Genomic DNA, 922,746 nt, shown 5'->3' on the forward strand with positions numbered 1-922,746 from the left:
CTCGTTCATCGAGCGCACGGTGCCCGACGAGCGGCTTCGCCGGGCGCTAACACCGGACTATCCGTTCCGCTGCAAGCGGGTACTGCTGGGCGACGAGTACTACCGCGCGCTGCAGCAGGGTCATGTCGAACTCGTCACCGACCCCATCGACCGGATCACCGCGACATCGGTCGTTACCGCTAGCGGTGCGTCCGATCGGGTCTTTGATGTCGATGCGATTGTGCTGGCCACTGGATTTGAGACGTCGCGTTACCTGTCGGGCATCGAGGTTATCGGCATCGGGGGTCGTCGCTTGCACGAGCACTGGGGGCCCGACCCCAGCGCGTATTTGGGCGTCGCTGTTGCCGGATTCCCAAATTTCTTTATGCTCTACGGTCCGAATACCAACCAAGCCGGCAACTCGATCGTCTACGTGCTCGAAGCCGGCGCGCGACTAGTGGCTAGCGCGGTAAGCCGGTTGGCACGTCGAGGTGGATACCTCCAAGTGCGTCCGGAGGTCGAAAGGCAATACAACGAACGGCTTTCCGAAGACCTGGAGCGCACCATCTGGACACGGTGTGACAGCTACTTCCGTTCGCCCACCGGCCGCATCGTCACTCAATGGCCGTACACCGAACTGGAATACGCTCGCCGCACGTGGCGGGTGCGGCCACGTGAGTGGATGCACCGAACTCGCGCGGTCCGATCGCTGGGACTAGTCAAGACCGAAATCGATGACGCCGCGGATCAGTTCGCCTGAAGCCAGAGCGGCGTAGGCGTCGTTGATGTCCTCGAGTCGATAGCGACGGGTGATCATTTCGTCGAGGAATAGCTGACCCGATTCGTAGAGCGTGGCCAAACGCCCAATGTCACGCCGAGGATTGCACGAGCCAAACACGGTGCCGCACAGAGTCTTGTTCATCAGTATGAAGTCTTGCAGGCCGACGGCGATCGAGTTTGTCGTCGGCGACGGCAGCCCGGTGAGAACACAGGTGCCGCCCTTACGGGTGAGGGCCAGGGCTGACCCGACGTCGTCCGCACCGATCATCGCGGGGCAGACGACGACCGCGTCGGCCATGACGCCACGGGTCAGCTCATGCACGATGTCGATCGCCTCGGACGCCGTCGTCGCGGTGTGCGTGGCGCCGAAGGCCGGGGCGGCCTGCCGCTTGAACTCGACTGGGTCGACCGCGACGATGCGGGCGGCGCCGCCGATGCGCGCGCCCTGGACCGCCGCGGTGCCGATGCCTCCCACGCCGATAACAACCACCGTGTCGCCATCGCGCACATTGCCACGATGCACGATCGAGCCGTATCCCGTCGGGACCGCGCACGCCAGCAGTGCGGCGGGCACCAACGGGAGACCCGGATCGATCTTGACCAGTGAATCCGCCGAGACGACCGTGTGTTCGGCGAATGCCCCAATCTTGGATATGTGCCCAAGGTTTCGTCCATCCACGGTGTGATGGCGAAACGTGCCGTCGGTCGGCATACCCGGTGCCAGCGTCCCAGCACCGGCGTCGCACAGATATTCCGTCCCCGTTTGGCACCACCGGCACTGCCCGCACACCGCGACAAATGACGTCACCACATGGTCGCCCGGCGCGAAGTGGGTGACCCCCGGGCCGACCTCGAGCACCACGCCGGAGCCTTCGTGTCCGCCGATCGTCGGCGACATGGCCGGCAACCCCAGGGAGCGCAGCGTGTCCGGAGGTGGGGCCAGCTTTCCCTGCCGGATGTGTTCGTCGGAGTGGCAGAGCCCAGTGGCGGCCAGTCGCACCAGAACCTCTCCGGTTCGTGGGGGATCCAGCTCAAAATCTTCGACGGTCCACGGATGGCCGTACTCGTAGAGGATGGCCGCGTGGCTCCGCATGGGTGCTGGCCCCCTCTGTCCTGACCCACCGCAACGACGGCGCCGAAAACGGCCCGAGGACGCACCGGCGGGACATACTATCAATCGATTGATTATATGCTTGGCGCATTGCCTGGTGGAAGGATAGCGATGTCGTACGTCGTCGCGGTTGCGGAGCTGTTGTCGTCGGCGGCGACGGATCTGGCCGGCATCGGCTCCGCGGTGAGCGCGGCGAATGCGTCGGCGGCGCTACCCACCACCGGGCGGCTGGCCGCTGCTGGCGACGAAGTGTCGGCGGCGGTGGCGGCGCTATTCGTCGGGCGCGCCAGGGAGTATCAGGAGCTGAGCGTTCGAGCCAGTGAGTTTCACCAGCAGTTTGTGCGCTCGTTGATGGCGAGTGCGGGGTCGTATGCGGCGGGCCAGGCCGGCGGCAACGGTGGTAGTGCGGGGTTGATCGGCAACGGCGGCGCCGGCGGGGAAGGCGGGTCGGGTCCCAACCCCGGTGCAGGAGGGGCCGGCGGCGCCGGTGGGCTTTTGGCCGGCCACGCCGGTTCCAGCGGTGCGCAGGGCACGTAGGTCGGCGGGCCGGGCGACCCGGGTGGGCCCGGCGAGCCGCCCGGACGGAACGCGGTTGACGCGGCCGGTGATGGTGACCTCGTTTCGTCCGACGGCGGACGAATCACGAATGGTTCGCTGGATGAGATCTCAGGCCTTGATGCCGGCATCAAGAATCCGAATGTCCTTTGGATGCATAACGATTCCCGCGACTCGGCGCGCATATTCGCGATCGACGCCCAGACCGGGCAAACGCTTGGCAGCTATACCCTGGGGGTGCCGGGGCGATCGACTGGGAGGATATGGCGGTCGCTACGGGTTCTGACGGCAAGTCCTGTATCCATGTAGGCGATATCGGTGACAACGGCGGATCGCGTAGCGACATCTGCATCTACCGCGTTCTCGAGCCGACCGTGACGGGCACCGCGACCAATCCGATGAACACCACGCTGAGCGGAGTCGAACAGCTGCGGGGGGCGCTACCCCAATGGCGAACGGATCAACTCCGAGGCGCTAGTCGTCGACCCACGGTCGGGCGACCTGCTGGTGGTGGAGAAGACCGATAACGATGTCTCCCGCGTGTTCTCGGCGCCGGCGAGCGCGTGGGGCAGCGGTGACGCGACACTGCAGCACGTTGCGACGCTGGATCTGTCGGACACCGACTCGCAGCTGGTTGCCGGCGCTGATTTCTCAGCCGGCGGTTCGCAGTTGGCGGTGCGCACCTATAACGATGTCCTGCTGTGGAACCGGGCCCCGAACAATAGTGCCTGGTCGCCGTTCGGTAAGGCAGCAGTTGCCGGGCCGGCTGTCGACGAACAGCAAGGCGAAGCGATCGCCTTCCATCCCGACGGACTCGGCTACGTGACGGTCAGCGAAGGGACTGGCCAAACCCTGCACCGTTACGACGTTCGGTGATCTGCCCGCGTGGTGCTGGCGGCACAGCCGAACCATGACGAAAGGCGTTGCGCAACAAGCGAGTCACCTGGGCGTTGGGTAGCTGCGGCGGTTCTGCCCTTGTCGTGAAACAGGATTGGGGCCAAGGCTAGAGCATTGCGAGGCCACCAAATGTGTGTGCCACTGTGACCTTGCCTATCACCCGCCAACCGTGACAAGGTTGCGGTTAGCAGCAAGACGGACGACCAGGAGGATCGCTCCCGTTGGGCTCCGAGGAGGCACATCCGCCCGCCGTGGCGACCGAGCCGCCCCCGGCTGTGGTGCGGAAAGCGATCGCCGCATCCGCGATCGGCAATGCAACCGAGTGGTTCGACTACGGCATCTACGCCTACGGGGTGACCTACATCTCCGCGCAGATATTCCCCGGGGACACCGGAACCGCCACCTTGCTCGCGCTGATGACGTTCGCCGTCTCGTTCCTGGTCCGGCCGCTTGGTGGACTCGTCTGGGGTCTGTTGGGGGATCGGCTGGGCCGCAAGCGTGTGCTTGCGGCCACCATTTTGGTGATATCCGGGGCAACCTTGTGCGTCGGGCTCGTCCCGAGCTACGCCACGATCGGGGTGTGGGCGCCGATCCTGCTGGCATTGCTGCGGATGGTGCAAGGGTTCTCCACCGGAGGCGAATACGGCGGGGCCGCGACGTTCATGGCAGAGTACGCGCCGAGCCGCCGGCGCGGTTTCCTCGGCAGCTTCCTCGAGTTCGGCACGCTGTCCGGATTCTCGCTCGGTGCGCTGCTGATGCTCGGATTCTCGGCGGTGCTCGGTGACGACCAGATGCACGCCTGGGGGTGGCGGCTGCCGTTCTTGGTCGCCGCGCCGCTCGGGCTCGTCGGGATCTACTTGCGCACGCGGCTAGCCGAGACCCCGATTTTCCGGGAGCTGGAGGCAAAGGGCGAGCAAGAGGACGAGACCGCTACCCAGTTCAAGGACCTGCTCGCCGGGTACTGGGGGCCGATTTTGCGGCTGGGTGGCTTGGCCGTCGCGTTGAACGTGGTGAACTACACCCTCCTCAGCTACATGCCGACGTACCTGCAGCGTGCCATTGGCCTGTCGGCCAGCGCGTCCTTAATCGGTCCGATAATCGGCATGCTAACGATGATGGTGCTGCTGCCGTTCGCCGGCCGGCTCTCCGATCGGATCGGGCGCAAGCCGCTGTGGTGGTTCTCGCTGGCGGGTCTTTTCCTTGCTGGTGTGCCGATGTTCCTGCTGATGGGCACCAGCCTGGCCGGCGCAGTGATCGGCTTCGCCGTCCTGGGTCTGCTTTATGTGCCGCAGCTGGCGACGATTTCGGCAAGCTTCCCGGCCATGTTTCCCACCCATGTGCGTTATGCCGGTTTCGCGATCGCGTACAACGTGTCCACCTCACTCTTTGGTGGCACTGCGCCTGCAGTCAACGAATGGCTCATCGGCAAAACCGGCGACGCGCTCGTCCCGGCGTACTACATGATGGCCGCCTGCGGGGTCGGCGCGCTCGCCCTGATAAAGGTTCCGGAGACCGCCCGGTGCCCGATCAACGGCAAGGCCATCCCAGGTTCCGCGGGCGCTCCGCCGCCGGTCGCCTACGACGATCCGGTCGCTCATCACCGGCATCCATCCGGCGCCCGAGCGGGTGGCCGTCGTCAAGACACAACGGCGTCCACGGCGTCCGCCCAGAGAGCGGCCGCTTCGTCAATCTCGTCGGCGGTCACGACAAGCGCCGGGATGAAGCGGACCACCTGACTCCACGCCCCGCAGGTCAGCAGCAGCAACCCGCGCCGGGCGGCCTCCCGCTGGGCGGCGGCAGCCGTGGTCGGGTCGGGCTTGCCATCGGCGTCACGAAACTCACTCCCGAGCATCAGACCGAGGCCGCGGACGTCGGTGATCTGCTGGTGCTTGCCCGAGACGGTCTGCAGCGCTTGCCTCAGCTGGGCGCCGCGGTTGGCCGAATTCTCGACCAATCGTTCATCCTCAATCACGTCGAGGGTGGCCAAGGCGGCGGCGCAGGCCACCGCGTTCGCGCCATAGGTGCCGCCTTGCGAACCTGGCCAGGCATGTTCCATCAGGGCCGACGATGCTGCCATCCCCGACAGCGGGAAACCAGATGCCAGCCCCTTCGCGGTGACCAAGATGTCGGGCAGGGCGTTGAAATGGTCACCACCCCAGAATTTTCCGGTCCGGCCGAACCCGGTCTGTACCTCGTCGAGCACCAGCAGGATGCCATGCGCATCGGCGCGCTCGCGCAGGCCGGCGAGGAACCGCTCATTGGCCGGCACGTACCCGCCTTCACCCAACACCGGCTCGACGAAGAACGCGGCCGTGTCGGCCGGCGCACTCACGGTCTGCAAAACGTAGTCGAGCTGAGCGAGCGCGAATTCGGTGGCCTGCTCGACCGGCCAGCCGAAGTGGCTGGGGTCGGGGAACGGCGACACGTGGATGCCACCCATCAGGGGACTGAATCCCGACCTGAACTTGGTGCTGGAGGTGGTCATCGACGCAGCGCCCACCGTCCTGCCGTGGAAACCGCCATGGAAGACGACGACGTTCGGGCGGCCCGTCGCCTGGCGGCTGAGCCGCAGGGCCGCCTCGATCGCCTCGCTGCCGGAGTTCGTGAAAAACACCCGGTCCAGATCCGGTGGAAGCACCTTGCCGAGCCGCTCTACCAAGGTAAGGAGGGGACGGTGCAGCACGGTGGTGTACTGCGCGTGGATCAGCGTCGCGACCTGCCGCTGCGCCGCTTCGACCACCCGGGGGTGGCAATGGCCGGTGCTCGTCACGCCGATCCCCGCGGTGAAGTCGAGGTATCTGCGGTCGTCTTCGTCGTAGAGCAGAACGCCATCACCACGTGCAGCGATCACACCGGTCGCCTGTTTCAGGATCTGCGAGAGTCCGGTCACGACCTCCCCTTGCTCGTAGATAGATTGATTGTCAACAATCAGGTTATCTAACGCGGGGCGCGGCGAGGAAAGGGACAACGAATGAGCGAGCGGGAGTCCGCAGTGGTAGACGCCGTGCAAAAGCGGCTCTTCATCGAGGGCAAGTGGGTCGATGCGGCGGACAACGGCACCTTCGACGTCGTCGACCCGGCGACCGGAACGAGATTGTGCGCGGTGGCCAACGCCACCCCCGCGGATGGCCGGGCCGCGTTGGAGGCCGCCGTTGCGGCGCAGCCGGCCTTTGGCGCGACCTCGCCGCGCGAGCGGGCCGACATGCTCGACGGGGCTTTCGAGTTGCTGCACGAGCGGATCGATGACCTCGCCCTGCTGATGACGCTTGAGATGGGCAAGCCGCTCGCGCAGTCCCGCGGTGAGATCGCTTATGCGGCGGAATTCTTCCGCCATTTCGCGGGTGAGGCGGTACGGATTGACGGCGGCTACCTGACCGCGCCGGCGGGCGGAGCGCGCCTGCTGATCGCTCGCCAGCCGGTCGGTCCCTGCCTGCTGATCACGCCGTGGAACTTTCCGATGGCAATGGGCGCGCGCAAACTTGCCCCCGCGATCGCGGCCGCCTGCACCAGCGTGATCAAACCTGCCCATCAGACGCCGCTGTCAATGCTGGCGCTGATGGGCATCCTGACCGAGGTCGGTGTGCCGGCTGGCACGGTCAACTGCGTCACGGCGATGAACGCGGGCGCGGTGATCGAGCCGCTGATCCGGTCCGGTCTGGCGCGCAAGCTCTCTTTCACCGGCTCCACCCGGATCGGCCGGATGCTGCTCGAGCAGTGTGCGGAGAAGATCCTCCGGACTTCGCTCGAGCTCGGCGGCAATGCCCCGTTTATCGTGTTCGAGGACGCGGACCTCGACGAAGCCGTCGACGGCGCGATCGCCGCCAAGATGCGCAACATGGGCGAGGCCTGCACCGCGGCCAACCGGATATTTGTGCACTCCTCGATCATCGACGAGTTCGGGCGTCGTCTGGCCGCGCGGATGGCAGCGATGCCGGTCGGCCGCGGGACGGATGAACGGGTTCAGGTTGGACCGCTGATCGACCTGGCCGCACTGCAGAAGGTCCAGTCCCTGGTCGCCGACGCGGTTAGGCACGGCGCGACGGTGCTGACCGGGGGATCAGCGACCCCAGGCAGCGGGTACTTCTACCCGCCGACGGTGCTCACCGGCGTACCCCAGGACGCCGCGATGGCCGACCGGGAGATCTTCGGCCCGGTAGCTCCGCTCATCCCGTTCGACGCAGAAGCCGAGGTGGTCGCCGCGGCCAACGCCACGGAGTATGGACTCGTTTCCTACGTTTTCACCAACGACCTGCGCCGCGCACTGCGCGTCGCGGAGGCCCTACAGACCGGTATGGTCGGGCTCAACCAGGGCGTCGTCTCCAACCCCGCCGCACCTTTCGGGGGAATCAAACAGTCCGGCCTCGGCCGTGAGGGCGGCGCGTCCGGCATCGATGAGTTCCTCGAAACCAAATACGTCGGGATCGCGATGGACTAAGGGATGTCCTCGGTGGTGGCAGCGGCGGTCAATCGGCTGATCGCGTCATCCATGTGCGCGACCAGTAGCTCGTCGGTGAGTTTGCGGTCGCCGGACCCGATTGCGGTTGCCAGCGCGCGGTGCTCCTCGCCGCGGACCTCCGCGACGGAGTAGGACTCCTCGAGCGCGTGAATGCACATCCGTGTCTCGGTAATGAAGGTGCGGTGCATTCGAGTCAAACGTGGGCTATCGGCCAGCTCGACCAGGCGTGCGTGGAAGGCGATGTCTAGTTCGCCGACTTCGGGTGGCGTGGTCTGCGCGGTCATCCGCTCGGCGATCTCGAGCAATGCTTCGCCGACCGCATGGTAGTCACCTTCGAAGATCTTGCGGGCGGCGGCGCGTTCGATCGCCTCCCGCGCGAGATACATGTCGCGGACCTCGTCGGGCGTTATCTCGATCACGAACAGCCCCCGATGGCGGATCGAGACGAGCAGGCCTTCCTGGGCGAGCCGCTGCATGCCCTCGCGCAGCGGCCCGCGACTCACCCCAAGTCGTCGAGCCAACTCGGCTTCATTGAGCTGCGCGCCCGGTTTGAGCTCCCCATGGCCGATCGCCTGGCGCAGTTTGTCGGCGATGATGCTCGGCGTCGACTGCAGCAGGAGCGGCTCGATGAAGCTCGTCACCGCCGGTCTCCAAACAGCGTGCCCAACCCCGGCAAGTCGGGGACCGGCCCGAGAAGTTGCAGGCCCTTCCAGACGGTCACCTGGTTGGCGGTCAGGACCGGCTTGTCTACGGCCATCTCCAGCTCGTCGATGATCGCCAGCGTATGCATGGCGGTATCCGGGACCAGCACAGCCCCGGCGTCGGGGTGGTCGGCGGCCGTGACCATCGAGACCACCTGTTCCGGGTTCAGGGTGCCAACCTCGGCCGCGGTGTTGATCCCGTGACTGCCCATCGCCACCACCTCCACGCCACCTGCCCGGAGAAAGCGGACGAAGTGCTGAGCCACGTCATCGGGGTAGGACGCCGCCACGGCGACGTGACGCAGGCCGAGGTGGCGCGCTGCGTCGACGAACGCGATCGACGTGGACGACGCCGGAACACCGGCCGCGGCGGCTACGCCTTCGGCCTGGTCCCGCGCCCCTTCCGGGCCGAAGACGAAGCTGCCCGAAGTGCAGGCCCACATCACGGTATCGGGCTTCTCGGTGGCGAGGCGGGCGGCGCCGACGGCCAGCCGCTCGGCACCGCCCAGGTCGAGCAGGGCGTCCACGCGGTGTGCGTCCTCGCCGACGGAGGTGATTACGACCGGGAGCCGGACCGCGCCGTCGACCCGAGACTCCAGAACCGGAAAGTCGTCCTCCGCGCTGTGACCGGGGTAGAGCAGGCCTACCGTCACCATGCTGCCTCCCGAGAGTGCCGCGATAGGTAGATTGTCGACAATGATAGCGTCCGCATCCTACGATGTCCGCCGGCTCGCCCGGGCGCTGGAGACGGAGCTCCGCGGGTCGGTCGGCGCTGACGCCGGCAGTCGCGCCCTGTATGCGACCGACGCGTCAAACTACCGCGTGGTGCCGGACCTCGTTGTCGTTCCGGCCGATCAAGAAGACCTCGCCACAGCGGTGTTGCTGGCCGCCGCGGCGGGTGCGCCGGTGACCCTGCGCGGCGCTGGGACGTCGATGGCAGGCAACGCGATCGGCGGCGTGGTTGTGGACGCCTCGCGGCACGTCAACCGGATCCTGGCCATCGACGGTGAAGCTGGCAGCGCTGTCGTCGAGCCGGGCGTGGTGCTCGCCGACCTCCTGGCAGCGGCATCGCCGCTCGGGCTGACGTTCGGACCCGACCCGTCATCGGCCAGCCGGGCGACCCTCGGCGGAATGATTGCCAACAACGCGTGCGGTGCGCACTCCGTTGCCTGGGGCACCACCGCGGACAACGTCCGGTCGCTCGACGTGATGCTTGCCGACGGCACGCGATGCACGGTGGATTCCATCGGGAATCGCGAGGAGTTGGCCGGGCGGCGCGGCCGGGAGGGCGAGTTGCACCGGCGGCTACAGGGGTTCGTCGACCGACACGAGCTGGTGATCCGGCGGCGGTTCGGGCAATTCAGCCGACAGATCTCCGGCTATGCATTGCACCGGCTGCTGCGGGAGAACAGGTACGACGTAGCGGGGCTGTTGTGCGGCAGCGAGGGTGGTTTCGCGACAACATTGCAGGCGACGGTCGCACTGACCCCGCTGCCCGCGGCGAGGGTGCTGTGCGTCCTTGGCTTCGGCGACGGGGTCGCGTCCGCCGAGAGCGTGCCGGTGGTGTTGCGCCACGACCCTCTGACGATGGAGTCGATCAACAGCGAACTCATTGAGCGGCTTCCCGCCGACGTCCACGCCGCAGCGATCGAGGCGGGGCTTCCGGGCGGGCGGGCGTGGTTGTTGGTGGAGATGGGCGGTGCCGACCACGCATCGGCCGTGGTTGCCGCGACGGAGATGTTCGAGGAGCTGCGCGGGTCGGGCTCGCCCGGCACCGTCTCGCTCGTCACCGATGCCGCGGCACAGCGAGTGTTGTGGCGGTGCCGGACTGACGCGGCGGGCCTGGCAACCCGGCGGGCTGACGGCACCGAGGCCTGGGGTGGATGGGAAGACGCGGCGGTGCCACCGAAGCGCCTGAGCGATTATCTGCGCGGGCTCGACGAGCTGCTATGCCGGCATGGCTTGTCTGGGGCGTCCTACGGGCACTTCGGTGAGGGCTGTATGCACATGCGGATCGATTTCGACCTGTTCAGCAGGGCCGGTATCGCGACCTACCGCGAGTTCATCGAGCAGGCGACCGCTCTGGTGGTCGCTCTTGGCGGATCCGTTTCCGGCGAGCACGGCGATGGACGGGCGCGCTCGGAACTGCTCGGCCGGATGTACGGTGCCGACGGGCTACGGCTGCTCAGCGAGATGAAGGACATCTGGGATCCGGCCCGGGTGATGAATCCCGGGATCATCGTCGACCCGCCGGCGTTTGACGCGGGGATCCGGCATGACGGCCCGGCCAAGGACCGCAGCCCACTGACCTTGTTCGCCTATGCCGACGACAACCACAACTTCGCGCAGGCGCAGCGACGATGTGTCGGGATCGGCAAGTGCAGACAGCACTCGGGCGGCGTGATGTGCCCGAGCTATCAGGTCACCCGGGAGGAGCTGCATTCGACTCGCGGGCGCGCCCACCTGCTCTGGGAAATGCTGCAGGGCGATGTCATCACGGATGGCTGGCGGTCGGCCGAAGTGCGGGACGCCCTCGACCTGTGCCTGTCCTGCAAGGGGTGTCTGTCGGACTGCCCGGTCAATGTGGACATGGCGACCTACAAAGCCGAGTTCACCCAGCACCACTACGCCCGTCGGCCCTGGGCCCGCCCCCTGTCGCATTGGTCGATGGGTTGGCTGCCGTTGTCGTCGCGGTTTGCCTCTCGGACACCCCGGCTGGTCAACCGGCTGGCGCGGCTGCCGCTGGCCAAGCGCTTGGGCGGGATCGCCCCGGAGCGGGAGATCCCCGCCTTCGCCGCGCAGACCTTCACCTCCTGGTTCGCCGGTCGCAGCCCCGCGGCGGACGGCGCGAACGGCGAGGTTTTACTCTGGCCCGACACGTTCACCAATCACCTGGCACCCGACATCGGAGCGGCGGCGGTCGAAGTGCTAGAGGCCGCCGGATACCGGGTCGTGCTGCCGGAAAAGCCGGTGTGCTGCGGGTTGACCTGGATTTCCACCGGCCAGCTGACGAGGGCCAAGAAGGTTATCGCGCGGTCGCTGGCGGACCTGGCGCCTTCCCTGACCGCCGAAACGCCGATCATCGTGTTGGAGCCGAGCTGTGCCGCCGCCCTGCGGCACGACGCTCCGGCGCTGCTGGCCCACAATCCGCTGGCCCGCGCGACGGCGGACGCGACGCACACCTTCGCCGAGTTTCTGAACCGGTCGGGCTGGCGACCACCGCAGCTGGGTGGAGAGGCGCTGGTGCAGACCCACTGTCACCAGCACGCGGTGCTCGGGTTTGACGCCGACCGCTCGCTGCTGGCCGCTGCAAGCGTCAAGGCGACCGTGCTCGACTCCGGATGTTGCGGACTCGCAGGCAATTTCGGCTTCGAACGCGGCCACTACGAGGTGTCGAATGCGGCGGGAGAGCGTGTCCTGCTACCCGCCGTCCGCGAAGCCGTGCCCACCACGGCGATCGTCGCCGACGGCTTCAGTTGCCGCGCCCAGATCACTCACGGCACGTCTCGGCAACCCGTGCACCTCGCCCAGCTGCTGGCCGGCGGGCTGCGGCCGGGGCGCTGACTTCCCCGGTCAGCACTCGGTGAGCCGGTCTACTGCCCGTCGCAGCCGGGCCACTCCTTCGCGGATCCGATCCGGCGGGGTGGAGGCAAAGCAGAGGCGCAGCGCACTGGCGAACCGGCCCGTCGGCGAGAAAGCCGGACCGGGGATGAACGCGACACCCTCGGCGAGCGCTGCCTCGAAGAGTTTGGTGGTGTCGGGGACCTTCGCGGGACCGTTGCGCAGGGTCACCCATAAGAACAACCCGCCGTCGGGGTCGGTCCAGCGCGCGATGCCGCCGAAGTGCTCGCGCAACGCCGCGTGCATGGCCTCCTTGCGCCGACGGTATTCGGCGCGCTGAGCCACCAGGTGATCCTGCAGATGTCCGCCACTGAGAAAGCCCGCCAGCAGCCGCTGCGCGGGCAGATTGGTGCACGTGTCCATCGCCTGCTTGGCATTGATCAGCAGCGGCTGCAACTCGGGCACGGCGTCCACCCATCCGACGCGCAGGCCCGGGGCGACGATCTTCGAGAAGGTTCGCACCGAGAAGACCACGGGTTCGCCCGCGCCCAGCTCGCGCAGCGTCGGTAGCGGTTCACCACCGAATCGCAACAGCCCGTACGGGTCGTCGTCGATCACCATCGATCCCCAGGATCGCGCGAGGTCGAGGAGCCGATGCCGGCGCTGTAGTGAAAGCGTTACTCCGGTCGGGTTCTGGAAGGTTGGGATGGTGTAGATCGCCTTGGGTGTGCGGCCCGCGTCGGCTACCAACGTCTGTAGCGCGTCAATGTCCATGCCATCGTCGTCGACCGGGACTTCCAGCAGGGCAGCGCCGTAGGAGAGCGCGGTCGCGCTGCCGTTGGTGTATGTCGGGGATTCGACAACGACGAGATCGCCCGGGTCCACGAAGATCTTGCAGAACAGGTCCAGGCCCTGCATGCCGCCGGAGGTGATCGTCAAGCGGTCCGCGGTGGTCTCGTCGCTTGTGCCGCGCAGCGCCTGCAGCAGTGCTTCCTGCAATGGCGGATCGCCTTCGGTGGCGGCGTAGTCGTAGGCGTGCGGTTCGCGCAGCTCGGCCGCCGCGATTTCAGCAAGGATCGCCGCGGGCACTGCCTCTGCCGCGGGGCTGCCCATGGCGAACCGCACGACATCATGGCTCTGCTTGTGCAGCAACGATGTGCTCGAGTCGATTACCGACCCGACCAGCCCGGCGGCGCGCGCGGCGTATGGGAGGGCTAAGGACCTCACGTGTCACCTCCAGATAGTGAGTTCATGCAACGGTCAGGTGCGGGCAGTCAACGCGCCAGCAGCCGCTGGCCGGGCCCGACGGCCTTGCGCCCGACGGTGGTCAGGGCCGACCACATCGTTACCTGGTTGGCGGTCAGCACGGGCTTGCCGAGTTCGGTCTCGAGCGTGGTGATCACGTCGTACGTCGCCAGGTTGGTGCAACTGACAAAAACGGCCTCGGCGTCGGGGCGGTCGGCGTCGCGGACGAGTTGGACCGTGACGTCGTACGGCACGGCCCAGATCATGGAGGTCAGCCCCAGCTCGGCGGCGGCGATCACGTTGATGCCTGCCTCGGCGAGGTATGCGGTCAGGCGGGCGGTGAGATCGGTGACATAGGGCGTGGCGGTGGCGATCGTCTTTACGCCGAGGTGCGCCAGGGCGTTGAGCAAGGCGCCGCTGGTAGTGATCGCGGCCGCGGCGCCTGCCGCCGTCATCGCGGCCACCAGTGCGGCTTCGCCGGCAAGGCCGCCGACGAAGCTGCCCGAAGCGCATGCGTAGGCGGTCACCAGCGGAGAGACGGCAAGTAACTCGGTTGCGCCGCGAGCGATCGTTGCCGGGTCGGAGATGCGGATAGCCATATCCATGGCGACCAACGGGACGTAGGGCGTTCGGGTCAGGTGCAGGCTGATGTCGTCCGGCGCCCAACGCCACAGTTCCCGGTCGAGGGCGAAGTCGTGCGGTACCACCACACCGATTCCGGCCTGTGCTAGCCGGGAGGACTGGCTCATTGGCACAGTCTGGCGGCCTGAGACGCGCTACACAAGCGATTGTTGACAATCGGACAGTTGCGTTCCTAGCCTCGATCGCGTGGCGATGCGTCGCGAACCTCAGCCGGCTGCCGGGGCCGCGATCGATAGTGGGCGACCGATTGTTGCGGTGCTCTGTGAACGGGCGACCGAGCGGCCGCGGGGGCTGGGCGGACTGGAGGTGGACTTCCGGTACTGCACCGCCGACGGATTGGCCGTCGCTGTCCGGGGAGCCCGCGGATTGCTGCTTTGGGACTACTTCTCCACGGCGGTTCGGGACGTTTGGGCCGACGCCGGTGCCGTCGATTGGATCCACGTCGCCGCGGCCGGGGTGGACACGTTGCTCTTCGACGAGCTGCGAGCCTCCGATGTGGTGGTGACCAACGCTGCGGGGGTGTTCGACCGGCCGATCGCGGAGTATGTGCTCGGCGCGGTGATCGCGCACGCCAAGGACAGCCGTCGCAGTTTCGACCTGCAGCGGCGACACCAATGGGAGCACCGCGAGACGCGGCGGGTGACTGGCGCGACGGCTCTCGTGGTCGGCACAGGCCGGATAGGCCGGGAGATCGCGCGGCTGTTGCGCGCCGTCGGGATGCGGGTACGGGGCGTGGGTCGGACGGCGCGTGCTGGCGATGCTGACTTCGGCGAAGTGGTTGCCAGTGGCGACCTTTCGGCCGCGGCCGGCTGGTGCGACTACCTCGTCCTGGCCGCACCGCTGACCGAAGAGACCCGCGGTCTGGTGGATGCGACGGTGCTGAGGGCGATGAAGCCCGACGCGCACCTGATCAATGTCGCGCGGGGCGCGCTCGTCGACGAGCCCGTTCTGCTCGCAGCGCTGCGTGACGGATGGATCAGTGGTGCGACGCTGGACGTGTGCACGGTGGAACCGCTGCCTAGCGGGCATCCATTGTGGGACGCGCCCAACGTGACGATCACCGCGCACATGTCGGGTGATGTCGTCGGCTGGCGTGACACCCTGGCCGCACAGTATGCGGAGAACGTCCGGCGTTGGCTGGCGGGCGAAGCTTTGCTGAATGTGGTGGACAAGAAGCTCGGCTACGTTCCCGGTAGGCCGGTGACAGCCAGTTGGGGAGGTTCGGCTCAATGATTCCTTCGGCGGTCGATCTGGTCGAGGCGTACCGGAAAAGGACGCTCTCGCCGGTCGAGGCCACCACAGCCGCGCTGGAGGCGATCGACCGGTACGACAGTCAGGTGAATGCCTTTGTCGTGGTGGACGCCGAGGGCGCACTGGCTGCCGCGAAAGAGTCGGAGACCCGGTGGCACGCGGGTGAGCCGCTAGGCCCCGGTGACGGCGTGCCGACCTCGGTCAAGGACGCCTTGTGGACGCGTGGCTGGCCGACCCTGCGCGGCAGCACCCTGATCGACGAAGCAGGTCCGTGGGAGCAGGACGCGCCGAGCGTCGCGAGGCTGCGGGAGGCGGGTGCGGTCATCATCGGCAAGACCACGACTCCGGAGTGCTCCTGGAAGGGCGTGACGGATTCGTTCCGGCACGGCGTTACCCGCAACCCCTGGGATCCCGGCAAGACACCGGGTGGATCGAGTGGTGGCAGTGCGGCAGCGATTGCCCTCGGCATGGGGGCGTGGTCGGTTGGCACAGACGGTGGCGGCTCGGTCCGGATCCCTGCGGGCTTCACCGGCACGGTCGCATTGAAGCCCACTTACGGGCTAATCCCGATATTCCCGCCCAGTCCGTTTGGCACGTTGTCTCACGCTGGACCGATGACACGGTCGGTGCGGGACTGCGCGGCGCTGCTCGACGTGATCAGCGGTTTCGACGCCCGGGATTGGTCCGCCATGCCAACCCCGACCAGGTCGTTCCTGGACGGGCTCGACGACGGCGTCGCGGGACTGCGGATCGCCTTTTCGCCGAACTTGGGTTTCGTCCGCAACGACCCGGAGGTCGACGACGTGGTGCGGGCCGCGGTTGATGTGCTAGCCCGCGCCGGAGCCGAAGTGGACCAAGTCGATCCGGGTTTTGCGGATCCGGTCGAAGCGTTCCACGTGCTGTGGTTCTCCGCGGAGGCTCAACTGCTGCGGGCCTACGGAGACGCCGTGGACGATCGGGTGGATCCCGGGCTGCGGCGGACCGCGGCGACCGGGGCGACCTACTCCGCGGCCGACTTCCTGGACGCGACCGCCGTGCGGATGGACCTCGGTGTGGTGATGGGCAGGCTTCACCAAACCTACGATGTCCTTCTCACCCCGACCCTTCCGTTGCCCGCTTTCGACGCCGGGCAGGATGTGCCGGACGGTTGGACTTCGCCGGACTGGACGAGCTGGACGCCGTACACCTATCCGTTCAACCTGACCCAGCAGCCTGCGTTGAGTGTGTCGTGTGGATTCACCGCGGCTGGACTGCCGGTCGGGCTGCAGGTCGTCGGGCCCCGGCACGCCGATGCCTTGGTTCTTCGAGTCGGCCAGGCTTATCAGGTCGCTACCGAATGGCACTTGAGTGAACCGGCACTGCTGGCCGAGGAGGTGCGATGAGCAGATACATCACCGTGTCGTTGGACAAGCGCAACGTGAGCTGCGTTGCCGTATTGCTGGACAGCGAGGCACCCCGCACCTGTGCGGCGGTCTGGGATGCGTTACCGCTGTCGGCGGCGGTGTTCCACGGCAAGTATGCGCGCAATGAGATCTACACACTGTTGCCGGCGTTTTCGGCGAGCGACCCGGGTAAGGAGAACACCACGGTGACCCCGATCCCGGGCGACCTGTGCTGGTTCTCGTTCGACTCCGACGACCTTGGCAACCCGGCATACGGGTACGAGAAGAGCGCCGGGACGGGCACGACCGGTGCGATCGTCGACCTCGCGCTGTTCTATGGACGGAACAACCTACTGATCAACGGTGACCAGGGGTGGGTGCCGGGCAACGTCTTCGGCGCCGTCGTCGACGGTCTCCCCGATATGGCCGCGGCCTGTCAGGACCTTTGGCTGGGCGGAGTCCGTGGCGAGACCTTGAGCTTCAGCCGGCGCGCCTAACGTCGTGCCGACCGCACCGTGACCTGAATCGCCTCCATCAGTGTGCTCCGGAGTCTCCGGCGGGAACTTTTCGGGGGCTTGGGTCGACCGGCACCGTGTCGTGCTCGAGCAGGGCGGCATCCTTGGACAGCACCGGGCCGTCAACCAGGAGTCGGATGATCTCGCGGGGGGCGTTTTGCGGCGAGCTCAGACCCAGCGTCGTCGCCGCGTCCGCGTCGGGCACCCCGTAACGCACGCCCTGCGGATCGACATAGTAGATCGATTCGGTGTAGCGGGGATCCGGGGACTGCAACGCCACGAGCTTCCCGCCGTCCAGGAAAATGGTTGCCGTCCCATGGATCTGCTTAATTCCCATGTTCATCGCCGCCGGCGGTATCGGTAGATGCCGGCCGGACAGCACTGTGGTCCGCGGCGATTGGTCACCGCCGCCGCGCTCCCACGACCAGCACAGCGTGGGAGCCTCCGGCCGGGACACAATGTTGAGCGGTTCGTCGGGCAGCGGTGAGTCATACACCGTTTGGGGCATGTCGACGATCAGATTCGGCGACACCGACGGCGGCTCTACCAATCCGTAGGATTCCTTGTCGCGCAGCGCTCCCGCGGTTTCGGCGTTCACCCGCGCAATCCCGTCGCGCAGCACCACAAAGCGTTGTGGCCCCTGGTCGGTGTGGATCTGGAATACCGACCCGATCACCAGATCGGCAGGTAACCCCAGATCGTTGGGCGCGCCGGCGGCCGGTATCGGCGGCAGCTGCCAGGACCCCATGTCGGGTAGCGCGTTGAACATGCCCTCCGAGATCGGGGTCGCCGTGGCGGTCACGGGTATCCCTATCGGCGAGGTGAGGGCCCGGTCGGTCAGATCGATGGCGTGGCGTCCCTTGCGGGTGACGACCCACGTCCGGTCCTGGTAGGACACCAGCACCGCCTGGTGGGCCTGCAGCGGATCGATCGCGGGATCGATCACCAGCGGCATCGCGATGACCGCTGTCTGCACCGCCGGGGACGCGGTGTCGGCTCGGGCGACGGTGTCGCACAGGGTCCAGATCGAGGTGCTGCCCCCCGAAACGGGGGTGGCGTAGGGGGCGCCGGGGATGCCGATGGTCTGGCCCATGGGCAGCTTGCTCAATTCGGAGGAGCTCACGGTGGCCGGGGTGGCCGGGTTGCCCAGCGCCAGCCGCGCCGAAGTCAGGTTGTAGACCGGATGCAACTGTCCCGACAGGATCACATAAAGCTGGTTGGTCGCGCGGTCGGTGAGCAGGCTGGTGGCGCCGAGCTTGCCCTGTGGTTTGAAGTAGGCCAGCAGCGCGGCGCCCGCCAGAATCAGCACCGCGACGACGATGCCAAGAGCGGCCGACCGGCTGTAGAACTGCATCGGGTCGTCGAACATCCGGGTGTCACGGCGCACGATGGCATGCTCGAGCCGGCGTAACAGGAAACGCCAGCCGCTAACCTGAACCTTGGTGGTCAGCCGCAAACCCGACATCTGTCACTCGATGGTGTCCAGGCGTGGGTGCACCGCTGCGATCCCCTCGGTCATGTGTGCTCGCTCCGGGTAGCCGTTCGCGATTCGCGCCCACCCCGCCCGCACCCGCAGCACGCTACTCGGGCACACATCCACCGGCGCAGGCAGGCCCCGGCACACTGCTCTGGACAACCCCGGCGGGACGTTGCGCCGAACCGTGGCGTACATGCGCCAATTACCTCCGTAAACCATTGCCATTGCAGTTTGGCGGCCTGCGGCTACCAAGAATTAGCATCAACTAGCGCAATCGCTCTACTAGTTTGGCTGTAGATCCCATGAGCTATGCCAATGATGAAATTCACCAACGGCATGAAAAGAAATTCACCAACGGTCGCGCAAAAATTTCGCCGATGGCAGGCAAGGCTCAGCGGGCAGGTGCAAAACGGCTGGCTGCGGACCACTTCCGTGTGCCTCCTGGGACCAGGCATGTCGCGGAACTCATCACCGGCAGCCCCAAGTTTCACCAATGACACGTGAGAAATTCGTCAATGGCGTGTGGAAATTTTGCGCCGGCGACATTTGATGAATCACCCCCTTGCCGGGTGGCGTGGTGAGGCAGTCCCCTTGCCGCCCGCCGCTAAAGCGGCGACCGCACCCCCGTCGACCAGCAGGTCGGTGCCGGTGATGAAGGTGGCGTCGGGTCCGAGCAGGAAAGCGGCTGCCGCGGCGATGTCGTCCGGTGTTCCGATTCGACCCGTCGCCGACGCGGCGATCATCGATCGCATGCCATCGCCGACCGGCGAGCCAAGTTCCCGTTGTCCCATCGGCGTAAAGATGATGCCGGGACTGATCGAATTGACGCGGGCCCGCCGACGGCCCCAGTGCGCGCTGGCGGCGCGAACTCGAACGAGGTTGGCTTGCTTAGCTATTGGGTAGGCGAAGGCGGGCTCACTCACTCGGCGGATGAAGTCCAGCTGAAGCAACTCGCCCGGCGGGTCATGGGCCAACGCATATTGGTGCTCGGAACTCAGCGGTGGCAACAGGTGGCTTGCCATGCTGGCGATCACGACGCCCGCGCCGCCCGGCGCGATCACTTCACCGAACTCCTGCAACACCAGCGCGACGCCAAGCAGATCCACGGCCAGAATCGCTTTGGCCGACGCCTGCGACGGTGAGAGTCCGGCCGTGTGCGCGAGCTGCGTGACGTTGCCAAGGGAGGCGGCCAGTGCGGCGAGAGCACGAACCGAATCCGCTGACGAGACGTCGACGCTTGAGCTTTCGATGTGATGGCCGGCCGCGGATAGCGATTCGGCCACACCGATCAGCGCCTCTTCGTTGTTGTCGGCCAACAGCACCGTCTTGCCGCAGCCCAACCGCCGAGCAATGGCGTGGCCCATACCGCCCACGCCGATCACGGTCAGCACATCGTGGTTCACCGTCAATCCTCTTCCTCCGCGAGCCTGCCACGGCAACGATCGGGCCAGAATAGGGGCCGGGGCCACCGGCTACCAGCGCCGTCGTCGGAGGGGCCCGGTTGGGCTTTTGCCGGCTGCACAGCGACCAAGCACTATGTAGCTCGTGACCGCACCCGTGGACCAACCGTGGAACGTCAACATCCACTACGACGCACTGCTGGATTCCGAGGTGCCGCCCAGCGCCCGGCGCGTTCTCGACGTCGGGTGCGGCGACGGGTTCCTGGCGGCCCGGCTGGCTCAACGCATACCGGACGTCACGGCGGTCGATGTTGATGCGCCCGTTCTGCAACGAGCACAGGCCCGGTTTGCCCAGGCACCGGTCCGCTGGCTACACGGCGACATCATGACGGCCGAGCTGCCCAACGCGGGCTTCGACGCCGTCGTCTCCAATGCCACCCTGCATCACATCGAGGACACTCGTGCGGCACTGAGCCGGCTCGCCAGTCTGATGACTCCCGGCGGGACGCTGGCCGTGATCACCTTCGTGAAGCCCTCGCTGCGAAACGGATTATGGCACTTGACAAGCTGGGTGGCGTGCGGGATGGCCAATCGCGTCAAGGGCAAGTGGGAACACTCCGCTCCGATCAAGTGGCCGCCCCCGCAGACTTTGCATGAGCTACGCGGACTCGTCCGTGCCCTGCTTCCCGACGCACGTGTCCGGCGGCTGCTCTACGGCCGGGTACTCGTTACGTGGCGCGCGCCCGTCTAATCGGGGAGGACCCAATCGCCGTGTGCGCGTTATCTTGCGCGGTTCGTTGCCCGCATTGAATGATCGGCGCATCCCGGCCTCAGACCGACACCGAAGGAGCGCAAGTGGCCAAGAGTCAAAATCGCATCATCAACCGGTGGGAGTTGATCACCTGCGGTCTCGGGGGGCATGTCACCTATGCGCCGAACGACGAGGCACTTGCTGCGCGGCTCAGCGCCAGCACCGGGCTGGGCGAAGTGTGGCGCTGCTTGCGCTGCGGCGACTTTGCGCTCGGCGAGCCGCATGGGCGCGGTGATCCCGAAGCTGCGCCGATGATTATGCGCGGCAAGGCGTTACGCCAGGCCATCATCATTCGTGCGCTTGCGGTCGAACGGCTATTCCGGGCGTTGGTGTTGGCGCTGGCCGCGTGGGCGGTGTGGCAGTTTCGCGGTGCGCGGGGAGCCATCCAAGCGACCCTGGATCGGGACCTGCCGATCTTCCGTGCCGCCGGATTCAAGGTCGATCAGATGACGGTGATACACGCGTTGGAGAAGGCGCTGGCCGCCAAACCGTCCACGTTGACCCTGATCACCCTCATGTTGAGTGCTTACGCGGTGCTGCAGACCGTCGAGGCGATCGGTTTGTGGTTGCTGAAGCGCTGGGGCGAGTACTTCGCGGTGGTGGCCACCTCGATCTTCCTGCCCCTGGAGATCCACGATCTGACCAAGGGCATCACGATGACCCGGGTGGTGACCTTCGGCATCAATGCTGCCGCCGTCGTCTACTTGCTGATTTCCAAGCGGCTGTTTGGGGTGCGCGGTGGGCGCAAGGCCTATGATGTTGAGCGGCGCGGTGAGCAGCTGCTCGACCTCGAACGAGCCGCATGCTGACCTGACAAAGGGCCCCGGGCTGTGTCGGACATCACGCCCGTGTTTCGAACTGTTTACCCCAACGCGGCGCGCTGGTAAGGCCGCATGGGTGAACTTGGATCAGGTGGCGCAATGTCACCGGACTGACGAAGGACCAACGCCGTGACAACACTGCCGACCTGGATCAGCCAGAGCTCTACCAGCCGCGAGGTAGTCGCGCCAATCAAGGCGCGTGCCTGCGACGCGCTGCGCGCGATGCTGCGCAGCAGACAGCGCCCGCAGGACTCTGACCTGCGCCTTATGCGCAGAGGTGTCGAGCGCTGCTGACGTCGGGCCGGCGCCGAGGGCTCCAACTCTCGATACAATCGCCCGCGTACGGGGGAGCCGCTAACCGGCGGTGACCGGCGATTGGAGATCGAGTTTGCGACCGGATGGATGGCGGTGACGGTCGGCGTCATCTGTGCGATCCCGCAAGAGTTGGCGTATCTACGCGGTGTCCTGCACGGCGCGAAGCGCCAACGGGTCGCGCAGCTCGTCTTCGAAAGCGGCCAGCTCGAAGCGCACCGGGTCGTGTTGGCAGCGGCCGGCATGGGTAAGGTCAACACCAGCCTGACCGCAACACTGCTCGCCGACCGATTCCGGTGTCGCACTATCGTTTTCACTGGAGTGGCGGGAGGGCTGGACCCCGAACTGTGCATCGGTGACATCGTGATCGCCGACCGGGTCGTTCAGCACGATTTCGGTCTGCTCACCGACGAGGGGTTGCACCCGTATCAGCCTGGACACATCCCCTTCATCGAGCCGACCGAGCGCTTTGGATACCCGGTTGATCCCGCGGTCATCGATCGGGTCAAGCACCGTCTCGAGGGGTTGGCGTTGGCGCCTCTGTCCGCCGCCGCGGGAGGCGGTGGCCGGCCACCACGGATCAACTACGGCACCATCCTGACCGGTGACCAATATGTCCACTGCGAGCGCGCCCGCAACCGGCTGCGCCACGAACTCGGCGGCTTAGCGGTCGAAATGGAGGGCGGTGCGCTCGCCCAAATCTGCGAGTCCTTCGAGATACCGTGGCTGGTCATTCGTGCGCTCTCCGATCTCGCCGGGGCCGACTCGGGATTGGACTTCAATCGGTTTGTCAATGAGGTGGCGGCCAGTTCGGCCCGCATCCTGCTGCGCTTGCTGCCGGTACTAGCGGCTTCCTGAGAGGCCGGGCAACAAATGTCAAGGCGCTTCCGCATGGATATCATTGCACGATGACTTCTCGGGAAGATCCGTCGGACATGGCCGCCGAAAATCCTAGGCGGTTGCCAACGAAACGTGACCTGGAAATAGGTATTGCTGCAATGGCGAGCATTGCCAAGTCCGACGGTCTCGCAGAAGCAGATCAGAGTCTCCTGGAAGCTGCAAGTGTGTACCTCGCCGATGGCGACATCGACTGGCGGGAGCTCGCCGAGCGACCGGCCGACGAACGATCGGTCAGGCTCGAGTCCGACGTTGCCAAACGCTGCGCGTTATTCCTGATGACGGCCGCGATCTTCGCGCACGGGAAGGTTCAGTTGCCGCGAGTCGAGGCGAGCCGGAATATCGCTAGGGCGCTCGGTTGCTATGAGAGGTTCCTGGATGACCTGCTCGACATTGCTCGCGGGCGCGAATTCATCGGGGCGATGCGGATTAGGGCAAAGCTCATGAGCAGCCACGGCACGTCGCGTATTCAGGTTCTGAAAGGCTTCTGGGACAATATGTCCGGCTTGCTCGGGTTATCGACCGACCCCGAACTGGCTGCTTCCTATCAGAGGCTCGGCCTCCTCGACCCGGGGTTACTCGGACGCGAACTCTGGGCTCACTATGTTCGTAACAACTTGAGGTTTCCCGGCGAAAGGCGCACAACGGGTGAGTTTATTGTTCCACACGACGTTGCCCATGTGCTGGCCGCGTATTCGACGGCGCCCACCGGTGAGATTCTGGTGGGAGCGTTCGCGGCCGGATATAAGGCGCGGAATCCATTTGCGCTGCTGTTGCTGGTACTGCTGCAGTTTCAGGCCGGCATTAAGATCGACTTCCGCGCACAACCGACGACCGGGCTATTGGATCCCGCCGGCTATATGGATGCTTTTCGGCGCGGCCTCGAATGCAACGCCGACATCACATTTGGGAGTTGGGACTGGCGACGCTACGCGGAGGTGCCGGTGGCAGAGCTTCGGGAGAGTTTGACGATTCCACGGCAAGCTGCGCCCGCGATTGAGGGTGGCACCTATCAAGAAGTGTTGTAAGGCCAGCGATACGAAGCCAGGCCACTAGACACGAAACAGCATGGCGGCGAACATGATAGCCATACCCGCGGCCATCATCGCCTGACCGAAGCGCGTCAGTGAACTGCGCAAGAAACCGGCCCCACCGCGCGGTCGCTCGATCACGGACCGATAGACCCAATAGAGGGCCGCGACCGCGAAGCCCAGGAGCCAAAACCAGTTCACCGAGCTGATCCATCCCGGCGAGCCGCCGCACCCTGGCGGGTGCGTTGTCGCCATGTCCATGCCGGGCATCGACATGTCCGCGGATGCCCGGTGATGCGCGCCCGACTGGCCGGGCAGCAGATGGCCGTCCATGACGGCGTACATCCACGCCATCGCCGCCACCATCGAGGCGTGGTAGATCCACACCGCCCGTTGGGCGATCGTTCGGGCTGCGAGCACGGTCATCGTCACGAACCACACGGTCGCCAGCAGGAAGAACAAGGCGGGCCCGGTCGTCGGCAACCGTGCGCCCCAAGGCCAGGCCATGACCACCATGGCAATCGCCATCACCAGATGCACACTATGGCTGACGACCGCGGTCCACGGTTGTCGTCGAGTGAGGATTCTGACGGCGTATCCGGTGCCACTTAGCGCGAACAGTCCGGTCACCACCCAGCGAAGCATTAGGTCAGCGATCATGCGAAGCTCGGCGGCCCAGGTCGGGGGAAGTCATCCAGTCACTTTCGGGTTCGGCGTCCACGGTCTGAGAAGAATATGCGATTCATCGGCTACTCGGTGGGTGCCGGGGAACCGGAGGTTCCCGGCCAATGGGCATCGGCTACGACGCGCCGTAAGCTCAGGGAGTGGAGACTCACGGGGCCGCCAGGTGCACGCCGTCGGCCGTGCCAGCTCCCCGGTCGAACTCCATGGTGATAGTACAGATGCTAGTTGGACTGCTGGGTGTCTGTGCGGCGGTCGCGGCCTTCGGGCTGGTGTCGGGAACGCGCCGCTACGCCGCGGCCGGCAATCCCTATCCCGGTGCCTTCCTCAGCGTCGCTGAGCCGGTTGGGTACTTTGCCGCGTCGCTGGCGGGTGCGCTGTGTCTAGGCGCGCTGGTCTACGTGGTCGTGATGTCGAGGCCCGAACCAGATGGCTTGATCGATGCCGCGGCGTTCCGGATTCACCTGATGGCAGAACGTGTTTCGCCTGTCTGGCTGGGGCTCGCAGCAACGATGGTGGTGATTCAGGCCGCCCACGACACCGGAGTTGCGCCCGCCAGGCTGCTGGGTAGTGGCGCACTGCCCGACTCTGTTGCCGCTTCCGAGATGTCACGTGGGTGGATTGTTGCGGCGGTCTGCGCCCTGGTGGTTGCGGTGGCGTTGCGCCTCAACACTCGTTGGCTTGGGCACTTGGTGTTGTTGGTCCCTACCGCGCTCGCCGTCGTCGCGACCGCGGTGACCGGCAATCCCGGACAGGGGCCCGACCATGACTACGCCACGAGCGCTGCGATCGTCTTCGCGGTCGCGTTCGCAACCTGGACCGGGCTCAAGACCGCTGCGGCGTTGACGGGAACGATACCGAGCCGCGCCATCCTGGCGACGCAGGTGATCTGTGGCGCGCTCGCGCTGGCGTACGGGGCGATGCTGCTCTATCTTTTCGTCCCGGGCTTCTCGATCGATTCGGACTTCGCCCGGCTCGGCTTGGCCGCAGGACTTCTCCTGATGCTGGTGTGGTTGTCCGACTGCCGGCGGTTGATTGTCAGGCCGCCACCTTCCGGAAGCGGTGGCTCGGGTGCCGCACTGGCCATGATGGCTGCCATGGCCGCGATAGCCGCAATGGCCGTTATGACCGCGCCGCGCTTCCTCACCCACCCGTTCACGGCATGGGACGTCTTCCTCGGCTATGAACTGGCGCAACCACCGACCATTGTCGGCGTGCTCACCGTGTGGCGTTTCGACACCCTGATCGGAGCCGCCGGCGTGGGTCTCGCTATCGGATACGTGGTGGGCTTCGTCCGGCTGCGGCGGCGCGGCAACTCTTGGCCGGTGGGCAGACTGGTTGCCTGGCTGACCGGTTGCGCCGCACTGGTATTCACCAGCAGCTCAGGTGTTCGGGCCTATGGTTCGGCGATGTTCAGCGTGCACATGGCTGAACACATGACACTGAACATGTTCATCCCGGTCCTCTTGGTTCTCGGTGGCCCGGTCACACTGGCGCTGCGCGTGCTGCCGGCCGCCGGTGACGGACAGCCGCCCGGCCCACGCGAATGGCTGACGTGGCTATTGCACTCCCGGGTAACGACTTTCCTGTCGCACCCGATCACCGCGTTCGTCCTCTTTGTGGCCTCGCCCTATATCGTCTATTTCACACCGCTGTTCGATACCTTCGTCCGTTACCACTGGGGCCACGAGTTCATGGCAATCCATTTCCTGGTGGTCGGGTATCTATTCTACTGGGCAATCATCGGCATCGATCCCGGGCCGCGCCGACTTCCCTACCCGGGTCGGATCGGGCTGCTGTTCGCGGTGATGCCGTTCCACGCCTTCTTCGGGATCGCACTGATGACAATGTCATCGGCGGTGGGCGATACGTTCTATCGTTCCGTCAATCTGCCTTGGCTGACGAGCATCGTCGCTGACCAGCATCTCGGCGGTGGAATTGCTTGGAGCCTAACGGAATTGCCGGTCATCATCGTCATCGTGGCGCTGGTTACCCAGTGGGCGCGCCAAGACCGCCGAGTGGCCTCCCGCGAGGACCGGCATGCGGATAGCGACTACGCCGACGACGAGCTGGAAGCCTACAACGCGATGCTTCGCGAGTTGTCGCGGATGCGGCGCTGAGTTAGTGGGTGATTGGGGAGCGGTTGGCGTGTTCGGCCATGCGTCACATGCTATCGAGAGCCAAAGTTGCGTAGCCGCAAGCTGTTTGACACGACAAAGAACGACGAGAAGGCCATGGCGGCACCGGCAATCAGAGGGTTGAGCAGGCCGGCGGTGGCTATCGGGATCGCTGCGACGTTGTAGCCGAACGCCCAGACCATGTTCATCCGGATCGTCCGCATGGTTGCTCGGGCCAGATCCAGCGCCTGCGGGACAATGTTCAGATCGTCTCGCACCAAGATGATGTCGGCCGCTCCGAGCGCGACGTCGGTGCCCCGACCGATCGCCAATCCTAGGTCGGCACATACCAACGCGGGACCGTCGTTGATGCCGTCACCGACCATCGCGACGTTGTGTCCTTGCTCGCGGAGCCGTTGGATCACGGTGACCTTGCCTTCGGGCAGCACATCGGCGATAGTGGAGTCGATGCCGACTTGTGCCGCCACCGCGTCTGCGGCGGCCTGGTTGTCGCCGGTGAGCAGAATTGTCCGCAGCCCGCGGCTGCGCAGAGCAGCGACGGCGCCGGCCGCCGAATCCTTGACGGTGTCGGCGATTGTCAGGGCGGCGCAGGCGACACCGTCGACCGACACAAACACCACCGTCTCGCCCCGGGATTCGCCGTCCCGGCGCGCGGATTCCAGGGCGGCGTCGCGGGGCGTGTTCCGGGTAATCCAGGATGGCTTGCCGACTTCGACGTAATGGTTGCCGACTACCCCGGTAACGCCGCACCCCGCGATGGCGGCAAACTCGTTGACCGGACCGGGATCCGGGGAAGCGGCAAGGATTGCCGTCGCCACCGCGTGTTCAGATGCCGCTTCGACAGCGGCGGCGAAGGCGAGAACGTCCGCGATATCCCGCCCGCCGGTTCCCGAACCTGCCGTCGTCGCGGAGCTCACCCTCAGCTGCCCGACCGTTAACGTGCCGGTCTTGTCGAACACCACGGTGTCGATGCTGCGGATGGTTTCCAGCGCCCGGTAACCCTTGATAAAGATCCCCAGCTGCGCTCCCCGTCCGGAAGCGACCATCATGGCGGTGGGAGTGGCGAGCCCGAGCGCACACGGGCACGCGATCACCAGCACCCCGAGCGTGACCGAGAATGCGCGATCCGCGCCCGCGCCACTGAGTAGCCAGGCCGCTCCGGCGAGTCCAGCGATGACGAAAACCACCGGCACGAACACCGCCGCGATGCGATCGGCGAGGCGCTGGGCGCGCGCCTTCTGCGCCTGGGCATCCTCGACGAGGCGGACCATCGCGGCGAACTGGGTATCGGCACCCACGGCGGTGGCTTCGATGACCAGGCGGCCGTCCATCACGACCGTGCCCCCCACGACGGCGTTCTCCCGATACGCACGTACCGGTTTGGCCTCACCGGTCATAGCGCTCATGTCGATCGCCGCGCTGCCGTCGACAACGACTCCGTCGGCAGCGATGGTTTCGCCGGGTCGCGTCACGAAGCGCTGCTGCTTTTTGAGTTCGCTCGCCGGTATCACCAGCTCTTCACCGTCGGGCAACAGGACCGCCACGTGTTTGGCACCCAGTGCAGCCAGCGCGCGCAGCGCGCCGCCGGCCTTCGATTTGGCCCGCGCTTCGAAATACCGACCAGCGAGGACGAAGACCGTTACGCCGGCCGCGACCTCAAGGTAGATCGAGTCGCTGTTGAGAATCGCCTGCCAAATTCCCCCGGCTTCCCGCGGTTGCTTGTCGATGAAGACGGTCGTTAGCGACCAGGCGGTGGCGGCGACGATGCCGACCGAGATCAGCGTCTCCATCGACGCCGTCCGGCGGCGCGCGTTTCGCAGAGCGACCGAGTGGAACGGCCAGGCGGCCCATGTCACGATCGGGGCCGCCAGCGCAGTCAACGCGTATCCCCAGCCCGGGACCCTGGCACTGGGTACGATCGCGAACAAGGTCGACAGGTCGGCCAGCGGCACGAACAAAACCGCCGCGACAAGGAGCCGCCGCAGGAGGCTGCGGGCGTGGGCGGCGTCCGGATCCGTTCCCTGTTGGTCTGCGGCGGCTGCCTCCCGGTGCGGAGCCGCGTGGTATCCGGCCTGCTCAACCACCGCGCACAGTTCATCGACCGGAACTTCAACGGCCTCGATGGTCGCGACGCGGGTTGCGAAATTGACCGATGCGCGTACGCCGGGGACCTTGTTGAGCTTCGTCTCGACGCGGCTCGCGCAGCCCGCGCATGACATACCCGAAACGTCCAACTGGATACGCCGTGCCGAGCTAAGGCCGGAGTCTTGCACAAGCGGAGCTGTCACGGACCTCCTCAGGTCGGCGTAGTTGACACCCGTCAGCGTACAAGCGCTGACCGGAGGCTAGCCGCTGGCTATGGTCGGCTGCCCACCTGCTCACGGATTAGTGCACACAGCCGCCACCGGCCGGGCACACCCTTGAGTTCGCGTTCCCCGCGTTCGGTGAACCTGTGCCGCGAGCCGGTGACGATATCGCGGACCGTCGAGGACACCAGCACCTCGCTGGCTTCGGCCAGTGCCGCCACCCGCGCACCGATGTGCACCGCCATGCCGGCGACATCAGCGCCGCGCACCTCGACCTCGCCCGCATGAATACCGACCCGGACCTCGATACCCAGCACCCGGACCGCGTCGACGATCTCGTCGGCGCACCCGATCGCGGCACTCGGGCCGGTGAACGTCGCGACGAATCCGTCACCGGCGGTGTTGACTTCGCGACCGCCGAATCGCTGGATTTCGTGGCGCACGATGGCGTCGTGGTTGTCCAGCAGGTCACGCCACCGCCCGTCGCCGAGCGCGGCGGCACGCTGGGTAGAGCCGACGATGTCGGTGAACACGATCGTGGTGAGCACGCGCTCGGTGACGAAGCCACGCACGCCGGTGATGAACTCCTCGACCTCGTCGAGCAACGCCGCGGTATCGCCGACCCAGTACAGGGCATCCGCCCCCGGCAACTCGACCAAGCGTGCTCCGGCGATGTGCTCGGCGAGGTATCGACCGTGCTCGGGCGGGACGAAGGTCGAATCTTCGCGATGAACGATCAGCGTCGGTGCCAAGATGCGGGTCAGCGAGTCGCGCGCATCGGCGTCCCGGACGGCGTTGAACATGGCGCGAGCCATGCTGGGCGACGCCGCCCGGTTGCCGGCGAGATCCCACCAGGAGCGGAAGGCGTTGTCCTGGGCGACGCTGGGAGCCAGAACTCGCAGGATGTCAAAGCCTCGCTCGACCGCATCCGGCTCCATCCCGATGGTGAGGAATGGCTCGGCCGTGTTGAACTCGGCTCCGAGTTCGTAGTCGGGCGCCCACAGCGCGCGTGCGGAGCCATTGATGATCACCAGGCTGCTCACCCGGTCGGGGTGGTTGGCGGCGAGAACGAATGCCGTCGTCGCGGTGAAGCCGGACGCGAAGATCGTGGCCCGTTTACAGCCGACCGCGTCCATGACGGCGATGGCGTCCTCGGCCCAGAACCCGGGCCCCAGCCCGTCCAGCGAGGAAACGCGCGACGACAAGCCGACCCCGCGGTGGTCGAACCGGATCACCCGGCTGAACGACGCCAGACGCCGATGAAAGCGATACATCGACGGCTCGTCGTCAATCGTGTCGATCGGGATGGAGGGTCCCGGGAGTACGAGCAGATCGATCGGGCCGTCGCCAAGGACCTGGTAGGCGATGTCGATCTCGCCGCGTCTGGCGTACCGAGTCCGGGGAGTCGGGGGCAGCTGCGCCACGGGTTTTAGGCTAGTTCAGGTCGTGTCGAGCAGCTGGCGGGTTCTGACCATGGTGGTGCGCGACCCCGCAACATGCGACAGGATCGGTGGTATGTCCGATGCCGATTTCTCGGTCGACTTTTCGCTGTTGGACGTGCCGAGATCGGTGCCGATCGAAGATCCCGAAGCCTACCTACGGGCCGCGATCGCCTGGCACTTCGGTGAGGACACCGGTAGCCCGTTCTGGCTGCGCACCGCCAACACCCTCGACTTCGACCCGTTGACCGATGTCAAGACGTTCACGGACTTGCGGTTGTTTCCGAACCTGGTCAATGAGCTGCGCAGGGTGGCGATCGAGGATCTCATTCCGCGCGGTTATGGGACGCCGCCACCGCGTCCCCAGATATTTGAGTCCGGTGGCACCACCGGCGTTCCCAAACGGACTGTGCAAATGCCGGATTGGGTCGAGCAGGTTATCCAATGGCAAACCGAAGATTTCGCCACGGGTGGCTTCCTGCCGGGCCACGGCTTCTTGTGCCTGATGCCGAGCGGCCCGCACGGTGTGGGCCATTTCTCGCGGATGGTCTCGGAGCGGTTGGGCTCGGTATTTCACCCGATTGACATCGACCCCCGCTGGGTCAAGAAACTTGCCGCCCGCAATGCCGCCGCAGAAGTGGCGGCCTACGTCGACCACGTCGTCGATCAGGCCGCGGTCATCCTGAAAACGCAGCATGTCGCGAATCTGCACACCACTCCACCGCTGCTCGAGGCGATCGCCCGCAACGATCATTTGGTGGACTTGATCAACGGCAAGATTCGCTTTCTGTTGCTCAGCGGCACGCATGTGGACGCCGACACGCTCGACGTGCTGCGCGACGTCTTCCCGGCGACGACGATCACCATGGCTTTCGGCAGCACCATGGTTCTTTCCCAAGCGGTGACCCGAACGAGCGACGACGGCCAACGGTTCGTGTTCGACCCGCGGACCCCGTATGTCGTCTTCTGGGTGGTGGATCCCGAAACCGGCGAGGAGGTGCCCTACGGGCGGCTGGGCCAGGTGGTGATGAACCACATCAGCAAGGGGATGTTCATACCGAACAACCTGGAACGCGATCGCGCGATCCGGATGCCGGGCCCCGCAGGGCAACTCGGTGACTCGGTGAGCGAGGTGCGGCCGGTGAGCACCTTGGCGGGCGAGACCGTCATCGAGGGCGTGTACTGAATATGTCTCGCGAACAGCCAGGTGCCACGGCGGATCTGGTGCACATCGATGCCCTCGGCGCGGGTGGTGAGTACCGGACCCGAAACCGCGAGGTGGTCAGGAGCACGGCGGGTGTGCCGGTTGCCGAGTTGAGCATCGTGCCGCCCCTGTATGTGTCGCGCACCATCAGCGCGCAACGCAAGGTCCGACCGCTGCCGGTCGTGCAGCGCGCAGCGGCGCTGGCCCGGACCGCCGATGCCTTTGTTACCGGCGTGATCGCCGGGCTGGACTTCGAGACCTATGTGGGTCTGACCAGCCGGATTTCGGGACTGCCGATCGCGGTGACCCGCGCCGAGGCCGGTGCCGTGGCCGACGCCGTGGCCTCGGCCTTCGATGCGGTGCGACCGGCCCGGCCGGCGGGCGCGGCGCTGGACTGGCGGGCGGAACGCACCCGCAACGGCGGTGCGGTGTGGGCGCGCCGCGGTGAGACGTTCGCAGTGCACGCCGCCGGGAATGGTCCCGGCGTCCATCGCCTGTGGCCGCAGGCGCTCGCGCTGGGCTATCGAGTGGTGGTCCGCCCGTCACGTCGTGAGCCCTTGACCGCGCACCGGCTGGTCAACGCGTTACGCGAGTCGGGGTTTCGCCCCGAAGATGCGGTGTATCTGCCCACCGACCACGGCGGCGCCGACGAGGTTATCCGGTCGGCCGATCTCGCGATGGCATACGGGGGGCGCGACGTGGCGGACAAATACGCCGGCGATCCGACGGTCGTGGTCAACGGACCGGGACGAACGAAGATCCTCGTCACCGCCGACCGGGATTGGTCTGACTTCATCGACATCATCGTCGATTCGATCGTCAACCTGGGTGGGATGGCGTGCGTCAACACCACCGCCGTGCTCTACGAAGGAGATCCGGTCCCGCTGGCCGCCGCGATTGCCGAGCGGCTGGTGGCGGTTGAGCCGCTGCCGAGCGCACACGAGCGAGCGGTCCTGCCCACCCAGCCCGTCGACAGGGCGCGGGCCCTGGCGAAGTACCTGGCGGCCAAGGCCGCCGGGACGACCCCGCTGCTCGGGGCCGAGCAGGTGGTGGCCGCACTGGGCGACGGCGGTGCCGCGCTCCGCCCGGCGGTGCATCTGTTGGCCGGGCCCGACGTCGACAAGCTCAACATCGAGCTGCCGTTTCCCTGCGTATGGGTGTCGCCATGGTCGCGCGATGCCGGGGTTGCTCCGTTGCGGCATTCGTTGGTGGTAACCGCGATCACCGGCGACGAGGAGCTGATCGACGATCTGCTCGCCGAGCCCACGGTGTCAAACGTGTACTGCGGTCGCCACCCGACCTACTGGGCAACACCGGCAATCCCGCACGACGGGTTCCTGGCCGACGTGCTGATGCGCAACAAGGGCTTTGTCAGGGACTAGGAGCCTTGGGTCAACATGGGCCAAGATGGGTCGAACGAAATCGGGGAAAGCAATCCGATGAATCTGGCAGCGAACGTGATCGACAGGTTGGTCAACCCGGCGCGCACATCGGATCCCGAGAGGTTGCGCGAAGCTGTTTCCGGCAAAACCGTCCTGGTCACCGGCGCCTCCTACGGAATTGGCGAAGCGACCAGCCGAAGACTGGCCGCCGCCGGAGCGAGGTTGCTGATCGTCGCCCGATCGGCGGAACGGCTCGACGACCTCGCGGCCTCGATCAATGCCGGCGGTGGGCATGCGGTCGCCTACCCGGCCGATCTGACCGAGGAGGCCGCCGTCAGCGTGTTGACCAAGCAGATCAGCGAGAACCACCCCCCGCTCGACATCGTAGTTAGCAATGCGGGCAAGTCGCTGCGCCGGTCGCTGCATCACCAGTACGAGCGGCCGCACGATTTTCAACGCACCATTGACATCAATTATCTGGGGCCGATCTGGCTGCTACTCGGATTGCTGCCGGCCATGCGGGAGAACCGACGCGGCCACATCGTGAACGTTTCGAGTGTTGGCGTGCGTGTCGCGCCCGGCCCGCAATGGGGTGCCTACCAGGCATCCAAGGGGGCTTTCGATCGCTGGTTGCGCAGTGTGGCGCCGGAGCTGCATGCCGATGGCGTGGACGTCACCACGGTCTACTTCGCGTTGGTCCGCACCCGGATGATTGAGCCCACGCCCATCCTGCGCAGATTTCCGGGTTTGCACCCGGACGAGGCCGCCGACGCCATCGCACACGCCATCATCGAACGGTCCCGCACCAACGCGCCGCCCTGGGTGTGGCCCGCCGAGCTGGCCTCGGTGGTGTTGGCCGGTCCCGTCGATCGTGCCGCTCGCTTGTGGCACCGCCGGTTCTTCGCCGAATCCGCGGTTGGGAGATCCGCAGCGAAGCGGGGCGCGCGCCGATGATGACGCGCAGCCTGGTGAGCGCGGCCCTCCGGGCGCTGGTGTCTTCCGGGCTGCTCGGTCCGCTCAGCCCGGCCGCGTTGGTGCGGCTCATCCGAGAGGTCGTTCGGGGCGGCACAAATCTCTACACTCTGCTCGCGGTTGCGGCGGCTCGCTGGCCGGACCGGACCGCCATCATCGACGACGACGGCGCGCTGAGCTACCGCGAGCTGCTCTTGCTGACCGAATCGGTTGCCCACCAGCTCGTCGGTTCGGGTGCTGGAGCCGGCCAGGCGGTGGGCGTCATGTGCCGCAATGGCCGCAACTTCGTTGCGGCGGTATTCGCCACGGCCCTGGTTGGCGCCGACCTCGTGCTGGTCAACACGGAGTTTCGCGCCAATGCCCTCGCGGGCGCCCTGACCGCGCATCAGATCCGGGCGATCTTCTGCGACAACGAATTTTCTGACCTGGTTCGCGAAACCGAGGAGTCGGTGCGGGTTCTTGATCCCCAGACCGTTCGGGTGTACGACGGTGATTCGCGACCCAAGGTCGCGCCATCGGGCCGAATGATTCTGCTGACCTCGGGGACCACGGGTGTTCCCAAGGGCGTGCCCCGCGCCCCGCACCTGAGCTCGGGAGTGGGCGTTTCGGTGACGATTCTTCAGCGCACCCGGCTACGCGTCGGATCGCGAGTCGCCCTGGCGGTACCGATGTTTCACGGGCTGGGTTTCGGCATCCTCATGCTCACCCTGGGCCTGGGCGGCACGGTACTTACCCACCGGCGATTCGACGCCGAAACCACACTCGCGCAGGCGTCGTTGCATCGTGCCGACGCGCTGAGCGTGGTCCCGATTATGCTGGCGCGCATCCTGGACCTGCCCAAGCGGGTGCGCGCGCGAAACCCGGTGGGATGCCTGCGCGTGGTGATATCCAGCGGTGACCGGCTGGATCCCAGCTTGGCGCAACGGTTCATGGATGCCTACGGCGACGTCTTGTACAACCTCTACGGCTCCACCGAGGTCGGTATCGGCGCGCTGGCAACGCCGGCCGAGCTGCGGCGTGCCCCGGAAACGGTGGGCAGACCGATCGTGGGATGTCCGGTGCGCATCTTCGACAAAGCCGGGCGGCCGGTCGGGCCCCGGGTGATCGGCCGCATCTTCATCGGCGGTGAACTGACGTTTGAGGGTTACATCGGCGGTGGTGATGCCAAGCTCGTCATAGACCGGATGACCGGCACCGGCGACATGGGCTACCTCGACGAATCGGGTCGGCTGTACATCGTTGGCCGCGAAGACGACATGATCGTTTCCGGAGGTGAGAACGTGTATCCGCGCGCGCTGGAAAACGCTCTCGCCGGGCATCCCGGCGTCGCCGAGAATGCCGTCGTCGGGGTGCCGGACGAGCAATTCGGGAAGCGCCTGGCGGCCTACGTCGTCTTGCGGCCGGGCAGCACGATCGACGTGCCCGCGTTGCGAGAGTACTTGACGGGCAAGGTTTCTCGCTTCGAGCAACCCAGGGACATCCACATCGTCAGCAGCATTCCGCGCAATCCCGCCGGCAAGGTGCTGCGCAGGCAGCTGCCGACCTAAGGCGTGTCAGGGTCTTCCAACTCGTCGGATTGTTCCTCGGATTGTTCATCGGGCGCAACGACACCGACGGTGTAAGCCAACCACTTCGGTGCCAGCGCTGAGACCGCGGTGGCTCCCGCCGTGGCGCTGAAGACGCCCGTCCAGGCGACCGGTCCCAGCGGTGTGCAGCCGAAAAAGTGACTGATAACCGGGGTCTGGATGATGCCGACCAACACCCCCGCGCTGCCCAGTGCGGTCGCGATGACCAGCGGACTGTGCCGGCGCGCCAGCAGCGTTTGCGCCAGCTGTGTCGTCACCAGCGCGGTCAAACCCATCGTGGCCGTGCGTCGTTCGGTTCCTGGAGTCCAGCGTCCGATGGTCCAGGCGGCCGTTGCGCCGGCAGCGGTGACGACACCGCGGTTGACGATCTGACGCATCAGCGGCGCGTCCAATGAGGGCGTCGGCCCGGTCAGCACCGCACGCCGGTGTGCGCGCTGTGCCTGTTCGGACGCTTCGTCGGTTTCATACTCGGCCTCGTCGGGTTCGGCGAATTGCGAGGTGACGGCCACCGCTAGCGCGGGGAACATATCGGTGAGCAGGTTCACCAGCAGCAGTTGACGAGTCCCGACCGGCGCCCGTCCGGCCCCGAACGCCGTCCCGATGATGGTGAACAGCACTTCGCCCACATTGCCGCCGACCAGAATTGTCACCGCATCACGAACACCGGCCCACATGCTGCGGCCCTCGACCAGCGCATCGATCAGCACACCCAGGTCGTCGTCGGTTAGGACGATGTCGGCGGCCCCGCGGGCGGCCGACGAACCGCGACCGCTCACCCCGATACCCACGTCGGCCATCCGGATAGCGGCGGCGTCGTTGGCGCCGTCGCCGACCATCGCGGTCACTCGCCCGCAGCGCTGCAACGCCGCCACAATCTGGACCTTCTGTTCCGGGCTTACCCGGGCAAAGACCTGCACATCGGCGGCGAGTTTGGCATGCGCCTCCTCGTCCAGCAGGGCAAGTTCGGCACCAGTCACGACCCGCGCATCCGCCGGCAGGCCCAGCTGGCGGGCGATCGCCCGTGCGGTGACCGGGTGATCGCCGGTGATTAGCACCACATTGCGCTCGGCGTCCACCAGGGCTTCGATCAACGGACGCGAGGATGGCCGGGCCGTGTCCGCAAGTCCGACATAGCCGATCAGCTCGAGGTCATGTGCGGCGGCCTCGACGGCATCGGCGTCGGTCTCGTCATCATCGGTGGTCCCGTTCTCCCAGGTGCGTTGCGCGACCGCCAGAACGCGTAGGCCCTGCTCGGCGAGGTTGTGTACCAAAGATTCGGCATGCTGCTGCTCGGTGTCCGGATCGGCGAACCGGCAGCGCGGCAGGATCGTCTCCGGAGCGCCCTTGAGCATCAACATCGGTGTTCCGTCGGCGCCCACCCGGCCTATCCCGGCGGCGTAGCCGCGACTGGACTCAAACGGTACCTCGGCCAGCACCGTCCACTCCGAATCACTTTGGCTACTAAGCGAACTGGCCAGCGAACTAGCCGCCGTGAGGATCGCCTCATCGGTGGCGTGCGCGTGCCCTTCCCCATTGTGGGGTTGCGTGGACGCGCGTGCCGCGGCCCGTAGCACATCGGCGGAGCGAGCATCGGTGATCTCGGGTAGTGGATCTGAGTCGGGTGCGGTGGTGCGCGGTACCGCGCACACGACGCGCAGGCGGTTCTCGGTGAGCGTGCCGGTCTTGTCGAAACATATTGTGTCGACCCGGCCCAACGCCTCGATTGTGCGGGGCGAGCGCACCAGCGCGCCGTGTGCCGTCAGGCGCTGCGCGGCGGCAAGCTGGGAGAGGGTGGCCACCAACGGCAGGCCCTCCGGGACCGCGGCCACCGCGATGGCGACGCCGTCGGCGACCGCTTGCCGCAGTGACGCACGGCGCAGCAACGCCAGCGCGGTCACCGCGGCGCCGCCGGCCAGGGTCAGTGGCAGGACCTTACTGGTCAGCTCGCGCAGCCGGGCCTGGACTCCCGCCGCCGTTTCGACGTCGGCGACCGCCGAGATCGCGCGATATGCGGCGGTGCCGACCCCGGTGGCCACCACGATCGCGCGGGCGTGTCCGGCGACTATCGTGCTGCCCTCGAAGAGCATGCTGGCCCGGTCGGGGTCGTTGACGGCGACCGGCTCCACCTGCTTGTCCACCGGTAGCGACTCACCGGTTAGGAAGGACTCGTCGACCTCGAGGTCCTCGGCGACCAGCAGGCGCGCATCCGCCGGGACCACCTCCGGCGCGGCCAGGTCGATGACATCGCCGACCCGCAGTGACTTCGCCGACACCGTGGCCGTTCGGGTGGCGTGCCGGGCCGCCTCCAGTCGACGTCGGGTCGTCGCGACCGCCGGGACCACCACGCGGCGCACCAACTGGTCCTGCTCGGCGAACAGCTCGGCAGCGGCCGCCTCGGCTCGCAATCGTTGTACCCCACCGGTTATCGCGTTGACGGTCATCACGCCCGCTACTAGTAGCGCGTCAATATTGCTGCCGACGATCGCCGACGCCGCGGCGCCGACCGCCAGGATCGGCGTCAGCGGATCGGCGAGTTCATGCCGGGTGGCCACCGCCAGCTGCCCCAGGGTCTGGGCCGGTCCGCGCAGCGGCGCCACCACTGGTTCGTAGGACAAGTCGTCCAGAAAGCGCCGCCAGGCGGGGATTCCGGGCTCAACGGCCAAGGGCAGCGAGCCGCCGGTCAGCCGCGAGTAGACGATCTCGGGGTCCAGCGCGTGCCAGGCGGTCAGCGGTTGCGGGGTGGGGTCGGGCATCCGTAGCACCCGGGCGGCCGACCACGTTCCGGATAGCAAAGCCGTTGCGGCAGCGGCATTGACCGGGCTGAGCCAGCGACGGAAGCTAGCTGGGTTGTTGGATCTGTCTTGCTCACCGGTGACCAGCAGTAGCCCGGCCAGTGTGGTGCCCCCCTGAGCGAGGTGCACCGCGGACTGACTGGCCGCCCGGGCCACCGGGAGAGCGGACAGGATCCGCACCGCCGCGGCGAGGTCGGTGCCGGTAATTATGTCGGCAGTCCATGGTGTTGCCGCGCGGGGATCGTCGAGAGCCACACCGACGTCGGCGATGGCCAGCGCGGCCAACGTGTCGGTGGAGGCGAAGTCCCGGTGCAATGCGGTGATCAGCAACACCGGTCCGCGGTCCGTTCGCAAGTCACGCACCAACCCCAGCAACGGCGTACCAGGCGGGTGTGTCGAACCGACGCTGGCCGACAGATCTTCGGTACCGGATACGTGGCGCAAAACCACCCGGGCTCCGGTTCGGTGCGCGGTCTGCAGCAGCGGGATGGCGTAGGGGTCGACTTCCCATCCCACATCGACGCTGCCCACGCGGTGGCCATCGACTATCAGGTCGGCGTGTTCGAGGCCCTGAGCCGGTGTTGCCGACGGCCCCTGTGCCGGAACCCATCTCAAGCGTGCACCGGTTGCCGGCAGTTCATCGGGGTCGGGTTCGGGCGCCTGCTCGCCGTGCAGCAAGGCGTCGGCAACCTCGTAGACGCGGTCGTCGTCCCAGCCGGGTTCGTCTCCCTGTGCATGCAGGACAGCGCGGTTGTCACCGCGCAGCGCAGCGCCGTCGATCACGACCACCCGCACCCGATCCAGGCGGCGCAGCGCGCCGGGGTCTAGGACAAGTTGCCCGGTGTCGGCGAGCCCGCGACCCAGTACCGCCGCGAACGCCTGCCGGCCCATGTGCGCAGCTCTTGGGACCCCGGCCAGGATCGCGCCGGCCGCGTCTTCGGTGCCACCGCCGGCCACCAACGCGCTCGCCGCGGCGATCAACGAACCGTTTGCGGCCTGGTTGACGTATTCCTCCACCGGTCCGGCCATTGACCCTTTGGCGGTGTCGATTGCGGCGTCGATGGATCCGCCAACCACGACGTGCGAAGCCTCGCCGGCCGCCGCGGCTGCCCAACTGTGGCGCGGCTGCTGCGATTTGGCCCCGGCGGACGAGATGATGGGGACCACCGGAGCTTGCGGGCGCTTAGGGGAGGCCAGCGCGGGCTCGCGGTGTTGCCACACGCGACGGTGCGCCGTCGCCTCGGAGATTTGCAGGCCACGTTGTACCAGATCCAGCAGCGGTGTGCCGACAGCTTGGGTTAGCCCGTTCGCGGCCGCCGTCGTCGCGGCGAGCGCGATATCGGTGCCCACTCGACCCAGTCGCGACTCCAGCAGTGACACCATGCGCGGTTGATGATTTATCAACGCGGCCAGGGCTCGGGTGGTTTGCGGTGCAGCAGGCAGTCGGGCGACCCAGCCGGTAACCGCGGCACTGATCGCCACCAGGTCCATTGCCGCAGCTGTCAGCGGCACCAGGATCGCCAAGGGATTGCCCGGGTCGGCGAATGGAGCCGAGGTGGGTGACGACACCGACCCGGCTAGGAATATGTCGGCGGCCACCGCGGAAACCACATCACACACCTCGTCCAAGACAATGTCGCTGTCCGCACCGTCGTCGAGTTCGACCACCAGCCGACCCAACGAGCCCTCGACGTGAGCCTCGCCGACGCCGGGAATCCTGCGGACCGGTTCCTCGACCACCGCCGCGTGCTCGTGCCAGCGAGGGAATGGAAGGAGCGGATCCAGGTCGAAATGCACTCGCCGCTTGCTGTGCCAACGCACCGGCGGCGTGATTCCGTCCGGCGAGCCGTTGTCGGAACCGCCTAACCCGATTGCCCGACCGGTCGTTTGCGCCACCGACTGCACCACCGGGCCGGTCAGGTCCAGCACCGGGCTGGCCAGCGTTTGCACCGCGTCCGCCGCGCTCCCCCGCAAGCGGGAGGCACCCCCAACCGCAGTTTGTGCGCCGACGCGCACCACCTGTGCAACTCCGTCGGTCACGCCACCGAGGACGCTGGCTATACCGGGAATCTTCACCACGTCACCCTTCAATTTCCGATACCGCGCCTAATCCTGCTGGCGTATCACCGACATGTCTACCGACATCGGCGTACCTAGACCGGGTGCTGTCGCTGGTGTGCACCTTGGCAACGCGCTTCGGCCCGCGCTCAAACGGTCCGCGAGCGATGAATTCAGACGTCGGATCGCATCTAACTTAATGCGGACATCAAGTTGCGCACACGTTCTCGATCACCCAGAGGCGGAAATCCCAATGAAGACACCCCCAATCGTGTCGGCCCAGGAGTGGGCAATCGCACATCAGCAACTATTGGTGAAGGAGAAGGAACTGACCCGGGCCCGTGACGCGCTGGCGGCCATGCGGCGGCGGATGCCGTGGCTTGCCGTGGACAAGGAGTACGAGTTCGGCGGGCCCGAGGGCAACGTGAACCTACCGGGTCTGTTCGGTGGCCGGCGTCAGCTGATTGTCTACCGGGCCTTCTTCGAGCCCGGTGTGCATGGCTGGCCCGACCATGCCTGCCGGGGCTGTTCCATGGTCGCCGACCACGTCGGCCACCTTGCTCATCTGCACGCGCGCGACACCACGCTGGTGTTCGCCTCCCGCGCGCCGCAGGCCGACATCGAGCGCCTCAAGAAGCGGATGGGCTGGCAGATTCCGTGGTACACGATCATCGACAGCTTCGACGCCGACTTCGGCGTGGATGAATGGCACGGCACCAACGTGTTCATCCGCGTGGGTGACCGCGTGTTTCGCAGCTACTTCGTGAACAACCGCGGCGACGAGGCGCTGGGAACCACCTGGAGCTTCCTGGACATCACGGCGCTGGGGCGTCAAGAGGACTGGGAGGACTCGCCGGAAGGCTACCCGCAGACCCGGCCCTACGAGTGGTGGAACTGGCACGACGAATACGGTCTGCGCGAACCGTCCCGCTGGTTCGGTGAGCCCGACCCAAACGATCCCAATGACCCACGCCCGCCGGGTAGCAACTAGCCGCTCACGAATCGAAGATATCGATCCGGTGGTGTCCATGAATCAGCCGGCGACCGGCTAGGCGTCGCAGTATTGGGCCGACAGTGGCGACCTTTCGAAATTGGCTTACAAAATTCGGTGATTGGCCCTGCCGACGTGGTACCCGGTCGGGAAGGACTTCTCGATGACCTGCAGCTGGTGGTTCACTCTCGACTCCAGCTCAAGGACCACGCAGCTGTCGCTGACGGTCTTCGACTCGAGAACTATGTAACGTTGACCGCCACCGTTGACATCGGTGATCGGGTCACCTGAGTGCAATGTTTCGACGGGCACCAATTCGGGGGTTCCGTTTGACTCCACCCGAAATACAGTAAGGCAATTCGGCCCACCAGGGAACACTCGCCGCGGGTGTTCCGTCTTGACGCTGCGGTGCCCGACGATTGGCCGCGCTAGGCAGCCGGCCTCGGACACGGCATTTCGCTCGTCGGCGGATCCGAAAATTTGGTCGGAGCCGTGTTGCTGTCGCGGCGTTACGCTCTATTCAGCCCAGTGCCAATGGCGACCGAATGAGCCAACCGGTTGCCTGGACGCGGCGGAGGTGGCTGATGTCATTCGTGATCGCGGCGCCGGACATGGTGGCCGCGGCGGCGACGGATCTGGCGAGCATCCGTGCGGCGCTCAGCGCGGCCAACACGGCAGCGGCGGCCCCGACCACGGCCGTCTTGGCCGCGGGTGCCGATGAGGTATCGGCGGTGATCGCGGCACTATTCGATGTGCACGCCCAGGCGTATCAGGCGCTGAGTGTCCAGGCGCTGGCGTTTCACGACCAATTTGTGCGGGCGCTGAACGCGGGTGCGGGCTCCTATGCGGGCGCGGAGGCAGCCAACGCGTCGCCGCTTACGGCGGTGTGGCTGGCGCAGCAGGACATCCTCAACGCGGTCAACGCTCCCACCCAGGCACTGCTGGGTCGGCCACTCATCGGTGACGGCGCCAACGGGGCACCGAACACGGGGCAGGACGGCGGGCCGGGCGGGTTGCTGTATGGCAACGGCGGTAACGGCGGATCCGGTGGGGTGGACCAGGCCGGTGGTAACGGCGGGGCGGCCGGCCTGATCGGGAACGGCGGGGCCGGAGGTGTTGGCGGGCCGGGCGCGGTGGGTGGTGCGGGCGGGACGGGCGGCGCCGGCGGGCTGCTGTGCGGCAACGGCGGGCCGGGTGGGGCCGGTGGCATTGGTACCACCGCCGACGGCGGGACCGGCGGTGCTGGGGGCAATGCCATCGGCCTGTTCGGCAACGGGGGTGCGGGAGGGACCGGGGGGATCGGCGGGCAGGGCGGCATCGGCAACGGCGGCAACGCTGGTAACGGCGGCAGTGCCGGGGTGTTCGGCGAGGGTGGGGACGGGGGTGCCGGGGGTATCGGCAGCGCGCACGGCGGGCTGGGCGGTCTCGGTGGCAACGGCAGGTTCATCGGTAGCGGCGGGGCCGGCGGGGCCGGCGGCCACGGCGCTAGCGGAGACGGCGGAAATGCCGGCAACGGCGGCGTGGCCGGTGTGTTCGGCGCCGGCGGTGCCGGCGGCACCGGCGGACTCGGCAATGCCAACGCCGGGCAGGCGGGTAGTGGCGGCAACGCCGGGTTCTTCGGAAACGGCGGTGCCGGCGGCAATGGACAGCTCGGCAGCGGCGCGATCTCCTCACCGGGCGGTATCGGCGGTAGCGGTGGCTTCATCGTCGGCAACGGCGGCCCCGGTGGGATGGGCGGGCCGGGTTCGGCGCCCGGCAATGGCGGGAGGGGCGGCGACGCTATCGGGCTGTTCGGCCAGGGTGGCAACGGCGGTGCCGGAGGTGCCGCGCTCGGGGCTCCTGTCGCCGGTGGTATCGGAGGCGACGGCGGTACCGGCGGACTGATCGGCGATGGCGGCACCGGTGGCGGTGCGGGCGCGAGTGACGCCGTCGCGACGGCCGGCGGCGCCGGCGGCAACGCCCGGTTGATCGGCAACGGCGGCGACGGCGGCCCGGGCATGTTCGGCGGACTTGGTGGCGCCGGTGGCAGGGGCGGCACGGTGTTCGGCTTCGCCGGAACCCCCGGGCCGAGCTAGCGGCAAACCCGAATACCCGCCGGTCACACCGCTTCCTGAGCGAGGATCGCATCAAGCCTCGACAAATCGCGGACGACGCCGTCCCGAGGTTCCCCGGAGCGGTCCACCAGGTATGCGCGCATGCCGGTTCGTCGCGCGCCCTCGACCCACGTGGCGATGTTGTCGAAGAACAGGCACGATGTCGTCGCGACGCCGAGGGCCTGTGCGATCGCTCGATATGCCTGTGGGTCGGGCTTGGCGGCCCCGATCATCTGCGAACTCAGCGCGACGTCGACGAGGTCGTCCAGCGCGGCGCTCGCAAGCATGCGGCGGGGGCTCACCAACATGCTGTTGTTTGTCAGGACGCCGACCTTCAGGCCGCGGCGCCGCGCTTCTTCAAGCGCTGGCCGTGCATCTGGGTACCCTTGTGCGAACGACGCGTAATCCAGCCGCAGTAGCTCGTCATGTGCCTGGCGGCCGAGTTCAAGGTCGCGCGCGACGTTCGACAAAAACGCGCGAATTTGCTCGCTTTCGTCGAGCGCGTCGTCGAGGGCCCGCCCGTTGAGCCAAGCTTGCCAGCGGTCGCCTAGCTCTTCCAACGGCAGGTGCGTGATGCGCAGGAGCACCTCCCGCGCACCGGCCCAATCGAACCTGGTGAGCACGCCATCGCGGTCAAAAACAATCGCGTGGGTGCTCACGGTGACCCCCGTTGACCGCCAACGATTGTGCTCACGAACATGGCGGCGATGCGATCCGTCGCGACCTTCATCACGACATCGGCGTTGTCCGTCGCGCGGGCTGTGATGGCACGCAGATGGGCCGCGAGATCGAACTCCGCGTCAGTCGTGGCTCGCGCTACCGCAGCCTCGAGGCGGTCCAGCTTCTCGAGCATGGGAATCTTTTCGCTGGCCGTCAGCCCGATGATGGACTGACCGCGGGTGAGCGGATCGCCGTCGGTTACCACCTTCACATAGGCCGGGCGGACGTCGAGTCCAGTCGATGGGACCGCGGCGTAGACCGCTGCGACGACGTCCGGTAGGCCGAGTTGCCCCCCCGCCAACGTCGACACGATGGCGGCATAGCGCGATAGTGGGCCGGCCAGGAAACGCGCCGCGGGCGAATTGGCGGCGCACAGCACACGGACGTCTTCGTCGGAGAGGCTGAACTCTGCGTGAGCGTCGCGCAGGACTAGCGTTATCGGGAGCGCCCGGGACAAGACGTCGGCTGCGCTTTCCGGATCCTGCCAGAAGTTCGTCTCGGCAACGGGCGTGATGGAACCGCCCACCTTTGCGCCGCCGAGCGCGACGATTCGGGAAAACCCATGCAGCACACCTGGATCCGCGGTAGAGACACCGGCGAGGTTGGTGAGCGGACCCAGCGTCAACAAGGTGGTGTCGGGATGTGACCGGAGCACGTCCCGATAAAGTCGGGCGACGTCGCGATCGCCCGCGATGGGCGCGCTTCGCGGTGCGGACCCCCACAGCCCGTCGTTGCCGTGCATTAGCGCACCGAGACGACTTCGTGGCCGTGCGCGGGGCGCGGCGGCACCGACCGCGACCGGAATGTCGCTGCGCCCTACCGAGTCGAGGAGGGCGAAGACATTTGCAGCAGCGTTGTCGACCGATGAGTTGCCGAATACGGTGCTGACACCTACCACGTCGAGGGATGGCTCGGCGCTAACTAGCAACCAGGCGAGGGCCGCCGCGTCGTCCACGCCCATGTCGGTGTCGACCAAGACTTGTGTAATGGAACCGGTCCTCCGAAATCGCCAGCGGTTAGTGTCTCCGAGCAGAATTCAATTATCAAGGCGGCCCGGGTCAGCGGCGGCGCCCAGGCGTCACCTCACGCCGCCAAGACCAGCCCTCGGGTGCATAGCGTGCTCGCAAGCGGAAAGTTGGCGTGGCGTCGACTGGATCGTGCTTGGACATGATCGGCATCCTTCACACAGCAGGACGGGCATCAAACCCGAGACGGTTCACATGCCCCTTATGATCCGGCCGTGAGACATCTTTTGGGGTGCATTCAATGGGAAATCACTGCCGTCTCCCCAATCGGAAATACATCTTGCTGCACTAAATACTTGCTGTGCTAAATAAATTCGCGTTTCACAATTTGCCAGAACGCTTGACAACCCTGGGTGTTGTATCGAATGATGCGCTTTGTGCAAGCGGATTCGGTTGTCTCATCATTCGACCGGGACGTGCCGGATCGGCCTTGCCTGCCCGATGGTTGGCTGCACTCGATAAGCATCGGGACGGCGTCTCCTAGCTCGCGTGTCGAGATGGGGGGCCGTCCGGGAAGCCTAAAAGCGGATACACGACTTCGCGGCGCAACTGACCCGCTGCACTGAATTCCATGAGGCGACTCCGCGCAGTTCCGCTTCGGCCCAAATGGGTTGGTGCGACATGGTGCCGGCCGCCGCCGACAACCTTTCCTGAACCCCCGACGGTGTCGACGCGCCAATCGCACAATCTGGCTCAGACCGCCGCAATCGGGCTCAACAAACGTAAAACATCCGTATCCACATTCCGTATGACACCTAATCACCACCGAGCCTGCATATGGGTGCCGGGGCCCGCATTACCCGGAAAATGGGCGGGGCAATCACTTTGGTCGATGTTGTCAACCACCTTTGGACATCTTCGGCGCTAAGCAATTTCACCGATCGTTCGACCGCTGTTATGCGCGACTGAGGGGCGCTGCGAGTAGGAGTGGGAGGCGTGATGACTCTTGGCACGACCGATCTCGGCAATGCGCGTGCCGATGGTGGGCAGGCGTTGCTACGACGCGCTCGAGGTGACTGTGATCCCTTGCTGCGCAAGGCTATCGAATCTATGCGCGAGCCGTTGGCGACGATGGCGGGCTACCACCTCGGCTGGTGGGATGTCGATAGATCCGCACTAGCGGGATCGTCGGGCAAGTTCCTTCGCGCCGCGCTTGTCCAGGCGGCGGCTGCGGCCTGCGGCGGTGATGCCGGTGATGCCGCGCTGATTGCCGCAGCTGTCGAGTTGGTGCACAACTTCACGTTGCTGCACGACGATGTGATGGATAAGGATGCGACGCGCAGGGGACGACCGACGGTATGGCAGGTGTGGGGCGTGGATGCCGCGATCCTGCTGGGAGATGCTTTGCACGCCGCGGCGATTCGGATGCTGACCGACCTACGCGACCTTTCTCTCGCGGTCAGGGCGATCATGCGATTGGAGACGTCGTGCCTTCACTTGTGTATCGGCCAGTTCGAGGATTGCGCCCTGGAAGGCCGCCTGGAAGTCACGGTCGACGACTACCTGCATATGGCAGCGGGCAAGACCGCGGCCCTGACCGGTTGTTGCTGCGCCCTGGGCGCCTTAGCCGCCAATGCGGACGACGCGACGATTGCGGCGTTGGAACGCTTTGGCCACGAATTGGGTCTTGCGTTTCAGTGCGTCGACGATTTGATCGGCATCTGGGGCGACCCTGGTGTGACCGGAAAACCGGTCGGCAATGATCTTGCCCGGCGCAAGGCAACGCTGCCGGTTGTTGCCGCACTGAATTCGCGATCTGAGGCAGCCATCGAACTGGCGGCGCTCTATCAAGCGGATGCCGCAATGACAACGAGTGATATCGATCGGGCTACCGCGCTCGTCGAGGTCGCCGGGGGCCGGCGCGCCGCGCAACGGTGCGCCGATGAACGGGTCCGGGCCGCTGTTGTGGCATTGCCCGATGCCCTCAGATCTGAGGATCTCATTGGGTTGTCGCAACTGATTTGCCGCCGGGAGCGCTGATGGCTGCGATAAACACGCCTAGCGAGAAAGAATTCTTCGAACTTCCGGTAGCGGCCGTGGCAGCGACCGTGCGTCTTCGCGGACCGAAGGTTTGCGTCCTTCCCTTCGATGGCACACGCCGCTGGTTTCGCCTCGAACACACGCAGCGTGACGATTATATGCAGGCATCCTTGCGCCAATCTATTCGCATTTTTAGGATGCTGTTCGACCACGGCATCGAGACGGTAATTGCTCCGATGTTCAGTGAAGACCTTCGGGACCGTGGTGATCGATATATCGCAAGAGCAATCGACGGATTGGTTTTGCTTACCAACCACGTGGAAGTTCTGTCGCTGTATAAGGAGCATGATGTCCGTGTTCATTTCTATGGTGACTATCGAAGAACATTGGCCTCCACCGCCCGTGGGCAAGCTGTCGCCAGCCTATTCGATGACGTGACGGTCGCCACATCATCCAATGCCGAACACAGACTTTTCTTCGGCGTTTGTGGTAGCGACGCCACAGAAGCGGTTGCGCGGTTTTCAATCGCGTGGCACGAGACGCACGGTAGAACTCCCACGCGACGTGAGATTGTCGAAGGTTATTACGGCGAATATATCGAGAAGGCGGACATATTCATCGGATTCGAGCGTTTCAACGCGTACGATTTTCCGCTGCTCAACTCGGGGAAGACGAGTCTATATTTCGGCGTTGCTCCGTCATATTATATGACCGAAACGGCGCTGCGGAGCATCTTGTACGATCATATTTATCTTCGTCCCCTGCCTAAACCTGACTATTCGGCAATGTCGGACGATCAACTCGGTGTATTGCGCGATAGATATCGTGCCCAACGGGACAGGGTCGTCGGTGTGGGTTGTGTTCACGACGGACTTTGGTTCGCGGAGGGTTGATAGTGTGGAGACATTCACGAGGTTGCTGGCGAAAGCGGCGCTGGGCAACGGCGTTTCGAGTACATGCTATGACACGGCGTGGGTTGCCAGGCTGGGCCAGATCGATGCGGAGCTAGGCGACCTGGCCGTCGACTGGCTTTGTGAGCACCAGCTTCCCGACGGCTCTTGGGGGGCCGAGTACCCCTTTTGCTACGAAGATCGATTACTGTCCACGTTGGCCGCCGTGGTCAGCCTCACCTCGACGAGGCATCGGCGCACGTGCGCGGTTCAGGTGCAAAAGGGCTTGCTGGCCCTGAAGAACCTTACCTCCCCAGCTCGCGAAGGCCCGCGACTCGATATCAGGGACGCAACCGTCGGGTTCGAGTTGATCGCGCCGACGCTTATGGCCGAGGCCCAGCGACTTGGCCTTACCGTTCGTCGGGGGGAATCCATCCTCGGCGAGCTTGCCAGCGTACGCGAGAAGAAGCTCGGCAAACTCGCCGGGAAGAAAATTTCACGGCACCTCACTGCGGCTTTCTCGGTCGAGTTGGCCGGCCAGGACAAGCTCCAGATGTTGGATGTCGATAATCTGCAGGAGACGGATGGCTCGGTTAAGTATTCGCCATCGGCATCGGCCTACTTCGCGCTATATGTCAAACCGCGCGATGAGCGGGCCTTGGCTTACATTTCGTCAATAGTTCAAGCCCGCCGTGGCGGTGCACCGGCCATGTATCGAGCTGAGATCTTTGAAATTCTTTGGTGCCTTTGGAATCTATCGATTACGGATATAGACTTATCCGACCCGGAGGTCGGTCTTGCTTGCAAGCCCTATCTTGACTATGTCGAACAACGTTGGATCCCCGGTCGAGGGTTGGGGTGGACCGCAAATTCCATACTGGTAGATTGCGATAGCACGAGCGTCGCCTATGAAGTTCTGTCGAAGTTTGGCAGATCCCCGGATCTGGAAACTATTTTGCAATACGAAGAAGCGGACTGGTTCCGCACCTACTCTCACGAAGTCGGTCCCTCGGTGTCGACGAATATCCACGTGCTGGGTGCGTTGAAGCGGGCGGGTTACGACAAATGTCATCCACGAGTGCGAAAAGTTTTGAGTTTCATCCGATCAAGCAAGGATCACGGACGTTGGTGCTGGCGGGATAAATGGCACCGGTCGGCATATTACGCAACCGCACATTTGGTAATTGCGACCAGCAACTACGATGACGATCTATGCTCGGGTGCGATTGGGTGGATTCTTGATACGCAGCGATCCGACGGTTCGTGGGGATTTTTCGATGGTGCGGCGACCGCGGAAGAAACGGCGTATTGCATTCAAGCGCTGGTGTGTTGGCAACGGTTGAGCGGCACGTCCTTCGCGGCGCAGATCAATCGGGCAGGTGCGTGGTTATCGCAAAACCGCGAACCGCCGTACCCGCCGTTATGGACTGCAAAGACACTTTTCTGCGTGGAGACGGTAGTTAGAGCTGGCATCCTGAGCGCATTGCGGCTCGTCGAGGAGAGCAACCGATGCGGCTTCGGGTGAATGAGCGGTGGCCGGGGCAGTGCGTTCGTTGACCAGGGTTGCACCCGGCCCGGCGGCCCAAGCAACAATGGTGCGATGAGTGGCCCCAGTTCACCGGAGTCGCCGGCCTGCTATCGGCACCCCGGGCGGCGGACCTTTGTCCGCTGCACCCGATGTGATCGGTACATCTGTGGGGAGTGCATGCGGGTAGGTCCCGTGGGTCACCAGTGTGCGGAGTGCGTGCGAGAAGGCGCGCGGACCGTTCGGCAGCCCCGCACGCAATTCGGCGGGCGGCAGCGGTCGGCGACTCCGGTGGTCACCTACGCGCTGATCGCACTGAATGTGCTGGCTTTCGCCATGCAAACGACCGTGCTGGGTTTGGAACGGCAGCTCGTCCTATGGCCACCCGCGGTCGCCAGTGGCCAGCTGTACCGGCTGGTGACGTCGGCGTTCATGCACTACGGGGCGGTGCACCTGCTGTTGAACATGTGGGCGCTGTATGTGGTGGGCCCGCCGTTGGAGATGTGGCTCGGCCGGCTTCGCTTCGGTGCCCTGTACGCGTTGAGCGCACTGGGTGGCTCGGTGCTGGTCTATCTGATTGCGCCGCTGTCCACGGCGACGGCGGGGGCATCGGGCGCGGTGTTCGGTCTGTTCGGCGCCATCTTCATGGTGGCCAAGCGGCTCAATCTCGACATTCGTTGGGTCGTCATAATCATCGCGGTCAACTTGGCCTTCACCTTCTTCGCCCCAGGGGTCAGCTGGCAGGGACATGTCGGCGGGTTGGTAACGGGTGCCCTGCTCGCCGCGGCTTACGTCTACGCACCCAGGCAGCGCCGCAATTTGATCCAAGCCGCAGTGACGATCACCGTTTTGGTTGTGCTCGTCGTGCTGATCGGGTGGCGCACAGCTGATCTGCTCGCGCTGTTCGGTGGTCGCCTCAACCTGAGCTGAAGCATCCCAATGAGCAGGTGGATCGCTCACGTCGAGCGAACGCTGATTGAAGAGGTTCCCGCGCCGCCCGAGGAGGTTCGCGAATTCTATGCGGATCTGGACAACATCAGGCTGGTGCACCCGCTGATTCAGTCGGTGCGGTTGTTGGCCCGCAGCGAAACCTTGGGTGGCTGCCAGCGAAGTTATCGGGTAGTCGATCGAATTCCGCTGGGACCGTTCGCTATGCAGGTCGCTTACCACGCGCATCTGAGCGTCACCAGCCACGGCGAGGTGCACACGGAGGCCGCTCAGTTCCCGCGGGTGCGCCTATATGGAAGGGTAACCTTTGTCGGCACCGACGGCGGCACCCGCTTGACGGAGCGCATACGGATAGCCGCGCCCCGACCGCTGGCGTCGTGCACTACCCGCGCGGCGGTCAAAGCGCACCTCGCGATGCTGTCGGGCATCCGGTGTCACTTCGAATCACGTTGAACGGCTTTCCACTCGGACGTCAGCCCCCATTCGGACAGGTACTTTGTCGAGCTCCACCCTCCGTCGACGACGATCGTCTGGCCGTTGATGAAGGCGCCGCCGGGAGTGCACAAGAACGCCACCGTGCTGGCGACGTCGTCGACGGTGCCCAACCGCTGATGCGGTGTCATCTCGGCATTGATTCGCCTGAACCGCCGATCCTGCCAGCGACGTTCGGTCATGGGCGTCTGGATGACCCCGGGCGCCACTGCGTTGCAGCGGATTCCCTGCGCCCCGTATTGGCAGGCGATGTGGGTGGTCAGCGCGGTGAGCCCGCCCTTGGCCGCCGAGTAGGCGCCGCCGCGAAGCCCGCCTACGATGGCGAAGGTCGACGTGATGTTGATGATCGCGGACCCGGCCCGCATGTGTGGCAGCACTTCGCGCGCCAGGCGGAACGGCGCGCGCAGCATCACACCGAGGAAGTAGTCCAAGGCTGCGTCGTCGGTCTCGTGCAATGGTTTGGGACTGCCCACCCCAGCGCTGTTGATCAGGAAGTCGATCCGGCCCCATCGGGCGACGGCGGCGTCCGCAATCCGCTTGGGCGCGTCATCATCGGTGAGGTCGACGGCGTGGGTGGTCACCCGATCGGGATCGTTGATCGCTTCCGCCAATTCGGCGAGCCGGGCCTCATCGCGTCCCGTTGCCAACACGGCCAGGCCCATTTCGGCGAGCTTAGTGGCGCAACCGAAGCCGATTCCGCCGGTTGCTCCGGTGATGATCGCTACCTGCATGTCACTGCTCTGTCTTCATGAGCGCCGCCCTAATCTGGTGCTTCAGGATCTTTCCCGCATCGCTTTTCGGTAACACGTCCCAGATGACCACTTGCTCGGGCATTTTGAAGCGCGCAACGCCGCAGCCCTGCAGAAAGGCGCGCAGGCCGGCGATGTCCGGGCCGGGTTTGGCCGTGGGAACGACGACGGCGCACGCCCGTTCTCCGGTGCGGTCATCGGGTAGGCCTACGATGGCGATCTCGGCGATGTCGGGGTGGCCGGCCAGGATGTCCTCGACTTCCTTGGGTGAAATGTTCTCCCCGTTGCGGATGATGATGTCTTTGGTTCGCCCGGTAACGACCAGGTACTCGTCGTCGACCCAGCGGGCAAGGTCCCCGGTACGGAAGTATCCGTCGGCGTCGAAGGAGCCGGCCTCATCCGCCACCTGCTGGTAGCCCACCAACATTTGCGGCCCCCGCACCAGAACTTCCCCGGCACCGAGTTTGACATCGGCCAGGCCGATCCGGCCGTCGGTGTCGGCCGCGTGCTCGCCGTGCTGCGGCGCGCCTACCGTGGTGACCGGCACTTCGGTCGATCCGTACACCCGAGTCACGCTGGCCGATTCGAAATACGCTGCTGCCCTGCGTATTAACGACGGCGACACGGACGCGCCGCCGCATACGAACAGCTTGAGGTCGGGCAGCCGGGCACCCGTGCGCTGCGCGGCCGCGACCAGTTGCTCCAGGAACGGTGTTGCCGCAGCCATGTGTGTGCACCGTTCGGCCTGCATGAGGTGTACCGCATCGTCGGCGTTCCAGTGGTCCATCAGCACCGCGGTCGTGCCCAGCAGTAGCGGGCATTCGAACGCGTAAATGGAGCCGCCGATGTGTGCGATCGGCGACGCGACCAGGAACGCGTCGCCGCGCTCAACCAGCCAGTGATCGCGGATCTGGCAGATGAGTGCGTGGATCGAATTGTGGCTGTGCAAAACGCCTTTCGGTCGGCCAGTCGTTCCCGAGGTGTACAGAATCATGTGCACGCCGTCCGGGTCCAGGGCGGGCAACCGGGTAGGAGCCGCCCGCTGGGCGATCAGTGACTCGAATGGGATCTGGCCGGGGATCCGATCTGGACCCCAATCCCCGCGCACCACCACGACATCCGGCGGTGCCTCAAGCTGTGCGGTCACCCGGTTCAACATCGCCGGGTAGTCGTGCCGGCCGAATCGCGATGGGACAAAGACGATGCGGCTGTCCGCGTCTTGGAGGATGAACCGCAGTTCAGTCTCCCGCAGGGTCGGCAGGATAGGGTTGGCCACCATGCCCGCCAGCGTCGCCGCCAGGTAGATCACCGCGGCTTCGTGCCAGTTGGGCAGCATGAACGACACCACGCTGCTGGGCGGCACGCGTGCGTGCAGCGCTTGCGCCAGCGCCGTTGCCTGGTGGCCCAGGGTGCGACAGTCCAGCCGCTGATCGTCGTCGACCAACGCGACCCGCCGGGGTGTATGCTCAGCGGCTTCGCGCAGCGAATCGGCGAGCGTACGCCGAACCCACCAGCCGTGTGCGTAGGCGTCGGCGGCGCGCTCGTCATCCCAGCGAACCCATCGTCCGCCGATCAGCTTTCGGGCCCGATCCGTCGACATCGCGCGCCTATTGTCCGCCGTAAAGCGACAGCGCGGCCGAACTCGTAGCCCCGGTCGGGGGACGTTGCACGAGAGCCACACGGTTAGCGCTCACTACGAGTCTCACCAGACAACCCAGCTTAGCCACGCATGCGGCACATCGTCATCGAATGACGGAGGCGGGTGCGTCGCACCCGCAGTGCCAGGGTTCCGGACTCGACGTTGCCGCCCTCGGCGCCCGTAGGTGCGGGCAGGTCGTTGATGGACGTGACGTGTTGGACGTAAGAATCCGCCAACCGCCACGGTACGACCAGGTTCCGGTTAGCGGCGCGACGACACCAGGTTGTCTTCGCGCAATCTTCTCAGTGCCTCCCGAACCATTTTGCAGCTGCCCGCAAGCCGCTCGCGCAGACCGACCGTTCACGATCTCCTTCCGCGAGGTGCGCGCCTGAAATGGCGGTGATCGACCACGCTGGCATCGGGAAGCGTTGTGGCCCCTCAGTATTCCCGTTGCCAAGCCAATACCCTACCGTCGGCATCGGCCGAGTCATACAGTGTGAACGGAAGGATTCCGCGCAGTGCGCTCCAATGGTTGCACGTTATAGTGGTGTCCCGACAAATTGACGTACAACGCTCTGCTTTACCTTGCTGGGCGCATCGTCGTGGTGTCTGGCGCGGTGGGTGGCGGCATTGGCACGGCCCTGGCGGGCACGGTTGCTCAGGTAGGGGACCATGGTCGCGGTGAGCCGACGTCAGGACCGTCGTCCACAACGGCCACGCCGACCAAATCCGCTACAGCTTCGAGATGGCTGGGCGGGCAAGCCGGAAAGGTGCGAACCATGTCTAATTCTGCGGCGGGTCCGTTGGCGGGTGTGCGGGTCGTCGACCTCACCGCGATGGTGATGGGCCCGTACTGCACCCAGATCATGGCCGACATGGGCGCCGACGTGATAAAGATCGAGTCCCTGGAAGGGGATGACACACGCTACATTTCGGTCGGACCCGCCCCCGGGATGAGCGGGGTTTTCGTCAATGTCAACCGCGGCAAGCGCAGTGTCACCGCCGACCTGAAGTCCGACTCCGGTAAGAGGGCGCTGCGGGCGCTCATTGAAGATGCCGACGTGTTCATCCACTCCATGCGGGCAAAGGCGATCGCCCGGCTCGGATTCAGCTATGCCGAGGTTGCCGCCATCAACCCGACGATCGTCTACACCAACTGCTACGGATACGGCCGGCGTGGACCCAACCGGGATCTGCCGGCCTACGACGACACGATCCAGGCGGCTTGCGGGGTGCCGGCGGTGCAACAGCAGCTGACCGGGGAGCCCAGTTACGTCGCAACGATATTGGCCGACAAGGTCGCCGGCCTCACCGCGCTGTACGCCACGGTGATGGCGCTGTTTCACCGCGAGCGCACCGGCGAAGGCCAAGAGGTCGAAATCGGCATGTTCGAAGCGGTGGCATCGTTCATGCTGGTGGAACACGCCAACGGCGCCATGTTCGAGCCGCCGCTGGGCCCGGCGGTCTATCCGCGTACGGTGGCTCCCAACCGGCGGCCGTATCGCACCAGCGATGGCTACCTGGCCGCGCTGATCTACAACGACAAGCATTGGGCCGCCTTCATCGGCGCGGTGCGCCCGGCCTGGGCCACCGATCGCTACGCCACTCTGGAAAACCGGGCGCGTCACATCGACACCGTGTATGCATTGTTGGCCGAAACGCTGGCGCAACGCAGCACGGCCGAATGGCTCGGCCTGTTCCGTGAGCTGGAAATACCCGCCGCGTCGCTGTCCAGTCCCGCAGCGCTGTTCGACGATTCGCACCTCAACGCCGTCGGCTTTTTCGAGACGGTCGACACTGCGCAGGGCCCGGTGCGCTTCCCGGGTGTGCCGGCCTGGTTCTCCCGAACACCGGGTCGAGCGGCCGGTCCCGCCCCGGAGCTGGGCGCCGACACCGCCGAAGTGCTTCACGAACTCGGGCTGGCCGTTGGAAATGAAGGGGCAGCTGGGAAAGCCGAAGCCAAACCGGCCGGTTCGATCTGAGACGGCTCGCGTGTCTGCGGGGGATCCGGAGCTGCCGCATCTAAACTTGCCACGATCAAGAGGAGGGTCAGCGACGTATCGGCAGCAACCACAGCGCCGGACGACGAGGTGGTCAGGGCGCGCCAGCAGCGAGCACTGAGCCGGGCGGGATTCACCCCGTACCGGCACGTTCTGCACCGCGGTCCCGTTGGGTGGCCCCGGTGCGCCGCGTCGGACGGCTGGCCATTTGGGATCGGCCGGAGCGGGGCAGGGGCATTCCGGCGCTGGACGGCCTTCGTGCGATAGCCGTTGCGCTGGTACTCGCCGGCCACGGTGGCATCCCCGGTATGGGCGGCGGGTTCATCGGTGTCGACGTCTTCTTCGTCCTGAGCGGATTCCTTATCACCTCGCTGTTGCTCGACGAGTTGCGGTGCAGCGGTCGTATCGACCTGACCTGGTTTTGGATTCGCCGGGCGCGACGGCTGTTGCCGGCACTGGTGTTGATGGTGCTCACCGTGAGTGCCGCACGCGAGCTGTTTCCCGACCAAGCCCTCACCGGGCTGCGCAGCGACGCGATCGCTGCCTTCTTGTGGTCGGCGAACTGGCGGTTTGTGGCCCAGCAGACCGACTATTTCACCCAAGGCGCTCCACCCTCGCCCCTGCAGCACACTTGGTCGCTAGGGGTGGAGGAGCAGTATTACGTTGTCTGGCCGCTGCTGCTGATCGGGGTGACGCTACTGTTGGCGGCCCGGGCCAGGCGCTACTTCCGACGGGCCACGGTGGGCGGGGTTCGGTTCGCCGCATTCCTGATTGCCAGCCTCGGCGCGATAGCTTCCGCCACGGCCGCCATCGTCTTTACCTCAGAGGCCACCCGCGACCGGATCTACTTCGGCACCGATACCCGTGCGCAGGCGTTGCTGATCGGCTCGGCGGCAGCGGCTCTCCTGGTGCGGGATTGGCCATCGTTGAACCGCGGGTGGTGCCTGATCCGGACTCGCTGGGGACGACGGATTGCCCGTCTGCTGCCGCTCATCGGTCTGGCTGGGCTCGCGGCGGCGACTCGCTGTGCAACCGGAAGTGTGGGCGAGTTCCGACATGGTCTGCTGATCGCGGTGGCGGTTGCGGCTGTCATCGTGGTCGCCCCGGTGGCGATGGAGCAGCGCGGAGCGGTTGCAGCCATCCTGGCCTGGCGTCCGTTGGTGTGGCTGGGCACCATATCGTACGGCGTCTACCTGTGGCACTGGCCAATCTTTCTGGTGCTCAACGGCGAACGCACCGGCTGGTCCGGGTCCGCCCTGTTCGCGGTGCGGTGCGCAGCCACGTTGGCAGCGGCCGCCGCCTCATGGTGGTTGATCGAGCAACCCATTCGACGCTGGCGACCGGCACGGGTGCCGCTGTTGCCGCTCGCGGCGGCCACCGTTGCCAGCGCTGCCGCCGCGACGATGCTGGTTGTTCCGGTCGGAACCGGACCCGGGTTACGCGAGATCGGACTTCCCCCCGGCGTTTCGGCGGTCGCTGCGGTCTCGCCGTCGCCGCCTGGAGCCGGCCAACCGGCACCGGCTCCCGGGCCGCGAGATCCCAACCGGCCGTTCACCGTCTCGGTTTTCGGTGATTCGATCGGGTGGACCATGATGCACTACCTGCCGCCGACTCCCGGATTCAAATTCATCGACCACACCGTCATCGGCTGCAGTTTGGTGCGCGGCACCCCGTATCGGTACATCGGTCAGACCCTGGAGCAGCGAGCAGAATGCGACGGCTGGCCGACCAGGTGGTCGACACAGATCAACCAGGACCGGCCGGATGTCGCGTTGCTGGTCATCGGCCGTTGGGAAACGGTAGACCGGGTGAATGAGGGACGGTGGACCCATATCGGTGACCCGACCTTTGACGGGTATCTCAACGCCGAGCTACAGCGAGCGCTGAATATCGTTGGATCCACCGGCGTTCGAGTGATGGTTACCACGGTGCCCTACAGCCGTGGCGGCGAGAAGCCGGACGGGCGGTTGTATCCGGAGGATCAACCCGAGCGGGTAAACCAGTGGAACACCATGTTGCGCAACACGGTTGGCCAACACCCGAACGTCGGGATGATCGACCTGAACAAAAAGCTATGCCCGGACGGCGTTTACACGGCCAAGGTCGACGGCATCAAGGTCCGCAGTGACGGTGTGCACCTCACCCCGGAAGGGGTGAAGTGGCTCATGCCCTGGCTCGAAGAGTCGGTGCGGGTGGCCAGTTGAACGCCGTCGTAACCCTGGGGCCCTGCTGTGCGGTGGCTGTGTTGTTGGGAGGAGCCACTCAATCCGCTGCGTGCCGGTTTGACGTTCGGCGTGACTCGGTGGGAGCATGGGAAACTGCAAAACACCTCGGTAGGTGAGGCGTCTGCATGGATACAGGCCACTGACCCCGAACGTCGAGAGACGCCCCGGGTCAGGACAGCTCTTCCCGGCCTAAGGGTTGAGCCCAAGTGGCTTCTGGACATCGGTCCAGATACGCCGTGCAGTGCTGAAGCTCCGACGAGAGAGGTGTGCGCGGCGGTTGGATTTCGTCGGGTGCTGGCCTCTTCCGTTCAGGTGACTGTGACGACACCCCCGTGTGTCCTGGCCGTGAGGAGGTGAGGGCGAGATGAGTCCGGGCGAGGGTCCCCATCCGAAATCCGTCTTGTCCCGATCCGGTTCCGGCATTCTTTTCGCCGTCTGAGCTTCCCCGACGTTGGTTGGCGCGTGCGCGTTTCGTGCGATGCGCGTCGCCGAACGTGCTCGGGTGTAGTTCGACGCGCGCCCGGATGACGCACGCCGGTCGGGCTTCCATCAGGAGAAGACCATGACCACCATGACCATGACTTTTTGTGTTCCACAACGTGTTAACCGGCTGACGAAAGGGTGGGCACAGGCGATGCTGCGGGTCGGTCGGCGCATGTCGGACAGGTTGTCCGCACCGCTCAGCTTGACCGCTCAGCAGCGGGCGGACCGGTACGTGGCGCGGATGCCGATCGCGGTGATCGCCGCCTCGCGCTGAGCCGAGGCGATTTCACCGGTCGCGGTGAGCTCTGGCTGCTAGCCGACCACCTCGATGGGATCGCCGACGTTGACGGTGTTGAAATACCAAGCGGCATTGTCCGGGCTCAGGTTGATACACCCATGGCTGACGTTGGCATAGCCCTGCGAGTTCACCGACCACGGTGCCGAGTGCACGTACACGCCGCTCCAGGTCACGCGAACCGCATACGAAGCGGTGATCAGGTACCCGTCCGAGGAGTTCAGCGGGATGCCGATGGTCCGCGAGTCCATTACGACGGTGCGCTCCTTCGACAACGCGGAGAAGCTACCGATTGGCGTCGGGCGGCTGGGCTTGCCCATCGACGCCGGCATGGTACGGAGCACCTCTCCGTTTCTGCTGACCGTGAAGGTGTGCGCGGAGATGCTGGCAACGCCGAGCAGCGCGTCGCCGGTCTCGAAACCTTCCGTCAGTTCCTGCACGCCCACCGCCACCCGGGTATGGGCGGGCCAGTACCGGTCCGGAACCCACTGCACGACGTTGCTCTCGACCCACTCGAAGTGTCCAGTCATGTTGCTCGGTGAGGTGACGTGGATGGATCGCTCGACCGCTCGGCGATCGGTCACGGGCGCGGTGAACGTCACCACCACCGGATGCGCCACACCCACCAGAGCGCCATTGGCCGGCAACACCGAAGCCACGCCGGGGATCGGCTGGGGTGGCGGGACCGCAGCGGTTGCCGGGCTGATCGAACCCGCGATGGCCATCAGCGTGATCGCGACCATAACAGATAGATAACGAACCACTCGACGCATGGCGTCCACCCTCCGAGATGGTGCGATCAATACATCGACATTCTAGTTGCTGTCTACCCATTACGGGTCGTAGCAAACAAATCTTGTGTAGCTAGGACGCCACGGCCGTGGCCGGTCGTCGCTGGCGGGCGATCCGGCGCGTAGCGACCCGATAGCGGCACCGCACCGCACGCGTGGCGGTCGCGGCCCGAACCTGGCGACGGGTTGCTGGGTGTCGTTAGCCGATCAACCCGAACTGAATTTACGCGATTGTCGAAAACGGGGGCGGGGCAATGGTCTTCGCGGACCTCGACTTCCCCGGCGCACCGTGCCAGGGTCCACCCCCACCGCCCAGCTACCGGTGCGGAGCTCTCCGGGCACCGGACTGGCCGGCCCGGCGCCGACGCGTTAGCCTCAGCGGGATCGGTGCCCAAGGCGCAGGAGGTGCGAGTGCTCTTCCGTCAGCTGGAGTACTTCGTCGCGGTCGCCCAAGAGCGCCATTTCGCCCGGGCCGCCGAGCGGTGCCACGTGTCGCAACCCGCGCTGTCCTCCGCAATCGCCAAGCTCGAACGCGAACTCAACGTCACCCTGATCAATCGCGGACACAGTTTCGAAGGCCTCACTCCCGAGGGGGACCGGTTGGTGGTGTGGGCCAAGCGGATTCTCGCCGAGCACGATGCGTTCAAGGCCGAGGTGGATGCGGTGCGCTCCGGGATAACCGGGACGCTTCGGCTGGGCGCGGTGCCAACCGCTTCAACGACGGCGTCCCTGCTGCTGTCGGCCTTCTGCTCGGCGCACCCGTTGGCGAAGGTGCAAATCTGTTCCCGGCTGGCGGCGACCGAACTCTACCGGCGGCTGCGCGAGTTCGAGCTCGATGCCGTCATCGTGCACCCGGCGCCCGAGGACGGCCACGACGTGGATCTGGTGCCGCTCTACGAGGAGCAGTACGTGCTGCTGTCGCCGCCGGACATGTTGCCGCCGGGGACGGCGACGTTGGTGTGGCGGGATGCCGCGCAACTACCGTTGGCACTGCTCACACCGGACATGGCCGACCGGCAGGTTATCGACGCAGCATTCGCCGACCACGCCGTCACGGTCATCCCCCAGGTCGAAACCGATTCCGTTGCTTCGCTTTTCGCGCAGGTCGCAACCGGAAACTGGGCCTGCATCGTTCCGCACACTTGGCTATGGGCCATGCCTATGCGGGGGCCGATGGGCGGTGAGATCCGCGCGGTCGAACTGGTTGATCCGGTCCTGAAAGCCCAGATCGCCCTGGCCACCAACGCCTCGGGGCCGGGATCTCCCGTTGCCCGTGCGCTTGCCGCCTGCGCGCAGGAGCTGGCGCTGAACGAATTCTTCGCCACCTGGCTGCTGGGAATCACCCGCCGGCGCTGACCGGGGGGGTGGCCGCGCTGGTTGGGTTCAGGCCGGCCAGGTGTCCGCTCTCCACCCCGGCGGCGGGGTCGAGTTCGCAGTCGATGAGCGACGGTCCGTTCGATGCCAGTGCCTCGGTCAGCGCCGCGGCAAGCTCTGATGGAGTCGCCACGTGATACCCGGTGCCGCCGAACGCCTCCGCGATCAGTTCGTGGCGGGCGCGAGCGTTGAGCACGGTGGGCGCGGGGTCGTTCCCGCCCGCCGCGGGCCGCGTCACAAAGGTCGTGACCTCGTCGCCGCGGTAGACTCCGCCGTTGTTGAGGATGACGACGGTCACCGGAAGCCGGTAGCGGCAAATGGTCTCAACTTCCATGCCGCTGAAGCCAAATGCGCTGTCGCCCTCGATCGCAACGACAGGCCGCCCGGTCTCGACCGCGGCCGCGATGGCGTAACCCATGCCGATGCCCATCACGCCCCAGGTTCCGGTGTCGAGCCGGTGCCTCGGCACCTCCATGTCGATGACGTTACGCGCGAGGTCCAGCGCGTTAGCGCCTTCGTTGACCACATAGACATCCGGGTTGTGCCGCAGCACAGACCGAATAGCGCCAAGCGCGTTGTAGAACCGCATCGGGTGGGGATTCTCGGCCAGCCGCTGGCGCATCTTGGCGTCGTTGCGCGCCTTACGATCGGCGAGTTCGCCGGTCCACGCCGCGGACGCGACGATCGGACGCGCGTTTACGCCGGCAAGCAGAGCCGACATCACCGAGCCGATGTCGCCCGCCAGCGGTGCCACGATCGGCCGGTTGCTGTCGAACTCCGATGCCGCGATGTCGACCTGGATGAACTTGACGCCGGCCGACCATTGCGGCGACTCGCCATGGCCCAGTAGCCAATTCAACCGGGCGCCAACCAGCAGCACCGCGTCAGCACGGGCGATCGCAAGCGAACGAGCTGCGGCCGCCGACTGCGGATGGGAGTCGGGCAGCAGCCCCTTGGCCATCGACATCGGCAGAAAGGGAATTCCGGTGTGCTCCACAAACTCCCGAATGACGTTGTCGGATTGCGCGTATGCCGCGCCCTTGCCGAGCACGATTAGCGGTCGCTGCGCTTGGGTTAGCACGTCCAGCGCGCGATCGACCGCCTCCGGGGCCGGCAGCTGGCGTGGAGCCGGGTCGACCAGCCGCCAGATGGTGTCGGAAGCGGCCGATGCCTCGATGGCCTGGCCCAGCACCTCGCCGGGGATGTCGAGGTAGACACCGCCGGGCCGGCCGGAGATCGCGCTACGAATGGCGCGGGCGACACCGCGCCCGATGTCTTCGACTCGGCCGATCCGGTATGCCGCCTTCACGAACGGCCGAGCAGCGTTGAGCTGGTCGAGGTCCTGGTAGTCACCGCGCTGCAGGTCCACGACCGGCCGCCCGCTCGATCCGGAGATCTGGATCATCGGAAAGCAGTTCGTTGTGGCGTTCGCCAGCGCTGGCAGGCCGTTGAGAAAGCCGGGACCGGATGTCGTCAGGCATACCCCTGGGCGCCGGGTGAGGAACCCGGCCGCCGCGGCCGCGTTGCCGGCCGAGGTTTCGTGCCGGAATCCGATATAGCGGATGCCCGACGCCTGCGCGATCCGGGCGAGGTCGGTGATCGGGATGCCGACGACGCCGTAGATGGTGTCGACGTCGTTGGCCGACAGGGCGTCCACCACCAGGTGGAAGCCATCGGTCAGCCGAGCCCTGTTCGATGCGGCCGGTGCTGCACCCGGAGATACCGATCGTGTGGTCATGGTCATCACTGTTGTCGGGTGCGCCCGCTGTGTCCAAGACGGAGTCGCTATGCAGCGATTCACGCCGTCTATCGACCGGTCGATAGCTACCGTCTATCGACCGTTAGCGGATCGGTATTGGACGCCGGGCATCCGCACCCGGCATTGTGCTGATGAGGTGCGATCCAGCACCGGGGAACACCTGGAAGGAGGGCGGGCGATGGCATCCGACTCGGTCATCAGCGGACAGGCCGCGGCGGCGCCCGGGGCGCGGCGGCGCGACGAAGCACCGGGCCCGCGCATCGCCGACCTGGTCGAGGTGGCGGCGACGCGGCTGCCCGAGGCCCCGGCACTCGTCGTCACCGCCGATCGCATCCCGATCACCTATCGTGACCTGGTTCGTCTGGTCTATGACCTGGCCGGCCAGCTGACGCGTTCCGGCCTGCTACCGGGTGACCGGGTGGCGTTACGCGCGGGCAGCAACGCCGAATTCGTGGTCGCCTTGCTAGCCGCGTCGCGAGCGGATCTGATCGTCGTCCCGCTGGATCCGGCCCTGCCCGTCAGCGAACAGCGCGCTCGAAGCCAGGCCGCGGGAGCAAGGGTGGTGCTGATCGACGGTGACGGTCCGGGCGACGGGGGAGAGCCCACCCCCCGGTGGTGGCCGATCGCGGTGAACGTCGGCCTGGTCAGCGGTGCGCCGGACGGGGCCCTGTCGGTCCACCTGGACGCTGCCGGCGAACCGAACCCGGTCACGTCGTCGAGGCCCGAGGGACTCCGGCCCGACGATGCCATGATCATGTTCACCGGCGGGACGACGGGCCTGCCGAAGATGGTCCCCTGGACCCACGCAAACATCGCCAGCTCGGTCCGGGCCATCATCACCGGGTATCGGCTGGGCCCGCGGGACGCGACCGTCGCGGTGATGCCGCTGTACCACGGCCACGGCCTGATCGCGGCGTTGCTTGCCACCCTGGCATCCGGCGGCGCGGTGCTGCTGCCCGCGCGCGGGCGGTTCTCCGCACACACATTCGCCGACGACATGGCTGCCGTCGGGGCCACCTGGTACACCGCGGTGCCCACGATTCACCAGATCCTGTTGGAACGCGCTGGCGCCGAACCGTCCGCGGCCAACCGGGCCGCGCTTCGCTTCGTCCGCAGCTGCAGCGCGCCGCTCACTCCGGAAGTCGCGCTTGCGCTGCAGGCCGAGTTCTCGGCGCCGGTGGTGTGTGCTTTCGGCATGACCGAGGCCACCCATCAAGTGGCGACAACACCCATTGAGGGTAACGGGCCGGACGAAAACCCAGCCGTGTCAAGCGGTCTCGTCGGCCGGTCGACGGGAGCGCAAATCCGGATCGTCGGGTCTGACGGGCTGCCGCTACCCGCGGGTGCGGTCGGGGAGGTTTGGCTGCGTGGCAGCACCGTGGTGCGGGGGTATCTCGGCGACCCGAAGATAACCGCCGCGAACTTCACCGACGGTTGGCTGCGCACCGGTGATTTGGGGTCACTGTCGGCGGCCGGCGACCTGAGCATCCGCGGCCGCATCAAAGAACTCATCAACCGGGGCGGTGAGAAGATCTCGCCGGAGCGGGTCGAGGGCGTGTTGGCCACCCACCCAAACGTCATGGAGGCGGCCGTGTTCGGCGTCGCGCACCGGATCTACGGGGAGGCCGTCGCGGCGGTGATCGTGCCCCGCGAGTCCGCGCCGCCGACTCCCGAGGAGCTTGCGCAGTTCTGCCGGGAACGGTTGGCGGCCTTCGAGATCCCGGCCACCTTCCAGGCGGCGAGCGCGCTGCCGCACACCGCGAAGGGCTCGCTCGATCGGCGCGCCGTGGCCGAGCGGTTCGGAAGGCAGGCGTGAGGCACGACTTCTTGGACGACTACCCGGATGCGATGGAGCCTCCCCAAGCGTGCGCAGTGGATTTCACCGTAAGTCCACGCGCTCGCCGGAGGCGGATGACGGCTAGCACCGCGGCCAGCGCCAGGCTCAGCCAGATCAGTCGCTGCCGCGCGGCCGCCCACACCGCACACATGATCGCCAGGACCGCTGCCAGCGGGCCGCAGCACAATGACGGAATGGTTGTGCTGGCACCGCCGCGGAGGTGCGGTTAGGAGGCCCCGGCCTTTACCCGGGCAGCGGCGGATTCCGGCATTGGCTCGTAGCGGGTAAACGACCGGGTGAAGGATGCGGCCCCGTGCGCCAGTGAACGCAAGTCGATCGCGTACCGGGTCAGCTCGACCTGAGGCACTTCGGCTTTGACCACCGTGCGCTCATGCCCAGCGGCCTCGGTGCCCAGCACCCGACCGCGGCGGCCGGACAGGTCGCCCAACACCGCGCCGACGTAATCGTCGGGTACCAGTACCGAGATCTCGTCGATCGGCTCGAGCAGGATCACCCGCGTCGCGGCCGCCGCCTCCCGCAACGCCAGCGCACCGGCCATCTGAAAGGCGAAATCGGAAGAGTCGACGCTGTGGGCTTTGCCGTCGAGCAGGGTAACCCGGATGTCGACCACCGGGTACCCGGCGTGCACCCCCTTTTCCATCTGCGCGCGAACGCCCTTTTCCACGCTGGGGATGAAGTTGCGTGGCACCGCTCCGCCGACCACCTTGTCGACGAACTCGAACCCGGAGCCCTCCGGCAGCGGCTCCACCTCGATGTCGCACACCCCGTACTGGCCGTGTCCGCCGGACTGTTTGATGTGGCGGCCATGGCCTTTCGCGTTGCCGGCGAAGGTTTCCCGCAGCGGTACCCGCAGCTCGATCGTGTCCACGGTGACGCCGTACCGGTTGGCTAGCGCATCGAGGACGACGCCGGCATGGGCCTCGCCCATGCACCAGAGCACGATCTGATGCGTCTCTTGATTCTGCTCGATCCGAAGTGTGGGGTCTTCGGCGGCCAACCGACCCAACCCGACCGACAGCTTGTCTTCGTCGGTCTTGGCATGCGCCGCAATGGCGATCGGCAGCAGCGGCTCGGGCATGGTCCAGGGTTTGAGCACGAGGGGCTCGGACTTTCCCGAGAGGGTGTCCCCGGTTTCGGCCCGGCTCAGCTTGCCGATCGCGCAGATGTCGCCGGCCGCCACGGCCGCGGCGGGGCGTTGCTGCTTGCCGAGCGGGAAGGACAGGACGCCGATGCGTTCGTCTTCGTCGTGGTCCGGGTGCGTGCTGACGGCCCCGCCGCCATTGCCGTTCGCCGCCCCGAAAAAGGATGCGAAATGGCCCGACACGTGAACGGTGGCGTCGGGCGTGATGGTCCCGGAAAACACCCGGACCAGGCTGACCCGGCCGACATACGGGTCCGACGTCGTCTTCACCACCTCGGCGAGCAACGGCGCGTCATTGTCACAGGCCAGCTCCGCATGCGGGGCGCCCTGCGGGGTAAAGACCTCCGGCAGCGGGTGTTCCATCGGGGAGGGAAAGCCGCGGGTGGCGACCTCGAGCAATTCCAGGGTGCCCACGCCGGTGCTGCTGCACACCGGAATCACCGGGAAGAACGAGCCCCGGGCAACTGCCTTTTCCAGATCCTGGATCAGCACCGACTCGTCGATCGCATCGCCGCCCAGGTAGCGCTCCATCAAGGACTCGTCCTCGGATTCCTCGATGATTCCTTCGATCAGGGTGCCGCGTGCTTCTTCGATCCGGTCGGCGTCCGACTGGTCCGGGGTGCTCGTGGTCCGGTTGCCGTCGGCGTACTCGTACTGCGTCTGGGACAGCAATCCGATCAGGCCGTTACCGGTCGGCAGGTAGAGCGGTAAAACCTTGTCGCCGAATGCGTCTTGCGCCGCGGCCAGCGCCTCCTCGTAGTTCGCCCGGGCGTGGTCCAGCTTGGTGACGATCACCGCGCGGGGCATGCCGACCTGGCTGCATTCCTGCCAGAGAGACTTGGTCGGCTCGTCGACACCCTCGTTGGCCGCGATCACGAACAGCGCGCAATCGGCGGCTCGCAACCCGGCCCGCAGCTCACCCACGAAGTCGGCGTACCCGGGGGTGTCCACGAGGTTGACCTTGATGTTGTCGTACGCAAGCGAGGCGACCGCAAGGCCCACCGAGCGCTGTTGCCGGATCTCCGCCTCGTCGAAGTCGCAGACCGTGGTGCCGTCGGTGACCGAACCCGGCCTGGACAAGACTCCGGCCGCGACCAGGAGGGCCTCGACGAGGGTGGTCTTTCCGCCTCCGGAGGGCCCCACCAACACCACGTTGCGAACGGTGTCGGGTCCGTCCGCGGTGGGAGCGGCTCCCGCGCCCTGGGAAGCATTCGCTCTGTCGGCCATGACATTCCTCCAGTTCTCCGGGGTCGGTTCGCGCGGTGTGTCCCAGACCACAGGACGCAGTAAGCAACTTTTCCCCCAACTGCCGCCCAACACAAGGGTTGGGCTGTCCCGTGCGGATCCGCCGGTGGTCGTTGCGCGACGCAGCCAAGGTGCACCGCCCCAGCCACACCGATATCGCACGCGCTACCGGTGTGGCGGCTGGGTCTGGTCAGGCGTGCCAGCTGGACCAGCGGTGCACGGTGATCGCGATCACCGGGCCGTTTAACGGAACCGATTGGTACTGAGCGTATTTAGCACGCAGCAGTCGGTATCCGGTGTACATCACCTCGTCGTCACGGTGAATCGCGGCGATCCCGTCGGCCCGGACCCACCACAACCGCGTCCAATCGTCGGTGTAGCCATCGACCAGCACGCTGGCCACTGAATTGCTCTCGATGTTGGTGAGGCGGCGCAGCCGTTGCGTCGTTTTCGGCTTGGCGTCGACGGCGGTGTAGACAACAACTTCGCCGGCCCGGGCCGCCGGGCCGGCAGCGCCGACCGCGAACACCACTGGCACCAGGTGGGGTCTTCCGTCGGGTGTGATCGTCGCCAGCCGCGCCACCGGGGACTGGGCGAACCGGGCCTTCGGGTCGAATTCCCCCACCCGGTCAGCTTAAGACCCGAGCTAGGTTGGGCTCATGCTGGCGGAGACGCAGATCACCAACCTCCTCTATCGGTATGCCGAATGCATCGACACCGGCGATCTGGCGGGCGCCGCGGCGCTGTTCGAGCACGCCCGCATCAGGGTTGGCGGTCGCGGCGGTGACCAAGACACGATCGATGCGGCCGGGTTGCTGGGGATTTGGCGGTCGTTGATCGTGCTCTATCCGGATGGGACGCCGAGAACCAAGCACCTCGTCAGCAATCCGATCATCGAGGTCGATAACGACGGTGCGACGGCTCGCTGCCGTAGCTATTACACGGTGCTGCAGCAGACCGAAGAGTTTGGGCTGCAAACGATCGTCGCGGGGCGTTACCACGACCACTTCGTGTGCGTCGACGGTCAATGGCGCTACTCCTACCGCGACCTCACCCTCATCGACATGGTCGGCGATGTCAGCCACCATCTGACCCATCCCGTCGCGCGGCCCAGCTCGGAACGCGGGTGATCCACGCAGGTCTGGGACCCGACCATCCGCTGAGCTGGCTATCTGGACTACGTTGGTGTAAGAAATTCCTGCCGCCCGGACCTAAAGGCTGGGACAATTCTGTTAAATACCCGATGCAGGAGGTAACGGGATGAGCAAATTGCGCCGCCGCCCACTCAGGTGGTCATGGTTATTGAGCGTGCTGACTGTCATCGGTCTGGGCCTGGCGACGGCGCCGGCGCACGCGGCGCCGTCCACATTGGCGCAGGATCGGTTCGCCGAATTCCCGGCGCTGCCCCTCGACCCGTCGGCGATGGTCGCCCAGGTGGGTCCGCAGGTGGTCAACATCAACACCAAACTGGGCTACAACAACGCCGTGGGAGCCGGGACCGGCATTGTCATCGACCCCAACGGCGTCGTGCTGACGAATAACCACGTGATCTCGGGCGCCACCGATATCAATGCGTTCAGCGTCGGCTCCGGCCAAACCTACGGCGTCGACGTGGTCGGCTACGACCGCACCCAGGATGTCGCGGTGCTGCAGCTGCGCGGTGCCGGTGGCCTCCCGTCCGCGGCGATTGGTGGCGGGGTCGCGGTTGGCGAGCCCGTCGTCGCGATGGGCAACAGCGGTGGGCAGGGTGGAACGCCGCGTGCGGTGCCCGGCCGGGTGGTCGCGCTCGGCCAAACCGTCCAGGCGTCCGACTCCCTGACCGGTGCGGAGGAGACGCTGAACGGGTTGATCCAGTTCGATGCCCCGATCCAACCCGGTGATTCGGGCGGGCCCGTTGTCAACGGCATAGGGCAGGTGGTCGGCATGAACACGGCCGCGTCCGACAACTTCCAGCTGTCCCAGGGCGGGCAGGGCTTTGCCATCCCGATCGGCCAGGCGATGGCGATCGCAGGGCAGATTCGATCGGGCGGCGGGTCGCCCACCGTGCACATCGGGCCGACAGCCTTCCTCGGCTTGGGTGTTGTCGACAACAACGGCAACGGCGCACGGGTCCAACGCGTGGTCGGCAGCGCTCCGGCGGCCAGTCTCGGGATCGCCAACGGCGACGTGGTCACGTCAGTCGACGGCGTTCCGATCAACTCGGCCACCGCGATGGCGGATGCGCTCAACGGCCATCATCCCGGCGATGTCATCTCGGTGACCTGGCAAACCAAGTCGGGCGGCACGCGCACGGAGAAGGTGACATTGGCGGAGGGACCCCCGGCCTGACCTCGCGGCGGATACCACCGCCGGCCAGCCAATTCGTCTGGCGCCGGCCGTGATTGCCGCGTGACGCCCCGAGTTCGGCCTCGGGTACGCGTGGCATCGTGGACTCAATGAACGACGCGGAGGACATCGTCGAGCACCATCGGACCGAGGGTAGTCACGTCGAAGGAGGCGTGGTCGAGCACCCGAATGCCACGGACTTCGGTCACGCCGCCGCATTACCCGCCGACCCGACCTGGTTCAAGCACGCCGTCTTTTACGAGGTGCTGGTCCGGGCGTTCGTTGACGGCAATGCCGACGGTTCCGGCGATCTGCGCGGACTCATCGACCGCCTGGACTACCTGCAGTGGCTCGGCATCGACTGCCTGTGGCTGCCGCCGTTCTACGACTCACCGCTGCGAGACGGCGGCTACGACATCCGCGACTTCTACAAGGTGCTGCCCGAGTTCGGCACCGTCGACGATTTCGTTGCACTGGTCGACGCCGCCCACCGGCGAGGCATCCGGGTCATCACCGACCTGGTGATGAATCACACCTCGGAGTCGCACCCGTGGTTCCAGGAGTCCCGGCGCGACCCGGACGGGCCATACGGCGACTACTACGTGTGGAGCGACACCAGTGAGCGCTACACCGACGCCCGGATCATCTTCGTCGACACCGAAGAGTCCAACTGGACGTTCGATCCGGTCCGTCGCCAGTTCTATTGGCACCGGTTCTTCTCCCACCAGCCGGATCTGAACTACGACAACCCGGCCGTCCAGGAAGCGATGATCGACGTCATTCGCTTCTGGCTCGGCCTGGGCATCGACGGATTTCGATTGGATGCGGTGCCCTATCTCTTTGAGCGTGAGGGCACCAACTGCGAGAACCTGCCCGAGACGCACGCCTTCCTCAAGCGGGTCCGCAAGGTGGTGGACGACGAATTCCCCGGCCGGATGCTGCTGGCTGAGGCCAACCAGTGGCCGGGCGATGTGGTCGAGTATTTCGGCGACCCCAGCACCGGCGGCGACGAATGCCACATGGCCTTCCACTTCCCGCTGATGCCGCGCATCTTCATGGCCGTCCGCCGGGAGTCCCGGTTTCCGATCTCGGAGATCATCGCCCAAACGCCGCCGATCCCGGACATGGCGCAGTGGGGGATATTTCTGCGCAATCATGACGAGTTGACGTTGGAAATGGTCACCGACGAAGAGCGCGACTACATGTATGCCGAATACGCCAAGGATCCGCGGATGAAGGCGAATGTCGGTATTCGTCGTCGGCTGGCGCCGCTGCTCGACAACGACCGTAACCAGATCGAGCTGTTCACCGCGCTGCTGCTATCGCTGCCCGGCTCGCCGGTCCTCTACTACGGCGACGAGATCGGGATGGGCGACGTGATCTGGCTGGGGGATCGCGACGGCGTGCGCATCCCCATGCAGTGGACTCCGGACCGCAACGCGGGCTTCTCCACCGCCAATCCCGGTCGGCTGTACCTGCCGCCCAGCCAGGATCCGGTCTACGGGTACCAGGCCGTCAACGTCGAGGCGCAGCGCGATACCTCGACATCGCTGCTCAACTTCACCCGCACCATGCTGGCCGTGCGGCGCCGGCACGACGCGTTCGCGGTCGGGACGTTCCAAGAACTGGGTGGGTCCAACCCGTCGGTACTCGCCTACCTGCGCCGAGTGGCCGGCGATGGCGGCGACACCGTGCTCTGCGTCAACAACCTGTCGCGATTCCCGCAGCCCATCGAACTGGACTTACAGCAATGGACCAACTACACGCCGGTCGAACTGACCGGGCACGTGGAGTTCCCACGCATCGGCCACCTACCTTATCTGCTAACGCTGCCGGGACACGGGTTCTACTGGTTCCAGTTGACCGCACCTGAGGAGGAGCGATGACCCGCGCCGGCGACGATGCAGCGCGAAGCGATGAGGAGGAGCGGCGCATATGACTCGCGGCGACGATGCAGCGCGAAGCGATGAGGAGGAGCGGCGCATATGACTCGCGGCGACGATGCAGCGCGAAGCGATGAGGTGGGGGTACCTCCCAGCCGCGAAGCGGAGAGGGGGAGAGCGGCGCCTATGAATCCTTCGGACACGCTGCCGGCCAAGCTGCCATGGTCGGACTGGCTTCCGCAGCAACGTTGGTATGCCGGGCGCAACCGTGAGCTGGCCGCCGCCGGGCCAGGCCTAGTCGTTCCGCTGCGCGACGACCTCGACCTGGCGCTAGTCGACGTCGCCTACACCGATGGTGCGTCCGAGCGCTACCAGGTGATCGTCGGGTGGGATTCCGAGCCGGTGTCCGAATACACCACGAAGGCCACCATCGGCGAGGCCGACGGTCGCACCGGCTTCGACGCCCTGTACGACGTCGCCGCGCCCCAGTTTCTGCTGTCGCTGATCGCCTCGTCCGCCGTCCGTGGCTCGTCCCCCAGTACGGTGACCTTCGCCGGGGAGCCCGGCGTAGAGCTGCCCCTCGACGGGGCACCGCGAGTTTCAGATGCCGAGCAGAGCAATACCAGCGTGATTTTCGATCGCCGGGCGATCCTCAAGGTGTTCCGTCGGGTCAGCACCGGGATCAACCCTGACATCGAACTTAACCGCGTGCTCGCCCGCGCCGGTAACCCGCACGTGGCCCGGCTGCTCGGCGCCTACGAAATAGCCATGCCGGCGCCCGATGTTTCGCCAGCCGATGGCACGGCTTGCTCCCTGGGCATGGCGACCGACTATGAGGCGAATGCGGCCGAAGGCTGGGCGATGGCCACCGCCAGCGTTCGTGACCTCTTCGCCGAGGGCGACCTGTATGCCCACGAAGTCGGCGGCGACTTCGCCGGCGAGTCCTATCGCCTCGGTGAGGCCGTTGCGTCCGTGCACGCCACGCTGGCCGACAGCCTGGGGACCACGCAGGCAACGTTCCCGGTCGACCGCATGCTGGCGCGGCTGTCGTCGACCGTGGCGGTGGTGCCCGCGCTCAAGGAGTACGCGGCAACGCTCGAACAGCAGTTCCAGAAGCTCGCGGCCGAAGCGATCTCCGTCCAGCGGGTGCACGGTGACCTGCACCTGGGACAGGTGCTGCGTACCCCGGAAACCTGGCTGCTGATCGACTTTGAAGGCGAGCCGGGCCAGCCCCTGGATGAACGGCGGGCGCCCGACTCGCCGTTGCGCGACGTGGCCGGCGTGTTGCGTTCCTTCGAGTACGCGGCCTACGGGCCGCTGGTGGACCAGGCCGCCGACAAACAACTTGCCGCTCGCGCCCGGGAATGGGTCGAGCGCAACCGCGCCGCGTTCTGTGACGGCTACGCGGCCGCGTCGGGAATCGACCCGCGAGATTCGGCGCTGCTGCTGGGCGCCTACGAACTCGACAAGGCGGTCTATGAGACGGGCTATGAGGCACGGCACCGGCCCGGATGGCTGCCGATTCCGCTGCGATCGATCGCGCGGCTCACTGCCGGCTAGGTCAATTGGTCGGGCTCAGCAACGGGCCGTTTGGGCGCCGCTTGGTCGCCCGGCTGGCGGGTTTGCCCGCATGGTCGTCCCCTGCACGCGCCGCAGGTATCTGGAAGCATGGCCGGGTGGCAAGAGACGACATTTCCAACATTTTCGACAGCGAAGCCCGATTGTCCTGGGTGCTGGCGGTGCTGGCCGGGGTGCTCGGGGCTACCGCCTATACCCACTCAGCCGGATATTTCGTGACATTTATGACCGGCAACGCACAACGGGCCGTACTGGGAGTCTTCCGCGAGGACGCGTGGCTATCGATCACAGCGGCGCTGCTCATGCTGTGCTTCGTGCTCGGCGTAGTGGTGGCTTCGGTGTGCAGGCGGCATTTGTGGGTGGACCATCCGCACGGCCCGACCGTGCTGACCACGTTCAGTCTGGTGGGCGCCACCGCGCTCGACATCCTGATTGGTGGCTGGGAAGACACCCAGCTCGATTTCCTGCCAATTCTGCTCGTCGTCTTCGGCATTGGCGCGTTGAACACATCGTTTGTCAAGGATGGCGAGGTGTCGGTCCCGTTGAGTTACGTAACCGGCACGCTGGTCAAGATGGGCCAGGGCATTGAACGCCACATTGCCGGTCGACGCGCCGGTGGCAACGCCGCGGACTGGCTCGGCTATTTTCTGCTTTTCGCCAGCTTTAGCGCCGGGGCCGCAGTCGGTGGCATCATCAGCCTGGTTGTCAGCGGTACCCAGATGCTGGCGGCCGCCGCCGTCGTGTGCGCGGTGACGACCGGCTACACCTACTTCCACTCCGACCGCCGAGCCCTGTTGAAGTAGCGGCACCACCAACGAACATCGGCAGCAGCGCTGGCCGTTGCGCTGCTGCCGATGTCGACTAGGTATTGCCGGGGCGGCTCAAGCGGGGTTGTTGCCCCCGTTGAGCACCTGCTGGATGTCGGCCTTCATGGCAACCAACTGCTGGTTCCAGTAGGGCCACGAGTGCGTTCCGTTGGGCGGGAAGTTGAACACCCCGTTGCGTCCCCCGGAGGCCGCGTAGGTGTCCCGGAAGGTCTCGTTGGTTCGTAGCGTGAGGCCTTCCAGGAATTTCGCCGGCATGTTGTCACCGCCGAGGTCGCTCGGTGTGCCGTTACCGCAGTAGACCCAGATCCGGGTGTTGTTGGCGACCAGACGCGGAATCTGGACCATCGGGTCATTGCGTTTCCAGGCCGGGTCGGTGGACGGACCCCACATGCTATTGGCGTTGTAGCCGCCCGAGTCGTTCATCGCCAGGCCGATCAGCGTCGGCCACCAGCCTTCGGACGGGTTGAGGAATCCCGACAACGAGGATGCGTAGGGGAACTGCTGCGGGTAGTACGCGGCCATAATCAGCGCGGATCCACCCGACATGGAAAGCCCGACCGCCGCGTTACCGGTCGGCGAAACGCCCTTGTTGGCCTGCAGCCACGCGGGCATCTCCCTGGTCAGGAATGTCTCCCACTTGTAGGTGTAGCCCTGGCCGTTGCCCTGCGAAGGTTGGTACCAGTCGGTGTAGAAGCTGGACTGGCCGCCGACCGGCATCACCATCGAAAGGCCCGACTGGTAGTACTCCTCGAAGGCCGGGGTGTTGATGTCCCAGCCGCTGTAGTCGTCCTGCGCGCGCAGACCGTCGAGCAGGTAGACGGCGTGCGGTCCGCCGCCCTGGAATTGAACCTTGATGTCGCGGCCCATCGACGGCGATGGCACCTGCAGATACTCCACTGGCAGGCCCGGCCTGGAGAATGCCCCCGCGGTGGGGCCGCCGAAGGTACCGACCAGACCGTAGACCAGGGCAGCCCCTATGGCGGCAATAGCCAGCCGGCGCGGCAGTGTTGCCGCTGCGTCACGCAACTTTGCAACGAACTTCATGGCTCCTATCCATCCCAACTTTCATCTGCCGCTAGTCGCGGTCGAAATGTGTTCTGGGCGAGTGAAACACAGGCGAAGGCGCAAATCGTCCGGCGCGCCCGGAGCGCAACGTCGCGGTTGGCTAACGATTGAGAGTCGGCCCGTTTACTCAACCTCATGCAGGACGACCGTCGGCAGGGCGCCGTTGGTTACGGTTGCGGCCGTCGTGTCCCACGGGATGTGGCTGTGACCGAATACCAGTACGTCACTGTGCGGGTAGAGCCGCGACACTCGCGTCTGGCGCCCGGCCGCCGCGCCCGCCTCGTGGACCACGGTGAAGCGCAGTCCGACGAACACCGCGTCCGCACGTGCCGGCAATCGTGAGCGCAACCGCGGCCCGTCGTTGTTTCCCCAGCACGCGAGCGACCGCGCGGCCCTGGCCTGGCGCTCGTCGAGCAACTCCAGCGAAACCCAGTCGCCGGCGTGCACGACGACATCGGCCCGCTCGACTTCGTCCCACACCTGTTCGGACAGGTCGGGTGCGCGCGTTGGGACATGGGTATCGGCGATCAGCAGTAGCCGCACAGGTTTTATGCTTACCCCGAGCAGAGGAGAGAATGCCATGCGCACCTTCGAGTCCGTCGCCGACCTCGCCGCCGCCGCGGGCCAGACCATTGGCCAGAGCGACTGGGTGACCATTACTCAAGAAGACGTCAACCTGTTTGCCGATGCGACCGGCGATCATCAGTGGATCCATGTCGACCCGGAACGAGCGGCCGCTGGTCCGTTCGGCAAGACCATCGCTCACGGTTTCATGACACTGTCGCTGCTGCCGCGCCTGCAGCATGAGATGTACACCGTCAAGGGCATAAAGCTGGCAATCAACTACGGGCTCAACAAGGTTCGCTTTCCCGCTCCGGTGCCGGTCGGTTCCAGGGTGCGCGCCCAGAGTTCGTTGGTTGGTGTCGAAGACGTCGGCAACGGCGCGGTTCAGGCGACGGTGTCGACCGTTGTAGAGGTTGAGGGGTCGGCAAAGCCGGCGTGTGTCGCCGAAAGCGTGGTTCGCTACGTTTCGTGACGGAGCTGGCCCCGCGGCAGGGGCCTCGTCGGCGCCAGCGCCGCGGTCAGAATTCGGCGATGGAGCGCTCCAGGCGTTCGGCTAGCCGGGCCTGGGCGTCGGCGCGCCGGGTGGGTATGTGTTGAGATGGGAAAGGCGTTGTCACAGGCTGGTATTCACGCAAAGTGCGGCGGGCGACTGTCATCTTGTGCAGTTCGGTGGCGCCGTCGGCGATGCCGAGCGACTCGGCAGCCACCATCATCTTGACGAACGGCATCTCATCGGAGACGCCGAGCGCGCCGTGCAGATGCATGGCACGCTGCACGACGTCGTGGAGCACCTGCGGCATGGCGACCTTCACCGCCGCGATGTCGCGGCGCACCTTCTGGTAGTCCTGGTGCTTGTCGATCAGCCAGGCGGTACGCAGCACTAGCAGCCGGAACTGCTCGATCTGGATCCAGCTGTCGGCGATCTTCTCCTGGGTCATCTGCAAATCGGAAAGCCGTCCATGCCTGGTCTGCCGGGACACGGCCCGCTCACACATCATGTCAAATGCCCTGCGCGCCAGCGCGATTGTGCGCATCGCGTGATGGATGCGGCCGCCGCCGAGCCGGGTCTGCGCGATCATGAACGCCTGGCCTTCACCGCCCAGCACGTGATCGGCCGGTACCCGGACATCGTTGTACCGAACGTAGCCATGGCTGGCGTGCTTGGCGGACTCCGCTGCGACACCGACATTGCGCACAATCTCGATGCCCGGTGTCTCGGCGGGAACGATGAACAGCGACATCTTTTCGTACGTTCGGGCATCGGGGTTGGTGACCGCCATGACGATGAAGAACGATGCGTGCTTGGCGTTGGTGGAGAACCATTTCTCCCCGTTGATGATCCAGTCCCCATCGGGTGCTGAGCCATCCCGGGTCGCGGCGGTAACGAACTGGCCGGGATCGGACCCACCCTGGGGTTCGGTCATCGAGTAGCAGGAGGTGATCTCGCCGTCCAACAGTGGCTGCAGATAGCGGGCCTTTTGCTCGTCGGTGCCGAAGAGGGCCAGGATCTCGGCGTTACCCGAGTCCGGTGCCTGACAACCGAATACCGATGGCGCCCATCGGGAGCGCCCCAGGATCTCGTTGAGCAGCGCCAGCTTGACTTGGCCGAAACCCTGTCCGCCCAGCTCGGGCCGCAGATGGGCGGCCCACAGTCCCTGCTCTTGCACGCGCCGCTGCAACGGCCGCAGGATCGCCATCACTTCCGCGTTCTTCTTGTCGTAGGGATCGGGGCCGACCAGATCGAGCGGTTCGAGTTCGTCGACCATGAATTTTTCGACCCAGTCCAGCTTGGCTTGATATTCCGGGTCTGTTTCGAAGTCCCACACCGTCGCCAACCGTTCCCCGGTGCACCGTTACACCGGCATCGCTGATGAACCCATACCCATCGTAGGTGCGGAGCAATAGTCGCTGGCGTAGCCGGATGTCATCACACCCGGTGGGTCCCATCGCGCACGGTGCCCACCAGGTCTTCGACCAGATCCTCCAGCGCCACCATCGCCGTGACGGTACCGTCGCTCGTCGTGACCAGCGCGAGATGGCTGTTGTTGCGCCGCAGCCGCGATAGCGCATCCGCCAGTGGCATCGCGGCGGAAACCGTCGGCAGTGGGCGAACGGACGACGGCTCGACGATCGCGCCGGGCTGGTCGGTTTGTCCAAGCACATCCTTGATGTGCACGTATCCGATCAACTGGCCGGCCCCGTCGGCAATGGGGAAGCGGGAGTACCCGGTTTCGGCCATGGCCCGCTGGATCGCTCCGACGCGTGGACCGCGATCGCCGGCGCCTACCGCGACGGTATGGATCTCGTTCAGTGGCACCGCGACATCGGCGACGGCACGGTCGCGGATCTGCAGCGCACGTGTCAATCGGGTGTGTTCCTCGGGGTCCAGGAGGCCCTTCGACACCGATTCCGTGATCATGTCCGACAATTCGACGGTGGATATCGTGACGTCGATTTCGTCTTTGGTATGCACCCGCACCGCACGCAGACTGATGTTGGCGCACCAGTTGCAGAATGCGATGAGCGGACGCACCACGCGTATCCAGATCAGGTAGGGCGGGATTAGCAGCATCGCGATCGATTCTGGGCCGGCGATGGCAATGTTCTTGGGCACCATCTCGCCGAGCAGCACGTGGGCCACCACGATGATGGTCAGCGCCACGACGAACGAGACGGTGTGCAGCACCGTGGCTGACACCCCGAATAGCTGGAACGGCTTCTCCAGCAGGTGGGCGAAGGCGGGTTCGGCAATGCGGCCCAACAGGATTGAACACACGGTGATGCCCAGCTGGGCGCCGGCGAGCATCAACGTGAGATCTTTCCCGGCGCGAATGACGGTCACCGCGCGGCGCCTGCCCTGCGCGGCGAGGGCTTCGAGGCGGTCACGGCGCGTTGCGATGAGTGCGAACTCCGCGCCGACGAAAAACGCGTTTGCGGCGAGCAGCAGCACGGTCAGCAGCACACCGAACAGATCGCCCATCAGCGCGCACCTCCCGGCGGCGCGGGTCCGCGGCCGAGCTCGAGGAGTTGTAGCTGATCGATGCGTCGACCGTCCATCCGCTCCACGGTCGCCAACCACCGCCCCGGCTCGTGCACGTCGGAGTCGAACGTGGTGAGCGCTACCTTCTCCCCCTCCGCGGGAATGTGGCCGAGCGCATGCAGGACCAGGCCGCCAATGGTTTCGTAGTCCCCGTCGGGGGCGCGGTAGCCGGTAGCCGCGGCCACCTCATCGATGCGCAGCAGCCCCGAGACTTGCCAGCCGTTGCCGGTGGCCGTCACCGATGGCGTCGCGGGGTCGTGTTCGTCGCGGACGTCACCGACGATCTCTTCGATCAGGTCTTCCGCGGTCACCATTCCGGCTGTGCCGCCGTATTCGTCGACGACCAACGCGGTCTGCAGCCCGTTGGCGCGGACCTGAGACATCACGGCGTCCCCGTCCAGCGTCGCTGGAACCATCGCGACCGGCTGCGCTAGATCGGCCATCCGCTTGCCGGCCCGGTCAGCCGGCGGGATCCGCAGCACCTGCTTGATATGGACGATGCCAATCGTCGCGTCCAGGTCGCCGTGCACGATCGGGAAGCGTGAGTATCCGGTCTGGATCGCCTTGGTGACCAGGTCGCTGACCGTGTCATTGGCTTGCAGCGCCTCGATCTCGGTGCGCGGGGTCATCAATTCCTCCGCGGTGCGCGTGCCGAACTGCAATGAGCGCTCCACCAGCTGCGCGGTCGCCGGGTCGAAAGCGCCGCGCCGCGCCGAGTTGCGGACCAGCGATACCAGCTCTTGGGGTGAGCGCGCGGAGCGCAGCTCCTCGGCGGGCTCGATACCCAACCGTCGCAGGATCCAGTTGGCGCTGCCGTTCGTGGTCCAGATCAGTGGAGCGAAGATCCACGAGAACACGACTTGCGGCCACGCCGCGGCACGAGCCGTCCGAAGTGGTCGGGCCACCGCCAGGTTCTTCGGAACCAGCTCCCCGAAGATCATCGACACCGATGTGGCGATCACCAGCGCCAGGAACAACGCACCCGCCAGCGCAAGTTGCTCGGGCAACGCGAATGCGGTCAACACCGGTTGCAGCAGTCCAGCGAGCAACGGCTCGGCGAGGTAGCCGGTGATCAGCGTCGTGATCGAGATGCCGATCTGGGCTCCCGACAGCTGAAACGACAGGGTGCGGTGTGCGCGCGCCACCATCTTGTCGCGGTGGCCGCCGGTGCGGGCATTGGCGTCTACGGTGCTGCGCTCCAGCGCCGCCAGCGAAAATTCAGCCGCGACGAACAACGCGGTTCCCGCCGTCAGTAGCAGGAAGGCCAGCAGGCCCAGCACAGTGAGTAGCGCACTCATCGCTGACTCACCGCGGTTCAGGTGGTCGCCGGGCCACTGCCCGGCCAACTATGGGGAGGTTCAGCTTCCTGGGCGGCGTCGAGGCCTGAGGCGGATCCCGCGGCGGCCGGCGCCGGCGGCTCCACCCGGAAGCCCACCGCCTCCATGAGTGCCTGCGGCACGAATTCCCTTCCTTCCGCGGGCTAGCCGACGCCGGATCTCGACTACACGCTTGAAGAACTCTTATAGTACCCAGCCACCCTGCGCCCGACGGGCGGACGCTCTAGTTCAGCTGGGGTAGCACGTTGGCGCGATAGAACTCGATGGCGGCGATGGGTTCCTGCTGGGGAAAGCGGAGAAAGGGAATGGCACCGGCGTCGAGAACCGTTCGCACCGCAGTTACGTGGGTGCCGGCATCGGTGCCGACCGCCCAGTTGGCGAGCACCTTGTCGATCGGGTTGGACTCGGCACCACGCTGGATCTCGACCGGATTGGGTTGGTCGACGGCCCCGGCGGTAAATCGCCATAGGGTGGCCGCGCGGGTGGCTTCGGAACGGTCCCCGACGACCGCGAACAGTTCGGCGCGTTTACCCAGGCTGGCGGGATCGCGCCCGGCGGCTTGTGCGCCTGCGGCGAACGCGGCCAGCAGCTTGGCGTCCTTGAGGTCGCCGGCCTGGGTGATCCAGCCGTCGCCGTATTGGCCGGCCAGTGCGGCGCTTTTGGGGCCGCTGGCCGCCACAAAGATGGGCGGCGGCGTGGGGGGCGGGTCGTACAGCCGCAAATCGGCGGTCCGAAAGTGGGTGCCCGCGAACGAGGTCCGTTCACCACTCCACAGCCGGCGGATCAGCTCGATGGCCTCGATCAGCCGATCATGGCGCTCGGCATACGACCCGAACTCGCTGGTGGCGGCCTGTTCGTTGAGCCGCTCACCGGTGCCGAGCCCCAAAAACACCCGTCCCGGACTCAGGATCGCCAAGGATGCGAATGCCTGGGCGACCGTAGCCGGATGGTAGCGATAGATGGGGCAAGTCACCCCGGTGCCAAACGAGATGCGGCTGGTGCTGTTGCCCACCAGTGCCAGGGTCAGCCAGGGGAACATCGAGTGGCCTTGGTTGTCCTGCCACGGCTGCAGGTGGTCGCTGGCCCAGGCATATTGGAAGCCGGCTCGTTCGGCGGCCTGAGCATGGGCCACCAGCTGATCGGTGCGAAATTGCTCATGCGACAGCACGATTCCGACGGGCTTGGTTGGGGATGGCGCTGGACCGGTTGGCGGGACGCGGTCGGCCCGCACGGTGCAGCCGGTGGACAACCCGCCCGCGCCGAGCACGCCAACCCTGGCGGCTAGCCGCCCAAACGCACGCCGGGAGATCCTCATCAGGTCGGAATACCCCGCTGGCGACCGACGACACCTTCGGGCTCCATCGTGCCGATGTGACGGTGTCGGCGGGCGGGGCTGCGGCATCGGTGATGCACGAACTAGCCTGGTTTCGTGACTCCGCAGGCCCGCCCGGCGCGCAGGGCCGATGTGCGCGAACTATCGCGCACCATGAGCCGGGCTTTCTACGACGATCCGGTTATGGCTTGGATGCTGCCCAAGGACGAGACACGGACCGCGCATCTGTATCGGTTGTTCGCGACGATGACCCGCCATCACAATCTCGGCGGTGGCGGCGTGGAAGTTGCCTGTGACGGGCCGGATATCGGCGGGGCGGCATTGTGGGATCCGCCGAATCGATGGCGGCCAGCGCGCCGAGCGGGGCTGGCGACCATGCCGGCGTTCCTCCGCGTGTTCGGATTCCGTGCCGCGGCGGCACGTGCGCTGCAGGACATCATGAAGAAGGCGCATCCTGAGGAGCCGCACTGGTATCTGTTCGCCATCGGCAGCGACCCGACGGTCCGCGGCCAGGGCTTCGGCCAGGTGCTGATGCGATCACGGCTCGACCGCTGCGATGCCGAGTACTGTCCGGCCTATCTTGAGTCGACCAAACCCGAAAACGTGCCTTACTACGAACGTTTCGGCTTCACCGTCACCCGTGAGTTGAAGCTGCCTAATGGCGGTCCAACGCTGTGGGCGATGTGGCGCGACCCGCGCTAGCTCCGGTTCGGTTCACGGGCTGCTTTTCCAGCCGGCGACACCGATGGCGATCATGCGCAGCTGCTTGACGGCGATCCGCCGGATCTCTTCGAGCGCCTCGGCGCTCTGCGCGTCTTCGATCGCCTCGGCGATGACGATCATCGCGTTGACGAACAAGGTCGCCAGCACGTTGAGGTCCTCGGTGCTCCACTCGTTGAGCCCCGGGAAGCGCGCCAGGTCGGTGGCCAGCTCGGAGGTGATCAGCCGGATTTCGGTGCGGATGGCGTAGCGCAGGACCGTAAGCCCGCTGGAACGCTCCCGGCCGATGAGGCGCCAGTGCTCACGTCGCTCGGCGACGCTGGCGATCAGGATCTCGACCGACGACTCGATCACCCGGTTTGGGTCGAGCTTGCCGGCGCGCGCCCCACGCAGGGTGTCGCGCAAGGTGCGAAACGACTCGTCGATCAGGACCAGTCCGAGGGCCTCCATCGACTCGAAGTGCCGGTAGAACGCCGCGGGCACGATCCCGGCCTCGCGGGTCACCTCGCGCAGGCTCAGGCCACTGAAGCTGCGGTCGTTGAGCAGCTTGAGCGCGGCGGAAATGATGGCGCGACGCGTCGCCTCTTTGCGCTCCTCCCGCGAGGGGCTGTCGCGGGCGCGGTCTCGGCCCGAGCGGTGTGGACGTGAGCTTGGAATACGGTCGTTCACTGTGTGAACCCTACCACAGAGCTGGGTAAAGGCCTTGACGACCAGCGGTGTCGCGCCACACAGTGTACATATGTTTACTCAAACTTTGACGAAGCGAGTCCTGGGTTCGCACCTGGTCGACTTGCTCACCGGCCCACACGGCGTGGACCGCTACACCGAGTTGGTGGCGCCGACGTGGACGCTGGGCGAGGCCCGCGCCAAGGTCGTCGACGTGCGGCGGACCACGCCGCGCAGCGTCACCCTCACCCTGGCTCCCAACGACGCCTTCACATCCGGCAACGACCTCAAGGCCGGTCAGTACGTCAACCTCACGGTCGACATCGATGGCCGCCGGCACACTCGCTGCTATTCACCGGCCAACGCCGAAGGCGGCTCCCACCTGGAACTGACGATCGGCCGCCACGACGGCGGGCGGGTTTCGACCCACCTCTACCAGCGGGCCCGCCGCGGCATGGTGGTTGGCCTGGCCGGTGTCGGCGGCGATTTCATGCTGCCCGCGAAACGGCCGGGCCGGATCCTGTTCGTCTCGGGCGGAAGCGGCATCACGCCGGTGATGGCGATGCTGCGCACGCTGATCGCCGAGCGGCATCGGGGCGAGATCGCGTTCGTGCACTACTCCCGTACCGCGGCCGAGACGTGCTACCGCGACGAGCTGGCCGCGATGCCGCGGGCGCGGGTGTTGCACGGCTACACCCGCTCGGATGACGGCGACCTGGTCGGGCGGTTCGGTGCGGACCACCTCGCGCAAGCCATGCCCTCGCCCGATGTGGTGTTCGTCTGCGGGCCAACCGCATTGGTGGATGCCGTCCGGAAGCACTGTGAAAACGTGCTCACTGAAAGCTTCGTGCCGCCGGTGTTGGAGCCGCCGGCAAATCCATCGGGTGGTCGAGTCACCTTCGCCGACAGCGGTGTTGACGTCGTCGATGACGGTCGCTCGCTGCTCGAGCAGGCCGAATCGGTTGGACTGACACCCGCCAGCGGCTGCCGGATGGGCATCTGCCACACGTGCACCCGGCGGAAGGCCTCCGGGACCGTACGCAACCTGGTTACCGGCGCCGTGTCGAGGGCTCCCGACGAGGATGTGCAGATCTGTGTGTCCGTCCCGGTCGGCGACGTCGACCTGTCTCTTTAGCAGCCATCAGACCTGGGAGGAAAAACCATGGCACAGAACAAGATCACCCTGACCCCCGAACAGGCCGACGCATTCGGCCGCGAACTCGACGCCATCAAAGAACGCTTGATGGCAGACCTCGGCGAACAGGACGCCGACTACATTCGCCGTGTTATCAAGACCCAGCGCGCACTGGAAGTGGGCGGACGCGCGCTGCTGTTCGCCGGGATACTGCCGCCCGCCTGGCTGGCCGGTACGGCGATGTTGGGCCTGTCCAAGATCCTGGACAACATGGAGATCGGCCACAACGTCATGCACGGCCAGTACGACTGGATGCGCGACCCGGCCATCTCCGGCCGCTCGTTCGAGTGGGACACCGCCTGCCCGGCCGATCAATGGCGGCACTCGCACAACTACATGCACCACACTCACACCAACATCGTGGGGATGGACCGCGACATCGGGTACGGCATCCTGCGGATGAGCGAAGACCAGCCCTGGGAACCGTACTTTCTCGGCAACCCGGTCTACGCGTTCTTGCTCATGGTCCTGTTCCAATACGGTGTCGCGCTGCACGAACTGGAAACCGAACGCATGCGCGCCGGCGAGATCAGGCTCGCCGACAAACGTGAGGTGCTACGCGCCATCTGGAAAAAGACGCGCCGGCAGACGCTGAAGGACTACGTCGCCTTCCCGCTGCTGGCCGGGCCGTTCGCCCCCTTCGTCTTCGCCGGCAATCTGTCGGCCAACCTGATGCGCAACGTGTGGTCCTACATGATCATCTTCTGCGGCCACTTCCCGGACGGCACCCAGGAGTTCACCGTGGCAGAGACCAAAGACGAGTCGCGCGGCATGTGGTATTTCCGCCAGGTTCTCGGCTCGGCGAACCTTACCGGCGGCAGAATCTTCCATCTGCTGTCCGGCAACCTGTCGCACCAGATCGAGCACCATCTGTTCCCGGACATACCGGCTCGTCGCTACGCCGAGATCGCGCCCGAGGTGCAAGAGATCTGCGAGCGCTACGGCATCCCCTACAACCGCGGCCCGCTGCTGCGCCAGTTTGGCACCGTGGTCCGCAAGATCGTCAAGCTGACGCTTCCGGAGCGGCGCGTGCGCCGGGACCAGCCGGTCGATCCAGTGCCCGCTGCCGCGTAAATCTGGTGCAGACGCCACGGTCCGACCGGGGGGACAATAGCCCTGTGGAGTGGACCGGCGCGCGTTATGCGGACATGCCAACGGTGGAAGCCTCGACGTGGATCGACGCCGATCCGGGCAAGGTATGGAGTCTGGTTTCCGATATCGCGCTGATGCCGACCCTGAGCAACGAGCTGCAAGCGGTCGAGTGGGTAGCGGGAGCCGGCGGGCCCCGGGTCGGGGCCCGGTTCGTCGGGCACAACGCACACGACGCGTTCGGACAATGGAGCACCACGTCACAGATCGTCGTTTGCGACGAGTCACGCGAATTCGCCTGGGCGGTCGGTGATCCCCAATACCCCTCAGCGACATGGCGATTCCGGTTGACGCCCCGAGGTGGCGGTACCACCTTGACGTACTGGACACAGCTGGGACCGGGCCGGTCGGGGTTGTCGGCGGCGATCGACGCGATGCCCGACAAGGAGCAAAAGATCGTGTTCGTGCGGCTGCGGGAGTTCGAGACCGCGATCGACAGGACGCTGGCGGCGATCAAGAGGCTGGCTGAGCACGGGGTGCGTTGATGCGGACCGCGACAACCGTCGAGTTGTCTGGTGGCCCGGACGTTGTCGAGTTCGCCATTGCGGCCGAAAGGCTGGGACTCGACGTCTGCTGGGTCGCCGAGGCCTGGGGTTCCGACGCGCCGTCGGCGCTGGGCTATCTCGCGGCGCGCACCGACCGGATGCTGCTCGGTTCCGGTGTCCTGCAGGTCGGTACCCGCTCACCCGCGCTGGTCGCCCAGACCGCGATCACGCTGTCCAACCTGTCGCGCGGGCGGTTCCTGCTCGGCCTGGGCGTGTCCGGGCCGCAAGTGATCGAGGGCCTGCACGGAGTCGCGTTCCGCCGACCGCTGGCCCGGATGCGCGAGACCGTCGACATCGTGCGCCAGGCGTTCGCCGGGGGCAAAATCTCACATTCCGGCACGGAGTTTCAGATCCCTCGCCCCGCCGGGGAAGCGGTGCCGATGCGATTGTCGATTCGGCCCGAGCACGCCATTCCGATCTATCTGGCCGCGCTGTCTCCGGCGATGCTGCGGTTGACCGGTCGGATCGCCGACGGCTGGCTGGGCACCAGCTTTGTTCCGGAGGGCGCGGGGGAGGCGTACTTCGCCCATCTTGACAGCGGCCTGGCCGAGGCGGGTCGCACGCGCGCCGACCTCGACATCTGCCAGGGTGCCGAGGTGGCGTTCGCGTCCGACGAAGAAGAACTGCGCGTCATGGTCGCGGCCCGAAAGACCGAACTCGCGTTCAGCCTCGGGGGCATGGGGTCGTCGAGCACCAACTACTACAACCAGGCCTATGGCCGGCAAGGGTGGGCCGACGTTGCCGCGTTGGTGCGACAGCGCTGGCAGCGCGGCGACCGCGCCGGTGCGGCCGGTCTGGTGACCGACGAGATGGTGTTGGCCACCACGCTGATCGGCACCGAGGAAATGGTCCGGGCTCGGCTTGCGGTTTGGCGGGACGCCGGGGTGAACACCGTGCGACTGTATCCGGCGGGCGACACGTTAGCTGCCAAGCTGCGCACCCTGGGCAGGGCCATCGAGTTGGTCCGCGAGGTCGGGGCGCCATGACGAATACGCCAGCGCGGTAAGCGAATCGGCGGTTCGGTCACAGAAATCGGCTGCCTCGTCCAACCCGTAGGTCAGCGCGCGCGTGGTGGTGGCGGCAACCAGCAGGTCGAACACCGCCGCGGCGCGGGCCTGCAGGTGGGCAGCGGCCAGCAGCTCGGCCAGCAGCGCCCGCACATCCTCTTCGCTGCGCGCCACCAGGCGTGCGTAGAGCCCGTCGTCGTGTTGATAGGCCAACAGCAGACCGGGGATGGCCGCCCGGGTAACCGGGGCGGCCAGCCACGTCAGAAACGTCTCGACCCAGGCCCTCAGGTCGGCGCGCACGTCACCGGTCGGGGCCGGCAGCGGTGCCGGTGTGACGTGACCGAACGCGGCATCCTCGATCAGCGCCTCCCGTCGCGGCCAGCGACGATAGATGGTGGGCGCGCCGACGGCTGCGCGCCGGGCCACCGCGGCGATCGTGGTCTGTTGATATCCGACCTCAACCAGCAATTGCCGGGTGGCCGCCAACACGTCGCGATCCTTCTGCGGATCGCGCGGGCGGCCGGGTGATTGCGGCTCGGATTCCACGGGTTCCTCCCGGCCGGAGCTAGTTTTATTACGTGTCATACTATAACGTAATTGCATGTTGACGCCGCATGACGAGCTGCTCTGCCACCAGTTGCCCACCACCTTCGACCACGTCGACCAGAGCGATCTGCGCTGGACCGAGCGCATCGTGATGTACGGGTTCGACAAGTCGGGCGACATCAACGTCATGACCGGTCTGGCTCGCTACCCAAACCGCAACGTCACCGATGCGTACGCCATGGTGACCAAGCGGGGTGGGAAGACCACGGTGGTGCGAATGTCCACCGAGCTCAACCCGGAGCACGGGCCGCTGGGCCGCTACACCGTCGGGCCATTCAGCTACATCGTCGAAGAACCCCTGCGGTGTGTCCGGGCGGTGCTGGGCGCGAGCGAGTACGGCCTGAGCCTAGATCTACGGCTGCGCGGGCAATTTCCCACCTACGAACAGACCCCGGCGTTTCACCGTAGCCGCGGGCGGGTCGTCGAGGACGCGCGGCGCTTCTACCAGAACGGTGAGCTCGAAGGCTGGATCGAAGTCGAAGGCGAGCGCATCGAAATCGACTCGCAGCGCTGGTGGTTCGGGCGCGACCACTCCTGGGGCATCCGGCACGGACCCGGCGGTGGCAGCCTGACCGAAGGCGACCAGCTGCAGCCGGCCGAAATCCCGGACGGCGTCCTGTATTACATGGGCATCTTCCAGTTCGAGGACGAGCTGGTGCATTTCGCGCAGCGCGAGACCAGCACCGGTGAGCGCTGGCAGTTCGAGGGTGAACTGCTGTATCCGTTAGGCCTTGGGCGGGAGCCAGGGAGGATCATCGACGTCGAACACGACCTGAAATTCCGCGACGAGTTGCGTGTCATCCGCTCGGGCACGTTCACCGTGCACCGTGGTGACCGCAGCACCAGCACCATCGATGTCACCCCGCTGTGCGACTTCTGGCCCGGGTTGGCCGGCTACCTGGACGTCAACGGGTACGCCTCCGGGTACTGGCGCGGCACCGACTTCATCGATGGCTACACCGTCAACACCGGTGACCAGGACGCCATCCGGCCGGTCAGCATGCTCAGCGAAACGCTGTGTCAAGTCCAGATGGACGGCAAGACCGGACATGGCCTGGTGGAAATGGTGTTCATGGGCGCCTACCCCCGCTACGGGTACACCGGCTGGTGACCGAGCGACTCACCGCAGCGGAGCTACCTGCGGCACTACAACCCATTGCCCGGGAGAAGATTCCGTTCGCCGAGTCCGCGCGGATAGTGAACTGGACACGGGCCGAGCGGGGCTTCTCCACCGAGACGTTCCTATTCGATCTGGTTGGCCTGGCTGGGCCCGGACCCGGTTCGGCTCGGTCGCGTGGATTGGTTTTTCGCCGCCCGCCGGAATACCCGATCCTGCCGGACTATGACCTCCGCCGACAGTTCCTCACCATGCGGCGGCTCGCCGGCTCACCGATCCCGGTGCCAACGGTGTGCTGGATCGACGCTGGCACAGCGGCTCTGGGAACGCAGTACTACGTGATGGACCGGATCGACGACGCCGTGAGCATCAGCGACTTCCCGCCCTACCATCAATCCGGGCTCTTCGCCGACGCCGACGAGGCCGGGCGGGCGGCACTGTGGAACGGATGTCTGGACATGATCGCGAAGGTGCACGGCATCGACCCGTACCGCTACCGGCTGGGCTTTCTCGACCTGTCGGCATTCGGCGGCTCGCCACCGCAGCGGCTGGCCAATTTCCTTCGCTACGGCCTGAATTGGGCTTCCGGCGGCGCACCGATGCATCCGACGTTTGCCCGCGCCCTTGATTGGCTCGATGCGCACCTGTACACCCCGGACCGGGTCACGCTCTGCTGGGGTGACAGCCGGATGTCCAACGTGCTGTACCGGCCCGACTTCACGCCGGTCGCCGCGCTGGACTGGGAAGTGGCCTACCTCGGAGATCCGGCCGCTGACGTCGCATGGATGTTTATGACCGATTGGGTGTCCAGCCCTCTTGAGGGGCATGCGCCAGCGGCTGGGACGCCGAGCCGCGCCGAGACCATCGGCCGCTACCAGCAGTTGACCGGACACCGGTTGGGCGATCTGCGGTTCAGTGAGTTGACCACGGCGCTGCTGCTGGCGATCGGGCTCATCCGGCTGAACGCCAAGCTAGCCATGGACGACGTGGATCTGGCCGATATATGTGCGCAGCGCGTGGAGTTCGTCCTCCACGGCGACTGAGCATGGGCTACGTTTCAAGCATGTCCGCACTGCCCGCCCTTGAAGGCGTCGAACACAGATTTGTGGATCTGGGTGACGGTGTGACGATCCACGTCGCGGATGCAGGTCCGGCCGATGGGCCGGCGGTGATGCTGGTGCACGGGTTCCCGGAGAACTGGTGGGAGTGGCACGAGTTGATCTCTCCACTGGCCGGTGATGGCTACCGGGTGCTGTGCCCCGATCTGCGCGGTGCGGGCTGGAGTTCAGCGCCCTGCTCGCAATACACCAAGACCGAGATGGCCGACGATCTTGCGGCCGTGCTGGACCACTTGGGCGTGGCGACGGTCAAGCTCGTCGCCCACGATTGGGGCGGACCGGTCGCGTTCATCATGATGTTGCGCAATCCCGAGAAGGTAACCGGGTTCTTCGGCGTGAACACGGTGGCGCCCTGGATCAGGCGTGATTTCGGTATGGTCCGGCACCTTTGGCGGTTCTGGTACCAGATCCCAATGTCGTTGCCGGTGATTGGCCCGCGTCTGATCAGCGATCCCAAGGCCCGCTACTTCCGGCTCCTAGCGTCGTGGGTGGGCGACGGCTTTACCGTGCCCGAGGACGACGTCCGGATGTATGTCGAGCGTATGCGCGAGCCGGGCCACGCGGTTGCCGGATCACGGTGGTATCGCACCTTTCAAACCAGGGAGGTGCTGCGCTGGATGCGCGGGGAATTCGATGACGCGCGCGTCGACGTGCCGGTGCGCTGGCTGCATGGCACCGGTGATCCGGTGATCACGCCCGACTTGCTGGACGGGTACGCCGAGCGCGCAAGCGATTTCGAGGTCGAGCTCATCGACGGTGTTGGGCACTGGATCGTCGAGCAGCGCCCCGATCTGGTGTTGGACCGGGTGCGCACCTTCCTTCGCGCCGAAACTTAAACTGTGGCGGTACTTTTCGGAGCGTCGTCGCAGAGGTTAAGTGTCGCGGTAGCTGCGCCGGCCTGGGCTACTCGACGCCGATGGTCACTTCTGTCGACTTGATGAACACCGTTGCGGGCTGGCCGACCTTTAGGCCGAGGTCGATTGCGGCATCCTTGGTGACCGACGACGTGACGATCTGATCGCCGCCGTCGAGCCGAACCTTCACAATCGCCATCACGCTGCCCAGGTCGACTTCGGTGATGGTGCCCGTGAGTTGGTTCCGGGTCGATAGCCGCATCAGTCCTCCTGTGTAGTCCGACGGTTTGGCAACCGAGCCTAGTGTCGCGGGCCGAGCAGCGCGATGGACGCATCCACCGCCGGTTCGACGATCTCCCGTACGTCTTTTCCGTCTTCGACGGTCAGCGCGGTCAGTTCACGCAGACCGCCCAGCAAGATCACCGCGAGTGGCGCAGGCATTGGCGGCAGGCTGGCCCGCCGGAACCCCGGACTGGCGCTGAGCTCCATCAGCAGGCTGGTTAACAGCTGGATTCCGCGGCGCTGGACGGGGTAGGCGACTGCCCCGAGCGAGGGGAATTCACGGATCCAGCTCAACGTGACCGCCGGCCTGGATTCGATATGGGTGACGTATGCCTGCACCGCTTGACGAATCTGGTGGTGCCAATCGGCCTCGGGATCAACCGCTGTGCGGATGCTTTGGCCCAGCTCCTCGTTATCGGCCATCAGTAGCTGCAGAAAGCAGTGTTCCTTGCTATCGAACCGGTCGTAGAACGTGCGCTTGGAGGTGCGTGCGTGTCGGACGATGTCGGCGACGGTGGTTGCGCGATAACCACGCTCACCGATCGAGGCGGCCAGGCCCTCGAGTAGCCGGGATCGGAACGGGTCGGTTTCGACCACCATCGTGCCGCCGGCAACTGCCGTCACGAGCGCGCCTCCCTCACCGAATCCCGCACCTTGTCAGGCTTGGTACCAAGGAGTACCGTACCTGATAAGCCTGCGGTACACCGTGGTACCGCCCCGTTTTGGGGCAGACGTTGGGAGCGATACTGCATGAGTCAAGCAATCACCGACGCGCCGGCAACGCCCGTAGTCAAGTTGCCGCCAGCGACCCGAATCCCGAAATTGTTCCAGGGCCTGGCCTTTGCCGTGTCACGACGGGGCATGATGCAACGGCTGGTGCGCCGCTACGGCAACGTATTTATGTTGAACATCCCGATGTACGGCCGCGTCGTGGTCGTCAGCGATCCGCAACTGGCCAGACAAGTCTTCACCACCAGTCCGGACGAGCTCGGCAACATTCAGCCCAATCTGAGCCGGATGTTCGGGCCCGGCTCGGTATTCGCGCTCGACGGAGACGAGCACCGCCGGCGGCGACGGCTTTTGGCGCCGCCGTTTCACGGCAAAAGCATGAAGAACTACGAGACCATCATCGAAGAAGAAACCCTGCGCGAGACCGCCAACTGGCCGGAAGGCAAGCCGTTCGCGACGCTGCCGTCGATGATGCACATCACCCTCAACGCAATCCTGCGCGCGGTCTTCGGAGCCGATGGCGCCGAGCTCGACGAGCTGCGCCGGCTCATCCCGCCCTGGGTCACGCTGGGCTCACGCCTGGCGGCGATACCGAAACCGGCACGAAACTATGGCCGGTACAGCCCGTGGGGCCGACTGGCCGAGTGGCGGCGCCAGTACGACCTCGTCATCGACAAGCTGATCGACTACGAACGGTCAGACCCGAACTTCGCGGAGCGGACCGACGTGCTCGCGCTGATGCTGCGTAGCACCTACGAAGACGGCTCGCGCATGTCGCGCAGGGACATTGGCGACGAACTCCTCACGCTGCTCGCGGCCGGTCACGAAACCACCGCGGCCACACTGGCCTGGGCGTTCGAGCGGTTGACCCGCCACCCCGATGTGCTGGCCGGCCTGGTCGAGGAGGCCGACAATGCCGCTGAGGGTGCCGGCAATGAGCTACGTCAGGCAGCGATCCTGGAAGTCCAGCGGGCCCGGACCGTCATCGATTTCGCGGCTCGCCACGTTTACCCAGAGGTCTATCGACTCGGCGAGTGGGCCATTCCCCGCGGGGATTCGATCATCATCAACATCTCGCAGATACACGACAACCCCGACATCTTTCCCGACCCGGGCCGCTTCGACCCGCACCGGTACATCGGCAATAAGCCGCCCGCTTTTGCGTGGATCCCGTTCGGTGGCGGCACCCGACGCTGCGTGGGGGCGGCTTTTGCCAACATGGAAATGGACGTGGTGCTACGAACGGTGTTGCGCCACTTCGCCATCGAGACCACGACGGCTCCCGACGAGCGTTGGCACTGCCGGGGCGTCGCCTACACCCCGAAGGATGGCGGCCGGGTCGTCGTACGCCGACGACAAGCCCGCGCGGCGACCTAGCGTTCAATGCAGACTCGGCGTGCCTACTGGTTAGCGGGAGCCCGTCGCGGCAGCTTCCAGCCGGGCCGGACGAAGTGGCACGTGTACCCGTTGGGGTAGCGCTGCAGGTAGTCCTGGTGCTCGGGTTCGGCTTCCCAGAAGTCCCCGGCCGGGCAGACCTCGGTCACCACCTTGCCCGGCCACAGGCCGGAGGCCTCAACATCGGCAATGGTGTCCAGCGCGATTCGCCTTTGCTCGTCGTCGAGGTAGAAGATGGCGGATCGATAGCTGGTCCCTCGGTCGTTGCCCTGCCGGTTTTTCGTTGTTGGGTCATGGATCTGGAAGAAGAATTCCAGCAGCGTGCGGTAATCCGTGGCCGCGGGGTCGAAGATGATCTCGACCGCCTCAGCGTGCGTGCCGTGCTTGCGATAGGTCGCATTGGCGACGTCGCCGCCGCTATAGCCGACCCGGGTGGAGACCACTCCCGGCTGCTTGCGGATCAGATCCTGCACTCCCCAGAAGCAGCCGCCGGCGAGGATCGCTTTCTGGGTACTGGTCATTTCTTGGCCTCCTGACCGGGCCGGGATCTACCGAAACTCAAGACGACCCCAGGCTACACTCCGCCGATGAAGTGTAACGGCGCGAAGACCGCACGGTGAGCGCCTCGGAGTTCTCCCGAATCGAACTCGCCGCCGCCTTCGAGAAGTTCGAGGACACGGTGGCCCGGGCCGCCGCGACCCGCGACTGGGATGCCTGGGTCGAGCAGTACACCCCCGACGTCGAGTACATCGAGCACGCGGCGGGCACCATGCGGGGCCGCGAGCAGGTGCGTGCCTGGATTCACGAAACGATGGCGACCTTCCCCGGCAGCCACATGGTCGCATTCCCGTCGCTGTGGTCGGTGATCGACGAGTCGACCGGACGAATCATCTGCGAACTGGACAACCCGATGCGCGACCCCGGCGACGGCAGCGTGATCAGCGCGACGAACATCTCGATCGTCACCTATGCCGGCAGCGGCCAGTGGCGCCGTCAAGAAGACATCTACAACCCGATGCGGTTCCTGCGGGCGGGGATGAAGTGGTGTCGCAGGGCGCAGGAACTGGGCACCCTCGACGAAGACGCGGCGCGTTGGATGCGGCAGTACGGAGGTTCTTAATGAACGCACCCAAACTGGTCATCGGCGCGAACGGCTTCCTCGGTTCGCATGTGACCCGTCAGCTCGTCGCCGACGGCGCGAAGGTACGCGTGATGGTGCGACCCAGCGCCAACACTCGCAGTATCGACGACCTGCAGCTCAGCCGATTCCACGGCGACGTCTTCGACACCGCCACCGTGCGCGAGGCGATGGCTGGCTGCGACGACGTGTATTACTGCGTCGTCGATACCCGCGCCTGGTTGCGCGACCCGTCGCCACTGTTTCGCACGAACGTGGAAGGCCTGCGCAACGTCCTAGACGTCGCGGTTGACGTGCCCAACCTGCGCAGGTTCGTCTTTACCAGCACCTACGCGACGGTGGCCCGCCGGCGAGGGCACGTGGCAACCGAAGACGATCGGGTCGGCTCGCGCCGGGTGAGCGCCTACGTGCGGTCCCGGATTCAGGCCGAGGACCTCGTGCTGCGCTACGTCTTTGATGCCGGCTTGCCCGCCGTCGCAATGTGTGTCTCGACGACCTACGGCAGCGGCGACTGGGGGCGCACCCCGCACGGTGCCTTCATCGCCGGCGCGGTCTTCGGCAAGCTGCCCTTCCTGATGGCCGGCATCCAGCTGGAAGTGGTGGGTGTCGACGATGCGGCCAGGGCGCTGATCCTGGCGGCTGAGCATGGGCGCAACGGCGAGCGATATCTCGTCTCCGAACGCATGATGCCGCTACGGGAGGTGGTGCGGATCGCGGCCGAGGAGGCCGGTGTGCCGCCCCCGCGCCGGTCGATCTCCGTGCCCATGCTGTATGCCATGGCGGCGCTGGGGACCGCAAAATCTCGGCTGACCGGCAAAGATACCGAACTCAGCCTCAAATCGGTGCGAATGATGCGCGCCGAAGCACCCGTCGACCACGGCAAAGCGGTCCGTGAGCTGGGCTGGCAACCGCGCCCGGTCGAGGACTCGATCCGAGAGGCCGCTCGGTTCTGGGCCGGTATGCGGACAGTGCGGAAGGACGCGAGAACTTCGGGGGAATGTTGACCGCCGCCCAGCGTTGCACCTGTCATCTGCGGACCCACTACAGGAGAGATCAACCATGAGCGACCGGATTGTTTTAGAACCCAGCGCCGATCATCCGATCACCATCGAGCCGACTAAGGGACGGGTTCGGGTTCGCATCAATGGCGAGACCGTCGCGGACACGTCTGAAGCGCTGCAATTGCAGGAATCGACTTTGCCTGTGGTGCACTATATTCCGCTTAGCGACGTGGTCCAGGACAGGCTGACCCGCACCGACACCAGCACCTACTGCCCGTTCAAGGGCGAAGCAAGTTACTACAGCGTGACCACCCAAGCCGGTGACACCGTCGACGATGTGATCTGGACGTACGACGAGCCTTATCCGGCGGTCGCCGCGATTGCCGGGCACGTGGCCTTCTACCCCAACAAAGCTGAAATCAGCGTCGTTCCGGGGTAGCGCAGGGTACCGGGTACACCTGGGCCAACGATTGCGTGTCGCTGTATTCGCGCAGCGAGACGATCAGCCCGTCGCGGGTGTCGAAGATGCAGACGAACGGGCTGTCATACCGGGCCCGGTCGGTGCTGACGCCGTCGCAATGCCCCTCGACCACTACCGTTTCACCCTCGTTGACGCAGCGGATGAGTTCGATATTGACCTCGAAGACCTGTTTGCGCCGTTCGACCGCTCGCCGAAAGATTGTCTTGTCCAATTCGGTACGGGTGACGATGCTCCAGTAGGTGAAGTCGTCGCTGACCAATGTGAAGCCCTCGTCGAGATCCCCGCCATCGCACAGGCTTTGCAGGAACATCCAGGCCAGTTCGGCTTGTGGGTCGTCGAACGGCGTCATCACCTTGTCATCTTGTCTTGGGAGATAGTTTGCGGTCAATCGACCTGGCCGTCGAAGCGGTGGTCACCTTCCGGGGGGCGGCGGCATTCAGGCACACTTTGGCACCGTTGCGCCGCGGTCGAGGTGATCCATGCTTTCGGGTTGCCGGAGACGGCTCGGTGTGGCGGACCACCTTGCTGCCCACCGGATCCGTCACGGCGCGGATTAGCCGCGTGGCAGCCGACGGAGCCCATTGCGTGGCGTGGGGCAGCGGCGCGGAGGAGTTCGTCGACATGCTGCCCGCGATGCTGGGCGCCGACGACGACGCGGCGGGCTTCGCGCCGCAGGATCCGACGGTGATTGCCGCGCACCGACGGCTCCCGCACTTGCGGCTGGGCCGGACCGCACAGGTGCTCGAGGCTCTCATCCCGGCGGTAATCGAACAGCGGGTACCGGGTGCGGACGCGTTTCGGTCGTGGCGCGTGCTGGTGGCCAAGTATGGGACGCCGGCCCCGGGTCCGGCGCCGGCCGGGATGCGGGTGCCGCCCTCGAGCGATGTGTGGCGGTCCATTCCGTCCTGGGAGTTCCACCGCGCCAATGTCGATCCCGGGCGGGCCGCGACGGTGGTGGGCTGCGCGCGGCGGGCGGCGTCGCTGCAGCGGCTGGTGTCGTTACCTGCGGAGCAGGCACGGGAGGCGCTGACGTCGTTGCCGGGAGTCGGCGTGTGGACCGCCGCCGAGACCGCGCAACGGGCGTTCGGTGATGCCGACGCGGTGTCGGTGGGTGACTATCACATTCCGAAAATGATCGGCTGGACGCTGCTGGGCCGTCCCGTCGATGACGCGGTCATGCTCGAGTTGCTGGAACCGATGCGACCGCACCGTCACCGGGTGGTGCGCCTGCTCGAAGCCAGCGGTCTGGCGCGAGAACCGCGCCGCGGACCGCGGCTGCCGGTGCAGAACATCCGCGCGTTTTAGCACGCCGCGGGGCTCGGCTGGCTCAGCCCGGCGCCCCGGCTGGGCGGAGGGCCGGCCCCGCCTGGATAGGCCCACCGAGGTTTAGCCAACCCGTTGTCGCTTCAGTCCTCGCCGGCGATCTGACCTTTGCGCTCGGCCTCGGCGGTCCGCCGGTTCAGCCGCTGGGTTTCATAGATGGTGACGTTGGTGCGGGACAACAGCAGTGCCGCGATCCCGACGGCGATGATCGCTCCGGGCACCACCGAGAACGAGCCGGTCATCTCGGCGACCATGATCATGATCGCCAGCGGCGCGCGGGCGACACTGCCGAAACACGCCATCATTCCCACCACGACGAATATGCCGGGCTCGTCGGGGACCCCGGGCAATCCGGTTAGCTCACCCAGCCGCCATATCGCGGCCCCCACGAAGGCGCCGATCACGATTCCGGGACCGAACAGCCCGCCAGATCCCCCGGGACCGATCGACAGCGACGTCGCGAGGATCTTGGCGACCGGCAAGAGGATGACGATCCACAACGGGATGCCCAGCAGCGCCCCCCGGTCGGCGGCCAGCTGTGCCCAGCCGTAGCCACTGCTCAGGATCTGCGGGATCAGCAGTCCCACCAGCCCGACCAAAAGTCCGCCGAGCGCGGGTTTGAGCACCGGTCCGCCGGGCAGCCGGTGGGTGAGTGCCACCGACGCGTGGAAGACTCGGGCATACAGGTAGCCCACGGCCGCAGCGACCAGACCGATCACCACGAACCACAGCAGCGGCCAAGGCTTTTCGAAGCGATACTCGGCGTCGATGTAGCCGAAGAGCGGGTCAAAACCCAAGAAGGCGCCGAGCACGGCGTAGGCGGTCCCCGAAGTGATGAAACCGGGCAGCAGGCTGCGATAGTCGAAGTCATCGCGGTAGGGGATCGAGGCGGCCAGCACCGCACCGCCCAGGGGAGCGGCGAAGATGGCGCCGATGCCCGCGCCGATACCCAGCGCCACCGCGGTCCGGCCGTCTTCGTCGGACAGTCCCAGCCGGCGGGCCAGCAACGAGCAGAAGCCGGCCGAGATCTGCGCCGTTGGGCCTTCGCGGCCCCCCGAACCGCCCGAGCCGATGGTCAAGGCGCTGGCCACCATCTTCACCAGCACCGCCCGCGCGCGGATGGCTCGAGGATCACTGTGTACCGCTTCGATCGCTTCGTCGGTGCCGTGGCCGGTCGCTTCCGGGGCGAGCTTGGCCACGATCAATGCCGACAGCAGCGCCCCGCCTGTCGTCACCAGCGGAATCGCCCAGGGACGCGCGAAGCCGGTGGACCCGCGGTTGCCGCCCTCCCCAACGGGGGTGGGAATGTGATAGTCCGCGAGGTAGCCGAGCAGAAACTCGCTGGTGTATCTGAGCGCGAGGTAGAAGACGACGGCGCCGAGGCCTGCGATGACACCGATCGCGATGCCGAGCAGGAACCACTTGCGCAGGTAGCCCGCGCTCCTGATCGATGCGCCGAACCGTCCGCCGGCGGCGCTCGGCGGGGCCGCTATCGGCTCCGGCTCGTCCTGCGTCTGGTCGTTCAACGAGCGGGCCTGACCCGCGACACCACAAGCACCACGCCATCCTATGACAGCGGGGAATAACCGGACTTCGGTCCGGTTATCTCAGGTGACCCTAGATGAGGAGGCAAACATGCCCGCTGTCACCGCAGACACGCTCGCGTTGCCGCGAGTGAGTTCGGCCGGTCCCGCCGACATCGAGCGTCCAGTCCGATCGATCACCACCGGCCCGCGGGGCTACGAGGGCGAGGGCTTCCCCGTGGTCCGGGCGTTCGCCGGAGTCAGTACTGCGGCTCTGGATCCGTTCGTGCATATGGATCAGATGGGTGAGGTGGAATACCAGCCGGGCGAAGCCAGGGGCACCGATTGGCATCCACACCGCGGCTTCGAAACCGTCACCTACATGATCGACGGAAAGTTCGCCCACCAGGATTCGCATGGTGGTGGTGGCCTCATCGCCGACGGTGCCACGCAATGGATGACGGCCGGTTCCGGGATTCTGCATATCGAGACACCGCCCGCCGAACTCGTCGAAAGCGGTGGCATCTTCCACGGCGTGCAGCTGTGGGTGAACCTGCCGAGGAAGGACAAATTCGCGCCGCCGCGCTATCAGGCCATCGAGGGAGCCGACGCCAAGTTGCTGGCCTCCAGCGACGGCGGAGCACTGGTGCGCATTATCGCCGGCGAGATCGACGGGCACCGCGGGCCGGGCATCACCTACACGCCGATCACGCTGGCGCACGCGACAATTGCCGGCGGCGCCCTACTCAGCGTTCCTTGGCGGTCTGATTTCAATTCGCTGGTGTACGTCCTATCCGGGTGCGGCAGTGTCGGTCCGGCCGAACACCCGATTCGCCAGGGCCAGTTGGCCGTTCTGGGTCACGGCGACCGCATCTCGGTGGCCGCGCAGCCAGCCCGGGATCGGTGCCGTCCGCTACCGCTTGATGTGCTGATCCTGGGGGGTCAGCCGATTCGCGAGCCGGTCTTTCACTACGGACCCTTCGTGATGAACACTCGGGCCGAAGTCCTTGAGGCGCTTGAGGACTATCAAGCTGGCAAGTTCCTGGAAAGTCTGCAGGATCCCGCCTGACGTGTTAGTGGGGCACCGCAGTAGTGGCACACTTGGGTAATGCCAACAACGCCGCTCACGGCGAGTCGTGGACCGGGTCGTCCCCCCGCGGCGAAAGCAGACGAAACGCGAAAGCGCATTGTGCGGGCCGCCCGCCAGGTGTTCAGCGAGCATGGCTACGACGGCGCGACGTTCCAGGCGATCGCGATCCGCGCGGATCTGACCCGACCGGCGATCAATCACTACTTCTCTAGCAAGCGGGTGCTGTACCAAGAGGTGGTTGATCAGACCAACGAACTGGTCGTCGCGGCCGGCATCGACCGGGCCCGTCGGGAGCCGACCCTGATGGGGCGGCTTTCGGTGATCGCCTCCTTCGCGTTGGAGGCCGATGCGCAGCACCCGTCCTCGACCGCGTTTCTGGCCACCGCCGTGCTGGAATCTCAGCGGCATCCGGAATTGAGTCAGGGCGACAACGACGCCGTGCTAACAACCCGGGAATTCCTAATCTGGGCGGTCAACGATGCGATCGAACGGGGCGAACTCGCCGCCGATGTCGATGTCGCTTCGTTGGCCGAGACATTGTTGGTCGTGCTGTGCGGGGTGGGCTTCTATCTCGGTTTTGTCGGGAGCTACCAACGGATGGAGACCATTACCGAGTCGTTCCAGCAGCTGCTGGCCGGAACGCTCTGGCGGCCCCCGGCCTAACCGGCGGCGCCGATCCGCGGCAAGTGACGCGGCACACAAAGAGTATAGATTACCTATCTTATTGGGTAGCATGGCGAGACGTGACCGAACTCGATGACGTGTCCCCGTTGCGACCCTCGCGGCGGACCGCTGGCGATACCTGGACGATCACCGAAAGCGTCGGCGCCACCGCGTTGGGGGTTGCCGCCGCTCGGGCCGTGGAAACGGCCGGTACTCATCCGCTGATCCGTGACGAGTTCGCCGAAGTGTTGGTGTCGTCGGCCGGTTCGGCGTGGGCCCGGCTGGCCGACGCCGACTTGGCCTGGCTCGACGGCGACCAGCACGGGCAACGCGTTCATCGGGTCGCATGCGACTACCAGGCGGTGCGCACCCATTTCTTCGACGAGTACTTCGGTGCCACCGTCAAAGCGGGTATCCGGCAGGTGGTGATCCTCGCCGCCGGACTGGACGCCCGGGCCTACCGCCTGAACTGGCCGGCTATCACCGCGGTGTACGAGATCGACCAGCCCGGTGTGCTGGCGTACAAGAAGCGGATTCTTCAGTCGCATGGCGCGATTCCAACGGCCAGACGCCATGCCGTCGCGGTGGACCTGCGCGACGACTGGCCGGCCGCGCTGATAGACGCCGGATTCGATCGCACCCAACCGACCGCCTGGCTGGCCGAGGGTCTGTTGCCCTACCTGCCCGGCGACGCTGCGGACCGGCTATTCGAGATGGTCACCGCGCTCAGCGTGCCGGACAGCCAGGTCGCCATCGAGGCTTTCACCATGAACATGAAGGGCAACACGCAGCGCTGGAATTGGATGCGCGAGCGACTCGGTCTGGATATCGATGTCGCGGCGCTGGCCTATGACGAGCCCGACCGTTCGGATGCCGCGCAATGGCTGGCCGAGCACGGCTGGCAGGTGCACGGCGTGAGCAATCGCGAGGAGATGGCCCGCCTGGGCCGGGAGATCCCCGAGGATCTGGTTGACGAGACCGTCCGCACGACGCTGCTGCGTGCGCGTCTGGTCGGGCCGTCCAACTGACGTGACGCAGGAACTCGCCGAGGGAGCACGTGATGGGCACCATTCGTACCCATGACGACAGCTGGGACATCAAAACCAGCGTCGGGACGACCGCGGTCATGGTGGCTGCGGCCCGGGCCGTCGAAACTGAGCGGCCCGACCCGCTGATTCGCGATCCCTACGCCAAACTGCTGGTCAGCAACGCCGGGGTCGGCGCCATCTTGGAAGCCCTGTTGGACCCGTCGATGGTGGCCAAGGTAGCGGCCATCGACGCCGAAACCGGCGCCGTCGTCCAGTTCATGCGCAGCTACCAGGCGGTGCGGACCCACTTCTTCGACACCTACTTCGCCGACGCTGTCGCCGACGGAATCCGGCAGGTGGTGATACTGGCGTCCGGATTGGATTCTCGCGCCTATCGTCTGGACTGGCCGGCCGGAACCATCGTGTATGAGATCGATCAGCCCAAGGTGCTTGCCTATAAGTCCGCCACGCTGGCCGAAAACGGCGTGACGCCGTCGGCTGATCGCCGCGCGGTGCCGGTCGACCTGCGGCAGGATTGGCCCACCGCGCTGCGTGATGCGGGGTTTGACCCGGCGGCACCCACGGCGTGGTTGGCCGAGGGACTGTTGATGTACCTGCCGGCCGACGCTCAGGACCGGCTGTTCACCCAAGTCGGCGCGGTGAGTGTGGCGGGGAGCCGGATCGCGGCCGAAACTTCGCCGGTGCACGCCGACGAGCGGCGAGCGGAATTCTGGGCGCGGTTCAAGAAGGTGGCCGATGTGCTTGGCTTCGAGCAGACCGTTGACGTGCAGGAGCTGATCTATCACGACCCGAATCGGGCGTCGGTTGCCGACTGGCTCAATCGCCACGGTTGGCGGGCCGTCGCCAACAGCGCGCCCGACGAGATGCGCCGGGTGGGCCGCTGGGTTGATGGGGTGCCGATGGCGGACGACCCGGAAGCGTTCGCCGAGTTTGTCACCGCCGAGCGGTTGTAGCCGCAGATCCGGCCGGATCTTTCCTATTCCTGTCTCAACCGGATGACTAGGATCGCGGATATCACCGATGAGTGGCCGCGCGAAGTGCGGTCGCATCGCCGGACGGAAGGACGATGATGACCACCGGATCGGTTGCCCGGAAGACCCACGGATCCCAAACCCCGGAGACTCAAGCCCCGGCGACCATTTCGGATGAAAAGCGACACGATATCGCTGAAACGGTGGCTCGGCTTCGCCAGACCTTTGCCAGCGGGCGCACCCGCGGTGTCGAGTGGCGCAAGCGGCAGCTGCTTGCGCTGCAGAAGTTGGTGGACGAGAACGAGGATGCGATCGGCGCAGCGCTCGCCGAGGATCTGGACCGCAAGCCGTTCGAGGCTTACCTCGCCGACATCGCGATGACCTCGGCCGAAGCGAAGTACGCGGCCAAGCGGGTGCGCAGGTGGATGCGCCGCAGGTACCTGCTGCTCGAGGTGCCGCAGCTGCCCGGGCGTGGCTGGGTGGAGTACGAGCCCTATGGCACCGTCTTGATCATCGGCGCCTGGAACTACCCGTTCTACCTCACCCTGGGTCCGGCGGTCGGTGCCATCGCCGCCGGGAACACCGTCGTGCTCAAGCCCTCGGAAGTCGCAGCGGCCTCGGCGCGCTTGATGGCCGAGTTGGTGCCTCGCTACCTCGACACCGATGCGGTTGCACTGATCGAGGGTGACGGCAAGGTGAGTCAGCAGCTGATCGCGCAGGGTTTCGACCGGGTGATGTTCACCGGTGGCACCGAGATCGGCCGCAAGGTCTATGAAGGCGCCGCACCCCATCTGACCCCGGTCACCCTCGAGCTCGGCGGCAAGAGCCCGGTGATCGTCACGGCCGATGCCGACGTCGATGTCGCGGCCAAGCGGATCGCCTGGATCAAACTGCTCAACGCCGGACAGACCTGCGTCGCGCCCGACTATGTGCTGGCCGACGCGACGATCCGGGACGAGCTGGTCAGCAAGATCGGCGCCGCCATCACAAAGTTCCGCTCGGATGAGCCGCACGGGCTGCGCATTGTCAACCAGCACCAATTCGACCGGCTGAGCGGATACATCTGCGCGGCGAAAGCCGACGAAAAGGGCGAGGTCGTGGTGGGCGGCGAATGTGACGCGTCGAGCTTGCGCATTCAACCGACCGTGGTAGTCGATCCCGACCCGGACGGGCCGCTAATGCGCAACGAGATCTTCGGGCCGATCCTGCCGGTGGTCACCGTCAAATCCGTGGACGAGGCGATACGCTTCGTCAATTCGCGGCCCAAGCCACTGTCGGCATACCTGTTCACCAAGTCACGTGCCGTGCGCGAGCGGGTGATCAAGGAAGTGCCGGCCGGCGGCATGCTGGTCAACCATCTCGCCTTCCAGGTGTCCACGGCCAAGCTGCCATTCGGCGGGGTCGGTGCATCGGGCATGGGCGCCTACCACGGCCGCTGGGGCTTCGAGGAGTTCAGCCACCGCAAATCGGTGTTGACCAAGCCGACCCGGCCCGACCTGTCGAGCTTCATCTACCCGCCGTACACCGAGCGGGCGATCAAGATGGCTCGCCGGCTGTTTTGACCTACGCAGTCGCCGACCCCCGATAGCGCACTGAAATTACTGCCCCGATTTCTAATGTGGAGAGGAACCTGATGCCCGGACTGCAGGATCGCGTCGTCGTCGTTACCGGAGCTGGCGGTGGATTGGGGCGCGACTACGCCCTCACCCTGGCCGGGGAGGGCGCCAATGTCGTCGTCAATGACCTCGGTGGCGCCCGCGACGGGACTGGCGCCGGCTCGGCGATGGCCGACGAGGTCGTCGCTGAGATTCGCGACGCGGGCGGCCGTGCCGTCGCCAACTATGACAGTGTCGCCACCGAGGACGGCGCGGCGAACATCATTAAAACCGCGCTCGACGAGTTCGGCGCCGTGCACGGCGTGGTGAGTAACGCCGGGATCCTCCGCGACGGCACCTTCCACAAGATGTCGTTCGAGAACTGGGACGCGGTGCTCAAGGTGCACCTTTATGGCGGGTACCACGTGCTGCGTGCGGCCTGGCCGCATTTCCGGGAGCAGAGCTACGGCCGGATCGTCGTGGCGACTTCCACCAGCGGACTGTTTGGCAACTTCGGTCAGAGCAACTATGGGGCGGCCAAGCTCGGTCTGGTCGGTCTGATCAATACGCTGGCCCTGGAAGGGGCCAAGTACAACATCCACGCCAATGCGGTCGCCCCGATCGCGGCGACCAGGATGACCCAGGACATCATGCCGCCCGAGGTACTGGAGAAGCTCACGCCCGAGTTCGTCGCGCCGGTGGTGGTCTACCTATGCGCCGAGGAGTGTGCCGATAGCGGGTCGGTGTTCGTGGTCGGTGGCGGCAAGGTGCAGCGAGTCGCGCTGTTCGGCAACGATGGCGCCAACTTCGACAAGCCGCCGTCGGTACAGGACGTCGCGGCGCGGTGGGGTGAGATCACCGACCTGTCCGGTGCGAAAAAAGCTGGCTTCAAGTTATAGAAGTATGTAGAGGTATATGAAAGCCTGTGTCGTAAAGGAGCTTTCCGGCCCGTCCGGAATGGTGTACACCGATATCGACGATGTGTCCGGTGGCGGTGGAAAGATCGTCATCGACGTCCGCGCCGCCGGCGTGTGCTTTCCGGACTTGCTGCTGACCAAGGGCGAGTATCAACTGAAGCTGCCGCCGCCGTTCGTGCCCGGCATGGAAACGGCCGGCGTGGTGCGCTCGGCGCCATCCGGCGCGGGTTTTCATGTGGGCGAACGTGTTTCGGCGTTCGGGGTCCTCGGCGGCTACGCCGAACAAGTTGCGGTTCCGGTGACCAATGTGGTTCGCAGCCCCGTGGAACTCGATGACGCCGAGGCGGTTTCGTTGTTGGTGAACTACAACACCATGTACTTCGCCCTGGCTCGGCGTGCCGCGCTGCGGCCGGGAGATACCGTGCTGGTGCTCGGCGCTGCTGGCGGGGTTGGCACGGCCGCCGTCCAGATCGCGAAGGCGATGCGCGCCGGCAAGGTTATTGCCGTGGTGCACCGCGAGGGTGCGATCGATTATGTCGCTTCGCTCGGCGCCGACGTGGTGCTTCCGCTGACCGACGGCTGGGCCCAGCAGGTGCGTGAGCATACCTACGGCCAGGGCGTGGACATCGTCGTCGATCCGGTTGGCGGACCGACTTTCGATGACGCGGTTGGCGTGCTGGCGGTCGACGGCAAGTTGCTGTCGATCGGCTTCGCCGCGGGCGCCATCCCCACCCTCAAGGTCAACCAGTTGCTGGTGCGCAATATCAGCGTGGTGGGTGTGGGGTGGGGCGAGTATCTCAACAAGGTCCCCGGTTCGGCCGCCTTGTTCTCCTGGGGTTTGAACCAGCTGGTCTTCCTGGGGCTGAGACCGCCTCCGCCGCAACGTTATCCGTTGTCCGAAGCGCAGGCCGCGTTGCAGAGCCTGGACGATGGCGGTGTGCTCGGCAAGGTTGTCCTGGAACCGTAGGTGGAACGTCAGGGCACGATAGCGGCGAGATCGCGGACAATCGCTGCGGCCGCCTTTTCGATGACTAGAACTTCGAGACCGATACCTACCGTGAGCAGTCCCACCGTAGCGGCGATCGGATAGCCGAGAGCATTGACGAGCCCGACGGGATCGCCGTTGGCCGCCTGCAAGATTCCGTCCAGGAACAGGTTGACGTTGTAGGACGGCAGGGTTAGGAGGCCGGCAGTAGCGATGTCCGCGGTTGGCAGCAACACCGAGTAACCCGTCGAGATCGCACCCGTGAAGGCGTTGTTGATATTGGTGTTCGCCGCCTGCAGGTCCTTGATGATGGTATCGATCGACCACTGTGGCAACGCCAGTGTGCCGGGCACGGTCAACGGATTTGGCAGCAGCATCTGCCCGTTCGATCCGTCCGACAGTGCCAGGCTCGGCAGTGACGGGAAGCCGACGTTGCTGGCTTCGACCGAAGCGTCGTGCATTCCCTGCTGCGTGCCGAGCACCAGCGCGTCCAGAACTGTTTGTGGGTGGACCGGCGGCAGCAGTCCAAACGGGGTGGGCACGTTGGCCGGCCCGGTCGAATAGCCATAGTTGGGGTCGCCGTAGCCCAGGTTTACCAGCACCTCGACGTTCGGTTCGATCAGGGCTGCCACGATGTTCCCCACTACCGGGATCGCGCGCACCGGCTGCAAGATCGGCAAATTCTCGTTGGGAATCATGTAATACGTGGTTTGGGTGGGTCCCTCGGTCGGCAATACGACCGCGGAGGCAATCTGCTCGGGCGTTAGGTTCGGATATTCGCCGTGCGCATAGAGGACGCCCAGCATGGCGTTGAGGTCGGACAAGAAAAAGATTGGGTACTGCGGAAAGCTGGCGAAGCCGTCGTATTCGATCGTGTACACGTTGGTCGGGTAGAGATTGTCCGGGGTCGAGCCGTAGAAGGTAGCACCCAGACTCGGGAAGACCAGGCCGGCAAAGCGCGAGACGAGGCCGCCGTTGGGGTTCATCGGATTGCCGAGCAGCGTGAAGTTTACATCGGTAGTCGGGATGCCGGCCGCGTGGAGATTCGGCATTACCAGCGAGGAGAGCATGGCGCTTTGTGAGAAACCGACAACGGCAACCTTGTTTCCGGCGGCGAGCTGCTGGCGGATCGCGTCTTCGAGGATGGTGACGCCTCGGGCCACCGACACGTCGAGGGTCAAGTCTTTAACCGCGGTTAGCGGATAAAACCCTTCGGGCGTAGCGAGGGCTTGCGCGTGGTCTGCGGTGAAACCCGGGAAATTGGGTGTCACGTATTTCGTCACAACGTCGAGCACGTAACCCGGTGACGGTATGGGCATCCCGCTGCCATGCATGACCAAAGAAATGTCGGTCGCGGCTGCCGGGGCCGCCAGTGCGTTGCTCACGCTGAGCGGGCTCACCAGGGCCCGGGCTGGTGCGGTGAGGGCGCTCAACGCATTCGATGCCGCGGCGGCGTTCGCCGCCTCGGCGCTGGCGTAGGCACGCCCGGCGGCGGCCAGGGCTTGTGTGAACTGCTCGTGATACACCGCGGCCTGTTTGGTGATCGCCTGGTACTCGTGAGCGAATGTACTAAACAGCGTCGCGGTCGCCGCTGACACCTCGTCGGCAGCGGCGGCCACCAGAGCGGTTGTCGGGCCCGCCGCCGCCGCGTTGGCTTGGCTGACGGCTGAACCGATACCGGCCACATCCGCGGCCGCCGCCGCCATCATGTCCAGTTGCGCCGTCACGTACGTCATCGACCCATCCTCTTCGCAACCAGGGTTGCTGCCCGGAGTCCAGCGACTTGGTCGAACTGATCGCTTCCGATCGCGCCAACGCCGGCTGTTGCAAGCCTAGGTTGATCACATCAACTGTGTCCCGCCTTTGGCGTAAGGCGCGTGCTTAGAGGACGAGGTTCTGCAGCAGCTGAGCAATCTCCGCCGCCGTCACCAGAATCGCGATGAATTCGATCATGCCGCCAAGCGCGGCCAACCCGATGGTGGCCGCGAGCGGAAGCTCGATCGCAGCGAGGAAGTTTCCCAGCGCGATCTGGTTCACGAACAGGGTGAGGTCGTAGGCGGGAAGGATGGTGGCGAAGGCAACACCCAGATCTGCGGTCGGAAGCAGAATCGAGTAGCCGGTCGCCACAACGGAAGCGAAGGTTTCCGCGATGTTGATGAGCGGTGTTGGTTGCGGGGGTGGCGGTGGCGGCACGACCGCCTGCACATACGGTGGGAACTCGAGCACCGGAATTTCGGGCGGGGTTTGTAGGGCGATCGGCAGCTCAACCATGAAGTCGTTGATGCCCTGTTGGGTCCCGGCAACCAGGGCATCGGCGATAACGCTCGCGGGGACGTCCGGGAAGAGTCCGAATGGGGTGGGCACGTTCGCGGGGCTTGTCGAATAGCCAAACCTCGGGTCGCCGTAACCGAGATTGACGATCACTTCCAAATTCGGTTCTAGCAGCGCCGCCAGGGGCGGGCCAATGACGGGGATTGCCCGCACCGGGGCCAGCAACGGCAGCTGCTCGGTTTCAATGATGTAGTACGTGTTCGACGTCGTGCCCTGGGTCGGCAACAGCGTGGCGGACGCTATTTGGGCCGGTGTGAGGTCGGCATACGTGGTATGGACCGTGAGTATCCCGAAAACCGCGTTGATATCGGACAGGATATTGAGCGGATACCGCGGGAAGTCGGCGAAACCGTCGTATTCGAGGGTGTAGGTCGTCGTCGGATAGGGATTGTCCGGGGTCGCCCCGTAAAACGGTAGGCCGAGGGTGGTGATATTCAGACCGGGTATGCGCGCGAGGATGCCGCCGTTGGGATTCATCTCGTTGCCAAGCAATATGAAATTGAGTTGGCTGGGGTGTGGAGCGTTGGGCCCCAGGGAGATGAGGTGCTGCATTTCCAGGGACGCGATGACGGCGCTCTGCGAATAGCCCAGTACGGTGACGTGGTTTCCGGCGTTGATCTGCTCCCAGATCGCGGTGTCGAGAATCGACAGGCCCAACTGCACCGAGGTTTGGAAGGGCATGGATTTGACGCCGGTGATGGGATATAGCTGTTCCGGCGTCACCAGGGCTTGCAGAATGGCACCAGGCTGAATGGGCTGAATGAAGAGATTGTTGACGGAGTTGACGTAACTGGGCGCGGGTATCGTCTGCCCGGTGCCACCCATGACTAGCGCCGTGGCTTGGTTGAACATTGGCGGCAATACGGGGGGCGAGGTGGGCGTAAAGAGCCCGGCTGTTGCCCCTTGCACCAGCGCGGACGTGTTGGTGGCTTCGGTATAGACGAAGGCGTAGGCGGCCGCCGCCAACCTTTGGGTGAACTCGTTGTGAAACGCCGCGAGCTGTGCGCTGATCGCCTGGTACTCCTGTCCCAACGCGCCGAACAGGTTGGCGATGGCCGTGGATACTTCGTCCGCGGCGGCCGCCACCAAGCCGGTCGTCGGGGCTGCCGCGGCGGCGGTGGCCGCACTGACGGCCGAGCCGATCCCCGCCAACTCCGTGGCCGCTGCTGCCAAGACTGGTGGCTGCGCGAATACGTACGACAACGCCATCCCTCCTGTCGACGGGGTCCAGCACCCTCCCGTCGAGCCGGTACCGTTGAGCGTAGGTCGGGGTTGCCGTTGTGTCTGGCATTTTGGGTGACCCCATATATTCGGCGTGCGCGACCGGTCAGCCGCGCAGCGCGCTGCGCAGTTGGTCCACGACGGCCTCGGTGACGCCGGCGTCGCGCAGGTAGCCATTCAGTGATCCGTAGGTCTCATCGATCGTCTGCCGCGCGGCGGCCAAGTACTCCGGACGAACGCCGAGGACCCCGTCGGACAGCCGGGCCTTGGTGAATGTCACCACCTCGGGTGTCAGCTCGGTTTCGGAACGTTGCTCGATCATCTCGGAGATCCGCGTCCGCAGCTGTGGCACGGCGTCATTACTAAGCAGGTAGTCGGCGACGATGATGTCGTGGTCCAGACCGACGGCTTCCAGGACGGTCGCGATCACGAAGCCGGTGCGGTCCTTGCCCGCGAAGCAGTGTGTGAGCACCGGGCGTCCGGCGGCCAGCAGGGTAGCCACGCGGTGCACCGCGCGTTGCGCGCCGCTACGCGTTGGGAATTGGCGGTATTCGTCGGTCATGTAGCGGGCGGCGGCCCGATCAATGGACTCGCTGGATTCGCCGGACTCGCCGTTGGTCAGCAGCCGTTTGAATGCGGTTTCGTGCGGCGCGGCGTCGTCGGTCGCGGCCTCGTCATCGGCGAGGTCGGGGAACGGCAGCAGGTGGACGTCGACGCCGTCGGGAACCCGTCCCGGACCGCGCCGGGCAACCTCCCGGGAGGAGCGTAGGTCCGCGACGTCGGTGATCCCCAACCGGCGCAACGCTGCCCGGCCATCCTCGTCGAGGCGGCTCAGCTCGCTGGACCGAAACAGCCGCCCGGGGCGGAGCGTGGCGGCGCTGTCGGCAACGTCACGAAAGTTCCACGCGCCCGGCAGTTCCCGGAAAGCCATGTCAGGTCACCGCCGCGGCGAACGCGGATGGCTCACGCGACAGCTCGGCGCGCGCGATGGATCGCATGTGCACCTCGTCGGGACCGTCGAAGATGCGCATCGCGCGGTGCCAGCCGTACAGCCGGGCCAGCGGGGTGTCGTCGCTGACACCGGCGGCCCCATGGACCTGGATTGCGCGGTCGATGACATCGCACGCCACCCGCGGGGCTACCGCCTTGATCATCGCGACCAGGTGGCGCGCCTCTTTGTTGCCGTGCTGGTCGATTGTCCATGCCGTCTTTTCGCAGAGCAGCCTGGCCTGGTCAATTTCATTGCGGGACTGGGCAATCGCCTGCTGGACGACGCCCTGCTCGGCCAGCGGACGGCCGAACGCCACCCGGTTGCGGGCCCGGTTCACCATGAGCGCCAACGCGCGTTCGGCCGCGCCCAGCGCACGCATGCAGTGATGAATGCGGCCCGGTCCCAGCCGGGCCTGGGCTATGGCGAAGCCGCTGCCCTCCTCGCCGAGCAGGTTGCCGGTCGGCACCCGCACGTTGTCGTAGCCGATTTCGCAGTGACCGTGCTGGTCCTGCCAGCCGAACACCGGTGTCGAGCGGACAACCGTCACACCCGGGGTGTCGATCGGCACCAGGACCATGGACTGCTGTTGGTGGGCGGCCGCATCGGGGTTGGTGCGGCCCATCACAATGAGGATCTTGCAGCGCGGATCGGCGGCCCCGGACGTCCACCATTTGCGGCCGTTGATGAGGTAGTCGCCGCCGTCGCGCGAAATGGTGGTTTCGATGTTGCGGGCATCGCTACTGGCGACTGCCGGCTCGGTCATGGAGAAGGCACTGCGGATCTTGCCGTCGAGCAATGGCTGCAGCCACTTCGTACGTTGCTCGTCGGTGCCGAACATGTGCAGGATCTCCATGTTGCCGGTGTCCGGCGCCGCGCAGTTGAGCGCCTCGGGCGCGATCTGAAGGCTCCACCCGGTCAGCTCGGCCAGCGGCGCGTACTCGAGGTTGGTCAATCCCGACTCGGCCGGCAGGAACAGGTTCCACAGACCGCGGTCCCGGGCCTTGGTTTTCAGCTCCTCGACGATGGGCGGCATGGTGTGGTCGTGCGGTTCGGCCTTGCGGCGGTAGTCGTCGTAATTGGCCTCCGCCGGAAAGACGCACTCGGTCATGAACTCGGACAACCGCCGGTGGTAGTCGATGGCCCTGGCCGACATCGCGAAGTCCATTCCGCCACGATAGGACACCTGCCCGGCGCCCCCGCCATCGCGACACTTACACCCACTGCGAAGACACGCCGGGGCGGCGGCGCGCTGGTTCAAGTTTGGCGGTCGAAGGTGGACGCCATGACCGAAAGCCGGCCTCCTTATCCGCCCTTCACCGTCGAGACTGCCACCCGTAAGGTTCAGGCCGCGGAGGATGCCTGGAATACCCGAGACCCCGACCATGTCAGCCGGGCTTATACGGTCGACTCGCTATGGCGAAACCGCGGTGAGTGCATCGTTGGCCGGGCCGAAATTGTGGCGTTTCTAACTCGCAAATGGCGACGCGAACTCGACTATTCGCTGCGCAAGAGCTTGTGGGATTTCCACGACAACCGCATCGCGGTGCGGTTCCAATACGAGTGCCATGACCAAACCGGTCAGTGGTACCGCAGTTACGGAAACGAACTGTGGGAATTTTCTGCGTCGGGATTGATGGCACGCCGCGAAGCCAGCATCAATGATGTGCCGATCGCCGCATCCGAGCGGCGCTACTTTGGTCCCCGCCCGGCGTCCGAGCATGGCGAAGACATCCCGTTGTGGTGACTTGACGCCGAGAGTTCACCGGATGCGCCAGCGGACTATGGCGGCTAGGGTTGCTTGCCGCAAGCAACACAACGCCGGTTTGTGGCGCCACAACGTCGCGAGCGCTACAGAATCAATTTCGGATGGCGAACCATCGACCAAGAGAGCCAATCGGCTGCCGGCGGGTACCCCGCTATTGGCGATCACACATCGATGGTGAACCTGGCACGCGTTATGGTAGCGAAGCTGCGGCCGAGCCAGCGGCATGTTTATCGAGGCAGCATCAAGGAAAGTAGACATACGTGCTATGACAGATCCGCAGACGACGGTCGGGGTGGTCGCCGAGTCGGGGCCCGACGAACGACGGGTCGCCCTGGTTCCCAAGGCGGTCGCATCGCTGGTGAACAGCGGTGTGGCGGTCGTGGTTGAGGCCGGTGCGGGCGAGCGCGCGCTGCTTCCCGACGAGCTCTACACCGCCGTCGGCGCCATTATCGGGGATGCGTGGGCGGCCGACGTCGTCGTCAAAGTCGCGCCGCCGACGGCGGCCGAGGTCGGTCGGTTGCGACGCGGGCAGACGCTAATCGGCTTCCTCGCGCCCCGCAACGAGGAAAACTCGATCGGCGCGCTGACCCAAGCCGGGGTGCAGGCGTTCGCGCTCGAGGCCATCCCGCGAATCTCCCGGGCCCAGGTGATGGACGCGCTGTCGTCGCAGGCCAATGTGTCCGGGTACAAGGCCGTCCTGCTCGCGGCCTCGGAATCGACCCGGTTCTTTCCGATGCTGACGACGGCGGCCGGCACGGTGAAGCCGGCCACAGTGCTGGTACTGGGCGTCGGCGTGGCCGGGCTACAGGCACTGGCCACGGCGAAACGGCTGGGTGCGCGCACCACCGGCTACGACGTCCGCCCCGAGGTCGCCGACCAGGTTCGATCGGTGGGCGCCCAATGGCTGGATATCGGTATCGACGCGGCCGGTGCCGGCGGGTACGCGCGGGAGTTGACCGACGACGAACGCGCCCAGCAACAAAAAGCTTTGGAAGAGGCGATCAGCGGCTTCGACGTGGTGATCACCACCGCGCTGGTACCGGGCCGCCCAGCGCCGCGGCTGGTGACCGCCGCGGCGGTGGAAGCGATGAAGCCCGGCAGCGTTGTGGTGGATCTCGCCGGCGAGACCGGCGGCAACTGCGAATTAACGGAGCCCGGCCGGATCGTCGTCAAACACGACGTGACCATCGCCGCACCGCTGAACATGCCGGCCACCATGCCCGAGCACGCCAGCGAGCTTTACAGCAAGAACATCACGGCGCTGCTCGAATTGCTGGTCAAGGACGGCAAGCTAGCCCCGGACTTCGATGACGAAGTCATCGCGGAGTCGTGCGTGACCCGGGCCGGCGGAAAGGACTCCTAGATGTACAACGAGTTGTTGGAGAACTTGGCGATCCTGGTGCTGTCCGGATTCGTCGGGTTTGCCGTGATCTCCAAAGTGCCCAACACGTTGCACACCCCGCTGATGTCAGGAACCAACGCCATCCACGGCATTGTCGTTCTCGGCGCACTGGTGGTGTTCGGCGAAATTGAGCACCCGTCGCTCGCGCTGCAGATCATCCTGTTCGTCGCGGTGGTGTTCGGCACCCTGAACGTCATCGGCGGCTTCATCGTCACCGACCGAATGCTCGGCATGTTCAAGGGGAAGAAGCCCACGGTGCAAGCCAAGTCTGACCGCGACGGGGTCGTCCGATGAACCTGACCTACCTGGTCGAGATTCTTTACGTCATCTCGTTCGCGCTCTTCATCTACGGGTTGATGGGGCTCACCGGCCCCAAGACCGCGGTGCGGGGGAACCTGATCGCCGCGGTGGGCATGACCATCGCCGTGGCGGCGACCTTGGTCATGATCCGGCACACCAGCCAATGGCCGCTGATCATCGCCGGTCTGGTGGTGGGTGTCGTACTCGGCGTGCCTCCGGCGCGGCTGACCAAGATGACCGCCATGCCGCAGCTGGTGGCGTTCTTCAACGGTGTCGGCGGGGGGACTGTTGCGCTGATCGCGCTGTCGGAGTTCATCGATACCACCGGCTTTTCCGCGTTCCAGCACGGCGAGTCGCCCACCGTACACATCGTGGTGGCCTCGTTGTTCGCCGCGATCATCGGGTCGATCTCGTTCTGGGGGTCGATCGTTGCCTTCGGTAAGTTGCAGGAAATTATCTCCGGCCGGCCGATCGGCCTCGGCAAGGTGCAGCAGCCGATCAACCTGCTGCTGTTGGCCGGGGCCGTGGCCGCGGCGGTGGTCATCGGACTGCGTGCGCATCCCGGGACCGGCGGGGCGTCGCTGTGGTGGATGATCGGTCTGCTGGTCGCCGCCGGCGTGCTGGGTCTCATGGTGGTGTTGCCGATCGGTGGCGCCGACATGCCGGTGGTCATCTCGCTGCTGAACGCCATGACCGGCCTGTCGGCCGCCGCGGCGGGCTTGGCGTTGAACAACACCGCGATGATCGTGGCGGGCATGATCGTCGGCGCGTCCGGTTCGATCCTGACCAACCTGATGGCGAAGGCGATGAACCGCTCCATCCCGGCGATCGTTGCGGGCGGCTTTGGCGGCGGCGGCGTCGCCCCGAGTGGCGATGACGGCGGTGACAAGCACGTCAAAGCCACGTCGGCCTCCGATGCTGCGATTCAGATGGCGTACGCGAACCAGGTGATCGTGGTGCCGGGCTACGGCTTGGCCGTCGCGCAGGCCCAGCACGCCGTCAAGGACCTGGCCGGCTTGCTGGAAGACCGGGGTGTGCCGGTGAAGTATGCGATCCACCCGGTTGCCGGCCGGATGCCCGGGCACATGAACGTACTGCTGGCCGAGGCCGAAGTCGACTACGACGCGATGAAGGACATGGACGACATCAACGACGAGTTCGCCCGCACCGACGTCACCGTCGTGATCGGCGCCAACGACGTCACCAACCCGGCGGCCCGCAACGAGACGGCTAGTCCGATCTACGGCATGCCGATCCTCAACGTGGACAGGTCGAAGTCGGTGATCGTGCTCAAGCGGTCGATGAATTCCGGGTTCGCCGGCATCGACAACCCGCTGTTCTACGCGGAGGGCACCACCATGCTGTTCGGCGATGCGAAGAAATCGGTCACCGAGGTCGCCGAGGAACTCAAGGCGCTATAGGCGACCCGGCTAGACGGGCGGGTATGCCGGCGGCGGATATCCGTGCCCGTCTTCGACACCCCGTAGCCCCCAGGTGAGGTAGCGGAAAAACCACTCGATCTCGTCGCTCACGTCGTAGTCAGGACTTGGATCCATCACTCCACCTCTCGACTCGCGACTCGGTTCGCACCGGAGTCTAGTCCCCTCCGCGTCGGTGCGACAGGCTGACGCCGCCTTGCATAAACTGTCCAACCAGTTGATTGATAACTTCTTCGGTCGGGGCTCATGCCGCCACCGGCAGCGACGATAGTGAGTAGAGATGCCGTCCGACAGCACCAGCCCCAACGGGCCAAGCCGCCGTGAGGAGTTGCTGGCCGTTGCCACCAAGCTGTTCGCGGCGCGCGGCTATCACGGCACCCGGATGGACGACGTCGCCGATGTGATTGGGCTGAACAAGGCCACGGTCTACCACTACTACGCCAGCAAGTCGCTGATCCTGTTCGACATCTACCGTCAGGCCGCCGAAGGCACCCTGGCCGCCGTCCACGACGATCCGTCCTGGACGGCCCGCGAAGCGCTCTACCAGTACACGGTTCGGCTGCTCACGGGGATCGCGAGCAATCCCGAGCGGGCCGCCGTGTACTTCCAGGAGCAGCCCTATATCACCGAGTGGTTCAACGGCGAACAGGTCGCCGAGGTCCGCGAAAAGGAGGCTCAGGTCTTCGAGCATGTGCACGGACTCATCGACCGCGGGATCGCCAGCGGCGAGTTCTTTGAGTGCGACTCGCACGTGGTGGCATTGGGCTACATCGGCATGACGCTGGGCAGCTACCGGTGGTTGCGGCCGAGCGGACGGCGCACGGCCAAGGAAATCGCGGCGGAGTTCAGCACAGCGCTGCTGCGCGGGCTGATCCGGGACGAGGCGATCCGCCAACAGTCGCCGCTCGGACCCTAGCGTCGTTACGGGAAGACAGGCGGCGGAATCAAGCGCAGGATGTCCCCGAGACCGCCGCTCAGCAGCGATAGCAACGTCACCTGCGGCTGGCCGAAGTAGAGATTCAGGCCCGGGTTTATCGACGGAACCCACGGGTAGGTGTCCGGGTACCACTCCGGGCCAACTAGTCCGGCTTGCACCCCAATTTCCACTGCGGCGCCATACGGTGCCTGCAGGCTCCCCTTGATTAGGTAGTAGCTGACTGTGAACGGGTTGGGGATCGAGAACAGCCCCGCCGGGGTGGGAATGTCCGCATAGTTGCCGCCCGGTCCGTAGTCGGCGTAGCCCAAGTCGACCAGCACCCGCAGCTGAGGTTGGAACAGCGAAGCGATCGGGGGACCGGCGTAGGGGATGGCATGAATCGGCGCAAGCAGTGGTAGGTCCTGAGTCAAGAACATGTAGTACTGCGTGTTGCCCGCGTAGCCCGGCGAGGTAGGCAATAAGACCGCGTTCGCAACTTCGTTGGCCATCAGATCCGGGTAGGTGTTGTGCACAAAGAAGTAGCCCATGAAGGCGTTGATGTCCGACAGGATGCGCAACGGGTATTGCGGGGCGTGGGCGATGCCGTCGTACTGGGCCGTGTAAATATGAGTCTCGTACGGGGTGTTCGCCGGAGTCGCACCATTGAACGGCACGTCCAGGAACGGGATGTAAAAGCCTGGGAAGCGGGACAGGAGCCCGCCGACGGGGTTATTGCCGCTACCAATCATCACGAAGGAAATGTCGGCCGGATTTGGTGAACCCATCGCGATCAGGGAATTGATGTAATTGTTGACTATCGTCGCGCTCTGCGAGTAGCCGAAGGCGACGACCTTGTTTGCGGCGGCCAATTCGGTGCTGACCGCGTTGCTTAGCAGAGTTACGCCTTGGGTGACGGACTGGTTGAACGTCAGGTTGCCGAGTTGGGGAGTAACGGGCCAGAACTGTTCGGGGGTGAACAGGCCTTGAGGGACGGCGCCTGGGAAGAGGGTTTGGATGTACGCGTTGTTGATATCCGTCACGTACCCGGGGAGGGGTAGCGGGTTACCGGTGCCACCCATGATCAACGCCGTTACCTGACCGGCGGCGGCCAACTTCGCCAGCGACGTCAGGCCACCGGCCCCGCTGGACCCGTTGGTGCTCAACGGCGCACGGCCCAACAGCGTCTGGATCGGTGCGTTGACCGCGTTCAGCGCGCTCGAGACCCGCGCCGCGTTGGCCGCCTCGGCTTGCGCGTAGGCGTTGCCCGCGGCGGCTAACGTCCGGGTGAACTCGCTTTGGAACGTCGCGGCCTGCGCGACGACGGCCTGATACTCCCGTGCGTATGCGCTGAACAGCGCTGCCGTTGCCGCCGAAACCTCGTCACCGGCCGCCGCCAGCAGGTTGCAGGTCGGGCCTGCCGCCGCAGCGTTGGCGGCGCGGAGCGTCGAGGCAATCTCATCCACATTGGTGGCTGCCGTCACCAACAGGTCGGGGGCTGTGAGCACGTACGACATCGCTCCGTCCTTCCCCACAAACCGGGCCCTTACCGGTCATATGGGATTGACCCGCTACCGCGGGTATTAGGTACTTATCGAGAGTAGAACCGTCCCGCCACTACGTCCCGCGTTTGGAGAAAACCTTCTCCGGGGTCTGGCTCGGGTGTCGGGAGGGGCGCGTGCGGGCCGCCCTGTGGTGCAGATGACACGGCTGGGCGCCCTCCGCCAGTTGCCGATTCGCGTGTGCCGTCGCTACCATGCCCTGTTGCCAACGATTTAACAAAAGGTTAACGCGACTTGAACGCGCGCTTCGGCCGCGATGGTCGCCGAGATGTGAACGGGGATGTGTGACGTGACGCTATGGGTGGTTCCGGAGGGGTTGGCGGCGGCCAGCGCGGCGGTGGAGGCAATCACCGCTCGGCTGGCGGCTGCGCATGCCGCGGCGGCCCCGGTGATCTCGGCGGTAGTGCCGCCGGCGGCGGATCCGGTGTCGCTGCAGACCGCGCTCGCGTTGAGCGCCCAGGGCGGGGAGCACGCCCTGGTGGGCGCCCAAGGAGTCGAAGAGCTCGCCCGCTCGGGGGTCGGTGTCGCTGCGTCCGGGGTTAGCTATGCGGCCGGTGATGCCGTGGCGGCGGCTTCGTACACATCGCTAGGCATATTGGAGTGACGGCTCCCTTTTTATTAAAGCTGCTGTTGGTGGCGCCCGTCTTCTGGTTGGGCCAGCCGCCGGAGGTGCATTCGGCCGCGCTGAGCTTCGGTCCGGGCTCCGGTCCGCTACTGGACGCAGGCGAGGCATGGCAACAGCTAGGCCTTGAGTACGACTGGGCGGCACAAGAACTCGGCAATGAGCTGGCTGTTGTGCCGTGGGAGGGCCCGAGTTCGCAGAGCTATCAGGGTGCGCATGGGCCTTACCTGGAGTGGTTGGAGGAGGCCGGCCAGGAAAGCCAACAGCAGGCTGTCGCACACCAGCAGGCGGCGGCGGCGTATTCCGTTGCATTGGTGGAGATGCCAACGCTGGCGGAGTTGTCCGTTAACCGCACCGCCAATGTGGCGTTGCTTTCGACGAACTTCTTTGGGATTAATGCGATCGCGATTGCGCTCAATGAAGCCGCGTATGCGCGGATGTGGCTCCAGGCTGCGGGCGCGATGCAGCAGTATCAGGCGCAGGCGGGTTTGGCGGTGGCGTTGAACCCGCCGCACAATCGCCCCGCGCCGCTGCTGCTGCTAGGCCCCGATAATGAGGCCGGACCGCTAATTGAGGAAGTCGAAGACGATGGTGATCTGGCCGGCCTGGAGGAACGCCCCGACAACGAGCCCGGACCGCTAATTGAGGAAGTCGAAGACGATGGTGCCTTGGCCGGCGTTGAAGAACAGGCCCTAGTTGTCGCTGAGAACGCCATCGTTGCGGAAGTCGCGCCCGCCACGATCCCCGCGCAGATCACCGGATTGGTGACTCAGGCGCTCACTCAACTTGCCGGTCTTATTGGCCAGACGGTTGGCCTTATTGGTAATCTTATCGGCCAGGCGCTCGGTTTTGTTGTCAATCTTATTGGCAAGGCGCTCGGTCTTATTGGAGCGGCGATAGGATTTATGTTTCGTCTCGCTTTCAGCATTCTTTCTATGCTATGTGCAGCGATCGCATTTCCGCTCGTGATGCTCGTACAGGCGATTTCGTACATTGTGACACTTGTCACGCAGTTCGTTCTTACGTTGGCGCAGCTCGCGTTCGAATACGTCCCAATGCTAGTCGGGGGCTTTGTGACTGGCGCTGTTCCGTCGGTGGTGCTGACGTCGAGTGCTGGGCTCGCGCTGCCGGTTGGTCCGCCGCTCACCACTGTTGGTTGGCATGCTCCTGACGTGCAGCCGGCGGGTGTGCAGGCTTCTGAGGTGCAGCTGGCTAGCGCCCATGCGCCTGTCGATGTGACAGCGATGGGGTTTGCCGGGACCGCCGCCGTGGCGGGCGTTACGCAGCCGTCCGGGTTGGCCACGGTGGCTAGCGGTGAGTTTGGCGATGTCCCGCGGGTGCCGATCGTACCGGCCACCTGGGACTTGCATTCGGTCCGCGCGATGGCGAGCTGACCCGGCACTCATGGCGATTCGCGTGGCCCACGTCGACACCGAAGAATTGACCGGACTGTGCGCCACGCCCGAAAGGTAGGCATGCATGGTGACCGACGTGCCGCACACACGGGCACAGCGGTGCTATAACCGCGAGCATGCTGCGCAGCTTGGTGAGTGCGGTCGGGTCGCACCACGTCACCACCGACCCTGATGTGCTGGCCGGCCGCATCGTCGACCACACCGGCCGCTATCGGGGCCGGGCCAGCGCGCTGGTGCGGCCCGGCTCCGCCGACCAGGTCGGCGAGGTGCTGCGGGTGTGCCGGGACGCCGGCGCCTTTGTCACCGTTCAAGGCGGCCGTACCTCATTGGTGGCCGGTACCGTTCCCGAGCACGACGACATACTGCTGTCCACCGAGCGGCTTTGCGCGGTGAACGATGTCGACACCGTCGAGCGCCGCATCGAGGTCGGTGCCGGAGTCACGCTGGCTGCGGTGCAGCACGCCGCGACGACGGCCGGGCTTCTGTTCGGCGTGGACCTGTCGGCCCGCGACACCGCGACCGTCGGTGGCATGGCGTCGACCAACGCCGGCGGATTGCGCACGGTCCGGTACGGCAATATGGGCGAGCAGGTGATCGGCCTAGAAGTTGCGCTGCCCGATGGTTCGGTGCTGCGCCGACATAGCCGGGTCCGCCGCGACAACACCGGCTACGATCTGCCCGCACTGTTCGTCGGCGCCGAGGGCACCCTCGGCGTAATCACCGCGTTGGATCTGCGGCTGCACCCCACTCCGTCGCATCGGGTGACAGCAGTGTGCGGGTTTGCCGACCTCGACGCGCTTGTCGATGCCGGCCGGATCTTCCGTGACGTGGACGGCATCGCGGCGCTGGAATTGATTGACGGCCGGGCTGCTGCGCTAACCCGCGAGCATCTTGGACTGGGTGCCCCCGTCGAGGCTGACTGGCTGCTGTTGGTGGAACTGGCCGCCGACCACGATCAGACCGATCGGCTAGCCGACCTGCTCGACGGCGTAAATCTGTGCGGGGAGCCCGCGGTTGGTGTGGATGTCGCTGCTCAGCAACGGTTGTGGCGCACTCGTGAATCGTTGGCCGAGGTGCTCGGCGTATATGGTCCGCCGCTGAAGTTCGACGTTTCGCTGCCCTTGTCGGCGATCAGCAGGTTCGCCCGGGATGCGGTCGCGTTGGTCGGCCAGCACGTCCCGGAGGCGTTGCCGTTGTTGTTCGGCCACATCGGAGAGGGCAACCTGCACCTCAATGTGCTGCGTTGCCCGCCCGAGGGGGAACCCGCGTTGTACGCGCAGATGATGGGACTCATCGCGCAGTGCGGTGGCAACGTCAGCTCTGAACATGGCGTCGGCAGCCGCAAGCGTCCTTACCTCGCAATGTCCCGGCAGGCCAACGACATCGCCGCAATGCGGACGGTCAAGTCCGCGTTTGACCCGACCGGCTACCTGAACGCCGCGGTGTTGTTCGACTGATCTCTGCGTCGCCGCCCTTGAGTCCGACGGCGTGGCGCAACTGCGCGAGGAATTGGTCGGCGTCGTCGCTTCGAACGATGTAGTGCGAGACCGCGATTCGGATCACCGTCGCCGCCTTGACCGCGGCGTTGGGGCCGGGAAGGAGTTGTTGCAGACCGGCGCGCATCTGTGGGATGGCGCGGGAAACCTGGGCTATGACATGTTCCGGCTCGACATCGACCATGCGCACGCCGGAGTACGAGTGCTGGTAGTCGACCATGAACCGCAGGGCGGCGTCGAGCCGCTCGACCCCCGTCAGCCCCGCGGTCGCCCCGGCCAAGCCGCTTTCGAAGACCTGGCGCTCGTAGCGTGAGAATGCCGAGAGTAACTCCGCTTTGGACGCAAACCAGCGGTAGAGGGTGGGGCGGGATACTCCTGCCTGGGCGGCGACCTCCGACAGGCTGAGCTTGGTCTGGCCGTTGCGGCCAAGGACGTCGGCGGTAGCGACGAGGATTCGTTGGCGTGTCGAGCTATCCGGGTCGGTCATATCCGCCGCCCGGTGCGCCTTCGCACCAGCCCTTTACAAATCACCGCAAAAGTGTCACGCAACCTGGGCCGCCCTGTCAACGCGGCGTATCGGTCGCCCCGTCCCATCGGTCAGCTTTACAAGCCACCGGCAAAGTGTCACGCTGGCCGTGAGCTGCTGTCGCGACTCGGCCGTCATGGGATAGCGAGAGGTGAGCGGAGTTGACCACGGGTTCGGATCACGCGCAGTGGTCGGTCGACGGCCTGCTCGAGCTGTTCGATGTGGCGGCCGAGGCGCAAGACCGGTTCACCGGTGACACTGGCCTCGCCGGCCAGGACGGTCGGCGGGTGGTGGAAGGCACCCAGGTGGTCGCTCAGGCGATTGTTGCTGTGGCGAAACGATTTCCGGACAAGTCGGTGCGTTCGGCACACGCGGTGTTCGCCCGCGCTGTCACGGTCGGCCCGCCTGTCGAACTCGTCATCGACGTTGTCCACGAGGGCCGGTCGATCGCCACCGCGATCGTCGCCGCGCAGCAGAATGGCCGCCGCTGTATGACCGTGACGGTCTTGGTCGACATCCCGAGCGGCGACGTGATCCGTCACCAGCTACCGCGGCCGGACGTTACCGCACCGGCGGATGCCAATCTCGCTGTGATGCCGATGGCCGGACGGGAGCTGCGACTCGTCGACGTGGTCGACGTCAACAGCCCCGACGAAGTTGGGCCACCGGAGTTGTATGCGTGGCTGCGTTATGATCCTGTCCCAGCCGCCATCGGCACCCGTGACGATCTGGCCAAGGCTCTCGTCGCGTATTTCACTGGCCACCTGGGGATTTCCACCACCATGCGGGCGCATCCGGGCATCGGTACCAGCCAGGCGCATCTGACCGTATCCACCGCACCGATGACGATCTCGGTCGCATTTCACGAGCCGGTGCGCTGGGACGGGTGGCTGCTCTACACCCACGAGAGCACCCACGTTGGCGCGGGAATGTCCTATGTCCGGGGCGCTGTGCACGCCCAGGAGGGGCAGCTCATCGCCTCCTTTGCCCAGGAGGCGATGATCCGGCCGCTACGCACCAGCGACACGGCGATCGACTCCCGGTCGCGGTTCTAACGCCTGTTGGCAATGGTGCGGTTCATCATCGCCTAGGGCCCGCAGTTGTTGAGTGGGGCCAGCATTGGCGCTGGTGGGGCCGCGGCCGAAGCGGCGGGTTCCCCGGGTTCAGGTTCATCGATCACCCTGCCCCGTCGCAGCGGCGGCAGGACGCCTGCGGGCACGACGCCCTGAATCCGTTTGTCGTGTCGGGTCTCGGCGGCCCGCCGACGGTGTGTCAGTGGATGTGATGTGGTGCGACTGCCTGACCGGACAGTCCGGATCACCCGACACAGTCCCTAGCGGGTGAAGCCAATTTGACCGTATACCACAGGATTTGATCACCCGGATGTTTTGGTTGAGCCGCATGTCTTGGCGCAGCTGTCCCAGCTTCGTGCTGCAAGCCCGTGCCCTGTCGACGGTGTTGTACGGCGACTTTGCCTAGGAACCTCGTGTCGGCAAACGCCAGGCGAGTTTGCTGCCGCTGTCCGCGATATTGTTACTAGTAGACGGTAGCGTTCTCTAGTTGGTATCGTCTGGCAACGCAGGGTCTGTAGATATATGCGGAAAGGAAGTGGTGACCATGACACACGAGGTCTCGTCCGACTCGGACGAGACGGTCTATGCGCATTGCTATTTCAGTCACGGCGACAAAGCCGACTGAGAACTTCCGGGCTAGCGCGGGCCAGCGGGAGTTGATTGCGCGATGCACAACTCCCGCTGGCCCGGTCGGGCCAATTCCGCCAATTTCGGGCTAACGGAGTCCAAGCAACCGGCGCTCGACGTCGCGTTTACCAATTCCGACGGCGGCGTGATCTAGGCGGGCAGCTCGGCCAGCACATCCGCGCGGGTGGCATCGAAGCTCAGAAGGCCTTTGATGGGCCGGCTTTCCGGTGGCGGGTCAGGGTAGCTCCACGCGATACCGTCTGCAAGGTTGTCGCGGTCATCGCCGGATACAGCCGACCAGTATGTCGCCACCCCCTTGTAGTTGCAGTAGGTCGACGTCTTCGACCGTCTCAGCAGATCTCTCTGGTCTAATGGCGTAGTTCGCCGCGGTCTCGCGACATAGTTGGCATCTCGTTGGACGGTGGGGTCGGCCATGTCGAAGGCAGGCTCGTCATCACCGCGGTGGACGTCCCGCGCCTTGGGTACAGCAACTGCGCCGCCGTGATGCGATCGAGGGGCGGCCGAATTCGAAACCGCGTTCGCGGCGGCCCCGCCACAATCCGCACGCGGTCGATGGCATCGTGACGACACCGTGGTGCACCTGCGCAAAACACGGACCAGAGCCGGGCTCCCACGCCGGCCCGCCGCCCGCGGCCCAGCTCGGTAGGAAGGCCGGCGATCGTATCGGCCAGTCCGCATAGCTGAGCGGACGATCCCGCCGGTGCGCCAGCAGCGCCCACTCGCTGCCGATCACTAGTCCTGGCGGGTCAATTCCATGCGCCCGGCATCACCGCGGTAGGCCAGCCGACGCCGCCAATGCCAACGTGGTCGCGGTGGCGCCAAATCCATCGGAAAATTGATTCCCAATATTGGTCCGGGTCACGTAATGGCCGACCAAAAGCCGACGAACATTTCAGTGCGGGGCAACCGTAGCAGCTATCTGCGGGGCTAGATTAGGTAGTACCATATGGCCATGATTCCTGACGAACGTGCTCGTTGACACTGATGTCTTGATCCCAAAATAGCTGCGCCTTATGGAACCTCCAGTATTGACAACCGCACGCTTGGTCTTACGTTGCGTGACGTCAGCCGATGAGGACGCAATTGTTCGGGCGTGCAACGATCCGCTGATCGCACACTATCTGCCGCTCCCACGGCCGTACACCCGAGACGACGCGCGTAAGTTCGTCACCGATTCGGCTGCTGCCTGGTTAAACGACACCACCTATGGATTTGGATTCTACGACGCGACAACCAATCAATTAGCAGGAACTTGTGCACTAAAAAATACGTTACGAGGAGTCGTAGAGCTCGGGTATTGGACTGGGCCGGATTATCGTGGTGGAGGATTCACTACTGAAGCCGTTCGAAGATTGTGCCAATGGGCATTTGATGAGCTGCCTATACACCGGATCGAGGGATACATAATAGTGGGAAATGACGAGTCGCAGGCTGTTGCACTCAACATTGGCTTCGAGTTGGAAGGACTGCTACGTCAACGGGCATATCGAAATGGTCAAATACGGGACTGGTGGGTGTTCGGGCTACTAGCGCGGCCCGCATAAACTAGACAATACCCGAAGTTGAGCATAGCCCGTCAAGAGGCGCAATTTGTCAGTTCGGTATGCGGAAAGATTGAAAGCTATCGGCAACGCGGTACTTTATCGATATCACCAGCGCCGTGACGGTCAAGATCACCACGCAAAACGTGATCCCCACGGCGCCGTACCTGTGGATGGCCATAGACGCAACAGGAGAAAATGCTACAAATACGCCCCTCCCCAGCGTCGACCTGATCGAGAACACGGTTGCGCGTGAACCACCACTAGCCTTCTCGGCCAAGGTGGCATTTATGTCAACCACGACAGCTTGATAGGACCACAGACAGAGGCAGATCAACAGCACAACGAGGACGGCTGGAAGCTGCGCCCAGGCGCCGATTGCGAGTAAAATTCCTGGCGTCACAAGCGCTGCCATATAGTAAAGAGCTCGGGATCTCAAATATTGTGCAAGCCACTTGTGTCGAGATTGCACCAGCATCATTAGGAAAAATGCGCCGCCGAAGAACCATCCATGATCTGTGAGTGAATTCGGTCCGACAATCAACTGCCAGTACTGTATGATCAACTGAAAAGCAGCTGCCAACGCACCGGATAGTACAATTACTGGAATTAGGCGAGCTCTATTCTCTTGATCCTTGATGACCTCTTTGATGTTCGACCACGTGATCGATGCCAACCCAGCTTGTCGCGAGGCCGATTTCAAAAGTGATTCATGCGACGTCGATCGCATGCTAGCGTTGTGAGGTCGGTAGGCAAACAACAGGCTCAGAAGTAGTGCAAAAACCGCCATTCCCGCAACGGTCCAAGGCACTCTACTCTTCGGGTCATTAAAAGCCAGCAGGCCGCCCACTAGCGCCGCTCCGGATGTCGCGGTAAAGGACCACGTTGTCAGCCGCGAAAACAGAGCACGAAGGTTATTCATACCATGGTCAGCGGACCATGCATCAACGAGTTCCGCTTCGATCGCTCCAGAAAAGGTCGCTAACGACAGGGCGTTGAATGCCTCTGCCAAATATAGTGTCGAAGCTCCCGAGCCAAAGCCTGTAAGAAAGAGCCACAGGCATGCGGACCCGAGCCCCGCAGCAATAACGAGTCGACGGTCCACTCGGTCAGCGAGAACGCCCAGCGGAACTTCAGCGGCCAGGATCAATAGACATTGAAATGCTTTGAGGTAGACAATGTCCTGTGCGGAAATTCCCTTACTGACCAAATAGATCGCGCTCGTCGCCCCTACCAGCATCCGCGCCGCCATAGTGGCTGAGCATAGGATCAGCAAATACCGTGTCCTATTGCTGCCCGCAATACTACGCACCATTGCGACTATTTGGCAAAATGCGAACACCGGACGATGGGCTGAGTTTGAAAGCGCAACTCTGACTTGTACAAGCCGATACGCTTGTTCAGTGTTACCGGATCGGCATATCCTCCCAGAAAGGCCAGAATGTCGTCGACCGCTAGGCCGGAACTGACCATGACTGTCCATGCGTGCGAGGGCGCCTGCTGATAGTGCGACTTACGATCTTCTTCTCCGGTTGACGCCGTAGGATTGCTACATTCCCAACACCCGGTTTTCCCGGGTATCACAAAGGGGCCAAGCACGGGAAGATCATTAATGTAGCCGACTTGAATATAGGGTACGCCGGAACGCATGGAGAATCGATTGCACCAGGTATAAATGTTCGCCGGGCTATCCGCACTCAAAACGATCACATCGACGTCGCAAAATTGATTGAAACTGTCAGTCGAAGACGCCTGAAAGTCGCTAATTGCGGAGACGGCAATGCTTGAGTTTATTCCGGCAATAGATTCGGCCATCACTTCGGCCTTTTTGCGTCCGATATCGGACTCGCGGAACATGAACTGTCTCGATAGATTGGATAGTTCAATGGTATCGGAATCGGCTAGCACAAGTCGACCGACTCCGCTCCCCGCCAGTCCTGGGGCCACGTAATTGCCGATCCCGCCGCAGCCAATAATCGCCACGCTGGCTTCGGATATCCGCCGCTGGACCTCTACCGGATCACTGCCCTTAAGGTTATAGTACAGTTGATTGCGGGAGTAGCGCTCTTCGAGGGCAACATCCCCTATCAGAAGCCCAGGCGCATTTAGTATGTCTATCGCCTTGTCGGATTCATTTGCTGCATGGCCGTTCGCTGTCAAGAACGCACGCACTTCGTGCTCGGTGTGATATCCAGTCCGGTAGATGTGAACTGCATCCCGTACCGCTGAGGCGGCTGGATCGGACTTTGCCAGGGACTGTTCGATGGAGCCCCCTCCCCACACGATCGATTGCTCAAATTCGCCAAACGCAACGTAGGGTGCGAGGGTCTTCTTTGCGGTATGCATGCTGGCCCAATGATTGATGTTGATACGTTGTTCCGCCAATGAAATAGCTGTGACTTCACCGCGATTGATGCAATGTTTGAATGCTGGTTCACTTACGATGCTCAATGTGTCTCAATGTGTGTGGGCCGCCGTGGCGGCCCACACACATTGAGGTCATATCAATTCACATTGAGGTCATATCAATTCGCTGTGTTAAAGCTCACCACGCACCCTTTCCTTCAGCAACGCTTTCGCCAGCGCCCAATGCAAACCAACGAACTACCGAATGTTTCGCCCGGCGACCTTCGTGTCGAGGGCGTTGCGGGGACTGGCACAAGGTCGACTTCGGCAGAACGATCGATTATTGCGATCGGTTACGCGGCATTGCATCCTCCGATCGGTCCGATCCGTGGTGGACGTCCCCGTCGGCTGATCGGGGGATACGGCGGTGGTGTGGCGGCGGTCACCGACGGCACCAAAGTGGTAGCCGGCGGCTTGCGGTGCGGATAGGCGGCAGAAGGTATTCGAGTCAGTTCGGCGAGGGGGCAGGTCCACCTCATGTCGGCGAAGGCCAGGTGGGATCGCCGCCCGTTGCTCCCCGATTGGGGGACATCGCTTCCGAACCCGTGTGGGGCCGACCATCCGCGGGGCCGACCACGACGGTTTGCGCGGCGGCTGCAGGGCCGCTACCAACAGATGGCCGGACGTTGCAGACGATCACCATCCGCACCGACAACGCCGAACTTGTCACGGGGACTTCACGGTGGAATTCAATGGCACAAGATTGACCCATCCCGGTGTGCAGCTGGACACCGCCGATCCTGAGTCGGTGGACTGGCTTGAGGCGTCCGTCAAGGCCCGTCGAAGCCGATGAGCTGGCGCACCGCGGTGCCTTCAGCGAGGTGGTCCATTGCCTCGTTGATGTCGTCCAACCGAATCGTCGACGTCACCAGCGACTGCACTGGCAGCCGGCCCGATTGCCACAGCGACACGAACCGGGGGATGTCGCGGCTGGGCACTGCCGAGCCCAGATAGCTGCCGATCAGCGACCGGCCTTCGGCGACAAATCCCAATGGCGACAAGCTGATCCGGGCATCCGGTGGTGGCAGCCCGACGGTGATGGTACGACCCCCGGGAGCGGTCAGCCCGATTGCGGTCTGCAGCGCAGCGGGATGACCGACAGCTTCGACAACGACGGCGGCCTTGACGGCATGCTCCGCGGCCTGCTGCGGCGTGTACGTCTCGTGGGCGCCCAAAGTCCGTGCGGTCGAAAGTTTTTCGGGTAGCTGATCGACGGCGACAACACGAACGTCGTCGAAGGTCAAAGCGGTCAGCACCGCCGCCATGCCGACGCCACCGAGGCCGACGACAGCGACGGACTGGCCGGGGCGCGGAGCGCCGACGTTGAGCACGGCACCCCCACCGGTGAGCACTGCACACCCGAGCAGGGCCGCGACGCCGGGCGGCACCTCGTGCGGCACCGGAACCACGCTGGCCCGATTGACGACGGCATGGGTTGCGAAGCCGGAGACGCCGAGGTGGTGGTACACGGGGCGGCCGCCGCGGCTGATCCGGATGCCGCCACCGAGCAGTGTGCCGGCGGTGTTGGCGGCGCTGCCCGCTGCGCACGGCGTCAGGCCCTGGGTGGCACACGCCGCGCATCGTCCGCACCTCGGCAAGAACACCAGCACGACCCGCTGGCCCACGGCGATGTCATCGACACCGGCACCGATCCGCTCGACGATTCCGGCGGCTTCATGACCGAGCAACATCGGCACCGGCCGTACCCGGTTGCCGTCCACCACCGACAGGTCGGAGTGGCACACGCCCGCCGCCTCGATGCGGACCAGGACCTCACCGCTGCCGGGTTGGTCCAGGTCGAGCTCGATGACGCTGATCGGCTTCGACCGCCGATAGGGCCGCGGTAACCCGATCTGTTCCAGCACCGCGCCGCGGATGGCAGGCATGTTGGAATACAACCATGGGTTCTGTGCCGGCACCGGACCAGCTCGGACACACCGACTTCCCGGTGCTATGGCCGGTGCTCACCCGATGGGCCGACAACGACATGTTCGGTCACCTCAACAACGCCGTCTACTACCAGCTGTTCGACACGGCGATCAACGCCTGGATCAACACGAGTACCGGGGTTGACCCGCTCACTATGCCGTCGCTGGGCATTGTCGCGGAGTCGAGCTGCCGCTACTTCTCCGAACTGAGCTTCCCGGAAAGCCTGGTGGTGGGCCTGGCGGTGACCCGGTTGGGCCGCAGCAGCGTCACCTACCGGCTCGGTGTGTTCAAGGAGCCCGCCCATACGCAGGCCATCACCGCACTTGGGCACTGGGTGCACGTCTACGTCGACCGGACCAGCCGCAGGCCGGTTCCGATTCCCGACGTCATCCGGTCCCTGCTGGCAACTGCCTGCGTGAGCGAGTAGGCCGCATCGCACCAAGATCGCGGTCAGGGCTGTGATTCCCGTGGCAACCGCAGCCCTGACGGCAATCTCGCGCTGATCGGGACCCAGGTATGCTTCGCCAATGCCAGTTCTGAGCAAGACCGTCGAGGTCTCCTCCGACGCCGCATTGATCATGGCCATCGTCGCCGATATCGAGCGCTACCCGGAGTGGAATGAAGGGGTCAAGGGCGCTTGGGTGCTCGCTCGCTACGATGACGGGCGTCCCAGCCAGGTGCGGCTCGACACCGCTGTTCAAGGCATCGAGGGTACCTATATCCACGCCGTGTACTACCCGGCTGAGAACCAGATTCAAACCGTCATGCAGCAGGGCGAACTGTTTGCCAAGCAGGAGCAGCTGTTCAGTGTGGTCCCCAGCGGTGCCGCGAGCTTGCTGACCGTGGACATGGACGTCCAGATCACCATGCCGGTGCCGGAGCCGATGGTGAAGATGCTGCTCAACAACGTCCTGGAGCACCTCGCCGAAAACCTCAAGCAGCGTGCCGAGCAGCTGGCGGCCGGTTAGGGCGGAATCAGCCGAAGATTCCGGTCCGATCCAGGGTTTCGGTTAGCCGCCGTGCCGCATCGGTGAACTGCCAGACGGTGTGTTCGATCACGGCGGCAGTGTCGCGGCGGCGCAGCGCGGCGATCAGCAGGCGGTGACTATCGACCGCATCGGCGCCCCATTTCGGATCGGCGGCGAACACCTGCGCCGGCATATAGCGGGCGGCGTTGAGCAGGAACCAGGCCAACTTGATCCGGCGGCTCGCCTGGTTGAAGACGCGGTGAAACGAGAATTCGATTGCTGCGATGGTCTGGGCATCGCCGGACTCAACCGCCCCCGCCAGCGCGTTGGTGATGCGGTCCAGCTCGTCGATCTCGACATCGGTGATGTGGGCGGTGGCCGATGTGGCAAGTTCCTGGGCAAGGGTGGCCTGAAGCCAGCAGATGTCGTCGATGTCCTGCCTGGTCAACGGCATCACCACGTGGCCGCGATTTGGCTCCAGCCCCACCATGCCCTCACCGCGCAGCTTCAGCAGCGCCTCCCGAACCGGCGTGACGCTGACCCCGAGCTCGGCTGCGGTCTCGTCGAGACGGATGAACGTTCCTGGGCGCAGCGTCCCGGACATGATGGCGGTCCGCAAGTGGCCTGCCACCTCATCGGATAGCTGTGCCCGGCGCAGCGGCCGCGGGCTCCGCGGCTTCGCCGATAGAGGTGCGTTCACGTGGCCTGCCAGGACTTTCAGGGTAGTGCCGGGCTTGCCGGGGGGCTTGTTTTAGGGCCACTCGGGCCGTTAGTGTGACCCAGGTAACACCATGTTTTATCAAATATCAACCTGGCGCAAGCGGTGCGCAAGTGAAAGGAAGGGATAGTTGACCGCGCAACTGGCCAGCCACCTGACGCGGGCTCCAACACCTGCCCAAGAGCAGCCCTATAGTGCCCGGCGGCAGAACTGGGTCCACCAGCTCGAGCGGCACGCGATGATGCAGCCGGACGCGCCGGCGCTGAGGTTCCTGGGCAACACGGTGACATGGGCCGTTCTGCAGCGCCGGGTTTCGGCGCTGGCCGATGCCTTGAGCCGCCGAGGGGTCGGCTTTGGCGATCGGGTCATGATCTTGATGCTCAATCGCCCCGAGTTTGCTGAGTCGGTGCTGGCCGCCAACATGCTCGGTGCCATCGCGGTTCCGCTGAACTTCCGCCTCACGCCAACCGAAATCGCATTCCTGGTCGAGGACTGTGCGGCACGGGTGATCATCACCGAAGCGGCGCTGCTTCCGGTGGCCGCCGGTGTCCGTGACATCCAGCCGCTGCTGAACATGATCGTGGTGGCCGGCGGCCCAACCGATGCCGGCGATGACGGAGTGTTCGGCTACGACGATCTGATCAACGAGACCGGTGATGCGCACGCCCGCATCGACATCCCGAACGACTCGCCGGCGCTGATCATGTACACCTCGGGCACCACCGGACGCCCGAAGGGCGCCGTTCTCACCCACACCAACCTGACTGGTCAGACGATGACCGCGCTCTACACCAGCGGAGCCAACATCAATAGCGACGTCGGCTTCATCGGTGTTCCGTTCTTCCATATCGCTGGAATCGGCAACATGCTGCCGGGGCTGCTACTCGGCACCCCCACGGTGATCTACCCGCTTGGCGCGTTTGACCCCGGACAGCTCCTCGATGTACTGGCGGCGGAAAAGGTCACCGGCATCTTTCTGGTTCCCGCGCAATGGCAGGCGGTCTGCGCCGAGCAGCAAGCGCGACCACGGGACCTGAGGTTGCGGGTGATGTCGTGGGGAGCCGCGCCGGCGCCGGACGCGTTGCTGCGGCAGATGTCGGCAACCTTTCCCGGAACCCAGATCCTGGCTGCATTCGGCCAGACCGAGATGTCGCCGGTGACCTGCATGCTGCTCGGCGAGGACGCGATCAGGAAGCGTGGATCGGTCGGCCGGGTGATCCCGACCGTCGCCGCCCGGGTGATCGACGAGAACATGAACGACGTCCCCGTCGGCGAAGTGGGCGAAATTGTCTACCGGGCACCAACATTGATGAGCTGCTACTGGAACAACCCGGAAGCCACCGCGGAGGCGTTCGCGGGTGGCTGGTTCCATTCCGGGGATCTGGTTCGGATGGACTCCGACGGTTACGTCTGGGTAGTGGACCGCAAGAAGGACATGATCATCTCCGGCGGCGAGAACATCTACTGCGCGGAGCTGGAAAACGTTCTGACCAGTCATCCCGACATCGTCGAAGTCGCGGTTATCGGCCGCGCCGACGAGAAGTGGGGCGAGGTGCCGATCGCGGTCGCGGCTGTAACGAACGACGACCTTCGGATCGAAGACATAAGTGAGTTCCTCACCGATCGGCTTGCGCGCTACAAGCACCCCAAGGCGCTCGAGATCGTAGCCGCTCTGCCCCGCAACCCTGCGGGGAAGGTGCTCAAAACTGAACTGCGTTTGCGGTACGGCAACGGCTCGGATACCGAAAGACATTCTGCGCCAAGTGATTTTAAGTCCAGAAGGGAGAACAGATAGCAATTGTAACGTTTGCCTGCTATTGACGAAGGGTTAAATGTGCGGATGCCTTACACACCGGGCGGGCCATCGGGTACATTCCTGTGGTCTCCGTTACTCCCTGCGAGTAAGGAGCTTGCGGTCACACACCGAGCGTCGGGGCAAGGAGGAGGCGTGCGACATGATCCGCCGCGGCGCCGCGACACCCATGTCGCCGGTTTGAGGGGGCGGCAGTGACCACGTCGGCCACACTGTCCGGCTACGTCCGCGACCAACTGCAAACCCCGCTGACACTTGTCGGTGGCTTCTTCCGGATGTGCGTGCTAACCGGAAAGGCGCTGTTTCGCTGGCCGTTCCAGTGGCGCGAGTTTATCCTGCAGTGCTGGTTCATCATGCGGGTCGGGTTTTTGCCGACGATCATGGTCTCGATACCGCTGACGGTGTTGTTGATCTTTACGCTCAATATCCTGCTTGCCCAGTTCGGCGCGGCAGACATCTCAGGCTCCGGCGCGGCGATCGGCGCCGTCACCCAGCTTGGCCCGCTGACCACGGTGCTGGTGGTTGCCGGCGCCGGGTCCACTGCCATCTGTGCCGACCTGGGCGCCCGCACCATTCGCGAGGAAATCGACGCGATGGAGGTGCTGGGCATCGATCCGATCCACCGGCTGGTGGTGCCCCGGGTGCTGGCCTCGATGCTGGTCGCCACGCTGCTCAACGGCCTGGTGATCACCGTCGGCCTGGTCGGCGGCTTTTTGTTCGGTGTGTACTTGCAGAACGTGTCGGGTGGCGCCTACCTCGCCACGCTGACCCTGATCACCGGTCTTCCCGAGGTGGTCATCGCGACGATCAAGGCCGCGGTGTTCGGCCTGATTGCCGGCCTGGTCGGCTGCTACCGGGGGCTCACCGTCCGAGGCGGTTCCAAGGGGCTTGGCACCGCCGTCAACGAGACCGTGGTGCTCTGTGTGATCGCGCTGTTTGCCGTCAACGTGATCTTGACGACCATCGGTGTGCGATTTGGGACGGGGCGCTGACATGTCGACTGCTGCTGTGGTGCGTGCCCGCTTCCCGCGGGCGGTCGCCAATCTCCGCCACTACGGCGGTGCGGCGGCCCGAGGCTTGGACGAGGCCGGTCAGCTGGCCTGGTTTGCGCTTATCAGTGTCGGGCAGATCGGCCATGCGCTGCGCTACTACCGCAAAGAGACGCTGCGGTTGATCGCCCAGATCGGCATGGGCACCGGTGCGATGGCCGTCGTCGGCGGCACGGTCGCGATCGTCGGGTTCGTGACGCTGTCCGGCAGTTCACTGGTCGCCATCCAGGGTTTCGCGTCGCTGGGAAATATCGGTGTCGAGGCGTTCACTGGGTTCTTCGCCGCGCTGATCAACGTGCGCATCGCCGGTCCGGTCGTCACGGGTGTCGCGCTGGCGGCCACGGTCGGCGCTGGTGCCACCGCCGAGCTGGGGGCGATGCGGATCAGCGAGGAGATCGACGCTCTGGAAGTGATGGGTATCAAGTCGATTTCGTTCCTGGCCTCCACCCGGATCATGGCGGGGCTGGTGGTGATCATTCCGCTGTATGCGTTGGCGATGATCATGTCGTTCCTGTCCCCACAGATCACGACGACGGTGCTCTACGGGCAGTCGAATGGCACCTACGAACATTACTTCCAAACGTTCCTGCGTCCCAATGATGTGTTTTGGTCCTTCCTGGAAGCGCTCATCATCACCGCGATCGTCATGATCAGCCATTGCTATTACGGGTACGCCGCCGGCGGCGGCCCGGTCGGTGTCGGTGAGGCCGTCGGCCGATCGATGCGTTTCTCGCTGGTCTCGGTGCAGGTCGTCGTCCTCTTCGCAGCGTTGGCGCTCTACGGTGTCGACCCGAACTTCAATCTCACGGTGTAGCCGCCATGACGACGCCGGGGAAGCTGAACAAGCCGCGAGTTCCGCCCTACAAGACGGCGGGCTTGGGTTTGGTGCTGGTCTTGGCGCTGGTAACTGCCTTGGTGTACCTACAGTTTCGGGGCGAATTCACGCCTAAGACGCAGGTGACGATGCTGTCCGCTCGTGCGGGTTTGGTGATGGATCCCGGGGCGAAGGTCACCTACAACGGTGTGGAGGTCGGCCGGGTCGACACCATCTCGGAGATTACCCGGGACGGCCAACCGGCGGCCAAGTTTGTGTTGGATATGGATCCGAAGTACGTCCACCTGATCCCGGCGAACGTGAACGCCGATATCAAGGCGACCACGGTGTTCGGCGGTAAGTACGTGTCGTTGACTACCCCGAAAGACCCCTCTCAACAACAGATCACGCCGCAAACCGTGATCGACGCGAGGTCGGTGACAACCGAGATCAACACGTTGTTCCAGACACTCACCTCGATCGCCGAGAAGGTGGATCCGGTCAAACTGAACCTGACCTTGAGCGCGGCCGCGGATGCGTTGAGCGGGCTGGGCGACAAGTTCGGGCAGTCGCTCGTCAATGCCAACACCGTCCTCGATGACCTCAATGCGCGGATGCCGCAGTCCCGCCATGACATTCAGCAGCTGGCCGCCCTGGGTGACGTCTACGCCAACGCGTCGCCCGACCTGTTCGACTTCCTCAACAATTCGGTGACTACCGCCCGCACCATCAATCAGCAGCAAGCGGATCTGGATTCCGCGTTGCTGGCGGCCGCGGGGTTCGGCAACACCGGAGCCGACGTCTTCGAACGCGGCGGGCCCTATCTGGTGCGCGGGGCCGCCGATCTGGTGCCCACCGCCACGCTGCTCGACACCTACAGCCCGGAGCTCTTCTGCACGATCCGCAACTTCCACGACGCCGACCCCATGGCCGCGGAGGTGGGCGGCGGTGGTAACGGCTACTCGCTGGTCACGAACACCGAAGTCCTGTCCGGGTTGGGTATCTCGGTGTTGTCTCCGCTAGCGCTGGCCACCCAAGGCGGGGCACTGCTACTCGGGCTATTGGTGCCGCCCCTCGCCCTCCCCGCAACATTGGGGGCGGGGATAACCGGCGTGCTAGGCGGGGCGCCCAATCCCTACATCTACCCGGAGAACTTGCCGCGGCTGAACGCGCGCGGCGGTCCGGGCGGCGCCCCGGGTTGCTGGCAGACCATTACCCGGGATCTGTGGCCCGCGCCGTATCTGGTGATGGACACCGGTGCCAGTCTTGCGCCGTACAACCACCTCGAGATCGGCTCGCCCTACGCCAACGAGTACGTCTGGGGCCGTCAAGTAGGGGACAACACGATCAACCCATGAAAATCACTGGAACCGTCGTCAAACTCAGCATCGTCTCGTTGGTGCTGCTGTTCTTCACGGTGATGATCATCGTGATTTTCGGTCAGATGCGCTTCGATCGGACCAACGGCTACTCCGCGGAGTTCAACAATGTCAGCGGGCTGCGCCAGGGCCAGTTTGTCCGCGCCTCGGGGGTGGAGATCGGCAAGGTCAAATCACTGCACCTGGTCGACGGTGGCCGTCGGGTTCGGGTGGAGTTCAACATCGACCGTTCGGTGCCGCTGTACCAGTCGACGACCGCGCAGATCCGGTATGCCGACCTGATCGGCAACCGCTACGTGGAGCTCAAGCGCGGTGAGGGTAAGGGGGCCGACGAAGTCCTGCCGCCGGGCGGATTCATCCCGGTATCTCGCACCTCACCGGCGTTGGACCTGGACGCGTTGATCGGTGGCTTCAAGCCGGTGTTTCGGTCGTTAGACCCGGCGAAGGTCAACAACATCGCCAGCGCGATCGTCACGGTGTTCCAGGGTCAGGGCGGCACCATCAACGACATCTTGGAGCAAACCGCGCAATTGACCAGCCACATCGCCGAGCGCGATCAGGCGATCGGCGAGGTCGTCAAGAACCTGAACATCGTGTTGGACACCACCGTCAGGCATCGAAAGGAGTTCGACCAGACCGTCAACAACCTGGAGAATCTGATCACCGGGTTGAAGAACCACGCCGACCCATTGGCCGCTGGCCTCGCGCGCATCAGCAATGGCGCCGGAACGGTGGCCGACCTGCTGGGCGACAATCGCGAGTTGCTGCGCAAGACGATTGCCTACCTGGACCCGATTCAGCAACCGCTCATCGATCAGCGTGATCGATTGGACGATCTACTGCACAAGATCCCGACCGCGCTGACCACTGTCGGACGCGCCAATGGCACCTACGGCGACTTCCTCAACTTCTACCTCTGCGACCTCTCGGTCAAGTGGAACGGATTCCAACCCGGAGGGCCGGTTCGCACAGTACGGCTCTTCCACCAGCCGTCGGGTAGGTGCACGCCGCAATGAGAACGCTGGAACCGCCCAACAGGATGCGAATCGGGCTCATGGGCATCGTGGTGACGCTGCTCGTCGTCGGGGTGGGCCAGAGCTTCACCAGTGTCCCCATGCTGTTCGCCAAGCCAAGTTACTACGGCCAATTCACCGACACCGGCGGGCTGAACAAGGGCGATAAGGTGCGCATCGCCGGCTTTGGGGTGGGCACCGTGGACGCGCTCAAGATCGACGGCGACCATATCGTGGTCAAGTTCTCCATCGGCACCAACACGATTGGCACCGAGAGCCGGCTGGCCATCCGCACCGACACCATCCTGGGCAAGAAGGTGCTCGAGATTGAGCCGCGCGGCAAACAGACGTTGCGGCCGGGGGGAATATTGCCACTCGGGCAAAGCACCACCCCGTATCAGATCTACGACGCATTCTTTGACGTCACCAAGGCCGCCTCCGGCTGGGACATCGACACGGTCAAGCAGTCGCTACACGTGTTGTCGCAGACCGTTGATCAGACCTATCCCAACCTGAGCGCCGCTCTCGACGGTGTGGCCAAGTTCTCCGACACGATCGGCAAGCGCGACGAGCAGATCAAGCACCTACTCGCCCAGGCCAACCAGGTGGCAAGCGTCCTCGGTGATCGCAGCGAGCAGGTCGACCGGCTGTTGGTCAACGCGAAGACGCTGCTGGCGGCGTTCAACGCGCGCGGTCGGGCGGTGGACGCGCTGCTCGGCAACATCGCTACTTTCTCGGCCCAGGTGCAGGGCCTGATCAATGACAACCCCAACCTGAACCATGTCCTCGAGCAGTTGCGTACCCTCAGCGACTTGCTGGTCGTGCGCAAGGACGACCTGGCGCAAGCCCTGGAAGTGTTGGGCAAGTTCGTCGCGTCGTTCGGTGAAACCTTCGCGTCGGGGCCGTACTTCAAGGTGTTGCTGGCCAACCTGTTGCCGGGTCAGGTCTTGCAGCCGTTTGTCGATGCGGCGTTCAAAGACCGCGGTATTGACCCCGAGAACTTCTGGCGCAGTGCGGGACTGCCGTCATTCCGGTTCCCCGACCCGAACGGCACCAGGTTCCCCAACGGCGCGCCGCCACCACCGCCGCTGGTGCTAGAGGGCACGCCCGAACATCCGGGGCCGGCTGTGGGGCCGGGTGCGCCCTGCTCGTACACCCCGCCGGCGGATGGACTACCGCGGCCGTGGAATCCGCTGCCCTGCGCCGGCCTCACCGAAGGCCCGTTCGGCCCGGGCCCCGGCAACTTCCCGGCACCGCTCGACGTCCAGACGTCGCCGCCGAACCCGGACGGACTACCGCCCACCCCGGGTCTGCCAGTCTCGGGACGCCCGGGTGAGGTGCCGCCAAACGTGCCGGGCACGCCGGTCCCGATACCGGCGGAGGCCCCGCCTGGAGCGCGCACCGCGCCGCTGGGGCCGGCGCCCGGGCCGGTTCCGGCCCCGCGGCCGGGCCCACCGGCACCACCCGGACCCGGACCGCAGTTGCCGGCTCCGTTCATCAACCCAGGCGGCACGGGTGGTAGCGGCGTTACGGGAGGTAGCGAGAATTGAGCACCATCTTCGACATCCACAACCTGAAGCTGCCGAGGCTGTCGCGGGTCACGGTGGTCATCGGATCGTTGGTGGTGGTGCTGGCCCTCGCCGCCGGAATCGTCGGCTGGCGTCTCTACCAGAAACTGACGACAAACACAGTGGTTGCCTACTTCCCCCAAGCGAATGCGCTGTATGTCGGCGACAAGGTCAAGATCATGGGTCTTCCGGTCGGTCGGATCGACAAGATCGAACCGGCCGGCGACAAAATGAAGGTGACGTTCCACTACCAGAACAAGTACAAGGTGCCCGCCAATGCCTCCGCGGTGATCCTCAACCCCACCTTGGTGGCGTCGCGGAATATCCAATTGGAGCCGCCGTACAAGGGCGGTCCGGTCATGGCCGACAACGCGGTTATTCCGCTCGAGCGGACCCAGGTACCAGTCGAGTGGGACGAGTTGCGCGACAGCGTCTCCAATATCATCGATAGGCTCGGCCCGACACCGCAGCAGCCCAAGGGGCCGTTCGGCGAGGTCATCGAATCGTTCGCCGATGGGCTGGCCGGCAAGGGCAAGCAGTTCAATACCACGCTGGACAGCCTGTCGCGGGCGTTGAACGCGCTGAACGAGGGCCGGGGCGACTTCTTCGCGGTGGTGCGCAGCCTGGCGCTGTTCGTCAATGCCCTCCACCAGGACGACCAACAGTTCGTCGCGTTGAACCAAAACCTGGCGGAGTTCACCGATCGGCTGACCCACACCGACGGCGACCTGTCGAATGCGATCCAGCAGTTCGACAGCCTGCTCGCAGTCACGCGTCCGTTCCTGGAAAAGAACCGCGAGGTGCTGACGCACGACGTCGCCAATCTCGAGAACGTGACGACCACGTTGCTGCAACCCGACTCGTTGGACGGGTTGGAGACCACCCTGCACGTCCTGCCGACCCTGGGGTCGAATGTCAACCAGATCTACCACCCGTCACACGGTGGCGTGGTCTCGGTTTCGGCATTCGCGAACTTCGCGAACCCGCTGCTGTTCATCTGCAGCTCGATCCAGGCCGGTAGCCGGCTCGGCTATCAAGACTCCGCCGAACTGTGTGCGCAATACCTGACGCCAATTCTGGACGCGATCAAGTTCAACTACCCTCCGTTCGCCGCGAACATCGGCAACACGGCGGAGACGCTGCCCAAGGAGATCGCCTACTCGGAGCCCCGGCTGCAGCCGCCAAACGGTTACAAGGACACCACCGTCCCCGGCATCTGGGTGCCGGATACACCGTTGTCCCACCGCAACACCCAGCAGGGTTGGGTTGTCGCGCCCGGGATGCAAGGGGTTGCGGTCGGACCGATCACGCAGGGTTTGTTGACGCCCGAGTCCCTGGCCGAACTCATGGGTGGCCCGGACATCGCACCGCCTGAATCGGGACTGCAGACCCCGCCGGGGCCGCCGAATGCGTACGACGAATATCCGGTGTTGCCGCCGATCGGTTTGCAGGCTCCTCAGGTGCCGATACCACCTCCCCCACCTGGCTTCGAGGTGATCCCGGGACCGGTTGCACCGACGCCTGCACCAGCGCCAGGACCAGCGCCGGTTGGGGCGCCGCTGCCCGCTGAGGCAGGAGGGGGCCAGTGACACGCGCGACGAGCCCGGTGAGCGACAGCGCCGCGTTGGACGGGCGACGTACTAGCGGAATCTCGAGGGTGCTGGGCGTAGCCCGGCACGGGGTCACTCGGGGGCTGACCCTGCTGGTCGTTGCCTTGGTGCTGAGTTCGTGCGGATGGCGCGGTATCTCCAACGTGGCGATCCCCGGCGGCCCAGGAAGTGGGCCCGGTTCCTACACCATCTATGTGCAGATGCCGGACACATTGGCGATCAACGGCAACAGCCGGGTCATGGTGGCCGACGTCTGGGTCGGCTCGATACGCGCGATCAAGTTGAAGAACTGGGTGGCAACGCTGACGCTGAGTCTGGACAAGAACGTCAAGTTGCCAAAGAACTCCACCGCCAAGATCGGCCAGACCAGCCTGCTGGGTTCACAGCACGTCGAGCTGCACCCGCCAGCCACCGACCCGTCGCCGGCGCTACTGAAGAACGGTGACACCATCCCGCTGAAGAACTCCTCGGCTTTTCCGACTACCGAGCAGACGTTGGCCAGCATCGCCACGTTGCTGCGCGGCGGTGGCGTGGTGAACCTCGAGGTGATTCAGAACGAGATCAATGACATCGTGACTGGCCGGGCCGATCAGATCCGGGCCTTCCTTGGCAAGCTCGATACCTTCACCCAAGAGCTCAACAAGCAACGCGACGACATTACCCGCGCCATTGACTCCACCAACCGGCTGCTGACGTATGTTGGCGGCAGGGCGGAGGTCCTGAATCGGGTGCTGACCGATCTGCCCCCGCTGATCAAGCACTTCGCGGACAAGCAGGACCTCTTGATCAACGCGGTTGATTCAGTGGGACGACTCAGCCAGGCCGCAGGCCAGTATCTGTCGGCCGCGCAGGGCGACCTGCATCAGGATTTGCAGGCGCTGCAGTGCCCGCTGAAGGAACTCGCTCGAGCGGCGCCGTACCTGGTACAGGCGCTCAAGTTGATCCTCACCCAGCCTTTCGACATCGACGCGGTGCCGAAGTTGGTCCGGGGTGACTACATGAACCTGTCGCTGACGCTCGATCTGACCTACAGCGCCATCGACAACGGGTTCCTCACCGGAACCGGATTCTCCGGTGCGTTGCGCGCACTTGAGCAGTCCTTCGGCCGCGATCCCGAGACGATGATTCCCGACATCCGCTACACGCCGAACCCCAACGACGCGCCCGGTGGGCCGCTGGTGGAAAGGGGGTCTCGCCAATGCTGACTCGGTTTATCCAACGCCAGTTGATCCTGTTCGCGATCGTGTCCGTGGCAGCGATCGTCATATTGGGCTGGTACTACCTGCGGATTCCAAGTCTGGTGGGCATCGGCCAGTACACCCTGAAGGCCGACCTGCCGGCATCGGGTGGTCTCTATCCGACGGCCAACGTGACCTACCGCGGCATCACTATCGGCCGGGTCACTGCCGTCGAGCCGACACGGCGCGGCGCGCAAGCGACGATGAGCATCGACAGCAACTACAAGATCCCGATCGATGCGTCGGCGAATGTGCACTCGGTATCAGCGGTCGGTGAGCAGTACATCGATTTGGTGTCCACGGGCAATCCGGGCAAATATTTCTCGTCCGGGCAGACCATCACAAAGGGCACGGTGCCGAGTGAGATCGGGCCGGCGCTGGACAACTCCAACCGCGGGCTGGCCGCATTGCCCAAGGAGAAAATCGGGTTGCTGCTCGACGAGACCGCGCAAGCGGTCGGCGGACTAGGTCCGGCGCTGCAGCGCCTGGTCGACTCCACCCAGGCGATCGTCGGTGACTTCAAGACCAACATTCAAGATGTCAACGACATCATCGAACACTCCGGACCGATTTTGGACAGTCAGGTCAATTCGGGTGATGCGATCGAGCGCTGGGCGCGAAAGCTGAACGTCCTGGCGGCGCAGACTGCGGCACGGGACGAGAACGTGAGAAGCATCCTGAACCGGGCGGCGCCGACCGCCGATGAACTCAACGCGGTGTTCAGCGATGTGCGGGACTCCCTGCCGCAGACGCTGGCGAATCTGGAAGTCGTGCTCGATATGCTCAAGCGCTATCACGCCGGCGTCGAGGAATTGCTGGTGTTTCTACCGCAGGGCGCAGCTATCGCCCAGACGGTGACGTCGCCGTTCCCGGGCGCGGCTTCGCTGGATCTCGCGCCGACCATCAACCAACCGCCGCCGTGTCTGACCGGCTTCATCCCGCCATCGGAGTGGCGGTCCCCGGCCGATACCAGTCCCAGACCGTTGCCGACGGGAACGTATTGCAAGATCCCGCATGACGCCCCGGCGCTGCAAGTGCGTGGCGCACGCAACCTGGTCTGCGTCGACGTTCCTGGCAAGCGCGCGGCAACGCCGAAGGAGTGCCGGAGCACGGAGCCGTATGTTCCGGCGGGCACCAACCCGTGGTACGGCGACCCGAACCAGCTTCTCACCTGCCCGGCACCGGCGGCACGCTGTGATCAACCGGTGAAACCGGGTTTGGTGATACCGGCGCCGTCGATCAACACCGGCCAGAACCCGGCGCCCGCAGATCAGGTGCAGGGGAGCCCGCCTCCGGTGAGTGATCCATTGCAACGCCCGGGTTCGGGTACTGTGCAGTGCAACGGCCAGCAGCCCAACCCGTGCGTCTACACTCCAGCACCGGGCCCGTCGGCGGTCTATAACCCGGCCAGTGGTGAACTGGTGGGGCCGGATGGTGTCAAGTACGCCGTCGAGAACTCGAGCACAACAGGAGACGACGGATGGAAGGAGATGCTGGCTCCGGCCAGCTGAATCCCGCCGACGCCGACGAGCCGTCGCCTTCGGAGGTGAAGGCCGCGGATTCGTCAGAATCCGGGGCCGGAACCGACCAGACCGGCGCGCAGGTGAAGGCCGCGGATTCCCTGGAATCGCCGGCGCAAACCGCATCGGAGCCCGGCGAAGACGCGGACCCGCAACCGGACCCAGAACCGGCCACCGCGCGTGGGCCGTCGCGGCTACGGCGCGGCTGGTTGGTCGGCATCGCCGCGGCGCTGCTCGTCTTGGCCGGTGGTGTCGGGGCGGGCGGCTATCTTGCGCTGCGTTCTCACCTGGACAGCACGGCCATCGCCCGCGCCAATGTCGCGGCCACGGAGGCCGCGAAGGATTGCGTCGCGGCAACGCAGGCACCTGACGCAGCGGCAATGGCCGCGAGCATGAAGAAGATCATCGACTGCAGCACTGGTGATTTCGGTGCGCAGGCGTCGCTGTACACCGGCATGCTGGTCGAGGCATATCAGACGGCCAACGTCCACGTGAAGGTGACGGATATGCGGGCGGCGGTCGAGCGCAACAACAGTGACCGGTCGGTCGATGTTCTGGTGGCTTTCCGGGTCAACGTGTCCAACACCGATGCGAATGCCCAGGAAGTCGGCTACCGCCTGCGGGTGCGGATGGCACCGGATGATGGCCGGTACAAGATTGCCAGACTCGACCAGGTGACCAAGTGACGGTGGTGGCCGAGAAGCCGCATACCACGCTGGGTGTCGACGAAGCATCGCCGAATGACTTGGCGCCCTGGCATCTTCGGGCGGGCGCATTCGCCATCGACGTTGCGCCCGGGGTCGCTGTGGTCGCGACGATGGCGTTGACGGCATTGACGGTGCCGCTGCGCTCCACCTGGTGGTGGTTTTGTGTGTCGGTGGCCGGACTCGCGATCTTGCTGTCGGCGGTCAACCGGTTGCTGCTTCCCACTATCACTGGTTGGAGTCTCGGCCGTGGGAATGCCGGCATCAGAGTGGTGCGGCGCGACGGCTCCTCCAGCGGGCCGTGGCGGTTGCTGCTCAGAGACCTGGCCCACCTGCTGGACGTCTTGTCGCTGTTTGTGGGTTGGCTCTGGCCGCTGTGGGACTCGCGGCGGCGCACCTTCGCCGACTTGCTGTTGCGCACCGAGGTGAAGCGCGTCGAACCGGTCCGGCGTCCTGGCGCGGTACGGCGGCTAACGGCCGCAGTGGCGCTGGTGGCTTCGGGGGCTTGCGTGGCGGGAGCCCTGGTGGGCGCGACGGTGGTGTACCTGAAGGAGCGAGCGACCGATCAGACTCGGGCACAACTTGCGGTGCAAGGCCCGAAGATCGTGGTCGAGATGCTGAGCTACCGTCCAGAAACGGTGCAGCGCGATTTCGAGCACGCCCGGTCGCTGGCCACCGACAGTTACCGCGCGCAGCTGACCATTCAGCAGCAGGCGGTGCAGGAGGCGGGACCACCCGCCATCAACCAGTACTGGGTTACCGACAGTGCGGTGCTGTCGGCGACAGGGGATCAGGCAACCATGCTGCTGTTCATGCAAGGCGAGCGCGGCGCACCGCCCAATCAGCGGTACATCACCGCAACCGTGCGTGCGATCTTTCAGAAGTCGGGCGGGCAGTGGCGTGTCGACGATCTCGCGGTCGTGATGAAGCCGAGACAGCCCAAGGGTGAAAAATGAGCCCGCGCCGCAAGTTTGAAACTGGCGAGGGGCCGCTTCTGGTCGCGCTGCCGATCGAACCGCCGCGACGATGGGGCCTGCCCCCGCGACCGTGGGACCTGCGGGCGCGCCTGTTTCGGTTGCCGGCGGCGCTGATCGCTGCCGCGGTGGTGTCGACGGCCGCGATCTCATCTTGCGTGTTCATGCTGATCACCCACGAATCACACCAACGCGCAGCGCGGCAGGACACCGCGATGCTCAGCGACGTCCGATCGTTCATGGCCATGTTCACCTCACCGGATCCGTTCCACGCCAACGAATATGCCGAACGGGTGCTGGCTCACGCCACGGGCCAGTTCGCGCAGCAGTACCGGGACAGGCACAACGAGATTCTCATGCAGATCTCGGGCGTCGAGCCGACCACCGGCACGGTTCTGGACGCGGGTGTGGAGAGGTGGAACGACGATGGCAGCGCCAACGTGCTGGTGGTCACCGAGATCACCTCGAAGTCCCCGGACGGCAAGCGGGTGGTGGGAAGCGCGAACCGTTGGGTGATAACGGCCAAGCAGGAAGGTAACGAGTGGAAGATCAGCAATCTGCTTCCGGTGATCTGACCCAACAGACTCCCGCCGAGTCAGAGTCCGGCACCGAAACGGCCGCAGGAACGGATGCAACCGAAGCCGAGGGCGACCTGGACGAGGTCGACGCGGAGGGGCAGCGGGACGCAGGCGATGCGGCAGTGTCGGCCAGCGAGGCCGACGCCGCTGGATCCGAGACGACCGCGGGCGAGGACGGTGGTGCACCGGTCAGACGATCGCGCGGCAGGTGGCTAGCCGTCGCGGTCGGCGTGGCCGCGGCGCTATTCGTGGCCTCCGGCGCCTTCGCCGGTGCGACGGTGCAGCCCTACCTATCCGACCGCGCCGCGGTGGCCACCAAGCTCACGGTCGCACGGACCGCGGCGAACGCGATTACGACGCTATGGACCTACACGCCGGAAAACATGGACACCCTGGCCGATAGGGCCGCGAACTACCTCACCGGCGACTTCGCGGCGCAGTACCGCAAATTTGTCGATCAGATTGCGGCGCCCAACAAACAGGCCAAGATAACCAACAACACCGAAGTCACTGGGGCGGCTGTGGAATCGCTGAACAGCCGGGATGCCGTCGCCATCGTCTACACCAATACCACCACCACCAGCCCGGTGACCAAGAACATCCCGGCATTGAAGTATCTGTCCTACCGGCTGTTCATGAAACGCTATGGCGGGCGTTGGCTGGTGACCAGGATGACCACCATCACCTCGCTAGATTTGACGCCGCACCTGTAGCACGACCAGGCGCATGGCTAGTTGAATGCCAGCCAGCTGGGCAACGCCCGCTCATGCGAGTCGCAGAGCACCTGACGGGTGTCACACGATCCTCTCGGCGATCCTGCGCCGGCCCACATGCCTCCGGTGTCGCGGCGCAGCACGATCGCGGACGACCCACCGCCGTCGAGCAGGATCGCTGTATCGCTACCCAGGCCGCGGAACAGGTCTTGGATGTTGTCCGGTGTGTAGTTGCCGCCCTGGAATATGTACATCTCGTCCTTCTGCTTCGCGTAGGCGAGAGCCGTTCGCGCCGCGCTGGGACCGCCGTCGTGGAGCTGGCCGGTATTGCCGGGCGACAGCAGTCCGATTCCGGCCACGGCGACGAACCGCGCGTTCTTGTTGAGCAAGTCCTGGATCACCGGAGTGGCGACGTCGTAGTCCTCTCTGTTCTTGGGCCGCAAGACATACGGTGCGCCACCGACAGGAAGGATCATCGTCGTCAGCGAGGTCCAGAGCTCGTTTCCGCCGGAGAGACCCTGCTTTCCGGCGTAGGCGACGGTTCCGGTGACCGTCTGGTTGGCACGGCCCTGCCCATGGGTGTTGTCTACGTAGGCGCCTAGCGGTGAGCTGCAGCCGGTCGACCGCCAGCTGCCGCCCTTTTGTCCGCGCACGTCGAAGAAGTTGGCGTTGACCGCGATGGTCGGCCGCCCCATGCGCTGCCACGCGTGCAGCGGCGGGTAGATCTCCGATGCTTGCAACAACCCCTCACCGGTGCGGGCACCCGGGTTATTCTCGCAACGCGCCTGGTCTCCGGTGTGGGTGTCTACCAGTAGGTGTGGTGAAAGTCGTTGCGACGCATTCTTGATGATCATCAGATGGCCGCCGTTGTTCATCTCATACCAGTGACCGCCGCCGTTGAGCAGCGGCATGGGATGACCGCCGCCGAAGTTGTACACCAGGTATGAGCCTTTGGTGGTGGCGATCGCCTGGGCGAGCATCTCGCGCCCGTCCGCGGCGCGCGCAACCGGCTGTCCCGTGGTGCTGGCGAGCGTGGCGCACACGGCCAAGGCGGCGCAGCCAGCCGCAAGTCGGCGCAGCCTGGCGGTCGGTGTCAGCACGGTAGCCCTCTCGGCCCGAATCCACATGCAACTACCACAGCATTAGTCACACTGGCCACACTGTCAACTTAAGTAACAGCGGCGTGACGGTTCGGCCGCATTCGAATTACGTTTGTTCGCTTGAACTTTCGCGCGCACTTTCCCGTGCTTGGTACTGCGCTTGGTGTTCTGCCGCGATCGCCATCTCGACCGCCCCCGGAATTCGGTGGAAGCCCTTGCGGTCATACATGTGCGTGATGAGCCCACCCAGCAGCAGCCCGATGATCAGCCCGATCGAGGTCATCGTCAACGCCTGGGACAGGCCGGCTTCCGCGCTTCCGTTTAGATACAGCAGCGACCGCACACCCAGGAACACCTGGTGCATCGGCTCGAACTCGGCCAGCCAGCGGAAGAGCGGTGGGACGGCTTCCAGCGGGACGGTGGCCCCCGCCGACGGCAACCCGAGGATGACGAAGATCAACATGCTGACCAGCAGGCCCATCGTGCCTAGTACCGCGATCAGGGAGCTGGACGTGACGCCGACCGCAATGATCGCGAACACCCCGTAGAGCCATACTTCCCAGCCGAGCGGAATGGGCATGCCGAGACCGTGGGCTATCCCCATATAGACACCGGAGGTGAGCAGCGCCAAAACCACCATCACCGCCCACTTGACCAACAGCGTGCGGAAGCGCGAGATGTTGACCTGCTCGGCGAAGCGATAGACGGGACCGAACTCGGCTGGTACATAGCCGAGCATGGAGTCCACCAGGGTGCTGACCACGATGCTGCCGGTAAATCCGGCCAGCAGCAGCAAGAGTGCGTAGTAGAAAGCCGAAAGCCCGTTGCCGGTACCGTTGGGCAGTGGGTTGTAGACGTTTGCCTTGACATCGATGGGACTGGCCAGCCCCGACGCCGATGCCCCAGCTAGCGGCGCTCCGCCGGTCTGGGCTGCTACTTCCGCGCTAAGTCGTTCGCCGACTTTGCCATTGACCACGGCCAGTGCCTGGGTCAGCGTTTGGCCGGCGATGCTGGATCCCAGCGTGCCCGCCCGCGGGTTGGTTGAAATCGTTATCGTGGGCCGGTCCGCGCGGGTAGGCGTCACCGCACTCGCCCCGAAATCGCGCAGCTGCGACGAAAAGGTGGGTGGTATCAGCGCCGAGCCATACACCTGAGCCGTGTTGAGGAGCCGCTTGGCCGCGTCGGGCGAAACCACTCGGACGTCGAATTTGTTCTTGTCCAAGCCGGCAACCAGACCGTCGACGATCTGCTTACCCGCGGGTCCGGCATCCTCGTTCACCACCGCGATAGGGAAATGCCGCAAGTTGGTCGTGGGATTCAAGATGCCGCCCAGATACAGCCCAGCCAACGCCGACATCAGCGCCAACGTGATGGCGATCGGCGCAACCCAGAACCGCACCGTCCGAATAGCTTTGATACTCCGCCGAGGGTTCGGCGCCGCGTGCCGCGGCTGCAACTGAGACATGCGGGCTCCTGTCTGTCCTGGCCACTCTATGTTGCCGGACCGCCCAGCTTCGCATGCATCTCCCAGATCAGCACTTCCGCGGGGTCGTGCGCGGTTATCCGCCGCGCGTCGGCGTCGGTGAACCGCACGGCGTCCCCTTCGGTGAGGTCGCCCACACCTTCCACGGTGAGCCGGCCGCGCGCGACGAACAGGTGCAGGACGGGCGCCGCGGGCATGGCGACCGTAGCGCCGGCTCGCAGCCGTGCGCCGTGCAACGCGGCACTGCGGTTGTGCAGCGTGATCGCCGCGTCCTGCCCGGGTATTCCCGACGCGATGGCCACCAGTCCGTCGCTCAACAGTTCGTTATCAATCTGCTGCTGTTGGTAGCTCGGGGTGGTCGCCGTTTCATCGGGTAGTACCCACATCTGTACGAAATGCACGGGCTCCGTAGCAGAATCATTCATCTCCGAATGCAGGATTCCGCTACCGGCCGACATGCGTTGGGCCAGGCCTGGATAGATCACACCGCGATTGCCAGCGGAATCCTGGTGTCTTAGTCCACCCCGCAACACCCAGGTCACAATCTCCATGTCGCGGTGTGGGTGCGTGTCGAAGCCGCCTCCGGGGGCAACGATGTCGTCGTTGTTCGCCAGCAGCAGTCCGTGGTGGGTGTTATCCGGATCGTAGTGATCGCCGAACGAGAACGAGTGCCTGGATTTTAGCCAGGTTGTCGAGGTGACGGCCCGGTCCGCCGCCCACCTGATCTCTGCGGTGGCGGGCATGGCGTTCACAACGAATCGGGAAGGCCGAATTTCGCGAACAGGGTGTCGTCGAGGAAGGCCACGACGTGTGACACACCGTCGGCGCTGACGTCCAACACGTGCAACTGGAACGGCAGGTGCGCATCGCCGGCACGCATGTACATGGCCGCGGCGGGCTGCCCGTTGGCGACCAACGGAATCAGGCGCATGTCTCCGGGGGATTCGGCGGGGCATTGCTGGTGAATGAGTGCGACGATGGCCTGCGCGCCCTGGTACCAGCCGACATACGGGGGCATTTCCCAGATCGCCTCGGCGGTGAACAGCTCCACCAACCGGTCGATGTCATAGGTCTCGAACGCCGCGATATAGCGGGCCAGCAAATCTTGCGCAGCCGCCGAATCCGGGGCAGCCAGCCGGTCGCCGCTGGTGGGCCCGACGGCCTGTAGCTGCGAGCGTGCCCGCTGGAGCAGGCTATTGACGGCAACAGGGGTGGTGCCGATCGCCTCGGCCACCTCGGCCGCCTTCCACTGCAGCACCTCGCGCAGTAGCAGAACCGCCCGCTGCCGGGGCGACAGGTGCTGTAGCGCAGCGACGAACGCCAACCGCACCGATTCGCGCGACCCGACGATGACCGAGGGGTCGGCCGGATCGTCGGTCAGGTCCGGGAGTGGCTCCAACCAGGGAATCTCGCCACGTTCCACCAGCGCCGCGGTCGGGTCCGAACTCGATCCGGCAAGCCCGGTGGGCAGCGGCCTGCGTTGTCGTCCTTCCAAGGCGCTTAGGCACGCGTTGGTGGCGATCCGATGCAGCCAGGTCCGGATCGACGATTTGCCCTCGAACCGGTCATAGGCCTTCCACGCCCGCAGCAGTGTCTCCTGAACAAGGTCCTCGGCGTCGTGCAGTGACCCGGTCATTCGATAGCAATGTGCGAGCAGTTCACGCCGGTAGGGCTCGGTGTGGGCGGAGAAATCCACGCGCCGATCGCCCCGCCCGCGGTCGGCGCTCTCTGCGAGCACACTCACCCGAGAGAGCCTACGCAGAGTCTCTGACAAAGCCGTCACAGGAGCCATTACGCTGCCGGGTAATGACTACGACCCGGACGGAACGGAATTTCGACGGCATCGGCGGTGTGCGAATCGTCTACGACGTCTGGACCCCGGACACCGCGCCGCGAGCGGTGGTCGTGCTGTCCCACGGGCTCGGCGAGCATGCCCGCCGCTACGACCACGTCGCGGCGCGGCTCGGTGAGGCGGGACTGGTCACCTACGCGCTCGACCATCGCGGACACGGCCGTTCGGGCGGCAAACGGGTGCTGGTGAAGGACATCTCCGAGTACACCGGCGACTTCGACACCCTGGTTGGCATCGCCACTCGGGAGCATCCCGGCCGCAAGTGCATCGTGCTCGGCCACAGCATGGGCGGTGGGATCGTGTTCGCCTACGGCGTCGAACGCCCGGACAACTACGACCTGATGGTGCTCTCGGCGCCCGCGGTCGCGGCACAGGACCTGGTGCCGGGGGTGGTGGCGCTCGCCGCCAAGGTGCTGGGCGTCGTGGTGCCGGGCCTGCCGGTGCAGGAACTGGATTTCACCGCCATCTCCCGCGACCCCGAGGTGGTCTTGGCCTACCGCACCGACCCACTCGTGCACCACGGACGGGTTCCCGCCGGGATTGGCCGTGCGCTGCTGCAGGTCGGTGAGACCATGCCCAGACGGGCACCGGCAATGACGGCGCCGCTGTTGGTGTTGCACGGCACCGATGACCGGCTGATCCCCATCGGGGGCAGCCGCCACCTGGTGGAATGTGTGGGATCCACCGATGTGGAACTGAAGGAATATCCCGGCCTGTACCACGAGGTCTTCAACGAGCCGGAACGCAACCAGGTGCTCGATGACGTGGTCTCCTGGCTGACCGCCCGGCTCTAGCGGCGGGTAGCGCGGCAGTGGCCGGAATTGTCGTTCCGCTACCGTAGGTTGGCGCTATGACCGACGATAAAATGCTGTCGCGCATCGCGGCACTGCTGCGGCAGGCCGAAGGCACCGACAACCAGCACGAGTCGGACGCGTTCCTGGCCGCCGCCCAGCGGTTGGCGACGGCCGCGTCCATCGACTTGGCGGTGGCCAGGTCCCATGCGGCAACCCGCTCGCCCGCCCAGGCCCCCACCCAGCGCACGATCACCATCGGACCGGCCGGTGCCCGGGGGCTGCGGACCTATGTGCAGCTCTTCGTGCTCATCGCTGCGGCCAACGACGTGCGCTGTGACGTCGCAACGAACTCGACGTTCGTCTACGCATACGGTTTTGTCGAGGACATCGACGCGAGTCACGCCCTGTATGCCAGCCTGGTTGTCCAGATGGTCCGGGCGTCCGACGCCTACCTTGCCTCGGGGGTGCACCGACCCACGCCGACGATCACCGCCAGGATCAACTTCCAACTGGCGTTCGGAGGTCGGGTGGGTCAGCGCCTGGCCGAGGCCCGCGAGCAGACCAGGCAGGAAGTGGCCAAGGACCGCGATCGCGCACCTGGCACCGCAATTGCCCTGCGGGACAAGGAGGTCGAACTGCACGACTACTATCGCCGCGCGTCGAAAGCGCGCGGCAGCTGGCGAGCCAGCAGGGCAACGGCCGGGTATTCGTCGGCGGCGCGGCGGGCGGGTGATCGGGCGGGCCGGCAGGCACGGCTCGGGACGAGCCCCGAGCTGCCCGGTGCGCGGACCGCGTTGGGCCGGTGAGCGTCGGGAATTCGGCTCGGGATTCCCAGCGCGCCAAGGTGTATGCGGCGGAAGAGTTTGTCCGGACCTTATTCGACCGCGCCGCCGCACATGGATCGCCCGCGGTCGAGTTCTTCGGCACGCAGCTGACGCTGCCGCCGGAGGGCCGATTCGGGTCGGTGGCGTCGGTACAGCGCTACGTCGACGACGTGCTTGCGTTGCCGGCGGTGCGGCGGGAGTGGCCGGGCGTGCCGCCGGTGCGGGTGCGGACGCGCCGGGCGGCCACCGCGGCACATTATGAAAACCGGGCTGGCACCGGACTTATCGCTGTTCCCGACCGAGATGCCGCGGACTGGGCGATGCGCGAGCTGGTGGTGCTGCATGAGATTGCGCACCACCTGTGCCAAGTGCCGCCGCCGCACGGCCCGGAGTTCGTCGCGACGATTTGTACGCTGACCGAGTTGGTGATGGGGCCCGAAGTTGGTCATGTGCTGTGCGTCGTGTTCGCGAAAGAGGGTGTGCGGTGGACGAACTAGACGACGCCGACGTGCGGGCCGTCGCGGTCGAGACCGAGATGACCGACGATGAGCGGTTCTCACTGCTGGTCGGCGTGATGGGGGCCGGCGAGATGTGGCCGCTACGGGACGAGCGCATCCCACCGGGCGTTCCGATGTGCGCCGGGTATGTACCGGGAATTCCGCGGCTTGGCATCCCCGCGTTGTTGATGAGCGATGCCGGCCTCGGTGTCACCAACCCCGGCTACCGGCCCGGTGATACCGCTACGGCACTGCCCGCCGGCCTAGCGCTGGCCGCCAGTTTCAACCCGGCGCTTGCCCGATCCTCGGGCGAAGCGATCGGACGGGAGGCGCGCAGCCGCGGGTTCAACGTCCAACTTGCCGGCGCGATCAACCTGGCGCGTGACCCGCGAAACGGCCGCAACTTCGAATACCTCTCCGAAGACCCGCTTTTGAGCGCCACGATGGCCGCAGAGTCGATAAACGGGATCCAGCAACAGGGTGTCATCGCGACGACCAAGCACTTCTCGCTGAACTGCAATGAGACAAATCGGCACTGGTTGGACGCGGTCATCGATCCCGACGCACACCGTGAATCAGACCTGCTGGCGTTCGAGATCGCCATCGAACGGTCGCGGCCCGGCGCCGTGATGGCGGCGTACAACAAGGTCAACGGAGACTACGCCGCCGGAAACGACACCTTGCTCAATGAGGTGTTGAAAGGTGCTTGGGGATACCGCGGTTGGGTCATGTCCGATTGGGGCGGGACGCCGGGCTGGGAGTGCGCGCTGCGCGGCCTCGACCAGGAATGCGGCGCGCAGATCGATGCCTTGCTGTGGCAGTCGGAGGCGTTCACCACCCCCCTTCGAGCCGCTTTCCGGGACGGCAGGCTGGCCAAGGAGCGTCTGTCGAATATGGTCCGGCGCATCTTGCGTTCGATGTTCGCCGTCGGGATCGACCAGGCCGAACCCGCACCCGCACCGGACATGGCTGCGCACAACGAAATTGCGGTGCAGATTGCGCGGCAGGGAATCGTGTTGCTGCAGAATCGAGGCCTGCTGCCGCTAACACCCGGGTCGCCAGGATCGGCTGCGCGCATTGCCGTCATCGGCGGCTATGCACACCTCGGTGTGCCGGCTGGCTACGGTTCGAGCGCGGTTGTTCCCACCGGCGGCTATGCAGCGGTGGTACCGATCGGCGGGTCGGGCCTGCAAGCAGGCTTGCGCAATCTGTACATACTGCCGTCGAGCCCGCTGAGCGAACTGCGAAAGCGAATACCCGGCGCGCAGATTGAGTTCGATCCTGGCCTTAGCCCGGCGGAGGCCGTGCTGGCGGCGCAGCGAGCGGACGTTTCGATCGTGTTCGCGACGCGAGCAGAAGGAGAGGGCTTCGACAGCGCCGATCTGTCGCTGCCCTGGGGTCAGGATGCGCTGATCGCCGCGGTTGCGTCCGCCAACGCGAATACCGTTGTGGTGCTCGAGACCGGCAATCCGGTGGCCATGCCCTGGCGGGACTCGGTGAACGCCATCGTGGCGGCCTGGTATCCGGGCCAGGCCGGTGGTCAGGCGATTGCGGAAATCGTGACCGGGCAGGTGAATCCGTCGGGCCGGCTGCCGATCACCTTCCCGGTCGATCTCGACCAGACGCCGCGTCCGTACCTGCCCGACCTCGGCGCTCGGTGGGGGACGTCGACCACGATCCGCTATTCCGAGGGAGCCGAGGTCGGCTACCGCTGGTTTGCCAGAACAAACCAGGCCCCGATGTTCGCGTTCGGTCACGGCTTGTCCTATACCAGTTTCGAGTACCGCGACCTGGCGGTGGCGGGCGGCCGCACCGTGACCGCCAGCTTCAGCGTGGTCAACACCGGCGACCGCGGCGGGGCGGATGTCCCGCAGCTGTATTTGACCGCCGCCCCCGATGAACCACGGCTGCGGTTGCTGGGATTTGAGCGGGTCGACCTCGAACCCGGTCAGACTCGGCGCGTGAGAATCGAGGCGGATCCTCGACTGCTCGCACGCTATGACGGCGGGGCCGGCAGCTGGCGCATCAAGCCGGGAAAGTACACAGTGGCGGTCGGCGCATCGGCGGTAGCCCTGAAGTTGGCGGCCGAGGTAGGGCTGACCGGCCGTGCGTTCGGGCGGTGACGGTCAACGCTCAAATGATGCCGACGCGGAGGGCATACGCGACGGCATGCGTGCGGTTGCGGAGGTTCAGTCGCGTCACGATGTCATGAACGATGTTCTTGATCGTGCGCTCGGAGTAGCTCAGTTTCATCGCCACTTCGCGTGTGCTCAGGCCGTCCGATAGCAGCCGCAGCACCTCCACGTCGCGCTCGGCGAGGCAGGCGCGGCCCGCAGCGTCGGATTCGGACGCCTCGATCGACTTGACCCGCCCGACCAGGTAACGCTGGATGCGTTCGGGCAGTCGCAGTCGCCCTTCCGCGGACATGACGATCGTCTCCACGATGCATTCGAATGTGCTGCGGGTGCGATACAGCAGCCCGGTCAGCTCCAGATCGATCATCCGGAAGACCTGCTCGGGGGAGAATTCGTCGGCGACGACGACCAGTTTGGGTGGGTTGCCGGGGGCGTCCCTCGAAACGTCCTCGATGTGGGCCAGCAGCGGTGCGGTGATGGTGGTGGCCAACACGAGCAGAACCGAGGCCTGGCAGCCGGCTTCCCAAGCGCGCACGTCGAGTTCGCGGCAAGTCGAGAGTCGGGCCAACGCGCCCTCGCGGGTCAATCGGTCGCTCGCCACTACGGCGACCGAGGTGACATTCCTCGGTGCCGTTCGTGTCCGGCCCCCAGAGAAGATGGTCATGACGGCTCCTATAGCTGTGGGGCCGCAAGCTTGCGCGTCGAGCCGGGCGGCTGCACGGTGGCGGTATCCGCTTCGCGAGTAGCGCCGAAGCGGGGAGCCGGGGTCCGGCTGGCCGGTCGTGCGTTCGGGCGGTGCCGGGTCAGACCGGGCCGTGGCCCGAACGCACAACCGGCTTGCCAGGGTCTACTTGACAGGGGACAACTCGTCGCCGCAGGTGCAGCGGTAGGCCTCACCGGCGCCCGAGCAGTGGCATGGGACTTCGATGCGAACGCGACAGCCGCAGCCCTCGTGGCTACAGGTCAGCAGGGCCCCAGTTTCGTAGTCGGTCATTCGTGTCACCCTCATCCGTGTCGGGGACTCTCGCGAAGTCCCAATGGTTAACTCTGTCTGGGTGTTCCTTCATCCGGAACAACCGCGTTCATTGTATACCCTATACGGGTATCTGGTAAACCCCGAGTCGGGTCGGGACCGGCTGGCGAGCGACCGCCACGGCTGCCCGGCTAGCGTTTCGTGCATGGCTCAACAACCCAGCCCCCAAGACGTCGACGCATTCTTGGACAGCACACTGGTTGGCGACGATCCGGCGTTGGCCGCGGCATTGGCGGCCAGCGATGCGGCCGGGCTACCCCGCATCGCCGTGTCGGCGCAGCAGGGCAAGTTCCTGTGCCTGCTGGCCGGCGCGATCGGGGCGCGGCGCATCCTTGAGATCGGCACGCTGGGCGGCGTCAGCACCATCTGGCTGGCGCGCGGCGCGGGGCCACGGGGACGGGTGGTGACCCTGGAATACCAGCCCAAGCACGCCGAAGTCGCGCGGGCGAACCTGGCGCGGGCAGGCGTCGCCGATCGGGTGGAGGTGGTGGTCGGTGCGGCGCTGGACACGTTGCCGACGGTGGCCGATGGCCCGTTCGACCTGGTGTTCATCGACGCCGACAAAAAGAACAACGTCGGGTACCTACAGTGGGCGATCCGACTGGCCCGCCGCGGCGCGGTGATTGTGGTGGACAACGTGATTCGTGGTGGCGGGATTCTTGCCGAGCCCGACGACGCCGCGGTCGCGGCGACACGTCGGACGCTGCAGATGATGGGTGAGCACCCCGGTCTGGACGCCGCGGTGCTCCAGACGGTCGGCGCCAAGGGCTGGGATGGCTTCGCTCTCGCATCGGTGCGGTAGCCACGGGTCCGGTGCCGCGGCCTTCGTTGCTGGCATCCCGAAAGCGAGCGTAATCTTGGAGGAGATGGATGGGTTGCAGCGAGCCCAAAAGTTTTGCTGCATAACAGAAAGGTTGCGAAATGAGTACGGTCCATTCATCAATTGATCAACACCCCGATTTGTTGGCTTTGCGCGCAAGCTTCGACCGCGCCGCCGAATCGACGATCGCGCATTTCACCTTTGGCCTCGCCATGCTGACCGGCCTCTACGTGGCTGCTTCACCATGGATCGTTGGCTTCAGCGTCACGAGAGGGCTGCCCGCGTGCGACCTGATCGCCGGGATCGCCGTCGCGTACCTGGCATACGGGTTCGCATCGGCACTGGACCGCACGCACGGTATGACCTGGACGCTGCCGGTGCTCGGCGTCTGGATCTTCTTCTCGCCGTGGATTCTGCCGGGTGTCGCGGTGACCGCCGGCATGATGTGGTCGCATATGGTCGCAGGTGCGGTGGTAGCCTTCTTGGGCTTCTACTTCGGGATGCGCACCCGCGCCCTGGCTAGCCACGGATAGTTCGAAGTTCGCTAGCCAGAACGCAATTCGGGATATCCTGGCCGGCCGGTCCTGACCGGTCCCGGCCAGGACCGGCTAACCGCAGACCGCGCCGATCGATGCGGAGCTGACCAGCTTGACGTACTTGGCCAGTACGCCGGTGCGGTAGCGCGGCGACGGAGGAGTGAAATCCTGTTGTCGGGCTGCGAATTCAGCCGGATCGGCCAGCACGTCGAGAGTGCGGGCCGCGACGTCGAGCCGGATCCGGTCGCCGTTGCGCAGAAACGCGATCGGTCCTGCGTCGACGGCTTCCGGCGCGACGTGTCCCACGCACAGGCCGGTGGTTCCACCGGAGAACCGACCGTCGGTAAGCAGCAGAACATCTTTGCCGAGTGCCGCACCTTTGATCGCGCCGGTGATGGCCAGCATCTCGCGCATCCCCGGGCCTCCTTTGGGGCCCTCATAGCGGATCACCACGGCGTCGCCCTTGGCTATAGTGCCATCCTCGAGGGCGTCCAGCGCAGCGCGTTCACCGTCGAAAACTCTTGCGGTGCCTTCGAATACGTCGGAATCAAAACCGGCGGTCTTGACCACCGCGCCGTCGGGTGCCAGGGATCCACGCAGGATGGTGATGCCGCCGGTCGGGTGGATCGGGCTGTCCAGTGCACGCAGCACCTTGCCGTCCGGATCCGGCGGGGCGACGGCGGCCAGATTCTCGGCCATGGTCTGACCGGTAACCGTCAGGCAATCTCCGTGCAGGAGGCCGGCGCCCAGCAGCGCTTTGAGCACCACCGGCACGCCGCCGATGTGGTCGACGTCGAACATCACATGGCGGCCGAATGGCTTGACGTCGGCCAGGTGCGGCACCTTCGACCCAATCCGACTGAAATCCTCCAGCGACAGCGCGACGTTGGCCTCGTGGGCGATGGCCAGCAGGTGCAGCACCGCGTTGGTCGAGCCACCGAACGCCATCACCACCGCGATGGCGTTCTCGAACGCCTCCTTGGTGAGGATGTCTCGGGCGGTGATGCCCCGGCGCAGCAACTCGACGACGGCCTGACCGCTGCGGCGCGCGAACCCGTCGCGTCGGCGGTCGGTCGCGGGCGGCGCCGCGCTGCCCGGCAACGACATGCCGAGTGCCTCGGCGGCGCTGGCCATGGTGTTGGCGGTGTACATGCCGCCACATGCCCCTTCGCCGGGGCAGATAGCCCGTTCGATGGCGTCGACATCCGCCCGGGACATCAAGCCGCGAGCGCACGCTCCGACCGCCTCGAACGCGTCGATGATCGTGACGTCGCGCTCGCTGCCGTCCGAGAGCTTGGCCCGCCCCGGCAGAATGGAGCCGGCGTAGAGGAATACCGCCGCCAGATCCAGTCGTGCCGCGGCCATCAGCATTCCGGGCAGCGATTTGTCGCATCCGGCCAACAGCACCGAACCGTCGAGTCGTTCGGCCTGCATGACGGTTTCGACGCTGTCGGCAATCACCTCGCGGGATACCAGCGAGAAGTGCATCCCCTCGTGCCCCATCGAGATGCCGTCCGAAACCGAGATCGTCCCGAACTCAAGCGGATAGCCACCGGCCGAAAACACCCCCTCCTTGACCGCCTTGGCCAGCCGGTCCAGGGAGAGGTTGCACGGCGTGATTTCGTTCCACGACGACGCGACCCCGATCTGTGGCTTCGCGAAGTCTTCGTCGTCCATCCCCACGGCCCGCAGCATGCCCCGGGCCGCTGCCTTCTCCAGGCCGTCGGTGACGTCGCGACTGCGGGGTTTGATGTCTGCGGTGGATTTGGACATGGTCCAAGTATGCTTGCGGCGCCGGTGTCGCCAAAATTCACATCTTATACCCCGCCGGGGTATATGGTACTGTGGCGGTAAGTGTCCACGCTGGTGCTGGCAGGTTTGGAGAACGCATGACGACCGCACATGGCTACACGCAGCAGAAGGACAACTATGCCAAGCGGCTCCGCCGCGTCGAGGGGCAAGTGCGTGGCATCGCGCGCATGATCGAGGACGACAAGTACTGCATCGACGTCCTCACCCAGATCAGCGCCGTCAACAGCGCGTTGCGGTCGGTGGCGTTGAACCTGCTGGACGAGCACCTAAGCCATTGCGTCTCCCGTGCCGTGGCAGAGGGTGGCTCGGAGGCCGACGGCAAGCTTGCCGAGGCCTCCGCCGCTATCGCACGCCTGGTTCGTTCCTGATCGCATGGGCGTGTCGAAGGGCGCAGTTGCCTAACGGCTGTCTATGCAGTGCGTACGGTAGGGGCAGCGCAAATCGTGCCCCGAACTACGTACTGAATTGGCCAAGTGTTCGGCCGATTGCGCGCACCACGCCATGACTGCCGTAACCGAAATCACCGCCACTGCCACCCGGCCGTGGACGCCGCGGATCGCCGCGCAGTTGTCCGTGCTGGCCGCGGCGGCCTTCATCTATGTCACCGCCGAAATACTGCCGGTGGGCGCCCTGTCGTCGATCGCGCGGAATTTGCACGTCAGCGTGGTCCTGGTCGGGACCCTGCTGTCCTGGTATGCCCTCGTGGCCGCGTTGACAACCGTTCCACTGGTGCGTTGGACCGCGCACTGGCCGCGCCGGCGGGCACTGGTGGCCAGCCTGATCTGCTTGACCGTCTCGCAGCTCATTTCTGCGCTGGCGCCCAACTTCGCGGTGCTGGCCGCTGGGCGGGTGCTTTGCGCCGTCACGCACGGCCTGCTATGGGCGGTCATCGCCCCGATCGCCACCCGACTGGTGCCGCCCAGCCACGCCGGGCGCGCCACGATATCGATTTACATCGGAACCAGCCTGGCGCTGGTCGTCGGCAGCCCACTCACGGCTGCGATGAGCCTGATGTGGGGATGGCGGGTGGCGGCGGCAGGCATCACCGCCGCGGCGGCCGCGGTTACCCTGGCGGCCCGGCTGGCGCTGCCGGAGCTGGTGCTGCGCCCGGACCAGCTCGAGCGCGTCGGTTCGCGGGCGCGCCACCATCGCAATCCACGGCTGGTCAAGGTGAGCCTGCTGACGATGATCGCGGTAACCGGTCATTTCGTCTCCTACACCTACATCGTGGTGATCATCCGCGACGTCGTCGGCGTGCGCGGGCCGAATCTGGCCTGGCTGCTAGCCGCCTACGGGGTCGCCGGCCTGGTGTCCGTGTCCGTGGTGGCGCGGCCGCTGGACCGTTCCCCCAAGGGCGCCGCCATCGTTGGCATGGCCGGACTGACGGCGGCGCTCATCGCGCTGACCGCACTGGCATTTGGTGGATACCGCACCGCGGCGACGGCGCTGGTCGGGGCCGGTGCGATCGTGCTGTGGGGTGCCACGGCCACCGCCGTGTCGCCGATGCTGCAATCCGCGGCGATGCGCAGCGGCGCCGAGGACCCCGATGGGGCCTCAGGTTTATATGTGACGGCGTTCCAGATCGGCATCATGGCCGGCGCTCTGCTCGGTGGGCTGTTGTACGAGCGCAGCGTGGCCATGATGCTGACCGCATCGGCGGGTTTGATGGGTGTCGCGTTGTGGGGGATGGCGGTTGCCCGGCACATGTTCGAAAATCCGGCCCCAAGCTCCCGCGACTACTAACGCAGCAGGTCAGCGCCGCGAATTGGGCTGCCGATTGGGCGCGTGCGGGCCGTTTTGCGGCCGCTGAACAGGCAACCAGCCGGCGCTGCTATGCCACACTGGTGCAGAACGTGACCGGAGGGAAAGCAATATGCCGCGCTGGATAAGGGGCTGGACGCCGGGCTGGAGGAAGGGAAGCCTGTTTGCCGCTCTGAACGCAGCTGGAGTGGTCGCGGTGCTGATGTGGGGCGCTGGCCCCGCCGTGGCGGACCCGGGTGCGGCTCCCGGCGACCCCGGGGGCGTTGTGGCACCCGCCGGCCCGCCGGCACCGCCGCCGCCACCCGACCCGTTGGCGCCACCGCCGCCACCCGACCCGTGGGCACCACCCCCGTTCGTACCGTTCGTACCGGTCGTACCCGACCCGCTGGCGGTGGCGGTGGCGGCGGGCCCCGTTGCCGGACAGGATCCGACACCGTTTTTTGGCCCGCCGCCCTTCCGGCCGCCTACGTTCAATCCGGTCGACGGCGCGATGGTCGGTGTGGCCAAGCCGATCATCATCAACTTCCAGGTGCCCATCGCCGACCGGGGGATGGCCGAGAACGCCATCCACATTTCGTCGATCCCACCCGTGCCGGGCAAGTTCTACTGGATGAGCCCGACCCAGGTACGCTGGCGCCCGTTTGAGTTCTGGCCCGCCAACACGGTGGTGAACATCGATGCGGCCGGCGCCACGTCGAGCTTCCGGACCGGTGATTCGCTGGTGGCGACCGCCGACGACGCCACGCATCAGATGACGATCACCCGCAACGGGGTCGTGGAGAAGACCTTCCCGATGTCGATGGGGATGGCGGCCGGCGGCCACCAGACGCCGAATGGCACGTACTACGTTCTGGAGAAGTTCCCCACCGTGGTGATGGACTCCTCGACGTATGGGGTCCCGGTCAACTCGGCTCAGGGCTACAAGGTGACCGTCTCCGACGCCGTCCGGATCGACAACAGCGGCAACTTCGTGCACAGCGCGCCCTGGTCGGTGGCCGATCAGGGCAGGCGCAACGTCAGCCACGGCTGCATCAACCTCGGCCCGGCCAACGCGAAGTGGTTCTACGACAACTTCGGCAGCGGCGACCCCCTCGTCGTGAAGAACTCCGTCGGGACCTACAACAAGAACGACGGCGCCCAGGACTGGCAGATCTAGCGGCCTGCAGGCTGCGTCACTGCAAGGACGTCAGGGACAGCATGAGGTAGTGCCGCAGCAGCCGACGTGCGCAGTCGTGCACCACCGCGTTGCGCCGGCCGTCGAGGCTGTAGGCGGAGTCGACCGCCCAGAATGCGAACAGGCTGGTCGACAGGTAGGCGGGCATGTCCTCGCAGCGCAGCAACGCCTCGGCGACATCCTCGAGCAGGTGTTTCACCGACCGCGCGGCGGTGGCGTGGCTCATGCCGAGCAAGTCGTTGTGCCAGTCGACGGGCGGGGTCTGGTTTCCGTCCAGCGGCAGTGTCTCAAGCACCTGCGAGATCAGTGTGTGGATCTGTTGTGGGCCCAGGCAGTCGGCGGGGCGATGCTGGTCCATGTGGGCACGCCAGCCCAGTAGCCGCTCATACAGCCGATCCGCCGACATCTCACGAATCAGGTTGCGCGCCCACTTCCGTGGCTCCTCGCGGTTGTCCTGGTAGAGGATCAGATCCAGCGGGCCGTGCTTGTCGAACCGCATCAGTCGCCAGATCAGATCGAAGAACTCCTCCGGCGACAACACCTCGCCGTAGGGAATTGGCTGTTCGCGGTTGCGGATTTCGGCCACCTCGGGGGCCTCGGTGGCCGCCGAAATCCATTCCTCGAACCGCGTGCCGTCGATCTGCTTTGCTTGCAGGGGCAGCGGTACCCGACGCTGCGGGGATTCTTCCCACTTGACGAGTAGTTCGGCGATCTCGTCGGCCGCAGCGCACAGGCTGGCAATGAATCGTCGTTGGTAGGACTCATCGGGAGCACCGCTGGTCAGCAGCTCGCTCAGCGAGGCATCCGAGGTGTCCGTGATGTCGCTGACCAGCCGCCCCGGGTTGTCGGCGACGCGGTGGAAGGCCAGAATGACGCAGCTGCGCGCCTTTCCGAAGGCCGTCCGGAAGCGGTGATGCACCAGGGAGCCGGCGGCGAACACCGTGCTCAGCGGCCGCTCGGAATCGGTGACCTCGATCACGGTTGGTTTGTCCTGGCCGCCGAGCCGCAGCTGCGCGTCGAACACCTTCCGGATGCTGTCGGTGGTGGTGAAGATCGACGCATTTTCGCTCGACCACGGCACCCCGGCCTCGTTGACGAAACAGGTGCGGGCGAGCTTGTGTGTGCCCGGCAGAAAGGTGAAATTCTGTCCCGCCGGCCCCTGCGCAGTTCCGCGACGCCAGGTGACGAGGATCTTGTATTCGTCATTGAACGGGGTGTTGTCGATGTGCAGCATGTTGTCCTGGGCCAGGACCGATAGCGGTTCGGCGTCTTTGGCGCGTGCGTCGACCATTCTGATCGGCCCACCCACCGCGTAGGAGATCAACGTGATCATCAAGGGGTGTAACAGCGGGCGGTTGACCTCCGGATCGGTCAGCAGTCCGACGCTTCGCCGTAGGTCAACGAAGCGGTGGATGAAACTACCGCTGCCCTCCCGGGCCATGATTTCGTCGTAGCGTGCCACCAATTTCAGAAAGTCGGCCGACTCGACAATGTCGGCGAGAACGACCGCGCCCTGCTCGGCCATCTGATCGATGAGGTTTCGTAGGGCCGTCGTGGTGATGGCGGCGATTTGTGAACCGCGGGCCGCCAGGGCGTTGGTCAGCTCCTGCAGGAGTGTCCTCCGGTAGGACTCCTTGTCGTCCAGGTCGCGGAATCGTTTGTATGCCCAGGCGGCGGGCAGTTCGTCCGCTGCCACCAGTTCGGGACCGATGGGTGGTGCGAAATCCAGCGGCAGGATGTCATCGGCGGTGAACCTGGTCAGTTGGATTCCGTCGGAAATATCCGGTGGGGACTGAGTAGTAGCAGCCCGACCGGGTGAGCTTATGTTCCGGGAAATGTGAATCTCCTCCACGCTTTATGTGTATTACTTGAGAACTCGATTCCCTTAACCCGTCGAGCTTGATAAGAGAACCTACATCCGGAATGGGCGATATCGCTAGGAATGTTTGTTCCGGGCATTGCCCAAAGGGGAAGAGCCGATTTCCCTTTCGTCTATTGATTCGCGGCAACGCGCCGTATGATCCGCGCAGTGAACGAGAATGGATACCGCGCCCGAGTTGGTGCGATTGTTCCGGGTTCTGCCTGAAAGGGAAGGCGTGATTCCCTTTAGTTTTTGATGCCACCGGCATATACCGGGTGATCCGCACGGAAACGAGAAAGGATGCGGTGGATGCGGACGAGTTGGTGGTGGCGGTTGTCCGGATATGTCCTACGACATCGGGGTGATCTGCTGCTGGGATTCACCGCGGCGCTGGCCGGCACCGTCATCGCCGTCATGGTTCCGCTGGTATCCAAACGTGTCGTGGACGACGCGATCGCGGCGGACCATCGACCTCTGGCGCCGTGGGCGATGATCCTGGTGACCGCCGCCGGGGCGATCTACTTGCTGACCTTCGTACGCCGCTATTACGGCGGTCGGATCGCCCACCTGGTACAGCACGACCTGCGCATGGACGCTTTTCGGGCGCTGATGCGATGGGACGGCCGACAGCAGGACCGCTGGAGCAGCGGCCAGCTCATCGCCCGCACCACCAATGACCTGCAACTGGTGCAGGGTCTGCTGTTTGACCTGCCCAACGTGCTCAGGCATGTGCTGACGCTGCTGCTCTGTGTCGTGGTGATGACCTGGTTGTCGCCGCCGCTTGCTCTGCTTGCGGTGCTGCTGGTGCCCATCATCGGCCTAATCGCTCACCACAGCCGCCGGCTGCTGGCGGTAGCCACCGACTGTGCCCAGGAACGCAAAGCCGCGGTCACCGGAGTCGTCGATGCGGCAGTCTCCGGAATCCAGGTCGTCAAGGCTTTCGGGCAGGAGGAGCAGGAGACGGGCAAGCTCGTGACGGCCGGCCACGCGCTGTACGCGGCGCAGCTGCGGGTGGCCAGGCTCAACGCCCACTTCGGTCCGCTGCTACAGAGTCTGCCCGCGTTGGGCCAGATGGCGGTCTTCGCGCTAGGCGGATGGATGGCGGCCCAGGGCACCATCACGGTGGGCACCTTTGTTGCCTTCTGGGCGTGTCTGTCACTGCTGGCGCGGCCGGCCAGCGATCTGGCGGGGATGCTAACCGTTGCGCAGCAGGCGCGAGCCGGGGCGGTGCGGGTATTCGAACTTATCGACAGCCGGCCGACGCTGGCCGACGGCACCACGCCCCTGTCGTCGGAGGCTCCCGCCTCGCTGGAGTTCGAGCAGGTGTCCTTTGGATATGTGGCTGACCGCCCGGTGCTGCGCGACATTCGGCTGTCAGTCCGGGCCGGGGAGACCCTCGCCGTGGTCGGCGCGCCGGGTAGCGGCAAATCTACGTTGGCGTCGCTGGCGACGCGTTGCTACGACGTCACCGACGGCGCGGTGCGGATCGGTGGCCAGGACGTGCGCGAGCTGACACTCGACTCGCTGCGGTCGGCCATCGGCCTGGTGCCCGAGGAGGCCGTCCTGTTCTCGGGCACGATAGGTGCCAACATCGCCTACGGTCGGCCGGATGCGACACCGGAACAGATCGCCGCGGCCGCCCGCGCCGCGCACGTCGAGGAGTTCGTCAACTCTTTGCCGGATGGCTATGAGACGGCGGTTGGTGCGCGCGGATTGACGCTGTCCGGTGGGCAACGCCAACGCATCGCCCTGGCCCGTGTGTTACTCGACCGGCCGCCGATGTTGATCATGGACGACCCGACCTCTGCCGTGGATGCCGTCATCGAATCCGGAATTCAGGAGGTGCTGCGGGAGGTGATCGCGGATCGCACCGCGATCATCCTCACCCGCCGCCGATCCCTGCTCACACTGGCCGACCGGGTCGCGGTGCTGGATGCCGGGCGACTGCTCGATATCGGCACCCCCGACGAACTGTTGCAGCGCTGTCCTCGCTATCGGGAAATGCTTGCGCCCGCACCGGATCTCACCGCTGAGCTCGTTGTTGCGGACTGCGCGCCGGTATCAATCCCGGCAATCCGACCGGCGGCCGGGCCGGTCGGAAAGGTCGCACACGACACGAACGTCCACACCGCGCAGCCTCGCGAGCACCCGCTCGGCCCCGACCTGTTGCGCCGCCTGCTGCGCGACTTCCGCGGTCCGCTTGTGTTGAGCCTGCTGCTGGTGGCCGTGGAGACCTTCGCGGGTTTGCTGCCGCCCCTGCTCATCCGGCACGGTATCGACGTCGGGATTCGCCGGCAATTGCTCTCAGCGCTTTGGTGGGCAGCGCTGGCGGGCACCGGCACCGTGGTGGTCAGGTTGGTCGCGCAGTGGGGGAGTGCCATGGTCGCCGGATGCACCGGTGAGAAGGTGCAGTTTCGCTTGCGATCTCTTGTCTTCGCCCATACTCAGCGCCTTGGCCTGGATGCATTTGAAGACGACGGCGACGCCCAGATCGTTACCGCGGTCACCGCCGATGTCGAGGCCATCGTGGCGTTCTTGCGTACGGGTCTGGTCGTTGCCGTAATCAGTGTGGTGACGCTGGTGGGCATTTTGGTGGTGTTACTGGCCAGCCACGCCCGGCTGGTGCTGCTCGTCTTCACCACCGTGCCGTTGCTTGCCCTTGCTACCTGGCAATTCCGGCGAGCGTCGAACTGGGTCTACCGGCAGGCGCGGCACCGGCTGGGGACGGTGACCGCCACGTTGCGTGAGTACGCGGCGGGGTTGCGGATAGCGCAGTCATTCCGCGCCGAATACCGGGGAGTGCAAAGCTATTTCGCGCACAGCGACGACTATCGCCGAATCTGGGTGCGCGGGCAGTGGCTACTGGCCCTGTACTTCCCGTTCGTGGCCCTGCTGTGCAGCCTGGCCACGACGCTGGTTCTGCTCGACGGCGGACGCGAGGTGCAGGCGGGCGTGATCTCGGTCGGTGCGCTGGTCACCTACCTGCTCTATATCGAGTTGCTGTTCACGCCGATAGACAAACTGTCGCAAATGTTCGACGAGTATCAGCGTGCGGCGGTGGCGGCCGGACGGATCCGGTCGTTGCTGAGCACACCCACGGCGTCGTCGCCGCTGGCCCGGCCGGTGGGAAGGCTGCATGGTGAGGTGGTTTTCGAGGCCGTCCACTTCTCCTACCGGACGCGGGAAGTGCCGGCATTGGCCGGTATCGACCTGCGAATTCCGGCCGGGCAAACGGTGGTCTTCGTCGGCTCAACCGGGTCCGGGAAATCCACCCTGATCAAGCTGGTGGCGCGGTTCTACGATCCGACCTACGGGACGGTCCGGGTCGACGGATGCGACGTGCGGGAATTGGACGTCGACGGCTATCGCAACCGGCTCGGCATCGTGACGCAGGAACCGTATCTGTTCGCTGGGACGGTCCGCGATGCCATCGCATACGGACGGCCCGACGCCACCGATGCGCAAGTCGAACGTGCCGCGCGAGAGGTCGGCGCCCACCCGATGATCACGGCACTGGACGGCGGTTACGCGCACCGGGTCAGCGCGGGTGGGCGCAACCTATCCGCCGGCCAGCTGCAGTTGCTCGCGTTGGCCAGGGCGTGTCTGGTCGACCCCGACATCTTGCTACTGGACGAGGCCACCGTCGCCTTGGATCCCGCTACCGAGGCTTTGGTGCACCGGGCGACCCTCTCATTGGCGGCCCGCCGGACGACTTTGATCGTGGCCCACGAACTAACCACCGCCGCGCATGCCGACCGCATTGTCGTGCTCGAACACGGGAGCGTCGTCGAGGACGGCACCCACACCGAACTTCTCGCTGCCGGGCGGCACTATGCCCGGCTGTGGGAGGCCCACACGCGAGTGTCGCGGCCTGAAATCAAACTGCGCCAATGTATTGACGCATAGGCGGCATCGCAGTCCGCGGGGTAGATGTCAAACCCATCCGGCGCTGGATCCTCGCGCTTTGCGGTTGATCCCACCGACCGCAACCCGATACCCTGAAAACTATACCCACCAGCAACTAACTCCCTTTCGCCGTGGAGAAGTTCTCTGGGTCCGGTCGGTGCGGCCCGGATCGGGCCGGATATCCCAATGAGCCGTAGAACCCAAGGCACCACCTGAACAGTTCGCGCGGCCACGCACGCCTTCAGGAGGCAAACGTTGTCGAGCGAGTGCATCGGGCTGGGGGTGCCCACCAGGAACGCCACGGTGCAGACCGAGTTTGCGCAGGTGGTGCAGCGTAGCGAGGCGATTTCCCGCGAGGAATTCACCTTCTCTGGGGACCGGACGCGAACGGCACCGAGGAATGTCACCTCGGTCGCCGTAGTGGCGAGCGACCCGTTGACCCGTGAGGGCGCGTTGGCCCGACTCTCGTCCTGCCGGGAGCTAGACGTGCGCGCTTGGGAAGCCGGCTGCCAGGCCTCGGTTCTGCTCGTGTTGGCCACCACCATCACCGCACCGCTGCTGGCCCACATCGAGGACGTTTCGAAAGACGTCCCCGGCAACCCACCCAAACTGGTCGTCGTCGCCGACGAATTCTCCCCCGAGCAGGTCTTCCGGTTGATCGATCTGGAGCTGACCGGGCTGCTGTATCGCACCCGCAGCACATTCGAATGCATCGTGGAGACGATCGTCATGTCCGCGGAAGGGCGCCTGCGACTGCCCGAACGCGTCCAGCGTTACCTGGTCGGGCGGGTCAAGTCGATCGAGGCGTCCGATTCCGACGCTGCGGGCCGCGCCTGCCTCGCCGAGCGCGAGGTGGAGGTGCTGCGGCTGCTATCGGACGGCCTGAGCACACGCGAAGTGGCGATGAAACTGAGCTACTCCGAGCGCACGATCAAACACATCATTCACGACGTCGTGACGCGACTGAACCTCCGCAACCGCACGCATGCCGTCGCGCATGCCCTTCGCGCTGGCATCATCTAGTCGGCCAGTCCCCGGCGATCTTGGCGAACTTGCATTCGCTTACCCGCGCGGCATGATTATGTATAGCATCATATATATGGCATTGGGTTGAGGAGCGGCGATGCGAAGTCCACGCGAACGGATGGTGGTGTCGGCCGCGCTGTTGATCAGGGAGCGTGGCGCCCACGCCACCGCCATCTCGGACGTTCTGCAGCACAGCGGCGCACCGCGCGGGTCGGCCTATCACTACTTCCCGGGCGGTCGCACGCAGCTGCTGTGCGAGGCGGTCGACTACGCCGGCGAGCATGTCGCTGCCATCATCACCGAGGCCGAGGGGGGCCTCGAACTGCTCGACACGTTGCTCGACAAGTACCGCCAGCAGCTGCTCAGCACCGACTTTCGCGCCGGCTGCCCGATCGCCGCGGTGTCCGTCGAGGCGGGCGAGGCGACCGACCGTGACCGGATGGCCCCGGTGGTGGAACGTGCGGCAGCGGCGTTTGACCGCTGGTCGGACCTGATCGCGCAGCGCTTCATCGCCGACGGCATACCGGCGGAGGGCGCCCACGAACTGGCCGTGTTGGCGACGTCGGCCTTCGAGGGGGCAATCCTGCTGGCCCGGGTGCGGCGCGACTCGACGCCGCTTGATCTGGTTCACCGCCAGCTGCGCGGCCTGCTGCTGGCCGAACTCGCCGAAAGGAATCCGCGATGACCACCACCGACTGGCAGCCCACCGCGTGCATCCTCTGCGAATGCAACTGCGGCATCGTCGTGCAGGTACAAGATCGCCAACTGGCTCGCATCCGGGGCGACAAGACGCATCCGGCATCGCGGGGTTACACCTGCAACAAGGCGTTGCGGCTGGACCACTACCAGAACAGCCGCGGGCGGTTGACCTCTCCGCTGCGCCGTCGCCCCGATGGGACCTACGAGGAGATCGACTGGGATACCGCGATTGTCGAGATCGCCGAGGGATTCAAGCAGATCCGCGATGCCTACGGCGGAGACAAGATCTTCTACTATGGCGGCGGCGGGCAGGGCAATCACCTGGGCGGGACTTACAGCGGCGCATTCCTCAAGGCCCTCGGGTCGCGCTATCGGTCGAATGCGTTGGCGCAGGAGAAGACCGGCGAGGCCTGGATCGATGCGCAGCTGTACGGCGGCCACACGCGCGGTGAGTTTGAGCACGCCGATGTGTCGGTGTTTATCGGGAAGAACCCGTGGATGTCACAGAGTTTCCCCCGAGCTCGGGTGGTGCTCAACGAGATCGCTAAGGATCCGACCCGGTCGATGATCGTGATCGATCCGGTCGTCACCGACACCGCGAAGATGGCCGACTTCCATCTGCGGGTGCGACCCGGTACCGACGCCTGGTGCTTGGCGGCGTTGGCCGCGGTCCTTGTTCAGGAAAAGCTGTGCAATGAAACATTTCTCGCTGAGCACGTGCGCGGTGTCGAAACCGTGCGTGCCGCACTGAGCGAGGTTCCGGTCGCCGACTACGCGCAGCGGTGCGGGGTCGACGAGGAGTTGTTGCGGGCCGCGGCACGGCGCGTTGGCACCGCCGCCAGCGTGTCGGTGTTCGAAGACCTCGGCATTCAACAGGGCCCGAACAGCACGGTGTGCTCGTACCTGAACAAGATGCTGTGGATTCTCACCGGCAACTTTGCGAAAAAGGGTGGGCAGCATCTGCACTCGTCCTTGGCGCCGTTGTTCAGCCGGTTCTCCGGCCGCACGCCGGTCACCGGTGCGCCGATTATCGCCGGGCTGGTACCGGCCAACGCAGTGCCCGAGGAGATTCTGACCGATCATCCGGACCGGTTCCGGGCGATGATCGTCGAAAGCGGCAATCCCGCCCACTCGCTGGCCGATTCGACGGCTTGCCGGGAGGCGTTCCGGGCGCTGGAATTGATGGTGGTCGTCGACGTCGCGATGACCGAGACGGCCAGGCTCGCCCATTACGTGCTCCCTGCGGCATCACAATTCGAGAAGCCGGAAGCCACGTTTTTCAATTTCGAATTCCCGCACAACGGCTTTCAGTTGCGTCGGCCGCTACTCGACCCACTGCCGGGAACCCTGCCCGAGCCCGAGATCTGGGCTCGGTTGGTACGTGCGTTGGGCGTGATAGAAGACTCGGAGTTGCGCCCGCTTCATGAGGCCGCTCGGCAGGGCCGCCAAGCGTATACGGAAGCGTTCCTCGGGGCGGTGGCGACCAATTCGACTGTGGCGAAAATGATTCCCTTCGTGCTCTATGAAACGCTCGGGCCCACGCTGCCGGACGGGTTGGCCGGGGCGGCCGCGCTATGGGGGCTTGCCCAGAAGACGGCGCTGGCCCACCCTGATGCCGTCCGGCGGGCCGGTCACGCGGACGGCAACGCGTTGTTCGATGCGATCCTGGATAGTCCTTCCGGAGTCACGTTCACCGTGCACAACTACGAGGACGACTTCGCGCTGATCAGTCACGCGGATCACAAGATCGCCCTGGAGATACCGGAAATGCTGGCAGAGATAAGGTCGTTGACCCGGACGCCGCCGCGATTGACCACTCCGGAGTTGCCGATCGTGTTGTCGGTGGGCGAGCGCCGCGCGTACACGGCCAACGACATCCTGCGTGACCCGTCCTGGCGCAAGCGCGACGCCGAGGGGGCGCTGCGGGTTAGTGTCGAAGATGCCCAGGCCCTCGGTCTTGACGACGGATGTCGGGCCCGGATCACCACCGCCGCCGGCAGCGCCGAGGCGACCGTCGAAATCACCGAGACGATGCTGCCCGGACATGCCTCGCTGCCCAACGGCTTTGGGCTCGACTACATCGACGACGACGGACGCACCGTCGTTCCGGGTGTCGCACCCAACTCGCTCACCTCGACGGGGTGGCGCGATCCGTACGCGGGCACGCCCTGGCACAAGCACGTGCCCGCCGACATCCGGCGAGCAGACGCAGAATCGCCCATTTAGGTTCTAAATGGGGCGATTCTGCGTCTGCTCGCGGTAAGGGAGCCCTAGTTCCAGATGCGAACGCGGCTTTTGGGGTCCAGGAACAGCGCGTCGTTCTCGGTGACATCGAAGGCTTCGTAAAAGGCGTCGAGGTTGCGGATGACGCCGTTGCACCGAAATTCCGGCGGAGAATGCGGATCCACGGCGAGACGCCGGATCGCCTCGGCGGCACGTGATTTGGTCCGCCACACCTGTGCCCAGCCGAAGAACACGCGCTGAACGCCGGTCAGGCCGTCGACAACCGGCGCGGGCCGGTCGTTCAGGGACAGCTGGTAGGCCAGCAGTGCGATCGACAGCCCGCCCAGGTCGCCGATGTTCTCGCCGACGGTGAATGCGCCGTTCACGCGGTTGTTGCCGTCGAGGCAGCGGGGCGTGTAGGAGTCGTACTGTTCGATGAGCGCTTTGGTGCGCGCGCCGAATTGGCTGCGGTCGTCGTCGCTCCACCAGTCGACCAGGTTGCCGTCGCCGTCGTACTTGGCGCCCTGGTCGTCGAAGCCGTGCCCGATCTCGTGGCCGATCACCGCGCCGATCCCGCCGTAGTTGGCGGCGTCGTCGGCCGCGGCGTTGAAGAAGGGCGGCTGCAAAATCGCTGCGGGGAAGACGATTTCGTTCATCCCCGGGTTGTAATAGGCGTTAACGGTTTGTGGTGTCATGAACCACTCATCGCGGTCGACCGGGCCGCCGAGTTTGGCCAGCTCGCGATCGTGGTTGACCGCATAGCCGCGTTGGTAGTTGCCGTAGAGGTCGTCGCGGTCAACGACCAGCTTCGAGTAGTCCCGCCACTTGATCGGATAGCCGACCTTGGCGGTGAACTTGTCCAGCTTCGCTAGCGCGCGGTCGCGGGTCTGCGGCGTCATCCAATCCAGCTCGCTGATGCTGATCCGGTATGCTTCTCGCACGTTGTCCACCAGGGCGTCGATGCGGGCCTTGGCGTCCGGCGGGAAATGTCGTTGCACATAGAGCCTTCCGACGGCATCGCCCATCAGATTCTCTACCAGCGACACCCCCCGCTTCCAACGGTCCCGGATCTGCTCGGCCCCGGTCAGCGTGCGGCCATAGAAGTCGAAGTCCTCGGCGACCAGGTCGCGGGTCAGCCAGGCCGCGCGGGCGTGGATCAAACGCCAACGCGCCCAGCACTTCCAGTCCTCGAGGTCAATGCTGCACCACATCGCGGCGAAAGCGGCGAGGTAATCGGGTTGGCGCACAACCAGTTCGGCTACGACGTCCGGTGTGCTGCCCAACGCTCTCACCCAACCGGCCCAGTCGAAACCCACCCCTTCGGTCTGCAGGTCCGCAAAGGTGCGCAAGTTGTAGGTGAGTTCGGCATCGCGACGCTTGACCACGTCCCAATGCGCGGCGGCGAGTTTGGTTTCCAGTGCGACGATGCGGGCAGCTGTTTGCGCGTGATCTTCGCTGTTGCCGCCGTACACCAGGCCGAACATCCGGGCGATGTGCCCCGGGTAGGCCGCCAGCACGGCGGCGTGCTGCTCGTCGCGGAAGTAGGACTCGTCGGGCAACCCGATGCCGGATTGGGTGAAGTGCACCAGGTAGCGGGTCGAGTCTTTGGCATCGGTGTCGATATAGACCCCGACGCCGCCGCCCATTCCGGTGCGTTGCAGGGTACCCAGGACAACGGCCAAAACATGGCGATCAGTGGCGCCGTCGATCGTGGCCAGTTCGTCGAGCAACGGTTGTGCGCCCCTGCGCTCGACGGCTTCCTCGTCGAGAAAGCTGGCGTAGAGGTCGCCGATGCGTTGTGCATCAGCATCGGCGGTTGTCGCGGCGGAGCCGACCCGGCTGGCCTCGGTGATCAGGTCCCGCACCTGCGCCTCGGCCCGGTCGAACAGGCTACGGAACGCGCCGTCGGTCGCTCGGTCCGCAGGTATGTCGTGCTCGGCCAGCCAGCGGCCGTTCACGTGACCGAATAGGTCGTCCTGGGGGCGGGCATCGGCGTCGACGTAGCTCAGGTCGATCCCCGAGCGGATGGCTAGTGTCACCCCGCCATCCTTCCACCTGTTTGCGGGTGCGACGATCGGGCCATGCCTGACGGGGAGCAGACCGATACAGCGGCCCGACAAGATTCCGATGACGACTCGCCTCCCGACGCTGCAGAGGCCGACACCGCGGAACCCTCGGACGGTCCGATGTTCTCCAGCTACGGCATCGCCTCGTCAATTCTTGGCGTGCTGTCGGTTGCCGCGGTCGTGCTGGGCGCGCTGATCTGGTCGGCACACCGCGACGACGTCGGCGAACGTATCTACCTGACCCGGGTCATGCAGGCCGCCGCGGAGTGGACGGACGTGCTGATCAACATGAATGCCGGCAACCTCGATGCCAGCCTGCAGCGGCTGCACGACCGGACGGTCGGCGAACTCAACACCGATTTCGACGCGGCCGTGCAGCCCTACCGGCAGGTGGTGGAGAAGTTGCAGACGCGCAGCACCGGCCGGGTCGAAGCGGTTGCGATCGACACGGTGCACCGCGACCCCGATGCCCAGCCCGGTGTCAACCGGCCCGTAGTGCCAACGAAATTGCCACCGTTCGCCACCCGTACCGACTCGGTGATGTTGGTCGCGACCTCGGTCAGCGAGAACGTCGGCGCCAAGCCACAGACCGTGCACTGGAACTTGCGGCTCAATGTCTCCGACGTGGACGGCAAGCTGATGATCTCGGGGCTGGAGTCGATCCGATGAGAAATGCTTGGCGGCTTGTGGCTTTCGACCTCGCGGCACCGTTGGCCGCGATCGCCGCGCTGCTGGCTATCGGAGTCACGCTGGTCTGGCCCCTGTGGTGGGTATCGGCGTGTTCGGCGTTGGTGCTGCTGATCGTCGAAGGTATGGTGATCAACTTCTGGCTGTTGCGCCGTGATTCGGTGACCGTGGGTACCGACGATGACGCACCCGGCCTGCGGTTGGCCGTTGTCTTTCTATGCGCTGCCGCCCTGTCGGCTGCGGTGCTGACCGGGTACACGCACTACACGACACCGGACCGCGACTTCGACCGGGATTCTCGAGCCGTGGTGCAGGTTGCCACCGGAATGGCAGAGGCAGTGGCGTCGTTCTCCCCGAGCGCTCCGACGGCTTCCGTCGACCGGGCCGCGGCGATGATGGTGCCCGAACACGCGGATGCGTTCAAGGAGCAATACGCCAAGTCCAGCGCCGACCTGGCCCATCGCAATGTCACGGCGCAGGCCGTTACGTTGGCGGCCGGCGTGGAGGCCCTCGGGCCGTCGGCGGCGAGCGTCGCGGTGATCGTGCGGGTTACCCAGAGCGTTCCCGGCGAGCCACCCAGCAAAGCGGCGCCCTCGCTGCGGGTGACCCTGACCAAGCGCGACAGTGACTGGCGGGTGCTCGACGTAACGCCGATCAACGCCCGCTAGGAGTCGGCCGCGCGTTCCGACTTCACCTTGACGAACCGGTCCGACAGTCGCCGCATCCGGATCATCAGCGAGGCTGACGGGCTGAGGCTGCCGTCGAGGTATTCAGCGAGCTCCTCGGCCGATACGCCGATGCGGGAGGCGAATTCCGGTTGCTCCAGTCCGGAGCGGTCCAAGAGTAGCCCAACATGCCGGGCCACCTCGGCACGCTCATTGGCCTCCAGGTGAGCCCGAGCCCGGTCCAGCACCTCCGACAGCGCCTTGGCGATGCCATGCGGCGGTGTGCCCTCGAGGACTTCCTCGACTTGGCGGGCGGTCCGCCCGTAGGGATCGCGCTTGAGCGCGGCAGCGATCCGTTTCCAGATGGCGATATCGCCACCGTCCAGCGCGGAACGGATCGCGGCGGTAGACCAGAACTCCACCCGCTGGTCGACGTCCGACCCGCTGCCCTCCACGATGGGTGGTTCTGGCGGCGCGGGGCGTCGCTCAGCTGCCAACGTCACCTCGCCTCCTCGAGCATTGCTACGGCCACCGACAAGCAGCGCCGCCTGACCTCCTCCCATTCTGCCTGGGCAGCCGGCTCGGACAACTGATCATTGAGGTCAGACGGTTGCGGATCTGCCAGGCGACGAACCAACTGGGTGGCCATCCATTGCCGGCCGGGTGGTTGACAACAGTAATACTTATCCATTCCGGCCAGCACCACGGCGGCGGTTTCGGGCTCCATCGTTTCGACCATGTCAGCAATGTCGGCGTAGTCGTGGCTGCTGTTACGGGACATGATCAGATAGCCCTTGAAGCGCAGCGTTTCCGCGCCGGTTGGGATCCGCAACCGGTCGCCGGTGGGCAATTGGACGTTGGTCGTCTCCACCGGGCAACGCCGCTCGTAGCTGGGTCCGCCTGGTTGAGTCGGCGAGCCCCCGCGCTCCGAAGCGGTTGTCTGTAGCGCGTCGAGGGCCACCGCGAGCCGAGTACGCCACACGGTGACGGGGTGCACCGGACGCTCGCCCCACGACCGCGCCCGGGTGATGCGATTGCGGTAGGCCAGGCCGACGACCCTACGGGCAGCCGACTGAGTATCGGTGCCGGTCTGCTCCTCGCTGTGTTGCACCTGTCCGCGTCTCGTGCCATTGCACCCGGTGAAGGCGAGCGGATCGGTGACACAAATGGCGTCGGGCGCCAGCCGCTGGAGCTTGACCGCCGACTTGAGCACCATCCGCATGTCCGCGTTGGGCGGGATCGCCGCGGCGAAGTCGTCGGGAATCACCACGACGTCACCGAGGTCGACTTCGGGCAGCGGCCTGTCGAAGTCGACCGACGGCAGGATACCGGCCAGCCATCGGGGCAGCCACCAGTTCCACTGATGGAACATCGCCATCAGCGCGGGCACCAGGACCAGCCGCACGATGGTGGCGTCCACGGCGATCGCGACGGCGCACGCCACGCCGATCTCGGCCACCAACGGCATGCCGGCGAAGGCGAATCCGCAGAACACCGCGATCATGATCAGAGCAGCGCTGGTGATCGTGCGCGCGCTGGTGCTGACGCCGTACGCGACCGCGTCGCGGGTCTGGCCCGTCTGTAGGAAGCGCTCCCGGATTCGGGTGAGCAGGAAGATTTCGTAGTCCATCGACAACCCGAACGTCATCGCCAGGACCAGCGGGGGAACGGTGCTGTCGATTGACTGCAGCGGTGGGAAACCCAGACCTTCCGCCCAGCCCCACTGGAAGACCATCACCAGGCTGCCGTAGGCGGCGGCCACCGACAGCAGCGTCATCAGGACGCCCTTGAGCGCGAGGAACACCGAGCGGATCGAAATCAACAGCATCAGAAACGCGATCAGTGCCACGAAGACCAGTACCAGAGGCTGGGTCGCGGACACCCGGTCGTCGAAGTCCTTGATCAGCGCGGTCGGGCCGCCGACGTCCACCTGTGCGGCACCGGCAACCCTGGGTAGCTGGGCCCGCATCCAGGTGACGGTGTTGCGGGCGCCCATGTCCTCGGGATCGACCGATAGCACCGCACTGAGCAGAGCGCTGCCGTTGTCGTTGGCGAATCGGGGCGGGGTCACCGAAACGATATTGGGCGCCTGGGCCATCTGTTGCCGGATCGCGGCGATCGTCTCGCTGTGCTCGGGTCCGGACGCGTCGCCACCGCCAAACCTGACCAGCACCTGAACCGGACCCAGCGCGCCGGGCCCCAAGGCTTGGCCCGCGGCCGCCACCCCGGTCCGGATCTCGTGCGACGAGTCGAACTGGCGTAGCAAGCTGTTTCCCAGCACCATCGATAGTGCCGGTGCCGCCATGGCAAGTAGGACGCTCGACGCGGCGAGCGCGGTGATCCACGGTCGGCGCATCACCCACCCGACCCATCGGGTCCAGAACCGAGATTGGGTGCTCTCCGGCCGCCGCGACCAATGCAGCAGCGCCGAGCGCTTGGCCGCCGCCCTGGCGAATGTTGCCAACACCGCCGGTGTCAACGTGGCCGACGTCAGCATCGCGACGGCGACCGCGAGAATCGCCCCGGTGGCCATCGACCTGAGTGCCGGGGTGTTGATCAAGTAGATCCCGGTCAGCGACGCGATGACCGTCAGCCCGGACAGCACCACCGCCAGCCCCGAGGTGGCCATCGCGGCATCGACGGCGTCTCGCGGCTGACGGCCGGAACGCAGTTCCTCGCGGAAGCGCATCAGGATGAACAGCGAGTAGTCGACGGCGAGCGCGATGCCGAACATGGACACCGTCGAGGTCACGAACACCGACATGGTGGTGTGCATCGACAAGACGTAAACCAGGCCCATGGTGATGATGAGGGTGCAGATGGCGAGCGTCAGCGGGATCGCCGCGGCGGCCAGTGAACCGAACACCGCGAGCAGGACGATCAGGATGATCGGCAGATTCCAGCGTTCGGCGTTGGCGATGTCGTGTTTGGTGTTGGCCGCCGCGGCGGCACTGAGTGCGCCCTGCCCGATGACATAGAGCCGCACCTTGCCGTTGGCCGTTTGTCCGGACCGATCGCCTTTGACGCCTAGTCGGTCGCGCAGCTTCTTGGCGACGTCGCTGGTGCCCGGGTTGCGGGCGTCCAGCCGCAGCGACACCACATACGGCCGGTCGGGTTGTGGCGGCCGTTGGGTGGGGTTGGGCGCCTCGGTCACGCCGGGCAGCTCGCTGGCAATTCCGCGCAGAAACGCGACGGCTTCGTCGATGTCCTGGTACGTGGCATCCGGGCGGGGCGCCGCCACCAGTGCCAGTGCGGGGGCTCCCTGGTCGGGGTAGTGCGCGACGAGTTCATCGTGGACCAGCAATGATTGTGATCCGGGCACTTCGAAACCGCCGCCGGTGAGATTCCCCGATTGCGTCGTCGCCAGGTAGATTGCCGGCACCAACGCCAGCAACCAACCCGTGAATACCAGCCAGCGGAACCTGCGCAGGTTGCGGCTCAGGCGCATCATGAACTGCTGGATTTCGGACTCCCCGTGTTCTCGCGCAGTGCGTGCCCGCGAGCCTACCGCAGCGTGCGCGCAGCTAGGTCGAGTTATTGCATGCTGAGCTGCGGCTTATCGAGCCCAATGCCGATTCTGCCAAGGCGCTACGAAGACCCTGTGAATGCCTCGGCGGCGCGGGATCTCGGTCACTTTAGTTGGCGGCGCCGAGGGCGGAGATGGCAGGATGACGGATGGCCGCCGGGGGGACTCCGCGAGCACATGCGGCCGCTCGGTCTGAGCACAACCGGTTGCCAGGCAGGCGTTCGCCGATCGTAAGGAGTCATCCATGAAGACACTCACCGCGACGACACGCCGTAGGCTTTTCGCCGCATTGATCGCCGTCGCCGTACCGGGGGCTGCCGTTGCGCTGCTGGCCGAGCCCGCAGCGACCGGCGCGTCGGACCCGTGTGCGGCCAGTGAAGTGGCCAGGACGGTCGGCTCGGTGGCCAAGTCGACGGGCGACTACCTGGACTCACACCCAGAGACCAACCACGCGATTACGGCGGTCTTGCAGCAGCCGGGGGGCACTCAGTCATTCGTGTCGCTGAAGGCATATTTGGAGGCGAACCCGAAGGTCGCAGGTGATCTGCAATCGCTTTCGCAGCCGCTGACCAACCTTTCGACGCAGTGCACGCTGCCGATCAGCGTTCCGCAGGCGATCGGGCTGATGCAGGCGGCGCAGGGCGCGGGTGGACTCCCGAATCCGCCGGCCGGCATCCCGCCGGCGGGCATCCCGCCGGTAGGTACCGGAGGGCTTCCGGGTCCGGCGCGGGTGAGCCACGTCGGGTAACTCAGAGCTACCGGCCCGGTCTGTCGTCGCGTTCCGGTTCCAGATCGGGGCGTGGCGCCGGGCCTGGCGCGGCGGCATCGATGGGGTCGGCTTCGGTCGGGTCGGCGTAGGGTCCACCCTGCGCTGGTAGAACCGGCAGATTTGGATCGGTTGGCGGGTCGTCGTTGTCGTCTGAATCGGCGGCGCGCTCGGTGCGGAACATGAAGAAGAACACCACCCAGCCGATTGCGGCGATGAGCAGCCAGCTGATCAGCCGGTAGATCAACATCGCCGAGATGGCACTCGGCAGGGTCATGCCGCTGGATACCAGGCCGGGTACCAGCACCGCCTCCACAACCAACAGGCCGCCCGGCATCAGCGGTATGGTGCCGACCGCGCGGGCAGCGGCGTAGGCGACCGTCAACCCGCCCACCGAGGCGTGGTCGCCGGCGGCGTAAGCGGCGAAACCGAGGCAGGCGACGTCGGCGATCCAGTTGAACAACGACCAGCCGAACGCCACGCCAAGATCGCGCCGGCCCAGGCTGACCGACTCCAGCTGCATGAGTATCTGGCGCCACTTCGCCAAGCCGGTATCGGCGGGCCTGCCGCGAACCGAATTGACCCACGACAAGACCCTGCTGCCGATCCCCTCGATCAGCTCCGGCCGCGACGCCACCGCCTGGGCCAGCAGCAGCAACGCGACGAAGCCGCCCAGGGTGAACAGCAATGAGAACGGGTTGTTCTTGGCGCCCAGGAAGAATGCGCCGCCCAACCCGAGCAGCGCCAGACCCACCGCCTGCAGCACACCCGACATGACCAGCTGCCACGACGCCACCACCGTCGAGGCGCCCCAGATGCGTTGCTGACGGAGCAAGAACGTGGCCGACAACACCGGCCCGCCCGGCAGCGTGGTACTCAGCGAGTTGGCGGCATAGAAGGCGGCCTCCGACCGCCACTGCTTGACGTGCACCCCGGCGGACTTCAGCAGGGTTCGCTGGATCTGGGCGAAGCTGTGCATCGACGCTCCCGCCGCCAGCACCGCAGCGAGCAACCACCACCACTTGGCCTGATACAAGCTCATCCAGGCCTTGGCGAGCTGGTCCCAGCCCAACGCCACCTCGATCGCAAGCACGATCGCGACGATGCCCAGCACCAGCCACCGCAACCACCAGTACTTGCCGCGCGCAGCGTCTGTCCCGCGAGCGGGTGGGGGCACGCCCCCGGCGGCAGCTGCGCCCACCCGCGGGCGGGGGAGTGCACCCACGCGCTGGCGTAGGCTGCGGGCGGCGGCGTCATACGACACGTGCCATAGCGTAACCGTGCAGGTGGCGATGCAATCGCCGCATGTGGCCGACTGTGCTGGGGTCGTTCTGGTGTCGTGACCAGATCGTGGCGGCCAGGAAGCAACCAGGAAGCAACGGGGACGGCTCGATGCGACTGCGTCGCGACCGTGACACGCCGGCACTCCCGGCTACGCTTGCCGGATGGCAGCGAGCCTGGACGACGCCTCGGTCGCACCGCTGGTCCGCAAGACGGCGGCCTGGGCGTGGCGCTTGTTGGTCATCCTGGCCGCGGTGGTCGCGCTGCTGTGGATCATCAACAAGTTTGAGGTCATCGTCGTTCCGGTGTTTCTGGCGTTGATGTTGAGCGCGTTGTTGGTGCCGCCGGTAGATTGGCTGGACTCCCGGGGAATGCCGCGCGCTGTCGCGGTGACGCTGGTCTTGTTGAGCGGTTTCGCGATTCTCGGCGGCATCCTGACGTTCGTGGTAAGCCAATTCATCGCGGGCTTGCCTCATCTGGCCAAGGAGGTCGAGCGCAGCATCGACTCGGCGCGCAGGTGGCTGATCGAAGGTCCGGCGCATCTGCGCGGCGAACAGATCGACAACGCGGGCAACGCCGCGATCGAGGCGCTGCGCAACAACCAGGCGAAGCTGACCAGTGGCGCATTGTCGACCGCCGCCACCATCACCGAGCTGGTTACCGCCGCGGTGTTGGTGCTGTTCACGCTCATCTTTTTTCTGTACGGCGGCCGGAACATCTGGCAGTACGTCGCGATGATCTTCCCGGCCAGCGTCCGCGACCGGGTGCTCAACGCGGGGCGCGCCGGCTACGGGTCGCTGATCGGGTACGTGCGGGCCACCTTCCTGGTGGCATTGACCGATGCGGCCGGGGTCGGCGCCGGCCTGGCGATCATGGGTGTGCCGCTGGCGCTACCGCTGGCCTCGCTGGTGTTTTTCGGTGCCTTCATCCCGTTGATCGGTGCCCTGGTCGCCGGCTTTCTGGCCGTGGTGGTGGCCCTGCTCGCCAAGGGGTTCGTCTACGCGCTGATCACCGTCGGTTTGCTAGTCGCGGTGAATCAACTCGAGGCGCATTTGCTGCAGCCGCTGGTGATGGGTCGGGCGGTGTCCATTCACCCACTGGCGGTGGTGCTGGCCATTTCCACCGGCGGTGTGCTGGCTGGGATCATCGGCGCCCTGCTGGCTGTGCCGGCCGTCGCCTTCTGCAACAACGCGGTGCAGGTGCTGCTGGCCCGGGATCCGTCCGCCGAAGCGGATCAGCGGGCCGACCCGGCAGAGGATGCCGGAGCCGTCATGCCCGCCAGACCGGACCGCCTCGAAGACGGCCCAGCCGACGACACCGACGGCACCGACGGCTCGGCGAAGGTCTAGCGGAGCCCTAGAAGCGGCCCTCGCGGCGGAGCAGATCCTGGGCGGACAGGCCGCCACCCCCGCGGCGGCGCTGACGCGTCTGGTCGGCGCCGTTGTCGCTCTTGCCGCGGGCATTCAGCTGCTCGGTGGCCGCCTCGGAGTCGTTGTCGTCCGACCGCATGACCGGCAGTGCCGCGGTGGGTTCGGCCGGATCGCCCGTGGGCTCCGGCGAGCGGTTCGCTGGAAGCGGCATGGCCCGGGTCTGACCGGCGGACGGGGCCGGCGGCGGGGTGGGTGCCGGCGGCGGTGCCGACGGTATCGGTGACGGAGGCCGGGTTGGAGCGGACGAGGGCGCGGGGCTGGGGCCGCGGCCCTGCGCGGCTGCGCCGGCAGGCGCCGAGAGGCGGGTCGTCGGCGGCTCCGGCGACGGCCTGGTCTGCATCCGGGTAGTGCTCGCCCCGGAGGGCGCGGCGGGCGCTTCCTGAGCAGGCTTTGGCTCCAGCCGGCCGGCCGGACCCGAACGGGCCGGCCGCGGCGAGTCCGCCACACCCGGGTGGGTGGGATCCTGCGGTGGGCGCGGGGTCGCCGCAACCAACCCGGCGGTGACCTGAGGCCGTGCCGAACGCCCGTCGCCGACCGGCCGCTTGCGCTCGTCGGGCAGGCGAATCTCGCCCAGCCCGATGCGGGTCTGTAGGCGCCGCATCCAGCGCGGCGCCCACCAGCAGTCGTCGCCGAGCAATTTCATCACCGACGGCACCAGGAACATCCGGACCACGGTCGCGTCCAGCAGCAGGGCAGCCATCAGACCGAACGCCAGGTACTTCATCATTACCAGGTCGGAGAACACAAACGAACCGGCGACCACGGCAAGGACCAAGGCGGCCGCGGTGATCAGGCGGCCGGTGGTTGCCGTGCCGATCCGGATGGCTTCCTGGGTGGACATGCCGTTTTCGCGCGCCTCGACCATTCGCGAGACCAGGAACACTTCGTAGTCGGTGGCCAGGCCATAGCCGACCGCGACCACCAGCGCGATGACCGGTGCGGTCAGCGGGGTCGCCGTGAAATTCAGCAACCCAGAGCCGTGTCCGTCGACGAATATCCACGTCAGGATGCCCATGGTCGATCCGAGCGTCAGTGCGCTCATCACCGCCGCCTTGATCGGCAGCACCACCGAACCGAAGGCCAAGAACATCAACAGCGTGGTGGTGGTGAGCAGGATGACCAGCATCGCCGGCATGTTGTCGAAGAGGCTGTGGATCGAATCCTGTTCCAGGGCGGGAGTGCCGCCGACCCAGACCTCGATGCCCTTGGGTGGGGTGATCGCGCGTAGCTCCGCGAGCTTCTTCGACGCGTCACCCGGATTGATCAACCCGTTCTGTAGGACGCGGACGGATGAATCTTTGGACGCGCCTACCGCGTAGGCGCGCTCCTGCCACATATCGGCGGGGTTGTTGTCCGGCTCGATAAACCCACTGATCGCCATCGCCTTGCTGCGGATGTCGGCAATCTGTTGGTCGGTGACCGGTTGGTGGTTGGTGGTCTGGATCACCAGCGTCAGCGGATTGGTGCGATACCCGGGGAAGAGTTGGTCGAAATGCTCCTGCGACAGCCGCACGGAGTTGTTCGGCGGTAGATACTTCTCGCTCATGCCGCCGAGCGACAGGTTGAACAACGGTATGACCAGGAGGATCATGCCGACGACGATCGGGATTGCGAACACCAGCGGCCGCTTCATAACCCAGTTGGTGAGCTTGCCCCAGAAGCCGGCCTCGACCTCTTCGCGGGTCTTGGTCTTCTGCAACCGGTCCGCCAGCCAGTTCAGGTAGGCCCGCGACACCGTCCAGTTCCGCAGGAAGGGCACCCGGAACAGAGTCCGGACACCCAGCGCATCGACATGGCGGCCGAGAATGGCGAGGCAGGCGGGAAGCAGGGTGATCGACAACAGGGCGGCCAAGCCGACCGCGGCGAGCAGGGCGTAGGTGAGCGACTTCACGAAGCCCTGCGGCAACATCAGTAGACTCGCCCCGGAGGCCATGATCAGCACCGCCGAGAAGGCCACCGTGCGCCCCGCCGTCATCACGGTGCGCCGCACCGCGGTCTCGGTGTCGTAGCCTTCGGCGATCTCTTCGCGGAACCGGCTCACCACGAAAAGTCCGTAGTCCACCGCGATACCCAGACCGATCAGCGAGACGACGGGTTGGGCGAAGAAGTGCACCGGCCCGAACACCGCGACCAACCGCAGGATGCCCAGCGAGCCCGCGATGCTCAGGCCGCCCACCATCACCGGCAAGCAGGCCGCGATCACGCCACCGAACACCAGGAACAGCACCACGGCCACCATCGGCAGCGCCAGCACCTCCATGCGTCGCTGGTCGGTGGCGATGGTGCCGGTCAACGCCTCGGCCACCGGTTGCAGCCCGGCGAGTTGCACCGTGCCGCCGTCGAGCTTTTGCAGATCCGGCGCGATGGCCTTGTAGTTGTTGAGGATGGTGTCGTCGTCGTCGCCCTTGAGCGGGATGGAAACAAAGGTGTACTTCTTGTCAGCGGTCGCCATGCCTTGCACGACGCTGCTTGTCGTGTCGGGGGCGCGCAGAAAGCCGGCCCAGCCGAGCACCTCTTTGGAGTGATCCTGCTGGAACTGGTTGAGTTCGTCGACGATCTTCTTCGACCACGCCGGGTCGTTGACGGTCTTGCCCTCCGGGGCATGGAAGATCGCGACGATGTGACCGCTTCGGTCCCGGCCGTAGACCTTGTCGCCCAGCGCCGAGGCCTTCACCGACTCACTGCCGTCGTCGTAGAAGCCGCTCTGCGTGACGTGGGAGCCCAGACTCAGCCCGAAAACGCCGCCGCCGAGGCACAGAGCCACCATGACCCCGATTACGATGAACCGGTAGCGGTACACAGTTCGACCCCACCAGGCGAACACGTAAGCTCCTTACTGGATCGTTAGCGACCCGCGCATTTGATTTTCGGTTTTCGCCATACGTCGGTTGTCACACGCGCGAGGTCAACAGCGAGGACAGCGGCCGGAACGGCTGCAGCCAAGCTCCCTGCTCGGGTAGCGAATCAAGGCCGATTCGCGGTAGCGGTTCCCGGAAAACCCCAGCGATGTCCTCCAGGTCGACGAACTCCAAGGTATCCGACGCTAGCGCCCAACTGGCGTGTTCACGAAATCCGAGCACTTGAACTGCGGTTCCGCTGCGGGCCACCTCCTCCAACGGCTGGCGGAACGCCTGACCGTCGGCCGAAGCCACCACCAGCGCCGCGAGCCCTTCGCGGTAGCGCTGGTCGATGTGCGCCAGCATGTCGCGGTCGACGTCACTGTCCTCGTCTATTTTCGGTTTGGCGAAGACCGCAAATCCGACATTGCGCAACGCGTCCACCCACGGCCGGACCACTTCGGCACCGCCGGGCGCGATGTTGGTGAAGACGGTGGCCTCGGGTTCGATCGAGACGCCTGGAACCCCGGCCGCGATCTCTGCGGTTCGGGCGAGCAGCCAACGGCCCAGCGCGTCGAATCGCGGGCGTTCCAGTGCCGTCGGCCGCCGGCCCAGGATGGCGCCCAAACCCATGTCGAGGTTGGGGGCGTCCCACACCAGCAGCACCCGTGCCGCCGGCCCAGCGAGGCCGGTCAGGCCATCCTGCGATACGTCCTCGGCCAGAACCGATGGCCGGGCGAAGGGTTGCGACGTTTGTGTGGTCACTGGCGCTTTTTCCAGAACAGATCGGTGACGACGCTGCCCGCATGCTGGGCTTTCGTCTCGTACTTGGTGGTGGGACGGACGACCGAAATCGGCAGCTGTTCGGTCTGGGGATCGACGCGAATCAGCCGGGGTTCGGCGTCACCGACAGCGGCGATGTGCTCGGCGTAGCCGGGATGATCGGTGGCGGCGTGCAGGACACCGCCGAGAACTAGCCGGTCTGCGATCAGGGCGACGGTGGCCGGCTGCAGGAACCGCCGCTTGTGGTGGCGTGTCTTCGGCCACGGATCGGGAAAGAAGACTCGCACCCCGCACAACGAGTCGGGGGCGATCAGGCTTTCCAGCACGTCGACGGCATTGCCGCGGATCAGCCGGATATTGATCCGGTCGGAGTCCACCTTGTCGATGGCGCAGAGCAGCTGCGCCAACCCCCGGCGATAGACCTCCACGGCGATCACGTCGATATGGGGCTCGGACAGCGCCATCGCCAACGTCGACGAGCCGCTACCGGAGCCGATCTCAAGCACCACCGGCGCGTCGCGACCAAACCAGGCGCGGGTATCCAGCGGCTTCCCGCGCGGCGATTCGGCTGGCGCCTGTATGCCAAGCTCGGGCCAGCGGCGCTCCCAGGTCTGGCGTTGGGCTTTGGAGAGAGCCGAGCGCCGCGATCGGACGGTCGTGCTGGGCAGATGGCCTTTGGCGCCGGCCTCGCGCCCTTGGTCGAGTTCTTGGCCCGGGCCCACCGGCGTGTCGGGACGCAGCCCCACCCCGGGTTGCGCATGCATTGGTCCATGGTGGACCATCAGCGCCCGGCGTAGCCGCCCCTGGTCCAGATTGATACCCAACAGTTGCCTTCGGCTGGTAACGGATACGCCTGGCTCGCGTCTCGGCGACGCAGCTGCCACCATTCAGATCGGACCGAGCTGGGATGGGCGGGACCGATCGGGCGGGAGATGAGGGGACAGGGACACCAGATTTTCGTTGACGAGCTGGCGCGATTCGCTGCCCGCTCCGCTGACCAGCGGGTGGCGGCGATCGCCGAGCGGGCTGCCGAACCGCTGCGCGTGGCGGTCGGTGGGCGTGGCGGGGTGGGTCGCAGCACGGTGGCGCGCGCTCTGCAGGGCACCGGGAGCTGGTCGGGCATCGCGTTGCCACCGCCGGCATGCGCCGCCGACCCCGACGTGGTCGTGTATGTCACCGTCGAGGTGGTCAAACCCGAGGACTGCGCAGCCATCGCCGCCGCGCGGCGCCCGGTGGTGGCGGTGCTGAACAAGGCCGATCTGGCCGGCCCGCTCTCGGGTCGGGGTCCGATCGCAACGGCGCAGACCCGTTGCGGGCAGTTTTCCAAGCGTGTCGGGGTACCCATGGAGCCCATGATCGGGTTGCTCGCCGTCGCGGCGCTCGACGACCTGGACGACACGTTGTGGGCCGCGCTGCGGGTGCTGGCCGCCCACTCCGATGGTGCTGACTGCATCGACGGATCCGTTGCCGGCTTTCTGGGGGGACACCTGCCGGTCCCTACCGAGGTACGGCTGCGGTTGCTGGACACTCTCGACGTGTTCGGCATCGCACTCGGCATCGCCGCGTTCCGGCAAGGCCGGCCCACGCGAACCCCTGCGCAGGTCCGGGCCCTGCTACGCCGGGTCAGCGGCGTCGACACCGTCGTTGCCAGGGTCACTGCCGCCGGCGCCGAGGCGCGCTACCGGCGGCTGCTCGAGGCGGTAGCGGAGCTGGAGGTGCTGGCCGTCTGCGCGCAGGAGATCAGCGGGCAGATCGGTGAGTTCTTGTGCCGCGACGACACAGTGCTCGCCCGGATGGCGGCCGCGATCGACATGGCCGCGGCTGCCGGGCGCGACGTCGGCCCGTTGGACGATCCGGCCGCCCACCTGCCCCGGGCGGTGCGGTGGCACCGTCATGGCTTGGCGAACAACCTGGGCGGGCTCGGACCCGGGAGCGACGTACACCGCGCGTGCGCAGCGGATATCACCCGAGGATCGCTTCGGCTGTGGTCGCGGGCCGGCGGGGCGCCGATGCATGGATACCCGGAGGCACGGTGACCGCCGCCGGCGATGACCCGGCCGCCCGGGTGGATGCGCTGGTGGCAGCGATCGGGCCCAGGCTGGGGGCGCCGGCAATCAGCCGCCGCGAGGTGGTCCTGGTGACCGGTCCGTGGTTGGCCGGGGTGAGCAGTGTGCTTGCGGCGCTGGCGCCTCGGCTGCCGCAACACACGTTCGCCGAGTCGGCAGACCTGGGACCCGGTGATGCGCCCATGGCGGTGGTGTTCGTGGTTTCCGCGGCTGCCGGACTGACCGAATCCGACTGCGCGTTGCTCGACGCCGCGGCCGAGCACACCGATGCGGTGGTCGCGGTGTTATCCAAGATCGACGCACACCGCGGCTGGCGCGACGTGCTGAGCGGTAACCGCGACAGGCTGGCCGCGCATGCGCCGCGCTACGGCACGGTGCCCTGGGTTGGGGTGGCCGCCGCACCCGAGCTGGGCGAGGCGCAGCTGGACGACCTGGTCGCAACCATCCGGGGACGACTTGCGGATCCGGATATTCCGCAGCGAAACAGGTTGCGGGCGTGGGAATCCCGGCTTCAGATGGTCGCACGGCGGTTCGATCGCGACGCCGAGAGCGCCGGTCGGCGGGCACGGGTCGACGCCTTGCGCGAGCAACGCAGCGCGGCCCTGCGGCAGCGGCGTCAATCGAAGTCCGAACAAACCATCGCGCTGCGCGGTCAGATACAGCAGGCGCGGGTCGAGTTGTCCCATTTCGCCCGCGACCGGTGTTCGTCGGTACGCAGCGAGCTGCAAGGGGAGGTCGCGGGCTTGTCCCGGCGCGGCATGGCCGGGTTTGAGGCATCCACCCGCGGCCGGGTCCAGCAGGTAGTCGCCGAGGTGAGCGAAGCCGCCGGCGCTGATCTGGCGAACGTCACGCAGGTGATGGGTGTGCCGGTGCGGTTACCGGCCCCCGAGCATCTTCCGACGGTTCTCCCGACCGTCGACATCTCGGCTCCGCCGCTGCGATCACGGCCTCTGGAGACCCGGCTGATCCTGCTCCTGGGCGCCGGGTTCGGGCTGGGTATCGCGCTGACCCTGAGCAGGCTGGTGGCCGGTCTGGCGCCCGGACTGACCGCGGCCGGAATCGTCGCGTGTGTGGCGATCGGCCTGGCGGTGACCGTCTGGGTGGTGAAGACCCGCGCGCTGCTGCACGACCGCGCCGTCCTGGATCGCTGGGCGGGTGAGGTCACGGCGTCGCTGCGGTCGGTGCTGGAACAGCTGGTCGCCAGTCAGGTGCTGGCTACCGAGACGTTGCTGAGCACCGCGATGAGTGCACGCGACGAGGCCGAGAACGCTCGGGTGGCCGATCAGGTCAGCGTCATCGACGCCGAATTGCGCGAGCACGCCATCGCCGCGGCGCGGGCCGCGGCACTGCGTGACCGGGAGATGCCGACCGTGCGGGCCGCACTCGACGCGGTGCGTGCAGAACTGGGTGAATCGGGTATACCCGACTCTGACGGGATCCCGGGGAGAACACCAGGGCAGTAGGGCCGTGCTGAACCTTCTGAATCGTTGTTGTGAGGAGGCTTATACCCTCCTAAGCCTTCCGCGACAAGTGATAGGCGATAACCTGTATAAACAAGCGCCACTTGTGTGAACGCTGTACGGGCGTACCCACCAAGCGGGCATATTTGACCGATACGTAGCCACAAGTACCCGATAACTACGCAGGAGAATTCGATGACCTCAGCGACCATCCCCGGTCTGGACACCGCGCCGACAAATCACCAGGGGCTGCTGTCATGGGTAGAGGAGGTCGCCGAGCTCACCCAACCTGACCGGGTGGTCTTCACCGACGGCTCCGAAGAAGAGTTCCAGCGGCTGTCCACGCGGCTGGTCGAGGCCGGCACGTTCATCCGGCTCAACCCCGAGAAGCACCAGAACTCCTACCTCGCAATGTCGGACCCGTCCGATGTCGCGCGGGTGGAGTCCAGGACATTTATCTGTTCGGAGAAGGAGATCGACGCCGGCCCCACCAACAACTGGATGGACCCAGGCGAAATGCGTTCCGTCATGACCGACCTGTACCGCGGCTGCATGCGTGGTCGCACCATGTACGTGGTGCCGTTCTGCATGGGTCCGCTCGGAGCCGACCAACCCAAGCTGGGGGTGGAGATCACCGACTCCGAATACGTCGTCGTCTCGATGCGCACCATGACTCGCATGGGCAAGGCGGCGTTGCAGAAGATCGGCGACGACGGCTTCTTCGTCAAGGCGCTGCACTCCGTCGGAGCGCCGCTTCAGCCGGGCCAAAACGACGTGGCTTGGCCGTGTAACGAGACCAAGTACATCACCCACTTCCCGGAGACCCGGGAGATTTGGAGCTACGGCTCCGGCTACGGCGGCAACGCGCTGCTGGGCAAGAAGTGTTACTCACTTCGTATCGCGTCTGCGATGGCCCACGACGAGGGCTGGCTGGCCGAGCACATGCTGATCCTCAAGCTGATCTCGCCGGAGAACAAGGCGTACTACTTCGCGGCGGCATTCCCGTCGGCGTGCGGCAAGACCAACCTGGCGATGTTGGCGCCCACCATTGCAGGTTGGCGCGCCGAAACGCTCGGTGACGACATCGCGTGGATGCGGTTCGGCGAGGACGGCCGGCTGTACGCGGTCAACCCGGAATTCGGTTTCTTCGGGGTGGCGCCGGGCACCAACTGGAACTCCAACCCCAACGCGATGCGCACGATTGCCGCGGGTAACACGGTTTTCACCAATGTCGCACTTACCGACGACGGCGACGTGTGGTGGGAAGGCCTGGAAGGCGAGCCGCAGCACCTCACTGACTGGAAAGGCAACGACTGGTACGCCGGCAAGACGGAAACCAAAGCGGCGCACCCCAACTCGCGGTACTGCACGCCGATGTCGCAATGCCCGATCCTGGCTCCCGAGTGGGATGACCCTGCGGGCGTGCCGATTTCGGGCATTTTGTTCGGTGGCCGTCGCAAGAGCACGGTTCCGTTGATCACCCAGGCGCGGGACTGGCAGCACGGGGTCTTCATCGGTGCCACCCTGGGCAGCGAGCAGACCGCCGCGGCTGAGGGCAAGGTCGGCACGGTGCGGCGCGACCCGATGGCGATGTTGCCGTTCCTCGGTTACAACGTCGGTGACTACTTCCAGCACTGGATCAACCTGGGCAAGAACGCCGACGAGTCCAAGCTGCCAAAGGTATTTTTCGTCAACTGGTTCCGCCGTGGCGAGGACGGTCGTTTCCTGTGGCCCGGTTTTGGTGAGAACAGCCGGGTGCTGAAGTGGATCGTCGATCGCATCGAGCAGCAGGCCGGCGGCCGGACCACCCCGATCGGCACCGTTCCCGCCGTCGAGGACCTGGACCTGGACGGTCTCGACGCCGAGCGCGACGACGTGGCCGCGGCGCTCGCGGTCAGCACCGAGGAATGGCGTCAGGAACTTCCGTTGATTGAGGAGTGGCTGGAGTTCGTCGGCGAGAAGCTGCCGACCGGCATCAAGGACGAGTTCGACGCTTTGAAGCATCGCTTGGATGAGGCGGGCTAGCCACACCGGGCATCTCTACCCCGAAACCGGCTGTCGTCGCAACGATTTGGGTAGATGGACGGCGCCTGGTCCGGCTACCGCCGCCGAGTCGCCGGGATTGGATATGGCGCACCGCTTCAGCGACAGACACCCGCACCCGATGCACGAATCCAAACTGTCACGCAGCGCCATTAGCCCCGCGATCTGATCGTCGAGGCGGGCGCGCCAGTCCTTGGACAACCGGGTCCAGTCGGTGCGCGTCGGGGTACGGCCGTCTGGCAGCCTTGCCAGCGCGGCCGCGACCTCGTCCAGGCTTAGTCCGACATTACGGGCGGCTCGGATGAAGGCCAGCCGGCGCAGCATCTGTCGTTCGAATCTGCGCTGGCCGCCGCCAGTCCGAGATGCGGTGATGAGGCCCTGGCCCTCATAGAACCGGATTGCAGAAGTCGAGAAGCCGCTGCGCTTCGCCAATTCGCCGACCGTGAAAAGCTCCGCCGCGTCCATGCTGGCTACCTCGCTCGTGTGCAGGCCTTGACTTAAAGTTAACTTTAAGTAGCAGTATGCTCGGTATGACCCGATTCGAGAACACCCGTCCCGTGGCGATCATCACCGGAGCATCACGCGGCTTCGGTCGAGCGGTGACTGGCGCTTTGCTCGAGCGCGGCTGGGCCGTCGTCGGCGATGCACGCCGTGCGTCGGAACTGCAAGCCACTGCCCGGGAACTGAATTCAACGCGGCTGATCACCCTGGCCGGCGACGTCACCGACGCTTCGCATCGGGCCGCACTGGTTGCCGCCGCAGGCGATGTCGGCCCGCTTCGCCTGCTGGTGAACAACGCGAGCCGGCTAGGGCCCAGTCCGCAACCCGCCCTCTGCGACTACCCGGAAAGCGAACTGCTGCGCGTCTATCAGACCAACGTGTTCGCTCCGTTGGCGCTGATCCAGGCCGCACTGCCAGCGTTGATCGACAACGTGGGGATGATCATCAACGTCACCTCCGACGCGGCGGTCGAGCCCTACTCGGGCTGGGGTGGATACGGTTCCGCGAAGGCAGCGCTCGACCAGCTATCGGCCATCCTGGCCGCTGAGGTTTCCGCGGTTCCGGTTTACGCGTTCGACCCAGGCGACATGCGCACCGAGATGCACCAAGCCGCGTTTCCCGGTACGGATATTTCCGACCGTGTCGAACCGGAGTCCGTCGTCCCGGCGTTGCTGCGACTGATCGACACCCGGCCGGGCGCCGGACGGTACCGGGCACCCGACCTACTGTCCGCGGCGCTGCCATGACTCTTGCGAACCGTCCGCGCCCGCTGCTCCACCGGGCGGCGACATCCCACGCCACCGAACCGCCGGAAGCGCGCGGGGTCGCCCGGGACCAGGTCAGACTGCTTGTCGCCCGGCCAGACGGTGTCGACCATGCCCGGTTCGCCGACCTTGGTGATCATCTGCGACCGGGCGACCTGTTGGTGGTGAACAACTCCGCCACCCTGCCCGCCGCCGTCGACGGCCATCGCGCCGGGTATCCGGTCACCGTGCACTTCTCCTGCGCACGAGCCGCAAAGGTCTGGGTGGTGGAACTGCGACCCGCCGAGAATGCGACCGGGTACCTGCCCAATGTTCGGGTGGGCGACCGCGTGGAGATGCCCGGCGGTGGCGCGGTCGTGGTCGCGTCGTCCTATCCGAAACCCGGGGTCGCGGGCGGGCGGTTGTGGACGGCGCGGCTGGTCGTCGAGGGTGACGTGGTGGGGTACCTGGCCCGGCACGGCAGGCCGATCCGGTACTCGTACGTGCCGCACTCATGGCCGCTGCGCTACTACCAAACGGTATTCGCCCGGCGTCCGGGCAGTGCAGAAATGCCCAGCGCGGCGCGACCATTCAGTACCGAACTGGTTACCGCGCTGGTGGCCGACGGGATCGCAATCGCGCCGGTCACCCTGCACGCGGGAGTCTCCTCGGCAGAACCGGACGAGCCGCCGGCCGCCGAGCCGTTCCACGTACCACCCGCCACTGCGCGGTTGGTAAACCTCACCCGCGCGAGTGGCGGACGGGTGATCGCCGTCGGCACCACGGTGACCCGCGCGCTGGAGTCGGCGGCGAACGCCGACGGTGCGGTACGCCAAGCCGACGGGTGGACGGATTTGATGCTCGGCCCCGCCCGTTTGGGCCGGGTGGTCGACGGCCTGATCACCGGGTGGCACGATGCCGGCGCCTCGCACCTGTTGCTGCTGGAAGCGGTCGCGGGCCGCCAGCTGGTCGCCACGGCGTACCGGGAGGCCGGCGGCCACGGTTATCTCGGGCATGAGTTCGGTGACAGTGCGCTGCTGCTGCCCGGAAAGTAGCCGTTCGGTGCCCCCGTGACACCCGTCAAGGTTTGGGTCCTACAGTCGGCCCATGCAGATTCGCCAGTACACCGGCTCCAACGGCACCAACAAACCGGCAGTCATCCTGCACCCGTCCGGGACGGTGATCAGCTTCGATGAGCTGGAGGCCCGGGCCAACCGGCTGGCGCATCGGTTCCGGCGGGCCGGTCTGCGCGAGGGCGATGCCGTCGGGATCCTGATGGAAAACAACGAACACATCCACGTGGTCATGTGGGCCGCCCGCCGCAGCGGTCTGTACTACGTCCCGATCAACACCCACCTCACGCCGGCCGAGGCCGCCTACATCGTCGACAACAGCAGCGCCAAGGCAATCATCGGATCGGCGGCGCTACACGAGACCTGTGCGGGTCTGGCTGAACACCTTCCCGGGGGACTACCGAAGCTGCTGATGATTGCCGAGGGGGACCTGCCGGGATGGGACCGCTATCCGGATTGTGTCGCGGATCAGCCCGACACCCCGATCGACGACGAACGCGAGGGCGACCTGCTGCAGTATTCGTCGGGCACCACCGGCCGGCCCAAGGGAATCAAACGCGAACTGCCGCACGTCGCACCGGACGCGGCACCGGCGATGTTGTCGGCGCTGCTTGACTTTTGGCTGGACGCCGACTCGGTGTATCTGAGCCCAGCGCCGATCTATCACACCGCCCCGTCGGTGTGGTCGATGGGTGTGCAGGCCGCGGGCATCACCACCGTGGTGATGGAGAAGTTCGACCCAGAGGGTGCACTCGATGCCATCCAGCGCCATCGAGTGACCCACGCTCAATTCGTGCCGGCCATGTTCGTCCGGATGTTGAAACTTCCCGAAGACGTTCGTAATTCGTATGACCTGTCCAGCTTGAAGCGGGTGATACACGCCGCCGCGCCCTGCCCGGTGGACATCAAGAAGCAGATGATGGACTGGTGGGGACCGATCATCGACGAGTACTACGCGTCCTCGGAAGCGAGCGGGTCGACGCTGATCACCGCCCAGGACTGGCTGGCGCATCCCGGTTCGGTGGGTAAACCCATGCTGGGCGCGGTGCACGTCCTCGGCGAAGATGGCAACGAACTGCCGCCGGGTCAGCCGGGCGAGGTCTATTTCGAGGGCGGCTTCCCTTTCGAATACCTCAACGACCCCGCGAAAACCGCCGCGTCGCGGAACGAGCACGGCTGGGTGTCGGTCGGTGACATCGGCTACGTCGACGACGATGGCTACCTGTTCTTGACCGACCGGCGCCACCACATGATCATCTCCGGTGGAGTGAACATCTACCCGCAAGAGGCCGAGAACCTCTTGGTCACCCACCCCAAGGTGCTCGACGCGGCGGTGTTCGGCGTTCCCGACGGCGAGATGGGCCAATGTGTCATGGCGGCCGTGCAAACCGTCCACTCCGCCGACGCCACCGATCAGTTCGCCGACGAGTTGCTCGTCTGGTTGCGAGACCGCCTGTCGCACTTCAAGTGTCCACGATCGATCGCGTTCGAGGCGCAATTGCCGCGCACCGACACCGGAAAGCTCTACAAGGGCGAGCTGATCGAGAAGTATTCGGTGTGACCGATGCTCCGGGTGGTCGACCTGTCGAGTGCGCCGGACGCCGGCCCCGAGACGCCGCCGGGCCCGATAGTCGCTCATGGTCCGATATCGGATGAATACTGGTTGGAACACTCAACTTTCACTCTGACGGAGGAAGCCTGTCGCGACCGCAGAGTGGTCACCGTGGACTCGATACCCGAGACGCTGGCGGAGCTGACCCGGCGCTGCGAGCGCTGGCCGCACGCCAGTGCCGTGTGTGACGACGTGCTGCGCACCGTCGACCCCGATGGCGCCACGTTGACCGGCGTGGTGACTGAGTCGCTCGCCTATTCCACCTTGCAGGCCGGACCGGAGTTCGCACGCTGGCTACACGAGCGTGGCCCGGCGCAGGTGCCCGACATCGCCGATCCGGTGCGAACGCACCGCGAGGGTGACACCCTGCGGATCACGTTCAACCGGCCGCAGCGGCACAATGCGTTCTCCACCGATACCCGAGCCGCACTGCTGGAGGCGCTGACCGTTGCGCGGCTGGACGGCTCGGTCGTCGGGATCGTCTTGAGCGGCAACGGTCCATCGTTCTGCAGTGGCGGAGACCTCGCCGAATTCGGTGCCTTCGCCGACCCGGCGAGCGCGCATTTAGCTCGCACCCGGCACAGTCCCGCACTGCTGCTCGACGCGCTCACCGCCAGGCTCGGCCGGGCGTGCCGCGCCGAGGTGCACGGTCGAGTGTTGGGCGGCGGATTGGAGATGGCGGCGTTTTGCGGATGGATTGAGGCAAGGGCGGATTCGGTGTTCGGACTGCCGGAGTTGAGTCTGGGGCTGATTCCCGGCGCCGGCGGTACGGTCAGTGTTACCCGGCGGATCGGCCGCTGGCGCACGGCATATCTCGTGCTCTCCGGCGCAACTATCGACGCGGATACCGCGCTGGACTGGGGTCTGGTGGACGCGGTCTGTCGGTGAGAACGGCTCAGTAGCCGGAGTACGTGGTGGTGACCGTCGAGGGCATTTCATGGACGGCCACCGCGATGACAATGATGTAGATCACCATAAAGATCGCGGCGACCACTGCGCCGGTGATCGCGCCGATAATGGCCCACTTCTTGGCGTTGCCGGACGCGGCCTGCGCCTCGGCGAACCGCCCCTGCGCCCATAGCCCGGACACCTTGGTGGAGTACACGATCGACACGATTCCGAATGGGAGGCAACACAGCACGGTGACCAGAATTGCCCAGACGAGGTAGTTGTCCGGCTCCTGCTGATAGCCCGGATAGGCCGGATAGGCCGGCTGCTGGCCCGGATACCCGCCCGGTTGCTGGCCCTGCCAGCCCGGTTGCTGGCCCTGCCACTCTGGGGAACCCCCGTACTGCCCTGGCGGATAACTCATGGCAACTGCCTTCCCTTGGGTTCCCTCCGGTACGAACGGGTTTGCCGGTGCGCCGCTTTGCTGGTGAGAAGTCAGGTAAATATACAGCAAAGGGCGAGCTGTAGGCGGAAAGATTGCGGAGTTGATGGCTGCGTTGCCCGTGCATGAGCCGATCCGGGATGGCGTTCTCGGGCAGGGCGATTCGCCAGGGTCCGGGTCTTCGAGAAGGCCCGCGGACCAACCGGCTATAGCCCGCCCCGCGCGACCAGTTGTTCGGCAATCACGTTGCGCTGGATCTCATTGGTACCCTCGCCGACGATCATCAGGGGCGCGTCGCGGAAATACCGTTCCACGTCGTATTCGGTGGAGTAGCCGTAGCCACCGTGGATCCGCACCGCGTTCAGGGCGATTTCCATCGCGACCTCGGAGGCGAACAGCTTGGCCATACCGGCCTCCATGTCGCACCGTTGACCGCTGTCGTAACGTTCGGCGGCATAGCGGGTGAGCTGACGCGCCGCGGCGAGCTTGGTCGCCATGTCGGCCAGGTAATTGCCGACCGCCTGATGCTTCCAGATCGGCCGGCCAAAGCTTTCCCGCTGCTGGGCGTAGGCCAGCGCGTCCTCGAGTGCCGCCGTCGCCACCCCCAGGGCCCGGGCGGCCACTTGGATGCGGCCCGTTTCAAGTCCCTTCATCATTTGCGAAAAGCCTTGCCCCAGGTCGCCGCCCAGGATCGCCGACACCGGCACCCGGAAGTTGTCGAACGACAGCTCGCAGGATTCGACGCCCTTGTAGCCCAGCTTGGGTAGGTCCCGCGACACCGTCAGTCCCGGCCCGGGTTCGACCAGCACGATCGAAATGCCTTTGTGGCGCGGTGTGGCGATCGGGTCGGTCTTGCACAGCAGCGCGATCAGCCCGGATCGGCGGGCGTTGCTGATCCAGGTCTTGGCACCGTTGATGACCAACCCGCCTTGGGGGTCGGGCAGTGCGGTGGTCGACATGCTCTGCAGATCGGAGCCGCCGCCGGGCTCGGTCAAGGCCATGGTCGCCCGCAGCTCGCCCGTGGCCATCGGCGGCAGATAGGACCGCTTCTGCTCCTCGGTGCCGAACAGGGTCAGCAGCTTGGCGACGACGGTGTGCCCGCCCATCGCGCCGGCCAGGCTCATCCAGCCGCGTGCCAGCTCCTGGGTGACCTGCACGTAGCACGGCATCGACACCGGCGACCCGCCGTACTCCTCGCCGATCGCCAGGCCGTAGATGCCGATGTGTTTCATCTGCTCGATCCACGCCTCCGGGTAGGTATTGGCATGCTCAAGCTCGCGAACGGTTGGCTTCACGTCCCGGTCGATGAACGCCCGCACCGTGGCGACCAGCATCGCTTCGTCGTTGTCCAGCTCACTATTCATCTCTGCCATTGTGATATGTCACCCGGACCTGTCAGCATGTGGCCTTGTGACTAGCGGATACGCGGGGGTACGCGAGGGCGGGCCGTATTTCGACGACCTCTCGATCGGTCAGGTGTTCGACTGGGCGCCGGCGGCGACGCTGTCGTCGGGGTTGGCGGCCGCCCACCAGTCGATCGTGGGTGACCGGCTGCGACTGGCGCTGGACGCCGATCTGTGCGCCGCGGTGATCGGCATGCCCGGCCCGCTGGCGCACCCGGGCTTGGTGTGCGATGTGGCGATCGGCCAGTCAACCTTGGTGACCCAGCGGGTCAAAGCCAACCTGTTCTACCGCGGGCTTACCTTTCACCGGTTCCCGGTGATCGGCGACACCATCTACACCCGTACCGAAGTGGTGGGGCTGCGCGCTAACTCGCCCAAACCGGGCCGTGCGCCAACGGGAATGGCGGCGCTGCGGATGACCACGATCGACCACGCCGATCGATTGGTGCTCGACTTCTACCGGTGCGCGATGCTGCCCGCCAGCCCGCAGTGGCATCCCGGTGCTACGCCCGGTGATGACCTGTCCACGATCGGTGCCGACGCGGCGGCGCCGGCCGCCGATCCGACCGCGCACTGGGATGCTGAGGTCTTCCGGCGGCGGGTGCCCGGACCGCACTTCGATGCCGGCATTGCCGGTACGGTGATGCACAGCACCGGGGACCTGGTCAGCAGTGCACCAGAACTGGCTCGACTTTCTCTGAATATCGCTGCCACTCATCATGATTCGCGGGTCGGTGGCGGACGGCGCCTGGTCTACGGCGGGCACACCATCGGCCTGGCACTCGCGCAGGCCAACCGGCTGTTGCCCAACCTGGTGACGGTGCTGGGTTGGGAGTCCTGCGACCACACCGGTCCGGTTTACGAGGGTGAAACCCTCCACAGCGAACTGCACGTCGAGTCCGCGGAGACGTCCGCCAAAGGGGGCGTGCTGGGGCTGCGGTCGCTGGTCTACGCGGTCAGCGACTCGGCGGGCGAGCGGCAGGTGCTCGATTGGCGGTTCAGCGCGCTGCACTTCTAGCTTCGCGAGCGTAGCGCTGCGCAGGAGCTTTCTGTCTCGCTTTCACAGCGGGGTTACCCTCGGCGATGTGACCTGCGCGTTGGCCAAGTGGGGCAGCAGCGGGCTGGCCTACCTGACCGGGCTGCCCGACGGCCCACCCGACTTCTCCCGCGCCAACGTGTTGGGGCGCGCCGAGGAAATCGCCGCCGATGCGGCCACACTGCTGACCGGGCGGGCCGGGCTGCTCGGATTGACCCGTGGTGGGCGCGTGTCGGCCGGCGGGGCGAGTCGGTTGCTGGCGGCTCGGGATGGCTGGTGCGCGATCACGCTGTCTCGCCCCGACGACGTCGCGGCGGTTCCCGCGTTGCTGTGTGCCGATTCGGTGCCCGAAGACCCGTGGCCGATGCTGCAACGTTGGACGCGAACGCGGCCGTTGTCCGCCATCACCGAACGGGCCCAGCTGCTCGACATTCCCGCGGGCGCGCTCGGCGAGGCAAAACCCGCACCGCCGCGGATACGCCGCAGCGGGCCGCGGGCCCCGGTGCGCGGTCCGGCCGGCCTGCTGGTCGCCGACCTGTCGTCGATGTGGGCCGGCCCGCTATGTGGGCACCTGCTGGCCCGGGCGGGCGCCACCGTCGTCAAGGTGGAAAGTCCGCGCCGCCCCGACGGCACCCGCGCCGGCGATCAGGCCTTCTTCGACTGGATCAACGGTGAAAAGCTGTCCTACTGCCTCGATTTCGACCATCAGGCCGGCGAGTTGCGTGAGCTAGTGGCCGTCGCCGACATCGTGATCGAAGGGTCGCGACCTGCCGTGTTGGCCCGGCGCCGACTCGGACCCGACCACGTGCCGGCTCGGGCCGGGCGAATCTGGCTGCGGATCACCGGGCATGGCGCACACGCCGGACGGCCGGCGTTCGGCGACGATGCCGCCGTGGCCGGCGGGTTGGTCGGCGGCGGTCCCGATGGGCCGGTGTTCTGTGCGGACGCGATCGCCGACCCGCTGGCCGGCCTCGAAGCGAGTTTGGCGGTGGCCGAATCGCTACGCCGCGGCGGTGGCGAACTCATCGACGTGTCCATGGCGTCGGTCGCGGCGAGCTACGCGGCGCTGCCGGTAACGGCATCGGACTCGGCGTATCCGGCCGCACCGCCATCGGCGCCGCCAGCCGCAAGTGCAGCAGCACAGCTTGGGGCCGACAACCCCGCCGTCCGCCATCTGATCGCTGAAAGACATTGCCTATCATGCTGATTCGGCGGGCCACATTGCTGGACGGGACGACGGCCGATATCCGGGTGGGTGACCGGATCGAGGAGGTGGGCGGCGCGCTGGCCGCCACGAGCGGGGAAAGCGTGTTCGACGCCGCCGGTCGGACCGTGATACCCGGTTTGCACGACCACCACGTACACCTGCATTCGGCAGCGTCCGCGTTGGATTCGCTATTCGTAGGGCCGCCCCTGGTTCGCACCAAAGAACAACTGGCACAATCCTTATCGAGCGCGACGCCCGGCGCCGACGGGTGGATCCGCGCTGTCGGCTATCACGAGTCCGTTGCCGGGCGGTTGGACCGGAGTGCTCTCGATGCGCTACTCGGAAGCATTCCGGTGCGTGTCCAGCACCGCAGCGGCGTGCTGTGGATTCTCAACTCCGCGGCGCTGGCCCGCGTCGGCCTGGCCGAGCATGGCGACGGGCTGCTGCGCAGTGCGGATCGTGGCTGGTCCGACGCGCTACAGCGACGCGAACCCGACCTGGCCGAGCTGAGCCGCGGGCTGATCGAGATCGGTGTCACCGGAGTCACCGACGCCACTCCAGACCTCGGTGCCGACGACATGGTCTCGCTGCTGGTGGCGCACCGTCGCGGCGAGTTTCGGCCGCGGCTGCGGTTGCTGTCACCGGGTAAGAAGATCCTGCAGGACGACCAACTGGACCTGGATTCGCTCACGACCTGGATTGTCAACCAGCACAACGCCGACCGGCCGGTCGCCGTGCATTGCGTGACCGCGGCTCAACTGGTGGTCACCATCGCCGCCCTGCGGGCGGCGGGCGGCCATCGGTTCGATCGCATCGAGCATGCCGCGGTAGTGCCTGAGGACAACGTGGCCGACCTGACCGAGCTAGCAAGGTCGGGGGTCTCACGGTGGTGACACAGCCCAATTTCGTCGCCGAGCGCGGCGATCAATACCTGGCCGAGGTTCCCCCGGCCGAGCATGGTCAGCTCTGGCGGGTCGCGTCGCTGCTGAACGCACACGTGCCCGTTGCGTTGTCCACCGATATGCCTTTCGGTCACGGCGACCCGTGGGCGGCGATGCGGGCCGCCGTGCACCGCAGCACACCGAGCGGTGCCGTCCTCAACGCGGCCGAATGCATCCCGGCGCGAACGGCTTTGAACATGTTCCTGGGCTGGTCCGACAACCCGGGCCGGGAGCGGACCATCGAAACCGGACAGCCGGGTGACCTGTGTGTGCTGGCCGTGGCGCCCGCGGTGGCGCTGGCCGAGCTGGATTCGGCAATGGTGGCCGCGACGATCATCGGCGGCGAACTCGTCTATGTGGCAGTGTGATCCGAGCGATCAGCCCGGTGGGGCCAGCGCTGCTCGCAAACTGTCGCACTGGCTGGTGAAAAACCGCTGTGAAAGTGCAACGTTCGGCGCCACCAGATCAAAGCCGTGGAACGCACCCTCCACCACTTCTACCTGGCATGGCACCCCAGCGCCGGTGAGGCGTTTCGCGTAGGCCAGATCCTCGTCGTAGAAAAGGTCGTTTGTACCGACGCCTATCCAGGCCGGTGGCAGGCCGGCAAGGTCGTCGCGCCTACCCGGAACGGCCACCCCTGGGTCCGCATCGCCAAGATATGCCGTCCAGCCGAACCGATTGGACCGCGCGTTCCACAGCCGGTAGTGCGGATTGGCAGCAGGGGCCATCGAACTCCGGTCGTCGAGCATCGGGTACACCAGCAGCTGAAATGCCGGTGCGACGTCGCCGCGATCGCGAGCGAGCAGAGCCAGCGCCGCCGCGAGGCCGCCGCCGGCACTGGCACCGCCGATCGCCACCCGCGCGCGGTCCACCGCGGGCAGGCCGGCCAGCCACGTCATGGCGGAGTAGCAGTCCTCAAGCGGCGCCGGATACGGATGTTCGGGCGCCAGCCGGTATTCCACCGACGCGACGGTGATGCCCAGTCTGCTACTGAACTGGCGGCAGAGCCGGTCGTCGCTTTGCGCGGTGCCCATTACGTATCCGCCGCCGTGAATCCACAGCAGCGCGGGCGTTGGTTCGGTGACGCCCGCGGGCCGGTACAGCCGGACGCCGACCCCGGATTCCAGGGTGAGCACCTCGATATCGGCGGGTGTGCGGGATGTTCGACGCCCCATCACCGCGGTTAGGGCCCGCACGAGTGGCAGGGTCCGAGGACCGACCAGTTGTCGGGGGGTGACTACGGCGATGCGCCGCAGGTCTGGGTGGACATCGTTGCCGGACATCGGTCCAGTATGCGTGGTCGCCGTTTCGCCCCGTCGGCACGTTTCTTTTGGCAGGGTTTCTTGGCAAGCTTCGGTTTGTCCATCAAGGGATGGGGTGGTGGCCTGATGAGTGATCCAGCAGACGGCCCGGAAACCGAGAACGGCTTCGGCTTTCCCACCGGGCTATGGCGCTGGGCCCAGCGCCATAGCCCGCCGGGTTTGCAACGTCTGACCCAGTTTCGCAGCCCGCTGCGTGGTCCGTGGCTGACGTCGGTCTTCGGTTTGGTGCTGTTGGTGACGTTGCCGATCGTCATCGTCACCGGGCTACTTTCCTACGTCGCCTATGCGCCGCAGCTGGGTCAGGCCATCCCCGGCGACGTCGGCTGGCTGCGGCTACCCAGCTTCACCTGGCCGACCCGTCCGTCCTGGCTGTACCGGTTGACCCAGGGGCTGCATGTGGGGCTGGGGCTGGTACTCATTCCCGTGGTGCTGGCCAAGCTATGGTCGGTAATCCCGCGGCTGTTCGTGTGGCCGCCGGCACGCTCGATCGCCCAGTTGCTGGAACGGCTGTCGGTGCTGATGTTGGTCGGCGGGATCCTGTTCCAGATCGTCACCGGTGTGCTCAACATCCAGTACGACTACATCTTCGGGTTCAGCTTCTACACCGGCCACTATTTCGGGGCCTGGGTCTTTATCGCCGGTTTTCTGCTGCATATTGCGGTCAAGATCCCACGGATGGTCACCGGGTTGCGGTCGGTGCCGATGCGAGAGGTGTTGCGCACCAACGTGGCCGACACTCGCCCGCAGCCGCGTGACCCGGACGGCTTGGTAGCGGCCCACCCCGGTGAGCCGACGCTGAGCCGCCGCGGTGCCCTGGGATTGGTCGGTGCCGGTGTGCTGTTGATCGGCGTACTGACGGTTGGGCAAACCCTCGGCGGTATCACCCGCCGGGCCGCGCTGCTGCTGCCACGGGGTCGCGTCGCCAGCCCGGGCGACTTCCCGATCAACAAGACCGCCGCCGCCGCCGGGGTCAGACCGGCGGCCACCGGCCCGGGCTGGCGGTTGGTGCTGCGTGGCGGGCCTTCGGAGGTGGTGCTGGACCGTGCCGCGCTGGCCGGCTTGCCGCAACACACCGCCCGGTTGCCCCTCGCCTGCGTCGAGGGGTGGTCGGCCGTCCGCACCTGGGGTGGCGTGCCGCTGGCCGAGTTGGCCCTGTTGGCGGGTGTGCCGGCGGCGAGCTCGGCTCATGTCACGTCGCTGCAGCGTGGCGGGGCCTTCGGCGAGGCAAAGTTGGCGGCGAATCAGATCGCTGATCCCGATGCGCTGCTGGCGCTGCGGGTCGACGGGGCCGACCTGTCGTTGGACCACGGCTATCCCGCCCGGGTCATTGTTCCGGCCCTGCCCGGTGTGCACAACACCAAATGGGTCGCGGCCATCGAATTCCACAAGGGGTGAAATGCCCAGTATTCCAACGCTTTTCAAGGCTTCCTACGGGTCGGGTCCAATGCACCTGTTGGCGATGGTGTCCGGTTTCGCCCTGCTGGGCTACATCTTGGCCACCGTCAGGCCGTCGGAGCTGTGGAACCAGGGCACCTGGTGGCAGTCGATTGCCGTCTGGTTCGTGGCCGCGGTCGTCGCCCACGACCTGGTGCTGTTCCCGCTCTACGCGCTGGCCGACCGGATCCTGACCATGCGGGTCGGCCGGCGCGACGGCTCGGCGGCCCGCCGCCACCCAGAAGTACCGGCGCGAAACTACATTCGGATTCCAGCGCTGGCGGCCGGTTTGACGCTGGTGGTTTTTCTCCCCGGCATCATCAAGCAGGGTGCGCCGAAGTACCTGGAGGCGACCGGACAGACCCAGGACCCGTTTCTGGGCAGGTGGCTGCTGCTCACCGCGGTCCTGTTCGGGATCAGTGCGATCGCCTACTCCATCCGCCTTGTCGTCGCGCGCAGGCGCGGCGGGGATGAACAGGGTGTTCACAGGGGTGGTGCCACCGACGAGGGGTAGGCTCCCCCCATGAGGCAGCGACGCATTACCGGGCCAACTAATGCACCCTGCATCAGATGGTTCCTTCGTGCTCGCCCTGCTGACTATTTGCTGGCCCTGAGCGTTGCGGGCGCTTCGTTACCGGTGGTAGGCAAGCACCTCGAGCCGCTCGGCGCCATTACCGCCCTCGGTGTCTGGGGAGCGCGGCAGGCGCCCGCGTTCGTGTCCGCGACGGCAAGGGATTTGCTGCCGCTGGGCGTTGACGAGGATCGCCGTCAGGATCGTGCCAGCACGCAGGAGGTTTCCGTCGCGGCGTTGCGAGGCATCGTTTCGCCCGACGACCTTGCTGTCGAATGGCCGGCGCCCGAGCGCACACCGCCGGTGTGGGGAGCACTGCGTCACCGCCGGTACCTCCACCGCCGCCGCGTCCTGTATGGGGATGACCCGGCCCAGCTCCTCGACGTATGGCGCCGCAAAGATTTGCCTACCAAACCCGCACCGGTGTTGATCTTCGTCCCGGGCGGTGCCTGGGTGCACGGCAGCCGCACCATTCAGGGGCATGCGCTGCTGTCCCACCTAGCCGCGCAGGGGTGGGTGTGCCTATCGATTGACTACCGGGTCGCGCCGCACCATCGTTGGCCACGCCACATCCTCGATGTCAAGACCGCTATCGCCTGGGCGCGGGCCAACGTCGACAGGTTCGGCGGTGACCGCAACTTCATTGCGGTGGCAGGTTGTTCGGCCGGCGGCCACTTGTCCGCGCTCGCCGGGCTCACCGCCAATGACCCCCAATACCAGGCCGGTCTGCCGGAGGGCTCCGACACCTCGGTCGACGCCGTGGTGGGGATCTACGGTCGCTACGACTGGGAGGACCGCTCCACTCCGGAACGTGTCCGGTTCGTCGATTTTCTGGAGCGGGTAGTGGTCAAGCGCACGATTGACCGTCACCCGGAAGTGTTCCGCGACGCGTCGCCGATCGCGCGGGTCCACAGGAATGCACCGCCGTTCCTGGTGATCCACGGCAGTCGTGACAATGTCATCCCAGTTGAGCAGGCGCGGAGCTTCGTCGAGCGGTTACGCGCGGTCTCGCGCTCACAGGTTGGCTACGTGGAGCTGCCAGGTGCGGGCCACGGCTTCGACCTGCTCGACGGCGCTCGCACCGGCCCGACGGCGCACGCGATCGCACTGTTCCTCAACCAGGTTCACCGGAGCCGGACACAGTTCGCGAAAGAGGTCATCTAAACGCCGGCCAATTGTATGGTCGCCCTATGAGTAGGGGGCTGCGGTGAAACGGCTTAGCGGCTGGGACGCGGTACTGCTATACAGCGAGACTCCGAACGTGCACATGCACACGCTCAAGATCGCCGTGATTGAGTTGGATTCGGACAGAGGTGAATTCGGTATCGATGCCTTCCGCGAGGTGATCGCCAGCCGGCTGCACAAGCTTGAGCCATTGGGCTACCAGCTGATCGATGTCCCGTTCAAGTTCCACCACCCGATGTGGCGGGAGCACTGCGAGGTCGATCTCGACTATCACATCCGGCCCTGGCAGTTGCGTGCCCCGGGCGGTCGGCGCGAACTCGACGAGGCGGTCGGACAGATCGCCAGCACCCCGCTGGACCGCGACCACCCGCTGTGGGAGATGTATCTCGTTGAGGGACTTGCCAACCACCGGATCGCGGTGGTGGCCAAGATTCACCACGCGCTCGCCGACGGCGTCGCCTCGGCAAACCTGATGGCCCGTGGGATGGACCTGGTGCCGGGACCCGAGGGTGGCCTATATGTGCGCGATCCGGCGCCTACCAACCGGCAACTGGTGTCCACGGCGTTCGCGGACCACCTACGTCACATCGGACGGATCCCCGCGACGATCCGCTATACCGCGCAGGGTCTGGGTCGGGTGCGGCGTAGCTCGCGCAAACTCTCACCGGAATTGACCATGCCGTTTACTCCGCCGCCGACCTTCATGAATCACCGGCTCACTCCGGAGCGCAGGTTCGCCACCGCCACGTTGGCGCTGGTCGATGTGAAGGAGACGGGCAAGAAGCTGGGCGCGACGATCAACGACATGGTGCTGGCCATATCGGCCGGAGCGCTGCGTACTTTGCTGCTGCGCTATGACGGCAGGGCCGAGCCGCTGCTGGCCTCGGTTCCGGTGAGTTACGACTTCTCGCCGGAGCGGATCTCCGGGAACCATTTCACCGGAATGATGGTGGCGCTGCCCACCGACTCGGACGACCCGCTGGAAAGGGTGCGGTGCTGTCACGAAAACGCGGTCTCCGCCAAGGAGAGCCACCAGCTGTTGGGACCGGAGTTGATCAGCCGCTGGGCGGCATACTTTCCGCCGGCGGGTGCGGAAGCCCTTTTTCGGTGGTTGTCCAGCCGCGATGGACAGAACAAGGTCCTCAACTTGAATATCTCGAATGTTCCCGGTCCGCGCGAACGCGGCCGGGTGGGCGGCGCGCTGGTCACCGAAATCTATTCGGTGGGGCCGTTGACCGCGGGTAGCGGTCTGAATATCACCGTGTGGAGCTATGTCGATCAGCTCAATATCTCGGTGCTAACCGATGGTTCGACGGTCAAGGACCCGCATGAAGTGACCGAGGGGATGATCGCCGACTTCATCGACATACGCCGCGCTGCTGGGCTTTCCGAGGACCTGACGGTCATCCAGACCGCGATGGCGCAGGCATGACACGAAGGAGAATCGCGGGACAATGAATGCGGCAAGTGCAGCAGCGCCCAACAGCGAACCCGAGGTCCGAGTCGAACAGCGGGATCGGATTCTGATCATCACGATCAACCGCCCGAAGGCCAAGAACGCGGTCAACGCCGCGGTCAGCCGCGGCTTGGCCGATGCGATGGATCGGCTGGACGGCGACGCCGGCCTTTCGGTGGCGATTCTGACCGGCGCGGGCGGTTCGTTCTGCGCGGGTATGGATCTCAAGGCGTTCGCCCGGGGCGAGAACGTCGTCGTCGAGGGCCGCGGCCTCGGCTTTACCGAATGTCCGCCGGCCAAGCCGCTCATCGCGGCGGTGGAGGGCTACGCGTTGGCCGGCGGTACGGAGCTGGCTCTGGCTACCGACCTGATCGTGGCGGCCAGGGACTCGGCGTTCGGGATTCCCGAAGTCAAACGGGGTCTGGTTGCCGGTGGTGGCGGATTGCTGCGGCTGCCGGAGCGCATCCCGTATGCGATCGCGATGGAGCTGGCGTTGACGGGTGACAACCTACCGGCCGAACGCGCGCACGAGTTGGGGCTCGTCAACGTCTTGGCGGAGCCGGGAACCGCACTCGATGCGGCGATTGCGTTGGCGGAGAAGATCACCGCCAACGGGCCGCTCGCGGTCGCGGCCACCAAGCGGATTATCACCGAGTCGCGCGGCTGGAGCGCCGACACCATGTTTGCCGAGCAGATGAAGATCCTGTTGCCGGTGTTCACCTCCAACGACGCGAAGGAGGGCGCCATCGCGTTCGCCGAGAAGCGTCCGCCCCGTTGGACGGGGACCTGACCAAACCCGACGGGCCCCGACTCGTCGTCGGTGTGGGGTGGGGCGGGCCCGGGGTAGGTCTGGTGCTGGGCTCGCGCGGCGGTGCGGGTGGTCGTGCGAGCGGTGTGGTTGTGGCGGCGTTGGGTGGCGATGCGGTGGGCGCGGTCTTGGGTGCGGGTGCGGCGGCGCCGGGGCATCATGGCGGACGCATACGACCGCACCGTTCCCGGTGAGCGCTCGACCGGATCCACTACCACGAAACCGCCATCGAGAACAGTCCACGACTCCAGCCCACCATCGGGGGCCAGCACCCGCTGCACCCGCATACCACCCTCCCCCTCGCCGAACGCCACAAGCCCTGCTAGCGACGGTAACGATGGTCACCGACAACCCCAATCGCGCGGAATACCAAGCGGAACCGGTCCAATCCGCAACCGCGATACGGCCGAGCATCGAATCCTGAGGGCCATAATTGGACCGCCAAACACCCATGACCCGTCCCGGAAGCCACTGCACTACGAGCAATCGCGAGGTCTGTAGATCGGGTTTTCGTGGTGCGAGTTGCTGCATTCAAGCATCACAGCGGGAGGGTCGCTGCCAACCCAAAGGGAGTAGTCGCGCTATTCGACGGATCGGACCCGTCGGACTCGGGTCGCAAATCGTGGTGCCGCAACCCCCTAACTTAGGGTGGGTCGTTTAGCTCAGGGGTCAGCCGAGTGATACCCGGCGCGGATCTCGTGCCGGTGGTCCTAATATGCTCCCGAAATGGGCCTTTCCCTCTACACGCACTATCTTGCCGAGACGCTCGAAACCGACCCCGAACTAGCGGAGTGGTTTCGGCGAGACCTCGGCTTGGTGAACCAGATGCTCGTCGCGAAGGAGCTTCCCGCACACCATGAACCCTCCACCTATGGCACAACCAAGCGCAGGCACGTATCCGATTTCCCCTATTCCTTCTTGCACTACCTCCGGCGTGCTTTCGCGCTCTTGCATGAAGATGAGCCGCTAACGCCCCTCGCCGACGGCGAAAGACCGTCCGAGGATCCCGCCGTTGACAACGCGTCGGCGATGATGGACTCGCACCTACTGTGTCATTCGGACGCCGAAGGCTTCTACGTGCCTGTCGATTTCGATGACATCCTCTTTGATACCGAGGAGCGCGGCCTGCCAGGCGGCATCCTCGGCTCGTCACAGGGGCTGATGCGCGAGCTCATCAAGACTGCGCCGGCTCTCGGCATCGCGCTCGATGGCGGCGTCCTCTCAGATACGGAAGCCGCCCGTCTCTATGCCGAAGGCGAAGACGAGTCGACACCGTTCTGGCGCGAAAAGCTCGTATGGCTGGCGCTCTACGAGAACGCGCGCGTCTCGATCGACGACAAAACCCTCTTGGTATTCGCCTAGTTTAGTTATCGGGCATGCCGCTTATCCTCGGCGGCGCTCCAAGAATCGCCTTCTTCACGCCTCGTTATAGACACCCCAGGTATCACGCGAGGATAGATCCTCAGCTGAGCAGATCGCACTCGTCTGCTACACCGCAGACACGTTCAGCGCCGCCCTGGTGAACATGCTTTCGATCATGCCAAGCACGCCCGACATGGACGGTGGGTCAGGTTGAGGCTCGCGGGCCGAGTTACACTATGACCTAGATTTGTAAAGGGGCGGGATCCAGAGGGATCGAGGATGAGCATTTCGTTGCTTCTCGAGATGGCTGTGTCGAGCAATCCCGACCGTACGGCCCTCGTCTGTGCGGATGCCTCCGGTGACTTGCGGTGGACGACTCAGCAGCTCAGCGACCTCGCCGACGGCGGCGCGGGTGTCATCGCGGGATCGAATGCAGGGCACGTCGCCTACGTCGGCACGGGCGGTGGGATGCTGCCGCTGTTGATCTTCGCCGCGGCACGCGCCGGGTTGGCCCTCACCCCAATCAATTACCGGCTGTCCGCCGAGGGGATGCAGGCCCTACTCCGGCGGCTGCCCGAACCGCTGGTAGTCGTCGACAAGCGCTACCAGGAGATGCTCGGAGATGCCTCCGACCGGCTGATGGCCTCCGCCGAGTTCTTGGCCGCCGCGGGCAGCACCGAAGCCGTGACCGGGTTTCCCGACCCGGATGCCGCAGCGATTGTGCTGTTCACTTCGGGCACCACGGCGCAGCCCAAGGCCGTCGAACTCTCGCACCACAACCTGACCAGCTATGTCACCGGCACCGTCGAGTTCGGGTCGGCCGGCACCGATGACGCCGCCTTGATCTGTGTGCCGCCCTATCACATCGCCGGGGTCGGAGCCGCGCTGTCGAATCTGTACGCCGGGCGCAAAATGGTCTATCTGCCGAACTTCGACGCCCACGAGTGGGTCCGGCTGGCCAACGCGGAGCGGGTCACCACGGCGACGGTGGTGCCAACCATGCTGGACCGGATCGTCGCCGTGCTGGCGGAGGGCCAGCATGATCTGCCGGCGCTGCGCAACCTGGCCTATGGCGGTTCGAAGGTCGGTTTGCCGCTGATCCGCCGGGCGCTCGACCTGTTGCCGAAGGTGGGCTTCGTCAACGCCTACGGCCTGACCGAGACCAGCTCGACGATCGCGGTGCTGACCCCCGAGGACCACCGCGCGGCGCAGGTTGCGCGCGATGCCGCCGTCGCCAGGCGGCTGGGGTCGGTCGGCCGGGCGGTGCCGGGCATCGAGCTACAGATTCGCGACGACGATGGCACCGTGCTGGGGCCGGGCGGCAGCGGTGAGTTGTTCGTGCGGGGCGAACAGGTATCCGGCCGCTACACCGGGATCGGCTCGGTGCTCGACGAGAACGGTTGGTTCGGCACCAAGGACATCGCTACCCTCGACGAGGAGGGCTACCTATTTATCGCGGGACGTAGTGACGACACCATCATTCGAGGCGGTGAGAATATCGCGCCCACCGAGCTGGAGGACGTGCTGATCGAGCACCCGCACGTGCGCGAGGTCGCGGTGGTCGGTGTCGACGACGCGCAGTGGGGCCAGGCGATCGTGGCCGTGGTAGTGCCGTCGGCCGGCGCCGATCCCGACCCAGAGGAACTGCGCGAGCATGTCCGCAGGAATCTGCGCGGGTCACGTACCCCGGACCGGGTAGTGTTCCGCGATGAGCTGCCAACCACCGCCACCGGCAAGTTACTTCGCCGGGAGCTCATCGAGGACCTAGCGACGGAGCGACGAAATGATTAAGAACGGAACCCGTCTCACCAGTCAGGTGTGCGACACCCAGGTCATCGTCGTGAGAAGCGCTGACAGCCTTGATGATCTGCGCTGCGGTGGCGCACCGATGGTGACGATTGGCGCGCAGCGCTCGGGCGAACTGGACCCGGGCTTTGCCGACGGCAGCGTGATGGGCAAGCGCTACGTCGACGAAACCGGTGCCGAGGTGTTGGTGACCAAGCCGGGCGCGGGGACGCTGAGCGTCGGCAGATCCCCACTGCAACTCAAAGAGGTCAAGCCGCTACCGGCCAGCGACTAGGCCCTTCAGGACTGGATGCAGGACCCTACCGAAGTCGGACGAGGGGAGTTTGCGATGACGGGTGAGCTGGATTTGTCCGGGATCGACGTTGACACCAGCGCGCCGGTGCTGGTCACCGGCGCGACCGGATACGTAGCGGGGTGGATCGTCAAGGGCTTGCTGGACGCTGGCGTTACCGTCCACGCCGCCGTTCGTGATCCGAACAACAAGGCCAAGATTGCGCATCTTGTTGACATGGCGGAAAAGTCGCGTGGTGACGTCCGGTTCTACCGCGCTGATCTGCTCGCCGACGGCTCATACACCGAGGCGATGACGGGCTGCCGCATCGTGTTTCATACCGCATCCCCCTTCGTCCGTGCGGTTGACGATCCGCAGCGTGATTTGATCGATCCCGCGGTCAAGGGCACGGCCAACGTCTTGTCCAGCGCCAATCTCGTCACCTCGGTGTCGCGTGTCGTCTTGACCAGCTCGTGTGCGGCGATCTATACCGATGCCCTCGACTGCGAGAACGCGCCGGGCGGCATGATCACCGAGGAGATCTGGAACACGACGGCCTCGCTTACCCATGAGCCGTACAGCTACTCCAAGCTGCTCGCCGAGCGGGAAGCTTGGCGGATAGCCGAAAGCCAGAATCGCTGGCGGCTGGTCGTTATCAACCCGTCGCTGGTGATCGGTCCAGCGAAGGGGCCGGATCCGACGTCGGAAAGCTTCACCATCGTCAAGCGGATCGCGGACGGGTCGATGAAAATGGGCGCGCCTCGGCTCGGGATGGGGGTAGTGGATGTTCGTGAGGTTGCCCGGGCGCACATCGCGGCCGCCTACCTTCCGGAAGCGCTTGGGCGGCACATCGTTTCGGGTCACAACACCGACATGCTCGAGCTGGCTCAGTCGCTGCAGCCGCGGTTCGGGCGAGACTTTCCGCTGCCCCAGCGCGCGCTACCGAAGATCCTGGTGTGGCTGGTTGCCCCATTCGTTGGTCTCAGCCGTGAGTTCGTCGCCAAAAACGTTGGCCACGCTTGGCGGGCTGACAACGCAAAAAGCCAGCGCGAGCTGGGTGTCGCGTATCGGCCGTTGCGCGAGTCGATGGAAGACATGTTCGCGCAGATGATCGAGCAGAAGCTGGTGACTTCATCGGCGAACTAGAGTCGTGCGCCGGGAATTCGGTGAAGATTGCGGTGTGCGTTTCTAAGCGTGGCGCTGCAGATGGCGGCCGCGCTGGTCGATCGTGGTGAGTGAACCCGAACCAACGGTCCGCGACGCCAATGCCACCGCATCGTTCTTGAGCCTGAGCATGGCGCTTCCGGTCAGTCCGGCCTCAATGTCGCGGGACGCGCCAGGGGGAAGCGAAAACGCGAATCGCCGCGCCATAACGGCCACGGTTACAACCATCTCCGCCATGGCGAAGTGCTGCCCGTAACACACTCTGGGCCCGCCGCCGAACGGGATCCAGGCGAAACGCGGGATGTTGTCGGTGGATCCGTCGAGCCATCGATCGGGCCGGAACTCCATCGGGTGAGCGAACCAGCGCCGATCTCGCTGAGTCACCCACGGGCATACGTTAACCCGCTGTCCGGGCTGAAAGCTAAAGCCGCACAACATGGTTTGGGTCTTCACGACGTGTATTGGCAATGCGAATACGGGTGGATAGAGGCGCAGCGCCTCCTTCACCACCGCCTCGACCAACGGCAGATCCTTGATGTGACTAAAGCTCGGCGCGTCTATGCCCACTGCCTGTTGTACCTCGACCGCAACTCGGTCCTGCACGTCGGGATGACGCGCCAGCAGAGCAACGATGAATGCCAGCGAGTTCGCCGACGTCTCGTATCCGCCGAGGAACAGGTTGTGCATCTCGTCACCGAGTTGGTGCTCGGTCAGTGGCTGATCGTCCTCGTCGCGGGCATCCAGCAGGATGTCGAGCAGGTCGGCATCCCTGAGTGCCTTCAGGTTGCCGCCTTCGGTCCGGCGTTGCTCGATGATGTCGGCAAACAATGCGCGTAAGCGGTCCGACGATCTGCGTAACGCCGTCCGCAGGGGTGTGGGAACTCTTGGCGAGAGCCAGTTCCCCACGATGAATTCGATACTGTTCAACAGCAATTGGCGGTCCATCACCCGCTTGATCTCGTCGCCGGCCGCATCGGTGAGATCCGGACCGAACAGTGTTCGCGTCATGATCCGCCGGGTGAGCTGCTGCGTCTCACCCTGGATGCCCAACACATCGCCGTCGCCCCAGCGATCACACATCTCTTCGGCGCACCGGGCCATAACCGTTGTGTATCTGGCGATACTTTGCCGGTGTGTTCCGGGCTGCAGCAGTCGGCGCTGTCTTTTCCACGTAGGACCTTCGCTCATCACCAGACCGTTGTTCCCGATGATGCCGGCGTACTCCTGGAACCCGCCCGACGGCCTGCCGAGAGGTCCGCTCGCACCTGCGGATGCGAGCACCTCGCTGATGTGGTCGGGGTGGAAGAACAGCGTCTCCCGCATCGGACCGATCGACCACTCGACGACATCCCCCAAGCGGGTGAGCCCTTCGAAGAAGCCCAACCAGCCTTGGATCATCCGGCGCAGCTGGTCTGGTGATCGCAGCGGGTGAACTCTCGGCGGATGCTGCGAGGCCGCAGACCGGCGGCGCATACTCTCGTCCTTCTGTTGGCAGGCGCAAATTTTGCGCGTACTGCATCCAAGCAGCCAGAAGTGGACGACGACTGTTAGATGGCTGGGAATGGTCTGTGTTCCATCGTCGGGTTCGGCAACCGTGCAACGAGGCGACGGCGCCCGACACTACGCCCAGGTCACTCCCGCTGGGTCTTTCTGCCAGAGACGAATTCTTTTGCTGTGATGAGGAATTCGAGCTGTTCGCCAACCTCACGTAGTGGGTCGGCGCTGCGAGTCGAGCGGCACAGCACGATGGCACCCTCCAGCGCGGCGATCGACATTACCGCCAGCGACGCCGCATTCGCCTCGTCGAAACCGTCGGCGAGGAACGCGTGGGTCAATGCCGTGCACCAGCGGCCCAAGATCACACCGGCTTCGGCGGACAGCTCGGGTGCGTCCTGCGCCGAACCGATGGCGGCCGCCACCACGGGGCACCCGGCGGCAAAGTCACCGTCGACCAGCAGGCGTTCCCAGAACCGGACGAATTCACGCAGCAGGACCCTGGCGCCCCGGTCGGCGGCGGCTTCGATGATGGCGGTGATGGAGCCTCCGGCGTATTGCAGCGCCTCGGCCAGGATCTGATTACGCCCGTCGGGAAAGTGGTAGTACACCGAGCCGCGTGGGGCGCCACTGCGGGCTAGCACCGCGTCGATGGTCACACCCGCGGCCCCCCGTTCGCGCATCACCTGGGCGGCGCTGGCCAGCATCCTTTTCCGGGTACCGCCGCGCTTCGTTTGAGCGGGGTTGGCTGGCGTCATGCGGCGGGGGAGTGCCGCGCATCGGGCAATTCTGGGCTGAATCGATCGCCGGCAACATTGAACTCGATGATCCACATGGCTTCTCCCGGCAGGTGTGCTGCTCTCATGCGCCGGGGTCACCGGCCCACTACTATGCAACTTAACATATGCATTGCCGTGATACCGCGCGACGGATGGCATGAAGTACGGAAGCCTGGCTGCATCGGTAATCGGATTATGTACTATTGCATAATAGTTAGATCTGCGCTTGACTGGACCGATGACCACTACTTCTCACGTTTCCCAGACCTCCCCGCCCGAGCTGCCCAATCTCGACAATGTTTCGCTCGAACGGGACGGACACGTCCTGCTGATCGGCTTGAACCGGCCGCACAAGCGCAACTCGTTCGACCGGGCGATGTTCGCCGACCTGTCCCGGGCCTACGCGCTGCTGGAATCCGATGCCTCGGCGCGCGCGGGGGTGTTGTTCGCGCACGGCGACCACTTCACCGGCGGCCTGGATCTCGTAGACGTCGGTCCGAGCATCGCGACCGGGCAGACGCCGTTGGCCGACGACGGCCGCGACCCGTGGCGGCTGGACGGCCAGTGGACCACGCCGCTGATCGCCGTCGCACACGGCTGGTGCCTGACGCTGGGCATCGAACTGCTGCTGGCCGCCGACATCCGTATCGCGGCGGCCGGAACCCGCTTCTCCCAGCTTGAAGTGCAGCGCGGGATCTATCCGTTCGGGGGCGCGACGATCCGGCTGCCCCGCGAGGCCGGGTGGGGCAACGCCATGCGCTGGCTGCTCACCGGTGACGAGTTCGACGCCGCCGAGGCGCACCGGATCGGGCTGGTCCAAGAAGTGGCCGACGATGCGTCGGCGGCCTTGGCCCGGGCCCGCGAGATCGCACACACCATCGCCGATCGCGCCGCGCCGCTGGGTGTGCGGGCCACCCTAGCGTCGGCGCACCTGGCACGCCAACAGGGCGAGGCCGCCGCGATCAAGCAGCTGATTCCCGAAATGAGGGCGCTGTTCGCCAGCGAGGATGCCGCCGAGGGCGTGCAATCCTTCGTCGAGCGCCGGCAAGCCCGATTCCAGGGCCGCTAGCTTTCGATGGTGAAACCCATCGGCAGCAGCACACTCTTTTGCTGGGTGAAGTGTTCGATACCTTCCGGCCCGTTCTCGCGGCCGATGCCGGAGTTCTTGTAGCCACCGAACGGTGAGCCGGGATCGAATGCGTACCAGTTGATTCCGTATGTCCCGGTGCGGATCTTCTGTGAGATCTCGATGCCTTTGGGCACATCCGTGGTCCACACGCTGCCAGCCAGTCCATACACCGAATCGTTGGCGATCGCGATCGCGTCCTCCTCGGTGTCATAGGGGATGATGGCCAGCACCGGCCCGAAGATCTCCTCCTGGGCGATGGTCATCTTGTTGTCGACGTCTGCGAATACGGTGGGCTGGACGAAGAAACCCTTGTCCAGACCCCCGGGGCGGCCGCCGCCGCACACTAGCCGAGCACCCTCCTCGATGCCTTTGGCGATGTAGCCTTCGACGCGGGTCCGTTGCTTCTCCGAGATCAGCGGACCGACCTGGGCGATCGGGTCCGACGGCGGGCCCACTGGGAGAGCTTGCACGAAATTGGTTACCGCGTCCACGATTTCGTCGTACCGGGAGCGCGGAGCCAGAATGCGGGTCTGGTTGACACAGCCCTGCCCGGCGTTCATTATCCCGGAGAACACCATCATCGGAACCGCTGCGGCCAGGTCGACATCTTCGAGGACGATGGCCGCGGATTTGCCGCCGAGCTCCAAGGTGCACGGCTTGAGCAGGTCCGCGGCGCGTCTGCCGACCTCCCTGCCGACGGCCGAGCTGCCGGTGAAGGTGAACATGTCGATGTCCGGGTTGGACATCAGAGCCTGCCCGGTCGCAATCCCTCCGGGCACCACCGACAGCACACCCTCGGGCAGGCCGGCTTCGGCGAATACGTCCGCTACAGCGTTGGCGGACAACGGCGTTTCGGCGGCGGGCTTGAGCACCACCGTGCAGCCGGCCAACAGCGCTGGACACAGCTTGTTGACCGCCAAAAACAACGGAACGTTCCAGGCCACGATGGCACCCACCACGCCGACCGGCTCACGGCTGACAATGGTTTGTCCGTAGTAGCCGGTGCGGGTCTCAGTCCAGCTGACCTTGTCCGCTGCGCCGGCAAAGAAGTTCATCGTCGCCATCGAACCCATCCAGTGCATCGTCTCGATGATGGTCGGCGGCTGGCCCGTTTCGGCCGCGAGCAGCGAGGTGAACTGCTCCTTGCGATCCTCCATCAACTTGACCGCCGCAGCGATCACTGCCGCACGCTCCTTCGGCGGGGTAGCGGGCCAGGGGCCGTTATCGAATGCGGCGCGCGCCGCGGCGACCGCGGCATCGACGTCGGCCGCCGCGGCCATCGGCACCTTGCCGACGTATTCACCGGTGGCCGGGCAGTGCACCTCGATGACATCGGAGGTGGACGGTTTCGCCCACCTGCCGCCGATAAAGAGGTTGTCGTATTCCGTCCTACTGTCGCTCATGGCGCCACACTACCCAAGCCCAAAGCCAAACGAGAACATGTTTCAGTATTGCGGTTGGAGCACCAGTACTAGATTGCTCACCAGGAACTCGCGCAGCACCGGCACGGATGTCACCCACCACGCCCATCTCGGGTGGTAGCGGGGAAATGCGGCTATCGCGGCCCCGGTGCTGGAGGCCCAGCTCAGACCGTCGGCGGCCGACACCGCAAACAACGAGGACCCGTAGTTGTTCTTTGCCGGACGGCCGTGTTTGCGGGCATAGCGGGCGGCGGCGCGGGCGCCGCCGAGGTAGTGGGTGAGGCCCATCTCGTGCCCACCGAATGGCCCCAGCCAAACGGTGTAGGACAACACGGCCAGCCCGCCCGGCTTGGTCACCCGTAGCATCTCGGTGCCGAGCTGCCAGGGCCGCGGGACGTGTTCGGCGACATTGGAGGACAAGCAGATATCGACGGAGTCGTCGGCGAACGGCAGTGCCATGCCCGACGCCCGGACGAAGGTGCCCGGCGCGCCGGTGACAGCGGGTCCGGCCGCGTGCATTTCGCTCGGATCCGGTTCGACACCGATGTAGCCGACACCGGCGTCAAGGAACGCCGTCGCGAAGTACCCCGGCCCGCCGCCGATGTCCAGCAGCGTTCGGCCCACCGGCGGCTCGCCGTGGGTGGCCAACCACAGATCGCTGACCATCGCCGCGGTGTCGGCTGCCAGGGCGCGGTAGAACCGTGCCGGGTCGGGCTGCTCGTAGCGGAACTCCGACAGCAATCGCAGCGAGCGCCTCAGCGTCGCCCGTCGCGCGAAGGCGCCGGTGACACTGGGGTATACCGCCACCCGGCACACCCTACGGCTGTCGGCCATGCGCCCAACGTGAAGCGCGGGCTAGGCCGAATTGCCCGGCTCCTCCTCGCGCGGCGGCGCGGCGCGCATCGTCGCCGGGCTAGGCCGAATTGCCCGGCTCCTCCTCGCGCGGCGGCGCGGCGCGCATCGTCGCCGGGCTAGGCCGAATTGCCCGGCTCCTCCTCGCGCCGCGGCGCGGCGCGCATCGTCGCCGGGCTAGGCCGAATTGCCCGGCTCCTCCTCGCGCCGCGGCGCGGCGCGCATCGTCGCCGGGCTAGGCCGAATTGCCCGGCTCCTCCTCGCGCCGCGGCGCGGCGCGCATCGTCGCCGGGCTAGGCCGAATTGCCCGGCTCCTCCTCGCGCCGCGGCGCGGCGCGCATCGTCGCCGGGCTAGGCCGAATTGCCCGGCTCCTCCTCGCGCCGCGGCGCGGCGCGCATCGTCGCCGGGCTAGGCCGAATTGCCCGGCTCCTCCTCGCGCCGCGGCGCGGCGCGCATCGTCGCCGGGCTAGGCCGAATTGCCCGGCTCCTCCTCGCGCCGCGGCGCGGCGCGCATCGTCGCCGGGCTAGGCTATTCGCCAATGTCTGCTCTGCGCTCGGTGTTGCTGCTGTGCTGGCGCGACACCGGGCACCCCCAGGGGGGCGGTAGCGAAGCCTATCTACAACGCATCGGGGCTCAGCTGGCCGCGTCGGGCATTGCGGTCACGTTGCGCACCGCCCGCTATCCAGGTGCGCCACGACATGAACTGGTCGACGGTGTGCGGATCAGCCGCGCCGGCGGGCGTTACTCGGTGTACCTCTGGGCGTTGCTGGCGATGGCCCTAGCCGATTTCGGAGCCAGGGTAGGAGCCAGAATCGGGCTTGGGCCGCTGCGCCGAGTGCGCCCCGACGTGGTCGTCGATACCCAGAACGGCCTGCCGTTTCTTGCCCGGCTGTTGTATGGCCGGCGGGCGGTGGTGCTGGTGCACCACTGCCACCGTGAGCAGTGGCCGGTTGCCGGCCCGGTGATTGGCCGGATCGGCTGGTACGTCGAGTCGACGTTGTCGCCGCGGCTGCACCGGCGTAATCAGTACGTCACGGTGTCGCTGCCGTCGGCGCGAGACCTGGTCGCTCTGCGGGTGGACAGCGATCGGATCGCGGTGGTCCGCAACGGTCTCGACGAGGCGCCGGCGCCAACGTTGTCCGGCCCGCGCGCCCCCGCGCCGCGCGTGGTGGTGCTGTCCCGGCTGGTGCCACACAAGCAGATCGAAGATGCGCTGGACGCCGTCGCGGCACTGCGGCCCCGGATGCCGGGCCTGCATCTCGACATCGTCGGCGGTGGCTGGTGGCGGCAGCGGCTCGTCGACCATGTACAACGGCTCGGCATCGCCGACGCGGTGACCTTCCATGGCCATGTCGACGACGTGACCAAACACCATGTGCTGCAACGTTCGTGGGTGCACTTGTTGCCTTCACGCAAGGAGGGGTGGGGTCTCGCGGTCGTCGAGGCGGCCCAGCACGGCGTGCCCACCATCGGGTATCGCTCCTCCGGCGGCCTGTCCGACTCGATCATCGACGGGGTGACCGGAATGTTGGTCGACAACCGCGCCGAACTGGTGGATCGGCTCGAACGGCTGCTGTCCGATTCGGTCTTGCGCGACCAACTCGGTGCCAAGGCGCAGGCGCGCAGCAGCGAGTTCTCCTGGCGGCAGAGCGCCGATGCCATGTGCAGCGTGCTGCAGGCGGTGCAAGCTGGCCGCTTTGTCAGCGGCGTGGTTTAAGTCCCCGCGCCGCGAGACTCAATCCTTGGCGACTCCCGGCGTGTCTTCGCCGCGGTGCAAGTATCGGCGCGCCGAATGGCCGGCCATGCCGGCCGCGCCCACCATTAGCATCGCCAGCCACGCCAGATGGGCGAGCATTGTCGCTGCGCGGCGGGCAGCGGGTGTGCCGGCGGTTTGGCCGCCGATCCGGTACACCGCAAGCTCGTCGTCCCGGTAAGCCGGTGTCAGCCGATCGAGGGTGCGCGGGGCCGCACCCATGTCGCCGGCACTGCCGGACTCCACCACCAGCCACGCGACGCCGCCCGCGGCCAAGGTTGACGGATCTGGCCCGGTCAAGAGCAGCTCCTGCACCGCTCGGGCGTGCGCCCCCTCGCCAGGAACGGTCACCCCGGAAATAACCAGATCACCGGTGGTCAGCACATCGGCGCGAACCCAGCGGGGCAGCGGATCGAGGACCGGCGCCGAACCGGACCACGCGAACCGCCGCATGGTGCCCGCGGGCAAGACCACAACGGTTCCGGGATCGGCATTGATCGTTGCCGCCACGGCCGCCCAACCGGACGGGTAGTGCACGGGCGCAACCTTGCCCCCCACCCCCCAAGCCAGGTCGGGCAGCGTCAGGATCAGCGCCACGCAGCAGACCAATCCCGTCAGTGCGGGCCGCAACCAGCGGCGCAACGTCACCACCGTGCCCGCGCCGGCCAGGGTATATCCGGGCACCGCCAGCGCCACCCACTTCTGTCCGTCGCGCAGCACACCCAAGCCGGGTGCGGCGTCAACCACCACCCGCAGCACTTGCAGGCCTGGGCCGGTGGCGAGGACGGCCGGAATGGTTACGGACACCGCCGCGAGCACCAGCAGCGGCACCACCGCCGGCCGACGTGCCGCGGCCGGTAGTCCCGCCGCCACCACGCTGAGCAGCACGACTGCGGATGCCATCGCGAAAAACGTTGTCCGCGAACCGGGTACGGCCTCGCCATTCCAGATCCCGCCGAGACTGGCCAGGCTGGCAAGCGTGCCCAGCCCCGGTTCGGCCCGAGGCGCGAACGCGGCAACCCCTAGCGGGTTGGCCCCGGTGTAGCTGGCCAACGACGAGCCCAGCGCCGCCGCCGTCAGCCAGGGCAGCGCACCCACCAGACCGGCGCCCAACGCCGCGGCGGCACATTGCCAACGCGGCCGGCCCCCACCGGGTACGGCCACGCAGACCAGCGCAACCGTCGCGGCGAGTAGCAGCCCGGTCGGGGTCAGGCCGGCCAGCGCGATCCAGAACGCCAGGCCGAAAAGCCCGAACCAGCCGGTGCCATCCGTCGTCCGCAGCGTCAACATCGCCGTCGCCACCCAAGGCAGGCAGCCGTAGCCGACCAGCAGGCTCCAATGGCCCTGCAGCAGCCGTTCGGCGACATAGGGATTCCAGACCGCAAGCGTGGTCGCCACAAGTTGGCCCGCCACGCCCGCCGCCGGAAGCGCCATCGAGACCAGGTGTGCCGCGCCCCAGCCCGCCAGCCAAAGCCCCAGCATCAGCAGCGCCTTCACCACGATGCCCCCGTCGAGCGGGTGCGACGCCAGCGCGACCGCGAAGTCCTGCGGCGTCGCCCGCGGCGCCGACGTCAACCCGAGGGCGCTGTCAGAAAAATACGACCGCGGTGTGGAGACCGCATCACGCAGCAACAGGTATCCGGGCCGCAGCAGTGGCGCGACCACCAGCAGCGCCAGGACCAGCGCATACCCCGGCCGGAACCAGCGCACGTCGCCGGGCTAGGGCCGTTCGGGCGGGCCGGGGCTGGTGGGCCCCGGCGGGGGTGGACTTGGGTCGGGGGGCCGCGAATCGGACGGCGGGGGCGGCTTCGCCGAACCGAGTTGGGGCGAATCCGAACCCGGCGGATTCTGCTCGCGCGGCAGACCGGGGCGCTGCGTGGGCAGCTTCTCGGTTTCGGCTTCCGCTCCGGGTACCGGTTCTTCCAGCCCGCCGCGACGGTAATCGTGGTCGTCCCGGTCCAGGCTGGGATCGATCAGGGCACTTTCGGTCCGCAGGCTGAACGACGCGAGCAGTCCACCACCGACCAGCGCGATCAAGCCGGCCGCGGTGAACGTGATCGGTAGCACCCGCGACCACAGTGCCAGCCGGTCACGCTCGTCGCGAGCCGCGTTGACCTGCGATTCGACCGTCTCTTCGGTGGAGGTGACGGTGTAGTCGGCCAGCGTGACCTCGGGCTTGAGTGAATCGCGGGCGAAGTAGTGGTTGGCGCGGGCGGTTTCCTTGACGATGGTGCCGGACACCGGGTCCACCCAGAAGGTTCGCTGCGCAGCGTAGTACCGGGTCATGGTGATCTGCTCGTCCGGATCACCCGGTAGCCCCCACATCGCCGCCGATGTGGTGACTTTGCCGTCCTCGTCGCCGGCGTACAGGGACGGATACTTGATGGGAGCCACCAGCTTCCCCTCGGCGGTGTAGCCGACGTTCTGCGTGAAGCGGTACGTGGTTAAGCCGTTGACGTCCTCTTCATTTTCGTAGTTGACGTCAAACGCCTTCTGCGCGATCGGGTCGAAGTAGGGATATGTCTTCTTCTCGGTGTGGAACGGGAACCGGTAGGACAACCCGTCGTGCCGCAACGGGATGGCCGTCGGCGGGTTCTCGTCGTTGAAGGTCCGCGGTTTCTGCACCGCGCCGCCGGTGTGGGTGTCGTCCGAAACCGCCATCGCCGTCTTGCGGTTGAGCGTGACGGTGTCCACGATCGCCAGCAGTAGCCCATTGTCTTTCTGCTTGTCGGTGCGCCGGACCGACGTTCCGACCTGGAGCGTGACCACGTCGGCGTTGGCGGGTGACTCGACGGTGACCTGCTGTTGGGACACCAGCGGCACGTTCTGGTTGATAACGATGTGCTCGGTGGATAACGACGCCGAGTCGAGTGCTGTTCCGGTGCCCTCGCTGATCAACGTGGCATCGATAGCGAGCGGAATCTTGGCGATCCTGCTGGTGGTATAGGTCGACAGCAGCAGCGCGGCGATCAGCAGGGCGGCTCCGAGTCCGATCGTTCCGCATGCGGCGAACCGCAACATGACTGCCCGGTTCACGTTGCTGTGACCTCCTTATGGTCAAAGGACTCGTCGGTCGGCACACCCGCTCCGACCTGACCAAGCGAGGCAAAACCCGTTTGACCCTAACAGCAGAATGTATTGCCCCGATGGACGAACCGGGTGTATCCGAACCCACCAGCGGTGAGCGATTGGACAGCACAGGCAGACTGTGTTGGTGACCGATGGCCAGCCGGTCGGTGGGACCCGCAGCTTTTTGCCCGCCGTCGAGGGTATGCGCGCTTGCGCGGCCATCGGCGTGGTCATCACACACGTCGCTTTCCAGACCGGGCACTCCAGCGGTGTGGCGGGCCGGCTGTTCGGCCGCTTCGATCTGGCGGTGGCGGTGTTCTTCGCCTTGTCGGGATTCCTGTTGTGGCGCGGACATGCCGCTGCGGCACGAGATCTGGGGTTGCGCCCGCAGACCGGCCACTATCTTCGATCGCGGATAGTTCGCATCATGCCGGCGTATGTGGTGGCGGTCGTGGTGATCCTGTCGCTGCTGCCCGACGCGGACCATGCCAGCCCGACGGTGTGGTTGGCTAACCTGACGCTCACCCAGATCTATGTGCCGCTGACCCTGACCGGGGGCCTGACCCAGATGTGGAGCCTGTCCGTTGAGGTCAGCTTCTACCTGGCATTGCCGGTTCTTGCGTTGCTGGCCCGTCGCATTCCGGTGCGTGCTCGGGTGCCGGCAATCGCTGCCTTGGGGGCCGTCAGCTGGGCCTGGGGTTGGGTCCCGCTGCACACGGTGTCGGGCATCAACCCGCTGAACTGGCCGCCGGCGTTCTTCTCCTGGTTCGCCGCGGGCATGCTGCTGGCGGAGTGGGTGCACAGCCCGATCGGGTTGCCGCACCGGCTGGCTCGGCGACGGGTGCTGATGGCCCTACTGGCGGTGCTGGCCTATCTGGTGGCGGCTTCCCCGCTGGCGGGGCCGGAGGGGCTGATTCCGGGCACTGCCGCCCAATTCGCGGTGAAGACCGCGATGGGCTCCGTGGTGGCGTTCACGCTGGTGGCGCCGCTGGTGCTGGACCGGCCCGACACACCTCACCGCCTGCTGGGCAGTACCGGCATGGTGACCCTGGGGCGTTGGTCCTATGGCCTGTTCATCTGGCACCTGGCCGCACTGGCCATGGTGTTCCCCGTGATCGGCACGTTCCCGTTCACCGGTCGGATGCCGGCGGTGTTGGTGTTGACGTTGATCTTCGGGTTCGCGATCGCCGCCGTGAGCTATGCGCTGGTCGAGTCACCCTGCCGGGACACGTTGCGCCGCTGGGAGCAACGGGTGAAGCACATCGAGCCGCAGAACATCGACCGCGAAGCGGACGCGATCGCGCCCTGAGTGCGGCCCCGGCTACGTCAACCCGCTCAGTCCGTCCGCACCGAACAGCGTTCCGGCGGCGCCGCCGTTCCCGCCGGGCGCCCCGGCCCCGCCGGTGCCGTAAAGGATGCCGCCGGCCGCGCTGTTGGCCCCGGTCCCCGGCTCCCCGTTGGCGCCGTTGCCGATCAGCGGGCGACCCAGCAACGCCAGGGCCGGCGCATTCACCAGCGCAAGCACATCCTGCTGCAGGGTCTGCGCCGCACCGGCGGTCTCGGCGATCGGATACGAGTTCGCGCGGCCGTTAAGGGTCCGCACGAACTGCTCGTGAAACGCCGCCGCCTGGGCGCTAACCGCCCAATAGGCCTGGGCGTGCGCCGAACACCGCCGCGATGGCCGTCGAAACCTCATCCGCTCCGGCGGCCAGCAGCGCGGTGGTGAGGGCCAGATCGGTCGCGGCTGCGGCGAGCTGCTCGGGAATCGTGTACACGAACGACCTGCGCTTCTGCTCTCATCAGCTCACCGGCCGTCGCCTGGTCAGTGGGTCGAGGAATCAGTCAGAAGCACAGGGTACGGTGTTTGACCAGCGCTTTCGTGGCTTTATTGATATCCGCCCTGCCGCTCGAAAATGCGGCGCGGGTTGTCGACGAGCATGGTGCGCACCTGCTCGTCGGTGACGCCGCGCTCCTTGAGGGCCGGGATCACGTCGTTGTGAATGTGTAGGTAGTGCCAATTGGGCGCGGCCGCCGGCACCAGCGCTTCGGGCAGGGCGTCGAAATAGCAGTTGGCGTCGTGTGAGAGCACCATCTTGTCGGCGTGCCCGCGTTCACACAGTCGGGCCACGATGTTCACGCGCTCCTCGAACGGCAGGATCAAGTCGATGCCGAACCGGTCCATTCCGAGGTAGGAGCCGTTGCTGATCAACTCCTCGAGGTAGCCCACGTCGGTGCTGTCGCCGGAGTGCCCGATGATCACCCGGCTCAGGTCCACGCCTTCCTCGGCGAAGATGCGTTGCTGCTCGAGCCCGCGCCGCAGCCCGGCGTGGGTGTGCGTGGAAATCGGCACCCCGGTGCGCATGTGCGCCTGCGCGACGGCGCGCAGCACACGCTCGACACCGGGGGTGATGCCGGGCTCGTCGGTGGCGCATTTGAGGATCCCTGCCTTGATGCCGGTGTCGGCGATGCCCTCTTCGATGTCGCGCACGAACATGTCGGTCATAATCTCCGGGCCATCCAGCATCCCGCCCGGGCCCAGGTAGTGGAAGAAAAATGGCACGTCGTTGTAGGTGTAGAGGCCGGTCGCGACGACGATGTTCAGCTCGGTGGCCGCCGCGACGCGGGCGATGCGCGGGATGTAGCGGCCCAGCCCGATCACAGTCAGGTCGACGATGGTGTCCACGCCGCGGGCCTTCAGTTCGCTCAGCCGGGTGATCGCATCGGCCACCCGCTGTTCTTCGTCGCCCCAACCTTCCGGATAGTTCTGCGCGATTTCCGTGGTCATGATGAACACGTGCTCGTGCATCAGGGTGACGCCGAGATCGGCGGTATCAATGGGTCCGCGAGCCGTATTTAGTGCTGACACGTCACCGATGCTAGGTCGCTTTCGGTGTCGGCTAATAGTGCAGGTTTGCCCGGTGACGCCCCCAACGACGACCGTATTGCAGTACCGTCACATGGTCAGTTCAGGTTGCTACAGAAGTTCCTAGTCCGAAACGCTCCCGGGAGCCACTCTCATGCTGCTCAATCCCAACCGCCTGCAACGCCAGTACCCCGACAGTCGCTCGGGGGAGATCATGGCCGCCACGGTGGACTTCTTCGAGTCCAGGGGAAAGGCGCGGCTCAAGCACGACGACCACGAGCGGACCTGGTATGCCGACTTCCTGGACCACGTCGGGCGGGAGCGCATCTTTGCCTCGTTGCTGACGCCGGCCGAGTACGGCGCTGACGATTGCCGCTGGGACACCTACCGGATCAGCGAGTTCGCCGAGATCGTGGGCTTCTACGGGCTGAGCTACTGGTACCCCTTCCAGGTCACGGCCCTTGGCCTGGGCCCGATCTGGATGAGCGCCAACGAGGACGCCAAGCGCAAGGCCGCAGCTCAGCTGGAGGCCGGCGAGGTGTTCGCGTTCGGGCTCTCCGAGCAGACCCACGGCGCCGACGTCTACCAGACCGACATGATCCTGACCCCGTCGAGCGCGGGCGGGACCGGCTGGAGCGCTAATGGCGAGAAGTACTACATCGGCAACGCCAACGTGGCCCGGATGGTCTCCACCTTCGGCAAGATCGCCGGGAGCCCCGGAAACGAAGAGTACGTCTTCTTCGCCGCCGACTCCCAGCACGACCGATACGACCTGATCAAGAACGTGGTGAACTCGCAGAACTACGTCGCCAATTACGCGCTGCGCGACTATCCGGTCACCGAGGCTGACATATTGCACCGGGGCCCCGAGGCCTTCCACGCCGCCCTGAACACGGTCAACGTCTGCAAGTACAACCTGGGCTGGGGTTCCATCGGCATGTGCACGCACGCCCTGTACGAGTCGGTCACCCACGCGTCCAACCGCCACCTCTACGGGACGGTCGTCACCGACTTCACCCACGTGCGGCGGCTGCTCACCGACTCGTACACGCGGCTGGTCGCCATGAAGCTGGTCGCCACCCGCACCTCGGACTACCTGCGCAGCGCGTCGGCAGCCGACCGTCGCTATCTGCTCTACAGCCCGCTCACCAAGGCGAAGGTCACCAGCGAAGGCGAGCGGGTCATCACCGCCCTATGGGATGTCATCGCCGCCAAGGGGGTGGAGAAGGACACGTTCTTCGAGACGGTGGCCCGTGAGATCGGCCTGCTGCCCCGCCTGGAAGGCACCGTTCACATCAACATCGGCCTGCTGGGCAAGTTCATGCCCAACTACCTGTTCGCCCCCGATGCCGCGCTGCCGGCCATCCCGCGTCGCGACGACGCCGCCGACGATTCGTTCCTATTCGCCCAGGGACCCACCGGGGGTCTGGGCAAGGTGCGCTTCCACGACTGGCGCGCCTCGTTCGGCAGCTTCGCCCACCTGCCTAATGTCGCGCTGCTGCGCGAGCAGGTCGACACGCTCGCCGAGATGCTGGCCAGCGCTACCCCGGATGCGGCGCAGCAGAAGGACATCGACTTTGCCTTCGGCGTGGGACAGCTTTTTGCGACGGTGCCCTACGCCCAGCTCATTTTGGAGGAGGCCCCGCTGTCCGGTGTCGACGAGGCAGTGGTCGACGAGATCTTCGGCCTGTTGGTCAAGGACTTCAACGGCTATGCCATCGAGTTGGCCGACAAGTCCGCCACGACAGACGAACAGGCCCGATTCGCCATGCGGATGATCCGCCGGCCGGCACATGACCCGGCGCGCTACGACCAGATCTGGAAGGACCACGTCCTGCCGATCAACGGTGCCTACCAGATGCGCCCGTGATGCGTCCCTAGGGGCCCGGGCGGCCTTGACTGTGATGCGGCGCACAGTAGAATGACCAGTGGTCATCAACGCTAGGAGGCCTGGTGCCTACGGTTACGTGGGCTCGTGTCGATCCGGCTCGTCGCGCGGCCGTGGTGGAAGCCGCGGAGGCCGAGTTCGGGGCGCACGGATTCTCCCGAGGCAGCCTGAACGTCATCGCCCGGCGCGCCGGAGTCGCCAAGGGCAGCCTGTTTCAGTATTTCGCGGACAAGCGCGACCTCTATGCGTTCATCGCCGACATCGCCAGCCAGCGGGTCCGCTCCTACATGGAGGACCTGATCCGCGAGATCGACCCGAACCGGCCGTTCTTCGAATTCCTCACCGACCTGCTCGACGGCTGGATTGCCTACTTCGCCGAACATCCCCGGGAACGAGCTCTGCACGCCGCGGCGACGCTGGAGGTCGACGCCGACGCCCGCATCAGCGTACGCAGCGTCCTACACCGGCACTATTTGGAGGTGCTACGGCCGCTGGTGCGTGACGCGCAGCTGCGGGGCGACCTGCGCGCGGATTCCGACACCGATGCGTTGTTGTCGCTGCTGCTGATGATCTTTCCGCATCTGGCCCTGGCGCCGTACATGCGCGGTTTGGATCCGATCCTCGGCCTCGACGAGCCGACACCGGAGCAGCCGGCGCTGGCCGTGCGCCGGCTCGTCGCCGTGTTGGCGGCAGCGTTTCGTGCCCAGAACCAGAACCCCGCCCTCAACCCAGCCCAGAAACGATCGGAGGAGATCACATGACGCGCACCCACTTTGGCACGCTCGCTGCGGGCGGCCTCAACTGGAACAGCCTGCCGCTGAAGCTGTTTGCCGGCGGCAATGCGAAGTTTTGGAATCCGGCCGATATCGACTTCTCTCACGATAGGCAAGATTGGGAGACGCTCACCGACCTTGAACGCAACTACGCCACCCGGTTGTGCGCCCAGTTCATCGCCGGCGAGGAATCGGTCACCCAGGACATCCAGCCGTTCATGAGCGCGATGCGCGCCGAAGGGCGGCTGGGCGACGAGATGTATCTGACGCAGTTCGCGTTCGAGGAAGCCAAACACACGCAGGTGTTCCGCTTGTGGCTGGACGCGGTCGGGATGACCGAGGATCTACACGGCTACCTCGATGAGCTTCCGACGTACCGGCAAATCTTCTACGACGAGCTACCGAACTCGCTGGACGATCTCACGACCGATTCGTCACCGGCCGCCCAGGTTCGGGCATCGGTGACCTACAACCACATCGTCGAGGGCATGTTGGCCCTCACCGGATACTTTGCCTGGCACAAGATCTGCGTGGAACGCGGAATTCTTCCCGGAATGCAAGAGTTGGTCCGGCGGATCGGTGACGACGAGCGACGCCATATGGCCTGGGGCACCTTCACCTGTCGCCGCCACGTCGCCGCCGACGACGCCAATTGGACCGTGTTCGAAACGCGCATGAATGAGCTCATCCCGCTGGGGCTGCGCCTCATCGAAGACGGATTCGCGCTGTACGGCGACGAGATCCCGTTCGACCTGTCCCAAGACGAATTCCTGCAGTACTCCACCGACAAGGGGATGCGACGGTTCGGCACGATCAGCAGCGCCCGCGGGCGGCCGGTCGGCGAGATCGATCTCGACTACTCGCCGCTGCAGCTGGAGGACACCTTCGCCGACGAGGACGAGCGGACCCTGGCAGCGGCTTCGGCTTAGCCCGCCGTCGCCTCATCGATGATGAGCGGCGGCGGCGCCCCGGGTTCATGCGGGTCGGCGTGTGTTTTGTAGAACGGCGGCAGCGTGGCTGCGCCGGTGTTGCGTGGCATGCTGTACCGCACGTCGAATGTCACCTGGTGCCACTGGATTCCGAGCGAAGCCGAGACATCCGGGTCGGCTCGGTCGGCGCTAGCGATCCCGGTCACGCGCACGCACTGCAGGTCCCGGCGCATGGTCGAGGAGAAGTGCGACAAGCCGTCCGCGTCCCGATCCGCTGACGTCGCGCCGTACCTGGCTCGCATCGGCCGACCCAGATATCCCCACGCCGTGGCGTAGTCCTGGCCGTTGACCGCGTTGAAATAGTCAACGATCAGCTGCTGGCCCTTGCCCACCGGCCTGGCGTCGGGTACTCCGGTGGCGCACGCCGAATCGGCCGCACTGCGCCCTACCGGCAGGAGAGGAACTCCGATCAGCGACACCACCGCGGTCACCACTGTGCTGACTGGCCAGCCCCGGAATCGGGCCAATCCCATAGCCGCCAAGATGGCGATTAGCCGATCCAGACCGTCTTGACGTTGCAGAATTCGCGGATCCCGTGGGCGGATAGCTCGCGACCGTAGCCGGACCGCTTGACACCGCCGAACGGCAATTCGGGATAGGACACCGTCATCCCGTTGATGAAGACCTGTCCGGCCACGATGTCGTCGATGAAGCGTCGCTGCTCGGCCTCGTCCCGCGTCCAGGCGTTGGAGCCCAGCCCGAAGGTGGTGGCGTTGGCGATTTCGATGGCCTCGTCGATGTTTTGGGCGCGGAACACGGAGGCGACCGGGCCGAAGACCTCCTCGGTGTAGAGGGCCATGTCCTTGGCGATGTCGGTGATCACCGTTGGTGGGTAGAACCAGCCCGGCCGGTCGGAACGCTTGCCGCCGCACCGGATCACCGCGCCCGCGGCGGCGGCGTCTTCGACTTGCTTGGCGACCTCGTCTCGGCCTTGTTCGGTGGCCAGCGGACCCACGTCGGTGTCCGGGTCGGTCGGGTCGCCGACCTTCAGCGCGGCCATCCGCGCGACGAACTTGTCGACGAACTCGTCGTAGATGTCGGCGTGGGCGATGAACCGTTTGGCGGCGATGCAGGACTGGCCGTTGTTCTGCACCCGCCCGGTGACCGCGGTGCTGACCGCAGCGTCGAGATCTGCCGACGGCATCACGATGAACGGGTCGCTGCCGCCGAGCTCCAGCACGGTCGGTTTGATCTCGTCGCCGGCGATGGCGCCCACCGATTGGCCGGCCGGTTCGCTGCCGGTCAGGGTGGCCGCGGCGACCCGGGGATCGCGCAGGATGGCCTCGACGGCACCCGAACCAACGAGCAACGTCTGGAAGCACCCGTCCGGGAAGCCGCCCCGAGCGATGACGTCGGCCAGGTACAACGCGCATTGCGGCACGTTCGACGCGTGCTTGAGGAGGCCGACGTTTCCGGCCATCAGCGCCGGTGCCGCGAAGCGGACGGCCTGCCACAGCGGAAAGTTCCACGGCATCACGGCCAGGATCACGCCCAACGGCTGGTAGCGGCCATAGGCCTTGGACGCGCCAACCTTGGTCGCGTCGGCCGGTTCGTCGGCCAGCAGCGCCTGGGCGTTAGCTGCGTAGTAGCGAAAACCCTTGGCGCACTTGATGGCTTCGGCCTTGGCTGATGCCAGCGTCTTACCCATCTCGAGTGTCATCATGGCGGCGGTTTGATCCGCCTCGGCCTCCAGCAGGTCGGCGGTGGCGTTGGCCCACCGGGCGCGCTCGGCGAAGCTGGTGTGGCGGTAGTCGGCGAACCGCGCGGATGCGCGGCCTATCGCCGCGTCGACTTCGGCGTCGGTTGCCGGGGTGAAGGTCTTGACTGTCTCGCCGGTGGCCGGGTTGATGGTGGCGATGGGCACGCTGACATCCTTCGGTTGGGTGGGTTTGCAGATAACGTCCGGTGTCCAGCCTGCCACCATCGATTGGCTGAGGAACCGGCGCATGTGGACCTAGAGTGCGTTGTCATGACTAGGACTGGCGGCGTGTCGGTCGGTCTGGCTTCGCTGGCACGCGGATTGTTCTCGGCCGCTACCGCAGCAATCGCGGTCATCTGCCGCTACGCGGCCTTCGTCATCACCGATTCGGCGTTCCTCACCGGGCTGCTGGACACCGCGTACACCTTGGCGTTCGCCGGTGCCGCCTACTGGTTGGCGAGCGGTCGCGCCCCGATGTCGGCCCGTACCTCGATCGTCGTGGGCGGGCTGGTATCGGCGGCGGCCACCGCGGTCGTTGGTCTGCTGACGCCATTGCGGGAGTACGTGTGGCTGGTGCTGCTTCTCCTGGTGATCGGCGTGGTCACCGGTTTGAACTACCCGGCCTGGTACTCGCTGCTGCGCGGTGGCCGTGAGGTCAACGAACTGCGCGAATGGATCGGGACCTACGAGTCCGTCCGCATCGGCGCCATCCTGGTCGGGACGGCGGGTAGTGGCCTGGTGGCCCACCAGCTGGGACTGGAGGCCACGATGGTGCTGGTCGCCTCCGTGTTCGCCGCCGTTGGCCTGCTGGCGCTGGCCTTCCCGAGACAGCGGGTGGGCGACCCCAGCCAGCCGGAGCACACAGAGCCGCCTCCGGTCCACTTCGACGTGGCGATCCATCGCCGGATCCGGTTGCTGTTGGGACTGCTCGCCGCCATGCAGCTCATGGTGGCCCCGATCATCGCGGTGACCCCGGTGCTCGCGGTCGAAGGTGTCGACGGTGGCATCGCGCACGTCGGTGTCCTGTTCGCCCTGTTCAGCGCCGGCGCTGCGCTGCAGTTCGTGGCGATGAATGCGGTAGCGCGCGGTGTCCGCGCACCTGTCCTGGTAGCGATAACCGTCGCCCTGATGCTGGGGTCCGCGGTTTTGGCGGCGGTCTGGGACACCGTGGTGAGCGCCGGGCTGTTGATGGCATCGTTCGGCTTCGGGGTCGCGTCGATCGGCACCTTGGTCAATGCCGAGATCCAAACGTCGCTCCCCGAGGCGCTACGGGATCAATACGTGTCGAAGTACGCATTGATCGCCGCCATACCGTTCGCCGTCGGCAGCGGCCTGTGGGGTCTGACAGCCGATTTCGTGCCGGTGCCGAACATCGCGGTAGTCTCGACCGTCTTGATCGCGGCCGCGCTGCTGCTCGTCTGGCGGTGGGTGCGCGGCCGCGGAGTGGATTACGGTGGTCCATCCATGCGGAACTGACTGAGCAACAAGCTCTTTGGCTGTTCACTCAGATCGCGGCGCCGCAACTTTGCGCAGCGACATCGGTGCGACATAGCGCCCGATCAGCGTGCGATGCCACCAGGCCCGGTCCCGTCGCAGCTCGGCCACCGTGGTGAAGCGGTACTGATACAGCTGCGCGCGCACATACCGAGGCGGGGACTGCGGGAACGGGTTGTGGCGCAGCAGCCGCAGCGTCGCCGGGTCGTTGCGCAGCAGCCGGTTCAGGAACGGCGTCATCCATGGCAGCGCGTAGCCCGGCGAGATGGCGGCGAACCACATGAGCCAATCCAGCCGCAGATGGTAGGGGGCCCATTGCCGCGGCAGCCGGCGCAGATCGCCGGGCTTGCCCTTGAATTCGTACTCCTTCCAGATTGTGTGCTCGGTGATCGGTGACTCGTCGGTGCCCTCGATCACCACTTCCCGGCGGGTGCGGCAAATGCTGCCGAACGCCCCGTACGTGTTGACCAAATGAAATGGGTTGAACGACATGTTCATTCGTTGATGAGAGGACAGCATATTGCGTGCCGGCCAATAACTCAGCAACAGCACCGCCGCGGCGAACACGAGCACCAGGCCGGCGAACCACTGCGGCGGTCCCGGCAACGCCGGCTGGCTTGGGATCGGCAGCAGCGTCGCGGCGGCTGACTGGTCGATCGCGCTGCACGCCAGCAGGATGGTCAGCCAATTGAGCCAGGAGAAGTTTCCCGATGTCACCAGCCACAGTTGGGTGACGACGATGGTCGCGGCGGCGATACTGGCACCGGGCTGTGGGGTGAACAACCCGAACGGCACGACGAGCTGGGCGAAATGGTTGCCCGCCACCTCGATCCGGTGCAAGGGCTTGGGCAGGTGATGGAAGAACCAGCTCAACGGGCCTGGCATGGGCTGTGTTTCATGGTGGTAGTACAGGCAGGTCAGGTCGCGCCAGCACCTGTCACCGCGCATCTTGATCAGTCCGGCACCGAATTCGATCCGGAACAGCAGCCAGCGCGCCAACAACAACGTCAGAATCGGTGGGGCCGTGCGCCCGTTCCCGAGGAAGATCATCAGGAAGCCGGTCTCCAGTAGCAGCGACTCCCAGCCGAACGAGTACCATGCCTGCCCGACGTTCACGATGGACAGGTAGAGCACCCACAACGTCAGCCACATCAGCATCGCGGTCCACAACGGCGCCAGGTCGGCCACGCCGGCGGCGATACCCGCCGACAGCGCCGCACCGAACCAGCAGACGGTCGCGAACAATCGGTCCGAATAGCGGTAGTGAAAGAGGCTCGGCGTCCGCCAGAAGGACTGTTCGGCCAGATACCGTGGCACCGGCAGCATTCCCTGCTCTCCGATCAGGGCCCGGAACTGCTGTGCCGCGGCGACGAATGCGATCAGATAGATGACCGCCGTGCCGCGCTCCAGCACCAGTCTGCCCAGCCAGTATTCGGGTGCCGAAAACCATTCCATGGCCGGACTCCTTGGACGGTGACCGCGTATCCAGTTAACCAGCCGAAATACCGGTAGCCAACTATTGCACGTCGCCCTGTCCACGCGGGCCCGCCGCGGTGACCGCCGACGCGGCCAGCGTCGCGAGCGAAATCAAGGCCAGCAGTTGGACACTCGCCCAATGCCCGGCGTAGCCGTCGACCGCCCGCCACGGATGCCGGGACAGCGCCGCCCCGGCCAGGATCAGCCCGCCCGCACCGAGCCCGACGGTGAGCCGGTCACGTAGCCGCTCCCGACGGCGCAGTGCGTAGCGCAGGCCGAACGCCGCGCCCACCACCATGACCCCGGCCACACCGGCGATCACCGCCCCGGCCGCCAGCACCCCGACTGCCGCCCAGGCTCCCGGCTTCCAGGGTTGGGTGGGCGGGTTGGCGGGGCGCCGGCGTGCGGTCCGCCAGAACGCCAGCAGCGCCAGCAGCGCCAGCAAGGCCGGCCCCATCGCCAGGCCGGCCCGATACAGCGGGTTCGGGGCAAACGTCAGTGTGATGGTGCCGGGGTTCCCGGCGGGCACCACCCAGCCCTGCTGCCACCCGTTGACGGCGATCGGGGTGAGCCGGGCCCCGGTGCTGGTGTGTGCCACCCAGCCCGGGTTGATGCTTTCGGGTATGACGAGCACCCGGGAGCTGGCCGACGCGGGTGCGCGCACTTCGCGGCGCGTCGATCCCCACGCCCCAGCGGACGGAAAAGTGGCGGGAACAACTGTTGCGCTTGGCAATTCGGCACCCGGAGTGGACAACTGGGCTCCGTCGACGACGAATGCGGCGCCGGGGCTGATCAACAATTCCTGCTGCCCGGCCGGCAGCGCAATCGGATCGTGTTCGCACGCGAGCGCCGCAACCGGTTCACCGTCCAGTAGCGCGCCCACCGTGGTCCGGATCGTGGTGTGCACGAACCGGCCCGCGACCGCGATGACCGGGCCCGCGAGATCACCGTCGCAGCCGACGGTGATCTCGCGGGCCCGGTTGCGGGCCGCGTCGGCGGCCGCGATGGGATTGCCGTCGGCACCCAGCACCACCACCTCGGCCAGTCCCGGCGGCTTGAGCTGATCGAAGCCCAGCGCGTTGCGGTCGATGATGTCTTCCCAGTCGAGCAGGCTGACGGTGACGGTGTCGGTGACCCGGGGTCGCACCGATACGGTTTGTGCCTCGGCCGCCCCGTCGCCGCCGCGCTGTAATGAGCGGACCTGGGGGCCGTCGCCCAAGTTGATGGCCACCATGGTCGGAGGGGCCGGCAACGTCGATCGGCTGGCGGCCAGCCGCAGCCCGGTCACCGTGGTGGGCCGCGGCAGGGTGACGGTGAGCGTTGGGGAAGTTTTGTGTTGAACCACCCGCTGCGGCGCCGTCCACGCGGTGGCCGGGTCGCCGTCGGTGGCCGCGTACGCCGAGCCGAGCACGTCGACCAGATCGGAGTCGCCTTGGGCCCGCGTGGTACCCGGCTCGGCGATCAGATCGGCCAACTTGGGGCCCTGCCGTGGCCGCACCCACACCATCGGTGTCACCGACAGCGGGCCCGGCACGCTCAGCGTGCGGCTGAAATTGACCGGCTCTTCGGGCGCCAGCGCCATCGACGCGGCGCAGCGCACGCCGTCGGGCCCGGGCGCGCAGCCCGGTCTGCCGAGCAGTTCGGATCCCAGGTCCCAGCCTGCGATCGCCGAACCCGCCGGCGGTCCGGGAACCAGCACGGTGTGATGCAGTTGGACGGGATGGGCGAATCCGGACGCGTCGTACTGGGTGATCGCCAGGTCGGTGATGCCGAACTGCACACCGGCCGACCCGTCGTCGGTGCCGACCGCGGTGATCTTCACCCACGGTGTTTCGCCGTACGGCAGCGCCGCGGTCAGTGGCTTGCCGGGTTCGTCGAACCGCAGGGTGGTGCTGCCGTTGACGGTCTCGACCAGGATGCGGCGGACTTGGGCGCCGACGGCCGTCGCGCTGGGTGTCAAGGTGAGGACGGCGTTGGTCACCGGGTGGTCGAAGTCCACCTGTAGCCACTGCCCGACCGCGGCCTGCAGTGCGTTGGACACCCATGCGGTCGCCGGGTCGCCGTCGATCGCGGCCGCGGGCGAGGTTGCCGGAGCGACGTCGGGCATGGCGGTGGCATCCGACGACGAACTCGACGCGGTGACCCGTCCACCGGTCCACTCGCCGAAGACCGGGTCGGCGCCCGGGACCGGGTAGTCGGGCACCCTGTTGTGGGTGTGCCGGGCGTCGCCGGGCGCGCGAATCGCCGAGGAGTGCTGGTCGACCCGGCCGTAGTCGGTCTCGCGGGCTAACGGGGTGTCGGTGACGGTGACCCGGGGTGCCGGCAGGCCCGCGGCCCGAGCATCCGCGGTCATCAGCACCGGGCCGAGCGCCGGTTGCCCCAGTAGGCGCCGTCGTTCGTCGAGACGCAGCAACACCTCGGGTCCGCCGTCGACCCGGGCCAGCTGGTCGGTGTCGACGAAATAGGGCGCGCCGGGATCGCCGGCGGCGGCGACCCGATAGATCTGTAGCGCGGGGTATTGGGGTCGCAGTCCGCTGTCGTTGATGAAGCCGGCCAGCGAACCGGGACCCACCGGTGCGCCGAACTCCGCCACCTTGGTCAGTCCCGGCGATCCCTCGATGGCGCGGTGCACCAGGATCGGCCGGGCCGAGCGCGACGTCTCGGGATCAAGATCGTTGCGCAGCACCAGATAGGAAATGCCTTGGCGGGTAAGGGTATCGGCGAGGCCGGCCGACGGGCGCCCCGCCGCGAACAGGCGTTGCACCGAGTCCAGCGCCCGGATGGCCTGCGGCGGGATCAACGGAATGGAGTCACGCACCCCCCACGGGCTGGTGCCGAGCACCTGCAGCGGCTCGTCGTGGCTGGTGCCCCACACCTGGGTGGCGAACGGCGCGCCCGGGACCACCAGCACGCGCCCGGATCGAGGGATCCCGTTGGCGGATCCAGGATTATGTTGGCTGAGCCAGTCGGCGGCATTCCGCCAGTACTGGGGGATCGCGCGGAACGTGCCGGGCGGGGTGAGCCGGCCGGTCCACGCCAGTGAGGTGCCGACCAGTAGCGCGGTCAGCACCACGATTCCGACCGCCACCCGTTTGTCCCGCTCCGGGTGCGCAAATGCGTGCCGCCACACCGGCATTGGCGCGCTGCCCGGCAGCGGTATGCGCCCAAGCAGCTGAATTAGGCCGAGCACTAGCGGGATCCGGAGCACCGGATCCACCTTGTGTAGGTTTCGCAGCGGAGTACCGGCGGCGTCCAGGAAAGCCTGGGCCTGGTGGGCCAGCGGCGAGCCCAGCCCACCACCGTAGCCGGCGGCCAGCAATACCACCCCGACTAACAGCATGGTCACCAGCCGTCCGCGTGCCGGCATCGTCCGGGTGGCCAGCCCGGCCAATCCGGCCGCGGCGACCAGGCAGGTACCCAGGATGGCCGCCGACCCGGTGACCAGCGGCGCGCCCGCGGTCGCGTTGGGCGCCACGAACGGGGTCCAGCTGTCGGTGCCGCGCAGCATTTCCACCAGCGACGACCATTGTGTTGTCACGCCGGAGGATTCGATGAAGTCCAAAAACGGCGGACTGACGCCGCGCAGCTGGATCAGCGCCACCACCCACCACAGCATCGCCAGGGCCAGAGCCAACAGCCACCACGCGGTGTAGCGCCACCACAACCGATTGGGCCGGTGGCAGGCCCACCAGATGACCGCGGGCAGGCAACCGGTCAGCGTCGCGATGGCGTTGACCGCGCCCATCAATGCGACGGCGAGACCGGCTCGGGCGGCCAGGGCCCGCACCGATCTGTCCGAAGTCCCGCGCAACGCCAGGATCGTCGGCAGTAGCACCCATGGCGCCAGCATCATCGGCAAGGTTTCCGACGAGATTGACCCGAGTGTGGTCAGCACCCGCGGGGACAGGGCGAATGCCGCCGCACCGATCAGGCGTGACGTGGGGCTGCCGATCCCCAACGCCTCGGCCACCCGCAGCAGGCCCCAGAACCCGACCGTGAGCAGCAGCGCCCACCAAAGCCGCTGGGTCAGCCATCCGGGCAGTCCCAGTAGGTGGCCGACCAAGAAAAAGGCGCCGTGCGGAAACAGATAGCCGTAGGCCTGGTTCTGTGCCTGCCCGAAGGGCAGGTCACCGTTCCACAGGTTGGTCGCCCGGGCCAAAAAGCGCAGCGGGTTGGCGGTCAGGTCAAGTTTGGTGTCGGGGGAGATTTGCCCGGGAGATTGGGCGAGCGTCAACACCAGCGCGACGGCGGAGACCAACAGCAACCACCGCCGAGACAGTGGAGCCACCTGCGAACCGGGCGGGGCCTGCGGTGCCCGTGTCGCCGGGCTAGCTACGGTTGCCGTACTCGACCCGGTTGAGCACTGACGATGACGGATCGCCCCCGGGCAGTGGCGGTTTCGTGTCCTGCTGCACCATCAGGGTGATCCCGAAGATTGCGGCCGCGCCCAGCAACAGACCAACCACCACGCTCGCGGCGGCGGGCGCGATGATTCGGTTCATCGGTGGCTCCCTGCAGGGCGGTTGGTGGTCGGGGCAGCGCTTGCGACGCTAGGGGCAACTTAGCAGAAGTCCTGGGCCAGCCCCCCAAACCCGGAGCGCAAGCGCCACCGTGACAGCATGTCCGGATGGCTTTTCCGCGCACCCTGGCTGTACTGGCCGCGGCATCAGCGCTGGTGGCCGCCTGTAGCCACGGCGGCACCCGCACCGGATCGTCGACGACGCCCAGCCCGTCTCCCGCCAACGCAGCTCCCATGGCCGTTCCGGCGCCGCGGGTATGCGGTGAGCCGGCGGCCGTGCCGGGGATGCTGTCCGCCCGCGACAAGCTGGCCCAGCTGCTGGTGGTCGGGGTGCGGGATGCCGCCGACGCCAGGGCCGTGGTCACCAACTACCACGTCGGCGGCATCCTTATCGGCAGCGACACCGACTTGTCCATGTTCAACGGCGCGCTGGCCGAGATCGTTGCCGACGCGGGTCCGCTGCCGCTGGCGGTGAGCGTCGACGAGGAAGGCGGCCGGGTGTCGCGGTTGCGATCGCTGATCGGGGGTCGGGGGCCGTCGGCCCGCGAACTGGCGCAGACCCAAACCGTGCAGCAGGTCCACGACTTCGCCCTTCAACGTGGCCGCAAAATGCGTGAGCTGGGCATCACCATCGACTTCGCCCCGGTGGTCGATGTCACCGACGCCCCCGACGACACGGTGATCGGGAACCGGTCGTTCGGCTCGGATCCGGCTACGGTGACCGCCTACGCCGGGGCCTACGCGCAGGGTCTGCGCGATGCCGGGCTACTGCCGGTGCTCAAGCATTTCCCCGGTCACGGGCATGGCTCGGGTGATTCGCACACCGGTGGGGTCACCACGCCGCCGCTGGGCGATTTGGTGGGCGACGACCTGGTGCCGTACCGGACACTGGTGCGGCAGGCGCCGGTCGGCGTGATGGTGGGTCACATGCAGGTTCCCGGGTTGACCGGTGACGACCCGGCCAGCCTGAGCAAGGCCGCGGTGGACTTGCTGCGTACCGGCACGGGATACGGCGGTCCGCCGTTCGACGGGCCGGTCTTCAGTGATGACCTGTCCAGCATGGCCGCGATCTCCGACCGGTTCGGTGTGAGCGAAGCGGTGTTGCGCACCTTGCAAGCCGGTGCCGACATCGCGCTGTGGGTCACCACCAAAGAGGTGTCCGCGGTCCTGGACCGGCTGGAAGAAGCGCTGCACGCCGGTGAGTTGCAGATGGCGGCCCTCGACCGATCGGTGGTTCGGGTGGCGACCATGAAGGGTTCCAACTCGGGGTGTGGCCGCTAGCGGCTGTGCGGCCGGCCACCCAGTGCTTACTCTAGAGTTAGATAGACGGGCTAGAGGGGCCTAAAAGGGGCTGGCGATGGCAGGTGGCACGAAGCGACTACCCCGTGCTGTCCGCGAGCAGCAGATGCTCGACGCCGCCGTGCAGATGTTTTCGGTCAACGGCTACCACGAGACCTCGATGGACACGATCGCTGCCGAGGCGCAGATCTCAAAGCCGATGCTGTACCTGTATTACGGTTCCAAAGAGGATCTGTTCGGCGCCTGCCTGGACCGTGAGATGAGCCGGTTCATCGAGGCGGTGCGTTCCGACATCGACTTCGACCAGAGCCCGAAGGACTTGCTGCGCAACACCATCGTGTCCTTCTTGCGCTATATCGACGCGAACCGGGCGTCGTGGATCGTGATGTACACCCAGGCGACCAGCTCCCAAGCATTCGCCCAGACGGTACGGGAGGGGCGTGAGCAGATCGTCGAACTGGTGGCCGAATTGGTACGGGTTGGCACCCGCAGTCCGCTGACCGACGCCGAGATCGACATGATGGCCGTCGCGCTGGTGGGCGCGGGCGAGGCGGTGGCCACCCGGCTCAGTACCGGCGACACCGACGTCGACCAGGCGGCTGAGATGATGATCAACCTGTTCTGGCTGGGTCTCAAGGGCGCGCCGGCCGATCGGGATGTCGGCCCCAATGTCGGCCCCGATGTGGGCTCCAACGCCGCTACCGGCTAACGCGTGCCAGCGCCCCCGCACGCGGATGGTTCCCGCACCCCGTACGGCGGCAACCTCGACTTTTTCTGCGCGGTCATCGTCGTCGGACTGCTGGCGGGGGTCGCCGGGTTGTCGACAACGGTGGTGCTGCGCGTCGTCGAACACTTGACATATCACTACAATTTCGGCTCGCTGCTCGCCGGGATCACCGGCAGCAGTCCGGTCCGCCGTGCGCTCGGTCCAATGGTCGGGGCCGCGCTCGCGGGACTGGGTTGGTGGCTGCTACGGCGCCGGACCGAGGTGCCGCCGTTGGCGGGAACCATCGCCCGGCACGAGCCGATACCGCGGCTGTCATGGAGCATCGATGCCGTACTGCAGGTGCTGCTGGTCGGCTCCGGTGCATCGCTGGGACGAGAAGGAGCACCGCGTCAATTCGCGGCTGCCCTAAGCGATCTGGGTACCGGATGGCTGAAGCGCCACTCGCCGCGCGACCGTGAGATTCTGCTGGCCTGTGCGGCCGGGGCGGGACTGGGTGCCGTATACGCCGTACCGCTGGCCGGTGCGCTCTTCACGCTGCGGATCATGCTGAACACCTGGCATCCGCGAGCGGTGGGTGCGGCGTTGATCACCTCCAGCCTGGCCGTCGCGGTCGGTTCGGCCATCACGCATGATCGCCCGGAGCTGGACTGGCCCAGCGCGGAGTCGACCTATCTGCTGAGCGCGCACGCACTGGCGTTGGCGCCGCTGGCCCTGGCGGTGGGATTGGCGTTCAACCGGATCATGGCCGCGGCGCGCCCAGCCAGCCTGATGCGGTCTGCGGTGCTGATCCCAGCGCTCGCCGCGGCCGGGCTGTTGACCGGCATCTGTTCGCATTGGTGGCCCGAATTGCCCGGCAACGGCAAGAGCATCCTTACCGTCAGCCTCGCCAGCGGTATGACGCTATCGGCGGCGGCCGTGATTCTGGTGTTGAAGCCGCTGCTCACCGCGCTGTTCCTGCGGGCCGGGGGAGCCGGCGGGATGTTGACCCCGTCATTGGCCACCGGTGCGGCCGCGGGGTCGTTGCTAGTGCTGACCCTCAACGCGGTGGCCGGGACGCACCTGCACGGGCCGGTGGTTTCGCTGGCCGGCGCCGCGGGGGTGCTCGCGGTCACCCAGGGCTCACCGATCTGGGCCGCCATCTTCGTCTGGGAGCTCGCCCGGCCCCCGATCTGGATGCTGGTGATCTTCTCGGTCACCGCCCTCGGCGCACAAGGGTTAAAGACGCTGGTTATGGGGCGCCGGCTGCCGCACCCTGACCATCGCGCCGGCTGAGCGCTACAGGGGCCGGACGGTTGCGGTCAGGTGCGGGTATCCCTTGGAAATGTTGCGCAACGCGAGATCCCAACCGCCGGCACTCGCGTCGGATTCATCGACATAGAGTCCCGCGGTGGCGGGCAGCACCACTGGCTTGGCGAACCGAACCGAGTAGGCCACGGCATCCGGAAACCGGGCTTCGATGTTCGCCAATACCGCTGCGGCACTGAACATCCCGTGCGCAATGACGGTCGGGAAGCCGAACAACTTCGCCGCGATCGGGTTGGTGTGAATGGGATTGTGGTCGCCGCCGACGACGGCATAGCGGCGGATCTTGGCGGGCGTGATTCGCAGGACCGCGGTGGGCGGAGGTAGCTTGGGCTGCTTCTGCGGCGGCGGTTTGGGTTCGTCTGACAGGCTGGTGCGTTGCTGGTGCAGGAACGTCGTCACCTGGTGCCAGGCCAGTTCGTTACCCACGTTGACGTCGGTGACCAGGTCGACCAGCAGGCCCTTCCGGTGCTCGCGGAGGTTTTCGGCATGCACCCGCACGCCAATCGTGTCGGTCACCGCGATCGGCCGGTACCGGGTGATGTGATTCTCCAGGTGGATCGATCCCATTGCGGCAAATGGGAAGTCGAACCCGGTCACCAGCGACATCACGGACCCAAAGGTCACCGCGAACGGGTAGGTCAGCGGCACATTGTTCCCGTAGCGCAGGCCGGTCACCGCGGCATAGGCCGCCACGTTTGCGTGGTCGATGGGGAGTTCCTCGACGGTCACGGTGCGGTTGGGCAGCTGGTCTCCCCGGGGCACCATGGGTAACGCCCCTGCAGCCGCGCGCAGCAGGTTCCTTAGGCCGCTCGGTTGGTTCACTGCGTCTCACGCCCCGATCATTGCTTGTCCGCAGACACGAATGACGTTGCCGGTCACCGCGTTTGACGCCGGGCTGGCGAAGTAGGCGATGGTCTCGGCGACGTCGATGGGCTGCCCGCCCTGCAGTAGCGAGTTCAGTCGGCGACCCACCTCACGGGTGGCCAGCGGGATCGCGGCCGTCATCCGGGTTTCGATGAATCCCGGTGCCACGGCGTTGATCGTGATGCCCTTCTCGGCGAGTGCTGGCGCCAGGGCCTGGGTGATGCCGATCATCCCGGCCTTGGTGGTGCCGTAGTTGGTCTGCCCACGATTTCCGGCGATGCCGGCGATAGACGACAGCCCGATCACCCGGCCCCCCTCGCCGATGCTGCCGGTGCCGACCAACCCTTCGGTAAGTCGCAGGGGGGCAAATAGATTGACGGCCAGGACGGCGTCCCAGCGCGGGTCATCCATGTTGGCCAGCAGCTTGTCGCGGGTGATGCCGGCGTTGTTGACCAGGATGTCGGCCTTCCCCCCGTGGTGGTCACGCAGGTGCTCGATGATCTTGTCGACGGCGTCCTCGGCGGTGACATCGAGCCACAGCGGGGTGCCGCCGACGGTACTGGCGGTCTCGGCCAAGGCCTCGGCGGCAGACTCCACGTCGATGGCGACGACGCGGGCACCGTCGCGGGCAAATACCTCGGCTATCGTGGCGCCGATGCCGCGGGCAGCGCCGGTCACGATGGCGACCTTGCCCTGAAGCGGCCTCTCCCAGTCGGCTGGTGGCGTGGCGTCGGGGGCCCCGACGTAAAACACCTGCCCGTCGACGTACGCCGACTTGGCCGACAGGATAAACCGCATGGTCGATTCCAGGCCCGTCGCGGCGGGTTTGGCGTCCGGCGACAGGTAAACCAGCGCGGCGGTCGCACCGCGGCGCAGTTCCTTGCCCAGTGAGCGGGTGAAGCCTTCCAGCGCGCGCTGCGCGATCCGCTCGTCGGTGCTGGCGGCCGCGTCGGGCGTGGTGCCGATGACCACCACGCGCGCGCAGCGACCGAGGTTGCGCAGCACCGGGGTAAAGAAGTCGTGCAGCGCCTTGAGTCCGGTCGGCCCGGTGATACCGGTGGCATCGAAAACCAGCCCGCCGAACGAGTCGGCCCAGCGGCCGCCGAGGTTGTTGGCCACCAAGTCGTAATCCGGGTTCAGCGCGGCACGCAGCGGTTCGACGACCCTGCCTGGCTGGTCTTGGGGACCCCCGATCAGCAAAGATCCCGCCAATGGCGGATCGCCTGGTTGGTAGCGTCGTAGTGGCTCGGGTTGCGGAACCCCAAGTTGCTTGGCCAGGAACGATCCTGGACCGGAACTGACAACCTGCGAGAACAGATCGGACGAGCGCTTGGGGGCCACTGAGCTGCCTTCCATTTCGTGCGGGAGTCGGGCGTGCTGCGTATACGCAACCGTATCGACGACTAACTTACTTCAGAGTAAGAACAGTGGGTAGTATGGCCCGCAACGGCCAATCCCCCAACCGACGGAGAAAATCGTGGCCCCTGCAAGTTCTGCGACCAGGCGGCGAGTGGCCGTGCTGGGTGGCAACCGCATCCCGTTCGCGAGATCCGACGGCGCCTACGCCGATGCGTCCAACCAGGACATGTTCACCGCGGCTCTGTCCGGGCTGGTGGATCGATTCGGACTCGCCGGCCAAGGATTGGGCGTGGTAGTCGGCGGTGCTGTGCTCAAGCACAGCCGTGACTTCAATCTGATGCGCGAATGCGTGCTGGGCTCCGAGTTGTCGCCGTACACGCCGGCGTTCGACCTACAGCAGGCCTGCGGAACGGGCCTGCAGGCGGCGATCGCGGCCGCCGACGGCATCGCCGCCGGCCGGTATGAGGTGGCCGCCGCCGGCGGGGTGGACACGACCTCGGACCCGCCCATCGGCCTGGGTGACGATCTGCGCCGCACCCTGCTGAAACTGCGCCGATCCAAGTCCAACGTGCAACGGCTGAGGCTGCTGGGCACGCTGCCGGCCAACCTCGGAGTCGAGATCCCGGCCAACAGTGAGCCGCGTACCGGGCTGTCGATGGGGGAGCACGCCGCCATCACCGCCAAGCAGATGGGCATCAAACGCGTCGACCAGGACGAGCTGGCCGCGGCCAGCCACCGCAACATGGCCGACGCCTACGATCGAGGCTTCTTCGACGACCTGGTCACGCCATTTTTGGGGCTGTACCGCGACGACAATCTGCGGCCGGACTCCAGCGTCGAGAAACTGGCCAAGCTGCGCCCGGTTTTCGGGGTGAAGGCCGGTGACGCGACGATGACAGCCGGCAATTCGACTCCGCTGACCGACGGCGCCTCGGTGGCGTTGCTGGCCTCCGAGCAGTGGGCGAAGGCTCATGCGCTGGCTCCGTTGGCCTATCTGGTGGATGCCGAGACCGCCGCGGTCGACTATGTCAACGGCAACGACGGCCTGCTGATGGCGCCGACGTACGCGGTGCCCCGGCTGCTGGCCCGGAACGGGCTGAGCTTGCAGGATTTCGACTGCTACGAAATCCACGAAGCGTTCGCTTCGGTGGTGCTGGCGCATCTGCAGGCGTGGGAGGACGAGGAATACTGCAAGCAGCGGCTGGGCCTCGATGCCGCGCTTGGGTCGATCGATCGGACCAGGCTCAACGTCAACGGATCCTCATTGGCCGCCGGGCACCCCTTCGCGGCCACCGGTGGGCGGATTCTGGCGCAGACCGCCAAGCAGCTCGCCGAAAAGAAGGCGGAGAAAAAGGACGGCGGCGTGGTGCGCGGGCTGATCTCGATCTGTGCGGCCGGCGGCCAGGGTGTGGCCGCGATCTTGGAGGCCTGACGCCCGTCTTGGGCGAAGGAATATCCGGCCACGCGGTTAGTCCGCCAAGCAGATGGGTATCCGCCGGTTCGGAGAGCCCCGCGTTGCGGTCTGACCCCCGACCCCGACGGTAACGCGGGGCGATCCCTGGATCGACCGCCGGTCAGCGGTGGCATGCACCGGCGTGCGTAAAGGGCCGCCGCTGGAGTGAGGGGATCCAGCGGCGGTCTTTTGCCGGCGGCTTAGAAGGCTTCCTCGTCGAGTTCCATGATGTCGTTGTCCAGCGTCTCGATCACCTCGCGGGTGCTGGTCAACAGCGGCAAGAAGTTCTTCGCGAAGAACGATGACACCGCGACCTTGCCCTCGTAGAAGGACCGCTCGTCGCCGGTGGCACCCGCGTCGAGCGCCGCCACCGCCACCGCGGCCTGACGCTGCAGCAGCCAACCGATGATCAGGTCACCGACGCTCATCAAGAAGCGCACCGAACCCAGGCCCACCTTGTAGAGGCTGGTGACGTCCTCCTGCGCGGCCATCAGGTAGCCGGTCAGCGCCGCCGCCATGCCCTGGACGTCGGTGAGCGCCTTGGCCAGCAGGGCGCGTTCGGTCTTCAGCCGGCCGTTGCCGGACTCGCTGTCGACGAACTCCTGGATCTGGCCCGACACGTGACCCAACGCCACACCCTTGTCGCGGACGATCTTGCGGAAGAAGAAGTCCTGCGCCTGGATGGCGGTGGTGCCCTCGTACAGGGAGTCGATCTTGGCGTCCCGGATGTACTGCTCGATCGGGTAGTCCTGCAAGAAGCCCGACCCACCCAGCGTCTGCAGGCTCTCGGTCAGCTTGGCGTAGGCCTGCTCGGAACCCACCCCCTTGACTATCGGCAGCATCAGATCGTTGATCTTGACGGCCAGCTTGGCGTCCACGCCGTGCACCGCCTCGGCGACCGCAGCGTCTTGGAAGGTCGCGGTGTAGAGGTAGAGCGCACGCAGACCCTCGGCGTAAGCCTTCTGGGTCATCAGGGACCGGCGCACGTCGGGGTGATGGGTGATCGTTACCCGCGGCGCGGTCTTGTCGGTCATCTGGGTCAGATCGGCACCCTGGACGCGTGACTTCGCGTACTGAAGCGCGTTGAGGTAGCCCGTGGACAGCGTCGCGATGGCCTTGGTGCCGACCATCATGCGGGCCTGCTCGATGACCTCGAACATCTGGGCGATGCCCTCGTGTACCTCGCCGACCAGCCAGCCTTTGGCGGGTACCCCATGCTGGCCGAACGACAGCTCACAGGTCGTCGAGACCTTCAGACCCATCTTGTGCTCGACGTTGGTGACGAACACGCCGTTGCGATCGCCCGGCTCGCCGGTTTCGAAGTCAAACAGGAACTTGGGCACGAAGAACAGCGACAACCCCTTGGTGCCGGGACCGGCGCCCTCCGGGCGGGCCAGCACCAGGTGGAAGATGTTTTCGAACAGGTCGCCGGAATCACCGGAGGTGATGAACCGCTTGACACCGTCGATGTGCCAAGAACCGTCCTCTTGCTGAACGGCCTTGGTCCGGCCGGCACCGACGTCGGAGCCGGCATCCGGCTCGGTGAGCACCATGGTCGATCCCCAGCCGCGCTCGGCCGCCAGGATCGCCCATTTCTTCTGTTCCTCGGTGCCGAGGTGGTAGACGATGTTGGCGAAACCCGCGCCGCCGGCGTACATCCATACCGCCGGGTTGGCCCCCAGAACGTGCTCGTGCAGCGCCCAGACCAGCGCCTTGGGCATCGGCATGCCGCCCAGTGCCTCGTCGATGCCGGCCTTGTCCCAACCGGCTTCCAGCATTGCGTTGACTGACTTCTTGAACGACTCCGGCAGCGTCACCGAGTGGGTTTTCGGGTCGAAAACCGGCGGGTTGCGGTCGCCCTCGACAAACGATTCGGCGACGGGTCCCTCGGCCAGACGACTGACCTCGGCCAGCATTTCGCGGGCGGTGTCGACGTCGACGTCGCTGTACTCACCTTGGCCTAAAGCCTTGTCAACGCCCAGCACCTCGAACAGGTTAAAGACCTGGTCGCGGACGTTGCTCTGGTAGTGGCTCACTACGGTCCTCCTCGTTGAGAGTGCCACCCGATGGTTGGGTACTCGGGCTAAGTTACCCACCAGTAACACCGCTAAAATATATCCGTTTCATAGCTCTACGCAAGTCGGTGTGAGCTACATTGCACCAACTAACTAACCAACCGGTTGGGAACGCGGTGATCCTACCTCTGGCAAGCCGTGTCACCTGCGGCGATGATGGTCCAATGGCGAGTGTGGGGAGCGTCACGGCGGTACCTAATCGACCTTTCCGACCGGAGCCGGGGTACCCGACGCGCTGGGCTGTTCACGCTGCCACGATCGACATTGGACCTGTGCGCCCGTCGATCGGCGGACCCGGCTGACCCCATGCTCTCGGTCTACGGCCGCAACGCCCGGATGTGGCCTGTTGGTACGGATACGCGCATGCATCGTCGGCGAGTAGGGTCGGAGGCCAGAAATCCGTCCTCGGCTCAAGGGGCGAATGAAGCTCGGTGTACTCAACGAACAACCTGACGCCGTCCTCACTGCGTGAGGCCTTTGGCCATTTCCCGACCGGGGTGGTGGCCATCGCCGCGGAGGTCGACGGAGTGCGGGAAGGCCTGGCGGCCAGCACCTTTGTCCCGGTTTCGCTAGAACCGCCGCTGGTGTCGTTCTGCGTGCAGAACACCTCGACGACATGGCCGAAACTGAAAGGTGTGCCGATGCTGGGCATCAGCGTGCTCGGGGAGGCCCATGACGACGCCGTGCGCACCCTCGCCGCCAAGACCGGGGACAGGTTCGCTGGTTTGGAGACGGTGTCCAACGACGCCGGTGCGGTCTTCATCAGGGGCACCAGCGTGTGGCTGGAGAGCGCGATCGAGCAGCTGGTCCCGGCCGGAGATCACACCATCGTGGTGCTGCGGGTCAACAACGTCAAGGTGGATCCAAACGTGGCGCCTATCGTGTTCCATCGCAGCGTGTTTCGCCGCCTCGATGTCTGAGCCCGCACCGAACAACGAACTCGATCAGCGGCGGAACAGCTTGCTACCCAGCCACACCACGGGATCGTATTTGCGGTCGGCGACCCGTTCCTTCATCGGGATCAGCGCATTGTCGGTGATCTTGATGTTCTCCGGGCACACCTCGGTGCAGCATTTGGTGATATTGCAGTAGCCCAGGCCGTGCTCCTCCTGCGCCTGGCTGCGCCGGTCCCGGGTGTCCAGCGGATGCATTTCGAGCTCGGCGATTCGCATGAGGAAGCGGGGGCCGGCGAACGCTTTCTTGTTTTCTTCGTGATCGCGTACGACATGGCAGACGTCTTGGCACAGGAAGCACTCGATGCACTTGCGGAACTCCTGCGAGCGCGCAACGTCGACTTGTGCCATCCGGTATTCGCCGGGCTGTAGCTCCTTGGGTGGCGCGAAAGACGGGATTTCGCGTGCCTTTTGGTAGTTGAACGAGACGTCGGTAACCAGGTCGCGAATCACCGGGAACGTCCGCATCGGGGTGACGGTGACGATCTCGTCCTCGTCGAATGTCGACATCCGGGTCATGCACATCAGCCGCGGTTGGCCGTTGATCTCTGCCGAGCAGGATCCGCATTTGCCCGCTTTGCAATTCCAGCGCACGGCGAGGTCCGGTGTCTGCGTCTGTTGTAGACGGAGGATGACGTCGAGCACGACCTCGCCCTCGTTGACCTCGACGGTGAACTCGCGGAGTTCGCCACTGGTTTCGTCGCCGCGCCACACCCGCATGCTCGCGTTGTAGGTCATCAGCCTCTCCGTCCTGGATGCCCGGCCAGCTCTTCGTCGGTGTAGTACTTCTCCAACTCCGAGATCTCGAAGAGCTCTAGCAAGTCGGGCCGCATGGGCGTTTGTGGCTGCCGCGTGACGCTGATGTGGGCGTTGGAGTCGCCGGCCCCGTGTCCATCGGTTTCCGTGGTTTCGGTGGCACGGCACACCAGCAGGATCTTGCGCCAGTCGGAATCCATGCCGGGATGGTCGTCTCGGGTGTGGCCGCCCCGGCTCTCGGTGCGGTCCAGCGCCGCTCTGGCGACGCACTCGCTGACCAGCAGCATGTTGCGCAGATCGATGGCCAGGTTCCAGCCCGGGTTGTATTGGCGATGACCTTCGACGAGCACGTTGTGGTACCGCGCCCACAGCTCGGCCACCAGGGTCAGCGCCTTGGAAATTTCGTCCGCGTTGCGGATGATGCCCACCAGGTCGTTCATCAAGTACTGCAAGTCCATATGCAGTGCGTATGGATTCTCCGGTGCCGCGCCGTCTTTCGGTCCGTCGAAGGGCCTCAGCGCCTGTCGGGCCGCTTCGTCGACGGCCTCAGCCGAGATCACCGGACGGCTGCTCAGTGCCCGCACGTAATCGGCGGCACCCAGGCCGGCCCGCCGGCCGAATACCAGCAGATCGGACAGCGAGTTGCCGCCCAGCCGGTTGGAACCATGCATACCGCCGGCACATTCGCCGGCGGCGAACAGCCCGGGCACGGTGGAGGCACCGGTGTCCGCGTCGACTTCGACACCACCCATCACGTAGTGACACGTCGGCCCGACTTCCATTGCCTGCGTTGTGATGTCGACTTCAGCGAGCTCTTTGAACTGGTGATACATCGACGGCAATCGCCGCTTGATGTCGGCGGGTGTCAGCCGGGACGCGATATCGAGGTAGACGCCGCCGTGCGGAGTTCCGCGGCCGGCCTTGACCTCCGAGTTGATTGCGCGGGCGACCTCATCGCGGGGCAGCAGGTCCGGGGTGCGTCGGGCCGAGTCGTTGTCCTTGAGCCACTGGTCGGCCTCTTGCTCTGTCTCGGCGTACTGGCCTTTGAACACCGGCGGGATGTAGTTGAACATGAACCGGGTGCCCTCGGAATTCTTCAGCACTCCGCCGTCACCCCGAACCCCTTCGGTGACCAGAATGCCTTTGACGCTGGGCGGCCACACCATGCCCGTCGGGTGGAACTGGACGAACTCCATGTTGATCAGCGTCGCCCCGGCCCGCAGTGCCAAAGCGTGCCCGTCGCCGGTGTACTCCCAGGAGTTGGATGTCACCTTGAACGACTTGCCGATCCCGCCGGTGGCAAGCACCACCGCTGGCGCCTCGAACAAGATGAACCGGCCGCTTTCGCGCCAATAGCCGAAGGCTCCGGCGATCACGCCCTGGTCCTTGAGCAGCTCGGTGATCGTGCATTCGGCGAATACTTTGATCCGCGCCTCGTAGTCGCCGACTTCGGCGTGATCCTCCTGCTGCAGCGAGACAATCTTCTGCTGCATGGTGCGGATCAACTCCAGGCCGGTGCGGTCGCCAACATGCGCCAGCCGTGGATAGGTGTGTCCGCCGAAGTTGCGCTGGCTGATTCGTCCATCTTCGGTGCGGTCGAACAGCGCGCCGTAGGTCTCCAACTCCCAGACCCGGTCCGGTGCTTCCTTGGCGTGTAGTTCGGCCATCCGCCAGTTGTTCAGGAACTTTCCACCGCGCATCGTGTCGCCGAAGTGGGTCTTCCAGTTGTCCTTCGGGTTAGCGTTGCCCATCGCCGCCGCGCAACCGCCCTCGGCCATCACCGTGTGGGCCTTGCCGAATAGGGATTTGCACACCACCGCGACTTTCAGGCCACGTTCACGCGCCTCGATGACCGCCCGTAGCCCCGCGCCGCCGGCACCGATCACGACTACGTCGTAGGAGTGCCGCTCGACCTCAACCATAAAACCTCGCTAAGCCTTCGGATGACTCCGCTATTTCCCCAACTGTTCTGAAATGATTCTTCAGCCAATAAATCTGAGATCTGTGATGCTGCCACTGGCTACCAGCATGATATAGAAATCGGTCAGTGCCAGGGTTCCCAGCGTGGTCCACGCGAATTGCATGTGCCGGGTATTGAGCTTGCTGACCTGTGTCCAGATCCAGTACCGCACTGGGTGCTTGGAGAAATGCTTGAGCCGCCCGCCGGTGGCGTGCCGGCACGAATGGCAGGACACGGTGTAGGCCCACAGCAGAAGCACATTGATCGTCAAAATGACATTGCCCAAACCGAAGCCGAACCCGGAGGGCGAGTGAAATGCTTTGACCGCATCGTAGGTGTTGATCAGTGACACCAACACCGCGATGTAGAAGAAGTACCGGTGGCTGTTCTGGACGATCAGTGGCAGCCGGGTTTCACCGGTGTAGTGAGCCCGCGGCTCGGGTACCGCGCAGCTTGTCGGCGACTGCCACACCGACCGGTAATAGGCCTTGCGGTAGTAGTAGCAGGTGAGCCGGAAGCCAAGCAGGAACGGTAATGCCAGTGCGCCCAACGGTATCCACCACGGAAAGGGCCCGAACCAGACGCCGAGATGGCTGGCACCGGGCGCGCAGGACGCGCTGACGCACGGCGAGTAGAACGGCGTTAGGTAGTGGTATTTCTCCACCCAGTATTGGCCGCCCCAGAACGCCCGGGTGGTCGCATAGAGGATGAACGCCAAAAGGCCGATGTTGGTCAGCAGCGGCGACAACCACCAGAGGTCGGTGCGAAGTGTCCGTTCCGGGATTTGTGCGCGGGCGGGTGAGAAAACGCCGGTCGCAGGACGGTTCGCCGTGGGTGCGCTCATTCTAGTGTGATCCTCTTCGCGTGTTATCTCGTCGAAGGGTACACAGATAGAGGACCCCCTTTTCCGGGGGGCTTGGTTGTCAGTACCTGCTGTGACCTCCGACACCCTCGTCGTCAACATCACGCCAAAATTCGCGATCGTACTCGGTGTCGGGTATGGCGATCTTCTCGGTGGATTGCTGCACAGTGGCGCGTTCCAGATCCAATTCAGAGACGTCGATGTCGAGCAATTCGATGTCGGTGAGGATCCGATCGGCGTCGATGACGATGCGTCGCATCGCCGGGTTGTCGCCGAACCGCGCCTTCAGCGCGGTCACGCATCGCCGCAATCCGCCGATGAGGTCGTGCAGTTCGGCGAGTTCGGCAGTCGTGGACAACGGATGCTCCCTGGGCTGATGGTGCTACAGATCACAGTACGCCTCCCGATACTATCCAGAGTCCGAGCCAGACGTCGGACGCAGTCATGTCGCGGTCGTGTCGCGCGACGAGGAAGCCGGTAGGGAAGCAGACACAGCGATGCCAACTGGGGCAGGTCAGAGGGCTGCGCAGCGTGCCACGGCGTTGCTAGCGCTGCATCAGCCCGGCAACCCGGTCGTGCTGCCAACGGTGTGGGACGCGTGGTCGGCACGGCTGGCCGCCAGCGCCGGGTTCGCCGCACTCACCGTGGGTAGTCATCCGGTGGCCGAATCGATCGGCAAGGCCGACAACGAGGGCATGTCGTTTGAGGACGTGCTCACCCGGGTCGCCCAGATCACGGCGGCGGTCGACGTCCCGGTCTCGGTGGACATCGAATCGGGCTACGGGCGCTCGGCGCCGCGGTTGATCGAGGGCTTGCTGAGTGTGGGTGCCGTCGGGCTGAATATCGAAGACACCGTGCACTCCGAAGGTGGGCGGCTGCGGACTTCTGGCGAACACGCCGACCTGGTGGGTGCCCTACGGTCGGCGGCAGATGCGGCCGGGGTCCATGTCGTGGTGAATGCCCGCACCGATCTGTTTCTGCGCCAGGATGGCGATCCGGCGGACCGCTTCGAGCGGGCGGTGGCTCGGCTGAGCGAGGCCGCCGCGGCCGGTGCTGACGTGCTCTATCCGGTGGGTCGGCACGACCCGGAAGCGTTGCGGCGCTTGACCACTGAGCTACCGTTGCCGGTCAACGCGATCGCCTTGCCGGACCAGGACGATCCGGCGTCCTTCGCCCCGCTGGGGGTGGGCCGGATCAGCTTCGGCCCCTTTTTGCAGGGCGCCTTGTCTGGCAAGGCGACCGAGATGCTGGCCCGCTGGGTTTGATCGACCAAACGACAGATCCGGCGGAACCATCGGCCCCGCCGGATCATGCCCGATCGCAAGCTACTTCGTGACTGCGATGCGCTGCGCCTGAGTTCCGGCCGGGTCCTGGTGGGCGCCGGTAACCCGTACGGTCAGCACACCCGCGTCATACGAAGCCGCGATGGCCTCGCTGGTGACATGCGCGGGCAGCCGGAAGGACCGGCGGAATGATCCGTAGCGGATCTCACGCAGGGTGCGGCCGTCTTTCTCCTCCGCACGCTCGTCGCGGTGTTCGCCGCGAATCACCAGGCGGCCAGCGTCAAGCTCAACGTTGACGTCCTTGTCGACGTCAACACCGGGCAGTTCCAGCCGGACGACCGCGTCATCGCCCTCCTTGACGATCTCGGCGGCCGGGGTGAAGTCACCGCTCAGGGGCCGATACCAGTCCGCCGTCGCGGCGGGGCCGAAAAAGTCACGCAGCCAGCGGTCGGTGTTCCAGGCCGGGCGCGACCACAATGCGAGATTGCTCATGAATGTCTCCTAATTCTTCGTTGTGAGTTAGCTGTGTCCGGCGCGTTGCCGGCTTGCTATACCAAGAACATGAGTCGCCCACGCTTAAGTTCCACCTGGGCGTTCACCGGCAGCGAACAGGGTCACACAGCCGGCTGGCAGGTGTGATCACAGTGTCATCCGTGCGTCACATTTGGCGTCTTTTCGGTAATTTCTCGCCCTTACCCTCAAGACCATGCCTACGGCCGGGAGTTCGCGCGCGCCTGCCGCGGCTCGCCGGATTGTCGTGGTCGGCCACGGCATGGTGGGTCACCGGCTGGTCGAGGCGCTGCGTGCCCGAGACATCGACGGGATGCTGCGGATCACGGTGTTGGCCGAGGAGGTCGATGCGGCGTATGACCGCGTCGGACTGACCTCCTACACCGAAAGCTGGGACCGTGACCTGCTGGCCCTGCCGGGAAACGACTACGCCGGTGACGAGCGGGTTCGGTTGCTGCTGAACACACCGGTCACCGAGATTGACCGCGCGACGAAATCGGTGGTCACCGCCCACGGGCGACGGCACAGCTACGACACCCTGGTCCTGGCCACCGGGTCCTACGCGTTCGTCCCGCCGGTGCCCGGTCACGACCTGCCGGCCTGCCACGTCTACCGCACCCTGGACGACCTCGACGCTATCCGCGCCGACGCGCAGCGCACCGTGGCCGGCGGTCACACCGATGGCGGAGTGGTTATCGGTGGCGGCCTGCTGGGCCTCGAAGCCGCCAATGCGCTGCGCCAATTCGGTTTGCAGACACACGTCGTCGAGATGATGCCGCGGCTGATGGCCCAGCAGATCGACGAGGCCGGGGGTGCGCTGCTGGCCAGGATGATCACCGAGCTCGGAATCGCCGTACACGTCGGAACGGGCACCGAATCGATTGAGTCCGTAGAGCATTCGGATGGCTCGGCCGCTGTGCGGGTCCGGCTAACCGACGGCGAGGTCATCGATGCCGGGGTGGTGATCTTCGCCGCCGGTATCCGGCCGCGCGACGAGCTGGCCAGGGCGGCGGGGCTGACGATCGGCGATCGTGGTGGCGTGCTCACCGACTTGTCCTGCCGGACAAGTGATCCTGACATCTACGCGGTAGGTGAGGTCGCGGCGATCGAGGGGCGGTGCTACGGCCTGGTCGGGCCCGGCTACACCAGCGCCGAAGTGGTGGCGGACCGGCTGCTGGACGGGGCGGCGGAGTTCCCCGCAGCGGACCTGTCGACGAAGCTCAAGCTGTTGGGCGTCGATGTCGCCAGCTTCGGTGATGCGATGGGGGCGACCGACAACTGCCTCGAGGTCGTCATCAACGACGCGGTGAACCGCACCTACGCCAAGCTGGTGCTATCCGATGACGCCAAGACGCTGCTCGGCGGTGTGCTGGTGGGCGACGCCTCGTCGTACGGGGTATTGCGGCCCATGGTCGATAGCGCGCTACCCGGGGACCCGCTGGCGTTGATTGCACCGGCCGGATCCGGTGCGGGCGCTAGCGCTTTGGGTGTTGGGGCATTGCCGGATTCGGCGCAGATCTGCTCGTGCAACAACGTCACCAAGGGGGAGCTGAGGTGCGCGATCGCCGATGGTTGTGGCGACGTTCCCGCGCTCAAGGCGTGCACCGCGGCCGGTACATCGTGCGGGTCATGCGTGCCCCTGCTCAAGCAGCTGCTGGAAGCCGAGGGCGTGGAGCAGTCCAAGGCGCTGTGCGAGCACTTCAGCCAGTCGCGCGCGGAGCTGTTCGAAATCATCACCGCCACTGAAATTAGGACCTTCTCCGGGCTGCTCGAGCAGTTCGGACGCGGAAAAGGTTGTGACATATGCAAACCCGTGGTCGCCTCGATCCTGGCGTCCACTGGCTCCGACCACATTCTGGACGGAGAGCAGGCCTCACTGCAGGACTCCAACGACCACTTCCTGGCCAACATTCAGAAGAACGGCAGCTACTCGGTGGTGCCGCGGGTTCCCGGAGGTGACATCAAGCCCGAACACCTGATCTTGATCGGTCAGATCGCACAGGATTTCGGGCTCTACACCAAGATCACCGGCGGCCAGCGGATCGACTTGTTCGGCGCCCGGGTGGATCAGCTGCCCCTGATCTGGAAGCGACTGGTCGACGGCGGCATGGAATCAGGGCACGCCTACGGCAAGGCGGTGCGCACCGTGAAGAGCTGCGTGGGCAGTGACTGGTGCCGTTATGGTCAGCAGGATTCGGTGCAGCTGGCCATCGACCTGGAGCTGCGCTATCGCGGCCTGCGAGCACCGCACAAGATCAAGCTGGGCGTCTCGGGTTGCGCGCGAGAGTGCGCCGAGGCGCGCGGCAAGGATGTGGGCGTAATCGCCACCGAAAAGGGTTGGAACCTCTACGTCGCTGGCAACGGCGGCATGACGCCCAAGCATGCCCAACTGCTGGCCAGCGACCTGGACAACGCGACGTTGGTTCGCTACATCGACCGCTTTCTCATGTACTACATCCGCACGGCCGACCGGCTGCAGCGGACGGCGCCATGGGTCGAATCGCTGGAGGGCGGAATCGACCATGTGCGCGAGGTCGTGTGCGAAGACTCACTGGGCTTGGCCAACGAATTCGAGGCCGCAATTCAGCGCCATGTGCAGAACTACCAGTGCGAATGGAAGGGCGTGCTGGACGATCCGGACAAGTTGTCGCGGTTCGTTTCCTTCGTCAACGCCCCCGACGCCGTCGACTCGACGGTGAAATTCACCGAGCGTGCCGGGCGCAAAGTACCTGTGCCCATTGGTATCCCGCGGGTCCGCTCATGAAGTCCGGGAGGACAAAGGAGGAACTGTGACGCTTCTCAACGACATTCAGGTATGGACAACCGCCTGCGCTTACGACCATCTCATTCCGGGCCGTGGCGTCGGGGTGTTGCTCGACGACGGCAGTCAGGCGGCGTTGTTCCGGCTGGACGACGGCATGGTGTATGCGGTCGGTAACGTGGACCCGTTCTCCGGCGCGGCAGTGATGTCTCGCGGGATCGTCGGTGATCGCGGCGGTCGCGCCACGGTCCAGTCGCCGATCCTGAAACAGGCTTTTGCGCTCGACGATGGCTCCTGCCTGGACGATCCGCGAGTTTCGGTGCCGGTGTACCCGGCGCGCATCACGGCGGATGGCCGCATTCAGGTCGCGCGGGTCGTCGCCTAAGAAGGCGAGCTATCCCCGGCTGATATCACCGATAAGGTAGCGCTGCATGGTCGGGCCAATGGCATCGACAAGCGTCTCCACCGACATGGAGTGCAGGGGCTCGGAACGCACCCCGTATCGCATGATGCCAAGACCGACGAGCTGGGAGGCGCACAGCGACGCCCGGATGGCGATCTTGTCGGCCCCCAGCATCTTGAGCAACGGGTTGAAGACCGGTCCGATGAACATGGATTGCACGATTTCGGCGGTCTTGGCCAGCCCGGTGGATGCCACGGCGCTGGCCGCAAACGGGCCACCGCCGGCCGCGTCCCAGGTGGTAATCAGCAGGTAAAGCGTTCGGCGACCGACCTGGTTGACGCTTCCGGTGACGATCTTATCGATGAACTCCGGTGTGCCGAAGGGCAACCGCAGCATCTTTGCTACCGGGTCGAGCAGCCCACGTGATGGCTCTTCATTACCGGCCATGGTGTCAGGATCACCCCGATGTGATCAAAGATCAAGCGTCGCGGGTGTCGGCGCGCCCAGCTGGCGATGCGGCACCGCACTGCGAAATCGGTTCGCTATCAGCGGTGCCAAACCTGGATGGGTGCCCAGCGGTTCGGTTACCAAATCGGCACCGGATGCCCGCAGCCGTTCTTGAAAAAGACCGTCGGCCAACAGGTAGGAGGCGATTACGACGCGGCCCGCACCCCGGTTGACCCGGGCCCAATCGCGCGCTCGTTTCACCGCCGTGGACACATTGGGATAACCGGTCGCCGCAAATCCCAAGTCCACCCACGATCCGGTCAGCTTCTCCACCAGTGCCCTGGTGGTGTGCAGGTCGGCGCGTGCCCGCCGATCCGAGGTGCCCGCCGCCGCGAGGATCACGCAGTCGCCGGGCCGCCAACCGGATTCCACCAGCTTGTGGACCAGCATCCACGCGATTTCCCGGCTCGGCCCCAACGCGGGCGTGACTGTGACATTCGGGTGTCCACTGGCTGCGACGTGAGCGGGCAGATCGGTGCGAACGTGATATCCGCGGGACAAGAACGCCGGCACCACGATTGCGGGACGGCTGGACCCCTGATGCGAACGCGCGGACAGGGTGGACAGCACTTCGCTGGGTGAGGGCCCCAACACGTCGACGAACGCAACCTGCACCGTGCGCTCGACGAGCGCGCTCACCTGCGCGGCGAGGTCGCCGATCATGGCGACCCCGGACGGTCTGCGGGTGCCGTGCGCCGTCAAGATCAGATTCATAGGTCACCGTGCGTGCCGTCAACCGCCAGCCGGTAGCCACGTTTCACCACTGTTGCCACAATGTTCTTGTCGCCCAGAGCCGTTCGTAGCCGCAGCACGGCGGTGTCCACGGCGTGGGTGTCGCTGCCGTCGCCGGGCAGGACGCGCAGCAGGTCGCCACGAGCGACGACGTCGCCGGGGCGATGTACCAACGCGCGCAGAATCGCCATTCCGGAGGGCGACAGTGCCCGCACCGAATCATCGACCAGCACCGAGGTTCCGCGGATCTCGATCACGTGGCCCGCCGCCTTGAACGTGCACGATCCCAACAGCGGTAGCTCCTCGGCGATGTGGCGCGCCAACGCGCCCAACCGCATTCGCTCGGGAGCCGATGTCGGGACGCCCTTTCGGATCAACGGCCGGGACGTTACCGGGCCAACGCACATCGCGTGCACATCGGTGCGCAGCGCATCCAACAGTTGGTCTTCGATATCCAGTTCACGGCTGCGTTCGAGCACCGCGGCCGCGGCGGGTGCCGACGTGAAGCTGACCGCATCGAATTGTCGTCGCGCGATCCCGGTGACCAGCTGGTCGAACACGCCGCCCAGTGGTGCCGGCTTCCACCGGTACACCCGGATGGGCACAACTTGCGCACCCGCAAAGCGCAACCCGCCGAGAAATTCCGGAAAGGGGTCCCAGCTGTCGGCGGCACCGTGCAGCTGGACGGCGATCCGCATACCGGACACGCCCGATTCGAGCAGATACTCCAGCACTTCCTGCGACGATTCCGATTCGGGGGACCACTCTTCGCGCAGGCCGGCGGCGCGCAGCGCGCCCGTCGCCTTCGGTCCGCGGGAGATGATCCGGGCCGACGACAGCGACTCGATGAGCTGATTGGCCAGCCCCCAGCCCTCCGCAGCGGCCAACCAGCCGCGAAATCCGATGCCGGTGTGTGCGATCAGAATGTCAGGCGGTTCGGCGATCAAGGCTTCGGTGTTGCTGTTGAGTTCATCGTCGTCCGGGAGCGCGATCATCTTGATCGCCGGGGCATTGCAGACCTCAGCGCCCTGGCGGCGCAGCAACGCACACAGTTCTTCGGCGCGGCGAGCGGACGTCACCGCGATCCGGTAGCCGGTTAGTGGCGCCGAGTGTGGCTGGGCCATACGACGTGTCTAAGCCTGTGAGGTTTCGGTCGCGTTACCAGGCAATTGCTGCCGGATTGCCCATTGCGGGGTCGGCGTCACACGCGGGCGGGCTTGGCTGCGGCCGTCGACTCCAGCAAGGCGGCGGCGGCGACCGGCTGGCGCACGTACCTGGTCCAGGTCAGGACCGCGGCGACGACGTAGGAACAGACGAACGCCCAGTAGGCCGCCGTCTCGGTACCGCTTCGCAGGTAGGACTCGCGCAACGCCAAGTTGATTCCGACGCCGCCGAGTGCGCCGACGGCCGAGCAGAAGCCGATCAGCGATCCGGACATCGCACGCGACCAACGATGGCGTTCGGCGGTGCTGGTGTTGTGCAACCGGCTACGAGCCTCAAAGACCGACGGGATGAGTTTGAACACCGATCCGTTGCCCATCCCGGCCAGAATGAACAACACCAGGAAGCCGGCGACGTTGCCGATCAGTGCGGCGGATGCCATGCCAACGTCATGGTCGGTGTAGCTGCTGATGCTGACCAACAGGCCGGCGGCCAGAATCATGCCGCCGAGGACGCCCAGGGTGACGCGGCTACCACCCAGCCGATCGGCCAGCTTGCCGCCGTAGATCCGCGCCAACGAGCCCAATAGCGGTCCAACGAAGGCGATTTGGGCTGCGTGAAGCGATGCGTGTTTGACGCTTTCGCCATTGGCCAGAAAGTTGACCGCCAGCACCTGGCCGAATGCGAATGCGAACCCGATCCAAGATCCGAAGGTGCAGATGTAGAGCAGCGATATCACCCAGGTGTCACGGTCGAACAGGATCGACCGCAGGTGATTCACTCGGATACCGTGATCGAGGTTGTCCATGAACAGTGCGGCGCAGATGCCGACCGCCGTCAGTAGCACCAGGTAGACCGCGCACACCCAGTACGGTGCTTCGTGGCCGGCGGTAGCCAGCACCAGCAGCCCGACCAATTGGATCGCCGCGACCCCGAGGTTGCCGACGCCGGCGTTAATGGCCAGCGCCGTGCCCTTAAGGCGGTGCGGGTAGTACGCGTTGACGTTGGCCAGCGACGCCGCATAGTTTCCCCCGCCGAGTCCGGTCAGTGCCGCACACACCAGGTACGGCCACAGGTGCTGGTGTTGTGCAACCGGCTACGAGCCTCAAAGACCGACGGGATGAGTTTGAACACCGATCCGTTGCCCATCCCGGCCAGAATGAACAACACCAGGAAGCCGGCGACGTTGCCGATCAGTGCGGCGGATGCCATGCCAACGTCATGGTCGGTGTAGCTGCTGATGCTGACCAACAGGCCGGCGGCCAGAATCATGCCGCCGAGGACGCCCAGGGTGACGCGGCTACCACCCAGCCGATCGGCCAGCTTGCCGCCGTAGATCCGCGCCAACGAGCCCAATAGCGGTCCAACGAAGGCGATTTGGGCTGCGTGAAGCGATGCGTGTTTGACGCTTTCGCCATTGGCCAGAAAGTTGACCGCCAGCACCTGGCCGAATGCGAATGCGAACCCGATCCAAGATCCGAAGGTGCAGATGTAGAGCAGCGATATCACCCAGGTGTCACGGTCGAACAGGATCGACCGCAGGTGATTCACTCGGATACCGTGATCGAGGTTGTCCATGAACAGTGCGGCGCAGATGCCGACCGCCGTCAGTAGCACCAGGTAGACCGCGCACACCCAGTACGGTGCTTCGTGGCCGGCGGTAGCCAGCACCAGCAGCCCGACCAATTGGATCGCCGCGACCCCGAGGTTGCCGACGCCGGCGTTAATGGCCAGCGCCGTGCCCTTAAGGCGGTGCGGGTAGTACGCGTTGACGTTGGCCAGCGACGCCGCATAGTTTCCCCCGCCGAGTCCGGTCAGTGCCGCACACACCAGGTACGGCCACAGCGGCAGGCCCGGGTTGGCCAGCAGCACAATGGTGCCGGCAGTCGGGATGGACAGCACCAACGCCGAGAACGTCGTCCAGTTGCGGCCGCCGAAATGCGCGATACCCAACGTGTAGGGGATGCGCGCGCAGCCACCGACCAGTGTGGCAACCGCGCCCAGCAGCAATTTGTCGCCCGCGGAAAAGCCGTACACCGATGACGGCATGAACAGCGCCATCACCGCCCACAGGGTCCAAATCGAGAAGGCGACGTGATCGCCGGCGACGGTGCAGATCAGATTGCGGCGGGCGATCTGTTTGTTGCCGGCCTCCCAGGCGACGCGGTCTTCGGGATTGAAGTCCGTGAGGTAATGGTTGCGGTGGCTCACGACAGTGCGCCCCGCGAATCGGCATGCATACGGAATGCTCTATCGATGATGGAAGCCGGGCAACTGCTGCGGGGTGATTTTGGCTGAAAGTTGAATTCCAGTTGCCTGACAACTCGCTGGCAGACCGGGTTGCTTCGGGTGCTGGGTTACACGTAGGCCAAGCCCGCAGCCGCAGCCCCCTCCGGTACGACGTCGCCGGTGGTCCCGAGCGGCCGGCGCACGTAGATCGCCCAGGTCAGTACCGAGGCGGCCAGGTAGAACACCACGAAGGCCCAGAATGCCGAGGTGGCCGTGCCACTGGTCAGGTAGGACTGGCGCAGGGCGAGATTGACGCCCACGCCGCCGAGCGCGCCGACCGCCCCGGCAAAACCGATCAGTGCACCTGACATTGAGCGCGACCACTGCCGGCGCTCGGCTTCGCTGATTCGCAGCGAATGGCTGCGTGCCTCGAAGATCGACGGAATCATCTTGTACACCGAGCCATTGCCGATCCCGGACAGGATGAACAGTGCCACGAAGCCGATGATGTATCCGACCATCGTCGCAGTCGGGACCCGACCGGCCAGGTGGTCACCGAAAGTGCTTGCACTGACCAGTATTCCGGCAGCCAGGAGCATCGAGCAGAAGGCGGCAAGGGTAACGCGGCCACCGCCGATGCGGTCGGCGAGTTTGCCGCCGTACACCCGGGACAGTGATCCCAACAGTGGCCCCAGGAAGGCGATTTGGGCGGCGTGCAGCGAAGCTTGCGCCGTGCTCTGACCGCTGGCGATGAAGTTGATCTGCAGCACCTGGCCGAACGCGAAAGAGAACCCGATGAACGAGCCGAAAGTGCCGATGTAGAGCAGCGAGATTACCCAGGTATGCGGCTCGGACAGCACCGCGGCCATGGTGTTCATCTCGATGCGGTACTGCGCCAGGTTGTCCATATACAGGGCTGCGCCGACGCCGGCGACCGCCAGCAGCACCAGGTATACCGCGCAGACCCAGTAGGGCTCGCGGTCACCGGCCGTGGCGATCACCAGCAGGCCGACCAACTGCACCACCGGCACCCCGAGGTTGCCGCCACCCGCGTTGAGCGCAAGCGCGGCGCCCTTGAGTCGCTGCGGAAAGAACGCGTTGATGTTCGTCATCGAGGACGCGAAGTTGCCGCCGCCGAGGCCTGCCAGCGCACCGCACACCAGATACGGCCACAGCGGCAAACCGGGGTTGGCCAGCAGCGCGATGGTGCCAACGGTCGGAATCAACAGCACCAGTGCGGAGAAGATGGTCCAGTTGCGGCCGCCGAATTTCGCGGTGGCGAAGGTGTATGGGAAGCGCAGACACGCCCCGACCAAGGTTGCCGTGGCGCCGAGGAGGAACTTGTCGCCGGCGGAAAAGCCGTACACGGATGCGGGCATGAAGAGCACCATCACCGACCAGAGGGACCAGACCGAAAACCCGACGTGCTCGGCGGCCACCGACCAGATCAGGTTGCGTCGGGCGATGTACTTGTTGCCGGCCTCCCACGCCACCGTGTCTTCGGGATCCCAGTCGGAGATCTGGTGGGAGCGGCCCATGCTGACTCCTATCGTGATCGACGTTCTCGATCACGCTAGAAATCCTTTGTTGCCCGGGCGCTTCCGGTAGTGACCCGAGCGTGAATTTTCGCTCACACGGTTACAGCCGGCGTGTGAGGGCGGGCGTCACTGCGTCCGGGTGCCTACCACACGTCTCCGGCGCGCCAATCGCACATCAGCTCCGCCGAGGTGTCCAGGTTGATGTCGACCGGCAGCACGAACACCGTTCCGTCGTCATCGGGGGTACGGGTTGGACCGGTCGGCGCCAGCACCGATGTCGGGCCCTGCCAGGGCAGCCAGCCGCGTGATGCGTAGAGTCTGCGGGCCCGCGCCGTGGAGCTGAGCGCCCCGAGCTGATAAGCGCCGCGCATCACCTGCTCGACGGCGTCCAGTAGCGCCCTCACTAGGCCTTGGCCCCGCCAGTCCGCCCGTACCGCAACGCCTTCGACATACCCGCAGCGCAGCGCGTTGCCGCGGTAGATCAGTCGGCGCTGGATCACCGCGGCATGGGCGATGATCGCGCCGTGATGCCAGATCAGGGCGTGCATCCCGCCCAGCGCGTGTTCCCAGTCGGTCTCGGTGAAGTTACCCGGGAACGCGCCGGTAACCATCTGACGAATGTCCTGGCGGGTCTCGCTGTCAAGATCGGCGGTGTGGACCAGGCGAGCTGTGTGTACCTGGGTGTGCACAATCCCTGTTTACCAGGCTTGTGTTACGGCCGGGCCGGCAGCGAAGACCGGGGCCGCGTCCAGTGCAGCCGCACGTACTGGCCGGGACGCACCTGCGCGACCTTGTCGATGTCCTCGTCGGTCAGCACGCCGACGACCGGGTAACCCCCGGTTATCGGATGGTCCGGCCCCAGAATCACCGGTAACCCGTTGGGCGGTACCTGGATCGCGCCGCGGGTGGTGCCTTCGCTGGGCAGCTGTCGATCCGGCCAGCGATACTGCAGCGGGCGTCCTTCCAGCCGCATCCCCACTCGGTCGCTGCGGTTGGATGCCATCCAGATCGTGTGCACCAAGACGTCGGGATCGATGAACCAGTCGTCGCGCGGCCCGGGCACCACCATCAGTTCCACCAGATGCTCTTCGATAGCGGCCACCGGGGCCTGATCGAGTTCTGGGTAGTCGTCGGTGGGTTCGCCGATCGGCAGCACATCTCCGGCGCGTAGCGGCGACGGACCGATAGCCGACATCACGTCGTAGCTGCGCGACCCCAGCACCGGTGCGACGCCGACACCGCCGCGCACCGCTAGATAGGTCCGCAGTCCGGCCCGCGGGGTGCCCAGTGAGATCACCTGGCCGTCCCGGACGTGGTGAATGCTGTTGGTGCCGAACATGGTTCCATTCGCGGTCGGGTCGGTGTCGGCGCCCGTCACCGCGATATCGACGTCGCCGCCGCGCACCCGTGCCGAGAAGCCGCCGAACGTCACTTCGACCGTGGCCCAATCGTCAGGGTTGGCGACCAGTCGGTTGGCCAGCGTGTGCGCGCGGCGGTCAGCGGCGCCGGACCGACCGACACCGAGGTGGGCCTGTCCCGTCCGGCCGAGGTCCTGGACGAGGGCCAGCGGTCCGCTGCGCAGGATTTCCAGTGTTGTCACGGCTCCCCCTTCACCCTCGGCCTAGGCGGCCCGGAACTGGACCGACATGCCCTGGGTGAGCAGCGCCGGGTTGGGCCGGTCGATATCCCACAGGACCGCGTCGGTGCGGCCGATGATCTGCCAACCGCCCGGCGATTGACGTGGATATATCGCGCTGAATTCGCCGGCCAGAGCGACCGATCCGGCCGGCACCGAGGTTCGCGGTTCGGGTCGGCGCGGCACCCGCAGGCGCGGGTCGCCGTCGATCAAGTAGGCGAAACCCGGTGTGAACCCGCCGAATCCCACCCGCCACCGGGTGGCGGTGTGGGCGTTGATGACCTGTGCGGTGGACAGGCCGGTATGGCTGGCGACCTCGGCGAGGTCGGGGCCGTCGTAGATGACGTCGATGACCACATCGCCCTGGTGCCCGGACGCGGCGGCCGCTACCGCGTCAGAGCTGACCCGCAACTTGCGCAGGCGCTGACGAGTGGCCCCTTGCCAGCGGGGTCCGCGGACCTTCACCAAAACGGTGCGCGAGGCCGGGACGATGTCGACCACACCGGGCAGCGCCGCCCTTCGCAACGCCTCGGTCCATGCCAATACCTCAGCGGTGCTATCACATTGCAGCATCAGCGCTTGGTCGCCGTAGTCGAGCACGGAGCAGGCCAATACCGCGTCCATCGAGACGTCCATCACACTCATGTCTCGACGGTAACGCCAGAATCGGGGGCTCGGCCAGGGATTTTCGAGACTGCCAGAGGTGCCTTAGCAAACGCTCATGAGCCCAAGATCCGGCCGATCTGCGGGGGCAGCTGCTCGGCAACCAGCGGATAGCTCAGCGGCGACGCGAAGGCGATCGCTCCGGCCTGTTCCTTCGACGTGAAGATGTGGCGCCGCTGCGCGGTCGCCTGCGACGCCGCTATCTCCGGGTCGGCCAGCACCGCGTTTTCCTCCTCGGGGCTCTCGGTCAACCAGATCAGCACGTCGGCGGAATCCAGCACCGCCTTGATGTGGTCGCGAGGAATGACGCCGCGCTGATCGACGGCGAAGGGTTTGATGCTGTCGGCGATGACCAGACCCATTTCGTTCAGGAAGTCGGTCCGCCAGCCCGCCATGGTGGCGACCACACTGCCCTGCCAGAGGCGCCCCTGCAGCAGCAGCGCCTTTTTGCCCCGCCATAGCGGATACTTCTGCGCTACCGCGGCGAACTTTTGGTCGACGGCCTCAATCAGCGACCGCATCTGGTTGGCCTGGAACACGGCCTGGCCGATCGTGGTGGCCTGATCCTTCCATGGCTCGAAGAACGCGTCGCCGCCCGATTGCGGGATGGTCGGGGCGATCGCCGACAGTTGCTGATAGGTATCGGCGTCGACGCCGGCGTTGATCGCCACGATCAGGTCGGGTTTCAGGGCGGCGATCCGGTCGATCTGAATGCCGTTGTCCAGGTTCAACACCACCGGCTGCGCCCCGCCGAGCTTGGGCTGGGCCCACGGCCACACCGCGAACGGCTGGTCACCGAACCAGTTGGTCACCGCGATGGGCACCACACCGACCGCGAGCAGGTCGTCCTGCTCGGTGTAGCCGGCGCTGACCACTCGCTTGGGTGGCTCCTTGATGACGGTCTTACCGAACAGGTGGGCAATTGTTACCGCCGCTCCGCCCGTGCCCGGCGGCGGTTTGGGTGAGGAGCACCCCGGCAGGAGCCCGGCAACCCCGGCGGCCCCGGCGACCTGCAAGAATCCCCGGCGACTCGATCCCTGTTGCACTGCGTGAGCGTATCGCGTGCTGCACCGGCACCCCCGGCCAAGCGCAACGGGCTTCTCTTTAGGGTTTGTGCCAAGGGCTGTAGTCGGCGATCAGCTGCTCCTGCGGCGGGCGCTGGTCGGGTGGCACGTGTTGCAGGTTGATCCGGATCCGATACCAGATGGAGCTCGGCCCGCGCATGCCGTCGACCAGGACGTCGGCCGGCTGCAGCCGCTGGGACGCCTCGGGATAGCGATCGCGCCAGGTGTCCAGCGCGGCCATCGCCTCGTCGCGGGTCTTGGTGCGGGCGATCTCGATGAGCGGTTTCGCGGATTGCGCCTTCTCCGGCGGTCCCAGTTCTTCGGCCAGCGCGAGCAATTGGTCCAGCCCGCCGGCCGCATCGTCCATCCCTGCCCAGGGATCGCCGATGTCAGCGAACCGGCCGGGCACGGTGGCCATGGTGAACGCTTCCGGGTTGCAGCCGGCGACCTCGTCCCAATGCAGCGGTGTCGACACCCGGGCGTCCGCAGTGGCCCGCACCGAGTAGGCCGACGCGACCGTGCGGTCCTTGGCGTTCTGGTTGAAGTCGACGAACACGCCCTCGCGTTCTTCCTTCCACCATCGGCTGGTTGCCGCGTCGGGTCTGCGGCGCTCGACCTCTCGGGCAACGGTCTGGGCGGCCAGCCGCACCTGCCGGAACGGCCAGCGCGGCGCAATCCGGGCATAGACGTGGAAACCCCTCGACCCGGACGTCTTGGGCCACGCGACCAACCCGTGATCTTCGAGCACTTCGCGGACCACCAGCGCGACGTCGACGACTCGCTGCCAGGCGACCCCGGGCATCGGGTCCAGGTCGACCCGCAGCTCGTCGGGATGATCAAGGTCGCTGGCTTGTACCGGATGCGGATTGAGGTCAACGCACCCCAGGTTGATCACCCATGCCAGTCCGGCGGCGTCGTGGATGACGGCTTCCGCGGCGGACGTGCCCGACGCGTACCGCAGTTCGGCCACGTCTACCCAGTCCGGCCGGTTCGCGGGTGCGCGCTTCTGGAACACAGCTTCGGCCGAGATGCCCTTGACGAAGCGCTTGAGAATCATCGGCCGCCCGGCCACACCGCGCAGCGCCCCGTCGGCCACCGCGAGGTAGTAACGGATCAGGTCGAGCTTGGTGTAGCCCGCTCGGCCGTTTCGACCGGGGAAGACGACCTTGTCCGGATGGGTGATTCTGACCTGGCGTCCGTTCACCTCCAGCGACACCGGGGCGGCCATGCGGCTCATGGTAATTTGCCGCTCGCCTCACATAGGGTGAGATCATGCCTAACCTCACCGACCTGCCCGGGCTGGCCGTGTCCAAGCTTCAACGGTCCATCGGACAGTACGTGGCACGCGGCGCAGCCGAGTTGCATTACCTGCGCAAGATCATCGAATCGGGCGCGATCGGGCTGGAGCCGCCGCTGAACTACGCCGCGATGGCAGCCGATATGCGCAAGTGGGGCGAGATCGGCTCGCTCCCGTCGCACCATGCCAGACGCGCCCCCAACCGCGCGGCGTTGATCGACGAAGAGGGCACGCTGACCTTCTCCGAGCTTGACGATGCCGCACACGCGGTGGCCAACGGCCTGCTTGCGTTGGGTGTGCAGGGCGGCGACGGTGTTGCCATTCTGGCGCGCAACCACCGCTGGTTCGTCATCGCCAACTACGGTGCCGCCCGGGTCGGCGCCCGCATCATCTTGCTCAATAGCGAATTCTCCGGCCCTCAGATCAAAGAGGTGTCTGAGCGTGAGGGTGCCAAGGTGATCATCTATGACGACGAGTACACCAACGCGGTCAGATTGGCCAAGCCGCCGCTGGGCAAGCTGCGGGCCCTCGGCGTCAATCCCGACGAGGACAAACCGTCGGGCAGCACCGACGAAACCCTGGCGGAGCTGATCGCGCGCAGCAGCCCCGCACCCGCCCCGAAAGCGAGCAAACACGCGTCGATCATCATCCTGACCAGCGGCACCACCGGAACCCCGAAGGGAGCGAACCGTAGCACCCCGCCCACGCTGGCGCCCTTCGGCGGTGTCTTGTCGCACGTTCCGTTCAAGGCCGGCGAGGTGACGTCGTTGCCGTCGCCAATGTTCCACGCGTTGGGCTATCTGCACGCGACACTCGCGATGTTCCTGGGCTCGACGCTGGTGCTGCGCCGCCGGTTCAAGCCGGCTGTGGTGCTGGAAGACATCGAGCAGCACAGGGCTACATCGATGGTTGTGGTGCCGGTGATGCTGGCGCGGATCCTCGACCAGCTGGAGAAAACCGAGCCCAAGCCCGATTTGTCCAGCCTGAGGATCGTGTTCGTGTCCGGATCGCAATTGGGTGCCGAGCTGGCTGCCCGCGCACTCAAGGACCTCGGGCCCGTCATCTACAACATGTACGGCTCCACCGAGGTCTCGTTCGCCACCATTGCCGGCCCGAAGGATCTGGAGTTCAACCCCAGCACGGTTGGGCCTGTGGTCAGGGGCGTGAAGGTCAAGATCCTCGACGACAACGGCAACGAGGTGCCACAGGGTGACGTCGGCCGGATCTTCGTCGGAAATGCGTTCCCATTCGAGGGCTACACGGGCGGCGGTGGCAAGCAGATCATTGATGGCCTGTTGTCGTCCGGCGACGTCGGCTACTTCGACGAGCGCGGTCTGCTGTATGTCAGCGGCCGGGACGACGAGATGATCGTCTCCGGCGGTGAGAATGTGTTCCCCGCCGAGGTGGAGGATCTGATCAGCGGGCATCCCGACGTGGTGGAGGCGACCGCGATCGGCGTGGACGACAAGGACTTTGGTGCCCGGCTGCGTGCCTTTGTGGTCAAGAAGCCCGACGCGACCGTCGATGAGGACACGATCAAGGTCTACGTCCGCGAGCATCTGGCCCGGTACAAGGTGCCGCGGGAAGTGATCTTCCTCGACGAGCTGCCCCGCAACCCCACCGGCAAGATCCTCAAACGCGAGCTGCGCAATCTCGAGGTCGAGTAGGACCTTTCTTCGCCGAGCAGACACAGAATCGCACTGCCAGCGCGTTTGGCGTGCGATTCTGTGTCTGCTCGCGCAAGAGCCGTTACGGGTCGCGGGGTAGGCCCAGCAGCCGTTCGGCGATGATGTTGAGCTGGACCTCGGAGGTGCCTCCGTAGATGGTGGTGGCCCGGCTGCCCAACAGGTAGTCGCCCCACTTGCCGGGCAATTGCTCGGTGTCGCCGATCACGGCATCGGTGCCGAAGGACGACACCGCGAATTCGGCGTAGCCCTGGCCGGTGCGCATCGACAACAGCTTGGAGATCGCTGCCGACGGCATCGCGTCACCCCCGGTCAGCGTCAGCAGTGTGGAACGCAGGTTGAGCACCTTGGCGGCATGGCCCTCGGCGATCAGCTGGCCGGCCCGGTGCCGCGCGACCTGATCGAACTGGCCGTCGCGAACGAAGTCGACGAACTCGTCCAGGGTGGCCAGGAAATTCGAATCGCTGCCGCCGATCGACACCCGCTCCGCCGTCAGGGTGTTGCGGCTGACTTCCCACCCCCGGTTCACCTCCCCGAGCACGAACTCGTCGGGGACGAACACGTCGTCGATGTAGACGGTGTTGAAAAACTCCCGACCGGTGAGCTCGCGCAGCGGCTTGACTTGTACACCTTCGCTTTTCATGTCCAGCAGGAAGTAGGTGATGCCATTGTGCTTCGGCGCTGACGGGTCCGTCCGCGCCAGGAGCGCGCCCCATTGGGAGTACTGGGCGGCGGTGGTCCAGATCTTCTGCCCGGTGATGCGCCACCCGCCGTCCACCCGGGTGGCCTTGGTCGAGAGGCCGGCCAGGTCCGACCCCGCGCCCGGCTCGGAGAACAACTGGCACCAGAAAATGTCGCCGCGGAAGGTGGGCGGTAGGAAGCGCTGCTTCTGCTCCTCGGTTCCGAACGCCACGATCGATGGCACGATCCACGCCGCGATCGCGATCTGGGGCCGCTTGACCCGCCCGGCGGTGAATTCCTGGGCGACGATGATCTGCTCAACCGGGCTGGCGGCCCGCCCCCAGGGCTTAGGTAGATGGGGCATCACCCACCCGCCTTCGGCGATCGCGACCGTGCGCTCCTCCCGCGGCATCGCCTTCAGCGCGGCGACCTCGGCCCGGATCTCGGCCCTCAGCTTTTCGGTGGTGGGGTCCAGGTCGATGTCCACGGGACGCATGCCGGTGGTCGTCGCGGTATCCACTACCCGCTGCGGGTATTCCGTGCTGCGGCCGAAGCAGGCGGCCAGCATCAGTGCCCGGCGATAGTAGACGTTCGTGTCGTGCTCCCAGGTGAAGCCGATGCCGCCGTGCACCTGAATGCAGTCCTGCGTAGCGCGCTGGGCGGCCGCCGGTGCCAGCGTCGCCGCCACCGCCGCCGCGAACTCGACGTCGGAGCTGGCCTCGCCCGCCTCATCTAGGGCGCGCGCGGCGTCCCACACCGCGGCGGTGGCCCGCTCGGTATCGGCGACCATCTCCGCGCATTTGTGCTTGATCGCCTGGAACTGTCCGATCGGCCGGCCGAACTGTTCACGGATCTTGGCGTATGCCGCCGCGGTGTCGGTCGCCCACCGCGCGACGCCAACGGCCTCTGCGGACAGCAGGGTGGACATCAGCGCGTGGGCGGTTGCCATGGTCAGGTTGCTCAGCAGGGCATCGTCGCCGACGTCGACGGCGTTGGCCCGCACATGCGCGATGGGCCGCAGCGGATCCAGGCTTTGGACCGGCTCGATCTCGAGCTGATCATTGCGCAGCACGACCCACTCGTCGCGGCTGTCGATTGCCACCGGCAGCACCAGAACGGAGGCTTGTGCCGCGGCCGGAACTGCCCGGACTTCGCCGCGGATCACCAGCGTTTCGCCGTGCCGGGTGGCGGTCAGCCCGGAATCCAGGGCGTAGGCGGCGATGGCGGCCCCGGAGGCCAGTTCGGCGAGCACCTTGGCTTGCGCGTCATGGGCCGCGATCAGCGCGCTGGCGATCGCCGACGGCGCGAACGGGCCGGGCACGGCCCCGTAGCCGAACTCGGCCAGCACCACGGCCAGCTCGAGGATGCCGAACCCCTGGCCGCCGACGGATTCGGCCAGATGAACACCCTGCAAGCCTTGTTCGGCGGCGGCCTGCCAGTAGGGCGGCGGGTTGTCGATGGGGGTCTCTAGAGCCGCGTGCAGCACCTCCGATGGCGCTACTCGCGCCACCAGGGATCGCACCGAATCGGCAAGGTCGTGATGCTCGGGAGTGATAGCGATCGGCATTGCTCGCCTTCCATGCCTGCGGACGTTTCGGCCAAGCACCTTCCAAGCTAACAACCAGTGGGTCGGTCAATGACTGGGGCCACTAGGTGGGCCAGTGGTTGGCCGTCGCGCAGGCGGCGGCAGTTCGCGACGGCCTCGGTCAGATAGCGCGCCATGGTGTCGGCGGTGTACCACGCGACATGCGGCGTCAGCACCACATTGTCCAGGCTAGTCAGCGGGTTGGTGGGCGCTAGGGGCTCGACTTCGAAAACGTCCAGGCCCGCGGCGGCCAGCCGGCCCCCGCGCAGCGCGTCAACGAGTGCGTCCTCGTCGACGACGGCGCCGCGCGACGTGTTGACCAGCACCGCGTCCGGTTTCATCGCGGCCAGCGCGTCGGCGTCGAGCAGATGGTGGGTGGCGGCCGTCAGCGGCACGTGCAGCGAGACGATGTCGCTGACGGCCAGCAGCTCGGGCAACGGCCGCCAGCCGGGCCGCCCGTCGTCGCGGGTGCTGGTGTGCAGCACCGTCGCGCCCATCGCGGCGACGACCACGCCCACGCGTCTGGCGATGCTGCCGTAGCCGACCAGGCCGATGGTGCAACCACCGATATCGCGCACCGTCTCGCCCAGGTCCGGGTTCGCCGGCCAGCCCCGGCCGGCGCGGACCGCGCGGTCTAGGGCCGGTAGGCGGCGCAGCGCGGCCAGCATCAGCAGCACAGTGCCCTCGGCCACCGAGGCTGCGTTGGCGCCGGGCATGTTGGCCACCGCTATCCCGCGCCTGGTCGCGGTTTCCACGTCGATGGTGTTCACTCCGGCGCCGAGTTTGTGTACCAGCCGCAACCGCGTCGCTCGCTGCAGGTCCGTACTCGACAGCGGCCGCAGCACATGCCAAATCACTTCCGCGCGCGGCAATTCCCGGTAAAAGCCCGGGTCGTCATCTTCGGCGCACCATACGATGTCAAGCCAGGATTCGGCGGCAAGAAGGTCGAGCACCTTGGGGCCGGGAACGAAGTGGGCAAGAACTCTCAACGCCACCGCTTGGCTATCCACGTGGTGATGGTGTCGGCCTGTTCGCCGCGCGCGCCCGGCGTGGTGAAGTAGTGGTCGCTGTCGATCGAGACCCGCGTCTTGTCGCTGCTGGCGAGCGCGGCATAGATCTGTTGAGCGTCGGACGGGAAGACGCCGGTGTCGGCCTCGGCGTTGACCACCAGTGCCGGGCAGGTGATTCGGGCCAGGTGCGGTTCGGCGCGGGTTTGCGCCACCCGCAGGCTCCACATGCCCAGCCAGCTGCGTAGCGTGCAGGCCGCGGCGATGCCGTGTGCCGAGCGGTTCGCCTTGGCCGGCGTGCCCGCGTAGCACTGGTTGGGTGCGCGCTTGGTCGGTTCGATGTTGGGGTCGACCATGCGCGGGTCGGCCCAGGTACGCATCACGCTGAACGGCCGATCGGAAAAGCCAGCTGCGCGGACACGTTTGAGTTCCATTTCGGCCCAGTCAGTGATGGCGTGGTTGCGTTTGACCTGCGCCGAGCGATAGCGGCTGATGAATTCCGGCGGGTACGGCGGGCCATTGCTTTCGTTGAACAGGTCGAGGTCGGGATCGGTTGCAACCGGATCGTTTTCGTCGATGACCGCGGCGTCCATCCAGGAGGTCAGCACATCCGGGCGGCCAGGATGCGCGGCGGTGGCCACGTATCCGTCGGCGGCCGGCAACTCGGTCAACCCGGCCGCGGGCCGCATGCCTTCCAGTGGTGTCAGGTGCGGGTCGACCGCCTGTGCCTGGTAAGCGGCCATCAATGAGCCACCGCCTGAATTGCCTAGCAACACAACCCTTTCCACGTCCTGAACCTCGCGCAACCAGCGCACCCCGACACCGATGTCGACAAGTGCGTGGTCGAGCAGAAAACTGCTTTCGAAACCGCGGAACCTGGTGTTCCAGCCCAGAAACCCGATACCGCGGATCGCCAGGTAGTCGGCGAGATAGTGCTCGGAGAAATCGATCTGGTAATGGGTGGCGATTAGCGCCACCTTCGGTTTACTGCCCGCGCTGTGGTGATACAGCCCCTGGCATGGGTGCCCCCCGGCACCGGCACGGCCGGCGCTGGGGGACGGCAGCCCGACGAACTCTCGGATGACCCCCGGCGTGCCGGAGTTACCAGTCAAGATCGGTCCTCCTTGCTGTAGATGGCGCGGTAATAGATGTTGGCCAGAGTCTGGATGCAGGCCTGGTCGTCCGGCTCCCCGTGGCCCGAGCGTGCCCCGCTGAGCTGGACGTAGCAGAACTGGTTGAACATCGCCACGATCGCCTCGGCGATCAGCCGGGGGTCATCGCCGGCACAATAACCTTGTGCCTGGGCGCGCTTGACCATTTCGGTGATGAAAGAGATTGGGACCGCGCATATCTCGGACCAATACTGCGCGAAATCGTCGTTGACCATCGCCAATTGCGACACACTGATCACCTCCGCGAGGCGGTTGCGGTAGGTGTACCAATGGGCGGCGGCGGCCTCCTGGGCGCGCTCGCGGTTGGACAGTCCGTGCCGGGTCACCGAAAGCGCCCGCTGGTTGGCTTCGTCGCGGAAGCGCAGCGCCCATTTCCGAACCATCGCCTCTTTGGAGTCGTAGTAGTTGTAAAAGGACGCGGCCGAGCGGCCCGCTTCGGCGGCGATGTCGGCGATGGTGGTCGCCAGGATCCCTTTTCGCGCGATGACCGTTCGGGCGGCGGCGTCGATCGCGGCCTGCGTCCGCCGGCCGCGGTGCGTCGGGAAGTCCGGCACCTCACCTCCCCTGATCTCTGGAGCAAAACTGAATCTGATGTTAGATTCAGTTTTGAATCTCGGCCAGGGTCTGCCCTCCATGGGACCGATGGGAGCCGCGCGATGATCAAGCCACACAACACCAACACCGAGTTCGAACTCGGCGGGATCAACCACGTCGCGCTGGTGTGTTCGGACATGGCGCGCACCGTGGACTTCTACCGCAACATCCTGGGGATGCCGCTGATCAAATCGCTCGATCTGCCCGGGGGTGCGGGACAGCACTTCTTCTTCGACGCCGGCAACGGCGACTGCGTCGCATTCTTCTGGTTCGCCGAGGCACCCGATCGGGTACCGGGCATCTCGTCGCCGGGCGCCATCCCGGGCATTGGGGACATCACCAGCGCGGTGAGCACCATGAACCATCTCGCCTTTCACGTGCCCGTCGAAAAGTTCGACGCCTACCGGCAGCGGCTGAAGGACAAGGGTGTGCGGGTCGGCCCGGTGCTCAACCATGACGAGAGCGCGATGCAGGTGTCCGCGACGGTGCATCCCGGGGTGTACGTGCGGTCGTTCTACTTCCAGGACCCCGACGGGATAACCCTGGAATTTGCTTGCTGGACAAAGGAATTCACTACCAGTGACGCGCAGGCCTTGCCGAAGACGGCGGCCGACCGGCTGGTGTCGTTATCCGGGGACGGTACAAGTCTGGGTCGGTGAGTCCCTCGAGCAGCGCAGCCAGGTGATCGACGAGCTGGCCTGGATCGAGTCGTACGTCGCCGGCTAACCAAGCGCTGATGGTCTGCCCGACGCCGCCGACGGCGAAGTGTGCCGCGGCTTTGACGTGGTCGTTTGCCGGCGCGCGCAGGGTGTCGACGGCATACTGGCCGGACAGCATGGCGAACAGGGCGCTGGATTCCGCACGCTTGCGCATGATCACTGCGTTGGCGAGCTGGGTGCTGAATAGCAGGCGTCCGATGCGGACGTCTTCGGTGATGGTCCGCACGATGTTGGCCATCCCCGCGCGACTCTGCTCGTTCGGCGGTTCGGCCGCCACTGCGGCTTGGGTGGTCGCGGCTAGATCGGCAACCACCCAATCGAAGACGCCGCCGACGAATTCGTCTTTGTCGGTGAAGCTTTCGTAGAAGTAGCGCGCCGACAGGCCGGCCCGGCCGCAGACGGCGCGGACGGTCAGCTCGGCGATGTCTTGCTGGTCGGACCCCAGCAGATCCAGGCCAGCGGCCAGCAGCTGGCGGCGGCGCGTCGCCAGCCGCTCGGCGGCCTGGACGCCGCGGTAGGGCCGCGCATTGCGAGTCATACGCACCATCTTGACACCAGGGCACGATACCGCCAATATCAGGAAACAGGTGTTCGCACAATTTGCGGCCGGTCGTGACAGGAGACCCTCGGATGGCGATTCGGGAAACGCTTCCGCGGCTCATTCCCCATGTCGAGCGTCCGATTGCCGACCCGCCGCGGGCGCACCGAGTCGGTCGGCGGCAAGGCGTCACCGGTGACTACGGCTTCATGGGGGTGGCGCTGCTGGCCGGTGCGGCCAACGTGATCATGGAACTGGCGATGCCCGGCGTCGGCTACGGCGTGTTGGAGAGCCGTGTTGAGAGCGGCCGTACCGACCGGCATCCGATCAAGCGGGCGCGCACCACATTTACCTACATCGCGGTGGCGGTGGCGGGCAGCGACACCCAGCGGACGGCCTTCCGCCGCGCGGTGAACCGGGTGCATGCCCAGGTCTACTCGACATCTCAGAGCCCGGTGTCCTACCACGCGTTCGATCCCGAATTGCAGCTGTGGGTCGCGGCGTGCATCTACAAGGGCAGTCTCGATGTCTACCGCACGTTCGTCGGTGAGATGGACGACGAGGAAGCCGACCGCCACTACCGCGAAGGCATGGCACTGGGCACCACGTTGCAGGTGCCGCCGGGGTTGTGGCCGGCCGATCGGGCGGCCTTTGACCGGTACTGGCAGGAGTCACTGGGCAGGGTGCACATCGACGATGCCGTGCGCGACTACCTGTATCCGATCGCCGTGGCCCGAATACGGGGGGTTGCCCTGCCGGGTCAGGTGCGGCGGTTGTCGGAGAGTGTCGCCTTGTTGATCACCACCGGCTTTCTGCCGCAACGGTTCCGCGACGAGATGCAGTTGCCGTGGGACGCCGGCAAACAACGGCGCTTTGACCGGCTGATGTCCGTGTTGGGCACGATGAATCGGTTGATGCCGCGGATTGTCCGGGAGTTCCCGTTCAATCTGATGCTCTGGGATCTGGACCGGCGGATGAGGAGCGGGCGCCCGCTGGTGTAGTGGCCGTCCCGAGACCGGCCGGCCCGCCAGGTCAAGCCGGTCAGCCTTGAAACTGGGTCGGAGTTGCGGCTGCTCAGGTAGCGACTTTTGGGGCTTTACCTGTTGTTTTGCCCGATTGGCAGGTTAGACGTTCTGGCTACGCAATGCTGCGCTGTGCCTTCGCCTAGGCTGCAGTGTCGGGGTCGTCAACCCGAGCTAAAAGTTTGGCTCGGCGACACGCAACATTCTGTCTGCGATGATCACCTGCCGATTCAGTTCACACCACAAATCAACGTCACCAGACGCCTAGAGCGGCGGGAGGCGCACCGAGGTGAACCGGGCGAACACCCTGTCCAGGCTCACCACGGCGCAGTGATGTTCCACCGCGATGGCCGCGAGTACCGCGTTGGGTATCAGATCGCCCGACGCATCGGCCTCGTCGCGGAGTTTGCGCAGCAGTGTGAGGTGTCGGGGTCAGGGGCTGCTCGCGGTGACGGAATCTCAAGGATGTGGCGATTGGTCGTCAGTGGCAGGAACGATGCGCGTAGCAGGTTCGGCACGGGGTTGTCAGCGGCAAGAAGCCGATCTAGCCCGGGGGCGGCGGTTGCGTGATTCGGATGGTCGCCGCGGTGTGCGGCGAGAAGCATGTTGGCATCGAGCAGGAACATTGCTGATTTGCGGCCGTCGAGGCCTGCTTCCGTGCGTTCGGTTCCAGGCCCTCGTCGAGCGCTTCGGATTACGCCCTATTCGAGGTCGGGTCGAGGTGGGCGGCGAGCTCCGGGCGCAGGGCGTCTTCGATCACCGCGCCTAGTGATTGACCACGGTCACGGGCCCACCCGCCGGTTCCGCCGGCTATGTCAAGCCGATCAGCCCGTTCTCGCCAATCAGCGTCCCGCCGGTACCGCCGGCGCCGGGGGTGGCCCCGGCTTTCCCGGCGTTACCGCCGTTGCCGCCGTTGCCGATCAGTATGGCGTTGCCGCCGTTGCCGCCGTTGCCGCCGGTTGTTGCGGCGTTGCCGCCGGCGCCGCCATTGCCGCCATTGCCGGTGGCCCCGGCTTGGCCGCCGTTGCCGCCGGCGCCGCCGGTTGCGCTAATGAGGCCTCCGGCGGTGCCGCCGGAGCCGCCGGAGCCGCCGGAGCCGAACAAGAAGCCGGCTTTGCCGCCGTTCCCGCCGATCCCGCCGGTGCCGGCGACGTTGCCTACTCCGCCGTGCCCACCGTTGCCGCCGGCTCCGCCGGAGCCGAAGAGCAGGCCCCCGGTGCCGCCGTTACCGCCGGCACCGCCGTTGGTGAGGGAGGTCCCGCCGGCTCCGCCGGCTCCGCCGGAGGGCCCGGCGGCGAGCAAGCCGGCGTTGCCGCCGGCTCCGCCGGCGCCGCCGGTGGTCCCGGCGGCAAACCCGGCGCCGCCGCTCCCGCCGGTGCCGCCGGCGCCGAACAGGCCGCCGGTCCCGCCGGCTCCGCCGGCTCCGCCGCCGGCGCCGGCGGTGGACCCGGGTCCACCGACCCCGCCGGTGCCGCCCGCTCCGAACAGTCCGCCGGCCCCGCCGGTACCGCCGGTACCGCCGGTGCCGCCGCTGGACCCGGGTCCACCGACCCCGCCGTTGGCAAACAGCCCGCCGGTCCCGCCGGCGCCGCCTGCGCCCCCGGTGGCCGCGGCACCAGCACCAGAGCCGCCGATGCCGCCGGTCCCGGCCGCGCCGCTGAGGAAGCCGGCGTTGCCGCCGACCCCGCCGGCCCCTCCGTTGCTGACCATCGTGGTCGCGACCCCGCCGCTGCCGCCGGTGCCGCCGGAGCCGAACAGCAAGGCGGCCCCGCCGGCCCCGCCGGCCCCGCTGGCGCCGCCGCCGGCCGTGGCGATGCCGCCGGCTCCGCCGGTGCCGCCGGTGCCGAACAAGATCCCGCCGGCACCGCCGGCCCCGCCGGGCGCGCCGTTGGCCGCGCCGGGTGCACCGGACCCGCCGTTGCCGCCGTTGCCGAACAACCATCCGCCGGCCCCGCCGTCGGCCCCGGTTCCCGGGGTTCCGTTGGCGCCGTTGCCGATCAGCGGCCGCCCGGTCAATGCCTGGGTGGGCCCGTTGATCGCGGCCAGCGCCTGCTGCTGCAGGGCGTGCAGTGGGTTGGCGCTGGCGGGGGCGTTGAAGCCGTCTGCACCCAACAGCAGCCCACCGGCGCCGCCGAGGCCGTTGGCGCCCAGGGCGGCGCCAATGCCACCGCTACCGCCATTGCCGCCATTGCCGATCAGCACGCCGATGCCGCCGGGGCCGCCGGCGCCGCCGGCCGCCACGCCGGAGCCGCCGCTGCCGCCGTTACCGCCGTTGCCGATCAGTCCGGGCGTGCCGCCGGCGCCGCCGGCTCCGCCGGTGGTTGCGGCGGCGGCGCTGGTGCCGCCGGAACCGCCGGTGCCGCCGGATCCGACGAGCAGGCCGGCGTTGCCGCCGGCCCCGCCGGCGCCGCCGTTAGCCGCGAGGGGGCCACCATTGCCGCCGGCGCCGCCAGCACCGCCGGAGCCGAAGAGCAGGCCGGCGTTGCCGCCGGCCCCGCCGGCCCCGCCGGTTTGGCCGGCGCTAAAGCCTTGCCCGCCGGGGCCGCCGGCCCCACCGGCGGCTCCAAGGCTGAGGATGCCGGCGTTGCCGCCGGCCCCGCCGGCCCCACCCGTGCCTATGCCCGGCCCGCCGCTGCCGCCGGTGCCGCCGGCGCCGAACAGTCCGCCGGCCCCGCCGTCCCCGCCGGCCCCGCCGGTGGCGCCACCGGAGAATCCGCCGGCCCCGCCGGTGCCGCCGGCACTGAACAGCATGCCGGCCCCGCCGGCTCCACCGGCCCCGCCGTCGCCAGTGAAGCTTTGCCCGCCGGCTCCGCCGACGCCGCCGCCGGCGAAGAATCCGCCGGCCCCGCCGGCCCCACCGGCCCCACCGGGGGCGGCGGTGCCGCCGAACCCGCCGGCGCCGCCGACGCCGGCGGCGCCAAAGAGCATGCCGGCGTTGCCGCCGGCGCCGCCGGCCCCGCCGGCCCCGCCGGCGAGGGCCGTGACGGAGCCGCCGGTCCCGCCGGTCCCGCCGGCGCCGATCAGCCCGCCGTTCCCGCCGGCCCCGCCGGCCCCGCCGGCCCCGGTGGTGGCGGTCCCGCCGGCGCCGCCGGCGCCGCCGCTGCCGAGGAGTCCGGCGGCCCCGCCGTTGCCGCCGGCCCCGCCGTTGATGCCGGCCGCGCCGGATCCGCCGGCCCCGCCGTTGCCGATCAACCAGCCGCCATCCGCGCCGTTGGCCCCGGTGCCGGGCGCGCCGTTGGCGCCGTTGCCGATTAGTGGGCGCCCGGTGGCGGCCACGAATTGCGCGTTGATCGGGTCGAGCAGTGGCGACAAAGCGGCGGCGTCGGCGGCCGCATACGCGGCCCCACCCGTGCTCAGGGCCTGCACGAACTGGGCATGAAATGCGGCTGCCTGCGTGCTGAGCGCCTGATAGGCCTGGCCGTGCGCACCGAACAACGCCGCAATCGCCGCCGAGACCTCGTCAGCGCCGGCGGCCAGCAACGTCGTCGTGTTGGCCGCCGCGGCCGCGTTGGCCGCGGCGATCGCCGACTCGAGACTGGCCAAATCGGTTGCCGCCGTCGCAATAAACTCCGGAACCGCGATAACAAACGACATCTGACACCTCCCAATACGCCATGACCGCCGTTGTCATGCCGACCTGGGGATCCACCGTCACCGGCGAGAATCGGCCAGGCAAGAGCATAACCCCGCCCAGGGCAGTGCATTTGCGGGTTTCGCAAAAATGATCCTGCCGATGTTTCCGAGCTCACCACGGCGCAGTGATGTTCCACCGCGATGGCCGCGAGTACCGCGTTGGGTATCAGATCGCCCGACGCATCGGCCTCGTCGCGGAGTTTGCGCAGCAGTGTGAGGTGTCGGGGTCAGGGGCTGCTCGCGGTGACGGAATCTCAAGGATGTGGCGATTGGTCGTCAGTGGCAGGAACGATGCGCGTAGCAGGTTCGGCACGGGGTTGTCAGCGGCAAGAAGCCGATCTAGCCCGGGGGCGGCGGTTGCGTGATTCGGATGGTCGCCGCGGTGTGCGGCGAGAAGCATGTTGGCATCGAGCAGGAACATTGCTGATTTGCGGCCGTCGAGGCCTGCTTCCGTGCGTTCGGTTCCAGGCCCTCGTCGAGCGCTTCGGATTACGCCCTATTCGAGGTCGGGTCGAGGTGGGCGGCGAGCTCCGGGCGCAGGGCGTCTTCGATCACCGCGCCTAGTGATTGACCACGCTCGCGGACCCACCCGCCGGTTCCGCCGGCTATGTCAAGCCGATCAGCCCGTTCTCGCCGATTATCAGCCCGCCGGTGCCACCGGCGCCGGGGGTCCCATTGGCCGCACCTTTACCGCCGTTGCCGCCGTTCCCGCCATTGCCGACCAGGACGGCGCTGCCGCCGTTCCCGCCGTTCCCGCCGGTGGTGATCCCGGCCCCGCCGGCGCCGCCGTCACCGCCGTTGCCGAACACCCCGGCTGTGCCGCCGATGCCCCCGTTGCCGCCGTTCCCGCCGAACCCGCCGGTGGTGATCCCGGCCCCGCCGGCGCCGCCGGCGCCGCCGTTGCCGAACACCCCGGCTGTGCCGCCGATGCCGCCGGCGCCGCCGGCGGCGAGAGTTAGGCCTCCTGCGGTGCCGCCGGAGCCGCCGGAACCGCCGGAGCCGAACAAGAAGCCGGCGTTGCCGCCGATCCCGCCGATCCCGCCGGTACCGGCGTCATTGTCTAGTCCGCCGTGCCCACCGTTGCCGCCGGAGCCGCCGGAGCCGAAGAGCAGGCCCCCGGTGCCGCCGTTACCGCCGGCACCGCCGTTGGTGAAGGAGGCCCCGCCGGCCCCGCCGGCGCCGCCGGAGGGGCCGGCTGCCAGCAAGCCGGCGTCGCCGCCGGCGCCGCCGGCGCCGCCGGCGCCGCCGGCGCCGCCGGCGCCGCCGGCGCCGCCGGCGCCGCCCGCTCCGAACAGTCCGCCGCCCCAGGACCCGGGTCCACCGACCCCGCCGGCGCCGCCCGCTCCGAACAGTCCGCCGGCCCCGCCGGTACCGCCGGTACCGCCGGCGGCGGCGGTGGGCGCGCCGCCGGCGCCCCCACCGGCTCCCCCGGTGCCGCCGGTGCCGCCCGCTCCGAACAGTCCGCCGGTACCGCCGGTACCGCCGGTACCGCCGGCGCCGCCGCCGGACCCGGGTCCACCGACCCCGCCATTGGCAAACAGCCCACCGGTCCCGCCGGCGCCGCCGGCGCCGCCGACGCCGCCGGCGCCGCCGAGGGCCGCGGCACCAGCACCAGAGCCGCCGATGCCGCCGGTCCCGGCCGCGCCGCTGAGGAAGCCGGCGTTGCCGCCGGCGCCGCCGGCCCCTCCGTTGCTGACCATGGTGGTCGCGACCCCGCCGCTGCCGCCGGTGCCGCCGGAGCCGAACAGCATGCCGGCCCCGCCGGCCCCGCCGGCCCCGCTGGCGCCGCCGCCGGCCGTGGCGTTGCCGCCGGCTCCGCCGGTGCCGCCGGTGCCGAACAAGATCCCGCCGGCTCCGCCGGCCCCGCCGGGCGCGCCGTTGGCCGCGCCGGGTGCACCGGACGCGGCGTTGCCGCCGTTGCCGAACAACCATCCGCCGGCCCCGCCGTCGGCCCCGGTTCCCGGGGTTCCGTTGGCGCCGTTGCCGATCAGCGGCCGCCCGGTCAATGCCTGGGTGGGCCCGTTGATCGCGGCCAGCGCCTGCTGCTGCAGGGCGTGCAGTGGGTTGGCGCTGGCGGGGGCGTTGAAGCCGTCTGCACCCAACAGCAGCCCGCCGACGCCGCCGAGGCCGTTGGCGCCCAGGGCGGCGCCAATGCCACCGCTACCGCCATTGCCGCCGTTGCCGATCAGCACGCCGATGCCGCCGGGGCCGCCGGCGCCGCCGGCCGCCACGCCGGAGCCGCCGCTGCCGCCGTTACCGCCGTTGCCGATCAGTCCGGGCGTGCCGCCGGTGCCGCCGGCTCCGCCGGTGGTGCCGGCGTTAGCGCTGGTGCCGCCGGAACCGCCGGTGCCGCCGGATCCGACGAGCAGCCCGGCGTTGCCGCCGGGGCCGCCGGGGCCGGCGTTAGCCCCGCCGTCGACGCCGCCGTTGCCGCCGGCGCCACCGGCGCCGCCGGAGCCGAAGAGCAGGCCGGCGTTGCCGCCGGCCCCGCCGGCCCCGCCGGTTTGGCTTGCGGCAACGCCTTGCCCGCCGGGGCCGCCGGCCCCACCGGCGGCTCCAAGGCTGAGGATGCCGGCGTTGCCGCCGGCCCCGCCGGCCCCACCCGTGCTTAGGCTCGACCCGCCGCTGCCGCCGGTGCCGCCGGCGCCGAACAGTCCGCCGGCCCCGCCGTCCCCGCCCGCTCCACCGGCGTTGTCGGTGAGCGCACCGGAGAATCCGCCGGCCCCGCCGGTGCCGCCGGCAGTGAACAGCATGCCGGCCCCGCCGGCTCCGCCGGCCCCGCCGGCCCCGCCGAAGCTAAGCCCGCCGGCTCCGCCGACGCCGCCGCTGGCGAAGAATCCGCCGGCCCCGCCGGCTCCGCCGGCCCCGCCGGCGCTGTACAGCGGGCTGGCCCCGCCGGTTCCGCCGACGCCGGCGGCGCCAAAGAGCATGCCGGCGTTGCCGCCGGCGCCGCCGGCCCCGCCGGCCCCGGTGCCGTGGACCGTGGCGGAACCGCCGGCCCCGCCGGCGCCGCCGGCGCCGATCAGCATGGCGCTGCCACCGGCTCCGCCCGCCCCGCCAGTACGGCCGTCGAACCCGCCGGCGGTACTGACCCCGCCGGCGCCGCCGGCGCCGCCGCTGCCGAGGAGTCCGGCGGCCCCGCCGTTGCCGCCGGCCCCGCCGTTGATGCCGGCCGCGCCGGATCCGCCGGCCCCGCCGTTGCCGATCAACCAGCCGCCATCCGCGCCGTTGGCCCCGGTGCCGGGCGCGCCGTTGGCGCCGTTGCCGATTAGTGGGCGCCCGGTGGCGGCCACGAATTGCGCGTTGATCGGGTCGAGCAGTGGCGACAAAGCGGCGGCGTCGGCGGCCGCATACGCGGCCCCACCCGTGCTCAGGGCCTGCACGAACTGGGCATGAAATGCGGCTGCCTGCGTGCTGAGCGCCTGATAGGCCTGGCCGTGCGCACCGAACAACGCCGCAATCGCCGCCGAGACCTCGTCAGCGCCGGCGGCCAGCAACGTCGTCGTGTTGGCCGCCGCGGCCGCGTTGGCCGCGGCGATCGCCGACTCGAGACTGGCCAAATCGGTTGCCGCCGTCGCAATAAACTCCGGAACCGCAATAACAAACGACATCTGACACCTCCCCGCTGTCATGCCGACCTGGGATCCCCCGTCACCAGCGAAAATCGGCCAGGCAAGAGCTTAACTCCGCCCAGGGCAGTGCATTTGCGGCTTTCGCAAAGTAGTCCTGCCGAAGTTTTTGCCTGTCCACGGCCCGGACACGGTCGAGCTTCCCGGCGGCCAGTTACCACACGCCGGAAGCCAGGTGGGACTTGCAATGCGGCGCATAGTGGTGTCGAATCACGGTAATGAAAATCATGTTCATTACCGTGACTGGGTGTTTCCGGCGGTGACGGCTCCGGCGTGGATGGCCGCCCCGCCCGAGGTGCATTCGGCGTTGCTCAGCAGCGGTCCGGGACCGGGCTCGTTGTTGTCGGCGGCGGGGGTGTGGTCGTGGCTGAGTGCCGAATATGCGGCGGTGGCAACCGAACTCACCGCGTTGCTGGGTGCGGTGCAGGCCGGGGCCTGGCACGGGCTCAGTGCCGGACGATATGTGGCCGCCCATGTGCCGTATTTGGCGTGGTTGATGCGCGCCAGCACGACCAGTGCCGAAGTGGCCGCCCGGTACGAGACCGCGGCCGCCGCCTACGCCACCGCGCTGGCGGCCATGCCGACCTTGGCCGAGTTGGCCTACAACCACGCCGTCCACGCGGTGTTGGTGGCGACAAACTTCTTCGGGATCAACACCGTCCCGATCGCGGTCAATGAGGCCGACTATGCGCGGATGTGGACTCAGGCGGCCACCACCATGGCGACCTATCAGGAGGTGTCGGAGGCCACGGTGGCATCGACACCACCGACCACCGCGGCTCCACAGATCTTGGCGGTCGAAACCGCCGACGATGACGATGACCACGGTGACCATGACCACGGTGACCATGACCATGACCATGACCACGGTGACCATGACCATGACCACGGTGACCATGGCCATGGCCATGACCACGACCACGGCGATCCCACCCCGATCGACTACATCGTTGCGGAGATCCTGCGCATCATCACCGGCGGCCGGGTGATCTGGGATCCCGCCGAAGGCACCCTCAATGGTGTTGACCTGCACGACATTACCGACGCAACCCAACCGATTTGGTGGCTCGCTCGTGGCCTGGAATTCGGTCAGGATTTCGAAACGTTTGTCCAACGACTGTTTACCGATCCGGTGGGGGCCATCGAGTTCGTCGTTGAACTTGCGCTGTTCGACTGGCCGACCCACATAGCCCAGATTGCTCAAGCGCTCGGTCAGTTCCCGCAGTTGCTGGCGGTTGCGATGAGTGGCGCCATCTCCAACCTGGGGTTGGTGACCGGCTTTGCCGGGCTATCCGGCCTGGCCGGCATTCACCCTGCGATGGCGCCCCCGCCCCTACCACCCGCTGGCACCGCACCGCCGATGTTGCCAGCCGTCGCGATGGCCCCGACGGTCGTGCCGCCGGGCGCGGCCCCCCCGCCCGCAGCGGCTCCAGCGTCCGCGCCCGCGGCGAGCACCGTCGCCAGCACCGCTGTGCCGCCGCCGGCTGCCGGTGTCGGCGGTTTCGGCTACCCCTACGCCGTCGCTCCACCCGGCGTTGGATTCGGCTCCGGAATGCGCGCCAGCGCCAGCGCCAGCGCGAAAAGGAAAGCGCCGGAGCCCGATAGTGCCGCGGTGGCCGCCGCGGCGGCCGCACGCGATCAAGCGCGGGCGCGGCGGCGTCGGCGCGCCGCGCAGCGCGGATACGGCGACGAGTTCATGGATATGAATGTCGGCGTCGACCCCGACTGGAGCGCTCCGCCCGGCGCAGACCCGGCGACCTCGGTTCGGGGTGCCGGAAATCTGGGCTTTGCCGGGACGGCGGGCAAGGAAGCGGGCGCTGACGCGACGGGGTTGACCACGCTTGCTGGCGATGATTTCGGCGGCGGACCGACGATGCCGATGACGCCGGGAACGTGGGATCCTGACCGGAAAGAGCCCGGCTAGCCGCGTAGGGTCTGATGGGTGCGTACCGAAGGTGACAGCTGGGACATCACGACAAGTGTCGGTTCGACCGCGCTATTCGTAGCGACGGCGCGAGCGCTGGAAGCGCAGAAGTCCGACCCGCTGGCCGTCGACCCGTATGCGGAGGCGTTCTGCCGCGCCATCGGCGGTTCGTGGGCCGACGTTCTCGACGGCAACCTTCCCGACCACAAGTTGAAGACCGCCGATTTCGGCGAGCACTTCGTCAACTTCCAGGGAGCGCGCACCAAGTATTTCGACGCGTACTTCCGTCGGGCCGCCGACGCCGGCGCACGGCAGGTGGTCATCTTGGCGGCGGGACTGGACTCCCGTGCCTACCGCCTGCCCTGGCCCGACGGGACCACGATCTTCGAGCTGGACCGCCCGCAGGTCCTCGATTTCAAGCGTGAGGTACTCGCCAGCCAGGGCGCCCAACCGCGCGCCCAGCGTCGCGAGATCGCCGTCGACCTGCGGGAGGATTGGCCGCAAGCCTTGCGCGACGATGGCTTTGATGCGGCCGCACCTTCGGCATGGATTGCCGAAGGGCTGTTGATCTATCTCCCGGCCACGGCCCAGGAGCAGCTGTTCACCGGCATCGACAGCCTGGCGGGGCCCCGAAGCCAGGTCGCAGTCGAGGATGGTGCCCCCCTTGAGCCGGACGAGTATGCGGCCAGAGTCGACGAGGAGCGCGCTGCGATCGCCGAAGGCGCCGAACAGCACCCGTTCTTCCAGTTGGTCTACAACCAACGCTGCGCGCCGGCCGCCGAATGGTTCGGCAGTCGAGGCTGGACCGCGGTCGGCACCCCGTTGAACGATTACCTGCGCGAGGTGGGGCGGCCGGTGCCCGGACCGGAGTCGGAAGCCGGACCGATGTTCGCGCGCAACATCCTGGTCAGTGCCATGCGCGCCTGACGGCGCGCCGCCCCACGAGCGACCCGCCTCGATAATGAAAATCATATTCAGTAAGCTGCTCCGCGTACCCGGTGCCAATGGAGGAATTTTCGTCATGACCTGGCGAGTCGTCGCTAAACGCTTGGCCTTAGCTGTGGATCGACCGCTCCCGGTCGCCTCGACAGTTAGCTTATGCAATGCTAACTTCGGGGCAAAGTTCGGGCGGATTTAGCCAATGGCGACGTTAGGTGCAGGAGACAGCGGGGGCGTGCAAAGCGGTGAGGTCGGCATGCTCGCGGCTCGGTCCGTGGTGCCTCGGGTAAATGGCAAGGTAGACGCCGATATCGTCAGCCGGTTTGCGACCTGCTGCCGCGCCCTCGGTATCCCGGTCTACCAGCGTCGACGTCCGGCGGACCTGTCCGCCGCCCGGTCGGGTTTCGCCGCGCTCACCCGCGTCGCTCATGACCAGTGCGACGCGTGGACCGGGCTGGCCGCCGCCGGCGACCAGTCCATCGCCGTGCTGGAAGCCGTGTCGCGCACCGCGGCCACCTCGGGTGTCTTGCAGCGGAACGTGGAATTGCCGAACAACGCGTTGGGTTTCCGCTACGACACCGGGTTGTACCTGTGCTTTCACGCTACCGGACCGGACGACTTCCATCTCGCGTATGCGGCGGCGTTGGCTTCGACGGGGGAGCCAGGGGAGTACGCCAAGGCCGACCAGATCGTTTCGGCGATCACCGAGCGCCGCGCAGGCTGGCGTGGCGCCCGCTGGCTCTCGGTGGTCATCAATTACCGTGCCGGGCGCTGGTCGGATGTCGTCAAGCTGCTCACCCCGATCGTCAACGATCCCGACCTCGACGAGGCCTTCTCGCATGCGGCCAAGATCACCCTGGGCATCGCGTTGGCCCGACTGGGCATGTTTGCGCCGGCGTTGTCCTATCTAGAGGAACCCGACGGTCCGGTCGCGGTCGCCGCGCTGGACGGTGCACTGGCCAAAGCGCTGGTGCTGCGGGCGCACGTCGACGAGGATTCGGCCAGCGAGGTGCTGCAGGATCTGTATGCGGCCCACCCCGAGAACGAGCAAGTCGAACAGGCGCTGTCGGATACCAGCTTCGGGATCGTGACCACCAGCGCTGGTCGAATCGAGGCCCGCACCGATCCGTGGGACCCCGAAACCGAGCCCGGCGCGGAAGATTTCATTGACGCCGCGGCCCACGAACGCAAGGCCGCGCTGCTCCACGAGGCCGAACTCCAGCTCGCCGAGTTCATCGGACTGGACGAGGTCAAAAACCAGGTGTCGCGGTTGAAGAGTTCGGTAGCCATGGAACTGGTGCGCAAGCAGCGCGGGCTTGCGGTAGCGCAGCGCACGCACCACCTGGTCTTTGCCGGACCACCTGGGACCGGCAAGACCACGATTGCCCGCGTGGTCGCCAAGATCTATTGCGGCCTGGGCTTATTGAAGCGGGAGAACATTCGAGAGGTGCACCGCGCCGACCTCATCGGCCAGCACATCGGCGAGACCGAGGCCAAGACCAACGCGATCATCGACAGCGCACTGGACGGGGTGCTGTTCCTCGACGAGGCCTACGCCCTGGTGGCCACCGGCGCCAAGAACGACTTCGGCTTGGTGGCCATCGACACCCTGCTGGCCCGGATGGAGAACGACCGCGACCGGCTGGTCGTCATCATCGCCGGCTATCGTGCCGACCTGGATAAGTTTCTCGACACCAACGAGGGACTGCGGTCCCGCTTCACCCGAAACATCGACTTTCCCTCCTACACGTCGCACGAGCTGGTGGAGATCGCGCACAAGATGGCCGAACAACGCGACAGCGTCTTCGAACAGTCCGCCCTCGACGATATGGAGGCGCTGTTCGCCAGGTTGGCGGCGGAGTCCACACCCGACACCAACGGAATCTCGCGACGCAGCCTCGACATCGCCGGCAACGGCCGATTCGTGCGCAACATCGTCGAACGCTCCGAAGAGGAGCGTGAATTCCGGCTGGACCACTCCGAACACGCCGGAACGGGTGAGTTCAGCGACGAGGAGCTGATGACCATTACGGGCGACGACGTCAACAGATCGGTAGCGCCGCTGCTGCGAGGTCTCGGGCTCTCGGTGCCGGCATGACCAACCAGCAACCAGAAGAAGAGCGGCGGTCGTTCGCCTCGCGAACCCCGGTCAACGACAACCCCGACCAGGTCGTCTACCGCCGCGGTTTCGTTACCCGTCACCAGGTGACGGGGTGGCGGTTCGTGATGCGCCGCATCGCCGCGGGCATCGCCTTGCACGACACCCGGATGCTGGTCGACCCGTTGCGCACCCAGTCCCGCGCGGTGCTGATGGGCGCGCTGTTCCTGATCACCGGGTTGGTTGGCTGTTTCGTGTTATCGCTGATCCGGCCCAACGGGCAGGCGGGTAACAACGCGGTGCTTGCCGATCGATCCACCGCGGCGCTGTATGTGCGGGTAGGCGACCAGCTGCACCCGGTGCTGAACCTGACTTCGGCCTGGCTGATCGCCGGCAAGCCGGTTAGTCCTACGACGGTGAAAAGCGCTGAGCTGGACCAGTTTCCGCGCGGAAACCTGATCGGCATCCCGGGTGCGCCGGAGCGGATGGTGCAGAACACCTCCCACGACGCCAACTGGACGGTGTGCGACGCCGTCAGCGCGCCGTCCCGGGACGGGCGCGCCGCCCACAGCGTGGGCGTCACCGTCCTGGCCGGTCAGCCGGACAGCGAGGGCGCCCGGGCGGCCGCCCTCGAGCCCGGGCAGGCGATCCTGGTCGATAACGGCACCAGCACATGGCTGCTGTGGGACGGGAAGCGCAGCCCGATCGATCTGACCGACCACGCGGTCACCAGCGGCCTGGGCCTGGACATCAACTTGCCCGCGCCGCGGCCCATCGCGCCGGGACTGTTCAATGCACTACCCGAAGCGCCGCCACTGATGGCACCCGTCATTCCGAACGCCGGTGACCCGGCGAGCTTCCCGGTGCCCGCGCCGGTCGGCGCGGTGGTGAGTTCCTACACCCTGAAAGACTCGGACAAGAACGCATCGGTCACCGTGCAGTACTACGCGGTGCTGCCGGACGGCCTGCAGCAAATCTCGCCGGTGCTGGCGGCGATCCTGCGTAACACCAACTCCTATGGTCTGCAGCAGCCGCCGCGGCTCGGCGCCGACGAGGTTGCCAAGCTGCCGATGTCGCGGATGTTGGACACCACGCGGTATCCCGGCCAGCCGGTAAGCCTGGTCGACGTGACCCGCGACCCCGTCACCTGCGCGTACTGGAGCAAGCCGGCCGGGGCGGCCACCAGCACACTGAAACTGCTGGGGGGCTCGGCGCTACCGGTGCCGGATACGGTGCACACCGTCGAACTGGTCGGTGCTGGAAATAGCGGTGCGGCAACTCAAGTCGCGCTGGCCCCGGGCACCGGCTACTTCACCCAAACCGTGGGCGGTGGCGTGGATGCACCCGCCGCCGGGTCGTTGTTCTGGGTCTCGGACACCGGGGTGCGCTACGGAATCGACAACGAGTCCGAGAACGGATCGGGAGCTGCCGGACATGGCAAAACGGTTGAGGCCCTTGGCCTGACCTGGCCGCCGGTCCCCATCCCGTGGTCGATGCTGTCGCTGTTTGCGCCCGGCCCGACGCTGTCGCGCGCTGACGCCCTGCTGGCGCACGACACCCTGCCTCCCGACAGCAAGCCGGGTCGTCCGGTATCGGCCGAGGTGGCCGCACCCCCCGCGAGTGGTGGAGAGCCCCGATGAGCAGACTGATCTTTGAGGCTCGCCGGCGGCTGGCGCCGCCAAGCACTCACAAGGGCACCATCACCATCGAGGCGCCGCCCGAGCTGCCCCGGGTGATACCACCGTCACTGCTGCGACGCGCGCTGCCGTACATGATCGGCATCCTCATCGTCGGCATGATCGTCGCGCTGGTTGCCACCGGGATGCGGGTGATCTCCCCGCAGACCCTGTTCTTCCCATTCGTGCTGCTGCTGGCGGCCACCGCCCTTTTCCGTGGCAACGACAAGAAGATGCGTACCGAGGAAGTCGACTCCGAACGGGCCGACTACCTGCGTTACTTGTCGGTGATCCGGGACAACATCCGGGCCCAGGCCGCCGAGCAGCGGGCGAGCGCGCTGTGGTCCCATCCCGAGCCGACGGCGCTGGCGGCCGTGCCGGGGTCTCGTCGTCAATGGGAGCGTGATCCGCACGACCCCGACTTCCTGGTGTTGCGGGCGGGGCGGCACACGGCACCCCTGGCCACCGCGCTGCGAGTCAACGACACGGCCGACGAGATTGATCTGGAACCGGTGTCGCACAGCGCATTACGTAGCCTGCTCGACGCCCAGCGCACCGTCCGCGACGTGCCGACCGGGATCGACCTGAGCAAGGTTTCGCGGATCACCGTCCTCGGGGAGCCCGATGCGGGCCCGGAGAAAGTCCGAGCCGCGTTGCGCGCCTGGATCGCCCAGGCGGTGACCTGGCACGACCCGACGGTGTTCGGGGTGGCGCTGGCGACTCGTGACCTGGAGAGCCGCGACTGGAACTGGCTGAAGTGGTTGCCGCACGTGGACATTCCCGGCCGCCTGGATGGTGTCGGACCGGCCCGCTATCTGGCTACCGACCCCGATGTGCTGGTCGAGCTGCTGAGCCCGGTCCTGGCCGACCGTCCGGCATTCACCGGGGCGACAACGGATACGTTGCGGCACTTGCTGATCGTCGTAGACGATCCCGACTACGAACTGAATGCATCGGCCCTGGCGGTGGGCCGCGCGGGCGTCACCGTCGTGCACTGCTCGGCCACTCCGCCGCACCGCGAACAGTATCCGGATCCTGAACAGCCGATCCTGCGGGTGTGCCACGGCGCCATCGAACGTTGGCAGACCGGCGGCTGGCAGCCCTACATCGACGTCGCCGACGAATTCGGCGCCGACGAGGCCGCCCACCTAGCCCGCCGGCTGTCGCGATGGGACTCCAACCCGACGCACGTCGGGTTGCGTTCGGCGGCCACCCGCGGCGCGAGTTTCACCACACTGCTGGGGATCCCGGACGCCTCCCGGCTTGATGTGCCAGCGCTGTGGGGGCCGCGACGCCGCGACGACGAGTTGCGCGTCCCGATCGGCGTCACCAGTACCGGCGAGCCGTTGATGTTCGACCTCAAGGATGAAGCCGAGGGCGGGATGGGTCCGCACGGCCTGATGATCGGCATGACCGGTTCCGGGAAGTCGCAGACCCTGATGTCGATTCTGTTGTCGCTGTTGACCACTCACTCGGCCGAGCGCCTCATCGTCATCTATGCCGACTTCAAGGGTGAGGCCGGCGCCGACAGCTTCCGGAACTTCCCACAGGTTGTCGCGGTGATCTCGAATATGGCCGAGAAGAAATCGCTGGCCGATCGGTTCGCTGACACGCTGCGCGGCGAGGTGGCCCGTCGCGAGATGCTGCTGCGCGAGGCCGGCCGCAAGGTTCAGGGCAGCGCATTCAACTCGGTGCTCGAATACGAGAACGCCATAGCGGCAGGGCACGATCTCCCGCCGATCCCAACGCTGTTCGTGGTCGCCGACGAGTTCACCCTGATGCTGGCCGATCATCCGGAATACGCGGAGCTGTTCGACTACGTGGCACGCAAAGGCCGTTCGTTCCGCATCCACATCCTGTTCGCGTCTCAAACGCTGGACGTCGGCAAGATCAAAGACATCGACAAGAACACCGCCTACCGGATCGGTCTGAAGGTGGCCAGCCCCAGCGTCTCTCGTCAGATCATTGGTGTGGAGGACGCGTATCACATCGAATCGGGCAAGGAGCACAAGGGTATGGGTTTCTTGGTGCCCGCACCCGGCGCGACCCCGATCAAGTTCCGCAGCACCTACGTCGACGGCATCTACGAGCCCCCGCAGACGGCGAAAGCCTTTGTTGTGCAATCAGTTCCAGAGCCCAAGTTGTTTACTGCCGGAGCGGTGGAGCTGGATCCGGGCACGGTGATCGCGGGCCCCGAGGATGAAGAACCAGCGGCCCCACCGCGCAAGCTGATCGCGACTATCGGCGAGCAGTTGGCCCGCTGCGGTCCGCAGGCACCGCAGTTGTGGCTCCCGCCGCTCGACGAACCGATCCCGCTGACCGCGATGCTGGCCCGGGCCGGGTTATCGCAGCGGCAATTGCGCTGGCCGCTCGGCGAGATCGACAAGCCCTTCGAGATGCGTCGCGACCCGCTGGTGTTCGATGCCGCGTCGTCGGCCGGGAACATGGTGATCCACGGCGGCCCGAAGTCCGGCAAATCCACGGCACTGCAGACATTTATCCTGTCGGCTGCCAGCTTGCATTCGCCGCGCGAAGTCACCTTTTATTGCCTGGACTACGGCGGTGGGCAGCTGCGGGCGCTACAGGATCTGGCGCACGTCGGCAGTGTCGCGTCTGCGCTGGAACCCGAACGTATCCGCCGCACATTCGGCGAGCTGGAGCAGCTACTGCTATCCCGGCAGCAGCGGGAGACGTTCCGGCACGGGGGTGGTAACGGCTCGGCCGCTGACGACGGGTTCGGTGAGGTGTTCCTGGTCATCGACAACCTCTACGCATTCGGCCGCGACAACACCGACCAGTTCAACACCCGTAACCCCTTGCTAGCCAAGGTAACCGAACTCGTCAACGTGGGTCTGGCCTATGGCATCCACGTGATCATGACCACGCCGAGCTGGCTGGAGGTTCCGCTGGCGATGCGCGATGGGCTTGGACTGCGCCTCGAGTTGCGGCTGCACGATGCGCGCGACAGCAACGTGCGGGTGGTCGGTGCCCTGCGCCGCCCGGCCGACGCCGTGCCGCACGACCAGCCGGGACGCGGGTTGACGATGGCCGCGGAGCATTTCTTGTTCGCAGTCGCGGAGCTGGACCAGGTGGCGGCGATCAACGCCCGCCACCCCGGGGTGGCGGCCCCGCCGGTTCGGTTGCTGCCCACCAACCTTGCGCCGGAAGCCGTCGGCGCCCTCTATCGGGGTCGCGACCAGGTGGTCGTTGGTCAGCGGGAAGAGGACCTGGCGCCGGTGGTCGTCGACTTCGCTCAGAACCCGCTGCTGATGGTGTTCGGTGACAGCAGGTCGGGAAAGACGACGTTGCTGCGCCACCTCATCCGCACCATCCGCGAGCACTCCACCGCCGACCAGGTGGCATTCACGGTGCTGGACCGCCGGCTGCACCTCGTCGACGAGCCGTTGTTCCCCGACAACGAATACACTGCCAACCTCGATCGGGTCATCCCGGCGATGCTCGGGCTGGCCAACCTGATCGAGTCGCGGCGGCCGCCGGCGGGGTTGTCCGCCGCGGAGCTGTCTCGCTGGAGCTACCAGGGGCACACGCACTACCTGCTGATCGACGACGTGGACCAGATGCCCGATTCGCCGGCCATGACCGGCGCCTACATCGGACAGCGACCGTGGACTCCGCTCATCGGTCTACTGGCCCAAGCCGGCGATCTGGGACTGCGGGTGATCGTCACCGGACGCGCCACCGGATCGGGCCACGCGCTGATGACCAGTCCGCTGCTGCGCCGTTTCAACGACTTGCAGGCGACCACGCTGATGTTGTCGGGCAATCCGGCCGACAGCGGCAAGATCCGGGGTCAGCGGTTTGCCCGGTTGCCCGCTGGGCGAGCAATTCTTTTGACCGACAGTGATAGTCCGACCTACGTGCAGTTGGTCAACCCGCTGGTAGATGCCGGCGCGATTATCGGTGATACGCAACAGAAAGGGAGTTTGTCATGACGTTGCGAGTGGTTCCCGAGGGGCTAGCCGCGGCTAGCGCTGCGGTAGAGGCGCTGACGGCGCGGCTGGCGGCCGCGCATGCGAGCGCGACGCCCTTTATCGCCGCGGTGGTGCCGCCTGCCGCGGATCCGGTGTCGCTGCAGACCGCAGTCGGGTTCAGCGCCCACGGCTGCGCGCACACCGCCGTGGCTGCCGAAGGTGTGGAAGAGTTGGGGCGCGCCGGTATTGGTGTGGGCGAGTCCGGTGCCAGCTATCTCGCCGGTGATGTGGCGGCAGCCGCAACGTATGGGGTCCTCGGCGGCTGAGTATGACTGCGCCCATCTGGATCGCATCGCCGCCGGAGGTACATTCGGCGTTGCTAAGCAGTGGACCGGGACCGGGGTCGCTACTCGCGGCCGCCGCGTCTTGGACTGGGCTTAGCGCCGAATATGCCTCGACGGCAGCGGAACTCAGTGGGCTACTGGGAGCGGTACAAGGTGGAGCATGGCAGGGCGTCAGCGCGGAGCAGTATGTGGCGGCGCATTTGCTGTATGTCGCGTGGCTGATGCAGGCCAGCGCCGTGGCCGCCGGCATAGCGGCCCAGCACGAGGCCGCTGCGGTGGCCTACACGGCCGCGGCGGCGGCCATGCCCACAATGGCGGAGTTGGCCACCAACCACGTCGTACACGGCGTGTTGGTGGCGACGAATTTCTTTGGCATCAACACGATTCCGATCGCGCTCAATGAGGCAGACTACGTGCGGATGTGGGTCCAGGCCGCCACCACGATGAGTCTCTATCAGGCGGCCGCGGGTGCGGCGCTGGCGTCGACGCCGCCCACCCCCCCGGCGCCGATTGTGGTGAATCCGGGTGGCGGCGTGGCCAGTAACGTCGCGACCGCGGCCCAGGGTCCAGCCGGCGGAGCCGTGGCGGCCGCCAACCCGTGGCAGTGGCTCTTGCAGTTGCTCCAGCAGCTGTGGAACGCCTACACGGGCTTCTACGCGTGGATGTACCAGCTCATCTGGCAGTTCCTGCAGGATCCGATCGGGAACTCGATCAGGATCATCATCGCCTTCCTCACCAATCCGATTCAGGCACTGATCACCTACGGCCCGCTGTTGTTCGCGCTGGGCTATCAGATCTTCTTCAACCTGGTCGGCTGGCCGACCTGGGCGATGATCTTGAGTTCGCCGTTCCTGTTGCCGGCAGGACTGAGCATGGGCCTGAGCGCATTGGCTTTTTTGCCCATTATGATGCTTGCGCCGGCGGTGGTTCCGGCCGCCGGCGCACCGCTGGCCGCTGCCGCTGTCACCGCCGGAGCCGGGTGGCCGGTGGCCGGCATGGCGCCGACGACCGCCGGTTCTGCCGGGGCTGCGGCGCCGGGGGCGGGCGGCGGCGGGGGCGCGGGTACCGCGCCGCCCTCGGCAGCTCCCGGGCCGGCGAATTTGCTCTATGCGGTAGGCGGCGGGGGTGACTGGGGGCCCAGCTTGGGGCCGACAGTGGGTGGTCGCGGCGGAATCAAGGCGCCCGCGGCGACGGTTCCGGCGGCCGCTGCGGCAGCGACAAGCCGCGCACAATCACGCGCGCGGCGGCGCCGACGCTCCGAATTGCACGACTACGGCGACGAATTCCTGGACATGGATTCCGATGGCGGTATCGGCTCCTCGACAGCCGATGACCGCGCACGTGCTTCCGAACAGGGGGCCGGGACCCTGGGATTTGTCGGGACCGCACGCAGCGAACGCCTGGTGCAGGCGGTGGGACTGACCGAACTCGCCGGTGATGAGTTCGGTGGTGGCCCGCGGATGCCGATGGTGCCGGGGACCTGGGATCAGGGCATCGGCGAGTCCGGTGCGAGCGGCGAAACGGGGAAAGGGGGAGACGACGGATCACCGCAGGACAGTGAGTAACCGAATTCCGAATCGAGGGAACCCGAAGGGGTTGAAAGGAGAAATGTTATGAGTTTGTTGGATGCCCATATTCCGCAGTTGGTGGCGTCGCAGTCGGCGTTTGCCGCCAAGGCGGGGTTGATGCGGCACACGATCGGCCAGGCCGAGCAGTCGGCGATGTCGGCGCAGGCGTTTCACCAAGGGGATTCCGCGGCGGCGTTTCAGGCTGCCCATGCCCGGTTTGTGGCGGCGGCCAGCAAGGTGAATACCCTGTTGGATATCGCGCAGGCCAACTTCGGTGAGGCAGCGGGCACCTATGTGGCCGCCGATGCCGCCGCCGCGTCCAGCTACACCGGTTTCTGAAAGGGTTTGTGATGTCGCAGATTATGTACAACTACCCGGCGATGATGGCCCATGCCGGGGACATGTCGGGTTATGCGGGCACGCTGCAGAGCTTGGGGGCCGATATCGCCAGCGAGCAGGCGGTGCTGCAGGGTGCGTGGCAGGGGGATACCGGGTTGACCTATCAGGGTTGGCAGGCGCAGTGGAACCAGGCGATGGAGGATCTGATGCGGGCCTATCATTCGATGGCCGGCACGCATGAGGCCAACACCATGGCCATGCTGGCCCGCGACGGGGCCGAAGCCGCCAAGTGGGGCATCTAGCACCGGTTAGATGGACGCGAAACCCAACGCCGTCGAGCTGACGGTCGATAACGCCTGGTTCATCGCCGAAACCATTGGGGCGGGGAGCTTTCCGTGGGTGCTGGCGATCACGATGCCGTACAGCGATGCCGGACAGCGGGATGCGTTCTTCGATCGGCAGCGCGACGAGCTGACCCGGTTGGGCCTGTTGTCGCCGCAGGGCGTTATCGACCCGGCGGTGGCCGACTGGATCAGAGTCGTGTGCTTCCCGGACCGCTGGCTGGACCTGCGTTATGTGGGGCCCGCCTCAGCCAGCGGTGCCGGCGAGTTGCTGCGCGGCATTGTGGCGCAGCGGACCGGCACCGTCGGCAAGGACGCCAAGAACTCGGGGACACCGAATACCGTCGTCGCGCTGCGCAACGCGCAACTGGTCACGTTTACCGCAATGGACATCGACGACCCCCGGGCGTTGGTTCCGGTCCTCGGCGTCGGTCTGGCACAACGGCCGCCGGCGAAGTTCGACGAGTTCAGGTTGCCGACGCGGGTGGGCGCGCGGGCCGACGAGCGGCTGCGGTCCGGCGCATCACTCGGGGAAGTCGTTGACTATCTGGGTATTCCGGCGTCGGCACGACCAGTGGTGGAGGCAGTCTTCTCGGGGCCGCGTAGCTACGTCGAGATCGTCGCCGGGTGCAACCGCGACGGCCAGCACACCACCACCGAGGTGGGCATGAGCATTGTCGACACCTCGGCGGGCCGGGTGCTGGTGAGTCCGTCCCGCGCATTCGACGGTGAATGGGTTTCCAGCTTCAGCCCCGGGACGCCCTTTGCGATCGCCGTCGCGATCGAAGCGCTGACCGCCTGCCTGCCGGACGGCGACTGGTTCCCGGGGCAACGGTTGTCCCGAGACTTCTCTGCCCAACCTTCGTGAACGGAAACTAGAAAGAGAGCGCGATGTTCCAGCAACGGCCCCAACGTCTTTCGGGCGCCCATTGATGTCAGGCACCGTGATGCAGATCGTCCGCGTGGCCATTCTCGCGGACAGCAGGTTAACCGAGATGGCGCTGCCCGCGGAGTTGCCACTGCGCGAAATCCTGCCCGCGGTCCAGCGGTTGGTGGTCCCCTCGGCGCAGAACGCCGAAGCCGGTGAAGCCGGTTCCGCCGCCGCGCTACAGCTGAGTTTGGCGCCGATAGGTGGGGCGCCGTTCAGTCTGGACGCCAGCCTGGACACCGTCGGGGTCGTTGACGGTGATCTGTTGGTGCTGCAGCCGGTGCCCACCGGTCCGGCTGCGCCGGGCATCGTCGAAGATATCGCCGACGCCGCGATGATCTTCTCAACATCCCGGTTAAAGCCCTGGGGTACAGCGCATATTCAGCGTGGGGCGCTGGCCGCGGTAATTGCCGTGGCTCTGGTGGCGACCGGCCTTGCGGTCACCTATCGGGTTGCCACCGGTACGCTGGCTGGACTACTCGCGGTCGCCGGGATCGCGGTGTTCACCGCGTTTGCCGGTTTGCTGATGACGTTGCGTTCGCAACGTTCGGGTGTCGCGCTGTCGATCGCCGCGCTGGCACCCGTCGGCGCTGCCTTAGCATTGGCGGTACCAGGAAGATTCGGCGCGGCGCAGGTGTTGCTGGCCGCCGCCGGGGTAACCGCATGGTCGCTGATCGCGCTGATGATTCCCAGCGCTGAGCGGGAACGCGTCGTCGCCTTCTTCACCGCGGCAGCAGTGATCGGGGCCGGGGTTTTGCTCGCGGCCGGTGCCGAATTGCTGTGGCAGCTACCGTTACTGAGCGTAGGCTGCGGGCTGATTGTGGCCGCGCTGTTGGTCACCATCCAGGCGGCTCAGTTCTCGGCCCTGTGGGCGCGGTTCCCGTTGCCGGTTATCCCGGCACCGGGTGATCCCGCCCCATCGGCTCCGTCGTTGCGGGTGCTCGAGGATCTGCCGCGGCGGGTGCGGATCAGTGACGCCCATCAAAGCGGCTTCATCGCCGCGGCCGTGCTGCTCAGCGTTATGGGTTCGGTAGCAATCGCGCTGCGCCCCGAGGCTCTGAGTGTGTTGGGCTGGTACCTGGTGGCAGCAACCGCGGCCGCGACCGCGCTGCGTGCCCGGGTGTGGGATTCGGCCGTATGCAAGGCATGGCTGCTCGCCCAGCCGTATCTGGTGGCTGGGGTCCTGTTGGTGGTTTACACCGCGACCGGTCGCTACGTCGCCGCTTTCGGCGCGGTGCTGGTGCTTACCGTGCTCATGCTGGCGTGGGTTGTCGTCGCGCTGAATCCGCGTATCGCCTCGCCGGACAGCTACTCGCTGCCCCTGCGCCGGTTGCTGGGCTTTGTTGCCGCCGGCCTGGATGTGTCGCTGATCCCGGCCATGGCCTACCTGGTGGGTCTGTTCGCTTGGGTGCTCAACAGATGATGCGTGCCGGACTGGCATGCGTCGCCGCGACTCTGGTGGCCGGGATGTGGTCTTGCCCGCCCGCGTTGGCGATTGGCCCGCCGGTCGTTGACCCCGACACGCAACCGCCTAGCGGAGCACCTGGGCCCGTGCAGCAGATGGAGCAACGCACCCCGTGCAGCGTCTCCGGAGTCATCCCGGGCACCGATCCGGGCGTACCGACGCCCAGCCAAGCGATGTTGAATCTTCCCGCGGCATGGCAGTTTTCCCGGGGCGAGGGCCAACTGGTGGCGATCATCGACACCGGGGTGCAGCCGGGTCCGCGACTGCCCAATGTCGATCCCGGCGGTGACTTCGTGGAGTCGACCGACGGCCTGACCGACTGCGACGGGCATGGCACCCTGGTCGCCGGAATCGTCGCCGGGCAACCCGGTGACGACGGCTTCTCGGGTGTCGCGCCCGCGGCGCGGCTGCTGTCCATCAGGGCAACGTCTGCCAAGTTCTCACCGCGCACGTCGGGGGGCGATCCGCAGCTGGCGCGGGCATCCCTCGATATCGAGGTGCTGGGCCAGGCCATCGTGCACGCGGCCGACCTCGGCGCGCGAGTGATCAACGTCTCCGCGATAACCTGCGTACCCGCCGATCGGCCGGTCGACCAGGCCACGCTCGGCGCGGCGATCCGATATGCGGCGGTGGACAAGGACGCGGTGATTGTGGCCGCCGCGGGCAACAGCGGGTCGAGCGGATCAATCACCGGCGGAGCGTCCTGCGATTCGAATCCGCTTACCGATCTGAGCCGTCCGGACGATCCGCGGAACTGGGCGGGCGTCAAATCGGTGTCCGTTCCGTCGTGGTGGCAGCCCTACGTGTTGTCGGTGGCTGCGCTGACATCTGAGGGGCAGCCATCGAGATTCACCATGGCCGGGCCGTGGGTGGGCATTGCGGCGCCCGGGGAAGGCATTGCTTCGGTGAGCAACTCGAATGACGGTGGTTTGGCCAACGGCCTGCCCGGCGACCACCAGAAACTGGTCGCTCTCAACGGCACCAGCTACGCGGCCGGTTACGTCTCCGGGGTTGCGGCCCTGGTCCGCAGCCGCTATCCCGGACTGACCGCGACCGAGGTGGTGCGCCGCATCACCGCGACCGCGCACCGCGGCGCCCGGGAATCCTCCAATCTCGTGGGCGCCGGCGGCCTGGACGCGGTGGCGGCCCTGACCTGGCAACTGCCCGCTGAAACCGGAACCGGTGGGCCACCGGCAAAGCCGGTGGCCGTCCCACCGGCACCGGCGCCGAAGGACACCACACCGCGCAACGTCGCATTCGCCGGAGCCGCCGCGCTGACCTTGCTGGTCGGGCTGACCGCAGCCGCTCTCGCGATCGCGCGCCGACGAAGGGAGCCCACCGAGTGAGCCCGATCCGATCGAAACTGACCCCGGTCTGGCCGGGCAGCGGCCGGATCACGCTGGCACTGTTGGCAGTGGTGCCCGCGGTGATGGCCTATCCCTGGCAGTCGACTCGCGACTATTGGCTACTCGGCGGCGCCGCCGCCGTCGTGTTTGCGCTCTTCGGCTTCTGGCGCGGACTGCACTTTACGACGATCCTGCGCCGTGGCCTCGCGATCCTTCGACGCCGGCGCTCGGTGCCCGAGCCCGGAACTTGCACGCGCGCTACGGCGCTGGTGCGAGTTGGGCCACCGGCATCCGACTCCGACGTGCTGCCGCTGGGGCTAATCGCCCGGTATCTGGATCGCTACGGCATCCGCACCGACACCATCCGAATCACCACCCGCGCCAAGGCATCCGAGGACTGCCAGACCTGGATCGGGCTGACCGTGGCCGCCGACGACAACCTTGCGGCGCTGCAGGCCCGGTCGGCGCGGATCCCCTTGCAGGAGACCGCGCAGGTTGTGGCGCGCCGGCTCGCCGACCACCTACGCGAAGCCGGTTGGGAGGCCAACACGGCCGGGCCGGACGACATCCCACAGTTGGTGGCCCCTGACTCCCGCGAAACTTGGCGTGGAGTGTGCCAAGCTGAGTCGGATTACGTTGCAGCGTACCGGTTCAGCGCGGATGCAACGTTATCCGAAACGTTGTCTGCGATCTGGTCGCATCCGGCGCGCGAGACCTGGACCGCGCTGGAGATCGCCGGCGCCGCCGGATTCCAAACCCGCTACACGGTGGCAGCGGCCTGCGCATTCCGCACCGATTCTCAGCCTGCCGGCGCCGCGCCGGTGGCCGGGCTGACCCCGCAACGCGGAAATCAGCGGCCGGCGCTGACGGCCTTGGATCCGCGATCCACCCGCCGGCTCGACGGGCACGCCGAGGCGCCCGCCGACCTGCTGACCAGGCTGCAGTGGCCCACTCCGGCGGCCGGGGCCCACCGCGCACCGCCGACCTTCGCTGCTAGTCGAACATGAGGCCGTGCAGGAACGGGGTCATCCGCCGTAGATAGTCCAACTGACTCACGTGCAGGACGTGGCTGCCGGGGAACCAGTGCAGCGCGCACCGATCCCAATGCTCCCAAAGCGTTACGGCTTGCTCCGGCGGAGCCATTCGATCGCCGAGGCCGGTGATGATCATCCGACGGTCCTGGGGCAGTATCGGCCGGTAGTTCAGCGGGCTGTGGTATGACAACCCGGCCGCCAGCTCGTCGGGGCCGATATTGGCCAGCCACAGTCCCAGCTTGACCAGCTTGTTGGCCGGGAACCATTCGTCGAGCAACTTGGCGAGTGTGACGACGGGGCAGTTGGGGATTACGGCCTCAAGCCGGTTCTCGACCGAAGCCAGTAGGGCAGAAGTGTAGCCTCCCAGCGATATACCGGTCAGCGCGATGCGATCGACACCGATGCGGCGCAGATAGTCCACGATGGAACGAAAGTCGTACACCGCCTGCGCCATCGCTTCCGCGAAACCGCTCAACCCAGCGGCGAAGTACCCGAAACCGCTGAACGGCGAGAACTTTTCGGCCCGCTGGCCGTGGAACGGCAATGTGTACAGCAGAACGTCGTAGCCGGATCGGTAATACCATGGTAGTGAAAAGAACAGCCCGTTGAGCAGATATGACGATCCCATGAAGCCGTGGATGACGCACAGGGTGGGCCGCGGGCCGTCGTCGTGGCGCCAGTGCTGCGCGCGCACGATGTTGTTGGCGGTCAATGCACTCCACCGTTGGCGCATCGACGGGTTGATCGCCCTGAAGCCGCTGGCGAATGCGATGTTGTCGACGGTGCCATGCGCGACCCACTCGGCGAGCGGGCTGGCCGGTCGCGACGTGACTTTGGGCAACTCCGTCGGAGCCGGAAAGGACTTCGCCGGATCATGAGCGGCCCCGAGTTCGGCGTAGAAGTTCAGGTTGCTGCGCTCGCTGCCCTCGTTGACGCGGCGCAGTGCGTTGACGACAACGGCCGGGCTCACCGTGGTGGATAGCACGGACGCGACCGCGGTGCGCAGCGCGACATCGGCTACTGCCGAAGAGTCGACGACTATGCGCTGGCGCACAGACAGTGCCGAGCGTGGGGGTAGTCTCTCGGCGCCGCCTGATACATCAGCGCCGGGTATGTCGGGAATCCGGACGTGCGGGTCGATCGCATTGGCTTCGAACGTCCCCGACGTCCCTGACATCTCGGGCATCAACGTCAATGGTAATCGCCGGTACGGCCGACCGCTGGCGCATTCGACTGTATCGTCAATTTCTCTATCGGTTCAGCGCCCTACCAGCTATGTCGCTCGACTCAGGAGGACCCAAATGTGGGAGCCCAACGTCTACCTGGCCTTTGCGGATCATCGCAACCGTCCGTTCCACGAGCTGGTGTCGCGGGTGGGTATCGAGCGGGCGCGCCGGGTGGTCGACCTGGGTTGCGGTCCTGGGCACCTGACGCACTATCTGGCGCGACGCTGGCCCGGGGCGGTGATCGAGGCGCTGGACAGCTCGCCGGAGATGGTCGCTGCCGCCCGGGAACGCGGGATCGACGCCACGACCGGTGACCTACGAAACTGGCGGCCGAAGGCTGACACCGATGTGGTGGTGAGCAACGCGGCGTTGCATTGGGTGCCTGAGCATTCCGACCTGTTGGTCCGGTGGGTCGACGAGCTGGCGCCAGGATCATGGATCGCTGTTCAGATCCCGGGTAACTTCGAAACACCGTCGCACGCCGTGGTGCGGGCGTTGGCACGTCGCGAACCGTATGCAAAGATTATGCGCGACATACCTTTTCGAGTAGGAGCGGTGGTTCAGTCGCCGGCGTACTATGCCGACCTGCTGATGGACGCCGGCTGTAAGGCCGACGTGTGGGAGACCACGTACCTGCATCAGCTGTCCGGCGAGCACCCGGTGCTGGACTGGATCATGGGCACCGCGCTGGTTCCGGTGCGTGACCGCCTCAGCGGACAGCTATGGGAGCAGTTTTGCCAGGAGCTCATACCGCTGCTGCACGACGCCTACCCGCCGCGGCCCGACGGTACGACGATCTTTGCGTTCCGGCGGCTGTTCATGGTCGCCGAGGTTGCCGGCGCGCGCCGTTCAGGTGGGTAGCCCGAGGCGCGGCGCCTCCTCCCGGTAGCGGTCCACCCACTCGTCGGAGCGCTGGTTGGCCTGCCGTTCCAGCATTGGTGGGGGCGCCAGTGTTGAATCCTGGCCGATGGCGTCCAGCACGCTCGCCACGATCGGGGTCAGGTTGCGCCACAACACCGGGTAGGCGATATCGATCGGTTCGATGTCCTCCTGGGCAAACCAGGCGCGCCAGCTGCTTTCCTGCTCGCGCAGAATCGCGATGATGTGGGCGATGGCGCCGGCATGGTAGACGGCTTGCGAGTCGCGTTCGGGGTCCGGACGGCCCCGCCAAACCTGGGTTTGCACGGCGCGCCAGAACGACACCGCCTGCGACACCACGTCGGGCCGGTGGACGTGCACGAAAACCGGTTCGCTGCCAATCACGTCGCGGATCGCCGCGCGCAGGCCGTCGCCGGAGCGGTCCGGTAATTGCGCCGCTCGTTGCTGCAGCAGCGCGGTCTGGTTCCACATCAACTTGCCACCCCACACGCCGTTGGGTGTGCGGCCGGAGCTGCGGATGTGCTCACGCCAGGCAACTGATGTCGCGGTGTCCGGCATACCGGGGTCCAGCGGATCGAGCAACCGCAAGATCGTGTCGTCATTGACCCCGGCGAACCATTCCCGGGGCTGAGGAGCCATGCCGGTGCTGGGCAGGTATTGGAAGAACTCTTGTGGTTCCCCGGCACATCCCGTCGCGCGCAGCGACTCCACCAGCAGCGTGCTGCCGCTGCGTTGGGTGGCGAGTACCAGATACGCTGTTGCAGCGCCGGACATCCGGATGAGCCTCTCTGCAATTCAGTTAGTGTTGGGTCCGGGTGACCTGCTCGTCGATACCGCGGTCGGCGGCGATCGCCGACCGGCTGGTCGGCCTTGCGCCGTGGCTGCGCAGATAGGTTTCGGTGTAACGCTCCGCGATGCGGGAACCGGCGAATTCCGATGGTATGACGTCGTTGGTCCGTTGGCGCCAATCATGCAGTTGGACAGCCAGATCGGCCGCTATGGCGGCCACGCCCGCCGAATCGTCACCGGCCAGTAAGTTGTTGGTTTCGGTGGGGTCGGCGCGCAGATCGTAGAGTTCCCGCTCCGGCCGCGGCGCGCTAGAAAGCGGTGCAACGGCCAACCCGGACGGGCTTTCCCCAATGTCCCACGGCAGGTCCAGCAACGGCCGGGGCACGTAGTTCTCGATGTAGCTGTATTCCTTTGTGCGGATCGCGCGAATCGGATCGAACGAGTCGTGGTAGGTCTTCATGGTGTACAGGTGGTCGCGCACCGGAGCGGTGTGTTTGTTCGGCGCGACAAGGGCGTCCGCATGCGACACCCCCTCGACGTCGGCCGGCACGCCCACGCCCAGCAGCCCGAGCAGCGTCGGCACCAGGTCGACGCCGCTGAACAGTTCCGGATAGCTGCGGGGCGGCACCGATCGGCGGGTGGGCGGGCGGATGATCATCGCAATACCGGTTCCGGCGTCGTACAGCGTGGATTTTGCGCGCGGGAACGCCGGGCCGTGATCGGTGACGAACACCACCCAAGTGTTGGCGTCCAGGCCGGTCTCGGCCAACGTGTCCAACAGCCGGCCGACCGCCGCGTCGGCGGTGACGATGGACCCGTAGAAGTCGGCAAGATCCTGGCGCACCTCGGGGGTATCGGGCAGGTAGTCGGGCAGATCGACGGACGCGCTATCGGCCGGGTGGTAGCGGTCGCGGGGATAGGGGCGATGGGCTTCGAAGAAGCCGGCCGTCAACAGGAACGGTTGCCCGGACCGGGCTGGGACGCTGTCGCGCAGCCAGTCCTGGGCCTTTGCTACCACGTATTCGCAATAGGAGTTCGACACGTCGAATTCGTCGAAGCCGAGCCGCTTCGGATAGGACGTCTCATGTTGCATGCCGAAAAGCGCTGAGTAATAGCCTGATTCGGATAGCAGTTGGGGAAGGGTGCGAACTCCGGCACGGTATTCCCAGCCGTGATGGGCCAAGCCGACCAGCCCATTGCTGTGTGGGTAACGCCCGGTGAACAGTGATCCGCGCGACGGCGAGCACAGCGGCGCGGTGGCGTGCGCCCGGGTGAACAGGATGCCTTCGGCCCCCAGCCGGTCCAGCCGTGGGCTCAAGACATCATGGTGGCCGTAAACGCCCAGATAGCGCCCCAGGTCGTGCCAGTGCACGATCAGCACATTTTCGGTACTGGGGTAGCGCTGGCCGGTGTCCATCGCAGCCGCACTCGTCATTCGTCACCCTTTCATGCCGGTTTCGGCGCCTTGCCGGTTGGTGTTTGACCCCATCGGTTCTCCGAGACGAACTCCGCCAGCGGTCTCGGGAAAGCCCAGCCGTCCAGTTCCAGCGCGGGCCGATCCGGAAACTCGGGCACCGGGCCCAGACACAGGATGGCCACCGGTAGGGCATCGGCGGGCATTGCCAGCAGGGCCGCCAACCGGTCCGGATCGAACAGGGACACCCACCCCATGCCCAGGCCTTCGGACCGGGCCGCGAGCCACAGGTTTTGGATCGCGCACGATACCGACGCGAGATCCATCTGGGGCAGGGTGCGGCGGCCGAAGATGTGCGCATCGCGGCCGTCGCACAGCGCCACCACCAGCAACTCGGCGCACTCGAGAATGCCCTCGACCTTTAGCGCCAAGAATTCCTCGGCCCGCTCGCCCAGGGCGCCGGCGGTGAGCGCGCGCTCCTGTTTGACCAGTGCGTGAATGCTTGCCCGCAGCTGCCCATCGGTGATCCGGATGAAGCGCCACGGCTGCATCAGACCGACGCTGGGCGCGGCATGCGCGGCCCGCAACAACCGCGCCAGCACCTCCGCGGGCACCGTGCCCCCCGGCACGAAGCGACGCATGTCGCGCCGTTGCGAGATCACCCGATAGACGGCTTGCCGCTCGCGCGGAGTGAACGCGTGCTCAGTCACGGGCTATAGGTAACGCCGACGGCCCGATTGACGTATTCGGCCGGCACATCGAAGGCCAGCGATCGCCGCGGCAGGCGGCTCAACACATCGTCGCCGATGGCGACCTTGTAGTGCAGCGAAAGCCGGCCGCTGAACTTCGGGTCGACGTCGGCGACATCGAGATCGAGTTGTAGACCCGTCTGCGAGATCTCCGCGGTCGCGGCGCCGGCCTGCGGAGCATCCCAGCGCACGTCGATGACGCGACCGGCCAGCTTCGGCACCATTGACAATGTGCCCAGCACCCGCTGTGCGGTAAAGGCCAGCGCACCGACGTAGCTGGCGACGCTGTGCGATGCCCGCAGGCCTGGGATTACACCGGTGAACCGTCTGGTAACTGCCAGGTGTTCGGCAAGGCAAATGAGGTCCTCGGCCTCCACCTCCGCGCGCAACTCAGCGGGCAGCTTGCCGAGCCCGAACAACCTGCGAACAATCACCGCCATGAGGCCAGTATGGGGTCGATTCGTCCGCATCGCACCGGTGCTGGTAGGGGTTAGGTCATGACCCGCTCGCAGACCATCCTCACCGTTTCGCTGGCCTTGGCCGCCAGCGTGATCTATGCCGTTATGTGGGTGGGGCACGCCCAGGACTGGGGGTGGTTGCACAGCCTGGATTGGTCGTTGTTGAACGCAGCGCACGACATCGGGATCAAGCACCCGGCCTGGGTGCGTTTCTGGGATGGCGTCTCCCTGGTCGTGGGCCCGGCGGTGCTGCGGCCGCTGGGGTTGGTGGCTGCGGCGATCGCGCTGGTGAAGGGCAAGATGCGGATAGCGCTGTTGCTGTTGGCCTGTCTGCCGCTCAACGGCTTCATCACGATGACGGCCAAAGGCCTGGCCGGTCGCCCGCGACCGGCGACCGCGCTGGTAGCTGCCCATTCGACCTCGTTTCCGTCGGGGCATGCACTCGAGGCGACCGCTAGCGTGCTGGCGTTGCTGGTGGTCGTGTTGCCCCTGCTGCGCAGCCGGTCGACACGGTTGGTGGCCGTCACAGTGGGCGCACTCAGCGTGCTGACCGTCGGCATTGCCAGGGTCGCGTTGAACGTGCATCATCCGTCCGACGTGATTGCCGGCTGGGCGCTGGGATACGTGTATTTCCTGGTGTGCCTGTGGGTGTTTCGGCCGCCGCCGGTATTCGGCTCGGGGCGCGCATCGCACGACTTGGCGCCGGTTGGTTTATCACAGCCCGGTGACCCAACCGGGGCTGAACCTTTACTTGACCCCGAGGCTCGGCGCATCTGACGATGAAACGATGCGCCGACTGGTAGCTCTGCTGTGTGCTGCGGTGTGCATGGTCGGTGTGGGCCTGGTGTTGGCGCCGCTGAGCCTTGCCGTCGTCAACCCGTGGTTCGCGAACTCGGTCGGCAACGCCGTGCAGGTGGTTTCGGTGGTGGGAACCGGTGGTTCGGCCGCCAAGATGGATGTGTACCAGCGCACCGCGGCGGGCTGGCAGCCGCTCAAGACCGGTATCAGCACACATATCGGCTCGGCCGGCATGGCGGCGGAGGCCAAGAGCGGATATCCGGCCACCCCGATGGGGGTCTACAGCCTGGACTCCGCCTTCGGCACCGCGTCGAATCCCGGTGGTGGGCTGCCGTACACCCAAGTCGGACCCAATCACTGGTGGAGCGGCGACGACAACAGCCCCACCTTCAACTCCATGCAGGTCTGCCAGAAGTCCCAGTGCCCGTTCAGTACGGCCGCAAGCGAGAACCTGCAAATCCCGCAGTACAAGCATTCGGTCGTGATGGGTGTCAACAAGGCCAAGGTTCCGGGCAAAGGCTCCGCGTTCTTCTTTCACACGACCGATGGTGGGCCCACCGCGGGCTGTGTGGCGATCGATGATGCCACGCTGGTGCAGATCATCCGCTGGCTGCGGCCGGGTGCGGTGATCGCGATCGCCAAGTAGTCCCCAGCTTCAATCAGCCAGAGCGCGACCGGGGGTCACCCTAAATCCGATGTCCGCCAACGACATTGTCGCCTCGTAGGTTCGGTCGTAGCCGGTGGCGCTGATCCGCCAGCCGTCGGCGGTGCGTCGGTACTGGTCGCGGTAGAACGCCGCGCCGATCAGCATGAAATTGAACTCGGCGACGATGACCCGATCCTGCAGGTACCAGACTCCCGTTGCGGTATCGCCGGTCACGGTGATTTCTGGATGGGTGACCCGGTGCTCGGTGATGATGTTGGGTCCAAGCGTTGAACGCAGGTAGTCCACCAGGTCGGCGCGGTTGGTGAAGTGCAGCTCAGATCCGACCGATGACCCGTAGTCGCCGGCGACGTCCTCGGTCAGCGTTTCGGCAAAGTCGTCCCAGTGCTTGGTGTCCAGCGCGCGCAAGTACCGGTATTTGACCTGTTTGATCGCGGCTACATCGTGCGGACTCATCACGCCATTGCAGCACATCGTTTCCGGTGGGGGCCCGGGGCGGCGGGGGAAGCCAGAGCTGACTACCTTGGGGGGCATGAGCCAATCCCGGTACGCGGGGTTGTCCCGCGGCCAGCTGGCAATTCTGGTACCCGAGCTGCTGTTGATCGGGCAGATGATCGACCGCTCGGGCATGGCGTGGTGCATCCAGGCGTTCGGCCGCGACGAGATGCTACAGATCGCCATCGAGGAGTGGGCGGGTGCGAGTCCGATCTACACCAAGCGCATGCAGCGGGCGCTGAATTTCGAGGGCGACGACGTACCCACCATCTTCAAGGGGCTACAGCTCGACATCGGCGCTCCGCCGCAGTTCATGGATTTCCGCTACACCCTGCACGACCGTTGGCACGGCGAGTTCCACCTCGACCACTGCGGGGCGCTGCTCGACGTGGAGCCGATGGGCGACGACTACGTCGTCGGCATGTGCCACACCATCGAAGACCCGACGTTCGACGCCACCGCGGTCGCGACCAACCCGCGCGCGCAGGTGCGTCCCATCCACCGGCCGCCCCGCAACCCGGCCGACCGGCATCCGCACTGTGCGTGGACCGTCATCATCGACGAGTCCTATCCCGAGGTCGAGGGTATCGCGGCGCTGCAGGCAATGCGTCAAACTAGAGCTGCTACTTGGGAATTCGATCCCATTGACCGCTCTGATGAGGGGCTGGCCGACTATTCGGGTCCGGTGCTGTCAGATCTTGACTTCGGCGCGTTTTCACACGCTGCGCTGGTGCGGATGGCCGAGGAAGTGTGTCTGCAGATGCACCTGCTCAACCTGTCGTTCGCCATCGCGGTGGCCAAACGGACCCCAGCAGACGCCGGACTGGCCGCCTCGATCAATACCCGCCAGCTGATCGGCGTCGCCGGGCTTGGCGCGGAACGCATTCACCGCGCACTGGCCTTACCCGGCGGAATCGAAGGCGCGTCACGGGTGTTGGAGTTGCACCCGCTGCTCAACCCGTTCGGCTATATCCTGGCCGAACCGGCGGCGAACCGGCTGACGGTGCGCCGGTCGCCCGCCCACGACGACGGCGCCTGGATTTCGCTGTGCACACCCGAATCCGCGCAGCCGCTGCAGGCAATTGCCACCGCCGTCGACCCGCATATCCAGGTTCGGGTCAGCGGGACGAATACCGCCTGGACCGCAGAACTTGTCGAGACCGACGCCCCGGCGACCGAACTGCCAGAGGTGTTGGTTGCCAAGGTCAGTGGGGGATCGTCCTTCCAGTTTGAGCCGAGGCGTTCGCTGCCGCTCACCGTGGTGTAGCGCGCCGTAGCCTGTCAAGACGGTACCGGTACCACTTCGGTGACACATGGGCATCGAGCGCATACCAATGCGGTTGTGAGCGAGCCGCATACGGCGTGTCCGCCGCTATGGTTAACGCTGGCCACCGACCCCTATCGACGAAAGTATTCGCTATATGTACGACCCGCTCGGGTTGTCGATCGGGACCACCAACCTGGTCGCCGCATGTAACGGAACTACGGTTACCCGTCGCGCGGTGCTGACCCTGTATCCGCATTGCGCCCCGAAAATTGGTGTTTTCGACCAGAAACCGGACTTGACCGAGCCCGGCACCTTGATGAGCGGCTTCGTCGAGCGCATCGGCGACTCGGTGGCACTGGTGTCTCCCGACGGATCCGTTCACGATCCGGACCTGCTGTTGGTCGAGGCGCTGGATGCGATGGTGCTGGCCTCGGGTGCGGACGCGAGTTCTTCGGAGATCTCGATAGCCGTTCCCGCGCACTGGAAATCCGAAGCCGTGCAGGCGCTGCGTAACGGATTGCGGACGCACGTCGGGTTCGTCCGCAGTGGCATGGCGCCGCGCCTGGTCTCGGATGCGATCGCGGCGTTGACCGCGGTGGACTCCGAATTCGGCCTGCCCGATGGCGGTGTGGTGGGGTTGCTTGATTTCGGTGGCTCCGCGACTTGCGTCACATTGGTTCAGACCGCGTCGGGTTCAAGGACGTTGGGTTTCGAGCCCGTCAGCGCCACGGTGCGCTACGAGGACTTTTCCGGTAACCAGATCGACCAGGCCTTGCTGCTCCGGGTCATCGACGAACTCGGTCATGACCTCGATGCGGCCAGCACCGCCGCGGTTGGGCAACTCGGCCACCTCAAGGAGCGGTGCCGTGCGGCCAAGGAACGGTTGTCCACCGACGCTGTCACCGAATTCGCCGCCGAGTTCTCAGGATGCAGCTCTAGCATTGAGGTGACTCGAGAGCGGTTCGAAGACCTGATCCAGGATCAGCTGACCGGCTTCATCTACGCGTTCGACGACATGCTGGCACGCAACAACTCGAGCTGGGCGGATCTCGCGGCGGTGGTCGCGGTCGGCGGCGGTGCCAACATCCCCCTTGTCACTCAACGTCTTTCGTTCCATACCCGCCGACCTGTCCTGACCGCGCCGCAACCCGAGTGCGCGGCGGCAATGGGCGCGTTGCAGCTCGCCAGCCGCGGGGGTGACCGGGATTCGCGAACGCGGACATCCATCGGCCTCGTCGCGACAGCGGCTTCCGGCACCAGTGTCATCGAGCTGCCGGCCGGCGACGTCATGGTGATCGACCATGATGCCTTGACCGATCGCGAATTGGCCTGGTCGCAGACCGAGTTCCCGGGCGACGTGCCGGTGCCGCTCGAGGGCGACCCGTACAACGAAGACGGTCCCTGTTGGTCGATGCGTTTGAACGCGATCGAGCCACCCAAGGAACCGCCGTGGCGACGCATCCGGTTGTCGCAGTTGCTCATCGGGGTGTCCGCGGTGGTGGCCATGACGGCCATCGGGGGCGTGGCATTCACGTTGACGGCCATCGAGGAAAGACCGGCCCCCTCACGAGCCCCAGTTGTGCCCAGCCTCGCTCCCCGGCTGCCCAGCACGCGGGCGCCGAGCCCGCCATCGCCGCCCGCACCGGTTCCCAGTCCGGCACCGGCCCCAACCACCGTGGCGCCGCCACCCCCGCCGCCGACTCAAGTGGTGACGACCACGCCGCCACCACCAGTCACGACCAAGACGACTCCACCGACCACCACGTCACCGCCGACCACCACAACGACCAGCACGCCACCGTCGACTACGACGACGACTACGCCGCCGACGACGACGCCAACCACCACGACCACTGAGCCGCCGATGACTACGGCTCCGACGGTAAAGATGACGACGGAGTGGTTGCACGTCCCGCTGCTGCCGGTCCCGATACCGGTTCCGGTTCCGCAACGTCCGGGTGCCGGAGAACCGCAGAACCCGTTTCAGCGCGCCGACGGTCCGTGACCTCGCGCCGGGCACCGCGCTGGCTCATTTGAGCTTGACCAGAATCGGGCCGTGCCCCAGCCCCGCGCGAGTAGGCTTGAGCTGGCAAAATTGCACCAACTCCCAGCTATTCCGGATGTGACGGCGGCCCGCGCGGTGCGCTCGTTCGCCGCAGACCCCATGGCTGGCCTTGGAGGGCCAGATGGAAATCGTACTTGGGGTATCGATGGAGCCCATGGCGGTCCGCCTGGTGCTGATCGAGGGTGCAAACGCGGACGGTGTCACCGTCGAAGAACACAACTTCGAGGTTGCTCCGGACACGTCCGGTACGGCCGCCGCGGCGATTGCCGCGGTCGCCAGGGCTCGTGACGGCGCGGTCGAAGGCGGCTACCAGCTGGCGTCAACCGGGGTGACGTGGACCGACCCCGCCGCGGTTGGTGCGCTGCGCGAACAGCTCGCCGCCCGTGACGTCGGAAGTGTCATGTTGGTCTCCCCGCTGCTGGCGGCGGCGGCGTTGGCCCAGACGGTGGGGTTTGCCATCGGCTATGAGCACATCGCGATGTTGTTCGTCGAGTCGGACAGCGCGACCTTGGCCGTCGTCGACGTCGCCGACGGTTCGATCGTCGATCTGCACCGCCAGCAGTTGGCAACCGATCGCGGCGCCGTCACAGCCGAGCTGGCGACGATGCTCGCCGGTCTGGATGCGCCGGGCTCGCGGGCGAATGGGGTGTTCGTCATCGGCTGCGGGGTGGACATTGTCGCGTTCAAGCCGGCGCTTCAGGCGGCCACGTCGCTGGTGGTGAGCCTTGCCGAGGAGCCGGAGATGGCGCTGGCCCGGGGTGCGGCGGTGGCGTCGGCGAATGCCCCGCTGTTCACCTCGTCGACCGCGGCTCTGGCCTACGCGCTGGATCCCGGCACCGGGGAGGTAAACCCGCGCGCGCTCACTCCGACCTACCTGGACGTCTGCGCCAACGCCGATCGGGGAGAGGGTGCCCTGGCATACAGCGCGTTGGACGACGACGATGACGGGGAGAACACGCGCCGGGGCAGGCCGTTTGCGCTGAGCGGTGGGGTAATGGCCGGCGTTTCGGCCATCGCGGCCGGGATTCTGGTGGTTTCGCTGACGTCTGATGTCCGGCCGACGGCCGCCGAGCTGCCCAGCCCCCCCGAGACGATCGTCCCGGCAAGTCAGGCGCCGGCTGCGCTGCCCTCGACGCCGCCGCAGCTGCAGCCACCGGCCCCTAGCCCTCCGCCGGCGGCGCCGCCAATTGAGGTGGCCGCCCCGCCACCTGTGGTGCAGCCGCCGCCGCAAACCGTGGTGAACATGGCGCCCGCCACGCCCCGCCGGGCGCCGACCCGGAAGGCGCCGGTGCCCACTCCCGTGCCGCAAGCCCCGCGGACAACACCGCCCGCGGCGGTGCCACCACCACCGCCACCACCGCCGCCGGAGGCCCCGCCGACACCGATCATGACGATGTACCTGCATCTCCCCTTCGTTAGCATTCCGATTCCGATTTACCCACCGGCACCGCCCCCGCCCCCGCCGGAGCCGGGTCCCCCGCCGCCGGGTCCGTAGTATTGATATGAGCCGCTGAGGAGGTCGGGTTGGGCGACTATGGTCCCTTCGGATTCGATCCCGAAGAATTCGATCGGGTGATCAGGGAGGGCAGCGAGGGACTTCGCGACGTGTTCGAGCGGATCGGCAGGTTCGTCAATTCATCCGGTGCTCGAACCGGGTGGTCGGCAGTCTTTGAGGACCTGTCCCGGCGCCCACGACCGGCACCGGAGACCGCCGGTGAGGCAGGTGACGGCGTGTGGGCCATCTACACGGTCGACGCGGAGGGCGGCGCGCGCGTCGAGCAGGTATATGCAACCGAACTTGACGCTCTGCGTGCGAACAAGGACAACACCGACCCGAAACGCAAGGTTCGGTTCCTGCCGTACGGCATCGCGGTCAGCGTTCTCGACGATCCTGCCGATGAGGCTAAGTAACCGTCAGCCCTGCTGGACGACGTTGGAATCGCCGGCCTTGCTGATCTTCGGCGAGCCCGAGCGATAGGTGACTTCGTTGTTGAAACCGGCGGCTTCGATGGAGTCGACCGAGTCGACGGTGACCGAGTTCCTCATGCCGGACACCGTGAGGCTCGCGCAGTGGCCGGTGATCACGACCGTGTTGGACACGCCGCTGATGCTGACGATGTTGTCGTTGCAGGCGATCGTCCGGTGTACGTTGACGCCGGAGACGCTCAGGCTGGCGCCGGCCGGCGGAAGCGGTGTCGCCGGTTGCGCGGTCGGGGTTTGAGTAGCCCGGGAGACGGACGGACTGGGGGAAAGCACGACGAAGTTGCCGCGGGACAGCCGATTCGCGCTGAACGCGGCGATGCCGCCCACCAGAGCCAGCACACCGACAACGAAGAGCGCGGCCAGGATCCACCACATACGCGTGCCGGAGGACGACCGCGACGAGCGGCCGAGGAACGGGTCGCCGTAGTTGTACGGTGGCGGTGCCTGCGGCGGTGGGCCGGGCGGGTAGGCGTAGCCGCTCGGTTGCGGGCTGCCTAGTTCGGACGCTCGTGCCACATCGTCCAGCGGCCGCTCCAGTTCCCGGATCCGGGTCTCCGGGTCGTCCTCTGGGTTCATGCACAGATGCTCCCACACGAGGGTCGTGCCGAGTAGGTAGTTTCGGCAACGTGGCCGACCTGTCGAACCGTCAGATTCTGTTGCGCCGCCGCCCGACCGGGCTGGTTGCGCCCGGTGACACCGAGCTGGTCATCAAGCCGGCTCCGGAGCCCGCCGACGGCGAGGCGCTGGTCCGCACCACCTACGTGGGCATCGACGCCGCCGCCCGGACCTGGCTCGACGACCAGCCGAGCTACCTTCCGCCGGTGCGGCTGGGCGACGTCATCCGGGCGGCCGGGATCGGTCAGGTCGTCGCGTCGCGCTGCGAGGCCTACGCCGTCGGCGATGTCGTCACCACGCTGACGGGCTTCCAGGAGTACGTGATCGTCCGCGACGACGTGTTCAGCACACCCATCCCGGGGGAGGACGACCAGCTGGCGATCATGTCGGTATACGGCCCGACCGGTGCCACGGCCTATTTCGGGATGACCGACATCGGCCGGCCGCAGCCCGGGGAGACGGTGGTGGTCTCGGCAGCGGCGGGAGCCACCGGATCGGTGGCCGGGCAGATCGCCAAGATCGCCGGAGCCCGAGTGGTAGGCATCGCGGGCGGGCCACAGAAGTGCCGGGCGGTGGTGCAAGACTTCGGCTTCGACTCGTGCATCGACTATAAGAACGATGACCTGGCGGCGGCGCTCAAAGAGCACTGTCCCCGGCGGGTCGACGTCTACTTCGACAACGTCGGGGGGCCGATCCTCGACGCCGTGCTGGGCCGGCTGGCCCGCAAGGCGCGGGTGGTGCTGTGCGGCGTGATCTCCAGCTACCTGACCGGCGAGCACCCCGGGCCGGCCAACTATGTGAATCTGCTCGCCAAGACCGCGCAGATGCGGGGGTTCAACGCGCTCGAGGAGTGGGGCCGTTTCGACGAGGCTTTCGCCAAGCTGCGCCAGTGGGAGGCCGAGGGACGGCTGCGGCACCGCCAGACCGTCTTCGAGGGGATCGAGTCGTGTGTCGACGCCCTCAACGGGCTATTCACCGGGGTCAACATCGGCAAGCTGCTGGTCAAGGTCAGTGCCCCGACACCCCACCGGCGGGCGCGCTGACCTGGGCGATCATCCGCAGCCGCATCGCCAAGTTCACCGCGTGGCAACCGGGGCTGCTATTGTCCCATGCTTATGCCTGAGATGGATCGTCGCCGAATGATGATGATGGCGGGATTCGGCGCGCTGGCAGCCGCGATCCCCGCCGCCCCCAAAGCCTGGGCCGACCCGTCCCCCCGGCTGGGCCGGCTGGTCCCGCACCAGCGCCCGCCGCGCCGGTTGCAGCAATCGGTGGGTTCTTGTTCCACGACGAGTTCGACGGGCCGGCCGGCTCGGCCCCGGACCCGGCGAAGTGGCAGGTGTCGAATCACCGGACGCCCATCAAGAACCCGGTGGGTTTTGATCGGCCCGAGTTTTTTGGGCAGTACCGCGACAGCCGTCAGAATGTGTTCCTGGACGGCAATTCCAATCTGGTGTTGCGCGCCACCCGAACGGGCAACAGTTACTTCGGCGGCCTGGTCCACGGCCTGTGGCGGGGCGGCATCGGGACCACCTGGGAGGCCCGAATCAAGTTCAACTGCCTGGCTCCGGGCATGTGGCCCGCCTGGTGGTTGTCCAATGATGACCCGGGGCGCAGCGGCGAGATCGACCTGATCGAGTGGTACGGCAACGGGACCTGGCCGTCGGGAACGACCGTGCACGCCAACCCGGACGGCACGGCATTCGAGACGCACCCGATCGGGGTGGACGGTGGCTGGCACAACTGGCGCGTCACGTGGAATCCGAGCGGCATGTACTTCTGGTTGGACTACGCCGACGGCATGGAGCCGTACTTCTCGGTTCCGGCGATCGGCATCGAGGACTTGAACGAACCCATCCGCGAGTGGCCGTTCAACGACCCCGGCTACACGGTGTTTCCGGTGTTGAACCTTGCGGTTGGCGGTTCTGGTGGCGGCGATCCCGCGGCGGGTTCCTATCCACAGGAGATGCTCGTCGACTGGGTGCGCGTCTTTTAGGGCCGTGCGCTCTTGCGGCTAACCAACCCGGCCAGCTTTATCGACGGTTTTCTGAAGTCACCGTTCGCCGGCTTGGTGCCCTGGGTCCTGTTATCGGTCTTCTCGACCCCGGGTCACTTCGAGGTGGCCGTCTGTGTTGCCCTGGGCGTGTCGGTGGTGACGATGTGGCTGTCGTCGCGCCGCGGCATTTCGATACACGCCCTGGAAGCGTTCGGCGCGGCCTTTTTCGCGGGCCTGGCGGTGCTGGGTGCGGTGGCCTCGCCAAGCGTGATCCGTTGGCTCGAGCTGTGGGCGGGCGAGATCACTAACGTCGCGCTGGTGTCGTTTGTGATCGCGACATTGATTGCGCGCAGGCCGTTTACGCTCGCCTACGCCAAGGAGGAGACTCCCCGGGAGCACTGGGACAGCCCGCTTTTCATCCGGATCAACTACGTCATCTCGGGTATCTGGGCTGCGGCATTCGGGTTCGCTGCCATCGTCGGGTTCATCGGCGACGCGGTCTTCAAGGACGCCAATAACTTCTGGACAGGCTGGGTTTTGCAGCTGGCGGCGATCTTCTTCGCGGTCGCATTCACCGAGTTCTATCCGGGACGCGCCAGCGCGAAGGCGGCTCTGGCGGCCGGGGAGATCCCCGACGAACCGGCGCCATCGGTGGTCAAGCTGGTCGACTGGCTGCCGACCTTCATCCTCATCGCGGGGATCTTCGGTTGGGTGGCCGACGAGCTGCCCGACCCGGCCGGAATCAGCATGATCGTGGTGGGCATCGTCGGGAATGCGTTGATAGGCAAGTTCTTTCCGGCCGGCAAAGAGCCCGCATAGCGGCTTGCTCGGGAGACAGCATGGAATTTCTGGTCACCATGACGACCCGCGTTCCCGATGGCACGCCCGCAGCCGAGGTCGACGGGGTCCGGGCCGGTGAGGCGGCGCGCTCGCGCGAGCTCGCTGCAGAGGGAAAGCTGCTGCGTTTGTGGCGCCCGCCGCTGCAGTCGGCGCAATGGCGCACCCTCGGGCTGTTCGCCGCTGCCGACCAAGGCCAACTAGAGCGGGTGCTGGCCTCGATCCCGCCGCGGATGTGGCGCACCGACGAGATCACGCCGCTGGGTCCGCACCCGAACGACCCGGTTAACGCGGGGATCACCATCACGCCTGGCAAGGGTCCAGAGTTTCTGATCGCGATGACCATCACCGTGCCACCGGGCACCCCGGCGCACGTGGTCGATGACACCACGGCACGCGAGGCCCGCCGCGCCCCCCAGCTGGCCGGGCGGGGACACCTGGTGCGGTTGTGGGCGCTTCCCGATGGGCCGGACGGCCAACGCACCCTGGGTCTGTGGCGGGCACGCGATCCCGGCGAGTTGATGGCCATCCTCGAATCGCTGCCGCTTTCCGGCTGGATGACCATCGAGACCACCCCGCTGCGCCCGCACCCCGATGATCCGATCCGGATGCCCTGATTGCGGCCGGTGGCGCGGAATAGGGTGGATCCGATGAACGGGTGGCCCGGGCGGCGTTGGCGCAGCCTCAAACAGATCACCCGGGGTCTGGGCGCCCTCGATCTCGAACTGTTCGAAGCGATCGCCGAGACGCCCACACCGCTGCTCGACACGGCCATGCCGCCGCTGACCCGAGCCGCCGACCATGCCAAGCTGTGGATGGCCATCGGCGCGGCGCTGCTCGCATCCCGCAAACCCACGGCGCAGCGCGGCGCGACGCGCGGTGTCATCACGCTCGGGGTCGCCAGCTTGTTCACCAACCAGGTCGCTAAACGAATCCGTCAGCGGCCACGTCCGCTCTTCGACTCGGTCCCCCTGATCAGACGAGTTCGCCGTCCCACGTCCAACTCACTGCCGTCCGGGCACTCCGCCAGCGCCGCCGCGTTCGCCGTCGGGGTGGGGCTGGAGAATCCGCCGCTGGGTTTCGGACTGGCGTTGCTGGCCGGGCTGGTCGGGCTGTCCCGGGTAGCCACCGGCGTGCACTACCCCGGCGATGTCCTCGCCGGATTCGGTATCGGCGCCGGCATCGCGGTGTTGGGCGGCCGGCTCGTCCCGCCGATCGTCGAATCCGCGCTGCCGAAAACGGCGCCGCTTCGGGTCCAGACACCCCGACGGCCCGACGGCTCCGGGGTGGTCCTTGTCATCAACCCGGCGTCGGGCAGCGGCACCGGGGCCCGAGTCGCCGACGAGATACGTGCGCAGTTGCCGAAGGCAGAGATCGTCGAATTGGGTTCCAATGACGACCCCGAGCGTGCGCTGCGCGGCGCCGCCGCCCGGGCCGAGGTGCTCGCGGTCGGCGGCGGCGACGGCACGGTGTCCACCGCCGCGGCAGTCGCTGTCGAGGCGCGGCTCCCGTTGGCGGTCTTTCCCGCCGGAACGTTCAACCATTTTGCCAAGGACATCGGCTGCGACACCGTGGCCAAAACCGTGGACGCGATCAGACGCGGCAGCGTGTCTTGCGTCGACCTGGTGTGCCTGAACGAAAGCCGGATGGTGATCAACAACGCCAGCATCGGCGCCTACCCCACCTTCGTCCGGCATCGTGAAAAGCTCGAAAAGCGCATCGGAAAGCCGCTGGCCAGTGCTTATGCGATGCTGCATACGTTGCGCAAGGACCAGCCCGTCCGCATCCGCTACGACGACAAGACCCTGCACACGTCGCTGTTCTTCCTCGGCAATTCGGTGTATCTGCCGACGGGTTTCGCCCCGTCCCGCCGGACCCGCATGGACGACGGTCTCATTGACGTACGCATCCTGGAAACCGGCCGCCGGTTGGCCACCGCCAGGATCCTGATCTCGCTGGCACTGGGACGGCTGTCCCGCAGCAAGCTCTACCACGAGCTGCAGGTGCCGGAGTTCAGCTTCACCGCCGTGGACGCACCGACCGCCATCGCCCATGACGGCGAGGTCGGCGAGGAATGCGAGAGGGCCAGCTTCACCGCGCACTACCGGATTTTGCCGGTGTTTCGTCCGCTTCCCGGGGACTAGCCGGCGTGCCACTGGTTGCGGGCCAGCAGAACGTCACGAAGTAGGTCCGCGCGATCGGTGACTATGCCGTCCACGTCCATGTCGAGCAGGGCATGCATCACGTCGGGGTCGTTGACGGTCCAGGCGTGCACCTGACGATGGGCAGCATGAAAGGCCCGCACCCGCGCCGGCGTGATGACCGCTACCCCGCCAAACCGCGGCGGTAGTTGTAGACAGTCGACGTCGCGCATCATCCGCCAGGTGTATGCCCGGCTGGCGGGTGTTGGCGCGGCCAGCAACGCCAGCAGCGCGCCGGTTCCCGCCGAACTGGCGACCCGCTTGGACAACAGACGCAACGCGCGGCGCCGCCGGCGCTCCGAGAACGAGCCGATCAGCACCCGGTTGTGCGCCTTCAGCCGCTCGATGACGTTGACCGTCGGCTCGATCGCCGATGCCATTTTGATGTCGATGTTCACCCGCATGTCGGGCAGCTCGGTAAGCAGGTCTTCCAGCGTTGGGATCGACTCGCCCGCACCCAGCTGCGCCGTGCGCACATCGCGCCAATCCAACCGGTCGACCGCACCCGACACTCCCACCCCGGGCTCGAGCCTGCGGTCGTGCAGGATCACGGCTACGCCGTCGCGGGTGGCGCGCACGTCGGTCTCGATGTAGCGGAATCCGAGTTTTGCCGCCTCGTGGAACGCGCCCATGCTGTTCATGGGTAACCGGAACGAGGTAAACCCCCTGTGCGCCATGGCAATCCGTCCAGCACCACGCAGATACTCCACGGTCGGTGCGTCGCCGTCGCCCATCGGATCAGTATCACATTTCATGTCAGGTTGTCGACCGACACCGACTTGCGAAAGACTCTGTCTATGGCCGAGGTAGACAATGCGGCCAAAGCGTTTGACCGCCAGGCGTGGGCCGAGGCCTATGCGTGCCTCACCGACGCGGGCCAACCGTTGGACGGCGACGACCTCGACCGATTGGCGATCACGGCCTACCTGCTGGGTAAGGACGAGGAGAGTTCGGCTGCCTGGGAGCGGGCGTACAGCGCGTTCACCGCGGTCGACGACCTCGGTGGTGCCGCCCGATGCGGATTCTGGCTGGCGCTGACGCAACTGCTCGGCGGCAAGAGCGCCCAGGCCAGCGGGTGGCTCGGGAGAATCGGTCGCCTCGCGCAGGATGGTGAGTTGATAGCGCGTGGATACCTTCTGGTGCCCGACGGCATTGCGAAATGGCGGTCGGGCGACTCGGCCGCCGCCTTGGCGCTCTACACCGAGGCAGTGACCGTCGCCGATCGGGTTGGCGACTCCGATTTGGCGGCCCTAGCGAGTCTGGGCCAGGGGCAGGCGCTGATCACGGGTGGGCAGGCGGCTCGTGGCGTGGGGCTGCTCGACGAGGTGATGCTGCGTGTCACGACGGGTGAGGTGTCGCCCATCCCGGCGGGAATCATCTACTGCGCCGTCATCGAAGCCTGCATGGGTGTGTTCGACCTGCGCCGCGCGGCGGAGTGGACCGAGGCGTTGAGCCGCCACTGCGAGGCCCAACCGGATCTGGTGCCGTACCGCGGCCAGTGTCTGGTGCATCGCTCGCAGATCCTGCAGATCCACGGCGAGTGGCAGCAGGCGATGGCGGCGGCCGGTCTCGCCTGGGAGTGGCTGTCCAAGCTGGTACATCCGGCGCTCGGTCTGGCCGCGTACCAGCGAGCCGAACTGCATCGGTTGCGCGGAGAGTTCGCCGAGGCACACGCCGCCTACCGCCAGGCGAGCCAGCACGGACGGGAGCCCGTGCCGGGCCTGGCGCTGCTCCGGCTGGCCGAGGGGGATGTCCACGCGGCCACCGTGGCGATTCGGCGCGCAGTGGACGCGACCACGGAATCCTATAGCAGGCCAAGCACTTTGGCGGCTCTGGTCGAGATCATGCTCGCGGCGGGCGACGTCGCGGCCGCGCGTACCGGTGCCGACGAACTGGCGGCGATCGCCGAGGATATCGCGGCTCCGTTCTTGGACGCGGTGGCGGCGCACGCGGCAGGATCGACGCTGCTGGCCGAGGGCGATTCGACCGCGGCCCAACGCGAATTGCAGCGTGCGATGGCGGCTTGGCGGCAGTTGGAGATGCCGTACGAGGCTGCTCGCACCCGGGTTCAGATCGGGCTGGCATGCCGTGCGGTCAACGATCACGACTTGGCCGGGCTCGAATTCGACGCCGCTCGCGAGGTTTTCGAGCAGCTGGGAGCCAAGCCCGACCTGTCAATCCTGGCTGGGCTGGTCCGAGGCCAGGCCGGGGCGCTGACGACTCGGGAAGGCGAAGTGCTCCGCCTCGTCGCCGCCGGGAAGACCAACCGCGAGGTGGCCGCGCAGCTGGTGCTCAGCGAGCACACGGTCGCCCGACACCTGCAGAACATCTTCGCCAAGCTGGGCCTGTCGTCCCGCGCGGCCGCCACCGCGTACGCCTACGAGCACCATCTGGTCTGAGATGGTCAGAACTAACCACTGCGCCAACGGGCGAAATGGTCGATTCGGTCGACGCGGCCAACCCCGTCCGCCCTATACATTTCGGTCATGTCCACACAGGTTGATTACAAATCGTTGGGCCTGACGGCGGCCGAGAACTACCAGCGGTGCTTCGTTCCCGTCATTCCGGGGCCGCTGGCGGGCGACCTCATCGAGCTCATCGCACCGCAGCCGGGGGAGTTCGTCGTCGACGTCGCGTGCGGCACCGGCGTTGTCGCCCGCCTGGTGGCTGAGCGGGTAGGTGCCGAGGGCCGGGTCGTCGGGGTCGACCTCAACCCCGACATGCTGCGGATCGCCCGAGTGATCCCGGCGGCGGCCCCAATCGAATGGCGCCAGGCCAACGCGGAGGCACTGCCGCTGCCGGATGACTCATACGACCTGGTGCTCTGCCAGCTCGGGCTGATGTTCGTTCCCGACCAAACTGCGGCCGTGTCGGAGATGCGACGGGTTCTCTCGACCGGCGGCCGGGTGGCAATCAGCGTGCCGGCCGAGATGCCACGGTTGTGGAAGGTCTTCGCGGATGCGCTCGGCGCACACATCGCCCCCGAGCTCACCGGCTTCGTCACATTGGTGTTCTCGCTCACCGATCCGAACGTGATCACCGGGTTGCTGCGCGAGGCTGGCTTCGACGAGGTGACCGTCACCACCACAACCAAAACCCTGCGGCTGCCAGCAGCAAAAGACTTTGTCTGGCAATATATTTCGGCTACTCCGCTGGCCGAGCTGGTAGCCGCCGCGGACGACGACCGCCGACACCGACTTGAATCCGAGGTCGTGGCCGAGTGGGAGACGTACGTCGACGGTGACGGCCTGGCCTATGACCAGCAGATGCTGATCGCGACGGCCAGCAAATAGCGGCTTTACCGGCAACGACGGCGGGCACGGTGTTCACGCCAGCTCCTCGGCAAGCACCTTGATCGCGTAGCGGATCTGCTCTTCGCTGTGGCAGCTGGTGATGAAGAACCGCAGCCGCGCTTTGTCTTCCGGCACGGCCGGGTACAGGATTGGGTTGGCGTTGATGCCGCGCTTGCGCAGCGCGTTCGACAGCTTCAGCGCGGTCATCGAGTTCCCCAGGATGCATGGAACGATGGGCGTGCCGTCGCTGTCACCGGTGTCCAGGCCGGCCTCGCGGGCAAGACTCAGGAACAGCGCCGACAACTCGTGCAGCCGCCGCAGGTGCGCCGGCTCACTGCGCATCGCGCGCATCGAGGCCAGCGCCGCCGCCGCGATGGCCGGTGGTATGCCGCCACTAAAGATGAAGCCCGGCGTCGTGTACTTCAGGAATTCGATGAGCTGCCGGCTTCCGGCGACGTAGCCACCGCAGCCGGCCAACGCCTTCGACATTGTGCCCGACCATAACTCGACGTCGGCGCGGTCGACGTCGAAGTGTTCCCCGATGCCGCCGCCGGTCGCGCCGAGCACCCCGATGCTGTGTGCCTCGTCGATCATGAGCAGCGCCCCGTGCTTGCGCTTGACTTCGATGAACGCCGGCAGGTCGGCGATGTCGCCGTCCTGGCTGTAGACGCCTTCGATGATGATCAGCACCCGGCGGTACTGGTGACGGATGCCGGTAAGCAGGTCGTCAAGCGCGGCGGGATCGTTGTGTGGGAACGGTCGGCGCGTCGCCCCGGAGAGCTTGCAGCCCTGGACGATGCTGTCGTGCGCGAGGCTGTCGTGGATGACGAGATCGCCTGCGCCGAGCAGGTGCCCGATCACGGTGACATTGGTGGCATGCCCGTTGACCAAGGCCAGGGCGTCCTCGGTTCCCAGGAGGTTCGCCAGCTCGAGCTCCAGGTCGCGGTGGATCGGCTTCTCGCCGGAGAGTAGCCGCGACGCCGAGCAGGAGCTGCCCCATCGGTGTACCGCGTCTGCCATCGCGTCGGCCACCGCGGGGTGACCGGACATGCCCAGATAGTTGAAGCTGGAAAAGTTGATGACCTCGACGCCGTCGATGATCGAGGTGTCGCCGGTGACTCCGTCATTGACCATGAAGTACGGGTTGTCGATGCCGGCTGCCTCGACCAGTGCGATGCGGTCGGCCAGGGCCTTGACCTCCTCGAACTCGCTGATCCGGGTCTGGGGGACGACGGCGGGCGCGCTCACCTGCCCGCCCGCCACGTCGATGACCTCGCCGATCGTCGTGGCCGGGCCGAATGCCGCGGCACCGATCGCCACTCCCGGGAGCTTGCGGCTCAGCCCGGTGAACAGGTCGGTCACCATGATCGAGTCGAACCCCAGGTCGCCGACGATGGTCTGGTTGCTGCGCAGCCTGTGCTCGGGGAACCCGCTGACTCGCGCGATCTCGGAACGCACGATTGCGGTCGCGTCCACCGTCGGCCGCATCGGTGCCGCCTGCGTGGCCGTGACGGTCGGCATATCACCCCGGCCGTATGCGGAGAGCACGGCCGCTTGTTCGCGGAATAGCGCGATGAGGTTGTCCATCGTTGAGTCCTTACTGGTTGGGGCGGTGGGTTCGGTGATCCAGAAGCGGTTCGCGGTGCTGAACTCGTAGCCGCTCAGCCGGTGAACCACCTGGGTCTGCTTGGGGTAGAGCGGGTTCCAGTTGGGGTTCAAGCCGTCGCGGTAGAGCGCGGCGGCGGTTTCGGTGACCCCGCCGCCACGGTCAGGGTGGCCGGAGCATCCGTGCATGTGAAGCTGCCGACCGAACGCGCCGTGGCGAATGGGCAACCCGGCGTCGTGGATGACCCCCGATATGTTGTGGTCGGGTCGTGCCGCCGAGTTGGCCGGTCTACAGGTGGGCGACATCGATTGGCCAGTGAATCCCAACGGTCAGGTCTACGTGCGGGTGCGCCGAACCGTGATGAATTCCGGTGACGACGCCCTGGCGGGCCAAGCTAGCGGCTACGGCTAGGCCAACGGGTACGAACTTGGTGCCGTTACGCCAGCGGATGTAGTCGCTACATAAAGCGACGGCGGCGTTTGAACGCGGCGACGTCGGCTGGCGAGAGAATGAACCACTCGCCGTTTTGGCGACGGTCTTTGAATCGCTCATGCCAATAGCGTTCGATACCTGCCGGGTCATCGGTCTCGAATGAGTGCACTAGCACGGCCTTTTCGGGAAGCTGTAGCGCAATCTCATATGACCGCCTACCAAGGTCATTTGATCGGCCGATCTTGTGATAGCGGCCCGACCGAATTAGGTACACAACGCCGGTCGATTGCACTAGCGGGTCATCGGACGATTGCGCCGGTTCGGCGCCGTCGGTCTGTGCTGACAGAATTCCGTAGACATCGGCGAAACCGTCATCGGCAGCGGCAAAAGCGCGTAGTCGTGCAACCTGTTCAGCCTTGCTGCCGATCCGTTTCCTGAACGTGCTTTCGCCAGGAAAGTCGTCGTTGTTCCGGCTTTCCATGCTCAGGTGTGCGTAGGTCGGAAACCTGCCCAGCTTGCGGGTCAACACCGCTAGGTGCGTAAGCAATTCGCTGTCATCGTGTTTTCGTCCTTGCATCGAATTGGGTCCGAAACCCGCTTCACTCAGCGCGTCATTCCACGTCACCCAATACCGACCGCGCCAGTCGTGCGGCTTGATTCCAGTTTCGGTCTCAAAACGATGCTGGCCAAGCGGCAAGCCGCCGTTGTCGGCAGCGCAGCGCCGCATCTCGTCCAGAATTTCGGCCCTACTGACCGCCATGACGGGATCATAGATCGACCTACTGCCGCGCCTGGCGGGACACGGTTAATCGCCAGCCAAACCGACAACCAACGTGCCTAACCAGCGCGTCAAAGCCAGCAAACGGATTTCGGGGAGACGTTTCGCACGTCCACGGACAAGCCACGGAAAGTCCCTACCTCTACTTGAGATTTTCGGCATCGAAAACGTCCTGACCTGCGACGGTAGTGGAGCCGATGCGGGAATCGAACCCGCGTACTCAGCATGGGAAGTATTTTCGACGCCCGAACGTGTGAGCGATAACCGCCGGTGGACGGGCTGACGATAGGCGGCGTTTGCGCTGCTCCGGGACAGTTTCGGTACGGCTCTCCGACGCCTTCGGTACGGCCTTCGTTCGCCGCCGGTTCGGCTGTGTCTACGGGACCGATACGGGACCGCGCGGAGGCCGTCAAAGAGTGGTGTCGGCACCGACTGGCAGAATTACGTACATGGGATTCGCCTCTAACGTCCTCAAGGTCATGATCTCCTCGCCGGGTGATACCGCTGACGAAGTCGAGGCGGTCAAGGGTGCGCTACATGGTTGGAACGGGTCGCGAGCTGAGAACGCGCAGACAGTGCTGCTTCCACGATTCTGGAAGACGGACGCCATACCGCAGATGGACGCGAACGGCGGCCAGAGCGTCATTAATTCCCAACTCGTGGACGACGCCGACATCGTCATCGCTCTGTTCGACTCGCGTCTCGGCCAGGCGACTGATAGCGCCGTGTCGGGTACCGCGGAGGAGATTGAACGGGCCGCCGCAAGCGGCAAGCCGGTGCACGTCTGGTTCTCAGATGAACCTGTCGACCGCAACGCTGACTTTAAAGAACTGGATCGGCTCCAGAAGTTCCGCAAGGAGCTGGAGGACAAAGGTCTACTCGGTGTGTACGCAGATCTGATTGATTTGGCCTACAAGGTGAGGGAGGCCATCGAGAGCGACATCGGTGGCCTGGGGCTCGGTGCGCCGTCTGTCGTCCGCAAGGGTGAACACGCGATGCCGCGTGCGCGGGTGGACAAGCGCCGCGAGCAGACCGGCGCGGACAAGAAGGGCGCGCCGAAGTTCACAACGCGCTCGACCTTGGTCTTGGAGAACAAGAGTGAGCACGTCACCGCCGAGCAGCTGACGATGGATCCTGGTTCAGAACTCAGAGGCTCGATACATCGTGAAAGCAAGGACCCCATCGACATGCCTCCGCTTTCCGAACTGAGGTTCCCGCTGATCTTGCACATGGGTATGTCCGATCACGTCACCGTCGAACTCAACTGGATCGAGAACGGCGAACCTCAGAACGTGAGGCAGCCCGTCAGCCTGAATTGAGCGCGGTCACGGGGCGTCGAAAGGCAATAACTTCGCCCCGTGACCGGGCCGACAGGTAGTTCCAACCGTCTCAGCCGATGCGCTCGCCGGGGTGGCCGCGCGGCGGGTCGCCCCGTCTCCATCGGGTCCGGCCACCACCGATTCTGTTCGAAGTAGGAGAGTGCGCAGAGCTGCGAGGTGGGTTCCATGCGTGCTGTCGAGTCGAGAAATCTCGCTCATGGCGGCTTCGAGTTCGACAGCGATATCCGCGTCGATGGTGGCATCGATTTTGGCGATGTAGGGGGGAAGCGACACTGTCACGGAACGAAGTGTCCTGTCCTCGCGGGTGCCACCCCTTTGGGTCTGTGCCCACGGGCGTCGCTCCGCGCTGTGGCTAGGCCACCCAACTCTGGGTTGCATAGATGTCTCCCAACTCGGACTAACTATAGCGTTAGTCCGAGTTGTGTCGATAAATCGGACTTTGGTACGCATTAGTCCGGGTTACGAGCGACCATCCATGGGCGCACACGCGGTCGATCCGGTGAGAGGCGACGCCGGTCACGGGCGTGTCAGCAGATCGGATGTATCCCGCCACCTGGGGTTTCGCTCACGGCACCAGATGGGCAACGTGGTACGTGCGCAACGAGCCAGAGTTGCCGAGGACGATAGTAGACATCTTCCGAGCGACGCTTCAGCGATCTAGCTGCTGAAGAAGCGCCTCCAGTCGCCCGTATCGTCCGACACCGTGTAGAGCGGCCGGCGGCAGGGGCGTCCGTCAGCCCTTCAGTCTGTCGGTTGTTCGCAGCGTTCGCCATGAAGCTCGCGGTGAGGCTTCTCGGCTAGTTTTGGTCGGCGAGCCCCGAAATCGCAAGATCTTGAAGGCCGCCGGTGACACTTGCGTCTGAAGCTGGAGCCGATGACGGGAATCGAACCCGCGTATTCAGCTTGGGAAGCATTTTCTGGCGCGGTTCCGCGAACCGTCGCCGCAGCTAGACGGCCCTCGGAACCGGCCTTAACCAGGCCGATTGGGCCCGGCGGAACCTCTTCGTCGCTGGTACGCAAAGCGTAGTTCGGGGGTTCCAGCGGGGTTTCTCGAACGGGCGTTTGAGCAGGCAGAAGTAGGTTTAGCTGGCTCCGGGGTCGAACTGGCCAAGGTAATCGAACAACGCGGCGTCAATCTGAGCGACTTTCGGGGGGTCAAGCGTCCCCGTGAACTGCCATAGATCGGCCTTCTCAATCGACTGGAGGGCTGGGATCCTGACCCAGCACTTTTTCTCGACACCGCCCTCGCCTTGGCCGAGTTTGATGTCGAACCTTGTTTTCAGGGTTGTTTCACCTGACAGCGGGCAACCGGACACGAGGGGCCACTTTGCGTCGTTGTTTGTGGTGTCGCCGCTGAGAACCACGAAGTAGCGGTGTTTGTGTAGTCGCCGCTTGACGACTTTCGGCAACAGCACGACCGCCTCGTCTGGGATGAGATAGATCCCGCCGCGGATCGGCGTGAGTGCCATCTATCGAAAAAGTCGACTTACTTGCCTACGCGATCGGCCGAACGCGCGGACCTCATCAACGAGCTCCGAAAGGTCTCCCTCGTCGCAGTTTGGCGGTGCGCCACGATCCGGGAGCGACAGTGTGTTCTCCCTCACGGCCCGCAAGTACTCACGACGTTTCTCAACCGCCAGCTTTAGTTGCCGCGTCTCTTCCTGGATATCGACGTACAGATGCATCGGGATCAAGTGGATGCCGCCATGCTCGTCTGTGAGCTGCACAAACTCTGCGCGAGGATGTCCGCTTTCAACCGTGATCCGCGAATCGTCATCTGCGCGAATCACATGCTCAGGGCGGTGTGCGTCCATCTCGGTTACGGCCTCCTCGGGCTCCCAGGTTGTAACCTCGAACGTACTTTCTACCCAAAGTATGCCCTAATTTCCCTTGTCGCCGTGCACCAACGGTCCCGCGTGCCGTACTAACGGTCGAGTAACACCTTTGCAGCGGTCCCGCATAGCCCCTGCACAATGCCCCGCCTTGGCAGGTACGGGTTCCGCCGGCAACCGGGACGACAAGTGTGGAGGCCGTGCAGACGGCGAAGGGGAGGCGGTGTAGTCCCGCCTCTTAAGGACGCACGCCTCCCCTTGCTTCGCCGTACTTTCCCTCGCTGAGGCTCCGCGGGGATTTTTCTGGGAAGTCTGTTATCAATCTGGCCGGCGCAGACTCCGCGTCGCTGCCGTTGGCCGGTACCTCGTTCCGTCAGGCCTGGGCGGGGTCTCGTACCCACGGGGCCCGACAGCGCCGAACTCGGATGCCCCGGGCTTGTACGTGCCCGGGTCGAGCCGGCCCATGTTGCGGATCGCACGGAGATACTGCCGCACCTACGCGTGGCACGTTGAGCACGCCGAGCGTAAGGCCGCGGACTCGTGAGTGCGGCAGTAAAAATGCAGCGCGCGTTGATGTTCGGCTACTCGCGCGTAAGCACCGAGGAGCAAGCCGGCAGCCGCAACGGGCTGGAAGCCTAGCGCTCCGCCATCGATGCCGAAGCGAAGCGGCGCGGTTGGGCCGTGGAGCACTACGCCGACGAAGGCGCCAGCGGCAAGTACATCAACGGCAACTTGCGCGAAGTGTTGAGCCTCTTGGCGAGCGGTCAAGGCGACGGCCTGATCGTGGCCAAGCTAGACCGGCGAGCACGGTCGGTCGTCCATGCCGCCAACGTAATCCAGGATGCGCAGGACCGAGGTTGGTCGCTGGTCGTGCTCGACATCAACTTGGACCTGTCGACGGCCGCAGGCCGGATGATGGCGCGCACTGTGGTCAACTTCGCCGAGTACGAGCGCGAGCTCATCTCAGAGCGGACCAAGGCCTGTCTGGCGGCCAAAGAAGCGGCGCGGCGAGCCGATTGGGCGCCCACGGCTGGCGAAGCCGGGCGTCGTGCGGCGGATTGTGTTGGACCGCAATAGCGTGCTGAGCTTCGCGAAGATCGCAACGGCGTTGGAAGGCGAGGGCATGCTGTCACCTGCTGGCCGACCCAACTGGCAGGCATCGACCGTGCGCCGAATCTGCGCGAGCGCCACGGCCGCAACAGAAGCCGAACAGGCGAGCGCATGAGGCCGCTCGTCAAGCGTGCACCAGACGGCCGCTGGGTCACCGTCCCGAGTACGCCCCGGTACCCCGCGCCGGAACCGGCCCCGGCAGCCCGCGAGCCACGGGCGAAGCTCACCGAGGACGACGTGCGGGCGATCCGCGCCGACTACGCGGCGGGTAGGTGGGGCGTGGGTGACCTCGCGTACATCTACGGCGTCACCCAATCGACCATGAGCAGCGTCGTGCGTGGCCATACCTGGCGGCACGTCGCCACCGAACCCAGACCCCGAGAAAAGGAGTCATAAGATGCCACAGAAGAAGCGTGGAGTCTGGGTTGCGCGTTGGCCCGGCCCCGACGGCAAGCAGCGTAGCCACAGCCCGTTCAAGACCAAGAAGGCCGCAGAAGCCTATGAAGTCAAGGCCAAGGCCGTTCTCGCGGCGGGTATCGACTTCGACCCCGGCAAGGGCAAGATGCTGTTCCGTGACGCGGCGGCGATCTGGTTGGAGTCCCGCAAGGCAGACACCCGCAACAACGCTGCCAACCACCGCTACGCGCTCGCCCCGGCCGCAACCCGACGCGGCGACGGTAAGACATTCGGCATTGACGCGGTGTTCGGCGGCTACCCGCTCAACAAGATCACCCGCGAGTACATACAGGACTGGGTCAACCGGCTCACCGCCGCAGGCAAGAAGTCATCCACCGTGCGCCATGCGTTCTTTACGGTGCGGATGGTCTTGCAGCAGGCGGTAGCGGATGGCAGGATCACCGTCAACCCGGCGCAGCACGTTAGGTCGGCCGAGCGCGCGAAGGCCAGACCGGGTGCTGTGGACGCCGCACACAATTCCTTACCGCGCAACAGGTTACGGCGCTCGTCGCAGCTACGCCTCGGCCCTACAACGTGTTGGTCCACCTAGCCGCATGGACGGGTCTACGGGCGGCGGAGCTGGCGGGGTTACAGGTTGGCGATGTGCAGATAGTACACGGCCCCAACATTTTACGTGTGTTGCGGGCGGCACGCGGCGATGGCCAGTTGAAGACCGCAGAGCATTCGCACCGTGCCGTTGACCCCGGCCACCGTGGAAATGCTGCGCGACTACCGCGCCGTACACCCGGCTACCAACTCGCCTCAGGCCCCGCTGTTCCCCGGCGTACGGCTGACGGCACCCCGGCCTACCGGCGTGCGGGCGACACCCGCCGACACAGGGACGGCCAAGCCTGGGTGTGAAGGATGCCACTCCTGGCGCCGACGCGAAGGCGCGAGCGCGGCGACAGGCGGAAGCCTTGGCCGAGCTGACCGTGAACGACGCCGAGAAGCGGTTGGTGCTCGACTGGACCCAGCCTTACCACCACCCCGCGTTGTACAAGGCCGTGTTCCAGCCCGCTGTGCTCCGAGCCAACCGAACGGCGGGTAACGCCGTGCTCCCCGGCGGCGTTGAAGTCCATGCCCTGCGGCATACCTACGCGAGCTTGAGCGTGGCAGCCGGGATTAAGCCCGAGCGCTTGAGCGGGCGCATGGGCCACGCCAACGTACGGACGACGCTGGACGTGTACGTGCACCTGTTCCCCCGAGGACGACGCGAGCGCGGATATGCCGCGCTGGGCGCACTAGCCGTGCCGAAGCCCAGCTTCGGCGGAAATGTTGTGCTGCTCCACGGTTAGAACGGCATACCTTCGGCGGCTTCCCGGTCTCGGCGCGCGTCTGCGTCCTGCTCGTCCAAGAACTGTTCATAGGCATCGATGTCGGTCTCGATGACATCAGCCTCGGGCTGTCGCCGAAGGAATTGGATGATTGCGCGGGGATACGACATGCCATCTAGCGCGGAGTTGGCCCGGTAAACTTGGTCATTCGTTTTGGCGGCGACGAGTAGCTCAGCGGATTGGTTTGCGTCGCATTCTAATTCGCGGAGGTACTTCCAGATTCGGTCAGTCCGATTGAATGAGCCCGATTGCTGCATCGCCCTCACCAGTGAGGCTACGAGCCCGCAGAGAAGCGATTCCTGTTTTGCGACCCGGTCCAACACCTTCTCGGCGATCAATTGCGGAACCGTAGACCGTTCCGGCCCCGCCTGGAGCTTCCCCAACGGCCCATACGGAGTAACGCCGAAGTTGAGTGCCATCACGGGAACGTGTCGACCCATCAACCATCCGACCTCTTGGGGGCACCAATCACTCTGCTTGAACCCCGAGTGGAGGAACACAAGCGCAGCGTCGGCGGTGTCCAGTGCCTTCTCGATCTCGTACTGCCATGTCGCATCGTCGGGGATTGAGTCGTGGGCCACGAACAGAGTTACGCCGAACCGTTCAAGTTCCTCGCGGATGGCACCAACAAATCGGCGCTCGGCGGACAGGTGCGACGCGAAGATGAAGAGAGGTTGTGCGCCGCGCACGGTTGTCGCTACAGCCTTCGGCGGGGTGCTGACGGGCGGGACATCGAGGCCAAGCAACTCGGCCATGTCGATCAGCTGGTCATCACGCGCCGCCGCGAGATCATGTTCAAGGGGATCGTTGTCGGACACCGTCAGCCCGTAGTTGGTCAAGACGAAGGCGATGCGATCCCAGTCGTACACACGGCGCATCTCGTCGGTGATGCGCATGATCAGGTCCAGCCTGTCGCGCGTCGTCAGCACACTTGCTGCCCTTCCAGAACGTCGCCGGACACGAGCGTTATCCATTGTTCCATCGGCGGGCGACAGCGCCGGGAGCAAGGGACGCCTAAGGGACCACCCGCCCACCGAACCCCCACGCGAGCAACCAAACCCCTGGTCACATTGGAGCCGATGACGGGAATCGAACCCGCGTATTCAGCTTGGGAAGCTGATGTTCTGCCATTGAACTACATCGGCGTGGCTGCCCGAAAGGCTAGCACCCGGGGTCATTCCATCACTCCCAGGCAGTACAGGATCAGAAATCCGGCGAAGAACATCACCGCCATCCATGGCCGCTCCGGAATCTCGTGCGCCTCGACAAGCAGTTCCTCGACGACCAGCCAAAGTAGGGCGGCCGCCGCGAACGCCAGCACCAGCGTGAGGACGGCGCTGCCCGCCCCGGCGAGCGCGAGCGCGCCCAGCACGGCCCCCACCGCGGCGGCCAGGCTCACCCCGCCGGTGATCACCGCGGCCCGGATCCTCGGCACTCCCGAGCGCCTCAAGCGCAGCGCCACCGACAGACCCAGGAACAGCACCTCGACCGTCAGGGCGACGGCGATGATGACCGCGGTGCGCGTCGACACCGTCGCGCCCGTTGCGACAAGCAACCCGTCGATAAAGAGGTCGACCGCGACCACCGCGAGGAATCCGAGGGGCAGTTCGCCCGCGTGGTCGTTTGCCTCGTGGTCTTCCTCATGCCCCCCATGGTCTTCAAATTGGCGAAACCAGACGAGTAGCGCGACGCCCGCGCTGAAGCCCACGACGATCAGCCAGAGCGGACCCCTGGCGCGCAGGTCCGGCAGCACTTCGCCGGCCACGGCGGCCATCACCACGCCGGCGGCGAAATGTTGCACGCCGCTGACCAGCGCCGCTGACGGCGCGCGCACGACCGCGACGGCGCCGCCGATGATCCCGGCGAGCACGGGGAAGGCGACCAGCGAGGCGGCCGTTGTCAAGATGCTGATGCCAACATTGTGGCGTCTGGGTGGCAAATGCAGCGGCGCGACGCGGCCCGAGACGCCGGAATGGACAAATCGGTCCGCAGAATGAACGGTGGGATGGAGGACTCCAGGAAGGAACACTATGTCGAAGGTGTTGGTCACCGGATTCGGACCGTATGGCGTGACACCCGACAATCCGGCACAGTTCACCGCCGAGGCGCTGGATGGTCGCACCATCGCCGGCGCGACGGTGGTATCCCGGATTGTGCCCGGGGCGTACTTCGAGTCAATCGCGGCGGCTCAACAGGCCATCGCGGACGTTGACCCGGAATTGGTGATCATGCTGGGCGAATTCCCGGGCCGCAGCATGATTACCGTCGAGCGGCTCGCGCAGAACGTCAACGACTGCGGGCGGTATGGCCTCGCCGACACCGCCGGCAAGGTTTTGGTCGGTGAGCCCACGGATCCGGGGGGCCCGGTCGCCTACCACGCGACCGTCCCGGTGCACGCGATGGTCCTAGCCATGCGCAAGGCCGGCGTTCCGGCTGACGTGTCCGATGCCGCGGGCACCTTCGTGTGCAATCACCTGATGTATGGCGTGCTGCACCACATTGCCGAGAAAGGCCTGCCCATTCGCGCCGGCTGGATTCATCTGCCCTGCCTGCCCAGGGTTGCCGCGCTGGATCGCAACCTCGGCGCGCCGAGCATGTCGGTGGAGACCGCGGTCGCCGGCGTGGCGGCCGGCATCGAGGCTGCCCTCAGGCAATCCTCGGATATCACCGAACCGGTTCCGTCGCGACTACAGATCTAGTCAGCCGGCGGCATCCTCGCGGGCCTTCTTGAGTCGCGGCATCGTGTCCTTCAGAAGTTGTAGGCTCTTCCAGCCCTCGGCCGGCGACAGGCCACCGAGCAGCGGCTGGAACGTGAATCCGCCGCGGTCCGGAAGTGCGGGCAGCCTCTCGAGCAGGTCGTCCGGCGTCCACACCGCAAAAAGCCCCGACTGGCGCAGGATCTGGGGATCGATCAGCCCGCTGAACGGAGAGGTCGACGCATCGCCTTCCTGCGCGGCCCATTTGGCGTATTCGGTCATGACGTGGACGGCCTGCTTCTCGATGGCCGCCCAGCCGATGTCCGGGTCTTCGCACAGATGAATGCAGATCGGCAACCCCGTCCGAAAGTACTGCCTGGGCAGCTGGTTGCGGGTTCGGCATTCGTCGAGATACACGTCGACCAGCTCGCCGTTCATCGGCAGAAAACCTATGTCGAACCGCGCGGCGCGCTTGGCTGCCGCCGCCACCCCGCCGCCGACTAGCAAGATGTTTTCCGGCTCCTGCACCGGCAACGGGCGAACATGCACCGGGCGCCCGTCGAACTCGAACTTCTCGCCCTTGAGCGCGCGCAGGATGATGTCGATTCCGAGATCCATCAGCTTCGCGCGGTCTTTCAGCGACTTGCCGAACATCGCGAATTCGAACGGCACATAGCCGGCGCCAAACACGACGTTGATCCGCCCGTTGGACATGAGGTCGGCGACGGCGATCTGTTCGGCGATGGTGATGGGATCATGAAGCGGCAGGATCACCGCGCAGAGCAGGATCCGGGCGTTCTTCGTCACCGCCGCCATCCCGCCGGCCAGTGTGAAGGGCTGCGGCAGGTAGCCGTCTTCGGAGCCGTGATGTTCCATCAGCCCGATGAAATCGACCCCGATCTCGTCGGCGAAGGCAGCCATTTGCAATGCCGCGCTATAAAGCTCGTCGGAGGGCGTGGCCCATTTGGGCGCGCGCATGTCGAAGCAGACGTTCGTCGTGATGTCTCTCATTTCAACCCCTTGACCTCGTACCCAGCTACCTAGCAACGATCTCGGACCCGGCCGGCGGGAAGCAAGCCGGCGCCGGCCGATTAGCCGATCAAACAACTCGGCTCTAAAATCAGGTGGGTCCAGCTTCGTGATCGGCCGATTTGCCCTCGACGGGCAGCGAACCAAATTAGGAGGAGACTCGGATTTCATGGGCTTCGTCGAGTTCGTACGAGACCGCTGGCCGTTCTTGTCGTTCCTCGCCTATCAGCACATGAGTCTGGTAGTTCAGACGCTGGCCATCGCGACCGCGGTTGCCTTGGTGATCGGGGTGTTGATCTATCGTTCGCCCGTTGGCGTGGCGGCCGCCAACGCACTGACCGCCGTTGGGCTGACAATCCCGTCGTATGCGCTGCTCGGAGTCCTCGTCGGCATAGTCGGCATCGGTGTTCTCCCGTCGGTCATCATGCTGTCGTTCTTCGGGGTGTTCCCGATCCTGCGCAATGTCATCGTGGGGCTCACTGGAGTCGATAAATCCCTGGTGGAGTCGGCACGGGCGATGGGGATGAGCGGGCGCACCACGCTGGTGCGCCTCGAGCTGCCGTTGGCCTGGCCGGTGATCATGACCGGCGTGCGGGTGTCTGCCCAGATGCTGATGGGTATCGCGGCGATTGCGGCGTTCGCGCTCGGCCCCGGACTCGGCGGCTACATCTTCTCGGGGATCTCACGCATGGGGGCGGCCAACGCGACCAATTCGATTGTCGCCGCCACCCTGGCCATCCTGATCCTGGCAGTGATCCTAGACACCGCGCTGAACGTCATTACCCGTCTGCTCACCCCAAGGGGGATTCGTGTCTGACTCGACGCGGACCGGTGCGCGCATTCTGCTCGATCGGGTAACCAAACGCTACGGCTCAACGTCTCCGCCGGCGGTGGACAACATCAGCATGGAAATTCCGGCCGGGGAGATTGTCATGCTCGTCGGGCCGTCGGGTTGTGGGAAGACCACAACGATGAAGATGATCAACCGCCTGATCGAACCGACCAGCGGGCGGATCTTCATCGGTGACGTTGACGTGACCAAGCAAAGCGCCGACCAGCTCCGTCGCCACATCGGCTACGTCATCCAGGGGGCCGGCCTCTTTCCGCACTTCACGGTCGGCGAGAACATCGCGGTCGTGCCGCGCCTGCTCAAGTGGGGCAAGAAGCGCATCGCCGCCCGAGTCGACGAGTTGCTGGACCTGGTCAGCTTGGACCCGTCGCAGTACCGCAACCGCTACCCGCGGGAACTATCGGGTGGTCAACAGCAGCGGGTGGGGGTGGCTCGCGCGTTGGCCGCCGACCCGCCGGTGTTGTTGATGGACGAGCCCTTTGGTGCCGTCGACCCGATCACGCGCGCGAGACTGCAGGACGAGCTGTTGCGCCTGCAGGAGGAGCTGCGCAAGACGATCGTATTCGTGACTCACGATTTCGACGAAGCGGTGAAGCTCGGTGATCGGATCGCGATTCTGCGGACCGGGTCGAGGATCGTCCAGTACGAGGTTCCCGAGGAGATTCTGGCAGCTCCGGCGGACGACTTCGTGAGCGATTTCGTGGGCGCCGGTGCTGCACTCAAACAGCTGACGCTGAGCCGGGTTCGCGATGTTGAGCTGCATGGCGCCGCCGTGGCCCGCGTTGGAACCGATCCGGCCGAAGCGATTCGCGCAGCCCGGTCCATCGACCGCGAGCACGTCATCGTGCTGGATGCCCAGGACCGCCCGCAACGATGGATGTCTCTGGCGGAGCTGGCTGGGCCGAATGCGCTCGACGCTGTGCCCGGCGACGACGACCTCAAGTGTGTGAATCTGGCGTCGACACTCCATGATGCGCTCGAGCAGATGCTGACGTCGTCGCTTGGTGTTGTGGTGGTGACGGGCCGGCGCAATGCGTATCAGGGTGTGATCCGCGCCGAGACGATCATGGACGCCGTGGCCAGCATGCGCGGCGCGGGCCAGGTTTCCGGGTCTGCCCAGTGACCGCGACCGTCACCGAGGCCGGCCGGGGCAGCCCGGTCCGCTGGATGCTGCCGCCGATCGCTGCCGTCGCCGCGGTGGCTGGGTGTCTGATCTACGTTCAGGTCGCCGATGTCTCCGAATCAGAGCAGCGTTCCCTCGGGGTCGCAAACCTGCTGACCATGCTGCGGCAGCACGTGACCTTGAGCCTGGCCGCCACCGTGTTGACGTGTGCGATCGGTATTCCGCTGGGTGTTGTCCTGACTCGCGGGCGGATGCGCCGCTATTCGAAGCCGATCATCACCGTCGCCAGCTTCGGCCAGTCCGCGCCGGCCATCGGCCTGATAGCGCTCGGCGCGGTGCTCTTCGGGATCGGCCCGCTCGGAGCCGTCGTCGCGCTGACCGTGTATGGCGCTCTTCCCATTGTGGCCAACACCGTCACCGGTCTGGACGGAGTTGATCCCAGGCTGGTGGAGGCCGGGCGGGGGATGGGGATGTCTCGGACTGCGACACTCTTGCGGGTCGAACTCCCGCTGGCGCTACCGGTGATTGCGGCGGGGGTGCGCACCGCGCTGGTGCTCATCGTCGGTACCGCCGCTCTTGCGTCCTTCACGGGTTCCGGCGGGCTGGGTCAGCTGATTACCACCGGTATCAAGCTGCACCAGACCGTAACCCTGGTCGTCGGGGCGGTTCTGGTGGCAGCCCTCGCCCTTGCCATCGACTGGGTGGCCCGCGTCGTCGAGATGCTCGCCGTTCCAGGAGGAGTGTGATCAGGGTGCGACCGCGCGTGGGCGGCGGCCGTCTGGGCCGTGGCCTGCAAGTTCTCGCCGTCGCCGTTGTCATGGTGGCGGCCGGTTGTGGATTGCGGTCGGCCAGCGGGATTGTCCTGCACGCCAATCCCGGTGCGATCCGGCACTATGAATCCCTGGAAGGGGTCAGAATCACCGTTGCCGCAAAGGATTTCACCGAACAATTGATTCTGGGCAACATGCTCTCCATCATCCTTAATGCCGCTGGCGCTGATGTCACAAACATGACCAATACGCCCGGGAGCTACGGCGTGCGGGAGGCCTTGCTCAAGGGCGAAGCTGATGTCGCACCGGAGTACACCGGTACCGGGTGGATCAGCTATCTCGGCCACCAGCATCCCATCAGGGATCCGATAGAGCAGTGGCGTGCGGTCAACGCGCAGGACGCGGCGAATGGGCTGACGTGGCTTCCTCCCGCGCCGATGAACAATACGTATGCCCTCGCTATCCGGGAGTCGCAGGCCGCCAAGCTCGGCGTCACCAAGCTCTCCGACCTCGCCAAACTCGACAAGTCCGAGTTGACCTTCTGCGTCGAGAGTGAGTTCGCCAACCGCAACGATGGTTTCGTGCCAGCATTACACGCCTACGGATTGACCATTGCCGATCTGGGCAAGGTGACCAGGCTGGCCACCGGAGTTATCTACACGGCGATCGCCGACGGCGACTGCAACTTTGGTGACGTGTTCACTACCGACGGCCGCATCGTCTCTCTGCACCTGCGGGTGCTAGCGGACGACAAGGGTTTCTTCCCTCTCTACAACGTGACCGAAGTGATCAATTCGCACCTGCTCGCTGAACACCCGGAGTTGGCAGAGATTTTTGCCCAGCTGAACCCGAAGCTCACGAATGACGTGATGTCGACGCTGAACGCCAAGGTCGACAAATACGGCAAGGAGCCCGCGCTGGTGGCCCGGGACTGGCTCATCCACGAGGGACTGTTGTCCTAGATATATTGGATATTTATTCTTTCGTTATCTTGTCGTAATGTGCTCTGGGTGGGCAGGCATGAATTAGCCAGGGAACGGCGAAAGTCGTCAGCAGTCCTGGCTGCGGTCCTCGCTCCGGCCGCCGTGTTCTTCGCCGCGGGGGGCGATGTCGGTGCGCTGGCCGCCCAAGACGACGCCAACCCGGTTATTGGCGCGCCGTGTTGCGTCGAGATCGTGTCCGCCGACCGCGGCGAAGTCGGTACGGGTCGTACCGTCGGCAGGTTCGTTGCGGCGTCGAGATGGCGGATCGCATCTCGGTATTTGCCGGTAGGGGTCGCACCAGAGCAGGGCCTACAGGTCAAGACCATCTTGACGGCTCGCAGTGTCAGCGCGGCTTTCCCCGAAATTCACGAAATCGGCGGTGTGCGACCGGATGCGCTGAGGTGGCATCCCAATGGTTTGGCGCTCGACGTGATGGTTCCCAACCCCCACACCGCCGAGGGCATAGCGCTGGGAAACGAGATCATCGCTTTCGTGTTGAGCAACGCGACTCGATTCGGGATGCAGGATGCGATTTGGCGAGGCGTGTACTACACGCCCAACGGCGGGCGGGCAACCGGGGCCGGCCACTACGACCACATTCACATCACGACCGTCGGCGGCGGATACCCCACCGGCGAGGAACTCTATATCCGCTGAGCAACGGGTGCGGCGGCAGCTACGCTCGTCGGGTGCTGCTCTCCGATCGTGACCTCAGGGCCGAAATCTCCGCCGGGCGGTTGGCCATCGACCCGTTCGACGACACCCTGGTCCAGCCGTCCAGCATCGACGTCCGGCTCGACTGCCTGTTCCGGGTGTTCAACAACATTCGCTACACCCATATCGACCCGGCCAAGCAGCAGGACGAGCTGACCAGCCTGGTGCAACCGGTCGACGGAGAACCCTTCGTGCTGCACCCGGGCGAATTCGTGCTCGGCTCGACGCTGGAGCTTTTCGCTCTGCCCGACAATCTGGCGGGACGGCTGGAAGGCAAGTCGTCGCTGGGCCGGCTGGGTCTGCTGACGCATTCGACTGCGGGCTTTATCGATCCGGGCTTCAGCGGTCACATCACGCTGGAGTTATCCAACGTTGCCAACCTGCCGATCACGTTGTGGCCCGGCATGAAAATCGGCCAGCTGTGCATTTTGCGGCTGACCAGCCCGTCGGAGCATCCCTACGGCAGTTCGCGAGTGGGGTCGAAATACCAGGGCCAGCGGGGGCCCACACCGTCGCGCTCCTACCAGAACTTCATTAGGTCTACCTAGCCTCCGGCGGGCGGCGGGTATGGTCGAACTATAAGAGATACATAAGGGCAATACGGGTGATATTGATTGCCCAGCGATAGTCCATGGGGGAGCTTTGGACACCGTACTTGGTGTGTCACTGGCGCCGACCGCAGTCCGGTTGGTGCTGGTCGAAGGTGAGAACGGCGATGGCGCCACCGTCGACGAAGAAGATTTCGACATCGGTGCTGACCACGCCACCGTCGACGCGGCCGAACAGGTGATTTCGGCGATCCTTGGGACCAGGGACGGCGCAGCTGAGGGTGGCTACCAGCTGATGTCGACCGGAGTCAGCTGGACCGATCCCATCGAGGCCGTCGCACTGCATGACGCGTTGGCCGCCCGCAAGATCGAGAACGTCATGCTGGTCTCGGCATTTCTGGCCGCGGCAGCGCTGGCTCATGCGGTCGGCAACGAAACCGACCATGCTCGGACAGCGCTGCTGTTCGTCGAGCCCGCCGCCGCGACCCTGGCGGTCGTCGACGGCGCCGATGGGTCCATCGCCGACTTCGATCAGCAGCTGCTGGCCGACGACGACGACGCGGCGGTGGCCCAGTTGGCAACGATGGTCTGTAGCGCCGAGGCGCTGCAGACTTGTCCCGACGCTGTATTTGTCGTCGGCGCTGGCGTCGATATTCCGCTGATAAAGCCCGCACTGCAGGCCGCGACCTCGCTTCCGGTGACTGCTCCCGACGAGCCGGAGACCGCGCTCGCCCGGGGCGCGGCGCTCGCGTCGGCGAACGCGCGGCTGGTCACGGCCGCCACGGTGGCGCGGGCCTATGCACAGGATCCCGGCACCGGGGCCCTGGCCTACAGTGCGGTCGCTGATGGATCGGTTGACGCGACCGATGTCGTCGGCGTGGAACAGCGCGATCCGAAACCGTTCGCGTTGCTCGGCAGCGTATTGGCGTCGATCTTCATCATTGGGGTCGCTGCGCTGGTCTTTTCTCTGGCGATCAGCTTCCGGACGACGAGCGATGTGCGGCCCGATCCGGGGCAGAACATCGTCGCACCCCCGCAACCCGCCCCTGTTCCTGTGCAGGAAGCCCCTGTTCCGGTGCAGGAGGCCCCTGTTCCGGTACCGGCGGCCCCGGCAGCCCCTGTTCCGGTGCCGGCCGCTTCGGTACCTGCTCCGGTGCCGGAAGCTCCGGCCCCGGCGCCGGCGGCTCCGGCCCCGGTGCCAGCGGCTCCGGCCCCGGTGCCGGCGGCACCCATTCCGATTCCGGTTCCGATTCCGATACCGCTACCTCCGATTCTTAGTCCTCAGTTGCCGTTCGACCCCGACGTCCGGGACGGGTTCCCGGGCGGCAGATTCCCCCGCGGCGGAGGCGACCGTGACGACGACGGGCGCAGCGGGGGGCGCCGCGGCGGCATCGACATCCCGGGAATCCCCGGCGGCGGTGGTCGCCGCGGCGGGATCGACATCCCGGGGATCCCCGGCATCTGATTTCGCCGGCTAGCTGTCACCTGCTGTTCGCCTAACGCTTCGCGTCGCGATGCGGTTCGCTCATCGCGACCACCTACACACAGTGGTATGCGATGCACCGTGTTTGGCACCGGCTATCTGGGCGCCACGCACGCCGTCGGTATGGCGGAAATGGGACACGAGGTCCTCGGAGTCGATATCGATCCGGGCAAGGTAGCCAAGCTCGCCGGCGGCGACATTCCGTTTTACGAGCCCGGGCTGCGAAAGCTGTTGACCGAAAACCTGGCAGCGGGACGGTTGCGGTTCACCACCGATTACGACGTAGCCGCCGATTTCGCCGATGTGCACTTTCTCGGGGTTGGCACGCCGCAGAAGAAGGGCGAATATGGCGCCGACTTGCGGCATGTACACGCCGTCATCGACACGCTGGTGCCGCGACTGACCAGGGCGTCGGTCCTGGTCGGCAAGTCCACAGTTCCGGTGGGCACCGCGACCGAACTGGGCCACCGCGCAGGTGCACTGGCATCCCGGGGAGTCGACGTCGAAATTGCCTGGAACCCGGAATTCCTGCGCGAGGGCTTCGCGGTGCACGACACCCTTAACCCAGATCGCATTGTTCTTGGGGTACAAGATAATTCGAAACGCGCCGAGGTGGCCGTCCGTGAGCTGTACGCGCCGCTGCTGAAAGCGGGCGTGCCGCTTCTGGTAACGGATCTGCAGACCGCGGAGTTGGTCAAGGTGTCCGCCAATGCCTTTCTGGCGACCAAGATTTCGTTCATCAACGCAATCTCCGAGGTGTGCGAAGCGGTGGGTGCCGACGTCAGCCTGTTGGCCGATGCGCTCGGATATGACCCACGAATCGGACGCCAATGCCTCAACGCGGGCTTGGGTTTCGGCGGCGGCTGCTTGCCCAAGGACATCCGCGCCTTCATGGCCCGTGCCGGCGAGCTGGGCGCCGACCAGGCGCTGACGTTCCTGCGTGAGGTGGACAGCATCAACATGCGCCGGCGCACCAGGATGGTCGAACTGGCCACCAGCGCGTGCGGCGGATCGCTGCTGGGCGCCAACATCGCCGTGCTGGGAGCGGCGTTCAAACCCGAATCCGACGATGTGCGCGACTCGCCTGCACTGAATGTGGCGGGCCAGCTCCAGCTCAACGGGGCCGCGGTCAACGTGTACGACCCAAAGGCTCTGGACAACGCGAATCGACTGTTTCCCACGTTGAACTATGCGGTTTCGGTCGCCGAGGCCTGCGAGCGCGCGGATGCGGTGCTGGTACTTACCGAATGGCGGGAGTTCGTCGACCTCGAGCCCGCCGACCTAGCCGACCGGGTGCGGGCGCGCGTCATCGTGGACGGCCGCAACTGCCTCGACACCGCCCGATGGCAACGGGCCGGCTGGCGGGTGTTCAGGCTCGGCGCGGGGCGGCCTCGAGGTTGAGCGCGCGTTCGGCATTGATGCGGTAGGCGCGGTCTTGCTGGCGGGTGCGCCGGCGTGTCGGCATCATCAGGCCGCGTTGGGTCTGTGGTTGTGCCGTTGCGGCGGTGGATAATTCGCCGGTGGGCAGGCACAGGGCGGGAAACAGCAGGCGGCTGCCTGGTCGGGTGGTGTAGGTATGTCCGCTCGGCGACGTCCAGGTGATGGTGCCGTCGGGGTGTTGGTGGTCGCGCCAACCGGTGGGCCCGTCCCAGAAAGTTTTCAGCAAATGATGTTTGCGACAAAGGCATTTGAGGTTGGACGGGTGGGTGGGCCCGAGCGGGTAGGGGATTGTGTGGTCGATGTCGGAGTACTCCGCTGGTCGATCGCAGCCCGGGAACCTACAAGTCAGGTCGCGGCAACGGATGAAGCGCGCCAGTTGGGCTGAGGGGCGATACCCAGTCTCGGGAACGACCTCGGTGAACGAGGCGACTCGGCGAACTTTGGCTCCGGCGGCGACAAGTTGGGCCAACAGCGGTGCGGGCACGGTCGCGCCGCCCATGATCTGGGCCGGTGGCAACCAGCTTGCGGGCGGTTCCGGGTCGGGGGCCAGAGCCTCGTGCAGCGTCATGTCCGCGGTGATGGGCCGTGACGATCGCTCGCCATTGGTGTGCGGGTCGGGTTGTGCGGTCAGGGATGTGGCGTCGGCGACGACGTGGATGACCACGGCCGCGGCGCGCGGGTCGGTATCGGGACGGGCGGGGCAGTCGGCGCGCTGGCAGGCGCAGGCAAGGCGTTGGCCACCGGCGGCCAGCGTGCCCAGCGCGTCGGCGCGGCGCTGGGCGAGGGTACGCGGATCGTCGTCGCAGATCTGGCCGGCCATCTCCGAGAGGCGGCGATCCAGCACGGCGCCGTCGGTGGCCAGCAGCGAGCCCCACAGGGTTGCGATGGCGCTGTCGTTGTCATCCGGGGTGATGACGACGTCGCGCCCGCGGGCGCCGGCGCGGGTGCGGCGCAGCGCGGCGGGGTCGTAGCGGTCGATGATGGCGTCGATGGCTCGGGCGGTTCTGGCCTCCGAGAGCGGGCCGTAGTGTTCGGCGTCGTCGGCCACGGCGGTGTCGACCCGCCGCATGGCGTCCGGGTTCGTGATCAGGGCGGTGCGCCAGGCGATCGTGCTGGCCAGGCGGGTGCTGATGGCGCCCTCGGCGAACAGGGCGGCCACATTCGGTAGCCGGTGGCGCAACGCCACGGCCAGATACATCTGACCGGAGGCCACGCCGTGGCTGATGTTCTGTGCTGCGGCCACTTCGGCGGCAATGGCGTCCCAGTTGTCGCAGGACCAGCGGCCGCGGTCGGCGGGGCTATCGGCGCGGCGGGCCACCAGCTCGGCGATCGCGGCGAGCCGGCGTGCGGCCGCGGCTGATTCCGCTCGTGCGGACGCGTCGATCGTTGCCACCAGGGCCGCGTCTGCGACAGTATCGAACATGCTTTCGAGTCTAGGTGCGGTGGGTGAGGCCGACACGACTGAAATCACGGATTGTGGACAAACATCAGACTGTGGGTAATCGCCGCCACGAGTAGCCTCGCCAAGATGGACTACGCGCCGGTGTACCTCGAGCAGACCCGGGCCTTCGCAGAACTGGTCCGCACCGCCGATCCATCGACGCCGGTGCCGACCTGCCCGGGCTGGAGCCTCGGTCAACTGGTCCGCCACGTCGGGCGCGGGGACCGCTGGGCGGCCCAGATCATCCGCGATCGACTCGACCATTTCCTCGATCCGCGCGGCGTCGAGGGCGGCAAGCCGCCACCGGATCGCGACGAAACGGTCTCCTGGTTGCACGGCGGGGCGCAGCTGGTGGTCGACGCCGTCGAACAGACGGGTGTGGAAACGTCGGTGTGGACATTCCTCGGACCCCGCCCGGCGTATTGGTGGGTCCGGCGCCGGATGCACGAGGTGGCGGTGCACCGAGCCGACGCGGCAATTGCGGTTGGGAGCGACTTCACGCTCGACCCGGATATCGCGGCGGATGGGATCAGCGAATGGCTGGAACGCGTCGTGATCCAGGCCGGCAGCGCCGGCGGCGCGCTGCCGCTCGAAGGCGACAACACCATGCATCTGCACGCCACCGATCCCGGGCTAGGTGCTGCTGGCGAATGGACGATCGGCGTCTCACGGGGTGGGATAACCTGGTCGCACGAGCACGGCAAGGGTACGGTCGCGGCGCGCGGTGGCGCCACGGAGCTGTTATTGGCTATGGTGCGCCGGGTTTCGGTCGCCGACACCGGCATCGAGCTTTTCGGCGACGACACCGTATGGCAAAAGTGGTTGGATCGCACACCTCTTTAAACTGCAGACCATGACCACATCGGAGATCGCCACCGTCCTGGCTTGGCACGACGCCCTCAACACCTCCCACGTCGAGACCCTGGTGGCCCTGTCCAGTGACGACATCGAGATCGGCGACGCGCGCGGAGCCGCACAGGGGCATGCGGCACTGCGCGAGTGGGCCAGCTCGCTCACGACGACGGCCGAGCTTGGTCGGATGTACGTGCACGACGGAGTCGTGGTTGTCGAGCAGAAGATCGGCAGCCCCGACGCTCCCGGCGCGGTCACGAACGCCGCGTCCGCGTTCCGCGTGGTCCACGATCGTGTCACCTCGGTGTTCCGCCATGAAGACCTGGCGTCAGCGTTGGCGGCCACCGATCTCACCGAGGCCGACGTGGTCGAATGAGGTCGACCGAGGTCGACTGAGGCGTGAGGAGCCACCTATGCGCGGGATCATCTTGGCCGGCGGATCGGGCACGCGGCTGTACCCGATCACCATGGGCATCAGCAAGCAGCTGCTGCCGGTGTATGACAAACCGATGATCTACTACCCGCTCACCACGCTGATGATGGCGGGCATCCGCGACATTCTGATGATTACCACCCCGCACGACGCCCCCGGGTTTCACCGACTCATCGGCGACGGTACGCAATTCGGCGTGAACATCAGTTATGCAACCCAGGATCAACCCGACGGACTGGCGCAGGCATTCGTGATCGGCGCCAACCACATTGGCACCGACTCGGTGGCATTGGTGTTGGGGGACAACATCTTCTACGGCCCAGGTTTGGGGACTAGCCTGAAACGTTTCCAATCCATCAGCGGCGGGGCTATTTTCGCGTACTGGGTGGCTAACCCGTCGTCCTACGGTGTCGTTGAGTTCAGCGCCGACGGAGTGGCGCTGTCGCTTGAGGAGAAACCCGCCACCCCGAAGTCGCATTACGCCGTACCGGGCCTGTATTTCTATGACAACGACGTCGTCGAGATCGCCAGGGGCTTAACGAAATCGGCGCGCGGTGAATATGAGATCACCGAGGTCAACCAGGTCTACCTCAACCAGGGTCGGCTGGCGGTCGAGGTGCTCGCCCGCGGGACGGCATGGCTGGACACCGGGACCTTCGACTCGTTGCTGGACGCCGCCGATTTCGTCCGCACGCTGGAACGCCGGCAGGGCCTGAAGGTGAGCATTCCCGAGGAAGTGGCGTGGCGGATGGGCTGGATCGGCGACGAGGAGTTGACTCGGCGCGCCCACTCGCTGGTTAAGTCCGGATACGGCAGCTACTTGCTGGAGCTATTGGAACGGAACTGATTTCGACGGGCTTCGGCTGCTGGGTCTATCGAGCGTCCTCCGCGCGGCTACGGCAGCAACCCCGTCAACCCGTCCTGGCCGAGCAGCTGCCCGCCGGCGCCGCCCTTTCCGCCCTTGCCAGGGGGCACGCCGATGCCAGCGTTGCCGCCGTTGCCGCCGTTGCCAGTCTGCCCGGCGTTGCCGCCCGTACCGCCACCGCCGCCGGCCCCGCCGACTCTGCCGCCGTCGCCGCCGACGCCGCCGTTACCGCCGTTGCCGATCAGTCCGGCCGCGCCGCCCGCCCCGCCGTTACCGCCGTTGCCGATCAGCGGGCGCCCCAACAGCGCCCGGGTGGATGCGTCAGCAAATCGAGTGCATTCTGCAACTGCGAGGCGGCGGCCGCCTCAGCACTGGTGTACGAGACCGCACCAAAGTTCAGGGACTGCACGAACTCGGCATGAAACGCCGCCGCCTGCGCGCTGAGCGACTGATACCCCTGGGCGTACTCGGAGAACAGCGCCGCGATCGCTGCCGACACCTCATCGGCGCCCGCCGCCAGCACCGCAGTCGTCCGAGCCGCCGCGGCCGCGTTGGCCACACTTAGCGCCGACCCGATACCGGCCAAATCTGAAGCCGCCGCTGACAGCGCCTCCGGCGCCGCGGTCACAAACGACATGTGACACCTCCGAATGGGTCATGAACCCCTGGGCCGCAGAGTCCGGGGTAGGCCATGCGGGAATGGTCGCCGCTACACCTTGTGCGTCACATGAGGCAACAGCCTCAAATCGCCGAGTCCGACGCTGGCGGCGGCTACTGCCGGTAGCTGACCAGGAAGTTGCCCAGCCGCTCGATCGCGGCCGCGAGGTCACGGGACCACGGCAGGGTCACCAGACGAAGATGATCCGGTGCCGGCCAATTGAATCCGGTGCCCTGAGTAACCAGGATCTTCTCGGACAGCAGTAGGTCGAGCACGAGCTGTTCGTCGTCGGCGATGTCGTGAACCTCGGGGTCCAGCCGGGGAAACGCGTACAGCGCACCCTGCGGCTTGGTGCACGAAACACCGGGAATTTCGTTGAGTTTGGTCCACGCGACGTCGCGCTGCTCGAGCAGCCGGCCGCCGGGAAGCACCAGGTCCTCGATGCTCTGGTGGCCGCCGAGGGCGACCTGAATCGCGTGCTGTGCCGGGACATTTGGGCACAGCCGCATGTTGGCCAGCAGGCCGATCCCTTCGAGGAAGCTGCTGGCGTGGTCCTTGGGTCCGGTAATCGCCAGCCAGCCGGACCGGTACCCGGCCACCCGGTAGGCCTTCGACAAGCCGTTGAAGGTCAGGCACAACAGATCGGGCGCAACGGTCGCGACGCTGATGTGCTTGGCGTCGTCGTACAGGACCTTGTCGTAGATCTCGTCGGCCAGCAGCAGCAGTTGATGCTTGCGCGCCAAATCCGCCATCTGGGTAAGGACTTCGCGGGTGTACACCGCGCCGGTTGGATTGTTCGGGTTGATCACCACCAGCGCCTTGGTGCGCTCGGTGATCTTCGATTCCAGGTCGGCGACATCCGGCTGCCAGCCCTGGGTTTCGTCGCACAGGTAGTGCACGGGTGTGCCGCCCGCCAGCGAGGTCGATGCCGTCCACAGCGGGTAGTCGGGCGCCGGAATCAACACCTGATCACCGTTGTCCAGCAGGGCCTGCAGCGTCATCGTGATCAGCTCGGAGACCCCGTTGCCCAGATAGACGTCGTCGACATCGAATCGCGGGAAGCCGTCGACGAGTTCGTAGCGGGTGACTACCGCACGCCGGGCCGGCAGGATGCCCTGCGAGTCGGAGTACCCCTGCGCGTGGGGCAGGGCCTGGATCATGTCGCGCATGATCACGTCGGGCGCCTCGAAGCCGAACGGTGCCGGATTGCCGATGTTGAGCTTGAGGATGCGATGCCCTTCGGCTTCCAACCGGGCGGCGTGCTGGTGCACCGGCCCACGGATTTCGTACAGGACGTCCTGCAGTTTTGACGACTGCGCGAAGGTGCGCTGCCGCTGATGGGTAGGGGTGTGCCAGGGCAGCTGGTGTGTAGTCACGTCAACTATGGTGCCATCGCTGTCCACTGAAATTTGCTGACAGGTGTCAACCCAGGGTCAGCGCTTTCCCGGTGGACGGGCGCCGCGCGCAATGCCCAGCCCCTTAACCGGCGCGGCAGGCGGAGCTGTGGCCCCGTCGACTTTCGCCGAAGGCTCCGGTTCCGGCTTGGTTTCCGTCTTTGCTTCGGGTTCCGGCTCGGCGGGTGCGGTCGCCGCGGCAGCCTCCGCTTTCGCAGTGCTCTTCTTGGCTCCCGGGCGCTTGGCGCCCGCGGCAATACCGAGCCCTTTGACCGGTGCGGCGGGTGCGGCGGGGGTCTGTGCTGGCGGCGCCGCCGGGGCCGCCTGGGCTTGGGGTGCGGCGGCTTGCTTTTTGGCGCCGGGTCGCTTGGCGCCGGCGGCCATGCCCAGACCCTTGACGGGTGCGGCGGGTGTTGGAGCCTCGGCCGTCTTGGCCGCCTCTGCGGCTGGAGCCGCCGCCTTCTTGGCGCCGGGTCGCTTGGCCCCGGCGGCCATGCCCAGCCCTTTCGCGGGTGCGGCCGGCGCGGCGGGTGCGGGCGCTTGGGGTGCCTCGGTGAGGGTCTGCGCCGGTGCTTCGGCGGGCACGCTCGGCGCGGCGGCCTTGGGAGCGGCCTTCGGGGCGCGCGCCTGAGCCTGTTTCGCAGCGGTACCCTTCGTCGGCAGCTTCGCCTTGTCGTGGTCGAGCGATCCGAGCAGCAGCTGGGCCACATCGAGCACCTCGACCCCGGTGCGACCGCTTTCTTCCTGCCGGTCGTTGACACCGTCGGTGACCATCACCCGGCAGAATGGGCACGCGGTGGCCACGGCGGCGGCGTTGGTGGCTAGTGCCTCGTCGACGCGTTCATGGTTGATCCGCTTCCCGATGTGCTCTTCCATCCACATGCGCGCGCCGCCCGCGCCGCAGCAGAAGCTGCGGTCGGCGTGGCGTGGCATTTCGGTGAGGTTGGCTCCGGCGGCCCCGATCAGCTCACGCGGCGCCTCGTAGACCTTGTTGTGGCGGCCCAGGTAGCACGGGTCGTGGTAGGTGATGTCCTGAGAAACGGGGGTGACGGGGACTAGCTTCTTTTCGCGCACCAGGCGATTGAGCAGCTGGGTGTGGTGCAAGACGGCGTAGTTGCTCCCGAGCTGCCGGTACTCCTTGCCGATGGTGTTGAAGCAGTGTGGGCAGGTGACCACGATCTTTCGGTCGACGGCCTGAACACCCTCGAACAGCCCGTCCAACGTCTCAACGGCTTGGGCGGCCAATTGCTGGAACAGGAACTCGTTGCCCGACCGGCGCGCCGAGTCGCCGTTGCAGGTCTCCCCGGTACCCAGCACCAGGAACTTCACCCCGGCGACGGCGAGCAGTTCGGCGACGGCCTTGGTGGTCTTCTTCGCCTTGTCGTCATAGGCGCCGGCGCAGCCCACCCAGAACAAGTATTCGAAGCCGTCGAAGCTCTCCACGTCCTCGCCGTAGACGGGAACGTCGAAGTCGACCTCGTCGATCCAGTTGGTCCGGTCCGATGCGTTCTGCCCCCACGGGTTGCCCTTGTTTTCCAGGTTTTTGAACAGCACGGACAGCTCGGAGGGGAACTCCGACTCCATCATCACCTGGTAGCGGCGCATATCCACGATGTGATCGACATGCTCGATATCCACCGGGCACTGCTCTACGCAGGCCCCGCACGTGACGCATGACCACAGCACGTCGGGGTCGATCACCCCGCCTTGTTCCGCGGTTCCAACAAGTGGACGGGCCGCCTGCTCGGGCCCGTGTCCGGGTACCCGGCCGAATCCCGACTCCGGCACATGGTGGCCCTCTTCGTGGGGCGTCTCGAGGTCGAGGCCCTCGAGCGGTTCCGCGCTCTTCTCACCCAGGAGATAGGGCGCTTTGGCCATCCAGTGGTCGCGCAGATCCATGATGACGAGCTTTGGTGACAGGGGTTTGCCGGTGTTCCAAGCGGGGCATTGGGACTGGCAGCGTCCGCACTCGGTGCACGTGGCGAAGTCGAGCATCGCCTTCCAGGTGAAGTCCTCGATCTTGCCGCGGCCGAAAACGGCGTCTTCGCTGGGATTCTCGAAATCGATCGGCTTGCCGTCGGACTCCATCGGCAGCAGTGGTCCCAACCCGTCGGGCAACCGCTTGAACGTGACGTTGATGGGCGCCAGGAAGATGTGCAGGTGCTTGGAATGCAGCACGATCAACAGGAAGGCGAGCATGACGCCGATGTGCAGCATCAGCGCGACGGTCTCGATGATTTCGTTGGCGTTGTGGCCCAACGGATGTAGCAGTACGCCCATGGCGTGGGAGAAAAATGCACCCTTGCCGTAGGGGAACTCGTCGCCGAGCGCATTCGCCGACGCCCCGCGGAAGATGGCGTACGTCCAGATGACGTTGAAGATCATGAACAGGATCAGCCACGCACCGCCGGTGTGTGATCCGTAGAAGCGCGACTGGCGCCCGTATTCTTTCGGCTCGCTGCGCATCCGGATGATCGCGAACGTGACGATGCCGGTCAGCACGGCCAGCGCGAAGAAGTCCTGCAGGAAGCCCAACCCGTCCCAGCGGCCGATGATCGGGAGGTGGAAGTTCGGCTGGAACAACACACCGTAGGCCTCCATATAGACCGTGAGCAGGATGAAGAAGCCCCACATGGTGAAGAAGTGCGCCAAACCCGGTAATGACCACTTCAGCAGCCGGCGTTGTCCGAACACCTCGGCGATCTGGGTCCAGATGCGGCTGCCCAGCTGGTCGGTGCGCCCGCTGGCCGGCTGGCCGGACATCGTCAGCTTGTACAGCCAAAAGACTCGCCGCAGAGCGAACGCGGCGACGACCGCGGTCATGCCCAGGCCTAGGACCAGCCTGATGAGCGTCTGCGTGGTCACGGAAGGTCACCTCGATGCTTAGTTACTCCGGCGTCATCGCGCCGTACCCTACTCAACCTGCATCCTGACATCCATGCGGCTTTCGCCGCGAGAAAGGCTGTCCTAACCTACCCGTAATCAAGGCCTCTCACCTGCGGCTCAGCTCTGCGGTGACAGCATGGCCCGCAGCATCGACAACATCTCCGACCGTGAGCCGGCGCCGAGCCGGTGGCGGATCCGGGCGACGTGATGCTCGACCGTCTTCGCCGAGATGAACAGTTGGGCGCCGATGTCGCGATAGCGCATGCCCAACAGGAGCAGCTCGGCGACTTCGCGTTCGCGATCGGACAGCGGCGAGCCCGCCGGTGGTTGGTGCGGTGCCGGCGGGGTACCGGAAGCCGGTTCCGTGTCGCCGGCCTGCGCACCGAGGGGTTCGCCAAAACCGGTGCCCAGCTTGAGATCCCGGGCCAACTGCAGCATGGCGCCGGACACTCGGGCGTCGGGTGTTTGCAAGGCGGCCTGACCCGCCAGTCGGGTCGCGTCCGATGTCAGCCCGAGCTGTGACAGCGACCGCGCCGCCGCGGTGACCTCGTCGGCGTCGACCTGGTCGGCAAGGACCCGCAGCCAGGTTCGACCGGCACCCGACAGAGCCTGCGCAAGGGTGCTATGGGCGGCGGCCGCGCCGAGGGCCTGTCCGTGCGGTGCCACCGATTCCGGCGAATTGGCAAGGATTCCGGCATGTATCCCGGCCCAATGCAGTGAGATTGACCACAGGGCGGGGTTGCCCAGCGAATCCAGCAGGGTGAGCGCCTGATCCAGGGTGTGTTGTAGCTGGTCCACCTGGCGCACCCGGGCGGCCGCGATCCACAGTTCGCCCAGCGGCAGCAGCGCGAACAGATCGAGTGAGTACTCGGCGAGCACTTCCATCGCCGCGTACCAATGCTTTTGCAGTGCACCGATGTCGCCGGTGCGACGCGCGATCGCGGTTTGCAGTGCCGCGGCCCACAACGCGTCACGCCGGTGCAGATCCGCACCGGAGCCGGCCGCCGCGACGTCCGCGCTGGCCGATGGCAGTTGGCCGTCGTGCATTTTGATCCAGCCGGACAGCAGCAGGTGGCGACGCTGGAACAGCGCGTCGCCGCCGGCGCGCACCGCGCGCCCGATCACACTGCGGGCGCGGACCGGGTCACCGCCATGTATCGCGGCCAAGGCAACCAGCGCGGCCGGGCTATCCGGCATGACTTCGACGATCGATTGTTCGGTCGCGATGGCTTGGCCGAGTTTCGCCATCGCGACCGGGTACGGCTGATCCATGGTCAGCAGCAGCCCCTCGGCGAGGCTCCGTGCGGCTCGTGCTGCCATCGTCGGCGGGCCGGCATCCTTGAGCCGCAGGGCGACGCGTGCCGTCGCCAGGTCGCCGTTGGCGGCGAACACCATGGCGGCGGCCGAGCCCACCATCGCGTCCGGGTGCGGGCCCAGCCAACCGAACAATTCGGCTGCCTGACCCGTGTTGCCGTCGTGGGTCGCGACGCTGGCCGCGATCCGCACCGCCGCGGCGCGTTCGGCGGAATCGGGGGAGCTAAGCAGATCGTCGGCCAGTGTTGCGGCGGCCGGACAATCGCCGGCGCGGGCGAGCGCGTCGGCCAGGCGGAACGCCAATCCTTTGGCGCCGGCGTGGACGGCCGCGCGGTACAGGCGTGCGGCGCGGTCGGAAGCCCCGCTCGTGTCCGCGGCGTACCGGGTGAGGATGCCCGCCAGCCGTTCGTCGCGTAGCCCGTGTTCGGCCAGCCGCAGCGCTAGTTCCGGCGACACCGTCGAGAGGTCGAGTTGTGAACGCAAGAGTGAGGTCTCGACCTCGTGGTGATGCGCATTGCCGACGATCTGGGTGACCGCATCATGCACCGACTGCAGAAACGCCGGGGTGTGGGACGGCTCGATGAGTCCGCTGGCGCGCGCACGATCGACCAGCCTGCGGGCGTCCGTTGCCGAAATTTCAAGTGCCGCCGCTACATCGGTGGCCCCTAACGCCTGGGTCAGCGACATCATGAGCAGGGTGTCCAGGGTGGGTTCGTCGAGTCGTCGCAGCCGCTCGATGAGGGCGAACATCGCCGCCTGCGCCGGGGCCTGCGCACCGGCGGAAACCGCATGAACCAGAAACGGCAGTCCCGCGGTGCAATCCCGTAGCTGCTCGGCGACCGGAAGCGGACCCAGCGATATTCGTGGCCGGTCCCGTTCGATGGCCATCGTCAGGGCCCGTAGCGCCCGGTGTTGCTCGTGGGCTTCCGCGGCCGCCACCACCGTCGTGCGCGGGTCGGCCACCCGCTCGGTGAGCTGGAGCAATTCGGTGTCGGTGAGCAACTGGGCATTGTCGATGACGAGCGCTGCCTCGGGCGGATCGTCGTCTCGTGGCGGGCGCGTCATCACGGTGAGTCCCGAGCGGCGCAGCGTGTCGCGGGCTGCGGCGAGGACGGTGGTCTTGCCCGATCCGATACCCCCGGTGATCAGGACCTTGACCGGTATCGTCGCGGCGTTCGCGAGGTCCCCGATAGCGCGGCGCGCCGCCGGCGGGACCTCGGTGGGGGACTCGGTCACGGATGCTTCGTATGCCTGGCCGCGGTCGGCGTGACCAGTGAGTCGCTCATGTCGCATCCCCTGCGCTAATGGTCGGCGGCGGTTTCCCTACCATAGCCGTTCCCGCCCCCATAGCCCCACATTTCCCCTAATGCGGCGACCCCCTAAGGGCGCCGCGGCGCGGGCGGGTTTCGCACCGAACGCGGACGTGGCGGCGACCGATAGCATCGTGCTAACGCGGGGCTAACGGGGGTGTGGCAAGGAGGCGGGTGGTGGCAAACTCATTGCTCGACTTTGTCATCTCGCTGGTGCGCGACCCTGAGGCTGCCGCACGCTACGCCGCGAACCCCGCGCAGTCGATCGCCGATGCCCACCTTACCGATGTGACCAGCGCCGATGTAAACAATCTGATTCCGGTGGTGTCGGACTCGCTGTCGATGTCTAGTCCGGTCGGCGGTGCCGCCGGGGCGCAGGTCGCCGACCATGGCAACGTTTGGACAAGCGGTGCGGCGGCGGCTGCGCTCGATGCGTTCGCACCGCACCCCCCCGCGGGTGTCGGGCACCAGCACGGTGCGGTAGGCAGCGTGATCAACCAGCCGGCGCCGACCGGACCCGGCGATACGCCCACCGATCCGCGTCTCTTCCGAACCGATCCGCATGAGCCGTCGGTGCTGCTCAGGGGTGTGGAGGGGCTTGACCCGACCTTCGATCAGGGCGGATTGCCGGCGGATCATCCGGGCGTATGGGACCACCAGGTGGTTCATCCGCAGACCGTCCAGCCCGATCGCCCCGACTACGACATCCACGGGTGATTCCCGCCCGGCATTAGGGTGCCCCAATTTCCCCCTAATCCCCTAATGGTGCGGCCCCCTCGATCCCGATAGGTACTTTGCTGGCTTGCGGATCAGACCCCGATTTCGGGGTGGGTCGGAATCCATAGCGTTGATGGCACAGCGCCGGTCCGTTCGGCGAACAGCTTTCTTCGATTGAAGGGAAATGAAGATGACCTCGCTTATCGACTACATCCTGAGCCTGTTCCGCAATGAAGACGCGGCGCGGTCGTTCCTGGCGGCTCCCGGACAGGCCATGACCAGTGCCGGGCTGATCGACATCGCACCGCACCAAATCTCGTCGGTGGCGGCCAGTGTGGTGCCGGGTCTGAATCTTGGTGTCGGCGACCCGATTGGTGGATTGCAGCAGGCCGTCGCCGCTCGGCATGGCTTTGCGCAGGCTGCTGAACCGGGCGTGGTGTCCACCGTTGTTGCCCAGGACGCCGCCAACGTCGGTTTCGCCGGTGACGCGGGCGCGGGGGTGGCAAGCGTCGTCGCGACCGATGTCGGTGCCGGCCTGGCTTTCGCCGCGCCAACCGGTGGTTTCGGCGGTCAGGTCGGGTTGGGCGCTCAGGCTGGTCTGGGCGTTGGCGCTGGTTTTGAGGCTGGGATCGGTGCTCAGGTTGGCGCTGGATTGGGTCTTGGGATCGGTGCTCAGGTCGGTCTGGGCTTTAGTGCCGCCATTGAGGCCGAGGTCGGTGCTCAGGTTGGTGTGGGATTCGGTATTGGTGGCCAGGCCGCAATCGGCGGTCAGGTAGGCGCCGGCTTAGGTCTTGGTGTCGGCGGCGGACTTGGCGGCGGAGCTGGCCTTGGTCTGGGTGGCCAGACCGGCGGTGTGATCGGCGGAAGTACCGTCGGGGCAATCGGTGGCAGTGCCGGAGTCGGCGGCCGCCTAGTCGGCAATAGCCAGATCGGAGTTGGCGGTCAAGGTGCCGTTGGTGCTGGTGCTGGTGCTGGCGTTGGCGTTGGCGGCCAGGCTGGTGCTGGGCTCGCCGGGCAGGCGGGCATCGCTGGCCAGGCTGGGCTCGCCGCCGGTGGTTCGGCGGGTATGGCTAGCCAAGCGGGGCTCGGCATTGGCGGCCAGACAGCTCTCGCCGGTCAGGCCGGTGTCTCAGCCGGTGGTGGGCTCGCCGGTGTCGGCAATGTCAGCGGCCTGACCGGTGTCGGCGGCAACGTAGCAGGTAACGCAGCATTGGGCTCAAGCGCAAGCGGCCAGGCGGGTTTGATCGTCAGTGAAGGCGCCGCGTTGAACGGTGCTGCTACTCCGCACGTGTCGGGCCCATTGGCGGGTGTCGGTGTGGGTGGCCAGGCCGGTGCCGCTGGCGGCGCCGGGCTGGGCTTCGGAGCGGTCGGCCACCCGGCTCCTCAGCCGGCGGCCCTCGGCGGGGTTGGCGTGGCGGCCAACACCGAGGCGGCCGCCGGTGTGGCCGGTGGCGCAACCGCGGCCGGGGCTGGCGGCGCATCGGCAGGCGGCGGGGCGCACGGGGACATCCTGGGCCGCGAGGGTGCCGCGCTGGGCGGCGCCGGCACGGTCAACGGCGGTGTCACTCCCGTCGAGCATGGCCTGGTCCTGCCCAGTGGACCGGTCCTGCCCAGTGGGCCGGTCTTGCCCAATGGCCCTGTGATCCAGGGTGGCGGTGGTGCCGGGGCCGGCGGCGAGGTGACGTCTCCGTCCGGCGGCCCGGTCATCCAGACTTCGGGCGGCATCGGCGGCCATGGCGGCCTGAACTCATCGGTGATCGATGCGCCGGCACCGCAAGTCCCGGCGCCGGCCCATCCGGTCACGCCTCCGGCCGAGCCCGTGCCGGTGGCTGCGCCACCGCAGCCAGCACCGGTCGAGCCGCCGCAGCAGGTGCCCCAGCCGACGCTGTTCGAGCCGCCGATGGTGCACACGCCGCCGGCCCCCATCGAACCGCCGTCGTACGGCCCGTTCGGGGCATACGGGTTCTGATTTTCGCGGGCCATCTTCACGAACCGGCGGGGACGTTCATGGTCCCCGCCGGTTTGTGCGCTTACCGTGATCTCAGCGCAAGCGAGCGAGAAAGTGGGGCAGCACGGTGACCCAGCCCGATGACCCACGTCGGGTCAACGTGATCGTCGAATTGATCGGTCACACCCTCGCGATCGCCGAACGCAACGAACGCAGTGATCTGGTGGGGCGGTTGACTCGGGCCCGTGAGCGGATCACCGACCCCCAGATCCGTGTGGTGATCGCCGGACAGCTCAAACAGGGCAAGAGTCAACTGCTCAACTCGCTGCTCAACTTGCCGGTCGCACGAGTGGGGGACGACGAAGCCACGGTGCTGGTCACCGTCGTGAGCTACAGCGCGCGGCCGTCGGCTCGGATCGTGCTGGCCGCGGGGTCCAACGGCGAAATCACGGCCGTTGACATCCCGGTCGACGACCTCAACACCGACCTGCGCCGGGCCCCGCAGGCCGGCGGCCGCGAAGTGCGCAGGGTCGAGGTCGGCGCGCCCAGCCCGCTGCTGCAGGGCGGACTGGCGTTCGTCGATACCCCGGGTGTGGGCGGCCATGGGCAGCCCCACCTGTCGGCAACGCTGGGACTGCTACCCGATGCCGACGCCGTTCTGATGGTCAGCGACACCAGCCAGGAGTTCACCGAGCCCGAGCTGTGGTTCGTGCGGCAGGCGTACCAGATCTGTCCGGTGGGCGTGGTTGTGGCCACCAAAACGGACCTATATCCGCGCTGGCGGGAGATCGTCAACGCCAATGCCGCGCACCTGCAGCGGGCCCGGGTGCCGATGCCGATCATCGGGGTCTCGTCGCTGCTACGCAGCCACGCGGTCGCGCTCAACGACAAAGAACTCAACGAAGAGTCCAACTTTCCGGCGATCGTCAAGTTTCTCAGCGAGCAGGTGCTTTCCCGCGCGACGGACCGGGTGCGTGCCGGAGTGCTCAACGAAATACGTTCGGCAACTCAGCAATTGGCGGTCTCCCTGGGTTCGGAACTATCGGTGGTCAACGACCCGGAACTGCGGGACCGACTCGCCGAAGAGCTGCGGCGGCGCAAACAGGAAGCCCAGGATGCGGTGCAACAGACCGCGCTGTGGCAGCAGGTGCTCAACGACGGGTTTAACGACCTGAGTGCTGACGTGGATCACGACCTACGCGCCCGCTTCCGAGCCGTCACCGAAGACGCCGAGCGGCAGATCGACTCCGGTGACCCGACTCAGCATTGGGCCGAGATCGGCAACGATGTGGAGAATGCGATCGCCACCGCCGTCGGCGACAACTTCGTGTGGGCGTATCAGCGTGCCGAAGCGCTGGCCGACGACGTCGCCCGCTCCTTCGCCGATGCGGGGTTGGACTCGGTCATGTCTCCCGAGCTGAGCGCACGCGTCATGGGCGCCGGCTTCGACCGGCTCAAGTCGCTGGCCCGGATGGAATCGAAGCCGCTGCGCAGGGGGCAGAAGATGATCATCGGCATGCGGGGTTCCTACGGCGGGGTAGTCATGATCGGCATGTTGTCGTCGGTAGTCGGGTTGGGCCTGTTCAACCCGTTGTCGGTGGGTGCCGGGCTGATCCTTGGCCGCATGGCATATAAGGAGGACAAGCAGATCCGGTTGATGCGGGTGCGCGGCGAGGCCAAGACCAACGTGCGGCGCTTTGTCGACGACGTTTCGTTCGTCGTCGGCAAGGAATCACGGGACCGGCTCAAGTTGATCCAGCGCGCGCTGCGGGACCACTACCGCGAGATCGCCGAGGAGATCACCCGGTCGCTCAACGAGTCACTGCAGTCGACCGTCGCGGCGGCGCAGGTGGCGGAGGCCGAGCGGGACAACCGAATCCGGGAACTTCAGCGCCAGTTGGACATCCTGAGCCAGGTCAACGACAACCTGGACAAGTTGACGCCAAGCGCGACACCACGGGCGACGCTGGGACGAGCGTGAGCACCAGCGACCGGGTCCGCGCGATTCTGGACGGAACCATCCAGGCCTACCGGGGGGAGCCGGCCTACCGTCAGCGCGCGGACGTCTTTTACGAGCTGGACCGCATCGGTGCGCGCCTGGCCGAACCGCTCCGCATCGCACTGGCCGGCACCCTCAAGGCCGGAAAATCCACCCTGGTCAACGCCCTGGTTGGTGACGACATCGCGCCGACCGATGCCACCGAGGCCACCCGGATCGTGACCTGGTTCCGGCACGGTCCGACGCCGCGGGTCACCGCCAATCACCGCGGCGGGCGGCGCACCAACGTGCCGATCACCCGCCGGGGCGGGCTGAGTTTCGACTTGCGCAGGATCGACCCCGCGGAGGTGGTCGACCTGGATGTCGAGTGGCCCGCCGAGGAACTCATCGCCGCCACCATCATCGATACACCGGGAACGTCGTCGTTGGCACGGGATGCCTCCGAGCGCACGTTGCGACTGTTGATACCCGCCGACGGGGTGCCACGGGTGGATGCGGTCGTGTTCCTGTTGCGCACCCTCAACGCCGCTGATATCGCGCTGCTCAAACAGATTGGCGGGCTGGTGGGCGGGTCGGCGGGAGCGCTGGGCATCATCGGGGTGGCGTCCCGCGCGGACGAGATCGGCGCCGGCCGCATCGACGCGATGCTCTCGGCCAAGGACGTGGCCAAGCGGTTCACCCGGGAAATGAATCAGACGGGCATCTGTCAGGCGGTGGTGCCGGTATCCGGACTTCTTGCGCTGACCGCGCGCACGCTGCGCCAGGCCGAGTTCGTCGCGTTGCGCAAGCTGGCCGGCACCGACAGCACCGAACTCAACCGGGCCCTGCTGAGCGTGGACCGGTTTGTGCGCCCGGACAGTTCGTTACCGGTGGACGCGGGCACCCGCGCCCAATTGCTCGAGCGGTTCGGCATGTTCGGCATCCGGATCTCGATCGCCGTGCTGGCGGCCGGCGTGACCGATTCGACCGGGCTGGCCGCCGAACTGCTGGAGCGCAGCGGGCTGGTGGCGCTGCGCAATGTGATAGACCAGCAGTTCGCCCAGCGCTCCGACATGCTCAAGGCGCATACCGCGTTGGTGTCGCTGCGCCGGTTCGTGCAGACCCATCCGGTCCTGGCGACCCCGTACGTCATCGCCGACATCGACCCGTTGCTTGCCGACACCCACGCGTTTGAGGAACTTCGAGTGCTAAGTCTTTTGCCCTCGCGGGCAACGACATTGAGCGACGACGAAATCGCGTCGCTGCGCCGCGTCATCGGAGGCTCGGGCACCAGTCTCGCCGCTCGGCTGGGTGTGGATCCCGCGCACTCTGATGACGGCCCACGCGCCGCGTTCGCCGCGGCGCAACGCTGGCGCCGCCGCGCCGAGCATCCGCTCAATGATCCGTTCACCGCCAGGGCATGTCGTGCGGCGGTGCGCAGCGCCGAGGCGATGGTGGCGGAGCTCTCCGCTCGCCGCTAGTGCGTCAGGCTCCGGGCGCCACGGTGGTGGGCGTGACCGGCGCCGCTGTTGTCGTCGTCGCCGGTGTGGTCGTCGTCGGTGGGGTGGTTGTGACCGGTGAAGTTGTGGTCGGTGGGGTGGTGGTTGTGGTGGTCGGCGGGCGGGTTGTGGTGGTGGTGGGTTGGGTGGTGGTCGTGGTGACCGGCGGCACCGTGGTGGAGGTGACCGGCGGTGGCGGGAGCACCGTCACAGTGGGACGGTCGTCCGGCCCGGTCACGGTAACGGTTTGCGACGTTGGTGGTGGGGCCGGTTGCGGCGCCGTGGTGTTGACCGGCCTGTTGTTGTTGGGGCGCAACGTCAGCCCCAACACGACGGCGACCAGTATCGCCACCCCCGCCGCGGCCAGGCTGAAGACCACGGCCGCGCGTTTGTACCACGGCAGATGCTTGGGTTCCCGGTCGGCATCGGCGTCGGCGTCATGCCGGGCATCCTGGTAGGCATAGTCGGTCGGGCCGGTGTAGGGGACCGGTTCGTTGCCGGTGGCCGCGTCCTGGGACCAGGCCAAGGCACGGTAGGTCGCCGAATTGGCGTCCGAACCGGCATTGTCCGACGCCGATTCGCTGGCGGCCGCGCTGGCGGCCTGATTGGCCCACGCCGTCGGGGAGATCTCGGTCGCCGTACCGGTGACGCCGACGATGTTGGTCGGTGTCTCGAGCGCGGGGCCCGCACCGGTCGGCGCGGTTGCTGACGATTGCTGCTGGCCGAGCAGCGCAGCGCCGATCGCGGCGCTGAATGTGGGTTGCGGTGTGGTGAAGATCGGCACCTGCAGGCGCTCGGACAGTCGAGCGGTGATCAGCGGGATGCTGGCGCCACCGCCGGCGGTCGCGATCGCGCCCAGGCTGGTGCGCGGAATCCCGTTGCGCTGCAATGTTTCTTCAACTGTGGCGATGAATCGGTCCAGGGGTCCCGAGACGAGTCGCTCGAACTCGGCTCGGGACAGCGCGACATCAGCCCCCGAGCCCGCCGACGCCGCCGGAATGGTGGCCACCGTCGCCGCCGAAAGTTGCTCCTTGGCCTGTCGGCATCCGTCGAGCAGGCGGGTCACCGATCCCATTCGCGTCGCGGTGCCGGAAGCGTCGGTGGTGTCGACGCCGGGAGCGGCCGTGAGGATCTCGTTGAGGATAAGCCGGTCGATCTCTTCACCGGAGAAGTCGCGGTACCGGACGGTCGGGCCGATCGGCTCGAAGTTCGATCCGGCGTTGGCCAGCGTGACGCTGGTGCCGCTGGCGCCGAAGTCGCATAGCGCGACGACGCCGTCCGTCGGGAATCCGGGCTGGACGCGCAGGGCGACCAGTGCGGCCGTGGCGTCGGAGAGCAACGTCGCGGGCACGCCGCCGGGTGCCAGGGTGGGTTGGGTGACCAACGCCGCGCGCAGCGCCGCGAACTGGCGTTGCGACCAATGCGCGGGCACCGCGATAGTTATCGGCGCCCCGTAGCCGACCACGCGCGCCATCGCGTCGAGCGCTTCGACCGTCAGCGCCTCGCCATGGTATTTCGTCCCGTCGGCCGCGACCAGTGCAGCCCGATCGCCAACCCGCTCGACGAATCCTCTTAGTACCAGGCCGGATTCGGTTAGCTTCGGGTTCTCTTCGGGCAGCCCGACTTCGGCTGCGCGGTGGTCGAACAGTGTCAATACCGCTGTGCGGGGCAGCGGAGCGCTACCCGCCCGGGCCGCGACCAGGTTGGCCACCCCGATCGACAACCCGAGCGACTCGCCCATTTCGCGCACCCTCAGAGGCCCGGCGGCAGATTGATCACGGTGGGTATCGACGGCAGCGTTATCTGCGACGGCAGCGTCGGTAACGCCCCAGGGGCCGGGGAGTCAGTGGTGGTCGGCGTCGTCGTTGTCGTCGTCGTGGTCGACGGCGTCGTCGTGGTCGTGGTGGTCGTGGTCGTGGTCGTGGTCGTGGTGGTCGTGGTCGTGGTCGTGGTGGTCGGCCGGGTGGTGGTCGTCGTCGTTGGCGGGGTCGTTGTGGTGGTCGTTGTCACCGACCCCGGAGTTGGGCGCCCGTGGGCGAGCAGGATGATGCCGTAGATGATCACCGCGATCAGGATCGCGATCAGTACGCCCCAGCCGACCAACGCGAGCGGCTTGCGCCATCCGGGGCCGGGCGCTGGCTCATGGCCGTAGTAGTCCGGCGGGTCGTAATTCGCCACGGCCGCTGATCGTAGCGACTACCGCCACCCGATCGGCCATCAGGGGATAGGCGGGAGCGTAATCACTGTTGGCACTTCCGGGATGGTGATCACCGTGGGTAGCGGCGGCAGCGTCGGTAGCTCAGTTGGCCAACGTGGGAGCCTCGGCGGCGGTTCTGGGGGCTGCTGACGCGGCGGCTGGACGCCGGGAGCGGTCGTCGGCGGCGCCGTGGTGGTGGTTGTGGTGGTCGGCGGCGCCGTGGTGGTTGTGGTGGTGGTCGGCGGCGCTGTGCTGGTCGTGGTGGGGGACGTCGTGGTGGCCGGGGTGGGGCTGGTGTCCCGGTCACCGCCGATCAGCTGGACGATGCCGTAGCCGATCAGCGCAATCAGGATCGCCACCAGCAGTGCCCAGCCGATGAGTGTCACGGGTTTGCGGTACCAGGGCTTGGGTTCGGTTTTCGGGTCGAGCGGGTCGTAAGGGCCGAACTGGTAAGGCGCAGCGGGCTGCGGAGGCGGACCCGACGGCGGGTACTCGCCCATGCCGAAGCCGGCGTGCTGGGGCGGTTGTTCGTTGAACTCATCCGGCGGGCCATAGCGTGCCACGGCACCGATGGTACTGAGGCCGTCCAGCCGACCAGCTCAGAACGTGTTGACCTTGTCGATGCTGACGAACATGCCGTGGCCGGTTTGGTCGTTGGTGAACCGGGTGCCATCGACGGTGGCGTCGATGGTCCAGCCCTGCGCTGCATAGGTCCGGTAATCGATGGTGACGGTGGGGATGGCGCCGAGATTGCCCAACACCCACTGCACGGAGCCGGCGGCGGTGATGCGGACACCATTGGAGTGCTCGCCATCTTGCATGGGGGAGTTGGTGAACGGTGCCTCGCAGCCAACGCTGTCCTGATTGATCTGGCAACGCGTCATTCCGGACTTGGTTTCGATGAAGACGTAACCGTTCTGGTCGGGCGGCAGCGGTACGGCGCCGGCCGGCGCGGTCGGGCTGGCCGGCGCCGTCGGTTGCGTCGGGGCGGTGGTCCGCGGCGAGGTACTGGGCCTGGGCGTCGGGAAGGTCGGCTCGGTAGGTCCCGACCCCGGGGATGCGACCGGCCGGCCGGCGATCGTGGTGGTGCAGCCGGCAACCAGCGCAGTGGCCGCCAGCAGGGCCGCCAGACTCCCCGGTGCATGGAGCGATAACCGCACGCGCTACTCCCCAATCTGAGATATCAAGAGTAGGTTACGCGTGAGGTCACGCGGGTTACCGCAGTGACGCGCTTTTGGAACGGCCCCGATGGCAATGTGTTACCCCGGTGTCGCGCAGCAGCTCCGCGGCCCGTGCGGCAGCCGCGACGATGCCCTGGTAGCCCGTGCATCGGCAGAAGTTCCCGGACAGGCCTTCGCGTATTTGCTCGTCGGACGGATCCGGATTGTCACGCAACAGCGCGGTGATGGACATGACGAAACCCGGCGTACAGAAGCCGCATTGGAGGCCATGACACTCTCGCAGCGCCGACTGAACGGCCGACAGCTCACCGTCGGTCGAGGCGACACCCTCGACCGTCGTCACCTCCACGCCGTCCGCTTGCACCGCGAACAGCAGGCACGACCGCGCGGCGTCGCCATCCACCAGCACCGTGCAGGCGCCACATGCCCCATGTTCGCAGCCCAGATGGGTTCCGGTGAGCCCGCACCTCTCCCGCAGAAAGTCGGCCAGCGTCATGCGCGGTTCGACGCTGGCTTCGACGGGAGTTCCGTTGACCGACAAGCGGACTGGTCGTTCATGCATCGATTGCCTCCGTGGTCGCATCCTCGACGGCTTGGGCCCAGGCGCGCGCCGTCATCGCCGCCCCCACCCGGGCGCGGTAGGAAGCGGACCCTTGCACGTCTTCCGGTATGTCATCGAGTCCGGTCATCGCGGTTTCGCCGACCTCGGCTGCCGCTAACTCGCTGACCGGCATGCCGACGACCGCGGTCTCCGCCGCCGTTGCCCGCCGAGGTGTGGAGCCCAGGCCCAGCAGCCCTATCGCGCAGCGGGATACCCGGGCCTGGTCCTCATGGTCGTCCAGCTGAATTGCGACTACCGAGCCAGCGATCGCGAAATCGCCATGACGGCGCGAAAACTCGTGGACAGCGAAGCCGGATCTGCAGTCCCACATGGGAAATCGAACTCCGGTGAGCAACTCGTCTGACGCCATGGTGGTTTCCCACAAGCCGGCGAAGAAGTCCGCTGCCGCGATTGTGCGCTGTCCCCGCGATGATCGCACTTCCATCATCGCATCCAGTGCCAGGGCCACCGCCGGGTACTCACCCGCGGCGTCGGCGTGTGCGATCGATCCGCCGAGGGTGCCTCGGTTGCGGATCTGGAAGTGCCCGATATACGGCGTCACCCGGGTTAGCAGCGGAACCGCTTGGCGGACTTGCGGATCGGAACCTACCCTGGCGTCGGTGGTTCCGGCGCCGATCCACAGCTCGTCGCCCCGGCGCTCGATGCCCTGCAGCTCGCTCAGCCGGGAAATGTCGATGAGATGGTCGAAGAACGCCAGCCGCATCGACAGCATCGGTACCAGACTCTGCCCGCCGGCCAGGATCTTGGCCTCCTCACCTAGGTCGGCCAGCAGGCTCACCGCCTCCTCGACGGTGCTGGCGCGGTGGTAGTCGAAGACCGCCGGTTTCACTGGTCTGCACCTGCCGGCCCTACCAGCATCGCGACGATCGACGCCGGGCTGGCCGGCAGCCGGGTGATCGTCACACCCAGCGGCGCCAACGCGTCGTTGATCGCGTTGATCACCGCCGGCGCCGAGCCGATCGCCCCGCCTTCGCCGACACCCTTGTAGCCGCCGGGTCCGGGACCGGGTATCTCGACGTGGCCGTACTCGAGGGGTGGCACCTCGGTGGCCGTCGGCAGCAGATAGTCGACGAACGTGGTGGCCAGCGGGTTGCCGTCGTCGTCGTAGACGAGGTTCTCGAGCAAGGCGCCACCGATGCCCTGGACCGTTCCGCCGGCGATCTGGCCCTCCACGACCGCCGGGTTGATCATCGGGCCGACGTCCTCGCTGACGATGTAGCGCAGCAACGTGACCTTTCCCGTCTGCGGATCCACCTCGCAGGTGCAGGCGTGGGTGGCGTTGGCCCACAGAATGGGTGCCTTGGCGACGTAGCGGGCGGTCGCTTCCAGCGCCGGCGACCATTCCAGCGGCAGTTGCTCGGGCTGGTAGTAGGCCAGGTAGGCCAGCTCGCCGAAACTCACTCGGTGTGACGGGTCGCCCCGCGCGATTGCAGTTGAATGCGCAAGTTCCACTTCGGCTTCGGGCACCTTGAGGTGGTGTGCGGCAAGCGCCACGATCTTTGCGCGCAGCATGGTCCCCGCTTCGTTGACGGCACCGGCGGTCATCGGACCACTGCGACTACCCTGCGTCCCCGCTCCATACGGTGTGATCGCGGTGTCGCCCTGGATGGTGGCTACGTCGTCGATGTCGGCGCCCAACGCATCGGCGGTCAGCTGAACGACGGTGGTTTCCAAGCTGTTTCCACTTGAGCCGCCGTTCACGTAGACGTTGACCTTGCCCGTAGGCTCCATCCGGACGGTGGCACCTTCGGTACCCAGGTGGCCGGTCGCCGCACCGGTCGGCTCGATGTACGCCGAGAAGCCGAGGCCGAGGTAGCGCCCATTTGCGAGGGCTTCCCGCTGCTCTTTGCGAAACCCTTCGTGGTCAAGGATTTTCACGGCCTGCTCGAACGTCTCGATCGGGGCCACATGGTCGTAGGGCATGCCGTTGGGGTTGGAGTACGGCATCTCCTCGCGGCGCAGCAGGTTGCGCCGGCGCAGCTCGACGGGGTCGAGGTGCATCTTGCGCGCCGCGATGTCGAGCAGGATTTCACGCGCCAGCGTTTCGTATTGCCACGGACCTCGGTAGGCGGCAAGTCCGCTGGTGTTGGAGAAGACGGTCTGGTAGCTGAAGCTGGCCTTGGGCACGCGGTATGGCCCGGGAAAGAACATGCCGATGGCCGCCGTGGTCAACACCGGATACGGGGTCGGATACGCCCCGACGTCCTGAGTGAAGTCGATATCCACCGCCTGGAAGTTGCCGCCGTCATCAAAAGCCAGTCTCGCCATTCCATTGACATGCCGGGCCTGGCCGGCCGACATCAGGTTCTCGCGCCGGTCCTCGATCCATTTCAGCGCCGCGGGCACCTTGCGGGCGGCCAGCATGATGCACATGTCTTCGCGCATCGGGACAACCTTCTGGCCAAAGCCCCCTCCGGTGTCGCGCATGATGACCCGAACCCGTTGCGCTGCAATGCCTAACAGGCGCGCACAGAATGCGCGCAGTTCGTGCGGCGTCTGCGTGGACGCCCACAGGGTGAGTTCTTCGGAAGCCGCGGCCCACTCGACCACCAGGCCCCGGGTCTCGATCGGCGCGGGTGCATAGATCTGCTGATAGATGTTCTCTTTGACCACCAACGGCGACGTTGCGAAGATCTCTTCGTCCGGCGGTGCGCCGGCCATCCCGCCCGCAACGTTATTTGGGTAGCCGTCGTGCACGAGCACATCCGAGGACTGCGCTTGGGTGAAATCGGTGATCGACGGCAGCGGCTCGTAGTCGACGTCGACCATTTCGATCGCGTCCTCGGCGACATACCGGTTCTGGGCGACGACCAGCGCGACCGGGTCCCCGACGAACTTGGCCTCCGCTTCGGCCAGCGGCGGCCGGGGGGTGTCCGGGACGTCCTTGCCGGCTACCGCGTGCCAGGACTCCTTGACGTCTCGGTTGAGGTCGGCGGCGGTGAACACCGCGTGTACGCCGGGCAGCGCCAGCGCCGCCGAGGCGTCGATGCCGTTGATCCGGGCGCGGGCGAACGGGCTTCGGACGAAGCAGGCGTGCAGCATGCCGGGCCGCGAGATGTCGTCGACAAAGCTGCCGTGGCCGGTGAGCAGCCGGCTGTCCTCCACCCGTGGCAGGCGGGCGCCGGCGTACCGGGGCGCCGGGATGGTGGGGGCCCCTTGCCCGTCCTGAGTCATCGTGCTCCATCCGATTGTCGCCCAATGAGAAGCTTGATGTCATCATAGGAGAGTGGCATTATCGCCGTCGATAGTCGTCGGGGTACTGCTGGCAGCGGGCGCGGGCCGGCGCTATGGCAAGCCGAAAGTGCTGGTTGACGGCTGGCTGGACACCGCGGTCGGCGCGCTGCGCGACGGCGGCTGCACCCACGTCGTTCTGGTGCTGGGCGCCGCCGAGGTACCGGCACCGGCCGGTGTCACCGCCATTGCCGCGCCGGATTGGCGCCACGGCGTGAGCGCGTCGGTGCGCGCGGGTCTGACCGAGGCCGACCACAGGCACGCGGATTACGCCGTCCTGCATGTCATCGATACGCCCGATGTCGACGGCAAGGTGGTGGCTCGAGTCCTCGGCCGTGCCTTGGCATCCCGCAGCGGTTTGGCGCGGGCGTATTTCGGGGACCGGCCTGGCCATCCGGTAGTCATCGCGCGCAAACACTGGCCCGACGTACTGGCCGGCATCTCCGGGGATCGGGGCGCGGCCGCATACCTACGCGGCGCGCCCGACGTCGAGGCTGTCCAGTGCGGCGACCTGGCTAGCGGTCGCGATTTCGACGAGGTGGGTTGACGACGGGATGGCGCGGGTCGGAGCTCGACGTCAATCCGTCGGATCCGCGGACCGGACGGTCGCGACATTCCTGGCGTGGTCAATGGCGTGATGCGCGGCGGTGCTCACGCGACCACGCACCAAATACCAGCCACCGATAAGGGCCGGGACACCGATCACCGTCGCGGCGATCATCCAGGGCCCGAATTTTTCGTCGAAGTACATCAGGATGAGCACGGCCGCCAGGAAAGCCAGCGTGAGATAGCCACTGAACGGCGCCAGCGGCATCCGGAACTTCGGTCGCTCCAGCTGCCCGGCGTTCGCCATCCGGTGCAGCCGCAGCTGGCAAGCTACGATCGCCGCCCAGGCCGCGATGACGCCCGTCGCGGCGATGTGGAGCACGATTTCGAAGGCTTGGCTCGGCCTGATGGCGTTGAGAATGATGCCGAACAGGCCGATTCCGGCGGTGAGCAGGATGCCGCCGTAGGGCACGCCGTTCTTGGACATCGGTGCGGTGAACTTCGGGCCGCTGCCGTTGATCGCCATCGATCGCAGGATCCGTCCGGTCGAGTACAGTCCGGCGTTCAGGCTCGACAGCGCGGCGGTGAGCACCACGAGGTTCATCACGCTGCCGGCCCCGTTGAGACCGATCTTGGAAAAGAAGGTCACGAACGGGCTCACATGATCCTTGTAGGCGGTGTAGGGCAACAGCAGGGCCAGCAGGACAGTCGACCCTATATAGAAGAACGCGATGCGGAACACCACTGAGTTGATCGCGCGCGGCATGATCTTCTCCGGTTCGGCCGTTTCCCCGGCCGCGATGCCCACCAATTCGATTGCGGCGTAGGCGAATACCACTCCTGACGTGACGAGCACCAGGGGTAGTAGGCCGGTCGGCATGAGCCCGCCATGGCTACTCCAGAGCGAGACCCCGGTCGTCTGACCGTCGACCTTGAATCGACCGGCGAGGAAGACCGTACCGACGATCAAGAACGTCACCAGGGCGAGCACCTTGATCAATGAAGCCCAGAACTCCAACTCGCCGAAGAGCTTGACCGAGATCAGGTTCATCGACAACACGAGCAGCAGCGCGGTCAACGCCAGCGTCCACTGGGGGATGCCATGGAACGCCGTCCAGTAGTGGCAATAGTGGGCGATTGCGGTGGTATCCACGATCCCCGTCATCGCCCAGTTCAGGAAGTACATCCAGCCGGCGACGAAGGCCACCTTTTCCCCGTAGAACTCGCGGGCGTAGGACACGAACGACCCCGAGGATGGGCGGTGCAGCACCAGTTCGCCGAGTGCGCGCAGAATCAGGAAGACGAAGACGCCGCAGATCCCATAGACCAGGAACAATCCGGGCCCCGCCGACGCAAGCCTGCCGCCGGCGCCGAGGAAAAGGCCGGTCCCGATGGCACCGCCGAGCGCGATCATCTGCAGCTGCCGGTTATGCAGGGCTTTGTGGTAGCCCGTGTCTTCGAGCGTGAGCCGCTCGTCGGTGATGTCTAGCGGTGGCATCGAACTCCCTGGCGTGGCGGCTTCTTGGGCCGAAGTGACTTGGGGCACACTCAACGGACTGGCTGTCAGGCTATCCCACCCGGATACGGCGGGTCGGTCCTGTAACCAATCGGGAACATTTGCGGGCTCCGCAGTCCCGCCGCATGGTCGCGGGCCCGACCCCGGGAACAAGGACCGGGCGACCGCCGTTACCATGGTCGACAAGTTGAGTGGACCGGGCTCAGTCTCGGATTGACAGCGCACCGCCGTCAGGGGCAGGCTTGAGCGGGGTTCACTCAGCATAGTGCAGGAAAGACGCTCTACATACTCAGGAGGATTCACCATGGCTCGTGCGGTCGGGATCGACCTCGGGACCACCAACTCCGTCGTCTCGGTTCTAGAGGGTGGCGACCCAGTCGTCGTCGCCAATTCCGAGGGCTCCAGGACCACACCGTCAATCGTCGCGTTTGCGCGCAATGGTGAGGTGCTGGTCGGGCAGCCCGCCAAGAACCAGGCGGTGACCAACGTCGATCGCACCGTGCGTTCGGTCAAACGACACATGGGCTCGGATTGGTCCATCGAGATCGACGGCAAGAAGTACACCGCGCCGGAGATCAGTGCCCGAATTCTGATGAAGCTCAAGCGCGATGCCGAGGCGTACCTCGGTGAGGACATCACCGACGCGGTGATCACCACGCCCGCCTACTTCAACGACGCCCAGCGTCAGGCCACCAAGGATGCCGGCCAGATCGCCGGACTCAATGTGCTGCGCATCGTCAACGAGCCGACCGCGGCCGCGCTGGCCTACGGCCTGGACAAGGGCGAGAAGGAGCAGACCATCCTGGTCTTCGACCTGGGCGGCGGCACCTTCGACGTCTCTCTGCTGGAAATCGGCGAGGGCGTGGTCGAGGTTCGTGCCACCAGCGGTGACAACCACCTCGGCGGTGACGACTGGGACGAGCGCGTCGTGCAGTGGTTGGTTGACAAGTTCAAGGCCTCCAGCGGTATCGACCTGACCAAGGACAAGATGGCGATGCAGCGGCTGCGGGAAGCGGCCGAGAAGGCCAAGATCGAGTTGTCCTCGTCGGGCAGCACCTCGATCAACCTGCCCTACATCACCGTCGACGCGGACAAGAACCCGCTGTTCCTCGACGAGCAGCTCACCCGGGCGGAGTTCCAGAAGATCACCCAGGACCTGCTGGACCGCACCCGCAAGCCGTTCCAGTCGGTGATCGCCGACGCCGGTATCTCGGTGTCCGACATCGACCACGTGGTGCTGGTGGGTGGTTCGACCCGGATGCCCGCGGTGACCGACCTGGTCAAGGAGCTCACCGGTGGCAAGGAGCCCAACAAGGGCGTCAACCCGGACGAGGTTGTGGCCGTGGGCGCCGCGCTGCAGGCGGGTGTCCTCAAGGGTGAGGTCAAAGATGTTCTGCTGCTTGACGTTACGCCGCTGAGCCTCGGTATCGAGACCAAGGGTGGCGTGATGACCAAGCTGATCGAGCGCAACACCACCATTCCGACCAAGCGGTCGGAGACGTTCACCACCGCCGACGACAACCAGCCGTCGGTGCAGATCCAGGTCTACCAGGGTGAGCGCGAGATCGCGGCGCACAACAAGCTGCTCGGTTCCTTCGAGTTGACCGGCATCCCGCCGGCGCCGCGGGGTGTACCGCAGATCGAGGTCACCTTCGACATCGACGCCAACGGCATCGTGCACGTCACCGCCAAGGACAAGGGCACCGGCAAGGAGAACACGATCCGAATCCAGGAAGGCTCGGGCCTGTCCAAGGAAGACATCGACCGGATGATCAAAGACGCCGAGGCGCACGCCGAGGATGACCGCCAGCGTCGCGAGGAGGCCGACGTCCGCAACCAGGCCGAGACGCTGGTCTACCAGACGGAGAAGTTCGTCAAAGAGCAACGCGAAGCGAGAGAGTCCGGAGGGAGCTCGGCGGTCCCAGAGGACACGCTGAACAAGGTTGACGCCGCGGTGGCGGAGGCGAAGGCGGCACTTGGCGGATCGGACATCTCGGCCATCAAGTCGGCGATGGAGAAGCTGGGCCAGGAGTCGCAGGCGCTCGGACAGGCGATCTACGAAGCGGCCCAGGCCGCGTCGGAGGCCGCCGGCGCTGCGCAGCCCGGCGGCGGCGAGCCCGGTGGCGCCCAGCCCGGCTCATCCGACGACGTGGTGGACGCGGAGGTGGTTGACGACGACCGGGAGTCCAAGTGACCGAAGGCAATCCACACGAACAGCTGACGGTCACCGACAAACGGCGGATCGATCCCGAGACGGGTGAAGTGCGGCATGTCCCGGCCGGCGATGCGCCGGGCGGGACCGCCCCGGCCGGCGCGGCGGACACGCAAGACAAAGTCGCCGAGCTGACCGCCGATCTGCAACGTGTGCAAGCCGACTTCGCCAACTACCGTAAGCGGGCGTTGCGCGACCAGCAGGCGGCCGCCGACCGGGCCAAGGCCGGTGTAGTCAGCCAATTGTTGGGCGTCCTGGACGATCTCGAGCGGGCGCGCAAGCACGGGGATCTGGAGTCGGGCCCACTGAAGTCGGTCGCCGACAAGCTCGACAGCGCGTTGGTTGGGCTCGGTCTGGTGGCGTTCGGTGCCGAGGGCGAGGATTTCGATCCGGTGCTGCACGAAGCCGTCCAACACGAGGGCGATGGTGGGCAGGGGTCCAAGCCGGTGATCGGCACGGTCATGCGACGGGGCTACCAACTGGGCGAGCAGGTGTTGCGGCACGCCTTGGTCGGCGTCGTCGACACGGTGGTGGCTGACGCCGCCGAACCGGAGCCGGTTGATCAAGCTGGCGCGGTCGGAGGTCCGGCCGAAGTCGAGCCGGCCGACACGGACAATAACGCGGACACCTCGGGTGAACAGGGCACAGAATCAGAACCATCGGGAAGCTAACAACAGAAGAGGAAGGTGAGAGGGGGTGACGCGATATGGCCCAACGTGAGTGGGTCGAAAAGGACTTCTACAAGGAGCTGGGCGTCTCCTCCGATGCCAGTCCCGAAGAGATCAAACGCGCCTATCGCAAATTGGCGCGCGACCTGCATCCGGATGCGAACCCCGGCAACGCGGCCGCCGGCGAACGCTTCAAGGCGGTCTCGGAGGCGCACAATGTGCTGTCGGATCCGGCCAAGCGCAAGGAGTACGACGAAACCCGCCGCCTGTTCGCCGGCGGCGGCTTCGGTGGCCGTCGATTCGACAGTGGCGGCTTTGGGGGCAACTTCGGCGGCTTCGGGGTCGGTGGAGACGGCGCCGAGTTCAACCTCAACGATTTGTTCGACGCCGCCAGCCGAACCGGCGGCACCACCATCGGTGACTTGTTCGGTGGCTTGTTCGGCCGCGGTGGCAGCGCCCGTCCCAGCCGGCCGCGACGCGGCAACGACCTGGAGACCGAGACCGAGCTGGATTTCGTGGAGGCCGCCAAGGGCGTGGCGATGCCGCTGCGGCTGACCAGCCCGGCACCGTGCACCAACTGCCATGGCAGCGGCGCCCGGCCAGGCACCAGCCCGAAGGTGTGTGCTAGCTGCAACGGCTCAGGTGTGGTCAACCGCAACCAGGGTGCGTTCGGCTTCTCCGAACCCTGCACCGACTGCCGGGGTAGCGGCTCGATCATCGAGCATCCGTGCGAGGAGTGCAAAGGCACCGGCGTGACCACCCGCACCCGCACCATCAATGTGCGGATCCCGCCCGGTGTCGAGGACGGGCAGCGGATCCGGCTGGCCGGTCAGGGTGAGGCCGGGTTGCGCGGCGCCCCGTCCGGGGATCTGTACGTGACGGTGCATGTGCGGCCCGACAAGATCTTTGGCCGCGACGGCGACGATCTCACCGTGACGGTTCCGGTCAGCTTCACCGAACTGGCGTTGGGCTCCACGCTCTCGGTGCCTACGCTGGACGGCACCGTCGGGGTCCGGGTGCCTAAAGGCACCGCCGACGGACGCATTCTGCGGGTGCGCGGACGCGGCGTGCCCAAGCGCAGCGGCGGTAGTGGCGACCTACTCGTCACCGTGAAGGTGGCCGTCCCGCCGAATTTGGAAGGCGCCGCCCAGGAAGCGCTAGAGGCCTATGCGGCGGCGGAGCGGTCCAGTGGATTCAATCCACGGGCCGGATGGGCAGGTAGTCGCTGATGGCTAAGCACTCAAGGAAAGAGGAAGCTCGGACGTTTTTGATCTCGGTAGCCGCCGAGCTGTCCGGCATGCACGCACAGACCCTGCGTACCTACGATCGGCTCGGACTGGTCAGCCCGCAGCGCACCTCCGGTGGGGGGCGCCGGTATTCCCAGCATGACGTCGAGTTGCTGCGTCAGGTGCAGCACCTCTCGCAGGACGAGGGGGTCAACCTGGCCGGCATCAAACGCATTATCGAGCTGACCAATCAGGTTGAGGCCCTGCAGTCCAGGGTTCGGGAGATGGCGGAGGAGTTGGCGGTGTTGCGGGCCAACCAGCGCCGTGAGGTCGCGGTGGTGCCAAAGAGCACCGCCCTGGTCGTCTGGAAACCGCGCCGGTGAGCGAGCGCGGGTAGCGGGCGAGCGAACGGCGCAGTCGTCGGTAGCCGGTGAGCGAGCGCGGGTAGCGGGCGAGCGAACGGCGCAGTCGTCGGTAGCCGGTGAGCGAGCGCGGGTAGCGGGCGAGCCTTAGGGGCAAACGCCGACGGCGACGCGACCAACTGCGGCATATGTCGCCGGCACCATCGGTGCCCGGGGACTACCGTCGAACTCACCCCCACCGCACACGGTCAACCCCGCGGGCCGCCCAACCCACTCGTTATCGGCGGTCCCAGCAAAGCCCAGCGCGCCGGCACCCCGATCAGCAACCGCCACCAATACCGACCGGCCGTCCGGCGCCACCGCAGCCGACTGACCCAACGGCGACGCCCCAGGGCCCGCAGGCTCCTGCTCGCTCGACCGGTCCGCAAGGTACCCGCCAATGCCGATCGGCAACGCGGTCGGCAACGTAATCGACAACGCAGTCGACACCCCAAACACGGAGCCGGCCAGCACGAGTGGCGTGGCGATTATGAGGAACGGAGGGGTCAAGATGGCCGCGAGGATCGCGATGATCACGACGGCGAGCGTCGCTACCGCGACTATCAAATCTAGGAGGCTGGCGAGAATAACAATCGTCCAGGCGATGGCCAATGCCAGCAACTCGAGCAACTCGAGCAATGCCTGTATCAATATCACAATGATGATCGGGAGGGCCGCCGGTGCGGCGATGTTGTACGGGAGGGCGCCGGCTTCGACACCACCGCCTTTGAATACCTCCGGCGCCGGTGTGGCTCGTGGGCTTGCTGCCAGCGTCACAGTCACGGCCGCCTGGTAAGCGCTCATCGTGGCGGCTGCCTGGATCCACATCTCCACATACTTGGCCTCGGTGATTGCGATCGGGATCGCATTCACACCAAAGAAATTCGTGGCCGACAACACCGCATGGGTGGCGTGGTTGGCGGCCAGCTCCGCTAATGTCGGCATCTCGTCCAGCGCGACGGCATACGCGCCCGCCACCACCTCATGCTGGACGGCTGCCGCTGCGCTGTCGGAGCTGCTCTTTGCCAACCAGGCCAGATGCGGCGCGTGCGCGGCGACATAGCTCGCCGCGCTCGAACCCTGCCACATGCCAGGCTGCACCGCGCCCAGCGTTGCGCTGAGTTCTGCTGCCGCCGATGCATACGCGACGCTCAGCGATGTCCACGCCGCCGCGGCCGCCAGCAACGAAGCAGGACCCGGACCAGTACTCAGCGCCGCCGAATGCACCTCCGGCGGCACGGCAAACCAAATCATCACGCCAACCCCAAATACGACGACGCGGCCGCGGCATTACCGGCGGCGCAACTGACAACGGACTACGTCACACCAACCCCGAAATGGCTCAGCACGCGCCCCGGCAATACGAGCCGTCAGCGTCGAACCCGCGTGAACCACTCGCGGGGCAATAGCGCGCCCTCTCCCCTCGGTATACAAACCGCTCGGCGGTATCGATAATGGGTAATGCTTATCGCGGAAAATGACCATCGTCAACTACACACCAGGTGATGAATGCGCCGCACGCTCGGGTAGCGGGTGAGCTATGGCCCGGTGCCGTCGCTGAGGAGGCCGGAGAGTTGGGCGCCGTAGTTGGCGAAGCCGGAGATAACGGCCTGCGTCATGACGTTCAGGACGCTGGTGTTGTAGAAGCCCGACAGGGTGTTGCCCGGGTTCGCCCAGCCCGATAGCTGCGTGCCGAAGTTCTGCAGGCCGGAGTTCCCGATGCCGCCGGCATTGAATGAGCCCGACGCGTTGCCGGCGGCGTCATTGAAGAAGCCCGACGACGGGGTGGTGGTCGAGTTGAAGAATCCCGGGCTCTGTTGCCAGCCGAAGCCGAACGGGAATGGGCCCAAGGTGCCGCTGCCGGGGAAGTTGAAGCTTTGCCGGAAAACCGTGTCTATGGGGGTGTCGGGGTTGATCACGCTCGCGTCGATTTCATAGGGGCCGAGGTGTTCGGTGGTGATGGGTACGGTGATCGAGACGTGGAGTACGCACCCGATGATGGGGATGTAGGTCAGGCAAACGGTGACTTGCAGACTGATGGGTATCTGGAATTCGGCGATAGTGAACGCGTCTTGGGTAATGGCGTTGATGGTGCCCGTGATGGGTATTTCTATGTCGGATCTGATGTCGTAGCTCCACAGGAACTCGGAAACGGCGCTGTCGTACCTGAAAGCGGCTAGGCCCTGGTAGTCGCCACGCCAGAAGAAGCTGAAGTTGTTGTCGCCGGTGTTGCCGAAGCCGATGTTTGCGCTGCCGACGTTGTAGCCGCCGATGTTTCCCCCGCCCACGTTGAATTGCCACAGATTGGCCGGGATCGTGAAGTTCAGATCGGCGCACCTCGCCGCGCGATCCATCGTCTTTGAACATGCCCCGCCGGTCAGGCGCGACCGGCAGCCGCTTGTGCGAGTTGGAGACGGGAGCTGAAGCCGAGCTTGTTGTAGACGTGCGTCAGGTGCGTTTGCACGGTCCGCGGTGAGACGAAAAGCCGCGTCGCGATGTCCTTATTGGCCAGTCCCTCGCGAACCAGCCGTACGACCTCAAGCTCGGTCGGTGTGAGCGACTCCCAACCCGTGGCCGGCCGTTTGCGCCAGGAGTGGCCGCGCTGGGCATAGGCGATCGTCTCCTCGATCGACAACGCCGCCCCCTCGGCCCATGCACTATTGAAGTCGTTTTCTCCCATCGAATTTCGCAGTGTCGCGACCGATTCCTCGTATCCCGCTTGGTAAATCGCGAAGCGCACCAAGCCGGTTCTGTTTCGAATAGCCTCTGCGGCGCCGAAGAGTCGTGCCGCCACCCGGTAGGTGCTGGCATCCCAGGCCAGCCCGGCGAGGCATTCGAGCACGTCTGGGAGATCCACGTGCGCGCCGCTGTCGGCCATACAGGCGAGTGCCTTGTGGGCGTAGCGTTCGGCTTCTTCTCGCTTGCCCTCGGCGACCGCGATTCTGGCGCGCGTGGTGAGTGCCAAGGCCAAGTGCCGGCCGCTCATTGACTGCACGGCGTCGTTACACCAGCGACGCGCTGCGACAAGGTCGCCGCCGGCCAGCGCAGCCTGGGCATTGAACGCCCGCTGCGCCGCTGCCGGCTGGGGCATGGCCAAACTCAAGTTCTGCCAGGCCGCCTCGCTGGCCCGTTGGGCCGTTTCCACGTCGCCGGCGGCCAGCGCGGCCGTGGTCAACGCCGAGTAGCCCATACCCGCGAAGTACCCGCCCAGTTCGGCGGCCTCCAGGGCGGCGTTGGCCGCCGCCCGAGCCGCCGTCACTTCACCTCGGTAGGCAAGGGCGAAGGCCAGGCCCTGAAGACGGTTCGCCTTGTGCAGTACTTCCTGAGCCGCCGCGGCCTCGTCGGCCGCCTCGCCGAACTGTGCGGCAGCTGCCACGAGTTCACCCCGCATCAGCTGGGCGAAGCCCAGGCACCAGCGGCACCAAAGCGCATTGGATTGGTCGCCAATCGCGCTGGCCAGCTCGCGTCCCTCTTGGGCGGCCTCGCGCGCCGCGATCGGGTAGCCCGCCACAATCGCATCGACCGCCTGGAAGGTGAGGATCTGAGCCAGTCGCCACCGATCGTCTACGGCGCGGGCCAGTTCGATCGCCTCGGCGAAATATGGCGCGGCCGTATCGGCGCGGGCCACCGCAACCGCGATCAAGCCGCAGGCGGTCAGGGCCCGCGACAACAGCGCCGGGTCGTCGACCTCCCGCGCGATCAACAGGGCTTGCTGGGCCTGATTCATGCCCGCGGCGGCGTCGACGAAGATGTCGAGCAGGGCCTTGTCGGCCAGCGCCCGGGCGCGCACGGTGGCCGCCACTTCGAGATGGCGCGCACTCTCATCGGTGAGAATGCTGTCGAACCAGGTCCGCCCTTCCTGGATGCGGCCGCGCGTCATCCATACCCGCAACAGGGAGGACGCCAACGCCAGGGCGCCTTCGGTGTCGAAGTTTTCGCGGCTCCAGACAAACGCCGCGCGCAGGTTGTCGATCTCGGTTTCGGCCTGGTCGAGGCATTGCGCATAGTCGGCGTGGCCCGGGTTGTCGACCCTGGCCGCCAGCGCCGTGTAGTAGTCGCGGTGCCGTGCCCACACGGCGTCGACCTCGCCGGCCTCGTGGAGCTTTTCCAACGCGTACTGGCGCATCGTCTCGCATAGCCGATAGCACGTTCGACCACTGCTTTCGTCGGCCATCACCAGGGACTTGTCGACCAGCAGGGTGATCTCGTCGAGGACCTGATAGCGCCGGACGTCACCGCTGCTGGCAACCGCCTGTGCACCATCGACGAAGAAGCACCCCACAAACACCGCAAGCCGGCGGAACAAGGTACGTTCCGGTTCGGTCAATAGCATGTGCGACCAATCCACCGAGGCCCATAGCGTTTGCTGGCGGTGCGCGGCGGTGCGCGCGCCACCGGTTAACAGCGCGAACCGGTCACGCAAGCCATCGACGATCTCGTCGAGCGTCAACGACCGCACCCGCGCAGCCGCCAGTTCGATCGCCAACGGCAAACCGTCAAGACGTTCGCAGATCTCGGTCACCGCGGCGAAGTTGTCGTCGGTGAGGCGAAAATCCGGCCGGACTCGCTGAGCCCGGGAGCTAAACATCTCGACGGCTTCGTCACCGAGGGACAGCGACGGTACCCGGTAGCTCACCTCACCCTCGACCCGGAGCGGCTCACGACTGGTTGCTAGCAAACTCACCGCCGGACACGCTTCCACCAGCGCCACCGCCAACATCGCGGTCGCGTCGATCAGATGCTCGCAGTTGTCCAACACCACCAAGGCTTGACGCCCGCCCAGGAAACGCAGGATGGCGTCCATCGTGGAGCGGCCCGGCTGGTCGTGCAGGCCCAGTGCGGCCGCGACCTCGACCGGTACCAGATCGGGGTCGGTGATCGGCGCCAGATCCACGAACCACGCGCCACCGAACTCACCGGCAATCTGCGTCGCGATCTGCACCGCCAGCCGTGTCTTGCCCACACCGCCGGCTCCGGTCAGGGTCACCAACCGGTTTTGGATCACCAACCGGTGCACTTCACTGATCTGTGCGCCGCGCCCCACGAAACGCGTCAGGTGCACTGGAAGCCCATGGGTCACACCTACGTTGGCGACCCGCAGCGGCGGGAAATCGATACGCAGGTCGGGGTGAGATAGCTGTACCACTCGCTCCGGGCGCGGCAGATTCCGCAGCTGGTGCATCCCCAGATCGGTCAGCCACCCTTGATCGGGAAGCCGGTCGACGACCAGGCTCTCGGTGGTACCCGACAGCAGCGTCTGGCCCCCGTGCGCCAGATCGCGCAGGCGCGCGGCCCGGTTGATCGTCGGACCGGCATAGCTGCCCTCGTCGCGTAGCCGCACCTCCCCGGTGTGCACGCCGATGCGCAACCGGATCGGGGCGAGCGGCGCGCGCTGCAAATCCAACGCGGCGGCCACCGCGTCCGACGCGCAGGCAAACGCGAGGACGAAGCTGTCTCCTTCGCCCTGCTCGACCGGGCGCACTCCGTCATGGGCGGCAATCGCATCGGACACAGCCTCGTCGAGGCGTGCCACCGCAGCACCCATATCTTCGGGATGGGCGTCCCATAGCCAGGTCGATCCCTCAACGTCGGCCAACAGCAACGTTACTGTGCCCTGTGGCAGCAACTCGCTCATCGGACCTCCGCTCAGTCGCAATCATGCTAGCCAGCGGTGACCGCGTAGCAAAGGAGATCCGTGTTTCGTGCCGACACCACTAGACGCCCATGCTCCGCACGGTTAGCGCGACAGCGGGTCGTGCTGAATGTGTTCTGGTGGGGCGCCTTTCGCGATCAGGGCGGCCTTGGTCGCCTGGACCATGGCCGGCCCGCCGCAGATCAGAATCTGCCGGTCGCCCCAGTTGCCGTACTTGGTGACGACCTCGGGCAGCCGGCCGGTCTGGCGCACGTGCAGCCCGCGCGGCACAGACACGTCCGGATACTCGGCGGCCCAGGACGGGTCGCTGTTGTACTCCGACACCGGCGAGACCGACAGCCACGGATTATGCGCCGCAACCTGCCAAAGCGTGGGTAGGTCGTAGAGCTCGCACCGGTAGCGTGCGCCGAAGAAGAGGTGCACGCGTGGATTCTCGGCGAAGCGGCTGAGGTCGATGATCAGTGCCCGCAGCGGTGCCAGGCCGGTGCTGCCGGCCACCATCAGCACGTCGCCGCCGTCGCGGTCCACCCGAAAGGCGCCGTGCGGGCCGGACAATCGCCACCGGTCACCGGGCCGGGTTTCGCCAACAATGGCGTTGCTGACCAGGCCGCCTGGCACCACACGGACGTGGAACTCGATCCGCCCGTCCGGGTCGGCCGGAATTGCGGGGCTCAGATACCGCCAGCGGCGCGGGCATTGCGGAACCTGCACGTTGACGTACTGGCCCGGGTGATAGTGCACCGGGAGGTCCAGCCGCAGCCGAACGACGGCAAGATCGCGCGACGCCCGATGGTGCTCGACTACCGTGCCGTCCCACCAGGCCGGCGCGTCGTCGGCGTCCGCAGCGCCGCTCATCACCCCGATGATCAGGTTGAGCGACTGATCGGCGGCTTCGTCGACGGCGTCGGTCCAGGTGGCGTCCAGATGATCGCGCAGGGCGGCATAAAGCGCGCGGCGCAACGTGTCGTACTGGGGTGGCCGCACACCGTACTTGCGGTGGTCGCGGCCGAGCTGGGCGAGAAAGGCTACCGGCGCTTCGGCGCGCTGGGCGATCAGCTCGCCGTACACCCAGTGCAGCGCGTGCGCGAAGGCGGTTCGCTGGGCGGCCATGTCGGGGGGAAACAGGTCGCGTGCGGTGGCGTCGAGGGCAAACCAGCGGGTGTAGAAGCGGCGGACCAGTTCCGGGTCGTCGGTTTTGAAGGCGTCACGCAACACCCGCAATGCATCCCGGTCCTCGATGCCCACGGACCTCGATTCTAAGCTCGCCCTGCTCCCGACACGCGGTGCGCCGAGAGCTAGACTTGAGCGGAACAGACTCAACATTGACGGCGTTGAACAACGCGACAAGCATTTTCAGACGTACCGAACGGAGGTGTCGTGGACTCATTCAACCCGACGACCAAGACGCAGGCGGCTCTGACGTCGGCGCTACAGGCGGCCTCGGCCGCCGGGAACCCCGAGATCAGGCCCGCTCATGTGCTGATGGCGTTGCTCACGCAGAACGACGGGATCGCTGCACCGCTGCTTGCGGCCGTCGGTGTCGAACCCGCCACCATCCGTGCCGAAGGGCAGCGCCTGCTGGACCGGCTGCCCCAGGCCAGTGGCGCCAGCACGCAGCCGCAGCTGTCGCGCGAATCGCTGGCCGCGATCACCACGGCACAGCAGCTGGCCACCGAGATGGACGACGAATACGTCTCCACCGAGCACCTGATGGTGGGCCTGGCCACCGGCGACTCCGACGTCGCCAAGCTGCTGAGCGGACATGGCGCCTCGCCACAGGCGTTACGCGAGGCGTTCGTCAAGGTGCGCGGCAGTGCCCGGGTCACCAGCGCCGATCCCGAGGCCACCTACCAGGCACTGGAGAAGTACTCGACCGACCTGACCGCCCGGGCCCGGGACGGCAAACTGGACCCGGTTATCGGGCGGGACAACGAGATTCGGCGCGTCGTGCAGGTACTCTCCCGTCGCACTAAGAACAATCCGGTGCTCATCGGCGAACCCGGCGTCGGCAAGACCGCGATCGTTGAGGGACTGGCCCAGCGCATCGTCGCCGGCGACGTCCCGGAAAGCCTGCGGGACAAGACAATCGTCGCACTTGACCTCGGCTCGATGGTCGCCGGCTCTAAGTACCGCGGCGAGTTCGAGGAACGGCTCAAGGCCGTGCTCGACGACATCAAGAATTCGGCCGGCCAGATCATCACCTTCATCGACGAGCTGCACACCATCGTCGGTGCCGGTGCGACCGGCGAGGGCGCGATGGACGCCGGCAACATGATCAAGCCGATGCTGGCTCGTGGGGAGCTGCGGCTGGTCGGCGCGACCACGCTCGACGAGTACCGCAAGCACGTCGAGAAGGACGCCGCGCTGGAACGGCGTTTCCAGCAGGTGTTCGTCGGCGAACCGTCGGTGGAGGACACCATCGGCATCCTGCGCGGGCTCAAGGACCGCTACGAGGTGCACCACGGCGTGCGCATCACCGACTCGGCCTTGGTGGCCGCCGCCGCGCTGTCCGACCGGTACATCACCGCCCGCTTCCTACCGGACAAGGCCATCGACCTGGTCGACGAAGCGGCGAGTCGGCTGCGGATGGAAATCGACTCGCGCCCAGTGGAGATCGACGAGGTGGAGCGGTTGGTGCGCCGGCTGGAGATCGAAGAGATGGCGCTGGCCAAAGAGGAAGACGAGGCGTCGGCGGAACGGCTGGAGAAGCTACGCGCCGAACTGGCCGACCAGAAGGAGAAACTGGCCGAACTCACGACCCGCTGGCAGAACGAAAAGAACGCGATCGAGATCGTCCGCGACTTCAAGGAGCAACTGGAAACCCTGCGCGGCGAATCCGAGCGGGCCGAGCGCGACGGCGACCTGGCCAAGGCCGCCGAGCTGCGCTACGGACGGATACCCGAGATCGAGAAGAAACTCGAGGCCGCCCTGCCGCAGGCGCAGGCCCGCGAGCAGGTGATGCTCAAGGAGGAGGTCGGACCCGACGACATTGCCGACGTGGTATCGGCATGGACCGGGATCCCGGCCGGGCGGCTGCTGGAAGGCGAGACCGCCAAGCTGCTGCGGATGGAGGACGAGCTGGCCAAGCGGGTGGTCGGGCAACGCAACGCCGTCACTTCCGTTTCCGATGCGGTGCGGCGTAGCCGTGCCGGGGTCGCCGACCCCAACCGGCCGACCGGATCGTTCCTGTTCCTCGGGCCCACCGGTGTCGGCAAGACCGAGCTGGCCAAAGCGCTGGCCGACTTCTTGTTCGACGACGAGCGGGCCATGGTCCGTATCGACATGAGCGAGTACAGCGAGAAGCACTCGGTGGCCCGGTTGGTTGGTGCGCCCCCCGGCTACATCGGCTACGACCAGGGCGGCCAGCTGACCGAGGCGGTGCGCCGCCGGCCCTACACCGTGGTGCTGTTCGACGAGGTGGAAAAGGCGCACCCGGACGTGTTCGACGTGCTGCTGCAGGTGCTCGACGAGGGCCGGCTCACCGATGGTCAGGGCCGCACGGTCGACTTCCGCAACACCATCCTCATCCTGACCTCCAACCTGGGGTCGGGCGGTACCGAGGAGCAGGTCATGGCGGCGGTTCGGGCAACGTTCAAGCCGGAGTTCATCAACCGGCTGGACGACGTGCTGATCTTCGAGGGGCTCAACCCCGAAGAATTGGTGCAGATCGTGGACATCCAGCTCGCGCAGCTGGGCAAGCGGCTCGCCCAGCGACGGCTGCAGTTGGAGGTGTCGCTACCCGCCAAGCGCTGGCTGGCCCACCGTGGTTTCGACCCGGTGTACGGTGCCCGGCCGTTGCGCCGGCTGCTACAGCAGGCAATCGGCGATCAGTTGGCCAAGATGCTGCTTGCCGGCGACGTGCATGACGGCGACACCGTGCCGGTTAACGTTAGCCCGGACGGGGAATCCCTGATTCTGGGCTGACCCCCGTGATTGGGTTGTGACCTGGTCGGATTCTTGGTTCGGCGCCAACAGCAGATAGGCTAGTCGGGATGGTACCGCTTTGGTTCACGCTCTCCGCGCTGTGCTTCGTCGGTGCGGTGGTGTTGCTGTACGTCGACGTCGATCGACGTCGCGGGCGTAGCCGACGCCGCAAATCGTGGGCGCGATCACACGGGTTCGACTACGAACGCGAATCAACCGAGATATTGAAGCGCTGGACGCGCGGCGTGATGTCGACGGTTGGCGATGTCGCCGCCCACAACGTGGTGCTGGGTCAGATCCGCGGCGAGGCGGTGTACATCTTCGATCTGGAGGAAGTCGCCACGGTGATCGCGCTGCACCGCAAGGTGGGCACCAACGTCGTGGTCGACCTGCGGCTCAAGGGCCTGAAAGAGCCACGGGAGAGCGACATTTGGTTGCTGGGCGCGATCGGGCCGCGGATGGTGTACTCCACGAATCTGGACGCGGCCCGGCGCGCCTGCGATCGGCGCATGGTCACCTTCGCGCACACCGCACCCGACTGTGCCGAGACCATGTGGAACGAGCAGAACTGGACGCTGGTCAGCATGCCGATCGCCAGCACTCGCGCCCAGTGGGACGAGGGGTTGCGCACCGTCCGCCAATTCAACGACCTGCTGCGCGTGTTGCCGCCACTGCCGCAAGAAACCCCCCAGGAAACGGGGCCGGGACCGGGCAGCGCGGAACCGGGCCGCCCATTGGCCCCGGCTGGCCGCGCGGAATTGCCGCCCAGGCGCGCCCAGCCGGATCCGGCCGCCGGGGTGCTGCCCGATCCGGCTCGTCGTGCGGCTGAGCCGATCCGCCGCGATGACGGTCGTTCCGAAGGCGTTCGGCGTCCGCCGTCAGCGGGCCGCAACGGCCAGCAGGCCACGAACTACCACCACTGATCGCGCGAATGCCACGCCCCGTTGCCCTCATCACTGGGCCCACGTCCGGGATCGGCGCCGGTTACGCGCGGCGCTACGCGCGCGACGGTTACGACCTGGTTTTGGTTGCCCGCGATGTCGAACGGTTGAAGCGACTGGCGGGTGAGCTAGAGTCCGAGGCCGGCAACGTCGAGATGCTGCCCGCGGATCTGGCCGATGCGGCCGACCGTGAAAGGGTCGCCGAACGGCTCGTTGCCGGGGTGCGGGTCCTGGTGAACAATGCCGGCTTCGGGGTGTCCGGCGAATTCTGGACGTCGGACCCGGCCGTGCTGCAGGCGCAGCACGACGTCAACGTGACCGCGGTGATGCAGCTGACCCGGGCGGCGCTGCCGGCCATGCTCGAATCGGGTGCCGGCACCGTCGTCAACGTTGCCAGCGTCGTTGGTCTGCTGCCCGGAAGGGGGTCGACCTACCCAGCGTCCAAGGCGTGGGTGATCTCGTTCACCGAGGGCCTGGCCGACGGATTGCGGGGCACCGGCGTCGGAGTGCACGCGGTGTGTCCGGGCTATGTACGCACCGAATTTCACGGCCGGGCGGGGGTGGACGTGGCCGACGTGCCGTCGTTTGCGTGGCTCGAGGTTGACGATGTGGTTCGCGAAAGCCTCGCCGATATCGCCCGTGGCAAGGTGATCAGTATTCCGAGCATTAGGTACAAGTGCTTGGCCGCCACCGGACGGCTGGCGCCGCGTGGACTGTTCCGGGCAGCCACCGGACGGCTCTCGCCGCGCAGGCTGATCCGGGCGGCCACTGGACGCATAGGCGGTGGCGATGACTGAGCGGGACGAGTTGGCCGAGTTGGTGCGCCGGCTATCGGTAGTGCGCGGCCGCGTCACGTTGTCGTCGGGCAAGGAGGCCGACTACTACGTCGACCTGCGCCGTGCCACCTTGCACCACCGGGCCGCCGCGCTGATCGGCCGGCTGATGCGGGCACTTACCGAAGACTGGGACTACGCGTTGGTCGGCGGCCTGACCATGGGTGCCGATCCGGTCGCGACCGCCATCATGCACGCCCCGGGCCGTCCGATCGACGCGTTCGTGGTCCGGAAGTCAGCGAAAACCCATGGCATGCAACGACTTATCGAGGGCGCCGAGGTCTCCGGGCAGCGGGTGCTGGTGGTCGAGGACACCAGTACCACGGGGAACTCGGCGCTCACCGCGGTGCGTGCCGTCCAGGACGCTGGCGGTGAGGTTGTCGGTGTGGCCACGGTAGTCGACCGCGCCACCGGAGCCGCCGAAGCCATCGAAGCGGTGGGTGTGCCGTACCGCAGCGTGTTGGGTCTCGCCGATCTGGGGCTGGGCTAGGCCGCCTGCAGTGCGTGTTCTGGTTGCATTGGCGGTAGTCGCATCTTTGGTCGGGTGCTCGGGTGCCAGCCATACCAGCGGCGTCTATGGTGCCCAGCGCGCCCGGTTCGGCGAATCGCTGGGGGTGCTGGGCTGGAACATGGCGGTATCGAATCTGCGGTGGTCGAACGACTACGTGTTGATCGACGTTGACGCGGCCCCGACCGACCCGCACACACCGCACGCCAAACCCGAGGACATCCGCTATGGCCTGTACGGCGCGCTGGCACACCCGCTGGAGTCGGTCGGTCTCGGCAGCTGCGACGACGCGGTGGCGCGCGTGCAGGACATCAATTCGCCGCTATCGGCGCCGCCCGACCGGCTCACCGGCACGGTCTGCCTGGGTCCGCTGAAGGACCGAAGCGCGGTCCGTGGCGTGTACACCTACTCGCCCCGTGATCGGATCGCGGATACCGCGGCGGCCTATCCTGCGGCGTTTCCGGTCGGGATGCTGCCGACGAACCAAAACGACACCGGCTTGGCGGTCACGACCACCAGTGTGTCGGCGTGGCGGGCCGACGGTACGCCGTTGACCAAGGCTGCGCTGGGCGACCCGGCGGCGTTCACCGGCAACGGCTACATGCTGCTGGGGCTGGACGCCGACGCCGTCGCGGCCCGCTATAGCGACGACTCCACCGCCCGCGGTGGACCGTTGATGTTGCTTGCCACGCCGAGCGTTCCGGGCCGCGGGCCGAGCCCGGCCTGCGCGGCGTATGGGTCATCGGTGCTGATCCTGCCCGATGCGTCGCGGGACGCGGTGCACGTCAACGCGTCGCTGTGTACCGAGGGGGAAATCAACGAGGCGCTGCTGTACGCGACGGTGGCGATCGTCGGAACGCATGCCGCGGTGTGGACCGCTCGGTGAGCGAGCTCGTCGGACCTACCGAATGGGGGGCACCCGCCAGCGGCGTCGGGCCCTGGGTGGGGGACTCGCCAGACGACCCGCGGTATGACCCAACCTTGTTGCGCGACGGGGACACTCGCAACGTGGTCGACGCCTACCGGTACTGGACTCGGGAGGCGATCATCGCCGACATAGATCGGCGCCGGCATCCGCTGCATGTCGCAATCGAAAACTTCGGACACGACGCCAATATCGGCTCCGTGGTGCGCACCGCGAACGCGTTTGCGGTGGACACCGTGCACATCGTCGGGCGTCGACGCTGGAACCGTCGCGGCGCCATGGTGACCGACCGCTACCAACGGTTGCGTCATCACGACAGCACCGCCGGGCTACTGGAGTTCGCGGTGGGCGCTGGTTTGACCGTGGTTGCGGTGGACAACGTCCCGGGAGCCGCGCGGCTGGAGCAGACGGCGTTGCCGCGCCAATGTCTGCTGGTGTTCGGTCAGGAAGGTCCGGGCATCACCGCGGACACCCGGGCGGGCGCGGCGATCACGGTGTCTATCGCCCAGTTCGGCTCGACGCGCAGCATCAACGCCGGCGTCGCCGCCGGAATCGCGATGCATGCCTGGATCAGCCAGCACGCGGACCTGGGCTGCGCCTGGTGAAGCCGGGGCTAGCGCGGTTGCGCCGGCCTCATCTTGAACGAGACCTCGAGTTTGATGCGGTAGGTGATCTTGCCCGCGGCGTCCACGGACATGTCCTGCTCGATGACTCGAGCGACCCGGATGTCGTCGACGCTTTCCCGCGCCCGCTGTACCGCCTCCGCGGCGGCCTGCTCCCAGGACGTGGGGCTGGTCCCGATGATGTCGATCACCTTGTACACGCTCATGGGGGTAAAGCGTATAGCTAGCTAACTCCAGAGCGTGACGTGGACCTTCGGGCGGAACCTCGTCACTCCGACCCCGCTGCCCCGGATCATGGCCTGGATGCACCTCGGGGTGGTGATGAAGCGAACGAGCTCGGAGACGGCGGGTTGGCGGGCCGACGGCGCGAGTGTCGCCGCGCACCACTCGCCGGCCTGATCCAACCCGGGGCCGGTCACGTGCACCAACCGTCCGGCGGCAAGATCCTTGGCGACCGCGAAGCCGATGGTCAGCGTGGCACCGCCGACGCGCATGACCTCCTCCAGTGCCGCGGCGTCGCTCTGGAAGATTCGCTGTTGCGACTCCGGAATTGCCATGCCGCGCAACATGGTTGCGATCTCGCCGTCTACGCTGCCGGCCGACGGACCCAGCATCCACTGTTGGTGGCGCAACAGCGCGTGCGTCGGAATGCCCACGGCCATTGGGCTGTTCGGTGCGACGACGGTAATGATCTGATACTTCAGAAAGGGCCGCATGAAGATCGAGCCGTCGGAACCGGTCGCACTCTCACTTGCAGGGCCGATCGCGATGTCGACGGCGCGCGAGCAGATCAGTTCGTGGAACCGGCTAGTCGGATGCACGCTCAACTCGACGGAGAGGTCGTCGGCGCGAGACGAGAAGAGCTCGATCAGGCCCGGCGCGGCGTGTTCGGCGAAGGTGGATGACGCGGCGATGCGCAGCAACCGGCGTCCGTGCGCGGCCTCGGTGACCTCGATTGCGGTTTGCTGCTGCAGGCCTAGGATTTCGACCGCGCGGCTGGCCAGCCGCAGCCCACCGGGCGTGAACGCCAGCCCGGCACCGGTCCTGGTGAACAACGGGTCGTCGAGCTCCTTGCGTAGCGCTGCGACATGCATCGACACGCCCGCGTCGGAAACACCCAGTTCTGCGGCGGCCGCCCGGACCGAACCCAAACGCACCACCGCCGAATAGGCCCGAAGTTGAGCCGGAGTCATGTGTCTCAGCCTACGTCTGGGCCTAACTTGGAAGGGTGCGTGAAGTGCTTGCCGAGCTGATGTCTATCTGGCGTGTCGATGACACCGCAGGGGTTGCGACGGTTGTCCGAACGCTGCGGTCGGCTCCCCGGCCGCCAGGGGCGGCGATGGTGGTGGCCCCCGACGGCTCGGTGAGTGGGTCGGTGTCGGGTGGTTGCGTGGAGGGGGCGGTGTACGAGCTGGCGACCGAGGTGGCCCAAAGCGGGATACCGCGGCTGCAACGCTATGGCGTAAGCGACGACGATGCGTTCGCCGTGGGCCTAACCTGTGGCGGCATCATCGACATTTTCGTCGAGTCCATGTCGCGGGCCACGTTTCCCGAACTTGGCGAGGTCGCTGACGACATCGGCGCCCAGCGCCCGGTCGCGATCGCGACCGTCATCGCCCATCCGGACGAGCAGCGGGTCGGCCGCCGGCTCGTGGTCCGGCCCGACCCGAGCCGACCGGTGCGGGGATCGACCGGTTCGGCACGTGCCGACTCCGCCGTCGTCGACGACGCGCGGGGTTTGCTCGCGGTGGGCCGCAGCGAGATCCTCGAATATGGGCCCGATGGGCAGCGTCGCGGCGCGGGCATGGAGGTCTTCGTGTCCAGTTACGCGCCGCGCCCGCGGATGCTGGTGTTCGGTGCCATCGACTTCGCCGCCGCGCTGGCGCAGCAGGGCTCGTTCCTCGGCTACCGCGTCACCGTCTGCGACGCCCGCGCGGTGTTCGCCACGCCGGTACGGTTCCCGACGGCCGACGAGGTGGTCGTCGATTGGCCCAACCGCTACCTGGCCGCGCAGGCGGCGGCGGGTGCGGTCGACGAGCGCACGGTGATCTGCGTGCTCACCCACGATCCGAAGTTCGATGTCCCGGTCCTTGAGGTGGCGCTGCGCCTACCCCGGGTGGGATATGTGGGGGCGATGGGATCGCGCAAAACGCATGATGACCGGATGGACCGGCTACGCGCGGCGGGCCTGACCGACGCCGAGCTGAACCGGTTGTCCAGTCCGATCGGCCTGGACCTCGGTGCCCGGACCCCCGAGGAGACCGCGGTCTCGATCGCCGCCGACATCATCGCCCGGCGCTGGGGTGGTGGGGGACGCCCACTGGCCGACGTGGCCGGACGGATCCACCATGACGCGCAGGTAGACGGCGAGTTCAGGGATCCCTTAACTCGATATTGACGCCCGTTTCGCGGGCGACCGACACTGGGATTTCCTTCCCTAGTGATCCTGGTGAGGTGGTCACATGCAAGTACCTGGGCCCTTCGAATACGAACGTGCCACCAGCGTCGACCACGCCATCGGACTCCTGGACCGGTTGGGTGAGGGGGCGCGGGTGGTCGCCGGCGGGCACAGCCTGCTGCCGATGATGAAACTGCGTATCGCCAACCCCGAGTACCTCGTCGACATCAACGACCTAGCGCCCGAACTTGGGTACATCGTGGTTGGCGGGGTCAACAATCCCAACCTGGTTCGGATGGGTGCGATGACCCGCCATCGCGAGATTCTCGAATCCGATGCGCTGGCAGCGGTGTGCCCGATCTTCCGCGATGCCGAGCGGGTGATTGCCGACCCGGTGGTCCGCAATCGCGGCACCCTCGGCGGTTCGCTATGCCAGGCGGATCCGGCCGAGGACCTGTCGACCGTGTGCACGGTGCTGGATGCGGTATGCCTGGCGAAGGGGCCCTCCGGTGAACGTGAGATAGCGATGGACGCCTTCCTGGCCGGGCCGTACGAGACCGCGCTTGCTCACAATGAGGTCCTGATTGAGGTCCGAATCCCGCTGCGGCACAACACCTCCAGCGCGTACGCCAAAGTAGAACGGCGGGTCGGTGACTGGGCGGTCACGGCTGCCGGTGCGGCGGTCACCCTCGATGGCAACACCATTGCCGCCGCGCGGGTGGGCCTGACCGCGGTGAATCCCGACCCGGCCGCGCTGGCTGAGCTGTCCGCCGCCCTGGTCGGCCAGCCCGCCACCGAGGAGGTTTTCGCCGAGGCGGGCCGCCGCGCCGGGCAAGCCTGCGATCCGGTGACCGACGTCCGCGGCACCGTCGAGTACAAGAGGCACCTGGCCGCCGAACTGACCGTGCGCACGCTGCGCACCGCCGCCGAGCGCGTGCTCGGTGTCTCACACGCCCCCCGGGCCTGAGAAGGGAATTAACCATGCAGGTGAACATGACCGTCAACGGTGAGCCGGTCACTGCCGACATCGAAGCCCGGATGCTGCTGGTCCACTTCCTGCGGGATCAGCTGCGGCTCACCGGGACGCACTGGGGCTGCGACACCAGCAACTGCGGGACATGCGTGGTCGAGGTCGACGGCGTGCCGGTGAAGTCCTGCACGATGCTCGCGGTGATGGCATCCGGTCACAGCATCCGGACCGTAGAGGGACTAGCGGGTCCCGACGGCTCGCTCGACCCGGTGCAGGAAGGGTTCATGCGCTGCCACGGGCTGCAATGCGGCTTCTGCACGCCGGGAATGATGATCACGGCCCGCGCCCTGCTGGACCGCAACCCGGACCCCGACGAGGACACCATCCGCGAGGCGATCTCCGGGCAGATCTGCCGGTGCACCGGCTACACCACGATCGTGCGCTCCATTCAATGGGCGGCGCGGAACTCACAGGAAGCTCAGGCAGAGGTGGCCAGCTCATGACGACAATCGAGTCACGCCCTCCGTCACCGGAAGACACAGCCGACAACGCTCAGAAGCCGTGTGGGCATGGCCGCATGATGCGCAAGGAGGATCCGCGATTCATCCGCGGCCGCGGCACCTACGTCGACGACGTCGCGCTGCCGGGCATGTTGCATCTGGCCATATTGCGTTCGCCGTATGCGCACGCCCGCATCGTCAGCATCGATGTGACTGCCGCGCAGGCACATCCGAAAGTCAAGGCTGTGGTGACCGGCTCCGACCTGGCCGACAAGGGCCTGGCCTGGATGCCGACGCTGTCCAACGACGTGCAAGCCGTGCTGGCCACCGACAAGACACGCTTCCAAGGCCAGGAGGTGGCGTTCGTCGTTGCCGAAGACCGGTACTCGGCCCGGGACGCGCTGGAACTGATCGACGTGGAGTACGAACCGCTGGACCCCGTCGTGGATGTTCGCCGGGCGCTGGACCCGTCGACGCCGGTGATTCGCACCGATCTTGAGGGAAAGACGGACAATCACATTTTCGACTGGGAAACCGGCGATGCGGCGGCGACCGACGCGGTGATCGCGACGGCCGACGTCGTTGTCAAGCAGGAGATCGTCTACCCCCGGGTGCACCCGGCGCCAATGGAAACCTGTGGCGCAGTGGCCGATCTGGATCCGGTCACCGGCAAGCTGACGCTGTGGACTACCTCGCAGGCGCCGCACGCCCACCGCACTCTGTACGCGTTGGTCGCCGGTCTGCCCGAACACAAGATCCGGGTGATCTCACCCGACATCGGCGGCGGATTCGGCAACAAGGTGCCGATCTATCCGGGTTACGTGTGCGCGATCGTCGGTTCGCTCCTATTGGGCAAGCCGGTCAAGTGGGTGGAGGACCGCAGCGAGAACCTGACGTCCACCGGCTTCGCCCGCGACTACATCATGGTCGGCGAGATCGCCGCCACCCAGGACGGCAAGATTCTGGCGATCCGTTCGAATGTGCTTGCCGACCATGGCGCATTCAACGCCCAGGCCGCGCCGGCGAAGTATCCAGCCGGGTTCTTCGGGGTGTTCACCGGCAGCTACGACATCGAGGCAGCCTACTGCCACATGACCGCGGTGTACACCAACAAGGCGCCCGGCGGGGTTGCCTACGCGTGTTCGTTCCGCATCACCGAAGCGGTCTACTTCGTCGAGCGACTGGTGGATTGTCTGGCCTACCAGCTGAAGATGGATCCAGCCAAGCTACGCCTGCAAAATCTGTTGCGGCCCAAGCAGTTCCCTTACCAAAGCAAAACTGGCTGGGTGTATGACTCGGGTGACTACGAGACCACGATGCGCAAGGCGATGGGCATGATCGGCTACGACGCACTGCGCGCCGAGCAGATCGAGCGGCGAGCGCGTGGCGAGCTGATGGGCATCGGGATGTCGTTCTTCACCGAAGCTGTTGGTGCCGGCCCGCGTAAGGACATGGACATTCTCGGCCTCGGCATGGCCGACGGCTGTGAGCTGCGCGTGCACCCGACGGGCAAAGCCGTTGTGCGGCTTTCGGTCCAGACCCAGGGCCAGGGCCACGAGACGACGTTTGCCCAGATCGTCGCCGAGGAGCTGGGAATCCCGCCCGACGATATCGAGGTGGTGCACGGCGACACCGACCAGACGCCATTCGGGCTGGGTACCTACGGCAGCCGGTCCACGCCGGTCTCGGGCGGCGCGGCGGCACTGGTCGCCCGCAAGGTGCGCGACAAGGCGAAGATCATCGCGTCGGGCATGCTCGAGGTTTCGGTCGCCGACTTGGAATGGGAGAAGGGCTCGTTCCACGTGAAGGGTGACCCGTCCGCGTCGGTGACGATCGCCGACATCGCGATGCGCGCGCACGGCGCCGGGGATCTGCCCGAGGGGATCGAGGGCGGACTGGACGCGGAGGTCTGCTACAACCCGGACAACCTGACCTACCCGTACGGCGCGTACTTCTGTGTGGTTGACGTGGATCCGGGCACCGCAGTGGTCAAGGTGCGCCGCTTTCTGGCCGTCGATGACTGCGGCACCCGGATCAACCCGATGATCATCGAGGGCCAGGTGCACGGCGGCATCGTCGACGGCATCGGCATGGCGCTGATGGAGATGATCGCCTTCGACGACGACGGCAACTGCCTGGGCGGCTCGCTGATGGATTATCTGATTCCGACCGCGCTCGAGGTGCCGCACCTGGAGACCGGGCATACCGTGACGCCGTCGCCGCATCACCCGATCGGCGCGAAGGGCGTTGGCGAGTCGGCCACCGTGGGATCGCCACCGGCGGTGGTGAACGCGGTGGTGGATGCGTTGGCGCCGTTCGGGGTTCGCCACGTCGATATGCCGCTAACACCGTCCCGGGTCTGGGAGGCCATGCAGGGCCGCGCCAGACCGCCGATCTAGTCCGCGTGGCGACGATGCGGGAGCCGATGTGGATTGGTGAGCGGGCGGCGCAGCTGGTGGCTGCGCGGACGCCGTTTGTCCGCGCGACGGTGGTGCGGGCCCAGCCGCCGGTCTCCGCGTATCCGGGCGACGAAGCAATCCTGTTGGCAGACGGCACAATCGAGGGATTCGTCGGTGGCCAGTGCGCGCTGAATTCCATCCGCAAAGCGGCACTGGGAGCGTTGCAGGCAGGTGAAAGCGTGCTGCTGCGAGTCCTTCCCGACGGAGACGTGCACTTCCCGGAGGCGCCCGGTGCCTGCGTGGTGGTCAACCCGTGCCTGTCCGGTGGCTCGATGGAGATCTTTCTGACGCCGCAGCTGCCGGCCCCGCTGATCCGGGTCTATGGAGCCACCCCGATCGCCGGTGCGCTGGTCCGGGTGTGTGAAGTACTGGGGTATGAGGCGCGATTAGAAGTCCGAAGCGAAACCGATCTGGCCGACACCGCCGCCGTGGTGATCGCCAGCCACGGGGGGCCGGAAGCCGACATCATCCGCACCGCGTTGGACAACGGCGTCAACTACATCGGCTTGGTGGCCAGCAAGGTTCGCGGCGCGGCGATTCTGAACTCGCTGGAACTCTCCGAGGCCGAGCGGGCCTGCGTGTACACCCCGGTCGGATTGGCCATCGGCGCCAAGACACCCGCGGAGATCGCGGTGTCGATCGCCGCGGAACTCATCGCCACGCTGCGCAGCCGCGACCTGACCCGGCCCGCACGGGCGAGCGGTGGTTGCGCGGACGCGGTCGACCCGGTGTGCGGCATGACGGTCACCGTTAGCCCCGCCACCGAGCACCTTCGGTCCGCGGGCGTGGACTACTGGTTCTGCGGCCCGGGATGCCGCACCGCGTTCGCGGGCAGAAAAAACGGGGCATGACACCGCGATGGGTTGCCGGTGTCGTGCTGGCAGCCGGCGGCTCCAGCCGCCTGGGCGAGCCCAAACAGCTACTTCCGTACCGGGGTACCACCCTGCTCGGGGCGACCCTCGCTGTCGCTCGCGGCGCCGGGTTCGACCAGCTGATCGTCACATTGGGCGGTGCCGCCCAGACGGTGCGCGACGCGGTGGGGCTGGGTGGGGCCGACGTGGTCGTCGTCGAGGATTTCGGGACCGGGTGTTCGGCATCGCTGCGTGTGGCGTTGGAGCGGGTGCACCCGCGAGCCGCCGGGATCGTGCTGATGCTTGGTGATCAGCCCGGTGTCGACCCCGCGACGCTGCGCCGGATGGTCGCCGGCGCACCGGCCGAAGGGGTCATGGTGTGCCGCTACGCGGACGGCATCGGGCATCCATTCTGGTTCAGCGGCGATGTGTTTGGCGATCTTTCCCGACTACACGGCGACAAGGGTGTTTGGAAGCTCGTGGCGGCGGGTCGGCACCCGGTGCGCGAACTCGCGGTAGACGCTCCGGTGCCACTGGACGTGGACACTTGGGACGACTACCAACGGCTGCTGGAATCGGTGCCCTCGTGACCTTCACCGGCCCCGGCGATGTGATCCGGCTTTTCGACAAGCAGGACTACCTGTTGGATACCGGGACGGCGTCCGCGATCTATCTGGCGGTGACGCTGGGCAGGCCGCTGTTGCTGGAAGGTGAGCCCGGTGTCGGCAAGACGACGGCGGCGAAAACCCTTGCAGTGGTGCTAGATACCACCCTGGTCCGACTGCAGTGCTACGAGGGGTTGACCGCGAACGAGGCACTCTACGACTGGAACTACCAGCGTCAGCTACTGTCGATCCGGCTGGCCGAAGCGCGCGGCAAGGGTATGTCTGAAATCTCTGAAGCGGACCTCTATACCGAGGACTATCTTGTGGACCGGCCCATCCTACGGTGTGTGCGGCATCGCGGGCCAACCCCGCCGGTGCTGCTGATCGACGAAATCGACCGGGCCGACGACGAATTCGAGGCGCTGCTGCTGGAGTTCCTCGGCGAATCCACGGTCACCGTTCCCGAGCTGGGCACCTTCCTGGCCGAGCGCCCGCCGATCGCGGTGCTCACCTCGAACCGCAGCCGCGACCTGCACGATGCACTGCGGCGGCGCTGCTTGTACCACTGGATCGATTACCCGGACCCGGCCCGGGCGGCCGCGATTGTCCGCCGGACGGTGCCAGGGGCAACCGCGCCGTTGATCGAGCACGCTACTCAATTCGTCGGCAGCGCACGCGATCTCGATCTGGACAAGCCGCCCGGCGTGGCCGAAACCATCGACTGGGTCGCGGCTTTGGTGTCGCTTGGGGTCGCGGACTTGGTGGATCCGTCTGCACTGGTCAGCCTCGGGGCACTGGCCAAGACACCCGACGACCGTACGCTACTTCGAGATGCGTTCATCGCTTACAGCCGCTCATGAGAGGACGCAAAGGATGAAGATCGCCAACGAGTTCACCGTCAGCGCGCCGATCGAGCGGGCCTGGGACGTGCTATGCGACTTGGAGCAGGTGATCCCGCTGATGCCAGGGGCGCAGTTGATCGGCCACGAGGGCGACGACTATCTCGGCAAGGTCAAGGTCAAGGTTGGGCCGGTCACCAGTGAATTCAGCGGCAAGGTTCGCTTCGTCGAACAGGACCGCGACCAGCACCGCGCGGTCATCGACGGCAAGGGCAAGGAGGCGCGTGGCACCGGCAACGCGGCCGCCACGGTAACCGCCCAGCTGCACGAGGCCGGAGAGCATACCCACGTCACGGTCGACACCGATCTGAGGATCGTGGGCAAGCTGGCGCAGTTCGGCAGCGGCATGCTGCAACAGGTGTCGGAGAAGCTGCTGGGCCAGTTCGTGGACTCGCTGGAGGCCGAGCTCGCGGCCCGGAGCTCGGGAAGCACGGAAAGCGCCCCCGCCGCTCCGGAAGCGGCGCCCATCGACCTGTTGGAGCTTGCCGGTGGCGGCCAGCTCAGAAAGTACGGTTCAGCGGTGCTGGCCGTGCTGGCCGTGCTGTTGTTGCTGGGCTGGGTGCTACACCGGCGGCGCTGAACGCGATGGCTACCCCCGCGCTGTTACGGGGCGTCGATCTCGCGGCGTTCGCGGCTGCGCTGGTCGCACGCCTGCGCGGCGCCGGGATAGGAGTGTCCGCTAGCGGCCAAGCGAGTTTGGTGCGGGCGCTGCAGCAGTTGGCGCCGCAGACGCCCGCGGCGCTGTACTGGGCCGCGCGGTTGACCCTGGTCAACCGTCTGGAGGAGTTGGCCGCCTTCGACGCGGTGTTCGCTGCCCTGTTCGGGACGCTGGGCCGGGCCGGGCCCGACGGCGCCAGCCGCCCGCCACTGCCGAGTCCGGGCTCGCGCACACCCGCGGCCGGCGTCGTGCACCGCGCGGACGGCCGATCCAGCGGCTCCCAGGCCCAGGCGTTGCCCTGGGCGACTCGTCCGCCGGCAACGACCGCCGATGATCAGGACGGCCCCACCGTCGCACTGCCCGATGTCCTGCCCAGCCGCATCGCTGCCCGGGCCGATGAGTCGTTCGACCGGTTCGATCCCGACGATCTGCGGCTGCTCGGCACCTGGCTGGAGGCCACGGTGGCGCGCTGGCCGCGGCGGCGCAGCCTGCGATTCGAGTCCAGCCCGCATGGCAAGCGCATTGACCTGCGGGCGACGATGAATGCCTCGCGGTCGACCGGCTGGGAATCGGTGCTGTTGGCACGGACCCGGCCCCGCCGCCGCCCCAGGCGGGTGGTCCTGGTCTGCGACGTGAGCCGCTCGATGCAGCCCTACGCCGCGATCTATCTGCATCTAATGCGGGCGGCGGTGCTGCGCCGGGCGGGGGTCCACCCGGAAGTCTTCGCGTTCTCGACGTCGCTGACCCGGCTCACCTCGGTGCTGTCTCATCGCTCGGCGGAGGTTGCGTTGGAACGGGCCAACGCCAGGGTGACCGACCGCTACGGCGGCACGTTCATCGGCCGCAGCATCGCTGCCCTGCTGGCCCCGCCGCACGGCAACGCGCTGCGCGGTGCGGTGGTGATCATCGCCTCCGACGGCTGGGACAGCGATCCTCCCGACGTGTTGGTGCACGCGCTGGCCAGGGTGCGTCGCCGCGCCGAGTTGCTGGTCTGGCTCAACCCTCGCGCGGCACACCCCGAGTTTGCGCCGCGGGCCGGCTCGATGGCGGCGGCGCTGCCCTATTGCGACCTGTTTCTGCCGGCGCACTCGCTGACCGGCCTGCACCAGTTGCTGCTGGCGTTGGCCGATGCCCGCGCTGGCTTACCAGGTCAGAACGGCGGTGGGTCGTCGTCGGTGTGGGGTGGGGCGGGGCCGGTGTAGCTGGGGCACTCGGCTTGTGGGGCGGTGCGGGCAACCGTGCGGGCGTGGTGGTTGTGGCGGCGTTCGGTGGCGATGCGGTGGGCGCGGTCTTGGGTGCGGGTGCGGCGCCGCCTGGGCATCATGGCGGTGCGTTCGGGGCAGTAGCCCGGTGGTGGGTCGGCTTCGGGTGACGGGATGGCGCCGGTGGCTCGGCACAGGCTGGGGAATAGCAGCGCGCTGGCGGGGGTGGTGACGTAGGTGTGGCCGGCGGGGGAGGTCAGGATCAGGGTGCCGTCGGGTAGTTGCTTGTCCTGCCAGCCCCAGAAGGTTTTGATCAGGTGGTGGGTTCGGCAGTAGCACTTGAGGTTTGCCGCATGGGTGGGTCCGCCGTCGGCGTAGGGGATCGTGTGGTCGAGATCGCAGTGCACCGCGGGTTGGTCGCAGCCCGGCCAGCGACAGGTCAGATCCCGGCAGCGCACGAAATCGGCCAGCGCCTTGGACGGCGCGTAGCCGGGTTCGGGTGCGGCGTCGCCGGGGTGGATCAGCGGCACCAGCTTGGCCGAGGCGGCCAACTCCGCCACGAGGTCGGCGGTGATGAGCCCCTCGGCACCGACCTGGGAGGCCGGGGTGGTGCCGCGCCCGTCGATGCTGGCCTGTTCGGCGATCACGTGGATCACCACCGGCGTGGCGGGCGGGCGTGTGCCGGCGGCGCAGTCGGTGCGCCCGCAGCGACAGCCCAGCCGGTCGGCCCCGGCGGCCAGCGCCCCCAACGCGTCGGCGCGGCGCTGCTCACGGCTGCGCGGATCATGCTCACACACGGTGGCCGCCAGCGCGGTCAACCGCTTGTCGAGGGCGGTGGCGTCGGGGGTGAACAGGCTGCCATGAATCTCCGACATCCCGCCCTCGTTCTCCCCGATCCAAATCTCGCGGTCGGTCTGATTCTTGGTGTGCCGGCGCACCGCGTCCGCATCAGCTTTCGCCACGATCTTGTCGATCTGCCCAGCTAGCCGGGCGCGGGTCATCGAGGGCCAGCGCGCCACCTTGACGGCCAGTTCGGCGTCCACGGCGGCCAGCACGTCGCGGTCGGTGATCAAATCGGTGCGGTACACGATGGTTTGGAACATCCGGAAGTCGATGTCACCCGCTTGGAACACCGCGGCCACCTTCGGCAGCCGCTCACGCATGGCCCGGGCATAGCGCAGCCGGCTGGCCGCCAGCCCCTGGCTGATCCGCAACGCCGCGCCCACCTCGGCGGCCACCGCCTCCTCGGTATCGATCGCCCAGTCCTCGGTGTCGGTGCAGCGCGAGAGCCGGTAGCCGAACAACTCCCCGATCGAGACCAGCTGCGCGGCCGCGGCCCGGTTCTCCACCCGAGCGAACGCACAAATTTCCTCCACCAACTCCGCGGACCGCGCCGTGGTCGAGGGATAGTGTCGTTCGAAGAGCTCGTCGAAGAAGGCGATCACCGCCGCCCGGGATCGAGGACCCGTTGCGTCGAACATACGTTCGATACTACCAGACTCCGCGGACGCCGCAGCGGGCCGAAGTAGTCGGCCTCAACGGCCTGTGGTCTAGCTGGTTTATAGGGCAGGATCGGCCGGTATGGATCAGGTATGGGCGAACCGGGCAGCCAGCGCCGAAGCCGCCGTCACGCAACGTCACCTGAAACGACTCTGGGCGTTGCCGGGGACCCAGTTGGGCGTGGTGGCCTGGCCCTCGTCCAGGCGCGATCGGTTGTTCGGCACCTGGCACTACTGGTGGCAGGCGCATCTGCTGGATTGCCTGGTCGATGCGCAGCTGCGGGACCCGCAACCGCACCGGCGCACCAGGATCAACCGGCAGGTCCGCTCGCATCGGCTGCGCAACAACTTCTCGTGGATCAACAGCTATTACGACGACATGGCCTGGCTCGCGCTGGCGCTGGAACGTGCGGCCCGGGTCGTCGGCGTGCAGCGCCGGCGCGCGCTGCCGAAGCTCACCGACCAGTTCGTCAAAGCGTGGGTGCCTGAGGACGGCGGCGGAATCCCGTGGCGCAAGCAAGACCAGTTCTTCAACGCCCCCGCCAACGGCCCGGCCGGGATATTCCTGGCTCGCTATGGGGATCGGCTCAAGCGCGCGGAGCAGATGGCCGACTGGATCGACCGCACCCTGATCGACCCGGAGACACACCTGGTGTTCGACGGCATCAAGGCAGGGTCGCTGGTCCGCGCGCAGTACACCTACTGCCAGGGGGTGGTGCTTGGGCTGGAAACCGAACTCGCGGCACGCACCAGCGACGACAGGCATGCACCACGGGTGCACCGCCTGGTTGCGGCCGTCAACGAACACATGGCGCCATCGGGTGTGCTGCGCGGCGCCGGCGGCGGGGATGGCGGCCTGTTCGCCGGGATCACCGCCCGCTACCTCGCGCTGGTCGCCACCACGTTGCCGGGCTATACCGCCGCGGACGTCACCGCCCGCGACACCGCCCGCGCGGTGGTGCTGTCCTCGGCCAAGTCGGCGTGGGACCGTCGGCAAACGGTCGATGGGTTGCCGGTATTCGCGGCGTTCTGGGACCGAGATGCCGAGTTGCCCACCGCGACGGGTCGGCCGGCGCAGTTTGTCGAGGGCGCGGTGACTAGCTCCGAGGCGGCCGAGCGGGACCTGTCGGTGCAGCTGTCGGGTTGGATGCTGATGGAGGCCGCCCACCGCGCCGCAGCGGTGAGTTCACTCGGGTAGCACCACCGGGTCCGGGTCGCCCTTGGGTGCGCTGCGCCGCGCCCGGTAGACTCGCGCCGCCGAGATCAGGGCGGGCAACAGTGAGACGAACAGGATGCCCATGATGATGAGCTGAAAGTTCTTATGCACGAACGGAACACTGCCCAGGAAGTAGCCCGCGAGCGTCACACCGGCACCCCAGGCGACACCGCCGACGATGTCGAACCCAAGAAACACCGGATACCGCATGTAGGACACCCCGGCGATCGGCGGCACGAAGGTTCGCGCGATCGGCACGAAACGGGCCAGAATGATCGTCCACGGCCCGTACTTCTCAAAGAACGCGTGTGACTCGGTCACGTAATGCTTTTTGAAGAACCGGGAGTCTTCCTTCTTGAACAGCGCTGGGCCGATCCGTCGCCCGATGAAATAGGAGGTCTGATCGCCCAGCACCGCGACCAGCGCGACGCACGGGGCGAGCACCCCGATGGTGACCGGCGGGTCGGCGCTCGCGGCCAGCAGCCCGCCGGTGAACAACAGCGACTCGCCCGGCAACAGCGGAAACAGCAGGCCGGTCTCGATGTAGACGATGATCAGGATCCCGGGCAACACCGCGGAGCCAAAGACGCCGTTGGCGCCCAACCAGTACATCGGGTCGAGGATGTCCGGCAGGGCCATCACGTCGGCATTCATGGTGCCTACAACATACCGGCGTCACCGACCGGGCTCGACCAAGACGCCGCCGGACTGGCTGCCGCGCTCAATTGTGTTGTTGCGATACTGGGTGGATCTGAGTCGTCAGGAGGAAGTTTCATGCCTATCGCAACGCCCGAGGTCTACGCGGAGATGCTGGGTCGGGCCAAGGAGAACTCGTACGCCTTTCCGGCCATCAACTGCACCTCCTCGGAAACCGTTAACGCCGCGATCAAAGGTTTCGCCGACGCCGGCAGTGACGGAATCATCCAGTTCTCCACCGGTGGCGCAGAATTCGGCTCGGGCCTCGGGGTCAAGGACATGGTGACCGGTGCGGTAGCGCTAGCCGAGTTCACCCACATCATCGCCGCCAAGTACCCGGTCAACGTCGCGCTGCACACCGACCACTGCCCCAAGGACAAGTTGGACAGCTACGTCCGGCCGTTGCTGGCGATCTCGTCGGAACGGGTGGCCAAGGGTGGCAATCCGTTGTTCCAGTCGCACATGTGGGACGGCTCGGCGGTGCCGCTCGATGAGAACCTGGTCATCGCCCAGGAGCTGCTGAAGGTTGCGGCGGCCGCCAAGATCATCCTGGAGATCGAGATCGGCGTTGTGGGCGGCGAAGAAGACGGCGTCGCGAACGAGATCAACGAAAAGCTGTACACGACACCGGATGACTTCGAGAAAACCATCGAGGCGCTGGGCGCCGGTGAGCACGGCAAGTACCTGCTGGCCGCGACGTTCGGCAACGTGCACGGCGTCTACAAGCCCGGCAACGTCAAGCTGCGCCCCGACATCCTTGCCCAAGGCCAAAAGGTGGCGGCGGCCAAGCTTGGACTGCCCGCCGACGCCAAGCCGTTCGACTTCGTGTTCCACGGCGGTTCAGGCTCGCTGAAGTCGGAGATCGAGGAGGCGCTGCGGTACGGCGTGGTGAAGATGAACGTCGACACCGACACCCAGTACGCGTTCACCCGCCCGATCGCCGGCCACATGTTCACCAACTACGACGGCGTGCTGAAGGTCGATGGCGAGGTGGGTGTGAAGAAGGTATACGACCCGCGCAGCTACCTCAAGAAGGCCGAAGCTTCGATGACCGAGCGGATCATCGAGGCCTGCAACGACCTGCACTGCGCCGGCAAGTCGCTCAGCTGAGCTCGGCCGGTCGGCCGGCGGACCGCTCACAGCCCCTGCAGCTCCGCCAGCGTCAGGTGCGCGATCATAAAGTAGATGAGCAGGCCCGTGCCGTCGACGATGGTCGCGATCATCGGCCCCGAAACGATCGCCGGGTCGATCCGCAGCTTCTTCAGCAGCGGCGGAAGGACGGCGGCCACCAACGACGACCACACCACGATGGCTCCCACCGTGAGCGCGACCGTCACTGTCACCTGCGGGCCCACGCTCAACGTCCAGGCGCGCACCACCGCGGCGGCCGCCATGGTGAGGCCGACCAGCGCACCGGTCGACAGTTCCTTGGCCAACACGGCCGGAACGTCGCGAAACCGGACCTGACCGGTGGCCATCGCGCGTACCAGCGTGGTGGCGATCTGGGTGCCGGTGTTGCCGCCGGTGCCGATCAGCAGCGGGATGAAGAACGCGAGCGAAATCACCGCCTCCATTTCATCGGAGAAGGCCCGCAGGACGCTGCCGGTGTACGCCTCGGCGGCGAATAGCACGAGGAGCCAGACAACCCGCTTGCGCCATAGCAGCCACGGCGACGCCCTCAGGTACGGCAACTCGAGTGGGGCGGAGCCACCCTGGCGCTCGGCGTCCTCGGTTGCTTCCTCCTCGGCAATGTCGATGGCTTCGTCTTCGGCAATGATGCCGAGCAGCCGGTTGTCGGCGTCGATGACGGGCACCGCCATCAAGTTGTGGCCCATGAGCGTCTGGGCCGCAAGCTCCTTGTCGGTCAAGGGCGAAACGACGATGAGGTCGTCGCTCATCAGCTCGGACACCCGCTGTTCGGGGTCGGCCAGCACCAGGGCGCGAAAGGCGATCACACCGCGCAGATGTGCGTCGGGGTCGGTCACATAGACGTAGGCGGTGGTTCGTGAATCGCTACGCAGGCCCGAGGCGCGTTCCCGCACGCTGGCGACGGCCTCCGAAACCGTCATGCTCGGGCGCACGGTCAGCGTTTCGGGCACCATGTGCGCCGCGGCGGAATCTTCCGGCCAGCTCAACAATCCACGCAGCACCATCGCCCGCTCCAGCGGTAGCAACGTCAGCAGCGCCTCCCGCCTGTGCTCCTTGAATTCGCGCAGGATGTTGGCGGCGTGGTCGGAATCGAGGACGTCGAGGAAGGTGGCGGCCAGCGACTGGTCCATCGCTTGAAGTGCGTCCGCGGCCAGCTTGTCGTCGATCGACTCGAACAGCTCGGTGGCTCTGGTGCCGTCGAGCAGGGGGCCGAGTTTCCCGAATTCGGCCTTGGATAACGTGCCGAGTTCGCGGGCGCGATCCGGCAGCTCGGTGACGACGTCGAGCCACAAATCGACGGCTTTCGGAGTGCCGATACCGATTGCGTGTCGGATGTCGATTGTTGAGTTCTCGACGGCGCGGATGCTCATGTGGCGTTCACCTGCCTCTGCTGGACGATTGAGACGACATGCCGCAGTCTCTGGGGGAACAGGCCGCCAGTACATTGCCACAGACGGGATCCAGCCGCATTTCGGCTGCGGTCGATCTTTTCTGTGTTGGGACTAGTCGGTCCTCGTGACGCGCCGGTGATGCGGGCCGGTACTAGCGTTTACGAGCGGTGAAATTGCGGGCAAATCAGCGAATCCCGGCTAATTGCTGGGGGACTGGCAGATCTTCCACTGATCGTCGCGGAACTGAAGGTCAAGGCTGCGGGTCGAGCGGACCTGAGGGTCGAAAGCCATGAATGTGGTGACATTGGCCTCGGCGTGTTGACCGTTGACGACGACCTGGTCGATGCTGGCGATGACCGGATACTGTTTGGCCGCCGACACCCGGCGATAAGTTTCGGCCCAATCCCGCTCGTCATAATCCACGTAGCCATCGCGGGTGGAACCACAGGTGATGGAGCGCAGCGCGGTCAGGTCGCCGGTCTGGATGGCTATGTCAAAGCTCTGGATGGTGTGGCGCACCTGATCTTCCTGCGACACCTTCAGATGCTTGGTGCGGGTCAGCAGCACGGTGCCCAGGATGGCGATCGCCGCCAACGCCAGGACGATCACCACCACCGCCAGCACCCAGCCCCAGTTGCGTTGCCTGGACGGCGGTGGTGTCGCCCCCATCCGGGGAGGGATTGCCTGTGGCACAGCAGTTTTCGGGGCAGGCCGGTCGGCTGCTGCTGTGCACCGGCCGGCGCCGAGTGGGTTTGGAAGACCTCGGTGGTCGCCTCCGGAGCGGTGACGATGACTTGGGTCTCCTTTGCGTCGAAGCCGGGTGCGGTGAAGCGGCGTTCGCGCTGCCCTTCCGGTTTCGCGGCCGATGGATCGTTCTCCGGTTCGGGCGTGTTGATCACCACGGTCTCGGTTTCGGCGTCGTGGGGCACCAGGGGGTAGCTTTCGGTGCCTACTTCGCTGGGATCGGCGGTCCGCTCACCGGCCGATTCGGCCGTGGATTCACCGGCGGCGCGGTCTGGCTCGGGTGCGTTGGGCATATTTGGAGCTTAGCGATCCAGCCCTCGGTTGGCCCTATCGTCGAGCTAGTGCGACCCGCGCGCACAATGGACCCCATGACGCCGATGGGTGACCTCCTGGGACCTGAGCCAATCCTGCTGCCCCGCGACGGCGAAGCCGAAGCAAAATTGCTTGCCAACGAGAGTCCGGGCATCGTCGCGGCCGCCCATCCGTCGGCGGCGGTGGCCTGGGCGGCGCTCGCCGAAGCCGTGTTGGCGTCCAACGAGGCTAGTGACAGGGCCGTCACGGCCTACGCATACGCCCGTACCGGCTACCACCGCGGCCTGGACCAGCTACGGCGCCACGGCTGGAAGGGCTTCGGCCCGGTGCCGTATTCGCACGAGCCCAATCGGGGCTTTCTGCGGTGCGTGGCGGCGCTGGCGCGGGCCGCGGACGCCATTGGCGAGTCCGACGAGTATGGACGCTGCTTGGATCTGCTCGACGATTGTGACCCGGCGGCCCGCCCGGCGCTCGGCCTCTAAACGCTGCTGACGCATTCCGCGATGCCGCGCGGGCACTCGATCTGCACGGTGGCGTGGTCCAGGCTGCGAGCGGACAACACCGCACGCGCGTCGTGCAGCACCCGGGCGGAATCGCCGTGGCCAGTCAGGTGGGCGGTGACCATGTCCTTGCCGGGCGACAGTGTCCACACATGCAGGTCGTGCACGTCGGTCACGCCGTCAACGGAGTGCAGGGCCGAACGCAGCTCCGCCACGTTGATGTGTTTCGGGGACGATTCGGCAAGGATCCGTAGCGCGGTGCGGGCCAGCGAGATCGCCCGCGGCAGTACCCAGAGCGCGACCAGCCCCGCGACCACGACGTCGGCGTAGGGCCAGTGTGTGGTGATGGTTACCATGCCGGCGATCAACACGGCCAGGCTGCCGACGGTATCGGCGACGACTTCCAGGTAGGCGCCTTTGACCGCGAGGCTCTCCGTCGAGTGGGCGCGCAGCAAAACCGCGACCGCGGCGTTGGCCGCCAGCCCGGCCAGCGCCACCACGATCATCGGTACGCCGGGAATGGACGGGGCCGCGCTGAGCCGCTCGACAGCTTCGTCGAGGATGAACAGCGCGACACCGATCAGCAATACCGCGTTGCCTACCGCCGTGAACACCTCGGCGCGATGCCAGCCGTAGGTGCGCTCGGGTGAGGAGCTGCCCCGCCGAGCCAGCATGACCGCGACCAGCCCCATGAACACGGCGACCACATCGGTGAGCATGTGGCCGGCATCGGCCAGCAGCGCGATCGAGTCGATCAGCAATCCCGTGGTCAGTTCCACGACGAAGAAGGTCGCCAGGATCGCCGCGGCGATGATCATCCGGCGGCGCACCCGAGAATCCCGGGTATCGGTGGGAGTGTGATTGTGACCGGCGCCCATGGCGCCATAATATATGCGTACTTTCGCATATATCGCAAGGCGTCAGAGCCAGATGCTCCAGAAGCGGGTCAGCGCGCCACCCGCGGCGGCCAGCTGGTGCGGCACACCGGACAGGTCGAAGAGCCAGTACACCATCCCGAAGAACCACCGGTTGAGCGTCGGCGCCAGGAACAGGAACAGCAGAAACACCAGCGCGAACTGCTTGGCCGGTGCCAGGGCGCGCTGCGTCTCCGGTCGTAGATGCGGCTCCAGCGCGGCATAGCCGTCCAGGCCCGGGATTGGTAGCAGGTTCAGCACCAGCGCGGTGAGCTGAAGGAATGCCAGGAACGCCACCCCCGCCCACAACACCGCGTGGGCCGGGTCGAAGAAGAATTGGGTTGCTGTCAACAGCAGCACGGCCAGCACAAGGTTGACCGTCGGCCCGGCCAAGCTGACCATGGTGCGGCGCAGGGTCGTCATGAACCAGGTCTGTACGTACACCGCGGCACCAGGCAGGCCGATCCCGCCCAGCGCGATGAACAGCATCGGCAGACCGAGCGAGAGCATGGGATGGCTGTAGCGCCGCGGATCCAGCGTCAGGTAGCCGCGCACCGCGACATCGTGGTCGCCGAAACGCCAGGCGGTGAACGCATGCCCAAACTCGTGCAAGCACAGCGACACCAGCCAGCCGGCGATCACGAAGACAAACACTCCGGCGTAGGCCAGCGGCCGCACGCTCGCTCCGGCCAGCCAGGCCAGCGCGCCCCCGACGGCCGTCAATCCGAGCAGGCCCAGAAAGAGCGGGCTGGGTCGCACCGACTCGTGCAGGCCCATGTCGCTCACCGGTCGAAAACTACCGGACCAGCAGCCAACCCTCGACATTGCGGTAGAACGTCGATCGTCGCACCGCGCGAGGGGCCGGCACCCCGTCACGCACCACCGCCGCGCCGGTGGTACCCAGCTGGGCCGCGCGGCCGCCAACCCAGCGGCGCCACGTTCGGCCGGCACCCACCCTGCTCCTTGCCGAGGCCCGCAGGCCCGGAAGGGTCAGCGTCGGCTCGATGCGCACCTCGGCGACGTCGCCGTCGAACAGTGGGGTGTCGTCGACAACCGCCTCGCCGTGGATCAAGTGCCGGTCACCGGTCGGCTGCCACCTGGCCCGGCCCACGATCACCGACCCGTTCTCGTCGCGGATCAGCGGCACCCGATGGGCGATCCCGCGTCGCGCGCGCCATGCCGCGCGCCGCCCGGCCGGCAACCGATAGACCCGGGTCGCGGCGGTGCGCTTGGGTGGGGCATAACCCACCTCGACGTCGAGCCGGTCGACGCGCAACAACCGGGTTAGCACCGCGGCCAGGTCAGCGTCGGCGCCCACCACGACCAATCGCTGGTACGGCCCGACTAGGACGTCTATGCCGGCCGGACCGTCGGCCCGGTGGGTGGGCAGCCCGGCAAGACCCGGGCCGGGTGGCCGGGCATCGCCGAACAGCAACACCGCCGCGCCGGGCGTTTCCATGCCGGTTTCTGGGCAGGTTTTCATGGCATTTTCGAGGCTCCTCGCAACCTGCTGAGTAGGGTAGGTCACCGGCTGGACCACAATAAGCTGGAACAACCCGCAAAACCAGGTGGGAGCAAGTCATGCCGGCAATCGTCCTCATCGGCGCCCAATGGGGCGACGAGGGCAAAGGTAAGGCCACCGATCTGCTGGGTGGCCACGTGCAGTGGGTGGTGCGCTACCAGGGCGGCAACAATGCCGGGCACACCGTAGTGTTGCCCACGGGTGAGAACTTCGCGTTGCATCTGATCCCGTCCGGTGTGCTGACCCCGGGCGTCACCAACGTCATCGGCAACGGCGTGGTGATCGATCCCGGTGTGCTGCTCGATGAACTGCAGGGCCTCCAAGACCGCGGCGTCGACACCTCCAAGCTGTTGATCTCCGCAGACGCGCATCTGCTGATGCCCTACCACGTCGCTATCGACAAGGTCACCGAGCGTTACATGGGCAGCAAGAAGATTGGTACCACCGGCCGTGGTATTGGGCCGTGCTACCAGGACAAGATCGCCCGGATTGGGATCCGGGTCGCCGACGTGCTGGATCCCGAACAGTTGGCCCACAAGATCGAGGCCGCGTGCGAGTTCAAGAACCAAGTGCTGGTCAAGATCTACAACCGCAAGGCCTTGGACCCGGCGCAGGTGGTTGACGCGCTGCTGGAGCAGGCCGAGGGCTTCAAGCATCGCATCGCCGACACTCGGCTGCTGCTCAATGCCGCGCTGGAGGCCGGCGAAACCGTTTTGTTGGAAGGCTCCCAGGGCACCTTGCTCGACGTCGACCACGGCACCTACCCGTATGTGACGTCGTCGAATCCGACGGCGGGCGGCGCGGCCGTGGGCTCGGGCATCGGCCCGACACGCATCGGCACGGTGCTGGGCATTCTCAAGGCCTACACCACCCGGGTGGGTTCCGGCCCGTTCCCCACCGAGCTGTTCGACGAGAACGGCGAATACCTGTCCAAGACTGGCGGCGAGTTCGGAGTGACCACCGGCCGGCGGCGGCGCTGCGGCTGGTTCGACGCCGTCATCGCGCGCTACGCCGCCCGGGTGAATGGCATCACCGACTACTTCCTGACCAAGCTCGATGTGTTGTCCAGCCTGGAAACGGTGCCGGTCTGCGTCGGGTATGAGATCGATGGCCTGCGCACCCGCGATATGCCGATGACCCAGCGCGATCTTTGCCGTGCCACGCCGGTTTACGAGGAGCTGCCGGGCTGGTGGGAAGACATCTCCGGGGCGCGGGAGTTCGACGACCTGCCCGCCAAAGCGCGTGACTATGTGCTGCGACTGGAAGAGCTTGCCGGAGCACCGGTTTCGTGCATCGGCGTCGGTCCGGGTCGGGACCAGACCATCGTGCGCCGGGACTTCCTGCAGGACCGCCGGTGACGGACGCGTCGGCGAATCCCGAAGAACTCGATCCCGAGTATCACCACCACGGCGGCTTTCCGGAATACGGCCCGGCCAGCCCCGGTGCGGGTTTCGGTAGGTTCGTGGCGACTATGCGCCGATTGCAGGACCTGGCCGTGTCCGCAGATCCCGGCGACGCAGTGTGGGACGAGGCGGCCGAGCGCGCCGCGGCGCTGGTTGAATTGCTGGGCCCGTTTGAGGCCGACGAAGGCAAGGCGCCGGCCGGGCGCACTCCCGGCCTGCCCGGTATGGGCAGCCTGCTACTACCACCTTGGACGGTGCACCGGTACGGCGCCGACGGTGTCGAAATGCGGGGGTCGTTCAGCCGGTTTCATGTCGGGGGTAACTCGGCGGTGCACGGTGGTGTATTGCCGCTGCTGTTTGATCACGTATTCGGGATGATCTCGCATGCCGCGGGACGGCCGATCAGCCGGACGGCCTTTCTCCACGTCGACTACCGCAAGGTCACCCCGATCGATGCGCCGTTGGTGGTACGCGGCCGGGTCACCGGTACCGAGGGCCGCAAAGCGTTCGTGGCGGCGCAGTTGCTGGAATTGGCCGACGGCGACGAAACGGTGTTGGCCGAAGGCAACGGCCTGATGGTACGGCTGCTGCCCGGCCAGCCCTAGCTAAGCCCGGTGCCGCTGCACGCTAGCCAGTGACCTTGCGGAAGTACTCCCCGATCTGGCGCAGGGAGCGGGTCTCCGGGTCCGAGGCGCTGTTGCAACGACGCCGGTTTGGCGGTTGGTAGTGCCGATCGCTTCCCTCGGGGTTGGAATGGTGGCCGTCTGGCCGACGCTGGCGGTCACCGCGACCCGCAACCTGGACTCGCACCTGGCCGGTGCGAGTTCGGGGGTGTACAACGCAGTTCGGGCGCTGGGCGCTGGGCGCTGTGCTCGGCAGCGCCGGGATGGCAGCGTTCATGACCTCGCGCATTTATGCCCAGACACCGCCGAGTGACCGCGGCGGACAGCGCTGGGCGGTCGAGGCAAGCAGCGACGCCGCGCTGCAACTGCCCGAGGTTGTGCGCGAACCGTTTTCGGCCGCGATGTCGCAGTCGATGCTGTTGCCCGCGTTCATGGCACTGTGCGGTGTCGGCGCCGCACTGTTCATGGTCCGATTTGCCGGTGCGAGGACCGAGCGGATTTCGATCTCGGTAGCCGAGGACCTATGCCAGACCGCTCGCCGTCGATGACCCCGGCAAACCCGGCCCCCAGGTCGGCATTGACTGCGTTGCCGCGGCTGACGTCGCACAGCACCAGGCCAATGGGTGGCTCAGCACGAGTCGAGTCATCTCGGCAACGAACACATCCTTGGCGATGGGCGGTTCATCGACGACATATCGGACCGTCGTCCCGAGGAGTCCGACGACGATCCAGGTCGCGGCGTCGAGATCCATGTCGACGGCCGGAGCTTGCTGGGCGATGGTGTACCCCTTGATCGTCGCGGTCATCAGCTCTTCGAGGGGCTTAAGCAGTTCCGAAGTGGTGCGTCCGGGCAACTGGCCGCACACCATCCGCAGAATTTCCGGCCGTTCGAGCATGGTGTCGACCTGGGCATCAATCGCGGCGGCCACCAGAACTCCCAGATCGGCTTGGAGCAGCTCGGAGAGCCTGCTCGCCGTTCGGTTCAGCAGGTCCTGGGCGTACTCCTCTACGACGGTATGCAGGATCGCGTCCTTATTTGGAAAGTACTGGTACAGCGAACCAGGGCTGATACCAGCGGCGGCAGCGATCCGATTTGTCGAGGTGCCGTCGTAGCCGCGTTCTTTGAGAATTGTCGTGGCGGCGTCGAGGATGCGTCGCACCGTATCCTTCGACCGATCTTGCACGGGCCTCTTGCGTGCCGTGCTGCTTCGGGTCATTCGTTTCCTTTCGAATTCGTCGCGTCCCGTGCGGTGGCGCGATCCGATTCGCCCAACGTGTCGAGCAGGCGAGGGCGGTTTCGGATAGGTAGCGGTTTTCCGCGAAACTGCAATTCGTCGTGGCGATCGACAAGGACCGAAAGGACAGTGCGGCAGCGGCCTAGATATTGGTCATTTTGTTAGGCCGGTCGATCGGGTTGTTGCTCCAAATCTTTTTAGTGCGGCACCCGGAACTCGGCGACCATCCCGGCCGAGCCCTTGGGAACCTGTGGCAAATACTTTGCGTAGGACATCCTTTGCATCATTACAGACCGGTGACGCCTCGTGTTTGGAAATCCGAGAATCTGTCCGCAAAGGTTCTACCGGGCCGTCGATCCTGGGAAAGATCCCCGCCGTGGGCCCGAGCTATTGGTTGGTGTTCGGGGACGGCGGTACCACGATGATGGTCGCCCCGGGGATGGCCGCCAGGGTCGCCGCAAGGTTGGCAACCACGCCGGGCGGCAAGCCCGGCGGTAGGCCGGGTATGCCTACCCCGGCGGCCGCCGCTGGGACGGCGGGCGTGTTCTCAGCGGCGGGCCTGGTTGCCGCCGCGCCTGTCCCACCCCCTGCCGCCGGGGCGGCCGCGGCGGGGGTCGGCGAGGAGCCGCCGCGGGCGGCAAGACCGGCCAGAGCGGTTCCGGCCAAACCCGCCGCCGCCAGGCCGGCGTAGGAGCCGTCCGAACCGCCCGTCATGTACATCGGAGTCGCGCCGGGGAACATCGCGGCGACTTGGCGCACCGCCGGGGGAAGATTCCAGCTGTGCGGCACGGAGAGCCCGCCGATATTGGCGGAGTAGCCCGAAAGCGCAGCGATCGGTGGCTGGGGCGGGGTAATCAGCCGTCCGCCACCCGGATTTGAAGGCCCGGCCCGGCCCGGGGCCGGACGGCTTCCCTGGCCCTCAGGGGGATTCTCGTCCGATTCCGTCATGGAGTTCGGAGCCTTCTCGGCCTCGTCGATCAGGTCATGGCGATAGACCTCGCCCAGTTGCACCCCCGATAACCCCAAGGCGCCAGCCGAGACCGCCACGGCTGCTGCCACCAGAAGGTCAAGATCCTCGAACGGGTTTGGTATCTGGTTCAGGGGCGGCGGTAGGAACGATTGCAGCGTCGGTAGCACGCTCGTTTCTGCCGGTGCGGCGGCCAACGCCGCGGACGCCACGGCTTCGCCCGGCAACCCGGCCCCGGTGGTGGTCGCCGGTGGCGGGGTGAACGGCGTCAACTCCGATGCGGCCGCCGAGGTGCCCGCGTAACCCTCCATCGCCACGATGTCCTGGGCCCACATTTCGCCGTATTGCGCTTCACTGGTTGCGATCGCCGGTGTGTTTTGGCCAAAGATGTTGGTCTGGATCAGAGACATCATGGTGCTCCGGTTGGCGGCGATCACCGCAGGAGGCACGGTCGCCGCGTACGCCGACTCGTAGGCGTACGCCGCGGCGACGGCCTGTGCCGCGGCCTGCTCGGCCGAAGCGGCGGTTGCCCTCATCCACGCCACGTAGGGGACGGCGGCGGCCGCCATCGACAGCGCCGAAGGGCCCAACCATTCATCGCCGGTGAGCCCGGAAACCACCAAGGAGTAGGAAGCGGCCGTCGAGTTCAGTTCGTTGGCCAGCCGCTCCCAGGCCGCAGCCGCTTGCATCAGCGGCGCGGAGCCGGGACCGGAATAGATTCTGGCGGAATTGACCTCTGGTGGTAGCGCACCGAAGTCCATGGCTAGCCACCCCCCACGCGGACCGTGACCGCCTGCGTAGTCACGAAAGACATGGACTCTCCTGGGACCGAAGTTGTCCGGTCCGGGACGGGTTCTCCGCTGCCGCGGAGCCAGGCGACTGGGCGCATATCGATTCAAGTGGCGACAACCGTGCCAGGGCCGGATCGGATAGCTAACCGGTCATCGACTTCGGATGGCTCGGGTGATCACGTCGGTCACTTGCCCCCACCTCCTCATAGCAAAAGTACACAGGCAGATGTGAGCAGAGTTGCGAAAATAGACAAATAGTGAGCCGAGGAGCGGGTTTCTTGTGGGGTGGCCCGGGCGATAGCGTCTGTGTCGATGGTTCGTCGCTCGGGTACCCACCAATCGACCGGGCGAGACCGAGCGAGGGGATGAGCTGGTTGACCGAAGGACAGCACGAGCCCACCGCCCGGCATGCCCGCCCAACGGCTCCCGAAGACGACAAGACGACCGCGTTCAACGTGGCGCCTGTCATGAAGCCCATCCCGCCGCGGCCCGAACCCGAAGTCGAATCCGAAGTCGTTCCGCGGGTGATGCTGCTGGGTGGGGGCGAGTCCAGCCGGGAGCTGGCGATCGCGTTGCAGGGCCTTGGTGCGGAGGTGATCGCCGTCGACGGGTATGCGGGCGCGCCCGCGCACCGGGTAGCCGACCAGTCGGTGGTGGTCGCGATGACCGACGCCGAAGAGCTGACGGCGGTGATCCGGCGGCTGCGACCGGATTTCGCGGTGACGGTCGACGATGCGGTTTCCCCGGCCGCTCTCGCGGGTGTCGGCAGCCAAGCCGACAGCGAGTTCACCGAGCTGGTGCCGAACGCGCGCAGTGTCCGGCTCGTGGCCGACCGGGAGGGTCTGCGCCGACTGGCCGCCGACCAGCTCGGCCTGCCCACCGCGCCGTTCTGGTTCGTTGGATCCCTCGGCGAACTCGAGGCAGTGGCCGCCCATGCCGGGTTCCCGTTGCTGGTGAAACCGGTGGCCGGCGGCCAAGGCGGCCAGGGCAGCTCGGTGGTCGCCGGGCCCGGCGAGGTCGAGGCGGCCTGGCAGCGCGCGGTGGCGCCGCAGGCAGAGCCTGAGGCGGGGGGAGCGGGCCCACGGGTGTGGGCGGAGTCGGTGGTTGAGGTCGAGTTTTTGGTCACCATGATCGTTGTGTGCCGGGACGGGCCGACCGGGCCGGTCATGGAGTTTTGTGCACCCATCGGTCATCGCGACGCCGACGCCGGCGGGTTGGAATCCTGGCAACCGCAGCAGATGAGCACGGCGGCGCGCGACGCGGCCAGGTCGATCGCCGCACGCATCGTCAAGGCACTCGGCGGGCGCGGCGTTTACTGCGTCGAATTGATGATCAACGGCGATGAGGTGTATTTCGCCGACGTCACTGTGTGCCCAGCTGAGAGTGCCTGGGTTACGGTGCGCAGTCAGCGGCTTTCGGTGTTCGAGCTGCAGGCCCGGGCGACCCTGGGTTTGGCGGTGGACACCATGATGATCTCGCCGGGTGCCGCGCGCATGATGAATCCGAGTCGCACGGCGGGCCGGGCGTCGATCGGCGTACCGGATGCGGAAGCGCTGACCCATGCACTCGGTGTCCCGGAAAGCGATGTCCGGGTGTTCGGGCGCGGGCTTGGGGTGGCGCTGGCCACCGCGCCCGAGCTGGCGACGGCACGCGACCGCGCCCGTGAAGTCGCGTCCCGGCTAAATGTGCGAGACTCACGCGGGTGAGCTACGCAGGAGATATCACGCCAATTCAGGCCTTCAGGATGCTCAGCGAGAACCCGCAGGCGATCCTGGTCGACGTGCGCAGCGACGCGGAATGGCGCTTTGTCGGCGTGCCCGATTTGTCGAGCCTTGATCGTGAAGTGGTCTACGTCGAGTGGGCGACGTCCGACGGAGCGCGCAACGACAATTTCCTTACCGAACTGCGCGACCGGATCCCGGCGGCACCCGCTGGCCAGCAAGAGCGGCCGGTCATTTTCCTGTGTCGCTCGGGTAACCGCTCCATCGGCGCCGCCGAGGTCGCGACCGCGGCGGGTATCGTGCCGGCCTACAACATGCTGGACGGCTTCGAAGGGCACCTAGACGCCACGGGTCACCGAGGTGTAGCCGGCTGGCGGGCGATGGGTTTGCCCTGGAAGCAGGGATGAGACGGCGATGACCGATGCCGACGAGGGGTCGGTCCGCATCCCGCAGGCACTGCCCGACGGCGTCAGCCAGGCGACCGTCGGCGTGCGCGGCGGGCTGCTGCGGTCGGGGTTCGAAGAGACCGCCGAGGCGATGTACCTGACGTCTGGCTATGTCTACGGCTCGGCCGCCACCGCGGAGCGGTCGTTCGCCGGAGAGTCGGACCACTATGTCTACTCCCGATATGGCAACCCGACCGTGTCCATGTTCGAGGAGCGGCTGCGGTTGATCGAAGGAGCCCCGGCGGCGTTCGCCGCGGCAAGTGGCATGGCCGCGGTGTTCACCTCGCTGGGCGCGCTGCTGGGTGCCGGGGACCGGCTGGTCGCCGCGCGCAGCCTGTTTGGGTCGTGTTTTGTGGTGTGCAGCGAAATCCTGCCGCGGTGGGGGGTTCAGACCGTCTTCGTCGACGGCGACGACATTTCGCAATGGGAGCGGGCGCTGTCGGTGCCCACCGCGGCGGTATTCTTCGAGACGCCGTCGAATCCCATGCAGTCGCTGGTGGATATCGCCGCGGTGACCGAGCTGGCGCATGCTGCGGGCGCAAAGGTGGTGCTGGATAACGTATTTGCGACACCGCTGCTGCAGCAGGGCTTTCCGCTCGGGGTCGACGTGGTGGTGTACTCGGGCACCAAGCACATCGACGGACAGGGCCGGGTGCTGGGTGGAGCCATCCTCGGGGACAAGGAGTACATCGACGGTCCGGTGCAGAAGCTGATGCGGCACACCGGTCCGGCGATGAGTGCGTTCAATGCCTGGGTATTGCTGAAGGGACTTGAGACACTGGCTATTCGGGTGGAGCACAGCAACTCCTCAGCACAACGAATTGCTGAGTTTCTTGCCGACCACCCGGCGGTGCGGTGGGTGCGTTACCCGTATTTGGTGTCGCATCCGCAGTACGACCTGGCCAAGCGTCAGATGTCGGGTGGCGGCACGGTGGTCACCTTCGCCCTCGAGTCCCCGGAGAGCACAGCCAAGCAGCGGGCGTTCGAGGTACTGGACAAGTTCCGGTTGATCGACATTTCCAACAACCTCGGCGACGCCAAATCCCTTGTCACCCATCCCGCCACGACGACGCACCGCGCGATGGGTCCGGAGGGCCGTGCTGCAATCGGGCTGGGCGACGGCGTGGTCCGCATCTCCGTCGGCTTGGAAGGCACTGCCGACCTGATCGCCGATATCGACCAGGCGCTGAGCTAGCGAGCTAACCGGCCGCCGTTCGCTCGGCTTGCTCGGCCCGTTCGGCGGCCGCCAGCGCTCCTTGCGTCTGCTGCTCCATCAGATTCATCACCAACCGGGCGTAGATCATCTGGCTGGTGATGGCCATCTGGCCGCGCGTGCGACCCATGAAGGAGATCCCCCAGGCGAACAGAGCGGCGACGCGGTTCCGGTGGCCGACCAGGTAGACCAGATGCAGCACCAGCCACGCCAGCCAGGCGAAGTACCCGGCGAACTCCAGCTTGCCGACCTGCGCGACCGCGCTGTGCCGGGAGATCGTCGCCATGCTGCCCTTGTCGAAGTAGTGGAACGGCTTGCGATTGGCCGGGTCGTCATGGCCCTTGACCATGTGCTTGATCACCGTGGTGGCGTAGCGGGCCCCCTGGATCGCGCCCTGCGCCACCCCTGGTACGCCGGGCACGAACATCAAATCGCCAATGGCGAAGACGTTCGGGTGTCCTTTGACGGTGAGGTCGGGCTCGACGATGACTCGTCCGGCGCGGTCGGTTTCGGTTCCGTCGGACTGTTCGGCGAGCATCCTGCCCAGCGGGCTTGCCTGGACGCCGGCCGCCCACACCTTGCATGCGCATTCGATGCGGCGTTGTGCGCCGTCCTTCTCCTTGATCGTGATGCCCTTGTAGTCGACGGCAGTCACCATGGCGTTGAGCTGGACCTCGACATCCATCTTTTCCAGCCGCCGTTGCGCCTTGAGACCCAACTTGGGACCCATCGGCGGCAACACCGCCGGTGCGGCGTCGAGCAGGATCACCCGGCACTCGCTGGGCGTGATGGTTCGGAATGCCCCGGCCAAGGTGCGCTCGGCAAGTTCGACGATCTGTCCGGCCACCTCGACGCCGGTGGGTCCGGCCCCGACCACGACGAACGTCAGTCGGCGTTCCCGTTCGGCCGGGTCGGTGCTGACCTCGGCGGCCTCGAACGCGCCGAGGATGCGACCGCGCAGCTCCAATGCGTCGTCGATGGTTTTCATGCCGGGGGCGAAGGTGGCGAACTCGTCGTTGCCGAAGTAGGACTGTTGCGCCCCGGCGGCCACGATGAGACTGTCGTACGGTGTCACGGTCGTCATGTCCATCAACTTCGACGTGACTGTCTGCGCGGTCAGATCGATCGCGTTGACCTCACCCAGCAGAACCCGGACATTCTTCTGCCTGCGCAGCACCAGCCTGGTCGTCGGTGCGATGTCACCTTCGGACAAGATCCCGGTGGCCACTTGATAGAGCAGCGGCTGGAACAGGTGCGTGGTCGTCTTCGAGATCAGGGTGATGTCGACGTCGGCCCGCTTGAGCGCCTTGGCCGCATTCAGGCCGCCGAACCCGCTTCCGATGATGACGACGTGGTGGCGCTTGGCGACGGCCGACGGTTCGGTTGATGGCGTCGTCATGGTCCTCCTTGGAGTCTGGTCATTGCAGCGCATCTACACCGTACGACTCCGGCTAATGGCGTGTCTTTCTCCGTTTGGCCATTGGATAGGCCGGCGGCAAAACCGCCGCGGTGACTGAAGCGGCCAAGAACTTCGTCGAACTCCGGTTCAAACAGGTCAATCAGCCGGCCTTTGCCCCAATAGCCTTGTGGTCAGCGCGTATCGCGTTCAGGGGCTAGACTGCGGCCGGTGAGACCTGGCGAGGTATACCGGCCCAAGCGAGTTGACAATTTCGCGAGCTTTCAATTGGAACGAGCGGTCCGTGACATTGACGTGCGGGACCAGCACCTCGGGGATCTGCGAGCACTGGCTATGCAGGAGGATAAGCGGATCCTTGAACTAAACGAGCAGCTGAGCAGGTCACGGGCCGACTTGGAGTCAACGTCGGCGCGTTTCAAGCGGTTGGCCGACCAAATCCCCGCCGACGTAACGGGTCTGAGTGATCGACTCTCGAATATCTTAGTAGCGGCCGCGCAGGAGGCCGAAGACATTCACGCCGAGGCGCTTCGGTTCGCCGAAACCGTTCGGGCCGAGGCCGAGGGGGATGCTGCCCGAATCATCACCGAGGCAAAGCTAGAGTACCAATCGGCAATAGAGCTGCGAGTTGCTCTAGAAGCGGCGACTAGGCAGACCGAAGCCGATATTGCCCACCTGCGAAAGAAGGCCGCCCTGAATGCCGCCGAGATTTTGGCCGAAGCCAAGAAGGAGGCCGAAGACACGTTGGCCAGGGTGCAAAGGGATGTCGACGCGCAGATTTCACGGGCGCAGGCCAGGTTGGATGAGCTTAGTCAGGTGCGGGCGAACATTGTCGCTCAAGTGAATGGTTTCTATGAAAGGTTCAACAGGTTAGACGTGCAGCAGGATCAACCGATCGGGCCCGGCATGCTGCCAATACACGTGCGCTACGCCATCGGCTCCGGGCCGCAACCAACAAACTCCGGACAAATTCTTCGACAAGCTGGGTGCCCAGAGGACCAGGATTCTGGCTGACGTCGCCATGGCGACGCGCAATGGAGTCATTCCTGGGTCGGTGAGCGCGTCCCGGCAACAGTGATCTGCCCGGACCGTGGCTATCCCCACGGAAACATCAATAGGTTCGCGAAACAAACATCAGTAGATTCAGGAGAAAAAGCAGGTGGCAACGGAAGTCCCCAACTTCGAGACGCAGCTGCGCGGTTACGACCGTGCCCAGGTAACCGAATACATCCGATGTATTCACAGCGAAGTCGAATCCCGGCGGGAACACATCCGCATCCTCGAGACAGATCGCGAACGCGCCGCCGCCGAGGTCAGTCAGCTGCGCGGCGAGATCGAACGCCTCTCGGGCCCGATCGATTCGGTCGAGGGAATGTCGGACCGCATCGCTCGGATGATGCACGTCGCCTCCGACGAGGCCCGTCGCATCAAGTCGATCGCTCGCGAAGAGGCTGACGCGCTGACCCATGAGCTGCGCGATGAGATTGAGGCGGCCCGTCAGAATCGGGCCGCCGCTAACGCGGCACTGGACGAGTTCCAACGTGACAGCGCCGCCCGCCGCGAGCAGATCCTGGCCGAGGCCAAGGCCGAGGCCAGCGAATTGCTAACCGAGGCCCGCCGGGATCGGGCCGCCGCTAGCGCGGCGCTGGAAGAGTTCCAACGTGGCACCGCCGCTCGCCGCGACCAGATCCTGGCCGACGCGAAGGCCGAGGCCGAGGAGCTACTGCGGACCGCCACCAACGAGCGCGACCGCCTGGCCGAGGAATTTGAGCGTCGCCGCAGCGAGGAGCAGAGTCGTCTGGACCAGCAGATCAAGTCGAACTGGGAACAGGCCGAGGCGCACATCGCGAATCTCAAGAAGGACAGCCGTCTCAAGGCGGCCGAGTTGATCACTACTGCCGAGCGCAATGCGCAATTGATCAGCGAGCGCACCGAAGCTCAGGTCAAAGAGCTAATCAGGGTGCGCGGGGAGGTCCTCGCCGCACTGAGCGAAATCCAGAGTCGGATTGAGACTGCCGTCCGCCGCGATCGGATCAGCATCATCAAGACTCCGGCGGAGAGCGAAGAGGCGCAAGCTTAAACGCATGCTCGGCACCGGCGCCGCCCAGGACCGCCCACCCGATCCCGACGAGCCACCGTCCTTCTAGCGCGGCCACCCGCTCGCGGTGTTTCGGTAGTTCGCGTTGGGCGCACTGCAGAAGTCCGAGGCCGTGCCGGCCAGCAGCACGAAATAGCCCTCCTCGCCGCGGCGGGTATCGGCGAACGGGGGATAGGTCCAGCCGCTGTTGCACATCGAATTTGGCCCGCCCGCGGTGGCCCGACGCCAACCGGACTTGACGCAGGCGTTGAGCGCGTCGACGTCGGCGATGACGCTCTTGGCGATGACCAGCATTGCGCCACCCCATTGTCCGTCGGTCCGGCGGTAGGCGCGCGCTCCGAATCCGGTCCCGGGTCCAGCGGTGTTCTGTTGGCATCCCAACGCCCGCTGCAACGGCAGAAAGACGGAGGCGAGGTCGCGGTTCGCGACGGCGGCTGCAGCCGTGATGAATCGAGCCGCGTCCGAGCCGTTGACCTCTTGGATGTCGGGATTGCCGAAGCTAAAGAGCTGCTGTGAGATCCGCTGCTGTCCTGCGGCATCGCCGCCGCCGATGATTGGTCCGCTGTCGGTGGATGTCATCGGGGGCAGCGTGACGGTGGGATCGGCGGCTGCGTTGGGCGTCGCAGCCAACGCGCTCAGCGACAGACCGCACGCTGCGATGGCGATAGCGTGTGTTGTGGCTCCCATTGGTTATCTCCCGGGCCGCATGGGTGGGGCGTCGTTCGGGGCCACTTCGGCACCGATCTTGCGAAATAGTATGTCCGCCTCGTTGCGGTAGTCGCCCTGGTCGTCAAAGGCCTCGGGGGCATAGGTGACCGCGACCGCGATCGCGACCTTCTGGGACGGTAGATACGCCTCCACGGCCGCATACCCGGCGAACATGGGATTCTGCAGCAGCCAGTGGCCGGAGGTGATGATCCCGAGGCCATAGGTGTAGCCGTCGCTCTGCTCGAAGCAGGTCGGGCAACCCGGTTGGGCGTGCGTCTTGCCGCGCAGATCGGTCGACACCATCGCCTTATACGACTCCGCCGAGAGCAGCTTGCCCGAGCCGATACCGACCGCGGTCGCCTCCATGTCATAGATGTTGGTGGTCTGAATGGCGCCGTGCGTGATGGTCCAGGACGGGTTCCAGAACGTCGATTCTTCGTAGAACGGTATCGCAGCAGGGATTTTTAGGGCCGCGCGGCGCTCGGAGCTGAATGCGTGCAGCACGGGTTGGGGAATATCGGGCGTGTCGGAGTTGGCGGTGGCCGTCAGGCCCAGCGGTCCCAGGACCTTGTTCCTCAGCAGCGTCGGGATGTCGTGACCGGTGGCCTTCTCGAGCGCCAGTCCCAACAGGATGTAATTGGTGTGCGCGTAATTCCAGTTTGTGCCGGGTTCGTAAAGTAATGGGCGCGAGGATATTTGACCCAGTAGATCTTGAGTTGTCCACTGTCGGAAGGGGTTAGCATAGTACTCGTTGTCGAACGCATCATTGCCGATTACATAGTCGGGATATCCCGAAGTCATCTGGGCCAATTGAGCCAACGTGACGCGATCGGCGTGCGGGAAGTCGGGTAACCACTTGGACAACTTGTCGTCGAGGCTGACCTTCTTCTCGTCAACCAGCTTGAGTAGCAACGTCGACACGTAGGAGATCGCGACCGCGCCGTTGCGAAAGTGCATGTTGGTGGTGGCCGGCACGCCGGTCATCGAGTCGCCGACGGCCTGCGTGACCACCTCCTTGCCGGCCATAGTGACCCGGACGAGCGCGGACTTCAGGTGAGCCTGCGCCATGAAGTCGCGGACGACCCGCATCACCGCTTCGGCCTTGGCCGTGGAGTTGGCCGGCGACGAGGTCGGTGCCGCACTGTAGGGCGCGCCGCAGCCAGCCACGATTCCGAGAGCGAAGACCACGCCTCCGATTCGTCGCAAGTTGGGCATGATTGAGTTTGGCAGGCCCGGACCGTCGAGGTCGGCCCGGTGCCGTCGGCGGGGCAGTCGCAGGGCGATCGGGCGTGCCGCGCTAGCGGATCGAGGCAGCTGGGCTCGGCGCCGGCCCTTCAGAGCAGTCCGAGCCGTTGCAAGTTGGTGGCGTACTTGATGATGACCGGTGCAGAGATCTGCGGGATGTCACTGTCCGGGCCGATTTTCGCTTCTCGCACCGCCGCGTGGAATCGCTCGGCCGACGCGACCGACCCGCAGATCGGCTCTGTGGGCTTTCGGTGTTGGTCTAGCAACCGCAGCAGCGAGTATTGTCGCTGCTGCTCCGGCAGGCCCACCAGGCGGGCCTCGAACTGCTGCAGCCAGTCCCCATAGTCGGGAATGCGCTGGATCGGGTAGCCGGCGTCGATCAGCCAGTCGACGTACTCGTCGAGTCCGATGCCGTCGTCGTGCGGGTTCATCACGTGATACGTCCGCAACCCGTCGGCGACTTGCGCACCTAGGGTGGTGATCGCTTCGGCGACAAACTCCACCGGAAGACCGTCGTAGTGGGCACGTTTCCGCGAGCCGTTCTCGTCGAGCTGGTAGAACGAGCCTGGTGCGATGCCGGTGGCCACCAGGCTCAGAATCAGCCGGGTAAACACATCCGGCAGGTTGAGCTGTCCGGAATATGTGGTGTCGGCCAAGATCATGTCGCAGCGGAAAACCGTGACTGGTAGGTCAAACTGGTCGGTGGCCTCCCGTAGCAGGACCTCGCCGGCCCACTTGCTGTTCGCATAGCCATTTCCGTAGCTGTCATCGACCCTACGGGTGGGGCTGATGAGCCGAATGTCGGCGTCCTCGGTGAACACTGACGGATAAACCTGGTCGCCGACGCTGCCGGATGACACGTATGCGTAGGGCTTGAGCCTGGTGGTCAGCGCAAGGCGAATCAGTTCGGCTGTGCCCACTACATTGGGGCCAAACAGTTGGCTGTAGGGCAGCACATGGTGGACCAGGGCTGCGGGGTCGACGATCAGATCGACTGACTCCGCCAGCCGCTGCCAGGTTTGCTGATTCATGCCGAGGGTGGGTTCGCCCTTGTCGCCGGCGATCACCTCGAGATGGTCCGTGGCCAATTCCTGGTAGTGGTGCAACAGCTCTAGATCCCCGCCGTCGAATGTGTTGTCAAGCCGTCGCCGCGCATCCTGATCGGACTTGCCGCGGACAAGGCAGATCAACGTGCCCTCGACCGCGTCCATCCGCCGTAGCCATTCCAAAGCCAGATACCGGCCGAGGAAGCCGGTCGCCCCCGTTAGCAGGACCGTGCGCGCCTTGCCCCAAGACCGGGGCAGATCGCGTGCGGCGACAAGGGTCGGGGCGTCGATGAACTTGTCCAGTGTGAGGTCACTTGCGTGCAGCTTGGTGTGGTTGCCGTGCACGGACGCAAAACCGGGCCTTCCAGCGCCGGGCTTGCGCCGTCCCTCGATATAGCCGGCCAGTGTCTGCAGATCGCTGCTCGGGCTCGCGATCACGCTCAACGGCACATCTACCCCAAATGTCTCGTGCAGCAGGGTGGATAGTGACAGGACCGACGGCAATTCTCCACCTGAGTCGGCGGCGCTGGCATTGGGCTGTGTCGTGAGTCGAGCCGCACCAGCCACGGTTGGCTCGGCAAGAATGTCGCGCTGGGTAAGGGTGACCCCGGCAGCACGAGCGCGCTCCTGCACCTGAATCGACAACATGCTGTCGCCTCCCAGGTCGAAGAACGACTCGTCGACACCGACGCGGCCTACACCCAACACTTGGGCGTAGATGCCGGCCAAGATTTCCTCGGTCGGGGTGGTCGGAGCCCGATACTGACCGGTGTCGGCGTACTGCGGAGCCGGTAGCGCGTCGGTGTCGAGTTTGCCGTTGACCGTCATCGGCATCGCATGCAGCTGCACCACCGCCACTGGAACCATATGCGGCGGCAGCCGGTCCGCTAACTGGGCGCGTAATCCGGCGACGTCGGCGGACCCGGTCACGTAGGCCACCAGGCGTGTGTCACCGGTGGTACCCGCGCGGGCGGTGACCACCGCCCGATCCACGCCGGGAATCCCGGCCAACAGCGCCTCGATCTCGGCGGGTTCGATGCGGTACCCGCGGATCTTGACCTGCTGATCGGCACGGCCCACATAGTCCAGCTGTCCATCAGGGCCCCAACACACCACATCCCCGGTGCGATACATCCGCGCCCCGAACCCGCCGAATGGGCAGGCCACAAACCGTGCCGCGGTGAGCCCGGCTCGACGCACATACCCATACCCCACCCCAGCCCCGGCCGCATACAACTCCCCGGCCACACCGGCCGGCACCGGCTGCAATTTCGCGTCCAACACAAACAACGCCGCCCCCGCCACCGGCGAGCCGATCGGGGGGATCCCCGACTGGGGTGCCAACGGGGCGCTCATGGAAACACACATCATGGTTTCGGTGGGGCCGTAGGCGTTGATCATTACCCGCCCGGGTGCCCACCGATCCACAAGGTCAGCCGGGCACGCCTCACCGCCAACCACCAACGTCACCGACTCCAAGCCATCCGGTGGCAAAACCGCGGCCGCTGTGGGGGTTTGACTTAACACGTTGACGTGTTCGGCCACCAATAGCTGGTGCAGGTCTGCCGGGCAGCGGGTGACCGTTTCGGGCACCACCACCAGCCGTCCGCCGTGCAGCAGTGCTGCCCAGATCTCCCACACCGAGAAATCGAAGCTATGGGAGTGGCACTGACTCCACACCTTTCCCCGGGTACCTGCCAGATCGTCTCCTAGGGACGCCAGGAGCTGGGTGACGTTTTGGTGGGTGATCGCCACACCCTTGGGGGTGCCGGTGGTGCCTGAGGTGTAGATGATGTAAGCGATATCCTCGGCGGTCGGTGGGGTGGGGTGTGTTGGGGTGGTGATGGCGGGGCCGTTGATATCGATGACTGTTAGGTCGTAGTGGTCCAGCTGTGGGCGTAGGTCGGTGGTGGTGAGTGCCACGGCCGGGTCGGCGTCGGCGATCATGAACCCGATGCGGGTGTCGGGGTGTGCCGGGTCGATGGGTAGGTAGGCGGCTCCTGTCTTGAGTACCGCCAGGATCGCGACGACTGCGTGGGCTGATCGTGCAAAGAGCAGCGCTACCACCTGGCCGGGGCCTACCCCCTGAGCTGCCAACAAGTGAGCGAGCCGGTCGGCCGCTTGCTCGAGTTGGTGGTAGGTCAAGGTGGTGTCGGTGTAGGTCAGCGCGGGGGCGTGGGGGGTGCGGGCTACTTGTGCGCTAAACAGTTGCGGGATGGTCGCCCTAGGTACCGCGCCGGCCAGCACGGCGGCGTTACCCCACTGCCGCAAGTACGAATGTGCAGCCCCATCAAGCGAACTCGCCGACGACAACCGCCGTGCAGCGTCACTTCGCACCGGCTGCTCCGCGGCGCTGCGAACGCCATGCGTTTGAGCTGTCTGAACGTCGACGCAAACGCCGTTCGCCGACATCTGCCTGGTACCGCCCGTGGGTGCCTTACCCGGGCACAGAACGTGCTGTTCTTCGGCGTTGGCCAAAACATGGAAACTGTCGTTGTCGTCGTCAAGTGAATTGACGCTCATTAATTGGACTCCTACCGGATAAGAATCCCGCCTACAAAAACTCTGGTCGGTCCTGAATTATGTCCACGCTGAATCTCAACCATTCGCAGCAGGGGCGTGGTTCGATTGATGAATGGCGCGTGTGCATGAAAAATCGACACACAAGGTGAGGCGGGTAACGCGTGCGCCGACTGTTCTAGGCCCATCGCGCGTTGGCCTGCGAGATCAACTGAAATCAGTATCAATCACCACCTGGCTCCAAAGCCAGGTGGACCGACTATCGGGGGCCTGCCGCAAGGTCCTTGGCCGCATATCGGTCACGTGCCGCTCGACATAGTCCAAACATGCAGCGCGCTCGGCTACGCCGTAAACCGCTCGCCAACCCTGCGGGACCTCGGCGAAGGCCGGCCACAGACTGTATTGTTCTTCGGCGTTGACCAAAACATAGAAGCCGCCATTGTCGTCGTCCGAATTGACGCTCACTAAATTGGACTCCTGGTTTTCGATTGATGAACGGCCTATTGCGCATAAAAAATCACCTCATGGCGTAAGGCGACGAACCGGTACGACGACTGTCGTAGGCGAATCACCGGCTAGGCGTGCCATCGGAACGGTATCGGATTGCAATAGATGCTGAAGGCAACTATGGGTGTCGAACGTTGCATTTGGATGATAATGATGTTATCAACACATTACTGAGCCCGAGGCTGTAGATAAGATTTACGTCTACTCTGTATATCGAGGAATTCAAGCGCCGGCGTAAACTTGATGTACAGAGCGCGAGTTATCCGCAATGGTCGCCGGGAACGTGCACTATCTTTACACCAACATTGTTGGACAGGGTTGCGGTAGGTGGCCCTCGTTCAGCGGAATGCGGCCAGGCCGGTAAAGGCCTGGCCTAGGACCAGCTGATGCATTTCGGGTGTGCCCTCATAGGTCAGTACCGATTCCAGGTTGACCATGTGCCGGATGACCGGGTATTCGAGTGATATCCCGTTGCCGCCCAGGATTGTTCGAGCGGTACGGCAGATTTTGATCGCTTCCCGGGTGTTGTTGAGCTTGCCGAAGCTGACCTGCTCCGGCCGCAGGCCCACACCATCTTTGCGGCGCCCCAGGTGTAGCGACAGCAATAGGCCCTTGTGCAGCTCGACCGCCATGTCGACGAGTTTTGCCTGCGTCAGTTGAAAACCCGCGATCGGACGGCCGAATTGGGTGCGCTGCGTTGCGTAATCGAGCGCGGACTGCCAGGCCGACCGCGCCGCACCCATCGCGCCCCAGACGATGCCGTAGCGTGCTTCCGACAGGCACGCCAGCGGCGCTTTGAGGCCGGTCGCGCTGGGCAGCATCGCTTCGGCGGGTAGCCGAACATCGTCGAGGACCAGCTCGCTGGTAATCGACGCGCGCAGCGACAGCTTGTGGTGGATGGTGTTGGCGGAAAAGCCGGGCGCATCGGTGGGGACGATGAATCCGCGGATCCCGTGGTCGGTGGCCGCCCACACGATGGCGACGTCGGCGACCGAGCCGTTGGTGATCCACATCTTGCGGCCGTTGATCACCCAATCCGAACCATCGCGCCGCGCCCGGGTTTTCATCGCCGCGGGGTCGGATCCGACGTCGGGTTCGGTCAATCCGAAGCAGCCGACCAACTCACCGCTCGCCATACCGGGAAGCCACTGCTGCTTGTGCTCTTCGGAACCGAAGTTCGCGATCGCGAACATCGCCAGCGAACCCTGCACCGACACCAGCGACCGGATGCCTGAGTCGGCGGCTTCGAGTTCCAGGCAAGCCAGGCCGTAGTGGACGGCGGACGCGCCGCCGCATCCGTAGCCGTGCAAATGCATTCCGAGCAGGCCGAGGTCGCCGAACTGCTTTGCCAGTTCGCGCGCAACCGGCAGGTCACCGGCCTCGAACCAGCCGGCGACGTATGGGGTGATGTGCTCGGTGCAGAACTGTCTGACGGTGTCACGCACCGCGATCTCGTCGTTGGACAGCGACGCGTCAAGCCCAAGCGGGTCGTACGGGTCGAACGCGGGCGGTGTGTCGGTGCTCATGACTCAATATCCTGCCCGGGCCCGGTACTCTCGCTGCATGCGACCGCGGCGCGGGCTGAAGTGGCTGGTCTGGCTAGCTGCGGACGTCGTGGCCGTACTGGTTTTCTGTGCAGTTGGCCGCCGCAGTCACGACGAAGCCCTCAATGTCACCGGCGTCGCGGCCACGGCATGGCCGTTTCTTACCGGCGCAGTCATCGGCTGGCTGGTGTCGCGGGGTTGGCGGCAGCCCACGGCCGTGGTCCCCACCGGCGTGGTTGTCTGGCTGTGCACGGTTGTGGTCGGCATGCTGCTACGCAAGGCCGGTTCGGCGGGCGTGGCGGCCAGTTTCGTCGTGGTTGCGGCGACGGTCACCGCGGTGCTGTTGCTGGGTTGGCGAGCGGTCGTCGGGCTGATGCTGCGGCGCCGCACGGACGCCTGACGAGGCACCTGACGAGGCAAGGTCATGGGGCGCACCGACGACGACACCTGGGACCCGGCGACCGGCGTTGGTGTGACCGCGACGTTCGGTGCGCTCGCCAGGGCGGTGGCCACCACGAAAGGGCTGATCAACGATCCTTTCGCCGAGCCGTTGGTGCGCGCCGCGGGCGTGGACTACTTCATCCGGGTGTTCGAGGGCGATCTGGATACGGCAGGCGGCGCCGACAACGCCGTCATGACCGGGCTGATGGACATTCTTGCGACACACAGCCGGTTTCTGGACGGTTTCCTCGCCGACGCTGGGCGGGCAGGCATTCGTCAGGTGGTGGTGCTGGGGTCGGGTCTGGACACTCGGCCATATCGCCTGTGGTGGCCGCCCGGCACAACGCTGTATGAGATCGACCAGCCGAGCGTGATCGAGTTCAAGACACGTGTGTTGCGAGAGCTGGGCGCGACGCCGACCGCCCACCGCCGCGCTTTGGGTATCGATCTTCGACAGGATTGGCTGACGGCGCTGCTGCGGGCGGGTTTCGACGCTGCCCAACCGACCGTTTGGATCGCCGAGGGGCTGCTCGTGGGGTATCTTCCTCCGGACGCACAGAATCGGCTACTGCAAGATGTCACAACCGCGAGCGCCCCCGGTAGCCGGTTCGCCGCCGATCATATGCCCACCTGGACGCCAGCGCAGCTAGAAGCGGGGCGGGCGTTCATCGACCGCTGGCGCCAGGTCGGCCTGGACGTCGACCTGGCCGGACTGACCTACTCGGGCGAATACCGTTATCTCCCAGAACATCTGGCGTCCCACGGATGGGAGACAGTCGAGCGCAACGTTGTCGAGTTGTTCGCCGTCATGGGGATACCGGGGCGCCGGCGGCTGCGCCCCCGCGACTTGGCGATCACCCCTCGATATGTCACCGCAACGCTGGGAATGCGTCCGGTCGGTGGGCGTTAGACAGTGAGGTGAGGCCAATAGCTAGCCAGTCGGCCCCAGCGGGCCCCACCGATCAGTTGCACCTGGCCGTCGCTCTCGACGGGTATGGCTGGCACCCGCAGGCGTGGCGGGCCACGCCCGCGTCGGGCTCCGCCGCCCGGTCGGTGCTCAGCGGTGGCTACTGGGCCGACCTGGCGGTGAGCGCCGAGCGGGGTCTGCTCGACTTCCTGACCATCGATGACACCTTGATGCCGCAACCGGGGCGGCGCGAGCGGATCGATCCCCGGCGCCTGGCCGGCCGCGCTGACGCCGTGCTGGTCGCGGCCCGGATCGCCCCGGGGACCCGTCACATCGGGCTGATACCGGTGGCTACGGTCACCCACACCGAGCCGTTCAACGTTTCCAAATCCATTGCCACCCTTGACTATGTATCTCATGGCCGCGCGGGCTGGCAGGCACGGGTCAGCGTAACCACACATGAGGCGGCCCTGTTCGGCCGTCGGGACGGATCTCTGGCGCCCGACACCCTGTTCGGTGAGGCAGCGGAGTACGTCGAGGTGGTACGCAGGCTGTGGGACAGTTGGGAGGATGACGCGGTGATCCGTGACGTAGCCACCGGGCGCTACATCGACACGGAAAAGCTGCATTACGTCGACTTCACCGGAAGGCATTTCTCGGTCAGGGGTCCCTCGATCACGCCGCGCCCGCCGCAGGGCCAACCGGTGGTGGCGGCGTTGGCGCACGCCGTACCCGGTTATGAATTCGCGGCTGCCAGCGCCGACATCGTCTTCATCACGCCCACCGACCAGGCGGCGGTGTGTGCCATTCTCGACGAGGTGCGCGCGGCCGGCGGCGCCCGACTGAAAGTGTTTTCCGACGTGCTGGTGTCGTTCGGCGGCGACAGCGACTTCAGATCCGATGCGCTGGTATTCAGCGGCTGCGCAACGGAGTTAGTGGACATGCTGCTGGATTGGCAGCGCCTCGGCATCGACGGTGCCCGGCTACGACCGGCTGTGAACGCCACCGATCTTCCGGTGATTGTCGGCGAGGTGGTGCCGCTGTTGCAGCGTGCGGGGCGGTTCCGGACTCGCTATCGGGACGGCGAAACACTGCGCGAACGGCTCGGGCTGCCGGTGGCGCCCAACCGTTATGCGGCGGTTCAGCGGTGACCGTTCCGCTTTCGATTCTGGATCTGGCGCCGATCCCCGCCGGCAGTGACGCCGCGACGGCCTTGCACAACACCATTGACCTGGCCCAGCGCGGCCGTCGCCAGTTCGTCACCGGCCGTGCTCATCGGCCAAATCGCGGCCGCCACCAAGCGGATTCGAGTTGGGTCGGCCGCCGTTCAGCTGAGTCACACCACGGCCGCGGCGGTGGTCGAGAGTTTCGGAATGCTCGACGCCTTCTATCCCGGCCGCATCGATCTGGGCTTGGGCCGGTCCGGACAACGACGGGTCGTGCGGACGAAAGATCCCACCAGAGAGGCCAGAAAGCCGCAGCCGCCGCGCGACTGGCGCGAGGTCGACGGTGTGGTCATCCCGCCGCCCTTCGACCTGCGGGCTCTGCTCGACAGCGACAGGTTGCGAGCGACCATGTCGATCCTGCAGCAGCCCGAAGCGGTGGCCCCCGACTTCGCCGAGCAGGTAGGCGACATCATCGCCATGCTGGCCGGTACCTATCAGGTGGACGGCTTCGACGTGCACGCGGTGCCCGGCGCCGGCGCCGCCCTGACACCGTGGGTCTTCGGCAGCAGCAAAGGGCCCAGCGCTCGGCTGGCCGGAGCGCTGGGGCTGCCGTTCGTCGCCAGCTATCACCTGACGCCGGCCACCGCGTTGGAGGCCATCGACACGTACCGCGACGCGTTCGTCCCTTCGGCGGCCTTGTCGCGGCCCTATGTCGTGGTGTCGGCCGACATTGTGGTCGCCGACGACACCGCCACCGCCAGACACCTGGCGGCCAGTTACGGCCACTGGGTGTACTCGATCCGCGTCGGTGGCGGTGCCATGCCCTATCCCGGTCCCAAGGATTGCGGTCCGCTATCCGCTGAGCAGCTGGCTGTGGTAAACGACCGGATAGCAACACAATTCGTCGGCAACCCGGACGAGGTCGCCGAGCGGTTACACGCGCTGCAGCGGGCCACCGGTGCCCACGAACTCGTCGTCACCTCGGTGACCTACCGGCACTCCGACCGGCTGCGGTCACACGAGCTGATCGCCAAGCGCTGGGGGCTGACGCCGTGAACCGCAAGCCGATTCATCTGGCCGCGCACTTTCCGGGGGTCAACAACACCACCGTGTGGACCGACCCCAGCGCCGGCAGTCAGGTCGAGTTCGAATCGTTCGTGCACCTCGCTCGCACCGCCGAGCGGGGGTTATTCGACTTCTTTTTCCTGGCCGAAGGTCTGCGGCTACGGGAGCACCGCGGCCGGATACACGACCTCGACGTGGTCGGCCGGCCGGACACCTTCACCGTGCTGGCCGCACTCGCGGCGGTCACCGACCGGATCGGCCTGACCGGCACCATCAATACCACCTTCAACGAACCATTCGAAGTGGCAAGGCAATTCGCCACGCTCGATCATCTGTCCGGCGGCCGAGCCGGCTGGAACGTGGTCACCTCGTCGGACGCTTTCACCGGCGCCAATTTCCGGAGGGGCGGCTTTCTCGACCATGGCGACCGCTATCGGCGCGCCGAGGAGTTCCTCGCCGTGGCCCGCCAGTTCTGGAACAGCTGGGCCCCGGACGCGGTGATTGCCGATATCGATGCCGGGGTCTATGTCGATGCGGACCGAATCCGGGGCGTCGAACACCGCGGTCCCCAGTTCGACGTGCGCGGGTTCGCGACGCTGCCCGCGGGGCCGCAGGGCCATCCGGTGCTGCTGCAGGCCGGCGACTCCGCGGAAGGCCGGGCGTTCGGTGCCCGGCAGGCCGATGCCGTGTTCACCCGGCACTCGTCGCTGGCGGACGGACAGCGTTACTACGCCGACGTGAAGGGCCGCGCCCGGTCATACGGTCGAGATCCGGACCGGCTCAAGGTATTTCCGGCGGCGACGTTCGTCATCGGTGACACTGACGCCGAGGCGGAGGACAAGGCGCGCCACATCCGCTACCAGCAGGTCAGCGGCGCGACCGCGATCGCGATGCTGGAACAGGTGTGGGGGCGCGACCTATCGGGCTACGACCCGGACGGGCCGCTGCCCGACCTCGACGTCACCGGCGATGCCGGGATCACCCAGGGTCTCCTACGCCACGCCGATCCGGTCGCGATGGCGCGTCGTTACCGTGAACGAGCCCAGGCGGAGAATCTGTCGATCCGTGAGCTGGTCATCGCCCTCACCAGCCGCCAGCAATTCGTCGGCACCGCCGCGCACATCGCGGCGGAGATCGACCGGTATGTCCAGGCCGATGCGTGCGACGGGTTCATCTTGGTGCCGCACCTGACACCGCACGGCCTGGACGAATTCGTCGACCTGGTGGTGCCGCTGTTGCAGGAGCGCGGCGCGTTCCGTACCGCCTACACCGGTGCGACGCTGCGCGAGCACCTGGGGCTGGCAGGGTCAGGCCGACGCGCCGGCTAGCTTCAGGGCCGCCTCGGTCGCCTCGCGGATCGGGCCGCGCCACAGATCGCCATGGCCGGGTGCCAGGATCTCAGTTTCCAGCAGGGCCAGCGCGGACAGGCTGCGGATGCAGTTCTGCTGGCTGTGGCTGAACACCGCGGGCAGCAGTTGCGGGCCGCGGTGACGCAACAGGGGATGGCCGGTGATCAAGGCGTCGCCGCTGGCCAGCACCCCGTCGACGAGATACGAGCAGTGCCCGTTGGTGTGCCCCGGGGTGAAGATCGCCATCGGGCGACCGGGCAGCTCGGCGGCCGCTTCGGCGGTCAACGGCCGGGCGGTCGGGATACCGTCGCGGATCAGGCCGCCGCTGCGGACGACGTGCACACCCCACACCGCCCAGCGCGGCTGCCAGAGGCGCAGCGCGACGTTCAAAATCGACACCTGCTCCAGGTATTCCCGTTTGGCGTGGCCGACCTCGTCGGCGTGGCAGTAGACCGGCGTGCCGTGCTCGCTGGCGAACCAGATCGCCGAGCCCAGGTGGTCGATGTGCGCGTGGGTCAGCAGGATGGCGCGCACGTCGCCGGGCGTGTAACCCAGCTTGTTCAGCGAGGCCAGCACCTCCTCCCGGTCGCCGGGGTAGCCGGCATCGATCAGCATGACGCCGGTGTCATCGGTGACCAGCACCCAGTTGACCGCGTGGCCCCGGGCGAGGTGCACGATGTCGGTGACCTGAACAAGCTCAGTCGACGTCTTCAACTGTTGGGCCATGCCCGCGAGTGTAGGAGCGATCGCGAGCGTGGCGAAGCCGGGCGTGGCGGGTCGCGACCGTGTCATAGGAGTAGAAAGAACTGGTGGCTGAACTGAAACTCGGATACAAGGCGTCCGCTGAACAATTCGCACCGCGCGAGCTTGTCGAGTTGGCCGTCGCGGCCGAAGCCCACGGCATGGATAGCGCCACCGTCAGCGACCATTTTCAGCCGTGGCGCCACCAGGGCGGGCATGCCCCGTTCTCGCTGTCCTGGATGACCGCTGTCGGCGAACGTACCAACCGGCTGCTGCTGGGCACGTCGGTGCTCACTCCCACCTTCCGCTACAACCCGGCCGTCATCGCTCAGGCCTTCGCCACCATGGGCTGCCTGTACCCGAACCGTGTCTTTCTCGGAGTGGGCACCGGTGAGGCGCTGAACGAGATCGCCACCGGATACGAAGGTGTCTGGCCGGAGTTCAAGGAGCGGTTCGCTCGGCTGCGCGAATCGGTGCGGCTGATGCGGGAGCTGTGGCGTGGTGACCGGGTCGATTTCGACGGCGAGTACTACCGGCTCAAGGGCGCCTCGATCTACGACGTGCCCGAGCGGGGCGTACCGGTCTACATCGCTGCCGGCGGTCCGGCGGTTGCCAAGTACGCCGGCCGCGCCGGCGACGGCTTCATCTGCACGTCCGGCAAGGGCGAGGAGCTCTACACCGAGAAGTTGATGCCCGCCGTGTTGGCGGGTGCCGCGGCGGCCGACCGCGACCCCGACGGCATCGACAAGATGATCGAAATCAAGATCTCCTACGACCCCGACCCCGAGCTGGCCCTGCACAACACCCGATTCTGGGCGCCGCTGTCGTTGACAGCCGAGCAAAAGCACAGCATCGACGACCCGATCGAAATGGAGAAGGCCGCCGACGCGCTGCCGATCGAGCAGATCGCCAAGCGCTGGATCGTGGCGTCGGACCCCGACGAAGCCGTCGACAAGGTCGGTCAGTATGTGACATGGGGCCTCAACCATTTGGTGTTCCACGCGCCCGGTCATGACCAGCGCCGGTTCCTCGAGCTGTTTCAGAAGGATCTCGCGCCCCGGCTGCGGCGACTGGGCTGAAGGGCGGGTTGTGCCCAGCCCGTCAGGCGCGAACGCCGCCGTCCGGTCGATCTACATCGCCGCGCCCGAACCGGAGACCGGCAAGTCGACCATCGCGCTCGGGATGCTGCACCGCCTGACCGCGACGGTCGCCAGCGTCGGTGTGTTCCGGCCGATTACCCGGCTGAACGAGGACCGCGACTACATCCTGGAGCTGTTGCTGGAGCACACCACCGCAGGCCTGGACTACGAGCAGTGTGTCGGAATCACATACCACCAGTTGCACGACGACCGAGACGCGGCGATCGCCAACATCGTCGAGGCGTACCACGCGATGGCGCAGACGTGTGACGCCGTGGTGATCGTCGGCAGCGACTACTCCGACGTCGCCAATCCCGCTGAACTCGGGGTCAACGCCCGGATCGCGGCCAACCTCGGTGTACCGGTGCTGCTGACGGTGCGCGCCAAGGGCCGCACCCCCGATGAGGTCGTCAGCGTCGTCGAGGTCTGTTTGGCCGAGCTGGCCACCCAGCGCGCTCATACCGCGGCGATAGTGGCCAATCGGTGTGATCCGGCTCAGCGGACAGCACTGCGCGAAAGAATGGCCGAGGCGCTGCCGGCGGCCGCGCCGCGCAGCTATGTGCTGCCCGAAGAGCCGCTGTTGTCGGCGCCGACGGTGGCCGAGCTGAACGAGGCGGTGGGCGGAACGCTAATCAGCGGTGACATCGCGCTGCGCGGACGCGAGGTGATGGGTGTGCTGGCCGCCGGGATGACCGCCGACCATGTGCTGGAGCGGCTCCGCGACGGCATGGCGGTGATTACCCCCGGTGACCGCTCCGACGTGGTGCTTGCCGTCGCCAGCGCCCATGCGGCCGAGGGATTTCCGTCATTGTCGTGCATCGTCCTCAACGGCGGGTTCGAGCTGCATCCGTCGATCGCGGCCCTGGTTTCTGGCCTGCGACTGCGGTTACCCATTATCGCCACTCCGCTGGGCACCTACGACACCGCCAGCGCCGCCGCGTCGGCCCGGGGTCGGGTCACGGCAGGTTCGCAGCGCAAGATCGACACCGCACTGGAGCTGATGGACCGTCACGTCGATGTCGCGGACCTGCTGACGCAGCTGGCCCTCCCAATCCCGACCGTCACCACGCCACAGATGTTCGCCTATCGTCTGCTGCAGCAGGCTCGTTCGAACCGCGTACGCATCGTCCTCCCCGAAGGAGACGACGATCGCATCCTCAGATCTGCCGGCCGCCTACTTCAGCGGGGCGTCGCCGATCTGACCATCCTGGGCGAGGAATCCCAAATTCGCTTGCGTGCAGCCGAACTCGGCGTCGGCTTGGACGACGCCGAGGTGATCGACCCTCGCGCCAGCGACTTGTCTGAACGGTTCGCCGACCAGTACGCCCAGCTGCGCAAGGCGAAGGGCATCACCGTCGAGCACGCTCGCGAAATCATGAACGACGCGACGTATTTCGGTACCATGCTGGTGTACAACGGTACGGTTGACGGCATGGTTTCGGGTGCTGTCCACACCACAGCGCACACCGTTCGTCCGGCGCTGGAGATCATCAGAACCGTTCCCGGGATATCGACCGTTTCCAGCATTTTCCTGATGTGCCTGCCGGATCGGGTGCTGGCGTATGGCGACTGCGCGATCATCCCGAATCCGACTGTGCAACAGCTCGCCGATATCGCCATCTGCTCGGCACGCACCGCGGCTCAGTTCGGCATCGAGCCGCGAGTAGCGATGCTGTCCTACTCGACCGGTGAATCGGGGAAGGGTGTTGACGTCGAAAACGTAAGGGCGGCAACGGAGTTAGTGCGTGCCCGGGATCCGCAGCTGCCGGTCGAGGGTCCAATCCAATACGACGCGGCGATTGAACCATCGGTCGCCGCGACCAAGTTGGGTGATTCTCCGGTGGCGGGCCACGCCACGGTGCTGATCTTCCCCGACCTCAACACCGGCAACAACACCTACAAGGCGGTGCAGCGATCCGCGGGGGCGATCGCGATCGGCCCAGTGCTCCAAGGTTTGCGCAAGCCGGTCAACGACCTATCTCGGGGTGCGCTGGTCGAAGACATCGTCAACACCGTTGCCATCACAGCGATCCAGGCGCAGGGAGTCCATGATTAGCGCCAACCGGGTGGTGCTGGTGATCAACTCCGGCTCGTCGTCGCTGAAGTTCGAGCTCGTCGAGCCCGACGCCGGTGTATCTCGGGCCACCGGGAGTATCGAGCAGATCGGAGAAGCATCGTCGTCGGTCGCCAACCACGACGCTGCACTGCATCGAGCGTTCGACAAGCTGGCCGAAGACGGTATTGATCTGCAGACCTGCGGCCTGGTGGCGGTCGGACATCGGGTGGTCCACGGCGGCAACGAGTTCCACCAGCCGACGCTGCTGGACGACGCGGTGATCGGCAAGCTCGAGGAGCTGTCGGCGCTGGCCCCGTTGCACAACCCGCCAGCTGTGCTGGGTATCAGGGTGGCGCGCAAGCTGCTACCCGATGTTCCGCACGTCGCGGTGTTCGATACGGCCTTTTTCCACGACCTGCCACCGGCGGCGGCGACCTATGCCATCGACCGTGAGGTGGCCGACAGCTGGCAGATCCGCCGCTACGGATTTCATGGTACGTCACACCAATACGTCAGCGAGCAGGCCGCCGCGTTCCTGGACCGGCCGCCGAGTGGCTTGAATCAGATTGTGCTGCACCTGGGTAACGGCGCGTCGGCCTCGGCGATCGCTCGTGGCTGCCCGGTCGAAACGTCGATGGGCCTGACACCGATGGAGGGCTTGGTGATGGGCACCCGCAGCGGCGACGTGGACCCGGGCGTCATCAGCTACCTGTGGCGCACCGCGAAGATGGGGGTGGACGAAATCGAATCGATGCTCAACCACCGGTCCGGGGTGTTGGGTCTGGCCGGTGAGCGTGATTTCCGTCGGCTGCGTACGATGATCGAAATCGGTGACAGACCAGCGCAATTAGCGTACAGCGTGTTCATCCACCGATTGCGCAAGTACATCGGTGCTTACCTGGCGGTGTTGGGCCATACCGATGTGGTGAGCTTCACGGCCGGGATTGGGGAAAACGACGCGGCGGTGCGCCGGGACGCATTGGCCGGGATGGCCGAGCTGGGCATCGAGCTCGACGAGGACCGCAACGTCGGCCCGGCCACCGGCGCTCGGCGGATTTCTACCGACGGCTCGGCGGTCGCGGTACTGGTGGTGCCGACCAACGAAGAGCTGGCCATCGCTCGTGATTGCCTGAGTGTGCTCTAGGATGCCGCTGATTTGCGCCGCGGTTTCGTTGTGGCTGAGCGGGTTTGGCGTGGGTGGGTCGCGAGGATCGGTGTGTGGTGTTGGGACGTGAGAATCGGCAGCCTCGACGCCCTGCGGTACTGATCGCGCACTTTGTTGGCTACCTGCCGCCCGGCAGCCATATCGTTTTGCCCTCCACAGCGGGCAAGCCTTGTGAGCCACGCGCTCACAACAGCTGAGGCACTACCACCCGCCACGCGCTCAAACTTGGTGGGGCACGTCGGCGGCTTGTCGGGACATGGCGCCCGACCAACATGCCTATGCACATAGTATGTATGTGCATTAGTTTGTTCCTAGGCGGGTCGCTCCGATTTTGAGGCGCATGGGCAGGAGGGCATGTGGTGGCGTTGCAGGTGGTTCCTGAGGGCTTGGCGAGCACTAGTGCAGCAGTGGACGGGGCGACGGCTCAGCTTGCTGTCGCGCATACTGCGCTGGCACCAGCGGTCGCGGCGACGGTGTCACCCGGAGTTGCGTCGGTGTCATTACTAACCGCGGGCGGGTTGGGCACGTCGGATATTGAGCACCCGTGTGCGGGGGGTGAGGGAATCGGAAATCCCGCTCGCGCAGGGATCGCGGTCGGTGAGTGCGATATCAGCTATTCGGTTGGTGATCGCACCGCGGCGTCATATTCGATTGTGGCCATGCGATGACTGCGCCCGTCTGGGAGGCCATGCCGCCGGAAGTGCATTCGGCGTCGTTAATGGGTCCAGGTCCGGGTCCGTTGTTGTCGTCGGCGGTGGCCTGGCAGTCGGTGAGCTTCGAATGTGTTTTGGTGGCCAGCGAGCTCACCGCATTGCTAGCTACGGTGCAAGTCGGCGCGTGGCAGGGGCCCAGTGTTGAAAGTTACGTGGCAGCGAATATGTTGTACGTAGCGTGGCTCACTCAGGTCGGCGCGGACAGTGCGGGGGTGGCTGATCAGCTTGAAGCCGTCGCCGCGGCGTATTGCACCGCGTCCGCGGGGATGCCGACATTGGCTGAGTTGGCGATCAATCATGCCATTCATGGGGCGTTAACAGTGACAAATTTCTTTGGGATCAACACGATCCCAATTGCTCTTAACGAGGCTGATTATCAACGGATGTGGGTCCAGGCCGCTATCGTGATGAGCGCTTATGACGTGGCGTCGAGTGCGGCGCTGGCGTCGGCGCCACGCTGGACGCCAGCGCCGGCGATACGCAAAGCCGATGCCAGCCAACTCGTCCACGCACCTCCACCCGTAGGTCTACCCATATGGAAGATTATCTGGGAGCTTCTCGAAACGCTGGGCCAAGTGCTAAGCCAGGCGGTAGTCGAACTGGCGCATGACCTGGTCAATTTCGGCGAAGGATTGCTCTACAGTTTGCTCGAAGTCCTGGTGAGATACGTGCTCTTGGCATTCTTTTCTATCAATATAATGCTGCAGATGCTGTCTCACCTGACCCTGGACCACCTGGTCCGGGGACTACTTGCTGTGTGGTTGTTTCAGCTTGATGTGGCAATTCTATATCTAAAAGTAACATTGCAGGCGATCGACAAAATGCTTGCGCAGTTGGCCGTATTCCAGGGCAAGGTGCTAGGAACGCTGATTGGAGCGCTACAAAAGGCAGGGTTTGCGTTACTCCGCGCAATCAATGAGTTGACAGCGGGTTTGAGCACTTCGGTGGAAATGGTGGGTGTTTCGCCCGTACTGCCGCAGGTCGGAGGTGGCGGCTCTTTGCCGATCGGCGAATTTGTTACTGCACCAGTCGCGGTCCCCGCCAGTATTACTCCGGCTACCGGTACCGGAGCGAACACAGCAATTGCAGTAAACGCTGTCACGCCACAAACTGGTGGTGCTTCCGTCGTGCTGCCGCACGCGAATTTGGTTTCTGGGGTCGGCCCGGCCTCAGGCGGGTCGACGGTCGGAGCCTGTGGGCCAGGAGCTGACGCGCCGGGATTTGCCGGGACTGCGCCCAAAGCGACGTTTGGGCAGTCGTCCGGACTGTCGGTATTGACTTGCGGCGAATTGGCGAACAATCCGCCGGTGCCCATGTTGCCCAGTAGTTGGAACCCAAGCTCGGACCTTGAGACGGGGGTTGCGCTCAGATAGCCCTGGGTTATCCGGGCGGCGGTGTTCCTGTCCGGTGCACTGGTTGGCCCATGCCCACGACGGCACGATTTGGGCGAACGGTCTGCTCGTCGTACAGAGACAGTGGGCTGGGTCGTCATTGTTGTTTGGCGCCAATCACTATCGCCTAGAACGTAACGTCGAGCACGGCATAAAGTCGGCTTCGAAGATCGGCTCGAGCACGATCTAGCGCGCCAGCTGCACGCTCCGGTCCCGCACTGCAGGAATCGATAGCGGGCGTTGCTCGGTGGTGCCCGGCTGCGGGATGAACACCCGACGCGTCGGCAACGGCCGATGCCGCCCTTCCCGCAGCTCGGTGGCCAACTCGTCCAGCAGCCGGGTCACCGCGTACTGCTCCACGTCGGCCAAGGTGGTCTGTCGATGCCCGGTTCACCTGTTGACGACGGTCGAAAACTAGGCCAGAAGCGACGGTGAAAAGTAGGCCACGTGGTCGTGGCTATTGTGCCGTGTTGTCGGCTCTGGCGGAGGGCAAGGTGTCGATTCCGGTGTCCTTGAGTCGGTAGCTGGAGCCTTTGAGGGTCAGGACGTCGGCGTGGTGGACGATGCGGTCGATCATGGCCGCGGCCACCACTTGGTCTCCGAACACGTCGCCCCAGCGGGCGAAGGGCAGGTTGGAGGTCAGGATCAGCGAGGCATGTTCGTAGCGGCTGGAGACCAGTTGGAAGAACAGGTTGGCGGCGTCCTGTTCGAAGGGGATGTAGCCGACTTCGTCTACGACGAGAAGGCCGATGCGGCGCAGCTTGGCCAGCTCGGCAGGTAGTCGCCCGGCGTTGTGGGCGGCTTTGAGGCGGGCGACCCAGTCCACGGCGGTAGCGAACGCGATGCGGTGCCCGGCCTGGGTGGCCTTGATCGCCAACCCGATGGCCAGGTGGGTCTTGCCGGTGCCGGGTGGGCCGAGCAGCACCACGTTGCGGGCCTTGGCCAGGAAGGCGCCGGTGCCCAGGTGGGCGATCATGTCCCGGTTCAGTGCTGGTTGGTGATCGAAGTTGAAGTCCTCCAACGACTTACGCGTCGGGAACCCGGCCGAGCGGATCCGGGTCGCCGCACCGGAGGCTTCGCGGGCGGCGACCTCCCGCGAGAGCACTGCCGCCAGATACTCTTCGTGAGTCCAACCGCCGTCGCGGGCTTGCTCAGCCAGCCGGGCGGCGGATTCGCGGATGCGAGGGGCCTTGAGGGCTTGGGCGTAGTGCAGGATTGTCTTGATGGGGTCTTCGGCCATGTTCATGCCACCTCGCCGTCGGAAGTCACTGCCGCAATGGTGAAGTCGACTCCAAAGGCGCGGTCATAGTCGCTCAGGTCGCGCACCAGTTGATCACCGGCCGTCGCCGGTGGCGGACCGGCTTGGAACTGTCGACGCAACGCTGCGGCGGCCGCGACGTGCGCGGGGTCGGTGAGGGTTTGTCGCGCCGCCCAGCAGCGGTCATGGGCCGCCAGAAGGCGACCCGTCCTACTCACCCTCACCTGAGTCAGGGTGGTGCTCACCTCGACGAGTTGGCCGATCGCCGTGGGATCCACCGAGTAGTCGTTGCCGGCCACCCGCACGTAGTAGTCACGTCCCAACCGAACCGAGGTCACCGCCTGAACCGTCGGCGCCACTGGCGGCAAGGACAGCATCTGGGCACGGTCGGCATTCAGGAAGTCCACCGGACGGCCATCGAGCACCCGCACCCGACGGCGGTTGGCTATCGGAAGCCATTGTCCCAGTTGATTGTTGAAGTCCTGCGGTGAGGTGAAGGTGCGCCCGGGCAGGAACGAGGTCTCCAGATACCAATTGGCGCGCTCCACCATGCCCTTGGATTCGGGGTCATAGGGCTTGAGTTGCACCAGCCGCGATCCCAGCGTGCCCATCAAGGCGGTGACTGGATCAGTCAACCGACCCCGACGTCCGATCCCGGCCTCGTTGTCCCACCACAACTCATGCGGTATCGCGGCGAAGCTGCCCGAAAGCAGCTGCCACATCCCGGCCACCAAATCCATCGTCTGGCGTGAGGGCAGCATCACCGCGGCGATGAAGCGGGAGAACGCGGCGACCATCACCAATACCGGCAGCATCGACTCCTGACCGAACCCGACCGCAATCCTGGGTGCCGGGAACCACAAGTCGCACTGCACCACCCGCCCCGGCGGATGATCGAGGCGGTCGACCGGATCGGCAGGCAAGTACTCCGGACGGATCGCCCGGACCCGCTCCCGGAACCAGGAGATAGAACCCGTCCAGCCGACCCGCTCGGCGAGCACTGTCGACGGCAGCTGGGGATAGGTCGACAACAAGGCCCGGATCCGCGGCTCCACGGCGTCGATCGCCGACGGCACCGAGGTCCGCTCGTACTTCGGTGGCCCGTCGCTGGCCACCGCGGCCGCCACGGTGTCACGCGCGATGCCGAGTTGTCGTGCGATGGCCCGCTGCGACAAACCCTCGCTGCGGTGAAGATGCCGGATCAAGGCCCAGTCTTCCAAGGAGATCACCCATCCAATCTGATTGGGTGGCCTACTTTTCACCGTCGCGACTGGCCGGGTCTTCAACCGTCGTCAACATCACCGTCATTGCGGTACGCCGTTACCCACGCACGCCACAGGACATGTTTGCGAAAGACTTTGTCCCGCAACGCATGAAACCCCCGTCCAGCCGACCACTCACCTCCGAGGCTCACTGGCAAATAGAACGCCGCCCTCCACCAACACATTTCGCAGGTTGCTGGGCTGGGGAGGGCCTCATCAGTTCCCGCCGCCACTATCTGAGCGTTCCGGGCCCCATACGCCGGGGAGTTCTTCAGCGCGGCCTTCGCCCTGGTTTCGGGGGCTTCGCCAGTCTGCTGTTAGGCCTTTTGACAGTTGCCCGGACGGGACTCACACCGGCAAGCGACGACGAGCTTACGAGCACAGACAACCTACATGGTCACCTCCAGTCTGCTGGTCGCACGAAAAATCCAGCCTGAGGTGTCCTAGCTCAGGTGGCGCAGACGTGCACAGAAAACCTGTAGAGGCGGCGAACGTCTTGCGCGGACGCGGTGGTTGAACAGCGCGTCTGTTTCGTCTACTCCTCGCAGAGAAACCGGACCGCCTTTTCGTAGATCAACAGGGCCACGCAGCCTCCCACGCTGCCCGGCGAGTGCCTGGTGCCGGGGGGGTTGATGACGAAGCTGCCCTGCGGATACGAGCCGTGCTCATCGAATTGGTCGCCTTCGAGGATCAATAGATGTTCATAGCCCATGTGCTCGTGTTCGGCGACGCGCGCGCCGGGCGTGTACCGCAAGAACACCGCGGCCGGCCCGCCGTTGCCGTCGTTGTACAGCCAGTGCGCGGTCACGCCCGGGCGAAAAGCCGTCCACTCACCGGTCGCGTTCAGGTTCTTCACCTGCTCGAGAAGGTTTGAAAAGACAATCGAATCGGGTGGCGAGGACATGTGCGTGTCTCCTTGGGGGTTGTGCTCGTTGCCGGATGAGCCGCTTGATTTCGCCATGGGGACGCCTTCGGCGGCGAGCGCTGGCACGTCGAACCACTTCTGTTCGATCCAGCCCAAGGCGAGCACGAACCAAGTGGTGAATACGAAGGGCGCGGACACCGTTTGGAGCCCGATCGCGGCGATTGCCGGTGTGAGGATCGTCGCGACGAGAGCACCCAATAGGGCGAGCCTGAGCATGCCGCCGCAGATCGTATACACCGCCACGGCGGTGAGCACCCCATTGAAGCCGTAAAGGCCGAAGTTGACGCCCATCGGATGGACATCGCCGTAGTAATACGAGACCGCGGTGCCGATGGCGGCGCCGAGCAAGGCGAGCACCGCGTGTCGCCAGCTGCTGATCAGGATTCCGGCTAGAAACAGCAGGCCCGACCAGATGCTTGGTGAGAAGACCGCTTGGCCGAGGCTGAACAGCACCGCCGAAACGGGATGAAACGCTGTGACTTCGGGCGGTCTGGATGCGGCCGGGCGGAGAACATCGAGATGCGGCGCCAGGGCGTAGAGGCCCCAAAAGATAATCAGGAAGGGCAACGCCAGGATGGGAAAGGGCAGGGCGGCGACAAGCAGCCGAACCAGCACCACCGCGATCGCGACGCAGACGACGAGCACAACCCACATCCCGACATTGGTCCAGCTTGTTTGGAAAAAGGCGGGCAGCGAAAGCGCGATCAGACAGGGGTTGAGACCGGGAAGCCCGGTCGCAAGAACGGGCCCCCTTTCGCCGAGCAACATGCGACCGGCCGGAGCGATGATCGCGGCCACCAGAAAATAGGTGGCCGCAATGGGTGAGGCGACCACAACGGCGGCCAGAAAGAACAGGCCTGTCAGTGCGTTGCTCTGAAAGCAAAGTTGCGAACAGCCCCGCAGAACCAGCCGGTAGTACGGGACAACTTCGCTGGTCTCGACCCGCGAACAGGTGTCATCGAGGGGTGGCTTGACCGGCCGCTCCACGTTCCGTCTGCCGCCTAGCGTCTCAAGTAGCTGCCAACACTTCCATGATCTTGTCCGACGTGCAGGTCCAGCCGACGATGCCGCCCTGCGCAACCAGAGCGCGCAGCGTCACTTCCTTGAATTCGGGAAAGTAGCTGTCCGTCCCGTCCTCGACCAGCAGGCAGTCGTAGCCGCGATCGTTTGCACAGCGCATTGTCGTCTGCACGCAGACCTCGGTCGTAATGCCGGTGATCACCAGGTTGCTGACGTTGCGGGTAATGAGATATTCATGAAGGTTGGTGCGATAGAAGGCGTCTTTTCCGGGCTTGGCGATAACCAACTCGCCCGCCGCCGGATGGTTCTCGGCGATGAAATCCGAGCCTCCCTCACCATCGATCAGAATTCGCCCCAACGGGCCAACCGAACCGATCTTCATTTTTGGGTTGCCGCGATTGAGTTTGGCCGTCGGCAGGTCGGACAGATCCGGCTTGTGGCACTCCTTGGTATGGATGATGGGCACGCCGATGCGGCGGCAAGCATCCTGTAGTTCACGGATAACCGGGATGCAGGGCGCGACATTCTTGACGTCGTTACCCAGCGACTCGGCAAAACCACCCGGCATCACAAAATCTCGCTGCATGTCGATGCAGACAAGTGCCGCGTGGTTGATGTCGAACTGGTACGGGAACGGACGTGCGTCGATGATCGGCATGTATTCCTCACTGCCGAGCCGGGGGGCACTCAGCGGATGGCCAGGGCCAAACGGCCGTTGCAGATGGTCGCGAACACGCAATTATGCCCTGCCCGGCTGGTTGGGTCTAGCAATTGGGGGCACCTGGACCCCGGCCGGCTGTTAGGGTGACACACGCTGGGCGAGAATCTCGCGCTCTTTGACATCGCAGCACCGGCTCTTTGACATCGCAGCACCGTTGGCGCCAAAGGGAGGTAAAGGCGACATGGGTACTCCGACATTCATGATGTTCGACGCGGCCCCCGAGGCATGCGCGCCCTACAGCCATGCCGTCGAGATCGACGGCTGGTTGTGGATCACCGGGCAGATGCCCAACTATGCCGACGACCACGCGAGGCCATTACCGGAGGGCATCGAGGCCCAAACCCGCAACGTGATGGACAACCTCAAAATCGTGCTCGGAGAGCTCGGGATCGGGCTGGGCAATGTTGTGCAAACACGCGCCTTCCTCACCGAGTTCAAGCGTGACTATGAGACGTTCAACGGGGTCTACGAGTCCTACTTCGAGCCGGGAAAGTTGCCCGCCCGCACCTGTATTGGTGTGACCGCACTCGCACTGGATGCTTTGGTCGAGGTCGACTTCGTCGCCCGCAGGCCGTAGGGAGGTGCTCAGCACCCGGCTGCACCCCGTTCGGCGCTGGTTCAAGACGACCAAATGAGCGCTTCCGGCGGTGATGTTGTTGCGACCGCCGTCGTGGCGCGCAAGGTACGCCCCGAGCATGTCGAGGCCTATCGGGCCTGGCAATACGAGATAGACGCCGCGACCAGCAAGAGTCCCGGATTCATCGGAACCGAGACGATCGCCCCCGTAGCGGGTGTCCATGACGACTGGGTCATCATCTTTCGGTTCGATTCCAGGGAAAACTTGTCGCGTTGGATGCAGTCCGAGCAGCGCCGCGAATTGCTCGAGCGTGGCGATGAGCTTCTCGAAACTCCTGCAGATGAACACACCATGATCGGTGGCCGGCCGGCTGCCCACTCGGTCACCGTTGTTGTCAATGCGACTCCGCGCCCGGGCCAGGAAACGAAGTTCCTCGCCGCGGAAAAGGCCCTCGAAACAGCGGCGCGGTCTTTCGACGGCTTCACCGGCTACGAACTGTTCGAACCGACCCAGGACGGGGGCGAGTGGACCAGCCTGTATCGCTTCGCCGAATCGCGCTACGCCGATCAATGGCTCAAGTCCGAAACACGCGCAAGGCTTTTGGGCAATCTGCACGAACACTCCGAACGAAACGTCGTACGCAAGGTGCCGAGTTCCTTCGGTAGTTGGTTCAGCTTCAACGAGGTAGACGGGGCGAACACCCCGAACTGGAAACAGTCGATGACCGTTTTGTTGATGCTCTACCCCACGATTCCCTCCTGTCCTATCTGCAGGGTCTCGGTACCCCCCTGTTCCTGCGGACCTTCGCTTCCAACGTCTTGAGCACCATCGCCCTCGGTTTCGCCTTGATGCCGCTCGCCACTCGGGCCCTGAGCTTTTGGCTCAACCCCGGCGTGCGGACCCGGACCACCATCCGTGGAGCGGTTCTCGTCGTTGTCCTGTACGGAATGCTTTTGGGTTTCTGGGCGCTGGTCACCCTTTGAGGGTGGCGCAGGACATCTCTGCGAAAGACCTCGTCCCGCAACGCATGAAACCGTCGTCCGGGATCAACCTTGGCCGCCCGGTAATGCGCATGCTGCACGGCAGAACCGGGTCCACGGGCGCCGACCCCTAGCGGCGGGACTAGCCGAAACGGCACTCACCGGGCACCTCCACTACACCTACACGCATCGACGAAGCAGCGGCCCTTCCCGCTACCGGTGGTTGTGTTGTCGTCCGGCGAGAACCAGTACTACGACCGCCTCCGACGCCCACCCAGTCGACCACTCACTTGCCAGGTTCACTGGTAATAGAGCGCCGCGCCTCCAGTCTGCTGGGCGCGCGAAAAATCTTAGGCTAGAACCCACCCCCGAATCACCTGCTCAGATTTGGACCGGAACCGGCACTCATCGCTTCCAGACGAAAATCGTTGGACCGCTGCAGCCCTGACAACCCTGTCGCGAGTTCGGTGACAGTAGGTTCGGTGTCTCAGAACGTGCTGGTGGGTCGGACCTTGTTGGCCATGTCCACCAACGTGTAGCGGTGCCGTTGGGTGGGAGCGACCCGCGCCAGGCTGCGCAGCGACGCCTCGACGCCGAGCCGCAGCCCATGAACGGTGAACGGGAAACCGAGGATGTGGTTGGTGCTGGCCTTGTTGTCCTTCAGCCAGTCCAGCGCGCCGCCCAGCACCAAGGCGCGGATTTGCAGCACTCGTGGTTCGGTCGGAGGCAGTGCCTCCACTCTTCGGGCAGCGTCGCGGATCTGCTGCTCGGTGACTTCGAGCTGCGACCGGCCGGACAGCAGGGTTACCGCACTGGTCAGTCGCGCGGTGGTGAAATGCCGTGAGGTCGCCGGCACCTGGTCAAGGGTGCGGACCGCGCCGGCGCGATCGCCTTCCGCCGACAGGCATCTGGCCAGTCCGAAGGCCGTCGAGATCACGCCGTCGTCGGTCTTCCACACGGCCTGATAGAACTTGTGCTCGTCGGGGTGGCCGGCCAGTTCGGCGGTGGCGGCCAAGGCCATCTTGGGCGCCAACTCACCGGGGAAGGTGTCCAGCACCTCGGTGAAGTGCTTGATCGCGGAGTCGTAGTCACCGGTGAGCAGTTCGGCGACGGCCCGGTACCAGATCAGCCGCCACCGCCAGCCGACGCGCTCGGCCAGGTCGTCGAGTTTGCGGGTCGCCTTGGCCACGTCGCCGAGGTCCAGCAGCGCCCGGACCTCCATCAGCGGCAACTCGATCGACTCGGACAGGTCGACGCCCTCCGCGTCCAGCGCGCCGTGCCGGGCCGCACGCAGCGAGTCCAGCGTTTGCACCGGCTCGGAGAGCACCGTCGCCTGCAGTATCGGGGCCGCGACGTCCGCGGGATCGACCAGCGGCACTTGCAGCGCGGTCACGATCTCCTTGGCGGTCAGCTTCTCCGAATGCACCTGGCCGTCCAGGTAGACGTCGGTGTGTGCGACCAGCAGGTTCACCCCGAACGTGGAGCGGGTGCGGGAAAAGATCGTCGACAACCCGGGCCGTGGCGTGCCGGTGTCCCGGGCGACCACCTCGCGCAGCACGCCGATCAGCTGCCCGGACATCTCCTCGGCGCTGGTGAACCGCCGCCGTGGGTCGGGGTCGATGGCGCGGCGCAGCAACCGGCCGAAAGAGTCGTATTTGGCCAGCACCGGGTCGTCTTCGGGCAGCCCGTCCTCGTAGCGGCCGTTGCGGGTGCGCAAATTCAGCGTGAGCGCCGCGAGGGTGCGACCCACGGTGTAGATGTCGGTGGCCACCGTCGGGCCGGTGCGCACGATCTCGGGCGCCTGGAAGCCGGGCGTGCCGTAGAGGTAGCCGAACGAGTTGATCCGCGACACCGCACCCAGGTCGATCAGCTTGAGCTGCTCCTCGGTGAGCATGATGTTCTCCGGCTTCAGGTCGTTGTAGACCAGGCCGATCGAGTGCAGGTAGCTCAGCGCGGGCAGGATTTCCAACAGGTATGCGATCGCCTCGGCGACCGGCAGTTTCTCGCCTTTGCTTGTTTTGAGGCCTTGTTTGAGCGATTGCCCACCGACGTACTCCATGACGATGTAGCCGACCGGATCCCCGTGCCTGTCGGCGTGCTCGACAAAGTTGAAGATCTGCACGATCGACGGGTGCACCACCTCGGCGAGGAATTGCCGTTCGGCCATCGCCATCGCCTGCGCTTCGGCGTCACCGGCGTGCACCAGACCCTTGAGTACCACCGGACGGTCGTTGACGTTGTGGTCGAGGGCAAGGTAGATCCAGCCCAGCCCGCCGTGCGCGATGCAGCCCTTGACCTCGTACTGTCCGGCGATGGTGGCCCCGGGATTCAGCTGCGGCAGGAACGAATACGGACTGCCGCAATATGGGCACCAGCCCTCTGATGCCCCCTTCGCCTTCGAGTCGGACCGGCCGACGGGTCGTCCACAGTTCCAGCAGAAGCGCTTGGACTCGGGCACCACCGGATTGGTCATCAGGGCCGCGAGCGGATCGATATCGGGTACCCGCGGGATCTCCACCAGGCCGCCGCCGAGCCGCCTGACCGGCGGGCGAACCCGCTTAGTAGTGGCCATCCGGTCTGTCGGCTCGGCGGCCGGGCTGCCGACCGTCAGATCCGTGAAGTCGTCGTCATCGTCGAAATCGGGGCGGAACACCGCCTGAGTGCTCAATGGCCGAACTGCCCCCGAGGTAGCGGTCGGCTCGTCCGCCGGTTGGGTGCCGGGGCCCAGATCCAGGTCGGGGTCCGAGTGTTCGGTCTCTGACGCCTTCGCCATCAGTCCACATACCTCGGCGTGGGCGGGGCGGGGGCTGGGCCGAGGACCGTCAGCCACTTGCGATACAGCGTGTTCCAGGTGCCGTCGGTGCGGATGCGTTCGAGCGTGCCGTTGACGAACCGGACCAGCCCGGTGTTGTCCAGATTGATGCCGATGCCGTAGGGCTGGTTGGCCATGTTGGGCCCGACGATATGCAAGTAGGGGTCTTCCTCCACCAGCCCGGCCAGGATGGTGTCGTCGGTGCTGATGACGTCGATCTCGCGCTGCTGCAGTGCCACCAGACAGTCGGCCCAGTTCACCGTCGACACGATGACCGGCGGCGGTGCGATCTCCCGGATCCGGCGCAGCGAGGTGGTGCCCCTGGCCACGCAGACTCGCTTACCGGACAGGTCGGACACCTTCGTGATCGGCGAGTCGCGTGGGGCGAGGATGCGCTGATTGGCGTCGAGGTAGACGGTGGAGAAGTTCACCAGCTTGCGCCGCTCGCAGGTGATGGTCATGGTTTTGACGACGATGTCGACCTGCGACCTTTGCAGCGCGGTAATGCGCTCCGCGGCCGACAGGATCCGGTACTCGACATGTGACGGGACGCCGAAGATGTCGCGTGCCACCTCACTGGCGATGTCGACGTCGAAGCCGGTGATTTCGCCGCTGATCGGATCGCGGAAGCTGAACAGGTTGCTGCCGATGTCGAGTCCGACGATCAGCCTGCCGCGGGCGCGGATGTAGGCCACTGCGGCGTCTGCCTCCGCCTTGGTGGGGAAGGGGCGCAGGCTGGCGGTGGGATCGCAGTCCTGGCTCGAACTGTCCGGCGGCAGTGGGGGCTGCGGCGGCATTATCTGCATGCCGACCGGTGTGGGCAGCGGCAACGTCGGCGTCGCCTCCACCTTCAGTGGTTCCGTGTGGCCGCAACTGGCCAGCACGATCGCCAGGGCGAGCAGCCCGAGTCGAGATGTCGCCCGCCGGCGGAAGGGTAGGCGCCGCATCACCGATACTCTTTCAGCCGGGGCCACAGGCCGAGTGCGACCGCAATGGCGGCGCTCAGACTGAGCACCACGCCTCCCACCTGGGCGCCGGACAGTCCACGATTCGCGCTTGAGATGTCGTTGCGCAGTTGGGTGCGGCTTTGCTCCATGGCCTTGGTCAGTGCTTCGTCGAGCTTGTCGAAGGCGGGGGTGGCGTCGTCCTCGCCCTTGCCCAGTGCCACCTGAGTGGCTGCTCGATAGTTGCCGACGGAGATGTAGGAGTTGATCCGGTCGTTGGCCTGGCGCCAGCGCACCAGCAGCTGATCGGCGCCCTGCAGGTCGGGCTTGTCGACGGCGTGACGGCGGGACATGTAGTCGTTGAGCTGGTGTTGCATCGCGTCGATGCGCTGATAGAAGGCCTGCTTGCGGACCTCTTCGTCGCCGCGCCGGATCAGCGACAGCGTCTCGTCGGCCCGCGCCTGCTGGGCGGTGATCGCCAGGTTGGTGATGGTCTTGAGGGACTCAGCCGCAGTGTCTTTGGCGCTACGGCTGGCCGTCGTAGAGATCGTTAGCGCAGTTCCCACCCACACCACCATGACGAGAATACCGAGGGCACCCACCACAAGACCGGGGTTGATCCGCCGCCTGGTGCGCCGAGCCAGCCAGCGATGTGCGAACGCGCCGAAGACCACGGTGGTGGCGACGACAAGGATCACCGGAGCCGGGATCTGGGTGGACGCGGTGGTTTCCCTGTCCACCCGCGCCGACGTCGCCTCGTAGAGCTGCTGTGCGTCGGGCAGGATCGTCGATTGCATCAGCCCCGATGCCTCTGACAGATAGGACGACCCGACCGGGTTGCCCGCCCGGTTGTTGGTGCGGGCTATCTCGACCAATCCGGCATAGACGGCCATTTCGGCGTTGATCCGACCTAGCAATTGCACCATCGATTCGTCGGTCAGTCCACTTGAGGCCCTGGTCAGCGCAACCGAGGCGTCGGTGATGGCCTGCTCGTAGCGCAGCCGGACCGCGCGCGGCTCGGCTTGGGCTATGAACGCGGTTGCCGCCGCGGCGTCGGCCACCGACAGGGTGGTGTACAACCGTCCGGCCGCGAACGAGAGCGGCTCGGTGTGGTCGAGCACGGTGGTCAGCACCTGCTGCCGGTGCTCGATGGTCGTGGAGGTAGCGAAGGCGCTTGCGACGCCGAGAGCCGCCAAAACAATGCCGATCGTCAGGATGCGGCCGGGTGTCGTCGAGACGAACCACCACCGGGGATGTGCCGGCTCCGCGGGCGAGCGCGATCCCAGCGGCTCAGTCGACGGGTGCGCCAGCTCAACCGTCACTTCTGTCGGACCTCATCTTTCGGCCAACCCAACGAAACTGTATAAGCGAATTCTAAGAGAAGGTTCCGACAGATGGTGGTAGGCGGCCCCAATTGCCCGCCTCCTTCTCGGTCCCTGCCACGGACCGCATCGTCGGTCGGGCGCCCAATTGCCCGCGACCTTTGTCGCTTCGGCTGCATATCCTGAACGCGTGCAGGGCGACGGTGACGGATGGGTGGTATCCGACAGCGGTGTCGCGTACTGGGGCAGGTACGGTGCGGCCGGCTTGTTGCTCCGCGCCCCGCGGCCGGACGGCAGCCCTGCGGTACTGCTGCAGCATCGTGCGCCGTGGAGCCATCAGGGCGGCACCTGGGGTTTGCCGGGTGGCGCCCGAGACAGCCATGAGACGCCGGAACAGACCGCGGTCCGCGAAGCGGGTGAGGAGGCCGGCGTTCTCGCCGAGCGACTCGAGGTGCGGGCCGCGGTGGTCACCGCCCAGGTCGGCGGGGTCGGCGATACGCACTGGACCTACACCACGGTCGTCGCGGATGCCGGGGAGTTGCTGGACACCGTGCCCAACCGGGAGAGCGCCGAACTGCGCTGGGTGGGCGAGAATGAGGTGGCCGACCTGCCGTTGCATCCCGGATTCGCCGCCAGCTGGCAACGGCTGCGGACGGCCCCGGCGACTGTGCCGCTGGACCGGTGCGACGAACGGCGGCAGCGGCTGCCGCGCACCATTCAGATCGAGGCCGGGGTATTCCTCTGGTGTATGCCGGGCGACGCGGATCAGGCGCCGTCGCAGCTGAGCCTGCGTATCAGGTCGCTGCTGCAAGCGCCCACTTGAGCTGCTCGGCGGCAGCGCACGGGTCGTCAGCCGAGGTGATCGCGCGCACCACCACGATCCGGCGAGCACCGGCATCGAGCAGCGCGGGCAGCCGCTGCGCGTCGATACCGCCGATAGCGAACCACGGCTTGTCGCCGCCGAGTTCGGCTGCGGCCCGTACCAGCTGCAGGCCCGGCGCCGCGCGACCCGGCTTGGTCGGAGTCGGCCAACAGGGTCCGACGCAAAAATAGTCGACCTCATCTGCCCCGAAGCTGGCTACGGCCGCAGCAACCTGGTCGGGGTCGTGCGTGGATCTGCCGATCAAGGTGCCCGGTGCGACGATCTCCCGCGCCAGGCGGATGGGCAGGTCGCGTTGACCCAGGTGCAGCACGTCCGCGCCGGCCGCTCGGGCAATGTCGGCGCGGTCGTTGACCGCGAACAGGGCGCCATGCCGGTGGGCCGCGTCGGCGAGGATCTCGCAGGCGGCCAGTTCGTCGCGCGCCTCCAGCGGGCCGAACCGCCGCTCCCCAGGCGAGTCCTTGTCACGCAGCTGGATGATATCCACGCCGCCGGCCAGAGCGGCCTCGGCGAACTGAGTCAAGTCGCCGCGTTCACGACGGGCATCGGTGCACAGGTACAGCCGCGCTGCGGCCAGACGGGACAGCCGGGGGGCGGGGTCATCGATATCGTCGTGCACACCGTGACGCTAGCGCGCTAGCGTGGACCCAGAAGAACCCTGATGAACTAGACACGGGAGTCCCGGGAGCGGGGCTGAGAGTGGGCACAGCCAGTGCGCGACTGGACCGGCCCTGACCGTCACACCTGATCCGGATCATGCCGGCGAAGGGAGACAAAGGATGGCGTCCGACCTCCACACCGGGTCCCTGGCTGTCATCGGCGGCGGTGTCATCGGGCTATCGGTGGCCCGCCGTGCCGCACGGGCCGGTTGGGCGGTGCGGGTGCACCGCCGCGGGGAGCGTGGGGCGTCTTGGGTCGCCGGTGGCATGCTGGCCCCGCACAGCGAAGGCTGGCCCGGTGAGGAACGGTTGTTGCGGCTGGGCCTGCAGTCCCTACGGCTATGGCGTGAGGGCCAGTTTCTCGACGGGCTGCCGCCGCGACTGGTTACCGCGCGCGAGTCGCTGGTGGTGGCCGTCGACCAGGCGGACGTCGCCGACCTGCGTACCGTCGCGGACTGGTTGTCCGCGCAGGGGCACCCGGTGACCTGGGAGTCGGCGGCCCGTGACATCGAACCCCTACTGGCACAAGGTATCCGGCACGGGTTTCGGGCGCCCACCGAACTTGCCGTGGACAACCGCGCCGTGCTCGACGCGTTGTGCCAGGACTGCGAGCGGCTCGGAGTTCAGTGGGCCCCACCGGTGAGCGACCTGTGTGGTGTCGATGCAGACACAGTGGTCATCGCCAACGGCATTGATGCTCCCGCATTGTGGCCCGGTCTGCCGGTGCGCCCGGTGAAGGGCGAGGTGTTGCGACTGCGCTGGCGCCGCGGTTGTATGCCTTTGCTGCAGAGAGTAATTCGTGCCCGTGTGCACGGGCGACAGGTCTACCTGGTGCCACGAGCGGACGGGGTGGTCGTCGGCGCCACCCAGTACGAGCACGGCCGCGACATCGCGCCGGTGGTATCGGGCGTGCGTGACCTGCTGGAGGACGCGTGTACGGTGCTGCCGGCGCTCGGTGAGTACGAGCTGGCCGAGTGTGCGGCTGGGTTGCGCCCGACGACACCCGACAACTTGCCGATCGTGCAGCGACTGGATGAACGAACCCTGGTCGCGGCAGGACATGGCCGATCCGGATTCTTGTTGGCGCCGTGGACTGCCGAACAGATTGTGTCCGAACTTTCTCCGGTTGGAGCTGCCTCATGATCGTCGTTGTCAACGAGCAACAGGTCGAGGTCGACGAGCAGACCACTGTCGCCGCACTGCTGGAGTCGCTGGGCTTCCCGGACCGGGGTATCGCTGTGGCGTTGGACTTTTCAGTACTGCCGCGATCCGATTGGGACGCCAGGATATGTGAGCTGGGTAATCCGGTGCGACTTGAGGTGGTGACGGCGGTGCAGGGTGGCTGACATGGGTGACCACAAACTAACGATCGGTGATCGCAGCTTCACTTCGCGGCTCATCATGGGCACCGGGGGTGCAACCAATCTGGCGGTGCTGGAAGAGGCCTTGATCGCGTCGGGTACCGAGCTGACCACCGTTGCGATCCGCCGGGTCGACGCGGAAGGGGGAACCGGACTGCTCGACCTGCTCAACCGGCTCGGCATCACGCCGCTGCCTAATACCGCGGGGTGTCGCGGCGCCGCGGAAGCGGTCTTGACAGCACGGTTGGCCCGTGAGGCGCTGAACACCGACTGGGTCAAGCTCGAGGTGATCGCCGACGAACGTACCCTGCTGCCTGACGCAGTGGAACTGGTCCGGGCCGCAGAACAATTGGTGGACGACGGATTCGTGGTCCTGCCATACACCACCGACGACCCCGTGCTGGCGCGCCGGCTGGAAGACACCGGTTGCGCAGCGATAATGCCGCTGGGCTCGCCAATCGGCACCGGCCTTGGCATTACCAACCCACACAATATCGAGATGATCGTCGCCGGTGCCGGCGTCCCCGTGGTGCTGGATGCGGGCATCGGTACCGCCAGCGATGCCACGCTGGCGATGGAATTGGGTTGCGATGCAGTGCTGTTGGCCACCGCGGTGACTCGGGCCGCAGACCCGCCGGCGATGGCCGCCGCGATGGCTGCTGCGGTAACCGCTGGGTACCTGGCGCGTCGCGCCGGGCGGATCCCGAAACGCTTCTGGGCCCACGCATCCAGCCCGCCAAGATGACCAAACGTTATGTTGCACTGGGTAGTTCAATGGCCGCGGGTCCTGGCATCGGGCCCCGCGCCGCAGGTGCGCCTTGGCGCTCAGGCCGATCCGCCCGCAACTACCCGCATCTGGTTGCCGAACGACTGAACCTGGAACTGGTTGACGTCACATATTCCGGTGCGACTACTGCCGACGTGCTCGCCGATCATCAGCATGGCGCACCACCCCAGATCGCCGCCGTGAATGGCTCGGAGGCGTTGATCACGGTCACTATCGGCGGCAACGACGTCGGCTACATTCCGCTGCTGATGGCCGGGTCGCTGCCGCGCCTGGCGCGGCAATTGCCGTTACTGGGCTCGCGCATAGCAGAACTGTTGGACCGCGAAACCCGTGATCGGGCCCTGGCCGGGGTGTTCGATTCGTTGTGCGAGCTCGGCCGTGCACTGCGCCAGCGTGCCCCAGGGGCTCGGATTGTTTTCGTCGACTACCTGACCCTGCTGCCGCCTGCGGGGGTGCCGGCGCCGCCCCTGTCCGAGGGGGATGCCGAGCTTGGTCGCCACGTTGCCGCCACCCTCGAACGCGCGACCGCCGACGCCGCCGCGGCGACCGGCTGTGAACTAGTTAGCGCCGCTGCGGCCAGTCGCAAGCACCACGCATGGTCGATTGAGCCTTGGACGGTCAAGCCAACGAAAATCGCTGTGCCACTACCCGGTCGCCCGGCGCCGCTACATCCCAACGGCGCCGGGATGCGTGCAGCGGCGAACTTGGTTGTAGCCCAGTTGTAGTCCAACCGCGAACGTCAGCCGTTGGTCCGCCACCACTGATACAGCGCGGGGACATCGCCGTTGGACGCCCGGATGTAGCTCAGAATGTTCTTGCCGTCGGTGGTCCAGATGACCTCGGCGGCACCCTGATAGGTCCCGCAGGCCACGTGCCCGGCGGTGGCCCCGGAAGTGCCCTGATGCCACGTGGTCGGTGACTGGCCACTGTCCCCGCAAGCGGTCAAGGCTTCGTCTTTGATGCTGTCCTTGAACGAACCCGCCATATCGTCGCCGTTGGCGAAGAGGATGTACCTGGCTAGGACGGGTCCGGCCGAGTCGGCGTTGGGTCCGCAACTGAGCACGGCAAGTTCCGCACCGGTGGTTGCCTGGGCGGTGCAATCGTTGAGGGTGTAGCCCTTTGACAGCGATCCAGCCAGCGTGTTGACAGCGGATGTGTTGTCGGCAGGTTCTGCGGTCGCGGTGGCAGTACCTAGGCAGGCCAAGCCACCCATGAGCGCTGCAGCGGTCGCGGCTCGCAGCGCGTTGGTGAGATGAGACATCCATGACTCCTTACGGTCATCGGACCGACAGCGCGGCTGCGTTGACATCAAGAGTGTATTTGTGTCGCTGGCAGGAATACAGAGCCATTCTTGACGGGGCGCCGAAGCGCGGCGGCGAGCTATGTCCTTACCGTGCAAAATATTCCGCTGGACATTGTCTTTCTGAGAAGTAATCACGGTCGTGCTTCTGACGGGGTGGCTATCCCGGTGCCGTCGTAATCCCGGCGCGGCGAGAGTTCTGAAATCTTAGACGAGCCACGCTATTTCATCCGTATCTGAACAGGAGAATGCCCCCACCGGGACGGTCCGGCGTTGAGCTGGGCCGCGGGCGTCGGATCGGCCGTCATCGCGTAACGGTGTGCGGGCCGAGCAAAATTGCGCACGCATGATTTTTCAGTTGTTGATGCCCTCGCGACGTCACTCGGGTATGGTAAGCACCGCGTCACGCCAGCTAACTTCACTTGACTGGAGAATCCATGACACAACCACCACCGCCCGGTTATCCGCCGCAGCAGCCGCCCGCCGGGCAAGCACCGGACAACTACTTGGTGTGGTCCATTCTGGTGACGTTGTTCTGCTGCCTTCCCCTGGGGATCGTGGCGATCGTCAAGTCCAGCCAGGTCAACGGGTTGTGGGCGCAGGGTCGTTACGCCGACGCGCAGGCGTCCTCCGAAAGTGCCAAGAAGTTCGTAATCTGGTCGGCCGTCATTGGCGTTGTCGTATTCGTCATCTACGGCATTCTGATGGCCGTAGGTGCCCTGAACGTCGGGAGTTCGGAAGCGGCAACGCTCACGGCGATGTGCTAAGTACTGGTTGCGCTCATGTTGACCCGCTCAGGGTCCGTTCCGCTGAGGTTGGGTGCGCCACTGGTGGTGGCCGTGTCCACGACGTTGGTGTGTGCCGCCATCTGGGTGGGGGATCCAACAACCCCAAACGGTCCCCTGCCGGTGTGCCCTACCAAGGCTCTGTTGGGAATCGATTGCCCCGGGTGTGGCAGCTTGCGCATGCTGTACAGCCTGATGCACGGCAATCTGTTGGCGGCCGCCGGCTATAACGCTCTGGGCTTGGTGGCGGTGGTGCTATTGGTGTGGGCCTACCTGGCGTGGACCTATGGCCGCCTGGTTGGCCGACGAATCAGGAGTTGGCAGCACCATCGATGGTCTTCGGTAGCGGCGTTATCGCTGGTCGTGCTTTGGTTTGTGGTGCGCAATATCCCGGTTGCACCATTCAGCGCGCTCTTTGTCTGATTTGGTAGGTGGGACGGGAAAGCCGGCGGAGGTTGCCGCGGTCTAATCTGGGCGCAATGGTGAACAAATCAAGGACGATGCCGGCGGCGCTGGCCGTGGTGGTGGTCGTTGCATTCCTGACGATGGGCTGCGTTCGTTGGTCGACTCAGTCGCAGTCCGTTACCAGCAACCCCGCCGTGGCAGAGTTCGCCGCCGCGTTGCGTAACCGGGTGAGCACCGACGCGATGATGGCGCACCTGTCGAAACTGCAGGATATCGCCAACGCCAACGGCGGCACCCGCGCGGTGGGCACTCCTGGCTATGAGGCCAGCGTCGACTATGTGGTAAATACACTGCGCAACAGTGGTTTTGATGTGGAAACTCCGGAGTTCTCCGCCCGCGTGTTCAAGGCCGAGAAAGGGTCGGTGACCATCGGCGGCAACACCGTGGACGCGATGGCGCTGGAGTACAGCCTCGGCACACCCCCGGACGGGGTGACCGGCCCGCTGGTGGTCGCCCCCGCCGATGACAGTCCGGGCTGCACGCCGTCGGACTACGACAAGCTGCCGGTATCCGGCGCGGTGGTGCTGGTGGATCGTGGTGTCTGCCCGTTCGCTGAGAAGGAAGACGCGGCCGTGCAGCGCGGCGCGGCGGCGCTGATCGTCGCCGACAACATCGACGAGCAGACGATGGGCGGCACCCTGGGGGCCAACACCAACGTCAAGATCCCGGTGGTGAGTGTCACCAAGTCCGTCGGATTCCAACTACGCGGGCAGTCCGGACCAACCACCGTCAAGCTCACCGCGAGCACCCAGAGTTTCAAGGCCCGCAACGTAATTGCACAGACTAAGACGGGGTCGGCGGCCGACGTGGTAATGGCAGGTGCGCATTTGGACAGCGTGCCGGAAGGGCCGGGCATTAACGACAACGGCTCCGGAGTGGCTGCGGTTCTGGAAACCGCAGTGCAGCTGGGAAACTCGCCGCAGGTGCACAACGCGGTACGGTTCGCCTTCTGGGGTGCAGAGGAACTCGGTCTGATCGGGTCACGAAACTATGTCGAGTCACTGGACATCGACGCGCTCAAGGACATCGCGCTGTACCTGAACTTCGACATGCTGGCGTCGCCGAATCCGGGTTACTTCACTTATGACGGTGACCAATCGCTGCCGCTGGATGCCCGCGGCCAGCCGGTGGTGCCCGAAGGCTCGGCCGGTATCGAGCGCACATTCGTCGCCTATCTGAAGATGGCTGGCAAGACCGCGCAGGACACCTCGTTCGACGGTCGGTCCGACTACGACGGGTTCACATTGGCGGGCATCCCGTCGGGTGGGCTGTTCTCCGGCGCCGAGGCCAAGAAGTCCGCCGAGCAAGCCAAGCTGTGGGGCGGGACCGCCGACCAGCCTTTCGATCCCAACTATCACCAGAAGACCGACACCCTGGACCACATCGACCGGACAGCATTGGGCATCAATGGCGCCGGTGTCGCGTACGCGATCGGCTTGTATGCGCAGGACCTCGGTGGCCGAAACGGGGTGCCGGTCATGGGGGAACGCACGCGCCACGTGCTCGCGAAACCGTGATTCGGGCCAGGATGCGCGCGGTGGTTCGTTGTCTCGGTGCAACGTTGCTACTGACCGGGCTGCTGGGGGCATGCTCGTCGCCAAAGCTGGAGTCGCAGATCGCGGCACCGGACCTGGGTCGCTCACTGGCTCGCAATGTTACCGCCGACGGGATGTTCACCCACCTGCATGCGTTGCAGGCTATCGCCGACGCCAACAAGGGTACCCGAGCCGAGGGCACACCGGGCTACGACGCCAGCGTCGAGTATGTGGCGAAGGCGCTGCGCGACACGGGTTTTGATGTGTCGACGCCCACCTTCGAGCGGTTGCACACCGCGGCGGCGGGTAAGCCAGCGCTAACGGTCGCCGGCCGCAGCTATCCGGTCGATCAGGCCTCGCTGTTGGTCCGGACGCCACCCGGCGGCCTGACCGGCGAGCTGGTCCGCCCCCTGCAACCGGGTGGCTGCACCGCGGGCGATTACCCGTCCGTGGTGCCGAAAGGCGCGATCGCCGTCGTCGACGACACCCGCTGTTCGGTGGCCGACAAACAGAACAGCGCGGTCGCCAAAGGCGCCGCGGCCCTGATCGTAATCACTGACCCCGACGGTCGGGGCGCACCGGCGAATCTATTCAACCCCGGTTACTACAACCAGCTGAGGGTGCCGGTGGCGATTGTTGGTGCGTACGGAGCCGCGGCGCTGGCCCAGGCCACCACGCCGGTGCGGCTGGTGCTGGACACCGAGACCGTCGCCATCAAGTCACGAAATATACTGGCACAGACCAAGACTGGTGCACCGAACGAGGTTGTAATGGTCGGCGCGCATCTCGACAGCCCGCGTGACAGTCCGGGCATTAACGACGGCGGGTCCGGCGTAGCCGCGGTGCTGGAGACTGCGCTGCAGCTGGGTCCGGTGCCGCCGGTGACCAACGCAGTGCGGTTCGCGTTCTGGGGAGCCGAGGAGGAGGGGCTCAATGGTTCCACGGACTACGTCCTCGGACTGGGCATTGATCAACTCAACGACATCGCCCTGTACTTGAATTTCGACATGCTCGGGTCAGCCAATGCGGGGTTCTTCACCGACGATGGCGACCAATCCGGACCGCCAGGGCCAGGTGTGGCGTCGTCAGATGTGCCGGAAGGTTCTGGCGGCATCGAGCGCACTCTGGCCGGCTATTTGAACCTGGCCGGCAAACGGCCCGCCGACATGCCATTGAACACCAGGAGCGGCTATCACCCGTTTCTGGTCGCCGGGGTGCCGATCGGTGGTATGACCACCGGCGCTTCGCAGACGAAAACCACCGTGCAGGCCCGACTCTGGGGTGGGCAGCCCGGTGTTTGGTTCGATCCCAACTACCAGAGCCCCCGTGACACGGTTGAGGTGATCGACCGGGAAGCATTGGCGATCATGGGTTCGGGAGTGGCATTCGCGGTGGGTACCTACGCGGAGTCGATCGGAGGAGTCAACGGCGTCACACCTCATGACAAGCGCCATCGCACGCGCGGATGACAGCGATGGGGTCCGTCGGGCCGCCAGATTGTCTGGCGAAAGGTGCGACACGCAAGCGGGGTAAATACCATTCCCGCCCTTAATGTTTCGCTACTGCTGGATCCCGCCGACTACCGCAGTTCCGACCATTTTTTACTACGCCGTGGCGCGGTTTCCGCGATGACCCTGCGTCAACCGATCTAGAATGGGGTTTCCTTTGTGCATAGCGGCCGGGACGGGGTTGGGGAAATGGGTAGTCGCGAGCAACGTCAGGTCCGGCGCGGTCGCTCTCGCCGGGTGACCCCGGCGGTGCGGGCGGCGATCGCCTGCGTGGGGGCAGTACTCGTGATAGCCGGCTGCACCACCGTCGTCGACGGACGGGCTCTTTCCATGCTCAACGACCCGTTCCGGGTGGGGGGTCTGCCCGCGACCAACGGTCCGAGCGGCGCCCGCCCCAACGCACCCGCTGCGACGGGCACGGTGATCAACACCAACAATGGGGCGATCGACAAGTTGGCGCTGCTGTCGGTGAACGACATCGAGGAATACTGGAAGGCGGTATACAGCGAATCGCTGAAGGGCACCTTTAAGCCGGTCGGCAAATTGGTGTCCTACGACTCCAATGACCCCAACAGTCCGATCGTCTGCCACAACGACACCTATCAACTCGTCAACGCCTTCTTCAGCTCTCGTTGCAACCTGATCGCTTGGGATCGCGGGGTCTTCATGTCGGTCGCACAACAATACTTCGGCGACATGGCCGTCAATGGCGTGTTAGCACACGAATTCGGGCACGCTCTGCAAGCGATGGCGAAACTGGTGACGAGAAAAGACCCCACCATCGTCCGCGAGCAGCAGGCGGATTGCTTCGCCGGGGTCTATCTGTGGTGGGTGGCCGATGGTAAGTCGCCACGCTTTACGTTGAGCACCGCCGATGGGCTCGACCACGTGCTCGCCGGCATCATCACCACCCGAGACCCGGTCATGGACGCCGATACGGAGAACGACGACGAACATGGGTCGGCCTTGGATCGGGTCAGCGCGTTCCAGATGGGCTTCATCGACGGCGCGCCGGCGTGCGCGGAGATCGACCAGGCCGAAATCGAGCGGCGCCGCGGTGACCTGCCGACGACCTTGCGGGTCGATTCCAGCGGGAACCCGGAGACCGGTGAGGTCACGATCAACGAAGAGACCCTGTCGACGCTGATGGAGTTGATGGGAAAGATCTTCTCGCCGACGAATCCGCCCGCGTTGTCCTACCAGCCGGCCAATTGCGCAGACGCGAAGCCCAGCCCACCGGCTGCCTACTGTCCGGCCACCAACACCATCGTGGTCGACCTGCCCGCCCTGGCGAGGATGGCAAAGGTCGCCACCGCAGCCGAGTACAGCCTGCCGCAGGGCGATGACACGTCCTTGTCGATCGTGATGTCGAGGTACGCGCTGGCGGTGCAGCACGAGCGTGGACTGCCGATGCAGAGTCCGTGGACCGCTTTGCGAACGGCGTGCCTGACCGGCGTTGCGCACCGCAAGATGGCCGAGCCCATCGAACTGCCCTCCGGCCAGCAACTCATACTGACCGCCGGTGACCTGGACGAGGCGGTTTCCGGGCTGCTGACCAACCGCATAGTCGCCAGTGATGCCGATGGTGTCAGCGTGCCGGCCGGTTTCACTCGAATAGCCGCGTTCCGTGCCGGCGTGGGCGGCGACATGGACGCGTGTTACGCGCGGTATCCGGGATAGGACGGGGTTGTTGGCCGCGCTGTCGACAACTTGCGGCGCTGCCAAAGTTTGAGTCGGTGGACCAGGCTATGCGGCAACGCATACTCGATCTTGTGGAGTATTGGGTGGCCTCCGGCAATCACATCGCGGGGGTTGGTTGAGCGAATGCGCGCGGCGTGGCGCGCTGAGGCCCGGGCCGCGGCGGCTCGGTTGACCGCGATTGCGGAGTCGTTCGAGTTGCGCCAACGCCAGCTCAACCACTAGGCCCGCCAGCCCACCCCGGCCGGCCACGTGGTTGACACCGCAGCCGAAGCTCGAAACCACCACCCGATCCCGACGACCCGCCCGGTTCTGATCGGGGTTGAGCGTCGATCGTTGGTGTGCAACGCGTTTGCTCACCGCCGAGCTGATCAGGGGCGGTGGGGCGGGAAAAGTGTTGTAACCGTGTCACTTTCAACCCAATCGTCGCTTTCCTCTCCGAGCCTACGGCTCGTTGGGATTGTCGTTTGCAGAGATGTGCATACCCCTGCTGCTCCATCCCGTTTCCTTGTATCGTCAAGTTGTCGTTTGGCGCCGTTGCTACAGGAAGGCGAGGATCATGACCGCACTGAGGTTCGCCGGCTTGGTGATATCGACGGTGATCGCTGCAATCGCGGTCCTCATCGGAAGTGGCCCCGCGCATGCCGATACCGACTATGGACAACCATGCTCGCCGGAAGGCGCGAAACTATGGGGAAACCCCGGCCCGATATATTGCCAGCGCACCGCGGACGGGCAACTGCAATGGGTGCCCATTCCTGCTTGGGCAATGTGCGTGGCGTTCTGCGATCGACTGGGCGGGCCCTAGATGCTGACCGTGCCGGCCGGCTACCTAGGAGCCGGATGCGCCACCGTCACTTCCAGCTGAGTTGGTCCTGGTGCTGATCTTTGTGCACCCAGATCACCAAGAACCCGGTCACCAGCAGCCATCCGAGGATGACGGCCGGTATCGCCCAGGCGCGACGTAGCAGTATCGCGGTGTCACAACGTGTGACCAGGGCCTCACCATTATCCGTGCCGCTGGCGTGCAGCGCCTGGGTGAGGTCGGAGCGCCAGCCCCTACCGCAGGTGACCTTGACGCCATAGGCGTCGTAGAGGTCCAGGTAGACCGGAAACCACAGCGCCATCAGACCGATGACACCCAGCAGCACGCCAGCGACTCCGATGAACATCTGACGATGACTCATGGCATCTCCATGTCTTCACAATGTGAACCTCAGATTCGGCGCCGCGGCGCTCAAGTCGGGCAGATGCTCGAGAACGCCAGAGCCGGCCACGACACGATCGAGCCCAATGCGGGAGATGCCAGATCGACGCCGTTCATCCGGTGCAGATGCTCGGTCTGTGCCATTATCCGTATCGCCTTACCAGCAGATACGATGTTCCGATATCCAATCCGACGCCAAGTGGTTGGCGAGCTATGCCCAACATGTGTGGTCCCTCCGGCCACGGCCTCGAAGCTTTGGGTGAGCCCCCCGGGGCCGCCACTATGTTAACGGAGATTCCTGCACCACGACAGGCAAATTTGGGTTTCCTTCGGACCCTTCCGAGTTATGGTGGGGCGGTGACCGCGAGCGTTCGGCGGCGGCCGAAGGACCGCAAGGCGCAAATCGCCCGCGCGTCCGCGCAAGCGTTCAGCGCGCAGGGTTATCACGCGGTCAGCATGGAAGCCATCGCGGCCAAAGTCGGGATCTCGGCCGCCGCGTTGTACCGGCACTACGCCGGCAAGTACGACCTCTTTCGCGGCGCTGTGCTGGGGTTGAGCCAGCAACTTGTCGACGGCACGGACGTCGAGCAAGCAGAGCGCCCGGCGATCATGCAGGACCGGCTCGTCATCGCCCTCGTCGACGCCACCCTGGACAACCGGGATTCCGCCGGCCTGTATCGTTGGCAAGCCCGCTATCTCCGTGCCGAGGACCAAGCCACACTCAGCGGTCAGCTTCGGTTGGTGAATCGTCGGATTCAGAAGCCGCTCATGGCGATTCGGCCGTCGTTGCATTCGTCGCAGCGGTGGCTGCTGTCGGCGGGGGTGCTGAGTGTGATCGGCAGTATCGTCGACCACAACGCGCGGTTGCCGGCCGAAGAGATCCGTGCGCTGTTGGGTGCCGCGGCTGCGGCGATCCTTGCTGCAGAGCTTCCCGAGCCGGGCACCGTCATGCCCCGACCAGCGTCTTGGCGGATCTTTACCGAGGATGCCGGTGTCTACGAAGCGTTGCTCCACGCTTCGATGGTGTTGTTCAAAGAGCGGGGTTATACCGAAACCAGCATGGCGCAGATTGCGTCGGCTGCGGGAATGCCGGTGTCGGGAATCTATCGATACTTTTCCGGCAAGTGTGAGATCCTCGCGACCGGGTTGCGTCGGGCCGCCGACCGGATCTCCGGGCAGCTGTCCGGGGTCCTGGGCGCCCTCACCGAACCCCGCCAGGCGTTGACGCTATTGATCGATGCTTACGTGGCAACGTCGTTCGCCAACCCCGAACTGGTTGCGGTTTACTACACCGAACGGGTCAACCTGACCCCGGCCGACCAAATGCTGCTGCATAACGTGCAGCTGTCGACGATCGATTCGTGGGTGCGGCTGCTGACCGCTGCGCGGCCGTCGCTCACGCCGATGCGGGCCCGGTTCCTGGTGCACGCTGCGATGGCGCTGGTGGTCGATCTGGGGCGAATGGTGGAGGACCAGAACAACGCCGCCTATACGCAGGCGTGCGTGCGGAAACTGATGGAACTCACGTTGTTTGGTCCGGCAACAAAAGTAGCGCCGCCCCGACCGCGAGGCGGGCGACGTCAAAGCTCTTCGAGCCCAAGTCATGTCGAGCGCCGGTAATTTCGACGACCTCGGTCGGAGCGGCGATCATCGCCGCGGCATCGCGCACCTCCGCCAGCGTGCCGAACGGGTCTGATGTTCCGTGGGTGAAGACCGTGGGCACCCTGATGTCGGGTAGATGCTCGGTGCGGGCGCGTTCCGGCTTTCCCGGTGGATGAACCGGATAGGAGAACAGCGTCAGCGCGTCGACCGATGCTTGGTTGGCCGCCACCACCATGGACGTCTGACGACCGCCGTAGGAATGTCCCCCGGCGATCAACGGGCCGTCGGCAAGGCCGCGGCACAACATGATTGCCTCGACGATCCCGGCTTGGTCGGCTGCCGCCGAGCCGGATGGTGGACCGGTGGGACGGCGCCGGCGGAAGGGCAGGTTGTATCGCACGGCAAGCCAGCCGCGGCGCGCCCATTCAGCGCAAACCTGTTGCAACAGTTTGGATTCCCGGCTGCCACCGGCGCCGTGGGTCAGTACCACCACCCCTCTTGGAGGTTCAGCGGGTGGATGCGCGACGCCCGCGATCTGCTCGAGATTCATGACAGCCGGAACAGCGGTGAAACGGGGCCGTGGCCGCGGCCCAACGGATAGGCGGCGCGCAGGCATTCGGTCACCCAGCGCTTCCCGAAGGCGACGGCATTGGGCACGGTGGCGCCGTGCGCCAACGCGGCGGCGATCGCGGTGGCCAGCGTGTCACCGCCGCCATGGTCATTGCCGGTGGCCAGTCGCTGCGCGTCGAACTCGTAGAAGTCGGCGCCTTCGGAGGGGCCACCGTAGAGCAGGTCACAGCTGCTGTCCGATGCGCGCAGGTGGCCGCCCTTGACCAGCGCCCAACGTGGCCCCAGCGCACGCAGGGCCTTCGCCGCCGCACGTTGCGAGGTCGAGTCGATGACGTCGATATCAACCAGTAGGCGCACCTCGTCGAGGTTCGGTGTCACCAACGTTGCCAACGGGAACAGCTGAGTGCGAAGCGAATCCAGGGCGGACGGCGCCAACAGCGCGTCTCCGTGCATGGATGCGCAGACCGGGTCGACGACGAGCGGAGCAGCCAGGTCGAGCCGACGCCACGTCGTGGCCACCGTGTCGACGATGCGCGACGACGCCAGCATCCCGGTCTTGGCGGCTTGAACGCCGATGTCGGTGACCACGGCCTCGATCTGACCGGCCACCACATCGTCGGGAACCTCGTGAATACCCCTGACTCCCAACGTGTTCTGCACGGTGATCGCCGTGACCGCGACGCACGCGTGCACTCCCAGCAGTGCCATGGTGCGGATGTCGGCCTGGATGCCAGCGCCGCCCCCGGAGTCCGATCCGGCGATGGTCAGCACCCGCTGCGGCGTCGTTCCCGCCGGCGCCAGCGGTAGGAAGGTCACTGTGTGATTGGGAGGTATACCCGGTTGCCGTGCTCGGCGAACTCGCGTGATTTTTCGGCCATTCCAGCGGCGAGCATGGCCTCGATGTCCGCTTCAGTCTCAAGCCCGTGTTCGGCCGCGTAGTCGCGGACATCCTGGGTGATGCGCATGGAACAGAACTTCGGCCCGCACATCGAGCAGAAGTGGGCGCTCTTGGCCGGCTCGGCCGGCAGTGTCTCGTCATGGAATTCCCGTGCGGTGTCGGGATCCAGCGAGAGCGCGAACTGGTCGTTCCAGCGGAATTCGAAACGAGCGGTGGATAGCGCGTCGTCTCGCTCCTGGGCGCGGGGATGCCCCTTGGCCAGGTCGGCTGCATGGGCCGCGATCTTGTAGGCGATGACTCCGTCCTTGACGTCCTTGCGGTCCGGCAGCCCGAGGTGCTCCTTGGGGGTGACGTAGCACAGCATCGCGGTACCGGCCTGGGCGATGATGGCCGCACCGATCGCCGAGGTGATGTGGTCGTAGGCCGGCGCGATGTCGGTGGCCAGCGGGCCCAGTGTGTAGAACGGCGCCTCCTCGCAGAGTTCTTCCTCAAGCCGCACGTTCTCGACGATCTTGTGCATTGGGATGTGTCCGGGACCCTCAATCATCACCTGTGCGCCACGGGCTTTCGCGATCTTGGTCAGTTCGCCCAGGGTGCGCAGCTCGGCGAACTGCGCGGCGTCGTTGGCGTCAGCGATCGAGCCTGGTCGCAGTCCGTCGCCGAGTGAGAAGGTGACGTCATAGCGCGCGAAGATGTCGCATAGCTCCGCGAAGTTGGTGTACAGGAACGACTCCTGATGATGCGCCAGGCACCAGGCCGCCATGATCGAGCCGCCGCGACTGACGATGCCGGTGACCCGTTTCGCGGTCAGCGGCACATACCGCAGCAGCACTCCGGCGTGCACGGTCATGTAGTCCACACCTTGCTCGCACTGCTCTATCACGGTGTCGCGGTAGATCTCCCAGGTCAATTCGGTTGGGTCGCCCTTGACCTTTTCCAGCGCCTGGTAGATCGGCACGGTGCCGACCGGCACCGGCGAATTGCGCAAGATCCATTCGCGGGTTTCGTGGATGTTCTTGCCGGTGGAAAGGTCCATGATGGTGTCGGCACCCCAGCGGGTGGCCCACACCATTTTGTCGACCTCCTCGGCGATCGACGACGTGACCGCCGAGTTGCCGATGTTCGCGTTGACCTTGACCGCGAACGCCTTGCCGATGACCATCGGCTCGCTCTCGGGGTGGTTGTAATTGGCGGGGATCACCGCACGACCGCGGGCGACCTCGTCGCGCACCAGTTCCGCGGGCATGTCTTCGCGGGCGGCAATGAACGCCATCTCCGCGGTGATCTCGCCGGCGCGGGCCCGCTGCAGCTGCGTGCCGCGGTCGCGGACTACTTCGGGCCGATGCGGCAGCCCAGCGGTCAGGTCGATGACCGCGTTCGGGTCGGTGTAGGGCCCGGAGGTGTCGTAGAGGTCGAAGTGGTCTCCGGTGGACAGGTGCACCCGCCGGAACGGCACTTGCAGAGCTGACCCGGAGCCGGGAGCCTCGATTTCGCGGTAGGCCTTGCTGCTGCCCGCGATGGGGCCGGTGGTGACGGAGGGTTCAACGGTGACAGTCATCTTTCATCTCCCTACGCCGGCATTACCCGGTCAGGTTCGTACGGTCGACGGCCCCGAGCCGTCCTCTCAGCGCACTAGGCGTGCGCTCCCGCGTGGTTGGTTGTGCCTTGTTCGATTGCCCGGCTCCTCCTCGAATCACTGCGCGATTCGCATCGTCGCCGAGCCACCCCCACGCTAGCGCAGTGCGACGGTTGTGTGCAGGGGCATCTGAGTGTCAGCCGTGCGGGCCGGGTGTGCCGGGCGTACCAAACAGCTTTCCGCGGGCACCGCCGTTGCCGATCAGCCCGGCCGGTCCGCCGCTGCCACCGGTCTGGCCCGTCGCGCCCGGCGCCCCGTTTCCGCCGTTGCCGAACAGGATGCCACCCTGCCACGCGGCCGATAGGCCGAATCAGACCTCTTCCATCGCCTCGCCGAGTTCCTCGAGGACCCGGCTGTGGTGGTTACTTGCCAAGATGTGTCCGGTGGCGATGACCACGGCGACCGGCCAGTCGATGAGTTCGAGTGCGGCGAGTGCGGCCAGACCGCCGTAGTAGGCCAAGTGTTCCGGGCGGGGAATCTTCACCTGCCCCAGTACCGGCAGGTTCATCACAATGGTCTCGGCTTCACGGATCTTCGCCACCGCCTCGCGCTGGGATGTCGCTCGACGAGCGTTCTTTTCGGCCATCATTTGCCTTTCAGTAACGAAGGGTTTGCCGTCGTGCAGGGTCGTGCGGTCACCGTCGGGAATATGTCGACGAGGACCGATGCCCTGGCCGATCCCTTAGTTTCGTCGGTTGCTTTGCTGCTGACGGTGCCGTTGTTGGAGCTTTATGCCGTGCTGTGGCGCGTTGGCGTCGTCGAGGTTCGGGGGACTGACCACGGGAGGCGTCGCCGGAAAGCGCATCGGTCTCAGGTGGTTGAGGGTTTGCCGGGTCCGATTTGTCCCGATCCGTCAGCACACGGTTCAGAATGGCCACTGCGACGGTCGCAGCAGTCGCGGCTCCTATCGCCTGCGCCCAGCCGAGTGGGTCCAGGGGGGTGCAGCCGAGCAACTGGCTGACGACGGGGATGCTGATCAGGGTCGCCAATGCGGCGAGCGACCCCAGCGCGGTGAGCACAACCAGCCACGCATGCGAGTCCACCAGGGTTTGGCCCAGCTGAGCAGCGACCAGCGCCACCAGCGCCACGGTGGACGCGCGGCGCGGTAAGCCAGTGACCCCGGCCATCGCCCAGGCCACCGTTGCCGCCGCCGCGGTGGTCGCCCCGCGGATGCCGACAGCACGCCACAGTTCGCGCTGATCCGGGCCACGGGTCGGTTGCTTTTCCGGGTCGCTCGGCTTGCTGACCGCCAGCGCCGCCGCGGGCAGTGCGTCGGTCAGCATGTTTACCAGCAGCAGTTGGCGGGTGTTCAACGGCGAGGTCCCGGTGATTGCGCTGCCGATGATGGCGAAGGCCACCTCGCCCGCGTTGCCGCCAAGTAGCACCGACACCGCCGCCTGCACCCGCTGCCAAAGCTGGCGTCCCTCCAGGATTGCGGGCAGCAGTGACTCGATCCGGCCGTCGACCAACACCACGTCGGCCGCGACCCGGGCCGGGTCGCTGCCGTGAGCGACGACACCGATTCCGACGGTGGCGGCCCGGATCGCAGCGGCGTCGTTGGAACCGTCGCCGACCATCGCGCACACCCGGCCGACGTGTTCCAGGGTCTGCACGATCTGCACCTTGTTCTCCGGTGTCATCCGGGCGAAGATCACCCGCTCGACCACCGCCCGCTCCTGGTCCTTGCGCGACAGGGCATCCCACTCGGCACCGCTGATGATCTGCTCGGGGCCCACCTCCATGCCGAGCTCCTCGGCGATGGCCGCGGCGGTAATCGGATGGTCGCCGGTGATCAGCCGGATGTCCAAATCGTGCTCGCGCAGGTCGGCGAGCAGGGCTGCCGCTTGCGCGCGGGGGGTGTCGGATAGCCCAAGGAACCCCACCAAACTCAACCCGTCGCGGCACAATTTCGCAATGTCGTCGGGCTCGTCCACGACGGATTGTGCCTGTGGTGCGGTCAGCCGGCGCTGCGCCACCGCGATCACCCGCAACCCGCGGGCGGCCAGGTCAGCGACCGCGTCGTCCATGCTCGTGCCGATGCCTTCGCAGGCCGCCAGCACCACCTCGGGCGCGCCTTTGACGGTCAGCTCGGTGCCGGACACCGAGGCTGAGAAGGACCTACCGGAGCGGAACGGAAGGTGGGCGGCGGCTTCCGCGGCACCGGAGCCCGGACCATAGGCGCTGCCGGCGGATGCCGCCGCAGCTGCTTCGACGATGGCGACGTCGGTGGCGTGCACCTGCGGGCCGTTCGATGCCGGCGCGGCGTGCGTCGCACAGCGCAGCACTTCCTCGCTCGAGTAACCCGCCGCCGGCTGGACCTTCGCCACCCGCAACCGGTTCTCGCTGAGTGTTCCGGTCTTGTCGAAGCAGATGACGTCGACCCGGCCGAGCGCCTCGACCGAACGCGGAATGCGGACCAGCGCACCGAACTGACTCAGCCGTCGCGCGGACGCCTGCTGGGCCAGCGTCGCCACCAGCGGCATCCCTTCCGGCACCGCGGCCACCGTGACTGCGATGCCGCTGGCGACCGCTTGGCGTAGGCCCCGGCGGCGCAACAGCCCAAGCCCCGCGACCAGTGCGCCGCCGGTAATGCTGACCGGCCAGGCCTGGTTGGTGAGCCGACTCAGCTGGTGTTGCAGGCCAACATTGGACAGGTCAGCGGACACGAGCTCGGCCGCACGGCGCTCCTGGGTGTCGTGACCAACAGCGGTCACCATCGCGACCGCGGTCCCGGACACGACCGTCGTTCCCGCGTAGAGCATGCACCGGCGTTCGGCCACGTCGGCGCCGGGAGTGGCTTCGACTTGCTTGGCCACCGACAGTGACTCACCGGTGAGCGCGGACTCGTCGACCTCCACGTCGACCTCCTCGATCACCCGGGCGTCGGCGGGCACAACCTCGTGAGTCCGCACCTCGATGATGTCGCCCGGGCGCAGCTCCTCTGCGCGGATATCGATGTATACCGGCTGATCGTCGGCGCCGTTGCACACCTTCCTGGCGGGCGGAATCTGCTGAGCTAACAAGCGGTTCAGCCGGCTCTCGGCACGCAGCCGCTGGCTGGCGGCGAGGATGGAGTTTCCGGTCAACACCGAACCGACCATCACCGCGTCCACCGGCGACCCCAACACCGCGCTCGCCATTGCCCCAAGCGCCAGCATGGGCGTCAACGGGTCCGACAACTCCGCACGCACGGCCTTGGCCAGCTGCCAAACCGCGTTCAAGGGTGCTTCGGTCAGTTGCGCGCCGCGCTTTGCCGTGTGTAGGCCACCGGCCAGCGCACGTGCTGGGAACGCCGACTGCGGTGGCTTCGCCGCTGCCTGTCCATCCGGCGACGGCAACGCCTTGCGGACTTGCTCGACCGACATCGCGTGCCACTCATGAGTGGCTGCCGGTCGCGGCGCTTGTGCGCCGACGACCTTGCGCGCCAGCAGGTACCCCGAGAGCATTCCGGCCGCGGCGCCGGTGGTCACCGGTCCGGGACCGAGGCCGCGGACCCCGGGCAGCATCAACAGGGCGCCCAAAGCTGATGCACCACCAGAAATTTCGTTACCGCGCTGGCGTGCCGCTCTGGCCGCCGGAATCGCATGCAGCACCCGCCAGGCGGCCCCAAGATCGGGCAACAGGACATCTGCGTACCAGGGCGGTGCGCCGGCTCCGGGCCGCGGCATCACACCGAGTGCCACGTTGGCAAACGAAAGTGCTTGCGCCCCAACCGATGACAACACCGCTACCGTGCGCCCCGCCTCGCGCAGATCGGCCACCGTACGGGCCAGGGCCTCGTCGATGGACCCGTTAGCACCGTCTTCCCCGGGCCGTACGTCGTCGAACACCGGTCGCAACTCACCCAGTGAGTCGAGATCGACCGAAACCAGATCCGCCCCGGTGCGGTGTGCCTCAGCGACCACGGCGGAAGCCATCGGATCGTGCGCGGGACGCAAGAGTGCCTCGACTTCGGAATCAGGATCGCTGGCTGAGACGCCGGGCACCGGGTGCCAGCCGGGGCCCAGGCCGTTCTTCTCCAGCATGAGGTGCGCTCGGTTCCACACCGCGGACAGCTCGTCCTCGCCGCAGCCGCGGATGCGCGCCACGCGCAAGCTGTCGGTGCACAGCACTCGGGGATCGATGACGATCGCGTCGACCCGATCCAACCGGCGCAGACCGTCCGGCCGCAGCGGCAACACCGCGTGTTGTTCGGCCAAGCCTTGACCGAGCGCCGCGGCGAATGCCTCGGGCGTGGTCCGGCTGGCCTTGGGGGTCGCCACCAGTGTCGCGGTCGCGGCCGTGTCCACGTCGCGGGTCCCGGCACCGACCAGCCCCGCGCTAAGCGCTTGGACGAGCGCGAAACGACCGGCGTTGCGATCGACTGGATGCGCCGTCGGCGCGGGCTGTGACCAAGGGGAATGACGCTGGCTGGCCGGTTGGTCCGCGTGTGGTGCCAGGTGCGGTTCATGCCGGCGCCAGGCACTCGCCTCGGCGCGGCATTCCGCGGCCTTCAGGGACTCCATCGTCAGATCCACCGCCAATGCCGCCGGCGACTGCGTGACGGTGTGTGCGGCTGCCATTGCCAGCTCGAGGACGGTGTCCGTCGCCACCTTGCCTATTCGATCCTCGAGCAGGCGGCGCAGCCAGGGCTGGTAGTCCACGGCTGCCACGGCTGCCTCGAAACCGAGCGGAAACCGGGGCCACCGCAGCGCCCGGCCGGCGAGCGCCAAGCCCAGCCCGGCCGCGTTGGCGGCTACGGTGGCAGCTCTGATCGCCAGCACCACGCCGTCGCCCGGCAGACTTCCCGGCTGATCGGTGTCTTGGCTTGGGCGGTAACGGTCTTCGGCTTGTTCGGCGTCATCGACAACACGGCAAAGCTCACCCAGCGATATGCCGGCATCGTCGATGTCGACGACGACTCGGGATAGCGGGTAGTTCAGGCTCGCCGAGGTGACACCGGGGTGGGCTTGGACCGCGTCGAGCACGACTCGTCCGAGTTCATCGCCGCCCACACTGTCAAGGCCGCGCACCTCGATCCAGGCGCGACGCTCGCCACGCCAACAATTCCGGCTGAGTGTCTCGCGGGAAAGCTCACCAGAAAGTGCCTTGGCTCCTTCGCGCAGCGGGATGGTGGCAACCTTCATTCCCGTCTCGACACCGGCCTTGGCGGCCGAGCCCGCGGTCTTGGCCAGGATCACCGAGACAGCTGTCGCGGTGGTGATCGACGCGTCGGTCAGGGTGGCGGTCGCCCGCAAGCCCGTCGCGACAGCACGCAACGGCATAGCCCGTCCAATGGATGTAGCAATGCTCAAGAGTTGCTCAACGCCGCCGACTAGTTGGTGCTACGCAGCTCAGTGGTGCCCGTCCGGCGGCTGCCCGTCTTCTTGGCCGTTGTCTTGCTGGCGGACTTTTGTGGCGCTTCCTTTTCTGGTGCGGGCTTGTTGGGTACCGGTGCAAGTTTCGCCTTCACCGGTGGTGCGGCCACCTCGGGGCTGCGGTTCATCTTCCGCAATAGCAATGCTCCGCCGCCCACTGCCACCAGGATCGGCCAATCGACGAGGCCGGCGACACCAACCGCGCCGATGGCCAACGCGGCTGCCGCTGTCGACTTGCTGCCGCTGCTGAGTCCCTTCTGAATGCCTTTGGCGGCTCCGGTCACGCCTCCGACAACGCCGCTCACGGCGGCGCCGCCTACCGCGCCGGCGGCCGCCGTGGTCGCCGTAGCTGTGCGACTCACCGTTCGACCAACGCTGCGGACTGTCCCGCCCACGACACCCATGATTACTCCCTGGCCAAATTGCTTTCGTTTCAAAACGGTTTAACTACAGTTCTACACCCGTTAACCCGCCATTGTATTCGCAGCACTGATGACTAGAAATGCAAGCCTGCCATGCCGCCATCACTGAGACAACGCGGAACTTGTGTGCGAAGTGCAACCAAGGCCATTGGCTGCTTACCCGGCGTTCAGGTCGACGAGCACCGGAGCGTGATCGCTGGGTGCTTTGCCCTTGCGCTCCTCGCGCACGATCTGGGCGTCGATCACCCGGGCGGCCAATGCCGGCGAGGCGAGGATGAAGTCGATGCGCATGCCCTGCTTCTTCGGGAACCGCAGCTGCGTGTAATCCCAGTAGGTGTAGACCCCGGGGCCCGGGGTGAAAGGCCGTACCACGTCCGTGAATTGCGCGTCGACAAAGGCGTTGAATGCCCTGCGTTCCGGTTCGGAAACGTGCGTGCAGCCGGCGAAGAATTCGGTGCTCCAAACGTCGTCATCGGTGGGGGCGATGTTCCAGTCGCCGACCAGTGCGATCGGAGCCGCAGGATCGTTGCGCAGCCAGCCGCTTGCCGTGTCACGCAGCGCGGCGAGCCAATCCAGTTTGTAGGAGTAATGGGGATCGTCCAGGGCGCGACCGTTGGGCACGTAGAGGCTAAAGATCCGGACGCCGCCGCAGGTGGCGCCTAGAGCGCGGGCCTCGGCGGTGGCGGCCACCTCCGGCTTGCGGCTCCAGCTGGGTTGGCCGTCGAACCCAACCTGCACGTCATCGAGACCGACGCGGGACGCGATCGCCACGCCGTTCCACTGATCGAAGCCGACGTGTGCGACTTCGTAGCCAAGTTCGAACAGTGGCAATGCGGGGAACTGGCTGTCCGAGCACTTGGTCTCCTGCATGGCCAGCACGTCGACATCGGCGCGCGCAAGCCAATCAAGGACGCGGTCCAAGCGGGTGCGAATCGAATTCACATTCCAGGTGGCCAGCCGCAGGGTGCCGTCGGGCATGGCTAGAAGGTATCCGAGGTGGCCGAGCTGGCCGGGAGGTAGCGGCAGCGATGGTGTAGCCGGAAGCCCAAGGTTTCGGCAAGGGTGGCCGTGGCGGTGTCGTGCACGCGCACGTAGCCGCGGGTCGCGCCGCAGCCCGCGCCCCAACCCAACAGCGCTTCCCACAGCCGGCGGCATGCCGAGCCGGCCGCGTGTTGGTGGTCCGCGGCACGCATCGCCGACAGACCCACCCACCGGGTGCCGTCCGGAGCATCGGTCACCGCCGCGCGGGTGACCGCCACGCCCGGGTAGCTGCCGAATGCCAGCTCGCCGTCGAGGACGGCGGTCAGCTCGTCGAGGGGTACGTGCTTGCGGTAGAGCTGTCGCCAGGTGTCGTCGGGGTGGGCCAGCAACGTGATGGACTGGTCGGATTCACCGGTGGACACGTCGCGCACCAGTACCCGCTCGAGGCGTTCCCCGGCCAGTCCGGGCGGCAGTGGCAGCAACCGGTCCGGGACGGCCAGCCATGGCGGCAGGTCGCGGCCCGCATACCATGCGACGATTTCACCGATGGTGCTCCTATGGGCCGAAATATCCAGCGGCACTGCTGAATTGGCGGCCAATATGGTCCCGCGCCCGGCTCGCACCAGCCAGCCGTGCAACCAGGTTCGTTCAACGCCGGGCCAGGCCGCCGCAGCGGCGTGCTCGAGTCCCCGGATCGCCGCGGTGCGTACCGGCGCGTCGGTCAGTACCCGCAGGGCGACCACGTCGACGGGGGAGAACTCGACGATCGTGCCCGTCTTCGTCTGGACCCGTACCGTCGGGTCGACGGCCAGCAGCCGCCCGACCGCGTCGGTCAGCGGCGGCACCGATCCAGCGGGGCGGCGGTAGCGAACCGTTACTCGCGTCCCGAGCTCCGGCCACGAGGCCATCAGTGACCGAACGGGTCGGGACCCGCGCCGGGCAACCACGACAATCCGGGAACGCCCCAGCCGTGTGACTTGACGGCCCGTTTGGCGCTGCGCGCGTGCCGGCCGATCAGGTGATCCAGGTACAGAAGTCCATCCAGGTGCCCGGTCTCGTGCTGCAGCATCCGCGCGAACAGGCCGGTGCCCTCGATAGCGACCGAACTGCCATCGGCATCGAGTCCGGTGACCCGTGCCCATTTGGCACGCCCGGTGGGAAATGACTCGCCGGGGACCGACAGGCAACCCTCGTCGTCGGTGTCCGGGTCGGGCATGGTCTCGGGGATCTCGGAGGTCTCCAGTACCGGATTGATGACCACACCGCGGCGGCGAGCGGCCGATCCGCGGTCCTCGACACAGTCGTAGACGAAGAGCCGCATTCCGTACCCGATCTGATTGGCGGCGAGGCCGACCCCGTTAGCGGCGTCCATGGTGGCGTACATGGTGGCGATCAACTCGGCGAGATTCGCCGGTAGTGAACCGTCGGCGGCGACCGGCACCGGGGTCGTCGCGGTGTGCAAGACGGGATCGCCAACGATGCGGATGGGTAGGACTGCCATGGTCGGCTAGCTTAGGCGCGGCGACGATGCCCGCCGCAGCGCGGCGGGGGGAGGAGGCGGGCAGTCGGGTTTAGCGCGGCGACGATGCCCGCCGCAGCGCGGCGGGGGGAGGAGGCGGGCCAGGGGCTGTCCAATCCAAGCAGTCGGCCGACTCGCGGGTCTGCGTTACCGCCCACGAGTTCCGGGCGTGGTTCAATATTCGCCGAAAGATGCGCCTACGTGGTCACGTCAACGAACACATTGAGAATCGCCGGAAGGGTCCAGGGAAAAGCGATATGGACAGCGCCATGGCGCGGGCAATTCAATCGGGGGACGACTCTGAGATCGCCGATGGGCTCACCCGTCGCGAGCACGACATCCTGGCGTTCGAACGTCAGTGGTGGAAGTTTGCCGGTGTCAAGGAAGAAGCCATCAAAGAGCTGTTCTCGATGTCGGCGACGCGTTACTACCAAGTGCTCAATGCGCTGGTCGATCGGCCCGAGGCGCTGGCCGCCGACCCGATGCTGGTGAAGCGGTTGCGACGGTTGCGCGCCAGTCGGCAGAAGGCGCGCGCTGCGCGACGCCTTGGCTTCGAGGTGACCTGACGCCGTCCCTGCTTTTGCGGGTTACGGCCCGCGGCTGGTTACAGTGGGCTCGATGAATGAGCGCGTACCCGACTCTTCGGGGCTTCCCCTGCGGGCGATGGTGATGGTGCTGTTGTTCCTCGGCGTCATCTTCCTGCTGCTCGGCTGGCAGGCACTGGGTTCGTCCGGGAAATCCGATGACGACTCGTCACCGGTTTCCACCATGACCACCAGCGCGACGGCGCCGACTTCGACCAGCGCCAAGCCCGCGGTGACCCGGGCCGAGGTGCGCGTATACAACATCTCCGGCACCGAAGGCGCCGCCGCGCGGACTGCAGATCAGCTCAAGGCGGCCGGTTTCACGATCACCGATGTCGGGAATCTCACGTTGCCCGACGTCTCGATGACAACGGTGTACTACTCCGACGCCGAAGGTGAGCGGGCAACCGCGGACGAGGTGGGCCAAAAGCTGGGAGCAGCGGTAGAGCGGCGAATTCCAGAGCTCTCCGACCAGCCGCCCGGAGTCATCGTCGTAGTGACCGGCTGACGCTGATTCGGAAGCCAGGCTAGGCTCTCGCTATGCCAAAGCCCGCCGATCACCGCAATGTCGCAGCCGTCAGCATGTCCACACTGTCTGCCTTGTTTCTGGCCGCCTGTGGGACGCTGCTGAGTGCGTGCTCGTCGCCGCAACACGCGTCGACGGTTCCGGGTACTACGCCGTCGATCTGGACCGGATCGCCTGCGCCGGCTGGACTCTCGGGCAACGAGGAGGAGTCGTCCGCCGCGCAGAGTTTGGCCGCTACCCTGAAGGCACCCGACGGCACGAAGGTGGCGACGGCCAAGTTCGAGTTCGCCAATGGTTACGCCACCGTGACGATCGCGACGACCGGAGTCGGTCAGCTCGCGCCCGGCTTCCATGGGGTGCACATCCACAAGGTCGGCAAGTGTGAGCCCAACTCGGTTGCCCCCACCGGTGGCGCGCCGGGCAACTTTCTGTCCGCCGGCGGCCACTACCACGTGCCCGGGCACACGGGCACTCCCGCCAGTGGCGACCTGGCCTCACTGCAGGTACGGGGTGACGGTTCTGGGATGCTGGTGACCACCACGGACGCCTTCACCATGGACGACCTGTTGACCGGCGAGAAAACCGCGATCATCATTCACGCCGGCGCCGACAACTTCGCCAACATTCCACCGGAACGTTACGTCCAGCTCAACGGAACGCCGGGTCCCGACGAGACGACGATGACCACCGGCGACGCCGGCAAGCGGGTGGCGTGCGGTGTCATCGGTTCCGGCTAGCTCGGCTGGTGGCAGGTCGGCTGCCCGAATCGATTTCGCTGGTTCGCCCCGTCCGACCATTGGCGTGGAGTGGGAGTTCGCGCTCGTCGACGCGCAGACCCGCGACCTGAGCAATGAAGCCACCGCGGTCATCGCCGAGATTGGTGAAAACCCGCGGGTACACAAGGAGTTGCTGCGCAACACCGTGGAGATCGTTAGTGGCATATGTGAATGTGCCGCCGAGGCGATGGAGGATCTGCGCGAAACCTTGGGCCCGGCCCGGCGGATCGTTCGCGACCGCGGGATGGAGCTGTTCTGTGCGGGCACCCACCCGTTCGCACGGTGGTCGGCCCAGAAGCTCACCGACGCACCGCGTTACGCCGAGCTGATCAAGCGCACCCAGTGGTGGGGCCGGCAGATGCTGATCTGGGGTGTGCACGTGCATGTCGGGATTCGCTCGGCGCACAAAGTGATGCCGATCATGACGTCGCTGCTCAACTACTACCCGCATCTGTTGGCGCTGTCGGCCTCATCACCCTGGTGGGGCGGCGAAGACACCGGGTATGCCAGCAACCGGGCGATGATGTTCCAGCAGTTGCCCACCGCCGGGCTGCCGTTTCATTTTCAGAGGTGGGCGGAATTCGAAGGTTTCGTCTACGACCAGAAGAAGACCGGCATCATCGACCATATGAACGAAATCCGTTGGGATATAAGGCCGTCACCGCATCTGGGAACTCTGGAGGTACGGATCTGCGATGGCGTGCCCAACCTGCGGGAGCTCGGCGCGCTGGTCGCGTTGACACATTGCCTGATCGTCGACCTGGACCGCCGCTTGGACGCCGGTGACACGCTACCGACCATGCCTCCCTGGCATGTCCAGGAGAACAAGTGGCGTGCCGCCCGCTACGGCCTGGACGCGGTGATCATCTTGGACGCCGAAGGTAACGAACGGCTGGTTACCGATGATCTCGACGATGTGCTGACCCGGCTGGAGCCCGTCGCGAAATCGCTGAACTGTGTCGACGAACTTGCCGCGGTCTCCGATATTTACCGCGACGGTGCGTCCTACCAGCGGCAGCGGCGAATGGCCGAGGAACATGACGGCGACTTGCGTGCGGTCGTTGACGCGCTGATTGCCGAGCTGGAGATTTAGCGGTTCGCGGCCTCTGGGGATCTAGGTTTATGTGATGGCCGAGTTCGCGACGGTTGAGCTGGCGATGTTCCCGCTCGAGTCGGCGCCGCTGCCCGGCGAAGATCTGCCGTTGCGCGTCTTCGAGCCCCGCTACGCCGCACTGGTCCGAGACTGCATGGACACCGCGGATCCTCGCTTCGGTGTTGTCCTGATCTCGCGCGGCCGCGAGGTCGGCGGCGGCGACACGCGGTGTGAAGTCGGGACGCTAGCCAGGATCACCGAATGCGTGGATGCCGGTTCGGATCGCTATGTGCTGCGCTGCCGGGTGGGCGACCGGATCCGGGTGTGCGACTGGCTGGCCGACGATCCGTACCCGCGGGCGAAGGTACGGTTTTGGCCCGACGAGCCGGGGAATCCCCTCACCGCTGCCCAGTTGCTGGAAGTCGAAGACCGGGTCATGGCGTTGTTCGAGCGGGTCGCTGCCGCCCGGGGGGTTCGGCTGCCGGGCCGCGACGTGGTCTTGGGCTACCCGGTCGCGGACCCAGCTGACGCCGGGCAGCGTCTGTACGCGTTGGCATGTCGAGTCCCGATCGGCCCGGCCGACCGGTACGCCGTGCTGACGGCGCCGTCGGCGGCCGATCGGTTGGTCTTTTTGGGTGAGGCCCTGGACTCGGTGGCCGCGATGGTGGAGTTCGAGTTGTCGACGTAGCGGCCCTACCTGGTGCGTCTAACCCACTGGGCCTGCACGACACCCACCGCGCCGAGCGCCGCATACGGACCCGTCACCGCGATCAACCGCAGTAGGGTGACGACCCGGGGGTCGCCGCGCTCCAGCCTGCTCAGCTCGATCAGGGCGTTGACGTTGTCCAGCGTGTCGACCATCAGTCCGATCCGCTGCCAGCGCCGTCTATTGTGCTCGTCGCTGATCAGATACGCCACCCCGAGCGCGAGCGCGCGGGCTCCGAAGATGCGGATGAGGTACCTCAACTCGGTGGACAGCATGCGGTCTGGCACCGCATTCATCCGGGTCTGCGATTGCGGCGCGATATAGGCCGCCGTGCCCAGCAGGATCCGGCCGATCGCTGCCGCGCCGAAAGCGCGCCGCAGGACCAGCGGCTGGGAAATGGGGCTCTGCGCGGTAGCGGATTCGATGCTCATAGTCGCAGTCTTGGCCGTGGACATAACCGTGTCGATTACCTATGAGGTAGTGGGTCCGGCTCCGCTACGGCGATAGATTCCGAAGATGGCCAGAATGTTTGCGGGAGCAGCCGTGCGGGAGTGGCGCACTCGTCGGCGGTTGAGCCAACTGGCACTGGCGCACCAGGTCGGAGTCTCGCCGCGCCATATCAGTTTCGTGGAGACCGGTCGCGCGAACGCCAGCCGGAACCTGCTGCTCGGGATCGGTGAGTCGCTCGACCTGCCGCTTAGCGCGCGTAACCGACTGCTGCTCGCCGGTGGCTACGCGCCCGCCTTTAGCGAACACACCCTGGACGCCGAGCGGATGAGGCCGGTGAAGGCCGCCGTCGACGCCGTGCTCTCCGGGCACGCCCCCTATCCGGCCATCGTCACCGACGCCTGCTGGAATCTGGTCGCTGCCAACGTTGGTTGCCACGTCCTGGTCGAGGGGGTCGACCCAACACTGGTGTCCAGGCCGATCAACGTGATGAGGTTGTGCCTGCACCCAAGGGGATTGGCGCCACGGCTGCTCAACCATGCCGAAGTGCACTCGGCGATCCTGCGCCGGATCCGGCGGCATGTCGAAGCCACCGCGGCACCCGATATTTGCCGGCTCTACGAGGAGTTGTCGGGATATCCCGCACCCCGGGAGCATGCAACCCAGCAACCAACCCAGCTGTATGTACCGTTCCGATTGGCCACCCTCGACGGGGTCGAACTGCGGTTCGTCAACACCATCGCGACGTTCGGCAGCCCGCTGGACATCTGTGTGGAGAGCCTGGCCATGGAGTCCTTTTATCCGGCCGACAGCTCCACCGCTGAGCACCTGCGCGGTCTCGACAACGGTCGGCGGCTGCGCGCCATTGCCGACCAATATCCGCAATTGCTCGGCTTCATCAGCGGTCAATAGACCGTTGCGAATCGCTGAGATTGCGCCCGCAACTCACCTGACGTTGGCTCCAAACGCGCGTAGCGACTCCACCTGGAGCGGATCCAGCGAGGGGCGCACGGTTTCACCAGCGGCCGCCAGGTCGGCGGCGGTGACGTCGGCGGCATCGATGGAACGCCGCATCGCGGTAAGTGCGGCTTCGCGCAGCAGCGCCACACAGTCGGCGGCGCTATAGCCATCGAGTCCGGCCGCCACCTCGTCCAGGTCGACATCGGGGCTCAGCGGGATCGACTTGCCCGCGGTGCGCAGTATTTCGCGGCGCGCGGCGGCGTCGGGCGGCTCGACGAACACCAGCCGTTCCAGCCGCCCCGGGCGCAGCAGCGCCGGGTCGATCAGATCGGGTCGGTTGGTCGCGCCCAGCACGACGACATCGCGTAGCGGGTCGATGCCGTCGAGCTCGGTCAGCAGTGCGGCCACCACCCGATCGGAAACCCCCGAGTCGAAGCTCTGCCCGCGCCGCGGCGCTAGAGCGTCCAGCTCATCGAGGAACACCAGTGACGGTGCGGAGTCGCGGGCCCGCCGGAACAACTCGCGGACCGCCTTCTCCGAGGAGCCCACCCACTTGTCCATCAGCTCGGACCCTTTGACGGCATGCACGCTCAGCTGTCCGGTGCTGGCCAGCGCGCGGACCACAAAGGTCTTGCCGCAGCCGGGCGGGCCGTACAACAACACCCCGCGCGGTGGGTCGACGCCCAACCGGGCGAAGGTGTCGGGATGCTGCAGCGGCCACAGCACCGCCTCGGTCAGTGCTTGTTTGGCCGCGGCCATGTCACCGACATCGTCGAGTGTCACGCTGCCCACGGTGACCTCCTCGCTGGCCGAGCGGGACAGCGGCCGGATCACGGTCAACGCCCCCAGCAGATCGTCCTGCTGCAGCGTCGGTGGCTGGCCGTCCGCGCTGGCTCGAGACGCTGCCCGCAGCGCCGCCTCTCGCACCAGCGCCGCCAGGTCGGCGACGACGAAACCCGGTGTGCGGCCGGCGATCTCGTCGAGATCGAGGTCTCTGGTGGGAACCGGCTTCAGCAGCGTCTCCAGTAGCGACTTGCGGGTGGCAGCGTCGGGCAGCGGTAGGCCGATCTCCCGGTCGCACAATTCGGGGGAGCGCAGCCGGGCGTCAAGCTGATCGGGTCGCGCGGAGGTGGCGATCAACGCCACGCCGTCGGTGTCCACCGCGGTACGCAGCTCGGCCAGGATCAGGGCGGCCACCGGCTCGGCGGTGGCCGGCAGCAGGGCATCGACGTCGGTGATCAGCAACACGCCGCCCTCGTGGCGAACTGTCTGCACCGCCGAGGCCACGACGCTGAGCCGGTCATCGGCGGCCAGTGCTCCGATCTCCGGACCGTCCAGTTTCACTAGCCTGCGGCCGTCGCACACCGCGCGCACCAGCGTCACCTTGCCCACGCCGGCCGGACCCGACACCAGCACCCCCAGATTGGTGGTAGCGCCCAGGGTCTTCAGGAGGTGCGGCTCATCGAGGGCAAGCTTGAGCCATTCGGTGAGCTTGGCGGCCTGCGGCTGGGCGCCCTTGAGGTCCTCGACCTGGATCTGCGGACTCGAGATGCTCACCTGCTGGGCCGCCGACGTCCCCGCGGCGGCCCCGACACCGGTGCCCCAGGTGACCAGTGAGTTGGGCTGCACACTGACCGGTCCCTCGGGGTCGACGCTAGTCACGGTCAGCAGCTCCGATGTCCAGCTGATCCCGACCGCGGCGGCCAACGCCCGGCTGGCGGCGGAGGTGGACGTGCCGGGGCCCAAATCGCGGGGCAGCAGCGATACCGCGTCGCCGACGGTCATCACCTTGCCGAGCAAGGCCTGCCGCAGGGTGACCGATGGAACCGACTGGGTGGTCAGCGTCGAGCCGCTCAGCGTCACCGATCGCGCTCCGTAGACGGTGACCGCGCTGACGATCACCTCGGTGCCTTCGCGCAGACCCGCATTGGACAGTGTGACGTCGTCGAGCAACACCGTCCCGACGGGAGTATCCGCCGTCGCCAGGCCGGCCACCGCCGCGGTCGTCCGCGAGCCGGTCAGCGACACCGCGTCCCACTCGCGGATGCCAAGGGCGGCAACGGCATTGGGGTGCAACCGAACGACGCCACGACGTGAGTCGACGGCTGATGTGTTCAGTCGGGCAGTGAGCGGTAGCGAAGGAGCCGCCCCGGGATTGGAGCCGGGGTCAGTCACAACCGTCGACCTGGCTTGCGCAGCCCCAGCCGCGCCATCGACCGCCGGTAGGGATGCGCCCGGCGGTTCGCGCGCCGTAGGGCTCGTCGTTGCTTGGGTTTGTCGTCCCATACTTCCGGGTGTCGGGCAAGCCAGCGTTGGCTGCGCACCGCGAACGGGATATGGCATACGTAGGCGATAATGATCACCCAGATCAACAGGTAGGGGGCCAGGACCGCCGCCGCCGCGCAAATCGCCAGCACCGCCAGCAGCGCGGCCGCGTAGTTGGGCGGCACCGATACGGCGTGCATCTTTTTCATCGGGATCCCGCTGACCATGAGTATCGACGTGCCCGTCACCCAAAAGCTGAGGAACCACACCGAGGTCCACCAGCCTTCGCCGAACTGCATTTTTAGGGCCAACAGACCGATCATGGAAATCGCGCCGGCCGGCGCGGGCATCCCGACGAAGAATTCATGCGCGTAGCCGGGCTGGGTTCCGTCATCCTGCAGCGCGTTGAACCGCGCCAGCCGTAACACCACGCACACCGCGTAAAGCAGCACCACCACCCAACCGACTGGCCACGTCGACAACATGGACACGTAAAGCACCAACGCCGGCGTCACGCCGAAGTTCACCGCGTCGGCCAGCGAGTCGATTTCCGCGCCCATCCGCGACTGGGCGTCCAGAATGCGGGCCACTCGGCCGTCCAGCCCGTCGAGGATGGCCGCTGCGGCGATCAGCGCCATCGCAGCCCTCGGCTGGTTCTCCAGCGCGAACTTGATCGAGGTCAGTCCCGCGCAAATGGACAGCACTGTCATCGCGCTGGGCAGAATCTGCAGGTTTACCGGTCGCCTGCCGCGGGGCTTGCGGATCATGGACATTCGGCCAGCACGGTCTCGCCGGCAACCGCGCGCTGGCCGACCTTGACGATCGGGTCCGCGCCCGGTGGCAGGTAGGTATCCAACCGGGAGCCGAACCTGATCAGGCCGTAGGTGTCACCGACGGACAGCTTGTCTCCGACGTGTGTGTCGCACACGATGCGGCGCGCCACCAGCCCGGCGATCTGCACGGCGACGACCTCGGCGCCGCTGCTCGTGCGGATCCTTACACTGGTGCGCTCGTTGTCGTCGCTGGCTGAGGCTAGATCGGCTGACCCGAATCGGCCGGGCCGGTGTTGTACGGCGATCACCTCGCCGCTCACCGGGGCTCGCTGCACGTGGGCGTCCAATATCGACAGGAAGATGCTGACTCGCGGCAGCGGCGCGTCGCCCATGCCGAGTTCGGCGGGCGGGGCCGCGGCGTCGATCGCGCAGATCACGCCGTCGGCGGGGGCGACGATGGCGCCGGGCCGGGTGGGCGGCACCCGCGGGGGGTGGCGAAAGAATCCCGCGCAGGCTGCCGCTGCCAGCAGGCCCGTCCGGCGTAGCCACCGCCAGTCGCGCCCGGTTGCTGCCTGGCCCAATACCCCGGCTGAGGCGACGGCCAGGGCAGCGGAGATGAACGGCCGCCCGGCCGGGTGCAGGGGCGGAACGGCCGACCGCACCAACGCGAGCAGGTGCGCAGGGCCTTCCTGAACGGACTGGCGGGGGCGTCGTGCCACGCGGCTATCTTACGGAAGGCGCGTCGCCCGGGACTCCGACCGGGCCCCACGGCACAAGCAGCGGTCCGGTTAGCTCAAATCCCAGACCTGCAGCTGGGTTCCGGCGGCCACCTCCACGACGTCCTCCGGGATGTCTAGCAGCCCGTTGGCCGAGGCCAACCAGCGCAAATGGTGCGACGCCGGTGGGCCGTAGCTGGTGACCCGACCGATCTCGCCGGCGTGGGTGTCTAGTACCGCGCGCCGGAACTGCCGTTTGCCCCGCGGCGAGGTAAGCGTTTCGGTGAGCACCGCGGCCCGGTGCGGCCGATAGGGATCCGGCAGGCCCATGGCCATGCGCAGCGGGGGACGGATGAACACCTCGAAGGACACCAACGCGCTGACCGGGTTGCCGGGCAGGGTGACGATCGGTGTCCCCGCCACCCGCCCGACGCCCTGTGGCATTCCGGGCTGCATCGCCACTTTGACGAATTCCACGCCGTGGTCGCCGCCCCGGTAGCCAGAGCGCCCGAACGCGTCTTTGACCACCTCGTAGGCTCCGGCGCTGACGCCGCCGCTGGTGATGATCAGGTCGGCGTCGGCCGCGTACCGGTCCAGGATCGCGCCGAACTGCGCGACGTCGTCGCCGGCGGTCGGGGTGGCGACCACGGCGGCGCCGGCGTCGCGGACGGCGGCGGCCAGCATGATCGAGTTGGACTCGTAGATCTGGCCCGGTTGCAGCGGGGTGCCCGGCGACACTAGCTCCGACCCGGTGGAGATCACCAGCACCCGCTGGCGGGGGAGCACCGACAGCTCGGCCAGGCCCAGCGCCGCGGCCAGACCGAGCACCGGCGGCGTCACGATCTGTCCTTTGCGGAGCACGGTGGTACCGGTGGTGACGTCCTCGCCCGACCGTCGGATGTGCTTGCCGGGGGTGGCATGTTGGCGGATCGCCACCGAATCCACTCCGCCGTCGGTGGCTTCGACCGGCACGATGGCGGTCGCACCGGCCGGCACCGGCGCACCGGTCATGATCCGGTGTGCGGTCGCCGGTCGCAGTGTCAACTCGTCGGTGCGCCCGGCGGGAATGTCCTCGGCGACCGGCAACACCACCGGGTGTTCCGGTGTCGCGCCCGACGTGTCCTCGGCGCGCACCGCGTAACCATCCATTGCGGAGTTATCGAAAACCGGCAGCGACAGCGGCGCGACCACGTCATCGCCCAGGACCAGACCTTGGGTCTGGGTCAGTGAAACCGTGACCGGGCGACCGGCCCGGATCATCTCCGCTACGACCCGCTGATGCTCCCCGACTGACCGCACCCGGCCATTATCGGTCGTCGTAGATTCCGAAGCTGACGCCGGTGAGTTCTTCGGAGACGGTCCACAGCCGGCGTTGCAGGTCTTTGTCGTGGGACTGGGCGCTGGATTGGACGACCTTCGGGTGGCCGCGCTGCTCGCCGAGACCGTCCGGGCCGTAATACTGTCCACCCTGCGTGGTCGGATCGGTGGCGGCGCGCAGCGTCGGTAGGGCGCCCATCTGCGGACTTTGGAAGAGTAACGGCCCGAGGACGGTAGCGACGGGCCGGATAAGGCGCGGCAGATTGCGGGTCAGCTCGGTGTTGGAGCCGCCGGGGTGGGCGGCGACGGCGATGGTGGATTTGCCCGCCTCGGCCAGCCGCCGTTGCAGCTCGTAGGTGAACAGCAGGTTGGCCAGTTTGGCTTGCCCGTACGCGGCGACGCGGTCGTAACCGCGTTCCCACTGCAAGTCGTCGAAGTGGATGGCGGCGCGAATCCGGTGGCCCTGGCTGCTGACGGTCACCACCCGCGAACCGGCGACCGGCAGCATGTGGTCGAGTACCAGCCCGGTCAGTGCGAAGTGACCGAGATGGTTGGTGCCGAACTGCATCTCGAAGCCGTCCTTGGTGACCTGCTTCGGCGTCCACATCACCCCGGCGTTATTGATCAGCAAGTCGATGCGCGGGTACGCCGCGCGTAGCGAGTCGGCGGCTGCGCGCACCGAGTCCAGCGAGCTCAGGTCGAGTTCCTGCAGGGTGACGTCGGCGCGCGAGCTGACGGCGGTAATGCGCGCCAGCGCGGCGTTGCCCTTCTCGAGATTGCGCACCGCCAGCACGACGTGCGCACCGCTGCAGGCGAGCACGGCGGCGGTGTGGTAGCCGATGCCGGTGTTGGCGCCGGTGACGACGACGACGCGCCCGCTTTGGTCCCCGACGTCGGCGGCCGACCATTTCTGGGTCTTTTTGCCGTTGGAGGTCATGGGCTGAACATACTCACCCGGATCACGCCGCGACGTGTGCCACAACCCGGACGTCGTCGCGGGGCTTCTTGCACTCGGCATAGGCGAGTGCTAAGAATGACGTTGGCACTCGCGACCGGTGAGTGCTAGGTCGGGACGGTGAGGCCAGGCCGTCGTCGCGCGACGACGACTTGAGCCGTCCGTCGCGGGCACTGCGCCCGGCCAGCGTAAGTAACGGGTGGCCCCCACCCGGTGACCCGTTTCATTCCCAATCCGGAGGAATCACTTCGCAATGGCCAAGACAATTGCGTACGACGAAGAGGCCCGTCGCGGCCTCGAGCGGGGCCTGAATAGCCTCGCCGACGCGGTAAAGGTGACGTTGGGACCCAAGGGTCGCAACGTCGTACTGGAGAAGAAGTGGGGTGCCCCCACGATCACCAACGATGGTGTGTCCATCGCCAAGGAGATCGAGCTGGAGGACCCGTACGAGAAGATCGGCGCCGAGCTGGTCAAGGAAGTCGCCAAGAAGACCGACGACGTCGCCGGCGACGGCACGACGACGGCCACGGTGTTGGCCCAGGCGCTGGTGCGCGAGGGCCTGCGCAACGTCGCGGCCGGCGCCAACCCGCTGGGTCTCAAGCGCGGCATCGAGAAGGCCGTCGAGAAGATCACCGAGACCCTGCTCAAGGGCGCCAAGGAGGTCGAGACCAAGGAACAAATTGCGGCCACCGCGGCGATTTCGGCGGGTGACCAGTCGATCGGTGACCTGATCGCCGAGGCGATGGACAAGGTCGGCAACGAGGGCGTTATCACCGTCGAGGAGTCCAACACCTTTGGCCTGCAGCTCGAGCTCACCGAGGGTATGCGGTTCGACAAGGGGTACATCTCGGGCTACTTCGTCACCGACGCCGAGCGTCAGGAAGCGGTCCTGGAGGATCCCTACATCCTGCTGGTCAGCTCCAAGGTGTCGACGGTCAAGGATCTGTTGCCGCTGTTGGAGAAGGTCATTCAGGCCGGCAAGCCGCTGCTGATCATTGCCGAGGACGTCGAGGGCGAGGCGCTTTCGACTCTGGTCGTGAACAAGATCCGCGGCACCTTCAAGTCCGTGGCGGTCAAGGCCCCGGGCTTCGGTGACCGCCGCAAGGCGATGCTGCAGGACATGGCGATCCTCACCGGTGGTCAGGTGATCAGCGAAGAGGTCGGCCTGTCGCTGGAGAACGCGGACCTGGGCCTGCTCGGTAAGGCGCGCAAGGTCGTCGTCACCAAGGATGAGACCACCATCGTCGAGGGTGCCGGTGACACCGACGCCATCGCCGGTCGGGTGGCGCAGATCCGCCAGGAGATCGAGAACAGCGACTCCGACTATGACCGCGAGAAGTTGCAGGAGCGGCTGGCGAAGCTCGCCGGTGGTGTCGCGGTGATCAAGGCCGGTGCCGCCACCGAGGTGGAGCTCAAGGAGCGCAAGCACCGCATCGAGGACGCGGTGCGTAACGCCAAGGCAGCCGTCGAGGAGGGCATCGTCGCCGGTGGTGGCGTGACCCTGCTGCAAGCGGCCCCGGTGCTGGACGAGCTGAAGCTCACCGGTGACGAGGCCACCGGCGCCAACATCGTTAAGGTGGCGCTGGAGGCTCCGCTGAAGCAGATCGCCTTCAACTCCGGGCTCGAGCCGGGCGTGGTGGCCGAGAAGGTGCGCAACCTTCCGGCGGGCCACGGCCTGAACGCGGCCTCCGGCGATTACGAGGATCTGTTGAAGGCAGGCGTTGCCGACCCGGTCAAGGTGACCCGTTCGGCGCTGCAGAACGCGGCGTCCATCGCGGGGCTGTTCCTGACCACCGAGGCCGTCGTGGCCGACAAGCCGGAGAAGGCGGCCGCTCCCGCGGGCGATCCCACCGGCGGCATGGGCGGCATGGACTTCTAGTCCGCCGAATCGATCGCGAAAAGCCCGGTCCCCTTGGGGGCCGGGCTTTTTCGTCCGGGCGCTACGGCTGCGAGAACACCACGCAGTCGTGCAGGCAACCTTTGGCCGCGGCGGGGGAATCGGGGGCCGCGTCGCGGTGCAGCAACGCACGGGTGGGCACGACACCGCAGCGGGCGGTCTCGTCGTCGGGGCCGGCGTCGGAAGCCTCGGCCCGGCCGTCGACGATCAGCGAGTAGCCGCCCGGCTCGAATGGGGGCCACAACAGGGTGACGTCGCTGCGGTGGGCAACGTTTTTCCGGGTGCGACCCCCGATAACGCCGACGTCGAGCAATGCCCTGGGCGCCTCGGGGTGCCCGGGACCGTCACCGAGTTCGCGCAGAACGGGCTCGACCGTCACCGTGTGCACGCGATAGCCATCGTCGACGGTGATCAGGTAGGCGAACGGGTAGTCGGGCAAGGCAGCGGCCAGTCGCTTGAGGTCCACCTTTTTGGCACCCATGGATTCGAGGATAGGCGCCCGCGTGTGGTGCTACTCCGACCGGACCGGCTGCCTGATGTGCGGGTCGACGTCGGCGGACTCGCGGTCGGGGCTCGGGTAGAAGTTCGACTTGGGGATGCCCGAGCCGGTGCCAGAGCTCCTCAGGGCCGTGTGGGCGCCGGGGCCAGCGGTGCTCGGACCGCCGGAGTCCAAGCCGCCAACCGGGGCACTGGCCGGGGCGGTGACGGGCGCGTTGGTCAGGCCCGGGTTGAGGGCACTTGGCAGGACCGGGCTGAGTCCGCCCGTTGATCCGAGGGCGGAGCCGAGGATGCCCGAGTTCAACGCTGCTGTGCCCAAGCCGCTGGTGGCGTAGCTTGCGGAGCTAGCCAGGGCCGCTTCCGAGCCGACCGCGCCGCCCAAGCCAGCGTTCGGCATCCCCGCGTTCCATAGGCTGTTCATGCCGCCGAAGCCCGCGGCGACCGTCCCCGAACGCCCCAGGCCGCTCGTCGTGGAGCCCGAATCGCCGATGCCCATGTTTTCGCTGGCGGAATTGAACAAGCTAACGTTCCCGGTGCCGAAGTGCCCGAAGCCGAGGTTGCCGCTAGCCGAGTTGCAGCCGCCGAAGCCCAACTGCTGATCGCCGGTGATGCCGAACCCGACATTCGCGCTACCGGTATTGCCGAAGCCGACATTCCCGTCGCCGAGGTTGCAGAAGCCCAGGTTGCCGCTGCCGGTGTTTCCGCTGCCCAGGTTGCTGCTGCCGGTGTTTCCGCTGCCCAGGTTGTTATTGCCGACGTTGTTGTTGCCGATGTTTCCCGTGCCGGTATTGCCGAAGCCCAGATTGATCTGGCCGTTCTTGCCGATATCGATGCCGAGATTCCGCAGGATCTGTTGCCAGGGCGCCAGGTGTGCGGCGGCCGCCGACGCATCGAAGTGGTAACCCGCCATCGCCACCACGTCCAACGCCCACATCTGCTCGTATGCGGCCTCGACGTCCATCAGGGCCGGGGCGTTCTGTCCAAACCAGTTCGTGGCCGCCAGCAGCTGCATCAGGCCACGATTGGCCGCTACGACCGCGGGCTGCACCGTGGCCGCCAGCGCCGTCTCGAACGCGGTCGCAATGGCCGTGGCTTGTGCGGCCGCTTGTTCCGCCTGAACCGCCGCCGCGCTGAGCCAGGCCATGTACTGGGTTGCGACGGTCATCATCGCCGCCGCCGACGGGCCCAGCCATGCTCCGCTGGTCAGCTCGGATGTCACCGAGCTGAATGACGCCACCGATGTGAGCAATTCTTCGGCCAGCCCGCCCCAGGCTGCGGCCGCGGCAAGGAGCGGCCCCGCTCCGGGACCGGCGAACATTAGTGCCGAATTGATCTCTGGCGGCAACCACGCAAAATGCGGGCTTGTCACTGATCCAACTTAACTGTCAGCGACCGTTGCCGTGGCGGTATCGGCACTTCGGTGACGCCCATATTTGGGAACCGTCCATCTTCGGGGCGCCCCTACGAACCCCCAGCTTACCTAGACCGGGGCGGGGGCTGACTGGCGGCCACGGACCAGCCTTCCGGGGCGCGCGGCGGTCGGCACACCGCACTCGGCAATCACCTCGCCGGAGACAACGGTCGCGACGTAGCCCTCGGCTGTTTGATCCAGCCGACGCCCGCCGGCGGGCAGGTCGTAGCTGATCACCGGCTTGTGCAGGCGCAGTGCGGCGTGGTCGATGACGTTGAGGTCGGCCTTGTAGCCGACGGCGATGCGCCCGCGGTCGGCCAGGCCGGCGACGCGTGCCGGCACCGAGGTGAGTTCGCGGACGGCTTCGGCCACCGAGAACCGCCCGGATGCCCGGTCGCGCGTCCAATGCGCGAGCAGGAACGTCGGGTAGCTGGCGTCGCAGATCATTCCGTAGTGCGCGCCGCCGTCGCCGAGGCCGAGCACCACGTCCTCCCGGTGTAGTAGCTCGCCGACGGTGTCCAACGAGTTGTTTTCCAGGTTGCTGGTCGCGACCAGCAGCATGGCGTGGCCGTCGTCGTCGAGCAGCCGGTCGTAGGCCTCCTCCATCGGGCTCACCCCGCGCGCCCGGGCCCGGGCCGCGATGCTGGTCGCCGGGTCGGGCTCATAGTTGGGCTCGTCACCCAGCGGGAAGATCCAGTCCCAGGCCTGGGCCACGTACAGGATCGGATGACCGACGCCGGGCTTGTCGGCGAGGATCCGCGCGCGGACCTCCGGCTTGCGCATTTCGGCCACCCGCTGAGCCAGCGGCAGCGGTGCGATCTCGCGGTAGCTCGGGTAGAGCACGAACGGGTTGCCGGTCAGCTGCAGCCCGATGACCAGCCCGATCGGACGCGGCAGCAGCTGCGCGGTGAAGAAGGAACCGGCTCCCGCCCTTTTGTTGGCCTCCTCGACCATGGCGATGGCGTCCGGCCAGGTCGGGTCGCCAGAATTAGCGACAACCAAGGTGAAGGTGACCGGCAGCCCAACCTCCTCGGCGACGTCGAACACCGTCTGCAACACGGGCTGGTAACCGTCGGCCGGAATGTCGGGGACGAATTGCAGCAGCCCGCCGCCCCCGGCTACGACACCCTTGGCGATCTCTGCGATCTCCTCGCGGGCGGCGTCGTAGCTCGGGATCGGCGAACCGCTCTCGGTCTGGTGAATTGTCAGCCGCGAGGACGCGAAGCCTAGCGCCCCAATCTCGATCGCCTCCTTGGCCAGTGCCCGCATCTTCGCGAGATCCTCGGCGGTGGCAGGCTCACGGTCGACGCCGCGTTGACCCATCACGTAGACGCGCAATGGGGAATGCGGGAGGTAGGCGGCCACATCAATATCGAGCCGTCGCGCCGCCAAAGCATTCATGTATTCGGGGAAGGTTTCCCAGGTCCACGGCAGCCCGTCGGTCATGACGACACCCGGGATGTCCTCGACTCCGGCCATCACGTCGACGAGCACCTCGTGATCGGTTTTGCGGCACGGCGCGAAACCGACCCCGCAGTTGCCCATCACCACCGTGGTCACCCCGTGTGCGGACGACGGCGTCAGCCGGTCCGACCAGATGGCCTGACCGTCGTAGTGGGTGTGCAGGTCGACAAAGCCGGGCGTGACCAGCAGCCCGGTCGCATCGATCGTTCTTGCGGCAGTACTATCTGGCCCGGCCGCTGCACCCACCGCCGTGATGATGCCGTCGTTCACCGCAACGTCGCCGACGTACGGCTCACCTCCCAGCCCATCGACGATGGTGCCATTACGGATGAGGAGGTCGTAGGTCATCTAACTAATCTACGGCCGGGTCGACTGGCGATGCCACTTGCGGCGACGCGGTCGGCCACCACCCAACGGCGTAGGGTCGCCGCTATGTCAGGCACCGATGCCGCGGCCCGGGAGTTGCTCCGCGATGCTTTCACCCGCTTGATCGAACATGTCGACGAACTCACCGACGGCCTGACCGACGAGGTGTCCAACTACCGGCTGACCGCGAACGCCAACAGCATTGCGTGGTTGCTCTGGCACAGTGCCCGGGTGCAGGACCTACAGGTGGCTCATGTGGCGGGCGTCGAAGAGGTGTGGACCCGGGACGGGTGGGTGGACCGCTTTCGGCTGGATCTGCCGAGGCACGACACCGGCTATGGGCACGGTCCCGGGGATGTGCCGAAGGTGCGCGTGCCGGCCGACCTGTTGCGCGGCTACTACCACGCGGTGCACGAACTCACCCTTGAATACGTCGCCGGCGTGACGGCAGAGGAGTTGGTCCGCGTCGTGGACACCAGCTGGGATCCGCCGGTGACCGCCAGCGCGCGCTTGGTAAGCATCGTCGATGACTGCGCCCAGCACCTCGGGCAGGCCGCCTACATACGGGGGATAGCCCAGTAGGTTCTAGGCGTGCGGTTCGCGGCTGCGGTGTCCAGGGTGGTTCTCTGGCTGGCAACCACGGTTGCGCTGGCGGTGGCGATTCCAGCGGCGTGGGCGCAGGTGAACCTCATCGACGAGGGCGGTTACACCGAGATGGCCCGGAAAGCGGCCGGCGATCCGGCGGTGCAGGAGGCGGTGGCCGCCGAACTCACCACCCGGACCGTGGCACTCATCACCGAGCACGGCGGGCGCCGGCACCCGGTGGACAGCTCGCTGGTGCACGAGGCGGCCACCGCTTTCACTGTCGGCGGGTCGTTTCCGCCGCTCTTCGCCGAGGCGAACCGGGCGGCGCACCGCTGGCTATTCACCGAGACGCTATCGGGCCAGAACCCCGACCGGTGGGTGGTCGACATTTCCCCGATGCTCAACGACGACTCGTTTCAGCTAACGTTGCGCACCTACCAGGTGAAGGTGCCTGCGACGCTGGCGGTTCCGTTGTCGGTGTCGGTGCCGAAGCCGGTGCGGCAGGGGCAGTTGAGGCGGCTCGCCGTTTGGGGTCCCTGGGTGAGCATCGGAGCGGTGGCCTTGACCGGTGTCTGTGGACTGCTGACGCTGGTCGCTGCGCGAAGCCGGGGCAAGGCGCTGACCAGCCTCGGCGTCTCGGCGCTATTGGTTGGGGCCGGTGGATGGGCGGGCATCGAGGTCGGTGGGCGGTATATCAACGATGCGCTCAACCGGACCACCGGTGACATGCGCCGGATCGCGGAGGCGATGGTCAGCCACGCCGAGGACAGCCTGCACCTATGGTTCAACCTGACGCTGGCCGGCGGCGCCGCGCTGGTGATACTCGGCGTGCTCGTCGCGATGCTGGGAACCGTTTTGAAGTAGTTTCCCCGAGCTCGTCGTGGCGGCTCACCCGAGTGGCAGCTCGGCCAGGATGGTGCCAGTGGGCTGTGTCGATCCGGTGCCAGGTTCGACGGTGAATGCCAGTGCCGTCGAGGTTCCGAGGTTGGCCAACGTGGCGGTCGTTGAGGGGGCCACCGCCGCGGTACCCATCGTCCCCGCCGACTTCGGCCCCTTGGCCCCCAGCAGCCACATTTGATACACGGTGCCCGGGGATGGCGGCGCCACATTGTTCATCACCAGCACACCCGCGTTGCGGTCACGGGAGAACATCACGGTGGCCGTGCCGGTGCCCAGTGGGCGAGAGACCGTCCGCACGTCGGGTGCCGCCAGAACTTGCTCGGCCACCGTCGGTGTCGCCATGGGACGCACCAGTGCCCCCAAGCCGAATGCTGCCAGACCAATCGCGATGGCCGCTGCGGACGCGAAAACGATCGTACGCCAACGAGATTGACGGCCAGTGTGGAGTTTCGCCGGCTCGGTCCGGCCCAGTATGTCGGCACGCAGATGTGCCGGCGGCTCCGCGGTGGTGATCGCCGAGGCGACGGCCATCGTCTCGCGGACGGCTCGAACTTCCTCGTCGAAGGCCGCGACGACCGGCCCGGGCGCGGCGGCCACCCGCCGGTCGATGTCGGCTCGTTCGTCGTCGGACACGGCGTTCAGGGCATACGGCGTAGCCAGTTCGAGCAGCTCAAAATCGGACGGTTGGGTCATGACACGTCCAGGCAGTTGCGTAGGCTGCGGAGCGCGTCGCGCATGCGGGATTTGATGGTCGACAAGTTGGCGGCCAGCCGCTGCGACACCTCGACATACGTCAGCCCGCCGTAGTAAGCGAGTTCGATGCATTGGCGCTGCGCGTCGGTCAACGCCTCCAGGCACGCGGCTACCCGCCGCCGTTCGTCGCCGGCGATCGCCAGGTCGGCGACAACGTCACTCGCGGGATCGACGTTGGCCGCACCGTAGCGCAATTCCCGCTGGCTGCCGGCTTGCTCGCTGCGGACCCGGTCGACGGCGCGCCGGTGGGCCATGGTGAGCAGCCAGGCCAATGCGGAACCTTTCGCGGAGTCAAACTCCGACGCGTTCCGCCACACCTCGAGATAGATCTCCTGGGTGGTTTCTTCGCTGTAGCCGGTATCACGCAGCACCCGCATCACCAGCCCATACACCCGGGTCTTGGTTTGGTCGTAGAAGGCGGCGAATGCGGCCGTGTCGCCCCGGGCGACCCGGCGCAACAGGGCGTCCAGGTCGCTGCTCAGCCGTGACGATCGGGTCATCGATCGGTAGCCTATCGCCAGCCGGTTCCGAGATCGGCAAGCCGGTCATCGCCGACGCGCCGATCGTGGTGGCCGGGGCACGAAATAGGCTGTCTGCCTTTGATACCTGGCGAAGCCGGGGCGATCCTTCATGTATCTCTCGGTCAGCCTGGCTCCGCTGACATCCACCAGCAGGTAGGTCATAAGCAGCGGTGACCCCACCGTGGCCAGCGGCACCCAGCCGTCGATCGTGATCAGCCACAACCCCCACCAGACACAGGCGTCGCCGAAGTAGTTGGGGTGGCGGGTCCAGGCCCACAGGCCGCGGTCCATGATGAGCCCGTGATTGGCCGGTTCGGATTTGAACACCCGCAGTTGCCGATCGCCAACCGCTTCGAAGGTGATACCGACAAGCCACACCGCCAAGCCCAGGCCCCCGACCGGCAGAAGTGGCTTCGGCGTTGGCCCGGTCACCGCGGACAGCTGCAGCGGGAACGAGATGAACAACGTGAGGAAGCCCTGCAATCCGAACACCTTGCGCAGCGCCTGCGCAGGCGTGGCACCGCGCAGCAGGTCGGCGTAGCGGGGATCCTCCCCCTTACCGGCCGTCTTGCGGTACATGTGCCAGCTCAGCCGCAAACCCCAGATCGACACCAACGCCAATAACAGCCACCGGCGGATCGGGTCGCCGCCCCCGAGCGTCGCGGCGACGACGGCGACCGCGACGAACCCCACGCCCCAGGCCACGTCGACGACGTTGTAGCGGCCGACCCTCCTGCCGATCGCGAACGCGACCGAATGCACCACGGCCAAAGCCAAAGCCGAAGCGCTGGATACCACGACGATGTTCACAGGGTGGCCTCGCGGACAAACGTCCACTGGTAGACGTCCAGATAGCCCGACCGGAACCCCGCCTCCGAGTAGGCCAGGTACAACTCCCACATTCGTTCGAACACCTCGTCGAAACCCAAGTGCGCCAACTCATCTCGCCGCTGCATCAGTCGTTCCCGCCAGAGCCGCAGCGTCTCGGCGTAGTGCAGTCGCAGCGAGGCCCGGTCGACGGTGCGCAGCCCGGTGTGCCGCTCGGTGATATCGACGATGGCCTGCGTGGACGGTAGCAGGCCGCCGGGGAAGATGTACTTCTGGATCCAGGTATGGGTGTTGCGGGTGGCCAACATCCGGTGGTGCGGCATGGTGATCGCCTGGATCGCTACCCGGCCGCCGGGGCGCACCAGCTGCTCGAGCGCGGCGAAATACCTTGGCCACGAGCGGTATCCCACCGCCTCGATCATCTCGACCGACACTATTGAGTCATAGCGCCCGTCGACGTCGCGGTAGTCGCACAGGTCGATCTGCACCTGGTCGGAAAACCCGGCCGCGGCGACCCGCTGCCGCGCCAGCTGCTGCTGTTCGACCGACAAGGTCACCGAGCGGATGTGGGCTCCGCGCGCGGCCGCGCGGATGCACAGCTCGCCCCATCCGGTGCCGATCTCAAGAACGCGGCTGCCCTGCTGGACCCCGGCCATGTCGAGCAGCCGGTCGATCTTGCGGCGTTGGGCCGCGGCCAGATCCGGCCAGCCGGCCGGCAGGTCGGTGAACAGCGCGCACGAATACGTCATGGTCTCGTCGAGGAACGTCGCGAACAGGTCGTTCGACAAGTCATAGTGCACGGCCACATTGCGCCGGGCCTGATCTCGGCTGGGGCCTCGTCGACTCGGTCGGAACGCCGGCGCGATCGGTCGCAGCCAGTGCAGCGGGCGCGGCACCAGGTCGGTCACCGACGCCGCGAGCACCGTCAGCACCCGGATGAGGTCGGTCGACGACCATTCGCCGGCCATATAGGACTCGCCGAACCCGATCAGGCCGTGGCGCCCGATGCGGCGCGCCAGCGCCTCCGGCTGGTGGAGGATCAGGCTGGGTGAGCTCGGATTGGCGGCGCCGATCGCCGTTCCGTCGGGGTAGACCAGTCGCAGCGGCAAGCGAGCGGCCGCGCGCCGCAGCAGCCGATTGGTGATGGTCGCCGATGCCGCCGCGACGCGGCCGGTCGGCACCTTGGCGACGGCTGGCCAACGGTCCGAATCGACTGCCGCCGAAGGTGTTTGGATGGTTTCGACGGTCATCGCGGCACCACCGGAACTCGACGCAACCACAATTTGATCCCCTGTATCCTGATGCGCACGGCCACCACCAACGGCGCCAGCGGCGAAATGAATTGCATGATCGCGACCTGTCTCGTCGTTGCCGGTCGCCGCTGTCCGCGCAGGGTGGCTATGAATTCCGGAAACGCCAGCCGGGGAGCTCGGTGTAGCGCCACCGTGACGTCGAGCTCCTGGTCGGGCCGTGGTGCCTGGATCAGGTAGTAGCCGTCGACCTGGTTGAACGGCGAAACATAGAACTTCTTGGCCGTCACCACGGGCAGGTCCGCCGGCGGCAGCAGGTAGGCGTGGCGTCCCCCGTAGGTGTTGTGCACCTCGGCAACGACATGGCGCAGCTGGCCGTCGTGGTCGTGGCACCAAAAGATGCTCAGCGGGTTGAAGACATAGCCGAAAACGCGCGCCTGTAGCAGCGCGGTGATGCGGCCGTCGGGTGTGGCGATGCCGTGGTCGGCGAAGAAGGCTTCCAGCCGGTCCCGCAGCGAACCACGCGGCGAGCCCGAAGACGGGTTGGCGAAGTGGTCGTCGGCCTGGAATCGCGCGAACGGTCTCAGCCACCACGGCAGCTGGGGGAGCTCGTCGACGTCGACATACCAGCTGTAGCTTCGGTACTCGAACGAGTGGTGCACCGGGACCTGTCTGAGATGGGTGATCGTGGTGCGGTAGATCGCCGGCTTCGGCGCTTGAGTCAACACGTCGCCATCGCCTCCTCGGTGGTCGCTGCAGGCCAGTCGGCGCCGAGCCGCCGGGCCGCGCGCAGCCCCGACGCGGCGCCGTCCTCGTGGAATCCCCAGCCGTGGTAGGCGCCGGCGAATACCACCCGATCGTCGTCGAGCGTCGGTAATAGGCGTTGGGCTGCAACCGATTCCGGTGTATACAGCGGATGGCTGTAGGTCATTTCGGCGATCACCGTGCGGGGATCGACTCGGTCATGGCCGCCCAGCGTTACCAGAAAGTGGGGGCGTGCGTTGATGCGCATCAGCCTGCTGATGTCGTAGCTGACCACCACATGATCCGTTCCGGGCGACACCAGATAGTTCCAGGATGCGCGGGCACGGTAGTGGCGGGGCAGCACCGACTCGTCGGTGTGCAGCTGGGCGCGGTTGGTGGAGTAAGGAATCGCGCCCAGGACGGCGCGCTCGGCCGGTGTCGGATCGTCGAGTAGCAGCAGCGCCTGGTCGGGATGGACGGCGACGACGGCCGCATCGAACAATCGCGGCGCATTGTCACCCGCTTGGACCAGTACGCCGGCGGGCAACCGCCGCAGCGAGTGCACCGGTGTGCGGATCGACACCTCGTCAAGCCGAGCTGCGATGGCCCGCACGTAATTGGCCGAACCTCGGGTGACCGTGCGCCATTTCGGTGAGCCGAACACCGATAGCATGCCGTGATGGTCGAGGAAGACGAACAGATACCGGGCCGGATAGCGTAGGGCGTCGGCTCCGCCGCAAGACCACACCGCGGCGACCAAGGGCGTGATGAAGTAGTCGACGAAATGCTGCGAGAAGCGGTGCCGGTTCAGGAAGGCTTCCAGCGTCTCCGGCGGGTCTTCCGCACTGTCGGCATCCGCACGCAGCAGTCCAACCGCGGCGCGGTGGAAGCGGAGGATTTCGGCAAGCATCCACAGATGGCGTGGCCGCAGCGAACCACGGCAAGCAAACAGCCCGCGCGGGCCCAGGGCGCCGGCATATTCGAGTCCGATGTCGTCGGCGCGCACCGACATCGACATGTCCGACTCCTGGGTGGCCACGCCGAGTTCGGCGAACAAACGGCACAACGTTGGATAGGTCCGGTCGTTGTGCACCAGGAACGCCGAGTCGACGCCGACGACATTGGTGCCCGGAGGGCCGTCACCGCTGTCCAGATAGTGGGTGTGAGCGTGGCCGCCCAACCGCCCGTCTGCCTCGTACAGGGTGACTCGGTCCCGGGCGGACAGCAGGTAGGCGGCGGTGAGGCCGCCCACGCCACTTCCGATAACGGCTACCGATCGTCCGAATGATTGCTGCACATCCGGTATTCGGAGCCGGCGGTCGGAAGGACTGGGCAGACGGCAACGCCGCGGGGCGCGACGGCCCTATTGTTCGCCGCTCATCGCCATTGGCCGGTCCGCCGATTGGAGTTCGCTGGGTAGGACCCCGGCTCGGGGTGGCCGGGTACGCACCTTCATCGGCCACCAGAACCAGCGTCCCAGCAGCGCGGCAATGGACGGCGTCATGAACGAGCGCACGATCAACGTGTCGAACAGCAGACCCAGCCCGATGGTGGTGCCGACCTGACCGATCACCCGCAGGTCGCTGACGACCATGGATGCCATGGTGAAGGCAAACACCAGGCCCGCGTTGGTCACGACTTTGCCGGTGCCGCCCATCGCACGGATGATGCCCGTGTTCAGCCCGGCGCCTATTTCCTGTTTGAACCGGGAGACCAAGAGCAGGTTGTAGTCGGACCCCACCGCCAGCAGGACAATCACGGACATCGCCAGCACCAGCCAGTGCAAGTGGATCGAGAGAATGTGCTGCCAGAGCAGCACGGACAGGCCGAAGGAAGCGCCCAGCGAAAGCGCCACCGTACCCACGATGACCGCGGCGGCAATAAAGGCGCGTGTGATGATCAGCATGATGATAAAAATGAGACAGAGCGAAGAAATTGCCGCGATAAGAAGGTCCCATTGGGCACCCTCCGAGATGTCATGGAAGACGGCCGCCGTGCCGGCCAGATAGATTTTGGCGTCTTCCAATGGAGTTCCCTTGAGCGCCTCCTCGGCGGCCGTATGTATCGCGTTGATGCTCTTGATGCCCTCGGGTGACTGGGGGTCTCCCCGGTGCAGGATGATGAACCGCGCGGCGTGCCCGTCCGGTGACAGGAACGAGTTCATGGCGCGCTGGAAGTCTTTGTTTTTGAAGACCTCCGGCGGAAGGTAGAACGAGTCGTCGTTCTTGGCGGCGTCGAAAGCCTTTCCCATGGCGGTGGCGTTGTCGCTCATTTCATCCATCTGGTCGAAGATTCCGGTCATGGTGCTGTGCATGGTCAGCATCATGATCCGCATGTTCTCCATGGCTTCGATCTGCAGCGGGAGCTGGGCGACCATCTGCGGCATGAGCCGATCCATATTGCGTAGGTCGCCCAACAGGTTGGTGATTTGTTCGCTAATTTGGTCGACCCCGTCCAGCGCATCAAATATCGACCTTGTCGACCAGCAGATGGGAATGTCGTAGCAATGCCTTTCCCAGTAGAAATAGCTACGGATCGGGCGCCAGAAATCTTCGAAATCCGCGAGGTGATTGCGCAATTCTTCGGTGATTTCTTTCATCTGCTCGGTGTCGCCGACCATCCTGTGCGTAGTGTCTGCCATCTCCGACATCAAGCTATGCATGCGCTTAAGTATCGCAATTGACTTGGCCATTTCATCGGCCTGCTTAAGCATATCGTTCATGCGTTCGCGTTGATAGTGCAAGGTCTGCACCTGACCGGCGTTTTGCATGCTGATCTGAAACGGTATCGATGTGTGGTCCATCGTCGTTCCATCGGGTCTGGTTATTGCTTGCACCCGGGAAATTCCAGGAACCCGGAAAATTCCTTTGGCGAGTTTATCCAGGACTAGAAAGTCTGCCGGATTTCGCATGTCATGGTCCGATTCGATCATTAAGATCTCGGGCTTCATCCGGGCCTGAGAGAAATGACGCTCCGCGGCCGCATATCCTTGGTTGGCGGGTATAAAACCGGGTAGGTAATCCCGGTCGTTGTAGCTGGTCTTGTATCCGGGCAGGGCGAGTAGACCGACCAGGGCAACGGCACAGGTGGCCACCAGGACGGGCAGCGGCCAGCGAACCACCACGGTGCCGACCCGTCGCCAGCCCCTAACCTTGAGCAGCCGCTTCGGATCGAACAAGCCGAACCGGCTGCCGACGTGAAGTACCGCCGGACCCAGCGTCAACGCGACCGCCACCGCGACCAGCATCCCCGCCGCGCAGGGGATGCCCAGGGTATAAAAGTAGGGCATCCGGGCAAAGCTCAGGCAAAAGGTCGCGCCAGCGATGGTCAATCCGGAACCCAGAATTACGTGGGCGGTCCCGCGGTACATGGTGTAGTAGGCCGCTTCTTTGTCCTCGCCGGCCTGGCGGGCTTCTTGGTATCGGCCGATGATAAATATCCCGTAGTCCGTACCGGCCGCGATTGCCAGCGAAGTAAGCAAGCTCACCGCAAAGGTGGATAGTCCGATAGCTCCGCTATGCCCCAGAATGGCCACGACGCCGCGCGCCGCCGTCAATTCGACCCCCACCGTAAGCAGCAGCAGCACCACGGTGATTATCGAACGGTAGACGAGCAGCAGCATCGCAAAAATCACGACGACGGTAACCGCGGTGATCCTGATCATGGACTTGTCACCGCTCTGGTGCATATCCGCAGCGAGTGCGGACGCCCCGGTGACATAGGTCCGCATGCCCGTTGGCGCGGGTGTGCTGGCGACGATGTTGCGGACCGCCTCGACCGATTCGTTGGCCAGCGGTTCGCCCTGGTTACCGGCGAGGGTTAGTTGAACATAGGCGGCCTTGCCGTCGTTGCTTTGCACGCCCGCCGCCGTGAGCGGATCCCCCCAGAGATCCTGGACACTCTGCACGTGCTTCTTATCGGCCCGCAATCGAGCGACCAGGCTGTCGTAATACTTGTGGGCTTCGGTGCCGAGGGGTTGGCTACTTTCCAGGATGATCATCGCAAAGCTGTCGGAATTGCCCTCGTGGAAGACCTTTCCGATGCGCTTCATCGCCTCAAACGACGGCGCATCCTTGGGGCTCAGCGATACTGATCGCTCTTGGCCCACCTCCTCCAGCGACGGGACAAATATGGTGAGGGCGACGCAAACTGCCAGCCAGCCAAGGATGATCGGCACCGCAAAGGCGTGGATCACCCTGGCGATGAATGGCTTTTCAGGGTGGGTGTTGGTGTCGGGGTCGTTCGCGTAGTGGGTACTCACGCGGATTTCACCAAACAGTAGGTGTAGGCATTGACCTCGTTGGAAATCCGCTCTGCCCTGACCTTGCCGTCCACGGTTATCCGGCAGCCAATGCTGTCGCTATTACCCTGCGCCACAATATTTCCCATCACCGCTGCGTCGTTGGTAGTGATATGCAGTGTCCACGGCAGTACCGCTCCATCGACCCGTTGGGGCTCGGAATTGACGTCGAAATAACTGATGTCGGCGACTGTTCCGGGCGGTCCGAAGATCTCGTAAGTCAAATGTTTGGGGTTGAAGGACTTACTGTTTTCGAGGTTAGTGTCGGCGTAGGACGGGCGCCTTTCCGAGCCGAAGAAGCCGCGGATCCGGTGCACGGTGAAGCCCCCGACGATGACCACCACCACGACGACCACTGGAATCCAAGTCCGCGACAGCACTTTGAAAATCTCAGATCCCCTTCACCGGTTGGCGCCCCAGCCGCGCCGCGGCGTGAGCGCAACCAAGCCTTGCCTAAGTAAATCACGGCGTTGGGCCGGAAACTTCGATTCCTTCCCTCGCGCGCTCGAGTGTAACGCATATCACGTGCGTAACATCAAGCAAATCTCGGTTCCCGCTCTCGCAAATCACATGGTGTGCGTTATCCTCTGCCGGTGGCGCAACTCAGCTTCCAGCGCGCCCGCACCGAGGAAAGCAAGCGCCAACGTGCGGCGGCGTTGGTGGAAGCCGCGCGTTCGCTGGCTTCGGAGACTGGTGTCGCATCGGTGACGTTGACCGCTGTCGCGGGTCGTGCCGGGATTCACTACTCGGCGGTGCGCCGCTACTTCACCTCGCATAAAGAGGTCCTGCTGCACCTAGCCGCCGAGGGTTGGGTGCGGTGGTCGGAAACGGTGTGCGAGAAGTTGGGTGGGCCCGGGCCGATGACGCCACCGCTGGTGGCCGAGGCGCTGGCCAGCGGATTGGCCGCCGATCCACTGTTTTGCGACCTGCTTGCCAATCTTCACCTCCATCTCGAGCACGAGGTGGACGTCGACCGGGTTGTCGAAGTCAAGCGGACCAGTACCGCAGCCGTGATCGCGCTCGCCGACGCGATCGAAGGCGCGTTGCCGGCGCTCGGGCGTTCGGGGGCTTTCGACATCCTGCTGGCTGCCTACTCGTTGGCGGCCACCCTGTGGCAGATCGCCAATCCGCCAGAGCGGCTCACCGACGCCTACGCCGACGAGCCCGAGGTGCTCCCACCTGAGTGGAACCTCGACTTTGCCTCCGCGCTTACTCGCCTGCTCACCGCTACGTGTATCGGCCTTATCTCCGAATCATCATGAGCAAAAGGCGAGTCGGGAGTCGTCACTTGCGCGCCGATGCTGGTCAGGGCCGGGTCGGAGTGGAGTCAAGATGCGGCGACCGGGCCCGGGCTGGCGGTTTGGCGACTGCTGTGGTTCGCACCGCACCGCGCGCAATCTGCGCAGCGCCGCAGGCCCCCCTAAGATACTTAGTGCAGCAAACCATCGAATCGCATGGCCGCGGCCGCGAGCTGTTCGTTCGGATCTGCGGCATGGACGATTTCGGCCACACCTGATGCCGGGTCGAGCCGGTAACGAAAGGTGACTGGGTGGCGAGGGTGTCGGTGGCCAACGCGCTGAAGCGCGCGTGGATCCTTCTCGTCATCGCGATCGTGGTCGCGGTGGCCGGCTTCGCCGTCCACCGGATTCGTGGCTTCTTCGGCGTCCACGAGACGGGCTCGATGACCAGCGGCATATCTGACGACATCAAGCCGTTCAACCCGAAGCAGGTGACCTATGAAGTTTTCGGTCCCGCCGGGACGGTTGCCAACATCAACTACCTGGACATCAACGCCCAGCCCCGACGTGTGGACAACGCACCGCTGCCCTGGTCGTTGGCCGTCACGACCACGCTGCCCTCGGTGAGCGTCAACGTGGTGGCGCAAGGCGATAGCGACATGATCGGCTGCCGGATCATCGTGAACGGTGTGGTCAAGGACGAAAGGTCCGTGAATGGAGTGAACGCTCAGACTTTCTGCGTGGTGAAATCGGCATGACCGACAACCGGACATCAACAGCAAGGCCCTCGATTGCGCGGATGATCCACCGGCTTTCGGTGCCGATCATCCTGTTCTGGCTGGCCCTGGTCGTGGTCCTGACCGCCTTGGTTCCGTCACTGGAAGAGGTCGGACGCGAGCACTCCGTTCCGATGAGCCCCAGCAACGCGGAGTCGCTGCAGGCGATGAAGCGCGTCGGCAAGGTATTCAATGAGTTTGATACCGACAGCTCGGTCATGATCATCCTGGAAGCCGACAAGCCCCTTGGCGATGACGCCCATCACTACTACGACCAGCTGATCCAGAAGATTCGCGAGGACAAAAAGCACGTAGAGCACGTGCAGGACTTTTGGGGGGACCCACTTACCGCGGCCGGTTCGCAAAGCGGGGACGGCAAGGCGGCCTATGTCCAGGTGTATCTCACCGGCAACCAGGGTGAGACCCTGGCCAACGAGTCTGTGGAGTCGGTGCGCAAGATCGTCGAGAGCACACCGGCGCCGCCCGGGGTCAAGGCGTATGTCACCGGCCCGGCCGCACTCACCGCCGACCAGTCGACTGCCGGCGAAAAGGGCCTCCAGAGAGTTACCGCGATCACCCTGGTGGTGATCTTTGTGATGCTCCTTTTTGTTTATCGTTCGATCGCCACGGTGATCCTGGTTCTTTTAACGGTGGCAACGGAGCTAATGGCGGCACGGGGAGTTGTCGCCTTCCTGGCCCATAACAATATCATTGGGCTTTCGACTTTCGCGGTTAATCTGCTGGTTCTGATGGCGATCGCCGCCGGGACGGACTATGCGATATTTGTGCTCGGTCGATATCATGAGGCCCGCGGGGCTGGTGAGGACCGGGAAAAAGCGTTCTACACCATGTTTCACGGAACCGCGCACGTTGTTTTGGGCTCGGGCTTGACAATTGCCGGTGCAATGTATTGTCTCAGCTTCACTCGGCTGCCGTATTTTCAGTCCCTGGGCGCTCCCTGCGCAATAGGAATGCTGGTCGCCGTGCTGGCCGCGCTGACCCTGGGCCCGGCCGTGCTGACCGTCGGCAGCTTCTTTGGTCTGTTCGACCCCAAACGCAAGATGCGGACCCGGGGATGGCGGCGGGTGGGTACCGCAATTGTCCGCTGGCCTGGACCGATTCTGGCTGTGTCGGTTGCGATCGCCCTCATTGGGCTGCTCGCTCTACCGGCGTACAAAACAGATTACGACGCCCGCAAATATATGCCGGCCAGCACACCGGCGAATGTCGGATATGCAGCCGCCGACCGCCACTTTTCTCAGGCCCGGATGAATCCGGAATTGTTGTTGATCGAGACCGATCATGATATGCGAAATCCGGCTAATATGTTGGTGTTGGACAGGATCGCCAAGGGGGTCTTTCACACCCCCGGTATCGCGCGCGTGCAAACGATAACACGGCCGTTGGGCACGCCGATCGAGCACACCTCGATTCCTTTTCAGATCAGCATGCAGAATACGACGCAGGTCGAGAACATGCAGTACATGAAACAGCGCATGGCCGACATGTTGACGCAGGCCGCCGCCATGCAGGAATCGATTGACACGCTGCAGCGCATGTACGACATCATGAGCAAGATGGTCGCCACCACGCATCATATGGACGGCCTCACGCATGACATGGTGGACATTACCAGCGAATTGCGCGATCATATCGCTGATTTCGAAGACTTTTGGCGACCGATCCGCAGCTACTTTTATTGGGAAAAACATTGCTTCGATATCCCTCTTTGCTGGTCGGTGAGATCCATATTCGATGCGCTCGACGGTCTAGACCAGCTCACGGAAAAGCTATCGGATCTGTCCAAAGACTTGGACCAGCTGGATATCCTGATGCCGCAGATGCTGGCGCAGATCCCGGCGCAGATCGCGACCATGAAGACCATGAAGACGATGATGCTGACCATGCACAGCTCGATGTCCTCGCTGTATGACCAGATGGACGTGATGAGCCAGAACTCGACAGCGATGGGGCAGGCTTTCGACGCCGCAAAAAACGACGATTCCTTCTACATACCGCCGGAAGTATTCGACAATCCGGATTTCAAGCGCGGCCTGAAGATGTTCCTGTCGCCGGACGGGCACGCCGCCCGCTTCATCATCTCTCATGAGGGCGATCCCGCCACGCCCGAAGGCATTTCACATGTCGATCCGATATTGAAGGCGGCCAAGGAGGCCATCAAGGGCACTCCGCTGGAGGGCGCCAAGATCTACCTCGGCGGAACCGCCGCGATGTACAAGGATATGCGAGACGGGTCCAAATACGACCTCCTGATCGCGGGAATCGCTGCTGCCAGCTTGATTTTCATCATCATGTTGATCATTACCCGGAGTCTGGTGGCGGCATTTGTCATTGTGGGTACTGTGCTTCTTTCGTTGGGTGCGTCTTTCGGGCTCTCCGTGCTGGTTTGGCAGCACATTTTTCAGTTCGAACTGCACTGGATGGTGCTCGCGATGTCGGTCATCCTGCTTTTAGCTGTGGGATCTGACTACAACTTGCTGCTGGTTTCCCGCTTCAAGGAGGAAATCGATGCGGGATTGAAGACCGGAATTATTCGCTCGATGGCGGGCACCGGGGCGGTGGTGACGAATGCGGGCCTCGTCTTTGCCGCGACCATGGCGTCCTTCATATTCAGCGACCTAAAGGTCATCGGTCAGGTGGGTACCACCATCGCCCTCGGCCTCTTGTTCGACACGTTGATCGTGCGCTCGTTCATGATGCCGTCGGTGGCCGCGCTGCTGGGACGCTGGTTCTGGTGGCCGCAGCAAGTGCGCACTCGTCCCGCCAGCCAGCTGCTTCGGCCGTTCGGACCCCGCCCGCTGGTTCGCGCGTTGCTGCTGCCCAGGGATGGGGACTCGCCTGAGGCATCCGACACCGATCGGTTCGCGGTGAGCGCGCCAGGCGGAACTTCGGCCTGAAGATGGTGCCCAACGCCTATCGGTGAGCCGGTGACCTGACTCGGGCTCCCTTCGTGCCCGATGGCCACGGGATGTGATCAAGCTCACGCTCGCTCCGCGTGCGCTGCGCCGAGGCCTCGATTATCTCTTATTGAGAATGATAATCATGATCAATAGTTTCTGTGGCATGTCTGCTGCATGTCTGTTGCAGATTGGAGTGCTTGTGACGTTGCGCATTGGTCCCGCCGGCCTGACGGCCGACGCGCTGGCGGCCCCAGCACAAGTACGTGGTGGACGATGACGACCGCGCAGATCTGGATGGCCTCGCCACCGGAGGTGCATTCGGCGCTGTTGAGCAGCGGACCGGGGCCGGGGCCGCTACTGGCTGCCGCGACGGAGTGGTCGTCGCTCGCCGCCACCTACGCCGCGGTGGCGGCCGAACTCGGGGAGTTGTTGGCTGCGGTGCAGGCTGGGGTGTGGCAAGGGCCCGGCGCCGAGGCATTCGCAGCCGCGTGCGTGCCGTATCTGGCCTGGTTGAGCCAGACCAGCGCGGACTGCGCCGCGACGGCCGCCCGGCTACAGGTCGTCGCCGCGGCCTACACTGCCGCGTTGCTGGCGATGCCCACGCTGGCCGAGCTGGCCGCCAACCACGTGATCCACGTGGTACTGGTGGCGACCAACTTCTTTGGGATCAACTCCATCCCGATTGCGGTCAATGAGGGCGACTACGTGCGGATGTGGGCTCAGGCGGCCACCGCGATGGCGACCTACCAAGCGGTATCCAACTCGGCGGTGGCGTCGACGCCGCAGACCGCGCCGGCCCCGCGAATTCTGAAATTCGATGCCCAGACCCAGAACTCCGGGAACTCGACCGACCCCAGGGGCCGGGACCCGGTGGATGATTTCATTGCGGAGATCCTGAAGATCATCACCGGTGGTCGCGTGATCTGGGACCCCGAGGCCGGCACGGTCAATGGGCTCCCCTACGACGCATACACGAACCCCGGCACCCTGATGTGGTGGATTGCGCGAACCCTCGAACTAGTTCAGGATTTTCAAGAGTTCGCCAAACTGCTGTTCACACATCCAGTGCAGGCTTTCGAGTTCCTCGTCAACCTCATCCTGTTCGACTGGCCAACCCACATCCTGCAGCTGGCAACCTGGCTGGCCGAGAACCCGCAGCTGCTCGCGGTTGCGCTCACCCCGGCCGTCTCCGGGCTGGGGGCGGTAGCCGGGTTCGCGGGGTTGGCTGGCTTGACCCCCGCGCCCGCTGTGCTGTCCGCCGCCGCGCCCGCGGCGGCCCTGCCCGCAATGTTGCCGGTCCTCGGGACGGCTCCGACGGTCACCGCGCCGGCCACCGGCGCCTCCTCGGGCGCGGCGCCCGCCACCTCGACGGGCACCGTTGCGCCCGCTCCGACGTCGGCGTCGGTGCCCCCACACGCCGGGGGCTTTCCCCCTTACCTCGTCGGCGGCGGTCCGGGTATCGGCTTCGGTTCGGGGATATCTGCCCGCGCCAAGACGTCCGAACCCGCCTCGGATGCGGCCGCGGCCGTGGCCGCACCACGGGCGTCGGCTCGCGAGCAGGAGCGACGGCGTCGCCGGAAGGCGGCGAAGGCACGCGGATACGGCGACGAGTTCGTCGATATTGACTCAGGTTTTGGCCCGGAGGCGCCGGTACCGGACGATCAGCAGGGCGCTTGGGCATCGAATCGGGGTGGGGGCGCGCTGGGGTTCGCCGACACCGTGGGCAAAGGCACGGTGGCAGCGCCGGCGGGATTGACCACGCTGGCCGGTCATGAGTTCGACGGTGGCCCGCGGATGCCGATGGTGCCCGGTACCTGGGATCATGACCCAACATGATGAGCCCGCGGCAGCGCGGACCTTCTTCACAACGCCGCGACGTCGCGCATGATGTCGTTGAGTTCGCGTACCGGCGCCCCGCAGGTCAGGCAGAACGCGCCCGGGGAGCTGCTGAGCCGGCCCACATGCAGCTGAGTTTCGGCCTCGACGTGCCATAGGCACGCAATGCACAGGATCTCGATGCTGTTCCCGAATGGGTCGAGGTCCGGATGGTTGCATTCGTCCACGGCATGCAGATGCACCACATAGCTCGCCCGGTTGGTGCACCCGGCTGCGGACTGGCAGGTGATCCCCCGCCAGTCGAGGGCCGCTAGCGTGTCGGGGATCTCGTTGCCGGGTGCTTGGCTCATGCGACGCGCTCCAGCGTCGCAACCACGTGGTCCATGACGGTTACCTGCGCCTGGCCACGGCACGGTAGCCCGGCGGTGGCTGGGCTACCGATAACTGGGTCGTGCATGGCCTTTGTCCTGGTGGTACGCGATCGATCGTCCAATTCAGTGGGTGATGGATCTCACTATTCCGTAGCCGGTCCGCAGAATCAATCCACCGAACGGCTTCTCATGGGTGCAACGGCCTGTCCCCCGAAGGGGGGACACCACTTTCCGGTTACGCCCAGTTCCACACCGACATGTCGCCGGCGGGGTATCCGTTGCACACCTCGGTGCCTTTGGCGACGACGCCCTTGTTGTTGAAGAAGATCTTCATGTGATTGACCCAGGCGAACGTCAGCGGATCGCCGTTGTAAAAGTGCTCGGAGTAGTCCCGGCGCTCCGCGGGAGACAGCGAGAAAAACCAATGCGCCTTGTTTATCGTCGCTTCCTGAAGGTTTGCGTGGTTGTTGAAGTCGATCATGTACCGCTGGTAGTACACCGGGCTGGTATCCCGCACGGCCGCCAGATACTGTTCGGCGTCGCAAGTGGTCGCGATCATTCTGCGCGGTACCGGGAAATCCTCCGTGGAATCGGCCGCGGCGGTCGCGGGGTAGATCGCGGCGGCTAGGCCGAGGACCAGAGCAAAGGCGCCTGCACGCAGGCCGTTATTCAGCCGAGACATATCGATTACGGTAGCACTTTCGGGCCCCGGGGGAGGGTCGGATGACAACGTTAATAGGCCATCTCACTATATGCCGCTATCAGGAACAATCACGTGGGCCGGATCGGGTCGAAGCTCCGGCGGGGCCTGGCTGTAGTCGCCGAACGGGCCGTCGCGGCGCTCGACCGCGGCACGCACGCCTTGGGTTTGGGCGGTCCGGATGAACTCGAGCGCGTCCGGGGTGTTGCGCATCAGCCCGTCGAGGATGCCGCCCAGCATCTGGGTGGAGGCCAAGCCCATGTTTTCGTAGGCCTGGTTGACGATCAGCTTTTGGGCGCGCAATTGCGACAACGGGATTCGCGCCAGTTCGGCGGCGATCTCGGCGACGCGAGCTTCGAGCCGCTCGAACGGCACCGCCTCGTTGATCAGCTCGACTTCGGCGGCTTGGCTGCCGGTCAGCGGCCGGCCCGTCAGCGAGTGCCATTTGACCTTGGCAAGGCTGAGCCGATACAGCCACATCCCGGTCAAATAGGCCCCCCACATGCGGCTATACGGGGTTCCGATCACGGCGTCGGTGCTGGCGATCACGATGTCCGCGCACAGCGCGTAGTCGCTGGCTCCGCCGACGCACCAGCCATGCACCTGCGCGATCACCGGCTTGGACGCCCGCCAGATGGCCATGAACTTCTGCGTCGGCCCAGTCTCGTGCGCGGTCACCATGGCGAAGTCCTTGCCCGGATCCCATTGTCCGTCGGTCATCATGGCGTCGCCCCAATGGCCGAAGCCGCCGCCGAAGTCGTAACCCCCGGAGAAGGCGCGGCCGGCGCCGCGCAGCACGACGACTTTGATGTCCTGGTCCCGCTCGGCCAGCCCGATGGCGGCCTCGATCTCGTCGGGCATGGGCGGGACGATGGTATTGAGCTGCTCCGGGCGGTTCAATGTGATGGTCGCGACCGGGCCGGCGGTCGTATACAACAGCGTCTGGAAATCCGTCATAGCTAGCCTCCGAGCATCCGGTGCAGGAACGCGTAACTCAATGCCGACTTGAAGGCGAGTTGTTCGTTGTCGGCCGCGCCGCCGTGTCCGCCCTCGATGTTTTCGTAGTACCAGACCGGGTGGCCGGCGGCCTGAAGGGCCGCCGTCATTTTGCGGGCATGGCCGGGATGCACCCGATCGTCGCGGGTGGAGGTTGTCATCAGGACGGGCGGGTAGCTCCGGTTCGCCGAAATATTCTGGTATGGAGAGTATTCGGAGATGAACTCCCAGTCGTCCGGGTTGTCCGGGTCGCCGTACTCGGCCACCCAGGAGGCGCCGGCCAGCAACAGGTGATACCGCTTCATGTCCAGTAGTGGCACGTCACAGACCAGCGCGCCGAATTTGTCCGGGTACTTGGTCAGCATGATGCCCATCAGCAGGCCACCGTTGCTGCCGCCCCGCGCGCCCAGCTGCTCGACCGTGGTGATGCCGCGGTTGACCAGATCGGTGGCTACCGAGGCGAAGTCCTCGGCGACCTTGTGTCGGCCCTCGCGCATCGCCTGCGTGTGCCAGCCGGGCCCGTACTCGCCGCCGCCGCGGATGTTGGCCAGCGCATAGGTGCCCCCGCGGGCCAGCCACAGCCGGCCGAGCACGCCGTCATACGCCGGTGTCCTGGACGTCTCGAATCCGCCGTAGCCGCTCAACAATGTGGGGCCGGGCTTGCCGGAGCGGTCGGCATCGGCGGGGCGCACGACGAAGTACGGGATCGACGTGCCATCGTCTGATGTCGCGAAATACTGTGCCACAGTGATGTTTTCGGCGTCGAAGAAAGCAGGTGCGGATTTGACCTGGTCCAATAGCCCGCCATCGGTGCCGCGCATCAGTCGTGACGGCGCGTCGAATCCGCTCGAGTCGAGGAAGAACTCGTCGCCATGACTGTCGGCGGCGACGACGACAGTGTTGGTGGCAGCCGGGATACCCGAGAGCGGTTCGCGTCGCCAGCTGCCAGGAGTTGCGATCTCGACACGGCTGGCCACGTCGGCCAGGGTGACGACCAGGAGCCGGTCTCGGGTCCAGCTGTATTGATACAGGGCAGTGTGCTCGTCGGGTTCGAACACCACTCGTAATTCCGCTGTGCCGGCAAGGAATTCGTCGTAGTTGGCGGCCAGCAGCGAGCCCGCAGTGTACGTGGTGGCGGCTATCGTCCAGTCGGTGCGCAGCTCGATCAACAGCCAGTCGCGGTGAACCGACAAGCTCGCGTCGGTGGGCGCATCGATTCGGATCAGCTCCGAGCCACGCAGTTCGTAGACCTCTTCGTTCCAAAAATCGAGTGCCCGCCCCAGCAGGATGCGCTCGAATCCGGGCGTCCGGTCCGCCGAGGCGCTGACGCGGACGTCGGTTCGCACGCCCTCGAACACCGTCTCTGCGTCGTCCAGCGGTTTGCCGCGGCACCACCGCTTTATCACCCGGGGATAGCCGGACGTGGTGAGCGAGTCGGCGCCAAAGTCCGTGCCGACCAGGACGGTGTCCGGGTCCACCCAGGTGATCTGGGACTTGGCCTCCGGCAGCTCGAACCCGTCAGCGACGAATTCGCGTGTCAGCATGTTGAATTCACGCACGATGGAGGCATCCGAGCCGCCTGGGGATAGGCCGATCAGTGCGCGCGTGTAGTCGGGTTCGATGACGCCGGCACCGGCCCACACCCACCTCTCGTCGTCTACTCGGCCCAGTTCGTCCACATCGACCAACACATCCCATTCGGGGGAGTCGGTACGGTAGCTGTCCAGGGTGGTGCGCCGCCACAACCCGCGCGGGTTGGCTGCGTCGCGCCAGAAGTTGTAGAGACGCTCGCCGCGGCGGCCCACATAGGGGATTCGGGTATCGGTGTCGAGCACCTCGAGCGCCTCGGTGCGCATCCGTTCGAACTCCGCGTCGCAGAACTGGGCCATTGTCGGCTCGTTGCGCGCACGCACCCAATCCAGCGCTTCTCCGCCGGTGACGTCCTCGAGCCATAGGTAAGGGTCAGTGCCGTCCGGGGCAGCCTCAGGTGTCATGGAAGCCATTGTGGCCCCGGCGGTAGTGTGAGCTGTATTACATGATTTGACGAGGAGCCGAATAAGATGACTGTCTTTTCCCGTCCCGGTTCGGCCGGGGCGCTGATGTCATATGAATCCCGGTACCAAAACTTCATCGGGGGCGAGTGGGTCGCGCCGGCGGCGGGGCGCTACTTCGAGAATCCGACGCCGGTGACCGGACAGCCGTTCTGCGAGGTGGCCCGCTCCGACGAGGCCGACATCGACAAAGCGCTCGACGCCGCGCACGCGGCGGCGCCGGCGTGGGGCAAAACGGCGCCGGCCGAGCGGGCGGCGATCCTGAACAAGATCGCCGACCGCATCGAGGCAAACACCGCGTCGTTGGCACTGGCCGAAGCCTGGGACAACGGCAAACCTATCCGGGAGGCGCTGGCCGCCGACATCCCCCTGGCTGCCGACCACTTCCGGTATTTCGCCGGGGCGATCCGGGCCCAGGAGGGTTCGTTGTCGCAGATCGACGACGACACCGTCGCCTACCACTTCCACGAGCCGCTCGGGGTGGTGGGTCAGATCATCCCGTGGAACTTCCCGATATTGATGGGCGCCTGGAAGCTGGCACCGGCGCTGGCCGCCGGCAACACGGTGGTGCTCAAGCCGGCCGAGCAAACACCGGCGTCGATCCTCTACCTGATGTCGCTGATCGGCGACGTGATCCCATCGGGCGTGGTCAACATCGTCAGTGGCTTCGGTGTCGAGGCCGGCAAGCCGCTGGCGTCTAGCAACCGGATCGCCAAGGTCTCGTTCACCGGGGAAACCACCACCGGGCGGCTGATCATGCAGTACGCGTCGCAGAACCTGATCCCGGTCACCCTGGAACTCGGCGGCAAGAGTCCCAACATCTTTTTCTCCGACGTGATGGCGGCCCACGACAACTTCCAGGACAAGGCGCTGGAGGGGTTCACGATGTTCGCCCTCAATCAGGGCGAGGTGTGCACCTGCCCGTCGCGCAGCCTGATCCAGTCCGACATTCACGACGAGTTCCTGGAGCTGGCGGCGATCCGCACCAAGGCGGTCCGTCAGGGCGACCCGCTGGACACCGAGACGATGCTGGGTTCGCAGGCCTCCAACGACCAGCTGGAAAAGATCTTGTCCTACATCGAGATTGGCAAGGGCGAGGGCGCGAAGATCATCACCGGCGGCGAGCGCGCCGAGTTGGGTGGTGACCTGTCGGGCGGCTTCTACATGCAGCCGACGATCTTTTCCGGCAACAACAAGATGCGCGTTTTCCAGGAGGAGATCTTCGGGCCGGTGGTGGCGGTGACGTCGTTCACCGACTTCGCCGACGCGATGGGCATCGCCAACGACACCCTGTACGGACTGGGGGCCGGCGTGTGGAGTCGTGACGGCAACACCGCCTACCGGGCCGGCCGCGAGATCAAGGCCGGCCGGGTGTGGGTCAATTGCTACCACGTGTACCCGCCGCACGCGGCGTTCGGTGGCTACAAGCAATCCGGCTTCGGCCGGGAAACCCACAAGATGGCGCTCGACCACTACCAGCAGACCAAGAACCTGATGGTGTCCTACTCGGACAAAGCGCTCGGGTTTTTCTGATGCGCTCGCCGAGTGCTCCCCCGGGTGCACTCATCACCACGGCTGCCGCCGAGCTTTTGGCCCAGCTGCAGGACCGCCATGGTCCGGTGTTGTTCCACCAATCCGGCGGCTGCTGCGACGGGTCGTCCCCGATGTGCTATCCGCGCGCGGACTTCCTCATTGGAGACCGCGACGTTCTGCTGGGTGTATTAGACGTCGGGGCGGACGGGGTGCCGGTGTGGATCTCGGGTCCGCAGTACCAGGCCCACTATCGGGGAGAGAAACGCACCCAGCTGGTCATCGACGTGGTGCCGGGGCGCGGTGGCGGGTTCAGCCTGGAAGCGCCCGAGGGCCTGCGCTTTCTCAGTCGAGGCAGGGTCTTCACCGACGCCGAGAAAGCCCAGCTGCAAGCCCAACCGGTGATCACCGGTGCCGGCTACGCGCGTGGCGAACGGCCCTCGATGCGGGGTTTTGTCGTCAATCTTGACAACGACAATGCCGCGCCGAGAGCGTGCCCGGCCAATCGGCTATAACCGCAGTAAGGTCGTAGGGCGTGATCCCCCTTCCACGGGCGTGGTCGCTGACCAGCGCCATGCTGGTCGGCAATGCGATTGGGCTGCTGGCGGGAGTGGCGTGCACCGTGTTGGTGCATGCCCGGATCCGCCCGGACATCGTCATTGCCATGGTGGTCGGAATTCCCGGTGCGATCGGACTGTTGGTCATCCTGTTTTCCGGGCGTCGCTGGGTGACGATGCTGGGCGCGTTCATCCTGGCGTTGGCGCCGGGTTGGTTTGGTGTGTTGGTTGCGATCCAGGTGGCGTCCAGTGGCTGACGACAAGTCGGCACCAGGTACCGAGCCGTTTGTGCCGGATTTCGACACCGGCACGCACTCGCAGCCGTTGCTATCGCTGGTCGGTGACCAGCAGGGGGCAGGAATATCCGGGCCCGAGGGTTCGTCAGCGGCCGCCGCCTTGTCGGCTACCGCCGAGTCACCGGCCTCCGAGCCGGCCGCCACGCCCGCGCAGTCGGTTACGGTACCCGGCCGGTATGTCTACCTGAAGTGGTGGAAGTTTGTTCTGGTGGTCCTCGGCGTATGGATCGGCGCCGCGGAGGTCGGGCTGAGCCTGTTCTATTGGTGGTATCACACCCTGGACAAGACGGCGGCCGTATTCGTGGTCCTGGTCTATGTCGTCACGTGCGTCGTGGGGAGCTTGATCTTGGCGATGGTGCAGGGCCGGCCGCTGATCTCGGCGCTGTCGCTCGCGGTGATGTCGGGGCCGTTTGCCTCGGTGGCAGCCGCGGCGCCGCTGTACGGCTATTACTACTGCGAACGGATGAGCCACTGCCTGGTCGGGGTCATTCCGTACTAGAGCGGTTGCCGGACCTACCCGCGCTCAGGCCGCATCGAGATGAGGCCGTCTGATCGTGGAAAGTCTGTGCACTGTGCATAGTGCCTGGATGAAATATTGCCCTTGAGCCGCTGTGTTTGCGGGGCACACACCGCGATCGCCTGACAAATTCGGCGTGACGAGCTGATGGCCGATTTCGCGGTCCGGGTGGGGTGGCGGGCGCGGCGGGTGGCTCTACGGCAATGGCGGCGCCGGCAGCGTCCAGGACGGGCCCGACGGGACCGGTGGTGGCGGCGGCGCCGGCGGCACGCTCTGCGGCACACCCGGGGCGCACGGGTAGCTATTGGGACTCACCGGCCCGGCGCTGACGGCGGCGTTAACCTACTGGGTCGTTTCTGTTGAGTACCTGACCATTAGGGTAGTGGCCGTGACTCACTATGACGTCGTCGTTCTCGGAGCCGGTCCCGGCGGATATGTCGCGGCGATTCGTGCCGCACAGCTCGGCCTGAACACCGCAATCGTCGAACCGAAATACTGGGGCGGAGTCTGCCTCAACGTCGGTTGCATCCCATCGAAGGCCTTGCTGCGCAACGCCGAACTCGCCCACATCTTCACCAAGGACGCCAAGACTTTTGGCATCAGCGGCGAGGCGAGCTTCGACTACGGGATCGCCTACGACCGCAGCCGGAAGGTGGCCGAGGGGCGCGTCGCCGGCGTGCACTACCTGATGAAGAAGAACAAGATCACCGAGATCCACGGATACGGCCGATTTACCGATGCCAACACGTTGTCGGTCGAATTGAATGACGGTGGTGCGCAAAGTCCCCTGACGGTCACGTTCGACAACGCCATCATCGCCACCGGCAGTAGCACCCGGTTGGTTCCTGGCACCTCGCTGTCGACCAACGTCGTCACCTACGAGGAACAGATCCTGTCCCGGGAGCTGCCGAAGTCAATCATCATCGCCGGCGCCGGCGCCATCGGCATGGAGTTCGGCTACGTGCTGAAGAACTACGGCGTCGATGTGACCATCGTGGAGTTCCTCCCGCGCGCGCTGCCCAACGAGGACGCCGACGTGTCCAAGGAGATCGAGAGGCAGTTCAAGAAGCTGGGCGTAAAGGTCCTCACCGGAACGAAAGTCGAGTCTATCTCCGACGATGGTTCGCAGGTCACGGTGACCGTCAGCAAGAACGGTAAGTCCGAAGAGCTCAAGGCCGAGAAGGTGTTGCAGGCCATCGGGTTTGCACCCAACGTCGAGGGCTATGGCCTGGACCGGGCCGGCGTAAAGCTGACCGAACGCCAAGCCATCGGCATCGACGACTACATGCACACCAATATCGACCACATCTACGCCATCGGCGATGTCACCGGGCTACTGCAGCTGGCGCATGTTGCCGAGGCCCAAGGTGTGGTGGCGGCTGAAACCATAGCCGGCGCAGAGACTTTGGCTCTCGGTGACTACCGCATGTTGCCACGTGCGACGTTCTGCCAGCCGCAGGTAGCCAGCTTCGGGCTCACCGAGCAGGAGGCCCGCGACGACGGCCACGACGTCGTGGTCGCCAAGTTCCCCTTCTCCGCGAACGCCAAGGCGCACGGCATGGGCGACCCCAGCGGGTTCGTCAAGCTGGTGGCCGACGCCAAGCACGGCGAGCTGCTGGGCGGGCACCTGATCGGCCACGACGTGTCCGAGCTGCTGCCGGAGCTCACGCTGGCACAGAAGTGGGACCTGACGGCCAGCGAGCTAGCTCGCAACGTCCACACGCACCCCACGATGTCCGAGGCGCTACAGGAGTGCTTCCACGGCCTGGCGGGCCACATGATCAATTTCTGAGCAACGATGCCGAGCACCAACACCCCCCAGATCATTATGGGTTCCGTCGGTGGCGTGGTTACCGGTTATGTCCTTTGGCTGGTGGCCATTTCGATCGGCGATGACCTCACGACGGTGAGTCGGTGGAGCTTGATGGTGTTGATGCTGTCGATCGTGCTGGCAACCTGCGCGGCAGCGGGGGGCTGGTGGCTGCGTTGGCGCGGTAAGAAGCTCTGGGCGGCGTTCGCATTCGGGCTGCCGATTCTTCCCGTGGTGCTGACTTTGGCGGTGCTGGCCGACATCTACTTCTGACGCTTACCGCGGGTTGTCCAACGGGATCTCGAGCGCGGTTATCGTCGCGGCCAGCCCATCGTATTGGGTTGCAAGCATGCAGAATTCGATCAACTGACGCCGATTGAGGTGGCTTGCCAGCCGCTGCCAGGTATCGTCGGCGATCGACCGCTCCTTGATTAGGTCATCGGTCGCGGACAACAGCGCCTGCTGGCGGGCACTGAGCACTCTTCGGGGCCCGTCACCTCCCGGAACTTCGGGCCAGGCAAAGATAGTGGCTTGCGTTTGCGCGTCCAGCCCCGCGCGGCGCGCCATCCGGCGATGATGCTGCAGTTCATATTCGCACGCGCGCAGATGCGCGACGCGAAGGATCACCAGCTCGGTATCGACCCGCGGCAGCCGTCCCCGCAGCAGCAGGCCGCCATAGATCAACCACACCCAGAACAGAACCTGGCGGTGCCCCAACGTGGTGAATAGGTGCATCTCCGGTGCCCGGACAGCGCGCGCACCCAGCTTGGCGAGCACCCAGTTGACGGGTCCCAGCTGGCGCAACTGGCCCGACGGCAGGCGCGCGAGTTGAGGGCCGCTCACGCTTGTTTCACCAGATATGGGGACACGGTGCTGCGGTGCTCATCAAGATCCAGTGCCCGTCCCAGCGCGGGGAAAGCGCGCTGGGGACAGTTGTCGCGTTCGCAGACTCGGCACCCCGCGCCGATCGGTGTGGCAGCAATATTCGGGTCGCCCGACAAGTCGAGTCCTTCCGAGTAGACAAGCCGGTGTGCGTGGCGGAGTTCGCAGCCCAGCCCGATCGCGAAGGTTTTCCGGGGCTGACCATACCGTGCGGCGCGCAGCTCAACGGTGCGGGCCACCCACAAGTAGTTGCGGCCGTCGGGCATCTGGGCGATCTGCACCAGGATCTTGCCCGGGTTGGCAAAGGTCTCGTAGACGTTCCAGAGCGGGCAGGTGCCGCCACTAGAGGAGAAGTGGAAACCGGTGGCCGACTGACGCTTCGACATGTTTCCCGCCCGGTCGACCCGGACGAAGGTGAACGGCACCCCCCGCATTGAGGGCCGTTGCAGTGTGGACAGCCGGTGCGCGATGGTCTCGTAGCTCACCGAGTAGAACGCGGACAGGCGCTCGACGTCGTAGCGGAAGTTCTCGGCGACGTCGTGGAACTGACGGTAGGGCAGCACGGTGGCCGCAGCGAAGTAGTTGGCCAACCCGAGCCGGGCCAGGGTATGCGACTCGGCGCTGGTGAACTTGCCCTCGGTGACCATGCTGTCGATCAGGTGGCCGAACTCCAGATATGCCAACTCGGCGGCCATCTTGAACATCTGCTGACCCGTCGAGAGATGGTTGCCGATTTCCAGCGTCTTGGTCTTGGGGTCGTAGCGGTGCAGCACGGTGTCGCCGAGATCGACCCGCTTGGTAATGCGCACCCCGTGGATCTCGGTGAGCCGGCGGGTCAACTCGTGGGCCAGGTCGCCGTGATGCATCCGCATCTGGATCGTGAGGTCCTCGGCCGCGGCGTCCAGCTCATGCAGATAGTTCTGGCGTTGGTAGAAGTAGTCGCGCACTTCTTCGTGCGGCATGGTGATTGAGCCGCGGCCACTGCCGTCGGAGAATCGCTCCTCGGTAGCCGCGGCGAGTTGCGCGGTGGTGATCCGGTAGCGCCGATGCAGATTGACCACCGCACGGGCCAAGGCGGGATGAGCACTGACCATTTCGGCGACTTCGGGCGGGTCGATGTCGATATCGAGATCGCGGTCCATCGTTACTTCTCGGAGTTCGGCGACCAACCGGGTGTCGTCCTGCGGGGCGAAGAAAGTCGCGTCCACCCCGAAGACCTCGGTGATCCGGAGCAACACGGCCACTGTCAATGGGCGGACATCGTGTTCGATCTGGTTAAGGTAGCTGGGCGAGATCTCCAGCATCTGGGCCAACGCGGCCTGGCTAAACCCGCGCTCGCTGCGCAGCTGGCGAACGCGCGCACCGACGAACGTCTTGGACACCCAGTCGAGAGTACTCGGCGCTGTGAAGGCGCTATTTGCAGAGTTGGCACGGGGACGCGATTGGTGTTTCCGTGATGTCATTGGCATGATTTCGCAACGGCAATCTCAGGGTGAGCCTGAGATTCCGACGAGGAGTAACCGGGAGCAAAGCCGTGAGCCTGGATAAGAAGTTAATGCCCGTGCCCGACGGTCACCCCGACGTGTTCGATCGCGAATGGCCACTGCGCGTCGGCGACATCGATCGCACCGGTCGGCTGCGATTGGACGCCGGAGCCCGTCACATCCAGGACATCGGCCAGGATCAGCTGCGTGAGATGGGCTTCGAGGAGACCCATCCGCTGTGGATCGTCCGCCGCACCATGGTCGACCTGGTCCGCCCGATCGAGTTCGGCGACATGCTGCGCCTACGGAGGTGGTGTTCGGGCACCTCGAACCGGTGGTGTGAGATGCGCGTGCGCATCGACGGACGCAAGGGCGGCCTCATCGAATCCGAAGCTTTCTGGATCAACATCAACCGGGAGACCCAGATGCCGGCGCGCATCGCCGACGACTTCCTGGCGGGTCTGTACAAGACCACGGCTGTCGAGCGGCTGCGGTGGAAGAGCTATGTGCAGCCGGGAAGCCGTGACGACGCGACGGAAATCCACGAGTTCCCGGTCCGGGTCACCGACATCGACTTGTTCGACCATATGAACAACTCGGTGTATTGGAGCGTCATCGAGGACTACTTGGCGGCCCATCCCGAGCTACTTCATGGACCGTTGCGCACCACCATCGAACACGAGGCGCCGGTTGCGTTGGGTGACAAGCTGGAGATCATCGCGCACATTCACCCGGCGGGTTCCACCGATCAATTTGGTCCCGGCCTGGTTGACCGCGCTGTTACAACGCTCACATACGCGGTGGGGGACGAGACGAAAGCGGTCGCCGCGCTCTTCGCGCTGTAGCGGCACGCCGCTGCCTCGAATTTCTCTGCTGACCTGCGGATTTGTGGTTACTGGCCGGTAGCTACTGAAACGGTTCAGTTCGTGGGCGCCTTCGCAAACTTTGCAAAAACGCCCAAAGTTGTTGCCGAAATTGGCAAGTGAAACGGGTGGACCGCGATCGACGGACTATGCCATCGTCGAGTTAGCACACCAGTGAAGTTGAGCCCGAGTTGAGCCAGTGGCGCCGCCGGACGACGGTGCCGCATCGACGTTCGGCAAGCAATGCCGCAATGCAAGACCGTTAGGAGCAAGCGCCATGTCTGTCGTTGGCACCCCGAAGAACGCGGAGCAGGTCCAGCACGAATGGGACACCAATCCCCGGTGGAAGGACGTCACTCGCACATACACCGCCGCCGACGTCGTTGCCCTGCAGGGCAGCGTGGTCGAGGAGCACACGCTGGCCCGCCGCGGCGCGGAGGTGCTGTGGGAGCAGCTGCACGACCTGGAGTGGGTCAATGCGCTGGGCGCCCTGACCGGAAACATGGCCGTCCAGCAGGTGCGTGCGGGGCTGAAGGCCATCTATCTGTCGGGCTGGCAGGTCGCCGGCGACGCCAATCTGTCCGGCCACACCTACCCCGACCAGAGCCTGTACCCGGCCAACTCGGTGCCACAGGTGGTCCGCCGGATCAACAACGCGCTGCAGCGCGCCGATCAAATCGCCAAGGTCGAGGGCGACACCTCGGTGGCGAACTGGCTGGCGCCGATCGTCGCTGACGGCGAGGCCGGTTTCGGTGGCGCGCTCAATGTCTACGAGCTGCAGAAGGCCCTCATCGCCGCGGGTGTCGCGGGTTCGCACTGGGAGGACCAGTTGGCCTCGGAGAAGAAGTGCGGCCACCTGGGCGGCAAGGTGCTGATCCCGACCCAGCAACACATCCGCACGCTGACCTCGGCCCGGCTGGCCGCCGACGTCTGCGATGTGCCGACGGTCGTGATCGCTCGCACGGATGCCGAGGCGGCCACACTGATCACCTCCGACGTCGACGAGCGCGACCAACCGTTCATCACCGGCGAGCGCACCAAGGAAGGGTTCTACCGCACCCGCAACGGCATCGAGCCCTGCATCGCGCGGGCGAAGGCCTACGCGCCGTTCGCCGACCTGATCTGGATGGAGACCGGAACCCCCGACCTCGAGGTCGCGCGCCAGTTCTCCGAGGCGGTCAAGGCGCAGTACCCGGACCAGATGCTGGCCTACAACTGCTCGCCGTCGTTCAACTGGCGTAAGCACCTTGACGATGCCACCATCGCCAAGTTCCAAAAGGAGCTTGCCGCAATGGGATTCAAGTTCCAGTTCATCACGCTGGCCGGCTTCCATGCCTTGAACTACTCGATGTTCGATCTGGCCTACGGCTACGCCCGCAACCAGATGAGCGCCTACGTGGAGTTGCAGGAGCGCGAGTTCGCCGCCGAGGAGCGGGGCTACACCGCGACCAAGCACCAGCGCGAGGTCGGCGCCGGTTACTTCGACCGGATCGCCACCACCGTCGACCCGAACTCGTCGACCACCGCGCTGACCGGTTCCACCGAAGAGGGCCAGTTTCACTGAGTCCGCAAGCGGTGTTCGCCCGGCCCGGCCACCAGACGTAGACTCGCACTTTTGCAAGCGTGATCATGCGACTCTGCGTCTGGTCGCGGGTGGAATGAGAGAGAACAGGCAGTGAGCAAAGCAGCGATCCGGCGCGTCGGGGTTGTCGGGGCCGGCCAGATGGGCTCTGGCATCGCCGAGGTGTCCGTGCGTGCCGGCGTCGAAGTGACGGTGTTCGAGACCACCGAGGCGCTGATCACCGCGGGACGCAACCGCATTGTGAAATCGCTCGAACGTGGCGTCAGCGCGGGCAAGGTGACCGTACCCGAGCGCGACCGAGCGCTCGACAAACTGTCCTTCACCACCGATCTGAACGATCTGGCCGATCGGGATCTGGTGATCGAGGCCATTGTCGAGGACGATGCCATCAAGGCCGGGATCTTCACCGAACTCGACCGGATCGTCATCGATCCCGACGCGGTGCTGGCCTCGAACACCTCCAGCATCCCGATCATGAAAATAGCCGCGGCCACCAAGAACCCCCAGCGGGTGCTGGGCCTGCACTTCTTCAATCCGGTCCCGGTGCTGCCACTGGTCGAGCTGGTCAGCACGCTGGTCACCGACAAAGCCGCCGCGGATCGCACGGAGGAGTTTGCCAGCTCGGTGCTAGGCAAACAGGTCGTGCGCTGCTCCGATCGATCCGGCTTTGTGGTGAACGCGCTGCTGGTGCCGTATCTGTTGTCGGCGATCCGGATGGTGGAGGCCGGGTTTGCAACGGTCGAAGATGTCGACAAGGCCGTCGTTGCCGGGCTGTCGCATCCGATGGGCCCACTGCGACTTTCCGACCTTGTTGGCCTCGACACCCTGAAGCTGATCGCTGACAAGATGTACGAGGAATTTAAGGAGCCGCAGTACGGACCGCCACCGCTGTTGCTGCGGATGGTTGAGGCGGGTTTGTTGGGCAAGAAATCAGGTCAAGGTTTCTACCCGTACTGAAGTGTTTGAACGGTCCCGGACCCGATGCATGCCGAGATCACCGGGCTGAGATGGCGCGGTTGCGGTCGTGTGACAGCTGTTGCATACATCGGGTAGTATTTTCGCGGTCTACAGATGAGAGGTTCTGCCGGCATGACTGAGTTGAGACCCTTTTACGAAGAGTCGCAATCGATTTACGACGTTTCCGACGAGTTTTTTTCACTATTCCTAGACCCCACGATGGCCTACACATGCGCGTACTTCGAGCGCGAGGACATGACGCTCGAAGAAGCGCAAAACGCGAAGTTCGACTTGGCGCTGGGCAAGTTGAACCTTGAGCCCGGGATGACGCTGCTCGACATTGGCTGCGGCTGGGGTGGTGGGCTGCAACGAGCGATCGAGAAGTATGACGTGAACGTCATCGGTATCACACTCAGTCGCAATCAGTTCGAGTACAGCAAAGCCAAACTGGCGAAAATTCCCACCGAGCGCAGCGTGGAGGTGCGGCTGCAGGGCTGGGAAGAGTTCGCGGACAAGGTCGACCGGATTGTCACCATTGGCGCGTTCGAAGCCTTCAAAATGGAGCGCTATTCCGCGTTCTTCGAGCGCTCCTACAGCATCCTTCCCGATGACGGCCGGATGCTGCTGCACACGATTCTGACGTATACGCAGAAACAGATGCACGAAATGGGCATCAAGGTGACGATGAGTGACGTGCGATTTATGAAATTCATCGGCCAGGAAATTTTCCCGGGTGGACAGTTGCCGGCGCAGGAAGACATTTTCAAGTTCGCGCAGGAAGTCGGATTTTCCGTAGAAAGAGTGCAATTGCTGCAGGAGCATTACGCGCGGACGCTAAACATCTGGGCGGCGAATCTCGAGGCCAACAAGGACCGCGCTATTGCTCTCCAGTCCGAAGAAATCTATGACAAATACATGCACTATCTGACTGGATGCGAGAACTTTTTCCGTAAGGGCATCAGCAACGTGGGACAGTTCACGCTAACCAAGTAGCGCACCGCAGCGGCTCAAGCCGGGTGCTGTTTCGGGCCCGGCGAAGAGCCGGCGTGCCGCGACCGCGTCGAATGCCCTATTCCTGTTACTTTTCCAACGTGAACTGGTCGATGTCGGTGTAACCCTGGCGGAACAGCTTCGCACAGCCGGTCAGGTACTTCATGTAGCGGTCGTAGACCGTCTGCGATTGGATCGCGATGGCCTGATCCTTGTTAGCCTCGAGTGCTGCGGCCCACGTGTCCAGCGTCCTGGCGTAGTGCAGCTGCAGTGACTGGACCCGGGTCACCCGGAAACCGACCTTCTCGGCGTGCTCTTGCACGGTCGGGACGGACGGCAGCCAACCCCCGGGGAAGATCTCGGCCAGGATGAACTTGGTGAAGTGAACCAGTTCGCGGGTCAACGTTAGGCCCTTTTCCCTGCCTTCCCGGAAGGTGGGGCGCACGATGGTGTGCAGCAGCATTACGCCGTCGGCCGGCAACGCGCGGTGGGTCACCTCGAAGAAATGGTGGTAGCGCTGATGGCCGAAGTGCTCGAACGCACCGATCGAGACGATGCGGTCGACGGGCTCGTCGAACTTCTCCCAGCCCTCCAGTAACACTCGTCGGGAGCGTGGGGTGTCCATATTGTCGAACATCTTCTGGACATGGCCGGCCTGGTTCTCCGACAACGTCAGGCCCACAACATTGACGTCGTACTTCTCGATGGCGCGTCTCATGGTGGCGCCCCAGCCGCAGCCGATGTCCAGCAACGTCATCCCGGGCTCGAGCTTCAGCTTGCCCAGCGCCAGGTCGATCTTGGCGATCTGGGCCTCCTGAAGCGACATGTCGTCGCGCTCGAAGTAGGCGCAGCTGTAGGTCTGGGTGGGATCCAAGAAGAGCCGGAAGAAGTCGTCGGAAAGGTCGTAGTGGGCTTGCACGTTTCCAAAATGCGGCGTGAGCTGCACGGACATACCGATTTGAGCCTTTCTGTGTCCCGAGGCTTGCATCTACTTGCCCCGACGCACCCCTGGTCTACTCCCGATGCATCCCTTGCATGCTAGCCGCTACGAGTCGGCCCAGCCGCACTCGCCGCCGTGACCAGGGGTCACAGCGGTAGCGAGAATCACCAGGCCTGCAGCACGGCACCGATAGCCAGGCCCCCAACCAGCAACGCACCGGCCTGACGCACGTGCACCCAGGCCAGCGCGGCGTACCACAGCGGCCACACCGGAAATTCCGGGGGCGGCCGCTTGGGCCGCTGCCGCCGGAAACGGGGCCACACCTTGGCCAACCTGGGCAGCGCCAAGGCGACCAGCAACACCGGCCAGGGCATGGCCGCCACCACGACGTTGACGGCGACGAGTAGGTAGAACCCGACCATCATCGCCAGTGTCACTGCGCGGGCGCGCGCTTCGCCGAGGAGCACCGGCAGCGTCCGGATGCCGAGCGGTTCGTCGTAACCGATCTTGTCGATGTGCTTGCCCATCAGCACGGTCGTGCACAACAGCCCATACGGGAGCGATGCCAGAACGACGTCCCAACCGAGGGTGCCCACCACGGAGTAGTACGTTCCGCACACCATCAGCGGACCCCACACGACGAAAACGTCGGGTTCGCCGAGGCCGCGCTTCTTCAGCCGGAGCGGTGGCGCCGTGTAGGCGACGCTCAGCGCGAACCCACTCAGGGCAAATGCCAGCACGGGCCAACCGCGGGCCCACGTCAGCGTCACTAGGATCGCTAGGTCTGCCAGGTTCACCGCGAGTATCGCCAGGCCCAGCGTGCGACGGCTGATCAGCCCGGACAGCACCGGGTGCGGGGCATAGAGGGCACGCGGGTAGGTGGCGCTGTCAGTGCCGACCTTGGTGTCGTAGAGATCGTTCATGAGGTTGTTGGAAATGTGCGCGCACGTGATCCCCACCACTGCCAGGACGAGCCAGCGCCAATCCAGGCCAGGCTGACCGATCGCCAACAGCGCCGCGACCAGGCCAGAGACCAGGGTCATCGGGAGCACCGCGGCCCGGGTGACGACGAGCCATCGGGTGACCGTGTCGATCGGTCCGTCCGGTGGCGGGTTGGTGGTGCGAAGTGCGTGCGCCCATGATCTAAACCGGGAGCCCACGCTCGCGTCGGGCATCCCTAGAGCTTAGACCTGGCCCCAAGGTGGCACGATCGGCGACGGATGCGGTTGTTCGCGGAATTTCTCCAGCGAGCCGCCGGCCTCGACGATGCCGCACAGCGCACTCCAGCTCAGCATCGTTAGGTAGTCGATCAGTTCGTCACTGCTCATCCGGGGATCTGACATCCAGGAGTGGGTGGCCAGCTGCACGCCGCCGACGATCAGGTACGCCCACGGCTCCACTCCGCCGGTGTCCATCCCGGCTTCCTGCATGCGGCGGCGCAGCATCACCGCGAGCATGCGGGCAATGATCCGCTCCGAGTCGGCGATCACTTTGCTTTTGCTGGCTGAGCTATTCGCCATCACGAACCGATACGGCTCCGGTTGGGCCGCCACAGTTTCGACATAGACCCGGATGATTTCGCGGGTCAGCTCGAAACCATCCATGTCGGCCGACAGCGCAGCGACCATGTTGGGGATCAAGGTGCTCTGCGTGAACCGCATCATCACGGCGGTCGTCAGGTCGTTCTTGTCGACGAAGTAGCGGTAGAGCACGGTCTTGGAGACCCCGATCTCCGCCGCTATCTCGTCCATGCTGAGGAAGCGGCCCTGCCGGCGAATCGCCTCAATTGTGCCGTCCACCAGCTCATTGCGGCGCTCCACCTTGTGCTGGTGCCAGCGTCGCTTGCGACCATCCGTCTTCACTGTCACGGCCGGGATATGCTCTACCACTTTCGCCGATTCCCATTCACTAGACGCTCCTGATACTACGGCCAATGGGGGTCCCTCTGGCATATTGGGCGCATGTGCGCGGGGCGCGCAGGATAGCGTCGTCACATTAACTGGTGGCGGCAATGGCGGATGATGGTGTGGTGGCACACAGAGCCGACGTGTCGGGCTCGCCGCCGCCAGGGCTGAATTCGAGAACGCGGCCAACGGTGGCGAGGCGGGTCCGCGCGTCGTTCGCTGAATCATTCGCCGCAGCCGATCCGGAGGCGGATGCCGCGCGGCGGACGGCGCTGCGCCGGATGAAAGTGGTGGCACTGGGCTTTTTGGTGGGTGCCACCGGCGTGTTCCTCGCCTGTCGTTGGTTGCAGGCCGATGGCACCGCCCCCGCGTGGGTGGGTTATGTCGGCGCGGCGGCGGAGGCCGGCATGGTTGGCGCCCTGGCGGACTGGTTCGCGGTGACCGCGCTGTTCAAGCACCCGCTGGGCATTCCGATCCCGCACACCGCCATCATCAAGCGCAAGAAGGACCAGCTGGGTGAGGGCCTGGGCACTTTCGTGCGGGAGAATTTCCTGTCGCCGCCGGTAGTGGAGACCAAGCTGCGTGATGCGCAGGTTCCGAGCCGACTCGGCAAATGGCTGTCGGAGACCACACATGCCCAGCGGGTGGCGGCCGAAACCGCGACGGTGCTGCGGGTGCTGGTGGAGTTGTTGCGGGACGAAGACATCCAGCAGGTGATCGACCGGATGATCGTGCGCCGCATCGCCGAACCACAGTGGGGTCCGCCAGTGGGTCGGATGCTGGCGACGCTGCTGGCCGAGAACCGGCAGGAGGCTCTGATTCAGTTGCTGGCCGACCGGGCGTTTCAGTGGTCGCTGAACGCCGGCGTGGTCATCCAACGGGTGGTCGAGCGTGACTCGCCGAGCTGGTCGCCTCGTTTCATCGACCACCTTGTCGGCGACCGTATCCACCGCGAGCTGATGGATTTCACCGACAAGGTGCGCCGCAACCCCGATCACGAGTTGCGCCGCTCGGCTACCCGCTTCCTGTTCGAGTTCGCTGATGACCTCCAGCACGATCCGGACACCATTGCGCGCGCTGACGCGATCAAAGAGCAGCTAATGGCGCGCGACGAGATCGCCAACGCCGCTGCGACGGCATGGAAGACGCTCAAACGGCTGGTGCTCGAGGGTGTCGACGACCCGTCCAGCGCGTTGCGGACCCGCATTGCCGACGCGGTCATCCGGATCGGGGAATCGCTGCGTGACGATGCCGATCTGCGCGACAAAGTGGACAGTTGGATGGTTCGAGCGGCCCAGCATCTGGTCTCGGAGTACGGGGTCGAGATCACCGCAATCATCACCGAGACGATCGAGCGCTGGGACGCCGAGGAAGCCAGCCGACGCATCGAACTGCACGTCGGTCGCGACCTGCAGTTCATTCGGATCAACGGAACAGTGGTTGGGGCGCTGGCTGGGTTGGTGATCTACGCGGTCGCGCAGCTGTTGTTCTGAAGGGTGCTAACAAGTGCTTGCAATAGCAAGCACTTGACCGTACTCTGGTGCCGGTAGCAGCGAACGCCCCGAGCTAGGAGTACCCCAATGCCATCGGAGGAGAATCTCGCCGCCAAGGTGTCCACGAAGGCTTCCGACGTGGCCTCCGACATTGGCAGCTTCATCAGGTCGCAACGGGAGACGGCGCAAGTCTCGATGCGGCAGCTCGCCGAACGGTCCGGTGTCAGCAATCCGTACCTGAGTCAAGTTGAACGCGGGTTGCGTAAGCCGTCTGCCGACGTTTTGAGCCAAATCGCAAAGGCGCTGCGGGTTTCCGCCGAGGTCCTGTATGTCCGCGCCGGGATCCTTGAGCCCAGCGAGACCAGTCAGGTGCGAGACGCCATCATCACCGACACAGCAATCACCGAGCGCCAGAAGCAGGTTCTGCTCGATATCTACGCGTCGTTTACCCACCAGAACGAATCCATCCGTGAGGAGTGTCCGAGCGATCCGACGTCGACGGTTGACTAGCTCTTGGCCGGCAATTTCTGACGCTGAACGGCCGCCAGGCTGAGTCGAAATCGCGGTGGTGTCTAGATCATTGGCCGTCGGGTAACTCAACAGGAAGGGGACAGTCATCGGTGTGAGGTCAGCCGCGAGCTGATCCCGCCAATAACTCGACCGACAACCGACCCGACGATGAGGAGGTTTCCCGGCAAGTCGCGTGCCACGTCAATCCGCGGGTCTTGACTACTCCGCAAAGGAGCCGACACTCGCCCCAACTTCCAGACCAAAGACGTACAAGGCCGATATCGAAAACAGTTAATGAAAGGAATACTCATGGCTGAAAACTCGAACATCGAGGACATCAAGGCTCCGTTGCTTGCCGCGCTCGGAGCGGCCGACCTGGCCCTGGCCACTGTCAACGACCTGATCACGAACCTGCGTGAGCGTGCCGAAGAGACTCGTACGGACACCCGCAGCCGGGTCGAGGAGAGCCGTGCTCGCCTGACCAAGCTGCAGGAGGACCTGCCCGAGCAGCTCACCGAGCTGCGCGACAAGTTCACCACCGAGGAGCTGCGCAAGGCCGCCGAAGGCTACCTTGACGCCGCCACCAACCGGTACAACGAGCTGGTTGAGCGCGGCGAGGCCGCTCTGGAGCGGCTGCGCAACCAGCAGAGCTTCGAGGACGTGTCGGCGCGTGCCGAAGGCTATGTGGACCAGGCTGTGGAGTTGACCCAGGAGGCGCTGGGTACCGTCGCATCACAGACCCGCGCGGTCGGTGAGCGCGCGGCCAAGTTGGTCGGCATCGAGCTGCCCAAGAAGACCGTACCGGCGAAGAAGGCTGCCGCTCCGGCCAAGAAGGCGGCACCGGCGAAGAAGGCTGCTCCGGCCAAGAAGGCGCCCGCGAAGAAGGTGGCGGCCAAGAAGGTCACCCAGAAGTAGTCGCGCAAGCACAATCGACTCCGCGTCGTCGTTGAGGCGATTCGGACCGACAAGCACAATCGACTCCGAGTCGCCTTTAGGGCGACTCGGAGTCGACGTGTTGGACGGATACCGCATAGTCTTGATGCGTGAATCACCTCGTGGGTACCGTCATGTTGGTCGTGCAGATCGCCGTGTTGGTGACGGCGGTATACGCGTTCGTGCATGCGGCGCTGCAGCGGCCCGATGCCTATACCGCCGCCGATAAGCTGACCAAGCCGGTGTGGCTAGTGATCCTTGGCGTTGCTGTGGCACTGACCTCCATCCTGGGCTTCGTTTTCGGCGTGCTCGGGATGGTGATCGCCGCGTGTGCGGCCGGCGTGTATCTGGTCGACGTGCGACCGAAGCTCCTCGAAATTCAGGGTAAGTCGCGCTAGCGGAAATGAAAGCCCTGGTGGCCGTGCCGGCGGCGGTCTTTGTGGCACTGATCGGTGCGGCACCCGCCCAAGCTGATCCCGAGGTCGATCCCGGCGCAAGCATCGCCAACCACGCCGGCCGCTCCGATTCCGTTGGCCCATCCCCACGCCTTGTCGACCACACCGAATGGGCACGGTGGGGACGGCTGCCTAGCCTTCGCGTCTACCCGTCGCAAGCTGGGCGTGCAACCTCCCGGCAGCTCGGGATGGCCGCTGCCGACGCGGCCTGGGCCGAGGTCCTCGCGCTGTCACCGGACGCCGACACGGCCGGCATGCGCGCGCAGTTCATCTGCCACTGGCAGTTCGCTGAAATCAGACAACCCGGCAAGACCAGCTGGAACCTCGAGCCATGGCGACCGGTCGTCGACGATCCGGAGATGCTCGTTTCCGCCTGTAATCCGGGTGGCGCGGAAGAGTCGTTCTAGTGCTCGGTCGACCAACTCGGAGGCAGCTGGCGGCCCTGGTCGACCACACCTTGCTGAAACCCGAGGCCACCGGTGCTGATGTGGCCGCCCTGGTTGCCGAAGCCGTCGGACTCGGCGTCTACGCCGTGTGCGTGTCGCCGTCGATGGTTCCGGTCGCAGTCCAATCCGGTGGCGCGCGGGTTGCGGCGGTGGCGGGCTTTCCGTCCGGCAAGCACGTGTCTTCGGTCAAGGCGCAAGAGGCGGCGCAGGCAGTAGCGGCCGGTGCCAGCGAGATCGACATGGTCATCGACGTCGGGGCGGCGCTGGCCGGAGATATCGATGCGGTGCGATCCGACATCGAGGCGGTACGTGCATCGGCGGCCGGGGCCGTGCTCAAGGTGATTGTGGAGTCGGCGGTGCTTTTGGGACAGGCGAACGCGCACACGCTGGCGGATGTGTGCCGTGCCGCCGAGAACGCCGGTGCCGACTTCGTCAAGACCTCGACCGGGTTTCATCCCGCCGGCGGGGCGACCGTGCGTGCCGTCGAATTGATGACCGAGACGGTCGGCGGTCGGCTGGGGGTCAAGGCCAGCGGCGGAATCCGCACCGCCGCCGACGCAGTCGCGATGGTGAACGCCGGTGCCACCAGGCTGGGCCTGTCCGGCACCCGAGCGGTGCTGGACGGGCTCAGCAACTGCTGAAGCGCGTCTGTCGAATACTCAGATGTGGCCGAAGCAGGGGTTCTGAATGCCAGTGGGAATGCTGGCATTGCGGGTCGAGAAATGGCTCACCACGCCGGTGGAGGTGACTTGGACGCTGTCCGCGTGAATGCCCAACGGGTAGTTCTTGGTCAGGTCGGAGGTGAACTCGTCCAGCGTGGACTGCACGGTCTCCTTCGGCAGCGAGAAGCCGAGCGTGTTGAAATTGACGATCTGCAGCTCCAGCCCTTTGCCTGCTACCACCGGCTTGGCCGTGATGTTGTTCAGCAGGCCCTTCAATTCGATGGTGCCGTCTGCGGGGTGAGTAACCACGGTGCTCGTGACGAAGGCGCCCAGAATCGGAATCGCATTCTGCACCGACTCCTTGATGCCTTCAGATGACCAGGTGATGGTGGCATCCAGTGCGCCAATCGTGCCCACGGAGTCGGCGGTCTTCTTGATCCGGACGTCCTGGATGGTGATCTTGATCTTCATCCCCTTGGCATCGCGGATCTGGTTGCCCGCCGTCTCCACCGTGATGTTGGTGAAATGCTGCGTTGCGACCTGCCACAGCAGCAGCGGCGCCACACCGAAGGACGCGGTGGCCTGATCTTTGACCACGCATGCCACGGCTTGGGCGACCTTACTGTTGGCAACATGGCGGGTGTACAGCTCGCCTCCGATCAGCCCGGCGATAACGAGCGAAAACACGATGATGAGGACCAGAAAGACGGTCAGCGGGTCGCGACGGGTACGCCGCTTTGCTTTCACCGGCCCCGGCTCTTTCTCTGGCTCAGCCGGCCGGACCGTCGGGTCTGGCGACGCACTGTGCGCAGTTGCGCGGCCGGGTCGCCGTGTCTGGGCATGAGACGCAGTCAGATGCTCAGTTTGTGCCTCGGCCTGCTGGGCCGGTTGGGTCGGCAGATTCAGAGGTTCTTGGGCATGACCTCCGGGCTCGCCGGGGCGCAGTCGCCGGGTGGATGGCTCGGAGGATGCCGGGGGTCGGGCGAGAGGACCTTGATCCCCAGGACGCGCCCATTGCGACGGGTCGTTCGGTGGTCCCTGCGGGTTGGTCACTCACGCGATTGTGCCTTATCCATCTGAACGAAGTTTGACTGGTTGCGCAGCACAGCAATGCTGTCGCGAGCGGTGGTCACGTTGCCCACGTCGATGTCGGCGACCACCAATTGCGGCTGGGCACCAGCAGACGCCACCACCTCGCCCAACGGCGAGGCCACCAAACTGCCGCCTACCCCGGTCGGTGCGCCCGAGCTCGCCCCCGGGCCGGTCAAGGTATTGCCGGGGTCGGCCTGACCGGCCGCGGCCACGTAGCTCATCGAGTCCAGCGCCCGGGCCCGCGCCAGCAACGTCCACTGTTCGAGTTTGCCCGGGCCGGAACCCCAGGAGGCGCAGATCGCGATCAGCTGGGCGCCACGCCGAGCCAGCTCGGTGTATAGGGCCGGAAAGCGAATGTCGTAGCAAACGGTCAAACCCACCCGGACGCCGTCGACGGTGATTACCACCGGTTCGTGCCCAGGTGCGACGCTACGCGACTCGGTGAAGCCGAACGCGTCATAGAGGTGGATCTTGTGGTAGTGCGCGTTCGGCTGATTCGGTATGCCCGGCCCGGCGGTGATCAGGGTGTTTGTCACCCGCCCGTCGCTGGTCGGGGTGAACATGCCGGCGATCACGGCGATGCCCGCCTCGCTCGCGATCCGGCGGACACCGTTTGCCCAGGGCCCGTCGACGGGCTCGGCGATCTGCCGCAACGGGACGCCGAACCGGCACATGGTCGCCTCAGGAAACACCACCAGCTGCGCGCCCGCTTTGGCGGCTTCGCCGGCGTACTCGCGTACCAGTTGTAGATTGGCCGCGGGGTCGGTGCCGCTGAGGATCTGCGCCAACGCGATTCGCATGGCCGCCAGCTTAGGCCCGGCGACGACGCGCTGCGGGACGCAGCGTTGAGGAGGCGGGCGGTTAGATCGGGCCCGGCGACGAGGCGCTGCGGGACGCAGCGTTGAGGAGGCGGGCGGTTAGATCGGGCCCGGCGACGACGCGCTGCGGGACGCAGCGTTGACGAGGCGGGCGGTTAGATCGGGCCCGGCGACGAGGCGCTGCGGGACGCAGCGTTGAGGAGGCGGGCGGGGCGCCTCAGACGTTGTTGGCGATCCACATTGTGGTGAAGCGCTGTTCGATCGTGACCAGCTGGCTCAATTCGGTGCCGATCAGCCTCTCCAGCTTCCCGCCGATGAAGGGGATTCGCACCTGGATGGTGACCCTCAATGCCATTCGGGAGCCACCCGATTCGGCGATCGGCGACAGCACGGCCGTGCCCCACAAGTTCACCGGAGCATCCACGATCGACCCGGCAATGGATGCCGTTGCGATGCCATCCTTGACCGGGCCCCAAGCCTCTTCCCGCCGTACCGAAAGGTCGCCCCGGTGCAGCTGCGTGACCAGGCCCGGCAGGTTGTGGCTGCGCACCATCTGCAGGGTCACCACCTCGATGGTGCCGTCGTCGCCGGAGTCGCCACCTACCCGGATCGACTCAAGGGTCGCTACATCGACGGGGGTTTCGGCCAGCCTGGCCTTCCAGTAGTCCGCCTCGTAGAAAGCCCGGTGAACCTCCTCGACGCTGCCCTCGTAGTCGGCCGACATGTCGAATGAACGCGGCATAGCAGGCCAGGCTACCGTTACGGGCCATGAAACGGAGCGGTGTCGGTTCGCTCTTTGCCGGTGCACATATCGCCGAGGCGGTCCCGTTGGCACCGCTGACCACGTTGCGCCTGGGTCCCATTGCGCGGCGCGTCGTCACCTGCACCAGCGCCGAACAGGTGGTCGCTTCGCTGCGACACCTGGATTCGGCGGCCGGCAGCGGCGGCGGCCGCCCGTTGGTGTTTGCTGGTGGATCCAATTTGGTGATCGCGGAAAACCTAGTCGACCTGACCGTGGTGCGGTTGGCAAACAGCGGCATCACCGTGGACGGCAACCTTGTGCGCGCCGAGGCCGGTGCGGTTTGGGATGACGTCGTCGTCAGGTCCATCGAGCACGGTCTGGGCGGGTTGGAATGTCTGTCCGGCATCCCGGGCTCGGCGGGGGCGACACCCGTGCAGAACGTGGGGGCGTACGGCGCGGAGGTGTCCGACACCATCACGCGGGTTCGGCTGTTGGATAGGTGCACCGGTGAGGTGCGTTGGGTACCCGCGCGCGACCTGCGCTTCGGTTATCGCACCAGCGTGCTCAAACACGCTGATGGGCTTGCGGTGCCCGCTGTGGTCTTGGAAGTGGAGTTTGCGCTGGATCCGTCGGGCCGCAGTGCGCCGCTGCGCTACGGCGAGCTGACCGCGGCGCTCAATGCGGCCAGCGGCGAGCGTGCCGATCCGCCAGCGGTTCGCGAAGCGGTGCTGGCCCTGCGGGCCCGCAAGGGCATGGTGGCGGACGAGACCGACCATGACACCTGGAGCGTCGGATCCTTCTTCACCAACCCGGTGGTCGCACCCGACGTCTACGAACGGCTGGCCGGTGACGCCGCCACCAGGGGGGACGGTCCGGTCCCGCACTATCCGGCGCCCGACGGCATCAAGCTGGCCGCCGGCTGGCTGGTGGAGCGGGCCGGCTTCGGTAAGGGCTATCCGGATGCTGGTGCCGCGCCGTGTCGGCTTTCCACCAAGCATGCGCTTGCCTTGACGAATCGCGGCGGGGCCACCGCTGAAGACGTGATGGCACTGGCACGTACGGTGCGCGACGGGGTGCGCGATGTGTTTGGTATCACACTAAAACCCGAACCCGTGCTGGTCGGTTGCGTGTTGTAGCTGCTACTTTCGTGCGGGAGCACTCCCGCCGCGCGTCGTAGCGGCGGGTTTCACTGCGCTCGGCGGTCCGTTGCGCGCGGGTTCGCCCGGTATCTTTGACTCCCGTGAGCACCTCCAGAGCCTCCCAAGGTCAGGGGCCGATCAACCGGCGCCTGGCTTTGACGGCCATTGGCCTCGGGGTGCTGGCACCGAGCGTTCTGGCCGCGTGCACCGGCAATGTGACCAAACTGGCCGAAAAGAAGCCGCCACCGACACCCCGTCTAACCTTCCGGCCGGCCGACTCTGCCCGCGATGTGGTGCCAATCGCGCCAATCAGCGTCGAGGTGGGCGACGGTTGGTTCCAACGGGTCGCGCTGAAGAATTCGGCGGGCAAGGTCGTCGCCGGGACGTACAGCCGGGATCGGACCACCTATACGATCACCGAGCCGCTGGGCTACGACTCGACCTACACCTGGAGCGGCATGGCCGTCGGCCACGACGGCAAGGCGGTTCCGGTGGCGAGCAAGTTCACCACCGTGGCACCCGCCAAGACAATCGGCGGGGGGTTCCAGCTGGCCGACGGCCAGACCGTCGGGATCGCCGCGCCGGTGATCATCCAGTTCGACGCACCGATCAGCGACAAGGCCGCCGTCGAGCGGGCACTCACCGTCACCACCAACCCGCCCGTCGAGGGCAGCTGGGCCTGGCTGCCCGACGAAGCCAAGGGCGCTCGCGTGCATTGGCGCCCTCGGGAGTACTACCCGGCCGGCACCACCGTCGACGTCGACGCCAGGCTGTACGGGCTGCCGTTCGGCGATGACGCCTACGGCGCGGAGGACATGTCGCTGAGCTTCCAAATCGGTCGCCGACAGGTGGTCAAGGCCGAAGTCTCATCGCACCGCATCCAGGTCGTTACCGATGCCGGCGTCATCATGGATTTCCCGTGCAGCTACGGCGAGGCCGACCTGGCCCGCAATGTCACCCGCAACGGCATTCACGTGGTCACCGAAAAATACTCCGACTTCTACATGTCCAATCCTGCCGCCGGCTACAGCAATATCCACGAACGCTGGGCGGTACGGATCTCCAACAACGGAGAGTTCATCCACGCCAACCCGATGAGCGCGGGCGCACAGGGCAACAGCAATGTCACTAACGGCTGCATCAACCTCTCGACGAGCGATGCCGAGGAGTACTACCGCTCCGCGATGTACGGTGACCCGGTTGAGGTGACCGGCAGTACGATCCAGCTGTCCTACTCCGACGGCGACATCTGGGACTGGGCCGTGGACTGGGATACCTGGGTATCTATGTCGGCACTACCGCCGCCCGCTGCCCATCCTCCGGCGACTCAGATCCCCGTGACGGCCCCGGTCACGCCGTCGGATGCGCCCACCTTGTCGGGCACACCGACCACCACGACGACTACCGGACCGGGTGGTTAGCGCGCCGGGTAGCTGATGCCTGGTCGCGGGGCCGGATGACGATCTGGTCCAGGTTGACGTGCGAGGGCCGTGAGGCCACGAACCCGATCACCTCGGCGATGTCGGCGGCCACCAGTGGCGTCATGCCGGCATAGACCGCGTCCGCGCGTTGTTGGTCGCCGTCGAAGCGGACCAGCGAGAATTCTGTCTCGACCGCGCCAGGGGCGATCTCGGTGAGCCGGACCGGTTTTCCTAGCAGCTCGCCACGCAGCGTGCGGTGCAGCGCGCCCTGCGCGTGTTTGGCCGCGGTGTAGCCGGCGCCACCGTCGTAAACCTCGAGCGCGGCAATCGAGGTGATGGTGATGATCAGGCCGTCGCCGGAGTCGATCAGCTTGGGCAGCAGCGCGCGGGTCACCTGCAGCGTGCCTAGCACGTTGGCCTCCCACATCCAGCGCCAGTGCTCCAAATCGGCATCGGCGACAAACTCCAGCCCCTTGGCGCCACCGGCGTTGTTGACCAGCACGTCCACCCGGTTTAGTGCCCGGGCCAACGCTTCGACGGCCGCGCCGTCGGTGACATCGGTCACAATCGGGGTTGCGCCGATCTGGTCCGCAAGCGCGGTGATCCGGTCTGCGCGCCGTGCCACCGCGACCACGTGAAACCCTTGCGCTGCAAGGGTTCTTGCGGTTGCCTCGCCGATTCCGGAACTGGCGCCGGTGACCACGGCGACTCGCTGCTGCGTGCCGGTTGTCGTCATCGGGACCACTCTAATAAACGTGCTAAATTCTCGGTGTGTACCGCAGCACCTTATTCCGCACGATGACCGCGTGTCTTGACGCGGCAGCGTGTTGTTGCCGCGCACTTTGCCGCGCCTGACCCCAACACGTCAGCAGGTGTGGCCAAGGACCCGGCCATTGGAACTCGAATAAGGACGCACCGTGCACTCGACTAGCCTCACCTCACACTCGCTCAGCCACACACCCGGCCGCAAGCATCAGCCGCGGTCGCACCGCTACGTCATGCCGCCATCGCTGCACCTGTCTGACTCCGCGGCGGCATCCGTCTTCCGGGCGGTCCGGTTGCGCGGTCCGGTCGGCCGGGACGTGATCGCCGCGGTCACGTCGTTGAGCATCGCGACGGTTAACCGCCAGGTCATTGCGCTGCTTGAAGCCGGCCTCCTGCGTGAGCGGGCCGACCTGGCGGCCTCCGGGGCTATCGGGCGCCCACGAGTACCGGTCGAGGTCAACCACGAGCCATTCGTGACGCTCGGTATTCACATCGGCGCCCGGACCACCAGCATCGTCGCAACCGACCTGTTCGGCCGCACGCTCGACACGGTGGAGACTCCGACCCCACGCAATGCGGTCGGGCCGGCGCTGGCATCGCTGGCCGAAAGCGCCGACCGATACCTGCGGCGCTGGCACCGGCGCCGCGCGCTGTGGGTTGGGGTGGCGATCGGTGGCGTAGTCGACAATGCCAGCGGCCATGTCGATCACCCACGGCTGGGCTGGCGGCAGGCTCCGGTCGGACCCGTGCTGGCCGATGCGCTGGGCCTGCCGGTGTCGGTGGCCTCGCACGTCGACGCTATGGCCGGGGCCGAGCTGATGCTCGGCATGCGGCGGTTCGCACCAAGCTCGTCGACAAGTCTGTACGTGTACGCCCGCGAAACCGTGGGCTATGCGCTGATGATCGGTGGGCGGGTGCATTGCCCCGCCAGTGGCCCCGGCACCATCGCGCCGTTGCCCGTCCACTCCGAATTGCTCGGCGGCACCGGGCAGCTGGAGTCCACCGTCAGCGATGAGGCGGTTTTGGCCGCCGCCCGCCGGCTCAGGATCATCCCCGGCGTCGCTTCCACGACCCGGACCGGTGGGTCGGCTACCGCGATCACGGACTTGCTGCGGGTGGCACGGGCCGGTAATCAGCAGGCCCAGGAGCTTCTGGCGGAACGGGCCCGCGTCCTCGGTGAGGCGGTCGCGTTGCTGCGTGACATGCTCAATCCCGACGAAGTGGTGGTCGGCGGCCAGGCCTTCACCGAATACCCAGAGGCCATGGAGCTGGTGGAGGCGGCGTTCGCGGAACGCTCGGTGCTAGCGCCGCGTGACATTCGCCTGGCCGTTTTCGGAAACCGGGTGCAGGAGGCCGGGGCGGGCATCGTGTCCCTGGGCGGGCTCTACGCCGATCCGTTGGGTGCGTTGCGCCGATCGGGGGCGCTGGATGCCCGGCTGCCGGCCACCGCCCCGGAGGTTCTCGCGTAGTCGGCTGACGGGCGGCGTCCGCGCGTGTCACCCCGGCTCCTGCAAAGATGGCAGGTGTGCGGCACGATGACGGTTCAGGGTTGACCGCCGACAGCCGTCCGGCCCGCGGCGGGGGCGCCGCCCGCTCGCGGGGGCGAACCGGGCCATCGAATCGGAACGTCTCGGCAGCAAGCGACCCGCGCCGGGTCGCACTGCTGGCGGTACACACCTCACCGCTGACCCAGCCGGGCACCGGTGACGCCGGGGGCATGAACGTCTACATGCTGCAAAGCGCGCTGCATCTGGCCCGCCGTGGCATCGAGGTGGAGATCTTCACCCGGGCCACCGCGTCCGCAGATCCACCGGTCGTCCGGGTGTCACCCGGGGTGCTGGTGCGCAACGTGGTGGCGGGACCATTCGAGGGTTTGGACAAGTACGACCTGCCCACCCAGCTGTGCGCGTTCGCCGCCGGGGTGTTGCGTGCGGAGGCCGCCCACGAACCGGGTTACTACGACATCGTGCACTCGCATTACTGGCTATCGGGTCAGGTCGGCTGGTTGGCCCGCGACCGCTGGGCGGTGCCGTTGGTGCATACCGCGCACACGCTGGCCGCGGTGAAGAACGCGGCGCTGGCCGACGGTGACGCGCCGGAGCCGCCGCTGCGTACGGTCGGCGAGCAGCAAGTCGTCGACGAGGCGGATCGGCTGATCGTCAACACCGACGATGAAGCCCGGCAAGTGATTTCGATTCATGGCGCCGATCCGGCACGAATCGACGTCGTCCATCCCGGTGTCGACCTGGACGTGTTTCGCCCGGGTGACCGGCGCACGGCCCGGGCCGCGCTAGGACTCCCACTTGACGAGCAGGTGGTGGCCTTTGTCGGACGCATTCAGCCGCTGAAGGCACCGGACATCGTGCTGCGTGCCGCGGCGAAGCTGCCCGGGGTGCGCATCATCGTGGCCGGCGGACCGTCGGGCAGTGGTTTGGCCTCGCCGGACGGGCTGGTCCGGCTCGCCGGCGAACTGGGCATCACGACACGGGCGACGTTCCTGCCGCCGCAGTCCCACACGGATCTGGCCACCTTGTTTCGGGCGGCCGACCTGGTTGCGGTGCCGAGTTACTCCGAGTCGTTCGGCCTGGTTGCCGTAGAGGCGCAGGCGTGCGGCACACCGGTGGTGGCCGCCGCGGTGGGCGGGCTGCCCGTCGCGGTGAAAAACGGGATCACCGGCACTCTGGTGGCCGGGCACGAGGTCGGTCAGTGGGCCGACGCCATCGACCAGCTGCTTCGGTTGCGCGCCGGGCCGCGGGGATGGGTGATGAGCCGGGCGGCGGCCCAGCACGCCGCCACGTTCTCCTGGGAGAACACCACCGACGCGCTGCTGGCCAGTTACCGGCGTGCGATCGGCGACTACGCCGCCAGGCGTCGGCGCTGGGGCGGCGACGTGATACCGGACCTGGTTGCGGTGCGCAAACCCCGGCGTTGGACGCCGCGTCGCGGGGTGGGCGCGTGACTTCTTCCTTCTCGACCGTGCAACGAGTGATCGAGAATGCGCTCGAGGTCAGCAAGCTGAAGTACACGCGACACCCCCGCCCGCACGGCGCGACGCCGGCGCTGATCGTCGAGCTGCCCGGCGAACGCAAGCTCAAGATCAACACCATCTTGAGCATCGGTGAGCATTCGGTACGTGTCGAGGCGTTCGTGTGTCGCAAACCCGACGAGAATCATGAGGGCGTCTACCGCTTCCTACTGCGGCGCAATCGCCGGCTGTATGGGGTCGCTTACACGCTGGACAACGTCGGCGACGTCTATCTGGTGGGCCAGATGGCCGTTTCCTCGGTGGACGCCGACGAGATCGACCGGGTGCTGGGGCAGGTGCTCGAGGCAGTGGATTCGGACTTCAATGCGTTGTTGGAGTTGGGTTTTCGGTCGTCGATCCAAAGAGAGTGGGAGTGGCGGGTGTCCCGCGGTGAATCGCTGCAGAATTTGGAAGCGTTCGCGCACTTGGTCGACCAAGAGGACTAAGCGGAGTGCGTGAGAGACTTGCCGGCATGGCAAACACGGGCACCCTGGTGCTGCTGCGGCACGGCGAGAGCGACTGGAACGCCCTCAATCTGTTCACCGGTTGGGTCGATGTCGGCCTGACCGAGAAGGGCCGGGTCGAGGCGACACGCAGCGGAGAACTCCTGGCCGAGCAAAACCTCCTGCCCGACGTGCTCTACACGTCCTTGTTGCGACGCGCGATCAGTACCGCGAATCTGGCGCTCGACAGCGCCGACCGGTTGTGGATTCCGGTGCGGCGCAGCTGGCGGCTCAACGAACGTCACTACGGTGCGCTGCAGGGTCTGGACAAGGCCGAGACCAAGGCACGGTATGGCGAAGAGCAGTTCATGGCCTGGCGGCGCAGTTATGACACGCCGCCGCCGCCGATCGAGCGGGGCAGTCAGTTCAGCCAGGACGCTGACCCCCGCTACCTCGACATCGGCGGCGGCCCGTTGACCGAATGCCTGGCGGACGTGGTCGCCCGTTTTTTGCCGTACTTCACCGACGTCATCGTTGGCGACCTGCGGGCCGGTAAGACGGTCCTGATCGTCGCGCACGGCAACTCGTTGCGTGCGCTGGTCAAGCACCTGGACCAGATGTCTGACGACGAAATCGTCGGACTGAACATTCCGACCGGAATTCCGCTGCGCTACGACCTGGATTCCGGGCTGAGGCCGCTGGTGCGTGGCGGTACGTATCTGGACCCGGAGGCGGCGGCCGCCGGTGCCGCCGCGGTGGCCAGCCAGGGCGGTAGGTAGTTGGTTGAGGTCCCGGCCGCCGGTGCCGTCAGCGGCCGATCGTGTGCTGCAGCGCCCTATTTGCCAAACAGCACGTGAACGGTAGCCGAACACCTGTGGCGCAGCGTGTGACTTGTCCGATTTCGGCCTTGCCGCGCTAGGGCGATGTTCACCGGATTTGTAGGATTTTCTATGTGACTGTGTTCTCGGCGCTGTTGCTGGCCGGGGTCTTATCGGCGCTGGCACTGGCCATTGGTGTTGCCGTCGGAACGCGGCTGGCGCCGCGGGTCGTTGAGCGGCGCCAACGGGCGGCCACCGAGTGGTCGGGAATCACCGTTTCGCAGATGCTGCAACGCATCGTCGCGCTGATGCCGCTGGGCGCCGCGGTGGTCGATACCCATCGCGACGTTGTCTATCTCAACGAGCGGGCCAAGGAACTGGGTCTGGTGCGTGACCGCCAGCTCGACGACCAGGCTTGGCGGGCCGCCCAGCAGGCGCTAGGTGGTGAAGACGCCGAGTTCGACCTGTCCCCAACCAAGCGGCCGGCCACGGGTCGATCCGGGTTGTCCGTGCACGGGTACGCCCGCCTGCTGAGTGAGGAAGACCGCCGGTTCGCCGTGGTCTTCGTGCACGACCAGTCGGACTATGCCCGGATGGAGGCGGCCAGGCGTGACTTTGTGGCCAACGTCAGTCACGAGCTCAAGACGCCCGTCGGCGCCATGGCCCTGCTCGCCGAGGCGCTGCTGGCTTCGGCCGACGACTCCGAAACAGTTCGGCGGTTCGCGGAGAAGGTGCTCATCGAAGCCAACCGACTCGGCGACATGGTCGCCGAGTTGATCGAATTGTCCCGGCTGCAAGGTGCTGAGCGGCTACCCAACGTGACCGACGTCGACGTGGATACGATTGTTTCCGAGGCGATTTCACGCCACAAGGTGGCCGCCGACAACGCCGACATCGACGTCCGTACCGACGCGCCGAGCAACCTGCGGGTGCTGGGCGATCAAACCCTGTTGGTTACCGCCCTGGCCAACCTGGTGTCCAATGCGATCGCATATTCGCCGCGCGGGTCGCTGGTGTCGATAAGCCGTCGCCGTCGCGGTCCCAACATCGAGATTGCCGTTACCGACCGTGGCATCGGGATCGCGCTGGAGGACCAGGAACGGGTCTTCGAGCGGTTCTTCCGGGGAGACAAGGCGCGTTCGCGCGCCACCGGCGGTAGCGGGCTCGGGCTGGCGATCGTCAAACACGTCGCGGCCAATCACAACGGCACCATCCGCGTGTGGAGCAAGCCGGGAACGGGATCGACGTTCACCTTGTCTATTCCGGCGTTGGTCCTGGCGCATCAGGAAGCCAACGAGCGACTCGAGCAGTCGCGAGGGCGCGAACTGCGGTCAAACAGGTCACAACGAGAGGAAGAGCTAAGTCGATGACTCACGTTGGCGACGATGCAGAGCGAAGCGATGGTAAGGAGTGGCGCCCATGACAAGTGTGCTGATCGTGGAGGACGAGGAGTCGCTGGCGGATCCGCTGGCGTTTCTCCTGCGCAAGGAGGGCTTTGAGGCCACCGTGGTGGCCGATGGTCCGGCGGCGCTCGCCGAGTTCGATCGGGCCGGCGCTGACATCGTGCTGCTCGATCTGATGCTGCCGGGGATGTCGGGCACCGACGTGTGCAAACAGTTGCGGGCTCGGTCCAGCGTTCCGGTGATCATGGTGACCGCCCGGGACAGCGAGATCGACAAGGTGGTCGGGTTGGAGCTGGGTGCCGACGACTACGTGACCAAGCCCTATTCGGCGCGCGAGTTGATCGCCCGGATCCGTGCGGTGCTTCGCCGTGGTGGCGACGACGACTCCGAAATTAGTGACGGCGTACTGGAGTCCGGGCCGGTCCGGATGGACGTGGAGCGGCATGTCGTCTCGGTGAACGGCGATGCGATCACGCTGCCGCTCAAGGAGTTCGACCTGTTGGAATACCTGATGCGTAACAGCGGGAGGGTGTTGACTCGCGGGCAACTGATCGATCGGGTCTGGGGTGCCGACTACGTTGGCGATACCAAAACCCTCGATGTCCACGTCAAGCGCCTGCGGTCCAAGATCGAAGCCGACCCGGCCAACCCGGTGCATTTGGTGACGGTGCGGGGGTTGGGCTACAAGCTGGAGGGCTAAGCGCGCTCGGCCTGGGTCCGCGACAGTTACACCACGCACACGACACGCCCCGACGCGGATGTGCGTAGCTTCAGTCTCGGCGAGTGGCAGCGATCTCGTCCGCGACGGATAGCGCCAACGCCATGATGGACAGCTGCGGGTTCACCTCCGGGCAGCTGGGCAGGATCGAGGCATCGGCAACCCAGACACCGTTGATACCGCGCAGCCGGCCGGTCTCGTCGACCGGACAGAGCTGGTCGTCGGCTCCGGCGGCGGCGGTGCCCGTCGGGTGAAATGCGGCCAGGTGCATACTCCTCAAGCTGGTGCGCTGCAGCACGTCCTGCAGTGTGGGCAGTGACGTCACCGCGCCTACACCGGGCAGACCGGTGAGCACCTCCACCGCGCCGGCGGCGAAGAGCAGCCGGCCAATGGCCTGGATCGCGACCCGTAGCTTGGCGCCGTCGGGCGGGGCGATGTGGTAACGCACCAGCGTCTCGCCGCGCACCGTCAGCACCGAGCCGACACCGCGATCGGCGACCATCGCACCAAACGTCGCGACTCGACCTGCCCGGTCGAGCCAGCTGAGCAGTTCGGGCCCATAGCCGGGAAAGACCATCGACCCCATTCCGGGTGGTGTGGAGGTCGCTTCGATCAGCACCCCATCCGATTCGTGAAACTCGTGGGCAGCCGCGCTCTGCAGTACCCCACGCCATGCCAGGATGTCGTCGTCGAAGCGGCCGGCAAGCATCGTCGCCGGATGCAGCGCGAGGTTGCGGCCCAGCCGCGGGTGGCCACCGAGGCCGCTGCGCCGCAACAGCCCCGGCGTCTCGGTCGCACCGGCGGCGACCACCACGGTGTCGGCCAACACGTCGAGCGTGGTGCCGTCGGGCCGGCGGGCTCGCACGCCACGGGCGCGTCCGTCCTGGTGCAGCACCCGTTCGACGCGCGCCTGGCAGAGGATCCGCGCGCCGGCCGCACAGGCCTGGGGCAGCGCGTTGAGGTGCACGCCGAACTTGGCGTTGTTGGGGCAGCCGATCGCGCATTGGCAACAGCCGTCACAATCCGGCGCGTTGCGTGGAATGGGCGCAGCCCGCCAGTCCAGTGCCTTGGCGGCGTCGAGCAGCAGGCGCCCGTTGCGGCCCATGATCTCCACTGGTACGGGCGCTACCCGCAGCGTGTGCTCCACGTCGTCGAATCGGCCGGCCAGCCGGTCCGGGTCGGCCATGCCGAGGCCGAATTCGTCGCGCCAGCGCCGCTGCACGGCGAGCGGCGGCCGGAAGCAGGTGCCGGAGTTCACGACGGTGGTGCCACCCACCGCCCGGCCGATCGGTAACACGACCGGTGGACGTCCCAGCGCGATGGTGGCCCCGGCACCGCGATACAAGCCGGCATACCGATCGATCGGGTGCGTGGTGCGGAACTCCTCGACCGTCCAGCGCCGCCCTTCCTCGAGCACGACGGGGCCAAAACCGGCCCGGGCTAGGGTGCGAGCCACCATTGCCCCACCGGCGCCGGAGCCAACGATCACCACATCGGTGGTGACGACGGAACCGCTCTCCGCCGATGGGGTGACGTTCAATTCCGCATCGGGACGGGCCGCGTCGTGTTCCCGAGCGCGGGCGAGCAATTCCGCGGCGTACTCGTCGGCGCCGTTGGCTAGCAGCGCGATGGCCTTCAGCCCTTCCATGGCCGCACCGACGTCCGGGCTCAGCGCGGCGATCCGGCGCAGCACCCGAGCACGGCTGTCGGGGCTCAGTCGCACCAGCGACCGACCGGTGGTGAGGTAGCTGGCCGCCGCGAGCGCCAGCAGCCCGGTGCGCACCGCCAGTCGGGAGGTCGTCGGCAGCCGGGTGACGTAGCGGTCGACGCGGGCCACGAACTGAGCCGGTGACGGGCCACCGTGTTCCTGCGGCAGCAGCGCGGTGCCGAACGCTGCGCAGGCCCGATCGCCCAGCTGGCTCATATCAGACGTCCGAGCCGTCGGCCGAGTTTGATGAAGAACGGGTACGTGGCGAAGATGGCCCCGGCCGCCGCGTGTAGTGGCCAACCGGCCTCGGCGGTCTTTACCCCGAAAACGCCGCTGTTCCACATGAAGTCGCGACCGTTCCGCGAGCGGAATGGTCGCCACAGCGGGCCGAGCCCGGGCACGTTTTGGTAGAGCCCGAACGACCCGGCGAAGAAGACACCAAGGACGGCGGCCTCGGCGACATCGCGGCGATCCACGGGCAGGCGGCGCTCGAGGAGCACCCCGGCGATAAGCAACAGCGGCGGGTCGAGCAGGAAACTCATGACGGGATCCTTTCGTTGCTGGCGGGTGCCTCGGTTCCGCGCAGGCCAACCTCGGCGTGCCCGGTGCCTAGCACCGACCAACGCCGCTCGTCGAGCTCGATGTGAATTTCGGCCTGCTCGGTGTTGGTGCACACCGCCGTGCCCGCGTCGGGATCGGTGTATCCCAGGCTTACGCACCTGTCCGGCGGCTGGTCGACGCGAATCAGCACCTCGCGGCCGCCGATGCGTCCCGCGAGCTGCCAGTGCTGCAGGCCGAGCGTTGTCCGCATTCGCAACGAAGGCAAAGGGCTTGTGGGCCAGTCCTTTCCATCGATGCGGAAGCGAACGAACGCCAACGGCGCAAGCCTGCGCAGGCCAGGCTTGTGCGACACCGCGGTGACCGCCTCCAGCACGTCGCCGTTCCCGAGGTCGGCATGGATCCACCCCCAGCGCTTGGCGTTGCCGTGCCCATAGATGTGGGCGACGCCACCGCGCCAGCCGTCGATGCGGTAAGCGGTGGCGCCGACGGCCAACGAGCCGGCGAACGCGGCGGTGGGAGCGATCACCACTTGGGCACCCGGCAGCAACTCGCGCTCCCAGGCCACGCGGGGAAACGTCCACAGCGGCGCCGCGGGGTCCTTCCAGGACAGGTCCCATGCGAGTGACCGCGCACGTCCGGCCAGCTCTTCTGGTGCCACGCGTACGCCCGCGACGTCGAACCAAGCGGGGCCTGCCGCGGGTCGGGCGGGCTGCGGACCGAAGCGTTCGGTACACGGTGGGCCGTCCGGCGGAAACCAGGTCACCCAACCGTGCGCATACGGGGTGCCCGGGGGATAGCGTGTGCCGTCCTGGCTGGCGGCGGGGCCGGACCATCGGTCGGCGCCCCCGTCCGCTACCGGCGCCACCGTCTCGCAGTGCACCCATAGGCCGGCATGCGTCACCGGATCCGACAAGGTTGCATACCAGACCTCCAGGCGCCCGGGGGCACCGCGCCAGCGCGGCACGGCCGCCGATCGCATTTCGTCGTCCATGCCTGACCTCCGGTCGATGCCGACACGCTCCTGGTTCTGGCCGAGTTGTCGACCCGTCCACTATATTGGTTGAGCCAATGAACCAGTCAAGTGTTTTTCAACCGCCGGATCGTCAACGGGTGGACGAGCGGATCGCCACGTCGATCGCCGACGCCATCCTCGACGGCGTCTTCCCGCCCGGCTCGACTCTGCCGCCCGAGCGAGACCTGGCCGAGCGGTTCGGCGTCAACCGCACCTCGCTGCGCCAGGGTCTGGCGCGACTGCAACAGATGGGCCTGATCGAGGTCCGGCACGGCAGTGGCAGCGTGGTCCGCGACCCCGAGGGTCTCACCCATCCAGCGGTGGTCGAGGCGTTGGTGCGCAAGCTGGGCCCCGACTTCCTGGTCGAGTTGCTGGAAATCCGCGCGGCGTTGGGCCCATTGATCGGCCGTCTGGCCGCCGACCGCAGCACGCCCGAGGATGCCGAGGCGTTGCGGGCCGCGCTAGAAGTGGTGCACCGGGCGGACACGGCCGCGGCGCGGCAGACGGCCGATCTCGCCTACTTCCGGGTGCTCATCCACAGCACCCGCAACCGCGCATTGGGGTTGCTATACCGCTGGGTTGAGCACGCCTTCGGCGGCCGTGAGCACGCGCTCACCGGAGCCTACGACGACGCCGATCCGGTGCTGACCGACCTGCGGGCAATCACCGAGGCGGTGCTGGCGCGCGACCCGATGGCCGCTGCAGCGACGGTCGAGGCGTATCTGAACACCAGCGCGCTGCGCATGGTCAAGTCCTACACCAACAGCGACGCACCTACCTAGCGCGCGCTGGGTAGGGCAGGCCGGCTACTGGGCCGCCCGTGTCGCGGGATGTACGGCGATGAGCCCGAATCGGCTGCGGCGCTGACACATTGCCGCGAGCTGCCCATAGGCCTTCGCGCCGAGTAGTTCGGTGAGTTCGTCGGCGAGGCTCTGCCACACTTGTTTGGTCCCGACATGGGCGGCCGGATCGCCGGTGCAGTACCAGTGCAGGTCGGCACCGCCCGAGCCCCAGCCGCGGCGATCGTACTCGGTGAGGGTGGTCTTGAGGATCTCCGTGCCATCGGGGCGGGTCACCCATTCCTGGCTGCGCCGGATCGGTAACTGCCAGCAGACATCGGGCTTCATCGTCAACGGCGGAACGCCCAGCTTGAGGGCTTTGCTGTGCAGCGCGCAGCCGGCGCCGCCGGCGAACCCGGGCCGGTTCAGGAAGATACATGCGTTCTTGTGTTTGCGGGTGCGGAGTTGGGGTTGATCGTCGTGCTCGTCGAGTTCCAGGTAGCCCTTGCGGCCCAGGCCCTTCGACCGGAACTGCCAGTCGTCGTCGGTCAGCTTCTTCACCGCGTCGTCCAACCGCGCCCGGTCGTCGTCGTCGGACAGGAACGCGCCGTGCGAGCAACACCCGTCGTTCGGCCGGCCCGCCACCGTGCCCCGGCAGGCCGGTGTGCCGAACACGCACGTCCAGCGCGACAGCAACCAGGTCAGGTCGGCCGCGATCAGGTGCTCGGGATTGTCGGGGTCATAGAACTCCACCCACTCGCGGGCGAAATCCAATTCGACCTCTTGCCCCGGCCTTGGGCGCGAATTTGCCACGGTTTCAACGTTAGACCACAAAGCCGGCCGCGTGATCCCGCCGTTACCCGGCTCGGGCCGGCACCCGGTGCCGAGCGACTGCAGCGGGTCGCCACACGCCCGCATCCTCGTCCGGACTAGGTTGATTTCGTGCGATTGGGCGTGCTGGACGTGGGTAGCAACACGGTCCATCTGCTGGTGGTGGATGCCCACCGGGGCGGGCATCCGACGCCGATGAGTTCGACGAAGGCCACGCTGCGCCTTTCCGAGGCGACCGACAGCTCGGGCAGGATCACCAGGCGCGGTGCTGACAAACTGATTTCCACAATCGACGAGTTCGCCAAGATCGCGGTGAGTTCCGGGTGCGCCGAGTTGATGGCATTTGCTACGTCCGCGGTCCGAGACGCCGAGAATTCCGACGACGTGCTCGCCCGGGTGCGCAAGGAGACCGGCGTCGAGCTGCAGGTGCTGCGCGGGGTCGACGAGTCGCGGCTGACTTTTCTGGCGGTTCGGCGCTGGTTCGGGTGGAGCGCGGGGCGCATCATCAACCTGGACATCGGCGGCGGCTCGCTGGAATTGTCCAGCGGCGTGGATGAGGAGCCCGAGATCGCATTGTCGCTGCCGCTGGGCGCCGGACGGTTGACCCGGGAGTGGCTGCCCGACGATCCGCCCGGTCGGCGCCGGGTGGCGATGCTACGGGACTGGCTGGACGCCGAGCTGGCCGAGGCCAGTGTGACCGTCCTGGAAGCCGGCAGCCCCGACCTGGCAGTAGCAACGTCGAAGACGTTTCGCTCGTTGGCGCGACTCACCGGTGCGGCGCCGTCGGCGGCCGGTCCGCGGGTGAAGAGGACCCTGACGGCCAACGGGCTGCGGCAACTCATCGCATTTATCTCTAGGATGACGGCGGTTGACCGTGCAGAACTGGAAGGAGTAAGCGCCGAGCGGGCGCCGCAGATCGTGGCGGGCGCCCTGGTAGCAGAGGCAAGCATGCGAGTGCTGTCGATAGATGCGGTTCAGATCTGCCCATGGGCGCTGCGGGAAGGTCTTATCTTGCGCAAACTCGACGCCGAAGCCGACGGAACCGCCTTGATCGAATCCTCGTCTGTGCAGACCTCGGTGCGCGATGCTGGAGGTCAGGCAGTTGATCGGAACACGGCTAACCGATCGAGAGGCAGCAAACCATGACTGGACCCCACTCCGAGGCTGAGAGCCCCGATGACCGGCAGATCTCGGTGGCCGAGTTGCTCGCTAGGAATGGAACCATCGGCGCTCCGGCGGGCACCCGCCGGCGCCGACGGCGACGCGGCGACAGTGATGCGGTCACGGTTGCAGAACTGACAGGTGAGATTCCGATCGTCCGTGACGACCATCACGAAGCCGCCCCGGAGTCGCACCCAAAGCAGTCCCCTCCCGGCAACGGGCGAGCCCAGGTTGGAGAACCGGCCCCCAGAGCGTTCGCGGAACCAGTCGCACCTGTCATTGAGCCTCTCGCCGAAGAGCCGATCAGAAGGGCGTACTGGTCCGAACCGGAGCCGCGCTGGCCCAAGTCCCCTCCGCAGCCCCTACGCGGGTCCGGGCCGGAGCTTAGCGAGTACCCGCGGCCCCTGCGCCACACCCACAGCGACGGAGAACCTGCAGAGCCGTCCGGTGCCGAGCACATGAGTCCCGATCCGGTAGAGCCTTACGCCGGTCTCCGTGTGGATGTCATGGACACCGAGGTGCGCGAAGCCGAACCAGCCACGGCGGATTCCGCCTACCTGCGCTCCTACCTGCAGGCTGCGGAAGGGGCCCTAGAACCGATCCCAGAACAGACTTCGGAAAGGATATTGTTCGGCGGGCAGTCCATAGCCGATGAGGTGGCTCGACGTCGCGGCGAGGAGCAGGCTGCGGCGGCGGCCGGAACCGAACTCGACCAGCTTGATGTCGAGAGCGACGTTGCGGGCACGCAGGTTTCCCGCAGCGCGCTGGGCACGGTCGCGACGCTGTGGCGCGGCACGTTAATCGTGCTGCAGTCGATGCTGGCCGTTGCGTTCGGAGCCGGACTGTTCATCGCCTTCGACCAGCTGTGGCGATGGAACAGCATCGTGGCGCTGGTGCTGTCGGTAATGGTGATCCTTGGCCTGGTGGTTTCGGTGCGGGTCGTCCGCAAGACGGAAGACATTGCCAGCACGCTGATCGCGGTTGCGGTGGGGGCGCTGATTACCCTGGGACCGCTGGCCTTGTTGCAATCGGGCTAGGGGCTACCCACGGACAGTGCGCCCAGCAATCAAAGTCGGCTTGTCGACGGCCTCGGTGTACCCGCTACGGGCCGAGGCCGCGTTCGAGTACGCCGACCGGCTCGGCTACGACGGCGTCGAGCTGATGGTCTGGGGCGAATCGGTCAGCCAGGACATCGATGCGGTGCGGAAGCTGTCCCGGCGCTACCGCGTGCCGGTGTTGTCCGTGCACGCCCCCTGCCTGCTGATCTCGCAGCGGGTATGGGGCGCCAATCCGATCGTCAAGTTGGACCGCAGTGTGCGGGCCGCCGAACAATTGGGCGCGCAAACGGTCGTCGTGCATCCGCCGTTCCGGTGGCAGCGGCGCTACGCGGAGGGATTCAGCGACCAGGTGGCCGCCCTGGAAGCAGGCAGCAACGTGATGGTGGCCGTGGAGAACATGTTTCCCTTCCGGGCGGACCGGTTTTTCGGGGCCGGCCAGTCGCGGGAACGGATGCGTAAGCGGGGCGGTGGCCCGGGTCCGGCCATCTCGGCGTTCGCGCCGTCCTACGACCCACTGGACGGCAACCACGCGCATTACACGCTGGACCTCTCGCACACCGCGACCGCGGGCACCGACTCGCTGGATATGGCGCTGCGGATGGGTTCTGGGTTGGTGCACCTGCACCTGTGTGACGGCAGTGGGCTTCCCGCCGATGAGCACCTGGTGCCCGGCCGCGGCACCCAGCCGACCGCCGAGGTGTGCCAGATGCTGGCCAATAGCGGCTTCGCTGGCCACGTCGTGCTCGAGGTGTCCACCTCAAGCGCGCGTTCGGCCACTGAGCGCGAAGCCATGCTGGCCGAATCGTTGCAGTTTGCCCGTACCCACCTGCTGCGTTGATTCCAGGGAGAACCATGAACGCGTTGTTTACGACCGCGATGGCGCTGCGCGAGGTCGACGCCGATCCGGGCGGTGCCGAGTGCCGAGTTTTTGACGGGGAGCTGAACGAGCACTGGACCATCGGGCCCAAGGTGCATGGCGGCGCGATGGTGGCGCTGTGCGCCAACGCCGCCCGCACCGCGTACGGCGCCGCCGGACAGCAACCGGTCGCAGTCTCGGCGAACTTTCTGTGGGCGCCGGATCCGGGGGTGATGCGGTTGGAGACGTCGATCCGCAAGCGCGGTCGCCGGATCAGCGTGGCCGACGTCGAGCTCACCCAGGGCGACCGCACCGCGGTGCACGCGGTCGTCACGCTGGGCGAGCCGGAGCATCATGTCCCGGGCGCAACCACGCCGCTGCTGTCGGCGAACCCGGTGGTGGAACTGATGAGACCGGAACCGCCCGAGGGTGTTGTGCCGATCGGTCCCGGCCACCAGCTGGCCGGGATGGTGCGGCTGGGCGAAGGCTGCGATGTCCGGCCGCTGTTGTCGACGCTGCGGCCCGCAACCGATGGGACGCCGCCGGAGATTCAGCTGTGGGCGCGGCCACGCGGCGTTGCTCCGGACGCGCTGTTCGCGCTCCTGTGCGGAGACTTGTCCGCCCCGGTGACCTTCGCCGTGGACCGCACCGGCTGGGCGCCCACCGTTGCGTTCACCGCCTATCTTCGGGCCCTGCCCGTCGACGGTTGGCTGCGAGTGCTCAGCACCTGCGTGGAGATCGGGCACGACTGGTTTGACGAGGACCACATCGTCGTCGACCGGTTGGGCCGCATTGTGGTGCAGACGCGCCAACTGGCGATGGTGCCCGCCCGGTAACACGGATCGGCCGCGCTGTCTGCGATGCTTTCGGGCATGGCAAGAATCGCGATCATCGGCGGCGGCAGCATCGGTGAGGCATTGTTGTCGGGTCTGCTGCGGGCAGGCCGGCAGGTCAAGGACTTGGTGGTGGCCGAACGGATGCGTGATCGCGCCAAGTACCTGTCCGACACCTATTCGGTGTTGGTGACGTCGGCGGCCGATGCGGTGGAGAACGCGACCTTCGTCGTCGTAGCGGTGAAGCCCGCCGACGTCGAGTCGGTGATGGGGGACCTGGCGAGCGCGGCCGCCGCGGCCGAGAACGACAGCGCTGAGCAGGTGTTCGTCACCGTCGCAGCTGGCATCACGATCGCGTATTTCGAATCCAAGCTGCCGGCCGGGACGCCGGTAGTGCGTGCGATGCCGAACGCGGCGGCTTTGGTGGGAGCGGGGGTTACGGCGCTGGCCAAAGGACGTTTTGTCACCCCGCAACAGCTCGAGGAGGTCTCGGCCTTGTTCGACGCCGTGGGCGGCGTGCTGACCGTTCCCGAATCGCAGTTGGACGCGGTCACCGCGGTGTCCGGCTCGGGGCCGGCCTATTTCTTCCTGCTGGTTGAGGCCCTGGTGGACGCCGGTGTCGGGGTGGGTTTGAGCCGTCAGGTAGCCACCGATCTCGCGGCGCAGACAATGGCCGGTTCAGCGGCGATGCTGCTGGAGCGGATGGATGAAGATCGCGGACCGGCCGACCGGGAGCTGATGGGGCTGCGCGTGGACCTTACCGCATCGAGGCTGCGAGCTGCGGTTACCTCGCCCGGTGGGACAACCGCCGCTGCGCTGCGGGAACTCGAACGCGGCGGGTTTCGGATTGCTGTCGATGCGGCGGTCCAGGCCGCCAAAAGCCGCTCTGAGCAGCTCAGAATTACATCGGAATAATTCAGGAATTTTGCACCGATTATCCCTCACCAGTACCAGTAACCCCACGAGTCCCGCTATTCTCCTCTTTGTAAGCGCGTGTGGGTGCCAGCGGAGGGGAAGCCGCTGGGATTGCGCGTGCCTGACATGATTGGGTTGCGATGACGTCTACGAACGGGCCATCGGCACGGGACACCGGTTCTGTCGAGGGCCAGCAGGCCAGGACACAATTTCTCACCGTGGCCGAAGTGGCGGCGCTGATGCGAGTCTCCAAGATGACGGTTTACCGGTTGGTACACAACGGCGAGCTGCCGGCGGTTCGGGTCGGGCGGTCCTTCCGGGTGCACGCCAAGGCCGTCCACGACATGCTGGAGACCTCGTACTTCGACGCGGGCTAGCTGAAGGGTTCGCTGCACGAGGCCTGCGTCGGCCGGACCAAGCCTCTCGCGCCGCTAGCCCGCCATTCCGGCGCGGACCTGTGGGCACCTGACCACGTGGCGCCTGGTCCGGCAGGGTCAGGTGCCGCCGGTTTGGTGTTGTGTGCGATCGCCCGGGTAAAGTGTCCGGGTCATTTCTAACCAGCCGGTCCACGGGTCAGATAGCCGTAAAGATAGCGGGGTCATGGGTTCAGTAATCAAGAAGCGGCGCAAGCGTATGTCCAAGAAGAAGCACCGCAAGCTGCTGCGTCGAACCCGGGTGCAGCGCCGGAAACTGGGCAAATAGACCGCGAGTAGGCCCCGCCGGCGCGCAGTGTCACTCGCCCGTAACGCCGCTGTTTCTCCTGGCCGCTAGGCTATCGGGGTGAGCTCGTCGAACGGCCGGGGTGGTGCCGGAGGGGTCGGTGGTGGCAGCAGTGACCACGCGCACTACCCCAAAGTCGTGCTGGTTACCGGTGCTTGCCGCTTTCTGGGCGGCTACCTGACCGCACGCCTCGCCCAGAACCCGCTGATCAATCGGGTCATCGCGGTGGACGCGATCGCGCCCAGCAAGGACATGCTGCGCCGGATGGGTCGGGCCGAGTTTGTTCGCGCTGATATCCGAAATCCGTTCATCGCCAAGGTGATTCGCAACGGCGAGGTCGACACGGTGGTGCATGCTGCGGCGGCGTCGCTTGCGCCCCGGTCCGGCGGCAGCGCGGCCCTGAAGGAACTCAACGTGATGGGTGCGATGCAACTGTTCGCTGCCTGCCAAAAGGCGCCCTCGGTCCGCCGCGTCGTGTTGAAGTCGACCTCCGAGGTGTACGGGTCGAGTCCACACGATCCGGTGGTATTCACCGAGGACTGCAGTAGCCGTCGCCCCTTCCGCGAGGGCTTCGCGAAGGACTGCCTCGATATTGAGGCCTACGTGCGTGGGCTGGCCCGGCGCCGGCCCGATATCGCGGTGACCATTCTGCGGTTGGCCAACCTGATCGGTCCGGCGATGGATAGCACGCTGTCGCGTTATTTTGCTGGGCCGTTGGTGCCGACGATGTTCGGTCGCGATGCGCGACTGCAGCTGTTGCACGAGCAGGATGCGCTGGGCGCGCTGGAGCGCGCGGCGATCGCCGGCAAGGCCGGCACGTTCAACATCGGAGCCGACGGCATCCTCATGCTGTCGCAGGCGATCCGGCGAGCCGGTCGAATTCCGATACCGGTGCCATGGTTTGGGGTATGGGCTCTCGATTCGCTGAGGCGGGCGAATCACTACACCGAGATCAGTCGGGAGCAATTCGCCTATCTGTGCTACGGCCGGGTTATGGACACCACCAGAATGAGCGTCGAACTGGGCTACCAGCCCAAGTGGACGACCGCCGGGGCATTCGACGACTACCTTCGCGGCCGCGGCTTGACTCCCATTATTGACCCACATCGGGTACGCTCCTGGGAGGGTCGCGCGGTAGCTTTGGCGCAGCGGTGGGGTAGCCGAAATCCAATTCCATGGGGTGGGGTCAGGTAGATATCGTGGCGGGTGAAACCAGAGCGAATGTCATTCCACTGCATGCAAATCGGGGTCGAGTGGCAGCGCGACGGCGTGCCGGTCAACGTGCAGAGACATCCCGTCAGCATCCTTCGTTGCTGTCCGATCCGAATGACCGGGCGTCGGCCGAGCAGATCGCGGCCGTGGTCCGGGAAATCGATGAGCACCGGCGCGCCGCGGGTGCGACGCCGACGGCCGAGGTCCCGCTAACCGATCTTGCGCAACGCGTCGCCGCGGTTGCCGGATTTCTTCGGCAACGACTGACCGGTGACTACAACGTCGACGACTACGGGTTCGACCCGCACTTCAATAACGCGATCGTCCGGCCTTTGCTGAGGTTCTTCTTCAAGTCATGGTTCCGGGTCGAAGTCAGCGGTGTCGAAAACATTCCGAGCGATGGTGCGGCGCTGGTGGTGGCCAATCACGCAGGCGTGTTGCCGTTTGACGGGTTGATGCTGTCGGTGGCCGTGCACGACGAGCACCCGGCGAATCGGGATCTGCGGCTGCTTGCTGCCGACATGGTGTTCGACCTGCCCGTGATCGGTGAGGCTGCCCGTAAGGCTGGGCACACCATGGCGTGTACGGCGGACGCACACCGATTGCTCGCCTCCGGCGAACTCACCGCGGTGTTCCCGGAGGGGTACAAGGGCCTGGGTAAGCGCTTCGAGGACCGCTACCGGCTCCAGCGGTTTGGCCGCGGCGGCTTCGTATCGGCGGCGCTGCGCACCAAGGCGCCGATCGTGCCGTGTTCGATCATCGGCTCCGAAGAGATCTACCCGATGCTGACCGATGTCAAGCTGCTGGCTCGGTTGTTTGGCCTGCCGTACTTCCCGATCACGCCGTTGTTCCCGTTGGCCGGTCCCGCCGGGTTGGTGCCGCTGCCGTCGAAGTGGCGCATCGCCTTTGGTGAGCCTATCCACACCGCCGACTACGCGGCCGCCGACGCGGACGACCCGATGGTTACGTTCGAGTTGACCGACCAGGTGCGGGAGACGATCCAGCAGACCCTGTACCGACTGCTCGCCGGTCGTCGCAACATCTTTTTCGGCTAGCGGGAATCCGCTACTTGACCATGGTGAACTGGCAAACGTCGGTGTAGCCGTCGCGGAACAGGTCCGAACAGCCGGTCAGGTAGTGCATGTAGATGTCGTAGACTTCTTGCCCCTGCAGCTCAATGGCCTTGTCTTTGTTCGCTTCCAGGGCCGCGGCCCAGGCGTTCAAGGTGGGCACGTAGTGCGACCCGATCTGATGGTGGCGGGCAATCTTGAAACCAGCCTGGGTCGAGTATTCGTCGACCAACGAGATCAGGGGCAACTTTCCGCCGGGGAAAATCTCGGTCAAGATGAACTTGATGAAGCGCAGCAGGCTCATCGTGATCGGCAGATTGCGCGCCTTGGCCTCCTCGGCGCTGGGCACCACGATCGTGTGGAGCAGCATGACGCCGTCGTCCGGCAGCACGTCGTAGCACATCTTGAAGAAGCGGGCGTAGCGTTCGTATCCCGCGTCGCCCGCGCCGTCGGCGAAGTGCTCGAAGGCGCCGAGCGATACGATCCGGTCCACCGGTTCGTCGAACTGCTCCCAGCCCTGCAGTCGTACCTCTTTCTTCCGGGGGCTGTCCATCTCGGCGAACTTTTGCTTGTCGTGCGCCAGCTGATTCTCGCTCAGCGTCAGGCCGATCACGTTGACGTCGTACTTCTCGATCGCGTGCCTCATGGTCGAGCCCCAGCCGCAGCCGATGTCGAGCAGTGTCATGCCGGGCTCGAGCCCCAACTTGCCCAGCGCGAGGTCACGCTTGGCGCGCTGGGCCTGTTCCAGCGTCATGTCGCCACGCTCGAAGTACGCACAGCTATAGGTCATCGATGGATCGAGAAACAGCTTGAAGAACTCATTCGAACGGTCGTAATGCGATTGAACGGCTTCCACAGGCGGAGAGAGCTGTTCGGGAAGTTTCACACCCCGTTGCGTCATTAGGCAGACCCTACTTCCGGGGTCAGATCGATGCAATGGCCGCCACGGTCGCGTCGGCGTCCGCCTCGTGGTGGGCCGCTTCACCCAACATGGTGACGATGCTGGTGACTACCGGCTTTCCTTCGGCGTCGGTAACTTCGCTCCGGATCTCGGCGAGCACGGTGCCGTGAGACTGGATGACGGAGTCGAGATAGGTGTCGAAGTACAGCTTGTCGCCCGCCAGGATCGGCCGGTGGAAACGGAACTTCTGGTCGCGGTGGAAGACTCGCGCGATGTTGATCGGGATGTTGAACTTGGTGAAGATTTCCAGCTGCACGCGCCGCCCGGCGATCGCCAGGAAGGTCAGCGGGGCCACCAGCGCGGGGTACCCGGCGGCGGCGGCGTCAGCCTCGCTGTCGTGCATCGGGTGGTCGTCTTTGATCGAGACCGCGAACTCACGGATCTTCTCGCGTCCGACCACGAAGTAGTCCGGCGCCCGGTAATGCTTACCGATCAGTGTCTGGGCTTCTTCGGGAACTGTCATGGGGCTGCCGCTCTCCGCTCGAATAGTTGCTCAGCGGCGCAGCTTATCAGCGTGATTGGCGTCTGGATGCCAGAGCCGCCAGTGCGCCACCGGCGGCGCCCAGCGCCAGCGCCGACGGAACCCCGATCCGGGCGGCCTTACGAGCGATTCGGAAGTCACGGATCTCCCATCCCCGTTCGCGGGCCAGGCTGCGCAGCCGGGCGTCGGGGTTGATGGCGACCGCGGTACCCACCAGCGACAGCATGGGGACGTCGTTGTAGCTATCGGAGTAGGCGGTGCAGCGCTTGAGGTTGAGTCCCTCCCGGATCGCCAGCGAACGCACCGCATGAGCTTTGCCGGTGCCGTGCAGGATCTCGCCGACCAGTCGCCCGGTGAATACCCCGTCGACCGACTCGGCGACGGTGCCCAGCGCCCCGGTCAGGCCGAGCCGGTGTGCGATGGTGGCCGCGAGCTCGTAGGGCGTGGCGGTGATCAGCCACACCTGCTGGCCGGCGTCGAGGTGCATCTGGGTGAGCTCACGGGTGCCGGCCCAGATCTTGTCGGCGATGATTTCGTCGTAGATCTCCTCGCCCAGGGCCACCAGCTCTGCGACCGAGCGGCCCTCGATGAACGCGAGCGCTTTGCGTCGGCCGGCGGCCACGTCGTCGCTGTTCTCCTTGCCGAGTACCTGGAACTTGGCCTGGGCGTAGAGGAATCCGAGGACGTCGCGGTAGGTGAAGTAGTGGCGAGCGGCCAGCCCGCGGCCGAAGTGCACCGCCGACGAGCCCTGTACCAAGGTGTTGTCCACGTCGAAAAAGGCGGCTGCGGTCAGGTCGATCGGCGGTTGCGGACCACTGTCGGCGGCGACGTGGGCCCCCATGTCCGCAAGCGCTCGGGTGGCGCTGGCATTGGGTGGCAGCGGGTCGGCCAGCGATGTCAGGTCGACGTGACCGGCCTGGTCTGCCCCACCCGGGTCGGAGGAAACCATCACAAACTCCTAATCGCGGCCGGTGCGGCCGGTATCAACACTATCCGGGCAAATGCGCCGGGGAGGTTTACCCGGTTGGCGCGGCTTGAACACGCGAACCTCCGGGGTTTGGTGCGATGGTTGCGCTCCAAGTGGGCAGCGGTGTGTGCGGTCTCGGGGTGCCGACAGACCGGGCGCGAGCTGAGCCAACCGGGAGTTCGACGCAAAGCGTCGAAATCTTCAAGGCCGCAGCGGCTTTCGGTGCAAACGCTTGACCGGGACCGGTTCGAGGCCAACCGGCCAGCGGCCCATGGGCACAGGTAGCGAGGTATACGTGAAATCCGAAACGCTTCAGCCCGTCGGTGGTAGCGCTACGCTAGCTAACGCGACAATTTCGGGAGGTGGTATAGGTCCGCGCGATAGAGGCTCTCAGCGCAACCTTGTAAACGGGTCGAGCCGTGCCGGAGCACTCGATCGAGCGGGAATCTTGTGCTCGGTGGCGTAACACGAGGGTGAGGATGATTCCGGTTAGCGGCGTGGTGAGGCGCGTGTGGTTGCTGCTGGCCGTTGTGGTCGTGGCCGTCGTCGGGGGGCTCGGAATCTATCGGCTGCACCGCATCTTCGGTGTTCATCAGCAACCCACGGTGATGGTCAAGCCCGATCTCGATGTCCCGCAGTTCAACCCCAAGCGGGTGACCTATGAAGTCTTTGGCCCCGCCAAGACCGCAAAAATCTCCTACCTGGATCCTGATGCCCGGGTGCAGCGACTGGAGAGCGTGCCCCTGCCGTGGTCCGTCACGGTCACGACGACGCTGCCCGCGGTCAGCGTCAACCTAATGGCGCAAAGTAGCAGCGACGTGCTCAGCTGCCGGATCATCGTGAACGGCGTGGTCAAGGACGAGAGGTCCATTACCGGACCGAGAGCATTAACCTTCTGCCAGGTGAGTTCCGCATGAGCGAAAAGCAGGCCCCATCAACTGCGCAGCGGCCTTTTCTGCCGCGGATGATCCACCGGTTTGCGGTGCTGATCGTGCTGTTCTGGCTGGGGCTCACCGCCGTCGTCAATCTCGCCGTGCCGCAACTGGAAGTGGTCGCAAAAGCGCATTCGGTATCGATGAGCCCCAGCGACGCCCCGTCGATTCAGGCGATAAAGCGCGTTGGTCAGGTATTCGGCGAGTTTGATTCCGATACCGCGGTGACGATTGTGTTGGAAGGCGACAAGCCCCTCGGTGAAGACGCGCACCGATTCTATAGCCAGCTGATGCAAAAGCTTTCGGCTGATACCCGACATGTCGAGCACATCCAGGACTTCTGGGGCGATCCGCTGACCGCGGCGGGATCGCAGAGTGCGGATGACAAAGCCGCCTATGTCGTGGTGTATCTGGTCGGCAACAACGAAACCGCGGCCAACAACTCGGTCGACGCGGTGCGCCATATCGTGGACACCACGCCGCCACCACGCGGGGTCAAGGCCTACGTCACCGGTCCGTCGGCGCTCAACGCCGATCAGTCCGAGGCCGGTGATAAAAGCATCGCGAGGGTCACCGCGATTACCAGCTTGGTGATCGCGGCGATGTTGCTGTTCATCTACCGGTCGGTAGTGACCGCGGTTCTTGTTCTGGTCATGGTCGGAATCGACCTGGGCGCAATCCGGGGAATCGTCGCCTTCCTGTCCTATCACAACATTTTCAGTCTTTCGACATTCGCGACCAACCTGCTGGTGTTGTTGGCCATCGCGGCCAGCACGGACTACGCAATCTTCATGCTCGGTCGCTACCACGAAGCGCGCTACGCCGGCCAGGATCGCGAAACCGCCTTCTACACGATGTTTCACGGGACCGCCCACGTGATCCTGGGTTCGGGCTTGACCATCGCCGGCGCCCTGTACTGCCTGAGCTTTGCTCGACTTCCGTATTTTGAAACGCTCGCCGCGCCGGCCGCGATAGGCATGCTCGTCGCCGTCTTCGCCGCGCTCACACTCGGCCCGGCGGTGCTGACCGTCGGCAGCTTCTTCAAGCTCCTGGACCCCAAGCGACCAATCAGGACACGGCGATGGCGCCGAGTGGGAACGGCGATCGTTCGTTGGCCCGGGCCGGTGCTCGCGGCGACCTGCGCGGTCGCCTCTGTTGGCTTGCTGGCCTTGCCTAGCTACAAGACAACATACGATCTGCGCAAATTCATGCCCGCCAGCATGCCGTCCAATGTGGGGGACGCGGCGGCGGGTCGACACTTTTCGCGGGCCCGGCTGAACCCCGAGGTGCTGTTGATCGAAAGCGATCACGATATGCGTAATCCGGTGGACATGCTGGTCTTAGACAAGGTCGCCAAGAATATCTACCACAGTCCCGGTATTGAACAGGTCAAATCGATAACCCGGCCCCTGGGAACATCCATCAAGCACACTTCGATTCCATTCATAATCAGCATGCAAGGCGTGAATAGTAACGAGCAGATGCAATTTATGAAAGACCGAATCGACGACATGTTGATCCAGGTCGACGCAATGAATATATCCATTGCTACGATGCATAACATGTATCGACTCATGGGTGAGGTTATTGATAATACTGTCGACATGGATCACCTAACGCACGACATGTCGAATATCACCGACACCTTACGGGACCACCTCGCTGACTTCGAGGATTTCTTCCGCCCGATTCGCAGCTATTTCTACTGGGAGAAGCATTGCTACGATGTTCCGCTATGCTGGTCGATAAGATCAATATTCGACATGTTTGACAGTGTGGACCAGCTGAGCGAAAAGCTCGAGCACCTGGTCAAGGATATGGATATTCTCGTTACGCTTTTGCCGCAGATGCGCGCGCAGATGCCACCGATGATATCCGCGATGACGACAATGCGAGACATGATGCTTGTCTGGCATGGCGTGCTGCTGTCGTTCTATAAACAACAGGACATGAATAGCAAGGATCCCGGCGCAATGGGCCGGGTCTTTGATGCCGCCCAGATTGATGACTCGTTCTATCTGCCGCAGTCGGCTTTTGAAAATCCGGATTTCAAGCGGGGCCTGAAGATGTTCTTGTCTCCGGACGGCAAGGCGGCCCGCTTTATCATTGCCCTTGAGGGGGACCCCGCAACGCCCGAGGGCATCTCTCGTGTTGACCCGATCAAGCGGGAGGCGAGGGAGGCCATAAAGGGAACTCCGTTGCAGGGCGCCGCCATCCTGCTGGGTGGCACCGCCGCCACGTTCAAGGACATTCAGGAAGGTGCCACATACGATCTGCTGATCGCCGGAGTGGCCGCGATCAGTTTGATTTTGATCATCATGATGATCATCACTCGAAGTGTGGTTGCCGCCATGGTCATCGTGGGAACCGTGCTGCTGTCCATGGGCGCCTCTTTCGGCCTTTCCGTGCTGGTCTGGCAGGACATCCTGGGCATCGAGTTGTACTGGATGGTGTTGGCGATGTCGGTAATCCTGCTCCTGGCCGTGGGATCGGATTACAACCTGTTGCTGATCTCCCGGCTCAAAGAGGAAATCGGGGCAGGTTTGAATACCGGCATCATCCGTGCGATGGCCGGCACCGGCGGCGTCGTGACCGCCGCCGGCATGGTGTTCGCCGTGACCATGTCCCTGTTTGTGTTCAGCGATCTGCGGATCATCGGTCAGATCGGCACCACCATCGGCCTGGGCTTGTTGTTCGACACGCTCATCGTGCGCGCGTTTATGACACCGTCCATCGCCGCGCTCCTCGGACGGTGGTTCTGGTGGCCACAACGAGTGCGCCCGCGCCCGGCAAGCCAGATGCTGCGGCCCTCCGGTCCCCGTCGCCTAGTTCGCGCCCTGTTGCTGCCGCCCGATCAGAAGTCGTCAGTGACGAGTCGGCCCTAGAACCGCAAGTCGCTCCCGGACATGACCGCACCTCTGCGCGCGACTTGACCAGTGCCACACTGGTGCCCATGTGTCGGCCCCGGGTGGAGCTGCTAACCCGCGATGGATGCGCGGTCTGCGTGCGGATACACGCGCAGTTGGCCGAACTGGCCACCGAGTTGGGCTTCGACCTGTCCACGACCGACGTCGACGCCGTCGCGTCGACGGGCAACCCGGAGCTGCGAGCCGAGTTCGGCGATCGTCTGCCGGTGATCCTGCTGGACGGCCGCGAGCACAGCTACTGGGAGGTCGACGAGGACCGGCTGCGCGCCGATCTAGCTGGCCGTTGACTGCCCGTTGACGTGGCCGATATTTGGTAGGCCACCTGATCAACGTCTACCGTAGACAGCAGTTCACTTACTGCGGACATTAAGGGAGCTGGCTAGGTGGTGCTGCCGTGAGCGTCCTGCTCTTCGGGGTGTCGCATCGCAGCGCGCCGGTTTCCGTCCTGGAACAACTCAGCATCGACGAATCCGATCAAATCAAGATCGTTGACCGCGTGCTGCAGTCGCCGCTGGTGACCGAGGCCATGGTGCTGTCGACGTGCAACCGAGTCGAGGTCTACGCCGTGGTGGACGCGTTCCACGGCGGGCTGTCGGTGATCGGGCAGGTGCTTTCCGAACACTCCGGTATGTCGATGGGTGACCTGACCAGGTACGCATATGTCCGCTACAGCGAGGCAGCGGTCGAGCACCTGTTCGCGGTTGCCAGCGGTCTGGACTCGGCGGTGATCGGCGAACAACAGGTGCTGGGGCAGGTGCGCCGCGCCTACGCCGTCGCTGAATCCAACTGCACCGCCGGTCGGGTGCTGCACGAGTTGGCGCAGCGGGCGCTGTCCGTCGGCAAGCGAGTGCACTCCGAAACCGCCATCGACGCGGCCGGTGCCTCCGTGGTTTCGGTCGCCCTGGGAATGGCCGAACGCAAATTGGGCTCGCTGGCGGGTAGGACCGCCGCGGTGATCGGTGCCGGGGCGATGGGCGCGCTGTCGGCGGTGCACCTGACCCGTGCCGGCATCGGACACGTCCACGTGCTGAACCGGTCGTTGTCCCGGGCGCAGCGGTTGGCCCGCAAGATCCGCGAGTCGGGCGTGCCGGCGGAGGCACTGACGCTGGACCACCTGGCTGACGCCCTGGCCGACGTCGACGTGGTGGTCAGCTGTACCGGGGCGGTGCGTCCGGTGGTCTCACTGGCCGATGTGCACCATGCGCTGGCCGCCGCCCGCCGTGACGAAGTCACCCATCCGCTGGTGATCTGCGACTTGGGCATGCCGCGTGACGTCGATCCGGCGGTAGCCGGACTGCCCGGTGTGTGGGTCGCCGATGTGGATAGCGTGCAACATGAACCGTCGGCGCATGCCGCGGCCGCCGACGTCGACGCGGCCCGCCACATCGTCGCCGCCGAAGTTGCCAGCTATCTGGTGGGGCAGCGGATGGCCGAGGTCACTCCGACCGTGACGGCGCTGCGCCAGCGAGCCGCTGATGTGGTCGAGGCGGAGTTGCTGCGCCTGGACAACCGGCTGCCCGGCCTGCAGGACGCCCAGCGCGAGGAGGTGGCTCGCACCGTGCGGCGAGTGGTGGACAAGCTGTTGCACGCGCCTACCGTGCGGATCAAGCAACTTGCCAGTGCGCCGGGCGGTGACAGCTACGCCGAGGCGCTGCGCGAGCTTTTCGAGCTTGACCAGACCGCCGTCGATGCCGTCGCCACTGCTGGTGAATTACCGGTGGTGTCAAACGGATTCGGCGCTGAAAGTCGCCGCGGCAGAGGTGTCTCGCGGGGTAGCCCAAAGCAATCCGCCGAGTAGCTGATTGGCGCACGTGATCCGGATAGGCACCCGGGGCAGCCTGCTGGCCACCACTCAGGCCGCAACCGTCAGAGACGCCCTCATCGCTAGTGGCCACGGCGCGGAGTTGGTGACCATCAGCACCGCGGGCGATCGATCCATGGCGCCGATCGCCAGCCTTGGGGTGGGCGTCTTTACCACCGCGTTGCGGGAGGCGATCGAGGACGGCCGTGTTGATGCTGCGGTGCATTCACACAAGGATTTGCCAACCGCCCACGACCCGAGGTTCACGGTGGCGGCGATACCGCCGCGCAATGACCCCCGCGACGCGCTGGTTGCCCGTGACGGGCTGACGCTGGGGGAGTTGCCGGTGGGCTCGTTGGTGGGCACATCCTCGCCGCGGCGGGCCGCACAGCTTAGGGCATTGGGTCTCGGTTTGGAAATTCGCCCCCTACGAGGCAACCTAGATACCAGGTTGAACAAGGTAAGTAGCGGTGATCTTGACGCCATCGTGGTGGCTCGGGCCGGCCTGGCCCGGCTAGGCCGCCTCGATGATGTGACCGAGACGTTGGAGCCGGTGCAGATGTTGCCCGCACCGGCGCAAGGCGCGCTCGCGGTTGAATGCCGCGCCGGCGACAGCCGGTTGGCGGCAGTGCTGGCGGAGTTGGATGACGCCGACACGCGAGCGGCGGTCACCGCCGAGCGAGCCCTGCTTGCCGAACTGGAGGCGGGTTGCTCCGCACCGGTGGGTGCGATCGCGGAAGTGGTCGAGTCCATCGATGAGGACGGCCGCGTCTTCGAGGAGCTGTCGCTGCGCGGCTGTGTAGCGGCGCTGGACGGATCAGACGTGATCCGCGCGTCCGGTATCGGCACTTCCGGTCGGGCCCGGGAGCTGGGGCTCTCGGTCGCCGCGGAGCTGTTCGAGCTGGGCGCCCGGGAACTGATGTGGGGAGCGCGGCAATAGCCCGCACGAAGAAGTGACTGGGAGTGACAATCATGACGCGAGGGCGTAAGCCGAGACCGGGCCGGATCACTTTCGTGGGTTCGGGTCCGGGCGATCCCGGTTTGCTTACCGCACGGGCCGCTACGGTGCTGGCAAACGCCGCGCTGGTATTCACCGATCCCGACGTAGGGGAGCCGGTGTTAGCGCTGATCGGCAAGGACCTGCCGCCCATGTCCGGCCCGGCGCCCGCCGATCCGGTTGCCGGGAACGCCGACACGGCGCAGGACGCCCCCGACAAGGAGCGCGGCCAGGCCGCACCCGCGGTAGTGTCCGGCGGTCCCGACATCCGCCCGGCGCTGGGCGATCCCGCCGATGTCGCCAAGATGCTGACCGCCGAGGCTCGTTCGGGTGTCGACGTGGTGCGGCTGGTCGCGGGCGATCCGTTCACGGTGGACGCGGTCATCGCCGAGGTGAACACCGTCGCCCGCACCCATCTGCACATCGAAATCGTGCCCGGCCTGGCCGCCAGCAGCGCGGTCCCGACCTATGCGGGGTTGCCGCTGGGCACGTCGTACACCGTTGCCGACGTGCGCATCGACCCCAAGGACACCGACTGGGAGGCACTTGCCGCCGCACCGGGACCGCTGATCCTGCAGGACACCGGATCGCATCTGGCCGAATCGGCCCGCGCCCTGATCGAACACCATCTGGCCGACTCCACTCCCTGCGTGGTGACCGCGCACGGGACCACCTGCCAGCAGCGTTCGGTCGAAACCACGCTGCAGGGACTGACCGACCCGGCCGTGCTGGGCGCCACCGACCCGGTGGGCCCGTTGACCGGGCCGCTGATAGTGACCATCGGCAAGACCGTGACCAGCCGGGCGAAGCTGAACTGGTGGGAGAGCCGCGCCCTGTACGGCTGGACCGTATTGGTCCCGCGCACCAAGGATCAGGCTGGCGAGATGAGCGAGCGGCTCACCTCATACGGTGCGCTGCCGGTCGAGGTGCCGACCATCGCCGTCGAGCCGCCGCGCAGCCCCGCGCAAATGGAGCGCGCCGTGAAGGGCCTGGTCGATGGCCGATTCCAGTGGGTCGTGTTTACCTCCACCAACGCGGTGCGTGCGGTGTGGGAGAAGTTCGGCGAATTCGGTCTCGATGCCCGCGCGTTCTCCGGGGTGAAGATCGCTTGTGTCGGCGAGTCGACCGCCGACCGGGTTCGCGCGTTCGGGATCAGCCCCGAGTTGGTGCCGTCGGGGGAACAGTCCTCGATCGGCTTGCTGGACGACTTCCCGCCCTACGACAGCGTCTTCGACCCGGTTAACCGGGTTTTGCTGCCGCGCGCGGACATCGCCACCGAAACGCTGGCAGAGGGACTGCGCGAGCGTGGCTGGGAGATCGAGGACGTCACCGCCTACCGGACCGTTCGGGCCGCCCCGCCACCGGCGACCACCCGCGAAATGATCAAGACGGGCGGGTTCGACGCGGTGTGCTTCACCTCCAGCTCGACGGTGCGGAACCTGGTTGGCATTGCCGGCAAGCCGCACGCGCGGACGATCATCGCTTGTATCGGTCCGAAGACAGCCGAGACGGCCGCCGAGTTCGGCTTGCGGGTCGATGTGCAGCCGGACACCGCCGCCATCGGCCCGCTGGTCGATGCGCTGGCCGAACATGCCGCCCGATTGCGTGCTGAGGGCGCGCTGCCCCCGCCGCGCAAGAAGAGCCGCAGGCGCTAGTGGCGATCGCGAGCGCGGCGGAGCCGGGCGCTGCGGGTCGCCACTCGACTTATCTAGTGGCGATCGCGAGCGCGGCGGAGCCGGGCGCTGCGGGTCGCCACTCGACTTATCTAGTGGCGATCGCGAGCGCGGCGGAGCCGGGCGCTGCGGGTCGCCGGTCATGAGTGTTCATGGCTACCCGCGGCAGCGACCGCGCCGGCTCCGCTCGACCGCCGCGATGCGTCGTTTGGCGGCCCAAACATCCTTGGAGCCAAGGCATTTAGTGCTGCCGATGTTTGTTGCCGACGGTATTGACGAGCCGCGGCCGATCGCATCCATGCCCGGCGTAGTGCAGCACACCCGTGATTCCCTACGCAGCGCCGCTGCGGCGGCGGTGGCCGCCGGTGTGGGCGGACTCATGCTGTTCGGCGTGCCGCGCGACCAAGACAAGGACGGCATCGGTTCGGCCGGCACGGACCGCGACGGCGTCCTCAACGTTGCCCTGCGCGATCTCGCGAAGGACCTCGGTGAAGCCACGGTGCTGATGGTCGACACCTGCCTGGACGAGTTCACCGATCACGGGCACTGCGGCGTCCTCGACGACCGGGGCCGCGTCGACAACGACGCCACCGTGGCCCGATACGTGGAACTGGCTGTGGCGCAAGCTGAATCCGGCGCCCACGTGGTAGGCCCCAGCGGGATGATGGATGGCCAGGTGGGTGCGATCCGGGACGGCCTGGACGCTGCCGGATACACCGACGTGGTGATCCTGGCTTACGCCGCGAAGTTTGCCTCGGCGTTCTACGGCCCGTTCCGCGAGGCGGTGAGTTCCAGCCTGTCCGGGGACCGGCGTACCTACCAGCAGGAGCCGGGCAACGTCGCCGAGGCGTTGCGCGAGATCGAGCTCGATCTCGATGAAGGCGCCGACATCGTGATGGTAAAACCCGCACTGGGTTACCTCGATGTGGTCGCGGCTGCGGCGGATCTCTCGCGGGTGCCGGTGGCCGCCTATCAGGTCTCGGGGGAGTACGCGATGATTCGCGCGGCGGCGGCCAACAACTGGATCGATGAGCGTGCCGCGGTGCTCGAGTCGTTGACCAGCATCCGGCGTGCCGGGGCCGCCATCGTGCTCACCTATTGGGCCGACCAGGCCGCACGGTGGCTAACTTGACGGGCCCGGGCAACAATCACGAGATGGGGCTGAACATGACATCAGCGGGGGATATCCCGCCCGAGCCCTTGTTCTACGAGCCCGGTGCCAGCTGGTATTGGGTGCTGACCGGTCCGCTCGCGGCGGTGTCGATGATCCTCATCGAGATATCCAGCGGCGCCGGGGTTGGGTTGATAACTCCGGCGATCTTCCTGGTGATGGTGTCGGCGTTTGTGGCATTGCAGGTGAAGGCGGGACGCATTCACACGTCGGTCGAGCTGACGAATGACGCCCTGCGCCAAGGCACCGAGACCATCCTGGTGGCCGAGATCGTCAGGATCTATCCCGAGGCGGACAAACGCGCGGAAGTGCCGGAAAAGTGGCAGTCGGCGCGGACCCTCGGCGAGCTGGTCGGGGTACCGCGGGGCCGGGTGGGGATCGGGCTGAAGCTGACCGGAGGCCGTACCGCCCAGGCCTGGGCGCGCCGTCACCGACAGCTGCGGGCGGCGCTGACTCCGCTGGTTCAGGAGCGGGTCGGGCCGGTGGATTCCGACGTCGACGGTGATAGCGACAGCGGGTCGGCACGGTGATCGACCGCTACCGGGCCGGGGTGGAACTGTTCGTGGCCTGTGCCGCGTTGATGGGCGGGGCCCTGAGCTGGTCGCAGACCCGTTCCGCCGTGGCCGTCGCGCCCGTCGCCGACGGTCAGCCGCTGACCGTGTCGGTGGTCTATCACCCGCAGCTGCTGATGCTGACCTTGCTGCTGGCGACAATCGCGGGGGTGTTGGCGGTGGTGGGGACGGCCAGGCTGCGGCGTGCCCGGCGCAGCCCGGCACCCGCGGACGACCCTAGCCAGCGCTAGTTCGCCTTCTTGATGAGCGGCAGCACCAGCTGACGGCGGCGGGCGATGGCGTCGGCCAGGTTGCGGAGCGCCTCGTGTACCGAGCGCGTAGTCGGAAACATCGCCCCGTTCCCGTCCTGGGCCTGTTGCGTGTCAGCGCCCAGGGCCAGCTGCTCGGTGACCGCCGGGCTCGTGACCAATTTCCACTCCACCCCAGCGGCTCGGCAGTCCTCGTCGAGGATGCACAAGAGCGAGATACCTGCCGCACTAAAGTGACTCAGCTCGCTCATGTCGACCACCACAGGATTTGTCCCGAGGGTGAAGCGCCGGATGTACGCGCTGATCTGATTGACATTGACCGCATCGATCTCGCCGCGGACGGTTACCACCGTTGCCAGGTGATGAAGGTAAGCCCGAATCTGAGCCCCACTGCAGTCAACGGTGGAGTTTCCCTGTCGCGCCATGACATTCGAACCCGATTTTGAAGCCGCCGTGCCGATCGCGATGGTCATTCGTATCCCCCGTTCTCCGTGGCCCCTTGCTTGCTTTGTGGCCGTTGCTTCGGTCGCCGTGCGGGTGCCGACGCAATGCCGGCCAAACGTGTCTCTAACCAAACCCGCAAAATTTAAGGAGAGCGAAAGCCGGCTCTAACTCTTTGCTAAGAAGCGCCTTTCGGGGCGCTTACCGAGATCCGCAACGTCGGTGACGGCAGTTTGTGTTTGATCAACCGGCAAAGCGACCGGCGCGCGGCAATCGAGATGGCGGTTCTATGGCTTACCTGTGGCCGGCCACACCAAATCCGGTCACGCCATCGCGTCCATAGCGCTGTTAGGCTGCGATGGCCGAACTAGAAGACAGCCGAATCAGCCGAGTCCAGACGGAAAGAACGTCGTGCGCGCTCCAGAGCTCAAGGGCGAAATCAAGGCCCTGACCGGGCTTCGCATCGTCGCCGCAGTGTGGGTGGTGCTGTTCCATTTCCGGCCGTTGCTGAGCGATGCGTCGCCTGGATTCCGGGACGCCCTCGCGCCGGTGCTCAACTGCGGCGCGCAGGGGGTCGACCTGTTCTTCATTCTCAGTGGGTTCGTGCTGACCTGGAACTACCTCGACCGGATGGGTCGGTCGTGGTCGATCCGTGCCACCCTGCACTTCCTGTGGCTACGGCTGGCCAGAGTATGGCCGGTGTACCTGGTCACATTGCACCTCGCCGCCGTGTGGGTCATCTTTACTCTCCACGTCGGTCATGTGCCGTCGCCCGAGGCCAGCCAGCTCACCGCGACCAGCTATGCACGCCAGATTCTGCTGGTACAGCTGTGGTTTCAGCCGTACTTCGATGGGTCCAGCTGGGATGGACCGGCCTGGTCCATTAGTGCGGAATGGCTGGCCTACCTGCTCTTCGGCCTACTCATTCTGGTGATCTTCCGGATGACGCATGCCACGCGGGCGCGGGGATTGATCTGGCTGGCCCTCGCGGCATCGTTGCCGCCGGTGGTGCTGTTGTTGGCCAGCGGCCAGTTCTATACCCCCTGGAGCTGGCTGCCGCGCATTGTGACGCAATTCATTGCCGGCGCGCTGGCCTGTGCCGCCGTGCGAAGGTTGCGGCTGACTGCTCGCGCTCGCCGTGTCGCCGGGTACTTGTCCGTGCTCGTCGGCGTCGCGATTGTCGGCACCCTCTACCTATTGGACGCCCACCCGATCACCGGAGTCCAGGACAGCGGCGGGGTGGTCGACGTGTTGTTCGTTCCGCTGGTAATAACCCTGGCGATCGGCGTGGGCGGCCTGCCGTCGTTGCTGTCGACGCGGTTAATGGTTTTCGGCGGGCAAATCTCGTTTTGCCTCTACATGGTGCATGAGCTGGTGCATACCGCCTGGGGCTGGGCCGAGGAACAATTCGAGCTCTCGCTGCAGGACTACCCGTGGAAATGGAACGTCGTCGGCGTGCTCGCGATCGCCGTGGGTGCCGCGATCACGCTCTATCACTTCGTTGAAGAGCCCGGCCGCCGTTGGATGCGAAGGATGGTCGACGCGCCCGCCGCCAACCCGAGAATCGAGCGTGGGGACTCGGTAGGCGGCAAGTTTCATCCAATAGATGGTGCGCTGGAAGGGGTTTCGGCCCGCGCGGTGTGACGATCGCCTGGGTTTGCGCATCGTGGGGTGCCGCGGAGACTATCGAATGCGGTTGCGCCCAGCCGCGAATCACAAACAGGCCGCAGCGGGTCGCCGCGCGCTCGCGTCCGTTTTCTTCTACGATTCCCTTGACATGGATGCGGCGCGGGACCCGCTCAAGCGGGGCCGCTTGCAGTGCAGCCACCCACCAGTGGAGCTAGTAGTGACTCGCCTGGCCACGTTCGTCATTGGTCTCATTCTTCTGGTCGACCCGTTTGTCGGCGTCCTCATCGACTCCCCAGGACGCGTGCGGACCTACCACACACTGACCCGGGACTACCGGCTCAACCCCGTCGCGGTGATCGGCGACTCCTATACCACCGGCACCGATGAGGGCGGCCTGGGCCCGAAGTCATGGACCGCTCGCGCCTGGCAGACACTGGCTCAGCGGGGCGTGCGGATCGCGGCCGATGTGGCCGCCGAGGGCCGGGCCGGCTACGGGGAGCCCGGCGATCACGGCAGCGTCTTTGCGGATCTGACCGCCAGGGCGGTCAAACCCGACGATGAACTGGTGGTGTTCTTCGGCTCCCGCAATGACCAGGGATTCCATCCGGAGGATCCCGAGATGCTGGCCGAAAAGGCCCGCGATGCTTTCGATCTGGCGCGCCGCTTCGCCCCGTCCGCGAGGTTGCTGGTGATTGGACCGCCGTGGCCAACCGCCGATGTACCTGACTCAATGCTGCAGATTCGTGACGTGCTCAACGCCCAGGCCCGGGCCGCGGGAGCGACGTTCGTCGACCCGATCGCCGACCACTGGTTCGTCGACAGGCCCGAGCTGATCGGCGCGGATGGCGTGCATCCCAACGACGCGGGGCATGGCTATCTGGCGGACAAGATCGCACCACTGATCGACATGGAGTTGGTTAGATGACTAGGGAGCGGTTGACGCCCTAATCCTCTGCGTGCCGCTCGTAATCCCAACGCTCAAGACGCGCTTGCAATTGCAGTAGACCAAGTCCGGCGAGTGGTGCCGCTGCGGTGAGGAAGACCAACAGCATCGGACTCATCTCAAAACCTCCAAAACCATTTCATTCGTACCACGTTCGTTGTCGCCGCGAGGTTCAAACACGAAACAAAACGCATCCAAATTCACCCGTCCTCAGCCGTCCGCCAGGGCACGATCGGCCACCGCGCCAAGAACGGGCGCCAACAGCTGGGCATAGTCGGTCGTCACATGGTTGTCGTCGCGGAACACCAGGGTGTTGCCGACGATCACCGGGCAGCGGTCGGCGGTGCAGAACAGATCGGTCAGGTCCGCGTAGTGGCCTCCGCCGGCGGCGGTGGCCGCCTGCTCGGCGGCGATCCCGGCGGGGTTGGTCGCCGCAGACCGGGGAGCCGAGCAGGCGGTGGCATCGTCGAGGTGAGCCGAGAGACAGGTGGGCACCGACGATTGGGGATCGGCGACGGGCCCCAGCACCAGGACGGTTGCACCGACGCGGCGTAGCTGCGCCACGGTTCGGGTCAAGCTGTCGAGCCAGGCCGGGTCGTAGGAGGCGAAGCTGAAGTCCGCGCGGTAGCGCCGGCTCATGCTCAACACGACCAGCCGCGGCCGCTCGGTCTGCAATCGGCCCATGATCTGGCTGCGCCACTGTTCGCACTCGGTGTACTCGCGGCCCAGGTACGGGCTGATAATCGGCAGGTCCTGGACCGGGCAGGTCACCTTGCCCAGCGTTTCCAGCCGCCAGTGCCGCTGCTCGGCGATCGGCTGAAACGCCGGGTCCCACATGGCGGCATGCGAGTCGCCGATCAGGGTGACGGTCGTCGGCGAGGCGGTGTCGCCGGTTGCGCACTCGCTTTGTCCGATGTCACGCCAGGAACGCAGGCAGCCGTTGACGAACACGGCCGCTTTGTCACCCGGCGCCTGAGCCAACGGCGGATTCAGGTTGGACGGGACCGCACGCAGGCCGGCCGAGGCCGCAACCGCGGCACGCACCTGGGCGAAAGCCTGCCGCACCGCCACTTCGTGCGGATCGGAGCCGGCCTGGGGGAGCGCGATGACCTTGGCCTCCGGGGCGGCCGCCCCGCGCCCCACCGGTACCGGCACCACTGTCAGCAGCAACACGCACGCGCATGCGGTGACGGCGCTGGCGGCGCCGGCCAAAGCCAGGCTCGCCTTTGCTGATCGGCGCAAACCAGCGGCGAACCGGCCGGGATTCTCGACCAGATGCATGGTGATCACCGCGAGTCCGGCCGAGACGATCGTCGCGGCCAGCCTGCCCGGCAGGCCCGCGGGCGCACCGAGCAGCGGCGGCAACAGCAGCAGCACCGGCCAGTGCCAGAGGTACCACGAGTACGACACCCGGCCGATCGCTCGCATCGCCGGCCGGCATAGCACCCGACCTGCGCCCATGGCGCCGGTGACGCAACCTCCGCCGATCACCAGCGCGGTGCCCAGCACCGGCAGCAGCGCCGCGGTGCCGGGGTACGGTGTGCTCGGGCCGAGCTGGGTGCAGGTCAGCAGGATCAGGCCCAAACCGCCCCACCCGACGATCGCCGCCGGCGCCAGCGGCAGCCGGCGCCATTGCCCGACCGACAGCGCTACCAGGCCGCCGGCCGCCAGCTCCCAGGCCCGGGTGGGCAGCGAGAAGAACGCCCACGGCGGCCACGAGCGGGTCCAGATCACCGCCGCTGCCAGCGAGACCGCGGCGACCAGCGCGAGGACCACCGCATACGGCGCCGCCGGTGACCACGTGCGGGTGTCTCTGCCGGCTCGTCGGGTCAGCCAGGCCGTACCGATGATCAACGCCGGCCACACCAGGTAGAACTGTTCTTCCACCCCCAGCGACCAGTAGTGCTGGAACGGCGACGGCGGGAGACCGGAGGCCAGGTAGTCGGTGCCGTGGCTGGCGAACCGGTAGTTGCCGACATAGAGCGCGCTGGCGATGCCGTCCACGAATACGCTTCGCGCCTGCAACGGCGGTAACACGACGGCCGCGCCGATCGCGGTAGCGACGCCAACGGTGGCCGCGGCCGGCAGCAGCCGGCGGGCCCGGGCACCGTAGAAGCGGCCCAGCCGCACGGTATTCGAAGTGGTGACCTCACGCCAGAGCAGCCCGGTGATGAGGAAGCCGGAGATGACGAAGAAAACGTCCACCCCGATGTAGCCGCCGGCGGCACCGGGTATGCCCGCGTGGTACAGCACAACCGCTAGCACCGCGACGGCGCGCAATCCCTCGATATCCGGGCGGAACGCTGCCCGCGGGGTGGTCTGCCGCCTGCCGACCCTGGGCGGGCTGGCGGCGTCCTCCCGCTGGGCTGACATCTAGGACGCCATCCAGGCCAATTCGCCGGGCAACTGCTCGCGCCAGTACGACACGTCGTGCCCGCCGGGGGAGAAGCCGCCGGCCGGCGGGTTGTGCAGTTGGTTGACGAATTGACGAGTTGCGAAGCAGAAGCGGTCGCTGGTGCCGCAATCCACGCGTAGCGGGATTGAGTTCAGTGCGGGCAGGCCCAACACGCTGTGTTGCACGAAATCGTCGTAGCTGTCGAACGCCCCGGGTGTGCTGCCGGTGAACGAGGTGAACAATGCCGGACTGATCGCGCAGATCCCCGCGGTCCTGGTCGGACCCAGCCGGGCGCCCAGGAGCAGCGCGCCGTATCCCCCCATCGACCACCCCATAAATCCCACCCGGGAGGTGTCCATACCCATCGAGGCCAGCATGGGCAGCAGTTCGTCGAGCACCATCGCACCGGAGTCCCCGCCGGTGGACCGCCGGTGCCAGTAGGTATTGCCGCCGTCGACACCGACCACCGCGAACGGTGGCTTGCCCTCGTTGACCAGCCGGGCGAGCCCTCTCTCGACGCCGAGGTCGAGCATCATGCCCGCATTGCCGTCCTTGCCGTGCAGGGCGATCACCGGACGCAGCAACCCGGCCTGGCCGGGCGGCATGGCGATCACCCAGTTGGTCTTGACGCCGCCGCGCGCTGCCGAGATGAACGAGCCGGAGAGCCTGGTCGGCAAGCTGCTGCCCGCGGTGGGGGGCTCGAACGGGGCGGGAGCCTGAGGTGGCGCCGCTTGGGGCTTGAGTGGATCCAGCAAGGCGCTCAAAGCCCACACGCCAGCGGCTCCGGCGCTGGCGCCGGCGCCCATACGCAGCACCGCACGGCGGGTCAGGTCGGGCACGAGCGCCATAATGCCGCTCCGACCGGGATTGCCCGTCCAGCCACGCCGTAGGGGTGGGCAATCGTGACGCGCCTGGGGCGGTTGGCTCCGGATCAACTTCCTGCCCTAGCGCACTGTTGCCCACGGCTGCGGTTAGACTTGTTGCGCGGTGCGAGAGCGATGGGCCGTGCGGCTGGTTGGATGGCCGCAGCTGGCATGTTCGGGACTCAACCGAGATGGCGTCGTTCTCGTGCGACGGGATGCACCGCAGGTACGAGTTCGCCCCGGGCCCACGGGTGGGCATTGGCGCATTCCTTGGTAACAGGTACCCCGTGCGTGGGCGAGCCGTTGAAATTGCGTGCGGGCGAAGGGAAAGAGAGGTTAATGTCGAGCTTATCCATCCCGCAAGACAATGCAGACCTAGTCCTACACGATCAAATTTATGGTGCCGACCCCTTGTCGGATCGCGAGACCGGGCAGTATCGCGCTGAATACGTAATGAGTTTCGTCGAGAAGTGGGACGAATTGATTGACTGGGATGCGCGCGCTCAATCCGAGGGACGGTTTTTCGTCGATGTGCTGCGTGCCCGCGACAAGCAGAACATTCTCGACGTCGCCACCGGGACCGGCTTTCATTCCGTTCGGCTGACCGAGGCGGGCTTCAATGTGACAAGTGCCGACGGGTCGGCGGCCATGCTCGCCAAGGCGTTTGAGAATGGCCGCAGGCGCGGTCTCATCCTCCGCACCGTCCAAGCCGATTGGCGGGAGTTGAACCGGGATATCCAGGGCAAGTACGACGCCATCATCTGCCTGGGCAACTCGTTCACCCACCTGCACGACGAGCACGATCGCCGCCGGGCGCTGGCCGAGTTCTATGCCGCCTTGCGGCACGATGGAATTCTGATCCTCGACCAGAGAAACTATGATGAGATACTTGATCACGGCTTCAAGACGAAACATAAATACTACTACTGCGGCGATCAAATAACCGCCGAGCCGGAACACGTCGACGACGGCCTCGCTCGCTTCAAATACACTTTTCCGGACCGTTCCGAATATACGCTGAATATGTTTCCGCTGCGCAAGTCTTACGTCCGCCGCTTGATGTATGAAGCGGGCTTCGAAACCGTGCGTACGTACGGCGATTTCCAGGAGACGTACGAGGAGAGCGAGCCCGATTTCTTCATCCACGTTGCGGAGAAGTCGTTGGCCCGCGATGCGGTTGATCGGCTGCCCACCGAAGGTGCTGTGACCGGTGTCCAGGGCGCGCCCGAGGCCTACTACGACAGCAACGACGCCGACGCGTTCTACTCGATGATCTGGGGTGGTGAGGACATTCACGTCGGTTGCTACGAGGACACCGATGACATCGCAGCGGCGGGTATCGAGACGGTGGACCGCATGGTCCGACAGCTCTCGACGCTGGATGGCACCGCCACGGTGTTGGACCTCGGGGCTGGCTACGGCGGATCCGCCCGGCGGATCGCCGAGCAACACGGCTGTTCGGTTACCTGCCTCAACATCTCGGAGGTGCAGAACCAGACCAACCGGGAACGGAACCGTCGCGCCGGCCTGGAGCCGAGGATTCGGGTCATCCATGGCAGTTTCGATGAGATTCCCGAGCCGGACGGCAGCTTTGACGTCGTCTGGTCCCAGGACGCGATCCTGCACGCCCCCAACCGGCGCAGGGTGCTCGAGGAGGCGTTCCGGGTCTTGAAGCCGGGTGGTGAACTCATCTTCACCGATCCGATGCAGGCCGACGATGTGCCCGACGGTGTGCTGCAGCCGGTTTACGATCGGCTCAACCTGCCCGACCTTGGCTCGATGCGCTTCTATCGGCAGGCGGCACAGGCCCTGGGTTTCGAGGTGCTCAACCAAGTCGACTTCGTCGGCAACCTCCGGACGCACTACAGCCGCGTACTCGAGGAACTCGAGGCCTGCCGCGGCGAACTTGAGCAGAAGTCCTCAACGGAGTACCTCGACAAGATGCGGGTCGGCCTGCAGAACTGGGTGGATGCGGCCGACAACGGCCACCTCGTGTGGGGCATTCAGCATTTCCGAAAGCCTGGGTGACCAAAGGCACCGCCGGTATCGTTGATCCGGCGGCCTGGTGGATGGCCGTCGCGCAGTGAATTCCCCGCGACGTCGGTGCTGCCCTGGCAGTACCGGAAGGCAGACGCCATAGCTACTACCTCGGGACTGCACCAAGGGCTGTCGCAGCGTCAGCCCAACATGATCGCTATCGGCGGCGTTATCGGGGCCGGCTTGTTCGTCGGGTCTAGTGTGGTGATCCGTGCCACCGGCTCCGCGGCATTCCTGACCTATGCGCTGTGTGGCGTGCTGATCATTCTCGTGATGCGGATGCTGGGCGAGATGGCCGCCGCCAACCCGTCGACTGGAGCGTTCGCCGGTTACGCGGGGAAAGCCTTGGGCGGCTGGGCGGGGCTGTTCGTGCTCGCCGCCCGACGGGAGGCACCGACTCAGCTGGTCAAGGTCAACACCCGCGGGGTCCCCGCGCTGGCCATCCTGGGCTCGTCTACGGTGGGCTTCTTGTGCGTGATCGTGGCGTGGGTCGCGCCCAGAACGGTATTCATCTTCCTGCTCAACTCCTCGGGCGCGATAATCCTGTTTGTCTATATGCTGATTGCGCTGTCGCAGATCATGTTGCGCCGCAGGACATCTGGCGAAGATTTGCGGGTGCGGATGTGGTTTTTTTCCGACGCTGTCTATCTTCGCGGTGGCCGGAATCGTCGCCGTGCTGGTAGGGATGGCGTTCGACAACGCTGCGCGTAGCCAACTCTGGCTCAGCCTGCTGTCTTGGGCGGTGGTGATCGCACTGTGCTTCGTCACCAAGTGGCGGCGGGCGCGACAGCCGGCGCACTGGTAGCGAACACGATCAATGCTTTCTTGAGGTGATGACGCGGCGAATTGCGTAGGCCGCGATACCCAGACCGAGGACGGCGGCCCCGGAGAGCACCGACGTCACCGGCAGCGCGAACGCCAGGACGATGCAGCCGATGAGTCCGACCACCGCGATCGACCGGCGCGGCCGGGCCTCGTCGGGGCCGAGGCTCAAGGCCGAGGCGTTGGTGATCGCGTAATAGATCAGCACCCCAAAGGAGGAAAAGCCAATTGCTCCACGCACGTCGGCCGTCGCTGCCACCACCGCCACCAGCCCGGCGATCAGCAGCTCGGCGCGATGGGGCACCTTGAACTTCGGGTGCACGGCGGCCAGAACGTGCGGCAGGTGGCGGTCGCGCGCCATGGCCAGGGTGGTGCGCGAGACGCCGAGGATTAGCGCCAGCAGCGAGCCCAGCGCGGCGACGGCCGCGCCCACCCGGACCACCGGCACCAGCCAGCTGACCCCCGCGACCCGCACCGCGTCCGAAAGCGGCGCTGCGGCCGCTGCCAGCCCGTGCGGCCCCAACACGGCCAGCGCCGCCACGGCGACGATCGCGTACACGGCCAGGGTGATCGCCAACGCCAGCGGGATGGCCCGCGGGATGGTGCGGGCCGGGTCGCGGACTTCCTCACCGAGCGTGGCGATGCGCGCGAAACCGGCGAAGGCGAAGAACAGCAGCCCCGCCGCTTGCAGCACGCCCAGGACGGAGGTGCCCGCCAGGTCGAGTCGAACTGCGGCCGCGGCGCCGGCGCTCAGGGTCGCGACCGTCACCGCAGCAAGCACCGCCAAGACCACGGCTACGATGACGCGCGTCAGCCAGGCCGACTTCTGCACTCCGGCGTAGTTCACCATGGCCAGCGCCGCCACCGCGGCGACCGCGACCGCATGCGCCTGCGACGGGCAGGCGTACCAGCCGACGGTGAGGGCCATTGCCGCACACGAGGCGGTCTTGCCGACGATGAACCCCCACCCGGCCAGGTATCCCCAGAAATCACCCAGTCTTGCCCGGCCGTACACGTAGGTGCCGCCGGATGCCGGGTAGAGCGCCGCCAGCCGCGCCGACGAGTTGGCGTTGCAATAGGCGACGATTGCCGCCACAGCCAGGCCAAGCAGCAATCCCGAACCGGCCACGTGCGCGGCTGGGGACAGCGCGGCGAAGATTCCGGCGCCGATCATCGACCCCAACCCGATGACCACCGCGTCCGACGTCCCCAAGCTGCGCCGCAGCTCATCCGGGGTGTGGGGGGTCGGGTTATGCGCAGATTTGCGGTCGCGCACGGGCTCCCCTCAAAAACATGGCTCGCTAGCCGCCTTGCCCGGTCAAGCGATGGATGCTCAGCAGCTCGTCGACCGACCATTGGTCATCTGCGTGACGCCCGTAGTGCACGGCGACGAGGGTTCCGTCCGGGTCGATGAGAAAATCCGCCGGCAATCCCAAATGTGTTGTACCGTCGGTAGATCCGACGCCGGCGTAGTCCGGATCGGTGCGGTGCTGCAACGCGGCGCGGTACCCGCGCAACCCAGCCAACCAGGCACGGGGGCTGGCGAGTGCGCGCATGCTCTGCTCCACCCCAAATTGGCGGTAGTGCACCTTGTCCGGATCAGCGACCACCGCGAACGGCAGCAGCGCCTGATAGCCACGCAGCGCGTCGGCGTGCGAATGGAAGAACACAACTTCGCTGATCCCGGCCTCAATGAGCTGCTCGTGCCGGTCCGCGAAGCCATGCAGGTGCAGGCTGCAGATCGGACACCCGGCGAACCGGCGGAACTGCACATGTGTCCTGCCCGTCGGTGCCGGCACCGACACGGCCTGGCCGGTGACCGTCGCCAACTCGCGGGTGGGCACAATCACCCCGGCGGCCAATTTGTTGGCCTTGTTGGCGCCACTGCGCGTCATCGAGGTAGGACGGCTTTGGTGAGCAGCACGGCCTCGTCGAATGGGAGTCTGGCAAAGATCGGCCGCCATCGGCCGGTGACGTAGGGCGCCGCCTGCGCCTTCGTGAGCCTGCGCGGGTTGGTGACGTCAAAGGTCTTGCCGTAGCGGCGCATCCGTCCGCCGTCGGCCGCGGTGATGTTCTTCAACCAGTCGCGGTTCGGTCCGTAGGTGAGCAGGATCGCCACGGCCGGCTGTCCGTCAACGTCCGCGCTGAACACGTTCAACGGCGTGCGGTACGGCTTGCCTGAGCGTCGGCCGACGTGCTCGAGGATCGCGAACGCGGGGAACCAACCGGCCCATAGCCGTTGCAAAGGGTTGGTGACGTATCGATTGAACCTGGCCAACCACTGCGGTAGTTGCATGTTGCTATCCAACGGCAGTTCGTGGCGTGGCTCAAGCCGCTCACCAGAACGGAGAGTGCTCGACCAACCACAAACTCGGCAGGAAACTACACCCTGTAGTCGAATGGGGTCGCGGCGGCTGGAACACTGGTCGTCATGGGTAGCACTGACCAGGCCATTGCGGCTGTGGGCAGATCAGCACAGTTGTTCGAGGACGCCTGTGCAGTCATTCCGGGCGGCGTGAACTCCCCGGTGCGCGCGTTTACGGCGGTGGGCGGCACCCCGCGCTTCATCACCGAAGCGCACGGCTGCTGGCTCACCGACGCTGACGGCAACCGGTACGTCGACCTGGTCTGCTCGTGGGGCCCGATGATCCTCGGGCACGCCCACCCCGCCGTCGTCGACGCTGTGACCAAGGCCGCTTCCTGCGGCTTGTCCTTCGGGGCGCCGACGCCGGCGGAAACTCAACTGGCCGCCGAGATCGTCGGGCGCATGCCGCCGGTCGACCGGATCCGACTGGTGAACTCCGGCACCGAGGCCACCATGAGCGCGGTGCGGCTGGCCCGTGGGTTCACGGGTCGGGCCAAGATCGTCAAGTTCTCCGGCTGCTACCACGGGCATGCGGACGCCTTGCTCGCCGACGCCGGTTCGGGGGTGGCCACCCTCGGCTTGCCGTCCTCGCCCGGGGTCACCGGCGCTGCGGCGGCCGACACGATTGTGTTGCCCTACAACGACATCGACGCGGTGCGGCAGACCTTCGCCGCTTTTGGCGATCAGATCGCCGCGGTGATCACCGAGGCCAGCCCGGGCAATATGGGAGTCGTCCCGCCCGGGCCCGGCTATAACGCGACGCTGCGCGCGATCACTGCCGAGCACGGCGCGTTGTTGATCGTCGACGAGGTGATGACGGGCTTCCGGGTCAGCCGCAGTGGTTGGTACGGAATCGATCCCGTCGCCGCGGATCTGTTCACGTTCGGCAAGGTGATGAGCGGCGGACTGCCGGCGGCGGCCTTCGGTGGCCGCGCCGAGGTGATGGCGCGGCTGGCGCCGCTGGGGCCGGTGTATCAAGCCGGGACGCTGTCGGGTAACCCGGTGGCAGTGGCCGCCGGGCTGGCGACGCTGCGGGCGGCCGACGACGCCGTCTACACCGCACTGGACACCAACGCCGAACGCCTGGCCGGACTGCTCGACGAGGCGTTGACGGATGCCGGTGTGCCACACCAGATTCCGCGGGCCGGCAATATGCTCAGCGTGTTCTTCGGCGAAGCGCCGGTGACCGATTTTGCGTCGGCCCGGGCCAGCCAGACCTGGCGTTACCCGGCGTTCTTTCATGCCCTGCTGGACGCCGGCGTCTACCCGCCGTGCAGTGCCTTCGAGGCGTGGTTCGTCTCGGTCGCGCTGGATGACACCGCATTCGAGCGGATCGCCGACGCCGTGCGGGTTGCGGCGCGCGCGGCCGCTCGGGAGAGGCACGCCTGATGGCCGAGCAGACCACGGTCCACGTAGTACGGCACGGTGAGGTGCACAACCCCACCGGCGTCCTCTACGGTCGGCTGGCCGGATTCCACCTGTCCGACAACGGCAACGCGCAGGCCGCCGCGGTGGCCGACTTTCTGGCCGACCGCGACGTTGTCGCCGTGATCGCCTCCCCGCTGCAGCGCGCCCAGGAGACCGCGGCGCCCATCGCCGCCCGGCACGACCTTGCCGTGGACACCGACCCCAACCTGATCGAATCGGCCAACTTCTTCGAGGGTCGTCGTATCGGCCCGGGCGACGGGGCCTGGCGTGACCCGCGGGTCTGGTGGCGCCTGCGTAACCCGTTCACCCCGTCCTGGGGCGAGCCCTACCTCGATATCGCCGCGCGGATGACGACCGCGGTGGACAAGGCTCGCGCCCGCGGCGCCGGCCATGAGGTGGTGTGCGTCAGCCACCAGCTGCCGGTATGGACGCTGCGGCTGCATCTGACCGGCAAGCGCCTCTGGCACGACCCGCGCCGCCGGGACTGCGCGCTGGCGTCGGTGACCTCCCTCGTCTACGACGGCGACCGCCTGGTCGACGTGGCGTATTCGCAACCGGCGGGCGCCTGACCATGCGGCGGCTGGCGCTCGCCGGAGCGGTGCTGGTAGCGCTGCTCACCGGCTGCGCCGGACGCGACGCCGTCGCCCAGGGCGGCACGTTCGAATTCGTCTCGCCCGGCGGCAAGACCGACATCTTCTACGACCCGCCCGCCAGCCGCGGCCGTCCCGGACCACTGTCCGGGCCGGACCTGGCGGATCCGGCGCGCACGGTGTCGCTGGACGACGTCGCCTTTGCCAGCCAGGTCGTCGTCGTCAACGTGTGGGGCCAGTGGTGTGGACCCTGCCGGGCCGAGATCACCCAACTGCAGCGGGTATACGACACCACCCGAGGCGCCGGGGTGTCCTTCCTCGGGATTGACGTGCGCGACAACAGCCGCCAGGCGGCCCAGGACTTCGTCAACGACCGGCATGTGACCTTTCCGTCGATCTACGATCCGGCGATGCGGACCCTGATCGCGTTCGGCGGCAAGTACCCCACCACCGTAATTCCGTCCACGCTGGTGCTGGACCGCCAGCACCGGGTCGCCGCGGTGTTTCTGCGCGAATTGCTGGCCGAGGATCTGCAGCCGGTGGTCCTGCGGGTGGCGGGGGAGGCTGGACAATCCGCGGTAGGCTCACCTCCGCCGGGACCGCAATGACCGGATTCACCGAGATCGCCGCGGCGGGGCCGCTGCTGGTGGCCGTGGGGGTGTGCCTGCTGGCCGGGCTGGTGTCGTTCGCCTCACCATGTGTGGTTCCGCTGGTGCCGGGCTACCTGTCCTATCTGGCGGCGGTCGTTGGGGTGGATGAGCGGCCCGATGCGGAGCCGGGGCCGGGGGCCATCAAGGTCCGCACGGCCCGGCTGCGCGTGGCCGGATCGGCGGCACTGTTCGTGGCCGGGTTTACCACGGTGTTCGTGCTGGGCAGTGTCGCCGTCCTAGGGATGACCACCACGTTGATCACCAACCAGCTGCTATTGCAGCGGGTCGGGGGCGTGCTGACCATCGTCATGGGGCTGGTGTTCGTGGGGCTCATCGGGGCCCTGCAGCGCCAAGCCCGGTTCAGCCCGCGGCAGTTGACCAGCGTCGCGGGGGCGCCGGTGCTGGGCGCGGTGTTCGCGCTCGGCTGGACGCCGTGCCTGGGGCCGACGCTGGCCGGGGTGATCACCGTCGCGTCGGCGACCGAGGGTGCCAGCGTGGCCCGCGGAATCCTGCTGGTGATCGCCTACTGCCTGGGGCTGGGAATTCCGTTCGTGCTGCTGGCGTTCGGTTCGGCGCGGGCCGTGGCGGGCTTGGGCTGGCTGCGCCGACATTCCAGGGTCATTCAGATATTTGGCGGGATGTTGCTGATCGCCGTCGGGGTGGCGCTGGTCACCGGGGTGTGGAACGACTTCGTATCGTGGCTGCGGGACGCTTTCGTGTCCGACGTGAGGTTGCCGATTTGAGCGCGCCAGGTGGGGCGCGAGCAGACGCAGAATCGCACAAAACGCAGCGTTTTGATGCGATTCTGCGTCTGCTCGCCCAGAAGGCGCGCAACATGTGGCGTTGGTTGACGTCGATGGGCACCGCGCTGGTGCTGCTGTTTCTGCTCGCGCTCGGCGCCATACCCGGCGCGCTGCTGCCGCAGCGCAGCCTCAACGCCGGCAAGGTGGACGACTACCTGGCCGCGCACCCCGTGATGGGCCCGTGGCTGAACGAGTTGCAGGCCTTCGACGTGTTCTCCAGCTTCTGGTTCACCGCCATTTACGCGTTGCTGTTCGTGTCCCTCGTCGGCTGCCTGACCCCGCGGATGATCGAACACGCCCGCAGCCTGCGCGCCAGGCCGGTAGCGGCCCCGCGCAACCTGACCCGGCTGCCCAAGCACGCCAGCGCCCAGCTTCTCCGCACCGATCCGACCGAGCCCGCCGCCCTCGCGGCCACCATCGCGGGTCGGCTGCGCGGTTGGCGCACCACAACCCGCGATCACGGCGGCGTCTTCGAAGTCTCCGCGGAGCGGGGCTACCTGCGCGAATTCGGCAACTTGCTGTTCCACTTCTCACTGCTGGGTCTGTTGGTGGCGGTGGCTGTCGGCAAGTTGTTCGGCTACGAGGGCAACGTGATCGTCATCGCCGACGGCGGTCCGGGCTTCTGTTCGGCGTCGCCGGCCGCGTTCGATTCGTTCCGCGCCGGCAATACCGTCGATGGCACCTCGCTGCACCCGATCTGTGTCCGGGTCAACGACTTTCAGGCGCACTACCTGCCGTCTGGGCAGGCCACGTCGTTCGCCGCGAACGTCGACTATCAAGCCGGAAACGATCTGGCGGCCAATATCTGGCGGCCCTACCGGCTGCAGGTCAACCACCCGCTGCGGATCGGCGGCGATCGGGTGTACCTGCAGGGCCACGGCTACGCACCCACCTTCACCGTGACGTTCCCGGACGGGCGGACCCGCACGTCAACCGTGCAGTGGCGACCCGACAACCCCCAGACGCTGCTGTCGGCGGGCGTCGTGCGCATCGACCCGCCCGCCGGCAGCTACCCCAACCCCGACGAGCGTCGCAAACACGAGATCGCGATCCAGGGCCTGCTGGCACCGACCGAGCAACTCGACGGCACGCTGCTGTCGTCACGATTCCCCGCGCTCAACGCCCCGGCGGTGGCCGTCGACATTTACCGCGGCGACACGGGCCTGGACAGCGGGCGGCCCCAGTCGTTGTTCGCTTTGGATCCCCGGCTGATCGAACAGGGCCGGCTGACCAAGGAAAAGCGGATCAACCTGCGCGCCGGCGAACAGGTCCGGCTCGATCAGGGCCCGGCGGCCGGTACGGTCGTTCGGTTCGACGGCGCCGTGCCGTTCGCCAATCTGCAGGTCTCCCACGACCCCGGCCAGAGCTGGGTGCTTGTCTTCGCCATCACGATGATGGCCGGCCTGCTGGTGTCGCTGCTGGTGCGCCGCCGCCGGGTGTGGGCGCGGATCACGCCGACGACCGCAGGTACGGTGAACGTCGAGCTGGGCGGCCTGGCGCGCACCGACAATTCGGGTTGGGGCGACGAGTTCGAGCGGTTGACCAAGCGGTTACTGGCCGGGTTCGACGTGCGGTCCCCCGACATGGCCGAAGCGGCCGCAGGGACCGGAAGGGACGTCAAATGAACACGCTGCACATCAACGTCGGCTTGGCCAGGTGCTCCGACTGGGCGTTCACCTCGGCCGTGGTGACCCTGGTGGTCGCGTTGTTGCTGCTGGCGTTCGAGCTCGCGTATGTCGGAGGCCGCAGACTCGCGCCCGTGGCCGTGCCGGCCGGATCGGTCGCCACCGAAAGTTCCACCCCCGGCATCGTGGTCGACCATCCGCGGCGACCGTTCGACGAACGCGTCGGGCGGGGCGGGCTGGCCGTCGTCTACCTGGGCATCGGGCTACTGCTGGCGTGCGTTGTGTTGCGCGGCCTTGCCACGCAGCGGGTGCCCTGGGGCAACATGTACGAGTTCATCAACCTGACCTGCTTGTCCGGGCTGGTTGCCGGGGCAATCGTGCTGCGCCGCCCGCAATACCGGCCGCTATGGGTTTTTCTGCTGGTTCCGGTGCTGATTCTGCTCACCGTGTCCGGACGCTGGCTGTATGCCAATGCCGCACCGGTGATGCCGGCGTTGCAGTCCTACTGGCTGCCGATTCACGTGTCGGTAGTCAGCCTGGGCTCCGGGGTGTTTTTGGTCGCCGGCATTACCAGCGTGCTGTTCCTGCTACGCACGTCGCGGCTGGGCGAGCCCGATGAGCAGGGCACACTGGCCCGACTGGTGCAGCGATGCCCCGACGCCCAGACCCTGGACCGGCTCGCCTACCGAACCACCATCTTCGCCTTCCCGGTGTTCGGTTTCGGGGTGATATTCGGTGCGATCTGGGCCGAGGAAGCCTGGGGCAGGTACTGGGGCTGGGATCCCAAGGAGACGGTGTCCTTCGTCGCGTGGGTGGTGTATGCCGCCTACCTGCACGCGCGGTCAACGGCGGGATGGCGGGACAGGAAGGCGGCCTGGATCAACGTCGCCGGGTTTGTGGCCATGGTCTTCAATTTGTTCTTCGTTAACCTGGTGACTGTTGGTCTGCACTCGTATGCGGGCGTGGGCTGACCGTTCGTCCGTAACCGACCCGAGTACTGCAGCAAGGGGGCGTGCAGGTGACCGAGCATCCAACGACGGGCGTGGGAGCCCCCCGGGGCGAGGGCGGCAACGGTGGTACGGATCATCCGACGGTGCAGTTGCCGCAGGTGCCTTACGCCGACGAACCACCCGCTCCGGCCGGCGGTGAAACACCGACTAGATCATTCGCCGGATTCCGCACCCAACGGCCCAGGCCCCCAAAGGGCGCTAGTTCTGCACCGACCACCGGACCGGCGATGGGCCCGCCGCGGGTCGACCCGACGGCCTATGGCGCCTACTACAGCGGCCCCGATGAGAGCCCGGCCGACCCGGCTCAGCGGCCGCCGTACCGTCCCGAGCCCGTGCCACACACGCCGTATCCGGAACTGTCCACGACCATGCTGCTGCGGCCGGTCAAGCCGCCACCGTCGGAGGGGTGGCGCCGGTGGTTGTACGTGCTGTCGGGTCAGCTGATCAATGTGGGGGAGGGCCCGAGCGCCACCCACCACAACGACTTGGTCGCCCAGGTCAACCGACCGCTGCGCGGCTGCTACCGGATCGCGTTGCTGTCGCTGAAAGGTGGCGTCGGCAAAACCACGATCACCGCAACCCTGGGGTCCACCTTCGCCGCCCTGCGGGGCGACCGGGTCGTCGCCGTGGACGCGAACCCCGATCGCGGCACACTGAGCCAAAAGGTCCCGCTTGAGACGCCGGCCACGGTGCGGCACCTGCTGCGGGACGCCGAAGACATCGAGCGCTACAGCGATGTTCGCGGCTACACATCGCAGGGCCCGAGTGGGCTGGAAGTGCTGGCGTCGGACAGTGATCCGGCCGCGTCGGACGCGTTCAGCGCCGACGACTACACCCGCACCCTGGAAATTCTGGAGCGGTTCTACGGCCTGGTGCTCACCGACTGCGGTACCGGGTTGCTGCACTCGGCGATGTCGGCGGTGCTGGCCAAGTCCGACGTGCTGATCGTGGTCAGCTCGGGTTCCATCGACGGCGCGCGCAGCGCCTCGGCGACCCTGGACTGGCTGGAGGCACACGGCCGCGAAGACCTGGTGCGCAACTCGATTGCCGTAGTCAACGCGGTGCGGCCCCGCTCCGGCGAGGTCGACGTCCAAAAGGTGGTTGAGCACTTCGCCCGGCGTTGCCGAGCGGTCCGGCTGGTGCCATTCGACCCACACCTCGAGGAAGGCGCCGAGATCACCCTGGAGCGGCTGAAGCGGGAGACCCGCGAAGCGCTCACCGAATTGGCGGCCGATGTGGCCGCTGGATTCCCGGGCGACCCGAGGCGGTCCAACCCGAACTTCACCTAACCCAGGGCCGCGACGATGCGGGTCGGAGCGGCGCGAGGAGGAGCGGACTCATCAACTAACGCGGATTGGTGTCGTCGCGCCCCAACCGCCACAAGAACTCCGGATCGTCGTCGGGTCCGATGACGCGGGTCTTCGGCCGGTTCAGCTGCGTCCGGGCAACGCGCCAGCCGATGTAGATCAGCGTCCCCAAAACCAGGACGAGGATCAGGTAGAGCACTCGACACCTCCTTCGACCGAATATACCCGCGCCGTAGGCTCAGGTTGTGTCAGAAGCGCCTAACGACAAGACCACTGGGGGTGTTGTCCACGTCGTGGCCTACGCGACGGCTCGGCTGCTGCTCGTGGTCGTGGTCAGCGGTGCGATTTACGGGGCGGCGCGGCTGATCGGCGTCAGCGAATTTCCGCTCGTCATTGCCATGCTGTTCGGGTTGATCATCGCGATGCCGCTGGGTATCTGGCTGTTCAGCCCGCTGCGTCGGCGCGCTACCGCCGCGCTGGCGACAGCCGGCGAGCGTCGGCGCGCAGAACGTGAACGGTTGCGGGCTCGGCTGCGTGGTGAGTCGGTACCCGACGAGGAGTAAGCGCAGGCCGGTTGGCGCTGGGTCAACCGTTCGGCAGCCGCACCACCTGCGCGGCATAGCTCAGGCCCGCGCCATAGCCGATCAGCAGAGCCAGGTCGCCGGGTTTGGCCGCGCCGGTCGCCAGTAGTTCGTCCATTGCCAGCGGGATGGAGGCCGCCGACGTGTTCCCGGTGTGCTCGATGTCGTTGGCGACGATCGCGTCGGGTCGCAGTTCGAGGCTCTTGGCCAGGACTTCATTGATTCGGCTATTGGCCTGGTGAGGGATGAAGACGTCGATCTCGTCGGGCCTGACTCCTGCCGCGTCCATTGCTTGGCGGCCGACTTTGCCCATCTCGAACGCCGCCCACCGGAAGACCGCCGTGCCTTCCAGCCGCAGATAAGGGCGCGGGCCGGTCGGGTTCTCCGCATGGGTAATCCAGTCGATGTCCTGGCGTATGGCATTGGCCTGGTCGCCGTCACTACCCCAGACCGCGGGACCAATTCCTTGAGCTGGCGTCTCGCCTACCACCATGGCGGCGGCGCCGTCGGCGAAGATGAAGCAGTTGCTGCGGTCTTGCATATCCACCGTGGGCGACAGTTTCTCCGTGCCGATCACCAGCATCGTTTTGGCACTTCCGCCCCGGATCATGTCGGCCGCCACACCCAGCGCGTATCCGAAACCGGCGCACCCCGCCGAGATATCGAAAGCGGGAACGCCTTTAGCGCCCAACGCCGCCGCGACTATTGGGGCGCATGCCGGGGTCTGAAAAAAATGGGTGCTGGTGGCAACGATCACGCCGTCGATGTCGGCTCCGTCGAGCGAGGCGCTCGACAATGCCCGTTGACTGGCCACTATCGCCATGGAAGCGGCGGATTCGTCGTCGGCGGCGAACCGGCGGGTCTTGATTCCGGTTCGGGTGTAGATCCACTCATCGGACGAGTCGATGTGCTGGCATATCTCCTCGTTGGTGACCACTCGCTGCGGGCGGTACGCCCCGACGCTGAGCAGTCCGACACTCTTGGCGCCGGTGGCCGTGGCGATCTCCGTCATACCCGTCCTCGGTGGTGTTATTTATCTGCGTCGGGATTGATCGACTGTAGACGTCATCGTCTTGGCCCAGCGCCGCAAGTCGTTACGTCGAGTATGCATCCAAAGGCGAAGCCACGTCGCCCTCAGCGGGCCGGCGACCCGGCCAGTGCTAACGCCGCTGCCACCGCGATTGCCCATATCAACATGGTCAGCCCGGTGTCACGTAGTACCGGGATCAACTGACGCCCACCGCGCCCGGATCGCACCGGTCCCGCCGCGCGTAGCGCCAGCGGCGCGGCCACCAGTCCCACCGCGCACCATGGCGTCGCCAGCATCAGCACGAAAGTCAGCACCCCGGCGAGCGCTAGCAGCACCTGGTAAAGCGTCCGGGTGCGGGCATCGCCGAGCCGCACCGCCAGGGTGATCTTGCCGGCCTGGGCGTCGGTTGGGATATCGCGCAGGTTGTTGGCCACCAGCACCGACGACGACAACGCACCCGTTGCCACCGCCAGCACCAGCCCCACCCAATCCACCCGCAACGCCTGGCTGTACTGGGTGCCGAGCACGGCGACCAGGCCGAAAAACACGAACACCGCCAGCTCGCCGAGGCCCGCGTAGCCGTACGGTTTCGCTCCGCCGGTGTACAGCCAGGCGCCAGCGAGGCAGATCGCGCCCACCAGGATCAGCCACGGCGCGCTGAGCAGCGCCAACGCCAGCCCGGCCACCGCACCGACCGTCAGGCTCAGCACGGCGGCGGTCAGCACCGAGCGCGGGGCCGCCAGCCGCGAGCCCACCAACCGAACCGGACCCACCCGGTCGTCGTCGGTGCCGCGGATGCCGTCGGAGTAGTCGTTGGCGTAGTTGACCCCGATGACCAGCGCCACCGCGACGGCCAGTGCCAGCAGCGCTTTGCACCACACGGCCGCGTGCAGCCAGGCCGCGGCGCCGGTGCCCGCGATCACCGGAGCTACGGCGTTCGGCAGCGTCCGTGGCCGCGCGCCGGAGATCCACTGCGCAAAACTGGCCACCAGGGCATCCTGCCGTTGCCCCGGGTGCGCGATCAATCGGGGGGTATGAAGAATGGGCGGATGCTGGGACTGATCGGCGGGAGCGGCTTCTACACGTTCTTTGAGGACTTCCCCGAAAGCAACGCAACCACCGTCACTCCCGACACCCCGTACGGCCAGCCCAGCGCCCCGGTCACGATTGGCGCTATCGGGAGCCACGAGGTCGCGTTCCTGCCCCGGCACGGTGCGAATCATCAGTACTCGGCGCACGCCCTGCCCTATCGGGCCAACATGTGGGCGCTGCGTGCGCTCGGTGTGCGGCGGGTGCTGGCGCCCTGTGCGGTCGGCAGCCTGGACCCCGAACTCGGGCCCGGCGCCGTGGTGGTGCCCGATCAGCTGTTAGACCGCACCAGCGGCCGAGCCGACACCTATTTCGATGCCGGCGGTGTCCACGCCACCTTTGCCGATCCGTATTGCCCGACGCTGCGGACCGCGGTGACCGGCCTGCCCGGCGTGATCGACGGGGGCACCCTGGTGGTGATCCAGGGCCCGCGGTTCTCCACCCGCGCGGAAAGTCGGTGGTTCGCCGCCGCCGGGTGCAATCTGGTCAACATGACCGGCTATCCCGAGGCTGTGCTGGCTCGCGAACTCGAATTATGTTATGCGGCAATCGCTTTAGTGACAGATGTGGACGCCGGCGTCGCGGTTGGCGATGGCGTGAAGGCCGCCGATGTGTTCGCCGCGTTCGGGGAGAACGTCGAACTGCTCAAGAAGCTGGTGGCAGCCGCGATCGACCGGGTCGCCGCCGAGCGCACCTGTACGCAGTGTCTGCGGCACGACGGGGTGACGTTGCCGTTCGAGCTACCGTGAGGGTGCTGCTGACCGGCGCGGCCGGTTTCATCGGCGTCAGGGTGGCCGCGGCGCTGCGGGCTGCTGGGCACGACGTGGTTGGTGTCGACGCACTGCTGCCCGCCGCGCATGGGCCGAATCCGGTGTTGCCACCGGGCTGTCACCGGATCGACGTGCGCGACGCCGACGCGCTGGCCCCCGTGTTGGCCGGTGTCGACCTGGTCTGTCACCAGGCCGCGATGGTGGGTGCCGGTGTGAACGCCACCGACGCACCCGCATACGGCGGCCACAACGATCTCGCCACGACGGTGCTGCTGGCGCAGATGTTTGCCGCCGGGGTCCGCCATCTGGTGCTGGCGTCGTCAATGGTGGTGTACGGGCAGGGCCGCTACCACTGTCCGGTGCATGGATCCGTCGACCCGCATCCGCGGCGGCGAGCCGACCTGGACGCCGGCGTCTTCGAGCACCGCTGCCCGGTCTGCGCGCAGCCGGTCACGTGGCGGCTGGTTGACGAGGATGCCGCACTGCGGCCGCGAAGCCTGTATGCGGCCAGCAAGACCGCGCAGGAGCATTACGCGCTGGCGTGGTCGGAGTCAACCGGGGGCACGGTGGTGGCGTTGCGCTACCACAATGTCTACGGTCCTGGCATGCCGCGCGACACCCCCTATTCCGGGGTGGCGGCAATCTTCCGGTCGGCACTTGAAAATGGCCAACGACCAACGGTTTTCGAAGACGGCGGTCAGATGCGTGACTTTGTTCACGTCGACGACGTGGCCGTCGCGAACCTTGCCGCGGTCGCGGCGGACCGCGCCGGCTTCACCGCGGTCAATGTCTGTTCCGGCCGGCCCATCTCGATCCTGGAAGTGGCCACGGCATTGTGCGATGCGCGCGGCGAGGAAAGTGGCACTGTGTCACCGGTAGTCACCGGGCAGTACCGCAGCGGCGACGTGCGCCACATCGTTGCCGATCCCGCGCGGGCCGCCGACGTACTGGGTTTCCGCGCCGCCGTTGATCCGCGCGATGGGCTGCGCGAATTCGCGTACGCGCCGCTTCGCTAGTGCTCGATCTACGACGAGTCGTCCGGCGGCCGATAGATCTTTGGACGCACTTGCTGCGTCGGTTCGGCTGACCTGAAGATCCGGGGCGACCCAGCTGGCCGGGACAGCACTGTGGTGTGCGAATCCGCTGTGCCGGCGGCCGTGATCCGGGTGGTCTGGGCCGCTGAGGGCACGGGAGCCGCTGCGGGGGCACCGATCCGGCCGGGTCGCCGCGGTCGCCGGGGGTGTCGTGGCCGTTGCGGGGGCCGGCGGCGCCGGCCGATGACGATGGCCGCGGCAAGGATGCCCAATGCCAGCCCGCACAGCACCACGTCGAAGATGCTGGTGATCTGCTGAGCGAGATTGTTTCCGTAGACAGGGTTGGGCGATGCTCCCGGGGATGCCTGGAATCGCGGAGCCAACACGATGCCGACGATGACGCGAGAAACGGTCAGCATGAATAGAAATCCGCACAGCGCTGAGATCAACCTGCCAGGCAGGGTCTCGGTGGCCAGGTTGACTCGAATCCAGATCGCAAGGACGGCGGCGGCCAGATCGAACGCGGCCAGCGTCATGCTGTCGTAGCGCGAGAACGGGTAATTTAACATCACCGCGACGAGAAGGTCGGTCAACCGCATCGCCACCGAGCCCACGCACCATACGGCGATCAGCAGCAATCCGTTTCGGGCCGCCGCCCGCCACACAGCCTTGTCGATCGGTGGCGTGGTCGGGGACCTGAACAAGGTCAGCGGCGCGAATATCGCCGCGGCGGCCGCCCACGCCAGATAGCCCTCATATCCGACGCCGGCCGTCGAGGTGTTCTGGGCTATGCCGTGGAATGCGTCGATTTCACGGCCGATGGGAAGGCTCCACACGATGATCCCGGCGGCCAGGGTCGAGGCGCCCAGCGCCACGGTTGAGAGTCGATGGGCCTCGGTGGCGCGAAGCAGCCACCGGGATGCGACAACCACGGCGACCAGCGCCACCACGCCGTACACCACCGCCGTGTCGATGACCGCGAGGTTCTGTTTGCCGAAGCCGGACGCACCGGCCGCGGGCTGCAACGCGTACTTCACTCGCCAGGACAGATTGAAACCGGTACTGAGCGCGGCACCGAACATCGACGCGTAGCCGAGGATCTGGGCGGCCCGCAGCCACCTGCCGCGCCCGTCCTCGTCGGTTGCTGCGCTGACCAGCATCGGTTGCGCGCTCAACAGGGCGCCGGTGATCCCCAGCCACCCCCCTGGGCCGACACCTCCCGGCACGTTGACGGTGCCGCCGGATCGAATCGTCTGGATTGCATCGAACACCACGAAGCCCAACACCAGCAGCAGATAGGGGACGTTGAGGCCGAGACGAAGCCGGCCGACCAGGGCAGGGTTGAGTCGCGGGCCGAACAGGGCGATTGCGAGCGAGGCCAGCGAGAGCAGTGTCACCGCCAGCAGCAGCGCGAGCAAGTTGGGGTTGCTGTCCGGGATTCGGAAACCGAAATACAGGTTCCATGGGAAAAACAGCGCCAAGACGAGCAGAACCCCCGCGGTCAGGTCGACGACGATGTCTCGCCGTCGCGTCGAGTCCGGGCGGGGGCCTGAGCCGGCAGGTGCTGGCTGCGGCGCCGGCGCACTCGCGATGGGGCCGGTAGGCGTGTCGTCGCTGCTCAGGCTCACGATGTCCCCCAGGGATCAAGAACGGTCACGGTTGGCGCAGGTTGGGTCCGGTGGCAACGGAGCACCCTGCCGGTCCGACTGCGTTGCTCGCTTGCGAACATAGTCTCCGTTCGGACGACGTGGCAGTGGCTGAGAACGGGCGGTTGGGCGGATCCCGTTCCGCGTTGCCGTCCCGCGGCTTGCGAACCCGGTTACGCTGCGGTCATGGGCGAACATCGTCGCCGAAGGACGGATACTGCCGACGGTATCGCAGTGTAGCGAGGCCGGAACATTGCTGGTTGCGGGGTGGCCAGTCGAAGGAGAGCCGCGATGGACGTCGTTTTGGGGGTTGCGGTCATGGATCGGGCCGCGCGTCTGGCGCTGGTTGACTCGGCCGCGCTGGGCACCGTAATCGACCAATTCATCCTCGATGTGGCGGAGAACCCCGTTGCGGTGCTAACCGAGACCGTGGTCGGCACGAATCGGCTACTGGCCGAAGAAGACCACCGGCTGGTCGCTACTCGGCTGTGCTGGCCGGATCAGGCCCAAGCTGACGAGCTGCGGCGGGCACTCGACGATTCCGGGGTGCACGACGTTGCGGTGCTATCCGAATCGGAGGCCGCCACGGCCCTGCTGGGAGTGGAACAGGCCGGCTCGGCCGTGCTGCTCGTCGGCGATGAGACGGCGACTCTGCTAACCGGGGGGCCGGTGGTGGGCGACCCGGACGCGCCGCCGACGATGCTGGCCGCCGCGCCGGTTGCCGGCGCCGACGCCACATCCACCTTCGATACCCTGATGGCTCGGCTCGACGACCAGACCGGCGCCCGGGGGATGTGCTGCTGGTGGGCACGTCGGCTGAGCACACCGCGGTTCTTGCCGACCAGCTGCGCGCGGCGTCGACCATGCGCGTGCAGGTTCCCGACGACCCCACCTTCGCGCTGGCCCGCGGCGCGGCGATGGCGGCCAGCTCAGCGACGATGGCGCAACCGGCGCTCGCCGGTGAAGCGACCGCGTTCCTCCCCCCGGCCGAGGCGGGGCAATCGAGTTCGGAAGAGGAGCAGCTGGCGTACTCGCAGGCCGGCGACTACGAACTGCTTCCGGTCGACGAGTATGAGGAATTCGACGACTTAGACGACGATGAATCCGCCGCCGAGCCTGCGCGCCTGAGCGGGCGGTCGTTGCTGATCAGCAATGCTGTCGTTGCATTCGCGGTGATCGGATTCGCTTCGCTGGCGGTCGCAGTGGCGGTCACCATCCGACCGACCGCGGCGTCACAGCCGGTAGAGGGACACCAGAACGCCCAGCCAGGCAAGTTCATGCCACTCTTGCCGACGCAACAGCAGGCGCCGGTACCGCCGCCGCCGCCCGATGACCCCACCGCAGGATTCCAGGGCGGCACCATTCCGGCTGTTCAGGGCGTGGTACCGCGGCCGGGAACCTCGCCCGGGGTGGGCGGGACCCCGGTGGCACCCGCGCCGGTGGCGCCGCCGGTGCCGGGTGTGGTGCCCGCCCCGGTGCCGATACCGGTTCCGATCATCATTCCTGGTTTCCCGGGTTGGCAGCCGGGAATGCCGACCATCCCGACCGCGCCGCCGATCACGCTTCCAACGACGCCGGCGACGACGCCGACGACGCCGACGACCACGCCGACGACTCCGACGACGCCGGCGACCACACCGACGACTCCGACGACGCCGGCGACCACGCCGACGACTCCGACGACGCCGGCGACGCCGACGACTCCGACGACGCCGGCGACGCCGACGACTCCGACGACGCCGGCGACCACGCCGACGACGACGCTGGCCCCGCTGACGCCGACGACGACCGCCGCACCTCCGCCGACGACGACCGTCGCACCTCCGCCGACGACTGTGGCCCCCCCGACAGAGCCGCCTACGCAACAACCAACCCAGCAGGTACCAACCCAGCAGATACCGACCGTGGCCCCGCAGGCGCCGCAGACGGTGGAGCCGGCACCGCCGGCCGGTGGGGGTATCGGCGGAAGCGGCGACCTCAGCGGCGGTGGCAGCGGCGGTGGCAGCGGTGGTAGCGGCGACCTCAGCGGCGGTGGCAGCGGCGGTAGCAGCGGCGGTAGCGGCGACTTCAGCGGCGGTGGCAGCGGCGGCGGCAGCGGCGGCGGCGGCGGCAGCGGCGGCAGTAGCGGTGGCAGCAGCGGTGGCAGCAGCGGTGGCAGCAGTGGCGGTGGCCACTCTGGCGACTGATCACCGTCGCCGCGTCACCTAAGGTCGGATGCCATGCCCGGCGATGCGGTGACGGTGGTACTGCCCTGTCTCAACGAAGCGGAATCACTACCGGCGGTGCTGGCCGCCATTCCGTCCGGCTATCGAGCGTTGGTGGTTGACAACAACAGCACCGACGACACCGCCGAGGTCGCCGCCCGACACGGTGCCCGGGTGGTCGCCGAGCCACAGCCCGGATACGGCTCGGCGGTGCATGCGGGGGTGCTCGCCGCCACCACCCCCATCGTGGCCGTCATCGACGCCGACGGCTCAATGGATGCCGGTGATCTGCCGAGGCTGGTTGCAGAACTCGACAAGGGCGCCGACCTGGTGATCGGCCGGCGGCAGCCGGTGCCCGGACTGCACTGGCCGTGGGTTGCCCGGGTCGGCACGGTGGTGATGAGCTGGCGGCTGCGCACCCGTCACGGCCTGCCGGTGCACGACATCGCACCCATGCGGGTAGCCCGGCGGGCGGCTCTGCTGAATCTGGGCGTCACCGACCGACGGTCGGGGTATCCGCTGGAGCTGCTGGTGCGTGCCGCGGCCGCCGGATGGCGCGTGGTCGAACTCGACGTCAACTACGGTCCCCGGACGGGCGGCAAATCCAAGGTCAGCGGTTCGCTGCGGGGCAGCGTCATCGCGATCCTGGACTTCTGGAAGGTGATCTCGTGAGCTGCCTGCCGGTCACCGTGCTGGTGGTCGCCAAAGCGCCCGAGCCGGGCCGGGCCAAGACCCGGCTCGCCGCGGCGGTTGGCGATCGGGTCGCCGCCGACATCGCCGCGGCAGCGCTGCTCGACACCCTCGACGCGGTGGCCGCCGCGCCGGTGGCCGCGCGGGTGGTGGCACTCACCGGCAACCTGGAAACGGCCGCCGGTGCCAGCGAGATCCGTCAACGACTCAAGTCCTTCACGGTGATCGAGCAGCGTGGCGACGACTTCGCTGACCGGCTCGCCAACGCACACGCCGACGCATCCGACGGATATCCGGTGCTGCAGATCGGGATGGACACGCCCCAGGTGAGTGCCGAGTTGCTGACCGATTGCGCGCGACGGCTGCTCGAGACGCCGGCGGTGCTGGGCTTTGCGTTCGACGGCGGCTGGTGGGTGCTCGGGGTTCGTACGCCGGCCGCCGCCGAGTGCCTGCGCGCCGTCCCGATGTCGGCACCGGACACCGGCGAGCTCACGCTGAAGGCGTTGCGCGATAACGGCATTGACGTGCTGATGGTGCAACGCCTGGCCGACTTCGACGTGGTGGACGACGTCGCGGTGGTACGCGATGCCTGCGGCTCGGGCGGCCGGTTCGAGCGGGTCACCCGCGCGGCCGGACTGTGACTCCGGAACCGCACCCCTACCAGTTGGTGAAGATGATGCTGTTCAGCAGTAGGGCTCCGGCGGCGTTGGTTGCCAGCCACAGGCGGTGCGATCGGGGCGCCAGCAATGCGGGCGCCGCGGTCAGCCAGATGGTGAAGGGCAGCCAGATCCGTTCGGTCTCGGCCTTGCTCAGCATGCTCAGGTCGGCGCACACGATGGCCGCCAGCACCGCCAGCAGCAGCAGGTGGAATCCGGATCGGAGGCTGATTGCGGCCTTGTCGGTTAGCGGGTCGAACGCCCGGCTGATGCCGGCGACGCTGCCCAGCCCGACAGCGCAGACCACGCATGCCAGATTTGCCCAGGACCAGTACTGGAAGGGCCGGTCATTGGCGATTCCCTGCCAATAGCGTTGCTGCACAAGGGTATAGCCGTCGAACCAGGAGAACCCCGCGACCGCGAAGGCGACCGCCACCGTCACCGCGGCAAGGACGGCCGGCCCCAGCGCCCGCAGGGCCGCTCGCCAGTCGGTGTGCGAGACACCCGTACCGACCAGTACCGCCAACGCCGGCAGCCCCATCAGCACCAGGCCGTAGTTGAGGAAGACGCCCCAGCCGAGCAGCAGGCCGGCCCCGGCCGCCACCAGCGCCGGGAAGCGCGTCGCGCCGTGCACCGCCACCGCCAACAACGCGATACCCCACGCCGCGACACCGGCGTAGTACCCGTCGGCCGAGACCGCGATCCAGATCGCCGTCGGCGCCACCGCGACGAATGGTGCCGCCCGCCGCGCGGTCTGCTCGCCGGCCAGGACCCGGACGGCGACCAGCACAGCCGCGGCCGCACTCGAGCCCACCAGCAGGCACAACAGCCCGGCCCAGGCGCCGCCGCCAAGGCCGATCCGGTCCAGCCACACGAACGTCAACAGCGCACCCGGCGGGTGTCCGGAAACATGGGTGGTCCAGGAGTTCGGCTGGAAGTCGAGGATCCGGCTGGAGAACGTCCGCAAAGTTGCCGGGATGTCGGTAATGCCGGGTACCTGCCACAGGTACTCGTCCTTGGTGGTCAATCGGCCCGCGAAGCCGCGCTGCCAGCCATCAATCATCGCCAGCGAGAACGCCCAGGCAACGGCGGTGCCCCAGGTACCCAGGGTCAGTACCCGCCAGGAGAGCCGTTGCGCCACACCTGGCCCCCACAGCACGGCGGCCAGCGCGATGAGGATCGCCGGTGCCGTGCCCCAACCGATGTGGGCGTCCCAATAGCCGAAGATCGGTGCGGCGCCGGCGCGCATGGCGAACCGCTCCAGGCCGGTATCGGCTCGTGGTTTGACTCCCACGTTCAACCTCGGCAGTACGAACGCGGCGGCCACCAGGACAAACCCGACCGCGACAGCCAAACCCTCCCGGCGACCGATCCTCACGACCGACCAGCCTATTGATCGGCTGCGCGTGCGAACCGGCGCACCAGCGCCGCCCGGTCGATCTTGCCGATGCCGCGTCGCGGTAGCGCGTCCACGACGTGCAGCTCGCGGGGTGCGGCCGTGACGTCCAGGGTGCGTGCGACGTGTGACCGCAGCGCGTCCAGCGTCGGGGGATCACACCCGTCGCCGACCACGATCGCGGCGACCACTCGCTGGCCCAGTCGGTCGTCGGCACGTCCGAAGACCGCGCAATCACGCACCGCGGGGTGGGTGCACAGCGCGGCCTCGACGGGCTGCGGCAACACCGTCAATCCGCCCGTGCTGATCGCGTCGTCGGCGCGGCCCAGCACGGTCAGCACGCCCGAATCGTCGACGGCCCCCAGGTCGTCGGTGCGAAACCAGCCCGGCTCGGCGAACGGATCGGGGGACAGCGGGTTGCGATAGCCCTTCGCCAGCGTCGCGCCGCCGATCACGATGCGCGTATCGTCGAGAACCCGCAGCCGGACCCCGTCGAGCGGAACGCCGTCGTAGACGCAACCTCCGCAGGTCTCGCTCATCCCGTAGGTGCGGACCACGGCAATGCCGGCGGCCGCGGCCGCGGCCAGGACGCGCCGTGGCGCCGGCCCGCCACCGATCAGGACGGCGTCCAGTTCGGCCAGCGCGGCCGCCGCCGCCGGGTCGGTCAGCGCCTTGGCCAGCTGTGCGGCGACCAGCGACGTGTATCGGCGGCCTGGGGCCAAGTTGCGTATCGCGGCGGGCAATTCGGTGATATCGAACCCGGTGGACACGCCCAGTTCGACCGGCGTGGAACCGGCGACCAAGCTGCGTGTCAGCACTTGCAGCCCAGCGATGTGATGCGGCGGCACGGCCAGTAGCCAGCTGCCCGGTCCGCCGAGCCGGTCGTGGGTGGCCGAGGCGCTGGCCGTCAAGGCCGCGGCGGTCAACATGGCGCCCTTGGGCGGTCCCGTAGTGCCCGACGTCGTCACCACCAGGGCGACGTCGTCGTCGATCTGCTCGCCCACTCGCACGGCGCCCAGCACCGATTCCTCCTGGGCGGATACCACGACCATTGCTGAGTCGCTGCCCTCCAGCACTCGTTGCAACGCGGGCAACAGCAGCGCGGTAGCGCAACCCGATGGAACGCTGAGCGCGCGCAGGATAGCTATGCGTGGTCCTCGCTGTCGCGGACGTCGTCGAGCGGCCATCCTTGCGCGGCCAACCGCGCCCGCACGCGCTCGACGTCATCCGGTGACGGCAACTCGTCGGTGATGTGGGTGATCACCACCCCGATGTCGACCTGGTCGAAATCACCGCGTCGCATCAGTTCGTTCGCCACGGCCTTGACCTCGTCGTGGCTCAACCGGCGGCAAAGCAGGGCGAGTACCGCAAAGGAATCGGTCGGCGGAATGCCCTCGGGATATCCTGCGCGCAACCAGGAGACGATCGAGGTGAGGAACCGGTTCACGCCATTTCAACTTCCCGCCGGGGCCGTCGGCAAACCTATGTCAGGGACACAATCGACTTTACTTGGGTTTGGCTCCGAGGAAGGCCCAGCCGGTGTGATGGGCGATGAAGTCGCGGGCAATGTAGAGCACCCCGAGGATGATCACCACAAGGACCAGCGCAAAGATTGCCCAACTGACCACCACCAGCACCGGGCGCCGCCGCGCTGTGGCGTCGGCACCGACGCCGGCGGCCTGCAGCCGCACGCCGACCGCGAACAGGCCGGGCAGCAAGGAGCCCGCCAGCAGGCTGAAGATCAGGATCTTCAGCGTGGCCGCGTAGTTGAACCAGGCGCTCACGGGGCGTTCCCCGCGGTGGTGATCGCGCCGTCAGCGCCGAACTCGGCGCGGTGACCGTTCGACCCGGCAGGCGGAGCCGGCGGTGGCGGCACCTGCGACCGCCGACCCGGCGGCCGCTTGGCTGACTCCAGTCCGGCCGTCAGGGAACCTTCCCAGTCGGCGTTGACGTTCTTGTGGTCGATCGTCGCCCGGCGCGACCGCAGGTAGATGGCGGTAGAGACCGCGACCAACAGCGAGAAGCCGAGGATCGCGCCGGGGTATCCGCCGATCAAATGCACCAGCCAGTAGGTGAGGGCCCCGACCAGCCCGGCCAACGGGAGGGTGACCAGCCAGGCGACCGCCATCCGGCCGGCCACCGACCAACGCACCTCGGCGCCGGGCTTGCCGACGCCGCTGCCCAGCACGGATCCGGTCGCGACCTGCGTCGTGGACAGCGCGTAGCCGAAGTGCGCGGACAGCAGAATGACGGCGGCCGATGAGGATTCGGCGGCCATACCCTGCGGCGGTTTGATCTCGACTAGCCCTTTGCCCAGGGTGCGGATGATGCGCCAGCCGCCCAGGTAGGTACCGGCGGCCATTGCCACGGCACAACTCACAACCACCCACAGCGGCGGCACCGAGGCCGTCGTGCTGACCGCGCCGTAGGACATTAGCGCCAGGAAGATCACGCCCATCGTCTTCTGGGCGTCGTTGGTGCCGTGCGCCAGCGAAACCAGCGCCGCCGAGCCGATCTGGCCGCGCCGGAAGCCACCCTCCGTGCGCCTTTCGGCAACGCCGCGGGTGATCCGGTAGACCAGCCAGGTGCCCACCGCTCCGACCAGCGTGGCCAGCAGGGCGGCCAGTATGGCCGGGACGATCACCTTGGACACCACGCCGGCCCAGATCACCCCGCGCAGGCCGACGGCGGCGATCGTGGCGCCGACGATGCCGCCGACCAGAGCGTGCGAGGAACTCGACGGAATGCCGAGCAACCAGGTCAGTAGGTTCCAGACGATTCCGCCGACCAGGCCGGCGAACACCAACTCGAGTGTCACCAGATTCGCGTCGATCAGACCCTTGGCGATCGTGGCCGCCACGGCGGTGGACAAGAACGCACCTATCAGGTTCAGCACCGCGGACATTGTCACCGCTGCCTTCGGTGCCAGGGCGCCGCTGGCAATGGAGGTCGCCATGGCGTTTCCGGTGTCATGGAACCCGTTGGTGAAGTCGAACGCCAGTGCCGTCACGACGACAATGAGCAAGAGGAACAACTGGAGGTTCACAGGGCCTGATTCTTCTGGTCGGGATATTCCGTTGTCGATCAGACGAGTACGCGAAATGCGGGTGAATATTGATTCGTCGCCAGATGTTACCAATCACTTAACCCGGCGTTTCGCCGCGTTCACCGTCGGGTGTCGGCGCGGAGCGGGTGCCCCTCGGGAACCTCGACGAAGATCAGCGTGATCCCGTCCGGGTCGGTCACGTGCATCTCGTGCAGGCCCCACGGCTCGCGACGGGCTTCGCGGGCGATCGACACCCCGCGGCCGGACAACTCGGCCTGGGTCGCCTCGAGGTCGCGCACCTGCAGCCACAGCGCGCCGGGGAACGGCCCCCGGGAGTGGTCCGGTTCGCCGTAGCCGGCCAGTTCCAGCAGCGACTGGCCGGCGAAAAAGACCGTTCCCGCGCCGTAGTCGCGGGCGATCGCCAGCCCGATCCGGTCACGATAAAAGGTCAGCGACTGCTGATAGTCCGCCGGCCGGAGCAGCATCCGGCTGGCCAGAATCTCCATGGCCTCGTGTCTATCACGAAGCACCACACCGGTCGCGCAGGGTCGGCACGCCGGGGCCGGTGAGGTCATCGCACGCGGAGTCCCGGCCGGTCATGGCCAGCAGCAGCGACAGCAGTGGCCCCTCGACCGGCTCGCCCTGCCCGCGCTGCCAGTCGTCGTCGGTGGCATGCAGGGCGAGCCCGGCGATGCGGTTCTTGGCGCCGCTGAGCAGGTTCGAGCCCTTGTAGAAGTCGATCACCTGGCGAACCGCATCGGCTGGGTAGGTGTGCGGGATGCCCAGCGGACGGCGGATGTCGGCGGCGTGGATCACGATCTCGCCGAGCCAGGAGACTTTGGGGCCCGGCGGTGCGGAGGTGCAATGTTGCAGGCCGCGGAACTCGTTCAGGGTGGCGGTCGGATCCGGGCCGCGGTGATGAGCGATCTGCCGGTTGGCGAACTTGTCGAAGTTGAACCCGGCCTTGAGCATGCCGAGGAAGAACTTGGGCGGGTTCATCGACGCGGTCGACGACAGGTGCGCGACGACGTCGCGGACCGTCCAGCCCGTGCAGAGGGATTCCATCTCCCACTGCGATGGCGTCAGACCGGCGAGGTCGTCGGCGAGTGCGCCGCGCTCGGCTGCGATGGTGGTCCAGACGTCAGACACGGCGAACTCCTCTGGTCGCTGCTGGGTCGGTTCAGGGGTTGAGCTGCTCGTTGCGCCGCTGCATGAGTGCATTCACCCAGCGGGGGCCGATGCTGTCCAGCGCGTTGACGGCGACGGCAATCCGCGGCGCGATCCGCACCGGTCGGGTGCGAGCCGCGGTGACCATCCACTCGGCCGCTTCTCCGGGGGTCAGCGCCGGCATCCCGTCGTAAGCCTTGGTCGGGGCGATCATCGGAGTGGCCACCAGCGGGTAGTACAGCGTGGTCGAATGCACGCCTTGAGATCCCCACTCGGTTTCGATGATCCGGCTGACCGACGACAGCGCGGCTTTCGACGCGTTGTACACCGAGAACAGCGGCGAAGCCTCCGACAACACGCCCCAGGTTGCGACATTGATGATGTGGCCGTCGCCGCGTTCGAGCATCCCGGGAGCAAACCCGCGAACAAGCCGCAGCGGAGCGTAGTAGTTGAGCACCATGGTCCGCTCGACATCGTGCCAGCGTTGCAGCGACTCGCCCAGCGGCCGCCGGATGGACCGGCCGGCGTTGTTGATCAGGATGTCGACCCCACCGATGCGCTCTTCGACGTCCGCGACCAGGGTGTCGACGGCCTCCATGTCGGAGAGGTCGCAGGGGATCGACATCGCCGTGCCGCCGTCCCGGGTGATCCGGTCCGCCACCGCGTCCAGCAGATCCTTGCGACGGGCGACGACCACCACGACGGCGCGGTGCAGCCCGAACTGTTTGGCCGCGGCCGCACCGATGCCCGACGAAGCGCCGGTGAGCAGGATGCGCTTGCCGTGGAGGTCGACGGGCCGGATCGCGGGCCGGTTGATCAACAGTTGCGGTGAAATCGGCGGCCGCATGCCGGCCAATGTGATCTGTTCGGTCAACCAGCGAAGCGGACTCTTACTCACACGTGGGAAGTCTAGGTTCATCGAGCCGGTGGCCGCTCAGAAGTAGCGCGGGAACGGGCTGAAGTCAGGGGGACGCTTCTGCAGGAACGCGTCACGGCCCTCGACGGCCTCGTCGGTCATGTATGCCAGCCGGGTGGCTTCACCGGCGAACAGCTGCTGGCCCACCAGCCCGTCGTCGAGCAGATTGAACGCGAACTTCAGCATCCGCTGCGCCTGAGGTGATTTGGCGTTGATTTCCGCCGCCCAATCCAGGCCCACCTTTTCCAGCTCGGCGTGTTCGACCACGGCGTTGACCGCGCCCATCCGGTGCATCTGCTCGGCGGTGTAGGGGCGGCCCAGGAAGAAGATCTCACGGGCGAACTTCTGGCCCACCTGACGGGCCAGATAGGCGCTGCCATAGCCGCCGTCGAAGCTGCCGACGTCGGCGTCGGTCTGTTTGAAGCGGGCGTGCTCGCGGCTGGCCAGGGTGAGGTCGCAGACCACGTGCAGGCTGTGTCCTCCACCGGCCGCCCAGCCGTTGACCAGGCAGATGACCACCTTGGGCATGAACCGAATCAGCCGCTGCACCTCCAAGACGTGTAACCGGCCGGCGCGGGCGGCATCGACCGTGTCCGCGGTCGCTCCGGAGGCGTATTGGTAGCCGCTGCGTCCGCGAATTCGTTGATCGCCGCCGGAGCAAAATGCCCAGCCGCCGTCCTTCGGCGATGGTCCGTTGCCGGTCAGCAGCACCACTCCCACATCGGGCGACATCCGTGCGTGGTCGAGCACGCGATACAGCTCGTCGACGGTGTGCGGCCGAAACGCATTGCGAACGTCGGGACGGTCGAACGCCACCCGCACCGTGGCGTCGGCGACGTGGCGGTGGTAGGTGGTGTCGGTCAGATCGTCGAAACCCTCGACAGGTCGCCACTGGGTGGCATCAAAGGGGTTGTCACTCAAGGTTCTCCAACTCCGTCCTGGTCGATGGTGAGATCGCCGCAGCTGATCGTTTGCGCGGAGGTCACCACCGGGTCCTGCGCGGACGTAGCCGTCAGGGTGTCGGAGCGCCCGATGGTTGCCAGGGTACCGCTGAGGTCGATCTCGGTACGGTGGATTGTCCACCGGCCGTTCTCCGCTAGAGCCTGCAGGCCGACCAGGTGGCGGCCGTCGCCGAGATCACTGCAACCGATCCCGGTGCCGTGGCCCGCCAGATCCTCCAGGTCGAAAAGGAACGGCCTGCGGTAGTGACTGTCGACAACGGTTTGCAGCCGGCAATCGGCGAACACATACAGCTGCGCGCTGCGGCCGTCGCTGACAATGACCTGGTGATTGCCGTTCTGTTGAGCGTCAATGGCCATGGCGCGTAGCGGTATTGGGCTTGCCGACGAGATCTGTACCTCGCTGTTGGCCCCGCTGGCAGTGGTGATCCCGACGAGTCGTTCGGTGGCGCCGTCGGCCCCCCGAAAGATCCCGATCCACAAGGTGTCCGGCCGGCCGTCGCCGTCGAGATCCCCGACCTGTCGTTCGGCCACCTGCGCTGGGGGAGGGTTGCCGCCCGGCGCGCAGCCCGCGTCGGCCGAGGACCGCGGCGTCGGCAGCATCATCACGCAGGCGGCCACCAGCAGCGGAACCACCAGTAGCGCACGCCTCATTGGACTAGACCGGGTCGCAACGGAAGACCGGACAGATCCCGGCCAGCGCCTCGAACTCCTCCGGGCTCCCGTCGTTGATCAGCCCGGATCGCTTCATGAAACCGACGCCGGTGGGTACCTCACTGGGCCACACCCGTAGCAGCGGCCGAGCCTCCCGGGCGGACAGCTCCACCATCCGGACGCGCTCATGCCTACGGCCGCGGGCCAGCGTGACTTCGCTTGCGGCCCGGACGTTTCGCACCCAATCCGCACCCGGGAAGCCGCCCACGACATACCGTTTGCCGGCCACGGTCATCGGTGTCACCGGCGTCGAGTGCGGAGTGCCGGATCTGCGGCCGGGTGCGGTCAACACCACCGGGCTTTCCCCCCCGACGCTCAGGCCAAGCCGCGACATCGCGATGAATACCTTGTTGAGCGGCTTGAGCCACCAGGGCGGCTTGATTGGCTCGGCTTGTCCCATGCCTGTCACAGTAGTCACCGCTTTTCGAGCGTCACGCCAGCGTGACCCTGGGCCCAGCAGCGTCACGCTGGCGTGACGCTCGGCCAGCGAGCTAGCCCACGGCGCGGCCGGCGCCCGCCCAGAATCGTGCGCGCACGGCCTTCTTGTCCGGCTTGCCCAGCCCGGTCAACGGTAGCGAGTCGACGACCACCACTCGCTTGGGCGACTGTACCGATCCCTTGCGTTCCTTGACCGCCCCCTGGATCTGTGCGGTCATGGTCTCGATCGCGGCGTCATCACGGGCCGCGTCGGCGCGCAGCACCACCACCGCGGTGACGGCCTCGCCCCACTTCTCGTCCGGCGCGCCGACCACGCACACCTGCGCGACGGCCGGATGCTCGGCGACAACGTCCTCGACTTCCCGGGGAAAACGTTGAAGCCGCCGGTGACGATCATGTCCTTGACCCGGTCGACGATGTAGTAGAAGCCGTCCTCGTCCTCACGGGCCATGTCGCCGGTGTGCAGCCACCCATCTTTGAAGGTTCGCGACGTCTCGTCCGGTAGCTGCCAGTAGCCACCGGCCAACAACGGTCCGCCGACACAGATTTCGCCCGGCTCACCCTGGGGCACCGGCTTACCGTCCTGGCCCAGCAACGCGACGCGGGCGAACAGCGTCGGTCGCCCGCACGAAGTCAGCCGCTTCTCGTCGTGATCGCTCTTGGCCAGATAGGTGATCACCATCGGCGCCTCGGACTGCCCGTAGTACTGGGCGAAGATCGGGCCGAACCGCCGGATCGCCTCGGCGAGACGCACCGGGTTGATCGCCGAAGCGCCGTAGTAGACGGTCTGCAGCGACGACAAGTCCCGGGTGTGTGAATCCGGGTGGTCCAGCAGCGCGTACAGCATCGACGGCACCAGCATGGTTGCCGTAATACGTTGCTCCTCAATAATTCTCAGTACCTCGGCCGGGTCGAACTTGGCCAGCACGATCATCTCGCCGCCCTTGATCAGGGTGGGCGTGAAAAACGCCGCGCCGGCGTGCGACAGCGGGGTGCACATCAAGAACCGCGGGTTGGCCGGCCACTCCCATTCGGCGAGTTGGATCGAGGTCATGGTGGCGATCGACTGCGCGGTGCCCATTACGCCCTTGGGCTTGCCGGTGGTACCACCGGTATAGGTCAGGCCGATCACCTGGTCCGGTGGCAGGTCGGCGGCCACCAACGGCTGCGGCTCGTAGGTGGCGGCCTGGCCCGCCAGGTCGACCGCGCGGTCTCCTAGGCCTAACAGGCCATCCGGCACTGGACCGATGGTCAGAATCTGGCGCAGCGAGTCAACCCTTTCCAGCAAACCCAGCGCGCGCTCGACGAACATCGGGTTGGGGTCGATGATCAGCGAGCTAATGCCGGCGTCGGACAGAACGTAGGCATGGTCGTCCAGCGAGCCCAGTGGGTGCAGCGCGGTGCGCCGATAACCCCGGGCCTGTCCGGCGCCGATGATCATCAAAACTTCGGGACGGTTGAGCGACAGCAGACCGACCGCCACCCCGGCGCCGGCGCCCAGGGCCTCGAACGCCTGGATGTACTGGCTGATCCGGTCGGCCAGCTGGCCACCGGTCAGGGTGGTGTCGCCGAGGTACAGCACCGGCTTGTCGCGGTGGCGCTTGAGCGCGCCCACCAGCAGATGGCCGTTGTGGGTCGGGTTGCGCAACAGCTCGTCACTCATGTGGCAAGACTAGAACGTGTTGCAAATTCGGGTCTGCCGTACCCTTAGCCACCTCGGCGATCACTACGCTTGGAGCCCATGGCCGATTCAGACCCCGTAGCTGAAATAGTCATGACCGGAACCGCGCTCACCGTTGACGACGCGCGGCCAACGGCCGAAGCGATTGCCGTCGCCGACGGCCGGATCATCGCCGTTGGCGACTGGTCCGATGTTGCCGGCCTGGTCGGCGCCGATACCCGGGTCATCGATTTGGGCGCCGGTTGTGTCATGCCGGGATTCGTTGAGGCACATGGCCATCCGCTGTTGGAGGCGGTCGTGCTCTCGGACCGGATCGTCGACATCCGTCCGGTGACAATGCGCGACCCGGACGACGTGGTTGCCGCGATCCGCCGCGAGGTCGAGGGGCGCGGACCGGCCGGTGCCTACCTCGTCGGCTGGGATCCGCTGCTGCAGTCCGGGCTTGTCGAGCCGACACTGACCTGGCTCGACGGCATCGCGCCGGACGGACCGTTGGTGATCGTCCACAACTCCGGACACAAGGCCTACTTCAACTCGCACGCCGCCAGGCTCAATGGCCTAACCCGGGACACCCCGGATCCCAAGGGCGCGAAGTACGGCCGCGACGCCAATGGTGACCTCGACGGCAGCGCCGAGGAAGCCGGCGCGATTCTGCCGATGCTGGCCGGGGTAGCCGACCCCGCCAACTTCGGCGCCATGCTGCGCGCCGAGTGCGCCCGGCTCAACCGGGCCGGGCTGACCACCTGCTCGGAGATGGCTTTTGACCCGGGGGCCAGGCCGTTGGTCGAGCGGCTGCGCGACGAGCTGACGGTCCGGCTGTACACCTACGAGATCTCAAATGCGCAGCTGTCCACCGACGCGACACCCGGTGCTGGCGACGACATGTTGCGCCAGGTGGGCATCAAGATCTGGGTGGACGGCTCACCCTGGATCGGCAATATCGATCTGACCTTTCCCTACCTGGACACCCCGGCCACCCGCGCCGTCGGTATCCCGCCCGGCTCCTGCGGGTGCGCCAACTACACCCGTGAACAGCTGGCTGAAATCGTCGGGGCCTACTTCCCGCGAGGCTGGCAGATCGCCTGTCACGTGCATGGTGACCGCGGCGTGGACACCATCCTCGACGTCTACGAGGAGGCGCTGCGTCGCAATCCTCGTGACGATCACCGGCTACGGCTCGAACACGTGGGGGCCATCCGGCCCGACCAACTCCGGCGGGCCGCCGACCTCGGCGTCACCTGCAGCATCTTCGTCGACCAGATCCACTACTGGGGCGATGTGATCGTCGACGGTCTGTTCGGTCCAGAGCGCGGGTCGCGTTGGATGCCGGCTGGGTCGGCGGTGGCCGCTGGCCTCCGCATCTCGTTGCACAACGACCCACCGGTCACCCCGGAGGAGCCGTTGCGCAACATCAGCGTGGCCGCGACCCGGGTGGCACCGAGCGGCCGGGTGCTCGCCCCGGAGGAGCGCCTGACGGTCGAGCAGGCGATTCGCGCGCAGACCATAGACGCCGCCTGGCAGCTGTTCGCCGACGACGTGATCGGCTCGCTTCAGGTCGGCAAGTACGCGGACCTGGTGGTGCTGTCCGCGGATCCCCGGACGGTGCCGCCGGAGCAGATCGCCGATCTGGCGGTGCGGGCGACCTTTCTGGCCGGCCGCCAGGTTTACCGGCGGTGATACCCCCGCTGGACGACCTGCTGGACCGCCTGTATGTGGTGGCACTGCCGATGCGGGTCCGCTTCCGCGGCATCACCACCCGTGAAGTGGCCTTGATCGAAGGTCCGGCCGGTTGGGGCGAGTTCGGCGCGTTCGTCGAGTACCACGCCGCGGAGGCGTCCGCGTGGCTGGCGTCGGCGATCGAGGGTGCCTATCGTTCGCCGCCGCCGGTACGGCGCAACCATGTCCCGATCAACGCCACCGTGCCGGCCGTTGCCGCCGCCCGGGTGGGCGAGGTGCTGGCCCGGTTTCCCGGTGCCCGGACGGCCAAAGTGAAGGTGGCCGAACCTGGGCAGCGGCTGGTCGACGACGTCGACCGGGTCAACGCCGTGCGGGAACTGGTCCCCACGGTACGGGTGGACGCCAACGGCGGCTGGAGTGTCGCCGAGGCGGTAACCGCGGCCGCCGCCCTGACCGCCGACGGCCCGCTGGAGTACCTCGAACAACCCTGCGCCAGCGTAGCCGAGCTCGCCGAGTTGCGCCGGCGGGTCGATGTACCGATCGCCGCCGACGAAAGCATCCGCAAGGCCGAGGATCCCTTGGCCGTTGTCCGCGCCCACGCCGCCGATATCGCGGTGCTGAAAGTCGCTCCGCTGGGCGGTGTTTGGACGGTGCTCGACATCGCAGCGCGGATCGCCGCCCCGGTCGTGGTCTCCAGCGCGCTCGATTCCGCGGTCGGAATCGCCGCGGGCCTGACCGCCGCCGCGGCCCTACCGGAACTCCACCACGCGTGCGGGCTCGGCACCGGCGGGCTGTTTGCTGAGGACGTGGCCGAACCCGCCGTACCCATCGACGGATTTCTACCGGTTGTGCCGGTGACGCCCGACCCGGCGCGGCTGCAGGTTCTGGGCGCACCGCCGGACCGGCGGCAGTGGTGGATCGACCGGGTTAAGGCCTGCTACCCGTTGCTTGTACCGTCGTTCGGGTGATCAACCTGGCTTACGACGACAAAGGGACCGGTGACCCGGTTCTCTTTATCGCCGGTCGCGGGGGTGCCGGACGCACCTGGCACCCCCATCAACTTCCGGCCTTCCTGGCGGCAGGATATCGGTGCATCACCTTCGACAATCGGGGCATCGGCGCCACCGAGAACGCCGAAGGCTTCACCACGCAAACCATGGTCGCCGACACCGCGGCGCTGATCGAGGCCCTCGACATCGCTCCGGCACGCGTCGTCGGGGTATCGATGGGCGCGTTCATCGCGCAGGAACTCATGGTGGTCCGGCCTGAGCTGGTCAGCTCGGCGGTGCTGATGGCCACTCGTGGCCGCCTGGACCGCGCTCGTCAGTTCTTCAACACGGCCGAGGCCGAACTCCTTGACGCCGGTATCCAGCTGCCGGCCGCATACGACGCGAGAACTCGCCTACTGGAGAACTTTTCCGGCAAGACGCTCAGCGATGACGCGGCCGTCGGCGACTGGATCGCGATGTTCAGCATGTGGCCGATCAAGTCCACCCCCGGGCTGCGCTGCCAGTTGGATTGCGCTCCGCAGACGAACCGGCTGCCCGCCTACCGCAACATTGCCGCGCCGGTGCTGGTGATCGGGTTCGCCGACGACGTGGTGACACCGTCGTACCTGGGTAGGGAGGTCGCCGAAGCCCTGCCCAACGGTCGCTACCTGCAAATACCTGACACCGGTCATCTCGGGTTCTTCGAGCGGCCGGAAGCCGTCAACACGGCGATGCTGAAGTTCTTCGCCAGCGTCACCGCCTGAACGCGGCCCGGCGACGGTGTCCGGTTGTGACACCCTGTACTGGTGAACCCCTCGACGACACAGGCGCGCGTCGTCGTCGACGAGCTGATCCGCGGTGGCGTCCGCGACGTGGTGTTGTGTCCCGGCTCGCGCAACGCGCCGCTGGCGTTCGCGTTGCAGGACGCCGACCGGTCCGGCCGCGTCCGGTTGCACGTTCGCATTGACGAACGCACCGCCGGCTACCTGGCGATCGGGCTGGCGGTCGGGGCGGGCGCACCGGTGTGTGTCGCGATGACGTCGGGCACCGCCGTGGCCAACCTCGGTCCGGCAGTGGTGGAGGCCAACTACGCGCGGGTACCGCTGATCGTGCTATCGGCCAACCGGCCCTATGAGCTGCTGGGCACCGGCGCCAACCAGACCATGGAGCAGCTGGGCTATTTCGGCACCCAGGTCCGCGCCACCATCAGCCTGGGCCTGGCCGAGGACGCGCCCGAAAGGATGGCGGCCCACAACGCGACCTGGCGATCGGCCACTTGCCGGGTGTTGGCGGCCGCCACCGGTGCTCGCACCGCCAACGCCGGCCCGGTGCACTTCGACATCCCGCTGCGCGAACCGCTGGTGCCGGATCCCGAACCCCGCGGCGCCGCCACCCCGCAGGGCCGGCCGGACGGTAAGCCGTGGACCTACTCACCGCCGGTCACATTCGACCAGCCACTGGACATCGACCTGTCGGTCGACACCGTGGTGATCTCCGGGCACGGCGCCGGCGTGCACCCCAACCTGGCGGAGTTGCCGACCGTCGCGGAACCGACGGCGCCCCCGTTCGGGACCAACCCGCTGCACCCGCTAGCGCTTCCGCTGCTGCGCCCCCAGCAGGTGATCATGCTGGGCCGTCCGACACTGCATCGTCCGGTGTCGGCGTTGCTGGCCGACCCAGAAGTGCCGGTATTCGCGTTGACAACCGGTCCCCGCTGGCCGGACGTCTCGGGCAACTCGCAGGCCACCGGCTCTCGGGCGGTCACCACCGGCGCATCCCGCCCGGCGTGGCTGGACCGCTGTGCCCAGATGAACCGGCACGCGGTCGCCGCGGTTCGGGGGCAGCTCGCAGCGCACCCGCTGACCACCGGGCTGCATGTGGCGGCGGCGGTGTCGGACGCGCTGCGGCCCGGTGACCAGCTGGTTCTCGGAGCATCCAACCCGGTGCGGGATATGGCCTTGGCCGGCCTGGACACCCATGGCATCCGGGTGCGGTCCAACCGTGGGGTCGCCGGTATCGACGGCACCGTGTCCACCGCGATCGGAGCGGCTTTGGCTTATGAGGGCGCCCACGAGCGCACCGGCAGCCCGCACAGCCCGCCTCGCACCATCGCGTTGATCGGCGACCTGACGTTCGTCCACGACAGCTCCGGGCTGTTGATCGGGCCGACCGAACCGGTACCGCGGCAACTGACCATCGTGGTGTCCAACGACAACGGGGGCGGCATCTTCGAACTGCTCGAGCAGGGTGACCCGAGGTTCTCCGACGTGTCATCGCGGATCTTCGGCACCCCGCACGACGTCGACGTGGGCGCGCTGTGTCGCGCCTATCACGTGGAGAGCCGGCAGATCGAAGTCGACGAGCTGGCCGCGGCCCTTGACGAACACGGCGCCGGCGTGCGCGTGCTGGAGGTCAAGGCGGACCGGTCGTCGTTGCGACAATTACACGCCGCCATCAAGGCTGCTCTGTGATATCACCGAAATCGGTGCTGTGCATCCTGATTCATGGCCGCAGTAATGAACTGCGGAACTCTCGACCCAGGATCGTGCTGCGCTGGGTACGAATCGCGGTCCTGATCGTGACCGGTTTGGTCACGCTTCAGTCGGTGCTGCTGGTGGCTGGTGCGTGGCGCAATGACCTTGCGATCCAACGCAATATGGGGGTCGCGCAGGCCGAAGTGCTCAGCGCCGGGCCACGGCGCTCGACGATCGAGTTCGTCACACCAGAGCGGGTCACTTACCGGCCCGAACTCGGTGTGCTGTATCCGTCCGAATTATCCACGGGCATGCGGATTTACGTCGAGTACAACAAAAGGGATCCCAACCTGGTCCGAGTGCAGCACCGCAACGCCGGGCTGGCCATTATCCCCGCCGGGTCCATCGCGGTGGTGGCCTGGCTGATCTCGGCGGTCGCGCTGGTCGTGCTAACGATGCTGGACAAGCGGCTCCAACGTCGCGAAAAGTCGAAGAGCGTGGCGAACCAGTCGGCGTCCGCAACCGTCTAGCAGCAGGAGTTCGCACGCCGTATGCCCGGACGCAACGGTTTCGACAGCCTGCGCTGGCACCATGGTGTCGTGCGTGTTGCGATCGTCGCCGAGTCGTTCCTCCCCCATGTCAACGGTGTCAGCAACTCGGTGATACGGGTACTCGAGCATTTGCGTCGAACCGGTCATGAGGCCCTCGTGATTGCGCCCGACACGCCGCCGGGTGAATCCCGCGCCGAGCGAATTCACGGCGGGACCCGGGTGCATCGGGTGCCGTCGCGGATGTTCCCAAAGGTGACCACGTTGCCGCTCGGCGTGCCCACCCTGCGAATGCTGAGAGTGCTGCGCGGATTCGATCCCGACGTCGTGCATCTGGCTTCGCCTGCGCTGCTGGGCTACGGGGGACTACGAGCCGCTCGCCGGCTGGGGGTGCCTACCGTCGCGGTCTACCAAACCGATGTCCCGGGTTTCGCGTCAAGCTACGGCATTCCGATGACAGCACGAGCGGCGTGGGCGTGGTTCCGCCACCTGCACGGCCTGGCCGACCGCACCCTGGCACCATCCACTGCAACGGTGGAATCCCTGGTTGCTCAAGGTATTCCGCGGGTACATCGATGGGCGCGCGGGGTGGACGTGCAAAGGTTCGTGCCATCGGCGCGAAACGAGGCGCTGCGGCGACGGTGGTCGCCGGACGGCAAGCCCATCGTCGGCTTTGTGGGCCGGCTTGCGCCGGAGAAGCATGTTGACCGGCTCACGGGTCTGGCAGCCTCCGGCGCAGTGCGGCTAGTCATCGTCGGCGACGGCATCGACCGGCGCAAATTGCAATCAGCAATGCCCACAGCGGTTTTCACCGGCGCGCTGTATGACGAAGAGCTCGCTGAGGCGTATGCCAGCATGGACGTCTTCGTCCATTCCGGTGAGCACGAGACGTTTTGCCAGGTCGTGCAGGAGGCGTTGGCGTCGGGTTTGCCGGTGATCGCCCCCGACGCCGGCGGACCGCGTGATCTGGTAACCCCGCACCGCACCGGGCTGCTGTTGGCTGTCGGCGAGTTCGAGGATCGGCTTCCCGCCGCTGTGGCCCACCTGGTCCACCAACGCCAGCGTTACTCGCTTGCCGCCCGGCGCAGTGTGCTGGGCCGCAGCTGGCCGGTGATCTGCGACGAGCTGCTCGGCCATTACTACGCGGTGCTAGGGGTCGACAGGGCTCAGGCGGCCTAGCCCCGATTCCCGCCCGCCCGCATCGTCGGCGCGCCTTCGCCTCGGGCCCCAGTGCGGCCCGCATCGTCGGGCGCGGTGGCTGATGGCGCGCCTCCTCCTCGGGCCCCAGTGCGGCCCGCATCGTCGGGCGCGGTGGCTGATGGCGCGCCTCCTCCTCGGGCCCCAGTGCGGCCCGCATCGTCGGGCGCGCGGGGTAGCGTCGACGCTGTGAGTCGCGCCGCCCTCGACAAGGATCCCCGAGATATTGCGTCGATGTTCGACGATGTCGCCCGCAGGTATGACCTGACCAATACGGTGTTGTCGCTGGGCCAGGACCGGTACTGGCGGCGAGCCACCCGGTCGGCGCTGCGAATCGGACCCGGCGAACGGGTTCTGGACCTGGCCGCGGGCACCGCGGTGTCCACGGTGGAGCTCACCAAGTCCGGAGCGTGGTGTGTTGCTGCCGATTTCTCGGTCGGCATGCTCGCGGCGGGTGGTGCGCGCAAGGTTCCGAAGGTCGCCGGTGACGCCACTCAGCTGCCGTTTGCCGATGGCGTGTTCGATGCGGTCACCATAAGTTTCGGGCTGCGAAACGTCGCCGACCAGCAAGCGGCGCTGCGTGAGATGGCCCGTGTCACCCGGCCCGGCGGCCGATTACTGGTGTGCGAATTCTCCACGCCCACAAGTTCGTTGTTCGCCACCGTCTACAAGGAATATCTGATGCAGGCGCTGCCTCGGGTGGCGCGAGCGGTGTCCAGCAACCCCGAGGCCTACGAGTACCTCGCGGAGTCGATCAGGGCCTGGCCCGACCAGGCGGCGCTGGCGCACCAGATTTCGCGGGCCGGGTGGTCGGAGGTGCGTTGGCGCAACCTGACCGGCGGCATCGTGGCCTTGCACGCCGGATACAAGCCCACCGCGGTGCCGGGTAAGGAAACCTAGGTGCCAGCCCGTTGCAGGACGCCCATATGCTCGGGGCAGTAGTGGTCGATCGCGGCGCCCAGGAACTGAAACGCCTGGCCCTGGGTGGTTCCGCGCGGCAGGTTGCGCTGCAAGAAAGTAGCCGACTTGTACGCATCGCCGTCAACGCCCCTGGTCAGCCGTTCGCAGCTGATCTTGGCAAGCCACGCGTTGTAGTCCTGCGGCCCATAGATCCCGAAGCGGTGGATCGTGTTGTTGAAGGGGGCGTCGTAGTCGTCGGCCCGCGCCGGGGCCGCCAGCCCGATGGCAACCACCGCCATGCTGGCGAGAACGGCCAGCTTCGTGCCTTTCATTAGTCGGACTATACGCCTCGGGGGGTTTGCTCTCAGCCCAGATGGGCCGACAGCAGCCAGCCGCCGACCGATTTCAGCCCGTTGGGCTCGTCGCGGACATCCAGGGGGGCGGGAATTCCGCCCCAGCCGTCCGGGAGCCTCGCGTACAGGCGGGCGGGCTTGATCTCATCGATGATCCAGTACTTGGATACCACCGCCCGCAGCTCGTCTTTGGTGACCGCATTGATTGGCCCCTCGGGTATCGCCGCCCGGTCGAACACCAACACGAAGTAGGACGCGCCAGGTGCCGCGGCACGCACGATCGATCGCTGATAGCCCTCCCGGGCCTGCACCGGCATCGAGTGGAACAGCGTGCTGTCCACGATTGTGTCGAACCGACCGGCAGATCCTGGCGGGTAGTCGGTGAAATCGCTGATGTCGGCCACCGCGAAGCTGGCGTTGGGCAGGCCGCGCTTTTCCGCTTCGCGCCAAGCCAGCTCGATGGCGGTGGGCGAGAGGTCCAATCCGACGGTGCTATGCCCCCGTTCGGCCAGGGCCAGCGAAATGGCGGCTTCTCCGCAGCCCACGTCGAGGACGTCGCCGTGAAACCTGCCCTGCTCGATCAGGGCGGCGAGTTCGGGCTGTGGTTCGTTGATGCTCCATGGGGGGCGGACACCCGCCCCGAACTGGGCGGATTCACCGCGGTAGGCGGATTCGAACTCGAGATCCAGCGATTCAGTCATGCCTCATGATATATCAACTACCCTGATATATGTCAATAAGGTTGATATACCGTCACAGGGCTTCCTGGGCTGGCGGCGAACACCACCAGGTAACGCATTTCGCTTCGACGGCTCAGTTGAACGGCGGTCGTCGATCGACCAGCCGGGACAATCGACCGCTGCCACGCCACGCCCGTGCCACCCAGTCGCGGTCGTCGTCGGTGACCAGATTGGACATCACCCGCACGGCGATGTTCATCAGCGCCGTGGAGCGCATCGTGATCGGTCCGGTCGCGGGCAGGAACCGTTGGAAGGTCAGCAACAACGCGAGCCGGCGCGCCACCGAGAAGCCGCGAGCGTAGTGGTCGGCAAGCAGCGACGGCCACAGCCGCGACGGATTACCGGAATCAAGCAGTTCGGCGGCTAGCCGTCCGGTCTCCAACCCGTAGTCGATGCCCTCGCCGTTGAGCGGGTTGACGCACGCCGCGGCGTCGCCGATCAGCATCCAGTTGGGCCCGGCTACCCCCGAAACCGCGCCGCCCATCGGCAGCAGCGCCGACGAAACCGCTCTCGGCTCGCCGGTAAAGCCCCATTCGTCGCGGCGCAGGTCGGTGTAGTAGGAGATCAGTGGCCGCAGCGCCAGATCCGCCGGCCGCTTGGACGTCGACAACGCTCCCACGCCGATGTTCACCTCGCCGTTGCCCAGCGGGAAGATCCAGCCGTAGCCGGGCAGCACGGCGCCGTCGGGGGAGCGCAGTTCCAGATGTGACGTCAGCCAGGGGTCGGCGCTGCGCGGGCTGCTCAGGTACCCGCGCACCGCGACGCCGTACACGGTCTCCCGATGCCAGCGCCGGCCCAGCTTGCGGCCCAGCGGCGACCGTGCGCCGTCGGCAACGATCAGCTGCCGGCAGCCCACCTCGGTGCCGTCAGCCAGGATTAGCGATACCACCCGTCTGGATGAATCATGATGAACGCCAACGGCTTTGGTCCCGAGCAGCATCCGAGCCCCGGAGTCTTCGGCAACTTTTCGGATCCGGTCGTCCAGCTCGAGACGGGCCACCGCGCTGCCATACGACGGAAAGGACGGACCGGGCCAGGGCACTTCCAACTCGGCGCCGAATCCGCTGATCCGCAGTCCGTGATGCCGGATGCGCCCGGTCAGCCACTCGCGCAGTCCCAGTCGTTCCAGCTCGGCGATCGCGCGCGGTGTCAGCCCGTCGCCGCAAGCCTTGTCGCGGGGGAAGCTGGCGGCGTCGATGACGAGCACGTCGCGGCCCGCGCGGGCCGCCCAGGTAGCCGCCGCTGCCCCGGCCGGTCCGGCGCCCACGACGACCACGTCGGCTCTGCGGGCGGTGGTCTGCACACTCACCAGTATGTTGGTCGGGTGAGGACTCCGGCGACGGTGGTGGCGGGCGTTGACTTCGGTGACGCGGCCTTTGCCGCGACCGTGCGTGCTGGCGTCGCGCGGGTCGAGCAACTCATCGATACCGAGCTGCGCAATAGCGACGACGTGATGACCGATTCGCTGCTGCACCTGTTCAAGGCCGGCGGCAAGCGGTTCCGCCCGCTGTTCACGGTGCTGGCGGCGCAGATCGGGCCGGAGCCGGACGCCGCCGAAGTGACGATTGCCGGCGCGGTCGTCGAGATGATCCACCTGGCGACGCTCTACCACGACGACGTGATGGACGAGGCAGAGGTCCGCCGCGGGGCACCCAGTGTCAACGCGCGGTGGGGTAACAACGTCGCGATCCTGGCCGGCGACTACCTGTTGGCGGCGGCGTCGCGGCTGGTGGCGCGGCTGGGACCGGAGGCGGTGCGGATCATTGCCGACACGTTCGCTCAGCTGGTGACCGGCCAGATGCGCGAGACCCGCGGAGTTCCCGCGGGTGCGGATTCGATCGAGCAGTACCTGAAGGTGGTCCATGAGAAGACCGGCAGCTTGATCGGCGCGGCCGGCCGGCTAGGCGCGATGTTCTCCGGCGCCGACGAGGATCAGGTCCACCGGCTGAGCCGCCTGGGCGGTGTGGTGGGCACGGCGTTTCAGATCGCCGACGACATCATCGACATCGACAGCGAGCCTGACGAGTCGGGGAAGGTGCCCGGCACCGATGTGCGCGAAGGCGTGCACACCCTTCCGATGCTCTACGCGCTGGCCGAAGCCGGGCCCGATGGCGCCCGGTTGCGTGCGTTGTTGGCCGGGCCAGTCCACGACGACGCCGAGGTGCGCGAGGCGTTGACGCTGTTGCGGGCGTCGCCGGGTATGGCCAAGGCCAAAGACGTCCTGGCGCAGTATGCGGCCCAGGCGCGTCACGAGCTGGACTTGCTGCCCCACGTCCCGGGTCGGCGTGCGCTGGCGGCACTGGTGGACTACACGGTGAAGCGGCACGGCTGATGCGGTCCGGAACCTGGCGGGTGATCTCGGGCGTTGACTAGGGTGTAATCGGCAAGCCGGGGTGCTCGTAGGAGGATGCAGACTGATGACCTGGCATCCACATGCCAACAGGCTGAAAACCTTCCTGCTGTTGGTCGGCATGTCCGCGTTGATCGTGGTCGTCGGCGCGTTGTTCGGTAGGACGGCGCTGTTCCTGGCGGCGCTGTTCGCGGTCGGAATGAACGTCTACGTCTACTTCAATAGTGACAAGCTGGCCTTGCGGGCGATGCACGCGCAGCCGGTTTCCGAGCTGCAGGCGCCGGCAATGTACCGGATCGTGCGGGAGCTGGCCACCAGCGCGCACCAGCCGATGCCCCGTCTGTACATCAGCGACACCGCCGCGCCCAACGCGTTTGCGACCGGCCGCAACCCGCGCAATGCGGCGGTGTGCTGCACCACGGGCATCCTGCGCATCCTCAATGAGCGTGAACTGCGCGCCGTGCTGGGACACGAGCTGTCCCACGTCTACAACCGCGACATCCTGATCTCCTGCGTGGCCGGTGCGCTGGCAGCGGTGATCACCGCGCTGGCCAACATGGCCATGTGGGCAGGCATGTTCGGTGGCAACCGCGATAACGGCAACCCCATTGCGTTGCTTCTCGTTGCGCTGCTGGGCCCGATCGCCGCGACGGTGGTACGGATGGCGGTGTCGCGATCCCGGGAGTATCAGGCCGACGAGTCGGGCGCCGTACTGACCGGAGACCCGCTGGCGTTGGCGTCGGCACTGCGCAAGATCTCGGGCGGCGTGCAGGCGGCCCCGCTGCCGCCGGAGCCGCAGCTGGCCAGCCAGGCGCACCTGATGATCGCCAACCCGTTCCGTGCGGGTGAGCGGATCGGGTCGCTGTTCTCGACCCACCCGCCCATCGAAGACCGCATCCGCCGGCTGGAGGCGATGGCGCGGGGTGATCGCGCGTAACCGAACGCACCTACCGTGGAACTATCGTTGACCGGCAATCGGGCTGGGGCTTAGGACCTTTCGGCGTCGATTAGATCATCGGTGTGGCGGCGCGTCCGATGGCCGCGCTCGAACACACCGTGGATCCGAACGTGTCCGCCGGTGGCGTGGTGCCGTCGCTGCCAGTCGGTAATCGCCTGGTGCGCAGCGTGATCGAGGTAGCTGACCGCGATATGCAGCCTCACCGTTGCGCGTTCGGGGACAGACGTCAGCACCCGGGTCAGCCGGGGCAGGGCAAGGAAGGTGCATGCGCCCGAGACGATCACGCGCCATTCGTCGTCTACGGGATGGGCTTCCACCTTGGCCCGTACCACCCGCCAGACAGTCATCGCGATTGCCAGAACCAGGCCAATGACGACGCCGTGCAGGAGATTGAGGAAGACGACGGCAACTATCGTCACCAGGTAGATGGCGAAATCTCCGGTCTTCACCGCGGTTTCGATGTGTGCTGGCTGCAGCAGCTGAATCCCGACGACGATGAGCAGGCCGGCGAGCGCCGCGGAAGGAATCTGATCGATCAAACCCGCGAACGGAAGCGCGAAGAGCAGGACCCAGAAGCCGTGCAAGATGGTCGAGGCACGGGTCTTCGCGCCCGCCTTGATATTCGCTGAACTACGGACGATGACTCCGGCGATGGGCAAACCGCCGATCGCTCCCGACACGATGTTCGAGGCGCCCTGCCCGATCAACTCGCGGTTGAGTTCGGTTGGTGGTCCGCTGTGCATCCGGTCCGTCGCGACCGCAGTTAGCAGACTCTGGACGCTGGTGATAAGTGTGACCGTGATGACGCCGATCGCTATGGCGCCCCAATTTCCGTGCGGAATTGCCGGCAATTGCAGTGCATTCAGTATCGAACCGTCAAGCGCGATCCGTGACACCTGGAACGGCAAAACCACCGAGACGACGGTGACCACCACGATGGCGACTAGCGGACCGGGAATGGGCGCCAATTTGGCTGGTGCCCAGCGCCAAGCGACCATGATGGCGATCACCAGCAGCCCCAGGATGACTCCCGGCTTATGCGCGCCGACAATTTGCGCAGGCAGCTCAACGACGTTGACCCAGGCCGAACTATGAGACTCTCCACCCAGCAACACGTGCGTTTGTTGAAGTGCGATGGTGAGCCCGATACCGGCCAGCATCGCGTGCACGACAACGGGTGAGATCGCAAGGGCCGCCCGTGCAACACGGCTGAGCCCCAACAGAACCTGCATGATGCCCGCGACAGCGGTGATGAAACATGTTAATGCCCAGCCGAACTCGGCGATGAGATCGGCGACGATGACGGTAAGGCCAGCCGCCGGGCCGCTCACTTGGAGCGGCGATCCGCCGATGGCTCCGCCGATGATCCCGCCGACTATTGCGGCGATCAGGCCCGCCAGTACTGGCGCGTTCGACGCGATCGCTATCCCCAAGGACAATGGCAGTGCGACCAGGAAAACGACTAGTGATGACGGCAAGTCGTGCCGGATAACCGTTTTCAACTCGTCGATTCGTGACAATGCAGGGCGCCGGTCAACCTGGTCGTGGTGATCAAGAGCGGGCTCGTCGAGCTGTTCGATGTCTCGCATCGGTCTTTCCCTCGTTAGTTGCTAGCGGGGGACGTTCCGATATCCCGCCCCAATATTGCGTTTGTAACTTTATCGTAACATGTTGGTACACAGGCGAATGCACGCGACCTGCGGAGTTGCGGGCTGGAAGCCCGGGCAACGTGTCCGACGGTAGGTGGGGCAGCCGAGTCAGGGCAACCGGACGCGCCAGGTGCATATCGAACGCAAATTTTTCCGGTGCGCTACCCGGCTAGAACCCCGAGCCGTGCACCTCGTGTCCGGGGACCTCGGCGGCCAGTCCGCTGTAGGCCTGCTCGACGGTCGAACCGTGGTTGACCACCGCGTCGACCTCACGGGCGATCGGCATGTTCAGCCCGAACTCGTTGGCGAACTCCATGATCACGCTGGCGGCCTTGACGCCCTCTGCGACCTGGTTCATCGAGGCGATGATCTCATCGATGTGCTTGCCCGCGCCGAGTTGTTCACCCACGTGGCGGTTGCGGCTGCGCTGGCTGGTGCAGGTGACGATCAGGTCGCCGAGACCGGCCAACCCGGGGAAGGTTTCGGTGTGCCCGCCCATCGCCACACCCAGTTTCGTCATCTCACGCAAGGCGCGTGCGATAACCAGCGCGCGGGTATTTTCCCCGATGCCCAGCGAGTAGCCCATCCCGACCGCAATAGCGAAGACGTTCTTGAGCGCACCCGCCATCTCGACGCCGACGACGTCGTCGGTGGTGTAGACGCGGAAGCGCCGGGTACGGAACAATGCCGACAGTCGAGTTGCCAGGTGCTGGTCGGGCATTGCCAGCACCGCCGCGGCCGCGTAGCCCTCGGCCACCTCGCGGGCGATGTTCGGCCCGGCCAGGATGCCGGCCGGATGACCCGGCAGTATCTCCTCGATAATCTGTGACATCCGCATGTTGGTGCCCTGCTCGAGCCCCTTGACCAAAGACACCACCGGCACCCAGGGCCGCAGTTCTTTGCTCAGCTGGGTGAGCACTCCCCGGAAACCGTGCGAGGGCACGCCCATCACCACGACGTCGGCGCAATTGGCTGCCTCGGTGAAGTCGGTGGTGGCGCGCAGGGTTTCGCTGAGCTCGACGTCGTTGCCGAGGTAGCGACTATTGCGATGGTTGTCGTTGATGTCGTGTGCGGTCGCTTCCGAACGCACCCACTGCAAGGTCGGTCCGCGGCGCGCGCAGATTGAGGCCACGGTGGTGCCCCAGGATCCGCCACCGAGGACAACGACTTTGGGTTCGCGCTTGTCGGCTGCCATGCGGTTCAGCGTATTGCGGTAGCCGGCCCAGGCCAAGCAGTGTAGGAGTGCCAGCCATGCGCCGGCACGGCGGAAATACCTCCCGAGGCCCCGGCTCAACTGTGCCGCTCCCCCGCTCGACTTGCGGGCGGTCCGCACGCTGGCGCGCGACGGGTACGGCTGGAGCGAATTCATCGAGCATGGATCCTGCGCCGATCAGGCGGACGTCGGGATCGCGGACGGCCTCCTGGATAAACAAGCCCAGCGCCTCGGACATGATTTGTCGCCCCCACCACCGGCGGGCGAGGGAGCAACCGAATTGAACGGAGTCGCGCTCCGGCCGGATCCAGCTACACAAGCCGACTAGATCACCGGTGCCACGCCACTCGATGATCCAGCCGCGATTGTCGACGTCCTTGAACAGCTCGATGATGAAGCGTCGCGTCTCCTCGACGTCGGAATGCGTTCTGCACGATAGGTATTGCGTCACCTCAGGATCGGAGGTGACCTGGGTGAAAAGTGCGTCGGCGTCGGCGAGCCGCAGGGGGCGCAACATCACCCGTGGCCCGGTGACGATGTTGTCGGCGGGTTTCGCCAATGCACCGGTGAAGGTACCGGCCCGAATTGTCATAGCAGCCATGCTAACGCGGATAAACTGACACTTCGGCCGGCCGTTTCCTGGCATCCGCCACCCTCAGATCCCGCGGCTGGGAACAACGCGCAGATCTCTTTCATCCGAAATCTACGGGTGAACCACTTGCGCACCGCTGCGTACACGGGTACTGCGGCCGAATACCATCGCCTCCTCGATCCGGTCGAATCGGTAGTCGATGGCGTCGGCGAAGTAGTTCTGTCGCACATTCCACGGCCGCTTGGTGCCTGACTTGGGCAACGCGTGCAGCGCCCGCCGCACATAGCCGGCCTGAATGTCCCACGACGGCTTTTCGTCCATCGGCTGGTTGCCCAGGTGTGGGGATGCGTGGGTGTAGTCATGAGCGGCCATGTGCGCCAGCAGCTTTGCCGTCGCCCGAGCCGTCATGTCGGCGCGCAGCGTCCAGGACGCGTTCGTGTAACCCACACACCAGAATAGGTTGGGCACGTCTTCGAGCATGTGTGCCTTGTAGACGAAGCGGTCCTGCGGATTGATCTCTGTGCCGTCGAGGCTGATTGCGGCCCCGCCAAGCGCCTGCAGCTGCAGGCCGGTGGCGGTGACGATGATGTCCGCGTCGAGGTGCCCACCGGCCTTGAGCGCGATTCCGGTGGCGTCGAAATGGTCGATATGGTCGGTGACCACTCCGGCGCGGCCGTCCGCGATGGCGAGGTAGAGGTCAGCGTCGGGAATCAGGCACAACCGCTGATCCCACGGGTTGTACCGGGGCGTGAAGTGAGTGTCGATGTCGTAGCCCTCGGGCAGATTCTTGATCGCGGTGCGCCGCAGCAGCCACTTCACGAACACCGGTATCTTGCGGGACAAGAACCAGAACACCGCTTCCAACAGTGCGTTGTACATCCGGACGATCAAGTGAGAAGCCCTGGAAGGCAACGCTTTACGAACGATGGCAGCGAACTTGCTATATCTGGATGCCGACGCGAGGTAGGTCGGGGACCGCTGCAGCATGGTCACCTTTTCGGCCCGGTCGGTCAGCGACGGGATCAGCGTGACCGCGGTGGCCCCGCTGCCGATTACCACGATCTTCTTGCCGGTGTAGTCCAGGTCCTCCGGCCAGTGCTGCGGGTGCACGACGGTGCCGCCGAACTGTTCGATGCCGGGAAATTCTGGTGTGTAGCCCTCGTCGTAGTTGTAGTAGCCGCTGCCGAAAAACACGAAGCGGCCGCGGCACTGCTTGGGCACGCCGTCTTGCTCGAAGGTGATGGTCCAGGTGTCGGTGGATGAATCCCAGTCCGCTGCGCGCACGTAGCTGTTGAACTGGATGTGGCGGTCGATGCCGTATTTGTGGGCCATGTTGGCGAGGTACTCACGGATGTGCACGCCGTCGGCGACGCCTTCCGCGCGGGTCCACGGCTCGTACGGAAAGGCCAGCGTGAAGATGCTGCTGTCGGAGCGCACGCCCGGGTAGCGGAACAGATCCCAGGTGCCGCCGATCCGCTCCCGGCGCTCCAGGATGGCATAGGTCAACGCCGGGTTGCGCTCGATGATCCGGTAGGCCGCGCCCAGTCCCGAGATGCCGGCGCCGACAATGACGACGTCGACGCAGCCGGTGTGGGTGCCGGCGGCTTGGGGAGTCACGCTCATCGCGAACCTCGCTTGCAGTCTGGGATCCGTGACCAGCGTAGGCACCGGCCGGTGGGCTGGCGCTGCAGGCCCGTCAGGAAGGCTCCATGAGCACGTCGACGTGTAGCGGCGCGCACCGGTCGATCAGCCAGATCTGATCCGCCGGGCTGGCGAAGATGCGGGCGTGGGTCGGGTCTTGGACAAACGCCGGAGCGCATCGGTCGCCGAAGAAGACGTACGCCTTGGCGTCATTGCATTGCCGGGACATCCACACCAGCCCGTCCAACCCGACGCCATGGGCCGCCTCGGCCCACCGCACCGTGCTGCAATAGCTGGACGCGGGGCTGGCGGTGAGGTCGGCGGCGGTGACCTTGAGGCGGCGTAGCCCCGTGCCGTGCAGGACTCCGACGCGCAGCCCCTGCGTTACTTCCAGCCGGACCAGGACCTTGCCGGCGTATTGGTCGTAGGGGAGCAGGCCGCCCGCGGCGGGGATATCGTGCAGCAGCGTTTCGGCGATCGCCGCGTCCTCGGTGTCGGCGGCGTACATGATCGGCACCGTGGGGTCGCCGAAGAAGCCGAACCGGGTCCGGGCGCCGTATCCGGGATTGAAGTCGGTCGCGGTGCGCGTCGCGGAGAGTACCCGGTAAAGCAGGTGACCCGCCGCCAGGGTGGCGATGGCCGGGTCGAACGGGGCCGGTGGTCGTCGCACTGGTCCGCTTACCAAGAGACGGCCAGCGCCTCCGTCGCCACCGCCACCACCCGGTCGGGGTCGGTGCGCAGGTGGTCGACCGGCCGGTCCCCGGCCAGATAGGTGGTCGGCGAGCAGAGCCATTGCACGAGGCCCGCCTCCGACCAGCCGCTTGCCTGGGCCACCTCACGCAGCCGCGCGATGACGGCCAGCGGCTTTCCGTCCGGTCCGAACTGAAACCCCGGGTAGGAACGGTAACTGCCCAAGCGGACCGCGACCAGCGCCTTGTTGCGGTGTGCGGTGGTGGCCAGGTTGCGCGGCGCGCTGGACCGCGACCCCATGCGTTTACCGGCCTCGGTGCTGGTCAGCATCCCGAACTCGGCCTCGATGCGCGCGTAGACGTTGTGCTCGGCCTGCACCGCTCGGGCGATCGCGGGCTCGGTGTACACCGTGACCGACGACAGCGCGGAGCCCACGGCGCGCGCGCTTTCGCGAACGCGCTGGTTCGCTGCGTCCAGTTCGGCGACCGTGGGGCTCATGACCGTGCTCCTGCATTCAGTTCGTGCGCTATCAGTTTACTGCACGAAACGAATGCCCCGTCCGGCGTGACCGCCGCGGCTACCGGTAGTTCACGAACTGCAACGCCACGTCCAGGTCGGCCTTCTTCAGCATCGTGATGACGGCCTGCAGGTCGTCACGCTTTTTGCTGGTGACGCGCACCTCTTCGCCCTGGATCTGGGTCTTGACGTTCTTGGGCCCCTCGTCGCGGATGAGCTTGGTGATCTTCTTGGCGTTCTCGCCGCTGATGCCCTGCTTGAGGGTGCCGGTGACCCTGTAGGTCTTGCCGGAGGCCTGTGGCTCGTCCGCGTCGAAAGCCTTCATCGAGATGTCACGGCGGATCAACTTCTCCTTGAACACGTCGACCGCCGCCTTGACACGCTCCTCGGTGGACGAGGTCAGCTCGATGGCCTCGTCCCCCTTCCACGCGATCTTGGTGTCGGTGCCGCGGAAGTCGAAGCGCGTGGCCAGCTCCTTGGCGGCCTGGTTGAGCGCGTTGTCGACCTCCTGCCGGTCGACCTTGCTGACGATGTCGAACGATGAATCCGCCATCCGATCCGTCCCTTCGTTGGGTGATAGCCGTTTGTGCTCTGTCTACCCGGTCGTTGTACCCTGCTAGGCGGCAGGTTGCCCGAGCGGCCAATGGGAGCGGACTGTAAATCCGTCGGCTTACGCCTACACAGGTTCGAATCCTGTACCTGCCACCAGTTGATGTGCGCGTCGCACCCGGTTGTCACCCCCGGCATCGCCGTCGCCAGTCCCGGGCACCCAGCAGCCGCGCCACCAGCGCTTGCGCGTGCTGTCTAGGGATACCAGAAGAGCTCCTTCTTGGGCGCTAGACGGTCGGCGACAACGCTTTTGGTCTTGCAGCAGTTGCGGATTCCCGATGCGCCGCCGCTACGGGCGCCGACGCCGGATTCCGACCAGCCGCTCATTGGCACCGGAAACTGCAAGACGTTCATCACCACGTTATTGACGTTGACCGAGCCGGAGTTCAGTTGGCGGGCCAGGCTCATGCCTTTCGCCTTGTCCGTGGTCCAGACGCCGCCCGACAAGCCGTACGTCGAGTCGTTGGCCAGCTCGATCGCCCGCGCAGCGGTGTTCGGCCCTGCGCTCAGTGGCTTTCACGGAGCAGATCGGCGGCCTTCTCGCCCACCATCACAGCGGGTGCGTGCGTGTTGCCGTGCGGGATGACCGGGAAGACGGAGGTGTCGGCCACGCGAAGTCCGTCCACGCCGTACACGCGTAGCTCGGCGTCGACCACACCGTCTGCCTCGGAACCGATCCGTGCCGTGCATGATGGGTGATAGGTGTGCTGCGCCTCGCGCCGTACCTTCTGCTCGAGTTCGGCGCGGGTGCCGGCAGAAGCACCGGGGTGGATCTCCGGGCCGGTCACGGCGCGCAGCGGTGCGGTGGCCACCACCTCGCGTATCCGCTCGATCCCGTCCACCATGGCGTCCATGTCGGCGCGTTCGGCGAAGTAGTTGTACGTCATCGCGACTGCCGCTTTCGGGTCGGCGCTGCGCAGCCGCACAGAACCTTCGCTGAGTGAACCGACCAACGAGAGTGACAGGGTGTAGGCCGCGTGATGGTGCGTGCCTTGACCGTGGTCGTAGAAGTAGGCCGGAGCGCCGATCACTTGCATCGACGGTGCCGGGTCGCCGGCGCGGGTATGGAAGAACGCGCCGACCTCACCGAAGTTGGAGGTCAGCAGCCCCCGGCCGCGGACAAAGTAGTTGAGCAGCTGCCGGGGTGACTGCGGCTCGGCGTGGGTGCCCCGCGCGGATGTCTCGAAGTTCATCGCGTAGAGCGGGTGGTCCATCAGGTGCGCGCCGACGTGGGGGTTGTCGACGATCGTGTCGATCTGCTGCTGTGCCAGATGGTCGGCCGGCCCGATGCCCGACAGCATCAGCAGTTGTGGCGTGTGCAATGCGCCAGCCGACAGAACGACCTCCCGTTCGGCGCACAGGAATTCCCGGGTACCCCGGCGTTCGACGTCGACGCCGATGGCACGTTCCCGCCTGATGCGGACGCCGAGGACGTGCGTGTCGGTAAGAACCGTGAAGTTTCCTCGCCTGCGTGCGGGCGCCACGTAACCGTCGGCGGTGGTCCAACGGCGACCACGTCGCTGATTGATCTGGTACAAACCGGCGCCGAGCTGCTCGGCGCCGTTGAAGTCGTCGTTTCGCTCGATGCCGGCGGCAACCATCGCCTCTACCATCGCGTGGCTCAGCTCGTTCGGGGACCGGAGGTCCTCAATGTGCAGCGGTCCCGCGCCACCGTGGTAGGTGCTCTCGCCACGTGAGTTGTTCTCCGACCGGCGAAACAGCGGCAACACATCGTCGTAGGACCATCCGGTGGCCCCGTCCTTGGCCCACGAGCCGAAGTCGGCCCGGTTGCCTCGGATGTAGATCATCGCATTCATGGCGCTGCAGCCGCCGAGCATTTTGGCTCGCGGGTGGTACAGCGAGCGACCCTGAAGGAAGGGCTCGGGCTCGGTGTAGAGCTCCCAGTCCAGTGCCGTCTTGAACTGCTTTGGGAAAGCCGCCGGCATCCGCACGTTGAGGTGCCGGTGGGTACCGCCGGCCTCGATGAGCAGGACGCGAACGGAGGCATCCTCGGACAGTCGGCTGGCGACCACGGCTCCCGCGGAGCCTGCACCGACAACGATGTAATCGTACGAACCCATTGCTAGTTCCTCTCGGTTTGGGCGTGCTGGAACCGTCGCAGCCGGAGTCGACCAGCGCCAATTATCGGGGACACAGGACTTCATCCGGAGTTGGTATGCCGGTGCGGTCTCCGTATCCCACCGCGGTCTCGAGCCACCACACACAACATGTTGAATTCGCTTGGGCTGCAAATAGTTAGTATGGAGCTTTCAGGACAGCGTAAAGCCCGACGGCCGACGCCAACTCGGCAGTCGTTCGTCCATCCGGGTGGCAATCTCGTTGCTGCAGCCGGCCGTATCGAACTCGGGGTCGAGTTCGGCGTCGCGACGACTATCCGTCACTCCTCGACGATATTTCGTTCCGGCCGAGGCGCCGTCATGTGGTCTCCAGCTCGGCGAGACTGTCCTCCAGGTAGTCGAGGAGGCGCTGCAGGTGCGGCACCGTGCGGCGGCAGCCCGTGATGCCGAAATGCATCGATCCGGCACTGCTGAGCACGGTCATGTTCAGCCCCTGGCCTTCGAACGGAATGGAGACGGGGTAGACACTTTCCAACAGCGCGCCGTTCCAGTACAGCGGGTTCGGCGGGCCCGGTACGTTCGAGATGATCACGTTGAACAGCGGCGGGATGACGCCCGCACCGGGCACCGCACCAAGCGTCAATGGCGTTGCCATCAGCACGCTACCGGCTATCTGAAACTGCGTCGGTGACATGTTGGCGATGGCTTCCTTCGCCGTTTCCATCGAGGCGCGGATCGCCGCCAGCCGTTCTCGGGGGTCCGCGATGTCGGTGGCCAGGCTGCACAACACCGATCCCACCGCATTCCCGCCTTCGCGACTCGACGTCTTCCCGCGCATCGCCAGCGACACCGGAATGGCCGAGATCAGCGGTCGCTTAGGCAGGGCGTCTGCTGCCTCAAGATAGCGGCGCAACGCACCGGCACACATGGCCAGCACCATGTCGTTTAGCGTCGCCCCGGACGCTGCGCCGGCGCGCTTCAGCCGCTCGATGGGCCAAGATTGCGCGGCGAACCTGCGGGCACCGGTTATCGGGGCATTCCACATCGTCTTCGGCGCCGGAAGCGACACCCCCTCACGCTGGCCGCGCAGCAACGCGGTGGCCAGCTTGGTCAGGTTGGCGGTGCCGCCGGCCATACCGATTGCCGACTCGCCTGCGGCCTTGATCGAACTAAACAGTCTCCCAACCAGATTGCCCTCATCTTCAGGGTTGGGCGGTGGTTCGGCGCCACGGGGGCGAGCGGCCCAGAACGGCGAGATGGTGGCGTCTGGATCCTCCGACAGCGAAGTAGTCAACAGGCGCATCCCGGCGACGCCGTCGACCAACGAGTGGTGAATCTTGGTGTAAGTCGCGAATCGACGGCCCTGTAAGCCTTCGATCAGGTGGAACTCCCACAGCGGGCGGTGCCGATCCAACAGACCCCCGTGCAGCCGGGAAACAAGGGCAAGCAGCTCACGTACTCGGCCGGGGGCCGGCAACGCGGACGGCCGCACGTGATAGTCCAGATCGACGTCATCGTCAATCTCCCAAAACAATTGGCCAATACTGCTGACCGGGGTTCGTGGCCGCTGTCGCAACAGCGGACGCAGCTCGGTGAACTTGAGGGATTCTTCGAACAACTGGCCGACGTAGTCACGTTTAGCGCCACGCGGCAGTTTGAACACTTGGAGTGCACCCACGTGCATCGGATGTTCGCGGGACTCCAACATCAGAAATGCGGCGTCCTGCGGTGCGATCATTGCCATTGTTGGAATCCCGCCTGTTGGCTATTCATGTCCATAATCTCCGGTTCCCAGTTCTGTCAAGACTTCGTGGTAGACCCAATTGCATGAGTTCTCTTGCCGAAGAGACACGGTGGATGGATGCCACGGATCAGGCGGCGCTGGTGGCCAGGGGTGAGGTCACGCCGAGCGAGCTGGTCGCGGCGGCGATCGAGCGGATCGAGCGATCCAACCCGTCGTTGAACGCCGTGGTGATGGAGTGGTTCGAGCATGCCCGGTCGATGGCCGCCGATCCAGCGCTACCCGAGGGGCCGTTCCGCGGCGTGCCGTTTCTGCTCAAGGACCTCTATACGAGCTTCGCGGGTCAGACGTTGTCCAACGGCAATGTGGCGCTGAAAGAAGCGGGCAAGATCGACGTCGCCGACACAACCCTGGTGTCCCGGTTCAAGGCGGCGGGGCTGGTCGTAGCGGGGCGAACCAATAGCAGCGAGATGGGCAGCCTGCCGACCACCCAGCCGGTGGCCTGGGGACCGACCCGCAACCCGTGGGCGCCGCAGTGCACGCCGGGTGGCTCGAGCGGCGGGGCCGCCGCCGCGGTGGCCGCCGGGATGGTCCCGTTCGCCAACGCCTCCGACGGGGGCGGAAGCATCCGCATCCCGGCGTCGTGCTGCGGGCTGGTCGGACTCAAGCCGAGCCAGGGCCGCATCACGGTTGGGCCGGCGCGCGCCGAGGTGGGGCTGGGGGTGGAACTGTGCGTTAGCCGCACGGTGCGCGACACGGCTGCCCTGCTCGATGCGGTGTGCGGTCCCGGTGTCGGCGACACCGTGATCGCACCCGCGCCGCAGCGGCCCTACATCGCGGAGGTCGGCGCCGACCCGGGTCGGTTGCGCATCGGGCTGCTCGACGTCCATCCGCGCGGCGACTTTCTGCACCGGGACTGCGTCGCGGCGGTGCGTGCCGCGGCGTCGATGCTGGAGGGGCTTGGACACGTTGTCGAGCCGGGGTGGCCGACCTGTCTTGCCGATACCGCCTTGCCCCAGAAGTTCATGACGCTGTGGGCGACGCAGCTGGCAATGGCGGTGCGCGGGTTCGGCGAAACGCTCGGGCGGCGGCTGACGGCCCACGACATCGAGCCGGTGAACTGGGCGGTCATCGAGCGCGCCAAGGAGTTGACCGCCGTCGACTATGCCGCGGCTCAGGCTGCGGTATGGGCGTTTCGGCGCGCGTTGCAGCAGTGGTGGGCCGACGGTTGGGACCTTCTTCTCACGCCGACGGTGGCCGAGCCGCCGCCACCGCTAACGGAGTTCGAGAACAACCCCGACCATCCTTCGGCGCCGATGCGCCGCGGTGGCCAGTTCGCCGCGTTCACGCCGCCCTTCAACATGAGCGGGCAGCCTGCGATCAGCCTCCCCCTGCACCGCACCGCCGACGGCCTCCCGATCGGTATCCAGCTAGCCGCCGCCTACGGGCGGGAAGACGTCCTCATCCGCCTTGCCGCCCAACTGGAGTCGGCCCATCCCTGGTCGTCCGATCACCCGACGATTCCATGATCCGCGGCGCGGGCTCCTTCGCTCGGTAGCATTGCCCCATGCCGTTGACCATTCCGGCGACCAGCGAACGCGACGATGACGGCTGGGCTGATTACCCGACGCCCATCGTGTTGACGCCGGCGGAGGCGGGCGACATGTCGCCGGGTGACGCCGATCCGGCGGCGGCGGTCATCGGGTTCTACGCCGCACTGATGCGAGGCGACGACGACCTAGGCGGCCACCTGTTGTGGCCCGACGACGATGTCATCATGCGCAAGCTCGAGACCTTGCGCGGCTGGACATTTCGCAAGCTAAAGATCCGATCGGTACGGTTGCGTGGCACCCGCAAGGCGACCATGCGTATCGACTTCGAGATCGAAATCGACGGCAAGCGCGACGACGGCACCGATGAGATCAAGCTGGTGCGCGACGGTGACGACGGGCCCTGGCGAATCGAGCGCCCGCCGACGTGATCGGTTCTCGGTCGAAAGACGGTGCCGGGTACGGCTGTAGTGGAGCACCCGGTGATCAAGCAATTTCGGGAGGCTAGCGGATGGACCGATTGAGTCCGGATCGGATCATGGCGATCGGCGCCGGGTACGGCCCGTCGAAGGTACTGCTTACCGCGGTCGGACTCGGGCTGTTCACCGAACTCGGCAAAGAGGCGATGACGGCGGAGGCCATTGCCGAACGGCTCGGGTTGGTGACACGACCGGCAACAGACTTCCTCGATGCCTTGGTGTCGCTGGACTTGCTGGCGCGCGACGGTGATGGACCCGGGTCCCGCTACCGCAATACGCCTGAGACAGCCCACTTTCTGGACGAGGCCAGCCCCGCGTATCAGGGTGGCCTATTGAAGATCTGGGACGAACGCAACTACCGGTTCTGGGGGGATCTGACCGAAGCGCTGAAGACCGGCAAGGCGCAAAGCGAGGTCAAGCGAACCGGCCGGCCGTTCTTCGAGGCGCTCTATGCCGATCCCCGTCGGCTCGAGGTCTTCATGGCCGCCATGGACTCGGCATCGCGCCGCAATATTGAGCTACTCGCCGAGCGCTTTCCGTTCCAACGCTACCGGCGTCTGTGCGATGTGGGCGGCGCAGATGGTCTGCTGTCGCGGATCGTCGCGGCGGCTCACCCGCACCTGCAGTGCGTCAGCTTCGACTTGCCGGCCGTCACCGAGATCGCGCGGCGCAAACTGACGGCCGACGGGCTGGGTGAACGGGTGCAGGCGGTCGCCGGCGATTTTTTGGCCGATCCCCTGCCGGCCGCCGACGTCATCACGATGGGCCAGATCCTGCACGACTGGAACCTCGACCGTAAACAGCAGCTGGTGGAAAAGGCCTACCAGGCGCTGCCCGAGGACGGGGCATTCATCGTGATCGAGACGTTGATCGACGACGCGCGGCGCGAGAACACCGAAGGACTGATGATGTCGCTGAACATGCTCGTCGAGTTCGGCGACGCGTTCGACTACTCGGGTGCCGACTTCCGCGAGTGGTGTGGCGCGGCCGGATTCCGGTCCTTTGAGGTCATCCCGCTCGCCGCCGGCTCCAGCGCGGCCGTCGCCTATCGGTAGCCCCGCCGACTCGTACAGGTGCGCGTGCCGGATGGTTTCGGCGAAGTTCCGCGCATGTCGCAATGACACACCACGACTGGTTGTAAGCGCGGTAGGAGCCCAGCCGGCGGCTGGCCTGGCGGACGTCGTTGAGGAATCCGTAGCCCGATTCCATCGCGTTGAACGTGGCGCGTGTGGCGATCCGGTCGCCCTGCGACAGCTGCGGCCACCACCGATCCTCGGGTAGCCGTGATAACGACTTCGACATGATCTTCAGCCCAGCATCACTGGCTACCAGCCGGCGAATGGCGGCCCCCGTCATCGGCTGGGTCGCGGGCCCGAAGGCTAGCGGGACCGCGACGTCGTCGCGCGGTTAGGGGTGGCGAATCTCGACCGGTCCTGCGCGGGTGACCACGATCTGGTTGCCCATCACCATGTCCATGATGGCCGACGTCGAGCCGCCGGGCAGGCACGCCGAGCCCTGTCAACCAAGCGGTCGCGAACTCGGGCTTCGGCAACCGGGGGGCTTCAATGCGGGTAACAATGCGTCGTTTCTTCGACTTGTGATGCCCTGGTGTTGCGGCTGTTTTTCACCTGTCATTCGCGCGCATGCCCGTGGCGTCGGGTAATTTGTCCGTGAATTCTGTGCACGCGGTCGCGATAACGCCGGTCGTAGAATCGTGTCCATGAGCAAGATTCCGCGTGCCGCGCTGCCGCCCGGACCTCGCCTGCCCCGATTGGTGCAGGCCGCATTGATCTTGTTCCGGGGGGCGCATTTTTTGTTCGCCTGTCAGCGCCGGTATGGCAGCGTGTTCACGCTGCGGGCCGCGGGTGTGGGCGCGATGGTGTATCTGAGCGATCCGGCGGATATCAAGACGGTGTTCGCCGGCAATCCGAGTGTTTTCCACGCCGGCGAAGCGAACGCGATGTTGGCCGGGCTGCTCGGGGACAGCTCATTGCTGTTGATCGACGATGACGTGCATCGGGACCGGCGCCGCTTGATGTTGCCGCCATTCCATCGCGACGCGGTCGCGCGCCAGGCCGGGCTGATGGCCGAGATCGCCGCGGCCAATATCGCCCGGTGGCCGGTGGGCAAGGATTTCGCGGTGGCGCCCAAAATGTCTGAGATCACCCTCGAGGTGATCCTGCGGACGGTCATTGGCGCCACCGATCCGGATCGGCTGGCGGCGCTACGCAAGGTCATGCCGCGGCTGCTCAACGTCGGTCCGTGGGAGACGCTGGCACTCGCCAAGCCGGAGCTGCAGCGACACCGGTTGTGGCGGCGGCTGAGTCGGCGCATCGCGGAGGCCGACAAGCTGCTCTACGCCGAGATCGCGGACCGCCGCGCCGACCCCGACCTGGCCGCACGCACCGACACGCTGGCCATGCTGATCCGCGCCGCCGACGAAGACATCGCAAAATCAGACGGCGCGATGAACGACCGTGAGCTGCGCGACCAGCTGATGACCTTGCTGGTAGCCGGTCACGACACCACCGCGACGGGCCTGTCCTGGGCGCTGGAGCGGCTGACCCGCCACCCGGCCATCCTGGCCAAGGCGGTGCGGGCGGCAGCTGCCGGCGTGGCGGGTGATCCGGGCGGCGACGAGTACCTCGACGCGCTGGTCAAGGAGACGTTGCGGATCCGTCCGGTGGTGTTCGACGTCGGCAGGGTTCTTACCGAGCCGGTCGAGGTGGCCGGCTACCGGCTGCCGGCCGGCGTCATGGTGGTTCCGGCGATCGGGTTGGTGCACGCGAGTGCGGAGCTGTACCCGGACCCGGGCCGGTTCGATCCCGATCGGATGGTCGGCGCGACCTTGAGTCCGACCACCTGGTTCCCGTTCGGCGGCGGCAATCGCCGCTGTCTCGGCGCCACTTTCGCCATGGTCGAGATGCGGGTCGTGCTGCGGGAAATCCTGCGCCGGGTGGAGTTGCGCACCACTACGGCAGCCGGCGAACAACAGAAGCTGAAGCACGTCATCTGGGTGCCCCGCCGCGGCGCGCGCATCACTGCCCGGGCGATCCGGGACGTCCCGTCAGCGTCGGAGTCATCGGCGCAGACACCGAAATGCCCGGCCGCGAAAAGCGACACGGCGCCAACGAGCGCCGCGCCGCCCAGGTAGGAGAGGCGTCGTCAGCCGAGCTCACGTTGCACCATGGGCAGCACCTCACCCGCGAGCAGTTCGATTGTGCGGCATACGATCCGGTGCTCCATGCCCATCCATTGGACCCTGGCGACAAGCCGGGTGAATTCGATTGCGCGCGCCAGCCGCACCAGTTCCTCGGCGCAATCCTGGGGTGATCCAATGATCACTCGTCCCGCCAGCAGCTCGGGAACACCGTTGGCCGCCGCCGGATCGCCAACCACCTCGGTGAACAATCCCCAGCGATGGAAGATCTGGTAGCTGGCCTGCAGGTAGGGCACGGCCTCGCGGAGCGCGGTGGCGCGGTCTTCGGCCACCACGATGTTGCGCAGCAGCGGAAAGTCGGTTGGCCGCGGCTTGCCCAGCACCTCCAGCCGTGCGTTGAAAGCCTGCGCCTGGTCGACTATCACCGAATCGGTCAGGTGCGATGACGCCACCCAGGTGTCGCCTACCGAGGTGTCGGCCAGCTCAGCGGCCCGTTCGACGGACCGGATAACGCTGCCGCCCAACCAGATCGGCGGGCGTGGCCGCTGGACGGGCCGCAGCGCGAGCGCACAATCCTCGACCCGATAGTAGTTGCCGTCGAAGCAAACCCGATCATGCGACCACAAGCGGGTAACCAGATCCAGCGACTCGGTGAACCGCCCGACACGCTCGCCCCGGTCGATGCCCAGCAACGCAAATTCGTCGTGGGCCCAGCCCGCCGCAACCCCGAGGATAAAGCGGCCGCCGCTCACCACATCGAGAAACGCGCCGTCGACCGCGACTTGCAGCGGGTGGTGATAGGGGAGCACCAGCATGCAGGTGGACAGCGACATGCCGGTCGCGGCCGGGGCGAGGTGCACCAGAGTCTGAAACGGCGGCAGCCATGCCGCGGAGCCGTACGGCAGGTGGGTTCCGATGGTCACACCGTCATAGCCCGCGGCCCGAGCCGTCGATACCTGCTGCACATGCTCGGCCAACCGGATGTCGAGCGGATCCCCAGCTGGGTGCTCGGGGTTGATGAACAGCGTCAACCGCATGAAGCCAAACTCTATTGGATAGTGCCGCTGCCGGGTCTACATGTCGTAGTCGGGCAGATCGAACTCATCACGCATGCTGCCGGCGAACAACTTGCTCAGCGGCTCAAAGTTCATCGTGCGCATCGCCACGTTGCGAAACCATAGGCCGAATCGGGTTCGGGTGGCGAAGAACCAGATGAACCGCGCCGCGCGCGCTTGCTTGCTTTCGATGAAGGGGCGCAGCCGTGCCTCGTAGGCATCGAAGGCGCGACGGTAGTCGCCCCCGGCCAGCGCGAGCTCCCCGGCCAGCACGTAGGCCTCGGTGATCGCCAGGCCGGTGCCCTCGCCGCCGAGCAGCGAAATGCACCCGGCCGCATCGCCGATCAGCAGTACCCGGCCGCGCGACCAGCGGTCCATGCGGATCTGGCTGACCACGTCGAAGTACAGGTCGTCGACGTCATCGAGGGTCGCCAGAATGTCCGGGCCTTCCCAGCCGACGTCATCGAACTGATTGCGCAGCTCATCTTTTGGTGCCAGGCCTGGGCTGTCGTGCTCGGCGCGAAAGATGAACAGGAACATGGTGCGGTCGCCGCGCAACGCGAAACGCCCCAGCTGTCTGTCGCGCGTGTTGTGCAGCACATAGCTCAGCTCGTCGCGGGGTCGGTAGCCATCGACCACGCAGGCAGCGACCTTGCAGCCGAGGTAGTGCTCAAAATCTGGGTCCGGGCCAAAGACCTGGCGACGCACGTTGGAGTGCAGTCCGTCGGCGCCGATGACCAGGTCGAAATCGCGGGGCGGGGTCCTTTCGAAGGTGAGGTGGACGCCGTCGCTGTGCTCGTCGATGGTGACGATGCTGTCGTCGAAGATCGTTTCGACCTTGTCTTCGATCGTCGCGTAGATCGCGGCGGCCAGGTCGCCGCGCGGCAGGCTGGTGAAGTCGTCGCCGACCATGCGGCGAAAGACGTCGACGCTCAGGTCGGCTTTGACCTCGCCGTTGCGACCGATGGAGCGGACGCGTTCCATGTGGTAACCGGCCGTGCGGATCGAGTCCCCGATGCCCATACGCTTGGCCACCTGGTACCCGACTCCCCAGAAGTCGATCACGTAGCCGCCGGTGCGGAACTGCGGCGCCCGCTCGATCACCGTCGGAGTGTGGCCGGTGCGGTGCAGCCAGTGGGCTAGCGCCGCGCCCGCCACGCCGGCACCGCTAATCGCTACCTTCACACAGCCTTTGTACTGCAACGGTGCTCGGCGTGATTCGGCCACTCCGCAACCCATTGATCAATACGTTAGGAATCGCTAACGTATTGACGTGTGCCCGACATGCTGGAAGTCGCGGCAGAGCCGACCCGGCGCCGGCTGCTGCAGCTCCTGGCGCCGGGCGAATGCACCGTCACCCGGCTCGCGTCGCAGTTCCCGGTCACCCGTTCAGCGATATCGCAGCATTTGGCGATCCTTGCCGAGGTGGGTCTGGTCACTGCCCGCAAGCAGGGGAGGGAACGGTATTACCGGCTCGACGAGCGCGGGGTGCTGCGGCTTCGCGCGCTCCTGGAGTCGTTCTGGAACGACGAGCTGGACCGTCTCGTCGCCGACGCCACCCACTACCCATCGTCACGAGGAGACTTCGCCATGGCGTTCGAAAAAACAGTCGTCGTGCCCCTGGCCCCAGCACAGACCTTCGCGCTGATCACCCGGCCCGACCGGCTTCGGCGCTGGATGGCCGTCGCCGCGCGCGTCGAACTGCGCGCCGGCGGTTCCTATCGATGGACGGTGACGCCCGGCCACACCGCGTCCGGCGCGGTCGTCGACGTCGACCCGGGCAAGCGGGTCGTCTTCACCTGGGGTTGGGAGGATCATGGCGACCCACCGCCGGGCGGGTCGACCGTGACCGTCACGCTGACCCCGGTTGGCGGCGGCACCGAGGTCCGGCTGGTCCACGACGGGCTGAGCGAGGAGCAGGCCGCGCGTCACGCCGAAGGATGGAACCACTTCCTGGACCGGCTGGTCGCCGCTGGCAAGCATGGTGACGCCGGTCCCGACGAATGGGCCGCAACGCCCGATCCGCTCGACGAATTGTCCTGCACCGAAGCAACTTTGGCTGTTCTTCAGCATGTGCTGCGCGGGATGGATGCCACCGACCTGGCCGCGCCGACGCCGTGCACGGAATATGACGTTTCGCAACTGGCGGATCATTTGATGCGGTCCCTGACGATTATCGGCGGGGCGGCGGGCGCGCAGCTGCCGCCCCGCGACAAAGACGCGCCACTGGAGACTCAGGTTGCCGACGCGGCACAGGTGGTGCTTCAGGCGTGGCGCCGACGGGGTTTGGACGGCACGGTCGAGCTGAATTCGAACCAGGTGCCCCCGACTATGCCCGTCGGTATCCTGTCGCTCGAATTCCTCATCCACGCTTGGGACTTCGCCATTGCCGCCGGGCGGCCGCTGGCGGTATCCGAGCCGGTGTCGGAGTATGTATTGGGGGTGGCCCATCAGGTCATCACCCCGCAAGCCCGCAACTACGCGGGCTTCGCCGAGGCAGTGGCGGTCCCGCCCGACGCCGCGGTCCTGGATCGACTGATCGCTTTCACCGGCCGCCGGCCGGCCATCGCTCCCGTATCCACCAACTAGCGAAAGGTCAACCATGCCCAAGAGAACCGAATACGCGCCAGGCACGCCGAACTGGGTTGACCTGCAGACCACCGATCAGTCGGCCGCCAAGGGGTTCTACACAACGCTTTTCGGCTGGAGCTACGACGACAACCCGATGCCCGGTGGCGGTGGGGTGTATTCCATGGCCACCTTGAACGGGGAAACCGTGGCCGCCATCGCGCCAATGCCTCCGGGCGCACCGGAGGGCATGCCGCCGATCTGGAACACCTACCTCACGGTGGACGGCGTGGATGCCGTGCTGGACAAGGTGGTGACCGCGGGAGGTCAGGTGCTGATGCCTGCCTTCGATATCGGCGATGCCGGCCGAATGTCGTTCATCGCCGATCCGACGGGCGCGGCCGTGGGACTGTGGCAGGCCGATCAACACATCGGCGCAACGCTGGTCAACGAGACGGGCACGGTCATCTGGAACGAATTGCTCACGGAGAAACCAGATTTGGCGCTGGTCTTCTATGAAGCGGTGGTTGGCCTGACCCACTCGACGATCGAGATGGCTCCGGGCCAGAACTACCGGGTGCTCAAGGCAGCCGGAACGGATGTCGGTGGCTGTATGGAACCGCCGATGCCCGGTATACCCAATCATTGGCATGTCTATTTCGCGGTGGACGACGCCGACGCCACGGCCGCCAAGGCGGCCGCGGCGGGTGGTCAGATCACCGTGGAGCCGTTTGACATTCCGTCGGTGGGACGGTGCGCCGTCTTGTCCGATCCGCAGGGCGCGATATTCAGTCTGCTGACGCCCGCACCGCAGCAGTAGGGCAAGCGCCGTACACGTCAGCTCGAGGCGTCATCCGTCAGTCGCAGGCCGTCGACCGCGCCGAGGTCGATTGCCGCGGTGACCACGGCCCGGTCGATTTGGCGCAGCGCGCGCAACGCGGCGCGGAGTCGTTGACCATCGGGCCGCAGCTCCAAACGGTCTCGCCCCGCGAGAGTTTCAGCGGAGTCGAGATGGTCGGTTGCGGGCACGACGGTCGCGGTCGGGGTGCCGTCGCTGGCGGTGACCAACGCGTCGATGTTGTGGATGACCTGCGCAGCCGCCGACGTGACGGCATCGGCCAGCTGGGTGGAGCCGGCGGCGTCCTCGCATCGTTCGCTGGACCGGGCCAGCGTCCGTGCGTAGCGATCGCACGCGGTGAACAGCCGCATGTTACGCCGGATGCTACGGCGCCCGGCGACACCGACGACGCCGGCCCGCAGCGGCGCGGCGGTAATCCGCAACTGGTGCAGGTCCCGGTCGAGTCGACGCGCCGTGTCGGTTGGGCTCGCGGCCGCTCGGTTGGGTGCGGGGTTGCCCAGCAGGGTCGCGACGGACGACGTGATCAGCTGGGACAGGGTCGTCAAAAACGTTTGGGTGTCGTCGCGGACGGAGGCTCGCAGCCGGGTTGGGAGCACCGCGATCGCAACCACGACGCCGATGGCGGCGCCGACCGCGGTCTCAGCGATCCGCAGCAGTAGCACCTCGAGGGTGAAATGGCCGAGCAGACCGTAAAGCAACGCCAACATGGTGGTGATCCAGAAGATCGTCAGGCTGTAGGCGACATCCAGGAAATAGGTGGCGCAGAACACGCAGACCAGGATCAAGACGATCGACGCGACGGCTTCTCCGGAGATCAAGGTGGCGATCAGCACCCCACAGGGCACGCCGAGCAGGGTGCCGAGCAGGCGTTGCCAGCCCTTGCGGACGGTTTGGCCCCAGGAGGTAGTGCCGGAGAACATCGCGAACGCCGCGATCACCGCCCAGTATGAGCGCGCCGGGGACACCAACTCGCCGGCGACGATGGCCAGCGACGCGGCGACGGCTACCTGGATGGCCTGCCGGGTTGTCGGCCGCAGACCCCAGTGCAGTTCGTCACCGGCGTGGCAACCTTCGGGTGCCGGCGGTGGGATGCTCGCATCGACCTCGGTGTCCGCGGTGGCGGAGTGCTCATCGGCTACCCGGACTTCGGCAGCCGCGGCCGCCGCGTCGATGATCGCCAGCGCCAGTCGCCGCACCGCTGTTGCGCCCGGGTTGTCGTCTGGGGCGCGGTGCTGATCGCGCAGCTGAGCAGCCAGGCTGGCGGCCCGCCGCAGCCCGTCAGGTTGGGGTAACCGGATGGCGCTCGCTAGCTGTGCGAGCGCCTCCACCAGTTGGACGCGGGTGGCGGTGGGTATCTCCGAAGCAACGGCCGCGGCGCGGATGGCCGCGGTCGCGACGCGTTCGACGGTGAGTTCGGCGTCGAACAACCACTGGGCCAGGTGCTCGCCGGTGACCCCGACCCAGAGCGCAGCCGGACTGACGTTGTCGTCTACTTGGCCTTGGATTAGCAACGCGGTCTCGTTGAGCCCGACCATCCGGAGGCGCACCCGTCGGTGCCGCCGTTCGTCGAGGTGGCCGACCCGCAGCGGGTCGGTGGCGGAGTCGATGACCAGCGCCATCCGCGCCCGCAAGGCCCGCATGGTGGCTCGCAGCACCTGCTCGGGTCGATCGGGCAGAACGTAGGCGCTCATGACGAAGGTGCAGGCCGTGCCCACCAGGACAGCCGCGATCAGCCAAGGCAGCTCGGTGGTGCTGGCCCGCAGGTACAAGGTGAAGAAATAGGCCATGACCGCGACCATCCCCAGCGCCCTGCCCCGCGCCCCGAAGCGGCGGACGTAGGCCGCCGCGAACACGATCACAACGAAGACAATGTCGCCGGCCACCTTGTGGGGCGTGAGCAGCGTGGCCGCGGTGATGACAGGTGTGGCGACAACCGGCAGCAGCGCTATCGTGACCTGCTGGCGATGCGGGTCCGGCTCCCGCACGGATCGTGCCGCGATCATGGTGATAAGGACGCCGAACAGCGAGACGGTCAATGGCTGGTTCGTTGCGCTGGTTAGCAGGTAGAGAACTGCCAGGGCGCACACCAGCGCGGCCGTCGTCCGGGCGGCCAACCGCAGTCGGAACAACCCGGGATCGGAGCCGCTCGCCCAGGTGCGCAACTGCTCGAAATGCTTAATCATCGATCCGGCGAGGCTGCCACGGTTGCCGCGCTGTGGTGCACCTGCCACGCTCGCAGAGTAGTGCCGTTGGTGCGCGGTCGCAGACCGGTGCCGGTAGCCGCGCCACCGGGCATTGCGCCCGGCCCTCTGGCGGGGAGAGCATGAGGCATGGCCGGCTACGTCGAGGTCCGGGCATACGCGGAGCTCAACGGGTTCGTGGAACCGCGGTCGCGCGGTCTGACGGTGCGCCGGCCGTTCCGCAGCCACCAGACGGTCAAGGATGTGCTGGAGGCGATGGGCATTCCGCATACCGAGGTCGATCTCATCCTGGTGAACGGCGACCCTGCCGATTTTTCGCACCGGCCGGCCGTCGGCGACCGCATCGCCGCCTACCCCATGTTCGAAGCCCTCGACATCGGGTCGACCGCCAGACTGCGGCCGGTGCCGCTGCGGAATCCGCGCTTCGTCGTCGACGTCAACCTCGGCCGGCTGGCGTGGCTGCTCCGATTGCTGGGCTTTGACGCATGGTGGTCGAGTGACGCCGACGATCCGGCGCTGGCCGATATCAGTCTTGGCCAGCAGCGAATCCTGCTGACCCGCGACCGCGCCCTGCTAAAGCGCCGGGCGCTCACCCATGGTCTGTTCGTCCACTCCCAGCACCCCGAGGAACAGGCGCTTGAGGTGCTACGTCGGTTGGACCTGAGAAATAGGCTGGCGCCGCTCACCCGGTGTCTGCGATGCAATGGCGAGTTGGCCGCGGTGGCCAAAGCCGAGGTGATCGACCAGCTGGAACCGTTGACCCGCCGGTACTACGAGGCATTCGGCCGCTGCCGCGAATGCGGACGGATCTACTGGCCGGGATCACATCACGCGAGGTTGGTCCGACTGGTCGAACGACTGCGCGACCGGCTGACTAACGCTGCGGCTCCGGGAGGCTGAAGGTCGGGGTGGTTTGCGCGATACAGGACTGATCGACCTCGCGGTGCGGGTCATCGACGAACGCCGTCATGATCGCCTGGGCGCAAGCCGAAGCCGGTAGCACCCCGTGGCCCACGCCCGGGAAGCGCAACGCCTTGGCGTTGCTGAGTCCGGGGGTGATCTCCCTGACCCAGTGCGGTGCGGTGCTGGCGTCGAACGTGCCCGACAGGATGAGCGTGGGAACGGCGCTCGATACCGGCAGGCGATCGGCGGTGTCGGACCTGCCCAGTCCCCACGCTTGGCATTCGCGGAAAATCCAACTGCCGGTCGGAGTGATCCGCAGGACCGAATCGGGGAGGCCGGGCATCGCTCGCCGCGCCTGGGACAGGGCTTGCTCCGGGGTGGTCCAGTTCGCCATCTCCTGGCAGTAGGCCCCCAACGCCAGCCCGGCGCCCAAAAGCCCGCGTTCCGGCGGGGGCGGGGCGGTCGCGGCGATCCCAGCGCCCGCCAGCCTGCCATCACCGTTCGCCAGGCCGAAGATCATCCGCGGCACGTCGGCCACCTTGCTGGGGTCGGCGCTCCAGTCGAGCAGCAGGGGGACCATCTTGAACCCGTCGATGGTGACGTGGACCGAGTCATCGGCGCGACCCGTGGTGGTGACCGCCAGCGGTGTCTGACTCAACTTGTTGACGGTATTGATGAATACCGTCGGCAGGTCCGGATAGGCGGCAGCGCAGGCCGGCTGATCGGCGCATGCCTGAAAGATCGCCGCGAGGCCGCTGGCGGGGGCCTCCCACCAGCGGTCGATGAGGTTCAGAGCCGGTGGGACAACGGAGTCCAAGACCACCGACCGGATGCCGGCGGGATGTGTGCGCAGCAGTTGCTGGGCCAGATCGGTGCCATACGAGACGCCGTAGACGTTCCATTGATCGATGCCCAATTTCACTCGCAGGTCGGCGATATCGGCGGCGTTCTCCCTGGAGCCGTAGGCGGCGAAATCGACAGCGGCCGTCGCTGCCAGCCGCTTGCGGCAGGCAGCGACGGCCGCTGCGTCCAGGTCTGCCGTCGACGGGGCTTCGAAGACCAGATCCACGGCTCGGGCAGTAAAGTCGTCCATCTCCGGGCAGCTCAGGTGCGGGTCGTCATGAACGGTGCCCCGTTGGTTGACGAAAATGACGTCGCGGTCGGCATTCATTCCGCCGGCGACCACGCCGGGCGCGCTCAGCGTACCGGCACCACCGGGACCCCCGGCCAGATAGACGATGGGGTCCGGCCGCGGTTTGTCGCTGACCGCTTTCACCCTGGCGACCAGAATCCGGATCGTCCGACTCTTCGGATCGAGGCGGTTCTCCGGCACCGTGAGATATCCGCAGCTGTAGTTCGAACCCAAATCGGCTTGCGGCACACCGGGGAAGTTCGGCTGCGGACAGGGGGTTGACACATATGACGTCTGATAGGCGGCATTGTCGGCGGGCGACGCACACGAGATGAGCCCGGCGGCAACCATCACCACCGAGAGCAGGCGCCAAGCCGCTGCCCGAGGGTGTGAACCGCCAAATATTCTCGCGCGCGACAAAGTTTGGGCCAGCGACGGTCAGTCGGTTGCAGTCAGCCGCACGGCTGCCAGCTGGAGCCGATCCACCGCTTCGGTGAACTCCTCCAGGGTGGGGATGCGCTGGTCGCGGAATTTCAATCCCATCATGGTTTGGGCGCGCTTGACGCCGTAGGACTGTGCGCACCGCAAGCAGAGATCGGAAACGACCGCACGGTCGCGGATGAGTTCGCCACGCATCGCAGTCGTTTTGCCGTCGTAGACCACCTGGGCCGCGCCGCCGCCACGAAAGTTGTGCTTCCAGCCGGCGCCGGTCAGCGCATACAGATCGTTGTCGATCACGTGGGCGCTCAATGGAATTGAGTACTGCCGTCCCGTCTTTCGCCCGGTGAAGTTCAACACCATCAGCTGAGTGTGTAGCGGGCCCGCCAGCGGAGTGCGCAACAGGGCGCCCAGGAGCGGGTTGACGAGACGGAGTAGGGCCGACGGCGGGTGCCCGATATCGACGGCATACGACTGTTCTGTCATGCCAACACCGTAAGGCCAATCGGGGGTCGAAGGCTATGACACCGATCGAAGTCGACGCCACTGCTCACGGCGGCCTCGGTGCACCAACTGCTCGCCCGGTTCACGTACTGTCGGTATCAGGAGGAAGGGTGACCGTGGCCAGAACCGATGACGATAGCTGGGAGATCACCGAAAGCGTGGGGGCGACCGCTCTCGGGGTGGCGGCGGCCCGCGCCACCGAAACCGAGAGCGAGAACCCGCTGATCAGCGATCCGTTTGCGCGGGTGTTCTTAGACGCTGCCGGTGACGGTATGTGGAACATGTTCGGGGCTGGCGAGCTACCGCCCGAGCTCACCGAGGCGGTGCCGGAAGCGGCGCTGCGGATGCGGGCGATGGTCGACTACATGGCTTCGCGCACAGCGTTTTTCGACCGATTCCTCCTCGATGCGACCCGAGCCGGCGTGCGGCAGGTGGTGATCCTGGCGGCCGGCCTGGACGCGCGGGCGTGGCGGTTGCCGTGGCCCGACGGGACCACGGTTTACGAGCTTGACCAACCGAAGGTGCTTGAGTTCAAGTCGTCAGTGTTGCGGGACCATGGCGCGCAGCCGACCTGCGACCACGTCGCGGTTCGGATCGATCTCCGCCAGGACTGGCCGGCGGCGTTGCGGCAGGCCGGATTCGACGCCTCGGCGGCCGGGGCCTGGTTGGCGGAGGGGCTGTTGCCATTCCTGCCGGCGGCGGCCCAGGATTTGCTGTTCGAGCGCGTTCTCGCATTGAGCGTCGCCGGCAGCCGCATCGCCGTCGAGGCGCCCGGCCCCGACTTCAACAACCCCGACGTCCGGGAACGGCAGCGATCGCTGATGCGGTGCTATCGCGAGGTCGCGGCGAAAGCCGGACAGCATGAGGTGCCGGATTTCGAAGACCTGTGGTACTTCGAGGACCGCACCGACGTCGCTGACATGCTGCGCGGGCATGGCTGGGACGTATCCGCGGCGCCGGCCGACAAGCTGATGGCCGGGTATGGGCGCAGTGTGCCTGAGCAGCTTGACGACGGCGCGCCGCCGAGCGTGTTCGTCGCCGCGGTGCGATCCGGCGCTTGAGTCAGGGGGTAATGGTCGTTTTCTCGTCGATGACGTCGGTGGCGTCCATCAACGGGACCGTTTCGTCGTCGAGCGCGTCAGCGTCAAGCTGAAGCACGAACAGGCCGTTGGGTGTCGGAATTACCGCCGTCTTCTGCGCGACGGTGCGCAGCTTGCCGTTCTTGGTATAGGAGCCGCCGAGTTGCCATGCCTTAAAGCCGCTGAGCGTGGACGCCGTTCCATCGTTGCCCTCGAACCCGGGCAAGTTCTTCAACTCGCCGGGTGCGAATTCGAGGATCTTCGCCGGGTCGACGTCACCGGTGAGTTTGGAAAGAAGGGCAACGATGGTGGGTGGATCGTTGGGATCCGCGGGCTGTTCGTAGACGATGCCCCCGTACGGTGCGCCGGAACTTTCCGGGAGCAGCTTCCAACCATTGGGCACCGGCAGGTCGATGGTCGGGGAGCCGGGATCGCCGTGGTGGATGGGGGTCTCCTGGATGTGGTTGTCCCGGATGTAGTCCGCGATGGTGTAGTTGGCTCCCGCTGCAGGAGCCGAGGTCGTCGCCGACGGTGTCGTTGCCGACGTCGGCGAGGACGTCGTGGTTGCCGTCGTGGTTGTCGCGTGCTCGGTCTTGGTGTCGGAGCCACAACCAGCCAGTGCCAGACTCAGCGCCGCAGTCGCGACTGCCGCCGTGAAGTGCTTCATATTGCATCTCCCGCAGATTGGGCCGGCACCCCGCCGGTCGGGTCGAACTGAGACTAGCCGAACTGGCGCGAAACGAGGCCGGTATTGCTCGGGTACCGGCGGCGTTATCGCGCCTTCCATTTCTCCCCGTGTTTCGCAGCGAAAAGGCCGCGCGACTATGCGTCGATGCAGTAAGAGACAGCTATGCGGGCACGCAAGACACGCAGAGCTCTCGCCGCACTCCTCGCCGCGACGGGCCTGTTTGTTCCGTTCATTGTCGGGGTGCCCACGGCGTACGACGGTGAGCCCGTGTTCGTCGCCAATCCGGTCGAGCACGTTGACACGCTGATCGGCACCGGCACCGGAGGCGAGATAGTGGGGGAGATCAACCACTTCCCTGGCGCCTCGGTGCCCTTCGGCATGGTGCAGTACTCGCCCGACACCGTCAACAACTACGCCGGCTACGACTACAACAATCGTCGCTCCACCGGATTCAGCATGACCCACGCCTCGGTGGGTTGCCCGGCGTTCGGCGACATCTCGATGCTGCCGACGACCACCCCGATCAGCTCGCAGCCCTGGAGCACCTGGGAGGAGATCGCGCACGATGACACCGAGGTGGGCGTGCCCGGCTACTACACCGTGCGGTTCCCCGCCACCGAAGTGCGCGCGGAGCTCACCGCGACCACGCGCACCGGCGTCGGTCGGTTCAGCTACCCCCGCAATGGGTGGCCCGCGCTGTTCCATGTGCGCTCCGGGGCTTCGCTGGCGGGCAACTTCGCCGCGACCCTGCGGATCGAGGACAGCACAACGATCACCGGTTCGGCGACCAGCGGCGGGTTCTGCGGCAAGAAGAACCTGTACACGGTCTACTTCGCTATGCAGTTCAGCCAGCCGTTCAGCTCATATGGCACCTGGGACGGCTACGCGGTCTACCCCGGCTCGCCCACCGTGAATTCGAGTTATAGCGGCGGGTATGTCGAGTTTCCGGCCGGCTCGGTGCTCGAGGTGCGCACCGCACTTTCCTACGTGAGCGTGGATGGGGCGCGAGCCAACCTCGCCGCCGAACGCGGAGCAAGCTTCGACGACGTTCGTGCGGCGGCATCGACCGAATGGAACGCCGCGCTGTCGCGAATCGCGGTGGCCAGCAGGGGCCCTGGCGACGTGGCGACGTTCTACACCTGTCTCTACCGGTCGCTGTTGCACCCCAACACCTTTAACGACGCGGACGGACGCTACATCGGATTCGACGGCGTCATCCACAGCGTTGCCAGTGGCCATACCCACTACGCCAATTTCTCCGACTGGGACACCTACCGAAGCCTTGCCCCGCTGCAGGGACTGCTGTACCCGCAGCGGGCCAGCGACATGGTCCGATCGCTGTTGAACGACGCCGAGCAGAGCGGTGCGTATCCGCGTTGGGCGCTTGCGAATTCCGCGACCGGCATGATGAGCGGGGACAGTGTGGTACCGCTCATCGTGAACCTCTACGCCTTCGGCGCGCGGGATTTCGACCACAGGATGGCGCTGCGCTACATGGTGAATGCGGCGACCCAGGGCGGGGTCGGACTCAACGATTACGTCGAGCGGCCGGGCATCGCTGCCTACCTCAAGCTTGGCTACGGACCACAAACGGCAGAGTTCCGCGCCAACGGTCGGATCGCCGGCGCCTCGATCACGCTCGAGTGGTCGGTCGATGACTTTGCCATTTCCCGATTCGCCGATTCGCTGGGTGATACCGCGACCGCCGCCGAATTCCAGAACCGGTCGCAGTATTGGCAGAACCTGTTCAATCCCACCACCGGCTACATCTCGCCGCGTAGCGCGGCCGGCTTCTTCCGCGACGGTCCCGGATTCGTGAAACACCCCTCGGGCTTCGGTCAGACCGGATACGACGAGGGCAACGCCGAACAGTACCTGTGGTGGGTGCCGCATAACGTCGCCGGTTTGGTGACCGCTCTTGGTGGCCGCAAGGCAGTGGCCGACCGGCTCGACCGCTTTACGAAGAAGCTCAATGTGGGCCCCAACGAGCCCTATCTGTGGGCGGGTAACGAGCCGAGTTTCGGGGTGCCGTGGCTGTACAACTACATCGGCCAACCGTGGCAGACTCAGCGGACGGTCGATCGGGTGCGCGGGCTGTTTGGTCCCACACCCGGCGGTGCGCCGGGCAACGACGACCTCGGCGCGCTGTCCAGCTGGTATGTCTGGGCCGCTCTCGGCCTGTACCCGAGCACCCCGGGAACCACCATCCTGACCGTGAACACACCGCTGTTCGATCGCGCCGTGATCGCGCTCCCCACGGGTAAAACCATCCGGATCACCGCGCCGGGCGCATCCGGGCGCAACCGCATGAAGTACATCGATGGCCTCAGCATCGACGGCCAACCAACCGATCAAACATTTCTTCCGGAGTCGATCGTCCGCACCGGGGGCAACCTCAATTTCTCGCTCGCCGGTAAACCCGACAAGGTCTGGGGCACCTCCAAGTCCGCCGTGCCCCCGTCGTTCGGCGCGGGCAGCTCGGCAGTGACCGCCAACATCTCCTTCCCCATCGTCGAGATCGCGCCGGGGGGGACCGGAACCGTGACCGTCGACGCGCAACGGATGATCGACGGCGTCGGCGATTACACAGTTACCGCGACGTCCTACGGCGATGGGATTACCGCGGCACCCGTGTCTGGGCAGTTCGACGATGACGGATCGGTGACCGCTTCGGTCGTCATCACGGCGGCCCGATCAGTTCCCGTCGGGTACTACCCGATGTATGTGACGACCACGGCCGGGGACAGCGCAAGGACATTGATGGTGTTGGTTGTGGTCGCCCAGGCCGTTGAATGATCGTTTGCCACAGGAGGGAACTGCTCGCGTGGGGAGGTTATCCCCTACACCACCAACCGGGCCGGCTACGATCTGGCCCGCCTCCGTCTCAACGGGGTGGCCACCCCTACGGTTTGCGATCTTCTACACCGATTGCACGACCGCTTGCTGCTTCCGCTGCTCGCCGCCAACCAGCCGCCAGCTCCAACGCCAATACGAAAAGCCTTGCTTCACATCACCGAAACTGTCCACAGAGCCCGAGCCTTGCCGAACGCAGCAAAAAATCAAGACAATTCTCCACGTCCCAGCGATCAAGGGTCGCTAGCGCACCTCATGAACCCGGAATGCGGCAAACAGCAGCAGGTCATCTACCGACGACACGCCCTGTAATCCAACCGAATTCTGAGACTATGCGTAGACCAATACCATCTACGAGTGAAGGACTCAGTGCGTCGCGGATCGCATCGGCGAACCGCTTGTAGCCGACCCGCTTTAACGCGGGCCAGGAGGTACCCGATGACGCGAGCGCCCGAACCGCGATGTCAAGGTCAGGCCACTCACTTATCCCCAATGCGATTCCCCGTTCAACAAAACATAGGCCTGCCTCGGCTAGCAGCTGTTCAGCAACGCCTGGGCGACCCGTATTGCCTTGCTCCGCAACAGCAACGGCATGACTTGGTGGTGACAAACGCAACACTGCTTCGAAGCAGGGAGCAAGGCCGATCCGTTTGGGAGAACCCAAGAAGCTGAACCCAATAAGACCGCCCGGCCGGACCACCCGGGCGGCCTCCGACAGTGAATTTTGAGACCCGATTCCGATGCCGCTGAAACTGACAGCGGCATCGAAACTGTTGTCGTCAAAAGGCAGTGAAAACATGTCACCGACCCGGAAATCGGCCTGGGGAGTGCGTGATCGCGCTATCGCTATTAAGGCCTCCGAGGCATCAATTCCTGTCACGTTGGCGCCCAGGTTTCTAGCTAGGTTGGCCGCGAACCCTGAACCGCAAGCAATATCAATTAGGTTCGTGCCCGGGCCGACGCTGACTCGTCTGAACAGCTCTTCGTTGACCTGGCGGGTGAAGGCCTCGCACAGATAAGCCCAATCGAGCGCACGTTCACCCCAAGCTCGCCCGGCTTCGACCCAGCTCATGACTCTCATCTCCTAGCCTGGACGGTTAACCGATTGGGGGTGTAGGCGTCCAGATGTACGGAAGCGCTTGTCCTGCAGTGGATTGTTGGGATTGCGACGTCTCAAGTCTACCGAACGGGGCGAACATTTCGGTAGACAGTCGAGCGTCGAATGAATCTCCCAGGTGTGTCCGGTCGCCTTGTTTGTGAGTTCCCGACCGGGCGGTGGGGCTGGTATTCGCAGTAGTAGGCGGCCTCCAACTCGGCTGCCAACCAATCGCAGATGTAGCCGGGGCGGACCTCAACAAACATGCGGATCGAAGTGAAGTGTCCGGACACGCCAGGGGATTCGAGGTGGCCGGTGCCTCACGCATGGTAAGCGCGTGGGGGCTTGCGCTACTTCGTCTTGACCAATCGGTTGATTGACGGGTGCGATGCTTCCAGATCGATGTGGCGGGCCGCGGCGAGGGCTTCGGTCTTGGTCTTGGCCAGGTTCAGGCGTTGCATTTAGGTGGTGGTGATTTGCGGTGTTGGGTCGGCCGGGTTGATGCCCTCGATTCGGGCGGACACCTTCGAGAGGCGTTGGCTGTCCAGCACTGCCGATTCCTGCAGGCGTTGGCACGGGGTGGCTGGTTTGTCATAGATGAGGTTGCGGCGCCCTTTGGCGGTGGTGGTGTAGCCGACGGCCCTTTTCGTCGGGGTGAAGAAGTTGCACCGCAGCGACATCAGCCGCCACCACCGGCCACGCGCTCAAATTGGATGAGGCACACCGGGGTATTGTGCAGAGGCGCCGAGATGCAATAGCATTTAACCGCCGACTGGCGTAACACTACGCTGTAGTGTGCAACTGTTTGGGGGTCACCGGTGCAGCAGCCGCCGGTGTTTTGTTGGCCGTTCGGTTCGGGCTGCGGGTGGGGTGCATCCGAAATGTCGATGTCAAAGGTCACGGAAACGTCGTCTGCAACTCGAGCACGCTCCGTACACCACCCCTCGGTCAAGCGGGAGCTGAGCGAGTCCCCACATCCGGATTGGGTGCAGCGCATGATCCCGGGCCTGCAGCGCGAGCTAGCCGAGGTTCTTGACTGCCCGCTATTCCGCGCCACTGTCGAGGGGCCGCTGCCCGAGCGGTCCTGGCGGAACACAGTGAAGGAATTCTTCGGGGTCGTCGAATCTTTCCCCAAGTACATGGGTATCTCCCTGGCCAAGACCACTTTCGGGCGGCGTCCGGGAGACGCCTTGGCCCGCGATTGGCTCATCGGCAACATCCGCACCGAGGCCCGACACGCGCAGTGGTACATCGACTGGGCGGTCGGGCTCGGGATTAGGTACGAGGAGCTGGTCGAGCACCGGCCAGGCCCCGAGGTCCTCGCCGTGCAGGAGTTCCTCTGGTCGATGGCATACCGAGGCAGCCTCGCGGAGTCCTTCGCTGCGGTCAACTACGCCATCGAGGGGAGTACTGGCGAGTGGACCCGCCTGGTCATCCCCGCATTCCGACAGTACTTCGGCGACGACAAGCAGACGCTCATGTGGCTGGTCGAGCACGCGGAGTACGACGACGCACACCCGCGTGAGGCGCTCGAACTAATCAAGCTGACGGTGACCGACGAGGCCGACCAGAGGAAGACCGAGTACGCCGCCCGCCGGTCGCTGCAGCTCTTCCGGCGCGGTTTCGATGCCTGCCATACGCTGCATACGGCCCCCGGGCGCGGGTTGGATCCGCATGCCTTGTGATTCCTCACCGCGGTCGGCTCGCGCCAGATCGAGCACCTCGGCTTTGGCGCTGGACAGGTTCGACTACTGACCAAATGCCGATGACTGAATCTTCAGAGAAATGCGTACCATTGGAGACGATTATCCGTGTGGGTTCCTGTCCTTGAGTCCGACGGGCTGAAGAGCGATCGGCCGGTGCGGCTTTCGTATTGGGGCACGCCAGTCGTGGTGTTTCGGACCAGCTCCGGTCGGCTGGGAGCTATAGAGGATGCGTGTGGCCATCGCGGTGTGCCGCTCTCGCAAGGCTGCATTCGCGGTGAGCAGATTCAATGCGGGTTTCATCACTTTCGGTTCGATATTAATGGTCGCTGTACACATATTCCCGCGGTGTTCGGAGCCGACGAGGGGTTTCGCCGCCGATGCAATGTCCGAAAATTCTTTATCCGAGAAGAGGTCGGGCTGATCTGGATTTCGGTGGAAGACGAACCGGAAGCGGAGTTCCCCGTTGATGCTTCGCTTCTGCCTGATGACCGCATTACTGCAACCGGGTCGTTTAACGTTGACGGTGATTTGCGGGTCTGGCTGGATCATTTTCTCGACATCCCCCACTGCATTTGGGCGCATGCCGAAAGCGCGTATTTTGGATCGCCTGAACGTCCTGCCGAATTGGCTTCGGTTAGGGTTGGCATTGGGAATGCTAGTCGGTACCCGGTGCGGCGGGCAATCGAGATGGCGTTTTGTATTGAAGATGACGGCCGCTACGCACGGTACGCGGTTCCTGTGCGGATGCTAGCGGTCATGGATCGCATCAAGAAGAGGCTGCATCGGAATTTGCGAGCGGGGTGTACAAGTCATTTAAAGGTGCGTGCCGACTTGGTGACGCCACTATGTCAGGAAACCAGATCACGCGTCGGTCCGCTGAAAGTTTGCGCCTGGACAGGAATCAATCCTTTGTCAGCAGGTAAGAACCAATTCATCTATTCTCTTGTGGCCGACGCTCGCAACCGTGGTTGGATAAGCCGAATCTTCGGACGCAAGCTACTACATGATTTTGTTCGCTACCATCTGGGTGTGGAGGATGGGAATTTCCTGGCTTATGCCCGATACTTCGACGATGAACGACTCTGCGCTACAGACCTTGACTCAACAGTGCTGGCGATGCGCGAAATGTTCACCACCTACCAGCGGGAGAAGGGCAAACTTTACCCCGACGACTCGCTCATTCACGCCATTCGCTACTGAATGATCGTTATGTAACACGAACGACTTCTGGCCGGATCCCGTGAACTGGTCCACGTGATCTGGCTCCGCCGTTCCGGGCCGTGGTTATGCGAGTTGAGGGACCGAATAGGTGGATCTGCCGAATGTCTGGAACTTTGTCGGGCTGACGCTACTGAGGTGGCTGTGGCGGCGTTCGGCTTTGTAGAAGTTGGCGATGTAGTCGGCCACGGCGGCGGCCAGTTCCAGGGTGCTTGACCATTGCGAATGTCGAGCAATTCGACCTGAATCCGGGCCCAGAATGACTCCATGGCGGCGTCACCGAATTCATCGCCGACGGCAGCCCGAGTGCCAGCTGTGCACCGAATCGATCTACCAGGCGATTTATGACCCGCGGATCACGTTGACTCGTCCAGCCAAACGTCGGCGGCGACGGCGCCGGTGTCGCGTGCAGGGCCTGGAACTCCGTGGCCGGCTCACCAATATGACGATGATCGCTGATCGACCCGCCGAGGTTGATGACCGGGTGCAGGTCGGGCACTGGGAAGGTGACTGCCTCATGGGCGCCGGAAACCGTTCGGCGATTGGCACTTGGGTGGACGTGTGATCCGCTTGCTGGTGCTGGTCCATGTGCCTGCCGAGTGCCCGAAGGCCGAGGCGGTACGTGAAGGAATCACCGAGATGCTCGGCGTGTTCCCGCCCCATCTTCGACGGACGCTGACCTGGGCTCAGGGCAAGGAACTTTCACTGCACCAACAGATCACCGCCGACATGGGATGCAGGTGTTCTTCTGTGACGCGCACTCGCCGTGGCAGCGCGGATCCAATGAGAACATGAACGGCCTACTGCGGGACTACTCCCCGAAAGGCGCCAATTTGGCCAACATCACACCCGCGCAACTGCAGTACGTTGCAGACGAAATCAATCACCGGCCACGCGAAACCCTGGGCTGGGCCCGACCGGCCGACCTCATCGCCGACGCCGCTATCGCCAGCACAGCACAAGTTGCTGCCGGGGATTGGTCAGCCCCAAACGATCGCGGTGGGATCACGATCCACCTCCGTCAGCAACTCACCGACACTGACCGTGGGCGACACATGATCGTAGGTGTGGAAACCCAAGTTACGGTCACGCCAATATAGCGACCACAACCCGCTCGTCGTCGTATAGCCCAACCGCGTAATCAGCGATTGTGTCCACTCCGCACCCATGTCCGCCCGCCACGGCGGACGACGCTCCGCGATCGTCAAATGACGGTCAGCAACGTCTAGCTCGACTCGCACCTCGTCACGGACATGCGCAGGCACCCTGTCCCGACACCACCGCTGAACCCGGGCAACCGGGGACAGCGCAAGGACATTGATGGTGTTGGTTGTGGTCGCCCAGGCCGCTGAATGATCGTTTGCCACAGGAGAGGACTGCTCGCGTGGGGAGTCAGTCGCAGCCGCTGCTCGAGGCGCCAGGGTGGCCGCGGCAATCCGACGCCGGGCGATCGTGGTGTCGGGCAAGTGGTCGGTCAGCCGCCGAGCGCTGCGATCAGGTCCTTGATCTTGCCGGTCTCGGCCTCGGTCGTTGGCTCTTCCGACTCGATTGCCTCAATCAGGTCGGCCCGCAGCCCGGCGCCGTTGGCGGCTTCCTGTGCCGTCAGTTTGGCCCGCTTGCGGGCGACGTAGAGGCGTTGGCCGAGTGTGGATCCCGGGCCGTTGGCCGCACGCTCCATGAGCGCGTCATACGCTTTCCGTGCGCCGCTGAGGGACACCACAACCGCTGGAGTGACCCGGCTTCGGGCGGCCGCCTGGGTCAGCGAGCTCTCGAGCTTGCGCAGGCCCGCCAAAACCACGCCCGCCCGGTCGCCGAACTCCGGGTCCTCGGTTTCGGGTAGCGACTCGATGGCCGCGGAGAACATGTACATCGCAGCGTCCGCGACACCGACGATAACCTGAGCTTCTCCCTCGTTTTCCGCACTGCCCACGGTTCCTCAATTCTTTTGCGGTGCACGCGCACGTGCAACCACCTGGATGATCGGCTGCACGATGCCTCGGGGCTGAGCGAGCAGCACCAGAGTCGATGAAGAACATAGTTCTTCTACGTAAGCATTTCAAGATCTGTTGTCACGAAATTCCGAAAACGCTGGGCGTCGGGTCGAAGCGCCGGCGGCTTGGTCTATTAGATCAATTCCTTTCTGGTCAGCCAGCGCATCACCTGCCAGCCGGCGAATACCGGCAGCCAACAGGTCAAGAGTCGGTAAAGCAGCACTGACGGCACACCCACGGCCGCGGGTACACCGAAGGCGGCCAGCCCACCGATCAGCGCCGCCTCCACCGCGCCGACGCCGCCCGGGGTGGGGGCGGCCGAGGCGAGGGTCCCGCCGACCATCGTCACCACCGTTACGGTAACGAACGTCGTGCCGCCGCCGAAGGCTTCGATGCTGGCCCAAAGTGCCAACGCCGCTCCGAGAGTGGTTCCGGCGCAACCAAGTACGATCAGTGCCAACCGTTTCGGTTCCCGGGCCAGCGCGATGAGATCGTTCGTTACCTCTTTGAGCTTGGGGCGCACCGCCGTCGCCAGCCAGCGCCGCAGCCTCGGCACCAGGAGCAGCGTGCCGACTATGCCCAGCGCTACACCAGAGATCAGGTACAGCACCGCGGCATTCGGGACAAAATGAGCCAGTTCGGTCGACGTGCCGGCAACGGCGCTGAACAGGATCAGCAACGTGAGGTGGACGATCACCTGTACTGATTGCTGCAACGCCACCGCGGCGGTGGCCCGCAATGCGTTCAGACCCCCCTTCTGCAGGAACCGAGTGCTCAGCGCCAGCCCGCCGACGCCGGCCGGGGTGGTCGTTGCCGCAAAAGTGTTGGCTACCTGCATGATTGACAGCTTCCAAAAGCTGACCAGCCCGTCGGCGCAGGCCCACAATGCCGCCGCAGCACCGACATACGTCAACGCCGACACCGCCAAGCCCAATAGCGCCCACCACCAGTTCGCATTTCGCAGCTCGGAAAAGAACGTCGGTACGGTGCTGATGAAGGGGTAAGCGACATAGACCAGCGCACCGATGAGTACCAGTTGAATGATCTGGCCGCGGCTGAACCGGGTGATGGTTTCGGCTTTGATCTGATCCGCGCCCGTTTGGCGCATCACCTCGGCGCGGGCGCTGGCGATGACGGCGTTCGGGTCGGCTACCGACTCTCTGATTCGCTTTGGCACCGCGGATTTGGTGAGTCTGCGCGATGCGGCCAGCACGGTTTTATGGCCGAACGCGTCGATCGCTGCGGTCACGGCGGACTCGGCGTCATACAGCGCTGACGTCGTAACCAGGAGTTGGGCCAGGTCGGATTGAAGTTGGGCATCGGTGGCGCCGTATTCGGCGCCGCCAAACCCGCCGAAGCGCACCGCGCCGTCGTCGACGGTGATCTCGCCGCTGGACAGGTCGCCGTGGGAGATCAGCTGGTCGTGCAGGGTTCGCAGTGCCTCCCACACGCGGGCAACCGGCGTGGTCCCGGCGCATTCGCTGATGCCGATTCCGCGAACGGGCTGGTGCGCGTACAGGGTCCAGCCCCGGTCGAGCGGGCATGCAGCGATCACCGTCGTATTGGCCACACCCGCATCGCCGATGGCAATGGCCATCAGCGCCCGATGCTCGATGGCGCGGCGCATGGAGGCTTGTAGGGGCGGGGTCTCGGTGCCGCGCAGCGTCAGCTTCAGCCAGAGTTGGCGCAGTGCGCCTCCGCCGCTTTGGTGCGGGCCGTACAACTCGATCAGCGCCTCGTTCGATGCCCCGCCATCGGGGTTCTCGCACTCGGCTGACAGCACGAGTGGGCCGGGTCCGGCCGGCCGCACCACGGTGAGCCCGGACACGACGAATCCGCGTTTGGCCAACGCGCGAACCGCACCATCCAGCGGCACCTCGAGCGCGGGTGTGCCCACGACCAGGACCACCAACGCTCCGACCAACCAGCCCACCGCCAGCCCCAACAATGAGCGGGCCGGCACTATGGCGCTGACCACCAGATGGATCGGCACGAAGGCCAGTAGCAGCGCCCACCACCAGTGTCGCCAGCGTGCGGGCAGCCACGGACCGGACACGGTGAGCACCGCCGCGAGCATCGCGATCCAGCGTGGGTCGTCGAGGAACTGGGCCAGCAGCGTGGTGAGCCGGTCGGAGAGGTCAAAGTGCCATCGGGGGGCCGCGATGCGGTTGCTGCTGATCGACAACGGGAGAACGGCCATAAGTCCTGCGGCCGCGTACGCGCCGAGCAGTTTCCACTGCCGGGAAATGATCAGACCGATCAGGATCACGAACGGCAAGGCCAGAATCGCGAGGCCGTACGCCAGGTACACCAGATCGGATTGCGACGCGGACAAGACCCCGACGATCTCCGAGATGGATCTCTCCAGCGCCACCCACTGCGGGCGGGTGATCAACGAGCTGGTGATGACCGCCACGAGGTAGACCGCCGCGAGGGCCAGCCGGATGATGTCGTTGGTGCGCCTGGTCAGTGGTTGCAGCAAGCGACCGGAAACGGTGATATCGCGTCCGTCAACTCGCATGTGGTAACGATCTTTCGGATCAGCGGCGCACTGTCTGATGCCGCGTAGCGGCCCCGCCGACAACTTAGCCGGATAACTGGGCCGCCGGAAGAGGTCTGGCCACTTGACGTCTTACCAATTTCGGGTAACACTGGGCGCATGGCACTGCAGCCGGTGACGCGCCGATCGGTGCCCGAACAGGTCTTCGAGCAGATCGCCGCCGATGTGCTCAGCGGGGAGCTGCAGCCTGGCGAGGCGTTGCCCAGCGAGCGCCGGTTGGCTGAGCTGCTTGGGGTGTCCCGGCCCGCCGTCCGCGAGGCGCTCAAGCGGCTTTCGGCGGCCGGTCTGGTCGAGGTGCGTCAAGGTGACGTCACCACGGTGCGTGACTTCCGGCATTGCGCCGGCCTGGACCTGCTGCCCCGGTTGCTGTTTCGCCATGGCGAGCTCGACGTCTCGGTTGTCCGCAGCATGCTCGAGGCCCGGCTGCGCAACGGTCCCAAGGTTGCGGAACTGGCGGCCGAACGGCACGGACCCGAGTTGGCGGAAATTCTCGAGGACTCGCTGCGCGCGTTGGCGAGCGAGGAAGATCCCATCGAGTGGCAACGCCACACCCTCAAGTTCTGGGATCATGTGGTCGACAGCGCCGGTTCGATCGTATATCGGTTGATGTACAACGCATTTCGTGCCGCGTATGAGTCGGCGTTAGCTGCCGTTGCCACCCGGATGACAGCCGAGGTCAAGCGTCCCGATGCCTACCGGAAGCTGGCCGATGCGATTTGTTCGGGTGATCCGGCCGCAGCTAGGCAAGTCGCCCAAGACCTACTCGATCTTTCAAACATGACATTCATGGCCGCACTCGACACTCGGGGGAGTCGATGACCACACACACCGTGATCGCCACCTATCTGCGCGACCAAATCCAGCCCGGGGTCGACGCGGTCGGCGGCTTCTACCGGACGTGCGTGCTGACCGGAAAGGCGTTGTTTCGAAGGCCCTTTCAGTGGCGTGAGGCGATCGAGCAGGGCTGGTTCATCACCAGCATCTCGCTACTGCCGACCTTGGCGGTCTCGATTCCGCTGACCGTGCTGATCATCTTCACGCTCAACATCCTGCTGGCCGAGTTCGGCGCCGCCGACATCTCCGGCGCGGGCGCGGCGCTGGGCGCGGTCACCCAGCTGGGCCCGCTGACCACCGTGCTGGTCATTGCGGGTGCTGGATCCACGGCCATCTGCGCCGACCTGGGCGCTCGCACCATCCGTGAGGAGATCGATGCGATGGAGGTGCTCGGCATCGATCCCATCCACCGGCTGGTCGTGCCGCGCGTGGTGGCCGCGACCATCGTCGCGACACTGCTCAACGGCGCGGTGATAACCATCGGCCTGGTCGGCGGGTTCATCTTCGGCGTGTATATCCAACACGTTTCGGCCAGCGCCTATGTCAGCACACTCACGCTGGTCACCGGGTTGCCCGAGGTGCTCATCTCGGTGGTCAAGTCGGCCACGTTCGGACTGATCGCCGGTTTGGTCGGCTGCTACCGCGGGCTGACCACCAAGGGCGGTCCCAAGGGCGTCGGCACCGCCGTCAACGAGACGTTGGTGTTGTGCGTGATCGCGCTGTTCGCGATCAACGTGGTGCTGACCACGATCGGCGTGCGGTTCGGGACGGGGCGCTAAGCATGGACGGGTCGTTAGGGGCTACCGCACTGCGCGCCCGGTTCCCGCGGACCGCTACCAACCTCAACCGCTATGGCGGCGGCGCGACCCGAAGGCTGGAGCAGGTCGGGATTTTCGCCAGGTTCACCCGGATGAGCGTGGTGCAGATCGGTTGGGCGCTACGCCACTACCGCCGGGAGACACTGCGGCTCACCGCCGAGATCGGCATGGGCACCGGCGCGATGGCCGTCGTCGGCGGTACGGTCGCGATCATCGGCTTCGTGACGCTGTCCGGTGGCTCGCTAATCGCCATCCAGGGCTTCGCGTCGCTGGGCAACATAGGTGTCGAGGCCTTCACCGGATTCTTTGCCGCACTGGCTAACACACGCGTCGCCGCGCCCATCGTCTCCGGTGTCGCGCTGGCCGCCACGGTTGGGGCGGGCGCCACCGCCCAGTTGGGTGCCATGCGGATCAGCGAGGAGATCGACGCGCTGGAAGTCATGGGCATCAAGTCGATTTCGTTCTTGGTCTCCACTCGGATCCTGGGCGGGCTGGCGGTGATCGTGCCGCTGTACGCGCTGGCGCTGGACATGGCGTTCACATCCGGCCAGTTCGTCACCACGGTGTTCTACGGGCAGTCCAACGGAACCTACGAGCACTACTTCCGCACCTTCCTGCGGCCTGAGGACGTGGGTTGGTCGGTGGTAGAAGTCGTCGTCATGGCGGTGGTGGTGATGATCACCCATTGCTACTACGGGTACACCGCCACCGGTGGACCGGTGGGTGTCGGCCAGGCCGTCGGTCGATCGATGCGATTCTCGCTGGTCTCGGTTGTCGTCGTCGTCCTGTTGGCCGAGTTGGCGCTCTACGGCGTCGACCCGAACTTCAATCTGACGGTGTAGCCACCATGCCGACGTCGGTAACGCGTAAGACCCGACGGGTGTGGCTGTACCTGGAAGGCCTTGCCCTGTTGGTCGCCGCCGCATTGGTTCTGGTCTTGGTGTTCATGCAGTTTCGCGGGGATTTCACCCCGAAGACCGAGCTGACAATGGTGGCCTCGCGGGCGGGGCTGGTGATGGAATCGGGGTCGAAGGTCACCTATAACGGGGTGGAGATCGGCCGGGTGGCCAGCATCTCGGAGATCGAGCGTGACGGCCGGCCCGCTGCGAAGCTGGTGTTGGATGTGAATCCGCGCTACATAAAGCTGATTCCGGCCAATGTTGTCGCCACTATCGAAGCGGCCACTTTGTTCGGCAACAAATACGTGTCGCTAACAGCACCGAAACAACCGAAACAGCAGCGGATTTCGTCGCACGATGTAATTGACGTGCGGTCGGTAACCACCGAGTTCAACACGCTGTTCGAGACGATCACTTCGATCGCCGAAAAGGTGGACCCGATTGACCTGAACGCGACGTTGTCCGCGCTGGCGCAGGCGTTGGATGGGCTGGGCAGCAAGTTCGGCGAGTCGATCACCAATGGCAATCAGATTCTGGCGCAATTGAACCCGCGGATGCCGCAGCTCCACCACGACGTGCAGCGGCTGGCGGATCTCGCTGACATTTACTCCGGTGCGTCGCGGGATCTGTGGGACTTTCTACAGAACGCGATCACCACCGCGCGCACACTTACCAGACAACAGAACGATCTGGATGCCGCGTTGTTGGCGGCGGTGGGGGCGGGCCAGACCGGTGAAGACGTCTTGGCTCGGGGCGGGCCGTATCTGGCCCGTGGGGCCACCGATCTGGTGCCGACCGCTGAGTTGCTCGACACCTACAGTCCGGAACTGTTCTGCTTGGTCCGCAACTTTCACGAGGCTGCGCCCAAAGTGGCGAACGCGGTTGGCGGCAACGGCTATTCGCTGGCGGCCGCCGGGACGATCTTGGGGGCACCCAACCCCTACGTCTATCCGGACAATCTGCCTCGGGTGAATGCTCGCGGTGGACCCGGCGGCCGGCCGGGCTGCTGGCAGACGATCACCCGGGATTTGTGGCCGGCGCCGTATCTGGTGATGGACACCGGCGCCAGCCTCGCGCCGTACAACCACTTGGAGCTCGGCCAGCCGATGTTCAACGAGTACGTCTGGGGACGTCAATACGGAGAGAACACGATCAACCCATGAGAACCACTCGCACAGCTGTCAAACTCGGCCTCCTGTGGTTGGTGCTGTTGGTGTTCACCGTGATGGTCATCGTGGTGTTTGGGCAGGTGCGCTTCAACCGCACCACGGGGTACTCGGCGGTGTTCACCAATGTCAGTGGGCTACGGGCGGGGCAGTTCGTCCGCGCGTCGGGCGTGGAAATCGGCAAGGTCGCCAAGGTGACGTTGATCGACCGTGACACGCGGGTGTTGGTGGAGTTCACCGTGGATCGCTCGCTGACGCTGGATCAGGCGACGTCTGCGTCGATCCGCTACCTCAACCTGATTGGCGACCGCTACCTGGAGCTCAAGCGTGGCGACAGCGGTCAGCGGCTGGCCCCGGGTGCCACGATCGGAGTTGAGCACACCGAACCGGCGTTGGATCTGGACGCGCTGATCGGGGGGTTCCGCCCGCTTTTCAAGGCGCTGGACCCGGACAAGGTCAACAGCATCGCGCAGTCGATCATCACCGTGTTCCAGGGGCAGGGCGCCACCATCAACGACATCCTCGACCAGACCGCATCGCTGACCGCATCACTGGCCGACCGGGACCGGGCGATAGGCGAGGTCGTCAACAACTTGAACACCGTGCTAGCCACCACCGTCAAGCATCAGCAGGAGTTCGACCGAACGGCCGACAAGTTGGAGGTGCTGATCACCGGTCTGAAGAACCGGGCCGATCCGTTGGCCGCGGCGACGGCGCATATCAGCAACGCGGCGGGAACCCTGGCCGACCTGCTGGGTACGGACCGGCCCTTGTTGCACAGCACCTTCGGGTATGTCGAAGGCATTCAGCAGTCGCTCATCAATGACCTGCCGATGCTCGACGATGTGTTGGCCAAGATGCCCGACGCGTACCGGAAGATCGGTCGTGTCGGCGGCACCTACGGCGACTTCTTCAACTTTTACCTGTGTGACGTCTCGGTGAAAGTCAACGGATTGCAGCCGGGCGGTCCGGTACGCACCGTCAAGCTCTTCGGACAACCCACCGGGAGGTGCACGCCGCAATGAGGACGTTGACGGAGTTCAACCGCGGCCGCGTCGGGCTGATGGGTGTGCTGGTCACGCTGCTCGTGATTGGTGTGGCGCAAAGCTTTACCAGCGTGCCGATGCTGTTCGCCACACCCACCTACTACGCGCAGTTCGCCGACACCGGCGGAATCAATACGGGCGACAAGGTTCAGATCGCCGGGGTGAACGTCGGTCTGGTGCGCTCGCTGGCGATCCGTGGCGACCGGGTGGTGATCGGATTCACGTTGGCCGGCAAGACGATCGGGACACAAAGCCGTGCGGCGATACGCACCGACACCATTCTCGGTCGCAAGAACATGCAGATCGAACCGCGCGGTTCAGAGCCGTTGCAGCCCAACGGTTTCCTCTCATTGGCGCAGACTGCTACGCCCTACCAGGTCTACGATGCGTTCGTCGATGTCACGAAGGCGGCCACGGATTGGGACATCGACGCCGTCAAGCGTTCGCTGAATGTGTTGTCGGAGACCTTCGATCAGACCGCTCCGCATCTGAGTGCCGCTCTCGACGGTGTGGCCGAAATCTCCGACACCATCGGTAAGCGGGACGAGCAGATCAAACAGCTGCTGGCGAACGCCAACAAGGTGGCCGGCGTGCTCGGCAACCGCAGCCAACAGTTCAACGGGCTGCTGGTCAATACCCAGACGCTGCTGGCCGCCTTCAAGCAACGCAGCCAGGCGCTGAGCGTTCTGCTGAGCAATGTATCGGCGGCGTCAGTCCAGGTATCCGGTCTCATCAAGGACAACCCCAACCTCCACCATGTGCTGGGCCAGCTGGGCACGGTCAGTGACGAGCTGGTCAAGCGCAAGAACGAGTTGGGTGATGTGCTGATACTGCTCAGTAGATACACCGCATCCCTGACGGAAGCCGTCGCGTCCGGGCCGTACTTCAAGGCGATGGTGGTGAATCTGCTGCCCTACCAGATCCTGCAGCCGTGGGTTGACGCGGCGTTCAAGAAGCGAGGCATCGACCCGGAGAACTTCTGGCGCAGCGCCGGCCTACCGGAGTTCCGCTGGCCCGACCCGAACGGCACCCGGTTCCCCAACGGCGCGCCGCCGCCGGCGCCGCCGGTCCTAGAGGGCACGCCGGATCATCCTAAGCCGGCTGTCGGGCCCGGATCGCCGTGTTCGTACACGCCGGCGGAGGGCGCATCGCCGCGGCCGGACAATCCGCTGCCCTGCGCGGGCGCCACCACCGGCCCGTACGGTGGCCCCGCCTTCCCGGCGCCGCTCGACGTGCAGATGTCGCCGCCGAACCCGAACGGTCTGCCGCCGACGCCGGGCATCCCCGGTGCCGGGCGGCCGGGCGACCCGCCGCCGCACGTAGTGGGCACACCGGTGCCGGTGCCGCCGAACGCGCCGCCGGGTGCGCGCACCGAACAGCTGGCACCGGCCGGCCCGACGCCGCCACCGTCGACGTTCACGCCGGGCCTGCCGCCGGGTTCGCCCGCCCCGCTTGGCCCCGGGCCGCAGCTGCCGGCTCCGTTCATCACCCCCGATGGGACCGGAGGTAGCAACCAATGAGCACCATCTTCGACATCCGCGGACTTCGGCTGCCGAAAGTGTCCCGTACGGCGCTGGCCGCCGCGGCGCTGGTGGCAATTCTGGCAGTTCTCGGGGTTGTGGTCGGTGTGCAGCTCTACCGGAAACTGACCACCATTACCGTGGTCGCGAATTTTTCTGAGGCGCTTGCGCTTTACCCAGGTGACAAGGTCCAGATCATGGGTGTGCGGGTCGGTTCGATCGACAAAATCGAACCGGCCGGCGACACCATGCGAGTCACCTTCCACTACAGCAACAAGTACAAGGTGCCCGCCAAGGCCAACGCGTCGATCCTCAACCCGAGTCTGGTGGCCTCGCGCACCATCCAGCTATCACCGCCCTACACCGGCGGGCCGGTGCTCAAGGACGGCGCGGTGATTCCGATTGAGCGCACCCAGGTGCCCATCGAGTGGGATCAGCTGCGCGATTCCATCAACGGGATCCTGCGGCAGCTCGGTCCGACGGAGCAGCAGCCAGCGGGACCGTTCGGCGACGTCATTGAATCGGCCGCGGACAACCTTGCCGGTAAGGGCAAGCGGGTCAACGAAACCCTGAACAGATTGGCGCAAGCATTGACCGCGCTGAACGAGGGCCGAGGGGACTTCGTCGCAATCACGCGAAGCCTGGCGCAGTTCGTCAGCGCGCTGTACCGAAACGATCAACAGTTCGTCGCGCTCAACAAAAATCTGGCCGAGTTCACCGACTGGTTCACCAGATCCGACCACGACTTGGCCGACACGGTCACCAACATCGACGACGTCCTGACAACGGTCCGAAAGTTCGTGGGTGACAACGGATCCGTGCTGGCTCGTGATGTTAACAACCTTGCCGACGTGACCACCACGATCCTGCAACCCGAGCCACGGGACGGCCTGGAAACCGCGTTGCACGTGCTGCCCACTTTTGCGGGCAACTTCAATAACCTCTACTACCCGCTGCACGGCTCGCTGGTGAGCCAGTTCGTAATCCCGAACTTCGCCAATCCCATTCAGTTCATCTGCAGCGCCATCCAGGCCGGCAGTCGGCTGGGCTATCAGGACTCCGCCGAGCTGTGCGCGCAGTACCTGGCGCCGGTGTTGGACGCCATCAAGTTCAATTACCCGCCGTTCGGCGCGAACGCGTTCAGTTCTGCGGCCACCTTGCCCAAGGAGGTGGCTTACTCCGAGGAGCGACTGCACCCGCCGCCCGGGTACAAGGACACCACCGTGCCGGGGATCTTCTCGCGGGATACCCCGTTTTCGCATCGCAACTCCGAACCGGGCTGGGTCGTCGCGCCGGGGATGCAGGACATGCAGGTTCAGCCGTTCACCGCGAACATGTTGACCCCGGAATCGCTGGCCGAGCTCATGGGCGGTCCGGACATCGCGCCGCCGTCGCAAGGAACCAATTTGCCCGGATCGCCGAACGCCTACGACGAGTCCAATCCGTTGCCGCCGCCGTGGTACCCGCAGCCCCGAGCGGGCCAGTGAGGCGCGGCGTGAGCGTGGAACGCGCGAGCGGCAAGCCGAACCGATGGTCACCGCGGCGCGGCGTGAGCGTGGAACGCGCGAGCGGCAAGCCGAACCGATGGTCACCGCGGCGCGGCGTGAGCGCCCGACGCCGCGGACTGGTATTCGTATTGGCCTTCTTGCTGGCCCCGGTGGTGCTGAGTTCGTGCGCCTGGCGTGGCATCGCCAACGTACCGCTGCCGATTGGCCGTGGCACGGGTCCGGATCGCCTGACGATCTATGTCCAGATGCCCGACACGCTGGCGCTGAACACCAACAGCCGGGTGAGGGTCGCCGATGTATGGGTCGGCACGGTGCGCGATATCAGGCTGAAGAACTGGATCGCGACCCTGACGCTGAACCTTGATCCGACCGTGAAGCTGCCGGCAAACGCGACCGCAAAGGTCGGCCAGACCAGCCTATTGGGCACGCAACACGTCGAGCTGGCCGCGCCGCCGGACCCGTCACCGCAACCGCTGAAGAACGGCGACACCATTGGCTTGAAGAACTCCTCGGCCTACCCCACCGTCGAACGGACGTTGGCCAGCGTCGCGGTGATCCTCACTGGTGGCGGCATCGGCAACCTCGACGTGATTCAAACCGAGGTCCTCAACATTCTTGACGGCCGCGTCGACCAGTTCCGCGAATTCCTCAAGCGGCTGGACACATTCACCGCCGAGCTGAATCGACAACGCGCCGATCTCACCCGCGCAATCGATTCGACCAACCAACTGCTGAGTATCGTCGCGAGCCGCAACGACACCCTGGATCGGGTGCTCACCGACATCCCACCGCTGATCGAGCATTTCGCCGACACACGCGAGCTGTTCGCCGATGCCACCGAATCCCTGGGGCGGTTCAGCGACGCTGCCAACCGGGCGCTGGCCGACACCCAGCCCAACCTGCACCAGAGTCTGCAGTCGCTGCAGCGACCGCTCAAGCAACTCGGCCGGGCCTCGCCGTATGTGGTCGGTGCGCTGAAGTTGGGCCTCACCGCGCCGTTCAATATCGACGAGGTGTCCAACGTGATCCGCGGTGACTACGTCAACGTGTCGGGCGTGCTCGACCTGACGCTTTCCTCCATCGATAACGCGATGCTGAGTGGAACGGGCCTTTCGGGGATGTTGCGAGCGCTCGAGCAGTCATGGGGACGCGATCCGGACACCATGATCCCGGATGTCCGCTATACGCCGAACCCGAACAACGCCCCGGGCGGGCCGCTGGTGGACAGGAGTGAGTGAGAGATGCTGACTCGCTTTATCAAGACCCAGCTGTTGTTGTTGACGCTGTTGGCGGTGGCCGCGGTGGTGGTCCTGGGCTGGTACTACTTGCGGATACCCAAACTTGTCGGCATCGGTCAATACACGGTCTATGCCGAATTGCCTCAGTCCGGGGGCCTGTACCGAACCGCCAACGTCACCTATCGGGGCATCACCATCGGGAAGGTCACCGGCGTAGAACCGACCGAGCGGGGCGCACTCGCGACGATGAGTATCGACGACGGCTATCAGATCCCGACCGACGCGTCGGCCAATGTGCACTCGGTGTCGGCGGTCGGCGAGCAGTTCATTGACCTGGTATCGACCCGCTCCCGCGGTCCATACATCCGCGACGGGCAGACGATCACCGACAGCACGGTTCCCAGCCGGATCGGCCCGGCGCTGGATGCCGCCAACCGCGGATTGGCGGTGCTGCCCAAAGACAAGATCGCCGCGCTGCTGCACGAGACGTCGGAGGCGGTGGGTGGGCTGGGCGCATCGCTCAAGCGCCTGGTCGACGCCACCGGTGCGATCGCCCACGACTTCAGGGGCAGCATCGACGACATCGACGACATCATCGAGCGGTCGGCACCCATCATCGACAGCCAGGTCAACTCCGGTGACGAGATCGGCCGCTGGGCCGCCAACCTCAACACTCTGGCCGTGCAAACCGCGCGGCAGGATGAAGCGGTGCGAAGCATCCTGGCCAACACGGCGCCGACTGCCGATCAGGTCAACGCCACGTTCAGCGACGTGCGGGAGGGGCTGCCGCAGACGCTGGCCAATCTTGAGGTCGTGCTCGACATGCTCAAGCGCTACCACAATGGCGTCGAGCAGGCGTTGGTGTTCTTGCCGCAGTCCGCGGCGATCGCCCAGTCGGTTACCTCGGAATTTCCCGGCCAGGCAGGCCTGGGCATCGGTGCCATCGCGTTCAACCAACCACCGCCGTGCCTGACCGGCTTCCTGCCGGCATCGGAGTGGCGGGCTCCGGCGGACACCAGCACGGCGCCGCTGCCCAAGGGCACCTACTGCAAGATCCCCATGGACGCGACGAATGTGGTTCGTGGAGCACGCAACTACCCGTGTGTGGACGTGCCCGGCAAGCGGGCGGCGACCCCGCGGGAGTGCCGCAGCGACGAGCCCTATGTGCCGATGGGTACCAACCCCTGGTACGGGGACCCGAACCAGATCCTCACCTGCCCCGGGCCGGCCGCGCGTTGTGACCAGCCGGTGAAGCCGGGCCAGGTGATCCCGGCGCCGTCGGTCAACAATGGCCTCAACCCGGTGCCCGCCGATCGGCTGCCAGGCACACCGCCGCCGGTCAGCGACCCGTTGCAGCGACCCGGGTCGGGCACCGTCCAGTGCAACGGGCAGCAACCCAACCCGTGCATCTATACCCCGAGTGCGGCTCCGACCACCCTGTATGACGTGCAGAGCGGGACGGTCGTCGCACCCGACGGTGTGGTGTATTCCGTGGAGAACTCGAATCAGGTCGGAGACGACGGGTGGAAGCAGATGCTGGCACCGGCCGCTGAAGCGGTGTGATCCTCGGGGCTCGAGTAGGAGTCGCTTTGCGGGCTGGCGCCGGCGCCGGAATCGCCGACGCGGCCCTCGTCGAGGCGGCTAGTCTGGGTTGGCCTTGAGCCATCCCAGCACCTGCTGGGCATGCTCACCGGGCGGAAAGACTGGGTAGAACACGTGCTCGATCAGCCCGCCACGGACGATTAGTGTCAGTCGCTTGTAGAGCGTCGGCCCGCCAGCTTCGAATGTGGGCAGCTCAAGCTCAATGGCAAGCTTTAGCGCCGGGTCGGAGAGCATGTCGAAGGGTAGATGCAGCCTTTCGACAGATTCCTGCTGGTAATCGGTTTCTTGGCTGGACAGCCCGAATACACGTGTGGCACCGGCGTTTAGAAGCTCCCCGTAGTGATCGCGGAAGCCGCACGACTCGGGAGTGCAACCGCGCGCCCCGGGAATCGAATCCCAGCCCTCGGGCGGATCGATGCCGGGGCGGCCGATCTTGGGATAGATGAAAATCACGGTGCGACCTGTCCCCAACGCGTCGAGGGTGATTATCTCGCCCGCGGTGCTCGCCAGTGCCAGGCAGGGAATAGCCCGGCCGGGAAGCTGGTCCGCGGCTCCATCATCCTCGGGTACGGGCAGGTTCGGGAGCGGACTCAAAAAGTCCATTAGCTGTTCTCCTCGTGCAGCCGACACCGTGGGTTCGAGCTCGAATGTGTCGAGTCCTGTCGCACAGACCGCGGGTGATTAGGAAGATCGACTACCCACCGCGTCACTGACGGACCCTGGCTATGGGATCTACCGCAGGATGTTCGCCACGCTCGGCCTTCCATGGTCGGTGCGCGGGGAGGCGGCGGGGAGACAACTGAGGTCCGCGAGCAAGACTTTTCGGTCGATTATGTTCTCCACGCGCCCGTCGCACGTGAGCCGGCACTCGAGCAGACACGACGGGTGCTATCTGACCGCTTCCAGCAGCAGCAGCCGTCCCAGTGGGAGTCGAGATGGCGTTGCCAGTCATTGCATACCCTTCTGTCTTGTATCAGACCTCAGTCGATCCGCACGGCTTTGCCGCCAGTCACCGTATCCGGGATGGCTCAAGTAGGCACAGCAAACTTGTCCTTCGGGGCAAAGATCTTCGCAGTTTTCAACCAGCGGCGCCCTTCGAACGGCTCGCGGCGATGCATGAGTTGAGCGTTGTCGTAAAGGATCAAATCCCCCATGGACCACTCGTGTGAATAGACCGACTCGGGTGGAGCAGATGATCGAGCACCAGCCGCTTGAGTACGGCGGAGCCTTCTTCCCCGAGACCTAAGAACTCGACGATGTTCTCGCTGACGTACGCGAAACGTCTTTGGGAAATGGGGCTTTTCAGAAGCGCCGACTGGGAGACCTTGACCGCTGGAATGTTGTCATGGTCGGACGCAGGCCCATACAAATCGTGTAAAACGGCCGGCCGATCGACCAGATCAGAGTCGAGCCCTGTTTTGTCTACCTCGGTGGGCACGAAACTTGTCGCACCGCCTGCCATGGACGGGACCAGACAGTGCAGGAAGGCGAGTGTCGCCGGATTCTGTCGGTGTTGTTGGTCGGAGTGCCAGAAGTCCGTTGTGGTGCTGGCGAACCCGATTCGTTCGCCGTCGTCATCCCGCAGATTCGAAAGGTACCCGATCGCCGGGAAGCGGGGTGAGAGACAGACCTTTCTAGACGATTCCTCCGGACTTCCGATCCGAATGGCGAATGCGTCCAGATCACGGTCGTCCAACGGCTGTCGCGGAAACACGAGCAGCCCCCATTCCCCAAGCAACGAGAGCATGTTGATCAGCACACGGTCCCGACTTCATGCAGCGCGATTCCATCGACGCTGGCTCCGAACCCATGACCTAATGAAGTGACCCTCATGTAACCCGCTTCTTGAGCCGCACTAACGAACAGGTAGAAAATAGTAGAAGACACCATCAACCGTCGAGCGGGTTGCATCCGCCCGCAAAACCTGATGTCGAGGGGCGGGTTGGCGGGCGAACGATCTGCATGTCTCAATCCCATGCCTGACGGCACCGAATCACTACTGGTGCTATTGCGGATCGTCTTCGTCGTCGTTGTTGCGGAGCAGCGTCTCGGGGGTGGAAGAACATGTTGGTGCGGGGCTGCCGGCAATCCAGATGGGCCGGCGGAATCCGTAAGTTCGCAGGTGCAGTACTTCGTGCTTACCGTTCAAGGCATGCTTGCATATTCGTTGATTCCGATGCGTTTGTGGAGCCGCACCAAAGGCGCTGGCGCCCACCAATTCCATCCGCCCATGATGTACATGAACGCCGGAACCAGCACCATACGTACCACGGTCGCGTCGACCAGCACTGCTATCGTCAACCCGAGGCCAAACATCCGCATGAACGAGACTTCGGCCGTAGTCAGTGCGGCAAAGCTGATCGCCATGATCAATGCCGCGGCTGTGATCACACGACCGGTGTAGGCGATTCCGAGGGTGACGGATTCGTCGTTTATGGCACGCGGAGTCGTCGCCGACATGCCCCGCTTCAACTCACACCAGTACTCGCGGATTCTCGCAAGCAGAAAGACCTCGTAATCCATGGACAACCCGAACGCGATGCAGAACAACAAGACGGCGAGATTGGCTACTAGCGTTCCGGTGGACGTCGTACCCAAGGCGCCGAGGTGTCCGTCTTGGAAGACCCAGACCAGCGCACCGAAAACGGCCGTCAGCGACATGAGATTGAGAATTATCGCCTTTAATGGCAACACGATGCTGCCGGTGAGCAGAAACAATAACGCGAAGGTGACTACAGCGATGAAGCCCAGTACCGACGGCAATCGGGCCTGGATAGCGTCCACACTGTCGCGGTTGGTCTCGGCTAAGCCACCGAAGTCCACGCTGCGTGCCTGCGGTGGGGTAACTGCGTGCAGCGCATCGAGCTGGGCGTCTGAGACGTGGGAGTACAGCGGCGCCTTGCTGTTCACGGTGAGGAAGGCGCTACCGCCGGAAACGCCGGTCGGCGCTTCCGGCGGTCCGATGACTCTGCCGTCGCGATAGGTTCCCGACGGTGCTGACACGTCCAAGACATCGTCAACCCTCGACAGCGCGGCGGCGTACTGGCCAAGCTGCTCTGCCGTCAGGCCATGGGCGTCTGGGATAACGACTTGAATCGACTTCGAGTTGTCGTCGGTGAAGTTGCTGCGCAACTCGTCGCCGACCTGGCGCGAGGACGCCGACGCTGGTAGCACGCGGTCATCCGGGTAACCCCATTGGACATGAAGGAAGGGCACCCCAGCGAGCAGCAATACCGCGACTACGGTCACTCCTATCGGCACGCGGTGACGCAAGACGAACTTGCTCGACCGGTACCAAACGAATTGCTCTACCGGACGTTGATCGCGCTCCGGACGCCGCAACAAACGCCGCAGCGATCGGCGAAAATCCAAGGCATTCAACCGGTCGCCAAGTAGAGTAATCGCCGCCGGAGCCGCGATGATTGCGCTCGCCGCCGCGAACCCCACCGTGGCGATTCCAGCGTAGGCGAACGACCTCAGGTAATACATTGGAAATAGCGTCAAAGCCGCCATCGACAAGGCGACGGTAAATGCCGAGAACCCCACTGTGCGGCCGGCAGTCAATATGGTGCGAGCTATGGCGTCGTCGCCGGTAGAACCCGCGGCGAGTTCCTCGCGGTAGCGGCTGATGATCAGCAGGGTGTAGTCGATAGCCAACGCCAGGCCCATGGCCATGGTGAGGTTCAGCGCATAGATAGATACATCGGTGGCGTAGGTAATCAATCGAAGCACCGACAGTGAGCCGAGGATGGCCAACACACCGACACCAATTGGAACGACTGCAGCAATCAGCCCACCGAACGCCCAGACGAGGACGACAAAGCTGAGCGGGATAGCGATTAACTCCATGCGTAGCAGGTCAAGCTCGGTTCGATCGTTCACCTGGGCGTAAATCATCGCGCCACCGCCAGCGCGAACAACGAGCCCGTCCTGATCGGTGATCACGTCATCGGAAAGCTCCTTGGCGTATTTTGGGGCTGTGTTCTCCCCACCCGCAAGGTTGGCGACGATGAGACCGGTTTTGCCGTCTTTGCTTACCATTCCCGATGTCGCCGTTGCCGGCTGAGTCCACAGTGAGGCGACGCTGAGCACATACGATGATGCGCGCAGTTTTTCGACTATGCCGATTGCCACTGCGCGAGCCAACGGACTGGTGGCCCCCTGCGGGGCGGTTACTGTGACAAGCAGTTGCTGGTCACTTTGGTTGAACTTGTCGGTCAACAGTTGGCTGGCCCGCGTCGACTCTGAATTCGGGTCATCAAACCCGCCGGCGGACAGGTGGTCGATAACCGGTATGCCGAATACGGCGGCGCCGATCATCACCAGGGTAACCACCGCCAGGATGCGCCGGGGCGCTGTTGTTGCCAGAATCGCGATCCGGTGCAGCATGATTGGTCTTCCCGTCAGATTCTGTGGACTAGTTGTTGTGCGGCGAGAATTTCGTTGGCAGATGGCGCGGTCAACGGTGAACTTCGAAGTTGAAAGTCACCCTTGCTGGTTGGCCGCGGCGCCGCAGGGCGTGCCGGCTTAACTCGCGGCGATAGTGCAGTTGGCGTTGGATTGGCGATTGCAGGCGAGGCGGTGTGGGGGTGCAGCGTGGTGGGTGGGGTCTTGGACCGGTGCTCCTCGCTTGCGCAAGAACAGACGCGCACCAACCGAGAGAATCTCGTTGACATGGCCGAGAAGACTACCTTCTTCTGAACTGCAGATCCTCTTCGGCGATTTTGCCACGCCGAATCAGCCAGAGGTCCCGAAAGTAGTTGTGGTATACCCGCCACGGGGCACACGAGCCTTGCTTTGGCATCCAATCCAGCACGCGTAGAACATAACCCGGCGTGAAGTCCTCGATAATCGGCCGCTCGTCGACGTCGGTGCCCGGGCGCTCAGCTACGACCATTGCAAAGCCTTTGGCGTGCATGTACTTCAGCAGTCGGCAAACGAACTCTGATACCAAGTCGGCTTTCACTGTCCATGATGCATTGGTGTCGCCGAACGTGAAAGCCATGTTCGGCACACCCGAGAGCATCATGCCCTTGTATGCCATAGTTTGGAAAAGGTCAACGGGCTGGCCGTCGATACTTACCGACGTACCGCCCAGGAGTTGCAGGTTCAGTCCGGTAGCGGTAACGATGATATCTGCTGCCGGCTCACGCCCCGAGTCAAGCAAGATCCCTGTTGTGGTGAGCCGCTTGATTGTATCGGTGACTACCTCGGTCTTTCCCTGTCGGATCGTGCGGAACAGGTCACCGTTGGGCGCCAGACATCGCCGCTGGTTCCATGGGTCATATTGCGGCTCAAAGTTTTTGTTCACGTCATAGCCCTGAGGAAGCTGACGGCGGGCCAGCTCAATAAGCCGTCTCCTCATACGTTGTGGCCACCGTCGGCAAGCGCAATAGACGGCTGCCTTCTGCACGATACTGCTTCCAGCGAACGGCAGCGTAGGCCTTGCCCGCAGGCAGCCAGCGATTTAGCTTGTCGGCGATGAAGTCTCGGTCGGGTTGATCCATTATGTATGTCGGTGAGCGCTGCAGCCACCAAGACCCCTGAGATCAGCCAAAACGGACCTTTCTTGAAGAGCATGTTCTATGTGGTGATGTGGAGTTTCTTGAAGCAAGTGAGCGCAGCTGTGAGTTTGCAGGACGGCTGGGTAGATGCGGCCGTGGCGTATGTAATGGCCTTTCGGGCGATACGTGGGGTTTGGCATTGGCGATAACGTGCATCTTCGAACCTGCTTTGCCACGATCGACTAGGTTGGGGCCCGTCAGGGTGATCCCGCCTTTTGCTCGGACATTGGCCGCGTCGAGGATTGCCGCCGACCAGTTCAGGTCGCCGGCCCCCCGCGATGGTCGAGCATCTGCCGGTGAATCGCATCGAAGACTCCGGCGCCACCACCCTGAGGGCGCGCTCGAAGTCGGGGAATCAGCTCACTAATCAACTCGCACAACTCAGCTGACACCAAATGCGAATTCGACTCATCTTTGCTCGTCCCACTATCAACACAAACCACATTGGCCACGTAAGACACGTTCCAAGTACGAACCGAAGCAAGACGTAGCCCCATCATGGAGTTGGCCGGCGCCGGCGCCGCCGGCCGGATGGTTGACTGACTTCGTGCGGCGATAAGGCTTGTGGCGCAACAATTTGCCATGGACACCTGAGTGGCCGCCCGGCTTACCAGCGACGAGGTCAATGACTCGACGATGTATGACCTATTGACCACGTGGGTCACAGTACCACTTTGTCAACTGACATTGATTGTCAATCACCGTTGACAACGGTCGCTGTCTTAATCTACTCTGCCAACCAGGGCCGCTGCGGATTCCAAGCCACGCGACCCATTGCGCTCAGCTCATCGCGGCTGAGACCAGCGCTAGGGCCCGACTCACTGGAGAGTCTTTCGGCATGCACGGTTCGTGAGTCCTCATTCTCATGGGTTACGCACAATGGGCCACAATGGACGCTCTTCAAATAGAACACATCGAGGAGGCAGTGCATCATTTCGACCGTTTAGCATGAGACTGGTGGGGTTCAGCCCGGAGGAGAATTGCTCTCTGCGGCCCGCCTCGCCTTCCCTTGACGTTAACGCTTCACCGCGACTTCCGCGCGGCCTGACTTCCTTATATCAACGCAAATTGACGCTGATCATCAGGCCCGTCATCCCAAACTGACCCGCGATGGTTCAGCAGCCGGCGCAGGTAAGTTCGTTATGGCCGCATTCTCGGGTGGGGCGGCGAAAAGCGATGCAAGCACGCTTACCCCATTACCGATCATTTTGTCAATAATCTTTCAGCCTGAGGAGAGTGCAATGAGCCGTATTGCGATTGTCGGAATCGGATGTCGGTATGCCGGCGGCATTGATTCACCGGATTCTTTCTGGGATTTCGTGGTGAACAAGAAAGACAATGCCATCGTTGACATCCCCGCCGATCGCTGGGACTACCGGCGATTCTACGACCCGGACAAGAGTGCTGCCGGACGGTCATACACCAAACGAGGCGCTTTCCTGACCTGCGATCCCTGGAAGTTCGATCCGGAGTTCTTCGGGATATCGCCGCGCGAGGCAACCGTCATGGACCCGCAGCAGCGCTTGATCATGGAGGTCGCCTGGGAGGCGGCTGATGACGCCGGTGTGGCCGGCCGACTGGCTGGCAGCTCAGTGGGTGTCTATGTCGGTGCATTCAACGTCGATTTCTCGGTTACCACCATGGCCATCCCGGTAATCCCTCACTTCGACATGAACACTTCGACCGCCGCCTCCTTCACCATGTTGTCGAATCGGCTGTCTTTTGCGCTCAACTTGATGGGGCCTGCCCTGACGGTCGACACCGCGTGTTCGTCGTCGCTTGTTGCCTTCCACCTGGCTTGCCAAGCTGTCGCGAGCGGCGATTGCGAAATGGCTCTCGCCGGCGGCGTCAACGTGATGTTGCAGCCGGAAATGTTTGTGTCGATGTGCAAAGGCGGATTCCTGGCGGCCGACGGGCGCAGCAAGTCATTCTCCGCTATCGGTGACGGCTATGGCCGTGGCGAGGGTGCCGGCATGGTCCTACTGCGCAGACTCGAGGACGCTGTACGTGATGGCGACCGCATCTATGCGGTCGTCGCAGCGACCGGTTCCAATCAAGACGGGCGCACCAACGTGATGACCGTCCCGAACGGCGATGCGCAGGAGACGCTGGCCCGTTCGGTATGTGCCCGGTCTGGCTTCGCCCCGCACGAGGTGACCTATGTGGAGGCACATGGCACTGGAACGCCGGTCGGTGATCCGATTGAGCTGGGCGCGCTCGGACGCGCATACGGCTGTGTTGAAGGGCGTAGCAAGCCGCTTGCCGTCGGCTCACTGAAAGCTACGCTTGGCCACACAGAAGCGGCTTCCGGCATCGGCAGTGTGATCAAGGCCGCACTGGCCATTCACAACCGAACTCTGCCGCCGCAAGGCTGGTTCAGCGACCCCAATCCAGAGATTGCGTTCGACGAGCTGCAGTTGACGATCCAGGTGGAACCGCAACCTATCGATTCAGCTGTCGAGCGGATGACCGTGGCTGTCAACGGCTTCGGATACGGTGGCACCAATGCACATGCGATCCTGACTGAGCCGATCGCAGAGTTGATGGCGCCGAAGCCTCGATCCTCAACTCGGCAGAACATCGGGATTTTTCCGCTGTCTGCGCGCGGCGAGGCGGCTACGCGCGAGCTGGCGGGTGCCTATGCCGAGCTGCTCGATACAGGTACCGATCCGCACGACCTGATCGAGGCGGCGTGGAATCGGCGTGCGCACCACCGCAATCGAGCGGCGGTGACCTTCGCTGATTCAGCAGATCTCGCCGAGCGCTTGCGGCTGGTCTCGACCGGCGATGGTCCGGTGAGCTCTGTGGTTGACAACTCCGCGGGCGTGGCCTTTGTATTCTCCGGAATGGGAACGCAGTGGTGGGCCATGGGCCGCGATCTGCTCAATGCGGGAGGTGTCTTTGCCGCTGAAGCGGCTCGCATCGACGAGTGCTACCAGAGCATCGCCGGCCGGTCCATTATCGAAGAATTGTTCCGTTCCCAGGACGACTCGAAGATCACGTCCACAGCGATTGCGCAACCGGCAACCTTCCTTCTCCAGGTGGCACTGACGTGTGAGCTCGCCGAGCACGGAATCAAACCCAGTGCCTTGGTTGGACACAGCATGGGCGAGGTGCCCGCGGCCTACTTGGCCGGTGCGTTGTCGCTCCATGAAGCCCTGTTGGTGACCCACCATCGGGCGCGACTGCAGGCGACCACGGCGGGAACCGGCGGTATGCTCGCAGTCGGGTTGCCGTACAAGGAATTACGCGAGTTGGTTCCTGCTGATCTCCAGATTGATGTTGCCGCGATGAACAGCCCATCTGCGGTGACGGTTGCCGGCGAAGTGAGTCACCTAGAAGCGCTCGCTGAAATTCTCACTGAGCGGGGCATCTTCAATCGCCGTTTGCGTGTGGAGGTACCGTATCACAGCCACCGCATGGATCCCATCCTCGATGAACTGCGGGCCGAGCTCGCCAATCTCGCGCCACAGCAGCCTCGAATCCCGCTGTACTCGACAGTCACAGGCGAATTGGCCACTGGCCTCCTGGATGCCGACTACTGGTGTGCAAACGTACGTGAGCCGGTTCGTTTCGCCGATGCAATCAAGACGCTCGTGGGCGACGGCCATCGGGTCTTTCTGGAAGTCGGACCCCATCCGGCGTTGTCAGCGAATATCCGCGAGGTCTTACTGAAAGGCCACGAAATCGGGGTGTCGATCCCGACCCTGGATCGCACTCGGCCAGATGCTGACAGCCTCCGGCAGACACTTGCCGAACTCTACAACGCCGGTTCGCTTGACGCGACAGCTCTGTGCACAGAAATCAGTCCGTTCTTTAAGCTTCCCAGCTATCCCTGGCAGCGCCAGCGGCTTCACAAGGAGCTGGCCGTATTCGAGCAGATGAAGTTCGGCACGCCGGGCAACTACTCGATGCTGGGCGACCCCGACCTTGACCGTTCATCGGTGTGGGAGTTGCACGTCAGCGGGCAGACACTGCCGTGGCTTGCCGATCACGTCGTCAACGACGCGTGCCTACTGCCCGGCACGGCGTACCTGGATGCAGCATTGAGCGCGGCAGCTGTACGTGCCGGGACCGAATCGGCGATAGCTGATGACGTTCGCTTTGCCTCTCCGCTGTTCTTCGACCCGGCTGACGCCACCGTGTTGCGTACCGAAGTCGACGAGGCAACCCGCCGTTTCACCATCAAATCTCGTGCGGGCACCGGCACCATCTGGACCACCCACGCAACCGGCCGGCTAGTCGATGGAAAGTGCGTAGCTACACAGCATTCCATCCCCGATGCCATCGGCATGGTCGAGATAGGTCCAGGCGAGTTGTACGCCGCCATGTCGCGAAACGGGATGAACTACGGTCCCAACTTCCAGCGCGTCACATCACTGCGGGCGAACTCCACCCAGGCAGTCGGCACTTTGGATGCAAAATCGGATGAGGATACCGCAAAGCACCTCGTACACCCCGGCGTCATTGATGCTGCCTTCCACACTATCTCCCCTCTCATCGAGCAGTCCGTTGGTCGAACGCTTGGGGCCATTGTCCCGATCGGAGTCGACAAGGTGCGTGTCTTCGGCCCGCTGCCCGACCATGTCGAGGTGGTCACCACCCAGCATCACACCGACCCGCTGCGCTTCGACATCGTGATACTTGACGCGGAACAGACTGCTTGCGTTCAGCTTTCGGGTGTCCAATTCGGTTCCATCACACCTCAGGAGCCAATGGACCGTCTTGACCCACTCTTTCACGAAGAGGTGTGGGAGCTCTGTGACGAGCTGAACGTGGCAACACTGCCGTCCCAAGAGCAAACTGCGACAATGGTCTTGGCACTTGGCGATCCCAGCCCGCGGGTAAAGCAGCTGGCCGAGGCTCTACCGCACGCCGTCTATCACAACTGCACCGACACACTGGATTTCGAATCCGACCTCGTCGAAGGACTTCGGACGATGTCATCGGGTTTGCCGAGAGCGCACGTCTGTGTTGTTGCGGGAAGCTTCACTGACGACACCGATGCGTTGTGGACGCTCAAGCGAATCGCCATCGCCACTGAGCAGTTCTTTGAGGAGGAGAGGGGCGACCACGGTGAGGGAGAAGCTGAGGGACTGGAGGTGCTAGGTGACGAGACCTTCTCTGTCAGCCTGATCACCGAACAAGCCCTCACGCACCCCAACGATATTTGCGCACCGAATGTGAGCCACGCTGCTCTCGCCGGAGCACGACGCTCCCTGGTCGCTGAACAGCCGAGGTTGCGCTGGCGTCTGATAGACGTGGCACCCGATACGACGCTCGCTGAGCTTATGTCCGAGCTCGTTGTTCCAGGCGCCTTCTCTGAGGACAAGACCGACGAGATCATCTTGCGCGGCGGCCTACGGTGGTCTGTCGTCGTAGCACGGACCTTGCGGCAGCAGCTTGAAACGATGGCAGAAAAGCATGAATTGACAGACCCAGAGGCCAACTTCAGAATCGATGTCCCCAAATCGCGGATTCTGTCCGAAGTCAGTTGGCGACGCTGCCCGCGGCCAGAACCGGGGATCGGCGAAGTCGAAGTGCAGATGCACATGGTCGGCTTGAACTACAAGGACTCCGTCAAGGTAGTCGGACTACTCGGCTCCAGGGATCTGGAAGGTACGCATTTCGGCACCGAGTTAGGGATGGAGGGCGTTGGAGTAGTTACCCGCGTCGGACCGCAAGCGGGTGACCTGCAAGTCGGTGACACGGTTGTCACCCTCACCAAAGGCATGCTCGTCCGTTATCAGATCGCTGATGCGACGCTGTGCGTCAAGTTGCCGATCTCCGCCGATAACCAGTCCCACTCGCTGTTCACCAGCAGCATGACCGCGTTCATCACCGCTGAGCACTCGCTGCTGGCGTTGGGCCGACTGCAGCCTGGTGAGACGGTGCTGATTCACGGCGCGGCCGGCGGTGTCGGTCAGGCGGCAATTCAGGTTGCGAAACTACACGGTGCGACGGTGATTGGTACGGCGAGCACCGATGAGCGGCGTGAGTTCGGACTTGCCTTGGGCGCCGACTACATGGTCGACTCGCGCACCCTCGATTTTGTCGACGATGTTCAGGAACTGACGAATGGCCGTGGCGTCGATGTGATCGTCAGCAGCGCGCCCGGGGAGATCCTTCGCCACAATTTCGATGCCATCAGCGAGGTCGGTCGGATAATCGAAGTCGGCAAAGCCGACATCTACGGCCACAGCGTCTTGGACATGGCGGTTTTCGACAAGAACATCACGTATTTCCAGATCGACATCGATCGTATGGTCGGCTGGGATGCGCCTCGCATCATGAACATGGTGGTCGAGATCTTCAACAAACTGATCAGCGGGATTTACCAACCGCTTCCAGCAGAGGTGTTCGAACCAGCCGACGTTGGCCGGGCATTCGAAGAAGTGTTCCGCTCCAGCCGACCTAGCCGCGTCGCAATTCGCCTTGCCGAAAACACCGCACCGGTCAAGGCCGCGTGGCGCGAAGTCGTGATTGATCCGCAAGCTTCCTACCTGATCACTGGCGGGTTCGGAGGCTTCGGTCTGGCAACCGGTCGATGGCTGGTTAGGCGGGGCGCCCGGCACCTCACTCTGGTCGGCAGGAGCGGTGCGAGCACCGAGCTGGCACGTAGGCAGATTGCACAGTGGCGAACCGCAGGAATCGATGTCACCGAGGAGCTGGTCGATCTGACCGACACTTCCGCAGTGGCCGCCCTGATTGATCGTTGCAAGAACAGTGACCACGCGCTGCGCGGAATCTTCCACGCTGCGGGCACCATCGCCGACCAGCGCATCGCTGATATCGGCATGGCCGACCTCAAACGTGTATACGAGGTCAAGGTCACCGGAGGGCGTGCTCTCTGGTCGGCCGTCAAGGCCGCGGGCATCACACTCGACCAGTTTGTGTTCTATTCCTCATCCAGTGCGATGCTGGGTCTGCTCGGACAGTACAGCTACGCTGCGGCCAACTTTGCCGTGCAGGCTCTTTCGGAATCGATTGCCCGTGAAGGACAGCCGACACTATGCATCGGCTGGGGACACATGTCAGGAACGGGCGGCGGTATGGCCACCGACAAAGATCTGGAGAAGTACATGATTCTTTGTGGTGTCGACGCAATCGACATGGACGACGGCCCGATCTACCTGGAGGAAGCACTGCGGTTGGGCGTCACGCAAGCATCGATCATTTCGATTAATTGGTCGCAGATCGGCACGGTGTTGAGCCACTTCAAGCATCTGCTCCGCACTTCGACGATGATCTCTACGGCCAATGAGTCGCACTCCGCATTCGACCGATTGCGCGCCGACCTTAAGGCTCTCGATGAGGACGAGCGCAGCGTGGTAGTCGGTTTGATGCTCGCCGAGCAGCTCGCCACCGTGATGGGCGTGGCTACTGACTCTATCGATATCGACCTACCGGTGATGGAACTCGGGTTGAACTCACTTATGGCCGTGGAATTCAGCGCCCGTACCGGTGAGTCGCTCGGCGTGTCATTGAATACGCTGATGCTCGGACCCAGCTATAGCCTGCGCAAAGCCGGCGCAGAGTTGGCTGCAACGATTGTGTCCGGAGTCCGGTCATGACACGAGATCGAAGCAATGACGCCGCGCTGCGCGATATGGCCAGCAGGCTGCTCGCGCAGCGCGGCGCCAATCCAAGCCCTGCGCCAGCATCGACGACACCTCGACCCGCGCCCCGGACGGCCCCATCGCCAGGTCCACGCAAACGGTTCAGCGACCACCCCGGGGTGGTGGCCGTCTGCGAACTCAACGCGCAGAGGCGCGCGTTGTGGGAGCCGACCGGAATGCCGAACCCGCTGTTTCTGCCCAGGACGACCCCGAATACGGCCCTCATCAACAGCCCACAAGGGGAGCTGATCAACTTCTCCAGCTACAACTACCTTGGCCTGGCCCATCACCCGAGAGTCGTTCGTGCTGTTCAGGATGCGGTAGCACAGTATGGCGCCTCGGCATCGAACAGTCGCATCACCTCCGGAGAGACCGAACTGCATCCGCGACTCGAAAGTCGGCTGGCCCAGATGTATGACATGGATGCGGCCATCATCGCGACCAGCGGGTTCATCACCAACGCCGGAGTCATCGGCTTTCTCCTCAGCGAGGGTGACGCGCTCGTAGTTGACTCACTGATTCATGCCAGCGTGGTGACGGGGGCCCGGTGGGCAGGCGCTCGGATTATCACATTTCGACACAACGACCCCGAGTCGCTGCGCGGCGTGCTCCGAACGTCGCGTGACCGTTTCAAGCGGGTGCTCGTTGTCATCGAAGGCCTTTACAGCATGGACGGGGATATCGGCCGACTCCCGGAAATCTCGGCAGTTGCGCGTGAATACGACTGCGCCGTGATGGTTGATGAGGCCCATTCGGTCGGCATCTTCGGTTCCCACGGCTTCGGTGTGCGTGAGCACTTCGGTCTGCCTGGTGACGCGGCAGACATCTGGATGGGCAGTCTTTCGAAAGGGCTCGGCAGTTGCGGCGGCTTCGTTGCGGCCAGTGCCAACGTGATCGAAGCGCTTCATGTTGCTCCCGCAATGCTGCTCACCGTTGGTGTCCCACCGACCGCCGCGGCAGCCGCACTCACCGCCCTCGAGGTCATCGAGAGCGAGCCCGAGCGACTGAAACGTCTGTGGCGCAACACCGAATGGTTCAACTCGACGTTGCGTGAACGCAATATCGACCTCGGACTGTCGGAGAACACCCCGATATGTCCGGTGATGATCCCCGGCGTGAACAAAGTCGTATACGCCTCATCGCTACTCTTGCAACGCGGCATTTACGCCGGCCCCGTGTTGTCGCCAGGGGTTGCGCCTGGACAGGAACGGCTCCGCTTCTTCATCACCAGCGAACACACCGAGGATCAACTGAAAGCCGCGGCTGATCAGTTGGTTGAGGTGGTTGAATTGGCCAAGAATCTCGACGAGACAGTCTCAGTCTGAGTGCGCTGTCCGACGTTGAGGTGCCGCATGCTCTGGCTCACAGCTCCGTTCAACACCGGTGAGATGCATGCACAAGCACATCCTGGCGACGACCGAAACGGTGATCGACCAGCACCCGGGAGTGTCAGATAATGGAGCGCCTTGACGTCGTCATTGTCGGAGCGGGCATTTCAGGTGTCAGCGCGGCCTGGCACTTGCAACAGCGTTGTCCCGCCAAGACTTACGCCATTCTGGAGATGCGGGGTGACATAGGCGGCACGTGGGATCTTTTCCGCTACCCGGGGGTACGCGCTGATACCGACATGTACACGCTTGGCTACCGTTTCCGGCCGTGGAAGGGACAAGCCATTGCCGAGGGCAGTGCCATACTCGACTATGTCAAGCAAACAGCTGCAGTAGGCGACATCGACAAGCACATCCGCTTTAACCACAAGGTGATCAAGGCCGACTGGCGCAGTGCAGAGAACCGCTGGATTGTGCGCGCCCAATGCGCGAAGCCGGGAAGTAGGATCGCTTCCTCGGTCACGATCTCCTGCTCATTCCTTTTCATGTGTAGCGGTTACTACAACTACGACCAAGGCTACTCACCCTATTTCGCGGGTACCGAAGCCTTCAACGGGCCGATCATCCACCCGCAGCACTGGCCCAAGGACCTTGACTACGTCGGCAAGGACGTCGTCGTGATAGGGAGCGGCGCCACGGCGGTTACGATGGTTCCCGCGCTAGCGGACTCGGGCGCCAAGCACGTCACCATGCTGCAACGCTCGCCCACCTACATCAAGTCTGAACCCGCGCGAGACGCCATCGCCGAAAGGCTCATGCGTTGGCTGCCCGAGAACAACGCTTACGCAGCAGTTCGATGGAAGCGGATTTTGCAGCGGACGGCGTTGTACTGGGCCTGCCGGCAGTGGCCGCACCGCATGCGGACGCAGCTGATTCAGCTGTGCCGGCGCCAACTTCCCGCAGGGTATGACGTGATCAAAGACTTTGGACCGCACTACAATCCGTGGGACCAGCGACTGTGTGCGGCACCTAACGGGGACCTGTTCCGCGCCATCCGGCAGGGACAGACGGAGGTAGTCACCGACACCATAAAACGGTTCACCGCAACCGGGGTCCTGCTCGACTCGGGGCGTGAGCTGCCCGCGGAGATCATCGTGACCGCTACCGGATTGAACCTTCAGCTTCTCGGTGGCAGCTCGGTCACGGTCGACGGTCAACCCGTGGAGTTGGCTCAGACGATGACCTACAAAGGCACGATGCTCACCGGGTTGCCCAACATGGCCTACGCGTTCGGTTACATCAATTCGTCGTGGACCTTGAAGGCCGACCTGACATCGGAATTCGTGTGCCGTCTGCTCGAATACATGGACGCCAATGGCTTTGAGAAAGTTGTGGCTGAGCATCCAGCCACCGACGTCGAAGAGCGCCCTTTCATCGAGGATTTCGTCCCAGGTTATGTGCTACGCGTACTAGGATGGATGCCCAAGCAAGGTTCGCGCAGTCCGTGGCGGATGCACCAGAACTACTTGCGTGATCTCCAGTTGATCCGCCACCGCAAGGTTGCCGACGAGAGCCTACGGTTCGAGAGGGCCCCGGAGCGGTCGGCCGCACAGCTGCGCTAATCGATAGTTGGCTGCGCCATTAGCCTGTGGCGCTTCGCCGATATCCAGGCCCGGGACCGTGAAACTCAACCAAATACATTCTGCAACAGAGGAAGTGAGCACACTGACATGCGCGCTGTAGTCATCGAAGGGCCGCGCAGAGTCCGGGTCGAAACCCGCCCCGACCCAGCCCTTCCCGGGCCTGACGGGGCGGTCGTCGCCGTCACCGCGGCCGGCATCTGTGGATCAGACTTGCATTTCTACGGGGGTGAATACCCGGTCGGCGAGCCATTGGCCGTCGGACACGAAGCGGTGGGCACTGTGGTGGAGGCTGGACCGCAAGTTCGCAGCCTCAAGGTGGGCGACCGGGTCATGGTGTCTTCGGTAGTTGGCTGTGGCGTTTGCCCGGGCTGCGCGACCCGCGACCCCGTCCTGTGCCATGGCGGCCTGCGAATCTTCGGTGCTGGTGCACTCGGCGGTGCGCAGGCCGACCTACTCGCGGTACCCGTCGCCGATTTTCAGGTGATGAAGATCCCCGAATCGATAAGCGACGAGCAGGCGCTGCTCCTCACCGATAACCTCGTCACCGGCTGGGCAGCTGCCAAGCGAGCCGACATTCCGTTAGGTGGCACGGTCGCGGTGATCGGTCTGGGTGCGGTGGGATTGTGCGCGCTGCGCAGTGCGTTCGTACAGGGCGCCGCAACCGTTTTCGCTGTCGATCGGGTCGGCGGGCGGCTGGACCGCGCCGCCGGGTATGGTGCCACGCCGGTCAGATCGCCGGCCGCTGAGCGCATCATCGCCGCGACGGGCGGCCAAGGCGCCGATTCGGTGATTGACGCAGTCGGCAGCAGCGCATCGATGACCGACGCGCTCAATGCGGCACGGCCCGGCGGGACCGTGTCGGTGGTGGGCATGCACGATCTGCAGCCGTTCCCCCTTCCCGCCACCACCTGTGTGCTACGCAGCATCACACTGCGAATGACCACCGCGCCGGTGCAGCGCACCTGGCCAGAATTGATTCCGCTACTTCAGTCAGGGCGGCTGGACATCGACGGCATCTTCACGACGACGCTGCCGTTGGACGAAGCGGCCAAGGGTTACGCGACAGCCCAGTCGCGATCGGGCGACAACGTGAAGATCTTGCTCAAGCCGTAGTCGCTTGCGCGACACACATTGTGACCGCGTTGATTATCGTGCGCCGAGTCCAAGCCGCCCGCTACCCATCGCCGCGCCACGGCGGGTCGTCTTCGTAGTCCTGCTGGTGATGATCGGTGCGGGCGTGTTCGGCGTCCCGGCAGTCAGTCGGTTGTCCGTCGGTGGCTTGAAGGCCCGAATTCGGAGTCGGCCAGAGCCAGCGATGCGCCGAGCGTTCTACATGGCCGCACTGTCGGCCATCCGAGCTCCCGGCCCTTCGCGGCAGGTCTACGACCGCAAACGCGGCGAACAATTCATCCATACCCAGGCGCTCCTAGCTCTCGCCCGTCGCCTCGTCGACGTGCTCTGGGCACTGCTGCGCGACGGCCGCGAATTCACTCCCCAAATGCCTACACCCATCAGCGCAGCGGTTCGACATCCTCATTGAGATTCCCCTTTGCATAGTCGGTTAGGTCGTGTAACCGCCGGCTTAGCCCTGTCGCCCGAACGGCCCGACGCGTGATCGCCGCCCGCACCGAAACCTCAGATCCGACCACCCGCACTCCCTCTTTCGCCCGGGTGACCGCGGTGTAGAACAGCTCCCGCGTCAGCAGCCGCGAATCCGGTGGCGGCAGCAACACGGTGACCTCGCCGACCTGACTGCCCTGGCTCTTGTGGATCGTCATCGCGTGCATCGTCTCGACCGCGGACAGCCGGCCGGTTGCGAAGTCAACCCGCCCGGTGGCAGAGGTGATGACGGCGCGCAGACCGTCGGGGCCGGCCACCGCGACACCGGTGTCGCCGTTGTAAACCCGTAACCCGTAGTCGTTTTCGGTGACCAGCAGGGGTCGTCCGGCGTACCACTGCGACCAAGGCGGCTGGCCCGTTTCTTCGGCAAGCCAGTTCTGCACCCGGCGGTTCCACTGCCGCACACCGTGGGGCCCCTCCCGGTGGGCACACAGCAGCCGCTGCCGGCCCAGAGTCGCCAACGCTTCGTCGCCAGATCCCAACAACGCCGCCTCGCGCAGCCGCAACGTGTGCGGCATGATCAGCGCGCGCAGCCGCTCGGTCGGGTCGTCATCTTCGATGAACTCGATGTGTTCGTCACCCGATCGCAACAGCGCGATCACCCGATCCGGATCGCCGACCCGGATCGCACCGGCCAGCTGCGCGATCGCCTTTCCGAACCGGTGCGAGGTTCGTAGGGCCGCGACCCGAACGTCGGTGCGGGCCGAGAGGCCGTCCACCAGGTCCGCCAGCACCGCACCGGCTTCCACCGACGCAAGCTGGTCGGCATCACCGACCAGAATCAGCCGCGTGCCGGGACGCACCGCCTCCAGCAGCCGTGCCATCAATGTCAGCGACACCATCGACGTCTCGTCGACCACGATCACGTCGTGCGGCAACCGGTTGCCCCGGTCGTGCCGAAACCGCGTTGACGTTTCCGGCTTAGCCCCGAGCAGCCGATGCAGCGTCATCGCCTGCGGCTGGCCCAGCCGCGTGCGATCGGCGGAATGAAGTTCGGCGACTTCATCCCGCACCGCCTCGGTCAGCCGTGCCGCCGCCTTACCGGTCGGCGCCGCCAGTGCGATGCGGGGCCGCGACCCACCGGCCAGCTCCGCCTGCTCGGCCAGCACCGCCAGCAGGCGTGCGATCGTCGTCGTCTTTCCGGTCCCAGGCCCACCGGTCAGGACCGTGACCCCCTGCGAGAGAGCAATTTCGGCCGCTTCCCGCTGTTCATCAAAGCCGCGTGGGAAAAGTCGGTCGTAGGCGGGTACTTCGACTACCGGTCCGGACGCCAGCAGGGCCAGCAAGTCGTCACACACCTGCTTTTCCTCGCGCCAGTACCGGTCGAGATAGAGCAGTCGATCGTCAAGATGCAGCACCGGCGGCGTGTCGCAGAGTGGGCTTGCGCGCACCGCTGCCAGCCACTGCTCGGGCTCCGGCCACCCCACGTCGTCGGAGACGTCGGCAACCCCGGCAACCTCGGCAACCGTAGCCAGATCCACACACACCGACCCGCCGCGAACCGCGCGCACCGCCAGCGCCACCGCGAGCGCCACCCGCTCATCGGGCTCCTGGCCCAACGCGCAGAGCCGTTGCGCCACCTGCACATCCGAGACATCCAGCACCCCAGCCTCATTGAAGAGACGCAACAGGCCGCTGGCGGCGACGCAGACCTCGACCTCGGTGGGCATCACGCTGCCCCCGCATCGAGCAGCTCGGACAGCGCCACCACCAGCCGTGGCGGCGGGCTCCAGCCGAACACGCCGGCCGGGGTATCGCCCAGCACGGGCGTGTCGGCACCGCACATGCCCCGCACGAACAGATACAGCACCCCGCCGAGATGGCGTTGCGGATCGTAGCCGGGCTGCCGCCACCGCAGAAACCGGTGCAGCACAACGGTATATAACAATGCCTGTAAGGGGTAATCGGAATGTAGCATCGCCTCGGTCAAGCGCGGAAAACTGTATTCGACCGCGCCGCGACCGAGGTCATTGGTCTTGTAGTCCACCACCAGGTATCGCTGCCCCGGCAGCCGCAACACCACGTCGATCGACCCTGCCAGGTAGCCGCGCAGCGGCCGTCCACCCAATGCGGCGGACGTCAGCCGATCGACATACGAGAACAGTGGGTCGCTTCCGGGCAGTTGCACTCGCAGCAGCTCACCCACGTCGGATAGCGAAACATTCGGGGCCGCATCGCGTAGATCGCCGCCGGCCAACGGCATTTCGAAGGCTAGCTCCCGCAGCCGATCCCGCACACCGATCTGGCGCAATGTCAACCCGCCGGCCAGTGACCCCAACGGTGTGTCGTGCAATGGCACCAGTGCGGTACCCAGCGCTGCGGCCGGATCGGGGGCACCGATGTCCACCGGCCACCAGGCCAGGTGCCGGCGCACCTGCTGCGTGAGCTCGGCGGCCAAATTGGTGGAATGCGGGTCGGCGGACTCCAGCACGGCGTGCACCAGCGACCCGAACGTGGCGCCCGACGGCATGGCTGCTAGCGGCGATGTTGGTTCGGTGATGCGGGGGCCCGAACTTGGTGCGGTAACGACTAGTGCCTCCACCTCGTCGTCGCGCACTTGCACCTCGGGTTCGCTGGCGACTGCGGCCGTAGCGCCAGCCGGTTCCGCGTCGCGCACCAACGCCGAATACGACGTTCGTCGCCACGCGGTATCAATTCGGCGGTGAAAGTGCCGTACCGACAAACCCGATACCGGTGGCGTCTTTTCGGGAACAGGAGCAACGGCGAACACCGATTCCTCCACCGCCGGCCCGCCCTCGGCCTCCCACTGCGCGAACACCGCCCACGCCTCTTCGTCGCTGATTCGGGACGTGCATCTGTCCGGCACCTGCGGATCGCCGATGGCACGGCCGCGCAGCAGCCGCGACAAACCGCCGTTGACTTCGTCTTTGGTCGGTGCCCACCAGGCCACCACCTGCGACTGCGCCCGGGTGAGTGCGACGTAGGTAAGCCGGATATTGTCCCGGGCGGCTTCGACGCGGTTGCGCTCCTCGACCGCTTGACGCTGCGGGCCGCGCCTGGTTCCGCCGATATACAAGCAGCGGGTATCAGTCTCGTCGTGGTAGAGCAGGATATCGTCGCTGCGAACATGCCGATTGAACATGAACGGCAGGTACACGATTGGAAACTGCAGACCTTTGGCGACGAACACCGTCATGATTTGAACCGCCGCGGCGTCGCTGTCCAGGCGACGGTTATGCTCGGCCGCGCCGCCTCGGTCGCTGCACTGTTTGCGCAGCCAATCCCGCAGTGCCGAAAGACCGTATCGCTGTCGATGTGCGGTCTCATGCAACAGCTGTGCGATGTGTGCCAAGTCAGTCATATGCCGCTCGCCGCCCCGCTCGCGCAGCACCCGGCGCCCCATCCCGGCGAGCTGTGCGGCCTCGAATACCGCTGCAATCCCGCGTTGCCGGGCCTCCTCGGCCCACTCTCGCAGCGTACCGGCCACCCGATCGGTGAGCTCATCACCCTGCGCGGCAAGGGTTTCCGCCGTCTCGCCGAAGAACCTGGTGCACGCGGCCGCGCGGGCCAGCCCACTGCGTTGCGGCGCGTCGAACGCCTCCAACAGACATAGCCAGTCCTGGGCGGCTTGGGAAGCGAACACATCGGTGTCGCCGGTGTAGATCGCCGGGATACCCGCAGCCGCCAAAGCATCCCGGCAGGCCCGCGCGTCCCGGTGCTGCTCGACGATCACCGCGATGTGGCCGGCCGCAACGGGCTCGCCGTCGAACGTCGCGTCGCTGGCCAACAGCGCTGCGATATCGGCGGCCAGGTCGGCGGGAATATGGGCCCGCAACACGTCGATCGGGATGGCGGCGGTGCCCGCATAGCCAACTGCGGGTCGGGTTACCACCCGCAGCCGAAACGGCGCGGGGTGGGGGGCTGAGGCTAGGCGGTGTCCTTGACGTTGGGCGTTGATGTCGCGCACGACGATCTCGGCGTGACCGAGGGTGGCGCCGCGCAGCACCGTCTGCAGGCTCGCGATGAGCGCCCCGTCGCTGCGCCAGTTGACGCCCAACGTGTAGCGAGTATCGGCGGTGCGGACCGCCCGCAGATAGGTATGGATGTCGCCGCCGCGGAAGCCATAGATGGCCTGCTTTGGATCGCCGATCAGGATCAGCGTGCAGCGGCGGTGGAACGCACACTCGAGCACCCGCCACTGGATGGGGTCGGTGTCCTGGAACTCGTCGACCAGCACGATCTGCCAGCGCTTCCGCATCCGTTCCCGGGCCGGGGAATCCTCCGCGGCAAGGGCTTTCGCCAGCCGGACGAGCAAGTCGTCATAGCCGAGTATGCGCAGCCGACGCTTGCGGTGTTCGAGCTCGTCGACGACTTGAGTGGCGAACGTTAGCCGCACCGCCGCCTCGCTGTCCGGTTCGGGATCGGCCGGCCGCAGCTGTGCGCATGGGTCGCCCACGACCTGGCGGGCCAGGGTGAGCGCTTGTGCGTACGTCAGCACCGGATCGTGTTCTTGACGTCCGAAGTGCGCGAGGTAGAGGTCGTCGACGATCTGGGTGATCAGTTCGTCGAGACTCTCCTGCAGCATGAGACCGGTATCGGTATCTCCAGCTACACCAAGTGATTTCAGCACCGATCCACAGAACTCGTGTGTGGTGGCGATGGTGGCCGCGTCGAAGTTCGCCAGCGCGTCGCGCAGCCGGGCCCGCCGTATCGCGAGCTTGGCGTCGCTGCCGCGCACCAGGTGCGCGACGAGGTCGCTGCCCGGTAGCGCCCGGCCATCGAGGGCGGCCACCGCCGCGACGATCTGGTCGCGGACGCGTTCTCGAAGCTCGCGGCTGGCGGCGCGGTTGAAGGTGATCAGCAACATTTCGTCGAGCGTGGTGTCGGTCTCGGCCAGGTAGCGGGTCACCAGGCCGGCCAGCGCGAACGTCTTGCCCGTACCGGCGCTGGCTTCCAGCACTGTTGTGGACCCTCGCTCGGGCAACGGCCCCAGTAGGTCGAAGCATTCCATCAGCCCGGTGCCCCTTCGGGGGCCCGTTCAGCGGCCAGCACCGGCAGCCACAGCCGCGCGGCCAGAGCACCCAGCCGGGTGTCCTCACCCGGCATCTCTTCGCCTGGGCGCGGCGGGCCCAGCAGCACAGCGAATGCCGGCCTTTGGCCCCAGACCCGCACGTGTGCGCGCTCGCGGTCGTCGCCGCCGCGAAAGTTGTTGGATTCCCACACTGCCCGCGCCGCCTCGTCCGGGTCGTCGGCGTCGCGGCGCGCCTGCGCCCACGCGCACGACGTTTTCAGCGGGAGCGGCAGCGGTTCACGCCGACCTGTGTCGTAGAGCAACACCAGGTCGCGCAGCACGGCTACCGGGTCGGGGGGCGGCGCGAATAGCCGCTGGGCGATCCGGTTTCGGCTCTTGCCCCGGCCGATGCAGCGCGCCGTCCAATCGCGGTCCGGCCTTTCGGCCGCCAGCGCAACCAACTCGATCCACGACGCCAGCACCTGCTTTGCGGCCAGCTTCGAATAGCTGACCGACACCAAGTGTTGGCCGTGGACCGGCGTGAGCGTTCCGGTCAACCGGCGCCCATCACCGAGGTCGATGTCAAGGTCGTACGCGTCGCCGTCGCCCGTCCGGTACCGCAATGCGGCTATCGCCAGATCACGTGCGCGATCGCGGATCTCCTTGGCTTTGCGTACCCCGAGCCGCCCGGGCGGCAGCGTTCCGCGACGCCACTCCGCGTTGGCGGCGGTGTCCGGATGCATGCCGCGCAGCATGTCGCGCAGCATCCGGTCGCCGACCGTCCAGGCCTGTAGCGGGTCGATCTCCACGGGCATCGCATCCGCAACGGTGTCGACGTCCCACGGCAGCGTGTAGTCGAGCGCCCGGAAGAACCCCTTGACCGGATCTTTGAAGAAGTCGAGCAGATCTGCCAGGGTGAGGTCGGCGGTGGGCTTCGCCGGCAACGGATCGGTGATGAAAGCCGTTGGTGCACTGCGCTGTCCGGTGCTTGCGTGGGCGGCGCCGAGCGCAGCTGGGTCGAATGTGAACGGCTTGCCGTGCAACAGTTCGCCGGGCACGACGTTTCTGCGGTCGAACGGCTGTAGCGGATGTCGGGTGAGAATGCGCTCGCGAACCGGTGTTGACGCCGTCCGATCCAGCGCGTCCAGCAACTCCGCGAGCGGCACGGCCGGCGGACGTGGGTGACCGGTGTGCTCGTCGGCGCCCGTGTAGGTGATCACCAGCGTCTGCCTAGCGGCACCGATTGCGTCGAGCAGCAGTTGGCGGTCCTCGGAACGGATGTCGCGCTCGCCGGTCATCGGGTCGCGCGCCAGCACGTCATCACCGTCTGGGACGCTGTGCCGCGGGAACGATCCGTCGTCGAGCCCGACCAGGCACACCACCCGGTGCGGCACCGAGCGCATCGGCACCATCGAGCAGACGGTCAGCGTTCCGGTGCGGAAGTTGGCTCGTGTCGGGCGTCCGGCCAGGTACTCGTCCAGCAGCGCGGAAACGTCGGGCAGCCGCAGCCGCGTCGACGAGCGCGCGCCATCTGTGTGCGCGAGGACGTCGGCGAACTCTCGCCGCAGCTGCGCTTGCTGCCCCGCATCACCGGATCGGGCAAGGAGGCGCACTCCCTCGGCCAGCGCATCGAGCCAGTCGGTCAACGGCTGTGCGCCGCTGAGTTTTTGGATTACCTGATGTAATCGTGCGACGCACTCGGCGAAGCGCCCAGCCAGCTCCACCCGGTTGCTGCCGACATCGTCGAGCGGCAGCGCGGTGTCCAGCCACGCGCGCGAGTCGTCCGACATCGCCACACCGGTGAGAATGCGGTCGATGCCGAACCGCCAGGTGTTGTGCACGAAATGGTCTAGTCCATAGGGCTGGCGATGTCGCTGGTCGAAACCCCACCGGATGTTCGATTGGCGCACCCAGCCGGTGATCGTGTCGAGATCGTCGTCGGTGAAGCCAAAGCGGGCGCGCACCGGTGCCGCCTGGGTGAAGTTGAGCACCTGGCTGGCGGTGGCGCGGGTTCCGGCGATGGCAAGCAGTTCCGCGGCCACGCCGAGCAACGGGTTGGTCTGGGTGAGCGCGCGGTCGGCGAGCTTGACCCGCAACCTGTGTGCGGGGTGGCTGTCACCGGCGGCCTCGCCCAGGCCGAACCCGGCGATAATCAACGGCGCGTAGGTCTCGATGTCGGGGCACATCACCACGATGTCGCGGGGTTCAAGCGTCGGATCGTCCTCCAACAGACCCAGCAGCACCTCGCGCAATACGGCGATCTGTCGGGCCGGGCCATGGCAGGCGTGGATCTGCACCGACTGGTCGCCATCGGACAGGCAGCGGCCGGCGGGCCGGATGGCGTTGGCGGCGAGGTCGCCTTGCAGCCAGCCCAGCAAGGAATCGGGTTTGGCTGGGGCAGCGATGTATTCGTCGGTCACCGGGGCGGCTGGCAGGGCGCGCTGCAACTCTCGCAGGTCGCGGCCCAGTGTTTGAAGCAGCGGATGGTTGGCGGCCCGCCGGCTGGGGTCTCGGCGTCGGGGAACCGCTGTGTCGAGGTCAGTCAACGCCCGCCATAGCTCGTCGCTGGGATGCGGCAGCCACAGGTGCAGTTCGTGATGGGTGGCCAGTGCGTCGAGCAGCTGCACCTCGGTGCACGCCAACCGGGTGTGCCCGAACAGCGATAGCCGCGCCGCCAGGTCGGCCGGGCCCGCTCGCAGCCGGGCAACCGTCTTCTCGTGCCGGATCTGCGGCGGATCGGCGGGGACAGCGGCGACCAGCGCTCGCCATAAGGCGGGCTGCCACGCTAGGTCGGCATCGAGGTCGGCGAGGCTGGCGGGGTTGCCGTCCAGCCAGTCGGTTAGCAGCTGGGGACGCTGCCGGGCGTAGGACGCGAACAGGCCGGCCAGGCGGCGGGCCACCGCGTAGCGGCGCCCCCGGCGCAGTTCGGCTTCGAAAGCGTCGGTGTCGAAGTGGCCCAAGTGAGTTGCCAACGTTTGGCACCACGGCTCGTCGAGGCTGGCGTCGATGACCTCGAGCAGCGGCCACGTCAAGGCCTCCGGCGACCAGGGATCGATGTCGCGTGTGCCGCTGAGCTCGGCAATCAGGGACCGCGGACTGCGGAATGACACCCCGGCGCACACCCCGTCACCACCGAGCGCGCACCCGAGCAGGTGCGAAAGACGCTGACTCAACCAGCGTTCCACGCCGCGGGCCGCGACGAGCACCAGCTCCTGCGTGAACGGGTCGGGCAGCGGATCGGCGAGCAGTGCGCCGAGGCCGTCGGCGAGCAGGTCGGTCCGTTCGGCACGGTGAACATGAAGCGCCATCGGGCGCCACCATAGACCGTCTTGGCGTTCGAGGTCGCCGCGCAGTAGAACGACCGCGTGGGGCGACACGCTTTAATGCATGCTGGGGCCATGAACAGAAACGAGATCACCGAACAGATCGTCGTTGCCCGCCTGGCACGCGGCTTGAGCTGGCAGGAGCTGGCCGACGCCGTCGGCAGGCCGGTGCTGTGGACCACGTCGGCGCTGCTCGGTCAGCATCCCGTTCCCGCCGAGCTTGCCAAGGTCCTGGTCGAGATGCTGGGTCTGGACGAGTCGGCGGTGCCGGTGCTGGCCGCGCCGCCGATGCGCCGCGGCTGGCCCGCCTCCTTGGCCGGGATGGCGCCTACCGACCCCACCATTTACCGCTTCTACGAAGCTCTTCAGGTCTACGGCGGCGCCATCAAGGAATTGATCCACGAGCGGTTTGGCGACGGCATCATGAGCGCAATCAATTTCAGCGTCGACCTGCAGAAGAAGCCACATCCGTCGGGCGATCGTGTCGTGGTGACATTCGATGGGAAATTCCTTCCCTACCAATGGGTTTCGGCTCGGGACTGAAGGCGATCATGGTAAACCAGCCTGCCAAGATCCGGCGGCCCAAGCCGGTGGATCTCGTTCTCTCGGGTGGCGGCGTCAAGGGGGTCGGCCTGGTTGGCGCCGTCGTCGCCGTCATGGACGCCGGGTACACCGTCAAACGGGTGTCTGGCGTCTCCGCTGGGTCACTGGTCGGGTCGATCCTGGCGGCCGCGTCCAACGGCAACCGGTTGACCAGCCACGAGATCAAAGAACTCGCACTGAGTCTGCCGTACCAGAAGTTCCGCGATGCCGGCCCCATCGGTCATTTGCCGGTTCTCGGCCAGGCATGGGGGTTGCTGCGCGATACCGGCTTGTACCGCGGTGACTTCGCCCACGATTGGATCCGCGGTGAGCTAAAAAACCTCGGAGTTACCACCTTCGGGGATTTGGCTCTTGCCGACAAGCAACTACCCGAAGAGCGCCGCTACCGACTGGCGGTCACCGTCACCGACGTAACGACCGGGCAGCTGGTGCGGCTGCCCTGGGACTACCGCCGCGTCTACGGCCTCGACCCTGACGAGCAGCCGGTCGCCGACGCGGTTCGCGCGTCGATGGCGATCCCGTTCTTTTTCCGGCCGGTCAGTTTGACCAGTGCGGACGGGCTCACTTCCACCCTGGTCGACGGCGGCGTGTTGTCGAACTTCCCGATCGACTCGTTCGACCGGCTCGACGGCAAACCGCCACGCTGGCCCACGTTCGGCATCACGGTGGTGCCGAACCTGCCCGAAGGCAATGACCAGGTAATCCCAGGGGTGGGCGCGCTGCGTCTGCTGGGGCCGCCGTCGGTGCTGCTGGAACAGCTGATCACCACCATGTTCGTCGGCCGCGATCAGACCTATCTGAACCAGCCCTGGGTCAGTGCCCGCGCCATCCGGGTCGACTCGACGGCCGTCAACTTCCTGGATTTCGGCCTTTCGCGCAAGGATGCCGAAGCGCTCTACGACAAGGGCTGCGAGGCGGCGCAGGCGTTCCTCTCAACCTGGAACTGGGTCAAATACCTGGAACGGTTCCGGGAGTTCCAATAGCGGTCAACGCGCTCGGGCCAGCCGCTTCGAGGTGACGAGCCGCCGCCAACCTGTCACACTTTCCGAATGGAGGAGGCGGTCCGGGTGTGATGCGGTTGCCGAAAGCAACCGCATCACCCGTCACTTACACTCCGAACTCGGCTTCGATGCCGTCGATCCCCGCGCGCAGCGCCGCGAGCGCATCGGCGCGGGCCCGCAACTTGGTGGCGGCGTGGGCGCGCTGGTTGAGACCGGCGAATTCCCGGGCGGCTTCCTCGGAACGGCTGACCACCACCTCGGGCAGGGCGATTTCGTCGATAAAGCCGGCGGCCAGCGCGGTTTCCCCGAAGAACGTCTTGGACAGCCCGGTTGCCTGCTGGTACGCCGACCGCGTCAGTCGCAGCTTCATGATCTCTAGCGCCGCGTACGGAATGGTCATGCCGATCGCGACCTCGTTGGCCTGGATGTTGTACGCATGGGCGGCCACCCGGTGATCGCCGGAGGACAGCAGAAACGCTCCCATCGCGATGGCGTGACCGGTGCATGCCATCACCACGGGTTTGGGGTAGGACAGGAGTCGGTAGGTCAGCTCGAAGCCGCCTCGGAGCATGTCGATCGCGGGCTGCACCTCGCCGGAGGTCAGGATCTTCAGGTCGAAGCCTGCGCTGAACACCCGCCCATTCCCGGTGATCACCAGCGCCCCGACGTCGTCACGGTCGGCGTTGTCGATCGCTTCGTTGATGGCCTGCTGCATGGTCGGGCCCAGCGCGTTGACCTTGCCGTCGTCCATTTTGATGACCGCGATGGAATCCTTGCGGGTATAGCTGACCGGGCCGCTCATGGGTTCGATTGAATCAGATCGGCACTGGGCGATCCCGCGCGCCCGCGGTTGGCCCGCCGTCACACGCGCTGGCCGCTGTGCTTGCCCAGTTCGTTCTCGGCGTCCCCCCAGCGCAGGCTGACGTCGGTGGGCTCGTCGAGCTGCCGGGTGCGCCACCTGTCCTGAGTTTCGGCCACAGCGCGGTTGATCCGGTCGATCTCGCTGCGGAAGACATCGGGACGCGTTTCCTTGCTCGCGTAGTGGAAGTACGTCAGCAGGCTGCGCAACAGCTCGAGCTTCTGCTTCTCCCGCTTCGCCAGGTCATGGGTGGTCATCAGCTCGATGCGCTGAACGGGCGGCAGCGCATCCCAGTCCAGCACCACTTTGGTCTCCAGCGGATGCCGTCCGCGCTGCCAGAACCGCCATCCGCGCGGCTGTTCGGGTCGGTCGTAGTAGGTCACCGTGCCGGGGAAGCGGGACTCGATGCCATGCCCGATCTCGGCACGATCGAGCGCGGAATCCCACACCATGCGCCACTCCTGACCGGGCGCCAGCATCGGCAACTCGTGGGGAAGCTGAAGTTCGACGACATCGGCGTAGCCGTCCGAAGCGTTCTCGTATTGGGCCACGGTCGGGGGATTGGGAAACGAGAACCGGACGTCATAGGCGGCGGTGCGACCGAAGTTTCGGACCACCAACTCGATCACATGCCAGTCCGCCACGTGCGGCTCCATCAGCATGCCCACGTAGGGCCGGGTCTGCTCCGCGGCCAGCCGACGATTGCGCTGGATCTGCCCGTTGGTCACGACGAGTGCGACGACACCGAGCGCAAGCGCCGCCCAGGCGGCAAACGCCAACCAGGTGCTGGACTCGACCCCGGTGTTCCCAAGCCAGCTGCCCTGGACCCACCCCATGGCATCCACCCTCCGCTTATACCACAGTGATCGCGGCCGGAAAAGTTAGCTGACATGATCCTAGCGGCGCCTCGGGGCATATCGCAGGCTGCCGAATCTTTGGGTGATGTGTCGCTGGCGGCGTCGCTGGGCCAGGACCGGACCAGCCGCGGCTGTCCGAGTCCCTCAGCCGCCCATCAACATTCGCCACTGATCTAGATTTGCGGGCCGGTAAACGTAGTTGGACCGCTTGACCTCCGAGAGTGACGCGCTCGGCTCGGCCGAGTACCAATGCCCGGGAAACACGGTTGGGTCACCCGGAAGTTCGGCGAGCTGTCTCAGGCTGCGGTACATCTCGTCGGAATCACCGCCGGGAAAGTCGGTGCGTCCACAGCCCTCCAGGAACAACGTGTCACCGGCGACCAGCCGCCCGTCGAGCAGAAAGCATTGACTGCCCGGCGTATGCCCGGGGGTGTGCAGCAGCTCGATTTCGATGTCGCCGATACTGACCTTGTCCCGATGCTCATGGGTGGTCAGATCCCCGATGGGAATCCCGGTGACTCGCGAAACCCACAGCGCCTCATGGGTATTCACGTGCACGGGTACGGTCGCTCGCTCCAGCAAGTCGGACAGGCCCCGCAGCTGGAAACCCATCATCGAGCCGCCGACATGGTCGGGGTGATGGTGGGTCACCAGCACGCCGGACAGATGCATATCGTCGGATTCGAGCGCGTCGATCAGATCCCCGGCGGCGTAGGCCGGGTCAACCACCACGCAATCCCCGGTTTCGCGGTCTCCGATCAGGTAGGCGAAGTTGCGCATCTGCGTCGCGAACATGTCGCCGACGGCGAAATCGCGACCGGAGAGCAGTTGACGGAAGTACAGCCGGTCCTTGCACACATCACCAGCCTAGGTCTGGTCCAACAGCGCCCAACCGAGACCGCCGCATTTCGGCACCAACGCGCCCGGTTGGGCTCGTTGTGGTGTAGCCCCCGAGCCTGACCGGGGGGGCGCTCGGTATCTTTGGTCCATGCTGAAGAGGGTCGAGATAGAGGTTGACGACGACCTGGTCCAAGAGGTCATCCGGCGGTACCGCGTGAAGGGCGCGCGAGAGGCTGTCAACCTTGCGCTCCGGACGCTTCTCGGCGAGGCGGATACCGCGGACCATGCCCGGGATGACGAGTACGACGAGTTCAGCGATCCCAATGCCTGGGTTCCGCGGCGGAGCAGCGACAGCGGGTGATCCGCTACGTGGTTTGGTGGCGTTGCACGCCAGGCTGTACCCTCTTTTAGGCCCGCTGCACGACCCGACTGGTCGCTACGGGTGAGCGGCCCCCTTAGCTCAGTCGGCAGAGCGTTTCCATGGTAAGGAAAAGGTCAACGGTTCGATTCCGTTAGGGGGCTCGGCGGACGCCGAGCAGGCTGGCGGTGCGTACCAGAGGCGATGTAGCTCAGTCGGTTAGAGCGAACGACTCATAATCGTTAGGTCGCCGGTTCGAGTCCGGCCATCGCTACAACACAACAACGACACGTGTGAGAGATTCGAGAGAGAACGGTCATGGCTTCCAGTACCGACGTGCGGCCGAAGATCACTTTGGCATGCGAGGTGTGTAAGCACCGCAACTACATCACCAAAAAGAACCGCCGTAACGACCCGGACCGGCTGGAGCTAAAGAAGTTCTGCCCGAATTGCGGCAAGCACCAGGCGCACCGCGAGACGCGGTAATCGCCGACCCGTGAGCAGTTGTTTTCCGCTGACTAGGTAGGTTCGAGAGCCATGCCGTTGACCGCAGACATCGTCGGGATGCACTACCGCTACCCCGACCATTACGAGGTGGAGCGGGAGAAGATCCGCGAGTACGCCGTAGCCGTTCAAAACGACGACGCGTCATTCTTCGAGGAAGACGCGGCCGCCGAACTCGGCTATAAGGGCCTGTTGGCCCCCCTGACGTTCATCTGCGTGTTCGGCTACAAAGCGCAGTCGGCGTTCTTCAAACACGCAAACGTCGCGGTCCAGGACGCGCAGGTCGTCCAGGTTGACCAAGTGCTGAAGTACGAGAAGCCGATTGTGGCGGGCGACAAGCTTTACTGCGACGTCTACGTGGATTCGATGCGTGAGGCGCACGGCACCCAGATCATCGTGACCAAGAACATCATCACCAATGAAGCAGGTGACATCGTGCAGGAGACCTACACGACCCTGGCGGGCCGTGCCGGCGAGGATGGGAAAGAGGGCTTTGCTAATGGCGCTGCGTGAGTTCAGCTCGGTGAAGGTCGGAGACCAGCTTCCGGAGAAGACGTACCCGCTGACCCGCCAGGATCTGGTGAACTACGCGGGAGTTTCGGGTGACTTGAACCCGATCCACTGGGACGACGAGATCGCCAAGATGGTCGGGCTGGACACCGCGATCGCCCACGGCATGCTGACCATGGGTCTTGGCGGCGGCTACGTCACGTCATGGATTGGTGATCCGGGCGCAGTCACCGAGTACAACGTGCGATTCACCGCGGTGGTGCCGGTGCCCAACGATGGCAAGGGCGCGGAGATCGTGTTCAACGGCCGGGTGAAGTCGGTCAATCCGGACAACAAGTTGGTGACCATCGCCCTCACGGCCACCACGGACGGCAAGAAGATCTTCGGGCGGGCCATCGCCTCGGCGAAACTGGCGTAACCCATGGCGTTAAAGACCGATATCCGCGGGATGGTTTGGCACTACCCGGACTATTTCATCGTCGGCCGTGAGCAATGCCGCGAGTTTGCCCGAGCTATCAAGTGTGATCATCCCGCCTACTTCAACGAGGACGCGGCCGCCGATCTCGGCTACGCCGAGATCGTCGCTCCGCTGACCTTCGTGACGATCTTGGCGAAGTACGTCCAGCTGGATTTCTTCCGGAACGTTGACGTGGGCATGGAAACCATGCAGATCGTCCAGGTCGACCAGCGGTTCGTGTTCCACAAACCCGTGCTCGCCGGGGACAAGTTGTGGGCCCGGATGGACATTCATTCGGTCGACGAGCGGTTCGGAGCCGACATCGTGGTCACCAAGAACGTCTGCACCAACGACGACGGCGAACTGGTCTTGGAGGCCTACACCACCCTGATGGGCCAGCAGGGTGACAACTCCACCCAGCTCAAATGGGACAAGGAATCCGGGCAGGTCATCAGGACGGCGTAATTAGTATCTGGGTCCTGCCGCTATGTAGACTCTAGTACACTCGGACCTCGGGGTTTTCCCAACATCAGCGCGCTTTCCGTGAGTTGAACGAGCGCGCGCGTGTCATGTAAGCCCCGGCGCAAATGGTTGGCCTGGGCCTGGTCTGGGCTTGCCTGCCAACCGCGAAGGGGCGTAGCTCAACTGGCAGAGCAGCGGTCTCCAAAACCGCAGGTTGCAGGTTCAAGTCCTGTCGCCCCTGCTGAAAACGAACGTCCGGCGACGATGCGGGCCGAGACGGCCTGAGGAGGAGACGGACCATATGTATCGTGCCATGGTGGACACTGGGAAGGTGCCCAACCAACGCGGAACGGCTCGCGGGATAGCTAGCAAACGAAGGAGCGCATAGTGAGCGACGAAGGCGACGCTGCCGACCAGGCCGCAGCCGACGGCGCCGAAAGTGCGGAGGCGCGCGGGAGCGGTGGTCGGACCGCCCTGGTGACAAAGCCGACAGTGCGGCCGCAACGTCCCACCGGCAAGCGGTCCCGGCAGCGCGTGGCAGGTGCCGACGAAGACGTCGACGGCGAAGAGTCGTCGACCAAGACCTCGGAAGACACCGGGGTCGCTACCGACGATTCGGCCAAGAAGGCGGCCTCGAAGGCTGCCAGGGCAAAGAAAGTCAGAAGAGTCAGCAAAACGGGGGCTCGGCCAGCTAACCCGATCGCGTTCGTATACAACTACCTAAAGCAGGTCGTTACCGAGATGCGGAAGGTGATCTGGCCGAACCGCAAACAAATGATCACCTACACGTCGGTGGTGCTGGCGTTTCTGGCCTTCATGGTGGCGCTGGTTGCAGGCGCTGATTTCGGCCTGACCGAGCTAGTGATGCTGGTGTTCGGCTGAGGTTCGAGAGTGACAGAGAGGACTGAAAACCGTGACTACCTTCGACGGTGACACGTCCGCGGGTGAGGCGGTCGATTTGCAAGAGGCCAGCGTCCCCCAGGACGTAGTGGCCCCGGCTGAAGAGGTCGATCCGGCCGTCGCGCTCAAGGCGGAGCTGCGCAGCAAGCCCGGCGACTGGTATGTCGTGCACTCCTACGCGGGGTACGAGAACAAGGTCAAGGCCAACCTCGAAACCCGGGTGCAGAACCTTGACGTCGGCGACTACATCTTCCAGGTGGAGGTACCCACCGAAGAGGTCACCGAGATCAAGAACGGCCAGCGCAAGCAGGTCAACCGCAAGGTGCTGCCCGGCTACATCCTGGTGCGGATGGACTTGACCGACGACTCATGGGCCGCGGTGCGCAACACGCCGGGGGTCACCGGGTTCGTCGGCGCGACGTCCCGCCCGTCGGCCCTCGCCCTCGACGACGTGGTGAAGTTTCTGCTTCCGCGGGGGTCGACGAAGAAGGCCGCCAAGGGTGCGGCCAGCACCGCTGCCGCCGCCGAGTCCGGTGGGCTGGAGCGTCCGGTCGTGGAGGTCGACTACGAGGTCGGCGAGTCGGTAACCGTCATGGACGGGCCGTTTGCCACGTTGCCGGCCACCATCAGCGAGGTCAACGCCGAACAGCAGAAGCTCAAGGTGCTGGTCTCTATCTTTGGCCGCGAAACACCGGTGGAACTGACCTTTGGCCAGGTCTCCAAGATCTAGCCAGCAGCCCGCTTGCGGGCAGCTGGATGCTTAACCAGGAAGGAACGTCGACACGTCATGGCCCCGAAGAAGAAGAAGGTCGCCGGGCTGATCAAGCTGCAGATCGTGGCGGGACAGGCCAACCCTGCACCGCCGGTTGGTCCCGCGCTCGGCCAGCACGGTGTCAACATCATGGAGTTCTGCAAGGCGTACAACGCCGCGACGGAAAACCAGCGCGGCAACGTCATCCCGGTGGAGATCACCGTCTACGAAGACCGTAGTTTCACTTTCGCGCTCAAGACGCCGCCCGCCGCCAAGTTGCTGCTCAAGGCCGCGGGTGTGCCCAAAGGTTCGTCGGAACCACACAAGACCAAGGTCGCCAAGGTCAGCTGGGATCAAGTTCGCGAGATCGCCGAGACCAAGAAGGCCGATCTCAACGCCAACGACATCGACGCAGCCGCCAAGATCATCGCCGGGACCGCCCGATCAATGGGCATCACCGTCGAATAGCCCGATTCGTGGGAGGGCTAGCTTCGGCCCGCTTGATAACCACAACCCAACACCAGATTGGATATCAAATGAGCAAGACCAGCAAGGCATATCGCGCTGCGGCCGAGAAGGTGGACCGCAGCAACCTTTACACCCCGCTGCAGGCGGCCAAGCTTGCCAAAGAGACGTCCTCGACCAAGCAGGACGCGACCGTTGAGGTGGCGATCCGGCTCGGCGTCGATCCGCGTAAGGCAGACCAGATGGTCCGCGGCACGGTGAATCTGCCGCACGGCACCGGTAAAACCGCGCGGGTCGCGGTGTTCGCGGTCGGCGAGAAGGCCGATGCCGCCGTCGCCGCGGGGGCCGATGTGGTCGGCAGTGACGATCTGATCGAGAAAATCCAGGGTGGCTGGCTGGATTTCGATGCGGCGATCGCGACCCCCGACCAGATGGCCAAGGTCGGCCGTATCGCACGGGTGCTGGGGCCTCGTGGCCTGATGCCGAACCCCAAGACCGGCACTGTCACCCCCGACGTGGCCAAGGCCGTCGCGGACATCAAGGGCGGCAAGATCAACTTCCGCGTGGACAAGCAGGCCAACCTGCACTTTGTCATCGGCAAGGCGTCGTTCGACGAGAAGAACTTGGCGGAGAACTACGGCGCTGCGCTTGACGAGGTGCTGCGGCTCAAGCCGTCGTCGTCGAAGGGCCGCTACCTGAAGAAGATCACCGTGTCGACGACGACTGGCCCGGGCATTCCGGTCGACCCATCCATCACCCGGAACTTCGCGGCGGAGTGAGTGGGCGCCTGCGGCGCCGACGAGCGCAGCCGACACCGCGCTAAACCCGACGTCAGCCCGGCGATGGCGCCCCGGCATATCGGCCAGCGCAACGAATACGTGCTGACCAAAGACTGGTCCGGTGAGCACGAGCGATTGAACCTGCTTGCCGCCACCGTCGATGCGCTGAGCATTGACGCCATTCGTACCGCCGGATTCGGGCGAGGTTGTCGTGGCCTGGACATCGGAGCCGGGACGGGTTCGGTGGCTAGTTGGCTCGCGCGTGAGGCCGGCGATCCGTCGCTTGTCACCGCCACCGATGTCGACACTCGTCTGCTCCAACCGCTAGCGGATGCGGGCATCCGGGTCCTGAAGCACGATGTGGTCACCGGCGAGTTTCCGCCTGGCTCCTTCGACGCAATCCACACCCGCTCCGTCCTCGAGCACATCGAGCAACGGGAGGAGATCCTAGGCCGAATCATTCCATGGCTGGCACCGGAGGGCGTGCTGGTGGTCGTGGACTGCGCTTCGTTTTCGGTGCTCAGCAGCCGTAATCCCATCTACCGCAAGGTGATGCAAGCATGGGTCGATGTGCTCGCCCTTACTGGCACCGATTACGAGTGGGCCCGCAGCTTTCCCGAGCCGCTGCAGCGCCATGGGTACCGAGATGTTGGAGTGTCGGCGATACTGCCGGCGATACAGGGCGGCACCCCGATGGCGAGGTTCTGGAGTTTAACCCTGGAGGCGGTGCGACCTCGCATCCTTGATGCCCAGTTGAGCTGTGACGAGGAGATCAACCAGGCCCAACGCCTGCTCGCTGACCCCCAGTTCTGGGACCTCGGACCAGGCTTTCTGGCGGCTTGGGGGCGGCGCCCGTAGCCTTCCTGACGGCCGGCTCGGCTATCTCTCCTTTCTTGTCTGAAGCAGATCGGTTGATTTTTCCTCCACCGATTAGCCGAGGAAGAATTCCGTCCATAGGGAGGAAATTCGTCCGTTGGCACGATGTGCTTGGGCTGGAAATTCACGAGTATGTAGTACGAATGAAGCGTAGGTATGCGTGCGCAGTGATCCCAGCGCGAGAATCCAAATTGCACGGCAAAATTTCCCGCGGAGATAGTTGAAGTCGTGAAAAGCTGATGACACAACTTGACCACCAGCCAGAAGGAATTCCTGCGGACCCGCCTGATGGAACGCATGGGCTGGCCGGAGGCTGGCCTGTGCGTCGGTCCGTCGACTTCGTACCTGCCGATCGAAACCCCCGGTGTACCAGCACGCCGAGGGCGGCATCGACCGCTTCCGCGACGACCTGTTCTATGCGACCCGCACGCTGGTGTCGGCCTCGCTGTTCATCCAGACGGCGCCGGTGCCGTTCGTGCGCCCCCATCTCGGCAGCCATCCGGACGTGATCGAGGAAATCTTGCACCGCTGGCAAGCCGCCGGCCTGCATACGCCATGCCAAAAGCGTTCTGCGGCAACGAAGCACCGGCGATGCCGGTGATGCCGCCGGTGTTCCACCAAGTGCTTAGGCGGCGGCACCCGGCTTGAGGTAGGTCACCAGGCTGCAGTCCAGCATCTCGTCGGTGAAGTAGTGCTCGCAGCCGCGCAGATACTTCATGTACCGGTTGAACACCTCTTCGGAGGTGACCTCGATGGCCTTGTCCTTGTTGGACTCCAACGTGTCACCCCAGATCCGCAGCGTCTTGATGTAGTGCGGCCGCAGTGACAGGGGTTCGGGGACAACAAAGCCGGCCTTCGCGCCGTGTTCGACCATCATCTCGGTGGACGGCAGGCGGCCGCCCGGAAATATCTCGGTGACGATGAACTTGATGAAACGTGCCGTTTCGAAGCTCAGCTTCTTACCGCGGGCCGCCATTTCGTAGGGGTGGTAGCTGACGCTGCTCTGGACCGTCATCCGACCGTCCTCGGGCATGATGTTGAAACACCGCTTGAAGAAGTCGTCGTAGTTCTCGTGCCCGAAGTGCTCGAAGGCCTCAATGGACACGATCCGGTCGACGGGTTCGGCGAAGTCTTCCCAGCCGTGCAGCAGCACCCGGCGGGAGCGGCCGGTGTCGAGCGCGCCCAACACCTGCTCGCAGCGGGCGTGCTGGTTCTTGGACAGGGTGAGGCCGATGACGTTGACGTCGAACCGCTCTACGGCGCGCTTCATGGTGGTGCCCCAACCGCAGCCGATGTCAAGCAGTGTCATGCCCGGCTTGAGGTCCAGCTTGTCCAGGTTGAGGTCGATCTTGGCGTACTGGGCTTCTTCGAGCGTGAGCTCCGGTGGCTCGAAGTAGGCGCAGCTGTAGATCCGGGTCGGGTCCTGGAACAGGGCGAAGAAATCGTCGGAGACGTCGTAGTGCGCCTGGATGTCTTCGAAACGCGTACGCGTCTTAGTCGGGCCAATCGGCTTCTCGGCCATTGTCGTCATGTCTCCTGGATGGTGTCAGTTGGCGGCGCCCGTGCACCCATAGCCCGTCTGTGGCACGAAAAGTTTACTTGGCCAGCGTGAACTGGTTGCAGTCGATGTAGCCGATGCGGAAGGCCTTGGCGCAACCGGTCAGGTACTTCATGTACCGGTCGTAAACCTCTGCGGATTGGATCTTGATGGCCTCGTCCTTGCGGGCTTGAAGGGTCTCGGCCCAGCAGTCGAGGGTCTTGGCGAAATCCTGTTGTAGCGATTGGACGCGGGTTACCTTGAAACCGACCTTCGCCGAGTGTTCCTCGACCTTGTCGATCGTGGGCAGCCGGCCGCCCGGGAAGATGTCGGTCAAGATGAATTTGATGAAGCGGGCCATCTCAAACGACAACGGTATGCCGCGCTCTATGACCTGCTTCGGGTGCAACCCTGTGATCGAGTGCAGCAGCATCACGCCGTCGGCGGGCATTGCGTCATAGGCGAACTTGAAGAAGTCGTTGTAGCGGTCGAAACCGAAGTGCTCCAACGCTTCGATGGTGACGATGCGGTCCACCGGCTCGTTGAAGTCTGCCCAGTCGCTCAGCAGTACCCGATGCGAGCGGTTCGTATCGATTTGGTCGAGCATTCGCTGGCAGTGGGCGTGTTGGTTTTTCGATAGGGTCAATCCGACGACGTTGACGTCGTACATCTCGACGGCGCGCTTCATCACCGAACCCCAGCCGCAGCCGATGTCGAGCACGGTCATCCCGGGCTGTAGCCCCAGTTTGCCCAGCGTCAGGTCGAGCTTGGCGATCTGGGCCTCTTCCAGCGTCATGTCCTCACGCTCGAAATAGGCGCAGCTGTAGGTACGAGTCGGATCCTGGAAGAGCGCGAAAAACTCGTTGGAAAGGTCGTAATGCGCTTGGACGTCGTCGACGTTGGACCGCGTTTTTGTGGTGCCCGCTGAGTTATCAGACATGTGTCCTCCCACTGTGGTGGGCACCTTCACGAGGTGGCCATCCCCGGCACCCTACACGCTGCACGGCGTATCGCATGGATTCATGGTTTTTTGCGTAGGTCTTTCTCGGTCAGGACCCGCCAAATATCGCTTTGACGGCGCGGTCACTACTTCTCCAGGGTGAACTGGTTGACGTCGATGTAGCCGACCCGGAACATCTTGGCGCAGCCGGTCAGGTACTTCATGTACCGCTCGTACACCTCTTCGGACTGGATGGCGATGGCCTCGGTTTTGTGGGCTTCCAGGGCCTGTGCCCACAGGTCAAGGGTCCTGGCATAGTGCGGCTGCAGTGATTGGCGGCGAGTCAGCTTGAAACCCGCCTTCGGTGCCTGCTCCTCCACCATCTCGATCGTCGGCGGCTGCCCGCCGGGAAAGATTTCGGTCATGATGAACTTGAGGAAACGAGCGAGCCACAGTGACAGCGGCAAGCCGTTGTCGATCATCTGCTGCTTGGTCAGGCCGGTGATGGTGTGCAGCAACATCACCCCGTCCGCGGGCAGGATCTTGTAGGCCTTCGCGAAGAAGTCGTCGTAGCGGTCGTGGCGGAAGTGCTCGAACGCACCGATCGACACGATGCGGTCCACGGGCTCGTCGAACTGTTCCCACCCGTCTAGCACCACTCGCTTGCTGCGCGGGCCGTCCATCTGGTCGAACAACTTCTGCACATGGGCGGCCTGGTTCCTCGACAGTGTCAGGCCAACGACGTTGACGTCGTACTGCTGCATCGCGCGCCGCATGGTGGCGCCCCAGCCGCAGCCGATGTCGAGCAGCGTCATGCCGGGCTGCAGGCCCAGCTTGCCCAGCGCCAGGTCGATCTTGGCGATCTGGGCCTCTTCCAGCGTCATATCTTCGCGCTCGAAGTACGCGCAACTGTAGGTCTGGGTCGGATCCAAAAACAGTCGGAAGAAGTCGTCGGATAGGTCGTAGTGCGCCTGCACGTCGTCGAAGTGCGGCGTCAAGTCGTTGGCCATGACCGTGTTATGCCCTTTCCGGACCCTAGGTGGCCCTCCGGTGTCTGCACGGAACGCAACCGATGTTTCCCCCTGCCCATATGCTCGAGGCATGCTATCCGATCCGCGGTCCTACCACTAAACCGCGACCGGGTTCGCCCAGGCCAGGTCGCGGACTTGGATAGACGGACTACTTGGTCATGCTGAACTGGGCGACGTTGATAAGACCCCTGCGGAAGCGGTCCGCGCATCCGGTCAGATAGTGCGTGAAATTGTTGTAGACCTCTTCGGACTGCACGGCGATGGCACGTTCGCGGGCGGCCGCCAGGTTGGCGGCCCACATATCGAGGGTTCGTGCGTAGTGCCGCTGCAGCACCTGGATCTGCTCGACGGCGAACCCCGCGGCCCGCGCATTGTCGACAATGTCGGGTTCTGACGGGAGTTCGCCACCGGGGAAAATCGACTCCCGCAGGAACTTGAGGAAACGGATATCGCTCATCGTCAGTGCAATGCCTTGCTCGTGCAACCACCTGCGGTCATACGTGAACAAACTGTGCAACAACATCCGACCGTCGCCGGGAAGGATGTCGTATGAGCGTTCGAAGAATGTCGCATACCGCTCCTTCTTGAACGCGTCGAACGCCTCGAAGCTGACGATCCGGTCGACCTTCTCTTCGAACTCTTCCCACCCCTGCAGCCGCGCCTCGGCATGCCGCATGGTCGGGATCGCGGCCAACCGGTCTTTGCTGCGTTGATAGTGATTCCGGCTGAGCGTGAGGCCGACGACGTTGACGTCGTACTTCTCGACGGCCCGGACGAGCGCACCGCCCCACCCACACCCGATGTCGAGCAACGTCATCCCCGGCTCGAGGTTCAGCTTGTCCAACGCCAGATCCAACTTAGCCAGTTGTGCCTCTTCGAGCGTCATGTCGTCGCGTTCGAAGTACGCGCAGGTGTAGACCCAGGTGGGATCGAGGAACAACCCGAAGAAGTCATCGGAAATGTCATATGCCGATTGCGACTCTTCGTAGTACGGTCTCAGCTTGGCCATATGAGGCAACCTCCCGGGGCAACGGTACAACCTCTGACGTTTGCGTGATACCCGCACATCGAAGTCCCAAAGCGGGCTTGTGGTGGCTCAGCCGGCCTCGGCGAAATTGGTCTTCAGTTCGCCTATCACCCGATCCCACAGCTGTGCTGGCAGGTCGTGGCCCATGCCCTCGACAAGGACCAACCGGGCGCCGCGGATCGCTCGGGCGACCGCCCGGCCGCCCGCCGGCCGCATCAACTTGTCGGCCAGCCCGTGGATCACCACGGTCGGCGCGACGATTTGCCGGTCGTAGCGCAGCAGGCTGCCGCTGCCCAGGATCGCGCTGAACTGCCTGGCGATACCCCACGGGTGGAAATTGCGGTCGTAGCATTCGGCCGCCTCGGCGCGTACCTGCTCCTCGGGCATCGGATAGCGCGGACTGCCGATGATCTTGCTGACCCGGACGGAGTTGTCGATGATGACATCGCGCGGCGAATCCGGTGGCGGACCCTTGATGAGCGCGAGCAGGGCGCGCGGGGCAGGCGGCGGCAGGAACCTGTGGTTGTTGCTGGAGAAGATGACCGCCAGCGTCTTGGTCCGCTCCGCGAATCGTGCGGCGAATACCTGGGCGATCATGCCGCCCATCGACGCCCCGACGATGTGGGCGTGCTTGATGTCCAGGTGATCCAGCAAGGCCGCGGCGTCGTCGGCCATGTGTTCCAGGGTGTATGCCGCGTTGCTGGGCAGACCGAGCCAGGCGCGGGTCAACCGCATGGCCAGTGGCTGACCGGAGCTGTGACGCTCCGTCTTGGTGGACAGACCAACGTCCCGGTTGTCGTAGCGGATCACGCGCAGGCCCAGGCCAACGAGCTTCTCGCAGAAGTCGGTGCGCCACAGCAGCAGTTGCGCGCCCAGGCCCATGATTAGCAGCACGGGTGGGTCATTCGGGTCACCCATGTCCTCGTAGTAGAGCTGCACGTGTCCAGATGGGCCCGACACGGCGGTGCCGCTGCGAACTTTCACTAGTACCCCTCAGACCTCGATGTCTGTTTGATGTTCGCGGCTGACTTCGACCATGAAGTTGGCGAAGTACCCCGTCAGCTCCGGGTCCGCCATCATCTGCCAGTTGGGCGCCAACAGCTTCATGTACCTCTCGACGTAGAGGAACTGCTTGCCGATCAACACCAGCTCACGCGGCAGCTTGACGTCGTAGGCGTCGGCCAGTGCCGACAGCTGGCGGCCGATGTCGGCGTAGGACATGTCGCCCAGCGACTTCATGGTCAGCGGAGTGGCGAAGCCTTCGAGATCCTTGGCGGCCTGGGCTTCGGGCTTCATGGTCCCCACGGCGCCCATCAGCACGACGATCTTGCCGGCTGCAGCGTGGTCCTTCTTCACCAACAGCGCGTAAACCAGTTCGCGCAGCAGCCAGCGGGTGCGGGGATCGATGCGGCCCATGATGCCGAAGTCGAAGAACACGATGCGGCCCGCCTCGTCGACATAGAGGTTGCCCGCGTGCAGGTCACCGTGGAACAGCCCGTGTCGAAGACCGCCCTCGAACACCGAGAACAGCAGCGCCTTCACCAACTCGACGCCATCGAAGCCCGCCTTTCGAATGGCGGCGGCATTATCGATGCGGATGCCGTGTACCCGCTCCATCGTCAACACCCGCTCGGTGGTGAAGTCCCAATGCACGTCCGCCACCCGGATGTTCTTGCCCAGCGGCGAGGCGTGCAGGTGGGAGACCCAGGCCTCCATCGACTGTGCCTCCAACCGGAAGTCCAGCTCTTCGGCCAGGTTGTCGGAGAAGTCGGCCACCACATCTTGCGCCGAGAGCCGGCGACCCAGCTTGGCCAGCTCGACGGTCTGCGCGAAACGCTTCAGAATCTGCAGGTCGGCGGCGACCCGGCGGCGGATGCCCGGACGCTGGATCTTGACCACGACTTCCTCGCCGCTGTGCAGCGTCGCGTAGTGCACCTGGGCGATGGACGCCGAAGCGAACGGCTCCTCCTCGAACGTGGCAAACAGCTTGGCCGGCTGGTCGCCGAGCTCCTCGACGAAGAGCTTGTGCACCTCGCCGGTTTTCGCGGGTGGCACCCGGTCGAGCAGGCCGCGGAATTCGCGGGACAGCGACTCTCCGAACGCCCCCGGGCTGGACGCGATGATCTGTCCGAACTTGACGTACGTCGGGCCCAGCTCGGCAAAGGTCTTGGGGAGCTGTTTGATCACCTTCTGCTGCCATGGACCCCTACCCGGCAGCCTGGTCACGACCCGAGCGGCGGTGCGGGTGACCTGCCAACCGGTGGCGGCAACCCGGGCCGCTTCGACCGGCAACGGCACCCGGTCAAGCTTGACCACCTCGCGGTGTTTGGTGGAACTCATCCCAGCAGTGTGCCAAACCCGCCCAGTCAAGTCCCAATTTGCGTGAACCCGCTCACGTGCTGGTAGCGGCCGCCCAATGTGCAGCCATTGCGAAAATCCGGCCGCGAATTCGCGCTGATTGCACGTTCGGCGGCGCCGTCAGTGCTTAGGTTGCCAAGGCGTGACCCACGGTCGCGGTTCCCAGTTCTCCAACCCGGCGATCAGTTCGTACATGGTGGCGCCGTCGATGGTTTCCCGCACGATGTCGGCGTGCCCGGCGTGACGGGCCAACTCGTTGATCACGTGCAGGATCACCCAGCGCACCGACCAGGAGTGAAAGTTCTTCGGGAACCATGGGATGTCCTGCGCAACCGGCACCGCGGCGTCGAGGTCCGCGGTTTCCACCAGCCGCAGCGATGTCGCGTTCTGCGCTGCCAACGCGCGCAGCAGCCCGTCCAACGTCTCATCCGGGCGCATCACATGCTCGTCCGCGAACTCCTTGGCGATCTCCTCGAACGGCCGGGTGTCCTTCGGCGGCGCGTCCGGCGCGGCGGCCACTCGCGCCATCCAGCTGCGCTGCACACCGGTGGCGTGTTTGATCAGCCCGCCGATCGACAGCGCGCTGATCGAAGGTGTGGACCTGGCCTGCTCGTCGGTGAGGCCATAGGACACCGCGAAGTAGGCGCTTTGGTGATATGCCAGGAACTCGCGCAGCGCGCTGCGCTCGTCGGCTACCGGTGGGGCCAGGGCGGGCATGCTCAATCCTTCCGGTCGGTGGTTGGTTGATGAAGATAAAGGTCTCGCAGGCAAGCGATCTCGGCGCCATGGTGGATCGCTTCCCGATTGATATGCAAGACCAGGTCGATGAGTGGGTGCTCGGCGTAGGGCCCCTCGGCTGGACCGCAGCGGCGGGTCAGGTCGGTGGCGGATAGCGACCGAACGCCGATGGTCCACGCCGCGTAGCTGTCATCGAGTTGACGCAGCGCGGTGACGGCGTCAGTGGCGTAATCCCAACTTTGGTAGTCAGCCGGCGGTCCACCGAAGTGGTGGTGGTTGCGTATCGCGAACACGCCGACGATGACGTGCGCCAGGCGCCAGGCGATCGTCGTGAATGGTGCGGGGCTAGGGGCTGGGAATTCGTAGTCCACCGATCCGTCCGGATATACCGTCCAGCAATTGGGCACCGGCTGCCAGAAGTATTCGTTGTCGGTAAGCCCGTGTAATCGAGGGCGCAGTTGTTCGCGCCAATGCCAGTCGAGCTGATCGGCCAATTGTGTGGTCAGTTCCGTCATGGTTCCGAGCCTTCCAGCAACGGGCGACAGTGTTCGCGCCGCTCGGCCGGCAATGGTCCTTTGTCGCGATGGTGGGCCGCCGTAGGGTTCGATCATGCAGGTGGTTTCGGCGGAATCGACCGACCTTTTCGTTGGCCAGCCGGACAAGCCGCTGCAGCTGGTCCGCGTCGGGGTCGCCGGGTGCACCGAGTCGACGCCGATCCGCATCGATGGCGACGGGTTACGCGGAGCGGCGGCCACCGGTATCGGTGACGAAGTCATCGAGATTCCGGTCACGATAAGGGCACCGGTCGTCGGCGAGCGGCGGACGGCGCGGGTGCATGTCGCCGATGGACCGAGCCTGGCTTTCGAGTTTGCCGTGGCCGAGCCCGGGTGGACGATGTTCATGATCAGCCACTTTCACTACGACCCGGTCTGGTGGAACACCCAGGGCGCCTATACCAGCCAGTGGCGCGAAGACCCGCCCGGACGAGCCCGTCAGACCAATGGCTTCGAGCTGGTGCATGCGCATCTGGAGATGGCTCGCCGTGAGCCCGAGTACAAGTTCGTGCTGGCCGAGGTGGACTACCTCAAGCCGTACTGGGACACCCGCCCGCAGGACCGCGCCGACTTGCGCCGGTTCCTCGCGCAGGGCCGGGTCGAAGTGATGGGCGGAACCTACAACGAACCCAACACCAACCTCACCAGCCCGGAGACAACCATTCGAAACCTGGTGCACGGGATCGGTTTTCAGCGCGATGTACTGGGCGCCGAGCCAGCCACCGCGTGGCAGCTCGACGTGTTCGGCCATGACCCGCAATTCCCCGGGATGGCCGCCGATGCCGGGCTGACGTCAAGTTCGTGGGCCCGCGGGCCACACCACCAATGGGGTCCGTCCCAGGGCGGCGACGTGGACCGCATGCAGTTCTCCAGCGAGTTCGAGTGGATCTCGCCGTCGGGACGGGGCTTGCTCACCCACTACATGCCGGCGCACTACTCGGCGGGTTGGTGGATGGATTCGTCCACCTCGCTGGCCGAAGCCGAGGAGGCCACCTACGCGCTGTTCGATCAGCTCAAGAAGGTTGCGCTGACCCGCAACGTGCTGCTGCCGGTCGGCACCGACTACACCCCGCCGAACAAATGGGTCACCGCTATCCACCGTGACTGGGGCTCGCGCTACGCCTGGCCGCGATTCGTGTGCGCGCTGCCCAGTGAGTTCTTCGCCGCGGTGCGTGCCGAACTGGCCGAGCGCGGTGCCGTGCCGTCGCCGCAGACCCGCGACATGAACCCGATTTACACCGGCAAGGACGTGTCGTACATCGACACCAAACAAGCCAACCGGGCCGCGGAGAACGCCGTCCTGGATGCCGAGCGGTTCGCGGTGTTCGCCGCGCTGATGACCGGCGCCGAGTATCCGCACGCGGCGTTGGCCAAGGCGTGGGTGCAGCTGGCTTACGGGGCGCACCACGACGCCATCACCGGCTCGGAGTCCGACCAGGTCTACCTCGACCTGCTGACCGGCTGGCGCGACGCGTGGGAGCTCGGCGGTGCTGCCCGCGACAATTCGTTGGCGCTGCTGTCCCACCCGGTCACGGGTGCGCGTGACGCGGTGGTGGTGTGGAACCCGCTGATCCACCAGCGCACCGACGTCGTGACCGCCCGGCTCGACCCGCCGTTGGGCGCGGGGGTACGGGTGGTCGATCCCGACGGGGCCGAGGTGGCCGCGCTCGTCGAGCACGATGGACGATCCGTCACCTGGCTGGCACGCGACGTGCCGTCGCTGGGCTGGCGGTGCTACCGGCTGGTCCCCGTCGACGACACGCCAGGCTGGGAGTCGGTCGATGGCTCGAATGATTGGGAGATCGCCAACGAGCATTTCCGGTTGACCGTCGACCCCGAGCGTGGCGGGGCGGTGAACTCGCTGGTTCATGACGGCCGCCAGCTCATCGCCGGCGGCCGGGTGGGCAACGAGCTGGCCGTCTATGAGGAGTACTCGTCGCACCCGACCCAGGGGGAGGGCCCGTGGCACCTGTTGCCCAAGGGGCCGGTGGTCTGCTCCTCGGCATCGCCGGCCGCCGTGCGGGTCTACCACAGCCCGGTCGGTCAGCGGTTGGTCGTGCGGGGCCGGATCGGCACACTGCTGTGCTACACCCAGATCCTCACCTTGTGGCACGGCGTGGCGCGGGTGGACTGCCGCACCACCATCGACGAGTTCACCGGCGAAGACCGGTTGTTGCGACTGCGTTGGCCGTGTCCGGTACCCGGCGCCATGCCGATCAGTGAGGTGGGCGACGCCGTCGTCGGGCGTGGTTTCGCGTTGCTGCACGCGGGGGCCGAATCGGTGGACACCGCGCAGCATCTGTGGACGCTGGACAACCCGGCTTTCGGCTGGTTCGGGTTGTCATCGGCGGTGCGGATACGCGCGAGTGACGCGGTGCGGGCGGTGGCGGTGGCCGAGGTCGTGACGCCGTCGGAGACGATGTCCGGCCAGATGGCGCGCGAGCTGATGGTCGCGCTGGTCCGCGCGGGTGTCACGGCGACCTGCAGCGGCGCCGACAAGCCGCGCTACGGCCACCTCGATGTGGATTCCAATTTGCCGGACACCCGGATCGCGCTGGGTGGACCGGCGCGCAACACGTTCACCAAGGCCGTGTTGGCCGAAGCCGACGCGGTCTACACCACCGAACTCGAGTGGCAGCTGGAGCGGACCGGTAGGGCCCGGGTGTGGGTGCCGGCCGCACGAGAGTTCTCGCCGTTGACACGGGCTTGGGTGCCGGGCGCCGACCTGCGTGCGCCGTGCGCCCTGCCGGTGCTGGTGATCGACGGCCGGGATGAGAAGAACCTGAGTGCCGCGGTGGCGTCGCTGGCCGACGACCTGGCTGACGCCGAGATCGTCGTCAATCAGCAGGCGCCTCCGCGAATGGAGCCCTTCGAAGCCCGCACGGTCGCGCTGCTCAACCGTGGGGTGCCCAGCTTCGCCGTCGACTCCGAAGGAACCCTGCACACTGCGCTGATGCGGTCGTGCACCGGATGGCCGTCCGGAGTCTGGACCGACGAACCACGCCGCGCCGCGCCCGACGGCTCGAACTTCCAACTTCAGCACTGGACACACGATTTCGACTACGCGCTGGTGTGCGGCGGCGGCGACTGGCGGCGCGCCCGGATCCCGGCGCGCAGCGCGCAGTTCTCCCACCCGTTGCGGGCGGTAGTCCGACGAACACCGCGGGGCAAGCTGCCGGCGGTCGGCTCACTGCTGCAGGTCGAGCCCGCCGACTCGGTGCAACTGGGTGCCCTCAAAGCGGCGAACAACCCCATGGCCAGTGGCAGCGCGGCGTCGGTGGAACCCGCGCAAGTGGCCATTCGGCTGGTGGAAACGATCGGGGCGACTATTCGCGCCGCTATCGGCTCTGGGCTCGGCAAGGTACGTGCAGTCCGGTTGGCCGATCTGCTGGAAAAGCCGCTCGGAACGTCAAAGGGGCGGAAGCGAGCGGTCGAGCTGCATGGTTATCAGGTTGCCACCGTGCTGGCCCGGCTCGACATGGCTGGGGCCGTTTCCGGCAGCACCGGCCGGGGCGTCGCGCTGGCACCGCACGCCGAGACCGCCCAGCCGCTGTACGCGCGCTACTGGCTGCACAATCGCGGCCCGGCGCCGCTTGGCGGGCTGCCCGCGGTCGCCCACCTGCACCCGCAGCGGGTGAGCGGCGAGCCGGGCGATGACGTGGTGTTGCACCTAACCGCGGCCAGCGACTGCACCGATTCCGTGCTGCGCGGCCGGGTCGAAGTGGTGTGTCCGGTCGGCTGGTCGGTCGCACCGGCTGAGTTGCCGTTCACGCTGTGCGCCGGCGAGCACCTGGAGGCCGACGTGGTGCTGGCAGTTCCGGCTCACACGCCGCCGGGGCGGTATCCGGTTCGGGCGCAGCTGCGCGTCGCGGGCACGGCGGTACCGGCCGCCTGGCGCCAGCTGGTCGAGGACGTGTGTGTGGTCGCGGTCGGCGCCGAGTCGGAGCTGGAGGATTTGGTCTACCTGGTCGACGGGCCGGCCGACGTCGCGCTGGCCGCCGGCAACTCGGCCCGCCTGGCTGTGACGATCGGCAGCCGCGCTGGGGCCGACCTGGCCTTGGAGGCGCACGTGATCAGCCCCTGGGGCACTTGGGAGTGGATCGGCCCGGCCGCACAGGGTGCTGTGCTGCCCGCCCGGGGCACGGCCGAGCTGGTTTTCGACGTGACTCCGCCGGCCTGGCTGGAACCCGGCAAGTGGTGGGCCCTGGTCCGGGTCGGCTGTGCGGGCCGGTTGGTCTATTCGCCGGCGGTGCAGGTGAGCGTGATATGAGCGGGCACCTGATCGCGACCGTTGCCGGTGTCGCGGTACCGGTCGATGAAGTCGACGAGTGGGAAGCGCGGCTGCGTAGCGGACCGCGAGCGGCCGCACTCCCGGCGAGCGGCACCAGCGAGGGACGGCAACTGCGGCGCTGGCTCACCCAACTGATCGTGACCGAGCGATTGGTCACCGCCGAGGCCGCCGCGCGTGGCCTGACTGTGGCCGACGCCCCGACCGAGGCGGACCTGCTGCCCGACGTGACCGCCCGGCTGGAGATCGGCAGCGTCGCCGCCGCGGTGCTGGCGGATCCGCGGGCGCGGGCGTTGTTCGCCGACGTCACCGCGGGGGTCGAAGTCACCGACGACGATGTGGCCGGTTACCACGTCCGCAACCCGCTGCGGTTCGCCGCGCTATGCCCCGGCGCGCACGGTTGGCGCGCCCCGGCGGTGGTCCCCCCTCCACTGGGGCAGGTGCGGCACGCGATCACCGAGCATCTGCTGGGGGCCGCGCGCCGTCGCGCGTTCCGGGTATGGCTGGATGCGCACCGGGCCGCGCTGGTCAGGCTGGCCCCCGGCTACGAGCATCCGGGCGACCCGCGTCAACCCGACAACACCCACCGGCACTGAGCAGCCGTGCTCACCCTGTGCCTTGACATCGGTGGCACCAAGATCGCCGCCGGTCTTGTCGATCCCGGCGGCTCACTCGTCTACACGGCCAATTGTCCTACCCCGGCGCACGCTGGAGCCGAGCAAGTGTGGGCCGCGATTGCCGAGATGATTGCCAGGGCGCTCGGCGCGGCCGGGGGCGCGGTGGGTGGTGTGGGGATCGCCTCGGCCGGCCCTATCGACCTGCACAGTGGGAGCGTCAGCCCGATCAACATCGGATCCTGGCGCGGTTTTCCGCTCCGGGACAGGGTCGCGGCGGCAGTGCCGGGCGTGCCGGTACGGCTGGGTGGCGATGGTGTATGCATGGCGCTCGGCGAATGCTGGCTTGGAGCCGGACGGGGTGCGCGCTTCCTGCTGGGCATGGTGGTGTCCACCGGGGTGGGGGGCGGCTTGGTGCTCGACGGGACACCGTATGACGGCCGCACCGGCAACGCGGGCCACGTCGGCCACGTGGTCGTCGACCAGGACGGATCGCCGTGCCGGTGCGGAGGGCGCGGCTGTGTGGAGACCGTTGCGTCCGGCCCGGCGATGGCGCGTTGGGCGCGGGTCAACGGCTGGTCGGCCCCGCCGGGCGCGGGCGGCAAGGAACTGGCCGACGCGGCGACGGCCGGAGATCCGGTGGCGCTGCGGGCATTTCACCGCGGTGCTACGGCGCTGGCGGCAATGATCGCCTCGGTCGGCGCGGTGTGCGACCTGGACCTGGTCGTCATCGGTGGGGGAGTGGCCAAATCCGGCGGTCTGCTTTTCGACCCGCTGCGCAATGCGTTGGCCGACTATGCCCGGCTGGACTTTCTGGCCGGCCTGCGGGTGGTGCCCGCCGAGCTGGGTGGCGAAGCGGGTCTGGTCGGTGCGGCCAGGCTCGCCGCTAGTTAGGGTCGGCGCGCGATACCAGCAGCCGAGCGAGCGGTGCGCCGCATGTGGCTTCGTTCCCAGCCGCACAAATTTGCCGACACCGGCGTCATTGTTGCGCCGTATTCGGAGATCGAATAGTGCACACAGGGCGGCACCACGCGTGCGTCATGGCGCACGATGATCCCGTCGTCGACCGGCTCGTGCAGGTGGCGAATGAGCATTCGCTCGGCAATGCCGGGGATGCTGCGCTTCAGCTCGCTGGTCCCCATCGGCCGATCGCAGAGCCGCCAAAGAATCGTGCCCTTCCAGCGACCGTCGATCACCGACAGTGCGGCGTTGATCGGGCAGTCGCTGACATTCTTTTTCGACACCGCCATTGCAGCTCCGGGCTCTCACGTTTCGTCGATGCCGGGGCCGCGCACTGCTGTACGACCGCCAGCGCGTGCGACCGCCATGCCCTTCCGAGGCCGGGCGCGGGAAAAATCGGCCTCAAACTCGGCGGTTGCTGACCGTCGCCGTCACCTGAGGCATCACGTTTTGGCTGATCGGTGGGGCCGCGCTATTGTGGTTGCCGATCCACCGAAGACCGTCGGTTACCGAGCAAATCGGTTGAAGGTCCGGGAACATCCCGGCGGCCCACGCAGGAGGACGAGGCAGAACCGCCGGCGACCGCCGGCGCATTGGAACGCCCCGGCCACTCCTGTGCCGGGGCGTAGTCGTTCCCGGCCATCGTTCGGGTGATCACGCCAGGCAAGTCGCGCCCCGACTTCCACAGACTTTCACCTCAGGAGGTATGCATGGCCAGGGCTGACAAGGCCACTGCCGTTGCAGACATCGCGGAGCAGTTCAAGGCCTCGACTGCCACGCTGATCACCGAGTACCGCGGCTTGACGGTGGCCAACCTGGCCGAGCTGCGCAGGTCTCTGACGGGGTCGGCGAACTATGCGGTGGCCAAGAACACGCTCATCAAGCGGGCGGCCTCCGAAGCCGGTATCGAGGGTCTCGACCAGCTGTTCGCCGGCCCGACGGCGATCGCGTTCGTCACCGGCGAACCGGTCGACGCTGCCAAGGCCATCAAGACCTTCGCCAAGGAGCACAAGGCGCTGGTCATCAAGGGTGGCTACATGGACGGCCGCGCGTTGAGCGTGGCCGAAGTCGAGCGCATCGCCGACCTGGAGTCTCGCGAGGTGTTGCTGGCCAAGCTGGCCGGCGCGATGAAGGGCAACCTCGCCAAGGCGGCCGGTCTGTTCAACGCGCCGGCCTCGCAGGTGGCCCGGCTCGCTGCCGCACTGCAGGAAAAGAAGGCCGCTGCAGGCCCGGCCCCCGAACCAGCCCCAGCCGAGTAACAAGCCAGTACCCGAAACCAGGAAGGACCATCCACCATGCCCAAGCTCTCCTCCGACGAACTGCTCGACGCGTTCAAGGAAATGACCCTGTTGGAGCTCTCCGACTTCGTCAAGAAGTTCGAGGAGACCTTTGAGGTCACCGCCGCCGCTCCGGTCGCCGTCGCCGCCGCCGGCGCCGCCCCGGCGGGTGCTGCGGCCGAGGCCGCCGAGGAGCAATCCGAGTTCGACGTGATCCTCGAGGCCGCCGGCGACAAAAAGATCGGCGTCATCAAGGTTGTCCGCGAGATCGTCTCCGGCCTAGGTCTCAAGGAGGCCAAGGACCTGGTCGACGGCGCGCCCAAGCCGCTGCTCGAGAAGGTCGCGAAGGAGGCCGCGGACGAGGCCAAGGCCAAGCTCGAGGCCGCCGGCGCCACCGTCAGCGTCAAGTAGTCAATCGACGAAAGCCCCCGGGGCCGCCGTTGCCGGCCCCGGGGGCTTTTGCGTCCTCATCCCGCGCCGACCGTCGACCGTTGCGACTGTTTCACCTGCTCGAGTGAATCTCCCAGAGCGACAAGTAGATTCGTGGTCGTCGAGGTAAGCACCAGCTCGACTGCCGCGCCATCGTGGCCGTAGAACCCGGCCAGCTCGAGCATGACGAAGCCGTGGATCAACGACCAGAACTGGGCCGCGGTGGCGACTATCACCGGATCCGAAGCCGCGTCGTCATCGGCGTACCCCCCGCAACGCCCGGTGATCCGGCCCGCCAGCATTGCCCGGTGCACCGCGCGCACCACGTGCGCGAAGCTGGGGTGGCGCTGCTCGATCTCGGCGACCGTGAGGGTCAGGACGTTGGGCGCCGGAGCGTTGATGCCGTGTGCGCTGGTGCTGCCGAACATCAGCCGATACATGTGTGGCCGTTCGATCGCGTAGCGCCGGTAGGCGGCCCCGATGGCCAACAAGTCGGCGACCGGATCGTCCGACTGCGGCACCGACAGGGCGGCGTCGAACTGCCGCAAGCCCTCCTCGGCGACCTCGGCGATCAGCGCGCGCATCCCGCCGAAATGGGTGTACACCGCCATCGTCGAGGTGCCGGCGGCGCCGGCCACCTTGCGGGTCTGCAGCGCGTCGGGCCCGCTGTCGTGGAGCAGGCTCACGGCGGCATGCAGCATGTCGTCCCGAACACTGCGCTGGGTCTGTGAAGTCATCCCGGTATCACCGTTGCCATTTTCTCATCGGAAGCGTACGGTTGGCATAACACTGAAATATCAATGTTATAGGAGTTCAGCCGTGACTTCCAGCCGAATCGCCGAATCCCGGAACCCGTATCTGGAGGACTTCCTGGCGCCGGTGAACGCCGAGGTGACCGCCACCGACCTGCGGGTCACCGGTCGCATCCCGGAGCACCTCGACGGGCGTTATCTGCGCAACGGCCCCAACCCGGTCGCGGAGGTCGACCCGGCCACCTACCACTGGTTCACCGGCGACGGCATGGTGCACGGAGTCGCGTTGCGCGACGGGAAGGCCTGCTGGTACCGCAATCGCTGGGTCCGCACACCCGCGGTCTGCGCCGCACTGGGCGAGCCGGTTCCGACCCGGCCCAGCGCGCGCGCCGGGATCATCTCGGGCGGCCCGAACACCAATGTGCTGGCTCACGCCGGACGCACCCTGGCCCTCGTCGAAGCCGGCGTAGTCAACTACGAATTGACCGATGAGCTGGACACCGTGGGCCCGTGCGACTTCGACGGCACCCTGTACGGCGGCTACACCGCCCATCCGCAGCGTGATCCCCAAACGGGCGAGCTACATGCGGTGTCCTACTCGTTCGCCCGTGGACGGACCGTGCAGTATTCGGTGATCGGCACCGATGGACGTGCCCGTCGGACGGTCGATATCGAGGTGGCGGGGTCGCCGATGATGCACAGCTTCTCGTTGACCGACAAATACGTGGTGATCTACGACCTGCCGGTGACCTTTGACCCCGTGCAGGTGATGCCGGCCTCCGTGCCGCGCTGGCTGCGACAGCCGGCCCGGTTGGTGATCCAGTCGCTGATCGGACGTGTCCGGATCCCCGACCCGATCGCGGCGTCGGCCAACCGCAAGCAGCGCCAGTCCGACCGCCTCCCGTACGCCTGGAACCCCAACTACCCGGCGCGCGTCGGCGTCATGGCGCGCGACGCCGCCAGCAACGGCAGCAAACCCCCGGTACGCTGGTTCGACATCGAGCCCTGCTATCTCTACCACCCGCTAAACGCCTACTCCGAGTATCGGGACGGGTCTGAGGTGCTGGTATTGGACGTGGTGCGCTACTCGCGGATGTTCGACCGCGACCTGCGAGGCCCTGGCGGCGACAGCCGGCCCTCCCTGGACCGCTGGACCATCAACCTGGCGACCGGTGCGGTGACCACCGAATGCCGCGACGATCGGGCACAGGAGTTTCCCCGGATCAACGAGACCTTGGTGGGTGGGCCCCACCGATTCGCCTACACCGTTGGCATCGAGGGTGGGTTCCTCGTCGGCGCCGGGTCGCAGATGTCGACTTCGCTGTACAAGCACGACTACTCGACCGGGTCCAGCACGGTCGCCGCGCTGGACCCCGATCTGCTGATCGGCGAGATGGCCTTCGTGCCGAACCCGTCGGCCAGCGCCGAAGATGACGGGATCCTCATGGGCTACGGTTGTCACCGCGGTCGCGACGAAGGCCAGTTGCTCTTGCTGGATGCCCAGAGTCTCGAGTCGATCGCCACCGTGCACCTACCCCAGCGGGTACCGATGGGCTTCCATGGCAACTGGGCTTCGACAGCCTGAGGCACTCTGATGGGGTGGGGCGGACGGGCTCCGCATATCGGCACATCAGTAATGTTCTGCCCCACGCGTGCGCTACAGTGACTCATGCCACACAACGGGGCGGTTGGCAGGCACGAGCGTCGACGGAAGGGTTTCCCATGGGCGTCAGCATCGAGGTCAACGGACTAACGAAGTCCTTCGGGTCCTCGAGGATCTGGGAAGACGTCACGCTAACGATCCCCGCCGGGGAGGTCAGCGTGTTGCTCGGCCCGTCGGGTACCGGCAAATCGGTGTTCCTGAAGTCTCTCATCGGTCTGCTGCGACCGGAGCGTGGCTCGATCATCATCGATGGCACCGACATCATCGAGTGCTCAGCCAAGGAGCTCTACGAGATCCGCACATTGTTCGGCGTGCTGTTCCAGGATGGTGCGTTGTTCGGGTCGATGAACCTCTACGACAACACCGCGTTCCCGCTGCGCGAGCACACCAAGAAAAAGGAAGGCGAGATCCGTGACATCGTCATGGAGAAGCTGGCTCTGGTGGGCCTGGGCGGGGACGAGAAGAAGTTCCCCGGCGAGATCTCGGGTGGTATGCGCAAGCGGGCCGGTTTGGCTCGCGCGCTGGTTCTTGACCCGCAGATCATCCTGTGCGACGAGCCCGACTCGGGCCTGGACCCGGTGCGTACCGCCTACCTGAGCCAGCTGATCATGGACATCAACGCCCAGATCGACGCGACCATCCTGATCGTGACCCACAACATCAACATCGCCCGCACGGTGCCGGACAACATGGGCATGTTGTTCCGCAAGCACCTGGTGATGTTCGGCCCGCGCGAGGTGCTGCTGACCAGCGACGAGCCAGTGGTGCGGCAGTTCCTGAACGGTCGCCGTATCGGGCCGATCGGCATGTCGGAGGAAAAAGACGAGGCCACCATGGCCGAAGAGCAGGCATTGCTCGACGCCGGTCACCATGCCGGTGGCACCGAGGAAATCGAGGGTGTGCCGCCGCAGATCACCGCGACGCCGGGGATGCCGGAGCGCAAAGCGGTCGCCCGGCGTAAGGCTCGGGTTCGGGAGATGTTGCACACACTGCCAAAGGACGCCCAGGCGGCGATCCTCGACGATCTCGAAGGCACCCACAAGTACGCGACGCACGAAATCGCCCAGTAGGGCATCCAGCGTCCGCCCACCGCGTGCGAATGGTGTTTGCGCCGCTCGCTGACAGCGACTCAGCGGCGGCTACCAATCGCCCAATCCGCCCTGCACACCGCTGCTGCCGGACGATTTCGCGACAACTTGGCGCAACTTGCCGCCCGCCCCCCTTGACGGCGGGCGCCAAACGGGCCAATCTGTTGGGCAGCATGTGTCGCATGTGTCCGAGGGAAGTCGAGATTGCCAGCCAGCACCGATGCCCGTGGATGGGTATAGCTGGGTATTTGAGGATTGCGCCGTCCTGCGCTATTGTTGGACGTTGCGCTGGCTACCTCCTGCCCACCTCACCCGCCACTTGACGCCGTGGTCCTAGTCTGAGCCCAGTTTGCGGCTCAGCTGTTTAGTTGCGTGCGTGAGATCCGGACAGATCGTTCGCCGGCCGAAACCGACATAATTATCGCGGCGAACGGGCCCGGTGGGGACCGGCTCACACAGGCTCTCCGGGGCTCTCGTTGGTCGCACGAGGTGCTGGAAGGATGCATCTTGGCAGATCTCCGCCAGAGCAAGACAGACGCTAGTCCCAGTCAGAGTCGCCCGCAAAGTTCCTCGAATAACTCCGTACCCGGAGCGCCAAACCGAGTCTCTTTCGCCAAGCTGCGCGAACCGCTTGAGGTTCCGGGACTCCTCGACGTCCAGACCGATTCGTTCGAGTGGCTGATCGGCTCGTCGCGTTGGCGCGAGTTCGCCGCCAAGCGGGGTGATGTCAAACCGGTAGGCGGCCTCGAAGAGGTGCTCTACGAGCTGTCTCCGATCGAGGACTTCTCCGGGTCAATGTCGCTGTCTTTCTCCGACCCCCGCTTTGACGAGGTCAAGGCGCCGGTCGACGAGTGCAAAGACAAGGACATGACGTACGCGGCCCCGCTGTTCGTCACCGCCGAATTCATCAACAACAACACCGGTGAGATCAAGAGCCAGACGGTGTTCATGGGTGACTTCCCGATGATGACCGAGAAGGGCACGTTCATCATCAACGGGACCGAGCGTGTGGTGGTCAGCCAGCTGGTGCGGTCGCCCGGTGTGTACTTCGACGAAGCCATCGACAAGTCCACCGACAAGACGCTGCACAGCGTCAAGGTGATCCCGAGCCGCGGCGCTTGGCTCGAATTTGACGTCGACAAGCGCGACACCGTGGGCGTGCGCATCGACCGAAAGCGCCGGCAACCGGTGACCGTGCTGCTCAAGGCGCTGGGCTGGACCAACGAGCAGATTCACGAGCGGTTCGGTTTCTCCGAGATCATGATGTCGACGCTGGAGAAGGACAACACGGCCGGCACCGACGAGGCGCTGCTCGACATCTACCGCAAGCTACGTCCGGGCGAGCCGCCGACCAAGGAGTCCGCGCAGACGCTGCTGGAGAATCTGTTCTTCAAGGAGAAGCGCTACGACCTGGCCCGTGTCGGTCGCTACAAGGTCAACAAGAAGCTCGGGCTGCATGCGGGCGAGCCCATCACGTCGTCGACGCTGACCGAAGAAGACGTCGTGGCCACCATCGAATATCTCGTTCGGCTGCACGAGGGTCAAACCACAATGACCGTTCCGGGCGGTGTCGAGGTGCCGGTGGAAACCGATGACATCGACCACTTCGGCAACCGCCGGCTGCGTACGGTCGGCGAGTTGATCCAGAACCAGATCCGGGTCGGCATGTCGCGGATGGAGCGGGTGGTCCGGGAGCGGATGACCACCCAGGACGTCGAGGCGATTACGCCGCAGACGTTGATCAACATCCGGCCGGTGGTCGCCGCGATCAAGGAGTTCTTCGGCACTAGCCAGCTGTCCCAGTTCATGGACCAGAACAACCCGCTGTCGGGGCTGACGCACAAGCGCCGGCTGTCGGCACTGGGGCCGGGTGGTTTGTCGCGTGAGCGAGCCGGGCTGGAGGTCCGCGACGTGCACCCGTCGCACTACGGCCGGATGTGTCCGATCGAGACCCCGGAAGGCCCGAACATCGGCCTGATCGGCTCGCTGTCGGTTTATGCCCGGGTCAACCCGTTCGGGTTCATCGAAACGCCGTACCGCAAGGTGGTCGACGGTGTGGTCAGCGATGAGATTGAGTACCTGACCGCCGACGAGGAGGACCGCCACGTCGTGGCGCAGGCCAACTCGCCGATCGACGACGACGGCCGGTTCCTCGAGGAGCGCGTTCTGGTGCGCCGCAAGGCGGGCGAGGTGGAATACGTGTCCTCGTCCGAGGTGGACTACATGGACGTCTCACCTCGCCAGATGGTGTCGGTGGCCACCGCCATGATCCCCTTCCTCGAGCACGACGACGCCAACCGTGCCCTGATGGGTGCCAACATGCAGCGCCAGGCGGTACCGCTGGTGCGCAGCGAAGCGCCGCTGGTGGGCACCGGCATGGAGCTGCGTGCGGCGATCGACGCCGGCGACGTCGTCGTCGCCGAGGAAAGCGGCGTCATCGAGGAGGTGTCGGCCGACTACATCACCGTGATGCACGACAACGGCACCCGGCGCACCTACCGGATGCGCAAGTTCGCCCGCTCCAACCACGGCACCTGCGCCAACCAGTCCCCGATCGTGGACGCCGGGGAGCGGGTCGAGGCCGGCCAGGTGATCGCCGACGGTCCGTGTACCGACGACGGCGAGATGGCGTTGGGTAAGAACCTGCTGGTGGCGATCATGCCGTGGGAGGGCCACAACTACGAGGACGCGATCATCCTGTCCAACCGCCTGGTTGAAGAGGACGTGCTCACCTCGATCCACATCGAGGAGCACGAGATCGACGCCCGCGACACCAAGCTGGGCGCCGAGGAGATCACCCGCGATATCCCCAACGTCTCCGACGAGGTGCTCGCCGACCTGGACGAGCGCGGCATTGTGCGCATCGGCGCGGAGGTTCGGGACGGGGACATCCTGGTCGGCAAGGTCACCCCGAAGGGTGAGACGGAGCTGACGCCGGAGGAGCGGCTGCTGCGGGCTATCTTCGGGGAGAAGGCCCGTGAAGTCCGCGACACCTCGTTGAAGGTGCCGCACGGCGAATCCGGCAAGGTGATCGGCATTCGGGTGTTCTCCCGCGAGGACGACGACGAATTGCCAGCCGGTGTCAACGAGCTGGTGCGGGTCTATGTCGCCCAGAAACGCAAGATCTCCGACGGTGACAAGCTGGCCGGCCGACACGGCAACAAGGGCGTGATCGGCAAGATCCTGGCGGTCGAGGACATGCCGTTCCTTCCGGACGGCACCCCGGTGGACATCATCCTCAACACCCACGGTGTGCCGCGACGGATGAACATCGGCCAGATCCTGGAGACCCATCTCGGCTGGGTGGCCAAGTCTGGGTGGAAGATTGACCGCGATGAGCGCAACGGCGTGCCGGACTGGGCTGGCAGGCTGCCCGACGAGCTGCTCGCGGCCGATCCGAACGCCATCGTGTCGACACCGGTGTTCGACGGTGCCCAGGAGGCCGAGCTGCAAGGCCTGCTGTCATGCACGCTGCCCAACCGCGACGGTGAAGTGTTGGTGGACGGTGACGGCAAGGCCAAGCTGTTCGACGGGCGCAGCGGCGAGCCGTTCCCGTACCCGGTGACGGTTGGCTACATGTACATCATGAAGCTGCACCACTTGGTGGACGACAAGATCCACGCCCGCTCCACCGGCCCGTACTCGATGATCACCCAGCAGCCGCTGGGTGGTAAGGCGCAGTTCGGTGGCCAGCGGTTCGGCGAGATGGAGTGCTGGGCCATGCAGGCCTATGGCGCGGCGTACACGCTGCAGGAGCTGCTGACCATCAAGTCCGACGACACCGTCGGCCGGGTAAAGGTGTACGAGGCGATCGTCAAGGGCGAGAACATCCCGGAGCCGGGCATTCCCGAGTCGTTCAAGGTGCTCCTCAAGGAGCTGCAGTCGCTGTGCCTGAACGTCGAGGTGCTCTCGAGTGACGGCGCGGCGATCGAGTTGCGCGAAGGTGAGGACGAGGATCTTGAGCGGGCCGCGGCGAATCTCGGAATCAACTTGTCCCGCAACGAATCCGCGTCTGTAGAAGATCTAGCGTGATCTTTCGGTTGAATTATTAACCCGCAAGGGGAAAGGGAGTTACGTGCTCGACGTCAACTTCTTCGATGAACTCCGTATTGGCCTGGCCACCGCGGAGGACATCAGGCAATGGTCATACGGCGAAGTCAAGAAGCCCGAGACGATCAACTACCGCACGCTCAAGCCGGAGAAGGACGGCCTGTTCTGCGAGAAGATCTTCGGACCGACTCGCGACTGGGAGTGCTACTGCGGAAAGTACAAGCGCGTGCGCTTCAAGGGCATCATCTGTGAGCGTTGCGGCGTCGAGGTGACCCGGGCCAAGGTGCGTCGGGAGCGGATGGGCCACATCGAACTGGCCGCACCGGTCACGCACATCTGGTACTTCAAGGGAGTGCCGAGCCGGCTGGGGTACCTGCTGGACCTGGCGCCGAAAGACCTCGAGAAGATCATCTACTTCGCCGCGTATGTGATCACCGCCGTCGACGATGAGATGCGGCACAACGAGCTGTCGACGCTCGAGGCCGAAATGGCCGTGGAACGCAAGGGTGTCGAGGATCAGCGCGACGCCGACCTCGAGGCCCGGGCGCAGAAGTTGGAGGCCGACCTGGCCGAGTTGGAGGCCGAGGGCGCGAAAGCCGACGCCAGGCGCAAGGTTCGCGACGGCGGTGAACGCGAGATGCGCCAGATCCGCGACCGTGCGCAGCGCGAGCTGGACCGGTTGGAGGACATCTGGAGCACCTTCACCAAGCTGGCTCCCAAGCAGCTGATCGTCGACGAGAACCTCTACCGCGAACTCATCGACCGCTACGGCGAGTACTTCACCGGCGCCATGGGTGCGGAGTCGATCCAGAAGCTCATCGAGAATTTCGACATCGACGCCGAGGCTGACTTGCTGCGCGAGGTCATCCGAAGCGGTAAGGGGCAGAAGAAACTTCGTGCCTTGAAGCGTTTGAAGGTGGTCGCGGCTTTCCAGCAATCGGGCAACTCGCCGATGGGCATGGTGCTCGACGCCGTCCCGGTCATCCCGCCGGAGCTGCGCCCGATGGTGCAGCTCGACGGTGGCCGGTTCGCCACCAGCGACCTCAACGACCTGTACCGCAGGGTGATCAACCGAAACAACCGGCTCAAGAGGCTGATCGATCTCGGCGCGCCCGAGATCATCGTCAACAACGAGAAGCGGATGCTGCAAGAGTCCGTTGACGCGCTGTTCGACAATGGCCGACGGGGGAGACCGGTTACCGGGCCGGGCAACCGTCCGCTGAAGTCGCTGTCGGATCTACTCAAGGGCAAGCAGGGCCGGTTCCGCCAGAACCTACTCGGCAAGCGTGTCGACTACTCGGGCCGCAGCGTTATCGTGGTCGGCCCGCAGCTCAAGCTGCACCAGTGCGGCCTGCCCAAGCTGATGGCGCTGGAGCTGTTCAAGCCGTTCGTGATGAAGCGGCTCGTCGACCTCAACCATGCGCAGAACATCAAGAGCGCCAAGCGAATGGTGGAGCGCCAGCGCCCGCAGGTGTGGGATGTGCTTGAAGAGGTTATCGCCGAGCACCCGGTCCTGCTGAACCGCGCGCCCACCCTGCACCGGCTAGGTATTCAGGCTTTCGAGCCAATGCTGGTGGAAGGCAAGGCTATTCAGCTGCACCCGTTGGTCTGTGAGGCGTTCAACGCGGACTTCGACGGTGACCAGATGGCGGTGCATCTGCCGCTGAGCGCCGAGGCGCAGGCCGAAGCCCGCATTCTGATGTTGTCGTCCAACAACATTCTGTCGCCCGCGTCTGGCCGGCCGTTGGCCATGCCGCGATTGGACATGGTGACCGGGCTGTACTACCTGACCACCGAGGTCTCCGGTGACACTGGCGAATACCAGCCGGCCGAAAAGGACCGCCCGGAGACTGGTGTCTATGCCTCCCCGGCCGAAGCGATCATGGCGGCAGACCGTGGTGTGCTCTCGGTGCGGGCCAAGATCAAGGTGCGGCTGACCCAGCTGCGTCCGCCGGCCGAGATCGAAGCCGAGCTGTTCGGCGCCAACGGCTGGCAGCCGGGTGATGCGTGGATGGCCGAGACCACACTGGGCCGGGTGATGTTCAACGAGCTGCTACCGCTGGGCTATCCGTTCGTTAACAAGCAGATGCACAAGAAGGTGCAGGCCGCCATCATCAACGACCTGGCCGAGCGCTACCCGATGATCGTGGTCGCCCAAACCGTCGACAAGCTCAAGGACGCCGGCTTCTACTGGGCGACCCGAAGCGGTGTCACTGTCTCCATGGCCGACGTGTTGGTCCCGCCCCGCAAGAAGGAGATCCTCGACCACTACGAGGACCGGGCCGACAAGGTCGAAAAGCAGTTCCAGCGTGGCGCTTTGAACCACGACGAGCGCAACGAGGCGCTGGTGGAGATCTGGAAGGAAGCTACCGACGAGGTCGGTCAGGCGTTGCGGGAGCACTACCCCGACGACAACCCGATCATCACCATTGTCGACTCCGGTGCTACCGGTAACTTCACCCAGACCCGAACGCTGGCCGGCATGAAGGGTCTGGTGACCAACCCGAAGGGTGAGTTCATCCCGCGGCCGGTCAAGTCGTCCTTCCGTGAGGGCCTGACCGTGCTGGAGTACTTCATCAACACCCACGGCGCTCGAAAGGGCTTGGCGGACACCGCGTTGCGTACAGCCGACTCGGGGTATCTGACCCGGCGTCTGGTGGACGTGAGCCAGGACGTGATCGTCCGCGAGCACGACTGCCAGACCGAGCGCGGCATCGTCGTGGAGTTGGCGGAGCGTCAGGCAGGGCTTGATGGCACGGCAACTCTCATCCGCGACCCGTACATCGAGACCTCGGCGTACGCGCGCACATTGGGCACCGACGCGGTCGACGAGGCCGGCAAGGTCGTCGTCGCCCGCGGCGAGGACCTGGGTGACCCGGAGATCGACGCGCTGCTGGTCGCGGGCATCACGGCGGTCAAGGTGCGCTCGGTGCTGACCTGCACCACCGGCACCGGGGTGTGTGCCACCTGCTACGGGCGGTCCATGGCCACCGGCAAGCTGGTGGACATCGGTGAGGCCGTCGGCATTGTCGCCGCCCAGTCCATCGGTGAGCCCGGTACCCAGCTGACCATGCGTACCTTCCACCAGGGTGGTGTCGGTGAGGACATCACCGGTGGTCTGCCACGGGTCCAGGAGCTGTTCGAGGCCCGGGTACCGCGGGGCAAGGCGCCCATCGCCGACGTCACCGGCCGGGTCCGCCTCGAGGACGGCGAGCGCTTCTACAAGATCACCATCGTGCCCGACGACGGGGGCGAGGAAGTGGTCTACGACAAGCTCTCCAAGCGCCAGCGGCTGCGGGTGTTCAAGCACGAGGACGGATCCGAGCGGGTGCTCTCCGACGGTGACCACGTCGAGGTGGGCCAGCAGCTGATGGAAGGCTCCGCCGACCCGCACGAGGTGCTCCGTGTCCAGGGTCCCCGCGAGGTGCAGATCCACCTGGTCCGCGAGGTCCAGGAGGTCTACCGGGCCCAAGGTGTGTCCATCCACGACAAGCACATCGAGGTGATCGTTCGCCAAATGCTGCGCCGGGTGACCATCATCGACTCGGGCTCGACGGAGTTCTTGCCCGGCTCGCTGATTGACCGCGCGGAGTTCGAGGCGGAGAACCGGCGGGTGGTGGCCGAGGGCGGTGAGCCCGCGGCCGGCCGTCCGGTGCTGATGGGTATCACGAAGGCGTCGTTGGCCACCGACTCTTGGCTGTCCGCGGCGTCGTTCCAGGAGACCACGCGCGTGCTCACCGATGCGGCGATCAACTGCCGCAGCGACAAGCTCAACGGTCTGAAGGAGAACGTGATTATCGGCAAGTTGATCCCGGCCGGCACCGGTATCAACCGCTACCGCAACATCGCGGTGCAGCCCACCGAGGAGGCCCGCGCCGCGGCGTACACAATCCCGTCCTACGAGGATCAGTACTACAGCCCGGACTTCGGCCAGGCCACCGGTGCTGCGGTTCCACTGGACGACTACGGCTACTCGGACTACCGGTAGGGTATTCGCTGCGCCGAGCGTCACGCCAGCGCTGCGCTCGCGTCCGAGCGTCGCACTGGCGTGACACTCGGGCTCGCACGACGCGGTGCGGCATTAGCTCAGGTTCATCGCGGTCGTAGCGGGTTGAGGCTCAGCCACCTGGCCCGGCAGTAGGCAGCGCTTCGCGGAAAGGCTCGGACGCCAATGTTGTTGGCCACAATCATTTGGCCGCATCCAAACAATAGCGGCCTTTGAATCTATGCTGACCTCAAAACCGCCCGTCGCAATTGTGCGCCACACGCGACGCACTTGAAGCGGCCCACGTGAACTCAGGAGCTGCCAATGCAGTGCGCGTCCTTCCGGCGGCGATAAAGACGGCGAGCCGGCGGAGCGTGCGGAGTCGGGTGTTGTTGCGTCGCCACCCGACCAGGATGCTCCATCCAGGTCGCTCAAACCAACGTTCTCACCTGGCTTGCCATCTCAGGGGAGTCTCTCCATCCCCGCCCTCGGGTCACTAATTTTCAGGGGGCGGGCGCCTCAACCTAGGTTGGCAGAGAGGGCAACCGCCGGATCTCCGCCCAGTCCTCCTCAACACTCGCTTCCTCCCTGACTCGCCCGAGCCAAAGCGCTCCAGCAAGCAGGCCAAAATCCAGTTGCCGCGCTCTGGTCAGTATTCAGCTGCCGGCGACCCGATTGGTGGACAGCGGCTCCGTCGATTGGGGGACAGGGGGATTCAACCCACGTAGTGGCCGCTCAGCTGACAGACATCTTGGTGTCGCGGCGGCATTGTGGAACCAACGTTTTTCGTCACCAGGGAACCCGGAACGATTGTCAATTCACTGAGGAGCCAGATTGCAGCGGACCGTCCTTGGTGGGAAGATTCATCGCGCCACCGTCACACAGGCCGACTTGAACTACGTTGGATCGATTACTCTCGACGCTGACCTCATGGCGGCGTCCGGAATTGTTGAAGGCGAACAGGTCCACGTCGTCGACATCACCAACGGAGCGCGACTGGTCACCTACGCGATCACGGGTCCGGGTGGTTCCGGCGTCGTCGGAATAAATGGCGCGGCAGCACACCTTATTGCGCCGGGCGATCTGGTCATCATCATGTCGTATCTCATCGTTAGCGAAGAGGAACGTTGTGGCCATTCGGCGAAGGTGGTGCACGTTGACGCGGTCAACAGCATCGTTGGACTGGGGTCCGATCCGGCGCAGCCCGTCCCCGGAACTCTAGCCGAGTCAGTTTCTGGATCAATTTCCGGTCGGGACCTGTTGAGCGTCGCCGATGCGCTGTGAGCCGTTCTCAGTCGTTGTCGACTGGTGCATAACGTGGTGATGTCGGCGGGTGGAATTAGAGCCTCATCTGCGCAAGAAGCATTATGGTTTGCGCAGAAATTGGTTCCCGATCTACCCAATAATGTATCTGGCTGCTTCGAGATATCCGGTCCAATAGATCACGATGTGATGGCTATAGCATTGCGCCACCACTGTCGTGAGGCGCAGACGCTGCGTGTTCGATTTATTGAAGACCAGGATGGGCTTCACCAAGTATTGTGTGGCCCGGAATCGTGGGAACCAGAATTCTTCGACGTCAGTGATGATTCCGACCCGGATGTCGCTGCTCACAGCATCATTTCAGAAATAAGAGCAACATCCTTCGATCTAGGTCATGGCCTATCGGGCCGAGCTGGGCTAATTAAGCTAAATGAGCTACGGCATTTTGTCTTTTTGGTAGTTCACCATATTGTTTGCGATGGATTCGGAACATTCATTGCCGGACGGCGCGTATCGGAGATATATACAGCGTTGAAATCAGGCGGCGACATTCCTCGGTCTGTGTATTGTAGCCCCGAGGCGGTCACCGAATATGATTCCCGCTATAAACGCTCTGAAAGATTTACTTCCGATAAGGAATTTTGGACTAGTTACACGCGCGCATGGCCGGAGCCGTTGAATGCTCTTCGGCGCCCAACTTCGCCCCGCGCGGCAACCCTGCGCCGAAGCAGGATTTTGACTGGAGAGGATGCGCGGCGCTTGCAGGCTGCCGCTGATGACGTCGGCGCGCCGCTACCCGTATTTTTTATTGCCGCGGCGGCCGGATGCCTTAGCCGATTGTCATCAACGTCCGAGTTTTCGGTTCGACTGGCGGTCGCTAACAGGTTCGGTATCGCACGGAACACGCCATGCCTGCTGTCAAATACCGTTCCGGTGCGAGTAAATGTCGCATCCGGTGTCGGATTTTCAAACTTCGCAAGTTCGCTTGGGCGAGAGATGGGCTCAGTGCTCAGGCACTCCCGCTATCCCATAACGGAAATTCGCGATACCGGGCGGCTTCAAATGCAAAGAAGTCAATTTGGACCGGTTATCAACGTTCTGCCCTTTTTTTCCGAGACACTTGAATTTGCTGATAGTCACGCAGCTTTTCGGGACGCCTCTTTTGGGGCCTGCGACGATCTACTAATTTCTATATATTACGATGCACGCGAAATGGACAGCGGAGAGTCCAGCAGTGTTTACCTCCAAATTGACGGAAATGGACTTCTGTACGCCGACGAGGACCTGATCCGTTTCACGGATCACTTGGTCTCATTTTTGCGTGCAGTTAGCGCCGAACCGCAACAGCGGGTCGATCTGATCGAGATCATCGACCCTGTTGAACGTCAACGGCTGCTGGTCGAGTGCAATGACACCGCTACCGCGATACCCGAAACCACCATTCCGGAGCTGTTTGCCGCCCAGGTTGCTCGCATTCCCGAGTCGCCCGCGGTCCAAGACGATCAGGAGACGCTGACCTACCGCGAACTCGATATTCGGGCAACCGATTTGGCCCGCGGTTTGAGGGCTCATGGGGCAGGTCCGGAAGCCATTGTCGCGGTGGCCTTGCCCCGGTCGGCTCGGCTGGTGGTTGCGTTGCTGGCGATCGCCAAAACCGGTGCTGCTTACCTGCCGATCGACCCGAACTATCCCAGCGAGCGCAGCGCCTACATCCTCACCGACGCCGCTCCCCAAATACTGATCACCGACACCCCCACCGCCCCAACATTGCCCGATACGGGTATCCCTCTACTGATCCTTGACACCACCGAGGTCGGCCACGGCGGGATCGAGGCCACTCCCGCTGACTGCTACCAGGACAGCCCGCGGCCACGGCCGGAGAACCTGGCCTACATCATGTACACCTCCGGATCCACCGGGGCCCCTAAGCCCGTCGCTATCACCCATCGCAACGTGGTGGCATTGTTTACCGGGTTCCAACGCTGGTGTGGTTTGACCGATACCGATGTGTGGGCGTGGTGTCATTCGCCGGCGTTCGATGTCTCGGCGTGGGAGTTGTGGGGAGCGCTGCTGCACGGAGCCCAAGCTGTGGCGGTGCCGTGGGATGTGGTGCGAGCACCGCGAGCACTGTGGCAACTAGTGGTCGATAAGCGGATCACGGTGCTCAGTCAGACGCCGTCGGCATTTTATGAATTGATACGCGCGGAGCGCGAATACCCGGCTGGCGCGGAGAATTCCGCATTGCGGATGGTGGTTTTCGGTGGGGAGGCGCTAGACCCATCTCGGCTACGGGGTTGGTATCCCGATCAGGGTGACCACGCACCGGCCTTGATCAACATGTACGGCATCACCGAAACTACCGTGCATACCACGTATCTGGAGCTAACCAGCGAAGACGCCGAAAGCGGCGTATCCCCGATTGGTGGCCCGTTGGGTAATGTGCGGGTGTTTGTGTTGGATGCGGGGTTGTGTCCGGTGCCGGTGGGGGTGGCTGGTGAGTTGTATGTCGCCGGTGCGCAGGTAGCGCGGGGGTATCGGGGTCGGGCGGGGTTGACGGCGCAGCGGTTTGTGGCGTGTCCGTTCGGGCCGGCTGGGTCACGGATGTATCGCAGCGGGGATTTGGTGCGTTGGACGGCGGCGGGGCAGTTGGAGTTTGTGGGCCGCGCCGATGACCAGGTCAAGATCCGCGGGTTCCGGATTGAACCAGGTGAAATCGAAGCTGTGCTAGCGGCTCATCCGCGGGTGGCCCAGGCAGTAGTCAGCGCCCATACCACCACCACCGATACCGATGGGGGCATCAGCGAGAAGCAGTTGGTGGGCTATGTCGTGCCCGATCGGGAGGCGATGCTGGCGCGTGATGCGGCGCGAGAAGCCGGGCTGGTGGGGCAGTGGGAGCGGGTGTATGACGGCGTGTATTCGGGGTTAACGTCGCAGGTGTCGGAGGTGTTGGGGGAGGATTTCCGGGGCTGGAACAGCAGTTATACCGGGGCGCCGATCCCGCTGGAACAGATGCGTGAATGGCGCGCGGCCGCTGTGGAGCGGATTCAGGGGTTGAGTCCAGCGCGGGTTTTGGAGATCGGAGTGGGTACGGGGTTGTTGCTTACCCAGCTTGCCCCCGACTGTGTCGAGTATTGGGGTACCGACTTTTCTGCGCCAACGATTCAGATGCTGCGGGCGGCGGTGGCATCGCAGCCATGGGGTGATCGGGTGCGGTTACACGTGCAGCCGGCGGATAGGGCCGAGGGGTTGCCGGCGGGTCATTTCGATGTGGTGGTGCTTAACTCGGTGATCCAGTACTTCCCCAGCGCGGGGTATCTGCTTGATGTGCTGGCCGTGGCGATGCGGCTGCTGGCGCCGGGCGGGGCGTTGTTTATCGGCGATGTGCGCAATCTGGCGTTGTTGACGGCGTTTACCACCAAGGTGCTGTGCACCGACACCGCCGGGGCCAAGGACGCTGCCGCGGTCATGCGTGAGCGGGTGCGCAGGGAAATGCTTGCTGAGCAAGAACTGTTGTTGGCGCCGGAATTCTTTACCGCCTTGCCGCAGTACCTGCCTGACATCGCCGCCGTGGAGGTACAGCTTAAGCAGATGCGGGCGGTCAACGAGCTCAGCTGTTACCGCTATGAGGTGGTGCTGCGTAAAGGGCCGGTACCGGTTCGGTCTTTGGCCGACCTACCGATCCAGCCGTGGCAGCGATTCGAAAGCCTGACCGTGGTGGGTGAGTATCTGCGCGAGCAGCGTCCGGCGGGGTTGCGGGTCACCGGGATACCCCATGGGGCGGTTTGGCCGGATGTGGCGATGGCGCAGGCGCTGGCCGAGGCCGGCGACCGGGTACCGGTCAGCCAGATACCCGCCGAGCCATCCGGACCTGATGCGGTGTTACCACACCAGGTCCACCAGCTTGGGCAGGAAACCGGATACACCGTGGCCATCACCTGGTCTTCGACCCCTGGCCTGATGGACCTGTTGCTCACCGATTCACTGGATGCTCAACCATCCTCAGCACTGTCGGATCTGTATCTGCCCGGCGCGCCGATCGGGTCTTTAGCCGGTTACGTCAATGACCCCTCGGCGATCGAGTTGGCTGTGGAGGTGCGTCGGTGGGTGGGGGAGCGGTTGCCCGAGTACATGGTGCCGGCGGTGGTCATGGTGATACCGGCGTTGCCGTTGACCGCGAACGGGAAACTGGATCGGCGGGGGTTGCCGGCCCCGCAGTTCAGCGGCACCACGACCTATCGGGGGCCGCGTGATGAGCGTGAAGCGGTGTTGGCGAAGTTGTTCGCTGAGGTCTTGGGGGTCGCTCAGGTCGGCATTGATGACAAGTTCTTCGATCTGGGTGGACATTCACTGTCGGTGACGCGGTTGGTGGCCCGGATCCGCGCCGAGTTAGACGTTGAGGTCCCTATCCGGGCGGTGTTTGATGCTCCTACCGTTGCTGAGTTAGCCCAATGGCTTTCGGTGCATGCCGGCCAGCGGGTGCGGGCGGCGTTGACGCCGCGGCCGCGTCCGGCGCGGTTGCCGTTGTCCTACGCCCAGGCCCGGTTGTGGTTCCTCCACAAATACGAGGGTCCGTCGGCGACCTACAACATTCCGTTGGCGCTGCGGTTGACCGGCGCGGTGGATCACGCGGCATTGCGCGCGGCGATTGTTGACGTGATCGGCCGCCATGAGAGTCTGCGCACCCTGTTTGGTGAGACCGACGGTGTCCCGCACCAACAGATCCTGGCTGTCGAGGAGATAGACACACCGGTGCTGGTGACCGAGGTGGCCGTTGAGGGGTTGGCTGCGGCGGTGGTCGAGGCTGTGGGGTATCGGTTTGATTTGGCCACCCAGATCCCGATCCGGGCGCACCTGTTGGCGGTGTCGGCCACTGAGCAGGTTTTGGTGGTGGTGGTTCATCACATCGCCGCCGATGGGGCCTCGTTGGTGCCGTTAGCCCGGGATGTGGCCACCGCCTATGCGGCGCGGCTTGCCGGGCAGGCCCCGGGTTGGGCGCCGCTGGCGGTGCAGTACGCCGATTACACCCTGTGGCAACACGAAGTCCTGGGCAGCGAGGACGATCCCGACAGCGTCTTATCGCAACAATTCGACTATTGGCGGGCCGAGCTGGATGGGGTGCCTGAACACATTGTGTTGCCGTTGGATCGGCCCCGCCCCCCACAGCAATCATTCCGCGGCGCACAGCTGGGGTTGAGCATCGACGCAGAACTGCGGGCACGTATCGAGGCGCACGCCCGCCAGACCGGCACGACCCCGTCGATGGTGTTGCAGGCCGGGTTGATGGTGTTGCTGCATAAACTCGGCGCCGGTGATGACTTGACGATCGGGGGGCCGATCGCCGGACGCACCGATGACACGTTAAGTGATCTGATCGGGTTTTTCGTCAACACCTGGGTGTTGCGGGTCGACACCTCGGGTAATCCGTGTTTTGGTGAGTTGCTTGAGCAGGTCCGCGCTAAAGCGTTGGCCGCCTACGAGAACCAAGACGCCCCGTTTGAGCGGCTGGTGGAACTACTCAACCCGATCCGTTCCACCGCGCACAACCCCCTGTTCCAGGTGTCGTTGGCGTTGCAAAACAACCCCCTTCCCGCCATCGAGTTCCCCGGGCTGGACATCGAAATACTGCCCGCACCCACCCACACCGCCAAATTCGACCTGTTTGTCAATCTGGTCGATCTGCCATCACACACCAAAGACCCCCAACCACTAACCGGGACCATCGAATACGCCACCGACCTATTCGACCGCGACACCATCGAAAAGTTCGCCACCTACTACCTCCACATCCTCGACATAGTCACTACCGACCCCCAACAACGGATCGATCTGATCGAGATCATCGACCCCGCCGAACGCCAACAACTACTCGTTGAACGCAATGACACCGCCACACCAGTACCCGAAACCACCATTCCGGAGCTGTTTGCCGCCCAGGTTGCTCGCATTCCCGAGTCGCCCGCGGTCCAAGACGATCAGGAGACGCTGACCTACCGCGAACTCGATATTCGGGCAACCGATTTGGCCCGCGGTTTGAGGGCTCATGGGGCAGGTCCGGAAGCCATTGTCGCGGTGGCCTTGCCCCGGTCGGCTCGGCTGGTGGTTGCGTTGCTGGCGATCGCCAAAACCGGTGCTGCTTACCTGCCGATCGACCCGAACTATCCCAGCGAGCGCAGCGCCTACATCCTCACCGACGCCGCTCCCCAAATACTGATCACCGACACCCCCACCGCCCCAACATTGCCCGATACGGGTATCCCTCTACTGATCCTTGACACCACCGAGGTCGGCCACGGCGGGATCGAGGCCACTCCCGCTGACTGCTACCAGGACAGCCCGCGGCCACGGCCGGAGAACCTGGCCTACATCATGTACACCTCCGGATCCACCGGGGCCCCTAAGCCCGTCGCTATCACCCACCACAACGTGATCAATATGGCGGTGTTGTGCGGCTGGCTGGAAGGACCTGCGCAGGGCCGGGTAGCGATGGCCGCGTCGCCAGGGTTTGACGCTTCAGTGCTTGAGGTGTGGTCGGCGTTACTTAGGGGCAATGCCCTGGTGGTGTGGGCGGGCCAGGTGGACGTGGCGGCCCTACGGTGGCTCATCGCCGACCGCGGCGTGACATCTATGTTCGTGCCGACCGCGTTGTTGCATCAGTTGGCAGACGAAACCCCGGACTGCCTTGAGCAGATGGATCACCTAGTCACCGGCGGTGATGTGCTGTCGCCGGTGGCAGTCGGCAAGGTGCTGGTCGCCCATCCCCAACTGACCATTGTCAACGCCTATGGGCCTACCGAGGTCACCGTTTGCGCGACGATGTATTCGCTTACTGCCGCGGGTGGATTCGATGGCGGGTCGGTGCCGATTGGTGGCCCGTTGGGTAATGTGCGGGTGTTTGTGTTGGATGCGGGGTTGTGTCCGGTGCCGGTGGGGGTGGCTGGTGAGTTGTATGTCGCCGGTGCGCAGGTAGCGCGGGGGTATCGGGGTCGGGCGGGGTTGACGGCGCAGCGGTTTGTGGCGTGTCCGTTCGGGCCGGCTGGGTCACGGATGTATCGCAGCGGGGATTTGGTGCGTTGGACGGCGGCGGGGCAGTTGGAGTTTGTGGGCCGCGCCGATGACCAGGTCAAGATCCGCGGGTTCCGGATTGAACCAGGTGAAATCGAAGCTGTGCTAGCGGCTCATCCGCGGGTGGCCCAGGCAGTAGTCAGCGCCCATACCACCACCACCGATACCGATGGGGGCATCAGCGAGAAGCAGTTGGTGGGCTATGTCGTGCCCGATCGGGAGGCGATGCTGGCGCGTGATGCGGCGCGAGAAGCCGGGCTGGTGGGGCAGTGGGAGCGGGTGTATGACGGCGTGTATTCGGGGTTAACGTCGCAGGTGTCGGAGGTGTTGGGGGAGGATTTCCGGGGCTGGAACAGCAGTTATACCGGGGCGCCGATCCCGCTGGAACAGATGCGTGAATGGCGCGCGGCCGCTGTGGAGCGGATTCAGGGGTTGAGTCCAGCGCGGGTTTTGGAGATCGGAGTGGGTACGGGGTTGTTGCTTACCCAGCTTGCCCCCGACTGTGTCGAGTATTGGGGTACCGACTTTTCTGCGCCAACGATTCAGATGCTGCGGGCGGCGGTGGCATCGCAGCCATGGGGTGATCGGGTGCGGTTACACGTGCAGCCGGCGGATAGGGCCGAGGGGTTGCCGGCGGGTCATTTCGATGTGGTGGTGCTTAACTCGGTGATCCAGTACTTCCCCAGCGCGGGGTATCTGCTTGATGTGCTGGCCGTGGCGATGCGGCTGCTGGCGCCGGGCGGGGCGTTGTTTATCGGCGATGTGCGCAATCTGGCGTTGTTGACGGCGTTTACCACCAAGGTGCTGTGCACCGACACCGCCGGGGCCAAGGACGCTGCCGCGGTCATGCGTGAGCGGGTGCGCAGGGAAATGCTTGCTGAGCAAGAACTGTTGTTGGCGCCGGAATTCTTTACCGCCTTGCCGCAGTACCTGCCTGACATCGCCGCCGTGGAGGTACAGCTTAAGCAGATGCGGGCGGTCAACGAGCTCAGCTGTTACCGCTATGAGGTGGTGCTGCGTAAAGGGCCGGTACCGGTTCGGTCTTTGGCCGACCTACCGATCCAGCCGTGGCAGCGATTCGAAAGCCTGACCGTGGTGGGTGAGTATCTGCGCGAGCAGCGTCCGGCGGGGTTGCGGGTCACCGGGATACCCCATGGGGCGGTTTGGCCGGATGTGGCGATGGCGCAGGCGCTGGCCGAGGCCGGCGACCGGGTACCGGTCAGCCAGATACCCGCCGAGCCATCCGGACCTGATGCGGTGTTACCACACCAGGTCCACCAGCTTGGGCAGGAAACCGGATACACCGTGGCCATCACCTGGTCTTCGACCCCTGGCCTGATGGACCTGTTGCTCACCGATTCACTGGATGCTCAACCATCCTCAGCACTGTCGGATCTGTATCTGCCCGGCGCGCCGATCGGGTCTTTAGCCGGTTACGTCAATGACCCCTCGGCGATCGAGTTGGCTGTGGAGGTGCGTCGGTGGGTGGGGGAGCGGTTGCCCGAGTACATGGTGCCGGCGGTGGTCATGGTGATACCGGCGTTGCCGTTGACCGCGAACGGGAAACTGGATCGGCGGGGGTTGCCGGCCCCGCAGTTCAGCGGCACCACGACCTATCGGGGGCCGCGTGATGAGCGTGAAGCGGTGTTGGCGAAGTTGTTCGCTGAGGTCTTGGGGGTCGCTCAGGTCGGCATTGATGACAAGTTCTTCGATCTGGGTGGACATTCACTGTCGGTGACGCGGTTGGTGGCCCGGATCCGCGCCGAGTTAGACGTTGAGGTCCCTATCCGGGCGGTGTTTGATGCTCCTACCGTTGCTGAGTTAGCCCAATGGCTTTCGGTGCATGCCGGCCAGCGGGTGCGGGCGGCGTTGACGCCGCGGCCGCGTCCGGCGCGGTTGCCGTTGTCCTACGCCCAGGCCCGGTTGTGGTTCCTCCACAAATACGAGGGTCCGTCGGCGACCTACAACATTCCGTTGGCGCTGCGGTTGACCGGCGCGGTGGATCACGCGGCATTGCGCGCGGCGATTGTTGACGTGATCGGCCGCCATGAGAGTCTGCGCACCCTGTTTGGTGAGACCGACGGTGTCCCGCACCAACAGATCCTGGCTGTCGAGGAGATAGACACACCGGTGCTGGTGACCGAGGTGGCCGTTGAGGGGTTGGCTGCGGCGGTGGTCGAGGCTGTGGGGTATCGGTTTGATTTGGCCACCCAGATCCCGATCCGGGCGCACCTGTTGGCGGTGTCGGCCACTGAGCAGGTTTTGGTGGTGGTGGTTCATCACATCGCCGCCGATGGGGCCTCGTTGGTGCCGTTAGCCCGGGATGTGGCCACCGCCTATGCGGCGCGGCTTGCCGGGCAGGCCCCGGGTTGGGCGCCGCTGGCGGTGCAGTACGCCGATTACACCCTGTGGCAACACGAAGTCCTGGGCAGCGAGGACGATCCCGACAGCGTCTTATCGCAACAATTCGACTATTGGCGGGCCGAGCTGGATGGGGTGCCTGAACACATTGTGTTGCCGTTGGATCGGCCCCGCCCCCCACAGCAATCATTCCGCGGCGCACAGCTGGGGTTGAGCATCGACGCAGAACTGCGGGCACGTATCGAGGCGCACGCCCGCCAGACCGGCACGACCCCGTCGATGGTGTTGCAGGCCGGGTTGATGGTGTTGCTGCATAAACTCGGCGCCGGTGATGACTTGACGATCGGGGGGCCGATCGCCGGACGCACCGATGACACGTTAAGTGATCTGATCGGGTTTTTCGTCAACACCTGGGTGTTGCGGGTCGACACCTCGGGTAATCCGTGTTTTGGTGAGTTGCTTGAGCAGGTCCGCGCTAAAGCGTTGGCCGCCTACGAGAACCAAGACGCCCCGTTTGAGCGGCTGGTGGAACTACTCAACCCGATCCGTTCCACCGCGCACAACCCCCTGTTCCAGGTGTCGTTGGCGTTGCAAAACAACCCCCTTCCCGCCATCGAGTTCCCCGGGCTGGACATCGAAATACTGCCCGCACCCACCCACACCGCCAGATTCGACCTGGCCATCGACCTGGTCGATCTGCCATCACACACCAAAGACCCCCAACCACTAACCGGGACCATCGAATACGCCACCGACCTATTCGACCGCGACACCATCGAAAAGTTCGCCACCTACTACCTCCACATCCTCGACATAGTCACTACCGACCCCCAACAACGGATCGATCTGATCGAGATCATCGACCCCGCCGAACGCCAACAACTACTCGTTGAACGCAATGACACCGCCACACCAGTACCCGAAACCACCATTCCGGAGCTGTTTGCCGCCCAGGTTGCTCGCATTCCCGAGTCGCCCGCGGTCCAAGACGACCAGGAGACGCTGACCTACCGCGAACTCGATATTCGGGCAACCGATTTGGCCCGCGGTTTGAGGGCTCATGGGGCAGGTCCGGAAGCCATTGTCGCGGTGGCCTTGCCCCGGTCGGCTCGGCTGGTGGTTGCGTTGCTGGCGATCGCCAAAACCGGTGCTGCTTACCTGCCGATCGACCCGAACTATCCCAGCGAGCGCAGCGCCTACATCCTCACCGACGCCGCTCCCCAAATACTGATCACCGACACCCCCACCGCCCCAACATTGCCCGATACGGGTATCCCTCTACTGATCCTTGACACCACCGAGGTCGGCCACGGCGGGATCGAGGCCACTCCCGCTGACTGCTACCAGGACAGCCCGCGGCCACGGCCGGAGAACCTGGCCTACATCATGTACACCTCCGGATCCACCGGGGCCCCTAAGCCCGTCGCTATCACCCATCGCAACGTGGTGGCATTGTTTACCGGGTTCCAACGCTGGTGTGGTTTGACCGATACCGATGTGTGGGCGTGGTGTCATTCGCCGGCGTTCGATGTCTCGGCGTGGGAGTTGTGGGGAGCGCTGCTGCACGGAGCCCAAGCTGTGGCGGTGCCGTGGGATGTGGTGCGAGCACCGCGAGCACTGTGGCAACTAGTGGTCGATAAGCGGATCACGGTGCTCAGTCAGACGCCGTCGGCATTTTATGAATTGATACGCGCGGAGCGCGAATACCCGGCTGGCGCGGAGAATTCCGCATTGCGGATGGTGGTTTTCGGTGGGGAGGCGCTAGACCCATCTCGGCTACGGGGTTGGTATCCCGATCAGGGTGACCACGCACCGGCCTTGATCAACATGTACGGCATCACCGAAACTACCGTGCATACCACGTATCTGGAGCTAACCAGCGAAGACGCCGAAAGCGGCGTATCCCCGATTGGTGGCCCGTTGGGCACTGTGGGGGTGTTTGTGTTGGATGCGGGGTTGTGTCCGGTGCCGGTGGGGGTGGCTGGTGAGTTGTATGTCGCCGGTGCGCAGGTAGCGCGGGGGTATCGGGGTCGGGCGGGGTTGACGGCGCAGCGGTTTGTGGCGTGTCCGTTCGGGCCGGCTGGGTCACGGATGTATCGCAGCGGGGATTTGGTGCGTTGGACGGCGGCGGGGCAGTTGGAGTTTGTGGGCCGCGCCGATGACCAGGTCAAGATCCGCGGGTTCCGGATTGAACCAGGTGAAATCGAAGCTGTGCTAGCGGCTCATCCGCGGGTGGCCCAGGCAGTAGTCAGCGCCCATACCACCACCACCGATACCGATGGGGGCATCAGCGAGAAGCAGTTGGTGGGCTATATCGTGCCCGAGCCAGCAACCGACGCCCGCATCCAGATAGCTGCCGGCGCAGCCGATGAACATGCCGAGTTGGCTGTGGAGGTGCGTCGGTGGGTGGGGGAGCGGTTGCCCGAGTACATGGTGCCGGCGGTGGTCATGGTGGTGGAGGGGTTGCCGTTGACCGCGAACGGGAAACTGGATCGGCGGGGGTTGCCGGCCCCGCAGTTCAGCGGCACCACGACCTATCGGGGGCCGCGTGATGAGCGTGAAGCGGTGTTGGCGAAGTTGTTCGCTGAGGTCTTGGGGGTCGCTCAGGTCGGCATTGATGACAAGTTCTTCGATCTGGGTGGACATTCACTGTCGGTGACGCGGTTGGTGGCCCGGATCCGCGCCGAGTTAGACGTTGAGGTCCCTATCCGGGCGGTGTTTGATGCTCCTACCGTTGCTGAGTTAGCCCAATGGCTTTCGGTGCATGCCGGCCAGCGGGTGCGGGCGGCGTTGACGCCGCGGCCGCGTCCGGCGCGGTTGCCGTTGTCCTACGCCCAGGCCCGGTTGTGGTTCCTCCACAAATACGAGGGTCCGTCGGCGACCTACAACATTCCGTTGGCGCTGCGGTTGACCGGCGCGGTGGATCACGCGGCATTGCGCGCGGCGATTGTTGACGTGATCGGCCGCCATGAGAGTCTGCGCACCCTGTTTGGTGAGACCGACGGTGTCCCGCACCAACAGATCCTGGCTGTCGAGGAGATAGACACACCGGTGCTGGTGACCGAGGTGGCCGTTGAGGGGTTGGCTGCGGCGGTGGTCGAGGCTGTGGGGTATCGGTTTGATTTGGCCACCCAGATCCCGATCCGGGCGCACCTGTTGGCGGTGTCGGCCACTGAGCAGGTTTTGGTGGTGGTGGTTCATCACATCGCCGCCGATGGGGCCTCGTTGGTGCCGTTAGCCCGGGATGTGGCCACCGCCTATGCGGCGCGGCTTGCCGGGCAGGCCCCGGGTTGGGCGCCGCTGGCGGTGCAGTACGCCGATTACACCCTGTGGCAACACGAAGTCCTGGGCAGCGAGGACGATCCCGACAGCGTCTTATCGCAACAATTCGACTATTGGCGGGCCGAGCTGGATGGGGTGCCTGAACACATTGTGTTGCCGTTGGATCGGCCCCGCCCCCCACAGCAATCATTCCGCGGCGCACAGCTGGGGTTGAGCATCGACGCAGAACTGCGGGCACGTATCGAGGCGCACGCCCGCCAGACCGGGGCTACCACGTCGATGGTGTTGCAGGCCGGGTTGATGGTGTTGCTGCATAAACTCGGCGCCGGTGATGACTTGACGATCGGGGGGCCGATCGCCGGACGCACCGATGACACGTTAAGTGATCTGATCGGGTTTTTCGTCAACACCTGGGTGTTGCGGGTCGACACCTCGGGTAATCCGTGTTTTGGTGAGTTGCTTGAGCAGGTCCGCGCTAAAGCGTTGGCCGCCTACGAGAACCAAGACGCCCCGTTTGAGCGGCTGGTGGAACGACTCAACCCGATCCGTTCCACCGCGCACCACCCCCTGTTCCAGGTGTCGTTGGCGTTGCAAAACAACCCCCTTCCCGCCATCGAGTTCCCCGGGCTGGACATCGAAATACTGCCCGCACCCACCCACACCGCCAGATTCGACCTATTCATCAACCTGATCGATACGCCCTCAACCACCGCGGATCCCCAACCACTAACCGGGACCATCGAATACGCCACCGACCTATTCGACCGCGACACCATCGAAAAGTTCGCCACCTACTACCTCCACATCCTCGACATAGTCACTACCGACCCCCAACAGCGGGTCGATCTGATCGAGATCATCGACCCTGTCGAACGTCAACGGCTGCTGGTCGAGTGCAATGACACCGCTACCGCGATACCCGAAACCACCATTCCGGAGCTGTTTGCCGCCCAGGTTGCTCGCATTCCCGAGTCGCCCGCGGTCCAAGACGATCAGGAGACGCTGACCTACCGCGAACTCGATATTCGGGCAACCGATTTGGCCCGCGGTTTGAGGGCTCATGGGGCAGGTCCGGAAGCCATTGTCGCGGTGGCCTTGCCCCGGTCGGCTCGGCTGGTGGTTGCGTTGCTGGCGATCGCCAAAACCGGTGCTGCTTACCTGCCGATCGACCCGAACTATCCCAGCGAGCGCAGCGCCTACATCCTCACCGACGCCGCTCCCCAAATACTGATCACCGACACCCCCACCGCCCCAACATTGCCCGATACGGGTATCCCTCTACTGATCCTTGACACCACCGAGGTCGGCCACGGCGGGATCGAGGCCACTCCCGCTGACTGCTACCAGGACAGCCCGCGGCCACGGCCGGAGAACCTGGCCTACATCATGTACACCTCCGGATCCACCGGGGCCCCTAAGCCCGTCGCTATCACCCATCGCAACGTGGTGGCATTGTTTGCCGGGTTCCAACGCTGGTGTGGTTTGACCGATACCGATGTGTGGGCGTGGTGTCATTCGCCGGCGTTCGATTTCGCTGTGTGGGAGTTGTGGGGAGCGCTGCTGCACGGAGCCCAAGCTGTGGCGGTGCCGTGGGATGTGGTGCGAGCACCGCGAGCACTGTGGCAACTAGTGGTCGATAAGCGGATCACGGTGCTCAGTCAGACGCCGTCGGCATTTTATGAATTGATACGCGCGGAGCGCGAATACCCGGCTGGCGCGGAGAATTCCGCATTGCGGATGGTGGTTTTCGGTGGGGAGGCGCTAGACCCATCTCGGCTACGGGGTTGGTATCCCGATCAGGGTGACCACGCACCGGCCTTGATCAACATGTACGGCATCACCGAAACTACCGTGCATACCACGTATCTGGAGCTAACCAGCGAAGACGCCGAAAGCGGCGTATCCCCGATTGGTGGCCCGTTGGGCACTGTGGGGGTGTTTGTGTTGGATGCGGGGTTGTGTCCGGTGCCGGTGGGGGTGGCTGGTGAGTTGTATGTCGCCGGTGCGCAGGTAGCGCGGGGGTATCGGGGTCGGGCGGGGTTGACGGCGCAGCGGTTTGTGGCGTGTCCGTTCGGGCCGGCTGGGTCACGGATGTATCGCAGCGGGGATTTGGTGCGTTGGACGGCGGCGGGGCAGTTGGAGTTTGTGGGCCGCGCCGATGACCAGGTCAAGATCCGCGGGTTCCGGATTGAACCAGGTGAAATCGAAGCTGTGCTAGCGGCTCATCCGCGGGTGGCCCAGGCAGTAGTCAGCGCCCATACCACCACCACCGATACCGATGGGGGCATCAGCGAGAAGCAGTTGGTGGGCTATGTCGTGCCCGATCGGGAGGCGATGCTGGCGCGTGATGCGGCGCGAGAAGCCGGGCTGGTGGGGCAGTGGGAGCGGGTGTATGACGGCGTGTATTCGGGGTTAACGTCGCAGGTGTCGGAGGTGTTGGGGGAGGATTTCCGGGGCTGGAACAGCAGTTATACCGGGGCGCCGATCCCGCTGGAACAGATGCGTGAATGGCGCGCGGCCGCTGTGGAGCGGATTCAGGGGTTGAGTCCAGCGCGGGTTTTGGAGATCGGAGTGGGTACGGGGTTGTTGCTTACCCAGCTTGCCCCCGACTGTGTCGAGTATTGGGGTACCGACTTTTCTGCGCCAACGATTCAGATGCTGCGGGCGGCGGTGGCATCGCAGCCATGGGGTGATCGGGTGCGGTTACACGTGCAGCCGGCGGATAGGGCCGAGGGGTTGCCGGCGGGTCATTTCGATGTGGTGGTGCTTAACTCGGTGATCCAGTACTTCCCCAGCGCGGGGTATCTGCTTGATGTGCTGGCCGTGGCGATGCGGCTGCTGGCGCCGGGCGGGGCGTTGTTTATCGGCGATGTGCGCAATCTGGCGTTGTTGACGGCGTTTACCACCAAGGTGCTGTGCACCGACACCGCCGGGGCCAAGGACGCTGCCGCGGTCATGCGTGAGCGGGTGCGCAGGGAAATGCTTGCTGAGCAAGAACTGTTGTTGGCGCCGGAATTCTTTACCGCCTTGCCGCAGTACCTGCCTGACATCGCCGCCGTGGAGGTACAGCTTAAGCAGATGCGGGCGGTCAACGAGCTCAGCTGTTACCGCTATGAGGTGGTGCTGCGTAAAGGGCCGGTACCGGTTCGGTCTTTGGCCGACCTACCGATCCAGCCGTGGCAGCGATTCGAAAGCCTGACCGTGGTGGGTGAGTATCTGCGCGAGCAGCGTCCGGCGGGGTTGCGGGTCACCGGGATACCCCATGGGGCGGTTTGGCCGGATGTGGCGATGGCGCAGGCGCTGGCCGAGGCCGGCGACCGGGTACCGGTCAGCCAGATACCCGCCGAGCCATCCGGACCTGATGCGGTGTTACCACACCAGGTCCACCAGCTTGGGCAGGAAACCGGATACACCGTGGCCATCACCTGGTCTTCGACCCCTGGCCTGATGGACCTGTTGCTCACCGATTCACTGGATGCTCAACCATCCTCAGCACTGTCGGATCTGTATCTGCCCGGCGCGCCGATCGGGTCTTTAGCCGGTTACGTCAATGACCCCTCGGCGATCGAGTTGGCTGTGGAGGTGCGTCGGTGGGTGGGGGAGCGGTTGCCCGAGTACATGGTGCCGGCGGTGGTCATGGTGATACCGGCGTTGCCGTTGACCGCGAACGGGAAACTGGATCGGCGGGGGTTGCCGGCCCCGCAGTTCAGCGGCACCACGACCTATCGGGGGCCGCGTGATGAGCGTGAAGCGGTGTTGGCGAAGTTGTTCGCTGAGGTCTTGGGGGTCGCTCAGGTCGGCATTGATGACAAGTTCTTCGATCTGGGTGGACATTCACTGTCGGTGACGCGGTTGGTGGCCCGGATCCGCGCCGAGTTAGACGTTGAGGTCCCTATCCGGGCGGTGTTTGATGCTCCTACCGTTGCTGAGTTAGCCCAATGGCTTTCGGTGCATGCCGGCCAGCGGGTGCGGGCGGCGTTGACGCCGCGGCCGCGTCCGGCGCGGTTGCCGTTGTCCTACGCCCAGGCCCGGTTGTGGTTCCTCCACAAATACGAGGGTCCGTCGGCGACCTACAACATTCCGTTGGCGCTGCGGTTGACCGGCGCGGTGGATCACGCGGCATTGCGCGCGGCGATTGTTGACGTGATCGGCCGCCATGAGAGTCTGCGCACCCTGTTTGGTGAGACCGACGGTGTCCCGCACCAACAGATCCTGGCTGTCGAGGAGATAGACACACCGGTGCTGGTGACCGAGGTGGCCGTTGAGGGGTTGGCTGCGGCGGTGGTCGAGGCTGTGGGGTATCGGTTTGATTTGGCCACCCAGATCCCGATCCGGGCGCACCTGTTGGCGGTGTCGGCCACTGAGCAGGTTTTGGTGGTGGTGGTTCATCACATCGCCGCCGATGGGGCCTCGTTGGTGCCGTTAGCCCGGGATGTGGCCACCGCCTATGCGGCGCGGCTTGCCGGGCAGGCCCCGGGTTGGGCGCCGCTGGCGGTGCAGTACGCCGATTACACCCTGTGGCAACACGAAGTCCTGGGCAGCGAGGACGATCCCGACAGCGTCTTATCGCAACAATTCGACTATTGGCGGGCCGAGCTGGATGGGGTGCCTGAACACATTGTGTTGCCGTTGGATCGGCCCCGCCCCCCACAGCAATCATTCCGCGGCGCACAGCTGGGGTTGAGCATCGACGCAGAACTGCGGGCACGTATCGAGGCGCACGCCCGCCAGACCGGCACGACCCCGTCGATGGTGTTGCAGGCCGGGTTGATGGTGTTGCTGCATAAACTCGGCGCCGGTGATGACTTGACGATCGGGGGGCCGATCGCCGGACGCACCGATGACACGTTAAGTGATCTGATCGGGTTTTTCGTCAACACCTGGGTGTTGCGGGTCGACACCTCGGGTAATCCGTGTTTTGGTGAGTTGCTTGAGCAGGTCCGCGCTAAAGCGTTGGCCGCCTACGAGAACCAAGACGCCCCGTTTGAGCGGCTGGTGGAACTACTCAACCCGATCCGTTCCACCGCGCACAACCCCCTGTTCCAGGTGTCGTTGGCGTTGCAAAACAACCCCCTTCCCGCCATCGAGTTCCCCGGGCTGGACATCGAAATACTGTCCGCACCCACCCACACCGCCAAATTCGACCTATTCATCGACCTGATCGATACGCCCTCAACCACCGCGGATCCCCAACCACTAACCGGGACCATCGAATACGCCACCGACCTATTCGACCGCGACACCATCGAAAAGTTCGCCACCTACTACCTCCACATCCTCGACATAGTCACTACCGACCCCCAACAACGGATCGATCTGATCGAGATCATCGACCCCGCCGAACGCCAACAACTACTCGTTGAACGCAATGACACCGCCACACCAGTACCCGAAACCACCATTCCGGAGCTGTTTGCCGCCCAGGTTGCTCGCACCCCCGAGTCGCCCGCGGTCCAAGACGACCACCAGACGCTGACCTACCGGGAGTTCGCCGCGCGGGTTAACCGTTTGGCCAGGTTCCTTATCGCTGCCGGTGTGGGACCGGAGTCAGTGGTGGGGTTGGCGATGTCTCGCAGCATTGAGTTGGTGGTGGGGATGTATGCGGTCGTGCAGGCCGGTGCGGCGTTTGTGCCGATCGACCCGAACCATCCCAGCCAACGCAACGGGTATGTGATGAAGACTGCTGATCCGGTGTGTGTGCTGACCACCTCCGGTGATGGTTTTGACGAGGCGGCCGGTGTGCGTGTTGTTGACGTCGATCATGTTGATGTTTCCGGGTTTTCGGCCGATCCGATCACCGATGTCGATCGTGTGAGGCCATTGTGTCCGGACAATATCGCTTATGTGATGTTCACGTCGGGCTCCACGGGCCAGCCCAAGGGTGTGGCTGTGAGCCACGCCGCGATCGTCAATCACGTGCTGTGGATGCGTACCCAGTACGCAGTCGGACCCAACGATGTGTATCTGCAGAAAACAGCCGCGACGTTCGACGTGTCGCTGTGGGGTTATTTTGTGCCACTGATCTCGGGTGCCCAAATCATGCTGGCCGCCCCGAATGAGCAGGGGAACCCTCAATATTTAGCAAAAACGATACATTCGCGCGGGGTCACGCTGACCGACTTCGTGCCATCAATGCTGTCAGTGTTTTGCGCCTCAGCACCCCACGATGCGTTGGCATCACTGCGCGATGTGTTCGTGATCGGCGAAGCGCTACCACCAACAACAGCACAAGCATTCACCACCGTATGCGATGCAGCACTGCACAATGCCTACGGGCCAACCGAGGCGGTGACAACCACCACCTGGAGGACCGGCCCCTCTGATGTTGACAATGTGCCGATCGGTACTCCGCAGTGGAACTGTCAGGTGTTTGTATTGGATGCGGGGTTGTGTCCGGTGCCGGTGGGGGTGGCTGGTGAAGCGTATATCGCCGGTGCGCAGCTAGCGCGGGGGTATCGGGGTCGGGCGGGGTTGACGGCGCAGCGGTTTGTGGCGTGTCCGTTCGGGCCGGCTGGATCACGGATGTATCGCAGCGGGGATTTGGTGCGTTGGACGGCGGCGGGGCAGTTGGAGTTTGTGGGCCGCGCCGATGACCAGGTCAAGATCCGCGGGTTCCGGATTGAACCAGGTGAAATCGAAGCTGTGCTAGCGGCTCATCCGCGGGTGGCCCAGGCAGTAGTCAGCACCCACACCATCGCGAGTGGTCTCGACGACGTCAGCGAGAAGCAGTTGGTGGGCTATGTCGTGCCCGATCGGGAGGCGACGCTGGCGCGCGAGGCACCGCAAGAAGCCGGGCTGGTGGGGCAGTGGGGACAGGTGTGGGGCGGCGTGTATTCGGGGTTAACGTCGGAGGTGTCGGAGGTGTTGGGGGAGGATTTCCGGAGCTGGAACAGCAGTTATACCGGGGCGCCGATCCCGCTGGAACAGATGCGTGAATGGCGCGCGGCCGCTGTGGAGCGGATTCAGGGGTTGAGTCCAGCGCGGGTTTTGGAGATCGGAGTGGGTACGGGGTTGTTGCTTACCCAGCTTGCCCCCGACTGTGTCGAGTATTGGGGTACCGACTTTTCTGCGCCAACGATTCAGATGCTGCGGGCGGCGGTGGCATCGCAGCCATGGGGTGATCGGGTGCGGTTACACGTGCAGCCGGCGGATAGGGCCGAGGGGTTGCCGGCGGGTCATTTCGATGTGGTGGTGCTTAACTCGGTGATCCAGTACTTCCCCAGCGCGGGGTATCTGCTTGATGTGCTGGCCGTGGCGATGCGGCTGCTGGCGCCGGGCGGGGCGTTGTTTATCGGCGATGTGCGCAATCTGGCGTTGTTGACGGCGTTTACCACCAAGGTGCTGTGCACCGACACCGCCGGGGCCAAGGACGCTGCCGCGGTCATGCGTGAGCGGGTGCGCAGGGAAATGCTTGCTGAGCAAGAACTGTTGTTGGCGCCGGAATTCTTTACCGCCTTGCCGCAGTACCTGCCTGACATCGCCGCCGTGGAGGTACAGCTTAAGCAGATGCGGGCGGTCAACGAGCTCAGCTGTTACCGCTATGAGGTGGTGCTGCGTAAAGGGCCGGTACCGGTTCGGTCTTTGGCCGACCTACCGATCCAGCCGTGGCAGCGATTCGAAAGCCTGACCGTGGTGGGTGAGTATCTGCGCGAGCAGCGTCCGGCGGGGTTGCGGGTCACCGGGATACCCCATGGGGCGGTTTGGCCGGATGTGGCGATGGCGCAGGCGCTGGCCGAGGCCGGCGACCGGGTACCGGTCAGCCAGATACCCGCCGAGCCATCCGGACCTGATGCGGTGTTACCACACCAGGTCCACCAGCTTGGGCAGGAAACCGGATACACCGTGGCCATCACCTGGTCTTCGACCCCTGGCCTGATGGACCTGTTGCTCACCGATTCACTGGATGCTCAACCATCCTCAGCACTGTCGGATCTGTATCTGCCCGGCGCGCCGATCGGGTCTTTAGCCGGTTACGTCAATGACCCCTCGGCGATCGAGTTGGCTGTGGAGGTGCGTCGGTGGGTGGGGGAGCGGTTGCCCGAGTACATGGTGCCGGCGGTGGTCATGGTGGTGGAGGGGTTGCCGTTGACCGCGAACGGGAAACTGGATCGGCGGGGGTTGCCGGCCCCGCAGTTCAGCGGCACCACGACCTATCGGGGGCCCCGTGATGAGCGTGAAGCGGTGTTGGCGAAGTTGTTCGCTGAGGTCTTGGGGGTCGCTCAGGTCGGCATTGATGACAAGTTCTTCGATCTGGGTGGACATTCACTGTCGGTGACGCGGTTGGTGGCGCGGATCCGCGCCGAGTTAGACGTTGAGGTCCCTATCCGGGCGGTGTTTAACGCTCCTACCGTCGCTGAGCTAGCTGAATGGCTCTCCCAAGGATGCGAATCCGAATCTGTGGACCCCTTTGCGATGGTATTACCCATTCGTCTAAGCGGAACTAAACCGCCAATATGGTGCCCCTCTCCGGCACTCGGACTGAGTTGGCCTTATCGTGGGCTCCTCGATCATGTCCATGACCGGCCGATCTACGGACTTCAGGCATGGAATTTCTATCACACGGCACCGTTCATCGCATCAGTGCGCACCATGGTGAATTACTATCTTGAGCGAATATTAGATATCCAGAAAGAGGGTCCGTTCTTCCTATTGGGTTGGTCCTTTGGGGGGGTCGTGGCCCACGCAATAGCGGCAGAGCTGGAGAACCGCGGACATGAAGTCGCACTGTTGGCACTGATCGCCTGTGCTCCGGCAAGTGAGAATACCCGGGTAGCGCTACCTGAGGTCGCCTCTGAAAGTGATTTTCACAGTGCACTGAAGGCCTGGACCAAAGAGCGTGATGAAAATATTTCGATCAATAGCCCCGAATATGAATCATTCGCGGAAACCGTTGCCGCGATGACAAGAAATACAATTGAAATATTGAACGATTTTGTATCGCCAATTTATGAAGGTCGTGCTGTATTGTTAATACCCACGATCGGCGAGCAGTGGTCGAGGGAGCAATATCTGGCGGAATGGGCACCGCACTTGAAGGGCACTGTTTCTGCACACTACATTGAAGGCGAACATGCCAGCATGGATCTACCCGAGCCAATGGCTGCGATCGGCCGGGTTCTAGATCACATGCTAAGCATGAATCCGATAGAACCGTCGCCATGACTGTGTCGTCACGAAAAAAAGTGGCTGGTACGTGAATCGATGGTGACCATGCAGGGCGAAGCGATCCGGCGTAGCCGGATCTGATTGCTCGGGGCAGCGCAACCGGCGTCGCTGCAGCTTGAGCACACCTACCCGCCCACCCAGTTCCAGGTGCCGCCACGCCGAATCCACTACCCGTGTGTCGTAGCGGTGCCGGGTACGGAAACCGCAATGCGGACAAGACATCACCCGCTGTTGCGGGCGCACCCACACCGTTGCCTCCTCGACGAAGTCGACGCCGCGGACCGTGGTCTTCGGCAGGCCCAGGACACGGTTGAGTAAGGTGGTCGCGCGTACGGGCACCCTCCTTGGTACGAGGTGTAGGAGTGTCTGGTTTCAAGACATACGAATAGCGTGTCGCAAGACATCGGAATAGGTTGAGCGGCCCAGCGTCAGCTGGTGTCGAAGGCTCGCTTAGTCATCACCGCTGTCATCGTCGAGGGCCGCAGCCAATCGGAGGTGGCCCGCGAATACGGGGTTTCGCAGGGCTGGATCTCGCGTCTGGTGTCCCGCTACCAGCAGGAGGGCGAGGCCGCCTTCCAACCCCGCTCGCGCCGGCCGCATACCAGCCCGGCCCGGCTGCCCCAGCAGACCATCGACCTGATCATCAAACTCCGCCAGGACCTGTCCAGCAAAGGGCTCGACCATGGCCCGCACACCATCGCCTGGCACCTGCAACATCATCACGGACTGATCGTGTCGGTGCCCAGCATCCACCGGCATCTGCGCGCAGCCGGGCTGATCACCCCCACACCACAACGGCGGCCCAAGTCCTCCTACATCCGGTTTGCCGCCGAGCAGCCCAACGAACGCTGGCAGGCCGACTTCACCCACTGGTGGCTGGCCGATCGCACCCACGTGGAGATCCTCAACTGGCTCGATGACCACGCCCGCTACGCCCTGTCGGTGACCGCCCACCGCCGCGTCACCGGCCCCATCGTGCTCTCCGAGTTCCGCAAAGCCTGTGCCGCCCACGGCATCCCGGCCTCCACATTGACCGACAACGGCATGGTCTTCACCACCCGCCTCTCCGGCGGCAAAGGCGGACGCAACGGCTTAGAAAATGAACTCCGCCGCCTCGGAATCACCCAAATCAACTCCACCCCCAACCACCCCACCACCTGCGGCAAGGTGGAACGCTTCCACCAAACCCTCAAACGGTTCCTGACCAAACAACCCAAAGCCGACACCATCGCCGACCTGCAGCCCCAGCTCGACGCCTTCGTCGAGGTCTACAACCATCGCCGCCCCCACCGCTCCCTACCCCATCGGACCACCCCCGCCACCGCCTACACCGCCCGACCCAAAGCCGATCCAGCAACCCGCACCGACACCCACAACCGGGTCCGCACCGACCGCATCGACCAAGCCGGCGGCATCACCTTGCGCGTCGCCGGCCGGCTGCACCACCTCGGCGTGGGGCGAACCTACACCGGCACCCGCGTGCTGATCCTCGTCCAGGACCTACACGTCCGCATCATCAACGCCGCCACCGGCGAGCTGCTGCGCGAGCTAACACTGGACCCCACCAAGGACTACCAACCCACCGGTGCCCCCAAAGGCCCCAAACGGAAGAAGGCCCGACCCTAACGCAGGTTCGGACCTATTCCGATGTCTTGAGACATCACAGTACGAGGTGTAGGAGCTTTCGAACCTATGGGCTACCCGGACGCCCAGACCGCTACGCCACCCGAGACATAGCACACCCCACCCGACCCACATTCATGGCAGTAGAGCCTCTCAAATTAGGAACGCGATGTCCTTTTCCTGCTCGGCCACCTGTCTGCGCAACCGCGCCACTCGGCGCGCTCGGTGGCTGCTAGCGGCTCCTATCGTTGCGCGCCGCTGCCGCCTGCATACGGCGACGCTCCTCGCCGACCCAACGGCCCAGCAAAGGCTTCGTTGAGAGCGAGCTCACGGGTCACCTCAGCTATCGAGCGACCGGAGTCGATCACCCGATGGGCAGCCTCAAACCTTGTACTCAGTAGTAAAAGACCGGTGGATACGGGACACGACGACATCCTTCCAGCTGAACCCATGATCCCGCTATCTCGATGTTCACCGCACGGGGTGAATCTCAGTTTCATGTCTGGTGTCTGCCATACTCTCTGCCCATGGCCTTCAGTCCCGCCCACCGCCTCCTCGCCCGCGTGGGGAGCACCTCGATCTACAAGAGAGTTTGGCGGTACTGGTACCCGCTGATGACACGCGGGCTCGGTGCCGACAAAATTGCGTTCCTCAACTGGGCCTATGAGGAAGATCCGCCGATGGCCCTGACGCTGGAGGCATCCGACGAGCCCAACCGAGCTCACATCAACATGTATCACCGCACGGCGACCCAGGTGGATCTGAGCGGCAAGCGGGTGCTGGAGGTCAGTTGCGGCCACGGCGGCGGAGCCTCCTATCTCACGCGCACCCTGCACCCGGCCTCCTACACGGGGTTGGACTTGAACCGGGCCGGCATCAAGTTGTGTCAGAAACGACACAACCTGCCTGGTTTGGATTTTGTGCGGGGCGACGCCGAAAACCTGCCCTTCGAGGACGAATCCTTCGACGTGGTACTCAACGTCGAAGCCTCGCACTGCTACCCGTACTTTCCTCGTTTCCTCGCCGAGGTAGTGCGCGTCCTGCGCCCGGGAGGATACTTCCTGTACACCGATGTGCGCCCCAGCAATGAGATCGCCGGATGGGAGGCTGACCTGGCCGACAGCCCGCTGCGGCAACTCTCGCAGCGGGAAATCAATGTCGAGGTGGTGCGCGGTATCGAGAAGAATTCACACACGTCACGGGTGCTGGTCGATCGCCATCTGCCAGCCTTCCTGCGTTTCGCGGACCGCGCGGTAGGCGCGCAGCTGTCCCGCTACCTGGAAGGCGGGGAGCTGTCGTACCGGCTGTACTGCTTCACCAAGGATTTCGCGGCGTCCCGATGAGCCCAGCTGGGGCACGAGTTCGACAATGTCGTAACGGCGCCACCGGCTTCTCCGGCAAGTTGACCGCCGAATCTCTGCCCAGTCCTCCACGCCCAACACCCGCTTCCTCCTTGGCCCATAGCCAAGACTCTCCAGGAAGCTGGTCAATTTTCAGTTGGGTGGTTTCTAGGCGTGGTCGCAACACTTCTCTAGATTCTGGAGGCTGTGTTGGCATCGTCGCGTCGGGTGAAGAAGAGGCCGGGGCGTCGCCCGCTGTCGGCCAAACGTGAGCGGTTCATGGAGTTGCGGGTTCGCGGGTGGAGTGTGCGCGCCGCGGCCCGCGAAGTCGGTGTGTCCCGGTCGGCGGCGACGAACTGGACGCGCGGCTACAAGACCTACCGCAACGGCGTCGAGGTCGGGTTCATCCCACCCCTGGATCGACTAGCCGTCCGCCAAATCAGCACACGTTTCCTGTCCCAGGACGAGCGTATCGAGATAGCCGATCTGCGTCGCTTAGGGCTGAGCATTCGGACGATCGCCGACCGGCTTGGTCGATCACCGTCGACGATTTCGCGGGAGCTACGGCGCAACGCTCGGGCTGGCCGCGGCTATCAGCCCTTCGACGCCCATCGGCTCGCCACTGCTCGACGAGCACGTCATCACCGACGTCGTGTCGACACCAACGATCATCTCAGCGGTGTGATCACCGAGCTGCTTGGTCAGCGGTGGAGCCCCCAGCAGATCAGCCGTCATCTGCGCCTGCGTTTTTCTGATGATCCATCGATGCGGTTATGCCATGAGAGTATTTATCAGGCTGTGTACCAACCGAATTCGCGCTTCCTGCGACCCTCGCGGTTAGCCCCACATCGACGTTCGCCACTGCGAACCGGTCGGGATCGCCGCCGAGCCCACCAGTGCCAGCAGCGCCGGCGTCCGCGGTTCCAGCAGCGCCGGCGTCCGCGGTTCCAGCAGCCGATGTTGACCATCCACGACCGGCCCTTCCCGCCAATCGACCGGTCGCAAGCCGGTCACTGGGAGGGCGACCTCATCATCGGCAACAACCACCTCTCGGCAATCGGCACTTTGGTCGAACGTCAGACTCGGATGCTGCGGCTGGTGCATTTGCCCCGCGCGGACTCCGACTCCCTGCACGCCGCCCCGGTAGCCCGCATGCAGGATCTGCCATTGGCGCTGATGCGATCAATCACCTGGGACCAGGGCACCGAGATGGCGCGACACCTCGCCACCACCGACAAACTCGGCGCTCCCGTCTACTTCTGCGACTCCCGATCACCCTGGCAACTGTTGTCTATCTTGTGATCGCTGACGGTTTTTGTTGCGAGACATCGCTGACACCTAGCGGGCGCTTGATGCTGTGGAGCATGGCGCAGAAGGTGGTCTCGATGGAACCAAAGCTGCTGGCGGTGTTCTCTAGTGGTGTGCCGATGAAGGTAACGGCGTTGTGCCGGGAACTAGGGATTTCACGTCAGACCCTCTACGAGTATCGGCGGCGGTTCGAGGCGGAAGGCCCCACCGGGCTGGTGGAGCGCTCTCGGCGTCCACACTCCTCTCCACAGCGGATTCCTGCTGAGACTGAGGACGCAATCATTCGGCTGCGCAAGGAACTTCGCGTCGACTGCGGCGCTCAGGCCATTGCCTACCATCTAGCGCGCCGCGGTGAGATCGTTCCATCGGTTGCCACCATTCATCGTGTCTTGGTGCGCCGCGGAATGGTGACACCGCAACCACGCAAACGCCCCCATGCTGCGTGGCGACGTTTCGAATGGCCCCGGCCCAACGACGCGTCGCAGATCGACGCCACGACCTGGGCGCTGGCCGATGGGCAAACGGTATGGATCATGGACATCCTCGACGATCACTCCCGCGCCCTAGTCGCAGCCCGCGTCGATACCGGCCCAACAGCCAAAGTCACCTGGGAGGCCTTCACCAGCGCCGTGCAGGAATGGGGCCTGCCCGCCCATGTCATGAACGACAATGGCAGCTGCTTCACCGGCCGCCTGGCACGAAACGGGGCAGCTGATTTCGAACGCATGCTGCGTTCAGCAGGAATCAAGCAGATCTGCTCGCGACCTAGCCATCCGCAAACATGCGGGAAACTCGAACGCTCCCACCAGACCACCAAGACCTGGCTGCGCCTGCAGCCACCGGCGCGATCACTAGAAGAACTACAACACCAACTCGACCGGTGGCGTGCGCACTATAACCACGCCCGACCACAAAGCCCTCCACGGTCAAACTCCCGCCGAACGCTGGCAATCAAGCCCACCGGCCACTCCTGGTCTAGTCATCGCAGGACCAGTACGTGCCAGCGTGCACCGCGTCCACAAAGCCGGCCACATCGGCTGGAGCGACTACGCCGTCGGCATCGATAGTCGCCTAGCCGGTCAACACGTTCTCGTCGTTGCCCGTGACTTCAACCTGGCCATCTATGGCCAACAAGGCCTCCTACGCCGGCTAACCATCGACACCACCCGCCGCTACCAACCCACCGGCATCCCACCCGGCCGACGACGCTAACGTCAGCGATGTCCTGACGAAAACTGTCAGCGATGTCGCGCGACATCACAGATCACCCTGGCAACGCGGCAGCAACGAAAACACCAACGGACTGCTGCGTGACTACTTCCCCAAGGGCGTCTCCCTCATCAACCATCCACCGGAGCACCTGATGGCAGTTGAGGACGAACTCAACAACCGTCCCCGGATGGTCCTCCAAGACCGTTGCCCCGCTGATCTATTCGCTGCCCTGCTAGCCTCCAGTGGTCCGTCAGTGTTGCGACGTTGACTAGAACTCACCTTGCCGCGCACTGGTCAGTATTCAGCTGCCGTCGACAGCGGCATGCAGCTCATCTCGACCACGCGCAGATCGTGCATCCAGCAATCATCGACCACCCCAAGGATTGCGCGTCAGCCGCGTGCGCCCCTCGACCCGCAGTGGGTGACTGAAACCAAGCGTCACTCGGGCTCACAGCTTGTCACAGGCGGGCGCTGTAGGATGCAGTCATCCCGGCGGGGCGACGACACGAGGTGCGCGCATGGCGAGGATGGATGAAGCTGTCAGTTCGGGTGTCGGGGATCTCGAACGTGAGATATGTGAATTGCTACGCGGCCAACCGCCCGCCGAAGCGGTCATCGATCGCGTTGCGCTGGAACGCCATCGTGGTGTCGCGGTCGTCACGCTGAGCCATCCGCTGGCGCAGAACGCGCTGAACCTCGCGAGCTGGCATCGCCTGAAGTTGCTGATCGACAACCTCGCTGACGAATCCCAACTCCGGGTGGTCGTGCTGCGCGGTGCCGGCGACAAGGCGTTCGCGGCGGGTGCCGACATCAAGGAGTTTCCGAACACTCGGATGTGCGCCGCGGACGCCACCAACTACAACGAGAGCGTGGCAGCCTGCCTGAGGGCGCTGGCCGCAGTTCCAGTTCCGGTCATCGCTGCGGTCCGTGGGCTTGCGGTAGGCGGTGGCTGCGAGCTGATCACGGCCTGCGATGTCTGCATTGCAACCGACGATTCGCGCTTCGGTATCCCGCTGGGCAAGCTTGGGGTGATCCTTGGCTTCACAGAGGCGGACGCTGTTGCACGCCTCATCGGTCGGGCGGCCCTGAAGTATCTGTTGTTCAGCGGAGAGCTGATCGGCGTGGCAGATGCTGCGCGCTGGGGATTGGTACAAAGGGTTGTCGCGCCAAACGAATTGGCGGATGCGACAGCTCAACTTGTCGGCCAGATCTGCCGGCAATCGGCGGTGACGATGCGTGCGACGAAGGTGGTCGCCAACATGCATGGCCGAGCGCTGACCGGTGCTGACACCGATGCCCTGATCCGATTGAGCGTCGAGGCCTACGAGGGGGCGGATCTAAGAGAAGGGGTGGCGGCCTTCAGTCAGCGACGCCCGCCCAGATTCGATGGATTCGAGCTCCAGCCTTAGCATGACCGCCTGCGCCAATCACAACGTTCGCAAATCGAATCGACTTGTGCTACAACACAACCCACATCGGGGTCACGCTGATCCGACGACAGCCAGGACCGTCTCGAAGTGACCGATGCTGGGCGCGAAATCCCAACCCAACTGGGTGAGGCCGAGATCGCGACACTCGACCTGACCGAAGTCGCCAAGCTGATTCACACCCGGCAACTCAAGTCAGAGGAAGTCACCGATTCGACCCTGCGGCGCATTGAGAATCTCGACCCGCACCTGAAGAGCTACGCGTTCGTCATGGCGGACTCCGCGATGTCGGCGGCCCGCGCCGCCGACATCGACATCGCTCGTGGTCACTACAAGGGAGTTCTGCATGGTGTGCCGATCGGTGTGAAAGATCTTTGCTACACACTCGACGCCCCAACCGCGGCGGGTACGACTGTCTTTGGTGGCTTCCGGCCGCGGTACGACGCCACGGTTGTCGCGAGGCTGCGTGCTGCCGGCGCGGTGATCATCGGAAAGTTGGCCATGACGGAAGGCGCGTACATCGGCTACCACCCGAGTCTGCCGACACCAGTCAACCCTTGGGATCCAGGAACGTGGGCAGGTGTGTCCTCGAGTGGTTGCGGCGTGGCCACCGCGGCGGGATTGTGCTTCGGCTCGATCGGATCGGACACCGGGGGATCGATCCGCTTTCCGACGAGCATGTGCGGTGTTACCGGAATCAAACCGACATGGGGGCGGGTCAGTCGGCACGGCATCGTTGAACTTGCCGGTAGTTTCGACCACGTCGGACCGATCGCACGGACGGCTCGAGATGCGGGAGCCTTGCTCGCGGTCATCGCAGGACCCGACGTCAGTGACCCCACCTCATCGCTGGAGCCGGTCCCGGACTATTCGGCCGACCTGCCGTTGACTCAGACTTTCCGGGTCGGCGTGGACTGGCCGCAGATGACTTCGTTCGACGACGAAACCACATCCATGATGGTCGACGTCATCAGGACGCTCGAAGGTATCGGGTGGCCTGTGATCGAGATCAAGCTGCCCGCACTTGGTCCGATTGTGGAAGCATTCGCAACGATGCGCGCGGTTGAGACGGCGATCGCACATGCCAACACCTATCCATCGCGCGCCGACGAGTACGGGCCGACGTTGGCCAGGCTCATCGATGTCGGGCGAAGGCTGAGCGCGGTTGAGTACCAGGCGCTGGTGCAGCAACGAGTCGAATTCACGGGGTTGCTGCGTCGGGCGTTCCAGACCGTGGATATCGTGCTGATGCCGAGCAGTGGACTCGCTTCGCCAACTCTGGAAACCATGCGGGGCCTAGGAGATAACGCGGGGCTGGCCGCCAGATTAGCGGCCCCGACCGCCCCATTCAACATGAGCGGCAACCCTGCTATATGCCTGCCCGCAGGGGCCACGCCACGAGGAACCCCAATTGGTGTCCAGTTCATCGGCCAAGCGTTCGCCGAGCGGCTGCTCATCCAAGCCGGTCACGCATTCCAGAACATCACCGGGTTCCATCTCCGTCGCCCACCGCTGCGCGTCGGCGACGCATAGGAGGTCCAACGTCGGCTACCGCATCCACTGGGTGTAGAAGCGGCTGAAGGTGCCGTCGGTGAGGGCGTGGGCGAGCCATTGGTTTACCCGCTCGGTCAGCTGGCTTCCCTTGGGCAGCAGGTAGGCCTTGTGGTCGGTGGTAAATGGCTCATCCGGGTGCACGGCAACCAGTCCAGGGTTCCGTTTGGCTTGGTAGACCGCCTCGATGGCATCGGTGATCATGACGTCGGCCCTGCCCTCGAGGAGTTGGTCGAACACGGTTGTGTTGTCTGGCCAGATGATGAGGGTGGCGTTGGGGAAGTTCTGCCTTGCGAACTGTTCGTTGGTCCCTGCGGCGTTCTCGATCACGCGCACATCGTGCCGATTGATCTGCTCGATCGATTGAAACCGATCAGCATTGGCAGCGGTGGCCAACGGCGTCTTGCCGGTCCTCAGATAGGGCTGCGTGAAGTCGGCCAGCTGCTCGCGCGCCGGTGTCTTTGAGATCCCTCCGACGGCGAGGTCACATTTGCCCGGCGCTGCCATGTCTGTCATCAGCGACCGCCACGTGGTCGCCACGAATGTTGCGGTACGTCCCAGCTGCGCCGCGAGATCGTTGGCCATGTCGATGTCAATGCCGGTGTACTGTCCGGTCGCTGGGTCGCGATAGGACAGCGGCCTGTAGTCGCCGGTGGTACAGACCCGCAGCGTTGTTGGCGCGGCATCGGCCTCGGAAGTTGAGGTATGGCCAGCGACGGGCGCCTCGCCGTCGCAACTCGCGCACAGTGCAGCGACACACGTAATGACACTCACTGTCAGAGTTGAGAAGAACCGATGGTCAAGCCGGAAACGCACTAGTGCAGCATGACATGGACCTCCGGCTACCATCTGGAGTAGGGTGCAGGATTGGTCGTTCAGGCAGTCTCGACTGCTCACTGGCAATATCAATTGCATTTGGTGGTAGGTGTTTTCGGCCCACCGCTGATGTCTGCGCACCGGTCTAGTACGGTAGTGGATGCGTTGATCGCTTGGTAGGTGACAACCTATTAGTTGTTGTGACACAGGCGATTACGACGGCAATGCCGGCAGCTATTCCGGTGTGGCCATGCAGCGCGGTCGGTCGAGCGTCGCGGGCGCCGAGCCTGCGGCGCTGCCTGCTGAAGGGGTAGAGGAATTGGGCGGTCTGTGATGGTGGTGTCCGTTTGGGCGGCTTGGCCGCCGGAGGTGCATTCGGCGTTGCTCAGCGCCGGTACGGGATCGGGTCCATTGTTGTCGGCGGCCGCGGAGTGGAAGTCCTTGGGCGATAAGCATGCGACGGCGGTATCCGAACTGGGCGCGGTGCTGGATTCGGTGCAGGCTGGGGTGTGGGAGGGGTACGGCGCGGAAAGTTTCGCGGCCGCCTGCGCGACTTATCTGGCGTGGCTGAGTAAAACGAGCGTTGACTACATGAGGGCGGCGGCGCTGCTTGAGACCATCGCGGCGGCGTATGTCAGCGCGTTGGCGACGACGCCGACAATGGTGGAACTGGCTGAAAACCAGGAGATTCGTGCGGTATTGGCGGCGACGAACTTCTTCGGGATGAACGCCAGCTTGATCGCGCTCAATGAGGCCCAATATGCGGCGATGTGGGAGCGGGCTGCTACCGCAATGAATGTCTATGAGGCGACATGCGCTGCGGCGGTGGCCGCGGCACCGCCCCCGGTGATGGTGAAACCCGGCATTGGCCAAGCCAACGCCGAACCCCGTCAGGTTATGCGCCAGCCGTCATCGCCGGATTCGTCGCCGCCGTCGTCGCCGTCGCCGCGGCCGGGTGGGCGTGCGGGCAACGGATCGATGTTGGACTGGGACGATCAGCAGTATGGTTGGGAACTGGGATACGACGTGGTGCACGATTCGGATGGCGAAGACCCGTTCTGGGTCTGGAATGGTCCGGAGGAGTTGGAGCCCGCCGAGCCGCCGTTTCCACTGAATTCGGTGGCTCCAGCGCGACCTTACGTTCCGGCGATACCGCCCCCGCCCCTTCCGCTTCCGGTTGGGGGAGGCGGGGGTGGGGGCAATGTGCGCCTTGGGCTTGATAATGCCGTTCTGGTGGATAGTCCGACCGAACAACACGGTGAGCCGGCCGAGGGGCCGGTGCACAGTGAGGGCCGCGGTGCGGGCGCGTTCGGCTTTGCCGGGACTGTGGGCAAGGCGGGCGGCACTCTGGCTGCCGGGTTGGCCCCGCTGGCCGGTGGTGCACCCGGCTGTGGCCCGTCGGCGCCGCTGTTGCCGACGACCTGGGGGCCGGGGCGCGGTTTGGTGTGCTGAGTGGTGGGCAAGTGTGGCCTACCGCAGCGGTGCCACCGTAGACGTGCGCCGGTCACGTCCCGTGGCGGGTCCGGCCGGTGTCCCGTGAGAACTCCTCGCCCGTCCGCGGGTTGACCGCGGTTTCACCGGCTGGCAAGTTGGACAGGTCTTCGGCGATCACCGTCCGCATGTCGCCCGAGTCGGGCAGCGCCAGGCAGGGAGTCGTTGCTCCCGCTGGCTCCAATAGCAGATCGGCGCCCTGGCGCGGAAGCGTCTGACCGCGAAAGAAGCCCGGCGATGTTGCCCACCAGGCGAACATCACGACCACGCCGAGCACCATCGAGCCGATGCCGACCACGGCCACGGCGCCGAACCCGAAGATCGTGACGTTGTTGTGGTTGTGGTCGACGAGCCAGTCCACCTTGGCGTATTGGATGAGGCCAAAGACGAAGACGACTGTCAGCATCACCCCGCCCAACAGTGGCAGCACGCCGCGCATCACGAAATCACGTAGCGATCTGGTGAGGGTCTTGCGGTAGTACCGGAAGCACGCGTAGCCGGTGAGCGCGTAGTACAGCGCGATCACCAATCCGACTGAGCCGATCACCGCACTCAGCAGGTTCCTGCTGATCAGCGTGAACAGCACGTAGAACAGCATCGATGCCCCGCCCATCGCGATCGTCGACACGGTCGGTGTGAGATACCGGGGGTGGATCTCGGCAAACGAGTCGGGCAGCGCCTTGTACACCGCCATCGACAGCGTCGTCCGCGCGGTGGGCAGGATCGTTGTCTGCGTGGAGGCCGACGCCGACGTCAGGATCGACGCCGACAGCAACAGGAGCCCGATCTTGCCGATGAAGCCGTGCCCGAACAGGGCCGGTCCGATGGCGGCGAGGACGTCCTCGGAATTGTTCGGGTTGCCCAGGCCGATGCCCTCGACGCCGATGCCGGCGAACGCGATGCTCGACACCGTCACCAGGGCGTAGGTGGCCAGCAGGAGGAAGGTCGAGATCACGGCGGCGCGCCCGGGCGTACGGCCAGGGTCGTCGGTCTCCTCGTTGCAGGCCACCGCGGTGTCAAAGCCCCAGTAGATGAAGATCGCGATGAGTATCGCCGGTGCGACATCTGTGCCGAAGTCCAGACCCCCGGGCCACAGCCAGGACAGCGACGGATGTAGCGAGCCCGGCTCGGCGTGGTTGGTGTACACCTTGACCAGCGCGACGGCCGAGAGGGCGATCAGCACAACGAGTTCGACGGACAGCAGCACGTACTGCAGCCGGGCCGACACGTCGGTGCCGCGGTAGCAGATGTAGGTCATCACCGCGATCCAGCTCACGCCCGCCAGCGTGGACCAAAATGTGCTATGAGCCAGGTGGGCCGCCGAATGCCAGCCGAGGTCGCCGACGAACGTGAACGAGTAGGTGCCGGCGATCTGCGCGAGATTGGCCATCACGATCACGTCGGCGGCGATGATGCCCCAACCCCCGAGCCATCCGGCGATCGGCCCGAACGTGCGCGACACCCACGTGAATGTTGTCCCGCAATCGGGTTCGGCCTTGTTCAGCTCCTGGTAGGCGACGGCGATCATGTACATCGGGATGAATGAGAGCAGCACGATCGCGGGCGCCTTGACGCCGCAGAGCAGGTCGCCGCGGCGCGCCACGATGAGTCCCAACGTCGCCGCCAGGCTGTAGGCGGGCGCTGTGGAGGCCGTGCCCAGGACGATGCTGGAGACCAGGCCCAACGCGCCACCTTTGAGGCCCTTGCCCTCCACCGGGAGGGTCGTGGCTTCGCCTGCCGTCATTCAGCTTCCTCGGATCGGGTTGATTCCCGCGTGCATGGGCATTCAACTCCGGGTGGGCAATTCCTGTAGGCCCCATGGTGACCCGTAGGCGCTGAGTAGTTCGAGGAAAGGCACCGCGTCGAACGCTTCCGGGCCGCACACGCCTGAGCCACTCCAGGTCCGGTTGGCTAACAGTTCTAGTGCCACAACGGGATTGATCGCCGTCTGCCACACCACGCACTGATGTCCGTACTCTGCCATAGACCATTCGTTGTCGACGATGTGATACAGATACGTCGACCGCGGGTTGCCGTCCTTGCCGGTTCCGGTCACCCACAGACCCGCGCATGTCTTTCCGCGCATCTTCGGTCCCAGGGTGGCCGGATCGGGCAGGCATGCTGCGACCACGTCACGCGGGCTGACTTGCGCACCGCCGACAGTGACCTTCTCGGTGCGATCCAGACCCAGCTTGTGTAACGTGCGGAGGATTTCGATGAATTCGGCGCCGAGACCGTATTTGAAGGTGGCCCGCTTGGCTTTGATCCATCGGGGCATCAGCAGCACTTCTTCGTGCTCCACGTTGACGCATTCAACCGGCCCGATGCCGCCCGGGAACTCGAAAACCTCTGGCTCGCTAAAGGGTTCGGTGACGAACCAACCGCGGTCGTGCTCCCAGATCACCGGCGGATTAAGACACTCCTCGATGGTCGTCCAGATAGAAAACGACGGCGCGAAGTCGTATCCGTCCACGGTGAGGTTGGCGCCGTCGCGAGTCCCGAGTTCGTCGATGTCGGCGAACAGGTGATCGGCAGCATATCGGGCAAACACGTCGGAAAGCCCTGGCTCGACCCCCATGCCGAGCAGCGCAAGCTGACCAGCCGTCCGCCATTGTTCGTCGGCGGCGAACTGCCGGTCACCGAGCTTCACCCCGGTCTGGTGATAGGGCTGTTCGGGATGGCGTTGGGACAGGCTCATTGCCATGTCCAGGTAGTCGGCCCTGGCTGCCAGCGCTCCGTCAAAGATCGACATCACGAATCGCGGGTCGACCGCGTTCACAACATGGGTGATCTGGTGACGCCGGACCGCGGCGGCCACCGCGTCCGCAGATGCGGCGTCGATGCGATCCGAGCTAAACCGGCTATCGACCACCGATTCGGCGACTCGGTTTGCTTTTGCCCCAGCGTAATCGCACACCACCACGTGCTCGAAGAAGTTGCGCCGCCGGGCGATCGAACAGAACGCGGAGCCCACACCCCCGGCGCCTATCAATAGGATTCGCATGGGTGTTGTCGTCATTGCGGCATCGTGGTGGATGACGACCTGCACGGCACGCTCACGTTCTTCACGGCTGAAACTCGACCTTTCCGGTTGGCCCGGGCACGCCGGGGGCATGACCTTCCTCGGACGCTGTCATCACGTCCGGTGAGCGAACACCGTTCGGTGCCATGGCTTTCTGGCCACAGCGGTGATGTCGCTCATTACGTGTTTAATGGTGAGGTACTCCTCGAACGAGTAGTCGGACATGTCCTTGCCGAACCCGGACGCGCCGACACCGCCGTGCGGCATCTCGCTGATGATCGGGATGTGATCGTTGATCCAGACACAGCCGGCCGAGATCTCGCGCGACGCCCGCTGCGCTCGGTAGACGTCGCGGGTCCAGGCCGAGGCGGCCAGGCCATAGTCGGTGTCGTTGGCCTGGCGCAGCGCGTCGTCGTCGCCGGTGTGCGGACGCACCGTGAGTACCGGGCCAAAGATCTCGTCGCGGTAGGCCTGTGAGCGTTCATCGACGTCGGCGAGCAGCGTAGGCGGGTAGAAGGCTCCGGCCGAATCCGGCACCTTGCCACCGATCACGAGGCGGGCTCCCTCGCCGGGCGCTCTGGCCACGATGCCGGCGACCTTGTCACGATGTGCGAGCGAGACCAGCGGCCCCAAATCGGTTGCGGGGTCGGTGGGGTCGCCGAGGGCGACCGTCGACATCACCTCGGCCACCCCGGAGACGAAGTCGTCGTAGAGCTCGCGGGCGACGATAGCTCGGGTGGCTGCGGTGCAGTCCTGCCCCGAGTTGATCAACGCGCCAGCCACCGCTCCATGTACCGCAGCGTCCAGATCGGCGTCGTCGAACACCACGAACGGGGCCTTACCGCCGAGTTCTAGCTGGGTGCGGTGGCCGTGCGTGGCGGCGGCCGCCATCACTTTGCGGCCCACCGCGGTGGAGCCGGTGAACGTGACCAGGTCCACGCCCGGGTGAGCGGCCAGCGCATGCCCTACCTCGGCGCCCAATCCGGTGACCACATTGAGAACGCCGTCGGGCAAACCCGCTTCGGTGGCTAGCCGGGCTAGCGTCAGTGTGGTCAGCGGGGTGAGTTCGCTCGGTTTGATGACGACGCTGCAGCCGGCGGCCAATGCCGGCAACACCTTCCACACCGCCATTTGCAACGGATAGTTCCATGGCGTGATGGTGGCCACCACGCCGATCGCCTCGCGTCGGATGCTCGATGTGTGGTCGGCGGAGTATTCCGCGGTGGCCTGTCCTGGCAGACGCCGTGCGGCGCCGGCGAAGAACCTGATGTTGTCGACGCTGCCGGGCACGTCGAACTCCTGGGCCAACCGCACCGGCTTGCCGGTCTGACTCACTTCCTCGGTGACCAACTCGGACGCGTGCTGCTCGGTCAGGTCCGCAAGCCTGGCCAGCACGGTGGAGCGTTCGGCCGGGGTTGCGCCGGCCCACTGCGGCAGCGCGGAACGCGCCGCGGCGACCGCTCGGTCGACATCGGCCGGTGTGGCCGACGCCACCTCGGCCACCACCTCCTGGTTCGCGGGATTGACCACCGCGTGTTGGTGCCCGACCGTGACTTGGGCGGCGCCGTTGATCCAACTTCCGGTGACCGACACAGTTGCTGTCATGGGGCGAACAATAGCCGTGTGCTACGTATTCCGCACGTGCTAGCGCCAAACTGGTGCGAATTCAGCACTTTGTTTGCGATTTCGCGACGGATTCCGTGCATACTGTTCGTTATGACCACTTCGGGCGTTCCTGTCGGGATTGAACCGGTACCGCTGCGCCCGACCGGCCAGTCGAGCCAGGGCGGGCCGGTTCAGCTCGACGACCTTTCCAAGGCGATCATCGAGAAGCTGCAGGAAGACGGCCGGCGTCCGTACTCGGCGATCGCCAAGGAGGTCGGACTGTCGGAGGCCGCGGTCCGCCAACGTGTGCAGCGGCTCATGGACGCTTCAGTGATGCAGATCGTGGCGGTCACCGACCCGATGCAACTCGGGTTCGCCCGCCAGGCGATGATCGGCATCCGCGCCACCGGCGATACGTCCAAGCTCGCCGAGCAGCTAGCAGCGATCCCCGCGATTGACTATGTTGTGCTGACAGCGGGCTCGTTCGACGTGATCGCCGAGCTGGTCTGCAAAGACGACAACGACCTGCTGGAACTGCTGAACGTCCAAATCAGAGGGCTGCCCGGCGTTCTCTCGACTGAGACGCTTGTCTATCTTAAACTCGTTAAACAGCAATATAATTGGGGTGTTCGATGACGGAACTGTCCGCCAAGGCCAACCGCTATCTGTGGGGGCATTTCGCCCGCCACGGTGCCGGCATCATGCCGCCGGTCATCACGCGTGGCGAAGGAGTCACGATCTGGGACGACCGGGGCCGGAGCTATCTCGACGGGCTGTCGGGGCTGTTCGTCGTGCAGGTCGGTCATGGCCGCTCCGAGCTCGCGGAGGCCGCCGCTCGGCAGGCGGAGACGCTCGGTTTCTTCCCGCTGTGGTCGTATGCAACCCCGACCGCGATCGAACTGGCCGAGCGCCTCGCACACTATGCGCCCGGAGATCTCAATCGAGTCTTCTTCACCACCGGGGGCGGCGAGGCCGTCGAGTCGGCCTGGAAGCTGGCCAAACAGTACTTCAAACGGATCGGTAAACCCGGGAAGTACAAGGCGATTTCGCGGTTCACCGCCTATCACGGTACCCCGCACGGCGCGCTGGCGATCACCGGCTTGCCATTGTTCAAGGCGCCGTTCGAGCCGATTACTCCGGGCGGCGTGCGGGTCCCCAACACGAACTTCTACCGCGCGCCCGCGCCGTATGGGGCCGATCTGAAGGAGTTCGGAATGTGGGCGGCCAACCGGATCGCCGAGGCGATCGAGTTCGAGGGTCCCGACACGGTTGCGGCGGTCTTCCTGGAGCCGGTGCAAAATGCGGGCGGCTGCTTTCCGCCGCCGCCCGGCTATTTCGAACGGGTGCGGGAGATCTGCGACCACTACGACGTGCTGCTCGTCTCCGACGAGGTGATCTGCGCGTTCGGCCGCATTGGATCGATGTTCGCGTGCAACGACTTTGGCTACGTGCCCGACATCATCACCTGCGCCAAGGGCATGACATCGGGCTATTCGCCGATCGGCGCCATGATCGCCACGGATAGGCTGTTCGAGCCGTTCAACGATGGTAAGACGACGTTTCCGCACGGCTACACTTTCGGCGGGCATCCGGTGTCCGCCGCGGTGGGGCTGGCCAATCTCGAGATCTTTGAGCGAGAAGGTCTCAACGATCACGTCAAACACACCGCGCCGGCCTTCCGCGTCACGCTGGAGAAGCTGCTTGACCTGCCGATCGTCGGTGATGTCCGCGGCGAGGGATTCTTTTACGGCGTCGAGTTGGTCAAGGACAAGGCGTCCAAGGAGACCTTCAGCAGCGAGGAAAGCGAGCGGCTGCTGCGCGGCTTCCTGTCGTCGGCGCTGCTGGACGCCGGGCTGTATTGCCGCGCCGACGATCGAGGCGATCCGGTGGTGCAGCTGGCGCCACCGCTGATCAGCGGTCAGCGGGAGTTCGACCAGATCGAGCAGATTCTGCGCCAGGTACTCACGGACGCCTGGCGCCAGCTGTAGGCCCGCCCGGCCCGGGGTGGCGCCGCTTCGAGGCGTCCTAAACTGGCCTGTGTGCTCATTGGTTCGCATGTCAGCCCAACCGACCCGCTGGCCGCAGCCCAGGCCGAGGGTGCCGATGTAGTCCAGATCTTCCTTGGCAATCCACAGAGCTGGAAGGCGCCCAAACCCCGCGACGACGCCGCTGCGCTCAAGGCCGCAGCCTTGCCCATTTACGTGCATGCGCCCTACCTGATCAACGTCGCCTCGGCGAACAATCGGGTACGCATCCCGTCGCGCAAGATCCTGGCGCAGACCTGTGACGCGGCGGCCGATATCGGCGCCGCCGCGGTGATCGTGCACGGTGGGCACGTCGCCGACGACACCGACCTCGACGAGGGAATTCGGCGCTGGCACAAGGCGCTCGCCCAGCTGGAAACCGAGGTTCCGGTCTACCTGGAAAACACGGCGGGTGGCGACCACGCCATGGCGCGCCGGTTCGACACCATCGCCCGGCTCTGGGACGTCATTGGCGACACCGGCATCGGCTTTTGCCTGGACACGTGTCACACCTGGGCGGCTGGTGAAGCGCTGGTCGATGCCGTGGATCGGATCAAAGCAATCACCGGCCGCATCGACCTGGTTCACTGCAACGATTCCAAGGACGAAGCGGGTTCGGGCCGTGACCGCCACGCCAACCTGGGCAGCGGCCAGATCGATCCCGAGCTGCTGGTGGCGGCGGTCAAGGCCGCCAATGCGCCGGTTATCTGCGAAACCGCCGACGAGGGACGCAAGGATGACATCGCATTTCTGCGGGAACGAACAACCGGCTGACTGCAAAGCCGGTGGCGCCTACGGTTGACCCATGTTCCATCGAGTCGTCGTTACGCTTCTCGGAGTTGTGCTTGCGCTCGCGGGCTGCTCGGGGAGAACGGCCCCGCCGGCCGGCTTCGGCAACGGGGATAGCGTGCACACCCTCAGCGTCGGCGGACTCGACCGCTCCTACCGCCTCCACAAGCCGGTCGGATTGCCCGCCTCGGCACCGCTGGTCGTCATGCTGCACGGCGGGTTCGGCAGCGCCAAACAGGCCGAAAGATCTTATGAATGGGATGAATTGGCCGATTCCGAGAAGTTCGCTGTCGCCTACCCCGACGGACTCCACCGGGCTTGGAACACCAATGGCGGCGGCTGTTGCGGCCGTCCCGCACGCGAAGGCGTCGACGACATCGGCTTCATTCGCGCGGTCGTCGCCGACATCGCAGCGAATGTCAGCATCAACCCCGCCAGGGTCTTTGCCACGGGCATGAGCAACGGCGCCATCATGTCCTACACGCTGGCCTGCAACACCAGCATGTTCGCGGCGATCGGCCCGGTTGCCGGTACCCAACTGGACCCCTGTCCGTCCCCGCATCCGGTGTCGGTCATGCACATTCATGGCACTGCGGATCCGTTGGTCCGTTATCAGGGCGGACCTGGAACCGGATTTGCTCGCATTGACGGTCCAGCGGTTCCGGACCTCAATGCGTTCTGGCGCGATGTCAACCGGTGTGACCCCCCGGGCACCACCACCGACGGTCCGCTCACCACATCGACCGCCCACTGCACCGACCGTCGCAGTGTCGTGCTCCTGACCGTCGATGACGCCGGCCACCGATGGCCGTCCTTCGCTGCCCAAATGCTGTGGCAATTCTTCGCGGCCCATTCCGGGTGACGGCAAACCCAGCATCGTTACATCTCTTGTGCAGTTGCAGAAAAAATGTAACATTGATGGCATGCCAGATACGCATGTCGTCACCAACCAGGTTCCGCCCTGGAGAATCACAACCCAGCGTCGTCCGCGGTGCTCATTGAGGCCCTGATCCGGGAGGGCGGGCAATGGGGCCTGGAAGAGGTGAACGAGGTCGGGGCAATTTCGGCCAGCCGCGAAGCGCAGCGCTGGGGAGAGCTCGCAGACCGCAACCGGCCCATCCTGCATACTCACGACGCCTACGGGCACCGGGTCGACGAGGTGGAGTACGACCCGGCCTACCACGAGCTGATGCGCACCGCGATCGCCCATGGCATGCACGCCGCACCGTGGGCCGACGAGCGGCCGGGTGCTCACGTGGTGCGGGCGGCCAAGACATCGGTGTGGACCGTAGAGCCGGGCCATATCTGCCCGATCTCGATGACGTACGCCGTCGTGCCCGCGCTGCGGTTCAACCCGGAGCTGGCTGCGGTCTACGAGCCGTTGCTGACCAGTAGGGAGTATGACCCGGACCTGAAGCTCGCCTCGGCGAAGCCCGGCATCACCGCGGGCATGTCGATGACCGAGAAGCAAGGCGGCTCCGACGTGCGGGCCGGCACCACCGATGCGGCCCCGAATGCGGACGGCACCTACAGCTTGACCGGTCACAAGTGGTTCACCTCGGCGCCGATGTGTGACATCTTCCTGGTGCTCGCGCAGGCACCGGGTGGGCTGTCGTGCTTCATGCTGCCTCGGGTGCTCCCCGACGGCACCCGCAACCGAATGTTTTTGCAGCGGCTCAAGGACAAGCTCGGCAACCACGCCAACGCCTCCAGCGAGGTCGAGTATGACCGTGCCACCGCGTGGCTGGTCGGCGAGGAGGGCCGCGGCGTCCCGACCATCATCGAGATGGTCAATCTCACCCGGCTGGACTGCACGCTGGGCAGTGCCACCAGCATGCGTACCGGGCTGACCCGTGCCGTCCACCATGCTGCGCACCGAAAGGCCTTCGGCGCCTATCTGATTGATCAGCCCCTGATGCGCAACGTACTGGCCGACCTGGCGGTGGAGGCCGAGGCCGCTACGATTGTTGCGATGCGGATGGCCGGCGCCACCGACAATGCGGTGCGCGGAAACGAGACCGAAGCACTGCTGCGTCGTATCGGACTGGCGGCCAGCAAGTACTGGGTCTGCAAACGCTCCACCGGCCACGCCGCCGAAGCGCTGGAGTGCTTGGGCGGCAACGGCTATGTCGAGGACTCCGGGATGCCGCGGCTGTACCGGGAGGCGCCGCTGATGGGCATCTGGGAGGGCTCGGGCAATGTCAGCGCGCTGGATACGCTGCGCGCCATGGCAACTCGGCCCGAATGCGTCGAGGTGCTTTTCGACGAACTTGCGCACAGCGCGGGTCAAGACGCCCGGCTGGACGGCCACGTTGCAAAGCTGCGTCCGCAACTGGGCGATCTGGACAGCATCGGCTACCGCGCCCGCAAGATCGCCGAAGACATCTGCCTGGCGCTGCAGGGGTCGTTGTTGGTGCGCCATGGGCATCCGGCCGTGGCCGAGGCGTTCCTGGCCACCCGGCTCGGCGGCGAGTGGGGCGGGGCGTTCGGCACCATGCCGTACGGACTGGATCTGGCGCCCATTCTCGAGCGCGCCCTGGTAAAAGGCTGAGCGGCGCTGATGACGCACGCGATCAGGCCGGTCGACTTCGACAACCTGAAGACGATGACCTACGAGGTGACCGGCCGGATTGCGCGGATCACCTTCAACCGGCCGGAGAAGGGCAACGCGATAGTCGCCGACACTCCGCTGGAGCTGTCGGCGTTGGTGGAGCGCGCCGACCTTGACGCAGGCGTGCACGTGATTCTGGTGTCCGGTCGCGGCGAGGGCTTCTGCGCGGGCTTCGACCTGTCCGCCTACGCCGAAGGATCATCGCCGGCCGGGGCGGAGGGCGGCTATCGCGGCACGGTGCTGGACGGGAAGACCCAGGCGGTCAACCATCTGCCGAACCAGCCGTGGGACCCGATGATCGACTACCAGATGATGAGCCGCTTCGTGCGCGGGTTCGCCAGCTTGATGCATGCGGACAAGCCGACGGTGGTCAAGATCCACGGCTATTGCGTGGCCGGCGGCACGGATATCGCCCTGCATGCCGATCAGGTGATCGCCGCCGCCGACGCCAAGATCGGCTACCCGCCGACGCGGGTGTGGGGGGTTCCGGCGGCCGGGCTGTGGGCGCACCGGCTCGGCGACCAACGCGCGAAACGGCTGCTGTTCACCGGCGATTGCATCACCGGCGCGCAGGCCGCCGAGTGGGGCCTGGCGGTCGAGGCGCCGGATCCCGATGATCTGGACGAGCGCACCGAGCGACTGGTGGAGCGGATTGCCGCGCTGCCGGTCAACCAGCTGGTCATGATCAAGCTCGCGCTCAATTCAGCCCTGTTGCAACAGGGTGTGGCCACCAGCAGGATGGTCAGCACCGTGTTCGACGGTGTCGCCCGGCACACGCCCGAGGGGCACGCCTTCGTCGCCGACGCGGTCCAGCACGGCTTCCGGGATGCGGTGCGGCACCGAGACGAGCCGTTCGGCGACTACGGCCGCCGAGCGTCGCAGGTGTAGAACATGCCAAGCATGACCGCCCGGTCGGTGGTGCTCAGCGTGCTGCTCGGCGCCCATCCCGCGTGGGCCACCACGAGCGAACTGGTCAGGCTGACAGCTGATTTCGGCATCAAGGAGACCACACTGCGGGTCGCGCTGACCCGGATGGTAGGTGCCGGCGACCTGATCCGATCCGCCGACGGATACCGGCTTTCGGATCGACTGCTGGCCCGCCAACGCCGGCAGGACGAGGCGATGCGCCCGCAGGTGCGGGACTGGCAGGGAAACTGGCACATCCTGATCGTCACCAGTGTGGGCACCGATGCCCGCACCCGGGCCGCACTGCGAACCTGCATGCATCACAAGCGCTTCGCTGAACTGCGGGAAGGGGTATGGATGCGGCCCGATAACCTCGATCTCGACTTGGCGCCCGACGTTGCGGCCCGGGTACGGGTGCTGACGGCGCGCGACGACGCACCCGCCGAACTGGCCGGCCAACTGTGGGATCTATCCGAGTGGGTCAGCGCCGGCCGCCGGTTGCTCGACGAAATGGCCCAGGCGGCCGATATTCCCGCACGATTCGTGGTGGCGGCCGCGACGGTCCGGCACCTGCTCACCGACCCGATGCTGCCCGCCGAACTGCTGCCCACCGACTGGCCGGGTGCCGAGCTGCGCGCGGCCTACCACGACTTCGCCAGTGAAATGGCGAAACAGCGCGACCAAACTCAACTGTTGGAGGCGACATGAGTGATCTGGTGCGGGTGGAGCGCAATGGTCCGGTAACCACGGTGATTCTCAACCGGCCCGCGGCACGCAACGCGGTCAACGGCCCGACGGCCGCAGCGTTGTGTGCGGCGTTCGAACAATTCGACCGGGATGACACCGCATCAGTGGCCGTGCTATGGGGTGAGGGCGGAACCTTTTGCGCGGGAGCCGATTTGAAGGCTTTCGGTACTCCGGAGGCCAATGCCGTGCACCGGACGGGTCCCGGCCCAATGGGGCCATCACGTATGACGCTGTCCAAACCGGTGATCGCCGCTGTCAGCGGCTACGCCGTGGCCGGGGGGTTGGAGTTGGCGTTGTGGTGCGACCTGCGGGTGGCCGAGGAGGATGCGGTGTTCGGTGTGTTCTGTCGCCGATGGGGGGTACCGCTCATCGACGGCGGCACCGTGCGACTGCCCCGGCTGATCGGGCACAGCCGGGCGATGGACATGATCCTTACCGGCCGCGGTGTGCCGGCGGCTGAAGCGCTGACAATCGGGTTGGCCAACCGGGTCGTGCCCAAAGGCCAAGCCCGGCTGGCGGCCGAGGCGTTGGCGGCCGAACTGGCCGCGCTGCCGCAGCAGTGCCTGCGCTCGGATCGGCTATCGGCGCTGCACCAGTGGGGACTGCCCGAGTCCGCGGCGCTCGACGTCGAGTTCGCCAGCATTTCCCGGGTGGCCGGCGAGGCCATGGAAGGGGCCGGACGGTTCGCTGCGGGCGCCGGACGACACGGCGCACCGGCCCGGGCGTGACGATCCGACGCGAGTAGAAAGTGTCCCTGCCGGCTCAGACCGAGGTGAGGGTCCGTGCCGATGAAGGCGACGGCCACGGCTGAGGAACGGGTCGTTGCCGGACAACCTGAGGCCACCAGAACCACTTTCCCAGCAGTGCCGCGATCGACGGTGTCATGAAGGATCGCACGATCAGGGTGTCGAAGAGCAGGCCCATGCCGATAGTGGTGCCAACCTGAGCCATCACGGTCAGCTCACTGACTGCGAACGACATCATGGTGAAGGCGAACACCAGCCCGGCGGCGGTCACCACCGACCCGCTGCCGCCCATCGCGCGGATGATTCCGGTGTTGATGCCGGCGTGGATCTCCTCCTTGAGCCGGGCAACCAGCAGCAGGTTGTAATCCGCGCCAACGGCCAACAGAATGATGACCGCCATTGCCAACACCATCCAGTGCAGTTCGATGCCGAGGATGTGTTGCCAGATCAGCACGGACAGCCCGAATGAGGCGCCCAGCGACAGCACCACGGTGCCGACGATGACGGTGGCCGCGACGACGCTGCGGGTGATGATCAGCATGATGATGAAGATCAGGCAGAGCGCCGCGATTCCGGCGATCATCAAGTCATAGGTGTTGCCGTCGGACAAGTCCTTGAACATCGCCGCGGTACCGCCAAGGTAGATCGTGGAACCCTCAAGCGGCGTGCCTTTGATGGCTTCCTTGGCGGCCTTCTTGATCTTGGCGATGTGCGCGATGCCCTCCTGGCTCATCGGGTCGCCCTCGTGGCTGATGATGAACCGCACCGCGTGCCCGTTCGGCGAGAGGAACTGTTCCAGGCCGCGTTTGAAGTCGGGGTTGTCGAATACCTCGGGAGGCAGATAGAACGAGTCGTCGTTGCGCGAAGAGTCGAAGGCTTCGCCCATCGCGGACGAATTCTCCTGCATCGCCGTCATCTGATCCTGCAGCCCTTCCTGCGTGGAATGCATGCTCAGCATCTCGGACTTCATGTTCTTCATGGTCTGGATCATCTCGGGCATCATCGCGGTCAGCTGGGGCATGAGCGAGTCCAGGCGTTCCATGAGCGGCAGCAGGTTGTTGATGTCCTCAGTCATGACGTCGATTCCGTCGAGGGTGTCGAACACGGACCGGATTGACCAGCAGACCGGGATGTCGTAACAGTGCTTCTCCCAGTAGAAGTAGCTGCGGATCGGGCGGAAGAAATCGTCGAAATTGGAGATGTTGTTGCGCAATTGTTCGACGTCGACCACCATCCCCTTCATCTGGACAACCATGCCGTGGGTGACATCGGCCATCTGCTGGGTGAGACTGTGCATCCGCTCCATCTGGTCGATATTGGTCTGAATGTCGTTGACCTGCTTGAGCATGCTGGCCGTCAGGTCCTGGTTGTATTTCTCGGTCAGTTTCTGGGAGGTGCCCTGCATGCTGATCAGGAAGGGGATGGAGGTGTGCTCGATGGGTTTGCCGTCCGGCCGGGTGATGGCCTGCACCCGGGATATCCCCTCGACGCCGAAGATTGCCTTGGCGATCTTGTTGATCACTAGGAAGTCGGATGAATTGCGCATGTCGTGGTCGCTTTCGACCATCAGCACTTCGGGGTTCATCCGGGCCTGCGAGAAATGGCGCTCCGCAGCCGCATAGCCTTCGTTGGCCGGCAGGTCGGCGGGTAGGTACTTGCGGTCGTTGTAGTTGGTCTTGTATCCGGGCAGGGTCAACAGACCGACCAGCGCCAGTGCCACCGCGCCGACCAGGATCGGGCCGGGCCACCGGACGATGGCGGCCCCGACCTTGCGCCAGCCCCGCACCCGCGCCATCCGTTTGGGTTCGAGCAGCTTGCCGAACCGGCTGGCCACGGTGATTATCGCCGGACCCAGGGTGAGCGCGGCGAAGACGACGATGATCATGCCGATCGCCAAGGGCACACCGAGGGTCTGAAAGTACGGAAGCCGGGTGAAGCTCAGGCAGAACGTGGCACCGGCGATGGTCAAACCCGAACCCAGCACCACATGGGCCGTGCCGCCGAACATGGTGTAGTACGCCGATTCTCGGTCCTGGCCGGACCCGCGCGCTTCCTGATAGCGGCCGATCAGAAAGATGGCGTAGTCGGTGGCGGCCGCGATCGCCAGCACCACGAGCAGGTTGGTCGCAAAGGTCGAGAGCCCAATGATCCGGTGGAAACCGAGGAACGCCACGCCCCCGCGGGTGGCGAGCAACCCGAGTACCACCATGGTCAGCATGATCGCCGCCGTGACGATCGACCGGTAGACCAGCAGCAACATCACGATGATCACCGTGAACGTGACCACCTCGATCAACTGCAGGCTGCGGTCGCCGGCCAGCTGCTGATCGGCGGCCAGCGCAGCCGAACCGGTGACATACACCTTGACCCCGGGTGGCGGCGCAAGGCTGTCGACGATGCTCTTAACCGCCTCCACCGACTCGTTGGCCAGTGACTCGCCCTGATTGCCTGCCAGTTTCACCTGAACGTAGGCGGCCTTGCCATCGCCGCTTTGTGCGCCCGGGGCGGTGAGCGGATCGCTCCAGAAGTCCTGTACGGACTGGACGTGCTTGGTGTCCGCCTTCAGCTTGTCGATCATCTGGTCGTAGAACGCGTGGGCGGCGCCACCGAGCCGCTGTTGGCCCTCCAGCACGATCATCGCCGCACTGTCGGAGTCGCCTTCCTTGAACACCTTGCCGATGCGTTTCATCGCGATCATTGACGGTGCGGCGTCGGGGCTCATCGACACCGCCTGCATCTGCCCGACCGTTTCCAGTTGCGGCACACTGACGTTCAGCACCACGATGGTGGCCAACCAGCCAAGGATGAGCGGCACCGCGAAGGTGCGGATCATTCTCGCGATGAACGGTCGCGCCGCACGCTTCTCCGGCGGGACGGAGTCCGTCGGCGCGAGTGTCGTGGGTGCGGTCATGCGGATCTCACAAAGCAATAGGTCAGGGCGTTCACTCCGGTTGCGGTCCTCTCGTCCTTCACCTCGTCATCGACGGTGATTCGGCAGCTGATCGAATTGCCGTCGCCTTGCGCGAGGATGTTGGGGGCCGCGGACGGCGCCGTGGTCTTTAAGATGAGCGACCACGGCAGTGCCGCGCGGTCGATCCGCTGTGGCTTCGCGTCGAGGTCCAGGTAGTTGATATTGGCGTAGCTACCGGAGCCCGAAATTTCGTACTTCACTACCTTGGGGTCGAACGGCTCAGGGTCATCGGCGAAGACCTTCGGCGTCACCAAGATGCCTTCGGAACCGAAGAAAGTGCGGATCCGCTGGACCGTGAAACCGGCGATGACGACCACAACCAGGATGAGCAGCGCTATCCAGGCACGTTTGAGAATTCCGATCATCGCCCTCCCCGCGGGATCTCGCTGCCGGGCTTCCGGGCCGATCCGTTCATGAGGCTGAACCGATCGACAGCGGTCCGGTCCGGTCCGATCGCCTGCTGCGGTGGCGAAACCCGGGTCGCACTCATCGGTGACTTCCCCTCTGCCGCGTGACGCTTGTGCCGGTCTGATCGAGGCGTACAGGCCGTCACCACTAAGATTTCAGAGTACAGTGAAACTTGTGAGCGTCAATGACGGCGTCGATGGAGCGTGCGCCGAGGCCGACATCATGGAATTCGTCGAGCAGATGGGCGGATACTTCGAGTCCAGCGGCCTGACTCGATTGGCCGGCCGCTTGTTGGGCTGGCTGCTGGTGTGTGATCCCGAGCGGCAGTCGTCGGAGGAATTGGCGACGGCGTTGGCGGCCAGTAGCGGAGGGATCAGCACAAATGCCCGGATGCTGATTCAATTCGGGTTCATTGAGCGGCTCGCGGTCGCCGGGGATCGGCGCACCTTTTTCCGGTTGCGGCCCAACGCCTTCGCGGCCGGCGAGCGTGAGCGCATCCGGACCATGGCCGATATGCAAAACCTGGCTGACGTCGGGCTCAAGGCCCTGGGCGACGCCCCGCCGGAGCGAAGTCGGCGATTGCGGGAGATGCGGGACCTGTTGGCCTATATGGAGCAAGTTGTCTCCGACGCCCTGGGGCGGTATGGCCAGCAAACCGGGAATGCTGGGGTCACTCCCTCTTGATGCTGTTGCCCGCGCCGAGGTTGTCGATCGTTGGGTCACCGTTCTTGTAGGTGACCGTGTTGTCCAGCCCCACCACGGTGATGCGCTGATCGATCGTGTCGAAGGTGATCTTGTTGTTCGCACCGCCGATGGTCACCGTCGCGCAGGTGCCGGTCACGGTCAAGATGTTGTCCGAGCCACCGACGTTCAGCGATTTGCCATCGGCGCAGTCAAGGGTGGCCTTGGTCCCGATCGATCCGTAGTTCAGCGTGTTGCCGATCTCGATCGAAGCCGTTGTGGTTGCTCCGGTCGTCGCGGTCGGTGCCGCAGTTGGGCCGCTCGTCGTAGGCGTTGTTGCGGTGGTGGTGGTCCCGGGGGTCGTAGTTGCCGGCGGGTTGGCGGTCGAACTGCAGCCGGCCAGCGCTAGAGCCGCGGCAGTCAGCGCCAGGGCGAGAGCGGCCAGCCGGGATGAGTTGGCGGCGGGATGGGCGCGCAATGGTTCCTCGATTCGTCGTTCAGTCGGGCGTCGGTGTGGATGGTCAACGAGGTCACTGGCGGACCCTGATGTCTCAGCCGCCGACCCGCTGCAGCCGGTTAACCATGCCTAATTCGCGGCCACGGTCCCAGATGAACGGATCACCGTTGCGAAAGAACACCGTCTCGTCCCAGCCGTAGGCGGTGATGTCGTTGACGATCGTGTCGGCGACGACGGTGTTGGACGAGCCCATTACGGTGACCGCCCAGCAGGTTCCCAGCGCGGTGATGGTGTTCTGAGTGCCGTTGACAAACAGGGTGGATTCGTTGCAGTCCAGCGTCCGCTCGATGCCCTGCCCGGTGACATGGGTGTCGCCGTTTTTGGCGTGCGCGGCCGGTGGGGGCGTGGCGACGGGGACGGCGATGGTGATGACGCAGGAAGCCAGCGGCGCGGCGACGGTTGTCCACTTCACGGCGGGCTCCCTTTCGCTTGGGCGGGTGACGCTCGACCGAGCCTTGACTGAGCGTACGTGCATTCGCCTGCGCGACGACAGAGTTGCGCGCATTTCTCGCCGCAGTCACCCGCGTCCGGTTTCGGCTATTTCGCGACCCGGTCAACTAGAGTCATTAGTTGACGCTGACGTCCCCCGAAAACCGGTGGTGACCCAAAGCCGATCAACCCAACCGAAGGGCGATATCGCCATGGCAGCTCAGCCGGAAGCACCATCAGCGGGTGGCCGCCCGCGCGCGGGGAAACCCGCGACCCGCCCGGCCAAGCTGAGCCGCGATGGCATCGTCGAGGGTGCCCTGAACTTTCTGGACCGGGAGGGCTGGGACTCGCTGACCATCAATGCGCTGGCGACGCAGCTCGGGACCAAGGGGCCGTCGCTGTATAACCACGTGGACAGCCTGGAGGACCTGCGCCGCGCGGTGCGGATTCGGGTCATCGACGACATCATCACGATGCTGAACAGAGTCGGTGCGGGTCGCGCCCGCGACGATGCGGTGTTGGTCATGGCCGGTGCCTACCGCAGCTATGCGCACCACCACCCCGGCCGGTACTCGGCGTTCACCCGGATGCCGCTGGGCGGTGACGACCCCGAATACACCGCTGCGACCAGGGGCGCGGCCGCACCGGTTATCGCCGTGCTGGCTTCCTACGGCCTCGACGGCGACGAGGCCTTCTACGCCGCACTCGAGTTTTGGTCGGCTCTGCATGGGTTCGTGTTGCTGGAAATGACCGGCGTGATGGACGACATCGACACCGACGCGGTGTTCACCGACATGGTGCTGCGGCTGGCGGCGGGCATGGAAAGGCGTACCGCCCACAGCGCTGCCGGCACGACTTAGCCGGGGCTGGTAAGGCCAGAAGGCCGCTTTGACCTGCCAGACCGCTGGCGGGTATTGTGGTTGCTCGTGCCTGGCGGCTTAGCGCCTGACGTAAGGGTGTGAATGCCGGGCCAATTCGCGTGTCCACGATGCCTCGGATAAGACGAATCGAGTTCGAGGCAAGCCATGCGACACACCCGGCCGCGGGGTACTGAGGTTATTCCGAGGCCGGGCACAACTGCAGCAACAGGAACTTCTAAACCGCACGTCGAACGCACAACATAGGAAGCCGGTAGATGCCAACCATTCAGCAGCTGGTCCGCAAGGGTCGTCGGGACAAGATCGCCAAGGTCAAGACCGCGGCCCTGAAGGGCAGCCCGCAGCGTCGTGGCGTATGCACCCGCGTGTACACCACCACTCCGAAGAAGCCGAACTCGGCGCTTCGGAAGGTCGCGCGCGTGAAGCTGACGAGTCAGGTCGAGGTCACGGCCTACATTCCCGGCGAGGGCCACAACCTGCAGGAGCACTCGATGGTGCTGGTGCGTGGCGGCCGGGTTAAGGACCTGCCCGGTGTGCGGTACAAGATCATCCGCGGTTCGCTGGATACTCAGGGTGTCAAGAACCGCAAACAGGCTCGCAGCCGTTACGGCGCCAAGAAGGAGAAGGGCTGATGCCGCGCAAGGGGCCCGCACCCAAGCGTCCGTTGGTCAACGACCCGGTCTACGGATCGCAGCTGGTCACCCAACTGGTGAACAAAGTTCTGCTGAAGGGGAAGAAATCGCTGGCCGAGCGCATTGTCTATGGCGCGCTCGAGCACGCTCGCGACAAGACCGGCACCGATCCCGTCATCACGCTCAAGCGCGCCCTGGACAACGTCAAGCCAGCTCTCGAGGTGCGCAGCCGGCGCGTCGGCGGTGCGACCTATCAGGTGCCCGTCGAGGTGCGCCCGGACCGGTCGACCACGCTGGCGCTGCGTTGGCTGGTCGGCTACTCACGGCAGCGGCGAGAGAAGACGATGATCGAGCGTCTGGCAAATGAGATCCTGGATGCCAGCAATGGCCTGGGGGCATCCGTCAAGCGACGTGAGGACACCCACAAGATGGCCGAGGCCAACCGAGCGTTTGCACACTATCGCTGGTGATATCCGCCCGATAGCGAACTAACTAAGCAACTGAAAGAGTGGGAAGACTTCTGTGGCACAGAAGGACGTGCTGACCGACCTCACCAAGGTCCGCAACATCGGCATCATGGCGCACATCGACGCCGGCAAGACCACGACGACCGAACGGATCCTGTACTACACCGGCATCAGCTACAAGATCGGTGAAGTGCACGACGGCGCCGCCACCATGGACTGGATGGAGCAGGAGCAGGAGCGCGGGATCACCATCACGTCCGCGGCGACCACCTGCTTCTGGAACGACAACCAGATCAACATCATCGACACGCCGGGGCACGTGGATTTCACCGTCGAGGTGGAGCGCAGTCTGCGGGTGCTCGACGGCGCCGTTGCGGTGTTCGACGGCAAGGAAGGCGTTGAGCCGCAGTCCGAGCAGGTTTGGCGGCAGGCCGACAAGTACGACGTCCCACGGATCTGCTTCGTCAACAAGATGGACAAGATCGGTGCCGATTTCTACTTCTCGGTAAGGACGATGGAGGAGCGGCTCGGCGCCAACGTCATTCCGATCCAGCTACCTATCGGCTCCGAGGGCGACTTCGAGGGTGTCGTCGACCTGGTCGAGATGAACGCCAAGGTCTGGCGCGGCGAGACCAAGCTCGGTGAAACCTACGACACCATTGAGATCCCGGCCGACCTGGCGGAGCGGGCGGAGGAATACCGCACCAAGCTGGTCGAGGCCGTGGCGGAAACCGACGAGGAGCTGCTGGAGAAGTACCTCGGCGGAGAAGAGCTCACCGTCGCCGAGATCAAGGGCGCGATCCGCAAGCTGACCATCAGCTCGGAGGCCTACCCGGTGCTGTGCGGCAGCGCGTTCAAGAACAAGGGCGTGCAGCCGATGCTCGACGCCGTTATTGACTACCTGCCCTCGCCCCTGGACGTGTCGGCGGCCGTCGGCCACGCACCGGGCAAGGAGGACGAGGAGGTCGTGCGCAAACCGTCGACCGAGGAACCGTTCTCCGCGCTGGCGTTCAAGGTCGCTTCCCACCCGTTCTTCGGCAAGCTGACCTACGTCCGGGTGTACTCGGGCAAGGTTGACTCCGGTAGCCAGGTCATCAACGCCACCAAGGGCAAAAAGGAGCGCCTGGGCAAGTTGTTCCAGATGCACTCCAACAAGGAAAACCCGGTGGACACGGCATCGGCGGGTCACATCTATGCGGTGATCGGTCTCAAGGACACCACTACCGGGGACACCCTCGCCGACCCGAATCAGCAGATCGTGCTCGAGTCGATGACGTTCCCGGCGCCGGTGATCGAGGTAGCGATCGAACCGAAGACCAAGAGCGACCAGGAGAAGCTGAGCCTGTCGATCCAGAAGCTGGCCGAAGAGGATCCGACCTTCAAGGTGCACCTGGATTCCGAGACCGGTCAGACCGTCATCGGTGGGATGGGCGAGCTGCACCTCGACATCCTGGTGGACCGCATGCGCCGCGAGTTCAAGGTCGAGGCCAACGTCGGCAAGCCGCAGGTGGCCTACAAAGAGACCATCCGCCGCGTCGTGGACAGCGTCGAGTACACCCACAAGAAGCAGACCGGTGGCTCCGGCCAGTTCGCCAAGGTGCTTATCAAGCTCGAGCCGTTCACCGGCGAAGACGGCGCTACCTACGAGTTCGAGAGCAAGGTCACCGGTGGGCGCATCCCGCGCGAGTACATCCCGTCGGTTGATGCGGGTGCCCAAGACGCCATGCAATATGGCGTGCTGGCCGGCTACCCGCTGGTGAACCTCAAGGTGACGCTGCTCGACGGTTCCTTCCACGAGGTGGACTCGTCGGAAATGGCATTCAAGATCGCCGGTTCGCAGGTGCTGAAGAAGGCTGCGGCGCAGGCCCAGCCGGTGATCCTGGAACCGATCATGGCCGTTGAGGTCACCACGCCCGAGGATTACATGGGCGATGTGATCGGCGACCTGAACTCCCGCCGTGGCCAGATCCAGGCCATGGAGGAGCGGGCCGGTGCGCGCGTCGTGAAGGCGCACGTGCCGCTGTCGGAAATGTTCGGCTACGTCGGGGACCTGCGGTCCAAGACACAAGGCCGGGCGAACTACTCCATGGTGTTCGACTCGTACTCCGAAGTGCCGGCGAACGTGTCGAAGGAGATCATCGCGAAGGCGACGGGCGAGTGAGCGCACTGTAACTAGGGGCCGAGCGGTGATCATCAAGACGCCAGGGAGTAGCCTGGCCCGGTTACGGCCGCGGCATAACTGAAAACATCAACACTGCTTTTAATAAGCACCAACAAGTCCAGGAGGACACAGAAGTGGCGAAGGCGAAGTTCCAGCGGACCAAGCCCCACGTCAACATCGGGACCATCGGTCACGTTGACCACGGCAAGACCACCCTGACCGCGGCTATCACCAAGGTCCTGCACGACAAGTTCCCCGATCTGAACGAGTCGAAAGCATTCGACCAGATCGACAACGCCCCAGAGGAGCGTCAGCGCGGTATCACCATCAACATCGCGCACGTGGAGTACCAGACCGACAAGCGGCACTACGCGCACGTCGACGCCCCCGGCCACGCCGACTACATCAAGAATATGATCACCGGTGCCGCCCAGATGGACGGTGCGATCCTGGTGGTCGCCGCCACCGACGGTCCGATGCCGCAGACCCGGGAGCACGTGCTGCTCGCGCGTCAGGTGGGCGTGCCCTACATCCTGGTGGCGCTGAACAAGGCCGACGCCGTCGACGACGAGGAGCTGCTCGAACTCGTCGAGATGGAGGTCCGCGAGCTGTTGGCCGCCCAGGAGTTCGACGAGGACGCACCGGTCGTCCGCGTCTCGGCGCTCAAGGCGCTTGAGGGTGACGCGAAGTGGGTCGAGTCCGTCGAGGAGCTGATGAAGGCGGTCGACGAGTCCATCCCGGACCCGGTCCGCGAGACCGACAAGCCGTTCCTGATGCCCGTCGAGGACGTCTTCACCATTACCGGTCGTGGCACGGTGGTGACCGGTCGCGTGGAGCGCGGTGTGGTCAACGTGAACGAGGAAGTCGAGATCGTCGGCATCCGTCCGACCACCACCAAGACCACCGTCACCGGTGTGGAGATGTTCCGCAAGCTACTCGACCAGGGGCAGGCCGGTGACAACGTCGGTCTGCTGTTGCGCGGTGTCAAGCGTGAGGACGTCGAGCGCGGTCAGGTCGTCATCAAGCCCGGCACCACCACGCCGCACACCGAGTTCGAGGGCCAGGTCTACATCCTGTCCAAGGACGAAGGCGGCCGGCACACGCCGTTCTTCAACAACTACCGTCCGCAGTTCTACTTCCGCACCACCGACGTGACCGGTGTGGTGACGCTGCCGGAAGGCACCGAGATGGTGATGCCCGGTGACAACACCAACATCACGGTGAAGCTGATCCAGCCCGTCGCCATGGATGAAGGTCTGCGTTTCGCGATCCGTGAGGGTGGCCGCACCGTCGGCGCCGGCCGGGTCGTCAAGATCATCAAGTAGGTCCACGCGACCAAGCACCGGGCCCGGATTGCCGACAGCGGCGATCCGGGCCCGGTGCTTGTCGGGACGGGTTTCGTTTCGCCTCGCGTACGGCACGTTGGCTGCGCGCCACCGGCGCTATCCCATTGCGATGTTTGGGATCGGTAGCACCAGGGTGGGCGCTAATCTGACACGAGCGGTCCGGCAAGGCGAGGAGCAGGCACGTTGTTAGCGCGCTATATCAAGATGCAGTTGTTGGTGTTGTTGTGCGGTGGCCTGGTCGGGCCGATCTTCTTGGTCGTCTACTTCACCCTCGGGCTAGGCAGCCTGATGTCGTGGATGCTCTATGTCGGTCTGATCATCACCGTCGCTGACGTGCTGGTCGCGCTCGCATTGACCACCTACGGGGCGAAGACGGCCGCCAAGACGGCGGCGCTTGAGCAGACCGGGGTGCTGGCGCTCGCGCAAATCACCGGGCTCAGCGAGACGGGTACCCGGATCAACGATCAACCGCTGGTTAAGGTACATCTGCACATATCCGGACCTGGGATTATCCCGTTCGATACCGAAGACCGGGTCATCGCCAGCGTGACCCGGCTGGGCAACCTCACGGCACGCAAACTCGTGGTCCTGGTTGATCCCACCACCGGCGAATACCGGATCGACTGGGAGCGAAGCGCTTTGGTCAACGGCCTGGTGCCCGCTCAGTTCACCGTCGCCGAAGACAACAAAACCTATGACTTGAGTGGGCAAGCCGGCCCGCTGATGGAGATCTTGCAGATTCTCAAGGCAAACAATGTTCCGCTCAACCGGATGGTGGACATCCGGTCGAATCCGGCCCTTCGTCAGCAGATCCAAGCGGTGGTGCGGCGGGCGGTCGAGCAGCAGACGCCGGCGGCCGCGCGGCCGGCGGCGGATGCCGCGCAAGCGTCGATCGGCGAGCGGCTTGCGGAGCTGGAATCGCTGCGCGCCAGCGGTGCGGTCACCGACCAGGAATACAACAGCAGGCGCGCCCAAATCATCGCCGAGATCTAAGCCCGGGCGCGAGTTAGAACACGTTACAGTCTCGCTGCTAGCCTGACATTCGGCGAGAGGGGGTCGGTGTGGCTGCACCGGTCGGATCACTGCAAGGCCGGGTGGCATTTGTCACCGGCGCTGCCCGTGCCCAGGGACGGTCGCACGCGGTGCGGCTAGCCCGGGAGGGGGCCGATATCGTCGCGCTGGACATCTGCGCGCCGGTATCCGGCAGCGTGACTTACCCGCCGGCCACCCCCGAAGACCTCGGCGGGACCATCCGCGCGGTGGAAGCCGAGGGCCGCAAGGTGCTGGCACGCGAGGTGGATATTCGCGACGACGCCGCGTTGCGGCAGCTGGTCGCCGACGGTGTCGAGCAGTTCGGCCGGCTCGACATCGTGGTGGCCAACGCCGGGGTACTGGGCTGGGGCAGGCTCTGGGAACTTACCGACGAGCAGTGGGACACCATTGTCGGGGTCAATTTGACTGGTACCTGGCGCACCCTGCGGGCCACCGTGCCCGCGATGATCGCGGCCGGTAACGGGGGCTCGATTGTGGTCGTCAGCTCGTCGGCGGGTTTGAAGGCGACGCCGGGCAACGGCCATTACGCGGCGAGCAAGCACGGGCTTGTCGCGTTGACCAACACACTGGCCATCGAACTCGGCGAATTCGGCATTCGGGTCAACTCCATCCATCCCTACTCGGTAGACACCCCGATGATCGAGCCGGAGGCAATGATGCAGATTTTCGCCAAGCATCCCGGATATGTGCACAGCTTTCCGCCAATGCCCTTGCAGCCCAAAGGGTTTATGACACCAGACGAGGTATCCGACGTCGTTGTTTGGTTGGCTGGCGACGGCTCGGGCACATTGTCGGGCAACCAGATCCCGGTCGACAAGGGTGCCTTGAAGTATTGACGCGGGATCGTGTATGAACTCCACGTGACCAGTAGCGAAGGCCTCAACGAATTTGACGACGGGATTGTGATCGTCGGCGGCGGGCTGGCTGCGGCTCGGACCGCCGAGCAACTGCGTCGTGCGGGCTACTCGGGTCGCCTCACGATCGTCAGCGACGAGGTGCATCTGCCTTACGATCGGCCGCCGCTGTCCAAGGAGGTGCTGCGTAGCCAGGTCGACGATGTGGCTCTCAAACCCCGGGAGTGGTATGTCGAAAAGGACATCGCCCTGCGCCTGGGCTCGGCCGCTTCCAATTTGGACACCGTCGCGCAGACGGTGACGCTGGCTGACGGAACGGTGCTCGGCTATGACGAGCTGGTCATCGCGACCGGTTTGGTGCCGCGGCGCATTCCGAACTTCCCCGATCTCGATGGCGTTCGAGTGCTCCGGTCATTCGACGAGAGCATGGCGCTGCGCGAGCATGCATCCGCCGCACGGCACGCGGTGGTCGTTGGAGCCGGTTTCATCGGTTGCGAGGTGGCTGCCAGCCTGCGCGGTCTCGGTGTGGACGTGGTGTTGGTTGAGCCGCAGCCGGCGCCGTTGGCCTCGGTGCTGGGCGAGCAGATCGGCCGGTTGGTGACCCGGCTGCATCGCGACGAGGGCGTTGATGTGCGCACCGGTCTCGGGGTGGCCGAGGTGCGTGGCGAGGGGCATGTCGACACGGTGGTTCTGACCGACGGTACCGAACTGCCGGCCGATCTGGTGGTTGTCGGCATCGGGTCGTCACCGGCGACTGAATGGCTGGAGGGTAGCGGCGTCGAGGTCGATAACGGCGTGATCTGCGACCGAGCCGGACGAACCAGCGCGCCGAATGTATGGGCGCTCGGTGACGTCGCCTCCTGGCGGGATCCGATGGGACACCAAGCACGCGTGGAACATTGGAGTAATGTCACCGACCAGGCCCGGGTCGTGGTGCCGGCGATGCTTGGCGGCGAGGTGCCCTCGGCCGTGGTGGTGCCGTATTTCTGGAGCGACCAGTACGACGTCAAGATCCAGTGCCTAGGGGAGCCGCACGCCACCGACATCGTCCACCTCGTCGAAGACGATGGCCGCAAGTTCCTGGCGTACTACGAGCGCGATGGGCTGCTGGTCGGCGTGGTCGGCGGCGGGATGCCCGGCAAGGTCATGAAGACGCGTGCCAAGATCGCCGCCGGCACGCCCATCGCAGAAGTGTTGGGCGAAGCTCAGGGCTAAAACTCGCCCAAATAGAAGCGGCCACCCTGATCGTCGGTGCATTCGGCGGTCACCCCGTACGGTTGGCGGGTCGGTTCGGCCAGCACGGCGCCACCGGCCGCACGGACCCGCGCGACCGCCGCGTCGATGTCGGCCACGGTCCACATTGGCACGATGCTCGGATGCGGGCTGCCGCCGGCGACGCCGGCCATCGGATGGGTGGCCTGCACCTGCCAGCCGTCCGCGATGCGGCCAGGTTCAAAGGTCCATTGCAGCACTTGGCCGTAGAAATCGCGGAACGCGGCGGAATCGGGTACCTCGTAGGTGACGTACGACAGTTCTCCGGGTCCGGATCCGTTGAGCTCCGGGCGTTTCCGACCGGCGGTCGGCTCGAATAGCGCGAACGCGACGCCCTGGGGGTCGGTGGCGTCCAGGATGGGTCCGTACTCGGAGTGACGGATTACTCCCGGTACGCCGCCGGCCGCGACGATCCTCCGACGAGCGGCTTCCAGATCGTCAACGGCGTAGCAGCAGAACAGCGTGCTGGGTCCGGCGTTGGCGAAAAGTCCCGTCGGCAGTTCGGTATTCGTTACCCGATGCGCCGCGGGATCGTACGTCCACCCCAGGACATGACCGTAGAATGCAGCCGCCCGATCGGTGTCGGGCGTCCACACCGAGACGTATCCGATGTCGCCATGCGCGATGACGGTGCCGGCCGTGTGCAGGGGTCCGGTGAGCATCCATCGGTGGCCGAACGGATCGATGACGGTCGCGTTGCGGCTTCCATAGTTCTCTTCGATTTCGCGCACCACGGTGGCACCGTGTTCACGTGCTCGCTGCAGAGCCGCGTCGGTATTGGCCACCCGCAGCATCAGGCTAACCGAAACCGCCTCCGGTGTAGGAGCTTTCAATCCCAGTTCGGGGTACTCGTCGGCCAGATACAGCACACCGCCGGCTACCGTGATCTCGGCGTGTCCGATTCGCCCGTCGTCCATCACGATTGGATCCCCGACCACGATCGCGCCCAAAGCATCCGTGTACCACGCGATTGCGGCACGCGCGTTGGCCACGGTCAGATAGGGCAGCGCCGCCGGGCGTGGCCCCTCGGCGACGGGGGCGCTGGATGGTTCTGCCAGTTGCGAGATTGCGGTAGTGGTGCCGCTCATGACGATCCTTTCGCTTGCTTCGGTTCCAGCGGGTAGGGCCAGTGCGGATTCCAGACGTCGCCGCAATCGCGCGGTGAACGCCGGATCGGGGTGGACCGGAAGGTCATCGGTGTGCAGCACGCGCAATGGGTCCGCGCGATTGAGCTGACTCATGGCGTGCCTCCTTCCGGATACTGCTGTTTAAACGCCCTTCGGGCTCGGGCCAACAGTGCTTCGGTCGCGTGCACGGTGCGCCCAATCAGCTCCGCACACTCGCTGACCGTGCAGTCGTCCATGTAGCGCAGCATCAACACCGTGCGATGTGGCTCGGTCAATCGGGCCAGCACGCTTTCGGCCACCATGCGATCCAGCTCGGCTTCCCAGGCGTCGATGGCCCCTCCCGCTCCAGCCACTGGTTCCGGCAGGTCGGAAACCGGCACGGTAAATCGGTCCTGCCGGCGCCGATAGTGGTCGGCCAGCTTGTGTCGCGCCACGCCGAGCAGCCATGGCACCGCGAGCGGCGGCGGGTCGGTCTTGCGTGCGGCATCCATGGCAGCCAGAAATGTCTCCGATGTCAGGTCCTCTGCTGTGCCACGATCGCCACAGCGCCGGACGAAGTAGCCGTACACCACTGGCAGGGCCTGGTCGTACAGTGCCAACAGCGCATGGCGCGCGTCGGATTGGTGGTCCGCTTCGGCGCTCACACCCCTATCGTCGCCGTTGCGGCATGAATTCCGTCGGGGTAGTCGCGAAAATTGACAAGACCGCCTAGCAGCGCACCAATCCGGAGGGGCGGGCCTTGATCATCGGGCTCTTGCCCGGCGCACAGCCCGGACCGCGGGTATTGCGTAAAGTTGACACGTGATCGCCAATGTCACACGTCCGCACAACCAGCAGGAGCGTTCATGAGTACTGCGGCGCAGCGCGCGGCTCAGTTGGAGCTAGTGGCTCGACTCAAGTCATCCTATCCCGAGCTGCCGGACGCCCCGACACCGGACCTCCTCAACCACGAGTACCTCGCCGCATACCTGAAGCCTGTCCACGATGTGGGCGGTGAGCCGGACGCGCCAATGAAATACGAGAACAAGGAATACGAGTACTGGGAGCACATGACCTATGTGATCTGCGAAGTTCTCGCGTGGCGCGGCATCTGGCTGTCCGAAGAGCGGCGCCGGATCGGCAACGTGGATGTGGGGCGTGCGCAATACCTCGGGCTCCCGTACTACGGCCGCTGGCTTTTGGCGGCCGCCCGCGTCCTCGTGGAGAAGCACCACATCAGCCTGGGCGAGCTGAGCGAGCGGATGGCTGAGGTCAAGGGCCGTTATGCCGGTGGCCTCGAGGGAAAGAAGCTGGAGGCAAAGCCGAAATCCGAAGGCGACGGGTCGGGGGTCAAGCGCAACGCGCACCACAAGAATGCGGTAGGGATCGGCGATCCACAGATATATGCCGGCAAGGCGGGGACGCCCAAGTTCAAGGTCGGCGACCCGGTGCTGGTGCGCGAACTTCCCGTCGTGTTCTACACCCGCACGCCCGAATACTGCCGGGGCGCAAAGGGCGAGATCGCCTTGGTTGCTTACGAAAGCCCCGCACCCGAGGACGAGACCTGGGACCGCGAGGACGCGCAGCCCGAGTGGTTCTACGTCGTCCGCTTCAACCTCTCCCAGCTGTTCCACGGTTACACCGGCACGGCAACCGACACACTCCAAACCGAGCTTCCCGAACGCTGGCTCGAAGCGATCGCCTGAACCCGAACTCCTCGCGTTGAGTGACTGACCGCCTTTCCAGAGAGGGATTTTCATGACTGACCACGACCACGACTACGACCACGCGCGCAGTGTGAAGCCCATGGTGGACGAGATCACCGACTTCGAGGTGCTGGAGATCGCGTTACGCGAATTGTGCATCGAGAAGGGGATTTTTACCGCCGAGGAGCATCGCCACTTCACCGAGTTTGCCGAACAGATCGGCCCCACACCGGCCGCACGTCTGGTGGCCAGGGCCTGGCTCGATCCCGAGTTCAAGCAACTCGCGGTCAACGACTCCCTGGCGGCCAGCAAGGAAATGGGGGTGGACTGGCTGGAACCCACCGGGTTCGGCACCCCCAGCGACTTCGTCGCCTTCCAAATCCTTGCGGACACACCCACTTTGCACCACGTGATTGTCTGTGCGCTTTGCTCGTGCTACCCTCGCCCGATTCTTGGCAACTCTCCGGAGTGGTACCGCACACCCAACTATCGCCGGCGTCTCCTCCGCTGGCCGCGCCAGGTGCTGGCGGAATTCGGACTCTATCTGCCCGAGGACGTCGAGGTCCGGGTAGAGGATTCCAATCAGAAGCACCGGTTCATGGTGCTGCCACTGCGCCCCGAGGGCACCGACGGCTGGACCGAGAGCCAGCTGGCGGAGATCGTCACGCGCGACTGCCTGATCGGTGTCGCGCTGCCAAAACCCGGCGTCACAACCAACGTGATCGTCGATACGCGTCCGGCTGTCCATCCGGCCGCCGACTGAGTGGCTCTGGCATGAGCGCACAAGGCGATTCGGGCTCGATCCAGCGGGTCACGGTGGCGACGTTGCAGAAAATCGTGGAACGCAATCAAGTCTGGCACCGGATGGCCGCCAGGTACGGCGTCGAGAATCCCGTGCCTCCGTGGAAGACCAGCTTGGACGGCTTGTGCGACGCCCTTGACCACGCCGTCTGCGACGCCGACGTCCCCACGTTCAAAGAACGGCGTGACGAGGAAGATCTCCTGTCGGCGACCGTCTACTCCAGCCTGCCCTATCCCGAAAATCAGCTGGTCTCACTGGCTCACTCACTTGTCGCACGCGGCATTATCGATGAGGAAGACCTGCAACGACGGCTCGCCGGCATCCGCGCCCGACTGGAGGCGTGACGAGCGGAGTTCGCGCGATACTCCGCGGTGTCTATGCAAGAGCTGCCGGAGTACCCGGACGCCCGGCAGGCCCACCGGACATGGTCAGCCAGAAAACTTGAACTTGTCCAGAATGCCGGCCAATCCGTCGTCGGCTTCGGTATAGACCTTGGCTGCAGTGCGCAGGCTCCTCCCGACCTGAGTGGCAAGCTTCTCAAGGCCCGCGCCCGCGGCGCTGCGGAGCGAAACATACTTCGCCAGAGTGGTGTTGAATGATGAACACGCTGAGCCATGAGTCGTACAGACCTCTTCACTGATCCCCGAGACCGTTTGGATTGCGGACTTGATCTCGGTCGTTGTGTTGTCTTGAGCGTTTGCTAATGTCTGCAAAAACTCCGGTTTGACGCTAAACAGATTGGACATGGCCTGGTCTCCTCGGATCAACCTGATGCGGCGATGGCTTTGGGACGTTAAGGATTTGACTGTTGCGGTATCAAAGGACGTGCCTTTGCCGCGGCTGTTCGGAGGCGGCGTCGGTGCTGACGGGTGCACGCTCGGCAGCGGCCGTACCCGAGGCGGCGCCTTTCTGGGCTTCTGCGTCCTTCGCGAGTCGGCCTAGCGCGGGTGAAGGCATGCTTCCCGGCGGGGCGTGCGTATTCTCATCGACCTGCGAGTCGAGTATCCGTGCCCGATTGCTCGACTGACCACCAGGGTTGCTGATCGGCCTCGTCTCCGCGGTCAGCCGAGGCGTCTGGCCGACGCTTGCACCCGCCGGATTCGAGGTCTGTAAGCCGGCGCCGCCGGGCGCGTGGGTCAGGCCGGACAACGGTGACGCATGGGAGGACGAGTCGGACAAGGACGTCGAGCCTGACACGGAGGCCGAGTTGGACAAGGCGGTCGTGTTGGACGTCTGAGTCGATCTGGACAGGTGGGTCAGGCTGGACATTCGCGACGAGCCAGAGGGGTGTGGCAAGTGGGAAAGTTCAGACTCCAAGCCGGGAATGATGTGGGTGACGTCATACTTCAAGTCGGAGATAACGTGGCTGATCTCGTGGGCCACCTCGGGAATGATGTGGGTTATGTCGTACTGCAACTGGGCGATAATCTGCGCCAGCTCGGACTCCAAATCGGCTATCAAGTCTTTCACGATGTCGGCGGGCAACTTAAGCAACAATTCGAGAATCTGTGCAATCAATTGCAGTAGCTTGGTCGTATTCTGCGCGGTGATCGTGGCTAGTTTAGTCGTCGCGGACGCAACGTGCTGCATCGCATTCGAACAGACCGGGATTTGGAACAATTTCGATAAAGCGTGACCGACAAATGGTATATGCCAAAGGTCTACCGCGATGGGTCTCATCTTCTTGAGATAGGAAATTTGGTGCTCGAGTGATCCGCGTGCGTCCTTGACGGCCTTGGCCTGGTCCGATACCAGGGTTCCGGTGATGTAGTCTACGTCGGCGACGATTTTTTCACAGTCTTGCAGGAATAGGTTTCGGTCGGAATATTTGTCCGCCGCGGACCCCGACCAATTGGCGCCCGGACCGGCCGCCCCCTGCGCTGTCGCAATCTGGCTGAACTGTGACGAACTGGTTTGGAACAGTTCTCCCGAGACAGGGATTCCAATCCCGAGCAGTTTCAGCTCGACGTTGATGGAATCTATTGACTTATCGATGTACTCGGCTTTAGACACCGCGGTGCCTCCTTAACAATTCGTACCCTTGGCGATCCTATTTCTGTGGCCGTGTGAGAGCGGACCGAAAACTGGCGACATATCGGTTTCGCACACTATGGCTGTTTGAGAGCTCTGCTGGCTCCGTACGGTCAAGGATGTTGTCTAGCGGGCGTGGCGGGCCGGGCTGAGAACATTCCCGGTGGGCGACGACCGCTGGTGTGGTCTGCAAGGCCGACTGCGTTGGCCCAGGCCGGCGGGTGGCGATTGCCGACTCGATCCCGGCCAGCAGCGACCACTGCCACCGGCATGCGTTCTAGCTCAATTGGTTTCGGTGCCCATCTTGCCGAGTGGTGGCGGATGACGTGTGCCGCTCCAATCCAATTCGAAGCCTGTCGCGAATCTGCGTGGGTGCGTTGGATACGGACTACATGCGCATGGGCTCTCCTTCACTGGGCGCGTCGGGGTCTCGGTCGGGTGGTCCCGTCGTTGGTCGGCTAGCCGTGACGGCCCAATTAGTGGACGGTCTCGTTCACAATGATCTTGAGGGTAGTACGCGCGCATATGGATCGGAAGTGGTACGCGGAGGAAATTTTCGCCGTTGGGTGATCCCGACTCGGTTTGGTTCATCGAACTTCGCCCCGGGCAACGCCGCGCCCCTACTCTTCGGTCTGACGAAACCTGCTGTAACGCAACGAATCAAGTCGATCAATGAGCGATCGGGTGGTCAGTGCCAAATAATCGGGGGGCCGTGCGGATGGCATTCGCCTAAGACCCGAGCGTGGCCACCCGGCCAGCTGCCCATCCGCACCAGGTACTTGATCTGCGAGCGGAGCCCGTCGCGGGCTGGCTCCAAGGTGAGATGCGCGAACGGACAGTGGGTATCGGCCCGGGCTGCCAATGCGTCGACCCCGGCGCGGATCGCCGTCCGGTCGTCGGCGGACAGATACTGCCAGGTGATCGAATGCCACAGCACGGTCAGCGCACCGTTGGTGAGCGTCATGCCGGCGACCGCATCGTGCGCTGCCCGCCGATATAGGACCGCGGGCACGTTGCGGGCGACGGCGATGGCGCCCCGCAACCGGTCCAGTCGATCGGTCTGGTCCGGCCAGACATAGCTCAACACGGTCAGCTCCCCATCGGAGTTGGTGACGTCGAGAGGAGCGATGTCGTATCCGTGTCGTTCGACGATCCGCACCGCAGCTGCCGGCGGCAACTTGCCGTGCCAGGCGTTGTCGATTCGCACCGGTGATTCGGTCGGTCCCCATTCGCCGCCGGGATAGCGGTAGTGGTAGTGATCTGCCCGCAGATTCAGCCCCGCGCTGGAGCCGATCTCGAAAAGCCTTATCGGCAAATCGAATTGGTGGCAGATGGCCAGAAGCCCACCGATCAGCGCCGCGGAGCGACCGACCTCGTTGGTCTGTGGTGGTTGATCGAGAGCCGTGCGCAGCCGGTCGGTATGGCTCGCCGCGGTGCTGAGGACGTCGGGCCACGCGGTCTCGGCGTTCCACGCACCGCCGGTGCTGGGATACCAGCGGCGCAATGCCGCAGCGTGGCCGTCGAGCACCATCCGGTGCAGGCCGCCGAGCAGTCGAAGCGGGACTGCCTGGCCTGCCGGAGCATCCTCCTGGCCGGCCAAGACGGACGCGAAGACACCACCGGTTTCGACGTCGGACGCCACCAGCTCGAGTAGCTCGCCGTACATCGGGGAGCCGGAGGAGGTGCAGAACCGCCCCTGTGACCGCAGGGTGTGCACCAGGTGTTCGGTGGTCTTCACCGGTCCAGCCGGTCCAGACCGGCGCCGATGACGTCGAACGCGGCGCCGAGTGCCTCGGTCAAGGGGGCGGACTCGTCGCGTAGCCAGTGCTCATAGGCCGATAAAGCGACCCCCAACATGGTCCAGGCGACGGTCTGGGGCATGAGGTCCGTTTCCATCCTGCCCGATCTGCGGGCAACGAATGTGGCGATCACCGCTCGCCAGCCGGCGTACATGGTCATCGAATAGGCCTGCAGTTCCGGAGTTTGCAGGATTACCCGCATGCGCTGGCGGTGCCGGATGGTCTCGGATTCGTCAAAGGTGTTGAAGGCCAGCAGCGCCGAGCGCAGCGCCTCGCCCAACCGGACCCCCGGATCGACGTGGTCGAGTAGGTCCTGCAGCCGCGAAAGGTGGGTGTTGAAGTCACCCCAGGGGATGGCGTTCTTGGAGGCGTAGTAGCGGAAGAGCGTCCTACGGGCGATGCCGGCCGCCTGGGCCACATCGTCGACGCTGACATCGGTGAAACCCCGGGCGGCGAACAACTCGATTGCGACGTCGGTGATGTGGTGCGGTGTCGTCGAGCGGCGCCGGCCCAGCCGCGAAGCGTGCAGCATCAGCCCGCCCTTCCATTTCGGCACTCGATGCCATATTGTGTCCAGATCGACGGACCGCTGTCGAGACCCTTGACGAAAGGCAATCCGGATGGACCACGAAACCGATACCGGCACCGAGCTCGTCACCGAGACCCTGGTTGAAGAGGTGTCCATCGACGGAATGTGCGGGGTCTACTGACCGTGCCGGCGCCCGCGCAGGCTTGCCGGGCTGACTCCAGCGAGTTCGATCCCGATCGCGGCTGGCGATTGCACCCACAGGTGGCTGTTCGGCCGGAGCCGTTTGGCGCGCTGCTCTATCACTTCGGCACGCGCAAGCTGTCGTTTCTGAAGAATCGCACCATCCTCGCGGTGGCGCGGTCGCTGGGCGACCATCCCGACGTTCGGTCCGCCTGCCGGGCCGCCGGGTTAGCCGACTGCGATCAGGGCCCCTATCTGCACGCGCTGGGGGTGCTGGCCGATTCGAAGATGCTGGTGCTTCAGGAGGTCCAATGACCGCTCAAACAACCGAGGGGGTGCCCCGGCTCATCGAGCAGTTCGAGCGGGGGCTGGCTGCGCCAATCTGTCTGACCTGGGAGCTGACGTACGCCTGCAACCTGGCGTGCGTGCACTGCCTGTCGTCCTCGGGCAAACGCGATCCCCGTGAGTTGTCCACCCGGCAATGCAAGGACATCATCGACGAGCTGGAACGTATGCAGGTGTTCTACGTGAACATCGGTGGTGGCGAACCCACGGTGCGACCGGACTTTTGGGAGCTGGTGGATTACGCGACCGCGCATCATGTCGGCGTCAAATTCTCTACCAATGGGGTCCGGATCACCCCGGAGGTGGCCGCGCGGCTGGCCGCCAGTGACTATGTCGATGTTCAGGTCTCGCTGGATGGCGCGACCGCGGAGGTCAACGACGCCGTTCGGGGCGCCGGGTCATTCGCCATGGCGGTACGTGCGCTGGAGAACCTGGCCGCGGCGGGCTTCGCTGACCCTAAAGGTGCCAAGATCTCGGTCGTGGTCACCCGGCATAACGTCGGCCAGCTCGACGAATTCGCCGCCTTGGCAAGGCGTTACGGCGCCACGCTGCGGATCACCCGGCTGCGACCGTCGGGACGGGGCGCAGACGTCTGGGAGGATTTGCACCCCACCGCGGCCCAGCAGGTTGCGCTCTACGACTGGCTGGTCGCCAACGGGGAGCGGGTGCTCACCGGCGACTCCTTCTTCCACCTGTCGCCGCTCGGCCAGCCCGGGGCTCTGGCGGGCTTGAACATGTGCGGAGCCGGCCGGGTGGTGTGCCTGATCGACCCGGTGGGCGACGTGTACGCATGCCCGTTCGCCATCCATGACCGCTTCCTCGCGGGAAACGTGTTGTCCGACGGCGGTTTTGACAATGTCTGGAAGAATGCCCCCCTGTTCCGTGAGCTGCGTGCACCCCAGTCGGCGGGTGCCTGCGGCAGCTGCGGGCATTACGACAGCTGCCGGGGTGGCTGCATGGCGGCGAAGTTCTTCACCGGCTTGCCGCTGGACGGACCCGATCCCGAATGCGTGCAAGGTCACGGCGAGCCCGCTTTGGCCCTCGAGCGTCAGACACCGCGGCCTCGAGTCGACCACTCCCGCGGCCGCGGTGTCCGCGAGCCGGTGCCCCTGACACTCGCCATGCGACCGCCGGCGCGCCTGTGTAACGAAAGTCCGCTGTAGTTGTGGCCACCGAATGGTTTGAGACCGTCGCCATTGCACAGCGACGCGCGAAGCGGCGCCTGCCGAAATCCGTTTATTCATCTTTGATTTCGGCAAGCGAAAAAGGAATTACGGTCGCCGACAATGTCGCTGCCTTTGGCGAACTCGGCTTTGCGCCCCATGTCATTGGTGCGGCGGCAAAGCGCGAATTGTCGACGACAGTTATGGGACAAGACATTTCGTTGCCGGTAATAATCTCGCCGACCGGTGTGCAGGCGGTGGATCCGGATGGCGAGGTCGCCGTCGCGCGGGCCGCGGCGGCACGGGGCACCGCGATGGGGTTATCCTCGTTCGCCAGCAAGCCGATTGAGGAGGTCATCGCCGCCAACCCAAAGACTTTCTTCCAGGTCTACTGGCTCGGCGGGCGGGAGGCCATCGCGGAGCGGGTCGAGCGGGCGAAGCAGGCCGGCGCGGTCGGCCTGATCGCGACCACCGACTGGACGTTCTCGCACGGGCGCGACTGGGGCAGCCCCAGCATCCCCGAACAAATGAATCTGCGGACCATCCTGCGGTTGTCTCCGCAGGCGATCGTCCGCCCGAGGTGGTTGTACAGGTTCGCCAAGACGTTGCGGCCGCCCGACCTGCGGGTGCCCAACCAGGGCCGGCGCGGCGAGCCCGGCCCCCCGTTCTTCGCCGCCTACGGTGAGTGGATGGGCACCCCGCCCCCCACCTGGGAAGACATCGCCTGGCTACGGGAATTGTGGGGCGGGCCGTTCATGCTTAAGGGCGTGATGCGCGTCGACGACGCTAAAAGAGCTGTGGATGCCGGTGTTTCGGCGATCTCGGTGTCCAATCACGGTGGCAACAACCTGGACGGCACTCCCGCTTCGATTCGTGCGCTGCCGGCGGTGGCGGCGGCGGTCGGCGACCAGATCGAGGTGTTGCTGGACGGCGGCATCCGGCGGGGCGGCGATGTGGTCAAGGCGGTGGCGTTGGGCGCGCGCGCGGTGATGATCGGGCGCGCCTACCTGTGGGGTCTGGCCGCGGCCGGACAACCGGGCGTCGAGAACGTCCTCGACATCCTGCGGGGTGGCTTTGACTCTGCTCTGATGGGCCTCGGGCATGCCTCGGTGCACGACCTCCGCCCGGCCGACATCCTGGTTCCCGCCGGGTTCACCCGGGAACTGGGTGTGCCCGCCCAACGGGATGGCTAGCCCCCTACTCTGGGGCCCCTAATACCACAGAGATAGTTGCGACGGAATGAGGTCTTTAGAAATTCTGATACGGGCGTGGCAGTCGTGGCGGACGAGCAGAATGTTCGGCCGGCCGGTCGACACTGTTGAAAAAAGTTCGATAGAAGCGGTAACAATTGGTGCACGCCAGGTAAATTCGGCCTACCATCGGCAAGTGCCCGTACTCGGGGAACTGGGGAGCGCGACGTCGAGCCAGCTACCAAGCACGTCGTCGTCGATATTGATCCCACTGGGGTCCACCGAACAACACGGTCCCCACCTGCCGCTGGACACCGATACCCGGATCGCGACCGCTGTGGCCCGGGCGACCGCGGCGAGGCTGCGCGCCGAGCAGCTGCCCTTTGCGGGGCAAGAATGGCTGGTGGCGCCCGCCATCGCCTACGGCGCAAGCGGCGAACACCAGAGTTTCGCCGGAACCATCTCCATCGGCACGCAAGCCCTGACCATGCTGCTGGTGGAATATGGCAGGTCGGCCGCCTGCTGGGCCCAGCGCCTGGTGTTCGTAAACGGACACGGCGGCAACGTCGGTGCTTTGACCCGCGCAGTAGGCCTGCTGCGATCCGAAGGCCGCGACGCCGGATGGTGCGCGTGCACCTCTCCCGGTGGTGACGCCCATGCCGGCCACACCGAAACATCCTTGTTGCTGCATCTTTCGCCCGAAGACGTGCGCACCGACCGGTGGCGCGCGGGAAATCGCACGCCGCTTGCCGAGTTGCTGCCGTCGATGCGCCGGGGCGGGGTCGCGGCCGTCAGCCGGACTGGAGTGCTCGGGGACCCGACCACGGCCACCGCGGCAGCGGGGAGACGGATCTTCGCGGAGATGGTCGACGATTGTGAGCGTCGAGTCGCCCGGTGGCGGCTCCGGCCGGACGGGATGCTGACATGACGACCCAGGCCCGACTTCCTGACGGGTTCGCTGTTCAGGTCGACCGTCGGGTACGGGTGCTCGGTGATGGCTCGGCCCTACTCGGTGGCTCACCGACCCGGTTGCTGCGGTTGGCTCCCACCGCACGCGGCATGCTCTGTGACGGCCGACTCAAGGTCCGCGACGAGGTCAGCGCACAGCTGGCCCGCACCTTGCTGGACGCCACGGTGGCGCATCCACGGCCCGCGAGCGGTCCGTCGCATCGTGATGTCACCGTTGTTATACCGGTCCGGAACAACGCATCTGGCCTGCGGCGGTTGGTGACCTCATTGCGCGGACTACGCGTCATCGTGGTCGACGACGGTTCATCGTGTGCGGTCGAGCGCGACGACTTTGCCGGCGCGCACTGTGACATCGAAGTGCTGCACCACACCCGCAGCAAGGGGCCGGCAGCCGCCCGTAACACCGGGCTGGCGGCCTGCAGCACCGACTTCGTGGCGTTCCTGGATTCCGACGTGACGCCGCGGCGTGGCTGGCTCGAGTCCTTGCTCGGCCACTTCTGTGATCCCACCGTCGCACTTGTCGCACCCCGTATCGTCGGTCTGGCGCAAGGCGAAAATCTGGTAGCTCGCTACGAGGCGGTGCACTCGTCGTTGGACCTTGGCCAGCGGGAAGCGCCGGTATTGCCGCACAGTACGGTTTCCTACGTCCCGAGCGCCGCTATCGTTTGCCGGAGTGCAGCCATCCGTGCCGTCGGCGGCTTCGACGAGACCCTGCAGGCCGGGGAGGATGTCGATCTGTGCTGGCGGCTCATCGAGGCCGGCGCCCGGTTGCGCTACGAGCCGATTGCGCTGGTCGCCCACGATCATCGGATCCAATTGCGGGACTGGATCGCGCGCAAGGCGTTCTACGGCGGCTCGGCGGCTCCGCTAGCTGTGCGGCACCCCGACAAAACTGCACCGTTGGTGATTTCCGGCTGGGCGCTGATGGCTTGGATCCTCATGGCGATCGGTACCGGCATCGCTCAGTTGGCCTCGCTGGCGATCGCGGTGCTGACCGGTCGCCGGATCGCCAGGGCCATGCGCAGCGCGCAGACGTCGTTCTTGGATGTGCTAGCGGTCGCCACCCGCGGGCTGTGGTCGGCGGCGCTGCAGCTAGCGTCGGCCATTTGTCGGCACTATTGGCCACTGGCATTGCTCGCGGCCATACTGTCGCGCCACTGTAGGCGGGTCGTGTTGATCGCGGCGGTCGTGGACGGTGTGGTGGACTGGCTGCGCCGTAGGGAGGGCGCCGATGGCGATGCCGAACCGATTGGGCTGCTGACCTATCTGTTGCTCAAGCGGGTGGACGACCTGGCCTATGGCGTCGGCCTGTGGTACGGCGTGGTGCGCGAACGGAACATCGGCGCGCTCAAACCACAGATTCGTACCTAGCCGCCGCCTTGACCGCAGCGGCCGGGCACAGCGATGTGCTGATCGTCGGTGCCGGAAGTGCTGGATCGGTTGTCGCCGAGCGCCTTTCCGCCGATCCCGGCTGCGTGGTGACCGTACTCGATGCCGGCCCCGGACTCGACGATCCAGGGTGGTTGGCCCAGACCGCGAATGGCTTGCAACTGCCCATCGGCGCGGGCAGCCCACTGGTCGAGCGCTATTTGACGAAGCTAACCGATCGGCCGGTTCGCCAGTCGCCAATCGTGCGTGGCGTGACGGTCGGCGGTTCCGGCGCAGTCAACGGCGGCTACTTCTGCCGCGGGCTGCCGGGGGAGTTCGACCGTGCCGCGATACCCGGCTGGGCATGGTCTGATGTCCTCAACCACTTCCGGGCTATCGAGACAGACCTGGATTTCGACGGCCCGGCCCACGGCAACAGCGGCCCCATACCGGTTCGTCGAACACACGACATGACAGGTACCACCGAAGTTTTCGTAGCCGCAACCCTGCGTGCGGGCTTTACCTGGATCGCCGACCTCAACGATGTTGGGCCCGAAATGCCTTCGGGTGTAGGCGCGGTCCCGCTCAACATCATCGACGGTGTACGCACCAGCTCAGCGGCGGGCTATCTGATGCCCGCGTTGAGCCGACCCAATCTGACACTGCTGGCACAGACGCGGGCGGTGCGGTTGCGCTTTTCTGCCACCACCGCAGTGGGCGTCGACGCGATCGGCCCGGAAGGCCCAACCACGCTGACTGCCGACCGAATCGTATTGTGCGCCGGAGCCATTCAGTCGGCGCATCTGCTAATGCTGTCGGGCGTCGGTGCGGAGCCAGTATTGCGGGCCGCCGGAGTGGAAGTGGTGGCGGCGCTGCCGGTTGGGATGGGATGCAGCGACCACCCGGAGTGGGTGATGCCGACCAGCTGGGCGGTGGCTGTGGATCGGCCAGTGTTGGAGGTGGTGTTGAGCACCGCTGATGGCATCGAGATCCGGCCGTACACAGGCGGTTTCGTTGCGATGACCGGCGACGGTACCGCCGGGCATCGTGACTGGCCGCATATCGGGGTCGCCCTCATGCGGCCGCGGGCACGTGGACGCATCACGTTGGTATCGCCAAATCCACAGGTGCCGGCGCACATCGAGCATCGCTACGACAGCGAGCCGGCGGACGTCGTGGCGTTGCGTCAAGGTAGCGAGCTGGCCCGCGAATTATGCGGTGCCGCAACGCGCATCGGCCCAGCGGTGTGGTCGACATCGCAGCACCTGTGCGGTAGCGCTCCGATGGGCACCGAGGGCGACCCGCGCGCCGTCGTTGACCATCGGTGTCGGGTCCGGGGCATCGAGAACCTGTGGGTGATCGACGGATCTATCCTGCCGTCGATCACCAGCCGCGGTCCGCACGCGACCATTGTGATGCTGGCTCATCGCGCCGCGGAATTCGTCCAGTGATGGTCAGTGTGCCTGGGCCGCGGACTGGCCATCGATGGGCTGGTTCTTCAGCCATGGCAAGGTGCCATTGATCGCACTCAACCCAGCAGCGTGCAAGACGGCATTCGCGGTATCCGGGCGATAGATCCAATTGGTTGGCTCCGGCAGTTCGGCGTTCCAATAGTATGGAAAAATTCCGTCGCTACCCTGTCGATTCTTCCACACCGCTTGAGCATTCAGCTTGATATGGTCATCGTATGTCGGCAGGGGTTGATTTTGGAGATCGTCATTCACGTAGGAAAGATGGCGCATCAATGTACCCTTGCCACAAGCATAGTCAAGTCGGAAATCAGTGAACGGCGCCAGATCCTCATGCAACACCCCGGTTGACGTCTTTTGACCTACTTGAACGGCGTTGATGACTTTAAGGGCCTTGGGTTTGTCCAAATAACCGGTCGTACCCTGCTGGTTAAAATAGCAGCAGCCGGCAAACAAGCCCTGATCGCCAAGCCATGTCCAGCTAGGATTTGTCGTATTGGGCAATCCCAGAAAGCGCTCGTATACCAAGCCCGAACTATTCAAGAGAATGCTTTGATCCAGGGCCTGTCGGAAGAAACTATTGCCATTTGCGTTGGGGTCGCGATAGTGGTCACCAAAATTTCCATAGAGTGCTGAACTTAGGTACCAATAGAGCTCGTTCGTAACACGGTTTCGCCCCGCTAGCAGCACATCCGGAGTCTTTGCAGTGTTTGGTATGCCACCCGTTATGGTGTAGGTCGTACCTTCCTTTGTCCAGGTGATTGCGGTCGGGTCCCAAGAAGCGTTGAGCGCCTCCCAACAGTTCTTGGCGTTGTCGGCGAGTTCCGTTTTCCTATCTGCGTCATAGCCGAGTTGGTCAGGAGATAGGTATGTCCGTAAAAACGCCAATCCCCACCATCCGTGGTCATCCACCCAGTAGCCGTACGTGTTACCCCATCCCCTCGGATTAGCGGTGTCCGTTATATTTTCGTAAAAATAGGCCAGTGCGTCCGTGCCTATACCGTAGGTATCCTTTAGCTGGAGCTTCCACATGCTGTCCAAAGCGGTGCGGAAGAGGTTTCCGGCCATCCAGAAGCAGCCACCGCCGGTGCAGTTTTGCGGCCACGCCGGCAAACTCGAAACTGGCCCGATTGTCCCGAAATGTTTTGTCAGCCAGAAGCGTCGGTGAGGTCAACGGTCCCCCCGGTGGCGGCCGGCAGGTTCACGCGCGCGCTGGGTCCGGAGGGCACGCGGCCGGTGGGGTTTCGCGCCAGGTGAGCCGATTGGTTGTCGGGCTCGGCCGATCTTGGCAACTTTCCTCAGAGCGGGGCCGCGATGACCTGTTGCGCGGTCAAGGGACCCGATGGAGGCGATATGGCAGGTTCCGACATCCTGGACCAGATCGAGTTGGGCAAAGGCCTGCGACAGCGACACATGAACTTGATTGCCCTGGGCGGGGCCATCGGGGCGGGCCTGTTCGTCGGCAGCGGGGTGGTGATCGGCGACACCGGACCCGCGGCGGTCGTTTCCTTCCTAATCGGCGGCCTGATCACGATGTTGATCATGCGGATGCTCGCCGAGATGGCAGCGGCCCAACCGGTGGTCGGGTCCTTCTACGTCTACGCGCGTCAGGCGTTGGGCCCGCGCGCAGGATTCGTGACCGGCTGGATGTATTGGTACTTCTTTGTTGTCGTGGTGGCCGTGGAAACGGTCGCCGGCGGCCGCATTGTGCAGTTGTGGGTGCCGGCGATTCCGCTGTGGATGCTTAGTCTTGTTCTATTGCTGGCGCTGACTGCGACCAATCTGGTATCGGTCCGATCGTTCGGCGAATTCGAATATTGGTTCTCATCTATCAAGGTGATCGCCATCGTCGTCTTTCTTGGTCTGGGCTTGTTGTGGGTCATGGGCCTGTGGCCGGCTGCCACACCGGGATTGGCCAAGCTCGTCGACTACGGCGGTTTCGCGCCCATGGGTTGGGCCGCGGTGTTGGCGTCCGTGGTGCCCTGTGTCGCGTTCTATACCGGCGCCGAGATCGTCACGGTGGCCGCCGCGGAGTCCGCCGAGCCCGAACGTTCGGTTTCTCGCGCGATGAGATCGATCGTTGCGCGGATCATCGCCTTCTACGTCGGGTCGGTTCTGGTCGTGGTCGCCGTGGTGCCATGGAGCACCAAAAGCGTTGGTGTGAGCCCGTATGCCTCGGCGCTCTCGGTCATAGGCATTCCCGGCGTTGCGACGATCATGAATGCCGTTGTTCTCACGGCGGTCTTGTCTTGTCTGAATTCGGCGTTGTACGCCACGTCGCGTATGGCGTTTGCACTGACCAGCCACGGCGACGGACCGCGCTTCTTCACCAAACTGTCCCGCAGCGGCGTACCGCGGCGAGCGATCATCTTGGGCACCACGGTCGGCTACGCATCGGTCGTCGCGACCTACATCTGGGGCGACGTGGTGTTCGAGTATCTGGTCAATTCCTATGGCGCGGTGGCGCTATTCGTTTACCTGATCATCGCGATCTCGCAGGTGGTCCTGCGTCGCCGTGCCGACCGGCGGGACCCCGGTGGGCTGCGACTCAAGATGTGGCTGTTCCCGTGGTTGAGTTACGCCACCATTGCCCTGATGGCCACCGTGATTCTTGCGATGGCATTTCTGTCCGCGACCCGGTCACAGTTCGTCATGAGCGGCGTGACGCTAGTCGTCATCATGACCGCATACGAGGTCCGCCGCAGACGCAAAGTCACGGTCGGCGGAAGCCCGACGTCCGGCGCGGCGTTTCCGCCAAAGTCAGCTGCGCGCCAGCGCCTAGGGATGGGTAACCAGAGGTGTTCGACGGCTTAATCGCTGGGTTTGAATACCTGCCGATTTGAAATCGTGACGGCGCCTCTCAGCCGGGCCACCATGGGCACGTAGCAGCAAGGAGAACTGGTTGTATGGCACTGTCTTTCCATTGGTTCCTGCCCACATATGGAGATTCACGTGGCCTGGTCGCGGGTGGGCACGGCCTACCGATGTCGGGTAATCGGCCCGCAACTCTGCGCTATTTGAACCAAATCGGGGCTGCGGCCGAAGGCAACGGCTTCGAGGCCGTCTTGACGCCAGCCGGGTTGTGGTGCGAGGACGCGTGGTTGACCACGGCAATGCTGGTCGGGACAACCGAAACCCTGAAATTTTTGGTGGCGCTCCGTCCCGGACTGATCAGCCCGACCCTGGCCGCGCAGATGGCCACGACCTTTCAGCGCCAGTCGGGAGGGCGGCTGCTGCTTAACGTTGTGACCGGCGGGGAGGCCCATGAGCAGCGGGCCTACGGCGACTTTCTGGACAAGGAACAGCGCTACGTACGCACCGGCGAATTTCTTCATGTCCTCCGCCAGCTGTGGAGCTCCGCCGAACCGGTCACCTTCGAAGGCGAGTACATCCACGTTCGCGGGGCCCGGCTGGGCCACCCACCCGACCCGCCGCCACCGGTTTTCTTCGGCGGCTCGTCGGCAAGCGCCGGGACGGTGGCCGCTCGCTTCGCCGACACGTATCTGACCTGGGGCGAACCCCTCATCGCCGTCGGGAAGAAGATCGATTGGATACGAGGTCTGGCAGCGGACCACGGTAGGGTCCTGTCATACGGGCTACGCATCCACGTGATCACCCGAGACACCGCCGCAGAGGCATGGGGTGTGGCGGACCGGCTCTTGGCCGGAATCGATCCCGCCGACATCGAACGCATGCAAGCCAACCTGGCACGCAGCGAGTCCGAGGGGCAGCGACGGATGGGCGAGCTACACAATGGTGCCCTCGATCAACTCGAGATCGCGCCGAATCTGTGGGCGGGGGTGGGGCTCGTCCGTGGGGGAGCGGGCACCGCGCTCGTGGGCTCGCACGACGAGGTTGCCGAGCGCATCGTCGAGTATGCCCGCCTCGGGATCACCCATTTCATCTTGTCCGGATACCCACATCTGGAAGAGGCGTACTGGTTTGGTGAGGGCGTGTTGCCGATCCTCGAACGCCAGCGGGTATGGCATCGTCCCCACCGTTGTGGCCTCCCGCCGCCCGTGCCGCCAGCTGCCCACTCGCCCAGCACCTGCCCGGGCCACACGGTGATCGGGTCAGGGTAGCCGCCGGGGCCACCTGGGATTTGGCCGAAGCGCTGATCTGGGGCATACTATTCAGGTTGCCCTGCGCCAGGTTTGCGCCTGGCCGGGCATACGACCAGCGCCCAAACGGGCGCGTCCGGTCCCAACCTTGAAGCGCGACAAATTTCGGCCGCGAGCAAGGCTGCGTGCGGGCGACACGCCCGAGCGCGGGGGTCGGTGAACCTACGACAGGAAAACAGCGGCGCAGTATCCGGCGCAACGCTACAGCGGTCCTGATGGGCCGGGTTGATCGGTGCGCTGGGGCAACAGGTCCGGACACGGGCCTCAAATGGGAGATGAGGTAGGAGAAGCGTGGCGGGACAGAAGATCCGCATCAGGCTGAAGGCCTACGACCATGAGGCTATTGACGCGTCGGCGCGCAAGATCGTCGAGACCGTTGTCCGCACCGGCGCCAGCGTCGTCGGGCCGGTGCCGTTGCCGACCGAGAAGAACGTGTATTGCGTCATCCGCTCACCGCACAAGTACAAGGACTCGCGGGAGCACTTCGAGATGCGCACTCACAAGCGGTTGATCGACATCATCGATCCGACCCCGAAGACCGTTGACGCGCTGATGCGCATCGACCTTCCGGCCAGCGTCGACGTCAACATCCAGTAGGAGATTCCAGAGCAATGGCACCAAAAGGCATTCTCGGTACCAAGCTGGGTATGACGCAGGTATTCGACGAAAACAACAGGGTGGTACCGGTGACCGTGGTCAAGGCCGGGCCCAACGTGGTAACCCGGATCCGCACGCCGGAACGCGACGGCTATAGCGCCGTGCAGCTGGCCTACGGTGAGATCAGCCCGCGCAAGGTCAACAAGCCGCTGACAGGTCAGTACACCGCTGCCGGTGTTAACCCGCGCCGATACCTGGCCGAGCTGCGGCTGGACGATTCGGATGCGGTTACCGAGTACGAGGTCGGGCAGGAGTTGACCGCGGAGATCTTCGCCGACGGCAGCTACGTAGACGTGACCGGTACCTCCAAGGGCAAGGGCTTCGCCGGCACCATGAAGCGGCACGGCTTTCGTGGCCAGGGCGCGAGTCACGGCGCCCAGGCGGTGCACCGTCGTCCGGGTTCCATCGGCGGATGCGCTACGCCCGCGCGGGTGTTCAAGGGCACCCGGATGGCCGGGCGGATGGGTAATGACCGGGTGACCGTCCAGAACCTGTTGGTACACAAGGTCGATACCGAGAACGGCGTGTTGTTGATCAAGGGCGCGGTCCCCGGTCGCACCGGTGGACTGGTCGTGGTCCGCAGTGCGATCAAACGAGGTGAGAAGTGATGGCTGCGCAAAAGGCCCAGAAGATCCTGGAAATTCAAGTCAAGACGCCGGCCGGCAAGGTCGAGGGGTCCATCGAGCTGCCGGCCGAGTTGTTCGACGCCCCGGCCAACATCGCGCTGATGCACCAGGTGGTCACCGCACAACGGGCGGCGGCGCGCCAGGGCACGCACTCGACCAAGACCCGCGGCGAGGTCAGCGGCGGTGGCCGCAAGCCCTACCGGCAGAAGGGGACCGGTCGGGCCCGGCAGGGCTCGACGCGGGCCCCACAGTTCACCGGTGGTGGCGTCGTGCACGGTCCCAAGCCGCGCGACTACAGCCAGCGCACTCCCAAGAAGATGATCGCCGCGGCGCTGCGCGGGGCGCTTTCCGACCGGGCCCGCAACGGGCGCATCCACGCGGTCACCGAGCTGGTGGAGGGTCAGAGCCCGTCGACCAAGAGCGCCAAGGCATTTCTGGCCACGCTGACCGAACGCAAGCAAGTGCTGGTGGTCATCGGGCGCAGCGACGAGGCCGGGGCCAAAAGCGTGCGCAATCTGCCGGGCGTGCACATCCTGGCGCCGGACCAGCTCAACACCTACGACGTGTTGCGCGCCGACGACGTGGTGTTCAGCGTTGAGGCGCTGGGCGCCTACATAGTCGCTAACACAGCCGCCAATACGGATACTCCCGAGGAGGTAACGGCGTAGATGGCGACCATCACTGACCCCCGCGACATCATCTTGGCCCCGGTCATTTCGGAGAAGTCCTACGCGCTGCTCGACGAGAACGTCTACACATTCGTGGTGCACCCCGATTCGAACAAGACGCAGATCAAGATCGCTGTCGAGAAGATCTTTGCCGTCAAGGTCGCATCGGTGAACACCGCGAACCGGCAGGGCAAGCGCAAACGCACGCGGACCGGATACGGCAAGCGCAAGAGCACAAAGCGCGCCATCGTAACCCTGGCGCCGGGCAGCAAGCCGATCGACCTGTTCGGAGCACCGGCCTAGTCCGGCGACGATGCAGAGCGAAGCGATGAGGAGGAGCTGGGCAATTCAGCTAAGCCCGAGCGCGAGAGAAAGACCTGATTAGACATGGCAATTCGCAAGTACAAGCCGACGACTCCCGGTCGTCGCGGCGCCAGCGTATCCGATTTCGCCGAGATCACCCGGTCAACCCCGGAGAAGTCGCTGGTGCGTCCGCTGCACGGTCGTGGTGGTCGCAACGCCCACGGCCGGATCACCACCCGGCACAAGGGTGGTGGGCATAAGCGTGCCTACCGGGTGATCGACTTCCGTCGCAACGACAAAGACGGTGTCAACGCCAATGTCGCGCACATTGAGTACGACCCGAACCGCACGGCACGCATCGCGCTGCTTCACTACCTCGATGGTGAGAAGCGTTACATCATTGCGCCGAACGGGCTTTCACAGGGTGACGTGGTGGAGTCGGGCGCTAACGCCGACATCAAGCCGGGCAATAACCTGCCCTTGCGCAATATCCCGGCGGGTACCTTGATCCACGCCGTGGAGCTCCGCCCCGGAGGTGGCGCCAAGCTTGCGCGCTCGGCCGGGTCGAGCATCCAGCTGCTCGGTAAGGAGGCCACCTACGCGTCGCTGCGCATGCCCAGCGGCGAGATCCGCCGGGTCGACGTCCGCTGCCGCGCAACGGTCGGCGAGGTGGGCAACGCCGAGCAGGCCAACATCAACTGGGGTAAGGCCGGCCGCATGCGGTGGAAGGGCAAGCGCCCGTCGGTCCGGGGTGTGGTGATGAACCCGGTCGACCACCCGCACGGCGGTGGTGAGGGTAAGACCTCCGGCGGCCGTCACCCGGTCAGCCCGTGGGGCAAGCCCGAGGGGCGTACCCGCAACCCGAACAAGTCGAGCAACAAGCTCATCGTCCGACGCCGGCGCACCGGCAAGAAGCACTCACGTTAGCCTGGCGACGATGCGCGCCGCCGAGCGGCGCGAGGAGGAGCCGGGCAATTAGACCTAGGAAGTTTCAGGGAGTAGCCAGCTATGCCACGCAGCCTGAAGAAGGGGCCGTTCGTCGACGACCATCTGCTCAAGAAGGTCGACACCCAGAACGAGAAGAACACCAAGCAGGTCATCAAGACCTGGTCGCGCCGGTCAACCATCATTCCGGACTTCATTGGCCACACCTTTGCGGTGCACGACGGCCGCAAGCACGTCCCGGTGTTCGTCACCGAGTCGATGGTGGGCCACAAGCTTGGTGAGTTCGCGCCGACACGCACCTTCAAGGGCCACATCAAGGACGACCGAAAGAGCAAGCGGCGATGACTACGGCTACTGGGGCTACTGCGGCTAAGAAGGCTACCGAGGCTACCGAATTTCCCTCTGCGGTCGCCAAGGCACGGTTTGTGCGGGTGTCGCCGAGAAAGGCGCGCCGGGTGATCGACTTGGTGCGCGGCAAGTCGGTGTCAGATGCGCTCGACATCCTGCGCTGGGCGCCGCAAGCCGCCAGTGAGCCGGTGGCCAAGGTCATCGCGAGTGCGGCGGCCAACGCGCAGAACAACAACGGGCTGGACCCGGCGACCCTGGTGGTGGCGACGGTCTACGCCGATGAGGGCCCGACCGCTAAGCGTATCCGTCCGCGCGCCCAGGGCCGCGCCTTCCGGATCCGCAGGCGCACCAGCCATATCACGGTGGTGGTGGAAAGCCGGCCGGCCAAGGACCAGCGGTCGGCGAAGTCCGTGCGGGCCCGCCGAGCCGAAGCCAGCAAGGCCTCCGGCAAGGCCGGGTCCAAGGCGCCCGCCAAGAAGGCGGCGACGAAGGCGCCCGCCAAGAACGCATCCGCCAGCTCGAGCGCGAAGAAGGCACCCGCAAAGAAGGCCTCATCCTCTGCTCAGGCTAGTTCGGGCGACGTGAGTTCTGAGACTTCTGAAGCGAAGGGAGGCTCAGACTAGTGGGCCAGAAGATCAATCCGCACGGCTTCCGGTTGGGCATTACCACCGACTGGAAGTCGCGCTGGTATGCCGACAAACAGTACGCCGAGTACGTCAAAGAGGACGTCGCAATCCGTCGGCTGCTGTCCACCGGGCTGGAGCGCGCCGGGATCGCCGACGTGGAGATCGAGCGGACCCGCGACCGAGTGCGGGTGGACATCCACACCGCGCGTCCGGGCATCGTCATCGGTCGCCGTGGCACCGAGGCCGACCGGATCCGTGCCGACCTGGAGAAGCTGACCGGCAAGCAGGTCCAGCTCAACATCCTGGAGGTCAAAAACCCGGAGTCGCAGGCGCAGCTGGTGGCCCAGGGGGTGGCTGAACAGTTGAGCAACCGGGTGGCGTTCCGCCGGGCGATGCGCAAAGCGATCCAATCGGCGATGCGTCAGCCCAACGTCAAGGGCATCCGGGTGCAGTGCTCGGGTCGCCTCGGCGGTGCGGAAATGAGCCGTTCGGAGTTCTACCGCGAGGGCCGCGTTCCGCTGCACACCTTGCGCGCAGATATCGACTACGGCCTGTACGAGGCCAAGACCACCTTCGGCCGGATCGGGGTGAAGGTGTGGATCTACAAGGGTGACATCGTCGGCGGCAAGCGCGAATTGGCCGCCGCAGCGCCAGCCGGCGCCGAGCGTCCGCGCCGTGAGCGGCCGTCGGGCACGCGTCCGCGTCGCAGCGGTGCTTCGGGCACCACGGCGACGGGTACCGACGCGGGTCGGGCCGCGGGCGGCGAAGAAGGCACCGCGGCCGCTACCGCCGGCGATGCCGCGCCGACCCTCGAGTCACAGAGCACGGAGAGCTGAATCATGTTGATTCCCCGTAAGGTTAAGCATCGCAAGCAGCACCATCCCCGCCAGCGTGGTATAGCCAGCGGCGGCACGGCGGTGAACTTCGGCGACTATGGCATCCAGGCCCTGGAGCACGCCTATGTCACCAACCGGCAGATCGAGTCAGCGCGTATCGCCATCAACCGGCACATCAAGCGTGGTGGCAAAGTGTGGATCAACATCTTCCCGGACCGCCCGCTGACCAAGAAGCCCGCCGAGACCCGGATGGGTTCGGGCAAAGGCTCGCCGGAGTGGTGGGTAGCCAACGTCAAGCCGGGCCGGGTGCTGTTCGAGCTCAGCTACCCCAATGAAGGAGTCGCCCGAGCCGCGCTCACCCGGGCGATCCACAAGCTGCCGATCAAGGCGCGCATCATTACCCGAGAGGAGCAGTTCTGATGGCAGTGGGAGTTTCGCCTGGCGAACTGCGTGAGCTCACCGGCGAGGAGCTGGCCGAGCGGTTGCGTGAGTCCAAAGAAGAGCTGTTCAATCTGCGCTTCCAGATGGCGACCGGCCAGCTCAGCAACAACCGCCGGCTCCGCACGGTGCGTCAGGAAATTGCGCGCGTCTACACGGTGCTGCGCGAGCGAGAACTGGGTCTGGCGGCTGGTCCCGATGGTCCCGATGGTCCCGATGGTAAGGAATCGTGATGGCAGAGGCTAAGACCGGCGCGAAGGCTGTGCCCAAGAAGGCCGCACCCAGCAAGGCGGCATCCACGGACGCTGAGCCGAAAGGCGCGGCCAACGTTGGTGGGCCCAAGCACACTCCGCGCACTCCGAGGCCGCGCGGCCGCCGCAAGACACGAATCGGCTATGTGGTGAGCGACAAGATGCAAAAGACCATCGTGGTCGAGTTGGAAGACCGCATGCGGCACCCGCTGTACGGCAAGATCATCCGGACCACCAAGAAGGTCAAGGCGCACGACGAGGACAGCGTTGCCGGCATCGGCGACCGCGTCTCGCTGATGGAGACGCGTCCGCTGTCGGCGACCAAGCGCTGGCGGCTCGTCGAGATCCTCGAAAAGGCCAAGTAAGGGCCGAGTAGAGGCCTATTGAAGGCCGACCCGTCGCCCTGGCGTTAGATCAGGAGGTCGCCGGGTCTTGGTGGCATGCGGCCGCCGACTCGCAGTGTTCGCGCCGGCGCGCTGAAGCCTGCGACGGCATTCGGCACGGGTGGCCGTGGCTGTTGCCCGTCCCCGGCACCCTGTGACCAGGGATTTCAATTGGCTGGCAATCGCATCCGACCCGCGTGCGAGCGGCATGGCGCGATGGAGACTTTGGCGATGCTTGGGTTCGCACGCGCCTGGCCTGCGCGGCAATGGTGGGTCCACGGATCGTGTGAGGAGGTGATCCATGTCCCACGAGTTCTGTTCTGCGAGCACGAGGTTGCGTACTCTTTGCCCCTCTACTGGGCTGACGACATCACCGAATGAGCGGATGGCTAGGCCCGGTGACTACGTGGAACGGAACCGCCCGAGGGGCGAACGGCCCCATCCACCAGGTAGAGCCGAGCCGTAGCGCCCGGGTCCCCGCCGACGGCTTTAGGCGGACGACCGATAGCGGTGGATGAGGTTGTCACGGGCGCCTTTTGACAGGCAATCACCGGATTTGGCCCAGCCCTCGGCGGCAGCTGGGCGCGGTAATGGGTCGTCGTCGCCGGCACGGATCTGTGCGGTTGGGTGCCCCGGTTGCTGATCATGCGGCCGGCCAGCGGCACGGCGGCAAATTCCTCGGCGAGTCTCAGGTCCGAGCCGACCAGCTGCGAGTGCGCGTCCTTGGCCACCTCGCCGGCGGATCGCGTCGCCAGTCGCACACTCGATGCGGCCGCCCCGGCGGGCAGCCCGGAAATCCTCAGCAAATTTCTATGTTCCATGTGTAGTGTACACAACCGTTCATTAAGTCCACTAAGAGAGTGAGGCTTGGCTTATGGCGCCTGGGGCCAGCGAGTCGGTGTTCAACGGCAAGATCGAGCTGGATATTCGTGATTCGGAGCCGGATTGGGGCCCGTATGCGGCGCCGACCGCACCGGAGAATTCGCCAAACATCCTCTACCTGGTGTGGGACGACATCGGTATCGCGACCTGGGACTGCTTTGGCGGCCTGGTCGAGATGCCCGCGATGACGCGGATCGCGCAGCGCGGCGTGCGGCTGTCGCAGTTTCACACCACCGCACTGTGCTCACCGACACGGGCGTCGCTGCTGACTGGCCGCAACGCGACCACCGTGGGCATGGCCACCATCGAAGAGTTCACCGACGCGTTCCCCAACTGCAACGGGCGGATCCCGGCCGACACCGCGTTGCTTTCCGAGGTGCTGGCCGAACGCGGCTACAACACTTACTGCGTGGGCAAGTGGCACCTGACGCCACTGGAAGAGTCCAGTATGGCGGCGACCAGGCGGCACTGGCCGACCTCGCGCGGATTCGAACGGTTCTACGGGTTCATGGGTGGGGAGACCGACCAGTGGTACCCCGACCTGGTGTATGACAACCATCCGGTGAGTCCGCCCGGCGCGCCCGAGGACGGCTATCACCTGTCGAAGGACATCGCTGACAAGACGATCGAGTTCATTCGTGATGCCAAGGTGGTCGCGCCCGACAAGCCGTGGTTCAGCTATGTGTGTCCCGGAGCCGGGCACGCGCCCCACCACGTGTTCAAGGAATGGGCCGAGCGCTACGCCGGCCGGTTCGACATGGGCTACGAGAGCTATCGCGAGATCGTGCTGGAAAAGCAGAAGTCGATGGGGATCGTGCCGGCAGACACCGAATTGTCGCCGATCAACCCCTATCTCGATGTGAAGGGCCCGTCGGGTGAGCCATGGCCGCGCCAGGACACGGTTCGGCCGTGGGACTCGCTCAACGACGAAGAGAAGAAGCTGTTTAGCCGGATGGCCGAGGTGTTCGCCGGCTTCCTGAGCTACACCGATGCGCAGATCGGCCGGATCCTGGATTACCTCGAGGAATCCGGCCAGCTGGACAACACCATCATCGTGGTGATCTCCGACAACGGGGCCAGCGGTGAGGGCGGACCCAATGGTTCGGTCAATGAGGGCAAGTTCTTCAACGGCTACATCGACACCGTCGAAGAGAGCATGAAGCTCTTCGAGCACCTCGGTGGTCCGCAGACCTACAACCACTACCCAATCGGGTGGGCGATGGCCTTCAATACGCCCTACAAGCTGTTCAAGCGCTACGCCTCGCACGAAGGAGGCATTGCCGATCCGGCAATAATTTCGTGGCCCAACGGTATTGCCGCGCACGGGGAGGTCCGCGACAAGTACGTCAACGTCTGCGACATCACGCCGACCATCTACGACCTGTTGGCCATGACAGCGCCGGAGACCGTTAAGGGCATCGAGCAGAAACCGCTGGACGGCGTGAGCTTCAAAGCGGCCCTTGCTGACCCGGCCGCGGACACCGGCAAGACCACCCAGTTCTACACCATGCTGGGCACCCGCGGGATCTGGCATGACGGTTGGTTCGCCAACACCGTTCACGCGGCCACACCGGCCGGGTGGTCGCATTTCGACGCCGACCGCTGGGAGCTGTTCCACATCGAGGCCGACCGCAGCCAGTGCCACGACCTGGCCGCCGAGTACCCCGACAAGCTCGAGGAGCTCAAGGCGCTGTGGTTCTCCGAGGCCGCCAAGTACAACGGATTGCCGCTGGCGGACCTGAATCTTTTTGAGGTGATAACCCGGTCGCGGCCCTACCTGGTCACCGAACGAGCCAGCTACATCTACTACCCGGGCTGCGCTGATGTCGGCGTCGGCGCTGCCGTCGAGATTCGGGGCCGCTCGTTCGCGGTGCTGGCCGACGTGACGGTGGATACCACGGGCGCCGAAGGTGTGCTGTTCAAACACGGCGGCGCCCACGGCGGGCACGTGCTCTTCATCCAGGACGGACGCCTGCACTACGTCTACAACTTCCTCGGCGAGCGCCAGCAGCTGGTCTCCTCCTCCGGTCCGGTCCCGTTGGGCCGACACCTGCTCGGGGTCCGCTATTCGCGGACGGGAACCGTGCCGGACAGCCACACGCCGCTGGGCGATCTCGCGTTGTTCGTCGACGACGACGTGGTGGGCACGCTCGCCGATGTGACGACGCACCCCGGAACGTTCGGGTTGGCCGGTGCGGGCATCACCGTCGGCCGCAACGGCGGTTCGGCAGTGTCCAGCCGCTACAAGGCGCCGTTCGTGTTCACCGGCGGCACCATCGCCCAGGTCACCGTCGACCTGTCCGACCGACCGTATGAAGACGTCGAAAAAGAACTTGCGCTCGCATTTGCGCGCGATTGAGTTCGGCTGCCGAAATCGCCTCTGCCGCCCGACTTCGCGGCCGTCATATCCTGAAGTCGTGCTGACCGAGCTGGTCGAGGTTCCCGGCGGATCGTTCCGCATGGGGTCGACCAGCTTCTACCCTGAGGAAGCGCCAATCCACACCGTGACGGTGGGCGCCTTCGCGGTGGAGCGGCACCCGGTGACCAACGCGCAGTTCGCCGAATTCGTTGCCGCGACAGGCTATGTGACGGTCGCCGAACAGCCCCTAGACCCCGCGCTCTACCCGGGGGCCAGGGCCGATGACCTGTGCCCGGGTGCGATGGTGTTCCGTCCCACACCGGGTCCGGTCGACCTGCAGGATTGGCGGCAGTGGTGGGACTGGGCGCCGGGCGCGTGCTGGCGCCATCCGTTCGGCCCGGACAGCGGTATCACGGACCGCGCCGACCATCCGGTGGTGCAGGTGGCTTATCCCGATGCCGCTGCCTATGCACGGTGGGCGGGGCGTCGGCTGCCGACCGAGGCCGAATGGGAGTACGCGGCGCGGGGTGGAACGACGGGGACCTACTCGTGGGGCTACGAGGAGAAGCCCGGGGGCCAATTGATGGCCAACACCTGGCAGGGCCGATTCCCGTACCGCAACGATGGCGCACTGGGCTGGATCGGAACCTCGCCGGTGGGGACGTTCCCGTCCAACGGATTCGGGCTGGTCGATATGACGGGAAACGTCTGGGAGTGGACGACCACCGAGTTCGCCGCGCACCATCGCACGAATCAGCCCCCGAAAGCCTGCTGCGCACCTACCGGTCGCGCGGACCCGACGATTAGCCAGACCCTCAAAGGTGGCTCGCACCTGTGTGCCCCGGAGTACTGCCACCGCTACCGGCCGGCGGCGCGCTCGCCGCAATCGCAGGACACCGCGACCACCCACATCGGATTCCGGTGCGTGGCCGACCCGGCGTCGCACTGAGCAACTCGTTGATCTCTGGCTCGGCGCGTTGCCGCTGCATAGTCGCCGCGGTTCACTAGTCTGACCGCGTGTTGGCTCCGAAAAACGGGACTTCACGCGGAACCGGCGGCGACCGATGACCCATCACGCACCGCCGGCGCAGCCGACTTCAGCGCCGCCCCGGCCGCGGGGACCGCGCATCGCGATCGGAATCGGAATTGTTCTGGGCGCCATCGTCGTCTATGCCCTATCCCTGTTCGGCGTCCATTGGCTCGCCACCTCGGCGAGCCCGACGCCCGAACCCGACCTGGGCACGACCGAAGACACCGTCGTGCAGGTGCGCCTGGAGAAGCTGGAGACGGTGGCAAACCGCCTGACGGTGAATGTGCTTGTCATCCCTGAGGATTCAATGTTCGACAAGCGTCTCTTTGTGTTGACCGCCGATACCGCCGTGCGCCTGTATCCGGAGAACGACCTGGGAGACCTGCAATATCCGGTCGGAAAATCGCCGGCGCAGGTCGCCACCACGATCGAGGCGGAGGGCGATCCCGGTAACTGGCCATTCGACTCCTACACGACCGGCATAGTTTCAGCCGATGTGTTGGTCGGATCTGGCGATGAACGCCACTACGTACCCGGACGGGTCGAAGTTATCGGGTCGATGGATGGCTGGGATGCCAGCGTCCAGCGTGTCGGTGAATCCAGCCAAACCTCAAGTCGCCCGGACAATGTGATCATCACCCTGCACCGGGCCAGGGGCCCGCTGATCTTCGACCTGGGAATCGTCTTGGTCCTGGTCAGCCTGCCCACCTTGGCATTGATCGTGTCCATTCCGATGGCATTGGGCAGGCGGAAGTTCGTTCCGGCCTTCGTTTCGTGGTTCGCCGCGATGCTGTTCGCGGTGGTCCCACTGCGCAATATCCTTCCCGGCAGCCCACCGCCGGGCGCGTGGATCGACCAGGCGGTCACGCTGTGGGTGCTGATTTTGTTGATCGTGGCGATGAGCCTGTTCATACTCGCCTACCGCCGGCAGTCGGACTGATTTAGAAACGCCGCCGGCGCACCCGCCGGTTGCTAACATCTGACTCCGTGTCGCGTCTGGCGGTGACAACCGATGGTCGATAGCGACGCGCCAACGGGTGCGGCGCCGCCACGGCCGGGTGCCGAGCCGGGTTCAGGGGCGAGTGCCTCGCCGGAACACAAGCACATGTCGCGGCGAACGCATCTCGTGCTCGATGTCTGCATCATTGTCGGCGTCGCGGTTGTCTACATTTTTTCGCTGCTCGGCTATCACTGGCTGGCCAGCACGCCGGGTCCACTGCCCAAGCCCGATGTCGGCACCACCGACGACACCGTGGTTTTGGTCCGCTTCGAGCAGCTGCGCACCGTCGAGAATCGCCTCGATGTGAAAGTGCTGGTGATGCCCGACGATTCGATGATCGACCATCGCCTCGACGTATTGACTGTCGACACCTCGGTGCGCTTCTACCCGGAGAATGAACTGGGAGATCTGCAGTACCCGGTAGGAAAGTCGCCCGCACAAGTCGCAACCACCATCGAGGCGCACGGCGACCCCGGAAACTGGCCATTCGACACCTACACCACCGACACCATTCAGGCCGATGTGCTCGTCGGGGCGGGCGAAAGCCGGCAATACAAACCCGCCCGGGTCGAAGTGACCGGATCGTTGGAAGGCTGGGACATCAGCGTCACCCGGGTCGGAGACAGCAGCCAGACCTCGGATCGTCCGGACAATGTGGTCGTCACCCTGAAGAGGGCCAAGGGTCCGTTGGTCTTCGACCTGGGCATTTGCCTGGTCCTGATCACGTTGCCGACGTTGGCGCTGTTCGTGGCCATTCAGATGATCACGGGCAGGAGAAAATTCCAACCACCGTTCGGCACCTGGTACGCCGCGATGCTGTTCGCCGTGGTGCCGTTGCGCAATATCCTCCCCGGTTCCCCACCGGCGGGTGCATGGGTTGACCAAGCCATCGTGATCTGGGTGCTGGTAGCGCTGGCCACGGCCATGGTGGTGTACATCGTCGCCTGGTACCGGGAATCGGACTGAGATTAGCCGAGTTCGGGCCCGGTTTGGGTCGGCAATTTGGCTCTGAGCTGGCCGTCCCCTAGACTCTAGGGGTTGCCTTGGGCAGACCTCGGCCGGCATGTGCAAGCCCGAAAGCTTGGCAGTTGGCCCCGCGTGCCCTTCGGCGACAAGACCGCGTACGTCAGGTTTTGGGTCGGCTGTTGCTCACTATGGGCGCACTGACCTGTTCTCCTGCCGTGCACACGTCAACCAGGTCAGGAGATCTAGTGATTCAGCAGGAATCGCGACTGAAGGTCGCCGACAACACCGGCGCCAAGGAGATCTTGTGCATCCGGGTGCTCGGCGGTTCGTCGCGACGCTACGCCGGCATCGGCGACGTCATCGTCGCCACCGTCAAGGACGCCATCCCGGGCGGCAATGTCAAGCGGGGGGATGTCGTCAAGGCCGTCGTCGTGCGCACCGTCAAGGAACGCCGGCGTCCCGACGGCAGCTACATCAAGTTCGACGAGAACGCCGCGGTGATCATCAAGCCCGACAACGACCCGCGCGGGACCCGCATCTTCGGGCCGGTCGGCCGCGAGCTGCGGGAGAAGCGGTTTATGAAGATCATTTCGCTGGCCCCGGAGGTGTTGTAGATGAAGGTCCACAAGGGCGACACCGTGCTGGTGATCTCGGGCAAAGACAAAGGGGCCAAGGGCAAAGTCCTGCAGGCCTATCCGGACCGTAACCGGGTACTTGTCGAGGGTGTCAACCGGATCAAGAAGCACACCGCGGTGTCGACCAACCAGCGCGGCGCGCGGTCGGGGGGGATCGTCACCCAGGAGGCGCCGATCCACGTCTCCAACGTGATGGTGGTCGACTCCGACGGCAAGCCCACCCGAATCGGCTACCGGGTCGACGAGGAGACCGGCAAGCGGGTCCGTATCTCCAAGCGCAACGGCAAGGACATCTGAGGACATGACCACTACCGAAGGCAGCGTGAAGGTTCAGCCGCGGCTCAAGGAGCGCTATCGCAGCGAGATCCGGGATGCGCTGCGCAAGCAGTTCAGTTACGGCAACGTCATGCAGATTCCGACGGTGACCAAGGTCGTCGTCAACATGGGTGTTGGCGAGGCCGCCCGCGACGCCAAGCTGATCAACGGCGCGGTCAACGACTTGGCGCTGATCACCGGGCAGAAGCCGGAAATCCGCAAGGCGCGGAAGTCCATCGCGCAGTTCAAATTGCGCGAGGGCATGCCGGTCGGCGTGCGGGTGACGCTGCGCGGTGACCGGATGTGGGAGTTCCTCGACCGGCTCACATCAATCGCGCTGCCCCGTATTCGCGACTTCCGCGGGCTTTCGCCCAAACAGTTCGACGGTGTCGGCAACTACACCTTCGGGCTGGCGGAACAGGCGGTGTTCCACGAGGTCGATGTGGACAAGATCGACCGGGTCCGCGGCATGGACATCAACGTCGTCACCTCGGCGGCGACCGACGACGAAGGACGAGCGCTGTTGCGGGCCCTCGGCTTTCCCTTCAAGGAGAACTGAGCAGATGGCGAAGAAAGCACTGGTCAACAAGGCCGCACGGAAACCGAGGTTCGCGGTACGCGCCTACACCCGTTGCAGCAAGTGCGGCCGCCCGCGCGCGGTGTACCGCAAGTTTGGGCTGTGCAGGATCTGCCTGCGCGAGATGGCGCACGCGGGTGAATTGCCCGGCGTGCAGAAGAGCAGCTGGTAAGAGGCACAGGACTAAAGCGCGGTAGGCCCCGACGGGAACCACCGCGAGGAAGGTTACAGACGCTGTCATGACCGCGATGTCGACGATGCAGTGGGGGCACCCCCAGACGCGCAGCGGCGAGGGGGCCGCAGCGATGAAGAGGAGTAGCGCTCAATGACTATGACGGACCCGATCGCAGACTTCTTGACCCGTCTGCGCAACGCCAATTCGGCCTATCACGACGAGGTGAGTTTGCCGCACTCGAAGCTCAAGGCCAACATCGCGCAGATCCTCAAGAACGAGGGGTACATCAGCGACTTCCACACCGAGGACGCTCGGGTCGGCAAATCGCTGGTGGTCCAGCTCAAGTACGGCCCCAGCCGGGAGCGGAGCATCGCCGGTTTGCGGCGGGTGTCCAAGCCCGGGTTGCGGGTGTACGCGAAATCCACCAACCTGCCGCGGGTGCTCGGCGGCCTGGGCGTGGCGATCATTTCGACCTCCTCGGGCTTGCTCACTGACCGTCAGGCAGCCAGACAGGGCGTGGGCGGCGAAGTCCTCGCTTACGTCTGGTGAGAGTGAGGGATAACGATGTCGCGTATTGGTAAGCAGCCGATTCCGGTCCCCGCCGGCGTCGACGTAAAGATCGACGGACAGAACGTCTCGGTGAAGGGGCCCAAGGGCACCCTGGATATGATGGTCGCCGAGCCGATCAAAGTGGCGCTGGGCGACGACGGCGCGATTGTGGTCAGCCGTCCCGACGACGAGCGGCGTAATCGCTCACTGCACGGGCTGTCGCGCACCCTGGTGTCCAACTTGGTCACCGGGGTCACGCAGGGGTACACCACCAACATGGAGATCTTCGGGGTCGGCTATCGGGTGCAGCTCAAGGGCTCCAATTTGGAGTTTGCGTTGGGGTACAGCCACCCGGTGGTGATCGAGGCCCCGGAAGGCATCACGTTCGCCGTCCAGGCCCCGACGAAGTTCACTGTTTCCGGGATCGACAAGCAGAAGGTCGGCCAGATCGCGGCGAATATCCGCCGTCTCCGCCGTCCCGACCCGTACAAGGGCAAGGGCGTGCGCTACGAGGGCGAGCAGATCCGCCGCAAGGTCGGAAAGACAGGTAAGTAGTCATGGCGCAATCACAGGCTGGTACCGCGGCGCGAAAGCCGCTGGGGCAGAGCGTATCCGCAACTCGGCGGGTCTCCCGGCTGCGCAGACACGCGCGGCTGCGGAAGAAGATCTCCGGCACCGCGGCGCGCCCACGGCTGGTGGTGCACCGGTCCGCGCGGCACATTCACGTGCAACTGGTGAACGACCTCAACGGCACCACCGTGGCCGCCGCTTCGTCGATCGAGGCCGACGTGCGCGGCGTGCAGGGGGACAAGAAGACCCGCAGTGTGCGGGTCGGCCAGTTGATCGCCGAGCGAGCCAAGGCGGCCGGCATCGACACCGTGGTGTTCGACCGTGGCGGGTACACCTACGGCGGACGGATCGCGGCGCTGGCCGATGCGGCACGCGAGAACGGATTGAGTTTCTGATGAACGGGAGGACCGCATAATGGCGGAGCAGCCGGCCGGACAGGCAGGCACGACCGAGGGCCGTGACACCCGCGGCGATCGGGAGGGCCGGGGCCGTCGCGACAGCGGCCGCGGCGGTCGCGACCGCGACAGCGAGAAGAGCAACTACCTGGAGCGGGTCGTCGCCATCAACCGCGTCTCCAAGGTGGTCAAGGGTGGTCGGCGATTCAGCTTCACCGCCCTGGTCATCGTGGGTGACGGCAACGGGATGGTCGGTGTCGGCTATGGCAAGGCCAAGGAAGTCCCGGCCGCAATCGCCAAGGGTGTCGAGGAGGCCCGAAAAGGCTTCTTCCGGGTGCCGCTGATCGGTGGCACCATCACGCACCCGGTGCAAGGTGAGGCGGCGGCCGGTGTGGTGCTGCTGCGCCCGGCCAGCCCGGGTACCGGTGTGATCGCCGGTGGTGCGGCCCGCGCGGTGTTGGAATGTGCCGGGGTGCACGACATCCTGGCCAAGTCGCTGGGCAGTGACAACGCGATCAACGTGGTGCACGCCACCGTGGCCGCCCTCAAGCTGCTACAGCGTCCGGAGGAGGTGGCGGCCCGCCGCGGGCTGCCGATCGAGGACGTCGCCCCGGCCGGGATGCTGAAGGCGCGTCGGGAAAGTGAAGCGCTGGCCGCCAGTGCGCCGCGAGAGGGAACGACCTAGCCATGTCCCAGCTGAAGATCACCCAGGTGCGCAGCACCATCGGAGCGCGCTGGAAGCAGCGCGAGAGCCTGCGCACGTTGGGCTTGCGCAAGATTCGTCATTCGGTGATCCGCGAGGACAACGAAGCGACTCGCGGGCTGATCGCTGTGGTGCGTCACCTCGTGGAGGTCGAGCCCGCGCAGACCGGAGGGAAGACATCGTGACGCTCAAGCTGCACGACCTGCGCCCCGCGCGCGGGTCCAAGACCCCCCGTACCCGGGTCGGTCGCGGTGACGGCTCCAAGGGCAAGACCGCGGGCCGTGGCACCAAGGGCACCAGGGCCCGCAAGCAGGTGCCGGCGACCTTCGAGGGCGGGCAGATGCCGATCCACATGCGGTTGCCGAAGCTCAAGGGCTTTCGTAACCGGTTTCGCACCGAATACGAGATCGTCAATGTCGGTGACATCAACCGGTTGTTCCCCCAGGGTGGTGCAATCGGCGTGGATGAACTGGTGGCCAAGGGGGCCGTTCGCAAGAATTCTCTGGTCAAAGTGCTGGGCGACGGCAAGCTGACCGTGAAAGTCGACGTGTCCGCGCACAAGTTCAGCGCCAGCGCGCGCGAGAAGATCACCGCCGCGGGCGGCTCGGCCACCGAACTCTAGCTACGGCGAGCAGACGCAGAATCGCACGCCGCGGCTCGAATGCGTGCGATTCTGCGTCTGCTCGCCGCAACTTTGCGCAGTCAGCGCAGCCGCGGAATCACTTCGGCGGCGAGGCGCTCCATTTGTTCGCGGTTCTGCGCGACATCGGCGCCGACGGGGTTGAGCAGCAGCATCTGGGCACCGGCGTCGATCACCTCGGCGAGCCCTCGCGCTACGTCGTCAGGTGTGCCCGACACCGGAACCGAGTCGATGCCGGGCATTTTTCCGTAGATGCGCCCCAGCCCGGCCAGCACCCGTTCGCGGGCCCTGCCGGCGTCGTCGTCGATCATCAGATAGACCCGTTTGCCCACGGTGAAGTGCGCGGGATCCTTGTGCTGTTCCGCGAGTTCACGACGCACAATGGTGACGGCTTCGGCGAAGGTGGCCGTCGGCGAGGAGCCCGCGCCGAGGAACGCGTCACCATGGCGCACCGCCCTGGCCAGGGCCTTGGGCGCCAGGCCGCCGAACCAGATCGGCGGGTGTGGTCGCTGCACCGGTTTGGGCTGGATGGGAACGTCGTCGACGTCACGGAACCGGCCGTGGAACGTGACCCTGGGTTCGTCGGACCAGGCCGCCTTCATCAACTCCAGCCCTTCGCTGAAATACCGGAGGTAGCTGGCCTTTTCCACGCCGAAGGCGGCGAACCTGCGGGAGCCGCCGCCGGGTGCGACACCCAGGTCGAGCCGGCCATGGCTGAGCCGATCGACGGTGGTCGCGGCCGAGGCCAGCTGCAGCGGATCATGCAACGAAGTCACCAGGACTGCGACCCCCAGGCGTAGCCGCTCGGTGCAGGCCGCGGAATACGCCAGCAGCTGAAGCGGTGCCAGCAGCGGTGCCTCGCCGATGACCTGCTCGAGCACCCAGCCGCCCTCGAACCCGAGCTGCTCGGCGCGCACCAGATACGAACGCAGTCCGGCGGCGTCGAATCCGTCGGAGTCGAGCTGGGGGATAGCGATGGAGAACCTCACCGCACCACCGTACGGCGGTCGGCTGCTCGGCATCGGTACGCTGCCAGTATGTTCGGTTTTCTGCCTGCACTGCCCGGCGTCTTGAATTTGGGGGACGACATGCGTGCCCTGATCAGCCGGGTTGATACGGCCCGCCACCACGGTGTACCCAACGGCTGCGTGCTCGAATTCAACCTGCGGTCCATGCCGCCCGAGACGACGGGCTTCGACCCCCTGACGGTCCTCACCGGGGGCGGGCGGCAGCTGGCACTGCGCGACGCTGTCGCCGCGATTCATCGTGCCACCGAGGACCCCAGGGTCGCCGGGCTGATCGCCCGCGTGCAGCTGCCGCCCTCGCCCACCGGGGCGGTTCAGGAGCTGCGTGAGGCCCTGGCGGCCTTCAGTGCGGTCAAGCCGTCGCTGGCGTGGGCCGAAACCTATCCGGGCACCCTGTCCTACTATCTGGCGTCGGCGTTCGCTGAGGTCTGGATGCAACCCTCGGGCAGTGTGGGGCTGGTCGGCTTCGCCAGCAACGCCACGTTCCTACGCGATGCGCTGGACAAGGCCGGCATCGAAGCCCAGTTCGTCGCCCGGGGCGAATACAAGTCGGCGGCAAACCTTTTCACGGAGGGCGGCTTCACCGAGGCCCACCGCGAAGCGGTCACCCGGATGCTGGAAAGCCTGCAGGACCAGGTGTGGCAGGCGGTCGCCAAATCACGCAACATCGACGTCGGCGCGCTCGATGAGCTGGCTGACCGAGCACCGCTGTTGCGCGATGACGCGGTAACCTCCGGTCTGATCGACCGGATCGGCTTCCGCGACGAAGCCTATGCTCGCATAGCAGAATTGGTTGGTGTGGAAGAGAGTTCACCGGAATCCGGTGACTCCGACGCAACCGCAGACGAAAAGCCGCCGCGAATGAATCTGGCGCGCTACGCCGGTTCCGCCCGGCCTTGGCCCTCGCCCCCCGTCCCGTCGATTCCCGGTCGCCGGCCCAAGCCGACGATCGCGGTGATCACCCTGGAAGGCCCGATTATCAGCGGGCGTGGTGGGCCCCAGTTTCTGCCGCTCGGTCCGTCGAGCGCCGGCGGTGACACGATAGCGGCGGCACTGCGGGAGGTGGCCACCGACGATTCGGTGTCGGCGATCGTGCTGCGGGTCGATAGTCCGGGGGGCTCGGTCACCGCATCGGAGACCATCTGGCGTGAGGTGAAACGGGCTCGCGACCGTGGCAAGCCGGTGGTGGCGTCGATGGGTGCGATCGCCGCCTCCGGTGGCTACTACGTCTCGATGGGCGCCGACGCGATCGTGGCCAACCCGGGCACCATCACCGGTTCGATCGGTGTGGTCACCGGAAAGCTGGTGGTTCGGGACCTGAAGGACCGGTTGGGCGTCGGGTCGGATACGGTGCGCACCAACGCCAATGCCGATGCCTGGTCGATAGATGCACCGTTTACGCCGGCCCAGCAGGCCCACCGGGAGGCGGAGGCGGACTTGTTTTACAGCGACTTTGTGGAACGTGTCGCCCAGGGCCGCAACATGACCAGCGACGCCGTGGATGTCGTTGCGCGAGGTCGGGTCTGGACCGGCGCCGATGCTCTTGAGCGTGGCCTGGTCGACGAACTCGGCGGCCTTCGAACCGCGGTGCGTCGGGCGAAGGTGCTGGCCGGACTCGACGAGGACGCTGAGGTTCGCATCGTCAGCTACCCGGGCTCGTCGCTGTGGGATATCGTGCGGCCGCGTACGTCGTCACGACCGGCGGCGGCCTCGCTGCCGGATGCGGTGGGTGCGCTGCTTGCCCGCTCGGTCGTCGGGATCCTCGAGCAGGTGGAACAGACGCTGAGCGGTGCCAGCGTGTTGTGGCTGGGGGAGTCGCGCCTCTAGCCGTTCAAGCCACCGCTGATGAAGATGATTTCGCCAAGCGGGTCGTCATCTTGTGGGGCGGGAACAGTCAAACCATTGCGCCTGAACAGTTCGGTTCGCGCTACGCCCTCGACATTCCAGCCGGTAGCGCACAGGTAGTCGACGACGTGGTTGCGCTCGCCGGAATACACCAGCGACGCCATGTCGATGTCCACGCCGTGTTGCCGAAACGAACCAGCCATTTCCCGTGCCCGGTCTGCATCGAAATCCACAATGCCCCGCACAAATTCGGTTGCGATCGTGCTTCCCGGAACACTGAGCTCGGTGATGTTGTCGAATAACCGGTCCTGGGCATCCGGCGCTAGGTAGATCAGCAGGCCTTCGGCCAGCCACGCTGTTGGTGCCGTCGAGTCCAGGCCGGCCGCTTGCAGTGCCGCCGGCCAGTCAGCGCGTAGGTCGATGGGGACGGTTCGCCGAGTAGCGGTGGGTTCGGAGCCTGCCAAAGTGGTTGTCTTGAAATCGATTACCTGTGGTTGGTCGATCTCATAGATTACGGTGCCGGCCGGCCATGGCAACCGGTAGGCGCGCGCGTCCAACCCGGACGCGAGGATCACCACTTGTCGCACTCCGCCGTCGGTGGCGCTGCTGAAGTAGTCGTCGAAGTACTTGGTGCGCACCGCTATCCCGTCGATCATCGCCTGTGCCCGCTCCGGCGAGAAGTTGCCCATCGTTACCGCATCGAGCTCACCATCGATCATTTTGGTGAAGAAATCCAGCCCGACCGCGCGCACCAGCGGCTCGGCGAACGGGTCGTTGATCAAACCTCGTGGATCCTTGGTCGCCATCGCGCGTCCGGCAGCGACCAGGGTCGCGGTGGCGCCGACGCTGGAGGCCAGGTCCCAGTTGTCGTCGTGGGTACGTGGCATGTCGGTCCTATCTCAGTGTCGGGCGGGTAGCGCGAAGGTAGCTGAGCCGTCCCAAAACACGATGCCGCTGGCTGGCAACCTCGGAGCAATCGAACCCAGCCGTCGTCAGTAGCTGTGAAATCGATTCGCCGAGATTGCTGGCGCCGTGGTGGCGGTGCATGATGAGCCGGGCGGCCAGGCCATCGTCGGCGGTCGTGCCGTCGCTCAAATCGACCAGGTGTAACCTGCCGCCGGGACGCAAGACACGGAATACCTCGGCTGCCGCAGCGGCTTTCGTGTCGTCCTCCAAATGGTGCAGCATCATCGATGAGAGTACTCGGTCGAATTCGCAGTCAGCGTAGGGCAGCTGTTGAGCGTAGCCACGGTCGAAGCGAATCCCGGCCAACGTGCCTGACTTCCGCTGTGCCCGGCGCAGTGCCAGTGGGTCGGGGTCGGATCCGATCACTTGTATTGCGGGATAAGCGCGTTTCACGCGGGCGGTGAGGTTGCCGGTACCGCAACCAATTTCCAGAACTCGGTGGTCTTCTGCGAGTTCGGCCTGCGCGATCAGCGTCGTATAGACCCTATTGAAGCCAAGCAGGCGGGCCAGCAGGTCGTAGGCCGGGAGCAACGCATCATGGCCTGCGGCTGGGAGGTAATCATGCCGGCTTCGGATCCGGTGGATGGCACGATGTAGATGCTGAGCCACAAGGCCATGCTAGCCGCGTTCTGGAGCCCGAATGGCCCTACTTGTCTTTCCGATGCAACGTGCCGCTGACATAGAAGAAGTCAGGCAGCGGTACTTCTTCGTCCTCGTAGGGTTGAAATCCGTTGGCTGTCAGCAGGTCCTGGGATTTGATCTCGGTCAGCAGCCAACCACGGTCAGATAGGTAAGAGGAGGCCTCGTTGCGCTCGCCGAAGTACACCAGTTCATTCATGTCGAGATCGAGACCGTATATGCGCCAACGATCGGCGAGGATCTTCATGCGTTCGCGCATCCGTCCCTCATGATGCGGCTCGAAGTTGCGCATGCTCTCGGTGGCAATCCTGCTGTCCGGCGCGCTGAGCGCGCTGACCGTGTCCAGCAGGCGGTCCTGGGCCTCCGGCGGGAGGTAGCGGAGCAACCCTTCGGCGCTCCACGCGGTGGGTTGGGTCGGGTCGAAGCCCGCCGCGCGCAACGCGGTGGGCCAATCCTCGCGCAGATCGGTGGCGACCACCCGCCGGTCGGCGGTGGGCACGGCGTCCAGTTCAGCGAGTGTGCGAGTTTTGAATTCCACAACTTGCGGTTGGTCAATCTCATACACCACGGTCTGAGCGCGCCATGGCAGCCGGTATGCGCGGGAATCCAAACCCGAGGCGAGGATCACCACCTGTCTGATGCCCGCGCGCGTCGCATCCATGAAGAACTCGTCGAAGAACTTGGTACGGACGGCATGGTAATCGGCCATCCGGGCCATTGACGCATTCGGACGTTCCGGGTCGTCGATGTCTGAGGCGCTCAATTCCCCGCTTGCCAGCCGGGTCAGCACGTCCACCCCTACCGCTCGGACCAGCGGCTCAGCGAACTGATCATTGATCAGCGGGTCATCCGCGCGGGTTGCCATCGCGCGGGCTGCGGCAACCATCGTGGCGGTCGCCCCGACGCTGGATGCGAGATCCCAGGTGTCCCCCTCACACCTGATCGAATAGGTGGATGTCATGTATTGCCTCTCTGTAAACACCGAGATAATTCCTTAGTAAAATTAACAACCGTCCACGAATTCCGCGACTTGAAAGGCTTGCGGATAAGCGGCGGCGCCCGGGTTCCATACGACATGGCCTGAGCAATGACCGAATGAATCGCCGCATGTCGCGTCGCACAATTCGCAGTCGGCGCTACGGTGCCGGCGCGATGGTGCCGTCGAAACGGTGTGCGGGCATCTCGTAGCCGAAGTAGCGGGGACCGACCAGCGCGAGTCCCGCTGCGCTGTGCCAGCGCGGGTCAGCCGGCGCGGCGATGACGCGCACCCGAAGGCCATAGCGCAGGGCCTCGGTCGTGATCGGCTCGCCCGAGTCGTGCTCGAGCACGATGATGAGATCGGGCGTCGTTGCGAGCGTGCTGCCGGCCAACTCGGCGATCAGGTGTTCGTTCTGAAACTGCAGCGTGAGGATGCCCGTGCCACCCTCGATACGAGCAAAGCCGCGGGCAAACCCCTTGGTCGTGGCGCGCTGCACGTCAACAACCTTGCCCGCGAAAAGCGTTCGCCCGCCGAGCTGTTCGACGACGCGCTGAACCGGATCGTTCTTGGCGTCGCGTGCGCCACGGATACCAGCGCCGATCTCCACGCATCGCCGAAGGGATCCCGGCACCAGGCTGTCGCGCGCCTGCACACCCGACATTGAGAACCCGGCGAACGGTACCACCGACCCCATCTCGACGCATGCCACACGGGCGATGCGCTCGGTCCACATATTGTCGACGGTCTGCAGCACAACGACGTTGCCCTTCTCGTCGGCTAATGCGAGCGGTGATGCGGCGATTCCGTAGAGGGTCGGCAGGACCATCTGCAGCTCTGGGAACGCGCGGCCCATCCCGTCGGCGTCCAGCAACGGCAGCCCGAGCACCGCGGCCGCTGCCACCGGTATGGTGGAGTTCACTCCGCCGGCCTCCAAACACGCAACGTGGCTGACGCGCCTACCGAGGTAGGCGCCCAACGTTTCGATCGGGCCGACAACCGCGTTGAGGTTCGGCGGCTTCTCGATCAGGACCGTGGGCGCGCCCATCAAAGCAACCGTGATCACCAATGCGTCGTCGGGTAATTCGTCGACGGTCACGGCGTTGACCGGGCCATATCGGGCGAGCGCCTGGCTGGCGATCAGGCCGCCGATATACGGGTCGCCGCCGCCTCCAGTACCCAGTACGGCCGCGCCACGCGCAAGGTCAGCGATGGTCGCATCGGTAACCTGCCAGCCCATCATGTCCCCAGCTCAAGATCGCCAACCGCCTTGACGCTCACGCGCGTTGCGTTGCCGGGCAGGTAGGGAATCGGCACCTCGTCGAAGTCGACGATTGCGACGGTGTCCGCTCTTGCGCCGGCGGCGACGGCTTTGGCGATTACCTGCTGTTTCAGCGCCGCGATCGTCGCCGCACGTGCATCGGCTTCGAAATCGATGATCGTGTCGAGCTGTCCGCTGATCTGTGCGATAGACGCCCCGATTGCGTTGGCGACGGCATAGTTTTGCGGCCGGTGGACGGCGCCGAAGATCGGCAACTCGTCGGGCAGCAGGATCGATCCGCCGCCGACGGCGACGACAGGAATCGGCTCTGCCGAGGTGCGCATCCGGTCGACAGCCTCCGCTATGCGCTCGGCGACACGGTCCAACACGCGCTGTACCAGGTCAGCGTCGACATGAGCGACCTTCGACGGGTCGCCCACATTTGCCCGGCCCGCGGCCACGGCAATGTCGGTGGCGGTGAGGGTGGAACCGCCGAAGACTAGTGCCTGGCTTGTGAGCCGATAGCCGACCGATTCAGGGCCAACCTCGCCGCTCTCGACGTCAACGATGCTCCCGCCACCGATGCCGATCGACAACACATCGGGCATGCGGAAATTCGTACGGATACCGGCGACCCGCACCACACTGGCCGTTTTGCGTGGGAATCCGCCGATCAGCAGGCCAATGTCAGTCGTCGTTCCGCCCACGTCGATGACTGCGCAGGTCGACATCCCGCTGATAGCGGCGGCGCCGCGCATGGAGTTCGTGGGCCCCGAGGCGAACGTTGCGACCGGGTAGCGGCGCACGAAGCCCTCGTTCATGAGCGTGCCGTCGTTCTGGCTGAAGAAGATCGGCGCGTCGATGCCGTGGGAGCCAACGGCGGCAGCGAGGCCGCCGACGATCTCGCCGGCCAACTCACGCAGCGCGGCGTTGATGATGGTGGCATTCTCGCGTTCTAGCAGGCCGATCTTGCCGATCTCGTGGCTCAGTGAGATCGCGATGTGAGGACCCAGCTCGTCGGCCACCACCCGGCTCGCCTTGAGTTCGACATCGTGATTGATGGGGCTGAACACGCTCGAAATCGCGACCGAGCGGATGCGATGGCGGCGCATGTCGCGGGCGTGCGTGCGCAGTTCGTCGGGGTCGAGCGGCGAAATGGGACGCCCGTCGAACTCATAGCCGCCATGCGCTAGGTAGTGCCGGGCGTGCAGCGCCCCTACCAACTCCGTCGGCCAGTCAACGAACGGCGGCAGCGCATCGGTCGCAGGGAGGCCGATGCGCAGCGCGGCAGTAGGGGCCAGCCGCTTGGCCTGGACGAGCGCATTGATGAAATGCGTCGTGCCGATCATGACGGCCTGGATGTCGGAGCCCGCGAACCCGTGCCGGCGCCGGAGATCCTCGATCGCGTGCGCTATGCCGCTCGTGACGTCGGGAGTGGTGGCGTGCTTGACGCCGGCGAGCGCGGTGGCGCCGTCCATCAGCACGGCGTCAGTGTTCGTGCCGCCGACATCGATTCCGATGCGCATAGCTGCTCTGCGCTCGATCGGCTAGTTCGGATTGGCGCGCAGATAGCCGTAGACGCCGGCGAAGTTGCGGTTCACGTCCTCGGGAATGGGCACCGGTCCACCGAGAGCGCCTGCACCCCAAACGATTTGGGCGGTGCGCTCAACCAGGGCGGTGACGTGCAGGACCTTGTCGGGGCGGGGTCCGACGGCCACCAGCCCGTGGTTGGCGATCAGCGCTGCGGCGCGGCCTTCCAATGCTTTGACCGCGTTGCGGCCGACATCGGGTGTGCCGGACGCGGCGTACTCGGTGCACCGAACGTCCCCGCCGCAGTAGACCGCGAACTCGTCGATGCAGGCGGGAATCGGCCGGTGCGCGATGGCGAACATGGTGGCCCACACCGGATGGCTGTGGATCACGCTGCCGATGTCATCGAAAGCCTGATAACAGGCCAGGTGCAGCTGCATTTCCGTCGACGGCGAGCGGCCGTCCTTGGCTTGCAACACCGCGCCACCCGCGTCGACCAGCACCAGATCGTCAAGCGCCATGTCAGCGTAGTCGACCGACGACGGCGTGATGACCAGGTTGCCGTCCGAGCGCCGGGCTGAGATATTGCCGGCGGTTCCTTCGACCAGGCCCCGGCGCAGCATGTCCTTGGCGGCCGCCAGTACCGCGGCCTCCGGGTTGTCAACGGATTTCACGGATGTCATGAGCCGAGCACCTCCGGGTTGACGATATGGGTGGGCCTGGTGCCGGACAGTAGCGCGTCCAGATCGTCGGCGACCATCTGCGCCTGCCGGGCCTCGGTGTTCCATGTCGCCCCGCCGATGTGCGGGGTGAGAACGACGTTGGGCATGCTCACCAGGGGGTGATCGGTGGCCAGCCATTCGCCGGCGAAGTGATCCAGGCCGGCGGCGGCCACCGGGCCGCTACGCAGCGCGTTGACGAGCGCATCCGTGTCGTGCAACTGGGCCCGGGCCGTGTTCAGGAACACCACACCGTCGCGCATGGCCGCGAACTGCTCGACACCGATCATCCCGATGGTGTCGTCGGTGACCGCTGCATGCAGAGAGACGATGTCAGCCTCGGTCAGCAGCTCGTCGAGGCGGTAGTGCGCGTCGTCGTGGTATGGGTCGTGCGCGATTACCCGCAGGCCCAGCCCGGACAACCGCCACGCCACCGCGCGACCGACCGCGCCCAGGCCCACCAGCCCGGCGGTGAGCCCGGCGATTTCGGCTGCCCGGAACCGCTGATAGGGAATGGACCCGTCGCGAAATATGTTGCCGGACCGGACATCTGCGTCGGCGGATATCAGGTGGCGGGTGGCGGCCAGCAGCAGTGCCACCGTCATCTCGGCGACGGCGTCGGCGTTACGGGCCGGGGTGTTCAGCACGGGTATCCCGGCCGCGGTGGCGCCGGCGATGTCGACGTTGTTGGGATCCCCGCGGGTGGACGCGACCGCGCGCAAGCCCAGCTCGAACACCGGGCCGCTGACCGCGTCGGTTTCCACCACAACGACATCGGCGGCCTCGGCGGTGATTCGGTCAGCCAACTGCTCGGCGCTGTAGATTCGCAGCGGCCGCTGATCGATCCACGGGTCGTACACCACGTCGGCCAGCTGATGGAGGTGGTCGAAGCCCGGTCCCCGCAACGGAGCCGTGACCAGGGCACGCGGTCGAGACGTCACGTTTGCCAATGCTGGCGTACGGTTGCGCCCGTGTCACGCGAAGACGTCACAATCGGCATCGACATCGGCACCACCGCGGTCAAAGCGGTAGCGGCCGACGGGAACGGCCGCGTGATGGCGCGAGTACGGATTGGCCACCAGCTGCGGGTGCCGGCCCCCGACCGGCTCGAGCATGACGCCGACGAGGCCTGGCGGCGGGGACCATTGGCCGCCTTGCACCGGCTGATCCGGCCCGACACCCGGGCGGTGGCCGTTGCCGCGATGGTCCCATCGCTGACTGCCGTCGACGCTGCGGGCCGGCCGACCACAGCCGGGCTGTTGTACGGCGACGTCAGGGGTCGGGTGCCGAACGCGGTCAAGCAACCGCTGCCGTCGGTGGGTGAGGCCGCCGAGTTTCTGCGCTGGACGGCCGGCCAAGCGCCCGACGCGGCCGGGTACTGGCCGGCACCGGCGGTGGCAAATTACGCCCTGTCGGGTGAAGCGGTGATTGACTTTGCCACGGCCGTCACGACCCTACCCTTGTTCGACGGGACGGGCTGGAACCCGACCGCCTGCGCCGACTGCGGTGTGACCGTTGACCGGATGCCGCGGGTGGAGACGTTCGGAGTGGCCGCCGGGCAGGTGCACGGCACCGGTGCGACGCTGGCGGTGGGCGCTGTCGATGCCCTATGTGAGCAGATCGTGGCCGGCACCGACCGCGAGGGCGACGTGGTGGTGCTGTGTGGGTCCACCCTGATCGTGTGGACCACCATCTCGGTGGCCCGGCAGGTGCCGGGCTTGTGGACCATTCCGCACACGGCCGTGGGTAAGAGCCAGATCGGAGGTGCCAGCAACGCTGGCGGGCTGTTCCTCAACTGGGTCGATCGGGTGGTCGGACCGGGAGATCCAGCGAACGCCGATCCGCGGCGAGTGCCGGTGTGGTTGCCTTACATACGCGGCGAGCGCACCCCGTTCCATGATCCCGATCGCCGCGCCGTGCTCGATGGTCTGGACCTCACTCAGGACGCCTCAGCCGTGCGGCGGGCCGCCTACGAGGCGTCGGGATTCGTCGTGCGCCAGCTCATCGAGCTGAGCGGTGCGCCCGTGGCGCGCATCGTGGCGGCGGGCGGTGGGACCCGAATGCAGCCGTGGATGCAGGCTATCGCCGACGTGACCGGTCGGCCGGTGGAGGTGTCCGGGGTGGCCGATGGGGCGGCCCTGGGAGCGGCTTTCCTCGGTCGGATGGCGGTCGGCCTGGAATCCTCGATCGCTGACGCCGCCCGCTGGGCCTCCACCGGCCGCACCGTCGAACCCCGTCCCGCCTGGGTGGGTCCGACCAAGGAGCGCTACCGCCGGTTCCTGGCGCTCAGCGGCTCACAGTTGGCTTAGTCAAAACCTCTGCACGCCAATGTGGTTAGCGCCCAGATAGCCGTCGACGTCATTCGGTTGGAGGCGGCACGCTGCGATCGGCGGCGAACGCCGCACAACATTACCGCAAGACTGGTGAGTCGTTCTACGCTTATGCAATGACAGATCACGACCAGACCGCCGTCCGTCGAGAGATCGCGGATACTCTGCTCGCCGCACTCGAACGTCGGCATGAGGTCGCAGACGCCATCGTGGCGGCCGAGAACAAGGCCGCCGCGGTCGAGGCGATCGTGAACATGCTCGGCACGTCTCACCTGGCCGCCGAAGCGGTGATGAGCATGTCCTTCGAACAGCTCACCCAGACCGCGCGCAAAAAGATCATTGCCGAGCTCGACGACCTGAACAAGCAGTTGACCTTTACCCTCAAGGAACGTCCGGCCAGCTCCGGTGAGAGCCTGGAGCTGCGGCCGTTCTCCCCCGCTGAGGACCGCGACATCTTCGCCAGGCGAACCGAGGAAATGGGTGCGGCCGGCGATGGGTCCGGCGGACCTGCCGGCAGCGTCGACGACGAGATCCGAGCCGCGATGAAGCGCGTCGACGATGAAGAGGCGGCGTGGTTCGTGGCCGTTGATTCCGGCGAGAAGGTCGGGATGGTGTTCGGCGAGCTGGTCCACGGCGAGGTGGACGTCCGGATCTGGATTCACCCCGATCACCGAAAGAAGGGCTACGGCACCGCCGCGCTGCGCAAGTCGCGCTCGGAGATGGCATGGGCCTTCCCGGCGGTGCCGATGGTCGCCCGCGCGCCCGCGGCCCGACCCTCCTAACCGGGTCGCCGGGTACCTAGCGGTGCTGAGGTCCCCGCCGCGGTGTAGCTCAATGAGCAATTGGCTCACTCAGTGACGTCGTCAGCCCGGAAAGAGGGAGCTCAGTACGTGGCCCGCCTCTCGTCGAAAAGAAGTTCGTCTGACCTGGACCATCTCCTGTATTCGTTGTGACGTGCAAAACGGAATTCGATGTCGATTCCGCTTCGTGAGGCGTCCTGCGGGATATGAGCTACCTCGCCACGCTAACCAGCCAATTGGGAATTAGTATCCGTCGGCGGCAGGAAATTGATCTCCCCCAATCGAGGGACACACTGGCGCTCCTACGCATCCGAGACGTGCGAAATCCTTTTGGGGCAACGGAATCGAACCAGGCTGCGACCGCCGCCGTCGCCACGTCTCAGCGCGGTATGATCAACCCGCCGAGCTCTATGTCCACGACACCAGGTCGAGCCCAGCGGCGACGTTGTCGAGTCGATCGAGTTCAGGAATCGATTGAGCATCAATTCGTTCAGCGATGACAAGGGCGTGTTGCGTTGACTTCACGACGAAGGGCAGGACGTGTGATGTCTGGCCTGTGGCGGTGATCGGATGGGGCGTTACGACCGTACGCTCGCGCTGACGCGGGGCCAGCTCGACATTTGGCTCGCACAGGAGACGGGTAGCCCGGGGACGGATTGGCAAGCCGGTTGGTTTGTGGTTATTGCGGGCGCGGTTGATCCTGGTCTGCTTGTGCGGGCCATCGGCCAGGTGGTGGGTGAGGCCGAACCGCTGCGGGCCAGCATTATTGAGACGGGCGGTCAGCTTTACCAGAAGGTAGTTGATCATCCGGATGTTGCGGTTTCCTGTCATGATCTGAGTGGCTTGGGTGATCCCGTGCGGGAGGCCCACAGGCTGGCATCGTCACTGCAACGCACACCGATGCCATGGGCCGGGCCGCTTTTTCGATTCGGATTGTTCCGCACGCGGCCCGACGAGTACTACTTGTTTGTCTGCATTCACCATATCGTCATCGATGGATTCGGATCCGTGTTGCTGTGCAATCGGATCGCCGAGGTTTATTCCGCGAATTGTTCTGGAGCGCCGATTTCGGCTGCCCCGTTTGGCTCGCTGCGCGATCTGGTCGACTGCGAGTTGGATTATGAGGCCTCGCGCGACTATCTGGAAGACCGGACCTATTGGAAGGCGAATCTTCCGGCCGAGGGCGGTCTGGACTATCGGTTGCCGCCCGACCCGGGTGGCCGCGATTCGTGTTCGGCTACTGCGCCGGTGCGGCTAGCTGCCGCGGCGGTGGATCGAATTCAGCGGTTGTCCGAGACGCTGGATGTTCATCGATCATCGGTCATCACCGCGGCGTGTGCGCTGTTGGTGCGTGGGTGCGGTGGTAGCGGGTCGGAGGTGGTACTTGCCCTTCCGGTCACCAGGCGAACAAGCCCACCATTGAAGACTATTCCCGGGATGGTTGCCGGGGTGGTGCCGCTGGTGTTGACCGTGTTGCCCGGTGCCGCGGTTGCCGAGTTCTGTGAACACGTGGACGCCCGGATACGGGAGGCCCTGCGCCATCAGCGGTTTCCGGTACAAGTTGTGGACAACAAGGACCACGGCCGGGGCATAGGGCTGGCCGCGGGTAGGGTCACCGTAAATCTATTTCCATCGACAACTATTCTGCCTTTTGGCGGTGCGCCGGCCTCGGTGGTTTATACGAATGTCGGCCGTGTCGACCATTTCGGGCTGTTCTTCATGAAAGATGGTGACCGGCTTTTTCTGAGCACGGCCGGTGCTGGTCAACCATTTTCAGATCTCGACGTCTCCGCTCTAGCCAGTCGGTTGGAGAAGTTGCTGATGGTTCTAACTGCCGATCCGGGGCGGCCGTTGTCGGCGATCGACCTACTCGATGAGCATGAGCACACCCAGCTCGACACGTGGGGCAACCGGGGTGTGTTGACCAGCCCCGCACCCCCGACGTCGTCGGTTCCCGGGTTGTTTGCCGCCCAAGCCGCCCGCACACCGGATGCCCCGGCGCTGACCTACCTCGACACCACCATGACCTACCGCCAGCTCGAGGAGGCGAGCAACCAACTTGCCCACCTATTGGCCGGCTATGGGGTAGGCGGCGGTGACGTGGTGGCACTGTTGCTGCCCCGCGGCAGCCAAGCCATCGTGGCAGTCCTGGCCGTACTGAAAGCCGGGGCGGCCTACGTCCCTATCGACCCGGTGCACCCCGAGGCCCGGATCACCTTCCTCATCGAGGACACCACACCCGCGGCGGTGCTGACCACCAGTGAGCTGGCCTACCTGCTCGACAGCCACGACCTGATGATGATCGATGTCGACGAACCCGCCATCGCTACCCAACCCGGCACGGCCCTGCCGGCACCGGATGCCGCGGACCTCGCCTACATTCTCTACACCTCGGGCACCACCGGGGCTCCAAAGGGCGTGGCGATCACCCACCACAACATCGCCCGATTCATCGCCGCGCCGACCCCGTTCACGCTCACCGCCGGCCAAGCGGTAACCCAATGTCACTCCTACGGTTTCGACTTCTCGGTGTGGGAGATCTGGGGCGCGCTACTGCGCGGTGGGCGACTCGTGGTGGTGCCCGAGCAGGTGACCCGCTCGCCCACCGACCTACACGCCCTGCTGCTCGCAGAACGCGTCACCGTGTTCACCCAAACTCCCTCAGCTCTTGCGGAGTTGGCACCACAGGGCTTGGAATCGATGACCATCGTGCTGCTTGGCGAGGTCTGTCCGGATGAGTTGGTGGACCGGTGGGCGTCCGGGCGGGTAATGATCAACGCCTACGGCCCGACCGAAGCCACGGTGTGGGTGTCGATGAGTATCCCGCTTGAGCGGGGCTTGGTGCCGGCACCGATCGGGGCGCCGGTGTCGGGAGCGGCGTTGTTCGTCCTTGACGGGTGGCTGTGCCCGGTGCCGGCGGGTGTGGTGGGCGAGCTATATGTGGCCGGCCCCCAAGTGGGGTGTGGTTACTGGCGCCGTTCGGCGTTGACGGCGTCGCGGTTTGTGGCCTGCCCATTCGGGGGAGCCGGGGTGCGAATGTATCGCACCGGGGACTTGGTGTACTGGGGTGCCGATGGGCAGTTGCAGTTTGTGGGGCGCGCTGATGACCAGGTCAAGATCCGCGGGTACCGCATCGAGCCCGGCGAGGTCACTGCCGCGCTTAGCCAGCTGGTGGGGGTGGGCCAAGCGGTGGTGATCACCCGCGAGGACCGTCCGGGTGATAAGCGCTTGGTGGGCTACGTCACCGGTCAGGCCGACCCGGCCCAATTGCGCGCCGCGCTGGCCACCCGGTTGCCGCACTACCTGCTGCCCGCCGCGATCGTGGTGCTTGAACGGTTTCCGTTGACCGTCAACGGCAAACTCGACACCGCCGCCTTGCCGGCACCCGACTACGCCGCAACCGACGATTACCGGCCCCCCACCACCCCGGTCGGAGAAATCCTTGCTGGCATCTACGCGCAGGTCCTCGGGGTAGAACGCGTCGGCATCGACCAATCATTCTTTGATCTGGGCGGGGACTCACTGTTGGCGATGCGGGTGATCGCCGCGGTCAACACCACCCTGGATGCCCAGTTGTCGGTGCGTGCCCTGTTCGACACGCCCGCGATTTCCCAGCTCGCTTCCCGTATTGCTGCCGGATCCACGCCGCTGCCTGCCCTGGTGCCGGCTCGGCGGCCGGCGGCCGTTCCGCTGTCGTTTGCGCAAGACCGCATGTGGTCGGTGATCCAGATGCACGGGCCCTCCCCGGTCTACAACCTGCCCCTGGTGCTGCGGTTGTGCGGCACAGTGGATGTCGAGGCGTTGGGCCGCGCCCTGGCCGATGTGGTGCAACGCCACGAAACCCTGCGCACCGTCATCACCACCACCGGTGGCGCCGCCCAACAAGTCGTCCTGCCCGCCAACCAGGCGGACTTTGGCTGGCACATCGTCGATGCCACCGCGTGGCCGCCCGAGCGGCTCCATGGCGCCCTCACCACAGATGCCCACTACGCCTTCGATTTGTCCACCGAGATCCCGTTGCGGGCACGGCTGTACCGCGTCGCCGACGACGAGCACGTGCTGGTCATGAACGTGCATCACATCGCCGCGGACGGTTGGTCACTAGCGCCGCTGGCGGCCGATCTCAGCGTGGCCTACCGCAATCGGTGCGTCGGGCGGGCCCCAACCTGGGCCCCGCTACCCGTCCAATACATCGATTACACGCTGTGGCAACGCGAATACCTGGGGGATCTGGCCGACCCACAGAGCACCATCGCCACCCAACTGCGGTACTGGGAAAAAACCCTGGCCGGTGTCCCCGAACGCGTTGAGTTGCCCACCGATCGGCCATACCCGCCCGTTGCCGACCACCGCGGCGACACGGTGGCCGTGCACTGGCCGGCAAACCTACACCACGAGATCGCCCGCGTTGCCCGTGACCATCGCGCCACGAGGTTCATGGTGGTGCACGCCGGGCTGACCGCGCTGCTGTCCAAACTCACCGCCAGCGAGGACATCCTCTTAGGGTTCGCCGTTGCCGGACGCAACCACCCGGCGCTGGATGACCTGGTCGGCATCTTCCCGAACAGCGTGCTGCTGCGTGTCGAGGTAGCCGACGATCCCACTTTCGCGCAGTTGCTGGCCCAGGTCCGTGCGCGCAGCCTGGAGGCCTTCGACCACCAGGACGTGCCCTTCGGCGTTCTCGTCGACCGGCTCAATCCCAGCCAATCACTAAGCCACCGCCCCTTGAGCCAGGTGATGCTGGCCTGGCAAAACAACAAGCCCGCCGAGTGGGCGCTAGCCGGTCTGGACGTCACCACGATCCCGTTGTCGACCCACGTCGCCCGGATGGACCTGGTGTTTTCGCTCAGCGAACTCTTCAGCGACGCCGGTGAGCCCGCCGGAATCGGCGGCCTGGTGGAATATCGCACCGACGTCTACGACGCCGCCACCATCGACACCTGGATCAACCTGCTGGAGAAGCTGCTGTCGGCGGTGACCGCCGACCCGCAGCGACGGTTGTCCTCGATCTGACCGGCCTATACGCGCGTTGCAGTAATGGCAACGATGTTGCGGAAGTGGGCCAACGCATCGTCGTCGGGGAAGTCGCGGCCGTAGTTGGCGAACAGGTCCCGCCGTTTCTGGCTGGTCACCTGCCAGCCTCGATCCGTCAGGTAGTCAACGACATTGCTGCGCTTGCCGTCGTAGAACAATCCCGATAGGTCGATGTCGCAGCCCAAATCGGCCCACCGTTGGTTGAACAGCTGCGCGCGCTGCGTCATCGTCGGGCCGGATTCGGGATGGAATTCGGTGGCCAGCCGACTCCCGGGCGCGCTGAGCGCGGTGATGTTGTCGAAGAGCCGGTCCTGCGCGTCGGGTGGAAGGTACATCAGCAATCCTTCGGCGCTCCAGGCACTCGGTTTGGTGGCGCCAAATCCGCTGCGGCGCAACGCGGCCGGCCAGTCTTCTCGCAGATCGATGCTGACCGTTCGGCGGTGGGCGGCCGGGGCAACGCCCAGGGCCGACATGGCGGCGCTTTTGAACGCAATGACCTTGGGCTGATCGACTTCGTAGACCACACTGCCGCGCGGCCAGGACAGCCGATAGGGCCGAGCGTCGAGGCCGGCGGCCAGTATCACCGACTGGCGAATGCCGTCGCGACCGGCGGCGCGGAAGAATTCGTCGAAGAAGCGAGTGCGCACCGCGATCGAATCGGTCTCGAACTGCAAGGTCGTGCCGGTGTCCGGGGAGTCATCCTCGGATGCGAACGCCGAGGTTGGCAGGTCACCGTCTACCAGGCGGGTGAAGAAGTCGAGACCGACCGCCCGCACCAAGGGCGCCGCGAACGGGTCACTGATGATCGGGTCGCTCTCAGCGCTGGCCAGCGCCCGGGCGGCGGCGACCATCGTGGCCGTGGCACCAACGCTGGCGGCCAGATCCCAACTGTCTTGATCGGTGCGTGTCATGGGGCTTCCTAACTCAGTTCGGCCGAGACGTAGATCACCTCGCCGAACGGGGCGTCGTCGGCTTCGATCGGCGGCAGTTGGTGTTGGGCCAGCAGGTCGGTTGTGCTCACGCTAGCGGTCTGCCAGCCTTGGTCGGTCAGATAGGCTCCCGCGTCCGTGCGATCGTCGAAGTACACCAGGGCTGCCATGTCGAGGTTGAGGCCATGGCGGTTCCACCGCTCGGACAGGAGCTGCATGCGTTGCCGCAGTTCTTCTTCGTTGAGGTGATTGACGTCGGGCAGGCCTTCGGTGGCGAACCGGCTGCCCGGCGCGCTCTGCCCGGTGATCTGGTCAAGCAGCCGGTTCTGCGCATCCGCGGACAGATAGCCCAACAGTCCTTCGGCGATCCAGGCTGTTCGCTGCGCGGGGTCAAAGCCCGCTTCTTTCAGTGCGGCGGGCCAGTCGTCGCGCAAGTCAACCGCCACCGCGCGCCGATCGGTGGTGGGCGCCGCCCCCAGGTTGGCCAGCGTCCTGGTCTTGAAGTCGATCACCTGCGGCTGATCGACTTCGAACACGGTGGTGCCGGCCGGCCAGGGCAGCCGGTAAGCGCGGGAATCCAGGCCCGACGCCAAGATCACGGCCTGCCGGATCCCGGCGCGGGTGGCATCCAGAAAGAAGTTGTCGAAGTAGTGGGTGCGGATGGCCATCGCGTCGGCGAACCGCAGCAGGGCGTTGGCCTCGTCCTCAGCTAGCTCACCGAGATCCAGTTCGCCGCTGGCCACGCGCACGAAGAAGTCGACTCCGACCGCCCGGACCAGCGGTTCCGCGAACTGATCGTTGACCAGCGCGCCGCTGGCCCGACCGGCCACCGCCCGTGCCGCGGCCACCATGGTGGCCGTCAAACCCACACTGGACTCCAAGTCCCACGAGTCGCCGTCAAAGCGGGCGCTGCCCATTTGCGTCATCTGTTTCTCCTTCGATTGCCAGTACGGTGGCGGCCCGGAACGGGCATGTCTGCATCAGCTGTTAGTCTCTTACACGATTTGACGCGCGACGCCGTACGTCCTGGCCTGCGGGTGTTGGGCGCGTGATGCAGGATGACCCCCGGCTGCGCAGGAGGATAGAGTGCTTTCGGCTTTCATCTCGTCGCTGCGAACAGCCGACCTGAGACGGAAGATCCTCTTCACGTTGGGCATCGTCGTGCTCTACCGTGTCGGTGCCGCGCTGCCGTCCCCCGGCGTCAATTTCCCGAACGTGCAGCAGTGCATCAAAGAGGCCAGCAGCGGCGAAGCCGGACAGATCTATTCGCTGATCAACCTGTTCTCCGGCGGTGCGTTGTTGAAGCTCACGGTGTTCGCGGTGGGCGTTATGCCCTACATCACCGCCAGCATCATCGTGCAGCTGCTCACCGTGGTCATCCCGAGATTCGAAGAACTGCGTAAAGAAGGCCAGGCTGGTCAGTCGAAGATGACGCAGTACACCCGCTACCTGGCGGTCGCGCTGGCCGTGCTGCAGGCGACCAGCATCGTGGCGCTGGCTGCCAACGGCGGGCTGCTGCAGGGTTGCTCGCTGGACATCATCGCCGACCAGAGCATCTTCACGCTGGTCGTCATCGTGCTGGTGATGACGGGTGGCGCCGCGCTGGTGATGTGGATGGGCGAGCTGATCACCGAACGCGGCATCGGCAACGGCATGTCGCTGCTGATCTTCGTCGGCATCGCCGCCCGCATCCCGGCGGAAGGCCAAAGCATCCTGGAAAGCCGCGGCGGGGTCGTCTTCACCGCGGTCTGCGCGGCGGCGTTCATCATCATCGTCGGCGTGGTGTTCGTCGAACAGGGTCAGCGCCGCATCCCGGTGCAATACGCCAAGCGCATGGTGGGCCGGCGGATGTACGGCGGGACCTCGACATATCTGCCGCTCAAGGTCAACCAGGCCGGCGTGATCCCGGTCATCTTCGCGTCGTCGCTGATCTACATTCCACACCTGATCACCCAGTTGATTCGCAGCGGCAGCGGCGCCGTGGGCAACAGCTGGTGGGACAAGTTCGTCGGCACGTACCTGTCCGACCCGAGCAACTTGGTCTATATCGGCATCTATTTCGGCCTGATCATCTTCTTCACGTATTTCTACGTGTCGATCACCTTCAACCCCGACGAACGTGCCGACGAGATGAAGAAGTTCGGCGGCTTCATTCCGGGAATTCGGCCGGGGCGTCCCACCGCCGACTATCTACGCTATGTGCTGAGCCGGATTACCCTGCCGGGCTCGATCTACCTCGGCGTGATCGCCGTGCTGCCCAACCTGTTCCTGCAGATCGGCGCCGGTGGAACGGTGCAGAACCTACCCTTCGGGGGTACCGCGGTTCTGATCATGATCGGTGTCGGTTTGGATACGGTCAAACAGATCGAGAGTCAGCTCATGCAGCGCAACTACGAAGGGTTCCTCAAGTGAGAGTTCTGTTGCTGGGACCGCCCGGGGCGGGCAAGGGGACGCAGGCGGTAAAGCTGGCCGAGAAGCTCGGGATCCCGCAGATCTCCACTGGCGAACTCTTCCGGCGCAATATCGAAGATGGCACCAAGCTTGGCGTGGAAGCCAAGCGCTACCTGGACGCTGGTGACTTGGTTCCGTCCGACCTGACCAACGAACTCGTCGACGACCGGTTGAGCAGACCGGACGCGGCCAACGGATTCATCCTGGACGGATATCCACGCTCGGTCGAGCAGGCCAAGGCGCTGCACGAGATGCTCGAACGCCGGGGGACCGACATCGACGCGGTCCTGGAGTTTCGGGTGTCCGAAGAGGAGTTGCTGGAGCGGCTCAAGGGTCGTGGCCGCGCCGACGACACCGACGAGGTCATCCTCAACCGGATGAGGATCTACCGCGACGAGACCGCGCCGCTGCTGGTGTACTACCACGACCAGTTGAAGACCGTCGACGCCGTCGGCACCATGGACGAAGTGTTCGCCCGCGCGTTGCAGTCTCTGGGAAAGTAACCATGCTCCCACTGGCACGGCTGCGGGGTCGCCGCGTCGTGCCGCAGCGCAGTGCCGGCGAACTCGACGCGATGGCCGCGGCCGGCGCCGTCGTCGCTGCCGCGCTGAAGGCGGTCCGCGCGGCGGCGATTCCCGGGGCATCCACCCTGAGTCTCGACGAGATCGCGGAGTCGGTGATCCGCGAATCCGGCGCCACCCCATCCTTTCTGGGCTATCACGGCTACCCGGCGTCGATCTGCGCGTCGGTCAACGACCGGGTGGTTCATGGCATCCCATCGACCGCCGAGGTCCTCGCTCCCGGTGACCTGATATCCATCGACTGCGGCGCGGTGCTGGATGGTTGGCATGGCGATGCGGCGATCACCCTCGGCGTTGGAGCTCTTAGCGCCGCCGACGAAGCGCTGTCGGAGGCGACCAGGGCATCGCTGGAAGCCGGAATCGCCGCGATGGTTGTCGGTAATCGGTTGACCGACGTCGCGCATGCCATCGAAACGGGTACGCGGGCCGCCGAGGTCCGCTACGGGCGCTCGTTCGGGATCGTCGCCGGCTACGGGGGACATGGCATCGGCCGCCAAATGCATATGGATCCGTTCCTGCCGAACGAGGGTGCGCCGGGGCGCGGTCCACTGCTGGGGGCCGGCTCGGTGCTGGCCATCGAACCGATGCTCACGCTGGGAACCCGCAAAACGGTGGTGCTCGACGACAAATGGACGGTGACGACGGCCGATGGATCACGTGCGGCGCACTGGGAACATACCGTCGCGGTAACGGACGACGGGCCCCGAATTCTGACCCTTCTGTAGGTGAACCAAACCCTTACTCGACTCGTGTCAGTAAGCGGAGGTGATCGAGTGGCTCGTGTGTCGGGCGCCGCGGCCGCCGAAACCGCTCTGATGAAGGCGCTCTACGACGAGCATGCCGCGGTGTTGTGGCGCTACGCGCTGCGCTTGACCGGTGACGCGGCCCTATCCGAAGACGTCGTCCAAGAGACGCTGTTGCGGGCGTGGCAGCATCCCGAGGTGATCGGCGACACCGCGCGGTCGGCACGGGCGTGGTTGTTCACCGTTGCTCGCAACTTGATCATCGACGAGCGACGCAGCGCGCGGTTCCGCAATGTCGTCGGTTCGATCGACGAACCGGGCGCGCCGGAGCAGTCGACGCCGGATGAGGTGAACGCGGCACTGGATCGGTTGCTGATCGCCGACGCGATGGTCCAACTGTCCGCCGAGCATCGGGCCGTGATCGAGCGGTCCTACTACCGCGGATGGTCGACCGCACAGATTGCTACAGACCTCGGAATAGCAGAAGGAACAGTGAAGTCGCGATTGCACTACGCCGTGCGCGCGTTGCGGCTCACGCTGCAGGAACTCGGAGTTACACGATGACGGCAGAGCCTATCCACGGTGCTGCCGGCTCCGAATACGTGAGAGTGACAGGAGAGAGATGACATGATTACGCCGCTACACGGACTTGGCCCGCCAGGTGACCCAGGTGTGCGCGACGTGTCTACGGGTGACAACCACCGCTACGCGATGTGGGATGCCGCTTACGTTTTGGGGTCACTGTCCGCGGCAGAGCGCCGCGAGTTCGAAGCGCACCTGGCCGGCTGCCCGGCATGCCGGGAGGCCGTCGCCGAACTCAGCGGTGTGCCCGCCCTGCTCTCTCAGCTCGATCGTGACGAAGTGGCCGCGATTAGTGGACCCGACCCGGCTGTGGCGGCTCCGGAGTTGTCGCCGGAGTTGTTGCCGTCGTTGCTGGCGACGGTGCGCTGGCGCCGTCGTCGTACTCGCCTGGCCACCTGGGTCGCCTCGTCGGCCGCTGCCGTGGTGCTAGGGATCGGTGTGCTGGTCGGTGTTGCGGGCCACTCCGCAGCTCCGCTGCAGGTGACCGCGGCGGCACAGCCGATGGCACAAGTCGGGACGACGCTGTTGACCTCGACGGTGTCGGTCAGCCCCGAGCACTGGGGGACGTTCATCAACCTACGGTGCGTCTGCCTGGCGCCGCCGGATGCTCACCATGACACGCTGGCCATGGTCGTGGTGGGTCGCGACGGCAGCCAGACCCGGCTGGCGACCTGGGTGGCCGAACCGGGCCACACCGCGACGCCCGCCGGCAGCATTTCGACGCCGGTCGACCAGATCGCCGCCGTACAGGTCGTAGCCGCTGATAGCGGCCAGGTTCTGTTGGAGCGGTCGCTCTAGTTCCGCCAGGGCAGTGAACTAGAAGCATTTGCGTGTCGTGTTAAAGGCATGCCCAGGAAGCACCGGGTGGTCGACTACGTCGTCGAGCGGCTTGCGGCAATGGGAGTTGACCACGTCTTCGGGGTGGACGGCGCCAACATCGAGGATCTGTACGACGCCGCGCACTTTCACTCGTCGATCACCGCGGTGCTGGCCAAACACGAGTTCTCCGCTGCCGCAATGGCCGACGGATACAGCCGCAGCGGGGCGGGTCTAGGCGTCGTCGCGGCGACCTCCGGTGGTGGTGCGCTGAATCTTGTGGCGGGCCTAGGAGAGTCGCTGGCCAGCCGAGTTCCGGTGTTGGCGCTGGTTGGTCAAACCGCAACAACGATGGACGGCCGGGGTAGTTTTCAAGACACCAGCGGCCGCAACGGATCGCTGAACGCCGAGGCGGTGTTTGCTGCGGTGTCCTTGTCATGCGAGCGCGTGCTCACGCCGGCCAGCATTGCCGCGGCGTTGCACCGAGCGATTGCCGCGGCGCGCACCGGCGGACCGGCGGTGTTATTGCTGCCCAAGGATATTCAGCAGGGATATGTTGAGACGGGCGACCACCGGCAACATTCGCCGGACGTGCGGCGCATCGGCGATCCGCATCCCATTGTGCGGGTCCTGCGCCACACGAATGGTCCGGTCACGATCATCGCCGGCGAGCAGGTGGCCCGCGACAACGCCCGTGCGGAACTCGAAGCGCTGCGCACGCTGTTGCGCGCGCGGGTGGCGACCGTCCCCGACGCCAAGGATGCTGCCGGAACACCGGGCTTCGGATCATCGTCGGCGCTGGGGGTAACCGGTGTCATGGGCCACCCGGGTGTTGCCGAGGCGGCGAGGGCCAGCGCGGTGTGCGTCGTCGTCGGCACCCGGCTGTCGGTGACCGCGCGCAGCGGCCTGGAGGACGTGCTGGCATCCGTGCAAACGGTGTCGATCGGATCTGCCCCGCCGTATCTTCCGTGCACCCATGTGCACACCGACGACTTGCGGAGTTCGCTGCGCATGCTTGCTCAGGCAGTTTCCGGACGTGGACGGCCCACGGGCGGGCGCGTGGGCGACGTCGTGGCGCGCACCGAACTGAACCCACCGCCCTGTACCGGTGCGGGTGTGCGGTACCGCGACGCCATGGCGGTGCTGGATGGTGTGCTGCCCGACGGCGCGGACATCGTGGTCGACGCCGGCAACACCGGCGCGGCCGCGATCCACTACCTTCCGGTTCGTCGAGGCGGCAGATTCGCGGTCGCGCTCGGGATGGGCGGCATGGGGTACAGCTTCGGTGCTGGCATCGGGATGGCGTTCGGGCGCAAGAACAGCGGACGACCCGCGGGGCGAACCGTGGTAATTGCCGGAGACGGCGCATTCTTCATGCACGGCATGGAGGTGCACACCGCCATTCAGTACCGGCTTCCGGTGACATTCGTCTTGTTCAACAACAATGCCCACGCCATGTGTGTGACCCGCGAACAGCTATTTTACGACGACCTGTACAGCTACAACCGGTTCCGCTCCAGCCACCTGGGTTCCGGTGTGGCAGCCATGTTCCCGGGGTTGACCGCCGTCGATGTGGCCGACCTCGACCAGTTTGGCGCGGCATTGGTCTCGGCGCTGCATGTCGATGGTCCGGCGGTGGTCAGTGTCGGATGTGCTGCCGACGAAATCCCGCCATTTGCACCGTTCCTCATCGGCACACCAACCATAAATGCTGCTGCAGAAGAGATTACGATCGCGAAGGAGAGTCGAACCGATGTCGCTGCCAGCGCTTGACGATATTGTCGCTCACACCGGAACCCTCGAACCCATCGACGGGGTGACCCGGATCGAGACCAGCCCCAAGGAGAAGGCTACCCCGATCATCATGGACATGATGCGGTCGGTGTACCCGCATGATCAAGTGTTCGGCGAGTACTGCACCGTCAACGACTTCATCGACTGTCCGCCCGACGAGCTGTTCGAGTACATGGCCGATACCCGCAGCCTGGAGGAGTGGACCTACAGTCTGCGCGGCTTCACGCCCACCGACGAACCGGGCCTGTGGCTGGCCTACGATCGGCTCGGTTCGGGGACCAAGATCTACACCCGCACCGTCACCAACGAGCAGGCCCGGACCGTCGATTACCACTGCGCATGGGATCAGGGCAAGCACCTCTGGATGGTCTACCTGATGCGCGTCATTGACGCCCAGGTGGTCCTGGACAAGCCCGGTTCGGTTGTGCTGTGGACCAATTGCCACCACCCCTTCTACGACGACAACCCGTATCCGGAGACCGCGCCGGGCCAGCGCACGGTTTGGGTCGGCGACTTCTGGGACATGTTCGGCGCCGGTCATCTGCTGGAACTGAAGAACCTGAAGGCCATTGCCGAGTACCGGCATCACAACGGTCTGCCGGTCACGCCCATCTGGATGAGGTGAGTGGCATTGTGAACTCGTCCACCGTCAGTCTGACCGACGTTTCCAGCTACCTGCCTGGTCCGCCGATCGGGGCCGATTACTACGCGCGGTTCGCCGAGTCCGACGACCTGCGCGACAATGTGATGTTCCGCGCGCCCGCCTTTCGTCATCACGTCGCGCCGGATGAGAGTGCGATCGACATGGTCGAGCGTGCGGCACAGGGTTTGATCGAACGACACGGCGAGGACGTCATCGCCGGTGCCGATGTGTTGATCACCCACACCCAGGCACCGGATCTGCCCTTCTATGGCGCCGGCGGCGGCATCGCGCATCGGCTGGGCATGCGGCCCTCCTGGGTGCTCGACCTGCACAACGGCGGGTGCGCGGTGTTCGTATTGGCGCTCAACGTAGCTCGTCAACTGCTGGCCTCAGGCTCCGGGCGCACGGCTTTGATCGCCGTCGCCCAGAACGCCGCCGGCCAGGTCTTCGATCAGCCCGGAGTGCGCCGCAAAGCGCAGGCGTCTGTCCCCGGTGACGGTGCCGCGGTCGGCCTGGTGACGCGCTCCGACCAGTCACCCATTCTTGATATCGAGTGCCGCACCTACGGCGAGTACGCCGGCGAAATGACACTCGCCCCCGACCCACCGCGCAAGTGGTGGCAGCCCGGGCCCGGCGAGCTGTGCATTGGCTTCACCGAGGGCAAGATCACCAAAGTGCTGGCGCGTGGCAATCGGCAGGTTCCCGAGGTGGCGTTGGCGGTGTGCGATCGAATCGGCTTGAGTTCCAGGGACATCGACCTGCTGATCACCAACCAGCCCAACCGGGCGTTCCTGCGCAACTGGCGTGAAGCGCTCGAGCTGCCCGCCGAACGTCATCGGGACACCTTTGACGAGTGCGGCAACCTGTTCGGTGCGGGCATTCCGATCAACCTGGATCGGGCGATATCCGACGGCCAGGTCAGATCCGGCGACCTGGTCATGATGGCGGCGTTCGCGCACGCCGGCGATTTCGCCGGTGCTGCGGCGGTGCGCTGGGGCGGGCGGGTCTGATGCGATCCATCGTGGGGCTTGACACCGCGGAGCTCGACGACGCGTTGCCGAACGCGGTCGATCCGTTCGCGTTGTCGCTCAACGAGAATCCGTTTCCGCCGCTTCCAGCGGTGCGGGCGGCGTTGATTCGCTCGATTGATGCGGCCAACCGCTATCCCGAGTTTCTGCCGGGGCGATTGTGCAGCTTGATCGCCGGCCATATCGGCGTGCCCGCCGACCAGGTCGTGTTCGGCGCCGGCGCGACGGGTGTGGTGCTACAGGCGCTGCGGGCGCTGACCTCTCGGGGCGACGTGATGGTCATGGCCTCACCGACCTTCGACGGATATCCGATAGTCGCGCAAATGGCGGGGTTGACCGCGGTGACCGTTCCGCTGGACGGCAACGGGCACCACGATCTCGACGCGTTGGCCGACGCCGCAGCGAACGCGCGGGTGGTGGTGGTGTGCCGGCCGCACAACCCGACCGGCACCCTGGAGCCGGCGGCCACCGTCTTGACATTCCTGCACCGAGTGCCGGGCGACAGCATCGTGCTGCTCGACGAGGCGTATATCGAATTCGCCGCGCCCGAACACCGCATCGACGTGTTGAGGTTGCTAGCGCGTTTCCCCAACGTGGTAGTGGTGCGGACTTTCTCGAAGGCCTACGGGCTGGCGGGACTGCGAATCGGTTACGGCCTGGCGTCGGTGGAGCTGGCGCGGGCGCTCTGGGCTCAGCAGCTGCCGTTCGGCATAGCGAGCACCAGTCTGCTTGCGGTTGCGGCCTCCTACGCGGCTGAAGAGCAACTGTTGCACAGGATCCGGCTGATCACGGCCGAGCGCCGTTATCTCCGGATGCGCTTGAGTGCGATGGGGATCTACACCACCGACGCGCACGCCAACTTCACCTATCTGCCGGCGCGGGGCCCGCTGTGGCATGAAGTCTTCGCCGACACCGGGCTACACGTCCGGTTGTACCCGGACGGCGGCGCACGAATCACGGTCGGTAGCCGCGCGTCTACCATGGCGGTGCTTTCCGCGGTCGAGAAGTCCGCTGCACCAACCGGAAGTTGAATCCCGAGCCCTGCGAAACTCATACCGGGAGTGTCCTTTTCGATGACGAATGCCGATATGCCACGCGAGCCTCTCGTCACGAGCTGTCTAACGCCGCAGCGAGCAGTGCCGCGGCAGCTTTGAGAAGGCCGTTGGTGCGCTTGAGTTCTGAGTTCTGTTCCTTCAGGTGCGAAAGTTGGGTGGACGGCTCGGCGGCCACAGTCGAATCATCGACTTCGCGCTTGAGCAGCTCGTGCAGTGTCTCGGTGATCGTGTTGCCACGCAGGTCGGTCACCGCTCGAATCGCCATCCGCTCCATGCCGTGGCGGCCGTGAACTGAGGCGACCGTACGAACCTCCTCGCGATGCGATGTCCCGTTGACCCGACTGGCCCCGTTGACCGCGGCAGCATGCGCCGGTGTGCGTCCGTTTTGTGTCGTGGGCAGACACGGCCGGGCCAATTGATGGTCTGGCTGATTGGTGATCTCCGCGTTGACGGAACGGGCGGCCGCTTCCTGGCGGTCCAGCCGCTGCCGGAGCTCGGCCTCCTGCTGACGAACCTGGGCTTCCCGCCGATCGAGCTTGGCTTGCTGGTCGTGGAGTTCGGTTTGTCGCTGGGCGAGGCTGGCTTCGCGCTGAGCGAGCTTGGCTTCAAGCTGGCAGAGCTGATCTTCGTGCTGGTGGAGCTGGTCTTCTTGCTGGTGGAGCTGGTCTTCTTGCTGGTGGAGTTGGTCTGTGTGCTGGCGGAGCTGGTCCTCGTACTGACGCAGCTGCACTTCATAATGACGGAGCGCGGCTTCCCGCTCGGCGATTGCGGCTTCACGCTGAGCGAATCCCTCATCGCGGTTGACGAGCTCGGCGTTGCGATTGCGGAGTTTGGACTCCTGGTCGATGTGTCGGGTCAGCTCGTCCTCGACCAGGTCGATGAAGAGATCGACCTCTTGCTCGCTATAACCGCGCTTGCCAATGCGTGGGCGAGAGAACGCGACGTTGTGAACGTCAGCTGGAGTCAACACCATTGTTCTTCTCCGCGAGTCTGCGGGGGAATCTCGACGAAACCTAGGATAGCCCTTTGTTTGCTGCCGTCCCTGCGTTGGTGCTGTGGATCGGCCGCCGAAATCCTTGGTGCCGAAGGCGATGCCGAACCAACGTCGGTAGAGCCCGGAGGAGATGCCGCGCCGATCTCCCCGGGGGTCGACCGGGCGCGGGACAAGTGCGGTAAGAAGGGGCGTGGCTGCTTCCAAGAAGCGTGACCCCATCGCTGCGGCACGGGCCAACTGGGAACGCGCCGGGTGGGGTGATGTGTCGCAGGGCATGGTCGCGGTGACATCGGTGATGCGTGCGCATCAGATCTTGCTGGCCCGCGTCGAGGCGGTGCTGCGCCCCTATGACCTGAGCTTCTCCCGGTTCGAGCTGCTGCGGTTGTTGGCATTCAGCCGCACCGGAGCGTTGCCGATCACCAAGGCGTCCGACCGGCTGCAGGTTCATGTCACCAGCGTTACCCACGCGATCCGACGGCTCGAAGCCGACGGATTGGTGCAGCGGGTTCCGCACCCCACCGACGGGCGGACCACGCTGGTGCAGATCAGCGAGCTGGGCCGCGCAACGGTCGAGGATGCCACGGTCACGCTCAACGAGCAGGTGTTCGCCGATATCGGGATGGCCGCTGACGAATCGGAGGCGCTGGTGTCGTCCATCGAAACGTTGCGCCGCAACGCGGGCGACTTCTAGATTGAACCGAGAAGGGCAGGAACAGTGGACCCACTAGTTGCTCACCAGCGCGGCCAGGACGTATTCGCCGGCGTTCTGGTCAACGTCCGGCCCGATCAGCTCGGCGCGCCCACGCCCTGCTCGGATTGGACCGTTGGCGACCTGATCGAGCACGTCATCGGCGGAAACGAGCACGTCGGGCTGTGGGCGGCCAGCCCGGTCGAGCCGCCGGCCCGGCCCGACGACATCGTTGCGGCCCACCGGACCGCCGCCGCAGCGGCTCACGAGGTATTCGCTCGGCCGGACGGGATGTCCACCACATTCAAGCTGCCGTTCGGGGAGATCCCCGGACAAGTCTTCATCGGGATGCGCACCACCGATTTGCTGACCCATGCGTGGGATCTCGCAGCCGCCACCGACCAATCCACAGATCTTGATCCCGAGTTGGCGGCCCAGCTGCTCGCTTTCGCTCGGGTCTCGGTGGAGCCCCAGTTCCGCGGGCCGGGCCAGCCCTTCGGCGATGAGCAGCCGTGTTCCGCGGGGCGCGCGCCGGCCGATCAACTGGCCGCGTTCCTGGGCCGGAAGGTGCAGTGAACTAGTCGCCGCGGAGCGTTTCGATCACCGCGCTGAAGTCCAAGGCGCCGTGGTCGACGGCGAACCTGGCGTAGATCTCGGCGGCGTGACTGCCCAGCGGCGCCGCCGAACCGGTCGAGGCCACCGCGTCCATCGCCAGGCCCAGGTCCTTGTTCATCAGCGCGGTCGCAAACCCCGGCTGGAAGTCGTTGTTGGCCGGCGATGTCGGCACCGGGCCCGGCACCGGGCAATTGGTGTGCACCGCCCAGCAATTTCCGGTCGCACCGGTAATGACGTCGAACAACGACTGAGCCGACAGCCCGAGCTTCTCGGCCAGCACGAACGCCTCGCCGATCGCGATCTGCTGCACCGCCAGTACCATGTTGTTGCACACCTTGGCGGCCTGTCCCGCACCGGCCGATCCGCAGTGAATGATCTTGCCCGCCATGGGTTCCAGCACCGGGCGGGCCCGCTCCAACGCGGTCTCGTCGCCGCCGATCATGAACGCCAACATCCCGGCCACTGCACCCTTCACCCCGCCGGAAACGGGTGCGTCGAGTTGGGCCATGCCGTGCTTTTCGGCCAGCGCGTGCACCTCGCGGGCGTCGTTGACCGAGATCGTCGAGCTGTCGATGAACAGCGCACCGGCTCGCGCGGCGGGCAGCACCTCGGCGTAGCACCGCTTGACCACATCTCCGTTGGGCAACATGGTGATGACCACGTCGGCCTCGGCTACCGCTTCGGCGGCGCTATCGAATACCGTCGCACCACTGGCCGCCGCAGCAGACGCAGCCGCGGCCACCGGGTCGAATCCCCGCACGATGCGTTCGGCGGCAACCAGATTCGCCGACATCGGCGCGCCCATGTGGCCGAGCCCCAGGAAGGCGATCGTCTCGGTCATGTGCTACCTTCCCTACGCGCCGGCACGCAACCGGGCGGCCTCGGCTCGACCGATCACCACCCGCATGATTTCGTTGGTCCCCTCCAGGATTCGATGCACCCGCAGGTCGCGGACGATCTTTTCCAGACCATACTCGCGCAGATAGCCATAACCACCGTGTAGTTGCAGTGCCTTGTCAGCGACATCGAAGCAGGTGTCGGTGACGTAGCGTTTGGCCATTGCGCACAGCTCGACCTTGTCGGCGGCGTCGTCGTCCAGTGCATTCGCCGCCCGCCACAACAGCATTCGTGACGTTTCCAGACCGGTGGCCATATCGGCCAGGGTGAATCGGATGGTGGGCTCGTCGAGCAGGGTGGCGCCGAACGCCTGGCGCTCGCGCACATAGGCGCCCGCTTTGTCGAAGGCGGCCTGCGCACCGCCGAGCGAGCACGCCGCGATGTTGAGCCGGCCGCCGTTGAGGCCGTTCATCGCGATGCCGAAGCCGGCGCCCTCGCCGTCGGTACCGCCCAACATCGCGTCGGCCGGTACACGCACCCCGTCCAGCACCACCTGCGCGGTGGGTTGGGCGTGCCAGCCCATCTTCTCTTCGAGCGCGCCGAAACTCAGCCCTCCGGTGTCCTTTTCGATGACGAAGGCCGATATGCCCCGCGGGCCCTCGGAACCGGTGCGTGCCATCACCACGTAGACGTCGGAGGCGCCCGCACCGGAAATGAACTGCTTGACGCCGTCGAGCACGAAGTCGTTGCCGTGCCGGACGGCGCGCGTGCTCAGGGCGCTGGCGTCGGAACCGGCATCGGGCTCGGTCAGACAGTAGCTGGCGATCACATCCATCGTGGCCAACCGTGGCACCCAGGCCTTGCGTTGTTCGACGGTGCCGAAGCTGTCGATCATCCACGCGCACATGTTGTGGATGGACAGGAAGGCGGCGGTGACCGGGTCGGCGATAGCCAGTTGCTCGAAGATGCGCACCCCGTCGAGGCGGCGCAGCCCGCTGCCGCCCACGTCGTCGCGGCAATAGATGGCGGCCATCCCGAGTTCGGCGGCCTCTCGCAACACCTCCACCGGAAAGTGGTTGGCCGCATCCCATTCCAGGGCATGTGGGGCGAGGCGCTTGTCGGCGAAGGCGGCCGCCGTCTCGGTGATCACCCGTTCGTCGTCGTTGAGGGTAAACATGGCGACCGCTACTCCATTGTGGGAATGACGAATTCGGCGCCGTCCTTGATGCCGGACGGCCACCGCGATGTGACGGTCTTGACCTTTGTGTAGAACTGGATCGACGCCGGGCCGTGCTGGTTGAGGTCGCCGAAGCCGGAGCGCTTCCAGCCGCCGAAGGTGTGGTAGGCCACCGGAACCGGGATTGGCACGTTGACGCCGACCATGCCCACCTGCACGCGCGAAACGAAGTCGCGGGCGGTGTCGCCGTCGCGGGTGAAGACCGCGACGCCATTGCCATACTCGTGCTCCGAGGGCAGCCGCAGTGCCTCTTCGTAGTCGTGGGCGCGCACGATGCACAGCACCGGCCCGAAGATCTCGTCGGTGTAGATCGACATGTCGGGGGTCACGTGGTCGAACAGTGTCGGCCCGATGAAGAAGCCGCCCTCAAGATTGGCGTCACCGAACGCGAGGTCGTCGCTGGCGCGCTCCCGGCCGTCGATGACGATTTCGGCACCGGATTTGGCGCCCTGGTCGATGTAGTCGCGCACCCGCGCCAACGCGGCCTCGGTGACCAGGGGGCCGTAGTCGGCCTTGGGGTCCAGGCTGTGCCCGACCCGCAGGTTGTTGATCCGCTCCACCAGCCTGGCGCGCAGCCGCTCCGCGGTCTGCTCGCCAACTGGAACCGCGACGCTGATCGCCATGCAGCGTTCCCCGGCGCTCCCGTACCCGGCGCCGATCAGCGCGTCGACAGCCTGGTCGAGGTCGGCGTCGGGCATGACGATCATGTGGTTCTTGGCGCCCCCGAAACATTGCGACCGCTTTCCGGTCGCCGCCGCGGTCGCGTAGATGTACTGGGCGATGTCGGAACTCCCGACAAAGCCGACGGCCTTGATGTCGGGGTGATTCAGGATGGCGTCGACGGCTTCCTTGTCGCCATGGACGACCTGGAAGACGCCGGGGGGTAGGCCCGCTTCGATGAACAGTTCGGCCAGCCGCACCGGAACCGACGGGTCGCGCTCGCTTGGCTTGAGCACGAACGCATTCCCACACGCAAGCGCGGGTCCCGCCTTCCACAGCGGGATCATTGCCGGGAAGTTGAACGGGGTGATGCCCGCGACCACGCCCAGGGGCTGTCTTAGCGAGTAGACGTCGATGCCGGGGCCGGCGCCCTCGGTGTATTCGCCCTTGAGCAGGTGCGGGATGCCGAGGCAGAACTCGATCACCTCGATGCCGCGTTGGATGTCGCCCTGGGCGTCGGGCAGCGTCTTGCCGTGCTCTTTGGACAGGAGTTCGGCCAGCTCGTCGGCGTTGTCGTTGACCAGCTCGATGAACCGCATCAACACCCGGGCACGGCGCTGCGGATTCCACGCGGCCCAACCCTTTTGGGCCTCAGCCGCGGAGGCGACGGCGGCATCGATGTCCGCCTTGCCGGCCATCGGCAACTTCGCCTGAACTTGGCCGGTGTTGGGGTCAAACACGTCGGCGGTGCGGGTGGACTGACCGGCGGTGCGCTGACCGTCGATGAAATGGGAGATCTGCGGGGTCATGGCCGTCCTCGGGTACGCGAAAACCGGGTTGATACTAGGACATCCTAGTAACTGGTCCCGGTGCGGGCAACCATCGCCCCGGGTGAGCGTGGGTCCCGCCGCCGTCATCCACAACTTGCGGCGCTGTCAACCTCCCGAGTCGGCGTGTTGCCTGACGTCAAGATGCGCGCGAAGGCGGATTCGTTGCCTCACGTGACCGTGTGCGCTTGTTGACTTGGGCTTTGGTGTGGGGTCCGGCCTTGCTGGTGGTGATGGTGAGGAGCTGGGCGGTCAGGGCTTGGACCCGGCGCTGGGGGCGGCGGGGATTGATCAGGCAGTAGGTCCGGGTCAGCGCCACGAGGCGCTCCACAGTCATTGTCGGGTGATCGATCGCGCGATGAAACCCGGTGGTCGCCTTGTCGTGTTTCTTGGACACCTTGGCTCCGTCGCGGACCTTGGATATCAGTTTCTGCTGCGGGTAGACGTAGTTGGTCAGCTTGGACTGCAGCCGCCAGATCGTTGAGTAAGAACAACTCCGCAGCGCTGTCATCGCGGTGGTAACCGATCGCGATGCCTACCACCGCCCAGTTCTTCTGCTCGACATCACAGCCGCGTCAACACCCCAACCCATCGCCGCGCCTGGTTGCTACCGCTTGTTTGTGCCACCCCTTACGGCTTCAACCGGAGTCACTGGTGTCGTCCTGAACGGTTATGAGGTCAGGTCCCACCGATGCTGCCGATCGACAGGGCGGTTGGCCGCACATCGTTCAGAATTGTGTTAGCGACGTCACAGATTTGCTGTAGGTAGCAGCGGACTTCTTCGCTGAGGGTGAGATCGCTTGGCGGCCAGCGCAGTTCGTGCCATCCTCTAACTAGACCAACTAGCTGTTGATGCCCGCCGCGGTTGTTGAGCCGCACAACGTACCCGGTCTCTTCAGTCACGCAACCATGGACGTTCAGCTCGATGCGGGGATCGCCCACGAGCACGGCGGCACTTAGCGCCCGATAGGCTAGGTCCGACACGATCTGCCCAGGGGTTCTATTGCTCCGGGCGCGGAAGATGTGTTGCAGTTCATCGCCTTCGACTGCAAGCCAGCCGGCGAACGCATCGTCATCGATGCTGAACGCTCTGGGGGCGCCGTTGGCAATGACCACGAAGGCCGGTGCGCCGGCGGCGACGCGGGGCGCGGTAGCGAACTTCGCACCGACGTGCCGGCTTAACGACCATTGCATGTTCATAGCGAGCGAGTCCCCCTCGGTCTCACCACGGTCCTACTCTACTGAGCTGAAGCCGTCCCCCTGGAGGGCGTTTCGTATCGGCAACGAACGGTAGCGGAGGAGATACGACCTTGGCAATAGATCCGGACCTGAACCTGATCATGAACGTTCGCCACCTTGACGAAGGGTGCGCGAGATGTTCCAACGAACGTAGCTCCGCAACCCGCGGTCTCGGCGACCACTGCATCTCAATAGCGAGCAAGTTCTTCTGAAGCCATGCCCCCTGGAGGGCGTTTCGTATCGGCAACGAACAGTGGCGAAGGAGATACGACCTTGACAATAGGTCTCGACCCGAACCTGACCATGAGCGGCGCTACCTCGGCGAAATGTGCGACGCGAGGGGCCGGCGGGCGATGAAGACTGGTGCGCGGTGATGGCCTCGTCCGGGTAGACGGCGATGGCCCGCAGACCCGCCGTTCCTGTGCGGACTCGCGCGTGTTACAACACACTTGGGCTTACAGCCGCACCGCGATGCTGGTTACTGGGCAGTCAGCCCCTTTCGAACCAAGGTTGGCGCATGGGGAGAGTAGTCGTAGGCGTGAGCTTTCAGCGTCGGTTGGACCTGCTGATAGAGACGGTACATCCGCCGGGGCGGGGTCCGTACTCGTTGGCCGAGATCGCAAAGGGCACAGCCCGCGACGGCTTCCAGGTGTCGGTCAGCTACTTATCGAACCTACGGCGCGGAAAGATGAGCAACCCGTCGGTGTCTCATGTGGCCGCGCTGGCGCGATTCTTCGGGGTGTCTCCTGAATTTTTCTTCGAACCGGACGACCGACTCTCTCCATCGGCGCGGATAGGGGCGATCAAGGACGACGTACAGGCGTTGGAAGACAAAGATATTCGGGTTATAGCGATGCGCTCGCACGGACTATCGCGGGATAGTCTGCGCGCGCTCGCTGATCTAGTAGAGCAGTTCCGCCGTCTAGAGGGTTTGGCCACCAACGAGGATGGCGGTGGATGTGGAGAATCGAGCTAGCCGTAATGACTACTGAGTGGTGGGAAGCCGGCATGCCGCGGTGGCCATGGTCTCGGACCGCTAGACGGATACATCGCAGCGTCCGCGAGTTGGACCTACCACCGGCACCGCAGTTGTCACACGTGGTCGATCGAGTGTCGCTGAGCCGGGGTCGGCAGTTGTCATTAGTACCGTCACATTTGCGTCATCTTGGCCTCTCGGGTGTATGGCTTGATATTGGAGATCGTGACTTGATCGCTTACGAGACCGCAGCCAGCAGCTGGACGCAGCGATACATCATCTGCCACGAAATAGGCCACATGATTCTCGATCACCCACAGCTCAACGTTTCCCAGTTGACGCAACGCCATAGCGCGTATGGCGACCTAGCCGTATGCGGGTCGGCGTATAGCAACGCGATGGAGGCTGAGGCGGAAGCCGTCGCTCGACTGTTGATTCGACAGCTGACGTACGTATCGGCGATCGACGAACGCGGCACTGACCTGGAGACTGTGCCGGGTCGGATGGCAGTCACGCTTCAACGCAGCGCATGAGCCCCCTTAATCTCGCACAGGCCGCTATTTTTGGCGTGTCGGCGCTGGCCTACCTGCTTGCTGCGACACACGCCCTGGTCTGGTTTCGCTTCCGGTTGGCTCGCACCACAAATTCCGATGAACGCCGCTATATCCGAAGCGCCGCCAGTGCGCAGTTGACGTTGTTCATCTCGGGGACGCTCACGTTCGCCTTCGCAGCCGACGTGCCTATCAACGCGTTTACGCGACTCACCCACATTCCACACATCGCGATTCTTTTGTGCCATTGGTGTTCGCTGGTGTGGGATGCGGCGACGGTACTAGTGGTCTTGCACTGGGTCCGCCCCCGAGGGTTGAACCCGCATTTGGTATGGCTGGTGTCAGCACCTTTCGTTATGGCCGCGATCGGATTGGGCGTATTTTTTGTCGCAGACCATCACCCGGGCGGTCCGGTGAACTTTGTGGTGTACCTCGGTCCATCATGGATGGGGACTTGTTATCTGGCGATCTTCCTAGTTTCGATCTTGGTCGCCCGCATAATCACACTGCGAGTCGTTCGGCGCGAACTCCCTCGCGCGCGTAATCGCATGCTGCGCCTCGCCTTGATCCTCATCGGATTCGAATCTGTCTTGTTCATCCTCTTTGTCGCCACGCGGACCGGGATACAGGTCGCGGTCATCGGCGGTCAGGAGGCCGGCGGGATCGACTGGATACCCTGCGCCATGGCTGGCATCGCCAATCTAGTTCTGATAGCCGGATATACCTGCCCGGACTACCCCGCATACCAACATATCTATCGTACGGCGAGTGTGCGCTGGAGAAAGTACCGCAGCCTATACCCACTGTGGGCCGATCTCACCGCAAAAATTGCGACTGAAGGTGCGCCGCCGGCGCCCTGGCGTGACCTCTTTAGCATTGCCAACCTTCCGTTCCGGATCAGCCAGCGCCTTGCAGATATCGATAGTCTCCTCACCTCTGCAAAACACGACGCAAACGTTGAACTCGGCAACAACATACTGGTAGATGCGGCCGCTCTACCGACCGCCTTGGACGACGTCTCAGCAGGCTGGGTACCCCGTGACGATTACCTGTGGGCTCTCGCACGCGCATACTCGGCACGGCGACGGAACCTCGGGCGGCCTTGCCTTCACGATCTACCTGCCATGGCGGGAGTGTGTGAGTGACGCGACCACGCATCCTGGCTCCACACATCAGCCTTCCCGCCACGGTCCGAAACAACGACTATTACCGGCAGCATTACCCCAAACTGGTTGCCGATAGCGAGAACTCGGCGCTATCAACCGTATGGACTCCCGACAATTCGCACGAGTTGACCCACTTCGAACGGGCCATGACAGCCTACGTAACCGACCCGTTCCGCGGTACCGTACACCGGCATACCCTGGCACCCGATGAAACAATCCGCACACACGAAATAGCGGCCGCCACTGCGGCACTCGCCGATGGGGCAATTGCGCCAGATCAGGTGGACTTGCTGATTTCCGTATCGATGTGGCCCGATCAGCTCGGCTTCGGAAACGGCCTATGGCTGGCCGAACAGCTAGGGTTACGCTGCGCAGCGTGGAATCTAGAGACAGCACAATCCGGTGGCTTAGCAGCTCTGCAAGCCGCACATGCCTTCACCGCCAGCGGACTCCACAAAACGGTACTGGTGGTGGTGTCCTGCTCGTATAGTCGCGCCGTACCCGAATCCAGCACGTTCGCGTGGTTCCTCGGCGACGCCGCCGCCGCTGCGGTCGTCACCACCGAATTCGGCAACCGAGCAGGTGGCGAATTGCTCAGCGCCGCCGCCATCAACACAGTGGAATCACAACATGAATTCATCGCCACCCCGACGGATACCCCATACGGCCCGAACCTGGAACTGACGCCCAGCACAGCGCGCGGCTCCACCCTCCGCAAGTACACTGACTACCACTTATCCTCTGTTATCGACCAAGCTGCCAATCGAGCCGGCTACCAACTGTCCGATATCGATTTCTTCGTATTCTCCACGCCGGTGGCGTGGTTCACCGACTTCACAACCCAGCTCCTCAGCATCGATCCAGCCAAGACGATCAACACCTACCCCCAATACGCCAACATCGGCCCAGCCCTACCCCTGGTCAACCTGCACGAAGCACTCAACGCAGGACACATCCAGCCCGGCGCCATCGTCCTCATCGCGACCATCGGCAGCGTCTCCAGCGCAGCAGCCAGCCTCCTACGGTGGAACTGACAGGTTCACCATTCCCGCCAGCCCACCCCGGCCGGCCACGTGGTTGACGCCGCCGCCGGAGCTCAACACCCACCACCCGATCCCGACGACCCGTCACCCTTCTAGGGCAGGTCAGGTCGACTTGGCCGCCGGGCGCGCCGTCGAGCCCGCAGGTAGATAAGGCAGGTCGGTGCTGAGGTGTGGGTCGAGATGCACCGGGTGGCCGAGGTAGGGGAAGGCGCGTTGTGGGCACGCGGGGCGGTCACAGATCTTGCAGCCCGCACCGATCGGCACCGCCGCCTCGGTGTCGGGCAGGTCGATACCCACCGAGTAGATCAGCTTCTCGGCGTGGGCCACGTCGCACCCCAGCCCAATGGCAAACACCTTCTGGGGGCCGAGATAGCGGCTGGACTCGGTTGTGGTGGTCCGGGCGATCCAGAAATAGGTGCGTCCGTCGGGCATCTGAGCTACCTGGGTAAGGAACTGACCGGGCCGGGAGAAGGCGTGGTGTACCACCCACAGCGGGCAGTTTCCCCCCACCCGGGAGAAGTGAAATGCCGTGGCGGACTGCCGCTTCGAGATGTTTCCGGCGGCGTCGGTGCGGACGAAGATGAACGGAACTCCGCGCGCGTTGGGACGTTGCAGGGTGGACAGCCGGTGGCAGATGGTTTCAAAGCCCACCTCGAATCGTCGCGCCAAGTGGTCGATGTCATAGCGCACGCTCTCGGCGGCGTCGAGGAATCTGCGGTAGGGGAGCAGCAGTGCACCGGCGAAGTAGTTGGCCAGGCCGATTCGGGCGACGCCGCGCGCATCATCGGTGAGTTGGTCGTCGCCGGCGATGATGCCGGCGATCAGCTGGGCCTGGGTGAGCAGGGCGATCTGCGTCGCGAGCTGAAATGCACGCTGCCCGGGATGTAGCCACCGGGCCAGGTACAACGTCTTGGTGTCGGGTTGAAATAGCCGCTTGGAGTTGGGATTCAAGACGCGGCCATCATCGATGATGACGGTGACGCCCAGCTGGTGGCTGAGGAACTCCGCCAACTGGCCGTCGAGTCCGCCAATCCGCCAACGGTTCTGATCGAACAGCCGCTCCGCCGTGACGTCCAGCTCGCCGATGTAGTTCTTCCGATCGTAGAAGAAGTCCCGGACCTCCTCGAACGGCATTGGCTGCTGCGAAGCCGCCGATGTCTCGACGTTGGCGCGGCCGTGCAGCGCCTCGAGATCGGCGGTGGCGTCGTGCAACCGCCGGTGCAGGTTGACGAGTGTCTGGCCCACCGCGGGCATCCGGGCGACGAGCTCCGCGATCTGGGCGGCGGTTGCGGGCGCCTCGGCGAGCACCTCGCCTAGGTCGGAGATCAAGCGGGCATCGGAATCCGGAGCGAAATACTGGGTCGGTAGGCCGAAGCGCTCGGTAAGGGTGAGCAGTACCGGGACGGTGAGCGGGCGCTGGTCGTTCTCAAGCTGGTTGACATAGCTGGTCGACAAGCCCAAGGCGCGTGCCAACGCCACCTGGGTCAACTCGTGCTCCTCGCGCAACCGCCGCAGCCGAGCACCCGCGAATGTCTTTACCACCTGCCACACCCTACCCGAGCACCTTTCGCAAGATTCGCAAAATCCCGCGGATAAGGACACAAAATTACGCCTTTTGAGGCTATTTCCCCGTAGCGCACAGTTGCGTACTGTGCGGATTATGCAGATGCACGATGTTCGGACCCGGCGTAGCGCCGAGGACTTCCCCCGTAGCCAACACCTGGCCTGGAGGATCGCGGAGGTGGCCGCAGACCCGGTCGCCGTGCCACCGGAGACCGAGGCGATGGTGGTTAACCGCATCATCGACAACGCCGCGGTCTCCGCCGCGTCGGTCATCCGCCGTCCCGTTGCGGTTGCGCGGGTCCAGGCCCAGGCGCATCGCCGCTCCGCCCCGGGAGCAAAGGTTTTCGGTATCGACGGCGACTATTCGCCGGAATGGGCAGCCTGGGCCAACGGAGTTGCGGTGCGTGAGTTGGACTTCCACGACACGTTCCTGGCCGCGGAGTATTCGCACCCCGGCGACAACATACCCCCGCTGGTCGCCGTCGCTCAGCACGTGGGAGTGGGTGGTGCGGACCTGATCCGCGGTCTGGCCACGGCCTACGAGATCCACATCGATCTGGTTCGCGGAATGTGCCTGCACGAGCACAAGATTGACCATGTCGCGCATTTGGGTCCGTCGGCGGCCGCGGGTTTGGGCACCATGCTGCGGCTGGACAAGGAGATCATCTATGCGGCGATCGGACAGGCGCTGCACCTGACCACGGCCACCCGGCAGTCACGCAAGGGCCTGATCTCCAGCTGGAAGGCATACGCGCCCGCGTGGGCGGGCAAGGTCGCCATCGAGGCCGTCGACCGGGCCATGCGCGGGGAAGGTTCACCCGCGCCGATCTGGGAAGGCGAAGACGGGGTGATCGCCTGGCTCCTATCGGGCCCCGACCACACCTATCACGTCCCGCTGCCGGCACGGGGCGAGCCCAAGCGCGCCATTCTGGACAGCTACACCAAGGAGCACTCCGCGGAATACCAAAGTCAGGCCCTGATCGACCTGGCCCGGCGGATGCGCGAACGCGTCGGTGACCTGGACCAGATCGCAACCATCATGCTGCACACCAGCCATCACACCCATTTCGTCATCGGCACCGGGTCCAACGACCCGCAAAAGTTCGACCCCGATGCCTCCCGGGAAACGCTGGACCACTCGGCGATGTACATCTTCGCGGTCGCATTGCAAGACGGCGCTTGGCATCACGAGCGGTCCTACGCGCCGGAGCGCGCGCATCGTCCCGACACCGTTGCGTTGTGGCGCAACATCTCCACCGTCGAAGATCCCGAGTGGACGCGGCGCTATCACCGCACCGACCCGGCCGAGCAGGCGTTCGGCGCTCGTGCCGAGGTCACCCTGAAAAGCGGTGCGGTGATCGTCGACGAACTCGCCGTCGCCGACGCCCACCCGCTGGGTGCCCGGCCGTTCGAGCGCAAGCACTACGTGGCGAAATTCTCCGAACTCGCCGACGGCGTAGTACGGCACCGCGAACAGGATCGGTTCCTGTCGGCGGTCGACGGCGTGGCCGGACTGCAGCCCGGTGCTTTGGGTGCGCTCAACCTCATGGTCGACGCGCGAGTGTTGAAGCGGGCGCCCACGATTCCGTCGGGGATCTTCTGATGGGCGGGCTGATAGTCGCCGCGTCATCGGCGGCCCAAAAGCGGGCCAGGCTACGCACCGCGCTGGAATCCGGTCAGCTACACCGCTTTCCGGGGGTATTCTCGCCCCTGGTCGCCAAGCTGGTCGCCGAGATCGGATTCGACGGGGTCTATGTGTCCGGCGCGGTGCTGGCCGCCGACCTTGGTCTGCCCGACGTCGGGCTAACCACTCTGACCGAGATCGGTGCCAGGGGCGCACAGATCGCGACCGTGACCGACCTGCCGACGCTGATCGACGCCGACACGGGGTTCGGCGAGTCGATGAACGCCGCGCGCACCATAACCGTGTTAGAGGACGCCGGCCTGGCCGGCTGCCATCTGGAAGACCAGGTGAATCCCAAACGATGCGGACACCTCGACGGCAAGGCCGTGGTGCCGACCGGCGAGATGGTCAACCGCCTGCGGGCCGCCGTCTCGGCCCGTCGTGACCCGAATTTCGTCATCTGCGCCCGCACCGACGCCGCTGGTGTCGAGGGGGTGGCCGCGGCGGTCGACCGGGCCAAGGCCTACGCCGACGCGGGCGCCGACCTCATCTTCCCCGAGGCTCTGGGCGCGCCCGCCGAATTCGAACGGTTCCGCGCCGCGGTGGACACCCCGTTGCTGGCCAACATGACCGAGTTCGGCAGGTCGCCGCTGTTGACGGCCGAGCGGCTGTCTGAGATCGGCTACAACGTGGTGATCTACCCGGTGACCACCCTGCGGCTGGCCATGCGCGCCGTCGAGGTCGGCCTGCGTGAAATCGCGGACACCGGAACACAATCCGGGCTGCTCGAGCGGATGCAGCACCGCAGCCGGCTCTACGAGCTACTCCGCTACCCCGACTACCACCAATTCGGCTCCGAGACCTACAACTTCGCACTACAGGGAGTGATTCCATGAGCGCCGTCGAAGCCAAGCCCCGCATCTTCAAAGGCCTCACCGGTGTCGTCGTCGACACCACTGCCGTGTCGAAGGTCGTCCCGGAAACCAACTCCCTGACCTACCGCGGATACCCGGTAAGCGACCTCGCCGCGCACTGCAGCTTCGAGGAGGTGGCCTACTTGCTGTGGCACGGCGAACTGCCCAACGATCAGCAGTTGGCGTTGTTCACCCAGCGGGAACGCGCCGCCCGCCGGATGAACCGATCCGTGCTCTCGCTGCTGGCGAAGCTGCCCGATACCTGCCACCCGATGGACGTGGTGCGCACACTAATCAGCTACCTGGGCGCCGACGACCCCGACGAGGACGACAGCAGCATAGGAGCGAACTACGCCAAGTCGCTGCGGATGTTCGCGGTGCTGCCTACCCTCGTGGCCGCCGACATGCGCCGCCGACGCGGCTTGTCGCCCATCGCCCCGCACAGTCACATGAGCTACGCGCAGAACTTCCTGCACATGTGCTTCGGCGACGTCCCCGAACAGGTCGTTGTGGACGCCTTCGAGCAGTCGATGGTCCTCTACGCCGAGCACAGTTTCAATGCCTCCACATTCGCCGCGCGGGTGGTCACCTCCACCCGGTCCGATATCTACAGCGCGGTGACGGCCGCCATCGGTGCGCTCAAGGGTCCGCTGCATGGCGGCGCCAACGAAGCGGTGATGCATGACATGTTCGAAATCGGCACGGCGGAGAAGGCGTCAGAATGGCTGCAGGGCAAACTATCTCGCAATGACAAGGTGATGGGGTTCGGCCATCGGGTGTACAAGAGTGGTGACTCGCGGGTGCCGACAATGAAGCGGGCTCTGGAACGTGTGGCCGCCGTCCGCGACGGCCAGCGGTGGCTGGACATCTACCACGTCTTAGAACAGGACATGCTGGCCGCCACCGGCATCAAGCCCAATCTGGACTTCCCGACCGGGCCGGCCTATCACCTGATGGGGTTTGACATCGGTTGCTTCACACCGATCTTCGTGATGAGCCGAATCACCGGGTGGACAGCCCACATCATGGAGCAGACCGCGTCCAATGCGTTGATCCGTCCACTCAGCGAGTACGTCGGCCCGCCACAACGCCCGCTGCAACTGACCCGCTGATGCCCAAGACTTCCCATCCGGCCGGGCTTGCTGCTACGGGCAGGTGACGTCGACCTCGAAGGACTTACTGACCTGCTGCCCGGCGTTGTCGACGCCGGTGGCGGTGCCGGTGATCTTGTAGAAGTTGCCATTCTTGGTGGCGCTGGCGCTGTTGCCGGGCGCGCCTTCGGTAAAGCTCAGCACCACGCCGTCAACGGTGCCGAGCCCAGCGCTGCGGACCGCCGATGCGTCCTGCTCGAGGCCGACGATGACGCCGGTCAGCATGTCGCCGATGGCGATGGAGAACTTGCCCTCGTTCGTCGAGCACACCACCGGGCCACTGACGTTCTGGGGCGCACCGCCGATGATGACCTTCGTCTCGCCGGCGGCGGCTGGGGTGCTGGGCGACGTGGGCGCGGGGCTGGTGGTTGGGGCGGGTGAGGTCGCCGCGCCGGGTGACGGGCTCGACGCCTCGTCGTCGCTGGAACACCCCGCCGCGCTCGCGATCATGGTTGCCGCGCCGACGGCCATCAACAACTCACGCTTCACCGGGTCCTCCTTCTAATGGGCCAAGCACCCGCGGTTGTCGGCGGATCTAGTGAAGCAGTATGAACGGCCGCGCTGTTGCCGTACAGATGCGGTTTAATCGCCGCGCAAACTCCCGATGAATCGTTGGGTCTGCTCCCAGGTCGGCAGGAGGCCGGACGCGCGCACGTCGTCGAAGCTGGGGGCCGCGGCATCGCGATCGGACAGGCTTGGGGTGGCCCCATCGACCAGCGGCCAGTCGATTGCCAGGGTCGGGTCGGTGGCGCAAATGGTGTGCTCGCGCTGCGGATTGTATTCCGCCGAGCACAGGTACATCACCGTCGAATTATCTTGCAACGCAAGGAATCCATGCGCCAGGCCTTCGGAGATGTAGATCGTCCTACGGTCTAGGTCGTCGAGCAGAACCGAGGCCCACCGGCCGAACGTCGGTGAGCCCAAGCGGATGTCGACGACGACGTCGAACACCGACCCGGAAACGCAGGTCACATACTTGGCCTGGCTCGGGGGCAGTTGGGCGAAATGCAGGCCACGCAGCACACCGGCTGCCGACATCGAGCAGTTGACTTGCCGGACGTCCAAACGGTGACCGGCGAACGCACTGAACCCGTGGTCAGTAAGCCATTCGAAGAACAGTCCGCGGGAATCGCCGTGGATGGTCGGGGTGATCTCCCAGGCGCCGGGGATGTCGAGTTCGCGTGCTTTCATGTCATTGACCGCGTTCTTCGTACCGAGCTTCCGCCGCGTCCTTCAGCGGACGCCACCAGGCTTCGTTGTCCCGGTACCAGTCGATGGTGGCCCGCAAGCCCTCTTCAAAGTCGGTATGCTTTGGCGCCCAGCATAATTCGTTGTACAGCGTGGACGGGTCGATGGCGTAGCGCAGATCGTGGCCGACGCGGTCGGTCACGTGGTCGAAGTCGTCGGGATCGCGGCCCATCATTCGCAGCAGCGTGCGCAGCACGGTCAGGTTGTCGCGCTCACCCTCGGAGCTGATGAGATAGGTTCGGCCGATTCGGCCCTTCTCCAGGATTCGCCGGACCGCGCTGTTGTGGTCGTCGACGTGGATCCAGTCACGCACGTTGGCGCCGCTGCCGTACAGCTTGGGCCGACGGCCGGTAAGCACGTTGGTGATCTGGCGCGGGATGAACTTCTCGATGTGCTGATAGGGCCCGTAGTTGTTGGAGCAGTTGGAGATCGTCGCACGTATGCCGTACGACCGCACCCAAGCCCGGACCAGCATGTCGGCGCCCGCTTTGGTGGCCGAGTACGGACTCGACGGGTTGTAAGGCGTGGACTCGGTGAATCGCGCCGCGTCGTCGAGCTCCAGGTCACCGTAGACCTCGTCGGTGGAGATGTGGTGCAGCCGCACACCGTGGCGTCGTACCGCTTCCAGGATGACGAACGTCCCGATCACGTTGGTGTGTAGGAACGGCTCCGGGTCGTCCAGCGCATTGTCGACATGGGATTCGGCGGCAAAATGCACGACCGCGTCGGACTCGGCAACCAGCTCCGAAACCAGCTCGGCGTCGGTGATATCGCCCTCGACCAGCCGGATGGCCTCCTCGACGTCGGCCAGCGACTCGCGCCGGCCGGCGTAGGTGAGGGCATCGATTACCGTCACCGCATCGTCGGGATACTCGCGCACCGTGCTGTGCACGAAGTTGGCGCCGATGAAGCCGGCGCCACCGGTGACGAGCAACCGCATGGGTCAAACCCTAACCGAGCACTGCCCCCGCCAGCTCGCTTAGTGCGTCTTCGGAGGAGCGGCCCAGCACCTGGATCGCGACGTGGTCGGCTCCGGCGTCTAGATGCTCGTTGAGGCGCTGCGCGATCGCGTCCGGGGTGCCAGAGGCCACCAGGGCGTCGATCAGCTTGTCGCTGCCGGGCTTGCGCACGTCGTCTTCGGTGAACCCGAGACGCAGCCAGTTGCTCACGTAGTTGCTGAGGCCCAGGTAGAAGTCGATGAACTTGCGGCCGACCGCGCGGGCTTCGGCACGGTCGGTGGTCAGCACCACCTTGTGCTCCGGGGCCAGGAACACCGAGTTGCCCACCAGATCGCGCGCCTTGGCCGTGTGTTCCGGCGTCGTTAGATACGGGTGGGCGCCGGCGCTGCGTTCCGCGGACAACCGCAGCATCCTGGGGCCAAGCGCGGCGAGCACCCGACGGCTGGCGGGTGCCCCGCCGGTGTCGAGCTCATCGAGGTACTCGACGAGTGCGTCGTAGGGTTTGCGGTACTCCTGGGTGTGCTCGGAGTGCCCCACCCCGACACCGAGCAGAAACCTTCCCGGATAGGTGCTTTCGATGCGTTGAAAGGACTGGGCGACTGCCGTGGCCGGTGACGGCCAGATGTTGACGATCCCGGTGGCCAGCTGTAGCGACGTGGTCTGGGCCAGCGCTGGTTCGACCCAAGCCAGATCGGCGTCGGGGGAGGCCCCGATCCAGGCGGCGCCGTAGCCCAGTGTTTCGATCCGGGCCGCCAGCTCGGGGGCGATGGAGCGGGTACCCAGCCACACGCCGAACCTGCCCAGATCGGGCTTGAGTGCAATCGCCTCGGTCATCCAGGTCCCCCCCTAGGTTCGTTGGTGCACTCCGAGCGGCCCCGCCAGTTCGGCCAGCGCCGAGACCAGGTTGTCATCTTTGGTAAGGACCTGGACCGGGACGTGGTCGGCGCCGGCGTCGAGATGTTCGGTCAGCCGTGCCGCGATCTCTTCGGGAGTACCGTACGCGATCATGGCGTCGACCAGGCGGTCGCTGCCCGGCTGGGTGACTTCGTCGTCGGTGAAGCCCAGCCTTTTCCAGCTGTTGCGGTAGTTGGCCAGGTTGAAGTAGATATCGAGCGCCTTGCGACCCACCGTGCGGGCCTTTTCGGGGTCGGTGGTCAACACGACTTGGTGTAGGGGCGCCAAGAAGGGCGAGGGGCCGATCAGCTCACGGGCCCGTGCGGTGTGTTCGGGAGTGGTCAGGGCCGGGTGCGCGCCGGCGCTACGTCGTGCGGAAAGGCCCAGGACCCGAGGGCCCAGCGCGGCCACCACCCGACGGTTGGCGGGCACGCCATATTCGTCGAGCCGGTCCAGATACTCCGAGAGCGCGCCTAGCGCGTTCTGGGTGTTGCGGTATTGGCTGACCGCCTCACGATGCCCGACGCCGATACCCAGCAGGAAACGGCCCGGGTAGGCCGCCTCGATCCGGTGGAACGAGTCGGCGACCGGTTTGGCAGGCGCAGTCCAGATGTTGACGATGCCGGTGGCCACCTGCAGCGTGGTGGTCGCTTCCAGAACCGGTTCCACCCAGGACAGCTCGGCGGGCGGCGAGCCGCCCACCCAGACCGCCCCATAGCCCAGGGCCTCGATTTCCCTGGCCTGCTGGGGCGTTACGCCGCGTCCGAAGGATCCAAATCGGCCGAAATGGGGTTTGTTGGGAGCAGAATCGGTCATGGTTGCTGCAACTCGTAGTTTGGCTTGCCCTATTCCAGCGGGGCCCAGCCTGCGGCGTTTTGCGTCGAGGACGACGGTGCGAGTATTGTGGACCAACGGTGCGGCGTCCGTGCCGGCTCTTGGCGTGCCCAGTCTTGAAATTTCTCGGAGCACTTCGCGGAATTTCCACCACCGGCTCACGTTTATGGTCCGAGCACGTGCTGCGCCGAAACCGGGTGCACAGACAAGAAGTGAGGATCGCCAGAAAGTAATGGCCAAGAAGGACGGTGCCATAGAGGTTGAGGGGCGCGTGGTTGAGCCCCTGCCCAATGCCATGTTTCGCATTGAGCTGGAGAACGGCCACAAGGTGCTCGCCCACATCAGCGGCAAGATGCGTCAGCACTACATCCGCATCCTGCCCGAGGACCGGGTGGTGGTGGAGTTGTCACCCTACGACCTATCCCGGGGCCGCATTGTGTACCGGTACAAGTAGCGAAACACCCAGAGAACAGGACCGAGACAGCCGTGAAGGTGAACCCGAGCGTTAAGCCGATCTGTGACAAGTGCAGGCTGATCCGCCGGCACGGGCGAGTTATGGTGATCTGTTCCGACCCGCGCCACAAGCAAAGACAGGGCTAGTTCGGCGACGATGCGGGCCGCGTAGCGGCCCGAGGAGGAGCTGGACAATCGGATCTAGTTCGGCGACGATGCGGGCCGCGTAGCGGCCCGAGGAGGAGCTGGACAATCGGATCTAGTTCGGCGACGATGCGGGCCGCGTAGCGGCCCGAGGAGGAGCTGGACAATCGGATCAACAACTGAATGCAGACCTCCCAGCACCAATGAGCGGCTGGCATCTATTGAGATGGGCCAGCTCATCCACGCCCGGACGGAGGCCGGGCCCCGCGCTCCGCGGGAACGGACTGGGACCAGACCTCCGCAAAGGAAGAGGAAGCGCCATCTATGGCTCGACTAGTCGGCGTCGATCTGCCGCGCGATAAGCGGATGGAGGTCGCCCTGACCTACATCTTCGGCATCGGCCGTACCCGCTCGAACGAAATCCTGGCGGCCACCGGTATCGACCGGGATCTGCGCACCAGAGATCTCACCGAAGAACAGCTGATCCACCTGCGTGACTACATCGAAGCCAACTTGAAGGTGGAGGGTGACCTGCGCCGTGAGGTGCAGGCCGACATCCGTCGGAAGATCGAGATCGGCTGCTACCAGGGGCTGCGGCACCGCCGCGGTCTGCCAGTACGCGGTCAGCGGACAAAGACCAACGCGCGGACCCGTAAAGGCCCCAAGCGCACCATCGCAGGCAAGAAGAAGGCCAGGTAACCGATGCCACCGAAGAAGGCAACTGGGGCGCCCAAGAAGGGCCAGAAGACCCGCCGGCGGGAGAAAAAGAATATCCCGCACGGTGCCGCCCACATCAAGAGCACGTTCAACAACACGATCGTCACCATCACCGACCCGCAGGGCAACGTCATCGCCTGGGCGTCGTCGGGACACGTCGGCTTCAAGGGGTCCCGGAAATCCACCCCGTTCGCGGCCCAGCTAGCCGCAGAGAACGCCGCGCGCAAGGCGCAGGAGCACGGGGTGCGCAAGGTCGACGTGTTTGTCAAGGGCCCGGGCTCGGGCCGCGAGACCGCGATCCGGTCGCTGCAGGCCGCGGGCCTGGAGGTCGGCGCGATCTCGGATGTGACCCCCCAGCCGCACAACGGCGTCCGCCCACCCAAGCGTCGCCGGGTTTAGTCGGGCTCTAGGAGGAGATACAACCGATGGCTCGTTACACCGGACCCGTTACCCGCAAATCACGGCGGCTGCGCACCGACCTCGTCGGCGGCGACCAGGCCTTCGAGAAGCGTCCCTACCCGCCCGGCCAGCATGGCCGCGCGCGGATCAAGGAAAGCGAATATCTGCTGCAGCTGCAGGAGAAGCAGAAGGCCCGCTTCACCTACGGGGTGATGGAAAAACAGTTCCGTCGCTACTACCAGGAGGCCGTGCGGCAGCCCGGAAAGACGGGTGAAGAACTGCTGAAGATCTTGGAAAGCCGCCTAGACAACGTCGTCTACCGCGCCGGGCTGGCGCGCACCCGCCGGATGGCCCGCCAGCTGGTCAGCCACGGGCACTTCAGCGTCAACGGCGTGCACGTCAATGTCCCCAGCTACCGGGTGTCGCAGTACGACATCATCGAAGTGCGCGACAAGTCGGTAAACACGGTGCCGTTCCAGATTTCCCGCGAGACGGCGGGTGACCGCCCGACCCCGAGCTGGCTGCAGGTGGTGGGGGAGCGGCAACGCATCCTGATCCACCAGCTGCCCGAGCGCGCGCAGATCGACGTCCCACTGACCGAGCAGCTGATCGTCGAGTACTACTCGAAGTAGACCCTCGGGGGCTCCAAGGAGACCAGCCCCCGAGTACCCCCAAAGACGTCATATGGCGGACGTCGAAAGGAAGAAGAAGAAACACCATGCTGATCTCACAGCGCCCCACATTGTCCGAGGACATCCTCACCGACAACCGATCCCAGTTCGTCATCGAACCGCTGGAGCCGGGATTCGGCTACACCCTGGGCAATTCGCTGCGTCGCACCCTGCTGTCGTCGATTCCCGGCGCGGCCGTCACCAGCATTCGCATTGACGGTGTGCTGCACGAGTTCACCACGGTGCCGGGGGTCAAAGAAGATGTCACCGAGATCATCCTGAATCTCAAGAGCCTGGTTGTGTCCTCGGAGGAGGACGAGCCGGTCACGATGTACCTGCGCAAGCAGGGGCCCGGCGAGGTTACCGCCGGCGACATCGTGCCGCCGGCCGGTGTCACGGTGCACAACCCCGGCATGAACATCGCGACGCTGAACGACAAGGGCAAGCTGGAAGTCGAACTGGTCGTCGAGCGTGGCCGCGGCTACGTGCCGGCGGTGCAAAACCGGGCGTCGGGTGCCGAAATCGGTCGTATTCCAGTCGATTCCATCTACTCGCCGGTGCTCAAGGTGACCTATAAGGTGGACGCCACCCGTGTCGAGCAGCGCACCGACTTCGACAAGCTGATCCTCGACGTGGAGACCAAGAGTTCGATCACCCCGCGCGACGCGCTGGCGTCGGCGGGCAAGACGTTGGTTGAGTTGTTCGGCCTGGCACGCGAACTCAACGTCGAGGCCGAAGGAATCGAGATCGGGCCGTCGCCGGCCGAGGCCGACCACATCGCGTCGTTCGCCCTGCCGATCGACGACCTGGACTTGACCGTGCGGTCCTACAACTGCCTCAAGCGCGAGGGGGTGCACACCGTGGGCGAGCTGGTGTCGCGCACCGAATCCGACCTGCTCGACATCCGCAACTTCGGTCAGAAGTCCATCGACGAGGTGAAGGTCAAGCTGCACCAGCTGGGCCTGTCGCTCAAGGACAGCCCGCCGAGCTTCGACCCCTCGGAGGTCGCAGGCTACGACGTCGCCACCGGCACCTGGTCCACCGAGGGCGCCTACGACGAACAGGATTACGCCGAAACCGAACAGCTCTAATTTCCATCATCTAGACAGGAGCGTCAGCAATGCCCAAGCCCACCAAGGGCCCTCGCCTCGGCGGGTCGTCTTCGCACCAGAAGGCGATTCTGGCCAACCTGGCCACGTCCCTGTTCGAGCATGGGCGGATCACGACCACCGAGCCGAAGGCCCGGGCGCTGCGGCCATACGCGGAGAAGCTGATCACGCACGCCAAGAAGGGCACGTTGCACAACCGGCGCGAGGTGCTCAAGAAGCTCCGTGACAAGGATGTGGTGCACACCTTGTTCGCCGAGATCGGACCGTTCTTCGCCGACCGCGACGGTGGCTACACCCGCATCATCAAAGTCGAGGCGCGTAAGGGCGACAACGCTCCGATGGCCGTGATCGAACTGGTTCGGGAAAAGACGGTGACAGCGGAGGCCAATCGGGCACGCCGGGTAGCCGCCGCGCAGGCGAAGGCCAAGACGGCGCAAGCCGAGCCGGCCGAAGAGCCTGAGGCCAAGGCGGCGCAGGCTGAGCCGGCCGAACAGCCTGAGGCCAAGGCGGCGCAAGCCGAGCCGGCCGAAGAGCCTGGGGAGGCCCCTGACGAGGTCCCTGAAGAGGCCCCCGAGAATTAGTGGCGTTGTCCGTCTGCGGCTCGATATCGCCTACGACGGAACCGATTTCGCGGGCTGGGCGGTACAGGCGGGTCAGCGCACGGTAGCGGGCGATCTCGATGACGCCTTGACAACCGTGCTGCGCACCCCGGTGCGGCTGCGCGCGGCCGGACGCACCGATGCGGGAGTGCACGCCACCGGGCAGGTCGCCCACCTTGATGTGCCCGCCGCTGCCTTGCCGAACGCCTACCCGCGCGCGCACGCCGCCGGTGATCCGGAGTTCCTGCCGCTGCTGCGGCGGCTGGGCCGGTTGCTGCCCGCCGATGTGCGGGTCCTCGATATCACCCGCGCGCCAGCCGGTTTCGACGCCAGATTCTCGGCGCTGCGGCGACACTACGTGTACCGGTTGTCGACAGCGCCCTACGGTGTCGAGCCGCAGCAGGCGCGCTACGTCACCGCCTGGCCGCGCGCGCTGGATGTCGATGCGATGGCCGTTGCATCGCGGCATCTCTTGGGGTTGCACGATTTCGCGGCGTTCTGTCGTCGTCGCGACGGTGCTACCACCATCCGGGACTTGCAGCGGTTGGACTGGTTGCGCGATGGCGAGCTGGTCACCGCGCACGTCAGCGCCGACGCATTTTGCTGGTCGATGGTGCGGTCACTTGTTGGAGCGCTGCTGGCGGTCGGCGAGCGTCGGCGCACGGCCGCTTGGTGCCGTGACTTGCTCACCGCGACCGTACGATCGAGCGACTTCGCGGCCGCGCCGGCGCACGGGTTGACGTTGATCCGGGTGGACTATCCGCCCGATGACCAGCTCGCGTCGCGGAACTTGATTACTCGGGATCTGCGCTCGCGCTAGTGCCCTCGGTCCGTTGCGGGGCGCGCCGATGGGTCAGGGCCGCCCGCCCGACCCGGATCGGTGCGGCGAGCGAATGACCAGAACGGCCTGCACAGGCACGTCGTCGAGCGCGGTGTAGGTGTGGGGTACATCACTGACCCAGCTAGCCGATTCGCCCGTGGCCAGCTCCACCTCCTCGCCGGCGCGCCCGACGGCCGCCCGGCCCGAGGTCACGAGCAGGTGCTCGACGACACCATGCCCATGCGGAGCGGAACGATGCCGTGCGCCCGCGCCGAGCTGCAGGCGGTAGACCTCGACGGTGCCGTGTTCGCCTCCGGTGACGTCGAGCAGGCTGGCGGCGATCCCTGCTGCCGCGATGCGCGTTCCGGGGCGGCCGTCGAGCAGCGTCGCCAGCGGCAGTCCCAACGCGTCGGCGATCGCGTACAGCGTGCCCAGCGTCGGGTTGCGCACGCCGTTCTCGATCTCTGACAGCGATCCCTTGCCGATGCCCGCCGCGGCCGCCAGCGCGGCGAGCGAAAGACCGCTCGCCCGTCGCTCGGCGCGCACCCGCGCGCCCACCATGACCGACACGCCGTCCACGCCCCAACCATAGCCAGGGTTCTTCAAACAGAACGCGTGAGCTAGGGTTCTGTTTATGGAACTCGGCAAGCCGATTCACGCGGGCATAAGCATCGCGCTGGTGGGATACACCAGCGCGTTCGCCGTCGTTTTGGCGGGGTTGCAGGCGGTGGGCGCCTCACCGCAGCAGGCCACCTCGGGGCTGGCGGCGCTATGCGTCACTCTTGGGATTGGAACGCTGTGGCTGAGCCTGCGGCACCGGGTTCCGATCACGCTAGCCTGGTCGACGCCGGGCGCCGCAGTGCTGGTCAGCGCGGGAGCGCCGCACGGTGGGTGGCCGGCTGCCGTCGGGGGGTTTCTGCTAGCCGGGGCTCTGATGATGCTGACCGGTGCTTGGCCGCGGTTGGGTGGGCTAATCACCGCGATCCCGGCACCGATCGCGCAGGCGATGCTCGCCGGCGTGGTGTTGCACCTATGCCTGATTCCAGTCCATGGGCTGGCTTCGCACCCCTGGCAGGTGGCGCCGATCCTGCTGACCTGGCTGGCGTTCGCCAGGTTCGCCACCCGATGGGCGGTACCGGCGGCCTTCGTGGTCACGCTAATCGTGGTCCCGCTCAGCCATCACACCGGCCTATCGGGGCCGTTGCTCCCACACCCGGTTTCGACGATGCCGCAGCTGAGCTGGGCGGCGGTTGTTGGCATCGCGCTGCCCCTCTACATCGTTACGATGGCCGCCCAGAACGTTCCCGGTATCGCGATCATGGGCTCCTATGGCTACCAAATACCGTGGCGGGAGTCGATGACGGTCACCGGCCTCGGCACACTTGCCGCCGCCCCCTTCGGCGGGCACTCGATCAACCTAGCCGCCATCAGCGCAGCCGTTCCGGCGTCCCCCGAAGCGCACCGCGATCCGGCGCGGCGGTGGCCGGCGGCGACCACCTTCGGCGCCGTCTACCTGGTGTTGGCCGCGCTGACCAACACGCTGACCACGTTCGTCGCGGCCGCACCCGCCGAGGTAATCGGCGCGGTCGCCGGGCTCGGGCTGCTTCCCACCCTGGGCTCGTCGCTGGCGGCGGCGATGTCGGGCCCAGCGGATCTCGCGGGGCGGGCCCCGGCGGCGATCACGTTCGTTGTCGCCGCCTCGGCGGTAAGCCTGGCCGGGGCCGGCGCGGCGTTCTGGGCGCTGGCCGCGGGTCTTGTGGTACATGCGGTGTTGCGACCGGCCCGGAACCTAAACTCGGCGACGGCGACGGCGACGGCGACGGCGACGGCCTAACGAAGCGGACCGGCCTCAAGCACATGTTGGGCCCGCTTGTCCGTGGACAAGCAGAGGGAACAGATGTGCGCATCATGGGCCTCGCAGGCCAACATGTCCGGCCGTTCGAAATCGTGCTGGCAGACATGGCAATTCAGCGGTTCGGCTGAGGGGTTACCGTGCTCGTCATACATGGGCAGATCGATGCCGTCGTGCGCGCGGCGGAGGTAGTACTTGCCCTTGGTTGCGATTGCCAGAACCGGCGGCATCACCAACGCGACGACGATTGCCACCAGAGGCGAATAGGGTTGCAGTGCCGCACCCAGACCGCCGAAGAAGGTGGCGATCGACAGCCCCGCGGCCAACACCAGCGACCCGAAGCCGACCGGGTTGACGGCATACAACATGCCGCGGCGGAATTCGGGGGTCTTCGGCGAAAGCCCGAGCAGGTACTTGTTGAAGACGATGTCAGACGCCACCGCTACCACCCACGCCATACCACAGTTGGCGTAGAACCCCAGGACCGTGTTCAGGAAGTCAAACATGTTGGCTTCCATGAGGATCAACGCGATCGCGAGGTTGGCCCCAAGGAACACCACTCGCCCGGGATAGTGCTTGGTGACGCGCGTGAACGAATTGGTCCACGCCAGAGAGCCCGAATACGCGTTCGTCACGTTGATCTTGATTTGGCTGAGGACCACCAGGATCACGGCGAGTGTCAACGCCAGCCAACCCGGCATGAAGTTGCGGTAGATCTGCATGAATTGGTGCACCGGTTGGTTGGCGATTGCCGACGAACCGGGGATGTTGGAGATCAGATAGACCGCCAGGAACAGGCCGATGATCTGTTTGATCGCGCCAAAGGCAACCCAGCCGGGGCCGGCTAGCAGCGTCCAGGTCCACCACCTACGCGAGTTTTCCGGCGTTCGCGGTGGCATGAAGCGCAGGTAGTCAATCTGTTCGGCGATCTGAGCGATGAGCGACAGGCACACTCCCGCCGCCAACAGGACGGAGCCGATGTTGAGGCCGCCACGACCGTTGGTGCCGGCGTAGGAGACGAACTGCCCGATTGACTCGGGATGGCTGACTACCAGGTAGCCAAATGGGGCTGCCATCAGGAACAACCACAGCGGGGTGGTCCAAAGTTGTAGCTGTGACAAGACTTTCATCCCGTAGATCACTAGCGGGAAGATGATCAGGGTCGAGCAAGCGTAGCCCGCCCACAGCGGGACATGCAGGCCCAGCTGGAGGCCCTGAGCCATGATCGAGCCCTCAAGGGCGAAGAAGATGAACGTGAACGTGGCAAAGATCACGTTGGTGACGACCGAGCCGTAGTAGCCGAAACCGCTACCGCGGGTAATCAGATCCAGGTCGATGTTGTAACGCGCTGCGTAATAGGCCAGTGGCAATCCGGTCGCGAAGACCACGACAGCGAAGATCACGATTGCGCACAACGCGTTCGCGGTACCCCAGGTGATGCCGACATTGGCGCCGATCGCGAAGTCGGCGAGGTAGGCGATGCCGCCGAGAGCCGAGATTCCCACCACCGCCGGGGACCATCTCCGATAGCTCCGCGGCGCTAAGCGCAGCGTGTAATCCTCCAGCGTCTCCCTGGTGGCCCTAGCTCTGTCGTGGTCGGCTGCGGCTGCGCTTTCGATGTCTGGTGCGATGCCCTGCATCAACCCTCCTCAGCGCAAACAGAAGTCGAAGTTGGCCCGAGCCCCTGCTAGCGTGTCCGAACACTTCCGGTCCGGTGACATGGTGAAAGTGCGGTTCATCGCTGCGCATTCGGTGAATTGATACGCGTTCGGCTGCGTTGGCGAGCGGCGCGACTGACGGGCGGGTCCGGCGTCAGCTTAAGGCCGTGGTGAGCGGTGTGCCAGTCGAAAGCGGTCGCGCTTGGCCGGCGGCGGCCCGCGTTAGATCTTGCTGGCGACGAAACTTGCTGCCTGGTTGGTCAACCCGGGAACGTAGCCCATGTGGGCTCGCCACCGGTTGCCGTCCGAGCAGATCGGGTCGCCATCGTTGCAGAGGTTGATGGTCTTGGACCCGAATTGGGGGGTCAGGGCGCTCATTAGTCCGCCAGCCCGGCCCGAAGGATTTCCGAAAAGGGCGATCGCGGCGATGTGATCGTCGTCTGCGGCCGGTAACGGCTGCGTGAACCCGAGGCCGGGCAGTGGCGCCGCAGCGACGATGTCGATCACGGCGGCACCCTGGGAGTACCCGCCGAGCACCAGTTTCGTGGCGGGGCATGTGTTGGCCATTTGCTGAATGTGGTCGCTGGCGTCGTTCGCGCCGTCAGCGGCGGCCAGGAAGTCCTTGTTGGCCGGGTAGATCACCCCGTACGTCCCGATGCTCTTGTTGGTCTGCTGGCGCAGCGAGCTGACGAAAGCCTGGCCTACCCGGCCGATGCCCGGCGGCTCTCCGGTTCCGCGGGCAAACACCACCTCGACGTCCGGGCACGCCGCCGATGCCAGTGGCGCGAGCGCGGGGGTAAGCAACAGCGCGGCCGCCGCGAGTGCGGCGGCCGCCAGGCTGGCGAGGCGGTATGCGGGACGTGCTCGCCGGCGGCCCGAACGCGTCAGTGGGCGGGGGGTTACCCCGATGAGCCTCATGACGCGATTTTACGGGCTTACTGACAACGCGTCAGTGAACGCGCACCATCGACCCGTGCGCCTGCCCCGCGGTGCCGGGGATCTGAAGGACAGACCCGGGCAGCTGCGGGACGGGTCCGGGCATATGCGGCGCGGACGCGGCCAGGAGCCTGCTCGCGACGAAACTGGCCGCCTTTGTGGTGTAGGCGGGGATGTAGCCCTCGGTGTGGCCGCTCCACTCGTTGCCAGGTCCCGCGTGGCAGATCGGGTCGGTGGGATTGCACAGGTCAATAGCTTTGGAGCCGAACAGTGGGCTCAGACTCGGCAGCGATCCGCCGGCGCGGTTGGCCGGGTTGCCGAAGACCGCGATCGCCGCCACGTTGGCTGCGTATTCGGCGGGTAGCGGACTACCAAAGCTGATGCCTCCCAGAGGAACCCCCGCCACGATGTCCATCACATCCGCGCCCTGTGAGTAACCGCCCAGGACCAGCTTGGTGTTCGGGCAGGACGAGGCCATCGACTTGATGTGGGAGATGGTGTCGTTGGCGCCGTCTCCCCCGTGTAGCTGCAGGCGGCTGGCGGCGTAGTTAACCGCGTACACCCCGATGTTCATTCCGGTCTGCTGGCGCAGCGAGTCGACGAAAGCCCCCCCGACGCGGCCGATGCCGGGCGGCTCACTGGTGCCGCGGGCGAAGGTGACTTCGGCCTCCGGGCAGTCGCTGGCGGCGGCTACCGGTGCCGCGACGGTACCCGGACCGACAAGCAGCACGACGGCGGCGATCAATGCAGCAACGCCCAACCCGGCCCAGCGAGCCGCCCGCAGGAATATCGGGTGATTGTGCACCTCGAAACTTTACCCACGGCCCAGCCGGACCAAACGTTCATGCCTGTGGATGAACGGTGAAAATGATCCCAGGCGCGGCCTATGGTAGCCAGAAATCATCGGGTCACCGTGGGAGAGCCAGTGCCGAGCGCAGCGACAAACTGGCTGCACGTCAGCGGGTACCGGTTTCTGGTGCGTCGTATTGAGTGCGCGTTGCTGTTCGGCGATATCCCAGCCGCAAACGCAACGTTGCGCGCTCGTACCGCGTCCCTAGCCGTCGGGTGTGTGCTGGCGATCATCGCGATGACGGGATGCGCATTTGTGGCTCTGTTGCGGCCACAGCTGGCGCTCGGTCAGGCGACGATTGTGATGGGTCGCGAATCCGGGGCGCTTTACGTGCGAGTGGGCGATACCTGGCATCCAGTGCTGAACCTGGCCTCGGCGCGATTGATCGCGGCGACCAACGCCAACCCGCAACCGGTGCGCGATTCCGAACTGGGCCGCACCAAACGCGGTCCACTGCTCGGCATTTCGGGTGCGCCGCAGTTGCTCGCCCCGCCGCTATCGGCTTTGGAATCGGTATGGACGATCTGCGATAGCGACGATGGCGGGTCCACGACTGTCGTCGTCGGGCCCGGCAACGATTCGTCCGGACATCGACTGGCTGCCGAACAGACCATCCTGGTGGCACCCGAATTCGGTTCGCCTGCCTATCTGCTCTATGACGGCCGGCGGGCCGTGGTGGATCTCGCTGACCCCGCGGTTGTGTGGGCCCTGCGGCTGGGGGGCCGGGTACCGCATGTCGTCGCGCAATCTTTGCTCAACGCCGTCCCGGAGGCACCGCCTATCACGGTTCCCCGAATTCGTGGGGCCGGTCGGGCATCGACGGCGTTGCCCGGATTTCCGGTCGGCACTGTGGTGCGTATCACCCGCTCTTACGGTGATGAGCTTTACGCGGTGCTGGACGCCGGGGTGCAGCGAATCGGCCAGGTCGCCGCGGATCTGTTGAGGTTCGGCGGCTCGCAGCTCAGCGCCAACGTCAGCGCCGTGGCCCCCGATGTGATCCGCGCCACTCCGACCGTGGCCACGCTGCCGGTGTCGACCTATCCCGACAGGGTGCCAACACCGTTGAACGGCCGGTCGGGAAATGCGGCCAGCACGCTGTGCGTGGCCTGGACTCCCGCACGGTCAGGTGCCGCTCGCATCGCGTTCTTGGCGGGCAACGGTCCACCGGTGCCCGCCGGACAGGTGCCGGTGACGCTGTCGCAAGCCGACGGCCACGGCCCGGCACTGGACGCGGTCTACGTCCCGCCGGGCCGCAGCGCCTACATCGTTTCGCGCAGTCTTTCCGGCGGCGGCACCGGCACGCGCTATCTCGTCACCGACACCGGGGTGCGGTTCGCGATCCACGACGACGACGCGGCACACGACCTCGGTCTACCTGCGGCTGCGGCCCCGGCGCCGTGGCCGGTGCTGGCGATACTGCCGTGCGGACCCGAACTGAGTAGGGCGAACGCGTCAGTCGCCCGCGATACCGTCGCGCCGGGGCCGTAGCCGGCGTCGCGCGGTCAGGGTCGCCACCAGCGCGACCAGGCAGATCGCCGCACCGGCGAAGGCGGTATGTGGGGTCCGGCGATCGGGTGGGCCGGGCGTGGGCCGCGTGACGATCGGCACCGCCACGGGCGTGGGACCGGTCCTTGTGGTGCCGTTCTGCGGAATGGGGTCGGTGCTGAGGGCGGCCAGCGCATCGACCGTGCCGTTGCCGACCAGCGGATCCCATCCGGCGGGTGGCCGATGCGCGGTGGATTCGATGCGCTGCATCACCTGCCGCGCAGTCAATGCCGGGAAGCGGGCCCGGACCAGGGCGGCCACTCCGCTGACGACCGGCGCCGCGTAGCTGGTTCCGGACAGATCCGAACCATGCTGTCCGCCAAGCCTATTCACGATCCCGTCGCCGACCGGGCTGAGCGAGGTCACCCCCTCGCCGGCGGCGGCGACATCCAACCAGGGGCCGGCGAGAGTGAATGCCGACGGTGCGCCTTCGGCGTTCACCGAACCGACGGTCAACACGTACTCGTCGTACCAGGCCGGACTCACCGCGACGGTGACGCTGTCCCGGGTTGCACCGGACCGCTGCGGCGGACACTGCGCGGTTCCGCCGGTGTTGCCGGCCGCAGCCACCACGACGGCGTTCTTGACGTCGACCGCATAGGCCAGTGCGGCACCCAGCGCGCGGTCGTCCAGCGCAGCCGCGACCGGAACGCAGGCAACCGACGAAATGTTGATCACCGACGCGCCGAGATCGGCGGCCGTGCGCACGGCCTTCGCCATGGTGTCGACGTCACCAACCCCTGTGCTGGACGGCTTGCCGACCGGGGCGAACTTGGCGCTGGACTGCCGGATGCTGATCAAGGTGACGTCGGGTGCCACTCCGATGAAACTGTCGTTCTTCAAATCGGGTGCGGCCGCGATGATTCCGGCTACCAGGGTGCCGTGTGCATCGCAATCCGCTGTGCCGTCTCCGCTGAAAACATAGTCACCTCCGCCAACCAGGTTTGGCAGTCGTCGATGTCGCGTAACGCCGGTGTCGATGACCGCGACCCGCTGGCCGGCGCCCCGGGTGAATTGCCAGACCTGGTCGAGGTCGGCGAGTTGGGGCAGCGGCTCGGCTCGGCCGGAATCCGGTCCCGAATCGGTCGTGACGACCGTGCACACCTCGCGTTGCACGGTCGGGGTTGGCGGTGCCGGCCGTGCGGGTTCGGGCAGCCATCTTTCGTCAATCGGCGGCGGCGAAACCGCATGGGAAGTAGGTGCTCCCCACCCGGACAGCGTTATCAGCGCCGTTACCACCAGCAGGCGCGCGACGCGTGACGTGGTCACGACCAGCTCAGGTCAAGGCCGCGAACGGCGCTGAAGGCACCGCAGATCCAGCAGGTCAGGGGAACCATTGCGATCAGCGCCAGACACTCCAGCAGCTCGACGCCTCGGCGGGCGATGGGGGAGAGCGAGATCGCGGGAGCCACGAAGCCCAGAAACATCGCCGCGGCGGCCAGCACCGCGGTCAGCGCGGCGATCCACGGCCCGTGCTGCGCTCCACGATCCGCGGCGACGGCAGATGCCGTTGCGATGGTGGTGATTCCGCTGATGGCAAACACAAGTAGCCTTGTCCCATCTGCGCACCGCGCCCGTAGCAGCAGCAGCGCACCGGTGACCGCGGCCAACGTGATGCGGTTGAAACCCGGCGTGCCGGTGCCGTCGGCCGCGAGCACGGCGCAGATGGCACCAATGGCCGCCGACGACGAGAAGGCGGCCAGCAGGCTCGTCAACCAGTGGTCGGCACGGATCGCTCTGGTGGACAGGCGGTCCGCGGCGGGCAGGGCATCAGTGTCGCCGAGGTTGGGCAACGGCGGCAGTCTTGGCGACAAGCCGGCCAAATCGATTGACATCCGCGCGGACACCTCCAACAGGCCCAGGGATGCCAGCGCGGCCAGCGAGCCGATCGCGCTCAGTGGGGCCGCGGTGATCGCACCGACCAGCGCGGTGGCGGCGATGACCACCGCGAAGCACGCCACCGCGGTCAATGTGGTACCGCCACAACCTGTTGCGCGCATCGCCAGCACCGATGTGACGGCCGCCGCCATTGCGGCCAATAGCACACCGTGCACACCGGGGGCCCCGGGCACCGCCAGCAGGCCGGCAACCGCGGCGAATGAGACGGCGATGATGCTCAGCGTGAGCCCGGCGATCGGGTCCAGAACTGCCCGGTGTGCAATCACCGCGAACAGCAAGGCAACGAAACCGGCCACCGCCGCGATTGCGACGGTGGCGCCGGGGTAGTGGGTGTCGTTGGTGCTAAGTGCGTTTCGAACCAGCAGCACGGCGCCCCCGGCGGTAATGCAGCTTGCCGCCAGCGCGCCGGTGAGCCGGGTCATGCGCGGGCCGTGCGGCCGGGCCGCGGTGTTGAGGGTCGCGGCCACCGCCTCGGCAGCGTCGTCACAGCGAGGGGCGGGTGGCTGGGTGCCTGACTGGCTCAGCACCAGGACGGCTCCGTCTCGGATACCATCTTGCGCCAGCGTCGTTGCGCTTGGCAGCGCTGGTGCCCCCGGAGGAGAGAGCTGGTAGCGAGTCGCCGCCGAGCTGGCGCCGCGGTAGTCCAGGATGTCGACGATCGACGGGATCAGGGTGGCGACGGGCACCACGGCGGGCAGCGCCAGGTCGACGGCCCGGGGGCCGGCATGCACGGTGACACGGCGCAGTTCCGGATCGGGCGCGGACATTTTCCCCTCCCAGATTGTCCCTGGGTAAATCGGATCACCGGCACGGTAGCCGGGTTTCGATCGCCCGGTATCCCGTTGTCCACAGGCGACTTGCGGCCAACTCCGTGGCTGCTTAGCGTCGCCCAGCATGACTTTGGGGCCGGCGTACGCGACCGCGGACATCCTGGTTGCCGCGCCGCCCGAGTTGCCGCGGTCTGAACCGTCCAGCCTGCTGGTACGCCTGCTTCCGGTTGTCATGTCCGCGGCGACCTTGGGCGTCATGGCGACGGTGCTGCTGTCGGGCTCGCCGGCCACCCGCCACCCCACCTTTCTGGCCTTCCCGATGATGATGCTGGTCGCGCTGGTGATGACTGCGGTAGCCGGACGCGGCCGGCGGCGCGGATTCGGGATCGACACCGACCGTGCCGACTACCTCGGGTATCTGTGTGGCTTGCGCGGATCTGTCATCGAAACCGCTGCAGCACAACACTTATCACTGAACTGGACGCATCCCGATCCCGCCACCTTGTGGACGTTGATCGGTGGGCCGCGAATGTGGGAGCGGCGACCGGACGAATCCGACTTCTGTCGCATCCGCGTCGGCGTTGGAACCCAGCCTCTGGCCACCCGCTTGGTGGTCCCGCAGCTTCCGCCCGTGCAGCGCTCGGATCCGGTCACCGTCACCGCGTTGCGCCGCTTCCTCAACGCGCACTCGACGATCGACGACGCACCCGTCGCCATCGGGTTGGCGGGGGTTGGGCCGGTCGTGATCGACGGCGACGTGACCCGAGTACGCGGGCTGCTGCGGGCGATGATCTGCCAGCTCGCCGTACTGCACTCCCCGGAGGAGTTGCTGATCGCCGGCGTGATCAGTGACTGGAGCCGCGCTTGCTGGGAGTGGCTGAAATGGCTGCCGCACAACCAACATCCGAGCAGCAGCGATGCCGTGGGGCCCGCCCGGATGGTGTATGCGACACCCGCGGAGGCGCAACGGGCGCTCGCCGGGACGGCGGTGCCGCATGTGGTGGTGATCGTCGACGCGGACCAGCGCGCAGGCGGTGCGATCACCGGCGTGACCACCCTTGAGGTGGGCGCCGGACGCAATAGCACACCGTTAGTGATCCGATACTCCGGTGAAGCGGAAACGCTGGCGTGTCCGGACCAGATGGATCCCGAAGACGCGCTGGCCTGCGCCCGCCGGCTGGCCGCCTACCGGGTCGGGCCGTCGGGTCGCGGTATCAGCCGCGGCTTGGGTTGGGCGGATCTGGCCGGCATCGGTGAGGTGGCCGCTTTCGATCCGGACACCTTGTGGCACAACACAAGCCACCACGATCGGCTTCGTGTCCCAATCGGAGCCACGCCCGCTGGCGCACCCGTGGAGCTGGACATCAAGGAACCCGCGGAGCGGGGCATGGGCCCACATGGGCTGTGCGTCGGCGCCACCGGATCAGGCAAATCGGAGCTGTTGCGCACCGTCGCGCTGGGCATGATGGCACGGAACTCGCCGGAAGTCCTCAACCTCCTTCTGGTCGACTTCAAGGGCGGTGCGACATTTCTCGACCTCGCGCAGGCCCCACACGTGGCGGCGGTCATCACCAACCTCGCCGATGAAGCACCACTGGTCGCACGGATGCGAGATGCACTGGCCGGAGAGATGAACCGTCGGCAACAGGTGCTGCGGGCGGCGGGCAACTTCGTCAGTGTCGCCGCGTACGAGCTGGCACGCCGAACGGGTGCGCGATTGCCCTGCCTGCCGACGTTGTTCATCATCGTCGACGAGTTCTCCGAATTACTCAGCCAATATCCCGACTTCGCGGACGTGTTCCTCGCGATCGGCCGGGTCGGCCGGTCGCTGGGCATGCACTTGTTGCTGGCCAGCCAGCGGCTCGACGAGGGCCGGCTGCGTGGACTGGACGCGCACCTGTCCTATCGCATGTGTCTGAAGACGCTGTCGGCCAGTGAGTCACGCAACGTGCTCGGGACGCTGGACGCGTATCAACTGCCCGGCACGCCCGGTGCGGGGTTGCTGCAATCGGGAGCCGGCGAGCTGATCCGATTTCAGACCGCCTTCGTTTCCGGGCCGCTTCGACGGGCGAGCGCGTCAGCGGTCCGCGCGGTGCCCCTGCCGGCGGTGCGGCCGTTCACCACGCGCGCCGTGGAGCCGGTCACGGCTGGCGCCGGCGGGTCGGCCGGGGGGCGGACGGATAGCGTCTTGCGCGCGGTCCTGGACCGGTTGGCCGGTCGGGGGCCGGCCGCGCATCAGGTTTGGTTGCCGCCGCTGGACACGTCGCCGAGGCTGGGTGCATTGCTGCGGGACGGCGGTCCCGTGCAGGGTCAGCTGGCCGTGCCGATCGGCGTCGTCGATCGGCCGTTCGAGCAGTCCCGCACGCCGCTGACGGTCGACCTATCCGCATCCGCAGGCAATGTCGCGGTCGTGGGTGCACCGCAAACGGGCAAGTCGACCGCATTGCGCACGCTGATCTTGGCGTTGGCCGCCAGCCACGGTCCGGGCCGGGTGCAGTTCTATTGTCTGGACTTCGGCGGTGGAGCGCTGGCCGGGGTGGGCGAACTGCCGCATGTGGGTGCCGTCGCCGGCAGGGCCGAGCCGCGACTGGTCTGGCGGATGGTCGCCGAGCTGGAATCGGTCGTGCGATCGCGGGAAGCGTACTTCCGCGACCACGGCATCGACTCGATCGCGCGGTACCGCCAGCTGCGCGCAACGTCAGAGGCTGACGTGTTCGGGGACGTGTTTCTGGTCATCGACGGCTGGGCAAGCCTGCGCCATGAGTACGAGGCCCTCGAGGAGTCGATCACTGCCCTTGCAGTTCAAGGGCTTTCGTTCGGCGTACATGTGGTGCTATCGGCATCCCGCTGGGCGGAGGTCAGGCCGGCGCTGCGGGATCAGATCGGCACCCGAATCGAGTTGCGGCTGGGTGATCCCGCGGATTCCGAACTGGACCGCAGACAGGCACAGCAGGTACCCCGCAACAGACCAGGCCGCGGCCTCTCCCGAGACGGGCTGCACATGCTGATCGCCCTACCCGACCTGGATGGGGTGGAGCCGCGGTGCGGCCCCGGTGAATCGGTGGCCCCGCCGATACCGCTGCTGCCTCAGCGGGTGGACTGCGACAGCGTCGTGGCCCAAGCCGGTGACGAACACGGTGCGGGCGTTCTGCTCGGCCTCGAGGAGCGTCGGCTGCAGCCGGTCGCCGTTGACTTCGAGCGGCATCCGCATCTGCTGGTTCTGGGCGACAACGAATGCGGAAAGACGTCCGCGCTGCGGACCCTGTGTCGCGAGATCGTCCGGACCAACACCGCTGCGCGCGCCAAACTGCTCATCGTCGACTTCCGACGTACCCTGCTGGGCGTCATCGAGTCGGAACATCTTGGCGGCTATGCCATGTCGGCGATGGCGCTGGATGCCTTGCTGCCGAGTCTGGTCGAGCTGCTGCGGGTGCGGATGCCCGCTCCGGATGTGAGCCAGGCGCAGCTGCGATCCAGGTCCTGGTGGTCCGGTCCGGACATCTATGTCATCGTCGACGACTACGATATGGTTGCCACCTCGTCGGGCAACCCACTGTCGATCTTGCTCGAATACTTGCCGCAAGCAAGAGATCTTGGCCTGCACCTGATCGTGGCACGGCGCAGCGGGGGCGCCGCTCGGGCACTGTTCGAGCCGGTGCTTGCCAGCCTGGGTGACCTGGGCTGCCCGGTGTTACTGATGAGCGGACGCCCGGAGGACGGCGCTCTGTTCGGGTCGACCCGCTCCACGCCGCTGCCACCGGGTCGGGGCATCCTGGTCACCCGCACCGGTGACGAGCAACTGGTTCAGGTCGCCTGGAGCCCACCCCGATGAACCCACATCGCGCGGTGATCGAGGCTGGGCCGGGTGCTATTCGCAGATTATGTTGTGACACAAGTGGGTTCGTCAACACAGAGTTGTCCGGGACCGCGCTGGGCGCGATCGACGACGAGGTGGCGCTGCTGGACGAGCGGCCCGTTGCCGTGGATTCGCTATGGTCGGAGGCGTTGCGGCCATTGGGCTGCGATCATCGCGACGGCCTGCTCGTCGTGCATCCGTCGTGGTGGTCGGCGTCGCGGGTCGGTGTTCTCACCGCGGCCGCGCGCACGGTGGCCGCGGATGTCGTCGTGCACCCGCGGTCGTGGCTGCTGAGGCGGGCGGCATCGGATGGGGCAGCGGACGCGACGGTGGTGGAGATCGCCGACCGGCTGGTGATGGTCGCCGGCCCCGAGGTCGTCGCCCTAGCGCGCCGGACGGAAGCCGAGCCGGTTGCCGAGGAGGTCGCGCGAGTCGTTGCCGGAATGGCGCGGGGCACCACGAGGGTGGTGCTGCTCGACGGGCCGAGCGCGGTCGCCGGGGCGCAGTCGCTCGCGACATTGATCGCCGATGCGGTGCGGGACACCGGTACCGACGTGGTGGAAATCGATGACGCTTCGCTGGCGCGATTGGCCGGAACCGCCCAGCCGGCCCGCGATGAGCCCGCTGCGCCTTCGGCGTCGCGGCCCGCCGCTCGGATGCGGGTGCTGACGTTCGCCCGGCTGGCGGCCGGCGGTGTCGTGCTGGCGGTACTGACGCTGCCGGCCGTGAGCCGCCATGGTGGGACGCCCGTACAGACAGCGCCGACGACATTTCTGGTAGACGGCCGGGTGGCGTTGACGGTTCCGGCGAATTGGCCCGCACGGCGGGTGGTCTCCGGTCCCGGTTCGGCGCGGGTGCAGGTCACCTCGCCGTTCGATCCCGAGGTGGCGTTGCACGTCACGCAATCGCCGGTTCCCGGCGAGACGCTGACCGGCACCGCGCAGCGGTTGCAGCGGGTGATCGACGCGGCACCGGGCGGGGTGTTCGTCGACTTCAACCCCGCCGACATCAGCGCCGGCCGGCCAGCGGTGACCTATCGCGAGGTCCGCGCCCGACATCAGGTGCGGTGGACGGTCTTGCTCGACGGGACGGTCCGGATCAGCATCGGTTGCCAGACCGGGCCCGGCGCCGAGGACGCCATTCGCGCCGCGTGTGAGCAGGCCGTGCGATCCGCCCACGCCGTTGGTTGAACCGGGCATGAGCCGATTCGGAGGGAACCAAAAGAGGCTGGCGTCGGTCGTACTTGATATCAGCTCGGTGATCGGGAAGGGGAACAGGTGAGCACACCGAACACGCTGAGCGCCGACTTTGACCTGATGCGTTCGGTCGCGGGCAGCACGGACACCCGCAACGAGGAGATCCGGGCGATGCTGCAGGCATTCATCGGCCGCATGAGCGCTCTGCCGCCGTCGGTGTGGGGTGGGCTCGCGGCGGTGCGGTTCAAGGACGTGGTGGATCGCTGGAACGCCGAGTCGACGAGGCTCTACCACGTCCTGCACGCGATCGCCGAAACTATCCGGCACAACGAGGCCGCGCTGCGGGAAGCCGGCCAACACCATGCACATCAGGTCGCCGCCTCCGGCGGCGACCTGTAATCGAGGGGGATCAGCCTTGGATATGAATGCAGACCCGGTGTTGTCGTACAACTTTGACGCAATCGAATACTCCGTTCGCCAGGAGATCCACACCACCTCGGCCCGTTTCAATGCCGCCCTCGAGGAGCTGAGGTCGCAGATCGCGCCGTTGCAGCAGCTCTGGACGCGGGAAGCGGCCGCCGCATACCACGCCGAGCAGCTCAAGTGGCACCAGGCGGCCACCGCGCTCAACGAGATCCTGGTCGACCTGGGAAACGCGGTCCGCGACGGCGCCGACGACGTGGCGCATGCCGACCGGCGGGCGGCCGGGGCCTGGGCGCGCTAGCCGCGGCATCCGGACCGCTCTACAGACCCTGTGTGGTCCCGACAGGGGAGAGCCGTCGGGACCACACAGTTACTGTTGGTGACCGACGGCGAAGACGCGGCGGAAATCAAACAACGTGCCGCGTGGCCCAGCTGGATAGGCGTGCCGCAGTTCGGCTTTCAGCTCGGCGGTGAACTCCTCGGCGTCGTTGGGCGTCAATACGGCTAGCAACGGGCGCAAAGCGGTGCCGCGCATCCATTCCAGCACCGGATCCTCGCCGGCCAGCACATGCCGATAGGTGGTCTCCCAGACGTCGGCCACCATCCCGGCGTCGAGCAGGGCGTCGGCATACGAATCCACGGTGCCGGCCCAGTTCCTATGGTCGACAGCGCTGTGCAATTCGCGGGCCCAGCGCTGGCTGCTTGCGAGCGAGCGCATCAAGGTATAGCCCGGAGCGTCGAAATTGCCGGGTACCTGCACTGCCAGCCAACCGTCGCTGGGCAGCGTCCTCGCCCACCTGCTCATCAGTTCCTGATGGTGCGGAACCCATTGCAGCGCGGCGTTGCTCACCACGACGTCGACGTCTGCGTTGGGTTGCCAGGCGGCGGCATCACCCACCGAGAACGACACGCCCGGCACGTCGGCGGCCGCGGCGATCATCTCCGGGGACGAGTCGATCCCCTCCACCCTGGCATCGGGCCAGCGTCTGGCCAGTAGGCCAGTCAGATACCCCGGCCCGCATCCGATGTCGACTACGTGTCGCGGTGCGATGGCCATGATCCGTGCCGTCAGATCCAGGAATGCGCGGTTTCGTTCGTTTGCGAATCGACCGTACTGTGCAGGATCCCATCGCATCGGCTAACCCTATCCGCCCCTATCGGCTGGCTCGCACCGCCAGTGCGGGCCGACGGACGTTTTGACCTGCACGGATACTCGTCGGTAAGCTGCTCCGTTGGCGTGCGGATAAACCGGGGCCTCGGGTCAACGTCGGTCGCCGAGACCAACCCCGCCGTAGCCGCCTGACCGGCACCCGGGCCACCCCGGGATCCATCGAGAGAAAAGAAGGTAAGCGCTGTGCCTACGTACGCGCCCAAGGCGGGTGACACCACGCGATCGTGGTACGTCATCGACGCCACGGACGTGGTGCTTGGCCGCCTTGCCGTCGCAGCGGCCAACCTGCTGCGCGGCAAGCACAAGCCGACGTTCGCTCCCAACGTCGATGGCGGTGACTTCGTCATCGTTATCAACGCCGACAAGGTCGCCATCAGCGGCGACAAACTGCGAAGCAAGATGGCTTACCGCCACTCGGGATACCCCGGCGGCCTGCACAAGCGCACGATCGGCGAGTTGATGCAACGCCATCCCGACCGCGTGGTGGAGAAAGCGATCGTTGGCATGCTGCCCAAGAACAAGCTCAGCCGCCAGATCCAGCGCAAGCTTCGCGTCTACGCAGGCCCGGAGCATCCACACACCGCCCAGCAGCCGGTTCCGTTCGAGATCAAGCAGGTGGCGCAATGACAGAAACCACCCCGGCTCTGGAAGCCCCAGAAGCCCCGGCAGCTCCCGCCGAGGACACGGCTGCCCCCCATGGTGAATCGTTCGTGCTCGACCGGCCCATCCAGACCGTCGGCCGCCGCAAGGAGGCCGTGGTTCGGGTGCGGCTGGTGCCCGGCACCGGCAAGTTCGATCTCAACGGCCGCAGCCTGGCGGACTACTTCCCGAACAAGGTGCACCAGCAGCTGATCAAGGCTCCCCTGGTCACTGTCGAGCGGGAGGAAAGCTTCGACATCTTTGCCCACCTCAACGGTGGCGGCCCGTCGGGTCAGGCCGGTGCGCTGCGCCTGGGTATCGCCCGGGCATTGATCTTGGCATCGCCAGAGGACCGGCCCGCGCTGAAGAAGGCCGGCTTCTTGACCCGTGATCCACGCGCCACCGAGCGCAAGAAGTACGGCCTGAAGAAGGCCCGCAAGGCGCCGCAGTACAGCAAGCGCTGACATCACTTTTGGGCCGCGAGCGTGCATCGTTGTACGCGTTCTTCGGCGTGTCGGCGGACGAACACGCACGTTCGCGGCCAAAAGTGGGTATGTACACAGCCGTCAACTGTGAAAGGTTTGTCCGCATGGGTCGACTATTCGGCACCGATGGTGTGCGCGGCGTCGCCAATCGTGAGTTGACCGCGGAGCTGGCGCTGGCGCTGGGCGCCGCGGCGGCGCGACGCTTGACGAGGTCGGGCGCACCGGGCCGGCGCATCGCCGTTATTGGTCGCGATCCGCGGGCCAGCGGCGAAATGCTGGAGGCCGCCGTGATCGCCGGCCTGACCAGTGAGGGCGTCGACGCGTTGCGGATCGGGGTGCTCCCGACCCCTGCGGTGGCCTACCTGACCGGCGCCTACGACGCCGACTTCGGGGTGATGATCTCGGCGTCGCACAACCCGATGCCCGACAACGGCATCAAGATCTTCGGGCCCGGCGGCCACAAACTGGACGACGACACCGAGGATCAGATCGAGAACCTGGTCGCGGCTGGACCCGGGTTGCGCCCGGCCGGCGCGGGGATTGGCCGTGTCATCGACGCCGAGGACGCGATGGAACGCTACCTGCGCCACGTGGGCAAGGCCGGCACCATCGGCCTTGACGGCCTGACCGTGGTCGTCGATTGTGCTCATGGCGCGGCGTCGTCGGCGGCCCCGCGCGCGTACCGAGCGGCCGGTGCCCGGGTGATCGCGATCAACGCCGACCCCAATGGGCGCAACATCAACGACGGCTGTGGATCGACTCACCTGGACCCGCTGCGGGCAGCGGTCCTCGCCCACCGCGCCGACCTGGGCCTGGCTCACGATGGAGACGCCGACCGGTGCCTGGCCGTCGACGCCAGCGGTGCACTCGTCGACGGCGACGCCATCATGGTGGTGCTGGCGCTGGCGATGAAAGAGGCCGGTGAACTGGCCTCCGACACGCTGGTCGCCACCGTGATGAGCAACCTCGGGCTGCACCTGGCCATGCGCGCGGCCGGCGTTACCGTGCGTACCACCGGAGTGGGCGACCGCTACGTCTTGGAGGAGTTGCGGGCCGGCGAGTACAGCCTCGGCGGCGAGCAATCCGGTCACATCGTGATGCCCGCGCTGGGCTCCACCGGCGACGGCATCGTCACCGGCCTGCGGTTGATGGCTCGCATGGTGCAGACCGGTTCGTCGCTGTCCGCCCTGGCGTCGGCGATGCAGACGTTGCCGCAGGTGCTGGTTAACGTGGAGGTTGGCGACAAGGCCAGTGCCGCCGCGGCGCCCTCGGTCCAGGCTGCGGTCAGCCAGGCGCAAGCGGAGCTGGGTCACACCGGTCGAATCCTGTTGCGCCCGTCCGGAACCGAGCCGATGATCCGGGTGATGGTGGAGGCGGCCGACGAGGATGTCGCCCGGCGGTTGGCCACCGCTGTCGCAGATGCGGTGAGCACCGCGCGCTAGCCCGACAATGCCGGAACCCCGACGCGGCGCGGGGCGTCCAAGTAGGCATGAGACCCGATAGCCCAATGGGCACCGGCATAGACGTGGCGGCGGTGTATGCGGTTGCCGACCGGTTTTGCGCTGCCGCCGAACTTATCGACGACGCCGTAGGCAATCACCTGGCGAGGCTCGCGTTCGGCGGAGCCTGCGCAGGGCGTGGATACGCCCCGCGCGGCGACGCGTTGCGCCGCGGGCTGGACCGGCTGGCGGGCGAGTTGTCACAGTGGTCGCGGGCGGCCGTCGAGATCGCGGTCGCGCTGCGGGCCGGCGCCAACCGCTATGGCGACGCCGACCGCGATGCCGCTGCGCGGATCGCATGACCGGTGCTGACCGGTGGGACGTCGCCGGACGTCTCGCCGAGGGGCGGCCCGCCGTCGAGCACACGCAAAGCTACGTGCGGGCATGTCAGCTGGTTGGCTACCAACATCCCGACCTGACCTCGCACCCCGCCCAGATCCGCGACTGGTACGACGGCGAAGACGGACTTGACCTGCACACACTCGACGGCGACTGCGCGCGGCTACGGGCTGCGGGCACTGTGCTCACGGAGGCGCTGCGGATCCAGCGCAGCCAGATCGCCGCGCTGGCCGCGGCATGGACGGGATCGGGAGCCGACGCCGCGGGTCACTTTCTGCAGCGTCATTGGGAGGCCGGAAACATAGTGGCCAGCGAGGTCCGCGCGGCGGCCCAACGGTGCGAATCGCTGCGCGACAAGCTATGGCACCTGGTCGACGCCAAGGTCGCGACGGCCATCGCGATTGACGATCGAACTGTGGCGCAGCGGCCGGCATGGTTGGCCGCCGCCGCTGCGGTCACAAGCGGGGTTGCGGATCGGTCCGCGGCCGACGAACTGGTTCGTCAACAGATAACGCCGTACGTGGACAACGATATTCGCGCTGATTGGCTGACCGCGATGCGTTCGACAACGGCCGGGATGGCGGCGTCCTACGACGTGGTCACCGACCGGTTGGCCACCGCCCCGCGACCGCATTTTGAGATTCCGGGCGATCTCGGGCCCAGCCGCCAACCTTTCCTGTCGCCGCTGCCGATTCAACCGCCCGCGGCGGCGGTGGCACCGGCGGCTGCCCTGCCTGCGCCTTCGCCGGAACCAGCGCCGGCGATGCCCCCGCCGCCGGCGATTCCTTCGGATTTGGCAGCCGCGCCGGGTTATGCGTCCACGCCCGCGGGTGCCGGCACTGCCGCTGGTCTTGGCGATGTTGGCGGCGCCGACGGCCTGGGCGGGCTTGCAGGGCTTGCCAGTCGGATCGTCCAGGCGATGGATAGCCTGCTGGGTTCGCCCACCGAACAGCTCGGGGATCCGTTGGCAGCTAACAATCCGCCGGGCGCCCTGGATTTCGACGACGAGGATGCGACCGACGACGCGGACGACAAAGACGATCCCGAGCCGGAAAGAGCTGACGAATCCGAAACTGGCGACGAGTCGGAGGAGCCCGACGCGGCAGCGGTGGCCGAAGAGGCCGAGGAACCTAAGCCCGGGGCTGACATCACCGAGGAGGCCGCAATGGCATCGGTCGGCGAACCGCCGCCGACCGATGTGCCGCCGGTCGCCGAACCGCCGCCGCCGGCTGTGCCGCCGCTGGTGAACGGGTCACCCCCTCACCCACCCTCCGAGGGATCGACCCCATGTGAGATCGCCGCGGATGAGCTTCCGCAGGCAGGGCCGTGACAGGTCAGGAAGGCGGCACCGACCAAGCGGTAGCCCGCAGCCCCGAAAGGCCAGCGCTGAGGACGGCGACAGCGCTTTTTGCATCATGGCCGCGAACGCTTATCTGTACGACGCAGTCTGGTCGTTCCGTTTGAGCCTTTCGCGCCGTTGACGACATGTGCAGTCCGCAGGCCGGGGGCCGTTGCCTGATATACATCTAGCCCACTGCTGACGGCCCGGCCGATCCATGACGACCGCGGTCTCGCGGGCACCCGCCGGCACCGCCGAGCGCCTCGGGCACCCGCAGCCCCGCTACTCCAAGGTCGGCGGCCAGCGTGCGCCAAATCGCCGAAAAGCCTTTCGGCGCCATGTCGTAAGCCTGGGTTACCAATTCCGGCGGGCATCGGTCGGCGAAAAGTTGTCGAATGCTGTACGGCAACGCGTCCTCGGTATCCGAGTACAACAAGTTCGCGGCGCTTACCTGTCCAAATCCTTCCAGGCGACGTCCTTGTCGACGCGGTGCTCGCTCGCGACCAAGCCAGATGCCAGATGGGCAGGTCGCATATAAACTACCCGCGGCTCTGACCGGCGATTCCAGGTCAGCGCCCCGAACTGCGTGACACCACGCGGTAGCTCGCGTCGCCGCAGGCTGCCAGCGATCACGCTGATTAGAGGAGGGACAACCTCACGTCATGATTGACCTGACCATGCCGATCCGGGAGAACGACGGCCGTTACACGTCGCGAAACACGTTCTATTCCGAGCCGCACACCTTTGAAGAACACGGCGTTCAGTCATCCACGTTCAAAATGTTTGCGCACTTTGGCACACACGTAGATGCGCCGCGTCATTTCATCCGCGGGGGCACCACAATCGATCAAGTAGCGCCGCAGCGGCTTATGGGCCGCGGCGCGGTCTTTGATCTCTCAGACTTCACTACGTATCGGGCGATTGACGCCAACGTGCTGGCCGATCGTGATCCGGGACTCGCCACGAATGACATCGCGATCCTGCGTACCGATTGGACAGATCGTATGTGGGGGGCAACAGAGTTTCTGACCGCGGCGCCGTTCCTGTCTGCCGATGGTGCTCGCTGGCTCGTCGACAAAGGCATCAAGGCCGTCGTATATGACTTTCCGGAGGAAGAGATCATCAGAAATGAAGGCTGGAACGGCAAGGATGCCGTGGTCCACCACACCATCCTGGGCAATGACATCTACAACATCGAGTACGTTGTCAACCTAGCCCGCGTAGCAAGCCCATTCGTAGGGCTCATCGCGACACCGCTTCCTCTTGTCGGCCTCGACGGTGCGCCTGCGCGCGTGCTGGCATTCGAGGGTCAGGACGCCGTCGATTTCTTCGCGACAGCCTCATGATCCTCATTGGCACGCCTGCATCCTGCGGAACGCAGAACTCAATCACGGTCGCACGTCGACTTCTGGTTGGCGACGGTCGTGTGCTGAAGTCGGTGTAGAGGGGGCCCGTGCCTGCACGAGCAGTTGCCGACTGATCGTGTCCGCGCCAAGCTCGACGAGCTGTTCGCATCCGATCGTGAGTTACCCGAGATTTTGGGAGAACGTGCCCGCCTTCGCACTGCAGGCCGAGATCCGCGATGGCTACTGCGCCTGCTTCGACAAAGGTTGTCGGTCGCTTCCCAGCCCCAGACCAGCTGCATCAGCATCGCGTGGGCCCGCCAACGTCGGTGACACCGTTGCAGACAACACTGTTCGCGCCGGCGAAACCCACCCCCGAAATCCACGTGGGTAGCAGTCCTACACACTTCACAAAGCAGTTAGAGATAAAGCGCTAGCAGCTCCTCCACATAGCGCACCGCTTCGGCGGGGTCTGCGGTCAGCGGCCTGACCAAAAGCGTGGTCACACCGGCGTCGGCGAAGGCGGCCAGCCGTTCGGCGATGAACCCGCGCGGGCCGATCAGGGAGATCCCGCGCGCCAATTCGTCGGGCACCGCGTCGATCGCCTCCTGCTTGCGGCCGCTCAGGTACAGGTCCTGAATCCGGTTTGCCACATCGCCGAATCCGTAGCGCGTGGCCAGGTTGTGGTAGAAGTTGCGGCCCCTGGCGCCCATGCCGCCGATGTAGAGGCCCAGCTGCGGTTTGGTCCACGCCAGCCGGTCCTCGACGTCCTCGCCGATGGCCAGCGATGTGCCCACTATCACATCCAGCGGGCCCAGCGCGGGATCCCGCTTGGCGCCGCCGGTCGCCAGCGCCTGACCCCAGACCGATGCGGCCTTCTCCGGGTAGAAGAAGACGGGCTGCCAGCCCTCGGCGATCTCAGCAGTGAGCTCGACGTTCTTCGGCCCCAACGCGGCGATCGATATCGGAATCCGCTCCCGCACCGGGTGATTGATGAGCTGAAGGGGTTTGCCCAGGCCGGTTCCACGATCCGCGGGCAGCGGGATCTGATAGTGCTTGCCCGCATACTGCAGCCGCTCCCGCCGCCACACCCGCCGGCAGATGTCCACGACCTCCCGGGTGCGGCCCAACGGCGCGTCGAACGCGACGCCGTGAAACCCCTCGATCACTTGCGGTCCGGATGTGCCGATTCCGAGGTTGAAGCGGCCGCCGGAGACGAAATCCAGACCCGCCGCGGTCATCGCCAGCAGCGACGGCGTGCGGAGGTAGATGGGAACTACCCCGGATGCCAACTCGATGCGGGTTGTCCTGGCGGCCAGATACCCCAATTGGCTCACCGCGTCGAAGGAATATGCCTCGGCCACCACGGCGATATCAATGCCGGCCTTCTCGAGTTCGACGACACGGTCGACGGCTTCGTGAAAGCCGCCCGAGTACTCCAGGGAAACGCCGATACGCACCTATGACACTTACCACGACGATCGTGCGCGCCGCGGCCCGCTCGAGAGTCCAGCTCAAGACGGGGCCGCGCACGCTACTTCAGCAGCGCGACGATCTTTTCCTCCGGGGTGACCGGCGGCGCCTCGGGGTGGACCGGGTCCGTCTTGGGCAGGTGCACGTCTGGATCGGCGAACCCGCGATACGTCTTGTCGCCGCCGAGGGTGTACAGCAGGTAGCCGGTCAGCAGCGCCCGGACCGAAAGCTGCGTCCGGCGGTGTGGGCCGGGGAGTCCGAACACCTTCGTCAGTCGCCTACCCTCAACCAGACCACCGGCTTGAGCTTTGCTGACGATGCGCAGCGTGGCTTTATCCCAAGCCCGAGACAGCGCGAGGGCGTTGGAGTTCAGCGTCTTCGGATCGCCCGGCGCGGTCAGGATCAGGCCCGGAACGTTCAGGGTCGCGGCCGGTTGCTCCGCCGTCGGATTGGTCACCGCCGGGAAGATCGCCGCCACGGACTTCGCCGAGATGCCGGACGAGCCTGCCATGCCGGCCGCGGCGAACACGGCGGCCGAGCCACCGAAACCGTGGCCCACCAGCCCTAGCTTGGCGGGATGCACGCTGATACTGCCGGGTCCGAGTCGGACACCCGCCACAATGTCGAGGGCAACACCCAGGTCGAAGGCCAGGTTCAGGACCGATGGCGCCAGCCCCCGCTCGGTGTCGGGAGCCGCGGCCACGATGCCCCACGACGCCAGATGCTCCAGCAGACCCGCATAGCGAGTGGTGCCGGTGAGCCAGTCGTGGCCGAAGGCGACGCCGGGACGGTTCAGTCCGGCTTCCGGCGTGTACACCACGCCGGCCAGGCCGGCAAAGGCCAGGTCACCACGCAAAACACGGTGTGGGCCACGGCGGTGCAGGGCGGCGACGAGCTTCCGGGTGCGGGCCACCCGTCGACGTTAGCGGGGATTGGTCCACTGCGTCCACGTCGCGCCGTCCCAGTAGCGCTGCCCCGGTCCGGACGGGTCGCGATACCAGCCCGCCGGCACGTGCGCTCTGGCCGAGACGTGCGGGATGGGAGCCGCGGGCGCGGCCGATGGGGAATACGCCGATGGGGAATACGAAGCCGGGGTCTGCTGGGCCATCGCCCGCACTCGCCGGATCGCATTGAAGTTGGATATCAGCGCGATCCAGTTCATCACGACAGCCGATGCCAGGCTCCACCATCCGGCCAACAAGTTGTGTTTTTGGGCCGCGCGATACGCCGCTTCGCATTCCTCAAGCGTCCCGTTGACCACATAGGTGCGTTGTTGCCACAGGATCACCGCGCCGGTGTGTTTGAGCAACTTGAGGTAGAAGCGGCCAGCCGGGTCGGGATAACCAGGCGGACCGGACGGGTGATACGGGTAGGACAAGGCGGGCCCTTCGGCGCAGGTGGCCTACCAAACGATACTTGTCGCGCGCCGGTTCGGGGCCGGACTGCACTACCCTGATCTGCTATGTGCGGAATCGTCGGCTACGTCGGGCAGCGTCCCGCCTGTGATGTCGTCATGGACGCGCTGCGCCGGATGGAGTACCGCGGCTACGACTCGTCGGGCATCGCGCTGCTCGACGGTGGCGCACTCACCATGCGTCGGCGTGCCGGCAAGCTGGCCAACCTTGAGGAGGCGGTGGCGAAAATGCCGTCCGCGGCGCTGTCCGGCACCACCGGCCTGGGCCACACCCGGTGGGCCACCCACGGTCGCCCCACCGATCGCAACGCGCACCCGCATCGTGACGCTGCCGGCAAGATCGCCGTCGTCCACAACGGCATCATCGAGAACTTCGCCGTCCTGCGCCAGGAGCTGGAGACGGCCGGTGTCGAATTTGCCAGCGACACCGATACCGAGGTCGCGGTGCACCTGGTGGCGCAGGCCTACCACCACGGTGAGACGGCCGGCGATTTCGCGGGCTCCGTGCTTGCCGTGCTGCGCCGGCTGGAAGGCCACTTCACCCTGGTGTTCGCCAATGCCGACGAGCCCGGCACCATCATCGCGGCGCGCCGCTCGACGCCACTGGTGCTGGGCATCGGCGAGGGCGAGATGTTCGTCGGCTCCGATGTGGCCGCGTTCATTCCGCACACTCGGCACGCGGTCGAGCTCGGCCAGGACCAGGCGGTAGTGATCACCGCGGCTGGGTACCGGATCAGTGACTTCGACGGCAACGACGACGCCGCGAACGCTCGCACCTTCCACATCGATTGGGACCTGGCGGCCGCCGAAAAGGGCGGCTACGAGTACTTCATGCTCAAAGAGATCGCCGAACAGCCCGCCGCGGTGGGTGACACACTGCTCGGGCATTTCGTCGGTGGCCGGATCGTGCTCGACGAACAGCGGCTGTCGGACCAGGAACTCCGCGAGATCGACAAGGTGTTCGTGGTGGCCTGTGGAACCGCATATCACTCCGGGCTGCTCGCCAAGTACGCGATCGAGCACTGGACTCGGTTGCCCGTGGAAGTGGAACTCGCCAGCGAATTTCGGTACCGGGACCCGGTGCTGGACCGCAGCACTTTGGTGGTGGCGATCTCGCAGTCCGGTGAAACCGCCGACACCCTGGAAGCGGTACGGCACGCCAAGGAGCAGAAGGCCAAGGTGCTGGCGATCTGCAACACCAACGGCTCCCAGATCCCGCGCGAGTGCGACGCGGTGCTCTACACGCGCGCCGGCCCGGAGATCGGTGTGGCCTCGACAAAGACCTTCCTCGCCCAGGTAGCCGCCAACTATCTCCTCGGCTTGGCGCTGGCGCAGGCCCGGGGCACCAAGTATCCCGACGAGGTCGAGCGCGACTACCGCGAACTGGAAGCGATGCCCGACCTGGTGTCCCGCGTTATCGCGGGAGTCCGACCGGTGGCCGACCTGGCCTACCGGTTCGCCCAATCGTCGACCGTGCTGTTCCTGGGTCGCCATGTCGGGTATCCGGTGGCGCTGGAGGGTGCGCTCAAACTAAAGGAGTTGGCCTACATGCACGCCGAGGGCTTCGCGGCCGGCGAGCTCAAGCACGGCCCGATTGCGCTGATCGAAGACAACCTGCCGGTCATCGTGGTGATGCCGTCGCCGAAGGGGGCGGCCACGCTGCACGCAAAACTGCTGTCCAATATCCGCGAGATCCAGAGCCGCGGCGCGGTTACCATCGTGATCGCCGAGGAGGGCGACGACACCGTGCGTCCCTATGCCGATCACTTGATCGAAATCCCAGCGGTATCAACACTTCTGCAGCCGCTGCTGTCGACCATCCCACTACAGGTGTTCGCTGCTGCGGTCGCGCAGGCCCGCGGCTACGACGTCGACAAGCCGCGAAATCTAGCCAAGTCCGTCACCGTTGAGTAGCCGGGCCTAGCCGAGACCTGGTCGCTGCATAAGCTGGACGCCGTGGCTAGCGCATCGGTGGCGACACGATTGCGATCGTGGGCACTGGCGGTGTGGCATTTCGTCAGCACCGCGCCGCTGACGTATACCTGGCTGGTCGTGCTGATGATCACGACGATTATCCAGAATCAGCTCGCCGGGCGGCAGCTGCACAGCGTGCTCCTACACCGGTCCACCAACATCAGCCACTTGGGGCGCGATCCGCTGGAAGTGCTGTTCTCCAGCCTGTTCTGGATCGACGGCAGGAACCTGGAACCGTACCTACTGCTGTTCACTCTGTTTCTGGCGCCCGCTGAGCATTGGCTTGGTCACTTGCGTTGGCTCACAGTGGGATTGACGGCCCACATCGGTGCTACCTATTTCAGCGAAGGCCTGCTCTACCTGGCGATCCAACACCGGGACGCATCGGAAAGGTTGGTGCACGCTCGTGATATCGGCGTCAGCTACTTCCTGGTCGGGGTGATGGCGGTGTTGACATTTCACATCGTGAAGCCGTGGCGTTGGGGCTATCTCGCAGTGCTGCTCGTCATCTTCGGCTTTCCGCTGATCACGATGAATAAAGCCGAGCTGGACTTCACCGCGGTCGGTCACTTCACGTCGATCCTGATCGGCTTGGCCTTCTACCCGATGGCCCGAGAGCGCGAAGGCAAACCGCTGAATCCGGCGAAGCTCAAAGCGGCGTTCCGCAGGCGGCGCACCCGCGAGGCGTCAGGCTGACCGAGTTGCAAGCATGAAATCCTGACTCTGATGCGGCATTACTACTCGGTAGATGCGATCCGCGAGGCCGAAGCGCCCCTGTTGGCCAGCCTTCCCGACGGTGCGCTGATGCGACGCGCGGCCTACGGGCTGGCCACCGCGATCATTGGCGAGCTGACCAATCGCACGGGCGGGGTGGCCGGCCGGCGGGTTTGCGCGGTCGTCGGCTCCGGCGACAACGGCGGCGATGCGCTGTGGGCGGCGACCTTCCTGCGCCGCCGCGGCGCGGCCGCCGACGCGGTGCTGCTCAACCCGGACCGAACCCACCGCGATGCTCTGGCGGCGTTCACCAAAGCCGGCGGTCGCATCGTCGAGAGTGTTTCGGCAGCAACCGATCTCGTCATCGACGGGGTGGTCGGTATATCGGGCTCGGGGCCACTGCGGCCGGCGGCGGCCGAGGTGTTCGCCGGCCTGGATAGACCGGGCGCCGCCCCGGTGGTCGCGGTCGACATTCCCAGCGGCATCGACGTGGCGACCGGCGCGATCACTGGCCCGGCCGTACACGCCGCGCTGACCGTCACGTTCGGTGGGCTCAAAGCCGTGCATGCGCTGGCCGACTGCGGCCGCGTCACCCTGGTCGATATCGGGCTCGACCTGCCCACCACCGACGTGTTGGGGTTCGAGGCAGCCGATGCGGTCGCGCGCTGGCCGGTGCCCGGTCCCGGTGACGACAAGTACACCCAGGGTGTGACCGGCGTGCTGGCCGGTTCCTCGACGTATCCGGGCGCGGCCGTGCTGTGCACCGGCGCGGCCGTGGCGGCCACCTCCGGCATGGTCCGTTATGCCGGCAGCGCCCATGCCGAAGTGCTGGCGCGCTGGCCGGAGGTCATCGCGTCGTCCACCCCGGCGGCTGCCGGCCGGGTCCAGGCCTGGGTCGTCGGGCCGGGCCTGGGCACCGACGAGACCGGGGCCGCCGCGTTGTGGTTCGCGCTGGACAGCGACCTGCCCGTGCTGGTCGACGCCGACGGGCTGACCATGCTGGCGGCCCACCCCGATCTGGTGGTGAACCGCGAGGCGCCGACGGTGCTCACGCCGCACGCCGGCGAGTTCGCCCGGCTGGCCGGTGCGCCGCCCGGCGATGACCGCGTCGGCGCCTGTCGCAAGCTGGCCGACGCGTTCGGCGTCACCGTGCTGCTCAAGGGGCATGTCACCGTCATCGCCGACCCCGGCGGCCCGGTGTATCTGAATCCGGCCGGGCAGTCCTGGGCGGCGACCGCCGGCTCCGGTGACGTGCTGTCCGGGATGATCGGCGCGCTGCTGGCGTCCGGGCTGCCGGCCGCCGAGGCGGCCGCCGCGGCGGCGTTCGTGCATGCGCGCGCCGCGGCGGCCTCGGCCGCCGACCCGGGGCCGGGTGATGCGCCCACGTCGGCGTCGCGCATCATCGGCCACATCCGATCCGCACTGGCCGCCCTATAGCACCCAGCCATCACAAGGAAAGGATTCGCTGTGTCTCGCAGTCACCCGTCCGTGCCCGCGCACTCGATCGCTCCCGCCTACACCGGCCGGATGTTTACCGCACCGATTCCCGCGCTACGGATGCCCGACGAGTCGATGGATCCTGAGGCCGCCTACCGCTTCATCCATGACGAACTGATGCTCGACGGCAGCTCACGGCTGAATCTGGCCACCTTCGTGACCACCTGGATGGACCCCGAGGCGGAGCGGCTGATGGCCGAGACGTTCGACAAAAACATGATCGACAAGGACGAATACCCTGCGACAGCGGCCATCGAAGCGCGTTGCGTGTCCATGGTCGCCGACCTATTCCACGCCGAGGGCCTGCGGGACCACGATCCCGCCAGCGCCACCGGGGTCTCCACCATCGGCTCCAGCGAGGCGGTGATGCTGGGCGGTCTGGCGCTGAAATGGCGCTGGCGGGAAAGGGTCGGCAAAGGCTGGCAGGGTCGCACTCCGAATCTGGTGATGGGTTCCAATGTCCAGGTGGTGTGGGAGAAGTTCTGCCGCTACTTCGACGTCGAACCCCGCTACCTGCCGATGGAGAAGGGACGCTACGTCATCACGCCCGAGCAGGTGCTCGAAGCCGTCGACGAGGACACCATCGGCGTGGTGGCGATCCTGGGCACCACCTACACCGGCGAGCTGGAACCCATCGCCGAGATCTGCGCGGCGCTCGACAAGCTGGCAGCTGGTGGGGGCGTGGACGTCCCAGTGCACGTCGACGCCGCCAGCGGCGGCTTTGTGGTGCCGTTCCTGCATCCGGATCTGCGGTGGGACTTCCGGTTGCCCCGGGTGGTGTCGATCAATGTCAGTGGGCACAAGTACGGGCTGACCTACCCCGGCGTCGGGTTTGTGGTGTGGCGCGGCCCCGAGCATCTGCCCGAGGAATTGGTCTTTCGGGTCAATTACCTCGGTGGCGACATGCCGACCTTCACGCTGAACTTCTCCCGCCCCGGCAACCAGGTCGTCGGCCAGTACTACAACTTCCTACGACTGGGGCGGGACGGATACACCAAGGTGATGCAGGCCCTGTCGCAGACGGCGCGGTGGCTGGGCGAACAGCTGCGTCAAGTGGACCACTGCGAGCTGATCTCGGACGGTTCGGCGATCCCGGTGGTCAGCTTCCGGCTCGCCGGCGACCGCGGCTACACCGAGTTCGACGTCTCCCACGAGCTGCGGACCTTCGGGTGGCAGGTGCCCGCCTACACGATGCCGGAGAACGCCACCGACATCGCTGTACTGCGGATCGTGGTTCGCGAGGGACTCTCCGCCGACCTGGCTCGGGCCCTGCACGACGACGCCGTCACCGCGTTGGCCGCCCTGGACAAGCTCAAACCGGGCGGGTGCTTCGACGCCCACCACTTCGCGCACTAGACCGCCACGCGGTGCGCCTGGCGCACCCGACAGCGCGATCGCCAGCAGTCCTGCGCCGACCATGGGCAGGTGGATCCAGGTCCGAACGCAGTCCACCCGCGCATTCCCCGATCAGCTGTCAACGAACCGGTTCTGGGAGAATGCCGGGGAGCGAAACGAAACGACAAATGGGCGGGAGCACGACTTCGTTGGCCGTTACACCGATATCCCTAACCCCGGGCGTGCTGGCCGAGGCCATGGTGGATCTGGGCGCTATTGAGCACAACGTGCGGGTGCTGCGTGAGCACGCCGGCCGCGCGCAGGTGATGGCGGTCGTCAAGGCCGACGGCTATGGCCATGGCGCCACCCGAGTCGCCCAAACGGCGCTGGGTGCCGGTGCGGCCGAACTGGGCGTCGCCACCGTCGACGAGGCGCTGGCGTTGCGCGCCGATGGCATTACCGCGCCGGTGCTGGCCTGGCTGCATCCGCCCGGCATCGACTTCGGGCCCGCGCTACTGGCCGACGTGGAGATCGCGGTGTCCTCAGTGCGCCAACTCGACGAAGTGCTGGACGCGGTGCGCCGGACCGGCCGGACGGCGACGGTGACCGTCAAGGTCGATACCGGGCTGAACCGCAACGGTGTCGGTGCGGCGCAGTACCCGGCGATGCTGACCGCATTGCGCCGCGCCGCGGCCGAGGATGCCGTCCGGCTGCGCGGCCTGATGACGCACATGGTTTACGCGGATAAGCCGGACGATCCCATCAATGACGTTCAGGCCCAACGGCTCAGCGAGATGCTGGCGCAGGCCCGCGAGCACGGGGTGCAATTCGAGGTGGCGCATCTGTCGAACTCATCGGCGACGTTGGGCCGCCATGATCTGACCCTCGATCTGGTGCGGCCCGGCATCGCGGTGTACGGCCTCAACCCCGCTCCCGGACTCGATGACGCGGGCTTGGTTCCGGCTATGACCGTGAAATGTCCCGTTGCTCTAGTGAAATCGGTCCGTGCGGGCGAGGGCGTGTCGTATGCGCACACTTGGATCGCACGGCACGACACAAACGTGGCGCTGCTGCCGATCGGATACGCCGATGGCGTGTTCCGGTCGCTGGGCGGGCGGCTGGAAGTGCTGATCAACGGCAGACGGCGGCCCGGTGTCGGGCGGATCTGCATGGACCAGTTCATGGTCGATCTGGGTCCCGGGCCGCTCGACGTGGCCGAAGGCGACGAGGCGATCTTGTTCGGGCCGGGCACCCGAGGCGAGCCCACGGCTCAGGACTGGGCAGATCTGGTCGGCACTATCCACTACGAAGTGGTTACCAGCCCGCGAGGACGTATCACCAGAGCTTTCCGCGAGGCCGAAAACTGTTGAGCCGTGAGGAGACCCGCAGGCGCCAGAAGGCCAAGGCTTGGCTTGCGGGAGGCGCCGGGCTGACCGCGGTCGCAACGATTGTCGGTGCCTCGGCTCGGCGGTCGATGGTTGAACGCGCCACCATCCTCGACGACCCATGGGCCGATGAGGATTTCGAGCGGCTGGACAGCGATCGTAGCCAGGTGGTGACCACGCCCGACGGCGTGTCGCTGGTGGTGCGCGATGCCGGACCGCCGGACGCTCCGCTCACCGTCGTCTTTGCTCACGGATTCTGCCTACGTATGGGCGCCTTCCACTTTCAGCGGATGCGACTCGGCGAGCATTGGGGTTCGCGGGTACGCATGGTCTTCTACGACCAGCGCGGGCACGGCCAATCCGGCGAAGCCGCGCCCGAGACGTACACGCTGACCCAACTCGGCCAGGACTTGGAAACCGTGCTGCAGGTGACCGCGCCACGCGGGCCTGTCGTGTTGGTTGGCCATTCCATGGGCGGAATGACGGTGTTGTCGCACGCCCGGCAGTTCCCCGATCGGTACGGCCGCCGGATCGTTGGTGCTGCGTTGATTTCCTCAGCCGCCGAAGGACTTTCGCGCTCACCACTGGGAGAGGTCCTCAAGCACCCCGCATTGGACGCCGTCCGATTCACAGCCCGGTCCGCGCCGAAACTGGTGCACCGGGGACGCACTGCGTCACGATCGCTGATCGGCCCGGTTCTGCGGGCCGCGTCCTACAGCGACTTACAGGTCAGCCGGAGCTTGGACGCGTTCTCGCAGCGGATGATGAACGGCACCCCGGTCGCCACCCTGGTGGGTTTCCTGCGCGCTCTTGAGGTGCACAACGAAACGGCTGGGCTGTGGACGTTGCTCAGGGTCCCGACCCTGATCGCATGTGGTGACCACGACCTGCTCACCCCGGACGAATACTCTCGCAAGATGGCGGCCTCGCTGCCACTGTCCGATCTGGTCATCGTCCCCGGGGCCGGCCACCTGGCGCTGTTGGACAAGCCCGACGCCATCAACGACGGGCTGGTCCGTCTCGTCGACCGGGCCATCCCGGGCAAGATGGCCCTGCGGTACCGGCTGATTGGGCAACGGCTTCGAGAACGGTACCGGCGCCATGGCTGAGCGGGGGCTGGATGGCGGCACGGCCACCCTGCCGCGCGTCGAGGACACCGTTGCGCTGGGGTCTCGGCTGGGTGGGCAGCTGCGCGCGGGTGATGTGGTGGTGCTCACCGGTCCGCTCGGTGCGGGAAAGACGGTGTTGGCCAAGGGTATTGCCACGGCGATGGATGTTGAGGGGCCGATCACATCGCCGACGTTCGTACTGGCGCGAGTGCACCGGCCGCGGCGGCAGGGTATGCCGGCGATGATCCACGTCGATGTCTACCGATTGCTCGACCACAGAAGCGCCGACCTACTGGGTGAACTCGACTCGCTGGACCTCGACACCGATCTCGAAGACGCGGTCGTCGTAGTGGAGTGGGGCGAAGGGCTGGCCGAACGCCTCTCCGAGCGCCACCTCGACGTCCGTCTCGAGCGGGTTAGCCATTCCGACACCAGGATCGCGACCTGGGGGTGGGGCCGGTCATGAGCGTTGTGTTGGCCATCGACACCGCCACTCCGGCGGTCACCGCGGGTATCGTACGGCGGCATGACCTGGCCCTGCTGGCCGAGCGGGTCACCGTCGACGCCCGAGCGCACGCCGAACGGCTGACGCCAAACACGCTGGGGGCGCTCGCCGACGCCGCGTTGACGATGGCCGACCTCGACGCGGTCGTGGTGGGCTGCGGTCCCGGACCGTTCACCGGTCTGCGGGCCGGCATGGCCACCGCCGCCGCGTACGGGCATGCGCTGGACATCCCGGTGTTTGGCGTGTGCAGTCTGGACGCCATCGGTGGGCAAACCACCGGCGACACGCTGGTGGTCACCGATGCCCGCCGGCGTGAGGTCTACTGGGCGCGCTACAGCGACGGGGTCCGCACCAGCGGGCCGGCGGTCAGCGCCCCGGCCGACGTCGACCCCGGCCCGGCGCTGGCGGTTGCCGGTTCGCCGGAGCACGCGGCGCTGTTCGACTTGCCGCGCTGCGAGCCGGTCTATCCGACACCGGCCGGCCTGGTAGCCGCGGTATCTGACTGGTCCGATCCCCCCGCGCCGCTCGTTGCGCTCTATCTGCGCCGACCCGACGCCAAGCCATTGGCCGCTCGCTCATGACCCGCGCCGGCAACCATGCAGTGGGGATAGCGCCCACTTGTGGGCGAGAGCGACGCCGATGACCGCCGACATCGGGCCCGTCACGATCGGTGCGCTGACGCCGGCGGACGCCGACCGGTGTGCTGAGCTGGAGGCCCAGCTGTTTGTCGGCGATGACCCTTGGCCGGCGGCGGCGTTCAACCGCGAACTGGCCAGTCCGCGCAACCGTTACGTGGGCGCGCGCATCGCCGACACGCTGGTCGGCTACGCCGGCATTTCACGGTTGGGCCGGACACCGCCCTTCGAGTACGAGGTGCACACCATCGGTGTGGATCCGGCCTACCAGGGGCAGGGTATCGGCCGTCGGCTGCTCAACGAACTGCTGGACTTCGCCAGCGGCGGTGTGGTCTATCTGGAGGTCCGCACCGACAACGAGGCCGCACTTGCGCTGTACCGCAGCGTGGGTTTTGAGCGGATCGGCCTGCGGCGGCGCTATTACCGGGTCAGCGGCGCCGACGCGTACACGATGCGTAGGAATCCAGGGGACACCTAGTGACAACGATTTTGGCCATCGAAACCTCCTGTGACGAAACCGGTGTCGGCATCGCGCACCTGGACCCCGACGGCACGGTGACGTTGTTGGCCGACGAGGTGGCTTCCAGCGTCGACGAGCATGTGAGGTTCGGGGGGGTGGTCCCCGAGATTGCCTCCCGGGCGCACCTGGAGGCGCTGGGTCCTGCGATGCGCCGGGCGCTGGCGGCGGCCGGCCTGAAACGGCCAGACGTTGTCGCGGCCACCATCGGGCCTGGGCTCGCTGGCGCCCTGTTGGTGGGAGTGGCTGCGGCCAAGGCATATTCGGCTGCCTGGGATGTGCCCTTCTACGCCGTGAACCACCTGGGTGGGCACCTGGCCGCCGACGTGTACGAACACGGGCCGCTGCCGGAATGCGTGGCGCTGTTGGTGTCCGGCGGGCATACCCACTTGTTGCATGTGCGTACCCTCGGCGAGCCGATCGTCGAGCTGGGCAGCACCGTTGACGACGCCGCCGGCGAGGCCTACGACAAGGTGGCGCGGCTGCTCGGCCTGGGCTATCCGGGCGGCAAAGTGCTCGACGAGTTGGCCCGCACCGGTGATCGGGACGCCATTGTGTTCCCGCGGGGCATGACCCGGCCCGCCGATGATCCGTACTCGTTCAGCTTCTCCGGGCTCAAGACGGCCGTCGCGCGGTACGTGGAGGCCAACCCGGATCCGATCACCGCCGATATCGCCGCCGGGTTCCAGGAGGCGGTCGCCGACGTGTTGACCATGAAGGCGGTGCGGGCAGCCACCGGCCTCGGCGTCTCGACCCTGCTGATCGCCGGGGGAGTGGCCGCGAATTCCCGGCTGCGGGAGCTGGCCACCCAGCGTTGCGCCGCCGCGAGCCTGGCGTTGCGGATCCCCAGGCCCCGGCTGTGCACCGACAACGGGGCGATGATCGCCGCGTTCGCCGCGCATCTGGTTGCCGCGGGAGCGTCGCCGTCACCGCTGGATGTGCCCAGCGACCCGGGTCTGCCCGTGGTGCGGGGGCAGGTTAGGTGACCCGGTCAGTGCAATCTCGGCGCACCCGGACACGCCGGCAAGCAGGAAGCACCAGGGCGGCCTTGAGTGCTAGCACTCTCATGTATAGAGTGCTAGGTGGCATTCGGACAACCTCTTGTGTCGGCACCCGCGACGACGGCGCGAGGGCGCGGACGAATGCCGAATCACCTGGTAATTCGGACGGTTCGGGGCAAGCCCCGGACCGACCGCCAACTCGGTTCGGGCGATAGGTCCCGGACCCGCTACCAACACAGTCCGGGGCCGAAGGCCGCGGACCCGATCTACATAGTGGAGGGCTCCAATCGTGGCGAAGGTGAACATCAAGCCACTCGAGGACAAGATTCTCGTGCAGGCCAACGAGGCCGAGACCACGACCGCGTCCGGTCTGGTCATTCCTGACACCGCCAAGGAGAAGCCGCAGGAGGGCACCGTCGTCGCAGTCGGCCCCGGCCGATGGGACGAGGACGGTGAGAAGCGGATCCCGCTGGACGTGTCGGAGGGCGACACCGTCATCTACAGCAAGTACGGCGGCACCGAGATCAAGTACAACGGTGAGGAATACCTGATCCTGTCGGCACGCGACGTGCTGGCTGTCGTTTCCAAGTAGAAGAGCGTGTTCCGCCCCGGCAATCCCCATGTTCAACCATGGGTGATTACCGGGGCGGCACGCGTTGTAGCGGACTAGCTCGGCTGAAGGAGCCTGATGAGCAAGCTGATCGAATACGACGTAACCGCGCGCCGCGCCATGGAGGCGGGCATGGACAAGCTCGCCGACACGGTGCGGGTGACACTGGGACCGCGTGGCCGGCATGTCGTGCTGGCCAAGGCGTTTGGCGGACCCACGGTCACCAATGATGGCGTCACCGTTGCGCGTGAGATAGACCTGGAAGACCCATTTGAGAACCTGGGCGCCCAGCTGGTGAAATCGGTGGCCACCAAGACCAACGATGTCGCCGGTGACGGCACCACCACCGCAACCGTGCTGGCGCAGGCGCTGATCAAGGGCGGCCTGCGCCTGGTCGCCGCCGGCGTCAATCCGATCGCGCTCGGCTCGGGAATCGGCAAGGCCGCCGATGCGGTGTCCGAGGCGCTGCTGGCATCGGCCACCCCGGTGTCCGGCAAGACCGGCATCGCGCAGGTGGCGACGGTATCCTCGCGCGACGAGCAGATCGGTGACCTGGTCGGCGAGGCGATGAGCAAGGTCGGCCACGACGGCGTGGTCAGCGTTGAAGAATCCTCGACGCTGGGCACCGAGCTGGAGTTCACCGAGGGCATCGGCTTCGACAAGGGCTTCCTGTCGGCGTACTTCGTTACCGACTTCGATAACCAGCAGGCAGTGCTCGAGGATGCACTGATCCTGTTGCACCAGGACAAGATCAGCTCGTTGCCCGATCTGCTGCCATTGCTGGAGAAGGTTGCCGCTACGGGTAAGCCGCTCCTGATCGTGGCCGAAGACGTGGAGGGCGAAGCGCTGGCGACGCTGGTCGTCAACTCGATACGCAAGACGTTGAAAGCGGTCGCGGTCAAGGGGCCGTACTTCGGTGACCGCCGCAAGGCGTTCCTCCAGGATCTGGCGGTGGTGACGGGCGGCCAGGTGGTCAACCCCGACGCCGGCATGGTGCTGCGCGAGGTGGGCCTGGAGGTGCTGGGCTCGGCCCGACGCGTGGTGGTCGGCAAGGACGACACCGTCGTTATCGACGGCGGCGGCACTCCGGAAGCGGTGGCCAACCGCGCCAAGCACCTGCGCGCCGAGATCGACAACAGCGACTCTGACTGGGATCGCGAGAAGCTCGCCGAGCGTCTGGCCAAGCTGGCCGGTGGGGTGGCCGTCATCAAGGTGGGCGCCGCCACCGAGACCGCCCTCAAGGAGCGAAAGGAAAGCGTCGAGGACGCCGTCGCTGCCGCGAAGGCCGCCGTCGAGGAGGGCATCGTCCCCGGCGGGGGAGCTGCGCTCATCCAGGCCCGCAAGGCGCTGAAGGAACTGCGTAAGTCGCTGACCGGCGATGAGGTCCTCGGCGTCGACGTGTTCTCCGAGGCGCTGGCCGCGCCGCTGTTCTGGATCGCCGCCAACGCGGGCCTGGACGGCGCGGTGGTGGTCAACAAGGTCAGCGGGTTGCCCGACGGGCATGGGCTGAACGCGACGACCCTGAGCTACGGCGACTTGGCCGCCGACGGTGTCATTGACCCGGTCAAGGTGACCAGGTCGGCGGTGCTCAACGCGTCATCGGTGGCGCGGATGGTGCTCACCACGGAGACGGCCGTGGTAGATAAGCCGGCCGAAGCCGACGAGCACGCCGGTCACCACCACGGTCACGCTCACTAAGTAGGGCCCCGAACGACGACACCCCCCGGCTCTCGCCGGGGGGTGTCGTCGTCTCACCTCGGCGGCGCACGTGCACCTCGAGACTAAGGCCGCGCACACTCGTCTCGGCGTGCCGTGTGCGTGGTGCAAATGTCGCGTCGGGCTGCGATTCACCGCTGACGCGCGGAATAGTATCGGATGATATGGTATTGTACGATACAGTTACGAACGTAACGAACATCGCGGTAGGTGGGCGGTCATGGACGTATACGAGGCGGTCACGAGCCGACGGGCGGTGCGCGGATTCACCGACCGGCCTGTGCCGAGAGAAGTGCTGGAGCGGGTGCTGTCCGCTGCGGCGTGGTCGCCGTCGGGATCAAACCTTCAGCCGTGGAACATCTATGTGCTGACCGGCGCGCCGCTGGCCGAACTAAAAAAGCGTGCTGTTGAGCGCGTGGCCATCGGCGACCCCTGGGACGAGCGTGAGTATGAGATGTACTCGCCCACCCTGAAGTCCCCGTACGGCGAGCGTCGGTCCGCCTTCGGCAAACAACGGTACAGCGCACTCGGTATCGCGCGCGAGGACTGGGACGCGCGCCACAGGGCAGCGATCGCCAACTGGGATTGCTTCGGCGCGCCGGCGGCCTTGTTCTGCTACATCGACCGCGATCTGGGCGTGGCCCAGTGGGCCGACGTTGGGATGTATCTGCAGACCGTCATGCTGCTACTCCGCGCCGAAGGGCTGCATAGCTGTCCGCAGATGGCGTGGTCGCAGGTTCGCGAGACGGTTGCGGACGTCCTGTCACCCCCGGACCGGCTGATCCTCTTCTGCGGCATGTCGATCGGTTACGAGGATCCAACGGTGAGCTACGTCCGTACCGGCCGGGCGCCGCTCGACGAGACGGTCACGTTCGTCGACGGTTAGGGCGCGTTTCGAGCGTGCGAGAACCATTGCGCCGGAAGGAGTTCGACTGGCTGCTAAGGTCGCCTCATGACCGCCGAAGCTCCTCGGCGACCAATCGCCTCGCGCGCGACCGACCGCCCGGGGGATGCCTCGCCCTTCGCTCTCGGGTTGCTGTTGCGCCGGGCGCATTGGCGCGCGGCCGCGGTGATGTCGGAGGCGCTACGACCGCTCGGCATCGAGTTGCGGCATTTTGCGGTGTTGCTCGTCCTGGTCAACCGGGGGCCCACGGAGCAGCGGGAGTTGGTCGAGGCGACGGGCTCCGACAAGGCGGCGATCATGCGGGTCGTGGACGACCTGGAGCGCAGCGGGTTGGCCGTTCGCAAATCCGTTCCGGGGGACCGGCGGGTGCGGGCGGTGGAGATTACCCCTAAGGGCCTGGATCTTTTCGACGCCGCTCACGTCGCCGCGGAGCCACTGGCTGAGCGCCTGGTTTCGGTGATCGAGCCCGGCGAGGCGGAGCAACTTGAGGATCTGCTCACCCGCTTCACCTCTACGACCGAGGAGTAGACCCACGTGGTGGCGGGTTGGCGCGGTGGTCGATGCCAACCCAAGGAAGGGCGAAACGATGCACGTCAACGACAAGCTGCAGAATGTGCT

The 922,746-nt window shown here is 65.7% G+C and carries 797 protein-coding genes, 5 tRNA genes, 38 pseudogenes and 2 riboswitches (2 of these 842 cut by a window edge); of the genes and pseudogenes, 501 read left to right on the top strand and 339 right to left on the bottom strand.

Translation table 11 applies throughout. The features are described from left to right. Positions 1-739 carry the 3' portion of a flavin-containing monooxygenase gene (locus tag AADZ55_RS00815; protein ID WP_085326826.1) on the top strand. Its footprint begins 851 nt before the window's first position, so the window shows 739 of its 1,590 coding nt (coding positions 852-1,590); its start codon lies beyond the left edge, outside the window; it ends in the stop codon at positions 737-739. On the opposite strand, the gene AADZ55_RS00820 is transcribed toward AADZ55_RS00815, so the two are convergent. Beyond that, on the bottom strand, positions 695-1,852 hold the full coding sequence (locus AADZ55_RS00820) for a Zn-dependent alcohol dehydrogenase (RefSeq protein ID WP_085326825.1): 1,158 nt from the start codon (positions 1,850-1,852) through the stop codon (positions 695-697). The two genes, AADZ55_RS00815 and AADZ55_RS00820, sit on opposite strands and share 45 nt — an antisense overlap. Before the next feature lie 129 nt (positions 1,853-1,981). On the opposite strand from AADZ55_RS00820, the pseudogene AADZ55_RS00825 reads away from it, so the two are divergent. From AADZ55_RS00825 to AADZ55_RS00835, 3 genes and pseudogenes are all read left to right on the top strand, one after another. Next, positions 1,982-2,401 (top strand): annotated as a pseudogene (locus tag AADZ55_RS00825) (PE family protein); the annotation flags it as partial. A gap of 534 nt (positions 2,402-2,935) precedes the next feature. Further along, the gene (locus AADZ55_RS00830) at positions 2,936-3,301 is read left to right on the top strand and encodes a hypothetical protein (RefSeq protein ID WP_133056447.1); all 366 of its coding nucleotides are present in this window, start codon (positions 2,936-2,938) and stop codon (positions 3,299-3,301) included. Between the two features lie 242 nt (positions 3,302-3,543). Next, the gene (locus tag AADZ55_RS00835; RefSeq protein ID WP_085326824.1) at positions 3,544-5,058 is read left to right on the top strand and encodes an MFS transporter; all 1,515 of its coding nucleotides are present in this window, start codon (positions 3,544-3,546) and stop codon (positions 5,056-5,058) included. Here AADZ55_RS00835 and AADZ55_RS00840 read toward each other — a convergent pair. Further along, complete coding sequence (locus tag AADZ55_RS00840) at positions 4,959-6,212, bottom strand: aspartate aminotransferase family protein (protein WP_085326823.1); 1,254 nt, start codon at positions 6,210-6,212, stop codon at positions 4,959-4,961. The genes AADZ55_RS00835 and AADZ55_RS00840 overlap by 100 nt on opposite strands. An 81-nt stretch (positions 6,213-6,293) precedes the next feature. Here AADZ55_RS00840 and AADZ55_RS00845 point away from each other — a divergent pair, with 81 nt between their 5' ends. Further along, positions 6,294-7,757, top strand: a complete 1,464-nt coding sequence (locus AADZ55_RS00845) for an NAD-dependent succinate-semialdehyde dehydrogenase (RefSeq protein WP_085326822.1) — start codon at positions 6,294-6,296, stop codon at positions 7,755-7,757. On the opposite strand, the gene AADZ55_RS00850 is transcribed toward AADZ55_RS00845, so the two are convergent. Further along, entirely contained in the window at positions 7,754-8,419 is a 666-nt protein-coding gene (locus AADZ55_RS00850; protein ID WP_085326821.1) for a GntR family transcriptional regulator, read from the bottom strand. The genes AADZ55_RS00845 and AADZ55_RS00850 overlap by 4 nt on opposite strands. Next, entirely contained in the window at positions 8,416-9,135 is a 720-nt protein-coding gene (locus AADZ55_RS00855) for a maleate cis-trans isomerase family protein (protein ID WP_165759444.1), read from the bottom strand. Before AADZ55_RS00855 ends, AADZ55_RS00850 begins: the two co-directional genes overlap by 4 nt. 40 nt (positions 9,136-9,175) lie before the next feature. On the opposite strand from AADZ55_RS00855, the gene AADZ55_RS00860 reads away from it, so the two are divergent. Further along, positions 9,176-12,043, top strand: coding sequence for an FAD-binding and (Fe-S)-binding domain-containing protein (locus tag AADZ55_RS00860; protein WP_085326820.1), 2,868 nt, complete (start codon positions 9,176-9,178; stop codon positions 12,041-12,043). A 9-nt stretch (positions 12,044-12,052) separates the two neighbouring features. Here the strand turns inward: AADZ55_RS00860 and AADZ55_RS00865 are convergent, their stop codons facing one another. Then, positions 12,053-13,267 carry a PLP-dependent aminotransferase family protein gene (locus tag AADZ55_RS00865; RefSeq protein ID WP_085326819.1) on the bottom strand — a complete coding sequence of 405 codons (1,215 nt, stop codon included), beginning with the start codon at positions 13,265-13,267 and terminating at the stop codon, positions 12,053-12,055. Positions 13,268-13,314: 47 nt separating this feature from the next. Continuing rightward, entirely contained in the window at positions 13,315-14,034 is a 720-nt protein-coding gene (locus AADZ55_RS00870; RefSeq protein WP_085326818.1) for a maleate cis-trans isomerase family protein, read from the bottom strand. A gap of 85 nt (positions 14,035-14,119) precedes the next feature. On the opposite strand from AADZ55_RS00870, the gene AADZ55_RS00875 reads away from it, so the two are divergent. Genes AADZ55_RS00875 through AADZ55_RS00885 form a run of 3 tightly spaced genes read left to right on the top strand, consistent with a single transcriptional unit; the run spans position 14,120 to position 17,057 of the window. Beyond that, complete coding sequence (locus AADZ55_RS00875; RefSeq protein WP_085326851.1) at positions 14,120-15,160, top strand: D-2-hydroxyacid dehydrogenase; 1,041 nt, start codon at positions 14,120-14,122, stop codon at positions 15,158-15,160. Then, positions 15,157-16,560, top strand: a complete 1,404-nt coding sequence (locus AADZ55_RS00880) for an amidase (protein ID WP_085326817.1) — start codon at positions 15,157-15,159, stop codon at positions 16,558-16,560. Before AADZ55_RS00875 ends, AADZ55_RS00880 begins: the two co-directional genes overlap by 4 nt. Then, a complete protein-coding gene (locus tag AADZ55_RS00885) occupies positions 16,557-17,057 on the top strand; it encodes a DUF3830 family protein (protein ID WP_085326816.1) in 501 nt (166 codons plus the stop codon). The genes AADZ55_RS00880 and AADZ55_RS00885 overlap by 4 nt, the downstream gene beginning before the upstream one ends. A gap of 37 nt (positions 17,058-17,094) precedes the next feature. Here the strand turns inward: AADZ55_RS00885 and eccB (AADZ55_RS00890) are convergent, their stop codons facing one another. After that, on the bottom strand, positions 17,095-18,540 hold the full coding sequence (gene eccB, locus AADZ55_RS00890; protein ID WP_341286249.1) for a type VII secretion protein EccB: 1,446 nt from the start codon (positions 18,538-18,540) through the stop codon (positions 17,095-17,097). A 3-nt stretch (positions 18,541-18,543) separates the two neighbouring features. Next, the gene (locus AADZ55_RS00895) at positions 18,544-18,747 is read right to left on the bottom strand and encodes a hypothetical protein (RefSeq protein WP_085327437.1); all 204 of its coding nucleotides are present in this window, start codon (positions 18,745-18,747) and stop codon (positions 18,544-18,546) included. A gap of 107 nt (positions 18,748-18,854) precedes the next feature. Between AADZ55_RS00895 and AADZ55_RS00900 the strand changes: the two genes are divergently transcribed. Then, positions 18,855-19,049 carry a hypothetical protein gene (locus tag AADZ55_RS00900; protein WP_085327436.1) on the top strand — a complete coding sequence of 65 codons (195 nt, stop codon included), beginning with the start codon at positions 18,855-18,857 and terminating at the stop codon, positions 19,047-19,049. 57 nt (positions 19,050-19,106) lie between these two features. Here the strand turns inward: AADZ55_RS00900 and AADZ55_RS00905 are convergent, their stop codons facing one another. Beyond that, a complete protein-coding gene (locus AADZ55_RS00905) occupies positions 19,107-19,955 on the bottom strand; it encodes an SDR family oxidoreductase (protein ID WP_085327435.1) in 849 nt (282 codons plus the stop codon). 154 nt (positions 19,956-20,109) lie between these two features. On the opposite strand from AADZ55_RS00905, the gene AADZ55_RS00910 reads away from it, so the two are divergent. The 5 genes from AADZ55_RS00910 (at position 20,110) to AADZ55_RS00930 (ending at position 23,821) form a co-directional block, all read left to right on the top strand. After that, complete coding sequence (locus tag AADZ55_RS00910) at positions 20,110-20,703, top strand: class I SAM-dependent methyltransferase (protein ID WP_085327446.1); 594 nt, start codon at positions 20,110-20,112, stop codon at positions 20,701-20,703. A gap of 104 nt (positions 20,704-20,807) precedes the next feature. Beyond that, positions 20,808-21,572 carry a DUF2127 domain-containing protein gene (locus tag AADZ55_RS00915; protein WP_085327445.1) on the top strand — a complete coding sequence of 255 codons (765 nt, stop codon included), beginning with the start codon at positions 20,808-20,810 and terminating at the stop codon, positions 21,570-21,572. Between the two features lie 141 nt (positions 21,573-21,713). Then, complete coding sequence (locus AADZ55_RS00920; RefSeq protein ID WP_165759466.1) at positions 21,714-21,878, top strand: hypothetical protein; 165 nt, start codon at positions 21,714-21,716, stop codon at positions 21,876-21,878. A gap of 108 nt (positions 21,879-21,986) precedes the next feature. Continuing rightward, positions 21,987-22,754, top strand: a complete 768-nt coding sequence (locus AADZ55_RS00925) for a 5'-methylthioadenosine/adenosylhomocysteine nucleosidase (RefSeq protein ID WP_085327444.1) — start codon at positions 21,987-21,989, stop codon at positions 22,752-22,754. 50 nt (positions 22,755-22,804) lie between these two features. Then, on the top strand, positions 22,805-23,821 hold the full coding sequence (locus AADZ55_RS00930; protein ID WP_085327434.1) for a hypothetical protein: 1,017 nt from the start codon (positions 22,805-22,807) through the stop codon (positions 23,819-23,821). Positions 23,822-23,845: 24 nt separating this feature from the next. Here the strand turns inward: AADZ55_RS00930 and AADZ55_RS00935 are convergent, their stop codons facing one another. Then, positions 23,846-24,484, bottom strand: coding sequence for a DUF5134 domain-containing protein (locus AADZ55_RS00935; protein WP_085327433.1), 639 nt, complete (start codon positions 24,482-24,484; stop codon positions 23,846-23,848). A gap of 164 nt (positions 24,485-24,648) precedes the next feature. Here AADZ55_RS00935 and AADZ55_RS00940 point away from each other — a divergent pair, with 164 nt between their 5' ends. Further along, positions 24,649-26,625 carry a cytochrome c oxidase assembly protein gene (locus AADZ55_RS00940; protein WP_085327432.1) on the top strand — a complete coding sequence of 659 codons (1,977 nt, stop codon included), beginning with the start codon at positions 24,649-24,651 and terminating at the stop codon, positions 26,623-26,625. Between the two features lie 50 nt (positions 26,626-26,675). Here the strand turns inward: AADZ55_RS00940 and AADZ55_RS00945 are convergent, their stop codons facing one another. Together AADZ55_RS00945 and AADZ55_RS00950 are read right to left on the bottom strand one after the other, a co-directional pair. After that, entirely contained in the window at positions 26,676-28,931 is a 2,256-nt protein-coding gene (locus AADZ55_RS00945) for a heavy metal translocating P-type ATPase (RefSeq protein WP_085327431.1), read from the bottom strand. Between the two features lie 68 nt (positions 28,932-28,999). Continuing rightward, on the bottom strand, positions 29,000-30,373 hold the full coding sequence (locus tag AADZ55_RS00950) for an adenylate/guanylate cyclase domain-containing protein (RefSeq protein ID WP_085327430.1): 1,374 nt from the start codon (positions 30,371-30,373) through the stop codon (positions 29,000-29,002). A 91-nt stretch (positions 30,374-30,464) separates the two neighbouring features. Here AADZ55_RS00950 and AADZ55_RS00955 point away from each other — a divergent pair, with 91 nt between their 5' ends. Genes AADZ55_RS00955 through AADZ55_RS00970 form a run of 4 tightly spaced genes read left to right on the top strand, consistent with a single transcriptional unit; the run spans position 30,465 to position 35,493 of the window. Continuing rightward, complete coding sequence (locus AADZ55_RS00955) at positions 30,465-31,574, top strand: AMP-binding protein (protein WP_085327443.1); 1,110 nt, start codon at positions 30,465-30,467, stop codon at positions 31,572-31,574. Between the two features lie 35 nt (positions 31,575-31,609). Then, positions 31,610-32,974, top strand: a complete 1,365-nt coding sequence (locus AADZ55_RS00960) for an aldehyde dehydrogenase family protein (protein WP_085327442.1) — start codon at positions 31,610-31,612, stop codon at positions 32,972-32,974. A 57-nt stretch (positions 32,975-33,031) separates the two neighbouring features. Next, positions 33,032-33,928, top strand: coding sequence for an SDR family NAD(P)-dependent oxidoreductase (locus tag AADZ55_RS00965; RefSeq protein WP_085327441.1), 897 nt, complete (start codon positions 33,032-33,034; stop codon positions 33,926-33,928). Beyond that, positions 33,925-35,493, top strand: coding sequence for an AMP-binding protein (locus AADZ55_RS00970; RefSeq protein ID WP_085327440.1), 1,569 nt, complete (start codon positions 33,925-33,927; stop codon positions 35,491-35,493). The genes AADZ55_RS00965 and AADZ55_RS00970 overlap by 4 nt, the downstream gene beginning before the upstream one ends. Here AADZ55_RS00970 and AADZ55_RS00975 read toward each other — a convergent pair. Beyond that, the gene (locus tag AADZ55_RS00975) at positions 35,490-40,400 is read right to left on the bottom strand and encodes a cation-translocating P-type ATPase (RefSeq protein WP_085327439.1); all 4,911 of its coding nucleotides are present in this window, start codon (positions 40,398-40,400) and stop codon (positions 35,490-35,492) included. The genes AADZ55_RS00970 and AADZ55_RS00975 overlap by 4 nt on opposite strands. A 235-nt stretch (positions 40,401-40,635) precedes the next feature. Here AADZ55_RS00975 and AADZ55_RS00980 point away from each other — a divergent pair, with 235 nt between their 5' ends. After that, complete coding sequence (locus AADZ55_RS00980) at positions 40,636-41,373, top strand: DUF899 domain-containing protein (protein ID WP_085327429.1); 738 nt, start codon at positions 40,636-40,638, stop codon at positions 41,371-41,373. 105 nt (positions 41,374-41,478) lie between these two features. Here the strand turns inward: AADZ55_RS00980 and AADZ55_RS00985 are convergent, their stop codons facing one another. After that, positions 41,479-41,712 (bottom strand): hypothetical protein, encoded by a 234-nt coding sequence (locus AADZ55_RS00985; protein ID WP_207569173.1) that lies wholly within the window; start codon positions 41,710-41,712, stop codon positions 41,479-41,481. A 245-nt stretch (positions 41,713-41,957) separates the two neighbouring features. Between AADZ55_RS00985 and AADZ55_RS00990 the strand changes: the two genes are divergently transcribed. Beyond that, positions 41,958-43,448 (top strand): PE family protein, encoded by a 1,491-nt coding sequence (locus tag AADZ55_RS00990; protein WP_341286250.1) that lies wholly within the window; start codon positions 41,958-41,960, stop codon positions 43,446-43,448. Between the two features lie 23 nt (positions 43,449-43,471). Here the strand turns inward: AADZ55_RS00990 and AADZ55_RS00995 are convergent, their stop codons facing one another. Together AADZ55_RS00995 and AADZ55_RS01000 are read right to left on the bottom strand one after the other, a co-directional pair. Further along, positions 43,472-44,125, bottom strand: coding sequence for an HAD family hydrolase (locus AADZ55_RS00995; RefSeq protein WP_085324128.1), 654 nt, complete (start codon positions 44,123-44,125; stop codon positions 43,472-43,474). After that, positions 44,122-45,162 carry a nucleoside hydrolase gene (locus AADZ55_RS01000; RefSeq protein WP_085324127.1) on the bottom strand — a complete coding sequence of 347 codons (1,041 nt, stop codon included), beginning with the start codon at positions 45,160-45,162 and terminating at the stop codon, positions 44,122-44,124. Before AADZ55_RS01000 ends, AADZ55_RS00995 begins: the two co-directional genes overlap by 4 nt. A 976-nt stretch (positions 45,163-46,138) precedes the next feature. On the opposite strand from AADZ55_RS01000, the gene idsB reads away from it, so the two are divergent. From idsB to AADZ55_RS01025, 5 genes are all read left to right on the top strand, one after another. Then, positions 46,139-47,191: a geranylgeranyl diphosphate synthase IdsB gene (idsB, locus tag AADZ55_RS01005; protein WP_085324126.1), complete on the top strand. Its 1,053-nt coding sequence runs from the start codon at positions 46,139-46,141 to the stop codon at positions 47,189-47,191. 8 nt (positions 47,192-47,199) lie between these two features. Continuing rightward, positions 47,200-48,084 carry a diterpene synthase gene (locus AADZ55_RS01010; RefSeq protein ID WP_085324197.1) on the top strand — a complete coding sequence of 295 codons (885 nt, stop codon included), beginning with the start codon at positions 47,200-47,202 and terminating at the stop codon, positions 48,082-48,084. Between the two features lie 4 nt (positions 48,085-48,088). Then, entirely contained in the window at positions 48,089-49,606 is a 1,518-nt protein-coding gene (locus AADZ55_RS01015; protein ID WP_085324125.1) for a prenyltransferase/squalene oxidase repeat-containing protein, read from the top strand. A gap of 75 nt (positions 49,607-49,681) precedes the next feature. Further along, positions 49,682-50,536 (top strand): rhomboid family intramembrane serine protease, encoded by an 855-nt coding sequence (locus tag AADZ55_RS01020; RefSeq protein WP_207569037.1) that lies wholly within the window; start codon positions 49,682-49,684, stop codon positions 50,534-50,536. A gap of 9 nt (positions 50,537-50,545) precedes the next feature. Next, a complete protein-coding gene (locus tag AADZ55_RS01025; RefSeq protein ID WP_085324123.1) occupies positions 50,546-51,007 on the top strand; it encodes an SRPBCC family protein in 462 nt (153 codons plus the stop codon). On the opposite strand, the gene AADZ55_RS01030 is transcribed toward AADZ55_RS01025, so the two are convergent. From AADZ55_RS01030 to AADZ55_RS01040, 3 genes are all read right to left on the bottom strand, one after another. After that, positions 50,989-51,777, bottom strand: a complete 789-nt coding sequence (locus AADZ55_RS01030; protein ID WP_085324122.1) for an SDR family NAD(P)-dependent oxidoreductase — start codon at positions 51,775-51,777, stop codon at positions 50,989-50,991. The two genes, AADZ55_RS01025 and AADZ55_RS01030, sit on opposite strands and share 19 nt — an antisense overlap. 1 nt (position 51,778) lies before the next feature. Beyond that, entirely contained in the window at positions 51,779-53,395 is a 1,617-nt protein-coding gene (locus AADZ55_RS01035; protein WP_085324121.1) for an AMP-binding protein, read from the bottom strand. A gap of 119 nt (positions 53,396-53,514) precedes the next feature. Further along, positions 53,515-53,670, bottom strand: coding sequence for a hypothetical protein (locus AADZ55_RS01040; RefSeq protein WP_165759345.1), 156 nt, complete (start codon positions 53,668-53,670; stop codon positions 53,515-53,517). A 543-nt stretch (positions 53,671-54,213) separates the two neighbouring features. Between AADZ55_RS01040 and AADZ55_RS01045 the strand changes: the two genes are divergently transcribed. From AADZ55_RS01045 to AADZ55_RS01055, 3 genes are all read left to right on the top strand, one after another. Further along, positions 54,214-55,416, top strand: coding sequence for a CaiB/BaiF CoA transferase family protein (locus tag AADZ55_RS01045; RefSeq protein WP_085324120.1), 1,203 nt, complete (start codon positions 54,214-54,216; stop codon positions 55,414-55,416). A gap of 149 nt (positions 55,417-55,565) precedes the next feature. Next, positions 55,566-57,638: an acyltransferase family protein gene (locus AADZ55_RS01050; protein WP_207569039.1), complete on the top strand. Its 2,073-nt coding sequence runs from the start codon at positions 55,566-55,568 to the stop codon at positions 57,636-57,638. 118 nt (positions 57,639-57,756) lie between these two features. Further along, positions 57,757-57,930: riboswitch (M-box (ykoK) riboswitch) on the top strand. Between the two features lie 291 nt (positions 57,931-58,221). Further along, complete coding sequence (locus AADZ55_RS01055) at positions 58,222-58,416, top strand: hypothetical protein (protein ID WP_085324119.1); 195 nt, start codon at positions 58,222-58,224, stop codon at positions 58,414-58,416. 38 nt (positions 58,417-58,454) lie between these two features. Here AADZ55_RS01055 and AADZ55_RS01060 read toward each other — a convergent pair whose 3' ends face one another. Then, on the bottom strand, positions 58,455-59,210 hold the full coding sequence (locus AADZ55_RS01060) for a L,D-transpeptidase (protein ID WP_085324118.1): 756 nt from the start codon (positions 59,208-59,210) through the stop codon (positions 58,455-58,457). A gap of 429 nt (positions 59,211-59,639) precedes the next feature. Here AADZ55_RS01060 and AADZ55_RS01065 point away from each other — a divergent pair, with 429 nt between their 5' ends. Beyond that, entirely contained in the window at positions 59,640-60,584 is a 945-nt protein-coding gene (locus AADZ55_RS01065; RefSeq protein ID WP_085324117.1) for a LysR family transcriptional regulator, read from the top strand. Here AADZ55_RS01065 and oxc read toward each other — a convergent pair. Beyond that, a complete protein-coding gene (oxc, locus tag AADZ55_RS01070) occupies positions 60,568-62,340 on the bottom strand; it encodes an oxalyl-CoA decarboxylase (RefSeq protein WP_085324195.1) in 1,773 nt (590 codons plus the stop codon). The genes AADZ55_RS01065 and oxc overlap by 17 nt on opposite strands. 199 nt (positions 62,341-62,539) lie before the next feature. Here oxc and AADZ55_RS01075 point away from each other — a divergent pair, with 199 nt between their 5' ends. After that, positions 62,540-64,177, top strand: a complete 1,638-nt coding sequence (locus AADZ55_RS01075; protein ID WP_085324194.1) for a FadD7 family fatty acid--CoA ligase — start codon at positions 62,540-62,542, stop codon at positions 64,175-64,177. Positions 64,178-64,424: 247 nt separating this feature from the next. On the opposite strand, the gene AADZ55_RS01080 is transcribed toward AADZ55_RS01075, so the two are convergent. Continuing rightward, positions 64,425-66,587, bottom strand: a complete 2,163-nt coding sequence (locus AADZ55_RS01080) for an elongation factor G-like protein EF-G2 (RefSeq protein WP_085324115.1) — start codon at positions 66,585-66,587, stop codon at positions 64,425-64,427. A 208-nt stretch (positions 66,588-66,795) separates the two neighbouring features. Next, positions 66,796-67,230 carry a TIGR03668 family PPOX class F420-dependent oxidoreductase gene (locus AADZ55_RS01085; protein WP_085324114.1) on the bottom strand — a complete coding sequence of 145 codons (435 nt, stop codon included), beginning with the start codon at positions 67,228-67,230 and terminating at the stop codon, positions 66,796-66,798. Positions 67,231-67,264: 34 nt separating this feature from the next. On the opposite strand from AADZ55_RS01085, the gene AADZ55_RS01090 reads away from it, so the two are divergent. The 5 genes from AADZ55_RS01090 (at position 67,265) to AADZ55_RS01110 (ending at position 73,194) form a co-directional block, all read left to right on the top strand. Next, on the top strand, positions 67,265-67,735 hold the full coding sequence (locus AADZ55_RS01090) for a nuclear transport factor 2 family protein (RefSeq protein ID WP_085324113.1): 471 nt from the start codon (positions 67,265-67,267) through the stop codon (positions 67,733-67,735). 130 nt (positions 67,736-67,865) lie between these two features. Beyond that, positions 67,866-68,933: a S1C family serine protease gene (locus AADZ55_RS01095; protein ID WP_085324112.1), complete on the top strand. Its 1,068-nt coding sequence runs from the start codon at positions 67,866-67,868 to the stop codon at positions 68,931-68,933. 107 nt (positions 68,934-69,040) lie between these two features. After that, positions 69,041-70,816, top strand: coding sequence for a maltose alpha-D-glucosyltransferase (treS, locus tag AADZ55_RS01100; protein WP_085324111.1), 1,776 nt, complete (start codon positions 69,041-69,043; stop codon positions 70,814-70,816). Positions 70,817-70,999: 183 nt separating this feature from the next. Beyond that, on the top strand, positions 71,000-72,373 hold the full coding sequence (locus tag AADZ55_RS01105) for a maltokinase N-terminal cap-like domain-containing protein (RefSeq protein ID WP_085324110.1): 1,374 nt from the start codon (positions 71,000-71,002) through the stop codon (positions 72,371-72,373). Between the two features lie 131 nt (positions 72,374-72,504). After that, positions 72,505-73,194 carry a YoaK family protein gene (locus AADZ55_RS01110; protein WP_085324192.1) on the top strand — a complete coding sequence of 230 codons (690 nt, stop codon included), beginning with the start codon at positions 72,505-72,507 and terminating at the stop codon, positions 73,192-73,194. A gap of 78 nt (positions 73,195-73,272) precedes the next feature. Here the strand turns inward: AADZ55_RS01110 and ag85C are convergent, their stop codons facing one another. Both ag85C and AADZ55_RS01120 read right to left on the bottom strand, forming a co-directional pair. After that, entirely contained in the window at positions 73,273-74,262 is a 990-nt protein-coding gene (gene ag85C / locus AADZ55_RS01115) for a diacylglycerol acyltransferase/mycolyltransferase Ag85C (protein ID WP_085324109.1), read from the bottom strand. A gap of 144 nt (positions 74,263-74,406) precedes the next feature. Then, on the bottom strand, positions 74,407-74,826 hold the full coding sequence (locus AADZ55_RS01120) for a metallophosphoesterase family protein (RefSeq protein WP_085324108.1): 420 nt from the start codon (positions 74,824-74,826) through the stop codon (positions 74,407-74,409). A 37-nt stretch (positions 74,827-74,863) separates the two neighbouring features. On the opposite strand from AADZ55_RS01120, the gene AADZ55_RS01125 reads away from it, so the two are divergent. Then, positions 74,864-75,319, top strand: a complete 456-nt coding sequence (locus tag AADZ55_RS01125) for a MaoC family dehydratase (protein ID WP_085324107.1) — start codon at positions 74,864-74,866, stop codon at positions 75,317-75,319. A 46-nt stretch (positions 75,320-75,365) separates the two neighbouring features. Here the strand turns inward: AADZ55_RS01125 and AADZ55_RS01130 are convergent, their stop codons facing one another. The 5 genes from AADZ55_RS01130 to AADZ55_RS01150 form a co-directional block, all read right to left on the bottom strand. Further along, positions 75,366-76,673, bottom strand: a complete 1,308-nt coding sequence (locus AADZ55_RS01130) for an acyl-CoA dehydrogenase family protein (protein WP_085324191.1) — start codon at positions 76,671-76,673, stop codon at positions 75,366-75,368. Between the two features lie 101 nt (positions 76,674-76,774). After that, positions 76,775-77,827, bottom strand: a complete 1,053-nt coding sequence (locus AADZ55_RS01135; protein WP_085324106.1) for a hemolysin family protein — start codon at positions 77,825-77,827, stop codon at positions 76,775-76,777. After that, the gene (locus tag AADZ55_RS01140) at positions 77,827-79,185 is read right to left on the bottom strand and encodes a hemolysin family protein (protein WP_085324105.1); all 1,359 of its coding nucleotides are present in this window, start codon (positions 79,183-79,185) and stop codon (positions 77,827-77,829) included. Before AADZ55_RS01140 ends, AADZ55_RS01135 begins: the two co-directional genes overlap by 1 nt. A 17-nt stretch (positions 79,186-79,202) precedes the next feature. Then, on the bottom strand, positions 79,203-79,346 hold the full coding sequence (locus AADZ55_RS01145) for a hypothetical protein (protein ID WP_165759344.1): 144 nt from the start codon (positions 79,344-79,346) through the stop codon (positions 79,203-79,205). A 101-nt stretch (positions 79,347-79,447) separates the two neighbouring features. Beyond that, positions 79,448-80,542 carry a F420-dependent hydroxymycolic acid dehydrogenase gene (locus AADZ55_RS01150; RefSeq protein WP_119184909.1) on the bottom strand — a complete coding sequence of 365 codons (1,095 nt, stop codon included), beginning with the start codon at positions 80,540-80,542 and terminating at the stop codon, positions 79,448-79,450. A gap of 111 nt (positions 80,543-80,653) precedes the next feature. Between AADZ55_RS01150 and AADZ55_RS01155 the strand changes: the two genes are divergently transcribed. Next, complete coding sequence (locus AADZ55_RS01155) at positions 80,654-81,259, top strand: GNAT family N-acetyltransferase (protein ID WP_085324103.1); 606 nt, start codon at positions 80,654-80,656, stop codon at positions 81,257-81,259. A gap of 12 nt (positions 81,260-81,271) precedes the next feature. Here the strand turns inward: AADZ55_RS01155 and AADZ55_RS01160 are convergent, their stop codons facing one another. Next, a complete protein-coding gene (locus AADZ55_RS01160) occupies positions 81,272-81,946 on the bottom strand; it encodes a TetR family transcriptional regulator (protein WP_085324102.1) in 675 nt (224 codons plus the stop codon). A gap of 70 nt (positions 81,947-82,016) precedes the next feature. Between AADZ55_RS01160 and AADZ55_RS01165 the strand changes: the two genes are divergently transcribed. From AADZ55_RS01165 to AADZ55_RS01180, 4 genes are read left to right on the top strand one after another with little or no spacing between them, the layout of a single operon-like run. After that, positions 82,017-83,078 (top strand): ferredoxin reductase, encoded by a 1,062-nt coding sequence (locus AADZ55_RS01165; protein ID WP_085324101.1) that lies wholly within the window; start codon positions 82,017-82,019, stop codon positions 83,076-83,078. 27 nt (positions 83,079-83,105) lie between these two features. Continuing rightward, positions 83,106-84,212, top strand: a complete 1,107-nt coding sequence (locus AADZ55_RS01170; RefSeq protein WP_085324100.1) for a fatty acid desaturase family protein — start codon at positions 83,106-83,108, stop codon at positions 84,210-84,212. Positions 84,213-84,256: 44 nt separating this feature from the next. Beyond that, positions 84,257-84,772, top strand: a complete 516-nt coding sequence (locus AADZ55_RS01175; protein WP_085324099.1) for an SRPBCC family protein — start codon at positions 84,257-84,259, stop codon at positions 84,770-84,772. After that, complete coding sequence (locus AADZ55_RS01180) at positions 84,772-85,818, top strand: LLM class flavin-dependent oxidoreductase (protein ID WP_085324098.1); 1,047 nt, start codon at positions 84,772-84,774, stop codon at positions 85,816-85,818. The genes AADZ55_RS01175 and AADZ55_RS01180 overlap by 1 nt, the downstream gene beginning before the upstream one ends. Here the strand turns inward: AADZ55_RS01180 and AADZ55_RS01185 are convergent. After that, a complete protein-coding gene (locus AADZ55_RS01185) occupies positions 85,753-86,424 on the bottom strand; it encodes a TetR/AcrR family transcriptional regulator (protein WP_085324097.1) in 672 nt (223 codons plus the stop codon). The genes AADZ55_RS01180 and AADZ55_RS01185 overlap by 66 nt on opposite strands. Before the next feature lie 16 nt (positions 86,425-86,440). Here AADZ55_RS01185 and AADZ55_RS01190 point away from each other — a divergent pair, with 16 nt between their 5' ends. From AADZ55_RS01190 to AADZ55_RS01200, 3 genes are read left to right on the top strand one after another with little or no spacing between them, the layout of a single operon-like run. After that, complete coding sequence (locus AADZ55_RS01190; protein WP_085324096.1) at positions 86,441-87,556, top strand: hypothetical protein; 1,116 nt, start codon at positions 86,441-86,443, stop codon at positions 87,554-87,556. Continuing rightward, a complete protein-coding gene (locus tag AADZ55_RS01195; protein ID WP_085324095.1) occupies positions 87,553-88,605 on the top strand; it encodes a phosphotransferase family protein in 1,053 nt (350 codons plus the stop codon). The genes AADZ55_RS01190 and AADZ55_RS01195 overlap by 4 nt, the downstream gene beginning before the upstream one ends. Before the next feature lie 20 nt (positions 88,606-88,625). Further along, positions 88,626-89,516 (top strand): alpha/beta fold hydrolase, encoded by an 891-nt coding sequence (locus AADZ55_RS01200; RefSeq protein ID WP_085324190.1) that lies wholly within the window; start codon positions 88,626-88,628, stop codon positions 89,514-89,516. Between the two features lie 67 nt (positions 89,517-89,583). Here the strand turns inward: AADZ55_RS01200 and AADZ55_RS01205 are convergent, their stop codons facing one another. Further along, a complete protein-coding gene (locus tag AADZ55_RS01205; RefSeq protein WP_085324094.1) occupies positions 89,584-89,796 on the bottom strand; it encodes a TOBE domain-containing protein in 213 nt (70 codons plus the stop codon). A gap of 38 nt (positions 89,797-89,834) precedes the next feature. Next, the gene (locus tag AADZ55_RS01210; protein ID WP_085324093.1) at positions 89,835-90,440 is read right to left on the bottom strand and encodes a TetR/AcrR family transcriptional regulator; all 606 of its coding nucleotides are present in this window, start codon (positions 90,438-90,440) and stop codon (positions 89,835-89,837) included. 126 nt (positions 90,441-90,566) lie between these two features. On the opposite strand from AADZ55_RS01210, the gene AADZ55_RS01215 reads away from it, so the two are divergent. Then, entirely contained in the window at positions 90,567-91,922 is a 1,356-nt protein-coding gene (locus AADZ55_RS01215) for a cytochrome P450 (protein WP_085324092.1), read from the top strand. Positions 91,923-91,945: 23 nt separating this feature from the next. Here AADZ55_RS01215 and msrA read toward each other — a convergent pair whose 3' ends face one another. Further along, on the bottom strand, positions 91,946-92,461 hold the full coding sequence (gene msrA, locus AADZ55_RS01220) for a peptide-methionine (S)-S-oxide reductase MsrA (protein WP_085324091.1): 516 nt from the start codon (positions 92,459-92,461) through the stop codon (positions 91,946-91,948). Positions 92,462-92,556: 95 nt separating this feature from the next. Here msrA and AADZ55_RS01225 point away from each other — a divergent pair, with 95 nt between their 5' ends. From AADZ55_RS01225 to AADZ55_RS01235, 3 genes are read left to right on the top strand one after another with little or no spacing between them, the layout of a single operon-like run. Beyond that, positions 92,557-93,060, top strand: a complete 504-nt coding sequence (locus AADZ55_RS01225) for a nuclear transport factor 2 family protein (protein ID WP_085324090.1) — start codon at positions 92,557-92,559, stop codon at positions 93,058-93,060. After that, a complete protein-coding gene (locus AADZ55_RS01230; RefSeq protein WP_085324089.1) occupies positions 93,060-94,082 on the top strand; it encodes an NAD-dependent epimerase/dehydratase family protein in 1,023 nt (340 codons plus the stop codon). Before AADZ55_RS01225 ends, AADZ55_RS01230 begins: the two co-directional genes overlap by 1 nt. Positions 94,083-94,137: 55 nt before the next feature. Then, on the top strand, positions 94,138-94,518 hold the full coding sequence (locus AADZ55_RS01235; RefSeq protein ID WP_085324088.1) for a DUF427 domain-containing protein: 381 nt from the start codon (positions 94,138-94,140) through the stop codon (positions 94,516-94,518). Here AADZ55_RS01235 and AADZ55_RS01240 read toward each other — a convergent pair. Next, a complete protein-coding gene (locus AADZ55_RS01240; RefSeq protein WP_085324087.1) occupies positions 94,499-94,909 on the bottom strand; it encodes a nuclear transport factor 2 family protein in 411 nt (136 codons plus the stop codon). The two genes, AADZ55_RS01235 and AADZ55_RS01240, sit on opposite strands and share 20 nt — an antisense overlap. Positions 94,910-94,938: 29 nt before the next feature. Here AADZ55_RS01240 and AADZ55_RS01245 point away from each other — a divergent pair, with 29 nt between their 5' ends. Continuing rightward, positions 94,939-95,865 (top strand): DNA-3-methyladenine glycosylase family protein, encoded by a 927-nt coding sequence (locus AADZ55_RS01245; protein ID WP_085324086.1) that lies wholly within the window; start codon positions 94,939-94,941, stop codon positions 95,863-95,865. Between the two features lie 101 nt (positions 95,866-95,966). Here the strand turns inward: AADZ55_RS01245 and AADZ55_RS01250 are convergent, their stop codons facing one another. Then, on the bottom strand, positions 95,967-97,409 hold the full coding sequence (locus tag AADZ55_RS01250; protein WP_085324085.1) for a chloride channel protein: 1,443 nt from the start codon (positions 97,407-97,409) through the stop codon (positions 95,967-95,969). Between the two features lie 109 nt (positions 97,410-97,518). Between AADZ55_RS01250 and AADZ55_RS01255 the strand changes: the two are divergent. The 7 genes and pseudogenes from AADZ55_RS01255 to AADZ55_RS01285 all read left to right on the top strand — a co-directional run bounded on the left by AADZ55_RS01255 (position 97,519) and on the right by AADZ55_RS01285 (position 104,658). After that, positions 97,519-98,515: pseudogene (locus tag AADZ55_RS01255) on the top strand (pirin family protein). Continuing rightward, positions 98,515-99,159 carry a TetR/AcrR family transcriptional regulator gene (locus tag AADZ55_RS01260; protein WP_085324084.1) on the top strand — a complete coding sequence of 215 codons (645 nt, stop codon included), beginning with the start codon at positions 98,515-98,517 and terminating at the stop codon, positions 99,157-99,159. Before AADZ55_RS01255 ends, AADZ55_RS01260 begins: the two are co-directional and overlap by 1 nt. An 80-nt stretch (positions 99,160-99,239) precedes the next feature. Further along, the gene (locus AADZ55_RS01265) at positions 99,240-100,187 is read left to right on the top strand and encodes an SAM-dependent methyltransferase (protein ID WP_085324083.1); all 948 of its coding nucleotides are present in this window, start codon (positions 99,240-99,242) and stop codon (positions 100,185-100,187) included. Between the two features lie 41 nt (positions 100,188-100,228). Then, positions 100,229-101,161: a class I SAM-dependent methyltransferase gene (locus AADZ55_RS01270; RefSeq protein WP_085324188.1), complete on the top strand. Its 933-nt coding sequence runs from the start codon at positions 100,229-100,231 to the stop codon at positions 101,159-101,161. Between the two features lie 113 nt (positions 101,162-101,274). Beyond that, on the top strand, positions 101,275-102,741 hold the full coding sequence (locus AADZ55_RS01275) for an aldehyde dehydrogenase family protein (RefSeq protein ID WP_207569038.1): 1,467 nt from the start codon (positions 101,275-101,277) through the stop codon (positions 102,739-102,741). Between the two features lie 71 nt (positions 102,742-102,812). Beyond that, positions 102,813-103,673, top strand: a complete 861-nt coding sequence (locus AADZ55_RS01280; protein WP_085324081.1) for an SDR family NAD(P)-dependent oxidoreductase — start codon at positions 102,813-102,815, stop codon at positions 103,671-103,673. A 16-nt stretch (positions 103,674-103,689) separates the two neighbouring features. Further along, positions 103,690-104,658: an NADPH:quinone oxidoreductase family protein gene (locus AADZ55_RS01285; protein ID WP_085324080.1), complete on the top strand. Its 969-nt coding sequence runs from the start codon at positions 103,690-103,692 to the stop codon at positions 104,656-104,658. 8 nt (positions 104,659-104,666) lie between these two features. Here the strand turns inward: AADZ55_RS01285 and AADZ55_RS01290 are convergent, their stop codons facing one another. The 4 genes from AADZ55_RS01290 to AADZ55_RS01305 form a co-directional block, all read right to left on the bottom strand. Beyond that, positions 104,667-106,412: a PE family protein gene (locus AADZ55_RS01290; RefSeq protein ID WP_085324079.1), complete on the bottom strand. Its 1,746-nt coding sequence runs from the start codon at positions 106,410-106,412 to the stop codon at positions 104,667-104,669. A gap of 145 nt (positions 106,413-106,557) precedes the next feature. Next, positions 106,558-108,210, bottom strand: coding sequence for a PE family protein (locus AADZ55_RS01295; RefSeq protein WP_119184907.1), 1,653 nt, complete (start codon positions 108,208-108,210; stop codon positions 106,558-106,560). A gap of 124 nt (positions 108,211-108,334) precedes the next feature. Then, on the bottom strand, positions 108,335-109,159 hold the full coding sequence (locus tag AADZ55_RS01300) for a tyrosine-protein phosphatase (RefSeq protein WP_085324078.1): 825 nt from the start codon (positions 109,157-109,159) through the stop codon (positions 108,335-108,337). 1 nt (position 109,160) lies between these two features. After that, entirely contained in the window at positions 109,161-110,372 is a 1,212-nt protein-coding gene (locus tag AADZ55_RS01305; RefSeq protein WP_085324187.1) for an acyl-CoA dehydrogenase family protein, read from the bottom strand. A 129-nt stretch (positions 110,373-110,501) separates the two neighbouring features. Here AADZ55_RS01305 and AADZ55_RS01310 point away from each other — a divergent pair, with 129 nt between their 5' ends. The 4 genes from AADZ55_RS01310 (at position 110,502) to AADZ55_RS01325 (ending at position 114,107) form a co-directional block, all read left to right on the top strand. Then, entirely contained in the window at positions 110,502-110,963 is a 462-nt protein-coding gene (locus AADZ55_RS01310; RefSeq protein WP_085324186.1) for a DUF1348 family protein, read from the top strand. A gap of 286 nt (positions 110,964-111,249) precedes the next feature. Next, the gene (locus AADZ55_RS01315; protein WP_085324077.1) at positions 111,250-112,347 is read left to right on the top strand and encodes a Re/Si-specific NAD(P)(+) transhydrogenase subunit alpha; all 1,098 of its coding nucleotides are present in this window, start codon (positions 111,250-111,252) and stop codon (positions 112,345-112,347) included. Next, positions 112,348-112,680, top strand: a complete 333-nt coding sequence (locus tag AADZ55_RS01320; RefSeq protein WP_085324076.1) for an NAD(P) transhydrogenase subunit alpha — start codon at positions 112,348-112,350, stop codon at positions 112,678-112,680. Further along, positions 112,677-114,107 (top strand): NAD(P)(+) transhydrogenase (Re/Si-specific) subunit beta, encoded by a 1,431-nt coding sequence (locus tag AADZ55_RS01325; protein WP_085324075.1) that lies wholly within the window; start codon positions 112,677-112,679, stop codon positions 114,105-114,107. The genes AADZ55_RS01320 and AADZ55_RS01325 overlap by 4 nt, the downstream gene beginning before the upstream one ends. A gap of 9 nt (positions 114,108-114,116) precedes the next feature. On the opposite strand, the gene AADZ55_RS01330 is transcribed toward AADZ55_RS01325, so the two are convergent. Beyond that, a complete protein-coding gene (locus AADZ55_RS01330; protein ID WP_207569036.1) occupies positions 114,117-114,245 on the bottom strand; it encodes a hypothetical protein in 129 nt (42 codons plus the stop codon). Between the two features lie 160 nt (positions 114,246-114,405). On the opposite strand from AADZ55_RS01330, the gene AADZ55_RS01335 reads away from it, so the two are divergent. After that, positions 114,406-115,041 carry a TetR/AcrR family transcriptional regulator gene (locus AADZ55_RS01335; RefSeq protein ID WP_085324073.1) on the top strand — a complete coding sequence of 212 codons (636 nt, stop codon included), beginning with the start codon at positions 114,406-114,408 and terminating at the stop codon, positions 115,039-115,041. 5 nt (positions 115,042-115,046) lie between these two features. Here AADZ55_RS01335 and AADZ55_RS01340 read toward each other — a convergent pair whose 3' ends face one another. Then, positions 115,047-116,555, bottom strand: a complete 1,509-nt coding sequence (locus AADZ55_RS01340) for a PE family protein (protein WP_085324072.1) — start codon at positions 116,553-116,555, stop codon at positions 115,047-115,049. 334 nt (positions 116,556-116,889) lie between these two features. On the opposite strand from AADZ55_RS01340, the gene AADZ55_RS01345 reads away from it, so the two are divergent. The 3 genes from AADZ55_RS01345 to AADZ55_RS01355 all read left to right on the top strand — a co-directional run bounded on the left by AADZ55_RS01345 (position 116,890) and on the right by AADZ55_RS01355 (position 120,094). Then, positions 116,890-117,204, top strand: a complete 315-nt coding sequence (locus tag AADZ55_RS01345) for a PE family protein (protein ID WP_085324185.1) — start codon at positions 116,890-116,892, stop codon at positions 117,202-117,204. Positions 117,205-117,251: 47 nt separating this feature from the next. After that, a complete protein-coding gene (locus AADZ55_RS01350) occupies positions 117,252-118,616 on the top strand; it encodes a PPE family protein (protein WP_341286251.1) in 1,365 nt (454 codons plus the stop codon). Between the two features lie 137 nt (positions 118,617-118,753). After that, positions 118,754-120,094 (top strand): FAD-binding oxidoreductase, encoded by a 1,341-nt coding sequence (locus tag AADZ55_RS01355; RefSeq protein ID WP_085324070.1) that lies wholly within the window; start codon positions 118,754-118,756, stop codon positions 120,092-120,094. A gap of 16 nt (positions 120,095-120,110) precedes the next feature. Here the strand turns inward: AADZ55_RS01355 and AADZ55_RS01360 are convergent. After that, positions 120,111-120,620 (bottom strand): annotated as a pseudogene (locus AADZ55_RS01360) (TetR/AcrR family transcriptional regulator); the annotation flags it as partial. A 200-nt stretch (positions 120,621-120,820) separates the two neighbouring features. On the opposite strand from AADZ55_RS01360, the gene AADZ55_RS01365 reads away from it, so the two are divergent. Further along, positions 120,821-121,714 carry an acyl-CoA thioesterase gene (locus AADZ55_RS01365; RefSeq protein WP_085324068.1) on the top strand — a complete coding sequence of 298 codons (894 nt, stop codon included), beginning with the start codon at positions 120,821-120,823 and terminating at the stop codon, positions 121,712-121,714. A 795-nt stretch (positions 121,715-122,509) separates the two neighbouring features. On the opposite strand, the pseudogene AADZ55_RS01375 reads toward AADZ55_RS01365, so the two are convergent. Further along, a pseudogene (locus tag AADZ55_RS01375) lies at positions 122,510-122,719 on the bottom strand (DUF427 domain-containing protein); the annotation flags it as partial. A gap of 674 nt (positions 122,720-123,393) precedes the next feature. Here AADZ55_RS01375 and AADZ55_RS01380 point away from each other — a divergent pair. Beyond that, positions 123,394-123,924, top strand: coding sequence for a GNAT family N-acetyltransferase (locus AADZ55_RS01380; RefSeq protein WP_085324066.1), 531 nt, complete (start codon positions 123,394-123,396; stop codon positions 123,922-123,924). Between the two features lie 49 nt (positions 123,925-123,973). On the opposite strand, the gene AADZ55_RS01385 is transcribed toward AADZ55_RS01380, so the two are convergent. The 3 genes from AADZ55_RS01385 to AADZ55_RS01395 all read right to left on the bottom strand — a co-directional run bounded on the left by AADZ55_RS01385 (position 123,974) and on the right by AADZ55_RS01395 (position 128,213). After that, a complete protein-coding gene (locus AADZ55_RS01385; protein ID WP_341286252.1) occupies positions 123,974-125,236 on the bottom strand; it encodes an MFS transporter in 1,263 nt (420 codons plus the stop codon). Between the two features lie 5 nt (positions 125,237-125,241). Further along, complete coding sequence (locus AADZ55_RS01390) at positions 125,242-126,372, bottom strand: ThiF family adenylyltransferase (protein WP_133056397.1); 1,131 nt, start codon at positions 126,370-126,372, stop codon at positions 125,242-125,244. Between the two features lie 725 nt (positions 126,373-127,097). After that, the gene (locus AADZ55_RS01395) at positions 127,098-128,213 is read right to left on the bottom strand and encodes an alcohol dehydrogenase catalytic domain-containing protein (protein ID WP_207569035.1); all 1,116 of its coding nucleotides are present in this window, start codon (positions 128,211-128,213) and stop codon (positions 127,098-127,100) included. A gap of 14 nt (positions 128,214-128,227) precedes the next feature. On the opposite strand from AADZ55_RS01395, the gene AADZ55_RS01400 reads away from it, so the two are divergent. Together AADZ55_RS01400 and AADZ55_RS01405 are read left to right on the top strand one after the other, a co-directional pair. Next, positions 128,228-128,683: an acyl-CoA thioesterase gene (locus AADZ55_RS01400; RefSeq protein ID WP_085324061.1), complete on the top strand. Its 456-nt coding sequence runs from the start codon at positions 128,228-128,230 to the stop codon at positions 128,681-128,683. A gap of 100 nt (positions 128,684-128,783) precedes the next feature. After that, a complete protein-coding gene (locus tag AADZ55_RS01405) occupies positions 128,784-129,224 on the top strand; it encodes an SRPBCC family protein (RefSeq protein ID WP_085324060.1) in 441 nt (146 codons plus the stop codon). Positions 129,225-129,231: 7 nt separating this feature from the next. Here the strand turns inward: AADZ55_RS01405 and AADZ55_RS01410 are convergent, their stop codons facing one another. Next, complete coding sequence (locus AADZ55_RS01410; RefSeq protein ID WP_085324059.1) at positions 129,232-129,924, bottom strand: GntR family transcriptional regulator; 693 nt, start codon at positions 129,922-129,924, stop codon at positions 129,232-129,234. 148 nt (positions 129,925-130,072) lie between these two features. Here AADZ55_RS01410 and fadD5 point away from each other — a divergent pair, with 148 nt between their 5' ends. From fadD5 to AADZ55_RS01475, 13 genes are all read left to right on the top strand, one after another. Continuing rightward, on the top strand, positions 130,073-131,737 hold the full coding sequence (gene fadD5 / locus AADZ55_RS01415; RefSeq protein WP_085324058.1) for a fatty-acid--CoA ligase FadD5: 1,665 nt from the start codon (positions 130,073-130,075) through the stop codon (positions 131,735-131,737). 212 nt (positions 131,738-131,949) lie between these two features. Next, on the top strand, positions 131,950-132,747 hold the full coding sequence (locus AADZ55_RS01420) for an MlaE family ABC transporter permease (RefSeq protein ID WP_085324057.1): 798 nt from the start codon (positions 131,950-131,952) through the stop codon (positions 132,745-132,747). 1 nt (position 132,748) lies between these two features. Continuing rightward, a complete protein-coding gene (locus AADZ55_RS01425; RefSeq protein WP_085324056.1) occupies positions 132,749-133,618 on the top strand; it encodes an MlaE family ABC transporter permease in 870 nt (289 codons plus the stop codon). Between the two features lie 5 nt (positions 133,619-133,623). Further along, positions 133,624-134,976 carry an MCE family protein gene (locus AADZ55_RS01430; RefSeq protein ID WP_085324055.1) on the top strand — a complete coding sequence of 451 codons (1,353 nt, stop codon included), beginning with the start codon at positions 133,624-133,626 and terminating at the stop codon, positions 134,974-134,976. Further along, a complete protein-coding gene (locus AADZ55_RS01435; protein WP_085324054.1) occupies positions 134,973-136,013 on the top strand; it encodes a virulence factor Mce family protein in 1,041 nt (346 codons plus the stop codon). Before AADZ55_RS01430 ends, AADZ55_RS01435 begins: the two co-directional genes overlap by 4 nt. After that, entirely contained in the window at positions 136,010-137,560 is a 1,551-nt protein-coding gene (locus AADZ55_RS01440; RefSeq protein ID WP_085324184.1) for a virulence factor Mce family protein, read from the top strand. Before AADZ55_RS01435 ends, AADZ55_RS01440 begins: the two co-directional genes overlap by 4 nt. Then, positions 137,557-139,167, top strand: a complete 1,611-nt coding sequence (locus AADZ55_RS01445; protein ID WP_085324053.1) for a virulence factor Mce family protein — start codon at positions 137,557-137,559, stop codon at positions 139,165-139,167. Before AADZ55_RS01440 ends, AADZ55_RS01445 begins: the two co-directional genes overlap by 4 nt. A 59-nt stretch (positions 139,168-139,226) precedes the next feature. Continuing rightward, positions 139,227-140,393 carry a virulence factor Mce family protein gene (locus AADZ55_RS01450; protein WP_119184906.1) on the top strand — a complete coding sequence of 389 codons (1,167 nt, stop codon included), beginning with the start codon at positions 139,227-139,229 and terminating at the stop codon, positions 140,391-140,393. Next, the gene (locus tag AADZ55_RS01455; protein ID WP_085324052.1) at positions 140,387-141,937 is read left to right on the top strand and encodes a virulence factor Mce family protein; all 1,551 of its coding nucleotides are present in this window, start codon (positions 140,387-140,389) and stop codon (positions 141,935-141,937) included. The genes AADZ55_RS01450 and AADZ55_RS01455 overlap by 7 nt, the downstream gene beginning before the upstream one ends. Before the next feature lie 35 nt (positions 141,938-141,972). Further along, positions 141,973-142,632, top strand: coding sequence for a hypothetical protein (locus AADZ55_RS01460; RefSeq protein WP_085324182.1), 660 nt, complete (start codon positions 141,973-141,975; stop codon positions 142,630-142,632). Further along, positions 142,629-143,606, top strand: coding sequence for an RDD family protein (locus AADZ55_RS01465; RefSeq protein WP_085324051.1), 978 nt, complete (start codon positions 142,629-142,631; stop codon positions 143,604-143,606). The genes AADZ55_RS01460 and AADZ55_RS01465 overlap by 4 nt, the downstream gene beginning before the upstream one ends. Further along, positions 143,603-144,199: a mammalian cell entry protein gene (locus AADZ55_RS01470; RefSeq protein ID WP_085324050.1), complete on the top strand. Its 597-nt coding sequence runs from the start codon at positions 143,603-143,605 to the stop codon at positions 144,197-144,199. Before AADZ55_RS01465 ends, AADZ55_RS01470 begins: the two co-directional genes overlap by 4 nt. After that, positions 144,166-144,915: a mammalian cell entry protein gene (locus AADZ55_RS01475; RefSeq protein WP_085324049.1), complete on the top strand. Its 750-nt coding sequence runs from the start codon at positions 144,166-144,168 to the stop codon at positions 144,913-144,915. Before AADZ55_RS01470 ends, AADZ55_RS01475 begins: the two co-directional genes overlap by 34 nt. Positions 144,916-144,932: 17 nt before the next feature. On the opposite strand, the gene AADZ55_RS01480 is transcribed toward AADZ55_RS01475, so the two are convergent. The 4 genes and pseudogenes from AADZ55_RS01480 to AADZ55_RS01495 all read right to left on the bottom strand — a co-directional run bounded on the left by AADZ55_RS01480 (position 144,933) and on the right by AADZ55_RS01495 (position 149,357). Continuing rightward, positions 144,933-146,042, bottom strand: coding sequence for a phosphodiester glycosidase family protein (locus AADZ55_RS01480; RefSeq protein WP_085324048.1), 1,110 nt, complete (start codon positions 146,040-146,042; stop codon positions 144,933-144,935). 79 nt (positions 146,043-146,121) lie between these two features. After that, a complete protein-coding gene (locus AADZ55_RS01485; protein WP_085324047.1) occupies positions 146,122-147,480 on the bottom strand; it encodes a YhgE/Pip domain-containing protein in 1,359 nt (452 codons plus the stop codon). A 26-nt stretch (positions 147,481-147,506) separates the two neighbouring features. Beyond that, positions 147,507-148,241, bottom strand: coding sequence for a pirin family protein (locus AADZ55_RS01490; protein WP_085324181.1), 735 nt, complete (start codon positions 148,239-148,241; stop codon positions 147,507-147,509). A 5-nt stretch (positions 148,242-148,246) separates the two neighbouring features. After that, a pseudogene (locus tag AADZ55_RS01495) lies at positions 148,247-149,357 on the bottom strand (sigma-70 family RNA polymerase sigma factor). Here AADZ55_RS01495 and AADZ55_RS01500 point away from each other — a divergent pair. The 4 genes from AADZ55_RS01500 to AADZ55_RS01515 are packed head-to-tail and all read left to right on the top strand — an operon-like array spanning position 149,305 to position 153,588. Continuing rightward, positions 149,305-150,144: an alpha/beta hydrolase gene (locus AADZ55_RS01500; RefSeq protein WP_085324045.1), complete on the top strand. Its 840-nt coding sequence runs from the start codon at positions 149,305-149,307 to the stop codon at positions 150,142-150,144. The pseudogene AADZ55_RS01495 and the gene AADZ55_RS01500 overlap by 53 nt on opposite strands. Positions 150,145-150,200: 56 nt before the next feature. Continuing rightward, positions 150,201-150,950, top strand: coding sequence for a DUF2786 domain-containing protein (locus AADZ55_RS01505; protein ID WP_085324044.1), 750 nt, complete (start codon positions 150,201-150,203; stop codon positions 150,948-150,950). After that, positions 150,947-151,465 carry a TIGR04338 family metallohydrolase gene (locus tag AADZ55_RS01510; protein ID WP_085324043.1) on the top strand — a complete coding sequence of 173 codons (519 nt, stop codon included), beginning with the start codon at positions 150,947-150,949 and terminating at the stop codon, positions 151,463-151,465. Before AADZ55_RS01505 ends, AADZ55_RS01510 begins: the two co-directional genes overlap by 4 nt. 38 nt (positions 151,466-151,503) lie before the next feature. Beyond that, on the top strand, positions 151,504-153,588 hold the full coding sequence (locus AADZ55_RS01515) for a beta-glucosidase (protein WP_085324180.1): 2,085 nt from the start codon (positions 151,504-151,506) through the stop codon (positions 153,586-153,588). Between the two features lie 10 nt (positions 153,589-153,598). On the opposite strand, the gene AADZ55_RS01520 is transcribed toward AADZ55_RS01515, so the two are convergent. Then, positions 153,599-154,264 carry a response regulator transcription factor gene (locus tag AADZ55_RS01520; RefSeq protein WP_085324042.1) on the bottom strand — a complete coding sequence of 222 codons (666 nt, stop codon included), beginning with the start codon at positions 154,262-154,264 and terminating at the stop codon, positions 153,599-153,601. A 183-nt stretch (positions 154,265-154,447) separates the two neighbouring features. Beyond that, complete coding sequence (gene mymT / locus AADZ55_RS01525) at positions 154,448-154,609, bottom strand: metallothionein MymT (protein WP_085324041.1); 162 nt, start codon at positions 154,607-154,609, stop codon at positions 154,448-154,450. Positions 154,610-154,778: 169 nt separating this feature from the next. Between mymT and AADZ55_RS01530 the strand changes: the two genes are divergently transcribed. Together AADZ55_RS01530 and AADZ55_RS01535 are read left to right on the top strand one after the other, a co-directional pair. Beyond that, positions 154,779-155,435, top strand: coding sequence for an O-methyltransferase (locus AADZ55_RS01530; protein WP_085324040.1), 657 nt, complete (start codon positions 154,779-154,781; stop codon positions 155,433-155,435). Between the two features lie 119 nt (positions 155,436-155,554). Beyond that, a complete protein-coding gene (locus AADZ55_RS01535; RefSeq protein WP_085324039.1) occupies positions 155,555-155,986 on the top strand; it encodes an SPW repeat protein in 432 nt (143 codons plus the stop codon). A 75-nt stretch (positions 155,987-156,061) separates the two neighbouring features. Here AADZ55_RS01535 and ilvD read toward each other — a convergent pair whose 3' ends face one another. Next, complete coding sequence (ilvD, locus tag AADZ55_RS01540; protein WP_085324038.1) at positions 156,062-157,762, bottom strand: dihydroxy-acid dehydratase; 1,701 nt, start codon at positions 157,760-157,762, stop codon at positions 156,062-156,064. A 116-nt stretch (positions 157,763-157,878) separates the two neighbouring features. On the opposite strand from ilvD, the gene AADZ55_RS01545 reads away from it, so the two are divergent. The 3 genes from AADZ55_RS01545 to AADZ55_RS01555 all read left to right on the top strand — a co-directional run bounded on the left by AADZ55_RS01545 (position 157,879) and on the right by AADZ55_RS01555 (position 160,718). Further along, on the top strand, positions 157,879-158,169 hold the full coding sequence (locus tag AADZ55_RS01545; protein WP_085324037.1) for a metal-sensitive transcriptional regulator: 291 nt from the start codon (positions 157,879-157,881) through the stop codon (positions 158,167-158,169). 133 nt (positions 158,170-158,302) lie between these two features. Beyond that, entirely contained in the window at positions 158,303-159,544 is a 1,242-nt protein-coding gene (locus tag AADZ55_RS01550; RefSeq protein ID WP_085324036.1) for an MFS transporter, read from the top strand. Between the two features lie 130 nt (positions 159,545-159,674). Further along, a complete protein-coding gene (locus tag AADZ55_RS01555; protein ID WP_085324035.1) occupies positions 159,675-160,718 on the top strand; it encodes a L,D-transpeptidase in 1,044 nt (347 codons plus the stop codon). Between the two features lie 16 nt (positions 160,719-160,734). On the opposite strand, the gene AADZ55_RS01560 is transcribed toward AADZ55_RS01555, so the two are convergent. Further along, the gene (locus tag AADZ55_RS01560) at positions 160,735-162,579 is read right to left on the bottom strand and encodes a hypothetical protein (protein ID WP_085324179.1); all 1,845 of its coding nucleotides are present in this window, start codon (positions 162,577-162,579) and stop codon (positions 160,735-160,737) included. A 327-nt stretch (positions 162,580-162,906) separates the two neighbouring features. On the opposite strand from AADZ55_RS01560, the gene AADZ55_RS01565 reads away from it, so the two are divergent. From AADZ55_RS01565 to AADZ55_RS01580, 4 genes are all read left to right on the top strand, one after another. Continuing rightward, on the top strand, positions 162,907-166,503 hold the full coding sequence (locus AADZ55_RS01565; protein WP_085324178.1) for an ABC transporter ATP-binding protein: 3,597 nt from the start codon (positions 162,907-162,909) through the stop codon (positions 166,501-166,503). Between the two features lie 345 nt (positions 166,504-166,848). Then, positions 166,849-167,526 carry a response regulator transcription factor gene (locus AADZ55_RS01570; RefSeq protein WP_242670018.1) on the top strand — a complete coding sequence of 226 codons (678 nt, stop codon included), beginning with the start codon at positions 166,849-166,851 and terminating at the stop codon, positions 167,524-167,526. Positions 167,527-167,626: 100 nt separating this feature from the next. Continuing rightward, a complete protein-coding gene (locus AADZ55_RS01575; RefSeq protein WP_085324034.1) occupies positions 167,627-168,214 on the top strand; it encodes a TetR/AcrR family transcriptional regulator in 588 nt (195 codons plus the stop codon). Then, positions 168,211-170,454, top strand: coding sequence for a molybdopterin oxidoreductase family protein (locus tag AADZ55_RS01580; RefSeq protein WP_085324033.1), 2,244 nt, complete (start codon positions 168,211-168,213; stop codon positions 170,452-170,454). The genes AADZ55_RS01575 and AADZ55_RS01580 overlap by 4 nt, the downstream gene beginning before the upstream one ends. A gap of 44 nt (positions 170,455-170,498) precedes the next feature. On the opposite strand, the gene AADZ55_RS01585 is transcribed toward AADZ55_RS01580, so the two are convergent. Next, on the bottom strand, positions 170,499-172,490 hold the full coding sequence (locus tag AADZ55_RS01585; RefSeq protein ID WP_085324032.1) for a M13 family metallopeptidase: 1,992 nt from the start codon (positions 172,488-172,490) through the stop codon (positions 170,499-170,501). 42 nt (positions 172,491-172,532) lie between these two features. Here AADZ55_RS01585 and AADZ55_RS01590 point away from each other — a divergent pair, with 42 nt between their 5' ends. Both AADZ55_RS01590 and AADZ55_RS01595 read left to right on the top strand, forming a co-directional pair. After that, complete coding sequence (locus tag AADZ55_RS01590; protein ID WP_085324031.1) at positions 172,533-173,186, top strand: hypothetical protein; 654 nt, start codon at positions 172,533-172,535, stop codon at positions 173,184-173,186. Further along, entirely contained in the window at positions 173,183-173,872 is a 690-nt protein-coding gene (locus AADZ55_RS01595) for a hypothetical protein (protein WP_085324030.1), read from the top strand. The genes AADZ55_RS01590 and AADZ55_RS01595 overlap by 4 nt, the downstream gene beginning before the upstream one ends. Here AADZ55_RS01595 and AADZ55_RS01600 read toward each other — a convergent pair. Both AADZ55_RS01600 and AADZ55_RS01605 read right to left on the bottom strand, forming a co-directional pair. Next, on the bottom strand, positions 173,869-174,372 hold the full coding sequence (locus tag AADZ55_RS01600; protein WP_085324029.1) for a transcriptional regulator: 504 nt from the start codon (positions 174,370-174,372) through the stop codon (positions 173,869-173,871). The two genes, AADZ55_RS01595 and AADZ55_RS01600, sit on opposite strands and share 4 nt — an antisense overlap. Next, positions 174,369-177,320, bottom strand: a complete 2,952-nt coding sequence (locus AADZ55_RS01605; RefSeq protein ID WP_085324028.1) for an MMPL family transporter — start codon at positions 177,318-177,320, stop codon at positions 174,369-174,371. The genes AADZ55_RS01600 and AADZ55_RS01605 overlap by 4 nt, the downstream gene beginning before the upstream one ends. Positions 177,321-177,639: 319 nt before the next feature. Here AADZ55_RS01605 and AADZ55_RS01610 point away from each other — a divergent pair. Next, a pseudogene (locus AADZ55_RS01610) lies at positions 177,640-178,041 on the top strand (hemophore); the annotation flags it as partial. Between the two features lie 109 nt (positions 178,042-178,150). Here AADZ55_RS01610 and AADZ55_RS01615 read toward each other — a convergent pair. Beyond that, entirely contained in the window at positions 178,151-179,425 is a 1,275-nt protein-coding gene (locus tag AADZ55_RS01615) for a lysylphosphatidylglycerol synthase transmembrane domain-containing protein (RefSeq protein ID WP_085324026.1), read from the bottom strand. Positions 179,426-179,606: 181 nt separating this feature from the next. On the opposite strand from AADZ55_RS01615, the gene AADZ55_RS01620 reads away from it, so the two are divergent. Beyond that, positions 179,607-180,791, top strand: coding sequence for an AI-2E family transporter (locus AADZ55_RS01620; RefSeq protein ID WP_085324025.1), 1,185 nt, complete (start codon positions 179,607-179,609; stop codon positions 180,789-180,791). A gap of 7 nt (positions 180,792-180,798) precedes the next feature. Here AADZ55_RS01620 and AADZ55_RS01625 read toward each other — a convergent pair whose 3' ends face one another. The 3 genes from AADZ55_RS01625 to trmB all read right to left on the bottom strand — a co-directional run bounded on the left by AADZ55_RS01625 (position 180,799) and on the right by trmB (position 185,274). Beyond that, a complete protein-coding gene (locus tag AADZ55_RS01625) occupies positions 180,799-183,696 on the bottom strand; it encodes an MMPL family transporter (RefSeq protein ID WP_085324024.1) in 2,898 nt (965 codons plus the stop codon). Between the two features lie 67 nt (positions 183,697-183,763). Then, the gene (locus AADZ55_RS01630; protein WP_341286253.1) at positions 183,764-184,474 is read right to left on the bottom strand and encodes an NYN domain-containing protein; all 711 of its coding nucleotides are present in this window, start codon (positions 184,472-184,474) and stop codon (positions 183,764-183,766) included. After that, a complete protein-coding gene (gene trmB, locus AADZ55_RS01635; protein ID WP_085324022.1) occupies positions 184,471-185,274 on the bottom strand; it encodes a tRNA (guanosine(46)-N7)-methyltransferase TrmB in 804 nt (267 codons plus the stop codon). Before trmB ends, AADZ55_RS01630 begins: the two co-directional genes overlap by 4 nt. Positions 185,275-185,424: 150 nt before the next feature. Between trmB and AADZ55_RS01640 the strand changes: the two genes are divergently transcribed. The 3 genes from AADZ55_RS01640 to AADZ55_RS01650 all read left to right on the top strand — a co-directional run bounded on the left by AADZ55_RS01640 (position 185,425) and on the right by AADZ55_RS01650 (position 190,043). Then, a complete protein-coding gene (locus tag AADZ55_RS01640) occupies positions 185,425-186,528 on the top strand; it encodes a hypothetical protein (RefSeq protein ID WP_085324021.1) in 1,104 nt (367 codons plus the stop codon). Continuing rightward, on the top strand, positions 186,525-188,021 hold the full coding sequence (locus tag AADZ55_RS01645; RefSeq protein WP_085324176.1) for a hypothetical protein: 1,497 nt from the start codon (positions 186,525-186,527) through the stop codon (positions 188,019-188,021). Before AADZ55_RS01640 ends, AADZ55_RS01645 begins: the two co-directional genes overlap by 4 nt. A 192-nt stretch (positions 188,022-188,213) precedes the next feature. Further along, positions 188,214-190,043, top strand: a complete 1,830-nt coding sequence (locus AADZ55_RS01650; RefSeq protein WP_085324020.1) for a phosphoenolpyruvate carboxykinase (GTP) — start codon at positions 188,214-188,216, stop codon at positions 190,041-190,043. 15 nt (positions 190,044-190,058) lie between these two features. On the opposite strand, the gene soxR is transcribed toward AADZ55_RS01650, so the two are convergent. Then, positions 190,059-190,526 (bottom strand): redox-sensitive transcriptional activator SoxR, encoded by a 468-nt coding sequence (gene soxR / locus AADZ55_RS01655; protein WP_085324019.1) that lies wholly within the window; start codon positions 190,524-190,526, stop codon positions 190,059-190,061. Positions 190,527-190,591: 65 nt separating this feature from the next. Between soxR and AADZ55_RS01660 the strand changes: the two genes are divergently transcribed. Genes AADZ55_RS01660 through AADZ55_RS01675 form a run of 4 tightly spaced genes read left to right on the top strand, consistent with a single transcriptional unit; the run spans position 190,592 to position 194,878 of the window. Beyond that, positions 190,592-191,308 (top strand): SDR family NAD(P)-dependent oxidoreductase, encoded by a 717-nt coding sequence (locus tag AADZ55_RS01660; protein WP_085324175.1) that lies wholly within the window; start codon positions 190,592-190,594, stop codon positions 191,306-191,308. Continuing rightward, positions 191,305-192,360: an S-adenosylmethionine:tRNA ribosyltransferase-isomerase gene (locus AADZ55_RS01665; protein ID WP_085324018.1), complete on the top strand. Its 1,056-nt coding sequence runs from the start codon at positions 191,305-191,307 to the stop codon at positions 192,358-192,360. Before AADZ55_RS01660 ends, AADZ55_RS01665 begins: the two co-directional genes overlap by 4 nt. A 52-nt stretch (positions 192,361-192,412) precedes the next feature. Continuing rightward, positions 192,413-193,939 carry a fatty-acid--CoA ligase FadD4 gene (gene fadD4, locus AADZ55_RS01670; protein WP_085324017.1) on the top strand — a complete coding sequence of 509 codons (1,527 nt, stop codon included), beginning with the start codon at positions 192,413-192,415 and terminating at the stop codon, positions 193,937-193,939. Positions 193,940-193,942: 3 nt separating this feature from the next. Then, positions 193,943-194,878: an enoyl-CoA hydratase/isomerase family protein gene (locus AADZ55_RS01675; protein WP_085324016.1), complete on the top strand. Its 936-nt coding sequence runs from the start codon at positions 193,943-193,945 to the stop codon at positions 194,876-194,878. 7 nt (positions 194,879-194,885) lie between these two features. Here AADZ55_RS01675 and AADZ55_RS01680 read toward each other — a convergent pair whose 3' ends face one another. Together AADZ55_RS01680 and AADZ55_RS01685 are read right to left on the bottom strand one after the other, a co-directional pair. After that, a complete protein-coding gene (locus AADZ55_RS01680) occupies positions 194,886-195,302 on the bottom strand; it encodes a CD225/dispanin family protein (protein WP_085324015.1) in 417 nt (138 codons plus the stop codon). A 224-nt stretch (positions 195,303-195,526) separates the two neighbouring features. Then, a complete protein-coding gene (locus AADZ55_RS01685; RefSeq protein WP_085324014.1) occupies positions 195,527-196,684 on the bottom strand; it encodes an acyl-CoA dehydrogenase family protein in 1,158 nt (385 codons plus the stop codon). 46 nt (positions 196,685-196,730) lie between these two features. Between AADZ55_RS01685 and AADZ55_RS01690 the strand changes: the two genes are divergently transcribed. The 3 genes and pseudogenes from AADZ55_RS01690 to AADZ55_RS01700 all read left to right on the top strand — a co-directional run bounded on the left by AADZ55_RS01690 (position 196,731) and on the right by AADZ55_RS01700 (position 200,275). Further along, entirely contained in the window at positions 196,731-197,741 is a 1,011-nt protein-coding gene (locus tag AADZ55_RS01690; RefSeq protein WP_085324013.1) for a MaoC family dehydratase, read from the top strand. Between the two features lie 67 nt (positions 197,742-197,808). Further along, complete coding sequence (locus tag AADZ55_RS01695; RefSeq protein WP_085324012.1) at positions 197,809-198,966, top strand: CoA transferase; 1,158 nt, start codon at positions 197,809-197,811, stop codon at positions 198,964-198,966. Further along, positions 198,960-200,275: pseudogene (locus AADZ55_RS01700) on the top strand (amidohydrolase family protein). The gene AADZ55_RS01695 and the pseudogene AADZ55_RS01700 overlap by 7 nt, the downstream one beginning before the upstream one ends. Positions 200,276-200,284: 9 nt before the next feature. On the opposite strand, the gene AADZ55_RS01705 reads toward AADZ55_RS01700, so the two are convergent. Then, positions 200,285-201,190, bottom strand: coding sequence for an alpha/beta hydrolase (locus tag AADZ55_RS01705; RefSeq protein WP_085324010.1), 906 nt, complete (start codon positions 201,188-201,190; stop codon positions 200,285-200,287). A gap of 105 nt (positions 201,191-201,295) precedes the next feature. Here AADZ55_RS01705 and AADZ55_RS01710 point away from each other — a divergent pair, with 105 nt between their 5' ends. The 10 genes from AADZ55_RS01710 to AADZ55_RS01755 all read left to right on the top strand — a co-directional run bounded on the left by AADZ55_RS01710 (position 201,296) and on the right by AADZ55_RS01755 (position 211,268). Next, positions 201,296-202,624 carry a molybdopterin-dependent oxidoreductase gene (locus AADZ55_RS01710; protein ID WP_085324174.1) on the top strand — a complete coding sequence of 443 codons (1,329 nt, stop codon included), beginning with the start codon at positions 201,296-201,298 and terminating at the stop codon, positions 202,622-202,624. A gap of 1 nt (position 202,625) precedes the next feature. Then, the gene (locus tag AADZ55_RS01715; protein WP_085324009.1) at positions 202,626-203,177 is read left to right on the top strand and encodes a hypothetical protein; all 552 of its coding nucleotides are present in this window, start codon (positions 202,626-202,628) and stop codon (positions 203,175-203,177) included. A 9-nt stretch (positions 203,178-203,186) separates the two neighbouring features. After that, on the top strand, positions 203,187-204,398 hold the full coding sequence (locus tag AADZ55_RS01720) for an alpha/beta hydrolase (protein ID WP_085324008.1): 1,212 nt from the start codon (positions 203,187-203,189) through the stop codon (positions 204,396-204,398). A 43-nt stretch (positions 204,399-204,441) separates the two neighbouring features. Further along, on the top strand, positions 204,442-205,851 hold the full coding sequence (locus tag AADZ55_RS01725) for a WS/DGAT/MGAT family O-acyltransferase (protein WP_085324007.1): 1,410 nt from the start codon (positions 204,442-204,444) through the stop codon (positions 205,849-205,851). Between the two features lie 22 nt (positions 205,852-205,873). Continuing rightward, entirely contained in the window at positions 205,874-206,665 is a 792-nt protein-coding gene (locus AADZ55_RS01730) for a crotonase/enoyl-CoA hydratase family protein (protein WP_085324006.1), read from the top strand. Continuing rightward, positions 206,650-206,877, top strand: coding sequence for a hypothetical protein (locus AADZ55_RS01735; protein WP_085324005.1), 228 nt, complete (start codon positions 206,650-206,652; stop codon positions 206,875-206,877). The genes AADZ55_RS01730 and AADZ55_RS01735 overlap by 16 nt, the downstream gene beginning before the upstream one ends. A 532-nt stretch (positions 206,878-207,409) precedes the next feature. After that, positions 207,410-208,045: a hypothetical protein gene (locus AADZ55_RS01740; RefSeq protein ID WP_085324004.1), complete on the top strand. Its 636-nt coding sequence runs from the start codon at positions 207,410-207,412 to the stop codon at positions 208,043-208,045. Between the two features lie 279 nt (positions 208,046-208,324). Continuing rightward, complete coding sequence (locus AADZ55_RS01745) at positions 208,325-209,836, top strand: class I adenylate-forming enzyme family protein (protein ID WP_085324003.1); 1,512 nt, start codon at positions 208,325-208,327, stop codon at positions 209,834-209,836. Then, entirely contained in the window at positions 209,829-210,125 is a 297-nt protein-coding gene (locus AADZ55_RS01750) for a hypothetical protein (RefSeq protein WP_085324002.1), read from the top strand. Before AADZ55_RS01745 ends, AADZ55_RS01750 begins: the two co-directional genes overlap by 8 nt. A gap of 54 nt (positions 210,126-210,179) precedes the next feature. Continuing rightward, positions 210,180-211,268, top strand: coding sequence for an NAD-dependent epimerase/dehydratase family protein (locus AADZ55_RS01755; RefSeq protein WP_085324001.1), 1,089 nt, complete (start codon positions 210,180-210,182; stop codon positions 211,266-211,268). Between the two features lie 42 nt (positions 211,269-211,310). On the opposite strand, the gene AADZ55_RS01760 is transcribed toward AADZ55_RS01755, so the two are convergent. Then, positions 211,311-212,759, bottom strand: coding sequence for a cytochrome P450 (locus AADZ55_RS01760; protein ID WP_085324000.1), 1,449 nt, complete (start codon positions 212,757-212,759; stop codon positions 211,311-211,313). Positions 212,760-212,917: 158 nt separating this feature from the next. After that, positions 212,918-213,487 carry a TetR/AcrR family transcriptional regulator gene (locus AADZ55_RS01765; protein WP_085324173.1) on the bottom strand — a complete coding sequence of 190 codons (570 nt, stop codon included), beginning with the start codon at positions 213,485-213,487 and terminating at the stop codon, positions 212,918-212,920. Between the two features lie 310 nt (positions 213,488-213,797). Here AADZ55_RS01765 and AADZ55_RS01770 point away from each other — a divergent pair, with 310 nt between their 5' ends. After that, positions 213,798-214,628: a crotonase/enoyl-CoA hydratase family protein gene (locus AADZ55_RS01770; protein ID WP_085323999.1), complete on the top strand. Its 831-nt coding sequence runs from the start codon at positions 213,798-213,800 to the stop codon at positions 214,626-214,628. On the opposite strand, the gene AADZ55_RS01775 is transcribed toward AADZ55_RS01770, so the two are convergent. Together AADZ55_RS01775 and AADZ55_RS01780 are read right to left on the bottom strand one after the other, a co-directional pair. Next, a complete protein-coding gene (locus AADZ55_RS01775; protein WP_085323998.1) occupies positions 214,625-216,091 on the bottom strand; it encodes an aldehyde dehydrogenase in 1,467 nt (488 codons plus the stop codon). The two genes, AADZ55_RS01770 and AADZ55_RS01775, sit on opposite strands and share 4 nt — an antisense overlap. 42 nt (positions 216,092-216,133) lie before the next feature. After that, the gene (locus AADZ55_RS01780; protein ID WP_085323997.1) at positions 216,134-216,943 is read right to left on the bottom strand and encodes a class I SAM-dependent methyltransferase; all 810 of its coding nucleotides are present in this window, start codon (positions 216,941-216,943) and stop codon (positions 216,134-216,136) included. 558 nt (positions 216,944-217,501) lie between these two features. On the opposite strand from AADZ55_RS01780, the gene AADZ55_RS01785 reads away from it, so the two are divergent. Further along, the gene (locus AADZ55_RS01785) at positions 217,502-218,680 is read left to right on the top strand and encodes a glycosyltransferase family 4 protein (RefSeq protein ID WP_085323996.1); all 1,179 of its coding nucleotides are present in this window, start codon (positions 217,502-217,504) and stop codon (positions 218,678-218,680) included. Positions 218,681-218,698: 18 nt separating this feature from the next. Here AADZ55_RS01785 and AADZ55_RS01790 read toward each other — a convergent pair whose 3' ends face one another. Next, positions 218,699-220,426, bottom strand: a complete 1,728-nt coding sequence (locus AADZ55_RS01790) for a hypothetical protein (protein WP_085323995.1) — start codon at positions 220,424-220,426, stop codon at positions 218,699-218,701. Positions 220,427-220,435: 9 nt separating this feature from the next. After that, complete coding sequence (locus AADZ55_RS01795) at positions 220,436-221,752, bottom strand: DUF3068 domain-containing protein (protein ID WP_341286254.1); 1,317 nt, start codon at positions 221,750-221,752, stop codon at positions 220,436-220,438. Between the two features lie 172 nt (positions 221,753-221,924). Here AADZ55_RS01795 and AADZ55_RS01800 point away from each other — a divergent pair, with 172 nt between their 5' ends. Beyond that, positions 221,925-223,094, top strand: a complete 1,170-nt coding sequence (locus tag AADZ55_RS01800) for an acyltransferase family protein (protein ID WP_085327574.1) — start codon at positions 221,925-221,927, stop codon at positions 223,092-223,094. Positions 223,095-223,115: 21 nt separating this feature from the next. Here the strand turns inward: AADZ55_RS01800 and AADZ55_RS01805 are convergent. Together AADZ55_RS01805 and AADZ55_RS01810 are read right to left on the bottom strand one after the other, a co-directional pair. Continuing rightward, positions 223,116-223,560, bottom strand: a pseudogene (locus tag AADZ55_RS01805) (PE family protein); the annotation flags it as partial. A 110-nt stretch (positions 223,561-223,670) separates the two neighbouring features. Further along, the gene (locus AADZ55_RS01810; protein ID WP_085327573.1) at positions 223,671-224,651 is read right to left on the bottom strand and encodes a phosphotriesterase-related protein; all 981 of its coding nucleotides are present in this window, start codon (positions 224,649-224,651) and stop codon (positions 223,671-223,673) included. A 151-nt stretch (positions 224,652-224,802) separates the two neighbouring features. Between AADZ55_RS01810 and AADZ55_RS01815 the strand changes: the two genes are divergently transcribed. From AADZ55_RS01815 to AADZ55_RS01825, 3 genes are all read left to right on the top strand, one after another. Next, positions 224,803-226,518, top strand: coding sequence for an acyl-CoA dehydrogenase family protein (locus AADZ55_RS01815; protein ID WP_085327572.1), 1,716 nt, complete (start codon positions 224,803-224,805; stop codon positions 226,516-226,518). A gap of 83 nt (positions 226,519-226,601) precedes the next feature. Beyond that, positions 226,602-227,297, top strand: coding sequence for a TetR/AcrR family transcriptional regulator (locus AADZ55_RS01820; protein ID WP_085327571.1), 696 nt, complete (start codon positions 226,602-226,604; stop codon positions 227,295-227,297). After that, positions 227,294-228,238 carry a R2-like ligand-binding oxidase gene (locus AADZ55_RS01825; protein WP_085327570.1) on the top strand — a complete coding sequence of 315 codons (945 nt, stop codon included), beginning with the start codon at positions 227,294-227,296 and terminating at the stop codon, positions 228,236-228,238. The genes AADZ55_RS01820 and AADZ55_RS01825 overlap by 4 nt, the downstream gene beginning before the upstream one ends. Here the strand turns inward: AADZ55_RS01825 and AADZ55_RS01830 are convergent. Both AADZ55_RS01830 and AADZ55_RS01835 read right to left on the bottom strand, forming a co-directional pair. Further along, positions 228,235-228,771, bottom strand: a complete 537-nt coding sequence (locus AADZ55_RS01830) for a hypothetical protein (protein WP_242670382.1) — start codon at positions 228,769-228,771, stop codon at positions 228,235-228,237. The two genes, AADZ55_RS01825 and AADZ55_RS01830, sit on opposite strands and share 4 nt — an antisense overlap. Before the next feature lie 17 nt (positions 228,772-228,788). After that, positions 228,789-230,162, bottom strand: coding sequence for an NADP-dependent succinic semialdehyde dehydrogenase (locus tag AADZ55_RS01835; RefSeq protein ID WP_085327575.1), 1,374 nt, complete (start codon positions 230,160-230,162; stop codon positions 228,789-228,791). Positions 230,163-230,267: 105 nt separating this feature from the next. Here AADZ55_RS01835 and AADZ55_RS01840 point away from each other — a divergent pair, with 105 nt between their 5' ends. After that, a complete protein-coding gene (locus tag AADZ55_RS01840; RefSeq protein ID WP_133056467.1) occupies positions 230,268-231,473 on the top strand; it encodes an MFS transporter in 1,206 nt (401 codons plus the stop codon). Positions 231,474-231,497: 24 nt separating this feature from the next. Here the strand turns inward: AADZ55_RS01840 and AADZ55_RS01845 are convergent, their stop codons facing one another. The 3 genes from AADZ55_RS01845 to AADZ55_RS01855 all read right to left on the bottom strand — a co-directional run bounded on the left by AADZ55_RS01845 (position 231,498) and on the right by AADZ55_RS01855 (position 237,469). After that, the gene (locus AADZ55_RS01845; RefSeq protein ID WP_085327568.1) at positions 231,498-232,946 is read right to left on the bottom strand and encodes a lipase maturation factor family protein; all 1,449 of its coding nucleotides are present in this window, start codon (positions 232,944-232,946) and stop codon (positions 231,498-231,500) included. A gap of 61 nt (positions 232,947-233,007) precedes the next feature. Continuing rightward, a complete protein-coding gene (locus AADZ55_RS01850) occupies positions 233,008-237,255 on the bottom strand; it encodes an alpha-(1->3)-arabinofuranosyltransferase (protein WP_341286255.1) in 4,248 nt (1,415 codons plus the stop codon). A gap of 40 nt (positions 237,256-237,295) precedes the next feature. Beyond that, positions 237,296-237,469, bottom strand: coding sequence for a DUF2613 domain-containing protein (locus tag AADZ55_RS01855; RefSeq protein ID WP_067373497.1), 174 nt, complete (start codon positions 237,467-237,469; stop codon positions 237,296-237,298). A gap of 125 nt (positions 237,470-237,594) precedes the next feature. Between AADZ55_RS01855 and AADZ55_RS01860 the strand changes: the two genes are divergently transcribed. From AADZ55_RS01860 to AADZ55_RS01870, 3 genes are all read left to right on the top strand, one after another. Then, positions 237,595-238,767, top strand: a complete 1,173-nt coding sequence (locus AADZ55_RS01860; protein WP_085326967.1) for a glycoside hydrolase family 3 N-terminal domain-containing protein — start codon at positions 237,595-237,597, stop codon at positions 238,765-238,767. A 76-nt stretch (positions 238,768-238,843) separates the two neighbouring features. After that, complete coding sequence (locus AADZ55_RS01865) at positions 238,844-239,494, top strand: TetR/AcrR family transcriptional regulator (protein WP_085326966.1); 651 nt, start codon at positions 238,844-238,846, stop codon at positions 239,492-239,494. Positions 239,495-239,497: 3 nt separating this feature from the next. Next, positions 239,498-240,784: a chloride channel protein gene (locus AADZ55_RS01870; protein WP_085326965.1), complete on the top strand. Its 1,287-nt coding sequence runs from the start codon at positions 239,498-239,500 to the stop codon at positions 240,782-240,784. A gap of 3 nt (positions 240,785-240,787) precedes the next feature. On the opposite strand, the gene AADZ55_RS01875 is transcribed toward AADZ55_RS01870, so the two are convergent. Both AADZ55_RS01875 and AADZ55_RS01880 read right to left on the bottom strand, forming a co-directional pair. Then, the gene (locus tag AADZ55_RS01875; RefSeq protein WP_085326964.1) at positions 240,788-241,639 is read right to left on the bottom strand and encodes a MaoC/PaaZ C-terminal domain-containing protein; all 852 of its coding nucleotides are present in this window, start codon (positions 241,637-241,639) and stop codon (positions 240,788-240,790) included. A 6-nt stretch (positions 241,640-241,645) separates the two neighbouring features. Then, the gene (locus AADZ55_RS01880) at positions 241,646-243,022 is read right to left on the bottom strand and encodes a 3-oxoacyl-ACP reductase (protein WP_085326971.1); all 1,377 of its coding nucleotides are present in this window, start codon (positions 243,020-243,022) and stop codon (positions 241,646-241,648) included. 133 nt (positions 243,023-243,155) lie between these two features. On the opposite strand from AADZ55_RS01880, the gene AADZ55_RS01885 reads away from it, so the two are divergent. Next, a complete protein-coding gene (locus AADZ55_RS01885; RefSeq protein ID WP_423202378.1) occupies positions 243,156-244,472 on the top strand; it encodes an acetyl-CoA C-acetyltransferase in 1,317 nt (438 codons plus the stop codon). Between the two features lie 221 nt (positions 244,473-244,693). Here AADZ55_RS01885 and AADZ55_RS01890 read toward each other — a convergent pair whose 3' ends face one another. Continuing rightward, complete coding sequence (locus AADZ55_RS01890; RefSeq protein ID WP_085326962.1) at positions 244,694-246,529, bottom strand: acyl-CoA dehydrogenase; 1,836 nt, start codon at positions 246,527-246,529, stop codon at positions 244,694-244,696. 470 nt (positions 246,530-246,999) lie between these two features. Between AADZ55_RS01890 and AADZ55_RS01895 the strand changes: the two genes are divergently transcribed. Continuing rightward, positions 247,000-247,488, top strand: a complete 489-nt coding sequence (locus tag AADZ55_RS01895) for a flavin reductase family protein (RefSeq protein WP_085326961.1) — start codon at positions 247,000-247,002, stop codon at positions 247,486-247,488. A gap of 24 nt (positions 247,489-247,512) precedes the next feature. On the opposite strand, the gene AADZ55_RS01900 is transcribed toward AADZ55_RS01895, so the two are convergent. The 4 genes from AADZ55_RS01900 to AADZ55_RS01915 form a co-directional block, all read right to left on the bottom strand. Continuing rightward, on the bottom strand, positions 247,513-248,259 hold the full coding sequence (locus tag AADZ55_RS01900; protein ID WP_085326960.1) for a succinate dehydrogenase/fumarate reductase iron-sulfur subunit: 747 nt from the start codon (positions 248,257-248,259) through the stop codon (positions 247,513-247,515). Continuing rightward, positions 248,259-250,199: a fumarate reductase/succinate dehydrogenase flavoprotein subunit gene (locus tag AADZ55_RS01905; protein ID WP_085326959.1), complete on the bottom strand. Its 1,941-nt coding sequence runs from the start codon at positions 250,197-250,199 to the stop codon at positions 248,259-248,261. The genes AADZ55_RS01900 and AADZ55_RS01905 overlap by 1 nt, the downstream gene beginning before the upstream one ends. Before the next feature lie 60 nt (positions 250,200-250,259). Further along, positions 250,260-251,081: a hypothetical protein gene (locus AADZ55_RS01910; protein WP_085326958.1), complete on the bottom strand. Its 822-nt coding sequence runs from the start codon at positions 251,079-251,081 to the stop codon at positions 250,260-250,262. 79 nt (positions 251,082-251,160) lie between these two features. Next, a complete protein-coding gene (locus AADZ55_RS01915; protein WP_085326957.1) occupies positions 251,161-251,457 on the bottom strand; it encodes a hypothetical protein in 297 nt (98 codons plus the stop codon). 139 nt (positions 251,458-251,596) lie between these two features. Here AADZ55_RS01915 and AADZ55_RS01920 point away from each other — a divergent pair, with 139 nt between their 5' ends. Next, positions 251,597-252,364, top strand: coding sequence for an isocitrate lyase/PEP mutase family protein (locus AADZ55_RS01920; RefSeq protein WP_085326970.1), 768 nt, complete (start codon positions 251,597-251,599; stop codon positions 252,362-252,364). Positions 252,365-252,424: 60 nt separating this feature from the next. On the opposite strand, the gene AADZ55_RS01925 is transcribed toward AADZ55_RS01920, so the two are convergent. Beyond that, positions 252,425-252,874 carry an Hsp20/alpha crystallin family protein gene (locus AADZ55_RS01925; RefSeq protein ID WP_085326956.1) on the bottom strand — a complete coding sequence of 150 codons (450 nt, stop codon included), beginning with the start codon at positions 252,872-252,874 and terminating at the stop codon, positions 252,425-252,427. Positions 252,875-253,088: 214 nt separating this feature from the next. On the opposite strand from AADZ55_RS01925, the gene nirB reads away from it, so the two are divergent. Together nirB and nirD are read left to right on the top strand one after the other, a co-directional pair. Next, entirely contained in the window at positions 253,089-255,656 is a 2,568-nt protein-coding gene (nirB, locus tag AADZ55_RS01930; RefSeq protein WP_085326955.1) for a nitrite reductase large subunit NirB, read from the top strand. A 25-nt stretch (positions 255,657-255,681) separates the two neighbouring features. Next, positions 255,682-256,038 carry a nitrite reductase small subunit NirD gene (gene nirD, locus AADZ55_RS01935; protein WP_085326954.1) on the top strand — a complete coding sequence of 119 codons (357 nt, stop codon included), beginning with the start codon at positions 255,682-255,684 and terminating at the stop codon, positions 256,036-256,038. 9 nt (positions 256,039-256,047) lie between these two features. Here nirD and AADZ55_RS01940 read toward each other — a convergent pair whose 3' ends face one another. The 11 genes and pseudogenes from AADZ55_RS01940 to AADZ55_RS01990 form a co-directional block, all read right to left on the bottom strand. After that, a complete protein-coding gene (locus tag AADZ55_RS01940; protein ID WP_085326953.1) occupies positions 256,048-256,503 on the bottom strand; it encodes a hypothetical protein in 456 nt (151 codons plus the stop codon). A 24-nt stretch (positions 256,504-256,527) separates the two neighbouring features. Then, entirely contained in the window at positions 256,528-257,277 is a 750-nt protein-coding gene (locus AADZ55_RS01945) for a sirohydrochlorin chelatase (RefSeq protein WP_085326952.1), read from the bottom strand. Then, positions 257,274-258,419 (bottom strand): uroporphyrinogen-III synthase, encoded by a 1,146-nt coding sequence (locus AADZ55_RS01950; protein WP_085326951.1) that lies wholly within the window; start codon positions 258,417-258,419, stop codon positions 257,274-257,276. Before AADZ55_RS01950 ends, AADZ55_RS01945 begins: the two co-directional genes overlap by 4 nt. 77 nt (positions 258,420-258,496) lie before the next feature. Next, a pseudogene (locus tag AADZ55_RS01955) lies at positions 258,497-259,531 on the bottom strand (MFS transporter); the annotation flags it as partial. 17 nt (positions 259,532-259,548) lie between these two features. Further along, positions 259,549-260,667, bottom strand: a pseudogene (locus AADZ55_RS01960) (MFS transporter); the annotation flags it as partial. 146 nt (positions 260,668-260,813) lie between these two features. Further along, positions 260,814-262,223 carry a nitrate/nitrite transporter gene (locus AADZ55_RS01965; protein ID WP_085326949.1) on the bottom strand — a complete coding sequence of 470 codons (1,410 nt, stop codon included), beginning with the start codon at positions 262,221-262,223 and terminating at the stop codon, positions 260,814-260,816. A 143-nt stretch (positions 262,224-262,366) separates the two neighbouring features. Continuing rightward, positions 262,367-262,912: an aminoglycoside N-acetyltransferase AAC(2')-Ic gene (gene aac(2')-Ic, locus AADZ55_RS01970; RefSeq protein WP_085326948.1), complete on the bottom strand. Its 546-nt coding sequence runs from the start codon at positions 262,910-262,912 to the stop codon at positions 262,367-262,369. A 9-nt stretch (positions 262,913-262,921) separates the two neighbouring features. After that, positions 262,922-263,823, bottom strand: a pseudogene (locus AADZ55_RS01975) (5-oxoprolinase/urea amidolyase family protein). A 21-nt stretch (positions 263,824-263,844) separates the two neighbouring features. Beyond that, on the bottom strand, positions 263,845-264,483 hold the full coding sequence (locus AADZ55_RS01980) for a 5-oxoprolinase subunit B family protein (protein WP_085326969.1): 639 nt from the start codon (positions 264,481-264,483) through the stop codon (positions 263,845-263,847). Between the two features lie 95 nt (positions 264,484-264,578). Then, positions 264,579-265,568, bottom strand: a complete 990-nt coding sequence (locus AADZ55_RS01985; protein ID WP_085326946.1) for an ABC transporter substrate-binding protein — start codon at positions 265,566-265,568, stop codon at positions 264,579-264,581. A gap of 58 nt (positions 265,569-265,626) precedes the next feature. Then, positions 265,627-266,823, bottom strand: coding sequence for a DNA polymerase domain-containing protein (locus AADZ55_RS01990; protein ID WP_085326945.1), 1,197 nt, complete (start codon positions 266,821-266,823; stop codon positions 265,627-265,629). A gap of 35 nt (positions 266,824-266,858) precedes the next feature. Between AADZ55_RS01990 and fadD2 the strand changes: the two genes are divergently transcribed. Then, entirely contained in the window at positions 266,859-268,550 is a 1,692-nt protein-coding gene (gene fadD2 / locus AADZ55_RS01995) for a long-chain-fatty-acid--CoA ligase FadD2 (RefSeq protein WP_085326944.1), read from the top strand. Between the two features lie 82 nt (positions 268,551-268,632). Here fadD2 and AADZ55_RS02000 read toward each other — a convergent pair whose 3' ends face one another. The 4 genes from AADZ55_RS02000 to AADZ55_RS02015 are packed head-to-tail and all read right to left on the bottom strand — an operon-like array spanning position 268,633 to position 273,567. Continuing rightward, positions 268,633-270,816, bottom strand: coding sequence for an acyl-CoA dehydrogenase (locus AADZ55_RS02000; RefSeq protein WP_085326943.1), 2,184 nt, complete (start codon positions 270,814-270,816; stop codon positions 268,633-268,635). Between the two features lie 47 nt (positions 270,817-270,863). Continuing rightward, on the bottom strand, positions 270,864-271,844 hold the full coding sequence (locus tag AADZ55_RS02005) for a 2-hydroxyacid dehydrogenase (RefSeq protein ID WP_242670326.1): 981 nt from the start codon (positions 271,842-271,844) through the stop codon (positions 270,864-270,866). Next, complete coding sequence (locus AADZ55_RS02010) at positions 271,820-272,953, bottom strand: alpha/beta hydrolase (RefSeq protein ID WP_085326941.1); 1,134 nt, start codon at positions 272,951-272,953, stop codon at positions 271,820-271,822. Before AADZ55_RS02010 ends, AADZ55_RS02005 begins: the two co-directional genes overlap by 25 nt. Beyond that, the gene (locus AADZ55_RS02015; protein WP_085326940.1) at positions 272,950-273,567 is read right to left on the bottom strand and encodes a TetR/AcrR family transcriptional regulator; all 618 of its coding nucleotides are present in this window, start codon (positions 273,565-273,567) and stop codon (positions 272,950-272,952) included. The genes AADZ55_RS02010 and AADZ55_RS02015 overlap by 4 nt, the downstream gene beginning before the upstream one ends. Before the next feature lie 102 nt (positions 273,568-273,669). On the opposite strand from AADZ55_RS02015, the gene AADZ55_RS02020 reads away from it, so the two are divergent. Further along, positions 273,670-274,266, top strand: a complete 597-nt coding sequence (locus AADZ55_RS02020; RefSeq protein WP_085326939.1) for a VOC family protein — start codon at positions 273,670-273,672, stop codon at positions 274,264-274,266. On the opposite strand, the gene AADZ55_RS02025 is transcribed toward AADZ55_RS02020, so the two are convergent. Further along, positions 274,181-274,864 carry a TetR/AcrR family transcriptional regulator gene (locus AADZ55_RS02025; protein WP_085326938.1) on the bottom strand — a complete coding sequence of 228 codons (684 nt, stop codon included), beginning with the start codon at positions 274,862-274,864 and terminating at the stop codon, positions 274,181-274,183. The two genes, AADZ55_RS02020 and AADZ55_RS02025, sit on opposite strands and share 86 nt — an antisense overlap. A 92-nt stretch (positions 274,865-274,956) precedes the next feature. Between AADZ55_RS02025 and AADZ55_RS02030 the strand changes: the two genes are divergently transcribed. Further along, a complete protein-coding gene (locus AADZ55_RS02030; protein ID WP_085326937.1) occupies positions 274,957-275,865 on the top strand; it encodes an oxygenase MpaB family protein in 909 nt (302 codons plus the stop codon). A 285-nt stretch (positions 275,866-276,150) separates the two neighbouring features. Here AADZ55_RS02030 and AADZ55_RS02035 read toward each other — a convergent pair. The 6 genes and pseudogenes from AADZ55_RS02035 to AADZ55_RS02060 all read right to left on the bottom strand — a co-directional run bounded on the left by AADZ55_RS02035 (position 276,151) and on the right by AADZ55_RS02060 (position 283,130). Beyond that, a pseudogene (locus tag AADZ55_RS02035) lies at positions 276,151-276,512 on the bottom strand (VapC toxin family PIN domain ribonuclease). Between the two features lie 68 nt (positions 276,513-276,580). Beyond that, positions 276,581-276,700, bottom strand: a complete 120-nt coding sequence (locus AADZ55_RS02040) for a hypothetical protein (RefSeq protein ID WP_242670328.1) — start codon at positions 276,698-276,700, stop codon at positions 276,581-276,583. Next, positions 276,697-279,480: a PE family protein gene (locus AADZ55_RS02045; protein ID WP_341286256.1), complete on the bottom strand. Its 2,784-nt coding sequence runs from the start codon at positions 279,478-279,480 to the stop codon at positions 276,697-276,699. The genes AADZ55_RS02040 and AADZ55_RS02045 overlap by 4 nt, the downstream gene beginning before the upstream one ends. 125 nt (positions 279,481-279,605) lie before the next feature. Beyond that, positions 279,606-279,940, bottom strand: a pseudogene (locus AADZ55_RS02050) (VapC toxin family PIN domain ribonuclease); the annotation flags it as partial. Positions 279,941-280,008: 68 nt separating this feature from the next. Next, positions 280,009-280,128, bottom strand: coding sequence for a hypothetical protein (locus tag AADZ55_RS02055; RefSeq protein ID WP_341286295.1), 120 nt, complete (start codon positions 280,126-280,128; stop codon positions 280,009-280,011). After that, entirely contained in the window at positions 280,125-283,130 is a 3,006-nt protein-coding gene (locus AADZ55_RS02060; protein WP_341286257.1) for a PE family protein, read from the bottom strand. The genes AADZ55_RS02055 and AADZ55_RS02060 overlap by 4 nt, the downstream gene beginning before the upstream one ends. A 295-nt stretch (positions 283,131-283,425) precedes the next feature. On the opposite strand from AADZ55_RS02060, the gene AADZ55_RS02065 reads away from it, so the two are divergent. The 13 genes from AADZ55_RS02065 to eccE all read left to right on the top strand — a co-directional run bounded on the left by AADZ55_RS02065 (position 283,426) and on the right by eccE (position 301,055). Beyond that, positions 283,426-285,072, top strand: coding sequence for a PPE family protein (locus AADZ55_RS02065; RefSeq protein ID WP_242670386.1), 1,647 nt, complete (start codon positions 283,426-283,428; stop codon positions 285,070-285,072). 18 nt (positions 285,073-285,090) lie between these two features. After that, the gene (locus AADZ55_RS02070; RefSeq protein WP_085327585.1) at positions 285,091-285,999 is read left to right on the top strand and encodes a class I SAM-dependent methyltransferase; all 909 of its coding nucleotides are present in this window, start codon (positions 285,091-285,093) and stop codon (positions 285,997-285,999) included. Positions 286,000-286,267: 268 nt separating this feature from the next. Next, positions 286,268-288,109: a type VII secretion AAA-ATPase EccA gene (gene eccA, locus AADZ55_RS02075; protein WP_423202379.1), complete on the top strand. Its 1,842-nt coding sequence runs from the start codon at positions 286,268-286,270 to the stop codon at positions 288,107-288,109. After that, on the top strand, positions 288,106-289,749 hold the full coding sequence (gene eccB, locus AADZ55_RS02080) for a type VII secretion protein EccB (protein ID WP_085327583.1): 1,644 nt from the start codon (positions 288,106-288,108) through the stop codon (positions 289,747-289,749). Before eccA ends, eccB (AADZ55_RS02080) begins: the two co-directional genes overlap by 4 nt. Then, on the top strand, positions 289,746-293,738 hold the full coding sequence (gene eccCa / locus AADZ55_RS02085; RefSeq protein WP_085327582.1) for a type VII secretion protein EccCa: 3,993 nt from the start codon (positions 289,746-289,748) through the stop codon (positions 293,736-293,738). Before eccB (AADZ55_RS02080) ends, eccCa (AADZ55_RS02085) begins: the two co-directional genes overlap by 4 nt. Beyond that, entirely contained in the window at positions 293,735-294,043 is a 309-nt protein-coding gene (locus AADZ55_RS02090) for a PE family protein (RefSeq protein WP_085327581.1), read from the top strand. Before eccCa (AADZ55_RS02085) ends, AADZ55_RS02090 begins: the two co-directional genes overlap by 4 nt. 2 nt (positions 294,044-294,045) lie before the next feature. Then, positions 294,046-295,626, top strand: a complete 1,581-nt coding sequence (locus AADZ55_RS02095; protein WP_341286258.1) for a PPE family protein — start codon at positions 294,046-294,048, stop codon at positions 295,624-295,626. Between the two features lie 48 nt (positions 295,627-295,674). Continuing rightward, positions 295,675-295,968 (top strand): type VII secretion system protein EsxG, encoded by a 294-nt coding sequence (gene esxG / locus AADZ55_RS02100; RefSeq protein WP_085327511.1) that lies wholly within the window; start codon positions 295,675-295,677, stop codon positions 295,966-295,968. 11 nt (positions 295,969-295,979) lie between these two features. Beyond that, positions 295,980-296,270, top strand: coding sequence for a WXG100 family type VII secretion target (locus tag AADZ55_RS02105; protein ID WP_085327512.1), 291 nt, complete (start codon positions 295,980-295,982; stop codon positions 296,268-296,270). 10 nt (positions 296,271-296,280) lie between these two features. Next, positions 296,281-297,177 (top strand): ESX secretion-associated protein EspG, encoded by an 897-nt coding sequence (locus tag AADZ55_RS02110; RefSeq protein ID WP_085327513.1) that lies wholly within the window; start codon positions 296,281-296,283, stop codon positions 297,175-297,177. Between the two features lie 64 nt (positions 297,178-297,241). Beyond that, positions 297,242-298,660, top strand: coding sequence for a type VII secretion integral membrane protein EccD (gene eccD / locus AADZ55_RS02115; RefSeq protein ID WP_085327514.1), 1,419 nt, complete (start codon positions 297,242-297,244; stop codon positions 298,658-298,660). Continuing rightward, on the top strand, positions 298,657-300,048 hold the full coding sequence (gene mycP, locus AADZ55_RS02120; RefSeq protein WP_085327515.1) for a type VII secretion-associated serine protease mycosin: 1,392 nt from the start codon (positions 298,657-298,659) through the stop codon (positions 300,046-300,048). Before eccD (AADZ55_RS02115) ends, mycP (AADZ55_RS02120) begins: the two co-directional genes overlap by 4 nt. A gap of 17 nt (positions 300,049-300,065) precedes the next feature. Beyond that, positions 300,066-301,055, top strand: a complete 990-nt coding sequence (gene eccE / locus AADZ55_RS02125; RefSeq protein WP_242670375.1) for a type VII secretion protein EccE — start codon at positions 300,066-300,068, stop codon at positions 301,053-301,055. Here eccE and AADZ55_RS02130 read toward each other — a convergent pair. Beyond that, positions 301,042-302,259: an alpha/beta hydrolase family protein gene (locus AADZ55_RS02130; protein ID WP_085327529.1), complete on the bottom strand. Its 1,218-nt coding sequence runs from the start codon at positions 302,257-302,259 to the stop codon at positions 301,042-301,044. The genes eccE and AADZ55_RS02130 overlap by 14 nt on opposite strands. Before the next feature lie 124 nt (positions 302,260-302,383). Between AADZ55_RS02130 and AADZ55_RS02135 the strand changes: the two genes are divergently transcribed. Further along, positions 302,384-303,169, top strand: a complete 786-nt coding sequence (locus AADZ55_RS02135) for a trans-aconitate 2-methyltransferase (RefSeq protein WP_085327517.1) — start codon at positions 302,384-302,386, stop codon at positions 303,167-303,169. On the opposite strand, the gene stf0 is transcribed toward AADZ55_RS02135, so the two are convergent. The 4 genes from stf0 to AADZ55_RS02155 are packed head-to-tail and all read right to left on the bottom strand — an operon-like array spanning position 303,158 to position 306,579. Further along, positions 303,158-303,961, bottom strand: coding sequence for a trehalose 2-sulfotransferase (gene stf0 / locus AADZ55_RS02140; protein WP_085327518.1), 804 nt, complete (start codon positions 303,959-303,961; stop codon positions 303,158-303,160). The two genes, AADZ55_RS02135 and stf0, sit on opposite strands and share 12 nt — an antisense overlap. A gap of 25 nt (positions 303,962-303,986) precedes the next feature. Further along, positions 303,987-305,411, bottom strand: coding sequence for a sulfatase family protein (locus AADZ55_RS02145; RefSeq protein ID WP_085327519.1), 1,425 nt, complete (start codon positions 305,409-305,411; stop codon positions 303,987-303,989). An 11-nt stretch (positions 305,412-305,422) separates the two neighbouring features. Further along, a complete protein-coding gene (bluB, locus tag AADZ55_RS02150) occupies positions 305,423-306,100 on the bottom strand; it encodes a 5,6-dimethylbenzimidazole synthase (protein WP_085327520.1) in 678 nt (225 codons plus the stop codon). Then, on the bottom strand, positions 306,097-306,579 hold the full coding sequence (locus AADZ55_RS02155) for a hypothetical protein (RefSeq protein ID WP_085327521.1): 483 nt from the start codon (positions 306,577-306,579) through the stop codon (positions 306,097-306,099). The genes bluB and AADZ55_RS02155 overlap by 4 nt, the downstream gene beginning before the upstream one ends. Positions 306,580-306,636: 57 nt before the next feature. Between AADZ55_RS02155 and AADZ55_RS02160 the strand changes: the two genes are divergently transcribed. Further along, the gene (locus AADZ55_RS02160) at positions 306,637-307,374 is read left to right on the top strand and encodes a phosphatase PAP2 family protein (RefSeq protein ID WP_085327522.1); all 738 of its coding nucleotides are present in this window, start codon (positions 306,637-306,639) and stop codon (positions 307,372-307,374) included. Between the two features lie 10 nt (positions 307,375-307,384). Beyond that, the gene (locus tag AADZ55_RS02165) at positions 307,385-308,041 is read left to right on the top strand and encodes a L,D-transpeptidase family protein (RefSeq protein WP_085327523.1); all 657 of its coding nucleotides are present in this window, start codon (positions 307,385-307,387) and stop codon (positions 308,039-308,041) included. 9 nt (positions 308,042-308,050) lie between these two features. On the opposite strand, the gene AADZ55_RS02170 is transcribed toward AADZ55_RS02165, so the two are convergent. Beyond that, positions 308,051-308,533 carry a nuclear transport factor 2 family protein gene (locus tag AADZ55_RS02170; RefSeq protein WP_085327524.1) on the bottom strand — a complete coding sequence of 161 codons (483 nt, stop codon included), beginning with the start codon at positions 308,531-308,533 and terminating at the stop codon, positions 308,051-308,053. A 58-nt stretch (positions 308,534-308,591) separates the two neighbouring features. On the opposite strand from AADZ55_RS02170, the gene AADZ55_RS02175 reads away from it, so the two are divergent. The 4 genes from AADZ55_RS02175 (at position 308,592) to AADZ55_RS02190 (ending at position 313,797) form a co-directional block, all read left to right on the top strand. Beyond that, complete coding sequence (locus AADZ55_RS02175) at positions 308,592-309,821, top strand: hypothetical protein (RefSeq protein WP_085327525.1); 1,230 nt, start codon at positions 308,592-308,594, stop codon at positions 309,819-309,821. Between the two features lie 154 nt (positions 309,822-309,975). Next, positions 309,976-311,826, top strand: a complete 1,851-nt coding sequence (locus tag AADZ55_RS02180; protein WP_085327526.1) for an Hsp70 family protein — start codon at positions 309,976-309,978, stop codon at positions 311,824-311,826. Positions 311,827-312,007: 181 nt separating this feature from the next. Then, the gene (locus tag AADZ55_RS02185) at positions 312,008-313,381 is read left to right on the top strand and encodes a DUF7159 family protein (protein ID WP_341286259.1); all 1,374 of its coding nucleotides are present in this window, start codon (positions 312,008-312,010) and stop codon (positions 313,379-313,381) included. Positions 313,382-313,410: 29 nt separating this feature from the next. Then, positions 313,411-313,797 (top strand): hypothetical protein, encoded by a 387-nt coding sequence (locus tag AADZ55_RS02190; RefSeq protein WP_085326857.1) that lies wholly within the window; start codon positions 313,411-313,413, stop codon positions 313,795-313,797. 3 nt (positions 313,798-313,800) lie between these two features. On the opposite strand, the gene AADZ55_RS02195 is transcribed toward AADZ55_RS02190, so the two are convergent. Continuing rightward, positions 313,801-314,445 (bottom strand): DUF3060 domain-containing protein, encoded by a 645-nt coding sequence (locus tag AADZ55_RS02195; RefSeq protein WP_085326858.1) that lies wholly within the window; start codon positions 314,443-314,445, stop codon positions 313,801-313,803. A 50-nt stretch (positions 314,446-314,495) separates the two neighbouring features. Between AADZ55_RS02195 and AADZ55_RS02200 the strand changes: the two genes are divergently transcribed. From AADZ55_RS02200 to AADZ55_RS02220, 5 genes and pseudogenes are all read left to right on the top strand, one after another. After that, on the top strand, positions 314,496-315,527 hold the full coding sequence (locus AADZ55_RS02200; protein ID WP_085326859.1) for an NADP-dependent oxidoreductase: 1,032 nt from the start codon (positions 314,496-314,498) through the stop codon (positions 315,525-315,527). Positions 315,528-315,593: 66 nt separating this feature from the next. Further along, positions 315,594-316,480, top strand: a pseudogene (locus tag AADZ55_RS02205) (glycoside hydrolase family 16 protein). Between the two features lie 12 nt (positions 316,481-316,492). Then, complete coding sequence (locus AADZ55_RS02210) at positions 316,493-317,299, top strand: hypothetical protein (protein WP_085326861.1); 807 nt, start codon at positions 316,493-316,495, stop codon at positions 317,297-317,299. A gap of 20 nt (positions 317,300-317,319) precedes the next feature. Then, positions 317,320-317,934, top strand: coding sequence for a muconolactone Delta-isomerase family protein (locus AADZ55_RS02215; protein ID WP_085326862.1), 615 nt, complete (start codon positions 317,320-317,322; stop codon positions 317,932-317,934). Between the two features lie 33 nt (positions 317,935-317,967). Then, positions 317,968-319,461, top strand: coding sequence for a bifunctional phosphatase PAP2/diacylglycerol kinase family protein (locus AADZ55_RS02220; RefSeq protein ID WP_085326863.1), 1,494 nt, complete (start codon positions 317,968-317,970; stop codon positions 319,459-319,461). On the opposite strand, the gene AADZ55_RS02225 is transcribed toward AADZ55_RS02220, so the two are convergent. After that, complete coding sequence (locus AADZ55_RS02225) at positions 319,458-320,228, bottom strand: glycerophosphodiester phosphodiesterase family protein (RefSeq protein WP_085326890.1); 771 nt, start codon at positions 320,226-320,228, stop codon at positions 319,458-319,460. The genes AADZ55_RS02220 and AADZ55_RS02225 overlap by 4 nt on opposite strands. Before the next feature lie 87 nt (positions 320,229-320,315). Between AADZ55_RS02225 and AADZ55_RS02230 the strand changes: the two genes are divergently transcribed. Beyond that, entirely contained in the window at positions 320,316-321,917 is a 1,602-nt protein-coding gene (locus AADZ55_RS02230) for a helix-turn-helix transcriptional regulator (protein WP_085326864.1), read from the top strand. An 87-nt stretch (positions 321,918-322,004) separates the two neighbouring features. Next, positions 322,005-322,811: a class I SAM-dependent methyltransferase gene (locus AADZ55_RS02235; RefSeq protein ID WP_085326865.1), complete on the top strand. Its 807-nt coding sequence runs from the start codon at positions 322,005-322,007 to the stop codon at positions 322,809-322,811. A gap of 33 nt (positions 322,812-322,844) precedes the next feature. Here the strand turns inward: AADZ55_RS02235 and AADZ55_RS02240 are convergent, their stop codons facing one another. Continuing rightward, positions 322,845-324,605, bottom strand: a complete 1,761-nt coding sequence (locus AADZ55_RS02240; RefSeq protein ID WP_085326866.1) for an aminotransferase class I/II-fold pyridoxal phosphate-dependent enzyme — start codon at positions 324,603-324,605, stop codon at positions 322,845-322,847. Positions 324,606-324,657: 52 nt separating this feature from the next. On the opposite strand from AADZ55_RS02240, the gene AADZ55_RS02245 reads away from it, so the two are divergent. Then, a complete protein-coding gene (locus tag AADZ55_RS02245; protein ID WP_165759445.1) occupies positions 324,658-324,828 on the top strand; it encodes a hypothetical protein in 171 nt (56 codons plus the stop codon). A gap of 46 nt (positions 324,829-324,874) precedes the next feature. Here AADZ55_RS02245 and AADZ55_RS02250 read toward each other — a convergent pair whose 3' ends face one another. After that, complete coding sequence (locus AADZ55_RS02250) at positions 324,875-325,609, bottom strand: GIY-YIG nuclease family protein (RefSeq protein WP_085326868.1); 735 nt, start codon at positions 325,607-325,609, stop codon at positions 324,875-324,877. Between the two features lie 467 nt (positions 325,610-326,076). Between AADZ55_RS02250 and AADZ55_RS02255 the strand changes: the two genes are divergently transcribed. Further along, a complete protein-coding gene (locus AADZ55_RS02255) occupies positions 326,077-326,946 on the top strand; it encodes a hypothetical protein (RefSeq protein ID WP_085326869.1) in 870 nt (289 codons plus the stop codon). Positions 326,947-328,049: 1,103 nt separating this feature from the next. Here the strand turns inward: AADZ55_RS02255 and AADZ55_RS02260 are convergent. Beyond that, positions 328,050-328,436: a type II toxin-antitoxin system PemK/MazF family toxin gene (locus tag AADZ55_RS02260; protein WP_085326871.1), complete on the bottom strand. Its 387-nt coding sequence runs from the start codon at positions 328,434-328,436 to the stop codon at positions 328,050-328,052. Between the two features lie 1,044 nt (positions 328,437-329,480). Here AADZ55_RS02260 and AADZ55_RS02265 point away from each other — a divergent pair. From AADZ55_RS02265 to AADZ55_RS02280, 4 genes are all read left to right on the top strand, one after another. Then, a complete protein-coding gene (locus AADZ55_RS02265; RefSeq protein ID WP_341286260.1) occupies positions 329,481-329,876 on the top strand; it encodes a recombinase family protein in 396 nt (131 codons plus the stop codon). Between the two features lie 144 nt (positions 329,877-330,020). Then, complete coding sequence (locus tag AADZ55_RS02270) at positions 330,021-330,305, top strand: hypothetical protein (RefSeq protein ID WP_085326873.1); 285 nt, start codon at positions 330,021-330,023, stop codon at positions 330,303-330,305. Position 330,306: 1 nt separating this feature from the next. Next, the gene (locus tag AADZ55_RS02275) at positions 330,307-330,915 is read left to right on the top strand and encodes a hypothetical protein (RefSeq protein ID WP_119185064.1); all 609 of its coding nucleotides are present in this window, start codon (positions 330,307-330,309) and stop codon (positions 330,913-330,915) included. Positions 330,916-331,222: 307 nt separating this feature from the next. Beyond that, positions 331,223-331,660, top strand: coding sequence for a tyrosine-type recombinase/integrase (locus tag AADZ55_RS02280; protein WP_242670318.1), 438 nt, complete (start codon positions 331,223-331,225; stop codon positions 331,658-331,660). On the opposite strand, the gene AADZ55_RS02285 is transcribed toward AADZ55_RS02280, so the two are convergent. The 3 genes from AADZ55_RS02285 to AADZ55_RS02295 all read right to left on the bottom strand — a co-directional run bounded on the left by AADZ55_RS02285 (position 331,657) and on the right by AADZ55_RS02295 (position 333,644). Next, a complete protein-coding gene (locus AADZ55_RS02285) occupies positions 331,657-332,595 on the bottom strand; it encodes a toll/interleukin-1 receptor domain-containing protein (protein WP_341286261.1) in 939 nt (312 codons plus the stop codon). The genes AADZ55_RS02280 and AADZ55_RS02285 overlap by 4 nt on opposite strands. A 175-nt stretch (positions 332,596-332,770) precedes the next feature. After that, positions 332,771-332,844: transfer RNA gene (locus AADZ55_RS02290), tRNA-Gly, on the bottom strand. A gap of 29 nt (positions 332,845-332,873) precedes the next feature. Then, positions 332,874-333,644, bottom strand: coding sequence for a hypothetical protein (locus AADZ55_RS02295; protein WP_085326891.1), 771 nt, complete (start codon positions 333,642-333,644; stop codon positions 332,874-332,876). An 85-nt stretch (positions 333,645-333,729) separates the two neighbouring features. Here AADZ55_RS02295 and pcp point away from each other — a divergent pair, with 85 nt between their 5' ends. Further along, positions 333,730-334,398 (top strand): pyroglutamyl-peptidase I, encoded by a 669-nt coding sequence (pcp, locus tag AADZ55_RS02300; RefSeq protein WP_085326875.1) that lies wholly within the window; start codon positions 333,730-333,732, stop codon positions 334,396-334,398. On the opposite strand, the gene AADZ55_RS02305 is transcribed toward pcp, so the two are convergent. Then, the gene (locus tag AADZ55_RS02305; RefSeq protein ID WP_085326876.1) at positions 334,399-335,406 is read right to left on the bottom strand and encodes an LLM class flavin-dependent oxidoreductase; all 1,008 of its coding nucleotides are present in this window, start codon (positions 335,404-335,406) and stop codon (positions 334,399-334,401) included. A 187-nt stretch (positions 335,407-335,593) separates the two neighbouring features. Between AADZ55_RS02305 and AADZ55_RS02310 the strand changes: the two genes are divergently transcribed. The 8 genes from AADZ55_RS02310 to AADZ55_RS02345 all read left to right on the top strand — a co-directional run bounded on the left by AADZ55_RS02310 (position 335,594) and on the right by AADZ55_RS02345 (position 343,296). After that, complete coding sequence (locus AADZ55_RS02310) at positions 335,594-336,241, top strand: ABC transporter permease (protein ID WP_085326892.1); 648 nt, start codon at positions 335,594-335,596, stop codon at positions 336,239-336,241. Further along, positions 336,234-337,397: an ABC transporter ATP-binding protein gene (locus AADZ55_RS02315; protein ID WP_085326877.1), complete on the top strand. Its 1,164-nt coding sequence runs from the start codon at positions 336,234-336,236 to the stop codon at positions 337,395-337,397. Before AADZ55_RS02310 ends, AADZ55_RS02315 begins: the two co-directional genes overlap by 8 nt. Before the next feature lie 44 nt (positions 337,398-337,441). Beyond that, a complete protein-coding gene (locus AADZ55_RS02320) occupies positions 337,442-338,143 on the top strand; it encodes an ABC transporter permease (protein WP_085326893.1) in 702 nt (233 codons plus the stop codon). Between the two features lie 71 nt (positions 338,144-338,214). Beyond that, entirely contained in the window at positions 338,215-339,129 is a 915-nt protein-coding gene (locus AADZ55_RS02325) for a glycine betaine ABC transporter substrate-binding protein (RefSeq protein WP_085326894.1), read from the top strand. Positions 339,130-339,177: 48 nt separating this feature from the next. After that, on the top strand, positions 339,178-339,807 hold the full coding sequence (locus tag AADZ55_RS02330; protein ID WP_085326895.1) for a hypothetical protein: 630 nt from the start codon (positions 339,178-339,180) through the stop codon (positions 339,805-339,807). Between the two features lie 32 nt (positions 339,808-339,839). Then, positions 339,840-340,412 carry a dCTP deaminase gene (gene dcd / locus AADZ55_RS02335; protein WP_085326878.1) on the top strand — a complete coding sequence of 191 codons (573 nt, stop codon included), beginning with the start codon at positions 339,840-339,842 and terminating at the stop codon, positions 340,410-340,412. Positions 340,413-340,506: 94 nt separating this feature from the next. Then, positions 340,507-341,877 (top strand): DUF7159 family protein, encoded by a 1,371-nt coding sequence (locus AADZ55_RS02340; RefSeq protein ID WP_423202345.1) that lies wholly within the window; start codon positions 340,507-340,509, stop codon positions 341,875-341,877. Between the two features lie 87 nt (positions 341,878-341,964). Next, positions 341,965-343,296 carry a UDP-glucose dehydrogenase family protein gene (locus AADZ55_RS02345; RefSeq protein WP_085326879.1) on the top strand — a complete coding sequence of 444 codons (1,332 nt, stop codon included), beginning with the start codon at positions 341,965-341,967 and terminating at the stop codon, positions 343,294-343,296. Here the strand turns inward: AADZ55_RS02345 and AADZ55_RS02350 are convergent. Further along, on the bottom strand, positions 343,265-344,758 hold the full coding sequence (locus tag AADZ55_RS02350) for an HNH endonuclease signature motif containing protein (protein WP_085326880.1): 1,494 nt from the start codon (positions 344,756-344,758) through the stop codon (positions 343,265-343,267). The genes AADZ55_RS02345 and AADZ55_RS02350 overlap by 32 nt on opposite strands. 105 nt (positions 344,759-344,863) lie before the next feature. On the opposite strand from AADZ55_RS02350, the gene AADZ55_RS02355 reads away from it, so the two are divergent. The 3 genes from AADZ55_RS02355 to rfbA are packed head-to-tail and all read left to right on the top strand — an operon-like array spanning position 344,864 to position 346,908. Beyond that, positions 344,864-345,619 (top strand): maleylpyruvate isomerase family mycothiol-dependent enzyme, encoded by a 756-nt coding sequence (locus AADZ55_RS02355; RefSeq protein ID WP_085326881.1) that lies wholly within the window; start codon positions 344,864-344,866, stop codon positions 345,617-345,619. Positions 345,620-345,629: 10 nt separating this feature from the next. Continuing rightward, positions 345,630-346,004: a nuclear transport factor 2 family protein gene (locus tag AADZ55_RS02360; RefSeq protein ID WP_085326882.1), complete on the top strand. Its 375-nt coding sequence runs from the start codon at positions 345,630-345,632 to the stop codon at positions 346,002-346,004. Positions 346,005-346,041: 37 nt separating this feature from the next. After that, positions 346,042-346,908, top strand: coding sequence for a glucose-1-phosphate thymidylyltransferase RfbA (gene rfbA / locus AADZ55_RS02365; RefSeq protein WP_085326883.1), 867 nt, complete (start codon positions 346,042-346,044; stop codon positions 346,906-346,908). Between the two features lie 59 nt (positions 346,909-346,967). On the opposite strand, the pseudogene AADZ55_RS02370 reads toward rfbA, so the two are convergent. The 4 genes and pseudogenes from AADZ55_RS02370 to iniR all read right to left on the bottom strand — a co-directional run. Continuing rightward, positions 346,968-347,563, bottom strand: a pseudogene (locus tag AADZ55_RS02370) (PE family protein); the annotation flags it as partial. 134 nt (positions 347,564-347,697) lie between these two features. Then, on the bottom strand, positions 347,698-348,987 hold the full coding sequence (locus AADZ55_RS02375) for a pyridoxal phosphate-dependent aminotransferase (RefSeq protein ID WP_085326884.1): 1,290 nt from the start codon (positions 348,985-348,987) through the stop codon (positions 347,698-347,700). A 30-nt stretch (positions 348,988-349,017) separates the two neighbouring features. After that, entirely contained in the window at positions 349,018-351,843 is a 2,826-nt protein-coding gene (locus AADZ55_RS02380) for a heterodisulfide reductase-related iron-sulfur binding cluster (RefSeq protein WP_085326885.1), read from the bottom strand. A 138-nt stretch (positions 351,844-351,981) separates the two neighbouring features. Then, the gene (gene iniR / locus AADZ55_RS02385; RefSeq protein ID WP_085326886.1) at positions 351,982-354,471 is read right to left on the bottom strand and encodes an isoniazid response ATPase/transcriptional regulator IniR; all 2,490 of its coding nucleotides are present in this window, start codon (positions 354,469-354,471) and stop codon (positions 351,982-351,984) included. 194 nt (positions 354,472-354,665) lie between these two features. Here iniR and AADZ55_RS02390 point away from each other — a divergent pair, with 194 nt between their 5' ends. From AADZ55_RS02390 to iniC, 4 genes are all read left to right on the top strand, one after another. Then, entirely contained in the window at positions 354,666-355,205 is a 540-nt protein-coding gene (locus AADZ55_RS02390; RefSeq protein WP_085326897.1) for an Rv0340 family IniB-related protein, read from the top strand. 190 nt (positions 355,206-355,395) lie between these two features. Beyond that, the gene (locus AADZ55_RS02395) at positions 355,396-357,174 is read left to right on the top strand and encodes an IniB N-terminal domain-containing protein (RefSeq protein ID WP_119185071.1); all 1,779 of its coding nucleotides are present in this window, start codon (positions 355,396-355,398) and stop codon (positions 357,172-357,174) included. Between the two features lie 106 nt (positions 357,175-357,280). Next, a complete protein-coding gene (gene iniA / locus AADZ55_RS02400; protein ID WP_085326888.1) occupies positions 357,281-359,134 on the top strand; it encodes an isoniazid-induced dynamin-like GTPase IniA in 1,854 nt (617 codons plus the stop codon). Next, complete coding sequence (gene iniC / locus AADZ55_RS02405; protein WP_085326889.1) at positions 359,131-360,612, top strand: isoniazid-induced dynamin-like GTPase IniC; 1,482 nt, start codon at positions 359,131-359,133, stop codon at positions 360,610-360,612. The genes iniA and iniC overlap by 4 nt, the downstream gene beginning before the upstream one ends. Positions 360,613-360,616: 4 nt before the next feature. Here iniC and AADZ55_RS02410 read toward each other — a convergent pair whose 3' ends face one another. Beyond that, complete coding sequence (locus AADZ55_RS02410) at positions 360,617-362,371, bottom strand: Hsp70 family protein (protein ID WP_341286262.1); 1,755 nt, start codon at positions 362,369-362,371, stop codon at positions 360,617-360,619. Between the two features lie 39 nt (positions 362,372-362,410). On the opposite strand from AADZ55_RS02410, the gene AADZ55_RS02415 reads away from it, so the two are divergent. Further along, positions 362,411-362,686, top strand: coding sequence for a hypothetical protein (locus AADZ55_RS02415; protein ID WP_207569161.1), 276 nt, complete (start codon positions 362,411-362,413; stop codon positions 362,684-362,686). Between the two features lie 161 nt (positions 362,687-362,847). Here AADZ55_RS02415 and AADZ55_RS02420 read toward each other — a convergent pair whose 3' ends face one another. Genes AADZ55_RS02420 through AADZ55_RS02440 form a run of 5 tightly spaced genes read right to left on the bottom strand, consistent with a single transcriptional unit; the run spans position 362,848 to position 367,804 of the window. Further along, positions 362,848-363,390: a hypothetical protein gene (locus AADZ55_RS02420; RefSeq protein ID WP_085327176.1), complete on the bottom strand. Its 543-nt coding sequence runs from the start codon at positions 363,388-363,390 to the stop codon at positions 362,848-362,850. Positions 363,391-363,426: 36 nt separating this feature from the next. Beyond that, on the bottom strand, positions 363,427-363,987 hold the full coding sequence (locus AADZ55_RS02425; protein WP_085327175.1) for a hypothetical protein: 561 nt from the start codon (positions 363,985-363,987) through the stop codon (positions 363,427-363,429). Positions 363,988-364,042: 55 nt separating this feature from the next. Continuing rightward, the gene (locus AADZ55_RS02430; RefSeq protein ID WP_085327174.1) at positions 364,043-364,570 is read right to left on the bottom strand and encodes a (2Fe-2S)-binding protein; all 528 of its coding nucleotides are present in this window, start codon (positions 364,568-364,570) and stop codon (positions 364,043-364,045) included. Continuing rightward, positions 364,563-365,459, bottom strand: coding sequence for an FAD binding domain-containing protein (locus AADZ55_RS02435; RefSeq protein WP_085327173.1), 897 nt, complete (start codon positions 365,457-365,459; stop codon positions 364,563-364,565). Before AADZ55_RS02435 ends, AADZ55_RS02430 begins: the two co-directional genes overlap by 8 nt. Further along, positions 365,456-367,804 (bottom strand): xanthine dehydrogenase family protein molybdopterin-binding subunit, encoded by a 2,349-nt coding sequence (locus tag AADZ55_RS02440; protein WP_085327172.1) that lies wholly within the window; start codon positions 367,802-367,804, stop codon positions 365,456-365,458. Before AADZ55_RS02440 ends, AADZ55_RS02435 begins: the two co-directional genes overlap by 4 nt. Positions 367,805-367,856: 52 nt before the next feature. On the opposite strand from AADZ55_RS02440, the gene AADZ55_RS02445 reads away from it, so the two are divergent. Continuing rightward, complete coding sequence (locus tag AADZ55_RS02445) at positions 367,857-368,408, top strand: nucleotidyltransferase family protein (protein ID WP_085327171.1); 552 nt, start codon at positions 367,857-367,859, stop codon at positions 368,406-368,408. A gap of 30 nt (positions 368,409-368,438) precedes the next feature. Here the strand turns inward: AADZ55_RS02445 and AADZ55_RS02450 are convergent, their stop codons facing one another. Then, positions 368,439-369,905 (bottom strand): amino acid permease, encoded by a 1,467-nt coding sequence (locus AADZ55_RS02450; RefSeq protein WP_085327170.1) that lies wholly within the window; start codon positions 369,903-369,905, stop codon positions 368,439-368,441. A gap of 322 nt (positions 369,906-370,227) precedes the next feature. Between AADZ55_RS02450 and dnaK the strand changes: the two genes are divergently transcribed. Genes dnaK through AADZ55_RS02470 form a run of 4 tightly spaced genes read left to right on the top strand, consistent with a single transcriptional unit; the run spans position 370,228 to position 374,412 of the window. Then, positions 370,228-372,117 (top strand): molecular chaperone DnaK, encoded by a 1,890-nt coding sequence (gene dnaK / locus AADZ55_RS02455; RefSeq protein WP_085327169.1) that lies wholly within the window; start codon positions 370,228-370,230, stop codon positions 372,115-372,117. Next, positions 372,114-372,806: a nucleotide exchange factor GrpE gene (grpE, locus tag AADZ55_RS02460; RefSeq protein ID WP_085327168.1), complete on the top strand. Its 693-nt coding sequence runs from the start codon at positions 372,114-372,116 to the stop codon at positions 372,804-372,806. The genes dnaK and grpE overlap by 4 nt, the downstream gene beginning before the upstream one ends. 35 nt (positions 372,807-372,841) lie before the next feature. Next, on the top strand, positions 372,842-374,032 hold the full coding sequence (gene dnaJ, locus AADZ55_RS02465; protein ID WP_085327167.1) for a molecular chaperone DnaJ: 1,191 nt from the start codon (positions 372,842-372,844) through the stop codon (positions 374,030-374,032). Beyond that, a complete protein-coding gene (locus AADZ55_RS02470) occupies positions 374,032-374,412 on the top strand; it encodes a heat shock protein transcriptional repressor HspR (protein ID WP_085327166.1) in 381 nt (126 codons plus the stop codon). Before dnaJ ends, AADZ55_RS02470 begins: the two co-directional genes overlap by 1 nt. 126 nt (positions 374,413-374,538) lie before the next feature. Here AADZ55_RS02470 and AADZ55_RS02475 read toward each other — a convergent pair whose 3' ends face one another. From AADZ55_RS02475 to AADZ55_RS02490, 4 genes and pseudogenes are all read right to left on the bottom strand, one after another. Next, a complete protein-coding gene (locus AADZ55_RS02475; RefSeq protein ID WP_085327165.1) occupies positions 374,539-375,684 on the bottom strand; it encodes a PPE family protein in 1,146 nt (381 codons plus the stop codon). A 284-nt stretch (positions 375,685-375,968) separates the two neighbouring features. Then, positions 375,969-376,736 (bottom strand): annotated as a pseudogene (locus AADZ55_RS02480) (pentapeptide repeat-containing protein); the annotation flags it as partial. Positions 376,737-376,807: 71 nt separating this feature from the next. Then, entirely contained in the window at positions 376,808-380,065 is a 3,258-nt protein-coding gene (locus AADZ55_RS02485) for a helix-turn-helix transcriptional regulator (protein WP_085327163.1), read from the bottom strand. 102 nt (positions 380,066-380,167) lie between these two features. Then, positions 380,168-381,328 carry an FAD-binding oxidoreductase gene (locus AADZ55_RS02490; RefSeq protein WP_085327162.1) on the bottom strand — a complete coding sequence of 387 codons (1,161 nt, stop codon included), beginning with the start codon at positions 381,326-381,328 and terminating at the stop codon, positions 380,168-380,170. A gap of 132 nt (positions 381,329-381,460) precedes the next feature. Between AADZ55_RS02490 and clpB the strand changes: the two genes are divergently transcribed. The 6 genes from clpB (at position 381,461) to AADZ55_RS02520 (ending at position 387,819) form a co-directional block, all read left to right on the top strand. Beyond that, positions 381,461-384,007, top strand: coding sequence for an ATP-dependent chaperone ClpB (gene clpB / locus AADZ55_RS02495; protein WP_085327161.1), 2,547 nt, complete (start codon positions 381,461-381,463; stop codon positions 384,005-384,007). Positions 384,008-384,075: 68 nt separating this feature from the next. Further along, the gene (gene ttfA / locus AADZ55_RS02500; RefSeq protein ID WP_085327160.1) at positions 384,076-384,930 is read left to right on the top strand and encodes a trehalose monomycolate transport factor TtfA; all 855 of its coding nucleotides are present in this window, start codon (positions 384,076-384,078) and stop codon (positions 384,928-384,930) included. A gap of 8 nt (positions 384,931-384,938) precedes the next feature. Beyond that, positions 384,939-385,745 carry an SDR family NAD(P)-dependent oxidoreductase gene (locus AADZ55_RS02505; RefSeq protein ID WP_085327159.1) on the top strand — a complete coding sequence of 269 codons (807 nt, stop codon included), beginning with the start codon at positions 384,939-384,941 and terminating at the stop codon, positions 385,743-385,745. Continuing rightward, complete coding sequence (pyrE, locus tag AADZ55_RS02510) at positions 385,738-386,271, top strand: orotate phosphoribosyltransferase (protein ID WP_423202346.1); 534 nt, start codon at positions 385,738-385,740, stop codon at positions 386,269-386,271. Before AADZ55_RS02505 ends, pyrE begins: the two co-directional genes overlap by 8 nt. 10 nt (positions 386,272-386,281) lie before the next feature. Next, the gene (locus tag AADZ55_RS02515) at positions 386,282-387,175 is read left to right on the top strand and encodes a hypothetical protein (protein ID WP_085327157.1); all 894 of its coding nucleotides are present in this window, start codon (positions 386,282-386,284) and stop codon (positions 387,173-387,175) included. Next, positions 387,172-387,819: a TrmH family RNA methyltransferase gene (locus AADZ55_RS02520; protein WP_119185080.1), complete on the top strand. Its 648-nt coding sequence runs from the start codon at positions 387,172-387,174 to the stop codon at positions 387,817-387,819. The genes AADZ55_RS02515 and AADZ55_RS02520 overlap by 4 nt, the downstream gene beginning before the upstream one ends. A gap of 8 nt (positions 387,820-387,827) precedes the next feature. Here AADZ55_RS02520 and secE2 read toward each other — a convergent pair whose 3' ends face one another. Both secE2 and AADZ55_RS02530 read right to left on the bottom strand, forming a co-directional pair. Next, positions 387,828-388,043, bottom strand: coding sequence for a calcium dodecin (gene secE2 / locus AADZ55_RS02525; protein ID WP_085327156.1), 216 nt, complete (start codon positions 388,041-388,043; stop codon positions 387,828-387,830). Between the two features lie 21 nt (positions 388,044-388,064). Next, positions 388,065-389,030 carry a LysR family transcriptional regulator gene (locus AADZ55_RS02530; protein WP_085327155.1) on the bottom strand — a complete coding sequence of 322 codons (966 nt, stop codon included), beginning with the start codon at positions 389,028-389,030 and terminating at the stop codon, positions 388,065-388,067. Between the two features lie 35 nt (positions 389,031-389,065). Here AADZ55_RS02530 and AADZ55_RS02535 point away from each other — a divergent pair, with 35 nt between their 5' ends. From AADZ55_RS02535 to AADZ55_RS02575, 9 genes are all read left to right on the top strand, one after another. Continuing rightward, positions 389,066-390,235: an XdhC family protein gene (locus AADZ55_RS02535; protein WP_207569160.1), complete on the top strand. Its 1,170-nt coding sequence runs from the start codon at positions 389,066-389,068 to the stop codon at positions 390,233-390,235. Between the two features lie 64 nt (positions 390,236-390,299). Beyond that, entirely contained in the window at positions 390,300-391,202 is a 903-nt protein-coding gene (locus AADZ55_RS02540; RefSeq protein WP_085327154.1) for an FAD binding domain-containing protein, read from the top strand. Between the two features lie 14 nt (positions 391,203-391,216). Further along, positions 391,217-391,708, top strand: a complete 492-nt coding sequence (locus tag AADZ55_RS02545; RefSeq protein WP_085327153.1) for a (2Fe-2S)-binding protein — start codon at positions 391,217-391,219, stop codon at positions 391,706-391,708. Next, positions 391,705-394,104: an aerobic carbon-monoxide dehydrogenase large subunit gene (locus tag AADZ55_RS02550; protein ID WP_085327152.1), complete on the top strand. Its 2,400-nt coding sequence runs from the start codon at positions 391,705-391,707 to the stop codon at positions 394,102-394,104. The genes AADZ55_RS02545 and AADZ55_RS02550 overlap by 4 nt, the downstream gene beginning before the upstream one ends. Positions 394,105-394,130: 26 nt before the next feature. Continuing rightward, positions 394,131-395,015: an XdhC family protein gene (locus AADZ55_RS02555; protein ID WP_085327178.1), complete on the top strand. Its 885-nt coding sequence runs from the start codon at positions 394,131-394,133 to the stop codon at positions 395,013-395,015. After that, positions 395,012-395,605, top strand: a complete 594-nt coding sequence (locus AADZ55_RS02560) for a nucleotidyltransferase family protein (RefSeq protein WP_085327151.1) — start codon at positions 395,012-395,014, stop codon at positions 395,603-395,605. Before AADZ55_RS02555 ends, AADZ55_RS02560 begins: the two co-directional genes overlap by 4 nt. Beyond that, on the top strand, positions 395,602-396,480 hold the full coding sequence (locus AADZ55_RS02565; RefSeq protein ID WP_085327150.1) for an AAA family ATPase: 879 nt from the start codon (positions 395,602-395,604) through the stop codon (positions 396,478-396,480). The genes AADZ55_RS02560 and AADZ55_RS02565 overlap by 4 nt, the downstream gene beginning before the upstream one ends. A gap of 13 nt (positions 396,481-396,493) precedes the next feature. After that, on the top strand, positions 396,494-397,099 hold the full coding sequence (locus AADZ55_RS02570; protein ID WP_085327149.1) for an SRPBCC family protein: 606 nt from the start codon (positions 396,494-396,496) through the stop codon (positions 397,097-397,099). Between the two features lie 5 nt (positions 397,100-397,104). Then, complete coding sequence (locus AADZ55_RS02575; RefSeq protein WP_085327148.1) at positions 397,105-398,379, top strand: vWA domain-containing protein; 1,275 nt, start codon at positions 397,105-397,107, stop codon at positions 398,377-398,379. Here AADZ55_RS02575 and AADZ55_RS02580 read toward each other — a convergent pair. After that, positions 398,328-399,860 carry an HNH endonuclease signature motif containing protein gene (locus AADZ55_RS02580; RefSeq protein WP_341286263.1) on the bottom strand — a complete coding sequence of 511 codons (1,533 nt, stop codon included), beginning with the start codon at positions 399,858-399,860 and terminating at the stop codon, positions 398,328-398,330. The two genes, AADZ55_RS02575 and AADZ55_RS02580, sit on opposite strands and share 52 nt — an antisense overlap. Before the next feature lie 100 nt (positions 399,861-399,960). Between AADZ55_RS02580 and AADZ55_RS02585 the strand changes: the two genes are divergently transcribed. Next, positions 399,961-401,076 (top strand): glycoside hydrolase family 76 protein, encoded by a 1,116-nt coding sequence (locus AADZ55_RS02585; protein ID WP_085323743.1) that lies wholly within the window; start codon positions 399,961-399,963, stop codon positions 401,074-401,076. On the opposite strand, the gene AADZ55_RS02590 is transcribed toward AADZ55_RS02585, so the two are convergent. After that, entirely contained in the window at positions 401,065-401,748 is a 684-nt protein-coding gene (locus AADZ55_RS02590; protein WP_085323742.1) for a VTT domain-containing protein, read from the bottom strand. The two genes, AADZ55_RS02585 and AADZ55_RS02590, sit on opposite strands and share 12 nt — an antisense overlap. Before the next feature lie 120 nt (positions 401,749-401,868). On the opposite strand from AADZ55_RS02590, the gene fbaA reads away from it, so the two are divergent. Further along, positions 401,869-402,900 (top strand): class II fructose-bisphosphate aldolase, encoded by a 1,032-nt coding sequence (fbaA, locus tag AADZ55_RS02595; RefSeq protein WP_085323741.1) that lies wholly within the window; start codon positions 401,869-401,871, stop codon positions 402,898-402,900. A 26-nt stretch (positions 402,901-402,926) separates the two neighbouring features. Here the strand turns inward: fbaA and mgtE are convergent, their stop codons facing one another. Both mgtE and AADZ55_RS02605 read right to left on the bottom strand, forming a co-directional pair. Continuing rightward, a complete protein-coding gene (gene mgtE / locus AADZ55_RS02600) occupies positions 402,927-404,309 on the bottom strand; it encodes a magnesium transporter (protein WP_085323740.1) in 1,383 nt (460 codons plus the stop codon). Positions 404,310-404,528: 219 nt separating this feature from the next. Then, positions 404,529-405,367: pseudogene (locus tag AADZ55_RS02605) on the bottom strand (hypothetical protein). 75 nt (positions 405,368-405,442) lie between these two features. On the opposite strand from AADZ55_RS02605, the gene AADZ55_RS02610 reads away from it, so the two are divergent. Next, positions 405,443-405,868 (top strand): DUF3151 domain-containing protein, encoded by a 426-nt coding sequence (locus AADZ55_RS02610; protein ID WP_085323783.1) that lies wholly within the window; start codon positions 405,443-405,445, stop codon positions 405,866-405,868. Here AADZ55_RS02610 and AADZ55_RS02615 read toward each other — a convergent pair. The 3 genes from AADZ55_RS02615 to AADZ55_RS02625 are packed head-to-tail and all read right to left on the bottom strand — an operon-like array spanning position 405,865 to position 408,283. Beyond that, positions 405,865-406,764 carry a cation diffusion facilitator family transporter gene (locus AADZ55_RS02615; RefSeq protein WP_085323738.1) on the bottom strand — a complete coding sequence of 300 codons (900 nt, stop codon included), beginning with the start codon at positions 406,762-406,764 and terminating at the stop codon, positions 405,865-405,867. The two genes, AADZ55_RS02610 and AADZ55_RS02615, sit on opposite strands and share 4 nt — an antisense overlap. A 42-nt stretch (positions 406,765-406,806) precedes the next feature. Next, positions 406,807-407,577: a site-2 protease family protein gene (locus AADZ55_RS02620; RefSeq protein WP_423202380.1), complete on the bottom strand. Its 771-nt coding sequence runs from the start codon at positions 407,575-407,577 to the stop codon at positions 406,807-406,809. A 19-nt stretch (positions 407,578-407,596) separates the two neighbouring features. Continuing rightward, on the bottom strand, positions 407,597-408,283 hold the full coding sequence (locus tag AADZ55_RS02625; protein ID WP_423202347.1) for a peptidase M50: 687 nt from the start codon (positions 408,281-408,283) through the stop codon (positions 407,597-407,599). Between the two features lie 98 nt (positions 408,284-408,381). Between AADZ55_RS02625 and AADZ55_RS02630 the strand changes: the two genes are divergently transcribed. The 3 genes and pseudogenes from AADZ55_RS02630 to AADZ55_RS02640 all read left to right on the top strand — a co-directional run. Continuing rightward, positions 408,382-409,680 (top strand): adenylosuccinate synthase, encoded by a 1,299-nt coding sequence (locus tag AADZ55_RS02630; protein ID WP_085323735.1) that lies wholly within the window; start codon positions 408,382-408,384, stop codon positions 409,678-409,680. After that, positions 409,677-410,330 carry a PaaI family thioesterase gene (locus AADZ55_RS02635; RefSeq protein WP_085323734.1) on the top strand — a complete coding sequence of 218 codons (654 nt, stop codon included), beginning with the start codon at positions 409,677-409,679 and terminating at the stop codon, positions 410,328-410,330. Before AADZ55_RS02630 ends, AADZ55_RS02635 begins: the two co-directional genes overlap by 4 nt. Positions 410,331-410,427: 97 nt before the next feature. Beyond that, positions 410,428-410,896, top strand: a pseudogene (locus tag AADZ55_RS02640) (MFS transporter); the annotation flags it as partial. Here AADZ55_RS02640 and AADZ55_RS02645 read toward each other — a convergent pair. Beyond that, positions 410,870-411,565 carry a TetR/AcrR family transcriptional regulator gene (locus tag AADZ55_RS02645; protein WP_085323733.1) on the bottom strand — a complete coding sequence of 232 codons (696 nt, stop codon included), beginning with the start codon at positions 411,563-411,565 and terminating at the stop codon, positions 410,870-410,872. The pseudogene AADZ55_RS02640 and the gene AADZ55_RS02645 sit on opposite strands and share 27 nt — an antisense overlap. A gap of 405 nt (positions 411,566-411,970) precedes the next feature. Further along, entirely contained in the window at positions 411,971-413,311 is a 1,341-nt protein-coding gene (locus AADZ55_RS02650) for a PPE family protein (protein WP_085323732.1), read from the bottom strand. A gap of 395 nt (positions 413,312-413,706) precedes the next feature. On the opposite strand from AADZ55_RS02650, the gene purT reads away from it, so the two are divergent. The 3 genes from purT to AADZ55_RS02665 are packed head-to-tail and all read left to right on the top strand — an operon-like array spanning position 413,707 to position 416,703. Continuing rightward, on the top strand, positions 413,707-415,047 hold the full coding sequence (purT, locus tag AADZ55_RS02655; RefSeq protein ID WP_085323730.1) for a formate-dependent phosphoribosylglycinamide formyltransferase: 1,341 nt from the start codon (positions 413,707-413,709) through the stop codon (positions 415,045-415,047). Next, positions 415,044-415,469, top strand: coding sequence for a rhodanese-like domain-containing protein (locus AADZ55_RS02660; protein ID WP_085323729.1), 426 nt, complete (start codon positions 415,044-415,046; stop codon positions 415,467-415,469). The genes purT and AADZ55_RS02660 overlap by 4 nt, the downstream gene beginning before the upstream one ends. A 7-nt stretch (positions 415,470-415,476) precedes the next feature. Then, the gene (locus AADZ55_RS02665; protein WP_085323728.1) at positions 415,477-416,703 is read left to right on the top strand and encodes an O-succinylhomoserine sulfhydrylase; all 1,227 of its coding nucleotides are present in this window, start codon (positions 415,477-415,479) and stop codon (positions 416,701-416,703) included. 4 nt (positions 416,704-416,707) lie between these two features. Here the strand turns inward: AADZ55_RS02665 and AADZ55_RS02670 are convergent, their stop codons facing one another. Beyond that, positions 416,708-418,120 (bottom strand): NAD(P)/FAD-dependent oxidoreductase, encoded by a 1,413-nt coding sequence (locus AADZ55_RS02670; protein ID WP_085323727.1) that lies wholly within the window; start codon positions 418,118-418,120, stop codon positions 416,708-416,710. A 312-nt stretch (positions 418,121-418,432) separates the two neighbouring features. Here AADZ55_RS02670 and AADZ55_RS02675 point away from each other — a divergent pair, with 312 nt between their 5' ends. Further along, positions 418,433-419,149: a hypothetical protein gene (locus tag AADZ55_RS02675; RefSeq protein ID WP_085323726.1), complete on the top strand. Its 717-nt coding sequence runs from the start codon at positions 418,433-418,435 to the stop codon at positions 419,147-419,149. Positions 419,150-419,294: 145 nt separating this feature from the next. After that, positions 419,295-420,215: a DivIVA domain-containing protein gene (locus tag AADZ55_RS02680; RefSeq protein ID WP_085323725.1), complete on the top strand. Its 921-nt coding sequence runs from the start codon at positions 419,295-419,297 to the stop codon at positions 420,213-420,215. A gap of 63 nt (positions 420,216-420,278) precedes the next feature. Here the strand turns inward: AADZ55_RS02680 and AADZ55_RS02685 are convergent, their stop codons facing one another. The 5 genes from AADZ55_RS02685 to AADZ55_RS02705 form a co-directional block, all read right to left on the bottom strand. Beyond that, positions 420,279-420,920, bottom strand: coding sequence for a hypothetical protein (locus AADZ55_RS02685; protein WP_085323724.1), 642 nt, complete (start codon positions 420,918-420,920; stop codon positions 420,279-420,281). Positions 420,921-420,923: 3 nt separating this feature from the next. Next, positions 420,924-422,156, bottom strand: coding sequence for a serine hydrolase domain-containing protein (locus AADZ55_RS02690; RefSeq protein ID WP_085323723.1), 1,233 nt, complete (start codon positions 422,154-422,156; stop codon positions 420,924-420,926). 119 nt (positions 422,157-422,275) lie between these two features. Further along, a complete protein-coding gene (locus tag AADZ55_RS02695) occupies positions 422,276-425,755 on the bottom strand; it encodes an amino acid adenylation domain-containing protein (protein WP_085323722.1) in 3,480 nt (1,159 codons plus the stop codon). 204 nt (positions 425,756-425,959) lie between these two features. Further along, positions 425,960-426,217 carry an MbtH family protein gene (locus AADZ55_RS02700; protein WP_085323721.1) on the bottom strand — a complete coding sequence of 86 codons (258 nt, stop codon included), beginning with the start codon at positions 426,215-426,217 and terminating at the stop codon, positions 425,960-425,962. 380 nt (positions 426,218-426,597) lie between these two features. Beyond that, complete coding sequence (locus tag AADZ55_RS02705; protein ID WP_085323720.1) at positions 426,598-427,785, bottom strand: acyl-CoA dehydrogenase; 1,188 nt, start codon at positions 427,783-427,785, stop codon at positions 426,598-426,600. Positions 427,786-427,822: 37 nt separating this feature from the next. Between AADZ55_RS02705 and AADZ55_RS02710 the strand changes: the two genes are divergently transcribed. From AADZ55_RS02710 to AADZ55_RS02730, 5 genes and pseudogenes are all read left to right on the top strand, one after another. Next, entirely contained in the window at positions 427,823-428,203 is a 381-nt protein-coding gene (locus AADZ55_RS02710) for a DUF3054 domain-containing protein (RefSeq protein ID WP_085323719.1), read from the top strand. A 24-nt stretch (positions 428,204-428,227) separates the two neighbouring features. Then, positions 428,228-429,154, top strand: a complete 927-nt coding sequence (locus AADZ55_RS02715) for an SAM-dependent methyltransferase (protein ID WP_085323718.1) — start codon at positions 428,228-428,230, stop codon at positions 429,152-429,154. A gap of 17 nt (positions 429,155-429,171) precedes the next feature. Further along, complete coding sequence (locus tag AADZ55_RS02720; RefSeq protein WP_085323782.1) at positions 429,172-430,302, top strand: LLM class flavin-dependent oxidoreductase; 1,131 nt, start codon at positions 429,172-429,174, stop codon at positions 430,300-430,302. Further along, positions 430,299-431,373 (top strand): annotated as a pseudogene (locus AADZ55_RS02725) (LLM class flavin-dependent oxidoreductase). Before AADZ55_RS02720 ends, AADZ55_RS02725 begins: the two are co-directional and overlap by 4 nt. Then, positions 431,355-432,710, top strand: a complete 1,356-nt coding sequence (locus AADZ55_RS02730) for an NtaA/DmoA family FMN-dependent monooxygenase (RefSeq protein ID WP_423202381.1) — start codon at positions 431,355-431,357, stop codon at positions 432,708-432,710. Before AADZ55_RS02725 ends, AADZ55_RS02730 begins: the two are co-directional and overlap by 19 nt. On the opposite strand, the gene AADZ55_RS02735 is transcribed toward AADZ55_RS02730, so the two are convergent. Beyond that, positions 432,690-433,457, bottom strand: a complete 768-nt coding sequence (locus AADZ55_RS02735) for an MBL fold metallo-hydrolase (RefSeq protein ID WP_207569020.1) — start codon at positions 433,455-433,457, stop codon at positions 432,690-432,692. The genes AADZ55_RS02730 and AADZ55_RS02735 overlap by 21 nt on opposite strands. An 83-nt stretch (positions 433,458-433,540) precedes the next feature. On the opposite strand from AADZ55_RS02735, the gene fgd reads away from it, so the two are divergent. The 5 genes from fgd to AADZ55_RS02760 all read left to right on the top strand — a co-directional run bounded on the left by fgd (position 433,541) and on the right by AADZ55_RS02760 (position 439,918). After that, a complete protein-coding gene (fgd, locus tag AADZ55_RS02740; protein ID WP_085323715.1) occupies positions 433,541-434,551 on the top strand; it encodes a glucose-6-phosphate dehydrogenase (coenzyme-F420) in 1,011 nt (336 codons plus the stop codon). 10 nt (positions 434,552-434,561) lie between these two features. Beyond that, the gene (gene pta, locus AADZ55_RS02745) at positions 434,562-436,667 is read left to right on the top strand and encodes a phosphate acetyltransferase (RefSeq protein WP_242669996.1); all 2,106 of its coding nucleotides are present in this window, start codon (positions 434,562-434,564) and stop codon (positions 436,665-436,667) included. Further along, positions 436,660-437,811 carry an acetate kinase gene (locus tag AADZ55_RS02750; protein ID WP_085323713.1) on the top strand — a complete coding sequence of 384 codons (1,152 nt, stop codon included), beginning with the start codon at positions 436,660-436,662 and terminating at the stop codon, positions 437,809-437,811. The genes pta and AADZ55_RS02750 overlap by 8 nt, the downstream gene beginning before the upstream one ends. Positions 437,812-438,203: 392 nt before the next feature. After that, on the top strand, positions 438,204-438,500 hold the full coding sequence (locus AADZ55_RS02755; protein ID WP_278248559.1) for a PE domain-containing protein: 297 nt from the start codon (positions 438,204-438,206) through the stop codon (positions 438,498-438,500). A 20-nt stretch (positions 438,501-438,520) separates the two neighbouring features. After that, positions 438,521-439,918, top strand: coding sequence for a PPE family protein (locus tag AADZ55_RS02760; RefSeq protein WP_242669995.1), 1,398 nt, complete (start codon positions 438,521-438,523; stop codon positions 439,916-439,918). A 204-nt stretch (positions 439,919-440,122) separates the two neighbouring features. Here the strand turns inward: AADZ55_RS02760 and AADZ55_RS02765 are convergent, their stop codons facing one another. From AADZ55_RS02765 to AADZ55_RS02785, 5 genes are all read right to left on the bottom strand, one after another. After that, positions 440,123-440,305 carry a hypothetical protein gene (locus AADZ55_RS02765; RefSeq protein WP_341286264.1) on the bottom strand — a complete coding sequence of 61 codons (183 nt, stop codon included), beginning with the start codon at positions 440,303-440,305 and terminating at the stop codon, positions 440,123-440,125. Positions 440,306-440,393: 88 nt separating this feature from the next. Beyond that, positions 440,394-441,182, bottom strand: a complete 789-nt coding sequence (gene istB / locus AADZ55_RS02770; RefSeq protein WP_085323711.1) for an IS21-like element helper ATPase IstB — start codon at positions 441,180-441,182, stop codon at positions 440,394-440,396. After that, on the bottom strand, positions 441,179-442,423 hold the full coding sequence (istA, locus tag AADZ55_RS02775; RefSeq protein WP_085323710.1) for an IS21 family transposase: 1,245 nt from the start codon (positions 442,421-442,423) through the stop codon (positions 441,179-441,181). Before istA ends, istB begins: the two co-directional genes overlap by 4 nt. A 568-nt stretch (positions 442,424-442,991) precedes the next feature. Continuing rightward, positions 442,992-444,368: an urea transporter gene (locus AADZ55_RS02780; protein WP_085323709.1), complete on the bottom strand. Its 1,377-nt coding sequence runs from the start codon at positions 444,366-444,368 to the stop codon at positions 442,992-442,994. A gap of 22 nt (positions 444,369-444,390) precedes the next feature. Continuing rightward, complete coding sequence (locus AADZ55_RS02785; protein WP_085323708.1) at positions 444,391-445,059, bottom strand: cysteine hydrolase family protein; 669 nt, start codon at positions 445,057-445,059, stop codon at positions 444,391-444,393. A 244-nt stretch (positions 445,060-445,303) separates the two neighbouring features. On the opposite strand from AADZ55_RS02785, the gene AADZ55_RS02790 reads away from it, so the two are divergent. Genes AADZ55_RS02790 through AADZ55_RS02800 form a run of 3 tightly spaced genes read left to right on the top strand, consistent with a single transcriptional unit; the run spans position 445,304 to position 446,682 of the window. Continuing rightward, the gene (locus AADZ55_RS02790) at positions 445,304-445,699 is read left to right on the top strand and encodes a RidA family protein (protein WP_085323707.1); all 396 of its coding nucleotides are present in this window, start codon (positions 445,304-445,306) and stop codon (positions 445,697-445,699) included. A 54-nt stretch (positions 445,700-445,753) separates the two neighbouring features. Then, positions 445,754-446,521, top strand: a complete 768-nt coding sequence (locus tag AADZ55_RS02795) for an antibiotic biosynthesis monooxygenase (RefSeq protein ID WP_242669992.1) — start codon at positions 445,754-445,756, stop codon at positions 446,519-446,521. Beyond that, positions 446,518-446,682 (top strand): hypothetical protein, encoded by a 165-nt coding sequence (locus AADZ55_RS02800; protein WP_242669990.1) that lies wholly within the window; start codon positions 446,518-446,520, stop codon positions 446,680-446,682. The genes AADZ55_RS02795 and AADZ55_RS02800 overlap by 4 nt, the downstream gene beginning before the upstream one ends. A 484-nt stretch (positions 446,683-447,166) precedes the next feature. Here the strand turns inward: AADZ55_RS02800 and AADZ55_RS02805 are convergent, their stop codons facing one another. The 3 genes from AADZ55_RS02805 to glnX are packed head-to-tail and all read right to left on the bottom strand — an operon-like array spanning position 447,167 to position 451,757. After that, complete coding sequence (locus tag AADZ55_RS02805) at positions 447,167-449,452, bottom strand: serine/threonine-protein kinase PknG (RefSeq protein WP_085323706.1); 2,286 nt, start codon at positions 449,450-449,452, stop codon at positions 447,167-447,169. After that, positions 449,452-450,438 carry a glutamate ABC transporter substrate-binding protein gene (locus tag AADZ55_RS02810; RefSeq protein ID WP_085323705.1) on the bottom strand — a complete coding sequence of 329 codons (987 nt, stop codon included), beginning with the start codon at positions 450,436-450,438 and terminating at the stop codon, positions 449,452-449,454. Before AADZ55_RS02810 ends, AADZ55_RS02805 begins: the two co-directional genes overlap by 1 nt. Then, positions 450,438-451,757, bottom strand: a complete 1,320-nt coding sequence (glnX, locus tag AADZ55_RS02815; RefSeq protein WP_085323704.1) for a protein kinase G-activating protein GlnX — start codon at positions 451,755-451,757, stop codon at positions 450,438-450,440. The genes AADZ55_RS02810 and glnX overlap by 1 nt, the downstream gene beginning before the upstream one ends. A gap of 190 nt (positions 451,758-451,947) precedes the next feature. Between glnX and AADZ55_RS02820 the strand changes: the two genes are divergently transcribed. Beyond that, on the top strand, positions 451,948-452,580 hold the full coding sequence (locus AADZ55_RS02820) for an NUDIX hydrolase (RefSeq protein ID WP_085323703.1): 633 nt from the start codon (positions 451,948-451,950) through the stop codon (positions 452,578-452,580). On the opposite strand, the gene thiE is transcribed toward AADZ55_RS02820, so the two are convergent. Next, a complete protein-coding gene (gene thiE / locus AADZ55_RS02825; RefSeq protein WP_085323780.1) occupies positions 452,552-453,223 on the bottom strand; it encodes a thiamine phosphate synthase in 672 nt (223 codons plus the stop codon). The genes AADZ55_RS02820 and thiE overlap by 29 nt on opposite strands. A gap of 193 nt (positions 453,224-453,416) precedes the next feature. Between thiE and thiO the strand changes: the two genes are divergently transcribed. Genes thiO through AADZ55_RS02845 form a run of 4 tightly spaced genes read left to right on the top strand, consistent with a single transcriptional unit; the run spans position 453,417 to position 456,169 of the window. After that, positions 453,417-454,439, top strand: coding sequence for a glycine oxidase ThiO (gene thiO / locus AADZ55_RS02830; RefSeq protein WP_085323702.1), 1,023 nt, complete (start codon positions 453,417-453,419; stop codon positions 454,437-454,439). After that, positions 454,436-454,642 carry a sulfur carrier protein ThiS gene (thiS, locus tag AADZ55_RS02835; RefSeq protein WP_085323701.1) on the top strand — a complete coding sequence of 69 codons (207 nt, stop codon included), beginning with the start codon at positions 454,436-454,438 and terminating at the stop codon, positions 454,640-454,642. The genes thiO and thiS overlap by 4 nt, the downstream gene beginning before the upstream one ends. 1 nt (position 454,643) lies before the next feature. Beyond that, a complete protein-coding gene (locus AADZ55_RS02840) occupies positions 454,644-455,402 on the top strand; it encodes a thiazole synthase (RefSeq protein WP_085323700.1) in 759 nt (252 codons plus the stop codon). Continuing rightward, the gene (locus AADZ55_RS02845) at positions 455,399-456,169 is read left to right on the top strand and encodes an SGNH/GDSL hydrolase family protein (RefSeq protein ID WP_242669988.1); all 771 of its coding nucleotides are present in this window, start codon (positions 455,399-455,401) and stop codon (positions 456,167-456,169) included. Before AADZ55_RS02840 ends, AADZ55_RS02845 begins: the two co-directional genes overlap by 4 nt. Before the next feature lie 14 nt (positions 456,170-456,183). Here the strand turns inward: AADZ55_RS02845 and AADZ55_RS02850 are convergent, their stop codons facing one another. Next, positions 456,184-456,705: a serine/threonine protein kinase gene (locus AADZ55_RS02850; protein ID WP_085323698.1), complete on the bottom strand. Its 522-nt coding sequence runs from the start codon at positions 456,703-456,705 to the stop codon at positions 456,184-456,186. A gap of 476 nt (positions 456,706-457,181) precedes the next feature. Between AADZ55_RS02850 and AADZ55_RS02855 the strand changes: the two genes are divergently transcribed. The 6 genes from AADZ55_RS02855 (at position 457,182) to AADZ55_RS02880 (ending at position 463,543) form a co-directional block, all read left to right on the top strand. Further along, a complete protein-coding gene (locus AADZ55_RS02855; RefSeq protein WP_085323697.1) occupies positions 457,182-457,511 on the top strand; it encodes a CD225/dispanin family protein in 330 nt (109 codons plus the stop codon). 15 nt (positions 457,512-457,526) lie between these two features. After that, positions 457,527-457,952, top strand: coding sequence for a DUF2752 domain-containing protein (locus AADZ55_RS02860; protein WP_085323696.1), 426 nt, complete (start codon positions 457,527-457,529; stop codon positions 457,950-457,952). Positions 457,953-458,008: 56 nt separating this feature from the next. After that, complete coding sequence (locus AADZ55_RS02865; RefSeq protein WP_085323695.1) at positions 458,009-459,511, top strand: M28 family metallopeptidase; 1,503 nt, start codon at positions 458,009-458,011, stop codon at positions 459,509-459,511. An 11-nt stretch (positions 459,512-459,522) separates the two neighbouring features. Next, positions 459,523-460,998 carry a M28 family peptidase gene (locus AADZ55_RS02870; protein WP_085323694.1) on the top strand — a complete coding sequence of 492 codons (1,476 nt, stop codon included), beginning with the start codon at positions 459,523-459,525 and terminating at the stop codon, positions 460,996-460,998. 228 nt (positions 460,999-461,226) lie between these two features. After that, complete coding sequence (locus AADZ55_RS02875; protein WP_085323693.1) at positions 461,227-462,717, top strand: peptidase; 1,491 nt, start codon at positions 461,227-461,229, stop codon at positions 462,715-462,717. A gap of 577 nt (positions 462,718-463,294) precedes the next feature. Next, positions 463,295-463,543: a hypothetical protein gene (locus AADZ55_RS02880; RefSeq protein WP_085323692.1), complete on the top strand. Its 249-nt coding sequence runs from the start codon at positions 463,295-463,297 to the stop codon at positions 463,541-463,543. Positions 463,544-463,589: 46 nt separating this feature from the next. Here AADZ55_RS02880 and AADZ55_RS02885 read toward each other — a convergent pair whose 3' ends face one another. Next, on the bottom strand, positions 463,590-463,922 hold the full coding sequence (locus AADZ55_RS02885; protein ID WP_085323691.1) for a hypothetical protein: 333 nt from the start codon (positions 463,920-463,922) through the stop codon (positions 463,590-463,592). Positions 463,923-464,224: 302 nt separating this feature from the next. Here AADZ55_RS02885 and AADZ55_RS02890 point away from each other — a divergent pair, with 302 nt between their 5' ends. Beyond that, the gene (locus AADZ55_RS02890; protein ID WP_085323690.1) at positions 464,225-465,562 is read left to right on the top strand and encodes a TetR/AcrR family transcriptional regulator; all 1,338 of its coding nucleotides are present in this window, start codon (positions 464,225-464,227) and stop codon (positions 465,560-465,562) included. Here AADZ55_RS02890 and AADZ55_RS02895 read toward each other — a convergent pair. The 5 genes from AADZ55_RS02895 to AADZ55_RS02910 all read right to left on the bottom strand — a co-directional run bounded on the left by AADZ55_RS02895 (position 465,465) and on the right by AADZ55_RS02910 (position 469,234). Then, on the bottom strand, positions 465,465-466,094 hold the full coding sequence (locus AADZ55_RS02895; protein WP_085323689.1) for an alpha/beta family hydrolase: 630 nt from the start codon (positions 466,092-466,094) through the stop codon (positions 465,465-465,467). The genes AADZ55_RS02890 and AADZ55_RS02895 overlap by 98 nt on opposite strands. Next, complete coding sequence (gene thiD / locus AADZ55_RS02900; RefSeq protein WP_085323688.1) at positions 466,091-466,930, bottom strand: bifunctional hydroxymethylpyrimidine kinase/phosphomethylpyrimidine kinase; 840 nt, start codon at positions 466,928-466,930, stop codon at positions 466,091-466,093. Before thiD ends, AADZ55_RS02895 begins: the two co-directional genes overlap by 4 nt. Continuing rightward, entirely contained in the window at positions 466,927-468,570 is a 1,644-nt protein-coding gene (gene thiC, locus AADZ55_RS02905) for a phosphomethylpyrimidine synthase ThiC (RefSeq protein ID WP_085323779.1), read from the bottom strand. Before thiC ends, thiD begins: the two co-directional genes overlap by 4 nt. Continuing rightward, positions 468,561-468,672, bottom strand: a riboswitch (TPP riboswitch). (Overlaps the previous gene by 10 nt.) 112 nt (positions 468,673-468,784) lie before the next feature. After that, on the bottom strand, positions 468,785-468,928 hold the full coding sequence (locus tag AADZ55_RS23445) for a hypothetical protein (protein WP_423202382.1): 144 nt from the start codon (positions 468,926-468,928) through the stop codon (positions 468,785-468,787). Positions 468,929-468,958: 30 nt separating this feature from the next. Continuing rightward, a complete protein-coding gene (locus tag AADZ55_RS02910; RefSeq protein ID WP_085323778.1) occupies positions 468,959-469,234 on the bottom strand; it encodes a hypothetical protein in 276 nt (91 codons plus the stop codon). Positions 469,235-469,297: 63 nt separating this feature from the next. Between AADZ55_RS02910 and AADZ55_RS02915 the strand changes: the two genes are divergently transcribed. Beyond that, the gene (locus AADZ55_RS02915; protein WP_341286296.1) at positions 469,298-469,609 is read left to right on the top strand and encodes an Rv1535 domain-containing protein; all 312 of its coding nucleotides are present in this window, start codon (positions 469,298-469,300) and stop codon (positions 469,607-469,609) included. Here the strand turns inward: AADZ55_RS02915 and AADZ55_RS02920 are convergent. The 5 genes and pseudogenes from AADZ55_RS02920 to AADZ55_RS02940 all read right to left on the bottom strand — a co-directional run. Beyond that, positions 469,572-473,912, bottom strand: a pseudogene (locus AADZ55_RS02920) (HAD-IC family P-type ATPase); the annotation flags it as partial. The gene AADZ55_RS02915 and the pseudogene AADZ55_RS02920 overlap by 38 nt on opposite strands. Positions 473,913-473,962: 50 nt before the next feature. Further along, a complete protein-coding gene (locus AADZ55_RS02925; RefSeq protein ID WP_085323686.1) occupies positions 473,963-474,409 on the bottom strand; it encodes a hypothetical protein in 447 nt (148 codons plus the stop codon). 174 nt (positions 474,410-474,583) lie between these two features. Then, positions 474,584-475,390 (bottom strand): exodeoxyribonuclease III, encoded by an 807-nt coding sequence (locus AADZ55_RS02930; protein ID WP_207569023.1) that lies wholly within the window; start codon positions 475,388-475,390, stop codon positions 474,584-474,586. Between the two features lie 17 nt (positions 475,391-475,407). After that, entirely contained in the window at positions 475,408-476,316 is a 909-nt protein-coding gene (locus AADZ55_RS02935) for an N-acetylglutamate synthase, CG3035 family (protein ID WP_085323684.1), read from the bottom strand. Continuing rightward, complete coding sequence (locus AADZ55_RS02940) at positions 476,316-476,909, bottom strand: peptide deformylase (RefSeq protein ID WP_085323683.1); 594 nt, start codon at positions 476,907-476,909, stop codon at positions 476,316-476,318. Before AADZ55_RS02940 ends, AADZ55_RS02935 begins: the two co-directional genes overlap by 1 nt. A 275-nt stretch (positions 476,910-477,184) precedes the next feature. Here AADZ55_RS02940 and AADZ55_RS02945 point away from each other — a divergent pair, with 275 nt between their 5' ends. From AADZ55_RS02945 to AADZ55_RS02965, 5 genes are read left to right on the top strand one after another with little or no spacing between them, the layout of a single operon-like run. Next, the gene (locus tag AADZ55_RS02945) at positions 477,185-477,493 is read left to right on the top strand and encodes a DUF3263 domain-containing protein (RefSeq protein WP_085323682.1); all 309 of its coding nucleotides are present in this window, start codon (positions 477,185-477,187) and stop codon (positions 477,491-477,493) included. 52 nt (positions 477,494-477,545) lie between these two features. Beyond that, a complete protein-coding gene (locus tag AADZ55_RS02950; protein ID WP_085323681.1) occupies positions 477,546-478,019 on the top strand; it encodes a LytR C-terminal domain-containing protein in 474 nt (157 codons plus the stop codon). Positions 478,020-478,051: 32 nt separating this feature from the next. Continuing rightward, positions 478,052-478,774: a superoxide dismutase[Cu-Zn] gene (gene sodC, locus AADZ55_RS02955; protein WP_085323680.1), complete on the top strand. Its 723-nt coding sequence runs from the start codon at positions 478,052-478,054 to the stop codon at positions 478,772-478,774. Continuing rightward, a complete protein-coding gene (locus tag AADZ55_RS02960) occupies positions 478,755-479,906 on the top strand; it encodes a glutamate--cysteine ligase (RefSeq protein WP_085323679.1) in 1,152 nt (383 codons plus the stop codon). The genes sodC and AADZ55_RS02960 overlap by 20 nt, the downstream gene beginning before the upstream one ends. A 34-nt stretch (positions 479,907-479,940) precedes the next feature. Continuing rightward, positions 479,941-480,594 carry an LON peptidase substrate-binding domain-containing protein gene (locus AADZ55_RS02965; protein ID WP_085323678.1) on the top strand — a complete coding sequence of 218 codons (654 nt, stop codon included), beginning with the start codon at positions 479,941-479,943 and terminating at the stop codon, positions 480,592-480,594. Positions 480,595-480,599: 5 nt separating this feature from the next. On the opposite strand, the gene AADZ55_RS02970 is transcribed toward AADZ55_RS02965, so the two are convergent. After that, entirely contained in the window at positions 480,600-481,043 is a 444-nt protein-coding gene (locus tag AADZ55_RS02970) for a hypothetical protein (protein ID WP_085323677.1), read from the bottom strand. 85 nt (positions 481,044-481,128) lie between these two features. Between AADZ55_RS02970 and AADZ55_RS02975 the strand changes: the two genes are divergently transcribed. Beyond that, positions 481,129-481,971, top strand: a complete 843-nt coding sequence (locus AADZ55_RS02975; RefSeq protein WP_242669981.1) for a helix-turn-helix domain-containing protein — start codon at positions 481,129-481,131, stop codon at positions 481,969-481,971. A 33-nt stretch (positions 481,972-482,004) separates the two neighbouring features. On the opposite strand, the gene AADZ55_RS02980 is transcribed toward AADZ55_RS02975, so the two are convergent. The 5 genes from AADZ55_RS02980 to AADZ55_RS03000 form a co-directional block, all read right to left on the bottom strand. Next, entirely contained in the window at positions 482,005-484,194 is a 2,190-nt protein-coding gene (locus AADZ55_RS02980) for an AAA family ATPase (RefSeq protein WP_085323675.1), read from the bottom strand. After that, on the bottom strand, positions 484,191-485,051 hold the full coding sequence (gene pssA, locus AADZ55_RS02985; protein WP_085323674.1) for a CDP-diacylglycerol--serine O-phosphatidyltransferase: 861 nt from the start codon (positions 485,049-485,051) through the stop codon (positions 484,191-484,193). Before pssA ends, AADZ55_RS02980 begins: the two co-directional genes overlap by 4 nt. Then, a complete protein-coding gene (locus tag AADZ55_RS02990) occupies positions 485,048-485,776 on the bottom strand; it encodes a phosphatidylserine decarboxylase (RefSeq protein WP_085323673.1) in 729 nt (242 codons plus the stop codon). Before AADZ55_RS02990 ends, pssA begins: the two co-directional genes overlap by 4 nt. Before the next feature lie 69 nt (positions 485,777-485,845). Further along, complete coding sequence (gene glp / locus AADZ55_RS02995; protein ID WP_085323672.1) at positions 485,846-487,072, bottom strand: gephyrin-like molybdotransferase Glp; 1,227 nt, start codon at positions 487,070-487,072, stop codon at positions 485,846-485,848. A 7-nt stretch (positions 487,073-487,079) separates the two neighbouring features. Continuing rightward, positions 487,080-488,027, bottom strand: a complete 948-nt coding sequence (locus AADZ55_RS03000) for an SDR family NAD(P)-dependent oxidoreductase (RefSeq protein ID WP_085323671.1) — start codon at positions 488,025-488,027, stop codon at positions 487,080-487,082. A 271-nt stretch (positions 488,028-488,298) separates the two neighbouring features. Here AADZ55_RS03000 and groL (AADZ55_RS03005) point away from each other — a divergent pair, with 271 nt between their 5' ends. Continuing rightward, positions 488,299-489,924, top strand: coding sequence for a chaperonin GroEL (gene groL / locus AADZ55_RS03005; protein ID WP_085323670.1), 1,626 nt, complete (start codon positions 488,299-488,301; stop codon positions 489,922-489,924). Positions 489,925-489,985: 61 nt separating this feature from the next. Here the strand turns inward: groL (AADZ55_RS03005) and AADZ55_RS03010 are convergent, their stop codons facing one another. The 3 genes from AADZ55_RS03010 to AADZ55_RS03020 all read right to left on the bottom strand — a co-directional run bounded on the left by AADZ55_RS03010 (position 489,986) and on the right by AADZ55_RS03020 (position 493,663). Further along, a complete protein-coding gene (locus AADZ55_RS03010; protein ID WP_085323669.1) occupies positions 489,986-490,423 on the bottom strand; it encodes a hypothetical protein in 438 nt (145 codons plus the stop codon). 30 nt (positions 490,424-490,453) lie between these two features. Further along, positions 490,454-491,809, bottom strand: a complete 1,356-nt coding sequence (locus tag AADZ55_RS03015; RefSeq protein WP_085323668.1) for a PPE family protein — start codon at positions 491,807-491,809, stop codon at positions 490,454-490,456. A gap of 111 nt (positions 491,810-491,920) precedes the next feature. Beyond that, entirely contained in the window at positions 491,921-493,663 is a 1,743-nt protein-coding gene (locus AADZ55_RS03020; protein WP_085323667.1) for an N-acyl-D-amino-acid deacylase family protein, read from the bottom strand. An 84-nt stretch (positions 493,664-493,747) separates the two neighbouring features. Here AADZ55_RS03020 and AADZ55_RS03025 point away from each other — a divergent pair, with 84 nt between their 5' ends. Continuing rightward, positions 493,748-494,263, top strand: a complete 516-nt coding sequence (locus tag AADZ55_RS03025; RefSeq protein ID WP_085323666.1) for a mycothiol transferase — start codon at positions 493,748-493,750, stop codon at positions 494,261-494,263. Between the two features lie 9 nt (positions 494,264-494,272). Further along, positions 494,273-495,130, top strand: a complete 858-nt coding sequence (locus tag AADZ55_RS03030) for a hypothetical protein (RefSeq protein WP_085323665.1) — start codon at positions 494,273-494,275, stop codon at positions 495,128-495,130. 24 nt (positions 495,131-495,154) lie between these two features. On the opposite strand, the gene AADZ55_RS03035 is transcribed toward AADZ55_RS03030, so the two are convergent. From AADZ55_RS03035 to mmpS4, 8 genes are all read right to left on the bottom strand, one after another. Next, entirely contained in the window at positions 495,155-495,859 is a 705-nt protein-coding gene (locus AADZ55_RS03035; protein ID WP_085323664.1) for an anti-sigma factor, read from the bottom strand. Continuing rightward, positions 495,856-496,419 carry a sigma-70 family RNA polymerase sigma factor gene (locus AADZ55_RS03040; protein WP_085323663.1) on the bottom strand — a complete coding sequence of 188 codons (564 nt, stop codon included), beginning with the start codon at positions 496,417-496,419 and terminating at the stop codon, positions 495,856-495,858. Before AADZ55_RS03040 ends, AADZ55_RS03035 begins: the two co-directional genes overlap by 4 nt. Positions 496,420-496,464: 45 nt before the next feature. Next, complete coding sequence (locus tag AADZ55_RS03045; RefSeq protein ID WP_085323777.1) at positions 496,465-497,238, bottom strand: DUF1295 domain-containing protein; 774 nt, start codon at positions 497,236-497,238, stop codon at positions 496,465-496,467. An 8-nt stretch (positions 497,239-497,246) separates the two neighbouring features. Then, positions 497,247-498,518 carry a class I SAM-dependent methyltransferase gene (locus AADZ55_RS03050; RefSeq protein ID WP_085323662.1) on the bottom strand — a complete coding sequence of 424 codons (1,272 nt, stop codon included), beginning with the start codon at positions 498,516-498,518 and terminating at the stop codon, positions 497,247-497,249. Further along, entirely contained in the window at positions 498,515-499,246 is a 732-nt protein-coding gene (locus tag AADZ55_RS03055; protein ID WP_085323661.1) for a DUF1365 domain-containing protein, read from the bottom strand. Before AADZ55_RS03055 ends, AADZ55_RS03050 begins: the two co-directional genes overlap by 4 nt. Beyond that, a complete protein-coding gene (locus tag AADZ55_RS03060; RefSeq protein ID WP_085323660.1) occupies positions 499,240-500,559 on the bottom strand; it encodes an NAD(P)/FAD-dependent oxidoreductase in 1,320 nt (439 codons plus the stop codon). Before AADZ55_RS03060 ends, AADZ55_RS03055 begins: the two co-directional genes overlap by 7 nt. A 66-nt stretch (positions 500,560-500,625) precedes the next feature. Next, positions 500,626-503,523: an RND family transporter gene (locus tag AADZ55_RS03065; RefSeq protein WP_085323659.1), complete on the bottom strand. Its 2,898-nt coding sequence runs from the start codon at positions 503,521-503,523 to the stop codon at positions 500,626-500,628. After that, a complete protein-coding gene (mmpS4, locus tag AADZ55_RS03070) occupies positions 503,520-503,942 on the bottom strand; it encodes a siderophore RND transporter accessory protein MmpS4 (protein WP_085323658.1) in 423 nt (140 codons plus the stop codon). Before mmpS4 ends, AADZ55_RS03065 begins: the two co-directional genes overlap by 4 nt. Positions 503,943-504,137: 195 nt before the next feature. On the opposite strand from mmpS4, the gene AADZ55_RS03075 reads away from it, so the two are divergent. The 4 genes from AADZ55_RS03075 to AADZ55_RS03090 all read left to right on the top strand — a co-directional run bounded on the left by AADZ55_RS03075 (position 504,138) and on the right by AADZ55_RS03090 (position 510,333). Continuing rightward, on the top strand, positions 504,138-504,824 hold the full coding sequence (locus tag AADZ55_RS03075) for a TetR family transcriptional regulator (protein ID WP_085323657.1): 687 nt from the start codon (positions 504,138-504,140) through the stop codon (positions 504,822-504,824). Between the two features lie 296 nt (positions 504,825-505,120). After that, complete coding sequence (locus tag AADZ55_RS03080) at positions 505,121-505,558, top strand: MmpS family protein (RefSeq protein ID WP_423202383.1); 438 nt, start codon at positions 505,121-505,123, stop codon at positions 505,556-505,558. Next, positions 505,555-508,494, top strand: coding sequence for an RND family transporter (locus tag AADZ55_RS03085; protein WP_085323656.1), 2,940 nt, complete (start codon positions 505,555-505,557; stop codon positions 508,492-508,494). The genes AADZ55_RS03080 and AADZ55_RS03085 overlap by 4 nt, the downstream gene beginning before the upstream one ends. Before the next feature lie 276 nt (positions 508,495-508,770). After that, the gene (locus AADZ55_RS03090; RefSeq protein WP_085323655.1) at positions 508,771-510,333 is read left to right on the top strand and encodes a PPE family protein; all 1,563 of its coding nucleotides are present in this window, start codon (positions 508,771-508,773) and stop codon (positions 510,331-510,333) included. Between the two features lie 26 nt (positions 510,334-510,359). Here AADZ55_RS03090 and AADZ55_RS03095 read toward each other — a convergent pair whose 3' ends face one another. The 4 genes from AADZ55_RS03095 to AADZ55_RS03110 form a co-directional block, all read right to left on the bottom strand. After that, a complete protein-coding gene (locus AADZ55_RS03095; protein WP_085323654.1) occupies positions 510,360-510,683 on the bottom strand; it encodes a hypothetical protein in 324 nt (107 codons plus the stop codon). Between the two features lie 256 nt (positions 510,684-510,939). Continuing rightward, a complete protein-coding gene (locus AADZ55_RS03100; protein WP_085323653.1) occupies positions 510,940-511,386 on the bottom strand; it encodes a DUF5078 domain-containing protein in 447 nt (148 codons plus the stop codon). Positions 511,387-511,452: 66 nt separating this feature from the next. Then, on the bottom strand, positions 511,453-512,361 hold the full coding sequence (locus AADZ55_RS03105; protein WP_085323652.1) for a crotonase/enoyl-CoA hydratase family protein: 909 nt from the start codon (positions 512,359-512,361) through the stop codon (positions 511,453-511,455). 2 nt (positions 512,362-512,363) lie between these two features. Then, positions 512,364-514,394 carry a prolyl oligopeptidase family serine peptidase gene (locus AADZ55_RS03110; protein WP_165759336.1) on the bottom strand — a complete coding sequence of 677 codons (2,031 nt, stop codon included), beginning with the start codon at positions 514,392-514,394 and terminating at the stop codon, positions 512,364-512,366. A gap of 66 nt (positions 514,395-514,460) precedes the next feature. Between AADZ55_RS03110 and AADZ55_RS03115 the strand changes: the two genes are divergently transcribed. The 6 genes from AADZ55_RS03115 (at position 514,461) to AADZ55_RS03140 (ending at position 519,434) form a co-directional block, all read left to right on the top strand. Continuing rightward, a complete protein-coding gene (locus tag AADZ55_RS03115; protein WP_085323650.1) occupies positions 514,461-515,984 on the top strand; it encodes an aldehyde dehydrogenase family protein in 1,524 nt (507 codons plus the stop codon). Beyond that, positions 515,984-516,496 carry a DUF779 domain-containing protein gene (locus tag AADZ55_RS03120; RefSeq protein WP_085323649.1) on the top strand — a complete coding sequence of 171 codons (513 nt, stop codon included), beginning with the start codon at positions 515,984-515,986 and terminating at the stop codon, positions 516,494-516,496. The genes AADZ55_RS03115 and AADZ55_RS03120 overlap by 1 nt, the downstream gene beginning before the upstream one ends. Before the next feature lie 20 nt (positions 516,497-516,516). After that, complete coding sequence (locus tag AADZ55_RS03125; protein WP_207569019.1) at positions 516,517-516,795, top strand: putative holin; 279 nt, start codon at positions 516,517-516,519, stop codon at positions 516,793-516,795. Next, positions 516,788-517,333 carry a hypothetical protein gene (locus AADZ55_RS03130; RefSeq protein ID WP_207569018.1) on the top strand — a complete coding sequence of 182 codons (546 nt, stop codon included), beginning with the start codon at positions 516,788-516,790 and terminating at the stop codon, positions 517,331-517,333. Before AADZ55_RS03125 ends, AADZ55_RS03130 begins: the two co-directional genes overlap by 8 nt. A gap of 406 nt (positions 517,334-517,739) precedes the next feature. After that, positions 517,740-519,143: a dihydrolipoyl dehydrogenase gene (gene lpdA, locus AADZ55_RS03135; RefSeq protein WP_085323773.1), complete on the top strand. Its 1,404-nt coding sequence runs from the start codon at positions 517,740-517,742 to the stop codon at positions 519,141-519,143. 6 nt (positions 519,144-519,149) lie between these two features. After that, entirely contained in the window at positions 519,150-519,434 is a 285-nt protein-coding gene (locus tag AADZ55_RS03140; RefSeq protein ID WP_119184887.1) for a hypothetical protein, read from the top strand. A 3-nt stretch (positions 519,435-519,437) separates the two neighbouring features. On the opposite strand, the gene AADZ55_RS03145 is transcribed toward AADZ55_RS03140, so the two are convergent. Together AADZ55_RS03145 and ramB are read right to left on the bottom strand one after the other, a co-directional pair. Then, complete coding sequence (locus AADZ55_RS03145) at positions 519,438-520,004, bottom strand: carboxymuconolactone decarboxylase family protein (protein WP_085323648.1); 567 nt, start codon at positions 520,002-520,004, stop codon at positions 519,438-519,440. Next, a complete protein-coding gene (gene ramB / locus AADZ55_RS03150) occupies positions 520,001-521,425 on the bottom strand; it encodes an acetate metabolism transcriptional regulator RamB (RefSeq protein ID WP_085323647.1) in 1,425 nt (474 codons plus the stop codon). Before ramB ends, AADZ55_RS03145 begins: the two co-directional genes overlap by 4 nt. A gap of 152 nt (positions 521,426-521,577) precedes the next feature. Between ramB and AADZ55_RS03155 the strand changes: the two genes are divergently transcribed. From AADZ55_RS03155 to AADZ55_RS03170, 4 genes are all read left to right on the top strand, one after another. Continuing rightward, complete coding sequence (locus AADZ55_RS03155; RefSeq protein WP_085323646.1) at positions 521,578-522,372, top strand: acyl-[acyl-carrier-protein] thioesterase; 795 nt, start codon at positions 521,578-521,580, stop codon at positions 522,370-522,372. Between the two features lie 295 nt (positions 522,373-522,667). After that, on the top strand, positions 522,668-523,954 hold the full coding sequence (gene aceA, locus AADZ55_RS03160; protein ID WP_085323645.1) for an isocitrate lyase: 1,287 nt from the start codon (positions 522,668-522,670) through the stop codon (positions 523,952-523,954). A 111-nt stretch (positions 523,955-524,065) separates the two neighbouring features. After that, positions 524,066-524,929 carry a 3-hydroxybutyryl-CoA dehydrogenase gene (locus AADZ55_RS03165; protein ID WP_085323644.1) on the top strand — a complete coding sequence of 288 codons (864 nt, stop codon included), beginning with the start codon at positions 524,066-524,068 and terminating at the stop codon, positions 524,927-524,929. A gap of 132 nt (positions 524,930-525,061) precedes the next feature. Then, positions 525,062-525,922, top strand: coding sequence for a cyclopropane mycolic acid synthase family methyltransferase (locus tag AADZ55_RS03170; protein ID WP_085323643.1), 861 nt, complete (start codon positions 525,062-525,064; stop codon positions 525,920-525,922). 85 nt (positions 525,923-526,007) lie between these two features. Here AADZ55_RS03170 and pcaA read toward each other — a convergent pair whose 3' ends face one another. From pcaA to AADZ55_RS03185, 3 genes are all read right to left on the bottom strand, one after another. Next, the gene (gene pcaA / locus AADZ55_RS03175; RefSeq protein ID WP_085323642.1) at positions 526,008-526,871 is read right to left on the bottom strand and encodes a cyclopropane mycolic acid synthase PcaA; all 864 of its coding nucleotides are present in this window, start codon (positions 526,869-526,871) and stop codon (positions 526,008-526,010) included. Positions 526,872-527,023: 152 nt separating this feature from the next. Next, on the bottom strand, positions 527,024-528,034 hold the full coding sequence (locus AADZ55_RS03180) for a prenyltransferase (RefSeq protein WP_085323641.1): 1,011 nt from the start codon (positions 528,032-528,034) through the stop codon (positions 527,024-527,026). A gap of 9 nt (positions 528,035-528,043) precedes the next feature. After that, on the bottom strand, positions 528,044-528,748 hold the full coding sequence (locus tag AADZ55_RS03185) for a TetR/AcrR family transcriptional regulator (protein WP_085323640.1): 705 nt from the start codon (positions 528,746-528,748) through the stop codon (positions 528,044-528,046). Between the two features lie 137 nt (positions 528,749-528,885). Between AADZ55_RS03185 and AADZ55_RS03190 the strand changes: the two genes are divergently transcribed. The 6 genes from AADZ55_RS03190 to deoC all read left to right on the top strand — a co-directional run bounded on the left by AADZ55_RS03190 (position 528,886) and on the right by deoC (position 533,241). After that, on the top strand, positions 528,886-530,256 hold the full coding sequence (locus AADZ55_RS03190; protein ID WP_085323771.1) for a DUF445 domain-containing protein: 1,371 nt from the start codon (positions 528,886-528,888) through the stop codon (positions 530,254-530,256). Positions 530,257-530,343: 87 nt separating this feature from the next. Continuing rightward, positions 530,344-530,766 carry a helix-turn-helix domain-containing protein gene (locus tag AADZ55_RS03195; RefSeq protein WP_085323639.1) on the top strand — a complete coding sequence of 141 codons (423 nt, stop codon included), beginning with the start codon at positions 530,344-530,346 and terminating at the stop codon, positions 530,764-530,766. 309 nt (positions 530,767-531,075) lie between these two features. Next, entirely contained in the window at positions 531,076-531,681 is a 606-nt protein-coding gene (gene hbhA, locus AADZ55_RS03200) for a heparin-binding hemagglutinin HbhA (RefSeq protein WP_085323638.1), read from the top strand. A 128-nt stretch (positions 531,682-531,809) separates the two neighbouring features. Next, the gene (locus AADZ55_RS03205) at positions 531,810-532,097 is read left to right on the top strand and encodes a DUF2516 family protein (protein WP_207569017.1); all 288 of its coding nucleotides are present in this window, start codon (positions 531,810-531,812) and stop codon (positions 532,095-532,097) included. A 5-nt stretch (positions 532,098-532,102) separates the two neighbouring features. Further along, positions 532,103-532,561, top strand: a complete 459-nt coding sequence (locus AADZ55_RS03210; protein ID WP_085323637.1) for a DUF2599 domain-containing protein — start codon at positions 532,103-532,105, stop codon at positions 532,559-532,561. Continuing rightward, positions 532,561-533,241 carry a deoxyribose-phosphate aldolase gene (gene deoC / locus AADZ55_RS03215; protein ID WP_085323636.1) on the top strand — a complete coding sequence of 227 codons (681 nt, stop codon included), beginning with the start codon at positions 532,561-532,563 and terminating at the stop codon, positions 533,239-533,241. The genes AADZ55_RS03210 and deoC overlap by 1 nt, the downstream gene beginning before the upstream one ends. Positions 533,242-533,259: 18 nt before the next feature. Here deoC and AADZ55_RS03220 read toward each other — a convergent pair whose 3' ends face one another. From AADZ55_RS03220 to AADZ55_RS03230, 3 genes are all read right to left on the bottom strand, one after another. Further along, positions 533,260-534,315 carry a DUF2993 domain-containing protein gene (locus tag AADZ55_RS03220; protein ID WP_085323635.1) on the bottom strand — a complete coding sequence of 352 codons (1,056 nt, stop codon included), beginning with the start codon at positions 534,313-534,315 and terminating at the stop codon, positions 533,260-533,262. Next, positions 534,312-535,154, bottom strand: coding sequence for a carbon-nitrogen hydrolase family protein (locus AADZ55_RS03225; protein ID WP_085323634.1), 843 nt, complete (start codon positions 535,152-535,154; stop codon positions 534,312-534,314). Before AADZ55_RS03225 ends, AADZ55_RS03220 begins: the two co-directional genes overlap by 4 nt. A gap of 235 nt (positions 535,155-535,389) precedes the next feature. After that, positions 535,390-535,914 carry a DUF2505 domain-containing protein gene (locus tag AADZ55_RS03230; protein WP_085323633.1) on the bottom strand — a complete coding sequence of 175 codons (525 nt, stop codon included), beginning with the start codon at positions 535,912-535,914 and terminating at the stop codon, positions 535,390-535,392. A 26-nt stretch (positions 535,915-535,940) separates the two neighbouring features. On the opposite strand from AADZ55_RS03230, the gene AADZ55_RS03235 reads away from it, so the two are divergent. Both AADZ55_RS03235 and AADZ55_RS03240 read left to right on the top strand, forming a co-directional pair. Further along, on the top strand, positions 535,941-537,050 hold the full coding sequence (locus AADZ55_RS03235) for a UDP-N-acetylmuramate dehydrogenase (protein ID WP_085323632.1): 1,110 nt from the start codon (positions 535,941-535,943) through the stop codon (positions 537,048-537,050). Between the two features lie 53 nt (positions 537,051-537,103). Further along, on the top strand, positions 537,104-538,474 hold the full coding sequence (locus AADZ55_RS03240; protein WP_085323631.1) for a L,D-transpeptidase: 1,371 nt from the start codon (positions 537,104-537,106) through the stop codon (positions 538,472-538,474). Here AADZ55_RS03240 and AADZ55_RS03245 read toward each other — a convergent pair. Then, positions 538,455-539,210: an SDR family NAD(P)-dependent oxidoreductase gene (locus tag AADZ55_RS03245; RefSeq protein ID WP_085323630.1), complete on the bottom strand. Its 756-nt coding sequence runs from the start codon at positions 539,208-539,210 to the stop codon at positions 538,455-538,457. The genes AADZ55_RS03240 and AADZ55_RS03245 overlap by 20 nt on opposite strands. A gap of 181 nt (positions 539,211-539,391) precedes the next feature. Between AADZ55_RS03245 and AADZ55_RS03250 the strand changes: the two genes are divergently transcribed. The 6 genes from AADZ55_RS03250 to regX all read left to right on the top strand — a co-directional run bounded on the left by AADZ55_RS03250 (position 539,392) and on the right by regX (position 545,628). Further along, positions 539,392-540,708 carry an ROK family transcriptional regulator gene (locus AADZ55_RS03250; RefSeq protein WP_085323629.1) on the top strand — a complete coding sequence of 439 codons (1,317 nt, stop codon included), beginning with the start codon at positions 539,392-539,394 and terminating at the stop codon, positions 540,706-540,708. A gap of 47 nt (positions 540,709-540,755) precedes the next feature. Continuing rightward, positions 540,756-542,198 carry a D-inositol-3-phosphate glycosyltransferase gene (mshA, locus tag AADZ55_RS03255; RefSeq protein WP_085323628.1) on the top strand — a complete coding sequence of 481 codons (1,443 nt, stop codon included), beginning with the start codon at positions 540,756-540,758 and terminating at the stop codon, positions 542,196-542,198. Then, positions 542,195-542,710, top strand: coding sequence for a YbjN domain-containing protein (locus tag AADZ55_RS03260; protein ID WP_085323769.1), 516 nt, complete (start codon positions 542,195-542,197; stop codon positions 542,708-542,710). The genes mshA and AADZ55_RS03260 overlap by 4 nt, the downstream gene beginning before the upstream one ends. A 26-nt stretch (positions 542,711-542,736) precedes the next feature. After that, complete coding sequence (locus tag AADZ55_RS03265; RefSeq protein WP_085323768.1) at positions 542,737-543,486, top strand: phosphoglyceromutase; 750 nt, start codon at positions 542,737-542,739, stop codon at positions 543,484-543,486. Between the two features lie 173 nt (positions 543,487-543,659). Further along, positions 543,660-544,895 carry a sensor histidine kinase gene (locus AADZ55_RS03270; RefSeq protein WP_085323627.1) on the top strand — a complete coding sequence of 412 codons (1,236 nt, stop codon included), beginning with the start codon at positions 543,660-543,662 and terminating at the stop codon, positions 544,893-544,895. A 49-nt stretch (positions 544,896-544,944) separates the two neighbouring features. Then, the gene (regX, locus tag AADZ55_RS03275) at positions 544,945-545,628 is read left to right on the top strand and encodes a two-component sensory transduction protein RegX (RefSeq protein ID WP_085323626.1); all 684 of its coding nucleotides are present in this window, start codon (positions 544,945-544,947) and stop codon (positions 545,626-545,628) included. A 70-nt stretch (positions 545,629-545,698) separates the two neighbouring features. On the opposite strand, the gene AADZ55_RS03280 is transcribed toward regX, so the two are convergent. Genes AADZ55_RS03280 through AADZ55_RS03290 form a run of 3 tightly spaced genes read right to left on the bottom strand, consistent with a single transcriptional unit; the run spans position 545,699 to position 548,906 of the window. Then, complete coding sequence (locus AADZ55_RS03280) at positions 545,699-547,570, bottom strand: GMC family oxidoreductase (RefSeq protein WP_085323625.1); 1,872 nt, start codon at positions 547,568-547,570, stop codon at positions 545,699-545,701. After that, positions 547,567-547,896 (bottom strand): hypothetical protein, encoded by a 330-nt coding sequence (locus tag AADZ55_RS03285; protein ID WP_085323624.1) that lies wholly within the window; start codon positions 547,894-547,896, stop codon positions 547,567-547,569. The genes AADZ55_RS03280 and AADZ55_RS03285 overlap by 4 nt, the downstream gene beginning before the upstream one ends. Then, the gene (locus AADZ55_RS03290) at positions 547,893-548,906 is read right to left on the bottom strand and encodes a hypothetical protein (RefSeq protein WP_085323623.1); all 1,014 of its coding nucleotides are present in this window, start codon (positions 548,904-548,906) and stop codon (positions 547,893-547,895) included. The genes AADZ55_RS03285 and AADZ55_RS03290 overlap by 4 nt, the downstream gene beginning before the upstream one ends. A 77-nt stretch (positions 548,907-548,983) precedes the next feature. On the opposite strand from AADZ55_RS03290, the gene AADZ55_RS03295 reads away from it, so the two are divergent. Then, positions 548,984-549,709 carry a GntR family transcriptional regulator gene (locus tag AADZ55_RS03295; RefSeq protein WP_207569016.1) on the top strand — a complete coding sequence of 242 codons (726 nt, stop codon included), beginning with the start codon at positions 548,984-548,986 and terminating at the stop codon, positions 549,707-549,709. Between the two features lie 24 nt (positions 549,710-549,733). Here AADZ55_RS03295 and AADZ55_RS03300 read toward each other — a convergent pair whose 3' ends face one another. After that, a complete protein-coding gene (locus AADZ55_RS03300) occupies positions 549,734-550,519 on the bottom strand; it encodes a hypothetical protein (protein ID WP_085323767.1) in 786 nt (261 codons plus the stop codon). A 129-nt stretch (positions 550,520-550,648) separates the two neighbouring features. On the opposite strand from AADZ55_RS03300, the gene AADZ55_RS03305 reads away from it, so the two are divergent. From AADZ55_RS03305 to AADZ55_RS03345, 9 genes are all read left to right on the top strand, one after another. Then, the gene (locus AADZ55_RS03305; protein WP_207569015.1) at positions 550,649-551,683 is read left to right on the top strand and encodes a Ppx/GppA family phosphatase; all 1,035 of its coding nucleotides are present in this window, start codon (positions 550,649-550,651) and stop codon (positions 551,681-551,683) included. Next, positions 551,680-552,735: a hypothetical protein gene (locus AADZ55_RS03310; RefSeq protein WP_085323621.1), complete on the top strand. Its 1,056-nt coding sequence runs from the start codon at positions 551,680-551,682 to the stop codon at positions 552,733-552,735. The genes AADZ55_RS03305 and AADZ55_RS03310 overlap by 4 nt, the downstream gene beginning before the upstream one ends. 16 nt (positions 552,736-552,751) lie before the next feature. After that, positions 552,752-553,594: a sugar phosphate isomerase/epimerase family protein gene (locus AADZ55_RS03315; protein ID WP_085323620.1), complete on the top strand. Its 843-nt coding sequence runs from the start codon at positions 552,752-552,754 to the stop codon at positions 553,592-553,594. A gap of 14 nt (positions 553,595-553,608) precedes the next feature. Further along, a complete protein-coding gene (locus tag AADZ55_RS03320; protein WP_085323619.1) occupies positions 553,609-554,448 on the top strand; it encodes a thioesterase family protein in 840 nt (279 codons plus the stop codon). Positions 554,449-554,484: 36 nt separating this feature from the next. Beyond that, positions 554,485-555,360: a pyrroline-5-carboxylate reductase gene (gene proC / locus AADZ55_RS03325; protein WP_207569014.1), complete on the top strand. Its 876-nt coding sequence runs from the start codon at positions 554,485-554,487 to the stop codon at positions 555,358-555,360. Positions 555,361-555,500: 140 nt separating this feature from the next. Continuing rightward, positions 555,501-555,737 carry a cell division/environmental response transcriptional regulator gene (locus AADZ55_RS03330; protein WP_085323617.1) on the top strand — a complete coding sequence of 79 codons (237 nt, stop codon included), beginning with the start codon at positions 555,501-555,503 and terminating at the stop codon, positions 555,735-555,737. A gap of 223 nt (positions 555,738-555,960) precedes the next feature. Beyond that, positions 555,961-556,062 carry a 30S ribosomal protein bS22 gene (locus tag AADZ55_RS03335; RefSeq protein WP_003402602.1) on the top strand — a complete coding sequence of 34 codons (102 nt, stop codon included), beginning with the start codon at positions 555,961-555,963 and terminating at the stop codon, positions 556,060-556,062. Between the two features lie 78 nt (positions 556,063-556,140). Then, positions 556,141-557,274: an SDR family oxidoreductase gene (locus AADZ55_RS03340; protein WP_085323616.1), complete on the top strand. Its 1,134-nt coding sequence runs from the start codon at positions 556,141-556,143 to the stop codon at positions 557,272-557,274. Then, positions 557,256-558,347, top strand: a complete 1,092-nt coding sequence (locus AADZ55_RS03345) for a lysophospholipid acyltransferase family protein (RefSeq protein WP_085323615.1) — start codon at positions 557,256-557,258, stop codon at positions 558,345-558,347. Before AADZ55_RS03340 ends, AADZ55_RS03345 begins: the two co-directional genes overlap by 19 nt. Before the next feature lie 10 nt (positions 558,348-558,357). Here AADZ55_RS03345 and AADZ55_RS03350 read toward each other — a convergent pair whose 3' ends face one another. The 3 genes from AADZ55_RS03350 to AADZ55_RS03360 are packed head-to-tail and all read right to left on the bottom strand — an operon-like array spanning position 558,358 to position 560,753. Continuing rightward, a complete protein-coding gene (locus AADZ55_RS03350; protein WP_085323614.1) occupies positions 558,358-559,263 on the bottom strand; it encodes a cyclopropane mycolic acid synthase family methyltransferase in 906 nt (301 codons plus the stop codon). Positions 559,264-559,285: 22 nt separating this feature from the next. Continuing rightward, positions 559,286-559,786 (bottom strand): FAS1-like dehydratase domain-containing protein, encoded by a 501-nt coding sequence (locus AADZ55_RS03355; protein WP_085323613.1) that lies wholly within the window; start codon positions 559,784-559,786, stop codon positions 559,286-559,288. A gap of 46 nt (positions 559,787-559,832) precedes the next feature. Continuing rightward, the gene (locus tag AADZ55_RS03360; RefSeq protein WP_085323612.1) at positions 559,833-560,753 is read right to left on the bottom strand and encodes an HAD family hydrolase; all 921 of its coding nucleotides are present in this window, start codon (positions 560,751-560,753) and stop codon (positions 559,833-559,835) included. A gap of 491 nt (positions 560,754-561,244) precedes the next feature. On the opposite strand from AADZ55_RS03360, the gene AADZ55_RS03365 reads away from it, so the two are divergent. From AADZ55_RS03365 to AADZ55_RS03405, 9 genes and pseudogenes are all read left to right on the top strand, one after another. Next, positions 561,245-561,688, top strand: a complete 444-nt coding sequence (locus AADZ55_RS03365) for an MmpS family transport accessory protein (RefSeq protein ID WP_085323611.1) — start codon at positions 561,245-561,247, stop codon at positions 561,686-561,688. Beyond that, entirely contained in the window at positions 561,685-564,588 is a 2,904-nt protein-coding gene (locus AADZ55_RS03370; RefSeq protein ID WP_085323610.1) for an RND family transporter, read from the top strand. The genes AADZ55_RS03365 and AADZ55_RS03370 overlap by 4 nt, the downstream gene beginning before the upstream one ends. A gap of 68 nt (positions 564,589-564,656) precedes the next feature. After that, positions 564,657-564,972: pseudogene (locus AADZ55_RS03375) on the top strand (glutaredoxin family protein). A 52-nt stretch (positions 564,973-565,024) separates the two neighbouring features. After that, the gene (locus AADZ55_RS03380) at positions 565,025-566,428 is read left to right on the top strand and encodes a glutamyl-tRNA reductase (protein WP_085323609.1); all 1,404 of its coding nucleotides are present in this window, start codon (positions 565,025-565,027) and stop codon (positions 566,426-566,428) included. Positions 566,429-566,441: 13 nt separating this feature from the next. Continuing rightward, positions 566,442-567,371: a hydroxymethylbilane synthase gene (gene hemC, locus AADZ55_RS03385; RefSeq protein ID WP_085323608.1), complete on the top strand. Its 930-nt coding sequence runs from the start codon at positions 566,442-566,444 to the stop codon at positions 567,369-567,371. 32 nt (positions 567,372-567,403) lie between these two features. Further along, the gene (locus AADZ55_RS03390; protein WP_085323607.1) at positions 567,404-569,083 is read left to right on the top strand and encodes a uroporphyrinogen-III synthase; all 1,680 of its coding nucleotides are present in this window, start codon (positions 567,404-567,406) and stop codon (positions 569,081-569,083) included. A 160-nt stretch (positions 569,084-569,243) separates the two neighbouring features. Next, complete coding sequence (hemB, locus tag AADZ55_RS03395) at positions 569,244-570,233, top strand: porphobilinogen synthase (protein WP_085323606.1); 990 nt, start codon at positions 569,244-569,246, stop codon at positions 570,231-570,233. Positions 570,234-570,268: 35 nt separating this feature from the next. Beyond that, positions 570,269-570,802 (top strand): DUF3093 domain-containing protein, encoded by a 534-nt coding sequence (locus tag AADZ55_RS03400; RefSeq protein ID WP_085323763.1) that lies wholly within the window; start codon positions 570,269-570,271, stop codon positions 570,800-570,802. After that, the gene (locus AADZ55_RS03405) at positions 570,799-571,074 is read left to right on the top strand and encodes a hypothetical protein (protein WP_085323605.1); all 276 of its coding nucleotides are present in this window, start codon (positions 570,799-570,801) and stop codon (positions 571,072-571,074) included. The genes AADZ55_RS03400 and AADZ55_RS03405 overlap by 4 nt, the downstream gene beginning before the upstream one ends. On the opposite strand, the gene AADZ55_RS03410 is transcribed toward AADZ55_RS03405, so the two are convergent. After that, positions 571,071-571,565, bottom strand: coding sequence for an STAS domain-containing protein (locus AADZ55_RS03410; protein ID WP_085323604.1), 495 nt, complete (start codon positions 571,563-571,565; stop codon positions 571,071-571,073). The two genes, AADZ55_RS03405 and AADZ55_RS03410, sit on opposite strands and share 4 nt — an antisense overlap. Before the next feature lie 379 nt (positions 571,566-571,944). Here AADZ55_RS03410 and AADZ55_RS03415 point away from each other — a divergent pair, with 379 nt between their 5' ends. Together AADZ55_RS03415 and AADZ55_RS03420 are read left to right on the top strand one after the other, a co-directional pair. Next, positions 571,945-573,177, top strand: a complete 1,233-nt coding sequence (locus AADZ55_RS03415) for an acyltransferase family protein (protein ID WP_085323603.1) — start codon at positions 571,945-571,947, stop codon at positions 573,175-573,177. A 202-nt stretch (positions 573,178-573,379) separates the two neighbouring features. After that, positions 573,380-574,087 carry an Rv0518 family GDSL lipase gene (locus AADZ55_RS03420; protein ID WP_085323762.1) on the top strand — a complete coding sequence of 236 codons (708 nt, stop codon included), beginning with the start codon at positions 573,380-573,382 and terminating at the stop codon, positions 574,085-574,087. A gap of 228 nt (positions 574,088-574,315) precedes the next feature. Here AADZ55_RS03420 and AADZ55_RS03425 read toward each other — a convergent pair whose 3' ends face one another. Continuing rightward, on the bottom strand, positions 574,316-576,478 hold the full coding sequence (locus tag AADZ55_RS03425; RefSeq protein ID WP_085323602.1) for an acyltransferase family protein: 2,163 nt from the start codon (positions 576,476-576,478) through the stop codon (positions 574,316-574,318). After that, on the bottom strand, positions 576,479-577,348 hold the full coding sequence (locus tag AADZ55_RS03430; protein ID WP_085323601.1) for an alpha/beta hydrolase: 870 nt from the start codon (positions 577,346-577,348) through the stop codon (positions 576,479-576,481). A gap of 468 nt (positions 577,349-577,816) precedes the next feature. Here AADZ55_RS03430 and AADZ55_RS03435 point away from each other — a divergent pair. The 3 pseudogenes from AADZ55_RS03435 to AADZ55_RS03445 form a co-directional block, all read left to right on the top strand. After that, a pseudogene (locus AADZ55_RS03435) lies at positions 577,817-578,437 on the top strand (class I SAM-dependent methyltransferase); the annotation flags it as partial. 219 nt (positions 578,438-578,656) lie between these two features. Then, positions 578,657-579,391 (top strand): annotated as a pseudogene (locus AADZ55_RS03440) (methyltransferase domain-containing protein); the annotation flags it as partial. A gap of 108 nt (positions 579,392-579,499) precedes the next feature. Next, a pseudogene (locus AADZ55_RS03445) lies at positions 579,500-580,205 on the top strand (hypothetical protein). Positions 580,206-580,214: 9 nt separating this feature from the next. Here AADZ55_RS03445 and AADZ55_RS03450 read toward each other — a convergent pair. The 3 genes from AADZ55_RS03450 to AADZ55_RS03460 are packed head-to-tail and all read right to left on the bottom strand — an operon-like array spanning position 580,215 to position 582,518. Further along, the gene (locus AADZ55_RS03450; RefSeq protein ID WP_207569013.1) at positions 580,215-581,498 is read right to left on the bottom strand and encodes an APC family permease; all 1,284 of its coding nucleotides are present in this window, start codon (positions 581,496-581,498) and stop codon (positions 580,215-580,217) included. 25 nt (positions 581,499-581,523) lie between these two features. Further along, a complete protein-coding gene (locus AADZ55_RS03455; protein ID WP_085323599.1) occupies positions 581,524-582,117 on the bottom strand; it encodes a peroxiredoxin-like family protein in 594 nt (197 codons plus the stop codon). Continuing rightward, on the bottom strand, positions 582,114-582,518 hold the full coding sequence (locus AADZ55_RS03460) for a nitroreductase family deazaflavin-dependent oxidoreductase (protein ID WP_085323598.1): 405 nt from the start codon (positions 582,516-582,518) through the stop codon (positions 582,114-582,116). The genes AADZ55_RS03455 and AADZ55_RS03460 overlap by 4 nt, the downstream gene beginning before the upstream one ends. A 135-nt stretch (positions 582,519-582,653) precedes the next feature. Between AADZ55_RS03460 and hemL the strand changes: the two genes are divergently transcribed. The 7 genes from hemL to AADZ55_RS03495 all read left to right on the top strand — a co-directional run bounded on the left by hemL (position 582,654) and on the right by AADZ55_RS03495 (position 589,982). Next, on the top strand, positions 582,654-583,976 hold the full coding sequence (hemL, locus tag AADZ55_RS03465) for a glutamate-1-semialdehyde 2,1-aminomutase (protein ID WP_085323597.1): 1,323 nt from the start codon (positions 582,654-582,656) through the stop codon (positions 583,974-583,976). Beyond that, positions 583,976-584,584, top strand: a complete 609-nt coding sequence (locus tag AADZ55_RS03470; RefSeq protein WP_085323596.1) for a histidine phosphatase family protein — start codon at positions 583,976-583,978, stop codon at positions 584,582-584,584. The genes hemL and AADZ55_RS03470 overlap by 1 nt, the downstream gene beginning before the upstream one ends. A gap of 2 nt (positions 584,585-584,586) precedes the next feature. Further along, a complete protein-coding gene (locus tag AADZ55_RS03475) occupies positions 584,587-585,213 on the top strand; it encodes a TlpA disulfide reductase family protein (protein WP_085323595.1) in 627 nt (208 codons plus the stop codon). Further along, positions 585,210-585,998 carry a cytochrome c biogenesis CcdA family protein gene (locus AADZ55_RS03480; protein WP_085323594.1) on the top strand — a complete coding sequence of 263 codons (789 nt, stop codon included), beginning with the start codon at positions 585,210-585,212 and terminating at the stop codon, positions 585,996-585,998. The genes AADZ55_RS03475 and AADZ55_RS03480 overlap by 4 nt, the downstream gene beginning before the upstream one ends. A gap of 92 nt (positions 585,999-586,090) precedes the next feature. Next, positions 586,091-587,683 (top strand): cytochrome c biogenesis protein ResB, encoded by a 1,593-nt coding sequence (gene resB, locus AADZ55_RS03485; protein ID WP_085323593.1) that lies wholly within the window; start codon positions 586,091-586,093, stop codon positions 587,681-587,683. Next, the gene (gene ccsB, locus AADZ55_RS03490; protein ID WP_085323592.1) at positions 587,680-588,654 is read left to right on the top strand and encodes a c-type cytochrome biogenesis protein CcsB; all 975 of its coding nucleotides are present in this window, start codon (positions 587,680-587,682) and stop codon (positions 588,652-588,654) included. The genes resB and ccsB overlap by 4 nt, the downstream gene beginning before the upstream one ends. Positions 588,655-588,695: 41 nt before the next feature. After that, complete coding sequence (locus AADZ55_RS03495) at positions 588,696-589,982, top strand: MinD/ParA family ATP-binding protein (RefSeq protein WP_085323591.1); 1,287 nt, start codon at positions 588,696-588,698, stop codon at positions 589,980-589,982. Positions 589,983-590,037: 55 nt separating this feature from the next. Here the strand turns inward: AADZ55_RS03495 and AADZ55_RS03500 are convergent, their stop codons facing one another. After that, positions 590,038-590,199 (bottom strand): hypothetical protein, encoded by a 162-nt coding sequence (locus AADZ55_RS03500; protein WP_085323590.1) that lies wholly within the window; start codon positions 590,197-590,199, stop codon positions 590,038-590,040. A 46-nt stretch (positions 590,200-590,245) separates the two neighbouring features. On the opposite strand from AADZ55_RS03500, the gene AADZ55_RS03505 reads away from it, so the two are divergent. Continuing rightward, a complete protein-coding gene (locus tag AADZ55_RS03505) occupies positions 590,246-590,563 on the top strand; it encodes a DUF4229 domain-containing protein (protein WP_085323589.1) in 318 nt (105 codons plus the stop codon). A gap of 22 nt (positions 590,564-590,585) precedes the next feature. Here AADZ55_RS03505 and fabH read toward each other — a convergent pair whose 3' ends face one another. Further along, a complete protein-coding gene (fabH, locus tag AADZ55_RS03510) occupies positions 590,586-591,593 on the bottom strand; it encodes a beta-ketoacyl-ACP synthase III (protein WP_085323588.1) in 1,008 nt (335 codons plus the stop codon). Positions 591,594-591,715: 122 nt separating this feature from the next. Continuing rightward, entirely contained in the window at positions 591,716-592,600 is an 885-nt protein-coding gene (locus AADZ55_RS03515; RefSeq protein ID WP_085323587.1) for a 1,4-dihydroxy-2-naphthoate polyprenyltransferase, read from the bottom strand. A gap of 60 nt (positions 592,601-592,660) precedes the next feature. On the opposite strand from AADZ55_RS03515, the gene AADZ55_RS03520 reads away from it, so the two are divergent. Next, the gene (locus AADZ55_RS03520) at positions 592,661-593,449 is read left to right on the top strand and encodes an S-methyl-5'-thioadenosine phosphorylase (RefSeq protein ID WP_207569012.1); all 789 of its coding nucleotides are present in this window, start codon (positions 592,661-592,663) and stop codon (positions 593,447-593,449) included. Next, the gene (locus AADZ55_RS03525) at positions 593,446-594,486 is read left to right on the top strand and encodes an NAD-dependent epimerase/dehydratase family protein (RefSeq protein WP_085323585.1); all 1,041 of its coding nucleotides are present in this window, start codon (positions 593,446-593,448) and stop codon (positions 594,484-594,486) included. Before AADZ55_RS03520 ends, AADZ55_RS03525 begins: the two co-directional genes overlap by 4 nt. 8 nt (positions 594,487-594,494) lie before the next feature. Here the strand turns inward: AADZ55_RS03525 and AADZ55_RS03530 are convergent, their stop codons facing one another. Then, positions 594,495-596,096, bottom strand: a complete 1,602-nt coding sequence (locus AADZ55_RS03530) for a hypothetical protein (protein ID WP_242670002.1) — start codon at positions 596,094-596,096, stop codon at positions 594,495-594,497. 345 nt (positions 596,097-596,441) lie between these two features. On the opposite strand from AADZ55_RS03530, the pseudogene AADZ55_RS03535 reads away from it, so the two are divergent. The 3 genes and pseudogenes from AADZ55_RS03535 to AADZ55_RS03545 all read left to right on the top strand — a co-directional run bounded on the left by AADZ55_RS03535 (position 596,442) and on the right by AADZ55_RS03545 (position 599,685). Continuing rightward, positions 596,442-598,336: pseudogene (locus AADZ55_RS03535) on the top strand (hypothetical protein). Positions 598,337-598,369: 33 nt separating this feature from the next. Continuing rightward, positions 598,370-599,026, top strand: a complete 657-nt coding sequence (locus tag AADZ55_RS03540; protein ID WP_085323583.1) for a glycosyltransferase family 2 protein — start codon at positions 598,370-598,372, stop codon at positions 599,024-599,026. Next, positions 599,023-599,685, top strand: coding sequence for a TIGR04282 family arsenosugar biosynthesis glycosyltransferase (locus tag AADZ55_RS03545; RefSeq protein WP_085323582.1), 663 nt, complete (start codon positions 599,023-599,025; stop codon positions 599,683-599,685). The genes AADZ55_RS03540 and AADZ55_RS03545 overlap by 4 nt, the downstream gene beginning before the upstream one ends. Before the next feature lie 16 nt (positions 599,686-599,701). Here the strand turns inward: AADZ55_RS03545 and AADZ55_RS03550 are convergent, their stop codons facing one another. The 12 genes and pseudogenes from AADZ55_RS03550 to fadD8 form a co-directional block, all read right to left on the bottom strand. After that, entirely contained in the window at positions 599,702-601,078 is a 1,377-nt protein-coding gene (locus tag AADZ55_RS03550) for a hypothetical protein (RefSeq protein ID WP_085323581.1), read from the bottom strand. A gap of 11 nt (positions 601,079-601,089) precedes the next feature. Continuing rightward, the gene (gene menE / locus AADZ55_RS03555) at positions 601,090-602,172 is read right to left on the bottom strand and encodes an o-succinylbenzoate--CoA ligase (protein WP_242670000.1); all 1,083 of its coding nucleotides are present in this window, start codon (positions 602,170-602,172) and stop codon (positions 601,090-601,092) included. 68 nt (positions 602,173-602,240) lie between these two features. Continuing rightward, positions 602,241-602,543: a DUF3349 domain-containing protein gene (locus AADZ55_RS03560; RefSeq protein WP_085323579.1), complete on the bottom strand. Its 303-nt coding sequence runs from the start codon at positions 602,541-602,543 to the stop codon at positions 602,241-602,243. Positions 602,544-602,601: 58 nt separating this feature from the next. Then, entirely contained in the window at positions 602,602-602,880 is a 279-nt protein-coding gene (locus tag AADZ55_RS03565) for a hypothetical protein (protein ID WP_085323578.1), read from the bottom strand. Beyond that, positions 602,877-604,142, bottom strand: a complete 1,266-nt coding sequence (locus tag AADZ55_RS03570; protein WP_085323577.1) for an inorganic phosphate transporter — start codon at positions 604,140-604,142, stop codon at positions 602,877-602,879. The genes AADZ55_RS03565 and AADZ55_RS03570 overlap by 4 nt, the downstream gene beginning before the upstream one ends. Before the next feature lie 119 nt (positions 604,143-604,261). After that, positions 604,262-604,648 carry a VOC family protein gene (locus tag AADZ55_RS03575; RefSeq protein WP_085323576.1) on the bottom strand — a complete coding sequence of 129 codons (387 nt, stop codon included), beginning with the start codon at positions 604,646-604,648 and terminating at the stop codon, positions 604,262-604,264. A 13-nt stretch (positions 604,649-604,661) separates the two neighbouring features. After that, positions 604,662-605,291 carry a maleylpyruvate isomerase family mycothiol-dependent enzyme gene (locus AADZ55_RS03580; protein ID WP_085323575.1) on the bottom strand — a complete coding sequence of 210 codons (630 nt, stop codon included), beginning with the start codon at positions 605,289-605,291 and terminating at the stop codon, positions 604,662-604,664. A 31-nt stretch (positions 605,292-605,322) separates the two neighbouring features. Continuing rightward, the gene (locus AADZ55_RS03585; RefSeq protein WP_085323574.1) at positions 605,323-606,207 is read right to left on the bottom strand and encodes an SDR family oxidoreductase; all 885 of its coding nucleotides are present in this window, start codon (positions 606,205-606,207) and stop codon (positions 605,323-605,325) included. A gap of 36 nt (positions 606,208-606,243) precedes the next feature. After that, on the bottom strand, positions 606,244-607,146 hold the full coding sequence (locus AADZ55_RS03590; RefSeq protein ID WP_085323573.1) for a 1,4-dihydroxy-2-naphthoyl-CoA synthase: 903 nt from the start codon (positions 607,144-607,146) through the stop codon (positions 606,244-606,246). Further along, positions 607,143-607,838: a hypothetical protein gene (locus tag AADZ55_RS03595; RefSeq protein WP_085323572.1), complete on the bottom strand. Its 696-nt coding sequence runs from the start codon at positions 607,836-607,838 to the stop codon at positions 607,143-607,145. Before AADZ55_RS03595 ends, AADZ55_RS03590 begins: the two co-directional genes overlap by 4 nt. Before the next feature lie 4 nt (positions 607,839-607,842). Next, entirely contained in the window at positions 607,843-608,298 is a 456-nt protein-coding gene (locus AADZ55_RS03600; protein WP_085323571.1) for a nitroreductase/quinone reductase family protein, read from the bottom strand. Between the two features lie 91 nt (positions 608,299-608,389). After that, positions 608,390-609,999 (bottom strand): annotated as a pseudogene (gene fadD8, locus AADZ55_RS03605) (fatty-acid--CoA ligase FadD8). A gap of 78 nt (positions 610,000-610,077) precedes the next feature. On the opposite strand from fadD8, the gene AADZ55_RS03610 reads away from it, so the two are divergent. From AADZ55_RS03610 to AADZ55_RS03640, 7 genes are all read left to right on the top strand, one after another. Continuing rightward, positions 610,078-611,694: an amidohydrolase gene (locus tag AADZ55_RS03610; RefSeq protein ID WP_085323569.1), complete on the top strand. Its 1,617-nt coding sequence runs from the start codon at positions 610,078-610,080 to the stop codon at positions 611,692-611,694. 50 nt (positions 611,695-611,744) lie between these two features. Then, entirely contained in the window at positions 611,745-612,662 is a 918-nt protein-coding gene (locus tag AADZ55_RS03615) for an o-succinylbenzoate synthase (RefSeq protein ID WP_423202384.1), read from the top strand. Further along, the gene (locus tag AADZ55_RS03620; RefSeq protein WP_085323567.1) at positions 612,659-613,447 is read left to right on the top strand and encodes an alpha/beta fold hydrolase; all 789 of its coding nucleotides are present in this window, start codon (positions 612,659-612,661) and stop codon (positions 613,445-613,447) included. Before AADZ55_RS03615 ends, AADZ55_RS03620 begins: the two co-directional genes overlap by 4 nt. A gap of 42 nt (positions 613,448-613,489) precedes the next feature. Further along, positions 613,490-615,154, top strand: a complete 1,665-nt coding sequence (gene menD / locus AADZ55_RS03625; protein ID WP_085323566.1) for a 2-succinyl-5-enolpyruvyl-6-hydroxy-3-cyclohexene-1-carboxylic-acid synthase — start codon at positions 613,490-613,492, stop codon at positions 615,152-615,154. Further along, positions 615,151-615,687, top strand: coding sequence for a DUF3592 domain-containing protein (locus AADZ55_RS03630; RefSeq protein ID WP_085323565.1), 537 nt, complete (start codon positions 615,151-615,153; stop codon positions 615,685-615,687). Before menD ends, AADZ55_RS03630 begins: the two co-directional genes overlap by 4 nt. A 69-nt stretch (positions 615,688-615,756) precedes the next feature. Continuing rightward, a complete protein-coding gene (locus AADZ55_RS03635) occupies positions 615,757-616,884 on the top strand; it encodes a glycosyltransferase family 4 protein (RefSeq protein ID WP_207569011.1) in 1,128 nt (375 codons plus the stop codon). 207 nt (positions 616,885-617,091) lie between these two features. Next, positions 617,092-617,802: a demethylmenaquinone methyltransferase gene (locus AADZ55_RS03640; protein WP_085323563.1), complete on the top strand. Its 711-nt coding sequence runs from the start codon at positions 617,092-617,094 to the stop codon at positions 617,800-617,802. On the opposite strand, the gene AADZ55_RS03645 is transcribed toward AADZ55_RS03640, so the two are convergent. The 3 genes from AADZ55_RS03645 to menJ form a co-directional block, all read right to left on the bottom strand. Beyond that, a complete protein-coding gene (locus tag AADZ55_RS03645; protein ID WP_085323562.1) occupies positions 617,799-618,134 on the bottom strand; it encodes a DUF732 domain-containing protein in 336 nt (111 codons plus the stop codon). The two genes, AADZ55_RS03640 and AADZ55_RS03645, sit on opposite strands and share 4 nt — an antisense overlap. Before the next feature lie 32 nt (positions 618,135-618,166). After that, positions 618,167-618,856: a class I SAM-dependent methyltransferase gene (locus tag AADZ55_RS03650; protein WP_085323561.1), complete on the bottom strand. Its 690-nt coding sequence runs from the start codon at positions 618,854-618,856 to the stop codon at positions 618,167-618,169. A gap of 112 nt (positions 618,857-618,968) precedes the next feature. Next, a complete protein-coding gene (gene menJ, locus AADZ55_RS03655) occupies positions 618,969-620,198 on the bottom strand; it encodes a menaquinone reductase (RefSeq protein WP_085323759.1) in 1,230 nt (409 codons plus the stop codon). Positions 620,199-620,219: 21 nt separating this feature from the next. On the opposite strand from menJ, the gene grcC1 reads away from it, so the two are divergent. Further along, the gene (grcC1, locus tag AADZ55_RS03660) at positions 620,220-621,227 is read left to right on the top strand and encodes a nonaprenyl/(2E,6E)-farnesyl/geranylgeranyl diphosphat synthase (RefSeq protein ID WP_085323560.1); all 1,008 of its coding nucleotides are present in this window, start codon (positions 620,220-620,222) and stop codon (positions 621,225-621,227) included. A gap of 85 nt (positions 621,228-621,312) precedes the next feature. Next, positions 621,313-622,182 (top strand): zinc metalloprotease HtpX, encoded by an 870-nt coding sequence (gene htpX, locus AADZ55_RS03665; RefSeq protein WP_085323559.1) that lies wholly within the window; start codon positions 621,313-621,315, stop codon positions 622,180-622,182. A gap of 50 nt (positions 622,183-622,232) precedes the next feature. On the opposite strand, the gene AADZ55_RS03670 is transcribed toward htpX, so the two are convergent. Then, entirely contained in the window at positions 622,233-623,792 is a 1,560-nt protein-coding gene (locus AADZ55_RS03670) for a SulP family inorganic anion transporter (RefSeq protein ID WP_085323558.1), read from the bottom strand. A 229-nt stretch (positions 623,793-624,021) separates the two neighbouring features. Next, positions 624,022-625,047, bottom strand: coding sequence for an NAD(P)H-dependent glycerol-3-phosphate dehydrogenase (locus tag AADZ55_RS03675; RefSeq protein WP_085323557.1), 1,026 nt, complete (start codon positions 625,045-625,047; stop codon positions 624,022-624,024). Between the two features lie 109 nt (positions 625,048-625,156). Between AADZ55_RS03675 and AADZ55_RS23450 the strand changes: the two are divergent. Continuing rightward, positions 625,157-625,393 (top strand): annotated as a pseudogene (locus tag AADZ55_RS23450) (hypothetical protein); the annotation flags it as partial. On the opposite strand, the pseudogene AADZ55_RS03680 reads toward AADZ55_RS23450, so the two are convergent. The 5 genes and pseudogenes from AADZ55_RS03680 to AADZ55_RS03700 form a co-directional block, all read right to left on the bottom strand. Continuing rightward, a pseudogene (locus AADZ55_RS03680) lies at positions 625,304-625,711 on the bottom strand (GNAT family N-acetyltransferase); the annotation flags it as partial. The pseudogenes AADZ55_RS23450 and AADZ55_RS03680 sit on opposite strands and share 90 nt — an antisense overlap. A gap of 57 nt (positions 625,712-625,768) precedes the next feature. Beyond that, entirely contained in the window at positions 625,769-627,280 is a 1,512-nt protein-coding gene (locus AADZ55_RS03685) for a flavin-containing monooxygenase (protein ID WP_085323556.1), read from the bottom strand. A 73-nt stretch (positions 627,281-627,353) separates the two neighbouring features. Continuing rightward, positions 627,354-627,968 carry an RES family NAD+ phosphorylase gene (locus AADZ55_RS03690; RefSeq protein WP_165759334.1) on the bottom strand — a complete coding sequence of 205 codons (615 nt, stop codon included), beginning with the start codon at positions 627,966-627,968 and terminating at the stop codon, positions 627,354-627,356. A gap of 8 nt (positions 627,969-627,976) precedes the next feature. After that, on the bottom strand, positions 627,977-628,486 hold the full coding sequence (locus tag AADZ55_RS03695; protein WP_119184885.1) for a hypothetical protein: 510 nt from the start codon (positions 628,484-628,486) through the stop codon (positions 627,977-627,979). A 79-nt stretch (positions 628,487-628,565) separates the two neighbouring features. After that, a complete protein-coding gene (locus AADZ55_RS03700) occupies positions 628,566-629,057 on the bottom strand; it encodes a YajQ family cyclic di-GMP-binding protein (RefSeq protein WP_085323554.1) in 492 nt (163 codons plus the stop codon). Positions 629,058-629,126: 69 nt separating this feature from the next. Here AADZ55_RS03700 and AADZ55_RS03705 point away from each other — a divergent pair. Beyond that, a tRNA-Tyr gene (locus AADZ55_RS03705) sits at positions 629,127-629,212 on the top strand. A 96-nt stretch (positions 629,213-629,308) separates the two neighbouring features. Here the strand turns inward: AADZ55_RS03705 and AADZ55_RS03710 are convergent. The 4 genes from AADZ55_RS03710 to AADZ55_RS03725 form a co-directional block, all read right to left on the bottom strand. Continuing rightward, positions 629,309-629,560 carry an aldehyde dehydrogenase family protein gene (locus AADZ55_RS03710; RefSeq protein ID WP_242669979.1) on the bottom strand — a complete coding sequence of 84 codons (252 nt, stop codon included), beginning with the start codon at positions 629,558-629,560 and terminating at the stop codon, positions 629,309-629,311. Between the two features lie 59 nt (positions 629,561-629,619). Next, complete coding sequence (locus AADZ55_RS03715) at positions 629,620-631,194, bottom strand: GMC family oxidoreductase (protein WP_165759333.1); 1,575 nt, start codon at positions 631,192-631,194, stop codon at positions 629,620-629,622. 189 nt (positions 631,195-631,383) lie between these two features. Beyond that, positions 631,384-631,515, bottom strand: a complete 132-nt coding sequence (locus AADZ55_RS03720; protein ID WP_278248558.1) for a hypothetical protein — start codon at positions 631,513-631,515, stop codon at positions 631,384-631,386. A gap of 34 nt (positions 631,516-631,549) precedes the next feature. After that, positions 631,550-632,935 carry a WS/DGAT/MGAT family O-acyltransferase gene (locus AADZ55_RS03725; protein WP_085323551.1) on the bottom strand — a complete coding sequence of 462 codons (1,386 nt, stop codon included), beginning with the start codon at positions 632,933-632,935 and terminating at the stop codon, positions 631,550-631,552. An 83-nt stretch (positions 632,936-633,018) separates the two neighbouring features. Here AADZ55_RS03725 and AADZ55_RS03730 point away from each other — a divergent pair, with 83 nt between their 5' ends. The 4 genes from AADZ55_RS03730 (at position 633,019) to AADZ55_RS03745 (ending at position 638,115) form a co-directional block, all read left to right on the top strand. Further along, entirely contained in the window at positions 633,019-634,461 is a 1,443-nt protein-coding gene (locus AADZ55_RS03730) for an amidase (protein ID WP_085323550.1), read from the top strand. 38 nt (positions 634,462-634,499) lie between these two features. Continuing rightward, positions 634,500-634,913 (top strand): hypothetical protein, encoded by a 414-nt coding sequence (locus tag AADZ55_RS03735; RefSeq protein ID WP_085323549.1) that lies wholly within the window; start codon positions 634,500-634,502, stop codon positions 634,911-634,913. A gap of 80 nt (positions 634,914-634,993) precedes the next feature. Next, the gene (locus AADZ55_RS03740; protein ID WP_085323548.1) at positions 634,994-636,016 is read left to right on the top strand and encodes a methyltransferase; all 1,023 of its coding nucleotides are present in this window, start codon (positions 634,994-634,996) and stop codon (positions 636,014-636,016) included. 665 nt (positions 636,017-636,681) lie between these two features. Further along, positions 636,682-638,115 (top strand): cytochrome P450, encoded by a 1,434-nt coding sequence (locus tag AADZ55_RS03745; RefSeq protein WP_085323546.1) that lies wholly within the window; start codon positions 636,682-636,684, stop codon positions 638,113-638,115. An 11-nt stretch (positions 638,116-638,126) separates the two neighbouring features. Here the strand turns inward: AADZ55_RS03745 and AADZ55_RS03750 are convergent, their stop codons facing one another. Then, positions 638,127-639,158: an LLM class flavin-dependent oxidoreductase gene (locus AADZ55_RS03750; protein ID WP_085323545.1), complete on the bottom strand. Its 1,032-nt coding sequence runs from the start codon at positions 639,156-639,158 to the stop codon at positions 638,127-638,129. Between the two features lie 36 nt (positions 639,159-639,194). Next, complete coding sequence (locus AADZ55_RS03755) at positions 639,195-640,361, bottom strand: FAD-binding domain (protein ID WP_085323758.1); 1,167 nt, start codon at positions 640,359-640,361, stop codon at positions 639,195-639,197. A gap of 99 nt (positions 640,362-640,460) precedes the next feature. Between AADZ55_RS03755 and AADZ55_RS03760 the strand changes: the two genes are divergently transcribed. Next, the gene (locus AADZ55_RS03760) at positions 640,461-641,765 is read left to right on the top strand and encodes a TIGR03086 family metal-binding protein (RefSeq protein ID WP_085323757.1); all 1,305 of its coding nucleotides are present in this window, start codon (positions 640,461-640,463) and stop codon (positions 641,763-641,765) included. Between the two features lie 13 nt (positions 641,766-641,778). Continuing rightward, on the top strand, positions 641,779-642,564 hold the full coding sequence (locus AADZ55_RS03765; protein ID WP_085323544.1) for a VOC family protein: 786 nt from the start codon (positions 641,779-641,781) through the stop codon (positions 642,562-642,564). Between the two features lie 17 nt (positions 642,565-642,581). Here the strand turns inward: AADZ55_RS03765 and AADZ55_RS03770 are convergent, their stop codons facing one another. After that, positions 642,582-644,786, bottom strand: a complete 2,205-nt coding sequence (locus AADZ55_RS03770; protein WP_085323756.1) for an FUSC family protein — start codon at positions 644,784-644,786, stop codon at positions 642,582-642,584. Between the two features lie 147 nt (positions 644,787-644,933). Here AADZ55_RS03770 and AADZ55_RS03775 point away from each other — a divergent pair, with 147 nt between their 5' ends. Then, positions 644,934-645,704: a Mut7-C RNAse domain-containing protein gene (locus AADZ55_RS03775; protein ID WP_085323543.1), complete on the top strand. Its 771-nt coding sequence runs from the start codon at positions 644,934-644,936 to the stop codon at positions 645,702-645,704. Here AADZ55_RS03775 and AADZ55_RS03780 read toward each other — a convergent pair. Beyond that, positions 645,679-647,190, bottom strand: coding sequence for an alpha/beta hydrolase (locus AADZ55_RS03780; protein ID WP_341286298.1), 1,512 nt, complete (start codon positions 647,188-647,190; stop codon positions 645,679-645,681). The two genes, AADZ55_RS03775 and AADZ55_RS03780, sit on opposite strands and share 26 nt — an antisense overlap. 87 nt (positions 647,191-647,277) lie before the next feature. Beyond that, on the bottom strand, positions 647,278-647,763 hold the full coding sequence (locus AADZ55_RS03785) for a hypothetical protein (RefSeq protein ID WP_085323541.1): 486 nt from the start codon (positions 647,761-647,763) through the stop codon (positions 647,278-647,280). A 134-nt stretch (positions 647,764-647,897) separates the two neighbouring features. Between AADZ55_RS03785 and AADZ55_RS03790 the strand changes: the two genes are divergently transcribed. Then, the gene (locus AADZ55_RS03790) at positions 647,898-648,842 is read left to right on the top strand and encodes a class I SAM-dependent methyltransferase (protein WP_085323755.1); all 945 of its coding nucleotides are present in this window, start codon (positions 647,898-647,900) and stop codon (positions 648,840-648,842) included. 1 nt (position 648,843) lies between these two features. Here AADZ55_RS03790 and AADZ55_RS03795 read toward each other — a convergent pair whose 3' ends face one another. Further along, on the bottom strand, positions 648,844-649,527 hold the full coding sequence (locus tag AADZ55_RS03795) for an LpqN/LpqT family lipoprotein (RefSeq protein WP_085323540.1): 684 nt from the start codon (positions 649,525-649,527) through the stop codon (positions 648,844-648,846). Between the two features lie 183 nt (positions 649,528-649,710). Here AADZ55_RS03795 and AADZ55_RS03800 point away from each other — a divergent pair, with 183 nt between their 5' ends. After that, positions 649,711-652,344 carry a GH92 family glycosyl hydrolase gene (locus AADZ55_RS03800; RefSeq protein ID WP_085323539.1) on the top strand — a complete coding sequence of 878 codons (2,634 nt, stop codon included), beginning with the start codon at positions 649,711-649,713 and terminating at the stop codon, positions 652,342-652,344. Positions 652,345-652,687: 343 nt separating this feature from the next. Here AADZ55_RS03800 and AADZ55_RS03805 read toward each other — a convergent pair whose 3' ends face one another. Together AADZ55_RS03805 and AADZ55_RS03810 are read right to left on the bottom strand one after the other, a co-directional pair. Then, positions 652,688-653,473, bottom strand: a complete 786-nt coding sequence (locus AADZ55_RS03805) for a class I SAM-dependent methyltransferase (RefSeq protein ID WP_165759332.1) — start codon at positions 653,471-653,473, stop codon at positions 652,688-652,690. A gap of 485 nt (positions 653,474-653,958) precedes the next feature. Then, positions 653,959-654,177, bottom strand: a complete 219-nt coding sequence (locus AADZ55_RS03810; RefSeq protein WP_242669978.1) for a hypothetical protein — start codon at positions 654,175-654,177, stop codon at positions 653,959-653,961. A 315-nt stretch (positions 654,178-654,492) separates the two neighbouring features. Here AADZ55_RS03810 and AADZ55_RS03815 point away from each other — a divergent pair, with 315 nt between their 5' ends. From AADZ55_RS03815 to AADZ55_RS23455, 3 genes and pseudogenes are all read left to right on the top strand, one after another. Beyond that, entirely contained in the window at positions 654,493-655,182 is a 690-nt protein-coding gene (locus AADZ55_RS03815; RefSeq protein WP_207569009.1) for a TenA family transcriptional regulator, read from the top strand. Between the two features lie 126 nt (positions 655,183-655,308). Next, entirely contained in the window at positions 655,309-656,403 is a 1,095-nt protein-coding gene (locus AADZ55_RS03820; RefSeq protein WP_165759331.1) for a Rieske (2Fe-2S) protein, read from the top strand. A 313-nt stretch (positions 656,404-656,716) separates the two neighbouring features. After that, positions 656,717-657,374 (top strand): annotated as a pseudogene (locus AADZ55_RS23455) (IS30 family transposase); the annotation flags it as partial. A gap of 27 nt (positions 657,375-657,401) precedes the next feature. On the opposite strand, the gene AADZ55_RS03835 reads toward AADZ55_RS23455, so the two are convergent. The 3 genes from AADZ55_RS03835 to AADZ55_RS03845 form a co-directional block, all read right to left on the bottom strand. Then, positions 657,402-657,590, bottom strand: a complete 189-nt coding sequence (locus AADZ55_RS03835) for a DUF3024 domain-containing protein (RefSeq protein ID WP_423202385.1) — start codon at positions 657,588-657,590, stop codon at positions 657,402-657,404. Positions 657,591-657,895: 305 nt separating this feature from the next. Continuing rightward, positions 657,896-658,285 (bottom strand): hypothetical protein, encoded by a 390-nt coding sequence (locus tag AADZ55_RS03840; RefSeq protein WP_085323752.1) that lies wholly within the window; start codon positions 658,283-658,285, stop codon positions 657,896-657,898. A gap of 260 nt (positions 658,286-658,545) precedes the next feature. After that, positions 658,546-660,933, bottom strand: a complete 2,388-nt coding sequence (locus AADZ55_RS03845; protein WP_085323534.1) for a lysylphosphatidylglycerol synthase transmembrane domain-containing protein — start codon at positions 660,931-660,933, stop codon at positions 658,546-658,548. Positions 660,934-661,071: 138 nt separating this feature from the next. Here AADZ55_RS03845 and AADZ55_RS03850 point away from each other — a divergent pair, with 138 nt between their 5' ends. The 9 genes from AADZ55_RS03850 (at position 661,072) to AADZ55_RS03890 (ending at position 671,564) form a co-directional block, all read left to right on the top strand. Continuing rightward, a complete protein-coding gene (locus tag AADZ55_RS03850) occupies positions 661,072-661,791 on the top strand; it encodes a FadR/GntR family transcriptional regulator (protein ID WP_085323533.1) in 720 nt (239 codons plus the stop codon). After that, positions 661,788-662,585, top strand: a complete 798-nt coding sequence (locus AADZ55_RS03855) for an MlaE family ABC transporter permease (protein WP_085323532.1) — start codon at positions 661,788-661,790, stop codon at positions 662,583-662,585. The genes AADZ55_RS03850 and AADZ55_RS03855 overlap by 4 nt, the downstream gene beginning before the upstream one ends. A 2-nt stretch (positions 662,586-662,587) precedes the next feature. Continuing rightward, positions 662,588-663,466 (top strand): ABC transporter permease, encoded by an 879-nt coding sequence (locus AADZ55_RS03860; RefSeq protein ID WP_085323531.1) that lies wholly within the window; start codon positions 662,588-662,590, stop codon positions 663,464-663,466. 5 nt (positions 663,467-663,471) lie between these two features. Continuing rightward, the gene (locus AADZ55_RS03865) at positions 663,472-664,686 is read left to right on the top strand and encodes an MCE family protein (RefSeq protein ID WP_085323530.1); all 1,215 of its coding nucleotides are present in this window, start codon (positions 663,472-663,474) and stop codon (positions 664,684-664,686) included. Then, on the top strand, positions 664,683-665,714 hold the full coding sequence (locus AADZ55_RS03870; RefSeq protein ID WP_085323529.1) for an MCE family protein: 1,032 nt from the start codon (positions 664,683-664,685) through the stop codon (positions 665,712-665,714). The genes AADZ55_RS03865 and AADZ55_RS03870 overlap by 4 nt, the downstream gene beginning before the upstream one ends. Beyond that, on the top strand, positions 665,711-667,255 hold the full coding sequence (locus AADZ55_RS03875) for a virulence factor Mce family protein (protein WP_085323528.1): 1,545 nt from the start codon (positions 665,711-665,713) through the stop codon (positions 667,253-667,255). The genes AADZ55_RS03870 and AADZ55_RS03875 overlap by 4 nt, the downstream gene beginning before the upstream one ends. Continuing rightward, positions 667,252-668,742: a virulence factor Mce family protein gene (locus AADZ55_RS03880; protein WP_085323527.1), complete on the top strand. Its 1,491-nt coding sequence runs from the start codon at positions 667,252-667,254 to the stop codon at positions 668,740-668,742. Before AADZ55_RS03875 ends, AADZ55_RS03880 begins: the two co-directional genes overlap by 4 nt. Positions 668,743-668,858: 116 nt before the next feature. Beyond that, positions 668,859-670,001 (top strand): virulence factor Mce family protein, encoded by a 1,143-nt coding sequence (locus tag AADZ55_RS03885; RefSeq protein WP_207569008.1) that lies wholly within the window; start codon positions 668,859-668,861, stop codon positions 669,999-670,001. A gap of 3 nt (positions 670,002-670,004) precedes the next feature. Continuing rightward, positions 670,005-671,564, top strand: a complete 1,560-nt coding sequence (locus AADZ55_RS03890; RefSeq protein WP_085323526.1) for an MCE family protein — start codon at positions 670,005-670,007, stop codon at positions 671,562-671,564. A 78-nt stretch (positions 671,565-671,642) separates the two neighbouring features. Here the strand turns inward: AADZ55_RS03890 and AADZ55_RS03895 are convergent. The 6 genes and pseudogenes from AADZ55_RS03895 to AADZ55_RS03915 all read right to left on the bottom strand — a co-directional run. After that, positions 671,643-672,206, bottom strand: a pseudogene (locus tag AADZ55_RS03895) (peroxiredoxin); the annotation flags it as partial. A gap of 425 nt (positions 672,207-672,631) precedes the next feature. After that, entirely contained in the window at positions 672,632-672,757 is a 126-nt protein-coding gene (locus AADZ55_RS23460) for a TauD/TfdA family dioxygenase (protein ID WP_085323524.1), read from the bottom strand. Beyond that, positions 672,745-673,362: a TauD/TfdA dioxygenase family protein gene (locus AADZ55_RS03900; protein WP_085323523.1), complete on the bottom strand. Its 618-nt coding sequence runs from the start codon at positions 673,360-673,362 to the stop codon at positions 672,745-672,747. The genes AADZ55_RS23460 and AADZ55_RS03900 overlap by 13 nt, the downstream gene beginning before the upstream one ends. A 386-nt stretch (positions 673,363-673,748) precedes the next feature. After that, complete coding sequence (locus AADZ55_RS03905) at positions 673,749-675,992, bottom strand: MMPL family transporter (protein WP_085323522.1); 2,244 nt, start codon at positions 675,990-675,992, stop codon at positions 673,749-673,751. 298 nt (positions 675,993-676,290) lie between these two features. Further along, positions 676,291-677,134, bottom strand: a pseudogene (locus tag AADZ55_RS03910) (FAD-containing monooxygenase EthA); the annotation flags it as partial. A gap of 174 nt (positions 677,135-677,308) precedes the next feature. Then, positions 677,309-677,559 (bottom strand): annotated as a pseudogene (locus AADZ55_RS03915) (IS5/IS1182 family transposase); the annotation flags it as partial. Positions 677,560-678,309: 750 nt separating this feature from the next. On the opposite strand from AADZ55_RS03915, the gene AADZ55_RS03920 reads away from it, so the two are divergent. The 4 genes from AADZ55_RS03920 to AADZ55_RS03935 all read left to right on the top strand — a co-directional run bounded on the left by AADZ55_RS03920 (position 678,310) and on the right by AADZ55_RS03935 (position 688,870). After that, positions 678,310-684,741, top strand: coding sequence for a type I polyketide synthase (locus AADZ55_RS03920; protein ID WP_341286265.1), 6,432 nt, complete (start codon positions 678,310-678,312; stop codon positions 684,739-684,741). Then, positions 684,738-686,111 (top strand): aminotransferase class I/II-fold pyridoxal phosphate-dependent enzyme, encoded by a 1,374-nt coding sequence (locus tag AADZ55_RS03925; RefSeq protein ID WP_085323518.1) that lies wholly within the window; start codon positions 684,738-684,740, stop codon positions 686,109-686,111. Before AADZ55_RS03920 ends, AADZ55_RS03925 begins: the two co-directional genes overlap by 4 nt. 128 nt (positions 686,112-686,239) lie before the next feature. After that, positions 686,240-687,736, top strand: a complete 1,497-nt coding sequence (locus tag AADZ55_RS03930; protein WP_085323517.1) for a flavin-containing monooxygenase — start codon at positions 686,240-686,242, stop codon at positions 687,734-687,736. Between the two features lie 108 nt (positions 687,737-687,844). Further along, complete coding sequence (locus AADZ55_RS03935; RefSeq protein ID WP_085323516.1) at positions 687,845-688,870, top strand: zinc-binding dehydrogenase; 1,026 nt, start codon at positions 687,845-687,847, stop codon at positions 688,868-688,870. A gap of 398 nt (positions 688,871-689,268) precedes the next feature. Here AADZ55_RS03935 and recD read toward each other — a convergent pair whose 3' ends face one another. From recD to recC, 3 genes are read right to left on the bottom strand one after another with little or no spacing between them, the layout of a single operon-like run. After that, the gene (recD, locus tag AADZ55_RS03945; protein ID WP_085323515.1) at positions 689,269-691,047 is read right to left on the bottom strand and encodes an exodeoxyribonuclease V subunit alpha; all 1,779 of its coding nucleotides are present in this window, start codon (positions 691,045-691,047) and stop codon (positions 689,269-689,271) included. Continuing rightward, complete coding sequence (gene recB / locus AADZ55_RS03950; RefSeq protein ID WP_085323514.1) at positions 691,047-694,349, bottom strand: exodeoxyribonuclease V subunit beta; 3,303 nt, start codon at positions 694,347-694,349, stop codon at positions 691,047-691,049. Before recB ends, recD begins: the two co-directional genes overlap by 1 nt. After that, on the bottom strand, positions 694,349-697,657 hold the full coding sequence (gene recC / locus AADZ55_RS03955) for an exodeoxyribonuclease V subunit gamma (RefSeq protein ID WP_085323749.1): 3,309 nt from the start codon (positions 697,655-697,657) through the stop codon (positions 694,349-694,351). The genes recB and recC overlap by 1 nt, the downstream gene beginning before the upstream one ends. 90 nt (positions 697,658-697,747) lie before the next feature. Here recC and cynS point away from each other — a divergent pair, with 90 nt between their 5' ends. Then, complete coding sequence (gene cynS, locus AADZ55_RS03960) at positions 697,748-698,215, top strand: cyanase (RefSeq protein ID WP_085323513.1); 468 nt, start codon at positions 697,748-697,750, stop codon at positions 698,213-698,215. Between the two features lie 8 nt (positions 698,216-698,223). Further along, entirely contained in the window at positions 698,224-699,258 is a 1,035-nt protein-coding gene (locus tag AADZ55_RS03965) for a patatin-like phospholipase family protein (RefSeq protein WP_085323748.1), read from the top strand. 124 nt (positions 699,259-699,382) lie between these two features. Here AADZ55_RS03965 and AADZ55_RS03970 read toward each other — a convergent pair whose 3' ends face one another. The 3 genes and pseudogenes from AADZ55_RS03970 to AADZ55_RS03980 all read right to left on the bottom strand — a co-directional run bounded on the left by AADZ55_RS03970 (position 699,383) and on the right by AADZ55_RS03980 (position 701,850). Then, positions 699,383-700,078, bottom strand: a complete 696-nt coding sequence (locus AADZ55_RS03970; RefSeq protein WP_085323512.1) for a crotonase/enoyl-CoA hydratase family protein — start codon at positions 700,076-700,078, stop codon at positions 699,383-699,385. 51 nt (positions 700,079-700,129) lie between these two features. Beyond that, positions 700,130-700,971, bottom strand: a pseudogene (locus AADZ55_RS03975) (hypothetical protein); the annotation flags it as partial. 165 nt (positions 700,972-701,136) lie between these two features. Further along, positions 701,137-701,850, bottom strand: a complete 714-nt coding sequence (locus tag AADZ55_RS03980; protein ID WP_085323510.1) for an MBL fold metallo-hydrolase — start codon at positions 701,848-701,850, stop codon at positions 701,137-701,139. Positions 701,851-701,980: 130 nt separating this feature from the next. Here AADZ55_RS03980 and AADZ55_RS03985 point away from each other — a divergent pair, with 130 nt between their 5' ends. The 14 genes from AADZ55_RS03985 (at position 701,981) to AADZ55_RS04050 (ending at position 708,495) form a co-directional block, all read left to right on the top strand. Continuing rightward, on the top strand, positions 701,981-702,193 hold the full coding sequence (locus tag AADZ55_RS03985) for a type II toxin-antitoxin system VapB family antitoxin (protein ID WP_085323509.1): 213 nt from the start codon (positions 701,981-701,983) through the stop codon (positions 702,191-702,193). A gap of 88 nt (positions 702,194-702,281) precedes the next feature. Next, a tRNA-Thr gene (locus AADZ55_RS03990) sits at positions 702,282-702,354 on the top strand. A gap of 36 nt (positions 702,355-702,390) precedes the next feature. Then, a tRNA-Met gene (locus AADZ55_RS03995) sits at positions 702,391-702,464 on the top strand. 44 nt (positions 702,465-702,508) lie between these two features. After that, complete coding sequence (rpmG, locus tag AADZ55_RS04000; protein WP_003898538.1) at positions 702,509-702,676, top strand: 50S ribosomal protein L33; 168 nt, start codon at positions 702,509-702,511, stop codon at positions 702,674-702,676. Between the two features lie 51 nt (positions 702,677-702,727). Continuing rightward, positions 702,728-703,207 (top strand): (3R)-hydroxyacyl-ACP dehydratase subunit HadA, encoded by a 480-nt coding sequence (gene hadA, locus AADZ55_RS04005; RefSeq protein ID WP_085323508.1) that lies wholly within the window; start codon positions 702,728-702,730, stop codon positions 703,205-703,207. Then, the gene (gene hadB, locus AADZ55_RS04010; protein ID WP_085323507.1) at positions 703,194-703,622 is read left to right on the top strand and encodes a (3R)-hydroxyacyl-ACP dehydratase subunit HadB; all 429 of its coding nucleotides are present in this window, start codon (positions 703,194-703,196) and stop codon (positions 703,620-703,622) included. The genes hadA and hadB overlap by 14 nt, the downstream gene beginning before the upstream one ends. A 3-nt stretch (positions 703,623-703,625) precedes the next feature. Further along, a complete protein-coding gene (gene hadC, locus AADZ55_RS04015; RefSeq protein ID WP_085323506.1) occupies positions 703,626-704,126 on the top strand; it encodes a (3R)-hydroxyacyl-ACP dehydratase subunit HadC in 501 nt (166 codons plus the stop codon). A gap of 165 nt (positions 704,127-704,291) precedes the next feature. Continuing rightward, positions 704,292-704,364, top strand: a tRNA-Trp gene (locus tag AADZ55_RS04020). A gap of 146 nt (positions 704,365-704,510) precedes the next feature. Then, a complete protein-coding gene (gene secE, locus AADZ55_RS04025; protein ID WP_085323505.1) occupies positions 704,511-705,005 on the top strand; it encodes a preprotein translocase subunit SecE in 495 nt (164 codons plus the stop codon). Between the two features lie 31 nt (positions 705,006-705,036). Beyond that, positions 705,037-705,753 carry a transcription termination/antitermination protein NusG gene (nusG, locus tag AADZ55_RS04030; protein WP_085323504.1) on the top strand — a complete coding sequence of 239 codons (717 nt, stop codon included), beginning with the start codon at positions 705,037-705,039 and terminating at the stop codon, positions 705,751-705,753. A gap of 57 nt (positions 705,754-705,810) precedes the next feature. After that, positions 705,811-706,242 carry a 50S ribosomal protein L11 gene (gene rplK / locus AADZ55_RS04035; RefSeq protein WP_085323503.1) on the top strand — a complete coding sequence of 144 codons (432 nt, stop codon included), beginning with the start codon at positions 705,811-705,813 and terminating at the stop codon, positions 706,240-706,242. Positions 706,243-706,310: 68 nt separating this feature from the next. Then, complete coding sequence (gene rplA, locus AADZ55_RS04040; RefSeq protein ID WP_085323502.1) at positions 706,311-707,018, top strand: 50S ribosomal protein L1; 708 nt, start codon at positions 706,311-706,313, stop codon at positions 707,016-707,018. Continuing rightward, positions 707,019-707,876: a class I SAM-dependent methyltransferase gene (locus AADZ55_RS04045; RefSeq protein ID WP_085323501.1), complete on the top strand. Its 858-nt coding sequence runs from the start codon at positions 707,019-707,021 to the stop codon at positions 707,874-707,876. A gap of 382 nt (positions 707,877-708,258) precedes the next feature. Further along, a complete protein-coding gene (locus tag AADZ55_RS04050) occupies positions 708,259-708,495 on the top strand; it encodes a hypothetical protein (RefSeq protein WP_085323500.1) in 237 nt (78 codons plus the stop codon). 24 nt (positions 708,496-708,519) lie between these two features. Here AADZ55_RS04050 and mmaA4 read toward each other — a convergent pair whose 3' ends face one another. The 8 genes from mmaA4 to AADZ55_RS04090 form a co-directional block, all read right to left on the bottom strand. Further along, positions 708,520-709,425 carry a hydroxymycolate synthase MmaA4 gene (gene mmaA4, locus AADZ55_RS04055; protein ID WP_085323499.1) on the bottom strand — a complete coding sequence of 302 codons (906 nt, stop codon included), beginning with the start codon at positions 709,423-709,425 and terminating at the stop codon, positions 708,520-708,522. A 64-nt stretch (positions 709,426-709,489) separates the two neighbouring features. Further along, entirely contained in the window at positions 709,490-710,371 is an 882-nt protein-coding gene (gene mmaA3, locus AADZ55_RS04060) for a methoxy mycolic acid synthase MmaA3 (RefSeq protein ID WP_085323498.1), read from the bottom strand. A 146-nt stretch (positions 710,372-710,517) separates the two neighbouring features. Continuing rightward, positions 710,518-711,381, bottom strand: a complete 864-nt coding sequence (gene mmaA2 / locus AADZ55_RS04065; protein ID WP_085323497.1) for a cyclopropane mycolic acid synthase MmaA2 — start codon at positions 711,379-711,381, stop codon at positions 710,518-710,520. 169 nt (positions 711,382-711,550) lie between these two features. Beyond that, positions 711,551-712,411, bottom strand: a complete 861-nt coding sequence (gene mmaA1 / locus AADZ55_RS04070) for a mycolic acid methyltransferase MmaA1 (RefSeq protein WP_085323496.1) — start codon at positions 712,409-712,411, stop codon at positions 711,551-711,553. Positions 712,412-712,498: 87 nt separating this feature from the next. Continuing rightward, entirely contained in the window at positions 712,499-713,413 is a 915-nt protein-coding gene (locus tag AADZ55_RS04075; protein ID WP_085323495.1) for an alpha/beta fold hydrolase, read from the bottom strand. Between the two features lie 9 nt (positions 713,414-713,422). Then, positions 713,423-714,769 (bottom strand): ABC1 kinase family protein, encoded by a 1,347-nt coding sequence (locus AADZ55_RS04080; RefSeq protein ID WP_207569006.1) that lies wholly within the window; start codon positions 714,767-714,769, stop codon positions 713,423-713,425. Positions 714,770-714,907: 138 nt separating this feature from the next. Then, positions 714,908-715,504, bottom strand: a complete 597-nt coding sequence (locus AADZ55_RS04085) for a DinB family protein (protein WP_085323493.1) — start codon at positions 715,502-715,504, stop codon at positions 714,908-714,910. 2 nt (positions 715,505-715,506) lie between these two features. Next, entirely contained in the window at positions 715,507-716,040 is a 534-nt protein-coding gene (locus AADZ55_RS04090; RefSeq protein ID WP_085323747.1) for a DinB family protein, read from the bottom strand. 94 nt (positions 716,041-716,134) lie between these two features. Here AADZ55_RS04090 and AADZ55_RS04095 point away from each other — a divergent pair, with 94 nt between their 5' ends. Genes AADZ55_RS04095 through AADZ55_RS04105 form a run of 3 tightly spaced genes read left to right on the top strand, consistent with a single transcriptional unit; the run spans position 716,135 to position 721,875 of the window. After that, entirely contained in the window at positions 716,135-720,349 is a 4,215-nt protein-coding gene (locus AADZ55_RS04095; protein ID WP_119184882.1) for an NEW3 domain-containing protein, read from the top strand. Further along, the gene (locus AADZ55_RS04100; protein ID WP_085323492.1) at positions 720,346-720,963 is read left to right on the top strand and encodes a DUF7158 domain-containing protein; all 618 of its coding nucleotides are present in this window, start codon (positions 720,346-720,348) and stop codon (positions 720,961-720,963) included. Before AADZ55_RS04095 ends, AADZ55_RS04100 begins: the two co-directional genes overlap by 4 nt. A 6-nt stretch (positions 720,964-720,969) precedes the next feature. Further along, positions 720,970-721,875: an ROK family protein gene (locus AADZ55_RS04105; RefSeq protein ID WP_085323491.1), complete on the top strand. Its 906-nt coding sequence runs from the start codon at positions 720,970-720,972 to the stop codon at positions 721,873-721,875. On the opposite strand, the gene AADZ55_RS04110 is transcribed toward AADZ55_RS04105, so the two are convergent. Next, positions 721,872-722,231, bottom strand: a complete 360-nt coding sequence (locus AADZ55_RS04110; RefSeq protein WP_085323490.1) for a winged helix-turn-helix transcriptional regulator — start codon at positions 722,229-722,231, stop codon at positions 721,872-721,874. The genes AADZ55_RS04105 and AADZ55_RS04110 overlap by 4 nt on opposite strands. 420 nt (positions 722,232-722,651) lie before the next feature. Here AADZ55_RS04110 and rplJ point away from each other — a divergent pair, with 420 nt between their 5' ends. Together rplJ and rplL are read left to right on the top strand one after the other, a co-directional pair. Continuing rightward, positions 722,652-723,200, top strand: coding sequence for a 50S ribosomal protein L10 (gene rplJ / locus AADZ55_RS04115; protein WP_085323489.1), 549 nt, complete (start codon positions 722,652-722,654; stop codon positions 723,198-723,200). Positions 723,201-723,236: 36 nt separating this feature from the next. Continuing rightward, the gene (gene rplL, locus AADZ55_RS04120; RefSeq protein WP_085323488.1) at positions 723,237-723,629 is read left to right on the top strand and encodes a 50S ribosomal protein L7/L12; all 393 of its coding nucleotides are present in this window, start codon (positions 723,237-723,239) and stop codon (positions 723,627-723,629) included. 56 nt (positions 723,630-723,685) lie between these two features. Here the strand turns inward: rplL and AADZ55_RS04125 are convergent, their stop codons facing one another. Beyond that, positions 723,686-724,384, bottom strand: coding sequence for a TetR/AcrR family transcriptional regulator (locus AADZ55_RS04125; RefSeq protein ID WP_085323487.1), 699 nt, complete (start codon positions 724,382-724,384; stop codon positions 723,686-723,688). Positions 724,385-724,466: 82 nt separating this feature from the next. Here AADZ55_RS04125 and AADZ55_RS04130 point away from each other — a divergent pair, with 82 nt between their 5' ends. From AADZ55_RS04130 to AADZ55_RS04155, 6 genes are all read left to right on the top strand, one after another. Beyond that, positions 724,467-725,984: a carotenoid oxygenase family protein gene (locus AADZ55_RS04130; RefSeq protein WP_085323486.1), complete on the top strand. Its 1,518-nt coding sequence runs from the start codon at positions 724,467-724,469 to the stop codon at positions 725,982-725,984. A 137-nt stretch (positions 725,985-726,121) separates the two neighbouring features. After that, positions 726,122-727,132 (top strand): ABC transporter ATP-binding protein, encoded by a 1,011-nt coding sequence (locus AADZ55_RS04135; RefSeq protein ID WP_085323485.1) that lies wholly within the window; start codon positions 726,122-726,124, stop codon positions 727,130-727,132. Positions 727,133-727,657: 525 nt separating this feature from the next. Then, positions 727,658-731,182, top strand: coding sequence for a DNA-directed RNA polymerase subunit beta (locus tag AADZ55_RS04140; RefSeq protein WP_085323745.1), 3,525 nt, complete (start codon positions 727,658-727,660; stop codon positions 731,180-731,182). A gap of 43 nt (positions 731,183-731,225) precedes the next feature. Then, positions 731,226-735,188: a DNA-directed RNA polymerase subunit beta' gene (locus tag AADZ55_RS04145; RefSeq protein WP_085323484.1), complete on the top strand. Its 3,963-nt coding sequence runs from the start codon at positions 731,226-731,228 to the stop codon at positions 735,186-735,188. 831 nt (positions 735,189-736,019) lie between these two features. Beyond that, positions 736,020-736,469 (top strand): aspartate 1-decarboxylase, encoded by a 450-nt coding sequence (gene panD, locus AADZ55_RS04150; protein WP_085323483.1) that lies wholly within the window; start codon positions 736,020-736,022, stop codon positions 736,467-736,469. Positions 736,470-736,508: 39 nt separating this feature from the next. Then, the gene (locus AADZ55_RS04155; protein WP_341286299.1) at positions 736,509-758,315 is read left to right on the top strand and encodes an amino acid adenylation domain-containing protein; all 21,807 of its coding nucleotides are present in this window, start codon (positions 736,509-736,511) and stop codon (positions 758,313-758,315) included. On the opposite strand, the gene AADZ55_RS04160 is transcribed toward AADZ55_RS04155, so the two are convergent. Beyond that, positions 758,283-758,657 carry a transposase family protein gene (locus AADZ55_RS04160; protein WP_085327640.1) on the bottom strand — a complete coding sequence of 125 codons (375 nt, stop codon included), beginning with the start codon at positions 758,655-758,657 and terminating at the stop codon, positions 758,283-758,285. The two genes, AADZ55_RS04155 and AADZ55_RS04160, sit on opposite strands and share 33 nt — an antisense overlap. 96 nt (positions 758,658-758,753) lie before the next feature. Between AADZ55_RS04160 and AADZ55_RS04165 the strand changes: the two genes are divergently transcribed. From AADZ55_RS04165 to AADZ55_RS04195, 7 genes and pseudogenes are all read left to right on the top strand, one after another. Next, on the top strand, positions 758,754-759,944 hold the full coding sequence (locus tag AADZ55_RS04165; RefSeq protein ID WP_341286227.1) for an IS481 family transposase: 1,191 nt from the start codon (positions 758,754-758,756) through the stop codon (positions 759,942-759,944). Positions 759,945-760,468: 524 nt separating this feature from the next. Continuing rightward, positions 760,469-761,284 (top strand): phthiotriol/phenolphthiotriol dimycocerosates methyltransferase, encoded by an 816-nt coding sequence (locus AADZ55_RS04170; RefSeq protein ID WP_085322999.1) that lies wholly within the window; start codon positions 760,469-760,471, stop codon positions 761,282-761,284. A 276-nt stretch (positions 761,285-761,560) separates the two neighbouring features. Beyond that, complete coding sequence (locus AADZ55_RS04175; protein WP_423202386.1) at positions 761,561-762,583, top strand: IS30 family transposase; 1,023 nt, start codon at positions 761,561-761,563, stop codon at positions 762,581-762,583. Between the two features lie 83 nt (positions 762,584-762,666). After that, the gene (locus AADZ55_RS04180; RefSeq protein ID WP_165759314.1) at positions 762,667-763,656 is read left to right on the top strand and encodes an IS481 family transposase; all 990 of its coding nucleotides are present in this window, start codon (positions 762,667-762,669) and stop codon (positions 763,654-763,656) included. Between the two features lie 197 nt (positions 763,657-763,853). Further along, positions 763,854-764,069 (top strand): annotated as a pseudogene (locus AADZ55_RS04185) (transposase); the annotation flags it as partial. Between the two features lie 259 nt (positions 764,070-764,328). Beyond that, on the top strand, positions 764,329-765,210 hold the full coding sequence (locus AADZ55_RS04190; protein WP_341286300.1) for an enoyl-CoA hydratase/isomerase family protein: 882 nt from the start codon (positions 764,329-764,331) through the stop codon (positions 765,208-765,210). A 108-nt stretch (positions 765,211-765,318) separates the two neighbouring features. Next, a complete protein-coding gene (locus tag AADZ55_RS04195) occupies positions 765,319-766,761 on the top strand; it encodes an amidase (RefSeq protein WP_085323002.1) in 1,443 nt (480 codons plus the stop codon). 15 nt (positions 766,762-766,776) lie between these two features. Here AADZ55_RS04195 and AADZ55_RS04200 read toward each other — a convergent pair whose 3' ends face one another. Beyond that, entirely contained in the window at positions 766,777-767,553 is a 777-nt protein-coding gene (locus AADZ55_RS04200) for a transporter substrate-binding domain-containing protein (RefSeq protein WP_165759315.1), read from the bottom strand. A 375-nt stretch (positions 767,554-767,928) separates the two neighbouring features. On the opposite strand from AADZ55_RS04200, the gene AADZ55_RS04205 reads away from it, so the two are divergent. After that, complete coding sequence (locus AADZ55_RS04205) at positions 767,929-769,047, top strand: PPE family protein (protein ID WP_119184856.1); 1,119 nt, start codon at positions 767,929-767,931, stop codon at positions 769,045-769,047. A gap of 52 nt (positions 769,048-769,099) precedes the next feature. Here AADZ55_RS04205 and AADZ55_RS04210 read toward each other — a convergent pair whose 3' ends face one another. From AADZ55_RS04210 to AADZ55_RS04220, 3 genes are all read right to left on the bottom strand, one after another. After that, positions 769,100-770,830, bottom strand: coding sequence for an APC family permease (locus AADZ55_RS04210; protein ID WP_085323005.1), 1,731 nt, complete (start codon positions 770,828-770,830; stop codon positions 769,100-769,102). A 42-nt stretch (positions 770,831-770,872) separates the two neighbouring features. Further along, on the bottom strand, positions 770,873-772,090 hold the full coding sequence (locus tag AADZ55_RS04215) for a saccharopine dehydrogenase family protein (protein ID WP_085323413.1): 1,218 nt from the start codon (positions 772,088-772,090) through the stop codon (positions 770,873-770,875). A gap of 132 nt (positions 772,091-772,222) precedes the next feature. Then, entirely contained in the window at positions 772,223-773,713 is a 1,491-nt protein-coding gene (locus AADZ55_RS04220) for a gamma-aminobutyraldehyde dehydrogenase (protein WP_085323006.1), read from the bottom strand. Between the two features lie 111 nt (positions 773,714-773,824). Between AADZ55_RS04220 and AADZ55_RS04225 the strand changes: the two genes are divergently transcribed. The 8 genes and pseudogenes from AADZ55_RS04225 (at position 773,825) to AADZ55_RS04260 (ending at position 781,518) form a co-directional block, all read left to right on the top strand. Continuing rightward, the gene (locus AADZ55_RS04225) at positions 773,825-774,349 is read left to right on the top strand and encodes an Lrp/AsnC family transcriptional regulator (RefSeq protein WP_085323007.1); all 525 of its coding nucleotides are present in this window, start codon (positions 773,825-773,827) and stop codon (positions 774,347-774,349) included. Further along, entirely contained in the window at positions 774,346-775,701 is a 1,356-nt protein-coding gene (locus AADZ55_RS04230; RefSeq protein WP_085323008.1) for an aspartate aminotransferase family protein, read from the top strand. Before AADZ55_RS04225 ends, AADZ55_RS04230 begins: the two co-directional genes overlap by 4 nt. A gap of 51 nt (positions 775,702-775,752) precedes the next feature. Then, on the top strand, positions 775,753-776,511 hold the full coding sequence (locus AADZ55_RS04235; protein ID WP_085323009.1) for a deoxyribonuclease IV: 759 nt from the start codon (positions 775,753-775,755) through the stop codon (positions 776,509-776,511). A gap of 31 nt (positions 776,512-776,542) precedes the next feature. Next, a complete protein-coding gene (locus AADZ55_RS04240; RefSeq protein ID WP_085323010.1) occupies positions 776,543-777,388 on the top strand; it encodes an alpha/beta hydrolase family esterase in 846 nt (281 codons plus the stop codon). Positions 777,389-777,449: 61 nt separating this feature from the next. Beyond that, positions 777,450-779,077: pseudogene (locus tag AADZ55_RS04245) on the top strand (acyl-CoA dehydrogenase family protein). A 9-nt stretch (positions 779,078-779,086) separates the two neighbouring features. After that, positions 779,087-780,025 carry a crotonase/enoyl-CoA hydratase family protein gene (locus AADZ55_RS04250; protein WP_085323012.1) on the top strand — a complete coding sequence of 313 codons (939 nt, stop codon included), beginning with the start codon at positions 779,087-779,089 and terminating at the stop codon, positions 780,023-780,025. Between the two features lie 3 nt (positions 780,026-780,028). Beyond that, positions 780,029-780,751, top strand: a complete 723-nt coding sequence (locus AADZ55_RS04255) for a PaaX family transcriptional regulator C-terminal domain-containing protein (RefSeq protein ID WP_085323013.1) — start codon at positions 780,029-780,031, stop codon at positions 780,749-780,751. Beyond that, entirely contained in the window at positions 780,748-781,518 is a 771-nt protein-coding gene (locus AADZ55_RS04260) for a crotonase/enoyl-CoA hydratase family protein (protein ID WP_085323014.1), read from the top strand. The genes AADZ55_RS04255 and AADZ55_RS04260 overlap by 4 nt, the downstream gene beginning before the upstream one ends. Positions 781,519-781,552: 34 nt before the next feature. Here the strand turns inward: AADZ55_RS04260 and AADZ55_RS04265 are convergent, their stop codons facing one another. Then, the gene (locus tag AADZ55_RS04265; RefSeq protein ID WP_085323015.1) at positions 781,553-784,447 is read right to left on the bottom strand and encodes an RND family transporter; all 2,895 of its coding nucleotides are present in this window, start codon (positions 784,445-784,447) and stop codon (positions 781,553-781,555) included. Next, positions 784,444-784,872 (bottom strand): MmpS family protein, encoded by a 429-nt coding sequence (locus AADZ55_RS04270; RefSeq protein WP_085323016.1) that lies wholly within the window; start codon positions 784,870-784,872, stop codon positions 784,444-784,446. Before AADZ55_RS04270 ends, AADZ55_RS04265 begins: the two co-directional genes overlap by 4 nt. Before the next feature lie 217 nt (positions 784,873-785,089). Here AADZ55_RS04270 and AADZ55_RS04275 point away from each other — a divergent pair, with 217 nt between their 5' ends. After that, positions 785,090-785,599, top strand: a complete 510-nt coding sequence (locus AADZ55_RS04275) for a GbsR/MarR family transcriptional regulator (protein ID WP_085323017.1) — start codon at positions 785,090-785,092, stop codon at positions 785,597-785,599. On the opposite strand, the gene AADZ55_RS04280 is transcribed toward AADZ55_RS04275, so the two are convergent. Both AADZ55_RS04280 and AADZ55_RS04285 read right to left on the bottom strand, forming a co-directional pair. Next, positions 785,586-786,074, bottom strand: a complete 489-nt coding sequence (locus tag AADZ55_RS04280) for a DUF3060 domain-containing protein (protein ID WP_423202349.1) — start codon at positions 786,072-786,074, stop codon at positions 785,586-785,588. The genes AADZ55_RS04275 and AADZ55_RS04280 overlap by 14 nt on opposite strands. 73 nt (positions 786,075-786,147) lie before the next feature. After that, entirely contained in the window at positions 786,148-786,525 is a 378-nt protein-coding gene (locus AADZ55_RS04285; protein WP_085323019.1) for a DUF3060 domain-containing protein, read from the bottom strand. 229 nt (positions 786,526-786,754) lie between these two features. On the opposite strand from AADZ55_RS04285, the gene AADZ55_RS04290 reads away from it, so the two are divergent. The 8 genes from AADZ55_RS04290 (at position 786,755) to AADZ55_RS04325 (ending at position 795,148) form a co-directional block, all read left to right on the top strand. Next, positions 786,755-787,402 carry a TetR/AcrR family transcriptional regulator gene (locus tag AADZ55_RS04290; protein ID WP_242669935.1) on the top strand — a complete coding sequence of 216 codons (648 nt, stop codon included), beginning with the start codon at positions 786,755-786,757 and terminating at the stop codon, positions 787,400-787,402. A 275-nt stretch (positions 787,403-787,677) separates the two neighbouring features. After that, entirely contained in the window at positions 787,678-788,052 is a 375-nt protein-coding gene (gene rpsL / locus AADZ55_RS04295) for a 30S ribosomal protein S12 (protein WP_085323020.1), read from the top strand. Beyond that, the gene (gene rpsG, locus AADZ55_RS04300; protein ID WP_023370878.1) at positions 788,052-788,522 is read left to right on the top strand and encodes a 30S ribosomal protein S7; all 471 of its coding nucleotides are present in this window, start codon (positions 788,052-788,054) and stop codon (positions 788,520-788,522) included. The genes rpsL and rpsG overlap by 1 nt, the downstream gene beginning before the upstream one ends. A gap of 52 nt (positions 788,523-788,574) precedes the next feature. Beyond that, positions 788,575-790,680 (top strand): elongation factor G, encoded by a 2,106-nt coding sequence (gene fusA, locus AADZ55_RS04305; RefSeq protein WP_085323021.1) that lies wholly within the window; start codon positions 788,575-788,577, stop codon positions 790,678-790,680. A 134-nt stretch (positions 790,681-790,814) separates the two neighbouring features. Then, the gene (gene tuf / locus AADZ55_RS04310; protein ID WP_085323022.1) at positions 790,815-792,005 is read left to right on the top strand and encodes an elongation factor Tu; all 1,191 of its coding nucleotides are present in this window, start codon (positions 790,815-790,817) and stop codon (positions 792,003-792,005) included. Between the two features lie 204 nt (positions 792,006-792,209). Further along, complete coding sequence (locus AADZ55_RS04315; RefSeq protein ID WP_085323023.1) at positions 792,210-793,019, top strand: SHOCT domain-containing protein; 810 nt, start codon at positions 792,210-792,212, stop codon at positions 793,017-793,019. A 68-nt stretch (positions 793,020-793,087) separates the two neighbouring features. Beyond that, positions 793,088-793,915: a mycofactocin-coupled SDR family oxidoreductase gene (locus AADZ55_RS04320; RefSeq protein ID WP_085323024.1), complete on the top strand. Its 828-nt coding sequence runs from the start codon at positions 793,088-793,090 to the stop codon at positions 793,913-793,915. A gap of 9 nt (positions 793,916-793,924) precedes the next feature. Beyond that, the gene (locus AADZ55_RS04325; RefSeq protein WP_085323025.1) at positions 793,925-795,148 is read left to right on the top strand and encodes an NAD(P)/FAD-dependent oxidoreductase; all 1,224 of its coding nucleotides are present in this window, start codon (positions 793,925-793,927) and stop codon (positions 795,146-795,148) included. Here the strand turns inward: AADZ55_RS04325 and AADZ55_RS04330 are convergent. Both AADZ55_RS04330 and AADZ55_RS04335 read right to left on the bottom strand, forming a co-directional pair. After that, positions 795,145-796,446, bottom strand: coding sequence for a VOC family protein (locus AADZ55_RS04330; RefSeq protein WP_085323026.1), 1,302 nt, complete (start codon positions 796,444-796,446; stop codon positions 795,145-795,147). The two genes, AADZ55_RS04325 and AADZ55_RS04330, sit on opposite strands and share 4 nt — an antisense overlap. Then, a complete protein-coding gene (locus AADZ55_RS04335) occupies positions 796,443-796,976 on the bottom strand; it encodes an RNA polymerase sigma factor (protein WP_085323027.1) in 534 nt (177 codons plus the stop codon). The genes AADZ55_RS04330 and AADZ55_RS04335 overlap by 4 nt, the downstream gene beginning before the upstream one ends. 201 nt (positions 796,977-797,177) lie before the next feature. On the opposite strand from AADZ55_RS04335, the gene AADZ55_RS04340 reads away from it, so the two are divergent. Genes AADZ55_RS04340 through AADZ55_RS04350 form a run of 3 tightly spaced genes read left to right on the top strand, consistent with a single transcriptional unit; the run spans position 797,178 to position 799,163 of the window. After that, on the top strand, positions 797,178-798,017 hold the full coding sequence (locus AADZ55_RS04340) for an SH3-like domain-containing protein (protein WP_085323028.1): 840 nt from the start codon (positions 797,178-797,180) through the stop codon (positions 798,015-798,017). Positions 798,018-798,069: 52 nt separating this feature from the next. Further along, the gene (gene scnC / locus AADZ55_RS04345; protein WP_085323029.1) at positions 798,070-798,780 is read left to right on the top strand and encodes a thiocyanate hydrolase subunit gamma; all 711 of its coding nucleotides are present in this window, start codon (positions 798,070-798,072) and stop codon (positions 798,778-798,780) included. 11 nt (positions 798,781-798,791) lie between these two features. After that, positions 798,792-799,163, top strand: coding sequence for a thiocyanate hydrolase (locus tag AADZ55_RS04350; protein WP_085323030.1), 372 nt, complete (start codon positions 798,792-798,794; stop codon positions 799,161-799,163). An 84-nt stretch (positions 799,164-799,247) separates the two neighbouring features. Here the strand turns inward: AADZ55_RS04350 and AADZ55_RS04355 are convergent, their stop codons facing one another. The 4 genes from AADZ55_RS04355 to mftR all read right to left on the bottom strand — a co-directional run bounded on the left by AADZ55_RS04355 (position 799,248) and on the right by mftR (position 803,181). Then, entirely contained in the window at positions 799,248-799,565 is a 318-nt protein-coding gene (locus AADZ55_RS04355) for an ESX-1 secretion-associated protein (RefSeq protein WP_085323031.1), read from the bottom strand. 70 nt (positions 799,566-799,635) lie between these two features. After that, positions 799,636-800,832: an EspA/EspE family type VII secretion system effector gene (locus tag AADZ55_RS04360; protein ID WP_085323032.1), complete on the bottom strand. Its 1,197-nt coding sequence runs from the start codon at positions 800,830-800,832 to the stop codon at positions 799,636-799,638. Between the two features lie 706 nt (positions 800,833-801,538). After that, positions 801,539-802,588 (bottom strand): DUF2332 domain-containing protein, encoded by a 1,050-nt coding sequence (locus AADZ55_RS04365; RefSeq protein WP_119184857.1) that lies wholly within the window; start codon positions 802,586-802,588, stop codon positions 801,539-801,541. After that, positions 802,585-803,181: a mycofactocin system transcriptional regulator gene (gene mftR, locus AADZ55_RS04370; RefSeq protein ID WP_085323416.1), complete on the bottom strand. Its 597-nt coding sequence runs from the start codon at positions 803,179-803,181 to the stop codon at positions 802,585-802,587. Before mftR ends, AADZ55_RS04365 begins: the two co-directional genes overlap by 4 nt. An 88-nt stretch (positions 803,182-803,269) precedes the next feature. Between mftR and mftA the strand changes: the two genes are divergently transcribed. The 7 genes from mftA (at position 803,270) to mftG (ending at position 809,844) form a co-directional block, all read left to right on the top strand. Next, on the top strand, positions 803,270-803,359 hold the full coding sequence (gene mftA, locus AADZ55_RS04375; protein ID WP_085323033.1) for a mycofactocin precursor MftA: 90 nt from the start codon (positions 803,270-803,272) through the stop codon (positions 803,357-803,359). Next, the gene (gene mftB / locus AADZ55_RS04380; RefSeq protein ID WP_207568990.1) at positions 803,344-803,673 is read left to right on the top strand and encodes a mycofactocin biosynthesis chaperone MftB; all 330 of its coding nucleotides are present in this window, start codon (positions 803,344-803,346) and stop codon (positions 803,671-803,673) included. Before mftA ends, mftB begins: the two co-directional genes overlap by 16 nt. After that, positions 803,670-804,866: a mycofactocin radical SAM maturase gene (mftC, locus tag AADZ55_RS04385; protein ID WP_085323035.1), complete on the top strand. Its 1,197-nt coding sequence runs from the start codon at positions 803,670-803,672 to the stop codon at positions 804,864-804,866. The genes mftB and mftC overlap by 4 nt, the downstream gene beginning before the upstream one ends. Positions 804,867-804,868: 2 nt before the next feature. Continuing rightward, positions 804,869-806,059 carry a pre-mycofactocin synthase MftD gene (gene mftD / locus AADZ55_RS04390; protein WP_085323036.1) on the top strand — a complete coding sequence of 397 codons (1,191 nt, stop codon included), beginning with the start codon at positions 804,869-804,871 and terminating at the stop codon, positions 806,057-806,059. 154 nt (positions 806,060-806,213) lie between these two features. Then, complete coding sequence (gene mftE / locus AADZ55_RS04395; RefSeq protein WP_242669961.1) at positions 806,214-806,984, top strand: mycofactocin biosynthesis peptidyl-dipeptidase MftE; 771 nt, start codon at positions 806,214-806,216, stop codon at positions 806,982-806,984. After that, entirely contained in the window at positions 806,981-808,396 is a 1,416-nt protein-coding gene (mftF, locus tag AADZ55_RS04400) for a mycofactocin biosynthesis glycosyltransferase MftF (RefSeq protein ID WP_085323038.1), read from the top strand. The genes mftE and mftF overlap by 4 nt, the downstream gene beginning before the upstream one ends. 8 nt (positions 808,397-808,404) lie before the next feature. Continuing rightward, the gene (gene mftG, locus AADZ55_RS04405; RefSeq protein ID WP_085323039.1) at positions 808,405-809,844 is read left to right on the top strand and encodes a mycofactocin system GMC family oxidoreductase MftG; all 1,440 of its coding nucleotides are present in this window, start codon (positions 808,405-808,407) and stop codon (positions 809,842-809,844) included. A 3-nt stretch (positions 809,845-809,847) separates the two neighbouring features. On the opposite strand, the gene AADZ55_RS04410 is transcribed toward mftG, so the two are convergent. After that, entirely contained in the window at positions 809,848-810,930 is a 1,083-nt protein-coding gene (locus AADZ55_RS04410; RefSeq protein ID WP_085323040.1) for a hypothetical protein, read from the bottom strand. A 285-nt stretch (positions 810,931-811,215) separates the two neighbouring features. Between AADZ55_RS04410 and AADZ55_RS04415 the strand changes: the two genes are divergently transcribed. Continuing rightward, on the top strand, positions 811,216-812,676 hold the full coding sequence (locus tag AADZ55_RS04415; RefSeq protein WP_085323417.1) for an amino acid permease: 1,461 nt from the start codon (positions 811,216-811,218) through the stop codon (positions 812,674-812,676). Positions 812,677-812,768: 92 nt separating this feature from the next. Next, the gene (locus AADZ55_RS04420; protein ID WP_242669939.1) at positions 812,769-813,944 is read left to right on the top strand and encodes an LLM class flavin-dependent oxidoreductase; all 1,176 of its coding nucleotides are present in this window, start codon (positions 812,769-812,771) and stop codon (positions 813,942-813,944) included. A gap of 7 nt (positions 813,945-813,951) precedes the next feature. Here the strand turns inward: AADZ55_RS04420 and AADZ55_RS04425 are convergent. After that, positions 813,952-814,182 (bottom strand): annotated as a pseudogene (locus AADZ55_RS04425) (hypothetical protein); the annotation flags it as partial. A gap of 92 nt (positions 814,183-814,274) precedes the next feature. On the opposite strand from AADZ55_RS04425, the gene rpsJ reads away from it, so the two are divergent. The 11 genes from rpsJ to rpsQ all read left to right on the top strand — a co-directional run bounded on the left by rpsJ (position 814,275) and on the right by rpsQ (position 820,046). Further along, positions 814,275-814,580 (top strand): 30S ribosomal protein S10, encoded by a 306-nt coding sequence (rpsJ, locus tag AADZ55_RS04430; protein ID WP_003403578.1) that lies wholly within the window; start codon positions 814,275-814,277, stop codon positions 814,578-814,580. A gap of 14 nt (positions 814,581-814,594) precedes the next feature. Then, the gene (gene rplC / locus AADZ55_RS04435) at positions 814,595-815,248 is read left to right on the top strand and encodes a 50S ribosomal protein L3 (protein ID WP_085323041.1); all 654 of its coding nucleotides are present in this window, start codon (positions 814,595-814,597) and stop codon (positions 815,246-815,248) included. Continuing rightward, on the top strand, positions 815,248-815,934 hold the full coding sequence (gene rplD, locus AADZ55_RS04440) for a 50S ribosomal protein L4 (protein WP_085323042.1): 687 nt from the start codon (positions 815,248-815,250) through the stop codon (positions 815,932-815,934). The genes rplC and rplD overlap by 1 nt, the downstream gene beginning before the upstream one ends. Further along, the gene (gene rplW / locus AADZ55_RS04445; protein WP_085323043.1) at positions 815,935-816,237 is read left to right on the top strand and encodes a 50S ribosomal protein L23; all 303 of its coding nucleotides are present in this window, start codon (positions 815,935-815,937) and stop codon (positions 816,235-816,237) included. Between the two features lie 84 nt (positions 816,238-816,321). After that, positions 816,322-817,164 (top strand): 50S ribosomal protein L2, encoded by an 843-nt coding sequence (gene rplB / locus AADZ55_RS04450; protein WP_085323044.1) that lies wholly within the window; start codon positions 816,322-816,324, stop codon positions 817,162-817,164. Between the two features lie 81 nt (positions 817,165-817,245). Further along, the gene (gene rpsS, locus AADZ55_RS04455; protein ID WP_085323045.1) at positions 817,246-817,527 is read left to right on the top strand and encodes a 30S ribosomal protein S19; all 282 of its coding nucleotides are present in this window, start codon (positions 817,246-817,248) and stop codon (positions 817,525-817,527) included. Then, positions 817,524-818,153, top strand: a complete 630-nt coding sequence (gene rplV, locus AADZ55_RS04460; protein WP_085323046.1) for a 50S ribosomal protein L22 — start codon at positions 817,524-817,526, stop codon at positions 818,151-818,153. Before rpsS ends, rplV begins: the two co-directional genes overlap by 4 nt. Then, positions 818,153-818,992: a 30S ribosomal protein S3 gene (rpsC, locus tag AADZ55_RS04465; RefSeq protein WP_085323047.1), complete on the top strand. Its 840-nt coding sequence runs from the start codon at positions 818,153-818,155 to the stop codon at positions 818,990-818,992. The genes rplV and rpsC overlap by 1 nt, the downstream gene beginning before the upstream one ends. A gap of 3 nt (positions 818,993-818,995) precedes the next feature. Beyond that, positions 818,996-819,412 carry a 50S ribosomal protein L16 gene (rplP, locus tag AADZ55_RS04470; protein WP_085323048.1) on the top strand — a complete coding sequence of 139 codons (417 nt, stop codon included), beginning with the start codon at positions 818,996-818,998 and terminating at the stop codon, positions 819,410-819,412. Then, positions 819,412-819,663: a 50S ribosomal protein L29 gene (gene rpmC, locus AADZ55_RS04475; RefSeq protein WP_085323049.1), complete on the top strand. Its 252-nt coding sequence runs from the start codon at positions 819,412-819,414 to the stop codon at positions 819,661-819,663. Before rplP ends, rpmC begins: the two co-directional genes overlap by 1 nt. Further along, a complete protein-coding gene (gene rpsQ, locus AADZ55_RS04480) occupies positions 819,660-820,046 on the top strand; it encodes a 30S ribosomal protein S17 (RefSeq protein WP_085323050.1) in 387 nt (128 codons plus the stop codon). The genes rpmC and rpsQ overlap by 4 nt, the downstream gene beginning before the upstream one ends. Before the next feature lie 407 nt (positions 820,047-820,453). Here the strand turns inward: rpsQ and AADZ55_RS04485 are convergent, their stop codons facing one another. Next, positions 820,454-820,885, bottom strand: a complete 432-nt coding sequence (locus AADZ55_RS04485; protein WP_133056387.1) for a hypothetical protein — start codon at positions 820,883-820,885, stop codon at positions 820,454-820,456. A 53-nt stretch (positions 820,886-820,938) separates the two neighbouring features. Here AADZ55_RS04485 and AADZ55_RS04490 point away from each other — a divergent pair, with 53 nt between their 5' ends. The 14 genes from AADZ55_RS04490 to rplO all read left to right on the top strand — a co-directional run bounded on the left by AADZ55_RS04490 (position 820,939) and on the right by rplO (position 830,842). Next, positions 820,939-823,305 carry an arylsulfatase gene (locus AADZ55_RS04490; RefSeq protein ID WP_085323052.1) on the top strand — a complete coding sequence of 789 codons (2,367 nt, stop codon included), beginning with the start codon at positions 820,939-820,941 and terminating at the stop codon, positions 823,303-823,305. Positions 823,306-823,363: 58 nt separating this feature from the next. Next, a complete protein-coding gene (locus AADZ55_RS04495; RefSeq protein ID WP_085323053.1) occupies positions 823,364-824,254 on the top strand; it encodes a formylglycine-generating enzyme family protein in 891 nt (296 codons plus the stop codon). Positions 824,255-824,369: 115 nt separating this feature from the next. Beyond that, positions 824,370-825,275 carry a DUF4436 domain-containing protein gene (locus AADZ55_RS04500; protein ID WP_085323054.1) on the top strand — a complete coding sequence of 302 codons (906 nt, stop codon included), beginning with the start codon at positions 824,370-824,372 and terminating at the stop codon, positions 825,273-825,275. A 72-nt stretch (positions 825,276-825,347) separates the two neighbouring features. Beyond that, the gene (locus AADZ55_RS04505; protein WP_085323055.1) at positions 825,348-826,301 is read left to right on the top strand and encodes a DUF4436 domain-containing protein; all 954 of its coding nucleotides are present in this window, start codon (positions 825,348-825,350) and stop codon (positions 826,299-826,301) included. Between the two features lie 245 nt (positions 826,302-826,546). Next, positions 826,547-826,915, top strand: a complete 369-nt coding sequence (rplN, locus tag AADZ55_RS04510; RefSeq protein WP_003403649.1) for a 50S ribosomal protein L14 — start codon at positions 826,547-826,549, stop codon at positions 826,913-826,915. Further along, positions 826,916-827,233, top strand: coding sequence for a 50S ribosomal protein L24 (gene rplX / locus AADZ55_RS04515; protein WP_085323056.1), 318 nt, complete (start codon positions 826,916-826,918; stop codon positions 827,231-827,233). Positions 827,234-827,237: 4 nt separating this feature from the next. Beyond that, a complete protein-coding gene (gene rplE / locus AADZ55_RS04520; RefSeq protein WP_085323057.1) occupies positions 827,238-827,810 on the top strand; it encodes a 50S ribosomal protein L5 in 573 nt (190 codons plus the stop codon). Between the two features lie 4 nt (positions 827,811-827,814). Continuing rightward, positions 827,815-828,000: a type Z 30S ribosomal protein S14 gene (locus tag AADZ55_RS04525; protein ID WP_071511658.1), complete on the top strand. Its 186-nt coding sequence runs from the start codon at positions 827,815-827,817 to the stop codon at positions 827,998-828,000. Positions 828,001-828,153: 153 nt separating this feature from the next. Continuing rightward, on the top strand, positions 828,154-828,552 hold the full coding sequence (rpsH, locus tag AADZ55_RS04530) for a 30S ribosomal protein S8 (protein WP_085323058.1): 399 nt from the start codon (positions 828,154-828,156) through the stop codon (positions 828,550-828,552). A 15-nt stretch (positions 828,553-828,567) separates the two neighbouring features. After that, a complete protein-coding gene (gene rplF, locus AADZ55_RS04535; RefSeq protein ID WP_085323059.1) occupies positions 828,568-829,107 on the top strand; it encodes a 50S ribosomal protein L6 in 540 nt (179 codons plus the stop codon). 41 nt (positions 829,108-829,148) lie between these two features. After that, on the top strand, positions 829,149-829,517 hold the full coding sequence (gene rplR, locus AADZ55_RS04540) for a 50S ribosomal protein L18 (protein ID WP_085323418.1): 369 nt from the start codon (positions 829,149-829,151) through the stop codon (positions 829,515-829,517). A gap of 19 nt (positions 829,518-829,536) precedes the next feature. Further along, entirely contained in the window at positions 829,537-830,202 is a 666-nt protein-coding gene (rpsE, locus tag AADZ55_RS04545; RefSeq protein ID WP_085323060.1) for a 30S ribosomal protein S5, read from the top strand. Between the two features lie 2 nt (positions 830,203-830,204). Continuing rightward, a complete protein-coding gene (gene rpmD / locus AADZ55_RS04550; protein WP_085323061.1) occupies positions 830,205-830,405 on the top strand; it encodes a 50S ribosomal protein L30 in 201 nt (66 codons plus the stop codon). Then, positions 830,402-830,842 (top strand): 50S ribosomal protein L15, encoded by a 441-nt coding sequence (rplO, locus tag AADZ55_RS04555; protein WP_085323062.1) that lies wholly within the window; start codon positions 830,402-830,404, stop codon positions 830,840-830,842. The genes rpmD and rplO overlap by 4 nt, the downstream gene beginning before the upstream one ends. Positions 830,843-830,922: 80 nt before the next feature. On the opposite strand, the gene AADZ55_RS04560 is transcribed toward rplO, so the two are convergent. Continuing rightward, positions 830,923-831,849 carry an LLM class flavin-dependent oxidoreductase gene (locus tag AADZ55_RS04560; protein WP_085323419.1) on the bottom strand — a complete coding sequence of 309 codons (927 nt, stop codon included), beginning with the start codon at positions 831,847-831,849 and terminating at the stop codon, positions 830,923-830,925. Positions 831,850-831,897: 48 nt separating this feature from the next. Here AADZ55_RS04560 and sppA point away from each other — a divergent pair, with 48 nt between their 5' ends. Then, on the top strand, positions 831,898-833,712 hold the full coding sequence (gene sppA / locus AADZ55_RS04565) for a signal peptide peptidase SppA (protein WP_085323063.1): 1,815 nt from the start codon (positions 831,898-831,900) through the stop codon (positions 833,710-833,712). Here sppA and AADZ55_RS04570 read toward each other — a convergent pair. From AADZ55_RS04570 to AADZ55_RS04600, 7 genes are all read right to left on the bottom strand, one after another. Further along, positions 833,709-834,617: a class I SAM-dependent methyltransferase gene (locus AADZ55_RS04570; RefSeq protein ID WP_119184858.1), complete on the bottom strand. Its 909-nt coding sequence runs from the start codon at positions 834,615-834,617 to the stop codon at positions 833,709-833,711. The genes sppA and AADZ55_RS04570 overlap by 4 nt on opposite strands. A gap of 7 nt (positions 834,618-834,624) precedes the next feature. Further along, the gene (locus AADZ55_RS04575) at positions 834,625-835,305 is read right to left on the bottom strand and encodes a class I SAM-dependent methyltransferase (protein WP_085323064.1); all 681 of its coding nucleotides are present in this window, start codon (positions 835,303-835,305) and stop codon (positions 834,625-834,627) included. Between the two features lie 37 nt (positions 835,306-835,342). Then, positions 835,343-836,296, bottom strand: coding sequence for a class I SAM-dependent methyltransferase (locus AADZ55_RS04580; protein ID WP_085323065.1), 954 nt, complete (start codon positions 836,294-836,296; stop codon positions 835,343-835,345). Positions 836,297-836,471: 175 nt separating this feature from the next. Next, the gene (locus AADZ55_RS04585) at positions 836,472-837,551 is read right to left on the bottom strand and encodes a DUF917 domain-containing protein (RefSeq protein WP_242669940.1); all 1,080 of its coding nucleotides are present in this window, start codon (positions 837,549-837,551) and stop codon (positions 836,472-836,474) included. Continuing rightward, complete coding sequence (locus AADZ55_RS04590) at positions 837,551-839,098, bottom strand: hydantoinase/oxoprolinase N-terminal domain-containing protein (RefSeq protein ID WP_085323067.1); 1,548 nt, start codon at positions 839,096-839,098, stop codon at positions 837,551-837,553. Before AADZ55_RS04590 ends, AADZ55_RS04585 begins: the two co-directional genes overlap by 1 nt. Positions 839,099-839,119: 21 nt before the next feature. Continuing rightward, positions 839,120-839,785 (bottom strand): L-fuculose-phosphate aldolase, encoded by a 666-nt coding sequence (locus AADZ55_RS04595; RefSeq protein ID WP_085323068.1) that lies wholly within the window; start codon positions 839,783-839,785, stop codon positions 839,120-839,122. Next, positions 839,782-840,762 carry an NAD(P)-dependent oxidoreductase gene (locus AADZ55_RS04600; protein ID WP_085323069.1) on the bottom strand — a complete coding sequence of 327 codons (981 nt, stop codon included), beginning with the start codon at positions 840,760-840,762 and terminating at the stop codon, positions 839,782-839,784. Before AADZ55_RS04600 ends, AADZ55_RS04595 begins: the two co-directional genes overlap by 4 nt. A 30-nt stretch (positions 840,763-840,792) precedes the next feature. On the opposite strand from AADZ55_RS04600, the gene AADZ55_RS04605 reads away from it, so the two are divergent. From AADZ55_RS04605 to AADZ55_RS04615, 3 genes are all read left to right on the top strand, one after another. Beyond that, positions 840,793-842,130: a xylulokinase gene (locus AADZ55_RS04605; RefSeq protein WP_085323070.1), complete on the top strand. Its 1,338-nt coding sequence runs from the start codon at positions 840,793-840,795 to the stop codon at positions 842,128-842,130. 137 nt (positions 842,131-842,267) lie between these two features. Next, positions 842,268-842,933 carry a GNAT family N-acetyltransferase gene (locus AADZ55_RS04610; protein WP_085323071.1) on the top strand — a complete coding sequence of 222 codons (666 nt, stop codon included), beginning with the start codon at positions 842,268-842,270 and terminating at the stop codon, positions 842,931-842,933. A 588-nt stretch (positions 842,934-843,521) separates the two neighbouring features. After that, a complete protein-coding gene (locus tag AADZ55_RS04615; protein ID WP_085323072.1) occupies positions 843,522-847,964 on the top strand; it encodes a non-ribosomal peptide synthetase in 4,443 nt (1,480 codons plus the stop codon). A gap of 5 nt (positions 847,965-847,969) precedes the next feature. On the opposite strand, the gene AADZ55_RS04620 is transcribed toward AADZ55_RS04615, so the two are convergent. Together AADZ55_RS04620 and AADZ55_RS04625 are read right to left on the bottom strand one after the other, a co-directional pair. Next, complete coding sequence (locus AADZ55_RS04620) at positions 847,970-848,896, bottom strand: SAM-dependent methyltransferase (protein ID WP_085323073.1); 927 nt, start codon at positions 848,894-848,896, stop codon at positions 847,970-847,972. Positions 848,897-848,904: 8 nt separating this feature from the next. Beyond that, positions 848,905-849,840 (bottom strand): class I SAM-dependent methyltransferase, encoded by a 936-nt coding sequence (locus AADZ55_RS04625; protein ID WP_085323074.1) that lies wholly within the window; start codon positions 849,838-849,840, stop codon positions 848,905-848,907. Between the two features lie 160 nt (positions 849,841-850,000). Between AADZ55_RS04625 and secY the strand changes: the two genes are divergently transcribed. From secY to AADZ55_RS04670, 9 genes are all read left to right on the top strand, one after another. Beyond that, complete coding sequence (gene secY / locus AADZ55_RS04630; RefSeq protein ID WP_085323075.1) at positions 850,001-851,326, top strand: preprotein translocase subunit SecY; 1,326 nt, start codon at positions 850,001-850,003, stop codon at positions 851,324-851,326. Continuing rightward, positions 851,323-851,868, top strand: a complete 546-nt coding sequence (locus AADZ55_RS04635; RefSeq protein WP_085323076.1) for an adenylate kinase — start codon at positions 851,323-851,325, stop codon at positions 851,866-851,868. Before secY ends, AADZ55_RS04635 begins: the two co-directional genes overlap by 4 nt. A 2-nt stretch (positions 851,869-851,870) precedes the next feature. Then, a complete protein-coding gene (gene map, locus AADZ55_RS04640; protein WP_085323077.1) occupies positions 851,871-852,671 on the top strand; it encodes a type I methionyl aminopeptidase in 801 nt (266 codons plus the stop codon). Positions 852,672-852,719: 48 nt separating this feature from the next. After that, positions 852,720-853,253 (top strand): sigma-70 family RNA polymerase sigma factor, encoded by a 534-nt coding sequence (locus AADZ55_RS04645; RefSeq protein ID WP_085323078.1) that lies wholly within the window; start codon positions 852,720-852,722, stop codon positions 853,251-853,253. Between the two features lie 63 nt (positions 853,254-853,316). Then, positions 853,317-854,069 (top strand): anti-sigma factor, encoded by a 753-nt coding sequence (locus tag AADZ55_RS04650; protein WP_085323079.1) that lies wholly within the window; start codon positions 853,317-853,319, stop codon positions 854,067-854,069. Positions 854,070-854,117: 48 nt separating this feature from the next. Further along, positions 854,118-855,860 (top strand): thiamine pyrophosphate-binding protein, encoded by a 1,743-nt coding sequence (locus AADZ55_RS04655; protein ID WP_085323080.1) that lies wholly within the window; start codon positions 854,118-854,120, stop codon positions 855,858-855,860. Next, positions 855,841-856,506, top strand: a complete 666-nt coding sequence (locus AADZ55_RS04660) for an SRPBCC family protein (RefSeq protein WP_085323081.1) — start codon at positions 855,841-855,843, stop codon at positions 856,504-856,506. The genes AADZ55_RS04655 and AADZ55_RS04660 overlap by 20 nt, the downstream gene beginning before the upstream one ends. Before the next feature lie 8 nt (positions 856,507-856,514). After that, complete coding sequence (locus tag AADZ55_RS04665) at positions 856,515-857,534, top strand: 3-oxoacyl-ACP synthase III family protein (RefSeq protein WP_085323420.1); 1,020 nt, start codon at positions 856,515-856,517, stop codon at positions 857,532-857,534. Continuing rightward, positions 857,534-858,583, top strand: coding sequence for a pyridoxal phosphate-dependent aminotransferase (locus AADZ55_RS04670; RefSeq protein WP_085323082.1), 1,050 nt, complete (start codon positions 857,534-857,536; stop codon positions 858,581-858,583). The genes AADZ55_RS04665 and AADZ55_RS04670 overlap by 1 nt, the downstream gene beginning before the upstream one ends. Before the next feature lie 76 nt (positions 858,584-858,659). Here the strand turns inward: AADZ55_RS04670 and AADZ55_RS04675 are convergent, their stop codons facing one another. Together AADZ55_RS04675 and AADZ55_RS23465 are read right to left on the bottom strand one after the other, a co-directional pair. Beyond that, positions 858,660-858,872, bottom strand: a complete 213-nt coding sequence (locus tag AADZ55_RS04675; protein WP_165759310.1) for a hypothetical protein — start codon at positions 858,870-858,872, stop codon at positions 858,660-858,662. A 639-nt stretch (positions 858,873-859,511) separates the two neighbouring features. Continuing rightward, positions 859,512-859,877 (bottom strand): annotated as a pseudogene (locus tag AADZ55_RS23465) (hypothetical protein); the annotation flags it as partial. Between AADZ55_RS23465 and AADZ55_RS04685 the strand changes: the two are divergent. Both AADZ55_RS04685 and AADZ55_RS04690 read left to right on the top strand, forming a co-directional pair. Beyond that, positions 859,792-860,292 carry a MarR family transcriptional regulator gene (locus tag AADZ55_RS04685; RefSeq protein WP_085323083.1) on the top strand — a complete coding sequence of 167 codons (501 nt, stop codon included), beginning with the start codon at positions 859,792-859,794 and terminating at the stop codon, positions 860,290-860,292. The pseudogene AADZ55_RS23465 and the gene AADZ55_RS04685 sit on opposite strands and share 86 nt — an antisense overlap. A gap of 24 nt (positions 860,293-860,316) precedes the next feature. Then, positions 860,317-860,865, top strand: a complete 549-nt coding sequence (locus tag AADZ55_RS04690; protein WP_085323084.1) for a TIGR03086 family metal-binding protein — start codon at positions 860,317-860,319, stop codon at positions 860,863-860,865. Between the two features lies 1 nt (position 860,866). Here the strand turns inward: AADZ55_RS04690 and mmsB are convergent, their stop codons facing one another. From mmsB to AADZ55_RS04715, 5 genes are all read right to left on the bottom strand, one after another. Further along, entirely contained in the window at positions 860,867-861,745 is an 879-nt protein-coding gene (gene mmsB, locus AADZ55_RS04695; RefSeq protein ID WP_085323085.1) for a 3-hydroxyisobutyrate dehydrogenase, read from the bottom strand. Between the two features lie 12 nt (positions 861,746-861,757). Beyond that, complete coding sequence (locus AADZ55_RS04700) at positions 861,758-862,918, bottom strand: acyl-CoA dehydrogenase family protein (protein WP_085323086.1); 1,161 nt, start codon at positions 862,916-862,918, stop codon at positions 861,758-861,760. 8 nt (positions 862,919-862,926) lie between these two features. Next, complete coding sequence (locus AADZ55_RS04705) at positions 862,927-864,447, bottom strand: CoA-acylating methylmalonate-semialdehyde dehydrogenase (protein ID WP_085323087.1); 1,521 nt, start codon at positions 864,445-864,447, stop codon at positions 862,927-862,929. Between the two features lie 157 nt (positions 864,448-864,604). Next, complete coding sequence (locus AADZ55_RS04710; protein ID WP_242669941.1) at positions 864,605-864,976, bottom strand: hypothetical protein; 372 nt, start codon at positions 864,974-864,976, stop codon at positions 864,605-864,607. A 167-nt stretch (positions 864,977-865,143) separates the two neighbouring features. Then, positions 865,144-865,659, bottom strand: a complete 516-nt coding sequence (locus AADZ55_RS04715; RefSeq protein ID WP_133056389.1) for a hypothetical protein — start codon at positions 865,657-865,659, stop codon at positions 865,144-865,146. A 583-nt stretch (positions 865,660-866,242) separates the two neighbouring features. Here AADZ55_RS04715 and AADZ55_RS04720 point away from each other — a divergent pair. The 3 genes from AADZ55_RS04720 to AADZ55_RS04730 all read left to right on the top strand — a co-directional run bounded on the left by AADZ55_RS04720 (position 866,243) and on the right by AADZ55_RS04730 (position 869,431). After that, the gene (locus AADZ55_RS04720) at positions 866,243-866,680 is read left to right on the top strand and encodes a helix-turn-helix domain-containing protein (RefSeq protein WP_207568991.1); all 438 of its coding nucleotides are present in this window, start codon (positions 866,243-866,245) and stop codon (positions 866,678-866,680) included. Between the two features lie 529 nt (positions 866,681-867,209). Next, positions 867,210-868,376, top strand: coding sequence for a hypothetical protein (locus AADZ55_RS04725; RefSeq protein WP_133056391.1), 1,167 nt, complete (start codon positions 867,210-867,212; stop codon positions 868,374-868,376). Next, positions 868,373-869,431: a 3-oxoacyl-ACP synthase III family protein gene (locus AADZ55_RS04730; protein WP_085323091.1), complete on the top strand. Its 1,059-nt coding sequence runs from the start codon at positions 868,373-868,375 to the stop codon at positions 869,429-869,431. The genes AADZ55_RS04725 and AADZ55_RS04730 overlap by 4 nt, the downstream gene beginning before the upstream one ends. 111 nt (positions 869,432-869,542) lie before the next feature. Here AADZ55_RS04730 and AADZ55_RS04735 read toward each other — a convergent pair whose 3' ends face one another. Continuing rightward, positions 869,543-870,982: a short-chain fatty acyl-CoA regulator family protein gene (locus AADZ55_RS04735; RefSeq protein ID WP_085323421.1), complete on the bottom strand. Its 1,440-nt coding sequence runs from the start codon at positions 870,980-870,982 to the stop codon at positions 869,543-869,545. 118 nt (positions 870,983-871,100) lie between these two features. On the opposite strand from AADZ55_RS04735, the gene prpD reads away from it, so the two are divergent. From prpD to AADZ55_RS04750, 3 genes are read left to right on the top strand one after another with little or no spacing between them, the layout of a single operon-like run. After that, a complete protein-coding gene (gene prpD / locus AADZ55_RS04740) occupies positions 871,101-872,606 on the top strand; it encodes a 2-methylcitrate dehydratase PrpD (RefSeq protein ID WP_207568992.1) in 1,506 nt (501 codons plus the stop codon). Then, positions 872,606-873,523 carry a methylisocitrate lyase gene (gene prpB / locus AADZ55_RS04745; RefSeq protein WP_085323093.1) on the top strand — a complete coding sequence of 306 codons (918 nt, stop codon included), beginning with the start codon at positions 872,606-872,608 and terminating at the stop codon, positions 873,521-873,523. Before prpD ends, prpB begins: the two co-directional genes overlap by 1 nt. Then, a complete protein-coding gene (locus tag AADZ55_RS04750; RefSeq protein WP_085323094.1) occupies positions 873,520-874,653 on the top strand; it encodes a bifunctional 2-methylcitrate synthase/citrate synthase in 1,134 nt (377 codons plus the stop codon). The genes prpB and AADZ55_RS04750 overlap by 4 nt, the downstream gene beginning before the upstream one ends. Before the next feature lie 33 nt (positions 874,654-874,686). On the opposite strand, the gene AADZ55_RS04755 is transcribed toward AADZ55_RS04750, so the two are convergent. Continuing rightward, positions 874,687-875,001, bottom strand: coding sequence for a lipoprotein LpqH (locus AADZ55_RS04755; protein ID WP_242669963.1), 315 nt, complete (start codon positions 874,999-875,001; stop codon positions 874,687-874,689). On the opposite strand from AADZ55_RS04755, the gene AADZ55_RS04760 reads away from it, so the two are divergent. After that, positions 874,925-875,197 carry a hypothetical protein gene (locus tag AADZ55_RS04760; RefSeq protein WP_242669976.1) on the top strand — a complete coding sequence of 91 codons (273 nt, stop codon included), beginning with the start codon at positions 874,925-874,927 and terminating at the stop codon, positions 875,195-875,197. The genes AADZ55_RS04755 and AADZ55_RS04760 overlap by 77 nt on opposite strands. A 77-nt stretch (positions 875,198-875,274) precedes the next feature. Here AADZ55_RS04760 and rfbC read toward each other — a convergent pair whose 3' ends face one another. Genes rfbC through AADZ55_RS04780 form a run of 4 tightly spaced genes read right to left on the bottom strand, consistent with a single transcriptional unit; the run spans position 875,275 to position 878,609 of the window. Continuing rightward, complete coding sequence (gene rfbC, locus AADZ55_RS04765; RefSeq protein ID WP_085323096.1) at positions 875,275-875,883, bottom strand: dTDP-4-dehydrorhamnose 3,5-epimerase; 609 nt, start codon at positions 875,881-875,883, stop codon at positions 875,275-875,277. A gap of 1 nt (position 875,884) precedes the next feature. Further along, positions 875,885-876,880: a dTDP-glucose 4,6-dehydratase gene (gene rfbB, locus AADZ55_RS04770; protein ID WP_085323097.1), complete on the bottom strand. Its 996-nt coding sequence runs from the start codon at positions 876,878-876,880 to the stop codon at positions 875,885-875,887. A 10-nt stretch (positions 876,881-876,890) separates the two neighbouring features. Beyond that, positions 876,891-877,733, bottom strand: coding sequence for an LLM class F420-dependent oxidoreductase (locus AADZ55_RS04775; RefSeq protein ID WP_085323098.1), 843 nt, complete (start codon positions 877,731-877,733; stop codon positions 876,891-876,893). 12 nt (positions 877,734-877,745) lie between these two features. After that, a complete protein-coding gene (locus AADZ55_RS04780) occupies positions 877,746-878,609 on the bottom strand; it encodes an LLM class F420-dependent oxidoreductase (protein ID WP_085323099.1) in 864 nt (287 codons plus the stop codon). Positions 878,610-878,859: 250 nt separating this feature from the next. Between AADZ55_RS04780 and infA the strand changes: the two genes are divergently transcribed. From infA to truA, 8 genes are all read left to right on the top strand, one after another. Next, on the top strand, positions 878,860-879,081 hold the full coding sequence (gene infA, locus AADZ55_RS04785; protein ID WP_003418601.1) for a translation initiation factor IF-1: 222 nt from the start codon (positions 878,860-878,862) through the stop codon (positions 879,079-879,081). Positions 879,082-879,113: 32 nt separating this feature from the next. Then, the gene (gene rpmJ / locus AADZ55_RS04790; RefSeq protein WP_003418367.1) at positions 879,114-879,227 is read left to right on the top strand and encodes a 50S ribosomal protein L36; all 114 of its coding nucleotides are present in this window, start codon (positions 879,114-879,116) and stop codon (positions 879,225-879,227) included. 321 nt (positions 879,228-879,548) lie between these two features. Further along, complete coding sequence (gene rpsM, locus AADZ55_RS04795) at positions 879,549-879,923, top strand: 30S ribosomal protein S13 (RefSeq protein WP_085323100.1); 375 nt, start codon at positions 879,549-879,551, stop codon at positions 879,921-879,923. 3 nt (positions 879,924-879,926) lie between these two features. Next, a complete protein-coding gene (rpsK, locus tag AADZ55_RS04800; protein WP_085323101.1) occupies positions 879,927-880,340 on the top strand; it encodes a 30S ribosomal protein S11 in 414 nt (137 codons plus the stop codon). Between the two features lie 26 nt (positions 880,341-880,366). Then, positions 880,367-880,972: a 30S ribosomal protein S4 gene (gene rpsD / locus AADZ55_RS04805; RefSeq protein WP_085323102.1), complete on the top strand. Its 606-nt coding sequence runs from the start codon at positions 880,367-880,369 to the stop codon at positions 880,970-880,972. A gap of 86 nt (positions 880,973-881,058) precedes the next feature. Next, a complete protein-coding gene (locus AADZ55_RS04810) occupies positions 881,059-882,102 on the top strand; it encodes a DNA-directed RNA polymerase subunit alpha (RefSeq protein WP_085323103.1) in 1,044 nt (347 codons plus the stop codon). Positions 882,103-882,131: 29 nt separating this feature from the next. Continuing rightward, positions 882,132-882,701, top strand: coding sequence for a 50S ribosomal protein L17 (gene rplQ / locus AADZ55_RS04815; RefSeq protein ID WP_085323104.1), 570 nt, complete (start codon positions 882,132-882,134; stop codon positions 882,699-882,701). Beyond that, on the top strand, positions 882,655-883,539 hold the full coding sequence (gene truA, locus AADZ55_RS04820; protein ID WP_085323105.1) for a tRNA pseudouridine(38-40) synthase TruA: 885 nt from the start codon (positions 882,655-882,657) through the stop codon (positions 883,537-883,539). Before rplQ ends, truA begins: the two co-directional genes overlap by 47 nt. A gap of 33 nt (positions 883,540-883,572) precedes the next feature. Here the strand turns inward: truA and AADZ55_RS04825 are convergent, their stop codons facing one another. Continuing rightward, positions 883,573-884,118, bottom strand: a complete 546-nt coding sequence (locus AADZ55_RS04825) for a helix-turn-helix domain-containing protein (RefSeq protein WP_242669942.1) — start codon at positions 884,116-884,118, stop codon at positions 883,573-883,575. Between the two features lie 55 nt (positions 884,119-884,173). Between AADZ55_RS04825 and AADZ55_RS04830 the strand changes: the two genes are divergently transcribed. Continuing rightward, positions 884,174-885,373, top strand: a complete 1,200-nt coding sequence (locus AADZ55_RS04830; protein WP_085323106.1) for a benzoate/H(+) symporter BenE family transporter — start codon at positions 884,174-884,176, stop codon at positions 885,371-885,373. On the opposite strand, the gene AADZ55_RS04835 is transcribed toward AADZ55_RS04830, so the two are convergent. From AADZ55_RS04835 to AADZ55_RS04845, 3 genes are all read right to left on the bottom strand, one after another. Beyond that, positions 885,370-887,031: a purine-cytosine permease family protein gene (locus AADZ55_RS04835; protein ID WP_085323107.1), complete on the bottom strand. Its 1,662-nt coding sequence runs from the start codon at positions 887,029-887,031 to the stop codon at positions 885,370-885,372. The genes AADZ55_RS04830 and AADZ55_RS04835 overlap by 4 nt on opposite strands. 240 nt (positions 887,032-887,271) lie before the next feature. Further along, positions 887,272-887,967, bottom strand: a complete 696-nt coding sequence (locus AADZ55_RS04840) for a cutinase family protein (RefSeq protein WP_085323108.1) — start codon at positions 887,965-887,967, stop codon at positions 887,272-887,274. 31 nt (positions 887,968-887,998) lie between these two features. Then, on the bottom strand, positions 887,999-888,790 hold the full coding sequence (locus tag AADZ55_RS04845; protein ID WP_085323109.1) for a cutinase family protein: 792 nt from the start codon (positions 888,788-888,790) through the stop codon (positions 887,999-888,001). 120 nt (positions 888,791-888,910) lie between these two features. Between AADZ55_RS04845 and eccB (AADZ55_RS04850) the strand changes: the two genes are divergently transcribed. Beyond that, complete coding sequence (gene eccB, locus AADZ55_RS04850) at positions 888,911-890,323, top strand: type VII secretion protein EccB (protein ID WP_085323110.1); 1,413 nt, start codon at positions 888,911-888,913, stop codon at positions 890,321-890,323. On the opposite strand, the gene mycP (AADZ55_RS04855) is transcribed toward eccB (AADZ55_RS04850), so the two are convergent. Further along, complete coding sequence (gene mycP / locus AADZ55_RS04855; RefSeq protein WP_085323111.1) at positions 890,288-891,649, bottom strand: type VII secretion-associated serine protease mycosin; 1,362 nt, start codon at positions 891,647-891,649, stop codon at positions 890,288-890,290. The genes eccB (AADZ55_RS04850) and mycP (AADZ55_RS04855) overlap by 36 nt on opposite strands. Beyond that, positions 891,646-893,046: a type VII secretion integral membrane protein EccD gene (gene eccD / locus AADZ55_RS04860; RefSeq protein WP_085323112.1), complete on the bottom strand. Its 1,401-nt coding sequence runs from the start codon at positions 893,044-893,046 to the stop codon at positions 891,646-891,648. Before eccD (AADZ55_RS04860) ends, mycP (AADZ55_RS04855) begins: the two co-directional genes overlap by 4 nt. Positions 893,047-893,173: 127 nt before the next feature. Here eccD (AADZ55_RS04860) and eccCa (AADZ55_RS04865) point away from each other — a divergent pair, with 127 nt between their 5' ends. The 4 genes from eccCa (AADZ55_RS04865) (at position 893,174) to AADZ55_RS04880 (ending at position 898,825) form a co-directional block, all read left to right on the top strand. Further along, positions 893,174-896,881 carry a type VII secretion protein EccCa gene (eccCa, locus tag AADZ55_RS04865; RefSeq protein ID WP_085323113.1) on the top strand — a complete coding sequence of 1,236 codons (3,708 nt, stop codon included), beginning with the start codon at positions 893,174-893,176 and terminating at the stop codon, positions 896,879-896,881. Next, on the top strand, positions 896,878-898,095 hold the full coding sequence (locus tag AADZ55_RS04870) for a type VII secretion-associated protein (protein WP_085323114.1): 1,218 nt from the start codon (positions 896,878-896,880) through the stop codon (positions 898,093-898,095). The genes eccCa (AADZ55_RS04865) and AADZ55_RS04870 overlap by 4 nt, the downstream gene beginning before the upstream one ends. A gap of 87 nt (positions 898,096-898,182) precedes the next feature. Beyond that, a complete protein-coding gene (locus AADZ55_RS04875) occupies positions 898,183-898,500 on the top strand; it encodes a WXG100 family type VII secretion target (protein ID WP_085323115.1) in 318 nt (105 codons plus the stop codon). A 22-nt stretch (positions 898,501-898,522) separates the two neighbouring features. Then, positions 898,523-898,825 carry a WXG100 family type VII secretion target gene (locus tag AADZ55_RS04880; protein WP_085323116.1) on the top strand — a complete coding sequence of 101 codons (303 nt, stop codon included), beginning with the start codon at positions 898,523-898,525 and terminating at the stop codon, positions 898,823-898,825. Between the two features lie 69 nt (positions 898,826-898,894). Here AADZ55_RS04880 and AADZ55_RS04885 read toward each other — a convergent pair whose 3' ends face one another. Beyond that, positions 898,895-899,659, bottom strand: a complete 765-nt coding sequence (locus AADZ55_RS04885) for a trans-aconitate 2-methyltransferase (protein WP_085323117.1) — start codon at positions 899,657-899,659, stop codon at positions 898,895-898,897. A 219-nt stretch (positions 899,660-899,878) separates the two neighbouring features. Here AADZ55_RS04885 and rplM point away from each other — a divergent pair, with 219 nt between their 5' ends. The 5 genes from rplM to AADZ55_RS04910 all read left to right on the top strand — a co-directional run bounded on the left by rplM (position 899,879) and on the right by AADZ55_RS04910 (position 903,987). Then, the gene (gene rplM, locus AADZ55_RS04890) at positions 899,879-900,322 is read left to right on the top strand and encodes a 50S ribosomal protein L13 (protein WP_085323118.1); all 444 of its coding nucleotides are present in this window, start codon (positions 899,879-899,881) and stop codon (positions 900,320-900,322) included. Next, positions 900,319-900,798: a 30S ribosomal protein S9 gene (gene rpsI, locus AADZ55_RS04895; RefSeq protein WP_085323119.1), complete on the top strand. Its 480-nt coding sequence runs from the start codon at positions 900,319-900,321 to the stop codon at positions 900,796-900,798. Before rplM ends, rpsI begins: the two co-directional genes overlap by 4 nt. Positions 900,799-900,923: 125 nt before the next feature. Then, entirely contained in the window at positions 900,924-902,261 is a 1,338-nt protein-coding gene (glmM, locus tag AADZ55_RS04900; RefSeq protein WP_085323423.1) for a phosphoglucosamine mutase, read from the top strand. A 47-nt stretch (positions 902,262-902,308) separates the two neighbouring features. Further along, entirely contained in the window at positions 902,309-902,620 is a 312-nt protein-coding gene (locus tag AADZ55_RS04905; protein WP_085323120.1) for a type VII secretion target, read from the top strand. After that, entirely contained in the window at positions 902,617-903,987 is a 1,371-nt protein-coding gene (locus AADZ55_RS04910; protein ID WP_085323121.1) for a hypothetical protein, read from the top strand. The genes AADZ55_RS04905 and AADZ55_RS04910 overlap by 4 nt, the downstream gene beginning before the upstream one ends. Positions 903,988-904,197: 210 nt before the next feature. On the opposite strand, the pseudogene AADZ55_RS04915 reads toward AADZ55_RS04910, so the two are convergent. After that, positions 904,198-904,465, bottom strand: a pseudogene (locus AADZ55_RS04915) (acyl-CoA dehydrogenase family protein); the annotation flags it as partial. Between the two features lie 193 nt (positions 904,466-904,658). Between AADZ55_RS04915 and AADZ55_RS04920 the strand changes: the two are divergent. Then, on the top strand, positions 904,659-905,342 hold the full coding sequence (locus AADZ55_RS04920; RefSeq protein ID WP_085323122.1) for a cyclase family protein: 684 nt from the start codon (positions 904,659-904,661) through the stop codon (positions 905,340-905,342). 416 nt (positions 905,343-905,758) lie between these two features. On the opposite strand, the gene AADZ55_RS04925 is transcribed toward AADZ55_RS04920, so the two are convergent. The 3 genes from AADZ55_RS04925 to AADZ55_RS04935 form a co-directional block, all read right to left on the bottom strand. Continuing rightward, the gene (locus AADZ55_RS04925; protein WP_085323123.1) at positions 905,759-906,799 is read right to left on the bottom strand and encodes an LLM class F420-dependent oxidoreductase; all 1,041 of its coding nucleotides are present in this window, start codon (positions 906,797-906,799) and stop codon (positions 905,759-905,761) included. A 74-nt stretch (positions 906,800-906,873) separates the two neighbouring features. After that, a complete protein-coding gene (locus AADZ55_RS04930; protein ID WP_085323124.1) occupies positions 906,874-907,725 on the bottom strand; it encodes a dienelactone hydrolase family protein in 852 nt (283 codons plus the stop codon). A 9-nt stretch (positions 907,726-907,734) separates the two neighbouring features. Continuing rightward, a complete protein-coding gene (locus AADZ55_RS04935; protein WP_085323125.1) occupies positions 907,735-908,190 on the bottom strand; it encodes a DUF2510 domain-containing protein in 456 nt (151 codons plus the stop codon). 84 nt (positions 908,191-908,274) lie between these two features. On the opposite strand from AADZ55_RS04935, the gene glmS reads away from it, so the two are divergent. The 15 genes from glmS to AADZ55_RS05010 all read left to right on the top strand — a co-directional run. Next, complete coding sequence (gene glmS, locus AADZ55_RS04940) at positions 908,275-910,140, top strand: glutamine--fructose-6-phosphate transaminase (isomerizing) (RefSeq protein WP_085323126.1); 1,866 nt, start codon at positions 908,275-908,277, stop codon at positions 910,138-910,140. Positions 910,141-910,182: 42 nt separating this feature from the next. Next, complete coding sequence (locus AADZ55_RS04945; protein ID WP_085323127.1) at positions 910,183-910,896, top strand: rhomboid-like protein; 714 nt, start codon at positions 910,183-910,185, stop codon at positions 910,894-910,896. A gap of 30 nt (positions 910,897-910,926) precedes the next feature. After that, on the top strand, positions 910,927-912,351 hold the full coding sequence (locus AADZ55_RS04950) for an NAD(P)H-hydrate dehydratase (protein WP_085323128.1): 1,425 nt from the start codon (positions 910,927-910,929) through the stop codon (positions 912,349-912,351). Between the two features lie 30 nt (positions 912,352-912,381). Next, complete coding sequence (locus tag AADZ55_RS04955; protein ID WP_085323129.1) at positions 912,382-913,767, top strand: glutamate decarboxylase; 1,386 nt, start codon at positions 912,382-912,384, stop codon at positions 913,765-913,767. 188 nt (positions 913,768-913,955) lie between these two features. Further along, positions 913,956-915,116, top strand: a complete 1,161-nt coding sequence (alr, locus tag AADZ55_RS04960; protein ID WP_119184872.1) for an alanine racemase — start codon at positions 913,956-913,958, stop codon at positions 915,114-915,116. Next, positions 915,113-916,240 (top strand): alpha/beta fold hydrolase, encoded by a 1,128-nt coding sequence (locus tag AADZ55_RS04965; RefSeq protein WP_085323131.1) that lies wholly within the window; start codon positions 915,113-915,115, stop codon positions 916,238-916,240. Before alr ends, AADZ55_RS04965 begins: the two co-directional genes overlap by 4 nt. Beyond that, positions 916,233-916,706, top strand: a complete 474-nt coding sequence (gene tsaE / locus AADZ55_RS04970) for a tRNA (adenosine(37)-N6)-threonylcarbamoyltransferase complex ATPase subunit type 1 TsaE (protein WP_085323424.1) — start codon at positions 916,233-916,235, stop codon at positions 916,704-916,706. Before AADZ55_RS04965 ends, tsaE begins: the two co-directional genes overlap by 8 nt. Next, positions 916,703-917,326: a tRNA (adenosine(37)-N6)-threonylcarbamoyltransferase complex dimerization subunit type 1 TsaB gene (tsaB, locus tag AADZ55_RS04975; RefSeq protein WP_085323425.1), complete on the top strand. Its 624-nt coding sequence runs from the start codon at positions 916,703-916,705 to the stop codon at positions 917,324-917,326. Before tsaE ends, tsaB begins: the two co-directional genes overlap by 4 nt. Positions 917,327-917,384: 58 nt before the next feature. Further along, a complete protein-coding gene (gene rimI / locus AADZ55_RS04980; protein ID WP_085323132.1) occupies positions 917,385-917,858 on the top strand; it encodes a ribosomal protein S18-alanine N-acetyltransferase in 474 nt (157 codons plus the stop codon). Then, complete coding sequence (tsaD, locus tag AADZ55_RS04985; RefSeq protein ID WP_085323133.1) at positions 917,858-918,883, top strand: tRNA (adenosine(37)-N6)-threonylcarbamoyltransferase complex transferase subunit TsaD; 1,026 nt, start codon at positions 917,858-917,860, stop codon at positions 918,881-918,883. The genes rimI and tsaD overlap by 1 nt, the downstream gene beginning before the upstream one ends. Positions 918,884-919,187: 304 nt before the next feature. Next, positions 919,188-919,490 carry a co-chaperone GroES gene (gene groES / locus AADZ55_RS04990; RefSeq protein WP_007167930.1) on the top strand — a complete coding sequence of 101 codons (303 nt, stop codon included), beginning with the start codon at positions 919,188-919,190 and terminating at the stop codon, positions 919,488-919,490. 96 nt (positions 919,491-919,586) lie between these two features. Further along, complete coding sequence (gene groL, locus AADZ55_RS04995) at positions 919,587-921,206, top strand: chaperonin GroEL (protein WP_085323134.1); 1,620 nt, start codon at positions 919,587-919,589, stop codon at positions 921,204-921,206. Positions 921,207-921,444: 238 nt separating this feature from the next. After that, entirely contained in the window at positions 921,445-922,110 is a 666-nt protein-coding gene (locus AADZ55_RS05000) for a nitroreductase (RefSeq protein WP_085323135.1), read from the top strand. 66 nt (positions 922,111-922,176) lie between these two features. Continuing rightward, positions 922,177-922,656, top strand: coding sequence for a MarR family winged helix-turn-helix transcriptional regulator (locus AADZ55_RS05005; protein ID WP_085323136.1), 480 nt, complete (start codon positions 922,177-922,179; stop codon positions 922,654-922,656). Between the two features lie 58 nt (positions 922,657-922,714). After that, on the top strand, positions 922,715-922,746 hold the 5' portion of the coding sequence (locus tag AADZ55_RS05010) for a cupin domain-containing protein (protein WP_085323426.1). 376 nt of this gene lie beyond the right edge of the window; only the first 32 of its 408 coding nucleotides appear in the window; its start codon is at positions 922,715-922,717; the stop codon falls past the right edge of the window.

It is taken from the genome of Mycobacterium decipiens (assembly GCF_963853665.1).
Taxonomy (GTDB): Bacteria; Actinomycetota; Actinomycetes; order Mycobacteriales; family Mycobacteriaceae; genus Mycobacterium; species Mycobacterium decipiens.

Coding starts and splice junctions, on each gene's coding strand:
- AADZ55_RS03920 (WP_341286265.1), top strand. CDS start 678,310: ATGGCCGCATTCTCGGGTGGGGCGGCGAAAAGCGATGCAAGCACGCTT.
- AADZ55_RS01650 (WP_085324020.1), top strand. CDS start 188,214: ATGACCTCAGCGACCATCCCCGGTCTGGACACCGCGCCGACAAATCAC.
- rplX (WP_085323056.1), top strand. CDS start 826,916: ATGAAGGTCCACAAGGGCGACACCGTGCTGGTGATCTCGGGCAAAGAC.
- ccsB (WP_085323592.1), top strand. CDS start 587,680: ATGAACACGCTGCACATCAACGTCGGCTTGGCCAGGTGCTCCGACTGG.
- groL (WP_085323670.1), top strand. CDS start 488,299: ATGGCCAAGACAATTGCGTACGACGAAGAGGCCCGTCGCGGCCTCGAG.
- AADZ55_RS03265 (WP_085323768.1), top strand. CDS start 542,737: ATGGCAAACACGGGCACCCTGGTGCTGCTGCGGCACGGCGAGAGCGAC.
- AADZ55_RS23460 (WP_085323524.1), bottom strand. CDS start 672,757: ATGGGGGATTTGATCCTTTACGACAACGCTCAACTCATGCATCGCCGC.
- AADZ55_RS02110 (WP_085327513.1), top strand. CDS start 296,281: ATGGACGCGAAACCCAACGCCGTCGAGCTGACGGTCGATAACGCCTGG.
- AADZ55_RS02170 (WP_085327524.1), bottom strand. CDS start 308,533: ATGTGCTGCAATGGCGTGATGAGTCCGCACGATGTAGCCGCGATCAAA.
- AADZ55_RS03480 (WP_085323594.1), top strand. CDS start 585,210: ATGACCGGATTCACCGAGATCGCCGCGGCGGGGCCGCTGCTGGTGGCC.
- AADZ55_RS01135 (WP_085324106.1), bottom strand. CDS start 77,827: ATGGGCGATCTGTTCGGTGTGCTGCTGACCGTGCTGCTGCTCGCCGCA.
- treS (WP_085324111.1), top strand. CDS start 69,041: ATGAACGACGCGGAGGACATCGTCGAGCACCATCGGACCGAGGGTAGT.
- stf0 (WP_085327518.1), bottom strand. CDS start 303,961: ATGTCCGGCGCTGCAACAGCGTATCTGGTACTCGCCACCCAACGCAGC.
- fabH (WP_085323588.1), bottom strand. CDS start 591,593: ATGACGGAGATCGCCACGGCCACCGGCGCCAAGAGTGTCGGACTGCTC.
- AADZ55_RS01140 (WP_085324105.1), bottom strand. CDS start 79,185: ATGAGTGCGCTACTCACTGTGCTGGGCCTGCTGGCCTTCCTGCTACTG.
- AADZ55_RS01830 (WP_242670382.1), bottom strand. CDS start 228,771: ATGGGATTGGCCCGATTCCGGGGCTGGCCAGTCAGCACAGTGGTGACC.
- AADZ55_RS02180 (WP_085327526.1), top strand. CDS start 309,976: ATGTACGACCCGCTCGGGTTGTCGATCGGGACCACCAACCTGGTCGCC.
- AADZ55_RS01710 (WP_085324174.1), top strand. CDS start 201,296: ATGAGTGATCCAGCAGACGGCCCGGAAACCGAGAACGGCTTCGGCTTT.
- AADZ55_RS03935 (WP_085323516.1), top strand. CDS start 687,845: ATGCGCGCTGTAGTCATCGAAGGGCCGCGCAGAGTCCGGGTCGAAACC.
- AADZ55_RS04225 (WP_085323007.1), top strand. CDS start 773,825: ATGACCACTTCGGGCGTTCCTGTCGGGATTGAACCGGTACCGCTGCGC.
- AADZ55_RS02450 (WP_085327170.1), bottom strand. CDS start 369,905: ATGCCACCGCTAGACATCACCGACGAGCGGCTCACGCTCGAAGACACG.
- AADZ55_RS00980 (WP_085327429.1), top strand. CDS start 40,636: ATGAAGACACCCCCAATCGTGTCGGCCCAGGAGTGGGCAATCGCACAT.
- AADZ55_RS01025 (WP_085324123.1), top strand. CDS start 50,546: ATGAGCAGGTGGATCGCTCACGTCGAGCGAACGCTGATTGAAGAGGTT.
- AADZ55_RS03760 (WP_085323757.1), top strand. CDS start 640,461: ATGCTGGAAGTCGCGGCAGAGCCGACCCGGCGCCGGCTGCTGCAGCTC.
- AADZ55_RS02165 (WP_085327523.1), top strand. CDS start 307,385: ATGCGCCGACTGGTAGCTCTGCTGTGTGCTGCGGTGTGCATGGTCGGT.
- AADZ55_RS04155 (WP_341286299.1), top strand. CDS start 736,509: ATGTCGGCGGGTGGAATTAGAGCCTCATCTGCGCAAGAAGCATTATGG.
- AADZ55_RS01430 (WP_085324055.1), top strand. CDS start 133,624: ATGACGACGCCGGGGAAGCTGAACAAGCCGCGAGTTCCGCCCTACAAG.
- AADZ55_RS02550 (WP_085327152.1), top strand. CDS start 391,705: ATGACGACAATCGAGTCACGCCCTCCGTCACCGGAAGACACAGCCGAC.
- AADZ55_RS01590 (WP_085324031.1), top strand. CDS start 172,533: ATGCCTGACGGGGAGCAGACCGATACAGCGGCCCGACAAGATTCCGAT.
- AADZ55_RS04265 (WP_085323015.1), bottom strand. CDS start 784,447: ATGACCGCACCCACGACACTCGCGCCGACGGACTCCGTCCCGCCGGAG.
- AADZ55_RS04655 (WP_085323080.1), top strand. CDS start 854,118: ATGCCCAGGAAGCACCGGGTGGTCGACTACGTCGTCGAGCGGCTTGCG.
- AADZ55_RS02885 (WP_085323691.1), bottom strand. CDS start 463,922: ATGAGTCATCGTCAGATGTTCATCGGAGTCGCTGGCGTGCTGCTGGGT.
- AADZ55_RS02030 (WP_085326937.1), top strand. CDS start 274,957: ATGGCGATTCGGGAAACGCTTCCGCGGCTCATTCCCCATGTCGAGCGT.
- AADZ55_RS01305 (WP_085324187.1), bottom strand. CDS start 110,372: ATGTCGGCCAGGGCCATCGACTACCACCGGCGGTTGTCCGAGTTCATG.
- groL (WP_085323134.1), top strand. CDS start 919,587: ATGAGCAAGCTGATCGAATACGACGTAACCGCGCGCCGCGCCATGGAG.
- AADZ55_RS02760 (WP_242669995.1), top strand. CDS start 438,521: ATGCCGCCGGAAGTGCATTCGGCGTCGTTAATGGGTCCAGGTCCGGGT.
- AADZ55_RS02560 (WP_085327151.1), top strand. CDS start 395,012: ATGACACCGCGATGGGTTGCCGGTGTCGTGCTGGCAGCCGGCGGCTCC.
- AADZ55_RS03880 (WP_085323527.1), top strand. CDS start 667,252: ATGAGCACCATCTTCGACATCCGCGGACTTCGGCTGCCGAAAGTGTCC.
- AADZ55_RS04675 (WP_165759310.1), bottom strand. CDS start 858,872: ATGGCGATTCGAGCGGTGACCGACCTGCGTGGCAACACGATCACCGAG.
- mshA (WP_085323628.1), top strand. CDS start 540,756: ATGGCAGGTGTGCGGCACGATGACGGTTCAGGGTTGACCGCCGACAGC.
- AADZ55_RS01530 (WP_085324040.1), top strand. CDS start 154,779: ATGGCTCAACAACCCAGCCCCCAAGACGTCGACGCATTCTTGGACAGC.
- rplD (WP_085323042.1), top strand. CDS start 815,248: ATGGCTGCGCAAAAGGCCCAGAAGATCCTGGAAATTCAAGTCAAGACG.
- AADZ55_RS02935 (WP_085323684.1), bottom strand. CDS start 476,316: ATGGCCTCGTGGCCGGAGCTCGGGACGCGAGTAACGGTTCGCTACCGC.
- AADZ55_RS01765 (WP_085324173.1), bottom strand. CDS start 213,487: ATGCTGGCCAGCGCCGCCCAGGTGATGCGCGAACGGGGGGCCGCGGGT.
- AADZ55_RS03345 (WP_085323615.1), top strand. CDS start 557,256: ATGGGGTGGGGTCAGGTAGATATCGTGGCGGGTGAAACCAGAGCGAAT.
- AADZ55_RS01745 (WP_085324003.1), top strand. CDS start 208,325: ATGAGCATTTCGTTGCTTCTCGAGATGGCTGTGTCGAGCAATCCCGAC.
- AADZ55_RS01315 (WP_085324077.1), top strand. CDS start 111,250: ATGACAGATCCGCAGACGACGGTCGGGGTGGTCGCCGAGTCGGGGCCC.
- AADZ55_RS04125 (WP_085323487.1), bottom strand. CDS start 724,384: ATGACTTCACAGACCCAGCGCAGTGTTCGGGACGACATGCTGCATGCC.
- rfbB (WP_085323097.1), bottom strand. CDS start 876,880: ATGCGGTTGCTCGTCACCGGTGGCGCCGGCTTCATCGGCGCCAACTTC.
- AADZ55_RS03320 (WP_085323619.1), top strand. CDS start 553,609: ATGAACGCGTTGTTTACGACCGCGATGGCGCTGCGCGAGGTCGACGCC.
- AADZ55_RS03035 (WP_085323664.1), bottom strand. CDS start 495,859: ATGACCCAACCGTCCGATTTTGAGCTGCTCGAACTGGCTACGCCGTAT.
- AADZ55_RS02865 (WP_085323695.1), top strand. CDS start 458,009: ATGGTGAACAAATCAAGGACGATGCCGGCGGCGCTGGCCGTGGTGGTG.
- AADZ55_RS02590 (WP_085323742.1), bottom strand. CDS start 401,748: ATGAATGCCGACGTGATGGCCCTGCCGGACATCCTCGACCCGATGTAC.
- AADZ55_RS03195 (WP_085323639.1), top strand. CDS start 530,344: ATGCCATCGGAGGAGAATCTCGCCGCCAAGGTGTCCACGAAGGCTTCC.
- AADZ55_RS01755 (WP_085324001.1), top strand. CDS start 210,180: ATGACGGGTGAGCTGGATTTGTCCGGGATCGACGTTGACACCAGCGCG.
- AADZ55_RS03280 (WP_085323625.1), bottom strand. CDS start 547,570: ATGAGCCAGCTGGGCGATCGGGCCTGCGCAGCGTTCGGCACCGCGCTG.
- AADZ55_RS04505 (WP_085323055.1), top strand. CDS start 825,348: ATGGTCGATAGCGACGCGCCAACGGGTGCGGCGCCGCCACGGCCGGGT.
- AADZ55_RS01055 (WP_085324119.1), top strand. CDS start 58,222: ATGACCACCATGACCATGACTTTTTGTGTTCCACAACGTGTTAACCGG.
- mftF (WP_085323038.1), top strand. CDS start 806,981: ATGACGACCCAGGCCCGACTTCCTGACGGGTTCGCTGTTCAGGTCGAC.
- mftR (WP_085323416.1), bottom strand. CDS start 803,181: ATGCTGCACGCTTCGCGGCTGGGCCGGCGCCGCTCGACGACACCGCAC.
- tsaE (WP_085323424.1), top strand. CDS start 916,233: ATGGCTGAGCGGGGGCTGGATGGCGGCACGGCCACCCTGCCGCGCGTC.
- AADZ55_RS01260 (WP_085324084.1), top strand. CDS start 98,515: ATGCCAACAACGCCGCTCACGGCGAGTCGTGGACCGGGTCGTCCCCCC.
- AADZ55_RS03745 (WP_085323546.1), top strand. CDS start 636,682: ATGAGCAAGATTCCGCGTGCCGCGCTGCCGCCCGGACCTCGCCTGCCC.
- AADZ55_RS01580 (WP_085324033.1), top strand. CDS start 168,211: ATGACCACCACCGACTGGCAGCCCACCGCGTGCATCCTCTGCGAATGC.
- AADZ55_RS03780 (WP_341286298.1), bottom strand. CDS start 647,190: ATGGTTGCCGCCGGGCTCATCTCGTGTGCGTCGCCCGCCGACAATGCC.
- AADZ55_RS01230 (WP_085324089.1), top strand. CDS start 93,060: ATGAACGCACCCAAACTGGTCATCGGCGCGAACGGCTTCCTCGGTTCG.
- AADZ55_RS01945 (WP_085326952.1), bottom strand. CDS start 257,277: ATGAATCTGATCTTGACGGCGCACGGCACCCGCAGACCGTCCGGGGTC.
- AADZ55_RS02965 (WP_085323678.1), top strand. CDS start 479,941: ATGGCCGAGTTCGCGACGGTTGAGCTGGCGATGTTCCCGCTCGAGTCG.
- AADZ55_RS04750 (WP_085323094.1), top strand. CDS start 873,520: ATGAGCGCCGTCGAAGCCAAGCCCCGCATCTTCAAAGGCCTCACCGGT.
- AADZ55_RS01845 (WP_085327568.1), bottom strand. CDS start 232,946: ATGGAATGGTTTTCGGCACCCGAATACTGGCTGGGCAGACTGGTGCTG.
- AADZ55_RS04095 (WP_119184882.1), top strand. CDS start 716,135: ATGCAGGTGGTTTCGGCGGAATCGACCGACCTTTTCGTTGGCCAGCCG.
- proC (WP_207569014.1), top strand. CDS start 554,485: ATGGCAAGAATCGCGATCATCGGCGGCGGCAGCATCGGTGAGGCATTG.
- AADZ55_RS02970 (WP_085323677.1), bottom strand. CDS start 481,043: ATGAGCATCGAATCCGCTACCGCGCAGAGCCCCATTTCCCAGCCGCTG.
- AADZ55_RS03290 (WP_085323623.1), bottom strand. CDS start 548,906: ATGGACGACGAAATGCGATCGGCGGCCGTGCCGCGCTGGCGCGGTGCC.
- AADZ55_RS04190 (WP_341286300.1), top strand. CDS start 764,329: ATGGATGAAGCTGTCAGTTCGGGTGTCGGGGATCTCGAACGTGAGATA.
- AADZ55_RS02155 (WP_085327521.1), bottom strand. CDS start 306,579: ATGGCGGTGATTGTTCGCAGGTTGTTCGGGCTCGGCAAGCTGCCCGCT.
- AADZ55_RS01095 (WP_085324112.1), top strand. CDS start 67,866: ATGAGCAAATTGCGCCGCCGCCCACTCAGGTGGTCATGGTTATTGAGC.
- AADZ55_RS03700 (WP_085323554.1), bottom strand. CDS start 629,057: ATGGCGGATTCATCGTTCGACATCGTCAGCAAGGTCGACCGGCAGGAG.
- AADZ55_RS03890 (WP_085323526.1), top strand. CDS start 670,005: ATGCTGACTCGCTTTATCAAGACCCAGCTGTTGTTGTTGACGCTGTTG.
- AADZ55_RS00880 (WP_085326817.1), top strand. CDS start 15,157: ATGATTCCTTCGGCGGTCGATCTGGTCGAGGCGTACCGGAAAAGGACG.
- mftA (WP_085323033.1), top strand. CDS start 803,270: ATGGACCACGAAACCGATACCGGCACCGAGCTCGTCACCGAGACCCTG.
- prpD (WP_207568992.1), top strand. CDS start 871,101: ATGCAGATGCACGATGTTCGGACCCGGCGTAGCGCCGAGGACTTCCCC.
- regX (WP_085323626.1), top strand. CDS start 544,945: ATGACAAGTGTGCTGATCGTGGAGGACGAGGAGTCGCTGGCGGATCCG.
- AADZ55_RS02870 (WP_085323694.1), top strand. CDS start 459,523: ATGCGCGCGGTGGTTCGTTGTCTCGGTGCAACGTTGCTACTGACCGGG.
- AADZ55_RS02505 (WP_085327159.1), top strand. CDS start 384,939: ATGCCACGCCCCGTTGCCCTCATCACTGGGCCCACGTCCGGGATCGGC.
- pssA (WP_085323674.1), bottom strand. CDS start 485,051: ATGATCCGCAAGCCCCGCGGCAGGCGACCGGTAAACCTGCAGATTCTG.
- AADZ55_RS00925 (WP_085327444.1), top strand. CDS start 21,987: ATGGCGGTGACGGTCGGCGTCATCTGTGCGATCCCGCAAGAGTTGGCG.
- eccCa (WP_085327582.1), top strand. CDS start 289,746: ATGAGCAGACTGATCTTTGAGGCTCGCCGGCGGCTGGCGCCGCCAAGC.
- AADZ55_RS04330 (WP_085323026.1), bottom strand. CDS start 796,446: ATGAGTCAGCTCAATCGCGCGGACCCATTGCGCGTGCTGCACACCGAT.
- AADZ55_RS01045 (WP_085324120.1), top strand. CDS start 54,214: ATGTCTAATTCTGCGGCGGGTCCGTTGGCGGGTGTGCGGGTCGTCGAC.
- fadD4 (WP_085324017.1), top strand. CDS start 192,413: ATGCAGATTCGCCAGTACACCGGCTCCAACGGCACCAACAAACCGGCA.
- AADZ55_RS01840 (WP_133056467.1), top strand. CDS start 230,268: ATGACTAGGACTGGCGGCGTGTCGGTCGGTCTGGCTTCGCTGGCACGC.
- AADZ55_RS02610 (WP_085323783.1), top strand. CDS start 405,443: ATGACGCCGATGGGTGACCTCCTGGGACCTGAGCCAATCCTGCTGCCC.
- AADZ55_RS04660 (WP_085323081.1), top strand. CDS start 855,841: ATGTCGCTGCCAGCGCTTGACGATATTGTCGCTCACACCGGAACCCTC.
- AADZ55_RS02690 (WP_085323723.1), bottom strand. CDS start 422,156: ATGCCCAACTTGCGACGAATCGGAGGCGTGGTCTTCGCTCTCGGAATC.
- AADZ55_RS01685 (WP_085324014.1), bottom strand. CDS start 196,684: ATGAATAGTGAGCTGGACAACGACGAAGCGATGCTGGTCGCCACGGTG.
- AADZ55_RS03840 (WP_085323752.1), bottom strand. CDS start 658,285: ATGTTCTCCGCGGCCATCGAGTCGCTACCCGAAACCGAGGACCCGGAG.
- AADZ55_RS02195 (WP_085326858.1), bottom strand. CDS start 314,445: ATGAACCCAGAGGACGACCCGGAGACCCGGATCCGGGAACTGGAGCGG.
- hadC (WP_085323506.1), top strand. CDS start 703,626: ATGGCGTTAAAGACCGATATCCGCGGGATGGTTTGGCACTACCCGGAC.
- dnaJ (WP_085327167.1), top strand. CDS start 372,842: ATGGCCCAACGTGAGTGGGTCGAAAAGGACTTCTACAAGGAGCTGGGC.
- AADZ55_RS03120 (WP_085323649.1), top strand. CDS start 515,984: ATGCGCTCGCCGAGTGCTCCCCCGGGTGCACTCATCACCACGGCTGCC.
- AADZ55_RS01760 (WP_085324000.1), bottom strand. CDS start 212,759: ATGCGCCGCCGGTCTGCGGCCTCGCAGCATCCGCCGAGAGTTCACCCG.
- AADZ55_RS02275 (WP_119185064.1), top strand. CDS start 330,307: ATGCCACAGAAGAAGCGTGGAGTCTGGGTTGCGCGTTGGCCCGGCCCC.
- AADZ55_RS02255 (WP_085326869.1), top strand. CDS start 326,077: ATGGGATTCGCCTCTAACGTCCTCAAGGTCATGATCTCCTCGCCGGGT.
- mmaA1 (WP_085323496.1), bottom strand. CDS start 712,411: ATGGCCAAGCTGAGACCGTACTACGAAGAGTCGCAATCGGCATATGAC.
- AADZ55_RS03805 (WP_165759332.1), bottom strand. CDS start 653,473: ATGAGCTGGGTCGAAGCCGGGCGAGCTTGGGGTGAACGTGCGCTCGAT.
- AADZ55_RS01125 (WP_085324107.1), top strand. CDS start 74,864: ATGCGCACCTTCGAGTCCGTCGCCGACCTCGCCGCCGCCGCGGGCCAG.
- AADZ55_RS04110 (WP_085323490.1), bottom strand. CDS start 722,231: ATGGCGGTGTCGAAAAAGAATGTCAGCGACTGCCCGATCAACGCCGCA.
- rpmC (WP_085323049.1), top strand. CDS start 819,412: ATGGCAGTGGGAGTTTCGCCTGGCGAACTGCGTGAGCTCACCGGCGAG.
- pcp (WP_085326875.1), top strand. CDS start 333,730: ATGTCGAAGGTGTTGGTCACCGGATTCGGACCGTATGGCGTGACACCC.
- AADZ55_RS04290 (WP_242669935.1), top strand. CDS start 786,755: ATGGCAGCTCAGCCGGAAGCACCATCAGCGGGTGGCCGCCCGCGCGCG.
- mmaA3 (WP_085323498.1), bottom strand. CDS start 710,371: ATGTCTGATAACTCAGCGGGCACCACAAAAACGCGGTCCAACGTCGAC.
- AADZ55_RS03410 (WP_085323604.1), bottom strand. CDS start 571,565: ATGACCATCGCGATCGGCACGGCGGCTTCAAAATCGGGTTCGAATGTC.
- trmB (WP_085324022.1), bottom strand. CDS start 185,274: ATGGTCCACCATGGACCAATGCATGCGCAACCCGGGGTGGGGCTGCGT.
- AADZ55_RS01425 (WP_085324056.1), top strand. CDS start 132,749: ATGTCGACTGCTGCTGTGGTGCGTGCCCGCTTCCCGCGGGCGGTCGCC.
- iniR (WP_085326886.1), bottom strand. CDS start 354,471: ATGCGACATGAGCGACTCACTGGTCACGCCGACCGCGGCCAGGCATAC.
- rplC (WP_085323041.1), top strand. CDS start 814,595: ATGGCACCAAAAGGCATTCTCGGTACCAAGCTGGGTATGACGCAGGTA.
- AADZ55_RS01515 (WP_085324180.1), top strand. CDS start 151,504: ATGACCGACGATGAGCGGTTCTCACTGCTGGTCGGCGTGATGGGGGCC.
- AADZ55_RS03390 (WP_085323607.1), top strand. CDS start 567,404: ATGACGCGAGGGCGTAAGCCGAGACCGGGCCGGATCACTTTCGTGGGT.
- AADZ55_RS01290 (WP_085324079.1), bottom strand. CDS start 106,412: ATGACGTACGTGACGGCGCAACTGGACATGATGGCGGCGGCGGCCGCG.
- AADZ55_RS02715 (WP_085323718.1), top strand. CDS start 428,228: ATGGGGCGCACCGACGACGACACCTGGGACCCGGCGACCGGCGTTGGT.
- AADZ55_RS04485 (WP_133056387.1), bottom strand. CDS start 820,885: ATGGAACATAGAAATTTGCTGAGGATTTCCGGGCTGCCCGCCGGGGCG.
- AADZ55_RS01990 (WP_085326945.1), bottom strand. CDS start 266,823: ATGAGCCGCATGGCCGCCCCGGTGTCGCTGGAGGTGAACGGACGCCAG.
- AADZ55_RS02940 (WP_085323683.1), bottom strand. CDS start 476,909: ATGGCAGTCCTACCCATCCGCATCGTTGGCGATCCCGTCTTGCACACC.
- AADZ55_RS03020 (WP_085323667.1), bottom strand. CDS start 493,663: ATGACCTACGACCTCCTCATCCGTAATGGCACCATCGTCGATGGGCTG.
- AADZ55_RS01060 (WP_085324118.1), bottom strand. CDS start 59,210: ATGCGTCGAGTGGTTCGTTATCTATCTGTTATGGTCGCGATCACGCTG.
- AADZ55_RS04220 (WP_085323006.1), bottom strand. CDS start 773,713: ATGACAGCAACTGTGTCGGTCACCGGAAGTTGGATCAACGGCGCCGCC.
- AADZ55_RS05000 (WP_085323135.1), top strand. CDS start 921,445: ATGGACGTATACGAGGCGGTCACGAGCCGACGGGCGGTGCGCGGATTC.
- glmM (WP_085323423.1), top strand. CDS start 900,924: ATGGGTCGACTATTCGGCACCGATGGTGTGCGCGGCGTCGCCAATCGT.
- AADZ55_RS03925 (WP_085323518.1), top strand. CDS start 684,738: ATGACACGAGATCGAAGCAATGACGCCGCGCTGCGCGATATGGCCAGC.
- AADZ55_RS01550 (WP_085324036.1), top strand. CDS start 158,303: ATGACTGCCGTAACCGAAATCACCGCCACTGCCACCCGGCCGTGGACG.
- AADZ55_RS03520 (WP_207569012.1), top strand. CDS start 592,661: ATGCTGGGACTGATCGGCGGGAGCGGCTTCTACACGTTCTTTGAGGAC.
- AADZ55_RS03765 (WP_085323544.1), top strand. CDS start 641,779: ATGCCCAAGAGAACCGAATACGCGCCAGGCACGCCGAACTGGGTTGAC.
- AADZ55_RS02945 (WP_085323682.1), top strand. CDS start 477,185: ATGGACAGCGCCATGGCGCGGGCAATTCAATCGGGGGACGACTCTGAG.
- AADZ55_RS00885 (WP_085326816.1), top strand. CDS start 16,557: ATGAGCAGATACATCACCGTGTCGTTGGACAAGCGCAACGTGAGCTGC.
- AADZ55_RS02240 (WP_085326866.1), bottom strand. CDS start 324,605: ATGCACGGATGCTCCGGCCACCCTGACCGTGGCGGCGGGGTCACCGAA.
- AADZ55_RS01105 (WP_085324110.1), top strand. CDS start 71,000: ATGAATCCTTCGGACACGCTGCCGGCCAAGCTGCCATGGTCGGACTGG.
- AADZ55_RS01185 (WP_085324097.1), bottom strand. CDS start 86,424: ATGACACGTAATAAAACTAGCTCCGGCCGGGAGGAACCCGTGGAATCC.
- AADZ55_RS03100 (WP_085323653.1), bottom strand. CDS start 511,386: ATGTCTCGGCTGAATAACGGCCTGCGTGCAGGCGCCTTTGCTCTGGTC.
- AADZ55_RS03815 (WP_207569009.1), top strand. CDS start 654,493: ATGATCCCGGGCCTGCAGCGCGAGCTAGCCGAGGTTCTTGACTGCCCG.
- AADZ55_RS01355 (WP_085324070.1), top strand. CDS start 118,754: ATGCTGCGCAGCTTGGTGAGTGCGGTCGGGTCGCACCACGTCACCACC.
- AADZ55_RS04885 (WP_085323117.1), bottom strand. CDS start 899,659: ATGCGATGGGATCCTGCACAGTACGGTCGATTCGCAAACGAACGAAAC.
- AADZ55_RS02855 (WP_085323697.1), top strand. CDS start 457,182: ATGACACAACCACCACCGCCCGGTTATCCGCCGCAGCAGCCGCCCGCC.
- AADZ55_RS01275 (WP_207569038.1), top strand. CDS start 101,275: ATGATGACCACCGGATCGGTTGCCCGGAAGACCCACGGATCCCAAACC.
- AADZ55_RS04615 (WP_085323072.1), top strand. CDS start 843,522: ATGGGGCGTTACGACCGTACGCTCGCGCTGACGCGGGGCCAGCTCGAC.
- AADZ55_RS03425 (WP_085323602.1), bottom strand. CDS start 576,478: ATGTCAGCCCAGCGGGAGGACGCCGCCAGCCCGCCCAGGGTCGGCAGG.
- AADZ55_RS03335 (WP_003402602.1), top strand. CDS start 555,961: ATGGGTTCAGTAATCAAGAAGCGGCGCAAGCGTATGTCCAAGAAGAAG.
- AADZ55_RS04410 (WP_085323040.1), bottom strand. CDS start 810,930: ATGGCCGGAAACCTCTTCCGCACCGCTTTGGACAGCATGTGGAAGCTC.
- AADZ55_RS01750 (WP_085324002.1), top strand. CDS start 209,829: ATGATTAAGAACGGAACCCGTCTCACCAGTCAGGTGTGCGACACCCAG.
- AADZ55_RS03095 (WP_085323654.1), bottom strand. CDS start 510,683: ATGAGCCAAGCACCCGGCAACGAGATCCCCGACACGCTAGCGGCCCTC.
- eccD (WP_085323112.1), bottom strand. CDS start 893,046: ATGTCCGCGCCCGATCCGGAACTGCGCCGTGTCACCGTGCATGCCGGC.
- soxR (WP_085324019.1), bottom strand. CDS start 190,526: ATGGACGCGGCGGAGCTTTTCACGGTCGGCGAATTGGCGAAGCGCAGC.
- AADZ55_RS03470 (WP_085323596.1), top strand. CDS start 583,976: ATGGCCGAGCAGACCACGGTCCACGTAGTACGGCACGGTGAGGTGCAC.
- AADZ55_RS04590 (WP_085323067.1), bottom strand. CDS start 839,098: ATGCGCATCGGAATCGATGTCGGCGGCACGAACACTGACGCCGTGCTG.
- AADZ55_RS02000 (WP_085326943.1), bottom strand. CDS start 270,816: ATGCCGATCGCTATCACTCCCGAGCATCACGACCTTGCCGATTCGGTG.
- AADZ55_RS01285 (WP_085324080.1), top strand. CDS start 103,690: ATGAAAGCCTGTGTCGTAAAGGAGCTTTCCGGCCCGTCCGGAATGGTG.
- AADZ55_RS01180 (WP_085324098.1), top strand. CDS start 84,772: ATGCGGACCGCGACAACCGTCGAGTTGTCTGGTGGCCCGGACGTTGTC.
- AADZ55_RS01860 (WP_085326967.1), top strand. CDS start 237,595: ATGGCTTTTCCGCGCACCCTGGCTGTACTGGCCGCGGCATCAGCGCTG.
- infA (WP_003418601.1), top strand. CDS start 878,860: ATGGCCAAGAAGGACGGTGCCATAGAGGTTGAGGGGCGCGTGGTTGAG.
- AADZ55_RS03875 (WP_085323528.1), top strand. CDS start 665,711: ATGAGGACGTTGACGGAGTTCAACCGCGGCCGCGTCGGGCTGATGGGT.
- scnC (WP_085323029.1), top strand. CDS start 798,070: ATGACTGACCACGACCACGACTACGACCACGCGCGCAGTGTGAAGCCC.
- AADZ55_RS02530 (WP_085327155.1), bottom strand. CDS start 389,030: ATGACTCCGGCTCAACTTCGGGCCTATTCGGCGGTGGTGCGTTTGGGT.
- AADZ55_RS01905 (WP_085326959.1), bottom strand. CDS start 250,199: ATGGTTGAGGTCGAGCGGCACTCCTACGACGTAGTCGTGATCGGTGCC.
- AADZ55_RS03905 (WP_085323522.1), bottom strand. CDS start 675,992: ATGCTGCACCGGATCGCGATTCTGGCAACAACAGCGCCCCGGCGCATC.
- AADZ55_RS03650 (WP_085323561.1), bottom strand. CDS start 618,856: ATGACTGAATCGCTGGATCTCGAGTTCGAATCCGCCTACCGCGGTGAA.
- mymT (WP_085324041.1), bottom strand. CDS start 154,609: ATGAGGGTGACACGAATGACCGACTACGAAACTGGGGCCCTGCTGACC.
- AADZ55_RS01665 (WP_085324018.1), top strand. CDS start 191,305: ATGACTCTTGCGAACCGTCCGCGCCCGCTGCTCCACCGGGCGGCGACA.
- AADZ55_RS00990 (WP_341286250.1), top strand. CDS start 41,958: ATGTCATTCGTGATCGCGGCGCCGGACATGGTGGCCGCGGCGGCGACG.
- rplF (WP_085323059.1), top strand. CDS start 828,568: ATGTCGCGTATTGGTAAGCAGCCGATTCCGGTCCCCGCCGGCGTCGAC.
- AADZ55_RS02875 (WP_085323693.1), top strand. CDS start 461,227: ATGGGTAGTCGCGAGCAACGTCAGGTCCGGCGCGGTCGCTCTCGCCGG.
- AADZ55_RS01480 (WP_085324048.1), bottom strand. CDS start 146,042: ATGTGGATTCGGGCCGAGAGGGCTACCGTGCTGACACCGACCGCCAGG.
- AADZ55_RS04670 (WP_085323082.1), top strand. CDS start 857,534: ATGCGATCCATCGTGGGGCTTGACACCGCGGAGCTCGACGACGCGTTG.
- AADZ55_RS01520 (WP_085324042.1), bottom strand. CDS start 154,264: ATGACCATCTTCTCTGGGGGCCGGACACGAACGGCACCGAGGAATGTC.
- AADZ55_RS02355 (WP_085326881.1), top strand. CDS start 344,864: ATGGACTACGCGCCGGTGTACCTCGAGCAGACCCGGGCCTTCGCAGAA.
- AADZ55_RS02305 (WP_085326876.1), bottom strand. CDS start 335,406: ATGAGAGACATCACGACGAACGTCTGCTTCGACATGCGCGCGCCCAAA.
- thiS (WP_085323701.1), top strand. CDS start 454,436: ATGATCGTCGTTGTCAACGAGCAACAGGTCGAGGTCGACGAGCAGACC.
- resB (WP_085323593.1), top strand. CDS start 586,091: ATGTGGCGTTGGTTGACGTCGATGGGCACCGCGCTGGTGCTGCTGTTT.
- AADZ55_RS03750 (WP_085323545.1), bottom strand. CDS start 639,158: ATGCGGTTGACGCTGTTCATCAACCCCGAGCACCCAGCTGGGGATCCG.
- rplB (WP_085323044.1), top strand. CDS start 816,322: ATGGCAATTCGCAAGTACAAGCCGACGACTCCCGGTCGTCGCGGCGCC.
- fadD2 (WP_085326944.1), top strand. CDS start 266,859: ATGCCTAACCTCACCGACCTGCCCGGGCTGGCCGTGTCCAAGCTTCAA.
- thiO (WP_085323702.1), top strand. CDS start 453,417: ATGGCGTCCGACCTCCACACCGGGTCCCTGGCTGTCATCGGCGGCGGT.
- AADZ55_RS01030 (WP_085324122.1), bottom strand. CDS start 51,777: ATGCAGGTAGCGATCATCACCGGAGCAACCGGCGGAATCGGCTTCGGT.
- AADZ55_RS02235 (WP_085326865.1), top strand. CDS start 322,005: ATGTCCACACAGGTTGATTACAAATCGTTGGGCCTGACGGCGGCCGAG.
- AADZ55_RS04620 (WP_085323073.1), bottom strand. CDS start 848,896: ATGACACGCACCGATCAAGACAGTTGGGATCTGGCCGCCAGCGTTGGT.
- AADZ55_RS02685 (WP_085323724.1), bottom strand. CDS start 420,920: ATGGGAGCCACAACACACGCTATCGCCATCGCAGCGTGCGGTCTGTCG.
- AADZ55_RS03330 (WP_085323617.1), top strand. CDS start 555,501: ATGACGTCTACGAACGGGCCATCGGCACGGGACACCGGTTCTGTCGAG.
- AADZ55_RS04350 (WP_085323030.1), top strand. CDS start 798,792: ATGAGCGCACAAGGCGATTCGGGCTCGATCCAGCGGGTCACGGTGGCG.
- AADZ55_RS01235 (WP_085324088.1), top strand. CDS start 94,138: ATGAGCGACCGGATTGTTTTAGAACCCAGCGCCGATCATCCGATCACC.
- AADZ55_RS02705 (WP_085323720.1), bottom strand. CDS start 427,785: ATGAGCACCGACACACCGCCCGCGTTCGACCCGTACGACCCGCTTGGG.
- rpmG (WP_003898538.1), top strand. CDS start 702,509: ATGGCTTCCAGTACCGACGTGCGGCCGAAGATCACTTTGGCATGCGAG.
- AADZ55_RS01200 (WP_085324190.1), top strand. CDS start 88,626: ATGTCCGCACTGCCCGCCCTTGAAGGCGTCGAACACAGATTTGTGGAT.
- rfbC (WP_085323096.1), bottom strand. CDS start 875,883: ATGAAAGCACGCGAACTCGACATCCCCGGCGCCTGGGAGATCACCCCG.
- AADZ55_RS02345 (WP_085326879.1), top strand. CDS start 341,965: ATGCGATGCACCGTGTTTGGCACCGGCTATCTGGGCGCCACGCACGCC.
- AADZ55_RS01170 (WP_085324100.1), top strand. CDS start 83,106: ATGGCACAGAACAAGATCACCCTGACCCCCGAACAGGCCGACGCATTC.
- AADZ55_RS02895 (WP_085323689.1), bottom strand. CDS start 466,094: ATGAATCTCGAGCAGATCGCGGGCGTCGCGCATCCACCCGCTGAACCT.
- AADZ55_RS02580 (WP_341286263.1), bottom strand. CDS start 399,860: ATGTTCGACGCAACGGGTCCTCGATCCCGGGCGGCGGTGATCGCCTTC.
- AADZ55_RS01215 (WP_085324092.1), top strand. CDS start 90,567: ATGAGTCAAGCAATCACCGACGCGCCGGCAACGCCCGTAGTCAAGTTG.
- rpsL (WP_085323020.1), top strand. CDS start 787,678: ATGCCAACCATTCAGCAGCTGGTCCGCAAGGGTCGTCGGGACAAGATC.
- hadB (WP_085323507.1), top strand. CDS start 703,194: ATGGCGCTGCGTGAGTTCAGCTCGGTGAAGGTCGGAGACCAGCTTCCG.
- AADZ55_RS01815 (WP_085327572.1), top strand. CDS start 224,803: ATGCTGCTCAATCCCAACCGCCTGCAACGCCAGTACCCCGACAGTCGC.
- AADZ55_RS04585 (WP_242669940.1), bottom strand. CDS start 837,551: ATGGGCTGGCAGGTTACCGATGCGACCATCGCTGACCTTGCGCGTGGC.
- htpX (WP_085323559.1), top strand. CDS start 621,313: ATGACCTGGCATCCACATGCCAACAGGCTGAAAACCTTCCTGCTGTTG.
- AADZ55_RS02645 (WP_085323733.1), bottom strand. CDS start 411,565: ATGACCCGAAGCAGCACGGCACGCAAGAGGCCCGTGCAAGATCGGTCG.
- AADZ55_RS04715 (WP_133056389.1), bottom strand. CDS start 865,659: ATGCAATGGTCGTTAAGCCGGCACGTCGGTGCGAAGTTCGCTACCGCG.
- AADZ55_RS02785 (WP_085323708.1), bottom strand. CDS start 445,059: ATGCCGATCATCGACGCACGTCCGTTCCCGTACCAGTTCGACATCAAC.
- mmaA4 (WP_085323499.1), bottom strand. CDS start 709,425: ATGACGACAATGGCCGAGAAGCCGATTGGCCCGACTAAGACGCGTACG.
- AADZ55_RS02360 (WP_085326882.1), top strand. CDS start 345,630: ATGACCACATCGGAGATCGCCACCGTCCTGGCTTGGCACGACGCCCTC.
- AADZ55_RS02440 (WP_085327172.1), bottom strand. CDS start 367,804: ATGACTCAGGACGGGCAAGGGGCCCCCACCATCCCGGCGCCCCGGTAC.
- hemB (WP_085323606.1), top strand. CDS start 569,244: ATGAGTGTTCATGGCTACCCGCGGCAGCGACCGCGCCGGCTCCGCTCG.
- AADZ55_RS01640 (WP_085324021.1), top strand. CDS start 185,425: ATGAGGGGACAGGGACACCAGATTTTCGTTGACGAGCTGGCGCGATTC.
- AADZ55_RS03725 (WP_085323551.1), bottom strand. CDS start 632,935: ATGGCAATGATCGCACCGCAGGACGCCGCATTTCTGATGTTGGAGTCC.
- AADZ55_RS01715 (WP_085324009.1), top strand. CDS start 202,626: ATGCCCAGTATTCCAACGCTTTTCAAGGCTTCCTACGGGTCGGGTCCA.
- AADZ55_RS03370 (WP_085323610.1), top strand. CDS start 561,685: ATGAGCGAAAAGCAGGCCCCATCAACTGCGCAGCGGCCTTTTCTGCCG.
- AADZ55_RS01490 (WP_085324181.1), bottom strand. CDS start 148,241: ATGCCCGCCACCGCAGAGATCAGGTGGGCGGCGGACCGGGCCGTCACC.
- AADZ55_RS02065 (WP_242670386.1), top strand. CDS start 283,426: ATGGCCGCCCCGCCCGAGGTGCATTCGGCGTTGCTCAGCAGCGGTCCG.
- AADZ55_RS03025 (WP_085323666.1), top strand. CDS start 493,748: ATGTCAGGCACCGATGCCGCGGCCCGGGAGTTGCTCCGCGATGCTTTC.
- AADZ55_RS01595 (WP_085324030.1), top strand. CDS start 173,183: ATGAGAAATGCTTGGCGGCTTGTGGCTTTCGACCTCGCGGCACCGTTG.
- AADZ55_RS00930 (WP_085327434.1), top strand. CDS start 22,805: ATGACTTCTCGGGAAGATCCGTCGGACATGGCCGCCGAAAATCCTAGG.
- eccB (WP_085327583.1), top strand. CDS start 288,106: ATGACCAACCAGCAACCAGAAGAAGAGCGGCGGTCGTTCGCCTCGCGA.
- AADZ55_RS01680 (WP_085324015.1), bottom strand. CDS start 195,302: ATGAGTTATCCGCCAGGGCAGTACGGGGGTTCCCCAGAGTGGCAGGGC.
- AADZ55_RS04260 (WP_085323014.1), top strand. CDS start 780,748: ATGAGTGATCTGGTGCGGGTGGAGCGCAATGGTCCGGTAACCACGGTG.
- AADZ55_RS04760 (WP_242669976.1), top strand. CDS start 874,925: ATGGCGATGGAGAACTTGCCCTCGTTCGTCGAGCACACCACCGGGCCA.
- AADZ55_RS04215 (WP_085323413.1), bottom strand. CDS start 772,090: ATGCGAATCCTATTGATAGGCGCCGGGGGTGTGGGCTCCGCGTTCTGT.
- AADZ55_RS03600 (WP_085323571.1), bottom strand. CDS start 608,298: ATGGGACAAGCCGAGCCAATCAAGCCGCCCTGGTGGCTCAAGCCGCTC.
- AADZ55_RS04840 (WP_085323108.1), bottom strand. CDS start 887,967: ATGAGGCTCATCGGGGTAACCCCCCGCCCACTGACGCGTTCGGGCCGC.
- eccCa (WP_085323113.1), top strand. CDS start 893,174: ATGACTTTGGGGCCGGCGTACGCGACCGCGGACATCCTGGTTGCCGCG.
- eccD (WP_085327514.1), top strand. CDS start 297,242: ATGTCAGGCACCGTGATGCAGATCGTCCGCGTGGCCATTCTCGCGGAC.
- AADZ55_RS02555 (WP_085327178.1), top strand. CDS start 394,131: ATGTGGATTGGTGAGCGGGCGGCGCAGCTGGTGGCTGCGCGGACGCCG.
- AADZ55_RS02615 (WP_085323738.1), bottom strand. CDS start 406,764: ATGGGCGCCGGTCACAATCACACTCCCACCGATACCCGGGATTCTCGG.
- AADZ55_RS01335 (WP_085324073.1), top strand. CDS start 114,406: ATGCCGTCCGACAGCACCAGCCCCAACGGGCCAAGCCGCCGTGAGGAG.
- AADZ55_RS01555 (WP_085324035.1), top strand. CDS start 159,675: ATGCCGCGCTGGATAAGGGGCTGGACGCCGGGCTGGAGGAAGGGAAGC.
- rpsK (WP_085323101.1), top strand. CDS start 879,927: ATGCCACCGAAGAAGGCAACTGGGGCGCCCAAGAAGGGCCAGAAGACC.
- AADZ55_RS03970 (WP_085323512.1), bottom strand. CDS start 700,078: ATGAGCGGCCCGGTCAGCTATACCCGCAAGGATTCCATCGCGGTCATC.
- AADZ55_RS01440 (WP_085324184.1), top strand. CDS start 136,010: ATGAGAACGCTGGAACCGCCCAACAGGATGCGAATCGGGCTCATGGGC.
- rpsS (WP_085323045.1), top strand. CDS start 817,246: ATGCCACGCAGCCTGAAGAAGGGGCCGTTCGTCGACGACCATCTGCTC.
- AADZ55_RS01485 (WP_085324047.1), bottom strand. CDS start 147,480: ATGTCTCAGTTGCAGCCGCGGCACGCGGCGCCGAACCCTCGGCGGAGT.
- AADZ55_RS00875 (WP_085326851.1), top strand. CDS start 14,120: ATGCGTCGCGAACCTCAGCCGGCTGCCGGGGCCGCGATCGATAGTGGG.
- AADZ55_RS02060 (WP_341286257.1), bottom strand. CDS start 283,130: ATGTCGTTTGTTATTGCGGTTCCGGAGTTTATTGCGACGGCGGCAACC.
- AADZ55_RS02880 (WP_085323692.1), top strand. CDS start 463,295: ATGACCGCACTGAGGTTCGCCGGCTTGGTGATATCGACGGTGATCGCT.
- oxc (WP_085324195.1), bottom strand. CDS start 62,340: ATGACCACACGATCGGTATCTCCGGGTGCAGCACCGGCCGCATCGAAC.
- AADZ55_RS04830 (WP_085323106.1), top strand. CDS start 884,174: ATGGAACTCGGCAAGCCGATTCACGCGGGCATAAGCATCGCGCTGGTG.
- AADZ55_RS02430 (WP_085327174.1), bottom strand. CDS start 364,570: ATGCATGAACGACCAGTCCGCTTGTCGGTCAACGGAACTCCCGTCGAA.
- secE2 (WP_085327156.1), bottom strand. CDS start 388,043: ATGAGCGTGTACAAGGTGATCGACATCATCGGGACCAGCCCCACGTCC.
- glmS (WP_085323126.1), top strand. CDS start 908,275: ATGTGCGGAATCGTCGGCTACGTCGGGCAGCGTCCCGCCTGTGATGTC.
- recB (WP_085323514.1), bottom strand. CDS start 694,349: ATGGAATGCTTCGACCTACTGGGGCCGTTGCCCGAGCGAGGGTCCACA.
- AADZ55_RS02735 (WP_207569020.1), bottom strand. CDS start 433,457: ATGGCCCAACAGTTGAAGACGTCGACTGAGCTTGTTCAGGTCACCGAC.
- AADZ55_RS03685 (WP_085323556.1), bottom strand. CDS start 627,280: ATGAGCGTGACTCCCCAAGCCGCCGGCACCCACACCGGCTGCGTCGAC.
- AADZ55_RS03870 (WP_085323529.1), top strand. CDS start 664,683: ATGAGAACCACTCGCACAGCTGTCAAACTCGGCCTCCTGTGGTTGGTG.
- AADZ55_RS02890 (WP_085323690.1), top strand. CDS start 464,225: ATGTTAACGGAGATTCCTGCACCACGACAGGCAAATTTGGGTTTCCTT.
- AADZ55_RS03040 (WP_085323663.1), bottom strand. CDS start 496,419: ATGACCCGATCGTCACGGCTGAGCAGCGACCTGGACGCCCTGTTGCGC.
- AADZ55_RS03985 (WP_085323509.1), top strand. CDS start 701,981: ATGCTGAAGAGGGTCGAGATAGAGGTTGACGACGACCTGGTCCAAGAG.
- AADZ55_RS04580 (WP_085323065.1), bottom strand. CDS start 836,296: ATGACATCCACCTATTCGATCAGGTGTGAGGGGGACACCTGGGATCTC.
- AADZ55_RS03715 (WP_165759333.1), bottom strand. CDS start 631,194: ATGGGTTCGTACGATTACATCGTTGTCGGTGCAGGCTCCGCGGGAGCC.
- AADZ55_RS02285 (WP_341286261.1), bottom strand. CDS start 332,595: ATGCGCATCACCGACGAGATGCGCCGTGTGTACGACTGGGATCGCATC.
- AADZ55_RS03965 (WP_085323748.1), top strand. CDS start 698,224: ATGGTAAACCAGCCTGCCAAGATCCGGCGGCCCAAGCCGGTGGATCTC.
- AADZ55_RS00900 (WP_085327436.1), top strand. CDS start 18,855: ATGAGCTATGCCAATGATGAAATTCACCAACGGCATGAAAAGAAATTC.
- AADZ55_RS03730 (WP_085323550.1), top strand. CDS start 633,019: ATGAGTTCTCTTGCCGAAGAGACACGGTGGATGGATGCCACGGATCAG.
- thiC (WP_085323779.1), bottom strand. CDS start 468,570: ATGACTGTCACCGTTGAACCCTCCGTCACCACCGGCCCCATCGCGGGC.
- AADZ55_RS04710 (WP_242669941.1), bottom strand. CDS start 864,976: ATGACAGCGCTGCGGAGTTGTTCTTACTCAACGATCTGGCGGCTGCAG.
- AADZ55_RS02320 (WP_085326893.1), top strand. CDS start 337,442: ATGCTGCCGCCGATCGCTGCCGTCGCCGCGGTGGCTGGGTGTCTGATC.
- AADZ55_RS04180 (WP_165759314.1), top strand. CDS start 762,667: ATGGAACCAAAGCTGCTGGCGGTGTTCTCTAGTGGTGTGCCGATGAAG.
- AADZ55_RS02105 (WP_085327512.1), top strand. CDS start 295,980: ATGTCGCAGATTATGTACAACTACCCGGCGATGATGGCCCATGCCGGG.
- AADZ55_RS02135 (WP_085327517.1), top strand. CDS start 302,384: ATGTGGGAGCCCAACGTCTACCTGGCCTTTGCGGATCATCGCAACCGT.
- AADZ55_RS03230 (WP_085323633.1), bottom strand. CDS start 535,914: ATGCCGCGTTCATTCGACATGTCGGCCGACTACGAGGGCAGCGTCGAG.
- AADZ55_RS01925 (WP_085326956.1), bottom strand. CDS start 252,874: ATGAGCAATCTCGCATTGTGGTCGCGCCCGGCCTGGAACACCGACCGC.
- AADZ55_RS02795 (WP_242669992.1), top strand. CDS start 445,754: ATGAGCGCTTCCGGCGGTGATGTTGTTGCGACCGCCGTCGTGGCGCGC.
- AADZ55_RS03475 (WP_085323595.1), top strand. CDS start 584,587: ATGCGGCGGCTGGCGCTCGCCGGAGCGGTGCTGGTAGCGCTGCTCACC.
- AADZ55_RS02805 (WP_085323706.1), bottom strand. CDS start 449,452: ATGGCGAAGGCGTCAGAGACCGAACACTCGGACCCCGACCTGGATCTG.
- AADZ55_RS01705 (WP_085324010.1), bottom strand. CDS start 201,190: ATGTCCGGCAACGATGTCCACCCAGACCTGCGGCGCATCGCCGTAGTC.
- rplK (WP_085323503.1), top strand. CDS start 705,811: ATGGCCCCGAAGAAGAAGAAGGTCGCCGGGCTGATCAAGCTGCAGATC.
- AADZ55_RS01205 (WP_085324094.1), bottom strand. CDS start 89,796: ATGCGGCTATCGACCCGGAACCAACTCACGGGCACCATCACCGAAGTC.
- AADZ55_RS01035 (WP_085324121.1), bottom strand. CDS start 53,395: ATGTCGACGGATCGGGCCCGAAAGCTGATCGGCGGACGATGGGTTCGC.
- AADZ55_RS04255 (WP_085323013.1), top strand. CDS start 780,029: ATGCCAAGCATGACCGCCCGGTCGGTGGTGCTCAGCGTGCTGCTCGGC.
- AADZ55_RS04415 (WP_085323417.1), top strand. CDS start 811,216: ATGGCAGGTTCCGACATCCTGGACCAGATCGAGTTGGGCAAAGGCCTG.
- AADZ55_RS02845 (WP_242669988.1), top strand. CDS start 455,399: ATGACCAAACGTTATGTTGCACTGGGTAGTTCAATGGCCGCGGGTCCT.
- AADZ55_RS01775 (WP_085323998.1), bottom strand. CDS start 216,091: ATGAGCGACAGTAGGACGGAATACGACAACCTCTTTATCGGCGGCAGG.
- AADZ55_RS01280 (WP_085324081.1), top strand. CDS start 102,813: ATGCCCGGACTGCAGGATCGCGTCGTCGTCGTTACCGGAGCTGGCGGT.
- AADZ55_RS03355 (WP_085323613.1), bottom strand. CDS start 559,786: ATGACAGTTCCCGAAGAAGCCCAGACACTGATCGGTAAGCATTACCGG.
- AADZ55_RS02485 (WP_085327163.1), bottom strand. CDS start 380,065: ATGAGCGAGTTGCTGCCACAGGGCACAGTAACGTTGCTGTTGGCCGAC.
- AADZ55_RS02470 (WP_085327166.1), top strand. CDS start 374,032: ATGGCTAAGCACTCAAGGAAAGAGGAAGCTCGGACGTTTTTGATCTCG.
- purT (WP_085323730.1), top strand. CDS start 413,707: ATGAGCTGGTTGACCGAAGGACAGCACGAGCCCACCGCCCGGCATGCC.
- AADZ55_RS03285 (WP_085323624.1), bottom strand. CDS start 547,896: ATGAGTTTCCTGCTCGACCCGCCGCTGTTGCTTATCGCCGGGGTGCTC.
- AADZ55_RS03090 (WP_085323655.1), top strand. CDS start 508,771: ATGACGACCGCGCAGATCTGGATGGCCTCGCCACCGGAGGTGCATTCG.
- AADZ55_RS02540 (WP_085327154.1), top strand. CDS start 390,300: ATGCAAGTACCTGGGCCCTTCGAATACGAACGTGCCACCAGCGTCGAC.
- AADZ55_RS00935 (WP_085327433.1), bottom strand. CDS start 24,484: ATGATCGCTGACCTAATGCTTCGCTGGGTGGTGACCGGACTGTTCGCG.
- AADZ55_RS02130 (WP_085327529.1), bottom strand. CDS start 302,259: ATGTCAGGGACGTCGGGGACGTTCGAAGCCAATGCGATCGACCCGCAC.
- ttfA (WP_085327160.1), top strand. CDS start 384,076: ATGGTACCGCTTTGGTTCACGCTCTCCGCGCTGTGCTTCGTCGGTGCG.
- AADZ55_RS04870 (WP_085323114.1), top strand. CDS start 896,878: ATGAACCCACATCGCGCGGTGATCGAGGCTGGGCCGGGTGCTATTCGC.
- AADZ55_RS01470 (WP_085324050.1), top strand. CDS start 143,603: ATGAGCCCGCGCCGCAAGTTTGAAACTGGCGAGGGGCCGCTTCTGGTC.
- prpB (WP_085323093.1), top strand. CDS start 872,606: ATGGGCGGGCTGATAGTCGCCGCGTCATCGGCGGCCCAAAAGCGGGCC.
- AADZ55_RS02145 (WP_085327519.1), bottom strand. CDS start 305,411: ATGACGAGTGCGGCTGCGATGGACACCGGCCAGCGCTACCCCAGTACC.
- AADZ55_RS01620 (WP_085324025.1), top strand. CDS start 179,607: ATGGCAGCGAGCCTGGACGACGCCTCGGTCGCACCGCTGGTCCGCAAG.
- AADZ55_RS03085 (WP_085323656.1), top strand. CDS start 505,555: ATGACCGACAACCGGACATCAACAGCAAGGCCCTCGATTGCGCGGATG.
- recC (WP_085323749.1), bottom strand. CDS start 697,657: ATGGCGCTTCATGTTCACCGTGCCGAACGGACCGACCTGCTCGCCGAC.
- AADZ55_RS01865 (WP_085326966.1), top strand. CDS start 238,844: ATGGCAGGTGGCACGAAGCGACTACCCCGTGCTGTCCGCGAGCAGCAG.
- AADZ55_RS04420 (WP_242669939.1), top strand. CDS start 812,769: ATGGCACTGTCTTTCCATTGGTTCCTGCCCACATATGGAGATTCACGT.
- AADZ55_RS01395 (WP_207569035.1), bottom strand. CDS start 128,213: ATGCCTGCCATCCGCGGCGCGGTGCTGGAACAGATCGGGTTACCGCGG.
- AADZ55_RS03670 (WP_085323558.1), bottom strand. CDS start 623,792: ATGCGAGACATCGAACAGCTCGACGAGCCCGCTCTTGATCACCACGAC.
- AADZ55_RS00870 (WP_085326818.1), bottom strand. CDS start 14,034: ATGAGCCAGTCCTCCCGGCTAGCACAGGCCGGAATCGGTGTGGTGGTA.
- AADZ55_RS01310 (WP_085324186.1), top strand. CDS start 110,502: ATGACCGAAAGCCGGCCTCCTTATCCGCCCTTCACCGTCGAGACTGCC.
- AADZ55_RS03735 (WP_085323549.1), top strand. CDS start 634,500: ATGCCGTTGACCATTCCGGCGACCAGCGAACGCGACGATGACGGCTGG.
- pyrE (WP_423202346.1), top strand. CDS start 385,738: ATGACTGAGCGGGACGAGTTGGCCGAGTTGGTGCGCCGGCTATCGGTA.
- AADZ55_RS01545 (WP_085324037.1), top strand. CDS start 157,879: ATGACGACCGCACATGGCTACACGCAGCAGAAGGACAACTATGCCAAG.
- AADZ55_RS00970 (WP_085327440.1), top strand. CDS start 33,925: ATGATGACGCGCAGCCTGGTGAGCGCGGCCCTCCGGGCGCTGGTGTCT.
- AADZ55_RS03360 (WP_085323612.1), bottom strand. CDS start 560,753: ATGGTTTCCTCCGACCCGGGTGGGGCAGACCAGGCCGGTCACGTCGAC.
- rplW (WP_085323043.1), top strand. CDS start 815,935: ATGGCGACCATCACTGACCCCCGCGACATCATCTTGGCCCCGGTCATT.
- AADZ55_RS01910 (WP_085326958.1), bottom strand. CDS start 251,081: ATGAGCGCACCCACGGCGAACCGTCCTGCGACCGGCGTTTTCTCACCC.
- sodC (WP_085323680.1), top strand. CDS start 478,052: ATGCCAAAGCCCGCCGATCACCGCAATGTCGCAGCCGTCAGCATGTCC.
- rplP (WP_085323048.1), top strand. CDS start 818,996: ATGTTGATTCCCCGTAAGGTTAAGCATCGCAAGCAGCACCATCCCCGC.
- fbaA (WP_085323741.1), top strand. CDS start 401,869: ATGCCTATCGCAACGCCCGAGGTCTACGCGGAGATGCTGGGTCGGGCC.
- AADZ55_RS04135 (WP_085323485.1), top strand. CDS start 726,122: ATGGGCGTCAGCATCGAGGTCAACGGACTAACGAAGTCCTTCGGGTCC.
- AADZ55_RS03245 (WP_085323630.1), bottom strand. CDS start 539,210: ATGACGACAACCGGCACGCAGCAGCGAGTCGCCGTGGTCACCGGCGCC.
- AADZ55_RS03010 (WP_085323669.1), bottom strand. CDS start 490,423: ATGGGTGCCAAAAAGGTGGACCTCAAGCGACTGGCCGCTGCCTTGCCC.
- sppA (WP_085323063.1), top strand. CDS start 831,898: ATGTTCGGTTTTCTGCCTGCACTGCCCGGCGTCTTGAATTTGGGGGAC.
- AADZ55_RS02860 (WP_085323696.1), top strand. CDS start 457,527: ATGTTGACCCGCTCAGGGTCCGTTCCGCTGAGGTTGGGTGCGCCACTG.
- AADZ55_RS01190 (WP_085324096.1), top strand. CDS start 86,441: ATGTTGACGCCGCATGACGAGCTGCTCTGCCACCAGTTGCCCACCACC.
- AADZ55_RS03225 (WP_085323634.1), bottom strand. CDS start 535,154: ATGCGAATCGCGTTGGCGCAGATCCTCAGCGGCACCGACCCCGCGGCC.
- AADZ55_RS02850 (WP_085323698.1), bottom strand. CDS start 456,705: ATGTCTCATCTCACCAACGCGCTGCGAGCCGCGACCGCTGCAGCGCTC.
- AADZ55_RS02175 (WP_085327525.1), top strand. CDS start 308,592: ATGAGCCAATCCCGGTACGCGGGGTTGTCCCGCGGCCAGCTGGCAATT.
- AADZ55_RS04085 (WP_085323493.1), bottom strand. CDS start 715,504: ATGCCCGCCCTGGCCCCACCGGTAGCCGACGAGCGCAGCGCGCTGCGC.
- AADZ55_RS03430 (WP_085323601.1), bottom strand. CDS start 577,348: ATGGCGCTCGTGCCCGACCTGACCCGCCGTGCGGTGCTGCGTATGGGC.
- mftC (WP_085323035.1), top strand. CDS start 803,670: ATGACCGCTCAAACAACCGAGGGGGTGCCCCGGCTCATCGAGCAGTTC.
- AADZ55_RS04725 (WP_133056391.1), top strand. CDS start 867,210: ATGAGCCCCCTTAATCTCGCACAGGCCGCTATTTTTGGCGTGTCGGCG.
- AADZ55_RS04625 (WP_085323074.1), bottom strand. CDS start 849,840: ATGACGCAAATGGGCAGCGCCCGCTTTGACGGCGACTCGTGGGACTTG.
- AADZ55_RS02915 (WP_341286296.1), top strand. CDS start 469,298: ATGTCGACGAGGACCGATGCCCTGGCCGATCCCTTAGTTTCGTCGGTT.
- ilvD (WP_085324038.1), bottom strand. CDS start 157,762: ATGTCCAAATCCACCGCAGACATCAAACCCCGCAGTCGCGACGTCACC.
- AADZ55_RS02925 (WP_085323686.1), bottom strand. CDS start 474,409: ATGGGTGTCGTGGGCGGGACAGTCCGCAGCGTTGGTCGAACGGTGAGT.
- AADZ55_RS01405 (WP_085324060.1), top strand. CDS start 128,784: ATGCCAGTTCTGAGCAAGACCGTCGAGGTCTCCTCCGACGCCGCATTG.
- rpsD (WP_085323102.1), top strand. CDS start 880,367: ATGGCTCGTTACACCGGACCCGTTACCCGCAAATCACGGCGGCTGCGC.
- AADZ55_RS01090 (WP_085324113.1), top strand. CDS start 67,265: ATGCTGGCGGAGACGCAGATCACCAACCTCCTCTATCGGTATGCCGAA.
- AADZ55_RS02310 (WP_085326892.1), top strand. CDS start 335,594: ATGGGCTTCGTCGAGTTCGTACGAGACCGCTGGCCGTTCTTGTCGTTC.
- rimI (WP_085323132.1), top strand. CDS start 917,385: ATGACCGCCGACATCGGGCCCGTCACGATCGGTGCGCTGACGCCGGCG.
- AADZ55_RS03785 (WP_085323541.1), bottom strand. CDS start 647,763: ATGACAGAACAGTCGTATGCCGTCGATATCGGGCACCCGCCGTCGGCC.
- AADZ55_RS02650 (WP_085323732.1), bottom strand. CDS start 413,311: ATGGACTTCGGTGCGCTACCACCAGAGGTCAATTCCGCCAGAATCTAT.
- AADZ55_RS01435 (WP_085324054.1), top strand. CDS start 134,973: ATGAAAATCACTGGAACCGTCGTCAAACTCAGCATCGTCTCGTTGGTG.
- AADZ55_RS02350 (WP_085326880.1), bottom strand. CDS start 344,758: ATGTTCGATACTGTCGCAGACGCGGCCCTGGTGGCAACGATCGACGCG.
- AADZ55_RS01770 (WP_085323999.1), top strand. CDS start 213,798: ATGACCACTACTTCTCACGTTTCCCAGACCTCCCCGCCCGAGCTGCCC.
- AADZ55_RS03110 (WP_165759336.1), bottom strand. CDS start 514,394: ATGACACCTGAGGCTGCCCCGGACGGCACTGACCCTTACCTATGGCTC.
- AADZ55_RS01535 (WP_085324039.1), top strand. CDS start 155,555: ATGAGTACGGTCCATTCATCAATTGATCAACACCCCGATTTGTTGGCT.
- AADZ55_RS02695 (WP_085323722.1), bottom strand. CDS start 425,755: ATGAGCGTCAATTCACTTGACGACGACAACGACAGTTTCCATGTTTTG.
- AADZ55_RS02625 (WP_423202347.1), bottom strand. CDS start 408,283: ATGAAAACCTGCCCAGAAACCGGCATGGAAACGCCCGGCGCGGCGGTG.
- AADZ55_RS03675 (WP_085323557.1), bottom strand. CDS start 625,047: ATGGCAGCCGACAAGCGCGAACCCAAAGTCGTTGTCCTCGGTGGCGGA.
- AADZ55_RS02585 (WP_085323743.1), top strand. CDS start 399,961: ATGGATCAGGTATGGGCGAACCGGGCAGCCAGCGCCGAAGCCGCCGTC.
- nirB (WP_085326955.1), top strand. CDS start 253,089: ATGCCTACGGCCGGGAGTTCGCGCGCGCCTGCCGCGGCTCGCCGGATT.
- AADZ55_RS04775 (WP_085323098.1), bottom strand. CDS start 877,733: ATGACCGAGGCGATTGCACTCAAGCCCGATCTGGGCAGGTTCGGCGTG.
- AADZ55_RS02570 (WP_085327149.1), top strand. CDS start 396,494: ATGAAGATCGCCAACGAGTTCACCGTCAGCGCGCCGATCGAGCGGGCC.
- rpsM (WP_085323100.1), top strand. CDS start 879,549: ATGGCTCGACTAGTCGGCGTCGATCTGCCGCGCGATAAGCGGATGGAG.
- cynS (WP_085323513.1), top strand. CDS start 697,748: ATGAACAGAAACGAGATCACCGAACAGATCGTCGTTGCCCGCCTGGCA.
- AADZ55_RS03615 (WP_423202384.1), top strand. CDS start 611,745: ATGCGGGTCCGCTTCCGCGGCATCACCACCCGTGAAGTGGCCTTGATC.
- AADZ55_RS04910 (WP_085323121.1), top strand. CDS start 902,617: ATGACCGGTGCTGACCGGTGGGACGTCGCCGGACGTCTCGCCGAGGGG.
- rpsE (WP_085323060.1), top strand. CDS start 829,537: ATGGCGGAGCAGCCGGCCGGACAGGCAGGCACGACCGAGGGCCGTGAC.
- AADZ55_RS03835 (WP_423202385.1), bottom strand. CDS start 657,590: ATGGGTGCGGAGTGGACACAATCGCTGATTACGCGGTTGGGCTATACG.
- AADZ55_RS03740 (WP_085323548.1), top strand. CDS start 634,994: ATGGACCGATTGAGTCCGGATCGGATCATGGCGATCGGCGCCGGGTAC.
- AADZ55_RS01325 (WP_085324075.1), top strand. CDS start 112,677: ATGAACCTGACCTACCTGGTCGAGATTCTTTACGTCATCTCGTTCGCG.
- AADZ55_RS03050 (WP_085323662.1), bottom strand. CDS start 498,518: ATGACCGTCGAAACCATCCAAACACCTTCGGCGGCAGTCGATTCGGAC.
- mmsB (WP_085323085.1), bottom strand. CDS start 861,745: ATGACCGAGACGATCGCCTTCCTGGGGCTCGGCCACATGGGCGCGCCG.
- hbhA (WP_085323638.1), top strand. CDS start 531,076: ATGGCTGAAAACTCGAACATCGAGGACATCAAGGCTCCGTTGCTTGCC.
- AADZ55_RS04080 (WP_207569006.1), bottom strand. CDS start 714,769: ATGAGTTCCACCAAACACCGCGAGGTGGTCAAGCTTGACCGGGTGCCG.
- AADZ55_RS01940 (WP_085326953.1), bottom strand. CDS start 256,503: ATGGCCGGTAATGAAGAGCCATCACGTGGGCTGCTCGACCCGGTAGCA.
- AADZ55_RS04920 (WP_085323122.1), top strand. CDS start 904,659: ATGATTGACCTGACCATGCCGATCCGGGAGAACGACGGCCGTTACACG.
- AADZ55_RS03645 (WP_085323562.1), bottom strand. CDS start 618,134: ATGAAAGGCACGAAGCTGGCCGTTCTCGCCAGCATGGCGGTGGTTGCC.
- AADZ55_RS01785 (WP_085323996.1), top strand. CDS start 217,502: ATGTCTGCTCTGCGCTCGGTGTTGCTGCTGTGCTGGCGCGACACCGGG.
- AADZ55_RS02710 (WP_085323719.1), top strand. CDS start 427,823: ATGCGACCGCGGCGCGGGCTGAAGTGGCTGGTCTGGCTAGCTGCGGAC.
- AADZ55_RS01980 (WP_085326969.1), bottom strand. CDS start 264,483: ATGGACGCGGTATTGGCCTGCTCCGTGCTCGACTACGGCGACCAAGCG.
- AADZ55_RS04650 (WP_085323079.1), top strand. CDS start 853,317: ATGATTACGCCGCTACACGGACTTGGCCCGCCAGGTGACCCAGGTGTG.
- AADZ55_RS03795 (WP_085323540.1), bottom strand. CDS start 649,527: ATGAAGCACTTCACGGCGGCAGTCGCGACTGCGGCGCTGAGTCTGGCA.
- AADZ55_RS02790 (WP_085323707.1), top strand. CDS start 445,304: ATGGGTACTCCGACATTCATGATGTTCGACGCGGCCCCCGAGGCATGC.
- dnaK (WP_085327169.1), top strand. CDS start 370,228: ATGGCTCGTGCGGTCGGGATCGACCTCGGGACCACCAACTCCGTCGTC.
- recD (WP_085323515.1), bottom strand. CDS start 691,047: ATGCCCACCGAGGTCGAGGTCTGCGTCGCCGCCAGCGGCCTGTTGCGT.
- AADZ55_RS01575 (WP_085324034.1), top strand. CDS start 167,627: ATGCGAAGTCCACGCGAACGGATGGTGGTGTCGGCCGCGCTGTTGATC.
- AADZ55_RS03000 (WP_085323671.1), bottom strand. CDS start 488,027: ATGACCTCCAACGGCAAAAAGACCCAGAAATGGTCGGCCGCCGACGTC.
- AADZ55_RS02230 (WP_085326864.1), top strand. CDS start 320,316: ATGGCCGAGGTAGACAATGCGGCCAAAGCGTTTGACCGCCAGGCGTGG.
- AADZ55_RS04810 (WP_085323103.1), top strand. CDS start 881,059: ATGCTGATCTCACAGCGCCCCACATTGTCCGAGGACATCCTCACCGAC.
- AADZ55_RS01400 (WP_085324061.1), top strand. CDS start 128,228: ATGGGTTCTGTGCCGGCACCGGACCAGCTCGGACACACCGACTTCCCG.
- AADZ55_RS01675 (WP_085324016.1), top strand. CDS start 193,943: ATGCTCCGGGTGGTCGACCTGTCGAGTGCGCCGGACGCCGGCCCCGAG.
- AADZ55_RS03105 (WP_085323652.1), bottom strand. CDS start 512,361: ATGACGGATTTCCAGACGCTGTTGTATACGACCGCCGGCCCGGTCGCG.
- rplL (WP_085323488.1), top strand. CDS start 723,237: ATGCCCAAGCTCTCCTCCGACGAACTGCTCGACGCGTTCAAGGAAATG.
- AADZ55_RS03115 (WP_085323650.1), top strand. CDS start 514,461: ATGACTGTCTTTTCCCGTCCCGGTTCGGCCGGGGCGCTGATGTCATAT.
- AADZ55_RS01240 (WP_085324087.1), bottom strand. CDS start 94,909: ATGACGCCGTTCGACGACCCACAAGCCGAACTGGCCTGGATGTTCCTG.
- AADZ55_RS04205 (WP_119184856.1), top strand. CDS start 767,929: ATGGTGGTGTCCGTTTGGGCGGCTTGGCCGCCGGAGGTGCATTCGGCG.
- tsaB (WP_085323425.1), top strand. CDS start 916,703: ATGAGCGTTGTGTTGGCCATCGACACCGCCACTCCGGCGGTCACCGCG.
- AADZ55_RS01740 (WP_085324004.1), top strand. CDS start 207,410: ATGGGCCTTTCCCTCTACACGCACTATCTTGCCGAGACGCTCGAAACC.
- AADZ55_RS02620 (WP_423202380.1), bottom strand. CDS start 407,577: ATGGGCCTGCACGAGTCGGTGCGACCCAGCCCGCTCTTTCTGGGCCTG.
- AADZ55_RS03140 (WP_119184887.1), top strand. CDS start 519,150: ATGCCGAGCACCAACACCCCCCAGATCATTATGGGTTCCGTCGGTGGC.
- rpsG (WP_023370878.1), top strand. CDS start 788,052: ATGCCGCGCAAGGGGCCCGCACCCAAGCGTCCGTTGGTCAACGACCCG.
- AADZ55_RS02665 (WP_085323728.1), top strand. CDS start 415,477: ATGACCGATGCCGACGAGGGGTCGGTCCGCATCCCGCAGGCACTGCCC.
- AADZ55_RS02630 (WP_085323735.1), top strand. CDS start 408,382: ATGCCGGCAATCGTCCTCATCGGCGCCCAATGGGGCGACGAGGGCAAA.
- AADZ55_RS01605 (WP_085324028.1), bottom strand. CDS start 177,320: ATGATGCGCCTGAGCCGCAACCTGCGCAGGTTCCGCTGGCTGGTATTC.
- AADZ55_RS01455 (WP_085324052.1), top strand. CDS start 140,387: ATGCTGACTCGGTTTATCCAACGCCAGTTGATCCTGTTCGCGATCGTG.
- AADZ55_RS02475 (WP_085327165.1), bottom strand. CDS start 375,684: ATGATTTGGTTTGCCGTGCCGCCGGAGGTGCATTCGGCGGCGCTGAGT.
- AADZ55_RS01300 (WP_085324078.1), bottom strand. CDS start 109,159: ATGGCTTTCCGGGAACTGCCGGGCGCGTGGAACTTTCGTGACGTTGCC.
- AADZ55_RS01075 (WP_085324194.1), top strand. CDS start 62,540: ATGGCATCCGACTCGGTCATCAGCGGACAGGCCGCGGCGGCGCCCGGG.
- esxG (WP_085327511.1), top strand. CDS start 295,675: ATGAGTTTGTTGGATGCCCATATTCCGCAGTTGGTGGCGTCGCAGTCG.
- AADZ55_RS00820 (WP_085326825.1), bottom strand. CDS start 1,852: ATGCGGAGCCACGCGGCCATCCTCTACGAGTACGGCCATCCGTGGACC.
- AADZ55_RS01855 (WP_067373497.1), bottom strand. CDS start 237,469: ATGAACCGAATCATCGCGCCCGCCGCCGCGAGCGTGGTGGTTGGTCTG.
- AADZ55_RS01965 (WP_085326949.1), bottom strand. CDS start 262,223: ATGGGCCGCTCCCACCAGATCTCCGACTGGGATCCCGAAGACACGGTG.
- AADZ55_RS01780 (WP_085323997.1), bottom strand. CDS start 216,943: ATGGCCGACAGCCGTAGGGTGTGCCGGGTGGCGGTATACCCCAGTGTC.
- rplA (WP_085323502.1), top strand. CDS start 706,311: ATGAGCAAGACCAGCAAGGCATATCGCGCTGCGGCCGAGAAGGTGGAC.
- hadA (WP_085323508.1), top strand. CDS start 702,728: ATGCCGTTGACCGCAGACATCGTCGGGATGCACTACCGCTACCCCGAC.
- AADZ55_RS00955 (WP_085327443.1), top strand. CDS start 30,465: ATGTCCGATGCCGATTTCTCGGTCGACTTTTCGCTGTTGGACGTGCCG.
- AADZ55_RS02395 (WP_119185071.1), top strand. CDS start 355,396: ATGACCTCGCTTATCGACTACATCCTGAGCCTGTTCCGCAATGAAGAC.
- AADZ55_RS02260 (WP_085326871.1), bottom strand. CDS start 328,436: ATGGCACTCACGCCGATCCGCGGCGGGATCTATCTCATCCCAGACGAG.
- AADZ55_RS00845 (WP_085326822.1), top strand. CDS start 6,294: ATGAGCGAGCGGGAGTCCGCAGTGGTAGACGCCGTGCAAAAGCGGCTC.
- eccA (WP_423202379.1), top strand. CDS start 286,268: ATGCTCGCGGCTCGGTCCGTGGTGCCTCGGGTAAATGGCAAGGTAGAC.
- rplE (WP_085323057.1), top strand. CDS start 827,238: ATGACCACTACCGAAGGCAGCGTGAAGGTTCAGCCGCGGCTCAAGGAG.
- AADZ55_RS03350 (WP_085323614.1), bottom strand. CDS start 559,263: ATGACGCAACGGGGTGTGAAACTTCCCGAACAGCTCTCTCCGCCTGTG.
- AADZ55_RS00855 (WP_165759444.1), bottom strand. CDS start 9,135: ATGGTGACGGTAGGCCTGCTCTACCCCGGTCACAGCGCGGAGGACGAC.
- AADZ55_RS03540 (WP_085323583.1), top strand. CDS start 598,370: ATGCCCGGCGATGCGGTGACGGTGGTACTGCCCTGTCTCAACGAAGCG.
- AADZ55_RS03770 (WP_085323756.1), bottom strand. CDS start 644,786: ATGATTAAGCATTTCGAGCAGTTGCGCACCTGGGCGAGCGGCTCCGAT.
- AADZ55_RS04355 (WP_085323031.1), bottom strand. CDS start 799,565: ATGTCCAATCTGTTTAGCGTCAAACCGGAGTTTTTGCAGACATTAGCA.
- AADZ55_RS04950 (WP_085323128.1), top strand. CDS start 910,927: ATGCGGCATTACTACTCGGTAGATGCGATCCGCGAGGCCGAAGCGCCC.
- AADZ55_RS01660 (WP_085324175.1), top strand. CDS start 190,592: ATGACCCGATTCGAGAACACCCGTCCCGTGGCGATCATCACCGGAGCA.
- AADZ55_RS02840 (WP_085323700.1), top strand. CDS start 454,644: ATGGGTGACCACAAACTAACGATCGGTGATCGCAGCTTCACTTCGCGG.
- AADZ55_RS01500 (WP_085324045.1), top strand. CDS start 149,305: ATGACTACGACCCGGACGGAACGGAATTTCGACGGCATCGGCGGTGTG.
- AADZ55_RS04880 (WP_085323116.1), top strand. CDS start 898,523: ATGAATGCAGACCCGGTGTTGTCGTACAACTTTGACGCAATCGAATAC.
- AADZ55_RS04570 (WP_119184858.1), bottom strand. CDS start 834,617: ATGCCACGTACCCACGACGACAACTGGGACCTGGCCTCCAGCGTCGGC.
- eccB (WP_341286249.1), bottom strand. CDS start 18,540: ATGTCGGGTTTGCGGCTGACCACCAAGGTTCAGGTTAGCGGCTGGCGT.
- AADZ55_RS02575 (WP_085327148.1), top strand. CDS start 397,105: ATGGCTACCCCCGCGCTGTTACGGGGCGTCGATCTCGCGGCGTTCGCG.
- AADZ55_RS02910 (WP_085323778.1), bottom strand. CDS start 469,234: ATGGCCGAAAAGAACGCTCGTCGAGCGACATCCCAGCGCGAGGCGGTG.
- AADZ55_RS01320 (WP_085324076.1), top strand. CDS start 112,348: ATGTACAACGAGTTGTTGGAGAACTTGGCGATCCTGGTGCTGTCCGGA.
- AADZ55_RS03310 (WP_085323621.1), top strand. CDS start 551,680: ATGACTGGACCCCACTCCGAGGCTGAGAGCCCCGATGACCGGCAGATC.
- AADZ55_RS03810 (WP_242669978.1), bottom strand. CDS start 654,177: ATGTCGCTGCGGTGCAACTTCTTCACCCCGACGAAAAGGGCCGTCGGC.
- AADZ55_RS02220 (WP_085326863.1), top strand. CDS start 317,968: ATGAACGGGTGGCCCGGGCGGCGTTGGCGCAGCCTCAAACAGATCACC.
- AADZ55_RS01165 (WP_085324101.1), top strand. CDS start 82,017: ATGTTTACTCAAACTTTGACGAAGCGAGTCCTGGGTTCGCACCTGGTC.
- AADZ55_RS04700 (WP_085323086.1), bottom strand. CDS start 862,918: ATGTTTACCCTCAACGACGACGAACGGGTGATCACCGAGACGGCGGCC.
- AADZ55_RS03800 (WP_085323539.1), top strand. CDS start 649,711: ATGCGGGCACGCAAGACACGCAGAGCTCTCGCCGCACTCCTCGCCGCG.
- AADZ55_RS02090 (WP_085327581.1), top strand. CDS start 293,735: ATGACGTTGCGAGTGGTTCCCGAGGGGCTAGCCGCGGCTAGCGCTGCG.
- msrA (WP_085324091.1), bottom strand. CDS start 92,461: ATGACCAGTACCCAGAAAGCGATCCTCGCCGGCGGCTGCTTCTGGGGA.
- AADZ55_RS04500 (WP_085323054.1), top strand. CDS start 824,370: ATGACCCATCACGCACCGCCGGCGCAGCCGACTTCAGCGCCGCCCCGG.
- AADZ55_RS02185 (WP_341286259.1), top strand. CDS start 312,008: ATGGAAATCGTACTTGGGGTATCGATGGAGCCCATGGCGGTCCGCCTG.
- AADZ55_RS04100 (WP_085323492.1), top strand. CDS start 720,346: ATGAGCGGGCACCTGATCGCGACCGTTGCCGGTGTCGCGGTACCGGTC.
- AADZ55_RS02810 (WP_085323705.1), bottom strand. CDS start 450,438: ATGCGGCGCCTACCCTTCCGCCGGCGGGCGACATCTCGACTCGGGCTG.
- rplJ (WP_085323489.1), top strand. CDS start 722,652: ATGGCCAGGGCTGACAAGGCCACTGCCGTTGCAGACATCGCGGAGCAG.
- aceA (WP_085323645.1), top strand. CDS start 522,668: ATGTCTGTCGTTGGCACCCCGAAGAACGCGGAGCAGGTCCAGCACGAA.
- AADZ55_RS02160 (WP_085327522.1), top strand. CDS start 306,637: ATGACCCGCTCGCAGACCATCCTCACCGTTTCGCTGGCCTTGGCCGCC.
- AADZ55_RS02545 (WP_085327153.1), top strand. CDS start 391,217: ATGCAGGTGAACATGACCGTCAACGGTGAGCCGGTCACTGCCGACATC.
- AADZ55_RS02245 (WP_165759445.1), top strand. CDS start 324,658: ATGACCCCCGATATGTTGTGGTCGGGTCGTGCCGCCGAGTTGGCCGGT.
- AADZ55_RS04340 (WP_085323028.1), top strand. CDS start 797,178: ATGAGTACTGCGGCGCAGCGCGCGGCTCAGTTGGAGCTAGTGGCTCGA.
- AADZ55_RS03170 (WP_085323643.1), top strand. CDS start 525,062: ATGACTGAGTTGAGACCCTTTTACGAAGAGTCGCAATCGATTTACGAC.
- rplV (WP_085323046.1), top strand. CDS start 817,524: ATGACTACGGCTACTGGGGCTACTGCGGCTAAGAAGGCTACCGAGGCT.
- AADZ55_RS03855 (WP_085323532.1), top strand. CDS start 661,788: ATGACCACACACACCGTGATCGCCACCTATCTGCGCGACCAAATCCAG.
- AADZ55_RS04490 (WP_085323052.1), top strand. CDS start 820,939: ATGGCGCCTGGGGCCAGCGAGTCGGTGTTCAACGGCAAGATCGAGCTG.
- pcaA (WP_085323642.1), bottom strand. CDS start 526,871: ATGTCCGTGCAGCTCACGCCGCATTTTGGAAACGTGCAAGCCCACTAC.
- AADZ55_RS02095 (WP_341286258.1), top strand. CDS start 294,046: ATGACTGCGCCCATCTGGATCGCATCGCCGCCGGAGGTACATTCGGCG.
- AADZ55_RS03595 (WP_085323572.1), bottom strand. CDS start 607,838: ATGAGGCGTGCGCTACTGGTGGTTCCGCTGCTGGTGGCCGCCTGCGTG.
- AADZ55_RS01900 (WP_085326960.1), bottom strand. CDS start 248,259: ATGACCTACAACGCGAGCATGCGGGTGTGGCGCGGCGACGAAACCAGT.
- AADZ55_RS01385 (WP_341286252.1), bottom strand. CDS start 125,236: ATGGTGCGTAGTATTGCGGGCAGCAATAGGACACGGTATTTGCTGATC.
- AADZ55_RS04610 (WP_085323071.1), top strand. CDS start 842,268: ATGACAGATCACGACCAGACCGCCGTCCGTCGAGAGATCGCGGATACT.
- AADZ55_RS03860 (WP_085323531.1), top strand. CDS start 662,588: ATGGACGGGTCGTTAGGGGCTACCGCACTGCGCGCCCGGTTCCCGCGG.
- istB (WP_085323711.1), bottom strand. CDS start 441,182: ATGAACATGGCCGAAGACCCCATCAAGACAATCCTGCACTACGCCCAA.
- AADZ55_RS01340 (WP_085324072.1), bottom strand. CDS start 116,555: ATGTCGTACGTGCTCACAGCCCCCGACCTGTTGGTGACGGCAGCCACC.
- AADZ55_RS04270 (WP_085323016.1), bottom strand. CDS start 784,872: ATGATCGGAATTCTCAAACGTGCCTGGATAGCGCTGCTCATCCTGGTT.
- mycP (WP_085327515.1), top strand. CDS start 298,657: ATGATGCGTGCCGGACTGGCATGCGTCGCCGCGACTCTGGTGGCCGGG.
- hemL (WP_085323597.1), top strand. CDS start 582,654: ATGGGTAGCACTGACCAGGCCATTGCGGCTGTGGGCAGATCAGCACAG.
- AADZ55_RS04170 (WP_085322999.1), top strand. CDS start 760,469: ATGGCCTTCAGTCCCGCCCACCGCCTCCTCGCCCGCGTGGGGAGCACC.
- map (WP_085323077.1), top strand. CDS start 851,871: ATGCTCCCACTGGCACGGCTGCGGGGTCGCCGCGTCGTGCCGCAGCGC.
- AADZ55_RS03180 (WP_085323641.1), bottom strand. CDS start 528,034: ATGCCCGACGCGAGCGTGGGCTCCCGGTTTAGATCATGGGCGCACGCA.
- AADZ55_RS02975 (WP_242669981.1), top strand. CDS start 481,129: ATGGCCAGAATGTTTGCGGGAGCAGCCGTGCGGGAGTGGCGCACTCGT.
- AADZ55_RS03845 (WP_085323534.1), bottom strand. CDS start 660,933: ATGCGAGTTGACGGACGCGATATCACCGTTTCCGGTCGCTTGCTGCAA.
- AADZ55_RS03400 (WP_085323763.1), top strand. CDS start 570,269: ATGACATCAGCGGGGGATATCCCGCCCGAGCCCTTGTTCTACGAGCCC.
- AADZ55_RS03460 (WP_085323598.1), bottom strand. CDS start 582,518: ATGCAACTACCGCAGTGGTTGGCCAGGTTCAATCGATACGTCACCAAC.
- AADZ55_RS02325 (WP_085326894.1), top strand. CDS start 338,215: ATGGTGGCGGCCGGTTGTGGATTGCGGTCGGCCAGCGGGATTGTCCTG.
- rfbA (WP_085326883.1), top strand. CDS start 346,042: ATGCGCGGGATCATCTTGGCCGGCGGATCGGGCACGCGGCTGTACCCG.
- AADZ55_RS04525 (WP_071511658.1), top strand. CDS start 827,815: ATGGCGAAGAAAGCACTGGTCAACAAGGCCGCACGGAAACCGAGGTTC.
- AADZ55_RS01920 (WP_085326970.1), top strand. CDS start 251,597: ATGCCAACTGGGGCAGGTCAGAGGGCTGCGCAGCGTGCCACGGCGTTG.
- AADZ55_RS02215 (WP_085326862.1), top strand. CDS start 317,320: ATGGAATTTCTGGTCACCATGACGACCCGCGTTCCCGATGGCACGCCC.
- AADZ55_RS03610 (WP_085323569.1), top strand. CDS start 610,078: ATGGCCGATTCAGACCCCGTAGCTGAAATAGTCATGACCGGAACCGCG.
- AADZ55_RS03775 (WP_085323543.1), top strand. CDS start 644,934: ATGGCCGGCTACGTCGAGGTCCGGGCATACGCGGAGCTCAACGGGTTC.
- AADZ55_RS01020 (WP_207569037.1), top strand. CDS start 49,682: ATGAGTGGCCCCAGTTCACCGGAGTCGCCGGCCTGCTATCGGCACCCC.
- AADZ55_RS03865 (WP_085323530.1), top strand. CDS start 663,472: ATGCCGACGTCGGTAACGCGTAAGACCCGACGGGTGTGGCTGTACCTG.
- AADZ55_RS01505 (WP_085324044.1), top strand. CDS start 150,201: ATGACCGACGATAAAATGCTGTCGCGCATCGCGGCACTGCTGCGGCAG.
- AADZ55_RS04705 (WP_085323087.1), bottom strand. CDS start 864,447: ATGACCCCGCAGATCTCCCATTTCATCGACGGTCAGCGCACCGCCGGT.
- AADZ55_RS00860 (WP_085326820.1), top strand. CDS start 9,176: ATGATAGCGTCCGCATCCTACGATGTCCGCCGGCTCGCCCGGGCGCTG.
- AADZ55_RS04905 (WP_085323120.1), top strand. CDS start 902,309: ATGAGACCCGATAGCCCAATGGGCACCGGCATAGACGTGGCGGCGGTG.
- AADZ55_RS01720 (WP_085324008.1), top strand. CDS start 203,187: ATGAGGCAGCGACGCATTACCGGGCCAACTAATGCACCCTGCATCAGA.
- AADZ55_RS02020 (WP_085326939.1), top strand. CDS start 273,670: ATGATCAAGCCACACAACACCAACACCGAGTTCGAACTCGGCGGGATC.
- AADZ55_RS01825 (WP_085327570.1), top strand. CDS start 227,294: ATGACGCGCACCCACTTTGGCACGCTCGCTGCGGGCGGCCTCAACTGG.
- AADZ55_RS04175 (WP_423202386.1), top strand. CDS start 761,561: ATGGAGTTGCGGGTTCGCGGGTGGAGTGTGCGCGCCGCGGCCCGCGAA.
- AADZ55_RS04230 (WP_085323008.1), top strand. CDS start 774,346: ATGACGGAACTGTCCGCCAAGGCCAACCGCTATCTGTGGGGGCATTTC.
- AADZ55_RS04090 (WP_085323747.1), bottom strand. CDS start 716,040: ATGACGGAACTGACCACACAATTGGCCGATCAGCTCGACTGGCATTGG.
- AADZ55_RS01565 (WP_085324178.1), top strand. CDS start 162,907: ATGCGGACGAGTTGGTGGTGGCGGTTGTCCGGATATGTCCTACGACAT.
- AADZ55_RS04780 (WP_085323099.1), bottom strand. CDS start 878,609: ATGACCGATTCTGCTCCCAACAAACCCCATTTCGGCCGATTTGGATCC.
- AADZ55_RS03235 (WP_085323632.1), top strand. CDS start 535,941: ATGAAACGGAGCGGTGTCGGTTCGCTCTTTGCCGGTGCACATATCGCC.
- AADZ55_RS03455 (WP_085323599.1), bottom strand. CDS start 582,117: ATGACGCGCAGTGGCGCCAACAAGGCCAACAAATTGGCCGCCGGGGTG.
- AADZ55_RS00895 (WP_085327437.1), bottom strand. CDS start 18,747: ATGTACGCCACGGTTCGGCGCAACGTCCCGCCGGGGTTGTCCAGAGCA.
- rpmD (WP_085323061.1), top strand. CDS start 830,205: ATGTCCCAGCTGAAGATCACCCAGGTGCGCAGCACCATCGGAGCGCGC.
- mgtE (WP_085323740.1), bottom strand. CDS start 404,309: ATGAGCATCCGCGCCGTCGAGAACTCAACAATCGACATCCGACACGCA.
- AADZ55_RS02250 (WP_085326868.1), bottom strand. CDS start 325,609: ATGGCGGTCAGTAGGGCCGAAATTCTGGACGAGATGCGGCGCTGCGCT.
- AADZ55_RS03850 (WP_085323533.1), top strand. CDS start 661,072: ATGGCACTGCAGCCGGTGACGCGCCGATCGGTGCCCGAACAGGTCTTC.
- AADZ55_RS02950 (WP_085323681.1), top strand. CDS start 477,546: ATGAATGAGCGCGTACCCGACTCTTCGGGGCTTCCCCTGCGGGCGATG.
- AADZ55_RS04240 (WP_085323010.1), top strand. CDS start 776,543: ATGTTCCATCGAGTCGTCGTTACGCTTCTCGGAGTTGTGCTTGCGCTC.
- ag85C (WP_085324109.1), bottom strand. CDS start 74,262: ATGAAGTTCGTTGCAAAGTTGCGTGACGCAGCGGCAACACTGCCGCGC.
- AADZ55_RS03210 (WP_085323637.1), top strand. CDS start 532,103: ATGAAAGCCCTGGTGGCCGTGCCGGCGGCGGTCTTTGTGGCACTGATC.
- rplQ (WP_085323104.1), top strand. CDS start 882,132: ATGCCCAAGCCCACCAAGGGCCCTCGCCTCGGCGGGTCGTCTTCGCAC.
- AADZ55_RS00965 (WP_085327441.1), top strand. CDS start 33,032: ATGAATCTGGCAGCGAACGTGATCGACAGGTTGGTCAACCCGGCGCGC.
- mmaA2 (WP_085323497.1), bottom strand. CDS start 711,381: ATGGCCAACGACTTGACGCCGCACTTCGACGACGTGCAGGCGCACTAC.
- AADZ55_RS01080 (WP_085324115.1), bottom strand. CDS start 66,587: ATGGCCGACAGAGCGAATGCTTCCCAGGGCGCGGGAGCCGCTCCCACC.
- AADZ55_RS02270 (WP_085326873.1), top strand. CDS start 330,021: ATGAGGCCGCTCGTCAAGCGTGCACCAGACGGCCGCTGGGTCACCGTC.
- AADZ55_RS01730 (WP_085324006.1), top strand. CDS start 205,874: ATGAATGCGGCAAGTGCAGCAGCGCCCAACAGCGAACCCGAGGTCCGA.
- AADZ55_RS02410 (WP_341286262.1), bottom strand. CDS start 362,371: ATGGGCGAGTCGCTCGGGTTGTCGATCGGGGTGGCCAACCTGGTCGCG.
- AADZ55_RS04595 (WP_085323068.1), bottom strand. CDS start 839,785: ATGACATCCGTGAAATCCGTTGACAACCCGGAGGCCGCGGTACTGGCG.
- AADZ55_RS01380 (WP_085324066.1), top strand. CDS start 123,394: ATGGAACCTCCAGTATTGACAACCGCACGCTTGGTCTTACGTTGCGTG.
- AADZ55_RS04210 (WP_085323005.1), bottom strand. CDS start 770,830: ATGACGGCAGGCGAAGCCACGACCCTCCCGGTGGAGGGCAAGGGCCTC.
- AADZ55_RS03295 (WP_207569016.1), top strand. CDS start 548,984: ATGAACCAGTCAAGTGTTTTTCAACCGCCGGATCGTCAACGGGTGGAC.
- AADZ55_RS04250 (WP_085323012.1), top strand. CDS start 779,087: ATGACGCACGCGATCAGGCCGGTCGACTTCGACAACCTGAAGACGATG.
- AADZ55_RS02670 (WP_085323727.1), bottom strand. CDS start 418,120: ATGACGACGCCATCAACCGAACCGTCGGCCGTCGCCAAGCGCCACCAC.
- AADZ55_RS05005 (WP_085323136.1), top strand. CDS start 922,177: ATGACCGCCGAAGCTCCTCGGCGACCAATCGCCTCGCGCGCGACCGAC.
- AADZ55_RS04835 (WP_085323107.1), bottom strand. CDS start 887,031: ATGCAGGGCATCGCACCAGACATCGAAAGCGCAGCCGCAGCCGACCAC.
- AADZ55_RS01950 (WP_085326951.1), bottom strand. CDS start 258,419: ATGGCCCAGCCACACTCGGCGCCACTAACCGGCTACCGGATCGCGGTG.
- rpsH (WP_085323058.1), top strand. CDS start 828,154: ATGACTATGACGGACCCGATCGCAGACTTCTTGACCCGTCTGCGCAAC.
- AADZ55_RS03695 (WP_119184885.1), bottom strand. CDS start 628,486: ATGAGCCCCACGGTCGCCGAACTGGACGCAGCGAACCAGCGCGTTCGC.
- AADZ55_RS02750 (WP_085323713.1), top strand. CDS start 436,660: ATGATTAGCGCCAACCGGGTGGTGCTGGTGATCAACTCCGGCTCGTCG.
- rpsI (WP_085323119.1), top strand. CDS start 900,319: ATGACAGAAACCACCCCGGCTCTGGAAGCCCCAGAAGCCCCGGCAGCT.
- AADZ55_RS03575 (WP_085323576.1), bottom strand. CDS start 604,648: ATGGAGATTCTGGCCAGCCGGATGCTGCTCCGGCCGGCGGACTATCAG.
- AADZ55_RS02045 (WP_341286256.1), bottom strand. CDS start 279,480: ATGTCGTTTGTTATCGCGGTTCCGGAGTTTATTGCGACGGCGGCAACC.
- AADZ55_RS02025 (WP_085326938.1), bottom strand. CDS start 274,864: ATGACTCGCAATGCGCGGCCCTACCGCGGCGTCCAGGCCGCCGAGCGG.